We start from the raw sequence: 838,221 nt of genomic DNA, 5'->3' as shown, positions 1-838,221 counted from the left end.
ATCCTGTGGCACCGCCTGTTCGAGCAGGGCTATGGTTCGCAGCGCTGGCTGACCTACCGGCAGGCGCAGGCATTGGGCGGCAATGTGCGTAAGGGGGAGCAGGGCACGACCGTCTGTTATGCCGACAGGTTCACGCCCAAAGAACAGGACCATGTGCCCCCCGGACCGGATGGCGAACCGCGACAGATTGCCTTTCTCAAACGCTTTACCGTTTTCAACATCGACCAGTGCGAGGGGCTGGACGTGGCAGTATCGGATGACACCATCGCGACATGGAACCCGGCTATCACCATCCCCCGCGCGGAGACGCTGATCGAGGCGACCGGCGCGGATATCCGTATCGGCGGCGGGGAAGCCTATTATGCCCCGCAGGACGATTATATCCGTGTGCCCCGGCCCGAACATTTTCATGAACCCATCAACTGGTATCGCACCGCGCTGCATGAGCTGGGGCACTGGACCGGCCATCGTTCGCGGCTCGACCGACTGCCCGATACCGGTTTTGGCAGTCCCGCCTATGCGCGCGAGGAACTGATCGCCGAAATGGCTAGCGCCTTCCTGTGCGCCGAACTCGGCATCGTGCCGACCGTGCGCCATGCCGATTATCTGGGGGCGTGGCTGGCCGTCCTGCGCGAGGACAGCAAGGCGATCTTCCGCGCCGCCAGTCAGGCCAGCAAGGCCGCCGACTATCTTCTCGATAGCCTCAATGAAGAGGGGGACAACCATGACCGACCATGATCCCGCGCACCATGCAAAGGCGCTGGCGGCCATCGAGAAAGTGCCGCCCAAGGCATATATGGTCTTTTTCGCTAGTCAGGTGGAGGGGCTCACCTATGTCGAGATTGCGCAAAGGGAGGGCATGTCGCTCGAAAAGGTGCAAGATCACATGCTCGAGGCCATCCGGATCATCGTCCGCGAAATGCAATAACATCCTAAATCGCCTTGCCGACTTTCAGGGCTTGGCAAGGCGATGATTTGCCGCGATTCTGCGCGGCATCATGAAGAGGCTCGACGACCCGGAAATAAAATTGCCCGACGCCAAGCGTCGGGAGCTTGGTCATGTCGTCGACATCATCAGGGAGGGCTTTGCCAAGGCCATCCGCCACCGCACCCAGCCGCGCTTTCGCAATGGGCAGATTCTCAAGATCATCCTGTTCGGCAGCTATGCGCGGGGCGACTGGGTCGAGGATCCAGTGGGGCGCTATTTCTCCGACTATGACATTCTCGTCATCGTCGATCATGAAGACCTGACCGACATTGCGGAATTCTGGACCAAGACCGAGGAGCGGCTGCTGGAGGAACTGGCCGAGGGTATGCGGCTGCGCACCCCGGTCGGGCTGGTCTATCACAGCCTTGACGATGTGAACGAGAAGCTGCGCCTTGGCCGCTATTTCTTCATGGATATTTTGCGCGACGGCATCCTGCTGCATGAGGAGCCCGGCCATCCGTTCGTGGAGCCCAAGCGGCTATCGGCAGGGGAGGCGCTCAAGGAAACGCGGGACTATTTTGAGGAATGGTTCGAGAGCGCAAACCGCTTCTTTCAAAATGCGCGCGACAATCAGTCAAAGGGTTGGGCCAAAGAGGCGGCCTTCCTTCTTCACCAAGCATCAGAGCGCCTCTACCATTGCACCTTTCTTGTCCGCACCCTGTACAGTCCCAAGACCCATAATTTGAACCGGTTGCGGACTCAGACCGAACAGCTCGAACCCCGGTTGCGTTCCATCTGGCCGACCGACAGCAAGTTCGAAAAGCGCGCCTATAATCTGTTGCGTGAAGCCTATATCAAGGCACGCTATTCGCGCGAATATGTCATCACCGCCGAGGAACTGGAATGGCTGGCCGAGCGCGTCGCGATGCTGCAGGCGATGGTCGGGTCGCTCTGCAACGCCCGGATCGCGGAACTGGAAGCCGCGCTCACCCCATCACATAGGTCTTGAGCGCGCGCAGATCGCGGGTGATCCATTTGGCGTCGCGCGCGAAATCCTCGTCGGTCATGCCGGGCTGGCGAAACAGCGTCAGCATGACTTCGGCGCCCTCGCCATTGGCTATCACACGCAGCGGAANCCCAAGGCATATATGGTCTTTTTCGCTAGTCAGGTGGAGGGGCTCACCTATGTCGAGATTGCGCAAAGGGAGGGCATGTCGCTCGAAAAGGTGCAAGATCACATGCTCGAGGCCATCCGGATCATCGTCCGCGAAATGCAATAACATCCTAAATCGCCTTGCCGACTTTCAGGGCTTGGCAAGGCGATGATTTGCCGCGATTCTGCGCGGCATCATGAAGAGGCTCGACGACCCGGAAATAAAATTGCCCGACGCCAAGCGTCGGGAGCTTGGTCATGTCGTCGACATCATCAGGGAGGGCTTTGCCAAGGCCATCCGCCACCGCACCCAGCCGCGCTTTCGCAATGGGCAGATTCTCAAGATCATCCTGTTCGGCAGCTATGCGCGGGGCGACTGGGTCGAGGATCCAGTGGGGCGCTATTTCTCCGACTATGACATTCTCGTCATCGTCGATCATGAAGACCTGACCGACATTGCGGAATTCTGGACCAAGACCGAGGAGCGGCTGCTGGAGGAACTGGCCGAGGGTATGCGGCTGCGCACCCCGGTCGGGCTGGTCTATCACAGCCTTGACGATGTGAACGAGAAGCTGCGCCTTGGCCGCTATTTCTTCATGGATATTTTGCGCGACGGCATCCTGCTGCATGAGGAGCCCGGCCATCCGTTCGTGGAGCCCAAGCGGCTATCGGCAGGGGAGGCGCTCAAGGAAACGCGGGACTATTTTGAGGAATGGTTCGAGAGCGCAAACCGCTTCTTTCAAAATGCGCGCGACAATCAGTCAAAGGGTTGGGCCAAAGAGGCGGCCTTCCTTCTTCACCAAGCATCAGAGCGCCTCTACCATTGCACCTTTCTTGTCCGCACCCTGTACAGTCCCAAGACCCATAATTTGAACCGGTTGCGGACTCAGACCGAACAGCTCGAACCCCGGTTGCGTTCCATCTGGCCGACCGACAGCAAGTTCGAAAAGCGCGCCTATAATCTGTTGCGTGAAGCCTATATCAAGGCACGCTATTCGCGCGAATATGTCATCACCGCCGAGGAACTGGAATGGCTGGCCGAGCGCGTCGCGATGCTGCAGGCGATGGTCGGGTCGCTCTGCAACGCCCGGATCGCGGAACTGGAAGCCGCGCTCACCCCATCACATAGGTCTTGAGCGCGCGCAGATCGCGGGTGATCCATTTGGCGTCGCGCGCGAAATCCTCGTCGGTCATGCCGGGCTGGCGAAACAGCGTCAGCATGACTTCGGCGCCCTCGCCATTGGCTATCACACGCAGCGGAATATGGACCTCCTGATCGTCCCCCGTCTCCACGAAATGGTCCATCACTCCATGGTCGTTATGCGGGGTGAAACGGATCGTCACAGGACCGTCGGGACCATCGGCAAGCCATCCGGTCCCGCCCCGGCGAAGATCGGATTCGGTGAGGCCCGACGCCCATTTGGGGAATATCTCCGGTCGCCAGATCGCTTCATAGAGCGCCTTCCAGTTGCGATCGATCGATATGCTGTAGGTACGCGCGGGAAGCATGATGCCATCTCCTTTATGGGACTGGCGCTGTAGCGCCTCGGTCGCCCTCTGTCATTGCGGCAGGCTGACCCACAGCAGCAGATGCCTATCGATTCGCCGGGTGGATTCTGCCGCCACCCGATCGCCTGGAAAGGGCCGCCCTTCGGCTGATTCGAGCGAGCGCATTCGCGAAGCTCATGCGAAGCAACGACGCACGCCTGAAAGCGTAATTGTAATGCACCGTACGCACGGGTGCTGCGAGAAAATTACACAACAAAATCAGTACATTGAACGGATTTTGGCAGACATCTCCCTTGGCACTGTTTGGTGCCGTTGACGCCGATTGGCAGCCAAAAAAATTCAAGTCGTTGATTTTCCTTGGCAACATTTGACGCCCCACCAATCTTTTGACTTCCTTGGCTGCCGCGGCATCCCACCCTTTACCAGCGGCAGACAGCGGCATACATTTCCTCTGCTTCATCACGCTGGCCAGGCATCCAAATGATAGGATAGCTTATGGCTAGAATTACGATACGCCTTGAAGATGATCTCCATGATCAGCTTTTGTACCGCGCTGCGCGTGCAGGAATGCCCTGTGCTTCCATGATCCGGCTCATGCTCAGGAAACTTGCACTGCCGGAAACCACGTTCAGAATGTTGCGCACGCCGGGCGAGGAGTTGCTTGTCACCGTCCTCCAGATGCGGGAACTCATCCACGCTGATCTAGCCCGGCGATCGCCGGAGTGTGGATCGGCGTGCAAAAAGGACCCCGTTAGCGGGGTGATCGGCGTCTAAAAGGGACCCCTCATTTCGATGGTTTAAGCAGCCGGCTGGATTTTCAGGCGGCGAGATCGGGATGTTGATTTTGGAGACAGTGGTTCGGATTCGGCGCGAGTATGCCGGCGGCAAGGCGATCAAGGCGATCGCGCGGGATTTGCATGTGTCGCGGAAGGTGATCCGCAAGGCGATCCGGGCGCCGGAAGGCGCATTCGACTATCAGCGCAAGGTTCAGCCACTGCCTAGGATCGGGCCGTTTCAGGATCGCCTGAACACACTGCTGGAAGAGAACGAGGTGCGCGGCAGGCGCGAGCGACTGCGGATGACGCGGATACATGATCTGCTGGAGCGCGAAGGTTTTGAGGGTTCCTACGATGCCGTTCGGCGCTACGCGGCGCGCTGGAAGGCCGACCGGCGCAAGGATGCCGGCGATGGTGTCACCGCCTTCATCCCGCTGATGTTCAAGCCGGGCGAGGCCTACCAGTTCGACTGGAGCCATGAGGATGTGGAGATCGCCGGCAAGCCGATGCGCGTGAAGGTTGCGCATATGCGGCTGTGTGCATCGCGGGCGGTCTATGTCCGGGCCTATCCGCGCGAGAGTCAGGAGATGCTGTTCGACGCGCATGCGCGCGGCTTTGCTTTCTTCGGCGGCGTGCCGGGCCGCGGCATCTACGATAATATGAAGACGGCGGTGACGAGCGTGTTCACGGGGAAGGAGCGGGTCTTCAACCGGCGGTTCCTGATCATGACCGACCATTATATGGTCGAGCCCACCGCCTGCTCGCCGGCGGCGGGATGGGAGAAGGGCCAGGTCGAGAACCAGGTGCAGACGATCCGGGGCCGCTTCTTCCAACCCCGGTTGCGGTTCGCCAGCCTCGACGAGCTCAATGGCTGGCTGGAGGCCGAGTGCCAGCGCTGGGCGGAACGACAGGCACACCCGGAACAGGGCGAGCTGACCGTGGCGCAGGCGCTGGAGATCGAGCGATCGGCACTGCAGCCGATGCTGGGACCGTTCGACGGCTTTAACGAGAGCGAGCATGCGGTGACGGGCACCTGCCTGATCAGCTTCGATCGCAACCGCTACTCGGTTCTCTCGACGGTGGCGCGGCGGACGGTGCAGGTCCGGGCCTATGCCGACCGCATTGTCGTGCGCTGCGGCGAGGAGGTTGTCGCCGAGCATCCCCGCTACTTCGGGCGCAACCGCACGATCTATGACCCCTGGCATTATCTGCCGGTACTGGCCCGCAAGCCCGGAGCGCTGCGGAACGGCGCGCCCTTCCAGGACTGGGATCTGCCGCCGGCGCTGGCGCGCCTGCGCCGCAAGCTTGGCAATGGCGACGATGCCGACCGCCGGTTCGTCCGTGTGCTGTCGGCCGTGCTGACCGATGGTCTGGAGCCGGTCGAAGCGGCCGTCCGCGAGGCATTGGCGACCGGCACGGCGAGCGACGACCTGATCCTCAACATCCTGGCGCGGCGCCGCGAACCGCCGCGACCGCTCACCATCATCACCTCCGAAGACAGCGCCTTGCGCCATCCGCCGATCGCCGACTGCGCCCGTTACGACCAGCTGAGGACCTTCGATGCAGCGGCATGACATGATCGAGGCGATGCGCGGGCTTGGGCTCAAGGGCATGGCGGGCGCGTTCGACGATGCGGTCACCACCGGCCTTCAGCGCCAGCGCACCACGATGGAGATACTGACCGACCTTCTGCGCGCGGAAGCAACACATCGCCATGCTGCCTCGATCCGATACCGGATGGCGGCCGCCCGGCTGCCGGTCGTGAAGGATATCGATGCGTTCCGGTTCGAGGGCACGCCGATCAACGAGGGGCTGGTGCGTTCGCTGCACAGTGGCGCGTTCCTGCCCGCTCGGCGCAACATCGTCCTGGTCGGCGGCACGGGCACCGGCAAAACCCACCTGGCCATCGCCATCGCCGCCAATGTCGTTCGCTCGGGTGCGCGAGGCCGCTACTTCAACACCGTCGATCTGGTGACCCGCCTCGAAGAGGAGGCCAGGATCGGCAAGAGCGGCGCTCTCGCCGCCCAGCTATCCCGCCTCGACCTGATCGTGCTCGACGAACTGGGATATCTGCCGTTCGCCCGCTCGGGCGGCCAGTTGCTGTTCCACCTGATCAGCAAGCTCTACGAGCAGACCAGCGTCATCATCACCACCAACCTCGCGTTCGGCGAATGGCCCACCGTGTTCGGCGATCCCAAGATGACCACCGCGCTCCTTGATCGCGTCACCCACCATTGCGACATCGTCGAGACCGGCAATGACAGCTGGCGCTTCAAAAACCGCAGCTGATCGCCCCCACCGACCTCCGATTAAAAGATGCTTTGCGCTGCGCGCGCCTCCGGTCGGGCTCCGCCCTCCCTACGCCGCGCGCAGCGCAAAGGCGCGTGTCCGATCAACCTTGCGCCATCGTGAAAGGGGGTCCCTTTTGCGCGCCGATAGGGGGTCCCGTTTGCACGCCGATTGACATCGCCGGAGACGCTCGAGCTGGGCATGGACTGCGCGAAAGCGGTCCTGCGGGATCATGGTCTGCTCGAAGAGGGGTGAGCTGAAAGGCGCCTTCCTTTCGCAGGGAAGGGCCGAGCGACATTCTTTTCCTCGAAATGACACCTTCGCCTATTCGCCGGATCGATCCGGTTACCCCTTATTTAGCAGGATGACCATCACATGGTTCACATCATCAAGACACGCCGAAAGACGCAAATTCCTCCTGTTGAGGCTGATGAGGCTCTGCGGATCGACAGGACTGAAACTCTTACGGTTCGTATCCCGGAAGCGGTGCGCATGACAGGGATCGGCCGGTCCAAGCTGTATGAACTGATACAGTCCGGCGACATCGGCATCGTGAAGATCGGCGCTTCGACACTCATACCGGTAGACAGCTTGCGGGATCTGATCGCTCGAAACAGGCGGCAGTAAGATATCCGGTGCGGTGAGCAACTGCTGGCCCACCAGTTCGCCAGTCTGGGTCGCCGGCGCACGATTTGTGACCGGCAACCTTTGGGACTTTGTGGTCATTCCGCTATGGAAGAACTGATCGCGGTTAGCCGACATTCACGATGCTGCGCTGAGATTGCTGTGCGCCCGGCTCGAAGCAAGGAACGTCAGCGGCGTGCCACAGCAAAGTAGCTCTCTCCGGTCCCCGAGACTGCGGCGGTCGATCGATAAAGGTCACTCGCCTGTGCTGCTGGTGCTGAGCGGAAGTCGTGCCTTGGCGGGCTGCCGACGATGCGCCAGTATCCAAACCCCTGATCGAGCAGGACAAGGGCTATGCGCCCGTCTGCGTACTCCAACTCGAGCTTGCGTCCGTGGAAGGCGCTATCGATAACCTCGACTACAACATCCAGACCAAGCCTCTCGCCGAGATACTGCGCCACATCCTTCCGGTCGCCCTCATGATCCCAGTCGTTAAAAATCCGATATGGCACCCGGTCTTTCTTCAACGGCTGTACGACGACGTTGACTTCAACCACGCCACCGGCTTTCAGTTCTGCGGCAAGATTTTCGCAGGTCCGCAGAAACAGAAGCATGGGTAGCGGGGCATTGAGATAGCGGTCCGAATAGGAAATTCTGACAAGCTGGCCCGGATGCCAGATGCCTGCGGCTTCCATCTGCTGCTTCAGTTTTGCGCCAAAGCGCTTGCCAAACTGGCCTATCGGGCATTGGCCAAATCCAAGCATGACCTCAACCTTGTCACCGGGAGCAACTTGGCGCTCGAGGTCAACGGCAGCGATCAAAGTGAAAGGCGTCGGCGGAGTAATGCTGCCGGCAACGACCGCATGGGTTTCGCCAACGCCCCATCGTTCACCAGGCTGCGCTGCATTCGCATCGCGTGAAAAGAAGGCTTTGGCTCCGTTAGAGGAGATCAGTTCTGCCAGGCGACAATTCCCGAAGGGACCGCTTTCAGCCTGTCCCAGACCAAGTCGGAAATCATTGCGCACTGCCGCATCGCGCAAGAACCGGCGTTCCACTTCTGCCAGGTTATCGAACGATTTGTGGGACAGAACGAGCGTCATCGGCACGCCTCGGGCGGAGGCAGACGAGAAAAACGACCGCATCTTGATCGAGGATAGTTCGGCGAGGTCAAAAGCCTCCGGCGGAAATACCGTTACGCTATCTCCGCTGCGGGCGCGCAGCAGAATTGTGTTGGCTGCATCGTTGACAGCTTTGGCGTCTGCAACGGCTCGGTCTTCCTCAGGCAACTCGGCATTCTTCTCGAGGAAGGCATGCACAGCGATCAAGGCTGCTCGCCGGTCAAGTTGGCCTTGCTGTTTGTAGAGATCTGCGGCCAGCACACAGGCCGAGCAGCCCATTTCACATTCTTTGGGGCAATCGAGAACATGAGAAGCCCGCTCAAAAACATGATAGATATCGTCGAGCAGCCGCGGTGTGTATCCGGCACCGCCAGATGCCTCGTCAAACAGATAGATCGAAGGTGTCTTGCGGCCCAACTGGCCATCCCTCGCAGCTACAGCGATCCCCAGTTCGCGCGGCTCAATCCCGAGCCAGCGAGCGAGACTTTCGCGCAATGCTGCCCCGAGCGCCCAGGCAGCACCGTCGTTTTCAAGCCCTGGCACTTGGATCTCGACCACGTCGGTCAGAACCTCGTGTCCCAGAGCCAAGGGGCGCGTAATCGCGTATCCCTGATCGTTGCCCGGACAGCGATCAATCGCCTTCTTGTCGTGCGGCGTAAGCGGCCTGTGATCCTTGAGAGCATCTGTGCCCGCTTCTCCGGCTCGTCCGCACTCAAGGCAAATCTCGTAGCCCTTGTCGTTTGGTCCGCGCGAATGGTGGTAGATGTAACCATCGTGCGAAGCACGGATACGTCCACTTTCCGGCTGCAGAAGGGGCTGCCACAAGGCGTCCCCGACGCTGACCTTTGGTGATTTGGGCTCGATGTAGACCGCTTGGTCGGTGTCGGCATGGGGCTGCGTGTTCCAGTCAACCCTGAAACCGGCGGGCTCGAGGAATTGCTCCGTCTTGACGTTCGGATCGCCGCAATGGTCGCAACGCTCAGGCATTTGATGATCGGAGCCGGCCCCGCCGCATTGATCGCACCACCAAGCCCAGCGCAAATTTTGCGGCTCTCGCTGGCCGCTATCAATCGGGCTCAACCAATTGAGCGTTACGCCGGCCGACTTCCAGACGAGGCCATCAACCACAACCTCGGCACCTGGAGCATATTCACGGATTGCAATGTCGGCATTGCGAGTTGGGCATTCATAGCGGCGATCTCGCGTACCCTCCTCGTCCGAGCGATGGCGATCCTGCGCCTTCTGGGTCTCAGCGCACAAGGTATCGAAGGGAACAACGGCTGTAGGAAACCCGCTTCCCGGGATCAGTGAACGATTTGCCAGCTCCTTGAGCAGGAACTCCTTGCACAGGCGCCGCGCCTGGAACTCGATTGCCTTCTTTGCGGGACCTTCCAGCGCATCTGCATCGTCCTTCAGGCGCTTCCAGGTCCGTCGGAAGCTTGCGGCCTCCTGTTCGAACATCACAGCCGTGTGCTCACGGATCGCGGTGTCGAATTCGAGACCAGTACCCTTCAGCAGGCGTTTGAGCCCAGCGTCTGTGTTTGCAGCAGTAGTGGGCAGTCGAACCCATTCGCAGAAGGCGTCCACGGGCGGCAGCCCTTCGAAAGATCGAAGGTCGGCGCGGCAGCCGAAGAAGTCGCCCGTCTTGGTCCGGGCGAACTCGCCATCCACCTCTCGGAACCATTGAGCGAGCAGATAGGCATTCGCGTGGCGCAGAGCAATCCGGTCCGAATCCAGAGACACGCGCGGCGATGCGAGCTTGCGGGCGAGGTAGCTGGCAGGATCGGCGAACGTTTCCAGGTCGAGCGGGGTGTTGCGTGCGAGCGTCAGGCTCGTCGAAAACCCTTGGCCCCGTCGTCCCGCTCGACCGGCGCGCTGGTTATAGTTGGCAATCGAGGGCGGAACGTTGGTCATCAGGACCGCCTCAATCGAGCCAATATCGACGCCCATTTCCATCGTCGTCGAGCAGGCAAGGAGGTTGATGTCGCCTTGCTTGAACTGCTCCTCGAAATCCCGCAGCCGGTGTGGAGGCTGCTGCGCGCTATGTTCTTCGGCGCGCAGATAGGGCGTCGCTCGCGCCGCTTGGTCATGGATATCGGTCCATAGACGCTGGCCGCGAAGAGAGCGGACCAACTCGTTATCGGCCAGCCAGTCGGCCAGCCTTTGCTTGGCTTCGGAATTGAGCGGCCGGGTATGCGGCAGCTTCGGGAATTCGACTTCCGCGACCACCTTGCCGTCGAACCTTCCGGTTCCCGTGGTGACACGGTTTGGCGAACGACCGAACACGAGCCGGGGCAGCACCCGCCGCGTAAGCGGGCATTGCCAGGTCTTGGTCACGGCTTCGATCTCCGCGGCCTTCTCCAGGCGCAAACTGAATGTGCCGCCGACACCGGAGAGAAGCGGCGCCATGTGTTCCCACGCTGTGCGAAGGAGTTGATTGATTTCGTGGCGATCGCGCGGCTCCGAGATATCCAAACCCAGGGCGGTAGCAAGAAGGAGGACGGAGTCTGGCTGGCGGCCCTTCGTGTTGACCGAGGGCCAAAAGAGATCTCGCTTCGCTCCGGGCGGCTGGTCGGGACCAATAACGTTCCTCGGCCGGGCCCTACCGGGCATCCAACGAGCGTCGCCGTCGTCTACGTCCAACGCAAAATAGCTTCGGAGATAGTCGGCCATGAAATACAGGAAGTCGCGCCAGTCCTCGATTGAGTAACCTTTTGCTGCAACGGCCTCGGGCAGCTTTTCTTTGCCGATCCGCTCGATATCGGGGAAACACAAGCGTGCAAGACCCAGCGTTTCCATGGCGTTGGCGTTACGCGGTCTGCGCGCAAGTTCACGCAGCATCATGAAGCGCGCGAGCGCTTCGCGATTGTCATGATAGCGCTCGCTGCGATCAAGGTCCCAGACCTTGGCCATCATGCCGATCGTCGGCTCCGAGGCTAGAGCCGATACCAGCTCCTTCCACGCAACGCCGGCTGCCCTGCCGCCGTTAAGCTCGGCGTCGATCTTGGCGATGTCGTCCTTGAACGAAGGCATTTCATCGACAAGGCTCGCGAGCTTTGTACGCTTCTGGATTAGTTCCTGCCGCTTTTCCTCGGGGAGATCGCTGCCTTGCGCCGCCTTCTGCACTGCATGGTAGATGAACCCGCGAACAAATCCGCGCTCACCGTTGGTCTCGATATTGGCGGCAAACCGAGCCGTGCCCTGTCTGCTATCGGAGAAGCTGATGAGCTGGCGACCATCGAAAGGCAAAGCATGCTCTGTCTGGTGCGGTGAAACACCCTCCAGTAGGATTGGCGCTGCATTCTGGGTCAGGAACGGCGTGCCAAAACGGAAAGACAGCATCGCAGGCCTTCCGTGGCGCTTGTTGCTGAGGCACGCAGGGCAGCGACCCTCGTTCAATTGAGTCAGCTGGAATTGGCCCGCGCCATCGTTCAATTCGCCGCTGATGAGATCAAATCCAACAGGCGTCGATTGGCACTGCACATTGATAGCGATCAGACGCGGATGCCCGATGCCATCAGGTTGCCGCTCGTCCTCCTCGTCATCCTCATGGTCGCGATCGCGGTAGCTGTTTTCGCGAAACTCGTCGGTGTCTTGATCGCTTCGCCGCGGCAAGACCCTGTCACCCAGATCGTCCGCAGGCAAGAACGGCTCGCCACAATCCGGGCAGCTTTGGACCTCAAACACAAGCGACTGGCAGTGCGGGCAACTGTCTTTCTGATCAAACAGGACGGGTCCAAACGGCCAGCCCTCCGGCCGTGTGCCTCCAGTGCAGTCCGAGTTAATGCAGGTCCACAGGCCAGGAATCGCGCGCGTGAAACTGTGCGCGCGCATCGGCAGGACCGGCCTGGCCTCGTTGGCATTGTGCGCAGACAGGTCGAGCAGGATTTTTTCGGCAGACGTCGTCACAGACGACAGCGACGAGATGGTCTGCGGCTTCTTTTCGAGCATCTCGGCCACCACGCGGGCCGCCGGATCGTCTGATGCAGTCAGCACCTTCGAAAGGTCCACCGGTTGCGGCTTGCCGATCACAACATGGGTGCGATCGAGAGGAACGCCGGCGATATCGGAGAGAAACCTCTGGAGCGAAGCAACCGCCTCCGCGTCATCCGCCGAACCTATCGTGGCTGAGGTTGCCACAAATCGGACCTGATCGGGCGTCACATCGAACGCATTCATGACGCGTCGGAGCAACAGGGACAGCTCCGCAGCGGCTGAACCGATGTAACTGTGCGCCTCGTCGATCACGATCCAACGCAGCTTGCCCCGAGATGCATCGAGTATCTGACGGTCCTCACGACGGATCGTCATGTACTCCAGCATCGTCTGGTTCGTGACGAGGATGGGTGGCGGATTTGCGCGAAGGGTTTCGCGGTAGAGAACTTGATGCGGGATGTCGTGCTCAGCCTTGTCGCGGCTTGATTTCCGCGCCGTTCCCATCAGCCCATTATAGAGTCCGAAGCGTACATCGCCGGTCAGCGGTTTCGTCCAGGCCGTGAGACGCTTCTCCTGGCTCGCGATCAGCGCATTGAGCGGATACAGCATGAGGGCCCTCACGCCCGTCAGCTGGCCCTCTGCTTCAGACGCGCGGACCAGGTCATCGAGCAGCGGCACGAGGAAACACTCGGTTTTGCCAGAACCGGTTCCACTGGAGACCAACACGGATTGAGGGTCGGCACTGCTCAGCAGCTCCCAAGTGCTCAGCTGGTGGGCGTAAGCCGGATAGTCGAACCGCAATTCCTTATCCGGCGTTTGCGTGATCGCTTCAATCGTGCGGGGATGGAGCAGCGAGGCTAGTTCATCAGGGCTTTTGCCGGACGAAACATAGCCCGGCGCGGCCTGAAAGAGCTGTTCCGACAGCAGAGCACCCTTTGAGGGATCGGTGCTGGCAAGATTGTGGCGAAGGAAAGCGTTCAGACCCTCATGCCTGATGCCTGCCCGCGACACGACCGCTTCTGCGAGGCCGCCCCGCAAGCGCCGATGGACATCCATCGGCGACAGACGTGCAGGCTGGGGCATATTGTTAGTGGTCATTCTTAAGCTCCGTGAGGGCGTAGCCATAGGCCTTGGCAAAGTATGCAGGATGACGTCGCTCGACGTCTTTCACCGTGAGAATCTGTCCCTTGTCGAGTGTGATCCGCCCCATAGCCGCCAAGGCTGCCACAAACGGTGCATGAAAGACCCGCATGAGGGATTCGAGAAAATTTTCCTTTGGGAGCAGATCGTGGAAGGCGGGACGGAAAGGGTTGAAGCCGCCAGCGTCCGTGCTGATGCCCTCGCTGGTATGGTCGGTGAAGTGACTGCGCACGTCCTCCCAGCTCGCCGGCGAAAAATCACGACAAATCAGCGGGGCTAGCTGCGGTGCGCGCGCTGCGATTTCATTCTGGCGCTCAGTGAGCCTCGTTAACGCCCATTGGGGATCGTCCAGCCGGGAAACGAGATAGTGTCCTTGGGCCTGGAAAGCAGCATCCCATGCGCCGTAAGGCAAAAGGACCCAGCTCGAACAAAGCCCGTCGAACAATTCGAGAATGGTCGACAAGTGCTGCTCTTCACAGCGGTACAGCAACAGGGGGGCAAGTGCACCGGCGTGTATCAGTTTGCTGAAGATCTCGAATGTCTGTGGTGGGAGCCCATTGAGCGACAAGGCCAGCTTCATGACGACCTGGATCGTCTGACTGGCCTCGGCCGTCGTCGGATCATGAGCTATTTCGCCGACGAGGGACTGCAGGTCCTCTTGCGCCCGAACGAATGGCTGGGCCATGGCCCGGCCAAGTCGATGCTGCGGAACTTCGTGATCCGGATCGCCTGAAACAAATTTGGGCCGAGTGAGGACGCGGGAGCCCTCGCGGAGATAGACAAGCCAATCACCTTTGAGGCGCGGCAGGTGAATCAGCTGGCCTCCAAGGCCACTCTGCAGACCGTCGTAACTACCAAATTCGAGCTCTTTCTCGGGAGCCCCAAGGGAGCGGCCGCACACCCGAACATCCTCACCGACTATCGCGGTTCTCGGACGGAGCCCTCCGTTTGGCTCCCACTCGAGGGTGTTTCCAAATTCCGTGACATACCAGTGGTCATTGCTCCCGTTGTGAAAATCAAGCCTGACCTGAGCGTCGATGCCAAGGGGGCGCATCAGGGCTGCAATATCCGTTCGCAGTGCCGACAGGCCAAGTTCCCCATCGATTCGCCAGTCGGCGTCCAGCGCAGCACCCGCATGATGGGCCACTTCACCCATCAGGATCGAAGTCGAGGGCACGCGTGCCACTGTGTCACGCAGATCGGCAAGGCCAAGAACTGCGTCGCGAGGCAGGAGGTCTCCGCCCCACGTTGTGAGCCATTCCTTCGATTGGAGCGGAACCTTCAGGTCGAATGCTGAAGCCTGAGCGGGAGCCAGGCGTAAGGTCAGCAAAGCTCGGCGCGGTGGATCAATCATGATCCTCCAGCTGTGCTGCGAACTGGGCGTTTCCTCGCCGAGCACAGCGTCCGCGTCCCAACCGCTCAGTTCAATATCGGCATAGGTCCCGTTGCTCCGCTGTGTCAGCTCAAAAGCAGCGGGCAATACGAACGCAGTCAGTCGATCGCGCAAATGGCCTGTTGATCCATCGAGCCAAGCGAATTCACACAACCCTGGCCCCGCAGCGGCCAAGTCCTCAGACCAGCTACGTTGACCCGCAAACCGCCAACGAACCTCTCCCCGGGATGCGACCCGGTGAGAAAGGCCATCTGACACCTGAGCATGGAGCGGGTGCTTGAAGAGCTGATCGCCGTCAGGCGACTGCACTCCGAAAACTGAATTGGCCAAGATCGAGAGACTGTCTTTGCGGTCCGCACTCTGCCCGGTTCGCACAAGGAAGCTGTCACCAATGCTCTTCTGAGCTATAATTGTGCCCGCGCACCGATAAAGACGGCGCCCTGGCGCGAAGGCAAAATCTTCGACCTCGATCTCGGCGTTGCCGTCCTTTCCTCGGACCGACCAGTCCTCTGGAACATCAATAAGAACAGGCTCCGCTTTGTAGGCGCCGGATCCTTGGCCGATGAGAGCAAAGGCTGTGTGCTGGGCATTTGTGCTGCGGCGTTCAAATACACGAAGCCCACCGCGCACGGGCTTGCCTCCGGGCAGTGTGAAGCTGCGCGCCAGCCGATCTCCGCGTGCATGAAATTCGGCCGTAACCGGAAGGTCGAATGGAAACTCGATTGCAGCTTCGCTCCGCATCGGTCTTGCGATCCAGCGGTTTGCATCTTCGTGCTCGAGGTAAGCAAGTCTGCCGGAGATGCGGTCTGCCAAACCATCGGAGGGCTGGAGGAATACGCGAATGTGATTGCCGGGCGAAAGCAGCTGGTCCTTATCGTCCCATCGTCCGTCGAGATGGAAATCGAGGCATTCACGCCATTCTTCGCCATGTTGGGAAATCAGCCGGCCAATGCGAATGCTGCCGCTGCTGGAGAGTTTTTTTGCTTCCAGCAGCGTATCGATCAGACCCGCCGCCGCCCCGTCCAAGGTCATTGGCAATTCATCGCGCCAGTCCTCGTAGGCCTGGTCAAGGCGCGCCGAGTACGGACGACCGTCGGCGGGTACTTCCTTGTCAGCGAATACCCGCAACTCCACAATTTTGAGCGCCAGCTCGCCGCAGATCGCGTACATTTCCTGGCTGCGCCAGATTGTCGGCAGCAGGTATTCGTTGCGCTCACAGGTGGCGACTGCTGTGCCGATGTCCTGCGCGTCTGAGCCTAGAAGCTCGCCAACAGCCCGTTCGAGAAACTTTCTTGGCCAGCTTGCTCCGCTCGCCATCGCGGCGGCCGGGAATCCGCCCTGACGCGCCAGGTTGGATAGCCGTTGATTGCCGTGGGCCGTAATAAGCGGCTCGATACCCCAGGCGCGAAACCCCTGGTCGGCCAGATCACGCCATTCACCCTGCGAAAGCCGCAGCTCGAGTACCGTCTCAATGTCAGACCAGCGTTGGACGCCGCCCTGATATGATCGCCGAAACCAGTCTGCGGCCCACAGCACAAAGGCTGGTGCCAGTGATGGACGTTGCCAGTCAGACGGGAGGCCGGAAGATAACTTCTTCTCCATGCGCTCGAACATTCCGGGCGCAAGCTTGTAGCGGTAAAGCGGCAGGCCGGTTGGCCGCGGCAAGCCCAGTTCGGCGCTTGCTTTGCCCAAGGGATGAGGACCCGTATCTGCGGCTCTGGCCAGCTGGATCGCTCGGATCATCAGAAGACGCGAACCACCGGTCGCCTGAATCGCGTCCGCAATCTTACGCAGCTGAGCAGGATCGTTGCGCGCAGCTTCGATTTCAGCCTTGAAATCGCGTTCCTGCATTGCTGAATCGCCCCCTGTAACTGCATTATCGCCCGGTAACGGGCGTTACCCACCGTGCGCTAACCATCATTGAACATTGCTTTATAATCAATGATGGAGGACGAGACTTTCAGTGCATCAGAGACGAACTTGGTGAAGCTCTATCGTAAAAAGCATTGACTACACAGGACCAGCGGGCGCTCATGACCCCGTCGATACCGCGCCCCAAATCCCAGATGACAGAGTCCCCGTTGGCGAGCCGGGCTTTAACGAAACGATCGTGCAGGTCTCCGACGGATCGGCGTGACTTTTGCGCCAGGTGCAACTGCACCGATGCCAGCATGCGGTTCCATCGATCTTCGAGATCTTTGCGTTGATCGTTAGTGCTTTCGGGTTCCCGCGTCTGAACCGAGTCCGCATCGAAGGTCACAACATGGACGGCGGCGATTTGTGAAGCGAGCTGACCAAAGCGACTGATGAAGCTGATGAGTCGTCCCCGCGCTTGCCCATCAGCGCAGCAGTACGGATCCTGAATCTCAAGCAGTGCGATTTTCGCATCCCGGACGTGCTGCTCAAAAATGGTCCAGTCTCTCTGCCCATATTGTTCGAAGACCACGCGCTGAACGTGGGAAGCCCGTGCTTCTGCCGCTTCAACGGGAGTTCGCACCGAGAGAATCGGGCGACGAACCAGCGGGCTGTCCAACGGCGCTGAGACGACCTCGTCGGCTGTGTCCTCTGATGGCGCGCTTCTGTCTTCAGTCGGACTGGGCGTTGCCGCTTCCTCAGGCGCGGGCGGCAAGGATTCGCTCGCTGCGAATTTGGGCGTATCATCACTGACCTGGGCCACTTTCGCAGCAAGGCGCTCAATGCTGTAACTAGCCTGCTCCCGGGTAGCTTGGGGCTCCGTTTCGGGCGTTATAGCGGATTGATCTTGTCGCTCGGCCCGTTTCCCGTCGAGCACGTCTGCAAGCAAGTCCTCAACATCCCGTTCGCTCTCGGGCGGCATCAGCAGGCCACGGCTCAGTGAGCGCTTGCGTTCCATGAGGGCATCGAGACGCTGATCGAAGCTCGACGGACCGATCGCCTCATCGGGATGGATAGCCATCGGAATGTGGATCGTGACCGGACGTGTCTGACCGATACGGTAGGCGCGGTCGGTGGCTTGGTCCTCGACAGCTGGGTTCCACCAGCGCGAGAGATGGATCACATTGTTGGCGGCGGTGATGGTGAGTCCAACACCCCCTGCTTTAGGAGACAGAATGAGTACGTCAAAGGCAGACGCTGAGCTCTGGAATGCGTTCACCATCTCCTGGCGCTTATGACCGGCCACCTTGCCGCTGATGCACATCGGCCTGTGCTTGAGGCCGAAGCGCTCCTGGATGGCCATGGCCAAAAAGGCCTGCATTTCGAGATCTTCGCAAAACAGCAGTGCCTTCTCGCCGCGCTGTTTAACGTCCTCGAGAATCTCGAAGGTCTTCTTCAAGCGCGCCGACTGGGAAACGTAGGCGTCAATATCCGTGACGCCGCGCGGCGCCAACGGATGGAGTGATGTCCCGCGCAGCATGTGTAGCACTTTGAGCATCGCGCCTTGCTCGCCGCTTTCACGAAGCGCGCGCGCTCTAGCGAGCACGAGATCATAGGCCTGCGCCTGGGCAGGTGGCATTTCGACCGCGTATTTGCGCGCTGTTTTCTCGGGCAGACCGGTGAGGATCTCGTCTTTCATGCGCCTGAGCATGAAGGGAGGGAACTCGTCGTCACGCTCGACCAAGCGTTGCTGCAGGTCTTCAAGGCCTGCCAGATCGTTCGCCGGATAGCTGCTTTCGAACTCCCGGCTCGATCCGAGGAACCCAGGGTAGACCGTATCGGCAATCGACCAGAGATCCTGAAGTCGGTTCTCGACTGGCGTGCCGGTCACGGCAATTTGCAGGCGACCATTGAGCGCCTTGGCTGCCCGGGTCATTTGGCTGGCCGGGTTCTTAAGCTTCTGGATCTCGTCGTATACGATCGCATCAAACGGAATGCGCGCAAAGCTCATGTGATAGTCGCGCATCGTTTCGTACGTCGTGAGAACGATTCCTGCGTCTTCCCACTCGCCGGCATCCAGCCGTGAGGTGCCCCCGCGAATGTCGCTTCCAGCCTCCAGCCGGTAGCTGCGCAAATTTGTCCCAAAGGCTTCAATCACGGGCCCGATCAGGCCAGCCTCGACGTGTTGGGTCAGTTCTGCTTGCCAATTCTTAAGCAGGCCGGTTGGAGCAACGATCAGCACTGGTTTGGGGTGGGCCGAGTTGGATTTCAGCCACAGCAGGAACATGAGCGCCTGGAACGTCTTGCCCAGGCCCATATCGTCGGCGAGCAGGACGCCGGGCAACCTGCGTTCCCATGCTTCAGTCAGCCAGGCAAACGCTTCGCGTTGGTGAGGCTTTGGCTCGGATTTCAGACCTTGCGGAAGGGCCGGAACCTGAAATGCCTCTCGAGCGGACTTCGGCCGAGGCAGACGCGCATAATCGAGTTGCTCGAAATTCTCCCCGACCTGCAGAAAGAAGACGTCGACCGGTTCACGTTCATCCTCAGATCGCGATTGGTCTCCTGTCTCCGCTGCGATTTGTCGCTCAAGATCGGCAATTCCGCGCGTTGCCTGAAGGGTAGCCGGGGTGGCGGGGATGCTTTCGTCGCGCCAGGCGACGGTTTCGTCTCCCGCCTTGATTGCCGTCTCAAGGTCGCCAGCGAGAATCTCAGCGTCACCGGGAGCCAAGGCAATGTGCCGTGCATCGGGAGGGTCACCGACCCTCAGGCCGAAGCTTTCGGGCAGCCAGCTGTTGGGTTTCGGCTTGATCCAAGGCAGGACCGGTTTTTGCCAGACCTCGATCCCGCTGACACGCTCCGAAAACTGTTGCGTCTCGATAAAAAGCCGGTCGGCCGCTTCGTCATCGCCGGTAGCATCGAGTTTCAGCTCTTCGCGCAAAACCCGCTGGGGAGAGCGAAGGAACTCGCGCTTTTCCTGCGAGCTGCTGGCCTGCTTGGTCCGAACGATGTCGAGGGCCTTGCCCAGCAAGGGGTCAAGGAACAGCAGCGTTCCGTCGGAAAGGAGGTAACTACGCCGCCCCCCTTCCTGGCTCCGAAATCTGCGCTGGAAATGCAGGGTATCCTTCGGGGTCAGCAAGGAGGCTTCATTTTCATCGACGAGGTCACCCTCCGTCGTTTCGCCCACATGTCTTGAAAAGAGGACCGGGTCAAAGTCGAAGCGACCATGATCAGTCTTTGCATTCAACGAGAAGTTTGCAGCGTAGGCAATGCGAATGCGTTCCAGAAACCCGTCGGCTTCGATGCCGGCCCCGAGCTTATCGCCCAATAGTCCACGAAGCTCGACAAAGGCTGCTCTTCGTTCGTCGGCGTCACTGGCTGCCTTCACGGCTTGTGCAGCCAGGAAGACGGAAAATACGGGCTCTGGAATGCGGCTGACGCGGCCTCCTTCTCGCACGCGAACGCCAAGAATATCAGCACGGACCGGCGCGCCGCCGCGGCGCATCCACTTGGGATTGACCGTGATGGATCCTTCGGCGAGCGATCCACTCGAGTTCAGCTGTAGTGTCAGAGGCGTGGCAGGCGGCAAGCCAAGGGCAAAGGCATCGGCCTCGTCGAGTTGGGCGGCAATGTGAGGGGGAAGGACAACCCCTCCGTCCTCTTCAACAATTTGCCCTTCCTGATCGAACGAGCGTGCGAGCGCCAAAGCTGCTTGCCCTGCTTCGGGAGCAACCTTGGGCCATTCCGAGAGCGGCACCGTTTCGCTTGACGCCCGTTTGAACAATCCGCCCGCCCGCTCGCGCAGCAGTGTGATCGCCTCGCTGCCATCGCTTTGTTGGGTTGCGACGAATTTGGTGCTTACCATCGATCGTTCCAGTTCCGCCCACGGCCTTTCCCAAACCGCGGGTGCAAGATTGATGTCCGGCGATTAATTATCCCCGCAAACTTGCCTTCCCAACCCGGGCTTGCAGGCACGTGAGATTCATACTCGAAGTCTGTCCGACCGGCCGTGGTCCGCAGTTTCCCGCCGTCGTATATCTTTGCGTAAAGCTTCGGAGCATTCGGATCGCTATCACTCCAAAAGCGGCATGACCCGTTGTCGCTCCACTCGGAAATCCTGAGATCGCCAATCTGCATGATGATTGAGGAAGATGAGGCTGGGCCGCCTCGAATAATTCCATATTCCGGGCGTTCGCCGCTTTGTCTGATGAGATACTCGATTTGGTTGCGGGCCCGGACACCCAAGGCAGGCCATGCATCACTGATAAGGCCGTCGTCGAGGTAGGCCATCCAGAACTTTTCGCGTTGCGCCCATTGATCGGGCCGATCGGTAGTCTTAGCGATAGCCCGGAAGAATTCGCGCATTGCGACTTCCGTGAGCCAGCGTTTGAAGACCTGTGTGACCGTAAGTGCGCGTTCTTCGCCAATGCTCTCGGCCAAAGACCGAACGATCCTGTCCCAGCGGGGCCGCTGAAGACGGGGATCACCGACCTGATCAAGGAGAAACTCGGAAATCGCCTTACGATGCTCAGGCTCGGGCTTCTCCTTGACCCAAGGTTCCAGCAGCGCGCGTACGACGAGCTCAATCTGGCCTGCCAGGGCCTCCTTATCAAAGAGCCTCAGCAGGCTGCGCTGCGCCGAGACTGCCTTGCTCGGCGGCAACTCTGCTGTCGCTACGCAAAATCTGGCGAACGTTACCTGCCCAAAGCCGCTCGCCGCCAGATTTGATCCTAGCCCAACTTCTCGCATCAGCTGGAAGGCATGGTCATCGTCGCGCGCGATTAAGTCCTGAGCCACCCGTGTAGGGCCTTGCGAGGGCGCAAATAACTCCCAGTGCTGGGCCCTCTCTCGCCATGCCCACTCATGTCGCAGGGCAGCACTTGAGGCAGCCTCTGCAAGCTTGCCCATGATAGGCCGGTTCATCGGAAAATAGGTGAGGTAGCCATCGATCATTGCTTGATCGGAACTGCGCCGCTGTTCCTCGACAGCACGGTCGAGAGCAGTAGATCCCAACTCGTCGAACTCTGGATCACACCATGCACCGCGCAGTACCCGGTTGAGTTGGAAGCGCGGGAGCGCCTCGGCGCCATTGTCGGCCGCACTGCGCAAGAAAGGCTTCAATTCGACAACTGGCTCTGCCTCACCGATACTCGCGTCAAACTTGGCGAGTTGTCGCTGTAATTCGGGTTGCGTTGTCGGAGGCTTTGCGAGCCCGGCAGACGCCAGCGCGTCCATCCGATCGATTGCCGCGCGCAGGAAACTCATTGCACCTGCCTCAAGATGTCCTTGTCCAGACCCGGGCTGGGTGTGGTCATCAGGAACCGCAGGTCGATCCGCCGATTACGCTTTTTTGCCGCCTCGCTATCGCCTTGCGCGATAGGACGGTCCGGTCCGTAACCGCTCAGGCCTAGGATCGGCGCAGAACCTGGCTGCCCTGCTGGCTTATTGAGGAACCCTCGCAAGGCAGGCTGATTGAGCTGAAGCATGGAGAACGTCGTTTCGGCTCTTCGAACCGAAAGGCCATAGTTGTTCATCCCTCCGTACATTGCGTCGGAATCAGTGTGCCCCTCAACAAAGACGGCGTCGATCAGGTGCTTTGAGCGTTCCTCTTTGCATAGGTTTGACGTGGTATAGCAGGGGAGAACCTCGACCATCGCGCTGGCAACCTTGCTGATCGCGGCTTGCCCTCTGTCGCTCAGCTCCCAACGCCCTTTGTCGAACAGCACGTCATCAGGCAAGCGCAGCACACCTGTCTTCGTGTCAATTTCGACCTGCAGACCCTTGTCCTTCAACGACTGCTGAAGGTCATTGAGAATCTCGGCCCGGGTTCGGTTAGCTCCGGTCAGCTCTTCGGTTTTCGACTGCAAATTCAATGCGAAGTAGGCCAGTAGGATGATGAAAATGAGAAGAAGGCCAACCATCATGTCAGTCATGGACATGAAGTAGCTTTCGCCCTCTTCAGGAGGTCTCCTGCGAACGGCGCCTTCCATTATTCAGCTGCTTCCCGATTTTGGTTCGCGAGAATTCCGGCCAGTTCCTCAACCGTGTCACGCAGCGTGGTCAGTGGCTCAAGCGCACCTGCAAGCTGGGCAACACCTTCGCCCAATGCGCGGTCGATTTGACCAACACGTTCGTTGAGGTTCGTGGCATGGCTTCCTGCCGCGTCGGTAATCTTTTCGAGCGCGGCTCCAAGTGACCGATCGACTTCCTCAAAGCGGGCCCGATATTCAGACCACGCCGAGGAGGCTGCTGTTGCCGTCTGATTCAGCGACGCGGCGAGTTCACGCATTTCATCTCGGGCGCTCTCCGACGACTGCGCGTTCTTGGCGACGACAGCCTCGACCGATTTGACAGCTTCGGCGATTGACAGGGCAGACTGACGGACAGGAGCGGCAGCTGCCTCGACATCATTGGCGACAGTGCCGAATGCTGTTGCCAGATCGCTGGAACGGGCGGCGACCTGCTCGATGGCCCGTGCATGGTCACCAATCGCGGTCTGGGCCGAAGATAGCCGATCAGCTGAACCAGAGATCGCGTTGCCGGCGTCCTTCATGCTGGCAACGAGCGGGGTGCCTGCTCCATTGAAGCGCTCCACGAATTCGGAGAAGGACTTCTCCATCGCTTCCTGGCCGATCCGTGCCGCATTATTTGCAGCTTTGGAGGAGGCTTCCCCGAGTTGATTGGCTGCCGCGGCCAGGCCAGATTTCATGTCGTCCAAGGTCGAACCGAGGCTGGTGAGCAGTTCATCCATTCTCTGGCGGGCAAGTGCGCTCGCTTGTTCATTTTCCTCGCGCATCCGGTCGGCGATCACGCCAAAGTTGCGATTAAGGTCACCGAACGCAGTGCGCATCTCTTCGGAGGCTTGGCCGAACCGGCGCACGGCGTCCTCGATCTGCCACTCTGCTTCACCCGTCTGTTTCCCAAGCCGCTCCGACATGGTGGCCAACGACGCGGTCATTGCCCCGATCGCATTGGCAAGGCCCGCCATCTCGGCGCCAGCGCTCGAAGCGATGGCATCACGGACAGCTTCTCCGCCGCCACCACTGATCTTGTCGATGCCTTGCTGGATCGAGCCTAGATGGGTGATCATCGGGGCCATTTGCTTTTCGAGAGCGCCATCAAGCGCTGCAGCCAGCTGCTCGGAGAAGGTCCTGAGGGCGGGGGTCTGTTCCTTCAGCTGCTCCAGCTGATCGCTCGCAATACGCTGCGGCGGCAGATAGGCCATGCCATGCTCAAGCTTGTCGCAGAGCATGGAGAGGCCGTCATTGATCCGCTTACCGAACCGGTAATCGTAAGAACGCAGGACGATGGACGCCACGATGCCGCCCACTGAGGCCCAAAACTTTGCGCCGGCGACCTTCATCAGTTCATTGAGGCGCTCCTGCATCGCATCGACCCCACCGCTGAAGTCCAGGGTAGACAGGGCAGCAATGATGCCAAGGAATGTGATCAGCAGGCCGATGGCGATAAAGATGTTCGCAAACCAGTTGAGTCCGCGGTGACTGTCTCCCAGATTTACGAAGAAGTGCTCAGGGCGGGCCGAATTCTGGAGAACATTCGCAGACGGATCGACGATCGTTTCTCGAAATTCTTCCCAAGTCCGGCGTAGTGGAAGCGCCTCGGGGTGCCCAACCTCCATCATCTGCTCGTCGACTTCATTGAAACGACGGGCGAAGGCAAGCCGTGCAGAATCGATGTCAGCCGTACTGCCACCAGTCACATCATCAAGCAATCGGACCCGTGCTTCGATCGCTTTGGCAAGCGGCTCATGGAAATTCCGCTTGTAACGAGAGGATATTGCGAAGGCAGTTCCAACTAATACGACGGCCAGGAAGGCAGCCATCGCGTCACCAATGAGCGGAATTTTTGTAAAGAAGAAGATCAGACCATGACCCAGCCCTTCGGTAATTTCCACGCAATCCCCCTAAAACTCGGCAAAATCGAAGAACCCTGATCTTATGCGGGGAAGCAGACAAGTCTGCCATGAGCATTCAAACCCGAGAACCCTGAACAGCTCGGACGGTACCGAAGGCACCCGCTATCTCCAAGACTTGTTCCATTAAGGACGTAAGGATTCTGTAAATTACGGATGAAATCGTTGCCCCGGTGATATCGAAGCGAGACATGCCTCGCCTCTCTCCAGAGACATGTCCATTTGCCAGACGCCGTTTATGCCGGTCGCTTGATTCCCGCTTGATGCAGCCGGTGGACCACCGCGCCGCCACTTCTGCAGAAAAGTCCAGGTCCGCGCAACGTCGCGCGGTAAATGTGGTCATCATTACGGCCGCATGGAAGCGGAATTTCCGCTGCTAGGGAGCCGAGCTCGGTATGCATCCGGTGAGGACCGCAGCTACTGACGGTTCGCTGCAGGATTTGGCATCTTACTTGCCGAGGAAGGCCTCGACGCCTTCTTGAGCGAGCACATCGCGGAATGCAGCATCGGCATCGCGGTCGGTGGGGAATAGATTGTCCCAGACCGTCGAGGTGCCGTGCTCGTTGACGACCTCGAGGGACCAACCGCGCTCGGTGGCGAGCCGCACGATGTTGATGGTCAGCCGTACGCCCGCCTGTTCGATGGACCGGCAGAGAGAGGATTCGATCAGTTCGGGTTGCGGGCCAAATTCCATGCCGTGATGCTATGAGATCACGGCTCCAGCTTCAACGCTGCTGGTTTCCAATTCCATGGGAGTAGATCGCCAAGCCGATTAGCCGGATGACCGGCGATGCGGGCGAGGACGTCAGCGAGCCAAGCCTGGGGATCGACGTTGTTGAGGCGACAGCTCTGAATGAGTGAAAACATGATGGCGGCGCGCTGACCGCCGCGATCGGAGCCGCAAAATAGCCATGCTTTCCGCCCGAGTGGCACACAGCGCAGCGCCCGTTCCGCTGCGTTGTTCGTGAGGCATACCCTGCCATCGATGAGGAAGCGGGTGAAGGCGTCCCAGCGCCGGAGCATATAGTTGATGGCCTTGGCGAGATCATGGTTACGCGACAGCTTGGCGAGTTGGGCGTTCAACCAGTCGTGCAGTTCGGCGATCAGCGGCGCGCTCAACTCCTGACGGGTGGCAAGCCGCTCCGCTGGTGTCTTGCCGTTGATACCGCGCTCAACGTCGAACAGGGCGTCCAGCTTCTGCACCGCCTCCAGCGCAATCGGATAGATGGGGCCAGTCCGCTCGCCGCGGCTCTTCTTGCGCGCAGCGCCCTCGACGTCAGCAAGTTCGAAGAACTTCCTGCGCGCGTGAGCAAAGCATCCTGCCTCCAGGATGAGACCAGGCTGGCGGTCGGGAGCGTACAGCTCGAAATAGCCCGCATAGGCATCTGCCTGCAGAATCCCGGACCAGGACGCGAGATGCGCCTGGGGATGTTCGCCGCGCCGGTCGCGCGAATAATAGAAAACGACCGCCGGCGGATCGGCGCCGCCGAATGGGCGGTCATCCCGGACATAATCCCATAATCGACCGGTATCGGTCTTGCCCTTGGCCATGACCGGCACGGTGGTGTCGTCGCCATGCACACGTTCGGCGGCAAAGACATAGGCCTCGATCAATCGGAAGATGGGCATCAGGGCGAAGGAAGCTGCACCGACCTGATCGGCAAGCGTGGAGACGCTCAGCGGCACGCCTTCGCGGGTGAACCGCTCCGCCTGGCGGTTGAGAGGCTGGTGCTGGCCATACTTCTCGAACAGCAGCATGGCGAGGAAGCTTGGGCCTGCCCAGCCACGCGGCACGACATGGAATGGCGCGGGCGGCTGCGTGATCTTCTCGCAGTCACGGCAGGAGAACTTCTCGCGTACGGTCTGGATGACCTTCCAGGTACGCGGGATCACCTCCAGCGTCTCGGTTACATCCTCGCCCAGCTTCGACAGGCGCATGCCGCCACAGGCCGGACAGGAACAGGGCGCCGGAACGACGACGCGGTCGCGGGGCAAATGGTCGGGGAACGGCTTTCTGACCGGCCTCTTGCGCTCAAAGGCGGTGACGTTCGTCGCCTTTGTCGCGGCGGTCTCGGCGGCCAGATCGTCTTCGGCGGCGTCGGCCTCCAAATCTTCGAGCTCAAACTCCATCTGCGCAAGAAGCCGGCGGGTGCGTTCGGCGCTGGGGCCGTATTGCTCGCGCCTGAGCTTGGCGATCTGCAACTTGTAGTGCGAGATCAATGCCTCGGTGGCGCTCTCCCGGGCACGGGCATTGGCCAGTTCGGCCTCGGCGCTGGTGGCGCGCTGTTCGGCCGCATCGGCGCGTTGCGTGCTGAGCCGGACCAGCGCCTTGAGCACTTCAATGTCGTCAGGCAGGGGCGAAACGGCGGCGTCCACAACCAGGATGGAATCACAGAAAACCGCCCGGTTAAAGCGGAAAATGCGGCCTCGACGAAGAAAATCTGCGCCTATCCCGCGCTCTGCGGGCGCCAGCTATATTGCGGGTTCCGCCAGTCCACGCCGTCGAGCAAACAGGCCAGCTGTGAGCTCGTCAGCGACACTACGCCATCCTTCGCGGAGGGCCAAATAAACTTCCCTCGTTCCAACCGCTTCGAATAAAGCGACATCCCGAGACCGTCGTGCCAGATTATCTTCACCAGCGACCCGTTACGCCCGCGAAAGACCCAAAGATCGCCGGCAAATGGGTCTCGCGAAAAACTCTGCTGTACCATCGCCGCGAGGCTCTGCATGCCGCGACGCATATCGGTATGGCCCATTGCGATCCACACCCGTGCGCCTGCTGGGATCATCGCAAGGCCTTCAGCGCCGCCGACACCAATGCAGGTGATGCCGCAGCTGATACGTTCACGCGTCCCTTGGCGCCGAGATCGATGATGATCACCGGCATCCCGGCCTGTTGCCAGCCTTGCTGGGTGCCATCGTCTACCACCGCCTCGGCGAACTCGGTCAGGGCGGGCGGTTGTCGCAGCTTGCTGCGCCATGTGTAGATCCGCGCCGTGGAAATGTCGTGCCGTCGCGCCACGGCCGAAACGCTGGATCCCGGCGCAAAGGCTTCCGCCAAAATCTGCAGCCGTTCCTCGTCGCTCCAACGCCGCCGCCGTTCCGGCCCGGTCATTACCGTTATGTGCCCCATGAACCGCTCCTAAGCCTACTCTCGAGAGCATTCTTAAGAGCAGTCCACTACCTCACGACAAGGCGGGCGCAGCCGGATGGATACCGAGCTCGCTCCCTGAATGTCTCAGAAGGGTCGACAGCGGTAGGCGGCACCTGGGACTTTGCTGCCGTTCATGGCCATTTAGTTATAGGGAAGCTTTTGATTCAGAACCTGACCGTCCCCCGTCAAGAGCTGGTCAGGCCGGCGCGGCCTCCTCTAGCGGCTGGACCGCTGCGACTCTACCGTCCTCGATCATCAACCTCATCCTGAAAGGACGCTGCAACGCTGACCGCGCTTCCTCGCTCTCTTTTATTCCGGCCATAATCCGGCCGCTTTCCTCGGCCAGTTTTGTGAGGAACTCGTCGCCGGTTTGCATGATACCCAGCTTGCGACTGTTCATCGCGCTCGCCGACCACAGCGACGAGGCTTTCCTTAGCTTCTCGCGAAGGGCTGCATCCATCCGGCGAAGTCGGTCACCCGACTCCGTCAGCTCGTTAAGAGAGGCCACGATGTCATCGCGGCGGCGCTTCTTCATGATCTCGCCGTCCGGAAACTCACACAGTAGCTGCCAACCGAGCGCGCGAGCCCTGACGCACAGTATCTGCTGTTCCGACAGATCGTTGAGCTGGCGTTGGTGTCTCTCAATCGCGTCCATGAATTCGGACGAGCTGAACCAGCTCCTGTCCTTCAGGTCCTGCAATTCTCGGCTCGCCTTGGCAAAGTCGTGCGCCAGATGGTCCTGAACCTCCAAGAGCTTCGCTTCGCAGTCTTCAATCCGGGAGGCTACGCCGCCCGAGTGCTCGCCGGCTAGCACGGCGGGGGCGATCTGCTCGAAGTAGCGAATGGAGCTCGTCAGGATCGCCTTCCGCCCGGCGACCTGGAAGTCGGCCACTCCGTCGACTTCCTTCTTCAGTGCCGAGAGTTTCTCGCTGATGTCAGCCAAATGCTTCTGCGCCAGAGCTACGGACGCCACGTTCATCAGCGCGGACGCGTTGGCGACCAAGGACAGCTTGTCGGCATCGAACAGGTTTGCGTGCTCCGTAATTTTCGTCCCGCTCCTCGACATCGCGCGGTACCCGCCATCCTTCGCGGCCTTCATGAGCTCTCCATTGCAGACGACTTCCATGTATCGCGTCCCCGTAGCGCCCGCGATCTCCGCAGCGGTCCCCAAAGCCGGGACCGCCTGCACGAGGGAATTGAGCCGACTGACGCCGGCGTCTTCCGCGTCGCCTATTCTGCTCCATGGTCGACCGTCTATGTCGGGAACGTCGCGGATCGTAAGCAGTCGCACGCCCGCGTCGTCGTGCAGCTCGAGCGAGGTTGTGGAGGCTTCGTCGGGCCTATCGACCGGTGCCACGCCAATCTCCCCTGTAGACGGTCGTTTCGCCTCGTCCGCGCCCGCTCGCCCTTCCTCGAGGAACTTGCGGCGAAGGAACGCGACGTGAAGGGCGCACGGCACGGTCACCTTGTAGCTTGGGTCCAGCAAGCTGATGCCGAGGACTGCCAAACCAGGGCCGGTAAATAGGGTGGTCGCGAGAGCGGCCGCCCCACTCCGTGCATACGACGCCTTCTCGGAGGTCTTTCCGAGAGCGGCCTCTCGAGCAGCACCAGCGAGCAGGTCCCGCTCCGCCGGATCGAGCGAGCGCCATCGCTGCTCCAAAAAGATGTCGAGAAGATTCGCCTCGTTCTCAACAGTCCGACCCTTCTCGTAAGGAACACTCAGCTTCCAGCAGACATCGGCCACGATCTCACCGTAGGATGGTCCTTCGCCACCACGACCGAGGTTCATCAGCGAGTTGCCGCCGTAGAGCCGCAGCTCGTCGCCGATCAGGGCATGATACCTTCGATGGTTAGGGTGATGGCGTTGGTATTCGTCTTTGATCTCCAGAAAGTTCGTGAGCTTCGCGGTGATGATCTTCACCAGTGGCTCGAGCTCCTCGTTCGTCGCGAGCGATAGGACGGCGTAGAGGTCGCCGCCGCGCAGCCGACCGAGCATTTCCGTCATTCCCCACGTTCCCCCTTTTCGATGCACCATCGCAGGATGAATGTATGGGTCGTCGCCGAGCCACTGGCAACCAGACAGCTCAGGTCCCGACTGAATGGCGGGTTCTTGCCAAGCCAGTCGTTCGCGCGTCATTCTATAGATGACTTGGATTGGTCGACAACTGCCGGAAGCGCAGACGGGCTGCGCTTGGGTAGCAAAATTGGTCGCAGAGAGTTTAAGGAATGTTGCCAGGGTTGGAAATGGAAGGCGAAATTCGACGCTGAAATTTGGGCATTAGGCCGAGCCCAATTTCCGGTGGAATCCCTCCAAATTCTTCATGGAAATTATTGTCTTACGATTCGGAGGAGTTGGACATCTGCGTGATGCGGACTCGAACCTGCGCACAAAATTCCCATCGAGCGGTGGGGCTTCGCTGGGGGCCTGCAAAAGTGAATGTCTGGGAATGTGATAGATATCAAGATGATATGCGACAATATCGAGTCCTGTAAGCGCACCATTTCCCGGCCCCGACTGCCGGTTTTCCCGAAATTTCCGCTTCATACGCTCACCCGCGCCGGAGCATCTTGCACCGGCGCGGGTTGGGGCGTCGTCAGAATTTGTAGCCCAGCGTCATGCCATAGGTGCGCGGCGGCAGATAGGTGACGCCGATGATGCGGCCGGTGGAGATCGCAAAGGTGCTGCTTTCGCGCAGCGTGTTGTTGATATTCTTGATCCACAGCGACGCCGTCACCGTTTCGGTCCGGTCGATCCAGCGCAATGATGCGTCGAACATCGTATAGGCGCGTGTGCCCTCCACCAGTCGCTTGAACTCGGTGAAATAGACATTGCTCTTGCCCGACATATCGCCGCTCAGCGTCATCGTCCCGGTTTCGGTCAGGATCGGCAGGTCGACCTCTATCCCGGCGCTATAGGCCCATGTGGGCGAATTGCGCGTGGGATTGCCGGCCAGCTGGATGTTGCAGGGCGCATTGGCGTTGAGCGCACCGGGGCCGCACGGCGCGCCAAAGGCGGTCGGATCGGGATTGGTGACGGGGTTATAGGCGGGCTGCCCCGCCTGCGCGACGTTGACGGGGTTGAGCGGGTCGACCGTGATGAAATCGTCATATTTGCTGTCGGTGTAGGACAGGGAGCCGCGCAGGCGCACGCCATCCACCGGACGGGCCATCATGTCGGCTTCCACGCCGGTCGCCGACGTCTTGGCGGCATTTTCAAAGATGGTGGTAAAGCCGGCAGGTCCGCCGCCGATCGTCTTGTTGATCTGCAAATCGTCCAGCTTGTAATGATAGGCGGCCAGATTGATCTGCAAGCGCCGGTCGAGCAGTTCCGCCTTTATCCCCAGTTCGTGGTTCTTCATCTTTTCCGGGCGCACGATCGTGGTGCTGCCCGCCGCATTTTCGCCCGACCCGGCCTTGAAGCCTTCGGAATAGGTGTAATAGAGCAGCAGGTCGCGATTGGGTTGCCATTGCAGGCCGATTTCCGGGGTGAAGTCCTTGAACGTCTTTTCGCGATAGGTGCCTTCAACCGTCGTCTTGCGCACCTGCGCCACGGCGGGGTTGCCATTGGCGGTCAGGATGATCGACGGGTTGGCGCTGTCGACCTTTTCATGGCTGTAGCGGCCGCCCAGCTTCAGCGACACGCCGTTCAGCCCAAATGCCTCACCCATGTCGAAATTGAGCTGCCCGAAAGCGGCATAGGCGCGGGTGCCAAGGCTGGATTTCAGGCAGACGCGGTTGGGCGACGTGCCGGCCGGGAAGTTGCACATGGCCAGCGCTTCGGCCAGCGTCACGGAACCTACGGGCGCTGCGACATTGTCGACAAAGGTCGGCCGCGTCGCCAGCACGGTGATGTTGGACGCCAGATCGTTGGTCGAACTCAGGCCCACCTGATCGCGCGGGCGCTGCCGTTCGTGAAAATAATAAAGGCCGACCACGCCCTTCACGATGGCGCTGTCATATTTGAATTGCAGTTCGTTGCTGAACTGCTGCGCGTCGATGGTGCGGGTCTGGATCGACGTCGAGTTGGGCAGGGTGGCGACCAGCGCCGACCCGTCGAGATCCTGGATCAGTTGCGTCTTGAAATCGCGATAATTGGTGATGTTGCCAATGCTCAACGCATCGCTCAGCTCAATATTGAGCGTGCCGGTGACCGAATAGCTTTTGGTGTTGACCGAGGGCGGCTCGTCGCTGCCCAGGTCGCGCGGTTTGCTTGCAAAGCCGCCCGTGCCCGTCGGGGCCAGCCGGGGGACACCGGGGAAGGCGGGGCCGCGATAATGCACTGCGCCGCTATTGTCGTTCTGACGGAAATATTCGCCCGACAGCAGGAAATCGACCTTGTCCGACGCGATCAACTGGATCTGCCCGCGGACCATATAGCGGAACAGGTCATCGACATCGCTGCCGCCCTTGAACGGATTTCCGCCAAATCCGTCCCGCGCCTCGACCTTGCCTGCCAGGCGGAAGCGAATCGCGTCGATGATCGGGCCGCCGACCGCGGCTTCGGCAATCATCGCGCTATAATTGCCATAGCCGATCCGGGCATAGCCGGTGAAATCGGCGGTCGGCTTGGCCGTGATGAGGTTGATCGAGCCGCCGACCGCGTTGCGGCCGTACAAACTGCCCTGCGGGCCGCGCAGCACTTCCACCCGCTCCAGATCGAACAAGGATGTCAGTTGCGCTTCTGCACGCGCGACATAGGCGCCATCGACATGCAGCGCGACGCCGGTGCTGGACCCGGTGGTGGACGTATTGGCCCCCACGCCGCGAATGAACACCTTGGCCTGGTTGAAATCATTGCCGAAGGTGACGGATGGCACCAACTGCTGGATGTCCTGCAGATTGTTTACCCCGGCATTGGCGAGCGCATCGCCGCTGACCGCCGACACGGCCAGGCTGACATCCTGCAAGGACTGGCTGCGCTTTTGCGCGGTGACGATGATGTCCATGCCGTCGGTCTGCGCTTGCGCTACGGGCATCAGCCCGATGCTGGAAACCGATGCGAACAAAGCGCACATCGCACGTGCATTGATGGATGCCTTCAAAGCGTCTCTCCCTGGAACCGGACATCGTTGATTTGTGTCCCAGGAATACAATTAGCATGGTCGATATTGTCATACAATCGGCCCCATTACCTGTCTTTTGGGGAATGTGGCTTTTCAGCAACAATCGCTTCCAGCGCCGTCAGGATGGGCGGCATCGCTTGGCTTAACCCCTGTGCGCGCGCGCTGAACAACAGGCCGATCGTGCGTCGTGCGCCAAAATCGGCCAGCGCAGCGCGCACCATGCCCGGCCAGCTATAGGCCATTGGCATGACTGTCACGCCCAGGCCCGCCGCAACCATCTGCATCACTCGCTCGTCGTTGGTCGCGCGAAAGGCGAAATGCGGACGCACGCCACGATCGACGAAATAGCGGCTGGTGGCCGACAGCGCCTCGCAATGTCGCCGCACGATCATCACTTCGCCTGCCAGTTCCTCCGCCGCGACGCGCGCCCGGCCGGCCAGATTGTGGCTGGAGGGCAGGGCCAGCCCATAGCCTTCCTGCATGATCGGTCGCGCGGCATAACGATCCGCCCCGTCGCGCACCACCGTCAGCGCAACGTCGATCCGCTCCGCATCCAGCCGCGCCAGCAGTTCGCGCTCCGTCCCTGGCACCAGTTCCAGCGCCTGTGCGTCGCCGGGGCTGCAAGCGGCCACAGCCTGCGCCACCAAGGCGCCGGGAATGCTGGTCAACAGGCCGATCCGCAGCGGCGCGCCCTGCGTCGATCGCGCGCCCGCCTGTTCGGCCAGGTTGAATTCCCGCTCGATCCGCCGTGCATGGCCCAGTAGCCGCGCGCCTGCCTCGGTCAGTTCGACCCGCTGGTTGCTGCGCAGGAACAGCGGCGCGCCGACCGTCTGTTCCAGCTTCGCGATGCCCACGGACAGGGTCGGCTGCGACACATGGCAATGCGCCGCCGCGCGGGAAAAATTGCCCTGGTCGACCACGGCCAGGAAATAGCGCAGCAGATAGCGTTCGATCATAGACAGTAACTATACACTAAGCACTGTCCTTTCAATTTTTCTCTTGGGCATGCTGGCGCTAGGATAGGGGTAATGGAGAGACGCCAATGACCGATTTCGATTTCGCCCTGGGTGAGACTGCGGACATGATCCGCGACAGCAGCCGCCGCTTCGCCAATGACCGCATCGCCCCTCTGGCCGCCCGGATCGATGCAGACGACTGGTTCCCGCGCGCGCTGTGGCCGGAAATGGGCGAACTGGGCCTGCACGGCATTACGGTGGAAGAGGCCGATGGCGGCCTGGGCCTGGGCTATCTGGAGCATGTCGTCGCGCAGGAGGAAGTTGCCCGCGCGTCCGCGTCCATAGGGCTGAGCTATGGCGCGCACTCCAACCTCTGCGTCAACCAGATCCGTCGCTGGGGCAATGCCGAACAGAGGGCGCGCTACCTGCCCAGGCTTATTTCGGGCGAGCATGTCGGTTCGCTCGCCATGTCGGAAGCGGGAGCCGGTTCTGACGTCATGGCGATGAAGCTGCGCGCCGACAAAAAGGGCGACCGCTACGTCTTGAACGGCACCAAATATTGGATCACCAACGCGGCCGAAGCCGACACGCTGGTCGTCTATGCCCGCACCGGGGACGGCACGAAGGGGATCACCACCTTCCTCATCGAAAAATCCATGCCCGGCTTTTCGATCGGGCAAAAGATCGACAAGGTCGGCATGCGCGGATCGCCCACAGCCGAACTGGTGTTCGACGATTGCGAAGTGCCCGAAGAGAATATCATGGGCCCGCTCAACGGGGGGGCTGGCGTGTTGATGTCGGGGCTGGACTATGAACGCACCGTGCTTGCGGGCATCCAGCTTGGCGTCATGCAGGCCTGCCTCGACGTCGTGCTGCCCTATGTCCGCGAACGCCAGCAGTTCGGCAAGCCGATCGGCGCGTTCCAGCTGATGCAGGCCAAGATCGCCGACATGTATGTCGCCCTCAACAGCGCCCGCGCCTATGTCTATGCCGTCGCCAAAGCGTGCGACGCAGGCCGCACCACCCGCTACGACGCGGCGGGCGCGATCCTGCTGGCCAGCGAAAATGCCGTGAAGGTCGCGCTTGAAGCGGTGCAGGCGCTGGGCGGCGCGGGCTATACGAAGGACTGGCCGGTTGAACGCTTCATGCGTGACGCCAAGCTGCTCGACATTGGCGCAGGCACCAATGAAATCCGCCGCATGCTGATCGGGCGAGAGCTGGTCGGGGCATAGAATATGGTCGGGTCATGCTGTGACACCCTCGTCCGCTCGAAGCGAACGGAGGTTGGTTTGACGGATCAGTTCTTGCCCACGAACAGGAACGCGACCCCCGCCATGATGCAGGCGAAGGCGGCGAAATGGCGCCAGTGCAGCGGTTCGCCCAGCACCGTCACCATGAACCCGCCGAAGATCAGCAGCGCGATCGCCTCCTGCGCGATCTTGAGCTGCCCTGCGGACCAGCCATGGGCAAATCCGATGCGATTGGCAGGGACCGCAAAACAATATTCGACCAGCGCGATGCCCCAGCTGATCAGGATGACCACAACGAGCGGCTTGGTCATTCCGCCTTTCAGGTGCCAATACCAGGCGACGGTCATGAAGAGGTTTGAAATGACAAGGAGAGCGATGGTGGGCATGAACGGCCTCGAACAGGGCAGGGGGAACCGCACTGCCACCACCGGGCGCGGGAGCGCAAGGGCATGAGCGCGCCGGTCCTCGACACCAAATTGTTCCCCGACAGCGAAGCCTTCCGCAACAACGCCGCGCACAATCGCGCTCTGGCCGAGGAATTGCGGGCCAAAGTCGCCGCCGCAGCCGCGGGAGGCTCCGCCAGCGCCCGCGACAAGCACACAGCGCGCGGCAAACTCCTCCCCCGCGACCGCGTCGAGCGGCTGCTCGATCCCGGTTCGCCCTTCCTGGAAATCGGCCAGCTGGCCGCCAACGGCCTCTATGGCGATGATGTCCCCGGCGCGGGCCTGATCGCAGGCATTGGCCGTGTCGCCGGTCGACAGGTCATGATCGGCTGCAACGACGCCACGGTAAAGGGCGGCACCTATTATCCCGTCACCGTGAAGAAGCATCTGCGTGCGCAGGAAATCGCGCTCGAAAACCGGCTGCCCTGCATCTATCTGGTCGACAGCGGCGGCGCGAACCTGCCCAATCAGGCGGAGGTATTCCCCGATCGCGACCATTTCGGCCGCATCTTCTATAACCAGGCCAACCTGTCGGCGCAGGGCATACCCCAGATCGCCTGCGTCATGGGCAGTTGTACGGCGGGCGGCGCTTATGTCCCCGCCATGTCCGACGAAACCGTCATCGTCCGCAACCAGGGCACGATCTTCCTGGCAGGGCCGCCGCTGGTGCAGGCGGCGACCGGCGAAGTCATCTCTGCGGAAGATCTGGGTGGTGGTGATTTGCACGGTCGCAAATCGGGCGTGGTCGATCATGTTGCCGACAATGACGATCATGCGCTCACCATCGTCCGCGACATTGTTTCGACCCTGCAACCCGACCGCAAGCCGGACCTCAATCTGCGCGAACCCCGCCCGCCCAAATATGACGCGAGCGATCTTTACGGCATCATTCCCGATGATGTTCGCGCGCCCTATGATGTACGCGAAGTCATCGCCCGCATCGTCGACGCCTCCGAATTTCATGAATTCAAGCCGCTCTACGGCACCACGCTCGTCTGTGGTTTCGCCCATATCTGGGGCATGCCCGTCGCCATCCTCGCCAATAACGGCGTCCTGTTCAGCGAAAGCGCGCAAAAGGGCGCGCATTTCATCGAACTCGCCTGCCAGCGACGGATACCCTTGCTCTTCCTTCAGAATATTTCCGGCTTCATGGTCGGCGGCAAATATGAGGCGGAAGGGATCGCCAAACATGGCGCGAAACTCGTCACCGCCGTCGCCACCGCGCAGGTGCCCAAAATCACCGTCCTGATCGGCGGCAGTTTTGGCGCGGGCAATTACGGCATGTGCGGCCGGGCCTATCAGCCCCGTTTCCTCTTCACCTGGCCCAATGCCCGCATCAGCGTGATGGGCGGCGAACAGGCCGCATCCGTCCTCGCCACCGTCCACCGCGACGCAGGCAAATGGTCGCCGGAAGACGCCGAAGCCTTCAAGGCGCCGGTCCGCCAGAAATATGAAGAGGAAGGCAATCCCTACTACGCCACCGCGCGGCTGTGGGACGATGGCATTATCGACCCCGCACAAACCCGCGACGTACTGGGCCTGGCCTTCGCCGCGACGCTAAACGCGCCGGTGGCTGAGAGGGCGCAATTCGGCCTGTTCCGGATGTGATGGGGGTGGGGCAGGACAACGCCATACCTCCCCGGAACGGGGAGGGGGACCGCCCGAAGGGTGGTGGAGGGGCATTCAACACCACCTCCGCGACGATCAGGATGGCAAGGCGCGAACGACGCTCCGGCAATCTTCCTGAGGTGATATTGTGGCGCGCGTTGCGCCAGCGCCCCGGCGGCTTCAAGTTCCGCCTCCAACACCCGATCGGCCCATACATTCTGGATTTCGCCTGCCTGTCCGCACGGCTTGCCATCGAAATCGACGGCGAAGTTCATAATCGCGGCGATCAACCGGAAAGCGACTCCGTCCGCGATGCTCATATGCGCGGGCGCGGGTTCGACACAATTCGCATTCCCGCGAGAGAAGTGCTGCAATCGGTCGACATGGTCGTCATCGCCATTGTCTCCGCCTGCCGTGAGCGCCAACCCCTCCACCAGCCTTCGGCTGGTCCCCCTCCCCGTTTCGGGGAGGTAGAAGGACGCCTGCCATGATCCAATCCCTCCTCATCGCCAATCGCGGCGAAATCGCCTGCCGTATCATCCGCACCGCACGCGCGATGGGCATCCGCACGGTCGCCGTCTATTCTGACGCCGACGCGCAAGCCCTCCACGTCCGCTCCGCCGATGAAGCCGTCCATATCGGCCCGGCCCCGGTGCGCGAATCCTATCTGCTGGGTGACCGGATCATCGCCGCCGCGCTCCAGACCGGCGCGCAGGCGATCCACCCCGGCTACGGCTTCCTGTCCGAAAATGCCGAATTTGCGCAGGCTGTCATCGACGCGGGGCTGATCTGGGTCGGCCCCAACCCGTCCTCCATCACCGCCATGGGCCTCAAGGACGCGGCCAAGCAATTGATGCAGGACGCCGGCGTCCCCACCACGCCCGGCTATCTGGGCGCGGACCAGTCGCCCGCTCATCTGGCCGCGCAGGCCGACGCCATCGGCTACCCCATCCTCATAAAGGCCGTCGCGGGCGGCGGTGGCAAGGGGATGCGCAAGGTCGACAGTCCCGCCGATTTCGCCGACGCGCTCGCCTCCTGCCAGCGGGAGGCGGCGTCCAGCTTCGGCAACGACCATGTCCTGCTCGAAAAATGGGTCACCAACCCGCGCCATATCGAGGTGCAGGTGTTCGGCGACACGCACGGCAATGTCGTCCACCTGTTCGAACGCGACTGCTCGCTCCAGCGCCGCCACCAGAAGGTGATCGAGGAAGCACCCGCACCGGGCATGGACGCCGCTACCCGCGAAGCCATCTGCCAAGCCGCCGTCCGCGCCGCCAAGGCGGTCGACTATGTCGGCGCAGGCACGATCGAATTCATCGCCGACGGATCGGAAGGGCTGCGCGCCGACCGCATCTGGTTCATGGAAATGAACACCCGGCTTCAGGTCGAACATCCCGTGACCGAGGAGATCACCGGCGTCGATCTGGTCGAATGGCAACTGCGCGTGGCATCGGGCGAACCGCTGCCGCTGGCGCAGGACCAGCTCAGCATCAATGGCCACGCCATGGAAGCGCGGCTTTATGCGGAGGATCCGATCAAGGGCTTCCTGCCCTCTATCGGTCGCCTCGACACGTTCGAGATAGGTGAAGGTTGCCGCGTCGATACCGGCGTAGAGCAGGGGGCGGAGATTTCGCCCTTTTACGATCCGATGATCGCGAAGGTCATCGCCCATGGCTCCAGCCGCAACGACGCCCGCGAAGCCCTGGCCACGGCGCTGGACGATACGGCGATCTGGCCGCTCAAGACCAATGCCGGTTTCCTGGTCAAGGCGCTGTACCATCCCGATTTCATTGCCGCGCGGCTCGATACCGGGCTGATCGCACGCGAAGGCGATGCGCTGATGCCACCCCATCATCCTGATGCCGACGCATTGGCCGATGCTGCCGCCGCGTTGACACAGGGCGGCATGTTGGCGGGTTTCCGCCTCAACGCGCCGGTGCGGGCAGAGGCACCCTTTCTGCTGGACGGCGAAATGGTGACCATAGGTTTCGACCCGCGCGGTGGGGAGGGCGATCCCGTTCACGAGGATGTCCTGATCGCTCAGGCCGGTCAGGTCTGGCGACTGGCCCCGTGGCGCGCGAGCGGCGGGGCAGGCGGCAGCGCCTCCGACGGCGCGATCCTCTCCCCGATGCCGGGCCGCATCATTTCCGTGTCGGTCGCGGCGGGTGACGCAGTGGTCAAGGGCCAGAAACTGCTGATGCTGGAAGCCATGAAGATGGAACACAGCCTCATCGCCCCCTTCGACGGCACGGTCGCCGAACTCAACGCCAGCGAAGGCGGGCAGGTGAGCGAAGGTGTGCTGCTGGCAAAGATCGAGAAGGCGGAAGGGTAAGGCGCGCATCACGCCTTCCCAGGCCGTATGTCCTACCGAACTTCCATCTGCTATAACCAACTGTAATCGCTAAACTTTCGATTAAATCCCATCGCTCATACGGGCGAAGATCGAAGAGTTAGACCCAAAAAGGGGACAAAAATGGCCGGACGCTATTTCGACCAGTGGACCATCGGCGACAATATCGCTCATGACATCCGCCGTACCGTGACGGAGACGGACAATCTCCTCTTCACGACGATGACCCATAATCCCCAGCCGCTCCACCTCGACGCGGAAGCGGCCAAAGCCTCGGAATTTGGCCAGATTCTCGTCAACGGCACCTTCACCTTCGCGCTGATGATCGGGCTGTCGGTGGGCGATACGACGCTGGGTACGCTGGTCGCGAACCTGGGCTATGACAAGCTGGTCATGCCAAAGCCGGTATTCATCGGCGACACCATGCGCTGCGAATCCGAAGTCACGGACCTGAAGGAAAGCCGGTCCCGCCCGGACGCGGGAATCGTCACTTTCACCCATCGTCTGATCAACCAGCGCGACGAAATCACCTGCCAATGCCTGCGCATGGCGCTGCTCAGGAAGGCGACGGCCTGAGTGATGATCGGGCGGGTCATGGCCAATATTTTGCGCAAAAGACCGTTGCCAGCCCGATTTCCCTCGCCTATAGCCGCGCACATCGGGGCCTTAGCTCAGCTGGGAGAGCGCGTCGTTCGCAATGACGAGGTCAGCGGTTCGATCCCGCTAGGCTCCACCAATATTCCCGAAAAGCCGGATTTCGCGCAGCAGCGAAGTCCGGCTTTTCCCGTTGGTCCCCGGCTCCAGTCTGGCGGCAATGGCCCTTCTCCGGTCGGCCCTGCCGCACTAGATCGGCAGCAATAGGGGGATCAGTCCATGTCCAATGCACCTTTCGCCATCACCGCCCATGACGTTACCGATGCCGCCCGCATCATCGCGCCCGCCGCCATCGTCACGCCCTTGCTTGAAAATGCGGCACTCAACGCATTGGCTGGCCGCCGGGTTTTCCTGAAGTTCGAGGGCGCACAGCATACCGGATCGTTCAAATTTCGCGGGGCCTATAACCGGCTGGCCCGGCTGAATGCGGTAGAACGTGCCGCTGGCGTCGTTGCCTGGTCGTCGGGCAATCATGCCCAGGGCGTGGCCGCCGCCGCCCGGTTGCTCGGCATCCCCGCGACCATCGTGATGCCCGTGGACGCGCCCGCGATCAAGCTGGCCAATACCCGCGCGCTGGGCGCAGACGTCGTGACCTATGACCGCCATCGCGAGAGCCGCGAAGCGATAGCGACGCAACTGGCAAATGATCGGGGCGCGACGATCGTGCCGTCCTTCGATGATCCCCATATCATCGCAGGGCAGGGGACAGCCGGACTGGAAATATTGGCGCAGGCGGATGCTGCGGGCGCTTCGGTCGACCAGATATTGGTGTGTTGCGGCGGTGGTGGGCTGACCGCCGGGATCGCGACCGCCGTGAAGGCGCAGTCGCCTGCCACCGCCATCTACAGCGTCGAGCCGAGCGATTTTGACGATACCGCCCGGTCGCTGATCAGCGGCATGCGCGAACAGGTCGGGCCCGGTGCGCGCTCCATATGCGACGCCTTGCTCTCGCCCAGCCCCGGTGCATTGACCCTGCCGATCATGCGGGCGCTGGTGACCGCTGGGCTGACCGTCAGCGACGATCAGGTGCGTGATGCGATGCGCTTTGCCTTTTCGACGCTCAAGCTGGTGGTCGAACCGGGTGGCGCGGTGGCGCTGGCGGCGATGCTCGCGGGCCTCGCACCGCCATGCGACGGTGCGAGCGTTGTCGTCATGTCGGGCAGCAATGTCGATCCGGCCATGTTTGCGGAGATTATCGCCGGATGATCGAAGGATTGTCAGTGCGGTGCAGCCTCGCCACGCGCGGGCGGACGCTTCACCTTCCTGATCTGCCGGACGCCCAGCCATACTGTCACCAATGTGGCCGGCAACAGCGCGATGTCGATCCAGCCGGGCAGATGCGCGCCCTGGCGTTCCAGCGCTGCTTCAAGATGATGCCACAGGCCCAGCGCATAATAGCTGATCGCGACGACCGACAGTCCCTCGACCGTATGCTGCAAGCGCAGTTGCAGGCCGGTGCGCCGGTCCATCGACGCCAGCAAATCGCGATTGCGCCGCGCCAGCGCGGTGTCCACGCGCGTACGAAGCATGGCGCTGGTCCAGGCGGTGCGTTGCGACAGGTCCTCCAGCCGCCGGGTGAAGGCGTCGCAGGTACGCATCGCCGGGAGCAGCCGCCGTTCGGTAAAATCGTCGAGCGATCGGAACCCGCGTACCGTCGCCATATCGAGCCGCCGGATGCGGTCGAAGCAGAGTTCGGCATAGGCGTGCGTCGCGCTCATGCGATAACGGGTGTGGGCGACGATCTGCGCCAGTTCGGCGCTGAGCGCGGACAGTTGCGCCAGCACGCTGTCGGCGTCCGCGTCCTTTTCCGCGACGCGCGCCGTGATATTGGTCAGCCGCTGCTCCAGCGCGGTGACGACCGGCGTCGCCCGCTGCGCTTCGGGCAGGCCCAGCAGCGCCATCTTGCGATAATTGCCCAGTTCCTGAAGCCGCTGAATCAACTGCGATGGCTCCGCACCGGCCAGCCCGTTGTCGCGGATCAACAGGCGACCAAAGCCATTGGCGTGCAGGCGAAAGTCGCTCCAGATGCGGGCGCGGCCCTGCGCCACGTCGGAAATGATGAGGTCATCGGTCGCAAAATGGCTGGCGATCATGGCGTCGGACGGGGGCGTCCTGACCAGCGCGATCTGGGTCGATCGGATGATCCGCCCCGGCAGGCCAGCGATCCACTGCGCCGTTGCGGCAAAGGGCGTCAGGTCGAAAGGGTCGCCATCGCCGTCCGCGATAAAGCTGTACGTCATGAATTCGGTGTGACGTTCGCAGGAAAATTCGAGCATGCCAAGGCGGCAGGTCAGGAAGCGGTCGCCAGTATCGGCGGTGACGCCATGGGCCGCGAGCAGCGCGGCCAGCGCCCCGCTGCTCTCGCGCGCTTCGTCCTCATCCACCAGCAGGACGAATTGCAGCAGGCGGGCCGGGGCGGACAGCCGGGGCATGGTACGCACATGCATTTCCTGCGACAGGGGCGCGCGCAGGGGATGATCGCGCAGTTGAAGCGCCGTGAAAGGATCGTCCCGGTGCGGCGCGTCGTCGGTCATGTTTTTGCTCCCCCTGATCGGCTTCTAGTCTGACAAAAGGCGCCCGCGCAATTGGATCATGCCAAAGGATGAGAGGCGATGGCCAGCGCCGTCAGACGCGCCGGGCGATGGCCCCCGCGGCCCAGCCCATGCCGACTGCCAGCGCAATGGCGGTCAGTCCGTAAAGGAAGGACCATTTCTCCGCCGCAACGGCCATGAACTGTTCAAAGCCGGATTTGCGCACGGTAATGTCGCGGACGGCGGCGGCAACCACGCGCCCGTCCTGCACCAGAAAAGTCTCCGCGGTATAATCGCCCACGATCACGCGGGCCGATAGCGGCAGGCGCGCCCGGTACAGCACGCCGTCACTGATTTCGACCGTGCCGGGGCGTTCGACGAACAGGCCGGATCGTTCGCGCAGATCGACCAGCCCTTCCTGGAACCGGCTGATTTCCGCGCTGTCGTTGAGCGAAGATGGCGACAATTGCAGCTTGTCGACGCCCAGTTCATATATCGCGGCGGTGCGTTCGTCGACGATGCGGTCGATCGGGCGGGACGATGCCATCGCGTAGAAACTGGGCGCTGACCGGAAGCTGGCGCGATCGGCATTGACCCAGATGCCGGCCACCTTCTGCTTTTCGCGCATGGTGATCGACTGTTCCGGCCCTTTTAGCACCACGACGATATCGGCGGGCTTTTCCGGGCGGTTGCCATCGGGATAGACGATCGCGCCGAACAGCAGCAGGTCAGCGCCGGTGAAACTATACTGGATCTCGATGTCGCGCTGCGACACATCCGGCACCAGTTGCGGCGCAGTGGCCGCGCCCAGTAACAGGACCGGCGCCAGCCGCCAAAGGTCACGCGGCCGCATCAGTTCAACTCTATCGTGAAGATTTCATCGGGCCGCCAGCCCAGCCCCAGCGCCATGCGCGCAGCCACCAGCAACACGATCAGCGCCAGCAACACGCGCAGATATTCGGGCCGGATCGTCATCGACAGCCGCGTGCCGACCTGCGCGCCCGTGACGCTGCCGATCAGCAGCAGCATCGCCAGCACCAGATCGACGGCCTTGGTCGTCATTGCGTGCATCATCGTCGTCGCCATGGTGACAAACAGGATCTGGAACAGCGATGTGCCCACCACGGACTGGGTGGTCATGCCCAGCAGATAGAGCATGGCTGGGACAAGGATGAAACCGCCGCCCACGCCCAGCAGCATCGTCAGGATGCCGGTTGCCATCCCCAGCAGCAGCGGGGCGAGCGGCGAGATATAGAGGCCGGAGCGATAGAAGCGCCAGCGCATCGGCAGCGCCGCGACGAGCGGGTGGTGCCGCCGCTTGCGCGCCTGCGGACGCCTGCCGGTCTTAAGCGCGACCAGCGCCTGAATTGATTCCTTGGCCATCAACAGGCCGATGCCGCCCAGCATCAGCACATAGAGGATGCCGATGACCGTATCGATCTGCCCCAGATATTGCAGCAGGCGAAAGATCAGCACGCCAAGCCCGGCGCCGACCACGCCGCCGGCGATCAGGACGCCGCCCATGCGGAAATCGACCGTGCCGCGCGATATATGGGTGAAAACACCCGATACGCTGGCCCCGGTCACCTGCGATGCGGCGGATGCGGCGGCGACGGTGGGGGGGATGCCGTAAAAGATGAGCAGCGGGGTCGTCAGAAAGCCGCCGCCGACGCCGAACATGCCCGACAGCAGACCTACGATCCCGCCCAGGCCAACAATGACCAGCGCGTTCACCGAAAGATTGGCGATGGGCAGGTAAAGATCCATGGCCCGACCGGGGTAGTGGCAAAATGTGTCGAGTGAAAGCGCGCGATGCGCCCAGTGTCAAAAATCCGCAGCCAGGGTGATGGCAAGGCCGGAGGAGGGCGCGGCGCGACCGGCAATGCGTTCCCGCCATTCGACCGCGATGCGGGCGGGGATGTTGGGCAAAGGCAATCGGATCTGCATTTCCGGGCCAATGTCGATCCGCTCGACGCCCGGCTGCGCTCCGCCGGACAGGGCCGCACCGATTCGCAGCTTTGTCGTGTCGATCGGGGCAAGCAGTGAGAGTTTGCCGTCGATGAAAGCGTCGCGCTGGTTCAGCCCGACCATGCCTGCCTGCGCATAGGCTTCCGCCTCCAGCCCGCCGCCGATCCGTGTGGGGCCAAAGCCGCCCACGGCCATGATCGCCATCGCGTTGCGCGCCCGCTTGTCCAGCGCGATCCGGCGTTCGACGGCCAGGCTGACAGGGACGGTGCGCGCGGGCTGGATCGAAAGGCCGATCGCCGCTTCCGGGGCAGCGGGGCGCTGGAGCGCACTGGTCGCGCGGGCATAGGCGACGGTGCGGAACGGGGCGGAAGGGGTCAGGTCATAATCGACGCGCAGGCCAGCCTGCGACGCGCCCAGCCGACCAAGGGCGGCATCGGTCGGTGACGTGCCATTGTCCCGCCACAGCATCCATGCGCTGCCATGCCAGCGATCCGGCCGTGTCGACGCCGAGCGCAACAGCGGCGCGGGGGAGGGAGTGCCGTAATTAGCATCCGAATCGCTCGCATAGTGGCGGTTGGCAAAGGCCATGGAAAAGGCGATGAAATTCAGCAGGTCGACCGGCATGGCGTCTTGGACGTGCGCGTGGGTCGGGGCTGGACCGGCTGAGTGGAGACGGGCATTTGTCGTGATCGGGACGGCCGGGGGTACAAGGGAGGCCAATTGGGCTGGCCACGGCCTGAGCGGCAAAGGAAAGCTCATTTCGGTGGCATTCCCCGACCTTGTGGGTTGCGACGCTGGCAGGCGCGTGGTTGCCGATGCCGCAAATTTCTGGTGGGCTATCAATGGCAGGGGTGGTTCCGGCTGGCTACACAGCCGGATCGCGATCCAGCCGACCATCAAGAGCCCAAAGAAACGGAGTGGACGGCCACTGGCGGTTGCGATCATGGATCGGACTGCATGTCGGGAAAGCGGTGCTGGGTCTTGTCCCAGGCAAGCGGACGGCCCAGCAAGGACCGCACATATTGGAAGATGGCGCGCCGCGCCGCGAGTATGGCGATGAGATTGGCGATGAAGGTGCGCGGCACTGCGCCAAGGCCGTGACGCCAGCCATAGGCCTGTCCCACGAACAGCACGCGCATCAGACCGCGCCAACTCATCAGCCCGACATTGATCCACAGGAGGGCCACGATCATGGGTGTCAGCGGACGCGGCGGGATTGGCAGGACGAGGCTGATGAGCCAGAGCATCCCCCATAGAGCAATCGTCAGATAGGCGGCGAACAGGACAAAGGCGGACAGGGCCGCGCGCCGGTCGCGCAGGCGCATCCACCATTCGAACGGTCCGCCGCGCCACCCCATCCGGTCCCATCCCGCCAGAGAAATGCCCACGATCCAGCGGGCTTTCTGTCTGACGGCGCTGTCGATCGTGTCCGGGAAATATTCGCGGGTCGCAACCAGTTCGCCGTCTGCGTCGCGCATCCGGACGAATATGCCGCGCCCGCCATTGTCGCGAATCCGCAAGCCGGCTTCATAATCCTCCGTCAGCGATGACGGATCGAACGGACCATGGCCTGGATCGCGGGCGAGCGCTGCGAGCGTGTCCCGCTCGAACGCACAGGCGACCCCGGCGGACGGCACGGACGCGCCCAGCGCTTCGCGTATGGTCAGATATTTCCCATGGCTTTCTGCGAACTCGTCGCAATAGTGATTGGCGATGGCGCGGGAGAGCCAGTTGCCTTGGCCCGGCAGCGGCAGCACGGGCAATTGCACCAGTTGGAACCTGTCGATCATCACGTCGAACAGACGAATCTCATCGGCATGGACGACATCCTCGCAAGTGGTTACGGTTGTAACACCGAAAATCCACGTAAATCTGCGATCTTAGGGGACGGCCATTATGGGTGCTTGGCGGACGGTCCGCTTATGGCGAATACTAGAATGCCCAAGCGGAATCTGGGCCAGCAAAGTCCAAATGTATTTTTCGCAGTTGCTCAAGCAATTCGCTTTGAAGGCGATATGCACCCGCTGCGCCTTCAGCATCGCCCGAACGATGCGATTTGACGCTTTCGGTGAAATTTATCTTTGCTCGTTCCATGCCTGCGCGTAGCTCATCGGCTAGCCCCAAGAGCGCCATTATAGATTTAATTTCAAGGGTCACAGTTTTTTCGATCGGATAACTGTTTATGCAGCTGTTCTCGTAATTTAACATTTCTTCCGGACTTGCCATTTTGAGCTGGCTCTCCATTCAGAATCTCCGCGAAGTGTGACACCCACGTCTTTCTATAAACCCAATCCCGCCATCACTAAAGCATGTCTTCGATCGGCAAATCTGTATCGAGCGCGATTGAGCACTTTGGTCGTTCGGCGATAGTCCGCTTTGCCGACCTGTTAACCATTCTCCTCAACCACTTTCTCGGCATCGTGGAGCACTATCGCTTTGTAACGGAATCCTTCGCGCGTCTCTTCGTCCAGCATCGCCTGCCACAGAAGATTGAGGCAATCGGCCTTGGTCGTAGGACCGGGGTGGGGGGTGATGCCCAGCAGGATGCGCGGATCGCCCTGCGCAACGGCGGCGATGGCGTCGATCGTCGCGGGGTCGTTGGGATAGGCGCCGACGAAAATGCGATAATCCGCCTCGCCCCAGCGTCCCAACGCATGGCGCAGCATCGGGCCGATCACGTCCGCTTCGCGCCAGGCTGGAACGAATATCGCGATCCGGCCGGGATTGGGCGATGGTGGCAGGGTTGCCGTCGTCATACGGTCATGGCGACCATATATGAACAGATCGCGCCATGCCTTGCGCGCCAGAAACAGCAGGTCGATCAGAAAATCGTCCACACCGCCGATGGCCAGCCCAACGGCGGCAAATAGCAGGATTTCATGATGAAGGAGCGCAAGGCCAGCGACCAAAATGTCCCCCAAAGCCTTGACCCCCATGCCTCGACAGGGGAGAGGATGGCATTGGTGTCAGCCGCTTCCAAGTCTTTTGCGCAAATTGCGCAAAAGGGAGGCAAAAAAACAGGAAGATCGAAAGAATGACAAAGCCACGCCCATCAGTATTACGCGAATTCCTTGCCAGTCAGGCGGGCAGCGCTGTGTTGCTGATGATCGCGGCGACGCTGGCCATGGTTCTGGCCAATCTGCCGGGTGGCGGCGGTCATCTCTATCACGACCTGATCCATGCGCAGTTTGGACCGGAGCTGACCCCGAAGCTGGGGCCGATGACCGTTCATCTGTGGATCAACGATGGGCTGATGGCGATTTTCTTCCTGCTCGTCGGACTGGAGATAAAGCGGGAGTTTCTGGATGGCGGGCTGTCGACGTGGGAGCGGCGGCGGCTGCCGATCATCGCCGCCGTTGCGGGCATGGTCGTGCCAGCGCTCGTCTACCTCTTGGTAACAGGTGGACAGCCGGAACTGGCCAATGGCTGGGCGATCCCTGCCGCGACCGACATTGCCTTTGCGATCGGCGTGCTGGCGCTGCTGGGTAATCGCGCGCCCGCCTCCCTCAAGCTGTTCCTGACGGCGGTGGCGATCGTTGATGATATGGGCGCGGTGGCGATCATCGCCCTGATCTATACGCAGGGTCTCGATATGGCCGCGCTTGCCGGGGCGGCGGCGGTGCTGGTCGTGATGTTCGGGTTGAACCGGGCAGGGGTGAAGTCGCTGATCCCCTATCTCATCGGTTTCGTGCTGTTGTGGTATTTGATGCTGCTGTCGGGCGTTCATGCGACGGTCGCTGGCGTCCTGGCGGCCATGACGGTTCCGATCCGCTGCACGCCGGGCGCGCCCGACGCGGAGGACAGCCCGCTGCACAAGCTGGAACATGCCGTCCATCCCTGGAGCGCCTATCTGATCGTACCGCTGTTCGGCTTTGCCAATGCCGGGCTGGCGTTGAACGCCCAGGTGTTTAGCGCACTGCTGGATCCCTTGCCGATGGGCGTGGCGCTGGGCCTGTTTCTGGGCAAGCAGCTCGGCATATTTGGCAGCGTCTGGGCCGCGGCGCGACTGGGCATAGCGGAACGGCCGAACGGTGCGAACTGGGCGCAGATCTATGGCATGGCGATGCTGTGCGGGATTGGCTTTACCATGAGCCTGTTCATCGGCGCGCTTGCTTTCCCCGGATCGGCGCTGCTGGTCGAGGAGGCCAAGGGCGGCATCTTGATGGGGTCGATCGCCTCGGCTCTTGGTGGCTATGCCCTGTTGCGTTGGGCTGCGCCATCGCTGCGCTAGGTCGGTTCGCCAAGCCGATGTTCCTGTGCTATACCCATAGTCGCTGCATGGCTGCGCGCGTCGCGCCATGCCGCCAATAATCGACCAATTCTTCTAGTCGCGATACCGGAGGAGGGCGAATATGAGTATGGAGACGGACATCAATTATCTGCTGCACCGTCAGCAGATGTCGCTGATCAAGGCGCAGGCCAGCCCGTCACGCGAAGGGCGCACCGCCTATGAAGATATGGCGCAGCGCTACATCGAACAGGTCGATGCCTATCGGCAGGAAAATGAAAGGCTGATCGTCCGCGCCCATTGATGGTGCGGACGTCAGCGACGCTCCAGCAGTCTCTCGATCGCGAGATGATGAGTCGCGTCGTCGCCACATTCCTTTTCCAGCACTGCCTTGATCCGCTGCAATTCGGCTTCGGTCAGATGTTCGATGCCGATAAAATCGTTGCGCGCATTGTCCACGGCGCGGATCAATTCGTCCAGCTTCGCCTGGATCGCTGATCCGTCGCGATTCTGCGCGTTCTGGATCAGGAACACCATCAGAAATGTGACGATGGTGGTGCCGGTGTTGATGACCAGTTGCCAAGTGTCGGAATAATTGAAGATCGGACCCGTGGCGACCCAGACCAGCACGACGGCGCTCGCCAGGATGAAGGCCAATGGTTGTCCGGCCCAACTGGCGACCCGGTGTGACAGGGCGGCGAAAAATCTGTCCATCATGCTCTATTCCTTGGCACGCCGCGCGGCGTGCATTTATGCTGCGTTCAGGCGCTAGTTGCCATGAAGCGCGCATGACAGCCATCGCTTTTCGCGCGCTTGCCTGCGCCCTCACCGCATCCCTGCTGGCGTCCTGCGCCACTGTTTCGCCCGAATCACGTCTGCGTGCCGGGCTGGTGGAAGCCGGATTGTCGCCCCGGATGGCGGGCTGCATGGCCGAACGCATGGTCGACCGGCTCAGCCTGACGCAGTTGCGCCGGCTCCAGTCGCTCGTATCGCTCCGCAAGTCTCACATGGGCGAAATGAGCGTGGATCGGTTCCTCTATAAGGTACGCGCGCTGGAGGATCCGGAGATTTTTCTGGTCACCAGCAAGGCAGCGATCAACTGCGCCCTCTAGGCGTTATTTTGCAATAATCCGCGCTGACGCTTCGCAAAGGTTTTGCAATTTTGCAAAGTCGTTTTGCGAAATCACTCTGGCCCTGCAATCCTGTCTGTGCTTTAGCCGTCGCCATCACGGTTCGATGGAAAAGGACGGCACGCTCCATGAATATTCATGAATATCAGGCGAAGGAACTGCTCGCGAAATATGGCGCGCCGATCGCCGCCGGTTATGCCGCTTTCTCGGTCGAGGAAGCTGTCGAGGCCGCCAAGAAGCTGCCCGGACCGCTTTATGTCGTAAAGTCGCAGATCCATGCCGGTGGCCGCGGCAAGGGCAAGTTCAAGGAACTGCCCGCCGAAGCCAAGGGCGGCGTTCGCCTCGCCTTCAATCTGGATGAGGTCAAGGCGCACTCGGCCGACATGCTGGGCAACACGCTGGTGACGATCCAGACCGGCGACGCGGGCAAGCAGGTCAACCGCCTCTACATCACCGACGGCGCCGACATCGACAAGGAATTCTACCTTGCCCTGCTGGTCGATCGCGCCAGCAGCCGGATCGCGTTCGTCGTATCGACCGAAGGCGGCATGGATATTGAGGAAGTCGCCCATTCGACCCCTGAAAAGATCCACAGCTTCTCCGTCGATCCGGCGACCGGCTTCATGCCGCATCATGGTCGTTCGGTGGCTGCCGCGCTGGGCCTGACCGGTGATCTGGCCAAGCAGGCGTCCAAGGTCGCTGGCTCGCTCTATGCGGCCTTCCTGGACACCGATGCCGAGCAGATCGAAGTCAATCCGCTGGCGCTGACAAAGCAGGGCAACCTGCTGGTGCTTGATGCCAAGGTCGGTTTCGATGGCAACGCCATGTTCCGCCACAAGGACATCGCCGAACTGCGCGACCTGACCGAGGAAGATGCGGCCGAAGTCGAAGCATCCGAATATGACCTCGCCTATATCAAGCTGGACGGCAATATCGGCTGCATGGTCAACGGCGCTGGCCTGGCCATGGCGACGATGGACATCATCAAGCTGAACGGCGAATTCCCCGCCAACTTCCTGGACGTCGGCGGCGGCGCTTCGAAGGAAAAGGTGACCGCAGCGTTCAAGATCATTCTGAAGGACCCGGCGGTCAAGGGTATCCTGGTCAACATTTTCGGCGGCATCATGAAGTGCGACATCATCGCCGATGGTATCGTGGCCGCGGCCAAGGAAGTTGACCTGTCGGTCCCGCTGGTGGTTCGCCTGGAAGGCACCAACGTGCAGCAGGGCAAGGACATTCTCGCGGCTTCGGGCCTGGCCATCGTCCCGGCGGACGATCTGGGCGACGCAGCACGCAAGATCGTCGCAGAAGTGAGGAAGGCAGCCTGAGGCCGCTTTTCACCTGAACTGACACCATTTGGGTGCGGGTAGTCCGGTTTCGGGCTGCCCGCGCCCGTGTTGGCATTTATAATGGAGGATGTTGAAATGAAGATCCTTGTCCCCGTGAAGCGGGTGATCGACTATAACGTAAAACCGCGCGTCAAGGCGGACGGGACGGGTGTTGATCTGGCGAACGTCAAGATGAGCATGAACCCGTTTGACGAGATCGCGGTCGAAGAAGCCATCCGTCTGAAGGAAAAGGGCGTGGCGACCGAGGTGATCGCGGTGTCGATCGGCGTTGCCAAGGCGCAGGAAACGCTGCGCACGTCGCTCGCCATGGGCGCCGACCGGGCGATCCTGATCCAGACCGATGACGAGGTCGAGCCGCTGGGCGTGGCCAAGCTGCTCGCCAAGGTGCAGGAAGAGGAAGGCGCTGGCCTGATTATCCTGGGCAAGCAGGCGATCGACGATGACAGCAACCAGACCGGCCAGATGCTGGCGGCGCTGCTGAACCTGCCGCAGGGCACTTTTGCATCGAAGGTAGAGGTTGAAGGCGACAGCGTGTCGGTGACCCGCGAAGTCGATGGCGGGCTGGAGACGGTCAAGCTGTCCACCCCCGCGATCGTCACCACCGACCTGCGTCTGAACGAGCCGCGCTATGCGTCGCTGCCCAACATCATGAAGGCGAAGAGTAAGCCGCTCGCGCAGAAAACACCGGCCGATTATGGCGTCGACATCGGCGCACGGCTGGAAACGCTCAAGGTCGTCGAACCGCCCAAGCGCACCGCGGGCGTCAAGGTCGCCGATGTCGATGAACTGGTTGCCAAGCTCAAGGCTATGGGAGTTGCCGCATGAAAACGCTCGTTTGGGTCGAACATGACGGCGGTGCCGTCAAGGATGCCACGCTTTCCGCCGTCACGGCAGCGGCAAAGCTGGGCGAAGTGCATTTGCTGGTCGCTGGCGAAGGCGTCAGCGCGGTTGCAGAAGAGGCCGCGAAGATTGCGGGCGTTGGCAAGGTTCATGTCGCTGATGACGCGGCCTTTGGCCATGCACTCCCCGAAAATGTCGCGCCGCTGATCGTGGAACTGATGGGGCATCATGATGCCTTCGTTGCGCCCGCCACCAGCAATGGCAAGAATATCGCGCCGCGCGTCGCCGCTCTGCTCGACGTCATGCAGATCAGCGACATATTGTCGGTCGAGAGCGAAGACACGTTCACCCGGCCAATCTATGCGGGCAACGCGATCGCGACGGTCAAGTCGAAGGACGCCAAGAAGGTGATAACCGTGCGTGGCACGGCGTTCGACAAGGCGTCGCGGGATGGCGGATCGGGAACGGTGGAAGCCGTGAGCTCGACTGGCGACAAGGGCATGTCGTCCTTCGTGGGTGCGGAAATCGCCAAGCTGGAGCGTCCTGAACTGACCAGCGCCAAGATCATCGTGTCGGGTGGCCGCGCGCTCAAGGATGGGCCGACGTTCGAGGAAGTTATCTTCCCGCTGGCGGACAAGCTGGGCGCGGCTGTCGGCGCGTCGCGCGCGGCGGTCGATGCAGGCTATGTGCCCAACGACTATCAGGTCGGGCAGACCGGCAAGATCGTCGCCCCGGAAGTCTATGTCGCGGTCGGCATTTCCGGCGCGATCCAGCATCTGGCCGGCATGAAGGACAGCAAGACCATCATCGCGATCAACAAGGATGAAGATGCGCCGATCTTCCAGGTGGCTGACATCGGCCTGGTTGGTGATCTCTTCAAGGTGGTGCCGGAACTGACCGGCAAGCTGTAATCAGGCAAACGCCAATGAAAAAAAAAGGGCGCGGGTGGAAAATCCCGCGCCCTTTTTGATGTTATTCGCAGCTTACGTCGTTCCGATCGATGGCCCGTCCGGCAAGGGCGCCTGCGCCGCCGCCAAGGATCGTGCCGAGCGTCTTGGAACCGCCCGGAGCAATGACATTGCCCAACACGCCGCCGGCAATCGCACCGACTATCGTGCCGGTCGTGCCGTCGTCGCGCTTGCAATAATAGCGGCCATCGCGATCACGGTAAATCTGTTCGTCATCGCGGATCGGACGGCGCTGGTAACGGGGCGGACCGCGGCGATCGCCGGGGCGGTCATAACCATAGCCTCGGTTTCCGCCACCATCCGATACGCATGCGCCCAGCGGCAGCATCGCGACCATGGCTATGGCCAGGAGGGGTTTGCGCATCACGACACCAGCGGACTGGTGTTGTGGTTCACCTGCGTCACCGGCTTGCTGTCGGCGACGCGCTGGTCGGACAGGTCGGCCTTGGCCTGATTGTAGCGGGCGACGAGATCGTCGCGGAACTGGTCAAGCTTGCCGTCGTCATACAGCTTCTTGCCGACATAGCCGGCGATAGCGCCGAAAATCAGGGTGCGGATCATGGAGTGGCTCCTTTGTTGGTGTCCAAGATGTCGGCCGATCAACGGGCGGCGACGCCATGGGTTCCGGCGGTGCGGACAACAAAGAGAGCGGGATAGTTACTCGGCCTCGTCGGACAGCCGTTCGGCGCGAGCGTCGGCAGCGGCGGCTTCCCGGCGGGCGCGGGCCGTGTCGGTCAGATCCTGACGTTTGGCCATGGCCAGCCAGGCGGCTTCGGCGCGAAGGCAGCGATCGCGGACATTGCTGAGCGTCGCGGCGTCGGCATCGGAGCGGGCTTGCGCGGCGAGGCTATGATAGTCGGTAACGGCCATTTGGCTCTCCTTGATGTCAAAGGATGAATGGGCCGGGCGCGAAGGAAGACCCCCGCGCCCGATCCGGGCCGTCTGAATTATTCAGCGTGGGCGATGTTCACCGCAGCCATCTTGCCGCGCTTGTCCTGCTCCAGGTCATAGGACACGCGGTCCTTTTCACGCAGGGTAGCCAGGCCAGCGCGCTCGACGGCGCTGATGTGAACGAATGCGTCTGCGCCGCCATTGTCGGGGGCGATGAAGCCATAGCCCTTGTCGGCGTTGAAGAATTTGACGACGCCAGTGATGCTGCTCATGTGGTATTCCTTCTTTCTGTGCGGCGAACCCCGTGTGGACGCGCCGGGTTGCTAAGGGGCAGGGAAAGAAGGAAGTAGGTGCCGCAAAGCGCCGAAGACCGTCGATTTGCGACTGTAGCCTCGCCCATGTAGGGCAGGCGACGGCAAATAGCAAATCACGCAACGATCCGCGGCCTCCCGCGCAACCCGATTCACCCGATCCGTCACCCGGCTTGACCGGCGCGTCCTCCCGGCAATCGCAACAATCCAGCGGCGATCGATGCAGCGACGCTGCATTGGGCGCTCGCGATGGATAAATGTCTGGAAAATGGTAGCGGAGGAGGGACTTGAACCCCCGACACGCGGATTATGATTCCGCTGCTCTAACCAGCTGAGCTACTCCGCCCCATGGGGCCGCGCGGGGCGTGTGGCCCTGCGGTGAGGCGGCGCTATACGCAGCAGGGGCGGGTCGGTCAACGGGGGTAATGCGGGTAGAACGCAACTTATTTGCGACGCACGCTCCAGCCTGGCGGCAGGGCCGCGGGATAAGCCGCGATCGTGCCCGAATCGATCGCGCCGACGGCTTCGTTCACCAGCGGGCCAAGCTGGCTCATGTCCGGATTATGGCCCGCGCCCGGCATGGTCAGCAAGGTAGCGGGGGTGTGCGCGGCATCGAACAGCGCGTCGGCCTGGCTCAATTCCACTCGGTCGTCGGCAGTGCCCAGCATCATCACCAGCGGTGCGTGGATCTTGGTCGCGGCATCCAGATTGTTCCATTTGTCTGGCAGCAGCAGGCCGACTGCGCCCGGTGCTGATTCCGCCAGCTTGTCGAAGGTCGACAGGGTGACCACACCGGTTACCGGCGCTGTCGCCCCGACATGCAGCGCCACCGCGCCGCCCAGCGAATGGCCGACCAGAAAGACATGGGCGTCCGTTCCGACAAGTTGCCGCGCCCGCGCGACGAAGGCGCGGCCGTCCGCCACCAGTCCGGCCTGTGTCGGGCTGCCCGGATTGCCGCCAAAACCGCGATAGGACACGACGATGACATGATCGCCATGCCCGGTCAGATGTTCGGCATAGCGCGCGGCGACCCCCTGGTTCGATCCGCGCCCGTGGAAGAAGAGGATGACGTCATGATCGCCTGGATCACCCGGCCAATAATAGCCGGTCAGTGACAGACCGTCCTCGGTCCGTACCGGCAAAGGCTGGGGCGCCGCCTTGGTCCATTGGGCGACGCTGATGGGCGTGGCGTCGGCCTTGTATATCTGTTCGCGTATGCCCGAAGCGCAGGACGCCAGCATCAATGCCGCCGCGACCAGTCCTGTTTTTCTGCCCTGCATCATCATTCCCATGCCGTTTGGAGGCGGGAATAGCGTAATGGCGGGCGTCTGCGCGATTTTTCTGTTGCAATCTTTTTTGCGCCACGTCCTAATGTTGCAACGCACAACCAGCCATATTGGCTGAGGGAGGATCGACAACTTGCCCTTCCATGAAATGTTTGAGCCTGATGGTTCGATACGCCCCTGCTACGCTGAAGTGCAGAAATGGGTGGAGCGAACGGGCATTTCCGGGCTTAACCGTCGACTGGACGAGGCAGAGGCGATCTTCCGCCGCATCGGCATCACCTTCGCCGTCTATGGGGAGGGGGGCGATCCTGAAAGACTGATCCCCTTCGACCTGCTGCCGCGCATCTTCACCGCGCAGGAATGGCGTGTGCTGGACAAGGGCATTCGTCAGCGCGCCCGCGCGCTCAACGCCTTCCTGCACGACGTCTATCATCGCGGGGAGATTGTGAAGGCCGGCATCATGCCTGCCGACATCATCTACCAGAACAGCGCCTATCTGGCCGAAATGTCCGACTTTTCGCCCCCCGGCAAAGTCTATAGCCATATTGTGGGCATCGACATCGTTCGCACCGGGCCGGGCAGTTTTGAAGTGCTGGAAGATAATTGCCGCACCCCGTCGGGCGTGTCCTACATGCTCGAAAATCGCGACATCATGACACGCATGTTCCCTGAACTGTTCGCGCAGGGAATTGTCGCGCCGGTCGACGACTATCCCGCCGAGCTGTTGAAGAGCCTGAAAGAAGTCGCGCCACCCGCCTGCACCGGCGATCCGGTCGTCGTCGTGCTGACGCCCGGATCGCTCAACAGCGCCTATTATGAGCATAGTTTCCTCGCCGACCTGATGGGCGTCGAACTGGTCGAGCCGGCGGACCTGTTCGTCGATGAAGGTCGGGTGTGGATGAAAACCACGCTGGGACCGAAGGCCGTCGACGTCATCTATCGCCGTATCGATGACGAATATCTCGATCCGCTGGTGTTCCGCCCGGACAGCCTGCTGGGCATTCCGGGCATTTTCAACGTCTATCGTAATGGCGGCGTGACGCTGGCTTCGGCACCCGGATCGGGCATCGCCGATGACAAGGCGGTCTATATCTACGTGCCCGAAATGATCCGCTTCTATCTGGGCGAGGTGCCGATCCTGGACAATATCCAGACCTGGCAATGCAGCAAGCCGGACGAATGCGCCTATGTGCTGGAAAATCTGCACGATCTGGTGGCCAAGGAAGTCCATGGATCGGGCGGCTACGGCATGTTGATCGGGCCGAAGTCGTCGAAGGACGAAGTGGAGGCCTATGCCGCGCGCATCCGCGCCGATCCGGGCAAGTTCATTGCGCAACCGACGCTGGACCTGTCCACCGTCCCCACGCTCGGCCCCGCCAGCGTCGTGGGTCGCCACGCCGATTTCCGTCCCTATTGCCTGGTCGGCAAGCAATTGCGGCTGGTGCCGGGCGGCCTCACCCGCGTTGCGCTGACCGAAGGGTCGCTGGTCGTCAATTCCAGTCAGGGCGGCGGCGTGAAGGACACATGGGTCATGCAGGATTGATGATGGTTAGATCCTCCAATCACCCCGTTGAAAACGCAGGTTTTGAGGGTTTCTCATGCTGAGCCGGACCGCCGAAAATCTCTACTGGATGGCGCGCTATATGGAGCGGGCCGAAGCCACCGCCCGGCTGCTGACCATGGGGCAGCGCATGGCGATATTGCCCGGCGCGCATCATCGCGACGAATGGCGTTCCGTCGTGCGCGCGACTGGCAGCGGCCACCAGTTTCCCGAAGGGGTGCAGGTGACGGAAAGCGATGTCGTCGCCTTCCTGATGCTGGACCTCGACAATCCCAGCTCGATCCGCTCCTGCCTGCTCAAAGCCCGGTCCAACGCCAAATCGGCGCGCACCATGCTGACGCAGGATATGTGGGAAGCGCTCAACGACGGCTGGCGCAAGCTCGACAGCTATGATGTGTCCGAAGCGCGGCAGCAACTTCCGGCCCTTATCGACTGGGTCAAGACCCGCGTCATGACCTTTCGCGGCGCTACCCATTCGGGCCAGCTGCGCAATGAAGGCCATGATTTCCTGCGCTGCGGGTCCGCGCTGGAACGGGCGCAGATGACGCTGCGGCTGCTTGACGTCAAATATTATGTCCTGCTGCCGGAAACCGAAGTCATCGGCGGCAATCGCGACCATTATCAATGGACATCGGTGCTGCATGCACTGTCAGGCAGCCGTGCCTATCATCATGTCTATGGCGGCACTTACACGCCCTGGCAGATCACCGATTTCCTGATGCTCAACCGCATGTTTCCGCGCAGCGTGGCCTATTGCTACGACCAGCTGGCCTATCGCCTGCACCGGCTGGAAGGGTGGCACGGCACACGCAATCCCTGCCATGAGACGGTGCAGCAGATGGTGACTGCGCTCGAACAGCTCGACAGTGGGGAAATCTTCCGCTTCGGCCTGCATGAAACGGTGCAGCACGGGCTGCAAATGACCAATCAACTGGGCATGGAAATCGCCCAGGCCTATCATTTCGGCTAGAAGGGGGAAGGGGGGCCTTTCATGAAATTGCTTGTCCGCCACCAGACCGTCTATCGCTATGACGCATCGGCCGGGCGCGTGGCGATGCGGCTGAAGCTGATGCCGGTCGATACCCCGGCGCAGACCGTGCTGGATTGGCAGGTCAGCGTGAATGGCGATGTGCTGACGGATTTTCGCCCCAACAGCTATGGTGAGATGGAAACGATCTGGATTCGCCACGATCGGCAGGACAATGCCGTCATCGTCGCCGAAGGGCTGGTCGAAACCCGCGAGACTCATGGCGTCGTCGGTGCGCCCGTCAGCCGGGTCAATCCGCGCTATTTCCTGCGCGAAACGCCGCTCACCCGCGCGTCGGATGGTATCGCCGCCATGGCCCGCGCCACGCCCGAAGGCGACGGCCCGCTCGCCCGGCTGCACGCGCTGTCCGCCGCCGTCATCGACGCCGTTGGCTATCGCGCGGGCGTCACGACATCGGCCACCACCGCCGCGCAGGCCTTTGCGCTGGGGGCAGGGGCTGTCTCTTATACACATCTAGATGTGTATAAGAGACAGGTCGAAACCCGCGAGACTCATGGCGTCGTCGGTGCGCCCGCTGTCTCTTATACACATCTAGATGTGTATAAGAGACAGGGGCAGGGGTGTGTCCGGACCATGCCCAGATTGTCATCGCCGGGGCGCGTTCGCTCGGCATCCCGGCGCGCTATGTGTCGGGCTATCTGCTGGCGGGCGATGGCAGCGAATTGCACGAAACCCATGGCTGGGCCGAAGCATTGGTGCCCGAACTGGGGTGGGTAGGGTTCGATCCGTCCAACCGTGTCTGCGTGACCGAACGCTATCTGCGCGTCGCCAGCGGACTGGATGCGGATGAGGCCGCGCCGATCCGGGGCACGATCACGGTTGCGGGCGATATCTCGATTGACGCGGACGTCCGTATCGCGCAGGCGGTTGATGGCGTCGAGGAACGGCAGTTGCAGCGGCAACAGCAGCAGTCTATCCCGCCGTCCAACGCGCAGCTTTGATTCAGCTTTCGGGGACGGGGACGAATGACCTATTGTGTGGCGGTGCGGGTTGACCAGGGGCTGGTCATGCTGTCCGACACCCGCACCAATGCGGGCATGGACAATATCGCCCGCTTTCGTAAGAGCTTCACCTATCTGGTCGAGGGCGAACGGGCGATCACCCTGCTCTGTTCGGGTAACCTGTCGATCACGCAGGGGGTGAAGGCCACGCTGAGCAAGGCGATCAAGGACGCCAAGCTCGACCCCGACATCGAAACCATCCTCAATTGCAGCACCATGCACCGCGTCGCGCAGATCGTGGGCGATGCGATGCGCGCGATGCAGACGCGATACCGCGAAAGCATCGAAATGGGTGGTTCGGGCGCCAGCGCCTCGATCATGATCGCGGGCCAGCGCCGGGGCGGCAAACCGCGACTCTACCTCGTCTACAGCGCGGGCAATTTCATCGAAGCGACCGAGGACACGCCTTTCTTCCAGATCGGCGAGCATAAATATGGCAAGCCGATTCTGGACCGCATCATCACGCGCGACACGACGCTGGAGGACGCGACGAAGGCGGTGCTGGTGTCGATGGATTCAACCCTGCGCTCCAACCTGTCCGTCGGCATGCCGCTCGACCTGACGGTCATTCCGACCGACAGGTTCGACTTCCGCGTCCGCACCCGCATCGAAGCCGACAATGAAGAATTCGCCATGATCTCCCAGGGCTGGAGCGCCGCGCTGCGCAAGGGTTTCGAAGATTTGCCCAACGTATTGGATTGAGCAGGGCCGGAGGGGGAGGCGACGCAGCCTCGTTTGCGCCACAGGGTTGCGCTGATCGACGGCGGCGGATGGATCATCCCTCGCGCTACCCACACCCCCGCTTCGCACCGCCCAAGCAAATCCTTCGCTTGCCTGCGCGCCGTCACCGCCTATCTCTGCCATCAACACGAATCGCTTCTGAAAGCCTGATATGACCGCCACCCATTCGACCCGTATGCTCATCCTCGGTTCCGGCCCGGCTGGCCTCTCCGCCGCCATTTATGGCGCGCGTGCGGGACTGGCGCCGATCGTGGTGCAGGGGATGCAGCCGGGCGGGCAGCTCACCATCACCACCGACGTCGAAAATTACCCCGGTTTCAAGGATGTGATCCAGGGGCCATGGCTGATGGAGCAGATGCAGGCGCAGGCCGAGCATGTCGGCGCGCAGATGATGTATGACCAGATTGTCGATGTGGACCTGTCGCAGCGGCCCTTTCGCCTGACCGGGGACGGCGGCGTCGTCTATGTCGCCGATACGCTGGTCATCTGCACTGGCGCGCAGGCCAAATGGCTGGGCGTAGAAGGGGAAGAGCATTTGCAGGGCAAGGGTGTCAGCGCCTGCGCGACCTGCGACGGCTTTTTCTATCGCGGCAAGAAGGTGGTGGTCATCGGTGGCGGCAATACCGCGGTCGAGGAGGCGCTGTACCTCACCAACCACAGCCATGACGTCACCCTGATCCATCGCCGCGACACGCTGCGCGCCGAAAAGATCTTGCAGGAACGGCTCCACGCCCATCCGAATATCAAGGTGCTGTGGAACAAGGCGGTCGATAAATTTGTCGGCGGCGGCACGCCTGAAGGGCTGGTCGGCGTGGACCTTATCGACACGGTAACCGGCGAAAAGTCGCATGAGCCGACCGACGGCGGCTTCGTCGCGATCGGCCATCATCCCGCAACCGAACTCTTCACCGGCAAGCTGCCGATGGATGAGGGCTATTTGCTGGTCGAAAAGGGCACCACGCGCACCTCGATCCCCGGTGTGTTCGCGGCAGGCGACGTGACCGACAAAATCTATCGCCAGGCGGTGACCGCGGCGGGCATGGGCTGCATGGCGGCGCTGGACGTGGAAAAATTCCTGGCCGAGGCGGATTTCGAGGCGATGGTCGAGGCGTGACTTCTTGCCGTTCGGGCTGAGCGAAGTCGAAGCCTTCCACTGAGCGGAGCGAAGTGGCCTCCCTATCGGTCGGCCGAGCCCTTCGCCTTCGCTCAGGGCGAACGGATATTACTGCGCCACCTTGCTCCGCGCAAAGGCGACCAGCGACCCGAACGTCTCGAACGTGTCGCCGTCGATGTCGTCATCCTCGATCAATATGTCGAAACGATCTTCCATCTCGGTCAGCAAGCCAGCAACCGCCATCGAATCCAGCTCCGGCAGCGCGCCGAACAAGGGCGTGTCAGCCGCAAACCCGTCGACCTGATCCTGCGAAAGGCCCAGCACGTCGCGCAACAGCGCCCGCGTCAGAAGCTCGATGTCATCGGTCCGGTCGACCGGCTGAGGAGATTGCGCCCGCATGATGGGCGTCGTCCTAGTCATTCCCGCCCTATCCGACAAGCGCGGAAATGGCTGTCCGAGCCGCAGGCAACCAGTTGGACGCATGGCGCGGGTTGAAGGCGTCGATGCGGTGGAGCGGTACTCGCTCCTCCATCCAGTCGCTCTTGTAGGGATTGTCGCCCGTGCCATAGTCGATCGTCGCGACCCGATCGCCATCGATCGCTTGGGCAAACATCGCATGGCTCAGCAGCGTGCCGGGCGATCCCGCGTCATGGGCGCGATCATGGGACAGTTTGTGGATGAGCGCGACGCCATTTTCCACCGTCCATAATTGGGTGGCGACCGCGCGGCCCCTGTTCCCCTCGGCCTCCCGCGCAAAGCCCAACCGCAACGTCCCGGCATCACTTTCCTGCTCGACCAGCGCGCGCAGGAAATTCAGACCGGGTTCCGCCTCCTTCCAGCTGCGCCCATGCACATCGACATAATCGCGCCACAGATCGTCGGTCAGCCGGTCGCTGATCGACAGGTCATAGCGGTTGCCCCGCGCCCGGCGCCTGACGAGCGTGCGCAGCCGACCGGGGCGGCTGGCCCAATAGGTCGCGAAATCCCGCCCGGCAATCGGCAGAATATGCCGCCCGCCCATTGGCCGCGACAGCGCAAACCATCCGGTCCGGCGCAGGCTGGCCAGCAGTTCGACGCTCGATTCGACCGGATAGAGGTCGATCTGGCTGGCGCTGCGCAACAGGTGGCGGCTCAACGTGTCGAGCAGGTGCGCCCGCTGCGCCGCATCCGGCTTGCCCGTGAACAGCGGTGACCAGTCGAAACTATACCAGTTGGCCAGCGCAGACAGGCGACGGCTTTCAGGTTCCAGCAGGAACAGCCAGGCCTGCGTGCCATTATCCTCTGACATGACCACCCGCACCGGGACATCGGCCAGACAATGACGATGCAGCAGATCGAACCAGTCGAGCCGGCCAAACAGGCCGGGCACGGCGTCGCGATCGAGACGGCCTTGCAGCGCGTCCCGCACTTGCGCGAGGCTGTGATATTCCCTTGTCGTCGGCAACCGACTATCTCCGCATGCGTGAAGGTGAGGCTTAGGGGCAAAGTCTGGAAATGGAGTTAAGCATGCGCCAGACAGACCAGAGCATGGCGATCCTGCCGATCGACCACCTGCTGCTGCGTGGCGATCGGGATCGGGCGGCGCTGGACGGGCGGTCGGGCAGCTATAATTTTGCCGAACTGGAAGAAACGCTGGGGCGGCTTGCAGGCTGGCTGGCGGGATTTGGACTGGCGCCGGGCGCACGGGTGGCGAGCTGGATCGCCAAAGGGCCGGTGGCGGCGCTGATGCCGCTCGCCGCGCCGCGTGCGGGTCTTGTCCACGTCCCGGTCAATCCGCTGCTCAAACATGCGCAGGTGGCGCATATTCTGGCCGATAGCGGCGCGGCGCTGCTGATCGGCACGACGGCGCGACTCGCGACGCTGGCCCCGGGCGATGTGCCGCAGGGGTGCCAGTTGCATCGGGAGGATGACGCCGCCTGCGCCATGAGCGGTGGTACCGCGCTTGCACCATCGACCGCGGCCCCGGACGATCTCGCCGCCATCCTCTACACCAGCGGATCAACCGGGCGGCCCAAGGGGGTGATGCTCAGCCACGCCAATCTCTGGCTGGGCGCGGTCGCGGTCGCCGACTATCTGGGTCTGACGCCGCAGGACCGCACCGCCTGCGTCCTGCCGTTCAGCTTCGATTATGGCCAGAATCAGCTGCTCTCAACCTGGTTTGCCGGCGGCTGCGTCTATCCGCTCGACTATCTGACGGCCCGTGACGTCATGAAGCTGGTCGACCGGCGCGACATCACGACGCTGGCTGGCGTACCACCGCTCTGGGTTCAACTGACCGAACTGGATTGGCCGCCGGAGGTAGCGGCCAAGCTCAAACGCCTGACCAACAGTGGCGGCGCGCTGACCCGACCTTTGGTATCCCGGCTGCGCGCGCTGTTTCCCAAGGCCGATCTTTATCCCATGTACGGCCTGACCGAAGCGTTCCGCTCCACCTATCTGCCGCCCGCCCTGGTTGAGAGCCACCCCGACTCGATGGGGTCGGCGATCCCCTTTGCCGAGATATTGGTGGTCCGTCCCGATGGCAGCATCACAGACGATGACGAGCCGGGCGAACTGGTCCATTGCGGCCCGCTCGTCGCCCAGGGCTATTGGCGCGACGCAGCCCGTACCGCCGAGCGCTTCAAGCCCGCGCCATCCGCGTCCCGCTATGGCGGCATGGCGGTCTGGTCCGGCGACACGGTGCGACGCGATGCCGATGGCCTGCTCTATTTCGTCGGGCGCGACGATGCCATGATCAAGTCGGCGGGCAACCGGATCAGCCCGACCGAGATAGAGGAGGCTGCGGTGGCGGTGCCGGGCGTCGCCGAAGCGGTGGCGCTGGGGGTGAAGGATGAACGGCTGGGGCAGGCGGTCAAATTGCTGATCCGCTCCGCCGACCCGGACGTGGCCCAGGCGGTCGCCACGCACATCAAGGCGGAACTGCCCAATTTCATGCAACCGCGCGAAATCCTTGTGCTGGCGGCATTTCCCCGCAATCCCAACGGCAAGATTGATCGAGTCGCGCTGGCGCGGGAGTATGGCATTTGAAACCGATGGGACCGATCCCGGCCTGGTTTGCGGGCGAAGAGGGGATGCTGCTGATCGGCGGCTATGGCGCGGCGAGTCTGGTCGACGAAGTGGGCGATACGCCGCTCTTTGCCTATGACATGGACATTGTCCGGGCGCAGATCCGCCGTTTTCGCGAAGCCATGCCACAGGCGCTTCACCTCCATTATGCGATCAAGGCGAACCCCTATGCGCCGTTGCTGACAGCGATGGCGGAGCAGGTGGACGGCTTCGACATTGCGTCGGGCGGTGAGTTGGAGATGGCGCTGGCGGCGGGCATGGACCCGGCACGGATCAGCTTTGCCGGGCCGGGCAAGCGCAATGACGAACTGGAAGCGGCGATCTTTGCCGGGGTGACGCTGAACCTTGAATCCGAAGGGGAGGGGCGGCGCGCGCTCGCCATCGGCCAGCGGATCGGCAAGACCCCGCGCGTCGCCGTGCGGGTGAACCCGGACTTTGATCTCAAAGGATCAGGGATGCGGATGGGTGGCGGGGCCAAACCCTTTGGCGTCGATGCCGATCGCGCAGCTGCGCTTGCCCGCGCAATGATCGATGGCGGTGCGGACTGGCGCGGCTGGCACATCTTTGCCGGCAGCCAGAATCTCGATGCGATGGCGATCATCGAAACGCAGGCGGCGACGATCGCGCTGGCCGCCCGCCTGTCCGAAGCGGTGGGCGTCACGCCGCCGCTGGTCAATCTGGGCGGCGGCTTTGGCCTTGCTTACTTCCCCGGCGACGTGCCGCTCGACATCCGCCCCATCGGCGTCGCGCTCGACACAGCGTTCGAATCGCTGCCGGATATTCTCAAGGGCAGCGCCTTTGCGATCGAACTGGGTCGCTGGCTGGTCGGGGAAGCGGGCGTCTATCTGACCCGCGTGATCGATGTGAAGGTCAGCCAGGGCGAAACCTTCGTTATCGTCGATGGCGGGCTGCATCATCAACTGGCGGCCAGCGGCAATTTCGGCACGGTGGTTCGCCGCAACTATCCGATCGCACTCGCCAACCATTTCGGCGCGCCGCCAGCCGCCGATCCCGTGACGGTCGTTGGCTGCCTCTGCACGCCCATTGACCGGCTGGGCGACAGGATCGCGCTGCCACCTGTGCAGGAAGGCGACCTGATCGCCATTTTCCTTGCCGGTGCCTATGGCGCATCGGCCAGTCCGGCGGCATTTCTTGGTCACCCAAGTCCTCGCGAAGTTTTACTTGGCTGAGTTGTTGGTGACTTAACTCCTAACGGTATCTTTACCCTTTCCCGGCAAGAAGAGCTCGGAAGCCCTGTGCTGACCGGCCCGCCTTGCCCTCTTTGGCGGCTGGTCGCGCATGGCCGCACAAAGAGGTGAGATTATGCGTTTCGTGTCGGTTTCCAGGCTCCTGATCGGTGCATCGCTGCCCGCGCTTGTCCTGTCGGGCTGCGCTGCGGGTGGTGCCAGCGGACCGCAATTGCCGCCAGCCTCTTTCGTGTCGACCCGCGAAGGGCCGGGCGAGGAATATGTCATCGGCCCGCTCGATGACCTCACCATTTTCGTGTGGCGCAACCCCGAACTGGGGGCAAAGGTTCAGGTGCGCCCGGATGGCCGCATCACCACGCCGCTGATCACCGACATGCCGGCGGTGGGCAAGACGCCCAAAATGCTGGCCGATGACATCAAGCTGGCGCTGACCCAATATATCGAAAACCCTCTGGTTTCCGTGATCGTCAATAATTTTAGCGGAACGTTCAGCCAGCAGGTGCGGATCGTGGGCGCGACGGAAAAGCCCGCCTCCATCCCCTATCGCGCGAATATGACGCTGCTCGATGCGATGATCTCTGTCGGCGGCCTGTCGGAATTTGCAGCGGGCAACCGTGCGCGGCTGGTCCGCTTCAACAAGAATACCGGCAAGCAGCAGGAATATCAGGTCCGCATCAACGACCTGCTGAAGAAGGGCGATACGAAGGCGAACGTCATGCTCGCGCCCGGCGACGTCATCATCATCCCTGAAAGCATGTTCTGATCATGGCCGGTCTCTACGAAGAATTGCTGCTGCTGCTCCACGGAGTCTGGAGCCGACGCTGGATCGCGCTCGGCGTGGCCTGGGGCGTATGCATGCTGGGCTGGCTGGGCGTCGCCCTGATCCCCAACAGCTACCAGTCGAAGGCGCGGGTCTATGTAAACACCCAGTCGCTGCTGGAGGACAAGATGGGTATCACCCAGGTCCAGTCGCAGCAGGATCTCGACCGGGTCCGCAATACGCTGGCCAGCGCGGAAAATCTGGAAAAGGTCGTGCGCAACACCGACCTGTCGCAGAGCGTGTCCGGCCCGCGCGACATCGCGGCCAAGATCACGAAGCTGCGCGAGAATATCACGGTGATGGCGCAGGCTGACCCCAGCATGATCGACATCAGCGCGATTTCCGCGGACACCAGCCTGTCGGACGGCGCGAATGCGCGGATTTCGCAGCAGATCGTGCAGAAGCTGATCGATATTTTCCAGGAGGAAAATCTTTCCGGCGACCGCAATGAAACCAAGCAGAGCCTTGCCTTCCTGGATCAGCAGATCGCGGCGCGGGGCAAGCAGCTGGAAGCCGCCGACCAGCGCCGCGTTGAATTTGCGCAACGCTATGTCGGCCTCTTGCCCGGTGCAGGCTCGATCAGCCAGCGGATGGATGCCGCGCGGCAGGAGATCAACACGATCGATTCGCAACTGGTCCAGGCGCAAAGCGCGCTCAGTGCCATGAACGGCCAGCTGGCGGGTACGCCACAAAGCCTGCCGGGCGTCGGCCCTTCGGGCGGCCCTTCGGCGCTGGGTCAGGCGCAGGCCAATCTGGCGGCAATGCGCGCGCGCGGCTGGACCGCGCAACACCCTGACGTGATCGCTGCCCAGCGTGAAGTGGACGCCCTGCGCAAGTCCGGCGGCGGCGCCGGTTCTGGCGGTGGCGGCACCCCCAATCCTGCCTATCTGTCGATCAAGTCGATGCAGGCCGAACGCGCCGCCACGGTGCAGGCGCTTTCGACCCGCAAGGCGCAGCTACAGGCCGATCTCAATACGATGATGGCCAAGCAGGTCGATGAACCGGGCATCGCGTCGGAGCAGGAAAAGCTGGACCGCGACTATGAGGTTCTGAAAACCCAATATGACAAGCTGCTGGCCGATCGGGAGGAGATCCGTCTGCGTGGCGAGGTAAAGACCGAGACCGGCTCCGTCCAGTTCCGGGTCATCAACCCGCCCAGCATGCCGACCGCGCCTGCAGCACCCAACCGGCCGCTGCTGTTGCTGGCTGTGCTGGTCCTGGGGATCGGTGCGGGCGTCGGCGTGGCTTTCGCCATGGGGCAGCTCAAGGGCACATTCCCCACCGCCGCGCGGCTGGAGCGGGCGATCGGCCTGCCGGTCGCAGGCTCCATCAGCCAGACGATCAGCGCCGCGCAGGTCGCCATCGACAAGCAGCGGATGAAATGGTTCGCAGGCGCCAGCGGTGGTCTGGCCGCTGTCTGCCTGCTGCTGATCGTCGTCGAATTCGTCCAGCGCGGTATGGCGTGAAGGAGCCAGGAACCATGAACCAGCATAGCTCCATCAAGGGTGGATCGCTGATCGAGCGGGCGACGGAGATTTACGATTTCTCGGCTGCCCTGCGCGGTCGTGCCGCCCCGGCCGTCGACGTTCCGGCGGACCTGCCGCCAACGCCGGTCATGGCCGACCCTGTGTCGCCTTCACCGTCGGCCTTTCGCGCGCTGCCCTGGACCGGCCCGGTCCAGCCGATCGATCGCATCAAGCTGGAGGAGGCCGGTTTCCTGCGCCCCGACGGCGCAGTCACGGCGATGAGCGAGGAGTTCCGCCTGCTCAAGCGCGACCTGCTCGCCCAGTTGCAGGGGCAGGAGCGTGGCAATCGCATCCTCATCTGTTCGGCCCATAGCGGCGATGGCAAGACATTCTGCGCCATCAATCTGGCGCTCAGCCTGGCGGCGGAGAAGGATCGCGAAATCCTGCTGGTGGATGCAGATTTCGGCAAGCCCGGCATCCCCGAAACGCTGGGTCTGGAAAGCGGCCCCGGCCTGATGGACGCGCTCGCCGATCCGATGATCGCGATAGAGGATATCATCATCCGCACGGACCTGCCGTCGCTGTCAGTGCTGCCTGCCGGGCAGCGCAGCAATGCCGACACGGAATATCTTGCGTCCGCGCGCACCGAACAATTGCTGTCGCGGCTGACCGAGGGACGGCCCGAACGCATCATCATTTTCGATTCGCCGCCGTTGCTGGCGGCATCGCCCGCCGCCGTGCTGGCCAGCCATGTCGCGATAGCGCTGCTGGTCGTGCGCGCCGACAGCACATCGGAAAGCGCGCTGCGCGATGCTGCCGGGATGCTCAAGGGCGGCGCACAGGTTCAGCTTCTGCTCAACGCGGTCCGCTTCAACGGCGGCGGTCGCCGGTTCGGCAGCTATTATGCCAAGGGGAAGAGTTCGTCATGACTGTCCGTCAGTGGATCAGCGGAGCATCGCTCGCCGTGCTGGCCGCAGGGAGTGCCCCTGCGCTCGCCCAGACGGCCAGCGCGGACCGGCGCGTCAATGTCACGCCCTATCTGGGTGTTGATCAGGTGGTGATGGCGCCGCTCAAGGGCGATGGCGACGTGCTGACCTACACCAATGTCACCGCAGGCGTGACGGCGCAGGTCCAGACCCGCCGGGTCGAAGCCGCCGTCGATCTGCAATATAATCACAGCTTCAGCTGGAGCAACCAGATCGGTGACCAGGATGTGCTGAGCGGCATCGCCAACGCGACCGTCAATGTCGCGCGCGGCCTCTCCATCCACACCGGTGGGCTGGCATCGCGGGTGCGGACAGATGGACTGTCGGGCGCATCGACGCTCAACGACAGCTACACCAGTCAGGTCTATGCCGGTTATATCGGTCCGGCCTACACGACGCAGATCGGTGACATCACCGTCAACGCTTCCTATCGGCTCGGCTATGCGCGGGTCGAGGACGATCTGGACTCCAACCTTTCGAACGCCCCTGTCAGTGGATCTTTCGCGGACAGCTGGACGCATAATCTGATGGGATCGGTGGGCTTTGGCCCCGGCACCTTGCTGCCCGTCGGCCTGACCGCCAGCGCAGGTTATGACCGGGAGGATGCCAGCCAGCTCGATCAGCGGTTCGAGGACAAATGGGGCCGCGTCGACGCCACGCTGCCGGTATCGCGCACCGTCGCGCTGATCGGTGGTCTTGGCTATGAACAGATCGAAATCAGCCAGCGTTCGCCGCTGCTGGATTCAACGGGCGTGCCCGTCATTCGCAACGGCCGCTATGTCACTGACAAAGGCTCGCCGCGCGCGCTGGTCTATGAATTTGACGATATCATCTGGGACGCGGGCGTGTTGTGGCGGCCCAGCCGTCGCACGTCGCTTCAGGCGCAGGTCGGTCAGCGCTATGGCGGCATGACCTATCAGGGCAGCTTTACCTGGCAGGGCGCGAACAGCAGCTTTGCCGTGATCCTGTTCGACGGCATCGACAGCTTCGGTCGTCTGATCACCGCCAACGCCGCCGCGCTGTCGGGCAGCAGCTTCGACGTGGCGCGCAATCCCTTCACCGGCGACATTACCGGTTGCGCCTTCTCCACCACCGGCGGCGGGCAATGTTTCAATGATGCGCTGGCGGGCATCACTGACGCCAATTTCCGCTATCGCGGCGTTTCGGCGCAATATTCGCTGCGCCGCGGCCAGTGGGGCTGGGGCGTGGGCGCCGGTTATTCGCAGCGCAAGTTCGTCACGCCGCAGGGACAGACTGTCCTGGTGCGCGGGTCGAAGGACGAGAACTGGTACGGCAATGCGTCGATGACCTATATGTTGGGCAATCGCGACAACATCGATACCGTTGTCTACGTCAATTATTTCGACGCCAGCGACGCGCGCCCAGACGTTCTCAACTATGGCGGGTTCACCAGCTATTACAAGGGTTTGACCCGTCGTCTTTCGGCGTCGGCGTCGGTCGGTGTGGACGGCGTGAAGGCGGATGATCTCGACACGGTGATCAGCGCGATGGGGCAGGTCGGCCTGCGTTACAGTTTCTAACGGGTCGGTTGGAGAATTTTGATGTACGATCAATATTATGGATTGCAGAGCCGCCCGTTCCAGCTGACGCCGGACCCGCATTATTATTTTGAAAGCGCCACCCATCGCAAGGCCTTGTCCTATCTGGGCTATGGCTTGGCGCAGGGCGAAGGCTTCATTGTCATTACCGGCGACATCGGCGCGGGCAAGACGACCTTGGTCGGCCATCTGATGCAGACGATCGACCCGGCGCGGCTGACGGCGGTCAAGATCGTGTCGACCCAGGTGGGCGGCGATGACATGCTGCGCCTCGCGGCGCAGAGCTTCGGTCTGGCGACCGATGGCTTGTCCAAGGCCGTGACGCTGCAAAAGGTCGAAGCCTTCCTCCATGGCCAGGCGCGCGCCGGACGGCGCACGCTGCTGATCGTGGACGAGGCACAGAACCTGCCGGTCTCCGCGATCGAGGAATTGCGGATGCTGTCCAATTTTCAGCTTGGCGGACAATCGCTGCTCCAGATTTTTCTGCTGGGCCAGCCCGAATTTCGCGACCTGCTCAAATCGCCCCAGCTTGAACAATTGCGCCAGCGCGTCATTGCCACCCATCATCTCGAACCGATGATGGCCAAGGAGGTCGAGCCTTACATCATCCATCGCCTGACGGTGGCGGGCTGGGTCGGCAACCCGACATTCACCCCCGCCGCCTTCGACGCGCTCTACGCGGCGACTGGTGGCGTGCCGCGCCGCCTGAACGCTTTGGTCAGCCGCGTGCTGCTGATGGGCGCGATCGACCAGTTGCGCGAGATTGACGCGGATGTGGTGCAGGCTGTCGTGGCCGATATGGGGCTGGACGTCGATGTCGCACCCGAACCGGTCGCGCCGTCGCCGCTCGATAGCGTTGCGGAGGTCGAGGAGGCACCCGCCGCTGAGATCGCAGATGAGGCCGACAACGAGGTTGTCGTCGGGCAGGAAGAGGCGGAAGCTACCGCGCCTGCGCCTTTCGCGGCACCCTTTGCCGCGCCGCAGGTCGATGAGTCGCCGGTGGCAGAGGCGTCTCCGGACGCTGAAATCGGCGAACCCTTCTACACGGCATTCGATGCTGTCGAGGAGCCGGTCGAAGCTTGGGACGCGCAGGAAGCGGAGGAGGAGCCAGAGATGGTGGAATCGTCGACCTTCGAACAGTCACAGCCTGAACAGATCGAGCCGCAACCTGTCGCCACGATCGACGCGGATCAGGTCGACGCCCTGCGCCACGACATGCTGGCCGAGATTGAAGCGCTGCGCGCGGAAATTTCATCGCTGCGGGCAGTGCAGGCGCATGTGCCTTTCACGCCGGCACAGACAGTCGATCCCGAAGCGCTCAAGGATTGCTTCACCCTGATCGAGGAGCGGTTGCAATCGCTGGAATTTCGCGCCGAGGAACAGGACACGGCACTGCGCCGCGTGCTGACCCTGCTGGTCGATTGGGTCGAGCGGGAAGAACGAATGGCGGCGCCGCGCGACAGCGCTGCTGCCTGACACATGGCTTGCCCCATGCGGGCGGCCCGGCCAAGGTGCGCCATATGATACAGAACGCCCTGTCCGTCGATGTCGAGGACTGGTTTCAGGTCGGCGCGTTCGAGCGCACGATCCGGCGCGCCGACTGGGACTGCCTGACTCACCGTGTCGAGCGCAATACCGATGCGGTGCTGGACATGTTCGCGCAAGCGGGTGTGACCGGCACCTTCTTCACGCTTGGCTGGGTCGCCGAACGCTATCCCGCATTGATGCGCCGCATTGCCGACGCGGGGCATGAGGTTGCCAGCCATGGCTATGATCATGCGCGGGTGTTCACCTTCACGCCCGATCAGTTCCGCGCCGACCTGCGCAAGTCTCGCGCCATATTGGAAGATGCCAGCGGGCAGGCGGTCACCGGCTATCGCGCGCCCAGCTTCTCCATCGACCCGCGCACGCCATGGGCGCATACCATATTGGCGGAGGAGGGCTATCGCTACTCCTCCAGCGTCGCGCCGATCCGGCACGATCATTATGGCTGGCCGGATTCGCCGCGCTTTGCATGGAAGCCGGTGGCCGGGTCCGATCTGGTCGAGCTGCCGGTGACGACCGCGAAGCTGGGCAAGCGGACGCTGGCGGCGGGGGGCGGGGGCTTTTTCCGGCTGCTGCCCTATCAATTTTCCCGCTGGGCGATCCGGCAGGTCAATGAGCAAGCCGGGCGGCCCGCGATCATCTATTTCCATCCATGGGAGATCGATCCCGGCCAGCCGCGCCGCACCGACGCGCCGCTGCGCTCACGGCTGCGCCATTATACCAACCTGTCGGTCATGGTGGCCAAGCTGCGCCGCCTGGCCCGCGATGTCGCCTGGACACGGGTGGATGCGCTGGCTGACGCGCAGGCGGCGCTCGCGCCATGATGTTGGGTAATGGTGCTGACCTGGCCGTCATCCTGATGGACCTGAATGATCCGGCGCAGGCGCGCGCGGTCGATGCCTTCGTGCTGGGGCATGCCGACGGATTGCCTTTCCATCGTCCCGCCTGGCTGCACGCGATCGAGCAGGCGACCGGCAATCGCGCACTCCTGCTGGCAGCGGTCGGGCCATCGGGCCGGATCAGGGGCATCCTGCCTCTGCATCATGTGCGCAGCCGCCTGTTCGGCGCCGCGCTCGTGTCCACGGCTTTCGCGGTCGGTGGCGGCATATTGGCGGAGGATGATCGCGCCATCGCCGTGCTGGCGGCGGCGGCGGAGGGGCTTGCGGGCGAACGCGGCGGCCTGTCGCTGGAACTGCGCGGCGGTCCCGCACCCGGCGACAACTGGCAAAGGCTCGATGGAGCGCATGTCGGTTTCGTGCGTCCGCTGGCCGTGGACGATGATGCGGAACTCCTCGCCGTCCCGCGCAAGCATCGCGCGGAACTGCGCAAGGCGCTCGCCAATCCGGCGCTCAGCGTAGAGATCGGTCGCGATGCGCGCCATCTGCGGGACCATTATCATATTTACGCCACGAGCGTCCGCAACCTTGGCACGCCGGTTTTCCCGCGACGCCTGTTCCGCGCCGTGCTGGACCAGTTTGGCGCGGATGCCGATATTCTGATCGTTCGGGAAGGCGACCGACCCGTTTCCGCGGTGCTGACGCTTTACCATCAGGGGCGGGTCATGCCCTATTGGGGCGGAGGCCTTGCCGATGCACGGCGGCTGCGCTCCAATGAACTCATGTATTATCGCCTGATGGCCCATGGCCGTGCGCGCGGCATGACACTGTTCGACTTCGGCCGGTCAAAGGCGGGCAGCGGACAGGCGGCGTGGAAAAAGAGTTTCGGCTTTGATCCCTTGCCCCTCGTCTATCACGCCTGGTCGGCGGACGGCGCGCAGCGCGACATCGATCCGGGCAGCGCCCGCTATCAGCGCCGCGTAGCGCTCTGGAAAAAACTGCCGCTACCGATCGCCAATTTCATCGGCCCGTTCATTTCGCGCGGACTGGGTTGAAACGGATACGAAATGTTCAGCCTCCACGCGTAGATCGTTGGCGGGGCGACAATAGGAATAACGTCGATGAATATGATGAGCGGACTGACAGTCATCGTCGAGCAGGCGCGTCTCACGGATGCAGCCTGCGTCGCCGAACTGGACGCATGGGTCTGCGCGCATCCCGATTCGACGCCCTTTCAACGCCCCGCCTGGATCATGGGCGTAGAGGCCGGGACGGGCCAGAAAGCGAAGATGCTGGTGGCGCGCCGGGCGGGCGGCGACATTGTCGGCGTGCTGCCGCTCACCTATATCCGTTCCGCCCTGTTTGGCCGTGCGCTGGTCGGCAGTGGCTTTGCGGTCGATGGCGGACTGCTGACCACGCATCGCAAGGCTGGCCCCGCGCTCGCCGACGCGGCCTGGACGCTGGCGGAACAACTGGGCTGTTCCACGCTGGAACTGCGTGGGGGCGAAGCGCCCGATGGCGCGGTGTGGCAGGAAAAGGCCGACGCCTATCTGGGCTTCGCCCGACCGCTGGCCGCCGATGACGAAGCGGAGTTGAAGGCCGTGCCCAAGCGTCATCGCGCCGAAATCCGCAAAGGACTGGGCAACGACCTGACCTTTGAATGTGGCCGGGACAAAAGGCTGCGCGACATTCATTACCGCCTCTATGCGCACAGCGTGCATAATCTGGGCACGCCGGTATTTCCCCGTGGGCTGTTCGACGCCATGCTCGACCAAATGGGGAAGGATGCCGACATCGCGATCGTATCGAAGGACGGCAAGCCGCTGTCGGCGGTGATCAGCCTCTATCATCACGGCGCCTGCATGCCCTATTGGCATGGCGCGGCGGAGGGCGCACGGGCGATGCGCTCCAACGAAGTCCTCTATTTCCTCCTGATGCGGCAATCGCGCGAACGGGGCCTGACGACATTCGATTTCGGCCGGTCAAAGGTCGGCACTGGCCCGGCGGCCTGGAAAAAGACCTGGGGCTTTGCCGGTGAACCGCTCGGCTATTATTTGCGCACGGCGCCCGGCAAGGAGACGCGCGATGTCAATCCGCTCTCGCCGCAATATCGGCGCAAGGTGGAGCTTTGGAAGAAGCTGCCCGAAGCAATCGCGACCTTGATTGGCCCGCACATCGCGCGGGGGCTGGGATGACCGGCGACATATTGTTCCTGTGTCACCGTATCCCGTTCCCGCCCGATCGCGGCGACAAGATCCGTTCCTATCATTTACTTCAGCGTCTGGCCCAGATTGCGCCGGTCCATGTCGGCTGCTTTGGCGATGATGATCGCGACATGGGCTATGCGGGCGATCTGGCGCAGCTGGCCGCCAGCCAATGCCTGCTGCGGCGCGACCGGTCGAAAGTCGTTGCCGGGCTGACCGGCCTCGCCAAAGGCCAGTCGCTGCTTGTGTCCCTGTTCGACCATCCCGGCCTGCATCAATGGGTGGCGCAGACATTGTCGCAGAGGCCGATCGCGGCGGTGGTCGCCTATTCGGCGCAGATGGCGCATTTCGTGCCCCAACTTGCTCCCGATGTCAGTTTTCTGATGGATTTCGTCGATTTCGATTCGGCCAAATATGCCGCCTATGGCGCGGAAGGCGCTGGCCCCATGGCCTGGATCAACCGGCGCGAGGGGCGGGTGCTGCTCGATTTCGAACGCGCCATAGCCGCTCGCGCCGACGCCTGCTCCTTCGTCAGCGAAGCCGAAGCCGCGCTGTTCCGCACTGCGTCAGGGCTGGGACCGGACCGTATCGTGGCACTCGAAAATGGCGTGGCGCTCGATTATTTCGATCCCGCCGCCGCCTTTCTCGCCATTGACCATGGCGCTGGCCCGCTGCTCGTCTTTACAGGGCAGATGGACTATCGCCCCAATATCGAGGCGGTGGAAAGTTTCGCGCGACAGACCTTGCCTGCCATCCAGACCGTCCACCCGCAGGCGCGCTTTGCCATTGTCGGGCGTAACCCGACCAAAGCGGTCGAAGCGCTGGCTGATCGGCCCGGCGTGATCGTCACCGGCGGCGTGCCTGATGTGCGCGGCTGGCTGGCAGCGGCCGATATTGTCGTCGCCCCGCTGCGGATCGCGCGCGGCATCCAGAACAAGGTGCTGGAAGCCATGGCGATGGCCCGGCCCGTCGTGGCCTCGCCACAGGCTGCGGAGGGGATCGACGCAGCCGACGACACCGAATTTCTCATTGCTGCCAACCCGGCTGAAGAGGCCGCGAAGGTCATCGCCCTGCTTGCCGACCCCGCCCGCGCCGCCCGGATCGGTCTGGCTGGCCGCGCCCGGATGGAGGCGCGCTACCGCTGGTCGGCAACACTTGCCGGATTGCCCGATCTGCTGTTCGGCCACGACGCGGGGTCGCAGGCGGCATGAGCGTTCGGGCGCTTTCGCTTGGCCGGGTGCCGCTGATCGACCGGACCGGATGGCGCGGCCATCTGACCGCGCTGGGCATCGTTGCCTCTGCCATATTGGCGCTGTTCTATGCCGATCTCTGGTCGATGGTCACCATCTGGTGGACGGCCTCCACCTTTGGCCATTGCCTCTTCATCCCTTTGCTCGTCGCCTGGCTGGTGCAGCAACGCCTGCCCGGCCTGCGCCAACTGGAGCCGGTGGCATGGCCGCCGGGGCTGGTCTGGCTGGCGCTGGGAGCGCTGGCCTGGCTGGTTGGCGCGGCGGCTGGCGTGGCGATGGTTCGCCATGGCGCGCTCGTCATGATGTTGCAGGGCGTGACGATCGCGCTGCTCGGCCCGGCGGTCGCGCGCGCGCTCATCTTCCCGCTCTTCTATGCCTTCTTCATGGTCCCCTTTGGTGAGGAGATCGTTCCGCCGCTTCAACTGGTGACGGCCCGCCTTGCCATGTTCTTCCTCGACCTGTCGGGGGTGCCCGCCCATATGGAGGGCATCTTCATCACGACGCCGACAGGCTATTTCGAGGTGGCGGAGGCCTGTTCCGGGGCAAAATTCCTGATCGCGATGACGGCCTATGGCGTGCTGGTGTGCAATGTCTGTTTCCGCACATGGCCGCGCCGCATCATCTTCATGACCGGCGCGCTGGGCCTGTCGGTGCTGGCCAATGGCGTGCGCGCCTTCGCCACCATCCTCGTCGCCCATCTGACCAGCGTCGACGCGGCGGTCGGTTTCGACCATGTGGTCTATGGCTGGATATTCTTCGCGATCATCATGATTGTCGTGATGGCCACCGCCTGGCCCTTTTTCGATCGCAAGCCGGGCGATCCATGGTTTGATCCGGCGCAGTTGCAGGGGGCGGTGCGGCATCGGACGTCGGCTGGCACAGTGGCCGGCATCGCCCTGATGCTGATTATCGCTGCGCCGCTCTGGCTCGCCGCGACCGCCGCCACCGCCGATCCGCTGCCTTCGCGAATCGATCTGCCGCTGGTCGATGGCTGGACCCGCACGGCTTCTGACCAAAGCTATCCCTGGACACCCCGCTTCGACGGTGCGGATCATCGCGTCACTGGCCATTATCGCAATGGCAAGGGGCAGGTCGTCGACCTGACCATCATTGCCTATGCCCGGCAGGATGAAGGCCGCGAACTGGTCGGCTTTGGTCAGGGCGCGGCGGACCCGGACAGCCAATGGGTCTGGTCCTCGCCCGCTCGCGCGCCCGCCAATGCGCGTGGCGAACAGATCACGGCGCCCGGCCCTGTGGTCCGTCATGTCGTAAGCTTCTATGTCGTGGGGGCAGGAAACCCCACGGGCAGCCGGCCCGTGGTCAAGATCGAAACGATGAAAGCGCGCCTGTTGGGCCAGGACCAGCGCGCCGTCGCCATCCTCATTTCCGCGCAAGAGGGCGAAGGCCAGTCCGCCGACGCCGCCATCAATGCTTTCCTGGGCGATATGGGTGACGTGAAGCTTTTGGCTGACCGCGCGATGGGCTTGCGCTAGGGCGGTCACCATGTGCGGCATAGCAGGTATCTTTCATCTCGAAACGGCCAAGCCGGTCGATCCCGCGCGGGTGCGCGCCATGCTCGACGCGATGCCGCATCGCGGGCCGGACGGCAGCGGCATCTGGACCGCACCGGGCGTGGGCCTTGGCCATCTGCGCCTGTCGATCATCGACCTGGAGGCCGGTGCGCAACCCATGCTGACCGAGGATGAAAGCCTGGCGGTCATATTCAACGGCGAAATCTATAATTTCGGCGAAGTCCGCGCGGAACTGGAGGCCAAGGGCCACATCTTCCGCACCCACAGCGACACCGAAGTCATCCTCCACGGCTATCGCCAATGGGGCGAGGATTGCGTCCACCGCTTCAACGGCATGTTCGCCTTCGCCCTGTTCGATGCGCGGGCGCAATCGCTCTGGCTGGTACGTGACCGGCTGGGGGTCAAGCCGCTCCATTATGTCCTGCTGTCCGACGGCAGCCTGATCTTCGGATCGGAACTGAAAAGCCTGCTCGCCCATCCGTTGCTGCGCCGCTCGCCGGATCTGAGCGCGGTCGAGGATTATATGGCCTATGGCTATGTCCCCGACGACGCCTGCATGGTCGCGGGCGTGCGCAAGCTGGGTGCGGGCGAAACGCTGCGGCTGGTGCGCGGTCGCCCTTTGCCCCAGCCCCAACGCTATTGGGACGTCAGCTTCGCCGATCGGACCAAGGCGAAACCGCAGGAACTGGAGGAAGAACTGGTCGCCCTGATGCGGCAGGCCGTCCGGTCCCGCATGGTCGCGGACGTGCCGCTGGGCGCCTTCCTGTCAGGCGGGGTGGACAGCAGCAGCGTGGTCGCGCTGATGGCGGAAGCTTCGTCCCAGGCGGTCAAGACCTGCACCATCGGTTTCGATGTCGCCTCGCTCGACGAAACCGCCTTTGCCGATCGCATAGCTCGCCGCTTTGCGACCGACCATCGCACCCGTATCGTGTCGCCAGACGACTACGGCCTGATCGACCGGCTTGCCTTCCATTTCGACGAACCCTTTGCCGACGCCTCCGCCTTGCCGACTTTCCGGGTCTGCGAACTGGCGCGGGAACAGGTCATAGTGGCGCTGTCGGGCGATGGCGCGGACGAAGCATTCGCAGGCTATCGCCGCCATCGCTTCCAGATGCAGGGGGAGCGGATACGCGGCCTCATCCCGGCCTCAGTCCGTCAGCCCCTGTTCGGCGCGCTCGGCAAATATTATCCCAAGGCGGACTGGGCGCCGCGCGCGCTGCGGGCCAAATCGACCTTCCTTGAACTGGCGGGGGAGGGCGGGGCTGCCTATGCCGCGTCGGTCGGAGTCACGCCGCATGCGCTGCGCCACCGGCTCTACGATCAGGACATGAAAAGCCGTTTGGGCGCCTATCGAGCCGAAGATCGCTACATCAAGGCAATGGCCGAAGCGCCCGCGCGCGATCCGCTCGACCGCGCCCAATATGCCGACATCCGCATCTGGTTGCCCGGCGACATATTGACCAAGACCGACCGGATGAGCATGGCCGTCAGCCTGGAGGCACGCGAGCCATTGCTCGACCATCGCCTCGTCGAATTTGCCGCGCGCCTGCCGGTCAATCAGCGGATCAGGGGCAATAGCGGCAAATATCTGCTGAAAAAGGCGATGGAACCCTATTTGCCGCAGGACATACTCTATCGCCAGAAAATGGGCTTCGTCACCCCCATCAGCGCCTGGTTTCGCGGCGCGCTGGCAGGCGAGGCGACGGCGATCGCAGGCGGATCGTCGCTGGCGCGCACGGGATGGTTCGATCCCAAGGCATTGGCCAAAATCGCGGCGGACCATAAATCCGGCATGGCCGATCATGGCCGGCTGCTGTGGCAATTGCTGATGCTCGACAAGTCGCTGGAGCGGCTGTTCGGGATTTAACCCGAATAGCGTTTGTCTCACGACCTCCGTTCGCTTCGAGCGTAGTCGAGAAACGACAGCACTGCGCCATCGGCCTTTCGACTAGGCTCGAAGCGAACGGATGGGGGGCGGTGACTCTCCCCCTTGCAACCGATCGCGCCCGGTGCCAACGGGGCACATGGCGATAAGCAGGGCGCATCAGTGACAGTCTCCAAGGAAATGGTCCGGCTGCGGCTCTATGCCCTGAGCCTGGCTGGCGACATGGCAGGGCTGGTGTGCGCGTTTCTGGCGGCCAACTGGTTCGTGCTGGGCGCGCTGTGGGGGGAACCGGGCAAGCCGCACGGCCTCGTCATGTTCGCGATGATCGCGCCGCTCTATGCGCTGCTTGGCGTGCAGGGCGGCGGCTATGGCATCCACAGCCTGGAAAATGTCCGTCGCGGCATTTCGCGCGCGCTGCTGGCGCTGGCGCAGGCGGCCTTGCTGATGCTGCTGATCGTCTATCTGGGCAAGATCGCCGAACAGCTTTCGCGCCTCACCTTCATTGTCGGGCTGGGATTGGGCGCAATAGCGGTCGTGCTGGTGCGGCTTCTGGTCGTGCGGCTTGCCAAGCGCCTGCTGGGCGAAGTACCGCACCTGACCGCCGTCATCATGGACGGCGTCGCTGTGGAAACCGGCCCCCACATGCTGATCATCGAAGCGGCCGCCGCCGATCTGCGCCCCGAACGGCATGACGCCGACATGGCGGCGCGGCTGGCGCAGGCGGTCGGCATGGCCGAACGGGTCATCGTCGCCTGTCCGCTCGACCGGATGGATGGATGGTCCGCCGCGCTCAAATCCCTGTCGGCGCGCGGCGAAATCATCGTGCCCGAACTGCTCCGCTTCGCGCCTGCGCGGGTCGATGAATTTGACGGCCAGCCGACCATCATCGTCGCTGGCGGCCCGCTCCAGTTTCGCGACCGCCTGATCAAGCGCCTGTTCGACCTCATCGTCGCGGGCGCGGCGGCGATCATCCTGTCGCCAATTCTCATCGTCGCTGCGCTGGCGGTGAAGCTGACCAGCCCCGGCCCCGTCATCTTCCGCCAGCCGCGCATTGGCAAGGACGGGCGGTCCTTCCAGATATACAAATTTCGCTCGATGCGCGCCGAGGCGAGCGACAGCAGGGCGGAGACTTTGACCGCGCGCGACGACAATCGGGTTACCCGCGTCGGCGCCTTCCTGCGCAAGTCCAGCATCGATGAACTTCCCCAGCTTTTCAACGTATTGAACGGCGATATGAGCATTGTCGGCCCGCGTCCTCATGCCGCAGCGGCGAAGGCAGGCGATACGCTCTATTGGGAAGTCGATGCCCGCTACTGGGCGCGTCATTGCATCAAGCCGGGCATGACTGGTCTCGCACAGGTGCGCGGCCATCGCGGATCGACCGATCATCATCAGGATCTGATCGACCGGCTGCAATCGGACCTTGAATATGTCACCGCCTGGTCGGTCTGGCGCGACCTGCGGATCATCGTCGCGACGCTGGGCGTGCTTTTCCATCACAAGGCCTATTGAGCATGACCGACCTGTGGCTGGGCGCGCTCCTTCTCGTCTCGCTGGTCGCTGTGCTGTGGCCGTTCCTCTTCTATCCGCTCGTGTTGCGCGCATTGCCGACACAGCCCGAACGGCCTGGCGCGGGACCGACGCCCAGCGCCTCGCTGCTGTTCTGCGCCTATAACGAGGCTGATGCGATGCCCGAAAAGCTCGCCAATCTGGCCATGCTCAAACGCCAGCACCCCAGCCTGGAACTGCTGGCCTTCGATGATGGATCGTCCGACGGCACGGGCGATCTGATCGCGGCGCAGGGCGATCTCGTCACGCTGATCCGTGGCCCCGGTCGCAGCGGCAAGGCCCATGGCATGAAGCAGCTCGCGGCGCGTGCGCGCGGCGACATATTGATCTTCACCGACGCCAATGTGCTGCTCGATTCCGAAGCGATCGACAATCTGCTCGCCCGCTATGCTGACCCGGACATTGGCGGCGTGCTGGGGTCGCTCCATTATGTCGGACAGGGCGAAAGTGCGACCGCTTCGGTCGGATCGCTCTACTGGCGGATCGAGGAGCGGTTGAAGGACGAGGAATCGCGCACCGGCAATGTGCTGGGGGCGGACGGCTCGATCTTCTCGATCCGCCGCAGCCTCTATCCCGATTTCCCCGACAGCGTGCTCGACGACCTCACCGTCTCCATGGCGGTGGTGTTCGCGGGAAAACGGTTGGTGAAGGCAAAGGATGTGATCGCGCGCGAACGGCTGGTCACGGCTCGCAAGGACGAATATCGGCGCAAGGTACGCATCGCTGCCCGCGCCTGGCACACGCACAGCCATCTTCGCCCGCAATTGCGCCGCATGGCTGCGATCGACCGCTTCAAATATGCCTCGCGAAAGATCGTGCGCTGGTTCGGCGGGCTGTTCATCCTGACCGGCGCGGTCGCGGCGGGCGCATTGGCGCTGCGCATATGGCCGATGCTCTATCTGATCGGCGCGCTGGTCGTCGCCTTGGTCATCTGGCGCGGCATCCGTGCCCGAAGCGGCCCCTTCGCCGCACTGGTCGACGTGCTGATCGCCTATGTCGCGACCCTGCAAGGCGTGGCCAAGGCGATGACCGGACGCACCGTCACCATCTGGAATCCGGCCAAGTCGCGCTGACCCTCTCGTCAAAGCCGTGCGATCTTGTATAGCGCCAATGCTGTTCCCCATCGGAGAATGACGTGATTACTGTTCAGCGGGTGGCCAAGGCTGTCGGCAAGCATCTGACCCGAACCGCGCTGAAACTGCGCAAGGCGCTGGGCGCGCGGGCCAACCGCGGCTGTCCGGCCTGTGGCGCGACGGTCGTCGGTTTCTTTCGCTATGGCGACAATGGCGAATGGGGGTGCCCGGAATGCGGCGCATCGCCGCGTGAGCGGCTGATGAACTGGCTGATGGCCCAGGGGACGCTGACGGTGCCGACCGACGGCGCGATCCTGCACATGGCGCCCAATGAAGCCAGCCTTGTCCGCCGCTTTGCCGCCGCTGCCGACTATATCCCCGCTGATCTGGACCCGTCGCGCTACACCGTGCCGAACATGCACCGCGTCGACCTGATGGAACTTGCCGATACCGATCGCTACGACCTGTTCTACGCCAGCCATGTGATGGAGCATGTGCCTGACGACATGGCCGTGCTGCGTAACATTTTGCGCGCGCTGAAACCCGGCGGTGAAGCCTGGCTGATCGTGCCTTTGTGGGAAAAGCCGACCGAGGATGGCAGCTTCGCCATGCCCCCGCGCGAGCGGGAGCGCCGCTTTGGCCAGTGGGACCATGTCCGCCAATATGGGCCGGATTTTGCCGATCGCATCCGCGCGGCGGGTTTCGATCTGGAGGAAATCGACGCCGCCAGCATCGACGTCGCGACCCGCCATTTCTATGCGCTGGACGACCGGCTGTTTCGCGCCCGCAAACCCGGCGGGGCCGCCGCGCGGTGAGCAGCCTCGCGCGGATGGAGGCGTCCGCCCGTATCCTTGCGCTGGTGAAGCTTGCCAATGTCGGCCTGATCCTCATCTGGGGTTTCGCCGTCACCTTCGTGTTCGTGCGCGCCCTGCCGCTGGCCGAATTCCAGTCCTTCCTGCTGCTCGTCGCCTTCGGCAATTTCACCATTTCGGCCGAATTCGGGCTGACCAGCATCATCTATGCCCGACTGCGACGGCACTGGCTGGGCGGCAGTGAAGGCGACATAGGCGCGTTCCGCCTGGAGGAAATGGGGGTGCTGTTCCTGTTCCTTGGCCTGATCGTCGCGGGCGGTACGATCATCCTGCTCGTCGCGCTGGCGGCGGGATGGATCGGCACGGCCATGCCCTTGCTGTTCATCCTCTTTTTCCTGTCCGCCTGCCTCAACCTGCCGGGCTTGCTGGCCAAGCGGGCGCTGGCGGCGGTGGACGGCAATTTCCTGTGGGAAGCGCTCGATTGCGGGCGGCGGGTCGTCACCATCGCGCTGCTGCTGTCGATCCTGGCCGGGCTGGACCCGCGCCTGTCGCTTGCCCTGCAACTCCTGGTCAGCCTCCTCGTCATCGGCTGGGCCATCGCCCATGTTCACCATCGCCTTGGCATGCGGCCGCGCCACTGGATCGCCTTCCGCGTGGGCGGCGGCCATGTCCGCACCCATTATTTGCGCGACATAGGGGCGTCGGCGGCTTTCACCGTTTCCGACATCATCGCCTATAACGCCCCCTATTTCACGATTGCGCTGGCGACCGGCGATGCCCGGCCGATGCTGCTGTTCGATTTCTTCTTCAAGATGTCGAGGTCACTGTCGATGTTGGTCCGCGCGCTGGTGGAAGCCGCGCTTCCCCGCATCACCCGTGCCTATCATGCGGGCGACAAGGTACGGCTGCGCCAATTGCTTGGCCGGGCGCTGGGGGCGGCGATGGCCTTCGCCCTGGCGCTGTCAGCCCTGCTGCTGGGCGCTGGCGACCGGCTGTTCGCCATATTGTTCGACGGTCGCGCCAGTATCGATCGCGCCGATCTCATCCTGATCGTCGTCGCGCTCCTTGCTCTCGCGCTGCTGTGCGTGTCGGTCTATGTGCAGGCGGCGCTGGGTCGTTTTTCGCATCTGCTCGCCCGTTCGCTTCCCTTCCTCGCCGGGTCGCTGCTCAGCGTCCCGCTCGCCCGCCTGCTCTGGCCGGAGCGTTTCGATCTTGCCTTCCTTGGTCTCTATGCGCTGACGCTGCTGCTGGCCGCGGCCCTGCATGCTGTCTCGCTGCGCCGGTTGGTGCGGCGATGAAGGTCGCGATGCTTGATCCCTCGCTCTTTACCGGGCGCTATGACGACAGCCTCTGCGCGGCGCTGGCCGGGGCGGGGGCGGACGTGACCCTGCTTGCCCGCCCGATGCGCGCGACTGACGCGATCAACCCGCAGGGCTATCGCTATGTCCCGCGTTTCTTCCGCCATAGTGAGGCGCTGCGCAAGCGGATCGGCGAAGGCCGCCCCTTCCGCGTCGCTAAGGCGATGGAATATGCACTGTCCTGCGCGCTCGGCGACATCGGGCCGCTTGCCCGTGCCGATGTCGTCCATGTCCAGTGGCTGCCGCTGGCGCCTGCCGACCGGCTGATGCTGCGCCGGTTGAAGGGCCGCACCGCGTTGGTCCACACCGTCCACAATGCCGACGCCTATCATGCCGATGCCGGGGTGCAGGGCAGGGGCTATCGGGCGTTGCTCGATCAGTTCGACGCGCTGGTCGTCCATGGCGACACCACGCGCGCCGCGCTGGTGGGGCAGGGGATCGATCCCGCCCATATCCATGTGACGCCGCACCCGCCGATGCAATTGATGACGGCCACTGCCGCAGACCTTGCCTCCGTTCCCGATCCAGCCGCGCCGCGCATCCTCTTCTTCGGCACGATCCGTCCCTATAAGGGCGTCGATCTGCTGATCGATGCCTGCCTTCAGCAATGGCAGGCGGGCCACGCCTTTGAACTGGTGCTGGCGGGCAAACCCTTCATGGATGTCGCGCCCCTGCTCCAGAAGGTCCGCGCCGCTGGCTTTGCCGATCGTCTGCTGACCGATTTCGGCTTCCTGACCGAAGGCCGTCTCGACGCGCATATGGTCAAGTCCGATGTCATCGCCTTCCCCTATCGCCATATCGATTCCAGCGGCGCGTTCCTGTCCGCGCTGCACCATGGCAAGGCGATGGTGACGTCGGACGCAGGCATGTTCGGCCAATTGCCCGAAGGCGTAGCGACCCGCTTTCCGGCGGGAAATGCATCGGCGCTCGCCCAAGCCCTCTTGCCGCTGGTACAAAGCGCCGCCATCAGGCAAAAACAGGGCGGCCAGGCGCGCGCCTATGGGACGATAATGGGGGATTGGAAGGACATGGCGGTGGCGACGATCGGCATCTACAACGCAGTGCTGGCCGCGCGCGCATGAACCGTTATGTTCGTGAGGCCGCCGATCGCCTGCTTGCGCTGCGCCTGGCGCTGGCCGGACGCGTGCATCAATATCCCGAAATTCAGGCGTTGAAGCGCTTTCTGTCGGGGTTCAAGGTCGACTGCCTGTTCGACGTCGGTGCCAATCGCGGCCAATATGCGACGATGGCGCGCAAGGATGCGGGCTATCGCGGCCTGATCCTTTCCTTCGAGCCGAACCCGGCCGTGTTCGCCGAACTGCAAAGGCGCGCGGCTTCGGACCGCCACTGGCATGTGTTCAACATGGCGCTGTCGGATTTTGACGGCACCGCCGATTTCAACATCATGGCCGCAGATCAATTTTCCTCGCTCAAGGCGCCGTCCAGCGCACAGGACGATATTTTCGCCCTCCGCAACAAGGTGACGCAGACGGTCGCGACGCCCTGTCGCCGCCTCGATACGCTGCTGCCGGAAATGCAGGCGCAGCATGGTTTTTCCCGACCGTTCCTGAAAATGGATACGCAGGGCCATGACCTGTCGGTCTGCGAAGGGGCGGGCGCGGCACTCGCGCAGATGACGGGCGTACAGACCGAACTGGGGGTGCGACCCATTTACGAAGGCGGTACCGGCTATCGCGCGATGATCGAGTGGCTGGACGCGCGCGCCTTCATCCCTTCGGCCTTCTTCGCCAATAATAAGGGGCATTTCCCGCTACTCGTCGAAATGGACGGCATTTTCGTCAACCGGGCGCTGGTTCAGGATTGATCATGGAGTCGCCCTCGTCCTTTTTCAGCGCGCGCCGCCTGTTCCTGGCGGGGGCGATCGGCCTGACATTGTGGCTGGGCGCGACGTTCCTGTGGCACGTCACCTATCGTCAGGGGATCAGCCTGGCAGTCATCCTGTTTCTGGATCAGGATTTTCCCGCCCTGATCATGCCCTTGCTGCTGCTGGCGCTCGCCGCACCTTTTGCCGAAGGGCGCGGGATCATCCTGCCGCGACCCACCGCGCGGATCGTCGTGCCGCTGATCGTGCTGATGGGACTGGCGGCCTGGGCGGGCCATTACGCCCTGTTTCAGGATTACGCCATTTCCCGCGATGAGGAGGTCGCCCGTTTCGCCGCCGCCTATATGCGTGAGGGGCTTTTCGCCCGGCCGATCCCGATCGAATGGGAACCCTATCGCCGCGCGATCATGCCGGAATTCTTTTCCCCCTTCGGCGCGGCGGATTATTGGACGGCGGCCTATCTGCCGGTGAACAGCGCGATCCAGGCGCTATTCTGGCAATTGGGCGATCCCAACATGGCGGGCCCGGTATTGCTGATCACCGGCCTGTTCGCCCTCTGGCGCGTCGCGCTGCACCTGATGCCCGATCGGCCCGATGCGGTGTGGGTGACCGTCCTGCTGGGTTGTTCGTCCAGCCAGTTGTGGATCACGGCGATGACGCCTTATGCCATGACCGGGCATTTCGCGCTCAACATGGTGTGGCTGGCGCTGGTGCTGCGGGGCGGGGTGCTCGGCCATGTCAGCGCGGGTGTCGTAGCGCTGGTCGCCGCCGGGCTGCACCAGTGGCATTTCCCGCCCATCTTCATCGCGCCGTTCATCCTGTGGATGCTGCTTGCTCGTCGCTGGACGGTGGCGGCCTTCCATGCGCTGACCCTTGTGGCGATCGTCATCGTCTGGGCCAAGATCTGGCCGGCCTTCCTGCTCGATATGCTCGGCGCGCCAGCGGACGTCCGTCCCGCCGCCGGCGTTGCGGACAAGGTTGGCAGCCTGTTCCAGCGGCTGGGCGACCGCTGGCAGCCGCTGGTCAATCTCAGCCGCTTCGTCGCCTGGAATAATATATTGATGGTGCCGCTGGCCGCGCTCGGCATCGCCGCAATGCGGTGGAAGCGGGCAATCAGGGGGCAGGAAATTGCGTTGCCGCTGGCGCTTGGCTGTCTGGCCGGATGCGCGCTGGCGCTGGCTCAGGGCTATGGCTGGGGCTTTCGCTATGCCCATGGCTATATCGGCCCCTTCTGCCTGCTGGCCGGGCTTGGCTGGGCGCGTTTCCGGCCGCGCGATGCGCTCAGGCCGCTGATCATCGGCCTGTTCATCACTGGCCTTGCCAGCATCTTTCTGGTCTGGCGCACCCATGCATTCGTCGCGCCCTACGCCGCCAGCCATCGGCTGATCGATTCCAGCCAGGCCGATGTCGTGCTGGTCGATCCGCGGGGCGGCCTTTACGTCACGGATCTGGTGCGCGGCCGCAATGGCGTGCCGGGCAAGCCGATGGTCATGAATCTGGGGATGCTGACGCTCGATCAGGTCGATGAGCTATGCCATAATTATGTTGTCGAACTGTTCGATCGCGCCGAATTCCGGCCCCTGGGCGTGCCGCTGGCGCGGTGGAACCTGGGCCGCATGGACGCCCTGCGCGCGCATATGAAGGAAGAGGGCTGCGACAAGCCGGTTCAGCCGCCGCTGCCTGAAACATTCGAGGATGCGCTCCAAGCGGCCGACAACGCCATGTGAAGCGGGCTATTGCCCCTTCACATAGACCCGCTTGCCGCCAATCCATGTTTCCAGCACTTGCGTCGCGCGAATGTCGGCCGGGCGGGCGGTGGCAATGTCCCGATCAATCAGCAGGAAATCCGCCCGCTGCCCCGGTACCAGACTGCCAAAGCGCTTTTCCGCGAAACCGGCATAGGCGGCCTGACGGGTGAAGCCGTCAAGTGCCGCCTCGAAACTTATCTTTTGCTGCGGCAACCATCCGCCGGCCGGTTCACCCTTGGCATCCTCGCGGCTCATCGCGACGGCGATGCCGACGAAGGGATTGGGGCTTTCAACCGGCACGTCGGAGCCAAAGGCCAGCGGCACCCGGTTATCCAGCATCGCCTTCCACGCATAGGCACCCGCCAGTCGCGCCTCGCCCAGCCGCGCGGTCGCCATGCGCCAGTCGGACGCTTCATGCACGGGTTGCATCGATGCGATGATGCCGAACTGCGCGAAGCGCGGCAGGTCGGAAGGGCTGACAATCTGCGCATGTTCGATCCGCCAGCGCCGGTCGCCCTTATAGGTTTCCGACAATTCCTGAATCGCGTCCAATATCTCGCTGTTCGCCGCATCGCCGATGGCATGGGTGGCGATCTGGAAATTGTCCATCGCCGCGCGGCTCATGATGTTGCGCAGTTGCGTGTCGGGGATCATCGGCAGACCGCGTTGCCCCGGCGCGTCCGCATAGTCCGCCTTCAGCCACGCGCCGCGCGATCCCAGCGCTCCGTCCAGCACCAGCTTGATCCCGCCCAGCCGCAGCCGGTCGTCATACAGCCATGGTGTCGGTTCCGGCCCGGCGATCAGGGTCATATTGCCGATGCCCGCCGCATAGGCCATGATCCGCACCCGCAATGCGCCCCGGTCGGCGGATCGGCGGAATGCCTGCCAATCCTCTATGCTCGTCCCCATGTCGGCAATGCCGGTGATCCCGGTCGCCAGCAACGCGCGTTGCGCCTTTTCAAAGGCGATGTCGCGGTCCTTGGGCGCAGGGGCGGGGACGACCTTTGCGATCAGGTCCATCGCCTTGTCCACGAACACGCCAGCAGGCTTGCCCGCCGCCATTTCTATCCGGCCCCCGACAGGCGCCTTGGTCGCCGCCGTTACGCCCGCCGCGCGGATCGCGGCGCTGTTGGCCCAGCCTGCATGGCCATCCACCCGCTCCAGCCATACCGGAATATCGCTGACCGCCGCGTCCAGGTCCGCCGCCGTCGGGAATCGGCCCAGTCCCCATTGTTCCTGATTCCAGCCCGTGCCGATGATCCATTTGCGGCCAGCGCCATCCTGCGCATAGGCTCTGATCTTGGCCTGCGCCTCCGCCAAAGACTTGGTATCTGACAGGTCCAGCGTGATGAGCGACAGGCCCAGCCCCATGACATGACCGTGCGCGTCGATCAGGCCGGGGATCAGCGTCTTGCCCCCCGCATCCATTCGGAAGGACAGCCCCTTGGGCCGTTCGGGCCAGGGTTGACCCTTTTTGGGCTTTTTGGGCTTATATTCCGGCTCCTGATAGCGATCAGGCAGCAATTTTTCGACCTTGCCGTCATCGTCGATCAGCAGCGCGCGAAAATGCACGATCTTGCCATTGGGATCGACCGCCATGCCGTTGACGTTATCGATGACCCCGGACGCGAAGGCGGGAAGGGCGGAGGCCGCCAGAGCCGCGATCGTCAAGCAACCTGCGCGGGCCAATGCAGCAGCGCGAACCATAGGAATGTCAGCCTTCACGCCCGCGTGATCCTTCGCACCAGCGCGCTCGTGTCCTGCCGGCTGCCGCCCAGCGCCTGCACGTCTGCGTAAAATTGATCGACCATCGCCGTCACCGGCAGGGTGGCGCCGTTCGCCCGCGCCTCTTCCAGTGCCAGCCCCAGATCCTTGCGCATCCAATCGACTGCGAAGCCGAAATCGAAACTGTCCTGCGCCATCGTTTTCCAGCGATTGTCCATTTGCCAGCTCTGCGCCGCACCGCCGGAGATCGCTTCGAACACCGCGTCCAGATCCAGTTCCGCCGCCTGCGCAAAGCGCAGCGCTTCGGCCAGCCCTTGCAACACGCCGCCGATGCAGATCTGGTTCACCATCTTGGTCGTCTGGCCAGCGCCCGCGCCGCCGACATGGACGATCCGCGCGGCATAGGCGTTCATCACGATCTTCGCGGCGGTGACCGCCGGTTCGCTGCCGCCGCACATGATCGACAGTCGGCCATTTTCCGCGCCTGCCTGACCGCCCGATACCGGCGCGTCGACGCTGTGGATGCCCCGGCTTTCGCCTTCGACGAACAATTGCCGCGCGATTCGGGCCGATACCGTCGTATGGTCGATGAACAGCCCGCCCGGCTTCATCGTGCGAAATGCGCCTTCGCGCCCCAGCGTCACTTGGGCCAGATCGTCGTCATTACCCACGCAACTGATGACGATGTCCGCTTCCTCGGCCGCCTTGGCCGGGCTGATCGCCACCGTGCCGCCATAGGCTTCCGCCCAGCTTTTCGCCTTGCCGATGGAACGGTTATAGACGGTGAGGTTATGCCCCGCCTTTGCTAGATGGCCTGCGATCGGGCCGCCCATGACGCCCAGGCCGATAAACGCGATATTAGCCATATGCCCCGTATATTTAGTGCGCCAGACCAAGCCATAGGGCCAGTTTTCCGACAGTGCCAGTTTCTTCACGCGCAATTTTCCGCTAGGGGGCGGGCCATGAACAGCTTAGCGAAGATAGAGAGCGCCTTGCCGCTGCCGATCACCGTCGATGACATTCTTGCCGCGCGGACCCGGATTGCCGGTTCGATCGTCAAGACGCCGACGCTGATCAGCCAGACTCTGTCGACGATGCTGGGCTGCAAGGTCTATCTGAAGTTTGAAAATCTTCAATTCACCGCAGCCTATAAGGAACGCGGCGCCCTCAACCGCCTGTTGCAGCTGGACGACGCGGCCAAGGCCAAGGGTGTCATAGCCGCGTCGGCGGGCAATCATGCGCAGGGGCTGGCCTATCATGGCAAGCGGCTGGGCGTGCCTGTCACCATCGTCATGCCCACGACGACGCCTACGGTGAAGGTCACCCAGACCCAGGGTCATGGCGCGACCGTGGTGCAATATGGCGAAAAGTTCGATGACGCCTATGCCCATGCGCGGCTGCTGGAGGTGGAGCAGGGGTTGACCTTCATCCATCCCTTTGACGAGCCGGACATTATGGCGGGGCAGGGGACGGTCGCGCTCGAAATGCTGGAGGATGCGCCGGAGATCGATACGCTGATCATCCCGATCGGCGGCGGCGGGCTGTTTTCCGGCATGGCGACGGCCGCACGGGCGATGAAGCCGGATATAAGGCTGGTCGGCGTGCAGGCCGAACTTTATCCGTCCATGTATGATTTCATCAAGGGCGCGGACCTTGCCTGTGACGGCGACACGCTGGCGGAGGGCATTGCTGTCAAGCAGCCGGGCGAATTGACGCGCCGCTTTGTCGAACGGTTGGCGGACGATGTGCTGCTGGTTGACGAACGGCGGCTGGAGGAGGCGCTGAGCCTCTTGCTCCAGATTGAAAAGACCGTGGTGGAAGGGGCAGGGGCGGCGGGTCTTGCCGCGCTGCTGACCTATCGCGACCAATTTGTCGGCCGCAATGTCGGGCTGATCCTGACCGGCGGCAATATCGATACCCGACTGCTGGCCAATGTTCTGCTGCGCGATCTGGCCCGGTCGGGCCGTCTGGCGCGGTTGCGTATCATCCTGCAGGACCGGCCGGGCGCGCTATTCCATGTGGCCAAGATTTTCGATCAGGAAGCGGTCAACATATTGGAACTGGCGCATCAGCGTATTTTCACGAACCTGCCGGCCAAGGGGCTTAGCCTGGACGTGGAATGCGAGACGCGCGATCGCGCCCATCTCCAGCGGCTCATCGCGGCACTGGGCGAGGCGGGTTACGAGGTTGCGCCGATCGAGGTTGCGTGACGCGCGAACGATCTCTTAACATTTCGTGGTAAACGCTCTTTTCATAGGCGCGTCGCAACGGCATAGTCGCGGCATGATCCACCCGCGCCGCCGCCACGAAGGGGATATTGGAGCGTGACTGCACCTTTTCGTTTTCCCCGCTTTTTCGTGACCAATCCGTCGCCCTGCCCCTATCTGCCGGGGCGCAGCGAACGGAAGGTGTTTACCGAACTGAACGGGGACAACGCCGCCGAACTCAACGATGCATTGGGCCGCATCGGCTTTCGCCGCAGCCAGAATGTCGCCTATCGCCCCAGTTGCGCTGATTGTTCGGCCTGTGTTTCGGTGCGTGTCGTCACGGACGAATTTCGCCCCAACGCGACCCAGCGCAAGCTGATCCGCCGCAACAGCGACCTGACGGTCACCGCCTGCAAGCCATGGTCGACCGAAGAACAATATGCGCTGCTCCAGCGCTATCTGTCGGCGCGTCATCCCGGCGGCGGCATGACCGAGATGGACGAGATGGATTTTGCCGACATGGTCGAACAGACCCCGGTCGACAGCCATGTCGTTGAATATCGCGAACCCGGCGTCGACGGGCGCGTCGGCAAGCTGGTCGGCGCTTGCCTGACGGACCGGCAGGGCGATGGGCTGTCGATGATCTACAGCTTCTTCGACACAGAGTTGGACAATCGTCCGGGGCTGGGCAATTTCATCATCATGGACCATATCCTGCGCGCTGCGGCGGCGGGCCTGCCCTATGTCTATCTGGGTTACTGGGTCGATGGTTCGGCGCGGATGCAATATAAGGTCCGCTATCGACCGCTCGAAAAGCTGAGCCGGGCCGGTTGGGTCCGGTTCGATCCTGATGAGCAGGATCAGGCTATTCGTCACGTTGCGCAGCGTGACGAGCCTCCGCTGCCAATCGAACTGGCGAGCATGTTTCGCAAATAGTGGCCCTATTCCATAGATTTGCTGTTATTTTCGCGCGCGCGGCAAGTAAATCCGACCAGAATGACAGAGTGTGAGGAGGTTGTTTAACTTTCTCGGCTAGTCCTGCCATGATGAACGCAATGATGGCGACATGGGCGGAGGCTGGCGATGGATCGCTTTGCTGAACGCCGATTCGATGATTTCCGGCGAGCGCTGGATGACGGTCAGCGGATCGACATTTCATTACATGATCGAAATGAAATACTGTTTTCGCCGGTCTTTGATCATTTGTCGCCTTCCTTGTCGCGTTGGATCGCCGATGCACGGGGCCGGATATTGGCGACTGACCAGGATGCTGGTTTGGCCGGCAAGACATGGCGCGCATTGCTGGACCGCGCGGACCGTCGCGTCCTGCTGAAGGCCGCGATCGCGGAGGAACAGCCGCAGCCCCTGACCGTGCGATTGCCGGGCACGGACGGTCAGCGGCGTTGGTGTCTTGTTCGAATGCGGCGGATGACCAGCGCGGATGGCCTGGTCCGCTATTATGGCACGTTGGAAGATGTGCACGATCGCCACGATAGCCAGGCTCGCGCGCTGGAAAGGGCGTTGGCCGAAAGCCGGGAGCATTATCGCTGGTCAGTCGAACTGAGCCCGCAGGTACCGTGGACCGCTGCCCCCGATGGCGCGATTGAGGAAGTTGGGCCGCGCTGGCTGAACCTGACCGGCATGGTCGCGAAGAAAGCGCTGGGAACCGGCTGGCTCGTCGCGCTCCACCCGGACGATCTGCCCAGGACTATCACCATTTGGACCAAGCATCTGGCATCCGGTGCGCCGATCGACATCGATTATCGTATCCGGCTGCGCGATGGCGGCTATCGCTGGATGCGTGCCCGCGCGGCGGCGCGCCGCGACGAGCAGGGGCAGATTGTCCGCTGGTATGGCACGCTGGAGGATGTGCACGCGCAGAAGCTTGCCCTACGCGCGCTGGCGGACAGCGAGGAACGTTCGCGTCTGGCGGTGCAGGCGGCACGGCTGGGCATTTGGGATTTCGACGTCGCGACTGGCGAACGCCGCTGGTCGGCCGAATTTCGCGCGATGCTGGGTCTGAGCGACGATCAACCTGCGACCAGCGAGCTGGCGCTGTCGATCGTCCATCCTGACGATCGTGAGACCCTGCGGGTCATGCTGGACGCCGTCGCTTCCGGCGCCGTTCCGCCCCATTTCGAGGCGACATTGCGGGTCCACCGCGCCAGCGATGGCGCCTTGCGCTGGATCAGGAGCAGCGGCTGGACCACACGATCTGAATCCGGACGGGCGCAGCGCGTCATCGTGACATTTCTGGACGTGACCGATCAGCGTGATGCCGAGGACCGCATCCGCTGGGCTGCAACGCATGATCCCATGACCCGCTTGCCAAACCGCGCCTTATGGCAGGCGACGCTCGACGATATGGCCGAACGACAGGGGCAAACCGGCAAACGCTTTGGCCTGCTTCTGCTCGATATTGACGATCTTAAACGCACGAACGATTCGCTGGGCCATGACGCGGGCGATGCCTTGCTATGCGCCTTTGCCGGCCGCCTTGCGGCGATTGCCCCGCCGGACGCGCTGTTGGGAAGGCTGGGGGGTGACGAATTCGGCCTGATCGCGCCATCATTGACCGATGGCGCGGCACTGGAGGCGTGGAGCGCGAAGCTGATCGAAAGCCTGCGCACGCCCCATGTCCATAATGGCCGTTCGATCGATTGCGGGGTCAGCATCGGCGGCGCGGTGTTTGGCGATCATGGCGATCGGGCGGAAGATCTGCTTAAAGCAGCGGACCTGGCGCTCTATGCGTCGAAAGCCGCCGGCCGTGGCCGCCTGACCCTGTTCCATTCCGATCTGCGCGCGCAGGCACAGCAGCGCAGTTCAATGATCGGCATGGCCCGGAGCATCATCGCCGATCGGCTGGTGACACCCTATTACCAACCCAAGGTTGATCTGCGCAATGGCCAGATATTGGGTTATGAAGCGCTGTTGCGCTGGCATCATCCGCGTTTGGGCCTGCAATTGCCCGGCAGCATAGCGGCTGGTTTTGAACATGCCGAAATTGCCGTGGCGTTGACCGAACAGATGCTCGACAATGTCTTGCGCGATGTGCGCGGATGGTTGCAGGCCGGTCATGATCCCGGTCGCGTCGCGATCAATGCGTCCGCCGCCGATTTTGCGCGGGGGGACTTTGCGGATCGGGTGCTGGAACAACTTGCGCTGTTCGCCGTGCCGCCGGAACATCTGGAAATAGAGGTGACCGAGACTGTTTTCCTGGGCCGCGGCGCCGGGCAGGTGGAGCGGGCATTGCAGCATTTTTCAGAGGCGGGGGTGCGCGTCGCGCTGGACGATTTCGGCACCGGCTTTGCCTCGCTCAGCCACCTCAAACAATATCCGGTCGATATATTGAAGATCGATCGCAGCTTTGTCTCGAACATCGAAGAGGATGCCGGTGACGCGGCCATTGTCGACGCCATCGTCAAGCTGGGCGGCAGTTTCGGCATGGATGTCGTCGCCGAAGGGGTGGAGAGCGCAGCGCAGGCCGACCGGCTTCTGGCCCATGGCTGTATCATCGGCCAAGGCTTTCATCTGGGCCGTCCGCAGCCCTGTGCCGCCATCACGCCACCTCTGGCAAAATGACAGGGCCGCGCCCGTTACAAGGCGCGACCCCGATGTGCTGCCCCCAAATGCCTATTTGCAGCGACACGCCCGGCGCGCTGGCTTGCGCTGCCCCACGCGCTGGGTGACATAGGTGGTCGTCGTTGTCGTCGTCACCTCCGGCTCGATCGTCACCGTGGTCACGATCGGTGCGGGGTAATAATAGCCCCCCGATATATAGCCGCCACCGCCCTGGGTCGTGACCTGCACCGGACCCTGCGACCAATGTGGCTGGCCCATATAGGCTGGCGGATCATAATCGACGCCCGCCCCGCGCACTTCGCCCTCGAAACGGCCTTCATATGTACCGCTGGTCCGCTTGCCATCGGCAGTCGTCCAGGTGCCGGTCCAGCGCCCTTCATAGTCGTTCTGCGTGGTCACGCTGTCGTCGGCATAGCCATAGCCATAATCATAGCCAGCGCCCGGACGACGCGGCGGCAGCGCAGCGCCGCGTCGGGGCGCATCCTCCGCCTTGTCGATCATTGCGCCAGCCACTGCGCCGACGCCAGCGCCGATCAGCGCGCCAGCGGTGCGGTTGCCGCGTCCGGCGATGCGGTTGCCCGCCACGCCGCCGACTACTGCGCCGATCGCTGCGCCGCCAAGGCCATTGTCGGGACGACGATACCCATCGCGATCGTCATAATAGCTATCGTCGCCATAGCCGCCCTCATAACGGTCCCACGCGATGTTGCTGCGGCTGTCATAAACCCGGCCATAGCGGTCGGTCATCACCGCATCGTCATAATAGCGCGACCAGCCATATCCGGCCGCCGGGGCGGGCAGGCCATAGGCGCCATAATTGCCGATATAATAAGCCGGGCTGATCCAGTAGCGCGGCAGGACATAGCCATAGACCGGGCGCTGATAGCCATTCCAGCCACCCGGCGCGCGCCAGCCCGCATACCAGCGACCGTTCTGACGCGGACCCCAGCGATGCCCGCCATTCCAGGTCATGCCGGGTCGGGGCGCGTGGGTCATCGGTCGGCCGCCACCCTTCCATCCGCCGCCAGACCAGCCGCCTTTGGCACCATGGCTCATGCCGGGGCCGTTGCCTGCCAGTGCCGGGCTAGCCGCGCCCGCCAGCGCGATGCTCGCCCCCAGAAGTAGAAGGCCGGATGTCCGCATGGTTAACGCTCCCTGTTTTCCCACAGCGGAAAGGCGCCGCGCGGGTCAAATTGCTAACGCTCTGTTTAGCATGGTGATCGGGGGCTATCCATGAGCGCGAGGGTTAAATCCTGTCCCGAAACGGGGCGAAACAGGCGACCGTGGCGGGAAAGAGGGTTAACGCCTTCAGCAGATCCGGGCGGCAATCCGAGCGACCAGAGCTTGCAACCCGTGCGCGTCGTCCGAGTCGAAGCGCGCGGGACGCGGGCTGTCGAGATCCAGCACACCGATCACCGCGCCATTGGTGAGGATCGGCACAACGATTTCCGAGGCGCTGGCAGCGTCGCAGGCGATGTGGCCGGGAAAGGCGTGGACGTCCGCCACAAGTTGCGTCTCGCCCGTCGCCGCCGCGGTGCCGCATACCCCGCGACCCAGCGGGATACGGATGCAGGCAGGCTTGCCCTGAAACGGCCCCAGCACCAGCTCGCCCTCCACCATGCGATAGAATCCCGCCCAGTTGAGGTCGGGCAAAAATTGCCAAAGCAGCGCGGCGATATTGGCCATGTTGGCGACACGGTCCGCCTCATCGCGCGTCAACGCATCGGCGGCGGAGAGCAGGTCAGCATAGAGCGTCGCCTTGTCGGCGGTATCGGTGGGTGCGAAGTCGAACATGGGGCGGATATAGGCTTGGTGATGGGGCAGGGCCAGAGGCTGAATTTAGACATTGGTAACCTTGTTTTGCTAGCGCGTGCTGAGCCAGCGGAGCAGCAGCATGAATATATTGAAATCCAACCTACCGCCGGAGATCAGTATTTCGCTATTGATGATCACAGTGATGGTCGCTTTTGCTGCAATTTTTCAATTGCCGATAGTGTATCCCACAGGTGAACGTGCTGCATTTGTTGGCATACATTATCTATATCCGCTCATGGGTGTCGGGGTTTGGGGTGCATTTGCTTTTTACGGGCAAAGACGCGCGATAGCGCGAACCTTTCTGATCGCGCTTCCGTGCTATGTTGTTGTTTTGTTTGTTTATTTTAACATAAAGCTATGGATACCGCATATCAATCCATATTTATTCGACGAATTTTATTGGGAAATAGATCAAAAATTTAGGCCATTGGTAGACATATGCATGGTCTTGCGCCGATCGATGGCGGTATTTATTCCCTATGAAGCCAATTTTTATATGATTGGCTATATTGCGATGTTCTATGGAAGCTTTTGCTATCATGCATTTCGCACGCCGGACAAATTTTCGGAATTGGTTATTGCCGCGCTGCTTCTGCAAGGCTTAGGAACATTAGCCTATCTTGTTGCGCCTGCGATCGGTCCATTCATCTATGAAGCCGGGTTGAATCCAATGGTGACGGCGGGCCAGCATAGCATGTTGGACTTCTACAATCAGTCGGTCGCGGAAGGGCCAATTTGGCTGGCGCGCAATGGGGGGAAAGCCTTCACTGTAGGCTTGGCCGCCATGCCATCGCTCCATTCCGCAGCGGCGTTTCTGTTTCTGAGCTTCGCCTGGAAGCACGGACGAATTCTGGTGCCGCTTTATGCCTTCATCACCTTCTTCATTTTCGTGACCGCTGTCGCTACCCGCTGGCATTATCTGATCGACGTGCCAATCGGTGTCTTGATTGCGTGGGTGAGCCTCAAGGGAGCGGAGCGCTTGTCGCGGACCCCCTCTATGGAAACCGCGACACTGTCTCGACCCTTGGCGGAACTACCCGCCTAATCCACCCGCACCTTGCCGCGTCCCTGTTTGATGGTCGCGCGTTTTACCTTGCCCTCTACCCTGCGTTTTTGCGAGGCTTTGGTGGGTTTGGTCGGGCGGCGTTTTTTGGGGACGATGGTGGCTTCGCGGATCAGCGCGATCAGCCGGTCGCGCACATCCTGGCGGTTGAGCAGTTGCGACCGCGCGCCTTCGCTGCGCAGGATCAATATGCCCTCGCGCGTCATGCGTGTTCCTGCAAGGTCCGCCAGACGATTTTTTACAGCGTCTGGCAGGCCGGGCGAATTGGCGACATCGAAGCGCAGCATCACGGCGCTGTCGGTTGTGTTGACGTGCTGGCCGCCCGGACCCGATGCGCGGGTATAGCTTTCGATAATCTCGTCGCTATCGATGGAAATCGAGCGTGTGATGGCGATGGCGACCATGGCGTGACTGTATCCGCTCGATCGCGCCCGTCAAAGCCCGGCTTGGTCCAGCAATTCCTGTCCGAACCCGGCCGCGGCAAAGGTGGTGGGCAAGGGAGCGGTCGCCTCCGCCGCTGGCTTGTCGCCGCGCGGGATGCTGAGAAAGCGGCTGTGGAGCAGCATCGGCACGCCGCCTGTTCCATAAACCGGATCGCCCACGATGCCAAAGCCCAGGCCATGGAGCGCGTGGACGCGGATCTGATGCGTGCGCCCGGTCTGCGGCGTGAAGGCGATGAGCGCGCGGCCGTCCTTTTCAGCAACCTTGCGCCAGTGGGTGACGGCGACCTTGCCTGCCTTGGCCGGGATCATGCGCCAGCCTTCGCTCGCGCTGCTGATCTTCGACAGCGATAATTCGATCGTGCCGCCTTCTTCCGCAGGGATGCCGTCAACGACCGCGACATAGCGTTTGGCGACAGTCCCGGCCTCGAACGCGCCGGCGAAGCGCTTATGTGCCTTGGGATTGCGGGCAAGCAGCAGGCAGCCGCTGGTGTCGCGGTCCAGCCTGTGAACGGGCAGCGGCCAGCGGGCAAAGCCGAAGGTCAGCGATTGCAGATGGTTTTCGAGCGCGATGGACCCGTCGCGCGGCGCATCGACCGGCAGGCCCGCTGGCTTGTCTAGAATGATGGCCTCGCCATCGATGAAGAGGACATGGTCGGTAAGCAGGGCCAAGGAAAGGGTCCGATCGGGAAACAGGGCTGGGGCGCATTGACGCGCGCGTCCCGTCCTATAGGGCGTGGAGGCTATGGAGCATAGGGGGGAGAATGGCGGCGGCCACATGGCCGCCGGGGATCGGCTCGATTGGGTCGATGTCGCGCGCGGCATTGGCATTGTCGCGGTCGTTGTCGGCCATGTCTGGACGCGCGGACCGTTGCGCGATGCGCTCTACAGTTTTCATATGCCGCTTTTCTTCCTGCTGTCCGGCATGCTGTCGCGGCCACAGCCGGTCGGCGCTTTCGCCCGCCGCCAACTGGCCGCGCAGATGCGGCCCTACGCCATTTTCCTGACGCTGCTGATCGTCGCGGATCAGATTATCGAGCCGCTAAAGGGTGGTCGCCCGATCTTTCACCAATGGCCCGGCGATCTGTTGCCGATCCTGCTGGGCGGCTCCTGGCTGCGCGGGCCTTATACAATCTTCTGGTTCATTCCCTGCCTGATGGTCGCCCGCATCCTGTTCAACGTCGCGTTGACGCGCTGGCCCGATGCACTGGACCGGCGCTGGACGATGCTGCTGATCCCGATGACGGGTATGGCCTATGGGCTGGGCTGGGCGACGCAAGCGTCGCCGCTGGGACTGCTCAGCGTCCCGATGGCGCTTGTGTTGCTCTGGATCGGCGCGGCATGGGCGCGAGTGGGCTGGCGCAACGGCTTGATTGCGCCGCTGGCCATGCTGTCGATCGCGGGCCTGGCGGGCTGGTTCCCGACGCTGAACATGAAGATCGCCGATTATGGCTGGCCGCTGCTGTCGATCGGGTCGGCAATTGCCACATCACTGCTGATCGTCGCTATCGCCCGCCCGGTCGCGCCCTATGCCGCACCGCTGGCATCGCTGGGCCGCGCGTCGCTGGTGATCATGTATCTGCATGTGGCGTTCATCCATTATCTCTCGCCCTATCTGGGCAAGCCATGGCTGACGGCGATAGCATTGCTGGTGCCGTTTGCGATGTTCTGGCTGATCCGCCGATCGCCGCGCGCGACCCGGCTGCTGCTTTAGCGGTCAGACGTCCTGCGCGATCCGCCCATAGAGGTCGGGCCGCCGGTCGCGAAAGAAGCCCATGCCCGCCCGATGCGTCCGCGCCTGCGCCAGGTCGAGCGTCGCGACGAGCGCGCCCATATCCCTGGCGTCGGCTTCGGCAGCGAAATCGCCCCATTGGTCTGTGATGAAGCTGTGGCCGTAAAAGCTCTGGCCATCCTCTTCGCCAATGCGGTTGGCGGCGATCACGGGCATGCAGTTGGATACGGCATGGCCGATCATCGCCCGCCGCCACATCCGGCTGGTGTCGAGGTCCGCATCATAGGGTTCGGAGCCGATCGCGGTCGGGTAGAACAGCATTTCCGCGCCCATCAGCGCCATGATCCGCGCGCATTCGGGATACCATTGGTCCCAGCAGATGCCGACGCCGATCGTGCCATATCTGGTCGGCCAGACCTTGAAGCCGCTATTGCCGGGGCGGAAATAATATTTCTCCTCATAACCCGGCCCGTCGGGAATATGGCTCTTGCGATAGACGCCCATGATGTCGCCCTGATCGTCGATCATAGCGAGCGAATTATAATGATGCTGCCCGTCGCGCTCGAAAAAGCTGGTCGGGATATAGACGCCCAGATCCTTGGCCAGCTTGCGCATTTCCTGCACGGCGGGATGCTCGTCCACCGGCTGCGCTCTTGCGAACAGCGCCTCATCCTCGACGCGGCAGAAATAGGGGCCTTCGAACAGTTCTGGCGGCAAGATGATCTTCGCCCCGCGCGCGGCGGCCTTGGCCACATGGGTCGCCACCCGGTCGATATTCTCGCTCATATCGTCTGTGAAGGCGAGTTGGAGCGCGGCAACGGTAACTTTGGTCATGCTGTTCGTTTCTCCGTTCGCCCTGAGCCTGTCGAATGGCTCCATCGAGCGATTGCGAGGTGCCTTCGCTTGCGCTCGGGCGCGGGCTTCGACGTCGCTCGGCCCGAACGGTTGAGGTTAGATACTCGGCATTTGCTGGCTGCAACAATGAAAGCTGCCGCCGCCTGACAATATGGCATCGCTGCGCAGCCCGACAATATCCCGACCTGGAAAGAAGGGGCGCAGAGCATCGAGAGCGGCCTGATCATTGGGCTGGCCATAGATGGGCACGATGACGGCTGCGTTGCCGATATAGAAATTCATGTAGCTGGCGGGGATCGCTTCTCCATCCACGATCACCAGTCCCGGCGACGGGATGTCCACGACCTCTATGCCATGGGCCTTTGCCCGCGCGCGTGCATCGGCGTAGATCGCCGCATTGGGATCATCATCGGTCGTTGCGATCGGCAGCGCCAGCAGGCCATCGCCGACGAAGCGGGCCAGATTGTCGACATGGCCGTCGGTATGATCGTTCAGCAACCCGTCGCCCAGCCACAGCATGTCGGAGAGGCCAAGGCTTCCGGCAAGCAGAGTCTCGATCTTGCCGCGATCCAGATCCGGGTTGCGATTGGGGTTCAGCAGGCATTGCTCCGTCGTCACGAACAGACCGCTGCCATCGGTATCCACCGCGCCCCCTTCGAATATCCAGTTCTGGGTCGAAGTCGGCAGGCCGGTCGTGGCCGCCAGCCGCGCGCCAATATCCTCGTCACCGGGCATCTGATATTTGCCGCCCCAGCCATTGAATCCGAAATCGACGAGCGCCCGCGCCTTGCCGTTCAGCACCGCGATGGGCGCAGTGTCGCGCAGCCAGACGTCGCCCAGCCTGTGCTCGATGATCGTGACGCCCGGCGCGACCAATGCCCGCGCGGCCTCCGCATCCGCTGCATTGGCTGCGACCAGCCGAACCTCTTCCCCCTTGCCCTCGGCATGGAGTGCGCTGGCAAAGGCGGCGATTTGCGTCCGCGCGCCTTCGAAAGCGCCGGGCCATTCGGCCGGGTTGGTCGGAAAGCCGATCCAGGTCCAGTCGTGCGGCGCCCATTCGGCGGGCATACGGAATGTCATGATATGGTCCTTGCTCGGCAGCGGCGCCGATCCGTGATAGCGGGCGTTATGCGCGCTCCATAGCGTGCCGGATCGGGTCTGGACAGAGGGCGAAAGCCGTGAAGAGAAGAGTTTCGATGGTTGCCGCCGCCCTTTTGCTGGCATTGTCCGCAACAGCGCGTGCGGGCGAATTGCCCGACTGGCTGACGGGCGAATGGCTGCAAGTGCGGGACGATCGCTGGACCGAGGAGGTGTGGACACTCCCGCGCGGGGGCGTGATGATCGGCGTGGGGCGGACCGGGCGTGGTGGCGTGCTGCGATCCTGGGAAGTCATGCGGATCGTGCGGGCGGCTGACGGATCGCTCGCCTTCCACGGCGCACCGGAAGGGGGAGCAGCGACGATATTCCCGGCCATTGCAGAAGGCGTGCGGGACATCAGCTTCGCCAATCCCGACCATGATTATCCGCAACGCATCCGCTATTGGCCGGAAGGGCGGCTGTTGATGGCCGAAACGGCGAAAATGGATGGCAGCCAGACACAAAGCTGGACATATGCGCCGATGGGCGAGTGAATGACCAACCGCCGCTCGCTTCGAGCATCGTCGAGAAGCCGCCTACACAATGGCTGCGTTTCTCGACTTCGCTCGAAACGAACGGAGGCGGGACGGCTTACTTCCCCGCCCGGTCCTTGTCCCGAATGGAACGGAATTCGTCGCCCTCCACCCAATTGGGCCAGTCGCTGCCGGTCGCCAGATCCCGCCCGACATTATAATAGAGTTTCAGGTCGGCCAGCACCCCGGTCCAGTCCCAATTGGGATCATATTCGTCCTTGGGCCCATGATAGCGGTTCTTGGTATAATCCTCCGCTGCGGCGTTACCTGCCGCCGTGCCGCCGTTGACCAGATCCTCGCCCCCCTCGAAATAGAGCATCGGCAGTCCGTGCTTGGCAAAGCTGAAATGGTCGGAGCGGTAATAATAGCCCTTCTCCGGCGTCGGCTCCAGCGTCGCGACGCGTCCCTGTGCGCTAAGCGCCCGGTCCAGATAGGCGTCGAGCTGCGACTTGCCCTTGCCGATCACCACGACATTTTTGGCGAGCCCCGCGACCGAGAGGGCGTCCATATTCACGCCGCCCACGGTCTGTGCGAAGGGGAACACCGGGTTGCTGCCATAATAGGCCGATCCAAGCAGCCCCGATTCCTCTGCCGTTACCGCCAGAAACACCTGGCTGCGATCGGTCGGCCCGGCCTTCACATTGGCTTCCGCCAAGGCCACCAGCGCCGCCGTGCCGGTCGCATTGTCGACGGCGCCGTTGCAGATGTCGTCGCCGTCCGGCGCCGCCTGGCAATGGCCCAGATGGTCCCAATGGGCGCTGTAAAGCACATATTCGTCGGGTCGCGTCTTGCCGGGCAGCAGCGCCACGACATTTTTGGACATATGTTTGCGCAGGTCATTGTCGAACGACACCGACGCCTTGACCGCGCCCAGCGGCACGGCCTTGAAGCCCGGCTTCCTGGCCGCTGCCATCTGCGCATCAAGGTCCATCCCCGCGCTGGCGAACAGAGCCTTCGCCTTGTCCTTCTGGATCCAGCCGATTGCGGCGGAAAGGCCGGCATTGCCGTCCGCACTGTCGGCGACATGCTGCGCGCCGGTCCAGCTCGATTGCACCACATTCCAGCCATAGGCGGCAGGCACCGTGTCATGCACGATGATCGCGGCGGCCGCGCCCTGCCGCGCCGCTTCCTCATATTTATAGGTCCAGCGGCCATAATAGGTCATCGCCCGGCCATTGAACGGCCCGGTCAGTCCCGACGTTTCATAATCGGGATCATTGACCAGGATGATGACCGTCTTGCCCTTCACATCCACGCCGGCATAGTCGTTCCACCCCTTTTCAGGGGCGTTGATGCCATAGCCGACAAACACGACCGGGCTGTCCTTGACCGCGATTTTCGGCTGCGTGGTGCGATAGGTGCCGATCACCATTTCCGGGCCATAGGTCGCGCTGACCGGGGTCTTGCCGCCGGTGAAGCTGAGTGGCGACACATTTTTCGCGGTAATCTCGACCAGCGGGACATCCTGAAACCAGCTGCCCTTGTTGCCGGGTTTCAGGCCCAGCTTGCCGAATTCGGCCGCGAGCAGGGCCAGAGTCTTTTCCTCGCCAGCCGAACCGGGCGCGCGGCCTTCATAGGCGTCGGACGAAAGCTCCTGCACCAGCCGTTTCATCGTGTCGATCGACGGTTCGACCGCAGCCGGAGTCGTCGCCGATGCCGAAGCGGGCGGCGTGTCGGCTCCGTCGCTGGAACAAGCGGCGAGCGGGAGGGCGAGGGCGGCCGCAAGGGCCAGCAGCGACGTTCGCATCAGGGCATATCCCCTATCTGAGAGTTGTTATTGTACGATTGTAATGCCCCGTGATGCCATTGTGAGAGAGCAAGGGCAAGCAAGGCAGTTGCGCGCGACATCCGGTCCTGGCGCACGGCGATCGGTGATGTTGTCGATGCCGGACGCTGGCTGGTCGCGCAGGGCATTGCCGATCCCGCCAGACTGACGATCGCTGGCTGGTCCTATGGGGGCTATGCGGCGTTACAGGCGCAGGTGATCGATCCTGATCTCTTCAAAGCTGTCGTCGCGATTGCCCCCGTTACCGATTTTGGCGATCGGCTGCGGCGTGCCCAGTTTGACAGCAGCTATCTGGTGCAGCAGCAGCGCATGGGCACGGGAACGGAAGCCGAGGAAGCGTCCCCCTCCAGCCACGCCGCGCAGTTCCGCGCGCCGGTGCTGATGTTCCATGGCACCGCCGACGGCAATGTCGACATCACCCAGGCGAAGATCATGCAGGGCAAGCTGGAAGGGGCGGGCAAGCGCAGCCGTCTCGTCATTTATGACGGGCTTGCACATGGCCTGAACGACAGTGATGCCCGCGCCGATATGCTGCAACAGAGCGCTGACTTCCTGCTCGCCGCCGGGAAATAGGCGATGGAAAAGGAGGCTGGCGCACAGTCCTTACGCACCAGCCTCCGCGGCTTGCCTTCACCCTGGTACGACCCGGAGGCTCGGCAGCTGCAACTTACAGACGATGTGATCGGCCGATAACCGTCAGCCGTGCAGTTTGATCGCGGTTTCCGCGATCCGGCGGCCCTGATAGCGCGCGCCGTCCAGTTCCTCTTCGGACGGCTGGCGGCTGCCGTCGCTGTCGGCCAGCGTCGTCGCGCCGTAGGGCGATCCGCCGCGCACCTTGTCCACGCCGATCTGGCCCTGGAAGCCATAGTCCAGACCCACGATGGTCATGCCGAAATGCAGCAGGTTGGTGATAATCGAAAACAGCGTGGTTTCCTGTCCGCCATGCTGGCTGGCGGTCGAGGTGAACGCCCCGCCTACCTTGCCATTGAGCGCGCCGCGCGCCCACAGCCCGCCGGCCTGGTCCAGGAAGGCCGCCATCTGGCTGGATATGCGGCCAAAACGGGTGCCGGTGCCGACGACGATCGCGTCATAGCCCGCCAGCTCTTCCACGCTCGCGACGGGGGCGTCCTGATCCAGTTTGAAATGCGCGTTCTTGGCGACTTCGAGCGGCGCGGTTTCGGGTACGCGCTTGATGTCGACCTGCGCGCCCGTGGCGGCAGCGCCTTCGGCGACTGCCTTGGCCATCGTTTCGACATGCCCGTAGGAGGAATAATAGAGAACCAGAACCTTAGCCATGATGTGCTCCTTGGTTGAAGGGAAAAGGGGGTGCCGCCCGCGCAAGGGGAGGGGGAGAATGCGCGGGCGGCGGCCAGCCCGTCCGGGGGAAGGACGCGCCGGAAAGCCTAGATGCTGTCGACCAGGACGATTTCGGCATCCTCGATCGCGGTGATGGTGATGGGCGCGCCACCAATGATCGCCGCGCCATCGCGTGCTTCGAACGTCTCGCCATCGATAGTGATCCGTCCCGTCGCGGGCACCAGATAGAGATGGCGTCCTTCCGCGCTGTCATAGGTCACGCTCTCACCCGCACGGATGGTGCCGCCCAGCAGGCGCGCGTCGGCGCGGATACGCAGGGCTTCGGCGTCCTCGTCATAGCCGCTGGCCAGCACGACCAGCTTGCCCGACCGCTCACCACGCGGAAACGGCTTGGCGCCCCAGCTTGGGCTGCCGCCGCGTGCGCGCGGGATGACCCAGATCTGGAACAGGGTGGTCGTTACGTCCTCCAGATTATATTCGGCGTGCCGGATGCCGGTGCCGGCCGACATGACCTGAACATCGCCCGCTTGCGTGCGGCCCTGATTGCCCAAGCTGTCCTTGTGCGTGATCGCGCCGGTGCGGACATAGGTGATGATTTCCATGTCGGCATGGGGGTGGGGCGGAAAGCCCGAACGCGGGCCGATCTCGTCATCATTCCATACCCGGATCGCACCCCAGTGCATGCGGTCATCGTCATGATAATCGGCGAATGAAAAATGGTGGCGGGCATTCAGCCAGCCATGATCGGCATGACCCAGCGACGCGAAGGGGCGGCGCTCGATACGGTTTGCGGTATGCGTATTCATATCCTTGCCTTTCCAAATATCGACCGGACTTCCGGCTTGCTTTCCGCCAATCTAGTGATCAGGATCGTTTCCGAAACACGCAGCATCGAAACGGATTGTTTCCCCATGCGACTACCTGATTTTGAGGCCTGGGCGATGTTCGCCGCCGTGGTCGAACATCGCAGCTTCACCGACGCGGCGAGGGCGCTGAGCGTGTCGAAAGCCACCGTGTCCAAGGCCGTGACCCGGCTGGAAGAGCATCTTGATACCAGCCTGTTCAACCGCACCAGCCGCCGTCTGGCGCTGACTGAAAGCGGCAAGAGGCTGGCCGACCATGCCCATCGCATATTGGCCGAAGGGCAGGCGGCGGAGGAAGCCGCGCGCGAGGAAACCGCCGACCTGTCGGGTGTCGTCCGGCTTGGCGCGCCGATGAGCTTTGGCCTGTTGCGCATCGCCCCGCTGATCGCTCGCTTCACGCAGGAACATCCGCTGGTCGATATCGACCTGCATCTGTCCGACGCGCATATCGACCTTATCGAAATGGGACTGGATGCGACCATCCGCATCGCCGACATGCCCGACAGTTCGCTCCGCGCCCGCCGTCTGGCCGACGTGGATATTCATGTCGTCGCGTCACCCGCCTATCTGGCGGCGCGGGGACGGCCCATGCATCCGTCCGATCTGAGCGGTCATGACTGCTTCTGCTATTCCAACGTCACCACGCCGGACGTGTGGCGCTTTGCCGGACCGGGGCAACAAAATGTGGTGGTGCAGGTCCGATCGCGCCTCACCGTCAATAGCGGTGACGCGATGTTGCCGGCCCTGCGCGCCGGCGTGGGCATCGCCCGACTGCCCGATTTCATCGTGGGTGAAGCGCTGGCCAGCGGCGAACTGGAGGAGGTGCTGGTCGATTGGCGCGCGCCGCCCTTCGGCCTCCATCTCGTCACGCCGCCGTCGCGATTGCGCCCCGCCCGCGTCGATGCGCTGCTGGATTTCATCACCCGGCACCATGGCTGCTGATGCTCGTTTCGCAGGTGAATCATTCTTGACTCGCGGAGAATCGTTTCGGCCTCAACTCTTTGTAAATAGATTCGTTTTTTGGCGACTCGTGGATTTCTGCGGGTTAGCGAAAAATTAACCTTTGTCCTTCAGAAGTTTTTTGGTTAATGAATTGGAGTAGATGCCGTTCTGGTGGGGTGAACGGACCTGCGACGCAAAGGGGCTTCACATGCGCGTGCTGCTGATTGAGGATGAACCGACCACCGCCAAGGCGATTGAGCTGATGCTCACGACCGAAGGTTTCAATGTCTATACAACCGATCTGGGCGAGGAAGGTCTCGATCTCGGCAAGCTGTATGATTACGACATCATCTGCCTGGATCTCAACCTGCCCGACATGCACGGCTATGACGTGCTCAAGAAGCTCCGCGCTGCCAAGGTGCAGACGCCGGTGCTGATCCTGTCGGGTATTGCCGAAATGGACAGCAAGGTCCGCTCCTTCGGCTTTGGCGCCGACGATTATGTGACCAAGCCCTTCCATCGCGAAGAGCTGATCGCTCGTATCCACGCCGTGGTGCGCCGGTCGAAGGGCCATTCGCAATCGGTCATCCGTACCGGCAAGCTGGCGGTCAACCTGGACGCCAAGACGGTGGAAGTGGACGGCAACCGCGTTCACCTGACCGGCAAGGAATATGCCATGCTGGAGCTGCTCTCGCTCCGCAAGGGCACGACCCTGACCAAGGAAATGTTCCTCAACCATCTTTATGGCGGGATGGACGAGCCGGAACTCAAGATCATCGACGTGTTCATCTGCAAGCTGCGCAAGAAACTGGCGCTGGCCTGCAACGGCGACAATTATATCGAAACCGTCTGGGGCCGTGGCTATGTGCTGCGCGATCCGGAAGAGGCGCTGGAAGAACAGGCCAAGGTCGCCTGACGCTTTCGCGCGTCATGCGCCAAACGGGGGGTGTAAAGGCCGGTGATCCGACAGGATCATCGGCCTTTTCCGTTGTGACGGGGCCGGGCGTGCCATAGGAGAATGTCCGCCAAGGATATAATTTCCCAGGAGAGGCCATGACGACCCGCCATCTGATTGATCCAGAAATCGTCCCCGTGCTCGATTTTCTGCCGGATCTGGACCTAAGCCACGATGCGCTGCCGATCATGCGGGCGGGCATGGCTGCGATGGACAGGCCTGGGCCGGTGGCAATTCCCGACATTCGCATGATCCCCGGTCGCGATGGCGCGCCGGATGTGCCGCTTCATATCTTCAATGCCGATCCTGCCGCTCGGCCCCGTCCAGCCATATTGCACATCCATGGCGGTGGCATGGTGATGGGGACGGCTGATGCGGCGAGCCGCTCGATCGGGCCGATGGCAGAGGCCATGGGGTTCGTCGCCGCCTCCGTCGATTATCGACTGGCGCCCGAAACAGCCTTTCCGGGGCCACAGGAGGATTGCTACGCCGCGATCGAGTGGCTGGTCGCACACGCCGATACGCTTGGCATCGATCCGCAGCGCATCGTCGTGTTGGGGGAAAGCGCCGGTGGCGGGCTGGCGGCGGCGCTGGCGCTGATGGTGCGGGACCGGGGCGACATGGCGCTGGCGGGCCAAATCCTGATCTATCCCATGCTGGACCATCGCACCGGCGGAGCGGAATGCCGCTGGCAATCGGCAGGCACCGGCGAATTCATCTGGACACGCGCTTCCAACCAGTTTTGCTGGGACGCATTGCGCGGCGATTATGGCTGCGACGATGCGCGCAAGGGCTGGTTCTCTCCGGCGCTGGCGGATGATCTGGCTGGATTGCCGCCGACCTATGTGGCGGTCGGGGCGCTCGATCTGTTTCTTGACGAGGATCTGGATTTCGTACGGCGTCTGGCCGGGGCAGGGGTGCCGGTGGAATGTCATGTCTATCCGGGCGCGATCCATGCTTTCGACATGGTGGCGACCGCGCGCGTCGCGCAGCAATCGCGCAATGACCTGACCGGCGCAATCCGCCGGATGCTTGCCCTCGATTGATGCAAAATGGGCCGACGATCCGGTCTGGATCGTCGGCCCGGTCAGGCGACGGGGCGGGATATGACGGCTTGGAACTTGGCCGCCATCCCCCTTTCCCCTGCGGGGTCAATCTTCCGCCTGACTTTCAGGAGCGGCGCTGGTCGAACCAGCAGTTTGTCCACCCCCTGAAACCTGGCCGCTGGCGTCGATCGATGCAGCGCCGTTTACAGCGCCGGTTGCGCTGCCAACGGTCGATCCTGTCCGATCACGAACCGCGCCAACGGCCTGTCCAGCCCGGTCCTTGGTTGTACTGACGGCACCGTTCGCCCGATCCCGTACTGCCCCGACGCCATTGGCGGCCCGATCACGCACATTGCCCACGGCGTTACGCGCATCGCTGGTACCCAGCGTGTCGACCGCCAGACTGCCGCCCGCCGATCCGCTGGCCGAACCCGACGCGCTGCCGCTGCGGCTCTTGTCCTGGCGGGTCAGCGAACCGCTGGCATTGCCATCGGCCCGGCCATTGCCCGATCCGTTCGCGCCGACCCGGCCATTGTCGAGGTCGATGCTGCGGTCGAGGCCGATGCCACCGCTGCCCGACCCGCCCAGCGTGCCGCCCAAGCTGCTGCCTACGCCGCCGATCGACCCGCCCAGCAGACCGCCACCGCCGCCACCGCCGCCCAGCAATTGGGCCGATGCGGGAACCGCGGTCAGGGTTGCGATACAGGCCGCCACGATCATGAACTTGCTCTTCATCGCTCATCTCCTTGTTGATTGTCGATGCAATGCAGGGACAACGGGAGGAGACAGGCGTTTAATCCCGCGCTGGCGGAAAAAATCGTAACCGATTAAAAATTAGTCATTATTTCTGCATGTGGCGCAGATGATGCCCTTGCCGAAGCCGCGCGCCTTGCCCTTTGGCGCCTCCGCTTCAGCCAGCAGCGCATTCAGGCTGCCCCGCATCAGCAAGCGTCCGGCAACCAACGGCGCGGCAAAGCTGGTGCCGCGCACCGCGCCCTTGCCACCGTCACTGCGCGCTGCGTTCAGGTCCGCACCCGGTGCGGCAAAATCCACATGGGCGGCGCAGCCCGCTTCGGGCAACAGGCGTCCGCGTCCGTCAATGCCGGTGACGGCGACCACATCCGTATAGGAAGCGGGGTAGGCGGGCGGTGCTGCCGGGCCGTCATTGCCCACCGCTGCGACCACCATGACGCCCTTGTCGCGCGCCAGCCGGATCGCGCCCGCCAATAGCGGATTGTCAGGCCCGACCAGACTGACCGTGACAACCGGCACGCCGCGCGCCGCCATCCATCCCAGCGCGCGCACGATCGCAAAGGCGCCCCCGCCCGCCGGATCATCGCCATAGACGTCCGCGACCAACAAGGGCGCACCAGGAGCTGCGCCGCGCACGCTGCCTGTCCCGCTGATCAGCGAAGCGACCGCCGTGCCATGGGCGCTTGCGCGCGGCGCACCACGCGCGAAGCCACGCTGTTCGACCGGCCCGGTCAGCGCCGGATGGCGCGCGACGCCGCCGTCGATCAGTCCCGCTGCGCCGGGTCCGACCGTACCGCCTCCTGCCAGTATGCCCGCAGCCGCGCCATTGGCCGACCCGCCGGGGAAATAGAGATTGTCGGCGCTGGCCTGCGCCCTGGGCGCGATCCTGCGCACATCCTTCAGCGCCCGCGCCAGATTGCGGCCCTGCGGCACTTGCAACCGCACAATGGTCAGGTCCAGCCCATCCACCGCCTCGTTATCCACGCCAAAACCCGCGGCTTTGAGCGCGTCGAGACTGGCGGCATCCGCGCCGGTCAGCAATATCACTCCCCGCCGCGCCGGTTCGCGCCGGTCGTCCAGTTCGACCCTATCGCCATGCCGCCGCAGCAGATCGCCCACCCGTGTCGCGCGCGCCGACGCCAGCCGATCGGCCAGCCGCGCCGGGGACAGGCGCTCCAGTCCGCTGCCTTCGACCAGCCCGTCGACCCGGTTCAACACATCGGGCACCACCTGACCCACAGGCCCGCTGCCGCCCAGCAGTTGCGCCTGTGCGCCCGGCGCAATCAGCATCAGCCCGGCGATCATCCAGGGGCGGGTCAGTTTCATTGCGTCGTCACCGGTCCTTTCGGGTGCATGATAATCCATCGCACGAATATTTCCGTTTTTTCTTCGACTATGGGATGAAACGACCGGGCAGGGACGTTTCATCCCAGGAACAATGTACGGAGGCCCGATGTCGTTCGAGCATGATTTGCTGGCGATCCTGCCCAGGTTGCGGCGCTTTGCCGCCAGCCTGTCGCGCGATCGTGTCGATGGCGACGACCTGTGCCAGGCTGCGCTGGAGCGGGCGCTCAAGGCGCGCGACCAATGGCAGCCGGGCACGCGCCTCGACAGCTGGATATATCGGATCATGCGCAACCTGTGGATCGACGAAGCCCGCGCGCGGCAGCGGGCGGCCAAGACATTCGCGTCGGAAGAAGCGGGCGAGCATGTCGGTCATGCCGGCGATCATGACATCGAGACGCATATGCACCTGTCGGACGTGGATCGGGCGATGCAGGCGCTGCCGGATGAACAGCGCGAAGCCATCGCGCTCGTGCTGGTGGAGGGCCTGTCCTACAAGGAGGCCGCCGCCGTGCTGGGGGTGCCGATGGGGACGCTGACATCGCGGCTTGTGCGCGGGCGCGGAGCGCTCATTGAACTGATGGGGGAAGCGGCATGACCGATATTGACGAAGCCATGCTGATCGCACTGGTCGATGGCGAGCTGGATGATGTAACCCGCCGCCGCGTCGAACGCGCCATGGCGGAAGACCCTGCACTGGCCGAGCGCGTGGCGATGCACCGCCGCTTGCGGGAGCGGCTGGCGGGCCATTATGCGCCGATCGCGCAGGAACCGCTGCCTGAGGCGATGCGCGCTCTGGTGGAGGATAGCGCCAGGGTCGTGCCTTTGGCGCGCCCTGCACCGCGCTGGCGGGGATGGGTGACGGGCGGCGCGATCGCCGCAAGCCTTGTTCTGGGCCTTGGCCTTGGTCGCCTGAGCGGTGGGGAAGGTGGACCGATCGGCGTGCAGAATGGCGTCATGATCGCGCAGGGCGGGCTGGCGCAGGCGCTCGACACGCAACTGGCCTCGGCACAGAGCGATGGCGAGATCCGCATCGGCCTGACCTTCCAGCGCAAGGGCGGCGGCTGGTGCCGCAGCTTCGACGGGACACTCGCGGGCGTTGCATGTCGTGAGGGCGATGGCTGGCAAGTGCAGCAGGCGCTGCCCGGCGCGGGGCAGGCGCATGGCTATCGTCAGGCGTCGTCAGCGGACGTGCGGGTCATGGCGACGGTCGACGCGCTGATCGAGGGCGCGCCCGTTGACGCGGCGGGGGAGAAGGCCGCGAAAGCGAACGGCTGGCGTTAGGGACCTCCGCCCGTTCGCTCTTCGAGTCGCTATTCCTGATGGCGTATCAGTCCGCCGCCAGCCTAGACATGCTCCACCGCATGGCCCGCACAACATGCGGCCCGGCTGGATTCCACATATTCGGCATCGTGCCACCAGAAATGCTGGTGGGCGTCGGCCAGCATCGGTAGCACCGGGGTCAGCTCGGCCTGCGGCTTTGCGGTGGCGAACGGGGCCATCAGCGTCTCAGGCGTATGCACTACGCCGTTGGCCACCACCTGCCGGACATTGGCGACGGCGCTGACATCCTTCAACGGATCGCCCTCCACCAGGATCAGGTCCGCCAACATGCCGCGTTCGATCCGGCCGATCGGCTCGTTCAGAAATTCACCCGACCAGCGCGTCGTCATCATCAGCGCGTCGAGCGGAGACACGCCATATTTCACCATGCCCCGCAGGTTGAGGTGCAGGCTGATCGCGGTCAGATCAATCGGTGCGTCGGTGCCGGACAGGGGGTGCCATCCCGCCGCCAGCATCTGCTTGATCTGCGCCACCTGCCGTTCCAGCGACGCCAGCATCACCGCGCCACCTTCGCCCGACATGGCCTTGACCCGTCCGGTCAGCTTGGCGAACTCCCAGTCGGGATAGAGGGTGGTGATCCGGGGATCGCGCGTGAAGCTGTCGTCCAGCCCCAGCAGCGCAGTCGCAGCGAACAATGTCGGCGTCCGCCCGGCCCTGGCGGCAGAGAACAGATCATTGACGTCATGATAGCCACCGCCCAGCGCCGTGACGGTGCGCGAATAGCCGTAGCGGTTAGTCGCGCCGATATGCTCCATGCAGTCCATGCCGCTGTGAAGCGCGGGGTAATGATAATGGGATGACAAGGGCATCCCCATCCGGTGCGATGCGTCGACCACTTCCTTCTGCGTGTCGTGGCGCAGGCGGACATAGGTTTTGACCATGTCATAATCGAGCAGGCGCGCCCGCTCCAGTTCCAGCGTCATCTGCCCCGGCTCGGTCACTGGCCGCATGAAATTGTAGAAGATGCGCCCGCCATCGATTGCTTCGCCCGTGGCGTAATGGCGCGCGGCGATCCGCTTGCCGCTCTGGATCGACTCGCGGTCCTCGACCATGTGATAGGCCGGACAGCCCGGTGATCGCGTCGCGGTGATACCCATGGCGAGCCAAAGACGCCCCATCCGGTCGCCATAGCCATAGCCCGCCATCTGCCGGTGGGTGTGCATGTCGATAAGGCCCGGCATCAGCGTCAGGTCCGGCGCGTCGATGAAGCGGGCGTTGGCGTCGGACGGCGCGCCGCCATCATGCGGCGTGACCGCGGTGATGACGTTGCCGTCGATCACCACGTCGACGCCGCTCTTGTAGGCCGGGGACAGCGCGTCCCAGACCTTGCCAGCCCTGATGACGGTGCGACCCGAAGGCTTGGCATTGGCCCATGTCAGGCGGCAAGGCACGGTCTGCGGCTTGCCGCCAGAGACCGGCACCAGCCACAATTTGCCGCCGCTCAGATACAGGAGTGACCGGGAATCGCCGCTCCAGCTTGGCGCATCGGCGAGTTCGGTGCTGACCTGGCGCGGCGCGCCGGTGAAGCTGCCGTCCGGTGCGACGGGCGCGACCCACAGCGTGCTGGCGAACACAAAGGCCATTGCTTTGCCATCGGGCGACCAGACCGGCCCGTCATGGCCGCGCGTGCCGAGCGACTTGCCGTCGAACACCGGGCGATAGGTGCCTTTGCCGGTCGCCAGATCGATCGACAATATCTGGCTTGCTCCTTCGCGATAGCGGCCCGTCACCGGCTTGAAGGCGGCATAGGCGATGGTCTTGCCATCGGGACCGAAACTGGGCCGCCCCGGTTCCCATATCGCATCGAAGCGCTTGCGCACCGTGCCGCTCGCGACTTCGACGGTATGGAGCGCGCCTTCCTGATCCAGAAAGGCGATCAGCTTTCCGTCCTGCGACCAGCTGCCCCAGGCGACCGCCTTGTCGGGGATGTTGGTCAGTTGCCGTTCCTTGCCGGTGCTGACGTCATGCAGCCACAGGTCCAGCGTTCCGCCCCGGTCGCAACTATAGGCGATGGTCCGGCCGTCTGGCGACCAGGCCGGATCGCATTTGTGGAAGGCATCGCCAACGAGGATGCGGGGCGTCCCGCCGACCGGCATCAGATAAAGATCATTGAGCGCGGCAAAGACGATCTGCTTGCCGTCGGGCGACAGCATCGGTGCGGCAATGCCCAGGACGGGTTTTGGCGTCGTGGAGGTGAAATCGCGTGCCTTCTTGCTGTAATCGGGCGTCGTCACCGGAACTTGCGTGGTGAAGGGCACGACCGTCGCCTTACCGGCCTGCCAGCGCCGCAACTTGCCGCCGGAGCCATAGAGGATCTCACCATCCGCCGTGAAAGCGGGGCGGAAGGGGTAGAGATCTTCGCCCGCAACCACATCCTTGCCGTCCACGACCAGCGTTACGGAACCGGGCTGGACGCGCGTATAGGCGATACGGCCGTCCGGCGCGAAGGTCGGGGCCATGATGGCCGACGGATTGAAGCGATCGGGGGACGGAGGCACTGATGCCGCCTCGCTGACCGCGCCGGTCGCGACATCGGCGATAACCAGTTTCGTACCGCCCGCCACATAGGCGATCCGCTGGCCATCGGGCGACCAGCACGGTTCGCTGTCATTGCTCGTTCCGCTGGACAGCGGCGCCACCCGGCCTGACGCCACATCCAGCAGATAGATGGCGTAGCGCCCGTCCGCCCGATCGCTGGAAAAGGCGATGGTCCGTCCATCGGGCGACCAGCGCGGTTCACGATCGTCCAGCAGCCCGTCCGTATGCTGGCGCATGTCACTGCCATCGGCCGCGACCGACCAGATGTGGAAATTGCCGCTGCGATAGGATTGGAACGCAATGCGCTTGCCATCGGGCGACCAGTCGGGCTGGGCCAGATCGTCAAAATCGCCGGTCAGCCGTTGCAGCGGTCCGCCCGCGACCGGCATCGTCCACAAGATGCCGAGCAGGTCGAAGGCGATCCGGCTACCATCGGGCGACAAGGAGAGTGCGACATTGGTGGCGTCCTCTACACGCACCATCGTCTCCTTGCCTGCCCCCGGCGCGCCTTCCGATTGCGCGACCGACGCAACGCTGCCCGCCGCCAGCAAGCCGATCCCGCCCGCCGCAATCGCCTCGCGCCGGCTCACGCCCGGTTCGTTCTTCATGCCTAGAACTCCAGATTCAGGCGGCCATAATAAAAGCCCCCGCTAATGCCATAGGGGGCATAGCTGTTGTAGAGAAAGCCGACGAATTGGTTTACCGGCTTCAACTTGTTGGGATAGGTATTCAGCAGATTGTTCGCGCCAACCGAAAGCTTGATCCCCTTGGTCAATTTATACCCGATCTCCAGATCGACGATGACCTTGGGCTTCAATTCTTCGTCCACAAAGTCGCGGAAGCAGACAGGGCTCACGACATTGACTGCGCACGCGGTAAAGTCGGCCGTGTGAAAGGCGGTGGCATTCGCGCGCTGCGTGATCTTGCCAAAGCGCGTGGCACGCAGGTTCATGTTGAAATCATCCTTTTCCCAAAGGATGTTGGCGATGAACTTGTTGCGCGGCGTGCCCTCGGTCAGGTCGCCCTGCTTGGTTCGGCCGATCAGCGCCAGGCCGGATGCGGCAATCGGTCCGGGGACAGGATCGATATGGGTGAAAATGGTCTTGTTGAAATTGGCCGACAGGCTGATCGTTGCCAGGCCCATGTCACCGAGCCCCGCCCGATAGGTGCCGACAATGTCCAGGCCGCGCGTCCGCGTGTCGGCGGCGTTGGAGAAGATCAGGCCACCGGCGATCCCGTAAATGCCGGCCGCTTCCAGTGCATTGATGACTACCGGGCCGCTCAGCGTTTCGCTCAGCAATATGCGGTCCTTGATCTTTATCTGATAGGCATCGACCGTAATGTTCAGGTTCGGCGCGGGCGTCAGCACGATGCCCGCAGAGAAGTTGACGGACTTTTCAGGCTTGAGTGGCACCGCGCCCAAAGCCTTGGCCGCCGCACCCTCGACCGGCAATGCCTGCACCGGCAACAGGACGCTGACGCCGTTCTGGATCACGCCGATGGTGGAGGATGACGCGTAATGCTGCTGTTGCAGGGTGGGTGCGCGAAAGCCGGTGCTGGCCGTGCCACGGATGGCGAAGCCGCGCATCGGTTCGATGCGCAGTGACGCCTTGCCGGTGTCGGTGGTGCCAAAGTCGGTATAATCCTCGTGCCGCCCGGCGAGGCCGAATTCCAGCCCTTCGACGATCGTGCCTTCCAGGTTGAGATAGGCGCTCCAGTTGCTGCGGCTCCAGCTTCCCGTGCCTTCGGGAACGAAACCCGTCACGCCCTGCGCGCCGACGCCGGTACGTTGCCGACCTGCGAGCCAGGCACCCGGCGGCGACACATATTTGCCGTCGATATAGGATTCCGGATCGCCAGCGCCGATCATGAACTTGTTTTTCTTATATTCCGCCCCGACCGCGACAGACAGCGGCCCGGCCAGGCCGACATCCAGTTCCTTGCTGAAATCCAGATTGTTGGTCCATTCGTCGAACCGGATCTTGCCCAGATAAAAGTTCGTCGGACTTGCCGTGCCCATGGACGGGTTGAGCGACGTCGTCTGCTTATACTTCACCTCATTCTGCGAATAGGTGGAACTCAGGTCGAAATGCACGCCGCCGCCGATTTCCCCGCGCACGCCCAGCGCATATTGGAAATCCTCGTCATAGACATGGATGCGCGGGATATAGCCTTCGGGATAGATTTCGATGATATTGTTGAGCGCGGCGGGCGTGCGGTAGGTCAGCCAGCCTGCGGCATGGCGCTTGGAATAGGTGCCAAAGCTGTAGGCTTCCACGCTGCCACCGATCGGCAGCATGGCGTCATAGCTGACATTGCCGCCGATGACTTCGGGCTGGCCGGCCTTGCCGCGGTAGCGGTCGAGGGCAGGATTGTCGTTCCGCGGATCGCCGGTGGGATAATAGGTGCCGGCGATCGGCGAGCCCTTCACGATCGTCCCGGCCTGTAGAACGCCATCCGCCGCAAGGTGAATATAGCCGCCGTCCGGGCCGATCGCGAAGCCATTGTCCAACTGCCAACGGCCCTGTTCGCCGCCATTGTCCATCGTGGTGCCCAGCGTCAGCGCCGCACCCCCGGCCGTATCGTTTTTCAGGATGATGTTGACCACACCGGCAATGGCGTCAGAACCATATTGCGCCGATGCGCCATCGCGCAGCACCTCGATCCGCTGGATCGCATTGCCGGGGATCAGGTCCAGGTCCGGCGGCGACTGGCCATTCTGCACTGACCCGTTGATGAACAATGTCGCCGAATTATGCCGCCTTTTGCCGTTCACCAGTACCAGCAACTGGTCCCCGCCAAGGCCGCGCAGCGACAGGGTACGCACCGCCCAACTGGCGCCTGCACCATTGTTCGACACGTTGATGGACGGAACCAGCGTGCCCAGCAGGTCGCGGACCGACTGTTTGCCGCTCGCTTCCAGATCCTTGGTGCCCAGAACGTCGATCGGCGCTAGGCTGTCAGCGACAGTGCGGTTGGTCGCGCGCGTCCCGGTGACGATGATCGGCGTTGAATCCTCGATCGGTTCGGGGGCGGGGGCGAGCGCGGCCGGGGCGACGCTGCCCGCTGTGCCAGCCTGCGCGAACTGGAGCGAGAGCGGACTGCGCCGCGCCGCGCTGCGATTGGCCGGGGCGGCCAGCGCGATCACGCCCGCGCCCGCCTGTTCCATTTTCAGGTCAGTGCCCGCCAGCAGACGCCCCAGCGCCTCCTGCGTCGACAGCCAGCCCTGGATACGGCGACTGCGGATCGCGGCCACCTCGTCATAGGGGAACAGGATACGCACGCCCGATTGCGTGGAAAGCTGGCGCAGCGCGCTGCTGAGCGGCTGGACATGAATGTCGAACTTGTGACGCTGAGTGAGCGCCAAGTCCTGTTTTGCAGCTGCGAAGGCTTGAGATGAAGGCACGAGGCAAGACGCCAGGCAAAGCCCGGTTAACGCATGAATAGCACGCATGATCTGTTCCCCTGGATGGCAGCATCTGGGCCGCTCTGCCCTTTAGAAACGAAGCAAAGGTAGCAATCCGCTATGGATTTTCCTGGCCGCGAATCGGCGCCCGACTTTCAACAGTTTGTGGCTGCCGCCGCTGCATCATCAACATGCTGCGCCGCAGAAGATAAAGAGTGAACGCCGTCAGTCGTTGGTCTGGAGAAACCAGCGGTCGGTGCCCTGCAGGCCGATCGCCGTCAGCCGCCCCGAATAATAGGCGCCCGTGTCGATGCCGATCCGGTTGGGGTGAAGATCGACATCGTCAGTGATACTATGGCCATGCACGACCATCTTGGGATGCGCGCCTTCATGATCCAGAAATTCGCGTCTTATCCAACGCAGGTCGGCCCCGTTCTGCGCGTCGATCGCCACACCCGGCCGGATACCGGCATGAACGAACAGATAATCGTCCATTTCGACCTGATCGGGCAGGGCGTCGAGAAAATCGACATGCTCACGCGGAACATTGTTCAGCATCCACGCCACGACCTCTTCATCGGTCATGACGCCGAACAATAATGGGTCAAGCCCGTAACTGGCCAGAGTCGCCGCACCCTCCATCCGGCGGAAAACAGGTACCGCCCGGACTTCGCCTCGCGCCGCTAGGACGAAAATCTCCTCATGATTGCCTTTCAGGCAGCGCACGTCGCCGCCTGATGCGACCATGGCCATCACCCGGTCGATCACCTGCCGGGATGATGGGCCGCGATCGACCAGATCGCCCAGCAGGATGATGTGCGGGGGCATCGCGCCGCGTTGGGCATCATCCTGTGCGATCAATATCAGCAACGCGTCGAGCAGGCTGGCGCGGCCATGCACATCGCCAATCGCGTAAACGCGTCGGTCGCCTATGCTCGGCGGGGGCAATGCTTCAGTCGGCGTTCCGCGTGCCAGCCATGTCCGCAACCATTTCATGAGCCATAGTCTGGCACGTCGTCACAGGCGCGGCAACGTCACGCCCTGCTGCCCCATATATTTACCTGCCCGGTCGGCATAGCTGACCTCGCACGGTTCATTGCCCTTCAGGAACAGGAACTGGCATGCGCCTTCATTGGCGTAGATCTTGGCGGGCAGGGGCGTCGTGTTGGAAAATTCCAGCGTCACATGCCCCTCCCAGCCCGGTTCCAGCGGGGTGACGTTGACGATGATGCCGCAGCGGGCATAGGTCGATTTGCCCAGGCAAATCACCAGCACGTCGCGCGGTACGCGGAAATATTCGACCGTGCGGGCCAGCGCGAAGCTGTTGGGCGGGATGATGCAGCAGTCGGTCTTGCGATCGACGAAGCTGTTGGTGTCGAAATTCTTCGGATCGACGATGGTGCTGTCGATATTGGTGAAAATCTTGAACTCGTCCGCCACCCGCGCGTCATAGCCATAGGAGGACAGGCCATAGCTGATGCAATTGTCGCGCCGCTGGCTTTCCACGAACGGCTCGATCATGGCGTTGCTCAGTGCCTGTTCGCGAATCCATTTATCCGACAATATCGACATGGGCAGTTCAGTTCTTCCTGACAGGAGTGATGCCAAGGTCCGCCGGACCAAAGGCATGGGGCAGCAATGCCGCGACGCTATGTTCGACTATCTGTCCGCCATCGGGCGTCGCGCAATAGATGGCCAGCGGGCGTCCGGCCATCTGTTCGGCTTCGTTCATGACCTGGCGGCAGCGGCCGCATGGGGTGACGATCGCCTGGCCAGCGCCATCCATGGCGCCGCCGACCACGGCGATGGCGGCGACATCGGCGAAGCGGCCCTGCGCATTGACCGTCGCCAGCGCGACCGTTTCGGCGCAGAGCGACAGGCCATAGCTTGCATTTTCGAAATTGCAGCCGGTGACGATGCTGCCATCGGTCAGCCGCACCGCAGCGCCCACGGCAAAGCGGCTATAGGGCGCATGGGCGTTGGCCATCGCCGCGCGCGCAGCCGCCACCAGTTCCGCAATTTCCGCCTCGCGCGTCATGGCGCCACCACATCCCATCTGACCGGACCGTCGATCCCGTCGATATGCCGCATGTCGCTGGCTGTCCACATCACCCAGCGCCTGGTGGCGTAATCGGGCGGGAAGAAATTGCCGTCCAGCCACAGTGTGCGGTTGATGCCAGAACCGATGTCATAGCTTTTGTCGAAATCCTCGGTCACGTTGAGCAAGACCGTCTTGCCCGCATGGCTTTCGACCAGATTGACCAGCGTATTGAGTTCCGACAGCAATAGGTCGCGCCCCGGTCGCGCGGTGCAGGTGGGGTCGAACGCCAGGCGGATAACCGGGGGCAGGGCGGCATTGTCGCGCGGCACCGTGGTCATGAAGCGGGTCGCCTGATCGCTGGCCAGCCGACACAGGCTGAATTCCAGCATCGCGCCATAACGCATCCCGGCGGTGCGCGCGCCGCGCCAGTTAACGGCAAAGTCCGGGTCGCGCCAGTCTGCGCCCTTGGCCGCACGGATATAGGCGAAATCCGCCCCCTGCGCCGCCAGCGTCCCCCAGTCGATCGGGCCATTGTCGGAACTGACGGTCAGCCCCTGCACGGGATAATCGTCCCGGCTCGGCGCCCAGTTGCGCGCATAGAAGAACAGCGCCAGCGCCAGCACGGCAACCAGCGTGAGCGCCAGCGCGACACGGACCAGCAATCCCCCCAGAGTCAGTCGCCCGATTGTCCCTACCCCTTGATATGCAGCACGCAGATCAGCGTGAACAAGCGACGCGCCGTATCGAAATCGACCTCGATCTTGCCCTCCAGCCGCTCACGCAGCATTTCCGCCGCGTCATTGTGAATGCCGCGCCGGGCCATGTCGACCGTTTCGATCTGCGCGGGCGAGGCATTGCTGATCGCCTGATAATAGCTGTCGCATATGGCGAAATATTCGCGAATCGGTCGCCGGAACCGGCCCAGCCCCAGGATGACGGCTTCGAGCGGGCTGTCATCGTCGCGGTTGATCTCTATCACCAACCGGCCTTCCTCGACCCGCAGCACGACCTTGTAAGGCCCGGCATAGCCGTCGGGATGCACGCGCTGGGGCGCGAACATATTATCCTCCAGCAGGTCGAAGATCGCGATGCGCCGTTCCTGTTCGACGTCGGCATTGCGCCACAGGATCGTCCGCTCGTCGAGCTTGATGTCTATGATGCGCGGGTCGGCCATATTGCGATCAGCCTCAGTGCGGCGACGGCCCGCGAAATGCAAGCAGGACTTGGCGATCATGCGCAAATGCGCGGCGGGCATCGCAGGGGCGGGCACTTATCCACAGCTAGCCATCGTCGTTTCGACCTTGGGCCTTGCACGCGGGCGGCGGGGGGAGGAATAGAGGGGCATGGTCGAAGTCGTAAAAATGAACAACGCCGCAGAAGCCGGCGCCCCTGAACTCCCCCGCAATGTGGAGGCGGAAGCAGCCCTGCTCGGCGCGCTGATGATCGACAACCGGCTGGCGGAGGATGTTCAGCTCAAGATCAAGGCAGAGCATTTTTTCGAGCCGATGCATGGCCGCATCTATGACGCGATCATGAAGCTGCTGGACCGCGACATGGTCGCCAATCCAGTGACGCTCAAACCCATGCTGGATCAAGACCCGGCGCTCAGGGAACTGGGCGGGGCGGGCTATCTGGCGCAGCTGACCGGCAATGGCGCTGCGTTGATCGGCGCGCGCGATTTCGCATCGCAGATCTACGACCTGGCCCTGCTGCGACAGCTTGTCAGCGTTGGCCGGGAACTGGTTGAAAATGCAATGGACACGAGCGAGGATGTCAATCCCCGCGAACAGATAGAGGCAGCCGAAGTCGCGCTCTATAAAGTATCCGAAGGGGAAGGTGAGGGCGGATCGGTCAAGAGCTTTCTGGCCGCCTCTACCGCCGCCGTGCAGGTTGCCGAACGCGCGCTCAACAGTGGCGGCCATGTGTCGGGCATCACGACCGGCATCAACAGCCTGAACGCGAAAATCGGTGGTCTGCACAATTCGGACTTGATGATTCTGGCCGGACGCCCCGGCATGGGCAAGACCTCGCTCGCCACCAACATCGCCTATAATGCCGCGTCCCGCTGGCTGCGCGACAATGCGGACGGCATCCCGCCCGAAAAGAATATGGGGGCCAAGACTGCCTTCTTTTCGCTCGAAATGTCCGCCGATCAGCTGGCGACCCGCGTGCTGGCGGAGCAATCGGGGATCAGCGGCGAAGCGCTACGCATGGGCAAGATCAGCCGCGCCGATTTCCAGAACCTGTCTCGCGCCGCGCGGGAATTGCAGGAACTGCCCTTGTTCATCGACGATACGCCGGGCCTGACCATCGCGGCGCTGCGCACCCGCGCCCGCCGGTTGAAGCGCCGCCACGATGTCGGCTTCATCGTCGTCGATTATCTTCAGCTGTTGCAGGGCACGGGGCGCGGCAACGAGAATCGCGTCAACGAAATTTCGGAAATTTCCCGTGGTCTCAAGACCTTGGCGAAGGAACTTCATGTGCCGGTGCTGGCCCTGTCGCAGCTAAGCCGCGCGGTCGAACAGCGCGAAGACAAGCGACCGCAACTGTCCGACCTGCGCGAATCCGGCTCGATCGAGCAGGACGCGGACATGGTTTGGTTCGTGTTCCGCGAAGATTATTATGAAGCGGCCAAGGAACCCAAGGTCGAGGATGAAGCGGCCTATGCCGTCTGGCGTGAGAATATGGACCGCATCTACGGTTTGGCCGAAGTCATCGTCGCCAAGCAGCGCCACGGTTCGACCGGCCGCATCCGCATGAAGTTCGACGCGCGCATCACGCGCTTTTCCGACATCGCTGACGACAGTTATCAGGATCTGGACTACGAGTAATTCCTCCCTTGCAAGGGGAGGGGGACCGTTTGCGTAGCAAATGGTGGAGGGGTGTCGCCCTATCCTTGGGGTGACACCCCTCCGTCTGACCTTTGGTCAGTCACCTCCCCTTGCAGGGGAGGATTTAGAAGTTATCCCATCTTCGCCCGCGCCGCGACGCGCGCTTCCAGCATCGACAGCGGCATCGCACCTTCCTCAAGGATGGCGTGGAACTGCTTGATATCGAAGCGGTCGCCCATGGCCGCCTGCGCCGCGGCGCGGGCTTTGGTCCACACGCCATGACCAACCTTGTAGCTGGTCGCCTGGCCCGGCTGGGTGCAGTAACGTTCGACCTCTCGCTGGCAACGCGCCTGGGTGAAGCCTGTCTTTTCAACCATATAGGCGGTGGCCTTTTCACGGCTCCATTGCTTCGAATGAATGCCGGTGTCGACCACCAGCCGCGCTGCGCGGAACAGGAAGGATTGCAGATAGCCCGCCCGGTCGAGCGGCGTGGCGTAGCCTTTCAACTCGTCCGACAATTGCTCGGCATAGAGCGCCCAGCCTTCGCTATAGGCGCTCATGAAGGCGGTCTTGCGCAGCATGGGAATATCGCCTGCCGTCTGCGCGGTCGAAATCTGCAGGTGATGCCCCGGCACCCCTTCATGATAGTTGAGCGCGGGCAGCGTATATTTGGGCCAGTCGCCAATCGCCTTGAGATTGATGAAGAAGATGGCCGGGCGTGACCCGTCCAGTGCCGCGCGGTTATAATAGCCGTTCGATGCGCCATCCTGAATTTCGACCGGCACTGCGCGGATTTCCAGCGGCGTGTCGGGGATCGTGGCAAAGGCCTGCGGCAATTTCGCCTGCATCAGCTTGGCTTCGGCATTGAGTGCGGCGATCAGGTCGCTGCGCCCCTGCCCGGTATCGGGATAGAGCTGCGACGGATCGGCATTGAGCGCGGCCAGCCGTTCGCCGACGCTTCCCTTGCTATAGCCCGCACCTTGCAGGATCGTATCGAGTTGCGCGCTGATGTCGGCCACCTGTTCGACGCCCATGGCTTGAATCTCCGCCGCCGACAGGTCGGTCGTGGTCGCGCTCTTCAAGGCAGCGGCATAAATCTCCTCGCCGCGCGGGGTGCGCCATACCCCGTCGCCGGCCGCCGTCCTGGGCCGCAGCCCTTCGATCATCGCAATCTGTGCGTCGAGCGCGGGGTAGATGCTCTTTTCCACGATCGCCGCCGCCGGGCCCTGCCAGTCGCCGCTGATGCCTTTCGCCGCCGCGCGCTTGACCAGCGACTGGACCAGGCTGCTGCTCGCGGCAGGCTGGTCACGCAGCTTCTTCATCTGGCCCAGCGTCAGGTCGAGCGACCAGCCCGGCGCCAGATAACCGCGTGCCGCCTCGTCCCTTTGCATCGCGCTGTCGGTACGCAGGTTGCGGGCAAAGGCCTCCAGCCGCGCCAGATAGGCGTCGCAATCAGCGGCGGCGTTGATGGTGTGGGCCGTGTTCAGGAAATCGGGCGTCGAAAAATAGCTGCCGCCCTGCTGAAAGATGCGATAGGGGCGCACCGCGCTATTGAGGCCGAAGGTCGCGGGAGCAACCGTCTGCTGCCCCAGCGAATAGAGGATCACATCCAGGTTAAGCTGCTGCGGGGCGGACAGATTGGCTGTCTTGAACCCCTCCAGTTCCTTGATCGCCGCCTGCGTCATTGCCAGCCGCTTCATCATCGCCGACTTGCTATTGTCGTCCAACTGGCTCTTCGCCCCGGCCCGCGCGCCCTTATCCAGCCCCAGGCTGGTCACGAAGGTGGGGGACAGGTCCAGTTGCCGATCGAAAATGGCGGTGAAGGCCGCCGATAGCCGCGCATCGTCGCTGCCTTGCGCAAAGGCGCGGGGGGCAGCGACGGCAATGGCGACGGCGCCGGAGGAGAGCAGAAAATCACGACGGTCCATGGCAGAGGCTCCCTTATCTTTGAATAGGGGAGACTCTTAAGCCGCAGATGCGATCCGTCCAGAGGCTTGTAATAAAGTTACGCAGCCACAATGGAAGATTACGCAGCGCCGTCAGAATACCGGCATATTGGCGGGGTCTTCCGGGTCCACGACCGGGATCGGCGTGACGGGGGAGTGGATGCCGCATTCCACCTTGTCCCATCCACGCCAGCGCCCCGCGCGCGGATCTTCACCCGGCAGAACCTTCGACGTGCAGGGTTCGCAGCCGATCGACAGATAGCCTTGGGCCTCCAGAGGGTGGCGGGGCAGGGCATGTTCGGCGAAATAGGCCTCCAGATCATCCTTGGTCCAGTCGCCCAGCGGATTGATCTTGAGACGTCCGTCCTCGACCTCGAAACGGGGGAGATTCTGGCGGGTCACTGATTGAAATGCCTTGCGCCCGGAAATCCAGGCGTCCAGCCCGTCCTTGGCGCGCTTCAACGGCTCCACCTTGCGGATGTCGCAGCAGCCATCGGGATCATAGGACCAGCGCAGGCCGGTCTCGTCCTTCTTTGCGATCACGTCGGCAATCGGCGTCACCGTGCGGCTGTCGGTAAAACCGAAAGCGTCGATCAGCGTGTCGCGATAGGCCAGGGTTTCGGCAAACATCTTGAGCGTATCGACGAAAATGACCGGCACGCTCTTGTCCGCCTCCGCCACCAAATGCAGCAGCACTGCGCTTTCGGTGCCAAAGGAGGAAACGACCGCGACATTGCCCGCCAGCCCTTCGGCAAAGACGGATTTGAGCATGTCCAGCGTACCTACACCCTCAAACCGTGCATTGAGCGCGTCCGCATCGGCCTGCGTAAAGGCGGGGCGGGCGTCGATGATGTCGAGCGTGCGGGCGGCTTCAGCCATTGTGTGTCTCCGGGTGCCGCTTGGCCCAAATGGGCGTGCGGCCATCGATCGCCTTTTGATAGACGTCGTCATAGCGGTTGAGGGCGCGATCGACGGCGGCATCGTCCAGCGCCTTGGCGGGATGAAAGCTGTCAAAACCGCAGCGGCGCATGGCGACGATCTGGTCGACCAGCACATCGCCTACCGCGCGCAATTCGCCGGTATAGCCCGCTTCGCGCAGGATACGCGCCGCCGAATAGCCGCGCCCGTCGCCAAAACCGGGGAAATTGACCTCTACCAGCGAAAGGCGGTCCAGATGCGGCAGCAATTCGCGTGCATCCTCGCCCGGTTCGATGCGGACGGCGGTGGCGTTGGACTGGCCAGTGAAGGATTCGACCGTCACGGCGGGTTCTTGCGTGGACTCGCCGTCGCGGAAGGAGAGAAATTCAACCATCTTACAATTTCCGTTCGGGCTGAGCGAAGTCGAAGCCTTTGCCAGAGCGAAGCGAAGGCGCTTCACTACGTTCAGCGGAACCCTTCGACAGGCTCAGGGCGAACGTCTGTTGTGTATAATCAACCATAGATCGCCTCCTTGAAGGGCTTCATGCCGATGCGGCGATAGGTGTCGAGGAAGCGTTCGCCGCTTTCCCGCTCGGCCAGATAGATGTCGGTGACCTTCTCGATCGCATCGACCACGCCGTCCTCAGAAAAGCCCGGCCCGGTGATCTGGCCCAGTGACGCATCCTCCGCGCCCGATCCGCCCAGCAGCAACTGGAAATTTTCGACGCCCCTGCGGTCCACGCCCAAAATGCCGATATGCCCGGCATGATGATGGCCGCAGGCATTGATGCAGCCGGAAATCTTGAGCTTCAATTCGCCAATCTCCGCCTGCCGATCCGCAGCGGCGAAGCGGGACGCGATCTTCTGCGCCAGGGGAATCGACCGCGCATTGGCCAGCGCGCAATAGTCCAGGCCAGGGCAGGCGATGATGTCGGTGATCAGGTCCAGATTGGCCTCTGCCAGGCCCGCCGCGACCAGCTTCTGCCAGACGGCACGCAGGTCCGCCTTCCTCACATGCGGCAGCACCAGATTCTGTGCATGGGTGACGCGCAGTTCATCGAAGGAATATGTCTCGGCCAGATCGGCGACGAGCGCCATCTGCTCCGCCGACGCATCGCCGGGGATGCCGTCAATCGGCTTCAGGCTGATGTTGACGATGGCATAGCCGGGGGCCTTGTGGGCCGCGACCTGCCGGTCGACCCACAGCGCGAACGCCCGGTCGCTCCGGTCGATCTCGTCGGACAGGCCGCTTTCATAAGCGGGCGCGGCAAAGAAGTCGCGGATGCGCGCCAGTTCCTCGACCGGCGGATTGAGGCCCAACGTGCGCATATGCGCAAATTCTTCCTCGACCTGCCGCTTATACTCCTCGACGCCGATTTCGTGGACCAGGATCTTGATCCGCGCCTTGTACTTATTGTCGCGGCGACCATAGCGATTATAGACGCGCAGGCAGGCTTCCAGATAAGAAATAATCTCATCTTCGGCCACGAAGTCTCTGATAAGCGGGGCAACCATTGGCGTGCGCCCCATGCCGCCGCCGGCATAGACTTCCGCGCCGACCACACCATCGCGCTCGACCAGTTTCAGCCCGATGTCATGCAGCCGCATCGCCGCGCGGTCATCGTCCGACGCGATCACCGCAATCTTGAACTTGCGCGGCAGATAGGTGAATTCCGGGTGGAAGCTCGACCATTGGCGCAGCAGTTCGGCCCAGGGGCGCGGGTCCGCGACTTCATCGGCGGAAACGCCCGCATATTGGTCGGAACTGATATTGCGGATGCAATTGCCGCTGGTCTGGATGGCGTGCATCTCCACCGTCGCCAGTTCGGCAAGGATGTCCGGCGCATCGGCCAGCTTGATCCAGTTATATTGCAGATTCTGGCGCGTGGTGAAGTGGCCGTAGCCCTTGTCATATTTGCCCGCAATCTCGCCCAGCTTGCGCATCTGCTTGCCCGACAGCGTGCCATAGGGGATGGCGACGCGCAGCATATAGGCGTGCAACTGGAGATAGAGGCCGTTCATCAACCGAAGCGGCTTGAACTGATCCTCGGTCAGCGCGCCGGTCAGGCGGCGCTGCGTCTGGTCGCGAAATTCCTCGACGCGGGCGTCGACGATGGCCTGGTCATAGCTGTCATAACGATACATGGTTCAGATCACCCACTTGCCGATGTCGGCTTCGGTTGGTTGTTCGACAAGGTCGGGGCGCACGGTCGGCCCGAACGCGCGGATGCGATCCTTGATATGCGCCGGGCGGACGCCATCCTCGTCACGCGTCGCATCGATCACATAGGCGCCCACGACGCGCAGAGCGGCCTCTTCCGCGCGCGCCAGTTCATCGCCATGCGTCCCGACATCGGTCGCATCACTCACCTGCCGTGACCAGCCGTCGCCAGCCCACCAGATGACATCGCCCGACGCCAGATCATTACCCGTCAAAATCTTCACGAACGCGTCTCCGCCCCATATTCCTGTCTTTGCGCCCACCCCGCCAGCACATCGCGTGCCAGCGCATAGCGCGCCACTTCACCCACGACGATCAGCGCCGGGCTGACCACCGCTTCACGTTCCACCATGTCGCCAAGGTCGGCGAGCAAGGTGCGCAGCGTGCGCATGTCTGCGCGCGTGCCATTTTCCAGCACTGCGACCGGCAAAGCCGGCGACACGCCATCGGCGATCAGCTTGTCGGCGATCTGCGCCGCCGTCGCCACGCCCATATAGATGACGAGCGTGCGGCCCTTGCCCGCCAGCCCGGACCAGTCCTGATCGCTCAGTCCCTTGCACTGGCCCGCCACGAAACTCACTGCGCTGGATGCATCGCGATGGGTCAGCGGCAGTTGCGCCTGCGCCGCGCTGCCGATCGCAGCGCTGACGCCCGGTACGATCTCTACCGGCACACCCGCCGCGCGGCATGCTTCCAGTTCCTCGCCACCGCGCCCGAAGATGAACGGATCGCCGCCCTTCAACCGGACGACGCTTTCGCCCGCCAGCGCAGAACGCACCAGCAGCGCGTTGATCGCGTCCTGCGGCATCGAATGGCGGCTGCGCTGCTTGGCGACGCTGATCAGTTCCGCGTCCGGGGACGCCAGCGCCAGAATCTCTTCCGACACCAGCCCGTCATGCACGATCAGTCGCGCGTCGCGGATCAGCCGCACCGCCTTGATCGTCAGCAGTTCCGGGTCGCCCGGTCCCGCGCCGACCAGATGGACGGTGGCGGGGGTGGCAGGATCGGATGGTTGGTCAGCCATGGTCGCCATGTGGACAAGGCGCAGGCGAAGTTCAATTCAGAATGGTTATGCGGGGGACTAGGAAATCTTGTCGGGGCGGGGTCAATCGCCCATCGCACTGACATCAATGTCCTTCAGCCCGACGCCGATCGAGGCGCGCGGCTGCTCTATTTCGGCCGATACGACCGGATAGGCGCAATAATCGGCGGCATAATAGGCGCTTGGCCGGTGATTGCCCGAAATGCCCACGCCCCCGAACGGGGCGGAGGATGACGCGCCATTGGTCGGGCGGTTCCAGTTGATGACGCCCGCGCGGACATTGGCCCAAAACTGGTTATATTGGTCGGGCGTCCCGCCGATCAGGGAGGCGGACAGGCCGTAGCGCGTATTGTTGGCCTCCGCGATGGCATCGCCAAATTCCGCGACGCGGATTACCTGGAGCAACGGCCCGAACAGTTCGACATCGGGCCGTTCCGTCATGGCGGTCACGTCGATGATCGCGGGACTGACAAAGGGCAGACCCTTTTTGGGCCGCACCATATGCTTGATCGGCTTGCCCCCATTGCTCATCAGCCACAGGAAACTCTCGGTCAGCCCGTCGGCGGTCGCATTGTCGATCACCGGACCCATATAGGGGGTGGGATCGGCATGGGGATGATCGACGATCAGCCGGTCGGCCAGCTTCTTGACCTCCGCGATAACGGCGTCGGCTATGCTTTCCTTCACGATCAGGCGGCTGGCCGCCGTGCATCGCTGCCCGCCCGACAGGAAGGCCGACTGCACCACCAAGACGGCGGCAGCATTGATTTCCGGCGTATCCCACACGACGATGGGGTTGTTGCCGCCCATTTCGAGCGCCAGAATCTTGGATGGCTGCGCGGCAAATTGCCGGTTGATCGCAATCCCGGTCTGCGCGGACCCGGTGAACAATATGCCGCCCACATCAGGATGCGCCGCCAGCGCCTTGCCCGCGTCCGGTCCGCCCAGCAGCAGCCGCATGGCATCCAACGGCACGCCCGCCTCATGGTAGAGCTTCACCAGCATCTCGCCCACGGCAGGCGTTTTTTCCGACGGTTTGAACACGACAGCATTGCCCGCCAGCAGGGCCGGGACGATATGCCCGTTGGGCAGATGGGCAGGGAAATTATAGGGGCCAAGGACGGCCATCACGCCATGGGGCTTGTGCCGCACCGATTGCCGCGCACCCAGCGCCGCCTCCAGCCGCTTTTGCCCGGTGCGTTCGGAATAGGCCGCGACCGAAATATCCACCTTGCCCATCACGCCGGCGACTTCGGTGCGCGCGTCCCATAGCGGCTTGCCGGTTTCACGCGCGATCAGGTCGGCCAGCGCATCCTCGTTCCGCCGCACGACATTGACGAAGCGCCGCAGCGTCTCGATCCGGTAAGCGATCGGTTGCGCCGCCCAGCGCGGCCAGGCTCCTCGCGCCCGCGCAACCTCCGCCGCCACATCGCCCGCCTCGCCCTGCCAGAGCAAGACGCCGGTGGCGGGTTCATGGGATGTAAGCGGTGCGACCATTTGGTGTGAACCATGGCAGAAATTGGTTAAGGAAACAGCTATCAATCATGGTCGGCGCTCCAGTCCCGGCGATCCCGCCGATGACCTGAGCGAGCCATAGGCTTCGCCCATCCGCCGGATCGCCGCGACCTTGGCGTGCAACGGGCTCCAATCGTCTCTTTCCGCAATTGCGGCCCAGATCGCCTCGACCTCGTCAATATGCATGGAGCAGGGCGCCTCGTCCGACCAATAGTCATGATCCCGCGCGCCCGGCACAGGCGCGCATCCCACCAGCGCCTCCCGAAACGCCCCCCAGGCCGCGTCGCTATAATCCGCGCCTTCGCGCTGAACCCCGCCGCGCCAGTCATGGAAGAAGCGGTCTATCCCGGTGCCGCTCGCCACCATGCCGCGCACCGCCGCCTCGACCATCGCATTTGCGCCGTCCCCCGGCACAACCCCCAGCCGCCAGCAAAAGCGGCGCGCCATCGCCTCGCCGTATAAAGCCGGAAACCGCTCCAGCTCTGCGATCAGCGGCTCCGCCTCGACCAGCGCACGCAGCGACACGGCCAGTTGCGCCACGTCCCAATGGATCGCTTCGGCCTGTCGCCCGAAGGCATAGAGACCCTGATGGTCAAAATAGGCGGCGGTAAAGCCCGCGTCCCACAAGGGCGTAAAGCGCCACGGGCCATAATCGAAACTCTCGCCCGTCACGTTGATATTGTCGCTGTTCAACACACCATGCACGAAACCGGCTACCATATAGCTAGCCGCCAGGTCGGCGGTCCGCTCGACCACCCGGCCCAGCAGTTGCGCGGGCGGATTGTCGCCCGGCTGCTCGTCATAGAGCCGCGTCAGCGCATAGTCGGTCAGCCGCTCCAGCAGCGCCTTGTCCTCATGAAAGGCCGCCCGCTGAAAGCTGCCGATGCGGATGTGTGAATGGGACAGGCGCACCATCGCCGCGCCGCGCGTGGGCGATGGCTCGTCATTGCGCTCCAGCGCTTCGCCGGTTTCGATGATCGAGAAGGTGCGCGATGTCGGTACGCCCAGCGCCTCCAGCATCTCGGTCGCCAAAATCTCGCGCACCCCGCCTTTCAGCGTCAGCCGCCCATCGCCAAAGCGGCTGTAGGGCGTCTGGCCGGACCCCTTGGTGCCCAGATCCATCAAGCGCCCCGCGCCATCGCGCAATTGCGCGAACAGGAATCCGCGCCCGTCGCCAATGTCGGGATTATAGTGCCGGAACTGGTGACCATGATATTTCAGCGCCAGCGGCCGGGGCAGCGATCCGTCCAGTGGCGCAAACCGTCCAAAATGGGCAATCCATTGGTCATCGCTCAGCCCGTCCAGGCCGACGCTTGCTGCCGCCCGATCATTGCGAAAGCGCAGGATCGTCTGCGGAAAGTCCGCAGCCGTCACCGGATCGGCTATATCGGGCATCAGCAGGTCGATTTCGCGGACGGGGCTGAATTTGGCGGCTTGCGGGATATGGATCATAAGGCGATATGGGGGTGCGACACCTGAAGGATCAAGCTTGGTCGACTATAGCGACGGATATTGGTGGTCCCCCGACGGGCTGCGGCTACACTATCGGGATTATGCCGGGGGGCATGATGGCCGCCCGCCGCTGCTCTGCCTGCCGGGGCTGACGCGCAACGCCCGCGACTTCGAACCGCTCGCCGCGCGGCTTGCCGGGGACTGGCGGCTGATCTGCCCGGACATGCGGGGCCGGGCAGGGAGCGCTCAGGCCAAAGATCCCATGACCTATGTGCCGCTCACTTATTTGCAGGATATCAGCCGGTTGCTGGCGGACCTTGCCATCACCCGTTTTGTTGCGGTCGGCACGTCGCTGGGCGGACTCATCACCATGTTGGTCGCGGCCACGCATCGCGAGTGGCTGGCGGGCGCGCTGCTCAACGATGTCGGACCGGAACTGGACGAGGCGGGACTGGCGCGCATCCGCAGCTATGTCGGCGTCAATCAGTCGCACCCCAGCTGGGTTCATGCCGCCCGCGCGCTGGAGGAAGCCAATCGCGACGTCTATCCCGCCTACGGCCTGGATCAATGGCTGGCCATGGCGAAGCGCCTCTATCGCCTGAACAGCGCCGGTCGGATCGTGCTGGACTATGACATGCGCATCGCCGAACCGATCCGGGCGATGGGCAGCGAGGCGGGCGTCGATATGTGGCCGGTCATGGCGGCCTTTCGCGATATTCCCACTTTACTGCTGCGCGGCGACCGATCCGACCTGCTGAGCGCGCAAACGGCGCAGCGCATGGTGGCGGACATTGGCGCAAAGGCGGAACTGGCAACTATTCCCGACGTCGGCCATGCGCCCGCACTGGATGAGCCGGAAAGCATCGCGGCGATCGATCGGTTGCTGGCCCGCGTCCTGCATGGCTGACAATAAGCCGCACATTCTCCACGTCCATGGCAGCTTCACCCTGGGGGGCAAGGAAGCGCGCGCCATTCGGCTGATGAACATCTGGGGTGACAAGGCGCGCCACGCGATCGTCAGTGCCGATCGGGAAGCGCTGGGCGCCCGCGCGGCGATCGATCCGACGGTGCGGGTGGACTTCCCGGCATCCCCTCCCTTTGCCGGTCGTCCGGGGGTGGGGCGCTTTCGAGATATAGCTAAATTCTTGAAAAAATACGATTTAATCCTGACATACAATTGGGGCGCGATGGACGCCGCGATGGCGCACAGAATGTTCAGCTTAGTGTCGGCCATGCCTCCGCTCATCCATCATGAAGATGGTTTCAACGCTGATGAAGCCACCGGCCTCAAGCCGCAGCGCAACCTGTATCGCCGCGCCGGCCTGGGCCGCGCCGATGCGCTGGTCGTTCCCTCCGTCCGGCTGGAAAGCATCGCCCGGCAGGTCTGGAAACAGCCCGCGGCGAAGGTGCACCTGATCCGCAACGGCATAGATACTGCCCGCTATGCCGAACCGCCATCGCCTGATGCGATTCCGGGCCTGCGCCGGTCGCCCGGCAAGCTGCTGGTGGGGACTCTGGCGGGGCTGCGCCCGGTCAAGAATATCCCCCGCCTGGTCCGCGCCGTCGCCGCCCACCGCGACCGGCTGCAACTGGTCGTCGTGGGGGAGGGGCCTGAGCGCGACGCGATAGTGGCGCAAGCCGCTGCATTAGGCCTCGACGATCTCCACATGGCCGGTTTCATGGACCAGCCGTGGCGCTTCGTCGGCCTGTTCGACATTTTCGCGCTTTCTTCCGATAGTGAGCAATTCCCGATCTCGCTGGTGGAGGCGATGGCGGCGGGCGTTCCGGTCGCTTCGATGGATGTCGGCGATGTCATCAACATGGTGGCTCCCGAAAATCGCAGCTTCGTGGTGCCGGATGAGGCGGGCCTGGCGCAAGCGCTCGGCACGCTTGCAACCGACCCGGACCTTCGCGCCCGGCTGGGCGCGGCCAATCGCGATCGCGCGGTTCGCGATTATGCGGAACAGGCGATGGTCGATGCCTATGCCAGCCTTTATGGGGAGGCTCTGGCCAGCCCTGACATTTTGCGCTAAGGCGCGCGGAAATTCGTCAATCAGTGCAAAGGCTGCTATAGCAGTGGTCTTTGCCCGGTCGAGCCGGGTGTCGCTTTTTCGCGGGAGATGTCGTTGTTCAAGGGGTTGAAGCCTATCGTCTATGGTGGCCGTGAAGTCTGGCCGCTGGTCGAGGGCGGCAAGGGTGTTGCGGTATCCAACCATGCCAGCTCCGGCGCCTGGGCGGCCGCTGGCGGCATCGGGACAGTGTCGGCGGTCAATGCCGATAGCTACGACAGCTTCGGCAATGTCATTCCCCAAATCTATCATGGCCGCACCCGCCGCGACCGCCATGAGGAACTGGTCGCCTACGCCATTGACGGCGCGGTAGAGCAGGTCAAGCGCGCGTACGAGATTGCCGGGGGCAAGGGCGCGATCAACATCAACGTCCTGTGGGAAATGGGCGGTGCGCAGCGCGTGCTCCATGGTGTCCTGGAAAGGACCAAAGGCATGGTTGCAGGCGTTACCTGCGGTGCGGGCATGCCATACAAGCTGTCCGAAATCGCTGCGTCCTACAATGTCAGCTATCTGCCGATCGTATCGTCGGGCCGCGCCTTCCGCGCGCTGTGGAAGCGCGCTTATTCCAAGGCGGCGGAATGGCTGGCGGCGGTGGTCTATGAAGATCCCTGGCTGGCCGGGGGCCATAACGGCCTGTCCAACGCCGAAGATCCCAAGGCACCGCAAGACCCCTATCCCCGCGTGCGCGACCTGCGCGCGACCATGCGTGAAGGTGGCATTTCGGATGACGTGCCGATCGTCATGGCGGGCGGCGTCTGGGCGCTCAAGGACTGGAATGACTGGATCGACAATCCCGAACTGGGCGCCATCGCCTTTCAGTTCGGCACCCGTCCGCTGCTGACACAGGAAAGCCCCATCCCCCAGGCGTGGAAGGAGTTGCTGACGCAGCTCAACCCCGGCGACATCCTGCTCCATCGCTTCTCGCCGACCGGCTTTTACAGCTCGGCGGTGCGCAACCCCTTCCTGCGCAGCCTGGAAGCGCGCTCCGAACGGCAGATCGCGTTCAGCACCGAACAGGCTGGCGACCATACCCACCAGCTCGACGTGGGGGTGAAGGGCAAGCATTTCTGGGTGACGCTGGGCGACCTGAACCGCGCGCGCGAATGGTTCGGGCAGGGCTTTACCTCGGCGCTCAAGACGCCGGACAATACGCTGGTGTTCGTCGGTGACGAGGAGCGGGCGGTGATCCGCAAGGACCAGACAGACTGCATGGGCTGCCTTAGCCAGTGCGCCTTCTCCAGCTGGATGGACAGTGAGACCAACTCGACCGGTCGTCTGGCCGATCCGCGCAGCTTCTGCATCCAGAAGGCGTTGCAGGAGGCGGTTCATGGCGGCGACCTCGACCAGAATTTGGTCTTTGCCGGCCATGGTGCCTACAAGTTCAAGCAGGACCCATTCTATTCCAACGGCTTCGTTCCGACCGTCAAGCAATTGGTCGACCGTATCCTGACGGGCGACTGATGGCGGATATTCAAGGTCTGGCGGTGCTGCATTACGACACACCGCATTTCGACGTCGTGCGACCGGGACAGTTCGTCCTTTGCGCCGTGTCCGGAGAGAGAATCGATCTGGAAGATCTTAAATATTGGAGCGCGGAATTTCAGGAAGCCTATCGCGGACCGCAGGAAGCAACTGATTCTTTTCTGCGCCATCGCGGGCCGGACTTTCGCTAATCTGCCGGGATCTGCGATTGGAATGATCGTTCAAGGGGCGCAAAAAGCGATCCGTCGCTGCCCAGCGCGGTTTCGTCGCAATTTTGCTATTCCCGCAGGGTAAAAACTGATGTAATCTTTCCATCGAGGCGACGGAGATCGCCCTTGTTGGAAGGATGTTTGTGATGTCTCGTATCGACGTCTTTGGTGATCGTATCTGCATCGTGTCGAGCCTGCTGATTGTCGGCTGGTTCCTCTACAGCACGATCTTCTGACACCCACGCGCTTTGGCGACGCGGGTTCGGCTGGTGTAACTGGCCCTATCCGTTCGTCCGGCGCATAGTGATACGCTCCGCTAATCCTGCAAACAGGGAAATCTCATGTTCAGTCACGTCATGGTGGGCGCCGACGATATCGATCGCGCCAGGATATTTTACGATGCGCTGTTTCAGGCGATTGGTGGTAAACCAGGCTTCACGGATGACCTTGGCCGCCTGATCTACATGCATAATGGCGGCCTGTTCCTTGTGACTAAGCCGATCAATGGCCAGTCGGCGACATGCGCCAATGGCGGAACCATCGGTTTTAGCATGGCCACCCCGGCAGAGGCCGATGCCTGGCACGCTGCGGGCATCGCGGCGGGCGGTACGACTTGCGAAGATCCGCCAGGCATTCGCGAGTCCAGCTTTGGCCCGCTTTATCTGGCCTATCTGCGCGATCCGTCCGGGAACAAGCTCTGCGCGATGCACCGCGCCGGTTAAGCGAAACGGGGCGCTCCACCGCGATCCCACTTCACAGGCCTCAATTCCGGTGCTGGCCTGCGATTCCGGGTCAGGCCAGCCCGTTGACGGGGACGGGCTGCACCCCGTCCGCCTCGAAACTGGCGATCGGATAGGCGCAATAATCCGCGGCATAATAGGCGCTGGGGCGGTGATTGCCCGACGCGCCCAGGCCGCCAAAGGGCATGTTGCCCGCCGCGCCCGTGGTTGGCCGGTTACGATTGACCACGCCCGCGCGGCTTTCCTCCACCATCCGCTCCCACAGGGTCGCGTCCTGAGAGATTAATCCGGCGGACAGGCCAAAGGCGGTGGCGTTGGCGACCTTCATCGCCGCGTCGAAATCCGGCACCCGGATCACCGACAGCAAGGGCGCGAAAATTTCAGCGTCCGGTCCGTCCACGCCGGTCATGTCGATGATGCCCGGTGTAACAAAGGCGGCGCTGCGCCCGTCAATTGCCGCGAAGGGCCGGATGACCCGCGCACCCCGTGCGACGAGGTCGCTGACGGCGCGATGGGCCGCAGCGGCGGCCTGATCGGACACAAGTGGTCCCATGAAGGCATCGCCCGGCTCGTTCCATGCCGCGATCGGCAGGCGCGCCGCCAACCCATCCACGGCAGCGACAATCCGACCGCCGACCGCGCCTTCCGGCACGATCAGCCGCCTTGCGCAGGAACAACGCTGGCCAGTGGTGATGAAGGCGGAATTGATGATGATCGACGCGGCTTCGTCCGGGCTATCCCATGCGATCAGCGGATTATTGCCGCCCAGTTCCAATGCCATGATGACATGGGGCCGGTCCACCAGCGCCCGTCTGAGCGCCGCGCCAGCACCGGCCGATCCGGTAAAGAGCAGCCCGTCAATGTTACCGGCTACCAACGCCTCTCCGGTCGCCCGGCCGCCCTGCACGACATTGAGCAGCCCGTCGGGCAGCCCCGCTGCGGCCCAGGCGTCAGCCATCGCTGCGCCCGTGGCTGGCGCGATTTCCGATGGCTTGAATACCACCGCATTGCCGGCGATCAGGGCAGGGACGATATGGCCGTTGGGCAAATGGCCCGGGAAATTATACGGACCCAGCACCGCCATCACGCCATGCCCGCGATGGCGCAACACCGCCCGGCCAAAGTTCATGGCGGCGGTGCGTTCACCAGTACGTTCGGCATGGGCAGCGATCGACACCTCGACCTTGGCGATCATGGACCCGATTTCGGCGTCGCTCTCCCACAGCAATTTGCCGGTCTCGCGCGAAATCAACTCTGCAAGCGCAGCCCGCCTTTCTTCCAGCACCAGCGCATAGCGCCGCGCGATGGCGATCCGCTCTTCCACGGCGCGCGCGCGCCAGCCGGGCAGGGCGGCGCGGGCCGTGGCGATCGCCCGGTTGCAGGCGGCGGCATCGTCGACCGGGCCTTCCCATATCAACGCGCGTGAGGCGGGGTCGAAGGATTGCAGCATCATGCGCTTGCGCCCGCGCTGGTCATGGCGAAAATGCCGGTGGCGTTGCCCGTGTCAAAGGCAAGGTCCAGCCTGCCTGTCGCCGGATCAACATCCCGGCTGATAAATTCGTAAAAGGAGCCCGGCACGTCGCGCAACGCCCCATCACCGAACAGCCGCTCGACGCTATCGGCCCTGAATGCGGTCTGCCGTACCCGGCCGGTTGCAGAAATCTCCAGCCGTTCCTTGATCGGCTGACCTTCCGTCTTCAGCCGATCCGCCAAAGCGGCGACATCGGCCACACGGTCGGTTGCATGGTTGAAGGCGTTACCTTCGGTCGCGATCCAGGCCGCCTCGTTGGACCGGGACAGGAGCAGCTGATAATCGGCAAAGCTGGGCATCTCATGCTGCCGGTCGAACGCGGCGACGATCCCCGGCAATGCCGCTACTGCCTCATCCAGCGCGACTGGTTCGCCAGCGCCATAGCGCGCCAGCACGGCTTGCTCCGCATCACCCAAAGGATCGCGCGAGGTGCCGAATATCCGGGCGGCCACCGCGCCGAATTCCGCATCGAACCGGTCGACATGCAGTTCGGACAGGAAGAATTGCGGGATGGCTTCGGGCCGGTCGGCATGCACATAGGCGCGCCCGGTCATGCGCAGCCGGTCGAGCGGATAGATGGCCGCCATCTGATAACCCAGCGGCTGCAATATCCGGGTGAAGGCATCCTCGCCGCCTGGCAGCGCGCCGGTTGGGCCATGCGGCAGGCGGATCGTTCGCAGCGCGCCATGGTCGAACATGACCCGGCCGCCACGCGCGACAGTATCGGCGACATAGGCCGCGCCGCTGCGCACCCTTTTCAACAGATCATCGAACAGGGCGATATTCATCGCCATCGCAAAGGCCGCGCGCGACACCGTAGCGCCTTGCTCCGCCAGCAAGGCAGGATCGATCGACAGCGCATCCAGCGTCCGCCGTCCCGCCACTTCGCCCAGCGTCGCCAGCGTTAGTGCAACGACATGGCCATCATTCTCGTTCGACATAGATTGCTCCCGGTGACAGCCACCTTATCTCAGCCTATGTCGTATTTTCCAAATGGTGACCTGTCATCTGTTGATGCGAGAATGGAATGAATGACGATCGCAAATGGCTGCCATCCATGACCGCGCTGACCAGTTTCGAGGCGGCGGTGCGTCATGGCGGCTTTTCGCGTGCTGGCGAAGCGATCGGCCTGACGCAAAGCGCGGTCAGTCGTCAGATCGCGCAATTGGAGGACTGGCTGGAAACGCCCTTGTTCGACCGGGTCGGTCGGCGGGTGCGGCTCAACGAAGCAGGCCGTATCTATGCCGATGAATTGCTGCCAGCGCTGGATCGCATTCGTCGGGCGACGGCGCGCATGACCATGCGCCGCTCGCCGGGCGCGCTGCGGATAGCGACCCTGCCCAGTTTCGGCATGCGCTGGCTTGCGCCGCGCCTGCCGCATCTGAGCGCCCTGCATCCCCAACTGGTGGTGGATTTCGCCGCGCGGTCGCAACCGTTCGATTTCGCGCAGGAGGAATTTGATGCCGCCATCCATTTCGGCACACCCGACGAATGGCCGGGCGCAGCGATGGATTTCCTGTTTCGCGAAGAGGCGGTGCCGGTCTGCGCGCCGGGCTGGTTGGCCGCGCACCCCTTGCGACAGCCCGCCGATCTGCTGACGGCTCCGTTGCTCAGTCAGAGTTCGCGGCGCGATGCCTGGGCGCGCTGGTTCGCATCGGTGGGCGTGGAGGCCGGGACGCTGCCGCCCGGTCCCGCGTTCGAACATTTCCTGATGCTGGCGCAGGCGGCTGCGGCGGGGGCAGGGGTGGCGCTGATCCCCAGTTTCCTGATCCGGCCGGAACTGGATGCAGGCGCTTTGGTCATCCCGTTCGCCCGGCCATTGTCGAGCGAGCGAGCCTATTATCTCGCCCGCCCGCTGGACGCACCTGTCCATCCGGCGCTCAGCCAGTTTGGCGACTGGATCGTGGATCAGGCCAGGATGGCCTGATGCTCACATCTTCTTGGGAATACAGTCTGCGCCTGCCGCCTTTATCCGGCTGCACAGGCGGCTGGCGTCATTGCTGCTGGCAACCGGCCCGGCTTGCAGCCGTGTCACCGCGCCAGCCTTGACCAGATAGGGCTGATAGGCCGACAGGCCGCTGACCTTGCCCGTCAACTGGCCCCACAAAGCACGAGCGCGCCCGTCTTCGCTGAACGCACCCAGTTGCACGCGCCAGCCGCCCGATGCGGCGGGCGCAGGGACCGGGTTGGCGGGACGGGGTGCCGGCGGTGTCGGCTTGGGCTTGGCAACGGCGATCTGCGGCGCAGGCTTGGGCGTAACCGGGGCCGGCTTGGGCGCTGGCGGGGTGACGACGGGCTGTGCGACGGGTTGGGCGACGGTCGATGGCGGCAAATCGGTCTTGCGTATGCCGGATGGCGTGGGCCGGGGCGGGGCGGGGCTGGCCGACGCCAGCGCGCCGCCCTTTTCGGACTGTTCCAGCGTCGCTGCCAGAGCCAGACCCTGCTTGCGCTGATCTTCCGGGATGAACTTGTCCATCTGCTCTAGGCTGGTGGTCGCCTGCGCCAGTCCGGACGTGGAGGCGCGGGTCATCAGCGCATAGGCGCGTACCCAGTCCTTGCCGATCAGATCGCCGTTGAACAGCGCCGTGCCGACAATATATTGCGCGCGCGGTTCGCCCCGCGTGGAGGCCCGCTGGAGGTAAGGCATCGCCCCTGCACGGTCGCCCTGCTGGAACATCAGCAGGCCCAGATTATCCTCCGCCCGCAAATGCCCCTGCGCCGCAGCCTTGCGATACCAGTCCATCGCGGCGTTGAGATCCGGCTGCACGCCGCGACCCAGCTTATAGGCCTGGCCCAGATTGAACTGCGCGTCAGGATCACCATTTTGAGCGAGTGGCCGCCATTCGCCGATCGCCTTGGCATAGTCGCCCTGCTGCCAGGCATCGACGCCGGTTTTCACATCGGCCATGGCTGGTGCCGCGATGCCGATCATGGCGCCGACAGCGACAGTTCCCCATATACGCTTCATATGCACATGCTCCTGCGCCAATAGATTTGCAGCGGCTATGATGAAACAAGGTTAATGTCTGATTATCACAGGCTCCTCATGCCTGAAACGACCTTAACCCTGTTGACCTTTCGTCAATCAAACTTCCTCGCCCATTAACCGAATTTTAGGCGCGGTCATGGCAAATCCTGAACGGAACTCGATTTCTGGGGGGATTTGCGTGCGGATTTTGGCTTTGGCATCGCAGAAGGGCGGATCGGGCAAGACCACCCTGTCTGGCCATCTGGCCGTGCAGGCGCAGAACGCCGGTGCGGGTCCAGTCGTGCTGATCGACATTGATCCGCAAGGATCGCTGGCCGATTGGTGGAATGAGCGCGAAGCCGAATTTCCCGCTTTTGCCCAGACGACCGTGGCGCGACTGGCTGCCGACCTGGAAATCCTGCGGCAGCAGGGTTTCAAGCTCGCCGTCATCGACACGCCGCCCGCCATCACCATGGCAATCCAGAGCGTCATTTCCGTCGCCGAACTGATCGTCGTGCCGACCCGTCCCAGCCCCCATGACCTGCGCGCCGTCGGCGCAACGGTCGATCTGTGCGAGCGTGCGGGCAAGCCGCTGATCTTTGTCGTGAACGGCGCAACGCCCAAGGCGCGGATCACGTCGGAAGCCGCCGTTGCCCTGTCGCAGCATGGCACCGTTGCCCCCATCACCCTGCATCACCGCACCGATTTCGCGGCATCCATGATCGACGGTCGCACCGTGATGGAAGTGGACCCCAAGGGACGGTCTGCGGCGGAGGTCGTGGCGCTATGGTCCTATATCTCCGACCGGCTTGAAAAGAATTTCCGCCGCACGGTCTTTTCCGTGCCCCAGGGCAGCGTCGGTACCGTCGCAAGCCGTCCGGTCGGCGGGGGCTTCGGTCGCCGCGTGATCGGCCAGTAAGGGGACGCATCATGGGTGAACCCAGACCTCTCGCATCGCTCACCTCCGGTCTGCTCGCCCGCAAGGGCGCGGCCCAGCCTGCCATGCGCCGCCCGATGCTCGGCTTTGGCCGCTCGGCTGGCGCTACCCTTCAGCAGGATGATCTGGGCTGGAATGACATGGGGTTCGACGTCGAACCAGCGCCGTTGCCGACGGATGAGCCGCCGGTTGCGATCGGCCTGACGCCGATGCCTGCAGCGCTCCCCGTTTCAGCCCCGGTCCCGCCCGTCGTCATCGAGCGCGAGGAGCTGGTCGAACGTTTGGCGGGCAAGCCTGCGCCGCGCAAAGCGGCGGCCGATGCAAGCGCGAAAGCCAAGGCCAGCCGCAAAGCGGCCTTCACGTTGCGTATCGACGCGGATCGTCATCTCAAACTGCGGCTCGCCTGCGCCATCACTGGCCGCTCGGCACAGCAGATCATTACTGAATCTCTCGACAATTTTCTCAACGACCTGCCGGAAATTGACCGGCTGACACAGCAGTTGCCGCATATGCGCGGCAACCAGTGAAAGAAGGGTGGGTAGGACTATGAAGCGCAACACATTTGCAAAGGCGGCGATTTCATCGTTGCTGGTCGCCACGACGATGGTTGGCTGCACCGGGGCGGCTTTCCGTCCTTCTGCATCGGCTGTCCAGCAAAAGGGCAATCCGGCAAAGCTCGCCATCGCCGCCGAAAAGGCGCTGGCCGATCGCAACGGTGACAAGGCGATCGCGGCGGCAGAGGCCGCGGTGCAGTTCGCGCCGCAAAACGCCGCCTATCGGCAGATTTTGGGCCGCGCCTATGTGCTGGCCGGACGTTTCGCATCCGCCGAAGCCGCGCTGACCGACGCAATGACGCTGGGTGACAACGATGCGCGCACGATCGTCAGCCTGGCGCTGGTGCAGGTCGCGCAGGGTCGCGCCGATAGCGCGCGCAGCCTGTTGCTGGCCCATGCCGATACGGTGCCTGCGGGCGATTATGGTCTGGCGATGGCCATGGCTGGCGATGCGCCCGAAGGCGTCCGTGTCCTGTCCGAAGCCATTCACGACCCGTCCGCCACTGCCCGGACCCGCCAGAATCTGGCCTATGCCTATGCGCTGGCTGGCCGCTGGAAGGATGCCCGCATGATCGTGGGCATGGACCTTGATCCATTGGCCGCGAACAAGCGCATTTCCGACTGGGCGCAGATTGCCGAACCCTCGCTCGCGCCGCAGCGCGTCGCCGCGCTGATGGGCGTCACGATTGATGCCGCCGATGCCGGCCAGCCAGTCGCTCTCGCGCTCGCGCCCGCTGGTCCAGCGCCAGTCGAAATGGCCGCTGCGCCGTCCGATGTTGCGCCACCCTTGGCAGAGCAACCGGAAACGCCGGTGCAGACCGCCATGGTCGAGACCGCTCCACCTGTCGTCGAAGCCGCGCCGATCGTCCAGCCCGCGCCTGTCCGCGTCGCGGCCCGCGACTTCATCATCGAAGATCATCGGGCCAAGCCAGTGGGCGCAAAGGCCCGTGCCAAGGCGCAGAACGCCGTCGCGTCCGCGACGCAGCCAGCCGCGCGGATGCAGCAGGTCGCCTTCATCAAGCCGGTCAGTGCTGGCGCCAGCAATTGGGTCGTCCAGTTGGGTGCCTATGACACGGCGGCGATCGCCAAGGAAAAATGGATGAACATGGCTGGCCGCAGCAGCGCGCTGGCCGCTTTCCCGGTCCTCACCAGCCAGGCGACGGTCAAGGGCAAGTCCTTCCACCGCCTCGCCATCAGCGGCTTTGGCAGCCGGGCCGACGCGGTAACCGCCTGCCGCACCATTCAGTCGCAGCACGGCCAGTGTTTCGTGCGTGAAGGCGCGCCGGGCGCGACGCCGCAGCGCTGGGCCATCGCGACCAAGGGCCGCCAATTCGCTTCGCGCTAAACTTCCTCTCCCATAGCGCAACCTTGAAGCGCGCGAGGCCATGGCTTCGCGCGCTTTTTCTTGCGGGTTTGCGACCGACCCCGATTGACTGACAGGCTGAAACGAGGCTGAGTGGAGACTGCATCAGCCCGATGGGCCGCAAAACGGCCAACGCGCAGCGTCGCTGAAGAGCGTTGCGGCGACCTGTTATCAGCTTGCGATAAGTTGCAAGGTTTGACAGACTAGTTAGGTTGATTCGAAGATAACTATGCCGCGCAAATCAGCGGTCAGATTTATACGAAAAAGTCGGAAATAAGCGGGTCGCGTCGCTCACGTTCTAGTCATCCCGGTTCAAAGTGCCGGTGTGACATGAACGGTCGTCCGCGTTGCCGGTTCCGCTGTTCGACGGTCCGACCGGTTCAACGGAGGGAATGTTCGACCCTCTTGTCCCAAAGCAGGACAACAGACGATTCTGTCAGTCTGGATGCCGTTTTGGGGGGGCTATGGAGCACGACGTAAAAGCACTTCGCAAGCTGGGCGAATTGCTAGCCCGCGGGCGGCGCTCTTTGGATCGATTGCCCGGTGATTGGCGTATGCGTCGCCGCACAGCCTTGCGAAACTCCTCCAGTCTGGCGAACCGGCTCCATTTCGAAGCGGTGGAACCGCGCTTGCTGCTGGCGGCGGACGTGCCACCGGTCATGGGCACGATCGAGGTGCCGGGCGAAACCGACCGCTTCGCGTTCACGCTGACCGAACCCAAGAAGGTCGTGTTTGATTCGCTCACTGCCACCAACAACATGTTCTGGGCGTTGGCCGACCAGAAGGGCAGCATCGTTTCGAACCGCAATCTGGCCCAGTCGGATTCCTATGATTTTTCGGGCGGCAACGTCCTGGACCTGCAAGCGGGCGAATATACGCTCAGCATCGATGGGCGAGGCGACGCGACGGGCAATTATGCCTTCCGTCTGCTTGATATCGCCAATGCCGATGCGTTCACGCCCGGTGATGTCGTCAACGGACAGCATAAGGCGAACGAAACCGCGCTTTACAAGTTCGACGCGCTGGCAGGGGACAGTTTCTTCTTCGACGCGCACAGCTATCCGGCCGAATCCACGGCATGGCGGCTCATCGGTCCCGATGGCGAATATGTTACGGGGCCAAATTCCTTCGATGATTCCGGCGCCTATCTGCTGAACCGCAGCGGCACCTACATGATGGAGATTGAAGGGCGGGTTTATAATTCTGCCACCAACGACATCAGCTACGCCTTCACCTTCGGCAAGATCACGCAGACCAGCGCCGCGCTGACGATCAATGAACGGACGCAGGGCCGCCTGGCTACCGCGGGCAGCAGCACGGTGTTCGATTTCGATCTCGCCAGTGACAGTAAGTTGCTGTTCGACAATCTGATACGCCGCGACAGCCTCAAATGGTCGCTCAGCGGGCCGCGCGGTCAGGTGGTCAACAACCGCAGCATGAACAGTTCGGATTCCTTCAATGGCGATCCGCTGCTCAATCTTGTCGCGGGGCATTATGAGTTGACGGTGTTCGCCGATGGCGATGCGACCGGGGATTTTGCCTTCCGCCTGCTCGATTTTTCGACAACTGCCACGGCGATCAGCGCGGGGGATGAGTTTGGCGCGACGATCGAGGATGGCGGTGCGCTGGCCAATATCGCCCACGCGGCTGGCGCGCCGCTCGACTATTCGGGGCAGGGCGGAACGGTCAACCGCAGCTGGGACGTCGCGACGCTTGGAGAGCTTGAAGTCGCCAACGATGCGGCGCTCAACCCGGCTGCGATTACGGTCGAGGCTTGGGTCAACGCACGCAGCGGCGGCGGCTTCTATCAGGGTATCGTCAGCAAGGTGAACGATACCGGATGGAGCAATGGCTATGGGCTGATGCGTGTCGGCGGCAATGTCCGCTTCTTCGTCAACAATTGGAACGACGGCTTTGTCGAGGCATCTCTTTCGACCGATCAATGGAAGCATGTCGCCGGCGTCTATGACGGCACAAAATTGCAACTATATATCGATGGCGCGCTGGTTGCCGAGAAGGCCTATGACGCAGCCATCAACCACAGCGGCAATGCGCTCAACTTCGGTGCGGCGCCAACCGGCAATTATCAGTTCGACGGGCAGATCGACGATATACGCCTGTGGGGCATGGCGCGCAGCGCGGCCGACATCGCCAGCGGTTACCAACGCCCGCTAACGGGCAGCGAAAGCGGCCTTGCGGGCTATTGGCGTTTTGACGAGGCGACGGGGCAAACCGCTGCCGACCTTGCGCCGGGCGCTCTGGTCGCCAGTGGCGTTCTGCGCCGGGGGACCGAAACAAAACTGTTTCGGTTCGACGGCGTGAAGGATGACCATTATTTCCTCAACCTGCTGAGCGCGAGCAACAATCAATATATACGGATATACCGCCCCAATGGAGCATTGCTGCTCAGCGGTTCGGGACTGGGCGACATCGACCTTGGCGTACTGCCGGAAACGGGCGAATATCTGATCGCGATCGAAGGCTATCTCTACAATCAGGGCAGCGCCGCCTTTACCGCCGAACTGCTCAAGGTGTCGGACGACACGAGCGCTCTGACGCTGAACGCGCTGACCAGCGGACGGATCGATGCAGGCGAAGCCGACCGCTTCACATTCACGCTGAGCGAAGCGACGAAGCTGGCCTTTGACTCGCTGACGGCGAACTCTGCATTGAGCTGGTCGCTGACCGGGCCGTTTGGCGCGGAGATCACCAATCGCAATTTTTATTATGCCGATTCCGCCGAAATCGACACCAACAGCAATTTGCTGCTCAACCTGACGCCGGGCACCTATACGCTGACCGTCGACGGCGCAGGCGATGTTGCAGCCGATTATCAGTTCCGGCTGCTGGCCCTTGCCAGCGCAACGCCACTGACCCTTGGCGCAGAGACCAGCGGCAGGCTGGAGCCGGGCAATGAGACCGACATGTTCGTGTTCACCGCGCAAGAGGGCGACGCGATCACGATCGAGCGGATATCCAGCACCAACCTTAATGCGTACTGGCGGCTATATGATCCGCTCGGCCGTCTCGTCACATCCGCGCGCCAGTTCAATGATTCGGTTCCGCTTAGCCTTGACTATGACGGCACCTATGTCCTGATGCTCGAAGGACGGGTGTGGGAAGGCGCGCCGGTCGACTATGTGCTCAAGGTCAGCAGCACCGGCAACACGCCGCCGCCGGACAGGGGAACGGGCACCGTCTTCACCCTTGGCGCGGCGGTCAGCGACACGTTGAGCGCGGCGGATGAAATCGATCTCCACAGCTTTACCATTGCGGGGCCCACCCGGGTCTATTTCGATAGTCTGACGCCCGCCACGGACAAGAGTTGGGCGCTGTTCGGTCCGTCCGGGCGCATCACGCCGGATCGCGCTTTCTATTACACCGACAGTTTCGAGAATAGCGCCAATACGTTCATCGATCTGACCCAGCCGGGCAACTATCAGATCCGGGTGCAGGGCAGCACGGGGGCATATGGTTTCCGCCTGCTCGATTTCGCAGACGCGACGCCTGTGGCGGCAGATGGCAGCGTCACCGCGTCCACGCTCACGCCCGCGCGCGCGACGAACATTTTCAGCTTTACCGCGAGCGCTGGCGAGAAAATCATTCTCGACGTGCGTGACTATCCCAGCAATGCAAGTTGGCGCATCTTTTCGAGCAACGGCCGTCAATTGTTCGGTCCGGCCAGTTTCGACTATCGCGAACTCATCCTGCCGGTTTCGGACACATATTATTTTGTCGTAGAGGGCCGGGTTTGGGATAACCGGGCGTCCGACGACTATGCCTTCATCCTCAATCGCCCGGCTGATCCCGCGCCGGTCGATCTGGCGTTGAACGACATGGTGGAAGGCACGATCGCCAAGACCGGCGATGTCCAGCGCTATCAGTTCACCGTCGATACGCAGAAGCTGGTGATTTTCGACAGCTACAGCCCATCGGTCTATCTCGAATGGGCGCTCAACGGGCCGAAAACGTCGCTTGGCAACCGTTTCTATTATTCCGACAGCTACGAACAGCAGAACCGCACGCCGATGCTGCTCGAACCGGGCGATTATGAACTGGTGGTCCGGGGATCGCAGCAGGTGGAAACCGGCGGCGGGACGCTGGGCGACTACAAGTTCCGCCTGCTGGATGCCGCCGCCGGCACAATGCTGGCGGTCGATGGCTCCACTACGTCCGGCACGCTCGATCCGGGCCGGGAAACAGATGTCTATCGCTTCACTGCGACGGAGGGCGAAAAGGTCTTTTTCGATGGCATCCAGGGGGCGGGCAGTGGATCGCTCAAAATCCTCGATGCCTTTGGCCAGATCGTTTACGGCCCCATCGATTTCCGTGATGCCGCCATCACCATGCCGCGCACCGGCACCTATACATTGCTGGTCGAAGGGCGCCCGTGGGACAATGCCGCGACGATCAATTATCAGTTCGCACTGTCACGGATCGAGGCGGACCCGACCCCCATTGCGCTCAATTTTGGCGAGCGGACCACTGCGACGATCGCCAAGCCGACGCAGAAACAGCGTTATACGTTTACGCTGACCGCGCCCAAATCCTTCTATTTCGACAGCTTTACGCCGGATTCCGAGATTTCATGGGCGATTTCAAGCGCTGGTCTCAACCTGGTCGGCAGCAATTTTTACAATAGCGATTCCTACGAAAATGGCGGCGAGCGCATTTTCACGCTTCCTGCGGGTGACTATAATCTGGATGTTTCCGCCAATGCCGGAAAGACGGGCAGCGCCGAATTTCGCCTGATCGACACCGCATCAGCAACGGCACTTACCTTTGGCCAGCCGGTTCGTTCCGACCTGACGCCGTTGCGCGAAACCGATCTCTACAGTTTTGAGGGGACGGCGGGCGAAACGATTTTCTACCAGAATCTGCAAAACCAGCCCAACGCCTCCTTGCGGATCATCGATCCGGACGGGCTTCAATTCGTCGGCCCGACGAACATGGACAATCGCGAGATCGTGCTGCCCAAGACGGGACGCTATCTGATCCTGCTGGAAGGACGGGTCTGGGACGCCAGCGCCAGCCAGAGCTATGGCTTTACCCTGCAAAAGCCGACCAATCCGACCCAGACCATCGCCATTGACGGCACGACCAACGGAGCACTGACGCGGCCGGGCAAGGTCGGCAACGCCCTTGCCTTGTCAGCCCATGAGCAGATCCAGATCGTCGATCCTGCACTCGACCTGCGGCAGGACGTGACGATCGAATTCTGGATCAATCCCGATCGACAGGCGGACACATGGTCGCCGATCGTGTACAAGGCCAATGAGGCGGGACAGCGCGACTATTCCGTGTGGTTCAACTCCAGCGGCTTCATTCATTTCTCGACGATGCGGGGTACGGCGAACGACACGCTGGAGACTGCGAGCAACGCGGTTCCCTATGGCAAGTGGAGTCATGTAGCCGCGGTGCTGGAGCGCAGCACCGGCACGATGAAAATCTATGTCAACGGCGTGCTGGCCGCATCCCGATCGGTCAGTACGGCGCTGTCGAACGGTTCGCCCGATACGCCTTTGATCATCAGCGGCACCAGCGAATATAACGAAGCCTACCGCAAGTTCGAGGGCGGCCTCGACGAAGTGCGCGTCTGGAGCGGGGGACGCACGGAAGCGCAGATCGTCGACAACATGAATGCCGGCGCGCCCGCCGACAGCGCAGGTCTGGTACTGCGATTGGGGCTGGATAATGTGACCGCGGGCGCCGTGACGAACAGCGTCAATGGCGCGGCGATCCCGGTTCTGCGCGACCTTGCCAATGTGAAGGGCGTGGTGGAAGGGCGTCTGGACACGCCGGGCGACAAGCGGACCTACACTTTCACCGTTGCCGAACGCACGATGATGGCGTTCGACAGTCTGCACGACAATGACCAGATGGTCGTTTCCGTAACCGGGCCGGGTGGCTTTTCGATATCGAAAAATCTGCGCAACGGCGACAGTTATGAACTGGGCGGGAGCAACCCCGTTTTCACCGTCGAGCCGGGCACCTATACGATCGTGGTCGACGGTACGGGGGCTGCGACCGGCGCTTTTGCCTTCCGCTTGCTCAACCTGTCGACGGCGCCGCTGATGCCGTTCGATAACGCGATTTCGCAGACGGCCAGCGGCTCTTCGGAAAGCTATGCCTATCGCCTGGACGTCAATCCCGGCGACAATCTACTGTTCGATGTCCAGCAATTGACCAATTCGAGCAGCCGGGTCTCGTACCGGCTGATCGATCCTTATGGTCGCCAGATTTTCGGCCCCGTCGATTTTTCGTCGCGCGAAACCGGGGCACTGGCGATTGGCGGCGTCTACACGCTGATCGTCGAACCGCGGGTCTGGCGCGAATGGCCGGTCGATTTCCGTTTCGCGGCATATAAGGTCGCGGCCACGCCGCCCGTAGCGATTACGCTGGACGGACCCAATCCCCAGGCGCCACAGGTTCAGACCGGAAAGAGCGGCAATGCGCTGACGCTGCGCGGGGTCGACTATGTCGAAGTGCCAAGCAGTCCGGCAGTGTCGCCCAGCCGCAATCTGACGGTCGAAGGCTGGTTCAAGCTGGATCGCTTCACCAACAGCTGGACATCGCTGGTCGCCAAATCAACCCATGGCACGTCACCCTATCGGATCGCGGTCAACGCCAACGGCTCGGTCTGGGCGGCGGTGCGCGATGCATCCGGGGTGCAATCGATCCAGACCGGAGGCGGCCTGATCGCGGCAGGCGAATGGGCGCATATCGCGCTGGTCGCCGACCGTGACGGCGGCGCGATGAAGATCCTTGTCAACGGTGTGGAGCAGGCGTCCGGAACCATCAGGATCAACAACAATGCCGATGCGGGCGAACCGCTGCTGATCGGTCAGTATGAGGAAGTCGAGACCAGTTACGGACAGTGGGAAGGTGCGGTCGACAGCTTCCGCATATGGGATATTGCACGCAGCGAAGCCGATGTCGCCGCCGGCATGACCAATCCGCCCGCGTCGGGGACCAGCGGCCTGCTCTATGCGCTGGATTTCGAGAGTACGGCATTGAGCGATGGCGCGCTGTTGCGCACCACCAACGCGAATGGCGTTTCCGGCCGCATCGCGCAGCCGGGCGAAAGCGACGTCTACAGCTTCAGCCTGACGGCCGAAACACTTGTCATGCTGGACAGCCTGACAAATTCGGCTGACATCAACTGGACGCTGACTGGCCCGCAAGGCGAAATTGTGAGCGCCCGGCGCTTGAGCGATACCGATTCCGCCGATTTCACCGCCTCGCCCGTCCTGCGGCTGGGCGCGGGCGATTATACGCTGAAGATCGACGCGACCGGCAGCGTGACAGGCCATTATAATTTCCGCCTGCGCGATCTCTCGCTCGGCATGCCGCTTACGCTCGGTGCGCCGGTTTCGGGAACGCTCACCCCGACGAGCGAGACGGACATCTATCGCTTCGCTGCGAATGCGGGTGAAAAATTCTTCTTCGACGGCGGCACAGTGCATAACGACATGCGCTGGCGGCTGATCGATCCGTTCGGCAACGAAGTGTTCGGCCCGAATTCGATCGGCAATATTGACGGGCAGGAGCTTGCCATTAGCGGCGTCTATTCGCTGCTTATCGAGGGGCGCGTCTATACCGCGACGGTCGCTGACTATCAATTTGGCGTCTATCCCATCACCACGCAGACGGCGACGCTGACCATCGGATCGCGTGTGGATGGGGCGATCGGCGCGGTGGGCGAAAGCGACGCCTACAGCTTCACGCTGAGCGAAGCGACGAAGCTGGTGTTCGACGCGCTGACGACCGCGACCATATTCAACTGGACCTTGCGCGGTCCCGATGGCGTTGAAGTCGACAGTCGCAACGTGCATGATTCCGACGGGTTTGATTTTGGCGGCAATCCCGTCCTGAACCTCGGCGCGGGCAGCTATACGCTGACGATCGACGCGACGGCCGAAAATACGGGCGACTATAGTTTCCGCCTGCTCGACCTTGCGTCCGCCGAGGAGTTGGTGCCCGACGGGACATTCAATCGCACGATCGGCCAGAATGGGCGGGAAACGGACATGTTCCGCTTTACCGCGACGCCCGGCATGCGCTTCGGCTTCGACGTGATCAGCAATTCTTCCGGCAATAATAGCTGGCGGCTGATCGACCCGATGGGGCAGGTGATTTTCGGCCCCGTGGGGCTGAACGATACGGACCTGATGACGGCGGCGATGGCCGGCACCTACACCTTGCTGGTGGAAGGTCGGCGTTCCGCCACGACGGACGGCAGCTACAGCTTCATCTACAATCAGCCGACCATCCTGCCTGCTGGTGGCCAGACCAGCCAGGATTTCGACGTTGCGGGCCTGCCCTATGTCTTGGGCAATCATCGTGGAGCGGCCGCGCAGATATTGTCCGACGGCGGGGACAACGTCATCAGACTGACAGACTCGCTGCAAGTGAACAGCCAGAATTCGATTGCCTTTTCCGCCACGGGCAGCGGGCGGCAGGACGCTGTCGACATCGGGTTCGATTTCCGCCTGACCCGCCGCGCTGGGCAGACGAGCGATGCCGACGGCTTTGGCCTGCTCTATCTGCCGGTCAGCCAATATGGCAATGGCGGGCCGGGGCTGCTGGTGACGCCGGAGGCCAATCTGGCTGGTGCGCTGGGCATTGGTTTCGACACGCTGAGCAATGGCGAAGTCAATGCCAATCATATTTCCATCCATTATAACGGCGTCAAGCTGACCGACATCGCCGATCCCGGCCTGACGCTGGCCAGCGGCGATTGGGCGCGGGCGCGTATCCTTGTGGAACGGACCGATGGCGGATCGCTGCTGACGATCGAACTCACGCCGCAGGGCGGGGCGACCGTCGCTGCCGTCACCGATTTCTTCGTCCCCAGCATGGAGTTGGAGGCGGGACGTCTGGTACTGGGCGCCAGCCAGGGCGGTGCGACAGCCGATCAGGATTTCGACAATTTCGCTATCGCCATGACCGCCGCGGCGCAGCCGATGACGCCCCTTGCGCTCAACGACGCGGTCAGTGGCTCGATTGCCGTAGCTGGCGCTGTGGAGCGCTACGAATTTACCCTGACGGAAGAAACCGCCGTCATTTTCGATGCGCTGACAAACAACAGCGCGCTGCGCTGGCAGATTAGCGGCCCGACACAGACACCGGCCGTGCGTAGTTTCAACAGCACCGATTCCGCCGAATTTTCCGGCAATCCGGTCATGACGCTCGCACCGGGCACCTATAGCGTCGCCATTTCAGCGACCGGCGCCAATACCGGCAGCTATTCATTTCGCCTGGCGTCGCTGGCAGATGGCACGGCGATCAATCTCAACGAAACGCAGGATCTTACCCTCACACCCGGCAATCTGACCGCGATATACCGGTTCGACGCCACCGCCGGGCAAGCTCTGTTCCTCGACCTGATCAGCGGGTCGAACGATCCCTTCTGGCGGCTGATCGACCCGGCGGGCAATCTGGTGTTCAACACGCGGCGTCTCGGCGATCTTGAGGAGCCTGTGTCGCCGCTCGACGGCACCTATACGCTGCTGATCGAAGGGCGCGTCGGCACCTCAGCGCCCCAGACGTTCAGTTTCCGTGTGGTCGACATGGTCGACAGCACTGCGCCGCTGACGATCGGTGAGACCATAAACGGCACCATCGCGGCACCGGGAGCCAAGGCGCGCTACAGCTTCAGCGTCAGCGAACCGCAATATCTGATATTTGACAGCCTGATTAACACGACCCAGTTCGGATGGACGCTGGCGGGTCCGTCCGGCACGATCCTGTCGCGCAATTTCCAGAATTCCGACGCCCATTCCAGCGCATCCCCAGGCGTCATATTTTTCGAGCCGGGCGATTATACGATCACGGTCGATGCCAATGATGACCTGACCGGCGATTTTGCTTTCCGCCTGCTCGATACCGCGCTGGCGAGCGATCTGGTGCTGAACGCGCCGACCACGGGCCGACTGGAGCCGGGCAACAGCAGCAATCTCTACAAGTTCACCGGCGCCGTCGGTGACGAGATATTCTTTGATTTCATCGCCAGTGCCGGATCGGGCCAGTGGCGGCTGTTCGACCCCGATGGCCGGGTCGCGATGAGCGCCAATTACCGCACCGATACCGGCTTCATCACGCTTGAAAAGTCAGGAATCTATACGCTCGCCTATGAAGGCCAGATCGGTGAAGGCGGCCCGGTCGACTATCAGTTCCAGGTCGACAAGGTGGTGCATAAGAGCCGCACGATCGATCTGGGCGAGACGATCAGTTCGACGCTCGATCAACCTGGTCAAAAGGAAGACCTGCTTTTCACCCTGACCGAGGAAACGCTGGTCTATGTCGACGCGCTGGCACCGCTTGGCGATGTCAGCTGGCGGCTGACCGGCCCGGCTGGTGATTTTGCTGCGCTGCCCTTCACCCAGACGGACAGTTACGACCGATCCAACGCGCAGGTGGTTTATCGTTTGCCAGCGGGCGATCATGTCCTGCGGATCGAAAGCAACACGACGGCGGACCGGGACTATTCCATCCGGTTGCAAAAGCTTGCCGATGCGCTGCCCATCACGCCCGGCGTTCCGGTAAATGGAACACTCAGCCCCGGTTCCGAAACCGATATGTACCGCTTCGATGGTGAAGCGGGCGACCGTTTCTACTTCGACAGGCTCAGCTATGCCGGCGTATCCACCCATTGGCGGCTGATCGCGCCCAATGGTCGGCAGCTATTTGCCGGCGACATGAACGATGTCGATACGCTGGTCCTTCCCGACAGCGGCACCTACACGCTGCTGATCGAAGGCTATGTGCAACAGGCGGCATCGGTCGGGACATATAGTTTCAACGTGATCGAAAATACCTTGATCGCGCCTATCCGCATTTCCTCGCTGGAAGTGCGTCCATCGCCCGACCTGATCCCGATCGCCCTGGCGGTCAGCAGCAGCGGCACGATCAGTTCCGGCAGCGAGATCACCATCAGCTGGAAAACCCGCAATCAGGGCACGCTTCCGACCGATGGAGCGTGGCAGGACCGGGTGCTGCTGCGCAATCTGGATACCAACGAGATTATCGGCAACATCCTGTTGGATGACAGCGGCACGGTGATCAGTCCGGAAGGGGAACGGCAGCGGCAGACCACGCTGACATTGCCGACGGGCAATCGCGGCGTTGGCCGGATTGGCGTGACGGTGACGAACGACGTCGCCAACACGATCAATGAAGAAAATATCCTTGGCACGGCGGAAACCAACAACGCCGCGACGCTGGAGTTCACGTCGCAACTGGCCCCGTTCCGCGACCTCGTCGTTTCCGATGTCTCTGCTGACCCGGCTGGCGGCTGGAAACCCGGCGATACCGTGACGGTCAACTGGACCACGACCAACGCAGGCAATAGCGCGACGACGGCGGACTTTAGCGAACGGCTGTTCGTGCGCAACGTCATGACCGGCCAGCAGGTCCAGGTCGCGACCGTGGCCTTCACAGGAGCGCTGGGCGCGGACGAGGCTGCGCAACGCTCGACGCAGATAGTGTGGCCCACCGGCATATTGGGTCAGGGCATTTTCGAATTTTCGGTGGTCACCGATATTTTCGATCAGGTGGCCGAAGCGAACACCGCGGCGACGGGTGAGACCAACAACAGCGCAGCGGTAACGATCACCTCCGCGCCCGACCTTCAGATCCGCAATCTGGCGATCACCAACAGCGCGCCCGCATCGGGCGATGTCATCACGCTGACTTGGGATGAAAGCAATCAGGGCAATGTCGGCACCCTCGCAGGGTTCGACAATCGCCTGCTGGTGCAGAATCTGACCACTGGCGAAACGCTGCTCAACAGCACGATCGTCACGACTAGCGCTCTGGCGGCTGGGGAAAACCGCGCCCGTACGGCCAGTTTCACGTTGCCGGAAGGACAACGCGCAGTCGGCGACATCCGCGTCACCATCATTGCCGATAGTAACGCAAATGGGCAGACCAGCGTGCGCGAGGCCGCCGCCGGGGTCGCTGCCGAGGGGAATAACAGCGCGCAGGCCGCGATCGCCGTCACCGCACGGCAATATGCGGATTTGCGCGTCAGCAATGTCAGTGCGCCCGCCAATGGGCTGGGCGGGGGCAACATCACGGTCAGCTGGACCGTGACGAACGCTGGCGTGGCCATAGCGGACGGCGTCGACTGGTCGGACCGGGTGATATTGAGCAGCGACGCCGTCATCGGCAACGCCGACGATGTCATACTCGGCAATATCGCCAGGACCGGCGGGCTGGCTGCGGGTGGCAGCTATAATGGTTCGGGCACGCTGGCCCTGCCCAACATCAACTCCGGCGACTATCGCATCTATGTCGTGGCCGATGCCGCGCAGGACATCGTCGAACCCGATACGCGGGCGGACAATGTCGGTGGCCCCGCAAATGTTGCGATTACCAGCCGCGCGCCCAATCTGGTGGCAGAGGCAATATCCGGTCCGACGGCCACCGTCCTCGGCGGCGATCCCTTCACGGTGTCATGGCGCGTGCGCAACACTGGCGACGCTGCCGCTGCGGGCGGGCATGTCGACCGGCTGCTATTGTCGGCTGACGGTGTCGCCGATGCGGGCGACCTGCTGCTGGCCGAAGTGCCTCGCGAGGCGGGGCTGGCGATCGGCGACAGCTATACGGTGTCCGTCCAGGCGCGCGTGCAGGACGGGCGCAGCGGCGATTACCGCCTGATACTGGTCACCGACGCCGGAAGCATGGTGTTTGAAAACGGGCTTGAAGGCGACAATGCGGGCGTTTCTACGCCTGTCCGCTTCGCTGTCGCACCGTCAGGCAATCTGGTCGTCGAAAACGTCTCTGCGCCTGCAGGCGCGCGGCCGGGCGAAACGGTAGAGGTCAGCTATATCGTCCGCAACAGCGGCACGGTGGCTGCGAGTGCGCCCTGGACCGACCGCATCTATGTGGATGACGACACGACTGTTTCGGGCGCGACGACCCTGGCCAACATCGCGCGCACATTCGATCTTGCGCCCGGTGAAGCCTATGAGGTGCATCAGACGGTCACACTGCCGGTAAACCTGGCCGATGGCTCCTATAGCATCCTTGTCCGCGCCGATGTCGGCCAGCAAGTGTTTGAAGGCGGCATAGAGGCGGACAATGACGGCGCTTCGGACGCGCTGGTCCTGACCCATCCCGATCTGGTGCCGCTCAACGTCACGCTGCCCGGCGGCGTCAATCCGCAATCGAACAGCGACATTGCGGTGACATGGCAGGTGCGCAACGATGGCACCGGGGCCAGCATCGGCGGCTGGACCGACAGCCTCTGGCTTTCGCGCGACGGCACGGTCGGCGCCGGGGACATCAAGCTGGGCGAAGTCGTGCGCGGATCTAGCCTTGGCGTTGGCGAGGTTTATGACGGCGCGCTCACCGTTCGGCTGCCCATCGACGCATCGGGCGATTATCGCATCATCGTGCAGAGCGACAGCGCCGCCGCCGTGCCGGAAACAAGCGCAGGTGAAGCCAATAACAGCGCCTCTGTCGCGCTCACCGTCGCGCTCGCTCCCTATGCCGACCTGGACGTCAGCAACGTCACCGCGCCAGCCCGCACGATCAATGATCCCGCGCGCGTCAGCATCGGCTGGACCGTCACCAATATCGGCACGGGGCTGGGAACGGTCGATAGCTGGACCGATCGCGTCTATGTGTCGCGCGATGACATATTCGGCGATGCTGATGACATATTGCTGGGCGAACTGGTGCATTCGGGCAGCGTGGCGGTGGGCGAAAGCTATGACGCCAATCTCGACCTGATCCTGCCTGCCGGTTTCTACGGGCGCTATACGCTGTTCGTCCGTTCGGACGCGACGGATGCGGTGTTCGAAAATGGCGCGGATGCGAACAGGACCGCGCTGGCTGGCTTTTTCGACGTGTCGCCGATCGCCTGGGCCGATTTGCAGATTGATAGCGTCGTTGCGCCCACAGTGGCGCAATCGGGCACATCCATCGATGTGACATGGCAGGAAAGCAATCAGGGCATCGGCCTCACCAACACGGGCGAATGGTTCGACAGCGTCTATCTGGAAAGGACCGACGGCAGCGGCCGGGTACTGCTCGGCTCGGTCAACCATCTCGGTTTCCTGGGGGTAGGGGACAGCTACGAACGCACGGCCAATTTCACGCTGCCTGACGGGATAGCGGGAGAGTATCGCATTGTCGTGATCGCGCCGGGTTCCGACAAACCCAATGCCACACCCTATGAATTTGCCTTTACCGGCAACAATAGCGGCACGTCCGCCCCGATCAGCATCTCGCTGGCGCCGCCACCCGATCTTCGCGTCACGGCCATCTCTGCGCCGACAAACGGCGTCGAGGGCGGCGTCGTCGACATTAGCTGGACGGTCAAGAATGAAGGGCTGAGCGCGGCCGAAGGGAGTTGGGTGGACAGGGTCTATCTGCGCAAGGCGGGCGACAGTGGCGCTGGCACGCTGATCGGCACCTACAGCTATACCGGCCCGCTGGCGGCGGGCACCAGCTATACGCGGCGTGAGGAAATGCGCCTGCCCGCCAAGACCAGCGACCGGTTCGAGGTGATCGTCGTCACCGACGCCGCAGACGCGGTATATGAACATACGGCGGAAACGAACAACCGCTCGGTCGATGACGAATCCATCCTGGTATCGGTGCTGCCGCGCCCCGATTTGCAGATCAGCGAAATCATCGCGCCTGACCGGGTGACGGCAGGGGCGACCGCGTCGGTCGATTTCACCGTCATCAACCAGGGGCTGGTGGAAGCCAATGGCAACTGGACCGATCAGGTCTGGTTGTCGCTGGACGACAAGATCAGCGGCGACGACATTCTGGTGTCGCGCCTTGCCAACCCGATCGCGCTCGGTTCGCTGGAAAGCTATGAATCGAGTTCCGCCACCTTCACCGTGCCATTGCGGTTCCGGGGCAATGTGTTCGTGCTGGTGGCGACCGATAGCGGCAACGCCATCGACGAATGGCCGAACGACACGACTGCCAGCAACGTGCGCGCGCAGCAGATTTATGTCGAACCCGTGCCCTTTGCCGATCTGGTCGTCGACAATGTTGTCACCAATGCCCAGGCGTTCGAGGGCAATAGCGTGCCGGTGCGCTATACCGTGACCAATCGTGGCGCGGGCACCAGCAACCTGGGTCAATGGACCGAGCAGGTCTGGTTGACGAAGGACAAGAACCGGCCGCACCCCGGCCTTGGCGATATATTGCTCACCAGCCTGACCTACACCGGCGGCCCGCTGGAAGTGGGACAGGGCTATGACCGCGAACTGACTGTGACCCTGCCGGCAAGCGTGGTTTCGGGCACCTATTATATCATGCCCTGGGTCGATCCCTACGCGACGCTGCTGGAGGATTCGCTGGCCATCAACGTCAATCCCGACGATCCGGCCGAAATTCAGAGCAGCAACTATCGCGCCCGCGCGATCCAGATCGTCGGCACCCCGCCGGTGTCCAGCACGCGCGCCATTGCGGTGACGGACGTGACCGCCCCGGCGGAGGCCAAGGGCGGCGACGACTTCACCGTCAGTTGGACAGTGCGATCGACCGGGGACGCCAGGGCGACTGGCTGGACCGATCAGGTTTATCTGGCCGACGCGCCGTTGCTGGAGAATGCACGCAACATATTCAGTCTGGGCAGTTTCGACAATCTGTCGCCCCTCGATCCGGGCGCGAGCTATACCAACAGCGCCACGTTCAAGCTCAATCCCGCCGCGGCCGGGCTCTACGTCATCGTCAGATCGCTGCTGGGCGGCGATCCCAACACGCTCGACAACGCAAAATTCGCCAGCACCAGCGTGACGAACGCACCGGCCGACTTGCAAGTGGTCAGCGTGGTGCCTGCCGCGCCGGGCGTCGTCGCTTATTCCGGCGAGCGGACAAGCGTTACCTATACCGTGGAGAATAAGGGCGCGCCGGTCTGGTCGGGCACGCAATATTGGACCGATCAGGTGTGGGTGTCGAAGGACCCGACATTCATCGAGAACCGCGCAACCTATGTCGGATCGGTCACGCAGGCCAATGAAGGGCTGGGCACGGGGCAGAGCTACACCAACACGCTGGAATTCGACATGCCGCCGGGCGTTGACGGCGAATATTATGTCTATGTGTTCACCAACACGCCAAGGCGGCCCGTGGTGCCCAGCGACATCGTCCGGTCGGGCGATAATGATTCGCTGAGGGACCAAGCTTTCCGGAATTTCGTATTCGAGCTGCCCGCCGGGACGGTTAAGCAGGCGCAGTTCCCGGTCGTCTATCGCGAAGCGGACCTCAAGGTTACCGAACTGACGCTGCCGGACACGCTGCCCGCGGGCGGCACGGTCGAAATCAGCTTCCGCGTCGAAAATGTCGGCACCCGCGCGACGCGCGAGGATAGCTGGGTCGACCGCGTCTATCTGTCGCTCGACGCCTCGCTGGATGAAGGTGACTGGCTGATGTCGCGGGAAGCGTCGCCGGGCGTCATCGTCCGCGCCGAAAACGCGCATGTCGGCATACTCAATCCCGGCGAATCCTATATTGCGAAGGTCACCGTCAGCCTGCCGTTCGAGCTGGAGGGCGAATTCAATGTCATTGCGGCTGCGGATTCGGGCCTGGAGCAGTCGGGCTACGCCAAAAGCACGCTGTCGCCGCGTTTGTCCGGCGTGCGCGGACAGGTCAACGGCAAGGTCAAGGAATATGCAGGGGAGGGCAACAACCTCACCGTCCAGCCGGTCACGCTCACGCCCTACACCCCGCCAGACCTTCAGGTTGCCTCGCTCGGCGTGCCCCTGCGCGCGACCCGTGGACAGCCGTTCCGCGTGGAATATAGCGTCACCAATGCGGGCGGCGCGACCCCGGCCCTGCAACCGCAATGGGACGACCTTGTCTATCTTTCCCGCGATCCGTTTCTTGACCTGACATCGGATCGCTTCCTGGGCTCGATCCGCCACACAGGGGGGCTGGACGCAGGCGGCACCTATTCCGTCGTCAAGGATTTCGTCGTGCCGGGCGACCTGGGCACCGAAGCCTATTATGTTTTCGTCGTGACCGATCCGGCGCGCTATGACGCCACGGGCAGCCTGTTTGAAGCCGACGAGCGCAACAATATCCGCGGCAGCGACGTGCCGATGGTTATCGAGTTGCCACCGCCCACCGACATACAGGTCACCGATATCGTCGCGCCCGACAATAAGCAGGCGGGCGATCCCGTCACGATCAGCTGGACGGTGACGAACAAGAGCACAGTGACCGCGTCGGGCAGTTGGAGCGATGCCGTCTATCTCTCGCGCGATGCGACTTGGGACGTAGGCGACAAGTTTTTGGGACGCGCCAATTTCGCAGGCTCCCTGCTGGCGGACCAGAGCTATACGCTGAGCCTGGATACGACGCTGCCCGGTGCGGCGGCGGGCGACTATCGCATCATCGTGCGGGCCGACGCGCGCAACCAGTTGTTCGAGGATGTGGGTGAGGCGAACAACATCACCGCCGCCCCCAACGCCACCAGCATCTCGATCGAGACGCTGACGCTCGGAATCCCCTTGTCGGTCAATCTGAAGCCTGGGCAGGAGCGGCTCTACCGTATCGTCGTGCCGGCAGAACAGACCCTGCGGTTGCGCGTAGCCTCCGATGACGAGCGGGCGATCAACGAAGTGTTCGTGCGGCATGACGATGTACCGACATCGGCGTTGTTCGATGCGACCTATACCGGGCCACTGGCTCAGGAACTGACCGCGATCGTCCCGGATACGGAGCCGGGCGTCTATTATGTGATGGTGCGGGGCTATAGCGGCCCGGACGAAGGCAGCACGGTACGGCTGATCGCCGATCTGATGCCGATGGTGATCACCAGCATAGAGACCGATACCGGCGGCGACAGCCGCTATGTGACGACCACGATCAAGGGCGCGCGCTTCCACGAGAATGCGATCCTCAAACTGTCCCGGCCAGGCATTGCCGAATTCGAGCCGGTGACCTGGAAGGTGATCGACAGCAGCACGATCATCGCGACCTTCGATTTTACGGGCGCGGCGCACGGCCTTTACGATCTGAAGGTCACCAATCCCGATGGGGCGCAGACGGTCGAACCCTATCGCTTCCTCATCGAACGGGGCATCGAACCGGAAGTCACGATCGGCGTGGGCGGGCCGCGTGTCATATTGGCGGGCGATCAGGCGACCTATTCCATCGCGCTCAAGAATATCTCGAACCTCGACGCGCCCTATACCTATTTCCAGGTCGGCGTGCCGGAACTCAATTATAACCAATATGTCTATGGCCTCAAATTCCTCGAATTCTTCACCAATGTGCGGGGTATTCCGGAGGGTGCGGAGGGCAGCGACAACGCCAGCGTGCCCTTCATCAACCTGGAATCGATCACCAATACCAACGGGCAATTGCTGACATCGGGCTTCCTTTTCGATCAGCCCGCTGACGGCTTTGGCGGCTTCACCGTCAACGTCCGCACCTATCCTGGCCTCAAGGAAATGGCGGATCGTGCCTTCAGCGCGTTTCAGGACAGGATGAACAGCCAGTTCCCCGACCTCGCGCCGCTCCTCGATGGAGGAGAGGGCGGACTGGGCGAATGGTGGGAAGCGGTGAAGGACAAGGTGAGCGAGATTATGCCTGCCGCGCGCAGCACGCTCGACCAGCTCGATTTTGTCGGCCTTTACCAGCAGAATAGCGCCGTGCCGAGCAAGGATGAAATCCCGTTCATCCCGTTCCGTTTCCATATCGTCGCTGCCGCCACGACCATGACGCGGGCCGAATTTGTCGAATTCCAGTCGAAGCAGGCGCGCGATTTGCGCACCGCCATCCTGGAGGCGAATGACGCCCCCGCGCCATTGCTGGCGCTTGCCGCCGATGAAGGGCAGTGGACGGAACTGTATCTCGCCGCGCTCGAACAGGCCGGGCTGTTGCGCGACGAGCAGGACGTGCCGCCGATCCGGACGAAACAGCATATCGTCAGCCTGATGACCACGTTGGCATCGGGCATCTTGTTCGGCCCCGGCGGCTCGTCGGTACGCTCCACTGGCGATCTGCTCACCTTCTTCGATCAGGTCCGCGCCTATTACGGGCATGAAGACGGGCTGATGGCCGCCATCGAATATATGGACCCGCGCCATAGTGACAAATATGATGGCGAGGTGCCGGTGCCGGCGCTGCCGGAACGGGCCGACTATGATCTGGGCCTGTCCACGCCCACGCATTTCGAGGCGTTCCGGATTTTCGTGCCATGGGTGCCATTCGACCAGCGCGGTGCCGGGCTGCCCGCCGATTTCCAGATCAATGGGCCAGAGCCGGTCGACGGCCAGGAATTTGCCCAGCTGGATTTCTCGCGATTTTTCGCCAGCGAAGGGCAGGTGAACCGGCTGGCGTCGATCACCGGGCCGCAGACGCTCGACACGCAGGGCTGGCTGCCGGGAGCGGCGGAACTGCCCTATACCGTCGCTTTCGAAAATGCGGCTGGTTCAGCGCGCTATACCAATGAAGTCCAGATCGTCACCACGCTCGATCCCGATCTTGATCCGCGCAGCTTCCGGCTTGGCGACATCAAGATTGGCGACATCACCATCGACGTGCCTGATGGCCGCACCAGCTTCGATGCGGAGATTGATTTCACCGCCACGCGCGGTTTCATCCTGCGGGTCAGCGCGGTGCTGGACTTGTTCCAGCAACCGGCAAGTGCGAGCTGGCTCATCCAGGCGATCGACCCGCTGACCGGCGAAGTGTTGCAGGACGCGACCCGCGGTTTGCTGGCGCCCAATGATGCCAGCGGGACGGGCGCGGGCTTTGTCAGTTACACGGTGGTGCCGGGCGACGATGTGGCGACCGGCGAGCGCATTTCCGCCTCCGCACGGGTGCTGATGGACGGCTTTGCGCCCGAAGACACCATTGTCCTTAGCCAGATGGTCGATGCCGTCGCGCCGACCAGCACGCTCACCGCCAAACGCGTGGGCACGACAGCCAATTTCGAGGTAAACTGGCGCGTTCTGGACGATGTCGGCGGTTCCGGCGTCAAGCATGTGACGCTTTACACCGCTGAAAATGGCGGCGATTTCAAGATCTGGCAACGGATGTTGCCCGACGCGAGCGGCATGCTGGTCTTTGAAGGGGAGGCTGGCAAAAGTTATGAATTCCTGGCGCTCGCGACGGACATTGCGGGCAATCGCGAAGTGCCCAAGCCCGGCGTCAACGCCATTTCCGACGGGTCCAGCGTCAATCTGGGCGGCGTGCCCACCGTGCCCGACACGACGGCGCCCAATTTCGGGCAGCCGCCAGCACCCACGCCGGAACCTTCGACCAACGCGCTATTCACGCAGGCCGAAGCGCTGGTTCCTGCTGCGGCTCCGCTGAGCGCGCCGAGCGAATTTGATTCCGTCCTCAGCCCCTTTGTCGCCCGCGCTTTCGCCACCGGCATCACGCGCAGCACGACCGAAATCGGCCCGATGGCGATCGTGGAGACGCCGGACGGCGACTTCCTCGTTTCCGGCGGCACCAATCGTGGCACGATCTGGAAGTTCAGCGGGCAGGGCGGCGCGGCGGCGACGCCGTTTGCGGAGCTGGACACGCCCATTTTCAACATGGCGTTCGATGCCGAGGGCGGCCTGTGGGCGACCACGGGCGGCGGGCCGCTGCTGCGGCTCGATCCGCAGACCGGGGCCATTCTGGACCGGTTCGGCGATGGTATCACCATCGCGCTGGCGGTGCATCCCACGACCGGCAAAATCTACGTGTCGACCAACAGCGGCGTGTCGATCTTCGATCCCGACGATGGCAGCTTCACCCAGTGGAGCAGGGACGAAAATCTGCGCGTCGGCAGTCTGGCCTTCGACAATGACGGTGCATTGTGGGCGGTGACCTGGCCCGACCGCAAGCAGGTGGTGCGTTTCACCGATCGCGCGCGGGCAGAAACAATGCTCACCTTCGATGCGCCCGCAGATTCGCTGGCATTTGGCAAGGCCGGGACGCGGCTCGAAGGATTGCTGTTCGTCACGCACACCGCCGAAACGGTGGACGATGCAGGGCTGGCCGAACCGGGCGGCGCGCTGACCATGGTGGACAGCGCGACCCTGCGTCGGATCGACGTGGCGAAGGGCGGTTCGCGCGGCGATGTCGTCATCACCACGAGCGATGGCCGTGTGCTGGTGAGCCAGAGCAACCAGGTCGACATCGTGGCGCCTGCGACCGCGCCCGTTGTCGTCGCCACGAATCCGTCTCCCGATGCGCAGATTGCGCTGCCCCAGGCTTTCCTGTCGGTCACCTTCGATCAGGATATGTTCGCCGGTTCGGCCAGTCAGGCCGGATCCGTGACCAATGCGGAATATTACACGCTCAACCACGCCACTCTGGGCGTTCAGCAAATCCGCGCCGTCACTTATGATGCGGCCAGCCGGACCGCGTATCTGAACGTCGGCAATATCCCGGCGGGCGATTATATACTGACCATCGGCGCGCCGCTGACATCGGCCAATGGCCAGCGCATGGGCGTCAATTATCAAACCGGATTTTCCGCGTTCGAGGATATTTCCACGCTTGTCGACATCCTGTTCGAGGATACGAGGCTGGACCGTGCGACGGGCACCATTTCCTACAAGGTCACGATCACCAACAAGACTGACGGACCGATCACCCTGCCGGCCTTATTGACGATCGACCCGCTTGGCGGCTTCCCCGGCATTCCGCAGGGCGCGACCGGCCAGACCGACGATGGCCGCTTCCTGATCGACCTGTCGGGCGCATTGCCCGCCGATGGCGTGCTGGAGGCAGGGGAAAGCACGTCCGGCCGTACGGTTTCGATCACGACCTCGGCCAATCGACGGCTTGATTTCGTGACCGGCATCGTCGCGAACGCCGTTCCCAACACGGCGCCGTCCTTCGTTAGCGTGCCACCGCAATCAGCGACCGTCGGCACGCCGCTTAGCTATCAGGTGGTGACGAACGACGCGGAAGGGCAGGCGGTGTCCTTCGGATTGCTGACCGCGCCTGCGGGCATGACGATCGACTCGACAACCGGCCTGCTGGAATGGACGCCGCCTGTGGGGACGGCATCGCTCGCGCCGGTGGTGATAGAGGCTTTCGATTCACGCGGCGCCGTGTCGTTGCAACGCTTCGTGCTGGCGATTGCCGGGGGCAACCGTGCGCCGGAATTTGTCTCGTCCCTTTCCGCCGTGTCGAGCGGGGAAGGGCAGTTGTTCGAATTCGAACTGGTTGCAGTCGACCCTGAATCGCAGCCGCTGACCTATTGGGCGGATGGTCTGCCTGCCGGGGCGACCTTCGATCCGGCGACACGGGCATTTTCCTGGCTGCCAGGCTATGAATCGGCCGGGACATATGATGTCCGCTTCTTCGTCACCGACGGGCTGTCGCGTGACGAAGTGGTCGTCACCCTGTTCGTCGCCGAACGGAACGAGCCGCCGCAGGTGGTGCCCGTTGCCGACAGGATCGCGCGTGAAGGCGACTTCGTCAATTTCCGGATCAACGCCAGTTCGCGTAGCGACCGCGAACTATCCTATGGCGCGGAAACGCTGCCTTTCGGCGCGACGCTGAACCCGACGACCGGCGAATTTTCCTGGACACCCAACTATATCCAGAACGGCGTCTATGACATTGCCTTCTTCGTCACGGACGGCGAAACGCTGGTCCGGTTCGTCACGAAAATCACCGTCGAAAATGCCAATGCCGCACCCGTGTTCGACCAGCTCGACGGATGGCAGGTGCTGGAAGGGCAACAGCTTGCCTTCAACATATTCGCCTTTGATCCCGACAACCCCTATTATACCCCCGCCCTTCGCAACGGCGAAACGGGCGAGGCGGTCGAGACCAGCGAAACGTCCCGGACCGTCACCGTCGAGTTGATCGGCGATCTGCCGCCCGGCGCGACTTTCGACCCGGACACCTATGATTTCACCTGGACGCCGACCAATGTGCAGGCTGGCGATCATGTGGTGCGTTTCCGTGCGACCGATGACGGCAATGGCACGGGTGTTCCGCTGACCACGGACATCATCGTCCCCATCAGCGTGTTCAACCAGAACCGCCGTCCGGTGGTAAGCCCGATCGAAAATGCGACGGTCGCCAAGGACGCCGTCTTGGAAATTCCCGTCAGCGCCACCGATGCGGATGGCAATCCGCTCGTCCTGGCCCTGCGGAACGAAAGCCCCTTCCGTCCGCTGCCCGATTTCATCACCTTCGTCGACAATGGCGACGGCACTGGAAAGATCCGCGTTGCGCCCGGCGCCAATGCACGGGGGGATCATGTCGTCATCCTCACGGCGACCGACGACGGGGACGGAACGGGTGAACCGCTGGCGGGCGGCTATGCCTTCACGATCAAGGTCACCAGCCCCAACGAGGCACCGGAAATCGGCTATATCGGCGACGTTGTGGCGGTGATCGGCGAGACGATGAAGGTCATCGTCAATGTCACCGACATGGATCAGGATGCGCTGACCTATGCTGTTGCCGGACTGCCGGGCGCAACGATAACGCCGACCAGCGTTTATGGCCGGGCGCTGATCGAGTGGACGCCGACACTGGCGCAGGCGGGCACGCATGATGCTCTGGTCACGGTGACCGATTCCGGTAGCGGCGCGGTTACGCCGGTGAGCGACACCGCCGCGTTCAAGGTGGTGGTGCGCGCGACCAATACGGCCCCGCAGCTTGCGCCGGTCGGCAATCATAGCATCACGGAAGGCGAAACGCTCTCATTCACCCTGGGCGGGGCTGACGCGGACAATGACAGCCTGACCTTCACGATGAGCGGCGCGCCCGATACGGCCTCGCTTGATCCGGCTACCGGCGCATTTGTGTGGACGCCGCCGCTCAATTCCAGCGGCGAATATAGCATCACCTTCTCCGTCAGCGACGGCCATTCAAGCAGCAGCGAAACGATCATATTGAGGGTCGCCAATGCCAATCAGGCTCCGGTGTTCGTGCCGATGGGCCTGCAACTGGCGCGGGAAGGCGCGCCGATGGTGTTCCGCATCATCGCGGGCGACCCCGATGCCGATCCCGTCATCTATCAGGCGCCCAACGGCTTGCCCGAAGGCATGCTGTTCATACCCGCGCGGGGCGAAATTCAATGGACGCCGGGCTATGCGCAGGCCGGTGATCATATCCTGCGCTTCACCGCGACCGATCCGCTGGGCGCTGTCGATACGATCGACGTCACGGTCAGGGTGGCCAATGTCAACCGCCTGCCGGTGCTCGACGAAGGCTTCCACGCCTTCCTGATCGGAGAAGAAAAGCGGTTTACTGTCCGGGCGAGCGATCCGGACAGCGAAGATGTTCTGACATTCTCCGCAGAGGATTTGCCGGAAGGCGCAACTTTCGATGCTGTCACCGGCGAATTTGTCTGGACCCCCGGTCCCGGCCAGGCGGGCGATTATGCCGTCACGCTGATCGCCGATGACGGGCGGGCAAAGGTCCGGCAGACCATATTGCTGCGCGCCACGATCGAGCCGGTGCCGCCCGTTGTCCGCCTGGAACTGACGCCCAGTTTCCCGGCGGCGCCGGGCCAGAATGTGCTGATCCATGCCGTGGCCGACAGTCTGGCGGACATCACATCCCTGCGCGTTCAGCTTGACGGTCAGGAGGTGCTGCTCGACGCCAATGGTCGGGCGACGGTAGTTGCCGGGGCGCCGGGCAAATATGTCTTCACCGTCACCGCGCGGGATGCAGATGGTGGTGAAAAGACCATCACGCAAAGCTTCAAGGTCCGCGATCCGCAGGACAAAAATGCGCCCAGCGTCTTGTTCGACGGCGCGATCGATGACGCTATCGTTACGTCGACCCTTGCGATTGCCGGGACCGTCGACGACAGCAATCTCGACCGCTGGACGCTGCAACTGATCGACGGGCAGGGCGACGTCACCCTGCTGGGCGAAGGCGGTTCCAATCTGACAGGCACGCTCGCGACGCTTGACGGGCGCAGTCTGGCGGATGGATTCTATCGTCTGCGGTTGACCGCTACCGACATTTCCGGTCGCACCAGTGTCGACACGGCGATGATCGAATTGCGCACCGGCGCTGACAAATTGTCCCGCTATACGACGCAGCATGTCGATATATCGACCGTGCTGGGCGGCGTGCCGTTCGATCTCGTCCGCGCCTATGACAGTATCACGGGCAAATGGACGTTCCTTGGGATCGACGCCGATATTGTGACCAGCGTCGGCACCCAACCCAATGCGGGCGGCGCGCTGCCCGCGTTCGAGATTGGCACGCGGCTGTTCCTGACCCTGCCCACCGGCGAGCGGGCGGGCTTTACCTTCAACCCTGTCGAAGAGGTTATTGGCGGACAGACTTTCTACCGCCCCGCCTGGATAGCCGATGGCACGCATGGCTGGCAGTTCAGCTCGATCGATGTGCAGCTTCGCAAGATTGGCGGCAAATTCTACGATGTGGATAGCGGGGCGGCCTATAATCCGGGTTCGCCGTCATTTGGTGACAGGGACTACGCCCTGCGCGCGCCTGATGGCACGATCTACATCCTCGATAGCCAGCGCGGCACGGTCGAAATCCAGAAGGCGGAAGGCAAGCTGCTGATCGGCGACAGCGGCGTCACCGCGCTGGGCGGCGATGCGCTGCGTTTCCTGCAGGATGCGCGCGGCAATGTCACCCAGGTCACCGATGCGTCGGGCAAGGCCAGCATCTATAGCTGGGACGAGGATAACCGGCTGACCGCATTGCGCGACCTCGTGACCGGCGCTGGCATCCGTTACGGCTATGTCGATGGGCGGCTGGCGCTCGAAGTGCCTTCGTCGGGAACTGGCAAGCGGATCGTCTATGCTCCCGACGGCACAGTCGCGACCGAAGCGATTGTCGCTGATCTGGCCACTCCGGCAAAGTTCACCGGCCAGACGATATCGGGCGATCTTGGCGCAGGCGGGGCTGCAAGTTTCGCCTTCACGCTGCGTGAAACCGAACTGGAAGGATTGCCCAATGCCTTCGTCATTCTGAGGGTAGAGACGACAGGTTCGGTCACGCCGCAGATTGCGGGGCTATCCCCCTTGGCCAGCGCGCAGGCGGGCGGCAAGGTCGTGACCCTGTTTGCGCTGTCCACATCGGGCCTGCACGAATTGCGGATTGCGGGCAGCGGCGCCTACGCCTTCGAGATGCGCGCTGCGGGCGACATTAATGGCGATGCGAAGGTCGACGGACTGGACAGCGCCGCCGTGGTCGCGGCCCTGGCCGGATCGGACATCAGTGGCGATGGCGTGACGAACTCGACCGACACGCAGATCGTCGCTGCCAATTATGGGTTCCGGGCGAACCAGTCGCCCCTGATCGCCTCCACCATTCCGACGGAAAAAACCCATGTCGACTTGCAGCGCTATGTCGACCTGACCAAGCTGGCGACCGATCCCGATGGAGACCGTCTCTATTTCCGGGTCGTCGGGGCAACCGGCGGATCGGCGGCTCTTGCCGCTGACGGGCGTGGCGTCCTGTTCACGCCGACCGCTGGCTATTCTGGCGCGGCTTCGATCCGCTTTTCGGCTGATGACGGCTTTGGCAGCTCGGCGGAAGGCGTCATCGACATCAATGTTTCCGACGCGGCCTTGCTGTCGTTGAATTTCGCGCAGCGCCAGCCTGCCTTTGCGGCCGCTGGCGAAAGCGGCGGCGTGGCCCTTATCGGTCAGTTCGCCGATCAGGCCGATGTTGCGCTCCCCTATTCCTATGTGACGGCGAGCGTCGGCCATCCCGACATCGTGCGTCTGGGATCGGACGGGACATTATTGGCTCTGGCCCAGGGTGCGACCTATTTGAAGGTTTCACGCGGCAACATTGCGGCGGCCACGTCCCTGACGGTGGGCGATCCCAATAGCGTGCGTGAGTTGATGACGCAGATTTACGGCATCAACGCCTATCCCGACAGCGTGACCCTGTTGCCCGACGGTGGTTCGCGCGCGATCATCACCAGCCTTGACGTGACAGAGGAAACCTTCGCCAACGGGGCGGCGGCGGGGACCGTCTATGTGTCGGCCGACAGCGCGATCGTGACCGTGGATGAAAACGGCCTGATGCGCGGTGTGGGTGCGGGATCGACCTTTGTCACGGTGATCAACGGGTTCAGCGAGGACCGGGTGATGGTGTCCGTCGCACCGCCGGTCATTGGCGACGATGTCGCGGTTAACGGCGCTGCTGGTGCGATTGTGCAGAATGCCGATGGTGTCCAGATCGCCTTTGGCCCAGGGGCGCTGAGCGGCGATGCCACGGTCACGATCGATATGCTGACGGAGGCTGAACTGCCCATCGTCATGCCGGCGACCGATGCATTTCATTTCCTGAGCGCGTTCGACCTTCAGGTCGATGGCGCGGAATTCAACGATACCGTGCAGATCGCCGTGCCGGTTGCGGGCAATGCGGGCGATCAGGTCTGGTTCTTCGCCAGCGTTGATTTGCCGCTCGGCCCGAATGGCGAGACTATCCCTGTCTGGACGGTCATCGATTCAGGCGTGATCGATGCTGACGGGATGGCGCGGGCGAAATCGCCGCCCTTCCCAGGCCTCAGCAGGCGCGGGGCCGTCCTGGTCGCGGGGGCGGCCAAACCGCTGCCGATCCTGCGGCTGAACGTCGGCTTCACGGCGCTCAATGCGCTGGTATTCGCGCCCGCGATCGGTATTGCCGCGGTTGGTGGCCTGGCTGGCGCGACGGTCGCGCTGGGTCTGGCTGGCGCCGCGCTTGGATCCGTGGCGCTGCCATTGTTTGCGCAGCTCAAGGAAATCCAGATTTACGCCGATCTGGCGAAAGACCAGGCAGCCGTCCGCCGTATCGACCTGTCGCCCGAATTCACGCAAGCGGAACTCAACGACGGCAAGACGATCGTCGCCAACTTCCCGCCACAAGCCTTCCAGTCCGACAAGGGGCCTGTGGTCTCCAGCGTGTCGACGCTGGTCGCCAATGACGGGAGCACGGCCGTCACGATAACCGGCCTTGACTTCATCGATGGTGAAGCCGGGTCGATCAGCGCCAAGAGAGACAATGTCCGCGTCGTCCTGACCCATGGATCAAAGCGCGTTGTCATATCCGATGCGGTGATAACGGGCGAAGTTGGCGGGGTGCAGCAACTCAAATTCACCGCGCCGCCCACTGTCCTGCTGGGGGCCAGCGATGTCACGATCGTGCGCCCGGCAGTCGGCTCGTTCGGTTCGGCGAGCGGCGAACCCAATGATTTCACGGAACTGGTGGAAAGCGCGGTCGTCAAGATCGACAACAAGGCGGGATATGCCTTTGTCGGCGATGCGAACGGCGTTCAGATCATCGATCGCAAGCTCTCGTTCGAAGAATTCCAGCCCAATGACGAATTGATCGCGCGCATCGATCTGGGCGCGCCGGTCAGGGAAATCGTCGTGACCGGCGATCTGGGCGCGGCATTTGTCGCGACGGAAAAGGGCATTGCCGTCATCGACACGCTAACGCTGCGCCAATATGACCTCAACCCCAACAGCAACGATGATTTCATCAAGGTCGAAGGCGGCGTTGTCACGGCGCTCGCGGTCGATACGGAGAATGGCTATCTCTACGCGGCTGGGCTGGGCAAGGTCTATGTCATCAACATCGATCCGGGCCGGGACAATTATCTAAAGGTCGTTGGCGATCCGCAACATACGCTGAACATGGAAATCACCAGCCGGGGTGAACAGTTCGGCCATATCACGAGCATGGCATTGAACGCCGACGGCACCCGCCTTTATGTCGGCTTGCCGGTGTCCGAAATGTTCGGTCAGCGCCCCTGGATCAACAATCAGAACAGCGATCCCGGCCTGATCATGGTCGTCAACGTCAATGAAGAGCAGCGCCCTGTCGAGGGTGAGGTCAATATCCATGGCTGGCGTACGGTCGTCGACAAGGTGGCGTCGGGTATCGAAGTGTTCGATATCCAGCCGACGGTCGATCCGAACAAGATGGTGTTCGTTGCCCGTGGCGATCGCAATCGCGGCGCCAAATTGCTGGAATATACGCCAGCCGGCACGCATGTCGTTACCCAGATCGGCACCCTGACCATGGGTCAGGAAATCGGCGTGTTCGAACAACCGTTCACCATCGGCGGGCTGGTCGTCAGCGTGGACAAGAAGCGCAGCACGGATGAAGGCCGGTTTTCGCTTGGCCGGGTGCCGGACCTGAACGTCCATAATGCGTCTGGCATCGCGGTCACGCCGGACCTGGAATATATGTTCGTCGCCGATTGGGGCGTCCCGACACTCTATTGGTATCGCGACCTCGATTATTCGCAGCTGGTCGACGAATTTTATCGGGTCGGCTCCAAAATCCTTGTGATCAAGGATCCCTTCGGGCCCAACCGCCAGCTTGTCGGCGCGACGACGCCGGTGCCCTTCGCGTTCCTGGAAGAACTGCGCGTCGATAGTTCCGGCACCAAGCTTTATGCCAATTACCGGGGTGCCGGTAACATCGTCATCATGGACATCAACAAGGTCCGCGATATCGCCAAGCGTAGCGATTTCGACAAGCTGCTGGTCGAATTCCAGGACAAGGCGATCGACAATCCCAACTATCCGTTCGACATCTATAATGAATCCACCGGACAAGGTGCCGTGGATGTCACCCGTCATGGTCGCGGGCTGGCGCTGAATGCGATCCAGGCGCTCAACCTGATCACTCCGACGACCGAACTGGATATTCACGGCGACAATCCGCCGCCTCTGACGTTCAAATGGGAATTTGATCCGACACTGATGCCAGCCGGATCGGTGATGAAGACCAGCTTCTATCTCAGTTCGCTGGCGCCCGGTGACGGGTTGTGGCCCGACGATCCCATCCGTGAACGGGGCGTGCTGCAACAGCCCGACTGGCAGGGTGCCGACAAGCATCCCAGCCGCATCTTCACCAAGGTGAATCTGGAAGCGGGCAAATGGCGGGTTCTGGCAAGCGGCGAAGTGGTGTCGGACGGGGAATTGCCGCCCGGCAAGTTTGAACTGACCTTCGATCCGGAGTTTGCGCGGGTTCTGACCGGCGGGCAGACCTATTTCTGGGGCGTGCGTTCAACCGAATTTGGAATTCGTGATTTCCGGCAATTTACCGTTCTGCCCGATAAGGCGCCAGCCGGCACCTTCAACGGCGTGACCGTCCTGACCCACGGATTCCAGCTGGACGGCATCTGGACTGACAATGATTCCTTCCACCAGCCTGCCGCGTTCCAGGAAATGGGGGAGATGATTTCACGCCTGGGCGGGGGCGGTATCGTCCTGCTCTATGACAAGAATGAAGGCACCTGGGTGGACATGAGCGACCCGACCAGGGTTGTCACCGGTGATATGCTGGCCGCCTATGCGGGCAAGCCTGTCGTGCTGATTTCCGATTGGGTCCGCGAATCCGCCCATGCCGAAGCGGGCTTCTCCGAAGCTGCCGCCGATTCGCTGTTCGCCGCGCTCATGGATCTGGACGCTGAATCGAACAACACGTTGCTCAGTTCGCCATTGCATTTCATCGGCCATTCGCGCGGCACGGTGGTCAATAGCGAGATTATCCAGCGCCTGGGCTATTATGGCCGGGTCACGAGCGGCATTCACATGACCACGCTTGACCCGCATGATTTCGTGCAGGATTCGCTGGATATTCCGGTCAACACCCTGCTCAACATTGCCAAGGCCTATAGCAGCTTCAAATCGCTGGCGCTTGCCGTGCGGTCGGTCGCTACCGCGGTGGGGGCTGTCGGTTCGGCGGTCGGCTCCGGTGGCCTCACACTGGTGGCGACAGGCGCGATCCTGGGCGGCGTCGGCAAGGGCATGGTCGAAGCGGCAGGTGCCGCGAAGATGGCGTTCCGTATCCAGAAGTTTCAGGATCTGGCGCAGACATTGGGCATACAGCTCGACCCGGTGAAGTTCGGCGATTTCCTCGATCCGGACGTGAAATTGTGGTCGAACGTCAGCTTCAGCGACAATTATTATCAGGATGCGGCGTCGCAGACCTTCACGACGGCGACGCCCAACGGGCGCGACATCGGCCCGACGGATATATCCCGCTATCTGGGTGGCGTGGTGCCGGGTGTATCCGGTTTCAATCTGGACGATTTCGCCGGATTGGGGGCAGGCGGCCCGCATAGCCGCGTCTGGCAATGGTATGCCGGTACGATCGACACCAACATGACCAAGTTCCAGGGTCTGGATATCTATCGGCGCATCACCGACGATGGCATCCGGCCCAAAGTATTCGGCATACCCTCGCTCGATCAATGGAATATGGAACCTTGGTACTTTGTCGATCCGGCCAAGGTCACCAGCCCCAGCATGTCGGTGCGGATCGGTGCGGCGAACCAGATGGTCACCGGCAATACGACGTCCACGACCCATTTCAACATCACAGACGGCGTCGGCACCGGCTGGTTCTATTCCGTCGCAGGCGGCGGGGCGGACTTCCGGCCGATTATCAGCGGTGGCGAGGTGGACGTCACCACCGACAATAGCGAAGCGCCCAATCCCGGTGGTTCTGCCGTCCAGAGCATCTTCAACGGCAATTTCGAACAGGGCACGCGCGAATCCCTCAACGTCCATCTGGAACGCATTGCGACCGGCGAACTGGATGACGATGCCGGGCGCTTCCCGATTTCCTACGAGATTCCAGGCTTCGCATTTCATGGCGGGCAGGGGTTCAAGCTCGACCTGCTCGGCCTGCCCGACGCCGACGCTATCGGCAACATCGATGTCGCCGCGCTGTTCATGGTCAACACAAATCCCCAGGCGCTGGTCAAGAAGGTGCTGGTCAAGATCTGGGAGGACTTTTTCGACAGTCAGGTCAACCTGGCCAACCAGATCACGATCGGCAATTTCAAGCTGCCGACGCTGAACTTTGTCGAAGCGAAGCTGGCGGCCAAGGTTGTCGGCTGGGCCGGTTTCGATGCCGGCAAGCAAATCGACATGATCAACAAATATTTCAAGGCGACCAACAAGGTATTCAAGGCCGCCGGTATTGCGACGGAAGCGCTGAACGATGGTCTGAACACGCTGGTCGAAAGCACCGGTGTGACGATGTCTCTGGGCGCCGATACGAAGGATGAAGCGGGTCTGGAGCGGCTGAAAGCCTATGTTTCCAACGCAATCGAAAGCGGCTTCGACAAGCTGTTTCCCAATCAGGACAATTATTCGCTGATCATGGGGGCCAGCGCGGCGCTCACAAAGATCATCGACTCCTTCCTGCCCGATGGCGACATCTGGGAAGCGATCAAGATGGAAACGCGTAGAATTCTGCCGGGTCTGGATTCGATCACCCACAATTTCGTCTATGTGCCGAAGGACCAGCCCTATCTGACCTTCAAGATCTACAAGCCCTATATGCTGCAACCCGGCGCGAAGATCCGCGTGCGGTTCGAAGGAGCGGGGCTGCCCACCATCGATGCGCTGGTCGCCAATCAGGAAGAGGGCGCGCGTCAGGTCGATCTGGGCACCGGCATGTTCACGTCCAGCGAATTCTCCGTCATCGTTCCCGACGAATATAAGGGCCGTTCGGCGACCATCACCATCACACATGAAAACATGGCGCCGACGGAGGAAGACAAGCAGGATCTGGAGGACGCGGCGTTCATCGATGCGATCACCGATGCTGCCAAGGATCTGGGCACGGCCGTCAGCCAGATCTATCTGCTCGACGATCTGCGCTTTACGACGGTCGCCGCGATCAACGGGGTCATGCCCGGTTCGCCGCAGGTCGCGGCCGAAGGGGTCGCAATCACGCCCGCTGCTCCAGCCGTCACGCTGGAACAATTGGCCAGTCTCGTCGATGATGCCCGCCTTGCGTGGATCGCAGCGGGGATTAGCGACGGCGATGCGCAGAAATTGGCCGACCTTGAATTTGCCGTGACCGATCATCAGGGCGCTGCGCTGGCGGTTCATTCGGGCCATGTCATCACGATTGATGCGGATGGTGCCGGGCATGGCTGGTTCATCGATATTACGCCGGACGGATCGAGCGAGTTCCTGACGTCGGGCGGACGGATGCTTGCGATCGACGGTAGCGCGGCGGCAGGCCGCTACGACCTGCTTACCGTGCTCATCCATGAAATGGGGCATGAACTTGGCCTGTCGGAATTGCCGACCACGACCATTGGCCGGGTGATGAATGAAGCGCTGGGCCTTGGCGAGCGGCGCTTGCCCGGCCTGGCCGATCTGCCGGTCGTGCCGGTCGCAGCGCCAGGCGCGGGTGCCGTTCGCACCGTTACGTTGACTGGGACAGGCAGTTCGGTGCCGGTTGTCGTGGTTGGTGCGCCGTTCGCCTTGCTGCCTTCAGGGACGCCAGCGACCGCGCCGTTCCAGAATGGCGATTTTGGTACGGCGACGGGCTGGTCGCCAGTGGGCGGCGGCGTCGTGTCCGGCGGTGTGGGCGTCCTTGCGGAGGACAGCCGCTTCCTGTCCTCGCTCAACCAGAAATTCGTCCTGCCCAATGGCGCAACGGAAATCAGTTTCCAGATCCGGTCTGCGGTGCTGGGGTCGAACAATGCGCTGCCGCCTGATGCTTTTGAAGTGGCGCTGCTTGATCCGGTCACGGGCCAGTCGCTGCTGGGCGATCTGGACGGGCTGGACCTGTCCGACGCCCTGCTCAACCTTCAGGCTGATGGGTCGCTCTACCTTGCCCCTGGCGTGACCGTAACCGGCAATCCATTGACGGGCAGCGTGACGGTGACCGTTTCGCTTGCAGGGGTCGACCGCAGCAACGGTGCGTTGCTTTCCTTCGACCTGATTGCGATGGGTGACCTCGACAGCCGCGTGACCATCGACAATGTCGCGTTCGTCGCGGTGGCGAATAACGCGCCAGTCGCAACCAATGACAGCGGTAGCGGCGATGAAGATCAGGACATAACCATCGATCTTCTGGCCAATGACAGCGACGCCGATGGCGATCTGCTGAGCATTGCGATCCTGAGCGGCCCGGCAAATGGCACGCTGATCCCGCCGACCGTGACGGGCGGAGCGTGGACCTATCGCCCGGATGCGAATTTCGCGGGAGCGGACAGCTTCACCTACAGCATCACCGACGGGCTGAGCGCGCCGGTGTCGGCCAGCGTCGCCATTACCGTGAACGCGGTGAACGATCTGCCGGAACTGGCCGTGGTGCAGGATCGCAGCGCGGTACAGGGCAGCTTCGTCACGCTCAATCTGCTGGGAAGCGACGTAGAGGATGTCGCATCGGGCCTGACCTACGCGCTCGTTTCCGGCCCAGCCGGTGCCAGCGTCAACCCGTCGGGCCTGTTGAGCTGGACAGCGGGTCTGCCGGGCATCGAGAATTTCACCGTGCGCGTCACTGACAGCGGCGGTGGAATTGCCGAACGCAGTTTTGCGATCACCGTCGTCGCGCCGGGCAACGAAGCGCCTGTCTTTGCCGCGCTGCCGGATCGGGATGTCAATGCGGGATCGCTGTTCACGCTCCAACTGGCCGCAAGCGATGATGATGATGCCGCGGCGGATCTGACTTATACGCTGATCGCTGGCCCAAGCGGCGCGACGCTATCGCCTGCCGGCGAATTGCGATGGGTAGCGACCGGAAGCGGTCCCCGTCAGGTGACGGTCCGCGTGACCGATCCCAAAGGCGCGTTCGACCAGCGGAGTTTCGCCCTGAATGTCGTGCCGGTCATCGGCAACACCGCACCGACGCTGCCTGTCCTTGGCGATGTGGCGGTTGAAAGCGGCAAGCTCCTGATCCTGCCGATCACGGCCAGCGACAATGAGGATGTCGCCGAAGCGCTGACCTATTCGCTGGTGAGCGGCCCCGATGGCGCGGCCATATCGGCCAGCGGCCTGTTCAGCTGGCAGGCGGGCAATCCCGGCTCCCAGACCGTGACAGTGCGCGTCACGGATACGGGCGGGCTGATTGCCGAGCGCAGCTTTGCGATCCTGGTCTCGAACCCTGCGCCTATATTCGCGCCGATCGCCGATCGCTCGGTATCGACCGGCGGCACTGTCGCGATCACGCTTTCGGCCACCGACAGCAACCATGGCGCAGCCCAGCTCGTCTATTCGCTGGTCAGCGGTCCGGCAGGCGCAAGTGTCACGAGCGATGGCCAGTTCAGTTGGACGGCTGCCGGGCTGGGCAGCCAGCCGGTCGTGGTTCGCGTAACTGACCCGCTGGGCGCATCGGCGGAGACGGGCTTCAACATCGAAGTCACGAACGTCGCGCCGGTGCTGGCCGACGTCGGCCCGGTCGCCGTGAACGAAGGCAGCGTGCTTTCGTTGCAGCTTGTCGCCAGTGATACCGAAGATGCGGCGGCGGACCTGACCTATACATTGATCGCTGGCCCAAGCGGCGCAACGCTGTCACCCACGGGCGAATTGCGATGGGTTGCGACCGGAACCGGCTCCCAGACGGTAACAGTGCGCGTGACGGATACCGGCGGGCTGATTGCCGAGCGCAGCTTTGCGGTCCAGGTCTCCAACCCCGCGCCTATTTTCGCGCCGATTGCCGATCGCTCGGTACAGACGGGCGGCAATGTCGCGATCACGCTTTCGGCCACTGACAGCAACCATGGCGCAGCCCAGCTCGTCTATTCGCTGGTCAGCGGTCCGGCAGGCGCAAGCGTGACGAGCGATGGCCAGTTCAGCTGGACAGCCGCCGGGCTTGGCGCTCAACCGGTCGTGGTTCGCGTGACCGATCCGCTGGGGGCGTTTGCGGAAACGGGCTTCAATATCGAAGTCACGAACGTCGCGCCGGTGCTGGCGGCTGTTGGCCCGGTCACGGTGAATGAAGGCAGCATGCTTTCGTTGCAGCTCGTCGCCAGCGATGCCGATGATGCAACTGGCGACCTCCTATTCTCGCTCGTCTCCGGACCAGCGGGCGCGACGCTGACGGCTGGCGGGCTGCTGAACTGGAAACCGGCCGACGGCGGGGCGGAGGCGGCCTTTACCGTCCGCGTGACCGACCCCCATGGCGCGCAGGCGGAACAGAACTTCAACGTCGCCGTGGCCGATGTCGCGCCGGTCCTCAGCGTGTTTGGCCTGACCACGATATTGACCGGCAAAACCTATACGATCGCGCTGGGTTCGAGCGATCCCGGCGACGACCGGCCGATCGAATGGGTCATTGACTGGGGCGATGGCACAACGCCCACATCGGTGGAAGGCAGCGCCAGCGCGGCAAGCCACATCTACGCAGAGGACGGCAATTTCCTGGTCAGCGCGCGCTTGCGCAATGACGATGGCAGCTTCTCGGCGACACCGCTCGGCGTCGTCGTCAATGATCCGCCATTGCTGCGGTTGACGCAGGCGGGCTTTACCGATGGCGGGCTGGTCGTGCGTGTTTCCGAACCGCTGGATGCTCTGGCGGGCAGCCAGGCGGTGCAACTCACCGACGGCAACGGCAATTCGCTCGCACTCACGCTCGGCCTCGCGACGGACGGGCTGGGCTTCACGCTCACGCGCGCCGATGGCAAGCCGCTGCAATATGGCAGCTATGATCTGGTCATTGCCGACGGTGCATTCATCAGCGCGGATGGTTCGGTGCTGGACGGCGATAATAACGGCCTGGTCGGTGGCGTCTATCGCACGCGCCTGACCTTCAGCCAGTCCATGGCGGGCAGCGCGCGCCTGCCCGACTTCATGCGCGGGCCGGGTGAGCATGTCGACGTACCGCTTGCCGATAATGCCGGGCTGAAAGTCAGCTTTGCCAGCCAGGGCGGCGTCAAGACCATGACATTCACGGTCTTGTACGATCCCGCCCTGTTGCGGGTCGATGGCGTGTTGCCGGGCGCGGATCTGCCTGCGGGCGCGAGCCTCGGCTTCGTGACGGAGGCGGCCGCTGGCGGCAAGCGTCTGGCCCGGATCAGCGTCAGCAGCGACACGCCGATCGCTGCGGGCGACCGCTGGATACTCAGCCTGGATGCAACCGTGCCAGACACGGCTCCTTACGGGTCCAGCGAAGTGCTGGAGATAAAGGTCGAAGCGATCAACGCGGCTGCGCCCTCCGCAACCGAGGATGATCAGGCGCTGCAACTGGTTGGCTATTATGGCGATGCCAATGCAGATCGTCGGCAGACCATGGCGGATCTGTGGCTGGCGACACGGGTGGCGCTGAACATCGACAAAGGCTTTGCGGCATGGGGCGACGCGCCGCCTGCGCTGATCGCTGACATTCGCGACCATCGCCCATTGGCGAACCCGCTGCTGCCGGACATTGAATCCATCCCGGTCAAACCAGCGCCATTGTGGCAATCGCAGGTCGTGCTTCCCGCCGATTTCGGTCCGATCACCTACGGATTTTACGATGCGGTGGATCGCTGGGCGCAAGATATTCGAGCGACGGATTCGGCATGGTATGAAGTGGGGATGGACGGCAAAAAGCAGGATCAGTCCGACGCGGCTGCTCCCGCCCCGGCAACAGATTCCGACACGCCACCATCCCCGGCGTCGACACCAGCGCCCGTTGCGCCAGTGCCGACAGCGTCAGCCCCCATGGATGACGCCGTAACGGCAGCGGCTGTCGCCAGGGCCGCGCCTGTGCAGCCGAAAATCAACATGAACGCGCAGCCGGTTGCCAGCCGGATGATAGCCGCGATGACGGACGCGGATGATCAGTGCGCGACATGGCTGTCGCGCTTCCTGCTCGACAATGGCGATAGCCCTGCATGTTCCACGACTGATGATTTCCTCCCCATTCTCATTCCCGGTCTCAATCAACCGAGAGAGAAGGCGGGCGACAAGCGCCGCAGGGATGCCATGCGTACAAGTGAAGGGCCTTCGGGCGAACTGGAGAAAAGCGAATGAATGACAAGTCCGCGACGGCCAAGGGACAGGCCGCGCCGCGCCAGCAGAAGCTTCGGTTCAACAGTGCCAATGTCAAAAGCAGCTATTGCAACATGTGCAACGCCACGAGCACGCGGGAGGAAGTGGTGCTCAATTTCGGGGTGAACCAGAATTGGGACCAGCCCAGCACTACGCCCGCGGAACTGGAGGTTGATCTGCAACATCGGATCATCCTCAGCCCCTTTGCCGCCAAGCGGTTGAGCGAGGCGCTCTCGCAACTCGTGCGTGACTATGAAACAAGATATGGCAAACTCGCCTGAGGTCGATGTTGTAGGACGCTGATGGCGCGTAGATTTGTGTTCTACGTCGATTGGGGTGGCTTCAGCATGGTTCGCCAATGGGGGCAAAGGCACGAGATGATCAGCCGGGCGATAATTTCAGGGGCCATGATAAATTGAGAGCCATGCCCTCCACATCCGAACCGGCCGATGATGCCCGGCTATGGGCGTCGATGGCCAGCGCGCGCGATGCCGGGGCGTTCTGCCGCGCCTGGCTCGATCTGCAATGCGCGCGTACGCCGGGGGCGATTGCGGGCCTTGTCGTGCTGGAAGGGGAGGAGAACAGCTTTGCCCCGGCGGCTTCCTGGCCAGCAGGGCCGCAGGATATTCCCCATTTACGCAAAGTGGCTGAGCAGACCCTGACCAGCGGTCAGGCGGTCGTTGAAAATGACCCCGATCATCCTGCGCATACCGGCATCGCCTATCCCATCGCGGCGGGCGGGCGGACCTATGGCGCGATCGTGCTTGTCATCGCGGGTGCCACGGCGGAGCGATTGCAGCCGATATTGCGCGAACTCCATTGGGGCGTGGGCTGGATATTGTCGATCGTATGGCAGCATCAAGCCAACGAACAGGCCGACAGAAACGCCGCGTCCATCGCCGCGCTGGATGTGCTGGCCGCGGTCGAGGAACATGAGAGTTTCGATGAGTCCGCCGTCAGCCTGTGCAATGCTCTGGCCGTCGCGCTTGAATGTTCACGGGTCAGCTTCGGCAAGGTTTACAAGGACAAGGTCACGCTTGCCGCCATGTCGCATGGCGCATGGTTTCGCAAGAAATCCGATACTGCCGAAGCCATCGAGGCGGCGATGGACGAGGCGCTGGATCAGGGTGTCACACTCAGTGTTCCCTCGTCAGAGGGCAACCGTCTCATCACGCTGCAACAGGTCCGTCTGGCTGCCAACGGCGGATTGATGGCGGTCGCGTCCGTGCCGGTGCTGGATCGCGGACTGCCGGTGGGCGTCATCACGCTGGAGCGCGATGCGGAAGGCGCGTCCTTCGCCCCTCGCGACCTGCTGTTCGCGCAGAGCGTGGCGAGCCTGACGGCGCAATTGCTGGCATTCAAACTGCGTGAGGAGCGCTGGTTCGGTGGTCGAGCCCGGCGGCATATGATGGATGGCGCGCGCGCGCTGTTCGGCCCACGCCGTCCGCTTGCCAAGGCGCTTGGCGTTGCCGCTCTGGTATTGCTGCTGGTCCTGCTTGTGCCGCTTGCCCAGTTCCGCGTCAGCGCTGACGCTGCGCTGGAAGGGCGGGTGCAACGTGCCGCCGCAGTGCCCTTTTCCGGGTTCATCGCCCAGTCCCATGCCCGCGCGGGGGATGTCGTCAAACAGGGCCAGTTGCTCGCCACGCTTGATGATCGGGATTTGCAGATCGATCATGCCCGTTCGGTGAGCGAAGTGCAGCAGCTTGATCGGGAATATCGCAAATCGCTCGCCAAGCACGAGCGGTCGAACATGAATCTCGACGGCGCCAAACTGCGTCAAGCCGAAGCACAACTGCGCCTTATCGAATATAAGCTTGCGCGTACGAACATTCTTGCGCCGCTTTCCGGCGTGCTGGTTTCCGGCGATGTCAGCCAGCTCGTCGGCACCCCTGTCAAGGAAGGCGAAATCCTCTTTGAAGTGGCCCCGCTCGACGATTTTCGCGTCGTCCTGCATGTCGAGGAGGCGGACATCACCTATTTGCGGCCGGGGCAGAAGGGGCGCTTTGCCCCAACCGGCCTTGCCGGGGGAACGGTGCCGTTCGTCGTTACCCGCATCTCCTCCGTAACCGGGACGCAGGACGGCAAGAACACCTTCCGGGTCGAGGCCGAACTGGACAGCGGCGCGCCACGGACGCTGCGTCCGGGCATGGAGGGCATTGCCAAGGTGACGATCGACCGCCGGTCCAATCTCTGGATATGGACCCGCGGACTGCGCAACTGGCTTCAGCTCTTCTTCTGGAAGTGGATTCCCTGAGCGCATCATGGCCAATCCGTTCCACAGCTCGTCATGGTTTCAGGTCGCGCGGCTCCGCCCCCGGCTCAAGGGGCATGTGCGGGTGCGCAGGCACCGCTATCGCGGGCAGGTCTGGTATGTGATCGACGATGGCGCCTCCGGCAAGGCGCACCGCTTCCCCAAGGGCGCCTATGAACTGGCAGGCCGTCTTGACGGAACGACGACTGTCGAAGCGCTTTGGGAACTGCTGGTGGAACGTCTGGGCGAGGACGCACCCAGTCAGGATGACGTCATCGCCGCGCTGGGGCAGCTGCACGCGGCCGACCTGCTTGCCAGCGATACATTGCCTGACACCGGCGAAGCCTATGAGCGGCTCAAGAAGGAGCGTCGCCAGCGCTGGTTGCAAAATCTCAAAAGCCCGATGTCGGTGCGGATCAATCTTGTCGACCCGGATCGTTTCCTCACCCGCCACATGAATCTGGTCGCGCCGCTGTTCAGTGTCGCCGGGGTCTTTCTGTGGCTGTGCGTGGTCGTGCCCGCGCTGCTGCTGGTCGGCACTCACTGGAACGCGATGACCGGCAATCTGGCCGATCGGGTATTGGCAGCCGATAATCTGCTGCTCATCGCGCTCATATATCCGCTGGTCAAATGCATCCATGAACTGGGCCATGGCTTCGCCGCCAAGAATTTCGGGCGCGAAGTGCGGGAAATGGGCGTGATGCTGCTGATCCTCGTGCCCGTGCCCTATGTCGATGCCTCGCATGTCAGCATTCTTGCCAACAAATGGCAGCGGGCGCTGGTCGGCGCGGCGGGCATGATCGCGGAAGTGTTTATCGCCGCGCTTGCGACCTTTGCCTGGGTGTTGATGGAACCGGGGCTCGCGCGGGCTATCGCCTTCAACATCATGCTGATCGCTGGCGTGTCGACCGTGCTGGTCAACGGCAATCCCTTTTTGCGGTTCGATGGCTATTATATCCTGTCGGACCTGATCGAGATTCCCAATCTAGGCAGTCGCGCCAACAGGTTCTGGGCGCATCTGATCGACAAATATATATTCCGCACCGCCGGCGTGCTTCCGTTCGACGCGACGCCGGCCGAAAAGCGCTGGTTCCTTTTCTTCGCCCCGGCTGCGCTGATCGCCCGCATGACGATGCTGATCGCCATCGCGCTGTTCGTGGCCCAGAAATATTTCGTGGTCGGCGTGCTGATTGCGCTCTGGTCGTTGTGGAGCGGGCTGGGCCTGCCGGTCTGGAAGATGTTTGCGCATGTGGTTTCCAGCCCGCAACTGCATGGCAACCGGAAACGGGCGGTCAGGATCACGCTCGGCGTGGTCGGCGCGCTCTTGCTGGCGCTGTTTGCTGTTCCGCTGCCGCTGCACGTCAATGCGCAGGGGATCGTCTGGTTGCCGGAGGAAGCGCATGTGCGCGCCGGCGCCGATGGCGTCATCACCCGGCTGGCGGCGTCCGACGGCACGCCGGTCAAGAAGGGCGCGCTGCTGATGCAGGCGGAAAACCCGGTGCTGGAAGCCGAAGTCGAGCAGATACGCTGGCGCTTGCGCGAACTGGAGGCGGAGGCAGATGCCGAACTGGCCGGCGATCTGGTCAAGCGGCAGATCAGCCAGGACGCATGGCGCGAATATTCCCGCCGACTGGTCGTGCAGGAACAGCGGCTGGGGGATCTGGGCCTGACGGCGGGGACAGATGGCACGTTCATGCTCACCCAGGCCCCGGCGCAGGATTTGCCTGGTCGCTATGTGCAAAAGGGAACGCTACTTGGCTATGTGACGCCCGGCTATGCGGCGGTCGCCCGTGTCGTCGTGCCGCAGGATGATATCGAACTGGTGCGGGCGCGACTGCGCGGCGTGCGTTTCTGGCTGGAGTCCGAACCGGGCAAAAGCTGGGATGGGAGCATTGCCCGCGCGATACCGGGCGGCACCTTCGAACTGCCGAGCGAGGCGCTTTCCACCACGCACGGGGGAAGCATCCCCATCGATCCGAGCGATGAGAAGGGGCTGACGGCGCTCAACCGCGTGTTCCTGTTCGATGTGTCGCTGCCACAGCAATTGCGCGATGCCCGGTTTGGCACCCGCGTTCATGTCCGTCTGCAATTGGGGTGGGAGCCGGTCGGCTGGCAATTCATGCGCCGTCTGCGCCAGCTTTTTCTGACGCAATTCAATGACTGACGCGACGCTTTCGCGCTGGGGCGCGCCCAGTGGCAAGGCGCGCGAAAAGGCCCGCCATTTCTGGCATGAGGCGCGCAGCGACGCCCGCCCGGTCATTGCGCCCTATGCAGAGCGCGGGCCAGCGCCGTCATGGAAATGGGACCGGCCACTCGCGCTCCTGCTTGGCCGCTTCATGCTCGCCGCGCAGCGAGGCGCGTCCGGCCTGCTCGATCGGGCGCAGCATATCGTCCAGCGTTGCGAGGAACTGGCCAATCTGTCCGATGAGGCGCTTGACGCTGCCTGCCGGGAAATCCGCGCCCGGCTGGTCCGCGAACGGCTGGGCGAAGCGGTGGTGGATGAAGCCTTCGCCCTGATCCGCGAAGTCAGCGGTCGGGAACTGGGCCTGCGCCATTTTCCTGTGCAATTGGCCGCCGGGCTGGTGATGCTGGATGGCGGGCTGGCCGAAATGGCGACGGGGGAGGGCAAGACGATCACTGCCTTGCTACCCGCGATCACCGCCGCGATGGCCGGCATGCCGGTGCATGTTTTTACCGTGAACGATTATCTGGCCGAACGCGATTGCAACAAATTGCGCCCCGTGATCGAGCGTTTTGGCCTGAGTTGCGGCCTGATCATCCATGGACAGGAAAATCCCGAACGCCGCGCCGCCTATGGATGTCATATCGTCTATGGCACGAACAAGGAGATGACGTTCGACTATCTGCGCGATCAGACGGCGTTGGGAAAAAGGAGAGGGCAGGGGCGGCGTCTGATTGCTGAGCTGTTTGGCCAGGTTGCGCAGCCCTTGCTGATGCGCGGGCTGCATTTCGCGATCGTGGACGAAGCGGATTCGATCTTCATTGATGAAGCGCGCACGCCGCTGATCCTATCTGCCGAACTGCCCGGCGATGCAGATGGCGTCTATCTCGCGGCGCTGGAACTGGCATCCAAGCTGGAAGAGGGCCGGGACTATATTCTGACCGAAGGCACACGATCGGTGCATCTGACCACGCATGGCAAGGCCAATGTCGCCGAATTGTCCCAAGGGCTGCCGCACACCCAATGGCGGATCAGGCTGGCGCGTGAGGAACTGGCGATGCGGGCGATTTCCGCCACCCGGCTGTTCCTGCGGGATCGCGACTATATCGTGACGGATGGCAAGGTGCAGATTGTCGATGAATCGACCGGCCGGGTCATGGCCGACCGATCGTGGGAAGGCGGCCTGCATCAACTGGTCGAGACGAAGGAAGCCGTCGAGATTTCGGGCGTTCGCAACACCATGGCCCGCATCACCTATCAACGCTTTTTCCGCCGCTATCGCCGGTTGAGCGGCATGACCGGCACGGCCGGGGAGGTGGCGGATGAGTTATGGGCCGATTATGGGCTGAAGGTCGTCGTCATCCCGCGCAATCGGACCAATATGCGCAATGATCGCGGTCATGTGATGGTACGGTCGGCGCAGGACAAATGGGCGTTGGTCGCCGCCGAAGTTGCCCAGGTCCAGGCGCAGGAAGGCGCCCGCCCGGTATTGATCGGCACCCGCTCGGTCGCGGATTCCGAAGCCGTCTCGCACGCACTGGCTGACGCTGGCATAGCGCATCGCGTACTGAACGCGCGTCAGGACGAGGAGGAGGCGGACATCATCGCGCAAGCCGGTGCGCCGGGCGCCGTCACGGTCGCGACCAACATGGCCGGGCGCGGCACTGACATCCTGCTTAGTCCAGAGGCCAAGGCGCTTGGCGGACTGCATGTCATCCTCACGGCCTTTCACGACACCGCACGCATTGATCGTCAATTATTTGGCCGCGCGGCCAGGCAGGGCGACCCCGGCAGCACCATTGCCATCACGGCGCTCGACGACCAGCTCTATTCCGATTTCGCGCCGCGCGCCGCCCGGATCATCGGCTCATCCGTCACGAACTGGCCCCTGATCGATGGCAAGGCGAACATGCTGCGCCGACTGGCCCAGCGCAATGCCGAGAAACGCCATGCCGCCGACCGGCGACAGACTGAACTGGCCGAGGAACGTCTCCGCAAGACGATGGCCTTTGGCGGCGGAGAATAGCGAAGTGCTGATCGCGCCCCGGAAAAAGCGATCGCCTGCCGGTCAATCCGCCTTCACGGTCGGCTGATAGAGGATGCTCTGGTCGAAATTGAGATCCGCCGCGTCCGCCTTGCCCATCACCGCAAGCAGGGCGAAGCCCGCGACATAGGCGTCGCGCCGCGCGGTCAGCATCGTGACCTGGGCATTGAGCAGTTCCTGTTCGGCATTGAGCTGGTCGAGCAACGGGCGCAAACCGGCGCTGACTTCCGCCCGCATCCCGGCCAGCACCTGCTGGTTGGCATTGACCCCGCGCTGCGCCGTGTCGGTCACGTTGGTCGCCGCCTGCCATGTAGCGAAGGCGGATCGCGTTTCGGCAATGACCTTGCCTTCGGCATCCAGCGCCTGCTTGTCGGCGACATCCTGCTTCGCGCGTGCCTGTCGCGTCTGCGCACCTGTGCGCCCGCCATCCAGTATCGGCATTTTCAAGGTCACACCGACAAAGGCCGTCGTCCCGCGATCCCCGTTGCGCGGCCCTGTGCCCTGCTCCAGCGAACCGAGATAATCATATTGATTGAGCCCGCCAATCGCGCTCAATCGCGGGTAGGCCTGCGATCTGGCGACATCAATGTCATACCCCGCGGCGGTCCGCTGCACGCGGGCGGAGGCTATTTCGGGATTGTTGGCCAGCGCCATTTCCACGGCATCGGTGGGCGATGCTGGCATTTGCGGCAAGGGCGGCGGCAGTTCCAGATTTTCGGGCGCCCGGCCCACCAGCCGCAAATATTGCTCCTTGCTTGAAATCAGCCGCGCTCCGGCGGTTTCCAGCTGGCTTTCCGCCAGCGCGAGCCGCGCTTCCGCCTGCGCCACGTCGGTCGGCCCGCGACTGCCCGCGCGGCGGCGATCGTCGGCTTCCTTGACGGTGTAGCGCATCACATCGACATTGTTGCGGTTTAGCCCGACTACCGCCTCGTCGCGCAGCACGTCCATATAGGCGCCCACAACCGCGGAAAACAGGTCTGCCTCCGTCTTGTTCATGCCGAAATGGCTTGCCTCCAGCCGCGCCTTGGCTGCGTTCATACTGCCGCGTACCCCGCCAAAATCGAACACGGGTACATTGGCGTTGATCTGACCGACAAGCTGACGATCCGGGTTGGAGAAAAATCCGCTCGGCGCGGGTTTGCCGGTCAGGACATTTTCCTGATAGGTCGCGCTGCCGTCGACCGTAGGCATACCGGCGGCGCGGGCCAGCGGTACATCCTCTTCGGCAACGCGGATGCTGGCGCGCTGGGCCGATATGGTCGGGTTGTTGCGATAGGCCCCTTCTAGCGCCTGTTGCAGGGTTTCGGCGCTGGCGGACGATGGCAGGATGGCGCATGCAGCGATACCTGCGAAATAGACTTGCTTCCTGGTCATGTCCGTAAAGCTCCTGTCTGATCAGTGGGATGGGACCGCCTATTTGCTCCGCGCGGTAATGCTTGCGGGCTTGCGGTCGATTTCCAGTCGGCAGCGCAGTCCTGCGGGCAGCTTGTTGCCGGGATTGGGCAGTTCGAGACGCATGCCGAACGTGCCGCTGGCCGCATCGAACACGCGATCGATCACCTTGATCCGCGCCCGATATTTTCCTCCGACCGGCGCTTCGGGAAAGATCGACACCTCGTCCCCCACCTGCACCGCGTCCAGTTGCGCGATAGGGGCAAAGACTTCGACATTCAGCGGATCGACCTGCGCGATCGTCAGAATATGCGTCGCGTCGGCGCCCCGATACTCGCCCGGCGCCATGCGGCGCTCCGTCACGATGCCATTGACCGGGCTGCGCACGGTCTTTTGTCCGATCACGCGCTGCGCCTGCACATATTCCAGCCGCGCGACCCGCTGATCTTCCGCCGCCGCCTTGCGCTCTTCCGCGGCGGATTGCGCATTGGCGCGCGCTTCGTCGACGACGTCGCGGGCAAGATATTGGCTGACCTGGTCGGATCGCTGGCTGACCGTGGCGAGATAGGCCGCCCGGCTGGCAGCGGCACGTTCCGTGTGGGGGTTGGACGCACGCGCCTGTGCGGCGGCGGCGGCGGCGCGCTCGACATCGGTGTATAATTGAGCAACGACCTGCCCGCGCTGAACATCATCGCCCCGGTCGACATAGATATTCTGGATCACCCCTTCGACGCCACTATTCACCCGCACGATCTGGCTGGGTTCGATCAGGCAATCTGTGGGACGGGCCGCATCCAATCCGGGCGGAGTCGCAGCATTGCCGCTGCTGGGCCGAATTGGCGTACCGGTGGCCTTAGCGGTTGTAACAGGGCCGGCTGGCGCTGGCGCCTTCTGTTGCGCAGCGGGTGTTTCATCACTGCGGACGACAAGCGTTATCCCGGCAATCAGCGCCAGCGCGCCGCCACCGAAAATAACAGCCTGTTTGCGATCCATCGACCAAGCCTCCCCCAAAGCACGGCATCAGACGGCTCCCGCCATCCATTGCAGCAATTTATGCGACTTGTATCTTTGGCGAAAGGTCGGAAGTCCCCACTTCATTCCGCATCGGCAACCTAGCCAAGCTTGCAAAATGTTGCAACTATTTGTGACGTTGGAAATGTCTTGGAATAGGTCAGGAAATGCCCGGCAATGTCGCCTCTGCTCTGGGTTGGGCGCGTCGTGCAGGCAGGCTGCATTTGACTGGTGACCCCTACGGGCACCCGGCAATCGCAGCAAGGCATTGATTTAACGTCGAAAATTCGCCTCGACGGTAGCCTTATACCATCATAAGTGCCATCTGTCCACCGGGATGATATGGACCAAAATGACGTCGCTTGACCGATGATCTGAGCTATCGACAATTCGTCCCACTTACAACAAAGGTGGCTCTCGGGTTCCCCGAAGATAATTCGCTGGAGATAGTAATTTAGGTCGGTCACTTTTAATGAAGCGGTTTTAGCCTAAACGCGGCACCTCGCCCTGTCTAACTGATCTGTGTATGAAAAACTTGATATGAACCACCCACCTTCAATATTAATAAGGGTAAAAATCGCGTCGCCACACAGTAGTATTTCAGATTTTTTCTGTCCGTTGTTTGAAAAAATAAATTTCGCGGAAACAGTTGCCAGCAGCCCTTGCTCGTCTTCCGTTACTATTCGATAGAGAGACTGAAACGGGGAAGCTAGATTAGTAAGGCTGATGAATGAAGTGCGTGACATAGTGTCAACGCACCCTGCCTTCGGACACCCCGCTCCCTGCGTTGGAACGCTCAAGCCAGATACCGAGGCCTCGCTGAGTAGCAACGCTTCGATCGCGGGCGCATCATTCCGCTCCATGGCTGCAAACAGTTGAACGATCGTTTCATGCGGCGATGGCCTGGAAGAGGATGGCTGCTTGGCAAAGGCTGATGTACCTGCAAAAGTAGCCACTAATGCACAACAAGTGACAAGTGCGCTCATTGGCGGTTTACGGGTCATCGTCACGCAATCTCCTCAAAGCGGATAGGCGAACTTTACGAAGCGGTGACAAGTTTGATGCGCATGCCTGGTTTGACCTGATCCGGTGAATCCAACCCATTGATAGCGAGAAGATGTGCCAGCGGGCTTGCCATTGAGACACGCTTTGCCAAGGTTTGTGCGGTTTCGCCTGGCTTAACCGTCACAACTCTGACGTAGCGGTAGACAGTTCCTTTGTCTGACTTATAGGGTAGGCGTAAGCCATTGATGGTATCGAGAAAACGATCCCGATTGCGCGGCAAATTGGTTCCGCCCTGTTGCTGCGCTAGTTCAACAGCCCGTTTCACGCGATCGAGAGGCTGCGGGTGAGACTGGAGATAAGGTGGCGTTTCGTCTCCAGTCTGTTTGACGAACGAAGCGTACCAATCTCGCTGCTTTTGCAGTTGATACAGCATTCTCGCCGCGCCAAGAGTGTCGAGTCCAAGCTTTCCATCAGCGGCGAAGCCGACCTGATCGGCTTCCAATTCCGCATCCTGGCTATAGGCGATATTCTTGAGCATTAATGCCTCCTTGATTTCAGGAGCTTGCTCGCGGAATCGCCGACTGATCATTCCTAACTTATAGCCCGCCTTTGAAACATTCCGGCGTGCTATCTTTTTGGCTGCATGCCTGTTGATTGCATGGCCAACCTCATGACCAATGAGGGCGGCCAATTCAGCCTCATCATTCACCCAAGCGATCATACCGATGTTAATGTAGACGAACCCTCCTGGGTTGGTGAACGCATTTACATCAGGATCGTTTGTTACGTTAAAAACGAACTGGTCAGGATGCTTAGCCGCCCCTTGCGCTATGCGTTTCGAGACCGCGACAACATACGCGGTAAGTTTCGCATCTGGATAGGCACCTCCGGCTTCGGCGAGCGCGGCCGGATGCGCGCGTACACCATAAGCGCGCTCCTCTAGCGGATTCATAAACATTCCGTAGTTCTGCGCCCAGACGCTTCCGCCTCCGAGAAGCACTGCTGCGAAGGCTCCCCCAAGCAGTAGTTTCTTCCCAATCATCACGTAGCCTCCTCTAGTCCTGTTCAATCCTGAACAAGGCGAATTTGCTCGATCTTCCCGCCGGAGAAGCTGAAATACATCTTGCCGCTTCCTCGGGTTGAGCGAATGGTGGAAAAGACCTGATAGTTGCTGTCTATCTGTGGCGGTTGCGGGCGCACGCCTTGATCGTCGCGGGCAGCATCGCGCATCCTAGCCGCCACAGCCTGCTTGCCGGTCGCGCTGTCGCGCGGTGAGACAAGCCGGACATGGTCATGCAGCAAGGCGATTCCACCATTCAGATCGCCCGAGTTAATCGCGGCGACATACCGCGCGGCAATGGCGCGCCCCGCACTGGCCTCGCGCTCAAGGCGGGCGCGCAACTCCGCACTTGCGGCGGCACGGCGGCGCTGTTCGGCTTCTGCCTCCGCGAGTGCCAACGCATCCCGGCGTGTCTTGAGGTCTGCGATAATCTGGCCGCCAGCGCTGCCCGAAGGTGACGGTGTGACTTCCAAAGCGGTAACGATCCGGTCGAGCGCGGCCGGTGTGCGTGCCGCTTCGGCGGCGGCAGCAATCTGGGCAGAATTATATTCGATCAATGATGCCTGCAAAAGTCCCAGGCAACGATTATACTTCTCGACCAGAGGCGTGAGCGCGCCGCCAAAGCCTTGCGCCAGTTCCTCCAACTTGCGTCCGTCAGCAGCATAGGGCGCGAGCGGGTGCGGTCCGCCGCCGACAAGATCAACGCCGCCATCGAGCCGCGACATTTCCACCCAACTCGCCAGCATCCATTGTGCAAGCGCGCTGGTCGTACGTGCTGAAGTCGCGGCGATCGAATCGTCCAGCGCGGCAAAGCTTTCTTGCATAGAACGGCTGGGCTTGCCGCCTTGCGCGGCGATTTCCGCCTCGATCACCCGGCGCGCGCGTATCGCCTCCGCCATCGAAGCAAGGCGACTGTTAGCAAAAGCCCAATTCTCCTGACGGGCATGCGAGATTTCGTCTGTCGTAGAAAGACCGGCAACCGAAAGTGGATGCCCCATATCAGGACAGGCGAAAGCCTGTGCCCAAGCGAGTGCCTGGTGGCCTCGCGCGATCGCGGCGTCATCCTCCTGCGTGCGGGCTGCAACCGTAGTGTTTGCAAGCAGAGCGGTCATAAGCAATATGCTTCGGCCAAAACGAAGCACGCCTATTTCTCCTGACGCAGTTTGGGTTGAGCCGCCCCGGCTGTTAGCAGCGCCTCCTGTCCAATCCGCGCGCCATTGGAGTCGAACGAGGCGCTAACGATCTGAGCGCCGCGTAAGGCATAGCCGCTGCATACCTGATTGCCATAGGGCTTGAGTCGCTCGCGCAGGTCAGTCGCCATACGTGCCCGCGCGGCAGGACTGGACGTTCCGCCCATCACTTCGATTTTAGCCTGCTGCGGGTCGGAGCAGAGGAAGCCGCTCTTGTTAGCGGCGGCATAAGTCAACACGGCCTGAGTGCCCTGACCATCGAGCAACGAACGTGCAACAACTGTTGCACCATCTTCGCTCGCATTCCGGAACTCGCTGGATGACGTGCAGCTTCCTGCTTGCGGGCTGGAACAGAAATATGGCTTGCCCTTGGTTGCCGTCATGACCGCGCCAAAGGCCGAAAAATCCCGCCGCTTTGCGAAATTGGCGCGATCCGCGCTGGTGCCCCGCTGCCCACCTGCCAAGAGGCTAGAATCCTTCGAGCTACCTAGTTCGAGCAGGAGCCAGTTGCTCTCCCCTTCCGCTACAGCATTATAGACAATCTCACCGTTAACGGTGCCTTTCGCGGCAACCAGTTTCACGCGGGGACAGGTCCGCCGTACCGAAGTCACAACATTGTTCATCAGTCGTGTCGCTACGCCATCCTTGTTGAAAGTGGCACGATCCTTCCCGTTGAAAATGAAGGCAACTTCATCACCGCAGCGCGGGCCTGAGAAGGCCGCTGATAGCGAATTGTCCACGCTGGTCATGAAGGGCCGATTTCCAAGCATCTGGCCATGGGTCGCTCCGCCGCCCATCAGCAGGCAGGTGAAGGATATTGCAAGCAGTGCATGCCTGTTCCGGATAGCAGAGATCATCGACATCATCCTTGGCGTCAGAAAATCGTGAGGGACCGCGCATGGGCATCGTCTACTCGCCCTGCGCGCAGCAATTGGGAAAGCTGAACCGTCTGTGCGGCAACCAGTTGAGTATAGGGAGTGGTTCCTCGCGTCGGCAGATCATTGAGGATCGACGATGCACGCTTTGCAGCGGCATCATCTTTCGTTCCCAACAGTGCAACGACTTCTGTCAGGCGAATGCCTGGGTCATCGGGTTCCAGCTTGATCGCCTCACCGAACAGGGTGTCGCCTTTCTGGCGTGATGCGCCATAGACCATCGCGCCAATTCGCGACCGCCGCACTACTTCATAGTGCCACGCCCCCCCTAGCGCCTTCGTCCAGCCTTCATCGCCTAGCTTTTGCTCAGCCATATCCAATGCTTCTCGGCTACGGCGCGGGTAGCCTTCACGAAGGGACGAAGACGTGGAATTGCTGCGCACGAGCGTTCCGATCGCGGCGATTTCGACCAGCAACGTTGGTACGGCGAGTGGCGTGATCTGATCCAGCGTCCGTCGAGCAATGGTTTCACGTTCAATTTCCGGCTTGCCGACGGTAGAAAGCAGGAAATCGCGTAAATGACTAATTGCCGTTGAATTGCTGGACCCGGCGAGCAAAGGCGAATGTTCACAAATAAGTAACATTGCTGTACCGAAAACCAACGCACGCCTATCGCAAAGCATCTGCTCGCGCCCCACAGCAATTCCCCGAATCCGCCATTTGTTTCCATATTGGACCGTCAACAAATGGTCCATCAAAAATCGTTACGCCTGCATAAATTTTATCCTTGAATTGCGCCGCGATACAACTAGGCACTTTTCTGCCTTCAGGGGGGATTCGGATGAAGACGGGTTTGAATGGCTGGTCGAGCGCGCGTATCCTGTTGTGCTGCGCTTTGGCTACTCAACTTACAATATTGCCTGTTACGCAAACGTCCGTTGCCTGGGCCGCCCCATCGTCGCAGGACGATAGCGATGATAGTGATGCAGATGAAGGGCGCTCATTGTCGGAGATGATTGCTGATCGCAATCGAGAACAGGCAGAGAAAGCAAAGAAGGTAAAGAAGACAGGCGGGATTATCGGTGCCATCGGCGGCATTGGAACGGCATTGCTGTGTGGTGCGGGTAAGAGCGGGGCATCAACGACTACTAAACTTCTCTGCACAGCGGCTGGCGCGGCTGTCGCCTATACGGCCGTGCTGATTTCTGACGCCATCGCCAAGAAACTGGTCGAGAAAGATCAGAAAAAGGTACTCGCCGCAGCAAGCCAGTCGCTGCGTACCGGCGAACCGCAACAACTTACTTTACCTGACAGTTCCGCTAGCGCTTCGGTTGCAGGCAGTGGACAGCCAGTCTTCCGCGAAGCGACGGTGAATATCTTTTATGATACCGTGCGCGTCGCTGATGTTAATAAGATAAAGGTGATCGCTGAACCCTATGTCGTGACAAAGGCTAACACGATTCTCCGGGATGCGCCTTCCGCATCAGGGAAGGTTTCAGGCAAGCTTGCCGCCAATCAACCGCTTTACGTCTCCGGCCAGGTGGACAATTCCGACTGGTATCTGGTTTCGGAGCGAGTGGTCGAAGGCGACGATTCAGCCATGATGGCGGTGGGCTATGTAGAATCAAAGCAGTTGAAGCCTGCCGCGCCTAATGCCGAATTGCCGGGTAAAGCACCGCCATCCACGATTGCCCGCAAAGATGTTCTGGCAGTGCTGAAGTGTGACAAGATCGGCTTCGCCGTCAGGGATTCCAAGGGCAAGCAAACCAACAGCACGTCCGAGCTATGCCTTGGTCCAGAGGGCACGCCAATTTCGGCGTGATAGTCGCCACGGGTGTGAGCAACGACTTGGGACAACAGGCAACGCCTTCGTCGTTGGAATACGGCCATCGACCTCCCTGCGAGCCGAGTTTTACTCCCCCCTTTTTGCAAGCTCCCACCGATTGGCCTTCCGTTTGGAACTGGATCGGGACGGCAAGGCAGAATGCGCTGGAACTATTCCCACAAGCCTGTTTTGCAGACCTCATGGCCACTCATAGCGTGGTCGGCCAGCGAATCGTCATCCTGTCTGATCCGGCGACTATTGCGGAAGTCACCGGCAGCGCATCCTCGAACTATACTCTTACCAACATGCATCTGAGAATGTTGGCTCCAGCACTGGGGCGAGGTGTCATTGTCGCTGAGGGCGAGTCATGGCGACGCCAGCGCCGGGCAGCGATACGTATCGTCGCCGCAGCAAACGAGCAACATACTTCAACATTCACTGATGATCGTATCGCGGCGCTGATCACGCATTGGCGGTCCACGCCCGGTCCCGTAGCCATTCAGAGTGACCTGACTCTTCTGGCTATTGACCTTCTGGCGGCGGAACTTTTCCATCACTACAAGAGTGTTGCGGATAGCCGTGTGCTGGATGCCATCGGCCGTCATCGCGTGATGATCGAACGCGCCGATCTTCTTGACATGATCGGAGCGCCTCCGTGGCTATCAACGCCCCGGTTGCGGCGTGCAAAGCGGTTGATCGGCGGCTTCGATGGGGACATTCACGAAGCTATCCGGCAAAGTTCCAATTTCTCCCCTCCGGCGGATTTCGACGCGGCAGCTCAGCGCGATTTGGTAGTCAACCTGATGTCCGGTTTCGAGTCCATCGCCACGACGGCAGTGTGGCTGCTCGGACTCATCGCCACACATGAACCTCTCTATCATTGGTTGACGGACAATCATCTCACACCATCCGTGCGCGTGGAACGGATGCAGTCGGCGATTACCGAAACCCTTCGTCTCTATCCGCCGTTGCCGCTGGTCTATCGACAGGCACTAGGCGATCACGAAACACGCGTAGGCATCATTCCGCGTGGAGCGATGGTGTGCATATCGCCCTACGTCGTGCAACGGCATGCTCAATTGTGGACAGATCCATGCCTTTTTGATCCCAAGCGAGGAATGCCGATGGCGAAGGTATCCCCTTATATACCGTTTGGGGCTGGCGCCCGGCAGTGCGTCGGGCGTCATGTCGGTCCGCGAATCGTCGCGCTGATTGTTTCAACGATCTTGGCACACCTTCGGCCGCGCCTGCACGGTATGTTCCCTGTCCCACGCGCGGGTCTGAGCCTTCGCCCGGCCACGCCGTTAATGGTGGCCTTCGATCATGGCTGATTCATCTGGCGTCATGGGCCGTATTGAGACGGCCGCCGCGTATTGGTTGGTCCAGCATGCGCGCCTGCTCTTCTGGTTGGGCCTCGCCGCCGCCCTGATCGCGACGGCAGGCTTCTCCCAAATGAAACTACGCAACGACTATCGTTCCTTCTTCGATCATGGCGATCCGATTCTGGAGCGGACCGACCGCCTCTCCGAACGCATGGGCAACAGCCGGGAAACGGCGATCATCCTCTATCGTCCGCAGGACGGCAACGCGCTGAGTGCGGTTAGCATCCTTCAGTATAGTCAACTCGCCGATCAAGCAAAGGCACTGCCCTTCGTCACGAAGGCGGAATCCTGGTATGATGCCGAGAAAGTCATAGCCTTGCCCGGCAAGGATGAAACGGGCAGGCCGCGCCGGGCACTGGTGCCGTTCGCCGAAGGGACCGACCTGTTCACGCCAGAGGGGCTAAAGCTGCTCGCGGCAGACATTGCCTACTCGCCGACGATCAATGGGCGATATGTCGCTCGCGATCGTTCCAGCGCGACGGTGATGCTCCAGATTGATTTGGAAAGTGCCAAAGGCAGCAGAGTTCAGAAACTTGAAGCACTCGAACGTCAAGTCGGCCGCATTGAGCAGGACCTTCAGCGGCTGGCTCCTGGGGATCGGCTGCTACTGGTCGGGTCCACCTTGTTTGACTATGCCAGCACTCAAGTTCTTCGGGCAGATGTAAAGCGACTATTTCCGATCGCTCTATTCATCATCATAGTGACGATCCAGTATCTCTACCGTTCGTATAAATTCACCGCTTTTGCTGTTCTGCTTATTCTTCTGCCGGTGATTGCGACTGGAGGGGTGATCGCAGCCGCTGGCTTCGAGTTCTCGACGCTAACCATTTCTGCGCTGTTGCTCGTAGGCACCCTAGCCGTCGCTGACATATTACATATTGCGAATAGCTTCTTTCTGGTCAGCGCCACGGAAAACGATCCCGTGTCCGCCTTGCGCAAAGCTCTGTCGAAGAACTTCTGGGCTGTGACGGCAACCAGCTCGACCACGGCGGTAGGTGAGATCGCGCTGCTCTTCAGCACTGCGCCCCCGGTCAGGGTCATGGGAATCACCGTGATCGTCGGCGTTGTCATCGCCTGGCTGTTGGCGGTCATGATGTTGCCCTGGGCTCTGCTGCATATCCGCAAGGTGCGTCAGGGCGGGGCGACCTTATTGAGTGGACCATTGGCCCGCATGTCGATGGCTTGCGCGCGGCGTCCTTGGCCCGTTCTTGGTGGTTTCGCACTGCTGATGATTGTGTCCGTATACGGCATTTCGCTCAGTCGCGTCGATGACAGCATGAGCGCCTGGTTCTCCAAGGAAACACGATTCCGTCAGGGTATGGACATGCTTGACGCGCAATATCTGGGTTTGAGGACGATGACTCTGGCCACCCGCGTCGATGACAAGGATCGCACGATCGCGGATTCCGAGCGCGAAGCTATCCCGGTGCAAGAGCATTACGCCCGAATTCAAGATCGGTTAAATGCCGCGACCGATGGCTATTGGTTGAGCGCGGTTACGGCGTCACGCGCGTTCTCCGAACGTCTTTCCCAACCGGGGCCAACCGGATTGCGGCCAAATCCTATGATGATTTCAGAATCCCCATCACCGCTTTCATCTCGTGTGTTGTCGGATGCGGGGCTTATGACGCAGTTCGAGCCTGGCAAGGTTGACTATGCCGTGTCCTATTTCGATCCGCGCGGCACCACCACATTTGAAACCCTGCATGCAGCGGATCGAATCGCAAGCGTCGCACGATCGAGCGCGCCTGATCGCGATCCTCAAGTCCAAGGCGTGTCCTTAGCGTTCGCATCGCTTAGTGCCCGTAACTTCTATAGCATGGTCAGTGGTTCCGTTGCAGCTTTCGCCATCATGACGGTTTCTCTGATGGTCGTGTTCGGATCATGGCGTTTGGGCCTGCTGAGCATGGTCCCCAATCTTGCACCGCTGCTGCTGGTTTACGGATTTTGGGGCTATTGGGACGGCCGAATCAACATGGCTGCGGTGAGCGTTTTCAGCGTCGCTTGCGGCATCATTGTGGACGACACTATCCATCTGGTGCTGATGTACCGCCGCTTTCGAGCCGCAGGCGCGTCTGTGGAAAGTGCCATCGGACAGGCGTTGGAATCCAGCGGAACAGGTGTGTTGGCAACGACGATCGTGATAGCTTCCGGATTTTTCTTGCTAGGGTTCTCGAATTTTCATCTAACGGCTCAGAAGGCCATGATGGTGGGTGCAGCGATCACAGTGGCGTTCTTCTTTGATTTGTTTGCCATGCCTGCCCTCTTGGCAACCACTGATCGCCTTGGAATGATGATGCGCAATAGGCTGCGTAGGGAAAGGGCGATTGTTCAATAAATATGGCAGTCATTTGCTAATATTGAACTGAATATTACAACGAATCGGCTTTTTCGCCTTCGCGGTCGTCTCTCGGCATTTTTCGATAGCGTCACGATTATCGTGCAGTATTTCAGCGGCTTGATTTAGGGCTTGCCATGCTCGTGGGCTATCGGCCCGGATCAGGCGGATGCCTGCATCCCATAGCGTCGGTTCGCCCATCGTACGCCGTGCAACCCGTTCGGGCCAATGCCAGCTATTAGGCGCAAGGCTCGCCGCCCATCCCGGATAGAACAGCCACAGCAGCGATGCCGCCAGCGCCGTGCCTATGCCGGTATAGACCATGTGCCGGTGTTGCTGATCCTTGGCGCGGATCGCGCCGATGGCTTTCATCTGGTCGGCATGGGTTTCACGCAAAAGCGCCTGTGCCTGTTTGATGGTCGCCTTGTCCGTTTCCCGCGCCGCTTCCGCCGACACTATGATCCGTTCCGCCATGCTCTCCGGGGTTAGCTTGAGTGCTTCGGACTGCGACAGCGCCTTCATGTGCTTGGCGAACTCGACCAGGACGGCGTTGATCTTGCCAAGCGTCGGATTGTAGTCGGGAACCTCGATGCCCTGCTTCTCGACGGCGATATGCTCAAGCGCGCGGGCGATCACCGCCAGACGGCCGTCAAGCCGCTGCTCCATCTGCTCCACGCGCGCCGCCAGGCGGGTGAACGCCTCCGCCGCCGTGCCGGCCGGCGGTTCGGGTTCCGGCCCGTTCAACAGGGTTTGTTCGTCCATCGTCACATCTCCTATGGTCTAACGGTCCATGCCCATGCCGCGCCCGATGTCGCGGCCATGATCGTGGTGGGGAATGGAGTCGGCGAGGTCGCGCCCGAGGCTGCGGCCCATGTCGCGCCCCGCCTCCAGCCCAAGCTCGCGCTCGCGCAGCCCCAGCAGCGATTCAAGCTGGGCGTCGCGTTCGAGGCTTTTGGCCATGTCGGCCATCTGCTGCCCGGTGGTCTTCGCCGCCCGGAAATTGCCGTCGCGCACAAGCTCGGCATGCTGCTGGCGAAGCTGCTGCCAGCCTTCGACAAAATGGTCGGCGCGGGCGAACGGATCGATACGCAACTCGGTTTCGGCCTGCATCGCCCGCACGGCCTCATGGCCGCGCCCCTCCGCCGCCTCGCGGATCAGTTCGGGACCGTTGCGGAACGCGCTGTTCAGATCCGTCGAGCCTTCGGGCCGGATCGCGTCGAGGGCGTCGCGGGCTTTCTCCAGCGCGGCGACCTGATGCGGCATGGCGTCGATGCCCTGCGCGCGGGTCTGGCGGATCGCGTCGAGCGCGCCTGCATAGCGCTCCACCGCCCCGCGCAGGCCCCCCGCGCGCATCGGCATGGGATCATGCTCGCGCTGCTGCTGCCGGCGGGCGGGATCATGGACCGACGATGGCGGACGGAAGTTCGCGAATATCCCCTGATCGCGCGAAGGCTGCTGCGGCTCGGGCGGCCTGAAATTGTCGAAGATGCCGGGCTGGCGTTCGGGTGCGCGCGACGCCTCGCGTTCCTGTGCTGGGGTCTGCCCCGGCAGCGAGAGGCGCAACCCGTCGAACATGCCGCGCGCCTTCTCCGCGATCGGCCTGACGATCTCGGCCACACGCTCGCCGAATGTGATGCCCCGCCGCTCGGCGAACTGCTCGGCGGGATCGCGCTTGCCATAGTCGCTCGCCATGTCCTTGGGACCCTCGCGCGAGAGGATTTGCACAAGCTTCGACTGATCGCGAAAATCATCCTTCCCATAATGCAGGTCCACGCCCTCCCGGTGGCGGGTGAGGACGACATAGGTTCCGTGCCGATCCATCCCCGGCGTGGCGAGCGCATGGGTGCGATCGACGGATACCGCCTGCGTCTTGTGGATCGTGGCCGCATAGCCATGGTCGAGGTCGCGATAGTCCTTCATGTCGAACGATACGGAGCGCCCGTCATCGGTGCGCACGGTCATGCCCTGTTCGCTGACCTTCTCGATGACGCCCAGCGTGCCGTTCTTGACCTCCATGCTCCGCTCGTTGCGCCGGAACATGACGCGATCCCCGGAGGCGAAATCGCGATCGCCGTTCGCGGTCCTGACGCGCACATCGTCGCCCAGTTCCTTGCCCAGATGCAGCCGCTCGCGCGCCATATCGTTGAGGGTCCGCACCTCCTCATTGGTGTGGGTGAAGATCATCCGCGTCTTGTCGGGTTCGGCCTGCCGCGCCGCGTCCCAGCGGTCGATCAGGTCCGCACGCGCCTGCTCGCGCGTCTCGGCGGCGTGGACCATGCCGCGATCACTATAGGCCCGGATCGCCTCGCCGGTGCGCCCGGTCGCCAGATGGCGGGTGGCGTCCTTCTGCCAGTCCTCATGCTGGCGGCGGATGTCGGTGATCTCGACGCCGCCATGGCGCTCATGGATGGCGCGGAACGCCGCGCCCGCCTCGATCGCCTGCAACTGCTCGGCGTCGCCCACCATCACCACCTTCGCGCCCGCCTCTTCGGCATGGGACAGCACGCGCTCCATCTGGCGGCTGCCGACCATGCCGGCCTCGTCGATCACCAGCACGTCGCGGGCGGTCAGAAGATCGCGTCCGTTGGTCCAACCATGTTCCATGCTGGCGATGGTGCGCGAGGCGATGCCGGAACCATTCTCCAACCCCTCCGCCGCGATCCCCGACAGCGCCACGCCGCGCACCGCATAGCCGCTGCGCTCCCATGCCTCGCGCGCCACGCCCAGCATCGCGCTCTTGCCGGTGCCGGCGTAACCGATCACCACGCTCAAACCCTTCGCGTCGGTGACATGATCGAACGCGCTGCGCTGCTCGCCCGACAGCACAAGCCCATCCCCTTCCGCGCGCGCCAATGCCGCCTCGCGCGCCTTCTCCTCCGTGCGATGCCGTTCGCGCTCCGCCATCAATTCGCTGGCGCGCTGCAACCGCTGTTCGGTCTTGATCATCTCGCGCGACGTGAACCGATCATCGCCGCGCCCGTCCTTGCCCAGCGCGATCAGGTCGGGCGACGCGCGCACGGCGCTCATCGCCCGGTCATATTGCTCCTTGCCGTCGCTGTGCCGGTGGACGAACATGGCAAGGTCGCGGGTGGTGAAGGTCGCCTGATGGTGGGTGATGGCGTTGAGCGCGATACCCGGCTCTGCGATGATGCGTTCGCCATTGCGCTGCGCGATCTCGCGGTGATCCTCGATCCGCTCGGACTCAAGGCCCCGCTCGTCCATGCGCGACGCGGCGGGGCCGATCTTGTCCTGCGGCTCCAGGTCGATGCCCTGCGCTTCAAGGGAACGATGATCGATGCGGGCGTCGATATCCAGTTCGGCAAGGCGCACATTGACATGATCCGCCCAGCGCTCGCGCCATTGCTCGACAAGCTCGGTCCTGTTCCAGTCGCGCTGCTTCTGCCCGAACCCGTCTTCGCCGACCTCCCGCATGGTGAGCATGACGTGCGCGTGCGGCTTCTCCAGCTTGTCCGCGCCGATGTCCCAATGCACATTCAAATCCGCGATCATGCCGCGTTCGACAAATTCGGCGCGCACGAAATCCTGCGCGAGCGCGATGCCCTGCTGCTGGTTCATCTCGCGGGGAATGGCGAACTCAACTTCGCGCGCAAGCTGGGCGTCCTTGCGCTTCTCGGTGGCCTCGACCTCGTTCCAGAGAGTCTGCCGATCCGAGAGCCGTTCGGGCGCGCCTTCGGGCAGGAGGATTTCCGAATGGACGACGCCCGCCTTGTTGGTGAAGTCATGGGTGCGGTCGAGCCGCTCGTCATGGAGGCGCTCGGCCGCGCGATAGGCGGCAGCGGCGACGCTGCTGCGCCCCTGGCCGCGACCGATGACCTGAACCGAGAAGTGATACATTGCCATGACGGCAATCCATCTACACTTCAAGCAGCACGTCGGCACGATGTATAAGCGCGCCCTCCCCGAAATAAATCCGGGCAGGGACCAGGTGGTTCCAGCCAGTCCCGGCGACTCTACTGCACTCTGCGCGACGTTACTCTAGAATCACGCCATTGCACAAGAATGGAGACTGTGATGCGCAAGCCGAAGGACTTCGATACGGAACTGAAAGCCCTTGCCGACAAGGCGCGGCAACTGAAAGAACGCCGCGTGCGGCAACTCGGCGAACTGGTGGTCGCCTGCGGTGCCGATGCGCTCGACGCTGATCTATTGGCGGGGGCGCTCCTCCATACCGTCGCCGTCAAGGATGCTGCCACGAAGGAGGGCTGGCGCAAGGCGGGCGCTGCCTTTTTTCAGGGCAAGGCACGCCAGCCTGCGCCGCGATCTGAACGCCAGCCGGAAGGCGCTCTACCGCTGCAAGGCGGCGCGACATCGCGTTGAGGCAGCAAAGGCGAGAACGGACATGAGGGAATGGATGGTCGAGCGCAGGGCGCGCACCAAAACACTGATCGAACTCGGTGGCCTCGTAGTGAAGGCGGGGCTGGTCGATCTCACCGATGATGATCGTGCCGCGCTCTACGGCGCGTTCCTGTCGATCGCGGGCAAGCTGCAAGGCGACGAACGCACCAATGCGCTTGCCTTGTGGAAGCGGCGTGGAAAGCGGGCGTTCGAGGCGGAACAGGAAGCGCTCAAAGACGAAGGACAAGCCGACGGTCGGTAGCCAGGGCGCGCAGCAGCAAGCGCAAGGCTGCACTGCCTATGAAATCTCCGTCGGCAATGGCATCATGTCCGGGCGCTGCGCTGCCTTTCGGGCTGTGCGGCCGGGTCAACATCAAAAATTGCGGGGAGCCGGACATGGAGATTCGATTATCGGCGTTGCGACGCATCATGAAGACGATCACGAATGACAATGCGCGTTATGCCCTGGGCGAAAAGATGCGGGAACTGGGCTACCTCAACGCCTCCGATTTCCTCTCGGCGAATCCGCCCGAAGACCATGTGCGCGAAGTCGAACGGCTTGTAATGCCATAGTAGCGGTTGCGGCCTACAGACAGGACAACGTGACGGACATCTATTCGCCGATCCTCATCCATTGCGGGGTCGGAAAGATCGTGTCACTTTCGTAAAATTATCTCGTTCGCGGGAGTTATTCAGGAAATATCGCAAGGGGTGTGCGCAATGGCCGGAACCAATCCATTTATAATGCCTGCAATTCTGCTGGCGGCAGTCCTGACGGCCTGCGGCCAGAACGCGGCAACGGCGGAGGCCGAAACGGAGAACGCGACGGAAACCCCGGCGCTTCTGGAGAATGTCGGCGCATCCACCGAAGATGCGGCGAACACCGCGACCGCTGCCGCCGTGGAAACGGCCGCGCCCGACGTGCCTGCACAAGCCACCGCGACGCTCGCGACCCTTCCTTTGAAGCGCGGCTATTATGTCAGGTCGGAAACACCCTGCAATCGGGCATCGCGGGCGGACGTGTTTTCGCTGGTGACACGCACGGGCATGAACCTGAACTGCACGTTCAAGAGGATCGAGAAGACGGGAGCGACGACGTACCGGGTGACGCAGGAATGTGCGAACGAAGGCGCTGCATGGGGACGGGCGGATGAGACCGAGACGTCCACCGACACCTACGAGATTCCGAACGAGACCAGCTACAAGGTCACATATGACGGCGGTTACGAGGCGAGTGCCCGCTATTGCGCGCAATCGAGCATGCCGCCCGGATACAGCGACAACGACATCAGCGATGTAACCGGGTAGCGCATCTTCTCGACCGCGCCTGTGCTACAAGACGCCATGCTGATCGATCCCGCCTATCCCATGATATTGCGCAACGATGCCGAGCGCGTGCATCGCAATGCCGTGCGACGGGATTTCTCGATCGGCAAGGATACCTATGATCTCTACGCGCTGTCGGGCCTGACCAGAGGCGAGGAAAAGCTCTGGGCGAAGTTTGCAACGCTGGCCCAGGGCAAGCCGAGATATGACCTGTTGCAGAAGCTGGTCGCGCGCCAGCCCGCGCTGCGCCTGGGCCTGCTGCTGGACGATGTTGCCGAAGCCCTGCTGATTGTCGGTGTCGCCGATCTGCGCACGCGCGAGGGTGCGTTGCTGGTGCTGGAATGGATCGATGACGACTTCGGCGCTCCGTTGCTGCCGCCATCGGTCGCGCGCGAGATCACGCCCAAATTGCGCGCACTGCGGCGACGGCGGTTCGGCTGGGTGGTGCCGCCGCACAGCGGGGGCAAGGATCATGGCAAGGCGGCTGAGGACGGCGCGGCGATGGAATATCCGCGCATATGGCTCTCGGAAGCCCAGCTTGAACGCTACCGCGCCGATGCCGACTGGTCCGCGATCTTTGAATAACTTAGCGCGTTCCATGGACAAAAAAGAGGCGTAGACTTGTCGTCACTCCTCGCCGCGCGCGGCGATGATGCTGGCATAGCGGCTATCGGTAAGATCAAGGTGCGGCCAATAGTCGGCAGGCGTTACGATCGGTTTGACCGCAAGCATCCCGGCCAGCCGGAAACTGCCCAGCTTGTATTCGACCGGCGACACGCCATCGCGCTCGATCACGACCGCGTCGCAATAGAGGCTGTCATTGCGGCGATAGATGGCTTGCGGAGCCGCCAGCATGTCGGTGCGGTTATAGGTCCATCGCGCGCATTGCTTCTCTTCGATCGTGCGTGCGAGAATGGTTATGGCGTGGGCGTCCCTGTCCTGCGGCGACTGCGATTTCAGGCTGAGAATTTTGCGCGGTCGTCCTGTCATGCGGGAAGCATTGTCGGTTCGGCTGGCTGGAGGCAAGGCGTTCTTCGCGTCGCAGTCTCAGGCTGTCATGGGCATCCTGCCGTTCCGGGCTATTGCGCCAAGGCGATCCTCATCGGGCGCGAGGGCGGTATCGGCACGGTCGAAGGCGTCGCCACCGTGCAATCTGGCGGCTCCCGTTCCTGTCGGAGCAGCGGCTCGCTTGCCCTGCTGATGAGGGTGGCGCTCCTGCCGCAAGGCCGGACATTGATCGTGTCGCCCATATCGACCGCGCACAGCCCAACGTCGCCCGCGAGAAGCCGCATCGCGTTATGGGGCCGGAACCATCCGCGCAAGCCGCGCGACGATCGACCCGCCACGAAGTCCATCCCGATCACGACGCCATAGGATGACTGGCGCGCGACCTGCCTGATGCGCTCTTCGACCGGACCGGGCCGGATGTCGAACCGATACCATTCGGGGATCGCGCCGGGGTCGCATATCACCTCCTGCGTGTGATGCAGCGTGCGCGGAAGGATGCGGAGTTGTCCTATATCGACCGCGATGGCGGTCTTGATGGCGTCGCCTTTCTCCGCCTGCCCGATGCGCTTGGGACTGCCTGTCTCTTCATCCGTCGTGATGCCGGTGCATTGGGGGATCGACAAGGGCAGCAGCAGGGCTGCGTGCATCAACGTCGAAATCAGCAAGGGAAAGACCATCTCCCGCCTGTCGCGCCGCGTCCCGGTCATGGCTGCATTATGAAGCACGGCGCGGCCTGGGCAAATGCCTCCGGCATCGGCTCCGGGCAGTCAGACAGCCGTTCGAGACAGATGGTTTCGACAAGCTGGCGCAGCAGGGCAACGCGCTCCATTGCCCATGCCAGTTCTTGCGGCGTGATCCTGTAGCCATGCCCATAGCGCGCCTCGACATAGGCACGGCGGATGCAGCCGAACGCGCGGCGCTCGAATGGCGTCTCTCGCGGCCATGCCGCGTGCAAGCGGCTGTCCAGTATCTCGGCCCGCTCGCGAAGGTCATCCAGCGCATGACTGCGCGGGCCGTGCAGGCTGATCGACCACAAGACGGACTGATAATAATGCTCGCACGCCTGATGGAGCAGCAGCGCCGCCATCGGGCCATTGCCCTGTGTCCGGTAGAAGCCCGCACCCGACAGGAAATCATTGCCGCGCCGATACCAGCGGTCGAACTCCGCACAGCCCCGCGCACGGCGTTCGGACATCGACATTGGGCGCGGCGTCTCGAACCGCAATCCCTCCATCCGGTAGAGCACGATCCCCCCGGCGATCAGCGTCACGAAATGCGGCACGCCCGCGCCAAGCGCGCGGTTGATCCGATCGAGGCTCGCGACCGTCAGTCGCACCGGATGGGCGATCTCGCCGAACAGGCTCGCGCGGCGCAGCCGGTCGCGCACCAGCCGCCAGTTGCGTTCGCTGCGCGCGAGCCGGGGATGATTGACGATTGCCAGCATATGGAGGGCGTCCCCCGGCGCAGGATCGCACTGGTGTTCGGCAAGGGGGCCATGCAGGATCAGCGCGATGATACGGCCTGTGCGATACTGATCCGACAGCCTTCCCCGCATCGCTTCGGCGAAGGTCTCGAACAGGATCGAGGCGGCGCGATGAAGCTCGCGCTGGATCGGCGCGGGCAGATGGCCGATGTCGGCGCGCGGCGTCATGACCGCCGTTCCTCCCGGTCGCGCCGCCAGCCTTTTGGGCGCGGGTGGCCGGTCACGTCATGGACGCAATCGAGCAGGGCGCGAACCAGCGGCATGATCGAGGCGGGGACAAAGCCGCCGCTATCGGGCCGGTCTTCGTCCCATGCGTCATAATGATGACGCCATTTCCAGTAAGGCGAGAGAACCAGCGCAAGTCGCGCCATGTCGGGGCAGTCATGGGCAAGGCCGGTAGCGTTGGCGTAGGCCAAGGCCTTGGCGATGTCCTGCCGGATGTGACGGGCGTTCCAGTCATCGGCAAAGCCCATGTCGAGCAGATAGGCGCAGAGCGCCTGCTGGCAGACGAACCCGGCCAGATGTAGCGCATCATTGGGATATCGGGTATCGGCGAAGGGAAGGATCTCCACCAGCATCCAGCGCCGTTCGGCATTGTGATAGCGGAAGCGGCTTGCCGTGCGTCCTTCCTTCGTGCGCGCAAGGGTCGCCGGTCCGTCCTCATAGCGTCGGTGCAGCGCCGCCAGCGCGCCGCCCCAGGGCGGGGCGATCACTGACGCGGCGACCGGCGCGGCGGCAAGGCCGCGCAGCAGCGCGCGGCGCGACGTGCCCCCTGTCGATTCGGGTTCAGGATATTCATGCTTCGCCATTGCCGCGCCTCCATCGGCTGCGTCCCCGCGCCGCATGGTGCAACCCAAAGGACTATCCGATATCGCTTATAAGGCCGAAGGCGGCTATTTAGCAATAACCGATATCCCTTACTGAAGTTGCGATTGAAAGGGCGACATGGCCGGTTACGAGACTTGCATGGGAAGACCGCCGCTCGGAGTGAAAACAACTGTCGTTCGCCTGCCTGATGGTCTGGCGGAGCGGATAGACGATCTGATCGGCCCCAATCGCCGCGCGAAGTTCATCCGCGATATCGTGGAACGAGAAGTCGAACGGCTGGAAAGCGAACGCAAGGCGAAATCGGGGGGAGCTTCTCCGGGCTGACGGCAAAGTCGCCAACGGCATCGCTGTTGCAAGGCGCGGCCATGCGTTGCACGATGCCGCGTTCTTGCTGGTGAAGAGATATCGTCATGCTGAGGAAGATCGTTTTGCTGGCGGCGCTGTTCGTCGCTGCGCCCGTATCGGCCCAACTGGCTCCCGGCGTTCATATGCCGTCGGAGATCGGCGCGGCCTATGGGCGGCTGGGCAAGGCCATGATGGCGCATGACGCCGAAGGCGTCAGAACCGTCTGGGCCGAGGATTTTGTCGTGAACGCGCCTAACAACGCCGTGCTTGGCCGCGAGGAGGTCATCGCCGTGATGGAGCGCGATTTCCTCGACTATAAGGACTTCCACAAGCATATCACCTTCGTCGGCGAGAAGCCCGAGGTCACGGTGGTCATGGGGTATGACACGATGATCCCGCTCAAGGGACCGGGGGCCGGCAAGCAGGTCATGCGGCCGTTCACCGATGTCTGGGCGAGGCGAAGCGCGGGCTGGCAACTGATTGCGCGCCAGGCGACGATTGCAGAGGCGCGTTGAGCGGATTGCGGGGACCGCCATCGGATGGCAGGGGAAAGCGTCCGGCTGTGCCGGACGCGCGATTTTTTCCGTCGAATGGCCGTGTGGGTCTGACCCTGACCCGGCAAGAAGCCCGGAGGCGAAGCCGCCTCCGGGCATGGTCGGTCATGCTGCTTGCGCCAAGGGCTGTTCCTGCGTTTCTTCGGGCGCTTCGGTGCCGGTTTCGAGCAGCGGCGCAATCGCGCTCCACCGCTCGGCGCTGTCCACGCCGCCCCGGTCGGTATAGGCGGACGGCGGGAAGGCCATCCAGCGCGGCACCCAGCCTTCGGCCTTCGCACGGTCGTTGGTCCCGGCAAGGCAGTCGCGCACGATAGCGCGCTGCACCTTGACGCTTTCCCCGGCATTGGCGCTGGCGACGGCATCGCCCGCGACTTCCGCGACGATTCTGCCGATAACCTCCTTGTCGCGGATAGCATCGAGCAAGGCGTCGTCGGCCTGCCAGACCTTCGCCATGTCGATGTCGAGCAATGCGCCCAGCAATTCCACGGTCGCGCTACCCGCCGCCAGCGTATCCCCCATGACCACGGCCAGCACCGATAGCACCGCCTCATCGGACAGGCCCAGCAAATGGACGAACAGCTCTGGCAAGCCATGATCCCCCGCATAGCCGCCCGTCACGGTGGGCGTGTCGGCATCGAACCCCAGCAGCGCCAGAACCTCGCGCCGCTTCGCATCGAACAGGGCTTCCGATGCGCTGGATTCCACGCTCTCCGCGATGGCGTCGCTGTTGGCGCGCTGCTTCTCCACGTCCACCCGCCACAAGGGAGAACCCACAATCGCATGGGCCAGCATCAGGCGCAGCGCCAAGGCGGGCTGTGAAAGCAGCGAGGCGCGCACGGCGGCATGGCGGTGCAGATCGACATAGTTGCGGACCGGGGCGCTGATCTCCGGGCGCACTGGCTTGGGCAGGGCTTCGCCTGTCTCGCGCCTGCGGGCTTCCTTGGCCGTCACATAGCCCTCATGGAAGGTCACTTCGCCGCGATGGCTGATCGCCACATAGACCCGCCCGCCTTTCTTCTTCTGGCAGCGTTCATGCTCCCATGTGTGGAAATACTCCCCGCGCTCCATCACGACGACTTCCGGCCATCCTGCCTCCCGGTAGGCATTCGCCCGTTCCGCGATGGCCGTTTCCTGCGCCGTCCAGAAATCCGACGCGCTGGCGAAATAGCTGTCCTCCCCGAACAGGTCGGAAATGATCTCGCCGGAATAGCTGCCAACATCGAACAGCGCGGCACTGGTGGAAATCGCCGCCCCGCCCATGAGCCATGCGCGAAGGTTCTGGCCCAAGGGCGCATGGTCGCTCTCGCTGTCGAGCAGGGCCAGCCATGCGCGCTGCTGCGCCTTGCTGGCGAGGGTCAGGTGCCGCACGGTGACGGCATCGATTTTTTCGGCGCGGCAGAGATTGCGAATGCGCGGCATCAGGTTGCCCAGAGCAAGCGTCCGTTTCACTTGCAAGGCGGTCAGCCCAAAGGTCAGTGAGATATCCTCCACGGTGCGCCCCTCCCGGACAAGGCGGGTGAAGGTTTCGTGGCGGGTCATCTCGTCGGGGTCCAACCTTGCGATGTTCTCGATCAGCGAGGCTTCCAGCGCTGCTGCATCGTCACCTGCTGCCATGACGGCGCACGGCAAGGGATCGATGCTCCCGCTTTCCTCCGCGACGGCCAGCGCCGCATGATAGCGCCGCTTGCCTGCCACGATCTCGTAGCTGTCGGGTGACCCATTCTCCCGCACGATCAGCGGCACGAGGATACCCCGCGCGCGGATCGACGGCAGGATGTTGGTAAGGTCGGGTGCCTTCTTCCCCCCGCGCATGTTGGCGGAAGACACCGAGAGGCGGGCAATGTCGATATGCTTGAGTTCCATCTTTCTTACTCCACTCTTGCGCAAACCGGCCCCGGCCAGAGCGGGGTGGGCGGCAAGAGCGCACCGGAAGGCGCGGCGACGAAGGCGGGATGCACCGCAGGCTGGAACGCATGTGGAAGACCCGGCCTGCCGGGTTGCGGCCCGCCGCGACGCGCCTAGAGGCAGCGACAAGCCCGCACCGCTTGCCGGAGCCGGTCCACGCCATCGCGCCCATGCGCGATGTCCGCATGGGGGACGGTGCAGCCGTTCCCCCGCGTCATGCGATCGTCACGCCCTCCGGGGGCCGAGACGGCGCAAAGCGATGGCTCGGTGGCGCGCAGCGCCATAGAGCGCGGTCCGCGCAGCTTGCGCGGGGACGCCCGGTCCCGCCTTCGGTTCCACTTGACATTATCCGGCCTGCGATCAAGCATTTCGGTCCTGCTTCATGACGTCCCGGCGGATGCCCTCAACAAGGAGTATCCCGATGACCGACTCGGCCTGACGCCGACACAGGATCGCCCGTCGCGGGCGGTCATGTCGGCGTGCGCGCGGGATTCTGGCACAGCCTGGGAAAAAATCTTCATCATGGTCGCATCGGTGAAGACCCTGCGCCATCAACCGCCGCCCTCCGCCACCGATCGCCCCTTGCCGCCGGCGTCCACCCGACCTGTCGCCGCATGACTGCCCCCGCGTTCGGACCGCTCTTGTCCGGCACGGCGGGGCACCCGATGCTCGTGACCGGGGGACGCCTGCACCATCATGATTTGAAGAGACATGCCCCCATGACCATGCACAGCAATGACCGCATCATCCGCCTCAAAACCGTGCTGGCCCGCACCGGGCTTTCGCGCTCGACCCTCTATCGCAAGATCGCGGACGGGACGTTCCCCGCCCAGATCAGGATCAGCATCCACGGCGCGGGCTGGCGGCAATCCGCCGTCGATCGCTGGATCGCTGATCCGGTGGGCTACAGGGCCGAGGACATCCGGTGACGACTGCGCCGCCGCTTCCATGTGGGGCGCATGGAGGCGGCGGCAAGGGCCGTCATCGCAAGCGGCGCACGGCGATCTCGCTGATCGGCTAGCAGAGGATTACGCTGAGATAGTCGCCATCCTTCGCGGCGATTGACTGGATGATTTCGTCTCGCGTGACGATCGGTATCCCGCGCACGCGCGCTGTTGCCATCAAAAAGCAATCGCCGGGATCTTTATGCCCGGTGTCGGCCACAATGCTGGCCGCCTCCAGCGAAATGCGCTGCTGGATCGGAATGATCCGCGCCGACGTGACGCGCACTGCTTCCCGGAACCAGCGATCGGGCGGGTCATCACCCAGATGCGGCCGCCCCGCGACACGGTTCTTCCTGGTCGCGACCGCAAGTTCCCATGCGGTGATCGGCGACACGAACAGCGTGCCCGCTTCCTGATTCTCGCCGATCGCGACCAGCGCCTCTTCAAGCAATTCCTCCTCGCCGCTCACGAGCCAATAGAGCGCGTGCGTGTCGAGCAGGATTCCGGGCAAGGATCAGGGCTTCGCGTGGGCGGGTTCGAGCTTCCGGGCCTTCGCGCCCTTCATGGCCTGCGAGGCTATGGGCTTGGTAAGATCGACGCTCTTCTTGAGCGTCAAATGCCCCTTGAGCGCCCCGACGCCGCGCACGACGACAGACCGCCCGGATTTGGAATCGCGGACGATCTTTTCGGTCGGTGCTGAATGGGCCTTGGTCATGGAGCCAATATAGCGAAGAAGCGCAAAGCTTCCAAGGCCATCATGGCCAGTCCGATATGATGATTGCCGGAATGGCCAAGGCTGCGCCTGATGCGTCTGTATTGGCGCTTTTACGACTAATTTTGCACTTGTGCCACGAAGTTGGCTACGATCGGCAATGTAATGCCTCACCCCCTTGCGCGGCGGGACGAAGCGATACAGCATGAAAATGTGGCGAGCAGGCCGGCCGATTGAGGACGGGCATGTCGCGCGCCGTGAAACGATGGATGGTGGATTCAGGACGGCGTGATCCCGCGCCGTATCGCCTGCACCGAACATGCGCCGATGCTGCTATCCGCCGTCATTTCCCGCCATAGTCACGCGTTGCCGTAACCGGGCCGGGTCGCCGCGTCTCGCGTGGGAATCCGGGCCGCCAATTCTGTTCGCAGGGGGATCGCACCAACGCCGAAATCTGAAAGTCACCTCAATGCCCGACAAGGAAAAGATCATCCGCATGAAGACCGTGCTGACCCGCACCGGGCTTTCGCGCTCTACGCTTTACAGAAAAATCGCCGAAGGCAGTTTTCCAAAACAGGTGGCGATCAGCGTCCATGGCACCGGCTGGCACGAGTCCGCCGTGGATCGCTGGATCGCCAATCCCGCCGCCTTCCGCGAGGACCGCGCCGAATGAGGAAAGGCCGGGTTACTCCCCGGCCTTCGCCTTTGGAAACGTGCCCTTGATGATCTTCGCGCCGTCGCGCAGGAAATCGAGATGGTCGGACCAGTGCTGCATCATGCGCACGCGCTCGTCCCAATATTCGCCGCGCGTATAGGCGCGACGCACCGCGTTGTTGTCGCAATGGGCAAGCTGGCGCTCGATCGCGTCGGGATGCCACAGGCCCATTTCGTTGAGCAGCGTCGCCGCCATCGCCCGGAAGCCGTGGCCGGTCATCTCGTCCTGGGCGAAGCCCATGCGCCGCAAGGCGGCGATGATGGTGTTTTCCGACATGGGCCGATCGACCGAGCGCAGCGAGGGGAACAGGTAGCTGCTATACTCGGCGTCATGCTCGATCGTTTCGAGGATCGCCAATGCCTGTCGGGAGAGGGGAATGCTATGCGCCCGCCGCATCTTGGTCTTGTACGGTGGGATGGTCCACAGCGCCTTGTCGAAATCGAAGTCGGCCCATTCGGCATGGCGAAGCTCGCCGGGACGCACAAAGACATGCGGGAGCAGTTGTAACGCCGCCTTGGTATTCGCAAAGCCCTCGAACGCCTCGATGGCGCGCAGCAGGCCGCCCGCGCCGTTGGCGCTGGTGATCGCTGCCCGGTGGACGGGCTGGGGGGCGATCAACGCGCCGCGCAGGTCCGCCGCCACGTCGCGCTCGGCGCGAGCCGTGGCGATGGCGTAGCGGAATATCTGGCTGCATGTGCTGCGAAGGCGCTTGGCCGTCTCGTAGCGGCCCTTGCCCTCCATCTTGCGGAGCATGATGAGAAGCTCCTGCGCGGTGATGGAGGCGACAGGGCGTTTGCCGATAGACTCGTTGATGAAGTCCAGCAGCCAGCGCAGTTTCTTCATGGTGACGCCGGAGCGGCCCTCGCGCTCGACCTTCACCAGCCATTCGTCAGCCACCGCCTTGAAGCTGTTGGACGCCGCGACGGCGGCTGCGACCTTTTCCAGCCTGATCTGCTCGGCCGGATCATTGCCCTTCGCCAGAACCTTGCGGGCCGCGTCGCGCTGCTCGCGGGCGTCCGCAAGGCCGGTGTCGGGATACACTCCGAAGGCCAGCGTCTTCTGCTTGCCCATATGGCGGTAGTTCATCCGCCAGTAGCGGCCGCCATTGGGGGTGACGTAGAGGAACAGCCCGTCGCCATCGGTGAGTTTATAGGGCTTTGCGCGGCCCCTGGCCTTGGTAATCGCAACAGCGGTAAGCGCCATGATGGTATCTCCGGCAAGGGGAGGACCGCGCTACCATCAGATATACCATCAACATGCTGGTATCCGGTGGAACGAGGTCGCTCCATATGGGAATACCTATACCACGAAAAACCGCAGAAATCAGCCAGTTATGGCACTTTCTGGAACCCTCTGGGAGAGGATTTTGGTGACCCCTACGGGAATCGAACCCGTGTTTCAGCCGTGAGAGGGCCGCGTCCTAACCGCTAGACGAAGGGGCCATGCGCCGCGTCGGGCGGCTGGCAGGGGCCGGGCTTTAGGAAGGCGTGCCGGGCGCGTCAAGGAAAACCGCGCCGGGACCAGGCCAGTTGAAAAGCCGCATGCCAAAAAAAACCGCCCCATGCAGAGCATGGAGCGGCCTAGGTTCAGGGAGGAGACGCCTCCAAAGGGGGAGGCGCCCATACGATACACCCGAAAGGGGGGCAGGTGCATCGCATGTTCAGTAGATAGGGCAGGTCACATTCCGTTTCAAGAGGAGATGCAATCGCTTTTCTATCAATTATTTCCGCCGTTTCGGGTTAACTTCCCGTTCAGGCCTGAACGACCTGGGGGATCGGCCCCTTGCCCAGATTGACCTGCGCTTCGAAAATGTCGCGCATCAGCTGAAGCGAAAAGAGATGGGCGTGGATCAGCGGCAGCATCCCGCTCTGGTTGATCTTGCGCAGCTGGTCGCCGCGCAGGTCGCGCAGCTTTTCCTCGTTGATCATACGGAAACCGCGATAGACGAAGGGCTGTTCGTTGCCCGGCGTCTGGATCGCGACCTCGCCGTCCATCAGCAGGTCCATTTCCTGCAATTCGCGCACGAACTGGCCGGTGCGGGCAGCGGCCTGCTCGAAATCCTCGCAGAATTTCAGCACGCCCTGGGTCAGTTCGGTCGGCTTGCCATCCTCGAACAGGGGCTGGCCATCCTCGAACGGGCCGATCGCGGGGCTGGTCGGATCGAAGCACAGCGACAGTTCGTCGCTGTCGGGACGCAGCTTCGCCAGCATCCAGGGATAACGGCGCACATAGGCCGGAATGTAGGACGGACCGCCACGCAGCTTGCCTTCGTCATCGACGAAGATGTTGACCCCTTCATTAAGGCCCATCAGCGCCAGCGGCACCGAATCCGTGCCTGCCGAAAAGATGATCGGCACGAAACGCTGGGCGGCGACAAATTCGTCGATGGTCAGCGGAATGGCGTGCTGGCTGGTCAGGAACGGCGCCGAATCGACCGCTACGCTACGGAAATCGGCATGATCCAAGCTGCTCAGCGGAAGGAGGTCGTTGTAGAAGATCGGCAGGTTATTCGCGGGCGCGCTGGCCATGATCCGGTATCCATTCTGTCAATAAAGCGGCGCTGTGCAGTGGCGCCGCCGGGCGTAAAACTGGGAGAGGGCGATAAAGCCCTGCGCAGCGGGTGGCAATTGCTTTCACACATTGGTTCCGGGCCTGATCTTCAGGCTTCATCGGGCAGGGGAATGAGTTTCCCCGGATTGAACAGCCCTTGCGGATCGAATGCGGCCTTGATCGCCCGCAGCGCGCCGATCCGCGCCGGGCCTGCCAGCCGCGCCAGCTCCGTCCGCTTCATCTGGCCGATGCCATGTTCGGCGGAAATGGACCCGCCAGCCGCGACCACGGTATCATGGACGAAGGCGTTGATCGCCTGGCCCTGCGCCGCGATCCAGCCTGGCCCGTCGCTCGTCCCCTTTGGCGCGCGGACATGGAAATGGACATTGCCATCGCCCAGATGGCCAAAGGATGACGCCGTCGTGCCGGGAAAGCGCGCCATGGCCGCGTCGGCCGCATCGATCATGAAAGCGGGCATCCGCGCCACCGGCACGCTGATGTCATATTGCAGCGCCGGCCCCTGCGCCTTTTCCGATTCTGACAGCGACTCGCGAATTCGCCAGAAGGCTTCGGCCTGCGTTTCATTGGCGGCGACGACCGCGTCGATCGCGATTTCCCGTTCGAACGCCAGCGCCAGCGCGCCTTCCAGCCGTTCGACCGGCCCCGGATCGCGCAGATCGCCATGATCGACCTCGATCAGCACATGCCATGCCGTCCGTGTCTCGATCGGCGACCGGGTGCCGGGGATATGCCCCAGCACAAAGCCCAGCGTCTCGTCGGCGATCACCTCGAATCCTTCGACGGCATCGCCCAATTCCGCTTCCACCAGCCGAAGCAGCGCCAGCGCTTCGGAGGGGGAGGCGACGCCGACCCAGCCGACCGCCCGCGCCGCTATGGCCGGGACCAGCCGCAGCGCCGCCGCCGTGATCACGCCCAGCGTTCCTTCCGCGCCGATCAGCAACTGCTTGATGTCGTAACCGCGATTATCCTTTTTCAGCGCATCCAGCCCATGGAAGATGCTGCCATCGGGCAGCACTGCCTCCACCCCTTCGACCAGCGCCCGCATCGTTCCGTGGCGCAAAACCTGCGTACCGCCCGCATTGGTCGACACCAGCCCACCGATGGTTGCGGACCCCTTGGCCCCCAGGCTCAACGGAAAACGGCGACCGGCGGCTTCCGCGGCATCGTGCAGGTTGCTCAGGATCACGCCTGCCTCGCAGATCGCCAGATTATCGTCCGCGCTCAGGCTGCGAATCCGGTTCATCCGCCGCAGCGACAGGATCAGCGCCGATCCGTCGGCAGGCGGCGTCGCCCCGCCCACCATCGACGTATTGCCCCCCTGTGGCACCAGCGCGACGCCCAACTCGCCTGCCAGCGCCACGATGGCGGCAACCTCCTCCACCGACACAGGTGACAGGATCGCCACCGCCGTGCCATGATAGCGCCCGCGCCAGTCGCTGACCCATGGCGCAATATCATCCGGGTCGGTGATGACGCCCTTGGGGCCAAGCAGCGCGGAGAAACGATCGATAATAGCCTGTCCAATCATGGGACGCACCTATCCCCTGAATTCATCGACTGTTCAACCATGGGTCGATAGCTTCCGATTCCCAAAAGGGGTTCGATTTGGTTCATTCCATATTGCTGCTGATGGCCGCCACTACGGCTAGCCCGGTTCAATGGGCGCAAATGACGATTGAACAGCGCGTCATCATTCGCGTGCCGATGGCACGCAAGGGCAGGGCGCCCGCGCGCATAACGGAAAAAGCCGCCGACGCATGGGACGAAAAGAAGGGGCCGCGCTGCGTCGCGCTCCGCTCGATTCGCGCTGCCGCCATCGCCGTGCGCAACGGGGTGGACCTGATCCTGGCCGACGATCATCGCTATCGCGCGCGGTTGGAAAAAGGGTGCGACGCGGCGGCTTTCTATTCCGGTTTCTATGTCGAACCGGACGAGGACGGGTCGCTATGTTCGGGCCGGGACGAATTGCAGGCGCGCGGCGGGACCAGTTGCGCCATTGAAAGCTTCAAGCGGCTGATCGCCGTCGAACCCGACGATTAAGTGTCGCGATCGGGCGACAGGACAGGGCAAATCGCGCGATTTCCTTGACAAGCGGCCGATATTTCCGCAATGCGCGGCCGATTTCCGTCTCGCTATCGTGCAGGACGGACAAGCCTCCTGTTCCCGGACCATTGAATGACTTTTGCCGATCTCGGCCTTTCCGACGAATTGCTCAGGGCCGTAACCGAGGCCGGTTACGATACGCCCACGCCTATTCAGGCGCAGGCGATCCCGTCCGTCCTGATGATGCGCGACATTATCGGCATTGCCCAGACGGGGACGGGCAAGACCGCCAGCTTCGTGCTGCCGATGATCGACATCCTCGCCCATGGCCGCAGCCGCGCGCGGATGCCGCGATCGCTGATTTTGGAGCCGACCCGCGAACTCGCCGCCCAGGTCGCGGAAAATTTCGAGAAATACGGCAAATATCACAAACTTTCGATGGCGCTGCTGATCGGTGGCGTGTCGATGGGCGACCAGCTTGCCGCGCTCGAAAAGGGCGTGGACGTGCTGATCGCGACACCGGGCCGCCTCATGGACCTGTTCGGTCGCGGCAAGATCATGCTCAATGGCTGTTCGCTGCTGGTCATCGACGAAGCCGACCGGATGCTCGACATGGGCTTCATCCCCGATATCGAGGAAATCTGCACCAAGCTGCCCGCGCAGCGCCAGACGCTTCTGTTTTCGGCAACCATGCCGCCGGTCATCAAGAAGCTGGCCGACAAATTCCTGTCAAACCCCAAATCGATCGAAGTCGCGCGCCCCGCCAGCGCATCGACCAACATCACCCAGCGTCTGGTGAAGGTCGACGCGCGCAAGAAGCGCGACACATTGTCCAAAATGCTGCGCGAAGCCGACGTCACCAGCGCGGTCATCTTCTGCAACCGCAAGACGACGGTGCGGGACTTGAACAAGAGCCTGCAACGCGACGGCTTCAAGTCGGGCGAAATCCATGGCGATATCGACCAGGGTTCGCGCATCGCCGAACTGGAACGCTTCCGCGCCGGCACCGTCAACATCCTCGTCGCGTCGGACGTCGCGGCGCGCGGTCTGGACATCAAGGGCGTCAGCCATGTGTTCAACTATGACGCGCCCTGGCACCCGGACGATTATGTCCACCGCATCGGCCGCACCGGCCGCGCGGGCGCATCAGGCGTCGCCTACACCTTCGTCACAGAAGCGGACGCCGAAGCGATCGACAATATCCAGAAGCTGATCGGCACGAAGATCGAGATCGTCGGCGCGGCGGAGGCCATCGCCAGCGCCGAACCGACCGCAGAAGCCGCACCCAAGACGCCAAGGGGCCGCAAGCCCCGCGCGGCAAAGCCTGCTGCCCAAGCTGCGGTTGCGGACGAGCCCGCCGCCGAAAAGCCCAGCCCGGCCCGCCGGTCACGTGCGCAAAAGCCGCGCGAGGAAGTAGCCACCAGCCCAGCCGCCGCCCCCCGCGCCGCCGAAGCCCCCGCCCGCCAACGCCGCAACGAACATCAGGACGACGGCCCCGACGAAGGCTGGAACGGCCCGGTCCCCGAATTCCTGAACTTCGGCTTCGACGCCTAATCCTTACAAACCTTCTCCCTTGAGGGAGAAGGATACGAAGCCTGGCCGAACGCAGTGAGGTTAGGCGCAGTTGGATGAGGGTGCGCGGCGTGTCCTTTGTGGCAACTACGCCGTCATTCTAACCTTTCGCGATGCCCAACAAGTTGTTCCAGTCTGAACTTACGGTATCGTTCACCATGATCACGAATGTCGGCGTCATCAATCCATTGAGATAGGGCGGACCAAGCGGCCCGCTCTATTTTCTCAAGTGATCGCGGATGAGGGAACGTCTCGTCGAGTTCGTTCCGATCAATGACGCCACCAGCAATCGCGCGGCTCAACATTGCAATTAATGCTGCTCGATTCTGCTGCGCCAGCCGCTGTGCTTCCTCAAACAGAACTTCCAATTCGGCTAACTCCTCATCACCGCAAGGGAGGCTTACGTCGCAAGCCGCAGCGCGGATAGCCTCCAGCCTTGGATCGGCAACGGGAATGGAAATGAAATCGTCCCAATCCCACTCACCGCTGGTGTTGTCGATGAAATCGCGAATATATCGAGCGACATATGTGGGTGATCGGTGCGCGCCCTTCTCGAACGGCATCATGATAAGTTTGAGGATTATGAAGGCGGGAAGCAGAACGAAGCCTAAAATGCAGCCAATGCCATTGATTAGAGGGTTGGAACCAAATGTCAGCCGCATGTCACCCCCCCCTTCACAACAATCCCATCGCCCGCATACTGCTATGCCCGTTCGTGCCGACGATAATATGGTCATGCACCGCGATGTTCAGCCGCTTGCCCGCGTCGATGATCTGGCGTGTCACCTCTATGTCCTGACGGCTGGGTTCGGGCGATCCGCTGGGATGGTTATGCACCAATATGATCGCTGCTGACCCCAGGTCGATCGCCCGCCTGATCACCTCGCGGACATAGATGGCCGCCTGGTCGATCGATCCGTCGCCCATATTTTCGTCGCGGATCAGCATGTTACGCGCGTTCAGGTGCAGCACCCGCACCCGCTCCACTCCCAGAAACGCCATGTCCGCGCGCAGATAGTCGAGCAGCGCCTGCCAACTGGCCAGCACGGGCCGCGCCGCCACTTCGTTGCGCAGCGTCCGCAGCATCGTCGCCTGCACGATCTTGATCGCCGCGATGCTGGTGTCGCCCATGCCCGGCACCCGCGCGATCGCCTGCCAGTCCGCGCTCATCAGCCCGCCAATGCCGCCAAATTCGCGCAGCAACGCCTTGGCCAGCGGCTTGGTATCGCGCCGGGGAATCGCCAGCGCCAGGAGATATTCGATCAGTTCATGATCATGCAGCGCATCCCCGCCGCTTTCGGCCAGCTTTTGCCGCAACCGCGCGCGACGCCCTGCGCCATCATGCGTGACTTTTGCGTCCTGCTCGGCCAAACCTGCGTTCCTCGCTACTGGCCATCGACGCTATAAGTTGCGGAATCGCGGGGCAAGGATATTTAATCGCGTACGGACGTTATGGTCCCGTTACGGACCATCAGCGTTACTTGAAAGCCGGGGTTGGCCATAAGCATGGAAGAACAGGACGGCGAAGAGCAGGTTCGCCGGGGTTGGCTACGCTGGCTGGGTGTCGGCACCGGGTCGCTTGCACTGGTGCTGGCTGGCCTGTGGACGCAGCGCGCGCCGATCGCGGAAAATTTCGTCAGCCGCGAACTGAACCGGCGCGGGGTGCAGGCCAATTATGATCTGACCGATGTGGGCCTGCGCACCCAGCGGATCGAACATATCCTGCTGGGCGACCCGGCCAATCCGGATCTGACCGCCGATTGGGTAGAGGTCGACATCGCTTTCGCCGGTCTGACGCCACAGGTCGCCGCGGTGCGCGCGGGCGGCGTGCGGATGCGCGGTTCCTATCGCGACGGCGTGCTGCGCCTGGGCGAACTGGACAAGTTCAGCGATCCTGACTCCACAGAACCCTTCAGCCTGCCCGACATCCTCCTAGCGCTCAACGACGCGCGTTTGCGGCTCGATACCGATGCCGGCCAGGTGGCCATGCGTATCGACGGGATCGGCAATCTGCGCTCCGGCTTTCAGGGCAAACTGGCCGCCGCCATGCCCCGCGCGGCCTTTGCCGGTTGCGGCCTGACGGACGGGCGCGCGTCGCTGGCCATCGCCATGGACCGGGGCCGTCCGCATGTCACCGGCCCGGTGCGCGCCTCGGCGCTCGCCTGCCACGATAGCGCCGCCATGGCCCGCCCGGTGGCGACGCTTGACCTCACGCTGGGCCAGGCGTTCGACCGCTGGAGCGGCCATGTCGACCTGTCGGGTGAGGCGCTCAAGGCCAGCGGCATCGTCCTGGCCGCACCCAGCGGCCGTGTCGATTTCGACGGCACGGCATCCGCCACCAGCGGCCGCGCCCGCATCGGCGCAAGGGCGCTGGCGGGGCAGGGGACCATGATCGAACAGGCCAGCCTTGCGGGAACATGGTCGGTCAAGAGCGGCGAAGCGAAGGCGCAAGGCGAACTGTCGGGGCGTCAGCTCCATATGGCGGGCCGCGATCCGCTGGCGTCGCTGCGCAGTTCCACCCTTGGCACGCCCGTCGGCCCGCTCGCCACCCGCTTGGCCGACGCGGTGCGCCGCGCGGGGGACAATAATCGGATCAGCACGCGCTTCGCCTTCGTCCAGCGGGGTGCCGCGGGCAGCCTTGCCCTCACCGATAGCCGCCTTGTCGCCCGCAGCGGTGCGCAGGTCGGCCTGTCCCCGGATGGCCGCATCACGCTGGCCTGGCCCGGCCGCGCCGGTTCCAGCCTCGATTGGGCGCTCGAAGGCGCGTTGCGGACGGGCGGTGGCGGCCTGCCAGATGCCGCGCTGCGCCTGGCCCGCCGCGCCGGTGGCGGCTTTGGCGGCGAATTATTCGTCGATCCCTATGCCGCTGGCGACGCGCGCCTGAGCATCGATCGCGTCCGCTTCATCGCGCAGCCCGATGGCGCCACCCGTTTCTCGACTGCGCTGCGCCTCGATGGGCCATTGCCCGATGGTCGTCTGCGCGGCCTTCGCTTGCCGATCGAGGGGCAGCTTGCCGCCAATGGCGCGCTGGCGATCAACCGCCGATGCGTGCCCCTGTCGTTGATGGAAGCCCGCTATGGTGCCTTTGCCATTGGCCAGACGCGCCAGACACTCTGTCCTCTGGATGGCGGCGCGCTGTTCGCCATGGGTCCAAGGGGCATCAGCGGCGGCGCGGACATCCCCGATCTGGCGCTTGTCGGCACCAGCGGCGACAGCCCGCTGCGCCTGACCGCCGATCATGCCCGCATCGCACTTGGCCAGACCGGCTTCGCCCTTGCCAACCCCGCGCTGACGCTTGGCCCGAACGACGCTCCCGTCCGCCTGACCGCCGCCAGCCTGGACGGCGCGATGACTGCGCGCGGCCTTAGCGGCACTGTGAGCGGGGCAGGGGGGCAGATCGGCACCGTTCCGCTGATCGTCGAACAGGGCAACGGCACCTGGCGCTTCGCCGACAGCGCGCTCGATTTCCGCGCCGCCATGACCGTGCGCGATTCGCAGTCGCCCGTCCGCTTCAATCCGCTTGCCGTTCCTGATTTTGCCCTGACCCTGAAAAATGGCCGCATCGCGGCGACCGGCACGCTGGCCTCGCCGCGCAATGGCGCGACCGTCGCCCGTACCAGCATCGCGCATGAGCTTGGCAGCGGTAAAGGGCATGCGGACCTCAACGTGCCCGGCCTGGTTTTCGGTCCCGGTCTCCAGCCTGACGAAGTCACGCCGCTGGCGCTCGGCGTCGTCGCCAATGTCGCGGCGACGGTGACGGGGAACGGGCGGATCGACTGGAACGGTTCCAACGTCACCTCCACCGGCACGTTCCGCACCGACAATGCCAATCTCGCCGCCGCCTTCGGCCCGGTGCAGGGCCTGTCGGGCGAAATCCGCTTCACCGACCTCATCAACATGGTCACCGCGCCGGGCCAGACCGTCAAGATCACCTCCGTCAATCCCGGCGTGGAAGTCCGCGACGGCACTGTCCGTTATCGGCTGGAAGCCGGGCAGAAGGTCCGAATCGAGGGCGGCGGCTGGCCGTTTTCTGGCGGGCAGCTGGTCCTGCTTCCCACCACCATGGATTTCAGCGCCGACGTCGATCGCTACCTGACCTTCCGCGTCATCGGCCTCGACGCCGGGGCGTTCATCCAGGCGATGGAACTGGACAATATCTCCGCCACCGGCACATTTGATGGCCTCATGCCCCTCATATTCAACTCGCAGGGCGGGCGGGTCGCGGGCGGGGTGCTTGTCGCCCGGCAACAGGGCATGCCGCCGCTGCTGATGCCCGAAGGCGTCTTGCCGACCATCCCCTGTGATCCTGCGCGGCAATCGGGCGTGCTGTCCTATGTCGGCCCCGTATCGAACGAGCAGCTTGGGGCGATGGGACGGCTGGCATTCGATGCGCTCAAAAACTTGCAATATAAATGCCTGACGATCCTGATGGACGGCGCGCTGGACGGCGAAATGGTCACCAATGTCGTGTTCAACGGCGTCAATCGCGGTCAGTTGGGCGGCACCCCGGCAGGGTTGGCACGCAACTTCACGGGCCTGCCCTTCCTGTTCAACGTGCGGATCGCCGCGCCCTTCCGTGGGCTGCTCGGCACCGCCCAGTCCTTCATCGATCCCTCGCAACTCATCCAGAACAGCATCGGCGACCAGATGCAGGCGACCATGAAGAGCAAAATGAACGAAAGCCTTGCGGTTCAGCCTGCGGAAAGCGACAACATGCCAAACAGGGAGCGCAAATGAAGAAGCAAGCAATCATGATGGCGGGTTTCGCCGGTCTGGCCCTGGGGGGCTGTATTCAGGTCAAGGCGCCTGACAAGCCGATCGAAATCAACCTGAATGTGAAGGTGCAGCAGGAGGTCGTCGTGCGCCTGCAACGTGACGCACAGGATCTCATCCAGAATAACCCGGAGTTGTTCCCGCAATGACACGCAAGATGCTCATGATCGCCGCTGGTGCCGCCGTCGCTCTGGCCGCTGGTTTTGCAATGACCGCGCCCGCCCGTGCCCAGACCGGGGCCGTGGCCAGCGCCATGGCGGCCGGCACGGTGGGCGAACAGGCTGATGGTTATCTCGGCATCGCCGGCACGGTGGCGGGCGATGTCCGCGCCGAAGTCGAATCGATCAACATCAAGCGCCGCGCCGCCTATACGCAGCTGGCCAGCCAGCGTGGCGTCACCGTGCAGGATGTCGCCGCCGCCACCGGCTGTCAGACGCTCAGCAGCAGGGTCAAGACCGGCCAGGTGTATCGCATCGGCGCTGGCGCGTGGCAGACCAAGGGTGCCGGCCCGATCGCGCTGCCGCCCTATTGCGCGTCGGCGGGCTGAAAAGACGCACTGGCGGACTTTTCTCATTCCTTCGTCCGGGGGTGCCAATCTCTGCCCAACCATGGTTGACTATCCGCAATCGCCTTTCTAAACGGGCCGCGCCTTGACGGGTGCAGCCGCAAGCGCCATGCCGCCTGCCATATGGGGTAAAACCCCGATGGAGGACGAACATGGTTGCGGATGGACCCGGACAGGACCCGGCGGGGGAAGATGCGCGCATCACGTCTCTGGAAGAGCGGATTGCGCGCGCTGAATCCGTCGAAAAGGTCAGGCAGGGGGCTGTGGAGCAACAGGCGGACGATGGGTCTCGCCTGGGCAACCGGGTTCTTGCAGAACTGATCGGCGGTCTTGTCGGCGGTGCGTTGATCGGCTGGGTTTTGGACCGGCTGTTTGACACATCCCCATGGCTCCTGCTCGTTTTCCTCGGTCTTGGCATCGTGGCGGCGTTCAGGAACATCATCAGATTGACGACGACGAAGCGTCCCCCGGAATAAGGGACGCTTTTGTCATAGTCCGACGTTTAGACGGTTTAGACGTAACAGGGGTCCAGCGTGGCAGAATCCGGCAAAATCGATCCGATGCATCAATTTGCGATCGAACCGCTGTTCGGTACGGATCATCTGTCGATCGGCGGCTTCAACATCGCCTTCACCAACAGCGCGCTCTATATGGTGCTCGCGGCTGTGGTGCTGTGGATCTTCGTGATCGGCGGCATGAAGCGCGAACTGGTCCCCGGTCGCTGGCAGATGGCGGTCGAATATATGACCGGCTTCATCAAGAATCTGCTGATTGCGAATATCGGCGACAAGGGGCGCAAATATATCCCCTACGTCTTTTCGCTCTTCATGTTCATTCTGCTGGCCAACCTTCTGGGCCTGCTGCCGCTGGGTCTGGTGGGGCTTCACCCCTTCACCTTCACCAGCCATTTTACCGCCACTGGCGTATTGGCGATCATGAGCTTCTCGATCGTCCTGATCGTCGGCTTCGCCAAGCATGGCTTCCACTTCTTCTCGCTCTTCGTGCCCCATGGCACGCCTGCGCTGATGGTGGTGCCGCTCTTCTTCATTGAACTCGTCTCCTTCATGGTGCGTCCGTTCAGCCTGGGCCTGCGACTGTTCGTCGCGATGACCGCTGGCCACGTACTCCTGAAGGTGCTGGCGGGTTTCGTCATCAACAGCGCCAATGCCTCGCCGGCTTTGGGTCTCACCGTCGGCACCGCCAGCTTCGTCCTGATGATCGGCATCAGCGCGCTGGAAATGCTGGTCGCGGTGATCCAGGCCTATGTGTTCGCGCTGCTGACCTCGGTCTATCTCAACGATGCCGAAAACCTGCACTAAGATTTCCGTAATTTCGTCAACATTATTAATATTCTAACGAAGGAGTTTACGACATGGACGCAGAAGCCGCAAAGCTGCTCGGTGCTGGCCTGGCCGCGATCGGTGCGGGCATCGCTGCCCTCGGTGTGGGCAACGTGTTCAGCGCGTTCCTCGAAGGTGCGCTGCGCAATCCGGGTGCTGCTGATGGCCAGCAGGGCCGTCTGTTCATCGGTTTCGCCGCGGCGGAACTTCTGGGTCTGCTGGCGTTCGTTATCGCCATGATCCTGGTGTTCGTGGCCTGACACATATTGGGTGCGGGCAGGGCGGCTTCATGCTGGCCCGCCCGCATCCCCCCAAATTGACCGCGCCCTGATCGGACGGATAGATATGCCTCAAATCGCGCAAATCGCCGAAACCTACTCCAGCCAGATTTTCTGGTTGCTGTTGACCTTCGGCTTCGTGTTCTTCGTCATCGGCCTCGGCATGGTGCCCAAGGTTCAGGGTACGGCGGACGCGCGCGACGCGAAGATCAGTGGTGATCTGGACGCGGCCAAGGCCGCCTTCGCCCGCGCCGACGAAGCGGAAGCCGACTATCGCGTCCGTGACGCGCAAAGCCGTGCCGCCGCCCAGGCGATGCTGGTTCAGGCCAAGGCGCAAGCCGCCAAGGCATCCGAAACCAAACTCGCTGCCGCCGACGCTGAAGTCGCCGCCAAGATCGCGGCCGCCGAAGCCCGGATCAAGGCCGCCAGCGATGCCGCTCTGGCAGAAATTGAAACCGTCGCTGCCGATGCGGCACGCGACATGGTGGCCCGTATCGCTGGCGTGCAAGCGTCGGACGATGCAGCCCGCAACGCAGTAAAGGCGGCACTGGCCCATGGCTGAGGCAGCAGCACAGCATTCGGCGGAAACGCCCCCGAACCTTGAACAGGCAATCCATGCCGAAGGGCTGGAGCCGGTTGGCACCGTCGCGCACGAAGGCGTCGCGCCCCATAGCGATCCCAAGGCTGTCGGCATGGATGCCACCGCCTGGGTCAGCCTGGCTATGGCGGCCTTCATCGCCATCCTTCTGTTCAAGAAGGTTCCCGCGCTGATCGGCAGCGTGCTTGACGGGCGGATCGCACAGATCAAGGCGCAACTCGCCGAAGCCTCCAAGCTGCGTGCCGAGGCCGATGCGCTCAAGGCCGAATATGAGGCGAAACTCGCCGCCGCTGCGGGTGAGGCCGAAGCGATGCGCAAGTCCGCCGAGCATGAGGCCGAAACCCTGCTGGAGGACGCCCGCACCGCTGCCGCCGATCTGGTCGTCCGTCGCCAGAAAATGGCTGAGGACAAGATTGGCGCCGCCGAACGCGCTGCCATCACCGCCATCCGCGCCCGCGCCGTCAACGCCGCAACCACGGCAGCGGCCAGCCTGATCGCACAGGGCCATGATGCCAGCGCCGACAAGGCTCTGGTCGATAGCGCCATCAAGGGTCTCGGCCCGGTCGTCTGATCGCGCCACGCCAGACAAATGTAAAAGGGCCGGGCGCAATCCCGGCCCTTTTGCGTTGGCAGGTCCACCCCCGCGGGCTGAGAAATCGCGCATGACGTTTTGTTATTTCTACAACGTCATCCTGAACTTGTTTCAGGATCCATCGTACCCCAAACACTGCCGCCGCGTGTGACGAGAAATGGATGCTGAAACAAGTTCAGCATGACGATGAAGGCAAGGGCAGTTTCATAGGCGCGATAGCTCTGCCGGAGGGGCGATGGGTTCCCTGTGGCCATCACCCCAACCGCCCCCATTGCGATCCCCACCCGGCCCGCTATCTCATCCCCATGTCGCAACCCCAATCCCCCGACCGGTTTAACGAGGACAAGGCCAGCTACACGGTGCGCGGGTCCGGCGCGCCGGACATCGATGCGGGGGTGGAGGCGATCCGTACCACGCTGCGAACCCTGCCGATCCGGCCCGGCGTCTATCGGATGCACGACGCCCGCGGCGACGTCCTCTATGTCGGCAAGGCCCGCGCGCTCAAGAATCGCGTCGCCAACTATACCCAGGTCGATCGGCTTCCCCGCCGCCTGCAACGCATGGTCGCCCAGACCCGCTCCATGACCATCGTGACCACCAACAGCGAGGCCGAAGCCCTGCTGCTGGAGGCGCAACTCATCAAGCGCTACCGCCCGCCCTACAATGTGCTGTTGCGCGACGATAAAAGCTTCCCCTTCATCCTGCTGCGGGAGGATCATGCCTTTCCCCGCGTCCAGAAACATCGCGGCGCGCGCAAGGCGAAGGGCCGCTATTATGGTCCTTTCGCCAGCGCTGGGTCGGTCACCCGCACCATCAACGCGCTACAGAAGCTCTTTCTGCTGCGCTCCTGCACCGACAGCTTCTTCGCCAATCGCTCGCGCCCCTGCCTGCTCTATCAAATCAAGCGCTGCTCCGCCCCCTGCGTCGATCGCATCGACCCGGAAGGCTATGCCGAACTGGTCCGTGACGCGCAGGATTTCCTGGGTGGCAAGTCGACCAAGGTGCAGCAGAAACTCGGCACCGCGATGCAGGCTGCGTCCGATGCAATGGATTTCGAGCAGGCCGCCGTCATCCGCGATCGCCTCAAAGCGCTGACCTTCATTCAGGGCAGCCAGGCGATCAACGCCGAAGGCCTTGGCGACGCCGACATTTTCGCATTGGCGCAAAAGGGTGGCGCAATGTGCATCCAGGCCTTCTTCATTCGTGGCGGCCAGAATTGGGGCCATCGCAGCTTCTTCCCCGTCCACACCAACGAAGTGGCGGAGGACGAGGTGCTGGCCAGCTTCATGGCCCAGTTTTACGAGGAAGTGCCGCCGCCCAAGCTGGTCCTGGCCGACCGCGCGCCCGCCGAATGCGAATTGATGGCGCAGGCGCTCAGCGAACGGATCGGCAGCAAGGTCCGCATCGAAGTCCCCCAGCGCGGCGATCGCACCCGCCTGATCAAACAGGCGCAACGCAACGCGGTGGAGGCGCTGGACCGCCGCCTCGCCGAAACCACCAGCCAGGGCAAGATCCTCGACGAGATGGTCGAGATGTTCGGGCTGGACGCTGTGCCGGACCGTATCGAAATCTACGACAACAGCCATATTCAGGGCGCTCATGCCCTTGGCGCGATGGTCGTCGCGGGGCCGGAGGGGTTCCGCAAAAACGCCTATCGCAAGTTCAACATGAAGAACCCCGAAATCTCCAACGACGATTTCGCGATGATGCGCGAAATGTTCGAACGCCGCTTTGGCCGCGCCCAGCGCGAAGACCCTGATCGCGACAGCGGCGAATGGCCCGATCTGGTGCTGATTGACGGCGGCAAGGGCCAGCTATCGGCCGCCCGCGCAATGCTGGAGGAAATGGGCATAGAGGACGTCACCATGATCGGCGTCGCCAAGGGGCCGCATCATGGCCGAGACGGGCGGGAAGTGTTTCACCTGATGGATGGCCGCGAACTGACGCTGCCGGTCAATCATCCGGTCCTCTTCTACCTCCAGCGCCTGCGCGACGAAGCCCATCGCTTCGCCATCGGCGCCCACCGTGCCAAGCGCAGCAAGGCGATCACCGTGTCGTCGCTGGACGAAGTTCCGGGCATCGGGCCCGCCCGCAAGAAAGCCCTGCTCATGCATTTCGGCACCGCCCGCGCCGTCCGCGACGCGGCGCTGGAGGATCTGGCCCGCGCGCCGGGTGTTTCAAAAGCGGTGGCGCAGCAGGTCTATGATTATTTTCATGGCTGATCCCGGTGGGGGCGCATAGCGCATGTCGATCCTCGCGACCCCTGCGATCATCTGCTCGCTGCGCCAGCATGGCGAACATGGCGCGATTGCGCGGTTGCTGACGCCCGACCATGGCCTGATCGCGGGCTATGTGCGGGGCGGGCGATCCCGCGCGATGCGTCCAGTGCTGCTCCCCGGCAATAGCGTCGCGGCGACCTTCCGCGCCCGGACGGAGGAACAACTCGCCAGCCTGACCGTCGAACTGGCGCACAGCCGCGCGCCGCTTCATGCCGAACCTTTGCCTGCCGCCGCGATCGACTGGGCCTGCGCACTGACCGCCATCGCCCTGCCGGAAGGGACGCCCTATCCTGCGCTTCATTCCGCGCTCGATGGCGTGCTGGGCGCGGTGGAGGCTGCCCCTGCGGCCCGTGGCTGGGCGGTGGCGCTGGTTCGCTACGAACTGCTGCTGCTCGCCGAACTGGGCTTCGGCCTTGATCTGACGCGCTGCGCTGCGACGGGCGATGCCACCGATCTCGCCTTCGTCAGCCCGCGCAGCGCGGCGGCGGTCAGCCGGGCAGGGGCCATCGGCTATGAAAGCCTGCTCCTGCCGCTTCCCTCCTTCCTGCTGGAAGGCGGCACCGGCGAATGGGGCCAGATACTCGACGGCTTGCGCCTGACCGGCTTCTTCCTCGAACGCTCCATCCTCACCGACTGGCGTGCCGATGTGCTGGCAGCAAGGGAAAGGCTGGTCGAAAGGCTCAAAAGGGCGGTTGCGTGAAACCTCCTGTCTCCATAAGGGATCGCCACGCAATATAAGGAGTGCCCGCCCATGTTGATCGCCCTGTTCCCCGGAGACGGCATCGGTCCCGAAATCGTCGATCAGGCCAAGCGCGTGCTGGATGCGCTGGCGATCGACGGGCTGACCTATGAACAGGGGCTGGTCGGCGGCGCGGCCTATAAGGCGGTCGGCCATCCGCTCCCGCCCGAAACGCTGGAACTGGCCCGGCGCGCCGACGCCATCCTGTTCGGCGCGGTCGGTGATCCCGATTGCGACGCCCTTGAACGCCATTTGCGGCCCGAACAGGCGATCTTGGGCCTGCGCAAGGAACTCGGCCTCTTTTCCAACCTGCGCCCGGCCAGGGTATTCCCCGAACTGGCCGGCGAATCCGCCCTCAAGCCCGAAGTTGCCAGCGCGATCGACCTGCTGATCGTCCGGGAAACCAATGGCGACGTCTATTTCGGCGAAAAGGGCTTCCGCACCACGGCCGACGGCCTGCGCGAAGGCTATGACATCATGTCGTACAACGAAGCCGAAGTGCGCCGCATCGCCCATAGCGGCTTTCAGGCAGCACAGGCGCGGCGCGGCAAGCTGTGTTCGGTGGACAAGGCCAATGTGCTGGAAACCAGCCAGCTTTGGCGCGACGTGGTGATAGAGGTATCGGCGGACTATCCCGACGTGGCGCTCAGCCATATGTATGTGGACAATGCCGCGATGCAGCTGGTCCGCAACCCCGGCCAGTTCGATGTCATCGTCACCGGCAATCTGTTCGGCGACATTTTGTCCGATCAGGCCAGCATGTGCGTCGGCTCCATCGGCATGCTGGCGTCCGCCACGCTCAACGGCAGCGGGCAGGGGCTGTACGAGCCGATCCACGGGTCCGCCCCTGACATTGCGGGCACTGGAAAGGCCAATCCGCTGGCCACCATCCTGTCCGCCGCGATGATGCTGCGCTATTCGCTCGGCCTCGGCGCGCAGGCCGATCGTATCGAGGCGGCCGTGGCCAAGGCTCTGGCCAACGGCGCGCGCAGCGCCGACCTGGGCGGCGCCATGACCACGGTCGAAATGGGCGATGCGGTGCTGGCGGTTCTTTGACAGGCCACCACCGCCCTTAAGATTTCGTCGCCCCGTCGTTCTTAAAAGAAAACGGGGACGCAACGAATGACGATTATATTGAAGCAGGATCATGACGCCTTGCGCGCCATGATGCACGATTTCGCGCATGTCTTGCGCACGCGCGGTTCCGACGCTCTGCCGGACATAGCGCGCAGGCGTATCTCTTTTTCCCAGCTGTTCCGTCAACATATGGGGCGAGAGGACGCCCGCGCCCTGGACCTGCGGAACGGCCGTCAGGCGGCGCAGGCCGATCCGGTCCTGCGCGAACATGGCCGGGCAATCCGCATCCTGTTCCTGCGCTACAGCGACCATATCAAATATTGGACGCCAACAGTGATCAAGGGGAGTTGGGACGACTATCTTGCGGCGGTGCTGGTGCTGCAAGGCGAATTGGCCGATCGGATGGCGTGGGAAGAACGGTGCCTCTATCCACTGATAGATGCGCAGCCACGCGGGGCAGCCTGACGCGCGACTGAATGCTGACATTTCCTCAGGGTCAGAACCGGACTGCCGGCGGCAGTTCAGGGCCAATTTCATCGCAAAGGTTCTGTCCTGTTCCCGGCGCCCGGCTTATTGCGGCTGTCATGACAGATTTCTCCCTTGCTTCGCTCCGTTCCGCCGCCGCGATGGTCCATGCCCAGGTGCCGCCAACCCCGCAATATGCCTGGCCGCTGCTGTCCGCGCGCGCGGGATGCGAACTCTGGGTAAAGCATGAAAATCACACGCCTACCGGGGCGTTCAAGGTGCGCGGGGCGATAACCTATATCGACTGGCTCCGCCGCACGCACCCGCATGTCACCGGCATCATCACCGCAACCCGTGGCAATCATGGGCAGGCGCAGGTCCGCGCCGCCACTGCCGCGGGGCTCAAGGCCACCATTGTCGTCCCCCACGGCAATGCGCTGGAAAAAAATGCGGCGATGCGGGCGTTCGGCGCAACCCTGATCGAACATGGCCATGATTTCGACAGCGCCAAGGCCGAAGCGCTCCGCCTGTCTGCCGAGCAGGGGCTTTTCATGGTCCCGGCCTATCATGACGAACTGGTCCGGGGAGTCGCCAGCTATGGGCTGGAACTGTTCGATGCGGTGCCGGACCTCGACACGGTTTACGTCCCCGTCGGCTGCGGTTCCGGCCTCTGCGGCACCATCGCGGCGCGCGATGCGCTGGGCCTCGCGACCAAGGTCGTCGGCGTCGTCTCCGCCCATGTCGATGCCGCCAAGCGCTCGTTCGAGGCGGGCAGGCTGCTCGCCAGCCCCACCGCCTACACTTTTGCCGATGGCGTGGCGGTATGCACGCCGGTACAGGCCGCGCTCGATTATTTCGGCCCCCGCGCCGACCGCTTCGTCGCTGTGACCGACGATGAAGTCGCTGCCGCAATCCGCCATTATTGGCAGGACACGCATAATCTGGCCGAAGGGGCAGGGGCCGTCGCGCTTGCCGCCGCGCTTCAGGAAAAGGAAGCGATGCGGGGCAAGAAGGTTGCAGTTATCCTGTCTGGCGGTAATGGCGACATGAGCCAGATGGCCGAAATATTGGGCGGCGCCACCCCCGTGGTGCGGCAGGACATGCGGAAAGCGATATGAAGCGGAAAAGCGGCCAAAACCCGGATATCACCAAAAACTGGAAGCCTGCCACGCTGGCGATCCGGGGCGGCACCGCGCGCAGCGAATGGGGCGAAACCTCCGAAGCGCTCTTCCTGACCAGCGGCTACAGCTATGACCGGGCGGAGGACGCCGCCGCACGCTTTGCTGGCGAACAGCAGGGCATGACCTATTCGCGCCTCCAGAACCCGACCGTGGAGATGCTGGAACAGCGGATCGCCCTGCTCGAAGGGGCGGAAGCCTGCCGCGCCACCGCCACCGGCATGGCGGCGATGACGGCGGCGCTGCTCTGCCAGTTGTCGGCGGGCGACCATGTCGTTGCGGCGAAAGCGGCCTTTGGCTCGTGCCGCTGGCTGACCGACACGCTGCTACCCAAATTCGGGATCGAAACGACCACGATCGACGCACGCGATACCGCCGCATGGGAAGCGGCGATCCGGCCGAACACCAAGGTGTTTTTCTTCGAAACCCCCGCAAATCCGACCATGGATGTGGTGGACTTGCGCGCCGTCTGCGCCATTGCCAAAGCGCATGGCATCACCAGCGTCGTCGACAATGCCTTCGCCTCGCCAGCGCTCCAGCGGCCCATGGAATTTGGCGCGGATGTCGTGGCCTATAGCGCGACCAAGATGATGGACGGGCAGGGCCGGGTGCTCGCGGGCGCGGTCTGCGGCACGCGTGAATGGATCGACAATGTCCTGCTGCCGTTCCACCGCAACACCGGCCCGACGCTCAGTGCCTTCAACGCTTGGGTGGTGCTGAAGGGGCTGGAAACGCTGGACCTTCGCATCCGCCGCCAGAGCGAAAATGCGCTGAAGGTCGCCGCCTTCCTTGAAGGCCGCGTGGCGAAAGTCCTGTATCCCGGCCTTCCAAGCCACCCCCAGCACGCATTGGCCATGTCGCAAATGGCGATGGCCGGTCCCATCTTCTCGCTCTATGTCGGCGGTGGCCGGGCCGAAGCGCACGGCCTGCTCAACGGGCTCGAACTGGTCGACATCAGCAACAATATCGGCGACTCGCGGTCGCTCATGACCCATCCGGCCTCCACCACCCATTTCGGCATGGCCGAAGCGGCGCGGCTGGAAGTCGGCATTACCGAAGATATGCTCCGCCTGAATGTGGGCCTGGAGGATGCTGACGACGTCATTGCCGATCTTGATCGCGCTCTCACGTCGATAGGGCGTTGACGGGAGGCATCGGCCAAGCGCATCTCAGCATCATGAACGCGCTTTTCCCCTTCCACGCGACGACGCGCGATGTGACTGTTCATGTCGCCGTCTCCTTCCTGCCCGAACAGTCGGAGCCGGACCGGGGCCGCTGGTTCTGGGCCTATCATATCCGCATCGAAAATCACGGCGACCTGCCGGTGCAACTGCTCAGCCGCCACTGGATCATTACCGACGGGCGGGGCGTCCAGCACCGTGTCGACGGCGACGGCGTGGTCGGTGAACAGCCGGTGGTGCAGCCGGGCAAAAGCTATGATTATGTGTCGGGTTGCCCGCTCAATACGCCCACCGGATCGATGATGGGCAATTATCAGATGATCGGCGTGGGCGGCGAAACCTTTGAGGTGGCGATTCCGCATTTCGCCCTCATCGCCCCGGCGGTCGCCGAATGAAGCGCACCCATTTGCCGCTGAACGGCCTGCGCGTGCTGGACGCAGCCGCCCGCCATCTGTCCTTCACCCGCGCGGCTGATGAACTGGCGGTCACGCCCGCCGCCGTTGGCCAGCAGATTCGCGCGCTGGAGGATCTGCTGGGCGTCGTCCTGTTCCGCCGCACGCCCAAGGGGCTGGAACTGACCCCGGAAACCGAAGGCGGCCTGGACGCGCTGCGCGCCGGCTTTCTGGAATTTGAGGAAGCCGTCCGCGCCATGCAGGCGGGTCAGTCCAGCAGCGCCCTCACCATTGCGGCGCCGCGCGACATCACCGCGAAATGGCTTCAGCCGCGTCTGGCCGCCTACGCCGCCAGCCAGCCCGGCCTGACCTTCTCTCTGGTTGCGGCTGACGAGATGCTCGATTTCACCGAAGCCAATCTCGATGTCGCGCTGCGCCTGTCCGACCGGGTCGGGGAGCATGAGGGCGTCCAATTGGGCGAGCCGCTGTTCGTTACCGTAGAGGCGGCCAATGGCGGCCCGGACCAGCGCATCGAATGGCCCGGCTGCCCGTCGAGCGATCAGCCTGCCAGCATCCGTGTGGCTGACGCCGGGCTGGCGATCGAGGCCGCCGCGACTGGCTTTGGCCGTGCCAGCGTGCCCCTGTTGTTGGCAGAGGCGGATTTGACCGCCGGACGCATCCGTCAGGTCGGCGACGCCGTTGCTTCGCCGCTGTCATACTGGCTGATCGCCCCGCTACCGCAATGGCGTCAGAAGAAGGTGAAGGCTTTGGTGGAAGCGCTGACGCGCTGATATTGCGATGAGGATAGGTGATATGCGTGGCATGGCCGGATGGACGAGCAGCGTTCTGGCGTTCGCGCTGGTCGCCTGTTCCGGCGGCGAAGATTCGCCCGCAAATGATGCAAGGACGCAGACCGTCGCGCAAAATGCCGCAGGCAATGCTGCTGGTGCGCCTGTTCCCGATGCCAACGCTGTAGGGAATGTCGCAGAGCCGGAAGCCGACAGTTCAGTGTCGACCATCTATGGCGATTGCTATCTCAGGATCGACGGCAAGGTCTATCTCGACATCAAGAAGGATTGCCCGATGGTGTCGTTGCATGACGGCAATGGCAGTCTGATCCTGAATTCTGATGGCGAGCATCAGGTCAAAACCTATTTCGCCTATCTGACACCCAATGGAGACGGTACCGCTGGCGCGTCATGGAATGAAGAGCCCGGCGTCACCCATGCCCAGGCGCTGTTGTCCGAAAATCTCAAGCGAGACGGCGCCTGCTGGTTCGACAGTCGTGTCAGGATTTGCGCCACCCAGCGCTGAAGCGGGGAGCGTCAGCTCACCTCGTCGGGTCGCAACCGCCGCAATTTCGGTGCGGTTTCCATCTGTGCTGCATCTTTAATATCCACCCGCAAATCCTCGCGCATCTGATGGATGGATGCGATCACTGGCCCCATCGCCACGCCCAGATCGACCAGCGCAGTCTCGGCCAGTTGCAGCGAGCTTTCCAGCGTCTCCGGCACTGCATCGCTCGCACCCGCCTTGTAAAGCTGCGCGGCATGACTGGTATCGCGCGCGCGGGCGATGATCGGCAGATCCGGTACCCATCCACGAACCCGCCGGGTCAGCCGGACGGACAGGACCGGGTCGTCCATCGTCAGGATCAGCGCGCGGGCATGGCCCAGCCGCAGCTTGTCCAGCATTTCCACGCGCGCCACGTCGCCGAATAATATGGGATAACCCGCCCGCCGCGCTTCCGCGACGACATCGGGGTCCGATTCGACAACGATGAAACGCTGCTTGTGGGTCTTGAGCAGGTCGCACACCATCCGTCCGACCCGGCCAAAGCCGATGACGACCGCTGCTGCCTCGGCATGCTCCTCGCTCGCTTCGGGCAGTTCTTCGCCCAGCGCCATTTCCAGTCGGCGGGCGACATCATGGCCAATCCGCGCCAGCAATGGCGTGATGGTCAGGCCAATGGCGGTGACGATCTGCCAGAAGGCGGCGGTCGACGGCAGGATCAGTTGCGCGGCCGCTGCGGTCGACAGCACGATCAGGGTGGTTTCCGAAGGGCTGGACATCAGCACGCCAACCTCCAGCGCTACGCCCTTGCGCGCCCCGGAAAAATAGAGCAGCGCGGCGGTCACCAGCGTCTTGGCCAGCACCACGCCCGCCACCGCCAGCACCAGGCTGGGCCAGTTGGCCAGGATCACGCGAATGTCCAGGCTCATGCCGACCGTGATCAGGAATACGCCCAGCGCCAGCCCCTTGAACGGGGCGGTGATGACCTCGACCTCGCCATGATAATCGGTTTCGGCGATCATCAGTCCGGCCAGCAGCGCTCCCACGATCGGCGACAGGCCCGCGATGGACGTCGCCAGGCTGGATACGATGACGACCAGCAGGCTCGCGGCGAGAAACACCTCCGGGCTTTTCGTCCGCGCCGCCTGGCTGAAAATATGTGGCAGGAACAGGCGGCCCAGCACCAGCATGATCGCGATGGTGATGCCGCCGCGCATCAGCGTGCTCATCATCTCGCCCCACGCCCCGTCGGGACTGGCCGCGACGGACGGCGCCAGCGCGCCGAGCATGAAGATGATCGGCACCAGCGCCAGATCCTCGAACAGCAGCATCGAAAATGCGGCTTTCCCGACGGCGCTCTGGGTGGCGACCATCGGCAGCACCACGGCGGTGGAGGACAGCGCCAGCGCCAACCCCAGACCGACTGCGCCTGCGGTCGGTTGGCCCAAGGCGTAGAGGCCGAGCGCAATCAGCGCCCCGCTGCACAGCAATTCCGCCGCGCCCACGCCGAACACCTGCGCCCGCATCGTCCATAGCCGCTTGAAGCTCAGTTCCAGCCCGATGGAAAACAGCAATAATATGACGCCCAGTTCCGCAAATGGCTCGATCGCCGCGCGGTTGGAAATGGTGACATGATAGAGCCAGGGATATTGCCCGACCAGAGCGCCCAGGCCAGCCGGGCCGACCGCCAGCCCGACCAGGATGAACCCGATCACCGGACTGATGCGAAAGCGCGCAAATCCGGGAATAACCAGCCCCGCCGCGCCAAGGATAACGAGGGAGTCGCTGAAACTATGGGGATCAATCGCACCGGCCATGTCGCCATCATTGCGGCAAGTCGGTGGAATATCCAGCCTTTTGGTAGAAAAATGCCGTTACGGCAATTCGCCAAGCTCCGCGCGGATGCCGGTTCGAAATCGGGGATTTGAGAGAAAATGGTGCGGACGGCGGGACTTGAACCCGCATTTCCAGGGGAAGGCGGATTTTAAGGCCGCATTTTATCTCATATTTTCAATCCATCTTCCGACAGGTTTTTGATTTGTTCACGCATGGATCCCTGCGGCCTGTAGCGTTTTGTCGGAATGGCGCGTGGTCCGCTGCGGGCGTCCGCCTTCCCGCTTCGCGTTGGGAAAATGTCGCAATATTCGTCGCGTGGCGGCTGGGGCGGCAAGCGAAGTTCGGGCTTTGCTTTCGGCTGGGGCAGGGTGGGCGTTGACCCGTCGAGCGTGATGCGAGCAACGGCGCCCCATGTCTCGGCGCGTTGAAATATCGCCCTGGCGACCGCGACTTGCCCGGCGATCTCATCCGCGCTGTCCGGCCAGGCGTAACCGATCTGGATTCCGCGAGCCGAATAGATCCCGACCGCAGCATGGCCACCGACGATCGCGCGCTCGCGGCGGAGTTCGAGCACTTCACCCGGCCGGCACTCCGCGATCTCGGCCCGGCGGGCGGGGCCGAGCTGGGCGAATTCTGCACCAATGACGATGAGCGATGTGGAGCCTCGGAACATGTCATGAACATAAGCGCCGACGTGGCCTATCGCAATGGTGGATCATCTGGCCGGCATTCAGCTATAGACCTCCCAGCCGTGCCACGTTGCGACCGCAACCACTGCCCCTTCACGTTTGTCATTCGATTATTAGCTGCGTGGACCGATTGTCGTGGTCACGGAAATGATGGGGGTGCATATGTTGCTTCGCTCCTCTTCGCTTAAGGCACTGAAATCTATAGCAGGTCCGTAAGCGTCTTTAGCTGACATGTCGTGACCTTCGGCGCGCGCGACTAGGTTAGCGCCCAGAGGTTGTGGAACAAGCGAGCAAACATCCTCGGAAATTCCGGAGGCCACGTTGAGCAGTCCGAGGCCCACCAGACGGGAAATCACATCACCAAGATCTGTGGGGTTGGAGCAACCACTTTGCGCAAGAACCATCTCCAAAGCGTATTTGTTTCCGTAGAATGCCACACCTCGATTCTCGGATAAATTAATGCACCTCGGTGGGGTCATAGACATCGCGATGATCCGAACGCATTCTGGAGACAAACTTTCAAGTATCTGCATGAACAGGAGCGATTTCTTCGCGCTTTCTTCCGATCGCGATGATCCGGCCAGCAAACCAGCCCAAACATTTTGGATATCGTCGTCTTCTATTTGGCTGGCGCTCTCGACTGCCAAAGTCAGCAATCTCGGCGCAAGCCGAGGATTTTCAATATTTAGCGCTTCGATCATGCGTGCTACTTTAGGCTCGTATTTTGCAAAATTCTGGGCACGCCAGCCTCTAATTTTATCTTGAATGAGCAGGCCCATCTCATTCGCACCGGGCTGACAAAGACTACTGAGGAAACTACCCAAGCCCTTTGTTCCAGCTTCTAAGAGCCTGTCAGTCGTATCTGCCAACGTGCTCAAAGCAGGCACATCGATTTGAAGCTTAAAGTCAGGATCGTCCGGCATGATACCCTCGAAGCAATTGGACACCTTGTGTAGCATAAGGCGCAAACCTTCCAAGCTCTGCATAATCCGGGATTTCCGGCGCTCCCCGTGTAAACCGGACGAAATTGCGCTTCTTTTAAACCAATAGCTTGGCACCGCGTTGTAAGCCGTCAGCGACGTGGAGGAGTGTGCTGATGGTTGATCCGAAGCATCTGACGGATGAAGCTTTGATCCGGCTGTGGCAGCAAGTCGAAGATCCCGAAAACCTCAGCGACGATGAGCAAGCGGTGATCGACGAAATGGAACGGCGCGGCACCGATTTTTAAAACAGTGCCGGACCCGTCGACGCAGATTTGCTCTTGAACCACGGCGCATCGGTTGCTTCCACGATCATGCGATCGGCCGGATAGGGTCGATCAAACTGATATAGATCCTTCAGCGGCGCAGTCAGCCATGTGTCCCAATCCTGCGGATCAAGGATGACCGGCGAACGGTCGTGGATGTCGGCCAGCTCCGGCGCATTGTCGGTCATCACGCCGGTATAGACCGCGCCCCATTCATCGCTCTGGGTCCAAAGCCCCGCCCAGGCAAAGATGGGCTGATCCTTCACCGACAACCATGTTTCGGTCATGCGGCCCGGTTGGCCCACAGCTTCCGCGAATCGTGCCGTCGGGATCAGGCAGCGCTGGCGCGGTTCGGCGGCCCAGCGCTTCCAGAACGACCCCAGCTTGTCGAAGCGTGCATTATTGACCGGCTTGGGCTTGAGCGGCTGACCGCTCTTGCCGCGCAGCGAGACTGGGAAACCCCATGTCATCTGTTCCAGTACCAGGCCGTCGCCATCCATGCGTACGACGCTGCCCGGCGCTTTGGGATGCACCTGCAACGGCCCATCATTGAACCGCGCGCCGATCCGCGCGCCGAACAGTTGCAGCACCTTTTGCGTATCGCCGCGCTCAGCCCGATTGCACATGGTCGGGAAGGTGGTTTGCGACAGGCCGCCTGTCAACGCGCTTGACCCGACTCGCGCTGATGTTCTCATTACGTTCTCATGAGCAAGGCCACCATCACCTACGACCCGTTCGTCGTGCGCCAATGGACGCTTCCCACCGAAGCCTATTCTATCGCGCACCTGTTCCGGGAAGGATTGCTTGGCGAAGCCTATCCCGAAGAGCGCGGGATTTTGCGCATCGATCTGGAACCGGACGTTCCTGTCGTCCTGCCCGTCGATTGGGTCGACCGGTTGCTGAAAATCGCAATCGACCGCGGCGCGCAGGATTTCACGGAGCGCCGCCTGTTCGATTATATCGCGCATGAAATCGGCAGGGCCAAGGCTTAGGCAGGGCTTATCACTGCTTTTCAGCCATACACTTCGACCAGCCGCGCCATCTGCCCCACACGCATGTTACGAGCCAGCAGGCAATCATCCCTGCCAATTGCCTGCTGGTGCCGCAATAATCTTCCCCGACTGATTAAACGTGGGTGCGAAATTACCAGCGATTGGCCCGTCCCATGCGCCCCAACGCATCCATGTTTTCTGATCCTGCAGGCCGATGAGCGTATTGCGTTCGACCGCGCCGGAACCGGTAAAGGCGATGCCATTATAGAGCGTGCCGTGAAGGACGTTATGCCGGATGCTCAGGCCCTCATAGTTCAGCCGACCGGCATAGGTGCGGCAAAAGATGCCCTGCACAGCCTGCCCGGCACCACGCCAGATGCGATTGTTGCTGATCGTGACACCGCGCGTTGGCTTAACCGCATCGGTCGCGCCTTGGATCGCGTCGGGGTGAGTTGCCTCTCCACCGACCGTCCCGGGGTAAAAGTCCCAGAAGTGGTTGCCGTCGATCATCAGGCCGTCTGCACCTTCCTGGATGCGAATGCCGTCTTTCCGAATGTCATGAAACCGATTGCGGAGCGCATTGAAGTTAGAGCAGCTGCGCAGGGCCAGCGCCAGATTGCAGTCGAAAAACTCGCTATTCTCGACAAAACCGTCTGCGATATTGTGGAAGGTGAGGGCCGTGGCATCGGGCGACGATACCTTGACCCGGCGTGCGCTGATCGCCGTCGAAGCATAGCCCGCAACGCTGGTGCCAAGCGTCACGCCCTCGAAATGCAACCCCCGGCACCCGCGCACGTCGAAGCTTAGCGCGCCGTTGACGATGCTGACCGCCTTGTCGAAGGCGTAGCCTTTGAGCAGAACCTTGCCCAGCGCGGCACCGTCGAGGTCGATGACTTCGCCACCTGTGCATTTCGCGAGGGCGGCTTTCAGTTCGTTCGCGGTCATACGTAAGCGCCTCTACTGTCAGCCCTGCTTGATTGTGGGCGAGCGGTTCCAGCAAGGTCGAACGGCAACACGGCATCAGCCGCCGCCTTGCACGGGCTACCAGATTGCAACGTGTATGTTCCGCCACCCGCGCCGCCAGTTGGCCCGCTGGTCGTGCTCGCAGGGGCGGTGAACAGCGGGTCATTGCGGATGCTGTTGGACGTGCCGTAGTTGGGGTTAAGGCCCGCATATTGCTGCGCGAAGCTAGCGCCTTGCCCGACCAGATCGCCGTTAGCGGCCTTGAACTGCGTAAAATTATCCGTGCAGCCAACGCCATACTCAAAGGCCAAATTGCCCAGACGTGTGCCGTCCATAACAAACACATCGCCTTTGGTGTTTAGCTGGACGAAGATGTTGCCGTGATTGCGGCAGAATTTGGTAGTGCGGGGCGTCGCGCCTTCGTCGTAGCAGTGATTAGAGCGGCCATGATCGTTGAAGCCTGCAAGGGTGTTGTTGGCAAACAAGATATTGCTGGCACCTGCGGATGAATTATCCGGCGATATAGCGGTTTGCGTGTTCGCTGTTGCGCTGACATATTCAATGACGTTCTGGACGCAGGCCTGACCGTCGCCAGTAGCGCCGAAAGGCCCGCCCGTGTTTTCGACGCCCCATAGCTTGTTGAACGCAATGATGCGCCCATTGTTGTTGTCAGTCGATCCTGTGCGACGGATGGTGGAGCCTACAAGCAAATAGCCTTCAAGATTGCGCACCGCGCCTGTGTTGTTGAGGAACACTCCGCGCCAAACCCGCCATTGCCCGTTGCCGCTGGGGCCAACGAATTGAGCGGTTTCGCCCGTGAGCGTCATCCCATAAATGTACCCATCGCTGTTTGAAAACATGGTGGACGCCTGCGCGTTATTGTCAAACTCGACATTATCGAGAAAGATTTCCAGCCGGGTTCCAGCCTCACCCGTCCATGCGCTTGTCGCTGTACGCTGCACCCGAAGGTTTCTAATGATAAGACAGCCAGTCGTGATCGGTGCCGTGAGCGTCCCGCCAGAACCAAGTCGTGGGCGGGGAGCGCCAGCGGTCAGGCGAGCGTCGGCCATCGCTATATCGGGGTCACGCTCAACGATAAGCGCCGCCACCTTTTGCGTTTTAGCAACCGCCGCGCCGGACCCCAGGGCGATGTCGCCGCCCGCCATGATGCGGATGCGGCAACCGTCCACGCCGGTCGTAGCCGAATAAGCGGCCTGTAATGCGTCCAGCGCGCCGGTCATCGTAAGGTATGGCGATGCCTTCGCGGTCGCTGCCGTGGTCGAAATAACGCCCGTGCTATTGTTCCCGGTTGGCGACACATAGGCGAGAGGTGGTGCAGCTTCCAGTGTCGTGTTCTTGAGGAAATAGCGCGGCGAAAATTCACGCGAGCGCGAGACATCTGCGCCTTTCAGGACAGACGCTGCCGCGCCGACATGCGGGTACACTTCCGCGTTGACCGTCACCATCGCGTTGTTTGTCAGCGTCGAAATATCCGTCGTCGGCAGGGCATAAACGATCACCGCGTTCTGATCCCCGGCGCGCCCCGACACGGTAGGCGTGGACACCACGACATTGATCGTCGTCGTCCCGTCTGTGATTACGAATTTGACAGCCGCGACCTGTTTGCCGGCCCGCATGTAGTAGTGGAAGGCCACCAACTCGACCGGATATGCCGAGCCGCCTATACTGTTGCCGACAACCAGGCGATCAGGCGATACCCAATTCGCGACTGGCTTGGGGCTGGCTTCCGCGCTGTTATTGGCGGCCCCGGAAACTGTGTCAGTAGACAGGAGATAATCTGACAGCGCGACAGTGAGGGGCGTCAGGCTGGCTTGATTGGGGTATGGCTGGCGTACGCGCGTGGTGACGTAAAGGGTGTCACTAACCGTTACCGGGCTGGCACTGGCATCATAACCCTGCCGGGACACGGCGAACGGAACTGGCGACGGGATCGATGGCGTTGAAGCGTAATCCGCCTGGAAGCCGTCTGCTCCGATCGCGCTAATAGGGGCGGGCGCAGGCTCAGGCGCTGCACCCGCCGCCCCCAAAACGCCCATGGTGCCAAGCGTGAGCGCGCCCACATCGCCCAGACAGCCGAGCATCAGACGGCATCCTTGATGGCGACTTTCTCGCCCGCCACCGTGACCGCGAAGGAGCGCGGCTGATTGGCGAGCACAAGGTGCCCGGTGTCGGACGCGGCAGTGGGATCAGTTCCGAATTTGACCCAGACGTCACCCTTGGGCACGATCGTCCAGAAACGCGCCCTTAACAGGGTCGGCCCGGCCGCCACGATCGAGGATTGCGCTGTCTCTTATACACATCTAGATGTGTATAAGAGACAGAGTCCATATCACTCTCTGCAATGTGCAGGCGCGGGCCGATACCGGCGCTACCATGCCGATCCCCGATAGCGTCGAAGGCGCGGCCGCCACGATCGAGGCTTGCGCGCTCGTGCCCGATCTCTCGATCGTGTCGGCCGCGCCTTCGACGCTGTCGGGGATCGGCATGGTAGCGCCGGTATCGGCACGCGCCTGCACATTGCAGAGAGTGATATGGACTAGGGCCATCAATATGTCCTTTCAGGGGAAGAGAGGGGCGTTAGCGCACGTCCATCGGGCAGACCCGCGCGACGACGCGCTCGGCCAGCGCCAGGGCGGCCTTCGCGTTGGGGCATGTTGCGTAGGGGTGGACCGTGGTGCAGCCGCCCAGCAACAGCAGCAGGGGGAACAGGCGGATCACCAGTCTACCCCCCGCCGAAATGCACGAATGACGAAGGGCGCGGCGACCGCGATGATCGCCAGCGGAAAGCTGACAAAGCCCGCGATGAAGAGGCCGATGCTGGCCATCACTTCTTCGCCAGCTTGCGTGTGCTGATCTGCCCCCAGACCAGCGGCACGACAACCAGCGCGACAGCGCCCAGCATCTCGACCGTGTCAGCGCCCAGCCAGCCCTTGCCGATGGCATAGCCGCCCACGATCAGCACGACCTGGCGCACCCCGGCCGCAATTTGTGTAGTGGTGACGTCGTTCATTTTTCGTCCTTTCCATCAAATTCAGGGATGTCGACCGTCTGGCCCGCCAGCGCATGGGTGCAATCAGTCAGAAACTGGATGCGTCCGTCAGTCACGAAACTGTGGCACACAGCTGGCGGGGCGTTTTTGCCATCGCCTCGGTCTTGCCCGGCGTCAGGTCCGTTGTAGGTGATCAGTACCGAGGGTGAGAGGGTCGGCAGATCGAGGCTACCGTTCCATTGCCAAGTGTTGGCGCCATTCACACTGCAAACGTGCTGAGCGTTGCAGCCGGGACAGCGAAAGGCGAGACGGTCGGTATTGGATTTTATCAAGACCGCGCGGTCGCCTCGCTGGATTTCTGGGCGGCTCATGCCTCATTCCTCGACACCGGCGCGCCGTTGGCGTTCAGCTTCACCGGCCCGCCGATCACCGGCCAGCCTCTGGGCCAGCGCCGGGCAATGCACCGGGATTTGGCGATGCGCATGATGGTGACGGCATCGCCCTGGTTGCCGCCAAGGACATGATAGTGGGTAGCGTCCTCGCCTACATAGAAGGCAACATGGCCGCCGCCCGCCCGTTCGAACACCAGGATGGCACCGGGGGCGAGGCGATCGGCGGCGATGGCACTGCCCCATGTTGCCCAGGCCTTGGCGCGCACCGCGATCGGTGGTGGCGTAATGCCGGAAGCCTGCACCGCATGGGCGCAGAAGAGGCCGCACCAGGGGATGCTGTCGGCATTGTAGATCATGCCCAGCGCCTTGGCGCCGAGCTGTTTCGCCCAGCCAAGGATAGAGGCACTGTTGGCGCTCCCGGCTGCTTCGCGCGTGCCAAGGAGCGCCCGCGCGGCCATAAGCCACGCCGGATCAGTCGAACCCATGCTTTTTCTCCATGAAAAAGGGCGCCCGCAGCGCCCGTGGAACGTTCCGTCCCTCACCCCGTTGGTTTATGAAAAGGAGAGGAATATGAACATCATCGAAAGGCGGCCTCCGCCGCCGCCCCGTGCGATGCAGGGCATGGCAAACGGCGTTCTTCTGTCGGTCGCCATCTGGAGCGCCGTCGCGGCACTCGTCTCTATCGTCTAAGTTCCGTCTCGCTGGCGGTCGATCAATCGATCATACGCTGCAACGGCAGCGCCCATCTGTCGGTTCTGACCCTCGCCATCCACAACGGCGCGCAGTCGCGCCAGGTCGGCCTCGGTTTTCATCTTAGACCGGTGGCATTCTTCCACTTCGCGCTCCAGCCGGTCGATGCGCTCGTCTGATTTTTCCAGCCGGGCCTCCAGGACCAGCCGATAGCTTTTCCAGCTCTGATCCAGTTCCGCCCGCTGCTTGTCATTGTCAGCGGAGGCGCGATCCGCACGGCCTGTCAGCCAAAGGATCAGCCAGCGCATCATGTACAGCCCACCGCCAAGGCTGAAGCCGCCCGCCGCCACCTGGGCGACGTCGCCCGCCAGTCCCGTCTCGTCCATTCGGTCATACTTTCGGTTTCAATTAATGGGGGGGGAGGGGCACCCGCTTCCTTCAGGAAACCGCTCTGCGACAATCAAACAACTTAGAGCGCCACCCACTCGGTGCCGTCGTAGGTCAGCCTTGCAACGCCTCGGTTGGCTGATATGACGCTGCTCGTCGCACCGTCGATGGTCCCGGCCAGAGCGGTGATGGTGATCGGGTTGACCGCTGCATCCCCCTTGCCATCCTTGATGATGATCGTTTGCCCGGTAGCGGGACTGGCAGGAAGCGTCACCGCTGTTGCAGAACCACTGCTTTTGCGAACCACGACAACTTTGTCGTTGGTGCCGATGACATAACTCGCGCCACTGGTCACGATCGTCACGGCGGGCACTTCATTGCCAAAGACATCGGTGAAGCGGAGTACCGAGGATCCTATGGGCTGGGCGGTTGTCGTGAAGGGGTAAAGACCACTCGCAATCGCCATATCGCCCGAAATGCCAGACAGGCGCATCAGGTCCTTGCCGATCGTATTGTCGCGCACACGCAGATAGTTGCCGCTGTCCACCCCCTGAAGGTAATATTCGGTGGCGCTTGTGTAGAGTTGCAAGCGGCGTTGGGAAACGTTGGTGCTGCCCATCAGGACGTTGCCACCGGCATCCGTGGCGAAAAGCTGCTTGCCTGTCTTGTCGCGCTGGAAAAGCAGGCCGTCCTTATCGACTTCGAAAAGGAATTGTCCCCCTACATCCTGCCATCTCAGGAATGCGCCTGCGGCCTGCGTCTGCGTCCCGTCTGTTCCGACTGTGCCATTCACCGCGCGGATAAAGGCATCGCTGTAGCCGACGCGATTGTCGGAGAATATGCCCTCATCAAGGACGATAACGCCATTGTTGATGCCAAGGATATTGTTGTCCGTGTTGATCCTGAGCGCAGTATGCCCGAAATTCGCGACGCCTGCGGACCCGGTGCCGGCCATCGAGATTTGATGACCATAGGCGGCCGAAGGCGTCGCGCCGGTGTCGACGGTTACGCCCGACACGCCGCCCACGACGATGCCGGTGCTACCGGACTTCGCCACGCTGCGCCCGTAAATCGCCTTCGAAGGACCCGGACCATAGTTGTTCAGCAGGCCGATCACACCATAGGCATCATCGCTGCCATAGACATCGAAATCGAAATTGATCCCCTTGGCCTTGTCCCCGCCCCTGAAAATGCCATCCATGCGAATGACGTTATACTGCTTGCCGGCAGGGATCGTGACGTCACCGGCATGATAAAAGTTGGACACGCCTAGAAGGTTGCTTGCCAGATCATAGGTCGGCGCACTGTGCGACCAGGTTGAACGGGCCAGGGGGGCGGACATGGTGCTGCCTTGCCCCAGATCCAGGCTGTTCGTAATGGTGACGCGACCGATCTGTGCCTCGATGCCTCTCAATTCCAGATCGCCATTTTTCAGGCAGCCGACCGTCACATTCTTGTCGGTGCCACTTTTCTGCGGATCGCGGACCAGTAAACGGCGGCAGCCGCTGACCGGCGCTGTATCAAGGCCAATCTGTGCCTGCACCTGCGCCAATGCCGGGCCTGGCAGCAGGACCGCCAGCAGGCCAATGATCATCCGGAATCTCATACCCGTCCTTTCACGATGCTATGGCGGCGGCTGCCGCGTAAAGGCTGTTCATCTGCAAATCGCTTTTGCCCGTCGCGGCCTTGACGGCGATCGAAAGGACGTCGCCCAGCTCGGTGGCCTCCCCTGCCTCAAACAGAATTGCCGCATCGGTCGTGCGATCGAATGACAGGGCGTCTATGACTGACTGGTAGCTTCCGTCGACCTGCAGGGCCTTGCGCAGCTGGAAGGATGACACCGCGCCGGGCCATCCGCGTACGCCCACTTCACGCAACGTCGTGGCCAGTACCTCCGCATTGCCGACCCGCTCTTCAAGCGCATATGCCAGCGCCGCATAGTGATTTTCCACCGCCGCCGCGCTCGGCTCAGTGATGATCCCGGCTTCGAACAGTTGCTCGGCCCAGCTGCGACCGCGCGCGCCTCTTTCGCTGACGACGATCCGGTCCGGCGACACAATGATCTGGCTCACCGGCAGTTCGACCAGCACAGGGGTGGTTTCCGTTGGCAGATTGGGGCCTGCCTGTACCGCGACCCGTTCGGTCCAGCGGGTTAACGGACCAGCGGGCGCTTGCTGCACAAGGTCATAGGATAGTCGCTGTCTTAAGCCGGCTTCATAAATGGCGCTGGCCTGATCGCCGCTGATCAGAAAGCTCACCGACAGGCCATCGGGCGCGATCAGCCCATCGACAGGGAGTATCAATGGCAGCGGCTCGGTGCCGTCAGTCGGCCGTATGACGAGGCTGAAGCTCCAACCGCTCAGATTTTGTGCGGCGCCTTCCGCATCGGCCAGTATGGCGGCCAGCGCCTTGGCTTCGCCGGAGCGTATGATCATCGCTCCAGCAGGTGATACACCGCGCAATCGCATCATTAGGTCCCCTGGTTGAAAATTGGCGGCTCGGACAACAGGTCGGCATCTTCGCCATAGATATTCGCGGCGATCAATTTGCAGGCACAGATGTCGTCTGGTGAGTATAGTGGATCATCGGCGCGCACCGTCATGCGCCTTATGGAATATCCCAGTTTCCGCCGCCTGGAGGCGTGCCACCTGAACCGCCAGTCGATCCCCCGCCGGCCGCCGCAGTCGTGATGATCCCGACGAAATGACGGTCGGGGTGATCGGTCGACAGATAGGCGTCCTGAGCGGTAGTGGTCGCTATGAAAGCGGGCGTCGTGTCGGAACGATCCCCGTCATCATAATAGATGCGATAGCTGGTTGCGTTGACGAGGCCCGTGATGGTCGCGCCCGTGATGGCAACATCCCTGTCGGTATAGCGCCGTGTGTGGCTGCTCAGCACAATATTGGCCGATGTCCCACCCACATTATTTGATGAGATCGACAGGCCAACTGGATAGCTATTCTGGATCAACAACTGGCTGTTGGTCTGGTCGATGATCGCGGTGGCAATGTCGTCGCGATCCTCGCCTGTCGTCAGCGCCGGGGTCGGCGGCGCGGTGCCGGTCCGGCCGAGCGCGAAGTCATGCTTGCCCTCGCTCTCCGACATGAAGGTGAAGGTGACGATCATCCGCGCCGGATCGATCTGTCGCTTCAGGATGACGGCGTCGATCCCGCCCAGCCCATGGTCAGGCAGGTCCAGCGTCAGCATGTCACCCGGCCCGAAATGCCGCATATGGGGTTTGCAGGGCACGACGATCGGCGCGAGCTCGCGGCCGTTCAGCAGCTTGTAGGCCGCGATCTGCGCCGCCTGATCCTTCTGCTGGATCAGGTCATATTGCTGTTCCTCGATCTTCTCCTCGCCATCTTCCGTGACGTAGCTGGCAATGCTGACAAGGTCCGACTGCACATATTCCCACTTATTGGCTTCCGACCGATATTTGGGCCGAATGCCGTTCAGTCGGGCGGCCCATGTCTGCTGCGCGGTGACGTCGACATCCTCATCGGCCAGATCGTTGGCGGTCAATGTGTAGAGCGACAGGCGCGGCGCATTGAACCGCAGTCCCAGCTTGCCCCCGCGCCACATCGGTTCCGCCGCGCCCGCCTCCAGGATGCGCTTCAGATTGGCCCAACGGTCGCCCGGCTCATAGAGGACGCCGCCGACCTTCCACCCGTTCGCGTCGCAGATGTTCGACAGGGTGACGAAATCCTGCACGATGATGCCATCGGGTGGAAGGCCGACGCCAAAGACCTTCTTGCCGTTGCGGAATAGGCCCAGCACATAGGCGAGCGCGTGCTGGCCGGGGCATTGCGAATATTCCCACGTCGTTTCATCCGCGATGCGATGCGCGCCGGAACCGCCGGGATATGTGCTGTCCTTTCGGGCATCATAGGTCATGACACCCTCCCACACCGCGCCCGAAGTGGGCCAGCCCGATGCGAACCGCTTGCCATCCTTGTCGAACAGACCGTTCCACAGGATCGCCGCCTTGCTCGACAGCTTATGCGCCGACGTCCAGTTGGGCATCCCGGCAAAATGCGGGGTCAGTGCCGTTTCGCTAGCCAGTCCGTTGCGCACGTCGCGATAGAGGAAGCCGCTATAATAGCCGGTCGCCGCACCCCCGCTGAAAGGAATGGCGGCATAGTCCATATAGCAGGCCTCCAGGCCCAGCAGCGGACCAGCGACCGAATAGACCAGCACCATGCCCCGATAGGGGTTCTTCACCTTCTTGAGCGTCGCGCCATAGCCGACATCGTGCCGCAGGACACCGCCGCTATAGGTGCGGCCGATGATATAGGGCGAAGGCGGTTCCGCGGCGATGATGACCTGATTGATGGTGCCGCGTGCCGGCGGCTTCTTGGCCGTTAGTTGCGCACCGATCGAAGCGAGGGTGGACGCCACCGATGCAACGGTTGCGACGGTCGTGAGTGTCGCCGCAGAAATCCCGGTCGCCCCGAGCGTCGCTGTGCCAGCCAGCCCCGGTGCGAACGCACCCAGAGCCGCGCCGCCGGTGGCCGCGACCAGCGCAACAGCGCCCGCTATGACCGCGACGGTGCGCAGAGTCTTAGACACGCCAGGCCCCGATCACATGATCGAGAGACAGGACAAGCTGCGCATGCACGCCATCCTCTCCATCTTCATGAAAGCCGACCAGCTTTCCAACCGTGTCGCTGATGCAGATCGAATCGAACATCTGGTCGCCCGGCAGAAGGGCAATATCCCCGACCCACATTTGCGCAGGCGTGATCCGGGGCAGAAGGCTGTCGAACAGATCGGCGACAGTCGCGAACCCTGCCTTTTTCAGGGCCGTACGCGCCCCAAGAGCGGACCGGAAATCGGGGATGGGCGGGGGACGATGCCCCATGTTGCGCATCTGCGTCCGCGCCATATGAAGGCATGTCACCCGCGCGCGCCAGCTGAACGGGCGCGCATATTTCGCCAGCGTCCTGCGGGTCGCCTCCGTGCGCCGTGTCATTTCAGGCAAGTTGCGTCCTCCCCTGATTTGCATAATTGGACCAGCCCGCACTGGGATAGACAACTGATCCCGCACCGTTGGAGCCGGGCTGGGCTTCGGTGCCCCAGGCGACGGAGGATGTCAGCCCGGTCGCATTGTCCTCGCCCAGTTCGCCGGGAAAAACGAACTTGTGGAAAGCCGACGACAATGTGTTGCCGTCGTTCGAATTGAAGAAGCGTTCGCCCCGCGGGACGAAGGTCATCGGCAGTTCACGCTTGCGCAGCCCGGTGATCAGCCGGACCTGATCCATCTGGCCGTCAAACTGCTGGTCCGGCGTGCCGATGATCTGTCCGGTCACATCGTCCAGTTCCGCGATCCAGAGCCGAAGGCGCGACCCCTGCATCCCCGGCGCAGCCAGATCGACCGCGGCGGCGGTGCTGGCAGGCAGGAAGGTCAGCGAAAAGGCGGGAACTTCGTCGCCGACCCCTTCCTCTAACGGTTCCATCGATCCGATGATGCCGAACGTCGGATCGCGCGCGATGAACTTTTCGCCCGCCCAAGGCACCCAGCCCCCGTCGCACAGGCGGATTGTCCGCCCGTCGCGCAATTCAAGCTTCAGCAGGCCGCTCAGCCGCACGTGCCGCATGGATCCGCGACTTACTTCGACGCCACGCCGCTCAGGGCGAAGCCGCAGCCGGCGATGAACGCTGCCAGTGCCAGGATCGCGCAAAGCATCGCAGCCATCTGGGCGATCGATCCGGCCCTGTAGGGTGGCATAGGGTCATGGCTTGCATCCGCGTCCGCCATCTCGTCCTGCGCATTCCAGGCGCAATATTGCGCGACGATATAATAGCGGTCCTGGGCGAGGTGCGCGCCCAGATAGGCGAGAATGTTAAAGACCAGACCGGCGGCGAAGAATCCAAACGCCCACCAGAGCGCCGCAAGGTCGAACGTCACGGCACTGGCCGAAGCTACGAAGCTGAACAGGGCCACCAGCGCGCCACCGTTGATCAGCGTGAGCGCCTGAAGACCACTTTGCGCGAAGCCGATCGAATAGCTCAGCCTCGCCGTCGCTTCCGCGTCCTGCGATGCGAATTCTTGCTCTATCCGCTGTCTATCCTGCTTTGCCATCAGGCCATTTCCTCGATCGTGAACTGGATACCGGTCACCCGGTTGCCGCGTGTCAGTTGCCAGCTCTGGTCGTTCCCTGCGATGTCGCCCTCGATCATGGGCTGGTCCAGATGCACCGTCGCGCCATCGGCGAACGGGACGCGCAGATGTTCGCCCAGCGTGATCGTCACCTTGCCGTCGCCCGCCACGAGGCCGCCGACAAACACATTGTGCAGATAATGCTGGCCCGTCGCATCCTCGATCGACATCCAGAAGCCCTTGGCCAGGTCATAGCCCGGCGTCAGGCCGCGAAGCGACAGGACGCGCCCCGCCTGGTCAGCGCCGTCGATCACGGGTGCGCCCGATCCGCTCTGGTCGACCCCCTGCAAAGGGTAGGCGGTGCGCAGCCCTTCCTGCTTGCCGCGCACCAGATCGGCGATCAGCGCGGATCGTTGGGTAGCCGTCCCTATGCCGATGCTGATCGCCGCGCGATAATGGCCGCCAGGCCGGTCGATCCGCACGCCGACCGCATTGGTCGCGCCACGCACTGTCCCGCCGACATCGACGAAGGCAGGCGTAACCGACGCCGGCAGGTCGCTGGCCGATAGCTCGATCATGCGAGCCTCCGGCTGTTGCGCCTGGACACCGCCCGTTGTGCCCCGTTGCTGGCGCCGGACGCGATGATCGGCGCGGCGGCTCCCACAGTCTGCGCGCTCACCCCGGCACTGATCTGTGTCACCTCGACATCGAACAGGTCGCCCTTGATCACGCGGATCTGCAAGCCGTTGTCGTTGCCGGCCATCGCCCGGCGCGTGTCGCTGGCCGTCATCACCTGCGCGCCGCGCGGCAAGTTGACCATTTCCGGCCCATTCTCGCCGAGAAGCATCGATCCGGCAGGGGTGTACATGTTGCCGATCGCCGATCCGCCATTTTTCGCCCGTCCGCCGCCAAACAAGCCGAACAGGCTGCCGATCGTGGGCAGGTTGCCGCCGCTGATCTGATTCTGGATTGGATTGATGACCGCCAGTTTCCACATGGCTGACACGACATCGTTGATGGCGCTCATCGCCACATTCTTCCAGCTGCTCCAGTTGCTGGGGTTCAGCACCGTATCGACGACATTGGACCCGATATCCCGCATCGCCATCAGCCGCGCATTGCTGTCGTCCAGCACGTTGGTAAAGGCAATCTGCGCGGCTTTCGCCCTGACCAGCTGCTCGACCTGCTCGGCCGTCTGATCTTTGCCGTCGCGCTCGAGTTCCAGCTGATAGCGGCGCAATTCGACCGCCGCCTCGATCTCCCGACGGCTCTTGCCCCGCAATTCCCATTCGACATTCAGCAGGGCATTTCCGGCGCTGATATCGTCATTGGCTGCGCGGAACATCCGCTGACGCTCGGCCAGGGCCTCGCCTTGGGCATTTAGCGCATCGCGCGATGCGATGCCGGTCTCTTGTCCGACGCCCCATGCCGTATTCGATTTCCATATCGCATCAACATCAAGGATGCTCTTGGGGATCGCTTCCTTCTTGCCGCTATCCCGCACGGCGCGTGTCTTTGTCGCGGCAGGGGTTGCCTTGTAGGCCGATGCGTCGCGCTTCCCCTGCTGCGCGACCTCGTTCCATGCGATCTGTTGTTCAAGGTCGGCGATCTGGGTATCGAGTTTGCCACGCGCCTCTGCAAGACGGCGGGTGTAGCTTTCCGGGCTCTCGCCGCGTGCGCGCGGGACCGTCAGCACCATGCGCTGGTCGCGCAAGGCATTCACCTTGGTCAGGACTTCGCCGATATCGCCCTGGCTGGCCTGCTCCTGCCGCAGCCGCTTCAACGCATCGCCTAGCCGGTCGACCTTGTTGGCCGCATTGTCGGCGTCATCGCCGACACTGAAGAATTTTTCCCCCAGCATGACCGCGAGCGGAATGGCAACACCGATGGCGACACCCACCGGGCCGCCCAGAATGCTGGCGAACTTGGCAAATTTGCTGCTGCTGCCTTCGGCCTGGCCGGACATCAGTTGCAAGGCACCGATCGCTTGCGGCGCCTGCATCGCGAATGCCCTGATCGCATCCGTCCCGCCGATCACCTGGACGGCAAAATCCTGCGCCTGGAAGCCCAGCTGCTGCATCCCGGCACGCATTGCCCCCGATGTGACGACGTGACGGCTTTGTGAGGCGCTTGCACTTTCCAGCGCGGCCTCTTCCATCCGAAGCTTTGCGCTATATTCATCCAGCGTGATCGCGCCTGCGTCGAGCAGCGCTCTTGCTTCAACCATTTCATTGTTGAACCGCTGCTGGGCAGCCCAGGTCGGATCGATTTGCGCGCGCAAGGCGGCTGCGCCGGCCGTCAGGCGTTCCTGCTCGGCAAACAATTCGCGGAACGCGGCGGCGGACGCTCGCGCCGACCCTTCCTGCAGACTGGACCCGGTGCCGACCGCATCGTTGATCCGCATCTGCATGGCCGTCTGCGGCATGATCGCTGCTATCTTCTGTGCGGCAGCGGCTCTCCGCCGATCGGCGAGTTCAAAGCCTGTCGCAGCCTGATCATATGCTTTGAGGGCACGGTTTGCTGAAGCCTCAGCCGCGTCACCAACCTCGCGGAAATCGCGCTTGATATCTTCCTTGCCCTCCGTCCCGAGACGAATGGCGACTTTAGGGCTGGTCATCTCATCTCGCTTTGGTCAGGAGGATCGTACGATCGTCATTCTGTTGGTTCATCGTCGGCGATTCCGTCGAGGACATGAGCCTCGATCACCGGCAACGCCCAGGACAGCAATTCCATGTCGGCACCCTGTGCCGCGCCCATCGCCAGTGCCGCCCCGAAGTCCAGTCCGAACGGGGCGGCGGACCCGACACGCAGCTGACGGCCACAGGTGCTAATTACGTCCCAGACGCCTGCGCCTGCTTCTGTTCGCGGTTCGTAGGCTTCGTACGGGCAGCCCGTCTGCGCTTCGACAGTTTCACCTTGCGGGTCTGGCTTGCAGCGTCCGTTGCGTCGAGCGTCACAGACGGTTCGGCAGATATGTGCGCCGCGATCCCTGAAGTGCCAGGCAGAGAGGCGGCTAAGCCGTTTTTTTCCAGTTCCCGCAGCACGAACGGGCGGACATAGGCAGTGTCCAGCCGTTCGAACCGGATCGGGTCGGCCAGAAACAGGCGGAGATTGTCAGGCGTGACTGGAGCTTTGATCCCATCGGCATCGCCAACGCCTTCCCAGTCGATGATGCCTGACATCAGCAGACTTTCGGACATGGCGTCGCCTGCCGCCTCGATCAGTTCCGGCGGCAATGATGCATTTTCATCGTCGGGCAGATCGACGCCCTGGCATTGTTCACCGGCCGCGCGTCGCGCGGCGCGCAACGCGATCCGCCCGATAGGCGCGAACAGCACGCGCACCGCAGGCGTTTTCCCGATGGCATCGTGCAGCGTGAACCACCATGGTTCGAACGCTGCCTTTTCTGTCGCAAGGTTGAGCATCTAAAAGCTGTTCCTTATTTTATTGCCCAGCCATTCGATGCTGATCTGCCGATCCTCCTCGATAATGACGAAGCGGTCATCCACGCGCACCAGGTCGCCATTCTCGACCGCGTAGCGCTTGACCTTGCCGGCCATGGCGTCGGCGAAGATGACCTTGTCGATGCGTGTGCCGGTGCCCGCATCGACCACACGGATTTTCGCCAGCGCTTCCCGTGGGGTTTCGTTGATGTCGACGACAGAAGGCGGGGCCTCGACTGCCGGGGCATCCGCATTTTCGATAGGGGTGTCGCTCAATGTCTTACTCCCTTAGTAGGCCGCGACGTCGTTGCTGAGCGTCGCGAAGATCTTGTTGCCGCCCTTGCCGCTGGCCTGGCAGTTGAAGTCCTGCACGATGCCACGCGGCGTCGTGATCGGCCGCTTCACGCGGGGCAGGAACACGCGAGGGAATCGAAAGCGCAGGCCGTTGAGGCCCTCGCCCCAGCCAAGGTCTGTGATCTCGACGGGCGTGCCCGAGGTTGCCTTGTTGTGTAGATCGAGGCTCTTGAAGCGCGCCGTGAACCGGATCTGCGCCATGGTGACGCCGGGAACCGCGCCATCGATGCGGCCATCAGCTTTGATGACCTCTACCTTGTCGAGGCCGTTGCTGATCGAGATGTCCGCTGAAACGATATTGCCGATGACTTCGCCATCGATCGCAATCTGGCCAGTGGCTTGCATGAACCGATTGTTGACGAAAGTGGTTGGCGTGCCTGCTACGCTTGTCGACATCAGATCCGTTTCGCCCTGGGCGATCATCGACAGGGTGGCATTGAGCATCCCCGATCGCGCCATGGCGATACGGATCTGATTTACCATCGCCCCATAGTTGACCGAATAGGATGGGACTTCCGGGCTGCCGATTTCAATCGAGCAGGACGGGAGCGAGCCAGCGCCGGACGTGAAGGCATGCTGGTAGCGGCCAGTGCTCACCGTCGTGGTGAACGGCGCGCCGAAGAACAATTTCAGCCATAGGCCGAAGGCGCGGTGATCGACTGGAACGACGACATCGCCGTCATTGGTGGCGACGTCATAGACCGGGTCCAGGCCGTCACGGCCAAAGCCAAGCTGATCATCCTCAATCAGCGGACGCTCTTCGCCCAAACTATGGCTGACTAACGGAACCTTGTGGAAGCCGGTCGAGGGTGTAACACCGGGCGTGGTCTCAAACCCGACATGCATGACGGCGTTAATGCCCTGTGCGTAACCCATGTTGCTCTCCGTCCTTAAATAAGGGGGTTTGTGGTGTGGTAGCTGGCGACGATTTCGAACATCCCGCCCATCTGCGTCTGGGCGCCCGGCGCGGAGGCAGACAGCCCGGTCAATTCCATCGCCGTGACATCAAGATAATCCACCGCCCCGCCAAGGAAGCGGTCGGCGGCGACCGCTGCACCGATGGCCCCGGCCATGCGGTCTAGCACCAGGCGCAGGGGCTCGGAGGATTTATAGGCCGCGATCTCGATCGGGATGCGTTGGTTGTAGTGATAGGTTGGCGGTGACAGGTCGATATCAGGTTCGCCGGGATCCCCATCGCGCATGAAAACGGTGCCAAATGGCGATATGCGCTGCGGTCGTTCCTGGCCATCTTCCAGCGCAATCACGTCATAAGCGACGCAGGCAGCTTTCAGCATCGCCTTCACGGCCTGATCGACATCATGACGTTTCGACATCGATCATCCCCAACGTGAACGAATACGTTGCGCGACACGGGCGGCCGCTTTGTCCGCCGGGCCTTGCAGGTCCAAGAGCTTGGGCATCTTCACGCCGCGCACGAGTGTGAACATCAGCACGGGCTTTTGGCGACGTGGCGCTAAGCCGCGGCGACCTTTGAGCCTGCCTGCCGTGGCAGGACGATAGCCGCCTTGCAGGCCCGATACGACGTCAATGAAAGCAAAGCCCTTGCCACCCTCAAACGCCAGTCGAAGTTCCGCATTGAAATGCAGCTCTACCTCCTCGGGCGTCATTGCCGTGCCATGCGCGCGCTTTCCGATCGATGACACGTATGCGCCAGCGCGGCGGCGACGCGGTACGCTTTTGGTCGGTATCCACAGCCACTTCGCGCCGTTGACCGGGCGAACATGTGCGCCTCGCGCAAAGGCGTCGATAATGGCTGGCGCATTCGACCAGATATAGCCCGCCGGATTGAGTGACCGCCCACCCATTGGATAGACTTCTGCGCGCCATGTGTTGGCGAGGCGACTGCCCATGCCCGCGTCACGCACTTGCTGGCGATAATCCATGGTGAGATCACGCGTTTCTTCGCGCATGATCTGGGTGACATCATCAGCGATCTCGCCCTCGATGACGTCCAGCAGCTTGGTGAGCGAACCGGGCCGATATTCAGCGGTGATCCTCATCGCGATGCATCAACCGGCTCTGCACCGATCGTCCATGTCAGATTCTCGGTATCTCCCACGGGCTCCCCGGTCAAAACCAGTTCCTCTACCGGCGTGAAGATATCATCTTCTCCGATCTGCCCGACGATGATCGTATCGCCTTCGCGCAGTTCCGGCAGCTGGGATTTGCGGACTTCGATAAGGTGCGTGCCGGTGATGATGGGTGCGTCGCCGAGCCGCGCCAACTGGTCGTTGCGCGACCTGATTACGCGGACGCCAGATGTCTTCACCCCGAAAATGGAGGTGTGTTCCGCCGCTTCGGAGCCAGGCGCCGTGAATATGGCGTCCAGCGCCGAAGCGAACGGATCGGGCATTATGCGGGAGTGCCGTTGAGCTTGACGCGCCCGACGGTATCGGCGGACGCGGCCGCCTGGACCGATACGCCAACATAGGTGTTGCCCGCCGACGTGGTCGTAAGGCGCTTATTGGTATTGTCCCAATAGACTTTGGCGAACGCCGTCCAGGCTTCGCCAGTTGCCTTTGTAAGGTCCCAGACATCCTTGACCCGACCTTCAACCGAGGCGCCATTGGCGGCATCGGTCAGGGCAACGGCGAATTGAACGCCAACCAGGAAGCCGCCGCCTGCTGCGACGGCGTACGGTGCGGTGAAGGTCAGGGTTTCCCCCGGCTGAACATAGTTGCGTGCCATCGCGGCTTACTCCTTTGCGGTTTCGGCCGCAGGCTTGGCAGCACGCCGGTTTGGCGCGCCCCTGTCGGCATCGGTGGTGATGGATTCTGCAGGCGCTTCCTCGTCCTGCTGGTCGGAAAAATCATCCGACACATCGATCGCGCCGCCATTTTCGATGACGCGCTCCGCCTCCTCATTGGAGACATGCAGGACACCCTCATGCGGATGACGCAACACGCCGTTGACGTGAGCGGCGGTGGTAAGTTTGATGAACTTCATGGATGGTCTCCTGGTATAGCCGGCGCGACCGAAGTCGCGTCCGCCATCGCCTCAATGTCCCCCGACGGTTATGCCCCCGGCTGCTTGTAAGCGGAGCGGTAGTTCACCGCGCCAACGCCATAGTCGTGCCGCACCTTCCATTCGACGCCATCGACCCTCCAGCCGTCCTGACTTTCGGTGAAGGGCTCGGTGACCCCGTTGAGGAACACAACCTCGATCGCCGGAGCAACGTTCGGATCCGCAAAGGCGTAATAAGCCGTGCCGGTGATCCGCTGCGTCGCCACGATGTCGCTGAACATGCCCTTCACGATATTGGGCTTCTGGAGCTTGTTGACGGCATCGGGATCGTATTCGCTGCCATTGATCGTCAATGCGGCGCCGCGCAGGCCACGGGGCACCAGCAGCACGCTAGGCGTGATTTCAAGATACTCGTTTCCGCTGATATCCTTCTGCGCACCCATAGCTGCATCGATCGCATCGAATGCGGCCATGCTGGGCGCGGCACCCGCGCCGGCAAGATTGCCATGGCTCGCGTGGAACAGGGCAACGTTATCGTTCATCAATGGATTGGAGTTGAGCAGCGCATAGACATCGATTTCGATCGTCAGCTTTGCGGCACGCCCCAGATCGACGGCGAGGCCGGAAAACACTTCCATATCGTCATTGACGATCGCCTGGCGCGACAGGTTGATGATGTTCCCCTTGGTGGTCGCGCGGATTTTCTCCTTGGCCAGGTCGGGGATCGGCTTGTTCTTGAACTCGCCAGCGTCGTTGACGTTGTCGAGCACGCCGAAGCTGCCACGCAGGTAGCGGCTGTGGTCACGGAAGTCCGTTACCGTACCGGTGCCGCAGAAGCGCGACCAGGTGTCCGGCGTGATCGCATAGGCGGCCTGCAGAGTGCGATGGATCGCATTCTCGAACAGGACGGGGAAGTCGCTGGTCGTCTGTGTGATCACTGCGCCCCGTGCAGTCATTGCTTCCCGCACGATTGCATCGGGATCGCGCGATGCAATGTTGACGCCCATGTTCGACAGGGCTTCGCGTGCCAGATCTACGTTGCGCACGCCGCGGAACTCGCCAGGATCGATGCGCAAGGTTTCGCCGCGCGCGGCGGCAGCCTGCTCGATCATGGGCGCGACTCCGGCCTTCACGAGGATCCAGTTGGTTGCGCCTTCGATGAACTTTTCGCGCTGGTCGGTGGTGACTCGGGCGGGGCTGTTATGGCCGATATTAGCAGCGTCGCCCTGTTCAGCGAGCTTGTCGAGGATCTTTTCCCGAGCGACGGCAAGCGTCGTGTCGGAATTGATCAATTCATCGATAAACGCGGCCTCCATCCCGTGCTTGGTGCCGAGATTGCGGATGCCGGCAACACGGGCGCGTTCGGTGGCGACGGCGTTCTGGACATCGGCGGCGGTGAGGGCGGTCACCGAGGTGTCGGTCGGCGTGGTCGCCGGCGACATTGCCAGCGCGCCGGTGGCGGGCAGGGCGTCCTTCGCGTCGAGCGCTATGGCGGAATTGCGGATCTTGTCGATCTCTTCCTGGGTGCCGCCGTCCTTCTGGAACTTGGCGATCGCGGCAACCAGCGCCGCGCGGGTCTGATAAAGGTTCATGGAATTGTCCTTGGTCTTTGGCGCGGGCGCCGTCGGGGTGGTGCGCGCCATCGCCATTGCGGAGATGAGCGGGCTATCGGGCACATGCTTGAACCCGAATGCTTTGACGTCGCAGGCGGAAGCGCTCGACGCTTCCGATACGGACGTGATGAAATTCTGCTCGAGGGCCTGCTCGGATGTGAGCCAGGTCTCCGCATCGAGCATCGCGATCAGATCTTCGGCGGAAATGCCGGTCTGACCCGAATAGATGCGCACCAGCTGATCGCGGATGATATCGAGCTTGTCAGCTGCGGCGCGCAGTTCCCGCGCATCGCCGATCGCAACATCCCAGGGATTGTGAATCATCATCAGCGCGTTGTCGGCCATGATGATTTCATCGCCCGCCATGGCGATCACCGATGCCATCGAGGCGGCAAGGCCGTCGATATGGACAGTGACCTTCCGTCCCGCCGCCTTCGCGCCGACAATGGCGTTGAAGATGGCAAGGCCCTCCATGACGTAGCCGCCCGGCGAGTTGATGCGAACGACGATATCTCCGTCGCCGCCGGCGATCAGGGCGAAGATGGTCTTAGCGTCCAGGCCGTCCCATTCATCGCCGACGATCCCATAAATCAGGATTTCGATCATTTCGCAGGGTTCCTCTGATCCGCATTTGGTATCTGCACAGAGTTGCCGACCTGGGTGACGCGACGCGGGTCGCTGTCTAGAATGATGCCCAGGTCATCGAGCCGCTTCATGTCGGCCGCCAGCTCAGCGAAGAAGGTGTCGGGGTCATCGCCATTCTCGCGGATGACCTGACTGTGCGTTTTCTGCCCAGACCGTACCGCGTCACGGTTCGCGGGCACTTCACTGGCCGGGTCTAGCATCTCGTGCTTGGGAGGCGTCCAGCGCATGGAGACGCCGGTTACGTCGTGCCCCTCCATCTCAGCCGCTTCGATGAACCAGCGTTCTACTGAGGCGCAGAATTGCCGGATGAACATGAGCCATTGCCATGTGTCCACCGAACGCTTGAATGTCAGGCGACCCAGTCTGCCCGAAATGAAACTGACCTTAGATAGGTCGCCTGTCAGTATTTCTACTGGCACACCGAGCCCCGCGGCGATCGCAAGATGCGACACGCGGGAATAGTCCATGTAACCGTCGACAGTAGGTGGCGACGGGAAGGTTATCTCTTCGCCTGGACGCAGATATTGGACCGTGCCGCTTTCAACGAAGTCTAGCGGTTCGCGGTCAGCGGGGTCGTCCTCGTCGTCTTCATCATTGCCGATGCCAGGGAACTGACCGTCATCGTCACCGCTGACAAAGCCGGCGAAGGCAGAGGCGATTTTCTGGCGCGTCAGTTGCGCGTCTTCGTAATCCCCGAAGTCCTTCAGCCTGAGGATGACTGGCGCGAACCACGTTGCGCCATGCTCCTGCTCGGGCCGGTCGGCACGGAAGACGTGGGCAACGTCACGATCGAGAACATAGGTAGACGCGCTATCGCTGGGCCGCGTCGAACCCGGATGCGTGTTATACAGCCAATAGCCTTCGCGACGCCCGAGCGGGCTGAATTGGATGCCATGGACGAAATACCCGGCAGTGGTGCCGGGCGACGCTGCCATCGGCCCATGGCGCGAGCCGTCGATATAGTCAGGCTCCAGCAGTTGAAGCTGCATGGGCAGGGGGAGGCGGTCACTCTTTCGACGCCACCGACGGCGCAGCAGCACGCTGCCACTGACAACGATCGTCCGCGCTGCCTGCAACTGGATGCCATAGAGGTCTTGCCGTCCGGCCGCGTCGCAATTGGTAGTATCGAAGTGCTTGCGCGCCAGGTCGTTCAGAACCGTGTCGACCACACCATTGCGGTAGACCTGAAACGTGATGCCCGTGCCCACAATATGCTCGGCAATTTTGTTTGCGCCCGAGGTTGCCCAGGGATTGTTTCGATCGAGATCACGGGCAATCCCGCGCAGCGCCATTTGGGTGGCCGGGGTCAGCTCGCCATTTGCGTCCAGCCGGGTGCGACGCCATCCAGCTGCGCGACGGCCAACGGTCGCGCCGTCATATTCTGCGCGTTGAGCCGTGCGAATGCGCTGGCGGACGGGCTTTGCTTTGCCCGCATCCGCACTATCCTTGCCGCCGCGGCCTAGTAGGCGGTCGATAAAGCTCGGCATTACAGACCGTTTCGATAGTAGGGTGTGCGACGCCGATTAATCCCGCCCACCGCCTGCGCCTGCATCTTCAGCGCAGCTTCGATGACCCGCTCTGCGGCAAGCAGTTGATCCAGTGACTGATATTCAGTCTTGCGGCCGTCGGCGAAAGTCACAGAGCGAAGGCCGGAGGCAATGGCAGATCGGACCGTTACGAGGTCGGACGTGGTCCAGGTCGTCATGCTACCGCCTCCTGCTCGTGTAAGGGTTATCCCGGCGCGGCTTCACGCGGCGCTCGGTTTTGGGTTTGTTGGGCTGTGTTGCGGTAGGCTCAGCGGAGGGATCAGCATTCCGCCCGTCGGCATCTGTGCCCCTTGGAACGACATGCTCGCCCATGGCCCGCGCCCACTGCTTAGGCTTCCATTGATCAATGCCCAGACTGACAGAGATGGCGCGGGCATAGATGGCGTTGTCGAGCGCTTCGTTTCGATCCCTAACTTTGTGCCATTCACGACGCACACCGCCGTTGCGCAGCTTCACGAACCGAAGTTCTTCAGCGACCAGCTGCTTGATCCATTCATCACCAAGCCCGTCTGGCAGGTAAATGTAGCCGTCCGGATACTCTTCGCCGTCGACAGGCTTATCCAGTCCAAGCTGGCCGTAGAGCTCCATTTTCAACATCGACGTGCCGATGTTCCACAGGCGGACGCCGCGCTTCAGTTTGCGGCCGTTGACAGTGACATCCTGCCAGGTGGGCGAGCCGATCGCCTGCTGTGCGGCGATGCTTTCGCGCCCCTTCACTGCCATGGCAAAGCCAGGATGGCGGCGCGCCCACTGATAGACCTCCATGGTATTCTCGCCGTCTCCGGAATCGACAGCCACTCGCGCGAGCCTCAACTGACGACCGTCTTCCGCTTCCCAAGTTCGAGCGACTTCCTGATCGAGCTTGGCCCAAGTGCGCTTGTCGGCAATCGGGCCGAAAACTTCCACACGCTCGACAAACGCGCGCTTCTTGCCTGGCCCAAATGCCCAGATGTCCATGTCGATGCGACCACCGCCGCCCCGCTGGACATCTGCCGCGCCAATTAGCAGTCCGGCCCATGCTGGCGGGGTGCCCAATCGCATACCCTTCTCCCGCCGGTCATAGAGACGCTGCCATTCCGGTGCCTCGCCGCGCTCGGCCCATGCCTCTCCCAGAACCTGATTGACGAAGGTGCGGAGCAGGTTGGGATCCTTGCGGACCTCCATGAACTCGCGGGCGATCTCCAGCCATGCGGCGCCGGGATGCTGACTGTAGGCGGCCCAGATGTGGAACGAGCGGTGACGAGGGAAGGCACCTGGATTATGTGCGCGCCACTCGCCATTCTCATCCATCCAAGGCTTCTCAGCCTCGGAAATTTCGCAGCCGTTCTCGCACTGATACCAAGCGCGGGTCGGATTTTCCCTCGGTGCCCACCTGATGCCAGGGCCTGTGCCGTCGCCGAAAACCAGCGTCTGCATGTGGCCGCAATCGGGGCAGGGGACGTACCGATATTCTTGGCTGCCCTGCTCGAACATCGCATCGATGCGGCTGAAGCCTTTGACCTTGGGCGTCGAGCCAGCCGCACTGAAGCGCCGGGGTGATGTCAGATTGCGCTTATAGGCAAGACGGGCCGGGTCGCCTTCCTCCTTTGAGGCCCACGGATAACCGTCACATTCTTCCAGAAAGACGTCGTCGGATGTGACGCGCCGAAACTCTTTCGGGCTGTTCGCGCCCTTGATCTGTATCCAGCCGCCCTTGTACCGCTTTGCGCGGATCTGGTTGTCCGAATGCCGCGGCTTGAACTGTGCGACCGTTCGAACCACGGGCCATTGAAGCACCGGATCGAGATCGTCGCGGCTGAACTTTTCAGCGTCATCGATCGTCGGCTGGTAAATGAGCGTGCGCGCCGGATCATACTTGATGCGCCATGCGACGAAGGATTGCAGAATGGTCGAATAGCCGATCCGGCTGCTCTTGCGGACCGATACCTGCGATGTTTCCGGGTCGGTAAAGGCATCCGCCATGTCCGACTGAAAAGGGAACGGCCGGATTTTGGCGCCGTCGTCCGATCTGGCATGGTCGCACATGAACTGCGACAGCTTCGGCCTGATCTTTGGTGCGAACGCTGAAAGCCAGTGCTGGGCAACGATCGCGCCATCGACGCTCGTGACCCGCAATGCCTCAGTCGCCTTCGTCTCCTGGGGCTTCCTCGTCATCCAAGCCCCCGCCGACCGCCTCCTCGATGCGCGTCATGCTGAGATCTGTCAGCACGTCATTGATGGCGGTTTCGATCCTCTTGCGCAGTTTCGTGTCACCCTGGGCAACCTGCGCGCCGATCTGTTGAAGCCGGGACACGGCCATGATGATGACGCCTGCGCCGGCGGCGATCATGTCAGTGCGCGACGCCAGCTCCTTGCGGCGCTCGGCGTTATCCATCGCCTTGCCATCTGCCTGTTCCTTGGCGAGGCGGGCGCGCTCCGATTCCAGGTCGAGGCTATCGGGATCATGCCGCCCGATCTTGATGTTGACGTAGGCTTCAAGGTTCTCAGCCCAGCTCGCGCCGTCGGCGGGAAGATCGCCCTTCGACCGCAATTCACCGATCCAGCGACTTGAGCATCCAAACAGGGCGGCGAGGTGCGGCCGGGTCGGCTCGTTCAGGTCGATGTCCATGCGCTTCCCTGGTCGATTACTGTGAAACCCGCATAAAACCGTAGTTTATTACTTGAGGGAGGAAGAACTAAGGCGGTTTTTGTGGCTAGCGAGCTTCTGAGCCTTTGCCCCCCGTACTTCCTCATTGGCCGGAAAGGACCCAAGGGGTGGGGTGGTTCGTTACGTCGTCGCGCAACAATGTTACGCCATCCGCCTGCTGGTGGCAGGGCTGGGCGCCACGATTTGAATACTCGGCGACGTCAGCCCCTCCCGCGCACCACGGCCCGTGCCTCAGACACAATGCGCTCCACCTCGCTGATGATCCGCTCCGCCCGACCGATGGACCGCGACGGCTCACGCATGTCGAAGGCCAGCATATGCAACTCGCCTGCAAGCCGTTCCATCTGATCAGCAGGTGAGGGCGCTTGGATCACATAATGTGCTCCGGATATGACAAGCGCCCGAAAGCCGTCTGGCTCCGGGCGCAATTCCTATGCCGTGATATGTGCCACAGGTGGCACCCCGGCGCAATACCCTATCCAGTTCGAATGTAGGGCAATGCGCAGGTCGTCAGGCGCGCCAGCGCCTGCAGGAACTCCTCGCGGATGATGCCCGCATGCCTACCAGACTTCGGTACGATCTTGGTCTTGAACTCGCCCTTGACGATCCACTGCTGCTCTCTGCTTCCCCATCGCGCTATTGCGACCTGGGCATAGCTCTTGTCCTCCAGCGCCACGGCGCGGAGCGTGTGGACGAGGGCGCCAATGCCGACCTCAAGAAACTGATGGTCCGATGATGACATGAGGGCGGCAAGCATAGGGCCTTCACCCAGACCACCACCAGCATCGCGGTTGAGGACCGAGCGAACCGGCGACCGCTGACTTGCCTCATAGCGGTTGCGATAGTAGCGCAGGCACCGCAGGTCATCGGCGCTGATGCCTGTTGCCTCTCGACGCGCCAACTCCTCGAAATAGGGTTCCCGGCGGTATGCCTTGCCAATGGTGATGGACTTGCCACCGGGCACCGTGTCGACGATGTCCTGCAGCCCATATTGCGCATGCCTCATCTGCTCGCCGGTTGGACCGACGATGTTGTGATTGATCCGCTCTTGCCTCTTCGCTGCCGCCCGACGTCGACCCATGATGCTCGCTCCGTTCTTCTCTTGTTCTTACCGCTGTTCACCATCGCCCGCCAGAGGCGAGGCGAGGATGCGACCCAGCCGCGCCGCTTCATCGGCCGTCAGAAGCGGCTGGGGTTCTTTCCATTCGCGCTCGTGCTTCATGATAATCATGCTGGCCCGGTTGGCGCGAGCCATGCGCTTTGCCCGGATCGGCGCGACGATCTCTTCGATCTCCGCGACGGTCGGGAAAAAGCGGCATTGGCGCAGGATGACATCGAAGGCAGCCTGAAGGTCGGGCAATGCATGACGGCTGAGAGTGCGGCGGTACAGCATCATCCGCTCGTCAGCCTGCTCCCGAGTGAGGCCGCGCGGGCTGGGCATCATGTTGGCGACACGGGTCATCATCTGATTGACCTGATACTCGGTCGCTTGCGGCGGCACGGCCGCCGCGACGTAAGCGCGCAAATAGCCTGCGCTGACCGGGCCGACAACAGGCAGGTCATTGAGGCCAAGACGTTGATCGAGCAGCGTGTTCAGCTTCGAAGGCAAGTCCGGCTCCGACCAGCTGATTGCCGCCGCGGTCCTGGTACTGATGGCGGTTTGAGCGTTCATTTCGTCCAATCCTGTCGTCGGCCTGTATTAGCCAGTTGATCCATGTTCGTTGCCAGCTGGTCTTCGCGCCGTCCTTGCCGGGCTTGGCGATCCAGTAATTCCGGAACTTCTCCAGTTCCCGCGCCACCGCTCCTGGCGGCCAACCAGCGACCATGTCGGCGGTGGGACCGATAACTGGATCCGGCACCCAATCATCCGGCAACCGGGTGCCCTTGCGCGTGGGTGCGGATTTCGCGGGGGTGTGGGTGGGGGCGGGGGTTGGTTGGGGGTTTGGGGGAAGGAAGGGGGAGGGGGCGGGAGAGGGGGTCTTGTCCGCAATGTCCGCTTTGTCGGCGGACTCCACCGGATGTCCGGTGGACAGCTTCGCCCGCGCACGTTCTTCGCGCCTACGATTACGGTCGTATTCACGGCGCTTTTCGGCCACGGGATCTGATGGAACGGCCATGCTGGCTTCCATTTCAGCCACGGCTGCAACGATCGCGTCCGCAGGCATCCCTGCGGCGAGCATATGCTTCAATGCAGACGCGATGACACTCACTTGATCCATCCCCACTCGCGCACCGCATCAAGCGCCTCTTCCGGCTGGCGTATCATCGCCCAGGGGAAGCCCCAGCCGACAAGCATGTCACGCCAGTCTTCCTGATCGTCCGACAGGTCGTTGCCGATCTCCCGCTTCACCTCGATGAAGCCGATTTGCAGCTGCCGACGGCCAAACAGGATCAGGTCGGGAAAGCCGGGGCGCAGGCCATCCTTGCGCAGCGCCGCCATCTGCTTGATGCGCGCCAGCTTATCGCCCGCAAGGTGCGCGCCGTTCGGAACGGCCACAGCCTCGATGCGCTGCATGGCGAGGAGGCGGATGGCGCCGCGCTGGACGGGCCGTTCTGCCATGCCAGCGGTAGCCGATCGCTTTCGCCCGCTCGTCGTGCGCGGCGCTTTGAACCATGATGCTGCCACGGTGGCCTATTCCATCCCCAGCGCAACAAGATAGGTCTGGAGGATGGCTTCCATCTCCTGCCGGTCATGCGGCTGCATTTTGCGCAGCTTGATGATCTGGCGCATGATCTTCGTATCGTAGCCGGTCGCCTTGCCCTCCAGGTAGACATCCTTGATGTCGTCACCGACACCCTTCTTTTCCGATTCAAGTCTTTCGATGCGCTCGACCAATAAACGCAACTGGTCAGCTGCTACGTTTCCTTCGCTCATGCTACGTGTCTCCAAATTCGATTACGTCGGATTAGGCTGATGGTGGACACGGAAACTCCGTAATCTTCAGCGATCGTGCGGCTGACCTCACCTTTTTCGAGGCGGCGGCGTATTTGCGTGACGCGATCATCGTCAAGCTTTGCGCCGAACACGTCAGCGCCCCTGATATCAGTGCCATGCCGAATGCGATCATGCTGGTTGTCGACGCCGGTACCCCAGCGCAGATTGCTCAATGCGCAGTTCTCGGGGTCGCCATCGTTGTGACAGGCCTGAGCCCCCTCAAACGGCTCAGCGCCGCAGAAAGCGGTTAGAACAAGCCGGTGAAGGCGACACGTCTTGACCACGCCCCGGTTTGAGAGGGAAACGATGAGGTATCGACCGGTGAGAACCGGCGCGATGCATTTGCCTGGAACGCCCAAAGAGCGGGCAGGTGCTTCCAGATCTCGACGTATCCGGCCCAAGTTGCTGACTTCGTACAGGCCCTCATAATCAGGGACTGGAAGCCATACCTCCCGAACGTCAGACATTGGTGTTTCCCTCCGGGAATAGTGACCCCTGCGGGTCGGGATGTTCTACGTCCCAGCGAGCGAGGTCACCCTGGGCCATGATCAGCGCTGCCGTAGCCTCGTCGTCTTCCGTGACTGCGGCGCGCAGCTTTGCCTCGGCCCGCTCCATGCGCTTGCGGCAAAGGGCGATGACATCCTCCAGCCGCATGCGCTCCACATGGTCCGGCTCACTCGTCACTCGCTGATCTCCATGCCGAGATATGCGCGGGCGAACACAATGGGCCGGTCGGCGTGGTCGGCCGGGATATCCAGCCGCTCGGCCGTGCGCTCCACCAACCTGCGGATAGCGTCGCGCAGGCGACCGCACCCATCACGGTAGGCACAAATGCGCAGGGTTAGCTCCGCGTCACCGATAGGCGGCAGCTTCTCTTGCGTCGGCGCGTAGCGACGCGCGTTCGTCACCGATGGTGGACGCCGTGGCATGTCAGACCGCCAATGCCAGAGCGCCCTGGCGGCGGTCGCGTACAGTCCTACTCATCAGCACATCTTCGACGGCGCGAGCAGCGTCAGGCCACGCATCGAAGGCGCGGGAGAATAGCGCGGATGCCATAAGGCGGTCACCTTCGAGCAGGCATCGCAGGCCATCGGTAAGATCGCGCAAGTTCGGATCAAGTCCGTCCAACGCGTCGTCCTCGTGGACATAACCCAGGTTGACAGCCTCGTCGTGGAACAGGTCAGTGCCAATCCGGGCCTCGACTTCTAATTCGAGGTACTTTGGCAGCTCATCGAAACTCGCGATGGCCCGACGGTCGCAGGCATTCTGCAGGACCTCGAGCATCTCTTCGACGGTCACGTCTACGGTATATGTTGTCATCGCTTCCTCCTTACGCGCGCATGGGCATGACGCCGGCGATCACGCCCGGCCGGTCGTCACTGGTGATGAGGATCAGATCGCTGGGCGCCCTGCCAAAGCCGAGTTCTACCTTCGGGATCGGACCGAACATTTTGACGATCGACTGGGCGTATGTGAGGTTGATGCCGGTCGTGAGGTCGTCACCAACATATTCGCCGTCCATTGGCTCGATGGACCTGCCGCCATCCTGTGCCGTGCCGGACGCCTCGCAATGATCGCGTGTCAGTTCGAGCCGGACGGCGCGCGTCATGCCGTCAGATGCACTGCCTGCGGCACGAACCGCCCGGTCAAACTCGCCCGCCTGGATCGACATGCGGCTGGCATGATCGAAGCGGAACACGCGGCGATACGCAGGATAGGATGCATCCACGAGCTTGCCGGAAATGATAGACCGGCCGACCTTAATTTCGAATTTGCTGCCCGACAGGGCGAGCTCTGCCTGTGCGCCCTCTGGCGCATCCTCAAGAAGGTTGCATATGAGGCCGACAGCCTTTGTACCGATGATACAGTCTGGCGCACCGGCGGCGCCAGCCGGGGCAGGGTGTGTCACTTGAATTACGCGATGGCCGTCGGTGCTGGCCATCACGATGTTGCCTTCTACCACCTCCACGAATACGCCGCAGAGATAGTAGCGCGTCTGCTCGGAACTGACGCAGACGCGGGCGACATCGAGGATGCGGTGCAGGGGCGCGGCATCCATGGAGAATCTCGTTGCATCGGCGGCCGGCTTTGAGGGCGGGAAGTCAGTGGCTGACAGGGTCATCAGCTTGCGCGTGGACCGACCCTGTCGGATCGTGACCGCGCCCTGGACGTAGCTGATGTCGATGGCGCCCGGCCGTAGCGTGCTCAACGCTGTTATCAGTCGTTCGGCTTCGACCGTCGTGTCGATTGTCGGACCGGCATAATCTATCGTCCGCGATGACCAATGATCCAGATCCGTCGCCGTGACGGTCAAAAGGCTGTTTTCGGCGCGCAAATGCACGTTGGACAGGATCGGGATGGTGTTGCGACGCTCCACCGTTTGACTGACGGCGCGTGTCGCTGCCAGCAACGTGTCACGGTCGACCCGCAATGTGTCGGTAGCGGCGGGACGTTCGAGGGTATCGACTTCGGGCATAGGTGGTCCTTTCAATGGCGAAGGAAGGCGATGGTGCGGTCAGTGCCCCAGCACAGCGCGCACGTTGCGCAGCAGTCGGTCTTGCCGGTCTGGGCGGGGCAGATGATGTGAGGCGTCGTCTCGTCGCGCTCGATTGTTTCAGCGCCCAGGGCGTGAAGGCCAGCGCCGGAAAAGCGCAGGGCAAACCGATCCCAGCGATCGAGCGATGCTCGCAGCAGCTCCGCCCCAATCTCGCTTTCCGGCGCATGGGCTGTGTATCCAAAGACGCGAAGGGCCGGGAACCGGTCGAGCGCGACCTGCCAATACCGGGCATAGGCAAGGCTGTAGAAGTCGCCCAGAATGTGCAGGCGCACGACGAAACCGCGCGGGTGACGGCGGTTCAATGCCATCAACTCCGCGTCCAGCTTCGCCTCAAACTCGGCTCCGCCGATATGGCGGCGTGCATAGGGCATGTTGTTGCCATAACAGCTGTCCCACTGCTGGCAGGCGCGCGGGCAGGTTGCGCGCTCCTCCAGCGTCAGGGTGAAGATACGCATCCCTGTCCACCGTCCTTTGGTCACCTTCCTGCCGATCTTGCGCTGGTTGATGCCGTCGATCAGCACGCGAGGAGACTGGGATGCGTGGACGACCGTCGAGGGGAATAAGGTTCGACCCTGCTCGCGCGCAGCGTGCCCCGGCATCAGCACGACGCCGCCGCGCCGCCCGACTGGCTTGGCAATGCGGTGCTGTGGTCCACCATAGTCGCGGGGCGGGTGCCTGCCTGTTGCGGCGGTCATGCCGCCTGCTCCAGATCAAGGAGGTCGAACAGGGACGGCACCGCCTTCTGCGCTTCCGCCTCGCGCAGATAGGTGACGCTGTGCGCCCAATAGTCAGGGTTCAACTCGCTCCCGGCACCACGGCGCCCGGACAAGATCGCGCGCATGGGAACAGTGCCCAGGCCGCAAAACGGATCGTAGACGAGTTCGCCCCTGGCGGAATATCGCTCGATCAGCCGGTCGACGATGTCGAACTGGAGCGGGCAGACGTGCTTTTCCCGACCCTTCTGAACCTGGTTGGCATTGAGCGTGCGCATGCGCACCACGTCATCCCATACGTCAGGGTGATGGCTGCCCGGATCCATGGCCATGAAGGTGCGTGGCAACTTCCCGCGCGCATCGTTGCCTGCGCGCGCTTCGATTTCCTCGCCGATCGCCACATGGGCCTTGAAGCTGTAGATGATGTCCCGGCTCTCTTCTCGAAACCGCTTTGCCAGACGGCCAGTCGCCATGTTCGCAAACCGGTCCGAAACCTCCCACAGCTCCGGGATGGTGAGAGGGCGCTCGCCGCTCGATCGCCAGAGGGCATGCGCATCGATCTGCCACCGCGCCAGGCTATAGTCGTCAGCGCTTTTCGCGACGGGGCGGTCCGCATAGCCGCGACTGCGGTCCGTTTGGGGCTTGCGCATCAGCAGCACATATTCCGGACTGCCCACGCCCATCTTGGTGCCGTCCTTCAGCATCTCACTGTATGACAGGCGATAGGTCTGATTATTTTCGCGGACTACGTCGGTGACGACCGTGATCATGCCCATGAACTGGAAGCCGTGGCGCATGAAGTGGAACAGCGTCTCGGCATGAAAAGGCGATACTGTGGGCACACCTTCGCCCGTGACAGAGCCGAACAGGATCCGGTCCTTGACGTGGATGCAGGCGAGCCGACCGGGGGCGAGCGCGCGGTATAGCTCGGGGGTCAGGAAATCCATCTGCGCGAAGAAATGCGCGTTGTCGTCGGTGTGGCCGAAATCATTATAGCTCGGCGTATATTCATAGTGGTTGGCGAAGGGGATCGATGTGACGATTAGGTCGAGCGACCCTTCCTCCAGCCGCTGCGCCTCCGCGACGCAGTCGTTATGCGCCAGCGTCCAGCCTTCGCCGCTCGCTTCCCGCCGGTCGCAGCCGATGGAGCGCTTCACATTCTCGGCAGCCGCGGCGTGGTTCAAGCCATACTCACGGATGAGGTCCGACATGGTCGTACGGAACTCTTCATCACGCGCCCACTTCTCCTGAAGGTCGCGAACGACCTCTCGCTCTGTTTCGGCGTGGATGATGTCGATCTCGACCGGGTGCGCCTGGCCGAAGCGCTGGACGCGGTGGATCGCCTGGATGAAATCGCGAAACTTGAACCCGACACCGGCGAAAATCTCGCGGTGGCAATGGCGTTGAAGATTGACGCCACCGCCGAGCATGATCGGCTTTGCGCCGATGAGGGCGAGATCGCCATCGGCGAACCTGCCGACAATCTCTTCCCGCACGTCCAGCTTTTGCGACCCGAAAACCGTCTCACAGGTGGGCAGGGCAATTTCGATGGCGCGGCGCTCATCTTCCAGATCGTGCCAGATGATGAAATGATCTTCCGGAGCGGCAGCTACGATCTCGGCGGCCTTGGCGATGCGGACGTCGAGCGTCCGGCGCTTCTCGCGGCTGGCCTCTACCACGCCGAGCGCGGTGTTGCGGATGAGGCGCCCCTGACCATTGCTTTCCGGCTCAGTGTCGGCGATGTCGGCCTCTACACAGTGCCAGCGCACGGTGATGGGCGGCAGGTCATACCCTTCGTCGGAAAAGCCCAGATCGCTCGGGCGCTGGATGCACACGGCCCAGCTATTCACCCACGTCCAGAACTCATCCCGCTTATGTTCATACAACGTGAGATCGCCCGCTTTCTCGCTGTTGCGCTGGAAGAATCGCGTCAGGGCCTGCCCGGTGTCCATGATGCCGAGGAACCCGGCATAGTGGATCATTTCCTTGTAACGGTTTGGCGCCGGAGTAGCGGTGGCGACGTGGCGGTACGGTACCGCTTCGAACAGTGGCAGGAACTCCTGATAGGTTTTTGAGCCATAGGAGCGCAGCACGTCGGCCTCATCCAGGCTGGCCCAGCCGAACCGGGAGACGTCGATCTTTCCTTCCCGCACGCTCTCATAATTGGTCAGAATGATCGGGCATCCGCGCGGCTGGCAGCGCAAGGCTGCGTCCTTCAGAATGTGATCGATCTCTGCGTCGGATTGCGCAAAAGCGACAGGGATGCCGAGCAGCGCTGCGTCGTTGAAGAACTCGCGGCGGACATTGAGAGGCAGGATGATGATGCCCCAGCAATTCGCCTTGGCGCAGATGAGCGAGCCGATAAGCAGCTGCTGCATCGTCTTGTGCAGGCCGAAGCTTTCGAACAGCGCGCGGCGGCCGCCCTCGACCGCCCACCGGACGATGTGGCGGACGTGATCCTTCATCGGACGGCCGTCGGTCAGGTGCGTGGGGATTTCGTGCAGGTCGCAGGGGAAGCCCACCGGCTGGGCGAGCGGAATTTTCGCCTCCAAAAAGGCCCGGTAATCAGGGTGCAGTTCGTCGATCGCGGAACTACCCATCGGTAGCGCCGCGCTTGTCGCGCTTGTCATATCGTCACTCCTGGGCCGCTCCGCCCGCTCAGTTCAGTCTTTGATGATGTGCGCTCGAAGCGTCGGAATCAGTGCCTCTGCGCGATCGGAGAAAATTGCGCGTTCGCGAGGATCGATGATGCCATCGGCCAGAAACTCATTACCGTCCGCAACAAGCAGAGACGCTTGAGCCAGTGCGCGGCGCATGCAGGCTGCCTCCTCGTCGTCGATGCGCGGCGGGGCGCAGAAGCCCATGGCGGTGTTGATCTTCGCCCAGGCGGCGGCTGGCAGCTGGGCGAAAACGCGCATCATCAGCGGTGCCGGCATCGCTGGCGGCGACTGCTCTACATAACTGCGCAGCGTGCCTTCCTTGTCGCCCGTGCGCTCGGCCAGATCCGCCCAACTCATGAAACAGCCTCGCCCAACATATTTACGCAGCTGCTCGGCGATGATCCGTTTTCCGACATCGTCTGAAAGTGAGTGGTTCAATTCCATGGTGAAACCTTCGCAAACGCGGCAATCCAGCCGCTATGGAACAGGGAAAACATCATGCGGCCTCTCGCTGCGCATGCGGGCAACTGCGATTGGAGCAGGCGCGGATCGACGTATCGTCCAGCCGAATGTCGCAGGTTGCGCAGAGGGCTGGACGCCCGACACCCGCCAACGCACATCTTGCGTCGCAACATATGTTGTCCGCCGGCCAGTTTTTGGGATCACGAAACCAATCAAAAAGCCGGTCAAGACTGCGGCTCGAGCAACCGGCACCATCGCGCAGTCGGTCGAAAAATGATCCGCGGTTCACAACAATGGTGGCGACGCGCGCGAGTGACCTTCCGCCATGTATCGCTACTTGCGCGGCATACGCATCAGCAACCTTGAGCAGCGCAGCTTCGTAAGACATGTCCATGAAACCGATTTACGGCATATATGCCGCATCGTCAACGGCAAATCTGCCGCATGACCAAACGGTGGTGTTGCGGCATAAGTGCCGCATGGCAATGGCTATAGATATTCTTGTTGATCGCATTGCTCAGCGAGTAGATGCGCTCGGCATCACAGAGCGCGACGCTTCGATCAAGGCGACAGGCAAGCCTGACGCGCTCCGGTATATACGCGTTAGAAGGGCCATGCCGTCCGCCGACCGGCTGGCCGCGATCGCCAAGGCGTTGGAAACCACACCAGAATGGTTGCTGGGGCAAGCCCCCGGCGCAACATCTGACAGTCCGGTTGTAGTCGGCGCCGCTGACGGCGACGGAGCAGTGTCGCTGAAGCGCATCAACCTCGGCTTCGCAATGGGCGATGGCTCCAACCTTGACGACTATATCGAGGAGGGCACCTTTGAATTTGACCCAAACACCCTGCGCTCGCTGACACATTCGCCCTGGCATCGGCTGCTCATCGCGCACGGCGTAGGCGATAGCATGCAGCCGACCCTGCTCGACAGCGACATGTTGTTGATCGATACGCTACAGGCGCGTCTCAACATGAGTGATCGCATTTGGGCAATCGCGCTGTTCGGTGCGGGAGCCGTTAAACGCCTGCGGCCAGCCGCAGGCGGAAAGGTGGAGATCATTTCCGACAATAGCTTGCACGATAAGCAGTTGGTAGATGCAGAAGATGTGCAGATTATTGGCCGCGTGGTATGGTCAGGCCGCCGACATTAATTTTATTTGGTTTGGGGGTGAACATGAGCGAGGAAGTTCGAAAAGCAAATCCGGGCGCTGGCTGGATCGGTCTTGGCGTTCTTTTGCTGGCAGCATCTATCGGCTTGCTACTCTTTTCCAGCAACATGAGCCCGACTGTTGAGGCATCATCCTATGACGACTTCGGGCGGGCCAGCAAGGTATTTAATCTCGGGCTTCTACAGCAGCAGATGATGATCTTTCAGGCTGGCCTTGTCGGCCTGGTCCTGTCGATCGCTGCATTTGCAACCGCAGCGATCGTCCGTACTCTCTCGAGTGTGCGCACGTGACGCGATAGAGGCGTGTCTCAACTCTCCCTCATCATCGTCGGTACCGACCACCCGAACAAGGACCGGACGAACCGCCGATCGGAAATCCTCTGGTCCCATCCGGGCGAGGAAGTGCATCTCGTGCCTGAACCCAGAAACCCGGTCGACCACCAGGCCGTAGCCGTGTTCAGTACACGTGGCGTGCAGATAGGCTACGTCCGCGCCGAACAGTGCCAGCTGATCCGCAGCTATCTTACGCGCGGTCGCATCACAGGCGCGATATTCCAGGACCAGCACGAAAAGGGAGCGATCATTCGGATAGGCATGGACGGGGAAGCTCCGAACCTGCCGGAAGTCGCGCTCAAATCAGCGTCCGAAGACAGCGTTTTTTATCCGGATTGGATGCCACCGGACGAATGATGCGGCATATATGCCGTATTTCTAGTTGACACGGCAAATATGCCGCATGTATTGTCACTCCATCACCTGACGCGCCGCGCATCCGGCCGGCCGCCACGGTGGGGAGGTTACGATGGCAATCCCATCCTACATCATCGGCGCAGCCGCGGCGGACACATTGTCCCGCCTGGGCAACCTTCAGCGCCTGCCGGGCCAGTACCGCACCGTCGATCTCGTCAACATCGCTGGTTACTGCGCGACCGAAGCGCATGACCTGCTGCTGACCGACGTCAGCCTTGCCCGCGAATTTCTCCTGAACGGCGCCAGCCGCATGATCCGCGCTGCCGAGCAGCTGGAAATGCACGACGCCAGCCGTAACGTCGTGCCCATGCGGGTGGCGTCATGACCGCTGCCGTCTTCTTCTTCGCCGGTCGCGCGCTGATCACCCTCGCGGGCCTCTGCGCGTTTGGCATCATCCTGCGCCAGTTCCAGCTCTACGCCGACAAGGCGATTTGCGCACTGCTGATGGAGAAGGTTGACGATGCCCGCCCCTGAATCAGAACCGCCCGTCATCGGCATGCACCCGGCTGTATTCGCGCTGATCATTGCCGTAGCGGCCGGCTTGTGGGTCGGCTGCTTCAAGCTCATGGCTGCCGCGTGCCGCGCAACCGCAGCGATTATGGGTGCTGGGCAATGATGAACATCAATTACGCAGCGCTCGCCTTCGCGCGCCTCATTCGCCTTCGTCGCCAGATACCCGCTTCTTCCTTGCCTGACATGTGCGTCATCACCCCGACCGCACAGCGGGCAGGAGCCTCGGACGGCCTTTACCCCTCCCAGGGGCCGTCATCTGATCCACGCGGGTCGGCCGTCGAGGCCGGTCGGCCCGCCAACCAATCTGATCCGGGCGACGAATGCGTCTGTCCGGTCTGCGCCAGCGACTGCGGGGAAAAGGCGTAATGGCGCAGGCATCCTATGGCCACATCGAAAGAGATGCGGTGCATATCGATTGCTGGCTGACGATCCATCCGGGCGATCCGAAAAACTGGAATAGGCGGCCAAGTGTCAAGCTGACGGCTGGCGAACCCGCGCTCGATCGGCGGGAGAGGGCAATCAATGTCAGGATAACATTACCCCTGGCTCTATTCGAGACGCCCAGCATCGTTGCCCGGATCGACGTGGCCGAACCCATGGCGCCCGTCACGATCGACACCAGCGCGATCGCGCAGGCCGTCAAGGCGGCTATCGGCATGGATATTGACCTGCGCATCGTGGAGCCAGGCGAATGACCAAGTTTGGAGCCGACACCTCAAAATTCACTATTGGCATGAGCCGCTGGGGGCCGGCCCACTTCGTGCGGTCCAGTTCGGAGGGGCGCGAAGCTCACTGTCGACGCAACCCGGCATCATGCGTGTTCTGCCACGAGCTGGGCGTCCCTCAGATGGAGCCGGACCCGTTTGACGCCGCCTGCGAACGTCTGCGGGCCAACTGGAGCAAGCAATGGGTCGAGAGCGACCGGCTGCCCGGCGACCTGCGTGACGACGAGGTTTGGCCAGCCGACGGCCTGCACATCGCTGCCCTGGATGATGAGACCAGGGCACGAACGATCCTCGTCAGCTTCGGCGACAATCACGCTGCGATGGGCGCGCTGAGCGCGATCGTGGCTGTCCACAATGAGATGATCGGGAGGCCGGATTGATGTTCCAGGGACTTTTCATAGACGGCTTCGCAGGCGGCGGCGGTGCCAGCACCGGCATTGCGTGGGCGATCGGCCGCGACGTTGATCACGCCATCAACCATAGCGAGACGGCCATCGCAATCCACAAGGCGAACCATCCGGGCGCGGACCACCACTGCACCGACATCCGGATCCCCATGTTGCCGCAGATGGTGACCAAGGGCGAACGGGTAGCCGGCGCTTGGTTTTCGCCAGACTGCAAGGAATTCAGCAAGGCGAAGGGCGGGCCGGTCAAGGATCGGTCGATCCGGGCGCTGTGCTGGGAAGTCGTCGCCTGGCTCAAAGAGGTCCGGCCAACCGTCGGCTATCTAGAGAACGTCGAAGAGTTTGAATATGCCGCGCCGCTCGACGACGAGGGCTTTCCGATCAAGGGGCAGGAGGGGCGCGAGTTCAAGCGGTTCGTGAAGGCGATCCGGGCGCTGGGCTACAAAGTCGCCCACAAGATCTTACGCGCGTGCGACTATGGCGCTCCGACCAGCCGCAAGCGGCTCTACATGATCATGCGCTGCGACGGACTGCCCATCGTCTGGCCCAAGCCCACGCATGGGCGACCGGATTCGTCGGGCGTGAAGAGCGGAAAGCTGTTGCCCTATCGCACGGCGGCTGAGTGCATCGACTGGTCCATCCCATGCCCCTCGATCTTCGGGCGCAAGAAGGATCTGGCTGACAGCACCATGCGGCGGATAGCGCATGGGGTGATGCGCTACGTCGTGAATGCGGCCAAGCCTTTCATTGTCGGAACCGCTTTCACCAATACGCGTGCGGCGCGGGTCTTTGACCCGCAGGATCCTGTGCGGACAGTCACGACGCAGCCCGAGTATGGTGTGGTTGATGCTCTCTTGGCTCCGCACGTCACCAAATTCTACAGCACTGGCATTGGCTCGCCGATGGATGGGGCGATGCCGACAGTGACGGCCAATGGTCAGTCAACGCGACCAGCCGGGGCTACGCCGCTCGGCCGGGCGGAGGCGGTGCTGGTCCCGCACATTATGACCAATCGAAACGCGCAAAAGCCTTTCACGGCAGCCGACGAGCCGACCCACACTATCACGGCGGGCGGAGCGCATCAGAACGTCGTCCAGGCTGCGCTGGTGACCTACGGCCAGCACGGCGGCCACAATCGCCCGGTGGATGAGCCTCACCACACCGTTGCGGCGTCAAAGAAGGATACGAATGGTGTCATTGGCGCGACATTGATTGGTGTCGGGGGGCGGCGCGGCCAAAGCCCGCCAATGTCTATGGTTGGCCCATATCCGACCACGACCGCAAAGGCCGACGCTGCCGTTGCCACGGCTTTCCTCTCGCATTTCTATTCGAGTAATACGAACGGCGGCGAGGGGCGACCGGATACACCAGCAAAGACGATCACTGCCGATGGTCAGCACCATGCCGTCGTCACTGCTCATATCGAGCAGGCGAATGGTGGACCGCGCAACACCCGATCAGCGGGCCGTGATGCTCGGCGGCCGCTGTCTACTGCTACGACGACAGGATCGCAGCAGCGCATTGTTGAGACGACGCTGGTCGAGGAGGGGGATTTACCGCCCGAGTTGATGGCCAGCGCGGTCAAGGTCGCGTCGTTCCTCGTGAAATATTATGCGACGGATGGCGAGAACGAAGCATCTCAAAGCCAGCCTGTCGATCGGCCACTCGACACGATCACCACAAAGGCCCGCTTTGCCGTCGTCACTGTCACGATCGACGCGGTCAACTACATCATCGTCGATATCGGCCTGCGGATGCTCAAGCCGCGCGAGCTGGCCCGGGCGCAGGGCTTTCCTGACAGCTACGTCCTGAATCCGGAATGTTGGTACACTACCGAGAAGGGAAACCGTAAGTTCGGACCGCTGCCGATCGCCATGCAGATCAGCGCGATCGGCAACAGCGTTTGCCCGCCAGTGGCGCGCGCGCTCGTTGCTGCGAACCAGCCGGGTCTGCCTGAGATGAGGATGGTGGCATGACCCGCATCCGCCTGGTCCTAAAGCCCAAGCCACCACCTCCGCCGTTGCCGCCTTTCGAGTGCGCGATCTGCGAGCAAATCATCGAGCGCGATCCTTATTCACCCGATCATGAGGCGCCGCCCATCTGCTGGCCCTGCGGCTGGCTCGGCCAGAACCGCCTGCAAACCCACCAGCTTCCCGTTTCAATGTGGGGTCCGTTCCGTGCCGCCTACGCGCTGTTGGCGACCCTCGATAAGGAGATTGCGCGTGCAAGACGCACCCAGTGATATGGGCGACCGCTACAGCCTGGACATGATCGTTCGCGGTATCGCCGACGACCTCATTGCCCTGCGCGCCGGGAACATCAGCATCAAGGATGCGCAGGCCCGGGCGCTGCTCGCCAAACAGTATATGAACGGTGTTCGGCTCGTGATGAATGCTCGCAAAAGCCTGGAGGATGGCGCACGTCCGGCCGCGATAGGCGGAGGCCGGGCGGGGGAGGTGGATCATGGCTGATCGGCCGATCCTTTTCAGCGCCCCTATGGTTTGCGCCCTTCTCGATGGTCGAAAGACGCAGACACGCCGGGTCATGCATGTCCAGCCGCCGCGACAGGAGGATTTCCCGCACTCGCCTATTGGCATCGGGCGCAGGGTCGCCGATGGTGTGAAACTCTTCAGCCTCAACGACTATGCGCGACTGCCCAAGCACCCGACGAAATGGGACTTGGATGGCGCTGTAGGTGTTGCCCGCAAAGCTGGCTTCCCCATGGAATACGACGCGCGGTTCGCTGTCGGCGATCGCCTATGGGTCAAGGAGACTTGGCGCGCGCACCGGGCATTCGATGATCAAAAGCCTAGCCTGATAGGCACAGAGGCGCGCGTTTGGTACGAAGCAGACCGGGACAATTGCGATCAGCATGGCAAGGTCCGCGTGTCCATCTTCATGCCGCGCTGGGCCAGCCGCCTCACGCTAACCGTTACGGACGTCCGCCTTCAGCGCCTCCAGGAGTGCAGCGAAGCCGACGCGCTCGCGGAGGGCGTGGTCGAATATGAGCCGACTATGGAGGATCCAGCCGAGTTCGCGGCCTTCGACGGCGCAAGTGTCTTCAACAATGCCGTGTCGGCCTATCAGGATCTCTGGAATCGCATCAATGGGCCGGGCGCGTGGGAGGCGAACCCGTGGGTGGTCGCTGTCACCTTCGACGTAAAAGAGGGCAACATTGATGGCTGACCAGCCGCGCCCCTTCTACGAATGGCACGAAGATCACGGCGACGTCATCTGGTGGCTCTGGCCGATCGAGCAGGCGCCGTGGATCGGCACGCCTCTGGATCTCGGCCGCGCCGTCAGCTTCGACATCACCGTTCAAATCGGGATCGATGTCTTTGAGCTCCAGCCGCAAAAGGTGGGCGACACCGGCGGCTGGCCTTGGGCGGACGCAGACGACGAAATGGAGGCTCGCCTATTCTGGACGCCATTGCCCGACGGCAACACGATAGACGAAGCGATCCGTGATTACATCCGGGGCGGGCCAGATCCGCTGAAGGATCCGCCCGCCATGGTGAGTGACGGGCTGGAAGAGGGGCGGGCGGCCATCGCCGTCCTGACCCAATCCCTATCGGACCCCCAAAAGCGCCTGCTCTGCCGCCTCCAGCCGCACGGACCAGCCGACGGAGATGGACAGGACTTCACCTATGTCGTGGAAACGCGCGGCTTCGGCCTCGATACCTGCGCGGCGCTCGCGCGGCGCGGGATCATGGTCGGCGGGGAGGGCTATTCATACCAGAACTGCAATCGTGGCTATTGCCGACTGACGCGGCTCGGAATGCACATTCGCGCGCGGCTGTTGGCTGAAAGGCGGGAAGCATGACTTGGCCCAACCTCACCGACGCGCAGCGCCGCATGTTGATCGACAGCGAACCTGATGACCGGACGGGGACCGAAGGCTGTGGCGTAGAGCTACGGACCGGCGCGGACTATGCCGTTGCTAAAGCGCTGGAGCGCCGCAAGCTCGGGCACCGGGAGGGGCCGGGCGGTTCTTTGCCGGGCATGTATTGGAGCAACGCTATGGGCCTGGCCGTGCGCGCTGCGCTTAAAAGCCGACACGGACGCGCGACCCGATACACTATGCCGGACGGCCGAAGCTTCATCGTCACTGGCCGCTACTATCTTGCGTCCTGCGACCGTTGCGGGTGGGTCGGGTCATCTGAAGAGTGCGGCACGGACAGCGGTTTTGACGACAGCGATGTCTATTGCCCGCGCTGCGAAAGCCCGGGCGCCGACTACGGAAGCGAGGCGAACACAGCCAGCGAAGAGGTGATCGAGCCGTGAGCCAGTTTCATGTCCATCTGACCGACGGCGACATTACTGCCATGGTCATTAAGGCGATCGACGTTAAGCAGTTCGGCGCGTGGCCGCGCGCGGTTGAAGTTGGCGTCGGAATTGGCCGGGTAATCGGCCAGCGGGAGGCGCTGGAGCCACTGGACGATGGCATCCGCACCGTCATTGAAGGCGCACTTGAGATCGTCCGCGAGCACGATCCGGGGATGGGCGGCCTGATCCACAACCTCGAACGGCTGGACCGATGGCTTCAGCGTTATCCCTGCCGGGGTCGCCCGGTCGAAAATAAGGAGGCTTAGCCTTGGGCGCCCCGGCACATCAGGTGACGTTCAACACGCCGCCCTTCACCTTCACCCGCGACGAGGCTCTGCGCTACACCGGTCTGGCGCCCAAGATGTTCGACCATCTGGAGCAGGCGGGGTCTATCACCGGCCGCCGGTTCGGTCGCAACGGGGCGACCGTCTATCTGCGCGAGCAGCTCGAGAAGGTGACCGCCAACCTGTTCGGCGCGGTTTCGACGGACATAGACGACGAATTCGAGGGCATCGGTGGCTAAAATCCGTCTCCCGCGGTACCTGCGCGCAAAGAGGCTCGCTGATCGTAGCACCGCTTATTTCTGGGAGCGCCCCAGCTGGGCGAAGCCGCCAGCCGAAAAGCACGGCCGGACATGCCCGGTCGATTCGGAACCGCTCGGAAAAGAGTTGTCGGCGGCGATCGATAAAGCAAACCTGCTGAACGCCGCCTTAGATGACTGGCGCACGGGCGTGGAGGGCAAGCCAGCCGAGGGCACGGTCAAGGCCCTGTTCGGCTGGTATCGCGGCCATGTACGCTATCTGGAGGCCAGTCACCGCACGCGCGAAGATTATCGCGAGATGATGGCGCACGTCGAGGCGGTCCAGCTGAAGACGATGACGTTCGGCCAACGCCGCGCGACCGAAGTTAATGCTGGCCACGCCGACGCGCTCTATCGTTACCTGGTCAAAGAGCGTGGGGCAAGGCAGGGCGCTTATTGCATGCAGGTCTGCCGCCGCGTCTGGAACGAGGCGATTCGGGCGAAGAAGGTCAAAGACCCGAACCCCTTCGCTCGCATGGGCATCAAGATGACCGCGAAGAAGGGCAACCGGGCGAACACGCGCGCCGAGTACGACCTGTTCCGCGCGACCGCGCGAGAAATGGGCTTTCAGTCGATGGCGACCGCTGCGGCGATCTCATTCGAGCTGCTACGCCGCGTGTCCGACGTGTTCGGCTACATTCTGGAGCCAGGGGACGAGGAGCGGGGTTTCTTCTGGGAGGATTACCAGCCGGGCATCCAGTTCGCGATGCGCCAGGGCAAGACGGGTGACATGCAGATCATTCCGCTGCGCGGTGACCCGGATCCTGACAGCGATGATCCCGAGGTGCGCGATCGCGGTCCTCTGCTCTATCCTGAGCTGGAAGCTGAGCTGGCGCGCATGGTGCGGGGCAGGGGGCACATCGTCATCAGCGAGCAGAGCGGCAAGCGCTTCACCGAGCGCGAGGTCGGGCGGCGGCTGCGGGCGATTCGCGAGAAGGCGGGCCTGCCGACCGACTTCACCATGACCGGGTTTCGCCATGGCGGCGCGACCGAGATGGGCGATGCTGGTATCTACGACATCCGGCCAGTGTCAGGCCATCGGACACTGCAACAGACGGCCACCTACAACAAGGCGACGCAGGAGAAGGCGCGCAGCGCTGGAACTGCGAGACAGCGCCATATCGCCGAGCGGGCGAGAAAGGGCAAAACAGGCTAAGGCGTTAATCCTGGTTGCGGACGCTTTTTGCATGCTTTGCTTGGGCGAAAACGTCGTCGATCGCGCGACTAACTTTTTCAACGCTACGGCGCGCTATTTCACGAGATGACGGATGCCCAGTTTCGTGCGTACGTTGCCCGCTTGCCCGTTGGTCAAACAAACCGATTGCCATGTCGACCTCCTATCAGGCGCCGTTGTCGGCGTTGTTGGTTGATAATTCGTTACGCCCATAACGACGGGCGAAGTATCGAGGGTTCAACGAAGGATCGAAATAATGTTTACGCTTCACCCAGACGAAGCCCTCCGCGCGCGTTATCATCGCGACATCGATAGGACCACCCACCGACTCGGCATCTGCTGAAAACTTTCTTTTCAGTGAGGTTATGTGCACGAGGCTTTCCGAGAGGGCGGCAAGCTCCTGCTTCGGCATCGAACGTACCATGTCAGAGAATTCGGTCCGAAGTCGGTTTAGATGGTCAGGTATGATCTTTTCACTGAATTCTTGCATGATTGTATCGACAGCAGGCCCGACCGCTTGTTTCACGTCATCGCTTGCATCTACCAGCAATTCAGCGAGATTTGCCTTCAACGACTGAAGTGAGCCGTCAAAGTACGCTCGACAAAGATCCAGAAAATCGGCGTCGAGGCCATACATGAAGCGATCAACCATCTCTTTCTGAGCGAAAGGAATGATCGCTGCGTCTGGAACCAGTTTACGATCAACGTCAAATTTCGTCATTTGCATGTATTTCAGCTTTCCGGCTATTCGGCCGTAAACTTCAAAAGCAATCAACGAAGGAAAAATTTCATCTTTACCAAAGCCCGCGAAAACCAGGCCTGTAACTTGAGAGCGCGGATATTCTTTGAGAAGAGACCATGCAATAAGTAGCGTAATTTGATCACGCCGCTCATCCGGGAGGTAGTCTCCATCAAAGACTTCTTCGACAAGCTCCTCAATGCATTCGCCATGATGCTCTATAGCGTCATCGACGGAAATGCCGTCGAACCATTGAGAATCCGGCTCGTTTGCAAAGACTTCTATCTGATTATCTAGTTCGGTTCGAACAGATGCATCGATCTCTGCCAGCAATTTGTCGAGTGAACCGCCAGCATCATCCGATCGCGCCTCTTGGAAGTGCATCTCAGTAATCGCATTAATCAGATTGCGAACATCAAAAGCTTTCTGTGCGCATAAAGCCCTTATGTTGGCATCGATTGTTACCGGCGGAGTGTCGATCTCTTCAACGTGGCGCAAAAAGGCAACTGCATAGTCGAAGACTTTAGCGAAGTGGCTGGTACAGGTTCTATCCCGATACATTTTAACAATCGACTCGACGGGAATGCCGCTGATCTCAGGCCGGTTGTAAACCATGACGCCGATAGGATCGTGGTTGGTGCCCTCGAAGATTTTGTCTGCTGAGTTGTAGACCTTACTGCTTGAGCCATTGGTGATCGTTACAGCGCTGTCGGCGGCAAGTGTTACGGCCATCTTGTTCAGCAACGCGATCTCGGCCGTCATTCTAGTCTCCCCGAATCATGGGAAGATTAACCCTCTCGAAGAGAATTGCGAACGGTAATTGTCGGAATACTGTCGGAATAAGCTGTCGGAACGCAGAAATCCGGAAACGCCGAAGCGCGCCGGAAAATCCAACGTTTACAGGATGGTGCGGACGGCGGGACTTGAACCCGCATTTCCAGGGGAAGGCGGATTTTAAGTCCGCTGCGTCTACCGATTTCGCCACGTCCGCGTGCCGCATTCCCTGACGGCTGGCGCGGATCAGGTCAAGCCGCTGTGATCAGCTTTCGCCCTTGACGTTCAGCCGCTCGCGCATTTCCTTGCCCGGCTTGAAATAGGGGACGCGCTTGGCCGATACCGGCACTTGCTCCCCGGTGCGCGGGTTGCGCCCGGTGCGGGCTTCGCGCGCGCGCGTCGTGAAAGCGCCAAAGCCGCGCAGTTCCACACGACCGCCCGACGCCAGCCGGTCGACAATCTCGCGGAAGAAAAGATCGACGATCTTCTCCACCTCCGCAAGGTTCAACCCCGGATTTTCATCAGCCAGTTTCTGGATCAATTCCGAACGGATCATTGGTTGTCCAGCGCCCCTCTGCCGTGTCCCATCCATTGCATAGAGATTTGGCAAGGCGTTGACAATGAGGGAACAAGAAGTTCGTTTCGTTTCCAGAAACATTTGCAAAAGCCCGCCGGAACCAGTGTTCCGGCGGGCTTTCTGTTCGCTGCAAGGTGCGAAGGGGTTTAGCCTTCGGTCTTGGCCTTCAGCGCTTCGCCCAGAATGTCGCCCAGCGACGCGCCGCTGTCGGACGAACCATATTGCGCCACAGCCTGCTTCTCTTCGGCGATCTGCATCGCCTTGATCGAGAAGGTCGGCTTCTTCGCACGGTCGAAACCAGTGATCATCGCGTCGAACTTCTGGCCGATCTGGAAGCGTTCCGAACGCTGCTCGTCGCGGTCACGGCCCAGGTCGCTGCGCTTGATGAAGCCGGTGGCGCCATCTTCGCCGGCCTGGACTTCCAGGCCGCCGTCGCGGACTTCAAGGACGGTCACGGTGACGATCGCGTTCTTGTTGAGGCCAGCGGCAGCGGCAGTGGTGCCGCCCGCAGCCGGGCCGCCACGCTCAAGCTGCTTCATGCCAAGGCTGATGCGCTCCTTCTCGACGTCGATGTCCAGAACGACAGCCTGCACGGCTTCGCCCTTGCGATGCAGCGCCAGCGCGTCCTCGCCGGAGATGCCCCAGGCGATGTCGGACATGTGGACCATGCCGTCGACGTCGCCGTCCAGGCCGATGAACAGGCCGAACTCGGTCGCATTCTTGACTTCGCCCTCGACGGTCGAACCGATCGGGTGACGCTCGGCAAAGCTATCCCACGGGTTCGACTGAGCCTGCTTGAGGCCCAGCGAGATGCGGCGCTTTTCAGGATCGACTTCCAGAACCAGAACTTCGACTTCCTGGCTGGTCGAAACGATCTTGCCGGGGTGGACGTTCTTCTTGGTCCAGGACATTTCGGACACATGGACCAGACCTTCGATGCCCGGCTCCAGCTCGACGAACGCACCATATTCGGTGATGTTCGTGACGCGGCCCGACAGCTTGGCGCCGATCGGATATTTGGCCGATGCGCCTTCCCAAGGATCGCTTTCCAGCTGCTTCATGCCAAGCGAGATGCGCTGCGTGTCGCGGTTGATGCGGATGATCTGGACGCGAACGGTGTCGCCGATGTTGATCATCTCATTGGGGTGGTTGATGCGCTTGTACGACAGGTCGGTGACGTGCAGCAGGCCATCGATGCCGCCCAGGTCAACGAACGCACCATAGTCGGTGATGTTCTTGACGACGCCTTCGATGATCTGGCCTTCGGCCAGCGTCTGGATGAGGCCGCTGCGCTGTTCGGCGCGGGTTTCTTCCAGAATGGCGCGACGCGACACGACGATGTTGCCGCGGCGGCGATCCATCTTCAGGATCTGGAAGGGCTGCGGAATGTCCATCAGCGGGGTGACGTCGCGAACCGGGCGGATGTCGACCTGGCTGCCGGGCAGGAAGGCCACGGCGCCGTCCAGATCGACGGTGAAGCCGCCCTTGACGCGACCGAAGATGACGCCTTCGACGCGCGCGCTCTCGGTGAACTCGGCTTCCAGCTTGTCCCAGGCGGCTTCGCGGCGGGCGCGGTCACGCGACAGCATCGCTTCGCCATGGGCGTTTTCGACGCGATCGACATAGACTTCGACTTCGTCGCCAACCTTGATGTCGGCCTTCTGGCCCGGCATCGCGAATTCGCGCAGCGGCACGCGGCCTTCGGACTTCAGACCTACGTCGATGACGGCCAGGTCGTTTTCGATGGCGGTAACGGTGCCCTTGACGACGCGGCCTTCAAAGCCGCCGTCCTCGCCACCGAGGGAATCATTGAGAAGCGCGGCAAAATCGTCGCGCGTGGGGAATGCCGTAGAGGCCATGGTCAGTCCTTCATACATCATTGCTGGCCAACCGGTTGTATCCGATGGTCTTTGGCCAAAACACGCGCAGGACCGAATATCCGGCGCGTATCCCGCCGGTCAGGGGCTTGGGAACGCGCGGCTGTGAAAAGCGAAAAGGGCGCGTGGTAAAACCGCGCGCCTTGACGGGTCAGCCCGCAGGGCGACCTTCAAGCTGGGCGTCCACAAGCGCAATGGCCCGCTGGACGGCCGCGTCTATAGTCAAATCGCTTGTATCTAGCAAGTCCGCACCGTCCGCGATTTTCAGGGGCGCGTGATCGCGGCTCATGTCGCGCGTATCGCGTGCCTGAATGTCGGCGATCAGGCTGTCCATATCGGGCTGTCCGCCCTGCGCCAGACTGTCCTTGTATCGGCGTTCGGCCCGCACATGGACGCTGGCGGTGACGAAGATCTTGGCGTCGGCGTCCGGCGCGATCACCGTGCCGATGTCGCGGCCGTCCAATATCGCGCCGCCTGGCTGGGTCGCAAAATCCCGCTGCCGGGCGATCAGCGCGTCCCGTACCGCCTGATGCACCGACACGCGCGAAGCAAGGCTGCCCACCGCTTCGCTCCGCAGCGCCGGATCGGCCAGTATCTCGTCGCCAAAATCGCAGGCGGCCAGCGCATCGGCCTTGATGTCCGGATCGCCACCGCGTTTCAGCACCGACAGGCCGACCGCGCGATACAGCAGCCCGGTGTCGAGGCAGGGCAGGCCATAATGACGCGCCAATGCGTTCGCGATCGTTCCCTTGCCCGACGCGGCGGGACCATCGACAGCTATGATCATCGGGCCTTGCCTTTGCGGATCGTGTTGGCAAGGCCGATCACCGCGATCGCCGCCCAGACAATTTCCAGCGCCATCGACGCCAGATTGAAATGGATGGTGAGCGACGCGATCAGCAGCAGCGATCCCACAAGGTTCAGCAGGTTGAACCACAGGAAGTTCAGTTCCCTCGCTATATTACTATAGGCATAGGCGACCACCATCAGCCCGCTGCCCAGCAATCCGACGATATTGGCCCAGTCCATCATCATGCCAGAGCGCCCAGTGTTCGCAGTAGCGGGACAAAGGTGGGGAAGCTGGTCGCCACCGGCGCCATATCGTCGATCATCACCCCGTCGCGCGACACCAGCCCGGCCACCGCAAAGCTCATGGCGATTCGATGGTCCAGCTTGGTTGCGATAGGCCCGCCGCCCGCCAATGGTGCGCCGCCGCTGCCCTCGATGATGATGCCGTCCTCCAGTTCCTCGACCGTTACGCCGATCGCGCGCAGCCCGGCCGCCATCGTTGCGATCCGGTCCGATTCCTTGACCCGCAATTCTTCCAGACCGCGAAAAACGCTGCGCCCCTGCGCCAGCGCGGCGGCGATGAAGGCGACGGGATATTCGTCGATCATGCTGGGCGCCCGCGCCGGGTCCGGCTCCACGCCCTTGAGCGCGGAGGCCGTGACCGCCAGATCGCCCACCGGCTCCCCGCCGACCTCGCGCGGATTGATGACCTCGATCGATCCGCCCATTTCCCGAAGCAGGTCGATCAGGCCCGCGCGCGTCTTGTTCAGACCGACATTGGCGATCGTCACCTGCGATCCGGGCACCAGCAGCGCTGCGACCATTGGGAAAGCGGCCGACGATGGATCGCCCGGCACGACGATCTGTTGCGGCTTCAGTTCCGCTTCGCCTACCAGTGTGATGATCCGCGTTCCATCTGCTTCGACTTCGACATCCAGTTCCGCGCCAAATCCACGGAGCATCCGCTCGCTATGGTCGCGCGTCGGAATCGGCTCGACCACGCGGGTGATGCCGGGCGTGTTGAGGCCTGCCAGCAATATCGCCGATTTGACCTGCGCCGACGCCACCGGCAACCGATAATCGAGCGGCACGGCGGGGCAGGCGCCACGCATCGTCAGCGGCAGACGGTCGCCCGGACTGGTGGTGAAGCTTGCCCCCATCCGCGCCAAAGGCTCGGTCACGCGCGCCATCGGTCGTTTGCTCAGGGAAGCGTCCCCTGTGAAAGTGGCGGTCAGGTCATGGCTCGCCAGCAATCCCATCAGCAACCGCGTCGATGTGCCGCTATTGCCCATGCCGAGCGCGGTCTCCGGCTGGAGCAGCCCGCCCACACCCACGCCATGGATATGCCAGATGCCGTCCGCGTCGCGCTCTATGTCCGCGCCCATCGCCCGCATTGCCGCGGCCGTTGCCAGCACATCCTCGCCTTCCAGCAGGCCTTCGACCCGGCTTTCGCCCACCGCCAGCGCCGACAGCATCAGCGACCGGTGGGAAATGCTCTTGTCCCCCGGCACGGCGACGCTGCCCGACAGGGCAGGGGCGGCGGTGAAAGTCATGGGGGTCGGCGATGAGGAAGTGGCAGTCACTGAAGCGTTCCGATCATGTCGGGGTCGAAAAAATGCGCCCGGCTTTTGACAGCGCCGTCCCGCTATGGCAAGGCGCGCGACGTTTCGCGGGCAACTTCACCGTTGCGCCGCGTAGTTGGTATTTGAGCATCAAATAAAGGATTAGGCCGGACATGGTGAAGGCTGAATGGGGCACGAAGCGGACCTGCCCGAAATGCGCCACGCGTTTCTATGACCTGGGCAATGACAGCCCGGTCGTCTGCATCAACTGCAACGCGGCCTGGGAACCGGAGCCGGTGCTGAAGTCGAAGCAGCCGCTCCCCTATGAGGAAGCGCCCAAGAAGGTTATCGAAACTGCAGACGGTGAGCTGGAAACGGCCGATGACGATCTGGACCTCGACATCGACGTCGATGATGACGGCGATTCGCCGGACAATGACGTCGATCTGGGCGGTGACGACGACCTGGGCGTCGATGCGGCCAGCGACGACGACGCGGACGATAATTAAGTCATTTTGTTCTTGCCAAGGATGGCGCTGCGACCTAATGGCAGCGCCTCCGAAGCGCCGGACCCAAACGGCGCTTTAGCGATGGAAATGGGGCCTTAGCTCAGCTGGGAGAGCGCCTGCATGGCATGCAGGAGGTCAGCGGTTCGATCCCGCTAGGCTCCACCAGTTTCGCCGATACAGAAGCCGTCCGGGGGATGGCTTCCGGCGAAACTCCCGAAGCGTAAGCGGAGGGGCGCGATCATATACCAACGGGTTCCGCAGCCTTGCTGCCGCACCGGATGGGGCCTTAGCTCAGCTGGGAGAGCGCCTGCATGGCATGCAGGAGGTCAGCGGTTCGATCCCGCTAGGCTCCACCAAAATCTTGCGTGCAATCGCGCACAATCCTAAATGGCTGCCAGATGCTGCGGTGCGATGAGCATCGCGCCAGAAGAGGTGCATCTATGCGGGACGATTTCGCTGCCTCGGTCGCGGCGCACGGTGATGACGATCGGATTCGGGCGATACTGGAAGAGGTCTGCCAGACGACCGGCATGGGTTTCGCTGCGGTCGCCAGGGTGACGGAAGATCGCTGGGTCGCGTGCCAGATCGTCGACCGGATCGAGTTCGGCCTTGATCCCGGCGGGGAACTGGAAATCAAAAAGACCCTGTGCGACGATATCCGCCGTTGCGGCGAAGGCATCTATATCGATCATGTCGCCATGGACCAGGACTGGCGCACGCATCATGTCCCCCTTTTTTACGGCTTTCAAAGCTATGTGTCGCTGCCTGTCATTCTGCTTGATGGCAGCTTCTACGGCACGCTGTGCGCCATTGATCCCAACCCCCGTTCGGTCAGCGCGCCAGCCATCGTCGCCGCCATGCAGGACTATGCCCGATCGATCGGTGCGATATTGTCGGCGAAATGATGCGGATGGCCAGCCGATGGCACCAGGACTTTGCCTGACTCGTTTGCGCCCAGCGGGGCCAAGATAGATTTCCGACCTTGATCGGCGCGGCCGCGACAGGCCTCTCCATGCATATGGCCTCATACCAAAGGTCGATTTGATCTGCGTCTAAATGCGCGTGCGCAGACCGGGTTAATTACGCTCTGTCATCGGCAATCGGATCGGGACCGAAAGTCCGCCTGCATCCGGCTTCAGCGTTTGTCGTCGATGATCAGAGGAGATTTGGCTCATGTTTCCATTTTCGCGCACCCTCACGGCTATGGTCTGCGCCCTCGCGCTTTCCGCCGCCCCCGCCCTGGCCGCCCCGCATGCCGATGCAGCACAGGCGCAGGCCATGCTCGAAAAAGCCGTGGCGACCATCAAGACGGCCGGCGCCGGGCCTGCCTTTGCTGCGTTCAATCAAAAGGACGGGGCATTCAACACCGGGGAACTCTATGTGTTCGTGTTTGATCTCAACGGGGTCTACGAAGCCTATGGCGCGCATCCCGGCCTGGTCGGCCGCGATGTCAGCGATCTGACCGATGCGGAAGGCAAACCGATCGTGCGCGACATGATAGAAATTGCCCGCACCAGCGGCCATGGAAAGATCAACTATGTCTGGCTCAACCGCGCTGACAATCGGGTTGAACGCAAGATGTCGCTGATCGAACTGGTCGACAATCATGTCGTGGGTGTCGGCTATTATCCCGAATAGGCCGGGACCGACCAGGGGCCATCGACGGCATGTACTGCCTCGATGGCCAGTCACGCCGGGTCAGGGGATGGACACGAAACTGTCCATCACGCGCTTGCGTCCGGCCGTTTCGAACTCGATTTCCAGCTTGTTGCCCTCAATCTCCGCCACCGTGCCATAACCGAATTTCTGGTGAAACACGCGCAGGCCCAGCGCCATGTCGCTGCGACCCTTGTTGCCGATCGACACGGCCGATGCGCGCGCCTCCACGATCCGCACCGGCTCGCGGCTGAACTGGCCGGATGATTGCGCCCGCTGCCACCCCGGGCCACGCCCTTCGCCGCGCCCGACATGGGCGAACGGATCGTCTCGTTCCGACCAGTTGGCGCGCCACAAGGACGCGCCACCGCTCATGCTGCTTTCCGCATCGACATGCTCTGGCGGCAATTCGCCGACGAAGCGCGACGGGATGCTGCTGGTCCATTGGCCATAGATGCGCCGATTCGCGGCGTGCAGGATCGTGCAGTGCTTGCGCGCCCGCGTGATCGCGACATAGGCCAGCCGTCGTTCCTCCTCCAGGCTGTTGAGGCCGCCTTCGTCCAGCGCCCGCTGCGACGGGAAAATCCCTTCCTCCCAACCCACCAGGAAGGTCGAATCAAACTCCAGCCCCTTGGCGGCATGGATCGTCATGATCGTGACCTTGCGCTCTTCCTGCTGCGCTTCATTGTCCATGACGAGGCTGACATGCTCCAGAAACGCGCCCAGCGTCTCATATTCCTCCATCGCCCGCGCCAATTCGCCCAGATTCTCCAGCCGCCCGGCGCTCTCGGTCGATCGCTCGGCCTGCAACATCGCGGTATAGCCGCTCTCGTCCAATATCTGCCGCGCCAGTTCGGCATGGGGCAGGGTGGCCGCCCGGTCGCGCCAGCGCGCCACATCGCCCACGAAAGCGCCCAGCGACCGGCGCGCCTGCGGCGTCAGTTCGTCCGTGTCGAGGATGCGCGCCGCCGCGTGGAGCAGCGGTATCCCCTCCGCCCGCGCCAGCCGGTGCAATTTCTCCACCGCCTTGTCGCCAAGGCCCCGCTTGGGCACATTGACGATCCGTTCGAACGCCAGATCGTCGGCGGGCTGGTTCACCAGCCGCAAATAGGCCAGCGCATCGCGGATTTCGGCCCGTTCATAGAAGCGGAAACCGCCGACAATACGGTACGGCATCCCGATCTGGATGAAGCGATCCTCAAACTCACGGGTCTGGTGCTGCGCCCGAACCAGTATCGCAACTTCGTCCAGCGACCCGCCATCGCGCTGGATCGCCTCAATCTCCTCGCCGACCCGCCGCGCTTCTTCCGGCCCGTCCCATATGCCGACGACGCGCACCTTCTCGCCCACGTCGATGTCGGTCCACAATGTCTTGCCCAGCCGATTGCCATTTTCGGCGATCACGCCCGATGCCGCGCCCAATATATGCGGGGTGGAACGATAATTCTGTTCCAGCCTTATGATCTTCGCGCCGGGAAAATCCTTCTCGAACCGCAGGATATTGGCGACTTCCGCCCCGCGCCAGGAATAGATGGACTGGTCGTCATCGCCCACGCAGCACAGATTCTTGCGCGTCTGCGCCAGCAGCCGCAGCCACAGATATTGGCTGGAGTTGGTGTCCTGATATTCGTCCACCATGATATATTTGAACCGCTGCCGATAGCTTTCCAGCACGTCGCGATGGCTTTTCAATATCGTCAGAACATGCAGCAGCAAGTCCCCGAAATCACAGGCATTAACCGCGCGCAACCGGGCCTGATAGGCGGCGTACAGCTTTTGGCCCTTGCCATTGGCATAGCCCTCGCTCTCGCCCGCGCTGATGTCGTCCGGGTTCCAGCCCTTATTCTTCCACTGGTCGATCAAGCCGCCCAATTGCCGCGCGGGCCAGCGCTTCTCGTCAATCCCTTCGGCCTGAATCAACTGTTTCATCAGCCGCAACTGGTCGTCCGTGTCCAGGATCGTGAAATTGGATTGCAGCCCGACCAGTTCGGCATGACGCCGCAGCATCTTGGCCGCGATCGCGTGAAACGTGCCCAGCCATGGCATCCCCTCGACCGCCGGACCGATCATCCGCCCCACCCGTTCGCGCATTTCCCGCGCCGCCTTGTTGGTGAAGGTGACGGACAGGATTTCGGACGGCCAGGCGCGCCGTGTCGCGACCAGATGGGCCAGACGTGCGGTCAGCGCAGCCGTCTTGCCCGTTCCGGCACCCGCCAGCACCAGCACCGGCCCTTCGGTCGTCAGCACCGCTTCGCGCTGCGGCGGGTTCAGGCCCTTGATATAGTCGGGGTCGGTGGAGGAGGGGGCGGGAAAGTTCATGGACAACAACTAGGGCTGGGCAGGGGCGGGGGCAAGGCATCAGCCTTGCAGTGACGCGCCTTCTATGAGAACAAAAGGGGAATTGTGCAAGGGAGGACGAATCATGGCGACGGGGAAATGTCAGTGCGGCGCTATCCGCTACGAAGTCAGCGGGGAGCCCGCGCATAGCGCCATCTGTCACTGTGCTGATTGCCGCGCCAGTTCCGGCGCGCCGATGGTCGGTTGGGCCTTGTTTCAGCAGGATGCGGTAAGCATTGAAGGCACGCCGGTCGCCTATCAATCCTCCGAGAACGCTACCCGTCATTTTTGCGGAACGTGCGGTACCGGGCTGTTCTACACCAATCCCGCCATCTTCCCCGGCGGCATCGATATTCAGACGGCGACGCTAGACGATCAGTCGGCCTTTCCGCCCCAGGCGCATATCCAGATGGCCGAAGCGCCGCCGTGGATGGCAACGGCTAACGAGCTGCCAAAATTCGATCGCTTTCCCGGCGAATAAGGCGGTTCGATACGGAGGGAAGGGCAGATGCCCCTCTCTTGGGCGCATTGGCCAGCAGACCACTCATGCTTCATCTCATGGCGCATCCGGCACGGCTCACCGCCACAGCCGGAACGGGCGCGTCACGACTCCGGTTCTTCGCTCACTCTTCCCCGCGTAATGGGGCCATGAGAAAAGAAGGAAAGGATATTTTCCGATGAAGTCGATCATGCTGGCCAGCGCCGCGATGCTCAGTTTTGCTGCCGTCACAGGCGTTGCCACCGCGCAGGAAACCCCGGCTCCGATGAGCCAGCCGCCCGCTGGCGACATGGCACCGCCTGCCGATCCTGCCGCCCCCGCCATGCCAGCAGACCCTGCCATGACGGCTCCTGCCGCACCCGGAACTGCTCCGGCAACCCCTGCTGATCCCAATGCAGGGATGCCGACCGGCGCTGTCCCGGCAGACCCCGGCATGGAACCGGCGCCTGCTGGCGTTCCCAATGACCCGGCTGCACCCGTCGGATCGGCTGCCAACCCGGTGACCGTAGGTGGCAACATGACCCCGCCCCCGGCGGAGGCGAAGGACTATCCGGTTTGTTCGAAAACTGTGCAGGATAGCTGCATCAATCCGAGCGAGGCGCGCAAGGCGCGTCGCCGCTGACCAATGCATCCGGGCCGGGCAGGGCAGCGATGATCGCTGCCAGTCCGGCCCGGTCGCGGGTCGCATCGCGCAGGCTGTGCCGGTCCAGCACGGCCAGAAACGCAGCGGCGGCCTGTGCCAATATGCCTGTCAGCCCGCAGGATGGGCTGATCGGGCAGGTCGCACAGTCGGCCATTCTCATGTCCGGCTCGCTATGCCGAACCACCGCGCCGATGCTGATCTCCTCCGGCGCGCGTGCGAGCGAAAAGCCACCGCCGCGCCCGCGCTGGGTCGCGATAAAGCCACCCTGCGCTAGGCCATGCACTACCTTCATCAAATGATTGCGCGACAGTCCATAGGCGTCGGCAATCTGCGCAATCGTCGCCCGCCCGTCTGGCGATGCTGCCAGATGAATGAGCACGCGCAGCGCATAATCGGTATGTCGGGTCAGTTGCATGGGTTCGTTCGTTAATCCTGCGACAGGCAGGTTAAAACATATATCCTGTTTACATCTTAAAAGATGCAAATTAAATACCGCTTATCGAGTCTGTCGAAAGGCGTTTATATGTCCAGCTCACTGTCGGCTTCCACCATCGCAATCGTCAAATCCACTGGTCCCGCCCTGCGCCAGCATGGCGTCGCCATCACGACGGCCATGTATGCCAGGCTCTTTCAGGACGAAGAGGTGAAGGCGATGTTCGATCAGGCTGCACAGGCAAGCGGCGAACAGCCCAGGCGTCTGGCTGCGGCGATCCTTGGCTACGCGGAGAATATCGACAAACTGGGTGCGCTCGACGGCGCGGTCGCCCGCATGGTCGCGCGCCATGTCGAAACCGGAGTCCGGCCGGAACATTATCCCAAGGTCGCCGCAGCCCTGCTGCCTGCCATCCGGGAGACATTGGGCGAAGAGGTCGCGACGGACGCAGTGCTGGACGCCTGGGCGGAGGCTTATGGCTTTCTCGCCGAGATCCTGATCGCCAAGGAGACGGCGGCTTACGAAGCCGCCTGATCCACTGCCCGCAATATGGTGATCCGCGCCTTGCCCGCGTCACGCACGGCGTCGATGGCAAAGCCCTTCACCTCGACATCCTCGCGCCGGTCGGTCTCGATGCTGATCCAGGTCGCAGGCCCGGTCCAGCCAAGCCGCCCCAGCTTGTCGAGCGCAACCTGTCCCGCCCCCGTGCCATAGGGCGGGTCCATGAAGATGAGGTCCAATGGCTTGGGCGCGGACCCCAAAGACAAGACGCTAGACGCCCTGATGTCGGGCCTGATGCCCAGCCTTTCGCCATTGGCGCGGATCGAATCGATCGCCAGCTTGTCCTGCTCGACGAACAGGCATGTCGCCGCGCCGCGCGACAGCGCCTCGAACCCCAGCGCTCCGGACCCGGCGAAAAAGTCGCCGACCGCCAGCCCCTCGAACGATCCGATCCGGCTGACGAGCATCGAAAACAGCGTCTCGCGGGTCCGGTCGGCGGTGGGTCGGGTCGCGTCACCCTTCGGCGCGGTCAGCGGGCGACCGCGCCATTGGCCGGATATGATCCTCATTTGCTGTCCTTCAGGCTGGCCTTGAACTGGACCAGGTCATGCTGGCGTATTTCCTGAACCGCGCCGGGCGGCAGGTCGCCCAGCAGGAAGGGGCCATAGCTGGTGCGGATCAGTCGGTTGACCTGCAACCCCAGATGTTCCAGCACCCGGCGGACTTCACGGTTCTTGCCCTCCGTCAGGGTCATTTCGATCCACTGGTTGCGTCCGGTGCGCCGTTCCAGATTGGCCTCGATCGGGCCGTAGCGAACGCCCTCAATCTCGATCCCGTCGAACAGATCCTCCAGTTGCTGCTGGCTCACCTCGCCAAACGCGCGCGCCCGGTAGGTGCGCGGCACCCCGGTGGAGGGCAGTTCCATCTGGCGCTTGAAGCCGCCATCTGTGGTCAGCAGCAACAGCCCTTCCGTGGTCATGTCCAGCCGGCCGATGGGCATCACCCGCGGCAGATCGGCGGGCAGCTTGTCATAGATGGTCGGTCGTCCGGCGGGGTCGCGCTCGGTCGTCAGGAAGCCGGTCGGCTTGTGAAACAGGAACAGCCGGGCAGGGGGCGGCGCGGCAATCGCCACGCCATCGACCGCCACGCCATGGAGCGACGCCAGCAGGGTCGCCGGCGTCTCGACCGCCACGCCATTCAGCGTCACGCGCCCTTCCTCGATCATCCGCTCGACCTCGCGCCGCGAAGCGACCCCTGCGCGCGCCAGCAGCTTGGCGATGCGCTGGGGTTCGCCCTTGCCATCGCTGGCCGCGGCGGCACGGGCGGGATGCGGATTGGCGGGCGTCTTGGCCCCGGCGCCCGGCTTCTTGAAACCGGGCTTGCGCCCCCAAGGCTTGGCGCTTGCGGCGGGTCCGGCGGTGCCGTCCCCCGGCTTGCCAGAGCGTGGCTTTCCATCGGCCTTGCGGCCCGGCGCGCCAGCGCCGGACGGGCGTTTGGGGCCGCCAGGGCCTGCCCTGCGGGGCGGTCCGGATTTTTTCGGCGGTTCCAAGGGCGGGTTCCTTTTCGTGGGCACTGGCCCTTCCCATATGGCGGGAAAGCCAGCAACGGGCTGAACGGTGCCGCCCCGGCGCTTGGGCGAGGGCGTTATTGCACTCGTCCGGCAACCCGGCGCGGTACGCGGCGTTTGATCGGTGGGCATGGCGCAAACAGGGCGGATCGGCAAATGTTTTTCGGGTTTGTGAAGGGCGAAGGCGCACGCACCGGACGGCGCAAGGCGATCCGCACCGTGCTGGTGGTGGAGGATGAACCCCTCGTCGCCTTCGACAATGAACATGCGCTCGAACAGGCGGGCTATCGCATCGCGGCGACGGTGGATGATTACGACCACGCGATCAGCGTCATCGACGGCGGCGGGCTCGATCTCGTGATCGCCGACGTTAGCCTCAAGGGCGACCGCAGCGGGATCGACGTCGCTCGCCACGCCGCGACGAAGGGGCTGCCGGTTCTCTTCGTCACCGGCGCCTGCCCGCTCGACGCCCGCGCGCTCGCGCTTGGATGTCTTGCCAAACCCTATGCCCCGCGCGATCTGGTGGCGGCGATCGGCGTGGTCGATGCCGTGCTGCGCGGCGCACGCCGTCCACGCTCGCCGATCGGCCTCACCCTGTTCGACACGTCCGATTGATCCGATAGCAGGCTTGCCAGCACCGCATCAGGCCATATGGTGGCGCGTAACAAAGGCTTGCGGGGGACGCGCACCATCATGACCGATGCCATTACCGGCACGAACAGCTGGCTTACTGCGGTAAAGCCCTACTTCCGGCCAATGCCGTTTGTATCCTTACTGATAGGAATATCCAGCGGGTTTCCGCTCATGCTTCTGCTCGGAACGATGGGCTATTGGCTGTCTAAAGTTGGCATCCAGAAATCGACTATCGGCTTTGCCATCGGTTTGACTACGCCTTACGCCCTGAAATGGCTTTGGGCACCTTTGGTCGATAAGTTACCTTTGCCCATTTTTACTAAGTTGTTTGGGCAGCGGCGCGCTTGGCTGTTCTTTGTTCAGGCGCTGCTATTCGTTTCGATCTGGCTACTCGGTAGTAGCGACCCAGCCAATAATTTGGGCTACTTCGCGCTGTGCGCGATCATGGTTTCATTTCTTGGCGCTACGCAAGATATCATTATTGATGCCTACCGTATTGAAATTTTGACGGACGAGGAAATGCCTTACGGCACGGCCACCAATCAGTTCGGATACCGCCTTGGCGCATTCTTTTCCGGCGTAGGGACGATTTTTCTTTATTCACCCGAAACCGGTTTCGGGTTGGGCTGGGAGATGGCATATGGCCTCACGGCGTTTCTCGTCCTGCCGGGAGCATTGGGAGCGCTGTGGGCTGGGCCTGGTACATATATTGACCGGCATGGCCGACTGGCCGGCCAGCGCATGGGGGCCTGGCTGAAAGAAACTGTACTCAATCCCTTTATCGAATTTCTGGGTCGTCGAGGTTCCGTACTGATCTTGCTGTTCGTCCTGCTCTATAAGGTCGGAGACGCGATGGGGCAGGGCATGTTGAACCCAATGATCGTGGACCTGGGATTTTCTGATGGCGAATTTATCGCGATAAACAAAGTTGTCGGCTTCTGGGGTTTGATCGTCGGCACGGCGCTCGCTGCCCCATTCATATTGTGGTTGGGCATGGGCCGATCCTTGTTCGTTTCCGGACTCATGATGATGTTCAGCAACCTTGGATTTGTCATTCTGGCGATGCATGGCCATTCAACGCTCTGGCTCACTATCGCAGTTGCAACCGAGCAGGTGACGAGTGGTATTGGACTTACCGTTTTTGTGACCTACCTGTCCGGTCTCTCCAGCCTTGCCTACACTGCAACCCAGTTCGCCTTGCTATCTTCCTTTGCGGCGGTTGGGCGAACGTGGCTTGCAGCGCCAGCAGGAATAGCTGCCGAGGCGTTTGGCTGGGTTGGGTTCTGGTTGATGACGGTCGTTGCCGCAGTGCCGGGCATGGTCCTGCTGTGGATTTTGTGGCAAAAAGGGTTCGTCGTAGAATCTGTGCGCCAGCCCAGCACGGAGGATGATTGACGCCATTCAGCAGCAGTTGTTGATAAGCGATCACCCCTCGCCATAAAGCTCCAGCGGCCGACCCAGGTCGGCGTGGGCCTGCGCGACCGCCTGCAAGCAGGTCAGCGCGCCCAGCGCATGATCATTGCCCAGCAATTGGCTCACCTGCTCATAGGCGGCGCTGGGATCACGCAGCGCGTCCCCCGTCGCCTGCATCATCAGCGCCTCGTCCACTGTCATTCGTGCGCAACAGCAGGGCGCGACCAATATCTTGCGGCTCGACGCGCGCGCCAGTTCCAGCATCATTGCCCGCATCAGCACGAGCGGACGGCGGTAGCTGCGCCCGAATGCGCCCAGCATTGCATTGGCGGCATGCGCGTCGTTGACGCCCGCGCTCGCCATGCGACGCATGACGAACAGGAACAGCCGGTTGCCATAGCCTGACGGCATCGGCCGGGGCAGGTCGTCGAGCGAGGATGTCTCTCCATGTGCCATGATAGTGCGCCTTCTGCGGTGGTCTAATCTCCGCAGGTTACGCTATTGAGAGTCAATCGCAAGTATAATCAGTCAGGCAGTTGATCGTTCAGCCGCAAAATCTCGCCCGCCAGATAAAGCGACCCGCCGATCAGCAGCTTGGGTGCGGGATGGTCCGCCGCTGCAATCGCCCTGATCGCGGCGGTCGGTTCTTCATGCGCGGTGCAGCCAATGCCCCAGCGCGCCGCGATTGCGGCGAATCGCTCTGCACCATGATGCTCATGCCCCGGCACCGGCAATGCGTGGATATGCGCGATCCGCCCTGCGAAGGGGGAAAGGAAAGCATCGACATCCTTGTTGGCGAGCATCCCGATCACCAATTGCAGCTTCTGTCCCTCCAGCCGCTCGCCGGTAAAAAAGGCACTGATCGCTTCGCCCGCGCCCGCATTATGCCCGCCGTCGAGCCAGGCCGTCGCCGCATCGGGCAGGGGCGCGAGCAGGGGGCCATGGTCGAGCCGCTGGAGTCGTGCTGGCCAGTGCGCCCACAGTGGCGCGGCCTTGAGTGCGGCTTCCGACAAAGGCACAGCGTTTTGGTGCCGCAACATGGCAAAGGCCAGCGCGGCATTCTGCACCTGATGTGCGCCCGCCAGCCGGGGTAGCGGCGTGTCGAGCCGCCCCTGTTCATCGCGATAATGCAGCCGGTCGCGATAGGCGGCGGCGTCCCAGCCATCGCCCTGGCCGATCCAGCTGGTTCGCGCACGCGCGACCGCGTCCATCATCACCGGGAATAGCGTTTCGGCATAACGTTGCGTGACCAGCGCCGCCCCTTGCTTGGCAATCCCCGCTTTTTCCGCCGCGATGGCGGCCAGCGTGTCACCCAGAAAGGCCTGATGGTCGATGCCCAGTTGCGCGATGCCGCACACCGCGGGATTGGCGATGACGTTGGTGGCGTCCAGCCGCCCGCCAAGACCAACCTCGACAATGCAGGCGTCAGCCGGATGCTCGGCAAAGGCCAGAAAGGCTGCGGCTGTCGTCACCTCGAAAAAGCTGGCATTCACCCCTTCGGCAATGTCCAGCACACGCTCCAGATAACGCGCCAGCGCATCGTCGCTGATCAATTGTCCCGCCACCCGGATACGTTCGTTGAAGCGGACCAGATGGGGCGAGGTAAAGACATGGACGGTCTTGCCATCGGCTTCCATCGCCGCGCGCAGGAAGGCGCAGGTCGATCCCTTGCCGTTGGTGCCCGCAACGTGAAAGACCGGCGGCAGCGCGCGGTGCGGATTGCCCAGCCGCTCCAGCAGCGTGGTTATCCGCTCCAGCCCCAATATATCGGCACCGGGGGATAATGACCAAAGCCGGTCGAGTTGCGATTGCACCGCAGGATGATCCGATACCGCGTGATCGGCCATGCGCGCCGTCCCCCCCTATAGGCTTGATGTCAGGCGGCAGCCCTTGGCGTCAGATAGTCGATGACCCGCGCCAGCGTATCGCGCAATTCGGCGCGATGAACCACCATGTCGATCATGCCATGGTCCAGCAGATATTCGGCGCGCTGGAACCCTTCGGGCAGCTTTTCGCGGATCGTGCTTTCGATGACCCGCTGTCCGGCAAAGCCGATCAGGGCATTGGGTTCGGAAATCTGGATGTCGCCCAGCATCGCATAGCTCGCCGTGACGCCGCCCGTAGTAGGATCGGTCAGTACGACGATATAGGGCAGGCCCGCGGCATGCAGCTTCTGGATCGCGACGGTCGCGCGCGGCATCTGCATCAGCGAGAGGATGCCCTCCTGCATGCGTGCACCACCAGCGGCGGTGAAGATCACATAGGGGCATTTATGGGCGATCGCGTCATTCACGCCCTGGATGAAGGCCGCGCCCACGCCCATACCCATGGACCCACCCATGAAGGCGAAATTCTGCACGCCCATGACCAACGGCACATCGTCGATCGCGCCCCGCGCGTTGATCAGCGCGTCATGATCGCCCGTCGCCAGCCGCGCCGCCTTGATGCGGTCGGGATAACGCTTGCTGTCGCGGAATTTCAGAGGATCTTCCTGCACATGCGGGGTCGGCAGCAGGATGAAGCCGGCGTCCAATATATGTTCGAACCGCTCCGATGGGCCGATACGGCCATGATGGTCGCAACGTGGGCAGACAGACAGATTTTCTTCCCATTCCTTGATGAAGATCATCTCCGAACAGGATGGGCATTTGTGCCACAGCGTTTCGGCGGTCTGTTCCTTTTTGGCGATGAAGGGGATGGCCTTGCGGACGCGGTTGATCCAGCTCATGCGGCGTTTTCCCGTGAATTGGCGGTGAGCGCACCGCTCAGGGCGGCGACGAATTGCTGAACGAAGGGCGCGGCGGCATCGCCGTGTGACCCGACCAGATCGACGATCGCCGATCCTACGACGACGCCGTCGGCAATGCGACCGATTGCGGCGGCCTGCTCCGGCGTACGAACGCCGAAACCCACGGCGATGGGCAGGTCGGTCGCGGCCTTCAACTTCTGGACGGCCATATCGATATTGGCCTGCGCTGCCTGCTGCTTGCCGGTGATCCCCGCCACCGACACATGGTAGAGGAAACCGCTGGCGCCCTCCAGCACGGCGGGTAGCCGTTTGGCGTCGGTGGTGGGCGTCGCCAGCCGAACCAGATGAATACCCGCGCTGCGCAGCGCAGGACCAAGTTCTGCATCTTCCTCCGGCGGCACATCTACGCAGATGACGCCGTCCACGCCAGCCGCCTTGCACTGGTCGGCAAACCAGTCGGACCCGCGCACCAGCATCGGATTGGCATAGCCCATCAGTACCAGCGGCGTGTCGGGATGGCGGGTACGGAAATCGGCGGCAATCGCAAAGATATGCGCCGTTTTCGTGCCGGACCCCAGGCTGCGCAGATTGGCCAGTTCGATCGCCGGGCCATCGGCCATAGGATCGGTAAAGGGCATGCCGAGTTCGATAATGTCCGCGCCCCCGGCGACCAGCGCGTCGAGGATTGCGGGAGTGGCCGCGACGGTCGGATCACCGGCAGTCACGAAGGTGATGAGCGCAGCGCGGCCCTGAGCCTTGCAGGCGGCGAAGCGGGTAGCCATCCGGTCCATCATCACATCTCCACGCCGAGCGCGTCGGCGACCGTGAAAATATCCTTGTCCCCCCGGCCAGACAGGTTGACGACGATGATCTTGTCCGCATCCATGGTCGGCGCAACCTGCTCCGCCGCAGCGATGGCATGGGCGGATTCGAGGGCAGGGATGATGCCTTCCAGCGCAGACAGTCTCTGGAAACTGGCGAGCGCTTCATCGTCGGTAACCGGCATATATTGGACCCGGCCAATTTCGTGCAGCCAGCTATGTTCCGGCCCGATGCCCGGATAATCCAGCCCAGCCGAAATGCTGTGCGCCTCGGTAATCTGACCGTCCTCATCCTGTAGCAGATAGGTGCGATTGCCGTGCAATATGCCCGACGCACCGCCCGCCAAGGATGCGGCATGCTTGCCGGTCAGTCCTTCGCCCGCCGCTTCCACACCGATCATCGCAACGTCCGTGTCGTCCAGGAAGGGATGGAACATGCCGATGGCGTTGGAACCGCCGCCGACCGGGGCGATCAGCATATCGGGCAGGCGTCCTTCGGCCTCCATCATCTGCGCCTTGATTTCCTTGCCGATGATCGACTGAAAATCACGCACCAGTTCGGGGTAGGGGTGCGGCCCGGCGGCCGTGCCGATGATGTAGAATGTATCATGCACATTCGACACCCAATGGCGCAGCGCGTCGTTCATCGAATCTTTCAGCGTTGCTGATCCCGACGTCACCGGAATGACCTCAGCGCCCAGCAATTTCATGCGGAACACATTGGGCTTCTGGCGCTCGACATCCTTGGCGCCCATGAAAATCTTGCATTCCATACCGAACAGCGCGGCGACGGTCGCCGTCGCGACACCATGCTGGCCAGCGCCGGTTTCGGCGATCACCTTCTTCTTGCCCATGCGACGGGCGAGCAGCGCCTGGCCGATGCAATTGTTGATCTTGTGCGCGCCGGTGTGGTTGAGTTCCTCGCGCTTCAGATAGATTTTCGCGCCTTTTCCGGCAGGCGCGTCCTTGCGCAGCGCCTGGGTCAGTCGGGCTGCGTGATACAGCGGGTTGGGGCGTCCGACATATTGTTTGAGGAGATAATCATATTCCTCCTCAAACGCCGGATCGGCCTTCGCCGCGCGATAGACTTTTTCAAGGTCCAGGATCAGCGGCATCAAGGTTTCGGCGACGTAGCGCCCGCCAAACTGGCCGAAATGGCCACTGGCATCGGGCTGGCTGCGCAGGCTGTTGGGCAAGCTGATAGTGTCGGTCATGATCGTTTCAGTCTCTTGGGTCAAAATGGGCGTTCGCTTCGGTCGGGGAAGCGATCAGCGCCATCGTGTCCCGATGCGCTCGACAGGGGCGAACAGCGTCAACATTGGGAAACCGCTTTGCAGAAGGTGATGATCTTGTCCATATCCTTGATGCCCGGCGCGCTTTCCACGCCCGACGAAACGTCGATCAGGGGCGCGCCGGTTATGCGGACGGCTTCGGCGACATTGTCTGCGGACAGGCCACCCGACAGGCCCCATGGTCCCGGCACCGCCACACCGCGCAGCAAGGTCCAGTCGAACCGCAATCCCATGCCGCCGGGCAGTGCCGCGCCATCGGGCGTCTTGGCGTCAAACAGCAGCCGGTCGACCGCGCCGGTATAGGCGCTGGCCGCGTCGATGTCGGCGCGTGTCTTGACCGAAATCGCTTTCCATACCGACAGGCCGGAGCGATGGCGGATCGCCGCTGCGCGTTGCGCGCTTTCCTTGCCATGGAGTTGCAGGGCGGTGAGCGCGCCGGTCGCGACCAGTTCGTCCAGCATCTCATCGGTCGGATCGACCACCACGCCAACCCGCTCGACATGGGCGGGGGCGATGGCGGCGAGCGCCCTGATCTGGCCGGTATCGACGTGGCGCGGGCTTTTGGGGAAATGGACAAAGCCGATATGGCTGGCACCGGCGCGCACGGCGGCGCCCACCGTATCAGCAGTCGAAAGGCCGCAAATCTTGATCGCGAGTCGGGACATGGCAGGGGCTTTAGCCGCGATGCAGCGCGAAGTCACATGACCGGAGGGGCATTGGCGGGCAGAATCGGGGGCATATGGCCCGGCTGGATCAGGTCCATATCGTGCAGCGCCAGCCATTGGTCGGCATGGTCGATACAGGCCCGCCCCAGAAACTGGTCCAGCGTCGCGACTATGTCTGCGTCACTGTCGATGCGCGGATCGAGCGGCGGATGCCAGTGCAGATCGAAATATGGTCCATCGGTACGGGCGAGATAGAAGGGCAGGAATTTTGCACCTACCTTGCGCGCCAGCCGCAGGGCGACCGACAGATTGCCCGACGGCATCAGGTCGCGGCCGAATGTCGGGAACCAGACCTGCAACTCCCGCCGCTCGTCCACCAATATATAGAGCGTCGCCCGGTCTTTCTGGGTCAGATGCTTGAACACGCCGCGCGCTGCGCCTTCGCCACTGATCGCTTCGCCCATATAGCTTTGCCGCGCTTTCTTGAGCAGTGCGGCCTGCGCTGGATTGTCGGGTGGGTCATATATGCCCAGCCCCGGCCGGTCGGTCGACGCCTTGATATGGGCGGCCAGCAAATCCCAGTTGCCGGTATGGACGGTCAGGCTGATCATCGGTCCCGGCCCGTCCAGCACCGCCTGATAGCCGGCCCGGTCGATGACGTTGACATGCCGTTCATTGACGAGCCGATCGATATTGGCCAGTTCGCCCAGCGTCCGCCCGATATTGAACCAGCGCCGGGTCAGCATCGCCTCGCGCTCCGCCTCCCCAAGGTCCGGTCGCAGGATCGCCAGATTGGCGCGCGCACGGGTGTCGCGCAGCTTCATGCGTGGACGGGCGAAGCTGACCGATAGCCAGCCGCCGAGCCAGGACGCGATACGCGCAGGCAACAGCCGCAGCAGGGCAAAGAGAAAGGGGTTGGAGAGCATGGCGATAGCGTCATACAGATGCGGCCGAGACGGTAAAGGGGCGCTGGCGTAACATGCTGTGGCTATGGATATTTCTTCAGGGACTTAGCCTGCTGGGCGTCGTCAACTACTGGCGCCACCTGCCGGTGGACCGCAAGATCGAGACACCCGACGGCGTGGTCATGCTATTATCGGTGCGTGACGATTGGGATGGCGGACCAGACCTGATCGCCCGGCTGAAAGCCCAGACGGCGCGCTTCCGCTTGCTGATCGCGACGTCAGGCCAATGCGCTGCCGCCGATGCTTTGGCCGCGCGGGAGAATGGCTGGGTGGAGGTCGTCCATGCCGGGGTTGCCAGCGATGAAGGGCAGAAAGTCCACAAGCTGCGCGCAGCGTTGCGGGCATTGCGGCCTGACGATCGCTATGTCCTGTTCATTGACGCCGACATCGAACCGCCTGCCCGCCTCGTTGGTCGCTTGCTGTTTCCGCTGGTCCGGGGAAAGGCGGATATCGTCACCGGCTACCGCATGCTTTTGCCCGAACGCGGGCCGATGCTGGCGCTTGTCGGCGCGGTGGAGATGCAATTGGCGACTCTGCCGCGCTTCGCCAGTGCGACTATGCCCTGGGGCGGGGCGATGGCGTTGACGCGCGACGTGGCCGATCGGCTGGACCTTGACCGGGTGATGGCGGGGCGACTGTCCGACGACATGGCGATTGGCCTGGCTGGCTGGCGCGCAAAGCTGCGGTTGCGGCCAGTGCGCGATCTGCTCGTGGCCAGCCCGCTGGCGGGCGATGCGGCGCAAGTGCTGGGCTTTGGCGTGCGGCAGTATCGGCATATCGTCACCAACAGTCCCGGCATGTGGGCGCTGGCGACGCTGGTGGTCGCGGTACAGGCGGCAGCCTGGGGTGGGGCACTGGTCTGGGGTGGCGGCGCGATGATAGCTGTCGGCTATGGCGCGGCATGGGGACGGGCGCTGACGCGAAGGGCGATTTTGGACAGCCTTCTGGAGCCGGATCAGGCGAGCCGCGCCCGGCGGTCGCTGTGGTGGGACGTTGTCGCACCTTTTGCGGTGACCTGGGCACATCTCATCGTCCAAATCGCCGCTGCATCATCGTCGCGCATCCGCTGGGGCGGGTGGGATTATTGGGTCAGGCGGGGAATGGTCGTGCGGATGTGCAGGATCGATCAGAATCCGGCCGGAAACTGATGCAGCCCATCTTCCCCGATACGCAGCACCACCTTGCCCGCGACCGCACTCAACGGCAGGTCGCCATATAGGTGCGGAAAGAGCGCGCCGCCGCGCGACTCTTCCCACTTGATCGCCTCGCCGAACGGAGCCAGGTCGACCATCACCATCACCAGCCGATCCTGCCCGGCAAAATGCTTCGCCGCCGTCTCCGCCGCCTGATCGCGGGTCGACATGTGGATATAGCCATCGGCCAGATCGACCGGCGCGCCCGCAAACACGCCGTCGGCCTTCAACTGCGCATACTGGTCCGCCGTCAATATCTTGTAGGCGAACAGATCACTCATGCCTCGGCTTCGTCCTCATCATTCTCTTCGATCCGCGCCGCGCTGACGACATGCTCGTCCTTGGCCACGTCGAACAGGCGGACGCCCGCGGAATTGCGGCCGATGACGCGCAGGCTGTCGAGGCCCATGCGGATCAGCTTGGCCTGATCGGTCACCAGCATCAGATGATCTCCATGCGTGACCGGGAAGCTGCCGACGACCGGTCCATTGCGACCGATATTGTCGATATTGGTGATGCCCTGCCCACCACGCCCCGTGCGTCGATAATCATAGGCGGACGACAGCTTGCCATATCCATTGGCGCAGACGGTCAGGATGAACTGTTCGCGCTCCTTCATCAGCGCAAACATCGCCTGATCGGCCATTTCGCCATCCTTTTCAGGCTTCCACGGGGCGTAGCGGAGATATTCCTCGCGCTGTTCCTGATTGGCGCCCGATCGATGCAGGATGGACAGGGAGATGACCTCATCGTCGCTCTTGAGCGTCATGCCGCGCACGCCGGTCGACGTGCGGCTCTGAAACTCGCGCACATCAGTCGCGGCAAAGCGGATCGCCTTGCCCTGGCGCGTGGCGAGCAGCACATCATCATTCTCGGTCAGGAGCGCGACGCCGATCAGCCGGTCTTCGCTACCTTCGTCGAAACGCATCGCCAGCTTGCCATTGCTCGGCACATTGGCAAAAGCGTCCATGCTGTTACGCCGGACCGTGCCGTTCGCGGTGGCGAACATGACGTGCAGGTCTTTCCAGCTATCCTCATCTTCGGGCAGCGGCAGCACGGTGCGGATGGTTTCGCCCGGACCAAGGGGCAGCAGGTTGACCATCGGCCGCCCGCGCGTCGCGGGACCGCCTTCAGGCAGGCGCCACACTTTCATGCGATAGACTTTGCCGGCGGTAGAGAAGAACAGCACCGGTGTATGGGTCGACGTCACGAACAATTCGGTGATGGCGTCCTCATCCTTGGTCGCCATGCCCGACCGGCCCTTGCCACCACGCGCCTGCGCGCGGAAGCTCTCCAGCGGCGTGCGCTTGATATAGCCCTGCACCGTGACGGTGACGACCATATCCTCTCGCTCGATCAGATCCTCATCCTCGATCCCGTCGGCGGCGGCGGTGATTTCGGACAGGCGGGGTGTGGCGAATTCCCGTTCAATCTCTTCAAACTCTTCCCTCATGACGGCATAGAGTTTGACCCGGTCGCCCAGGATCGCCAGATATTCGGCGATCGCGTCGGCCAGTTCGGCCAGTTCCTTGCCGATTTCGTCGCGGCCCAGCGCCGTCAGACGATGCAGGCGCAGGTCGAGGATGGCGCGGACCTGAAGGTCGGACAGCTTGTAGAAATCCCCGGCCACTTCGACGTCGATCGCCTCGACCAGCCGGATATAGGGCGCGATCTCGCCAATCGGCCATTCGCGCGCCAGCAGCTTCTCGCGCGCTTCGGCGGGACTGGACGATCCACGGATGATCTTCACCATCTCGTCCAGATTGCTGACCGCAACAACCAGACCCAGCAAGATATGCGCTCGGTCGCGGGCCTTGTTCAGCTCGAACTTGGTGCGGCGGGTGATCACCTCTTCGCGGAACTTGACGAAGGCTTCGATGATGTCGCGCAGGTTCAGCAGTTCGGGGCGGCCGCCGCGAATGGCCAGCATATTGGCCGGGAAGCTCGATTGGGCGGGGGTGTTGCGCCACAATTGGTTCAGAACGACTTCGGGGGTCGCATCGCGCTTCAGGTCCATGACGATCCGCACGCCTTCGCGGCTGGATTCGTCGCGAATGTCGCTGATCCCCTCGATCCGCTTTTCCTTGGCGGCTTCGGCGATCTTTTCGACCAGACCGTTCTTGCCGACCTGATAGGGAATGGCGGTCAGAACGATCGACTGGCGATCGCCACGCCCTTCCTCGACCACATGACGCGACCGCATCATGATGGAGCCGCGTCCGGTGTGATAGGCGCTGCGTGCGCCGGACTGGCCCAGGATCAGCGGCGCGGTCGGGAAATCGGGACCGGGGACGATCGCGATCAGTTCGTCGATCGTGATGCCTGGATTGTCGATATAGGCCAGGCACGCGCGCAACACTTCGCCCAGATTATGGGGCGGGATATTGGTCGCCATGCCCACCGCGATGCCGCCTGCGCCGTTGACCAGCAGGTTGGGGAAGCGGGCGGGCAGAACCTGCGGTTCGCTTTCCGATGCGTCATAGTTGGGGGTGAAATCGACCGTATCCTTGTCGAGATCCTCCAGCAGGGCGTTGGCGACCTTGGCCAGGCGCGCTTCGGTATAGCGCATAGCGGCTGGCGGATCGGGGTCCATCGAACCGAAATTGCCCTGACCATCTATCAGCGGCACGCGCATCGACCAGTCCTGCGTCATGCGGGCCAATGCGTCATAGATCGAACTGTCGCCATGGGGGTGATATTTACCCATGACTTCGCCGACGAGACGCGCCGATTTGCGGTAGGGGCGATTATAGACGAAGCCCGATTCCTGGGCGGAGAAGAGAATGCGGCGATGCACCGGCTTCAACCCGTCGCGCACGTCCGGCAGGGCGCGGGACACGATGACCGACATGGCATAGTCGAGATAGCTCGCCTTCATCTCGTCTACGATGCTGACGGGGCTGATGTCCGAAGGGTCGGCGAGGCTGGTCTCGTCGTTCAAGGCGATTCTCTTTTTTGGATGGAATGTGTTTCTGCGTTCGCACTAGCGGAGCGAAACAAATCTGTCACCCCTCGCGCGCTCACGCGCGCGCCCGCACGGACAGACAACAGGGCCGGGGTGATGACAGCTGCTTTCGGAACGAAGCGCGCGCATGACAGTTGCAAAATCCGCCGATATAGGCTTGTTCAATGGCCATTCACGCGCCGCCCCCTAATCGGCGCACAACAGACTTAAAGTCGCCCATGGCTTCCCCCGCCCGGTGCATTGAGGAGATGATGATCATGCGTTTTGTTACCCCGGTGGCGCTCGTACTGGCTTTGGCAGTAGGTGGTGGCGCGATTAGCGCGCCTGCTTTTGCGGCCAAGAAGGAAGAGAAGAAGGCCGGACCGAAGCTCAATGTTTCGCCGGAAGTCATCAAGGCTCTGCAGGCTGCTCAAAAGGCCGCTGAAGCGCAGGATGTCGCAGGCGCCAAGGCTGCCCTGGCCGACGCCGACAGCAAGGCGAAGTCGAACGATGACAAATATCAGATCGGCGCCATCAAGCTGAACACCTCCATCGCGAGCAAGGATAACGCGCTGCAGGGTGAAGCATTGGCCCAGATGCTCGACAGCGGCCTCACGCCCGCCGACCAGGCTGGCCAGTTCAATGCGGTCGCTGCCGATCAGGCGCTGGCTGCCAAAAATTACGATCTGGCGATCCAGCGGGCGCAGGCCGCGCTTGCGGCGGGTTATAAGCCCGAAGCGATCAACCCGACCCTGGCCCAAGCCTATTTCGGCAAGGCGGGAACCGGCAATGCTTCGGCTGAACCCGCGCGCGGTTTCAACGTTCAGGGTCTTGCCGCGCTCAAGGCTGCTGCTGACGCCATGAAGGCTGCCGGGCAGCAGGTGCCGGCCCAATGGTATCAGATCGGCGTTGGCCGGGCCGAAGCGGCCAAGCTGCCCGAAGTGACCGAATGGGCCAAGATGGCCTATCAGGCTGACCCGAGCGGCGCGAATTTGCGGACGCTGGTGCGGCTGTTCCAGCGCGCCAATCCGAACATCACGAATCGCGAAAATCTCGACGTGTTGCGCCTCCTGTCGGCGTCCGGTGGCCTGGTGGTCGCAGGTGACTTCCTCGAATATGCCGAAATGGCGTCCAAGACCGGCATCTATGGTGAGGTCAAATCGTCGATCGACCTGGGCCGTTCCAAGGGTGTGCTGAACGCGACGCAGGGCAGCGAACTCTACCAGACCGCCATGGGGCGGATCTCTGGTGACAAGGGATCGCTGGGCGCGGCTGAAGCCGACTCCAGAAAGGCGGCCAATGGCAAGATCGCCGCGGCGACCGCCGACGCCTATCTGGGCTATGGCGACTATGCCAAGGCGGCCGCCATGTTCGAACTGGCGAAGGAAAAGGGCGGCGTTGATGCGGACGAAGTCAACACGCGCCTGGGCATCGCCAAGACCATGAGCGGCGACAACGCCGGCGCAAAGGCTGCGTTTGAAGCGGTACAGGGCGGCGCGCGCAAGCAGATCGCCGGTCTGTGGCTCGCCTATCTGGGCACCAAGGGCGCCTGACGGAATACGCGCCGTCGCCCTGATGGCGGCGGCGCGTTTTTGATTTTTTGCTGATATTGATGCGTCCGGGGAGGCTTTTGGGGCTATGCGATTTCTAACCTGTGTTTTTGCGGGCCTGCCGATTGTGTCGGCTGCGGCGTTGCTGGTGGCAACACCCGCGCTCGCGAAAAAGAAGGTTGCTGCCGGTCCCGTCATCGCCATGTCCGATGCGTTTCGTGCCAATGTGGCCGCTGCGCAGGCCGCGCTGCAATCGCGTGACGTGGCCACTGCCAGCGCACGGATCATGGCTCTGGCGCCCATGTCCGACATTGAAAATTATGTCGCGGCGGGGCTGCGGTTCGAACTGGCGGCCCAGCGCGGCGACGTGCAGGCGCAGCGTATTGCCCTGACCGACCTGTTCAAGACCAACGAGCTGCCCAAGAAGGATGCGCCGCGTCTGCGCTATGTCGCGGGCTATCTTTCCTATGCTGTGGGCAATTATGACGATGCGGTCGCGCAACTCGATTATGCCAAGACCCTTGGCTATGATCGGATAGATGCGCTGCTGCTGCGGGCCGATATTGCCCTGCGCCGCAACAAGCCCAAGGAGGCAAGGCCGTTCGTGCAGCAGGCGCTGGCGCGTCAGCGGGCGTCGGGTCAACCCGTGCCGCTCGCCTGGTCCGACCGGGCGATTTCGATGGCCTATCAGGCGGGCGACTGGACCGAGGTCGGTCAACTCTATCGCGAACGGCTGACCCAGGCGGGCGCGCGGGAAGATTGGCGCTCGGCGATAACCAATTATCTGTCGGCCGCGGGCATCGATTCGCAACTCCAGCTCGACCTGTATCGCCTGCAGGCGGCCAATGGCGCGATGGCGAGCGAGCGGGACTATCAGGCCTACGCCCAACTGGCGGAGAAGGCCGGCTATTTCGCCGAGGCCAAATCCATCATCGAGGCAGGGCGCAAGGTCGGCAAGCTGACCGCGACCCAGCCCGCGACCGCATCGCTGCTGAAAGCCGTAACGCCCAAGGCGACCAAGGAAATCGCCGCCCTGCCTGCGCAGGCGAAGAAGGCGGCGGCGGCGTCATCCGGCAAGGACGCGCAGGAGGTGGGTGACAGCTATTTTTCGCTGGGCCAGTTCCCCCAGGCGGTGGAGCAGTATCGCCTGGCGCTTGCCAAGGGTGGGGTCGATGCAGGCCGCGTCAATGCCCGGCTGGGCGTGGCACTGGCGCGGTCAGGCGATTTGCCCGGCGCGCAGGCGGCATTGAGCCAGGCCAGTGGCAACTGGGCCAGCGTGGCAGGCTTCTGGTCCGTCTGGGTTGATCAACAAAGCCGCAAGGTCGCGTGAGGATGTGCCGGATCAGCCTGTGATCCGGCCACAGCCTGCCACTTATACCGGCAAAGGTACGCCCGGCAGGTTTTTCGACGTGCGGATGGTAAGCGAGGTTTTGACGCTCACCACGTTGGGCGCTGGCGTCAGCTTGGACGTCAGAAATTGCTGAAAACTCTGAAGGTCTTTCGCTACAACCTTCAAAATAAAGTCGATTTCACCGTTCAGCATGTGACATTCGCGCACTTCGGGCAGCTCAGCGACATGGTCCTGAAACGCTTTGAGATCGGCTTCAGCCTGGCTTTTCAGGCTCACCATCGCGAACACCGTGATCGTATAACCCAGCATCCCCGGATCGACCACGGCATGATAGGAGGTGATGGCGCCTGCTTCCTCCAGTGAACGGACGCGGCGCAGGCACGGCGGCGCGGTCAGGCCCACCTTGCGGGCCAGTTCCACGTTGGTCATCCTGCCATCCTGTTGCAATTCGCCCAGAATTTGCAGGTCAATGTCGTCGATATTCGGGCCGGCCATTATTGTGCTTATTTCCTGTCCTGATTTCCTGTCCCATCATAATAATGTTTCAGGGCAATGCAATTGTCCCACTATGCGACGATCGCTTTCGTTCGCGTAACCAACCCCTTTTCCTTTGCAGGGCTAGGGCTTATCGGTAGTGCGTAACAGCCGCTGCGCGCACCGGGCACCGGTTTGCGCCACGGCCATATGGGGATTATTGGTGCGTTTCAACGATCTGATGCAGACAGTGCTGGCCGCTGACGACCGAGCCGGGCTGGGCGCGGTGACGTTGTGGCGTCAATGTGTCGATCTGCTGGCGCAGCATGATCGCGCCGACCGTATGCCGATGGCGGCGGACCAGCGGGCTGCCTTGCTCGATCGATTGTCGGGGCTACGGTCCAAAATGTCGGAAACGCAGCGCATTGCGACTGTCGTCGAACTCGGCGGTCGGCTGCGGTCGGCCAGCCTGGTCGAATTTTTTGCACATGACCGACCCTCTATCGCCGCCGCCGCGATGGCGCGGGCGCAATTGCCCGACATGGTTTGGGATGATCTGCTGCCGCGATTGACGCCTACTGCGCGTGGTGTCCTGCGCGGAAGAAGGGACATCGGCCCGGCGACGCGACTGGCGCTCGAAGCCTTTGGCCCGTCCGATCTGGTGCTGACGACCGTGCGTGACGACATGGTGGGGGACAGCGACATGCTGCTGACCGCCGATATGATCCCCGCGAACGATGTGCAGGAGCCGGAGGTCGAGGCCGGCACGGTCACGCCGCTCCGCGCGCCAGTGGGCGACAAGGACCAGATTCGCAATCTGGTCGATCGGATTGCCCAATTTACCAGCACGCGCTCACCGCCCCAGCCCCTGGAACCGCTGGCGGACGAACCGGCTGACCGCAGTGCCCCGCCGCGCGATTTCGCGTTCGAGACGGATGCCGCCGGGGTCATTCTGTGGATCGATCGCGGGCCACGCGCGGCGCTGATCGGCCTGTCGCTGGGGGATGCGGCGCTGGAGGGGGGCAGCGGGCCGGACGGCCATGTCGCGGGCGCCTTTGCCCGGCGCAGCGGGTTCCAGAATGGCCGTTTCGCGATTGTCGGTGGGACGATGGCAGGCGAATGGCGACTGTCCGCCGCGCCCTTTTTCGATCCACGCTCTGGCCGGTTTCAGGGGTATCGCGGTCAGGCGCGTCGCCCCTTCCTGCATGAAGTGGCGGTACAGCCAGCGCCGCCGCGCGACGGTCTGAGCGGTCTGTCGGCGGATTCGCTGCGCCAGCTTGTGCATGAACTGCGCACGCCCCTGAACGCGATTCTGGGCTTTGCCGAGATTATCGAACAGGAATTGTTCGGTCCTGCGGGCGCTGAATATCGTGATATGGCTGGCAATATTGCGGTCGATGCACGCCATCTGCTTGCGGCATTCGATGATCTGGATCTTGCTGCCCGCGTGTCGCGCGGCGACGATGTCAGCACGCCGCAACTGCTCGATCCCGAACTGCTGGTGCGCCAGATCGCCAGTCGCTTCCGTGATCAGGGTGGGGCGTTGGTCGATATCGCCATAGCAGCCAGCCTGCCGCCGGTGCAGATCGACCCGGTGCAGGGGGAGCGCATGGTGCAACATCTGCTGCGCACGCTGATTTCGGTAGCGCCAAAGGGGGAAGCGGTGACGGGCGCCTGCTGGTTCCAGCCCGACGGGGGCAATGGGCGCGTGGTGCTGGCCATCGACCGGCCATCAAGTCTGGCAGGTATGGAAGAAGCGCAATTGCTCGATCCCGGCTATACGTCCGATGGCGACTGGGCCGATGGGCCGCTGCTGGGGCTGGGCTTTTCGCTGCGTCTGATCCGCAGCCTGGCCGGAACATGCGGCGGCAGTCTGGATGTGGAGCCGGGGCGCTTGCTGCTTGCCATCCCCGCCGCCAGCATTGCGGAAGATACGCAGCACGCTTGACGGGCACGGCAACCCTATGGCAACCATTGCGCGCTAAGGGGAGGGGCATGACTGTTTCCTCCCATGACGGCAACCTGCTGGTCCCGCCTTTGCCGCAGGACAGGATCGCCCTCGATCCCGCCTTCGGCACCCGGTTCATGCTTTTCGTCGATACCGAAGAGGAATTCGACTGGAACGCGCCGTTCAGCCGTACCGGCCATGGCGTCACGGCTCTGTCCGGCATGGCGCGCGGGCAGGATTATTTCGCGGCGGCAGGTATCAAGCCGGTCTATGTCACCGATTATCCGGTGGTCGATTGCGACGCGGCATCAGCGATGATGGCGCAGTGGGTTAGCGATGGCACTGCTGATGTCGGCGCGCATCTTCACCCCTGGGTCAACCCGCCCCATGTCGAGAAGGTGAACGCCGCCAATTCCTATGTCGGTTTCCTGCCGGAAGCGGTAGAGCGCGCCAAGCTGGAGGCGCTATGCCGCCGGATCGAGGAACGCTTTGGCCAGCGACCCATCGCCTATCGCGCTGGCCGCTACGGCGTTGGCCCCAACAGTGCGCGACTGCTTGGCGATGCCGGGTTCCGCCTCGACAGTTCGGTGCGCAGCCGCTTTGATTATAGCCAACAGCATGGCCCCGACTTTTGCGGATTGCCCCAAACCCCCTATTGGGCAGGGCCGGACCGGAACCTGGTGGAACTGCCATTGTCGACAGCCTTTGTCGGCCTGCTGCGCGGTGCAGGTGAGCGCCTTTATCGCGCAGCCCAGACGATGGGACCGCTCGCCGGCGCCCTGTCGCGCGCCCGCATGTTGAGCCGCGTGCCGCTGACGCCAGAAGGCATCTCCGCATCCGAAGCCATTGCGGCAATCGATGCCCTGATTGAAGAACGCGTGCCGGTTCTCAATTTCAGCTTCCATTCGCCCACGCTGGAGCCTGGCCATACCCCCTATGTCCGTAACGAAGCCGACCGCGCCGCCTTTTACAATTGGTGGGACAGGGTACTGACCCATCTGGCGAAACGGGGCGTAAGGGCGGCCAGCCTCGATCAGTTTCTTAACGCCGTGCCCATGCGTATCGAGACTTGCCAAGCGGCGTGATGCTCCTTAATCGGGCGTTCGTCGACAAGGTGGGGCCTGTAGCTCAACTGGTTAGAGCTGTCCGCTCATAACGGATAGGTTGCGGGTTCAAGTCCTGCCGGGCCCACCACATTTCCTAATCATGATCTCTATAGCGCATTTCCGCTACAGGCTTTCCCGTGGTCGCGAGATGCGCCTTGTCTCACGACATCTCACCCTGGCGCGGCCCACAGGGGGCACCGACGGGGGCACTGGAATAGAAATTGGGGGCATCCAGGCCATGATCGGACCCGAAAATAGTCAGGCGGCTACCTGGGCAAGTTGACGAGTGGCCTTTGCGTCGCTGACTGGCGGCAAACCGAACAGACGGCCATATTCGCGCGTGAACTGCGATATGCTCTCGTATCCGACTGCGAACGCGGCGGTTGCCGCGCTAACGCCCGCAGAATGCATCAGCCGCCGCGCCTCGATCAGGCGAAGCTGCTTCTGGAATTGTAGTGGCGAGAGAGACGTCACCGCCTTGAAGTGCTGGTGGAACGAGGACGAGCTCATTCCGGCAGCGGCAGCGAGGCGGTCTATCGGCAGAGGCTTCGCGAAGTCAGTGCGCAACAAGGCTACCGCGCGGGAGACACGTTCAACATGGCCATCGGGCCAGCCGATCCGCCTGATCGCGTCTCCATGCCGTCCCGCCAACAGCCAGTAGTGCATTTCGCGAACGAGTTGCGCCTGCAGCACCGGCACGGAAGCCGGCCGATCGAGCAGCCGCATGAGACGCAGCGCCGCATCGGCCACTTCGACGTCAGTTTGATCGACCCGAACCGGCGCTAAATCAGAGCAGTTCACAGCCTTCATCTGTCCGGCGAGGTCAGCAATGATCGCCGGGTCCAGCTCTAGGACCAGCGAATAATATGGCGCTGCGATGCTGGCGCGCGTGATCTGGCTGATGGTCGGCACGTCGGCGGTGATCAGCAGCGAATCGCCGTCCGAAAAGTCGAAGCTCTGCGTTCCCATCGTCACGCGCTTCGCGCCCTGCACCACGAGGCAGAGCAAAGGCCGCGAGATATCGTGCTTCAAGTCGCCCGTCGCGGTCGCGCGCACGGCGAAGACGCCCTGAATCGGCGTTGGCGCTATACCCTCGCGATCTGCGTGGACTTCAGCGTGGCGGCGGACGGCGTCAAGCAGCGTGGTCATTTCGCTACCATATCGCGTTCGAGACGATCGCGCACCATCTTTCGGAGAATTAGGCAAAGATCGTCGAGCTTCCGGCAACACCGGCTCGCCCCAGCGTGACACAAGGGATTCACCGAAAAGAAGGAGACCTGTCATGACCAAGATCGCACTTGTTACCGGCAGCAGCCGCGGGCTCGGCCGCAACACCGCGCTCGCCATCGCGCGCAAGGGAGGCGATGTGATCGTCACCTATCACAGCCGCTCCGGCGACGCCGACAAGGTCGTCGCAGAGATTCAGGCAATGGGTCGGAAGGCTGTCGCGCTGCAACTCGATACGGGCAACGTCGCCGGTTTCGCCGACTTTGCGACGCGGCTCAAGGATGTGCTGGGCACGACCTGGCAGCGCGACACCCTGGATCATCTCGTCAACAATGCCGGACATGGTGACTATGCGCTCATCGCCGACACCAGCGAAGCGCAATTCGACGCGCTGATTAACGTGCATTTCAAGGGCGTGTTTTTTCTGACCCAGACGCTGCTGCCGCTGATCGCCGATGGTGGGCGCATCGTGAATCTTTCGTCGGGGCTGACGCGCTTCTGTGCGCCCGGCTTCGGCGCCTATGCAGCGGCGAAGGGAGCGATCGAGGTTCTGAGCCTCTATCTCGCCAAGGAACTCGGCAACCGCGGTATCGCGGTCAATACCGTTGCCCCAGGCGCGATCGAAACCGACTTTCTCGGCGGTGCGGTTCGCGACACGCCTGACATGAACCAACAATTCGCCGACATGACCGCGTTGGGACGCGTTGGCGTACCTGACGACATCGGACCGATGATCGCAAGCCTGCTCGGCGAAGATAATCGCTGGGTCAATGCTCAGCGCATCGAGGTTTCGGGCGGCCAGGCCATTTGAGAAAGTCTATGGCAACAGGATCACCGGGCCAACAAGATATTCCGCCCACCATTTGCATCCTGACGCAATGGCGCAGCTTGTCTAGGTTACGCATTGTGTAGATCGCCTTGAGGCAAGGATCTTCGCTCAGCAGCGCGGTTGTCTGGAGGATGCCGAATTCAGACATCAGCGCTGCTGATTACGCAGTCGCTCCTTTTCTTCGGTCTGCCAGACCGTGTCGCCGCTTTGCCAGTTCGCCGGACAGCCAGTGCAATCCTTCATCCAGGCATCCTGAAACACCGCAAAGCGGATGCGTGACCCATCCATGATCGCCTTTTCCAGATTGGCTTCGTAGAATTTCGCTTCCAGCAGATCGGCGTGGATCAGCTTGGCCTCCTTGAAGGACGCGCCTTTCAACAGCGCCTTTTCGAGTGTCGCCGCTGTAAAATCCACGCCATCAAAGATTGCATGTCCCGCCCTTGCAAAAGCGAGATTGGAACCGCGCAGCGATGCACCCGTCAATTGCGCGCCGTTGAGGAACGCGATGGACAGGTCCGCCCCATCAAGATCAGCCCCGTTCAGATTGGCGCCGCTCAAGTTCGCATGGCGCATGTCAGCGCGCGACAGCTTGGCTCCACTAAGGTCTGCGCCTGTCAAATCGGCGTTCGCCAGATCGGCAAAGCGCAAGTCCACACCGGGGCAAGATGTGCGTGGGGCGATGGTGCATCCATTCACGATCCACGGGGTCGGACGCTCTTCGACATTGACGATCTTCTGCTGTGCATAGGCAGGAACAGCAGCCGCGACAATCATCAAGGCAAGGCAGGCGAAGCGCATGGGATGGTCCGATCCACGACAAAAGGGGGTGTCCGGGCGGAGACGCGAGGGAGGTCGCGGTCCGCCCGGACGCTTCGCGCGGAGTGTCGGGCTCCGCGCCAAGACAGTTCAGACTTCAGGCAATTCGAACACCCAGAAGGAGCCGCCCTGACTGACCGTGCGCGTTAGGTCGGCCATGTCGCCACCCCATAGCGGCACCGCGCCGCCATAGCCGGACGCCAGGCCGATATATTGTTTGCCATCCTCTTCCCAAGTGATGGGAACGGACACCACGCCCGATCCGGTCTGGAATTTCCAGAGCTCTTCGCCGGTCTTGGCGTTGAAGATTTTCACATAGCCATCGCTTGTGCCCTGGATGACGATATTACCCTTGGTGGTGACATTGCCACCCCAGAGCGGCAGAGGCTCCTTGGCTTCCCATGCGATCTTGCCGGTCTTGGGATCCATGGCCCTCAGCACGCCGACATGATCGTCGAACTGCTTGCGGATGCGGAATCCCTGACCCAGATAGGCCGCCCCCTTGTTGTAAGTGACATTTTCCGTCCAATAATCTTCCGACCAGTCGTTGGACGGGATGTAGAAGAGACCGGTGCCGGGGTTATACGACATGGGCATCCAGTTGGTGCCGCCCAGGAAATTGGGTGTAACCCGGATGCTTTCGCCCTTTTCCTTGCCTGGCGCGGGCGGCGGCGGGCGCTGTCCGGGATTTTCGATCGGGCGGCCGTTGGCGACGTCCCATTTGCTTGCCCAACTGATGTCGGGAACGAAGGGATAGATGCCGAGCGCGCTGCCCTTCTGCTTGCTGATCTTTCCGTCCCGCTTGGTCAGCTTGTCGAGGTCGGTCACGAAGAAATAGCCGTTGCGGTCGGCATGGGCGCCAGCGCGGATCGTCTTGCCGTCCTTTTCCAGATCGAACAACACGATCGGGTTGTTGCCCGAAAAGTCCCAGGCGTCATTGGGCGTGTGCTGGAAGAAGCCAACCGGTTCCCCAGTCGACGGTTCGATATAGACCTGTCCCGACGTATAGAGGCTGTCGCCGGGCGAGCGCTTCCATGTGTTCCATGGCGCAGGGTTGCCGGTGCCGATGACGATGGTGTTGGTCTTTTCATCATAGGTGGCCGATTGCCACGGCGCACCGCCGCCATGATTCCAAGCCTCGACCTTCTTGCCGTCCTTGTCATTGGGCCAGCTGGGCGCTTTGGGATCGCCGGTGAAGGTTGAGGGTTTTCCGTTCAGGCGACCCTGATGCCCTTCCACCATCGGATGCATCCAGATTTCTTCGCCGGTATCGGGATCGCGGGCATATAGTTCGCCCACCACGCCGAATTCATCGCCGGACGACCCGTGGATCAGCATGACCTTGCCGGTCTTCTTGTCCTTCACGATGGTCGGCGCGCCAGTCATGGTGTAACCGGCCTTGTGGTCCTGGAATTTCTTGTTCCACACGACCTTGCCGGTCTTGCGGTCCAGCGCGACCATGCCCGCGTCCAAGGTGCCGAAGAAGATCTTGTCGCCATAAATGGCCGCGCCCCGATTGACGACGTCGCAGCAGGGGCGGATGTCGTCAGGCAAGCGGGCCGTGTAGGACCAGATTTTCTTGCCCGTCTTGACGTCCAGCGCGAAGACGCGGCTATAGGATGCAGTGACATAGATGACGCCATCATAGACCAGCGCCTGACTTTCCTGACCGCGCTGCCGCTCGTCGCCGAAGGAGAATACCCATTTGGGCACAACCTTCTTCGCGTTATCGGCATTGATCTGATCCAGCGTGCTGAACCGCTGCGCCTTCACGCCAAGGCCGTACATCAGCACATTGTCGGTGCTATGTTCGTCGTTGAGGATATCTTCCCACGACACGCCGGCCTTTGTGAAATCATGCTTCTGCGCCGCAGGCTGGCTGATCGCCGGCATCGCAACCAGCATCGCCATGGCCGAAACCAGCAGACACCGCCGTCTTCCCATCATCGCATCCTCCTAAAGCCCGACTGCGGTCATCACCGCTTGTCGAAACCAAGAGTAAGCGGGGCATTATGAGATGGTCCTGATAGCTTTCTGAGAAACTGCTCAGAATAGCTTATGCTTTGGTCTGATGACGAAGCAGAAATCCCACGCCTCGGACGGTTGAAAGCTCGGGCGCTCTCTCGTGCTGCGACAGATACCTGCGGAGATAGCCTACATAGACGTCGACGGCATTTTCGGTGATTTCTGCATCCTGCCCCCACACTTCATCCAGTATCTGTCCTCGCGTGACGACTTGCCCCGCTTGTCGCGCAAGGCAATGCAACAGGTCGAACTCACGGCGACTGAGAGGGAGCAGCGCTTCACCCACGCGCGCCGATCGGCTGCGCAAATCGACCACCAACTCATCCAGCACGATCCGATCCCGCGATTGGGCGGCGCTGCGTCGGATCATGACATTAAGCCGTGCGAGCAATTCCTCGAACGAGAAAGGTTTGGTGAGATAGTCATCGGCGCCGCAGCGAAAGCCGTCCAGCCTGTCCTCCAGCTCCGCACGGGCGGTCAACATGCAGATGGGAAGGTCATTGCCCCGGGCACGGGCTTCACGGCACAGGTCCGCGCCGTCCGCATCTGGCAGCCCCAGATCCAATATGGCTGCATGAAACTGGCCCGATGCCAATCGCGATTGCGCCCGACGTCCCAGCGTCTGCCATTCCACGGCATAGCCTTCTGCTGTCAGTCCGCGATGGACGAACCGGCCGATTCCCGGATCGTCTTCGACCAGCAATATCCTCAAGCCCGCGCCGGGAGCCTCAGCGACACGCATAATCCTTCTCCATCATATCTGTTAAAGGCGCTGATCCCGCCGGCATGGGCATGCACGATCCAGCGCGCGAGCGACAGGCCAAGGCCAGTGCCGCCAAGTGAACGGCCTGCCTTACCCTGCGCATAGGGATCGAAAATCCGCTCCAGTTCGCTCTCAGCAACGCCCGGTCCTTCATCCGTGACGACGATGCCCACTTCACCCTGCTCATATGTCCCGCTCAATCGCAGCGTGCCGCCCGGTGGCGAGAATTTCACACCATTGTCGATCAGGGCAAGCATCGCCTGCCGCAGCCGATCAGGGTCGCCAATGACCGGCATCGGTTTGTCGAGCGAGCTCAACTCCAGTCGGACACCGCTGGCGGAAGCAAAGCCGGCCGCACTCTTGCCGACCTGTTGCGCAAGGTGCGCGAGGTCCACGGGACTGGAGCGCAAGGGCAGGGCACCATCTTCGGCGCGCGCCAAGGTCAGCAAATCATCAAGCCGCCTTTCAAGAAACAGGTTGCTGTCCAATATCTGATGCAAGGCGTCCCGCAGCGCCAATATGTTGTCATCAAAGCGCAGGGCCACTTCAGCCTCGCCACGCATCACCGTTACCGGTGTGCGAAGTTCGTGGCTCACCTTTGAAAGAAATAGTCGGCGGCGCTGATCGGTGACGGTCAGTTTTTGGTTCAACCGCTCCAGTTCGCGCGTTCGCGCGGCCACTTTCGCTTCCACCGCCTCCGCCATATTCTCGAAATGATCGATCAACCGCCGCACTTCCGACAGATGACTTCCGGGCAATGGCTTTCGTCCATCCTCGCGCGCGATGGACTGCGTCGCATGAGCTACCGCTTCAAGCGGCTTCACAAGGTGCCGCCAAAGAAATACCGCTCCTCCAAACGGAAGGGCCAGCAGGACGATACTGATGGCAAGGATCAATCGCCACGCGTCGCGCTGCGCCTGTCGCGCCGCCTGTGTCGCCACTTCCGCTTCTCTGTTTTCCTTTGCCGCGATGTGCCGGACCATTGCCCTGATGTCTGGCAAGGCAGGGGAGCCGGATCGTAGCAACGAGACCAAATATCGTGCGTTGGCCTCTTCCTCTGCCTGATAGCGAAGCTCCGGCTCAGTGCCGCCGATCAAAGCCGTTTCTGCTGATATGCTCTCGAAATACGCTCTAACGGCGTTGCTCAATTCATTCTGAGCTGCGCTGGAATGGTTCAGCAGGATCTGCGCAGCTTCCGCGTCTATCCGTGCCAGCAATAGAACCTGCTTCTGCGCCATGTCCGCGCGCTGCGAGAATATATGGGTAGATCCCTGCAGGTAGATTATTGTGCTCAGCAATGCCCCAAGGCCCATTGCGATCGCTATGGCCCCAGTCAGGAACAGACTCCGAAAGCCTATCAGAGTCCGCACGATTCTCTCCTGCCCTTAGCCTCTCTAAGGAGAGGCTAAACCAAACCGGCCTTGGCGTCCCTTATACCTAGGGAGGAGGGACAATGCGCCAGCGCCTTGACAAGGAGCCATCGTCATTGCCCCGGTCGACGGCTTCTATGGCAAGCGGACCTTCATAGAATTAGCGTCAATGAGCGACGTTGCCCTACGCCATCGCTACCTCAAAGGCCCCGACAGTTCAGCGACCTGCTCGGAACGCAAGTCGATCGCACATTTGCGCGCTCAGGCGCCTTTCATCTTCTTGCGATGTTCCCGCATCATCATATGGCAGGCGAGGCGGTCATGGTCGTCGGACTGGCGCTTCTCCCAAGGCGGCGACCAGTCGGCAGGCGGCTCGCCACAAAAATAGCCGCCGCGCCGAGAGCGGGTCGTCGCATCGGCTGTGGTCGAAAGCGCGGTGGCGATCAGCCCAAGCGCGAGTATCAGTTTGCTAAACGGCATGGCTGAACCGCGTTTCCTGCGGGCGGAGATAGGCGTCGAAACAAGCCGCGACCGACCGGGCGTATGGTTGCGCCTCCGGGCGGATCTCGATCATTCCGTCGTGCAGGCGGGCAATCCCCATATTGATGAATTTGGCCAGGTCGCGCGATTGAACGACCCCGTCGCTTGGCGCTGCGCCGTCGCACAGCAGGCGCTCGATCAATCGCCCGCGCTTCTGATCGTCGGCGCTGCGCCTTACGCCGCGGGTCGCCGTCAGCCGCTGTTGGCCGATCATGTCCCGATAGGGCCCGGCATTTTTCTCATTCTGCACGATCAGGTCGGGAAACTGGCTGATCGCGCTGGCCCCCAAGCCGATCAGCACGTCGCTGTCATCCTCGGTAAAGCCCTGGAAATTACGCCGCAATCTGCCGCTGGTCGCGGCCTTTGCCAAAGGGTCGCCGGGCAGCGCGAAATGATCGAAACCGATGGCGCGATAGCCTGCGGCAGTCAGCATCGCATGCCCCTGTGTCGCCATGGCGAAACGCATGGCCATGTCGGGAAGATCGGCCTGCGATATGCGGCGCTGGCGGTGCAGCAGATGGGGCATATGCGCATAGCCGAACAGGGCGATGCGCGATGGCGCCAGACGGATGCTCGTCTCCAGCGTTTCAATCAGGTCCGCTTCGCTCTGACCCGGCAGGCCGTACATGAGGTCGAAACCCACGTCGATATGTGCCCGGCGCAGCCCCTCAACCGCCGCTTCCACCATCTCGACAGGCTGCACGCGCCCGATGGCCTGCTGGACATGCGGCGCGAGGGTCTGGACGCCCAGATTGACTCGCGAAACGCCGATCTGCCCCATGGCGTCGATCCACGCCCGGTCGAGGCGGCGGGGATCGATTTCGACCGATAGCGCAGCATCGCTGGTGTCAAAGCACAGCAGCAACTGGTGATTGAGGCGCACCCAATCGACCAGCGGCAGCGAATTCGGGCTGCCCCCGCCAAATGCGATATGGGTGACGCGCCGCCGCCCGCCCAGGCGGGACGCGACCAGCGCGATCTCCTGCTCCAGCGCATCGACATAGGTGGCAAGGCGGCGGGGCCGTGTCGCAGCACCAGTGTTGCACCCGCAATACCAGCAGATGTCGTGGCAATAGGGGATGTGCAGATAGAGCGAGATCCCCGCATCCTGCGGAAGCCTGTCGAGCCGTTCCTCCAGCGCTTCGGCCCCGACGGCGTCGGTGAATTGCGCGGCGGTCGGATAGCTGGTGTAGCGCGGCACCGGGGCCGCCAGCAGATCGGGATGGTATCGGAACATGGAAAGCGGCCTGCCATCTGCCGCGCGTCCCCGCATTGCGAAAGATCAAATCTCCGATTGCGCGGCGTCAAGGAACGACCGGCCAGCCCGGCCTACAAGGCGTCATTGACCGCAACATCAGGGACGGAGACAATAATGCGTATAAAGACTTTCTTGCTGGCTGGCGCGATGGCGGGCGCACTGGTGGCCGGTCCGGCTCAGGCCAAGCAAGGCGACATCCTGCTGCGCGTACGCGCGATCATGGTCGCGCCGAACGAAAAGAGCGGCAGTGTCCTGCCCGCCTTTCCGGGCGAAAAAGTGTCCGTCGACAACAGCGTCATGCCCGAAATCGACGTCACCTACATGGCGACCGACCATATCGGTTTCGAACTGATCGCCGCGACCACGAAGCATAGCGCCACCGGCCGCACGGGTACGACCGGCAGCATTGGCAAGCTGGCCTCGACCTGGGTATTGCCGCCGACGCTGACGATGCAATATCATCCGGTCGTCGACGGCCCCATCCGGCCTTATGTGGGGGCGGGCATCAACTATACGCTATTCTATGCAGAAGATGCCTCCACGGCTCTGGAGACAGCCGTGGGCAAGACCAAGGTGCATATGAAGGACAGCGTCGGCTGGGCGGGGCAGGTCGGGGTCGATGTCGACCTGAACGAGAAGATCTTCCTCAATTTCGATGTCAAATATATCGACATCAACACCAAGGCGCGATTGGCGACCACGGCCGCCGGTGTCCAGCGCGTCAAGCTGGCGCTCGACCCGTTGGTATTTGGCGTAGGCGTCGGCATGCGCTTCTGATCGAACACTCGCCCACTACGAAAAATGGCTCGGCCGATCCGTCGGCCGAGCCATTTTTCGTCGGCGCGTCGGGCAGTCCCGCGCCTGTTGAAGCACCGGCGCAGAACAGGGCGTTACCGATGCGAGGCAGGTTCAGGCCGCTGGCTGCCAGCGCGTGATGCGGACCAGCAGATCGAGCAGCTTTCGCTTTTCCGCAGCGGTCATGAGCGTATCAAGGTTGGCGTCATGGCTTCTTGCATGTCTGGCAAGAATGACGACCTTTTCCTGACCCGCTGGCGTAAGATAAAGATGCTGTACGCGGCGGTCCTTGCTGCTCTTCTCCCGCGATATGAGGCCTTGCCGTTCGAGGTTGCCCAGATGAGGGGTGAGGGTGGACTTGTCGCGGCCATTGGCCGAACTGATTTGCGATGGCGTGATGCCGGGATTTTCCTCGATCATGCGCAAAACGGCATAGTCACCAGGCTTCAGTCCATTTTCTTCGGTGATGCGGCGGAATTCCGAAAATGAGGCTGACTGTGCAAGGCGCAGATTGAACGCGATGCTTTGCGCGAACTCGCTTGGGTGGAACTGCCAGCCGTCGCCGGGCTTGCCGGTCGGATCGGACGGCTTGTTCTTGTTTGCCATATGCTTTCAATCTCTTCGCGTTCGTCGTTCGTGCGTCGGCTCAGCCGCCCTTGCTCCTGCCGGAATGGAGCGAGGGCGGCTGGCCGGGCAGGTCAGATCGGGAAATGCCCTGCCTGGGTCTCCATGGTTATCCAGCGCTGTTCCGTAAAGCTGTCGATACCAGCCTTGCCACCGAAACGGCCATAGCCCGATGCGCCAACTCCGCCGAAAGGCATCTGCGCCTCATCATGCACGGTCGGGCCGTTGACGTGACAGATGCCGGATTGAATGCGCCGGGCGATTCGCAGTCCGCGCGCCGTGTCGCGCGTGAATACTGCCGCTGACAGGCCATATTGGCTGTCGTTGGCCAGTTCGATCGCATGTTCCTCGTCGCGCGCGCGCATTACCGCGACGACCGGGCCAAAGCTTTCATCGCGGTAGAGGTTCATTTGCGAGGTGACGCCTGTCACGACCGTCGCTGGCATCAGCACGCTGTCACCCTTTCCGCCTGCGGCGACGCTGGCGCCCTTGGCCACGGCGTCGTCGATCAGGCTGTTTACATGATCCACAGTCTTGCGGTCGATCACGGCGCCCAGCGGCGTCTTGCCTTCGCGGGGGTCGCCGACCATCAGCGTCCGGGCTTTCGCGGCGAATTTCTCTATGAACGCATCGGCCACGCTTTCGACCACGATGATCCGTTCGGTCGACATGCAGATTTGACCCTGGTTCATGAAGGCGCCGAATGCCGCCGCCCTGACCGCTTCGTCAAGGTCGGCATCTTCGAGCACCAGCAACGGTGCCTTGCCGCCAAGTTCGAGCAGGCACGGCTTCAAATGCTCGGCCGCGCGTTTGGCGATGATTTTGCCGACCCCGGTCGAACCCGTGAAATTGATGCGCTTTACCTCCGGCGCATCAATCAGCGCGCCAACCACTTCGGCGGCATCCTCCGGGGCGTTCGTGACGATATTGACGACGCCTTCAGGGAAACCCGCCTCTGCAAACGCCTCGACGATCAGCATGTGCGTACGCGGGCAGGCCTCGCTGGCTTTCAGGATCACGCTGTTGCCGCAGGCCAGCGGGGTCGCAATGGCGCGCACGCCCAGAATGATCGGCGCATTCCAGGGTGCGATGCCCAAGATCACGCCAACCGGTTCCTTGAGCGCCATGGCGATGCAGCCCGGCTTGTCGGACGGGATCACTTCGCCAGTGATATGCGTCGTCAGCGCCGCCGCCTCGCGCACGATGCCTGCCGCGAGGCCAAGATTGAACATGGCCCATCCCGCAGTGGACCCGGTCTCGTTCATCATGGCGGCGACAAAATCGTCCTGGCGCGCTTCCAGCGCCGCTGCGGCTTTCATGAGCACGGCACGGCGGTCATTGGGGCCCATCGCCGCCCATGCGGGAAAGGCGGTCGCGGCGCGCGCAGCCACTGTGTGCGCGTCAGGAGCCTTCATGGCGGGCGCCGATGAAGCAATTTCCCCGGTGAGCGGGTTCAGGCGTGTAAAGGTCAATCTATCCTCCTTGCAGGCCGGTTTCCGGCCTTTCATACCATGTAGAAATCGGCGACCGTTTCGATCCGGTCATTCATAAGAGTGATCGTTTTGGCAGCAATCCTTAACTCGCCGGCTTGGCTGACGAACTGGTAGTCGTAACGCCCGAACAGGCTGCGCTGTCGCTGACGCTTGGGTTCGTAGATGTGCGAGCAGAACGCTGCTGTCGCGCTGTCTGGCCCTTCGACGATGATATTGGTGACCTGATGGCAGACGCGCGCCAGAATATCCGATGCGACCGACATGCCTGAGGTCGCACGCCACACGCGGTCCTCCAGATTGTGCCGCCCCTTATAATAGAAGTGCGACAGTTCAGCGTCTGGATCGCTTGTCGTCGTGTCTTCGTCAAGCCAGGCGGGCATCCAGAAAACGCAGTCCTCGCTATAGAGATCGAGCCATTCGCGCCAGCGTCGCCGGTCGAGCAGCATCGCCTCGCGCGTGATCAGCGCTGTCGCCTCAGCCAGATCAAGCATCCAGTGTCTCCCGCGCAGCACCCGCTTCCATCCGCGCCAGCCAGGCGCGATAATAGCTGTGATAGAGCGTTTCATCGCAGAGCATGGCGTCGCCGAGCACGCTGCGCGCCGGGTTCATTTCCAGAAGATCGGAAAAGGCGTTTCCGCCGGTCACGCTGGCCGTCGCGCCGCGACAATATCCATAGGCCCAGCTTTGCAGGCGGTTGGCATTACCCGCCTGGCAATCTTCATAGCTTACGGTGTCGTCTGGCGTCGCCATGCCGGTCGGATTGAAAAAATCCTCGTAATTCCGAATTCGCTGGCGGCGGGCTTCTGCGCTCTCTCCGCGCGGGGCGATGCAAAACGTGCGCATCTCGGTCTTGTTCGCCGCTAAGGGGCGGATGATACGCAATTGGCTCGATGCGTTTTCGGCAAGTTGCAGGTTAGGAAAAATGGTCAGGTTCCGCATGTTGAACATCCAGTCCCGGCGGGCGGCGCCATAGCGTTCAGCCAATATTTCGGCGCGCTCGAACAGGGGAACGGCATCGCTGACGCCGATCAGCCCCCAATTGAGCACATGCCCTTCGTCAAAGCTGTAAGAGCCGCCGGTGATGCCTTCGGCTTCCTCGCTCCAGTTCTTGTCCTTTTCCCAGATCGACCGCACCGATTCCGTCCGTCTTTCTTTGGCGCGCTTGTCCAGAAGGCGGATGTAGGATGGATGGGCGGATGTGAAATGATAGGCGTCGGAGCAGTTTTCGAGCTGGTATTTCCAGTTCCCGTCGAATGTGAAGACGATCTCGCCGGGGACAAGTTCAAGGCCGCCCTCTCCTTGGTCCGCCGACAGGTCCAGCAGGCGCCGGGCTTCGCCCAGATGCTCTTCGATCGGGCAGGTCGGGACGAGGCTGCCGAACAGAAAGCCGCGATAGTTGGCAAAGGCTGGCAGACGCGGCAGGTTGCGATCGCGGCCGATAAATTCTTCCGAATAGGCGCCTGCGTTCATGCCCTTGACCGCGACGTTGCGGCCGGCGCTGTCAAAACTCCAACTGTGGTAGCGGCAGACATGAAGCCGCCCCTTGCCGGTTCGGCGGTGACAGATCAATGCGCCCTTGTGCGGGCAGGCGTTGACGAACGCACCCAACGTTCCTTCACCATCGCGCATGACGACGATCGGGGTGTGGCCGATGGTGACGGTGAAATAGCTATGTTTTTCGGCTGCCTGGCTATCCATTCCCAGGAACACCCAGCCGCCTTCGAAGATGTGGCGGATTTCCCGCTCGAACAGGGCCTCGTCGGTGAATGCAGCGCGGTCGACGCTGAACCAGCCATCTGAAGGGCGGTCATCGACCAGCGCCCTGACATTTTCAATCGTCACTCTCTGCTCTCCTCAATCCCATTTCTTCTTCTCGTTGTGGCTGTGCGCGCCGACCGGAGGCCAGTTAGCGTCGGCGCGCACAGGGCAGGTCAGCTCTTCACGCGCAGGGTGAGATACCACTGACGCGGCGGCGAATAGCCGACACCGACAAAGCCGATCGCACCCGGACCGGATTGATCATAGCCGCCGACCACGAACCGTTTATCAGTTATGTTCTTGACCCCGAAGGTGAGACCCCAGCGGTCGCCGGCGTCGTCGAAGGCAATCGAACTGTTCAGCAGGCCGACATTGCCCGATTGCAGATAGGGTGAATTTTCTGCGTCCGGCGACGTGTTGCTCTTGTAGTTATAGTCGCCGTTCCATGTGATCCGGGCGCCGCTGGCCAGATCGTAGCGGTAATTGGCGCCAAGGGTGACCGACCATTCCGGCGCATTGACAAGATTGTTGGTCACAGGGATCGTCGCGCCGGGCGACATTCTGGAATAATGGGCGTCGAGATAGCCCAAACCAACGTTCAGTCCGAACCCGCCGAATCTGGCATCCGCCTCTGCTTCGAACCCGCGGATCGTCGCTTCGCCAGCGTTCTTGAACACGGGCGAAATGGCGATGATCTCGGTAACCTGTATGTCTTTGTAGGCAGTGGTGAACGCAGCCATGTTCAGCCGCAGGTGCCCATCCAGCAAGGTGGATTTCAAGCCGATCTCATGCGTGTCGGCCCTTTCCGGCCGGAAGGTCAGATCGTTCGCCGTCGTTGTGGAGGGCGACAGCAGGCGGGTCGTCCACCCGCCGGACTTGAAGCCCTGGGCGAACGAATAATAGAACATGACGTCCCGGTTGAATTTATACTCCGCACCGGCCTTGAACGAGACGTTGCTGAAACTCAGCTTGTTCATGCCAAAGGGGTATAGCCGCGTCAGGTCGTTCTGGTCGGGAAGGAATGGGAGCGGGAGCGAAGTCACGACATTCGGATCAACGCCAGCGCCAGCCCGCGCCCAGAAGGCGTTCAGGTCCTGCTGATCACCCCGAAACCGCTTGTTTTCCTTCGTGTAGCGCACCCCGAATGTGAGACCGAACCGATCCGTGACATCGAAATGCTCATGCATGAAAGCCGCATAGGCCTTGTTGTTGAAATGGTTCGGCCCATAAATCTGGATCAGGCCTTCCGCGAATACCGGCGTATCCAGCAGACTGCCCGTTTCGGAGAAATAATAGAGGCCGACCGTCCCCTTCAAACGACCGTCGAAATTGTCGTGGTTTAGCTGAAGCTCCTGCGAAAACTGCGTCTGGTCCATGGCGAACGAGGCATCGTTCAGGATGATCGGCGTCGCCGCGATTTCGCTGCCGAACCGGGACTTCAGCGAGCGGTAGGCGGTGATCGACTTGAGCGAGGCGTTGTCCGCGACTTCCAGATTGCCCGTCAGGGAGAGGCCCCACGAGGTCAAATTGTCGAAGTTGCTGCCGCGTGCATAGCTTTTGTCGATGTCGCCAGTGACGAAAGCATCGGAGATCGGCAGACGATCATTATTGGGATCGGCATCGACATTCACGCCATAAAAGCTGGTGCCCACGACGCCGCGCGCGCTACAGACGGCAATCGGCGCCTGACCGAAAATGCAGCCATTATAGGCGGACGCGACGGTGCCGTCATTGGCCCCCGCCTTGGTAAACAGCAAGGTGCTCGGTCGGGCTTCCTGCTGGGCGCGCGTGTAATCGGCGGAGAGCAGGAAATCCAGCTTGTCGCTGGCCAGCCATTTCAGTTTGAAACGGGCATTGAAGGCGTTTTCGCCGCCCTGCGTGTCGGAACCGCCAGGCGTCCCGACCTTGCGGAACATGCCCTGATCAGTGATCGTGCCGGGTAGTCCGGGGAAGGGGATGCGCTTCTGATAGCCGTCGCGGTGCTTGTAGGAAAAGGATGCCTGCGACAGCAACATGCCATCGATCAACGGTATGTCGATCGATCCGCGCACATCGGTGCGGCTGAAGCTGCCGGTCGTGCCTTCAAGCTGATAGCGAAAATCCTTTGCAGGGTCGCGGGTCACGATGTTGAGCGCGCCGCCGATGGTATTTCGGCCGAACAGGTCTCCCTGGGGGCCTTTCAGCACCTCGATACGCTCAAGGTCCAGCAGGTCGACCACCGCGCCCAGCGACCGGGCATAATATACGCCATCGATATAGACGCCGACGCCCGGTTCAAGATTGAAGGCGAAATCATTCTGGCCGATACCGCGTACGGTAGCGACCAGGATCTGCGAGGAACCAGCGAAGGAGACGGTGTTCTTGATCTCTATGTTGGGAACATAGCCGCCGATCTGACCGACACTGGTGATGCCCTTCTGTTCGAGGGCCTGGTTCCCCAGCGCGGAAATAGCGATCGGCACTTTTTGCATATTCTCCGATCGCTTCGTGGCGGTGACGACGATTTCGCCGACACTGTCGTTCGATGCCGTATCGGCTTCCTGTGCAAAGCCCGTGGGCATCGCTGCGAACATGCTGCCCAGCAGCAGGGCCGCGCGTAATGTGCGGCCGTTGGCCATCTTGTTTTGATGTTTCACTTTCCCCGAACTCCCTGGTTCATGCCGCACTCCCCATTTCGGGCAGAACGTGCAGCTATCCTCTATGAATAGAGGGGGCCGGAAAGACTTGTTCGAGCTGGTTCCCAAGCTTGTTCAGAGCGGAATCACGCGGTGTCAGTGCGCTATCCCGATCGCACCGCACAGCCGGTACTCGCGTGGCGTCATGCCGAATTTGACCTTGAAAGCCTTGCTGAAATGGGCTGGATCCTTGAACCCCAGATCATAGGCGATCGCGGTGATCGATCGCTGGGCGCCCTGGCTCTCGCCCAGCGACTTGAGGCTTTCCTCCAGCCTGCGGTGCCATATCCACTCGGACAGACTATGCTGGCGACCTTCGAACAGCTTACGCAAGTAGCGGCTGGAAACACCCAAGGCCTGGGCCACGCTTTCGCAGGACAGGCTTTCATCCAGCAGATTGTCTTCCACGAAGCGCAATGCCCGGTTGAGGAAAAAATGGTGCCCTTCGCGGACGGGGGGCACGCTCTCCCCGGTCAGATCCTTCAGGGACGCGGTCACAAGATCGAGCAGTGTGTTGCGCAATTGCCGGCCGCTCATGGGTGAAACATCTTCCAGTTGCGCGCTCAGCTGACGGATATAGGTGGAGGCGATGGCGCCCATCCCCCTGTCGCCACCAACCGCGCGGGACGTCAGCAACGAAGGATTGAGCAGCCGGTCGTTGATTTCCTTGCGACTGAACCGCAGGACCGACTGCACGAATGGCTGGTCCAGAACGATGCGATAGGGTTCTGCTGTGTCGTAAATGGCGAACTCGCCCGGACGCAGGCGGGTCATGCGACCGCGCTGTTCGATGCCCATTTCACCTTCATGTATGATGCTGAGCAGAAAGTCATCGTCCTTGGAGCGGGCGATGCGCTGCGCATCACGCACGACCGTGTGCGGGGTAGCGGCAACGGTCGCGAAAGACACGTCGAGCAGGCGGCGGCTCTGGATCTGGCCTTTGAACCTGTCGCTGCCATGCTGACGGCAATCGAGTTCGACAAAGGTTTCGCAAACGGTGTCGCGCCAGAAGGAAAATGACGAACAATCACGCTGAGTGAAGGACCTATCCGCTAGCTGCATGACCACATCCTTTCGAAAACGAATATCTGCACTGGATTGCGTGCCACTCAAAACAACCGACTATACCCCTGCAACCAAGACTCTGTGTTCGGGCTTGCGATAACTGTCATGCCAAGTTGAGGGTGCAGGTCGCACCTGGAGGCGCGATGGAGAGCTTATCCGATGACGAAAAAGACCGCCTACAAAGTGGCTGCCGTTCAGGCGGCGCCGGAGTTTCTCGATCTGCGGGGCAGCGTGGACAAAGCCATCACGTTGATCGAACAGGCGGCGCGGGAAGGGGCCAGCCTGATCGCCTTTCCAGAATGCTGGATTCCGGGTTATCCTTTCTGGGCCTGGCTCGACGCGCCAGCCTGGGGCATGAAGTTCGTTCAGCGCTATTTCGACAATGCGATGACGGCCGACGGGGTGGAGGCGCAGCGGCTCTTGCAGGCGGCGATCGACAACGACATCTTCGTGTCGATGGGCTATGTCGAGCGCGCGGGCGGCAGTCTCTACATTGCGCAGCTGTTCCTCGATCCCGAAACGCGAACTGCAACGCCGCGACGCAAGCTCAAGGCCACACACGTCGAACGGTCTGTCTTTGGCGAAGGCGACGGCAGCGATTTTGCCGTTCATGACACCCGCCTTGGGCGGATCGGCCAGCTGTGCTGCTGGGAACATGTCCACCCGCTCAACAAATATGCGATGTATGCGATGCACGAACAGGTCCACATCGCCGCCTGGCCATGTTTCTCGCTCTATCAGGGCAAGGCCTATGCCCTTGGGGCAGAGATCAACACCGCGGTGTCGCAGGTCTACGCCCTTGAAGGCGGCTGCTTCGTGATCGCCGCGACCAGCGTGATGACCAAGGCGCATCAGGACATGCTCTGCGAGACGGAGACGCACCGCGACCTGCTGCCGCTGGGAGGCGGGGCCTCGATGATATTCGGGCCAGACGGCTCGCCCCTGTGCAAACCGCTGCGTCCCGACGAGGAAGGTTTGCTTTATGCCGATATCGACCTGGGCGTGATTGCGCTCGCCAAGGCCGCAGCCGATCCTGTGGGGCATTATGCGCGCGGGGATGTCTTCAGGGTCTATCTGGACAACAGCCCGCGTTCTGCGCTGGAAGGTAACGCCCCGCAATCGCTGTCGCGCGCATGGCAACTGCTCGACCCGGCGGACTGACGATCCCGTGGGCCGCCGCCCGATCATTGTGCGGCGGCCTCTGCGATCGGTTGTAATCCGGCGTTGACGCGCGCGACGGCGCGCGGCGCCGTTTCCCTGAAGAACAGGGACAACAGGCCACCGAAGGACAGGACCGCGGCGATTGTCAGGAATGCGGTCGGCAAGCCTGCATGCTGGGCGATGAAGCCCGCCACGCTCGGCGCGACCCCGCCACCGAATATCTCGCCTGAACCAACGACAAGACCCATCGCCCCTGAAGCGATGGAGGCCGGTACGGCCTCCCCGGCCAGCGGCCCGGCGATCAGTGCGATGACCCCGCAGCAGAAGAAGGCGGATGAAAAAAGCAGCATGAACAGCATCAATGGCGTCTGGGCATAGATGGTAAGCAGGACCAGCGAAACGGCCGCCAGAAAGAAGGCGGCAACAGCCGTCGTTCGGCGTCCAAGAACATCGGATATGCCACAGATCGCAATCTGACCCAGAAAGCCGCCGAAACCCAGACCCGACATCACAAATCCCATCTGCGTGCCGGAAAGGCCGATGACATCGGTCAGGAATACCGGCGTCAGCGATCCGATCACGAACAGGCCACTCATGGCGCAGAAGATGGCGGGCATGGCGATACGGACGTTGTGAAAGCCGAACAGGCTCACCCATGAAACCTGTGGCTTGGGTTGGTCATTGATCGCTGGAACAAAGGCTGGCTCGCGCAGGACGAAATACATCAGTGCCGCGATGATCAGGCCGGGGATAGCAACGATCCCGAATACAATGCGCCACGATGGCACCAGTTCGACAAGCTGGGTCGCTATGATCGGCCCCAGCGCCAGACCAAACAATGCGAAGGCACCTTGAATGATGCCCAGATTGAGGCCGCGCCGCCGGGGTGGAGAGGCATCGATCGATGCGGCGTAGCTGGCAGGACAATAGGCCCCTTCGGCAACCCCCATCAGCAGCCTGGCGATCAGCAGCATGCCAAGGCCGGTTGCCAGCCCGCTCGCGCCCGACAACAGGGAAAATGCAACGATCGCGGGAATGAGTATCTTGCGCCGTCCGACCTTGTCCGAAAGCCGCCCCATCACGATCGCGAAAACGCCCCAGCTAAGGCCCAGGATGGCTGCCAGATTTCCGATGTCCTGATAGTCGAGATCAAGGTCGCGCATGATCTGGGGCGACAGCGGCATCACCAGCCACCGATCAAGACCAACCAGCCCGAAACCCAATGCGAGCAGGGCGACTGCCTTGAACTCGTAACTCGGCTTTTCTTCGCCTGCCTCTGTCATGCGTATCTCCGTGAAACTGGCTCAAATACGGGCGAACTGTTCCTTGGCCCTGACGAGGTGGACAAGCGTGGTCGTGACCGGCGTCGACACACCGATCGCTTCGCCAGCAGCCATCACGGCGCCGTTGATGAGGTCGATTTCGGTCGCACGTCCCGCCAATATGTCCTGCAGCATCGACGGCTTATGCTCGCGATGCGTGGCGAGAGCATGATTGACGCGGGCCATGATCCGGGTTGGATCAACCGCGACCTTGTTGGCGTGGGCGACTGCCACGGTTTCTTCAACCACGGCCTCGACGATCGCCCGCCCGGCGACACTGTCCAGGCCGCCAACGGGGCATTCCAATATAGCCGAAGGCGCGTTGAGCGCGGCATTGAAGGCGACCTTTTCCCACACGGCGACTTGCGTTGACGGGTCGGCCCTGGCCGACATTCCTGCCGCTTCGAACAGAGCCTCCAGCATATGGGCCTGCGGCGTCCCCGCTTCCTCCATGCTCCACAAGGTGATCTTGCCCTTGCCGTGGGAATGCACTTCGGCAGGCGGCACGAGGTCGGCGGGCACGTCCGTCACGCCGAACAGGACGTGGTCCCGACCGATCGTTGCCGCGATCGTTTCGGCATTTCCCAGTCCGTTTTGCAGGGTAAGGGCGAATGTTTCTGGTCCCACCAGATGCGCAATCTGCTGCATCGCCGTGGCGGTGTGAATACCCTTGGTGAAAACGATCACCATGCTGGCGACATCGCGCAGGGCTTGGGCGGTGCTTGCCTTGACCGGCACGTTGCGCGTGCCGTGATCATCGATGACCGTCAGTCCGGCGGCATTCAGGGTGTCGATCCGCGCCTTGTCGACATCGACCAGCGTGACGGAGGTACCGGCCTCGATCAGCCTGGCGGCGAAATAGCAGCCCATCGCGCCCGCACCGAGCACCAGGACATTTCGGACCAGGTCTGCGTCCTTCCCCCCCATTGGAACACTACTCCAAAATAGTTTGATATAAAACTATGTTGTCAGAGAATTCCCGACTGTGCAATAGGGATTCAGGCGGTGGCGCTTCGGTTGACCTCGGGCAGTTACAGGAGAGAATTATGTACACGACGAGCAGTGCTTTTCTTGATGCCCTGACCGAGGCGGGGATTTCCTGCATCTTTGCGAATTTTGGCAGCGATCATCCCGCCATGGTCGAAGCGATCGCCCAGGCCCGGAGCGAGGGCAGGTCGATCCCCCGCATCTTCACCTGCCCCAACGAAATGGTCGGCATGAGTGCGGCGCATGGGTTCTGGCAGGCCAGCGGCATCCCGCAGGCCGTGGTTGTTCATGTTGAATGCGGCACGCAGGCTCTGGCGGGCGCCGTCCACAACGCGGCCAAGGGGCGCGCCCCGATGCTGATCTTCGCGGGCGCCTCACCATTCACGCAAGACGGAGAGATGACCGGCAGCCGCAACGAATTCATCCAATGGATTCAGGATGTTCACGACCAACGCGGCATCGTACGCGGTTATGTCAAATATGATAACGAGATCCGCTCCGGCCACAACGTCAAGCATCTCGTCCACCGCGCCTTGCAGTTCGCTGGGACTGACCCCAAGGGTCCGTCCTACCTGATGGGCGCGCGCGAAGTGATGGAAGCGGCAGTAGAACCGCGCGCCAATGATATCGACCGGCATCAGCCGCTGATCCCGTCGGCGCTTCCACCCGAAGGTGTCGAGACGATCGGGCGCGCCTTGCTGGCCGCCCGCCGTCCGCTCGTAGTGACGACCTATATCGGGCGTAACCCCGATGCCGTTGAGCCTTTGACGGCACTGTGTCACCGGCTGGGGATCGGCGTGCTGGAATCGGTGCCAACCTGGATGAATTATCCGCACGATGATTCATTCTATCTGGGCAATCAGTGGAACGAACCCGTGCAGAACGCTGCGTTGGCGGAGGCCGACATGATCCTCGTGCTCGACAGCGACGTGCCCTGGATTCCGACGGTCAACCGCCCGGCGCGCGATGCGAAAATCTATCATATCGACGTTGATCCGCTTAAACAGCAGATGCCCTTGGCCGACATACCCGCGCTTGCCGCATTCCGGGCCGATGCGGCCACCTGCCTTGCCCAGCTTCACGCCTGGCTTGATACCCAGTCTGTGGAGCAGGACGCGCTAAACGAGCGGACCGAACATTACCGGCGGCTCCACGATCAGCGGGCGGATATTCTCATGGCGCGGGAGGCGTCGGAGGATGGCAAGCCGCTGACTTCCGAATATTTTCTCTCGCGACTGCGCAGGCATGTCGATGAAACGACGCTGATCGTGAATGAGGGCATTTCGAACTATCAGGCGATCTTCAATCATCTCGCGCCCACCCGTCCGGCGTCGATGTTCACCAGCGGCGGGGGTTCGCTCGGCTGGCACGGCGGCGCTGCGATCGGCATAAAGCTGGCGCAGCCAGACAAGACCGTGATTGCTTTGACCGGCGACGGCTCGTTCATGTTCTCTGTGCCCACCAGCGTCCACTGGATGGCGCGCCGCTACGAAACGCCGTTTCTGCACATCGTGTTCAACAATGGCGGATGGAAATCACCGAAGCTGTCGACGCTCGCCGTCCATCCTTCGGGCTATGCCGCTGCGGCCGAGGACATAGACGTCAGCTTCGAACCCGCCCCGGACTATGTCGGCATTGCAGCCGCGGCCGGCGGAGCATGGGGCAAGCGCGTGACCCTGCCAGCCGAAGTTGACGCGGCGATCGAGGCGGCGTTGACGGTGGTGCGGGACGAAAAGCGTAGCGCATTGCTCGAAATCGTGATCCCGCCGCTCTGAACGGTGGTCCCAGCCGACCGCGCAAGAGGAGTGGATGATCTGAAGTGTGCGGGTGCGGCCTATTGGCGGCCCGTGGCGGGCGTTGCGCACATGCCGAACAACAAGAAAGGCTGCATCAAGGCAGCCTTCCGTGGATGCTGATCGGAACGAAGTGTAGCGCCCTTTATCCCCCGCCTTGCAACGCAGGATTATTCTTGCGCTCAGCCAGTTCCGCAGTGATCCGCTCATGCGCTCCCTGCCGCAGCGGGGACAGGAATGCGCACAGGCCGCTCCCTGCAAGACTGACGCCGCACAGAAGGGCAATCATGGCGGGCAGAGCACTGCCAAGTCCACCGCCGGATGCGCTTTGGGGATCGTAGCCGACCATGGAGAGCAGGAAGCCAAATAGCCCAGCTGCCAGACCCAGCCCTATCTTCTGGACGAACATGAATACCCCGAACAGGAATGATTCGTGGCGGATGCCGGTTGTCCATTCGCCATATTCGACTGTATCGGGAAGCATAGACCAATAGGCTACGGCGATACCGACCGTTCCTGTCTGCATCACAGCAAAGGCCGCTGTGGCAGAGATAGAGGCGGTTGGCTGGGCCAGCGCCATGAACGCTACTCCGGACAAGCTGGCAAGGGTTGCACAGATCCAGAGCAGACGTTTGCCCAGACGCCGCGCTACCCAGGCCCAGGCGGGAACCAATATGAAGGCAGCCGAAGTCGCAAAGGTCAGCGCCGCGCGCGATTCCGCTTCGTTGCCCACGACATATTTGAAATAGTAGATCATCGACTTGCTGATCACCGTGGTGTTCAGCGTCGCAAACAGCAGGCCGCCAATCAACAGCATGAAGGCGCGGTTTCGGGCAATCGAGACAAAGGAGCCCAAGGATTTGGGCAGATGATCACGCTGTAGATCGGCCGCTTCATCGTCCGGTTCGCGCGTAACTGCGGCAACGAGGATGAAGGTCGCCGTGGCGACGATACCCCCCAGGACAGCCGTCCAGAAGAAGCCGTTGTTGGACGCCCCGCCAGCCATCGCCACCAGCGGTTGGGTGCACAGTGCGACCACCGGCCCGGCGGCAGAGGCGAACAGCACATTCAAGGCGGTAAGCTGTGTCCGCACGGCCTGATCATGGCTCAGTCGCGCGGTAAGCGACGAAAAGGGCACGGCGACCGTCGTGTAGCAGACGCGAAACAGAAGATGGCTTGCAGTAACAGCTACGACCAGGACTTTGCCTTCCAGATCGGGCGAGAGGTAGAGCAGCATGAACGACAGGGCAAGGGGCGCTGCACCGACCGCGATCCAGGGTCGATACCGTCCCCAGCGCGTTCTAGTCCGGTCCATCAACGCGCCGGCTATGGGATCGATCACGGCGTCGAAGATTGATGCCGCCATGTAGATCGCGCCAGCGGTCGCGGCACTCAAGCCTACGATGTCAGTGTAGAAGAACAGCAGAAAATAGGTGATGCTCTGCCAGTAGATATTCAGGCCGAAATTGCCGATCGAGTATCCGAGCTTGCGAGGCAGGGTGAGCGGCGTGGCTGTCGGGGTCATGAGAAGGTCCTGCCCTGGCCTATTGTCAGCACCGCACCAAGCGCCAGATCCAGCGCATCCTTGCCTACCGCAAACCGATATTCGCCTTCATTGATACGCCAGCCATTCAGGCTTGGGTCGAAGCGGGCGATCAGCCGGGGGTCGATGCGGATCGTGCAGTCGCGGCGCTCGCCCGCTGCAAGTTCCAACCTGTCCCAGCCGCACAGGCGCTGATCGACGTCCCCGTCGACATGGGTGAGGTAGAGCTGTGGCACATCGCACCCTGTGTTCGCGCCGCTATTGGTCACAGTGAAGCTTGCCGTCGCAGTTTCGCCGTCCCAGGTGAGTGCCAGACCAGAATATGTGAAAGCAGTATAGCTCAGACCAAAGCCGAACGGGAAGAGCGGAGTGTATGCATTGCGGGCGAACCAGCGATATCCGACACTCGCGCCTTCTTCATAGGGCAATGGAAAAACATCCTTGGCGTTGGCCGCATCGAAGGCTGATTGGCCAAGGCCGAAAAGCTGGGGTCGCGGCAGCTGGTCGACAGATGCCGGAAAAGTGACGGGCAGCCGCCCCGAAGGATTGACCTTGCCAAGCAGGATGTTCGCGATTGCTTCACCTCCGCGATTTCCCGAATACCATGCTGCGATCACTCCCGCGACATCTTGCAGCCAGGGCATCATCACTGGTCCGCCGGTTTCGAGCACGACGATCGTGCGCGGATTGGCCTTCGCAACCGCTTGGATCAACTCGTCCTGTCCACTGGGCAGCGACAGGTCCGGCACATCAACGGACTCGGTCGTCCACTGGGTGGCGAACACGATGGCCACATCGGAACGACTTGCGATTTCTGCCGCGGCGGCTGGATAGGCGCCATCATTGAGATACAGTTCGGTATCGGGCAATGCGGCGCGTAGCGCTGCATAGGGTGATGAGGGGTGGTAGATCATCGTCCGCGGGACGCCGACTGCGGAGACGCCCATTGCCGGGATCTGGATGCCGGGTCCATCGATTGCAGTCACATAGGACGAGCCGCCCCCCGCAAGCACACCGAATTCCGCCATCCCGCCAATCACTGCGATCGAGCCGGGGCTGCCCAATGGCAGAGCCCCGTCTTGATTGCGCAGCATTACGATGCCCTGTTCTGCGGTGCGGCGGGAAATATCCGCATGCGCCGCATAGTCGATGGGGCCCGGTACGGCGGGCCGGTCCATAAGACCTACGGCAAACAGGGAACGGAGTATGCGGTGAACCATGTCGTCCAGCCGCGCCGCCCAGGCCGGGTCGCTTTCCACCTTCGCGCGCAGCGGTGCGTCGAAAAAGACTTCGGCGTCCAACTGGTCGCCCGATTGCTGGTCCAGTCCGGCCATGGCTGCGTCCACGCTGCGGACCGATCCCCAGTCGGACATGACCCAGCCGGGATATTTCCAGTCGCTCTTGAGTACCGTATTGAGCAGCCAATCGCTCTCGCTACAGAAGCTTCCATTGACCAGATTATAAGCGCACATCACCGACCCTGGCTGGCCGACTTCGATAGCCAGTTCGAAAGCGAGCAGGTCGCTTTCCCGGGCAGAGGCTTCGCTGATTCTGACGTCGGCGCTGAAGCGCCCGGTTTCCTGGTTGTTGAGCGCGAAGTGCTTGACGGTCGAGATGATATTCTCATCCTGAATGCCGCGAATACTTTCGCCTGCCAAAATGCCGCTGAGCAGGGGGTCTTCGCCAAAATACTCGAAATTGCGCCCATTGCGTGGCTCGCGGGCGAGGTTGACGCCCCCCGCCAGCATGACATTGAAGCCTTTCATGCGGCTCTCGTTGCCCAGCACCTTACCGCAGTCGCGCGCCAGTTTGCGGTCCCAGGTGGAAGCCAGCGAAATGGTTGAGGGCAGGGCGGTTGCGCCGTCGCCTGGCCGGCATTCGTCGGGATTGGTCACACCAACGCTGGCATCGGTTTCTTGCAACGCGGGAATGCCAAGTCGCGGCACACCGGGAACATATCCGGCTGAACCCAGGGCCTCCACAGGCGCAGGGATGCCCTTGCGCGTTCGTCCCATCGGCCCATGAACAATGGCCAGCTTCTCATCCAGCGACATTTGCCGGACCAGATCCGCTGCTCGCTCGTCTGCTGTGGCGGCAAAACCGTTTGCCGCTGTGATCTCATCTAGATTCGCTTCCATGCAGACTCCCTTCCCGGCGTATTTGGCGGGCACCGACCGTTCCGGAATCGCCCTGCTCTCATTCTTACATGACAACATTGGCATATTGCACTTGTGCTGGTCAATGACTCTGCTGCGAGAGTAAGCGCTTTTGGCGGTGAGGAGGGGCGCCAGTGGCTGTTCTGCAATAGCAGATATAGCGCAATATCTACGTATAAACGCCATTTATCGGTCAAAAACTCCCATTTGGACGCGGATTGGCCGATGCATGCGGCAACGCGGTCAACATTGCGCATGGCCTGACAATGTTGTCTTGACTCAATCGAACTAGTATGAGATCAAACAATTCCAGAAACTAATATCTGGGGAGGAAAACCGTGAAATCTACGCTTTTGGCCTGCACGGCCATCATATTTGCCCTGTCGTCCGTCCCGGCGGTTGCGCAGGATGCATCGAGCCAGGATGACGCTGGCAAGGCCGCTGACTCCAGCGATATCATTGTCACCGCGAACAGGACGGAATCGCGCCTGTCGAAGACGCCGCTTGCGATGACCGCGATCTCGCAAGATGGCTTGCGGGATGCAGGGATCGTCGATGCCCGCTCGCTTGGCCAGATCGTACCCAATCTGCAGATCAGCACCGATCGCGATAACGCGCGAGTGGCCATTCGCGGGGTCACCTCTGCCGATACGACTGAAAAGGGCGATCCTTCGGCCGCCTTTTTGCTGGATGGGGTCTATATTGCGCGCTCATCCGACATTCTCGGCAGCTTTTTCGATCTGGAGCGCATCGAAGTTCTGCGCGGTCCACAGGGCACGCTATATGGTCGCAATACCACGGCTGGCGTGATCAACGTGATTTCCGCCAGGCCCAAAGCGGAGTTTGAGGCTTCGGGCGATGCCTATTTCGGCAATTATGGCCAGCGCGGCGCGACAGCCATGCTCAATGTTCCGGTTGGCGCTTCGCTGGGCCTGCGCGCTGCCGTGAATTACGAACGGATGGACAATGTCATAAAGCTGGCCAACACCAGCGGCGGCACTCTTCTGCCGGCTCGTGATATTTTTTCCGGGCGCCTGTCGTTCGGCGGCACCCTCGGCGACCGTTTCAAGTTCGTCATGCGGGGCGACTATTCAAACGCGAACGGCAGCATGCTCAACGTCCTGCCCCTGAGCAATGCCTATAACACGGCTGTCGCCAAGGGCGTGGACCAGCCCCACATCGGTCGCAGCACAAAGGATTATCTGACCTATCCCTTTGCGCTAGCTGGACCGGATCAGCGTGACTATAAGTTTGGCGGGATCATGGGCGAATTTTCCTATGATTTTGGCTTGTTCGAGCTGACCTACCTCGGTTCCTACCGCGAAACCCATCGCGACGACCGGCGCAATTACATCGTCGGAAGCTTCACCAGCAACCCGGCGGTTTATCGGGGGCGTTTCAACCAATGGTCGCACGAACTGCGCGCCGCCTTCGGTCAGGGCAATCCGCTGCATGGCCAGTTCGGGCTCTACTACTTCCGTGAAAAGAGCGACATTTCGCTGATCCTCGGCCCGCCGGAGGCGAATGGTCCGGGCGGACCCAACGCGATCGGCTTCGGCTTCATCCAGGGGCCAACCCAGTCAACGTCCAAGGGCGTTTTCGGAACCTTGACCTATGACGTTACGCCAGAACTCCATTTGACCGGCGGGGTCCGCCATACCAAGGACGAAAAGTCCCGCGACGGGTTGACGGTGACACGCTATCCAACCGCAGCGGTATCGCCGTGCAATGCGCTTCAGTGCACGCTCAACACGAACATCGCGGCGAATGACTGGAGCAAGACCACCTGGAAGATCGGCGTTGATTATGACTCGCCGATCGGGCTCATCTTTGCCAATGTTTCAACCGGTTACAAGGCTGGTGGTTTCAACGACGGGTGTCTTACGACATCTGGCGGAGTGGGCTGTATCCTGACGCCGGAGACGCTTTTCTATCAACCCGAAAATCTGACCGCCTATGAAGCTGGCGTAAAGTTGAGGTTGAGCAATGCTATTCGCCTGAACGGCGCCGTCTTCCACTATGACTATTCCGGACTGCAACTAAACCAGGTCGTCACCACTCCGGTTCCAGGCAACCGCACCAGCAATGCCGCCAAGGCCAAGGTCGATGGCATTGAACTTGAAGCAAACATCACGCCTTATGCAGGCGGAGCCTTCTCGGTCGGGGTGAATTATCTGGATGCACGCTTTGCCGACTTCATCCCCGACGTCACGTTCCCGAACAGCACGAACCCGCTGAGCTTCGCCGGAAAGCAGCTCGACCACGCCCCCAAATGGACCGCGAACCTGGGCTACACGCATACTATTGCCCTGGCTAACGATGCCGAGATCGAACTTGGTGTGCGTTCGCTGCTCAGTTCGAGCTACGCCATTACGAACCTTGGCACTCTTTCGCAGTTCAAGCAGCCGGGCTTTTCGAAGACTGACCTGAACATTACCTACAACGCGCCGGAAAAGCGCTATTATGTTCAGCTGTTCCTTAAGAACCTTGAGAACGAACTGACCGTTTCTCAGGCTCAGGGCGGGCGTCTGGCCAATGTTCAGTTTGAACAGCCCCGGACCTACGGTGTACGCGCCGGTTTCAAATTCTGAACCCTTCGGGTTTGCATGATAGGGGAAGGGGGCGGCAGTGTGCTGCCCCTTTTCTGTTTAGGGGTAACGTCCCAGGGATAGCCACTTCCGCACCGCTGGCTCCGAAGGTGAATTCTCTAGCGGTATTGCGCTTCTTATCCTGACACATCACCCTTGGCCTGTCTGATCCAGCGCATACGCAGCTGAACTGGGGTGCCCTTGTCGGACAGGACTCGTTGAATGTGGGAATAGGGTTAAGGCACGGGTCCAGTGGATTGGCGGACGATCAAGCCCAGATCAAGCTCTACCCGCCGGTTCGAACGTGGCCTGATCAACTGCTGCACGGCAGCATGAACCATCTCGCTCAGCGGTTGATTGATGGTTGTAAGGGGTGGCCAGATCAGGCTGGCCACCGGGCTGTCGTCGAAACCGCAAACCGACAGCTTTTCGGGAATGGCGATCCCGCGGCCCAATGCGCAGGATATGACGCCCGTTGCCATCTCATCATTCGAGGCAAATATCGCGGTTGGCGGATCGGGCAGGTCAAGCAGATCGGTCGCAGCCTCGAAGCCCGATCTGGATGTGAAATCGCCCTGGCGAACCATGTCGAGAGGGACAGTGCCCGCGAGCCTGGCAAAATGGTCGAGAAATGCCCCCAACCGGATTCTTGACGACGTATGGCTTGCATTGCCGACGATGAAACCAATTCGGCGATGACCCAGGGACCATAAATGATCCACCATGGTTCTGACGGCAGCCGCATCGTCGACAACCACTTCCGCGCCGCTTTTCAAATGCTCGCCTGGAGCAAGCCGCGAGTAGGGGAGGCTCAGTTCCTGCAACGTCTCTATCAGTTCATGACTGTCGCAGACCGGCGGCATGACGATAAACCCCGACACGCGTAGATCCGAAAGCTGCGCTGCGATCTGGCCCTTGTTCTGCAGGACTTCTGCGGCCAGCGATTCGGCGATCAGGTGATAGCCAGCGTTCCGACATGCACCGAGTGCAGCGTCCTGAACCTCCATCTGATATTGCGATTTCCGTTCGGGAAACAACAGGGCAATCGTCATATGGCGACCGCCGCGAATTGTACGAGCGCCCATGTTGGGAACGAAACTCAGCGCATCGATCGCTTCCAATACGCGCGTCCGCGTCGTCTCGCCGACATATGACTGGTTATTGATAACCCGGGACACCGTCTTGAAAGACACGCCAGCCAGCCTCGCCACGTCGACGATGGTCGGTTTGGATTTGATCCTTTGGCTGTCTGACTCTTTCATCGGTCCTGGGTCACTTGGTGTCTGCGATGTGGTCGCAGAAGGAATATTGGGCATCGGCAGATTGTTCGGACTGGCAACTAACTAAAAGCGACCGCTGCTCTCCAGCAGGGGCCACGCGGCGGTATTTGGCTCCGATGCGCCTGATTGGCCCCTTATCTTACACATGCACAATCAAAAAGCACTTTCACCCGGCCAATGCTCTGCAATCAAGCAGCGGTGTCGCGTGTAATAGCGGCGCTTGTTCGCAATCCGCGATAGGGACCGTCGGCGTCAAGAGTGACACATCGTCCTTTCGGCTTCTCATGATACCGGAGGTCAGGGACAACTCGACCTACTGGTTTCAATGGCGAGGGTGAACTGAACCCGCGTCGCTCCGTATCGTGTGCGAGCCCATGATGTTCCGAGCATCGCGCATGAGATCAGCAGCAGGTCATTTCCAGATCTATGTAGCTGTATGCTGCGGAGGCAACGCGAACCATGTAGGCCAGGCGCATGAGTGTAAGCACAAAGGCGTTCTTACACTGCCTTGGCGGCGAGGCGTAAGACGCAACGTAGTTCACCGGAACCCGCTGTTTATACAAAGGAAGAAAAATGGTGGACGCACTAGGGCTCGAACCTAGGACCCGCTGATTAAGAGTTTGGCAAGAGCGACGTATGCGGAAGTTTGCTTGAGTATGTGCTGGTATGTAAGTATCTCGATAATAACGGTATTTTAGCCCATAGACGGTATGCGTAGGGTAGGGTAAGTATGCGCAAGCTGCTTACGACATGCTTACGAGAAGGTTTTGGGCTTATGCCACAGTTGAAATTGACGAAGGCGAACATTGACCGGGTGGCGAAGCCCGGTGCCAAGAGCGACACCCTGTTCTGGGATACCGAAACCAAGGGGTTCGGGCTGCGTGTGACGCCCACCGGCAAGACGACCTTCATTGCACAAGGGCGCGTCAACGGGGTTGGGGACGCGGTGCGCGTCACGGTCGGTCCCTACGGTGTGTTCACCCCCGACCAAGCACGGGAAGCGGCGAAGCAGCACCTCCGCAACATGGAGCTGGGCGTAGATCCCCGCGACGTGAAGAAGCAAGACGAGGCGATGCGTATCTCGTTGATGGATGTCTGCACCGCCTACACCACGCGCCCCGGCAAGCTGAAAGCCAGCACAGCGGCGGAATACAAGCGGCACGTCGAGAAGGTGTTTGCGCCGTGGAAGGACAAACCCATCGCCAACATCACCCGCGACATGGTGCAGGAGCGCCACCGGGAGATTGCTGAAAAGGGGTTGGAGGGGAAGAAGGCAGCGCCCGCAAGCGCCAACGCGGCGTTCGTCACGCTGCGCATTCTTACCAACTTCGCGATGGACGAATACCGTCGCGCTGACGGCGAGCCGCTGATTGCCCGCAACCCGGTCGATGCTCTCAAGCACCATTGGGCGAAGCTGGGCACCCGCACCGAGCGCTATATCGACAAGCGCAAGATTGGCGCGGTGTGGAACAAGCTGCACGCCATGCGCGACGAAGTTGTGGGTTATGAAGCCCTTGCATCGGTGGACCTGACGATCTTTGCGCTACTGACCGGAGCGCGCCGTGACGAGATGGCGACCCTGACATGGGACCGCGTGCATATTGATGACCACAACCCGTCCGAGTGCTGGTGGCATCTGGACGACCGCAAGCGGGGCGACCCGATTTGGCTCCCGCTCAGCAGTCAAGCCGTCGCGCTGCTCAAATCCCGCCCGCGCCTCAAGCTGGAAGATGGCACCGAAAGCCCGTTCGTGTTCCCGTCATGGGGCAAGACCGGGCGCATTATGGACGCCCGCGCTCCGATGGTGGCGATTGGCGAGATAGCGGGCAAGCACTTGTCGCTGCATGACCTGCGGCGCTCGTTCACGAACTACGCCATGCGCGAATGCCTTATCGAGAAGTTCCGCACGGACCTGCTCACCGGGCACAAGCCGTCGCAGGAGGATACCACGGCCCGCAACTATCTGGACCTCGCGCACCTCGATTGGCTCCAACCCGATGTTCAGAAGGTGGGCGACTGGATCGAGCAACAGGCGGCGGTTGCCGCTGCAAAGAATGTGGTGCCACTGCACCGCACCGCTTGATGCACGGCGGGGTGCGCACAGCCGAGCGCACAGGGGCGGCACCAGCGCGCCGCCGGGTAAGGGGCGGCGGGGTAGCGATCGCGCCCCAGCGGGCCTTACAGCGAAGGTCAGCCAGCCACCCCAAAATCGCACCATCCGGGCAAAATCGGTCGATCAGGCCACCCTCTCAAAATCGCCCGACCCCGGCTTAGAGATCGAAAAAATCTCGGCGGACTTTGTGGGTGATGCCCTCGGTCTTTGATGTATGGTGTGTATAGTTTCGCACGCCTTGGCGGACCTTCAAACCATACACACCCTGCATCAACGCGCAGCCATGCACCGCCAGTAAAAAATTGCTAGAACTGCGCAGATTATCAAACACTTTGGCAAATACTTGCTTATACTAGGGGCGCTGTGCTGCTCCGATACTATTGGGCAGCTCTGTAATCCTATCGGCTCCATGGTGGAGCGTTCACCCTGACGCTTGGTTACAGCGGATGGAGCCGATGAGTGACCACACTTCTCAACAACGAAGCCGCTGCGGCGGCGCTGGGTATTTCACCCGTCACCCTGAAAATCTGGCGATGCAAGGGCAAGGGACCGCGCTTCATTAAGCTCGGCAGTTCTCCCCGCGACCGCGTTGTTTATGACCCCGCCGAAATCGAGGCGTGGAAGGCAGCGCGCACGTTTGCCAGCACATCGGACGCGACCGTGAGCCACCCTGGCAATGCGTAAGCGCCCGGTCGCGTCAAGCGGCCGGATGCCCAGCAACACCCGACCGCCTCATCCGAAAGTCCCCAATCCTCGTCGAAAGACCAGCGACATGCACAAAATACACGGCCTCGCCGTAGGTCCACAACCCCGGCGCATTTCCGGTAAAATTGCACTTCGGTCCAAAAAAGGCCCGATGGATTGGGGCGCGTCCAAAATCCCCTCCTACCCCTACCGGCAGGAGGCGCGTCATGGCTGATCCCGATCTCGCCAAACAGGGGTTCTTCTGGCCGGACATGCCATCGGATCATGCGGACCACACCGAGCGCACCCAAGAGGGGGCTATCGTCAAGGTGGCTGCTGCATTCTTTGAGGAGATGGAGCGCCGCTCGGAAAAGGTGAACCCGCTCAAGCTGGACGGTCCTATTTCGCGTGACGAATGGCACAGCGCCAAGGGTAGGAAGCGCCCAATCGTTGACCAGTGGTTCTATGTCGATGTGGGAGTTTTCATCGCTCCCGGCGGCACAGGTAAGACCACGTTGCTCCTGTTCCAAGCCATCTGCATTGTGTTGGGGCTAGACCTGTTCGGCTACGAGGTTCGCAATGCCGGTCCGGTCGTCATCCTGACAGCAGAGGACAGCCGCGAAACGCTGGTCGCCCGCCTGCGCTATATGTGTCACCAGCTTGGATTGACCGACGAGCAGGTGCAGGAGGTGCGTGAGAGCGTCATCATCACAGATGTTTCCGGCAAAGGGATCAAACTGACCACGGTTGAGAAGGACGTGGTGATGCCCAGCAAGGTGCTGGACAGGCTGATTGTTGAAGTGGGATTGCTATGCCCCTCGCTGCTCATCGTTGACCCGATGGTCTCATTCGGGGTCGGCGAAAGCCGTATCAACGATGCCGAGCAGGCCATGATTGATGCGGCGCGGCGGATTGTGAACACCGTGCAATGCGCGGTCCTGTATGTTCACCACACCGGCAAGGCCAACGCCCGCGACAAGACGACCGACCAGTATAGCGGGCGCGGGGGTAGTGCGCTCGCTGACGGTGCCCGCATGGTGCATGTGTTGCAGCGGCTCACCCCGGCAGACTGGACCGCAGCCACCGGGGATAGCCTTGGCCCTGAGGATGGCGGTTTCGTGCTGGCGCGTCCGAAGATGACATGGTGCCAGCCACAGCCGGACATTTACATCAAACGGAGGGGCTATGGGTTCGAGCGCATTGCCGCCGTTGACCCCACCGAAGGCGCCGGAGCGATCAACCGCCAATACGCCGACAAGGTTGACCAGTTCTTGAGGGAGGAGTTTTTGAAGGGCAACAAGCACACGGGTAGGACCTTGGCGGAACTGAAACTGATGCCACGCCAAGCGTTGCGCGGTGCCATTGAACGACTGATGACAGACGGGCGGCTCGTCAGTGAGGCAGTGACCACAGGCAGGGGTGGCGCGCGGACGTTCCTGCGTCCAATCGACCGACCGAACTAGTTTGGTGTTTTGGTGCGCTGTTGGTGCGCTTTGCTGCGCGGTGCGCACCAAGGGGACAGGGGTGCGCAGCAGCGCGTTAGCTGCGCTGCAAGCTATACCCCTTACGGACAGCGCACCACCAAAGGGGTAATTCAGTTCGGTTTGTGGTCAGTGCGAAAAGTGGTTTGGTGCGCTGCCTGCGTCCACGCGCGGCTGTGGTCATCATTTACACAATGAAACGATCCCGAGGAATAAACCGACCGCTCCAAGGACCACGGATATTGCACCAAGTCTTGCAGCGACGCGCGGCATGGCGTCTGTAGCAGACCAAGCCCAAACTAACTCATCCCAAAGACTTGCTTCTTCAAAGGTAAAGGATGCAGTTTTGTTCAGTTTGACGTCTAGCCTAGCGCGGGTTGCGGAATCGAGCGAGATGCCAGTCTTGCCCACGCCAGCCGGTCCGCGAGCAACAGCTAACACGCGATTGCCGCCGTGGCGTATGGCAATCACGCTTCCGGCGCGGGCGAACGGACGATGGGATAAATCCAAACGCACAATGTCGCTCATGACATCTCGTAGCGGCGCATTGGCGACAGTAAGTTCGACAGGTCCGCTTTTCTTTCTCGCCATATGCTCCCCTTCTCGGTCCCGGCTGGAGTTGGACCGACTGAAACGATGATGTATGGTGTGTATAGTTAGAGCAGGCTGAAACGTCTCGTTAAACCCTACACACCATACATCGCTCTATGCCCAAGAAACCACCAAAGCTGCAAACGGCAATCCGCGAAGCGCTAGCAGAGCAGGCGAGGCTTGAAGCGATAGGCGTCGTTGGCTTCACGCCACCGCGCCCGAAGAAGCTGAAACCGGGCAAGATGGCGATGCCAGATGGACCGCCTTCTGATGGGCTTGAAGGTCTGGATGCTGACGGGCGTGAAACCATCATCGCGGCACGCAATGCACCGCCCCCATTTTCTATCAACGACGAGCCGCTTACCACAGCACCGTCCGCACAGGCCGTTGCTGCCGCGCTCAAGAAATACAAAGCCGCGCAAAGCAAGATGAGGGCTGCTCGCCGCGAGATGGAGAAGCTGAAGCCCTTGGTGCGGGATCTAGCATTTGAGTATTGGCTGCGCCGGTATGTGGTTAGTGCGGATAATCGGCGTGAATGGACCCGATCAACGCTTCTCTTCGAAAACTACTGCAAGCACGCTGCCGAGTGTGGCGCAAATAGGGGCGAGACGGACATATTGAATGAGGAATTAGCCTCGGAAACGCGCTTCGGGATATTGCTGCGCGAAGCCGGTTTCAAAAGTGAGCGGCGGTCGCGCCCAGATGGCAACTATTACCCCTTGAGGCTGAAACAGGGCGCATAGCACAGCCGACTGCGCCGGGGGCTGGGGGGCGCGAAAGCACCGCGCTCGCCCCTACGGCACCGGCAACCCCCTGCCGTGCCCCAGCGTGCCCCACAGCGCACCGCGTCAGCGTGGTCATCACCCGCAAATCGTCGGCGCTCAAAGTAGCAATAAGACAGTCCCTATAGCTGGAACTGAACTAAGCGACTGTTTTTGCAAATAAATCGTTTGCGGACCTTCGCACGGCTTAGTTACGCATAAGCCTACCGTAACTTATCAGCCGAAAGTGTAGTTCGATATGGCCGATGAAATTGACACTCGTGTCACCCCGTCTTTTCATCCTGAGACGGTGCAGGCGATTGCGGAATACGACGACGATACCTCAAGCATTCTTGCCGGGACCGTTTCCGCATTCACCGAGGCGTATATCGCAGTCGGGCGGGTCCATGATGCCAGCGCCGCATCGAAAACGAACCCGGCATGGAACGAAGCGGCGGCGCTCATCCACACGGCGGATTTCGCGGACAAGCTGACCTTGCAGCTTGCCAAGCGGTTCGACAGCGCCACCGCTGGTCTGACCCGTGTGATTGAGGGGCTTGAGAGCGAATTGTCCCAGCCCATCGAGGGTGCCGGGGTGGGTGGCATGGCGGGCGAGATTCGGGCGTTCGTGCGCGGTATGAGCGATGGCGAGCGGATGGGGTTCATCCGCAACGCAATCGAGGCTGGCGACACCCGCACTGTTGGCGCGTGCCTTGGCGGACCTGCCTACCTGTCCGGTCTGACCCCGGAAATGCAGACCGCGCTGCTCCGCGTGCATCATGAGAAGGCGAACCCGCGTGCCGCCAAGCAACTGCGGGCGGCGAAGGCCGGTCTTGAACTGCTCGGTGAGCGCGGCGGCCTCGTCTTTGGCGAGATGGAGAAGGCGGTCGGGGCGAAGCAAGCAAAAGTGCAGAAACTTCGCGCAGCAAAGGCGGCGGCTGAAAAGTCGTTCGTCGTCTGATCCCTGTTCTAAACAGTCCGAGGCATCCAATGACCGAACAGATTGCACCGCCTTGGGGGACTAACTGGAAGCCCACGCCCCCGCCCCCTCCGGTTGAAGCCGTTGATGGCAAGCCTTGGCAATGGCAACCCGGTCAGAGCGGCAACCCTCGCGGACGCCCGCCGAACCGACCTGACAAGCGTTTGCTGGCCACACAAGCTGCACTGGATGAAATGCGCAACATCGTTGCGATGCTCGTTGGGCGGGCGCTGGAAGGCGATACCAACGCAGCGTCCATCGTGCTGTCCAAGGTGCTGCCATCGGTGAAGGCGCAGGCCGAAAAGGTGAACTTCGAGTTCGATGCGACTGCCCCGATCAGCGAGCAAGTTGCCCAGGTGCTCGACGCCGTTGCCGCTGGCGCGGTCGCGCCGGACGTGGGCCGGCTCATCATCGACAGCATCAAATCGCTCGCAGACGTGCGGGCGACCGAGCAACTCGAATCGCGGATCGCCGCTCTTGAGGAGAAGCAGGGGTGAACGCGGAAACGGCAAAATATACGTCGTTTTCGAAAAGGCCGAGAGCGACCCGGCAAGCTGAAAATCCCATTGTAGGGGGACGGACATGACGACGATAGCCACGCAGCGGAACAAGGTCATCACGGAGCAGCCGGGACCGGATGACGTGATGGTCGAGGTGATCTTGTTCGGTGAAGGCGACACGCCCGGAACGGTATGCGGGCGCAAGCTGCGTCACCTGCCCATCACGCACTATCAGGAATGCTTGGACTGGGCTTTAGGTATCGCAGACCAGATGGCGCGCCCGATCTATGTCGTGCCGCTCAACCATAACGACATTTTCAATACCGAGCGGTGGACCCCTTACCGCAACGCCATCGCTGGCATGAACGATCAGCAGCGCGGCGAGCTGCGGCATATCGTGGTCAGCAGCATGTGCGAGGTGATGCGGGACTGCGACAACTGGCAGGTCCGCGCCGATGCCTACGACATTCTGCGTAAGTTGAAGGTGACATATGAAAGCTGACATTTCGCTGGCGGAACGCCGCCGTATTGAGTGCGAAAAGCAGGCAGAGATTCGCGCCATGCTGGCACCGCGCCACTTCGCTACCATGCGCGAGCAGATGGCGGTCGATGCGGCACTGGCGCGGCTGGAGTTTGAACACCTCCAAAGCGTCGCGCCTGCCATCTACGGGATATTGGGGCGCACGGAGCAGGTGACGGTCCCCGTGCCTGCACCCGTGGTCGCCCCCGCGCCAGAGTCAGCGTCACCGCCCGTTGCGAGTCGTCCCGGTGCGCCGGACCTGCCCTACGACCTTCGTTACCATCTCGGACTGCAATAACCACAATGGCAGGCATTCGGGCACTCCATAAGCGGCTGGTGAAACTGGAAGATGCCGGGAAGCCGCGACCTTCGCCGTTCACCGTTCTCTATGGCTCGTTTGACGCATGGGTTGAGCGGGAAGTGCTGCCCGGTATCCAAAGCGGAGCGCTGGACCAGCAGGACATGGTGGCGGTCGTCGCTGCCCTGCGGGCATGGGAGCGGGACGGAACATGGAACGCAACTTATGGCTCCTAGAGAATATGTAACATATTTCTCTTGATCGAGATTTTAGGATATGTAACATAACCTCTATCGAATCAGATGGAGGTGGAAATGATGCCAGTTGTAAGATTGAACGACGCTACGTTTGCGGACCTGAGCACCCTCAAGACATGGTTTGGGACGAAGACTCCGAGCGACACCATCGATCGCATCGTTCGGGAAGCGATGGAACAACTCGGAATGGAGCGGGACGACGAACCCGAGGACGTGGTCGCCACAACCAGCGACGGTGCGATGGAGTTCGATACGGCTCCGGGTCTTGCATTCACCAAGCCATTGTCCGCGTCCATTAATGGCAAGGCGGTCCATAGCCCCCGATGGTCGTCAATGCTGTTGACGATGATCGCGCAGTTGAAGGCGAAGGGATTGGAGGGCGAGAAGCTAGTCCGTGAGTTGCAAGTTCCCGCCAAAGCTGAACGCTACGAGGACGAGGGGTTCAAATACCATAGCGATCTTGGAATTTCGGTTCAGGGGCAGTCTGCTTCGGACGCGTGGAAGGAGATCGATCGGCTAGCGAGGAAGTGGTCCATCCCCGTCACGATAGAGTTTTGGTGGCGGCAGAACGACAAGGCGCAATATCCGGGGCGGACCGGCATCCTGCGTTCGGGCGGTGCATGATGCGCTGCCAGCACCCTGCGCCTTCGGGCGTGGGGTGCTGCTATGAGGGGCGCTCGCAATGCCAGCGGCAGCTTACGATTTGCTTATGGGGAAACGGTAAGCAACTTTCGGAGCGCGTTGCGCTCCGCATAAGTGCTTGTTTTTACTTGTGAAAAATGGTGGACGCACTAGGGCTCGAACCTAGGACCCGCTGATTAAGAGTCAGCTGCTCTACCAACTGAGCTATGCGTCCACACCGGCAACCGGGCGGTCTGGATGACCAGTGCCCGTTGGCGTGGGCGGGCAATTAGCAGCGTCATCGGGATTCGCAAACCCTAAATTGCGTTGGGTTGCAGAAATATTGCGCAGGGGCGGCTTCAGCCCCAGTTTCGGGGGTTGTTCGCGCGGCTGTTGGAGCGGTCGATCGCCATGATGATGCCCACGCACAGCATGACGGTCAGCATCGACGATCCGCCATAGGACATGAAGGGCAGGGGGATGCCCACCACCGGGGCCAGGCCCATCACCATCATCAGGTTGATAGCGACATAGAAGAAGATCGTCGTCGTCAGCCCCGCCGCGACCAGCCGGGCGAAGCGGTCGTTCGTACGCATCGCCACGCGCAGGCCCCAGCGGAACAGCAGCATGAACGCGCCGATCAGCAACAGGCCGCCGGCCATGCCCCATTCCTCCGCCATGGTGGCGAAGACGAAATCGGTATGGCCTTCGGGCAGATAATCGAGATGGCTTTGTGATCCCTGCAGGAATCCCTTGCCCCAGATACCGCCCGAACCGATCGCGATCTTGGATTGGCTGATATGATAGCCCGCGCCCAGCGGATCGCTTTCCGGGTCCAGGAATATGAGGACGCGCTTCTTTTGATAGTCGTGCAGGAAGCTGAAGGCGATCGGCACGATGGCAGCCACCGTCAGCCCCGATCCGATGAACAGCCGCAGCGGCAAGCCGGCCAGGAACATGACGGTCACGCCGCCAGCCAGGGTCATCGTGGCGGTCCCCAGGTCCGGCTGGATCAACACCAGCGACCATGGCATGCCGATCAGCAGGAGAGCGGGCCAGATCGCGTTCCAGCTGCGGATTTCGCCCACCGGCAGGCGCGCATAGAATTGCGCGACGGCCAGCACGATGACCGGCTTCATGAATTCGGACGGCTGAAGCTGCATGAAGCCCAGATTGATCCAGCGCTGGCTTCCCCCCGCGACCCCGCCGATCAACTCGACGAGAAACAGCGCGACCAGAATGGCGCCATAGGCGGGAAAGGCAAACCGCGCGAAAATTTCCAGCGGGATGCGGCTAAGGACCAGCGCCATCGCGGAAAATATGCAGAAGCGCACCGCCTGGTTGGTCGCCCAGGGGAAGATGCTGCCACCCGCCGCGCTGTAGAGGACCAGCGTACCGAAAACCGCGATGGCCAGCAGCAGCGCCATGACGCGCCAGGGGAATTGGGTGATGGGCTGGGGAATGATGCTCATGGCGCATCCGCCGCATTGCTGCCGGGTGGAGGAGGGGCGTCGTCCGATTCGTCGGCTGGTGGCGCCGCTGGTGCCTGCGTGGCGCTGTTGCCCGCCGCTGCTGCGTTGCTGCCATTGTCGGCGGCAGGCGGCGGGGTTTCACCCTTCTCGATCGCACGGGCCAGGCGGAACGCGCCCATTTGCCGGGCCTGCCTTTCCGACGGGGTGCCGCCCCAGCCCTTTTCCAGCGTCTCCAGCTTCTCCATCGCCTTTTTGGGATCGAACAGATAGGACAGCGTATCGCTGGCGATCATCGGGGCGTCCTCGTTACGGATCAAATGCCCGCCATGTTCGATGATGCAGGCGACCGCATAGCGCGGATTGTCGAACGGCGCGAAACCCTGGAACAGGGCATGATCGCGCAGCTTGAACGCCAGTGAGCTGTTGCCACGTACCCCGCCCGCGCGCTCGGCCATGGTGATGCGCCGGACCTGCGCGGTGCCGGTCTTGCCGGCGATCAGCACGCCGGGGATGGACATGCGCGCGGCCCCGCCCGTGCCGCCGCCATTGACGACTGCGCTCATTGCGTCGCGGATGACGACCAGATGCTCTTCGGATGCGCCGACCAAAGCAGGCTCGGGACGCTTCGCGCCATGCAGGAAATTGGGCATGAGTTGCTTGCCGGTCGCCAGCCGAGCGGCCATCACCGCCATTTGCAGCGGATTGATCAGCATATAGCCCTGACCGATGGTGGCGTTCACCGTGTCATACACCTGCCATTTCTGGTCATATTTCTTCAGTTTCCAGGCTGGGTCGGGCACCGTGCCATAGCTTTGGCTGGGGAAAGGCAGGTCGAAACGCTGGCCCATGCCGCACCGCCGCGCCATCGCCGCGATCCGGTCCATGCCGATGCGCTGGGCCATCTGGTAGAAATATATGTCGCAGCTCTGGGCGATGGCGGTCCGCATGTTGACCGCGCCATGGCCGCGCCGCTTGTGGCAGTGGAACAGCGTATTGCCGACGCGCAGCGCCCCGGAGCAGCCGACCGTCTCCTGCGGCCCGACGCCCGCTTCCAGCAGCGCGAGCGCCACCATCGGCTTGACGGTCGATCCGGGGGGATAAAGCCCCTGCAACGTCTTGTTGCGCAACGGGACATGGTCATCCTGCGACAACATGGCCCATTCCATATGGCTGATGCCGTCCGAAAAACTGTTCGGATCGAAACTGGGCATCGACGCCATCGCCAGCACATCGCCATTGGCGCAATCGATGACGACGACGGAACCGCTCTGCGTCGCCAGCCGCCGGCCGGCATATTCCTGCAATCCCGCGTCGATGGTCAGCTTGATCGAATGGCCGGGCGTATCGGGTCGGGTGGTCAGTTCCCGAACGATCTTGCCGCGCGCCGTCACCTCGACCCGCTTGGCCCCTGGCTTGCCGGTCAGATGTTCGTCAAAGGCGCGTTCCAGCCCGTCCTTGCCGACCTTGAAACCCGGCGTGATCAGCAGCGGATTCTTGCGTTCCTTATATTCCTCCGCCGTCGCCGCGCCGACATAGCCCAGCAAATGACCGACTGTGGACCCGCCAGGATAATGGCGCGAAAAGCCCTGACTGGGCGCGACGCCCGGCAGGTCGGGCAGGCGTACGCTGACGGCGGCATATTGGTCATAGGTCAGCTTGTCGGCGACCTGCACAGGCCGGAACCCGGCCGACTTGTCCAGTTCTTCGCGAATGCGATCGACCTCGTCCGGCTCCAGGCTCAGCAATTGCGCCAGATGCTTCACCGTCGCATCGGCGTCCACCACCCGCTGCGGGATCAGGTCGACGCGAAAATCGGTGCGGTTGTTGGCCAGCGGCCGACCATGGCGGTCGATGATCCAGCCCCGGCGGGGCGGAATGAGCGTCAGGTTGACGCGGTTGCTCTCCGACAGGAGCGAATATTTCTCATTCTCCGCCACGCTGATCCACGCCATTCGCGCGGCCAGCACGGCGCCAACCGCCCCCTGGAGCGCCCCCAGCACCATGGTGCGGCGGGTGAAGGTGAAGGACTGGGCGGCTTCGGTGATGATCTGGCGTTTGGAACCGGGAAATTTCATGCCATCACGCGCCAGCGGTCGATCCGCGCGCATTGCCGGACGACGAAGGGAAACAACAATATCGTCCAGAACATCTGTGGCGCGACCAACAGCAACCTCACATCGCCTCCGCCGGTGATGCGGGCAAAGAACAGCCCGCCGGCCATGCAGACTATAATGGCGAAACCGGCGATCAGCCAGTCCTGCCGGTAACTACGCCATATCATGCGATGCTCGACCGCGTCGACGCCTATCAGCATGATGGTCCACAGGAACATGGCGGAGCCGATCGGCTGCCCGCTCATCATGTCGTCGAACAGGCCGAGCGGCAGGCCGATCCACGCCCGCCACAATTCCGGGCGCAGTAATCGCCAGGATAGCAGAAACAGCAGGCCAAAGGGCGGCATGACCGGCGATTGTGCGATCACCGGCAGCGCCGTGACGGATGATCCCAGCATGACGGTGATGACCGGGATGCCCGCCAACCGAAAGCGGGACGGGTTCCGCCCCAGGCGCGGCACATAGTGAAGGTGCCGGTCGATCATGGCGTCGCTACATTGCCCGGCTCTGCACCCTCCGTCGCGGCGGGGGTGCCTGGGTCGGGCCGTGTCACGACCTGTTCGAACGCGCGCTCGACAACGACCGCATCGACGCGCGATGGATTGGCCAGCGGGAAGCCCCAGGCGATTTCACCCTGCACCCGCACGACGACAGCGACGGGAATGTTGGGCTGATATATGCCGCCAATGCCCGATGTGACCAGCAGATCGCCCGGCTTGAACGGATTGCGTCCGGCCGACAGCGACCGGATTTCCAGCGATCCGTCGCCGGCCCCGGTCGCGATGGCGGGCACATTGTCATTCGCCCGCCGCACCGGCACGATGCTGCCGCTATCGGTCAGCAACAGGACGTCGGACGTGTTGGGCGTGGTGCTATGTACCCGTCCGATCAGCCCTTCCGTCGCGCGCACCGGCATGCCCGGCTGCACGCCCTGCCACCGCCCCGCATTAAGGCGAGCAAAGCGGCGCGCGCTGCTGGAGGAGGAACTGATCAGCCGCGCCGTCAGCAACTGGCTGGCATCCTCATCGACCAGCTTGAGCAATTTCTTCAGTCGCGCATTTTCCTGCGCCACGGCCTTGGCTTCGATGATGCGATTGCGATCCGCCTCCACCTGGCGGCGCAGCGCGACATTCTGCGACCCCGCACGCCAATAGGCGGCCAGCACTTCGTCGATGGAACTGACCCCGCTCACCATGTTTTTCAGGCCCACGGACACAGGGCGGGTCAATTCGGCGGTGACTGCGCGAATACCTGCAAAACCGGTGGGATCGAAGATCGCGACGACGATCAGCAACAGCCCGATCGCTGCGCCGGTGACCGCCACCACATAGCTGGCGAACAGGCTATATTGCGCCTTCCGGTTGTGTCCGGGGCGTCGGCTGGGTGGCCGCGCCATCTACGCGTCCCTTTCGCTCTGGCCTAACGATCAGGCGGTTTGCAATACACCCCGGAAGATCGGATCTTCCATCGCACGGCCGGTGCCGATCGCCACGCAGGTCAGCGGGTCTTCGGCGATGGTGACGGGCAGGCCGGTTTCGTCGCGCAATTCGTCGTCCAGACCATGCAGCAACGCACCGCCGCCAGTCAGGACGATGCCCTGATCGACAATGTCGGCGGCCAGTTCGGGCGCGGTATTTTCCAGCGCGATCCGCACGCCTTCCACGATCGTGCTGATCGGTTCGGCCAGGGCATCGGCAATCTGGCCCTGATTGATGCTGATTTCCTTGGGCACGCCGTTCACCAGATCGCGGCCCTTGATATGGATCGTCTCACCCACGCCATCGGCGGGCGACTGGGCGATGCCATATTGCTTCTTGATCCGTTCCGCCGTGGCTTCGCCGATCAGCAGATTGTGATGACGACGCACGAAGGACACGATCGCTTCGTCCATCTTGTCGCCGCCCACGCGCACGCTGGTGGTATAGGCCAGGCCACGCAGCGACAGCACGGCGACTTCGGTGGTGCCGCCGCCAATGTCGACGACCATCGAACCGATCGGCTCGGTCACGGGCATGTCCGCGCCGATCGCGGCCGCCATCGGTTCCTCGATCAGGAACACCTGCCGCGCACCGGCATTGCTGGCGGCATCGCGAATGGCGCGACGCTCGACGCTGGTGGAGCCGGACGGCACGCAGATCACGATTTCAGGCGCGCGCCAGGGGCTGTGCTTGCCGCCATGCACCTTGGTGATGAAATGCTTGATCATCTGTTCGGCGACGTCGATGTCGGCGATCACGCCGTCACGCAGCGGCCGGATGGCCTCGATCGAATCCGGGGTCTTGCCCATCATCAGCTTGGCGTCGACGCCGACCGCCTTCACCCGCTTCACGCCGTTCAGCGTTTCGACCGCCACCACCGACGGCTCGTTCAATACAATGCCGCGACCGCGCACATAGACCACCGTATTGGCGGTGCCCAGGTCGATGGCCATATCCTGCGAAGTGAATTTGAAGAGACGCGAGAAGATCGACATGCCTTATCCTGTATCGCCCGCCGTCCCCGCGACGCGACTGGGGGACCGGTCGGAAAGCTGTTCCGTTCATCACTGCGCTAAATGGCTTCTGCCCTGTTCAGTTGTCCTGTGCAGTGCAAAATATTTGGCGTCGCGGGTCGCGGAAAGCGACCGATTGGGCTAGTCCCTAATCAATGTCAATACGCCGCCTGCCCGAACATCTGGTCAATCGTATCGCTGCCGGTGAAGTGGTTGAAAGACCCGCCAGCGCGCTCAAGGAAATTGTTGAAAATGCGTTGGACGCTGGCGCGACTCGCATCGCCATCCGCCTGTCGAACGGCGGACTCGACCGGATCGAGGTGAGCGACGACGGTGTCGGCATGGATTCGGCCGACATGGCGCTGGCGCTGGAACGGCACGCAACATCCAAGATGCCCGATGACGATGCCATTGAAAATGTGGCCACTCTGGGTTTCCGTGGCGAAGCGCTGCCGTCCATCGCCAGTGTCGCGCGCCTGTCGATCGACAGCCGGCGGCAGGGCGGGGAGGGCTGGAACCGCACGGTCGACAATGGGCAATTGGTGGCGGAGGGGCCAGCCGCCTTGCCGCCCGGCACCCGCGTCACCATCGAACAGCTTTTCGCCAAGGTTCCCGCCCGCCGCAAATTCCTGCGATCGGCCAAGGCGGAATATGCCGCCTGTCTCGACATCGTCCGCCGTCTCGCAATGGCACATCCCGCCGTCGCTTTCGCGCTGGAACATGACGGTCGCCGGACGCTGGGGGTGCAGGCGGGCGACGCGCGGGAGGAAAGGGTGGCCGCGCTGACGGACCGGGCGCTGGCGGACAATCATGTCATCATCAGCCTGGCGCGGGAAGGCGTGCGCCTGTCGGGCGTCGCCTCCATTCCCACCTACAACCGCGGCGTGGGCGATCATCAATATCTGTTCGTCAATGGCCGCCCCGTGCGCGACCGGCTGCTCATCGGCGCATTGCGCGGCGCCTATGCCGACATGCTGGCGCGCGATCGGCATCCGGTGGTGGCCCTGTTCCTCGACGTCCCGCCGCTCGACGTGGACGTCAATGTCCACCCCGCCAAGACGGAGGTGCGCTTCCGTGATCCCGCGATGATCCGGGGCATGATCATTTCGGGCCTGCGCCGCGCGCTCGACGAACAGGGCTTTCGCGCGGTCCAGAATGCCGATCCCGCCGCGCTGTCCGCCTGGCGCGCCGAACCCGTCTCCCCCACGCCGATCGGCGCGATGCCGATCTTTGACGCCGCGCCGGTCAGCTATAACCCGCTCGCCGCATCTTCCTTCGGCGATCGCCGTTCCAGCTTCATGACCCCGCCGCCGCAGGCGCGCGTCGAACCTGCCATGGCCCCCGCCCCGGAAGGCCAGAGCTTCCCGCTGGGCGTCGCGCGCGGCCAGGTCGCGCGCACCTATATCGTCGCGGAAGCGGAAGACGGCCTGGTCATCGTCGATCAGCATGCCGCCCATGAACGGCTGACGCTGGAGAGGATGCGCCGGGCGATGGAAGGGCAGGGCGTCCAGTCGCAGGCGTTGCTGCTGCCCGAAGTCGTCGAACTGGAAGAACCCGCCTGCGACCGGCTGGAATCGCGCGCGCCCGAATTGCGCGACTTCGGCCTAGACCTCGAACGCTTCGGCCCGTCCGCCATGCTGGTCCGCGCCGTACCGGCCATGCTCGGCCAGTCGGATGTCCAGGGCCTCGTCAAGGATCTGGCCGACGATCTCGCCGCCTATGACAGCGCCCTGTCGCTGAAGGAACGGCTCGACCTCGTCGCCGCGACCATGGCCTGTCACGGATCGGTTCGCGCGGGCCGGGTGCTCAGCGTCGCGGAAATGAACGCCCTGCTTCGCGAAATGGAAGTCACGCCACGCTCTGGCCAGTGCAACCATGGCCGCCCGACCTGGGTGAAGCTGGGCCATGGCGACATAGAAAAATTGTTCGGAAGGAAGTGATCTGATGACGATCCTCGCTGCCTTATTGCTTGCCGCTGCCCCGGTTGCCGCCACGCAATGCACCGCACCCGCACCATTGGCCGAACCCTGGACCAGCTGGACCCAGAGCGGACGGGCAAAGGCGGGCGTTCAGGCTCATGGCGCACCCGCGCTGATCCTGGGAAAGCCGGTCACCGCCACGCTGACGCCCGCCGCCCATGTCCAATTCGCCGCGCCGCCGGGCAAAGGGGCGAAAGACGGGCATGGCGGTCTCTTCACCCTGTCGCTCAAGCAGGCGGCGCGGGTCGGGATCGCGCTTGATGGCCCGGCCTGGGTTGACGTCATCACGGGGACGCAGGCGATCGCCTCGGTCGAACATGGTCATGGCCCGGACTGTTCTGGCATCCGCAAGATCGTGTGGTTCGACCTGCCCGCCGGTCGGCATCTGGTGCAGATTGCAGGGTCGAAAGCCGCCGATGTGCGGGTGATGGCGGCGGATGCGAAGGCGAACCAGCCCCAGTAACACAGACAGCGTGTTCCCGCGCAGGCGGGAACCCAGTCCAACCGTCGAACTGGGTTCCCGCCTGCGCGGGAACACGCCGCTACCGCATCAGACTCAAACCGGCCGCGTCCGCCACAATGCAATCGGGATCATGGTCAGCACCGCGTCGTCATCCTGATTGAGGATCGTCACCTTGCTGTGAACGATGCCCATTTCCGGGCGGCTTTGCGACGCCTTCTTGGCAATGACCTCGCTGGTGCCGCGCAGCGTGTCGCCGGGCCGCACCGGGCGCAGCCAGCGAAGCTCGTCGACGCCCATCGCGCCCAGACTCGCCGCCTGCCGCCCCGGATCGCGCTGCATCTCGGTCACAAACATCTTCATGAACAGGGCGGTGGTGTGCCATCCGCTGGCCGACAGCGTGCCGAAATGGGTGGCAGCGGCTGCCTCGTCGGACAGATGAAAGGGCTGGGCGTCAAACTCGGCGGCGAAGGCGATCGCCTCCTCCCGGCTCACCGTCAGAGGACCAAAGGCGATGCTATCGCCCACCGCAATATCCTCGAAATAGACTGTCGCGTCCGCCATGATATTTCCTTTCATGACGGACCTAATGCGAACTTACGTTTACGTCAATGTCAACTAATTTGGAGGGAAGGCTGGCCGCGCGGCACTGTCATGGTCGCGCGCGTGCTGATCGCGCCGCCCGGCGTGGATACCTGATCCACCACCCGCGCCTTCGTCGTCCACGCATCGGGCGTCACTTCGCACACCAGATAGCCGCGCTGGTCGTTGATGAATTTCAGCTCCGGATTGTTCTTCAGCATCATGTCGCTGCCGGTTCGCAGGTCGGACCCGTTGCCGCCCGATGAGATCGAGGTCGACACAAATTCCACCGCCACGGTCTTGTCGCCATTGTCGAGCAGCCCGGCGAAATTCTGGTGCTCGTCCCCGGTCAGCACGATCACATTGTCCAGCCCGCGCATCTTGGCCAGCAAGCGGTTGCGCGGCACGCTATAGCCGGCCCAACTGTCGATATTATAGATTTTCGCCTTCTCGTCGGCATAGCGGCGCCGGTCGAGCGACATCATCATCACCTGCTGCGCCAGGCAATTCCACTTGGTCCGCCCACGCTTCAGATTATCGACCAGCCAGCTTTCCTCCTGCGCCGAAATGACCGTCGCCTTGCTGTCGTCAATGCCGGGGCAATAGGGTTTGAACCCGTCATTGCACGGCTGGTCGCTGCGGAAGGATCGGGTGTCCAGAAAATCGATCGACAGCAGGTCGCCAAAGCGCGCCTCGCGATACATGTTGGTGATGATGCCGTCGCGCGGCAGAATCGCCGCACGCACCGGCATATATTCATACCACACTTGCAACCCGGCCTGACGGCGCAGGCGGAAAATCTCCGGCGGTACATCCTTCCAGTCATGGTCGCCGACCCAGTTATTTTCGACCTCATGATCGTCGAAGGTCGAAAACCATGTGTGGTTCGCGCGCGCTGCCTGCAGGTCATAGTCGCTCAGATATTGCGCATAGCGCAGCCGGTAATCGGCCACGTCGAAACAATCCTGGCCGATATGATGGCGGACCTGATCCTCCGGCAACCCGTCCTTGTCATAATCGGGGCCGCGCTGCTTATATTCGTAGATGAAATCGCCATAGTGAAAGACGAAATTCAGGTTATCCTCGCGCGCCAGATGGCGGAATGCGGTGAACAGCCCATCCTCATAATTCTGGCAGCCCGCGACCCCGAATTTCAGGCTCGCAGGGCTGGCCGACGCCAGCGGCAAAGTGCGCGCCCGCCCGCGCGACGACTGGTCGCTGCCCAGGGCAAAGCGATACCAATAGGGCCGGTCGGCTTGCAAACCCGTCACCTCGACATGGACGCTATGGCCCAGTTCCGGCCGCGCCGTCGCCTCGCCCGAAGCCACGATGGTCTTGAACCTGTCGTCGCTCGCCACTTCCCATTTCACCGGCAGCGGCACCATCGGCATGCCCCCATGCGGCTCGAACGGCTTGGGGGCCAGCTTGGTCCAGATGACGAAACCGTCCGCCGCCGGATCGCCCGACGTGACGCCCAGGGCAAAGGGGTAGCCCGCAAACCAGCTTTGCGCCTTCAACAATGCGGGCGCGCCGATCAGCGGCGCCGTCGTGGCAACGGTCAGTAACTGGCGACGGGAAAACATGGCGGCGACTTTCTGTATGGCTGTTTTACGACTGTGTCTTAGCCTGCTGCCCTAGCTTCGCAATATGACAGATCGACGCAAGCACTTCAGACGATCCAATCGCGCAAGACCCGCCACCGCTCCGCCTTCTGCGCGCGCGACAACGTGGCATGCGCGCCGCTGGAGGAGGGGAGGTCGATCAGCGTCAGGTCGTCCCGCGCCGCCAATTGCCGTCGTCCATGCACCGCTGCCGTCCTGCCGTTGAACGCGACCGCCTGCAACGCGGGCAGGGCCGCAACGAATTGGCCCAGATCGCGAAGCTGCGCATCGCTGATCGCGCTGTCCAGACTGCCTGGCCGGGTGGCGCTGGCGATCACGTCCCACAGCCCCACGCCCCGCGCCCGCAAACGCTCCAGCCGCAGTGCGTAGGGCTGCCCGACCAATGCCTCGCCCAGCACATCGCCGATCAGCGCCCAGAACGCATTGCCCGAATGCGCATAATATTCCTGCCGCGCGATCGACACATCGCCGGGCAGGCTGCCCAGGATCAGCAGCCGGGTGTCGGCATCAACGCTGGGCGGGAAGGCTGCCTTGCGCTGGATCGCATCCTCCAAAGCCGTCATGCCAGCGAAGGCTGGCATCTCAGGCGTTAGTGCGCTGCCTCACGAGGCCCCAGCCTGCGCTGGGGCGACGTTGGGGTTTCTACACGTTAAACCGGAACAGCATGATGTCGCCGTCCTGCGTGACATAGTCCTTGCCTTCGGACCGCCACTTGCCTGCTTCCTTGGCACCCGCCTCGCCATTGAACTGGACATAGTCGGCATAGGCCATGGTTTCGGCGCGGATGAAGCCCTTTTCGAAATCTGTATGGATCGCGCCGGCCGCCTGCGGGGCTTTCGACCCCTTGTGCACGGTCCAGGCGCGCGCTTCCTTCGGCCCAACGGTGAAGAAGGTGATGAGGCCCAGCAACTCATAGCCCGCCCGGATGATCCGCGCGAGGCCCGCTTCGGTCAGCCCCAGGGCTTCCAGATATTCGCCGCGCTCCTCGACCGGCATGGTCACCAGTTCGGCCTCGATCGCTGCCGACACGATGACCGCGCTGGCATTTTCCGCCGCCGCCTTTTCGAACACCCGTGCGGAATGGGCATTGCCCTGCGCCGCCGCGCCTTCCTCGACATTGCAGACATAGAGGACGGGCTTGGCCGTCAGCAGTTGCGCTTGCGCAAACAGGCGTGCTTCCTCGTCATCGCGTGGCTGGGTCAGGCGCGCAGGCTTGCCGTCGCGCAGCAATTCCAGCGTCTGCCCCAGCACGGAAGCGGCAGCCTTGGCCTCCTTGTCGCCCTGCGCGCCCTTCTTCAGCAGATTGGGCACGCGCTTTTCCAGGCTTTCCAGATCGGCCAGCATCAATTCGGTCTCGACCGTCTCGGCGTCGGCGATCGGGTCGACCTTGCCCTCGACATGGGTGATGTCGTCATCCTCGAAACAGCGCAGCACATGGACGATGGCGTCGGTTTCGCGGATATTGGCCAGGAACTGGTTGCCCAGCCCTTCGCCCTTGGATGCGCCGCGGACCAGGCCGGCAATGTCGACAAACGCCAGTTGCGTCTCGATGATCTTCTGCGACCCGCCAATCTTCGCGATCGTCTCCAGCCGGGGGTCCGGCACAGCCACGCGCCCCTCGTTCGGCTCGATCGTGCAGAAGGGATAATTCGCCGCCTGCGCCGCCTGCGTTTCGGTCAGCGCATTGAACAGGGTGGACTTGCCCACATTGGGAAGCCCGACGATACCGCAACGAAAACCCATTTGACTGCCTTCACTTCAAATCCGATGGCGCGCCCGATAGCGGTTTCGCCGTGCATTGGCCAGCCTTTGCCCCATCGGCGACAATATCCGACCGATCAGGTGATGACGCTCGGCGCGTCCATGCCGGTATAGCCGCGAATGTCGGCCAGTTCCTGCGCGGCCGCGACGAGCGGAGCCAGCGCATCCCCCGTCGCCAGATTGAGGTCGCCATCGGGCGCCATATACCGCTCGATATAGACGCGCAGCGTCGCCCCCTGCGTGCCGGTGCCCGACAGGCGGAACACCACCCGCGATCCATCCACGAACAATATGCGCACGCCCTGATTGCGGCTCACCGATCCGTCGGTCGGGTCGGTATAGGCAAAATCATCCGCCGCGCTGATCGTCCCGCCGCTGTTGCCGGTTCCCGCCAGACTGTCGATCTTGCCGCGCAGCGCCGCCATCAGCGCATCGGCCCGGTCGGTGGCGATGGCCTCATAATCATGCCGGGCATAATAGTTGCGGCCATAGGTCGCCCAATGATCGGCCATGATCGCCGCCACGCTCTGCTGGCGCGCCGCGACGATGTTCAGCCATAGCAGTACCGCCCAGATGCCGTCCTTTTCGCGCACATGGTCGGACCCGGTGCCTGCGCTTTCCTCGCCGCAGATGGTCGCCATGCCTGCGTCGAGCAGATTGCCGAAGAATTTCCAGCCGGTCGGCGTTTCGTAGAGCGGAACGCCCAGTTTCTCCGCCACCCGGTCGGCCGCGCCGCTGGTCGGCATCGACCGCGCAATGCCCTTGAGCCCCGCCTTGTAGCCGGGCGCGAGATGCGCGTTCGCGGCCAGCACCGCCAGCGAATCCGACGGCGTCACATAGCAATGCCGCCCGATGATCAGGTTGCGGTCACCATCGCCGTCCGAAGCCGCGCCGAAATCGGGCGCGTCGACGGCCATCATCTTGTCGTAAAGCTCTTTGGCGTGGACCAGATTGGGGTCAGGATGGTGATGGCCGAAATCGGGCAGGGGGGTGCCGTTCATCACCGTGCCCACGGGCGCGCCCAGCCGCCGCTCGAATATCTCGACCGCATAGGGTCCGGTCACCGCGCTCATGGAATCGAAGGCGAGGGTAAAGCCCCCCGCGATCATCGCCCGGATCGCGCAGAAATCGAACAATTGCTCCATCAGGTCGGCATAGCCCGTGACCGGATCGACCACCTCGACCAGCATGTCGCCCATCCGGCTCGTGCCGATATGGTCCAGATCGACGTCGGCGGCGTCCAATATGCGATACTGGTCGATCGTCAGCGTGCGCGCATGGATCGCATCGGTCACCTTCTCCGGCGCCGGGCCACCATTGCTGACATTATATTTGATCCCGAAATCCTCGTCCGGCCCGCCCGGATTGTGGCTGGCCGACAGCACCAGCCCGCCAAAAGCGCCCGACGCGCGGATCAGGTGCGACGCGGCTGGCGTCGACAAAATGCCGCCCTGACCCACCAGCACCCGGCCAAATCCGTTGGCCGCCGCCATTTTCAGGACGATCTGGATGACCTCGCGATTGAGATAGCGCCCGTCGCCACCCACCACCAGCGTCTGCCCGGCAAAGCCCTCCAGGCTGTCGAACACGGACTGGACGAAATTTTCGGCATAATGGGGCTGGGCAAAGACCTTCACCTTCTTGCGCAGGCCCGACGTTCCCGGCTTCTGATCGTTGAACGGCGTGGTCGAAACTGTCTGAATCACCCGGTAACCCCCTGCAAGACGCAATGTCCCGCGCCCTTATGGCCCGGCGTTGTGACAATTCGCAATGCAGTTATTGCCTGCCCGCCCGCTCAATCCGCCAACCGCAGCGCGACTTCGTTCATGAACCGCGCATCGTCATTCTTCGCCAGCCATTCCGCTTCCGCGCCGATCGCGCCCAGCATGTCGGCCAGCGCGTCGCTCTCGCTCTTGTGATAATTGCCCAGCACATAGTCATGCACCCGGTCCTTGTGCCCCGGATGACCGATGCCGATCCGCACCCGGCGGAAATCCGCGCCGATATGCGCGTCGGTCGATCGCAGGCCGTTGTGCCCGGCATTGCCGCCGCCACGCTTCACCTTCACCTTCATCGGCGCCAGGTCCAGTTCGTCGTGGAAGACGGTCACGTCCTGCGGCGTCAGCTTGTAGAAGCGCATGGCCTCGCCAACGGCCCGCCCGCTTTCGTTCATGAATGTCGCGGGTTTCAGCAGCAGGATCTTCTCCGGCCCGATCCGCCCTTCCTGGGTCCAGCCCTGGAACTGCTTGCGGGGCGGGGAGAAGCGATACAGGTCCGCGATCAGGTCTGCGACCATGAAGCCGACATTATGCCGGTGCATCGCATATTGCGCGCCCGGATTGCCCAGGCCCACCCAGATTTGCATCGTCCCTTGCTCCTTCACGACAAAACCCCGTTCGCCCTGAGCCTGTCGAACCGCCAGGTCCGACAAGCCCAGCCCGAACGGGGTTGAGCTGAACCGTTATACGGTCGAAAGGCTTATTCGGCTTCCGCCTCGGCCTCGCCTTCACCTTCGGCGCTCTTGAGAGCCGACGGGGCGACGATGGTCGCGATCGTGAAGTCGCGATCCTCGATCGCGGGCTTCGCGCCCTTGGGCAGCGTCACCGCGCTGATGTGGATCGAATCACCGACTTCGAAGCCGGTCAGGTCGACCACGACATCGTCGGGGATTTCGGAAGCATCGACGACCAGTTCGACATCATGACGAACGACGTTCAGCACGCCGCCCTTCTTGAGGCCGGGCGAGGCGGCTTCATTTTCGAAACGCACAGGGACCGCGACGGTCACGCTGGCATGTTCGGCAACGCGCAGGAAGTCGGCGTGCAGCGGACGGTCCGAAACGGGGTGGAAGGCCACATCCTTGGGCAGGGTGCGGACGGTCTTGCCGTTCACTTCGACCATGATGACCGAATTGAAGAAGTGGCCGGTGCCGAGCAGCTTGTTGAGGAGCTTTTCCTCGACATGGATCGACAGGGGTTCTTCGTTCATTCCATAGATGACGGCGGGTACGCGGCCCTCACGGCGGAGGGCGCGGGAGGCTCCCTTGCCTGCCCGATCGCGTGCCTCGGCCGACAGCGTAAGCTGCTCGCTCATTGCGTGTCTCCAAAAGCTGGTTTGAGTTACTTTTCCCGCCACGCCTCCAGGGATGACCATAGCGGGAGCGCGCCCTTTAGCAGAAAAGTGCCAGAAAGCAAGCGGGCCAACACGCGGTGCTCCCGCGAAGGCGGGAGCCCAGTTCATACGTCTCGACTGTACTCCCGCCTTCGCGGGAGCACAAAGCGCCTACTGCACCCGCGTCACCGCAAACCCGCGCGCCTTCAGCAGGTCGATCAGATTCTCCCGTCCCGTCAGATGCCCGGCGCCCACCGCGATGAACGGCGCGCCCTTCATCGGTTCGATGGCCTTCACCCAGTCGCGGTTGCGCGCCACCAGCACCGCTTCCTCGACCACCGGGTCGGGCTGCTCGCCAATCTGGTCCTCCCTGGCGATCGCTTCCATGTCGCCCGTGCTCCAGGCCTTGAGGATGCGGTCATACAGCCCCTTCATATCCTTGGCCTCATGCACGGTCTGCACCAGCAACTGCGATTGCGCCGCTTGCGGCAGCGTGTCGAACGCGCCGAACTGCCGTTCGATCGTCTCCAGCCCGCCAATCGGCTTGCCTGCCTTTGTGAAGGCCGCGATCAGTACCGGCTCGACCCCGTCATCCTGACTGACGCCCAGCTCCTGTTGCGTCGCCGCCGACAGCAGCATCGCCGCTGCCCAGCTTTCATAGCCTGACAATATTTGCGTGCTGGTCCCGCCATCGCTGATCGCCTTGTCGAGCGCAGCTTTCTCCTTGTCCGGCACGCGCGCTTCGAGTGGCGGCAGGCCGGGACTGCGCCCCATGGATTCGAACAGGGCGAGCGTTTTCTCCTCGTCCTGCAAATCCGCCGCCTCCAGCACCAGCCGATCGGCCTTGGCCATCGCTGCGCGGATCGTCGGCGTCTCCCACGCTACCCCCTTGGGCAGCACATGGATGGTGCCGAACAGCCATCCCTTCATGTCGCCGCGCTGCACCTGCCACAGCGCCGGGCCTTCCTTTACCGCGGGCGAGGGGGCAGGGTCACCGCCACAGGCGGCAACCAGCGTCAGCGCACAGAGCACGAGAAATCGGGTGAACAGCCGCATCGCCGCTTACTCCTTCACGCGCCGGGTCTTGATGCCCAGCGCCTTCAACTGATCCTGCACGCTGCCCTTGCCCGCCAGATGCCCAGCGCCCACGGCCACGAACACGGTACCGGGCCGGTCCATCCGCCCCTTTATCCATTGCGCCCAGTTCGCATTGCGCCCGATCAGCAATGTCTGCGCCAGCTGCGGCGTCGCTTCGAGCGATTCGTTCATCGACCTGGCCAGCCGCTTGGGGTCGCCCGCCTGCCAATAGCGCAGCAGCTTGGCGAACTCGCCCTCCATCTCCGGCAATCCATCGACCGTCGCGTTCAGAAACTCGACCTGTTGCGCCATCGGCAGCGTGGCGAAGAAATCGATCTGCTGCTCGACCGTCTCCAGCGCCTCGACCTGCTTGCCCGCCTTCATCGCCGCCGCGCGCAATATCTTTTCCGCGCCCAGATCGGCCCGGTAGCCCAGCTTCTGGAGCGGCGCGACCGACAGCGCCATGCCCGCCATCCACGGGGAAAAGCGTTCGAACGCCTGCCACGGCATCGCATTGGCCTCCATCGCCGCGCGATATTTCGCCCGCGCCGTGTCGTCCAGCCGGTCCGACAGCGCCACCCCGTCGCCCGCGACCGCCTTGCTCATCATGACAGCGCCCATGACATTGGGATCGTCCGGCTCGATAATCTCCAGCACCAGCTCGTCCGCCCCGTCGAACGCCGCCTTCACATCGCCACGAAACCAGTCGATCCCCGGCTTCATCACATGGACGGTGCCGAACAGGTAGATGGTGGTGTCCGCATCCTGCACCCGCCACAGGGCGGGGGTGGCGACGATATTGGCGGGCGTGGCCGGGCGCGCTTGCGCCACGCCACTCATCATCAACAGCGCAGCGGCGCATAAACGAAGCATCTTCATGCCGCACACATGCGGGCAGGGCGGCCCAAGGGCAAGCCGCTTAACCCTGTTTTGCGCGCGTCTCCCTTGACCGTATCAGCCCCATACGCCAATGCGCGACGCCAAGATAAACCGTCATATCGCAAGGATCACCCGTGGCCGAAGGCAAAGCGCTTTCCTTCCAGGACCTCATCCTGACCCTCCATGCCTATTGGGGGAAACAGGGCTGCGTCATCCTCCAGCCCTATGACATGGAAGTGGGCGCAGGCACCTTTCACCCCGCAACCACCTTGCGCGCGCTGGGGCCAAAGCCGTGGAACGCCGCCTATGTCCAGCCCAGCCGCCGCCCGACCGATGGCCGCTATGGCGAAAATCCCAACCGGCTTCAGCATTATTACCAATATCAGGTGATCATGAAGCCGTCGCCCGCCAACCTTCAGGATCTCTATCTGGGGTCGCTGATGGAAATCGGCATCGACCCGCTGGTCCATGACATCCGCTTTGTCGAGGATGACTGGGAAAGCCCGACGCTGGGCGCCTGGGGGCTGGGCTGGGAAGTCTGGTGCGACGGCATGGAAGTCAGCCAGTTCACCTACTTTCAGCAGATGGGCGGCTATGACTGCAAGCCGGTCGCGGGCGAACTCACCTACGGGCTTGAACGGCTCGCCATGTATATTCAGGGCGTCGACAGCGTCTATGACCTGAAATTCAACGACGCGGGCGTCACCTATGGCGACGTGTTTCATGAAAATGAGCGGCAGATGTCGAAATGGAATTTCGAGGTCGCCGACACGGAAAAACTGTTCCGCTGGTTCAAGGATTGCCAGGCCGAATGGCGCCAGTGCATCGACAATGGCGTCCCGCTCGCCGCGTTCGAGCAGGCGATCAAGGCATCGCACACCTTCAACCTGCTCCAGGCCCGCGGCGTCATCTCCGTACAGGAACGTGCCAGCTACATGGGCCAGGTCCGCGACATGGCCAAGGGCAGCTGCGAAGCATGGATGGAATCCAACGGATGGACGGCGTGAATCCTCCCCGGCACGGGGAGGGGGACCGCGCGGCGCAGCCGCGTGGTGGAGGGGGCGTGCCCCAAACGCGGCGCCCGGAAACCTACACCGCCCGCAAACTGCGCCGCGACATGTCCCTGCCCGAAGTCCTGCTTTGGCAACGCCTGCGAGGTCAGGCCACCGGCCTCAAATTCCGGCGGCAACATCCGGTCGGAAACTATATAGCCGACTTCTATTGCAGCAGCGTCAAGCTGGTCATCGAGGTCGACGGGGAATCGCATAATCGGGTGGACCGTCCGACGCGCGATCTCCACCGCGACAGGTTTATGGAAGAGAATGGATATCAGATGCTTCGCATAGCTGCCTCTGAGATTTTGAAGGATGCTGACAAAGTGGCCGCCTCAATCGCTGCACTTGGGGCAAGCCCCCTCCACCGCCCTGCGGGCGGTCCCCCTCCCCGTGCCGGGGAGGAACGCCAATGACTGACTTCCTCCTCGAACTGCGCTGCGAGGAAATTCCCGCGCGCATGCAATTGAAGGCCAGCGACGATCTCGCCCGCCTGTTTACCGAGGAACTGGCCAAGTCCGGCCTCATCCCCGGCGCGATCGACAGTTTCGTGACGCCGCGCCGCCTGGCGCTCATCGCCCGCGACCTGCCGCTGGAAACCGCCGCCGTCAGCGAAGAGCATAAAGGCCCGCGCACCAGCGCGCCGCCCCAGGCGCTCGAAGGCTTCCTGCGCAAGACCGGCCTGACCCAGGACCAGCTGGAGGATCGCGACGGCGTCTGGTTCGCCGTCGTCAACAAGCCGGGCCGCGCCACTGCCGACGTACTGGCCCAAGCCATACCCGCGATCATCCGCGCCTTCCCCTGGCCCAAATCGATGCGCTGGGGCAGCGCGTCCCAGACCACCGAAAGCCTGCGCTGGGTCCGCCCGTTGCAAGGCATCGTCGCGATCTTGGGTGAAGACCTTATCCCCTGCGAAGTCGACGGCATCCAGTCGGGCTACGCAACGCTCGGCCACCGCTTCCACCATAGCGGCGAGATCACCATCGGCGGCGCGAGCGATTACGCAGAAAAGCTGCGCGCCTGCCATGTCATCGTCAGCCATCAGGAACGCCAGTCGATCATCGCGGAAAAATCGGCGCAGGCCGCCGCCGCCCACGGCTACACCGTGGTCGAGGACAAGGGGCTGATCGCGGAAAATGCGGGCCTGACCGAATGGCCGGTTCCGCTGCAGGGCGATTTCGACCCCGCCTTCCTGGAGGTGCCGCCCGAAGTCATCCAGCTGACCCTGCGCATCAACCAGAAATATTTCGTCCTGCGCGACGGGCAGGGCAAACTCGCCCCCGCCTTCATCTGCACCGCCAATATCGAGGCGAAGGATGGCGGCGCAGCGATCATCGCCGGAAACCGCAAGGTGCTGGCCGCACGCCTCTCCGACGCCCGCTTCTTCTGGGAACAGGACCGCAAGACCCGGCTGGAAGATCACGCCAAGAAGCTGGAACGCATCACCTTCCACGAAAAACTCGGCACCGTCGCCGACAAGGTCGAGCGCGTGGCGAAACTGGCCCGCTGGCTGGTGGAAGAGGGCATCGTTACCCCAGCCACTACCGTCACCCCAGCGAAGGCTGGGGTCTCAGGCGGCAGCACACCAACGCCTGAGATGCCAGCTTCCACTGGCATGACGAAGGATCAGTTGGCAGACCTCGCCGAACAGGCCGCCCACCTCTGCAAGGCCGACCTCGTCACTGAAATGGTCGGCGAATTCCCCGAACTGCAAGGCGTCATGGGCGGCTACTACGCTCGCGCCGAAGGCCTGCCCGACGCGGTAGCCGACGCCATCCGCGACCATTACAAGCCGGTCGGCCAAGGCGACGACGTGCCGACAGCGCCGGTCACGGTAGCGGTGAGTTTGGCGGATAAGCTGGATACTGTATTTGCGTTCTTCGCCATTGGAGAAGGGCCAACTGGCTCTAGGGATCCATTTGCACTACGTAGGCAAATACTCGCTGCCCTAGCCATCACAATAAATAATCGGCTCCGCTTCTCAATTGTTCGAGTTTTTGAGGCGATAGCGGTCATTCATCGGGAACAATATGCAAAGGCCATGGCCGAAGATGTGCCCGGTCTTGAAGAGCGTCTCAATGATTACTTTTTACAGCATTTACCAAAAAATAAAAATTCCTATGATTTGTTAGAACAATTGGTTGATGATGCTACGCATGAGTTTTTAGCATCTGTTCCTGAAAAATCAGATGATCCCGATGATGCTTTCGTGCGGTGGAACCAAGAACGGAGACTTGGTGCCATGCACCGCGCTTTTGTATCTTGGCATTTGTGGATACCGGATTGGGTAGAAGTAATTCCAGTAGTTAATGCCGGGCTTTCTTTTGCTGCCGACCGCCTCAAAGTCCAGCAACGCGAAGCCGGTGTCCGCCACGACCTGATCGACGCGGTGTTTGCCTTGGGTGGCGAGGATGATCTCGTCCGCCTGCTCGCCCGCGTCCATGCGCTCCAGTCCTTCGTCGCGACCGATGACGGCGCGAACCTGCTGGCGGGCTACAAGCGCGCCGCGAACATCCTCAAGAAGGAAGCGCCTGCCCAATCCACCACCGTCATCCCCGCGAAGGCGGGGACCCATCTCCCAACCGAGCAACCAGACGCAGCGCCGGCGATGGATTCCCGCCTTCGCGGGAATGACGGGCCTCTTTCCTACACCCCCGAATTAGCCGAAGCTGCACTCATCGCCGCGCTCGACGTGGCGGAACCGCGCACGGCTCAGGCGGTGGCGGCGGAGGATTTCGAGGGCGCGATGGCGGCCCTTGCAACGCTCCGCGCGCCCATCGACGCCTTCTTTGAAAGCGTGACGGTCAATGATCCCGATGCGGACAAGCGCGCCGCCCGCCTCGCCCTTCTGGTGCGGGCCCGCGACGCCGTTCACAGTGTAGCAGACTTTTCGAAAATTACCGGATGACGTAATAAAATGTCATGTTTGCCGGGAAAAGTACGAAGTTAAGGCGTAATAATCCTATTCGAACGCGCATGATCTGGCTATGCATGTCAGATTGTTGCGATGCAATATAATCGGCAATCAGTGCAGGGAGTGCCGGGAATGAAGAATACAGAAGAGGGCATGATGACGACGACCGCAACGCGCTATGTTTATCGTTTTGGCGGCGGCGTCGATGATGGCGGTCAGGGGGACCGCAATCTTCTGGGCGGCAAGGGCGCCAATCTCGACGGCATGGCCGCGATCGGCTTGCCGGTGCCTCCGGGTTTCACCATCACGACGGCCATGTGCACCCGCTATTATGAAGATGGCGGCGTCTATCCCGACAGCGTGAAGGCGGAAGTCGCCACTGGCCTCGCCCATATCGAAGGCATCACTGGCAAGACGTTCGGCAATGCTGCCGATCCGTTGCTCGTCTCGGTCCGCTCCGGCGCGCGCGCCTCGATGCCCGGCATGATGGACACGGTCCTCAACCTTGGCCTTAACGACGAAACCGTCGTCGGCCTCGCCAACACGTCGGGCGACGAGCGTTTCGCCTGGGACAGCTATCGCCGCTTCATCCAGATGTATTCGGACGTCGTGCTGGAACTGGACCATGGTGCGTTCGAAGAAGCGCTGGAAATCGCCAAGGAAGATCAGGGCTACACCCTCGACACCGAAATGACGGCGGACGACTGGAAGGCGCTGGTTGCCGAATATAAGGCGCTGGTGGAAAAGCTTTGGAACAAGCCGTTCCCGCAGGACGTCCATGACCAGCTCTGGGGCGCGATCAGCGCCGTGTTCGGATCGTGGCAGTCGGAACGCGCGAAAGTCTATCGCCGCCTCAACAACATCCCCGGCGAATGGGGCACTGCCGTCAATGTGCAGGCGATGGTGTTCGGCAATATGGGCGAAACCTCGGCCACCGGCGTCGCCTTCACCCGCGACCCGTCGACTGGCGAGAATGTCTATTATGGCGAATTCCTGATCAACGCCCAGGGCGAGGACGTCGTCGCAGGCATCCGCACCCCGCAATATCTGACCAGGGCCGCGCGCGAACGGGCAGGGGCCAAGCCGCTGTCGATGGAAGAGGCGATGCCGGAAACCTATGCTGAACTGGCCAAGGTGTTCCAGATCCTCGAAACCCATTATCGCGACATGCAGGACATCGAATTCACGGTGCAGCAGGGCAAGCTGTGGATGCTCCAGACCCGGTCGGGCAAGCGCACCGCCAAGGCCGCGCTCAAAATGGCCGTGGACATGGCGCATGAAGGGCTGATCACTGAAGAAGAAGCCGTCGCCCGCGTCGATCCCGCCGCGCTCGACCAACTGCTTCACCCCACGCTCGATCCAAAGGCGCCGCGCGACGTGCTGACCAAGGGGCTGCCCGCCAGCCCCGGCGCTGCGTCGGGTCTGATCGTGTTCGACGCCGATACGGCCGAGCGCCGCAACGAAATGGGCGACGCCGTCATCCTGGTCCGCGTGGAAACCTCGCCGGAGGATATTCACGGCATGCACGCGGCCAAGGGCATCCTGACCGCCCGCGGCGGCATGACCAGCCACGCCGCCGTCGTCGCCCGCGGCATGGGCCGCCCCTGCGTGTCCGGCGCTGGCGGCATCTCGATCGACAATAGCGCCAAGATCCTGCGCGTCGGTGGCCGTGAGCTCAAGGAAGGCGACATCCTTACGCTCGACGGTTCAACCGGCGAAGTGATGGCGGGCGAAGTGCCGACCGTTCAGCCCGAACTGGCCGGCGACTTCGGCACCCTGATGGTCTGGGCCGACAAGGTGCGTCGCCTCAAGGTCCGCGCCAACGCCGAAACGCCGCAGGACTGCAAGGTCGCGCGCGAATTCGGCGCGGAAGGCGTCGGCTTGTGCCGCACCGAACATATGTTCTTCGACGCGGCCCGCATCACCGCCGTGCGCGAAATGATCCTGGCAGACAGCGAAAAGGGCCGCCGCGTCGCGCTCGACCGGCTGCTGCCCGAACAGCGTGACGATTTCGCGCAGATTTTCATGGTGATGGCGGGCCTGCCCGTCACCATCCGCCTGCTCGATCCGCCGCTGCACGAATTCCTCCCCCATGCCGAGGCGGAATTTGAGGAAGTGGCCAAGGCGGCTGGCGTCGGCATCGAAGTGTTGAAACGTCGCGCCAATGAACTGCATGAATTCAACCCGATGCTGGGCCATCGCGGTTGCCGCCTGGGCGTCACCTATCCCGAAATCTACGAGATGCAGGCCCGCGCGATCTTCGAGGCCGCGCTGATCGTCAAGCAACGCGGTGGCGAAGCGCCGATCCCCGAAGTCATGATCCCGCTCGTTGCCACCCGCAAGGAACTGGAACTGATGAAGGCAATCGTCGATCGCGTCGCGACCGAAGTGTTCGCGGAACAGGGCGACAGCGTCGAATATCTGGTCGGCACGATGATCGAACTGCCCCGCGCCGCGCTCAAGGCGGGCGAGATCGCGGAAGTCGGCGAATTCTTCTCCTTCGGCACCAACGACCTTACCCAGACCACGATCGGCATCAGCCGTGACGATGCTGGCCGGTTCCTTACCCAATATGTGGACAAGGGCATCTTCGCCCGCGATCCCTTCGTCAGCATCGATGTCGAGGGTGTAGGCGAACTGATCCAGCTTGCAGCCGAGCGCGGGCGCAAGACCCGCCCCGGCATCAAGCTTGGCATTTGCGGCGAACATGGCGGCGACCCGGCCTCGATCGCCTTCTGCGAAGCCACCGGCCTCGACTATGTATCGGCCTCGCCCTATCGCGTGCCGATCGCCCGGCTGGCCGCGGCGCAGGCCGCTCTGGCGAACAAGAATTAAGGCAAAAGGCGGGGCGCAAACCCCGCCTTTTTCTTGCCAGCTCAGACTGTCCCGGCTCAGACCGGCGTAGTGACCCGGCCGAACAGGCCCTTGCGCTGCCCGCCGCCTTCCAGCGCACGCGCCTGCTCCCGCCAATCCTCACGCGCGATCGTGCCCGGCGTCAGCCCCAGCCGCGCTTCCAGCGCCGCCTCCTGCTCGCTGCTCAGCGTGGCGATCTGGCCATAGCGATGATAGCCTGCCTCATGGAGCAACGCTGCCTGCGACTGGCTCAAGCCCTTGATCCGGCTCAGATCGTCGCGTTCCGCGGCAATGCCAGCGCCCGGCACGGCATCAACCGCAGGCGTCCGCTTCTCCAGCGCGACGATCCGCGCATTGGCCGCCTCCAGCTGTGCGTCGCGATCCTTGAGCATCGCGCGATGGGCGGCCTGCTCGTCCCGCCAGGCCCGGCGATATTTCCCGCGCCCGCTCATCATCAGGCCCAGGATCAGGCCAATGACCAGCGCGATCAGCAGCAGGGCGATGTCATTAAGGGTGAAGCTCATGATGGCATCCTTTCATTACCGTCTCGAACGGCGGATGACGCCAAAAGTTGCCCAGCGGCCCCATAAAGGCGGGAAGGGCGGGTAAAAGTGAAAAAAGGGGCTTGCCCAATCCGGCGCGCCCTACTATCCGCGCCACTCCAGTGCACCCGTAGCTCAGCTGGATAGAGCATCAGACTACGAATCTGAGGGTCTGTCTCTTATACACATCTAGATGTGTATAATAGACAGGTTCGAGACGGTAATGAAAGGATGCCATCATGAGCCTGTCTCTTATACACATCTAGATGTGTATAATAGACAGGTTCGAGACGGTAATGAAAGGATGCCATCATGAGCCTGTCTCTTATACACATCTAGATGTGTATAAGAGACAGCAGCTGGATAGAGCATCAGACTACGAATCTGAGGGTCGGGCGTTCGAATCGCTCCGGGTGCACCATTTATTTGAAGGGCTTTTGGTCCTGGCTTCCAGCCGCGATCAGGCTCCCTTCCAGCGCACCCGTAGCTCAGCTGGATAGAGCATCAGACTCCGAATCTGAGGGTCGGGCGTTCGAATCGCTCCGGGTGCACCATTTATTTGAAGGGCTTTTGGTCCTGGCTTCCAGCCGCGATCAGTCTCCCTTCCAGCGCACCCGTAGCTCAGCTGGATAGAGCATCAGACTACGAATCTGAGGGTCGGGCGTTCGAATCGCTCCGGGTGCACCATTTCCCTTTCACGCCATCGCCAGCGCGACCATCGCGTCGATGTCGGCATGCTGCTCCAGCAGCGCCGCGACATCGTCCAGGGCGTCCTCGACCGTCTGTGCATAATCGGCCATCGCCGACGGCCCGCCCAAGCGCCGCAGCAATGCGTCCCGCAGCGGCGCGCTGGCCAGCAGGCCATGGACATAGCTGCCTAGCACCCGCCCATCGCGGCTGATCGCGCCATCGGTCCTCCCGCCGTCCAGAATGGCAAAGGGCCGCGCACAATCCGGCCCGCTGGTCGCGCCCATATGCATCTCATACCCGGTAAAATCGGCCTTTAGCCCATGGCCCTGCACCTGGTGGAGTGCCTTGCCGGATGACATCAGCGTATCCACCTCCAGCAGACCAAGTCCTGCGATGGTCTCCGGCGGTCCCTCGATCCCTTCGGGGTCGCCGATCGTCCGTCCCAGCATCTGGTAGCCGCCGCAAATCCCCAGCACCGCGCCACCCCGCCGGTGATGCGCGCGAATGTCGATGTCCCAACCCTGCGCCACCATCGCGCGCATATCGGCGATCGTCGCCTTGGACCCCGGCAGGATCACCAGCGCCGCATCGGCCGGGATCACCTGCCCCGGCCCGATCATCCGCAATTCGACCGACGGTTCCAGCTTCAGCGGATCCAGATCGTCGAAATTGGATATGCGCGGCAGCACGGGGCAGGCGATGACCAGCGGCGCATCGACAGACGGCGTGCGCCGTTCCAGCACCACCGCATCTTCGCTCGGCAGCCGCGCCACGGCGTCCAGCCACGGCACCACCCCCATGCCGCGCCAGCCCGACAACGTCGCAATCTGGGCATAGCCATCCTCGAACAGGGCAGGATCGCCACGGAATTTGTTGATCAGGAAACCCCGGATCATCGCAGCGTCCGCCGGGTCTATCACCGTACGTGTGCCAACCACCGCCGCGATCACGCCGCCCCGGTCGATGTCACCGACCAGTATGACCGGCACATTAGCCGCCCGCGCAAAACCCATATTGGCAATGTCGCCCGCGCGCAGATTGATCTCGGCTGGCGATCCCGCCCCTTCGACCACCACAATGTCGCACTGCGCCTTCAATCGCTCGTAACTTTCCAGCACAGCGCCCAGCAGTTCGCCGCGCGCGCTACGGAAATTGCCCGATCCCAACGTGCCCCGCACCTGGCCATGGACGATCAGCTGGGATGTCCGGTCCGCCTGCGGCTTCAACAGCACCGGGTTCATGTCGCTATGCAACGGCACGCCGCACGCAACTGCCTGCAATGCCTGCGCCCGGCCAATCTCGCCGCCATCGCTGGTGACGGCCGCGTTGTTGGACATGTTCTGCGGCTTGAACGGCCGCACATTGTAGCCCCGTCGGACCAGCGCCCGGCACAATCCGGCGACCAGCACCGATTTGCCCACGTCCGATCCGGTTCCCTGTAGCATGATCGCGCCCATCGGACGCTCCTGACGGCAGCGGGCCGCCAGCGCAAGCCGTCAGGCGACGATGGCCGCCATCCCGCACCGCATCTCATGTACGCGTACGTCGGCATAGCCCAGCTGCACGCCAAGCGTCGCCGTCACGCTCGCCAATATGCCGTCCAGCAAGGGGGCGGTCGTGGCCAAAAGCGTGCCGATGGCCGGGGCGAGTGGGCTGAGGTTCACATTGATGGCCAGCACCGACACCTGCACCTGTGTCCGGCTGACCAGGCTGGCGGCCAATCCTTGCGTCAGGTCGTTGGTGCTGACACGCTTGGCTGTCTGCGCGCTGATCTCTGCGGGGGAAAAATGCACATTCTGCGGCTGCACCCCGCCAAGCGCGACATTCGCATAGCCCGTCACTTTCGTGCCAAGCAACTGGGCCAATAGGGCGGGACGCGGATTGGCGGGCAGGTTGAAATTGGTCAGGGCTTGCGTGTCGACATCCGCCAGTGCCGCCGTACCGATCGACGGTTTCACCGCCAGGGTCACGCCCCGGGTCATCGATCCGGACGTGCAATCGATCGCCGACAGCCGGGCTTCCGCCGCTGCCAGTTCCACATAGAGCGGGATACGCACCGACGCGATGCCGGACAGCGCCGTGGCCACGCTACTTTCCAGATAGAGCCGGGTCTGGGCCGTACGCAGCACGACGGATTTGTCCGCCGTCACGCTCAGCAGGGGGGATCGCACTTGCCCTTCGCCAATCACCAGCATCAGCCGCGTCGACGTCAGCCCCGGCACTGTCACACGCAGGTCTATCGGCACGGATGTTCCCGATGGCGGGCTGAGGATCATGCGCAGCATCGAAAAGGCGTCGAGCAGCAGATGGGGTTGCCCGATTGCGCTCGCCGTGCCCCGCATCGGGCCAAGATCGATGACATCGCTCAGCCGGATCGATCGTCCGGCAATCCTGCCCGCCATGCCCAGCAGCACCGCAGCGCTTTGATTGCCGCCCGCACTGTCGGCCATAGCCCCGATCACGTCGGACAGCGGGATTTCGCGATCGAACAATTCGCCATAGGCCTCATCATCGCGCGCCGTCCGGACCCGCAGCGCATCGGCAACGCCCAGCAGGTCCAGATTCAGGCTGGCGAGACCCTGGCAGTCCATCACCGACAGGTTCAACTCCGTCCCCGCCAGGCTGGACAACAGCATGTTGGGCAACCCGCCACTGACCGCCGCCAGCCCTGTCCCGATTGAAAAGGCCGCCGCATCCTGTCGGGTAGCGATCGCCCGCGCCCGCAGGTCGATGCCATCGCGACCGACCAGCAGCCGGGCGAAAAACAGGGGCGTGCGCCGTTGCAGTTCGACCCGCATCGCCCCGCCTTCGCCAGCCACGAACCGATCCGCCACCGGCACGGCGCGATCGGCCCGATAATTGCCACCGTCAACGCCTACCAGCGCAACGCCACTGACCCCGCTTTGCCCTATCAACTCTTCTGCCGCGCTGCGCCCGCCGCCGACGGCCGCCAGCGCCGCTGCATCGGCAATGCCCTGCAACTGCCGCTTGGCCAGATATACCGACCCCAGATCCACCGCGACCGTCGCCGCGCCCGCCAGCATGAACAGCGATCCCGCCATGATCAGGCTGATGCCGCCACGCGCCTCTTGGATCAGGCCGCGTCGGGTCATGGCATGGCGATCCGTATGACTGCACTGCGCTGAAGCGTCGTGTTGGACAGGGGAATGGGTGTGGCCGCGAAGATCGGCGCGTTGTTGAGATCATAGCTCAGCGTCACCCGATAATAGCCGCCACTCTCCTGCGTGCCGATACTGATGGTCTGCGCGGCGGGCGCGGGGAAGGCGGCGCGGCTGGCGGCGATGCTCTGGTCCACCAGGGCGCGTCGTTCGGCAGCGTCCAGCCCGGCGACCGCCGCGCGCGCGGCATCATTGGCGGCCTGTTGCAGGCTGTGGGCCGTCATGAACCAGCTGCCATAGACCAATATGCCAAACAGCAGGCTGATGAGCAGCGGCAGGGCAAAGGCCGCCTCGACCAGCGCGCTGCCCGCTTGATTGCGGGACAGGGCGGCGATCGACCGAAAGCGAAGGGTGGGGCTTTTACGCATAAGGACAGCCTAGCCCGGTCCACTCAACAGCCGGTTTGGTCGGCTGTCGGTGGATAGTGCGCAATTCGCGCAATTCTCCGTCCCGCCGATCCGGGCCTTCAATCAATCCTGATCCACTCCCTCCGAAACGGACCATGAATTTGCGCAAAAGCTGCACCTGCCGCCGCTTACCCGGCCTTATCCGTCGCCATTCGCTGCCCTGTCATCACGATCACGGCGCCCTCGATCCCGTATGTGCCATGCAGTTGCGCGATCGCCGCCTCTACGGGCATGATTTCCCCGCCATTGGTCAGCAGCCGTGTCGTCACCCGCCTGTCACCCTCGCCGCGCAGCACCCGCTCCAATTGCTCGCGAAACTGGGGGCGGGCGGACACTTCGATAATGTCGGGCAGGCACACGCTCGACAGCCTTTCTTCAGGCAGGCCCATCATCGCGCAGAATGTGTCGTCGGCAATCTCTATGAAAGCGCGCGTCGACACCCGGACATAACCGACCCCGCCATGCACGCTCATCGCCTTCAGGATCGCCGATTTGACGTCGGCCAGACGGTGACGGCGCATGTCCGCGGTAATGTCGCGCAGCAGCAGGGCGATGCCGTCGCCAAAGGAGAATGTCTCGAAATGCAACCATGCATCGCTGCGAAAGGGGGAAGGGATGTCCGCCGCGCTGGCCTCCCCGGACGCCAGGCTATGGCGTATATGGGCTTCCGTCAGCGCACCGGCAAATTCGGGCAGCGCTTCCCATAGCGATCGTCCTTCCAGATGCCGGTCCCACCGCTTGGTCATCGCCAGCGCCACGCTGTTCACATAGTCGATCGTCAGGTCGCTGCGGCACAGGATCAACCCCTGATGGATGTGGTTCGCCAGTTCGCGCATCCGGTCGGGGGCAGGGGCGGGACCATCACCGACGCCCAGATTGCGGAAACTTTCCACCCCCATGAAGATATGGGTCTCGCGGCCATGATGGGTGATCATCACGGGTTCGCGCGCGCCGACCTCCCGCCAATGGGCGAAATTGCGCACCAGTTCGGCGGCGGCGACGCTCCGCCCGCGACGATCATCCAGCATGGCTTCTTGGCTCCCGGTTCCTGTCAGGAAACCAGGATACAGCCCCGGATCAGAAGGTGAATCGACAGACCACTCCGTTTCGGAGGGGAGGGTGGCTCAGCTGCCGTAAGCGCGCTGATAGTCCAGCGCGTCGATCATCTTGCCGCCCGCCATGAACACAGCTCCAGTGCAGGCCAGCGCCAGCAACTGACCGCCCAGGCCGGGATATTGCTGCATATAGACCAAACCGCGTTCAGACGCGCCCAGAGCCAGCGCATAGATGATCAGGAACGCCTCGAACTTGGTCTTTATCGTGAAAAGGCGTTTGATGCGTCCCATTATAATCCCACCTGGCGTTGCGGCCCGCCGCTAGGGGATTAGATCGCCTGAAAGCTGCAAATGGTCAACAAGGGTTAACCATGATTGTTCGATCCGGGCGATCAGCCGTGTGTCCGCCAGGTCGTCCGGCGCAATCTGTTCGGGCCAATAGTCACTGACGATCCGCGCAATCGCGTCCAGCTTGCCCTCGTCCATCATGAAGCGCGGGTCGATCGTCGCCGGGTCCGCCACCACGCGCAACCGCAGGCAGGCTGGGCCGCCGCCATTGGCCATGGACTGGCGCACATCCACCGGCACCAGTCGACGGATCGGCCCGTTGCCCGCCACCATCTGCTCCAGCCATTGCCACACGGCAGGGGTTTCCTGCGCCTCGGTCGGCAATATCAGCGCCATCCCGCCATCGGGCAGCGTTACCAGTTGCGCGTTGAACAGATAGGATTTGATCGCATCGGCCAGGCTGACCGCACTGGCCGGGACTTCGACAATCTCGACACCGGGCATGACCGCGCGCAAGTCTGCGTAGAAACCCGCCTTGTCGGCAAAGGCGAGTTCATGCGCGAACAGTACGCGTTCATTGGCGACGGCCACGACATCATTGTGAAACGCCCCCGCCGCGATCGCTTCCTCGGACTGCTCGACAAACAGGGTCCGGGCTGCGTCCAGCCCATGCAGCCGCGCCACGGCCTTGCTCGCTTCGATATGCTGGCGCGCAGGGAAGGGGCCGCCCGACCGGCCATAGACGAATATCTCCACGCCTACCGCACCATGATGGTCGCACAGCCGCATATGATTGGCCGCGCCCTCATCACCGAAAGGCGCTGGTACCGGAGCATGAACCGCAAAGGCGCGGGGATCGGAGAAGGCGACCCGCAACTGCGCCAGCGTCTGCGGCCATTCATGGCTGCGATGCGGCATGGTGACGAGGTTCGCGACGGTCAGATGCGTTCGCCTATCGGCGGTATCGCTGGCGGGGGAAACCGTTGCTGCGTTCGCCGCCCACATGGATGATGCCGACATCGCCGCCGCGCGGATATGCGGCTCGGCTGCGCCAATATCGGTCCCCAACTGCGCCAGCCAAGTTCCGTCGGGCCGCCATTGCGGCAGGAATATCCCCTGCGCCAGTCCCAGCCTGACATTGCCGCGCATCTTCTCGATACCCTGCAATGCGGCCGCGCGCGGATAGGCGATCGCGCCAGCATTGCGGGACGAAGCCAGATTGCCCAGGCTCAGCCCGGCATAATTATGGCTCGGCCCGATCAGCCCGTCGAAGTTGATCTCGGTAGCGCTCATGCCCGTCCCGCCATGGTGAAGCTCTGCCCCGGTTCCAGATGCAATCGCGCCGCGCTTGCCGCGTCCAGCGACACCGCGCCATCCTCACTCTCGACAACAAAGCCATAGGTGCAGCGATAATCGGCCAGCGTCCCTGTCGACACCAGCATCTTGACGCCGCCCTTGTCGTGGCAGGATGACAATATGACGTCACGCGCCGCCGCGATCGTCTTCAACTGGTCGATCTGGCCGACCATCGTCGGCCCGCCGTCGAAAATATCGACATAGCCCGCATTGATGAACCCTTCCGTCTCCAGCATCCGCATCGCCGCCCGACCATTGGGGTGGGGCAGGCCGATGACGGCGCGCGCGCTGTCGGTCAGCATCGCGGTATAGATGGGCGTTTTGGGCATCAGGTCGGCGATGAACTGGTTGCCATTGACCGCGTTGAACTCGTCCGCCTCCTGAAAACTCATGCCGAAAAAGCGCCCGGCCAGCCCATCCCAGAAAGGCGATCCGCCCGCCTCGTCAATTACCCCGCGCAATTCCGCGATGATCCGGTCGCCAAAGCGTGGCCGATGCCCGCGAATGTAAAGATAGCGGCTGCGCGCCAGCAGCAGGCCCAGCCCCTCCGCCCGTTCGCGCGGATGCAGGAACAGCCCGCCCACTTCGGTCGACCCTTCCAGATCCGTCGTCAGCGACAGCATCTGCGCCCGGAACGTCCGCGCGAGTTCCCGGCTATGCTGGGTCAACATGCCCAGTCGATAGGAGTAGAAGGGCCAGCTTTGCCCGACGGTCGAAAATATCTGGCATGTGCCGCGCACTTGCCCCGTCTCTGTATTCTCCAGCACCAGCACGATCAGCTCGTCCTTGATGCCTTCCCCGGTGCGGGACAGCGCAGTCGCGGTCCGCTCCAGCTTTGCCGACAGCGCCTTGCGATCAGGCGGCAGGTTGGTGAAGCCGCCACCTGTCAGCTTGGCCATCTCGTACAAGGTCTGCAAATCGTCCGCGCGCGCGGTGCGCATGATGAAGCTCAAGCGATCATTCCCTCTCTTTTATATTGTCCTTGCGCGATCCGCAGCAGCGCCAGCGCAGACAGTTGCGCCCGTTCGCCCAGACTGTCGGTCAGCAGAAATTCCGCGTCGCTATGGATGCTGCCGCCGCGCGCGCCCATCGTGTCGACAACCGGCACGCCGCACGCCGCGATATTATTCCCGTCGCATACGCCGCCCGTGTCGCGCCAGCCGATCGGCAGGCCCAGTTCCGCGCCGCACCGCTGCACCAGTTCGAACAGCGCCAGCGCCTTGGCGTCCATCGGCTTGGGCGGTCGACCAAAGCCGCCATGGCAATGCAGGATGACGTCATGCTCGCGCGTGACATCGGCGATCGCCCGGTCCAGCAACGCCTGCGCCGCGCTCTCGTCCGCGGGCGTCATCGGCCGGAAATTCACGCGCAACACCGCATGATCAGGCACGACATTGTTCGGCCCGCCGCCGTCGATCCTGGCCGGATTGCAGGAAAAGCCCTTGCCGCTCGCCGCCTTCAGCCGCAGCGCCAGATCCGCCGCTGCCAGCAGCGCGTTGCGCCCGTCATCGGGATTGCGCCCGGCATGGGCGCTGCGCCCGGTGACGATGATCGAGAAATTGCCGCTCCCGGCCCGCGCGCCAGCCAGCGTGCCATCGGGCAGCGCAGGCTCATAGGTGAAGGCGGCCAGCTTTCCCGCCGCTACCTGCTTCAGCAGTGCGGCAGAAGACGGGCTGCCCACTTCCTCGTCGCTGTTGATGACGACATCATAGCCCAGCCTTGCGGCCTCTTCCGTCCCCTCGAACGCGTGCAGCGCCGCCAGCATCACCGCCAGCCCGCCTTTCATGTCCGCCACCCCCGGTCCGTTCAGCACGCCCGGCTCCAGCCAGCGCAGCGTCTGGAAAGGATGATCGATCCCGAACACCGTATCCATATGCCCCGTCAGCAGCAGGCGCACTGGCGCATCCGGGCGAACCGACAGGTGGAGGTGGCGACCCGATGCGATGCTGTCGATCCGCCCGTCGGCGGCGACCGTCTCGACGGGCGTGGCGTCCACCAGTCTTATGTCACCGGGTAGCACGGCAAAGGCGTCGGCCAGCAATCCGGCCATCACCCCCAGTCCATCCAGATTGCGAGACCCGCTGTTGACAGCGGCCCAGGCCTGCACCTGCGCCAGCATCGGCGCATCTGCCACACGGTCCAGCAATGTTCGAACATGCGATGATAAAAGCGTCATCCCGCCGGGTCTATCAGACCCCGCGCTGTGTCTCCACCCCTCTGACAGCCTAGTCATGCGTCAGCCGGGAATGTGACAATCCGACCTGGCCGATGGCCTAAAAATCGTAACTCAACGTCACCCGGCTCAGTGTGTTGAAATTGCGCGACGACAATAATGTCTCGGACTCATACTGGACGTTGTAGGACAGCGCCGCCGACCAGCGCGTCGTCACCTTCGTCTCCATCGACGTCAGCGCGTTGAGCGAATAGACGTCGCTCTCCGCATAACCGGCGGCGGTCTGCTTGAATGTCAGGGTGGGACTGGCCCGCCAGGCCAGCGCCATCGATCCACGGGCGCCCAGCTTGGTTTCCCGCACCCCGATCAGATATTTGGCGTGTCGCACCGAAGGGCCGATATCGACCAGCAGGTCGACAGGCTTGCTCACGATCAATTTATAACCCACGCCCGCCGAAGCGGTGTAACGCTCGTCATAGCCGATGGACGTGTCCCGCTCGAACTGGGCCAGCCCATAGGCAAAGCCGCGCGGGTCGAACTGATATTTGGGTTCATAGCTGGCAAAATAGCGTTCGCGCGACGTGACGCCATTGGCGCGGCGATAATCGGCGGACGCGCTCAGCTTGTGCGACCATTGAAGGCCATTGCGGGTTGCCGTCGCGGATGCGCTGATGCCGATTTCGCTGGTGGAGCCGGTCGATCGGAACCCGCCCGCTTCGACCCGTCCGGTCCACAATTCGGCGAAGCTCGCTTCGCGAATCACCGTGTCATGGGTGGCCTTGGTTCGCTCTTTCCAGCTGTTGACGAGCTGCTGGATCTCATCCGCTGAACCTGGGTTGGTCTGACGGGCGATCTTCGCCACGGTCGCGATGTCCGTTTCATTCCCATTGGCAATCGCCGCCTCCAGCATTTCGCGCACTGTTGGCGGCAGCAGGGTCGTATCGGCGGCATGGACCGGAACGGCGAAGAGCAAGGCGACGGGGATCAAACAGCAGCGCATGTGCGTGTCATAGCTGCATGACCGCAAAGGTTAACCCCCTAAGCGACAGGTCGCTCAGATAAGCGCCCTGAACTCCGCCAGAATGTCGCGGTACAGCTTGCGCTTGAACGGCACGATCAGCTCCGGCAGCGTTTCCGGATCGGTCCAGCGCCATTCGCGAAATTCGGGATGCTTGGTCTGGATATCGATATTTTCGTCCTGCCCCAGGAAGCGAGCCAGGAACCAGATCTGTCGCTGGCCGCGATATTTGCCGCCCCACAGCTTGCCGACCAGTTCCGGCGGCAGATCGTAGAAATGCTCGTCCTTGGTCGTCGCGATGATCTTGACATGATCGGCGATGATGCCGGTTTCCTCATGCAATTCGCGAAGCGCCGCTTCCCTCGCCTCTTCGCCTTGGTCGATGCCGCCCTGCGGCATCTGCCAGGCTTCGACCATATTATCGAGCCGTTGGCCGACGAATACCTTGCCATGCATGTTGACGAGCATGATGCCGACGCAAGGTCGGTATCCGCGTTCCTGTTCTTCGGGCGTCGAAGCCATTTTGTCCCCTGATTACGCTATTTCGACCGCGACATACCCCCCGGAGCCGCCGACTTTTTCCTGTTTCTCCCGCCAAGGATAGGGGGCATGGCTGCATCCGTCCATTGATCGAATCGCAGCGCGATGGATTTGGTCGCCACAAATATGGCGGCCTGCCTTGGCAAGATGCTTTATAGGTCGCTTGGAACCGGCATGATCCGGCTGCATTGCAGGATGATGACCAAACCCGTCCTGCTCTGGCTCCGCCAGGATCTTCGCCTGTCGGATCAAGCTGCGCTGGTCGCCGCTGTCCAGGCTGGGCCGGTGATCCCTCTCTATATCCTCGACGATGACACGCCGCGCCATTGGGCAATGGGCGGCGCGTCGCGCTGGTGGCTGCACCACAGCCTGTCGCGGCTGGACGAAAGCCTCCGCGCGAAAGGATCACGCCTCATCCTGCGGCAGGGCAAATCGGCGGACATCATCCCGCAGGTCGCAAAGCAGGCGGGCGCCGACAGCGTATATGCGCTCCATCACTATGAACCCTGGTGGCGCAACGCGGAAAAGGCGGTCGGCAGGCAAGTGGATCTGCACCTCCATGATGGCGGCCTGCTCCTGCCGCCCGGTGCGGTGCGGACAGGGGGAGGGGGCATCTATCGCATCTATACGCCCTTCGCCCGCGCGGTGATGACCCACATGCCCCCGCCTGCGCCTTGTCCCGCCCCCGACGATATACCCGCGCCATCATCCTGGCCGACGAGCGATTCGCTGGACGACTGGGCGCTGCTGCCGACCAGCCCTGACTGGGCGAGCGGCTTTTCAAAGGACTGGACGCCGGGAGAGGCCGGCGCACAGGCCAATCTCGAAGGCTTCGCCGATGAAGCGCCTGACTATGCCACCGGGCGGAACCTTCCTTCCATCGAGGGGACGTCCCGCCTTTCGCCCCACCTGCACTTCGGGGAAATCTCCCCGGCCACGGTCTGGCATCGCCTGACAGGTTCGGATGAAGGAACAACAACATTCCTCAAGGAACTGATCTGGCGCGATTATGCGCATAACCAGATCGTCGAGCGGCCCGACTATGGCTCCGCCAACGCCCGCGCGGATTTCGACGCGCTGCCGTGGCGCGACCTGAGACAGGCGAAACGTGATTTCACTGCCTGGCAGCGCGGTTGTACCGGCTATCCGATTGTCGACGCCGGGATGCGCCAGCTTTGGGCGACGGGCTGGATGCATAACCGCGTCCGCATGATTGCGGCGAGCTTCCTGATCAAGCATTTGCTGATCGACTGGCGGCACGGTGCGCGCTGGTTCTGGGATACGCTGGTCGATGCCAGCTACGCCAATAACAGCGTCAACTGGCAATGGGTGGCGGGCAGCGGGGTGGATGCCAATATGTTCGTCCGCATCATGGCCCCGCTGGTCCAATCGGAAAAGTTCGACGCGGCTGCCTATATTCGCCAATGGGTGCCGGAACTTGCCGACCTGTCGGACGCCCATATTCATGACCCCGACGCCCATGGCGTCCGGCCCCCTGCCTATCCAGCAAAGATTGTCGGCCATCGCGAAGGCCGCGAACGTGCGCTGGCCGCCTATCGCGACGTTAAGGGATGATTGCAGCCCGGCCCGGCTTGATGCAAGATTGACGTCATGAATGCGATCGATCCCCGGCGCGGCAAGCGCCCCCTGTCCGTACGGCGTCCGCCGCGATCGGGGGCCGTCAGTGCGTTCGCCCGCATGATCGGCCCGCAATTTCACCGCCTGCTCGATCGTATCGACCAGGGGCTGGAGCAGGGGGCGATCGACGCCACCCTGCCGGATGGCACGCGCAGGCTTTTGGGCGGACGCGCGCCGGGGCCGGAATGCACGGTGCACCTGTTGCACTGGCGCGCGCTGCTGCGATTGGCGACGGGTGGTTCGTCCGGTTGGTATCGCGCCTGGGCGGCGGGCGAATGGACCAGTCCCGACCCGGTGCCGCTCTTTGCGCTGTTCATGGCGAATGCGGTGGCGCTGGGCAAGGCCGCCCGGCCACGCGGCCCCGCCCGCTGGGCCGGGCGCTTGGCGCATTGGGCACGTCGCAACAGTCGCCGCGGATCGCGCCACAATATCGCCTTCCATTATGACCTCGGCAATGATTTCTATCGCCTCTGGCTCGACCAGAATATGCATTATTCCAGTGCCTTGTTCGCTGGTCCTGACCGCCGGATCGAAAGCCTGGAACAGGCGCAGCGCCGCAAGGTCGACGCGATCCTCGATCGGCTGGACCTCGCCGATGGCGCTTCGCTGTTGGAAATTGGCTGCGGCTGGGGCGGGTTGGCGGAGCAGGCGATGGAACGCCATGCGGTCCGCTACACCGGCCTAACCTTGTCGACGGAACAGGCCGATTATGCCCGCGATCGTCTGGGGTCCGGTGCAGAGATCTGCCTGACCGACTATCGCGACGCTCAGGGGCAATATGACGCTATCGCCAGCGTCGAAATGGTGGAGGCGGTCGGCCAGCACTATTGGCCCGACTATCTCGCCGCCGTCCATCGCCTGCTCAAACCGGGCGGTCGCGCGGCGATCCAGTATATCCTGATCGATGACGCGATCTTCGATGGCTATGCGCGAAGCGCGGACTTCATCCAGACCTATATTTTCCCCGGCGGCATGCTGCTCTCCGAAAGCCGCTTCCGCGCTTTGGCGGAGCAGCAGGGCTTTGTCTGGCAGGATGTGGAGCGCTTCGGCCTCGACTATGCCGAAACGCTGCGCCGCTGGCGCGAACGGTTCGACCGCGTCATCGACGAAGGCCGGCTGCCCGCCAGTTTCGACCAGCATTTCGTGGCCTTGTGGCGCTATTATCTTATGTATTGTGAAGGCGGTTTTCGTGGCCGGGGCATAGACGTGGCCCAGGTCACACTGGTCAAGCCTGCCTGACGCCTCAGCGCTCGATCCGCACCCGATGCCCGGTCGGCGTGTCCGCCACCACCAGATCGACGATAGCGTCAGCCGCCACTTCCGGTTCCTTGACCGTCGCAGGATCTTCACCGGGAAAGGCCCGCGCGCGCATCGCCGTGCGGGTCGCGGCCGGATCGACGATATGCGTGCGGATGGCGGAGATATTCTTCATCTCCTCGCCATAGGCTCCTACCAGCGTCTCCAGCGCAGCCTTGGACGCGCCATAGGCGCCCCAATAGGCACGGGGCTTTGCAACCGATGATGTCAGCGCCACCACCCGCGCATCCTTGCTCGCCCGCAACATCCGGTCGAACGCCGCGATCAATGCTTGCGGCGCGGCAATATTGAGCGTCAGCAGTCGCGCAAATTCCTTGGCGTCGATCGCAGGCACTGCGGCCAGCGATCCCAGCGTCGCCGCGTTCAGCACCAATATGTCCAGCGCGTCCCAACGCCCGGCAATCGCCTGCGCCAATCGCCCGATGCTTTCCCCGTCGATCAGGTCCAGCGGCGCGATCGTCGCGTGGCCGCCCGCCTTGTGGATCGCATCCTCCACCTCTTCCAGACCCCCGGTGGTCCGCGCGGTCAGCACGACATGCGCGCCCGCCGCCGCCAGCGCCTTGGCCGTCGCCGCGCCGATGCCGCGACTGGCCCCGGTTACAAGCGCCAGCTTGCCAGAAAGAGGAAGCGTATCAGTCATATGTCCCCATATTCCAGCGCACGCCGGAATTCCTTTTACATGCGGCAACAGATTACAGGTTCGCCCGACTGAGCGTTCAGGCGACCCGTTCGGCCAGCAATTCCAGCTGGTTGGTGACCACCACATCATCCTGATCGGTCAGGGTCGTGGGATAGTCGCCCGTGAAGCAGGCATCGCAATATTGCGGCCGCCCGTCCGCGCGTTTGGCTTCGCCCAGCGCCTTGTAAAGGCCATCGATCGAGATGAAGGACAGGCTGTCGGCATGGATGAAATCCTGCATCCCGCCCACGTCCAGCTTGTGCGCCAGCAACTTGGTGCGTTCGGGCGTGTCCACGCCGTAGAAGCAGCTATGCTTGGTCGGCGGAGAGGCGATCCGCATATGCACCTCGGCCGCGCCTGCCTCGCGCATCATCTGCACGATCTTGAGTGAAGTCGTACCGCGCACGATCGAATCGTCGATCAGGACGATCTTCTTGCCCTGGATCAGCGCCCGGTTGGCGTTGTGCTTCAGCTTCACGCCCAGATGGCGGACCTTGTCGCCCGGCTGGATGAAGGTGCGGCCGATATAGTGGGACCGGATAATGCCCAGTTCGAACGGTATGCCCGATTCCTGCGCATAGCCGATGGCGGCGGGAACGCCGCTGTCCGGCACGGGGATGACATAATCCGCCTCGACCGGGTTTTCGATCGCCAGCTGCGCGCCGATCGCCTTGCGGACCGAATAGACGCTGGAGCCATCGACGATCGAATCGGGTCGGCTGAAATAGACATGCTCGAAAATGCAGGGGCGCGGATGCACTTCGCCAAAGGGGCGGTGCGATCGAATTTCGCCCGAATTGGTGACGATCACCAGTTCGCCCGGATCGATCGAGCGGATATATTCGGCGCCTACCACATCGAACGCCACCGTTTCGGACGCGAACATGATGGTGTCGCCCAGCTTCCCCATGACCAGCGGCCGGATGCCCAGCGGATCTCGGCAGGCGATCATGCCTTCGGGCGTCATGACGATCAGCGAATAGGCGCCCTCGACCTGCTTCAGCGCATCGATGAACTTGTCGAGCAGGGTGCGATAGCTGGACGTCGCGACCAGATGGATGATGACTTCGGTGTCGGATGTCGACTGAAAGATCGAACCGCGCCGAATCAGCTCGCGCCGCACCTTCATGGCGTTCGAGATATTGCCATTATGGGCAACCGCGAATCCGCCGGAGTTCAGTTCCGCATAGAGCGGCTGGACGTTGCGCAGCGATGTTTCGCCAGTGGTCGAATAGCGCACATGGCCGCACGCCGAACCGCCCGGCAGGCCGCGAATCACCTCGTCGCGGTCGAAATTGCCCGCGACATGGCCCATGGCCCTGTGGGTATGGAAGTCATGTCCGTCCCAGCTGGTGATGCCGGCGGCTTCCTGCCCCCGATGCTGAAGCGCATGAAGGCCGAGCGCGACGATAGCAGAGGCTGTGTCAGCGCCAGAAACGCCGAAAATGCCGCATTCTTCGCGCAACTTGTCGTCGTCGAAAGGGTTGGTCGTGATCATGGGTGTGAGCGGGTCCATAGCCGTTCCTGCCCGACCGCGGGGGCCGGGCTTTGGCGCGCATATAGTCACTCTCGTCCGCTTTGTCGCCCTCCTGTAACAAAAAAGCGTGCCGGGCCGCTCCTTTGCGGGGATTTTCCGTCCCGCTATCGGCAAAATGCCCTACTGGCCATGCCGTCCCCGCACGGCTAAAGACGCAGCCCTGATGCATCGTTTCGCTAATCCTGCCCGCTTCCTCAAGATCGCCCGTCCGCTCACCGGCTGGCTGTTCTGGACCGGCCTTGCCCTGCTGCTGGCGGGCTGCGCCTGCGGCCTGTTCGTGACGCCTGCCGACTATCTTCAGGGGCAAACGGTGCGAATCCTCTACATCCATGTGCCCGCCGCCTGGCTGGGCATGGCCGGCTGGACCGGCATCGCTGTGGCGGCGCTGATGCAGTTGGTCTGGCGGCATCCGTTGGCCGCCGTGGCAGGGCGTGCCATCGCCGCGCCGGGTGCTCTGTTCACTGCCATCTGCCTTGCCACCGGATCGATATGGGGCCGTCCGACCTGGGGAACATGGTGGGAATGGGATGGGCGCATGACATCGATGCTGGTCCTGCTTTTCCTATACCTCGGCTATATTGCGCTGGCCAACGCCAGCGCGCGCCAGGGGGCGGGGCAAGGCGGTGTCAGCAACGTGACCGCCATCTTCGGGCTGGTCGGCGCGATCAACATCCCGATCATCAACCGCTCCGTCGTCTGGTGGAACAGCCTGCACCAGGGACCGTCCATCACCCTGCGCGGCTCCAGCATCGACATGGCCTTGCTGTGGCCGCTGGGCCTGACGGTGCTGGGCTTTTCCCTCTGGTTCGGCGCAATCGTGCTGATGCGGATGCGCGCGATACTGGCACAAAATAAGGTCGAGGCGCGCATGCAGCGCCTTGCGAGAGGATAGCCCCATGCACCAATGGATCTTCGTCGCCGCTGCCTATGCGGTGACCCTGCTGGGAACAGCAGCGGTCAGCCTGATGAGCTGGCGCGCGATGCACCGCGCAGAGGCGCAGGCCGAAACGCTGGCGGGCCGGTCATGAAGGCCAAGCATCAACGCCTCATCCTAGCCCTCGTTGCACTGGTCGCACTGGTCGGCGCGGGCCTGCTGGCGGCGTCCGCGCTTAAGGATGAAGCCGCCTATTTCTATGCACCGGGCGATGTGAAGGCCAAGGGTGTCGAACCGGGCAAGGCGATTCGCCTGGGCGGCATGGTCGTTAAAGGCAGCCTGAAACGCGCGCCCGATGGCGTCACCATGTCCTTCGACGTCACGGACGGCAAAGCCACCGTCCCCGCGACATTCAGCGGCATCGCGCCCGACCTGTTCAAGGAAGGCAGCGGCGTCGTCGCCGAAGGATCGTTCGACGACAAGGGCACTTTCATCGCCACCAACCTGCTCGCCAAGCATGACGAACGCTATATGCCCCGCGAACTGGAAGGCATGAGCTACAACGAAACCACCCATGAATTGCAGGTGGAAAAGTGAGAATGCGTCACGCAGAGGATCATGACGGAACGCCCATGATCAGGGGGGAGGCCGCATGATCGCCGAAACCGGTCTCGCCGCCCTCTGGCTCGCCGCGTCGCTTGCCCTGCTCCAGCTTGTCCTGGCCCTCGTTGGCCTCAAGGGCGACAAGCCCGACCTGCTCGCAGCCGTCCGTCCTGCCGCCGTGGCGCAGGGTGTCCTGACCGCGATCGCCTTTGCGCTGCTGATCACCCTGTTCATGCGGTCGGATATGTCGGTGCTGCTTGTCGCCACCAACAGCCATTCGGCCAAGCCCTGGCTCTACAAATTTGCCGGGACATGGGGCAATCATGAAGGCTCGATGCTGCTCTGGGTCACGGTCATGGGCGTGGCGGGGGCGGCGGTCGCCCTGTTCGAGCGCGCGTTGCGGCGCGACACCCACATGGCGACGCTGGGCGGCCAGGCGGCGATCAGCCTTGGCTTTTACGCCTTCCTGCTTTTCTCATCCAATCCCTTCGCCCGGATTTCGCCAGCGCCAGCGGACGGGCAGGGGCTTAACCCCCTGCTGCAAGACCCCGGCCTCGCCTTCCATCCCCCGACGCTCTATCTGGGCTATGTCGGCCTCTCCGTCGCCTTTTCCTTCGCCATCGGCGCGCTGCTGACGCGGCAGGTCGACGCCGCCTTTGCCCGCGCCATGCGGCCATGGGTACTGGGCGCGTGGATATTGCTGACACTGGGCATCACAGCGGGCAGCTATTGGGCCTATTATGAACTGGGCTGGGGCGGGTGGTGGTTCTGGGATCCGGTCGAAAACGCCTCGCTCATGCCCTGGCTCGCTGCGACGGCCTTGCTGCACAGCGTGACCGTGCTGGCCACACGCGACGCACTGCGCGCCTGGACAGTGATGCTGGCCGTCGTCGCCTTCTCCATGTCGATGGTCGGCACCTTCCTCGTGCGATCGGGCATCCTTACCAGTGTCCATGCCTTCGCCGTAGACCCGGAACGGGGCAGTTTCATCCTCGGCCTGCTCGCCCTTTATATCGGCGGTGCGCTGGCCCTGTTCGGCTGGCGCATCGGCGCTGTCCGCGAAGGCGCGCCCTTTGAACTGGTCAGCCGCGAAACCCTGCTGGTCGTCAACAATCTGCTGCTGACCGTCATATTGGGGCTGGTCCTGATCGGCACCCTCTATCCGCTGATGACAGAAGCGTTTGGCCACAAAGTCTCAGTCGGCGCCCCTTATTTCGACCGGATCGCCGGCCCCATCGCACTGGCGCTGATGATCGCGATGGCTGTCGGCCCGTTGGTCCGCTGGCGGCGCGACCAGGCAAAGGTTGTTAGCAAACGTTTGCTGGCGCCGTTTTGCATTGCACTGCTATTGTTCAGCTTGGTGTCGGTTTTGGCCTGGGGCCGCATCGGCATCCTGCCTTTCCTTGGCCTCGTCGTCGCCGGATCGGTCGGCGTCGCCAGCCTCGCGCCCTTGTGGAAACGCAATCTGCGCCGTACGCCGCTCTTCACCTATGGCATGGTCATTGCCCATCTGGGCTGTGCCGTCAGCCTGGGCGGCATGGCCAGCGATTCCGCGTTCACCGTTGAAAAGCTGGTCGCAGCCCGTCCCGGTGACACGATCGAAACGGCTGGCTGGCAAATTCGCCTGCTTCAGATCCAGCCCCTTGCCGGCGACAACTGGACCGCGCTGCAAGCCGATATGGACGTGAGCCGGAACGGTGCGCCGGTCACCATTCATCCCCAGTCCCGTTTCTTCGCCTCTCCGCCTACCACCACCAGCGAAGCCGCGCTGCTCACCCGTTGGGACGGCCAGCTTTACGTCGTGCTGGGCGAAGAGGTGGAAGGCGGCCGGTGGCAGCTTCGCATCTGGTGGAAGCCCTTTGTCACGCTGATCTGGCTTGGCGGCATCATGATAGCGCTGGGCGGCGCGCTGGCGCTGCTCGGTCGGGAGCGTCGCGGCTGGCTGATGAAATGGCGGGCGAGGGCGGCGGCGTGAGGAAATTGCTCATCTGGCTCCCGCTCGTCCTGTTCCTGGGCTTTATCGCCCTGTTCGCCAGCGGTCTGTTCCAGCCTGACGATCGCATCATCCACTCCCGCCTCGTGGGTCAGCCGCTTCCGGCCTTCAACCTGCCTGCCGCGGCCAGCGATCGCCCGCCGCTCGCGAGCAGCCAGCTTGCCGCCGGACAGCCGCGCCTGCTCAACATTTTCGCCAGCTGGTGTGTCCCCTGCGCCGCCGAAGCGCCCCAACTCGAAGCGTTGCGGGCAGCAGGCGTGCAGATCGACGCCATCGCCATCCGCGACGCCCGCGCCGATGTCGACGCTTTCCTCCAGCGCAACGGCAACCCCTATGCCCGCATCGGCCTGGACGCGCGCAGCGAAGTCCAGATCGCACTGGGTTCGTCGGGTGTTCCCGAAACCTTCGTCATCGATGGCAAGGGCCGCATCGCCTATCAGCATATCGGCGAGATTCGCGCCGACGATGTGCCGATGATCCTCGACCGGTTGAGGAGCGCGCAATGAAGTATCTGGTCCTGCTCTTCGCGCTGATCGCCGCGCCGCTGGCCGCGCAGACCGCGCTCCCGCCCGCGCCCTACGCCAATCAGCAGATCGCCGACCCGGCGCTGGAGCGCAAGGCCAAGGCGCTGATGGAGACCATCCGTTGCCTGACCTGCCAGAGCCAGTCGATCGCCGACAGCAATGCCAGCATGGCGGGCGACATGCGGTCCCAGATCCGCGAACGCATCATGGCGGGCGAACAGCCTGAAGCGATCCGCGCCTGGCTGATCACCCGCTATGGCGACTGGGTGAGCTATGAACCCACAGCCGCGCCGATCCTCTGGCCGCTCTGGGCCGCGCCGCTGGTTTTGCTGGGACTGGGCGTCCTCCTTCTGCGTGGCCGAATCAAGCGAAAGGGACGGGCATGACCGGATGGTTCCTGGCCTTCGGGCTGGCCGCCCTGGCCTTCATCGCCATGCTGCTGGTAGGTCGCATCCCACGATCAGCGCGCGAAATCACGGCCGCCGCGCTGTTGCTTGGTCTGGCGGGCTATGCCTGGCAGGGCAATCCCGGCCTTGCCGGCGCGCCGCGAACGGTCAAACAGATTGACGCGCCCTTTGACGAGAAGCTGGCTGAGCAAAGGCGCGGGCTGGCGGAACGTTATGGCCCCGCCGGGCAATGGCTGGTCATGTCCGATGGCCTGGGGCGTCAGGGCAAGACGAAGGAATCGGCCAATATCCTGCTTGCAGGGCTGCGCCAGACGCCCAATGATCCCAACCTCTGGCTTGGCCTTGGCAACGCACTGGTCGCCCACGCCGATGGCGTCGTGTCACCGGGCGCGGACTTCGCATATCGGCGCGCCCTTGCGCTCGACCCGGACGGGCTGGCGCCCCGCTATTTCTACGGCCTTGCGCTTGCCCGCAATGGCCAGTTGCAGGCCGCGCGCGACCTTTGGGCGCCACTCGCCGCAGCCACGCCGCCGGGCAGTGCGATCAGGACGGAACTGGACGCCAATATCGCGCGTATCGACTCGCTGCTGTCCGGTAATGGGCCGGTCAGCCCATGATCACCCCTCAGGCCGCATTGCGCGGCCTTGGGAGCCGTGATAGGGCGCGGCGGTTTGTGGGGTGGCGGCATTTCCCTGATTGCCCTTGGACAGGTGTCGAACAGAGCATGACAATTCGGCTTTTCCTTCGTGGCTGATCTTCTTCCCAATACCGCGCCATCGTCCCCTGCGGACGATCATGACGGCGGCCACGGCCATTCCCGGCAAAAGGCGACGGTCAAACTCGTCGTCGGCGCCATCGGCATCGTGTTCGGTGACATCGGCACCAGCCCGCTCTACGCTTTCCGCGAAACCTTTGCCGGGCATCACCATCTCGATCTCGACCCCGACCATATATTGGGCGTCATCAGCCTGATGTTCTGGTCGATGATGCTGGTGGTGACGCTGAAATATGTCAGCATCATCATGCGCGCGGACAATAAGGGCGAAGGCGGCAGCCTGGCCCTGCTGGCGCTGATCAACGGCCAGACCAAGACGCAGCGCTGGTCGCGCGGCATCGTGCTGCTGGGCGTATTTGCGACAGCGCTCTTCTATGGCGACTCGATGATCACGCCGGCCGTGTCGGTGCTTTCGGCGGTGGAAGGGCTTGCGGTCTACAACCCCGCACTGGCGCCCGCCGTCCTGCCGGTCGTCATCCTGATCCTGCTTGGTCTGTTCTGGATACAGGGGCTTGGCACCAACAAGGTCGCCGCGCTGTTCGGCCCGATCATGCTGCTCTATTTCGTGTCGATCGGAAGCCTTGGCATCCTTTCGATCATCAAGACGCCCGGCATTCTGTTCGCCTTCAATCCCTATTGGGCGGTGATGTTTTTCGTCACCGATCCTTTGCCCGCCTTCCTCGCACTGGGATCGGTCGTTCTCGCGGTGACCGGGGCCGAAGCGCTCTATGCCGATATGGGGCATTTCGGTCGCAACCCGATCCGCGTGTCCTGGCTCGCTTTCGTCCTGCCCGCCCTGATGCTCAACTATATGGGGCAGGGCGCGCTGCTGTTCCGCGAAGGCGCCGCCGCGCTGCACAGCCCCTTCTACAATCTCGCGCCGCAATGGGGTCAGTTGCCGCTGATCGTGCTGGCAACCATGGCCGCGATCATCGCGTCGCAGGCTGTGATTTCGGGCGCGTTCTCCGTCACGCAGCAGGCGATCCAGCTGGGCTTCATGCCCCGCCTGCGCATCGCCCACACCAGCGCCGCAACCGCAGGCCAGATCTACATCCCGCTCGTCAATTGGGGTTTGATGGTCATGGTCATCCTGCTGGTCCTGACCTTCAAGACATCGTCCAACCTGACTGCGGCCTATGGCATCGCGGTCACTGGCGCGATGTTCATAGACAATGTGCTGCTGACAGTGGTGCTCTATCGCCTGTGGCAATGGAAATGGTATTATGCCGCGCCGGTGCTGGCGGTGTTCTACATCGTCGATGGCGCCTATCTTGCCGCCAACCTGACCAAGGTGCCGGACGGCGGCTGGTTCCCGCTGCTGATCGGCTTCATCATCTTCACGTTGCTGACCACCTGGTCGCGCGGTCGGCGGCTGGTGCAGGATCGCCTGCGCGAAGCGGCCATGCCGATCCCGGTATTCGTCGCCTCTGCCGCCAACAGCGCGGTCCGCGTGCCCGGCACCGCGGTATTCATGACGTCGACACCCGACGGTGTGCCCCATGCGCTGCTGCATAACCTGAAGCATAACAAGGTGCTGCACGAACGCGTGATCCTGCTGACGGTGAAGATCCGTGACGTACCGGTCGTGGAGGATGACGGCCGCTGCAAGCTGGAGGATCTTGGTCGGGGTTTCTTCCGCATGGTGCTGCAATATGGCTTCATGCAGGAACCCGACGTCCCCGCTGCGCTCAAAAATGTCGCGGGATGCGGTCAGGCGTTCAAGATGATGGACACCAGCTTCTTCCTCGCGCGACAGACGCTGCTGCCGTCATCCAAGCCCGGCATGCCGCTGTGGCGAGAAAAGATCTTCGCCTGGATGCTGCGCAACGCGGAAAGCGCAATGGAATTTTTCCGTCTTCCCACCAATCGGGTGGTCGAACTGGGCAGCCAGGTCGAGATATAAAAAGGGCGCAGCCTCAATCAGGCTGCGCCCCGACGTGCCTATCAGGCCGCGTCGCGATCTTTGGCGGTGATTTCCACAAGCTGACCGCCATTGATGGCAATCTTCTTGGGCTTCATCGCTTCGGGTACTTCGCGCAACAGGTCGATCACCAGCAGGCCATCGGCCAGGTCCGCCTTTTCCACGCGCACGAAATCGGCCAGTTCGAACCGCCGCTCGAAGCTGCGATTGGCGATGCCGACATGCAGGAATTTGGACCGGTCGGCCGGCGACCCTTCATCCTTCCGACCGACCACCTGAAGCAGATTCTGCTGCGCGGTGATGTCGATCTCTTCAGAACGGAAGCCTGCAACGGCGAGCGTCACGCGATAGCGATCTTCCGACAGCCGTTCGATGTTGAAGGGCGGATAATTGTCGCCCTGGCTCAAACGCGCATTATTTTCGATCAGGTCGAACAGGCGGTCGAACCCAACGGTCGAGCGGCGATAGGGGGTCAGGTCAAAGTTACGCATCGTCATAATCTCCCAAAGAGCAAAATGAACCTGCCGAACCCGAAACCGGCGTTCGGCAATACCATGTCTGGCCCCATGCGGCGGCCAGACGCGCTTGATATGGTTCGGGCTTTTCGGCTTTCAAGGGGATGTTGCAGCCAGCGTTTCGAGCGCCAGCGCGTGCGGGGTTGGACAGTTTGTCCTATCGTCAGGGAACAACAATTGGCGCAGACAAAAAAGCGCCCGGATCGCGGTTTCACGATCCGGGCGCTTAATGGACGATTGCTCGTCTCCCCCTTGGTCTGCCTCGACCGCTTCTCAGCCCCCTAAGCTCAAAGCGGGATGCAGTATCCCTGAACCACGGCCTTTTACCTGTGCTTCGACTATCTTGCTATGACTGCTGAGGGGCGGAGTCACGGGCAAAATCGGCTGCGTGTGATTTTGCGCCTATGCCTGTGGCTGTGATGCAACAATCTGGCAATGCTTGCCGTTGTGCCATGCTATGCCTAGACGATCAGCCTGTTCCTTCGCAAAGGCCGCCCGCGCCACATGATTCTATCCCGTTACGAACGCATGATCGCCAAACGCTACCTGTTGCCGGGGAAGGGGGAGGGCTTCATCTTCCTCGTCGCCGGGATCAGCCTGGTCGCCGTCATGCTTGGTGTCGCTGCGCTCATCATCGTCATGAGCGTCATGAACGGCTTTCGCGCCGAACTGTTCGACAAGATTGTCGGCCTCAACGGTCATGCCGTGGTGCAAGGCTATGGCGGCCGCCTGCCTGACTGGCGAGCCGTTCTGGCAGAAGCCAAGGCGACACCGGGCGTCACCAGCGCGACGCCGATGATCGAACAGCCCTTGCTGGCTACCTTCAACGGACGGGCGGAAGCCGTGTTGGTGCGGGGCATGACCGTGGCCGACATCCGCGCCAACAAGACGCTGAAGGGCAAGGTGATCGCTGGCAGCCTGGACAGCCTGACGCCCAATAGCGGCAAGATCGGCATCGGATCGCGCCTGGCCGAAAATATGGGGATTCAGCTGGGCGACAGTCTGACCGTGATCAACCCGGCGGGCCGCTCCACCCCGTTCGGCACGGTGCCGCGGCAGGTCGCCTATCAGGTCGCCGCCATTTTCGAGGTCGGCATCTATGATTATGACAAGGCCTTCATCGTCATGCCGATGGAGGATGCGCAGACCTTGCTCCTGCTGGGCGATGTCGTTGGCATGATCGAGGTTGAAACGGTCAATCCCGACAAGGTCGGCCAGATATTGGAACCGCTGGCAGGTAAGGTTGCAGGCCGCGCCGTCATCACCGACTGGCGGCAGATGAACGCATCGCTGTTCGAGGCGCTGGCCGTCGAGCGGGTGGCGATGTTCGTCGTGCTGTCGATCATCGTGCTGGTCGCAGTGTTCAATATCTTGTCCTCGCTGATCATGCTGGTGCGCGCCAAGACGCGCGACATCGCGATTTTGCGCACAATGGGGGCGAGCCGGGCCGGGTTGGTGCGCATATTCATGACGGTGGGCGTCACCATCGGCACGCTGGGCATGGTGGCGGGGCTGATCCTTGGCTTTACCTTCCTTTTCTTCCGCCAGAATGTCGTCAACGCGATCCAGTTCGTGACAGGACAAAATCTCTGGGATCCCTCGATCCGCTTCCTGACCGAATTGCCCTCGCAAGCCGATCCGGTGGAGATCGCCACGATCTGTATCATGGCCTTGCTGTTCAGCTTCCTCGCGACGCTCTATCCGGCCTTTAAGGCCGCCAATACCGATCCTGTACAGGTTCTCCGCTATGAATGACATTTTGAAAGTCGTAGGGCTAACACGCAGCTTTACCCAGGGTGGAGAGACGATCCATGTCCTGCGCGGTGTCGACCTCACAGTAGGGCCGGGTGAGATTGTCGCGCTGCTGGGGCCATCGGGCTCCGGCAAATCCACCCTGCTCCAGGCGGTTGGCCTGCTGGAGGGCGGCTTTGACGGGTCGATCCGCATTGATGGCGAAGAAGCAGCGAAGCTCGATAATGACGGCCGCACCCGGTTGCGCCGCGACGCATTGGGCTTCGTTTATCAGTTCCACCATCTGTTGCCCGATTTCAACGCGACCGAAAATGTCATCCTGCCCCAGGTCATCCGCGATACCGAGATGGAGGCCGCACGCACGCGCGCGGAATCCTTGCTGACGTCGCTGGGCCTTGGCCATCGGCTGGACCACCGACCCAGCCAATTGTCAGGCGGCGAGCAACAGCGCGTCGCCGTCGCCCGTGCGCTCGCCAACCGGCCTGCGCTGGTGCTGGCCGACGAACCGACTGGCAATCTGGATGAGCGGACCGCCGACATCGTCTTGGCTGAATTTCTGCGACTGGTGCGTGAGGAGGGATCGGCAGCTTTGGTCGCGACCCATAATGAACGGCTTGCCGCCCGGATGGATCGCGTTGTCCGGCTGCACGAAGGGGTCTTGCAGTAAGGCAGCCCAATCTTACCCACAGACTTTTCTTCCGCAGGGCTGGTCACCAAGCTGGCCTTCTGGATAGAGTGCCCTATGCCCCACGCCGCTTTCGTTCCGCTTCGCATATTCTCCTCCTACACCATGCTGGAAGGGGCGATCGATCCCAAGAAGATCGCCAAGCAGGCGCGGGCGCTCGGCTTCCCCGCCGCCGCCATCACGGATCGCAACGGCCTTTATGGCTCCATGGCCTTTTCCGACGCATGCAAGAGCGAGGGCGTCCAGCCGCTGATCGGCGCGATGCTGGGCGTGTTGCGGCCGGGTCGTCCCGCTAATGCGTCGCCGGTCCATGATTGGCTGGCGCTCTATGCGCAGGATGAGACGGGCTATGACAATCTGTGCGCGCTGGTCTCCATGGCGCATCTCGACCGGCCGCTGGAGGAAGTGCCGCATGTCGACCTGAACGCGCTGGAGGGGCGGACGGACGGCCTGATCGCGCTGACCGCGGGCGGCGAAGGCGCACTGGCCCGCCTGTTCGCAGAGGATCAGCCCGAAGCCGCGCTTGCCTATGCGGAGCGGCTGGAAACACTCTTTCCCGACCGTCTCTATATCGAAATCTGTCGTCGGCTGGATCCCATAGAGGGAAAGGCGGAGCCTGACCTGCTGGATCTGGCCTATGACCGCAACCTGCCGCTGGTAGCAACCAACCCGACCTGCTTTACCGAACCGCATTTCCATGCCGCGCACGACGTCATGCTCTGCATCGCCGACAGCGCCTATGTCGACATGCCCGACCGGCGGACCAGTTCGCCCGACGCCTGGATGAAGCCGGCCGCTGAAATGCGCCGCCTGTTCGACGATCTGCCTGAGGCGCTGGCCAACACGCTGGTCATCGCCCAGCGCTGCGCCGTCGCCGCGCCCAAGCGCAAGCCGATCCTGCCCAGCCTGGCCGGTGATATCGAGGGCGAGGCGCGGATGCTGCGCGATCTGGCCAGTGCTGGCCTTGACGCCCGGCTTGCGAAGCTCGGCATCATCGACGATGCCGCACGCCAGCCCTATCTCGACCGGCTGAAGTTCGAAACCGACATCATCATCCAGATGGGATTCCCCGGCTATTTCCTGATCGTTGCCGACTTTATCAAATGGGCCAAGGATCATGACATTCCGGTGGGGCCGGGACGTGGTTCGGGCGCAGGGTCGGTCGTTGCCTGGGCGCTGCTGATCACCGATCTTGATCCACTGCAACTTGGCCTGCTGTTCGAACGCTTCCTGAACCCAGAACGTGTGTCGATGCCCGACTTCGACATCGATTTCTGCGAAACGCGGCGCGGTGAAGTCATCCGCTACGTCCAGCAGAAATATGGCGTCGATCATGTCGCGCAGATCATCACCTTCGGAAAGCTCAAGGCCCGCGCGGTCCTCAAGGATACCGGGCGCGTGCTTCAGATGAGCTATGGTCAGGTCGACCGGCTTGCCAAGCTGGTGCCCAACCATCCGACAGACCCCTGGACGCTGGAACGTTCGCTCAACGGCGTGGCGGAGTTTCGCGCGGAATATGACAATGATGGCCAGGTCAAACGGCTGATCGACTATGCGATGAAGCTGGAGGGCTTTCCGCGCCATAGCTCCACCCATGCCGCGGGCGTGGTGATCGGCGACCGGCCGTTGCAGCAGTTGGTGCCGCTCTACCGTGATCCACGATCCGACATGCCAGTCACCCAGTTCGACATGAAATATGTCGAGGGGGCCGGCCTTGTGAAGTTCGACTTTCTGGGCCTCAAGACCCTGTCGGTGCTGCAAAAGGCGGTGCAGTTGCTGGCGGCACGCGGCGTTACGGTGGAGCTTGATACGCTCAGCTGGGATGACAGCGCCGTTTATGATCTGCTCCAGCGCGGCGACACGGTGGGCGTGTTCCAGCTGGAATCGGAAGGAATGCGCAAGACGCTGGCCGCCGTGCGTCCGACCAATTTCGGTGACATCATCGCGCTCGTGTCGCTCTATCGGCCCGGTCCGATGGACAATATACCCATGTTCGGGCGCCGCAAGAACGGGCAGGAGGAGATTGAATATCCCCATATCTTGCTGAAACCGATCCTCGAAGAGACCTATGGCATCTTCGTCTATCAGGAACAGGTGATGCAGGCCGCGCAGATATTGGCCGGTTACAGTCTGGGCGACGCAGACTTGCTGCGTCGCGCGATGGGCAAGAAGGTGAAGGCGGAGATGGACGCGCAGCGTTCGCGCTTCGTCGAGGGCTGCGCCGCCAGCGACATCAAGCCGGCCAAGGCGAACGAACTGTTCGATTTGATCGACAAATTCGCGGGCTATGGCTTCAACAAGTCGCACGCTGCCGCCTATGCCTTGCTTGCCTATCAGACGGCGTGGCTGAAGGCGCATTATCCGGCGGAATTTTATGCCGGGTCGATGGCGTTCGATATTCATCTGACCGACAAGCTGACCATATTCGTGGACGATATGCGGCGCATTGGGCTGACCTGTCTGCCGCCTGACATTAACCGCAGTCAGGCGGACTTTTCGGTCGAGCCGATCGCGTATGAGGGCGATGATCCCCGGCTGGGCTATGCCGTGCGCTATGCGCTGGGTGGCCTGAAGGGTGTGGGCGAGAAGGCGATGGACCAGCTGGTTGCGGAACGCGACGCTGGCGGTCCGTTCAAGAGCCTGGACGATATTGCCGATCGGATCGAACCGCGATTGCTCAACCGGCGGCAGTTGGAAAGCCTGGCGGCGGCGGGGGCATTTGACGCGATTCATGCCGACCGGGCTGGCGTCCATGCGGCGGCGGAAACGATATTGAGCGTCGCGTCGAGCGCGGCGCAGGCGCGTGAAAGCGGGCAGGGCGGGCTGTTCGGCGATGTCGAAACGCCCCATGCCGATGTTCGCATCCCGCCGCATCAGGCCTGGTCGGTGGCTGATCGCATGGCGCAGGAGAAGGAGGCGTTCGGCTTTTATTTTTCCGCCCATCCTGTCGATCGTTTCCGCCATCTGGCCGATGCCCGCGGTGCCAAAAGCTATGGCGCAATCTGCGCCGAGCCATTGGCGGGGGAGGCGCGCGCTACAGGCGTCATGGCGGCGATGGTCGAGGATGTGCGCTGGCGCGAGACCAAGCGGGGGGCGCGTTATGCCAATGCGACCTTCTCTGACAGTAGTGGCCAGTTTCAGGCCAGCTGTTTCGAGGAGGATGCCTGCAAGGCGATCGAGGAACTGGCGCGCGATGGCGATTGCGCGCTGCTATATGTCGAGCTGGATCGTTTGCCGGGTGAGGAAACGCCGCGCGTGACAGTGCGCAAGATCGAGCCATTCAAGCTGATCGCCAGCGCGTCGCGCATGGAACTGGTGGTGGATACGACCGATCCGGTAGCGGTCGAGGCTCTGGCGGCGCTGATGGCGCAGAGCCGGGGTGGGCGGAGCGAATTGTTCCTGCGAACATCGGCCGGGAACGGGCAGGCGGTGCGCCTGTTTCTGGGCGATGATTTTCTGCTGGGTGCGGATCAGGTCGACGCCATGTCGGTGATCCCCAATCTGACGATCCACCGCTTCGAGCGGATGGAGCCGACCCAGGACGGCTACCGGACCCGCAACCGGCGGGCGGGAATGCGACTGGTCGGCTGAGCATCACAGCAGCCGCATCTGCGCGCCTTCGGGCGGGCGGAACAGATCGGTGCGCAGGGTCAGACGTTCGGTCCCCAGCCCGGCGCGCTTGCGGGCCTTGACGAAGCGGGTGCGGATGAGATCGGCCCATACGCCTTGCCCCCGCATTCGGCTGCCGAAATTGGGGTCATTGTCCCGCCCGCCCCGCAATTCGCGAATGATCGTCATGACCCGCGTCGCGCGATCGGGATAATGGGCGTCGAGCCAGGCGCGGAACAAAGGCGCGACTTCATGGGGCAGGCGAACGGGAATATAGGTGACTTCGCGCGCGCCCGCTGCGGCGACGCGGGCGACGATCGTCTCTATCTCATGATCGGTGATAGCCGGGATGATCGGCGATAGGCTGGCATACACCGGCACGCCGGCCTCCGCCAGTTGCCGGATTGCCTCCACCCGGCGCAGCGGATGGGGGGCGCGCGGTTCGAGCGTGCGGGCGACCGCCGGGTCGAGCGTCGTCACCGATATGGCGACCGACACGAGCCTGTCGCGCGCCATGGCGGCGAGCAGATCGATATCGCGCAGGATGCGGTCGGACTTGGTCGTGATGAATATGGGGTGGCGGCATTCCGCCAGTAATTCCAGGATCGATCGAGTGATCCGCCAATCCTTTTCGATCGGTTGATAGGGATCGGTATTGGTGCCCAAAGCGATGGGCATGACGGTGTAATTTTTCTTCGACAGTTCGGCGCGGAGCAAGTCTGCCGCGTCCGGCTTGGCGAATAGCCGGGTTTCAAAATCCAGTCCCGGCGACAGGTCATGATAGGCGTGGGTCGGGCGCGCGAAGCAATAGATGCAGCCATGCTCGCAGCCGACAAATCCGTTAATGGATTGGGTAAATGGGACATCAGGCGATTGATTTCGCGTGATAATCGTCTTTGATTTCAGGATGCCGACAGTTGTGTGCGGCTTCGGCTGTAGCCCGTCTACGCATTGCTGTTGATCTAGCCATTCGCCATCGACTTCGCGCTCGGGCAGATTGAAGCGTCTACTCGCTGCGTTTTCGGTGGCACCTCGGCCAGTGGACTTTACCATGCCAACACCATTGCGTCGCTTGGCGGCTCCGATAAGCTGTCAACATGTCGCCGATCCTCGCACTTCTCATTGCAACCGCCGCTCCTCACACCGGAGCCAACATAACTTATAAGAACGTGGCTTACGGACCGAGCCAGCTGATGATCTGCGATTGGTTCTCCAACTTCGAGAACAGCCGGTTCGATCGTTGCCGGACCGAAAACGGCAGGTTCGTTACCATCGAGGATGGAGCCTCCATCGAATGTCTTGGCAAAAGCTGTGAGCAGCTTGACGCGCAAGCTAGGCGAGTGGCCAACTGGAAAAAGGCTGAACCGGTGTGGGGCGAATTTAGTGTCCGGCTCTATGGTCGGGTAAGTGCTCAGCAGCGAGCAAAGCGATACCTTGGCGATGGCACGCGGACGGTTCTGATCGAAAAACTCGTCAGCGTCAGAAAGCGTTAACGCCGCTTCCGAATGGCACGTAACAGTGTCGTGCTGGTCACATCCGCGATAGGCATTGATCGACTGGTCAAAGCCAATATCGGGCGATTTGTTGCGGGTGATGATCGTGCGGGGATGTTCGATCGTGACCTGCGTTCGGGTCCGGGTGAAGGGCCCGTCTATATCCTCCACCGCATCGAGCCAGTCGCCATCGGTTTCACGTTGGGGCAGGGAAAAACGCGCACTTTGCGTGTTGAATGCTGCGCCTCTTCCTTTCTCCATTCCCATGACCGAACGAGAACATAAAAGGAACAAAATGTCAATCGGAAGTTCGTAAAGTCAGCCCATATACCATATGGCAAGTCCGGGTCAGCGCTCGGTCAGGCGGGGCATCAGTTCGACAAAGTTGCAGGGGCGAAAGCGGCTGTCGAGTTGGGTTACCAATATCCCGTCCCATGCATCGCGCACCGCGCCGGTCGAACCGGGGAGCGCGAAAATATAGGTGCCGCGCGCGACGCAGGCGGTGGCGCGGGACTGGATCGTGGAGGTGCCGATCGTCTGGTAACTGAGCCAGCGGAACAGTTCGCCAAAGCCCGGAATTTCCTTGTCCTGTACCTGGGCCAGTGCTTCGGGCGTGACATCGCGCCCGGTGACGCCGGTGCCGCCGGTGGTCAGGATGACGTCTATGTCGGGATCATCGATCCAGGCGTGAAGTCTGGCGACAATGGCGGACTTATCGTCCCGCTCGATATAGCGGGCGGCCAAGACATGCCCCGCGCCTTCCAGCCGTTCGACCAGCGTGTCGCCGGAGCGGTCGTCCGCCGCGCTGCGGGTGTCGGATATGGTCAACACGGCGATGCGGACGGGGATGAAGTCCCGGCTTTCGTCAATCGGCATCAGTCGGACCCGCCACCCATCGACGCGGCCGGACGGGTGCGGCCATCGGCATGGCTCAGGCGAACAAGTTTCACGCCCTTGGCATTGGGGAAGGTCGGCCACATGCCCTGCGCCATCCCGGTCAGGCAATCGGCGGTACCCTTGGCCTGAATCTGGTACATCCAATAGTTGCGCATGACGATGTTCACATAGGCGCGGGTTTCATAATAGGGCAGCGATTCCATGAACAGCAGTGGATCGCCCTTGTCATTGACCTGCGAGTTCCAGCGTTCCACCGGCAGCGGCCCGGCATTATAGGCGGCCATCACCTTGGGCAGCAGTCCGCCCGTCGCGCTCATGTCGCGCAACGCTTCCAGATAGCGCTGGCCAAATTCCATGTTGGTCGACGGGACGAACAGTTGCGCGGCGGAAGAAAGGCCCATGTCGCTGCCCGTGCCGGGGCGTACCTGCATGAGACCGCGCGCGCCAGCGCTGCTGACGACGTCGGACCGGAAGCCCGATTCCTGCAATGTGTGCGCGTAGATCAGCGAGGGATCGACGCGCCAGCCGCCATCGGGGCGCCAGTCGGGCGCGGGGAAACGGGCAAAGCTGGCCGGTTGCTTGCCCGCCGGGCCATTATGGGCGAGCCACAATTGGGTCGCGGGCAGATTGAGCGCGTTGGCGAGGCGGAGCAGCGCATCATATTGGCCAGTGCCGCCAATCTTTGCCTGAAAGCGCAGCAATTCATCGGCGCGGGCGGTGTCGCCGATCGCGGCGAGCGCAATGGCCGCGCGGGCGTTGGGGCTGTCCTTCAGCGCCAGCCATTCGGCCTGACCGATGCGAGTTGCGACCGGCGGGGCGCCCAGCGGCATCCCCAATGATTCGCGCGCCAGCAGGCCGTAGAAGGTTTCATCCGACCGGGCGGCGAGTTTCAGATAGTTCGCGACCTTTTCCGCTTCGCCGCAGACCATATAGGCGCGCGACGCCCAATAGGCACCGGCCGCGCGCATATCGTCATTGGTCGCGAAGGCCGCGACATTGGCAAAGGCCGGGGCAGCGGCGCGGCAATCATTCTGACGCCATGCGGCAAGGCCGGCGGTCCAGTGCGCCTGCACCGTCCAGTCGCCCCCGGTGCGGGTTTCGAGCGCGCGGGCGGCCATGCGGCGGGCATTGGCATCGTCATTTTCGATATAATAGGCCCAGGCGACGCGCTGGCGCACTTCCGTCAGCCCTTCCGGCGTCAGACCCGCTTCGCCGGTGGTCAGCAGCGCTTCGGCACCGGCCGGATCGTCGACCTTGATGAAGGACTGTATCTGGCCGGAAAGCGCAACCGCCAGCGCGTCCGTCTTGGTCGACACCACATATTCGCGGCGGGGCGCGGAACCCAGCCACACCATTTTCTGCACCTGTGGCAGGGTGGGCAGGATGGTTGCGCCGCGCTTTTCGGCGAGGCGGGAAAGCTGTTCGGCCTTGGGCAGCCAGGCCGCCTTGTTGATAAGGTCCAGCAGGTCGAACAGTTCGACCCGTGGCGATCCCTTCGCCAGATAGAGTTCGGACAGGGCGAGCGGGCGGACGGCGTCCTGCGCATCGAGCGCGTTGATCAGCGTCCGGGCTTCGTTCCACTGCTGCGCCTGCAACGCTGTAAAGATGGCGCGGTAGCTGGCTTTGGCGCCATCGCCAATCTGGAGCGGGGAGGCGGGCGTGACGGCGATCGCGGGCGAGATCTGGGCAGTTTCGGCGCGGGCGGGCAGCGTTGCAGCGAGGCCCAGCGCGATCAGGGCAAGGCTGGATATTTGGGTCGCGGCACGAATCACGGGTGAACTTCCTCGATCAGGCTTTGCAGGGCGCGCCAACATTGCGCTTTCGCCGCAGGCTGGGTCAGCAGCAGGCGGGGATGAAATGTGGCGATGGCAGGCACAATGCCGCCTTCATGGTTAAAGTCGCGTAAACCATCCGGGGCCGCGGCGGCATCCGTCGGAAGCAGCGCACGGATCGTCCGATCGCCCAGCAACAGCAGGCGGCGGGGGCGGGCGAGGGCGACATGGGCGCGCATCCGGTCGGCCACGGCGGCAAGATCGGCCGCCTCCACCATGCCGCCGGGCGGGCGGGCGGTGAAGAGCGAGGCGAGATGGATGGTGGAGCGGTCCAGCCCGATCGCGCGCAGCATCGCGTCGAACAACATGCCCGCGCGATCGGCCAGCAACTGACCCGCCGCCATGTCCGCCGGATCGGGCAGGTCGGTCACGACCATCAGCGGGGCGGCTTCGCCCCCCGTCGGCAAAATGGGCGCGCCGGGCCAGCGTCGTTCGGGCTGGGCCGGATCATTTGCCAGCCAATCACGGAACGAATCGAGGCTTTGGGGTTTCTGTTCAAGAGGCGCAGACGCAGGAACCGCGCGAATCGCGCCCTTCGCATCGGGCGCGGTGACGGGACGCAGCCAGTTAACCGGCGATTCGCCGACTGCGCCATCCACGCCCGCGAGCGTCCACCACGCCATATAGGCGTTAGCTGCCGCCGCTTCATCCTGCAATAAACCCCGCATCAAGAACATCTTGGGCCAGAGGTTGACGAGGGGGTCAAGATTCTTCATCGCCTTGGGTGGTAAAGTGTTGGAGTAATAAGGCGACCGGATGGACGGGGTGCAGCCCGCCGGTGGCTCAATGGAGGGTTTATGAGCGAACGGGAATCGATGCCCTATGATGTGGTCATCGTCGGTGGGGGACCGGCGGGGCTGTCAGCCGCGATCCGGCTGAAGCAACTGGCCAATGACGCGGGGCAGGAACTGGGCGTATGCGTGCTGGAAAAGGGGTCGGAAATCGGCGCCCATATCCTGTCGGGCGCGGTAATCGACCCCAGGGCGCTGGACGAATTGCTGCCGCAATGGCGCGAGATGGGCTGTTCGCTTGCTGAAACGCCGGTCACCGACAATCAGCACTGGTTCCTGACCAAGACCGGCAAGATGGCGATGCCGCACATCATGACGCCGGGGTGGATGCACAACAAGGGCACCTATACCGGGTCGTTGGGCAATCTGTGCCGCTGGCTGGCGGAGCAGGCCGAAGGTCTGGGCGTCGAGATTTTCCCCGGCTTTGCCGCGGCCGAGATCCTCTACCATGAGGATGGCAGCGTAAAGGGCGTGGCCACAGGCGACATGGGTGTTGACCGGGAAGGCAATCATAAGGGCGACTATCAGCCCGGTCTGGAACTGCACGCGAAATATACCTTCTTTGCCGAAGGCGCGCGCGGGCACCTGACCAAGATATTGAAGCGGCAATTCGCGCTGGACGCGGAATGCGAGCCGCAGGTCTATGGCATCGGCATGAAGGAATTGTGGGATATTGATCCCGCCATGCATCAGCCGGGCCTGGTGATCCATTCGCAGGGCTGGCCACTGACCGACGCTTATGGCGGTGGCTTCCTCTATCATCAGGCCAATGGCCAGGTGGCGTTGGGCTTCGTGGTCGGGCTGGGCTACCGCAACCCGCACCTCTACCCGTTCGAGGAGTTCCAGCGCTGGAAGCAGCACCCGGAAATCCGCAAATATCTGGAAGGCGGACGGCGCGTTTCCTATGGCGCGCGGGCGATCAACGAAGGCGGCTGGCAGTCGGTCCCCAAGCTGGTATTCCCCGGCGGTGCGCTGATCGGTTGTTCGGCGGGCTTTGTGAACGTGCCACGCATCAAGGGCACGCACACAGCGATGAAATCGGGCATGCTGGCGGCCGAGGCGGCCTTTGCCGCAGTGCAGAGCCAGCGCGGCAGCGACGTTCTGACCGACTATGAGGATGTGCTGCGCTCCAGCTGGATCGCGGACGAGCTGAAGCTGGTCAAGAATGCCGAGCCGCTGCTGAGCAAATTTGGCGGCACGATCGGCACGATGCTGGCGGGCATCGACATGTGGATGCGGACGCTCAAGATCGGCCTGCCCTTCACGATGAAGCATAAGCCGGACAATGAGAAAATCTGGCCCAAGGACGCCTGCGCCAAGATCGACTATCCCAAGCCCGACGGCGTGATCAGCTTCGATCGCCTGTCTTCGGTGTTCCTGAGCAACACCAATCATGAAGAGGACCAGCCGGTTCATTTGCAGCTGAAGGACCCTGCGATCCCCATCAGCTACAATCTGCCCCTTTATGACGAGCCGGCGCAGCGTTATTGTCCCGCAGGCGTATATGAAGTGGTTGGCCAGGAAGAGGGCAATCCCCGGTTCCAGATCAACGCGCAGAATTGCGTGCATTGCAAGACGTGCGACATCAAAGACCCGACCCAGAACATCAACTGGGTCGTCCCCGAAGGTGGTGGAGGACCAAACTATCCCAATATGTAAGCGCCTGATCCCGTTCCTGATGCTGACGATTCCGGTGGCTGCACCCGCCGGAGCCTCGGTTGATCCGCAAGCTGCGCTGCACGCCTATGCGCGCGCGCGGCTGGCGGACGGGGATGGGGCGATGGCGCTGGCGGTGGACAATTACCGCACGGCCCTGACGCTCGACCCGGACAGCGTGGATGTGGCGCGCCGGTCCTATGTCCAGGCGCTGGAGAGCGGCGACCGGGCGCTGGCGCTGCGGTCCGCCGCGTTGCTGGAGGCGCAGGGCGCGTTGCCGCGTGATGGCACGCTGCTGCTGATCGGCGAGGCGCTAGGGCGCAAGGACTGGGCAGGCGCGCGGACGCTGACGGCGCGGATGGCGGAGGAAGGCAATTTCTCCTTCCTTGCCCCCATCATCACCAGCTGGATCACGCTGGGCGAGGGCCATTATGTCGCGCCGGTCGTCGCGGGTCAGGACCGTTTTGCGGCGCTGGCGCAGCGTTATATCGATGAACATGTGGCCTTGCAGGCGCTGGATCGCGGCGATGTAGCGGCAGCGGTGCCCGCGATCAGGCGTGCGATTGCGCTGCGTGGCGGCGAAAGCACGGCGTTGCGCCTGACGTTGGCGGCGCAACTGGCGGCGCGCGGGGCGAAGGCGGAGGCGCTGATGCTGGTCCCGGCGGGCGAGGCGACGTTCGCGCGCGCGCGGGCCGATCTGACGCGCGGCAAGGTGAAGGCGGCGGCGGTCACGCCGGTTCAGGGTTATGCGCGTTTGCTGTCGCGGCTGGCATCCGACATCGCGTCGGACAATAGCGGCATGGCGCTGAGCGTCCGGCTGGCGCGGATCGCGACCTTTGCCGATCCGGGCGGGACGGAGGTGCAGCTGGTCGCCGCGCGCCTGTTGAGCGCGGGCGGGCTGGCGCAGGGCGGCGTGGCGGAGGCGCGCAAGATCCCGGTCGATGGCTGGTATGGCGCGCTGGGTCAGGCAGAACTGGTCGATGCGCTGGCAGCGGCGGGCGACAGGCAGGCGGCGCTGGGACTGGCGCGATCGCTGGCCGCGGAACCGGGCGCGGGCAGCGAACGGCAGGTTCGGTTGGGTCGGTTGTTGGCCGACATGAATGATTTTGACGGTGCGGCAGCGGCGTTCCGAGCAGCGCAGGCAGACTATGGTGACGGGCAAGTGCCCTGGGCGCTGTTGCTGTTCGAAGGGAGCGCGCTGGAACAGGGCGAACGCTGGGATGAAGCGCGCGTCGTGCTGGAGCGGGCCATGGCGCTGGCCCCCAACGAACCTGTGGTGCTCAATTATCTGGGCTATGCGCAGATCGAGCGGCGGCAGAATGTCGCGGAGGCACTGGACCTTATCAAGAAGGCGAGCGCGCTGAAGCCGCAGGATGCCTCTATTGCCGATTCTCTCGGCTGGGCGCGTTATGTGACGGGCGATGTTGCTGGCGCGGTTCCGGTGCTGGAGCGGGCGGCGGCGGGCGCGCCGGCGGATGCGACGATCAACGAGCATCTGGGCGATGCGCTGTGGAGTGCGGGACGGCGGTATGAGGCGCGCTATGCCTGGTCGGCGGCCTCCCTCTTTGCGCAAGGGGACGGCGCGGAGCGGATCGCGGCCAAGGTGGAGCAGGGATTGAAGCCAGAATATGCCGCACCCTGATCTGGACGCGGGCCTGATGATCGAGACCGCCTATGCCAAGGTGAATGTCGCGCTGCATGTGCGGGCGCGGCAGGACGATGGCTATCATGCGCTGGAAAGCCTGTTCGCCTTTGCCGAACATGGCGACCGGCTGAGCGCCGTGGCGAGCGATGACGGGGCGATCGACCTGATCATCGATGGACCATTTGGCGGCGCGCTGGAGGCGGGGCCGGACAATCTGGTCATCAAGGCGGCGCGCGCGTTGCAGGCCTATCTGGGGGATCAGCGCGGCGCGGCGATCCGCCTGACCAAGATTTTGCCGGTGGCGTCGGGCATTGGCGGCGGTTCGGCGGATGCGGCGGCAACGCTGCGTCTGCTGGCGCGATTGTGGGACGTGCGTATTGAGGCTGAGGAACTGGCAGGGCTGGCGCTCGATCTGGGATCGGACGTGCCCGCCTGCGTCGCCAGCGTGACGCAGATGGTGACAGGACGCGGCGAACGGCTGCGGCCGCACCCCGTTGAGGGGCTGGACGGCATGGCGATGCTGCTGGTCAATCCGGGGGTCGGCGTATCGACGGCGCAGGTGTTCAGCGGTTGGGACCGGGTGGATCGCGGACCGCTGGATGCCACGAGCCTGGAAACATTGGTGGCGCAGGGGCGCAATGACCTGGAGGCGCCGGCGATTGCCGCCGCGCCTGTGATTGCGCAATTGCTCGGCGCGCTGGAGGGGCATGACGGGCTGGTGCTGGCACGCATGTCCGGGTCTGGCGCGACCTGCTTTGCGCTGTTCGACAGCGATGCGGCGATGGCCGACGCGGCCATGGCGGTGCAGGCCGCGCACCGCGACTGGTGGATCATGGAAACGCGGATCAGAACGGCATGAGCGAGGCATTCACGCAGATTGACGGCGGCGGGCTGGACGTTCTGATCATCGCCGATCATGCGTCGGCGCGGGTGCCCGATGACATCGACCTGGGCATCGATCCGGCGTTGCTGGACAATCATATCGCGATCGACATCGGCGTGGCGGAGGTCAGCGCGCTGCTGGTGGCGCAACTGGGCTGCACCGCGATATTGGGCGGAGCGTCGCGGCTGGTGATCGACCTTAATCGCGAACCGGACGCGCCGGGCCTGTTGCCGGTGATGAGCGACGGCCATGCCATCCCCGGCAATCGCGACGCGGATCTGGCCCAGCGCATGATGCGGTTCCACCATCCCTATCATCATCAGGTCGAACGGCTGCTGGAGGGGATGACCGCGCCGTTCATCCTGTCGCTGCACAGCTTCACGCCCCATCTGGCCAGCGATCCGGGACAGAAGCGCCCGTGGGAGATTGGCATATTATATAATGCGGACGATCGCGCAGCGCGGATCGCAATCCCCATGCTGGAGGCGGCCGGGCTGATCGTTGGCGACCAGTTGCCCTATTCGGGCCAGCAATTGAACGCGACGATGAACCGCCATGCGGAGGCCAATGACATTCCCTATCTGGGGATCGAGATGCGGCAGGATATGGTGCGTGACGCGGCGGGGCAGCGGCGTTTTGCCGATTTGATCGGCCCGGTGGTGCTGGCGTGCAGGAGCGCACTGACATGAGGATTTTGATCGCCGGATGCCTGTTGCTGGTGGCCTGTGGCGGGGAGCCAGGCAAGCCGGGCAATGAGGCAGGGCCACAGCAGGCGACGGCTACGCCGGTCGATGACGGCAAGGCCGATTGTGCGATCGGCGCGGACGCTGGCTGGGCACGCGATTGCCAGATCGAACGGACAGGCGAGATATTGACGATCCGTCATCCCGATGGCGGTTTCCGCCGCTTCCGCGTGTTGGCGGACGGTCGCGGGCTGGAAGCGGCGGATGGCGCGGAGATGGCGCGGTTGCAGATCGTCGATACCGGACTGGTCGAAATCCGTATCGGCGGCGACCGCTATCGCCTGCCGGTGAAGGTCGCCGGATCGGCGCCGTGAACGCCGGAACGCCGATCCTGACCGCAGAGCAGATGCACAGCGCGGAACAGGCTTTGTTCGATGCTGGCGTCGATGATTATGGCTTGATGGAAGAGGCTGGCGCGGCGGCGGCGGCGATTATCTGGCGCGCGGGCGGACTGCGCGACACGCTGGTCCTGTGCGGGCCGGGCAATAATGGCGGCGACGGCTTCGTCATCGCCCGGCTGCTGCGCGCGCGGGGCGTTGCGGTACGGGTCGCCGTGCTGGGGGAAAGCGGCACGCCATCCAGTCGCCGGGCGCAGGCGGGATGGGATGGGCCGGTCGAGCAACTCGCGACCGCTGCCCCGGCCACGCAACTGGTCGACGCGCTGTTCGGCACCGGGCTGTCGCGCGGGCTTGATCCGGCCGTGGCAGCGCGGCTGTGCGACCTGAGCGCGTCGGCCAGTCACAGCTATGCGATCGACCTGCCCAGCGGCGTCGATAGCGACAGCGGCGCGCTGCTTTCCGCCGTGCCGCATTTCAGCATCTGCATAGCGCTGGGGGCATTGAAGCCCGCTCACCTGCTCTATCCGGCGGCGGGGCATGTCCGACGGCTGATCTGCGCCGACATCGGCATTCCGGCGTCGGACTTGGCGCATCAACTGATGCCGCCACGCCTGGCAGCGCCTGGCCCGGACGATCATAAATATCGGCGCGGTCTGGTGGCCGTCGTCGGCGGGACGATGGCCGGCGCTAGCATTCTGGCGGCGCAGGCAGCCGCGCGATCCGGCGCGGGCATGGTGCGACGGCTGGCAGCCGATGGCCTGCGCCACGGAGCCGACGCCATCGTCACGCAGGATGCGCAGACTGTGGATGCGCTCCATGATTCGCTGGATGATGCGCGGCTGGCGGCCGTGCTGGTCGGGCCGGGCCTGGGGCGCGACGCCATGGCGCGGGCGCGGCTGGAGGCAGTGTTGACCCATGGCCATCCGCTGGTGCTGGACGCCGACGCGCTGACGCTGATCGACGTCGAGCAGATACCCGATGGCGCGATCCTGACCCCGCATGAGGGCGAATTCGCGCGGTTGTTCGGCAATCTGCCGGGCAGCAAGATCGACCGGGCGCGGGCGGCGGCGGAGCGGAGCGGCGCGATCGTGATATATAAGGGCGCGGACAGCGTGATCGCGGCCCCGGACGGGCGCGTTGCGGTGGCGTCGGGTTCGTCGCACTGGCTGTCCACCGCCGGGACGGGCGACGTTCTGGCGGGGCTGGTCGCCGGGCGGTTGGCGGTGACGCGCGATGCTTTTCGTGCGGCGGGCGAGGCGGTGTGGCTGCATGGCGACGCTGCGCGGCGGGCGGGCGCGGCTTTTATCGCCGATGATTTGCTTGCAGCGCTGCCAGCGGCTATCGCCGCGCGATTGTGACCGACACTGATCCAGACATCATCATCCGCATCGCTGCCAAGGGCGATGGCATCACCGCCGATGGACGCCACGCCGCGCTGACGGCACCGGGCGACCGGCTGCTGACCGATGGCACGACCATCGCCGGGCCGCATCATGTGGAACCACCCTGCGTCCATTTCCCGACCTGTGGCGGCTGCGAATTGCAGCATGTCGACGAGGCGAGCCTGGCGGACTTTGTGACCGGGCGTGTGGTTGGCGCGCTGGCGGGGCAGGGCATTGTCGCGCAAACGGTGCTGCCGCCGCATCTTTCGCCACCGATGACGCGGCGGCGTGCCTCGCTGCGCGCGGTGCGGGCGGGCAAGACGGTGACGATCGGTTTTGCCGAATCCGGTAGCCATAAGCTCATCGACCTGAGCATGTGCGCGGTGCTGGACCCGCGCCTGTTTGCGCTGCTGGCGCCGCTGCGCGAACTGTTGCGGCTGATCCTGCCCGACAAGCGGGCGGCGCATGTCCGCATGTCGCTGATCGACCAGGGCGTCGACCTGTTGCTGGAAGGGGTGAAGGTCGAAGGGCTGGCGGCGGACGAGGGGCTGGGCGATTTTGCGCGGACGCTGGGCCTGGCGCGCCTGACGATCGATGAAGGCGATGGCCCGCAAACCCGCTGGGAACCCGAAGCGGCCACGGTGACATTCGGTGGCGTGCCGGTGGCGTTTCCGCCCTTTTCCTTCCTGCAAGCGACGCCCGATGGCGAAGCGGCGCTGGTGGGCGCGGTGCGTGAGGCCATGCCGGACACGGGCGCGGTGGCGGACCTGTTTTGCGGCCTTGGCACCTTCGCGCTGGCGCTGGGGGCTGCGCGCCCGGTCTATGCGGCGGAGGGCGCGCGCGATGTCGTGCTGGCGCTGAAACTGGCGGGGCAAAGGGCGCAGCGGCGGATGGTGGCGGACCATCGCGACCTGTTCCGCCGGCCATTGACGCCAGAAGAACTGAACCGCTTTGCCGCCGTGGTCATCGACCCGCCACGCGCGGGCGCGCGGGAGCAGGTCATGCAACTGGCCGCGTCCAGCGTGCCGGTAATCGCCTATGTGTCCTGCAATCCGGCGAGTTTTGCGCGCGATGCCGTGCATCTGGTGGGGGGCGGATACCGGCTGGATCAGGTCCGCCCGGTCGGCCAGTTCCGCTGGTCCACCCATGTCGAGATGGTGGGCATCTTCCGCCGATAAAAATTGTCCCTCGCCGCAAGGGGGAAGCGGCGAGGGACAGGCACCCTCTCCAAAGGGGAGCTTGAGCCTTTTAGCCCAGCTTGATGACAGTCGCGCGACGGCGGGCAGGCACAGGTTCGGCATAGAGGCTGGCCATCGGCTCGTCCGCTACTTCGACCACGGTTTCCGCCGTGAAGCCGTTGAAACCTGTACGCATGGCGCAGCCATAGGCGCCCAGCATGCCGATTTCGATATAATCGCCAGCGGCGACATCGTCAGGCAGCATGAACGGGCCGACCATATGGTCCATATCGTCGCAGGTCGGACCATAGAAGGAGAAGCCGGTCAGGGCTGCATCGCTTTCCTCGTCACGCAGCAGCGCGACCGGGAAACGCCAGCCGATATGCGCGGCATCGAACAAGGCGCCATAGGCACCGTCGTTGATGTAGAGCTCCGTACCGCGACGGCGCTCTACCCGGACGATGATGGAGCTATATTCCGCCGACAGCGCGCGGCCAGGCTCGCACCAGAGTTCCGACGAATAGCTGACCGGCAGGCTTTCGAAGCCACGGTGGATCGCGTCGAAATAATTTTCGAGCGCAACCGGCTCCATGCCCGGATAGATCGACGGGAAGCCGCCGCCGACATCGATGATGTCGACCGTGACCGCCGCGTCGACGATCGCCGCGCGGACGCGCTCGATCGCATCGCTATAGGCCTGCGGGCTCATCGCCTGGCTACCGACGTGGAAGCAGATGCCAAGCGCGTCGGCCGCCTGACGGGTGGCCATCAGCAATTCGCGGGTTTCGCCGAGTTCCGCGCCGAATTTCGACGCCAGCGACAATTCGCTATGTTCCGACGACACCCGCAGGCGGACGCACAATTCCAGATCGGTCGCGCCATTGGTCGCGCGCATGATCTTTTCCAGCTCGTCGATCGTGTCGAGCGAGAAGGTGCGTACGCCATGGACGGCATAGGCTTCGGCGATGGCTTCTTCAGCCTTGACCGGATGCATGAAGCACAGCTTCGCGTCCGGCAGCGTTTCCGCGACAAGGCGCACTTCCGCGATGGAAGCGACGTCAAAGTGCGAAATACCATTGTCCCACAACGTCCGAAGCAAATCGGGCGAGGGATTGGCCTTTACGGCATAGAGCGAGCGCCCCGGAAACTTCTCGACGAAGAATCGGGCGGCGCGGGCCGCAGCCTGCGGGCGAATCAGCGTTACCGGTGCTGCCGGTGTGAGGGTGGTCGCTACCCCCAGCGCGCTAGGATGCTTGTGCAATTCAAGGGACCTCCAGTGTCGTTCGTGGGCATAAAAAGCTGCCTTGCGGTGGAAGTCCCATGGGGCAGCGGACGGTCGCTATATGCGTAGGGGGTCCCCCTGTAAAGCGTATGTGCAAATTTTGTTGCACGCGGCTCCACGAAGCGTGCCTCAGGAGAGGCGAGCCTTGAAATCCGAATAGGAAAAAGCGCGAATTTCCGTGAGTTTGTCGGTGGTTGAATCCCAGAGCCAGATGGCAGGCAGGGGAACGCCATTGAACGTATTGGTCTTGACCATGGAATAATGGGCCTGGTCGAGGAAGGCGATCCGCGCGCCCGGCTCCGCGCCGCCGGGGACTCGATAGTCGCCGATAATGTCGCCCGCCAGGCAGGATGGCCCGCCAAGGCGCGTGACGGGTCCGTCCGATGGCTCATGCAGCATGGCGGGGCGATAGGGCGCCTCGATCACGTCGGGCATGTGGCAGGTCGCGCTAATATCGGTGATGCCGACGGCCATGCCATTGTCGATGACATCGAGGATTTCGCCCACCAGTATGCCCGCGTCGAGCGCCATCGCTTCGCCCGGTTCCAGATAGAGGGTGAGACCGGTCTGCGCCTTGATCCGTTGCAGAAAGGCGACCAGATCGTCGCGCTGATAATCGGCGCGCGTGATATGGTGGCCTCCGCCGAAATTGAGCCATTTGAGGCTGGCGATGTGCGGCAGGATATGCGGTTCGACCGCCGCCCAGGTGCGCTCCAGCGGCGCCAGATCCTGTTCGCACAGATTATGGAAATGGATGCCGTCCACGCCGGCCAGATGATCGGGCGTCAGCTGGCTGACGGGGAAGCCCAGGCGGCTGTGCGGCTGGGACGGATCATATTTTGCGACTTCGCCTTCGGGGTTTTGCGGATTGATGCGCAGCCCGATGTCGAAACTGTGTCCGGCCGCGCGGGCGGCGTCGATTTGCGGCTTGAACCGCGCAATCTGGCCGGGACTGTTGAAGATCACATGGTCGGAAATCTTGAGAATTTCGGCCAGATCGGCAGGCTTATAGGCGGCGCAATAGGTCGCGACCTCGCCCTTATATTCCTCGCGGCCAAGGCGCGCTTCATAGAGGCCGGACGCGCAGACGCCGTCGAGATATTCGCCCATGACGCTGCCGAGCGACCACATCGAAAACGCCTTGAGCGCGCCCAATATCTTGATGCCTGCGCGGTCGCGAACGTCGGCCAGGATGGCAAGGTTGCGCCGGATCGCGGCCTCATCCACCACGAAGGCGGGTGAGGGGACGCGATACAGGTCGAAATGGGCGAAGGCGGCGGGATCGCCGGCTTTGGTTTCCATAAACTCTCCGTTCGGGCTGAGCGAAGTCGAAGCCCTACATCGAACGCTAGTGAGATGCCTTCGCTTGCGCTCAGGCGAGCCCTTCGACTTCGCTCAGGGCGAACGGTTCAGAACGCCAGTGGCGCGTCCAGTTCCTTCACCTGCCAGGGCAGGCCATGCTTGTTGAGCATGTCCATGAACGGGTCGGGATCGAACTGTTCGATGTTGAACACGCCTTCGCCGCGCCATGCGCCGGTCAGCATCATCGCTGCGCCAATCATCGCGGGGACGCCGGTGGTGTAGCTGACCGCCTGATTGCCGGTTTCGGCATAGGCATCCTCATGATCGCAGACGTTGAGGACATAGACGGTTTTCTGCACGCCATCCTTGGTGCCGGTGGCAATGTCGCCGATATTGGTCTTGCCCTTGGTCGTGGAACCCAGGCTGGACGGTTCGGGCAGCACGGCCTTGAGGAACTGGAGCGGGATGATCTCCTTGCCCTCGTAGATGACCGGATCGATCCGGGTCATGCCGACATTCTGGAGCACTTCCAGATGCTTCAAATAGGCGTCGCCAAAGGTCATCCAGAAACGGATGCGTTTGATTTCGGGATAGAATTTGGCCAGGCTTTCCAGTTCCTCATGATACATGAGGTACATATTCTTGGGGCCAACCTGGTCGAAATCGAATGTCTGCTTGTGGCTAAGCGCCGGACCTTCGACCCACTGCCCGTTTTCCCAGTGACGCGACGGGGCGGTCACTTCGCGGATGTTGATTTCCGGGTTGAAATTGGTCGCGAAATGCTGGCCATGGTCGCCGCCATTGCAATCGAGAATGTCGAGCGTGTCGATCGTGTCGAGCAGATGCTTCTTGATGTAGGAGGCAAATACGCTGGTGACGCCGGGGTCGAAACCGGAGCCGAGCAGCGCCATGATGCCCGCTTCCTTGAAGCGTTCCTGATAGGCCCATTGCCAGCCATATTCGAATTTCGGCGTGTCGCGCGGTTCGTAATTGGCGGTGTCGAGATAATCCACCTTGGTCGCGAGGCACGCGTCCATGATGTTGAGATCCTGATAGGGCAGGGCCAGATTGACGACCAGCCTTGGCTGTACCTTTTCGATCAGCGCGATGGTGGCGGCGACATCGTCGGCATCCACCTGCGCCACGTCGATGGTGACGCCGGTGCGGGCCAGCACCGATTCGGCGACCTTCTCACAGCTGACGATGCGGCGGCTGGCGAGCGTGATGTGCGAGAATATATCGCTGTTCATCGCCATCTTGTGCACCGCGACCGACCCGACGCCGCCCGCGCCGATGACCAGAACCTTGCTCAATCTCGTCTCCATATGCTGTGCGCGGTCACCCCGCGAAAGCGCCCATATAGGGGCTTGGGATGACAGCGCAAAGACGCAGTGCAATTGCGCTGCCTGCCCTGATGTCCTTTAGGTCATGCCTTGCACCCATTCGCTTCTCTCAAACGTATCAACCGCGCATCCCGACACCTTTGGGATGCCAGGATAGCGGAAGGATGCCCCCATGAAATTTTTACCCATGACGATCGCGCTTGCCAGCGTGATATTGACCGCCAGCGGCGGCGGGATCGCGCAGGCGCAAATGGCCAAGAACCCGATGGTCGGCGGCGCGGCGATGTATCCGACCAAGGATATTGTCGACAATGCGGTCAATTCAAAGGATCACACGACGCTGGTAGCCGCAGTGAAGGCGGCCGGTCTGGTCGACACGCTCAAGAGCGCCGGGCCGTTTACCGTGTTCGCGCCGACCAATGCCGCTTTCGCGAAGCTGCCCGCAGGCACGGTCGATACGCTGCTGAAGCCGGAGAATAAGGCGACGCTGACCGGCATACTGACCTATCATGTCGTGCCCGGCAAAATGAACGCGAAGGACATTGCGGCCAAGGCTGCGGCCAATGGCGGCAAGGCGGTGCTGACAACCGCGCAAGGCGAACCGCTGACCGTCTGGCAGAAGGGCAAGGACTGGTATGTCACCGACGCCAAGGGCGGATCGGCCAAGATCACCATTGCCGACGTCAATCAGTCGAACGGTGTCATCCACGTCATAGACACGGTTTTGATGCCTTGATCGCTGTCGAAATGATGTGATGGCCGACGGGCCGATGGCTCCACCCCCTTGCCATCGGCCCGTTTGTTTTTGGGTCAGCGCACCAGTTTCTTCAGCCCCTCCACCGTATCCGCCTCCGCCGCTGGCTTGTCCCGCCTGATGCGGGCGATGCGGGGGAAGCGCATGGCGAGGCCGGATTTGTGGCGCTTGCTGTCATGGATGCTGTCGAAGGCGACTTCCAGCACCAGCGTCTTTTCCACTTCGCGCACCGGGCCGAAGCGGGCGACCGTGTTCTGGCGGACGAAGCGGTCCAGCCATTTCAATTCCTCATCGGTGAAGCCGCTATAGGCCTTGCCCACCGGGTGCAGTTCGCCGTCCGGCGTCCAGCAACCGAAGGTGTAATCCGAATAGAAGGAGGAGCGTTTGCCGTGGCCGCGCTGGGCGTACATCATGACGCAATCGGCGGTCAGCGGATCGCGTTTCCATTTATACCATAAAGCGGCCTTGCGCCCGGCGACATAGGGGCTGTCGCGGCGTTTGAGCATCACGCCTTCGATCGCGGCGTCGCGCGCGCCTGCCCGAATGTCGGCGAGCGCGTCGAAATCGGCAGCGTCGATCGTGGCGGACAGATCGAACCGCGTCGCGTCGAGATGGGGCATATAGGCTTCGAGCCGGGCACGGCGCTGTTCCCAGGGCAGGGCGCGCAAATCTTCGCCGCCCTCCAGCAGCAGATCGTACAGGCGCACGAAGGCGGGATAGTCCGCCTGCATTTTGGCGCTGACGAGCTTGCGGCCAAGGCGCTGTTGCAGGGCGTTGAAGCTGGCCGCCTCGCCGCCCTGAAATTCACCGCGCACCAGCAATTCGCCATCCAGCACGGCATGGCCGGTGAAGGCGGCGGCTATTTCGGGGAAGCTCGCTGAAATGTCGTCGCCCGCGCGGCTGTAGAGGCGGGTTTCGCTCCCCGTGCCGACGATCTGGATGCGGATGCCGTCCCATTTCCACTCGGCGGCATAGTCCGCCAAATCCACGCTGTCCGCTTCGAGCGGGTGAGCGAGCATGAAGGGGCGAAAGAAGGGCGTGCCCGCCGGGTCGGGGCGTGGCGCGCGGCCTTCGGCCCAGTCGAACAGGGCGGTGTAGGGGGGCGAAAGGGCGTGCCAGACCTGCTCGACATCATCGACGTCGAGCCCGAATGCCTGCGCGAAGCCCGTCTTGGCAAGGCGGGCGGAAATGCCGACGCGCAGGCCGCCGGTGGCGAGTTTGAGCAGGGCGAAGCGGCCTGATGCGTCGAGATGGTCCATCATCTGCGCCAGGGCGTCGGGCGCTGCGGCGCGACTGGTGGCGTGGAGGCGCTCGACCACGGCAGCAAGCGTCAGCGTGCCGTCGTCCAGGTCCGGTGGTTCGCCCGGCGGCGTCGGCCAGAGCAGGGCGACGGTTTCGGCCAGGTCGCCCACATAGTCGCGGCTCATTTCATACAGGACGGGATCGACGCGGGCGCGGATCATTTCGCCAATGGCCGAGGATTTGACCGCCTTTAGATCGAGATTGCCGGTGAGGGCAGCCAGCGCCCAGCCACGATCCGGGTCCGGCGCGGAGCGCAGATAGGCGGCGATCAGCGCCAGCTTGCCATTGCGCGATCGGGTGTAGACGAGGGCGTCGAGCAGTTGGGAGAAGGGTCTCACTTACGTGCTCCCGCGCAGACGGGAGCCCAGTTCGGACATCGCTTACTGGCGCAACGGCAGGACTGGGCTCCCGCCTGCGCGGGAGCACATGGATTGTTGCCGCGTATCACCCTTCCTCCTCCTCATCGTCCCGCCCGACCAGCGCTAGCGCCCGCGCCCTGATCTGATGGGTCATGCACCAGTGGAGCAAAGCTTCCTCTCGCCCATGGGTGATCCAGGTTTCGGTCGGGGCAACCTCGCGGATCGTGTCTGTCAGTTCGTCCCAGTCGGCATGGTCGGACAGGATCAGCGGCAGTTCGACATTCTTCTGCCGAGCGCGCTGGCGCACGCGCATCCAGCCGGATGCCATGGCGGTGATCGGGTCGGGCAGGCGGCGGCTCCAGCGGTCGTTGAGCGCAGATGGCGGCGCGACGATGATCGCGCCGCGCATGTCCTTTGCCGCGACGCCAGTGGCGGGGCGCAGGTCGCCCATCTCGACACCGAGTTCGACATAGAGATTGCACATGCGTTCCATTGCCCCGTGGAGGTAGATCGGGTCGTGATGGCCGCGCGCGCGCAATTCGCAGATGACCCGTTGCGCCTTGCCCAGCGCATAAGCGCCGACCAGCACGGAGCGATCGGGGTTGGCGTGAAGCGCGGCGAGTAGCCGGTCGATCTCGCTGCCGGTATCGGGATGGCGGAACACAGGCAGGCCAAAGGTCGCTTCGGTCACGAAAATGTCGCACGGCACAGGCTCGAACGAGGGGCATGTGGGGTCGGGCCGGCGCTTGTAATCGCCAGTGACGACGACCCGCTCGCCCGCATGGGTCAGGACGATTTGCGCCGATCCCAGGACATGGCCTGCGGGCACATAGCGGATGGTGACGCCGCCCAGCCGGATTTCCTCGCCATAGCCGACCGGCGTGCCCGATGCCGTGCCGTAGCGCAGGCCCATGATCGCCAGCGTTTCGCGCGTCGCCCAGACATGGCCATGGCCGCCGCGCGCATGATCGGCATGTCCGTGCGTTACCAATGCGCGCTCTCGCGGGACGGACGGGTCGATCCACGCATCGGCAGGGCGGACATAGATGCCGGTGGGGTGGGGTTCGATCCAATGGGCCATAGATGACCAGAAGATGTGAGCGCGCCGCCGGTTCCGCAAGCTGGTAACAGGGACGTAACGCTATCGTCACGGTGCCGACGCGCAGTTGCCCTATGGGCCACGCCACGACCCGATAGCGAGGAGGCTTGAACAGCATGGCGGCACCGGCCCATAATAAGATCACGCGCGCGGTGCATCGCCACCGGCATCTGTCCAAGCAGGGGCTGCTGGAGCGTGCCTTTACCTTCGCGTTCCGGGGGCTGGTCTATGCCCAGATCTGGGAAGATCCGGCGGTGGACATGGAGGCGCTGGCGATCACGCCCGATTGCCATGTGGTGACGATCGCGTCGGGGGGCTGCAACGTCCTGTCCTACCTGACCGCCGATCCCGCGAAGATCACGGCCGTGGACCTGAACACCGCCCATATCGCGCTCAACCGGCTGAAGCTGATGGCGGCGCGGACCTTGCCGGACCACGCCGCCTTTCACCGTTTCTTCGCGCAGGCGGACAGCCGCGAGAATATCGCGGCCTATCGGGAGATGGTCGCGCCGCATCTGGATGAAGCGACGCGGCGCTACTGGGAAGGGCGCGACCTGATCGGGCGGCGGCGGATCGGCGGCTTTGCGCGGGGCATCTACAAGCATGGCCTGCTGGGGCGCTTCATCGGCGCGGCGCATCTGCTGGCGCGGTTGCATGGCGTCAATCCGCGGCGGATGCTGGACGCCACGACACTGGCGGAGCAGCGGGCGATCTTCGACGCGGAACTGGCCCCGATTTTCGACAAGGCGTTTGTGCGCTGGCTGACCAGCCAGCCCGCCTCACTGTTCGGGCTGGGCATTCCGCCCGCGCAGTTCGAGGCGCTGGCCGGGGACGACCGGATGGACGCGGTGCTCAAAGCCCGGCTGAAGAAACTGGCCTGCGACTTTGACCTGAAGGATAATTATTTCGCGGTGCAGGCATTCGGGCGCGGCTATGCCGCCAATGACCCGGCGGGCGCGGGGCCATTGCCGCCCTATTTGCAGGCGGCCAATCATGACGCGGTGCGGACGCGGGCGGACCGTGTCGATGTGCGCCATGTCAATTTCACCGATTTCCTGCGCGATCGGCCGGCCGCTTCGGCGGATCGCTACATATTGCTCGATGCGCAGGACTGGATGGATGACGATCAGTTGAACGCGCTGTGGGCGCAGATCACGCGGACGGCGAAGCCGGGCGCGCGGGTGCTGTTCCGCACGGCGGGCGAACCGAGCATCCTGCCCGGACGGGTTGTCGACGCGGTGATGGACCAGTGGGCGTATCAGGCGCAGGCGTCGCTTGATTACACGGCGCGCGACCGATCGGCCATTTATGGCGGGGTGCATCTCTATGTGCTGAAGGAGGCATGATGAGCGACCATGGACGGTTGATGGACGGCACCTATCGCTGGCAACGGCATATCTATGACATAACGCGCAAATATTATCTGCTGGGGCGCGACGGACTGATCGCCGACCTTGCTCCGCCTTCGGGCGGCAGCGTGCTGGAAATCGGCTGCGGCACCGGACGCAATCTGATCGCGGTTGGCAAGGCATGGCCCCATGCGCGGCTCTATGGCGTCGATATTTCGCAGGCGATGCTGGACACGGCGCAGATTTCGGTTGAGCGGGTGGGCATGGCCTGCCGCGTCAGGCTGGCACGGGGAGATGCCGTGGATTTCGATCCGCAGGCGCTGTTCGGGCGGGCGACCTTCGATCGCGTGTTCATCAGCTATGCGCTGTCGATGATCCCCGACTGGGAAGCGGCATTGCAACAGGCCGCGCTATGCGTCGCGCCGGGGGGCAGGCTGGAGGTTGTGGATTTCGGCCAGCAGGAAGGCCTGCCCGGCGCGTGGCGCGCGGTCCTGTTTGGATGGCTGGCGCGGTTCCACGTAACGCCGCGCCCGGTGCTGGGCGACGCCATCGAAGCCGTCGCTCGCAATGTCGGTGGCGAACCGAGCCTGAGGACGCTGTATCGCGGCTATGCCGTTCGCGGTGGCGTGGCGAAAGCCTGACCGCCCATTTCCAGCGAGACGGCGCTGGGGCTTAAGCTGCCTTGCGTTCCAGCAACTCAAGATCCAGCCGGTCCCAGATTTCCACCAGCGCCGCGACCAGATCGCGCATCATCGCTTCGGTGTGGGCCGGGCCGGGGGTGAAGCGCAGGCGCTCGGTCCCGCGCGGGACGGTGGGATAGTTGATCGGCTGCACATAGGCGCCATATTCGGCGAGCAGAATGTCGCTGATCCGTTTGGCCTTGACCGGATCGCCCACCATCAGCGGCACGATATGGGTGACCGTGTCCATGACGGGGAGGCCCGCATCAGCCATGAACTGCTTGAGCAGGGCGGCGGACGCCTGTTGCCCGTCCCGTTCCTCGCTGGAGCCTTTCAGATGGCGCACGCTGGCCAGCACGCCCGCGACCAGCACGGGGGAGAGCGAAGTGGTGAAGATGAAGCCGGGCGCATAGCTGCGGATCACATCGACGATCATCTGGTCAGCCGCGATATAGCCGCCCATCACGCCGAACGCCTTGCCCAGCGTGCCTTCGATGATGGTCAGCCGGTCCGCGACGGCGTCGCGTTCCGAAATGCCGCCACCACGCGCGCCATACATGCCCACGGCATGAACTTCGTCCAGATAGGTCAGCGCGTTGAACTCGTCGGCCAGGTCGCAGATCGCGGCGATCGGCGCGACGTCGCCGTCCATCGAATAGACGCTTTCGAACGCGATCAGCTTGGGCGCTTCGGGATCTTCGGCCGCCAGCAATTCACGCAGATGGTCGACGTCATTGTGGCGGAATACTCGCTTTTCGCAGCCCGAATTGCGGATGCCCGCGATCATGCTGGCATGGTTGAGTTCATCGGAAAAAACGATGCAGCCCGGCAGCAGCTTGGCCAGCGTGGAGAGCGTCGCTTCGTTCGAGACATAGCCCGACGTGAACAGCAGGGCCGCTTCCTTGCCGTGCAGATCGGCCAGTTCGCCTTCCAGATCGACATGATAATGGGTGTTGCCGCCGATATTGCGGGTGCCGCCGGACCCGGCGCCAACATCGTGCAGCGCCTCTTCCATCGCGGCCACGACCTTGGGATGCTGACCCATGGCCAGATAGTCGTTGGAACACCAGACGGTGATGGGCTTGGGACCATTATGGCCGTGAAAGCAGCGCGCATTGGGGTAAGCGCCCCGGTTGCGCAGGATATCGATGAACACCCGATACCGGCCTTCTTCATGGAGACGATCGATCGCCTGCGCAAAGATATGCTTGTAGTTCACGCTCGCCCTAACCCTAGACTGCCCACATTCTACTTATAGCGGGCGTTTACCGATTGATGCTGCGCTTTACCAGCGCTAACCGTTCGCAGACATAAGGGGAAATACCGATCAATCATATCGGACCTTTTGTCCAAGAGACAGAATCAGAGCTGTTCGATCCGGTCGAGGCCATAGCGGGCTAGCGCCGGGGCGAGCGCGCGGACATGGTCATCCACCCGCGTGAATACGGCGATGCCGTTGGCGGGAGCGTCCGGCCAGGGCTGGCCCTGCGTCAGAAACGCGATGCGCCGGGCGATCCCCTCTCCGCCATGAACGAAGGTCAGCGGACGCGATGCAGCGACGGCCAGTTCTTCCTCGACCAGCGGAAAATGGGTGCAGGCCAGCGCCACGGTATCCATGCGGTCCCCGCCCGGCTGGTCGGTCAGCCCCGCCAGCGCGGCGCGGGCGATCGCCGGGTCGAGCGGTTCGCCGCGTAGCTTCGCTTCGGCCAGTTGCACCAATGCCGCGCAGCCATGCCGCAGCATGATGCAGTCCGCGCCATGTTCGGCAGCCAGCCGGTCGACATAGGGCTGGCGCACGGTGGCGTCGGTGCCCAATACCCCGAACACGCGGGTTTTGGAGGCAAGCGCGGCGGGTTTGATCGCGGGAACGGTGCCGACGACGGGAATGTCGAGCGCCGCGCGCACATGGCTCAATGCGATGGTCGATGCCGTGTTGCAGGCGATGACGGCCAGGCGCGGGCGGTATCGCTCCACCAGCCGCCCCAGCAGCGCCGGGACGCGCGCGGCGATCTCCGTCTCGCTCTTGGTGCCATAGGGGAATCCGGCGCTATCGGCGGCATAGACGACCGGCGCGGTCGGTATCAGTGCGCGGGCGGGGGCGAGGATGGACAGCCCGCCCACGCCGGAATCGAAAAAGAGGATGGGAGCTTCTGGCGCGACCGTCATTATGGAGGGACATGTCGCGGGAACAGGCGGGGGTGTCAACGCCCGTTCGGTTCAATCCCCTGTTTCGGGCAGTTCCGCCAGCAGCTTGCGCAGGGCCGCGACGCTGGCATCATATTGATCGGCCGGGCCGGCGGCGCGCAGCAGTTCCAGATCGCCGCGCAACTGGTCGATCCGCCGCTGCGCCATGGCCAGCTTCACGCCGTCGACCCTGATCTTCAGGTCGATGGCGGCCTTTAGCGGCTCCGTGTCCGACCAGTCCGGCTGCCGCCTGGCGAGCGTATCGACCGCGTCGAGCAACTTGCCGATCTGCCGCCCATAGCTTTGCTGCGCGACGATCGCCTGTTCGGTCTGCGGCGCGCTCGAATTATTTTCGTTGACGATGATATTGCCGAACGACCAGCCGCCGTTGATCGACTGCCACAATTTTTGCGGCGCCAGCGCCATCGTCGTCCAGTTGTGGACGAGGCTGCTCAGGGGATCGAACGAGGCATTGTCGGTCATGGCAAGTCCGTCGCTGGGAGGCCGCCAGAATGACGGGCGCGCAGGCATAAATCAAGCGAAGCCGATGAGAGGTTACGGTTGACCATTGCCCGCGCCGCCCGGCACGCTATGGTCGCCTGACCATCCTGTCTGCCCCATCATCATCGGCGAGAATATGAACTTTCCCTGGCTGCTTCCCCTGTGCGTTCTGCTGCTTGGCTATGGGCTGGGTTCCATCCCCTTTGGCCTGTTGCTGACCCGCCTTACCGGGGCGGGCGACCTGCGGCAGATCGGTTCCGGCAATATCGGCGCGACCAATGTGCTGCGCACGGGGCGCAAGGGGCTGGCGGCGGCGACGCTGCTGCTGGACCTGCTCAAGGGCGCGGCGGCGGTGCTGATCGGCGCGGCGCTGATCGACGGGGGAGGGCCGATGGCGGGCGCCGCGGCCTTTATCGGCCATTGCTATCCGGTCTGGCTGCGCTTTGCCGGGGGCAAGGGCGTGGCGACGATGATGGGCGTGGTGACGGCGCTGCACTGGCCCGCTGGCTGCATCTTTGCCGCAGTGTGGCTCGGCGCGCTGTTCGGGACCAAATGGTCGTCGGTCGGCGGCATGGCGGCGGCGGTGAGCGCGCCGATCGCGCTATGGTTCATGGGGCGGATCGAACTGGTGCCCGTGGCGCTGGCGATGGCGCTGATCCTGTTGTGGCGGCATCGCGCCAATATCGCGCGGCTGATGCAGGGGACGGAACCCAAGATCGGGTCCGGCAAAGGGTGAGCGAGCAGGAACGGTTCGACCGGCTGCGGCTCATCCGCTCACCCCGGATCGGCCCGGTCAGCTATCGGCAATTGCTGGCGCGCTTCGGCACGGCGGGGGCTGCATTGCGCGCCATTCCCGATCTGGCGGCGCGTGGCGGCGGCAAGGCAAGCGTTGCCGATGCGGGCGCGGTCGAGCGGGAGATTGCCGCATCACGGGCGCTGGGCGCGCGGTACCTGTTGATGGGGGACGCAGACTATCCCGCCCTGCTCGACCAGTTTGAGGGCGCGCCGCCCGCGCTGATCGTGCGCGGGGATGCGGCGCTGGCGGCGGGCCAGTGCATCGCCATGGTTGGCGCGCGCAATGCATCGGCTGCGGCAATACGCTTCGCGCGGACGCTGGCGCAGGATCTGGGGCAGCGCGGCGCGGTGGTCGTGTCGGGGCTGGCGCGGGGGATCGACACGGCGGCGCATCAGGGATCGGTGGGCAGCGGGACGATCGGCGTCATCGCCTGTGGGCTGGACGTCGTGTTTCCACCAGAGAACCGGGATTTGCAGGCGCAGATCGCCGATGTCGGCCTGCTGGTGACCGAACATCCGCCCGGCGTGCAGCCACTGGCGCGCCATTTTCCCGCGCGCAACCGGATAATCGCGGGTTTGGCGGTGGGGACCGTCGTGGTCGAAGCCGCGCCCAAATCGGGTTCCCTCATCACCGCCCGGCTGGCGGGCGAAGCGGGGCGGGAGGTGATGGCGGTGCCCGGATCGCCGCTCGACCCGCGCGCGCAAGGCTGCAACCAGCTGATCCGCGAGGGCGCGACCCTGATCCAGAATGCCGACGATGTGCTGGAGGCGGTCGGCAGCCTCGACATTCGCATGGTGCGACAGGGCAGTTTCGATTTCGCCGGAGAGCCGGTATCGAGCGATGTCGCGGCGGGCGAACGCAGCGCCGTCATCGCGCTATTGGGCCATGCGCCGGTGCCGGTCGACGAACTGATCCGCCTGAGCGGACTTAGCCCGGCGGTGGTGCAGACGGTGCTGCTGGAACTGGAACTGGCCGAGCGGCTGGACCGGCTGGCGGGGGGAAGGGTGCGTTTGCGGTGAGGAATGACGCCCAGTCGAAACGCAACCTCCGTTCGTTTCGAGCGAAGTCGAGAAACGTCGCGCATTGGTTTCTCGACTTCGCTCGAAACGAACGGAGCCAATAGTTCCCCCAACTCTTTTATCGCATTAGATGTCAGCCTTCGCTGGCATGACGGCAGAGCCAAGGGGCTAGCGCTCCACCGCCTTCTCCCCTAATCACACGCACCGCTTGACGCCCGCCGTCATCGCCTTCCAGACTCGCGCGTACGTGTGAGGCATCAAATTCCGGGGCCGTAAATGCAGCTTGTCATCGTCGAATCGCCTGCCAAGGCCAAGACTATCGAGAAATATCTGGGCGGGGATTTTCATGTTCTGGCCAGTTACGGACACATCCGCGATCTGCCCGCCAAGGACGGGTCGGTGGACCCGGATGACGGCTTTGCGATGCAGTGGGAAAATTATGGCGACAAGGGCAAGCAGCTCAAGGCCATAAGCGACGCAGCCAAGGGCGCGTCACGATTGATCCTGGCGACTGACCCTGATCGCGAAGGGGAAGCGATCAGCTGGCATGTGCAGGAGGTGCTGCGCGCCAAGAAGGCGCTGCCGGCGCAAGTGGACCGTGTGACCTTCAACGCGATCACGAAGGCCGCCGTGCTGGACGCGATGGCCAAGCCACGCGCGCTGGACGAGGATCTGATCGACGCCTATCGCGCGCGCCGGGCGCTCGACTATCTGGTCGGCTTCACCCTCTCTCCCGTGCTGTGGCGCAAGCTGCCCGGCGCCAAGTCGGCGGGCCGGGTGCAATCGGTCGCGCTGCGGCTGGTGGTCGAGCGGGAGCGCGAGATCGAATCCTTCACCCCGCAGGAATATTGGTCGGTCGCGGCGGAGATGGAGCAGGACGGCACCGCCTTTACCGCGCGCCTCGTCCGCTGGAAGGGCGAGAAGATCGAGCGGCTGACCATCGGCCGCGAGGGCGACGCGATGGCGGCCAAGGCCGATGTCGAGGCCGGGCGCTTCACGGTGGAGAAGGTCGAGACCAAGCCGCTCACCCGCAATCCCCCGCCGCCCTTCACGACGTCGACCCTGCAACAGGAAGCCGCCCGCAAGCTGGGCTTTTCCGCCAGCCACACGATGCGGATCGCGCAGCAACTCTATGAGGATGGCGCGATCACCTATATGCGGACCGACGGCGTGCAGATGGACGGCAGCGCCATTTCCGCCGCGCGCGCCGCGATCGCGCAGCGCTATGATGGCGGCTATGTGCCGGACAAGCCGCGCATCTACCAGACCAAGGCGAAAAATGCGCAGGAAGCGCATGAAGCCATCCGTCCGACCGATTTTTCGCGCGACAAGGTGGGCAGCGGCGATCATGCACGCCTCTATGACCTGGTGTTCAAGCGGGCGCTGGCCAGCCAGATGGCGTCGGCGCGGCTGGAACGCACCACGATCGACATGAGCGACGCCACCGGATCGCATACGCTGCGCGCGACGGGACAGGTGGTGATCTTTCCCGGCTTCCTGGCCCTGTATGAGGAAGGCCGCGACGATAGCGACGATGAAGATGGCAAGCTGCTGCCGCGCATGAGCGAGGGCGATGCGCCCGCCAAGAAGAAGGTGAGCGCCGAGCAGCATTTCACCCAGCCGCCGCCGCGTTATTCCGAAGCCAGCCTGGTCAAGCGGCTGGAGGAATTGGGGATCGGGCGACCGTCCACCTATGCATCGACATTGCAGGTGCTGAAAGACCGCGATTATGTTCGCGTCGAAAAGAACCGCTTTTTCGCCGAGGAGAGCGGGCGGCTGGTGACGGCCTTTCTGGAGCGCTTCTTCGAGCGTTATGTCTCCTATGATTTCACCGCGGGCCTTGAGGACGAGCTGGACGAAATTTCCGGCGGCCGGGCGCAGTGGCAGGCGGTGCTGGAAGCCTTCTGGAAGGATTTCAAGCCCAAGACCGCCGAGGTGATGGAGCAGAAGCCGAGCGACATCACCGCCGCGCTGGACAAGTTTCTGGAGCCGATGCTGTTCCCGCCCAGGGCGGACGGCAGCAATCCGCGCGCCTGCCCGCTATGCGCGGACGGGCAGTTGTCGCTGCGCGGCGGCCGCTTTGGCGCATTCATTGCCTGCTCCAACTATCCCGAATGCAAATATACCCGCAAATTCGGCCAGCCCGGCGGCAAGGATGGCGAGGATACTGGCCCCGAAATATTGGGCAAGCACCCGGAGACCGGGCAGGACATCGTCAAGAAATCCGGCCGCTTTGGCCCCTATATCGAAATGGGCGAAGGTAAGGAGGCCAAGCGCGGGTCGATCCCAAGAGACTTGCCCGATGGCGAGTTGACGCTCGACTGGGCGGTCAAGCTGCTGAGCCTGCCGCGCGAGATAGGCCTGCATCCCGAAACCGGCAAGCCGATCGTAGCGAATATCGGGCGTTTTGGTCCCTATCTGCTGCATGACGGCAAATATGGGCGGCTGGCATCGACGTCGGAGATTTTCGAGGTCGGGATGAACAGCGCGGTGGTCAAGCTTGCCGAAGCCGCCAATCGCGGCCCGCGCAGCGCCGGGCGGGAGCCTTTGAAGATATTGGGCGCGCATCCGCGCACGGAAGCCGAGATCAAGCTGATGGAAGGACGCTACGGCGTCTATGTCACTGACGGCACGACCAATGCAACCCTGCCCAAGACGGTGGACAAGGACCAGTTGACGCTGGAGGAAGCGGCGCAACTGATCGACGCGCGGGCCGCCGCCGCTCCGGCCAAGAAGGGCGGAAAAAAGAAAGCCGCGCCCAAGAAGGCGGCGGCCAAGAAGGACGGCGCGGCGAAGAAGCCGGCTGCAAAGAAAGCCCCGGCCAAGAAGAAGGCCGCGGCGGCGGAATGATGGTCAGGCCGCGAGCCTGACCTGATTGCGGCCATTCGCCTTTGCGGCGTACATGGCCATGTCCGCGCGCTGGAGCAGTTGATCGGCACTCGCACCGGCACTGGCGCTGGGACCGGCACTGGCGCTGCCATCCGCATGTGCAGCGCCGACGCTGATCGTCGGGCGAATATGGGTGCCGTCCGCCGCTGCAATGTCCAGCATTTCGATCGCCTGGCGGACGCGCTCCGCCATGGCGGTCGCCTGGGTCGATGGCATGTTGCGCAGATAGATGGCGAATTCCTCGCCACCCAGCCGCCCGCACAGATCATCGCTGCGAATGGTGGCGCGCAGGCTGTCGGCGATTGCCTTGAGCACGCGATCGCCCATGGCATGGCCATAGCCGTCATTGATCGCCTTGAAATGATCGACATCGATCAGCAGGCAGGTGCCGGGCTGGCGGTCCTGCTCTTCCTGCAGCCGACGCAGAAAGGTCGCCCGGTTGAGCAGGCCGGTCATCTGGTCCACTTCCGCCAGCTGCCGCAATTCCACCAGTGCCGCCCGCAGCTTGTCATTGAGACGGCGCTTCTGCTCCGCCTGCCTGTTCATGATGATACAGACGGGCGTGGAAATGCATAGCGGCGTGCAGAAGCCGAAAATCCAGTAGGGGAAGGGGATTTCCATGCCCGGAAAGCGCGAGGCGACGAACATCGCGGCCATGGTCGTGCTGACCGAAAAGCTTATACCCGCCAGGATCCTGTGCATACCCCGCATCGCCTTTGGGTAGCACAGGATAGTAAATAATGAATTTCAGCGGCTACTCGACCCAGTCCAGCCCGATGTCGCGATAGATGCCCCGGTCATTTTCCCAGTCTTCCTTGACCTTGACGTGCAGATAGAGGTGCACCTTCACCCCCAGCAGCCTGGCTAGTTCCTCGCGCGCCTTTGACCCGATTTCCTTCAACCGCTGCCCGCCTTTGCCCAGCACGATGGCGCGCTGCGTCGGGCGCGCGACCAGGATTTGCTGGTGGATTTCGACCGATCCGTCCTGCCGTTCCTTATATTGTTCGGTATCGACAGCGGCGGCATAGGGCAGTTCGGCGTGAAGCTGGTGATAGAGCTGCTCCCGCGTAATTTCCGCCGCCAGCATACGGTCGGTGGCGTCGGACACCTGATCTTCGGGGAAATGCCATGGCCCTTGCGGCATGGCGGCGGCAAAGGCGGCCTTGAGTTCGGGCAGGCCATCGCCGGTCGCAGCGGATACGAAGAAGATTTCGTCAAAACCCAGCGTGTCGTTCAGCACCTGCGTATGGGTCAGCAGCTTTTCCTTGATGGCGATGTCGACCTTGTTGAGGATCAGCCATTTGCGTTCGGTGCGATGCTTGAGCGCTTCGATTATGGGTTCAAGCTTCGGGCCACGCCCCGCCTTGCCATCCACCACCATCGCGATCAGGTCAGCGCCCTGCGCGCCGCCCCAGGCCGCCTGCACCATGGCGCGGTCCAGCCGCCGCCTGGGCGCAAAAATGCCGGGCGTATCGACCAGCACCAGTTGCGCGTCGCCCTCGATCGCGACGCCCATGACACGGGTGCGCGTCGTCTGCGCCTTGGCACTGGTGATCGCCACCTTCTGCCCCACCAGCGCGTTGACCAGCGTGGACTTGCCCGCATTGGGCGCGCCGACAATGGCAATGACGCCGCAGCGCTGATTGGTTTCTGAAACTTCCAAAATATACTCCGTTCGCCCTGAACAAGCCGTGCTCCTGCGAAGGCAGGAGCCAAGGGCGTTAGCACGCGCCAGTGCGCCCTGGGCTCCTGCCTTCGCAGGAGCACATCATAACATATAAATTCGGTTTAGCCCGTCAGCTTCTCCAGCAAAGCCGCTGCCGCCGCCGTTTCGGCCTCCTGCTTCGATCCGCCGGTCGCGCTGGCCTCGCCCGCGCCCTTGATCGTCACGGAGACGACGAAGCGCAGGGCATGTTGCGGGCCGGATCGATCCATGATCTCATATTCGGGCGGCTTGCGCTTGTTGGCGGCGGCCCATTCCTGAAGCGCGGATTTGGGGTGGCGCGGCGCGGCGGTCTGGGTATCGACGCGGTCGGCCCACAGGCGGCGCACCAGCGTGCGGGCTTCGTCCAGCCCCGCTTCCAGATAGAGCGCCCCGATCAGCGCCTCCATCACGTCGCCCAGCACATTGTCGCTATTGGCCGCGCCATCGTCGCGCGCCTGCTTGCCCAGTATCAGATGGGCCGGCACGCCCGCATCGCGCGCCACCTCGGCACAGGTTTCGCCCGACACCAGTGCGTTGAAGCGGCGCGACAATTTGCCTTCCGGTTCGCCGGCAAAGCGATCAAACACCCATTCGGACACCAGCAGGCCCAAGACCCGGTCGCCCAGAAATTCCAGCCGTTCATAATTGACCGGGTTGGCGCTGCCATGGGTGAGCGCCTGGCTGAACCGCGCAGCGTCGCGCGGGGGGCGCCCGATCAGCGCCGCCAGCCAGCCCGCCGTGTCAGGTTGGGGCGCCTTATGGTTCAAAAACCTTCCCCGATGCGGTTCCACCGCGCAGCCGTAAACCAGGTCCAGGGCAGCAGCCAGTTGGCGCTACCGTCGGTCGAAAATACCGAAATCATGGCTTTGCCGACCAGATTTTCTTCAGGGACCAGCCCGATGCCGCCGCCTTCCACCGCCGGGAAACGGCTGTCGGCGCTGCGGTCGCGATTGTCACCCATCATGAACAAATGGCCTTGCGGCACCAGCACCGTGTCGCGATCATCCGCCGCGCCGTCCGGCACCAGGTCCAGCACATTATAGCTTTTCGCGGGCGTGTCCTTGGTCGCTGGCAGCGTCTCGCGATATTGGGGATAGCGACACTGCTTGCCGCCGCCGGGGGCGGCTTCCTCGAAATCGGGGCGATAGCAGGGGGACTCCGCGCCCTCTTTGGCTGCGGCCTGCGTCATGTTGGGGGTGACGGGAATGACGAGGTCGGCGACCTTCTGCTTGGGGATCGCAGCGCCGTTCAGATAGACCGTGCCACCACGCACGGCAATCATGTCGCCGGGCAGGCCGATCACCCGCTTGATATAGTCATTCTTCTGGTTCGGCGGTGCCTTGAACACCACCACGTCGCCGCGATGCGGGGTGGACGGGAAGATGCGGCCGGGGATCAGCGGGATGCTGAAGGGCAGCGAATAGCGCGAATAGCCATAGGGCCATTTGGCGACCAGCAGATAATCGCCGATCAGCAGGCGCGGCTGCATGGATTCCGACGGGATATTGAACGGCGAGATGATGAAACTGCGCAGGACAAAGACGAACAGGCCCAGCTTGGCGAGGAACCAGAGAAAGTCCCGCGTTTCCGATTTTGCAGTCATGGGTGGTCGTTCAATCCCTGTGAAACAGCCGATAAAGCGGCCGTTGGGGCTTTTGAGGCTTGCGGCCTGACACGTCAAGCGCGTCCTGACCTATGCAATTGGTCGAAATATTGGCTAAAGAAGGCCGGGAATCGGCATGTGCAGCGCCGGTTTCGGTTTCATCGAAGAGGATATTTTCATGCCGACTCCTGCACTGGCGGCCATCGCCGCCCTGCCGCAAGCCGACCTCAAGTCGATTTTCACGACCGATCCCGATCGCTTGTCCAAACTGGTGCATCAACTGGGGCCGATCCGCTTCGACTGGTCCAAGACCCATCTGACCGATGACCTTGTCGCCGGATTTCTGGCGCTGGCGGACGATCGGGGCTTTGCCCAGCGGCGCGACGCGCTGTTTGCCGGAGAGGCGGTGAACAATACCGAAGGCCGGGCGGCCGAGCATCCCGCCGAACGGGGCGAAGGACATCCCGACAGCGTCGCCAGCGCTAAGGCGCTGCATAACCGCATGCGCGCGCTGGTCGACGCGATCGAGGCGGGCGCGCTGGGCGACATCCGCCACATCCTGCATATCGGCATTGGCGGGTCCGCGCTTGGCCCCGACCTGATCGTCGATGCGCTGGACGGCGACGGCGTGCGGTATGACGTGGCGATCGTGTCCAATGTCGACGGCACCGCGCTGGAGCGCGCGATCGAGGGGTTCGATCCGCATGCGACGCTGATCGCGATCGCCTCCAAGACCTTCACCACCAGCGAAACCATGCTGAACGCCGCCAGCGCGATCAACTGGATGATCGAAGGCGGCGTGGAAGACCCCTATGGCCGCGTCGTCGCGCTGACCGCCGCGCCCGAACGGGCGATGGACTGGGGCGTCGATGAAACCCGCATCCTGCCCTTTGCCGAATCCGTGGGCGGGCGCTATTCGCTCTGGTCCTCGATCGGCTTTCCCGCCGCGCTGGCGCTTGGCTGGGATGCGTTTGAAAGCCTGCTGGAGGGGGCAGCCGAAATGGACCGCCATTTCCGCCTGTCCGATCCGGCGCAGAATATCCCGCTGATCGCGGCCTTTGCCGACCAATATTATACGCGGGTGCTGGGGTGCCAGACCCGCGCCGTGTTCGCCTATGACGAGCGGCTGGCGCTGCTGCCATCCTATCTCCAGCAGCTGGAGATGGAGAGCAATGGCAAGGCGGTAAAGCTGGACGGATCGCCGGTGGACGGCCCGACAGCGCCGATCACCTGGGGCGGGGTAGGGACGGACGCGCAACATGCCGTGTTCCAGTTGTTGCATCAGGGCACGATCATCACGCCCGTCGAATTCATCGCCGCGATCGAGCCAGGTCATGCGCTCGACCCGGCACATCACCGCGCCTTGCTGGTCAACTGCTTCGCGCAGGGGGCGGCGCTGATGCGCGGCAAGGATAATGCCGCCGACCCGGCACGCGCCTATCCCGGCAACCGCCCGTCCACCACCATCCTGATGGACGATGTGACGCCGCATGCGCTGGGCGCGCTGATCGCCTTTTACGAGCATCGCACCTTTGCCAATGCGGTGCTGATGGGCATCAACCCGTTCGACCAGTTCGGCGTCGAACTGGGCAAGGAAATCGCCAAATCGATCGAGGCGGACGGACCGACGGGCTTTGATCCGTCGACCATGGCGCTGATCGAGATTGCGCTGGGGGCGGAGTAAACCACAACAGCCGTTCGTTTCGAGCGAAGTCGAGAAACGCGGAAGCGGCGCTGCACGCTTCTCGACACGCTCGAAGCGAACGGAGGTGGTTTGGCTACCAGCAACAAGATTCCCGTTTGTAACTCCCGCCCTCAACCGCCATATCCCCCGCACCCAATCGGAGGCCAGGCATGAGCGAGTTTGATTTCGACCTTTTCGTCATCGGTGCAGGATCGGGCGGCGTGCGCGCGTCGCGTGTCGCCGCAGCGCATGGGGCGAAGGTCGCGGTGGCCGAGGAGTTTCGCGTCGGCGGCACCTGCGTCATTCGCGGCTGCGTGCCCAAGAAGCTGCTGATCTATGGCGCGCATTTTGCCGAGGATCTGAAGGATGCGCGCCGCTTTGGCTGGAACGTCCCCGACTGCGGCTTTGAATGGACGACGCTGCGCGACAATGTGCTGGGCGAAGTCGACCGGCTGGAGGGGCTCTACCGGAACACGCTCAACAGCCACAAGGTGGAGATGATTCCCGAACGCGCGGTCGTGACCGGCCCGCACAGCGTGAAGCTGGCCAGCGGGCGCGAAGTGACGGCGAAATATATATTGGTCGCGACTGGCGCCTGGCCAGTCATGCCCGACATAGAAGGCGCCGAACATGGCATCACCTCGAACGAGGTGTTCCATCTCGACCAATGCCCAAAGCGGATCGTCATCGTCGGCGCTGGCTATATCGCCAATGAATTTGCCGGCATCTTTCACCAGTTCGGCAGCCATGTGACGATCGTCAATCGCTCCTCCACCCTGCTGCGCGGCTATGACGAACAGATACGCGACCGGCTGCTTCAGATTTCGATGACGAAGGGCATCAATTTCCGTTTCAACGCGCATATGGACCGGATCGAAAAGACGGATGACGGTGCACTGTGCGTCCATTTCAAGGATGGCGATCCGGTATCCGCCGATGTCGTCCTGTTCGCGACTGGGCGAAAGCCCAATGTCGACGGGCTGGGGCTGGACAGTGCTGGCGTCGAACTGGACGACAGGGGCGCGATCAAGGTCGACGACTATAGCCGGACCAGCTGCGAGAGCATCTATGCCGTGGGCGACGTGACCGACCGTCTGCAACTGACGCCGGTGGCGATCCGCGAGGGGCATGCCTTTGCCGACACGGTCTTTGGCGGCAATCCGCGCACGGTCGATTATGACTGCGTGCCATCCGCCGTGTTCAGTCACCCCCCGCTGGCCGGTGTCGGCATGACCGAAGCGCAGGCGAAGAACAAGCTGGGGACGGTGAAGGTCTATACGTCCGACTTCCGCCCGATGAAATATGTGCTGGCCGGGCGCGACGAGCGGGCGCTCTACAAGATGATCGTGGACGCCACGACCGAGCGGGTGGTGGGGCTGCACATGATCGGTCCCGACGCGCCGGAAATCTTGCAGGCCGCGGCCATTGCGGTGAAGGCCGGGCTGACCAAGCAAGACTTTGACGACACGGTCGCGCTGCACCCCAGCATGGCGGAAGAACTGGTGCTGCTGAAATGAAATAGGCGTGTTCCCGCCTATGCGGGAACACTCAGGCCTGGACGAAGGTCACCACCAGCGCATCGCGCCAGGCCGGTTGGTTGTCATCGACCGCATGGATTTCCGTAACGCCATGCAATATCCGCCGGTCGTCGATCAGCATGGCGTCGCCCGCATCGGCCAGCATGAACTCGCCCAGCGGCGTGCCGTCTGGCGCGCCGATCCGGGTCACGCCTTCCCGCACGTTGCGCCGTTCGACCAGCATCACCAGGACATGATCCACCCCGTCGCGATGCAATCCTTCGGGCGTTGGGCGGCCGACTTCTCCGGGCCGTGCCTCGATACGGAACTGGTGCATTTCGACATGGGCGGTGCCGTTCATCGGGAATTGCGCCGCGCAGAAGGCAAAGATGGCGCGGCAGACCGGATTGTCGATCGTGGCCTGTTCGACCGGATCGAACCAGCGCTGCAAATCGCCATTGAGCGGATTATAGTCCCGGCTCTGATAATGGGGCTGGTGCGGCTGGCGGATGAAATCGCCCGCTGCGTAGCGGAAGGTCGCGTGGCGACGGCGGCGGTAGCGCCCGCCATCGGCCATATAGAGATCCGGCCCCAGATCGTTCCAGCTGTCGGCAAACGCATGCCATTCGGCCGCATCGACGCCCAGTTGCGCGAAGGTTTCGGCCCCCGACAGGCGCGCATAGCCCTGGCTCGCCATCATGGTCTGAATGGCGTTGGTCGCCGGGTCGATCAGTGCGCCGTGGGTCATCATGCCTCTCTAATGCCTTGCCCAGACGATCGACAGGGCCGCTTTCCGCAGGCTGGCTTCACCCGATCCAATAGGGGACGATCTGGCGATTGTCCGGGTCGACATGGATCGGCCGGTCGGCGGGCGGGAAGGCGCGCTGGTCGCAGCTTTGGCGCGAACAGAGGCGGCACGTGATGCCGATGGGCGTCGCCGCGCCCTCATCCTCCAGTCGCAGTCCGTCGGCATAGACGAAATTCGCGGCATGGGCGGTCTCGCACCCCAGCACCACGGCAAAGCGGCGCGGCGTGCGGCTGTAGCTGCCCGATGGCTTTACCAGTCCCTTCGCCATCGACACATAGCGCACGCCATCCGGCGTTTCGCCCAGTTGCACGTTGATCCGGTCGGGGATGGCGACGGCTTCATGCACGTTCCACAACGGACAGGCGCCGCCGAAACGGGCGAATTGCAGCCGGGTGGCGCTGTGGCGCTTGGTGATGTTGCCCGCCATGTCGACGCGGCAGAAAAAGAAGGGGATGCCGCGCAGGCCGGGGCGTTGCAGCGTGGACAGGCGGTGGCACGCCTGCTCGAAACTCACGCCAAAGGTGCGGGCCAGACGGTCGATGTCGTGGCGCATCACCCGCGCCGCCTCCCGAAACGGCGCATAGGGCAACAGCAGCGCGCCAGCGGCATAATTGCCAAGGCCGATCGCCAGCAACCGATCAGCCCCGGCCACCGGCAGCGCGGCCTTGGCCACGACATCGGCGATGACGGCCTGCCCCTCCAGCATCATCAGCTGGTGCGCGAGCATGAATTTGCGGCTCTCGGTCGGCAGCGCCGCGTTGATGAACAGGCGTCGGTCGGGCGCGCTATAGGATCGCAGCGCGCTGTCGGGCGTATCGGCGATCAGCGTTTCGATGCCGTGCCGCCGCGCGAGCGCTTCGACCAGCATGCCCTCGTCCAGCGCCTGCCCGGCGGTAAAGCTGGCGGCCATATCCTCGGCCAGACAGTCGAGAGAGTGGACATAATTGCCCGCCTCATGAAACCAGTCGCGCGCCGCCTCCCATGGCAGCCGCGCCTGCACCGTGCTGTCGTTGGCGATCGCCTCCTCGATCATGTTGATGCGTTCATTGGCGCGGATATGGGCGTTGTAGAGATCGAGGTAACGCGCCGCGAATTCAGGAAATTGCAGGTGCAATTTCTCGATCCGCTCCGGCTCCAGCGCGACGCCGGGCAGTTCGGGATGGCTGAGCGCGAAGGTGAACGCCCCCAGCATCTGCTCATCCTCGCGCGCATCGAAACTCGCCCAGTCGGTCGGGAAGGCATTGGCGAGCGCCGCCTTGACCTTGGCAGTCAGGGGGCGATCGTCATTTTCCATCTGGGACAGATAGGACACGGATATGCCCAGCGCCTGCGCCATCGTCGCCTGGTCCATGCGATGGTCAAGGCGCAACTGGCGCAGCCTTGGTCCTGCAAAGATACGGTTGCCGCGTGCCACTATACACCCCCTGCACAAACCCATAGACTGGATTTGCCCATCCCTAATTTGCGAAGTCGTGATTTGCAAATTAGCAAATTTACATTTGCGAAAAATCGCAATCGCGGGAAAAGGGCGTCACAACAGGTCCGCACCCTGACCGGAGAGATATGCCTATGTCGAAGCTCGCCATTATCGAACAGCTTGAAGCCAAGCGCGAAGGCGCGCGCATGGGCGGCGGCCAGCGCCGCATCGACGCGCAGCATGGCAAGGGCAAGCTGACGGCGCGCGAGCGGATTGAAGTCTTGCTGGACGAAGGCAGCTTTGAAGAGCTCGACATGTATGTCGAACATAATTGCACCGATTTCGGCATGGATGAGGCGCATATCCCCGGCGACGGCGTGGTCACCGGGTCCGGCACCATCAATGGCCGGCTGGTGTTCCTGTTCAGCCAGGATTTCACGGTTTACGGCGGTGCGGTGTCCGAACGGCACGCGATGAAGATCTGCAAGATCATGGACATGGCGCTGAAGGTCGGCGCGCCGGTCATTGGCCTGAATGACAGTGGCGGCGCGCGGATTCAGGAAGGCGTGGCGTCGCTGGCGGGCTATGCGGAGATTTTCCAGCGCAATGTGCTGGCGTCGGGCGTGGTGCCGCAGATCAGCGTCATCATGGGGCCATGCGCGGGCGGGGCGGTCTATTCGCCTGCCATGACCGACTTCATCTTCATGGTGAAGGATTCAAGCTTCATGTTCGTAACCGGCCCGGACGTGGTCAAGACGGTGACGAACGAGGTGGTGACGCAGGAAGAACTGGGCGGCGCGGTGACGCACACGACCAAGTCGGGCGTTGCGGACGTGGCGTTTGAAAATGACCTCGAAGCGCTGCTGGCCGTGCGCGATTTCGTGGACTTCCTGCCTGCGTCGAACAAGGAGCCGGTGCCGGAGCGTCCGAGCGCGGACCCATGGGACCGGATCGAACCGAGCCTCGACACGCTGATCCCCGCCAATGCGAACCAGCCCTATGACATGCACGAACTCATCCGCAAGATCGTGGATGAAGGCGACTTCTTCGAAGTGCAGCCAGCGCACGCAGGCAATATCATCTGCGGCTTTGGTCGTGTCGAAGGACGCACGATCGGCATCGTCGCCAACCAGCCCTTCGTGCTGGCGGGCGTGCTGGACATCAATTCGTCGAAGAAGGCGGGGCGCTTCGTGCGCTTCTGCGATGCGTTCGACATTCCGATCGTGACGCTGGTGGACGTGCCGGGCTTCCTGCCGGGCACGGCGCAGGAACATAATGGCATCATCAAGCATGGCGCCAAACTGCTGTTTGCCTATGCCGAAGCGACGGTGCCCAAGATCACCATCATTACCCGCAAAGCCTATGGCGGCGCTTATGACGTCATGGCGTCCAAGCATCTGCGCGGTGACCTGAACTATGCCTGGCCGACCGCCGAAATCGCCGTGATGGGGGCCAAGGGCGCGGTCGAGATCATCTTCCGCGGCAAGACGGCGGACGAGATCGCCGAGCGCACCGCGGAATATGAAGCGCGCTTCGCCAACCCGTTCGTGGCCGCATCAAAGGGCTTCATCGACGAGGTGATCCAGCCGCACTCGACCCGCAAGCGGATCGCGCTGGGCCTGCGGAAACTGCGCAACAAGGCGCTGGAGAATCCGTGGAAGAAGCATGACAATATTCCGCTTTAACTGACACCGTCATTCCCGCGCAGGCGGGAACCCATCTCCCACCCCATCGTCAGGCGCGCGGGCCGGAGATGGGTCCCCGCCTTCGCGGGGATGACGAAGTTGAGGATTGTAAGACATGAAACTCGGACGTCTCAACCATATCGGCGTCGCCACGCCCAGCCTGGAAAAGAGCATCGCTTATTATCGCGATGTGATGGGCGCGACGAAGATCCATGAACCGTTCGACCTGCCCGCGCAGGGGGTGAAGGTGTGTTTTGTCGATACGCCGGGTGAGAATGGGACGGCGGGGACGCAGATCGAGTTGATCGAGCCGTTCGATGAAAGCTCGCCGATCACCGCCTTCATCGCCAAGAACCCGGCCGGGGGGCAGCATCATATGTGCTACGAAGTGCCCGACATTCTCGAAGCGAAGGCCTGGTTCGAGGCGAAGGGTGCGCGGGTGCTGGGCGAACCGCGCATCGGAGCGCATGGCACGCTGATCTTCTTCGTGCATCCCAAGGATATGAACGGGGTGCTGACCGAGATCATGGAGACGCCGAAGGAGGCGCATTGACGGTTTAGCCCTCCCCCCGGCGGGGGGAGGCAGCGAGACTTGGGGGCTGCGCAGCAGACCCTTAGTCGCAGCGGAGAGGGGGCGCGACGCCCGATGGGTCGAACCCCCTCTCCAACTTCGGCTAGCCAGACAAGCTGGCAAGCCTGCGTATCCTCTCCCCTCCGGGGCGAGGAAAGGGATGGATTAGATGACCGACAAGCCGACACTGGACCAATGGGCCGCCGCTGCCGCGAAGGAAGTGAAGGGCAAGGATTTGACCTGGCAGACCCCGGAAGGGATCGCCGTCAAGCCGCTCTATACCGCCGACGATGTGACCGCCGATCCTGGCCTGCCCGGCTTTGCGCCCTTCACCCGTGGCGTGAAGGCCAGTATGTATGCGGGCCGCCCCTGGACCATCCGCCAATATGCGGGCTTTTCGACGGCGGAGGAATCCAACGCCTTCTACCGCCGCAATCTGGCCGCCGGGCAGAAGGGGCTGTCGGTCGCCTTCGACCTGGCCACCCATCGCGGCTATGACAGCGACCATCCGCGCGTCACGGGCGACGTCGGCAAGGCGGGCGTGGCGATCGACACGATCGAGGATATGAAGATCCTGTTCGACGGCATCCCGCTCGACAAGATGTCGGTCAGCATGACCATGAACGGTGCGGTCATCCCGATCCTGGCCTTCTTCATCGTCGCGGGCGAAGAACAGGGCGTCGAGCGCAAATTGCTCGACGGGACCATCCAGAACGACATCCTCAAGGAGTTCATGGTCCGCAACACCTATATCTACCCGCCCGAACCATCGATGCGGATCATCAGCGACATTTTCGGCTATACCAGCCGCGAGATGCCCAAGTTCAACAGCATCTCCATTTCCGGCTATCATATGCAGGAAGCCGGCGCGACGCAGGTGCAGGAATTGGCCTTCACCATCGCCGACGGCATGGAATATGTGAAATATGGCGTCGCGTCCGGGCTGGACATCGACAAGTTTGCCGGTCGCCTGAGCTTCTTCTTCGCCATCGGCATGAACTTCTTCATGGAAATCGCCAAGCTGCGCGCCGCGCGCGTGCTGTGGCATCGCGCCATGACGCAGCTGGGCGCGAAGGACGAGCGCTCCAAGATGCTGCGCACCCACTGCCAGACGTCGGGCGTCTCGCTGACCGAGCAAGACCCGTACAACAACGTCATGCGCACCACGATCGAGGCGATGGCCGCGATGCTGGGGGGCACGCAGTCGCTCCACACCAACGCGCTGGACGAAGCGATCGCACTGCCCACCGATTTTTCCGCCCGGATCGCGCGCAACACGCAGATCGTGATTCAGGAAGAAACCGGCATGACCAAGGTGGTCGATCCGCTGGGCGGCTCTTATTATGTCGAGGCGCTGACCCAGCAACTGGTCGACGAAGCCTGGGCGATCATCGAAAAGGTGCAGGCCGAAGGCGGCATGGCGAAGGCCGTTGCGGCTGGCTGGCCCAAGGCGATGATCGAAACCGCAGCGGCTGCGCGTCAGGCGCGGGTCGATCGCGGCGACGACGTGATCGTGGGCGTCAACAAATATCGGCTGGCGAACGAGGATCTGCTCGAAACGCTGGAAGTCGACAATGCCAAGGTGCGCGAAGGGCAGATCGCCCGGATCAACCGGGTGAAGGCGGAACGCGACAGCGCCAAATGCGAAGCCGCGTTGCAGGCGTTGCGCGATGGCGCGGCCAGGCCATCCAGCCTTGACAACAACCTCCTCGCCCTCGCCGTGGAGGCCGCCCGCGCCCGCGCGACGCTGGGCGAAATCTCTTCGGCGATGGAAGAAAGCTTCGATCGTTATGGAACCCAGCCGACGCCGGTGAAGGGCGTCTACAGTGCGCCTTATGAAGGCGACAGCCGCTGGCAACAGGTACTCGACGGCGTGCAGGCCGTCGAGCGGCGCCTCGGTCGCAAACCCAAACTCCTCATAGCCAAGATGGGGCAGGATGGACATGACCGGGGCGCCAACGTCATCGCGTCCGCGTTCGGCGACATGGGCTTCGACGTCGTGTCGGGACCATTGTTCCAAACGCCCGACGAAACCGTGGTGCTGGCGCTCGACAGCGGCGTCGATGTCGTCGGCGCATCATCGCTTGCGGCGGGCCACAAGACCTTGATCCCGGACCTCATCGCCAAGCTGCGCGAAGCGGGTCGCAACGACATCAAGGTGATCGCCGGCGGGGTTATCCCGCCGCAGGATTATGACTTCCTCCGTGACGCGGGCGTCCAGGGCATTTATGGACCGGGCTCCAATGTCGTGGAATGCGCCGCCGACGTGCTGCGCCTCCTCGGCCACAACATGCCCCCTGCCGGGCTGGAGGACGCCGCGTAATGATGACAATAGATCCGTTCGCCCTGAGCCTGTCGAAGGGCATGCCTGAGCTTGTCGAAGGCAAATCGCTTCGCTCCGCTCAGCAGAAGGCTTCGACTTCGCTCAGCCCGAACGGAGGTGGGCAATGAACGTCATGACCACCGCCCGAACCGACTGGACCCGCGCCGAGATCGCCGCACTGTTCGATCTGCCCTTCAACGATCTGATGTTCGAGGCGCAGTCGATCCATCGCGCGAATTTCCCGCGTAACGAGGTGCAGCTTTCCACCCTGCTGTCGATCAAGACCGGCGGCTGTCCGGAAGATTGCGGCTATTGCAACCAGTCGGCGTCGGCGGAATCCGGCCTCAAGGCCGAGAAGCTGATGAGCGTGCAGGCGGTCATGCAGGCCGCGGCGCAGGCAAAGGATGCGGGCAGCTCCCGCTTTTGCATGGGCGCGGCGTGGCGCAACCCCAAGGAGCGGGACATGCCCGCCATCGTCGAGATGGTGAAGGGCGTGCGCCAGATGGGCATGGAAACCTGCATGACGCTGGGCATGCTGAGCGAAAGCCAGGCCAAGGTGCTGGCCGATGCGGGCCTCGATTATTACAACCATAATATCGACACCTCACCCGAACATTATGAGAGGGTGATTACCACCCGGACCTTCGACGATCGCCTCGAAACGCTGGAAAATGTCCGCAATTCGGGGATCAACGTCTGTTCCGGCGGGATCGTGGGCATGGGCGAAACGCGCGAGGACCGCGTCGGCTTCCTGCACGCGCTGGCCGTGCTGCCCACCCATCCGCAAAGCGTACCGATCAACGCGCTGGTGCCGGTCAAGGGCACCGTGCTGGGCAATATGCTGGCCGACACGCCGCTCGCCAAGATCGACGAGATCGAGTTTGTGCGGACGGTTGCCGTCGCGCGGATCGTGATGCCGGAAAGCATGGTGCGTCTGTCTGCGGGGCGCGAGAGCATGTCGGATGCCTGCCAGGCGCTCTGCTTCATGGCGGGCGCCAACAGCATCTTCACCGGCGACAAGCTGCTGACCACCGCCAATGCGGGCGACAATGCCGATGCGGCGCTGTTCGCAAAGCTGGGCGTCGTGTCGATGCAGGCCGAGGTGAAGGTGGCGATGGAGGCGGCGGAGTGAAATACCCGCTGCCGTCAGCCGTCGAACAGCTAGTATTTGCGCAAAAGCAACTGCGAAACGCCTACGCGTACAGAATACTTAACAATAGAAAAAATCTTGAATTTACATTCGATGGAAAATTGGTCGGTGACCTAGGAGAGGCGATCGCGGCTGACCATTTCGATTTGGATCTAGATCCAGGGAAACATATCGACGGCTACACTCGATGCGCCGAACGGACGCCCGTTCAGATTAAAGCGACCGGCCGAGGGTTGAAGGGGACATTCCAATTTCGACAAAGTGATTACCTCGATCACGACAAAGTTCGGTTAATTGCGCTCGTGATACATTGGGAAGAATGTGAATATGAGATTGTTTACAACGGCCCAGAAGCGATGATCAGACCAAATTGGCGCGAAGGCGAACATCGAGCGAAAGACGTCAGTGTTAGTAGGATGGTTGCGGCTCAAAGGATGGTCAAAACCTCTGAAATGCTGCCAGCAGTGATGTTGCCGAAAAAATAGAAAGACCAGCAATGATCAAAAAAATCCTGATCGCGAACCGTGGCGAAATTGCATGTCGTGTCATGCGTACGGCCAAGAAAATGGGCATCAAGACCGTCGCGGTCTATTCCGATGCCGACGCGCGCGCGCCGCATGTGCTGATGGCGGACGAGGCAGTACATATCGGCCCGTCGCCCGCCGCCCAATCCTATCTGATCGCCGACAAGATCATCGCGGCCTGCAAGCAGACGGGCGCCGACGCGGTCCATCCCGGCTACGGCTTCCTGTCCGAACGCGAAAGCTTCCGCAACGCGCTGGACGCGGAGGGCATCATCTTCGTTGGTCCGCCTGCCAATGCCATCGCGGCAATGGGCGACAAGATCGAGTCCAAGAAGCTGGCGCTGGAAGCGGGCGTCAATGTCGTGCCCGGCTTCGTCGGCGTCATCGATGACACCGAACATGCCGTCAAAATCTCCAACGAGATCGGCTATCCGGTGATGATGAAGGCGTCGGCTGGCGGCGGCGGCAAGGGGATGCGCCTCGCTTATTCCGAACAGGATGTTCGCGAAGGCTTTGAAGCGACCAAGCGGGAAGGGCTTGCCAGCTTCGGCGACGATCGCGTGTTCATCGAAAAGTTCATCGAAAGCCCGCGCCATATCGAAATTCAGGTGCTGGGCGACCAGCATGGCAATATCGTTTATTTGAACGAACGCGAATGTTCGATCCAGCGCCGAAACCAGAAGGTGGTCGAGGAAGCGCCGTCACCGTTCGTCAGCCCCGAAATGCGCCGCAAGATGGGCGAGCAGTGCGTCGCTCTGGCCCGCGCCGTCGGCTATTTCAGCGCAGGCACGGTCGAACTGATCGTGTCGGGCGAGGACAAGACCGGGGACGGTTTCTACTTCCTGGAAATGAACACCCGGCTTCAGGTCGAGCATCCGGTGACGGAGGAAATCACCGGCGTCGATCTGGTCGAACAGATGATCCGCGTCGCCAATGGCGAGAAGCTGGCCTTCACGCAGGACGATGTGAAGATCAACGGCTGGGCAGTCGAAAACCGCGTCTATGCCGAAGATCCCTATCGTGGCTTCCTGCCGTCCACCGGTCGCCTGATCCGCTACAATCCGCCCGAAACCGGCGCGGACGAAAGCGGCGCGCTGATCCGCGTCGATGACGGCGTGGAGGAGGGGGGCGAGGTCTCCATGTTCTACGATCCCATGATCGCCAAGCTGATCACCTGGGCACCCACGCGCCTGGAAGCGATCGACAAGCAGATCGAGGCGCTCGACAAGTTCGAGATTGAGGGGCCAGGCCACAATATCGATTTCGTGTCCGCGCTGATGCAGCATGAACGGTTCCGGTCGGGCAACATCACCACCGGCTTCATTGCGGAGGAATATCCTGACGGGTTCCAGGGCGCGCCTGCGTCGCCCGAACTGCTGGTGCGCCTGTCCGCCATCGGTGCCTTCGCCGCGATGGCGCAGGCCGATCGGGCGCGTCGGATCGATGGTCAGTTGGGCAAGCGCCTCAGCCCCCCGACCGGCTGGCAGGTCAAGATTGGCGACGCAACCCATGACGTCGAAATTGACGGCGATGAAGTCACGGTCGATGGCGTCAGCATCGACATGGCGCTGGAATATACGCCGGGCGATCGTCTGATCGAGGCGGAGTTTGGCGACGAGCAGCTGGCCGTCCGCATTGCGCCCGTCCGCTCCGGCTTTGTGCTGACCTGCCATGGGGCCAGCCACAAGCTGCGCATCCTGCCCGCCCATGCTGCACGCTATGCTGCGCACATGATCGAAAAGATCCCGCCGGATCTGTCGCGTTACCTGATCTGCCCGATGCCCGGCCTGCTGGTCGCACTGCATGTCGGCGAAGGCGACAAGGTCGAGGCAGGGCAGCCGCTGGCCGTGATCGAGGCGATGAAGATGGAAAATATCCTGCGCGCGCAGAAAGCGGGCGTGGTCAAGAGCGTGTCGGCGGCGCAGGGCGACAGCCTGGCCGTCGATGCCATCATCCTCGAAATGGAATAGGCGCACGCCGCATCGCGAAAATAGAGGGCCGCTCCGCTCAGGCGGGGCGGCCCTTTGTCATAGTTTGCAAACCGGAATTGGCGTGTTGAGCAAGGTTCCTCGTTCCCCGCGGGGTATGGCTATCGCAGATAAAACGCGCCTCATTTTTCTTGGTCATGCTGAACTTGTTTCAGCATCCATTTCTCGTCACGAGCAGCAGCTTTTGGGGCGCGATGGATCCTGAAACAAGTTCAGGATGACGTTGTAGGGATGGCGAAAGCGTATATGCGATTCCTCTACCGCTGCGGGGGCAGGATTTCGGCACCGGGCTTGCTAGGACCACGATCGCCCTTTGTTATTTAATGTTTCGCCGGGCTGTCACGCCTTGCCCCGGCCCCGATCCTTCGCCTAGCAGCCGCCGGATGAGCAGCCTGCGACAGACGATCTTCGGCCTTTTCGCCCTCTGCACCGCCATGGCCGCGCTGCCGGCCCACGCCGCCGAGGATGAGCAAATCTGGCTCCAGGCTATCGCGCAGGGGCCGGTTTCGGGTGACATCGTCTATTTCGCCGAGATCCAGTCCCGCTTTGGCAGGGATATGGGCGGGCTGGACCAGATGCTGCTGCGTCCGGCGATCGGCGTCAAACTGTCCGACCGGCTGACCGTCTTTCAGGGCTATGCCTATGTCCGCACGCCGCAATCGGGTGGCAGCGAAACGCGCGAGCATCGCAGCTTCCAGCAGATCAACTGGTCACTTGGCAGGGTTGCGCGCGGGCCGCTCTCTTCCCGCACGCGGCTGGAACAGCGCTGGGTGTCGGGCCGCGACGATATGGGGTGGCGGCTGCGCCAGATGATCCGGCTGGCAGTGCCGTTGACGGAGAGGTCGGGGGGCGTGTCGGCGCTGGTCTATGCGGAAGGATTCGTTGCCCTTAACGATACCGATTGGGGCGCGCGCGATGGCTTTGACCGGCTGCGCAGCTTTGCCGGGCTGGAACTGCCGCTGGCGGGCAAGTCGACGATGGAGGTCGGCTATCTCAATCAATATGTCAAAAATCGCGGTCGCGCAGACGATGTCGACCATGTCCTGCTGGTGACGCTGCAACTGCGACGCTGACGCAGGTTTTTGCCTGTCCTATTGCCCCTGCTTCATGCCATATCGCCCCTGTGTTGCGCAGGGTCGATGCAGGCGGTCGCGTCGCGCGATGTTGGAAATTTAGTTGCCGGATCGGGTAACTAAATATCACGATTGCCGGGAAAAGTGCGAAGTTAAGGGGGGCAGGGGATGAACGGAGCGGTCGGCAGTGACTATGTGATGGACGTCAGGCGCGACCGGCTGGTCATCACCGCCTCGGCGCTCGGCACCGTGTTCGAATGGTATGATTTCTACATCTATGGCGTCCTTGCGCCGATCATCGGGCGCACCTTTTTTCCCACCGACAATCCCACCGTCGAACTGCTCTATACGCTGGCGGGCTTTGCGATCGGCTTCGCCTTCCGTCCGATCGGCGCGGCATTGTTCGGCTATCTGGGTGACCGGCTCGGCCGCAAATATACGTTCCTTGCCACGATCATCCTGATGGGCGTCGCGACCGCCGGGGTCGGCCTGACGCCGTCAGCCGCCAGCATCGGCATCGCCGCGCCCATCATTCTGATAGTGCTGCGCATCGCCCAGGGACTGGCGCTTGGCGGCGAATATGGCGGGGCGGCCATCTATGTCGCTGAACATGCGCCGCCCGGCCGACGCGGCTTTTACACCAGCTTCATTCAGGCCGGGGTGATCGGCGGCTTCATCCTGTCGCTGATCGTCGTGGTCGGTACGCAGGCAATCGTCGGGCCGGACATCTGGGCGGACTGGGGCTGGCGATTGCCTTTCATCTTCTCGCTCGCGTTGCTCGGCATATCACTGTGGATGCGGCTGATGCTGCGCGAAAGCCCGGTATTCACGGCCATGAAGAAGGCAGGCGCCCAATCGAAAAACCCGATCAAGGAGGCTTTCACCTATCCCGGCAACCGAAAGCGGATGCTGGTCGCGATGATCGGCATCGCGGCGGGCTTTACCGTCATTGCCTATACGGTGATGTTCCAGGCGCTCTATTTCCTGCAAAATGGCCTGCATGTCTCTCCCGGCATCGCGCAATTGCTGGTGGGGGGCAGCGCCTTTGCGGGCATGGCGGCCTTTGTCTATTTCGGCCATCTGTCCGACCGGGTGGGGCGCAAGAAGCCGATCGTCATCGGCTATGCGCTGGTGTTGCTGCTGTTGATGCCGCTCTACCAATTCATGGGCGCGACCGCGAACCCCGCGCTGGTGGAGGCAGGCGCGCGCTCGCCTGTCGTGGTGCGCGGCCCGGATTGCGTATTCGATCCCTTCGCCAAGGTACAGCCGACCGCCTGCGGCAAATTGCTCGACCATTTTTCCAAGCGCGGCATCCCCTATGACAAGCAGGCCGCGCCCGCGCCTGCGGTGCAGATTGGCGATTTGCAGGTCACGGACCTTAGTAGCGACGGCCTAGACACGGCGTTGAAGGCCGGGGGCTACCCCAGCGGTGCCGTAACGCCGGACTGGCCGCGCGCGATGATGCTGTTCGGCGCGCTGCTGCTGCTCTGGACGCTATCGGGTGCGACCTATGGGCCGGTCGCGGCGCTCTTGTCGGAATATTTCCCGGCGCGCATCCGCTATTCGTCGCTGTCGATCCCCTATCATATCGGGACTGGCTATTTCGGCGGTTTCCTGCCGCTCGTCAGCCAATATATCGTGGCGCGCACGGGTGATCCCTATGCCGGGCTTTGGTACACATTGGCCGTCGTGGCGCTGGCGCTTATCACCTGTCTCGTCGCGCTGCCGGAAACGAAGGACCGCCCGCTCGACGCCTGAAACAGCCGGGGATTGCCCATGCCACGCGGCGTAGCGAAGCGCGATCTGCCGACCAAGGCCTGCCCGGTCTGCCAGCGCCCCTTTGCCTGGCGCAAGAAGTGGGAGCGGGACTGGGACAATGTCGTCTATTGTTCCGACCGCTGCCGTAGCGCGCCGCGCAAAGCCTGACACGAAAAAGGCCGCCGCTCCCTTTGCTGGAGCGACGGCCATTTTCAATGTCTCAGGCGATCAGCGTTCGATGCACATCGCCACGCCCATGCCACCGCCGATGCATAGCGTCGCCAGACCCTTCTTCGCGTCGCGCTTGGCCATTTCATACAACAGGGTGGTCAGCACCCGCGCGCCCGACGCACCGATCGGATGACCGATGGCGATCGCGCCGCCATTGACGTTCACCTTGGACGCATCCCAGCCCAGTTCCTGCCCGACCGACAGCGCCTGCGCCGCGAAGGCTTCATTGGCTTCGATCAGGTCGACATCGGCCAGTGCCCAGCCCGCCTTTTCCAGCGCCTTGCGGCTGGCAGGCGCGGGGCCGATGCCCATGATCGAAGGGTCGACGCCGCAGGTCGCAAAACCCGCGATCCGGCCCAGGATCGTCGCGCCGCGCTTGGCGGCGGCATCGGCGGTCATCAGCACCAGCGCGGCGGCACCGTCATTCAGGCCGCTGGCGTTGGCGGCGGTGACGCTGCCGTCCTTCTTGAATGCGGGCTTCAGCTTTTCCATCGCTTCGATGGTCGCGCCAGCGCGGATATATTCGTCCTGATCGACAATCGTGTCGCCCTTGCGGCCCTTGATCGTGACCGGCACGATCTCGTCGGCAAAGCGCCCCGCTGCGCGCGCGGCTTCGGCCTTGTTCTGGCTGGCCACCGCGAAAGCGTCCTGTGCTTCACGGCTGATCTGATATTTTTCCGCCAGATTTTCCGCGGTGATGCCCATATGATAATTGTTGAAGGCGTCGGTCAGGCCGTCATGGATCATCGTGTCGACCAGGCTGACATTGCCCATCTTGCTGCCCGCGCGCAGATATTGCGCATGGGGGGCCAGCGACATGTTTTCCTGCCCGCCGGCCACCATGATGCTGGCATCGCCCGCACGGATCGCCTGCGCCGCCAGTGCGACAGCGCGCAGGCCCGATCCGCAGAGCTGGTTGATGCCAATCGCTGTGCGCTCGACCGGGATGCCGGCATTGACGGCGGCCTGACGCGCCGGATTCTGCCCCTGACCGGCGCTCAGCACCTGGCCCAATATCACTTCGTCCACTTCGTCGGGCGCGACCCCGGCCTGCGCCAGCGCGGCGATGATTGCCTGACGGCCCAGTTCATGCGCCGGAGTCGATCCGAACGCGCCCATGAAGCTGCCGACGGCCGTGCGCTTGGCGGCGGTAATGACGATATCTGACAAAGGCTCGATCCTCTATTATTGGGGTCTCTTTTCGCAGGCGCACATAGCATCATCCGCCATGGCTGGAAAGCCATTGGGACAGGGGAAGCCACAGAGTTTCGCGCGCCTGCCCACCCACGACCATGCCGACATGCCCCAGTTTCAATTGCCAGTCTGTAGCCAATTCGGCCGAGGCGGCGGCGAGGACGATCCGGTCGGTCGTGGAACGGATCGACAGGGTGGGGCAGGTCAGCGCCTGCGGATCGACCGCCTGTCCGCCGACGGTCCAGCGCCCTTGTCCGCTGGCGTTACCGGCATAGAGATCGTCGAACAGGTCGCGCCCCGCAGCAAAGGTAAGCGGGGGGCCACCATTGGCCCAATCCTCCACCGCCATGAACGCCCGCTCCCCGTCGGAACCCGGCGCGGCATCGGCAAAGACGGCGAATTTGCGGATCGTGCGCGCCGGGTCCATCGCCCAGAAACCCGATTGCAGCACCTCCATCGGAACATAGCCCAGCCGATCGCACATCGGTTTCGCGCCGCGCCACAGAGCACTGATCTCCTGCCGGTCGGCATCGCCAAAGCCATCGAATCGCCAGGGCGAGGCAATGGTTGCGACTGCCTGAACGGGGCGCAGCATCGCCGCACCCATCGCCAGCGTTCCTCCCAGGCAATAGCCCACGATGATGGGCGGTCGCGGCAGCGCCGCAATCAGCGGCAAGAGCCGTTCGGTGACATGCCCTTCAAGCCCCATCGCTCTGTCACCAGCTAATGGAGCGCCCCAGTCGACCAGCCATGCATCATGTCCTGCTGCGGCCATGTGGCGCAGCAAAGATCGGCGTTCCGACAGGTCCAACACTTGCGGCGGATTGATGAGCGAGGGCACGAAAACCACCGGAGCGCGGCCATTTTCAACGCCATAGCGCAACAACCGGGCGCTGCCGACCTGCACCATGCTGGCCGGGGCAGGCGGCGGGGCGGGCCGCTTTGCCTGCTGATAGCGGCGCAAACCGACGAAGGCGCGCTTGCGCAGTTCGGGATCGCCCTCTGTTTCGCGCCATAAAATGTTGAGAAAAAGGGGTAAAGGCCTCGGGCCATGTTGCGGTGCGGCAACGCCCTGTGCTAATAAGGATTGTGCAGGTGCGGGAGAGGTGTCCATGGCCAAATCTAAAGCGGCTAATGAATCAGAGCCGGTCGTTATCAAGAAATACGCTAACCGGCGGCTTTATAACACCGAAACCTCCAGTTACATCACCCTTGATCTCCTGTCGCAAATGACGCGCGAGGGCCGCGAGTTCGTGGTCGTCGATGCCAAGAGCGGCGAGGACATCACGCACAATGTCCTGACGCAGATCATCATGGAAGAAGAACAGCGCGGCGAAAATATGCTGCCAGTCAACTTCCTGCGCCAGTTGATCTCCATGTATGGCGATTCGATGCAGTCGATGGTGCCGCAATATCTCGAAGCGTCGATGGACGCTTTCCGCAAGAACCAGTTGCAGTTTCAGGAAGCGATGCAGGGTGCGTTCGGCGGCGGCCCGCTGGCCGAGATCGCCAAGCGCAACATGCAGATGTTCGAGGCCGCGACCAGCGCCTTCAAGGGGGCAGGCGGGCTGATGCCCGGTGTTCCGGGCGTTCCGGGCACGACTCCCGCGGAAGCCGACAAGGATGACGAGATCGCCGAGTTGAAGGCGCAACTCGCCGCGCTCAACGCGAAGATCGACAAGCTGGGCTGATACCCCATGGCGAAGGCTGACCGGCTCGAACGGCTGGACGTAAGGCGGGCCGAGCTGGAAGCCGACTATGAAGCCGCGTTGATCGCAGCGCTTCAAACGGCGGCTGGCGGGGTTTGGGGCCTGTTCGACCATAAGCCTGACCGGCAGGCCCGCGCCAGGACAGCACCTGTCATCGCGGCGCTGGATGAACTTGCCGCCGATATCGACGCCCTGCGCGATCAGTTGGGGCTGGAGCCGTTTGCGCTGCACCAGTCCTTTCTTGCCGCCCGCGGCCCGGTGGCATCGGATGCGCCGGGCGAGCCCAAGCAAGCGCGCGCATGGCTTGAAAAACTGGGTGTCGCCATCGGCTGAACATCTATGCGCGTCGGGGCTGGACGGGAATAGCGCGCATGGCCTATTGCGCGCCGATCCATTCCCTACAGCAGGCAAGCCATCTCTGTGAAACACGCCCTTTCCGTCACCCGCGAACAGGATTTCTCCGCCTGGTATCAGGCCGTCATTACGGAAGCGGACCTTGCCGAAGAAAGCGGCGTGCGCGGCTGCATGGTCATCCGGCCATGGGGCTATGGCATCTGGGAACGCATCCAGACGTTGCTCGACGCGCAGATCAAGGCGACGGGCCATGAGAACTGCTATTTCCCGCTGTTCATTCCCTTGAGCTATTTCGAAAAGGAAGCCGAACATGTCGACGGCTTCGCCAAGGAAATGGCGGTCGTCACCCATCACCGGCTGATCCAGAAGGACGGCAAGCTGGTTCCCGATCCGCAAGCCAAGCTGGAGGAGCCGCTGGTCGTGCGCCCGACGTCGGAAACGGTGATCGGCGCGGCGTTCAGCCGTTGGGTCCAGTCCTGGCGTGACCTGCCCGTATTGATCAACCAGTGGGCCAATGTCGTCCGCTGGGAAATGCGCACGCGCATGTTCCTGCGCACCACCGAATTTCTCTGGCAGGAAGGCCATACCGCCCACGCCACCGTCGAAGAGGCGATGGAAGAGACGATGAAGATGCTGGAAGTCTATCGCAGCTTTGCGGAAGACTGCGTCGCCATGCCCGTCGTGGCGGGCGAAAAGCCGGAGAATGAGCGCTTCCCCGGCGCGGTCGCGACATATTCGATCGAAGCGATCATGCAGGACGGCAAGGCGTTGCAGGCCGGCACCTCGCACTTCCTGGGCACCACCTTCAGCCAGGCGCAGAATATCAAGTTCCAGAATGCCGAAGGGCAGCAGGAACTGGCGCAGACGACCAGCTGGGGCATGTCCACCCGGATGATCGGCGGGCTGATCATGGTCCATGGTGACGATGACGGACTGCGCGTGCCGCCGCGCGTTGCGCCCTATCAGGTGGTCGTGGTGCCGATGCTGCGCGACACGGACGAGGACGCCGCGATCGTCGATTATTGCGCCGATCTGGTCGGTCAGCTCAATGCGCTGGACGTGTTCCGCGAACCCGTGCGCGCGCTGCTTGACCGTCGGGCGGCCAAGGCAGCGACCAAGCGCTGGGGCTGGGTCAAGAAGGGCGCGCCCATCGTGATCGAGGTGGGCGGCCGCGACGTGGCGGGCGGCAATGTGTCGGTGATCCGGCGCGACCGGCTCTATCGCGCCGACGGCAAGCTCGACAGCCAGATTGTCGCCAGGGATGATTTCGTCGCCGGCGCCACCGCCATGCTGACCGAGATTCAGGCGTCCTTGTTCGCGGATGCCAAGTCCAGGCTGGATGGCAGCATCGACAGGTCGATCACCGACATTGAAGCGCTCAAGGCCTATTTCGCCGCCAGCGCCAAGCCCGGCTGGGCGCTGGTGCAATGGGCCAAGCCAACTGGCGAGGCGCTGGAGAAGGTGGTGCAGTGGCTCAAGGGCGAGAAGCTGACACTGCGCAATGTGCCCAATGATGCCGACCCCGCCGACGGGACATGCATATTCACCGGCGAGAAGGCGGTCGAACGCGTACTGGTCGGGCGGAGTTATTGAGCTTCGGCAGACAAAATACCTCCGTTCGCTTCGAGCGTAGTCGAGAAGCCGCCAGCGCTGTGCTATGTTTCTCGACTACGCTCGAAACGAACGGATGTGGTTTATGACGATTCAGATCGGAACATTGGGCAATCCATTATCGGCATTTCGTACTTCGGATAATGGCGTCGTTGTTTGGTGTGATCATTGCCGAAATTGGCATGCCCACGGTCGTGGTTCTCCGGCCTTTGATATTGAAGATGGCCACCGATCAGCACATTGCCGAGACAAGTCGTCACCCGATTTCGGCAATGGCTACCATTTTTCAGTTCGCGGTGCACTGACGCTGCAAGCCATGGCTGAGCGCGGCGAATTTCTCCCAGTCGCGCTAATCCCCGGCAATGTATCATAAGACATATTTGCTCAGATCCGTGTCATGCGCGATGGCATTGAGCTGCTTTTCGACATAGGCGGCGTCGATCACCAGCGTTTCGCCGCGACGATCCTCCGCCTCGAAACTGACATCTTCCAGCAGCTTTTCCATCACGGTCTGAAGGCGGCGGGCACCGATATTTTCGACCTCGCTATTCACTTCCGCGGCAATGCGCGCAACGGCGTGGATGCCTTCGGGCGTCAGGTCGATCGTCACCTCCTCGGTCGCCAACAGCGCGCGATACTGCGCCACCAGGCTCGCCTTGGTGTCCAACAGGATCGCCACGAAATCCTCCTCGGTCAGCGCCTTGAGTTCGACGCGGATCGGCAGGCGGCCTTGGAGTTCGGGGAGCAAGTCGCTGGGCTTGGCGACGTGGAAGGCGCCGGACGCGATGAACAGGATATGGTCGGTCTTGAGCGGACCATATTTGGTCGAAACGGTCGTGCCTTCGATCAGCGGAAGCAGGTCGCGCTGCACGCCCTCGCGGCTGACTGAGCCGCCGCGCACGTCGCTGACCGCAATCTTGTCGATCTCGTCAAGGAACACGATGCCATTCTGTTCTGCGCTCGTGATGGCCACGCGGGCGACATCATCCTGATCCAGGCGCTTGTCCTGCTCTTCCTCGACCAGCTTGTCCCACGCGTCGGCAACCCGCATCTTGCGGCGCTTCTTCTGTTGCTGGCCAAAGGCTTTGGACATCATGTCGGACAGGTTGATCATGCCGACCTGACCACCCATGCCGGGGATTTCCATCGGCATGGAAGGGCTGTCGGCGACTTCCACCTCAACCTCGACATCGTTCATCTGATGCTGTTCGATCTTCTGGCGGAAGGACAGGCGCGTAGCCTCGCTGGCTTCCTTGCCCGTCAGTGCGTCGAGCAGGCGGCCCATCGCGGCTTCCGACGCGGCTTCGCGCACGGCCTCGCGACGTCGGTCCTTTTCCAGGCGCACGGCTTCCTCCACCAGATCGCGGACGATCTGTTCGACATCGCGGCCGACATAGCCGACTTCGGTGAACTTGGTGGCCTCTACCTTGACGAAGGGCGCATCCGCCAGTTTGGCAAGGCGGCGGCTGATCTCCGTCTTGCCGCAGCCGGTCGGCCCGATCATCAGGATATTCTTGGGCGTTACCTCATCGCGCAGGTCGTCGGGCAGATGTTGCCGCCGCCAGCGGTTGCGCAGGGCAACAGCCACGGCGCGCTTGGCGTCATGCTGGCCGATGATATGCGCGTCGAGCGCGGCGACGATGGCTTTAGGGGTCAGATTGTCGTTCATTTCAGTCCTTTTCCCCGCCCTTCAGGGAGGGGTTAGGGGAGGGCATGTCGGGGATGGCTGATTACACGCCCTCCCCAAACTCCTCCCGCAAACGGGAGGGAGGTTAAGCGGCGCTGTCCAGCGTCTCGATTGTGAGCTGATCGTTGGTATAGACGCAAATGTCGGCCGCCACGGCCATGGCCTTGCGCGCCAGCGTTTCTGCATCTGCCTCATAATCGACCAGCGCGCGGGCGGCGGCGAGGGCGAAGTTGCCGCCGGAGCCGATCGCGGCCACGCCATTCACGGGTTCCAGCACGTCGCCATTGCCGGTCAGGATCAGCGTCACATCCTTGTCCGCGACGATCATCATCGCTTCCAGATTGCGCAGATATTTGTCGGTGCGCCAATCCTTGGCCAGTTCGACCGCCGATCGCATCAATTGGCCATTATGGCGCTCCAGCTTCGCTTCCAGCCGCTCGAACAGCGTGAAGGCGTCGGCGGTGGCGCCGGCAAAGCCGCCAATGACGCTGCCGTCATGCAGTCGGCGAACCTTGCGGGCATTGGGTTTCATCACCGTCTGGCCCATCGAAACCTGACCGTCGCCAGCGACGACGACCTTGCCATTCTTGCGGACCGACATGATGGTGGTGCCATGCCAGACCGGCATGCTGCTGCTGTTATGGTCATTCATGAAGCGGCATATGGGACGCTGTGCTTTGTGGTGCAAGTCGCCTGAACAGCGACGACGAAGCGTGGCATTTTGGCGACAATATTCTTACAAACCGTTCAGGAACAAATGTCGATCAATTGACATTGTGCATCGCACCATCAATTATTGGCGTCCGCTTTCATGGGAGAACGCGCATGACTCTCAAGGCCAGAGCTCAGGAAAAGGTCGAGCGCGCGGGCATTTCCAACTATAGTTTCGATCACGACATTTTGGTCATGTGTGGCGTGCGCTACACGATCGAAGCATGCAACTGTGGCGAACCGGAATGTGATGGCGTCCGGCTGCGCAAAAACGCAACAGCCATCGGCCGCGTCCTGCAATAATATCCTGTCGATCGGTCAGTGCATCACTTCTTTGCCGGCCCGACCAACAGATTCAATATCGCGTCCTACGCCCTGCACCGTATTGCAGGCGGCCAGCGTAGCCAGAATGGCCAGAAACAGCGCCTTACGCATTAAGTCGTCACTCCATATTTGCGGCATGATCATTTTAAGCGCTTGGGCGACGCTGTGCAAAGGCGCAATTTGCGCGCGCCCATGCTGCCGCGCTTGACAGGGCGCGCCAGCGATGCCAATGGCCGCCTCCTCCCGAAAGGGGGCGCGTAGCTCAGTGGTAGAGCACACCCTTCACACGGGTGGGGTCGTAGGTTCAATCCCTACCGCGCCCACCATGGCTTGGCTGCCATGGACGGGACAGATTATTTCCCTGCATTGATCTTTTCAGTCTCATGGGGCTAATCATTGCCCTTGATCCGGTGGCCTGTAGGGCCGCCGACGTGAAAGGATGTCGATGCCGCCCTATCTGAAATCCGGCGCAGCGCTTGGCGTGCTGCTGATGCTGTCCACCGCGCCTGTCATCGCGCAGGAAAAGCTGACGCTCGAGAGAGTTTTTGCCAGCCCTGACCTGGCAGGACCGCAGCCGCGGGCGCTTAAACTGTCGCCGGACGGTACGCTCGTCACCCTGCTCAAACCGCGCGCCGACGAAAAGGAGCGGCTGGACCTGTGGGCGATCGACACGCGCACCGGCAAGCAGCGGATGCTGGTCGATTCGCGCAAGACCGGCAGCGGCGCGGCGCTATCCGAAGCGGAAAAGATGCAGCGCGAACGCGACCGCTCCGTCGCGGGGAGCACCGGCATCACCAGCTATGACTGGTCGCCGGATGGCAAGAGCATCCTGGTGCCGGTCGATGGCGACCTTTATCTTGCGGCGCTGGATGGCAAGGTGCAGCGGCTGACCGATACGCCTGACGGCGAATTGAATGGCGTTGTCAGCCCCAAAGGCGGTTTCGTGTCTTTCGTGCGCGGCGGCAACCTGTTCGTACAGCCGATCGGCGGTGCGGAACGGCAGGTAACGCAAGGGAGCAGCGATACGGTCAGCTGGGGCGTTGCCGAATTTGTCGCGCAGGAAGAAATGGACCGGCGCACCGGCTATTGGTGGTCGCCCGACGACAGCCTGATTGCGGTTGCGCGGGTCGATGAAAGCCCGGTCGGCATCGTCACCCGTACCGCAATTGGCGGGGAGGGCACGACAGTCTATCAGCAGCGTTACCCCGCCGCCGGGACGCCCAATGCGATCGTCGACCTCTATGTCATGAAGCCGGACGGGTCGGGCCAGTTGAAGGTCGATCTGGGATCGGATCGGGACATTTATCTGGCGCGGGTCGACTGGGCGAAGGATGGCCGCACGCTCTATGTCCAGCGCGAAGCGCGCGACCAGAAGCGGCTCGACCTGCTGGCAGTCGATCCTGCGACCGGCAAGGCCAAGGTCATTCTGAGCGAAACGGCCAAAAGCTGGATCAACCTGAGCGACAATTTCCATCCCCTGTCGGGCGGCGATTTCCTGTGGTGGTCCGAAAAGAGCGGCCATGGTCATCTCTACCGCGTCCATGACGGCAAATGGACGGCGCTGACCAATGGCGACTGGGAGGTCAAGACGCTGGTGGCGGTCGACGAAAAAGCGGGGCTGGCCTATTTCACCGGCAATCGCGAAACACCGCTGGAACAGCAGCTTTACAGTGCCCCCATCACGCGACCGGCTGCCGCGCGCCAGATTACGGCCAGCGGCTGGTGGAATGACGCGGTGATGGACGCCGCCGCCAGCCGCGCCGTCATCACGCGCCAGAATAGCGATCAGCCCAAGCAGGTCTATCTGGCCGACAATAGCGGCAAGCAATTGCAGTGGCTGTCCGAAAATGCGCTGAAGGGCGACCATCCCTATGCGCCCTATCTGGCGAGTCATGCCAAAACCCGGTTCGGCACGATCAAGGCGGCGGACGGAACGACGCTCTATACCAAAATCATGACCCCGCCGATCGAGGCGGGAAAGCGCTATCCGGTGTTCATGATCCATTATGGCGGGCCGGGCGGCGGGCGACAGGTGACGAACACATGGTCCGGCGCGCTGAACCAGTATCTGGTCGACCGCGGCTGGATCGTCTTTGCGGTCGACAATCGTGGCACGCCCGATCGCGGCAAGGCGTTCGAGGATCATCTCTATCGCGCGATGGGAACAGTCGAGGTGACGGATCAACTGGCAGGCGTGGATTGGCTAAAGGCCCAGCCGTTCGTCGATCCCAAGCGGATCGCGACCTATGGCTGGTCCTATGGCGGCTATATGTCGTTGAAGCTGCTGGAAAAGGCACCGGGCGTTTTCGCGGCGGCCGTGGCGGGTGCACCAGTCACGAAGTGGGAGTTGTACGACACCCATTACACCGAACGCTATCTGGGGATGCCGCAGGACAAGCCCAGCGCCTATCCGGCATCAGGCGCGATCGACGAGGCGGTGAAGATCAGTGATCCTTTGATACTGATCCACGGCATGTCGGACGACAATGTGGTGTTCGACAATGCCACTGCCTTGATGGCCAAGATGCAGGGCGCGGCGGTGCCGTTCGAGATGATGGCCTATCCCGGCCAGACCCACCGCGTCGGCGGGCCGGGGATCAGCGTGCATCTGTGGCGCACGATTGAGGATTTTCTGGCCCGGCGCGGGATAGCGCCCGACGCCGCCAAACCATAGGAGACAGGCGGCAACGGGCGTTGCGGCATCGCGGCAACGTCCAGCGGGAAAAGCTGACCTTTCGCGCAACAAAGGGCTTGCCACTGGACAAATGACGCAACGCCGCTATGCCGCCCACTCCGCAATATCTGCATCGGAGTGGAGTGTTCAGTCATGGGTTACAGGGTCGTCGTCGTAGGTGCCACCGGGAATGTGGGCCGCGAAATGCTGACCATTCTCGCCGAGCGCGAGTTCCCGATTGACGAGATCGCCGCGGTCGCATCGTCGCGGTCGCAGGGTCTGGCCGTCGATTTCGGTGAAACCGGCAAGACGATCAAATGCCAGAATATCGAACATTTCGACTTTAGCGGCTGGGACATCGCCCTGTTCGCGGCGGGCAGCGGCCCGACCGCCGAATATGCGCCCAAGGCGGCGGCAGCCGGCTGCGTCGTGATCGACAATAGTTCGCTGTACCGCATGGACCCGGACGTGCCGCTGATCGTGCCCGAAGTGAACCCGGACGCGATCGACGGCTATACCAAGCGCAACATCATCGCCAACCCCAACTGCTCGACCGCGCAGATGGTGGTCGCCCTGAAGCCGCTGCATGACGCCGCGACGATCAAGCGCGTGGTCGTATCCACCTATCAGTCGGTGTCCGGCGCGGGCAAGGCGGGCATGGACGAACTGTTCGAGCAGTCGCGCAACATCTTCGTCGGTGATCCGGCGGAGCCCAAGAAGTTCACCAAGCAGATCGCCTTCAACGTCATCCCGCATATCGACGTTTTCCTGGACGATGGTTCGACCAAGGAAGAATGGAAGATGGTCGCGGAAACCAAGAAGATCCTCGATCCCAAGATCAAGCTGACCGCCACCTGCGTGCGCGTGCCGGTGTTCGTGGGTCATTCCGAAGCGATCAACATCGAGTTCGAGAATGAAATTTCCGCCAAGGAAGCGCAAGACATATTGCGTGAAGCGCCCGGCATCATGCTGGTCGATAAGCGCGAGGATGGCGGCTATATCACGCCAATCGAATGTGTCGGCGACTTTGCGACCTTCATCAGCCGCGTGCGTGAGGATTCGACCGTGGACAATGGCCTGACGCTCTGGTGCGTCAGTGACAATCTGCGCAAGGGTGCGGCGCTGAACGCGGTGCAGATCGCCGAACTGCTGGGCCGCCGTCACCTCAAGAAGGGGTGACGACCCCATGATCTCCGGCGCTGCCGCTCTCTGGAACGCTGTTCCTGTTGCGCAGCGCCGGATGATCCTCTCGCTCATTGTGGCGATCGGCCTCGCCAACATCGCCCAGCCCTATCCTGAACTTGCGCCACTACAACATGGGCCAACCATTGCGCTGATCGCTGCCGCGCCCTGGCTGCTTCGACGCTGGCCGTTGTCCAACGGCGCTGTTGCGTGCATCTGGCTCTTTCTCCTGCTCCATACACTCGGCGCGCGCTGGATTTATTCCTATGTGCCCTATGATGATTGGGCGCGGGCGTTGGCAGGGCATGACCTGTCATCCTTGTTCGGGACGTCGCGCAATGGCTATGACAGGTTGGTTCATTTTGCGTTCGGCATGCTGCTGACAATGCCTCTGGCGCAAAGCGCGCATCGCTTCGGTGGCTTGCGCCGCGGATGGAGCCTGACCTTCGCCTTCGCCGCCATCGGTTTGGGCAGCGCGCTTTACGAAATATTCGAATGGCTGCTTACGGTGATCGCGGCTGGCGAGACGGCTGACTATTATAATGGCCAGCAAGGCGATGTCTGGGACGCACAGAAAGATATGGCGGCGGCCCAACTGGGCAGTGCGCTGACGCTGATCGCGCTCTTGCACCCCCGCGCCGGACGCCATATCGGCAAGCCGCCCACCGCTGCGTAAGGATTACTCCATGACCGACCTGACCATCGAACGCCATGACATCAAGGGCTTTGATGGCCTGCCGATCGCCGTGCATGTGGCGGGGGAGGGCCGGGATCTGGTGCTGATCCACGGCTATTTTTCCAACGCCTTCACCAACTGGATTCGCTACGGTCATGCCGCGAAACTGGTTGAGGCGGGCTTCCGCCTGATCATGCCCGACCTGCGCGGCCATGGAGAAAGCGGGAAGCCGCATGATATTGCCGCCTATCCGCCCGACGCCCTGACCGAAGACGGGCTGGCACTGGTCGATCAACTGGGGCTGACCGACTATGATCTGGGTGGCTATTCGCTGGGTGCGCGCACGACCGTGCGGATGCTGGCACGCGGAGCGACGCCGCGGCGGGTGATCCTGGCGGGGATGGGCCTGCGCGGGCTGGTCCAGACGCTCGACAATGGCGGCTATTACAGGAATGTGCTGACGAACCTTGGCACGTTCGAGCGTGGCACGTCGGAATGGATGACGGAAGCCTTCCTCAAGACCACCAAGGGTGATCCGGTGGCGATGCTCCATATCCTGAACACCTTTGTCGATACGCCGCGCGAGACAATCGCTGCCATTCAGCAGCCGACCGAAATCATCTGCGGCGCGGACGACCGCGATAATGGCGTGGCGCAGGAACTGGCGGATGTGCTGCCCGATGGGCGCTATGTCGAAATACCGGGCAATCACATGAATGCTGTCACCCGCAAGGAGATGGGGCAGGCAATGGCCGATTTCCTGACCGCTTGACTGTATCGTCCGGGCAAGTCACCTTCCTCTTCATAAGCCTATGAGGGGAACTCCCGTGAAAATCGCCATCTCGCTTGCCGCGCTTGCGGCCGCACTCACTGTATCGCCCGTCCTTGCCCAGCAAACGCCCGCACCGACGGCAGCCGAAGCCGAAGCTTTCCTTGCGAAGGCGGAAAAGGCGATGTTCGAACATTCGCTGATCTCCAACCGTGCCGACTGGGTCAATTCCACCTATCTGAATGACGACAGCGACGCCGTGGCCGCCTATTTCGGCGCCATCCGCACGTCCATGAATGTCGATTATGCGCTTGAGGCGGCGAAATATGCCACCGCGCCTGGCCTGTCGGCCGAAACGAAGCGCCGCCTGGACCTGCTGCGCACCGCGCTGACCCTGCCTGCGCCGACCACGCCGGGCGCGGCGCAGCAACTCAATGATCTCGCGACACGGCTCCAGTCCACCTATGGCAAGGGGAAGGGAACGCTCAAGGGCCAGCCGATCAATGGCAGCGACATTGAGGAGCAGATGGGGAACAACCGCAACCCCGAAGAACTGAAAGAGATGTGGGTCAGTTGGCACGACAATGTTGGCGCGCCGATGCGGGACGATTACGCCAAGCTGGTCGATATCGCCAATGCCGGCGCCAGGGAGTTGGGCTTTGCCGATACCGGGGCGATGTGGCGGTCCAAATATGACATGCCAGCCGATGATTTTGCCAAGCTGACCGACAAGATCTGGGCGGAGGTGAAGCCGCTCTATGACCAGTTGCATTGCTATACCCGCGCCAAGCTCAACGAGAAATATGGCGATGCGGTGCAGCCGGCGACGGGACCGATCCGCGCCGACCTGCTGGGCAATATGTGGGCGCAATCCTGGGGCAATATCTATGATGTCGTCGCGCCCAAGGGCGCAGGCGACCTGGGCTATGACGTCGGGGCGTTGCTGAAGGCCAAGGGTTATGTCGAAACCCGACCCGCTCAGGTCGACACCCCCGACACGCCGGAAAAGCAGCAGCGCGGCTATTGGGAAAAGCAGATGTTCAAAATCGGCGAGGGCTTTTATTCCTCGCTGGGCTTTGCGCCGCTGCCGGAGACGTTCTGGGAACGCACCCAGTTCATCAAGCCGCTGGACCGCGAAGTCGTCTGCCATGCATCTGCATGGGATATCGACAACAAGGACGACATACGCGTCAAGATGTGCACGAAGGTCAACAGCGACGACTTCGTGACCATCCATCATGAGTTGGGCCATAATTATTACCAGCGCGCCTATCAGAATCAGAAGCCGCTTTATCTGGATGGGGCGAATGACGGCTTCCATGAAGCGATCGGCGATTTCGTCGCTTTGTCGATCACGCCCGATTATCTGGTGAAGATCGGCTTGCTGGACGCAAGCAAGGTGCCCGGGCCAGACAAGGATATTGGCCTGTTGCTGCGTCAGGCGATGGACAAGGTTGCGTTTCTGCCCTTTGGCCTGCTGGTCGACAAATGGCGCTGGGGCGTATTCAGCGGCGCGATACCGCAGAGCCAGTATGAAAAGGGCTGGACCGACCTGCGCCGCCAATATCAGGGTATCGTCCCGCCGGTGACCCGCGATGAAACCAAGTTCGACGCGGGGGCGAAATTCCATATTCCGGGGAATACCCCCTACACCCGCTATTTCCTGGCAGGGATTTTGCAGCAGCAATTTTACGAAGCGGCGTGCAAACAGGCAGGCTGGAAGGGGCCGCTCCATCGCTGTTCCTTCTACGGAAACAAGGCTGTCGGCGCCAAGTTGAACGCGATGCTGGAAATGGGTGCCTCCAAGCCATGGCCCGATGCGTTGCAGGCTTTCACTGGAACGCGCGAGATTTCGGGCAAGGCGATGACCGCTTATTTCGCACCGTTGCAAAAATGGCTCGTCCAGCAGAACAAAGGCAAGTCTTGCGGCTGGTAATCGCCAAGTAAAGCCAGTAAAGGCCAGGCCCGTGGACCCGGCGATCATCATCATTGCTTTGCTCTTCTTCACCAGCGTCATCATGGCGCTGGCGATGGGGGTGGCGTGGTTACATTTTGGACGCCAGGTCCATGTGTTGAGCTGGACGCTGTCCTACAGCGCCGCAATGGTCCAGTGGATCGCCAATGCGGCGGGCATTATGTTGAAAAGCGGCCCGCTGATGGCGCTGGCGGCATGCTGCATCGTCGTCAGCGGTACGCTGGTGGTGGCGGGGGTGCGCCAGCGGTCGGGACAGCCTGTACCCTGGCGATTAATGCTGGGCGCGGGATCAGTCGTGGCGGTCGGCGGCATCTATGCGGCGATGATCCATGATCGCGCGCTTCAGGGCATGATCGTGCCGGGCTATGTCGGCATATTGATGCTGTGTTCGGCTGCCTCCCTCTGGCCCCGCGACCGACGGTTCAATGCACCGGAAATGGCCTTTTTCACCATGTTCCTGCTGTTCGCGCTGTTTCAGACGGCCCTGGCCGTCAGCGCCGCCGCCAATCTGGGCCAGGCGCCGGGCGCGGGCTTGGTCACCTATCGCGCGATATTGGGCCTTGGCCTGCCGTCCATCTATGTTGGCACGGGCGTGGCCGCCGTCATGGTGGTCGCGGGCGATCTGGCGCACCAGTTGCGGCGGCAGATGCGGCATGATCCGCTGACGGACGTGCTCAACCGGCGCGGGTTGGATGAGGCCGCCGTGCGCGCCATCGCCAATGCCCGGCGTTATGGCCGCCCGCTGGCGCTGGTCGTGTGTGATCTTGACGGGTTCAAGGCTTTGAATGACGGGCATGGCCATATCGCTGGGGACGCTGCCCTGCGCGGTTTTGCCCAGTTGCTGGGCAGCGCCGTCCGCCGCGGCGATATCGTCGCGCGGATGGGCGGCGATGAATTCGGGCTGCTGCTGGTAGAGACGGACGCAGCCGCCGCCGCCGACGTCATGGAGCGGGTGCGCGCGGAGATTGGTTGCCTGATCCTGCCCAACGCCCCGCACGCCCGGTTGCGCGCCAGCTTTGGCGTCGCGCAATTGCAGGCGGGCGACCAGCAACTGGACGACATGGTCGCCCGTGCTGACGCTGCCCTTTACGACGCCAAGCGTGACGGCAAGGACCGCGTCGCCATCTGGCGCGCGGCTGCCTGATCAACACCTTATCTGAATGGCGGCTCGTTGAACGCGCGCAGCTTGCGGCTGTGCAGCTTTGCGCCCCCTTCTCGCAGCAGTTCGCAGGTCATTAGCCCAACGCGCAAGTGGCTGGCAATCGCTTCCTCATAGAAGCGGTTGGCCTGGCCCGGCAGTTTGAGTTCGCCATGGATCGGCTTGTCGGAAACGCATAGCAACGTGCCATAGGGTACCCTGAAGCGGTAGCCCTGGGCCGCGATGGTGGCGGATTCCATGTCGATGCCGACCGCGCGCGACAGGCTGAAGCGCAGGGCGGAACTGGAATAGCGCAGCTCCCAGTTGCGATCATCGGTCGTGACGACCGTGCCGGTACGCAAGCGACGCTTGAAATCTTCCGGGTCGCGCCCCCCAAGCACGGCTTCTGCCGCCTGAGCCATCGCCACCTGCACCTCCGCAATGGCCGGGATCGGAATTTCCGGCGGCAGCATGGCGTCCAGCACCTTGTCATCGCGCAGATAGGCGTGGGCCAGCACATAGTCGCCGATCCGCTGGCTGGGGCGCAGCCCGCCGCAATGGCCGATCATCAGCCAGGCTTCCGGGCGCAGCACCGCCAGATGATCGCAGATCGTCTTGGCATTGGACGGACCGACACCGATATTGACAAGCGTGATGCCGCTGCCGTCTGGCGCGATCAGGTGATAGGCTGGCATCTGATGCTTGCGCCAGGCGCTGTCGGCGATCATCTGAGCCGGATCGGCGGTTTCGGGGGTGACATAGACGCCACCAGCCCCCGACAAAGCGGTAAAGCGGTTGCCGTCCCGCTGCAATTCCGCGCAGGCCCAGCTGACGAACTCATCGACATAGCGATGATAGTTGGTGAACAGGATGTAGCGCTGCATATGTTCGGCGGGCGTGCCGGTATAATGTTTCAGACGCGCCAGCGAAAAGTCGGTGCGCAGACCATCGAACAGCGCCAGCGGCCGATCACCGTCCGCATCCGGCATGAACAGGCCATCGGCAATCTCGTCGCCAATCTCGGCCAGTTCGGTCGTGGGGAAATAGCGCGCCAGTTCGGTTGGGGGCGTGCCGTCGAGCGCCCCCATGTCCAGCCCGTCCAGAACATAGGGAAAGGGGATTTGCTGGTGACTGAGGCCGGTTTCGACCTCCACCCCATAGTCGCGGACGAGCAGGTCGATCTGTTCAGCCAGATAATCGGCGAACATCGCGGGACGGGTAATGGTGGTGACATAGCGGCCCGGTTTGGACAGGCGGGCGAAGGACCGGCCGGGCGGCGGCGCGTCGCTGTCACCATGATAGGTGATGCGCAATTCGGGATAGCAGAAACGCTGGTCGTGCCGCGCTTGCGGCGGAGGGACGCTGCCGTCGCGACCGTAAGCGCGCATGGCGTCGCGCAATGTTTCGATGGATGTCTGATAGAGGCGGTCAAGTTGCGCGACCGTTGCGCTGCCGATGCTTTGTGTCATCGCCCCTTGCTAACGCAGTTGCATGACGGAAGGAAGTCGGCGCGCGATCGAAAATGCACGCCGACTTCTGGAATTAAAGCTGGCCCAGCATATGGTCGGCCGATGACAGTTTGAAATCGCCGGGGGCTTCGACATTGAGTTCGGCCACGACGCCGTCCTTCACGATCATGGAGAAGCGCTGGCCGCGCTGGCCAAGGCCGAATTTGCTGCCATCCATGGTCAGGCCAACGGCCTTGGCGAAATCGCCATTGCCATCGGCGAGCATCGTCACCTTGCCATCGGCACCGGCAGACTTACCCCAAGCGCCCATCACGAAAGCGTCGTTGACGGCGGTGCAGGCGATTTCATCGACGCCCTTTTCCTTCAGCGCACCGGCCTTGTCGATGAAGCCGGGCAGATGCTTGGCAGAGCAGGTGGGCGTAAATGCGCCGGGAACGGAAAAGACCGCGACCGTGCGGCCCGCGAAATATTCGTCCGACGTCACGGGCTCCGGGCCATCCTCGGTCATTTTCGTGAATGTCGTACTGGGAAGGCGGTCGCCCTTAGCAATGGTCATGGTCATTCTCCTGAAACTGACGAGGGCGCAGGTCGTTGCTGCCGGGCGGACTGTCAAGGGCGGGGACGGAATATGCCGCGAGATCCTTGGCATCATCCCATGTTGGTCTATATTCCGGTGATGGACCAGACCAGTTTCTTTGGCGGGCATTTCCTGCTCGCATTGCCCGGCATGGCTGATGCGCGGTTCGATCATAGCGTGGTCGCGCTGTGCGTTCATGACGCCGAAGGCGCAATGGGCATAGCGGTAGGGGAGGAAATGGAAGGCGTCAGCCTGCATGGCCTGCTCGACAGTTTCGACATTGACGGCAGCGCGATCCCCGACAGGCCCGTCCTGCGCGGCGGTCCGGTCGAACCGCGGCGCGGCTTTGTCCTCCATTCGCTCGACTGGTCGGGGCAGGACATGGTGCAGGTCGGTACGCAATGGGGCTTGTCCGGATCGCTCGACATATTGAAGGCGATTGCGCAGGGACGCGGGCCGAGCCGGTATCTCGTCGCGCTTGGCTATGCCGGGTGGGGCGCCGGACAATTGGAACGCGAGATGACGAGCGACAGCTGGTTTCTGGCACCGGGCAATGCCGACCTGTTGTTCGACGTGCCCACCCATCGCAAATGGGCCGCTTCCTATGCCGCAGCCGGTGTCGATTCGTCGCATCTGGTGCGCGGGGCCGGTTCGGCCTGACGCAGGTTTCGGTCGACCGGCAGGGTCATCACATAAAGAAATCTTTATATCGAGTTGCCACGGGCGGCGGCGGTTGGTAAAGCGCTTGCCATCGCCGCCGCCCGGACCTTTTTCCAGCGGTACAGGCATCATTTCAAGTTTACGGAGACACGATCGTGGCCACCGCTTCCGCCACCCAGGCGCAGGATTATGTGATCGCCGATATCGCCCTGGCCGATTTTGGCCGCAAGGAAATGGATATCGCCGAAACCGAAATGCCGGGCCTGATGGCCCTGCGCGCGGAATTCGGCCCGTCGCAGCCGTTGAAGGGCGCGCGCATCACCGGATCGCTGCACATGACGATCCAGACCGCCGTGCTGATCGAAACGCTGACCGCGCTGGGCGCTCAGGTTCGCTGGGCGACCTGCAACATCTATTCGACGCAAGACCATGCCGCCGCCGCGATCGCCGCTTCGGGCGTGCCGGTATTCGCCATCAAGGGCGAAACGCTGCAGGAATATTGGGACTATGTCGAACGCATTTTCGACTGGCACACCGATCCGTCGGGCGTTGCCAACATGATCCTGGACGATGGCGGCGACGCCACCATGTTCGCCCTGTGGGGCGCGCGGGTCGAAGCGGGCGAGGAACTGTTCACCCCGTCGAACGAGGAAGAGGAAATCTTCTGCGCGGTGCTGAAGCGCGTGCTGAAGGAACGCCCCGGTTTCCTGACCAAAACGGTTCAGTCGATCAAGGGCGTGTCGGAAGAAACCACCACCGGCGTCCATCGCCTCTATGAACTGGCCAAGAAGGGCAAGCTGCCTTTCCCCGCGATCAACGTGAACGACAGCGTCACCAAGTCGAAGTTCGACAATCTTTACGGCTGCAAGGAATCGCTGGTCGACGCGATCCGTCGCGGCACCGACGTCATGCTGGCCGGCAAGGTCGCGTGCGTCGCCGGCTTCGGCGATGTCGGCAAGGGATCGGCCGCCTCGCTCCGCAATGGCGGCGCGCGCGTGCTCGTGACCGAAGTCGATCCGATCTGCGCGCTGCAGGCGGCGATGGAAGGCTATGAAGTCGTGACGATGGAAGAGGCCGCCCCGCGCGCCGACATTTTCGTCACCGCGACCGGCAATGAAGGCGTGCTGACCGTCGATCACATGCGCGCGATGAAGAATATGGCGATCGTGTCCAACATCGGCCATTTCGACAGCGAGATCGAGATTGCGGGCCTGAACAACATGAAATGGACCGAGATCAAGCCGCAGGTGGACGAAGTCGAGTTCCCCGACGGCAAGAAGATCATCGTCCTGTCAAAGGGGCGCCTAGTCAATCTGGGCAATGCCACCGGCCACCCCAGCTTCGTGATGTCGGCCAGCTTCACCAACCAGACGCTGGCGCAGATCGAACTGTGGACCAAGAGCGATCAGTATCGCAACGAAGTCTATGTCCTGCCCAAGCATCTGGACGAAAAGGTCGCCGAACTGCATCTGGAAAAGCTCGGCGTGAAGCTCACCAAGCTGAGCCAGCGTCAGGCCGATTATATCGGCGTGCCGGTCGAAGGGCCGTTCAAGCCCGACCATTACCGCTACTGATCAGCGACCATCCTCCCCTTTAAGGGGAGGTGTCGGGCCGCAGGCCAGACGGAGGGGTGTCCTGCTTTCGATAGGGCGACACCCCTCCATCAGCACGCCGTGCTGCCACCTCCCCCGCAAGGGGGAGGATTTGTTTTGGTCTGCTTTTACGCGCTGGCCTCAATTCTTTGCATCGCCTTCTTCCCGCTGCGCCCGACTTGCGTTAGTCCGGGCATGATTATGAATAGCGACACGCAGTTTCGGCGGAAATGGGAGCAGAGGGCGCAATGACGCTGACCCCCATGGCCGCCATCATATTGGGCATCGTGCTGGCCCTGTGGCTGGGCGCCGCGGTGTGGGCGCTGGCCAGCGGACAGCGGATGCGACGCGAGGGGATGCAGGCGCAGGGTAAGCTCGATCGCCTTGCCATGCTGCTCGCTTCCGCACCGGCCGCCCCGGTGGTCATTCACCCTGATGGCAAGCTGGAAGCGGCTGATCGTCTCGCCAAATGGCTGGGCAAGCCCCGCGTCCCGACCTTTGCATCTGAACTGATCGCTGCCGACGGGGGATTGGAACCCGACGATGCCGCAGCGCTGGCGCGCGAAATCGCGTCTGCGCAAAAGGCGGGCAAGAGCTTTGCCCTGCCGGTGCGCGGTGTCGGGTCGTCACGCCTGCTGCTGGTCCGCGGCGCGCCTGCATCGCCCGGCCTGGCGTCAAACGGTGGCGTCGTGCTGTGGATATTCGACGCGACCGACAGCCAGTCCGAAATCCAGGCGCTCAAAGGCCAGGTCGACCAGTTGCGCGATGCGCTGGAAGCGCTGGCGGGACTGGTCGAGGCTGCACCCTTCCCGATGTGGCACCGCACCCCGGACTTGCGCCTGAGCCTGGTCAACAGCGCCTATGTCCGCGCGGTCGATGGTGCCGATGCGCGCGAAGTGATCGGCAGTGGCGTCGAACTGGTCGAGGCGGTGGGCGGCCTGACGCCGCAGGCCGCCGCCGCCGACGCATTGGCGCGCGGTGAGCCAATCGAACGCATGGTCCCTGCGACGATCGACGGCGAGCGGCGCACCATGCGCGTGGTCGACGTGCCGCTGGGCGAGGCTGGCGTCGCGGGCTATGCCGTCGACCAGCATCAACTGGAACAGGCACGGGTCGAACATCGCCGTCTGGAGGCGGCGCAGCGCGACTTGCTCGATCGCCTGTCCGCAGGCGTCGCCAGATTTGGCCCGGACCGGGCGCTCCGCTTCTGGAACCAGCCCTTCATCAGCCTGTTCGGCCTGCATCAGGACCAACTGGCCGACGCACCCCTGTTCGAACGGGTGCTGGACCAGATGCGCGACGCTCGCCGCCTGCCGGAACATCGCGACTTTCCGGCATGGCGCGGCGAACGGCGCGACTGGTTCCTGTCCCCCGATCCGGTCGAGGAAAACTGGCTGTTGCAGGATGGCACCCATTTGCGTGTCTATGCCCAGCCTCTTCCCGATGGCGGCCTGCTGCTGATCTTCGAGGACCGGACCGAGCAGGTGCAGCTTTCGAGCGCGCGCGATACGCTGCTGCGCGTACGGACGGCGACGTTCGACAATCTGTTCGAATCGATTGGCGTCTTTTCGTCCGACGGTCGCCTTCAGATGTGGAACAGCCGGTTCCGCACCGTGTGGGGCGCGGATGAGGAAATGCTGGCGACCCATCCGCGCATAGATGACCTGATGCGCGCGGTGCAGGAACGACTGGCCAAGCCGCAACAGTCCAATCTGGTGCGCGAACTTGTCCGCGCGGCGACGGTCGAACGCAAGCAGCGGATCGGCCATGTCGGTTTTGCTGACGGGCGAACCTTCGAATTTGCCGCCATCCCGTTGCCAGACGGCAATGCGCTTTTCACCATGCTGGACGTGACCGACAGCCGCCGCGTCGAACAGGTACTGCGCGACCGCAATGTGGCGCTGGAACAAGCCGATGAAGTCAAGACCGCCTTCGTCACCAATATGAGCTACGAACTGCGTACGCCGCTGACCACCATTGCCGGCTTTGCCGAGATGATGAGCGCGGGCTATGCCGGGGAACTCAGCGCATCGGCCAAGGACTATGTCGATGGCATACTGCAAAGCACAGGCCGCCTGTCCATGCTGATCGACAATGTGCTGGACCTGACGCAGGGCGAGGCGGGGACGTTGCCGATCGATCGTGCGCCCGTCGATCTGGCAGCGGTTGCCCGTGCGAGCGCCGATCGTGTCCGCGCCGACGCCAACGCCAAGGGGATAGACCTGGCCGTCACGATCGACCCCAGCCTGGGTCAGGTGGAGGGGGACGCCCGCCGGATCGGGCAGGCGATCGATCATCTGCTCGAAAATGCCATATGTTATGGCGGCAGGAGCGCGCGCGTACTGCTGCATGGCGATGGTGGTGCTGATCGTGCCCGGATCGTCATTTCCGACAATGGGCCCGGCATCCCGGCGGTACAGCAGAAATTGCTGTTCGATCCGGCAGCCCGCGCCCGACAGGCACGTAGCGGGGGCAAGGCCGGGATCGGCTTGCCGCTCGCCCGCCAGCTGGCGCAGGCCCATGGCGGGACGCTGGAACTGGTGTCGCAGCCGGGTCAGGGGACGATGGTGGTGATCGAGTTGCCCCGTGGCTGACGTGGCGCTGTATCTGGTCGATGAAGCTGCGATGCTGGACCTTGGCCATCGCATCGCCACCCATGTGCGAATCGGCGATGTCATTGCGCTTGAAGGGGGGCTTGGGGCGGGCAAGACGACGCTGGCGCGCGGTATATTGGAAGCGTTGGGGTTGGCGGGCGAAGCGCCCAGTCCCAGCTTTGCGATCGTGCAGCCCTATGACGTGCCGGAAGTGCGATTGCCGGTCGCCCATGTCGATCTCTATCGGCTCGACACGCCGGAGGATACGGAGGAACTGGCGCTGGGCGACTATCTGATGGACAGTCTGTTGATCGTTGAATGGCCTGACCGGCTGGGTACGCGGCTATGGCCGCATGCGCTGCGTTTGAGCATTGCGATTGAAGGGGATGGCGCTCGGCGCTTGACAGCGGACGTGCCCGACGCTTGGACGGAGCGATGGTCACAGATATGATCCCCCCGGCCGCCGCGCCCGCTTTCCTTGGCCAAGCCGGATGGGGCGACGCCGCCATCGTGCCGCTGGCAGGCGATGCATCCTTCCGCCGCTATTTCCGTGTCGTCGACGGCGGACGCCGCGCGGTGCTGATGGATGCGCCACCGCCGCATGAAGACCCGCGCCCATTCATCGCTATCGCTGAACATCTGCTGGCGGACGGCTTTGCCGCGCCACGGATATTGGCCCGCGATCTGGAAGAGGGGCTGGTGCTCATAGAGGACTTCGGCAATCTGCGGGTCAAGGAACATCTGGACGATCAGCCGGACGCGGAACTTGCGGTCTATGGCCGCGCGATCGATTTGCTGACGGACCTCCACCGTTTGCCCGCAGCACCCGTGCCGCCCTATGACCGCGCGGTCTATCAGCGCGAAGTCGATTTGCTGACGCAATGGTATTGCCCGGCGATCGGCCTGACGGTCGATCAGGACGCCTATGTCGCGGCATGGGATGCGGTGCTGCCGATCGTCGAACAGTCCGCCAGCCCGACCGTCACGGTGCTGCGCGATTATCATGCAGAAAATATCATGCTGATCGACCGGGCGACGTCCCACGGCCTGGGCCTGCTCGATTTTCAGGACGCGCTTGCCGGGCATCCCGCCTATGATCTGGTGTCGCTGTTGCAGGATGCGCGGCGCGATGTGCCGCCGCAGGTCGAGGCAGCGATGCTGGCGCGATACAAGGCGATTGCCGCGCCGCCGCCCGATTTCGACGCCGCCTATGCGGTGCTGGGCGCGCAGCGGAACGCCAAGATTATCGGCATCTTCACCCGCCTTTGGCAGCGCGATGGCAAGCCGCGTTATCTCAGCTTCCTGCCGCGCATGTGGGATTTGCTGGAGCGCGATCTGGCGCACCCGGCGCTGGAACCGGTGGCGCAATGGTTCGCCGCCAACATACCGGCCGATCAACGCCATAGGGCGCTGGTGGAGTTCGCCCCGGCATGATCGACACAGCGATGTTGATGGCGGCGGGGCTTGGCAAGCGGATGCGTCCGCTCACCGCCACCCGGCCAAAGCCGCTGGTCAAGGTGGCTGGCAAGCCGCTGATGGACCATGCGCTCGACCGGCTGGAGGCTGGCGGCATCCGCAAGGTGATCGTCAATGTCCATTATCTCGCCGACACGGTCGAAGCGCATTTGCGCACGCGCAAGGGCGCCATGGCGTTTGCCGTCTCCAATGAGCGCGCCAAATTGCTGGAAACCGGCGGCGGCCTGATCCATGCCGCGCCGCTGCTGGGCGACAAACCCTTTTTCTGCGCCAATAGCGACAATCTGTGGATCGACGGGCCACAGGAAACGCTGGGAATGATGCAGCGCATCTGGAACCCGGACAGGATGGATGCGCTGCTGCTGCTGGTACCGCTCGCGCGCGCGCACTGCCATACTGGCCAGGGCGATTTTCATATGGACGCCAGCGGTCGGCTGACGCGGCGCAAGACGGCCCATGTCGCGCCGTTCGTCTTTACCGGCGTACAGATCATGTCGCCCGCGCTGCTGCGCGATCCGCCCGGTGACGTATTTTCGACCAATATTTTCTGGGACCGGGCGATCGAGGCGGGACGGCTCTATGGCGTTTCGCATCAGGGCCTGTGGTTCGATGTCGGTACGCCCAAAGCCATCCCTGTCGTGGAATCCATGATCACCCATGGGTGATCGCACGCGCCCCGCGCTATTTTCCATCCCGGCGCACCGCGCCTTTTCCGATGCGCTGGTTGCGGGCCTGTTGGCGCGCCATGGCGGCGATCCGATGGCGTTGGCGCAGGGCATGATCCTGCTGCCCAGCAATCGCGCGGTCCGCGCGGTCAGCGATGCGTTCGTGCGCGCGTCGGGCGGGGGGCTGTTGCTGCCGCGTCTGGTGGCCATCGGCGACCCGGATATTGGCGAGCAGGTCGGCAGCGCGCTCGAGCCGTTGGGGGAGGGGGACGCGCTGCCCCCGGCGATTGCGCCGATGCGCCGCCAGATGATCCTGGCGCGGATGGTGCAGCAGGTGAAGGGCGATATTGACGCCGGGCAGGCGCTGCAACTGGGGCAGGCGCTGGGCGCGGTGCTGGATCAGATGCAGGTGGAGCGGGTGCCAGTCACGGCGCTGCGCGACATCAGCCTGTCCGACGAATTGTCGCGACACTGGCAAACCTCGCTCCATCTGTTCGAGATCGTGATCGCCCGCTGGCCCGATGAACTGGCGCGGCTGGGCTGCATGGACCTGACCGAGCGGCGCAACCAGCTGTTCGACCGGCTGGCGGCGCGCTGGCGGGATCATCCGCCGTCGGGCTTTGTCGTGGCGGCGGGCATTGCGTCGACGGCTCCGGCGGTCGCGGGGCTGTTGCGCCGGATAGGCGAAATGCCGGGCGGCATGGTCGTGTTCGCCGGGCTGGACCAGCATATGGACGACGAAGCGTGGCAGGCGATCGGCCCCTTCGATCCCGATCCCGTCACCGGCCTGGCACCCGCCGGGCATGAAAGCCATCCGCAATATGCGCTGAAACGGCTGCTCCACGCCATGAGCGCGACCCGTGACGATGTGGCGCAATGGCGCTGGGGCAGCGAGCATGATGCGCGGGCAGTGCGCGGGCGCAATATCTCCAACGCAATGCTGCCGCCCCGGCTCACCAGTCGCTGGCGTGACCTGAAGACCGCAGACCGTTCGCTGGCGGGGGTCGCTGCGCTGGAAGTGGCGACGCCGGGCGAGGAAGCGCAGGCCATCGCCATCGCCCTGCGCGAGGCGCTGGAGACGGAGAAGCGCACCGCCGCGCTGGTGACGCCCGACCGGCAACTGGCGACGCGCGTATCTGCGCATCTCAAGCGCTGGGGCATAGAGGCGGACGATTCGGCGGGTTTGCCGCTTTCACGCTTGCCGCCCGGCACCTTGCTGATCGCGATAGCGCAGGCGGTGGCGGAACGGTTCGCGCCGGTCCCGCTGCTGACATTGCTTAAACATCCGCTGGTCCTGCGGGGCGAAGGGCGGCTGGCATGGCTGGAGGGTGTGCGCGCGCTCGACCTGCTGTTACGCGGGCCAAGGCCGCAGGCGGGACTGGCGGGGATCGACCTGCTGCTGATGCCGCGCGATGATGATCGCCAGCGGACCATACGCGGACAGGTGCGCGACTGGTGGCCCGCCGCGCGCGCCTTGCTGGAACCGCTGGAACGGGCCTTTGCCGTCGCAACCGATCTTGCCACGCAATTGGCCGCGATCCGCGAGCAGGCGGGCGCGCTGACGGGGGACGCCGTCTGGGCGGGGCATCAGGGGCATGCCGCCGCCGATCTGTTCGCCGAGATGGAGGGTGCCGCCGATGACGGCCCGCGCCAGGCGGACATGCGCGCGCTGCCGGTGCTGCTCGATCATGTGCTGGGCGGCGTGTCGGTGCGTCCGCCGCAGGGTGGCCACCCGCGCATTGCGATATTGGGGCTGATCGAGGCGCAACTGGTACAGGCGGATCTGATGATATTGGGCGGCCTGAACGAAGGCACATGGCCCGGCCTGCCCGCGCCCGATCCGTGGCTGGCGCCGCGTATCCGGCGGGAACTGGGCTTGCCGGGGGTGGAGACGCGCATTGGCCTGGCGGCCCATGATTTCGCCAGTGCGCTGGGTGCGCCCCATGTTCTGATCACGCGCGCGAAACGCGGGAGTGGTGGCCCGGCGGTGGCGTCGCGGCTCTGGTTGCGGCTGAAGGCTATGGCCGGGCCGCAATGGAAAGTGGCGGATAGCTATGCCGTGCTGGCGCGCGCCCTCGATACGCCCGCTATCCATAACCCTGTCGGCCGCCCCGCACCCGCGCCGCCTGCCTCGGTTCGCCCAACCGTCATCCCCGTCACTGATGTGGACCGGCTGAAGGCCGATCCTTTCGCATTCTACGCCCGGCGCATACTGCGGCTCGCACGGCTCGATCCGGTCGATGCCGATGCCGGACCGGCCTGGCGCGGAACGGCGGTGCATGACATCCTGCAGCAGTGGGCGGAGGCCGGGATACTGGACCCCGTCGATCTGGAAGCGCGCGCGCGCGCCATGTTCGACCGGCCAGAGGTCCATCCGCTGCTGCGCGCGCTCTGGCAGCCGCGCCTGATCGAGGCGATCCGATGGATCGCGGCGGAAGTGGTGCGCGACAAGGCGGAAGGACGCACCATCCTTGCCGTCGAAAAGGAAGGGCGCGCGGACATTGCCGAGGTGACGCTGATGGGCAAGGCGGACCGGATCGACCGCCTGCCCGACGGCACGCTGGGCATTATCGATTACAAGACCGGCAAGCCGCCCAGCGCGGCGCAGGTAAAGGCGGGCTTTGCGCTGCAATTGGGGCTGCTGGGCGTAATCGCCGAAAATGGCGGGTTTGACGGCATTACCGGGAACAGGACAGCCGGGGGCTTTGAATATTGGTCGCTTGCCAAGAAGGGCGATCAGTTCGGCTATCGCGAAAGCCCGGTCGATCCGATGGGCGCGCGCAACAAGATCGTCACGGACCAGTTTACCGACAGGGTCCATCAACAGTTTGAAGAACTGGCGCAGGCCTTCCTGCTGGGGACGGCGCCCTTCCGTGCGGAAATCAACCCCGAAGTCGCCAATTATGGCGATTATGACCAGCTGACGCGGCTGGAGGAATGGTATGGCCGCGACGATGGCTAAGGCGCTGCAACCCTTGCAGGGCAACCAAGCCCGCGCCGCCGCACCGGACGCGCATGTCTGGCTGTCGGCGTCGGCAGGGACCGGCAAGACCCATGTGCTGACCGCACGTGTGTTCCGCCTGCTGCTGCAAGGCGTACGGCCGGAAAATATATTGTGCCTGACCTTTACCAAGGCAGGCGCGGCGGAAATGGCTGATCGCATCCATGATCGGCTCGCCGCCTGGGTGCAGATGGACGGGCCCTCGCTCGCTGCCGACCTGAAAGCCTTGGGGGAAGATTTTGGTCCAGAAACGCTGGACGTTGCCCGACGGTTGTTTGCCGAAGTGCTGGAGTCGACCGGCGGCGGGCTGCGTATCCAGACGATCCATGGCTTTTGCCAGCAATTGCTGACCGCCTTTCCGCTGGAGGCGGACCTGACGCCCGGCTTCAGGCCGCTGGACCAGCGCGAACAGACCAATCTCGCCCGGCAGACGCTGGCCGACATGGTGGTGCGCGCGCATGAGAAGGGCGACGATGCGCTGTTCGCGGCGTTTCAGGCGATCAGCCTGCGGCTGGGCGAGGGTGGGGCGGAAAACTATCTTCTGCGGTGCGCGGCAAAGGGCGACGCACTGGAATATCTGCCCGATGCGATCACCCCCTGGGTCATGGCCGAACTTGGCCTGCCGGAGGGCGACATCGATCAATGGCTGGCCGACCAATGCGCGGACGCAAGCTTCGATATGCGCACGCTCGACCAGATCGTGCAGGTGAATGTGCAATGGGGCAAGAGCCGCGGGCTGGAACGGTGCGACCGGATTGCCGCGTGGCGCGCGCTTGACCCGGCAGGCCGGGCCGCCACCCTGTCCGACCTGCATCGCGCTTGGGCCAAGGCGGATGGCGAGATCATGCTGACGAAGGGGTGGGTGCCGCCGGTCGATGGCTATGCCGAAATGGCGACCCGGCTCTACGACCGCTGCGCCGAGTTGATCGCGATGAAGCTGCGCGCCGATTATGCGGCGCTGCTGGGGCAGGTGCTCCATGCCGGGCGGGCCTATGCGCGGGCCTATGCGCAGGCCAAGCAACTGGCCGGTGCTGTGGATTTCGACGACCTGATCGCCCGCGCCGCCGCGCTGCTGGAGCAGGACGGGATTGCGGAATGGATTCGTTACAAGCTGGACCAGCGGATCGACCATATATTGGTGGATGAGGCGCAGGATACCAACGCCGCCCAATGGCGCATCGTAAGGACGCTGGCGGAGGAATTTTTCGCAAGCGAGTGGCAGCCGGGCGACAAGGTGCGGACAATCTTCACCGTCGGCGATTTCAAGCAGGCCATTTTCGGCTTTCAGGGGACCAGCCCAGCCAATTTCGCGGCGGCGCAAATCCTGTTCCAGCGGGATGCCGACAATAGCGGCCATGATTTTCACAACCTGTCCCTCGACCAGAGCTTTCGTTCCACCCCGGCGGTGCTGGACGTGGTGGACCGCACCATTTCGACCCTGCGCGCCGATCGGCTGGGGCTGGAGTCGGGTGACGTCCATCATATCAGCGCCAACCGCCATCCGGGCGAAGTGCTGCTGTGGAAGCCGGTCGTCGCCAACCTGTCCGGCGAGGCCGAGGGCGAGGAGGATTGGGCCGCCGATCAGGAGCGGGTGCTGGCGCAGAAGATCGCGCAACAGATCAGGCAATGGATCGACGACGGGGTGATGCTCGAAAGCCGGGGGCGTCCGGTGCGGGCAGGGGACATCATGATCCTGGTCCGTCGCCGCAGCGAACTGGCCCGGCTGATCGTAGCGCGGCTTTATGAGGAGAAGGTGGCGGTTGCCGGGATCGACCGGCTACGGCTCAATGCGCCGCTGGCGGTGCGCGATCTGCTGGCGGCGCTGCGCTTTGCGGTGCAACCCGACGACGAGTTGAACATGGCGTCGCTATTGGTTTCGCCGCTGATCGGCTGGACCCAGGACGAATTGATGCACCGGCTGATCGGGCGCAAGACAGGGCTGTGGCGGCACCTGCTCCAGACGCAGGACGAAGAAACGCTCAAACCCTTACGCGATTTGCTGGCGGTCGCGGACCTGACGACGCCCTATCGCTATCTGGAGGGGATATTGTCGGGGCCGATGGATGGCCGCCGCCGCCTGATCGAACGGCTGGGAGCCGAAGCGGTCGATCCGATCGAGGAACTGCTCAACGCGGCGCTGGCGTTCGAGAGTGACGACCATCCCTCGCTCCAGCGCTTCATCGACTGGTTCGACCGGGGCGAGGTCGACATCGTGCGCGATGCGGCGGGGCAGGGCGACATGCTGCGCCTGCTGACGGTGCACGGCGCCAAGGGGTTGCAGGCGCCCGTCGTCATATTGGCCGATGCCTGCCTTGATCCCGATGCGGGCAATCGCGCGGATGCGCTGCTGTGGAACGGCCTGCCTATCCTTGCCCCGCGCAAGCCGGAGCGGCAGGGGCCGATCGGCGAGGTGGCCGAGCAGGCCGCCGCCGTCGAGCGGGAGGAGCATTGGCGACTGCTCTATGTCGCCCTGACCCGCGCAGAGGAAAAACTGATCGTCGCCGGATCGCTGGGACCAAGGGCGAAGGGCGAAGTGAAGGCTGAAAGCTGGTTCGCGGCGGTGGAAGGCGCGATGGCTTCGCTGGGCGCGGAGTGGGAGGCGGACCCGCTATGGGGCGCAAGGCGGCGCTGGCTGGGGACGCAGGATTTGCCATCGCGGAAGGCAGAGCCGGAAGCCCCTCAGGAGCAAGTCGCCGCCGACATACCCGACTGGCTGCGTCGGCCCGCGCCAGTGGAAGCGCGCCCGCCGCGTCCGCTCGCCCCGTCCGCGCCGGTCGAGGACGACGTGCCTTATCCGCCGCCCACTCCCGCGATGCGCGCGGCTGCGGAGCGTGGGCGATGGCTCCATGCCCTGTTCGAACGGTTGCCAGGTGTCGAGCCTGAACGTCGCTGGGACGCCGCCGACCGCTGGCTGCTGCAGCAGGGGGCGGACGATGCGGCGGTTCGGCAGGATATTGTCGCGCAGGCGCTACAGGTGATCGAAGCACCCGAGTTTGCCGACCTGTTCAGCCCCAATGCGCTCGCCGAAGCGCCTATTGCGGCGGTGGTTGGCGAAGCGGTGATCGCCGGGACTGTGGACCGGCTATGTGTTGGCCCGGATCGCATCCAGTTGGTGGACTTCAAGACCGGACGGATCGCGCCAATCGGCGTGGACGAGGTGCCCACGGCACATGTCCGTCAGATGGCCGCCTATGCCGCCGCACTGGCCGTCATCTTCCCCGACCGGACGATCGAAGTGGGACTGCTTTACACCAGCGCCGCACGGCTCATCACCCTGCCGCCTGCCTTGCTGGCAGCGCACAAGCCGGGCTTTGTTGCCGCGCAGGAGAATTTGCCGCTCTGACCCGTTGAGCCGGATGCGTGCACGCCCTAGATACCGCTTCAAGACAAGGAGATTATAGTCATGGCCACCAAGGCAGTTACCGACAGCAGCTTCAAGGCTGACGTGATCGATTCCGACAAGCCCGTGCTTGTCGATTTCTGGGCCGAATGGTGCGGCCCGTGCAAGATGATAGGCCCGGCGCTGGAGGAAATCTCCGACGAGCTGGGTGACAAGCTGACGATCGCCAAGGTCAATATCGACGAAAATCCCGATGCGCCGGGTCAATATGGCGTGCGCGGCATCCCGACGATGATCCTGTTCAAAAACGGCGAACCGGCGGCGACCAAGGTTGGCGCAGCGCCCAAGAGCGCGCTCAAGAGCTGGATCGAAGGCGCCCTCTGATCAGGTGGTCCGGGCGTCGTAACGGATACGACGTCCGGATGATCAGCGAAACAGCAGTTCCGCCGCCATGTCCCACAGCCTTGGCGAGGATGCGCCGAGCAGACCCCGGCGCATGTCGCCCACGACATAGGCGGTCCCATCGAGCCGCTGGCAGCAGCCGCCCGCTTCGTTCAGGAACAATGTGCCCGCCGCATGGTCCCATGGCAGGGTGCGGGCGAACACCGACACATCATTCTGCCCCAGCACCAGCCGGGGATATTGTTCGGCCGCACAGCGGGGAATATCGACCAGCGCGAACCTGTCCTGCGACCGTAGGGCGATGTCGGCGCGCTCGTCCGGCGTCATGAAATAGACCGCCAGCGCCGCGATCGGCAAAGCACCGCCACTTTCGCGCGCCTGCACCCGTTCATCATCGATATGACTGCCACCGCCCAGCATCGCATGGCACAGCCGTCCGCTGATCGGATCGAGAATCCAGCCGGCCAGCGTCGTCCCGGCATCCGCCAGCGCGATCATGATGCCGAACGGCGGCTTGCCGGCAGCGAAATTGCCGGTGCCGTCGATCGGGTCGATGATCCAGTTGAGACCATCGCCCGCCCGGTCGAGGATCGAAGGGTCGGCGGCGCAGGCTTCCTCCCCGATAATGCCTGCTTCGGGCAGGATCGCGGCCAGCCCCTCGGCCAGCCTGATTTCGCTTTCCTTGTCCGCGATGGTGACCAGATCGTCGGCGTCCGCCTTTTCACTGATCTCGCTGCTCGCCAGATTTTGGTAGCGGGGCATCACGACATTGCGGGCCACATCGCGCATCAGCGCGACGACCGGGGCATGCAGCTCCAGCATCAGCTGCGATAGTCCGCGTTGATCGAAATATAGCCGTGGGTGAGGTCACAGGTCCACACCGTCGCGCGGCCCTCGCCCAGCCCCAGGTCGACGCCGATGACGATGTCCTGCCCCTTCAGATGCGCGGCAACCGGCGCTTCGTCATAGCCCGCCACCGCCAGGCCCCCGGTCGCCACCTGAGTCGCACCGAAACGGATGGAGAGCAGGTCGCGATCAGCCGGTTCGCCAGCCTTGCCAATCGCCATGACGACACGGCCCCAATTGGCGTCCTCACCCGCGATCGCCGTCTTGACCAGCGGCGAGTTGGCGATCGACAGGGCGATCCTGTGCGCGCTGTCGTCGCTGGTCGCGCCCTCGACACTGATCTCGACAAATTTGGTCGCGCCTTCGCCATCGCGTACGACGAGATGAGCGAGTTGGCGGCACAGATCGGCCAGCGCGGCGGCAAAGGCGTCGGCGCCTGTGTCGTCCATGCTGGTCAGCGGCGCGTTGCCTGCCTTGCCGGTGGCGAAGGCCAGCACCGTATCGCTGGTAGACGTATCGCTATCGACCGTGATGCAGGAAAAGCTGCGGGTGTTGGCGGCCGAGAGCATGGATTGCAGCAGCGCCGGGTCGATCGCGGCATTGGTGAAGATATAGCCGAGCATCGTCGCCATATCCGGCGCGATCATGCCCGACCCCTTGATGATGCCGACCAGATCGACCCGCGTTCCCCCGATCATGGCGGAGACATGGGCGCCCTTGGCGAAGGTGTCGGTCGTGCCGATGCTGTTGGCGGCATCTTCCCAGCCGCAGGGGGCGGCGGCAAAGGCCGCTTCAAGACCAGCCTCTGCCTTGTCGATGGGCAAGGGCACGCCGATCACCCCGGTCGAGGAGACGAATATGTCCGAGGGCTGGCAGGAAAGGTGATTGGCGACCTTGGCCGCGATCGCCTCCACCGCCGCGCGACCGCGATGGCCAGTGAAAGCATTGGCATTGCCCGCATTGACGACGAGTGCGCGCGCCGACCCCAGCGGAATGGCATCCCGGCACCATTCGACTTCGGGGGAGGGGCACTTGCTCTGCGTCGTCACGCCAGCGACCGCCGTGCCTGCGTCGAGTTCGACATAGGTGAGATCGCACCGCTCCCACGCCTTGTATCCGGCACGGGCGCGACGCAGCGTCACGCCTGCGATCGGAGGCAGGGCCGGAAAGGCGGCGGGGGCGAGGGGGGAGGGCTTGCTCATGGCCGCGGAATGATGGAAATCCCATGAGACGTCAATCTGGTTCGCCGGAGACAGTGGGGAACTGGGCAGAGATATGGACCAACGTATCCGCGAGGTCATTATCGCGATCGGCGCGATGGCGCTGCTGGCAGCCGCCGTTGCGGTCTGGCGGCAGCAATTCGACGTTGATCTGCCGCCTCTGCCGCAAGCCGGACCCATCAGGCAAACTTCGGAGCCACAGAGCCAGCCGAGCGCTTCTGCGCCATCCTCGCCTGCCGCTCCTCATCGTGCTGCGCCAAGCTCCAACCCCGGCGGATGGCTGAGCGATTCTGAGTACCCGGCAGAAGCCCTGCGCAACGGATGGCAGGGGACGTCAGGCTTCCGCCTGACGATCAGCGCCGTGGGGGATGTCGAACACTGCGTCATCACCGCGTCGTCAGGCCATGCCGTTTTGGACGAGGCGACATGCCGTTTGCTGAGCGAACGTGCGCGGTTCCAGCCTGCACGGAACGAATCTGGCATGGCGATGGCTGACACATATAATGGCCGGATAACATGGCGGATACCATCATGATCCCATGCTGCATGGGGCGGCTGCGCGATGCGTCGGCACCGTTCGATTGACTATCGGTTGAGCGCTCCCTAAATCGCCGCGCATGTCTGCGCGTGGTCTCTGTTCGGGGCACGCTTCCCTATTGTGTCAGGAATTTGCATGTTCGGCGCCCTCGCCAAGTCCATCTTCGGATCGTCCAACGAACGCTATGTGAAGTCGCTGGGCAAGATCGTCGACAAGATCGCCTCGTTCGAGCCATCGGTTCAGGCGCTGAACGACGCGGATCTGGCAGCGCAGACGGTGCGTTTTCGTGAACGGCTGGCCGCTGGCGAGACGCTGGACGACCTGCTGCCGGAAGCCTTTGCAACGGTGCGCGAAGCCGCCGTCCGGGTGCTGGGCATGCGGCATTTCGATGTGCAGATGGTGGGCGGTATCGTCCTGCATCGCGGCGAAATCGCCGAAATGCGGACGGGTGAGGGCAAGACGCTGGTGGCGACGCTGGCCACCTATCTGAACGCGCTGGAGGGCAAGGGCGTCCATGTCGTTACCGTCAACGACTATCTGGCCAGCCGCGACTGCGAATGGATGGGGCAGGTCTACCGCTTCCTGGGGCTGACGACCGGCGTGATCGTGCCGAACATCAGCGAGGATCAGCGCCGCGCCGCCTATGCCGCCGACATCACCTATGCGACGAACAACGAGCTGGGCTTCGACTATCTGCGCGACAATATGAAATATGACCGCGCATCGATGGTCCAGCGCCCCTTCAATTTCGCCATCGTCGACGAAGTGGACTCGATCCTGATCGATGAGGCGCGCACGCCGCTGATCATTTCCGGGCCGACCGACGACAAGTCGGAACTCTATGTCGCGGTCGACGCGATCGTGAAGCAGATCGACGAATCCGATTATGAAAAGGACGAGAAGCAGCGTTCCGTCACCCTGACCGAAGAGGGGACCGAAAAGATCGAGCGGCTGCTGGAGGCGGCGGGGCTGCTGCAGGGCAGCAACCTCTATGATTTTGAAAATACGCAGGTCGTCCATCATGTGAACCAGGCGCTGCGCGCGGTCGTGATGTTCCGCCGCGACATCGATTATATCGTCAAGGACGGCAAGGTCGTCATCATCGACGAATTTACCGGCCGCATGATGGACGGGCGCCGCTGGTCCGACGGGCTGCATCAGGCTGTGGAAGCCAAGGAAGGCGTCCAGATCGAGCCGGAGAACCAGACGCTGGCGTCGGTCACCTTCCAGAATTATTTCCGCATGTATCCCAAGATTTCGGGCATGACCGGCACGGCTTCCACCGAAGCGACCGAATTCTACGAAATCTACAAGATGAACGTCGTCACCATCCCCACCAACAAGCCGGTGCAACGGATCGACGAGCAGGACAGTTTCTACAAGAATATCGAGGACAAGTTCCGCGGCATTGCCCGCACGATCAAGGAACATTCGGAAAAGGGCCAGCCAGTGCTGGTCGGGACCGTGTCGATCGAAAAGTCCGAAATGCTATCCGAATTCCTCAACCAGGAAGGCGTGCCGCACGCAGTGTTGAACGCGCGCTTCCATGAGAGCGAGGCGCACATCGTGGCGCAGGCCGGGCGCAAGGGCGTGGTGACGATCGCCACCAACATGGCCGGGCGCGGGACCGACATTCAGCTGGGCGGCAATCTGGAACTGCGGGTCGAGGATGAATTGCGCGACATGCCCGAAGGGCCGGAGCGCGACGCCGCGATCGAAGCGATCAGAGCGGAAATTGCGGCGGAGAAAGCCGAAGTGCTGGCGGCGGGCGGACTGTTCGTGCTGGCGACCGAGCGGCATGAAAGCCGCCGTATCGACAACCAGCTGCGCGGTCGTTCGGGGCGTCAGGGCGATCCTGGCCTGTCGCGTTTCTACCTCAGCCTGGACGACGACCTGATGCGCATCTTTGGACCGGACACGATGTTCGCCAAGATGATCCGGTCCAACCTGGAAGATGGCGAAGCGCTGCCCCCGTCCAAATGGCTGAGCAAGGCGATCGAGACCGCGCAGAAGAAGGTCGAGGCGCGCAACTACGATATTCGCAAGCAGGTCGTCGAATATGACGACGTCATGAACGACCAGCGCAAGGTGATTTACGAGCAGCGGTCTGACATCATGGATGCAGAGACGGTCGACGATGTCGTCACCGACATGCGCCATGAAACCGTCAACGACATTGTCGGCAGCAGTTGCCCGCCCGGCACCTATCCCGAGCAATGGGACATCGCCAAGCTGAAGGCGCGCACGCTGGAAATTCTGGGCCTTGAGCCGGATTTCGACGCCTGGCTGGCCGAAGATGCGGTCGACCCTGAAATGATCGAGGAACGGCTCTCCGCCCTGGCCGACGAAACCGTCGCGGACAAGGTGCGGGAGGTCGATCCGGCGGACTGGCACATGATCGAAAAGTCGATCCTTCTCCAGAGCCTGGATCATCACTGGAAAGAGCATCTCTCGACGCTCGATGCGCTGCGGCAGGTCGTGCATTTGCGCGCCTATGCGCAAAAGACGCCGATCAACGAATATAAGCAGGAAGCCTTTGCCCTGTTCGAGCGGATGCTGGAAAATATCCGGGAGGATGTGACGGGATCGATCGCGCGGGTGCAGTTCCGCATGGACGCGCCGCTGCCTGAATTCGACCTGCCCGTGCTACCCGATTTCATCACGACCCATATCGATCCTTTCTCCGGCGAAGATAACAGCGCCGATTTCGATGCGGGGACATTTGGCGGGATCACGACGACGATCCCGCGCGCGCCTGCGGTTCCGGCCGGCGAATTCGCCAATCTGGACATCAGTCGCAATGCGCCGTGTCCCTGTGGTTCGGGTCAGAAATACAAGCATTGCCACGGCGCGCTGGCCTGATTTCCAATCGGGGGGCAGAGGCCCGTTCATACCTGCCCCCCGGTTAACCAGCCCGCTTATCGCTTCTGCAAGATTGCTGCGACAGATTCACATCTGATCCTGGGGGGAAACCGGGAGTCAGCGATGAACAGCATCCACTACAGGCCGCAGGTCCAACGTCGCCGCGAAAGCCGCTTCATAGCCAATGCCCGCGCGACGCTTTTATGGGACGGCGTCACCGAACCTGTCACCATCCTCAATATCTCTTCCTACGGCGCGCTCGTCACCGGTCTGTATCTGCCGCCGATCGGCGCGCGCGTTACGGTGATTGCCGACTATCTGGAAGTATGTGGCACGGTGATCTGGTGCGGCGTGGAGCGTTGCGGCCTGTTACTGAGCCGAGAGATAGACCCATTGGCGGTGATCGCCGAGCCATCGGTCAGCACCGTGGACCCAACCCCGCAACGCGAAATCAGCCTGAAACGGATTGCGCCCGGAACCTACGCCTGAGCATCGCGAGGCCGACGAATAAACAAAATCGTTCCAAGAGCAACAACCGCTCCAGCAATAACATCGATCAAATAGTGAGAGCCGAACAGCGGCGTCGAACTGATCATCAAAATGTTGATGATCAATGATGGCCAAAACAACCAAGGCGTACCGCGAGAACAATAGATCGCGATAATTCCCATGGCTGTATGAAATGACGGGAATGTAACTAATCCAGGCAAGTTGTTCAGATCCAGCACATGCTGCGGCTCTGTTCGTAACGCCAGCAAATGGCGCATATGATAGATTCCAACCCACGGATCCACATTGTGGAACAGCGCGCTCTGAGGTCGGTAATGGAATGCGGCTGCTGTAGCAGGAAATAGCATTCCCACCGATGAACATATCAAGGCGCTAGTAAAAAACAGCACCATCAATTCCTGGCATCGTCGGGTCGGATCGCGGCCAAGCAGAAGAATGACGAAAAGGCCAATCGAATAAGTGCTTAGGCCTGTATAGCTATAGTCCATCAACTGAATCAGCGTGGGGTGCCTGTCGAGCATCAAGGCATACTGCAACCAATCGAAACGCAAGAAGGAATCCGCCGCCGCGAGCCAGTTATCGGCGAATGGGTAGGCGATCGACATGGTCAAATGATTGTACAAACGAAGTACAGGCCATGCGATCAACATGAACGCACCGCCCCGGCAAAGCATATGTAACCGCGGTCGATCAGCTAGGCGGAAAGCGCCCCAACTGCCTATAACGACAAAGGGCAGCATGACGTTCAGCACTTTCCAACTGTCTGCCGACAGTCGAAGGGGAGACATCAACAGCCATCCAATTTCCATCATTCCCAGCAACCCAAGCGCGAGCCAGAGCGGCGGAATGCTGATTCCAGACAAAGGAACCCGAACGGCGGAGAACCTAACAGGTTGGAGCAGTTGTGTAGCCATGACCGGTGCATGCACCAGATACGGTTAAAAACGGATATACGCCCTAATATGAAATATCCGAAATGCGTTGGTACACGCGCCATCTTGGCGGAAGGGGTGGGATTCGAACCCACGGATGCTTGCACATCGGCGGTTTTCAAGACCGCTGCAATCGACCACTCTGCCACCCTTCCGTCGCCTCGCTTCCTAGCGCGCTGTGCTGGCTTGCCAAGCGCAAAAATCGCCTGGGGCTCGGTTCGTCGTCTAAACGGGCCATAGTTGCCATTAAGGGGATTCACCTGCCGTCCGGCCTGTGCAACAACGGGGGGATGAGAGATTCTCTGCGTTCGTCTGTATTTTCGCTGTTGCTGGGGCTGGCTGGCGTAACGGCTGGCACTGTCGTGCCGGGGGTTGCGCAGGCACAGAATGTGACGGATTTTCGCGTCTATCTGGAAAGCCTGCGGCCCAAGGCGCGGGCAATGGGGATCAGCGACGCGACGCTGGACAGCGTGTTTCCGACGCTGACGCCCAATCCGCGGGTCATCGCGCTGGACCAGACGCAACCCGGCGGTGGCGCTTATTCGCCCATCCCCAATTTCGAACCCTATCGCCGCCAGCATGTCGACGCCGCGCGGATCAGGCGCGGCCAGACCGCCTATCAGGCCAATCGCGCGCGTCTGGCCCGGATAGAGGCGGAAACCGGCGTGCCGGAGGAGATCATGGTCGCCATTTATGGCCATGAAACCAATTATGGCAGCTATGTCGGCGATTTCGACCTGATCCGGTCGCTGGCAACGCTGGCGCATGAGGGGCGTCGGCGCACCCTGTTCGAGCCGGAACTGCTGGCAACATTGAAGATGCTGGACAATGGTGTGCCGCGCAGCCGCCTGGTCGGCAGTTGGGCCGGGGCGACCGGCTATCCCCAATTTCTGCCGTCGGTCTATCTACGGCTGGCCAAGGATGGCGATGGCGACGGGCGGGCGGACATCTGGACCAGTGAGGCGGATGCACTGGCGTCGATCGCCAATTATTTCGTGCAGGCCGGATGGCGACGCGGGCAACCCTGGGGCGTGGCGGTCTCCGTGCCGTCCAGCTTGAACCGCGCCAGCGTAGCGGCAAAGACCAATCCGGCGCGCTGCCCGCGCGTATTCAACCGGCATAGCCGATGGTTGACCATGGCCGAATGGCGCAAGCTGGGCCTTGCCCCGGAAAGCGGCACCTGGCCCGGCGATACGGTAATGGCAACGCTGCTGGAGCCGGACGGGCCGGGCAAGACCGCCTATCTGCTGACTAGCAACTACCGGGCAATTCTGGATTATAACTGTTCCAATTTCTATGCTCTGTCTGTGGGGTTGCTGGCCGATGCGGTCAAATAAGGGGGGTAGGCTGCCTCTGGCGGCCGGGCTTATACTATTGCTGGCATCGTGCAGCGGCGGGGAACAGCCGCCCGTGCCACCGCCGCCCGCATCATCGCCGCGCCCGCTGGCGCAGGGCGCGATGGTGGCCGATGACCCCGTGATGATTGGCGCGCCCTACAGCGTCGGCAAGGTCACCTATACGCCCGAAGACGCGCCCAATTATGATGCTGTCGGTTATGCCGGCTGGTATGGCGAGGAGTTGCAGGGCAACAAGACGGCCAATGGCGAAACCTTCGTGCCGGAGGCGATTACCGCCGCGCACCAGACATTGCCGCTGCCCAGCTATGTCGAGGTGACGGCGCTCGATACCGGACGGACGATCCTGGTCCGGGTCAATGATCGCGGGCCTTTCGCCAATGACCGGATCATCGACCTGTCGCGCGGCGCGGCGGAGCAGTTGGGCGTGATCGGCGACGGCGCGGCGGCGGTGCGGGTGCGGCGCGTCAGCCCGCCCGATCAGGAGCGGGTTGCGCTGCGCAGCCATGGCCGGGTGGCAGAGCGGCTGGAAACCCCGCCCGCCTTGCTGACGGCGCTGCGGGCCAAGCTGCCCGCCCGTCCCGCAGCAACGCCCGCAAAGGCAAATACCGTAGCACGGCCAATCGCCAAGACGCCGCCCAAGCCCGTCCGCGACCCAGAGAAGCGCGAAATTGCGCCAACGCCCGCAAGGCAGGATGGCTTCGTGGTGGAAAAGGCGGGCGCCCCATCGGCGCCAACGCCTGTCGCGCCAGTTGCCCCCGTCGCCGTTGCTGCGCCAGCCGCCGCCCGGACTTATGTGGTGCAGGTCGCGGCCTTCTCATCCCGCGCCCGCGCCGAAACGCTGGCGAAGCGCATCGGCGCCAGGGCAGTGGAGGGCGACGGCGTGTGGCGAGTGCGCTTTGGCCCCTATCCCACGCAGGACGCTGCGCAGGCCGGTGTGCGCGCCGCCGCAGCCAAGGGGTTTGAGAATGGCCGCATCATGGCTAATGACGCGCGATAGACATCGCGCACCACCCAAGCGATTCCATCCCATTTGAAGGCAGCCCCATGAACAAGTCCGTCGCAGTCCTCCTCTTCACCGGGCTGTTGGCCCAGCCGCTGACCGCAGCGGCGCCGCCCTACACCAGCGAAGCGCCGATCGCTTATATGAAGGATCTGTCGTCGGGTGCGGTGCTGTATGACAAGGGCGGCGAAACGAAGATGCCACCGGCATCCATGGCCAAGATGATGACCGCCCATGTCGCCTTCCGACTGATCCAGAAGGGCGAATTGAAGCTGGACACCATGTTCACCGTGCGCCCGGAAACCTGGAAGCAGTGGCACGGACCGGCTGCCGGTTCGACCATGTTCCTGTCGGCGGGCGAGCAGGTATCGGTGGAAAATCTGCTGCATGGCATCGTCACCCTGTCAGGCAACGACGCCTGCGTCGTTCTGGCCGAAGGGATTGCCGGGACCGAGCAGGCTTTCGTCGCGCTGATGAATGAGGAGGCCAAGCGCATGGGCCTCAAAAACAGTCATTTCGGCACCAGCAACGGCTGGCCGGACGAAGGCGTGACCTACGTGACCGCCGAGGATCTGGCCAAGCTGGCGCAGGGAACGATCGAGGAAACGCCCGATCTCTATAAGCGTTTCTACGCCACCCGATCCTTCACCTGGGGCAAGACGATGGGCGGCGCGGACATTGCGCAGGGCAATCGTAATCCGATTTTGGGCAAGATCGCGGGGGCCGATGGCCTCAAGACCGGCCATACCGAAGAAGCGGGCTATGGCTTTACGGGGTCTGCGGAACAGGATGGCCGCCGCCTGGTGATGGTGGTGGCCGGGCTGGGCAGCTTTAACGGGCGCATCCAGGAATCGGTCCGCTTCATGGACTGGGGTTTCAAGGCGTGGAAGGCGCAGCCCCTGTTCAAGAAGGGCGCGACTGTCGAAACCGCTGACGTCCAGTTGGGCAGCGCCACCAGCGTGCCGCTGGTCGCGCCGCAAAATCTGGCGGTCACGCTGCCGCGCACCGCATCGACGAATATCTCCGTCAAAGTGGTTTATACCGGCCCGATCAAGGCGCCGATCGCCAAGGGGCAGAAGATTGCCGACCTGATCGTATCCACGCCCGACACGCCGCCGCAGGTGATGCCGCTGGTCGCTGGCGCGGATGTCGCTGAAGCGGGCATGTTCGGCCGGTTGTGGAATGGCCTGAAATCGCTGTTCGGGTGATAGAAGGGCGGTTCATCACGCTGGAAGGCGGGGAGGGCGCGGGCAAATCGACCCAGTTGCGCGCCCTTGCCGCCGCTCTGCGCGCGCGCGGGCTGGAGGTCGTGGAAACGCGCGAACCGGGCGGCAGCGAAGGCGCGGAAGCGATCCGTTCGTTGTTGCTGACGGGCGGCGCGGATCGCTGGAGCGCGCGGGCGGAGGCTTTGCTGTTTGCTGCGGCGCGGGCCGATCATATCGAAAAGACGATCCGCCCGGCGCTAGCGCGGGGAGCGTGGGTGCTGTCCGACCGCTTTCTCGATTCAAGCCGGGCCTATCAGGGGCAGGGGGCGCTGTCCGACGCGGACATTGTGACGTTGCACCGGATCGGCAGTGAGGGATTTCTGCCTGACCGGACCTTGTTCCTGACCTTGCCAGCAGGTGAGGCCGAAGCGCGGGCGAAGGTGCGGGACGGTGGCGCATCGGACCGGATTGGCGGCCGCGACCAAAGCTTTCATCGCGCCGTGGCGGATGCCTTCGCTCGTTTCGCGACGGACGAGGCGGCGCGATTCCGCGCGATCGATGCGTCCGGCGAACCCGGCGCGGTCACGGCACGCCTGATCGATGCGCTGGCGGATCTGCTGCCATGACATCCCTTCTGGGCCATGACGCGCAGGCCGGCACGCTGATCGACGCGGCGGCGAGCGGGCGGATGCATCATGGCTGGATATTGAGCGGGCCAAAGGGCATCGGCAAGGGCAGCTTCGCACGGGCGATGGCGATGCGTCTGCTGGCCGACGCCGCAGGCCCGCCGGTGGTGGGGGCCGGGCTAGATGTGCCGGAAAGCCACCCGGTTCGCCGCCTGATCGAAGCGAGCGCCCATCCCGATTATGCCGAACTGTTCCCGCTGGAAAAGGATGGCGTCACCGCGCGCAACATCAGCGTGGATCAGGTGCGGGGACTGCATCGGTTGCTTCAGTCCGCGCCGTCGCTTTCGACCCGGCGGATCGTGGTGATCGACAGCGCGGACGATCTGGAGCGGGGCGCGGCGAACGCGTTGCTCAAAAATCTGGAAGAACCGCCCGCCGACATGATCTTCCTGCTGGTCAGCCACGCGCCGGGCCGGTTGCTGCCGACGATCCGTTCGCGCTGCCGCACGCTGCGTTTCGATCCGCTGAGCGACGGGGCGATGCGCGCCATCCTGCGCGGCAAGGATGAAAGCCTGTCCCCGACAGAGATTGACGCCCTGATCCGCGCGGGCGAGGGGTCGCCGGGCAAGGCGCTGCGTTATCTGGGCCTGAACCTGGCGGACATAGAAAGCGCGATGGCGCGGATCGCGCAGGATGGCGACCGGGACAATCGGCAGCGACTGGCGCTGGCCAAGGCCTTGGCGATCAAATCGGCCAAGCCGCGCTATGAGGCGTTTCTGGAACGCGCGCCCGCCTTCATCGCGCAGGCCGCACGGCATCGCAGCGGGTCGGCACTTGGCGTGGCGCTCGACCATTGGGAAAAGGCGCGGCATCTGGCGGGCGGGGCGGTCATCCTGTCGCTTGATCCGGCGGCGGTCGTTTTTGAACTGGCCGGCCATGTCGCGGCGCTTGCGCCACCATCGGCCTGAAAAGCGGCTTCCCGCCCGACGCAACAGCCGCTAGGGACATCGCATGTCCCAGCCCTATACCATCACCACCGCCATCTCCTATCCCAATGGCCGCCCCCATATCGGCCACGCCTATGAGGTGATCGCGACCGACGCGATCGCCCGCTTTCAGCGCATGATGGGTCGCGACGTCTTCTTTCAGACCGGCACGGACGAACATGGCCTGAAAATGGCGCAGACGGCACGGAACCGGGGGATCGAACCCGTCGCGCTGGCCGATGAAATGTCGGGCTATTTCCGTGATATGAACGATCGGCTTAACATCAGCCATGATCGTTTCATCCGCACCAGCGAAGCGGCGCACCATCGCGCCAGCCAGGCCATCTGGCAGGCGATGGAGGCCAATGGCGACCTGTATCTGGATCGGTATGAGGGCTGGTATTCGGTCCGCGACGAAGCCTTTTACGACGAAAAGGAACTGACCGACGGGGAAGGGGGGGCCAAGCTCTCGCCACAGGGCACGCCGGTTGAATGGACAGTCGAGGAAAGCTGGTTCTTCCGCCTGTCCAACTATCAGGACAAATTGCTGGCGCTCTACGAAAGCCAGCCCGATTTCATCCGTCCAGACAGCCGCCGCAACGAGATTTTACGCTTCGTCGAAGGCGGCCTGTCGGACCTGAGCATTTCGCGCACCAGCTTCGACTGGGGGGTCAAGGTGCCCGGCAGCGATGGCCATGTCATGTATGTGTGGGTTGACGCGCTCACCAACTATCTGACCGGCTGCGGCTATCCCGATGATGCCGACCGCATGGCACGATATTGGGCAGAAGGCGGCGACATCACGCATATTATCGGCAAGGATATTGTGCGTTTTCATGCGGTTTACTGGCCAGCCTTCCTGATGAGCGCGAAGCTGCCCTTGCCCAAACAGATTTTCGGTCATGGCTTCCTGCTTAACCGGGGCGAGAAAATGTCCAAATCGGTTGGCAATGTCGCCGACCCGATCGAACTGGCCGATCGGTTCGGTGTGGATCAGCTGCGCTACTTCCTGTTGTCGGAGGTCACTTTCGGCAATGACGGCAGCTATAGCGCGGAGGCGATCGTCCAGCGCTCCAACAGCGATCTCGGCAATGCGTTCGGCAATCTGGCGCAGCGGACGTTGAGCTTCATCGCCAAAAATCTGGATGGCAGACTGCCGGCCATTCACGGCCATGATCCGGCGGGCAGCGAGTTGTTCGAACTGATCAACCGGGTCGTGCGTACCGACATGCCTGCCGCCATGGCCGATCTCGCGCCGTCCGTCGCGATCGACGCCTGGCTGCGAGCCGCCTTTGCCTGCAATCAGTATATCGACGCCCAGGCGCCATGGTCATTGCGCAAGACCGACCCGCAGCGGATGGAGACGGTGCTGGCGACGCTCTACATCGCGATCGCGCAACTGGCCGTCGCGGTCCTGCCGGTCATCCCCGCCAGTGCGACCGCGCTGCTCAATCATATGGGCATCCCCGCCGACAAGCGCAGCTACAACGCGATCGGCGATCACTGGTATTCGCCACTGGCCGAGAGCGACTTCACCCTCGCCGCGCCCAAGCCGCTCTTTCCCCGGCTCGAACTGACCGAAGCGGACGGGTGAACCCATGCTGATCGACAGCCATTGTCATCTGAATTACAAGGGGTTGATCGAGGATCAGCAGAATGTGCTGGAACGTGCGCGCGCGTCCGGCATCGACCTTATGCTCAACATCGCCACGCGCGAAAGCGAGTGGGACGCGGTGCTGGATACCGCGATCCGCGCGCCGGACGTGTGGGCGACGGTTGGCATCCATCCGCATGAGGCGGACGAGCATCCCCATATCGACACCGCCAAGCTGGTCGCCCGCGCAGCGCACCCCCGCGTCGTGGGCATCGGCGAGACGGGTCTGGATTATTATTATGACCATAGCGACCGTGACCGGCAGCGCAGCAGCTTCCGCTCGCACATCGTCGCCGCGCGCGAAACGGGCCTGCCGCTGATCGTCCACACCCGCGATGCGGAGGAAGATACGCTGGCGGTGATGCGTGACGAGATGGGGAAGGGGGCCTATACCGGCGTCATTCACTGCTTCACTGCCAGTGGCGCCTTTGCAGACGCCGCGCTGGAACTGGGCTTCTACATCAGCATATCGGGCATCGTGACCTTCAAGAGCGCCAGGGATTTGCAGGAAACCGCCGCGCGCCTGCCGATCGACCGGTTGCTGGTGGAAACGGACTCGCCCTTTCTGGCGCCGGTGCCGCATCGCGGGCGTCCCTGTGAGCCGGCCTTCGTCGCTGACACGGCCAAATTCCTCGCCAGTCTGCGCGGCGAAAGCCTGGAGGATCTGGCCGCGGCTACCTCCACCAATTTCCGCGCCTTGTTCAAGAAGGTGGCATGAGCCTGAAACTCACCATCCTGGGCAGCGGCACATCGTCGGGGGTTCCGCGCATCGGCAATGATTGGGGGGCGTGCGACCCGGCCGAACCGAAAAACCGCCGCACCCGCGTGTCCATTCTGGTCGAAAGCGCGACGACGCGGATATTGGTGGATACATCGCCCGACATGCGCGCCCAGTTGCTTGCGGCCGATGTGATCGCGATCGACGCGATCTTGTGGACCCATGACCATGCCGATCACAGCCATGGCATCGACGATGTCCGGCAGTTGTTTCATCATCGCCGCGTGCCGCTGCCCGGCTATGCCCGATCGCAAACGCTTAACCTGCTGCGGCAGCGCTTCGGCTATGCCTTTGAAGGGCGCAACGGTTATCACCCGACCGTTGACGGGCGGATCTTGCCCGATGGCCTGCGGATCGGCGACATCGACATTGCCTGCGTCGATCAGCCGCATGGCGAAATCTACTCAACCGGCTTTCGCTTCAGCCATGGCGGCAGGTCCGTCGCCTATGCCACGGATTTTCATGACCTGACGCCTGATATGCTGGCGCTGTACGACAGGGTGGATGTGTGGGTGGTGGACGCGCTGCGGGAAAAGCCGCACCCCACCCATCCCCATCTGGCGCTGACGCTGGATGGCATCGCCGCCGCCCGGCCCGGTCGCGCGATCCTGACCCATATGGACCAGAGCATGGATTATGCGACATTGCGCCGCACCCTCCCCAGCGGGGTCGAACCGGGCTATGACGGCATGGTGGTAGTTTTGGAAGCGGTGGAGCAGGGGGATTGATGGACAGCGGCGATCAGGCGGCATCAACCATCTGGTATGTGCTGGCACTGGTGCTGGTTGGCTCCGCGCTTGTCGGTCGGCGGCTGGCCTGGGGCGGGGTGCTCCGCATGGCGTTGTTATGGGTCGCGATTTTCGCCGGGCTGCTCGGCCTGTTCAAACTGGCGCAGGACGAAGGCTATCTGACCGGCCGTTGGGCAGAGCAGGGCGATCTTGTCGATGAAAGCCCGGCGTCGCTGCCGCCAGCCAAGGCGCAAGGCCAGTCGATCCGCATTCCTGTTGCTGTCTCTTATACACATCTGAAGGCTATCTGACCGGCCGTTGGGCAGAGCAGGGCGATCTTGTCGATGAGAGCCCGGCGTCGCTGCCGCCAGCCACGGCGCAAGGCCAGTCGATCCGGATTCCTGTTGCGCCCGATGGCCATTATTGGGTCGAAGCGACGATCAACGGCACGCCTGCCCGTTTCCTGATAGACAGCGGCGCGACCATCACCGCGCTATCGGAAAATACCGCGCGCGCGTCTGGCCTCAACTATGACGTCGGCGCGCCCGGCGTCGTCATGACCACCGCCAATGGCAAGGTGGAGGCGCGGCGATCCAGCATCGCCAGCCTGGTTGTCGGTCCGATTGTAACGACCGATCTGCCGGTCGTCGTGTCCTCCACCTTTGGCGAGGTCAATGTGATCGGCATGAACATGCTGTCCCGCCTGAAAAGCTGGGGCGTGCAGAATGGTGAAATGGTGCTGACGCCATGACCGCCCCAATAGAAACTGGCGCCCCGACCCAGCGCGAGCGGCTGAAAGCCATTATCGGCGGTTCGACGGGCAATCTGGTCGAATGGTATGACTGGTATGCCTATGCTGCCTTCACCCTTTATTTCGCACCGCATTTCTTTCCCAGCCAGGACCGTACAGCCCAGTTGCTGAGCGCGGCGGGCATCTTTGCCGTCGGTTTCCTGATGCGGCCCATCGGCGCATGGCTGATGGGCATTTATGCCGACCGGCACGGGCGCAAGAGCGGGTTGACGCTGTCGGTCGCGCTGATGTGTGCTGGCTCGCTGCTGATCGCGGTGACGCCGGGCTATGAGACGATCGGCGTCGCAGCGCCTTTGCTGCTGGTGCTGGCGCGGTTGATGCAGGGGCTTTCGATCGGCGGGGAATATGGCGCGAGTGCGACCTATCTCTCCGAAATGGCGGGCAAGAACCGGCGCGGCTTTTTCTCCAGCTTTCAATATGTGACGCTGATCGCCGGGCAACTGGTCGCGATCTGCGTGCTGCTGGTGTTGCAGGCCGTACTGAGCGAGGCGCAACTGGATGCATGGGGCTGGCGGATACCCTTTTTCATTGGCGGGGGGCTGGCGGTCATTGTGTTCTGGCTGCGGCGCGGGCTGGCGGAAACGCAGAGCTTTGCCGTGGCGAAGGCCGAGGGCGCGCCGAAATCGGGCTTCGTCGAATTGTTGACGAAGCATCCGCGTGAAACCGCGACGGTGATGTTGTTGACCGCTGGCGGCACGATCGCTTTCTATGCCTATTCCATCTACATGCAGAAATTCCTGGTCAATACGAGCGGATTGAGCCGGGAGGCGGCATCGCAGATCAATGCAGCGACGCTCTTTGTATTCATGCTGTTACAGCCCGTTGCTGGCGCCTTGTCCGACCGGATCGGGCGCAAGCCGCTGATGATCGGCTTCGGCGTCATGGGCGTGCTTTGCACCTATCCGATCTTTGCGACGCTGGCGGTGACCAAGGATCCGCTGGTCGCCGGGCTGCTGGTGATGGGCGGATTGGTAATCGTCACCGGATATACATCGATCAACGCCGTGGTGAAGGCCGAGCTGTTTCCCGCGCATATCCGCGCATTGGGCGTCGCGCTGCCTTATGCGCTGGCCAACACCATGTTCGGCGGGACGGCGGAACTGGTCGCCTTATGGTTCAAGCAGGCCGGTATGGAGCAGGCATTCTATATCTATGTCAGCGTGATGATCGCCATCTCGCTGGTCGTCTATGTGCGGATGAAGGACACGGCCAAAACCAGCCTGATCCGGGAGGATTGAGGCAAAGCCGACACTGAGCCGAACATAGGCGCGGATGATATGTGATTTAACATAATATATATTATCGGACTAAGATCACGCCTGTCTGGTCATCCCCCGGCAGAGCCACTATCGCCATTTTGACTCCATCATCATCGCAGGTTCCCCATGTCCCAAGCCAGCCCCGCCGACATCATGCCGCTCGCCAATGTCATGGCGCAGTTGCGCGATCCCGATACGGGCTGTCCGTGGGACATCGAACAGGATTTCGCATCGATCGCACCCTACACGATCGAGGAAGCCTATGAAGTCGCCGATGCGATCGAGCGCAGCGACATGGTGGCGCTGCGCGACGAACTGGGCGATCTGCTGCTGCAAGTGGCATTTCACAGCCGGATGGCCGAACAGGCCGGGCATTTCAGCTTGCAGGACGTGATCGACGGCATCACGCAAAAGATGATCCGGCGGCATCCCCATGTCTTTGGCGACGGCCTGGCGCGGGAGGACGGCCATGCCCAGTGGGAAGCGATCAAGGCGGCTGAGCGGGCCGAAAAGGAGCCTGACCCCAGCGCCCTGGCCGGGGTGGCGATCGCCCTGCCCGCATTGTTGCGCGCGGAAAAATTGCAGAAGCGCGCAGCCCGGACCGGGTTCGACTGGCCCGATAGCAATGGGGCGATCGCCAAGATCGTCGAGGAACTGGACGAGGTGCAGGGCGCGACGACACAGGCCGAGCGCGAAGAGGAAGTGGGCGATCTGCTGTTTGCCGTCGTCAACCTCGCACGGCATCTGAAGGTCGACCCGGAAGTTGCTCTGCGCGCTGGCAATGCCAAGTTCGACCGGCGGTTCCGGATCATGGAAACGTTGGCCGGAAAGGCCTTTGCCGCTCTGCCGCTCGCTGAAAAGGAAGCGCTGTGGCAGCAGGCCAAGCGCGCGGAGATGCCAGCGTGATCCGCGCGGTTTCGCCTGCCGATCATGACGCAATCTGGGCTATATTGGAGCCAGTGATCCGCGCGGGCGAAACGCTGGCCATCCCGCGCGATATGACGCGGCAAGCCGCCCTCTCCCTCTGGCTCTCGTCCGATCGCACCGTGCGCGTGCTGGAGGAAGACGGCGCCGTTCTGGGCATATTCTATGTGCGCGCCAATCAGATGGGCGGCGGGTCGCACGTCGCCAATGCCGGCTATGTCGTGGCGCAGCACGCAACCGGACGCGGCATCGCGCGCCACATGTGCGCCGCTTCGCTCGATCTGGCACGGGCGTTGGGTTTTCGCGCGATGCAGTTCAACTTCGTGGTGTCGTCCAATGTGCGTGCCGTCGCCTTATGGCAGGATATGGGCTTTGCCGTGGTCGGGCGGTTGCCGGAGGCGTTTGATCACCCTGCCCGTGGCTATGTCGACGCGCTGGTCATGTTCCGGGCTTTGTAAGAAGCGTAGACATCTCACATCGACTGACAGCGCCACATATGCGCTTGCGATTGAAATGCCCTACCCCTGCCCGCGCTTTCCGAACCGTGCGAAGGCGGCGTCCGATAGCCGCACTTCGACACGGGTTTCCTCGCCCTGCGCGTCGCTCGACAGCACTTCGCCATGCTCATGGAGCCAGGCCAGCGCCGCGCCGTCAGCTGCCGCGATGCGCAGGCCATAGACTTTGGCACCGGCGGTCATTTTGGTGCTGATGGCGCGTTGCAGGTCAGCGACACCTTCCCCTGTCAGCGCCGAAAGGATCACGACATCGTCGCGACGCGATGCGGTTTCCCGCGCCAGCGCTTCGGCTTCCGGGTCGAGCAGGTCCAGCTTGTTCCACGCCTCGATAATCGGCGGCGCGGCAGGCTCGTCTTGGGCGCGGTCTAGCGCCCCCTCCCCGGCTACGCCCAGTTCGCTCAGCACGTCCAGCACATCGTCGCGCTGGGCATCGCTATCGGGATGGGCAATGTCGCGAACATGGACGATCAGGTCGGCGGACAGCACTTCCTCCAGCGTCGCGCGGAAGGCGGCGATAAGCTGCGTCGGCAGATCGGAAACGAAACCCACCGTGTCAGACAGGATCGCCTTGTCGAGGCCGGGAAGCGCGATCTGGCGCATGGTCGGATCGAGCGTTGCAAAGAGCAGATCCTCCGCCATGACGTCAGCCCCGGTCAAGCGATTGAAAAGCGTCGATTTTCCGGCATTGGTATAGCCTACCAGCGCGATCACCGGCCAAGGTGCGCGCTGCCGCCGGGCGCGGTGGAGGCCGCGGGTGCGGGTGACCTGATCCAGTTCCTTGCGAATCTTGGCCATGCGGTCGCGAATCATTCGCCTGTCCGCCTCGATCTGGGTTTCGCCAGGACCGCCCAGGAAGCCGAAGCCACCGCGCTGCCGCTCCAAATGGGTCCAGCTGCGCACCAGGCGACCCGCCTGATAGTCGAGATGGGCAAGCTCTACCTGCAACCGACCTTCATTGGTGGCCGCGCGTTCGCCGAAGATTTCGAGGATCAGGCCGGTCCGATCGATGACCTTGGCGCCGACCGCCTTTTCCAGATTGCTCTGCTGAACCGGCGACAGGGCGTTGTCGACGATGACCAGCTCCGCCTCCTCCTGGTTCACCAGCGTGGCGATCTGGTCCACCTGACCGCTGCCGAACAGTGTCGCGGGCTTGCGATCGCGCACGCGGAACGCCTGCGCCGCGCGCACGTCGATGCCGATGGCAAGCGCCAGACCGCCCGCTTCCTCCAGCCTTGCTTCGCTGTCCCGGCGTTCCGGTCCGTGGGTTTCGGCATGGACGACCACGGCGCGAGCGCCGCGGGCGACTTCATCATCGGAATCGCGGTTGAATATGGCCATGAGGTTAGCCGGGAACCCCCGCAAGCCTGGCCTTGACCGCGTCGATCGCTGCCGCCGCCTTGTCGCCGTCCGGGCCGCCGCCCTGCGCCATGTCGGGACGGCCCCCACCGCCCTTCCCGCCCAGCGCTTCTACGCCGGTGCGGACCAGATCGACCGCGCTGATCGTGCCGGCCAGATCGTCGGTGACGCCCACGGCAATGGTCGCGCGGCCATCGACCACCGCGACGATCGCGGACACGCCGCTGCCCAGCGTCTTTTTATTGCCGTCAACGATGCCGCGCAGTTCCTTGGGGTCCAGCCCTTCGATCACCTGCGCCATGAAGCTGACAGTGCCGACCTGTTCCGGACCTGCCGGGGCCGCGCCCGATGCGCCGCCGCCCAAAGCCAGCGCCTTCTTCGCTTCGGCCAGTTCACGCTCCAGCTTGCGGCTCTGTTCGACCAGCGCCGCGATGCGGGCCGGCACATCTTCCGGCGCGGTCTTGAGCGTGGCGGCGGACTGGCGCAGCTTGTCCTCCCGATCGACCAGCCAGAGGCGCGCGGCCTCCCCGGTCAATGCCTCGATCCGGCGGACGCCGCTGGAAACGGCGCTTTCCGATACGATCTTGAGCAGGGCGATGTCGCCGGTCGCGCGGACATGGGTGCCGCCGCACAGTTCGACCGAATAATGATTGTCGTCCCCCCGCCCCATCGAAAGGACGCGGACCTCATCGCCATATTTTTCGCCAAACAGCGCCATCGCGCCTGCCGCAATCGCGTCGTCGGGCGTCATGAGGCGGGTCGTGACCTCCTCATTATGGCGAATCTGCGCGTTCACATCCGCCTCTATCCGCGCGATTTGCGCATGGGTCAGGGCGTCAGGATGCGAGAAATCGAAGCGCAACCGATCGGCAGCGACCAGACTGCCCTTCTGAGTCACATGCGCGCCCAATTCCCTGCGCAGCGCAGCATGGAGCAAATGGGTAGCGCTATGGTTGGCGCGGATGCGGTCACGGCGATCGACATCGACGCTCAACTGCACCGTGTCGCCGACCTTGACGCTCCCCGCCTCGATCATGGCGCGGTGGGCGTGGAGGCGACCGAGCGGCTTGGCGGTATCATCCACCTTTGCCGACAGGCCGCCAAGCGAGGCGATGCGGCCAGCATCGCCCATCTGGCCGCCGCTTTCGCCATAGAAGGGCGTCTGGTTGGTGATGATGGTGACCGTGTCGCCCACGCCAGCGCTATCGACGCGCGCGCCGTCCTTGACGATGGCCTGCACTTCGCCCTCACCCTTGGTGGAGGCGTAGCCGACAAATTCGGTGCTGCCGAGCGTTTCGGCAATGTCGTACCAGATGTCGTCCGAGGCTTTCTCGCCCGATCCTTTCCAGGCGGCGCGGGCGGCGGCTTTCTGTTCCGCCATGGCGGCGTCAAAACCGGCGCGGTCGACGCCCAGCCCCTGCGTGCGCAGCGCATCCTCGGTCAGGTCATAGGGGAAGCCATAGGTGTCGTAGAGCTTGAACGCGGTTTCGCCAGGCAGCGTGCCGCCTTCGCCCAGCCCCGCAGTCGCTTCGTCCAGCAGGCGCAGACCGTTTTCCAGCGTGCGGCGGAAACGGGTTTCCTCGCGCAGCAGCGTTTCCTCGATCAGCGGCTGGGCACGGACCAGTTCGGGATAGGCGCCGCCCATTTCGGACACGAGGCTGCCGACCAGGCGATACATCAACGGGTCTTTGGCGCCGATGATGTGGGCGTGGCGCATGGCGCGGCGCATGATCCGGCGCAGCACATAGCCGCGGCCTTCATTGGCGGGCAGCACGCCGTCTGCGATCAGGAAGCTGGTGGAGCGCAGATGATCGGCGATGACGCGGTGGCTGGCCTGGAGGTCGCCGTCGGTCGCGGTGCGGGTGATCGCGCCGCTTTCGGCGATCAGCGCCTTGAACGTGTCGGTATCATAATTGTTATGGACGCCCTGCATGACGGCAGCGATCCGCTCCAGCCCCATGCCGGTGTCGATCGACGGCCTGGGCAATTCGCTGACGATCTCATTGGCTTCCTGCTCATATTGCATGAACACCAGGTTCCAGATCTCGACGAAGCGGTCGCCATCTTCCTCCGGACTGCCGGGAGGGCCGCCCCAGATATGGTCGCCATGATCGTAGAAGATTTCCGAACAGGGGCCGCAGGGGCCACTGTCGCCCATTGCCCAGAAATTATCCTTGGTCGGGATGCGGATGATCTTGTGATCGGGCAGGCCGGCGATCTTCTTCCACAGGTCGAACGCCTCGTCATCGGTGTGATAGACGGTCGCGGTCAACTTTTCCGCCGGAAGCCCCCATTCCTTGGTCAGCAGGGTCCAGGCATGCGTGATCGCCTGTTCCTTGAAATAGTCGCCAAAGCTGAAATTGCCCAGCATTTCAAAGAAGGTGTGATGGCGCGCGGTATAGCCGACATTGTCGAGGTCGTTGTGCTTGCCGCCCGCGCGGACCGACTTCTGGCTAGACGTCGCGGTCTTGTAGGGGCGGGTTTCAAGGCCGGTAAAGACATTCTTGAACGGCACCATCCCCGCGTTGACGAACATCAGCGTCGGGTCGTTGTGCGGCACCAGCGGCGCGGAGGGAACGATGGTGTGGCCGTTGGCCCCGAAATAGTCGAGGAAGGAACGGCGAATGTCGTTGGTCGATGTCATGGGGGCGATTTAGTGGGAAGCGGCCCGCCGCACAAGCGGGGCTTTTTGTCGTGGAGGACATTCGCACGTCACGCGGCAGCAACTGTCGATAGCCGGATGGATATAGGCAAGAACACAACGCCGGTCAGGCGTAGGCATAGGGGCCGCCCGCCGCCAGCGCCGCCTGATAGGCGGGGCGCGCCTGCATCTCGGCCAGCCAGCGCATGATCGCGGGCCGCGAACCGTTCAGGCCGCCGCGCGCGCGGGACGCTTCGATCGGGAAACTCATCATCATGTCCGCAGCGGTGAAACTGTCACCGGCGAAATAGGGTCGCGACGCCAGTTCGCTTTCCAGCCAGTCGAGATGATCGTCGAGCATCCGCTGCACCGTGGGCCGGGCGGGGCGGCCAAGCAGGCCGAGCTTGCCTATGATGAGCAGCGCGAGCAGCGGCGGCATCATCGATCCTTCGGCATAATGCATATATTGGCGGTAGCGGATCGCCCCCGGCGCGTCAGCGGGCGGGCCGAATCGGCCTGCGCGGGCGACCAGATACTCCATGATCGCGCCGGTTTCGATCAGTGCATGGCCATCCACCTGCACCACCGGCGAGCGCCCCAGCGGGTGGATGGCGCGCAACGTGGCTGGCGCACGCATCGTCTTGCGCTCGCGTTCGTAGCGGATGACCTGATAGGGTTCGCCCAGTTCCTCCAGCAGCCAGAGAATGCGTTGCGACCGGCTGTTATTGAGGTGATGGACGATGATCATTTGGGTTCCGGCGCTCCGTTACGGGCCTGTTGCAGCACATCGGCAAAGGCTGCAACGCCAGCGCCCGGTCCCCCCGGATGGTTCCACACCGCGCTGCTGACCGCCAGAAAATCCGCGCCTGCGGCGACCAGTGGCGCTGCGTTTTCCGCCGTCACCCCGCCGATTGCGACGCAGGGCAGTTCGAACAGCGTGGTCCACCACCCCAGGATGGACGGTTCGGCATGGTGCAGCACCGCCTTCGTCGTCGTGTGATAGAAGGCGCCGAACGCGACATAGTCGGCCCCCGCCTCCCCCGCTTCCATCGCCAGATGGCGGCTGTCATGACAGGTCACGCCAATCTGAACCTTGGGCCCAAGGATTTTGCGCGCCTCCCGCGGGTCGCCATCGCCCTGCCCCAGATGCACGCCGTCCGCGCTCAGGCGCTGCGCCAAAGCGACGCTATCGTTGATGATGAAAGCCACGTCGCGATCAGCGCACAGCGTCTGCAATGGCGCGGCCAGCGCGGCAATCGCGTCGTCTTCCAGCCCTTTGAGCCGCAACTGGAACGCGGCCACATCGCCGCCGTCCAGCGCCGTGGCCAGCGTGTCGACGAAACTGGCGTCGATGGTGGGCGGAGAGATCAGATAAAGCTGGCAGGCCGGGCGGAAACCCTGTTCGAACTGGTCGGCGAAATGCGGGTCGAGCGCCAGCTCTTCATCTGTGAAATCGGTCATGCTTCGCGCTTAACCCATAGCAGAGGAGCGCGAAAGGGGGGCCGGGCGGGCCTGCGCCCGCCCGACCGGCAATCAGGCAGCGACAGGCGTTTTCGCGACCGACGCGCCGTGGATTTCGTCAATCGCTTCGCCAAGCGAGGCGTTGAATTCATCATCGCTCATCTGGTGGCGCAGGTCATTGAGCAGCGCGCGGCTGAAGCTGGCGATGATGCCGCGATTCTTCGCCAGTTCGACGCAGGCTTCCGGACGGGCAAAGCCGCCCGACAAGGCCACGACGCGCAGGACGCGGGGGTGATCGACCAGCGGGTCGAACAGGCCCGGCTGGACCGGCAGCGACAGCTTGAGCATCACCTGCTGATCAGCGGGCAGCGCATCGAGCGCCTTGAGCAGTTCGTCGAGCAGGATCGCGTCAGCCTCGGCCCGCTCCGGCGACTTGATGTTCACTTCCGGCTCGATGATCGGCATCAGGCCAGCGGCGAGCACTTGGCTACCGATTTCGAACTGCTGCTTGACGACCGCGGCGATGCCTTCGCGGTTGGCAAGGTTGATGACCGAGCGTTCCTTGGTTCCGAACACGCCCAGCCCCTTGGCGCGGTGCAGCAATATGTCGAGGTCGGGATTGGGCTTCATCACCTGAACGCCGTTCGCCTCATCCTCCAGACCCTTGTCGATCTTGATGAAGGGCACGACGCCGCGCTCGATCAGCGCCTGCGGGGTCGGCTTGCCATCGACGGTGCCGTCCATCGTGCGTTCAAACAGGATCGCGCCCAGCACCTTGTCGCCGGTGAACACGGGCGAGGTAATGATGCGGCTGCGCATCGCGTGGATCAGGCCGAACATTTCCTCGTCATTGGCCCACGCACCTTCTTCGATACCATAGCCCTTGAGCGCCTTGGGCGTCGATCCGCCGCTCTGGTCGAGTGCGGCGATAAAGCCTTCGCCTGTCGCAATCTTCTGTTTCTGAACCTGATCCAGCATCTGCACATACTCTCTCTTGAATGGGATAGCGCTGCCCTCTCCAAGACGGCGCTACCGTTGACCGGGTCGTCAGACCATCAAAGCCTTTACGCCCGGTAAATCCTTGCCTTCCATCCATTCCAGGAAAGCGCCGCCCGCCGTCGAGACGAAGGTAAAATCGGCTGCTGCCCCTGCATGGTTAAGGGCCGCCACAGTATCGCCGCCGCCAGCGACCGAGGTCAACTGGCCTTCCTTGGTCAGTGCCGCCGCGGTGCGGGCCAGCGCGACGGTCGCCGTGTCGAACGGCGCAATTTCGAACGCGCCCAACGGCCCGTTCCATACGAGCGTCCGGCAGGTCTTGAGCACATCGGCCAGCGCCTCGACAGCGGCGGGGCCGACGTCGAGGATCATTTCGTCATCCGCAACCTCATGGACGTTGCAGGTGCGGACCGAGGGCGGGTTGGCGGCAAATTCCTTGGCCACCACTACGTCATAGGGAAGATGGATGGTGCAACCGGCCGCTTCCGCCGCGTCGAAAATGGCTTCGGCGGTGTCGGCCAGATCCTTTTCGCACAGCGATTTGCCGACATCGACCCCGCGCGCATGGAGGAAGGTGTTGGCCATGCCGCCGCCGATGATCAGATGATCGACCTTGGTGACCAGATGGTTCAGCACGTCAAGCTTGGTCGACACCTTCGCGCCGCCGACGACGGCCGCGACCGGCTTGACCGGCGTGCCCAGCGCCGCTTGCAGCGCATCGAGTTCGCGCTCCATCGCGCGCCCGGCGAAGGACGGCAGCTTGTGCGCCAGCCCTTCAGTCGAGGCATGGGCGCGGTGCGCGGCGGAAAAAGCGTCGTTGACGTAGAAATCAGCGATGGCCGCCATCGCATCGACCAAGGCGGGATCATTCTTTTCCTCGCCCGGATGGAAACGGGTATTTTCCAGGATAGCTATGTCACCGGCGCGCATCACGGCAATGCCGTCCGCCGCTGCATCACCCTGACAATCGGGAATGAACTGAACTTCGCGCCCCAGCACCTGGGTCAGGGGCCGGGTGATCTTCGAGAGCGAATATTCCGGGTTCTTCTGCCCCTTGGGACGGCCGAAATGGGCCAGGATCAGCACCTTGGCACCGCGATCGGCCAGTTCCAGCACGGTCGGCATGGCCGAACGCAGGCGGGTGTCATCGCTGACCGAGCCGTCCTGCATCGGCACATTCAGATCCTCGCGCACCAGCACGGCCTTGCCGTGAATGTCGCCCATATCATCGAGTGTCTTGAACGGCTTGGTCATGGATATTCCCTGTTGCTTCTCAACAAAAAGGGGACGGTTTTACCCGCCCCCGCTTCCCTTACAGGAACTTTGCCACCACGCCGCTGGTGTCGATCATGCGGTTGGAGAAGCCCCATTCATTGTCGTACCAGCTGAGCACGCGGACCAGCTTGCCGTCGATGACCGCCGTTTCCAGGCTGTCGACGGTCGAGGATGCCGGGTCGCCATTGAAATCGATCGAAACCAGCGGTTCGTCGGTATAGGCCAGAACGCCCTTCATCGGACCGTCGGCTGCGGCTTTCAGCAGGCCGTTGACTTCCTCGATCGTGGTGGCGCGGCTGGGGATGAACTTCAGGTCCACGACCGACACGTTCGGGGTCGGCACGCGCACCGACGAACCGTCCAGCTTGCCCTTGAGCGCAGGCAGAACTTCACCCACCGCGCGGGCGGCGCCCGTGGTGGTCGGGATCATCGACAGGGCAGCGGCGCGGGCGCGGCGCATGTCCTTGTGGATCTGGTCCAGCGTGTTCTGGTCGTTAGTGTAGCTGTGGATCGTCGTCATGAAGCCGCTTTCGATGCCGATGGCGTCGTGCAGCACCTTGGCGAGCGGCGCCAGGCAGTTGGTGGTGCAGCTGGCGTTGGAAATGACGATGTCGTCAGCGGTCAGCGAGTCATGGTTGACGCCGAACACGATGGTCTTGTCCACGCCGGTTGCGGGCGCGGAAATGACGACGCGCTTGGCGCCAGCGGTCAGATGGGCGCTGGCCTTGGCCTTGTCCGCGAAGATGCCGGTGCATTCCAGGGCGATTTCCACGCCCTGCGCCGCGTGGGGCAGCTTGGCGGGGTCACGCTCGGCGGTCACGGCGATGCGCTTGCCGTCGATGACCAGGAAATCGCCGTCGACGCTGACGTCGCCCTTCCAGTTGCCATGCACCGAATCGCGCTTGAACAGCAGGGCATTCGCCTTGGCGTCGCCCAGGTCGTTGATGCTGACCAGTTCAAGATCATGGTCGGTGCGCGAAAGAATGGCGCGCGCCACCAGGCGACCGATACGTCCGAAACCGTTAATTGCTACCTTCGTTGCCACTGCACTAGCCTCCGCAAGTTGTTGTTCGGTCAGTTGTTGAGAGCAGCCACGATCTGCGGCGCAATCTTTGCGGCCGTCAGGCCGAAATGGTCGTAAAGCGCTTCGGCAGGCGCGGACGCGCCGAAACTGTCGATGCCAAAGCGCAGGCCAGCGATGCCGGTATGGCGTTCCCAGCCAAAGGTCGTGCCCGCCTCGATCGACACGCGCAGCACATGGTGCGGCAGCAGGTCGTCCTTGTAGCTTTGCGGCTGCGCGTCGAAATGCGTCCAGCTGGGCATGGAAACGACATCGGCGCCAATGCCCTGTTCTTCCAGCGCCCTGGCGGTATCGACCGCAATCTCGACTTCGGAGCCGGTGGCGATCAGCACCACCTTGCGCTCGGCGGTCGCGGCGACCAGGCGATAGGCGCCCTTGGCCGACAGATTTTCGCTCTTTTCCGTGCGCAACTGCGGCAGGTTCTGGCGGGTGAGCGCCAGCACCGACGGGCCGGTCGCATCCTTCAGTGCCAGTTCCCAGCATTCCGCCGTCTCGACAATGTCGGCGGGGCGATAGACGTCCAGATTGGGGATCATCCGCATCGACATGACATGCTCGATCGGCTGATGGGTCGGGCCATCTTCGCCAAGGCCGATGCTGTCATGGGTCAGCACATGGATGACGCGCTGCTGCTGGAGCGCGGCCAGGCGGATGCCAGCACGCATATAGTCCGAAAAGACGAGGAAGGTACCGCCATAAGGGATGACGCCGCCATGCAGCGCCATGCCGTTCATCGCGCAGGCCATGCCGAATTCGCGAATGCCATAATAGACATAGCGACCCGCATAGTCATCGCGCGTCAGCGGCCCGGTCGACTTGGTTTTGGTATTGTTGGAGCCGGTAAGGTCCGCCGAACCGCCCAGCGTTTCGGGCAACAGGTCGTTGATCGCGCCCAGCGCCAATTCGCTTGCCTTGCGGGTCGCGACCTTTTGCGGCGCGGCGATAAGGCTGTCGATATAGGCTTCCAGCGAGAAATTATCGGGCAGATCGCCAGCCATGCGGCGCGTGAATTCCGCACCCTTTGCATCGCTTGCAAGGCGCGCTTCCCAGGCAGCGCGAACGTCGCGTCCCTTCGCGCCAATCGCCTGCCATGCGGCGGCAATGTCCGCAGGGATAACGAAGGGCGCCGCGTCCCAGCCCAGAAATTCGCGCGCGGCGGCGACTTCGGCCTCGCCCAGCGCGGACCCATGGACGCCCGACGTGCCCGCCTTGTTGGGCGAACCATAGCCGATCTTGGTGGCGCACGCGACCAGCGACGGACGCGAATCAGCGACCGCTTCGGCCAGTGCGCGGCGCACATCGGCAACGTCATGGCCATCGCACGACACGACATGCCAGCCGGTCGCTTCGTAGCGGGCGCGGACATCTTCGCTGCTCGACAGGTCGACAGCGCCGTCGATGGTGATCTTGTTATCGTCCCACAGCACGATCAGGCGGCCAAGGTTCAGGTGACCGGCCAGGCCAATCGCTTCATGGTTGATGCCTTCCATCAGGCAGCCATCACCCGCAATCACCCAGGTGCGGTGATCGACCAGCGCGTCGCCGAACTGGGCGTTCAGGTGCCGCTCGGCAATCGCCATGCCGACGGCAGTGGCAAGGCCCGAACCCAGCGGACCCGTGGTCGCTTCCACGCCAGCCAGCTCGAAATTTTCAGGATGCCCTGCGCACGGGCTATGCAACTGGCGAAAATTGGCAATGTCCTCGATCGTCGGGCGCGCATAGCCGGTCAGGTGCAGCAGGCTGTAGATCAGCATCGAGCCATGGCCAGCCGACAGGACGAAGCGGTCACGGTCGGCCCATTTGGGCTGGGTCGGATCGAATTTCAGATAATCGCTGAACAGCACCGTCGCGACGTCGGCCATGCCCATGGGCATGCCCGGATGGCCGCTATTGGCGGCCTGCACCGCGTCCATGGAGAGCGCCCGGATGGCGTTGGCGAGCGACTTATCGGAAACGGTCATCGGCAGCGTGTGTCTTTCCTGAGCAGGACGGGCCTCCCCGCAAGCTGTACGGGCGAGTCGAGATCGCGCCTCCTTTGTCGCGTCAAGCCCCATGCGTCAACCGCAGCGGGCCGGAAAGCGGCTTCTTGTCCGCCCAATGATCGCTTTTGTACCGCATCAAGTTTCGCTATGCACAGGCTATGGCAAGCGAGCGCATGATGCAGGCAATTGGCACGCTGGAACGTGCAGTGGGTCGGCTCGAACAGGATGTGGCCCGCCTTGTGGCGGCCTCGCCCCCCTCCTCACCGTCAAGTGGCGAACCGGATATGGATGTGGACGGCGCGCGCGCGGCGCTGCGGTCGCTCGATGAACTGATTGCCGATCTGAAGGGCCGGACCATTGGCTGAAACCACGCTGCACATAGCCGGGCGTCATTATGACATCAGATGCCGCGATGGGGAGGAGGCGCATCTCGCCCATCTCGCCAGCCTGATCGAGGAAAAGGCGAAAGCCGCGCAGCAGGGCGCGCCGGGCATGACGGAGGTGCGCAGCCTGTTGTTCGCCGCGCTGTTCCTGGCCGACGAACTGAACGACATGCGCCGCGACACCGCAGCCCGCCAGCAAAGGCTGGCGCTGGAAGCAGAGGACGAACCGGCGGCGCAGGCGATAGAGGCCCTGGCGACACGAATAGAAAAGCTGCGCACCGGGCTTGCCGCCCGCGCCACGGACGCCTAGATTGGGGTGGACGGGTACTGCCTGGTACGAGCTTTAGCGAACATCCCTGAGGCGATAATCACATCCTAGGGGGCTGTCCCTGGGCGGGTTCCGGCCCGATCTACATGGTCCCCACCTGACGTTGAGGCGTCAGAGGATTTTCCAGCAAACGGCCAAGGCGGTCCCGTCACCCTTCCAACGCAGGCGATCCAAATATAGACGTGCTCCCGCGCAGGCGGGAACATGGTGCGTAGGGCAGGACCGGGTTCCCGCCTGCGCGGGAACATCATAGCGAACGGGCAGAGATACGAATGAACGGCGACACTATCGACAAGACGAGCTTGCGCCAGATCGCCCGCGATCGCCGCCGCGCGTTCGTCTCGACACTTGATCCGCTGGCGCACCGGCTGGCGTTCAAGGTGCTGCCTTCCCCCCTCGCCCGCCGTATCGCGGACGCCCAGGTGGTAGCGCTCTATATGGGACTGGACGATGAAGCCCCGGCGCAGCGGCTGGCGCAGCAACTGATCGCCATGGGTAAGACCGTGGCGTTGCCGCGCGTGCTGGATCGGCTGGGCAGCATGGACTTCCTGCGCTGGCAGCCTGACGACATATTTCTGCCCGGCCCGTTCCGCACCAGCCACCCCGCGCCCGGCGATGGCCCGGTGACGCCGGACGTCATCATCGCCCCGCTGGTCGGGTTCGACCGGGCGATGAACAGGCTGGGTCAGGGCGGCGGCTATTATGACCGCGCCTTTGCCCGCCTGCCCGACGCGCTGCGCATCGGCATTGCCTGGTCGGTGCAGGAACAGGATATGGTTCCGGCCGACCCGTGGGACTTGCCGCTGCATATGGTGCTGACCGAAGTGGAACTGATCGAAGGCCTTCCCGCCGCAGGAGCTGTCGCATGAACATAGACCCGCGCCATTATCATCAGCCCAGCTGGCGCAAGCCGGTGGGGATGCTGGCGATCGTCGGGCTGATCGCATTATGGGCGGTCATGGTGGCCAGCCTGTCCGGCATTATCGGCACACTGCCGGTATGGGCGCAGACGCCGATCTATGTCGTGCTGGGGATCGTGTGGATCTGGGTGCTGCCGCTGCGCCGCCTGCTCGCCTGGATGGAAACGGGGCGCTGGCGCTGAAGCCGACCATGTATCGAAGAAAACACTTTCCGATGAAGGAAAGTGGCGCGAGTGACGGGGCTCGAACCCGCGACCTCCGGCGTGACAGGCCGGCACTCTAACCAACTGAGCTACACCCGCGCAGGGTGACATCCGTTCGGGATTTCACTCCCCAGACGATGCTGTCTGATCCACCTTATTCCCACCTTCCTGTCAAGGAAAGTGGCGCGAGTGACGGGGCTCGAACCCGCGACCTCCGGCGTGACAGGCCGGCACTCTAACCAACTGAGCTACACCCGCGTTCGGTGTGGAAGCGCCGTCTATGTGCGTCCGCCGGGACTGTCAACCGTCCGTTTCGGCTGTTTTCGCATTCTCGTCACTTTCTTTGCGCGGCGCGACCGTCAGCGTCCCCTGCTCGAACAGGAAACCGGCAATATCCGGCGTGCCCGCGGCAGAAACGACGGTCTGGATGATGATCAGCAGCGGCACGCCCAGCAGCGCGCCCGGCGTCCCCCATACCCAGCCCCAGAAGGTGAGCGACACCAGAATCAGCAGCGGGTTCATCGTCAGCCGCCGCCCCAGCACCGTCGGCGTGATGACGTTCGCCTCGACCAGATGGAAACCGACCTGCAAGGCCGCGGGCATCATGGCGACCCACACATCGTCAAATACCATCAGCCCGCCCAGCGCCAGCAGCACAGCCGCCAGCATGGGTCCGAAATAGGGGATGAAGTTGAGCAGCGCGACGATCCCGCCCCACATCAGGGGCGATGGCATCCCGATCAGCCACAGCGCCAGCGCGACCGCCAGCCCCAGGCACAGGTTGATGACGGCGATGGTGATGACATAGGCCGATGTGGCGTCGACCACATTCTGGATCACCCGCGCCACCGCCAGCGCGCCGTCGAAACTGTCCCGGCTGTTGATCGTGCGCCGCCGCAGGCGGGTCCAGCCCGCCAGGAAGAAATAGATGATGAGCAGCGCGAACACCATCTGGATGATCGCCGCCGGGGCCGATGTGGCGGCAAATTGCAGTAGGGAACGCGGCGTGTCGACCGTCGCCGTCTGCGCCGCTGCAACCGGCCCTGTCGCCAGCATCTGCACCGTCTCATCGACGAAGCGCTGGAGGTTGGAATAAAAATCGATCAGCGGGGCCAGGTTCGCCTGTATTTGTGGCAAGCGCTGCGGCAGGATACGGAACCAGTCGGTCGCTGGCACGATGATCAGCACCAGCGCGGTGTTGGCCACGATCAGAAAGCCGATCACCGCCAGCAGCGCGGCCAGCCCCGACGGCAACCGGCGCCGCTCCATCCATTCCAGCAGCGGCACCAGCGCGATCGCGATCACCAGCGCGGCGGTCAGCGGCAGGAAAAACTCCGCCCCCGCACGCAGCGCAAAGGGCAGCGCCAATATCAGCCCGATCCCCGTCGTCAGCGCGATCGACGCGAGCAGCCGGTCGCGCCTGCGGTTGATTTCCAGCTGTTCCGGCGGTTTCACGGTGGATTGATTCTCCGGTCGAAAGACCCGCCAGATGTGCGCTCGCCGCCAGCAGGCGTCAATTTGCAAAGCGTCTCCGATCGCGGGCTGATCGCGGAAAAACAGTCGCTTAACCAAATATTGGCTCAGCCGTTCTAGGATGGGAACGGGGACGCAGAACGGGGACAGGCATGAAAGCCGCCACATTGTCATGGATCATCGCGCTGAGCGGCCTTGCCGCGCCGCACGCCGCATCGGCGCAACCGGGCGTCGAACTGGACACGCAGATGTTTGTCGAACGGGTGTCAACCGACGTCAACGGACGGTCCCGCCGTATATTGGCGAGCGCTGACAAGGTCGCACCCGGCGATCAGCTGATCGTCATCGTCCATTGGCGCAATGCGGGCAACGCGCCGCTGCGCGATCAGGCCGTGGTTCGCTCGCTGCCGCGCGGCATGCAGATCGACCCGACCGATCCAACGATGCAGGTGTCCGTCGATGGCGGCGCACATTGGGGCCGGATGGATCAGCTATGGCTGCCCACGCCCCTGGGCGGCACGCGCCGCGCCGTGGCGGCCGACGTCACCCATATCCGCTGGTCGCTGCCGCAAGCGGTGCCGCCCGGCCATGCCGGACGGCTAAGCTATCGCGCGACTATGCGCTGATCCTCAATCCACGAACAGAAGAGCGGGATTTTCCAGCAGCTTGCGGACAGCCTGGACATAGCTTGCCGCGTCCCAGCCATCGACGACGCGGTGGTCGCAGCTGATCGACAGGTTCATCAGCTTCGCCGCGACAATCTCCTTGCCCCGGAAAACGGGCCGCTCGATCACGCGGTTGGGACCGATGATCGCGACTTCGGGCCGGTTGATGACCGGCGTGGTGGCGATCCCGCCCAGCGGACCCAGCGACGTCAGCGCCAGGGTGGAGCCGGACAGTTCCTCCGACTTGGCCTTGCCCGACCGGGCAGCGTCGGCCAGGCGACGGATTTCGCCCGCTAACTGCCAGACATTGCGGTCCTGCGCGTCGCGGATCACCGGCACCATCAGCCCCGCATCGGTCTGCGTCGCCAGCCCCAGATGGACCGATCCGTGGCGCGTGACCACGCCCGCCTCGTCATCATAACGGGCGTTCAGCATCGGAAAGTCGGGCAAAGTCTTGCAGATGGCGACGATCAGCAGTGGCAACATGGTCAGCTTGGGCTTGTCGCCCCGACTGGCGTTGAGCTGTTCGCGCAAGGCTTCCAGCGCGGTGACGTCGATTTCCTCGACATAGGTGAAATGGGGAATGTGCCGTTTGGACGCGGCCATATTCTCCGCAATCCGGCGGCGCATGCCGATGACCTTGACCTGCTCGTCGGGGCGGCGCGCCGATTTTCCCGCCGCGCGATAGCCCTGCCCCTGTCCGTAGAGCAGATAGGCGTCGAGGTCGGCATGGCGGATATGATCGCCAGCCGACTTCACCTGCGCGAGGTCGATACCCAGATCCTTCGCACGGGCGCGGACGGCTGGAGAGGCGAGGATGGGGGATGAAGCCTCATGCCCGCTTCCGTCAGGGCTGAGCGAAGTCGAAGCCTTCGGCTCAGCCGCAGGCGACGCCGCCTCTCCTTCGGTTCGGCTGGGCCGTTCGACAGGCTCAGCGCCTGCCCCCGGCTCGATCGCGGGGCGAACGGATGTCGGTTCCTCGATAACCGCTTCACCCGGCACTTCCGCCTCAATCGTCTCGACCGATGGCGGCGGCGCGGCGACGTCGTCCCCTTCCACCTCGATCTCGACCAGCATGCTGCCGATCGACACCTGATCGCCCTCCTCGCCCGCCAGTCGCACGACGGTACCCGCGACCGGGCTTTCCATCTCGACCGTCGCCTTGTCGGTCATCATGTCGGCTATCGGCTGGTCCTCTTCGACCCGGTCGCCGACCTTGACGTGCCAACCGACGATTTCGGCCTGCGCAATGCCTTCGCCGATGTCCGGCAGCTTGAATGTGAACAGAGCCATGGCGCTCAATCCTTCATGATCTTGTTGATGGCTTCGCGGATGCGGACGGGGCCGGGGAAATAGGCCCATTCCAGGCTGTGCGGATAGGGCGTGTCGAACCCGGTCACCCGCTCGATCGGCGCTTCGAGATAGTGGAAGCAGCGTTCCTGTACCTGCGCCAGCAGTTCCGCGCCAAAACCGCTGGTGCGGGTCGCTTCATGCACGATCAGGCAGCGGCCGGTCTTTTTCACCGACGCCTCGATCGTTTCGATGTCGAGCGGGACGAGGCTGCGCAGGTCGACAATCTCCGCGTCCAGCCCCAGCATCGCAACGGTATGTTCGACGACATGGACCATCGTGCCATAGCACAGGATGGTCAGCGCCCCGCCCGCCCGCGCGATCCGCGCCTTGCCCAGCGGGATGCGGTAATAGCCGGTCGGCACCTGCGCATCGCGATGCCCGGCCCAGCTGGTCGCCGGCGTGTCATATTCGCCATCGAACGGGCCGTTATAGATGCGCTTGGGTTCAAAGAAGATCGTCGGATCATTATCCTCGATCGCCGCGATCAGCAGACCCTTGGCATCATAGGGGGTGGACGGGATGACCGTCTTGATCCCCGAACAATGGGTGAAGATGCCTTCGGGCGACTGGCTGTGCGTCTGCCCGCCGAAAATGCCGCCGCCAAAGGGCGATCGTACCGTCATGGGCGCGATGAACTCGCCCGCCGAACGATAGCGCAGCCGCCCCGCTTCGGACACAAGCTGGTCGAGCGCGGGATAGATATAGTCGGCAAACTGGATTTCCGGCACGGGCCGCAGGCCATAGGCGCCCATGCCGACCGCCACGCCAATGATACCGCATTCGGTGATCGGCGTGTCGAACACGCGGTTCTTGCCATATTTCTGTTGCAGCCCGGCGGTGGCGCGGAACACGCCGCCGAAAAAGCCGACATCCTCGCCCATCACCACGACGGTGGGGTCGCGTTCCATCATCACGTCCATGGCGCTGTTGATCGCCTGGATCATGTTCATCTGCTGCACGGCCGTGCCTGCTTCTTGCGTCATGACATCACTCACAGCCCCGCCGCCTTCCATTCGTCCAGCATCTGCTGCTGCTGTTCCTTCAGGTGCCGGGGCATCTCCTCGAACACATCCTCGAACATGCTTTCCATCGGATGGTGGAGGCCATGGCCAAGAATGCCGTTCTTTTCCGCCTCGCGGGCGGCGTCGCGGACCAGTTCGGCCAATTCCTTGTCCATCGCGGCGTGGCGGTCCTCGTCCCAGATGCCAAGGACGATGCAGTGCTGCTTCAACCGCGCGATCGGATCCCCCAGCGGCCACAGGCTGCTTTCTTCGGCAGAGCGATAGGCGGACGGATCGTCCGATGTGCTGTGCCCCTCCACCCGATAGGTGAAATGTTCGATCAGCGTCGGCCCGGCATTGGCGCGCGCCCGGTCCGCAGCCCAGCGGGTCGCGGCATAGACCGCCAGCACGTCATTGCCATCGACGCGCAGGCCGGCAATGCCATAGCCCACGGCGCGCGCGGCAAAGGTGGTCGCCTCTGCCCCGGCAAAGCCCGAAAAGCTGCTGATCGCCCACTGGTTGTTCACGATGTTCATGATGACCGGCGCGCGATAGACGCTGGCGAAGGTGCAGGCGCTGTGAAAGTCGCCCTCCGCCGTCGATCCTTCGCCGCACCAGGTCGCCGCGATCCGGGTGTCCCCGCGCGCTGCGCTCGCCATCGCCCAGCCGACCGCCTGGGGATATTGGGTGGTCAGATTGCCGGAGATGGAGAAGAATCCGGCATCCCGCGCCGAATACATGATGGGTAGCTGGCGGCCCTTCAACCGGTCGCCCTTGTTCGAATAGATCTGGTTCATCATGTCGATGATCGGCCAGTCGCGGGCAATCAATATGCCCTGCTGGCGATAGCTGGGGAAACACATGTCGTCGCGGTCCAGCGCCAGCGCCGCGCCGATCGACACGGCTTCCTCACCCGTCGACTTCATGTAGAAACTGGTCTTGCCCTGCCGCTGCGCCCGGAACATGCGCGCATCGAATGCGCGGGTCAGCGCCATTGTGCGCAGCATCCGCAACAGCGTTTCAGGGGGCAGATTGGGATTCCACTGGCCCACCGCCGCGCCATTTTCATCCAGCACGCGCACCAGCCCATAGGCCATGTCGCGCATCGTCGCGGGCTGCGCCGTCTCGTCGGGCCGTGGGGCCGCGTCGGCGGCTGGAATGTCGAAATGGGTGAAGTCCGCGCTCTCGCCGGGCCGGGCTGGCGGTTCGGGAACGTGCAGGCGCAGCGGGGGCAGATTATGCCCGGCCTTGCCCTGCAATCCTGCCGAATCGTGGGGATCGGTCATCCTGCCTCCTATGCTGCATCGCAATAATGTTGCTTGCTAATAACATTATATTACGTCGCCGCGAAAGGCAAGCCTTCCTTACCCATTTTTCCTCGTCGCTATGTTCGGTTCACTGTCGGCCTAGACAGCAACCGGCGCAGCAATATGGGCCTGCGGCGTGTAGTCAGTCACCTCGAAATCGTCGATCGCGTAGCTGAAAATGTCCGAAGGTCGCCGATTGATCCGCAGCTTTGGCGCGCCCGACGGAATTCTCTCCATCTGCTCCTCCACCAATGCAGCGTGGTTAAGGTACAGATGGACGTCGCCACCCTGCCAGACCACCTCGCCCGGCTCCAGATCGCATTGCTGCGCCAGCATCCGGGTGATCATCGACAGGCCGAATATGTTGAACGCGAAACCCAGCCCCAGGTCGCAACTGCGCTGGAACAGCAGGCCGTTGAGCTTCCCATTCGCGACCTGGAACTGATAGGTCATATGGCAGGGCGGCAGCGCCATATTGGCGACTTCCGCCACGTTCCAGCCGGTAAACAGCAGGCGGCGAGACCCCGGCGTCGCCCGGATTGCCGCGACTAGGTCGGCAATCTGGTTATGCCCTTTCTCCGCGCGCCGGTAGAGCCCCACTCCCGCCGCCTCGTAACGCGGCCAGTTGACCCATTGCGCGCCATAGACCGGCCCCAGATCGCCCCATTTCCGTGCGAACGCCTCATCCTCGATGATTCGCGCCTCGAACGCATCCCGGTCGATTGCCTCGCCGGTGGCGCGGCGATAGGCATCCAGCGGCCAGTCGGTCCAGATATGGACGCCCTGCCGCACCAGTTCGCGAATATTGGTGTCACCCGACAGGAACCACAGCATCTCGCGGGCTGCGACCTTCCAGTAAACCCGCTTGGTCGTCAGCAGCGGCACTGCATCGTCGGCCAGCGAAAAGCGCATCGTCGCGCCCAGGATCGACCGGGTGCCAACCCCGGTGCGGTCGATCCGTTCGTCGCCATGACGCCAGATATGGCGCATCAGGTCTATATATTGCTGCTCATAGTGGGGCATCGTGTCGCGCAAGGGCGGGCATCCTGTATGAAGGCTGTGGATCACCGCCCGCTGTAGCCCAGCCAGTCCCGCCCGCCAATCTCCCCTTCATTCCGGATCAGACTAGGCGGCTATTCAACCAGAATGGCGCGGCTTGGGCTGGCGTGGCGAAACCGGCCCGCGTCACATTTCCCGCATGGCCGGACTGGACCTCATCCTCCTTGACGCCGCCTGGCGACCACGCGACCGCGTGCCGCTGGCGGACGACTGGCGCGCCGTCGTCAGCCAGTTGCTGGCGCTGGACGGACAATGGCTGGCGCTTCACCAGCGACGGCCCGGCGGCGGCGCTGCCCTGCCCCGTCCGGCCGACATCGCCCTGACCCGCACCCTTGCCCGGCGGCTCCGCCCGCTCGACATGCGGCTGGCCGACCATATGATAGAGGCCGGGGAAAGCCGGTTCAGCTTCCGCGCAGCCGGGCTTTTGTGAGACGCAAAAAAAGCCGCTCTGGCCGCTTGCCAGCCTGAAAAGCCGTCTCTATAGGCTGCGGCCTGCCTTACGGGGTCGCCTCATCGCGGCTTCGGCATCGGTCGGGGAATAGCTCAGCCTGGTAGAGCACTGTCTTCGGGAGGCAGGGGCCGGAGGTTCGAATCCTCTTTCCCCGACCACATTTCTTCACAGCATCCGGATATGATCCACCCCGCCAGGGGAAACGGCCGTGCGCGGCCCGATTTGTTGCGTCCACGCAACGTGCGGCCTGCCCTGCCATGGCCAGCATCTTTCGACAGATGTCATATGTCGAAAGCGGGCAAGGCAAAGTTGTGCAGTCGTAAAAGATGTTTGACCCAGCCCGGCCCTGCCGCGATGATCCCACCCATCGGTACGGCCAACCGGCCGCATCCCAAGCACAATCCGACCCGCTTGACGCGGGCATTTGCAGGTGGAGACGAACCTTGCACAGAAGAGATTTCCTGGCCTTTGGCACCATGGGCATAGGCGGCCTGATCCTGCCTTCGATGTTCGGCAAGGTGATTGCCGCGGAGGAACTGAACAGCGCCATCGACGTGACCGTGAAGAAGGCGCTGGCCGACGCGGCGTTGAATGCCGCCAAGAGCGCTGGCGCAACCTATTGCGACGTGCGCGTGGGCCGTTACCTGCGCCAGTTCGTCATCACCCGCGAACGCAATGTCGAAAATGTCGTCAACACCGAATCGACCGGCGTTGGCATCCGCGTGATCGCAAACGGCGCCTGGGGCTTTGCCGCCACCAACGATACGACAAGGGAAGCCGTCGCCAAGGCAGCGGCAGAGGCCGTCGCCATTGCAAAGGCCAATGCGCCCACCCAGTCCGCCCCGGTTCAGCTTGCCCCGGTCAAGGGCGCGGGTGAAGTCAGCTGGCGCACGCCGATCGTCAAGAACAGCATGACCGTGCCGATCAAGGACAAGGTCGACCTGCTGATGGGCGTGAACGCCGCCGCCATGGACGCGGGCGCGGACTTCATCCGCTCCATTCTGTTCCTGGTCAATGAGCAGAAATATTTCGCCAGCACCGACGGCAGCTATATCGACCAGGATGTGCACCGCATCTGGGCACCGATGGAAGTCACCGCCGTCGACAAGGCGACGGGCAAGTTCCGCGTCCGTGAAGGCCTGTCCGCGCCGATGGGGCTGGGCTTTGAATATCTGGACGGCGCAGCGTCCGGCAAGACCGTGCTGCCCAATGGCGTCACCGTCTATGGCAACAGCTATGACATGAAGGAAGATGCGATCGCCGCCGCCAAGCAGGCGCGCGCGAAGATCAATGCGCCTTCCGTCAAGCCCGGCAAATATGATCTGGTGCTCGACCCCTCGCACACCTGGCTCACCATCCACGAATCGGTCGGCCATCCGCTCGAACTCGACCGGGTGCTGGGATATGAAGCCAATTATGCCGGCACCAGCTTTGCCACGATGGACAAGCTGCAAAGCCATTTCCAATATGGCAGCGACAAGGTGAATATCGTCGCGGACAAGACCCAGCCCGGCAGTCTGGGCGCGGTCGCCTATGACGATGAAGGCGTCAAGACCAAGAAGTGGGACTTGATCCGCGACGGCAAGCTGGTCGGCTATCAGGCGATCCGCGATCAGGCGCATATCGAGGGCAAGAGCGAGAGCGACGGCTGCTGCTATGCCGACAGCTGGTCCAACGTCCAGTTCCAGCGCATGGCGAACGTCAGTCTGGAACCCGGCAAGGCCAAGCAGAGCGTCGCTGACATGATCGCCAATGTCGAAGATGGCGTCTACATCATCGGCGACGGCAGCTTCTCGATCGACCAGCAGCGCTATAATGCGCAATTTGGCGGTCAGCTCTTCTACGAGATAAAGAACGGCAAGATCACCCAGCAGATCGAGGATGTCGCCTACCAGATCCGCACGCCGGAATTCTGGAACGCCTGTGCGGGCGTATGCGACGCCAGCGACTATCGCCTGGGCGGCTCCTTCTTCGACGGCAAGGGCCAGCCCGCGCAGGTTTCGGCCGTATCGCACGGCTCCAGCACCGCGCGCTTCAACGGCATCAACGTCATCAACACCGCCCGTTCGCTCGGTTGATCGGTCAGGGAGAGAAAAATATGAGCATCCTTTCCGAAGCGCAGGCCAAGGCGATCCTGACCAAGGTCGTGGGCTTTTCCAAGGCGGACGAATGCACCGCGCAGCTGACCGGTTCGACCCGCGGCAATGTGCGCTTTGCCCGCAACGACGTGTCGACCGCAGGCATTACCGACAATATCGATCTGTCTGTGCAGGTCGCCTTTGGCAAACGGGTCGGCATCGCGACCATCAACCAGTTTGACGACGCCGCGCTGGAGCGCGTGGTGCGCCGGGCGGAGGAACTGGCGAAGCTGGCCCCGGAAAACCCGGAATTCATGCCCGCCGTCGACAAGCAGACCTACACGCCGACGCCGACATTCAGCCCCGCGACCGCCGGGATTACCGCCGCCTATCGCGCCAAGGTGGCGAGCGATTCGATCGCTCCATGCCGCGCCGAAAAGCTGGTCGCGGCAGGCTATCTTGAGGATCAGGCCGGGTTCGTCGCCTTCCTCAATAGCAAGGGCAATTACGGGTATCAGACCGGCACGAGCGCCGATTATACCTGCACCGTCCGCACCGAGGATGGGCGCGGCTCCGGTTGGGTCGGGCATAATGTGCAGGACGTCGCCAACTTCAACGCAAGCGAGGATATTCGCGTCGCAATGCGCAAAGCCAGTGCGTCAGCGGACGCGAAGGCGCTGGAACCGGGCAAATATACGGTCATTCTGGAACCGGCGGCAGCCGCTGGCCTCATTCAGTTCATGTTCTTTTTCTTCGACGCGCGCTCCGCCGACGAAGGCCGCAGCTTCCTCTCGAAAAAGGGTGGCGGCAACAAGCTGGGCGAACAGGTGTTCGGGCCGCAGGTGAACTTCTTCGCCGACCCGGGTTATCCGGGCGCTGCCGTCTATCCCTGGGATGAGGAAGGCCTGCCGCGCACGAAAATGCCGATCGTCGAGAATGGCAAGCTCGTGAACATGGAATATTCGCGCTACTGGTCGCAAAAGCAGGGCAAGCCCGCGATGGCGCAGCCCGGCAACCTGATCATGACCGGCGGCACTAAATCGACCGCCGATCTGGTCCGCACGACCGAGCGGGGCATATTGGTGTCGCGCACCTGGTATATCCGCATGGTCGATCCGCAGACGGTGCTGCTGACGGGCCTGACCCGCGACGGCACCTTCTATATCGAAAATGGCCAGATCAAATATCCGATCAAGAATTTCCGCTTCAACGAATCCCCGGTCATCATGCTCAACAATGTCGAAGAGCTGGGCAAACCCGTCCGCGTGAAGGGCGACGAAGCGGACACGCCGATCATCGTGCCGCCGATGAAGCTGCGCGATTTCACCTTCACGTCGCTGTCGGACGCGGTGTGATATCAACGACCATCATCCTCCCCTGCAAGGGGAGGTGGCTGGCCAACGGCCAGACGGAGGGGTGTCGCCCTATCGAAAGCAGGACACCCCTCCGTCAGCACTTCGTGCTGCCACCTCCCCCGCCGGGGGAGGATTTCCCTGACGGAACAACTCTCGTTGCATGACTCTCAAATCCTGAGACGCCGGGCGTTTATGCATTTGATGGCGGGCGGTCTGGCCAGCGCAATGCTGGCCCGACCGCTCGCGGCCGCGGGGGGCTATGATTTCTGGTTCACGCGACTGCGATATGATTCGGGCGACTGGGATGTCGACCAGCGGATGCCGTCCAACCTGATCACATCGCTGATCGACTATACGACATTACGGGTGGACCCGAAGGAGCATGTCATCGCCCTGTCCGACCCCAGGATGCTGACCGCGCCCTTCTGTTATCTGGCCGGGCACAAGCTGGTGGAGTTTTCGGCGGCAGAACGGCGCAATTTCGAACGCTATGTACGCAATGGCGGGTTCGTGCTGGTCGATGATTGCAACCACGATATTGACGGCCTGTTCGCCCGGTCGTTCGAAGCGCAGATGGCCAAGATTTTCGGCAGCAAGGCGCTCAAGCAACTGCCCAATACCCACCCGCTCTATCGGTCCTTCTTCAAATTTGACGGCCCGCCCAATACCGGCTTCGAACTGAATGGCTGGGGCGACGATCTGGTTCATGACTATCTGAAAGGGATAGAGATAGAGGGGCGGCTGGGCGTGCTCTACAGCAACAAGGATTATGGCTGCGAATGGGACTATGACTGGCGCAACAAGCGGTTCCTGGCCGAGGACAACACCCGGTTCGGCGTCAATATCGTGATGTATGCGCTGTCGGTGTGATCGATAATTTTTACGCCTCCAATTAAACCCCGTTCGGGCTGAGCCTGTCGAAGCCTTGTTCTTCCCTTCAAGAAGGACGCCCCTTCGACAGGCGCAGGGTGAACGGTAAGCATGAAATTGCCCAGTAAGGGACCGTCTATGACCAGCATCACCGAAGCCGATATTCAGGGCCAGCTTGCCCGCCTGACCGAGTTGCGCGCCGCAATCGGCCAGGCGATCGTTGGGCAGGGTGAAGTCGTCGAACAATTGCTGATCGGGCTGCTTGCGGGCGGTCATTGCCTGCTGGAGGGCGTGCCGGGACTGGGCAAGACATTGCTGGTCCGCTCGCTGGGCGAAGCGCTGAAGCTGGACTTCCGCCGCGTCCAGTTCACCCCCGACCTGATGCCCAGCGACATATTGGGCACCGAACTGCTGGAGGAGGATCATGGCACCGGCCATCGCAGCTTCCGCTTCCAGAAGGGGCCGGTGTTCACCAACCTGCTGCTGGCCGACGAACTCAACCGCACCCCGCCCAAGACGCAGGCCGCGCTGCTGGAAGCGATGCAGGAAAAGACCGTCAGCTATGCCGGCGTGACGCACCGGCTGCCAGCGCCCTTCTTCGTGCTGGCGACGCAGAACCCGCTGGAACAGGCGGGCACCTATCCCCTGCCCGAAGCGCAGCTGGACCGCTTCCTGCTGCACATCCGCGTCGATTATCCTACCGAGCAGGAAGAACAGGATATTCTGGCCCAGACTACGGGGGCGAAGGCGAATGCCGTACCCGCCGTGATGCATGGCGATGAAGTGCTGGCCCTCCAGGCATGGGTGCGTCAGGTGCATTTCAGCGACGATCTGCTCCGCTGGGTCACCCGCATGGTGCGGGCCAGCCGCCCCGGCGATGGCGCGCCCGACGATATCCGCAAATATGTAAAATGGGGCGCGGGACCGCGCGCTGGCCAGTCGCTGATCCTGACGGCCAAGGCGCGCGCATTGCTGCATGGGCGGCTTGCCGCCACGCGGGAGGATATTATTGCGCTCGCCGCGCCGGTCATGCGCCACCGCCTGCTCCTGTCCTTCGCGGCGGAGGCAGAGGGGCGTAGCGCAGATGATGTCGTGGCCGCCTTACTGCGCGCCGTCCCGCTTAACTGAACCCAGCATGGTCGATTTCATCCCCCCTGACGTACGGAACAGGCTGAAAAGCCTGCGTCTCGTCACGCGCCGGGCGGTGGGATCGCATGGCATCGGCCTGCACCAGAGCCACAGCCGGGGCGCGGGCCTCGAATTCGCTCAATATCGCGCCTATGAGCGCGGCGACGAATTGCGCCAGATCGACTGGAAACTCTACGCCCGGTCCGACAAATTCTTCGTGCGCGAAGCGGAGCGCGAAAGCCCGGTCGCGGTGTGGATATTGATGGATGCCAGCGCTTCGATGACGCAGGCCGATGCCGCGCGCCCGGACTATAGCCGCTTCGACGCCGCAAAAGGACTGGCGACCTGCATTGCCGATCTGGCGATGCGGCAGGGCGACCGTTTTGGCTGGATGGCGCTGAGCGATCAGGGTCTGGCGCTTTTACCGCCAGCCAGCGACGCACGGCAGCGGGACCGGCTGCTGCTGGAACTGATTGCAGTGAACGCAGTCGGCGGCTTTGCGGCGGAGGATCAGCTTGGCCCGGTGTGGGAGCGGATCGGCGCGCGCGATATGGTCATTCTGCTCAGCGACTGTTTCGATCCCGGCGCGGTCGAACTGGCGGAAAAGCTGGCGGCGGCCGGTCGCGAGACATTACTGATCGAAATGCTGACGGTGGCCGAGCGCGATTTTCCCTTCGACGGCGGCTATCGATTCCGCGACCCCGAAACGGGCGAGGAACTGCTGGCGGACGGTCCCGCCCTGCGCAGCGAATTTCTTGCCCGTTTCGGGGCGGCGCGCGATGCGCTGCATGATCGGCTGGACGCGGTGGGAATCCGTTACGCCACCCACATGCTCGACCAGCCGATCGACGTGCCGCTGCGCCGCCTGTTCGGCGCGCATGAAGCGGCGGAATATCAATGACGCCAGCCCTGTTGCTGCCCGGCGCGCTGGCCGCGCTGCTGGCGCTCATCGTCCCGCTGGTCATCCATATCGCCCGGCGCAGCGAGCAGGTGCCGACCGACTTCGCCGCCTTGCGCTGGTTGCGGCAAAAGCCCCGCCCCCGATCGCGGCTGCGGTTCGACGAATGGCCGCTGCTGCTGCTGCGCCTCCTCCTCTTGGCGCTGGTCGCGCTGTGGCTTGCCCAGCCCGTGCTGTTCGGGGCCGGAGACCGCAAGCCTGTCGCGGCGTTGGTCCCCGGTGTCGATCCCGCCCGTGCGCCCACTGGCGATGTCCGATCGGTCTGGCTGGCCCCCGGCTTTCCGTCGATCGACCAGCCGGCGCCATCCGGCCCATTCCCCGTCGCCAGCCTGATCCGTCAGCTTGACGCTGAAATGCCTGCCGATGTTCCGCTGACCATCATCACACCGCAGGTCATCGAAGGGGCGGATGCCGACCGTCTCCGCCTGTCGCGCAAGCCGGAATGGCAGATCGTGCCGGGTGCCATGCCTGCCCCGCGCACCCAGCCTGCCCCAATAGCGCCGCTTGCGATCCGATATGATGCGCAGCATCGCGGAGGCATCCGCTTCCTGCGCGCCGCCGCGCTGGCATGGCAACCCGCTGGTCGCGATGCCGCGATCGACACGGGCGCGATCGATGCGCCACTGCCGGACCAGCGCCATGTCCTGATCTGGCTGGGCGGCGGAACAGTGCCGGACGGGCTGATCCGCTGGACCAAGCAGGGCGGCACCGCGCTGGTCGCGTCGGACATGCTGGTTCCGGCCGACACGCCGCGCGCGCCGCTCTGGCGCGACGCACTTGGCGCACCGCTGGTAGAGGCTATGCCTTTGGGCCAGGGGCGGCTGCTGCGCTTCACCCGTCCATTGACCCCGGCCATGACGCCGGCCCTGCTGGACGCCGATTTCCCCACTCGTCTGCGTGCCGTGCTGACCCCGGCCCCGCCGCCGCCAGCGCGGGTTGCCGCCGCTGACTATGCGCCGCTGACTGGTGGACGTGCCTATGATCAGCCGCCACAGGATATGCGCCCGTGGCTGGCGATGCTGATTGCGGCGCTGCTGATCGCCGAACGCTGGCTGGCGACCCGCCGCAGCCGGGGGATCGGTCCATGAGCGCGAACGATCTGCTCGCCCGCTGGACGGCCCCCGCAAAATATCGGGTGATGGCCGACAGTCTCGCCCTTGCCGTGCCGCTGGTCCTGGGACTTGCGGCCATTGGCTGGCGCTTGTCGGGCATCATCGCCGCCCTTGCGGCCGCCATGATCGCAGCGGCAATCGTCCTGTTTGCCGCGCGCTATCGTGCCCGGCGCTATGATCAAGCCTGGCTGGTCCATGCGCTGGATCGCGAGCGGCCGGACATGGAGGACAGTGCCAACCTGTTGTTCGCCGACCCTGCTTTACTCGGCCCGCTTGAGCGGCTCCAGCAGGCGCGGCTGCTCGGCAGGATCGATCGCTACAGTCCCCACAGCCTGCGTCCCGACTGGTCCCGCCGCCTGATCCTGCTCGCGGGGATCATGGGCTTGATCGCGGTCGGCCTCGCGCTGTTCTGGCCACGCCCCGGTCATGGGCCGCCGACGCTGGCGCCCAGCACGGAAGCGCTGCCCGCAACGCCCGGCATCCCGCGTCTGACCGCGCAGAATCTGCGGATCATCCCGCCTGCCTACACCGGCCTGCCGCCGCGCGATTCCGCGTCGCTGGACGCGCGCGCGCCGGTTGGATCGCGGATCGAATGGACGCTGCGCTTTGATCCGCAAGCAACTGTCCCGGCGATCCTGCCGGTCGGCGGCGCGCACATCGCCCTGCGCAGCGACGGCCCAAACTGGATCGCCAGCCGCCCGCTCGACGCCTCCTTCCTCTATCGCGTCGATCCCGCATCGGGCCGTGGCCCGACGCCGCCTCTCCACCGGGTCGACGCCATTGCCGACAGTCCGCCTCAGGTGCGCGCGATCAGCCCGGCCACCAGCCTGACGATGGTACAGGCCGGTCAGCGCAACTGGACCCCGGTCTTTGCCGCCACGGACGATTATGGCGTCGCCGCAACCGCACGGCTCCGCGTCACGCTGGCGATCGGTGAGGGCGAGAATGTGACCTTCAGCGAGCGCGAAATAGCGGTTTCGGGCAGCGGCCCGCCACGCGATCGACGTTTCAGCCCCCGACTGGATTTCGGCGCTCTTGGGTTTAGCGCGGGCGGCGACATGGTGGTGCAACTCATCGTGCGCGACATGCGGCAACCCGCTGCGCAGGAAGTGCGCGGCCCCAGCCTGATCCTGCGCTGGCCATCGTCCAGGCAGCCCGAAAGCAGCGGGCTGGAGGGCATGGTCAACATCACCCTGCCCGCCTATTTCCGCAGTCAGCGACAGATCATCATCGATGCTGAAGCGCTCCTCAAGCAGAAGCGCCGCCTTGCCGCCGATCGCTATCTTGCCCGTTCCGCCAGCATCGGCAGCGACCAACGGATATTGCGCGGCCGCTACAGCCAGTTTCTGGGCGGCGAAGAGGAAGGCGAACCGGAACCGCCGACCAATGATGGCGAACAGCATAGCGACGATGGCCACGACCATGGCGGCCCGCCCCGGCAACCCGCGCCGGGCTTTGGCGCGCCGGAGGATGTGCTGGCGGACTTTGGCCATCCGCACGATGACTCGCCCGCTTCCAGCCTCGATCCTGAAACCCGCGCCATCCTGAAGAAGGCAGTCGATGAAATGTGGCAGTCCGAGATGCAGCTGAGGCAAGGGCATCCCGATCTGGCGCTGCCCTTTGCCTATCGCGCGCTGCGCTTCATCAAGGAGGTGCAGCAGGCGACCCGCATCTTCCTGTCGCGGGTAGGGCCGGAACTCCCGCCGATCGACCCCAGTCGCCGCATGACCGGCAAGCGGGAGGGGCTGGCCAGCCGCGTTCTGGCGATCAGCCCGGTCGAAGGACGGGACGGCCCTGCTGCGGCGGCCTGGCGCGCGCTGGGCGATGGGCCGGGCGCGATCCGGGGGCCGATCGCGCTGGATGCGCTGGACCGCTGGGCGCGGGGGCAATCCGCACATTTGCCCGATCCGCTGGCGCTTTCAGGGGCGATCGACGCCGTCCGCCGCGACCCCGCCTGTCTGCCCTGCCGCGCCAAGTTGCGCGCCCTTCTCTGGACCGCCATGGAACGGCCGCCCGCCCAGCCTGCCCGGCGCCGTCCCGCCGATGCTGGCGGTGCGAGCTATCTAGGCGCGATAGAAGGCGGCAAGCCATGACCGCCGCATGGATGACCGCCATCCTGTTGAGCGCCGCCATGATTGTGGCAAGCGTGCGTCTGATCCTGTGGCATCGCAGCGCAAGCGCGCCGTCGCCCAGGCGATTGATCGCGCTGCTGCTGCTCCAGCCGGTCTGCGGGATATTGTTGTTTCTGACGCTATTTCCCCCTGCGACGACCACGAGCAGCGGCGCGCTGCGGATCGCTACACGCGGTACGTCTCGTCTGGCGGCTGGTCATATGGTCTTGCTGCCCGAAGCGCCCGACATTGGCGCTGGCGAACATGTGCCCGACCTTGCGACCGCCTTGCGGCGGCATCCCGGCACCAGCGAGATCATCGTGCTGGGCGACGGCCTGCCGCCGCGCGACATGGAAGCGGCAAAGCGAGTCGCCGTCCGTTTTGAGCCGCGCCCTCTGCGTCAGGGTATCAGCCATGTTGCCCCGCCCCCGCTCGTCGCGCCGGGGAGCAGCTTCAGCCTGGGTGGGCAGTTGAGCGCCCTCCCCAGCGCCACCGTCGAATTGCTCGACCCGGCCGGGCAGGTAACGGACAGCGCTCAGGCCGACGCCGATGGGCGCTTTGCGCTGACCGGCACCGCGCGCGCCGCTGGAGCCGTACTGTTCACCCTGCGCGTGCGCGATGGCCGCCGCACCGTCGAACAGGCCGGCGTCCCGCTACTGGTCGCTGAAAGCCCAGCCCCGCGCCTGCTGATCCTGTCGGCCGCGCCCAATGCCGAAGTCAAATATCTGCGCCGCTGGGCTGCCGATGCGGGCTTTGCCGTCACAACGCAAATGAGCGCGGGCGGCGGCATTGCGCTTGGCGACGCGCCGATCGCGATGGACGGCGCAACGCTGCGCCGGTTCGACGCCGCCATCGTCGACGACCGCAGCTGGGCAGCGCGGCGCGGCGTGCTGATGGACGCGGCGCGCAACGGGCTGGGTCTGATCCTGCACCCCAGCGGGCCGATCGACGCGACGACGCGCGGACAATGGCAGGCGTTGGGCTTTGGCCTGACGGGCAAGGGCGGCTTGGTTCCCCTCGCCCTGCCCAAGCCCCTTGCCCCCACCATCGCGCGCACCCGGCAGGGTATCGGCAGCGACGACAGGCCAGCGGACCTGGCCCTGCCCGACGAAATGCTGCCGGAGATCAGCCGTCTTGGCCTGACGCCGGAGGGTCAGAGCGCCGTGCCTTTGCTGCGCGATGCGGGGGGCGTGACGCTGGCGGCCTGGCGGGCGGTGGGTAGCGGGCGAGTTGCGCTGTTCACTGGTATCGACAGCTACGCGCTGACGCTGACGGGCCATCGGGGGCTGCATGGCGACTGGTGGAGCGCGATGCTGGCGACCGTTGCACGCCCCGCCCCCGGCATGACGCCCGTCACGACACCGGGATGGGCGGGCGAGCGGATGATCCTGTGTGGCCTGTCCGCCCCTGTTGAGGTCGAACGCCCGAATGGACGGATGGCGAATCTGTTGCCGACAGCGGGTTGCGCTGCCTTCTGGCCAGAGCAGGCTGGCTGGCACCAACTGCGCCGGGCGGGGGATGACCAGGCCACGCCCTTCTACGTCCAGCCTGCCAATGCCCTGCCGGTGATGCGGGCGGCGCGGGATCGGGACGCCATGTTGATGCTACGCCCGCCAGCATCGGGCGACAAGGCCGCCACGAGCAAGTCAGTCCCCGGATCGCCCTGGCCGTTCGCGATCGGCTGGTTGCTGGCAAGCGCGCTGCTGTGGTGGCTGGAGCGGGCGCGGGTCGGCCGCGCCGCTGCGCCTCAATCGGCGAGGTAGAAATCCCGCAGCGCCCGCGCGTCGTGCAGGGCGTTGTGCGGCACCCGGCTGTTGGCCGCGGCGCTAAAGCCCGCAGCATTGATCAGTTCCAGCCGCAGACCGAAATCGACCCCCGCCATCAGGCCCGGCCCCTTCACCAGCAACGCGCAGAAATGGGCCAGATCCTCCGGCCAGTCGGCGATGATCAGCGGATCATCATCCCCTTCCAGATAGGCGGCGACATGATCGGCCGCATCCGCCCGGTTGAGTTCCAGATATATGCCCGGCGGCACATGGCGCAGATAGGGAACGACATGCTGCGCCACCCATGGCTCGACATCGTCCGGCAGCGGCAGCGCGACGTAAAATTCCTGGTCGCCATGTTCGGGAACCAGCGCGACGCTGATCAGCCCACCGCCAAAACCGTTAAATTCAGTGTCGAGAAAATAGCGCATGAAAAAAGGAACTGCCTGCCGTTCGATAGGTCTGGCCATCGCAAGACGGCATCTGCGAACGCCTGTAGCATTTGCGCGGGGCTTGCCAAGCTGCCATGCGCGCCAGCAACATATCATCCAGGAAAGACACCAGCATGATCCCGCGCGAATATCTTGGCTCCGCCGCCATTCCGGGCGGGGAGGAATTGAAGCTCTACCGCCGGGGCGGCGACTTCATGATCGTGCTGGATCGCAACGAATTGATGAGCAGCCGTATGAGCGGGTCGGAAAAGGCGCTGGCGGTCATGACGATCGAGCGGCTGGCGGGCCGCAAGGCGCATCATCTGCTGATCGGCGGATATGGCATGGGCTTTACCCTGCGCGCAGCGCTGGCGATCCTGCCCGCCGACGCGCGGATCACGCTGGTCGAACTGGTGCCGGAAATCATCGCATGGGCGCGTGGCCCGATGGTCGATCTGGCTGCCGGATGCCTGGATGATCCGCGCGTCGAACTCGTCATGGGCGACGTGGCGAGCGTGATCGCGGACGGCAGGGGCAGCTATGACGCGATCCTGCTGGATGTGGATAATGGGCCTGACGGGCTGACCATGGCGGCGAATGACCGGCTCTATTCCGCTCAGGGACTTACGATTGCGCGCGATGCGCTGCGTCCCGGCGGCATTCTGGCCGTCTGGTCGGCGGGATCGGACGATGCCTTCACCCGCCGCCTGCGCAATGCCAAATTTGCCGTCGACGAAGTGGCGGTGAAGGCGCGCGACAATGGCAAGGGGCCGCGCCATGTCATCTGGTTTGCGGCGAAGCGCTGACCCTTAGATCCCGTTCGGGATGACAGGCCACCCGCCCTGTTCAAGCGCCGCGCTGAGCGCCGTGAGGCACTGGTTGAGCGCGCTCGCGTCGGTCGAACGCACGACGAAGTTCGCGCCCGTGCGCCCTTCGCGGAAAAAGGGATAGCTGCCGATCTGGCACCCCTCATGCGCCTGCTCCGCCGCGCCTAGCAGGTCGGCAATCTCGCTCTCTGCAACCCAGCAGCCGATCGTGGCGGACAGCAGCGGCAGCCCGCCCTCCAGCGTGCCGGTCAGGCTGTCCAGCATCCCGGCGGTGATGTGCGGTACGCCCGCCATGATGAAGATATTGCCATGACGGATACCCGGCGCGCCCGACATGCGGTTTTCGATCAGGCTGGCCCCGGCGGGAACCCGCGCCATGCGCAGCCGCGCTTCGGTCAGGCCACCGCGCGTTTCATAATAGCCCGCCAGCATCGCCCGCGCCTGAGGATGCACTTCCACCGGCACGCCCAGCGCCGCCGCGATCGCATCGACGGTTATATCGTCATGGGTCGGGCCGATGCCGCCGGTGGTGAACAGATAATCGTTGCGCGCGCGCAGGATGTTGACTGATTCGACGATGGCGTCGCTATCGTCCGCCACCACCCGCACTTCGCGCAGGCGGATGCCCTGAACATTGAGCCAGGTCGCGATCTGGCTGATATTCTTGTCCTGCGTGCGGCCAGACAGGATTTCGTCGCCGATCACGATCAGCGCTGCGGTCCAGATGCGGGTAGGATCGGCCATGGCGCGTCCATAGCCTGAGCATGGCGCCCTGCCTAGTGGATTGATTTTGACATCGTAAAACCCACTGGAATCAAATATTTCTAATGGCCTGCTGCGCGTCTGGCATGCGCGTGTGACGTCCCCTCACGCTCAATCAAATATCGGGATCAGACCACTGGCCGCCCCTCTCGCATTATGGCGCAGGGGCCCCTATAGTCATGTCATGACCGAATATATGACGATGACGGCCGATGCGCCGATTTCCCGTTCGGCCGCGATCAAATTATATGACGCGGCGGGTTTTGAAGGCATGCGCCGCGCCGGACGGCTGGCCGCCGAGATACTCGATGCGTTGGTGCCCCATGTCGTGCCGGGCGTGACGACCGGCGAACTGGACGACATCGTGCGCCGGATGACGCTGGACGGTGGCGGCGTGCCTGCAACCCTTGGCTATCGCGGCTATACCCATAGTTGCTGCACATCGATCAACAATGTCATCTGCCACGGCATCCCCGGCGATTATCGGCTGAAGGACGGCGATATCGTCAATATCGACGTTACCCCGCTGGTCGATGGGTGGCATGGCGACACCAGTCGCATGTTCATCGCGGGTGACGCGCCGATCAAGGCGCGGCGGCTGGTCGAGGTGACCTATGAATGTCTGATGCTGGGGATCGAACAGGCAAAGCCCGGCAACCATCTGGGCGACATCGGCCATGTGATCCAGCGGCACGCCGAAAAGCACCGCTATGGCGTGGTCCGTGATTTTTGCGGCCATGGCCTGGGCCGGGTGTTTCATGACAGCCCGGAGGTCGTGCATATCGGCCGCCCCGGTACAGGTCCGGAACTCAAGCCCGGCATGTTCTTCACGATCGAGCCGATGATCAATATCGGCAAGCCCGGCGTCAGGATGATGGAAGATGGCTGGACGGCGGTGACGCGCGACCGCACCCTGTCCGCGCAGTTCGAACATAGTATCGGCATTACCGAAACCGGATGCGAGATTTTCACCAAGAGCCCCGCCGGACTGGACGCGCCGCCCTATAGCTGAGCGCGCGCCAACGACTGCTTAAAAAACGGGCAGCCTGGCAGGGAAATGCCCTGAATCCGGGCAATATGGACAAAGATTGCTGCATCGCCGAAAGCATGTTCTAGCGATTCGCCATTTGGCACGGTAATTGGATATCAAGAGGGACGGCGCCTGGCCTTTTGGGGGGCATGACGAACGTCACTTGAGGAGAGAGGAATGCGGGTCGCACCCGCATTCTGTCGTGCGTTATGGGTTGGGAATACTAGTGATGAAAAAAGTCGAAGCCATCATCAAGCCGTTCAAGCTGGACGAGGTGAAGGAAGCACTCCACGAAGTGGGCGTGTCGGGCATTACCGTGACCGAAGCCAAGGGCTTTGGCCGCCAGAAAGGCCATACCGAACTTTATCGCGGCGCTGAATATGTCGTCGATTTCCTGCCCAAGGTGAAGCTGGAAGTCGTCGTCGACGATGCGCTGGCCGACCGGGTGGTGGAGGCGATTTGCGCCGCAGCGCAGACCGGACGCATCGGCGACGGCAAGATTTTCATTTCCAACGTCGAGGGCGCCGTGCGGATCCGCACCGGCGAGCGGGACAGCGACGCGATCTGATTTCACGCAAATTCTGGTCATCCCGGCATCGGGGCGACGGAACAACGGGCATCCATCTACCCCTTCGGGGGGGTAATAAACGAGAAGGGCAAGCGCACATGGCCAACACGCCAAAAGACATTCTCAAGATGATCGAAGAAAAGGAGATCGAGTGGGTCGATGTCCGTTTTACCGATCCCAAGGGCACCTGGCACCACCTGACGATGTGCGCGAACGTCATTGGCGAAGATGAGCTGACTGACGGCCTGATGTTCGACGGCTCCTCGATCGAGGGCTGGAAGGAAATCAACGAATCGGACATGATCCTGAAGCCCGATCTGGACGCGGTGTTCTTCGACCCGTTCAGCGCGACGCCGATGATGATCCTGGTGTGCGACATCGTCGAACCCGAAGATGGTTCGCTCTATTCGCGCGATCCGCGTTCGACCGCCAAGCGCGCCGAAATGTTCCTGCAGTCGACCGGACTTGGCGACACCGTCTATATCGGCCCGGAACCCGAATTCTTCATGTTCGACAGCGTCGAATTCGACAACACCTACAATTCCAGCTTCTACAAGCTGGACGATGTCGAACTGCCCACCAACAGCGGCACGAAATATGACGGCGGCAATATGGGTCACCGTCCGCGCGCCAAGGGCGGCTATTTCCCGGTCGGCCCGGTTGACGTGACCACCGACATCCGCGCCGAAATGGTGACCACGCTGATGGAAATGGGCCTGCCCATGGACAAGCATCACCATGAAGTCGCCGGCAGCCAGCACGAACTGGGCCTGACTTTCGGCAAGCTGGTCGAAACCTGCGACCGCATCCAGATCTACAAATATGTCGTGAAGATGGTTGCCCAGGCCTATGGCAAGACCGCAACCTTCATGCCCAAGCCGATCAAGGCGGACAATGGTTCGGGTATGCACACGCATATTTCGATCTGGAACAAGGGGCAGAACACTTTTGCCGGTGACGGCTATGCCGGTCTGTCCGACACCTGCCTCTATTTCATCGGCGGCGTGATCAAGCATGCCAAGGCGCTAAACGCCTTCACCAACCCGACCACCAACAGCTACAAGCGCCTGGTGCCCGGCTTTGAAGCCCCCGTGCTGCTCGCCTATTCGGCGCGCAACCGTTCCGCTTCGTGCCGTATCCCCTATGGTGCGGGCACCAAGGCGAAGCGCGTCGAATTCCGCTTCCCCGATCCGCTTGCCAACTCCTACCTCGCCACCGCCGCGTTGCTGATGGCCGGTATCGACGGGATCGAAAACAAGATTCACCCCGGCGAAGCCATGGACAAGAATCTGTACGACCTGCCGCCTGTGGAACTGGCCAAGGTGCCGACCGTGTGCGGTTCGCTGCGCGAAGCGCTCGAAAGCCTGGAAAAGGATCAGGACTTCCTGCTGAAGGGCGGCGTGTTCACCAAGGACCAGATCGACGCCTATATGGAACTGAAATGGCCTGAAGTGTATCGCTGGGAAATGGCGCCTTCGCCGGTCGAATTCGACATGTATTACAGCGGCTGATCTTTTTCAGCGTTGCGAAAAAGGACAAGGCCCGGTCGCTTGCAAAGCGGCCGGGCCTTTCCCGTTTCGGTCATGATCTGGCAAAATTCATTTACCGGCGCGAAATGTTAAGGGCTGGCGGCCTATTGCCTGTCGGAGACAAGGCAAAGGCACAGGGCAGTCATGCGGAACGAGCGGATCGGGATGGCACAGGGCGCGCGCGGCGACATGCTGTTCGCCGCGCCATGGTCTGCGCTCGAACAATGTTTGCTGGTCGCGATCTGCCTCGCAACCTTGTTCTTCACGCTGGTCACCCCACCCTTTCAGACGCCGGACGAAAATCAGCATTATATGAAGGCGCTGCTCCTGTCCGAAGGCGGCGTGTTGACAACGCAGCGTGGCGAGGCGATCGGCGCGGTGCTGCCTCGCGCGGCCATAGACCTCCACGCCGTCGATTTTCCCACCGACGTGCCAGCGACTGTGCGCCGGTTCGATGCGGCAAAGCTGGGAAATAGCTGGAATGCGGATGCGTCGCGGCCCGGCACCGTCTTTGCCGAATTCCCCAATGTCGCAAGCTATGCGCCGACACTCTATGCACCGGGCGCTGCGGGCCTGCTGATCGGCGACGCGCTCGGCCTGCCGCAACTGGGCCGCTTCTATGCCGGGCGGATCGTCAATGCGCTGGTCGCGCTGGCGCTGCTGATCGCCGCGCTACGGCTGCTGCCCTTTGGCCGGATGGCGATGCTGGGCACGGCGCTGCTGCCCACCTTTGCCTATCAGATCGGATCGATGTCGCCCGATGCCGTGATCAATGGCATGGGCTTCCTGGGACTCGCGCTGGCGCTGCGTGTCGGCTTCATGGACCGTGGATCGGCCGGACTGGTTCTGGCGGCGCCGTTGCTGGCCCTCGCCAAGGGCGTCTACCTGCCGTTGATGGCGGCGGGTTTGCGCTGGCCCCAATATCGGCGCGACATGCGAATGTGGCTGGTCCTGGGCGCGATGGCGCTGGGCGCGGCCGCCTTCATCGGCTGGATGAAATATTCTGGTGGCAGTCAAGCGCTCTATCATATCATGTCGCGCAAGACGGGCGAGAGCGTGCTGACCGCGCCACTGGCCGACCAGTTGGCGGTGATCCTGAACGATCCCGTCGGTTATGTCCGCATCCTTTCGTCCAGCGTGATCGAGCGCGCGCCGGTCTATGCGCTCCAGATCGTCGGGCGCTTCGGCTGGAACGCCATCCTGCTGCCGCTGATCGCCTACCCGCTGGCGGCGGTCATGCTGGCAGCCGCGATACTCAGCGGCGCGGAGGCCTGCGTTGGCGGGGCGCAGCGGCTGTGGTGGCTGGCGGTCGCCGGCGGTGTTGCGGTGCTGATCGAAACCGCCATGTACCTGACCGGCACGCCGCCGGGCGCGGACTTCATTCAGGGAACGCAGGGGCGCTATTTCCTGCCGATCCTGCCGCTGGTGCTGCTGGCGCTCTCCCCCGACCGGGCCGTGCGCGGCGCGCGCACTCTGTTTGCCGCCTCGGCCTGCCTGCTGCTGCTCATTGCGGCGGCCAGTGCCTATGACAGTTTCTGGGTCCATGGTTTCGTCACCAGCGACGGGATGCCGCCGCATGACAGCGTGACGCGGGCGTTGTTGCTACCCTCGCCGCGCTGGTAGCCAGACGCGGCACAGCGCGAGCCAGCCCAGCCCCTCGATCCATCCGGCTGTGACGTCGCTTGGCCAATGCACGCCGAGCCAGACCCGACTGATCCCGATCAGCGCGATCATCATGCCCGCCGCCCAATAGCCGCCCCGCCGCCGCGCCAGCATGGCCAGCGCGCCGAACATCATCATGTTGCCCGCCGCATGGCCGCTGGGAAAACTATAGCTATGGACGATGTCGAGATGGGGCAGCAGGTCCGGGCGCGGTGCGGCGAAAATCTGTTTGAGTATCAGGTTGAGCGCCGTCCCGCCCGCCATCATCAGGGCAAGCCACAGCGCGTCACCGCGGCGGCGCAACCAGAGCAGCGCCGGCAGAACCAGCGCCAATATCGCAAGCCTGCCGATCGTATCGCCGATCGCAGTCGCCAGCCGCATGAGCGGCGTCAGATGGCGACCAATATCGCCGTCCCGCGCCGTCCCCGCCCAGCCCATCAGCCCGACATTCAGCCAGTCGAGCCATCCCGCCCGCTGCATCATCGCAACGCCCAGGACGCAAAAAAGCGCGAGAGCCAAAGCCCCCGCGCCTTTTCCCGCAGTCCAGCGATCAGATATGGAGCGCACGGCCATAGGCCGCCAATACGCTTTCATGCATCGATTCCGAAATGGTCGGATGCGGGAATACCGTGTGCATCAATTCCGCCTCGGTCGTTTCCAGCGTCTTGCCGATCGTATAGCCCTGGATCATCTCCGTGACTTCCGCGCCGATCATGTGCGCGCCCAGCAACTCACCGGTCTTGGCGTCGAACACGGTCTTGGTGAAGCCTTCCGCTTCGCCAAGCGCGATTGCCTTGCCATTGCCGATGAACGGGAACATGCCGACCTTGACCTCGTAACCCGCTTCCTTGGCCTTTGCTTCGGTCAGGCCGACGCTGGCGATCTGCGGATGGCAGTATGTGCAGCCGGGGATGTTGCGCACATCCATCGCATGGGGGTGGACATCCTTGTTGCCCAGCGCCTGCGCGATGGCTTCGGCCACGATCACGCCCTCATGGCTCGCCTTGTGCGCAAGCCATGGCGGGGCGGTCACATCGCCGATCGCCCAGAAGCCCTCGACATTGGTGCGGCCATAGGCATCGGTCTTGATATGATAGCGCTGGTCGGGTTCGACGCCGACATCTTCCAGACCCAGATTTTCGACATTGGGGACGATGCCGATGGCGACGATGACATGGCTATATTCAGCCTCTATCGCCTTGCCAGCCTTGTCCTTGATCGTCGCGGTCACGCCCTTGTCGCTGGTGGCGATCTTCTCGATCTTCGCGCCGGTCAGCACGGTCATGCCCTGCTTCTTGACTGCCTTTTCAAGGAAGGCGGAAACGTCGGCATCCTCGACAGGGACGATCCGGTCCATCATCTCCACGACGGTCACGTCAGCGCCCATGTCGTTATAGAAGCTGGCAAATTCGATGCCGATCGCGCCGGAACCGATGACCAGCAGCTTGGTCGGCATTTCCGGTGGCGTCATGGCGTGGCGATAGGTCCACACGCGCTTGCCGTCGGCCTTGAGCTGCGGCAGGTCGCGGGCGCGGGCGCCCGTCGCGATGATGATATGCTTGGCGGTCAGTTCTTCGGACTTGCCGTCCTTGGTGACGGTCAGCTTGCCCTTTCCGGTCAGCTTGCCATCGCCCATATGCACGGCGATCTTGTTCTTCTTCATCAGGTGCGTCACGCCCTGATTAAGCTGCTTGGCGACGCCGCGCGAGCGCTTCACCACCGCTTCGATGTCGGCGCTGATCTTTTCCGCCGCCAGGCCATAATCCTTGGCATGCTGCATATAATGGAAAATCTCGGCCGACCGCAGCAGCGCCTTGGTCGGAATACAGCCCCAGTTGAGGCAGATGCCGCCCAGATTTTCACGCTCGACAATGGCGGTTTTCAGGCCAAGCTGCGCGGCGCGGATCGCGGCGACATAGCCGCCGGGGCCGGAGCCAAGGACGATGAGATCGTAGGTATCAGCCATGGGTCACACTCGCTTCTGGTATATTAGGCTTCCGCAATCGGCGGAACGGAACGGGGCTGGCGATCCTCGCCAATCGCCACGAAGGTGAAGGTCGCGCGGGTAACGCGATAACTGCGATCGTCGTGGCGCGTACGACGCCATGCTTCGACGTCGATCTTCATCGACGTGCGCCCGACCGACTTGAGGGACGCGAACACCGAAACTTCATCGCCCACGACGACCGGGCGCAGGAAGGTCATGCCTTCCACCGCGATGGTGACGGCTCGGCCATGACTGTGGCGCGCCGCGACCGATCCCGCGGCCGAATCCATCAGGCTCATCAACCAGCCGCCGAATATGTCCCCATAGGGATTGGTGTCGGCGGGCATGGCGATGACGCGTACCGCCGGACTGGATTCCGGCGGCTGTTCGTCCATACGCCCCATCAGGCCAGCATGCCGATCGGATTCTCGATCAGTTCCTTGAACGCCTTCATCAGGCGCGCACCATCGGCGCCGTCAATGGCACGATGGTCGAAACTGCCGGTGGCCGACATGACCGTCGCAATCTGAAGGCTGTCGTCGACAACATAGGGCCGCTTATCACCTGCGCCGATCGCCATGATCATGGCCTGGGGCGGGTTGATGACGGCTTCAAACTGCTTGATGCCGAACATGCCCATGTTGGAAAGCGATGCAGTACCGCCCTGATATTCGTTGGGCGACAATTTGCCTGCCTTGGCGCGATCGGCCAGATCCTTCATCTCGGTCGAGATCGCGGCAACGCCCTTGCCATCCGCGCCGGTCACGATCGGGGTGATGAGACCGCCGGGGATCGACACGGCGACGCTGATGTCGGCGCGCTTGAATTGCAGCATCTGGTCGCCCGCAAACTGCACGTTGCATTCGGGAACTTCCATCAGCGCGACGCCCAGCGCCTTGATCAGCAGGTCGTTGACGGACAGCTTGACCTTGCGGCTGGCCAGGCCCGCATTGAGCTCGCCACGCAGCTTGAGCAGCTTGTCGAGCTGAATGTCGACCGTCAGATAGATGTGCGGCACCTGCTGCTTGGATTCGGTCAGGCGGCGCGCGATCGTCTTGCGCATGCCGCTGAGTTTGACCACTTCGTGCGGGATGCCGAAATCCTGCGCGCCGCTGGCAGCGAAGGGCGCCGGGGTTGCCGCCTCTGCCTTGGCGGCGGGAGCCGACGCGGGCGCGGCGGCCGGTGCGGCGACGCCTTCCTTTGCGCCGTCCAGATCGCTCTTGACGATACGGCCATTGGGGCCAGTCCCCGAAACCGCAGCCAGATCGATCCCCTTGCTCTGCGCCAGGCGGCGCGCCAGCGGGCTGGCCTTGACACGCTTGTCGCTGGAGGCTGGCGCAGCAGGCACGGCGTCAGCCTTCGGCGCGGCAGCGGCGGGTGCTGCCGCCTCTGCCTTGGCGGGGACAGGATCGGCCTTTGGCGCGGGCTTGCCGCCGCCGGCAGCCGCCGCCTCCACATCCTCGCCCTCTTCTGCGATAATGGCGATGACGGTGCCAACCTTGACGCCCTCGGAGCCTTCGGAAACGAGGATCTTGGCGATGACGCCTTCATCCACCGCTTCAAATTCCATCGTCGCCTTGTCGGTTTCGATTTCCGCCAGCAGATCGCCGGACGATACCGTATCCCCTTCCTTTACCAGCCATTTGGCCAGAGTCCCTTCCTCCATGGTCGGGGACAAAGCGGGCATCTGGATCGTCTTGCTCATGCGTTCGGGGCCTCTTCTTATCTCTACGGCGCGCGCCAATGGCTGCCCGTTTTCACCCATTCGCCGGATCGGTCAAGCGAGCGCTTGCGGAAGGGGCAAATATGGCCCACATTTCACCGCACTGGTTCGTTGGACCGAAAATGACCCCCTGCCGGGGCCATCAAAGCGACATGGGGGGCGATGGAAGTGCGGACATATCTGGTTGTCGTGGACGAATCGCCCGAAGCGGAAACCGCCCTGCGTTTTGCCGCGCGACGCGCTGCGCAAACGGGCGGCGCGGTTCGTATCCTTGCCCTCATTCCCCCGGCCGAGTTCGTTCAGTGGGGCGGCGTGCAGGCCACGATGGAGGATGAGGCGCTGCAACGCGCCGAAGCGCTGGTGACGAGCGCGGCAGGCACGCTGACCGACGAGTCCGGCATCCGCCCCAGCATTACCGTGCGGCAGGGGGATGCGGTTGCCGTCGTACGCAAAACGCTCGACGAGATGGAAGATGTCGCCGCCCTGGTGCTGGGCGCGGCAGCAAGCGGCCCGCCCGGCACGCTCGTATCGCATTTTGCCGGGGCCGACGCGGGACGCATGCCCTGCCCCATCATGATCATTCCGGGCGGGCTCGACGCCGAAGCGATCGACCGGCTGAGCTGATTCTGCCGATCAATCCTCCCCGGCAAGGCGGTGACGAGCGCGCTCCACCGCTTCATGGTCCCGCATGCCCGTAAGGATGACGGCTACCGCTTATGCTTGCCCCGCTTCGAGCCGATATGCCGGATATTGACCGGCCGCCCGCGATGAGTGCGGCTGCCCGGACGGGTACGATCGCGCTTGACCGGGCCGCCCCGTGAAGGCGGGGTATCGGGCAGTTCGAAGCGGAGCGAACCGTTGATCGGGTCGGCCTCCGCCAGTCGCAGTTCCAGCCGCTGGCCTACCGTATAACGATCGCCGCTTTCCACGCCTTCCAGCGCCTTGCCTGCCTCGTCATAGAAAAAGCGTTCGCTGCCCATGGTCGATACAGGCACCAGCCCGTCGCCGCCCAATTCCTCGACCGTCGCGAAAAATCCGAAATTCTGGACGCCGGTGATCCGCGCCTTCACCGTTTCACCAACATGGGCCGCCAGGAAAGCCGCGACGTAGCGATCGACCGTGTCGCGCTCCGCCTCCATCGCGCGCCGCTCGAACTGGCTGATCATTTCGCCGACGCGCCCCATATTCTCATAATCCTCGACACTCAGCGCGGTTTTGGCGGGGATGCTGCTGCCCTTGGGCGCGGGCAGTTCCAGGCCATAGGCGCCCACCAGCGCGCGATGGACCAGCAAGTCGGCGTAGCGGCGAATGGGCGAGGTAAAATGCCCGTAGGAACCCAGCGCCAGGCCGAAATGGCCCATATTGACCGGGCTGTAATAGGCCTGCGTCTGGCTGCGGAGTATCTGCTCCATGATGAGCGGCTTCTCCTCCGCCTCCCCGACCCGCTTGATCAGCTGGTTGAAGGTGGCGGGGCGGATCACCTGTCCAAGTGCGAATTCGATGTCGAACGTCGCCAGATAATCCTTGAGCGCGACCAGCTTGTCGCGGCTGGGCGGCTCGTGGACGCGGTACATGACCGGCGCTTTCTTCTGCTCCAGCGCCTTGGCCGCAGCGACGTTGGCCGCGATCATATAATCTTCGATCAGCATATGGGCATCGAGCCGTTCGCGGACAGCGACGCTGACGATCTTGCCCCATTCGTCCAGTACGACGCGCCGTTCGGGCAGGTCGAGCGCCAACGGTTCGCGCTTCTCGCGCGCCTTGTGCAGCAGCGCCCAGCAGGCCCAAAGCGGCCTGAGCGCGATGTCGAGCATCGGATGATCGGCCTTGCCGTCGATCGCAGCCTGCGCGTCCTCATAGGCGAGCACGGCGGCAACGCGGATGATCGCGCGGGAGAAGCGCCATGACGTCACCTTGCCAGCGGCGTTGATGACCAGATGGCAGGCCATGGCGGCGCGATCCTGCCCTGCCCGGAGCGAACACATGTCCGACGAAAGCTGGTGCGGCAACATCGGTACGACCAGGTCGGGGAAATAGACGCTGTTGCCGCGCTTGCGCGCTTCCTTGTCGAGCGCGCTGCCAGGCCGGACATAATAGCTGACATCGGCGATGGCGACGATCGCTCGGAAGCCGCCGGGATTGGCTTCATCCTCGTCCGGGGTGGCACAGACCGCATCGTCATGGTCGCGCGCGTCGGACGGATCGATGGCGACGATCGGCAAATGCCGCAGATCCTCTCGCTTTTCCGCGTGAAGCGGAAGGGCGGAGGCCGTGACGGCTTCTTCCTCTACCGCGTCGGGAAAAACATAGGGGATGCCATGTTTGTGAATGGCGATCATGCTGAAGCTGCGCGGGGCGAACGGGTTGCCCAGAATATCGGTGACCCGCGCGCTGATCCGGGGCGGACGGCCGGTTGGTTCGGCCAGCACCAGATCACCGCGCTTGGCAGTGCCGACATCGCTGATCGGCATGTCCTTGCGGATGCGCTTGTCGACTGGGCGCAGCCACAGCTTGCCGTCGGCCATTTCCTCGACCACGCCCAGCAGCATCTCTGTCGCCTTGGGCAGTTTCTTCATCGGATGGGCGATCCACCCCTTCCCGGCTTCCTCGGTGCGGGCAAGGATGCGGTCGCCAATGGTCAGCGCGCCGCGCTTGCCCCGCTCCGCCACGCGCAGGCGGGGGGCGGGCTGGCCTTCGGCTTCCCACCGTTCGGGCGTCGCGATCAGGGTGGTGTCGTCGACATCGATGATGCGCAGCACAGTAACCTTGGGCACGCCGCCCAGCTTGTGGAACGCGCGCGCCGGGCCGACGTCGATCAAGCCTTCATCGGCCATATCCTTCAGCAAGGCTTTAAGGGCAATTTTTTCCTGGCCCTTAAGGCCAAAAGCCTTGGCGATCTCGCGCTTGCCCGCTGGCTGGTCGGACGTGGTGATGAAATCCATCACTTCATTGCGGGTAGGAAAACCGGCGGGACGCACCTTGTCGCGAGCCGGGCGCTTGGGGGACGAAACCTTCTTATCGTTTGATGTCATGGGATAGCTATAGGGTGGCCGCTGGCCCTGCGCCAGTGGCATGGCGGACCTGCCGGAATGGTTCGTTCAAGGCGCCATGCACATCCTCATCACCCTTGCTGCAGCCGCCGCCGCGCCTCATCCCGCCCCCATCGACCGATCAAGCGCCGAACATTATGTCTGGGGCGAGGTGAATGACGGATGGCATCTGGTCAAGCGCGACGACATGTCGTTGATTACCGAACGGATTGCGCCCGGATCGAGCGAGATGCGCCATTATCATGTCCGCGCGCGCCAGTTCTTCTATGTCCTGTCGGGCGAACTGACGATGGAGGTGGACGGCGTCACCCATCTGCTGCGTACCGGCCAGGGCATCGAAATTCCGCCCGGCGTACCGCATCAGGCGCAGAACCGCAGCGCAGCGCCGGTGGACATCCTCGTCAATTCGACCCCCAAAAGCCATGGCGACCGGGTGGAAGCGCCGCTTCCCTAATGTGGTCGACTTCAGATTTGGATCACTAGGCCGCCAGCATGCGCGCCCGCTCGCGCCAGGCTTCGGCAAGGACGGGGGTGTTGGCAAGGGTAAGAACCGCCGACGGGTCCTTCTTGTGACCACCGCCGATCAACAGTTCAAAGACGCGGGCGACACTCCAATCCGGCAGCGGGCGCTCAATCAGGGTCATCACGCTGCCAGCCTGCGCCTCCCCCTGCTCGATAACACGGAAATAGAGGCCGCAACGGGCCGTTTTCACAATGGTCGCCATGACGTCGCGCGCGGCGAATCGGTGATCGAGCTTCCAGCAAGGCTGGCGACCATGACTGACCTCGACGATGGCGCTGCCCAGCGTGAAGCGGTCGCCCAGGCAAATCTGATGCTCTGTCATCCCGCGCGATGCGATATTTTCGCCAAAGGCGCCAGGCGCGTCGAGCAATGGCTGGCCGGGCTTGCGATCACGCCACCAGGCATAATGATCCTGCGGATAAAGATGGATGGCCTTGTCCCAGCCGCCATGGTGGATCGGGTCGGCAACCTGATTACCCACGAAGCCGTCCCATGTAATCTGCACCGGGCCTGCGACCGGCGTTTTGGCAATCGCGCTATAGTCGCCGTCGCGAAAGGGAACGGGCGTACCGACGAGCAGCGCGTCGATGGTCATGAAGGGCGTGTCCATGCCCTTTCATGCCATGGCCGTACCGCTCATGCGAGATGCCGGCTGCAACATATTGGCGTCAGGCGGTCTGGATTTCCGAACTGAGCTTGAGCAGCTGCGCGCCATTGTCGGCATGGATCAAGTAGGCGGGGTTCGCAGGCGACCCGTTGCGGCGGACGGGTACGCCTTCGATATGGCGCTCCACCGGCCGGTCGAACCGTTCCGTTATATGTCCCCGGCCGACGCCCTGCCCCCAATTCCATCTGACTCGCGCACCTTTACGGAATGTCTGCGACATAGGAGCATCCTCTTACCCATGGGCGCAACCGCGTCAGCCGGTGTCCCAAACCTAACGAAGGGCATAATTCCCAAGGGGTTACCCGGTTCCCTTGGGTTTTCACTTTTCTTCGGCTAAGGGGGCGCGATGGATGCTAGCGGCCTTCGCATTGCCCTGTTCAGCGGCAATTATAATTATGTGCGCGATGGGGCCAATCAGGCACTCAATCGCTTCGTGGGCTATTTGCTGCGGCAGGGTGCGGCCGTGCGGGTCTATTCGCCCACCACCGACACGCCCGCCTTTGCCCCCGCTGGCGATCTGATCAGCACGCCGTCCGTGCCGGTGCCGGGGCGCAAGGAATATCGCATTCCCTACGCCATGTCCTCCAAGGTGCGCCGCGATCTCAAGGCGTTCGCCCCCAATCTGGTCCATTTGTCCAGCCCCGACCCACTCGGCCACCGCGCGCTCAGCTGGGCGCGGCAGCATGGTTTGCCGACGGTCGCATCGGTGCATACAAGGTTCGAAACCTACCCGCGCTATTATGGCCTGGCCTTTCTGGAGCCGGTCATCGAAGGGATATTGCGCCGCTTCTATCGCCGCTGCGACGCGATCGTCGCGCCATCCGAATCGATGGCGCAACTGCTGCGTGAACAGCGGATGAGCTATGATGTCGGCATATGGACGCGCGGCATCGACCGGGAGATTTTCAATCCGGGTCGGCGCGATCTGGGCTGGCGGCGTTCGATCGGCATATATGACGACGTACCCGCCATTGGCTTTATCGGCCGTCTGGTGATGGAAAAGGGGTTGGACGTGTTTTCCGACACGATCGATCAGCTTGCGGCGCGGCAGGTGGCGCACAAGGTGCTGGTGGTCGGAGAAGGCCCGGCGCGCGAATGGTTCCAGAACCGCCTGCCCGGCGCGATCTTCACCGGCTTTCAGCAAGGCGCTGACCTCGGCCGCGCGGTGGCCAGCATGGATATGCTGTTCAATCCGTCCGTGACCGAAACCTTCGGCAATGTCACGCTGGAGGCGATGGCGTGCGGCGTGCCGACCGTGGCGGCGCGGGCCACCGGCAGCGAAAGCCTGCTGAGCGACCGGGTGACCGGACGGTTGATCCGTCCCGGCGCGATCGGCGCCTTTGCCGACGCCCTGCAGGATTATTGCCTGAATGGCGACGCGCGCGGGCAGGCAGGCGCGGCGGCGCAGACACGGGCGGAGCGTAACGGGTGGGATCAGGTCAATCAGGCGCTGGTCGACACTTATTTGCGCATCATCCGCCAGCGCGAGCAGGGCATGATGCCGCGATCCAGCCCGGTTCCCTGAACGGGCTTTCGTCCCTATATCAACCGGCATGGCCGATCTTTTCGCTTCCGATGACATGCTGACCGGCGCTGAGCCTGTCAGCGATGCCGCGCCGCTTGCCGATCGCTTGCGACCGCGCACCCTGGCGGAGGTGGTGGGACAGGAGCATTTGACCGGGCCTGATGGCGCGATCGGTCGGATGGTGGCGGCTGGGCGTTTATCCTCCATCATCCTTTGGGGACCGCCGGGCACCGGCAAGACCACGACGGCGCGGCTGCTCGCCGATGCGGTGGGTATGCGGTTCGAACCCATTTCCGCGGTGTTTTCGGGCGTGGCCGACCTCAAGAAGGTTTTTGCCGCCGCCAAAGAACATGGCCGTCGTGGCGACAAGACCCTCTTGTTCGTGGACGAAATTCACCGCTTCAACCGGGCGCAGCAGGACGGATTCCTGCCCTTCGTCGAAAATGGCACGGTGACTTTGGTGGGCGCGACCACCGAAAATCCAAGCTTCGAACTGAACGCAGCCCTCCTGTCGCGGGCGCAGGTGTTGATCCTGCGGCGGCTGGATGCCGCGGCGCTGGAACAATTGCTGGACCGGGCAGAAGCGGTGACGGGGCGTCCCCTGCCGCTCGACGCCGATGCGCGCGAGGCTTTGGTCGCCAGCGCCGATGGCGACGGGCGCTTTTTGCTCAATCAGGTCGAAACGCTTTATGCGATCGACATAGCAGAGCCGCTCGATCCGGCAGGACTGTCCGCCCTGCTCCACCGCAGGGTCGCCGTATATGACAAGGATCGGGAGGGGCATTACAACCTCATCTCCGCCCTGCATAAGTCGCTGCGCGGATCGGACCCGCAGGCCGCGCTCTACTATATGGCGCGGATGCTCGTGGCTGGCGAGCAGCCGCTCTACGTCCTGCGCCGACTGGTGCGCTTTGCTGCGGAGGACATCGGCCTTGCCGACCCGCAGGCGCTGGTCCAATGCCTGGCAGCCAAGGAAGCCTATGATTTTCTGGGCAGTCCCGAAGGCGAAGTGGCCATCGTACAGGCCTGCCTCTATTGCGCGACCGCGCCCAAATCCAACGCCGCCTATATGGCGATGAAGGCGTCGTTCAAATCAGCGCGCGATACCGGATCGCTGATGCCGCCGCAGAATATACTGAACGCGCCAACCAAGCTGATGAAGGATGTCGGCTATGGCAAGGGCTATCAATATGATCATGACGCGGCTGACGGATTTTCCGGGGCGAATTACTGGCCGGACGACATGACCCCGCAACGCTTCTATGCGCCAACGGACCGGGGCTATGAGGCACGGATCGCCGAGCGGATCGCCTATTGGGAGCGGTTGCGGGCGGAGCGCGGCGCGGGGTGACGCCTGACTTTACGCGCTTTGCCGCGATCGACTGGTCCGGGGCCAAGGGCGCGCGGCACAAGGGGATTGCGGTCGCGCTGTGCGACACGGGGCGGGAAGTGCCCCGTCTGGTGCCAGCCCCCGGCGGGGTCTGGTCGCGAACCGATGTGGCGGACTGGCTGATCGCAACAGCTGTTGAGGCCCCTACCCTGTTCGGATTCGATTTCAGCTTTGCGCCGCCCTTCGTTGCGCGCGGCGGCTATCTGCCGGGCGACACTGTGCCCGACAATGGGCCGGATTTCTGGGCCTATGTCGATCGGCTCTGCCCTGACGAGGATCTGGGCGCGGCGAGCCTGCTGGAGGTCGCGCACCGGCGGCATTTCTATTTCGGCAAGGCGGACGGGGTGAAGGCCGACTATATGCATAATCGGGCGTGCGAGGCGCTGTATCTGGCTGGCGGCGGCGGCAAACCCTCGACCGTCTATGACGCGATCGGCGCGGCGCAGGTGGCCAAGGCAAGCTTTGCCGGCATGCGATTGCTGCACCGGGTGCGGGGCACGGTGCCCATATGGCCGTTCGATCCCTTGCCCGTGCGCGGATCGCTGGTCGTGGAAATCTATACCAGCCTTGCCGCGTCGGCCGCCGGGCGAGCCAAGGGTCGAGCCAAGATGCGCGATCTGCCAGCGCTGAACGACGCGCTGGAGACGATCGGGTCGAAACGGCATGAGGGCGCGATGCCGGACGACCATGGCGCAGACGCCATATTGACGGCGGCGTGGATGCGGGCGGTGGCGGGACAGGCTGGGCTATGGACGCCAGCCGCGCTCGATCCAAAAATTGCTGCAACGGAGGGCTGGACGTTCGGCGTCATCTGATAGTAAGGGCGTGTCGCCTGACTGGGGCGCCGGATTAGCACAGTGGTAGTGCAGCGGTTTTGTAAACCGAAGGTCGCGGGTTCAAATCCTGCATCCGGCACCAGTCAGGCCATGCCCCCTGCGTTGAAAGCGAAGCCCCAAACGCAAAATGGGGGCCGACATTGCTGTCGGTCCCCACTGCCGTCGGGTCATGCGATCCGCTTCTCTGGCGAGAGGCGATCATCGGCCCGGCGTTGTCCTGGCACTGGCCCGAAAGCCTGTTTGCCAAGGACTGCTCCAGCTTGGGCCAAGGGCAGCCAGGCTGGCTCTGGTCCGCAATATCCGAAGCCCGACGTTCACTTTCGCGCGTACCCGGCTACGGTCTTTTGGACCGATCCGTCGGTTGATGTCACCCTCGCGAAAGACATCTTCCAGCGGACCTTCGGTACAGCGTTAAATTCCTGTTTTACCAAGGATTCTCGGAAACGGATCGCTCCGTTCCCAACTGTTCCGATACAAGGAAGGTCTCACCAAAACCGAGTCGTGCAAAGCAGAATCGGCAGCGCCCCGTAGCCAAAGCGTCATAAAGCTGTGGATAACTTTTTCGCTCTCTTCAAATTGAAGGCCACCAGCCCGACCCAGCGTCGGACGACCATGCCAAATGATGGCTGAACCGCCCGTTCGTCCCTGCGCCGCGTCCGTTCGCCTCAAAATTTAGCGATTGATAAACAGTGACTTATCTCGTTGTGCGCTGTTCATGCAACCTGCGTCAAGGTGCAGGGGTTCAAGCGTCAAATCCACGCATTCGGAGGAGAAACTTATGCGTAAAGCCCTACTCGCCCTGGCCGCTGTCTCGCTGGCCGTCCCCATGTCCATGGCCGTGCCGACCGACGGTGCGCAGGCACGCAAACATTATCGGTACAAGGAATGGCGCGGACGCGATGGCCGGACCTATTGCCGCAAATCGGACGGCACGACTGGCCTCATCATTGGCGCTGCTGGCGGCGCGTTGCTGGGCCGGGCGATCGACACGCGCGGTGAGCGCACGACCGGCACTATATTGGGCGCGGTGGGCGGTGGCCTGCTGGGCAAGGAAGTCGACAGCAAGCGTCGCTGCCGTTAACTCAAGCCTATGAAAAAAGGGCCGCCTCCCGTCGGAAGCGGCCCTTTCATTCGCTTAAGCCTTGTAGAGCTTAGTTCGACGCAGCGCCGCGGGCTTCATCCACCGAAAACCTGACCTGCTGGCCACCCGACATGCCCCAAACCTTTCCGTCCTTGACAGAGAGATTGAAGGCAACTGCGTCGGGGAAACGACGGCCGGAAATGACGCGGCCCGACTTGGTTTCCTTGACGTCATAGACGTAGGTATAACCTTCATGGGAAAAGCGCTGCTTGGCAGCATCTTCAGCCTGAGCGGGAGCAGCGATGGCAACGAAAGCGCCGAGGGCGCTGGCGGCAACAAATTTGGACAGCATTCGCATGGGTAAACTCCTTGTGAATGCCGATCAAACACCTCTTGAATGTTCTTTTCTGTTGGGACGTTTTTATGTCGCAGCGCAGCAAAGCGGCAATCGCAAAAAGCGCCCCTGCAATTGCGTGTAACGCAACCGGAACGTTTTTTGAGTATCAAGCCTTTGATAAGGCGACGATATGATCAAATTCGGCCTTTGACACAGGCGAGACGGACAGGCGCGATTGCCGCAACATGACCATGCCGGCCAGCGCGGGATCGGCCTTCATCGTCTTGAGCGTGACGGGCTTGGCCAGCTTTTCGCGGGCGTGAACATGGACCGCGATCCATTTGCCGCTATCGTCGGTGCTGTCGGGGGCCGCTTCCTCGACAATCTCCATGATGCCCACGGCCTCTACCCCGATATTACTGTGGTAGAACAGCGCCAGATCGCCCCGGCGCATCGCCTTCATATTGAGTTGGGCCGCGTGGTTGCGCACGCCGTCCCATTCCGCTTTCCCCTTGGCGACCAGGTCGTCATAGGAAAAAACATCGGGTTCCGATTTCATCAGCCAATAGTTCATTTTGCCTCCTTGCATCACCGCTCCGCCGCGATCAAGGATGGGAATATCGCTTAACCATCCTTATGTTGCGCGCCCCGTCCTGATAGTTTCAGACCCCTAATTTCGGAGAGAATAAAGTGTCGCAATCGGTGCTGGATCAGGTGCCCGTCCTGTCCATGGCGGAATTGAGCAAGGCGGATTTCGCGCAAGGGTTCGGCGATTCCTTCCAGCGATTCGGCTTCGCGATGGTGCGCGATCATGGCATGGACCCGGCGCTGATCGACGCGGGATGGACGCTGGCGCGCGACTTTTTCGCCCTGCCCGAAGCCACCAAGCGCGCCTATGACGCCAAATATAATGGCGGTCAGCGCGGCTATACCGCGTTCGGTACAGAAATCGCCAAGGGCGCCAGCGAGAATGACCTGAAGGAATTCTGGCATGTCGGGCGCGATCTTCCCCCTGGCGATCCACTGGCGGAAACGATGCCGCCCAATGTCTGGCCCGATGAACTGCCCGCATTCCACCCCGTCTTTACCAAACTCTATGCCGAATTCGACCGGGTGGGGGCGGAATTGTTGTCGGCCATCGCGCTCTATCTGGGGCTGGAGGAGCGCTGGTTCGACGGGCCGATCGACCGCGGCAATTCGATCCTGCGGCTGCTCCATTATCCACCCGTCTCGCCCGAAGCACCCGGCATCCGCGCGGGCGCGCATGAGGACATCAACCTGATCACCCTGCTACTGGGGGCGGAGGAAGGCGGGCTGGAACTCAAGGACCGCAACGGCAACTGGCTGCCGGTCGTGCCCCCGCCCGGCGCGCTGGCGATCAATGTCGGCGACATGCTCCAGCGACTGACCAACCATATGCTGCCATCGACCAGCCATCGCGTGGTCAATCCGCCGCCGGAGCGGCGCGGCCATTCGCGCTATTCGATGCCCTTCTTCCTGCACCTGCGCCCCGACGTGATGATCGACGCGCTGCCGCAATGCGTGAGCGAGGCCAATCCGCGCCGCGATCCGCCGATCAGCGCACATGACTATCTGACCGAACGGCTGATCGAGATCGGCCTGATCAAGAAGGGATAAACGGCGTGCTCCCGCGCGGGCGGGAGCCCAGTTGTGGCGTTTCGACTGGGCTCCCGCCTGCGCGGGAGCACGTCGCGTCTATTTCCGGCTGCGTCCCAAGGTGATGCCGATTTCCTCGCCCCGTTCGGACAGGGCTAGCTTGACGATCTTCACTTCCACATGGGTCACATTGTCACCCTGAAGGAAGATGGTGTCGATGATATGGTCGGCCACGGCTTCGATCAGGGTAAAATGCACACCGTCCGGCAAGGCGGTCGAGGCGGCATGCTTGAGGTCCATATAGTTTTTGGACTGCGTCAGCGGGGTCGCCGGATCATAATGATCGGCGATCGCCAGCCGCGCGCGGATGGAGATACGCAGCGGCTGGGGGAGATGCGTCTCCTCCGAATAAATGCCGGTCAGTACGTCGACATGAAGGTTATTGACCTCCAGCGTCAGAAAATCGTCAAATCCAGTCTGCATGGCCTGCCATATCCGGCCCTTCCCTGCTGTCAGACGGGGCCAGTTTAGTCTTTCATTTTGCGATGCGGGCGGTAAAGCCCGCCGCTCCCGGCGCGGTCCATGCGCCATTGATCGCGGATCGGCAAGACGTGTCTATGATTGTCCCTCTCGAAAGCCAGCGGCCAGACGCGATCGAGCGTCTGCTCGACGATGCGTTCGGCGTCGATCGGCATGCACGGACGGCCTATCTGATTCGCGGGACGGTCGCCTGGATTCCGGCTCTTTCCTTCGCAGTGGTGGATGGACAAGGCGCGCTGATCGGATCGCTGCAAAGCTGGCCGGTCGTGCTGACGCAGGATGACCGCACGCAATGCCCCTATATCATGGTCGGGCCGGTAGCGGTCGCGCCCGCGCATCAGGGCGGCGGCCATGGCCGGGCGATGATGGACGCTGTCGTGGCGGCAGCAAAGGCGCAGGGAACAGCGCCGCTGATGATGATTGGCGACCCGGAATATTATGGCCGCTTCTGGGGCTTTAGTGCCGAGGGCACGAGCGGATGGCGTGCGCCCGGCCCGGTCGAGCAACGGCGTCTGCTGGCGCTGTCGGTCGATGGCCGCGCTGTGGGCGGCGCGGGGATGCTCGGTCCCGATATTAGCGTCATCGCCTGATTCCCCTTTGCCATCGGGGCGCTGCGATCCTATCTGCATAGCCTATGCCGATGGACCCGCTACCCGACCTTGCCGACCTGTCGCTCAGCGACATTGCGCGCCTGCTTGCCGAAAAAAAACTCCCGCCGGTGGAGAAATGGAATCCCGATCATTGCGGCGACAGCGACATGCGGATCGCGCGCGACGGAACCTGGTTTCACCAGGGGTCGCCAATCGGGCGCGAGGCAATGGTCCGCCTGTTTTCCACCATATTGCGGCGAGAAGCGGACGGCAGCTATGTGCTGGTCACGCCGGTCGAAAAGCTGAGCATCGAAGTCGAGGATGCCCCCTTTGTCGCGGTGGAACTCAAGAGCGAAGGCGAAGGGCGCGAACGGGCGCTGGCGTTCCGGCTGAATACCGGCGATCTGGTCGCGGCGGGGCCGGACAATGCGCTGCTGCTCCGTGAGACGGCGGACGGGCCACACCCCTATCTTCATGTCCGCGCGGGGCTGGAGGCGCTGGTCTTGCGCAGCGTCTATTATGAACTGATGAACATGGCACTGGATGAGGGCGCCGAGCGGATCGGCCTGTGGAGCAACGGCGCTTTCTTTCCGCTGGACGGCGGGGCATGACCCTGGCCGAGCGGCTGCGCGCCGCGTTGGCCGAAGGTCATGGCCGCGATGGCACCATCCTGTCATCCGACATGCGCGATCCCCGCATCGACGGGCACATCGCGCTCGCCCCCGCCGCCGTACTGGTCGCCATCACCGACCGGCCCGAACCGGGGTTGATCCTGACCCAGCGGTCGGAACGACTGCGCAAGCATGCGGGACAGGTCGCCTTTCCCGGCGGCCGCGTCGATCCTGGCGATGCCGATGAGATTGCCGGGGCGCTGCGCGAGGCGGAGGAGGAAATCGGCCTGCCGCCGCATCTGGCGCAGGTCATCGGCACGTCCGACCGCTATCATACTTTTACCGGGTTCGACGTCATCCCGGTGCTGGCGGTCATTCCGCCCGACCTGCCCTTGCAGCCGCAGGAAAGCGAAGTGGCCGACTGGTTCGAACTGCCCCTCGCCTATGCGCTGGACCCGGCGAACCGGACCCGGCATGCCGTCGAATTTGAAGGGGCGGTGCGGCATTATTACGAGATATTGTGGCAGGAACGGCGGATATGGGGCGTGACCGCCGCCATCCTGGCAAACCTGTCACACCGGCTGGGCGCATTATGAGCGTGGTGCTGCCCGATGCGCCATGGCGGCATCGTCCCGGTCTCGATAATTTGCTGACGGCGCTGGATGCGGCGGGCGGCAAGGCCCGCTACGTCGGCGGCGCGGTGCGCGACGGCTTGCTGGGGCTTGCGGTCAATGATCTGGATATTGCCACCACGCTTGCCCCCCAGGACGTGCTCGATCGGCTGAAGGCGGCAGAGATAAAGGCAGTACCGACCGGTATCGACCATGGCACGATCACCGCCGTCATCGCCGGCTGGCCGGTGGAGATTACGACGCTGCGCCGCGACGTCAGCACCGACGGGCGGCGCGCGACCATCGCCTATACCGATGACTGGCGCGAGGATGCGGCGCGGCGGGACTTCACGATTAACGCACTTTATGCCGATCCGTTGAGCGGGGAGATCACCGACTATTTTGGCGGGGTTGCCGATCTGGAAGCGCGGCGATTGCGCTTCATAGGCGAGGCCGACGCGCGCATTGCCGAAGATCATCTGCGCATCCTGCGCTATTTCCGCTTTCTGGCGCGCTATGGCGGCGATGAGCTGGACAATATGGCCTATGCCGCCTGCGTCGCTGCGGCCAACAGTCTGATGGCGCTGTCGCGCGAGCGGATTGCCGATGAATTGCTCAAATTGCTGGGGGTCGCCGCGCCGATCCACGCGTTGCGGCTGATGGTCGATGGCGGGATATTGACGCCGGTTTTGCCTGAAGTCGACTGCGCCGGGATCGACCGGCTGGAGCGGTTGATAGCGCGGGAGGCCGCGGCTGGCCTTGCACCATCGGCGCTGCGGCGGCTCGCGGCCTTGCTGCCGCCCGATGCGGCGCGGGCCGATCTGGTCGGCGCGCGGCTCAAACTGTCGAACAAGGCGCGCAAGCGACTGACGACGGCGCTGGAGGCTGGCTTGGGCGATATGCCGATTCGGGCGCTAGCGTGGCATATCGGGGTCGAAGGTGCGATCGACAGGTTGCTGCTGGATGCCGATGCGAATCTGTCGCCTCTCTCCGCCCTGGACGACTGGACGCCGCCCAAACTACCGATCGGCGGTGGCGCGTTGATCGCGCGCGGACTGCCCCCCGGCCCCGATGTCGCCAAGGCATTGAATGTCGTGCAGGATATGTGGGTCGCGGAAGGTTTCCCGGACGGCGCGCGGGTTGACGCTATTGCCGATCAGACCGTTTCGAAATTCCAGCGCGCGCGCCAATAGTCGAAGGCGTCCTGTTCGGCCATTGGCTTGGCGAAATAATAGCCCTGCCCCTGCCAGCATCCCAATTGCTGAAGCGCATGGGCAAGCTCCTGCGTCTCGATCCCTTCCGCCGTGACCTTGAGGTTGAGCGACTCCGCCAGCGAGAGGATCGTGCGGACGATGACCGTCTTGTCGCGATCCTCCAGCATGTTCGACACGAAGCTCCGGTCGATCTTCAATATGTCGATCGGCAGGCTGTGCAGGCTGGCCAGGTTGGAAAAGCCGGTACCGAAATCGTCCATCGCGATCGGCATCTGCAAATCCTTGAGCGCGAACAGCAATTTGCGCGCCTTGTCGGGATCGGCGATGATTGCGCTTTCAGTGACTTCGGCCGTCAGGCGATGCCCGGCAATGCCGGAATAGCGCAGCGCTTCCTCGAACATGGACGCGACATCGTCCCGCGCCATCTGGATCGGCGAGAGGTTGACGTTGACGCCGACCGGCATGGGCTGGCCGAACCTGGCGTCCCAGCGCGACAATGCCTGCGCCGCTTCATAGGCGGCCCATCGGCCCAGCGGGGTGATGAGGCCGCTTTCTTCGGCCACGGCGATGAATTCGACCGGGGACACATGCCCCAATTCCGCATCGTCCCAGCGAGCGAGCGCCTCGAACCCCGTAATCTCCCCGGTATGGAGGTGGATCAGCGGCTGATAGGCCAGCGACAGGCCACCCTGCGCCAATGCGTCGCGCAGACGGCTCTCGATCGAAAAGCGGCGCTGCGCTTCCTTGAGAACACCGTTGCGATATATTTCCACCTTGCCGCTGCACTTGGCGATCTTGACCGCTGCCTGCGCCTTGCGAACGATGTCATCTGGGTCATCGCTCAGGCTGGTAGAAAGGGCACAGCCGATCGCGCAATCCACCCGGATTTGCAGGTCGCTCAGCCGAATCGGCGAACTCAGCGCTTCCTTGATCCGCTGGACGATGTGAAGAGCATCCGACAGGCCATTGTTCAGACGGGCGAATATCGCAAAATCATTGCCGCCGATCCGCGCCAGCACATCACCCTGCCGCAGGCTGGATTTCAGTCGCTTGGCGACCGTGATCAGCAGTTCGTCGCCAGCCATCGGGCCAAGCGATTCATTGACCCGGCTGAACCGGCTAAGGTCGATCGCGATGATGCCGAATTGGGCATTGTCAGGCCAGACCGAATTGGCGATCCGGTCGTCAATCTCTTCACCAAAGCCGGTGCGATTGGGCAGCGCGGTTAACCCGTCGGACAGAAGTTCGCGGCGCAGATTCTTCTCGACCGTCCGTTCGCTGGTACGATCGGTCGCGGTGAACAGGTAAAGTTCGGGATGGTCCGCATCGGCAGGCAAGCGGCCGATGGTGCACATGAAATATTCCGGCCCCAATTTGCCGTCGCGGCGAATTTCAAAACTGTCTGCGACGTGATTCGTCTGAATGAATTTCAGGATGCGATCGCGCCACACGATCGCGGCCTGGCTGATGGCCCCGTCCTTTTCCTGATGCTGGCGAAATGCCTGCAAGAAGCGGTCATTGGCTTCGACCACCGACAACAGATTGTCATCATGGGATAAAATCGCTGCCGCCTGCGACATGGCGGCCAACCATTGGGTCGGCGCTATGACGAAGGATGGATATGCCTCCGCGTCCCCCGCAACAGGGTCGTTGCTGGTCCTTCCGACTGGCCAGTTGCGCACAGAAATGGATTCCATGCCTTGGCCATATCGGGAAGCGGTAAATTTTCAGGAAACGATGCGCCGATAATTGTAAAAAATGGTCATTAAAAGCGATTGCCGCGTGGAAAGCCCGTGGGTGGCATGCGGCCAGCCGCACCGCGCGCCACTTTCCACGGCGTCATGTCCGATTCGGTCCGCATCCGCCCCGTTTCGCCCCCCATCGCCCAGCTAAGTCCGTCGGCCAGGCGGAAGGTGATGGCGTCCGACAGACCACCATCGCGATAGCGCTGCATCTGCACGCCCTGCCCACGCGCCATGCGGGGCATTTCGTCGAGCGAGAAAACGAGCAATTTGCGGTTTTCGCCAATCACGGCCACGCTGTCCGACCCCGGCGCGACCGGGCGGATGACAGCCAGCTTGGCGCCGGTGCGGACGTTGACGACCTGACGCCCTTTGCGCGTTTCCGCCATGATCTCTGCCACCGCCGCAATGAAACCACGCCCGTCGGAAGACGCCAGCAACAATTCCGTGCCAGCCCGTGCGGGCATGAAGGCGACGATCGCGCCTTCATTGTCCATATCGACCAACGACCGCACCGGATCGCCAAAGCCGCGCCCGCCCGGCAGCTTGTCCGACCCCAGCGTATAGACGCGCCCGGTGGACGTCGCGAGCAGCAGCTTGTCGGTGGTGTAGGCATGGAACGCGAATTGCGGACCGTCGCCCTCCTTGAACTTGAGCGTATCGGCGGCAGCCAGATCGCGATGGCCGCTCATCGCCCTGATCCAGCCGCGTTCGGACAGAATGACGGTGATAGGTTCGCGCTCGATCATCGCCTCCAGCGGGATGTCCCGTGCGGGCCCGGCTTCCTCCACCAATGTGCGGCGGTGGCCAAGGGCCGTGTCGGGGCCGTAGCGCTTGCGCAGCGCGGCAATGTCGCGCTTCAGCTTGGTCCGCTGGCGCTGCGGGCTTTCGACCAGCTTTTGCAGATCCTCCTGCTCCGCCACCAGATCGGCATGTTCGCGGCGCAATTCCATCTCTTCCAGCTTGCGCAAAGACCGCAGGCGCATGTTGAGAATGGCTTCGGCCTGCCGGTCGGTCAGGGCAAATTCGTCCATCATCACCAGCTTCGGCTCATCCTCCGTACGGATGATCTCGATCACCCGGTCAAGGTTGAGATAGGCGATGATATAGCCATCGAGCAGTTCGAGCCGATCGGCGATCTTGGCAAGGCGATGCTGCGCGCGCCGGACCAGCACCTCGATCTGGTGCTTGAGCCATTCGATCAGCACCGCGCGCAACCCCAGAACGCGCGGCGTATGGGTGGCGTCCAGCACGTTCAGGTTGAGCGGAAAGCGGTTTTCCAGATCGGTCAGCCGGTAGAGACTGTCCTTGAGCACCTGCGGATCGACATTGCGGTTCCTGGGCGTGATGACGATGCGGATCGTCTCATCGCTCTCATCGCGCACATCTTCCAGAATCGGTAGCTTCTTGTCGTTGATCAGGGCCGCGATCTGCTCGATCAGCTTGCCCTTCTGCACCTGATAGGGAATTTCGCTGACGATCAACTGCCAGGTGCCGCCGCTCAATTTCTCTATGCCGGTCGGTTCCCAGACGCCCTGATCATCCTTGCCGGTCGAAAAGCGCGCACGGGTACGGAACGCGCCACGTCCCGTGGCATAGGCTTCGGCAATGATTGCGGGACTATCCACCAGCACGCCGCCAGTGGGGAAGTCCGGCCCCTTCACCACTGCCATCAACGCCGCATGATCCGTATCGGGATTGTCGATCAGCAAGCTGGCGGCATTTAGTATTTCGGTCACATTATGCGGCGGAATGCTGGTGGCCATGCCCACCGCAATGCCGCTGGCACCATTGGCAAGCAGGTTGGGGAAAAGGCCGGGGAACACCTCCGGCTCTTCATCCTCGCCATTATAGGTCGGGCGGAAATCGACCGTCCCTTCGTCCAGCCCCGCCATCAGGTCGGCGGCAGGCTGGGTCAGGCGCGCTTCGGTATAGCGCATCGCGGCGGCATTATCGCCGTCGATATTGCCGAAATTGCCCTGCCCGTCGACCAATGGCGTGCGCAGGACGAAATCCTGCGCCAGCCGCACCATGGCGTCATAGACGCTGCTGTCGCCATGGGGGTGATATTTGCCGATGACGTCGCCCACGACGCGGGCGCATTTCTTGTAGCTTGTGCCGTTGCGGGCAGGGTTGGCGACCAGCACGTCGGCCGACGCGCCGGACGGCTCCATCCTGAGCAGCCGCATCGCCCAGAGCAGGCGGCGATGCACCGGCTTCAACCCGTCGCGCAAATCCGGCAAGGACCGCGCGGTAATGGTGGACAGGGCATAGACGAGATAACGCTGCGACAGCGCTGCGTCGAACGGATGGTCCTTGATATTGTCGAAAGGATCGCGAAAATCGGTCATTACGCGCGGGATAGCAGCACGGGGACGAAACGGAAACGGAGATTTGGCCGGGATCGAACCGCAGCGTTAAAATCCCACCAGCAGCATATCCAGCGCGGCGGCTATCACGTCCTGATGATCGTGCAGCGACAAGGCCGGCTGCCCAAGCGACCGGGCCGGAACCGCCCCCGCAAACTGGGTCATCATGACCAGCGTTTCGCCTTCAATCTGAAAATACGGATTAAGGCGCGCCATGGGTGTGCCAACGTCGGCAATAGGGATGAGCGGTACAACGAATCGGGTCGTCAGATGATCGAGCAAATCGGCCTGGCAATCCAGAACCCAACTACCGTCGGACAGGCGATGCGCGCTAAATCTTGCCATTAGAACATGCGATATTTTTCGAGCGGCAGGCCATGTTTTTCGACATAGGCGTTGGAAGCAGCAATGCCCTGGGCATTCTCCTCTTGCCAGCGACGGCCGCGTTCGGCGGCGATTTGCTTGGCCAGCGCGTCTTCACAGGTGCGGGACAAGTTGATTCCCAACGCCCGCGCCTCTGCGACAAGCGCCATATCCAGCGAAAGGTTGGTCGCCTTTCGCGTCCCGATCCGTTCATGCCTGGTCACAACCAACTCCTTCATGAAACATGCGCATGAACATACGCATCATTCGTCACGGGGCAAGTAGCGTCCCTGCGGGTCATCAGCGATGGCGGCGGCGAATTCGGCGCTGATCCAGTCGCGAAACGCCTTCACCTTGTGCGTATTGCGGGCGTGGGGCGGATAGACGATCCAGTAGCTCGCGATCTCGCGGACATAGGATGGCATGGCTTCGACCAGCAGGCCCGCCTCTACCTCCGCCTTCCACAAAAACAGGTTCAGGATGGCGATCCCCTGCCCCCCGATCGCGGCACGACCTTCCATCACCTGGCTGTCGAGCGCGATGCCCGGCGGCCCGCCTGCCGGATCGGCCTCCACCCCCATGGCCGCGAACCATTCATGCCACCACATATCGTCGGGCGACAGGCGCGGCAGGGCATGAAGCGCCTGCGCATCGGCAACCGGACCATAGCGCGCCAGCCAGGCCGGGCTGCACATTGGCGCCAGGCGGTTGTGCGTCAACAGCCGTGCCTCCAGCCCTGGCCAATTGCCCTTCCCGCCGCGAATCGCCAGATCGACGCCGGTGCGGGCAAGATCGACCACCGCATCCTCGGCCTGGATGCGCACCGCCAGCCCCGGATGACGCATCTGGAACGCGCCGATCCGGGGGGCGAGCCAGAGATGGGCGAAACTATTGGTGCAACTGATGGTGAGGACCATCGAATGATCCTGCGCCAGAGCGGCAAAGCCCTGCCGCATCTGATCGAAAGCGCGGATGATGATCGGCGCGATTTCCCGTCCCTTGTCGGTAAGAAGCACCCGGCGGCCAGCGCGCTGGAACAGGCTCAATCCCAGCCGGTCCTCCAGCAACTTGACCTGATAGCTGACCGCCGCCTGGGTCATGCCCAGTTCCTGCGCGGCGGCGGTGAAATTTTCGAGCCGGGCAGCGGCTTCGAACACCCGAACGGCGGAGAGCGGAGGCAGGGCGGACATGGCTTTTCATAAGGGGAGCTTATTATCACTGTCCATGCTTTTGTTGGATATCGTTACGGAACAGGCGCATTGGTCGCTTCGCACATATGCACCATTTCAATCGAAAGGATCGCGACCATGCGCGACCAGTATGACGCCCGGTTGTGGACGGACCATCATCGCGAAGCCAGCGCCGGGATCGACCGGCTGATTGCACGGATCATGCAGGCATTTCGCGTGCTGCATTCAATCCATTGGTCGGCCCCCTGGTCCGATGACAGCCGGTGCGGCGCGTAAAAACGACAAGGGGCTACACAACAGGGGTTGCGAATTGGCGGTAAAGCGCCACTTTGCGCCCGTGTCAGATCATCCCCTCCCCCCGCCCCCGCCCGCCTTGTTGACCGACGCGGCGCTGTTCCTGGATTTTGACGGGACGCTCACGCCCATTACCGACACCCCCGACGGGGTGATTGTGGATGGTGGACTGGTGCAGTTGCTCCTGGCGCTGCGGAAAAAGCTGGACGGGCGACTGGCGATCGTGAGCGGGCGGTCGATCGAAACGCTGCGCACCCTTGGCTTTGCCGACTTCCTGCTGGCGGGCACCCATGGGCTGGAATTTGCCCGCCCCGGCGGCGCCATCGCCGCGCCAGCGCGCCTCGCGGCAATCGATGATGCCGAAGCCGCCTTCAACGCCTTTGCCGCCGACAAGCCCGGCGTGCTGGTCGAACGCAAATCGATCAGCGTCGGGCTGCACTATCGCGGCGCTCCTGCCTGGCAGGATGCCGCGCATGCGCTGGCCCGCCAATGGGCCGATCAGGACGGTCTGGCGCTTCAGCAGGGCAAGATGCTTTATGAATTGCGGCCCGGTGGCGCGGACAAGGGCAGCGCGGTCCATGCGCTGATGGCGCAAGGGCCAATGGCGGGCGGTGTGCCGGTCTTTATCGGCGACGACGTAACCGACGAGGAAGGCTTTGCCGCCGCCGCCGAACTGGGCGGGGTTGGCATATTGGTCGGACCTGTGCGACAAACGCGAGCGGCATATAATTTGGAACAGGTTGCCGCCGTCAGGCATTATCTGCGAGAGGGGGTTGCACGGCTCGCATGATCCGTGCCCCCTCAATTTGCCAAAAAGCATGAGGGGCAGTGCGATAAACAGCAATACTCACCCAATATTGGGCGGCAACGCCCGCAATTTGGACCTCTGGCCGATTGGCAATTGCCAGGCATCGGCGCTGATCGATCGGGCCGGTCGCATGGTATGGGCCTGCGTTCCCAGGGTTGATGGCGATCCGGTCTTTTCCGCGCTGCTCGACGATGCTGATTGGGATGATGACGCCGCGATCGGTTTCTGGGCGATCGAACTGGAAAATTGCGTTGCGGTGGAGCAATATTATCTGCGCAACACCCCCGTTCTGGTTACGCGGCAGAGCGACACGCAGGGCAACATCATCGAAATTTTCGATTTCTGCCCCCGCCACAAGCATAAGGGCCGCATGTATCGCCCCGTCGCCTTCGCCCGGATCGCGCGCCCGGTGGCGGGATCGCCGCGCATAAGAGTGCGTCTGCGCCCGACGACGGCCTGGAATGCGGAAAAGGTGCCGATCAATTACGGATCCAACCATATCCGCATGGTCCTGTCCTACATGGCGATGCGGGTGTCGACCGACGCGCCGATCGGCCTGATCGCACAGGAAAGCTGGTTCCGGCTGGAGCAGGACGCCCATTTCTTCATGGGGCCTGACGAAGGATTTTCCGACGCCTTGCGCCCGGCGCTCCAGCGGATGCTGGACGACACGGTGGAGGAATGGCGCCTTTGGGTGCGCGGCCTCGCCATCCCGGCGGAATGGCAGGAAGCGGTCATCCGGTCCGCGATCACGCTCAAACTGTGCCAGCATGAAGAAACCGGCGCGATCGTCGCGGCGCTGACGACCAGCATCCCCGAACATGCCGATTCGGGTCGCAACTGGGACTATCGCTACTGCTGGGTGCGCGACGCCTATTATACCGTCGAAGCACTCAACCGGCTGGGCGCTCTGGATGTGCTGGAAACCTATCTGGTCTATCTACGCAACATCGTCGATGGCGCAAAGGGCGGGCATATCCAGCCGCTTTACGACGTGCGCGGCAACGCCACGCTGACCGAATGGGAGGCGGACGAACTGCCCGGCTATCGCGGCATGGGCCCGGTGCGGGTCGGCAACGCCGCCTACAGCCAGATCCAGCATGACGCCTATGGCCAGATCGTCCTGTCGTCGGTGCAGGGCTTTATCGACTGGCGGCTGCTGCGCATGGCGGGCCATGCCGATTTCGAGGCGCTGGAGGCCGTGGGTGAGCGGGCCTGGAGCGTCTATGACAAGCCGGATGCGGGTCTGTGGGAACTGCGCAATCGCACCCATGTCCACAGCTATAGTGCAGTGATGTGCTGGGCGGCGTGCGACCGGCTGGCCCATGCCGCGCTGGCGCTGGACCTGCCCCTGCGCGCGGCGCACTGGCAGAACCGCGCCGACACGATGAAGGCGCGCATCATCGATGCGGCGTGGCGAGAGGACAGCCAGGCCATATCGGCGAATTTCGAGGATGATTCGCGCGACGCATCGCTGCTGCAACTGCTCGACCTGCGTTTCCTGAGCGCGGATGATCCCATGTTCACCGGCACATTGGCCGCGCTGGAGGCGGATTTGCGGCGTGGCAATGACATGCTGCGCTACAGCGCGCCCGACGATTTCGGCGAGCCGGTGACTGCGTTCAACGTCTGCACCTTCTGGCTGATCGAAGCACTGCATCGCACCGGTCGTACGGAAGAAGCCCGCACCCTTTTCGAAGAGATGCTGAGCCGGCGCACCGCCGCAGGATTATTGTCCGAGGATATTGATCCTGTGACCGGGGAATTGTGGGGCAATTATCCTCAAACCTATTCGCTCGTCGGCATCATCAACTGCGCCGTCTTGTTGAGCAAACCCTGGAGCGTGATGCGATGAGCCGACTGCCATGAGCCGCCTAATAGTCATTTCCAACCGCGTGTCCCGACCCAACAAGTCGGGCAATCAGGGCGGACTTGCGGTCGCGCTGGCGCAGGCGTTGCGGGAAAGCCGGGGAACATGGATCGGCTGGTCGGGCGAAATCACCGATAATTTCACCGGCCATATCGGCTTTTACGAGGATGACGGGGTCAAAACCGCGACGATCGACCTGGAAGAACAGGATGTCGACGAATATTATAATGGGTACGCCAACAAGACGCTGTGGCCGCTCTTCCACTTCCGCATCGATCTGGCCGAATATGCCCGCGATTTCGAGGGCGGCTATAACAGGGTCAACCAGCGCTTTGCCGATACCACCGCGCCGCTGATCGAGCCGGAGGACGTCATCTGGGTTCATGATTATCACATGATCCCGCTGGGCCAGATGCTGCGTGACCGCGGCCACCGTAACAAAATGGGCTTTTTCCTCCACATCCCCTGGCCACCCACGCGACTGCTCGTGTCGCTGCCCCATCACAGCAAGCTGGTCAGCACCTTGTTCGCCTATGATGTCGTGGGGTTCCATACCGAAGAATGGCTCGAATCCTTCCGCCACTATGCCGAGCGGGAGATGGGCGGTACGGTGAACGGCGATTTCATTACCGTTGGCGACCGGACGATCCAGGCGGTTGCTTGCCCGATCGGGATCAACGCGAAGGAATTTGCCGAAGCAGCCGAAAGCGAGGTTGCGCAGAACATGCTCCGGCAGATACGCGCCTCGCTTCAGGACCGCGCGATGATCGTCGGGGTCGATCGGCTGGATTACAGCAAGGGGCTGGAGGAGCGGTTCAACGGCTATGCCCGCTTTCTGAAGGCCCATCCCGACCAGCATCGCAAGGTTTTGCTGACCCAGATCGCGCCGCCTTCGCGCGGCGAAGTGGAAAGCTATCAGCAGATACGTGCCGCGCTCGATTCCCTCGCGGGGCGGATCAATGGCGAATATAGCGATGTGGACTGGACGCCCATCCGCTACGTCAATCAGGGTTATCCGCGCGACAAGCTCGCCGGCATTTATCGCAGCGCCAAGATCGGGCTGGTCACGCCGCTGCGCGATGGCATGAACCTGGTCGCCAAGGAATATGTCGCGGCGCAGGACCCGGAGGATCCGGGCGTTCTGATCCTGTCCCGCTTTGCCGGGGCCGCCATGCAGCTCAAGGACGCGCTGCTGATCAATCCCTACAGCCCGGAGGAAATGTCCGACGCCATCCTGCGCGCGCTCGCCATGCCGCTGGATGAACGCAAGCGTCGCTGGCGCGCCATGATGGATAGCGTTGAAAAGCAGGACATCAGCTGGTGGCGGCAATGCTTTACCGGGCGGCTGATGGCGGTGGATCGCGATACGGCGCGGGTTGAGCCGGAAGCTGCGGACGGCTAACAACGGCGCATGATCGATGATGATGAAGAGCCGCGCGGTTTGGCCGCAACCTTGCGCGCCCGATCAGGCGTCATCATCGGCGCGATCGGCATGGTGGCGTGGATAGCGTTGCTATGGGCGATGTTCGGCGACGTGCTGTAAGGGCCGCACCAATTGCACCCCCGCCCGCTTTGTTCTATGGGCGAGGCCCAAGCAGCCCCGGCACCCGCTGATCCTTCTCGATTCGCGATTGTCGGGGCGCAGTATTTTTGACCAGACAGGAACGCGCATGGCCCGTCGCCGCCAGATTTACGAAGGCAAGGCAAAGATCCTTTATGAAGGCCCGGAACCGGGCACGATCATCCAATATTTCAAGGATGACGCAACCGCCTTCAACGCGCAGAAGAAGGGCACGATTTCCGGCAAGGGCGTGCTCAACAACCGGATTTCCGAGCATATCTTCACGCTGCTCGGCCAGATCGGCGTACCGACCCACTTCATCCGCCGCCTCAACATGCGTGAGCAGCTGGTGCGTCAGGTGGAGATCGTGCCGATCGAAGTCGTCGTGCGCAACGTCGCCGCCGGATCGCTCAGCAAGAAGCTGGGGATCGAGGAAGGCACGCAACTGCCCCGCACGCTGATCGAATATTGCTACAAGGATGACGCGCTGGGCGACCCGCTCATTTCCGAAGAGCATATCGCCTGCTTTGGCTGGGCGACGCAGGAAGAGATGCACGACATTGCCGACATGGCGATCCGCATCAACGACTTCATGTGCGGCCTGTTTGCCGGGATCGGCATTCGCCTCATCGACTTCAAGCTGGAATTTGGTCGCCTCTATGACGGCGATTACAGCCGCATCATCCTAGCTGACGAGATCAGCCCCGATGGCTGCCGCCTGTGGGACGCTGCGACCAACGAGAAGCTAGACAAGGACCGTTTCCGCCGCGATCTGGGCGGCGAAGTGGAAGCCTATCAGGAAGTGGCGCGCCGCTTGGGCCTGCTGCCCGAAGGGCTCGACACCACGGTGCTGGACCTCGACACGCATCGCAAGAAGCGCGAGAAGGAATAAGTCCTTCGATCCGCCGTCATCCTGACGCAAGTCAGGATCCAGAGTTGGCGCAAAGCTGCCCTGGATGCCGGATCAAGTCCGGCATGACGGTTATGGATCACGCCATTAGCGCATCGGCAACCAGCTTGATGCCCAGCAGCACCATCAGCACATAGATCAGCGTGTAAAAGCGCGCAGCATCCACCCGCCGCACCAGCGCGACGCCCGCCAGCGTCGCAACGATCGCGACCGGCAGCAGCATGGCGGTCGCCGTCAGATTGCCGCGCGTGAATTGCCCCAGCGCGGCATAGGCGGGCACCTTCATCCAGTTCATGACCGCGAAGGCGACCGCCGTGGTCCCGACCAGCATGTCGCGCGGCAGGCGCCTGGGCAGCACCCACATCTGGAAGGGGGGCGAACCGGCATGGGCGATCTGGCTGGAAAAGCCGCTGGCGACGCCGAGCAGCATGCCCACCCAATCGGGCGATGTGGACGGCAGCACGATCGCCCCGCCCCGCTCGACCCATAGCCGTTGCAGCCCGAACACTATCGAAATCACGCCCAATGCGCCCAGCACTGTGGTTTCATGCACTTGCGCGGCAAACAGATAGCCAAGCGTCACGCCGACCGCCGCGCCCGGCAGCATCACGCGCAAGATATGGCCGTCCCAGCTTTTCCGGAATGCCCAGACGCTGACGGCGTCCTGCACGATCAGAATGGGCAGCATTATGGCCGCGCCGCGTACCGGGTCCACGCCCAGCGCCATGATCGGCATGGCCAGCGCGCCGACCCCGGCAAAGCCGCCCTTGGCGAGGCCTGATATGGCCACGGCGATGAAGGCGCAGGCGTAATAGAGATAATCGGGGTCCATAGCGCTTCGCCTAGCGCAAGGGATCGGCAATTGGCATTGAAAAAGACGCTCAGCGACTGGCGCGATAGCCGATCGTCAGGCCCAGGCTGAAGGTCGCGAGCAAGGCAAGCTGCACCTTTCCATGCGGGTCGTCATAGCCCACAATCTGTTGCCCCCAAGCGAACAGCCCGACAAACATCGCCAGCGCCACCCCGGACATGACCCATGCTCCCCCCGGATTTCTGCGCCATGACAGTATCGGATGAGATGCTAACAAAAGCATAATGGCTTGCCACCCCGCCACACCGGCACTAGGGGAGCGGCAAAGTCGATCCCCCGGACCGCACGGTTCGGCCCTGTCCGTCTCAAGGAGTTCGCCGCTCATGAAAGCCCGCATTTTCGTCACCCTCAAGGGCGGTGTCCTCGATCCGCAGGGCCGGGCGATCCACCATGCGCTGGAAGGCCTGGGCTTTGACGGCGTCAATGACGTGCGCGCGGGCAAGCTGATCGAACTGGACCTGGCCGATGGCACCAGTGACGAGGATATTGACGGCATGTGCCGCAAGCTGCTCGCCAATACGGTGATCGAAAACTACCGCATCGAAAAGGTCGCCTGAGCCATGAAGAGCGCCGTCATCGTCTTTCCGGGCAGCAATTGCGACCGCGACCTGGCGGTGGCGTTCGAGGCTGCGACCGGCGCGAAGCCAGCCATGGTGTGGCACCGCGATACCGAACTGCCCGACGACATCGACCTGATCGGCGTACCGGGCGGCTTTTCCTATGGCGACTATCTGCGGTCCGGCGCCATGGCGGCGCGGTCGCCGGTGATGCAGGCGGTGGCGCAGGCGGCCGATCGCGGCGTGTTCGTGCTGGGCATCTGCAACGGCTTTCAGGTGCTGACCGAAAGCGGCCTGCTGCCCGGCGCACTGCTGCGCAATGCCGGTGGGCATTTCGTGTGTCGCGACGTCGCGCTGACGGTGGACAATGCGCAGAGCGCCTTCACCAGCCGCTACGCAGCGGGCGAGACGATTTCCTATCCGGTCGCGCATCATGACGGCAATTATTTCGCCGACGACGCGACGCTCGACCGGCTGGAAGGCGAAGGCCGGGTCGCGCTGCGCTATGCGGAGAATGTCAACGGTTCGGCGCGCAACATTGCGGGCATATTGAACGACAGGGGCAATGTGCTGGGCATGATGCCGCACCCCGAACGGGTGATCGAGGCTGCCCATGGCGCGACCGATGGCAAACGCCTGTTCGACGGCCTGGTCGAAGGACTGATGGCGCGGGCCTGATGGCGATTTAACACAGCCTCCGTTCGTTTCGAACGGATATTTGCATTTCCCTCACCCGCCGCGGTGATAATCATATTCCATTGCCCGCCCCTGCTGCTTGGTCAGGATCGCGCCGATGATCGTGCCGCCTGCCCGGCGTAGGCGGTCCACGGCGGCGCGCAGGCCACCATGATGGTTGCGCCCCCATTCGACGACGAGCAGGCTGGCCTGCACCCTGCCCGCCAGCAGCAGCGTATCGGTCCCGCCCAGGATGGGCGGGGCGTCTATCAGCACCGTGTCATAACTGTCGCGCACGGCCAGCAGCAGCGCTTCGAATGCCGGAGTCGCCAGCAGTTCGGCCGGATTGGGCGGCACCGCGCCACAGGGGAGCAGCGCCACGCCAGACGTGCCGGTTTCCACGATAACCTCTTCGGCGCTGGCCTGCCCGGTCAGCAACGCGCTGATGCCGCGACCGGCAGGCAGGCGGAACAGGCTGTGCTGGACCGGGCGGCGCATGTCGCCATCCACCACCAGCACCCGTTTGCCCAGGCCAGCCAAGGCCAGAGCCAGCGCATGCAGGGTCAGCGACTTGCCCTCCCCCTCCTGCGCGCTGGTGACGAGGATCGAGCGCGGCAGGCCGTCCGCCGACGCCAGCAGCAGCGATGACGCAAGCGGCGTGAAAATATCGACCGGCTGCGGGGCGTCGCCGGTCACTGGCACCGACCCCAGCAGCGGCAGACCGACCCGTTCGGTCAGCGTATCGGCGGACGTTACAGCATCATCGAACATATGCCGCGCCGCGACCAGCAGCAGGCCCAATGCCATCCCGCCCAGCGACGCCAGCAGCAATGTCATGCCGATGCGGGGCGAAAATGGCCGGGTCGGAACGGCTGCGCGATCGAGCGGCTGGATGCGACCGGCCTGAAAACCCGCCTGCGACGCCATGTCGCGATAGCGCTGGAGCAGGCTGTCATGCAGCATCCTGTAGGTATCGACCGATCGTTCCAATATACCCGTCTGCACGTCCCGCCCGCGTTCGGCCTGCGCCTGCCGCTCCAGATCGGCGATTTCGGCCGCAATCTGGGTTTCGCCATGCACCGCAACCTCATATTGTTCGCGCAGCGACGCGCGAATGGTGTTGGCCATCGCCTCCGCCTGATCGTCCAGCGCCGCCAGACGGGCGCGCGCCTCGCGCATGTCGGGATGGGCATCCTTGCGGAACTGCCGTTCCTCGACAATGGCGGCGCGCGCTTCGGCACGGCTCGTCATCAGGCTCTGCATCGCGCCATTGCCCAGCACTTCGGGCAGCGTTTCAGGGCTGGCGCGACGTGCGCCCTCCCACCGCTTCTGCGCCGCGATCCGATCCGCCAGCGCCTGCGCGCGATAGGCGTTCAACTGGGCGAGACGCGCGGCGATCGTGCCTTGCGGCGGGCGCTGCGCATCATCGCCATCATCGCTCGCCCCGCTGGTGCGTGCGGCATAGACCGCCAGATCGCGCTCCGCCCGCGCCAGATCCTTGCGCGCCCCGTCCAGTTCGCCCAGCAGGAAGCGGCGCGCCTGCACGCCCGATTCAAAGCCGCGCTTCAGGTCCGCACGGATCAGGCTGTCGGCATAGCTGTTGGCGACGCGCGCGGACAGGACCGGGTCCGCACTGACGAAGCTGATGCGCAGAACGCGCGACTTGCCGGGCAGATCGACCTCCAGATTGTCGCGCAGCAGGCGCACGACCATATCCTGTTCGACCTGTCGCTGGGTCAGGCTGCCTGCGCCTTCGGTCGGGCGCTTGCGGTCCATGCCCGCAAAAAATGTAGGGGTGCCCACCAGCGCCAGATCGCGCGCGACCTCTTCGGCCAGCGCGCGACTGCGCAGCACTTCCAGTTCGGTCTGCATCAGCGATTCGATGTCGCCCGGCGCACCATGGGTCGCGGCCTGCGCATTTGACCCGGCGGCGCCCGCTGGCACGTCCTGCACCTCGACCGATGCCGTGGCACGATAGTCCGGGGTGGACATCAGGATGATCAGCGCGCCCGCCAGCAGGCACAACGCCATGGTGACGAACAGGATGACGCGATGGCGGCGCAGCACGGCCCAGCCGTGGCGGGTGGCGGCCGCGAAACGGGCGGCGCGGTCCTCGCCCAGCACGATTCCGTCAGACGCCATGGTGTCCGGTCCGCTCATCAATTCTTCCCGTCCAGGGCAATGAACCCGGCGGCCAGCGCCGGCGCGGCCAGCAAGGTGCCGCCCAATATCGCCTTCGCCCGCGACAGGCCGACAATGATCATATCGCCGGGCAGGATTTCGGGATCGGCCGCCTTGCCCCGGCGAATAGCGGCAAGATCGAACATCGCGGCCTGCCTTTCCCCGTCAATCTGCCGCACGACAATGATTTGCGAGAGGCTGGCGAGCCGGGTCGGCCCCTTGGCCAGCGTCACCGCCTGACTTAGCGTCAGGCGCCCGTCGACCGGGAACAGGCCCGGCTCCCGCACTTCGCCGTCCACCGTGATGCGGCGGCCGACCGCCTTCTTCACGAATATGGTGACTTGCGGCGACACCAGATAGCGCTGACCCAGCCGATCGGCGATCCGGTCGGCCGCGTCGCCCGATGACAGGCCGGCAACCGGCACATCCCCGATCAACGGCATCCGCACCATGCCAGCAGCGCTGACCTGCGCATCCTCCAGCGACAGGTCCGGCTCATGATAGACCTGAATGCGCAGCACATCGTCGGGGGACAGGCGATAATCCGCGCCGATGGCGGGCGCTGGCGGTATGATCGCATAGGCCTCGTCACCGCGCGGTGCCTGCTCGACGCTCGCGCAGGCAGACAGCAACGCGCAACCGCTCATCGCGGCATAGATCTGCCTGATGGTCATCTGCACTTCTGCCCCCTTATGGCCCGATTGAGGCCGGGGGGTAGCGGTGCGGCACGACGAAGGCAACCACAGGCGCGACGGGTCGCGCCCGATGGCCGGTCGTCAGACGGCGATGCGCCCCGGTGCCGGTTCGGCGAAGCGGCGCGGCTGATCGGGCCAGATGCCGCGGGTGTCATAAACGGCCTTGCCGACACGTTCATCGACGGGGACAGATTTGAACATGTCATGATCGACAAGAATGACGAACACGCCACATTGTTCCAGAGCCGTATCGAGATCGATCAGTTCCGCGCCCGTCCCGGCAAATTCCATCGGCAGGGCATGGGCGTAGGGTTCGACCAGCTTGATCCGGCGACCATAGCGACGGGCCAGCCGCGCTGCGACCTTGACCGCCGGGCTTTCGCGGAAATCGTCGATATTCGCCTTGAACGCCAGGCCCAGGCAGGCAACATCCTCGCCAGCAAAGGCATCGATCATGTCGGACGCCTTGGCCACGACATAGTCGGTCTTGCCGTCATTCACTTCGCGTGCGGTGCGGATGATGCGGGCATTTTCCGGGTCGCCATGGACGATGAACCAGGGATCGACCGCGATGCAATGGCCGCCGACGCCGGGACCGGGGGAAAGGATATTGACGCGCGGATGGCGGTTGGCCAGCCGGATCACTTCCCATACGTCGATGTCCATATTCTCCGCGATCACCGACAATTCATTGGCAAAGGCGATGTTGACGTCCCGAAAGCTGTTTTCGACCAGCTTGACCATCTCCGCCGCGCGGGCCGTCGTGGTGATGCACGCGCCGCGCACGAACTGGCGATAGAAGCCCAGCGCCTTGCGCGCACAACGCGGCGTGATGCCGCCAATGCAGCGATCATTGTCGATCAGCTCGACCAGAATACGGCCGGGCAGAACGCGCTCCGGGCAATAGGCGATGGCGATGTCGCCCTGCACGCCCTTGCCCGGCATTTTGAGGTCGGGGCGCATCGTGCCGATGACATCGCGCATCGCTTCGGTCGTGCCGACCGGCGAAGTAGATTCCAGGATCACCGTGTCGCCCGCCTTCAGCACCGGGGCGATCGTGCGCGCGGCTTTCAGGACATAGCTGATGTCGGGCGCGCGATCTTCCGCCACCGGGGTCGGCACGGCGATGATGAACACGTCGCTTTCCTCGACCTCCAGGCTGGCGCGCAGATTGCCGCGCGCAACGACGCCCTGCACTAGCCCGTCAAGATCGACTTCCTCGATATGCACCCGGCCCGAATTGACGGTTTCCACGACATGGGCGGACACGTCCACGCCCACCACCTGCGCGCCGCCACGGGCGATCAGGGCTGCGGTCGGCAGGCCGATATAGCCAAGGCCGATGACGGAAACCTTCTGCTTGGTGTCGACGGGCATGAACAGGCAGTCCTTATGAGGCTAAGATTTGCCGCAGTTTCTGCCCGGAAATGCTGAAGATTTCGGTAACGGTGGCACCAAGATCGACCTACTCCCCCTGGGGGAGAAGGATATGGAGCCTTACCGCATCCGAAGGATCGGTTAGGCGCAGTTGGATGAGGGGGCTGTGCGCCAACGTCAGGGCGGACACCCTCACCACTGCGACTAAGGCAGCAAGCTGCCAAGTCTCGTTGCCTCTCCCCTGCGGGAGAGGAGGTTATGACGCTCTATCCCGCGATAACGCCTGCAATCCGCTCCGCCGCATGGCCATCGCCAAAAGGATTATGCGCCCGCGCCATCGCGTCATAGGCGGCTTCATCGTCCAGCAACGCCAGCACTTCACGCACGATCAGCGCGCGATCGGTCCCGACCAGCTTGGCCGTCCCGGCCTCCACGCCTTCTGGCCGCTCGGTCGTTTCCCGCATCACCAGCACCGGCTTGCCGAGCGAGGGCGCTTCTTCCTGCACGCCGCCGCTATCGGTCAGGACGAGGGTGCACAGATCAAGCAGCCGCACGAAATGGGGGTAATCCAGCGGCTCGATCATCGCGACATTGGGCAGGCCGCCCAGCACTGCGTCCATGATCGGGCGGACATTGGGGTTGGGATGGACCGGAAAGATCACCGCGACATCGGGACGGGCCGCGATGTCGGCGATGGAGCGGGCGATCGCCTCCATGCCACCACCGAAATTTTCGCGCCTATGGCTGGTGACGGCGATGATCCGCTTGCCAGCGAAACGCGTGGCAAGATCATCGAGACCGCTGGCAAGCGTGGGATCGACCAGCACCCGGTCGCGTGTCGCGAGCAGCGCGTCGATCACGGTATTGCCGGTAATGTGGATGCCCGCTGCGTCCCGGCTTTCGCGCAACAGCGCATCGGCAGCCGCCTGCGTCGGCGCGAAATTCATGTCCGCGATGCAGGCGACGACGCGGCGGTTCACCTCTTCGGGCCAGGGGTGGTGGATGTCGCCGCTGCGCAGTCCCGCCTCGACATGGGCAACCGGGATCTTGCGATAATAGGCCGCCAGGCTCGCGACCATGGTGGTCAGCGTGTCGCCATGGACGACGATGCGATCAGGCTTTTCGGCGTCGAACGCCTTGCCCAGTTCGACGATCAGCTTGGCGGTCAGCCCGTCGAGCGTCTGGTTCGGGACCATGACGTCAAGGTCGACGTCCGGCACGATCCCGGCAATCTCCAGCACCTGATCCAGCAGGCCGCGATGCTGGGCCGTTACGATGACGCGGGTTTCCACGCCGGGCCGCGCGCGCAGGGCGTGGATCACCGGGAACATCTTGATCGCTTCGGGGCGGGTGCCGAACACTATGGCGATCTTCATCATCAATCTTTCTTGCTGCAAAGCGGTATGGCAGCCGCTGTGGCAGAGAAATGTAACCATCGCCTGAACGCAGGCGGCCCCGCAGATGCTTTTGCAACGCCCCCGCGCATGTTAGGGCAACGATCTTGCCGCGGGTGATGATGATTTTATGCAGGTTGCGATGATCGAGACTGGCCAGGCGCCCACCCGAATTGGCGGATCGAACCGCTGATGTGGCCCTGGGACGAAGACCATCGCGATGACGCCCTGCCCCGCTGGCATCACTGGCTGCTGGCGATCGTGATGCTCATCGTCCTCAGCGCGCTCATGCCGATCTTCGCCGCCTTTTCCTGACGGTTACGCCTTGATCTTCCAGCCGCGCTTCAACAGCGTGTAGCAGAGCGTGCCAAGCCCGATATTGAGCGCCAGCAATACGCTGCTGCCCACCACGATGTTGGTATCGGCCGCCGCTACGAAGCCATAGCGGAAGCCTGAAATGATATAGAAGAACGGGTTGGCGTGGCTGATCCCCTGAAAAAAGGGCGGCAGCCGGTCGATCGAGTAGAAAGTGCCCGACAGCAGCGCCAGCGGACCGATAACGAAGTTGGTGACCGCGGCGTTATGATCGAACTTGTCAGCCCAAATGGACGTCAGCACGCCCAGAAAGGCGATGAAACTGGTGCCGATCAGCGCGAACCACAGCACCGCCCACAGATGCGCAGGGGTGACATGGACACCGGGCCACAGCGCCATGGCCGCCCACAGCGCGGACCCCACAAACAGCGCGCGCGTGACCGATGACGCCACCAGTGCGCCCAGCAATTCACCCACGGAAATAGGCGGCATCAGATAATCGACCAGCGTTCCCTGCACCTTGCCCACCATCAGCGGAAAGCTGGCATTGGCGAAGCAGGCGTTGATCATCCCCATGATGATCAGGCCGGGCGCGACGAAATCGGCGAACGGCACCGCCTGCCCGCGCAGCATCACGGTGCGGCCGCTGCCGCCCAGCGCGACGATGAAGATGACCAGGAACAGCAGGGTGGTGATGGCCGGTCCCCACACCGTCTGAAGCTGCACCTTCATGAAGCGGCGCACTTCCTTCAGATAGAGCGCCCAGCTGCCCGCCCAGTTGATGTTGCGAATCACCGGCACCCCCGGTTCGGGGAATGGCGGCATGGCGGGCGCGGTCGGGCTAATTTTGGGCTGGTCGTTCATGGATGGATCGACTATCGGCTGAGAGGATTTGCTGCAAGGGCGCTGTTCACGGATTTGAACCTGCGCACCGGCTCCCCATATAGGGGCGCAGCCAGATATTTTGAGGAGTGTTTCATTGTCCTGGACCGACGAGCGTATCGACCAGCTCAAGGGTATGTGGGAACGCGGCCTGACCGCCAGCCAGATTGCCGAGGAATTGGGCGGCGTCAGCCGTAATGCGGTGATCGGCAAGGCCCATCGCCTGGGCCTGCAATCGCGTCCTTCGCCGGTCAAGGCCAATGACGCGCCCAAAAAGGCTCCCGCGCCGCCGCGCAAGCCAGCCAGCCCCGCTCCGGCGGTCGAGGCAGAGGCCGCGCCGCGCCCGGTTGCGCCCGCGCCGGTGGCCGAAACCCCTGCCCCCGTCCGCGCCTTCACGCCCGCCGCTGCGCCAGCCGCGCCTGCGCCAGCGCCCGTCGCTGAAGAAGCAGCCGCCAAGCCGCAACCGCGCATCGTGTCGGTCGGGCCGGGCGGTTTCCTGCGTCAGGGTCCGGGCGATCAGCAGGCGCCGATCCCGCCCGCGCCGCCCCGTCGCCTGGTCCCGGCCAAGCCCAGTGCGGAAATCGCGGGCAAGACGTCGTTGCTCGACCTCACCGAGCGGATCTGCAAATGGCCGATGGGGCATCCGGGCGAGCCCGATTTCCATTTCTGTGGCGAGGCGGTGAACCCCGGCTTCCCCTATTGCGTCGAACATTGCGGCCGCGCCTATCAGGCGCAACTGCCGCGCGGCACCCGCCGCCCGCCCCCGCCGCTGCCTTTCGGCGGCCCCAGGGTGCGTTGACCATCTGACCCGGATACAAAAAGGGGCCGGTTCCTGCGTAGGAACCGGCCCCTTTTTCATGCCATCCGTCAGAAGCGGAAGCTGGTGGTCACCATCACGCTCTGCGTGTCGAACTTGTCGCCACGGTTCATGCTCGTGCCGCCCGACGGGGTGATCAGGAACGGGTTGGTGGCGGGCGCAGTCCCCGCACCGACATCGACGCGATAATCGTCGACATTATAGCGGGTCCACAGATAGCGCGCGCCGATCGAGAAATTGTCGGACACTTTCGCTTCGAGGCCGCCACCCATGGTCCAGCCCCATGCGTCTTCCTTGGCATTGACCGAGGTAAAGCTGTTCGCGCCATTGCTGGTGCTAAAGCTGTTCTTGACCTTGGCATAGGCAAGACCGCCGGTGATGTAGGGCATGATGCCGCTGGGCGTGGTGTAGCCCAGGCGCGCGCGCAGATTACCGTTCCAGTCGATCCGCCGCGTCATGGTGTAGAAGGCCGGGGTGGTCGAATATTCGGTCACGCTGTCGCTGATATAGGCCTTGCCCGCTTCGGCGACGACACCGGCGACGATGCCGCCGAACTGCATGTCATAACCGACATGGCCCATCCAGCCGATCGCATCCTTGTCATCGTCGCAACCCGACGCCGGGGTGGGGCCGCGCGCTGCGCCGCCGCAAGTGCCGGGCGAAAAGGCATTGGCGCCGGTGATGGTGGTCACCGTGTCGTTATAGCTGCCGTCGGCATTGGTATCGAAGCGCAGATGCTCGGCGCCGTCGCTCTTCTGGAAATTATAGCCGAACGACCCACCCACATAAGGGCCAGTCCAATCGACCGGGCCGCTATCCTGTGCGAAGGCGGGGGCCGCCGCCAGAGCGAGCGCCAGAGTGGCGCCAAGCGGCGCGATACGGTTGAAAAACATTGAAAAAATCTCCTCGCCTGATCGGGTATCGAAACCCAACTGCGCTCCGCTAACGGATCGAACGACGCTTTTGTTTCACATCGCAATGCAACATTTTGTTGCTGTTGCCATTTCAGCACAGTGCTTGCGCGGATCGCCCGCCTGCCTATAGCTTGCAATCATGTCCGATGACCTGTTCGCCGCCCAGCCCACATCCTCCTCCGGCTATGATGCCTCCGCCATTGAAGTGCTCGAAGGACTGGAACCAGTCCGTCGTCGCCCCGGCATGTATATCGGCGGCACGGACGAGCGCGCGCTGCACCATCTGGCGTCCGAAGTGCTGGACAACAGCATGGACGAAGCGGTGGCGGGTCATGCCACGCGGATTGAGGTGACGCTGGAGGCGGGCAACCGCCTGACCATCATCGACAATGGCCGCGGCATGCCGATCGACGAGCATCCGAAATTTCCCGGCAAGTCGGCGCTGGAAGTCATCATGACGACGCTCCATTCGGGCGGCAAGTTCGAGGGCAAGGCCTATGCCACGTCGGGCGGCCTGCATGGCGTGGGGGCCAGCGTCGTCAACGCGCTATCGACCGAAACCGTGGTGGAGGTCGCCCGCAACAAGGAATTGTTCCGCCAGAGCTTCTCGCAGGGCCTGCCACTCGGCCCGCTGGAAAAGGTGGGCGCTGCGCCCAACCGGCGCGGCACGTCCGTCAGCTTCACGCCGGACACGGCCATTTTCGGCGAGCAGAAGTTCAAACCGGCGCGCCTCTATCGCCTCGCCCGGTCAAAGGCCTATCTGTTCGCGGGCGTCGAGATACGCTGGAAATGCGATCCTTCGCTCATCAGCGACGATACGCCAGCGGAAGCCGTGTTCCAGTTTCCCGGCGGCCTTGCCGATCATCTGAAGGAACAGGTCGGCAATCGCGAATGCGCGACCAGTGTGTTTTTCACCGGCAACCAGGATTTTCCCGGCATTGCTGGCCGGGTCGAATGGGCCGTCGCCTGGCCGCTCTGGTCCGATGGCAGCTATAGCTGGTACTGCAACACCATCCCGACGCCTGATGGCGGCACGCATGAAGCGGGGTTGCGCACCGCTTTGGTCAAGGGCATCCGCGCCTTTGGCGATCTGGTCGGCCAGAAAAAGGCGAAGGACATCACCGCCGACGACATCATGACGTCATCGGAAATCATGCTGTCGGTATTCATCCGCGAACCGCAATTTCAAAGCCAGACCAAGGACCGCCTGACCAGCCCGGATGCGGCGCGACTGGTGGAAAATGCGGTGCGCGACCATTTCGACCATTTCCTCACCGATCATATGGATCGCGGCAAGGCGCTGCTCGCCTATGTCATCGACCGGATGGACGATCGGCTGCGGCGGAAGCAGGAAAAGGACGTCAAGCGCAAGACCGCGACGAGCGCGCGCAAACTGCGCCTGCCCGGCAAACTGACCGACTGTTCGACCGACAATCCCGAAGGAACCGAGATTTTCCTGGTCGAAGGCGATTCGGCGGGCGGCTCGGCCAAGCAGGCGCGCGACCGCAAGACGCAGGCGATCCTGCCCCTGCGCGGCAAGATTTTGAACGTCGCATCGGCCAATACTGCCAAGATCCTGGCCAATCAGGAAATTGCCGACATGATCCTGGCGCTGGGCTGCGGCACGCGCAAGGACTGCAACCCCGACAATCTGCGCTATGAGCGCATCGTCATCATGACCGACGCCGACGTCGACGGCGCGCACATCGCAACGCTGCTGATGACCTTCTTCTTTCAGGAGATGCCGGAACTGGTGCGGCGCGGGCATCTCTATCTCGCGCAGCCGCCGCTTTACCGGATCGTGGCGGGCGGCAAGAGCCTCTATGCCAAGGATGACGCGCATCGCGAGGAACTGTTGCGCAAGGAGTTCAAGGGCAAGAAGGTCGAGGTCAGCCGCTTCAAGGGGCTGGGCGAAATGAACCCGATGCAGCTGCGCGAGACCACGATGGACCCCGCCACCCGCAGCCTGATCCGCATCACCCTCCCCGCCGATGTCGAGGACCGCGCCAGCGTGCGCGATCTGGTCGACCGGCTTATGGGGACCAATCCGGCGCACCGCTTCGCCTTCATTCAGGAAAATGCGGCCGCGGTGGACGAAGAAGCGATCGACGCATGAAGATGCTTGTCGCGGCGCTTGCCTTGCTGGGGCTGGCGCTGTGGCCGACCGTTGGCGCAGCCAGGGACGCGACCTATCAGGCCAGGGCCGACCAGCTATTGTCGATCCTGTCCGCGCCGGGCGGCGAGGACACCTATTTCTCCACCCTGTTTCTGGACGCCGTCCCGGTCGCGCAATGGCGCGCATTGGCCGCCGATCTGCGCAAGCAATATGGCAAGCCGCTGGCGCGCGGCGCGGTGCAGGTCGAAAGCCCGACGACAGGCGTGGTGGAAATCCGTTATGAGCGGGCGACGATCGGCTTCACGCTGGTGGTCGCACCCCAGGCGCCCAACCGGGTGGTTGGCCTGCAACTGGTCGGCACACGGCGGACGGATGACGATATGGACCGGGTTCTGGCCGGCATCGCCGCCCTCCCCGGTCGGACCGCGCTTTCGATAGCGCAACTGGGCGATGCAGGCCCGGTCTGGCTGCACGAGCAGCACGCCGATACGCTGATGGCGACGGGTTCATCCTTCAAACTTTATATATTGGCCGAACTCGCCCGCGCCGTGGCAGCAGGCGAACGACGCTGGAGCGATGTGATCCCGCTGTTGCACAAAAGCTTTTCGGGGCGGCTGTTGACGACACCCGATGGCGCGCCGATGACGCTGCACAGTCTGGCGCTGGCGATGATCGCGGAAAGCGATAATAGCGCGGCCGATACGTTGTTGCTGGCGCTGGGGCGCATGCGGGTTGATGCCATGGTCGCAACCAGCGGCCACGCCCGCCCCGACGCGACGCTACCCCTGCTGACCACGGCAGAGGCGTTCGCGCTCAAAATGCCCGCCCATGCCGATCTCGCACGCAACTATGCCGCAGCGACGCCCGACCAGCGCCGTGCGATCATCACCGCCAACGCCGCGCAACTGACGGCGGGCGCGGTCGACATCGGCACGGTTGCGGACATTCCCACCGCCATCGACAGCATCGAATGGTTCGCCACGCCGCGCGACATGGTCCGGTTGCTTGACTGGCTACGGCGCAATGGCGGCGATGCCCTGCCGATCATGGCGGTCAATCCCGGCATTGCGCCTGCCGATGCCAAACGCTGGCGCTATCTGGGCTATAAGGGCGGATCGGAACCGGGCGTCATCGCCATGAATTTTCTGGTGCAGGCGCGCGATGGCCGGTGGTTCGCCATCGCCGCCAGCTGGAATGACAGCGCCGCCCGCGTCGATGAACCCCGCTTCGTGGCGCTCATGACCCGCGCGCTGAACCTGCTGGCGCAATAGCGCTTAATCAGGATCGCGCGCGCCGTCAGTCATCATCGTTTAGAATGCGCAGCGCAGCGCCGTCAGGATCATCGAACTGCCCCGCCTTCAACGCCCAGAAAAAGGCGCCAAGCCCGACCAGCCCCAGCGAAAGGGCAATGGGAATGAGGAGAGCAAGGCCGATCATCGTGCCGCCCGCCGCAAACGCAGCGCATTGGCGATGACGATCAACGACGAACCGGACATGGCCAGCGCCGCGACCAATGGCGTGACAAGCCCGGCAATCGCCAGCGGCACCGCCAGAAGATTATAACCCACGGCCAGCATGAAATTCTGACGCACGATCGCCAACGTCCGCCGCGCTGCACGCACGGCAACCGCAACCGATGACAGGCTGTCGCCCAGGAACACGACATCGGCCGCCAGTTGGCTGGCGTCGCTGGCCGATGATGGCGCCAGGCTGATATGGCCCGCCGCCAGCGCAGGCCCGTCATTCAGGCCATCCCCGACCATCAGCACGCGATGCCCCTGCGCCTTGAGCCGCTCGATCATCGCCAGCTTGGCCTGCGGGCTCATATGGCCGGTCGCCAGCATCCCCGTCGCCATCGCCACTTCATGCAGCGCCTGCGGCCGGTCGCCGCTTGCAATGATGGGATCAAGGCCAAGGGTACGAAGCGCCGCCGCCGTCGCGGCGGCATCGGGACGCAGCATGTCGGCGAAGGTCAGGAGAATATGGCAATCACCCTCCCGATATTCGGTCGTCAGGCTGGTCCAGCTGCCCGCATTGGCCGGTCGGGCAAGCGATACCGGCCTCCCCTGCCACAAGCCGCTGACGCCGACGCCAGCCTCCTCGCGCAGGTCGGACAGCGTGGCCGCCATGACGCCTTCCCGTTGCAGCGCCTCGGCCAGAGCGGCGCTCAGCGGATGGCGGCTGGCGCGGGCCAGCGCCAGCACCACCGGCCGCGCATCGGCAGGCAACGCATCGAGATTTTCGGGCATTGGCCGCCCCAGCGTCAACGTGCCGGTCTTGTCGAACATCGCGCGGTCCGCCTCCGCCAGCCGCTCCAGCGCGGACCCGTCCTTCACCAATATGCCGCGCCGCATCAGCGCGCCGCACGCCACCACCTGCGCAGCGGGCACCGCCAGGCCAAGGGCGCAGGGACAGGTGATCAGCAGCACGGCGGTCGCGATCAGCAGCGCCTGATGCACGCCAGCGTCAGCGATCATCCAGCCTGCAAACGACAGGGCGGCAAGCAGATGGACGGCAGGCGCGTAGAGCCGCGCCGCCCGGTCGGCAATCCGCACATAGCGTGACTTGCCCTGACCGGCTGCATCCATCATCCGCGCTATGTCGGCGATCAGCGTATCCGCGCCCGCCGCCCTTACGACCACGCTGAGCGGCCCGGCCATGTTGAGCGCGCCTGAGATGTGTATAAGAGACAGTAGCGTGACTTGCCCTGGCCGGCTGCATCCATCAGCCGCGCTATGTCGGCGATCAGCGTATCCGCGCCCGCCGCCCTTACGACCACGCTGAGCGGCCCGTCCATGTTGAGCGCGCCTGCATGAACGCCATCACCGACGCCGACCGCCACTGGACGGCTCTCGCCCGTCAGGAAGGCCAGATCGACGCTGCTTTTCCCCTCCCGAATTTCGCCATCCGCGGCAAAGCGTTCGCCCGCGGCAACCTGCATCATCATCCCCGGCACCAGCGCGCGCGCTTCCACCCAGCGGCGCTGACCGGCCTCGATCACATAGGCGCCCGGCGCGGTCTGGCGCAGCAGGGCGGCGACACCGTCGCGCGCCCGCCCCCGCATCATCGCGTCCATGCATCGTCCAGCCAGCAGGAAAGTCAGCAGCATCACCGCGCCGTCGAACCAGGCATGGGTGCCGCCGGTAATCGTCTCATAGAGGCTCATGCCCGTGGCCAGCAGCACCCCGATGCTGATCGGCACGTCCATATTGGTGCGCCCGACCCGCAGCGCTGCAAAGGCGGAACGGAAGAAAGGCTGCCCGGCATAGGCCACCGTCGGCAGCGCGATCAGGGCGGACAGCCAGTGGAACAGCTCACGGGTCGCGCCCACCGCCCCGGACCAGATCGATACCGAAAGCAGCATGATGTTCATCGATGCAAAACCAGCGACGGCCAGCGCGCGCAACAGCCGCTTGTCCTGCGCATTCTCCACCGCGATCGTCGGATCGGCCAGCGGCTCGGCGGCAAAACCTATGCCCGCAATCGCCGCGCGCAGGTCCGGCAGGGTCAGCGCCGGATCATGGGTGATGGCGACGCGCCTGGCCGAATAATTAACCCGCGCGGCATGAATGCCCGGCAGCGCCGTCAGCCCGCGCTCGACCTTGGCGATGCAGCCCGCGCAATGCATGTCCGGCACCGAGAACAGGCTATGGGCTGCATCCGGTGCGATGGGATCAGGCGTCAGGGTGACGGGCAGGCTCGCCATCATCCATGCCTTTCCACAAAGCGCATCTCATGCCCGTCGGCCCTGACGGTCCAGTGGATGATCCAACGCCCGGCGGGCAATGGCTGCGCCGCCCGCCACTCGCCATCGGCCTGCCGCTCGATGCGCAAATCCAAGTCGGGCGCGCGCCCCAGCGGATGCTCCGCCGTCGCGGTGACGGTCATGGGCTGCGATCGCGGCCCGACCAGCTTCAGGAACACATGGCGGGCAGCGTCCAGCCGCGTTTCCTGTTGCCAGCCAAGCGCATCCTGTTGCCGCGCCTGCGCCAGCCAGCCGTTGAAGCGTTGGCTGGCGACATAGCTATTGTCGACCACCGTGCCGCCAAAACCGCCTACGGCATAGCTCGCCATCACGACATTCACCGCGATCACCACGGCAAAGAAGGCCACGAAAATCGCCGCGACATGGCGGCCGGTCAGGTGAAAGCCGGGCATCATTGCAACCTTTCAAAATGGGCGGGTTCGCTGGCTGTGCCGCCTTCGCGGTCGGTGGCGCGGACCGTGAAGGCAAAATCCTCGCGCTGTGGCCCCTGCGCTGGCGCGGCCAGGAAGATGCGCAATTTCGCCACGCTGTCGGACGGGACGATCGTGTCGATCGCCGCCCGCGCATCGGCGCGGCCATCCCGGTCGGTCCACAGGCTGACCCCGGCCAGCCCTTCTGCCGATATACGCATGGGCCGTGGCCGCGATTCCATGTTCCGCAGCTTGACCGTAAAGGCATTGCGGACCGTGCCGTCGGACAGGCGCATCGCGATGGGATTGCGATCCTGCTGCGCACTGATGTCGATCCGGGTGCGAGTGCCCAGCGCAAACAGCATGGCGACGCCGACTGCGCTCCACAGCGTCAGATAGACGAGCGTGCGGACGTGAAGCAGCGAGCGGATGACGGGGCGCGGCGCACGGCCTGCCTTTTCCGCCGTGGCGTCATCCTCGGTGCAATAGTCGATCAGGCCGCGCGGACGCCCCACCTGCGCCATCACCTTGTCGCAGGCATCGACGCAAAGCGCACAGGTGATGCAGCCGATCTGCGGCCCCTCACGAATGTCGATGCCGGTAGGGCAGACGGCGACGCACTGGTCGCAATCGATGCAATCGCCAAAGGCGTCGGGCTGCGCCAGCGATTTTTTCAGGCTCCCCCGCTGCTCCCCGCGCCAATATTTATAGGTGACGACCAGCGACTTTTCATCGAGCATCGCGGTCTGGATGCGCGGCCAGGGGCACATATAGATGCACACCTGTTCGCGCATGAACCCGCCCAGGATGAAGGTCGTGGCGGTCAGGACAGCAACCGTCGCATAGGCGACAGGCGCAGCGGTCCCGCTCCAGAACTGTTGCTGCAAGGTCGGCGCGTCGGCAAAATAGAATATCCACGCGCCCCCGGTGCCAAAGGCGATGAGCAGCCATATGCTCCATTTGGCGACCCGCCGGGCGATCTTGCCCGCGCTCCAGGGCGCCTTGTCCAGGCGGATCTGGGCATTGCGGTCGCCGTCGATGAAGCGTTCGACATGCTGGTAGAGGTCGGTCCACACCGTCTGCGGGCAGGCATAGCCGCACCAGGCGCGCCCGACCGCGGAAGTAACCAGGAACAGGCCGACCCCGGCCATGACCAGCAGGCCAGCGACATAATAGAATTCATGCGGCCAAATCTCGATCGCGAACATGTAGAAGCGACGATGGGCGAGATCGACCAGCACGGCCTGATCGGGTGCATAAGGGCCGCGATCCCAGCGCAGCCAGGGCGTTATCCAGTAGATGGCGAGCGTGACCGCCATGACCACCCATTTCAGGCGACGGTAAAAGCCGTCGATCGCCTTGGGATAAACGCCCTTGCGCTTGGCATAGAGGGACAGGGGAGCGGCGGTCATGGCAGGCGCACCTGACGCCTGCCGTCCACCCACCCTAGCACAGGCAGGCTATTGCCGCGCATCGCTCGTCGCCTCCGCCGCGCCGTTGTCCACCGCCGTCGCCACCGGCACCGCCACCGGCACCGGAGCAGCCTCGCCCCCGCCCAGGCTGTGGACATAGGCAGCCAGCATCCGCACCGTCGCCGGGTCCAGCTTGTCGCCCCAGCGCGGCATCACGCCCTGGCGGCTGTTCCACACCGTCTGGTGAATGCTCTCCGCGTCGCCGCCATACAGCCATATGCCATCGGTCAGATTGGGCGCGCCTAGCTCGCGATTGCCCTTGCCCGCCGGGCCGTGGCAAACGGCGCAATTGTCGGCGAAAAGCTGCCCGCCCCGCCGGGACGCGGCATCGGGCTTCTGCTGGCCGCTGATCGTGCGGACATGCGCCACAAGATCGTCGACCTGCGCCGCCTGCAACAACTGGTCGCGGCCAAATGCGGGCATGATCGACATCCGGGTTTCGGCATGATCGGGATTGCGAACGCCGTCGATGATCGTCTTTTCGATGGTGACCAGATCGCCACCCCACAGCCAGTCGTCGTCATTCAGGTTGGGATAGCCCTTCGATCCGGCAGCGCCCGATCCATGACATTGCACGCAATGGACCTTGAACGCCGCGCGCCCGCCATCGACCGCCGCCTGCATCAGCGCGGCATTGGCCGGCAACTGGTCGATCGGCGTCGCCGCGATAGCGCGGTGGATCGGCGCGACCTTCGCCGCCTGTGCCGCCATGTCGCGCGCCAGATCGCCACGGCTGGACCAGCCCAGCATCCCCTTGGTATAGCTGTTCACCAGCGGCCAGGCCGGATAGGCGATGACATAGGCCAGCGAAAACAGGATGCAGGCGTAGAAGGTCCACAGCCACCAGCGCGGCAGCGGCGTATCCAGTTCCTCGATCCCGTCCCATTCATGCCCCATCGTCGGGGTGCCGCTATGTTGGTCGATCTTGCTCTTGGTCGGGTCAGCCATGGTCGCCCCCCTTGGTGTCGCTGTCGGTGAAGATCATAGTGGCGGCATCGCCGCTGCGGCGGCGCGCGCCGGGCCGGAAATGCCAGCCGATGAGGATCAGGTAGGAGAGGCCCATGAAAACCAGGCCCCAGCTGTCGGCGAAATGGCGCATCGCGTCATAGCTCATCGCACCGTCTCCTGCGCGGCGGCGGCCTTGGTATCGACCAGCGTGCCGATCATCTGGAGATAGGCGACCAGCGCATCCATTTCGGTCAGCCTGTTCGGATCACCGTCGAAATCGCGCACCTGCGCCTTGGGATAGCGCTTCGCCAGCGCCGTGCTGTCGGCGTTTGGATCGGCCTGCGCTTTCAGGTCGTCGTTGGCGGCGGCGATGGCGTCCTTGTCATAGGGGACGCCAACGCGCGCCAGGGCGGTCAGATCGCCGCTCATGTCGCCGGCCTTCAGGTCGCGTTCGGCCAGGAAGGGATAGGTCGGCATGATCGATTCCGGTACCACCGCGCGCGGGTCTTTCAGATGCTGGACATGCCATTCGTCCGAATAGCGTCCGCCCACCCGCGCCAGATCCGGCCCGGTGCGCTTGGACCCCCACTGGAAGGGATGATCATACATGCTTTCGGCCGCCAGGCTGTAATGGCCATAGCGTTCTACCTCGTCACGGAACGGGCGGATCATCTGGCTATGGCAGTTGTAGCAGCCTTCGCGAATGTAGATGTTGCGCCCGGCCAGTTCGAGCGGGGTGTAGGGGCGCATCCCCTCCACCTTCTCGATCGTGGAGTCGATCCAGAACAGCGGCGCGATCTCCACGATGCCGCCGATGGCAACGACGATCAGCGCAGCGATGCCCAGCAGGGATACGTTGCGTTCCAGCCTGCCATGATCGAAAAATTTGCTTTTGGTCTTGGTTTCCATGTCGGTTTCTCCGTCACGCGGCGTGCGGCTGGAGGGGACGGTCGGCGACGGGATCGAAGGCAGCGTCGCGCATCGGTTTTTCCTCGCGCTGGCGTCCTGCGATGGTCAGGCCGATATTGACCGCCATGATGATCGCGCCAGCCAGATAGAGCAGGCCGCCGGCTGCGCGGATCAGGTACATCGGGAACATGGCCTTCACGACTTCGGAGAAGGCGTAGACGAGGTAGCCGTCGCTCCCATATTCGCGCCACATCAGCCCCTGCATGATGCCCGCCGTCCACATCGCCGCGGCGTAGAGGACGATGCCGACCGTCGCCAACCAGAAGTGCCAGTTGACCATGCACAGCGAATAGAGGCGTTCCCGGCCCCACAGGCGCGGCGCCATATAATAGAGGCAGGCAAAGGTGATCATGCCGTTCCAGCCCAGCGCGCCGCTGTGCACATGGCCGATCGTCCAGTCGGTATAATGGGACAGGCTGTTGACCGCCTTGATCGACATCATCGGGCCTTCGAAGGTCGACATGCCGTAGAAGGCGAGCGCCATCACCATCATGCGGATGATCGGATCGGTGCGGATCTTGTCCCAAGCGCCGTTCAGCGTCATCAGGCCGTTGATCATCCCGCCCCAGCTGGGCATCCACAGCATGATCGAAAAGACCATGCCCAGCGTCTGCGCCCAGTCGGGCAGCGCGGTGTAATGCAGATGGTGCGGCCCCGCCCAGATATAGAGGAAGATCAGCGACCAGAAATGGATGATCGACAGGCGATAGCTATAGACCGGGCGTTCGGCCTGTTTGGGAACGAAATAATACATCATCGCCAGAAAGCCGGCGGTCAGGAAGAAGCCGACCGCATTATGGCCGTACCACCATTGGGTCAGCGCATCCTGCACGCCCGCAAAGGCGGCATAGCTTTTGGACCCCAGCAGGCTGACCGGCATCGACAGATTATTGACGATGTGCAGCATCGCGATGGTGATGATGAAGGACAGGTAGAACCAGTTGGCGACATAGATATGCGGTTCGGACCGCTTCAGGATCGTCCCGCCGAACACCAGCAGGTAACAGACCCACACGACCGTCAGCCACAGGTCGACATACCATTCCGGCTCGGCATATTCCTTGCCCTCGGTAATGCCCATCAGATAGCCGGTGGCGGCCAGCACGATGAACATCTGGTATCCCCAGAAGACGAAGCGGGCCATGGTGGGAAAGGCGAGCCGCGCCCGGCAGGTGCGCTGCACGACATAGAAGCTGGTCGCGATCAGCGCATTGCCGCCAAAGGCAAAGATGACTGCCGAGGTGTGCAGCGGCCGCAATCGCCCGAAACTGGTATATTCAATCCCCAGGTTCAGCGCGGGAAAGGCCAGCTGGAGCGCGATGTAGAGACCGGCGAGAAAACCGGCCAGACCCCAGAATATTGTCGCAATGACGCCCCAGCGGATCATGTCGTCATCATAACGCCCCTGATCGGGCATCTTGAGTGCGCCGCGGATGATCGCACCATAGTCGGCGCGTTTCAGGGTGAGCGCCGCGAGCAGCAGTCCGGTCGCCGCCACGATCGTCATATGGACGGCAAAACCGCTGTCCGCCGCCATGACCGCCGCAGCGGCCGCGAGCAGGGCCAGCGCGAACCACCCGCCCGCCTTCATGACCAATTGTTCCATGCTTATCCCCCAGGAGATATGTTCGTCGAAATCGCCTGCACGGGCGGACATCGACTGTCCTTGTCCTCTGTCAAAAGGGGGCATCGGGGTCTGTAGGTGAATGTCCCTATCCGGGCCGATATGTGCCGGTCAGGCCGCTTCGGCGAGGCAGGACAACTGGTCGCGATCCAGTATTTCGACGGTACGGCGGTTCGGCAGGTCGATGATTTTCGCCCGCTTCATGTCGGTCATCTGGCGGCTGACCGTCTCGATCGTCAGGCCCAGCACATCGGCGACCTGCTGGCGCGACAGGGGCAGCGCGAAGCTGTCGAGCGGCCCCGCGCCCTCCCCCGCCAGCCGGTGCGACATATCGAGCAGGAAGGTCGCGATCTTTTCCCGCGCATTCTTCCGGCCCAGCAGCAGCATCCAGGCGCGCGCCCGGTCCAGATCGTCCAGCGTGCGTTGCAGCAGGCGGTGGCCAAGTTCGGGATGGGTGCGGGCAAAACCGTCGAACGCGCCCCGCGTGAACAGGCAGAGGCGCGCGTCGGTCAGCGCGGTGACGCTATGGGGGGTGCTTCGGCCAAAGGGGCGACCGATGAAATCGGACGGATAGACCACGCCGACAATCTGTTCGCGGCCATCGCCGGTGGAGGCCGACAATTTGAGCGTGCCTTCGATGACATTGGCGACGATGGTGGCATCGTCCCCTTCCCACATCACCGTCTGCCCGGCCTGCACCGTCACCCGCCGGCCAAGCCGATTGAGCGCGGCGCGATCATCCTCCTCCAGCGTGCCGCAAATCGCGCGCGCACGCACGTCGCATCGCTGGCAGAAGCTGGCGTCCTGGCACGGAACCGGGGCGGGGGCGGCGGGCGCGGTTTGCGCCAGATCAAAATGCATCATCATGATCGCTGCCTGACGCAGCGGCGGGCATCAGCCTATCCGTAATGTCCCTGATCGGACATCATTGCATCCCGGCCTGGAACGCGATGCGGAGCGCTTCGGACAGGCTGCGCACGTCCAGCTTCTGCATCAGATTGGCGCGATGGATTTCCACCGTGCGCGGCGAAATGCCCAGATCATAGGCGATCGACTTGTTGGGCAGTCCTTCGACCAGACCGTTCAGCACCTCGCGTTCGCGATCGGTCAGTATGTTGAGGCGCGCCTGCGCATCCTCGCGCCGCGCGCCGGCGTCGCGGTGGGCGGCAACCTGCGCATTGGCGGCGGCGATGGCGTCCAGAAGCGCCGCCTTCTCGAACGGCTTTTCGATAAAGTCGGTCGCGCCCGCCTTCATCGCGGCCACCGCCATGCCGACATCGCCATGGCCGGTCATGATGATGACGGGCAGCAGGACGCCCCGCGCGCGCAGTTCGCGCTGCACCTCCAGCCCGTCCATGTCCGGCATCCGCACGTCCAGCAGGACGCAGCCCTGCTCCAGCCCGGCGGCTTCCTTCAGGAACGGAATGCCGCCTGAAAAGCTCTGCACGGCAAAGCCGCTGGTCTTGAGCATGAAGCTGAGCGATCGGCGGATCGCCTCGTCATCATCGACGACATAGATGAGGGGTTGGGTCATGGCGTCAATCCGCGGCGTCCAATGTGAAATGAAAGGCGACACCGCCCCAGCGCGATCGCGTCGCCCAGATGCGGCCGCCATGGCCTTCCACGATGGTGCGGCTGATCGACAGCCCGACGCCCATGCCCGTCGGCTTGGTGGTGCTGAACGGGGTGAAGAGCGATCGTTCGACCGCCGGATCAAGGCCGGGGCCGCTATCCGCGATGACAATCTCCACCCGGCCATCATCGTCAGGTGCGGCCGACAGATGGAGAATGCGCATCGGACGCCCCTCCATCGCTTCCACCGCGTTACGGACGAGATTCGTGATCACCTGCTGCACCTGCACCCGGTTGGCCATGATGCGGCCTACACGGGGATCGACGGCGATGTCCATATCGATGCCCCGGCTGTTGATGCCGATAAAGGCCAGCGCCACCCCTTCCGACAACAGGGTCGATACGGTTTCGGGCTGGCGGTCCGCTTCGCCCCGGCGAATGAATTCGCGCAGCGACCGGATGATCTCCCCGGCGCGCAGCGCCTGCGTCGCGGCCTCGTCCATCGCTTCGCCCAACAAAGTCCGGTCGATCGCGCCTTCCTGCGCCAGCAGGTCGCGCCCCGCCTCCATATAATTGGCGATCGCCGTCAGCGGCTGGTTGAGTTCATGCGCCAGCGCCGCGGCCAGCGTCCCCATTGCGGTCACGCGCGACGCATGGCTAAGTTCGGCCTGCAAATCCTGTACCCGCCGTTCGGTTTTCTGCCGCTCGGTCAAGTCGCGGATGAAGCCGGTGAACAATCGCATACCCTGATCGCTGACCTCGCCGACCGCCAGTTCGATGGGAAAGGTCGATCCATCCCGCCGCCGCGCCGTGGTCAGGCGACCGATGCCGATGATCTTCTTTTCCCCGGTCTCGCGATAATGATCCAAATAGCCGTCATGCCGCTCGCGATCGGGCGATGGCATCAGCATCGACACATTCTCGCCCAGCACTTCGGCCTCGCCATACTGGAACATGCGCTGTGCCGCCGGGCTGAACGACATGATGCGCCCGCGCGCGTCGATGACGATCAGGGCGTCGGGCACCGTCGCCAGGATCGACCCCAGCAACGCCTGTTCCAGGCTATGCGCATCATCGCGCGGATCGACATCGTTGATCGCCATTGCCCATCACTGACGCGAAATCAGTGCGCCAGCAAGAGCGGAACCCGCGCTTCGCCCAGCAGATAGCGGGTGACGCCGCCGAATATGGTTTCGCGCAGGCGGCTATGGCCAAAGGCACCCATCGTGATCCAGTCGACGCGCAGTTCGTCGGCGGCGGCGGCCAGAGCCTCCTCGACCGTCCGGCCCTTGCGCGGCCATTCGTGGATTTCCGACGCGATGCCATGGCGCGAAAGATATTCGCTCGCGTCGGTCGGCGGAAAATCGCGCTTGGCCTTTTCCTCGACGGTCACGACATGCACCTCGCTCGCCAGCGCCAGCAATGGCCGCGCGGCGCACAAGGCCACGGCGGCCTCGTGCGATCCATCCCATGCCACCATCGCCCGACCCTGACAGGCAAAGGCCTTGCACCCCTTGGGCACGGCCAGGATGGGCGCGCGGCTGCTGATTGCCAGGTCAGCGACGATCGGCAGCGGATCGCCGATCCCCCGGCGGCCCGGCCCCGGCAGGGTCACGATGATCGCATCGACCAGCCGGGACGCGGACAGGATGCATTGCACGACGTCGCCATCGCTGTGCCGCCAGTCCCACGCCACGCCCTCGCGCTGGATACGCGCTTCGATCTTTTCCTTTTCCTGCGCCTCGGCAATGCGGATATTGTCGATGTCCTGGGGCAGCACATAACTGCCGCCATACATGTCCGCCGACACATAATCGATCACCGGCGTAACCTGAAGGCAGCGAACATGCGCGCCGGTCGCGCGGGCAATGTCCAGCGCCACCTCCATCCGGCTATTCTGGGCGCTATCCTCATGAATATGCAGCAGAATGGTTTTCATGGGCGAAACTCCGGCAGGCAAGGGCGTTGGACAATTGCCTTCCTGCTTATCCCTGCGCCGCCACCCGCTCCATCCGCAAATGTCCCTATTCGGGCCGTCAGATCAGATAGCCAACCTCATACAGGCCCCATCGCCGCCCTTCGAAAACCAGCGGCACGAACACGCTGCGCAGCGCGCGATAGCGACCCTCGCCCAGATCCTGGCGATAGGTGAACAGGAAAAAATCCCCCTCCCCGTCCAGCGCCCGCCGGGTCTGGCTGTCCATGAACATCTGGCGGTTGCGCGCATGTTCCATGTTCCAGCGCGGATCGCCGGGCCGCTGCGGCTGGCTGCGGGTGCTGATATGAGTGGGCAGATAGCCGTTCATGTCGATCAAGCAGCACCCCACGATCGCGCTGTCCTCACCCGTGCGCCGGTCCAGCGTCGGACGCAGCAGCGCGTCGGCAAAGGCGGTGAAGCGGGTCTGATATTGCGCCGGTTCAGTCCCCTCGATCCGGCGATAGTCGGTGTCGAACAGGTCGCCCCCACTCAGCTGATTGTCCGCAATCCCCTGCCGGATCAGCGCCATCACCTCATCGGCGCCTTCCTCCGCCAGCGCGATATAGCGACTGTTGCGGGTCCGCCCTGGCCCATGGGCGGCGGTATCGAGCATGGCGTTGGCCATGCCCTCCAGCCCTTCCAGTTGCCCGCGCGCCACTTCCACCCGCGTTGCGCTTTCGCTGGCCGACTGGCTGAACAGCGCCAACCCCTGCCGCAACGCCGCCACGTCGCTGTCCGCCTCGTCGGTGCAGGTCACGATCGCATCGGACCGTTCGGCAAATTGCGTCACCAGCGATGCGATCTCCGCCATGCTCATCCGCAGCCGGTCGATATGCGTGCCGACATCGCGCCCGCGCACGATATTGGCCTCCACCCCGCCGATCAGCCGCCGGGCATCGCGATCCAGCATGCCCAGCTTGTCGCCAACCGATGCCGCCGATTCGCCCGCCTGCCCCGCCAGCCGTCGGATTTCGTCCGCCACCACGGCAAAGCCTTGCGTCGCCTCCCCGCCGCGCGCCGCCTCGATCGCGGCATTGATGCCCAACAGCCGCGTCTGCCGCGCGATCGTCCCCAGCTCGTCGGAAATATCGCCCACCGCCTCGATCACCGACAGGAACTGGCGCAAATGCCCCTCCAGCCCCGTGACATGCTCGACCAGCCCCGCCACCTCGCCCAGCGACAATGTGATGGCCGCATGTCCCTCAGCAATGATCCGCCCCGCCCGACGCGCGGTCAGGCTCAATTCCTGCGCGGCTGCGACACTTTCATTCTGGCTGGCGGCCAGCGTATCCATATTTGCGTGCAAATCGGACAGCCTCGCTGAATCCTGCTGTATCCGCAGGTTCAACTCGCTCAGAAAGCCCGCGGTTTCGCTGCATTGCAACGCGATGTCGCCTGACCGTTCCCCAAGATCAGCCAGCAAGTCCCTGTTTTCCAAGCGTAGGCCCCAAATTTCCCGATGACTGGATAGTGACGCATTAACCATGCACTGCAACACTTAATATTCCGACAAGCGCTGAGTCCGGCCACTTGCATCATGCGCCGCGCTGCCCGACAAAGGCGGCCATGCTGCTCAATTTTCTCGATGCGCTCCGCGCCGCCGGCATCCCCGCCAGCATCAAGGAGCATCTGCTGCTGCTCGAAGCGCTGGACCGCGACGTCATCGAACGGCGGCCGGAGGATTTCTATTATCTCGCCCGCGCAACCTATGTGAAGGATGAAGGGCTGCTCGACCGCTTCGATCAGGTATTTGGTCAAGTGTTCAAGGGCGTGCTCGGCAGTTCGGGCGTAGAGGCGGAAATACCGGAGGAATGGCTGCGACTGGTCGCGGAAAAATATCTCAGCCCCGAAGAGATGGAAAAGATCAAGTCGCTGGGCGACTGGGACGAGATCATGGAGACGCTCAAGAAGCGGCTGGAGGAACAGCAGGAGCGGCATCAGGGCGGCAATAAATGGATCGGCACCGGCGGCACCTCCCCCTTCGGCAATGGCGGCTATAATCCTGAAGGCGTCCGGATCGGCGGAACGAGCCGGCACAAGCGCGCGATCAAGGTGTGGGAAAAGCGCGACTTCGCCAATCTCGACAACACAAAGGAGCTGGGCACCCGCAATATCAAGGTCGCGCTGCGTCGCCTGCGCCGTTTCGCGCGCGAAGGATCGGCGGAGGAACTGGACCTGGATGAAACCATCCGCGGCACCGCGCGGCAGGGCTGGCTCGACATCAGGATGCGGCCCGAACGGCATAATGCAGTCAAGCTGCTGCTGTTTCTGGACGTCGGCGGATCGATGGACCCGTTCGTCAGGCTGTGCGAGGAGCTTTTCTCCGCCGCGACCAGCGAATTCAAGAATATGGAATTTTTCTACTTCCATAACTGCCTGTATGAAGGCGTGTGGAAGGATAATCGCCGCCGCTTCGCCGAACGTACCCCGACCTGGGACATCCTCCACAAATATGGCCATGACTATAAGGTGATCTTCGTCGGCGATGCGACGATGAGCCCCTATGAGGTCAGCCATCCGGGCGGGTCGGTCGAACATATGAACGAAGAGGCGGGCGCGGTCTGGCTGCAACGGGTCGCCCATACCTATCCCGCGACCGTATGGCTCAACCCCACGGCCGAAGCGCATTGGGGCTATAACCAGTCTATCCGCCTGATCCGCGAATTGATGAACGACCGCATGTATCCGCTGACGATCGAGGGCATCGACGCGGCCATGCGGGAGCTGACGCGCAAGCGCTGATGGCGACGATCGTGGCCGAAGCGCTGGCGCTGCTTCAGCGTGGCGACAGCGCGTCGGCGCATGGGCTGATCGACGCGGCTTGTGCGCGCGGCGATGGCGATGCGCTGGCGATGCGGGCGCTCTGGCGGGTCGAGGGGCGATGGCTACCGCGTGACCTGGCCGCCGCGCGGGTGGATCTCGCCGCCGCCAACAGCATCGGCGCGGCGCGGATTCTCGCGGGCTTCCTGGCTTCCGGCATGGGTGGCGCACGCGACTGGGCCGGGGCGCTGACGATGCTCGACGACTGGGCGGATCGCGACCCGATCGCGGCCGGGCAACGTGCCCTGATTGCGGCAATGGCGATCGACGCCCATGGCGATCCGCTCGCCTGGCCGACACCCGAACCATTGTCCGACAGCCCGATGATCCACGCCCTGCCCGGCCTGCTCACGCCATCGGAATGTGACCTGCTCGCCAGCCTGTCCGACCGCAGGCTGCGCCCGGCGCTGATCTTTCATGAAGGGCAAAAGCGCTTCGTCGCCGATCCTGTGCGCGATTCCGACGCGGCGGGATTTCCCATCGTGTCCGAATGGCCCGCCATTCACGCCATCAACCGCCGCCTCGCCGCCGCCAGCGGCACCACGGTCGAACAGGGCGAAACCCTGCAAGTCCTGCGCTACCGCCCCGGCCAGCAATATCGCGTCCATCTGGACGCCGTGCCGGGCCTTTCCAACCAGCGCAGCCTGACCCTTCTGGTCTATCTCAACGACGATTATACTGGCGGACAAACCCACTTCACCCGCCTTCCGCTCTCCCATCGCGGTCGAAAGGGCGATGGACTGCTCTTCGCCAACATCCTGCCCGATGGACGCCCCGACCCGATGAGCGAACATGCCGGGCTGCCGGTGCAATCGGGGATCAAGCTGATCGCCAGCCGCTGGATACGGCAAAGGCCACCGGACGGCCTGGACGGCTTTGGCCAGCATGAGGCGATGGCATGAAGCGGGTGCCTGCCGATCAGACCCGCTTCGCCCGTATCCGCCTTGTTCTCGAGCAGGCCGCCGTCGCACCGGGTTGGCGCGGCCTGCTTTTCGAATGCCTGATGTTCGGTTTCAAACAGGGCTGGGCCTGCCTGTTCGGCGCGCTGATCCTCGCGCTGTTGCTGGGCACCCATTTTTTCTACCCGGCCTCCGCGCCCCTGCACCGCTATGATTTCCTGACGCTGTGCGCCCTCGCCATCCAGATCGGCATGATTGCATTCCGGTTGGAAACATGGCGCGAAGTCGCGGTGATCGGGATATTTCATGTCGTCGGCACGGTGATGGAATTGTTCAAGACGGCAGCAGGCTCATGGGTCTATCCAGAGGCCAGCCTGCTGCATATCGGCGCGGTCCCGCTCTTTTCCGGCTTCATGTATGCCGCGGTCGGCAGCTACATCGCGCGGGTCTGGCGCATCTTCGACTTTCGCTTCAGCGGCTACCCGCCGCGCTGGACCAGCTTCGTCCTCGCCATCGCCATCTATATCAATTTCTTCGCCCATCACTGGCTGCCCGATGTCCGCCTGGCGCTGTTCGCGATTACGGCCCTGTTGTTCGGGCGCTGCCAAATCTGGTTCAGGCCGCTCCACCGTCACCGCGTGATGCCGCTCCTGCTCGGCTGGTTTCTCGTCGCCCTTTTCATCTGGTTTGCGGAAAATATCGCGACCTTCGCCAACGCCTGGAACTATCCCGATCAGGCGGCAGGCTGGCGTATGGTGTCGCCGATGAAAATGGCGGCTTGGTATCTGCTGATGATCATCAGCTTCGTCCTCGTGTCGCTGGTGTCGCCGATCCGGCGGCCGCCACTGTCCTACCGCGATCCGACAAGCTATGATGCGTCAGCCACTTTGCGATAGGATCACGCTCACATAATATAATGTCGCATTTGCCGGGAAATATGCGAAGTTAAGCCCGAAACAGCACCCCGCCCGTCATCGGCTCCGGCGCGCCCGTCGTCCCCGGAAAGCTGATCGGCAGTCCCGCAAGATGGCGCACCGCCATATAGGCGAAACCCTGCGCCTCCAGCGCGTCGCCGTCCCAGCCCAGCACATCGACCGACCGGACATCGACCCCGCACCGCTCGGCCAGCATCGCCATCAGCGTCCTGTTATGCCGCCCGCCGCCCGCGACATGCAGGCACAGCGGCCGCTCCGCGAGATGGTCGATACCGCGCGCGACCGCCGCTGCGGAAAAGGCAGTCAGCGTCGCCGCGCCATCCTCCAGATCCAGCCCCTGCACCGCTTCGATCGTGAACGCCTCACGGTCGATGCTTTTGGGCGGCGGCGCGGCAAACCATGGGTCGGCCAACATCGCACCCAGCCGCGCCTCATCGACGCGCCCTTGCGCCGCGCAGGCCCCGCCCGCGTCATAGGCCATGTCGCCATGTGCCTGCATCCAGTTGTCGATCAGCCCGCTCGCCATCCCCGTATCGAAAGCCGTCAGCGCCCCGTCCGATCCGATTGCGGTAATGTTGGCAACTCCGCCCAGATTGAGGATAGCCACCGGCTTTTGCAGCCCGGCAGCCAGCGCGCGATGATAGACCGGCAGCAGCGGCGCGCCCTGCCCGCCCGCCGCCACATCCGCGCTGCGCAGGTCACCGACGACCGCGATGCCGAACGCCCCGGCCAGCGCCGCGCCATCGCCGATCTGCCAGGTCCAGCGCCGGTCGGGCCGGTGCGCGACGGTATGGCCGTGAAAGCCGATGACGCCGACATCCTCCGCCACATGGCCGCTCCGCCCCAGCAGGTCGGCCACCGCCTCCACATGCAATTCAGTAAGCTCCGCCTCCACCGAGGCGATCAGCGGCTCGAACCCCGGCGCATCCATCGTCATGGCGCGAGCGCAGGCTTCGGCCAGCCGCACCCGGAAGCCGTCCTGATAGGCCTGCGCATGAAAAGCGACCGGCTTGACCAGCCCATCCCCATCCGTCTCGATCAGCGCCGCGTCGATCCCGTCGCGCGATGTCCCCGACATCAGGCCGATTGCCAGCATTTACGACTCTCCGCCTCTTTTACAGCCGCCCTCCCAATGCTACAGGCGCGCGCCATGAGCAACTATCAGTCCGACCTCCTGCGCCTGCTCGACACGCGCGGCTATATCCATGACGTCACCAATGCGGCGGGTCTCGACGCGCTGGCGCAAAAGGAGATCGTACCGGGCTATATCGGTTTCGATCCGACCGCCCCCTCGCTCCATGTCGGCAGCCTGGTGCAGATCATGATGCTGCGGCGGATGCAGCAGGCAGGGCACAAGCCGATCGTCCTGATGGGCGGCGGCACCGGCAAGATCGGCGATCCCAGCTTCAAGGACGAAGCGCGCAAGCTGCTGACCGACGATCTCATCACGTCGAACGTCGCCAGCATCAAGCGGGTGTTCGAAAAATTCCTGACCTTCGGCGATGGTCCGACCGATGCGGTCATGGTCGACAATGCCGACTGGCTCGACGCCCTGGAATATATCCCCTTCCTGCGCGACATCGGCCAGCATTTCTCGGTCAACCGGATGCTCAGCTTCGACAGCGTGAAATTGCGGCTGGATCGCGAACAGTCGCTCAGCTTCCTCGAATTCAACTATATGATCCTGCAAGCCTATGACTTTCTGGAACTGTCGCGCCGTTCGGCCTGCCGGTTGCAGATGGGCGGATCGGACCAGTGGGGCAATATCGTCAACGGCATCGAACTGGCGCGCCGGGTCGATGGCACCCAGGTCTATGGCCTGACCAGCCCGCTCATCACCACGGCGGACGGGGGCAAGATGGGCAAGACGATGAACGGCGCGGTCTGGCTCAACGCCGACGCGCTGCCGCCCTATGATTACTGGCAATTCTGGCGCAACACCCAGGACGCCGATGTCGGACGCTTCATGCGGCTGTTTACGGACCTGCCACTGGACGAGATTGCCCGTCTGGAAGCCTTGCAGGGAGCCGAGATCAACGAGGCCAAGAAGATTTTGGCCGATGCCGCCACCGCCATGGCCCATGGCGCGGAAGCTGCCGCCGCTTCGGCGGAAACGGCCCGCAAGACTTTCGAGGAAGGCGCGTCGGACGCGAACCTGCCGACCGTCAGCATCGGCGCGGAAGGGTTGACGGTGGTGCAGGCCAATGTCGCGCTCGGCTTTGCCTCGTCGAACAAGGAAGCACGGCGCAAATTGCTGGAAAATGCGATCCGGGTGAACGGGAACGTGGTAAACGATCCTGCCCTGACCCTCAAACCGGGGGACAAGGTCAGTTTCGGCGCGAAAAAGCATGGGATCGTGGTCGCCTGACGGGGAAATAATGCTAGGGGAAAATTAACCGTCCCCGGTAGCATTGCGTCCATCTTCGTCCCCCTAGGCTGCCACCATGTCTTCGCTGTTCGCCAACCTCAATCATGTCATGCGATCGCGCGATCCCGCCGTGGATCAGCGCCGCGCGCCCCGCGATCTGGTTGACATGGTCAGCCACGTCACCGCGCGCGGCCGCACCCATGGCGTGCGCATCATCAACATATCGCCGCTTGGCGCCATGAGCCGCAGCGATGGCGGATTGCTGGTGGGCGAGCAAATGACGATCTGGCTGCCGATCGTAAAGGACCATCCCGCAGAAGTCCGCTGGGTCGAGGATGGACGGCTGGGCGTCGAATTTCTGCGACCCATCCCGCCCCGTACCTATGACGCGCTCATGGCGCTCGTCCCTCCGCGCCGGACGGCGTGGTAAACATCCCGTCCGCTTCTATCCGCTGACGGGTACGCACCAGCGCTTCGGGCATATCCGTGCGCAGGAAGGACAGCATCGCTTCGCGCACCTCGCAGCGCAGGTCGAATGCAATGCCTGCATTGCGGGCACTCAACAACCCCCGCAACTCCAGCGCATCGGCGCGATGGTCGGTCACCTGCAGGATGGCGACGCGCTTGTCCCAGCGGGCATTGGCGCCGGTCACTTCGATGAACTTGGCGCGAATGCGCTCCACATCGGCGGTCGGGTCCACATAAAGAAATATGGTGCCCAGCAGGTCGGACGTTTTCGTCGTCCAGTTCTGGAACGGCTTTTCCAGAAAATAGGATACCGGCACCACCATCCGCCGGTCATCCCAGATATGGACGACCACATAGGTCAGCGTAATATCCTCGATCCGACCCCATTCCCCCTCCACGATCACCACATCGTCCAGCCGGATCGGTTCGGAAAATGCCATCTGGATGCCCGCAATCAGATTCTTGAGCGCCGGCTGGGCCGCGGCGCCAACCGCCAGACCGACCAGCCCCGCCGACGCCATCAACGTCACGCCCACGGCGCGGACACCGGGAATGGCGATCAGCATCATCGCGATCACCAGTACCGCGACGATGCTCTGGGTGATGCGATAGAGGATGCGGACCCGCGTATGACGCCGCCGGGCCTTCAGATTATCCTCCACGCTCATGTCGGCCTTGTGTTCGATCATGCTGCGCAGCGCGCGCAGCCCACGCAGGACGAGCCAGCCGACGAGCAACGCGAAGATCATCTTCGACCCGATGGACCAGAACTCTTCGACACGCGGTCCCATCTCGATGGACTTGAGGCCACCCGCCAGAGCCATCAGCACAACCAGCCATCGCGTCGGCTGGAATATTTCCGGCAATAGCAGCGGGGTCATGCGGGCGCGGACGATCCGCAACGCAACGGCATAGATCGCCCAGTGCAACAGGAATGCCACGCCAACGGCGATGCCGATGGATAGCGCCGCCATGGGCGTGATGTGGGTCATGCTGATGTCGGTCATGGGATGCGAACGTGGTGCACCCTCATTTGTTTCGCAAATGCAGCATTTTTCCTAGCCGCCGCGCAACAGCCCCACCGCCGCATCCCGCTCGAACAGATAGAGGCAGGTCCGTGCCGCCTGTCCGCGCGGGCTGTCCAGCCCACCGTCGCGGTCGATCAACAAATGCGCGTCATCCCGCGCCGCTTCCAGCAACGATGCCAGATGCTCGGGCGTAGCGAGCTTCAGCTGCTGTTCGCCCGACTGGCGCGTCCCCAGCACTTCACCGGCCCCGCGCAGCTTCAGATCCTCCTCGGCAATGCGAAAGCCGTCATTCGTTTCCCGCATCAGCGCCAGCCGCGCCCGCGACGTCTCGCCCAGCGCATTGCCGCGCAGCAGCAGGCAGACGGACGGCTTGTCGCCGCGTCCGACCCGCCCACGCAACTGGTGCAACTGGGCCAGGCCGAACCGGTCCGCGCCCTCGATGATGATCAGGCTGGAATTGGGCACATCGACGCCGACCTCGATCACCGTGGTTGCTACCAATATCTGCGTCCGGTTCGCGGCAAAGGCGTCCATCGCCGCGTCCTTTTCCGGCCCTTTCATCCGGCCATGGACCAGTCCCACCCGGTCGCCAAAGCGCAGCTTCAACGATTCAGCCCGCGCTTCCGCCGCCGCCTGGTCGCTCGTCTCGCTCTCTTCCACCAGCGGGCAGACCCAATAGGCCTGCCCCCCGCCCTCGACATGGCGGGCGAGCGCGTCGACCACCTCGTCCAGCCGCGTCGCCGCCATCACCACGGTCTGGATCGGCTGGCGACCGGGCGGCATCTCGTCCAGCTTCGACACCTCCATCTCGCCATAATAGGTCAGCGTCAGCGTCCGGGGGATCGGCGTTGCCGTCATCACCAGCAGATGGGGCGCGCGTTCGGCCTTGTTGGCCAGCATCATCCGCTGGGCAACGCCGAAGCGATGCTGCTCGTCAATCACGGCCAGGCCCAGATTCTTGTACTGCACCGCTTCCTGAAAGATCGCATGGGTGCCGACCAGGATGTCGATGCTGCCATCGGCCAGCCCCATCAACGTCGCCTCACGCACCTTGCCCTTGTCGCGCCCGGTCAGGATGGCGATCTCGACTGGCAGGCCCGACGCCATTTTGCGCAGCGTCTCATAATGCTGGCGCGCCAATATCTCGGTCGGGGCCAGCATCGCTCCCTGCATCCCGGCCTCGACCGCGTTGAGCAATGCCATCAACGCCACCAGCGTCTTGCCAGACCCGACATCGCCTTGCAGCAATCGCAGCATCGGCGTGGCCTGCGCCATGTCGCCCTCAATCTCGCCAAAGGCCCGCCGCTGCGCGCCGGTTGGCGCGAAGGGCAGCTTGAGCATTGCGCGCAACCGTCCGTCGCCCGCGATCGGCACGCCGCGCCGCCGTCGAGAGGATTGCCGCACCAGCATCAGCGCCAGTTGTCCCGCGAAAATCTCGTCATAGGCCAGCCGTTCGCGCGCCATGGCGTCGGACGGGTCCGCATGGATGCGGGCCAGCGCCTCGCGCCAGCCCGGCCAGTCCTTGCGGGCCAGCAAGCTGGGTTCGATCCATTCGGGCAGGTCCGGCGCGCGGGCCAGCGCCTGCCGCACCAGATCGCGCATCCGGTTGTTGGTCAGCCCTTCGGACAGGCCATAGACCGGCTCGCGCGCGGGAATGGTGGCCGCTTCGTCGGGCGGCAGAACATGGTCGGGATGAACGATCTGAAGATTGTCGCCATAGGCTTCCAGCTTGCCCGATACGAATTTGGGTTCGCCCAGCGGCAACAGCTTGCGCGGCCAGGCGCTGTTCCGGCCGAAATAGGTGAGCGACACGGGATTGCCATGCCTGTCGGTCGCATGGACGCGGAACGGCGCGCGGGCGCTGCCGCTCGCCCGATAATCCACCGGGGTCAGGACGATGCCGATCACCCGGCCAGCATCGGCCATATCCAGTTCGTCGGTCAGGACACGATCGACCCAGCTGACCGGCAGATGGAACGCCACATCGACCGCGCGCGCCAGCCCCAGCCGCTCCAGCGGGCGGGCCAGCGCCGGTCCAATGCCCTTAAGGACAGAGATTTCGGCAAAGAGCGGATTGAGAATATCGGGTCGCATGTCTATCTGGCCAGCATCTACTCCAGCCGGGACGATGGCACAAACATCCGATCGGCTTTTTCGGCGTGCCTGCAAAAGGAACAAATTGTGAACGATAATCCCCTGATGCGCCGCCTGAAATTCCGCGCCTGGCACCGTGGCACGCGCGAAGCCGATTATGCGGTCGGCGGCTTTTTCGAGCGCTATCATCAGGAGTGGAACGCGGATGAAATCGCCTGGTTCGAGCGGTTCATGGATGAACAGGACGCCGACATCATCGGCTGGGCGCTGGGCACCATCCCCGTGCCGGACGAATGGAAGGGGCCGATGATGGACAAGTTCCTGAAGCTCGATTTCGTGAAGATTGAAAACTGACAGTTCCCCTCCCGCTTGCGGGAGGGGCTAGGGGAGGGCCTGTCTCTCCCATCCTTAACAAACCCTCCCCCGACCCCTCCCGCAAGCGGGAGGGGAGCCAATAAGGAGAGGGAAGAGTAACAAAATGACCGATCTCCAGAAAATCCTCCGCGCCAAAGCGCCGCTGACCCTGTCGGGCGTTCCTGCCGGGTTCCAGCCCTGGCTACTGGCGGACATCGCCCGCGCCGCGCATGGTGCAGGTTCGGCCCGCGCCGTGTTCGTAGCCTCCGACGAACAACTGATGCGCGCAATGGCGGAAACGGCGCATTATTTCGCGCCGGAGATCGAGATCATCGAAATCCCGGCCTGGGACTGCCTGCCCTATGACCGCGCCAGCCCTTCGCTGCGCACCGCGTCGGCACGCCTGGCTGGCCTTCACGCCTTGCAGGTCAAGCCCAAAGGCCCGCAACTGGTGCTGACCACGCTCAACGCCCTGACGCAGCGGACGCTGACGCCGTTTCGCGTCAGACAGTTGGTGGCGAAGCTGGCGCCCAAGGAGCGGATTGCGATCACCCGCCTTGCCGACATGCTGCAAGCCAATGGCTATGTCCGCACCGATACCGTTCATGATCGCGGCGAATTCGCGATTCGCGGCGGCATTGTCGATCTGTTTCCGGGCGGTGAGGATCAGCCGTTGCGCCTCGACTTCTTTGGGGACGAGATTGAGACGGTCCGCCGGTTCGACCCGACCGATCAGCGCACCACCGGCAGCGTGGAAGGCTTCACCCTGCTGCCAGCGTCCGAAGCGTTGCTGGACGAAGATACGATCAAGCGCTTTCGCGGCCGCTATCGCGAAATATTCGGCGCGACCGCGACCGGCGATCCGCTCTATCAGGCGATCAGCGAGGGGCGGCGGCTGTCGGGCATGGAACATTGGCTGCCCCTGTTTGAGGAAAAGCTGGTTCCCCTGTCCGACCATCTGGGCGACGATGCCGTCATCATCCGCGACCATGGCGTCGTCGGCGCGGCGGATTCCCGGTTTGAGGCGATCAGGGACTATCATGCCAACCGGGTCCAGGCGAAATCGTCCGATCCGGGCGCCTATCGTCCGCTCAAGCCCGATCTTCTCTATCTCGACGCTGCCGAATGGGACGCGGTCGTCGCCCGCTGGCCGATGCACGTCGCGACGCCATTTCACGAACCGGACAGCGCCACCGTGCTGGACTTTGCGGTCGATGGTCCGCGCGATTTCGCGCCGGAACGGGCGCAGAACGCCAATGTCTACGACGCGGTCGGCAAGCATATCGCGGCGTTGCAGCGGACGGACAAGAAAGTCGTAATCGCCAGCTATTCCGCCGGTGCGCGCGAACGGCTGTCGGGCCTGCTTGCCGACCATGGCGTCAGGCGCATGGCAGCGGCGGACGATTGGCAAGAGGCGCTGGGGCTGGCCGCCAATGGCAGCGTGGTGCTGACCATCCTGCCGCTCGACCATGGTTTCACCGCGCCCGACGTCGCGGTGCTGACCGAACAGGACATGCTGGGCGATCGCCTGGTCCGCCGGGCCAAGCGCAAGAAGAGCGCCGATGCCTTCCTCGCGGAACTGGCGACCCTTTCGCCCGGTGATCTGGTGGTTCATATGGACCATGGCATTGGCCGTTATGAAGGACTGACCCAGATCCCGGTCAGCAAGACGGCGCATGACTGCGTAGCGCTCAGCTATGCTGGCGGCGACAAGCTGTTCGTGCCGGTCGAAAATCTCGAAGTCCTTTCCCGCTATGGCTCCGACAGTGAAGGCGTGGGCCTCGACAAGCTGGGCGGCGAAGCGTGGCAGCGGCGCAAGGCGAAGATGAAGGAGCGCATCCGCGAAATTGCGGGTGAACTGCTCAAGACCGCTGCGGAACGCGCGCTGCGCGCGGCTACCGTCGCTGAACCGGACAATGCAGGCTACCCCGCCTTCGTCGATCGCTTCCCCTATCAGGAGACGGAGGATCAGGAGCGCGCCATTCTGGACGTGATCGAGGATCTGGGCGCTGGCAAGCCAATGGATCGGCTCGTCTGCGGCGATGTGGGATTCGGCAAGACCGAGGTGGCGTTGCGCGCGGCCTTCGTCGCGGCGATGGCGGGGATGCAGGTCGTGTTGATCTGCCCCACCACCCTGCTGGCGCGCCAGCATCATATGCAGTTTGAGGAGCGCTTTCGCGGCTTCCCGGTCAATATCGGTCGCCTCTCCCGCCTGGTCCCCGACAAGGAGGCCAAGGCGGTCAAGGCGGGCCTTGCCGACGGCACGGTCGATATTGTCGTTGGCACCCACGCGCTGCTGACCAAGGGTATCGAGTTCAAGCGGCTGGGTCTGGTCATCGTCGATGAAGAACAGCGGTTTGGCGTGACCCACAAGGAACGGCTGAAGGCGCTCAAGACCGACGTGCATGTGCTGACCCTCACTGCCACGCCGATCCCGCGTACATTGCAGATGGCCATGTCCGGGCTGCGCGAACTGTCGGTCATCCAGACCCCGCCGGTCGATCGCCTGGCGGTGCGCAGTTACATCATGCCATGGGACGGGGTGGTGATCCGCGAAGCGCTGCTGCGTGAACATTATCGCGGCGGGCAGAGCTTCTTCGTTGTGCCCCGCATCGCCGACCTGACCGAGATCGAGGAGTATCTGCGCACCGAAGTGCCGGAAATCAAGGCGATCGTCGCGCATGGCCAGATGAGCGCGACGCAGGTGGAAGAACGCATGTCGGCCTTTTACGACAAGCGCTACGACGTGCTGCTCTCCACCACCATCGTCGAATCCGGGCTGGATATTCCCAGCGCCAACACGCTGATCATCCATCGCGCCGACCGTTTCGGCCTCGCCCAACTCTATCAGTTGCGCGGTCGCGTGGGCCGGTCCAAGACCCGCGCCTACGCCTATATGACGACGCCCGCCAACCGCATCATTACCGAAACGGCGGAAAAGCGGCTGAAAGTGCTGTCCGACCTCGACACGCTGGGCGCTGGTTTCCAGCTTGCCTCGCACGATCTCGACATTCGCGGCGCGGGCAATCTGGTCGGCGACGAACAGTCCGGCCATATCCGCGAAGTCGGGTTCGAACTGTACCAGTCGATGCTGGAAGAGGCGATTCTGGACGCCAAGGCAGGCGGCGCTGGCGTTGAAGCGCGCAGCGACAGCTTCTCACCCCAGATCAGCGTCGATGCGCCGATCATGATCCCCGACGATTATGTCCCCGACCTCGACCTGCGCATGGGTCTTTATCGCCGCCTGAACGAGATAGAGGATCGGCAGGGGCTGGAATCCTTCGCCGCCGAACTGATCGACCGTTTCGGCAAGCTGCCCGCCCCTACGCAAAACCTGCTCAAGATCATCGAGATCAAGCAGAATTGCGTGAAGGCGAACATCGCCAAGATCGACGTCGGGCAAAAAGGCGCGCTGGTCAGCTTCTTCGAGGATCGCTTCCCCAATCCGGCGGGCCTGGTCGCCTATATTCAGCGGCTGGACGGTGTGGCCCGGCTGCGACCTGACAGCAAGGTGGTGGTCAACCGCAACTGGGCCGATTCCGCAGCTCGCCTCAACGGCGCGCTGCAATTGTCGAAGGGTCTGGCCAAGGCGGCGGCATGACGAAAGCAGGCTTTTGTCGTGCGCCAGCAATGGCCGGGAAACAGTGACGATCTAAATCACGCTGCTGACGATCAGGCAAGATAGCCCGACGTCGCAAAGCAGGAGAAATATATGAGCATGTCCCTTATCGCGATGGCCGCCGCTGCCGCGGCTTCGCATAGCGTTGCGATCGATCATCATGGGATGCAGGTTCAGGCCAATTACACCGCGCGACTGGTGGTCAACGCGCGCACGGTGGGCGCACGAACCCCCAACCGGATGGATATGCAGCGGTGCAAATGGACCGCGCGGGTCCAGATAGACCGCAGCCTTGCCCATGGTCCCGCACTCGCCCGCACCATCGCCACCGATCCATTGGCGTCGGGCAGCGATAGCGCGGCCTGTCCGCCGAGCGACCGTTTCCGCAAGGATATTGCCGAACGCCATCAGGGCCAGGTTCAGGCCCAGTTGGCGGCAGCCGTGGCGCAGGACCGCGCGCCATTGCTGGCGGAACTGGACATGGTGCGCAATCTTGCGTCCAACTGATCCGCGTTACGGCATCCTTTGGGCGGCGATGCTCGTCACCGCCGCCCATGCCATGCCAGCCGTCGCGCAAAGTCCGGGTCTCGACGCATCTGTCGAGGCGATGAGCGATGAGCGGCGGCGGGGTATCAGCTGGAGCGATGGTGATCCGGCACTGCGCCTGGGCCTGTCCGTTCCCGTCACGAATGGTTTGAGCATCGAAAGTGCTGCGACCGGCCTGTGGGGCAGCACGCGGCATGCTGGGGCGGATGGCGTCATCGACGCCGGGTTGAACTGGACCCGGCAACTGGGCGGCTGGCGGCTGTCGGCCCAGGGGCGTTACCATATGTTTCCGGGTGCATCGGGCCAGGACTATGGCGAAGTCGGCGCCGTTGCGGGCTTTCTCCTTGGCCCCGCCAGTATCGATTTCGGCGCGCACTATGCGCCCCATCAGTCGGCCATAGGTGGCGACAATCTCTATCTGTCCATAGCAGGCGCGATAGCACTGCCGAACACGCCCTTCACCTTGTCCGGCCATGTCGGCCGATCATCGGGCGATGCTGACGATCCGGCTCGTTCTGCCCGTTTGCGGCCTGACGGCACCTACCGCGATCATGGCATCGCGCTGGACTGGTATCGCGGGCGATGGTTTGCAGGATTGCGCTACAGCGGCACCAGCATCGGCGGACCCGCGCGCCGCGACGCGGGCGATACGCTGATCGCGCGAGCGGGGTTCAGCTTTTAATTGCCGCTTCCCCGGCATCGGCTTACCCTCTGCCTGTCAACAGAGGGACTATTGTCATGCCGATCGAACTGACGATCCTTGCCTGGGCCATGATTTTGCTGACGGCGCATGTCTTTGCCGCGGCGCACGCCAAAACCCGGCAATATGGCGCGCACTGGAATATGGGCGCACGCGACGAATCGCTACCGCCGCTCAATGCCCTGGCAGGCAGGCTGACGCGGGCGCAGGCGAATTTTCAGGAAACGCTGCCAATCGCGATCGTCGCTCTGATCGGCGTGGTAGTGGCAGGACGAACCAGTGACATGACGGCGCTGGGCGGCTGGATATGGATCGGCGCACGCATCGCCTATCTTCCCATCTATGCGCTGGGCATCCCCATGGTCCGCACGCTCATCTTCATGATCAGCCTGATCGGCCTCGGCATGGTGTTGTGGCCGCTGCTGGGCCTTTAGCCCGCCAGCACCAGCGCAACCAGATCGGCCGATGAAACCCCCGCCGATCGCAGGAAGCCCTGATAGAAATCGCACCCTTCGCGCGCCAGCAGATCAAGCTGTTGCTGCGTTTCGACGCCTTCGGCCACGACCTTGAGGCCCAGCGACTTGGCCATGTGGATGACGCCGCGCACGACGATCCGGTCCCGCGCCGTTCCGGCAATATCCTGCGCCAGCCCGCTGTCGATCTTGAGATAGTCGAGCGGCAGGCTCTTGAGATAGGCGAGGCTGGAATAGCCAGTGCCGAAATCGTCGATCGCGACCGCCAACCCCTCGGACCGAAGCGCGGTCAGCAGCACAGAGGCGGCATCGACATCCTCGATCAATCCGCTTTCGGTGATCTCCACCGTCAGGCGGGACCGGGGAAAACCGCTTCGGTCGACGATCGCCAGCAACCCGGCCATAAACCCCGGCTGGGCAATATCCGCAGCGGTCACATTGATCGACAGCCGCAGCGTCGAGAGCGCGCGCGGCCACGCCGCCGCCTGCCGCAACGCTTCCGCCTGAATATGCGCCGACAGCGGCAGCATATAATCGGATCGCTCGGCGGTAGCGAACAATATGCCTGCGCCCAGCGGCCCATATTGCGGGTGGTTCCAGCGCGCCAGCGCCTCGACCCCGCTAATGACCTCCGAATCGACCGGATATTGCGGCTGGAACACGATGCCTATCTCGCCCCGCTCTAGCGCAAGCCGCAGGTCGGTTTCCAACTGGTCAGGATCGACCTGACGGCTGTGCCGATCGGTCGACAGGATGCGGATGCCCTCCCCGCCCGCCTGTCGTGCATCCGCCAGCGCAGTCCCGGCACGGCGCAGCAAATGGGTCGCATCGTCTTCGGGCCGCGCCTGGGCTATGCCGCAACGGGCGATCAGGCGGATAAGATGGTCCCCCGCGCTGAACGGGCGGCCGATCGCCGCGATCAACTGGCGCGCCAGAAAGGTCGCCCGATCGCTGCCCGCCGCTTCGCCGGTCAGGCCGACCAGAAATTCGGTGCCGGTTATGCGTGCGACCATCGCACCGGGCGCGACATCGTCGACCATCCGTTCGATCCGCCGCGCGATCCGGCCAAGCAATGCGTCGCCGACGACCTGGCCATAGGCCGCGTTCATCCGTTCAAACTGACTGATCGACAGCAATATGGCGGTCGTCGCCAGGCCCGTACGGCGATCCAGCCAGTCCAGCGCCGCCTGTCGCGATCGCAGGCCGGTCAGATAATCGCGGCTGGCCAGATCCCGCTCCTGCGCGTCGGACAGCCATTCAACATCGGCGGCAACCACCCCCTGCTCGATCCGCAGATGATGCACCAGCCGGTTGCCCGGCCGGTCGGGCAGATCATGCGCCAGTGCAGCAGGTCGCCCGGCACGCATCATCGCGCGCAGTGCCGTCAGCACCGCGCGCCGTTCCGCCCTTGGCAGACGGCGGATCAGCGTCGCAGGATGAACCTGCGCCATGGGCAGGTCGAGATGACGGGCCAGACTTTCGCTCAGCCGCAGCAGCGAATCGCCGCGTCCCAATTCCCAATAGAGCGCGTCGCCCCGTCGGATGCGCTGCGCGCGCTGACTGGGCGATGCTCCACCGCCCAATCGCTCCACCAGCCGCTGGGCGGACGCCAGCACGGCGCGCAGTGACGCCTCGCTATAGGGTGCGGTCAGAAAATGGGTCGCGCCCGCCGCCAGCAGATCAGGGATGATCGCTTCGTCCGCCTTGTCGACCAGCACGATCAGCGCGCCGCCACCCGCCTCCATCGCGGGGACGAGCGGAGCCAGCAATTTAGCTTCCCCGCCGCCTGAACGCATATCGACCAGCGCAACCTGCGCTTCGCTCCGCAAATAGCGTTGCGGTGCCTCTCGCGCGCGTCTGGCGCCGATCGCGCGCCAGCCGGCTGACCGCGCGGCATGGCACAGTCCGTCCCGGTCGCCGGGCGACAGGATGAACAGGCTGCGCTGTCCGTCTTCGGCCTGATCCGCGATCACTGATATGGTCCCCTGAACGCGCGCATCGTGCCGCCTTAGCAGCAACGGGTTACCGACGTCTTGCCTCTACCGCAACCGGGCTGCCCTTGCGCCGGGCAAGTCCATCGCCTAGCTAGGTTGCCATGGCCATGGCGGACCCCTCGCGCGCGCAGATGACCGACGGCCTGGGCCGCCGGATCAGCTATTTGCGCATATCCGTCACGGACCGCTGCGACCTGCGTTGCCGCTATTGCATGGCGGAAAAGATGCAGTTCCTGCCCAAAAATCAGGTGCTCACGCTGGAGGAGATCGCGCTGCTGGCCGACCTGTTCGTGGCGCGCGGCATCAACAAGATCAGGCTGACCGGCGGCGAACCGCTGGTGCGGCGCGATATTGGCGATCTGGTGCGCCGGATCGGGCGGCATCTGGGCAGCGGGCTGGACGAACTGACGCTGACGACCAATGGCACCCAGCTGGCCGACCATGCCGACATGCTGGCCGACGCAGGGGTGCGCCGGATCAACGTCAGTCTGGACAGCCGCGACCCAGCGCGCTTTGCCCATGTCACCCGTGGCGGCAATATTGCCGCGGTGTTCGCCGGGCTGAAAGCGGCGCAATCGGCGGGACTGGCGATCAAGATCAACATGGTGGCGCTCAAGGGCATCAATGATGATGAAATCCTGCCAATGCTGCGCTGGTGCGACGCCGAAGGGCTGGACCTGACCCTGATCGAAACGATGCCGTTGGGCGAGACGGGCGAGGACCGCACCGACCATTATCTGCCCTTGAGCGAGGTAGCGGATGACATTCGCGCGCGCCACGCATTGACGCCCCTGCCCGACCGCACCGGCGGCCCGGCGCGCTATCATGCGGTCGCCGGGATGACAGCACGGCTTGGCCTCATCACCCCGCTCACCAATAATTTCTGCGCCGATTGCAACCGCATTCGCATGACGTGCGAGGGCAAGATTTTCATGTGCCTTGGCCATGAGGATCATGTCGATTTCAAGACGGCCCTGCGTGAAGGCGGACTGGCTGCTGTCGAGCCGCTGATCGATCGCGCGCTGCGTTTGAAGCCAGCGCGCCACGATTTCCGCATCGGTACGGGTGAAACCGCGCCTGCGACGCGCCGCCACATGAGCGTCACCGGCGGATGAGCGACGAAATGCGGCGTGCGCTGGTCGTGTCCCCCACCCAGGCGGCCAAGGCTGCCGAGGAACGGCTGCGCGCCACTTATGATTTCGTGCCGGTCGAGGAGGCCGAGATGATCATCGCGCTGGGCGGCGATGGCTATATGCTCCAGACGCTCCACGCGATGCTGGAAGCGCGGCGGATCGTCCCCGTGTTCGGCATGAACCTTGGCACGGTCGGCTTCCTGATGAATGAATGGCGGCTGGAACGGCTGGAGCAGCGGCTGGAAGCGGCCAAGATGTTCAAGGTCAATCCGCTGCGCATGATCGTCGATACGGTCGATGGTGAGCGGTTTTCGATCCCGGCCATTAACGAAGTGTCGCTGCTGCGCGAAACCCGCCAGACCGCCAAGCTGGAGGTGCAGGTCAATGGGCGCGTCGTCCTGCCTGAACTGGTGTGCGACGGCGTGTTGGTGGCGACTCCCGCCGGGTCGACCGCCTATAACCTGTCCGCTCATGGCCCCATCCTGCCGCTGGGATCGGCGCTGGTCGCATTAACCCCGATCAGTCCGTTCCGGCCGCGTCGCTGGCGCGGCGCCATCCTGCCGGAAAATACCGTCATCCGCTTCACCGTGCTTGATCCGGTCAAGCGCCCTGTCAGCGCCGTGGCCGACCAGCGCGAAGTGCGCGATGTCGCCCAGGTGGAGGTCAAGATCGACCGTGCGACGCCACTGACCCTGCTGTTCGACCCGGAACATACGCTGGACGACCGCATCGCGGCCGAACAATTCATCGCCTGAACAGGCGGTTTGACAGCGCCAAAGCCCGGCCTGACGGGGAGCCAAAAAAATCATCAGATTAGCGCTTGCCAATTCTTAAAAGCCGCTGCTATAGGCGCGGCCTGCCCGGCGGAAGTCGGGCTGCTCCCCGATAGCTCAGCGGTAGAGCATTCGACTGTTAATCGAATGGCCGTAGGTTCGAATCCTACTCGGGGAGCCAGTTTTTCCTGCCAGCGCGGCGATACTGCCGCCCACGGTGCGGGCTCCAAACTATCCGATGATCACTGTCAGCCGCGCTCATCCGGCGGGCTGAATACCGACCAGCCGGTTCGGCGGGCGAGTTCTTCGAGCGCCAGCGTGCCAAGGCAGCTATTGCCGCTGGCATTGAGGCCCGGTGACCAGACCGCGATCGCGGCACGGCCCGGTACGATCGCCAATATACCGCCGCCAACGCCCGACTTGCCAGGGATGCCGACACGAAAGGCGAAGTCACCCGATGCGTCATAATGGCCGCAGGTGAGCATCAGCGCGTTGATACGGCGAGCGCGGCGCGGCGAGATGACCCGGCCACCGCCCGGATGCCGGCCATCCAGCATCAGATAGCGACCGGCCAACGCCAATTGCCGGCAACTCATTTCGATCGCGCATTGATGGATGTAGCTTCCCAGCACCAGTTCGGCAGGATGGCGTACATTGTCAAAGGCGCGCATATAATTGGCGAGCGCCATGTTGCGAAATCCGGTGGCGGTTTCGGACGCGGCAACGGCCTCGTTAATGGCAATGCTGTCATCGCCGGCCAGATAGCGTATGAAGCGAAGCATCTCGCCAATGGCGACACGCGGCTCGTGACCGCCCAGATTGACGTCGGCGACGACGATCGCACCAGCATTGATGAAAGGATTGCGCGGGATGCCCTGCTCATGTTCCAGCTGGGTGATCGAATTGAACGCATTGCCCGACGGTTCGCGCCCGACCCGGTCCCACAGCTGATCGCCGACCTTGCCGAGCGCCAGCGTAAGCGCAAACACTTTGGACACGGACTGGATCGAAAAGCCGGTGTCGGCGTCTCCGCCGGTCAGCATCCGGCCATCGGCGGTAGCGATGGCGATACCAAATTGCGCCGGGTCGATCGTGGCAAGTTCCGGAATATAGGTCGCAACCTGCCCACGATCCTCCATCGACGCCATGGTGGCCGTAATATCGGCAATGACGGCAGACAGATCGAGGCTCATGCCCGCGCCGTGCCCCTGTTGTGCAAAGCCGAAAGGCCGTATCGAAGGATCATACACATCGCATGATGTCTCGATACGGCCTTTCCAGACGCTCTATAGAAGGGAAGCGACCAAGCGCGCCGTGCAGGATCAGTCGTCCTGTTCGTTTTCGCCCGACAGGTCGAGCGAATGGAGCGGCTGAACCGTCGAAATGGCGTGCTTGTAGACAAGCTGAACCATCCCGTCGCGCTCCAGCAACATGCAGAACAGATCAAAGGCGGCGATTTCGCCCTGAAGCATTACGCCATTGACCAGGAACATGGTCACCGGGCTGCCAGACTTGCGCACCGCAGTCAGGAAGATTTCCTGCAACAGCTTGGCCTTGCCATTGCCATCGCTCGCCTTGCGCAGATCGGTCAGATCCATCGACTGGGCAGGCATCACGGTGGAAATCGCGTGCTTGTACACCAGTTGGGACTGGCCATCGCGGCGCAGCAGCACGGAAAAATTGTCGAACCAGGTGATGATGCCCTGCAACTTTACGCCCTTGACCAGAAACATGGTCACCGGGGTCTTGCTCTTGCGCAGGCTGTTCAGGAAAATATCCTGAAGATTGTTCACTTTATCGGCCATGGTCTCTGCCGGTCCTTTATTCTTGGCGGGACGTTACCCGCTCTTGCACCCCTGGGCAGGGTGTCTTGCCTGCCCCCGCTTGTCGGGGGTCAGGAACAATCGTATCGCAATTGCGAAGGGGCGTCCATGGGGAATGGCACGCCCCTGATCGCTGTTGCTATTCCTTGCCGTCAGTGATGCCCAACAGCTTGAGTTTACGGTGCAATGCCGATCGCTCCATGCCGATGAAAGTAGCCGTGCGCGATATATTGCCGGAAAAACGGCGGATCTGGATACGCAGATATTCCCGCTCGAAACTTTCGCGCGCTTCCCGCAACGGCGCGCCCATGATGGCGGACTGCCCCATACCTTCGCCGCCGCCACTGCTGGTCAGTTCGGCGGGCAGCATGTCCAGTTCGATCCGGCCAATCCGATCACCGGGCGCCAGGATCATCGTGCGTTCGATGACATTGCGCAACTGACGGACGTTACCCGGCCATTCATTGGCCTGCAGGGCGGCCATCGCGTCACTCGCCATATCTGGCGGCGGCACGCGCCGTTCCGCGGCGAAGCGGGCGAGATAATGTTCGACCAGCGGCGGAATATCATCGCGCCGTTCGGACAGGGGCGGAATGACCAGCGGCACGACGTTCAGCCGATAGAAAAGATCCTCCCGGAAGCGGCGCTCTTCAATCTCGGTCGACAGATCGCGCGCGGTCGAGGAAATGACCCGTACATCGACCTTGACCTGGCGCTGGCCACCCACACGGGTGAAGCTCTGGTCGGTCAGGACGCGCAATATCTTGCCCTGCGTCGTGATCGGCATGTCGGCAACTTCGTCGATATAGAGCGTGCCGCCATGCGCCTGTTCCAGATAGCCCGGACGGACCAGACCGCTCTGATCCTCCAGACCGAACAGTTCCTCCTCTACCCGGTCCGGGTCCATCCGGGCGGCGGCGACGATGATGAAAGGCGAATCAGCACGCCCGCTCCAGCTATGGAGCATCCGCGCGGCGACTTCCTTGCCGACGCCCGCCGGGCCGGAAATGAGGACGCGGCTGCCGGTTCCCGCGACCTTCTTGATCGTGGCGCGCACGCCGTTGACCGCCGCCGATGTCCCGGTCAGTTCATCATCCTGCCCGAACCGCGCGCGCAACACCTGATTTTCGCGCCGCAACCGTTCCGTCTCGGTTGCTCGGCTGACCAGATGCAGCAGCCGGTCGGCCTCGAACGGCTTTTCGATGAAATCGGCGGCGCCCTTGCGGATCGCGGCGACGGCCGTGTCGATATTGCCATGGCCGGAAATCATCAGCACCGGAATCGTCGGATCGCGCCGCTTGATCTCGTCCAGCAGCTCCAGGCCATCCATGCGCGATCCCTGCAACCACACGTCCAGCAGGACCAGCGATGGACGGCGCGAATCCAGCGCCTCGATCGCGCTGTCGCTGTTGGCGGCGGTGCGTGTGGTAAAGCCCTCATCCTCCAGCACACCCGCGACCAGATCGCGAATATCCTCTTCATCATCGACTATCAGAATATCAAGCGCCATTGGCCGTCACTTTTCCTTTGGGCATGGCGATAGCCTGCCCTTCTTCCAATTTTTCCAGCGCCGCCGCAGCAAAGCGCAATGTTACCGATGCGCCGCCCCCCTGCGCGTCGTCGAAACGAATTTCCCCCAGATGCTCCTCGACAATCTTCTTGACGATGGCGAGGCCCAGACCCGTCCCCTTGGTCCGCGTGGTCATATAGGGTTCCAATATGCGCTCCCGTTCGGGGGGCAGGCCGATACCGTCATCGCGCACGGTGATGACCAGATCCTCGTCCACCTGCGCGACCTGCATCGATATATGCCCGCGCGGCTGACCGTCTGCCGGTTCGGGCTTGGGCTCGATGGCTTCCACCGCATTCTTGACGATGTTCGTCAGCGCCTGTCCCAACTGGCGCCGGTCGCATACCAGTTCCAGATCAGGCGCGTCGGCATGATAATCAAAGCGAATGTCGGGATGCGCCACTTCGTGCAGGAACAGCGCGTGTCGGGCAATATCGCCCACCGTCTCGCGCCGGAACACGGGTTTGGGCATCCGCGCGAAAGAGGAGAATTCATCAACGATACGGCGCAGGTCGCCCACCTGCCGCACGATCGTGCCCGTCAACCGGGTGAAGGTCGACCGGTCGCTGCTGATTTCGTCGGCATAGCGACGCTGGAGCCGTTCTGCGGCCAGTTGAATCGGCGTCAGCGGATTCTTGATCTCATGCGCGATGCGGCGGGCCACGTCGGACCAGGCAGCGCGGCGCTGGTCGGATAGCTGCTGCGTAATGTCGTCGAAGGTCAGGATATGGCCGGACGCATCGTCCGATACCTTGACCGCCAGCGTCCGCAAATCGCCATGGGCGCGGACCTGCACGATCCCCGCGCTTTCGTCCGAGGCGATCAGGTCTGCCAGATCGACCGACACGTCGCTGAGCAGGCGGCCGACCGGGTCGTCGCCTTCCTCCACCAATATCGCCGCAGCCGATCGGTTGAGCAACTGGATCACGCCCTTGCGATCGACCGACAGCACGCCAGCAGTCACGCCCGACAGGATCGCCTCGATAAAGGCGCGGCGTTCGTCCAGCTGACTGTTGGCGGCGACCAGCGCCCCGGTCTGCGCCTCCAGCCGCTGGGTCATGCGATTGAAGGCGGACGCCAGCGTGCCGATTTCGTCGCGGGCAAGCGGGCTGGTGACACGCGCGGACAGATCACCCGCCGTGATCCGGCGGGCCGCCGTCACCAGTTCATTGACAGGCCGGACCATCCAGTCGGCAACGGCCAGCGCGATATAGACCGCAATGCCCACCAGCAGCAGCGATCCCACAAACAGGGCGATGTTGAAGCGGAGCTGCAACGCGCGCGATTGCGCCGAAAACATATCATAATCGGCGATCACCTTTTGCGCGCGCTCGACATTGCTGAACGCCCAGGACCCGGAATCGCGGGTGGCATAAAGATAGATTTTCGAATTCGGATAGAGCAGCGTCACAGCCTCGATCTGCTGCGGCTTGGCCTGCACGACCACATTTTCGCCTGCGTTCAGCCGCTTGATCACGGCATCCGTCAACATCTGCGCGGCGGGGCGGTTTTCCGGGTCGACCGTGGCGGCGGTGCGGGCGACGCCATCCTTGCCGACTTCGATGATGGCCGAACGATTGAGTTTGCGGGTTACGACCTGATAGATGAAGCCCTCGGCAAAGCGCGGGCTGCTGACCTTCGACTGGGCCAGATAGTCGCGCAGATCGCTCGCCATGGTGACCGTTTCATCGCCGACTTCGCGCAGATTTTGCTCATAATAACCGCGCGCCAGATCGCTGGCATTTTGCAACATTCCGCGCGCGCTGTCGGAAAACCAGAACTGCACGCCATATTGAAACAGGAGCGAGGCGAAGATCACGACCAGCAGCATGGGAACGCTGGCAACGATCGAGAAGATGGCGACCAGCCGAACGTGCAACTGGCCATCGCTGCCAATGGCCGAAGCCGCCGCGCGCCGCTTGGCGACACGCCGCCCCAGCAGCACCAGCAGGGCGATGGCAGGCACCAGATTGGCGACCAGCAACAGCGCCACGATCGGCGGGGTCAGCAGCGCATAGGATTGGCCGCTACTCGATACGAGTCGGTAGGTCAGCACCGCCATGCCCACGAACAGCGCCAGGGTCACAGCTTCGACCAGCGCCGCCAGACGCCGTCGGCGCAGGAAAGGCGGCAAATGCTTCCGCCATCCAGGCACCCGCCGTGAAACTGTAGTCGCGCCGCTCATAGTGGCTTTGTTACAACAACCCCGTGCCCGATCAAACACAGTAATTGTCGCTTCTGCTGTTACTGGTCGATCCAGGCCATCCGTTCGTCTCGCACGATGATGATCTGGATCAATCAATCAGGCGCAGTTGCAGCGGGTCCAGCCCATAATCGGTCAGCTTCTTGCGCAGCGTATTGCGGTTGATGCCCAGCAAGCCGGCGGCGCGGATCTGGTTGCCATCGACCGTCGCCAGCACTTCCTGCAACAGGATCGGCTCGATGACAGCCAGCAGGTCATCATGCAGGTTGCGGTTGGGCTGACCGATGCCGACGCCCAATTGCCGCCGCGCCCAGTCGCGCACGGCATGGGCCAGATGATCGGCAGGGGCGGCATAGTCGGCCGGAACCGCCTCCAACGGCAGCATGTTGCGCAATATCTCGCCAGTGATGACATTTTCGCGGCTCAGCACCGCCAGACGCTGCATCATATTCTGCAATTCGCGGACATTGCCCGGCCAGTGATAGACCATCAGCAATTGGGTCGCATCGTCCGCCAGCGTCTTGCGCGGCAAGCCTTCCTGCGCGGCGCGCTCCAGAAAATGGCGGGCGAGCAGGATCACATCCTCGCGCCGTTCACGCAGCGCGGGCAGGGAAATCGGCACGACATTCAGGCGATAATAGAGGTCTTGCCGGAACCGGTTTTCCTCGATCAGTTGCGGCAGATGCTTGTTGGTCGCCGCGATAATGCGGACATTGACCCGAACAGGTTTGGAGCCGCCAACCGTCGTCACTTCGCCCGATTGCAACACCCGCAGCAGCCGGGTCTGCGCCTCCATCGGCATGTCGCCGATTTCGTCGAGGAACAGCGTGCCACCCTGCGCCTGCTCGAATTTCCCGGCGGTACGGGCGTGGGCGCCGGTGAAAGCGCCCTTTTCATAACCAAATAGTTCTGCTTCGATCAATTCGCGCGGGATGGCGGCCATGTTGATCGCGACGAAAGGCTTGGTCCGGCGCTGGCCCAGACTGTGGATGGCTTCGGCCACCAATTCCTTGCCGGTGCCCGATTCGCCCAGCACCAGGATCGACAGGTCGTTGGACAGCACGCGCGCAATGGTCCGATAGACTTCCTGCATCGCAGGCGATCGCCCGACGAGCGGCAGCCCGTCATGGGGTAGAGCCCCCTCTCCCTCCTCCACCTCTCCATTTTCAGCCTCCCGGGTGCCCAGCGCATCGGACACGGCACGAGTCAGTTCGTTCAGATCGAACGGCTTGGGCAGATATTCAAACGCGCCCTTTTCGGTCGCGCGAATCGCCGTGTTGAGCGTGTTCTGCGCCGACAGGATGATGACGCTGAGCGCCGGGCGGTCGGCGATGATGTCAGCCACCCCTTCCAACCCGTCGCCATCGGGCAGCATCACGTCCGTGATCAGCACATCGGGCGTGAAACTGTCCATCAGGGCGGCGCGCTCGCGGATCGACCCGGCGGTCTTGACCTTGTGCCCCTGCCGCCGCAGCGCTTCACCAACCACCACGCAGATAGCCGGATCATCATCGACCACCAGCACCGTTCCCGTCGCGGCCATCAGCCCATCCCCATCGGCAACAGGATGCGGAAGGTGGATTCGCCTGCCTCCGCATCGCGCGCATATTGCACAAATCCGTTCATATCCCGCACCAGCTTGTCCACCAGCGCCAGGCCCAACCCCTGCCCATCGCGCTTGCCGGTGATGAAGGGGTTGAAGAGATGGTCCAGAATATGTTCCGGCACCCCCGGTCCATTGTCGACCACCACGATCTCGATGGGCAGCACCGCACTGCCCTTGCCTCCGCCAACCATCACCGACACACCGTGCCGGAACGCCGTTTCGACCCGAATGCGGGGCTTGGCGACATGCTCCAATGCCTCCGCAGCATTTTTGAGCAGGTTGATCATGACCTGTACCAGCGCATCGTCATTGATATTGGCGAATGGCAGGGATGGGTCATAACGCTTTATAATACGGATATTTCTTGCAAATCCTGCTGCGGCGATGTCTGCCGCCCGGTCGATCAGGGGATAGATGTTGCCCGGACGACATTCCAGCGTGCGATCGGTGGTAAAATCCTGCATCCGGTCGATCAGCGCCGCGATCCGATCAACCTCATTGCAGATCAGTTGGGTCAGCGCCGCATCGCGCCCGCCCTGCCCACCTTCCAGCAATTGGGCCGCGCCGCGTATGCCCGACAGCGGGTTCTTGATCTCATGCGCCAGAATAGCCGCCGCGCCCATGGCGGATCGCGCACCGCCCGACGTGCCGCGATGGCCGATCTTGCGTGCTTGGCTTTGCGCATGGAGCGACACGACACGCCAGCCGTCATGATCGACGATCGGCGCGATCATCAGGTCGACCTCCATTTCGGCGGTGCGCCCGGCATGGACCTTGATATCATAGGCAGCGATCGGCTTCTGACTGTGCCAGATGTCGAAGCGCGCCCCCGCCTCCGCGATACGAATGGTGCGTGCGACATCGCTGCCGACGATGGCGGAACGGGCCATGTTGAGCAGGGTTTCGGCGCGCACATTGGCTTCGGCAATGCTGTTGTCGGGCCGGACCAACAAAGTCGCCACCGGCAGCGCCGTCATCTGTTCGGCCAGCGATGGCCCGTCCTGCTGCATCCGTAGCGGCGGCACCAGCGGCTGCGCGCCGGTCATGCCGCCTGACGCGCATCCACCGCCTCTGCACCGCCTGCAATCAGCGGTTCGTAGAAGCGGGCGAGCATGTCCAGAACCTTGTCCGCGTTCGGCTCTTGATTGACCGCATGGCGGAACTCGGCCGATCCGGTCAGCCCCTTGGTGTACCAGCCGATATGCTTACGTGCCATATTGACACCGGTATAATTATCATAATGTTCGAGCATTGCCTTATAATGCCCTATGATAACGTGATATTGTTCTTCCAGCGTTGGGTCGGGCACGCGCTCGCCCCGGTCGAGCCATGCCATGACCTGACTGATCAGCCAAGGTCGCCCATAGGCACCCCGCCCGATCATCACCCCGTCCGCGCCGCTCTGTTCCAGCGCCATATCCGCGTCTTCGATCGAACAAATGTCGCCATTAGCGATGACCGGCAGCTTGACGGCGTCCTTGACGGAACGGATGAAACCCCAATCCGCCGATCCCTTGTACATCTGGCAGCGGGTCCGACCGTGAACGGTAATCAGCTTCGCGCCCAGATCCTCGGCAATATGCGCCAGTTCAGGCGCGTTGAGGCTACTATGGTCCCAGCCCATCCGCATCTTGACCGTCACGGGCACGTCCACCGCCTCGACCGTCGCCTTGATCAGCGCGGCGGCCAGCGGCAGGTCGCGCATCAGTGCGCTCCCCGCGTCACCATTGACCACCTTCTTGACCGGGCAGCCCATATTGATGTCGATGATCGCCGCTCCCCGATCCGCGTTGAGCTTCGCGGCATCGGCCATTTCGGCGGGTGAGCAGCCAGCCAATTGCATCGACACCGGTTCTTCCAGCGGATGCCAGGCGGCCTTTTGCAAAGACTGGCGGGTTTCCCGGATCATCGCCGCAGTCGCGATCATCTCCGTCACATTGAGGCCGCAGCCATAGCGGCGCACCAATGTGCGGAACGGCATGTCAGTTACGCCAGTCATCGGCGCCAGCACGACGGGCATGTCGATCGTCAGCGGACCGATGGATATGGGGGAAAGCCTGCGCATGATACTCAAAGGATAGTGCCTAAAAAACAGGCAGCCCATAGCGGTTATTGGTCGATGGAGCAAGCGAAGGGGTCTGGCGGGGGTGCGTGCAAGCGTCTATGCCCCGCGCCATGACTGACAACAGGCACAGGACCGTTGCCCTGCTGGTAGCTGCTGGCACCGGCAGTCGCGTGGGCGGCGACATTCCCAAGCAATTCCGAACCATCGGTGGCAAGGCTGTTATCCTCCATGCCGTCGACGCCATGATGGCGCATGGAGGGATCGATGCGATCCACCTGGTCATCGGCGCCGGGCAGGAAACGCAGGTGCGCGCGCTGCTGGCGGATCGCGCCATTGCTGGCTTGACCGAAGGCGCCGACAGTCGGCGCGGGTCGGTGCGCGCGGGGCTGGAAGCGATTACGGCAACGGGCGGGGCCGATCGGGTGCTGATCCACGACGCCGCGCGGCCTTTCGTGCCTACTGCCGTGATAGACCGGCTGCTCGGCGCGCTCGACGATGCGCAGGGGGCGATTCCGGTGCTGCCGGTCGCCGATACGCTGGTGCGGGGTGCGGATGGCGCGATGGGCGATGGCGTCGCGCGCGATGGCCTGTTTCGGGTCCAGACGCCGCAAGCCTTCATGTTCGACACGATATTGGCCGCGCACCGCTGCTGGGACGAAAGCCGCGAAGCCACGGACGACGCGCAGATTTTGAAAGAGCAGGGTCATGATGTCATATTGGTCGCTGGCGATGAAGGGCTGGAAAAATTGACCTATCCACAGGATTTCGCCCGCGCAGAGGCCCGGCTGGCAAGCGCCCGCACTGTGCGCGTTGGCATGGGCTATGACGTCCATCGCCTCGCCGCGGATGAAGAATTATGGCTGGGCGGCATTCGCGTACCCCATGATCGCGGGCTGGCCGGGCATAGCGACGCCGACGTGGCGCTGCACGCAATCGTCGATGCGTTGCTGGGCGCATTGGCGGAGGGCGACATCGGCAGCCACTTTCCACCATCCGACCCGCAATGGCGCGGGGCGTCGTCCGACCGCTTCCTCGCTTATGCGGGCGACCGGGTCGCAGCGCGCGGCGGGACGATCGATCATGTCGACCTGACCATCATCTGCGAAGCGCCAAAGATCGGCCCTCATCGCGACGCCATGCGGGCACGGATCGGGGAGATACTGGGCCTGCCGGTAGACCGGATCAGCGTGAAGGCGACCACGACCGAACGGCTGGGTTTTACAGGGCGGCGCGAAGGTATTGCGGCGCAAGCGGTTGCCACCCTCTCCCTTCCCGCGCTATCCTGATCCCATGCCAGACAGCATTCTTCCCCCCATCCTGGTCGAACTTGCCGACCGGGTCATCATCGCCAACCGTCGTGCCGGGCGGACCATCGCCGTCGCCGAAAGCTGCACCGGGGGACTGGTGTCCGCCGCGCTCACGGAAATCGCAGGCTCGTCCGACGTGTTCGAGGCAGGATTCGTCACTTATTCCAATGATATGAAGGCGGAACTTCTAAAGGTTTCGCATGATGTGCTGGAAACATTTGGCGCGGTGTCCATCGCTACGGCCTGGGCCATGGCGCAGGGCGCCTTGCTCAACAGCCATGCCCATGTCGCCGTCGCGATCACCGGGATCGCCGGGCCGGGCGGGGGAACGGAGCAAAAACCGGTTGGCACCGTGGTGTTCGCCCGCGCCGAACGCGGGGCAAGCCCCGACAAGATCGTCGCGGACATGCGGCATTTTGATAATGATGGCCGCGGGGGCGTGCGGCTTCAGGCCGCACTGTGCGCGCTCGAACTGCTGCTGCCCGATTCGTCCGGCGCGTAAAGCTGGGCGGCGCGAGTCTCGAACGCGCCGATCATCTTGCGCAGCGCCTTGTCAAACATCTGCCCCGCCAGCATTTCGAACAGCCGGTTCTTGAAGGCGAACTCGACCTCGAAATCGACCAGGACTCCGCCCTGTCCGTCGTCGCGAAAAGCCCATTCATTGTGCAGATGCTTTAGCGGACCGTCGAGATAATCGACCCGGACATGGTCCGGCCGATGCTTATGAACGCGCGAGGTGAAGCTTTCCTTGATCCCCTTGAACCCGACGATCATGTCGGCGACCATTTCCGTGTCGCTATCGGAACGGACTCGGATCGCGCTGATCCAGGGCAGGAATTCGGGATAGCGCGCGACATCGGCGACCAGATCGAACATCTGGGTCGGGCTGTAGGGCAGATGCCGGGTCTCATTATGCCGGTGCATGGGCTTACCGGGCAGCCTTTGCCAGCTTGGCTTCCCGCGCGGCGCGCATTTCGGCGAAGTCTGCGCCAGCATGATAGCTGGACCGGGTGAGCGGACTGGATGCGACTTGCAGGAAGCCCTTCGCCCGCGCGATCGCGGCATAGGCGTTGAAAGCAGCCGGGGTAACGAATTCGATCACCTTGGCATGTTTGGGCGTGGGCTGAAGATATTGGCCCATGGTCAGGAAATCGATGTCTGCGGAGCGCATGTCGTCCATCACCTGATGCACCTCCAGCCGCTCCTCGCCCAGGCCCAGCATGATGCCGGACTTGGTGAAGATGGAGGGATCAAGCCGCTTGACCGACTCCAGCAGCCGCAGCGAGGCATAGTAGCGCGCGCCAGGACGGATGGTCGGGTAAAGGCGCGGAACGGTCTCCAGATTATGATTATAGACGTCGGGCCGCGCCGTGACGATCATCTCGACCGCCCGCTCATGCTTGTTGCGGAAGTCCGGCGTCAAGATTTCGATCGTCGTGCCGGGCGTGGTGCGGCGCAGCGCTTCGATCACCTTCACGAATTGCGACGCGCCGCCATCGGGCAAATCGTCGCGGTCGACAGAGGTGATGACGATATGTTCCAACCCCATTTCGGCGGCGGCATCGGCCAGATTCTGGGGCTCGTTGACGTCAACCTTGCGCGGCATCCCGGTCTTGACGTTGCAAAAGGCGCAGGCCCGCGTGCATACATCGCCCAGGATCATCACCGTCGCATGCTTCTTGGTCCAGCATTCGCCGATGTTCGGGCAGGCCGCTTCCTCGCAAACCGTATTCAACCCCTTGGTCCGCATCAGCTTGCGGGTCTCATGATAGGCCGGACTGGTCGGCGCCTTCACGCGAATCCAGTCGGGCTTGCGCAGACGCTCCGGCTTGGCAGGGTCACCGGGCATGGGGATAGGAGCGATATCGTTCATGCGCCCCAGATAGCGATCCATGGTCACACTTGCCAGCCCCGATATTGTGCGGCACAGACCAGCCCATGACCGATTTTTCAAACATGATCGAAGGCTATCGCCGGTTCCGCCAGACCGGATGGTCCCAGCAGCGCGAGCGGTGGGACGAACTGAACGAAGGGCAAAGCCCCAAGGTGATGATCATCGCCTGTTCCGACAGTCGCGTCGATCCCGCCCAGATTTTCGACACCAATCCAGGCGAGATTTTCGTCGTGCGCAATGTCGCCGCTCTGGTGCCGCCATTTGAAACGACGCCCGGTCGCCACGGCGTGTCGGCGGCGCTGGAATTTGCCGTGCAGGTGCTGGAAGTCGACGAAATCATTGTCATGGGTCATGGCAAATGCGGGGGTTGCAAGGCGGCGCTCAGTCAGGATCTGAAGGACGCCGAACCGGGTGACGGCGGCTTCATCCATAGCTGGATCGAACTGCTGGACCCCGCGCGGGCGAAGGTGATCGCCCAATATGGGGATGATCGCAGCCGGGACGTGGAACGGGCGATGGAGCAGGAAGGCGTCAAGGTCAGCCTTGCCAATCTGCGCACCTTCCCCTGCGTCCGGTCAAAGGAGCGCAAGGGCGAATTGAAACTGATCGGCGCATTCTTTGCCATTTCCGACGGGCAGTTGCATGTCATGGATGAGCAGAGCGGCATCTTCGCGCCTGCCTGAAAGGACATGTCATGACATCACTGGATGGGCCGAGCGGTAATATCGCCCTGCTGATCGATGCCGATAATGCCTCGGCGGCCCATTTCGATCCGGTGATGACGGTGCTGGCGGAACTGGGCACGGTCAATATCCGCCGTGCCTATGGCAATTGGAGCAAAGCGACGCTGAAAAGTTGGGCGGCGCTGTCGATCGCGCAGGCCATCGAGCCGCAACAGCAGTTCGACCTCACCAAAGGCAAGAACGCGACCGACATGAAAATGACGATCGACGCGATGGACCTTATGGCAAGCGGCCGGGTGAGCGGCTTTGGCCTGATGTCGAGCGACAGCGATTTCACTCCCCTGGTGACCCGTATCCGGCAGCAGGGCATTCCGGTCTATGGCTTTGGCCGGATGAGTTCGCCGGAGGGTTTCCGCCGCGCCTGCACCCGCTTCATCGACGTCATGGCGCTGGCGGAGGTCGATGCGGACGATGCGGTGGTAGAGAAGACAACGCCCCCGGCGCGCGCGCGCAAGGCTGACGAAAAGAAAACGCAGCCCGCAAAAGCCGCGCCGCCAGCGCCCACGCCGGTCCCAGCGCAACCCTCCGCTCCCAGCATCAAGAAAGCTGTCGATGCGGAAGTCATCAAGCTGCTCATCGACGCCTATGATTCGGTCAAACGCGACGAGCGCGGTTTTGTACGGCTGGGATCGGTGGGCCAGCTTGCGGGCAACCGTTCCAGCTTCGACGTGCGCAACTATGGCTATAAGCGCCTGTCCGACCTTGTGCAGGCGATACCCAATTTCATCACCGAATCGCGCGAAGGCGGGCAGGTCTGGATCAAACGGGTGAATTGAATGTCCTCATGTGCCCAGGCCATCGAAGGACCGCCCTGCCTCATCGCCCAATATCCATATTGAATTAAAAAAGGGCCGCCCCTGTGAAGGAGCGGCCCTTGAGAGTTTAGGAGAGGATGCCTGGAAGGCCCGTTGCTTGTGTATTGATAGCGCTATCATTGCAATTGCAAAATGCGCAATTGGCTCTGCGGACAATGCAATCGTGATTGCGCTTATGGCTCGCCCCTGAGCGCCTCTACCGTACGCACGACCAGGTACAGCTTGACCCGCTGCCTGAAGAGTCCCGTTTGGTAATGAGGGAACGTAGGACGCAGCTTTACTGCGTCCCACCTCCCTAATCGCGCTTCAGCGGGTCAGCTTCTTGTAGGCCAACCGGGTCGGTCGATCGGCGGCATCGCCCAGGCGACGGCGCTTATCTTCCTCATATGCCTCGAAATTCCCTTCGAACCATTCGACATGGCTGTCGCCTTCAAAGGCAAGGATATGGGTGGCGAGACGGTCGAGGAAGAAACGGTCATGGCTGATGACCACGGCGCAGCCCGCGAAATTTTCGATCGCTTCTTCCAGCGCGCCCAGCGTTTCGACGTCCAGATCGTTGGTCGGTTCGTCGAGCAGCAGCACGTTGCCGCCCTTTTTCAGCATCTTGGCGATATGAACGCGGTTGCGTTCACCGCCCGACAGCTTGCCGACGTTCTTTTGCTGGTCCTGCCCCTTGAAGTTGAAGGCGCCGACATAGGCCCGCGTCGACATGTCATGGCCGTTGACCTTCACATAATCGAGGCCGTCGGACACTTCTTCCCAGACATTCTTGCTGTCGTCCAGATGATCGCGGCTCTGGTCGACAAAGCCAAGTCGTACGGTCGTGCCGATGTCGATCTCACCCGAATCGGGCTGTTCCTGGCCAGTGATCAGCTTGAACAGGGTCGATTTACCCGCGCCGTTCGGCCCGATGACGCCAACGATGCCGCCCGGCGGCAACAGGAAGGACAGATCTTCGAACAACAGCTTGTCGCCGAATGACTTGGTGATGTTCTTGAATTCGATCACCTTGCCGCCCAGACGTTCGGGCACCTGGATGACGATCTGCGCCTTGCCCGGCGAGCGGTTGTTCTGTCCCGCGACCAGCTCTTCGAACTTCTTGATACGCGCCTTGGACTTGGTCTGGCGGCCCTTGGTACCGGCCCGGATCCATTCCAGTTCGTCGTTGATCGCCTTCTGGCGGCCGGAGGCTTCGCGATCCTCCTGCTCCAGACGCTTGGCCTTCTTCTCCAGATAGGTGGAGTAATTGCCTTCGTAGGGGAAATATTTTCCGCGATCGAGTTCGAGAATCCAGCCGACGACATTGTCGAGGAAGTAGCGGTCGTGGGTGATCATCAGGACCGACCCGGCATATTCCTTCAGATGATTTTCCAGCCAGGTGACGCTTTCCGCGTCAAGATGGTTGGTCGGTTCGTCGAGCAGCAAGATGTCGGGCTTCTGGATCAGCAGCCGGGTCAGCGCGATGCGGCGCTTTTCACCACCTGACAGATTTTCCACAGACCAGTCGGACGGCGGGCAACGCAGCGCCTCCATCGCGATTTCCAGCTGGTTGTCGAGCGTCCAGCCATCGACTGCGTCGATCTGTTCCTGCAACGTGCCCATTTCCTCCATCAGCGCGTCGAAATCGACGTCTTCCGGCGGATCGGCCATGATCATGCTGATCTCGTTGAAACGGTCCATCTTGTCCGCGGTCTCGCGCGCGCCGTCCTTCACATTTTCCAGCACGGTCTTGGTCGGGTCGAGCTGCGGCTCCTGTGGCAGATAGCCGACGCTGATATTTTCGCCCGGCCAGGCTTCACCAGTAAAATCGGTATCGATGCCGGCCATGATCTTGATCAGGGTCGATTTACCCGCGCCGTTCGGGCCGACGATGCCAATCTTGGACCCACGGTAAAATTGCAGGTTGATATTGCTCAGAACCGGCTTGGCCGCGCCGGGGAAGCTCTTGGTCATGTTCTTCATGACATAGGCATATTGCGAGGAGGCGGACATGTTTGGGCAGCTCCAACGGTAGGAAAAGAGGATTTGGCGCGGAGTTAGCGGAGGCGGGACGCATTGGCAAATGGGCGATGGCCCGCTACGCTCCCACCCATGCAGAAAATCCGATCGGGCACGCTTGCCGCCCTCCTCCTAGGCAGCCTTTTCACCCCCGTCCTGTCCCATGCCGCTCCGGCAGACAGCGCCGCGATTCGCGACGCCGCGCTCAAGGATGATGTCGCATGGGATTTCACCGAAGGCCTGACCACCGAAGTCGGCCCGCGTCCAGCCGGCACGCCGCAGGAAGCGCGCGCGCGCGAGTGGGCGGTGGCGAAGCTCAAGGCGCTGGGGTTCAGCAATGTGCGCGCCGAACCCTATACGATGCCGGTATGGCTGCGCGGCCGGGACGAAGCGAAAATCCTCTCCCCCTTCCCGCAGAATCTGGTGCTGTCGGCGCTGGGCAATAGCGGTTCGACCCCGGACAAGGGGATAGAAGGCGAAGTCGTCTATTTCCCGACTCTCGCCGATCTTGAAGCCGCACCCGCCGCCAGCGTCAAAGGCAAGATCGCCTTTGTCAGCCATGACATGACGGCAACGCAGGACGGCTCCTCCTATGGCTATTTCGGCGCCGCCCGGCGGCAGGGGCCCAGCATCGCGTCCAGCAAGGGTGCGATCGCCATATTGATCCGGTCGATCGGGACGGACCATCATCGCCTGCCTCATACCGGTGTTCAGATGTGGGCCGATGGCGTGACGCCAATCCCCGCCGCCGCGCTTTCGGTGCCGGATGCCGAGCAACTGGCGCGCGTGATCGGGCGGGGACAGCCGGTCAAGCTCCACCTGACGCTGACATCGAAAATGCTCAAGGACCAGCCGTCGGGCAATGTCATCGCGGAAATTCCCGGCAGCGATCCGGCGGCCGGCGTGGTGGTCGCGGCCTGCCATCTCGACAGCTGGGATCAGGGCACGGGCGCGATCGACGATGCGACCGGCTGCGGCATCGCGGCAGCGGCGGCATTGCAGGTGGCGAAGGCTGGCCAGCCCCGCCGCACCATCCGCGTGCTGATGGCCGGGGCCGAGGAAGTCGGCGGCGACGGGGCGCGGGCCTATTTCAAGGCGCATGGCACGGAGAGACACGCGCTCGCGATTGAATCGGATTTTGGCGCCGATCGTGTGTGGCGCGTGGATTTCAAATTGCCGCAGGGGCATGATGCGCTCGCGACCAGAATCTCAGTGGCCCTCGCGCCGCTGGGCATCGGCGCCAGCAAGCAGGAAGCGGGCGGCGGCGCCGACATTGCGCCGCTGGTGAAGGCAGGCGTGCCGGTGATCGACCTGCAACAGGACGGCACCCGGTATTTTGAGCTGCATCACACGCCCGACGATACGCTGGACAAGGTGGACCTGGCGCAATTGCGGCAGAATGTCGCCGCCTGGGCCGTAACGTTAAACCTTGTTGCCAATGCGCAAGAATCCATGGGCATTAAGTGAACTTTTATAGTAGACAACGCCCCGTCGCGTGATTCCATCGTTTCACCGGCGCAGAAAAGCATTGATTTGTGCATCGCACACGTTAATGCGGGTCGCTCGCGTAGGGTCACATTGTAACGTGCCTGACGCGGCATAATGCTATGGGAGCCGTACACAATGAAGAAGATCGCTGCTGTTTTCGCTTCGGCCAGCCTGATGGCCCTCGCCGCTTGCGGTGAGAAGCCGGCCAACGAAACCGCGAACGCTTCGAACGCCGTCGTGGAAAACGTTGTCGACAACGCCATGAACGCTGCTGAAAATGCAACGAACGCTGCTGACAACGCTGCGAACGCTGCCAACAACGCTGCGAACGCGATGTAATCTTCGCCTTAGCGAGATTTCCGAAGGGCGGGCTGTCTCTACAGCCCGCCCTTTTTGTTTGTGCCAGAGACATTGCGCCCCTGCCCCGGAACATCCGTCCCGCTCCATCAGTTGTTTCTGAACTGTTACAGGAGAGAATATCATGGGCAAGGGACTGTTATTATGGCTGATCGGGGTGCCGATCCCCATCATTCTGCTACTTTGGCTCTTCTTTCACTGATCGCCGATTGACGGGACGCGCGATAGGCGGCTAAGGGCGCGGGGCGTCGGGGAGTGGCGCAGTCTGGTAGCGCGCCTGCTTTGGGAGCAGGATGTCGCAGGTTCGAATCCTGTCTCCCCGACCATTTCGCAAAATCGCTAATGAAAATCGCGCGATCCCGGCAATATCCGCACGTCACGCGGATGGCCGTGGCTGCGGATCCGCGACATGACCGGGTGAACCGCCTTGTCGCCTGGTCCCGCCTCTATCACCGTTGCATGATCTTCCGACAGGCGGTCGAGTTCAGCGGTGCGATCCACGATGCGATCGGCCATCAGATGCAGCACATCGACCGGCCCTTCCCGCACCCGCTGCACCACCCCATGCGCCTCCATCAGCCGCGCGGCCATCAGCGGCAGGCGATAGCGGTCCAGCATTCTGGCCCAGAGCAGGATGTTGACGATACCCGTCTCATCTTCCAGCATGGCGAAGATCGCATTGCCCTTGCCGGGCCGCTGCCGCACCAGCACCACGCCTGCAACCTTTGCCCGTGTGCCATTCTTGACGCTGCTGACCTGCTCGCTGGTCAACAGGCCTTCGGCCGCGAAAACGGGGCGCAGGAAGGTCATGGGATGCTGCTTGAGCGACAGGCGGGTCAGCTGATAATCCGCCGCTACCGCTTCGGACAGAGGCATGGGCGGCAGGGCGGCATCGGCTTCTTCCCCCAGTTCGCGCGCGCGGGCAGCGGCGAACAGCGGCAATTCGCCCGCTGGCATCCTTCGCACATCCCAGGCCGCATCGCGCCGCTCACGCCCGATCGAGCGGCAGGCGTCGGCATCGGCCAGCAAATGCAGCGCGCGGGCGGGCAGCCGCACCCGCCGCCCCAATTCCTCGATCGTGGCGAAGGGACCGGACGCCGCACGATCAGCCGCAATCGCTTCCCCCCACGCCTCACGGAAGCTGTCAATCTGGCGAAAGCCCAGCCGCAGCGCGAACGCCCCATCCTTGCGGTGGCGCGGCACGATGTCACCCCAGCGGCGATTGGCCGGAGTCCAGCGCTTGCGCGCATCGGGATCGTCCACCGCAATCGGCTCCAGCCCGTTGTCCCAGCCACTGGCGTTGACGTCGATGCCGCGCACCATGACGCCATGTTCGATCGCGTCGCGCACGATCTGCGCCGGGGCGTAGAAGCCCATTGGCTGCGCATTGAGCAAGGCAGCGGCGAACACGGCAGGCTGATAGCATTTGAGCCAGGCCGACACATAGACCAGCCGGGCAAAGGATATGGCGTGGCTTTCGGGAAAACCATAGCTGCCAAACCCCTTGATCTGGTCATAGCAGCGCTGGGCAAAGGCGCGTTCATAGCCACGCGCCACCATGCCGCCGATCATCTTTTCCTCAAATTCGCCGATCGTCCCGACATTGCGGAAGGTCGCCATCGCCCGGCGCAGCTTGTTCGCCTCCCCCGACGTGAAATTGGCGGCGGTGATCGCCAGCTTCATCGCCTGCTCCTGAAATAGCGGCACGCCATAGGTGTGGCCCAGCACATGATGCAGTTCATCGGCGGGGTGCGGCGGGGCTGGCGAAGGAAAGCGCCAGGAAGGCGGCTTGCCATCGCGCGCCTCGGCCCGGCGGGCGAGATAGGGGTGGACCATATCCCCCTCGATCGGGCCAGGCCGCACGATCGCAACCTGCACCGCCAGATCATAAAAGGTACGCGGGCGCAGGCGGGGCAGCATATTGATCTGGGCGCGGCTTTCGACCTGGAACACGCCGACACTGTCCCCCCGGCACAGCATGTCGTAAACCGGCGCCGCTTCGCCTGGCACCGACGCCAGCGTCATGTCGCCCAGGCCATGGTCGCGCATCAGCGCAAACCCCTTGCGGATGCAACTGAGCATCCCCAGCGCCAGTATGTCGACCTTCATCAGGCCCAGCGCGTCGATATCATCCTTGTCCCACTCCAGAAATGTGCGGTCCGCCATTGCCGCATGGTGGATCGGCACGGTTTCATCCAGCCGATCCTGCGTCAGCACGAAACCTCCGACATGCTGCGACAAATGGCGCGGGAAGGTCAGCAGCCGGTCGACCAGTTCCTTCAACTGCATGACCAGCGGATTGCCCACGTCCAGCCCGGCATCACGGAAGCGCCGTTCCTCCATGCCGCTGGCATGGCTGCCCCACACGGTGCTGCCGATCCGCGCGGTGACATCTTCCGACAGGCCCAGCACCTTGCCGACTTCCCGCACCGTGCTGCGCGGGCGGTAATGGATGACGGTCGCGGCTATGGCGGCGCGATCGCGACCATAGCGGGCGTAAATATGCTGGATCACCTCCTCACGCCGTTCATGCTCGAAATCGACGTCGATATCGGGTGGTTCGTCGCGATCCTCCGAAATGAAGCGGGAAAAGAGCAGGTTATGCCTGGTCGGATCAACCGATGTGATCCCCAGATAATAGCAGACCGCCGAATTGGCCGCCGATCCGCGTCCCTGGCACAGGATCGGTGGATCGAGGCTGCGGGCAAACTGCACCGCTTCATAGACGGTCAGAAAATAGCAGGCGTAATTGCGGCTGCGGATCAGCGCGAACTCTTCCGCCAGCATCGCATGGACCCTATCCGGCACGCCATCGGGAAAGGCATCTCCCGCCAGCCGCAGCACTTCATGTTCCAGCCAGTCCTGCGCCGCCCACCCTTCGGGCACTGGCTCGTGCGGATATTCATATTTCAGATGGGACAGATCGAACCCGATCCGGTCCAGCACATCGCGCCATGCCCCCACCGCCTGCGGCCAGTCGCGGAACAACCGGGCCATTTCGCGCGCGGGTTTCAGGTGCCGTTCGGCATTCGCCTCCAGCCGCCGCCCGGCCTCCCGCAGGGTCACGCCCTGCCGGATACAGGTGACGACATCATGCAACGGTCGGTCCTGCGCCATGGCATAGAGCGCGTCGCAGGTCGCAAGCAGCGGCAGCCCCAGCCGCCCGGCCATCGCCGCCAGCCGGGCAAGGCGGCGGCGGTCCGGCCCGGCGCGCGGCATGGTGACGCCGATCCACAGCGCACCCGGCACCCGTTGCGCCAGCCCTGCCAGCAGCGCCTCGTCCGCTTCCCCTGCCATAGCAATCAGGACCATGTCCTGCGCATGGTCGATCAGGTCCGACAGGCGCAGGTCGCAATCGCCCTTTTGCACCGTCTCTTTCAGATTGCCGACGCTCAGCAGCCGGGTCAGCCGCCCCCAGCCATGGCGGTTGACAGGGTAGGCGACAATGTCCGGCGTCCCGTCGGCAAAGCAGAGCCGCGCGCCGGTGACGAGACGGAAAGCCTGCGCCAGCGGCAGCGCCTGCGCCGCAAGATGACGGCGCTCCGCAGCCGACTGTGGGGTTTCGCCCGTGCGGATGCCCTGATCCTCGGCATCCTCGACCAACATCTTGCGCACCGATTTAAGCGCGCTCCACGCCCGCACCACCCCGGCGACCGTGTTGCGATCAGCAATGCCGATGCCCGCATGGCCCAGCGCCAGCGCCTGTCCGACCATATCGGCCGGGTGGGACGCACCGCGCAGGAAACTATAATTGGTTGCCGCGACCATTTCGGCGAAATCCGGCGCAGGCGATGGCGGTTCGGATCGCCGCGCCCGCAACGCCGCGTCCAAAGCGATGGGCCGACGCCCCTCCCCCTCCGGCCCCGGATCACGCCCCCGGCTCATGCGAACAGGCCGTGCATATACCAGCGCGGCATCGGCTTGTCCGGCTCGAAGAAGCCCAGCCGGAAGATCCAGAAACGGCGGCCGCGCCGGTCCTCCACCCGATAATAGTCGCGAATATGGTCCGGCGCATCGCCCAGCAGATAGCGAATATCGACCTCGCCCGGATCGCTGCCGGGCCGGGGCAGTTCGATCGACACGGGCCGCCTGCGCCACCATTCCCCGGCGATCCGCTCCGGCCCTTCGAACCGGGCGACTTCGTGCAACGCCCGGCGCCAGCGGAAACGGCGGGGCGGGCCGTCGGGGACTTCGGCGCCCAATACCTCGATCGGCTGGGGCGGATCGAACAGATGGATGGGACGCAGCGGCGGCTCGCCCGGTTCCGGTGTCGTCCACGGACCGGACGGCGACGTATCAAGCGCGGGCAGCGCAAATTCGGCCTGTTCGGGCATATGGCTGTCGCGTGCGCCAAAGCGGCGGACGCGGTTGCGCCCCAGCCGGGTGCTCAGACGCTCGACCAATGCGGTCACCGCCGCCTCGCCGGTCGCGCCGCCCTCCAACTGCAATTGCGACGCGCCCAGCGGTTCGGTCAGCGGGACGTTCAGCCGCAGCAGGTCGAAACCGAATCCGGGATCGATCGGATCGTTCAGGCTGTCGATCCGCTCGCGGATCAACCGCATCAGCGCAGGCACATCCCGCATCGGCGCGCCGGTTTCCACGGTCAGGCGGCGCACCAGCCCGTCGCTGCGGAAAAATAGCGCCTCGAACCGGCGACCGCCATGGCCCCTCTGCTCCAATATCCCTGCCGCCTCCCCTGCCAGTTCAGCCAGGATCGTCATCATGGTTTCAGTGCGCGCGACCGGTTCGGCAAAGCGCCGCTCCACGCTCATCGGCGGGACCAGCCGGCGCGGGGTCAGCGCGCTGTCCGCCTCCCCCACGATCCGGCGGATCGCCATCACCGCGTCCGCGCCGAAACGGGCGGCGATGGAGGGCATCGGCCGACGCGCGACATCGCCAATGGTTTTCAGCCCCGCGCGGCGCAGCGCCAGCGTCGCCTCCTCCTCCAGTTCCAGCGCCGCTACGGGCAGGCGGCGGATCGCGCTATCCTCGTCGCATGCAGCCCCGGCCACATAGCGGGCCAGCGCCCGCGCGCCCTCCGGCGTTCCGGCAAAGGCCAGCCGCACCGCCACGCCCAGCCGCGCCAGCCGCCGCTCCAGATCGGCCGCCAGCCCGGCCTCTCCACCAAAGAGATGATCGCACCCGCTGGTATCGAGGATCAGCCCGTCGGGCGGATCGAGCGCGACGGTCGGGGTGTAGCGGGTGCAGCCATCGGCCAGCCGCTCCAGCCAGTCCTGATCCTCATGAGGGGCATGGTCGAACAGGTCGAGATCGGGCACGCGGGCGCGGGCGTCCGCCATCGACAGGCCGGGCGACAGGCCCATCGCCGCTGCCGCCTCATCCACCGCCGCCAGCCGCAACGCGCCGCGGATCTTCTCGACAAAGGCGCGTGGCCGTTCATCCTGCCCGGCGCACAGATGGGGCCGGGTCAGGCGCAACCGCTCCGCCGGGAGCCAGGGGAAGAACAGGGCGAGATAGCGGCGGTGCCGGGAGGCTGGCGTCGCGATCGTCATGCTCTGCGCCTCCCATGGTTCGTCCATCACTGGCAGGACGTCTGAAACAAAGTCGGTCACGGTCCCACTCCATGCGCCAGGGACCGGCCGGGGGGCCGGCGCGCCGACGCAGCAATTCGATTTGAAACAGGGATGCCCCTGGCGCGTCCGCTTCCAGCGCGATCGAGGGGGATGCGCTCACCCGCCAGCGTGTATCGGCAGCGCTGGGCGCAGTATCGGCGGCGATGCGCAGCAGGAACAGGGTGACGCCCGATGCTTCGGCGGCCAGCATCAGGCGGCGAGTGGCGGTCAGGTCCAGCCCGCGCATCGCCCCCCATCCTTCGACCAGCACCGCGCCCAGCCCGGCGCAACGCGCCGCCTCCGCCGCTGCATGGAGCAAAGCGGCTTCGTCAGGGGCCAGCACCAGCAGCATATTGGCGGGATCGATCCCCAGTTCGACAAGGCCGGTGGCGTGCAACCCTCCAACCCGTTTCTGCATCGCTTCGGTGCGCAGCCACAGGAAGGGACGCCCTTCCCCCGCGCGCAGGCTGAACAGGGCGGCAACACCCGCCCCGCTGCTGGCATCTTCCTGATCGGCAAAGATTTCATGCAAGCGCCCACGCGCCAGTCCACCGCCTAGTGCCGCGTCCACCCCGTCATGCCCCAACGCGAATAGCCCCGCTGGCGTAGCCGAGCGGCGCGGCTCCAGCTGTTGCAGGCTCTCCCTCAACCGGGCAAGAACAGGAGACGAATCGCGCATATGTTCACTATATGTTCTATTGTTCCTTTGCGCCAGTCGTCAGAACAGGGAGTGGGCAAGATACCAGCCCGGCACTGCCGCCAGCGCCAGAAATGTGCCGAGCGGCACCCGCGCCGTCGCTGCCATTGCCCGGCCCGTCGCCAGCATGACGCCCAGCCCGGCCAGCGCCGCGATCAGCAGGATGAAGGGCAAGGCCTGCCAGCCGAACCATGCGCCCAGCGCGCCCAGCAACTTGGCATCGCCCAGCCCCAACCCCTCCCGCCCGCGCAGCGCGCGATAGGCCAGCGCAATCACCAGCAGGCTGCCATAGCCCAGCGCCGCGCCGATGATCCGGTCGGCCAGCACCACATCGGTCGCCCAAAGTCCCAGCGTCAGGCCCAGGAAAGCCAGCGGCAGGGTCAGCGCATCGGGCAACCAATAATGCTGCCAGTCGAGCACCGCCAGCGTCAGCAGAATCCAGCCCAGCAAGGCCCAGCCAAGGCCGCCCAGACCCGGCATGGCGCCGATCGCCAGCGCGCCGATGACTGCGCCACTGAGTTCGATCCGCCCATGCAGCGGATCGATCGGCGCGCCGCACGTCCGGCACCGGCCATGCTGGAACAGGGCGCTGAGCAAGGGGATCAGATCGCGCGGCGTCAGCGTGCGGCCACAGCCATCGCAGGCCGATCGCCCCCGCGTCACGCCCCGTCCCTGCGGCCAGCGCAGGATCAGGGTGGCCAGGAAGCTGCCGAAAATCGCGCCGACCACCCCGCCCAGCAGCGTCGCCAATATCGGCGTCACAACGTCCCTTCGACCTTCAGCAATTGCGCATTGCCCACGGTCGCAAAGCCCGCCTGCCCCAGCGATGCCGCCAGCGTCGGATCAGCGGTTTCCACCCGCATGGTCGCGCTGTACCGGCCCGACCGCCAGATGCGCAGCGCGATCGTTTCCATGCCGGACTGGCTGGCGAGCGGCAGCAACAGCGCATCGCCATCGCAGGCAAGGGCCGCGGAAAAACCCTGTGTCAGGTTCAGCCCCGGAAACTGCCCCGCCATCCGCGCCCGCACCCGTCCTTGCGCATGACCGCACCGATCGCCGATGAAATAGGCGGACACATCCTCCATCTGAAGCCCGGCGATCGGCAGCGGCGCGAAGGTCCGGCCCAGCGGCACCGCGCCGGTCACGTCATCCACTCCGATCCGCCCGAACCCAACCGTCAGCGCGCCCGATATGTCGTCGGCCAATCCCTTGGTCCGGGCAATGTTGAACCGCGCCCGACCCGTCAGTAACGCCAATGGCGAAAGGCCCGCGCGCACGCTGCCCATTGGCATGTCGCCCAGCATCAACTGGTCGATCCGCCCGCTCCATACCGTGCCCCGCACGTCACGCGCGGCCACGCCCAGCCGCTCCAGCCCGGACAGACCCAGCGCGACCCGCATCGGCAGGAACAGCAACAGCCCCAGCAGCACGATCAGCAACAGGATGATCCGCATCCGGCGGGACAGGACCAATCCCATCATTGCCCGCTTCCCCGCACCAGCACCGCCTGCACCGACAGGCTGCCAGCGGTCGGCGCGGGCCGCGCGCTCATCGTTTCGACCCGCACTCCCTGCGCTTCCAGCACCGCAATCCAGGAAAAGAGCGCGACCGGCCGGATCGCGGCGATAGCAATCTCCATCCGGTCCGGCCCCTGCGCCTGCGCGCGTTCCAGTGTCAGGCCCGCTTCGCCCGCGCCCTGCCCGACCAGCTGGTCGAGCGGCGCGGCCGGGCCACCAGCCGCCGCACGGGGCAACGCCTTCAACTGCTGCACAGCCGTGCGAACCGCGGCGTTGCGCTCGGTCGCCTCGACCAAATTGTCGCGCGCCGACCGCTGCGCCCGATCAAGCGGCACTGCTACCCCGAACCAGAGGAGCACGCCTGCCAACAAGGCGAACATCACGCCCAGCATCACCTGCTCACGCGACGATCGTTCCGCCCAAAGCGCCTGCATCCGTTCCATCATGACCGCACCGTAATCTCTGCCAGCGTCCGCCCGCCCGGCTCCTGCGCGGGTGTCGCGGTAATCGTGAAGCCTGCCGCCTGTAACGCGAGCAGCACTATGTTGATGTCATCCGCCTTCGCCGCCGCCAGCGTGGCGCGCAGCATCCCGTCCGGGTCGCGCGACAGGCTGGTCAGCGCCACGCCCGGCGCATCCTGCATCGCCGCCATCAGGGCCGCGACCGGCGCGGTAAAGGCCCGTCCACCAGCGCCCCGCGCAGCCAGTTGCTGCTCCATCGCGCCAAGCGCCTGGGCCGCATCGCTCGCGCCGGGCACGACCTGCTGCGCCAGCGCCAGGCTTTCCGCGTCCAGCCGACTGGCCTCGCGATGGCTTTTGACGATGCCGACCAGTGCGATCAACAGCGCGGCGAGCAGGATCAGCCCGCTCCACACAGCCGCGCGTTTCAGCACCCGCTGGTCGAGCTGCCGCCGCACCCGCTTGGCGAAATCACCCTGCCGCAGGTCGATGGGCGGGGCGTCAAGCGCCGCGATGGCGCGCCCCTCGATCACGCCCCGTGGCACATCCAACACCGGCGCGTCGCCGATCAGGGCAGGCAGGGCCAAGTCGCCGGTCAGCGCCATATCCGTGCCGCGCAGCACCGTCATCTCGCCGATCAGCCCGCGCGAAAAACCCGCCTCCGGCTCCGGCAGCAAAAGCGGCGCTGGCACGATAATATCGGGGTCCAGCCCATGATGCTGCGCCCAGAGCAGCCAATGCTGCATGTCTGCCCGCGCTGCCAACGCCACGATATGGGGCCGCGCAGGATCGTCCTGCACATCAGTCACCGCAAACAGCTGATCGGCGGGCAATATCCCGTCCGCCAGCGCCGCCAGCCGTGCCGCCGCGCGCGCCTGCCGCACCGGAAGGTCGGGATGCAGCGCCCAATGGAGAGCCACCAGAGCCGCAGGCGGCACCAGCATCACCCGCGCCTCAACGGGCAAGGCGGCAATGCCGCACGCTGCCAGCCAGTTCGCGCCCTCGCCCGATTGCACCAGCGCGCCATCGATCACGCGCATCCAATATGGCGGCGCGTCCTGCGCTTCGGGCAGAAACACGATCAGGGCGTCGCGCGCGCTCATGCCCCCGCACCCCAGCTGCGTCGCACCACGATTGCGGGGCTTTCCCGCGCGTCGATCAGCGACCGCTCCACCAGTTGCGTTCCCCCGACAGTCACCGCCACGTCCACTCCGAAAAATCCCGTCGTCAATTTGACCTGCTCGGCCACCTCGGTCATCGGCGACAGGCCGGCGAGCGAGGGCAAGGCCCAGAACTGGTTCGTGCTGCCGTAGCCGTCCGCGGGCCGCTGCGCCAGCAATTGCCGCGCCTGTCCGACGCTCAATTGTCCCGGCAACAGCATCGCGAACAGTGGCGCCTGCTCCGGCAACAGCGTGTTGATGTTGATCGGCGACAGATCCGTGACTGGCAATGCGCAGATCCAGGGCCGCACCGTCGCATAGATGGCAGGCGTGATGCCATTGACCGCGCGCAACTCGCTGGCGTCGACCATCAGGCGGTTGGCCGCGCGATAGGGCCGCGCCATTTGCCCATAGACCGCATCCTCCGCCCCGCCCGGCTGCGGATCGCCATCGCTGTCGATCCAATCGGCCAGGCTCGCCGCAGCGCCCTGCGCCTGTCGCGCATCGACGCCCAGCGCCACCAGCAGCGCCTGAAATTGCGACACGCCGATGGGCCGCACCTTCAGGCTGGCCTCGCTTTCGCCGCTGACCACGCTGTTGAGGTTGAAACAATTGCCGCCGTCATTCACCCGCGCCGTCGCGATGCCGCCGGGCACCGGAATGCTTTGCGGCGCGCCCAGCCAGCCGCCCGCCAGCGTCATCTTCGCCGGATTGGCCGCGACCAGATCGCCGATCCGCAAGCGCGCAACCGCCGTGCCAGCCTCGGCATAGGCGCGCGCCTGATCAATCGCGCCGCCATTGCCGGTCATTCGCGTGGCCAGCGCCACTCGCTCCAGCGCGGTCGCGGCAACGACAGCCATCACCGCCACCAGCAGCAACACGGTCAGCAGCGCTGCGCCCTGTTCATTGGGTTTGCGCGGATCAGGCACCGGGCGCACCTTCGATGACCGGTTTTTCGACCGGGCCGGGCGCGACCAGAAAGCGCAAGGTCACCGGCGGCTCGCCCGTGCGGGTGAGCGTCATTTCCACCGCGCGCGGCAACAGGTCGGGCTGGGTCGGCGTCCAGTCGTCACGCCATTTCCCCTGCGCATCGCGGAATTTCAGCGCGACCGCCTCTACATCCTCCAGCAAGGCGGCGGGCTGATCCCCCGCTGCGCCATCCAGTTGCGCATAGGTTCGCCGCTCCAGCCGCCCCTGCCGCACCCAATATTCGACCTTCTGCAAGGAGGGCCGGGGCAGATCGCCCAGATTGTCCCACCCGCCCCGCACGAACTGCATCACCGGCTGATCCTCAGCTTCATGATGCGCCCAGAAGGCGGGCGCCAGCGTGCCGCTCTCCGTACGGGTAATGCGTGGCACAGCCTGCCCCAGATCGCCCGCCAGCGCCCCGCCAGCCCGCTGTACCGCCGCCATATCGTCGAGCCGCGCCTTGACCTGCGCCTGCGCCGACACGCTGTTGCCCAGCAGGAGGACACCGGCGCTGGCGAGCATCGCGAAGATCATGAGGGCGACGAGCAACTCGATCAGGGTGAAGCCATCGTCACCCTTGATCCTGTCACATCCACATTGGTTGAGGCGCGCCACCATCACTCCACCACCCGTATGAAGCTCAACACCACGGGCGACGCGCCCGGCTGGCCATCGACGGTCAGGTCGACCTGCAACAGGCGCTGGTCGTCGGTTGGCTTGACAGTCCGGCTCCAGTGCCAGCGCCGCCCGCCATTCTCGACATCGCCCTCTTCGTCGCCGACGGATGGCGGCACCGGGTCGCTCTGCACATCGACCATCAGATTGCGCGCGACGATCTGACCCAGCGCCTTGCTATCGAGATCAGCCGCCGTCCGCAGCGTCACCCCCTGCAACCGCACCAGTGCCAGCGCCGCCAGGCTGAACACCGCCAGCGCGACCAGCATTTCGAGCAAGGTGAAGCCGCGTTCGCCTTTCAAATGGTCGTCCCGGCATGACGGTGGAGGAGATGGCCGACTACTCACCGACCATGACCTTTCCCGCCATGTCGACCGTCACCGACACCCGCTCGCCCTCGCGCGCCAGCGTTACGGTCAGCGGATCGGTCGGCAGGCCGGTGCCGTCGAAGGCGATCTGCTGCCGCCCATCCTTGCCGACCAGCGCGCGGGTGCCGCTTTTCCAGTTGGCTGTAACAAAAGGCTTGTCCTCCAGCGCCACCCATTGCCCGCCATCGCGGCGCTGAAAGCCATAGCCGGATGCGGAAACCCACAGCCCCATGGGGGCGGCGGTCACGACCGCTTCGTCGCGCGCGGCGGCAACGCGCGCGGCGAAGCGGTCGGCATCCTCGATCACCCGCCCGCGCGGATCGGGGATGGCCAGCACCACGGCAGCCGAAATGAAACCGATGATCGTCAGGACGACCATCAGTTCGAGGAGGGTGAAGCCATTTCCGTTCGGTTCGAGCATGTCGAGAACCGTTTCTCGACTTCGCTCGAAACGAACGGATATGGTTTTATAGCTCGCTGGAATGAATATCCGCATTTTCGCTCTCGCCGCCCGGCTGGCCGTCCGCCCCCAGCGAACTGATGTCGAACGCGCCCTTGCGCCCCGGCACGGTGTAGATATAGGCGCGGCCCCACGGATCGTCGGGCAGCTTCTTGATATAGCCGCCACGGCGGTAACGCTGCGGCTGCGCCAGCGATGCGGGCGGATTGAGCAACGCCTGCAACCCGTCCGATCCCGCAGGATAGGTCAGATTGTCGAGCCGATATTGCTCCAGCGCCTGTTCGATCGTGGCGATGTCCGCCTTCGCCTTCTCGACCCGCGCCGTGTCCGTCGCAGGGATGACGTTGATCGCCACGATCGTCGCCAGCAGGCCGATGATGACGATGACGACCATCAACTCCACGAGGGTGAAGCCATGTTCGGCGGACCGCCGGGCGGACCCGAATCCTTCTTCCCCGTTCGTCCTGAGCCTGTCGAAGGACTGCTCTTTCCTTCTGAAGAAGGGCAGGGCTTCGACACGCTCAGCCCGAACGGATTCTAGTGTAACCATATTCAACTCCTAAGCCCCGGTCAGGCTTTGCAGCTGCAAGATCGGCAGCAGGATGGACAGGATGATGACGGCGACGATCGCGCCCATCATGATGATGATGATCGGTTCCAGCATGGCGAGCGCGGTCGAGGTGAAGGCGTCAAATTCGCGTTCCAGATAATCCGCCGCCCGCTCCAGCATCGTGTCGAGCCGCCCGGCGCTTTCGCCACTCGCGGCCAAATAGACCAGCAAGGGCGGAAACACCCCGGCCCGCCTGAGCGCCGCCGACAGGCTGCCGCCGCCACGAATGGCCTCGACAATATCATCCGAAGCGTGTCGCAATACCCGGTTGTGGACGGTGTTGGCCGTCAGTGTCAGCCCCTCCAGCAAGGGCAGGCGGCTTGCCACCATGGTCGACAGCGTCCGCGCCATCCGCGCCGCGTGCAGATCGCGGGTCAGCTTGCCGATCACCGGCAGCCCCAGCAGCATCGCATCGAACCGATAATGGAACCGCTCATTCTTCATCGCCCGCCAGAAGCCAAGAGCGGCCAGCCCGGCGAGGATCAGCAGCAGCCACCACCAGCCCGCCAGAAAGGCAGACAGGCCCATTACCATCCGGGTCAGCAACGGCAATTCCTGCCCCACCGTATCGAACTGCTCGACCACCTTGGGCACGACGAAGATCATCAGCGCCGCGACGACCAGCACGGCAAAGCTGGCCAGCACGCTCGGATAAGCGATGGCGGTCAGCACCTTGGAGCGCATCTGCGCCTGCCGCTCCATCAGGTCCGACAGCCGTTCCATGATCGCGGGCAGGCTGCCCGAACTTTCGCCAGCGGAAATCATCGCGCGATAGAGGGGCGGAAAGCTTTTGGGTTCGACGCCCAGCGCTTCGGCCAGCCGCCGCCCTTCCATCACGCCGCCATGCACTTTGCCGACAATAAGCCGAACATGGTCCTGCTCGCTCTGCCGCCCGATCGTGCGCAGCGATTCCTCCAGCGGGCTGACCTGGGTCAGCGTCGCCAGTTGCCGGGTGAACAGCGTCAGTTCCTTGGGACTGAGGCGCGGGTTGCGTAGCGACAGGCCGGTGCGTTTGCGGGCCACCTCCACCGCACCGGCGCTGAGTTCGACAATGAACAGCTTGCGCGCGTCGAGCTTCGCCCGCGCATCCTCCAGCGTTTGCGCCTTCAGCGCGCCTTTGCGCTCCTTGCCAGCCGGGTCGATCGCGACATAGTCAAATTCAGCCATCGGCGATGGTTTCCGCGTCCACGCTGTCGCGCCGCGATACGCGGATGGCCTCTTCGGCGGTCGTCTGCCCGTCACGTACCAATGCCCGCGCCGCCGATCCCAGATTGGGAGCATTGAGGAAAGCATGGCGCGCGATCAGCGATTCATCGCCACCGTCATTGATCAGACGTCGGATCGTATCGTCCACCCGGATCGCCTCGAACACGCCGATCCGGCCTTTATACCCCGTGCCGCCACATTCGCTGCAACCCCTAGCGCGATAGATGATCGTGCCGGGATCGAAGCCCAGCAGGGCGCTGGCGGACTTGTCCGCCTGCACCGGTTCGCGGCAATGCTGGCACAATCGCCGCACCAGCCGCTGGGCGATGACCGCGCGCAGGGTGGAGGCCAGCAGGAAGGGTTCGACCCGCATGTCGCGCATCCGCGTGATCGCACCGACCGCATCATTGGTGTGAACGGTCGACAGCACCAGATGCCCGGTCAGCGACGCCTGCACCGCAATTTCCGCCGTCTCGCGATCGCGGATTTCGCCGACCATCACCACGTCCGGGTCTTGCCGCAGGATTGCGCGCAACCCGGCAGCGAAGGTCAGCCCGACCTTCGCATTCACCTGCGTCTGCCCCACGCCCTCCATCGCATATTCGACCGGATCTTCGACCGTCAGGATATTGCGGCTGCCGTCGTTGAGCTGGCGCAGGCCTGCATAGAGCGTGGTCGTCTTGCCCGATCCGGTCGGCCCGGTGACCAGGATGATGCCATTGGGTTCGCTGAGGCCCTCGCGGAAAATCCGGTCCGGCACGCCGTTCATGCCCAGCAGGTCGAGCGTGATCCCGGCATTTTCCTTGTCCAGGATACGCAGCACCACCCGCTCGCCCGCCCGGCTGGGCAGGGTGGACACTCGCACGTCGAGCAATTTGCCGCCCAGCGTCAGGCCGATGCGCCCGTCCTGCGGCACGCGCCGTTCGGCAATGTCGAGCCGCGCCATCACCTTGACGCGGCTGACGACCACCGGGGCGACATGGGGCGGCATCCGCAGCGTTTCGCGCAATACGCCGTCGATCCGCATCCGCACGACCAGGCCGGTTTCATAGGGTTCGATATGAATGTCCGACACGCCCTGCCGCGCGGCTTCGGCGATGATGCCGTTGATCAGCCGGATTGCGGGCGCGTCATCGGCGCTGTCCAGCAAATCGTCGGCGGTCGGCATGTCGGCGGCCAGCATGTCCAGTTCGTCCGCGCCCATTTCGATCGATCCGGCCATGGCCGCCGCGCTGCCGTCCATCGCATAATGGTTGGACAGATGCCGGTCGAATTCGGCCTGATCGACGAAACTGACATCGAAACTGCGCGCCAGATGGCGGCGGACTTCCAGCAAGACCCGCGGATCGCTGCCTTCGCGCACTGCGATGGACAGGCGCTCGCCCTCCTGCGGCAACAGCACCACGCCATGCTTGCGCGCGAAGCCATAGGGAATGTCGATGGCGCGTGGATGGGCTGATGCAAAAGCCTCGTGCTCCTGCGCAGGCAGGAGCCCAGGGTTCTGGACACTGCCCTCTCCGCCCTGGGCTCCTGCCTGCGCAGGAGCACCTTGCCCATTCTCGCTCACTTGCGTTCTCCGCTTGCCGGTATCTCGACCGGGCGCACCACGCCGCTTGACTGGCGCACGGTCGGTTCGATCATTTGCGGCGCATCCGGCTGTACCATGGCATCGCCCGGTTGCGGCGCGACTGGCGGGGTCGCGCCCATATAGTCGCGGACCAGTTCGTCGATCGTCGGCTCCATGTCGGGATTGCGCTGTAACTGCATGTTGCGGACATAGCCGTAACGCTGCTGGGTCAGCTTCTGCGCATCTTCCTTCGACCGCAGGATGGTCGGGCGGATGAACACCATCAAATTGGTCTTGGTCCGGCTGCGGCTGCGCGATTTGAACAGTTCGCCCAGCCCCGGAATGTCGCTGAGCAAGGGAATGCGCTCGATCGTCTTGCGCTCATTATCGTCCAGCAATCCGCCCAGCGCCAATATCTCGCCATCGTCAACCGTGACCGTGGTTTCGATCTCGCGCTTGTTGATGATGAGGTCGCTGCTGGAGTTGCTGACCGGCCCGGCCACGCTCGACACTTCCTGCCGCAGGAACAGTTTGATTGCGCCGCCGGTATTGATCTGCGGCTTCACCTCCAGCTTGATGCCGACATCCTGCCGCTGGACGGTGCGGAACTGATTGTCGAAATTCTGACTCAGCGCTTCCCCGGTCGTCACCGGCACCTGTTGGCCGACCAGGATCGACGCCTTTTGATTGTCCAGCGTCATCACCGACGGGGTGGAGAGAAGATTGCTTTCCGTATCGGATTTGACCGCGTTGATGATCGCGCCGAAAATCCCGTTCTTGCCGATGCTGCCGCCCAGCCCGGCAATCGCGCCGGTTGCGCTGGTCAGGCTGTTGAACGCCGATTGCTGGAGCGTGCTGGCCAGATCGCCGCTATTTTGCACTTCGGTCGTGGTTTGCGTACCATCGGGCGCCACCACCGTGGTTTTGGTCGTGCCCAGTTGCGTCGCGCCATAGGCGCCCGCCAGCGTCAGCAGGTTGGGCGAGGCATTGCTGTAATTGGTCGCGGCAAAGCCGGTCGATGTGCTGCCGATCAGGAATTGCACGCCCAGCTTCTTGGCCGCTGCATCGCTGATTTCGACGATGATCGCTTCGACCAGCACCTGTTCGCGGCGCGTGTCGATCTGGCGGATGGTTTCGCCCAGCATCCGCTGCACGTCGCTATTGGCCGCCACGATGATGGCGTTCGCGCCCTCATAGCGGGTGACGATCGCGGGGCCGCGCGTGGAAATACCGCTGCCGCTGGAGGAGGAGGATGCCGCCGCAACCGGCGCGGCCGCCGCGCTCGCCGGCGCAGCGCCGCCCGCCGCCGGGGTGGAGGCGGTTACCGGCTGGCTGGTCGATTGCCCGACCAGTTGCTGCAACACCGGCAGCAATTTTTCGGCATCCGCATGTTCCAGCCAATAGACCCGGATTTCGGTGCCGCTCGCGGCCTGCTGATCGAGTTGCCGGGCCATCGCGGCCAGGCGTGCTACCGTATTGGCATCCCCGCGGATCGCGATGGCATTGCTGCTGTCGATCGGCACGACGGTCGCAGCCGAAGGGGCCGCATTTTCCCCGCCGCCGCTTTCCACCAATGCCTGGAGCGATGTCGCAATTTCCCGCGCACCGGCATTTTTGAGCATCACCATCTGCGTCGATGAAATATCGCGATCGACCCGTGCGATGACTTGCCGGATCCGAGCGATATTGTCGGCATAGTCCGCCACCACCACGCTGTTGCCAGCGCGATTGGCGGTGACCGACCCGTCCTTGCTGACCAGCGGGCGCAGCGTTTCCAGCGCGCTCGCCGCGTCGATGGAGCGCAGGCGGAACACCTCCGTGACGAAACTGTTGCGATTGGCCGCACGGCCAACACCGCTGGGCTGCCCCGCCGCGCCGTCGGCGGGCTGGATGCGATATGCCCCGCCGGGGGCTGGCACCGCGACCAGGCCGTTGGCGCGTAGCGTCGACAGCACGATCTCGAAATATTCGGATCGCGACAAGGGCCGGTCGGTGACGACAGACACTTTCCCCTGCACCCGATTGTCGATGATGAAGGTGCGGCCCGTCACGCGCGCTGCGTCCTGAATGAAGGCGCGAATATCGGCATCGCGGACGTTCAGCGTCTGCTGCGCCATGCCCGGTGCGGCCAGAACCAGCGCAAGCGCGGCGGAAAGGGGAAGGAAATATCTGGTCATTGGCCTTGCACTATGAGGTTCACCGAAGCGACGGTCGCACCGCGCTCCACGGTCAGGGACAGGCGCGCGCCGGGCGCAATCTGGTTCTGCACGGACTGAAGGTCGCCCACCGGCTGGCCGTTGATCTGGCTGATAATGTCGCCGGGCCGGAAACCGGCGCTGGCAAAGCCCGGCCCCTTCGCGCGGACCACCAGACCCGTGACCCGGCCATTCTGCATCCGGGGCGCAAAGGCGATGTCGCGTTTCAGACTGTCGGCGGTCGGTCCAGCCGTTGCCGGGGGCGAAGATGGCGGTGGCGACGCTGGTGGCGATGCCGGTGCTTCGCCCCCTTCCGGGGCGGCCGTGGGCACCGGCGCCGACTGGTCGAGAAATATCTGCTCCTCCGCCCCGCCCCGGTCGATCGTCACATGATCGAACGATACCGATTTCAGCACCACGCCCGGCAGGATTTCATCGCCCACGGCAAAACTGTTCTGCACCCCGTCCGGCGCGGCGATGATCGCCGATCCCAGGCCCGATCCTTCGTTCAACCGGATGCCATAGAGTGTCAGCGCCAACGAGGTGACGACACCCTTCCCTGCCGTTTGCGGCGCGCCGCTGCGAAAGAAAGGATCGAAGCTGGCGAACAGCGCCTGTCGCGCGGCGGGAGGCAGAAGTTGCGCCTGCCGCCCTTCCCACGGGCCGAAACTGCCGACCGGCGTCACAACAACCCAGGCCAGCCGCACCAGTTGCAGCGCCAGCAGGGCGATCAGCCCCTTTTCCAGCAACGCCAGCCCGTCAATCGACCGGCCCCGCAACCTGTTGGCGATCGCCACCCGCATCTGCCCGCTTGCCCCTTTATGATGGGACCGCTGCTAGGCGCTTCGTTTTACGGCTGGATGACAGTCATATGACCTATTTGTGACAGGCGAAATTCCGCTGTCATGACGCTTGCATTTCCGGTCCCGGTCAGTAGCAAAATTGCCCTCTCAGGCCATGCTTGCGAGTATTATGTCCGATCATCCCGCCGCCCCCGATGCCGATCCTGCGTGGATCGCCAGCCATGCCCGCGTCCAGCGCGTCCCCAGCCGGGATCTGACGCTGTTCATCCGGCGCGATTTTCTGTCCGCCGCCGAATGCGCGGCGCTGATCGAGCGAATCGAAGCAAATCGCCGCCCGTCCACCATCGCGGATGCCAATGGCGACGGCTATTTTCGCACTAGCGAAACCTGCGACCTGGACCATGGCGACCCGTTCGTGGCGACGATCGACGCGAAACTGGCGGCCTTTGCCGGGATCGACCCCGCCTATGGCGAACCGATCCAGGGTCAGCGCTATGATGTGGGGCAGGAGTTCAAGGCCCATACCGACTATTTCGATCCCAAGGGTGCGGACTATCCCAAATATTGTTCGGTCGCGGGTAACCGCACCTGGACCCTGATGGTCTATCTGGACGAACCCAGGGCAGGCGGCGCAACCCGCTTTCCCAAAATCGGCAAGACCATCCAGCCGGAAACCGGCAAGCTGCTTGCGTGGAACAACCGGATCGCGCCGGGTCAGCCCAATCCCGCGAGCCTGCACCATGGCATGAAGGTTCGCGTGGGCGTGAAGAATGTCATCACCAAATGGTATCGCGAAAAGCCGTGGGGATAGCCTGACGCAAAACGACCGGCCCGCCTGAAACGGACCGGTCGTCTTGTCGGTGACGGGACCGCCTTCGCGGCCCCGTTCATGTCAGAAGGCCACCGTCATCGATGCAGCGATGGTCGTGCCGATCTTGTAGCGGTTATAATAGACGCGGTTGCCGTCCTGTTCCTGGAACTCCTGGAACTTGCGGCCCAATATGTTGCGCGCCTCGAACTTGACTTCGCTGTTGATGCCACCGGGCAGCTTGACCCCCTGGCGCGCCACGAAGTCGAGCTGGATGCCCGGCCGTTCCTTGATGTCGGGCTGAAGGTTGGGACCACGGCTGGTCACGCGATCGCTGGCATAGGTCAGCAGGAACGTCTGCTGCGACAGCGTATCGGTGTCCTCCAGCCCCAGTTGCAGGTTGACCAGATGGTCAGACTGCCCCGTCAGCGGCACGCCGTTGAGGAAGAAGTCGGACGCCGCCGGCGGCTCCCCGGTCGTGTAGGTATAGGGAATGGTCGTGTCCCCGGCGCCGACCTTCAGCTTCGACTGGGTGTAGGTATAGTTGCCGATCAGCGCGATCCGGCGGCTGACGAAGAAGCTGGAATCCGACAGGGTATCCAGCGGCACATATTTCTGCACTTCCACTTCCGCGCCATACAGCGTCGCTTCGGGCGCATTGGCGAAGCTGGTCGTGACATTATAGGTGTCGGTGATGGTCGTGTAGGTTTCGATCGGATTGTCGATCTTCTTGTAGAAGGCCGCCGCCGTGATCCGTTCATCCTTGCCCATATACCATTCGGCCCGGATGTCCGCATTCCACAGCTGGCTGTCCTGCAGGAACGGGTTGCCGCGGAAGAAACGGTTGGATTCGGTGTCGAGATAGGGCTGGGCGATCAGTTCGCGGAATTGCGGGCGGGCGATGGTCTTGGACCCGCTGGCGCGCAGTTGCAGACCCTTGGCGGCTTCGAACGTGAAGGTCACGGCAGGCAGCCAGTAATCCTTGCGGATTTCGTTGAACGGCGTCAGCCCGGTGTTGTAAACGTCAACACCCGTCACCGACATTTCGCCCTTTTCGTAGCGAACGCCTGCGTTGACCGACAGGCCGGCAAACAGGTCCGCCTGCACCTGGGCATAGCCTGCATGGGTGCGCAGCGCCGCGTCATAGACCGGATAGTTACCCGAAAATTCGAGCAGGCCGAGATCGTAGAGCTGGATCGTCGCGTCCGACAGCAGATAGTCGGGGCGCAACTGCTGCACAGGCACCGGCAGGTTGACGGCATCGAAATGCAGCTCATAGCGCGACGAACGACGCTTTGTGTCGTTGAAGGCATAACCCGCCGTCAGCGAGAAGCCTGGCGCGATCTTGTAGCTCAGGTCGGCGCCTGCAAACCACAGATCTTCATTGAGGTCGCTGAAGGTGACGGACGCATCGCCGCGCTGACGGTTGAGCGCATTGACGAAACGGTCGCCAACCGGATCAGTCGCCAGGTCGCGATTGCTGCGGACGTAAGTGAATTCGCGCTCGTAGGGCGCTTCACGCTGCGAATTGGCAAAGCCGCCGCGCATGTCGAGGCTGAGGGCATCGGAGAGTTTGAATTCACCGACCAACTGGGTGTCGATCAACTGACGCTCATACCAGCCGGTGCTTTGCGTCAAATAGTCAGCGCCCTGGATCAAACCGTCATTCTGACCGATGGTCAAAGCGCTGCGCTTCAACGTGTCGCGAATATAAAGGTTGGTCCAGCGCAGCTTCTGCTCACCCAGTTCCAGGCCCAGGCCAAGAAGCCCGTTGACCGTGATTTCATTATCGGTCGCGACCTGCTGATAGCTTTTGCCCGCCCCCTGCGACACGTCGAGCGAGGATTGCTGGAGATTGTCACGGGTGCGCCACTTGTTGCTGTAGGATGCGGTGGCGATCACGCCCAGCCGCCCGTCGCTGCCGACATCAACCGCCGTGCCGCCATTGAGCGACGCGGAAAAGTTGAACGGCAGGCTGTTGGTCCGCTGCACGACCGACGTGTCGGCATTCAGGAACTGCATCGCAATTGCCTGCTGATCCGTCCGGCTGATGTTCGGGAACGGCACGCCGCTGGCAAAGGCCTGCTTGAGCAGCGGCGGCACATCGCGCGAACTGTCGTCAAAGCCGGTCCAGTCGGACTTGGACCCATAATGGGTATAGCCCAATTGGCCGGACGTTTCGGTATTGGCTGAACTGCCAAAGCCGATTTCCAGATAGCTTTCGGCCGGGATCGCCTTGGTCGTCAGATTGATGACGCCGCCGCCAAATTCGCCGGGGAAGTTGGCTGAATAGGTTTTCTGCACCAGCGTCGATGCGATCACGCTGGTCGGGAAGATGTCGAGTGGCACGACGCGCTTCAGCGGTTCCGGGCTTGGCAGCGGCGAACCGTTGAGCAGCGCGAGTGAATAGCGATCACCCAGGCCGCGGACATAGACATAGCCGCCGGATACGACCGACAGGCCGGTGACGCGCTGGAGCGAACCGGCAATATCGCCTTCGCCCGTCCGCTTGATGTCCGCGGCCGACAGCACGTTGACCACCTGCGGCGCGGCCTGCGACACGTTGGTCGTGCGGCGGCCGGTGACGACAATGTCCGCGCCGGGGATCGACACGTCGACATTGCCTGCATCGGAATCGGCCTGTTCGGCGGCGGTCGGCGTGCCGGATGTAACGGCACCGCCAGCATCCGCGCCGGTCGTGCCAGCGGGGTCGGTTTGCGCCAGGGCCACAGGTGCGACCAGGGCGGATGAAATCAGGAGCAGGCGCGCCAGGCTGAGCGGCTTCGACATGCTAGGGGTCCCCCTTTGGGAATTGCAGTGCAAAAGAAGGCGGGGAAGCGCAGATGCACGCTCCCCCGCCCCTGTTGAGGTCGTGGGTCCGATCAGGTCGTCGGGATCGCCGTGCAGCTCTTGCTGGTGCTGCCGAAGCTGGCAGTGGCCGAGTTGCAGGTCCAGCCGGCATACCAGGTGTCGCTGCTGTCCTTCACCGCACCGATATAGTTGGTGGTGGTGAAGGCACTGTCGATCGTCTTGGGGTCGATCGCCACTACAGCGGTTTCCGTTGCCCCGTTGATGAACAGGCTGGTCAGCGACGGGGTGTAGGTGAAGCTGCTGTTCGCTCCGGCAGTGAAGATCGACTGGACCAGCGCTGCATCGACGCCGGTGCCAGTGCCCTTGAAGGGCGTGCCGTTGCACTGCATCACAACCGAGATGTAGCGCGGCTTGCCGGCATCCTGAAGCGCGGTGTCAGCATCACGCACAGCGGCGGCGCCGTTGATGCGCAGGCAGCTCTGGTTGGGGCTGACGATGATGCCGTTGACCAGCGCCAGATCGGCGCCGCCGCGCAGCAGCATCGAAGCGCCGTCGTCGCCGGTGTTGGAACGCTGGATATGCGTGAAGTTGGCGACCTTCAGATACTGACGGGGCAGCACATCTTCGCCGTTGTTGGAGGCCGAACCACCGTTCGAGTCGGTTTCGAGGAAGGTGTCGCCGATATTATTGCCTTCCCGCTGAACCGAGATGACAAACTGCGCCGTGCCGCGGAAGCCGACATCGGTATCCAGATTGTCGTCTTCGTTCCCGGTCAGCACCAGATAGCGCATGTTGGCCGAGCCACCAAAGGCTTCGATGCCGTCGTCGGAGCTGTTGTGGATCTGGATATGGTCAATAACTGTGCCAGTGCCGACGCCCGAAGGCGTGAGGCCTTGCAGTTCCTTGCCGTCAGCCAGCACGAAACCCGAATAGCGGATCTGGACATAGGACATGCGGCCCGAACTGTCGGCGTCATTCGCGCCGCCATAGAGCGCGTTGCTGCTGCCTTCGGTGTCGCGCTCGCACGCCGTGGTGCCTGCCGCTGCGGCCGGAGCCAGACAGTCGGTGATCTTTGCGCGGCCCAGCAGCACGATGCCACCCCACTGGCCCGACGACTGGTCAGTCGTGGTCCCCAGCACGTTTTCACGGCTGGTGAAAACGATCGGCTGCGACGCGGTGCCGACAGCGTTGATCTTGTTGCCACGATTGACCGCCAGATAGGCGTTGCCGGTGGCAGCGAATACCGTGACGCCCGGATCGATCGTCAGCGTGACGTCGGTGTTGGTGCTGGCAGCGCCCTGGTCGGTGCCGACATCGACGCGGCCGGGCAGCGAATAGATGACGCCCGGAACCTTGGCGATCGCGGTCGTGCTGGTGAAGCGGGTCGGGAAACCGCAGTTGCGCCACGTATTGCCGCCATCGGAAATGGTGCCCAGGTCGGCAAGCTGCGCGGAACCGGCTATGGTCGGGCAGTTGGCAGCCGGGGTCACGCCGGTCGGCGTGGGGGTCGGCGTAGGCGTAGGCGTAGGCGTGGGGGCCGGGGTCGGCGCGGGGATGACAATGGTGCCCTCGCCCGGCGAAGCGATGTCGTCAGCGCCGCAGGCGCTCAGGCCTACGCAGGCGCAGCTCGCCATCAGGATCGTGTGGATACGGTTAATCTTGGCCATGTCGTCTCCGCTCCGGTAAAATACCGGGATTGTTGCTGTGCGGAGCGCAGGGGATATGATTCGGACAACGCCCCCTGTCGCCCTCCGAAGGGGCAGTTAGGGACGTCCGGTGACAGGCTTGTTTTGATTTAGTGACGAAACAGCGTCACTAAAATTACAGTTTGGTGACTTTGGTTATGCTTTCATGACAAGGGCGCGGATAAGCCCCGCGCCCCGTGCAATTGCTTGAAACAGAACGCTTCGATCAGCGCGACGCATAAACCGGCGTCAGGCGGTTCATTGCCCGCCGCGCCACATCGCGCGAGGATTGTTCGCTGCCGTCGGCCATCACCAGCGTCATTTCCGGGGAGAAGCGCGCGGACTTATAGGCAGAGCGGGCATCGACCATGCGCCCCATGCCCGCATAGGCATTGCCCAGGTTGATGAGGCGCGCGGGGTCATTGGCGCTATCGGGCCACACGGCCTTCAGCCGCTTGGCCGCCTTTGCATAATCGCCAGCCGTCAGGTCGCGCGCGGCAAGGCCGCCGTCGGGAACGCCGACCACGATCACATCCTCCGGCGCACTCTGCGCTATGGCAGGCGAGACGCAAGCGAGAGTAAAACCGGCGATGAGGGCGACCTTCAGCATCATATTTTCTCCAGCAAAACCTTCTGACTATAGCGCTGATTATTTCATTATGATGACATTTGAGCAATAGCGGTTCGGTGGTCGAAAAAGGATTTTCTTTTACGTGAAAACAGACACTTATGATTTTTTCTTCATACTGTCATAAAAGTGTAATCGAACGAATGCGCAGAGTCGATAGTGATTCGCGCGGTGCTGGCGGGTTTCGCGCTGCGCGGCGACGGGCACAGGTTCAGCATCGGGCAATCGACCAAGCGACGCCCGCCAAACAATGACAACAAAGGGGATGAAGGTCCGGGAGGTTCTGTTGCCCGGCCCTCCCGGAGGCCGCTGAATTCCCTTCTGTTGCCCGGTGGGTTCAACCGCGCTATTTTAGAATGAAGTCAGGCCGTTAGGCCCTCATTCACGCTGCAATGGCGAGTGCTTCGTTATCGTTGGCACTTATGAGTTTTGCACAGTTTAACGGCTTACACGGGCCGGGTAAAAACATCGTCTTTGAACACACGTCGATCCTAGTTCGGCCCCGTCAGACATCCCGTTCAGCCCATGGGTCGACCGGGATATGTGGTGGAACCGCCGGGTACTGCCCCCGGGTCCGCTGCGTCTATTACACGACACAATTTATCACCATAGCCGGGCGAACCCGGCACGACCCATATGGGCGTAAAGTTGCGCCTTTTCAAGCCGCCGCATAAGGGAAGGCCCATGTGCATCGTGACAATGGCATGGGCAGCCCATCAAGAGCAGCCGACTGGCAAGACCATGATGGCGCCGCTTTAACGCAGCACCGACCGAGGCTGGCGCGCGAGATGCAACGAGGAGCGCACGACCGGCGACTCGATCAGCCTGGTTTTCATGAGATCGCGCATCCGGTCGGCCCCGTCAGGGTTCAGCATCACCACGCGGGTGCCGCCCGATGTCAGCGCTTCGATGGTGGATATAGCCAGCGCGTGCTTGGTGCAGAGCGCCTGCACATCGGCCAGCGGCGCGTTGACGTTGATCGCGCGGCTCATGCGTCGCGGCCGACGACAGGGGTGATGGAAAGACGAACATATTGGTCCAAGAGAAAGCGCCTTGCTGGCAAGCGGGAGCGCTGGTGTCTCTCGGTCACGCGAATGCTTGCGGGCAGGGTTCGCGTCGATAGGCTGGCTTTAGCAGAGGCATGTGTTCCCGTCGCGACATTTATGGCGCAGCCCGCTTCCCCTTGCCGCGCTGCCTCTCTATAGCCCTGATCCCATGATCCTCGTCATCGACAATTATGACAGCTTCACCTGGAACCTGGTCCATTATCTGATGGAACTGGGCGCGCGGGTGGAGGTCGTCCGCAACGACGCCATTTCGGCGGGCCAGGCGCTCTCCAGCGGGGCAAAGGCCTTTTTGCTTTCGCCCGGTCCCTGCACCCCCAATGAAGCGGGTGTCAGCCTCGATTTGGTCTCGGCTTGCGCCGACGCGGGCGCGCCGCTGCTGGGCGTGTGCCTGGGTCATCAGGCGATCGGCCAGCATTTCGGTGGCAAGGTGGTGCGCGGCGGCCTGATGCATGGCAAGACATCGCCCGTCACCCATGACGGCACCGGCCTGTTCGCCGGCATCCCCTCCCCCTTCACCGCGACCCGCTATCACTCGCTGATCGTCGATGATATTCCGGACAGCCTGGTCGTCAACGCAACCAGCCAGGACGGTTCGGTCATGGGCTTTCGCCATGCGACGCTGCCGATCCATTCAGTCCAGTTCCATCCCGAAAGCATCGCCACGGAATATGGCCATGACATGCTGGCCAATTTCATGAAGATAGCGGGCATGAAGGTGAAGGCGCGCGAAGCGGCCTGATCGGGGCCGCCTCCCACCCCCCTCTTCAATGCGGGGCTAGGCCGCTTTCCACGCCGGTCTTGTCATGCAGCGCGAAGCGATCGACAATGTCCGCGCTGGCGCGATTATAGCCGATCACATCGACCGTGCAGCCGTCGCGGCGCAGACGCGCGATGATCTTGTCGAGCGCGCCAACCCCCGAAATATCCCAGAAATGCGCGCCTGATACGTCGATCAACACGGGCGTCGATCCGTCTTCGGCCTGGAAGGCGCTGGTAAAGCGATCGACCGATGCGAAGAATATCTGGCCGACGACATTATAGGTCACATGGTCCGTCGACACTGTGCGTTCCACCGCGAACATCCGCCGAACCTTGCCTGCAAAGAAAATGCCCGACAGCAGGACGCCCGCCAGTACGCCCAGCGACAGGTCGCGTGTCGCGACCACGACAACCACGGTCGTCACCATCACTACGGACGATGTGGGCGGATGGCGGCGCAAATTGGCGATGGAATTCCAGCTGAACGTGCCGATCGACACCATGATCATCACCGCCACCAGCGCGGGCATGGGGATCTGCCCGACAAATGGCCCCAGCACCGCCAGCAAAAAGAGAAGGAATGCGCCCGATACAAAGGTGGAAAGACGACCGCGCCCGCCCGATGTCACATTGATCACCGACTGGCCAATCATCGCGCAGCCGCCCATGCCGCCAAACAGCGCCGCGACGATGTTGGCGCTCCCCTGCCCTGCACATTCGCGCCGCTTGTCACTGTCGGTATCAGTCATGTCATCGACGATCTGCGCCGTCAGCAGCGATTCGAGCAGGCCGACAGCCGCCATCGTCAGCCCATATGGCAAGATGATCTGCAAGGTTTCGAGCGTGAATGGCACCATGGGAAAGGCAAAGCTGGGCAACCCTTCCGGCAACTTGCCCATGTCGCCGACGGTGTTGACGGACAGGCCCATGCCGATGCTGATTGCGCTCAACGCCAATATGGCGACCAGCGGCGATGGGACGGCCCTGGTCAGGCGTGGCAAAAGATAGATGATCGCAAGGCCGCCCGCGATCATTGCGTAAGTTTCCCAGCCGACATTGGTCAATTGCGGCAATTGCGCCAGGAAGATCAGGATCGCCAGCGCATTGACGAACCCGGTAATCACCGACCGGGACACGAACTGCATGAGCAGGTCCAGCCGCAACAGCCCCGCAATGATCTGGACAATGCCCATCACGATGGTCGCGGCGAACAGATATTCGACCCCATGGTCGCGCACCAGCGGCATCACCAGCACGGCAACCGCAGCCGTGGCGGCTGAGATCATGCCTGGCCGACCGCCGGTAAAGGCCACGACCATCGCAATGACGACCGAGGCATAGAGGCCGACACGCGGATCGACGCCAGCGATGATCGAAAATCCGATCGCTTCGGGAATGAGGGCGAGCGCAACGACGATACCCGCCATGACGTCCCGACGCGCAGCCTGTCCGTCACTGAACCATTGCTGGCGATAGCGTGTCAAAAAATCTGTCATCTGAAAATTCCACATCAGGGCATATCGCGCCGGACTAGAGGCACTGGCGTATGAACATGCGTGATGTTGTCCGGCGGATCGGCGGCCGGAATAGCCACCCGGAATTTCACCGGGTCCTTGCGAATGTCGCGGTTCATAGCGGGGCGACGACCGATTGCAAGGTCGGGGTTTGGCCGAGCGACTGGCCCCCGCACGCAAAATTGCCGTCGCTCCCCCTCGACTCACTACCCCGCTGATGATTAAGGCAAGCGCGATGACCAGCCTGCCCGATCCTTCCAGTCCGCTTGATGCGCAGGCCGCCGCCCGCGCCTTCGACGTGCTGTTCGACGCCGATCTTCCCGACGCGGACATCGCCGCCTTTCTCGTCACCATGGCCCGGCGCGGCGAAACCGCGATCGAAATCGCGGCTGCCGCGCGGGCCATGCGCGCCCGGATGATCCCGGTCACCGCCCCGGCAGGCGCGATCGACGTGTGCGGCACCGGGGGCGATGGCCATCATACCCTTAATGTCTCGACCGCCGTGTCGCTGGTCGTCGCAGCCGCTGGCGTCCCCGTCGCCAAGCATGGTAATCGCGCGGCATCTTCCAAGGCGGGTGCAGCCGACACGCTCGAAGCGCTTGGGCTCGACCTGGACCGGGCGGCGGCCAGCGCCGAAAAGACACTGGCGGAGATCGGCATCTGCTTCCTCTTCGCGCAAAATTACCATCCCGCGCTCAAGCGGCTCGGCCCGATCCGCAAGGCGATCGGCGAACGGACCATCTTCAACCTGATGGGACCGCTCGCCAACCCGGCCGGCGTACGCCGCCAACTGGTCGGCATCGCGCGCCCCGCCTATGTCCCCATCTATGCGCAGGCGCTTGCCGAACTGGGCGTCGACCGGGCCATGATCGTGTCGGGCGATGAAGGGCTGGACGAACTGTCGCTGGCAGGCGGCAACGACATTGCCGAAGTCGCGGGCCATGGCGTCGTTGCCATGCATCGCCTGTCCGCTGCCGATCTGGGCCTCTCCACTGCCCCGGTCGATGCGATCCGGGGCGGCGACGCAGCGCATAACGCCGCCGCCTTGCGCGCGCTGTTGCTGGGCGAACCGGGCGCCTATCGTGACGCCGTGCTGCTCAACGCCGCAGCCGCCCTTGTCGTGGCCGACGCGGTTGCGGACCTTAAGGAGGGCGTGGAGGAAGCGGCCGAGACGATCGACCGTGGCCTTGCCAATGCCCTGCTCAATTGCTGGATAGCCTATCAATGACCAACAAGCTGATCGAGATTTGCGATTTCAAGCGCGAGGATGTCGCTCGGCGCAAGGCCGCGACATCGCTGTCGTCGCTCCACGCCCGCGCCAGCGAACAGACGCCCCCGCGCGGCTTTCGCAAGGCGCTGGACGACGCATCCCGTTCCGGCTTCGGCCTGATTGCGGAGATCAAGAAAGCCAGCCCGTCCAAGGGGCTGATCCGCGAAGATTTCGATCCCCCCGCCCATGCGCAGGCCTATGCCGCTGGCGGCGCGGCCTGCCTGTCGGTACTGACGGACGAACCCTATTTTCAGGGTCATGACAATTATCTGATGGCGGCCCGCTCCGCCTGCCCGCTTCCCGTGCTGCGCAAGGATTTCATCGTCGATCCCTGGCAGATTTTGGAAAGCCGGTCGCTGGGGGCCGACGCGATCCTGATCATCGTCGCCGCCCTTGACGACAAGCAGATGGCAGAGATTGAGGATGCAGCGCTTGGGCTTGGCATGGACGCGCTGATCGAAGTGCATGACGAGGCGGAAATGGAGCGCGCGCTCAAGCTGCGATCCCGCCTGATCGGCGTCAACAATCGCGACCTGCGCGATTTCAGCGTCGATTTCGCCCGCACCTATGAACTGGTGGGCAAGGCGCCTGCCGGTTACACCTTCGTCGCCGAAAGCGGCCTTGGCAGCCATGCCGACCTGACCGCCATGGCCGATCATGGCGTGCGCTGCTTCCTGGTTGGCGAAACGCTGATGCGGCAGGCCGATGTCGAGGCGGCGACGCGCAGCCTTCTGACCGGCGCATGACGGGCCTTACCCATCTCGACGCGGGCGGCGCGGCGCGCATGGTCGATGTGTCGGCCAAGGCGGTGACCGCGCGGGAAGCGATTGCAAGTGGCCGGATCGACATGATCGCCGATGCCGCTGCCGCGATTGCGCAGGGACTGGTCAAGAAGGGCGACGTGCTGGCGGTCGCGCGGGTCGCGGGGATCATGGCTGCCAAGCGCACGGCCGACCTCATCCCGCTTTGTCACCCGATCGCGCTGAGCAGCGTGAATATCGACTTCGATCTGGACGAAAGCGGCGTGACCGTCACCGCCACCGCGCGCACCGCTGGCCAGACGGGCGTGGAAATGGAGGCGCTCACCGCTGCCTCGGTCGCGCTGCTCACCATCTATGACATGGCCAAGGCGCTCGACAAGGGCATGGTCATTGGCCACGTCCGCCTGATCGCCAAGAGCGGCGGCAAGTCGGGCGACTGGCGCGCGGCATGAGCCTGCTGCCCGTCGCCGAGGCGCAGGCCCGCCTGTTCGCCCTTGCGAGCCCGCTGCCAGCGGAAGCAGCACCGGTCGCCGCCTGCAACGGACGCTGGCTGGCCAGCGACCTACTGGCGCTGCGCAACCAGCCCTGGGCCGATCTGTCCGCGATGGACGGCTATGCCGTGCGTGCCGCTGAATGGCCGGGGCCGTGGCAGGTCACTGGCGAAAGCGCGGCTGGCGGCGCTGTGCCTGCGCCGCTGGCGCCCGGACAGGCCTGCCGCATCTTCACCGGCGCGCCCCTGCCCGCTGGCGCAGACACGATCCTGATTCAGGAAAATGCCATCCGCGAGCGCGACCGACTGACCGCCAGCGACGATCTTTTGCCTGTCGGGCGCAACATCCGCCCGGCCGCGTCGGACTTTGCAACGAACGCACTGTTGCTGGCAGCCGGGAGCGCCCTTACGCCCGCGCGCATCGCACTTGCCGTGCTGGGCGGCCATGGGACGCTGCCGGTCGGCCGCCGCCCCACGGTCGCGCTGATCTCAACCGGCAACGAACTTGTGCCGCCCGGCGCGCCGACCCCGGCGGGCAGCCTGCCCTCTTCCAATGCGGCCATGCTGGCGGCGATGCTGGCAGGCCTGCCGTGCGATGTCGTTGATCTGGGCATCGTTCCCGATGATCTCGACGCCATGACCGCCGCGCTGAAACGCGCGGCGGCGGCGGACATCATCGTCTCCACCGGCGGTGCATCCGTCGGCGATCATGACATGGTCCGGCCTGCCTTCGCGCAGGCGGGGGGCAGGCTCGATTTCTGGAAGATCAGGATGCGACCGGGCAAGCCGCTAATGGCCGGTACCATCGCCGATGCCGTATTTTTGGGCCTGCCGGGCAATCCGGTCTCTGCCTTTGTCACCGCGACCCTGTTCCTGTTGCCGCTGGTGCGTCATCGCGCCGGATCGACCGCGCCGCTCCCGCGCCTGAGCGAGGCGCGCCTTGCCGCGCCGCTACCTGCGACCGGCGATCGCGACGATTATCTGCGCGCCTATCGGGGGGAGGCCGGGATCGTCTCCGTCACGTCGCAGGACAGCGCCGCCACGGCCGCTATGGCGATGGCCGACTGCCTGATTGTCCGCCCTGCCGGTTCATCGATCGCCGCCGCAGGCGACATCGTCACCATCCTGCCCCTGACGGACTGATCGACCGTTTGATTGAACCCGGTTCCCATGGCCAGATGCGCCGCTTCCGGTCCGTTGTTGGTCGCTTGACTCGCCTCCTTCCGTTTCCTATGTGTTCCTTATACGTTCCATGGAGGACCGCAGGCATGTTGACCCTCAAGCAGCAGGAATTGCTGAGTTTCATCCAGACCCGGCTGGAGGAAGGTGGCGTATCCCCTTCTTTCGAGGAGATGAAGGATGCGCTCGACCTGCGATCCAAGTCCGGCATTCACCGGCTGATCAATGCATTGGAGGAACGCGGCTTCATCCGCCGCCTGCCCAATCGCGCCCGCGCGCTGGAGGTGTTGAAGCTCCCCGACGCCATGCACCGCGCCCCCGCGCCGGTTGCTCCGGCCAAGCCGCAACTGGTGCCCAGCCTGCCGATCGCTGCCAATGACGTCATCGAAATCCCGCTGCACGGCCGTATTGCCGCCGGCGTCCCGATCGAGGCGATGGAGGGGCAGAATATGCTGTCCGTCCCCGCCGCGCTGCTGGGGGCTGGCGATCATTATGCGCTGGAAGTGTCGGGCGATTCGATGATGGAGGCAGGAATTTTGGACGGCGATTTTGCGCTGATCCAGCGCACCGATGTCGCCCGCGAAGGCCAGATCGTCGTCGCCCTGATCGACGATGCGGAAGCGACGCTCAAATATTTCCGCCGCGAAGGACAGCGCGTCCGGCTCGATCCCGCCAACAGCGCCTATGAACCGCAAATCTATGATCCGCGACAGGTGCGAATTCAGGGCAAGCTGGCGGGACTGCTGCGCCGCTATAATTGAGGCCGCCATGACGGGTGACGGCGAGGGCGCGGTGCGACGATCCAGGGATGAGCGTCGCCCGCCATCCTCACCGTGCTGATCCGCGCATCGTCCAGGTCAATGGCAATGCCGCCGGTTCGCGCCAGCATCCGTCGGTCGATCTTCAACCAGCGCGGGCGACACCAACGTGGCAGCGCGCGATCGGCAATGACGATGTCGGCGGCGGCACATTCCCGGCTGAACAAGGCCCGTTCGACCAGCATGTCGCTGCGGGTGGCCAGCACATGCCAGCGCCGCCCGCCCGCCTGTATCCCCACTGCGCACAAATCCGTCGAGCAGCGCGCCTGCCGCAGGTCCGCCATCGCTTCGATCGGCCCGTCATAGCCCGCGCTCTCCGCCAGCGTGTCGCGCACATAATCGCCTGCGCCCGCGCGCAGCAGTGCCATGCCGCCTGTCGATGTCCGCACCGCGACGTGGCGGCCATCGCTCGTCACCAGAATATCGGGCGGTGATAGCAAAAGCACGCCGGTCACGCCGATCGCCACTGGCCCAAGGCCCAGCCAGCGCCACCCGCTGCGCCACAACAGACACCAGAGCAGCCCGCCGATCATCAGCGCGAACAGCCAGGATGGCACCGCCGGCGTCAGCATTGTCGCCATTGGACTGGCGGCGACGCCATGGGCGACCAGCAGCAACAGGTTCAGCGTCTGCGCGGTCATCCACCAGAAGAGGGCGCCCAGTCCGACAAGATCGAACAGCAACGCCAGCGCCTCCAGCGGCATCACGACAAAGGTAGTCAACGGGATGGCGACGAGATTGGCGAACGCCCCCAGCATCCCGGCCTTGTGAAAATGGAACAGCGCGATCGGCATCAGCACCAGTTCGACGACAATGCCGGTCATCAGCATTGCCGCCAGCACGCGCCCCGCCCTGCGCGCCCACCCCTCATCCCGCGCGCTGGTCAAGGCGCGAAAACGCGGATGCTCGGCCAGCGCAACCAGCGCGGTAACGGCGGCAAAGCTCATCTGGAAACTCGGCCCCGTCATCGCTTCGGGCCAGAAGGCCAGGACGATGAGCGCGCCCACCGCGACCAGCCGCAACGTGATCGCGTCGCGCCCCAGCGCCAGCCCGCCCAGCACCAGCAGCGCGGCGATGCAGGACCGCAGCGTCGGCACCTCCGCCCCGGTCAACAGCGTATAACCAATCCCCGCCAGCGCCCCGCCCGCCGCCGCGATCAGCATCAGCGGCCAGTCGAGCGCCGCTCGCTGGCTCAACGCCATCACCCGCATCAACAGGAAAATCACCGCGCCGATCAGCGCCGTCACATGCAACCCGCTGATCGAGAGCAGATGGGCAAGCCCGCTACGGCGCATCGCTTCGGCATCGGCCTCCGCAATCGCGCCCTGGTCCCCCGTCGCCAGCGCCACGGCTATGCCCTGCGCCGGCCCGTCCACCTGCTCCCGAATATGCGCGAACAAACGCGCGCGCAGCGGCGGCGGCGCGGATGACGGGCGTAGGACGTCAATCGGTTTGAGCGCCTTGCCGGTCGCGCCAATCCCCTGAAAATAGGCACGCGCGGCAAAATCATAGCCACCCGGCACGCTGGGCGGGGCTGGCGGCATTAAACGGACGCGAAAGCGGATCACCGCCCCCTCGCCCAATCCGGCCGGAACATCCGCCTCGGCTATGTTGACCCGGATCGTGGCTGGCAGGCCCGGCGCGTCGACCGGACGCAGCATGGCGCGCACCATCTGTTGCGCGGGAACCGCCCGAACCGCCATCACTTCACCCGTCACCACGGTAAAGACAGCGCGCGCCAGCGGCGGCTGCCCCAACAGCACCGCTTTCCCCCATATCAGCGCGCATCCGATGCAGGCCAGCATTCCGCCCGCCACGATCATGCGCCGCAGCCGCGCGCCATCGGGCAGCAGCGACCCCAGGCAAGCGAGCGCCAGCGCACCACAGCAAAAGGCCAGCCACCCGGCCCTGTCGGGCAGCAGGAACCAGGCAGCGATGCCCGCGCCCAGCGCGATCGGCACCCATAGGGGAATTTGCTCGCGCTCCGTCTCCAGCCAGCTTTCCACCCGCGAAAACGCCCCGCGCAACCACGCCGGAGCCCCCCACCAAAGGGAGGTTTGTCGTGGCTCAAAAGCCATGCTAGGGGGCGACGCATTCATGGAACAGGCAGGACGAATGTCAGCGAATATGACGGCAAGTGCAACGGGAATGAACAAGCCGGTAGTGACCCGTTTCGCGCCATCGCCAACCGGGTTCCTGCATATTGGAGGCGCGCGCACCGCTTTGTTCAACTGGCTGTTCGCCCGCCACCATGGCGGCAAATTCCTGCTGCGGATCGAGGATACCGACCGCGCCCGCTCGACCGAAGAAGCGGTGGCGGCGATTTTCGACGGGCTGGATTGGCTGGGTCTGGGCGGCGATGAACCGGCGGTGTTTCAATTCGCCCGCACGCCGCGCCACGCCGAAGTCGCCAACGCGATGCTGGCGAACGGCCACGCCTATAAATGCTATGCCACGCCCGAAGAACTGGCGGAACTGCGCGAACAGCAGCGCGCGGCCAAGCAGCCGATGCGTTATGACGGGCGCTGGCGCGACCGTTCGCCCGAAGAAGCGCCTGAAGGTGCGCCTTTCGTCATCCGTCTGAAAGCCCCGCGCGAAGGCGAAACGGTGATCGAGGACGCGGTGCAGGGCCGTGTCGTCGTACAGAATGCCGAACTGGACGATATGATCCTGCTGCGGTCCGACGGTACGCCCACCTATATGCTGGCCGTCGTCGTCGACGATAATGACATGGGCGTCACCCATGTGATCCGCGGCGACGATCATCTCAACAACGCCTTCCGCCAGCTTTGCATCATCCGCGCCATGGGTTGGGACGAGCCGGTCTATGCCCATATCCCGCTGATCCACGGATCGGACGGCGCGAAATTGTCCAAGCGCCACGGGGCGCTGGGCGTGGATGCCTATCGCGACGATATGGGGATGCTCCCAGAAGCGGTCCTCAACTATCTGCTGCGACTGGGCTGGGGCCATGGCGACGAGGAGATTATCCCGATCGCCCGTGCCATCGAGCTGTTCGACATCAGCGGCGTCGGCCGATCGCCCTCGCGCTTCGACATCAAGAAGCTGGAAAATCTGAACGGCCATTATCTGCGCGAAGCGGATGACGCCCGTCTCGCCGCGCTGGTCGCGCCGCGCGTCGCCGCCCGTCTGGATCGCGCCTTGCCGGACACGGGCCTGGCGCTATTGACGGCCGCGATGCCCTCGCTCAAGCCGCGCGCCAAGACGCTTAATGAAATTGCCGAGGGCGCCGAATTTCTGTTCAAAAATTGCCCGCTGGATTTTGACGAAAAGGCATTGGCTCTGCTAGACGACTCGGCGCGCGCGCTGCTGGTCAAGACAGCCGACGCTTTGAGACCAGTTCAAACATGGACGGTCGAAGCGATCGAGGACGCAATTCGCCGCGTGGCGGAGGATGCCGGCCTGGGGCTGGGCAAGGTGGCGCAGCCGCTTCGGGCGGCACTCACCGGGCGCACCGTCTCGCCGGGTATTTTTGATGTCCTCTTCCTGTTGGGGAAAGAGGGGAGCTTGGAACGGCTGACCGATGTTGGGCACGCATCGGTTGGCTGATGGCATAAATGGAGAACAATATGTCGGAAAACAAAGCCACTTTGACCGTCGGAGGAGAGACCAAGGACTATGCCGTCATGGACGGTTCGGTCGGTCCGCAGGTCATCGATGTGCGCAAGCTTTACGCCAACACCGGCATGTTTACCTATGATCCCGGTTTCACCTCCACCGCGAGCTGCGAATCCGGCCTGACCTATATCGACGGTGACGAAGGCGTCCTGCTGCACCGCGGCTATCCGATCGGCCAGCTGGCCGAAGCATCGAGCTTCATGGAAGTCAGCTATCTGCTGCTGAACGGCGAACTGCCATCCAGCCAGGAACTGGACGAATTCACCCGTACTATCACGCGCCACACGATGGTCAATGAACAGCTCACGACCTTCTATCGCGGCTTCCGTCGTGACGCGCATCCCATGGCGATCATGTGCGGCGTCGTCGGCGCGCTGTCGGCCTTTTATCATGACTCGACCGACATCAACGATCCGATGCAGCGCAGGATCGCCAGCCATCGCCTGATCGCCAAGATGCCCACGATCGCGGCCATGGCGTATAAATATTCGGTGGGTCAGCCCTTCGTCTATCCGCGCAACGACCTGTCCTATACGGCCAACTTCCTGCGCATGACTTTCTCCGTCCCGGCGGAAGAATATGTTCCCGATCCCGTGATCGTGGACGCCATGGACAAGATTTTCATCCTCCATGCCGACCATGAACAGAATGCTTCGACATCGACCGTTCGTCTGGCGGGATCGTCGGGTGCCAATCCCTTCGCGTGCATCGCGGCTGGCATTGCGTGCCTGTGGGGTCCGGCGCATGGCGGCGCGAACGAGGCCGCGCTCAACATGCTCCGCGAAATCGGCACTGTCGATCGTATTCCGGAATATATCGCCCGCGCCAAGAACAAGGATGATCCGTTCCGCCTGATGGGCTTTGGCCATCGCGTGTATAAGAATTACGATCCCCGCGCGACCGTCATGCAAAAGACCGCCGAGGACGTGCTGCGCACGATGGGCGTCACCGACCCGGTGTTCGACGTCGCGCGCGAACTGGAAAAGATTGCGCTCAGCGATCCCTATTTCATCGAAAAGAAGCTCTTCCCCAATGTGGACTTCTATTCCGGTGTGATCCTGTCGGCCATCGGCTTCCCGACCGAGATGTTCACCGTTCTGTTCGCCCTGGCCCGCACCGTCGGCTGGGTCGCCCAGTGGAACGAAATGATTTCGGACCCAGCGCAGAAGATCGGTCGCCCGCGCCAGCTCTATACCGGCCCGGTGCAGCGCGACTATATCCCGGTCGACAAGCGCTAAGCCCGCCCGGTCACAATGCCAAATGCAGAACGGCTCCCTGTCAAAGGGGCGCCGTTTTTCATGGGGATCAATCGTCCGCCGGCAATGTCAGGATGAAGCGCGCGCCTTCGCCGGGCGCGCCGCCAATGCGAATATCGCCATCCATCGCGCGGGCAAGGCGGCGGGAGATATAGAGGCCCAGGCCGCTGCCCCCGGAATCATCGCGGCCCAGCCGCTCGAACTTTTCGAATATCCGTTCGCGATCCGCGACGGCGACCCCCTGCCCCTGGTCGATCACCATGATCCGCGCCTGGCCATGATCACATTCGGTGACGATCCGCACTTCGCTGCCTTCGGGCGAATAGCGCACCGCATTGCCGACCAGATTCACCAAAATCTGTAAGACGCGGCGAAATTCCCCGATCGCGGGCATGGTCGCGTCCGGGTCCGGCGCTGATATGCGAATATTCCGGTCGAGCGCCTTGACCGCCAGCAACCCGGCAGCGCGACGGCCCAGATCCGCCAGATCGATCTCTTCTGCGATCACGCTGAAATCGGGTCGGTCGATCGCCTGCAAATCGGCGAGATCATCGACCAGCGCCATCAGATGCCGTCCCGCCGCTGCAATGTCCGTCGCGTAATCGGCATAGTCGGGGCGCAACGGCCCCTCCAACTGGGCACTGATCGTATCGGCGTTGGCGATGATCCGCCCCAATGGCTGGCGCAGCGACCGGTCGAGCCGTTTGCCGAATTCGCCCGGATACAGCGCAATTGCCGCCTCCTGCACCATCGGACCAGCCGCCATCTGCTCCAGAGCGAATGCCGTGCCGCGATAGCCGGTCAATTGTCCGGCCAGATCGAACATGGGAAAACCCGACAGGCGAAACGTCCGCGCCGGATCGCTGACCAGCGCTGCCGTCTGGTCACGAAAGGCGCGCCGCTGGGCAAAGGCGCGCAGCATCGCCATGTCGCCATCATCGTCAGGCTGAAGCTGAAAATAGCTGGAAAAGCGGCTGCCCGGCACCGGCGGATCGGGCGGCAGCGCGCCATGGCCGTCGTTTCCGGCCAGCACCATCTGGAACCGCAACTGCACGTCTATCTGCCAGTTCCAGCCATCGGCCAGCGCCGCAATATCCGCTTCACGCCGCGCTATGTCGGCTGGCAACGCAGCGACTGGTCGCTCATGCCAGTCAATGATCGACAGAGTGACGCCATCGCTGTCGGGCCGTGCCCGCACCCACATGTCGATGTCGCCATGCTGGGTCGCCGCGATGATCGGCCGCGAGACGGTAATGCCCAATCGCACGCACAGCCGCGCGATCGCCGCCAGTTGCGGTACCGCCACCGGCGCGCCAAGATCGCCCCCGGCTTCGCGCTGAAGCGCCAGCAAAGGCAGGTCAGCGCTGAGCAAAAGGCCGTCGGCGGAGATGAATGCCCGGATGATCGCGGGATGGGACGGCATATTCACGCGCCTGTAACCCGGCGCAGATGGTCCAGCCGTGAACGGAAAGCGGGCGGCGTGCGCAACGCGCTGACTGCTGCATCCGCCTGCATCTCGGTCAGTTGCTGATAGCATTCGGCCTCCGCCACGATGGCCGCGTCGGACAGTGAAGGACGCACCGGTTGCAGCGCCAGCAGCAAATGGCGATAATCGGCATCCGATCCGCCGAGCGAACGGCACAGCATCGCTACCTGTGCCAATGGTCCCAACACCAATATTTCGGTCGCCTGCACCGTGGTCATGCGCAGCCGCCGCGCCGCAAGCGCCGCAAACAGCAGAAAGCGGCGCTGTCCCAGCGCGACACCCATCAGTTCGGGCGAATCCGCAAGATCGCCGATCCGCCGCACCAGCCGATCCGCCTCGGCAACGGGACTGGCACTTTCGTCATGATCGGCAAGCAAGGCCCAGCCCGACCGCTCGAACCCGACCAGCATCGCGTCTCCCGGATCGGGCGCGCTCCGCTGAACCACAGCGGCCAGACAGGCAGCCGCCGTCCAGACCAGTTCGGCAAAATATTCAGCGGGCAGGTCCGGCCGCATCGGCCGATCCTCGCCGCCCGCCGCGATCCAGCGCCCCTCTGCCAGCGCCAGCGCAGACAGGGCGTCGCCGATCATCGGATCATCGCCCAGCGTGAGCACGCCCCCATCGCCATCGTCCGCCCGATCGACATCGGCCTGGCCGAACTGGCGCAGCATCAGGCTGACGCCGGCGCGCATCTGCATATGCGCCAGCAGCGCCGGCCCGATCAGCGTCGGTTGCGCCCGTACGGTCGGCCAGCAAATCGGTTCTGGCGAGCGCGACAATATGTGGGCGACATCCGGTGCGTGGTCGAGCGAGAGCCGCAGCGCCATCTCGATCGCATTCAGGCATCCGCCCAGATGCCGCCGCGTTTCCGCGATCAACGCATCGTGGCGCGCCTGTTCCTCGACCGGGAAAAAGAAAGCCAGATCGATGGCATGGCCAACCGGCACGGCGGACATGCCCGCCATGACTTGCGCCATCGGCCAGCTGTCCGCCATGACCGCACCAGTAAGGGACGAATAGGCGTTCATACCGGGACCATAGCCCGACGTCCTTAAAATGCACTAAACCCTGCTATCGAAATATATCAGTCGCGCGGGCGCAAGATGATCGCGCCAGCCGAAGCGATCAGCGCCAGCATTGCCACCCTGATACCCTGCGCCAGCATGCCCACCAATCCGACGAGCATCAGCATGAGCAGCACGGTGCCGGGCGTAACGATCATCCATGGCCGGGCGCCGCCGGTACGCCGCCAGCGATCCGCCACCAATATGATCGCGAGCAGCAGCGCCAGATCGGCGGCCATCGTGCTGCTGCCCGCCAACACGATGCCGGTCAGCGCCAGTAATGGCGTGACAAATGCCAGCCAGCCCGTCGGTGCCGGTCGCAGTGCCAGTTCCTCCAGACGATCGGCAATTTCCGCCAGTAACAGCGCGCCCAGCAGCAGCGCGAACCCGGTCAGCGTCCATAACAGCTCGACCGGCACCAGCGCGATCGCGGCCAGCGCGATGGCGGCGATCCGCACCTGCATTGCAGGAACCTGCATGCGCATCAGCGCCGGACTGATCATCCGGGCCAGCGGCGAAAGCAGATAATGTTCAACGCCACCCCGCGTCCGTGCCGACGACGCGCCTGCCGCCGTGACCGCCTGCGCGACCAGATCGGCCTGCTGCTGGGTCTCGATCAGCGCGACGCGCCCTTCGAGCAGATCATCCTGCGCCACGGTGACGCGGCGCGCGCCCTTCTGCACCGCTGCCCGTACCAGCGTGAGCGACAAATCCCAGTCGCCGATCATGTCGAGCGTGCCGAACAATAAGGTCGGACTGATTCGCGCCAGACCGGCCCAGCGCTGTCCCGCGTCGATCCGTTCGAACGGGGTGCTGGCGCGGCTGTCATCCGTGACCAGCAGGGCATTGCCCTCAGCGCTCGCCATCGCCTCGAAATGGGTCTGCGACACGATCGCCCCGTCGGCCACCAGCAAAACGTCGGCATCGCGCGGCGCATCCCGCACCATCGACACCATATCGCGCACCAGTGCGACCGCGATCCCGTCGGCGCTCAGCCGATCGACCGCCTGCGACAAGGCGGGGGTGATCACGCTCACCAATATCATGATTCGATCCGCACCGGCCTGCGCCGCCTGCCGCGCCTGATATTCCACCAGCGTCTGTCCGGCAAAATACAGACTCGCGCGCTGACCAACGGTCGTCTGGCCACCAGACGAATCGCCCGAAGCCCGGCTGGCGCTGAGAATAGCCGCGAAACTCATATCGTTATGGTATCGACCCGATTGTTGTGCAGCGGGCCTTGTCGCAAGGCTGGCGGCTTCGCGCAAGCGCAGCCGTACCGATGCTACAATTCAGGTCTGTTGCAGCCCCGCCAGCGCCGCGCGCAACCGGCGCAGCACGCGCGGATCACCCGGTGCGGCCTCTGCTGCCTCATCGGCCAGCGCCATCAATGCTGTAAGCCCGAAGCTGGCCGCCAGCCCTTTCAGCCGCCATGCCGCCAATTCCCAATTGGCGTCGCACCGCGCCCGCCCCAGCAGATCGATCTGCCGCTCGGCACTTTCCATGAAGGCCACGCGCAGGTCCGCGATCAGGGCGCTGTCATCGCCGACGGCTGCGGATAAAGCTGCATGAAGGGCGCCGGGATCATAGGACATAGAGACAGACGCTATCTGGCTTGCGTTAAGTTTTGGTAACAGGGCATTTGCGCGGACGGAAAAGCTGCTAGGATGCACGACATGACAGGGGGCAGCACAATCGTCGAGTTCTGGCGCGACGAATCAAGCGCAGCTAGCGACGCGTCGCAGGCGGATGACATTTTGCTTTTGAAACAGGCGTCTCTCAACATCGACGAAGATGATTCGGATGATGGCGCGGGCGATGGCTGGGTCAAACGCATACGCGTGGGCTTGAGCCTGCTCGCGATCGGCTGGGTCGGCTTTGCCGGCTGGGCGATTTTCGCGGCGGGCGACCTGCCCGGCGGCCCCTTGTTCTGGGCCAATGCCATCGCCACGCTGGTTGTCCCGCTCATCCTGCTGGGCCTCGCCTATCTGCTGTTGATGCGTAACAGCCGCGCCGAATCGCGCCGCTATCTCGACACTGCCCGTGCCCTGCGGACCGAAGCCGATCTGCTGGAACTGCGACTGGGACGGATCGCCACCCAGTTGGAAACCGCCCGTCAGTCGATGCAGCAGCAGGCCGAATTGCTCGACAGCTATGGCGCTGCGGCCAGCAGCAATATGGAGGCGTCCGCCGAACTGATCGCCAGCCGGTCCCAAGCAACGGTCGATCGCGCCGAATCGGCGGAGCGGGCAAGTGCTGCGCTGGTCGCCAAGATGGACTCGTTGATCGCCACGATCCCCGAACTGGAGGATCGCACCGGCCGGATGGCGGCGCAAATCATGGACAACGGCCATGCGCTGGCGGAACGAATCGATACATTGGAAGCGCGCCTTCACGCGCTGGCCGAATTGTCCGACGACGCCCGTGCCCGCACCCTGTCCGCGACCAAGAGCCTGTCGAGCCAGCTGACGCAGCTTCAGGAATCGACCCGCGCCGCCAATGAAGAAGTAACGGGCATGGCGGAAATCGCCGCCGGACGGATCGATGCGACTGCCCAGAGCGCGCGGCAGGCGATGGACCGGACCCGTCAGGATGTGGAAATTCAGGCAGCCGCTCTCGCGACGCTGATCGAAACCGCCGAAACCGGCATCGCCAGCACCAGCGACACTGTGCGCGCGGCCCTGATCGAGGATCTTGACCGGGCGCAGGCCGACCTGACCGCACGCCTCGACGCTGCCTTGCGCAGCGTGCGCGCGACGATGGCGACGACCGACGAAGGTCTTTCGCGCCGCGCCGAACATCTCGAAGCGCTGGTCGCGGCGGCACAATCGGGCATCGGTGACGTCAGCGAAACGACCCTGGCCACCTTGACGCGGGACATGGACGCGATCGAGAAGGATCTGCGCGAACGGCTCGACACCGCGCTGGCCCGCGCGCAGGAAGCATTGGCGCTGACCGAGGGCAATTTGTCGACCCAGTCGGCCGCGCTGGAATCTCTGGTCACCCGCTCACGCGACAGCCTCGACGCCATCGGCAGCGAGACGGTCACGGGTCTGGCCAACACGATCGGCGACGTGGAAAACCGCCTGCACCAGATGAACGAGGTCATGGCCGGGCAACATAGCCTGATGGCTGGCATCCAGTCGGGGCTGGACGAAACGATCACATCGACCCAGAATCGCTTTGCGACTCTGGAGGAAGTCGCCCTCGCCCGGAGCGAGAGGCTGACCGACGCACTTACGCGCCTGACCGCCGAAACCCAGCGCATCGACGGCGCATTGGCCAACGGGGGCGTGACCGCCGAAAAGCTGATCGGTTGTGCCGAAACCCTTCTCGTCGCCCTCGATTCGAGCGTGCGCGAACTGGACGAGACTTATCCTGCGGCACTGGAGCGGTTCGACGCCCGCTTGGAACAGAGCCGCGCTCTGCTGGGCCACACGACGCCCGAAATGGAGCGACTGGAAGCCATATCGCAGGCATTGGTTGGCCGGGCGGAAGAAGCCGAATCGATGCTGCGCGGCCAGGGCAGTCGCCTGACCGAATGGCTGGAAAGCACGCAGGGCGGGCTGGAGGCCAATCGCAATCTGGTCGAACGGCTGCGCGTCGCACTGGACGGCGCCCATCAGGATGCGACCCGCATCACAGAAGGCGCCGGACCCTTGCTCGTCACCGCGTTGCTGCGCGTCAAGGATACGGCCGATCAGGCCGCCGAGCGTGCGCGTCAGGCGCTGGGCCGGACCATTCCCGAAGCCGCGCAGGCTCTGGCCGACGCCAGTGAACAGGCGATGCAGAACGCGATTGGTGACAAGGTCGCGGCGCAGATCGAACAGGTTGCGCGCGTCGCCGAAGAAGCCGTCAATGCCGCGCATCAGGCGTCCGAGCGCCTGACGCGCCAGTTGCTGACCATCGCCGACACCAGCGCCAATGTCGAACAGCGTATCGAGGAAGCGGAGCGGGCGGCGGAAAATCGCGACCGCGACCATTTTGCCCGTCGCTCTGCGCTGCTGATCGAATCGCTCAACAGCACCGCGATCGACGTCGCCAAGATCCTGTCGAACGACGTCACCGATTCAAGCTGGTCGGCCTATCTGAAGGGCGATCGCGGCGTATTCACCCGCCGCGCAGTCAAGCTGCTGGACGCCGGGGAATCGCGCGAGATTGCGCTGCATTATGACAATGACGCGGAATTCCGCGATCATGTGAACCGTTACATCCATGATTTCGAAGGCATGCTGCGGATCATCCTGTCGGCGCGTGACGGCAACGCGCTGGGCGTCGCCATTCTCTCGTCCGACATGGGCAAGCTCTATGTCGCGCTGGCGCAGGCGATCGAGCGGCTGCGCCAGTAACGGACGCGCGCCGATTGATCCCGGCGCGCGCTTCGCTTCGACGTCAGGTGCGGGGCTTAATCCCCAAACCGTCAATTCTGGTGGGTATAACCTGGCAGCATATCCAGCGTGATCCAGCCCTGCACATAATTGGCGTAATAGAGACCGAACAGCAGTCCTGACAGAATGGTCGCGCGAAGCACCACCACGGCGGGCCTGAAATTGCTGGGCGCGCTATCCGCCTGCCCCTTGAGCAACTGCTCGCCCGTCTCGTCGGGCGTGCGGATGCCAAAGGGCAGCATGATGAACGCGCTGATCACCCAGAACAGCACATAGATGGCGAAGATGGCGTAAAGATTCATACGGGCGATTTAGGCCCGAATGAGCAACACGTCCACAATCGGTTTCTTGCCGGTCCAGCGCGTCGCCGCACGGCGTACGGCCAGGCGGATACGTTCACGCACCGCCTCTTCCTCATGCGATCCCTTGGCAATCACGTCCGCGGCATCATCCGCCGCTTCGGCCAGAAAGTCGGCCTTGTCCTCTTCCACCGGAACGCCCTGCGTCCGCAGCGTCGGTCGACCAATCAGCCTTCCTTTGCCGTCGAGCGCGACGGCCACGCTGATCTGGCCATGCAGACCCAGCTTGCGCCGTTCGTTCATGGTCGCGCCTTCTGCTGGCAGGATGACGTCGCCATCCAGCACCAGTCGACCGACCTCTTCCCGCCCAATGATCGCCGGTGCGCCCGGCGCCAGCCGCAGCAGATCGCCATTGGACTGCACCACCGCATTGGGGATGCCCGTCGCCAGGCCAAGCCGCGCCTGTTCGGCCATATGCCGTCGTTCGCCATGGACCGGCAGCAATATTTCGGGCCGTATCCAGCGATACATGGCTTCCAGTTCAGGACGCCCCGGATGGCCCGACACATGCACTTCGGCCTGCCGGTCCGTGACCATCACGATATTTTTCGCCGCCAGCGCGTTCTGGATGCGCCCGATCGCGATTTCATTGCCGGGGATCTGCTTGGACGAAAAGACGACCAGGTCACCGTCGGTCAGCTTGATCGGATGGCTGTCGAACGCAATGCGCGCAAGTGCGGCACGCGCCTCACCCTGACCGCCGGTGGCGATGATCATCACCTCATCGCGCGGCAGTTTCATCGCATCGTCCCAATCGACCGTCGGCGGAAAATCCTTGAGGTAGCCGCTGGCCTTGGCCATGCCGATGATCCGGTCGAGCGAGCGGCCCGCGACGCACACCTTGCGTCCCATCGCCGTCGCCACTTCGCCCAGCGTCTGAACGCGCGCGGCATTGGACGCAAAGGTGGTGACGAGCACCCGCCCCCTGGCCCCCTCTATCGCCTGCATCAGCCCTTCGCGGACATCGCCTTCGGAACCGCTGGCCTTGTCATTGAACACATTGGTGCTGTCGCATACCAGCGCCAGCACCCCCTGATCGCCCACCGCCGTCAACTGTTCCGGGGTCGAGGGGACGCCGAGCAGCGGCTGATCGTCCAGCTTCCAGTCGCCGGTATGGAATATGCGGCCATAGGGCGTATCGATCACCAGCGCATTGCCTTCCGGGATGGAATGCGCCAGCGGCATGTAACGGAAGCCGAACGGCCCCAGTTCGAAGCTGCCTTCATTGGGAATGACGTGAAGCTTGACCTCCTTGGTCAGCCCCTCTTCCTCCAGCTTCAGGCGGATAAGGCCAGCAGTAAACGGCGTCGCATAGAGCGGCACGCCCAGGTCGGCCGCCAGATAGGGGATCGCGCCGATATGGTCCTCATGCCCGTGGGTCAGCACGATGCCGAGCAGATCCTTGCGCCGTTCCTCAATAAAGCTGAGGTCCGGCAGCACCAATTCGATACCGGGATAATTGGGATCGCCAAAGGTCATGCCGAGATCGACCATCACCCATTTGCCCTGGCATCCATATAGATTGACGTTCATGCCAATCTCGCCCGACCCGCCCAGGGCCAGGAAGAGCAGCTCATCTTTGGGTTTCATTACGCTTGTAAACTCCGTTCGTGCATCAGCGCGAGGCCCTGAACCGTCAGGTCCGGCGCGATCGCATCGAAAATATCGCTATTGTCATTGAAGAGGACCGCCAGGCCCCCTGTCGAAATCACTCTGGTCGGGCGGCCGATTTCGGCCCTCATCCGGGCGACCAGCCCTTCCATCATGGCTACATAGCCCCAAAATACACCAATATGCATCTGCGCTTCGGTCGTGCGACCGATGACCGATCGATTTTCCGGTGGCGCGATCGCGATCTTGGGCAGCTTCGCCGCCGCTGCGACCAACGCATCGAGCGACAGGTTGATCCCCGGCGCAATGATCCCGCCCTTATAAGCGCCGCTATAATCGACAACGTCGAATGTCGTCGCGGTGCCAAAGTCGATGACGATCAGGTCGCCTGCATAAAGATGGTGCGCGGCGATGGCGTTTACAACCCGGTCGGCGCCCACCGATCCCGGTTCGGCCACGTCCAGTTCGATGCCCCAATCAACCGGCGGCTGTCCCGCGACCAGAGGAGTCGTCTTGAAATATTTTTCCGCCAGCACCTGCAAATTATGCAGCGCGCGCGGCACGACCGTCGCGATAATCACGGCATGGACGTCCGTGATCTTATAGCCTTCCAGCATCAGCAACTGGTTGAGCCACACCGCATATTCGTCCGCCGTACGGCGCGGATCGGTCGCGATCCGCCAGCGCGCGCGAATGTCGCGCCCTTCGAGCAGCGCGAAAACCACATTGGTGTTGCCCGCGTCGATCGCGAGGAGCATGGCCGGTCCTTGGTTCAGGTGAGAAATATGTCGCCCGCGTGAATGGCACGGCTGTGTCCGTTCGCCAAGCGCAGGATCAACATGCCCTGCTGGTCGAGCGTATCAAATGCCCCCTCGACGCTCTCGCCATCGGCTTGAACCACCCGCATGGGCGTGCCGGTCGGGTGCGCGTTCAACAGCCAGTGCGTCCGCACCGGGTCCAGCCCCTGCGCGCGCCAGATCGCCAGCCAATGAGCGAACAGTTGCGCCAGTCGCTCCATCAGCACGCCAGCGTCAGCCTCCCTGGCGCCCTGCGCCAAAAGGCTGGTGACCGGACGATCCAGCCTGCGGGGATAATCGGTGACATTGATGCCGATCCCCACAACGATCGCATCACCGGCCCGCTCCAGCAAAATGCCTGCAATCTTCGCGCGATCGACCAATATGTCATTGGGCCATTTGATCCGCGCCTGCCCTGCACAGAGCGGCGCGACCAGTGCGTGAACTGCATTGGCCGCAACCAGCGCCAACGTATGCGGCATGGGGTCACTCGCGCGCAACCGGACCAATGCGGAACTATAGAGATTGCCGACCGGGCTTTCCCACCCCCGGCCCATCCGTCCCTTGCCGCCCGTCTGCCGCCCCGCGCGCAGCCAGATGCCGTCCGGCGCGCCCTGCTCCGCCAATGCCAGCATATCGGCATTGGTGGAGCCGGTCTCCGCGACGAAGCGAATGGTCAGAACAGGGACGCCGCAGCGGCGGCGCTCGCCTGATCCAGTAGGGGGTTGAGCAGATAGCCCATGACGATGACCACGGCGCAGGCGGTCAGGACGATATTTTCAACCGCCCCGCCCTTCGCCTCATAGGCGCCGGTCGGCTCGTCGAAATAGATCGTCTTGATGATCTTGAGATAATAGAAAGCGCCAATCACCGACGCCGCGATGCCGAACGCCGCCAGCGCGGTCAGACCAGACGCCACCGCCGCATCGAACACCAGGAATTTGGCCCAGAAACCGAACAGCGGCGGGATACCGGCCATGGAGAACATGAAGATCGCAAATCCGGCCGCCAGCCCTTTGCGCGACTGCGACAGCCCCGCGAGGCTGGCGATCGTCTCGACCGGCTTGCCGTCGGCGTCGCGCATCTGAAGGATGCAGGCGAACGCGCCGATGGTCATGACGACATAGATCGCCATATAGCTCATGGTCGCGGCAACACCTGCGGGCGTGCCAGCGGCCAGGCCGATCAAGGCGAAGCCCACATTGTTGATCGACGAATAGGCCATCAGCCGCTTGATATTGCTCTGGCCGATCGCCGCGACCGCGCCGAACAGGATGGAAGCAAGCGCGACGAAGATCACGATCTGCTGCCAGTCCATACCCGCCGGGCCCAACGCCTCGATCGCGACGCGGACGGTCAGGCCCATGGCCGCAACCTTGGGCGCGCTGGCAAAGAAGGTCGTCACCGGCGTTGGCGCGCCTTCATAGACGTCCGGGGTCCACATATGGAACGGCACGGCGCTGATCTTGAACGCGAGACCCGCCAGCACGAACACCAGGCCGAACAATTCGCCCTTGCCCACACCATCGCCCAGCGCAACGGCAATGCCATCAAACGCGGTACTGCCGGTAAAGCCGTAGAGCAGCGAGATACCGTAGAGCAGGATACCGCTCGCCAGCGAACCCAGCACGAAATATTTAAGGCCCGCTTCGGACGAACGCCCGTCCTGCCGCATGAAACTGGCCAGGACATAGGAGGCCAGGCTGTTCATTTCGAGACCGACATAAAGAGTCAGCATGTCGCCCGCCGACATCATCATGCCCATGCCGATCGCGGCAAACAGGATCAGGATCGGATATTCAGGCCGCAGCGCGCTGTCGGTAGAAAAGAAGCGCGGCGCAAGCAGGATAGCCACGGCGGCCGCCCCGTAGATCAGCGCCTTGGCATAGACGGAGAAAGCATCGGCACGGACCAGGCCGTCAAATGCATCCGGCCCATGGGCGATCGTGCTGGACAACGCCACACCCGCAACGATCAGCGTCAGCACTGACAATGCGTTGACGATCCGTGCGGTGCCATCGCCGCCAAAAGCAGCCACCATCAGCAGGATCAGGCCGCCGGCCGTCAAAATCAGTTCCGGCAGGACTGCCAGAAGGGAAGCGGAGTCGATCATCAGTGCGCCTCCCCGTGCGCAGGAGCTTCTTCGTGATGGGCGCCTTCATGCGCTTCGCCCGCAGGCTTGGGCGCACCCATCTTGATCTTGGAATCGCCGGCCGGCGCGGCTGGCGCCAGGCGGGCTTCGAGTGCGTGAATATCCGGGCGCATGGGCTTGAGGAAGCTTTCGGGATATACCCCCATCCACAGCACCACCGCAGCGATCGGCGCAAGCAGCCAGATTTCGCGACCCGACAGGTCCGGCATCGCGGCGGCATCGGCATTGACCTGCTCGCCGTAGCAGATGCGGCGATAGAGGTAGAGCATATAGGCCGCGCCAAGGATGATACCCGTGGTGCAGATCAGCGCCACCCAGCTCGATGCCTGATAGATGCCCATCAGCGACAGGAATTCGCCGACGAAGTTGGACGTGCCGGGCAGGCCGACCGACGCCATGGTGAAAAACAGGAACAGCATGGCGTAGCGCGGCATGTTGATCGACAGGCCACCATAACGGGCAATCTCGCGCGTGTGCAGCCGATCGTAGATGACGCCGACGCACAGGAACAGCGCGCCCGCGACCAGACCATGGCCCAGCATCACCATCATCGCGCCTTCGATGCCCGCCTGGTTGAAGGCGAACAGGCCGACCGTCACGATCGCCATATGCGCGACGGACGAATAGGCGATCAGCTTCTTCATGTCCGACTGAACAAGCGCGACGAGCGAGGTGTAAACCACCGCGACCATCGACAGGCCCCAGACCAGCGGCGCAAGCTGCGCCGAGGCTTCGGGGAACATCGGAAGCGAGAAGCGAATGAAGCCGTATCCGCCCATCTTCAGCAGCACACCTGCCAGAATGACGGAACCGGCCGTCGGCGCCTGAACGTGTGCGTCGGGCAGCCAGGTGTGGACCGGCCACATCGGCATCTTGACCGCGAAGCTGGCAAAGAAAGCCAGGAACAGCCAGGTCTGGATATGCGGATCGAAATTATACGCCATCAGCACGGGAATGTCGGTCGTCCCTGCTTCATGCACCATCCACATCATCGCGATCAGCATCAGCACCGATCCGAACAATGTGTAGAGGAAGAATTTATAGCTGGCGTAAATCCGGTCAGCGCCGCCCCAGATGCCGATGATCAGATACATCGGGATCAGGCCGGCTTCGAACATGATGTAGAAAAGATAGAGATCCTGCGCCGTGAAGACGCCGATCATCAGCACCTCCATGAACAGGAAGGCCGCCATATATTCGCCCACGCGCTTTTGAATCGCGTTCCAGCTGGCGCCGATGCAGATCGGCATCAGGAACACCGTCAGCGCAATCAGCATCAGGGCAATGCCGTCAATACCCAGCGCCCAGGCGAATTTGCCGAAGATCGGCGCATATTCCTGAAACTGCCATTGCGCGCCGCTGCCCGACTGGTCGAACTGCGCCCACAGGGCCATGCCCAGGACGAAATCGACCAGAGTGGCGATCAATGCGATCCAGCGCGCGCTGTTCGCGCCGACGAACAGACAGGCGATGGCCCCCGCCATCGGCACTGCCATCATCAGGGAAAGGATGGGGAAGCCGTCCATTATCGTGTCATCGCCCAGGTTGCGGCAGCGGCGAGGCCAATCAGCATCACCAGCGCGTAGGTGTAGAGGTAGCCGGACTGGAGCCGACGGGTCACTTTATTGCCCTGCACGACCAGGGCGGCCAGGCCATTGGGTCCGAACCGGTCAATGAAACCGATGTCCCCGAACTTCCAGAAGAAGCGGCCGATGGCGAAGGCAGGCTTGACGAACAGGAAGGTATACAGCTCGTCAAAATACCATTTGTTGAGCAGGAAGGTGTAGAGTCCACCAAAGGTCGCGACGAAGCGCTGCGGCCAGTCGGTGTTCCTGATATAGCTGAGATAGGCAATCAGCAACCCGGTCAGCATCACCGTGAACGGCGAGAATTTGACCCATTTGGGCACTTCATGCGCCGCGTGCATCAGATGACTGTCGAACGACAATGCGCCCTTCCAGAATTCGATGCCGCCCTCTGCCCCGATAAACTGATCGTGGAACAGGAAGCCCGCAAACACTGCGCCAAGGCTGAGCATGATCAGCGGGATCAGCATCACCAGCGGGCTTTCATGCGGATGATAGCCGCCCGTGCCGGCGGGAAGTTCATGTGCGCCTGCCTCAGCCGCATGCGGATCATGGCCAGCATCTTCCTGGGCCGGTGCGTTGTCATGCGCCGATCCATGGCCGTGGGTTGCATGATCGTCATGGCCATGCGCGTCATGCAGCGCATGCTGGATATGCTCGGACTGGGTCCAGCGCGGCTTGCCGAAGAAGGTCAGGAACACCAGACGCCAGCTATAGAAGCTGGTCAGCAGCGCGGCCAATACGCCGACGATGAACGCGCCGGTGCCAGCTCCGCCCGCAGCATAGGCCGCTTCCAGAATGCCGTCCTTGGAATAGAAACCGGCAAAGCCGACGCCGATGAGTGGCAGGCCAACGCCGGTGATGGCCAGCGTACCGAGCGTCATCGTCCAGAAGGTGATGGGAATGCTTTTCCGCAGGCCGCCATAATAGCGCATGTCCTGTTCATGATGCATCGCATGGATGACCGAACCGGCCCCCAGGAACAGCAGCGCCTTGAAGAATGCATGGGTGAACAGGTGGAACATCGCCGCGCCATAGGCGCCAACGCCCGCTGCAAAGAACATATAGCCCAGCTGCGAACAGGTCGAATAGGCGATGACGCGCTTGATGTCGGTCTGCACCGTGCCCACGGTCGCCGCGAACAGGCAGGTCGCTGCGCCGACATAGGTTACCACGGTCAGCGCCGTCGCTGACGTTTCGAACATCGGCGACAGGCGGCACACCATGAACACGCCCGCCGTCACCATGGTCGCGGCGTGGATCAGCGCCGACACGGGGGTCGGACCTTCCATCGCGTCCGGCAACCAGGTGTGGAGGCCTAGCTGCGCCGACTTGCCCATGGCGCCGACGAACAGCAGCAGGCACAGCACCGTCATCGTGTCGAAACGATGGCCCAGGAAGCCGATGGTCGATCCCGCCATCGACGGGGCCATTTCCAGAATTTCGGGGATCGATATGGTGTTGAACACCAGATAAGTCCCGAAAATCCCCATCATGAAACCAAGGTCGCCCACGCGGTTGACCACGAACGCCTTGATCGCGGCGGCATTGGCCGACGGCTTGCGGAACCAGAAACCGATAAGCAGGTAGGAAGCGAGGCCCACCCCTTCCCAGCCGAAGAACATCTGGAGCAGGTTGTTGGCTGTCACCAGCATCAGCATCGCGAAGGTGAAGAGCGAGAGATAGGCGAAGAAGCGCGGCTGATCCGGCTCTTCTTCCATATAGCCCCAGCTGTAGAGGTGGACGAGGCTGGACACGCTGGTGATCACCACCAGCATTACCGCCGTCATCGCATCGACCCGCAAGGCCCATTGCGCGTCAAAGCTGCCCGACTGAATCCAGGTGAACAGCGGCGTCACATGCGCCTCGGCGCTGCCGGTCAGGAAGCTGATGAAGATCGGCCAGGACATGGCGCAGCTGGCGAACAGCGCGCCCGTGGTGACGATCTTGGCGGGCAGCTTGCCCAGCGCCTTGTTGCCAAGGCCCGCAATGGCAGCGGCCAGCAGCGGAAGAAGAACGATAAGCTGGATCATGAGTTCAGGCTCAGCCCTTCATCCGGTTGACATCGTCGACGGCGATGGTGCCGCGACCACGGAAGTAAATGACGAGGATGGCAAGGCCGATGGCCGCCTCACCCGCCGCGACGGTCAGCACGAACATGCTGAACACCTGCCCGACCAGATCGCCCAGAAAGGCGCTGAAAGCGACAAGGTTGATGTTCACGCTCAAAAGAATCAGCTCGATCGCCATCAGGATGATGATGACATTCTTGCGATTGATGAAGATGCCCAGCACCCCCATCACGAACAGGATGGCGCTGACCACCATATAATGTTGAAGGCCGATCACAGCTCCACCCCCTGCCCTGCGGGCTGATTGATATTGCGGACCGCATCCTGCGGACGGCGACGATTCTGCTTGGCGATGTTCTGGCCCTTCACCCCGCCGCGTGCCCGATGGGTCAGGACGATCGCACCGATCATAGCAACCAGCAGGACGATGCCTGCCGCTTCGAACAGGAAGATATAGCGGGTGTAAAGCAGCGTACCGATCGCCTTGATGTTCGATACGTCCGGCGTGGCCGGCGCCGCGCGCTGCGCCAGTTCAATGGGACCAGCGCTCCACAGGCCAATGCCCAGCACGATTTCCGCCAGCAGCACCAGCGCGATCAGCAGGCCGAACGGCAGATAGCTGACGAAACCGGCGCGCAGTTCCGCAAAGTCGATGTCCAGCATCATGACGACGAACAGGAACAGGACCGCGACCGCGCCGACATAGACGATGACCAGCAGCATCGCGATGAATTCCGCGCCCAGCAGGATCATCAGACCAGCCGCGTTGAAGAAGGCCAGGATCAGCCACAGCACCGAATGGACCGGGTTGCGCGACAATATGGTCAGCGCACCGCTGGACACCACCAGGATCGCGAACAGGTAAAAGGCTAAGACGTGGATCACAGGATGGCCCCCGGAAACCGTTCGGGCTGAGCGAAGTCGAAGCCTTCCACTGAACGAAGTGAAGTGACTTCGCTGCGCTCAGTCGAGCCCTTCGACAAGCTCAGGGCGAACGGGTTTGAGTTAGACACGGCGCGCATTACCGATAAGGCGCATCGGCGGCAAGGTTCGCGGCGATCGCGCGTTCCCACTTGTCACCATTTTCAAGAAGCTTGGCCTTGTCGTAGATCAGCTCCTCGCGGGTTTCGGTCGCGAATTCGAAATTCGGCCCTTCCACGACCGCGTCCACAGGGCAGGCTTCCTGGCAGAAACCGCAATAGATGCATTTGGTCATGTCGATGTCGTAGCGCGTCGTGCGGCGGCTGCCATCCTCGCGCGGCTGCGCCTCGATGGTGATCGCCTGCGCCGGACACACCGCTTCGCACAGCTTGCACGCGATGCAGCGCTCTTCGCCGTTGGGGTAGCGACGCAACGCATGTTCGCCCCGGAACCGCGGCGAAATCGGGTTCTTCTCATAGGGATAGTTGATCGTCGCCTTGGGCTTGAAAAAATATTTCAAGGTCAGCCAGTGCGCCTTCACAAACTCCCAGAGGGTGAAAGACTTGACGTAATATCCGAGGCTCATTGTGCGCCTCCATAGCGCGTCAGCATGAGGAAGCCCGACACCAGAAAGACGAAGAAGAGCGAGGTTGGCAGGAAGATTTTCCAGCCCAGCCGCATCAGCTGGTCATAACGGTAGCGGGGCACCGTCGCCTTTACCCAGGAAAAGACGAAGAAGAAGAAGAGGATCTTGGCGAACAACCAGATGATACCCGGCACCATGTAGAGCGGCGCCCAGTCGAGCGGCGGCAGATAGCCACCCCAGAACAGGATCGCGTTCAGCGCGCACATCAGGATGACATTGGCATATTCGCCGAGCCAATAGAGCGCGAAGGCCATGGACGAATATTCGGTCTGATAGCCCGCGACCAGCTCGCTTTCCGCTTCGGTCAGATCGAACGGCGCGCGCGCCGTTTCCGCCATGGCGGAAATCAGGAACATGATCGCCATGGGGAAGAGCAGCGGGTTGAAGCCGTTGCCGTTGAGGAAGCCGTAATAGCCCTTCTGGCTCTCCACGATCGCGGTCAGGTTGAAACTGCCGGCCCACAGCACAACGCTGATCAGGATGAAGCCGATCGAGACTTCATAGCTGATCATCTGCGCGCTGGCGCGGATCGCGGAATAAAAGGGATATTTCGAGTTGGACGCCCAGCCCGCCAGCACGATGCCATAGACGCCAAGCGACGAAATCGCGAGAATGTAGAGCAGGCCGACATTGATGTCCGCCAACACGACGCCAACATCGAACGGCACTACTGCCCAGGCGAGCAGCGCGACCGTGAAGGTGATGATCGGCGCAATGATGAACAGCGCCTTGTTCGCCGCCGACGGGATGATCGTTTCCTGCAGGAACACCTTGGCCCCGTCCGCAAAGGACTGAAGCAGGCCGAAGGGGCCAACCACGTTCGGCCCGCGCCGCAGCGCCATCGCCGCCCAGATCTTGCGATCGGCATAGATGATCATCGCCACCGCCAGCATCAGCGGCAGGGCAATGACAAGGATGCCGATGATGGTCGACAGGAACCAGGCGCCTTCAAACGGCAGGCCCAGATTTTGGAAGAAAGCGGTCACTTCGCGCCCCCGGCGTTAACAGAGCGAACACGGATGAGGTGCGTCATTCCGCCGCCTCCGCAAATTCAACCCCATGGACCAGTTCGGCTGAGCATTGCTGCATCGTCGGGCTGGCGCGGCAGATGGCGTTGGTCAGGTAGAAATCCTTGATCGGCGAAGCCAGTTCGCCGGTCGCGCCGGTCGGCAGCTTGGGGATCGACCAGCCATAATCGACCAGTCCCTCGACACCCAGAGCAGGCACGGCCTTGACCATCTCGGCGCGCAACTGTTCGAAGCTGTCGAACGGCAGCGTTGCACCCATGACGTCCGACAGGGCGCGCAGGATCGACCAGTCCTCACGGGCGTCACCCGGTGCGAACACGGCCTTTTCGCCCCGCTGCACCCGGCCTTCCAGATTGACATAGGTGCCCGCCTTTTCGGCATAGCTTGCGCCCGGCAGGATCACGTCCGCCGCATGCGCGCCCTTGTCGCCATGGTGGCCGACATAGACTTTGAAGCTGTCCTCGAAGGCGGCATAATCCACCTCGTCCGCGCCCAGCGAGAAAAGCAACTTGGGCTTGGCAGCCGCCACCGCCTTGATCCCGCCAGCCGTCGCATAGCCGAGCATCAGCCCGCCCATCCGCGCCGCCGCGAAATGCAGGACATTATAGCCGTTCCAGCCGTCCTTGATCAGGCCCAGCGTCTCGACCAGCGCCAGCGCGTCACCATGCGCGCCATCCTTGGCCAGCACGCCGCCGCCCACGATCATCGCGGGCCGCGCTGCCTTGCCGAATGCCTCGACCACCGCTTCCGGCAGCTTGGCGAGCAGCGACGCATCATTGCCCAGCCACTCGACCTTGTAGGTCAGGTCGAACTCAGGCCCGATGCCGAAAACCTTGGCGCCCTTCTTGATCGCCTTGCGCAGCCGCGTGTTCACCAGCGGCGCTTCCCAGCGCAGATTGGTGCCGACCAACAGGATGACGTCCGCCGTTTCCAGCTCCGCCAGCGGCGTGTTGAACACGACCGACGACAGGCTCGACACGTCATAGGCGAGGCCCGTCTGACGCCCTTCGAGCATCGTCCCGCCCAGCTTCTCGACCAGCGCCTTGCCCGCGAACATCGTCTCGCAGTCAAGCAGGTCGCCCGCGACCGCTGCGACGCTGCCGCCATGCTGGACCGCCGCGATCGCCGCAAAAGCCTCCGCCCAGGTCGCCGGGACCAGCTTGCCGTCCTTGCGGACATAAGGCTTGTCGAGCCGCTTGCGCACCAGACCATCGACATTGTGTCGCGTCTTGTCGCTGGCCCATTCCTCATTCACATCGTCATTGATGCGCGGCACGGCGCGCAGCACCTGACGGCCCCGGCTGTCGAGACGGATGTTGGTGCCAACGGCATCCATCACGTCGATCGCATGGGTCTTTTTCAGCTCCCATGGCCGCGCTTCGAATGCATAGGGCTTGGCAGTCAGCGCGCCGACCGGGCACAGGTCCACCACATTGCCCGACAGCTCGCTCTTGGCGGCATGTTCCAGATAGGTGGTGATCTGCATATTTTCGCCGCGATAGATGGCGCCGATTTCCGGCACGCCCGCGACTTCCTCGGCAAAGCGCACGCAACGGGTACACTGGATGCAGCGGGTCATGACCGTCTTGACGATCGGACCCATATATTTCTCGGTCACAGCGCGCTTGTTTTCGTCATAGCGCGACGCACCGCGGCCATAGGCGACCGACTGGTCCTGCAAATCGCATTCGCCGCCCTGGTCGCAAATCGGGCAGTCGAGCGGATGGTTGATGAGCAGGAACTCCATCACCCCTTCGCGCGCCTTCTTGACCATTTCGCTGTCGGTGCGGATTTCCTGCCCTTCGGCAGCGGGCAGCGCACAGGACGCCTGCGGCTTGGGCGGTCCGGGCTTCACCTCGACCAGGCACATGCGGCAATTGCCCGCAATGGACAGCCGCTCATGATAGCAGAAGCGCGGAATTTCCTTCCCCGCCAACTCACACGCCTGGAGGACAGTCGCGCCCGCCGGGACGTCCAATTCTACGCCGTCAACTTTGACCTTAGGCATGATTACTCCGCTGCCTCCATCACAGGCGCGCCACGCTCGTTGATGCGGCGTTCGATTTCGGGTCGGAAATGCCGGATCAGCCCCTGGATCGGCCAGGCCGCCGCGTCGCCGAGCGCGCAGATGGTGTGGCCCTCGACCTGCTTGGTCACCTGATGCAGCATATCGATTTCGGACAGGTCGGCGTCGCCGGTGCGCAGCCGTTCCATCACCCGCCACATCCAGCCCGTGCCTTCACGGCATGGCGTGCACTGGCCGCAGCTTTCATGCTTGTAGAAATAGCTGAGCCGGCTGATGGCGCGCACGATGTCGGTGGACTTGTCCATGACGATGACGGCGGCGGTGCCAAGGCCGGAGCCGAGCGCCTTCAGCCCGTCAAAATCCATCGGCGCGTCCATGATCTCCTTCGCAGGGACCAGCGGGACGGACGAACCGCCCGGAATGACCGCCAACAGATTGTCCCAGCCACCCCGGATGCCACCGCAATGGCGATCGATCAGTTCGCGGAACGGGATCGACATCGATTCCTCGACGACGCAGGGTTTGTTCACATGGCCGCTGATCTGGAACAGCTTGGTGCCGCGATTGCCTTCGCGACCGAAGCGGTTGAACCAGGACGCGCCACGCCGCAGGATCGTCGGGCTGACCGCGATGCTTTCGACATTGTTGACCGTGGTCGGACAACCATAGAGGCCAGCGCCCGCCGGGAAAGGCGGTTTCAGGCGCGGCTGGCCCTTCTTGCCTTCCAGGCTTTCGATCTGCGCGGTTTCCTCGCCGCAGATATAGGCGCCCGCGCCGCGATGGACGAACACGTCGAAATCATAACCCGATCCGCAGGCATTCTTGCCCAGGAACCCCTTGGCATAGGCCTGCTCGACCGCCGCGAACAGCACCTTGGCTTCGTAGATGAACTCGCCGCGAATATAGATATAGGCAGCCCGCGCGCGCATCGCGAAGCCCGCAACCAGCGCGCCCTCGATCAACTTGTGCGGATCGTGGCGGATGATCTCGCGATCCTTGCACGAACCCGGCTCGGATTCGTCGGCGTTGATCACCAGGAAGCTCGGACGGCCATCCTTGCTTTCCTTGGGCATGAAGCTCCACTTCATGCCGGTCGGGAAGCCCGCGCCGCCACGGCCGCGCAGGTTCGACGCCTTGATGATGTCGATGATCGCGTCCTGACCCAGCGCCAGCAGCGCCTTGGTATTGTCCCAATCGCCACGCTTCATCGCGGCGTCGATACCCCAGTCCTGAAAACCATGGACGTTGGTGAAAATGCGATCGCTGTCGGCGAGCGGGCCGACAAACGGGGCCGGTGCAGCAGGTGCGTCGGTCATGCCCAATCCCCCCGATAATCGTGATTTTCGGACACCATCTCCTTGAGCGTGGTCGGGCCACCCTCCGGCGCGCTGGTCTGGCGATCGATCTGCGGCCCGATCTTGGGTTGGCCGCCCGCGCTAAGCGTCTCCAACACGGCGCTCATGCTGTCATAGGTCAGGTCTTCGTAATTATCGTCGTTGATCTGCACCATCGGCGCATTGGCGCACGCGCCCAGGCACTCGACTTCGGTCAGCGTGAACAGGCCGTCGGGCGTCGTCGCGCCCTTGACCAGACCCTTGTTCTTGCAGGCCGCAAACACATCGTCGGAGCCGCGCAACATGCAGGGCGTCGTGCCGCACACCTGCACATGATAGCGGCCAACCGGCGCCAGGTTATACATGGTGTAGAAGGTCGCGACCTCATAGACGCGCATATAGGGCATATCGAGCTGACGCCCGATATATTCCATCACCGGCACGGGCAGCCAGCCCTGGGTCTGCGTTTCCGCGCCGACCTGCCGCTGCGCCAGATCGAGCAACGGCATGACAGCGGATTGCTGGCGACCAGCCGGATAGCGGGCGATAATCTTCTCCGCCTGAGCGGCATTCTCCGCCGTCCACGCAAACGCGCCCCAGCGCGCGCGGGTTTCGGCTTCATCGGGGATATGAGGTGCGTCAGCCATTATCGGTCACATTCTCCGAACACGATGTCCATCGCACCCAGCACAGCGGTTGTGTCGGCCAGCATGTGGCCTTTCATCATGAAGTCCATCGCCTGCAAATGCGAGAAGGCGGTCGGGCGGATCTTGCAGCGATAGGGCTTGTTGGAGCCGTCCGCGACCAGATAGACGCCGAATTCGCCCTTGGGGCTTTCGGTCGCCACATAGACTTCGCCGGCGGGCACATGGAAGCCTTCGGTATAAAGTTTGAAGTGGTGGATCAGCGCTTCCATCGACCGCTTCATCTCGCCGCGCTTGGGCGGCACCACCTTGCGGTCGAAGCTGGCGATCGGCCCTTCGGGCATCTCATTGAGGCACTGCTTCATGATCCGCGCCGACTGGCGAACTTCCTCGACACGCACCATGAACCGATCATAGCAGTCATAATTGGTGCCGACCGGCACGTCGAAGTCCATGCGGTCATAGACGTCATAGGGCTGCGACTTGCGGATGTCCCAAGGAATGCCGGAGCCACGGATCATGGGACCGGAGAAGCCCCATTTCAGCGCGTCTTCCTTGCTGACCACGGCGATGTCGACATTGCGCTGCTTGAAGATGCGGTTGTCCGCGACAAGGCTGATCGCATCCTCGAACAGGCGCGGCAGGCGCGTGTCGAGCCAGTCGGCAATGTCGGTCAAAAGCTTCAGCGGCACATCCTGATGCACGCCGCCCGGACGGAAGTAAGCGCTGTGCATGCGCGCGCCCGACGCCCGCTCGAAAAAGTTGAGGCAATCCTCGCGAATTTCGAACAGCCACAGGTTCGGCGTCATCGCGCCCACGTCCATGACGTGCGAACCCAGGTTGAGCATATGATTGCAGATGCGCGTCAGTTCCGCGAAGAACACGCGCAGATATTGCGCGCGCAGCGGCACTTCCAGGTTCAGCAGCTTCTCGACCGCCAGGACATAGCTATGCTCCATGCCCAGCGGCGAACAATAATCGAGCCGGTCGAAATAGGGCAAAGCCTGCAAATAGGTCTTATATTCGATCAGCTTTTCGGTGCCGCGATGCAGCAGGCCAACATGGGGATCGCAGCGTTCGACGATCTCGCCCTCCAGTTCCATGACGAGGCGGAGAACGCCGTGCGCCGCGGGATGCTGGGGACCGAAATTGATCGTGTAATTCTGGATTTCCGTGTCGCCATAGGCCGGATCGGCGGCGTCGGTATGGTGGTCCAGCTTTTCGAGATAATCGGACATTATGCCTTGTCCTCCGGCTTGGCAGCACCCTTGCCTTCATCGGTCTGCGCGGCTGGCTTGGCCGGCGCTTCCTCTGACTTGGCCTTCGCCGCCTTGTTCGCCGCTTCGCCAGCGCCGGTATCGGCCTTCTTTTCGGTGGTCTTGGGCGTGGAGGTCGGCGGAGGGGCTGGCGTCGGCGCGCCGGGCGCTTCGCCCTTCGCCTTCTCGTCGCCCGGCAGAATATATTCAGCGCCTTCCCAGGGCGACATGAAGTCGAAGCTGCGGAAATCCTGCGCCAGCTTCACCGGCTCATAGACGACGCGCTTATCCTCTTCGGAATAGCGCAGTTCGACATAGCCGGTCAGCGGGAAGTCCTTGCGTTGGGGATGCCCCTTGAAACCATAGTCCGTCAGGATGCGACGCAGGTCGGTATTGCCCTCGAACACCACGCCATACATGTCGAACACTTCGCGCTCCAGCCAGCCCGCAACCGGCCAGATATGCGTGACGGTCGGCACCGGCTTGTCCTCGTCCGTCGACACCTTCACGCGGATGCGGTGGTTCCGCGTCACGCTCAGCAGGTGATAGGCGACTTCGAACCGTTCGGGGCGATCGGGATAATCGACCCCGGCAATCTCCATCAGCTGCTGATATTGCGCGCGATCACGCAGCAACGTCATCGCCTGCGACAGCGCTTCGCGCTGCACGATGAAGCCCAGTTCGTCGGCATGGTCGACCGTCTCGATCAGCATCGAACCGAGGATCGCCTCGATTTCCTGCACGATCCCTTCGATGGTCGCGATTTTCGGTGCGGAATGACCCATCTTAACGCTCAATCGTCCCGATCCTGCGGATTTTGCGCTGCAACTGCATCACGCCATAGAGCAGCGCTTCGGCAGTCGGCGGGCAACCCGGCACATAGATGTCGACCGGCACGATCCGGTCGCAACCACGCACTACCGAATAGCTATAATGATAATAGCCACCGCCATTGGCGCAGGAGCCCATGGAAATCACATATTTCGGTTCAGACATCTGGTCGTAAACCTTGCGCAACGCTGGAGCCATCTTGTTGCACAGCGTGCCCGCGACGATCATCACGTCGCTCTGGCGCGGGGACGCACGCGGCGCGGCCCCGAAGCGCTCCATATCGTAGCGCGGCATGTTGACGTGAATCATCTCGACCGCGCAGCAGGCGAGGCCAAAGGTCATCCACCACAGCGACCCGGTACGCGCCCAGGTAAACAGATCTTCGGTCGATGTGACCAGGAAACCCTTGTCATTCACTTCGCTGTTGAGCGAATTGAAGAAGTCCTGATCGGGCTGAGTCCCGACGGGCGGCAAGGTGCCGGGCGCCGGGCTATAGAGTTCTACTCCCAATCGAGCGCTCCCTTCTTCCACGCATAGACGAGGCCGAGCACCAGCTCCGCTATGAAAATCATCATCGTCGCCCAGCCGGCCCAGCCGATCTGGTCCAGGCTTACCGACCAGGGAAACAGGAACGCCGCTTCAAGATCGAAGATGATGAAGAGGATCGCCACCAGATAGAAGCGGACGTCAAACTGGCTGCGCGGTTCCTCGAACGCGGGAAAACCGCATTCATATTCGCTGAGCTTGGCCGGGTTCGGCTTGTGCGCGCCGGTCAGGCGACCCACCAGCATCGGCAGAAAGACGAATGCGCTGGAGAGCAGCAGCGCGACCCCAAGAAAGATCAGGATCGGCAGATATTGGGCAAGATCGACCAACGTTATCCCCTGGGCGAAAAGGTTGTGGGGGCGCTTTAGGCCTGCTGCATATGCGAAGCAAGGGGCCTAAGGACTGAGAATGAATCGCAAAAAGGCCAAGTGGCTGAACCGCTTGGCCTAGATGGCCTTTAGCGCAGGGCGTTGGCCACCAGCTTGTGCAATTTGCTGTGGATCGCGTCATTGCCCGCAATCACTTCCTTGCGCTCGATCGCCTGATCGCCACCCCGGAAGTCGGACACGAAGCCGCCCGCCTCTCGCACCAGCAATATGCCAGCCGCCACGTCCCAGGGTTGCAAGCCGCTTTCCCAGAAGCCGTCATACCGGCCCGACGCCACATGGGCGAGGTCCAGCGAGGCCGCGCCAAAGCGGCGAATCCCCGCGACCGACGGCGCGACCGCGCCGAAAATGCGGGTCCATTGCGCAAAGTCGCCATGCCCCATGAACGGTATGCCGGTCGCGATCAGGCATTCGCCCATGTCGCGCCGCGCCGACACGCGCAGCCGCTGGTCATGCCGCCACGCGCCACGGCTCTTTTCCGCCCAATAGCTTTCATCGGAAACCGGCTGATAGACCAGACCCGTCGTAATGTCGCGCTTGCCGCCATAAAGCGGCTCCTCGACCGCGATCGAGATGGCGAAATGCGGAATGCCGTGCAGGAAATTGGTGGTGCCATCGAGCGGATCGATGATCCAGCGCGGCTTGGTCGGATCGCCCTCGATCACCCCGCCTTCCTCCAGCAGGAAACCCCAGTCGGGCCGTGCCTTCTGCAACTCTTCGACCAGCGTCTTTTCGCACTGTTTGTCCGCCTTGGACACGAAATCGGCAGGCCCCTTGCGCGACACCTGAAGATGCTCGACCTCGCCAAAGTCGCGGCGCAGCTTGGAGCCGGCCTTGCGCGCGGCGCGTTCCATGACGGTGAGAAGGCCTGAATGGCTGACCATTTTTATGTCTTTCTCCCCTCCCGCTGGCGGAAGGGGTCGGGGGAGGGCATGTGATGGAGAGGGCGCGACCCACCCTCCCCTTGGCTTCAAGCGCGAGTCAGTCCGCGCGCTTCACATATTCGCGGGCATAGACATCGACCACGATGCGCGTGCCGCTGACGATGTGCGGCGGCACCATGACGCGCACGCCATTGTCCAGAATTGCGGGCTTGTAGCTGGCGGAGGCGGTCTGCCCCTTCACCACGGCGTCGGCTTCCACCACGGTCGCTTCGATCGTGTCGGGCAACTGCACCGAAATCGGCCGCTCCTCATACATTTCCAGCGTCACTTCCATGCCGTCCTGCAAGAAGTCGGCGGCATCGCCCAGCAATTCCTGCGGCAGGTTGATCTGCTCATAGCTTTCCTGATCCATGAAAACGAGCATGTCGCCTTCAGCGTAGAGATACTGGAAATCCTTGGTGTCGAGCCGGATGCGCTCGACGCTTTCGGCGGAGCGGAAACGGACGTTATTCTTGCGACCGTCGATCAGGTTTTTCAGTTCGACCTGCATATAGGCGCCGCCCTTGCCGGGCTGGGTGTGCTGAATCTTGACAGCGCGCCACAGGCCGCCTTCATATTCGATATTGTTGCCGGGACGAATGTCCACGCCGCTGATCTTCATGGGAAGAGCCTGCCTATATGTCTGTGGTGAAAAGAGCCGCGCCTTCATCAAAAAAGGCTGGGCGGGCCAATACAGACAGACGGGCCTCAGGGCAAGAGGGGCGTCATCGGGCGCGGGTCAACAGCGGATAGGGATTGACCGGACGCCCGCCATGCCACGGCTCGTCCGGCGTCATTATGTGGACCGCGAAGTGGAGATGCGGTCCCGCCGGATCGGCATTGCCGCTGCTCCCCACGCGCGCGATCCACTGCCCACGGCGCACCGTCTGTCCTTCACGCACGCCGGGCGCATAGCTGTCGAGATGGGCGTAATAATAGAGGGTGCGCCGGTCGGGCGAGCGTAGATAGAGCGTCCGCCCGCCCGCCTCGCTCCAGAATATCTTTTCAATCCTTCCATCCGCCACCGCGATGACCGAGCTGCCGCGTGGCGCCATGATGTCGATCGCGTCATGTCGTCGCGCTCCACTCGCCCGCGCCTGCGTGAAAGTATCGGTCAATGCGGCAGGCGAGACGCCCGCGACCGGCACGATCAACGCTCCGCCACGGTCCACAGCCTCTTGGACAGGCGCCGGATCGCCAGCGGGTGCATCGGCCGGGACGATGCGGCCGCAAAAATGCGCAAAGGCGACGCAGGCCAGCAGCGCGACTGTCACCCAGCCCCACCGTCGCGCCCGCAGGTTCACGGCTGGAACACCGCCTTCATGCCGCTCTGCACCATCTGCGCCAGCCGCGCTGCATCCCAATTGGTCAGGCGGATGCAGCCATGGCTTTGGGTCCGGCCGATATTCTGCGGCTCCGGCGTGCCATGAATGCCATAATGATCCTTGGACAGGTCGATCCAGACCACACCGACCGGACCATTGGGACCGGGCTTCAGCACCGCCTTCTCATCCTTGGCCGACGCATCCCAGAACAGGTCCGGATTATAATGGAAATCGGGATTGCGGCTGACGCCCTTCACCGTCCAGTCGCCAATCGGCAAGGGATCATGCTGTGACCCGGTGGTCGCCGGAAATTGCGCGATCAGCCGGTCGTCGGCGTCATAGACCTTGAGCAGCCCTTCGGACTTGTCGACAACGATATGATCGGCCTTGGGCTGGTCCTTCGCGACTGCCAGGCTGGCCAGCGTCTCGCCCCAGCCGCGCGCATCGCCCTCGATCGTGGCGACAGGCTGGTTCGCGATCGCCGGCACCCGGATGTTGGCCCCCGCCCCTACCCGCGTACCCGGCTGGTTCAGCGCCACCAGCGCCTCCGGCGTTGTGTGAAACCGCTCCGCCAGCTTCTCCAGCAGATTGCGATAGGACAAGGCAGGCAGCTTCGCCTGTTCGTTCAGCCCCTTGGGAGTTTCGGCAAAAGGCCCGCGCGCAAAACCCTCCGGCACCTGCACGATCCATGTGGCGGGTGGCGGCGCATCGCCCAGCAGGACTTTCGCCGTCGCCTCATCATATTTGCCATTGGGAGTCAGCCCGCGCGCCTGCTGAAAGCCGGTGAGCGCCTTGGTGAAGGACATGCCCTCCTTGCCATCCAGCACGCCGGGCGAAAAGCCCGCCCGATCGAGCGCGACCTGCGCCTGAAGAATCGAATCCACGCGCGGCGGCACACCAGCCGGTTCAGGCTGCACAACAAAGGCGTAGGGATCGACCGCAGCCTGCGCTGCGCTACGTTCTTCCCCCTGCGGCGCGGGGGCGCTGTCATTCGCCTCCGTCACCGACAGGTTGCACGCCGAACAGCACAGGGCCACCACAAGCAGAGACTGTTTCAAGATGATCCTCTCCCACATAATGAGGAGAGAACGCCCAAACCTGTCAAAAGGCTGCCTGTGGCGATGGCTTATGCCGGTTCGAGCGCCGCCTGCGCCTTGGCCCGCGCACGCCAGGCATGAAGCAGCGGCTCGGTATAGCCGTTGGGCTGTTCGACGCCTTCGAACACCAGCGCCCGCGCGGCCTGAAAGGCCAGGCTCTCCGCTTCCCGGCCGCTCATCGGCTGATACAGCGGATCGCCTGCATTTTGCGCATCGACCTTCGCCGCCATCCGCGCGAGCGCCGCATCGACCTGCTCCGCCGTACAGACGCCATGCAGCAGCCAGTTGGCCATATGCTGCGATGAAATGCGCAGCGTCGCCCGATCCTCCATCAGGCCGATGTCGTGAATGTCAGGAACCTTCGAACAACCGACCCCCTGATCGATCCAGCGGACGACATAGCCCAGCATGCCCTGCGCATTATTGTCCAGTTCCTCGGCAATTTCTTCCTCGGACCAGTTGCGCCCGTTAGCGACCGGAATGGCCAGCAGCCGGTCGAGCGAAGCAATGCCCTCTGCCTTGCGCTCCTCCTGCCGGGCAAAAACGTCGATCCGGTGATAATGGGTCGCATGCAGGGTCGCGGCGGTGGGTGAAGGCACCCAGGCCGTATTCGCCCCGGTTTTGGGATGCCCGGCCTTCTGCTCCAGCATGTCGGCCATGCGGTCGGGCGCAGCCCACATCCCCTTGCCGATCTGCGCCCGGCCCGACAGCCCGCAGGCAAGGCCGATCTGAACGTTGCGATCCTCATAGGCCGCGATCCAGTCGCTGCTCTTCATCTCGCCCTTGCGGATCATCGGCCCGGCCTGCATCGACGTGTGCATCTCGTCCCCGGTGCGGTCGAGGAAGCCGGTGTTGATGAAAACGATCCGGTCGCAAACAGCATGGATGCAGGCGGCCAGATTGGCCGAGGTGCGCCGTTCCTCATCCATGACGCCGACTTTCAGCGTATGGCGTGCCATGCCCAGCATATCCTCGATCGCGTCGAACAGGCGGTTGGTGAAGGCCGCTTCCTCCGGCCCGTGCATCTTGGGCTTGACGATATAGACGCTACCCGCCCGGCTGTTGCCGCCGTCCCGTTGCAAGTCATGCAGCGCGATCAGGCTGGTGACGATGCCGTCCAATATGCCTTCGGGTGCTTCCTTGCCATTGGGCAGCAGGATAGCAGGCGTGGTCATCAGGTGACCGACATTGCGGACGAACAACAGGCTGCGGCCCGGCAGGGTGAAGTTGCTGCCATCGGGCGCGCTATAGGCGCGGTCGGGATTGAGCGCGCGGGTCATCGTCGCACCGCCCTTTTCGAACGTCTCGGTCAGGTCGCCCTTCATCAGGCCCAGCCAGTTGGCATAGGCCGCGACCTTGTCCTCCGCATCGACCGCCGCGACCGAATCCTCCAGATCGCAGATCGCGGTCAGCGCCGATTCAAGGATGACGTCGGATACGCCAGCGGGATCGGTCGCGCCGATCGGATGGTCTCGATCGAAAACAACCTCGATATGCAGGCCGTTATGGCGGAACAGACGGCCCTTCGCGCTCTGCCCCAGATATTGCGCCGGATGGGCAAGGATGATCTCGTCACTGGTCAGATCCGCCCAGCGCCCATTGGCCAGCGGGACCGCATCGTCCAGAAACGCCTTGGCCCAGGCGATGACCTGCGCCCCGCGCGCAGCGTCATAGCCCTTGCCCGCAGCCGATCCGGGGATCGCGTCGGTGCCATAGAGCGCATCGTAAAGGCTGCCCCAGCGCGCATTGGCCGCGTTCAGCAAGAAACGTGCATTGAGGATGGGAACGACCAGCTGCGGCCCGGCGAGCCGTGCGACCTCATCATCGACATTCTCGCTGCCGATGGTGAAGGGTGCAGGCTCTGCGACCAGATAGCCGATTTCGCGCAGGAACGCCTGATAGGCGGCGGCGTCATGCGGCTGCCCGACGCGCTGTTCGTGCCAGCTGTCGATCTGGGCCTGCATCGTGTCGCGCTTGCGCAGCAAAGCGACATTATCGGGCGCAAACCGGGCAAAAATGTCCGCTGTTCCGGCCCAGAAGGCTTCAGGCTCGATTCCGGTGCCGGGCAGCGCCTGGTCTTCGATAAAGGCGGCGAGCGATGCTGCGACCTGAAGGCCAGCCCGGTCGATCATGCGTTCGGTCATCATTCCACTCCTTGGTTGACGCATCCATAGACCTTTTCGATTATGTCGTATATTCACTATTATACGAACACAGTATTTCCCATGGTGAATTAATATGATGGACCCGGACCATGAACTGTTCACGACCATCGTGGACGAAGGCGGCCTGGCCGCAGCGGGCCGCCGCCTGCATATATCACCCGCCATGATGTCCAAGCGCCTCGCCCGGCTGGAGGAGCGGCTTGGCGCGCGGCTGATCCATCGCACCACCCGACGTTTGGCGCTCACCCCGGCGGGGGAGCGGCTCCATACCGACCTGCGCGCCATATTGGCGGCGCTCGACGAGGCTGAACGGCGCGTGTCGGGCGTCTCGGCCGTCGCTGCCGGGCCGCTCCGCATCACCGCGCCCACATCCTTTGGTCGCCTTCATCTCGCGCCCTGGCTTCCCCGATTCCTCAACGATCATCCCCGTGTCGACCTGACCCTCAACCTGTCCGACGATTTCGCCGACCTGATCGAGGCGCGCGCGGACCTCGCCATCCGTATCACTGCCGATCCTGGCCCAACCCTTGCCGCCCGGCGGCTTGCCACCAATCGCCGCATCCTGTGCGCTGCGCCCGCTTATCTCGACCGGTTCGATACGCCCCGGCGGATAGCGGACCTAAAGGCCCATCGCCTTCTCGCCGCCGACGGGCAGATGCCCTGGCGGCTGGTCGGGCCAAAAGGTCCGGTGACGATAGAGGGCCGCAGCCACGTCCGTACCAATAGCAGCGAAGTCGTCCGCGAAATCGCGCTCGCTGGCGGCGGCATCGCGCTGCGATCCTTGTGGGACATTAGCGACGCCTTGGCGCGCGGTGACGTGCGGCAGATTTTGCCCGACTTTGAAGGTTCTTCGGATGTTGGCCTGTTCGCGGTGCAATTGCCGCAGCAAAATCCGCCGCTCGCGATCACCAGCTTCGTCAATTTTCTGACCAATCTCTATGCGCCAACCCCACCTTGGGAGCGCACGGCCATTGCTCCTGACGCGCAGCCGCTCTAAGGGCATTTCATGGACGACAACACACGCCGCGCCGCCCTTGACTATCACCGCTTTCCCCGACCGGGGAAACTCCGCATCGAACCGACCAAGCGAATGGTCAACCAGCGCGATCTGGCGCTGGCTTATTCGCCGGGCGTTGCCGCGCCCTGCATGGAAATCGCGGACGATCCCGACAAGGCGCTCGATTATACCGCGCGGGGCAATCTTGTCGCGGTGATCAGCAACGGCACGGCTGTCCTTGGCCTCGGCGCGATTGGTGCGCTGGCATCGAAGCCGGTGATGGAGGGCAAGGCGGTCCTCTTCAAGAAATTCGCCGACATCGACGTATTCGACATCGAAATCGATACGACTGACGCCGACAAGTTCGTCGAAGCCGTCGCGCTGATGGAGCCGACCTTCGGCGGCATCAATCTGGAAGATATCAAGGCACCGGAATGTTTCGCGATCGAGGCGCGGCTGAAGGAACGGATGAACATTCCGGTCTTTCACGATGACCAGCATGGCACCGCCATCGTCGTCGCCGCCGCCGTGCGCAACGCGCTCGTCTTGCAGGGCAAGACACTGGCCGATGCCAGGCTGGTGACGTCCGGCGCAGGCGCCGCTGCGCTTGCCTGCGTGGACTTGCTCGTGTCGATGGGCCTGCCGGTCGATAACGTCACCATGACCGACAAGGACGGCGTCATCCATGCAGGGCGCGAAGGGATGCTCCCCAACATGGCGCGCTACGCCCGCGTCACCAACGCCCGCTCCCTGCCCGACGTGCTGCCCGGCGCCAACCTGTTCCTGGGCCTTTCCGCCCCCGGCGTGCTGAAGCCTGAATGGTTGCCGCTGATGGCTCCCAATCCGCTGATCTTCGCGCTCGCCAACCCGGAACCGGAAATCCGCCCCGAAGCCGCGCGCGAAGTGCGCCCCGATGCTATCATCGCCACGGGCCGGTCGGATTATCCCAATCAGGTCAACAACGTCCTGTGCTTCCCCTATATCTTCCGGGGTGCGCTGGACGTCGGCGCGACCCAGATCAACGAAGCGATGAAGGCCGCCGCTGCCGAAGCCATTGCCGGCCTTGCGCGCCTGCCCGCGCATGACAGCGTCGCGCAAGCCTATGGCGGCCGGAAGCTGGCATTCGGCCCGGACTATATCATCCCCACCCCCTTCGATCCGCGCCTGATCGCGGAGATCGCGCCCGCCGTGGCAAAGGCTGCGATGGACAGCGGCGTCGCCCGCCGCCCGATCGATCTGGAAGACTATAAGCGCAACCTGTCGCGCCAGAACACCCGCTCCGGCCAGCTGATGATGCCGGTGTTCGAGGCCGCCCGTGGCGGCGGCCGCCGGATCGCTTATGGCGAAGGAGAGGATGAGCGCGTGCTGCGCGCCATTCAGGACGCACTGGACGAAGCGATTGTGCGCCCGGTCATCGTCGCGCGTCGCCGCATCCTGAACCAGAAGCTGCCAGATCTTGGCCTGCGCTTTCAACTGGACCGCGATGTCGAGGTGATCGACCCGGAAACCGACCATCTGGTCATGGGCGAACTGGTCGAAGCCTATCGCGCCATCGCGTCCCGGCGCGGCGTGCCGGCCGCCGAAGTCGTCCGCCATGTCTATCGCCGTCCGACCGTTACTGCCGCCATGCTGCTGCGCACCGGCCGTGTCGATGCTGCGCTGGTCGGCGGCAACAGCGAATATTGGGGCCAGGTCGAGCATGTGCTGCGCATCATCGACCGGGAGCCGGGACAGAGCCGCGTCTATGCGCTGTCTGGCCTGATCCTGGACGCAGGCGCGCTGTTCATCACCGACACCCATATGGTGCCCGATCCGACACCGCAGCAGGTGGCCGAAATGACGCTGCTGGCGGCGGCGGAATTGCTCAATTTCGGCCTGACCCCGCGCGCGGCACTACTGTCCCACTCCAATTTCGGCGCGTCGCACAGCAACAGCGCGCGCAAGATGCGGTCGGCGCTCAAACTGGTCCGCGAAGCCGCGCCCGAACTGATGGTCGATGGTGAAATGCACGCCGACGCGGCGCTCAGCCAGTCTTTGCGCGAACGCCTCATTCCCGACTCGCGCTTTGAAGGTCCGGCCAATCTGCTGGTGATGCCCAATCTGGACGCAGCCAACATCACGCTGACGGCGCTCTCCGCCTCCTCCAGCTCGCCCACGGTCGGGCCGATGCTGATGGGCCTCAAACAACCGATCCACGTCCTTACGCCGGGCGTCACTTCGCGCGGCATACTCAATCTCACCGCCATCGCGGCAGCGGAAGTCGCGCGCGAAGGCTGAGCTTAACCTTTTTGGCGCTATAGTGTCGCCGACGGGATTCAAGCGAGGATTGACATGGCTGGATTGCTCAAGGCGCTGGCGAAAAGCGCCGGACCCAAGCTGGCGATCGGCGCGGGACTGGCGGGCGTCGGCCTGCTCGTGACCAACTGGATCGACCGGCCCGCTGCCGAGGAAACAGCGCCAGCGGCCACGACTGCCGCCGCGCCTGCTCCGGCACCGGCCAAAACCGTCGAGCGCAGCAGCGATCAGGGCATGGCGGTCGATCCCGACGCGCTGCGCGTCAAGCGCGTGCTCAAGATTGACGGACCGTTCCGCCATGGCGATTATGTCTGGGACGAACATGGCGCGCCCGCCGCTGGCCGGGTCATCATCACTGTCGACCTGCGCGCGCAAACCCTGTCCGTATTCCGCGCCGGTTACGAAATTGGCGCTGCCGTCATTCTCTACGGCGCCACCGACAAGCCCAGCCCCCTGGGCGCATTCCCGATCATGGCCAAACATGCCGACTATTATTCGCGCACCTATGACAATGCCCCCATGCCCTTCGCACAGCGCCTGACCAACGACGGCGTGTTCATCCATGGCAGCGACGTCCAATGGGGCCGCGGCACCCATGGTTGCATCGGGGTACCCAAGGAATTTGCCCAAAAGCTGTTCGGCGTCACCAAATTAGGCGATCTGGTCGTCATCACCAACGGCAAGATGCTGGATGTAAGCAAGGCGCAGGTCGGCGGATAAGCCCACTAATGCCGCACGGCCAGATGCATTCGGCCACGCCCGCGCCGGGTTGCACGTCATGACCACGCACTTGCAATAAACTCACGCGGCACCGCCCTTGACCAGCGCTGTCACTGCGCCCATCTGGCGGCTCCCCCTATTTGCAATGCAGCATGGAGCTGACCATGGGCACTTCCCGCCCGACCGCGCATCCCGCGCTCGTCCTTTTTGCGCTGTCGGTCGGCGCCTTCGCCATCGGCACGACCGAGTTCGCGAGCATGAGCCTGCTGCCCTTCTTTGCCCATGACCTGGGCATAGACGCGCCAACCGCAGGCCATGCGATCAGCGCCTATGCGCTGGGGGTGGTTGCCGGCGCGCCCGTCATCGCTGCTTTTGGTGCGCGCCTGCCGCGCCGAACCTTGCTGATCGGCCTGATGGCGATGTTCGCTATCGGCAACGGCCTCTCCGCCCTCTCGCCCAGCTATGGCTGGATGCTCGTGTTCCGTTTTCTGAGCGGCGTGCCGCATGGTGCCTATTTCGGCGTCGCCGCACTGGTCGCCGCCAGTCTGGTGCCGATCGAAAGGCGCACGCAGGCGATTGCGCGGGTCATGTCGGGCCTGACTGTCGCAACCGTTGTCGGTGTACCCGTCGCCAACTGGATGGGGCAGGCGATGGGCTGGCGTTCCGGCTTTATCGTCGTGACTGCGCTCGCCATTGCGACAATGACGCTGGTGGCGCTCTACGCCCCGCGCGACGCGGGCGATCCAAAGGCCAGCCCGGCGCGCGAACTGGGCGCTCTCACCCGGCCCCAGGTCTGGCTCACTCTGTTGACCGGCGCGATTGGCTTTGGCGGGCTGTTCGCCGTCTATACCTATGTGGCGTCCACCATGATGGAGATCACCCATGTCTCCCCATCCTGGGTGCCGGTGGTGCTCGCCATTTTCGGCATCGGCCTGACGATCGGCAATCTCGTCGCGGCATGGTGCGCGGACCGCTCGCTCAAGCGCACCGTCATCGGCGTCACCCTGTGGAGCGCGGCCGCTCTGGCGCTTTTCCCCTTCATGGCCGGCAATATCTGGACGCTCTGCCTCAGCATCTTCCTGATCGGCGCAGGCGGCGGCCTTGGCACACCATTGCAGGCCCGGTTGATGGACGTATCGGGCGATGCGCAGACCTTGGCGGCCGCGCTGCACCACAGCGCCTTCAACATCGCCAATGCGCTTGGCCCATGGCTTGGCGGCCTTTCGATCGCGGCGGGCTACGGCCTCACATCGACCGGCTGGATCGGTGCGGCGCTGGCGCTGGGCGGGCTTGGCATCTTCCTGCTGTCGATCATGCTGGAGCGGCGCACCGACCGGCTGGTGGCCGTCCCCTGCGAATAAGCCGCTTTCGCGCCGCTCCGCCACCGTTTAAGGCGGGACCATGACCGACCGGGCAAGAGAGAGCGCGCTGCAAGAGGCAGCCATCGCAGCATTGCGACGCGGGGATGCGGCAGTCGCGCGCGCAGCCTTGCACGAAATGGCGGCCCCGCCACCCATGCTGCTGGCGCAGGCATGCAACCGCACCGGCGACTGGGACGGCGAAGCCGCCGCGCTCCGGCGCATATTGCGGGAACAGCCCCGCGATCTCCCCGCCCTGCTGGCCATGGGACAGAATGCCCTGCGACGCGGCGATGACCGGGAGGCAACGCGCTGGTGCCGTGCCGCCGTGGCGCAAGCCGCCGCGACCGGCGCGCCGCCGCAACTCCAGCCGATGCTGCTTCAGGCGCAGGCGATCCTGAACAACGCCAGCGCCCGGTTCGAGGACCATCTGAGCGCCGCCATCAGCGACCTGCCTGCCTTGCCCCGCATCACGCTGGCGACCGATCTGCTGCTGGGCAAGAGCCAGCTTTACCTCCAGCAACCCAGCATGTTCTATTTCCCCGGCCTGCCCCAACGCGCCTTTTACGAGCGGGAAGAGTTTGACTGGGTCGCCGCAATAGAGGCGATGACAGATGATATAGTGGCGGAGTTGAACGCCGTCCGCGCAGGCGCCGCCGATTTTGCACCCTATGTAGAAACCCCGTCGCACGGCCCCGCCCCCAACAACCCGCTGCGCGACGATCCCAGTTGGGGCGCCTATTATTTCTGGCAAAGCGGCAAGCCCGTGGAGGACCACGCCGCCCGCTGCCCGGCCGTCATGGCTGCGCTGGATCTGGCGCCACGGCCGATCATCGCTGGCCGCTCGCCCATGGCGCTCTGGTCGCTGCTCAAGCCTGGCACGCATATCCAGCCGCACCACGGCCTGCTCAATACCCGCCTGATTTGCCACTTGCCGCTGCTCGCCCCCAGCGACTGCGCGCTGCGCGTCGGCGCGGAGACCCGCGCCTGGCGGACGGGCGAAATGCTGATCTTCGACGACAGCGTCGAACATGAGGCATGGAACCGCAGCGCTGAAACCCGCGTCGTCCTGCTGTTCGAAGTCTGGCGCCCGGAAATCCTGCCCGAAGAACGCGAAGCGCTTGCCCGGCTTTTCGAGGCCATCGACCAGTTCGGACCGGCAGAGATCGACACGGGCGGCTAAGACCGGGGCTTTGCAGCACGGGTTCGCGCGGTTATCATGAATCCGTAAGGGGGAGAGGATGGCCTGGGGCATAACCCCTGACGGACATGCCATGCCCCCTGCTTCTGCGTCGCTCGCACCCCGCCCCCATAATCTGGCCGAAGACGGCTATGCCATCGTCATCGGTTGCGCATTCATCGCGATGGGACTGATGCTGCTCAAGGCCGCCAATCTGGTCACCGGCGGCATGGCGGGGATCGCGCTGCTCCTTTCCTATCTCGTCCACTATCCGCCAGCGACGCTGTTTCTCTTCATAAACATCCCCTTCTTTCTCTTCGCCGGACGAGCGATGGGCATCGCCTTCGGCATCAAGACGCTGTTTGCCAATCTGGCGATCATGGCGATGGGACTGATGATGCCGTCGGCGCTGCATCTGGCGCAGGTCAGCCCGCTTTTCGCCGCGCTGTTCGGCGGCTCGATCATCGGCTTTGGCATCCTTGCCGTCGCCCGCCATGGCGCAGGCGTGGGCGGCCTGGGCGTTATCGCCCTGCTGCTGCAAAGGCGCCGGGGCTGGAATGCCGGGCGGACACAGATGCTGGGCGACGCGCTGATCCTGTTGGCCTCGCTCCCCTTGCTCAGCGTGGACCGCTTCGCCCTCTCGATCCTGTCAGCCGCGGCCATCAATGCGGTACTGATCGTCAACCATCGCCCCGGACGCTATATCGGCTATTGAGCCTCGCATAGCGCATCGCCGCCGCGATCGCGCGCGCGCAGCGCGCTGGCCGCATCATTGGCGATCCGCGGAAAGCTCACGCCCTCCAGCGTGCCGCGCCCCTCGCACAGGTCAGCGCAGGCCATGTCGACCACGCCCGGCAGCGCGACCTGATCGCCATCATATTGCGCCACGATGATGCAGCGGTCGCCCCCGGCAAAACTCAGGATCAGCTTGTCGCCCGTCCGGCGTGCGTTCCCCCGTCCCCGGCAGCTTTGGTCCTCGCCGAAATTGGCCTCCAGCCCGAACCGCAGCGCGCCGCCCTTGCCGGGAATGACGCACAGCGCATCGCGCCCGGCCTCATGGTTGCGCTGAAACAATCCGACGGGGGAAATCGCCGCCGCATCCGCGATTGCGCCACTGGCAATCGCCGCCTGCTCTAGCCCCGACGCGGCAACACCGCCCGTCACCGGCCCCGCGTCGCTTGCCGGTTCACGCTGGCATGCCGCCAGCAATAACAACAGGATCAGGCTAGTCCGCCGCATCAACCGCCATAAGCCCATCCGCCCCGACGCGGCGGAAGAAACAGGATCGCGCGCCGGTATGGCATGTCGGCCCAGCTGGCACCGCCTTCACCCACACCGCGTCCTGATCACAATCGATCCGGATGTCGCGCACCGCCAGCATATGCCCGGACGTCTCGCCCTTCTTCCACAGCGACTGCCGGCTGCGCGACCAGAAATGGGCAAGACCTGTCTCGACCGTCAGCGCCAACGCCTGCGCATTCATATGCGCCACCATCAGCACGTCGCCGCTCGCCACATCAGTGACCACGGCGGTGATCAGGCCATGATCGTCAAATTTGGGATTGAGGGTCAGCCCCTTGTCGCGCGCATCGGTCATGCCGGGGCTATAGAGCGCAATCGCGATGCTGCGAAGCCCCTTCCCGCCTGCACGGCAATTATGCCGGAACCGGGCCAGGAACAGAAAGAATGGGGCGATCGACGGGATCCGAACCCGCGACCTCCGGTACCACAAACCGGCGCTCTAACCAACTGAGCTACGATCGCCACAGCACTCACCATGGGGCGCTTTGCCCCGCGAGAAGTGGGCACATATGCGGCGGATAACCGGGCGTCAAGCAGGCAATTGCTCCCGCGCCATCTTTCGCGCGAGGGTTACAGGCCCGCGGCCTTCATCTGCGCGCGCAGCTTGACCAGGATTCGTTCGGGCACGCGCGGACGCTCTTCCGCCGTCTTGCCCTTGCGCAGCCGTTCGCGCTGTTTTTCCGGCGGATTGACCACCCGCACCCGTACCGCGACATGCCCCTGCGCGCGCATGCCCAGTTGCTCGGCCGCGCCGCGCGACAGGTCGATCACGCGCCCCTTGCCCGCAAACGGCCCGCGATCATTGACCCGCACGACGATGGTGCGCCCGCTGTCCAGAGCCGTTACCTCGACATAACTGGGCAGCGGCAGGCTGGTATGCGCCGCCGTCACCCAGTCTGGCCGGAAACGCTCGCCATTGGCCGTACGATTGCCCGATTCCGATCCGTACCAGCTGGCATAGCCCAGCATGTCATAGCCCGGATCGGCAGCCGGGACATAAGTGACGCCCCGCACGGTGTAGGGCGGACCGATCCTGACGGGCACGTCGCGCACCGGGCGATAATCGCCCCCCGCGCACGCTGACAGGGCCAGTGCCAGCCCCAGCGCGCCGAACGCACCCATCCTACCCGTCATGCCGCCCCCTTAACCGACATTATCCCATGAATGGAAAAAGGGGCAAAGACTGGATCAGCCTTCACCCCTTTGCCCAGACATACATGCGCGCCTGGGACAATTCCCTCTGGCAACGCTACTCTCCTAAACGCTTTCCGGCCGCGACACCGGCTTGGGTCAGACGTCGAGCGCTCGCCCAGTGGCAAGCGCCCTGATCGTCAGTTGACCGAATCCTTGAGACCCTTGCCAGCCTTGAACTTGGGCTGGGCCGACGCCTTGATCGTCATCGTCTCGCCGGTGCGCGGGTTGCGACCGGTCGACGCCTTGCGCTGCGAAACGGAAAATGTGCCAAAACCAACCAGGCGCACTTCGTCGCCCTTCTTCAACGCACCGGTGATGGCGTCGAATACACCTTCGACGGCCTTGCTGGCGTCGCTTTTGCTGAGACCGCTGCTGTCCGCGACAGCGCTGATAAGATCCTGCTTGTTCATGCCTTGGGAACCCCCTGTGCTATTTGGTTGTATAGGAATCGCGGCGTAGGCGGCGCAATAAGGCGCAGCTTCCAGCGCCTGTCAAAGAGAAAGCGACGAAGTCACCGGCTTCGATGCAAATTATCGCCCCCGGGCGTACAATCGATCGAAACCGGCGGATATGCGCCGCTTTTCCCTCCAATCAATGCCGCAGTGCAGCATCCCCATCCCGACTCGACCCGCTGCTTGGCTGCGCGGCAAGGTCATCCTCTTCGGTCCAGGCAATGGCTTCGGGCACCGAGACCAGCGCCCGCGAAAGCACTTCATCGACATGCGACACGGGCACGATTTCCAGCCCGTCACGGATGTTGGCCGGAATTTCCGCTAGGTCTTTCTCGTTTTCCTGCGGGATCAGCACCGTCTTGATGCCCCCGCGCAACGCCGCCAGCAGCTTCTCCTTCAGGCCGCCGATCGGCAGCACCCTGCCGCGCAACGTCACCTCGCCGGTCATCGCCACGTCCTTGTGCACCGGGATGCCGGTCAGTGTGGACACGATGCAGGTGACCATGCCGATACCTGCCGAAGGCCCATCCTTGGGCACCGCCCCTTCGGGCAGATGGATATGGATGTCCTTGCGATTGAACAGGCTGGGCTTGATCCCATAACCGGGCGACCGCGCGCGTACATAGGAAAATGCCGCCTGGACCGATTCGTTCATCACCTCGCCCAGCTTGCCGGTGGTCTTGATCATGCCCTTGCCCGGCACGGTCACCGCCTCGATCGTCAGCAATTCGCCGCCAACCTCGGTCCAGGCCAGACCCGTCACCGCGCCGATCTGATGCTCGTCCTCACCCACGCCGTGGCGGAACTTACGCACCCCGGCATAGTCGGCCAGATTGTCGGGCGTAATTTCGACCGTCTCGTAGACGCCTTCCAATATCTTGCGCAGCGCCTTGCGGGCGAGACGCGCAATCTCGCGCTCCAGCGTGCGGACACCCGCTTCGCGCGTATAATAGCGGATCAGGTCGCGCACGGCCGCTTCCGTCACGACGAATTCGCCGTCCTTCAGGCCGTGGGCATCGATCTGCTTGGCGATCAGATGGCGTTGCGCGATCTCGACCTTCTCATCCTCGGTATAGCCCTCCAGCCGGATGATCTCCATGCGGTCGAGCAAAGCCTGCGGCAAATTCAACGAGTTGGCCGTCGTCACGAACATGATGTCTGAAAGATCGACGTCGATCTCCAGATAATGGTCCTGAAACTTGTTATTCTGTTCAGGGTCCAGCACTTCCAGCAGCGCCGACGCGGGGTCGCCCCGGAAATCCTGGCCCAGCTTGTCGATCTCGTCGAGCAGGAACAGCGGGTTCATCGTGCCGGCCTTTTTGAGGTTGGTCACGATCTTGCCCGGCAGCGATCCGATATAGGTGCGGCGGTGGCCGCGAATTTCCGCCTCGTCGCGCACGCCGCCCAGCGACTGGCGCACGAATTCGCGCCCGGTCGCCTTGGCGATCGAACGGCCAAGCGATGTCTTGCCCACGCCCGGCGGGCCGACGAGGCACAGGATCGGCCCCTTCAGCTTGTTGGTGCGCGCCTGCACGGCCAGATATTCGATGATCCGGTCCTTGACCTTCTCCAGCGCGAAATGATCCTGGTCCAGAATATCCTGCGCCTTTTTCAGGTCATTCTTGACCTTGCCCTTCTTGCCCCAGGGCAGGCCCAGCAGCACGTCCAGATAGTTGCGCACGACCGTGGCTTCGGCCGACATGGGCTGCATGCCCTTCAGCTTTTTCAGCTCGGCCGTCGCCTTGGCGCGGGCTTCCTTGCTCAGCTTGGTCTTGGCGATCTTCTCGGTCAGTTCGGCAAGCTCGTCGCCTTCCTCACCATCGCCATTGCCCAGTTCGCGCTGGATCGCCTTCAACTGCTCGTTCAGATAATATTCGCGCTGGGTCTTTTCCATCTGGCGCTTCACGCGGCCACGGATCTTCTTTTCGACCTGCAGGACGCCCAGCTCGCCTTCCATGAAGGCAAATACCATCTCCAGCCGCTTGACCGGATCGGCCTCCACCAACAACGACTGCTTGTCGGACACCTTGACGTTGATGTTGGCGGAAATCGCGTCCGCCAACCGCCCTGCATCCTCAATCTCGCGCAACTGCACCGGCGTTTCGGCAGGCAGCTTCTTGTTGAGCTTGGCGTAATTTTCAAACTGTTCGGCAACCGAGCGCATCAGCGCGGCCGCTTCTGGTCCCTCGGCCGCGATATCCTCTATCGTCTCGACATCCGAAACCAGATAGCCGTCCTTGCTCTCCATCGTCTGCAACCGGGCGCGATGCTTGCCCTCCACCAGCACGCGAACGGTGCCGTCAGGCAGCTTGAGCAATTGCAGCACCATGGCGACGACGCCAGTGTCATAGAGGGAATCGCGGCCCGGATCATCCTCTGCCGGGTCAAGCTGCGACACCAGGAAGATTTCCTTGGAGCCTTCCATCGCCGCTTCCAGCGCGGCAACGCTCTTGTCGCGGCCCACGAAGAGCGGGACGATCATCTGCGGAAAAACGACAATGTCACGCAGCGGCAGAAGGGGATATTGCACGGTCATTCACTCTCCGGGGCCAAAAGAAGCGGCCCTGTCCTACGGTTCACCGCCTTTATGGGGATGACCGTCGCACCAATCAATCGTCACATGTCATAATGCCGCAACGATGAACCGATGGTTATCGGGTTTCGCAGGGCAGATATGGCCCCTGATTCCATCAGAAAGGCAGCTTGAAGCCGGGGGGCAAAGGCAGACCGGACGTCATCTTGCCCATCTCGGCATTGCTGACTTCATCCGCTTTCTTGCGCGCATCGTTGAACGCCGCGGTGATCAGATCCTCCAATATCTGCTTTTCGGACGGCGCAAGCAGCGTGTCGTCGATCGACACGCCGATGATCCGGCCCTTGGCCGACGCGCGAACCTTGACCAGCCCGCCACCGGCCGCGCCTTCGACTTCCAGCTTGTCCAGATTATCCTGCGCGCGCTGCAATTCCTCCTGCACGCGGGTGGCCATGCCCAATATTTCGTTCAGATCCTTCATGCCTCATGCACTCCATTGTTCCGGCTGATCGGTTTCGACCAGCGCAGCATCGGGGAAAGCGGCCATTGCCGCCTTGACCACCGGAATTTCCAGAATTTCGGCGCGGGCGTCGGCCTTGGCCGCTTCCTCCCGTTCCAGCAAGGTCGGTTGCGCCGCCGCATCGCTCGCCGCCACGCGCCAGCCGATGCCCGTCATCTCCCGCAACGCCTGGGTCAGTCGCGCCGCGAAATCGGACGGCAATTGCGGCGTCGCGCGATAATCCAGCTCAGGCGGCGCATAACGGACCAACCCGACGCAGTCATGCAGTTCCTGCGCCAGTTGCCCCTTGCCCCTTTGCCACAGCGCCTCGATCAAATCCTCGAACGTCGCAGGCAGCTTCGCGGCCGGGCCAGCCGGTGGCGCGGCGGCAACCGCGCCCGGCGTCGCGGCTGCGACAGGCCCGCCCTCGCGCAATAACCGCGCCAGTTCGCCCGGATCGGGCATGGTCGCCGCGTGCATCACCCGCAACAGCGCCATTTCGCAGCTTTCGATCGGCAGGATCGCGCCCGCCACCTCGTCATGGCCTTTCAGCAGCAACTGCCACAAGCGATGCAGGGGCGCGAAGCCGAGGTGCGACGCCCAGTCGGCCAGCATCTCGCGCTCCTCAGCCGACTGGCCGGGGCTGGCAATGTCGCGCCCCGCCTTCACCAGCGTCACGGCATGCACCAGTTCCAGCAGCCCGCGCATCAGCGCCAGCGGCTCCACCCCCAGCGCATATTGATCGCGCACCCCGCCCAGCAAGGCGGCGGTGTCGCCCTCCAGCAACAGGCCCAGCAACCGGCGCACCGATCCGCGATCCGACAAGCCCAGCATGTCGCGCACCTGGGTCGCTGTGACCATCGGCTCGCCCTCGCCCATCTCGGCATGGGCAATCGCCTGGTCGAGTATCGACAGCCCGTCGCGGGCCGATCCTTCGGCCGCCTGCGCGATCAGCGACAGCGCATCCGCCTCCGCCGCGACGCCTTCAGCCTCCACCACATGCGCGAAATGCCCCGCCAGCAATTCAGCCGGAATCCGGCGCAGATCGAACCGCTGGCAGCGCGACAGCACCGTCACCGGCACCTTGTTCACCTCGGTCGTGGCGAACAGGAATTTCACATGGGCAGGCGGCTCCTCCAGCGTTTTCAACAGCGCGTTGAACGCATTTTTGGAGAGCATGTGCACTTCGTCGATAATGTAGATCTTGTAGCGCGCCGACACGGCGGCATAGCGCACCGCCTCGATAATCTCGCGCACATCGTCGACGCCGGTATGGCTGGCTGCATCCATCTCGACCACGTCGATATGCCGCCCCTCGGCAATCGCGCGGCACGGCTCGCACACGCCGCACGGGTCGATCGTCGGCCCGCCCTGCCCGTCCTCGCCAATGCAGTTCAGGGCCTTGGCGATCAGCCGCGCGGTCGATGTCTTGCCGACCCCGCGCACCCCGGTCATCAGAAAGGCATGGGCCAGCCGTCCCCGCCTGATCGCATTGCCCAGCGTCTGGACCATCGCGTCCTGGCCGATCAACTCGCGAAAATTGCGCGGCCGATATTTGCGCGCAAGGACGCGATAGGGCTGGGGGGAATCGGACATGGGGCTTGTCTAGCCGTTCGGATGGCTATTGTCGAAGCTGGATGATGGCTGGAAGGTGGGAGCCGGAACGACCCGCGGCAAAATCACTGTGGCTGCTTCCGTCAGGACCTGACCAGGTTGGCGACGACCTCGTCCGCCCGACTCCCGGCGCGGCATATGGCGAAGAAGGATGGGGATGGCAAGGGGCCACACACCATGTCCGTTCGTGTCGAGCGAAGTCGAGACACAACAGCGCAACGGCTTCTCGACTTCGCTCGAAGCGAACGGACTGTAATTAATCCAGCCCGCTCTTCTGCGCCTTGGCCAGAAAATCGAGCGCGGCCTGCGCCGCCTGCGCGATCGCGGCCTCCGCCGCCTTGGCATCCACGGTCGGTCGATCGAGATAGATGGCAAGGATATATTCCTCGCCCGACGGCGCCTTCACCAGCGCCACGTCATTATAGGCGGTGCCGCACGATCCGGTCTTGCTGCCCGACGTCCAGCCTTCGGGCAGCCCCGCCTTGATCCTGTTGTCGCCAGTGGTGCTGGCGTTGAGCCAGCCACGCAAGCGATCTGCGCTCTCGCCCTTCATGTCGCGGAACAACAAACGCCCCATCAATTCCGCCATGGCGGCGGGCGTGGTGGTGTCGCGCGGATCGTCCGGGGCATTTTCGTTCAAAGCTGGTTCGTTGCGGTCCAGCCGGGTCACGCTGTCGCCATGGGCGCGCATGAAGGCGGTCAACCCCTCCGGCCCGCCCAGCATCGGCAGCAGCAGGTTCGCCGCGCTGTTATCGCTCACCTCGACCGCCGCCTGCGCCAGTTCGGCCATGCTCATCCGGCCGCGTTTCCTGTTCTTTTTCACCACCGGCGCATAATCAAGTATGTCGTCCTTGCCGAAGGGGATTTCCCCCTCCAGCCCGAATTTCCCGCCTTCCGCGCCGATCAGCACGGCAGCGGCCAGCGGCGCCTTGAAGGTCGAACAGAGGGCAAAGCGATCGTCCCGGTTGAACCCCAGGATCAGGGCGCCCTTGCTGTCGACCAGCGCAATGCCCAGCCGCCCGCCCGTCTCCTCCTCGATCGACCGGGGATTGCGCACCGACGCCAGCGCCGATTGCGGCACCAGATAGCGGGGTGGCGGCGGCAGCAGCGAATCGAGCCGCCCTGTTGGCACTGGCTCTGGCGCGGCCTTCTTCGGCGCGGCGGGCGCGGTTGTGGCCATGCACATAAGAGCGGCCAGCGCGGCGATGCGGAATGGTCGGCCCATGACGATGCTCACATGCCCTGCATATTGTAGGATTCGGACGGGATACGGACGGTCAGGCTTTCCAGCCCTTCCGGCAGCACAATCTGGCAGGACAGGCGGCTGGTGCGCGTGGCGGATGCCGCCAGGTCCAGCATGTCCTCTTCATCCTCGCTCGCCCGGCTGAGTTGCGGAAAATCCGCCGCGTCGACGATGACATGGCAGGTGGAACACGCCATCTGCCCCTCGCACGTACCCTCCAGTGGCTGACCCGCGGCCTGCGCTACATCCAGCAGGATCGACCCCGCCGGAGCATCGACTTCCTGCCGTCGCTCGCCATCGGCGCTGATGAAAATGATCCTGGTCATTGATGCGACGCTCCCTGTCACGGCGCCGCTTGTGCGGCTGCCGCCATGTTCAATGCTTCCGCAGCGCTCTCCAGTTCGGCCGGTGTCGTGTAGCGACCAAAGCCGATCCGCACCGATCCACGCGCCTGTGCATCGGTCAGGCCCAGCGCGCGCAGCACATGGCTAGGACGCCCGGACCCGCTTGCGCAAGCGCTTCCCAACGAAAAAGCAACATTGCGGCAATATGACAACAACCGCGCGCCGTCGATCCCGTCCCTGCGCAGGTTGAGATTGCCGGGATAGCGCGCGTCCGCGCTGCCATTGAGCGTCCAGTCGGCAAACAGCCCGCGCGCCAGGGCGGCAAGCGCTTCGACATGCGCCCGGTCCGCCTCCGCCCGATCCCGCATCGACCGCGCCGCCACCCCAAAACCCGCGCACAGCGCAGGCGACAGCGTGCCGGACCGCAATCCACCCTCCTGCCCGCCGCCATGGATCAGCGGCGCAGGCTTCACCCCGTCGCGCAGCCACAAGGCGCCCACCCCCTTGGGACCATGAATCTTGTGCGCGCTGATCGCCACCATGTCGCATGTGTCGGGGATAGGCACCCGGCCATAGCCCTGCACCGCATCGCACAGGAACAGCGCCCCTGCCTCATGCGCAAGGTCGGCGAGTGCCGCGACCGGCTGGATCACGCCAATCTCGTTATTCACCAGCATCGCCGCCACCAGCGCGACGCCCGGCCGGATCGCCTGCGCGGCCGCATCCATATCCACCAACCCATCGCGCCCAACCGGCAACATAGTGACTGTCCGCCCCGCCCTGCCCAGTGCCTCCACCGTATCCAGCACCGCCGCATGTTCCGTCGCGATCGTCACAATGTCACCCGCTGGCGCACCCTGTATCGCGATATTGAGCGCCTCGGTCGCCCCGGACGTGAAGATCAGCCGCCCCCCACCGGGCAGCAACCGACCTATCTCCTCCCGCGCCACCTCTACCTGCGCCGCCGCCGCCCGGCCCAGCCGGTGCGCGCTATGCGGATTGGCGAACTGGTCACGCAGCAACGGCACCATCGCCTCGAACGCTTCGGGGGCCAGCGGCGTCGTCGCCTGATAATCCAGATAGATCATCGCGCCGCCCGCGCCGCCATGGCGGTCCATTGCCCCAGAAACCGATCGACATCGGCCTCATCCGTTTGCGGGCCAAAGCTGACCCGCACCACCTCGCCCGCCGCCGCCTCGTCCCAGCCCATGGCGTGCAACACATGGCTGGTCTTGAGCGACCCGGACGAGCAGGCGCTGCCCGCCGACACCGATATGCCCGCCAGATCGAACTGAATCAGTTGCGCCCGCGCCGACAGGCCCGGCATGCGGTAGCTGGCTATGGCCGGAATGCGCGGCGCATCACGCGCGACGACCTGCCCGCCCGCTGCCTCGACCCCCGCGTCCAGCCGCGCGCGCAGCCGCGCCGCATCAGGCAACCAGTCCGTGCGCGCCTCCAAAGCGGCTGCCATCGCCAATATGGCAGGCAAATTCTCCGTCCCCGCCCGATAGCCCTGTTCCTGCCCGCCCCCGGCGTGCAGGAACCCCAGATCGCGCACCAGCAAGGCGCCGATACCCGGCGGTCCGCCAAATTTATGCGCGCTGATCGCGATCATGTCTGCTTCCGGCAGCGGCAATTTGCCAGCACTCTGGGCGCAATCGGCAAACAATAGCGCTCCATCACGCTCCAGCGCGTCGAGCGGCTGTATCACCCCGGTTTCATTATTGACGTGCTGGATGGCGACAATAACCCCGTCATCCCCGACAAAGCGGGCATGATCGAGGGAAACCATCCCGTCCGCGTCCACAACCAGCCGCTTCGCGCCCGGCGTCACCCGCAATACCGAATCATGCTCGACCGGCGACGTCATCACCCGCCCGGCCTTCGCCCGCCTCAGCCCAATCGCAATCGCCTCGCTGGCCCCGGACGTAAAGATCACATGCCCGCGCCATCCCAGCGCCTCGGCGATCCGCGCGCGCGCCGTTTCCAGCGTCGCGCGCGCCGCGCGTCCATCGGCATGGGGGCTGGACGGGTTGGCCCAGCGGTCCATCGCATCCACCATCGCCGCCTTGGCGGCTGGCAACATCGGCGTGGTCGCGGCATGGTCAAGATAGAGGCGTTGGGCAGCCACGATGCGATGCTACTCATTGATTGCGGAAATGGCGGCGGCTTCTATATAGGCGGTCTGCCGCGCAGCGCCAGCTTATGGCGTGGCGCGCGTCCTTTTGCCACCGACCGCCGGCCTGACAATGGTGTTCGGTGGCCATAACGATAACAGGTACCATGCCCGACGTAATCTTTACCGGACCCGAAGGTCGTCTCGAAGGCCGCTTCAGCCCCCCGCCCCGCCCGCGTGCGCCGGTCGCCATGATCCTGCATCCGCACCCCCAGGGCGGCGGCACGATGAACGACCGCATCACCCAGGCGCTCTACAAGACGTTCGTGAAGCGCGGCTTTGCCGTGCTGCGCTTCAACTTCCGCGGCGTGGGCCGCAGCCAGGGGACGTTCGACAACGGCATTGGCGAACTGTCCGACGCCGCAGCGGCGCTCGACTGGGTGCAGAGCTTCCATCCCGAAGCGCAGACCACCTGGATCGCGGGCTTCTCCTTCGGCGCATGGATCGGGATGCAACTGCTGATGCGCCGCCCGGAAATTCGCGGCTTCATCTCGGTTGCGCCCCCCGCCAACATGTATGACTTCTCCTTCCTCGCACCCTGCCCCTCATCGGGCATCATCGTGCAGGGAACTTCGGACGAAGTCGTGACCGCCAGCGCCGTGCAAAAGCTGGTCGACAAGCTGCGCACGCAAAAGGGCATCACCATCCACCACGACGAAATCCGTGGCGCCAACCATTTCTTCGAGCATGAACTCGACCAGCTGATGAAGTCGGTCGACAATTATCTCGACATGCGCCTGTCCCCGGACTCGCCGATCCGCTGAGAATAGTGGGAGGCAAGGGGCATCCATTCCCTATGCCCGTTCGCCCTGAGCGAAGTCGAAGGGCTTGGCTGTGCGCAGTCGATGCCACTTCGCTGCGCTCAGTGCAGGGCTTCGACTGCGCTCAGCCCGAACGGTGTTAAAACGGGCCGTTTGCCCCTTGCTCGGCCTTGCCCGTATGGCTCAGCGCTGCTCCAGCCCCGGCAGGTCCGGCCCCGGAATCGCCGTGATCGCTACATTGCCGAACATAACCAGCCCCGCGACGATCATCAGCGCGCCGCGCTTGCGATCGCGCAGCTTGATCATCACATACAGCCCGCCGCCTGTCAGCAGCAGCCCGGCCAGCATCAATATGGATAAAATCGTGCCTGTCATGGCCCTTCCCATAAGGGCGGCGGTCCAAGGTGGCAATTGCCGCCCTCACCCCCTATGAGGCGCGGGAACGAATCACCCCCGTGGTGAAGGGACACATTCCATATGAAAATCGCCATCGCATCCGATCATGCCGCCGTCGATCTGAAAGCGGAACTAGCCCAATGGCTGCGTGATGAAGGGCATGATGTCGCCGATCTGGGTCCGGCCACTGCCGACCGGGTCGATTATCCCGATTATGGTTACAAACTGGCGACAGCCATAGCGTCAGGCGACGCCGAACGCGGCATTGCGCTCTGCGGCTCAGGCATCGGCATCTCGATCGCGGTCAATCGCAACCCGGCCTGCCGCGCCGCGCTGGTCGGCGAACCGCTGTCCGCCGCGCTCAGCCGCGAACATAATGACGCCAATGTGCTGGCCATGGGTGCGCGCCTGACCGGCGTGGACATGGCCAAAGCCTGCGTCACCGCTTTCCTCACCACCGAATTTGGCGGAGGCCGCCACAGCGGCCGCGTCGAAAAACTGTCCCAACCCGCAATCTGACCCGCGCTCTGAAAGGAATTTTCGATGAGCATCGACACCCTCGCCCCCGCCATCCGCCAGGACGGCTTTTTCAGCGAAAGCCTTGCCAGCGCGGACCCGGAAATCTTCGGCGCGATCGGCAATGAGTTGAAGCGTCAGCAGGACAAGATCGAACTGATCGCGTCGGAAAATATCGTGTCGAAGGCGGTGCTGGAAGCCGCTGGCTCCATCTTCACCAACAAATATGCCGAAGGCTATCCGGGCAAGCGCTATTATGGCGGCTGCGAATATGCCGATGTGGTCGAAACGCTGGCGATCGAGCGCGCCAAGCAATTGTTCGGCGCCAATTTCGCCAATGTGCAGCCCAATAGCGGCAGCCAGATGAATCAGGCCGTGTTCCTGGCGCTGCTCCAGCCGGGCGATACCTTCATGGGTCTCGACCTGTCGTCGGGTGGCCACCTGACCCATGGGTCGCCGGTCAATATGAGCGGCAAATGGTTCAACCCGGTTCCCTATGGCGTGCGCGCCGACGATCATCTGATCGATATGGACGAAGTCGCCCGCATCGCCCGCGAGTGCAAGCCCAAGCTCATCATCTGTGGCGGCACCGCTTACTCGCGCGTGTGGGATTTCCCGCGCTTCCGCGAGATTGCCGACGAAGTGGGCGCCTATCTGCTCGCCGACATGTCGCATTTCTCCGGCCTGGTTGCGGGCGGCGCGCATCCCTCGCCCGTCCCCCATGCCCATGTCACCACCACCACGACCCACAAGTCGCTGCGTGGCCCGCGCTCCGGCATTGTCCTGTGCAATGACGAAGCGATCGCCAAGAAGATCAACAGCGCCATCTTCCCCGGCATGCAGGGCGGCCCGCTGATGCACATCATCGCAGCCAAGGCGGTCGCGTTCAAGGAAGCGCTCAGCCCTGAATTCAAGGCCTATGCCCACCAGATCGTCGCCAATGCGCGGACGCTGGCCGCCACGCTGGCCGATGCTGGCCTGTCGATCGTATCGGGCGGCACCGACAATCACCTGATGCTGGTCGATCTGCGCGCCAAGAACACCACCGGCAAGGCCGCTGAAAAGGCGCTCGACCGCGCTTTCATCACCTGTAACAAGAATAATGTGCCGTTCGACACCGCCAGCCCGTTCGTGACGTCGGGCGTCCGCCTTGGCACCCCGGCCGGCACCACCCGCGGTTTTGGTGAAGCGGAATTCCGCGAGATCGGCGAACTGATTGCGCAGGTCGTCGAAGGTCTCAAGCGTAACGGCGACGAAGGCGACGGCCAGGTCGAAGCCCATGTGCGTGACAAGGTGCTGGCCCTGACAAGCCGCTTCCCGATTTATTGAGCAACATGAAGCCCCTCTCCTTCAGGGGAGGGGTTGGGGTGGGGTCTGTCCGGCTTAGGCAGCGTTGGGACAGACCCGCCCCCTGGCCCCTCCCGCAAGCGAGAGGGGGAACTTGTGGGAGAATGTGAATGCGCTGCCCCTTTTGCGCCCATGAGGACAGTCAGGTGAAAGACAGTCGGCCGACGGAAGATGGCAATGCCATCCGCCGTCGTCGCCAGTGCGAAGCCTGCGGCGCGCGCTTCACCACCTTCGAACGCATCCAGTTGCGCGACATCTGGGTAGTCAAGAGCGAGGGCCGCAAGGAAGCCTTTGAGCGCGACAAGCTGACCCGTTCGATCGGCATCGCCTGCCGCAAGCGCCCGATCGACCCCAGCCGGATCGAAAAACTCATCTCCGGCATCCAGCGCCAGCTCGAAACCAGCGGCGACAGCGAAGTGTCTGCCCGCACGATCGGCGAACTGGTGATGGAAGGCCTCAAACGCCTCGACAGCGTCGCCTATATCCGCTTCGCCAGCGTCTATAAGGACTTCACCGACGCCAAGGATTTCGAGGAATTTGCGAGCACGGTGAAGGAAGTGGGGGGGTGAAAGGCTTCCATCTCCTTCCGTTCGCCATGGCCACATCCTTCCTCCGTTCGGTTCGAGCTTGTCGAGAACAGGGCGCGACAAGATGAGTTTCTGGATCTATATCCTTCGTTGCGCCGACGGGACTTATTATACCGGCCATACCGACGATCTGGAGCGCCGGATTGGTCAACACCAGTCGGGCGACATTCCCGGATACACGCATGATCGACGCCCCGTTGAACTCGTGTTCAGTGAAACCTTCACCGACCGGATCGACGCCCTGGAACGCGAGCGCCAGGTCAAGGACTGGTCCCGCAAGAAGAAGGAAGCCCTGATCAGAGGGGACTGGACTGCGGTATCGGAGGCAGCCCGTTCTCGACCACGGGCCTCGACTACGCTCGACCCTGGCTCGAACCGAACGGGTTTGGATGCTCACCTCAAAATGAACAGTGATATGATCGAATCCCCTCCCCCCGTCACCACCCCGCCCGTCATCGTCCTGGTCCGCCCCCAGCTTGGCGAAAATATCGGCAAGGCCGCGCGCGCCATGCTCAATTTCGGTCTTACCGAAATGCGGCTGGTCGCGCCGCGCGATGGCTGGCCCAATCCGGATGCCGGCCCTTCAGCCGCGGGCGCAGACTTCATTCTCGATCAGGCGCAGGTCTTTGAAACCCTCGCCGACGCCGTGTCCGATTGCGCCCATGTCTATGCGACCACCGTGCGCAAGCGTGGCGTGACCAAGCCGGTCGTCACGCCAGAGGAAGCCGCCCGCGAAATTCACGCTGCTCAGGGCCGCTGCGCCTATATTTTCGGGCCGGAACGATCCGGTCTGGAAACCGAGGATGTGGCGCTCGCCCGTAAGATATTGACCGTGCCGATCAACCCGGAATTCGGTTCCCTGAACCTTGCCCAGGCGGTCATCCTCTGCGCCTATGAATGGTCGAAACAGGCCGATCTGTCGCAACCGACCGTCACCGACCTGGGCGAACCCGCGCCGCAGGTGGAGTTGGAAGGGATGATCGAGCAGCTCAACACGCTGCTGGAAAAGGTCGGCTATTTTTTCCCACCCGATCGCGCGCCCGCAACCAAGCTGACGTTGCGCAACCTGCTGACCAAGCCGGGCTGGAACCATCTGGAGGTGCGGACGCTGCGTGGCGTCCTGTCCCACCTCAATCGCCCGCGCGAACGCTAAGGGTCTGGCACCCCTCCTCCGAACGGGTCGGGATTCTATCCCCGCGTCCGGTCGAATTCGGCCATTTCATAGGCAATCGACGCTTCGACCAGCTGCTCCCAAAGATCGGCGACAATTGCCACCGGCACGCCCAGTTGCGCCGCCTGCGCGCAGGCCTGATCGATCACCTGACGCTTGCGCGCCTCGTCCCGCACGGCGCCGCGATCCGGCTTGATCCGGGCGGCGGCGCGCATATGAGCAAAACGTTGGGCCAGCAACGCCACCAGATCGCGGTCGATCGCATCGACGCCCGCCCGCACCTCTGCCATGCTGCTATAGTCATCAGGGTTCATGCCCCGCCAATTAGGCGCAGCCTGCGCCCCTGTCGAGGGTTGACATGCCGCCCCCTTGTGGCCATAGGCGCGCCTTCGCAATTGGCCTCGCATCCCGGTGAAGCGGCGGCCCTGCCCCTGAGCGCACAAACGCAAAACGGACGTAGGCGATACCGGGAATGATGCTCACCCTTTCAGGGCGGGCTTAGTTGTTAGCATTTGTAAGGAATTATCTATGACGAAGCGCACAAGCGCCAAGTATAAACTCGACCGTCGCATGGGCGAGAATATCTGGGGCCGTCCCAAATCGCCTGTCAACAAGCGCGAATATGGTCCCGGTCAGCACGGCCAGCGCCGCAAGGGCAAGGTGTCCGACTATGGCATCCAGCTGCGCGCCAAGCAGAAGCTGAAGGGCTATTACGGCGACATCACCGAAAAGCAGTTCAAGAAGAACTATTTCGAAGCCAGCCGCATGAAGGGCGACACCGGCCAGAACCTCATTGGTCTGCTCGAACGCCGCCTGGACGCCGTCGTCTATCGCGCCAAGTTCGCGCCGACCATCTTCGCGTCGCGCCAGATCGTTTCGCACGGCCACATCTATGTGAACGGCGTGAAGTGCAACATTGCCTCGCGTCTGGTGAAGCCGGGCGACGAAATCACCCTGGGCAAGAAGGCGCAGGAAATGGCGCTGGTGATGGAAGCGCAGGCTCTGGCCGAACGCGACATCCCCGACTATGTCTCCCCCGATGGCGCTGCCAAGGTCACCTATGTCCGCGTTCCCACGCTGGACGAAGTGCCCTATCCGGTGAAGATGGAACCCAATCTGGTCGTCGAATTCTATTCGCGCTGATCGGCTTTCACCCAAGGCTTTACAAAAGGGCGGCCCCGCAAGGAGCCGCCCTTTTTCATGCACAAGGTTCCACCACAGACCATGACCGACACCGAAAGCGCGTCGCCCATCGGCAGGACGCAACGACGCCTGCTCAGGCGAATCTATAATGGCCGCACCGTGCCGATCATCGCCGATGGCAAGGATTTCCTGACCTACAAGGCCGCGATCAAATATCTGGAGGCGCTGGAGCCCGATGCGCGCGACGTCGTCTATGAAGAAATGAAGGCATCAGCGAAACATGGCAAAGCGCCATCCGCACAATTCTGAACGCGCCGCTTGCGCGCGCGCGCCACAGCTGTAAGCGCAGCCCATGGCGACCGCGATCCTCCATCTCTATGCCCTGGCGCTGGGATCGAACCGCGCCCTGTCCGCTCGCCTGACGCCGCGCAGGCTATTGGTCGAAGCGACTGCGCGAATCGCGCAGCACGGCCGGGTGATCGCAATTTCGCCGACGATCGAAACGCCGCCCATCGGTCCGTCCCGCCGCCGCTACGCCAACGCCGCGCTGCTGGTCCAAAGCCCGCTTGCCCCGCCCGCCATGCTGGCATGGCTCCAGTCGATCGAACAGGCGCTGGGCCGACGCCGCTACCGCCGCTGGGGCGCGCGCAGCATCGACATCGACATCATCCTGTGGTCGGGCGGCGCATGGGACAGCCCTGCACTGACGATCCCCCATCCCGCCTTTGCCGCGCGCGATTTCGTTTTGACCCCGCTCCGCAGCATCGCCCCCACCTGGCGCGATCCCCGCTCAGGGCTCAACGTCCGTCACCTCCGCGCCCGCCTGCAAAAAGCCAGCCAAAGCATGCCACAAGAGGTTGACCATCCCCGCCGCCCCCTCTAGGGCGTCCGCACCTAAGCAGTTGGGGTCCATAGCTCAGTCGGTAGAGCAACTGACTTTTAATCAGTAGGTCGCTGGTTCGAACCCAGCTGGACTCACCACATCATTGCTGGCCGGGCAGCAATTCCAGAAACAGCCCATCGGCATCGGCGCACAGCCGTTCGCCATCCTTCAATTCCCCGCGCACGAACCGCTTTCTGCCTTCTATTGCATAAACGGTCGCGGTCACCGTCAATGGCCGGTTCATGGGTGTGATCGCGCGATAATTGATGTGCAGATAGGCAGTGCGCGCCACGCCACCCGGACCAGCATTGGCCGACATGCCAAGCAGTTCGTCGAACATGAGCGACACTGCACCGCCATGAGCGGCCGCATTGCCCCCCAGAAAATAGTCGCCAAAGGTCACCTGCGCCCGAACAGACGTCTCATCCAGCTCTTCGATGTCGATGGCGGGACACATGACCTGACCATGGCCCGGCACATTGTCGACCCGCCCGAACATCCGATGTTCCTCGCTCGCCTTCAACGGTGCCAGTCGCCCGCGCCATTGCTGCAGGTCCGCTGCCAGCGCCTCGATCGTCGTTTCATCAAGCTTGGCGGCGGCGAGATCGTCCAGAAAATCGCGCAGCGTGTCGATCATCGCTGGATAGGCCGAACCCGGCACGGCCCCCTTGCCCTTTCCGCGCCGATAGCCTCGAAATATGGGGGGGTGTTCTTCCGGCATCAGGTCAACTTTCTCTTGCTCTTTCCAATCCCGACCGTCGGGAGACTCACGCCCCTTAGCGGGGTAATGGATCGAGCAACAACAGGCTTCGGCTGGCAACAGTTACGCAACGATCATCGCCCAGGTGAAATTCGCAGGGCTCTGCGCTGCCATTCACGCACAATGTCCATCCCGATCGCAGGAAATGCAGCGCAACGCAGCGTCGCTCCGGCTGCTCCCATTGGGCAACGTCCATGGCGCGGCCGCGCTCGTCGGTCCATGCCACATCCTCCTCACGCAGCATGGCAATATCCTTGAAATCAGGACATCGCGCCCGCAGCGCTGCCAGGGTGAAGGCGTGGGCTTCAATCTCCCGGTCACGCCCGGTCCAGTCGATCCAGCCAATCGCATTATCCTGCGCATAGGCATTATTATTGCCCTGCTGGCTGCGGCCAAATTCATCGCCCGCGCTCAGCATGATCGCCCCGCGCGAACAGAAGAGGGTGGAGAGCAGCGCCATCACGTCGCGCCGCCGCGCCGCTATGATGACGGGATCGTCGCTCACCCCCTCGACGCCGTTGTTCCAGCTCAGATTTTCGCCATGACCATCGCGATTCTCCTCGCCATTGGCGTGATTATGCCTCTGCTCATAGGCGGTAAGGTCCGCCAGCGTGAAACCATCATGGGCGGCCAGAAAGTTGACGGTCCGGGTCACATCCCCGCCGAATATGTCGGACGATCCCGCCAGCCGCGTGGCAAATCCACCCAGCATCCCAGTGTCCCCCCGCCAGAAGCGCCGCATGTCGTCGCGATAGCGGTCGTTCCACTCCAGCCACCCCTGCCCGAACCGGCCCAGTTGATAACCGCCCGGTCCAATATCCCATGGCTCCGCGATCATCACCCGGTCGGCCAGCACCGGGTCGGCCCGCATCTCCTCCAGCAACGGCGCATGGGGATCGAACCCCTCCGTCATCCGCCCCAGCGCCGGCCCCAGATCGAAGCGGAAGCCATCCACCCCCGCCTGCGTCACGAAATGGCGGAGTGAATCCAGGATCAGGCGGCGCACCATCGGCTGGTTGCACGCGATGCTGTTGCCGGTCCCGGTATCGTTGATCAGTTCCCCACTGTCGGCATGGCGGAAATAGTCGCGGGCATTGAGGCCACGCAGCGACAGCGTCGGCCCCTGCATGTCGCTCTCGCCATTATGATTATAGACCATGTCCAGGATCACGCCGATCCCTGCGTCCTGCAAAGCCGCCACCGTGGCGCGCAGTTCCGCCATGCCGCCCGGCGCAAGACGCGGGTCGATCGCAAACCAGCTGACCGGATTATAGCCCCAATAGTTGGTCAGGCCGATCGGACCCAGATGCCGCTCGTCGATCCAGGCGTTGATCGGCATCAGCTCCACGGCGGACACATGCAACTGCTTCAAATGCGCGATGATCGCCGGATGGGCCAGCGCGGCGATGGTCCCGCGCAGCGCCTCCGGTACATCGGGATGCAGCATCGTAAAGCCGCGCACATGCAGTTCGTAGATCAGGCCGCCCGGCGTAAAATGCGGCGGCCTGGCGGGGAGCGGCATCGACGGCGCAACCACCACCCCCTTCGGGCAAAGCGGCGCCGTGTCCTCGCCCTCCCCCCGCCTGGCCGTCAGCGCCGGGTCATAGACGAAGGCCCGGTCGACTGCCGGAGCATAGGGATCGAGCAGCAGCTTGTCGGGATCGAACCACAGCCCCGCCGCCGGATCATAAGGACCATCCGCGCGCATGCCGTACCGCGCGCCCGCCCCGACGCCGGACAGCTCGACATGCCACACGCCATCGACGTCGCGCAGCATCGGCACGCGCCGCTCCCGATCCGCGTCATCGAACAGGCACAGCCATAGCTGTTCGGCCTCGGGCGCCCAGATCGAAAAGCGGGTGGCGGTGGCGCCGATGACCGGCGCACATCCGCCCCCGCTCACGCCACCTCCGCCAGCAACGCCCGGTACAGCGCCGCATAGCGCGCCGCGCTATGATCCCACGACACTTCGCTGCGCATCCCCGCCCGCTGCATCGCCTGCCAGACAGGCCGTTGTCCATGCAATCGCACCGCCCTGCCGATCGCACCATGCAAGGCCAGCGGATCGGACGGGGCAAAGACGATGCCTGTCGCCGCCCCTGCCGCCAGCGCCGCCTCATTGGCGTCGATCACCGTATCGGCCAGCCCGCCGACCCGCGCCACCACCGGCACGCAGCCATAGCGCAACGCATAAAGCTGGGTCAGTCCGCACGGCTCGAACCGCGACGGGATCAATATGGCGTCTCCCCCCGCCTGCATCAGGTGCGACAGCGGCTCATCATAGCCGATCTGCACGCCGATCCGTCCGCGATGCCGGTCCGCCGCGCCCAGAAATGCACCCTCCAGCGGATGGTCGCCCGATCCCAGCACGGCGAGCTTCGCCCCCAGCCCGACCAGATGATCGATCGCGTCCACCAGCAGGTCCATCCCCTTCTGCCAGGTCAACCGGCTGACGATGATGAAGATCGGCGCGCCGTCATGATCCAGACCAAAGCGGCTTTCCAGCGCCCGCCGGTTGGCCATCCGCCCACCAAGCGACCGTGCGGAATAAACCTTTGAAATCAAAGCATCATTACCCGGATTCCAGATGTCGGTATCGACCCCGTTCAATATGCCGTGCAGGCGGTCCACCCGCCCGTTGATCAGGCCGTCCAGCCCCATGCCGTGGACCGGCGAGCGAATTTCCTCCGCATATGTCGGGCTGACTGTCGTAATCGCATCCGCCGATACCAGTCCCGCCTTCAAATAACCGATGCCGCCATAATATTCGACGCCATCCACCCCCCACGCCTCCTGCGGCAGGCCCAGCGCGGCAAAGATGTCGGCACCGAACCGCCCCTGAAACGCCAGATTGTGGATCGTCACCACCTTGGGCACGCCATAGGCCGGGCCAAAGCGCATATAGGCCGCGGTCATCGCCGCCTGCCAGTCATGAACATGGACGACATCGGGCCGCCAGCCCTTCAGTCCCTCCGCAGCAATATCCGCACCCACCCGCGACAGGGCCGCAAAACGCCGCCAGTTGTCAGGCCACTCATTGCCCGCAGGATCGCCATAGGGACCGCCTTCGCGTGCATAGAAATCGGGCGCGTCCAGTACCAGCAGGTCCAGTCCGTCGACGCTCGCCGCCAGCACCGTCGCGGGAACGCCGAACAGCGCCTCATAACGACGCACCACCTTCGCCTTGCCCAGACGCGCAATCACGCCGGGATAGCCCGGCACCAACGTGCGCGCCTGCACATCCTGCGCTGCCAGCGCCCCCGGCAGCGCACCTGCGACGTCGGCCAGGCCGCCCGTCTTGACCAGCGGATAGATTTCGGACGCAACCGACAGCAATTTCATCGCCATGCGACCGCTCAAGCCACCAGCCGCTCGATCATCGGCTGCGTGACCAGACATATGCCGCTGTCGGTCCGGCGAAAGCGCTGCGCATCCTCCTCCGGATGTTCGCCGATAATCAGGCCGGGCGGGATGATGATGCCGGAATCGAGCACGCATTTGTGCAACCGCGCCCCGCGCCCGATCTCGCAATTGGGCATGATCACGCTGTCGGTGACCGACGAAAAGCTATGCGTCTTGACCCCGGAAAACAGCAGGCTGCGATGCAGCGACGAACCCGACACGATGCAACCGCCCGCCACCAGAGACGATGTCGCGGACCCGCGCCGTCCATCCTCATTATGCACGAACTTGGCGGGTGGAGTGACTTCGGAATAGGTCCATAGCGGCCAGCTGCGGTCATACAGATCCAGCGAGGGTACCACGTCGGTCAGGTCGATGCTCGCCTGCCAATAGGCATCGATCGTCCCCACGTCGCGCCAATAGGGAACCAGCTCGCTTTCGGCACGCACGCAACTGCTCGAAAAGCGGTGCGCCACCGCTTTGCCATGCTTGACGATATGGGGAATGATGTCGCCGCCAAAGTCGCGCTTGCTGGCCGGATCGTCCGCATCGCGGCGCAACTGCTCGATCAGGAACCGGGTCTGGAAAACATAGATGCCCATCGACGCCAGGGCCATATCGGGCTGGCCGGGAATGGCTGGCGGGTCTTTTGGCTTTTCGACGAAGGCGGTGATCCAGTCCTTTTCATCGACATGCATCACGCCAAAGCCGGACGCCTCGCTACGCGGCACTTCCATGCAGCCGACCGTCACGTCCGCGCCGCTATCGACATGCTGCTGGAGCATCAGCTCATAGTCCATTTTATAGACATGATCGCCCGCCAGCAGCACCATATATTCGGGCGCATAACTTTCGATGATGTCGATATTCTGGAACACGGCGTCGGCGGTCCCTTCATACCATTGGCTTTCCGACACGCGCTGGCTGGCGGGCAGAATATCGAAGCTCTCATTGCGTTCGGGACGAAAGAAGTTCCAGCCGCGCTGCAAATGGCGGATCAGCGAATGCGCCTTATACTGCGTCGCCACGCCGATGCGGCGAATACCGCTGTTAAGCGCATTGGACAGGGCAAAATCGATGATCCGCGCCTTGCCGCCAAAATGGACGGCAGGCTTGGCGCGCTTGTCGGTCAGTTCCGCCAGGCGACTGCCGCGCCCTCCCGCCAGCACATAGGCCATGGCGTCACGGGCGATCGGCTGGTTTCGTGGTTGCTGCATTTCGGGCCTCTCCTCGCATTGCCCCGTCCGTCGCCTGCACGCGCCCGTCGGCTTCCTTAAATATCCAGTTCCAGCATCAACGTCGCGAATGGGGGAATGGTTACATTGGCCCATCCCTCCTCATCCGCCGTCACCATGCCCATATTTCCTGCATTGCTGCCGCCATAACCGGCCGCGTCGCTGTTCAATATTTCGCGCCACGTTCCGCCCGATGGCAAACGCATCCGGTAACCATGCCGCAGCAATGGCGTAAAATGGCTGATGACGACGATCGGACGCGCGCCGGGCGCCCGCCGCACCCAGGCAAAGACGGAGTCGGCGGCGGCATCCACCAGCACCCATTCAAACCCCTCCGGCTCGCAATCGCGCGCATGCAGCGCCGGTCGGGAGCGATAGAGATGGTTGAGATCGCTCACCCATTGCTGCACGCCCTGGTGGGGGGCATGATCGACCAGATGCCAGTCGAGCGCCCGTTCCTCGCTCCACTCCCCGCGCTGGGCGAACTCCTGCCCCATGAACAGCAGCTTCTTGCCCGGATACCCCCACATCAGGCCATAATAGGCCCGTAGCGTGGCGAATTTCTGCCAGTCATCGCCCGGCATCTTGTGCAGCAACGACGCCTTGCCATGCACCACCTCGTCATGGCTCAGCGCCAGCACGAAATTCTCGGTAAAGGCGTAGAGCAGGCCGAAGGTGATGTCGTCATGATGATGGCAGCGATGCACCGGATCGCGCTGCAAATAGCGCAGCGTGTCGTGCATGAACCCCATATTCCATTTGAAACCGAAACCCAGGCCACCGCTATGCACCGGGCGCGACACGTCGGGCCAGCTGGTCGATTCCTCCGCGATCGTCATCACCCCGCCATGGGTGCCGTACAGGACGGTGTTGAGTTGCTGGAGGAAGGCCACAGCCTCCACATTCTCCCGTCCGCCATGATCATTGGGCACCCACTCGCCGGGCGCCCGCGAATAATCGAGATAGAGCATGGAAGCGACGGCATCGACACGCAGCCCGTCGACATGATAGCGCTCGGCCCAGAACAGCGCGTTATTGACCAGATATTGCGATACCTCGCGCCGCCCGAAATTATAGATGGCGGTGTTCCAGTCAGGGTGGAATCCCTTGCGCGGATCGGCATGTTCATACAGTGCCGTGCCATCAAAATAGGCCAGCCCATGTTCGTCGGTCGGGAAATGCGCCGGCACCCAGTCGAGGATCACGCCAATCCCGGCCTGGTGCGCCCCGTCGACAAAACGAGCAAAGCCCGTCGGATCGCCGAACCGCGCGGTCGGCGCATAGAGACCCAGCGTCTGGTACCCCCAACTGGGATCATAGGGATATTCGCTGATCGGCAGAAATTCGATATGGGTAAAGCCCATGCCGACGACATAGGGGATCAACCGCCGCGCCAGTTCATCCCAGCTCAGAAAATCGCCGGACTCGTCCCGCTGCCATGACCCGGCATGGACTTCATAAATCGACACCGGCTCACGCCGCGCATCGGCCTTCTGCCAATGGTCCTTATGCCGTTCGTCGCCCCATTCATGGTCAAGCGGCGCCGCGACGATCGACGCGGTCGAGGGGCGCAGTTCGGACTGAAAGGCAAAGGGGTCGGCCTTGAGCGGCAGGATGACGCCATCCGCGCCCATAATCTCATATTTATACGCGCTGCCCGGTCCGACATCGGGCAGGAAAATCTCCCACACGCCAGCGTCCGCCCGGTGGCGCATCGGCGCGCGGCGGCCATCCCAGCGATTGAAGTCGCCCACCACTGACACGCGCTTTGCATTGGGCGCCCATACGGCAAAATGCGTGCCGGTCACTCCGTCATGGGTCATTGCATGCGCGCCCAGCTTGTCGAACAGGCGTCCGTGCGATCCTTGCGCGAAATAATAATCATCCATCGGCCCCAGGACCGGGCCGAAGCCATAGGGATCGATCATGACATGGTCGCCGCCATCGCCATAATGGGCGACGTAACGCAACGGCTGGCGCTTGCGGATTTTCACCTTGCCGAAAAACAGCCCGTCCGGGTGGATCGCCGCCAGTTCGCCGACCGGCTTGCCATCCAGCGTCTGGGCGCTGACGCTAACCGCTTCGGGCAACAGCACACAGGCGGTAAAGCCGCTTTCAGCCGGATGCACGCCAAGCGTGGCAAAGGGGTCGTCCTCGCGACCTTGTATCAGCCGGTCAATCTGTTCCGGCGTCAACACCGCTTATCCTCGCATTCCGCTCATGGCTTTATCTTCCAGATGTCGGTCGCATATTCGCGGATGGTCCGGTCCGACGAGAACCAGCCCATCCGGGCAACATTATGTATCGCCTTCTTCGCCCACAAAGCGCCATCCGTCCAGAGCGCATCGACATTGCGCTGCGCGGCGGAATAGCTGTCGAAATCCGCCGCCAGCATGAACCAGTCATGGTCATAGATGCCCTGGATCAGCCCCTTGTAACGATCGGGGTCGTCGGGCGAGAATACGCCGCTGGCAATCGCGTTCAACGCTTGGGACAATTCGCGGCTCTGGTCGATTACCTCACGCGGATTATAGCCGTTGGCACGGCGCTCGTTCACCTCCTGCGCGGTCAGGCCGAAGATGATGATATTCTCCTCACCCACATGATCGCGCATCTCGACATTGGCGCCATCCAGCGTGCCGATGGTCAGCGCGCCATTGACCGCGAACTTCATATTGCCGGTGCCCGACGCCTCCATGCCCGCGGTCGAAATCTGTTCGGACAGGTCAGCCGCCGGGATCATGACTTCGGCCAGCGACACATTATAATTGGGCACGAACTGCAATTTGAGCAGCCCCTGCACCGCCGGATCATGATTGACCGCGCGCGCCACGTCGCCCGCCAGCTTGATGATCAGCTTGGCATTATGATAGCTCGATGCCGCCTTGCCGCCGAACAATTTGACGCGCGGCACCCAGTTCTTTTCCGGGTGCGACCGGATCTGGTCATAGAGCGACACGGCCTCGACGATGTTGAGCAATTGCCGTTTATATTCGTGGATACGCTTGATCTGGATGTCGAACATCGCGCCCGGATCGATCCGGGCGTTCACCTTCTGGCGCAATATATTGGACAGCGCTTCCTTGTTGGCCCGCTTCACGCCCAGGAATTTCTCCTGAAAGGCGCTGTCGTCGGCAAAGGGATCAAGGTCGCGCAGCGCTTCGGGATCGTCCATGAAACGGTCGCCAATCGCCTCGCGGATCAGCGCGAACAGCCCCGGATTGCACTGCATCAGCCAGCGGCGGAAGGTGACGCCATTCGTCTTGTTGTTGATCCGCGTCGGATAGAGATTGTGCAGGTCAGCAAAGACCGTGACCTTCATCAGATCGGTATGCAGCGCCGACACGCCATTGACGCTGTGCGATCCGGCAAAGGCCAGATTGCCCATCCGCACTCGCCGGTCGCCGCCCTCGTCGATCAGGGAGATGGCGCCAATCCCATGGTCGTCAAACTGGCCCGATTTGCGCGCTTCGGCCAGCAGGCGGCTGTTGACGGCATACACGATCTGCATGTGCCGGGGCAGCAATCGCTCGAACAGCGGCACCGGCCAGCTTTCCAGCGCTTCGGGCAGCAGCGTATGGTTGGTGTAGCTGAAGGTGCGCCGGGTGATGTCCCACGCCTCGCCGAACTCCAGCCCATGATCGTCGAGCAATATCCGCATCAACTCGGCCACCGCGACCGCCGGATGGGTGTCGTTAAGCTGGATCGCGGCCTTGTCCGGCAGGGTCAGGATGCTGCCGAAATATTGCAGATGCCGCCGCACAATGTCCTGCAGGGACGCGGAGGAGAAGAAATATTCCTGCCGCAGCCGCAATTCCTGCCCCGCGGCTGAACTGTCGGCGGGATAGAGAACACGGGTCAGCGCCTCGGCACGATTACTTTCGGCCAGCGCGCCCAGATGGTCGCCCGCATTGAATTTTTCGAGCAGGATCGGATCGATCGGCTGCGCCTGCCACAGCCGCAGCGTATTGACTCGCTTGCCGCGCCAGCCGGCGATCGGCGTATCATAGGGCGTCGCGATCACCCGTTCGGACGGATGCCAGTGCATTTGATGCGGTCCGGCATCCTCGCTCTCGACCGGATCGACCCGTCCGCCAAAGCCGATCTCGTAACTGGCCTCGCGCCGCTCAAACTCCCACGGATTGCCGTGCGCCAGCCAGGTTTCGGGCAGTTCCACCTGCCAGCCGTCGGAAATTTCCTGCCGGAACATGCCGTTCACATAGCGGATGCCATAGCCATAGGCTGGCACGTCCGTCGTCGCCATGCTCTCCATGAAACAGGCGGCCAGACGGCCAAGCCCGCCATTGCCCAGCGCCGCGTCCGGCTCCAGCGCTGCGATAATATCGATATCGACGCCCAGCGACGCAAGCGCCGCCTGCATGTCGTCCAGCATTTCCATGTTGGACGCAGCATCGCGCATCAGGCGGCCGATCAGAAATTCCAGCGACAGATAATAGACCCGCCGCCCTTCTTCCTCATAGGTTTTCTGGGTCGACGTGATCCAGGCGTCGATCACCCGGTCGCGGATCGAGAGGATGACGGCGTGCAGCCAGTCGTGCGGCTTGGCAGCGGCGGCATTCTTGCCGATGCGATAGGTGAGCCGCTCGACAATCTCATGGGCAAGAACCTGGGGATCGACCCGGCGCGGTTCGGGGATAGGAAGTTTGGTCTGGCCCTTGAGGTTCATGCGGCTGGTCCCCCTATATTGTCGGGGCGATGATGGCACAGCGTCGCGCCCCAAGCCAAAGGGTTTTTGCGGCGCAGCAAAAAAATCAGCGCGTCTGAACGCCCCGATGATCGACAATCGAAGCCCGGACACCAGCGCGCAGATCGGCCCGCACCGGATAGGCGCTGGACGGGAGCAACTGGGTCATGAAAATACCGATCAGTCGCTCGATCGGGTCGATCCAGAAAAAGGTCGAAAACACCCCGCCCCAATAATATTCCTGGCTTTTAAGATCCATTGCAAAGCCGAGGCCAAAGCCGACGCCATTATAGTCGGCCTCACTGAACATGCCGGTCGAATAGCGGGCCAGGTCGCTGCCACCCGGCAACTGATTGTCCCGCATCATCGCCACGGTTTCGGGCCGCAACAGCCGCGCGCCATCCAATTCTCCGCCGCGCAGCAACATGCGCGCAAAGCGATGATAATCCGACACGCCCGATACCAGCCCGCCGCCGCCGGACAGGAAGCGGCCCTGCCGCCGCCAGCCGCTACGCGCGCCCAGGTCGGCGATGACGCGTTCGCCATCCTCGTTCAGCCGCCAGGCATCGGTCATCCGCTCGACCTGATCGTCGCGCAGGACGAAGCCGGTGTCGATCATGCCCAGCGGATCGAATATGCGGGCGCGGAAAAACGCATCCAAATCCATGCCGCTCAGCCGTTCAACCACCACGCCCAGCACATCGGTCGACACGGAGTAGATCCACCGCTCACCGGGCGAATATTCCAGCGGCAACCGGGCAAGATCGGCAATGAATTCGTCCGACGTGCGTTTCTGCTGAAATTCGTCCAGCCCCAGTTGCCGGTATCGCGCGTCAATCGGCGTCTGGCGTTGCAACCCATATGTCAGCCCCGACATGTGCCGCAGCAGGTCGATCATCCTCATCACCTGCTTGGGTCGTGCACGATTACTCCGTCCGACGCGCAGGTCGGCGAATTCGGGGATGACGTCTGCCACCGGCGTATCCAGCGCAACCTTGCCCGCCTCCACCAGCATCATGAAGGCGACCGACGTGATCGGCTTGGTCATCGACGCAATGCGGAACAAGGCATCGTTCCGCAGCGGCTCGCCTGTCGCCCGCGCCGCGCCGCGCGCCACCGCCAACACGGGTTGTTCATCGCGCGAAACCAGCAATTGCATGTGCGCCAGCTTGCCCGACGCCAGATAGGTCGCGCCGAGATGGTCGATCAGCGCACCGAGCCGGTCGGGGTCCATCCCCGCCGCCTGCGCCGCCGCCTTGTCCACGCCATCTGTCATGCCCAACGCTGCTCCCCATAAGGATTAAGAGATTTGAACCCATCCTCCCCTGCAAGGGGAGGTGGATGGCCGCAGGCCGGACGGAGGGGGGCAAGCCATCGATGGCTTCACACCCCTCCATCATTGCTCCGCGCTGACACATCCCCTTCCAGGGGAGGATGTTAAAGTCTGGATCAATTCCGACCCTAAAACAGCAATGCACGCCCGTAAACAGCTTGCCGATTGCCAAGACCCCGCTCGGCCATCTATGGCAACCTGCCAAGACTTGCCTCGCATTGGATATAGACAGGCATGGCCACCGGCCTCTCCGCACTATTCATGGCAAACCGCGCCGCCTTGCTGCGCTTCCTTCGGGCGCGCGGCGCCGGGGAAAATGCGGAGGACTTGATTCAGGACATGTGGATGAAGCTGGAGTCGAAGGATATCGGCCCGGTCGCCGATCCGCTCCCCTATCTTTATCGCATGGCCAATAATCTGATGCTGGACAGATACCGATCCGCCACGCGGCGCGAACGGCGCGAACAGGATTGGGCGGAAGGGGCAGGCGGCGTGATGGCCGATCCGGTCGACGACATGCCGGTCGACGAACGACTGATCCTCAACCAGACGCTGGATGAAGCGCGCGAGGCGCTGCGCGCGCTCGGCCCGCGGGTCGAGTTGGTGTTCCGTCGCTTCCGTATCGAGGGTGTCGGGCAACGCGCCATCGCCGAGGAACTGGGGGTCAGCCTGACCACGGTGGAGAAGGATCTGCAAAAGGCCTATCGCGCCATGATCGCGCTCAAGCAGAAAATGGATACGGCATGACCGGGTCGGCGACGTCAGTCTCTGCAAGGGGCAAGAAATGAACAGGGCTGGAGCCATGATGCAAGAGGAAGCGCTGGGATGGGTCATCCGCACGCGCGATCCCGACTTTGTCGATTGGGAGGCGTTCACGCTGTGGCTGGAGGGCGACCCTGCGCGCGCCGCCGCCTATGACGCGCTGATGGCGGCCGACGCCGACCTGGACGCCATCATCCCGTCCAGTCCCGCAGCCCTGCCCGCTGCCTTGCCCATTGCCGCCAATGATCCGGGCGAACCCCGGCACCGGACATGGCGCTGGGTTGGCGGCGGCGCGATTGCAGCAGCGCTGGTCGCGACCATTTCGCTGAGCATGATGAACCGCGCCGACATCTACACCATCACCACCCGGCCCGGCGAAACGCAGACCATCGCGCTGGACGATGGCACGCGGATCGACGTCAATGGCGGCACGACGTTGCGGCTCGACCATAACAATACCCGCTTTGCCGCGCTCGACAGCGGCGAAGCGGCCTTCACCGTGCGCCATGATGCGGCCGATCCCTTCCGCGTGACCGTGGGCGATGCCGTGTTCGAGGATGCGGGCACCGTGTTCAACATCGTCCACACCGGCGGCGCGACCCGGATCGGCGTATCCGAAGGCAAGGTGATCTATAATCCGCAGGCCGAAGCGATCAGCCTGCCCGCCGGACGCGCGCTGGCCGATGATGGCGATGGATTGCGGGTGATGGACGTTGCGCCTGCCGCCGTCGCCAGCTGGCGGCAGGGACGCCTGGTCTACGCCAATGCCGCCGTGGCCGACATCAGCCAGGACATCGCCCGCTCGCTCGGCATCGCGCTGACCACCACGCCCGGCGCGCGGGCGATGCGCTTCACTGGCACGATCCGGCTGGACAAGGACCCTGCGCGCTTCTTCGCCGGGGCCGCGCCGCTCATGGGGCTGAGCGCGATACGCACTGGCGACGGCTGGGTGCTGAAGGAAGGGAATGGGCCGCAAAGCTGAGCTCCTGATCGTCACCGCCCTAGCGATCGCAACGCCCGCGCACGCGGCGGACAGACAGACTATCAGCATCGCCCCTTCACGGCTGGGCGAGGCCGTGGTGGCGCTTGGCCGCCAAACCGGCGTCAGCGTCGGCATGTCGGACCAGTCGCTCGCCGGCATAGCCACCCCCGCCGTCAAGGGCCGCCTGTCGGTCGACGCGGCGCTCAAGCGCCTGCTGCGGGGCAGCGGTGCCAGGGCCATGATGATCGACGCCTCGACCTGGCGCATCGTACGCGCGCGCCCGGTGGCAACCGCCCAAGCCCCCGCCCGCGCACCGGCAGCCCCCCTGCCCGATCAGCCCGTTGCGGAAATCATCGTCACCGCGTCCAAACGCTACACGCCCCTGCCCCTGTCTCTTATACACATCTAGATGTGTATAAGAGACAGGGGCCATGATGATCGACGCCTCGACCTGGCGCATCGTACGCGCGCGCCCGGTGGCAACCGCCCAAGCCCCCGCCTGCGCACCGGCAGCCCCCCTGCCCGATCAGCCCGTTGCGGAAATCATCGTGACCGCGTCCAAACGCTACCCGCCCCTGCCCCGCTATGCCAGCATGGTCGAAGCGATCGACGCCAATCTCTTTTCTAGCGGCGAAGCGTCGGGCGGCACGGCTACGCTGCTGGCGCGGGTCGCCAGCCTCAGTTCCACCCATGCGGGCAATGGCCGCAACAAACTGTTCATCCGCGCCATCGCCGATTCCGGCGTCGCGGGACCAACCCAAGCGACCACTGGCCAATATCTGGGCGACATGCGCCTCAATTATGCCGCGCCTGACCCGGACCTCAAACTCTATGATGTCGGCCGGGTCGAGATATTGGAAGGACCGCAGGGGACGCTCTATGGCGCGGGATCGCTTGGCGGCATCATCCGCATCATGCCCAACGCCCCCAATCTGGGCGAATTTGGCGGGCAGGTATCGGCGGGCCTTTCCGCCACCCAGCATGGCGCGCCGGGCGGCGATCTGTCGGCGACGATCAACCTGCCGATCATGCCGGAAAAAATTGCGCTGCGGGTCGTTGGCTATGGCGTGCAGGAGGGCGGCTATATTGACGATGTCAGCCGTGACCTGAACGATGTCAATCGCACCCGCACCTATGGTGGCCGGGCGGCTTTGCGCTTTGCCCCGGACGAAAACTGGACCGTCGACTTGAACGGCGTGTATCAACATATTCATGGTCGGGACGCGCAATATGCGACCCAGTCGCTCGACCGGCTCCAGCGCGCCTCCAGCGTCGCACAGCCTTATTTTTCCGACTATCTGCTTGGCAATATCAGGGTCGAGCGCCAGTGGGACAGCCTGCGCTTCGTCTCCTCCACCGGCTTCGTCCATCATGAACTCGCCGAAAGCTACGACGCCACGCAACAGGATGGACCCAGCGCGCTGTTCCGCCAGCGGAATGACATCGACATCTTTTCGACCGAAAACCGGCTCGTGCGCGATCTCGACAACGGTCTGGGCTGGATATTGGGCGCATCCTATCTGCAAAGCCAGTCGAAGCTCCGGCGCTCGCTGACCTCCTATGGCACCGCCATGTTCCAGCCGCAGGTGATCCCCGGCGTGCCCATGATCGGCCGCGGCTTGCCCGCCACCGCCACCGGGGTCCGCAACAAGGTCAAGGAAGCGACCCTGTTCGGCGAAGCCTCTTTCGAGCCGGTCAGGGGCCTGATCGCGACCGTTGGCGGACGGCTGACCAACAGCCGCCTGTCGGGCGAGGCGCTCGATCCCATTGCCGCCCTGTCCTTTGCCGATATCGCCCGCGCGGAAGCGCAGGCGGACCGCAGCGAAACCATCTTCCTGCCCTCCTTCGCGCTGCTGACGGACGCAATCCCCGACGTCACCCTCTACGCCCGCTATCAGCAAGGCTTCCGGCCCGGTGGTCTGGCGGTGGATGACCAGCGCGTCCGCCGGTTCCAGAATGACCGCATATCGACGGCCGAGATCGGTTTTCGCAAAGGCGTGGCGGGGCGCGACGCCATCGCGATCAGCGCCAACCTCGCCTATACCGACTGGCGCAACATCCAGGCCGACGTGACCGACCGGATCGGCCTGCCGACCACCGCGAATATCGGCGATGGGCGCATATATACCGCCGAAGGACGCATTGTCGTGCGCGCGATCCAGCGCCTGACGCTGGATGCCAGCATCATCTATAATGACAGCCGCCTGACCCAGCCGGCGCAATTCCTGCGGGCGCTATCGTTCGAAGGGCGCTCGCTGGACTTGCCCAACGTCGCCAATCTGGGCGGACGGCTGGCGTTCGACTATCGCACCGTGATGGGCGATGGGATGCGTCTGCATCTGTCAGGATCGGCCCGTTATGTCGGCAAGTCGCAACTGGGCGTCGGCCCGATATTGGGACGGACGCAGGGCGATTATGTCGACACCAGCCTGTCGGCCAGCGTGACGCGCGGCCCGGTGCAAATATCCCTTTCGCTGACCAACCTGCTCGACAGCGACGGCAACCGTTTCTCGCTCGGTACGCCGTTTGACCTCCATACCGACTATTACACCCCGCTACGCCCCCGCACCGTCCGCATCGGCATGGATTTCGCTTTCTGAACATCGGTTCAGACGGAAATGCCGATCCGGCACCGTCCTTCCTGCACGCGCGCATAAAAATCAGGCGCGGGACGCAGAGGAGACATCATGCGACATCTACTGGCCTGCACGGCCATCGCCCCGGCGCTGGTCGCGCTGACGCTGGCCAATGCAACGGCCGCCACCACGATCGGTACGTCGACCACCACCCCAGTCAAGACGTCGACCGTCGCGAACGGATCGGCGGACGACATCGTCATCAGTTCCGCTGGATCGATCACCCTGACCAGCGGCACCGGGGTCACGCTCGACAGCAACCATGACGTCAGCAATGCCGGCACGATCACGATCAATGACGCGAACGATGTTACCGCCATCCTCGCCGCACCCGGCACCACGGGGGACATCACCAACAGCGGCACGATCACCCTGGCCGAAAACTATACCGCGACCGACACCGACAGTGATGGCGACATAGACGGCCCCTTCGCCAAAGGATCGGGCAAGACCGGCATCCGGGTCCAGTCCGGTGCGCCGCATGTCGGCACTATCGGCCATAGTGGTACAATCACGATCGAGGGTAACCAGTCGGCGGGCCTTCGACTGGACGGTCCGCTGACCGGCAATCTGTCGACCAGCGGCATCACCAACGTCACCGGCGACAATAGCTACGGACTGGTCGCCAATGCCGTCACCGGCAACGTCACGCTGCGCGGTTCGACGTCGGTGCAGGGCGCCAACAGCATCGGCGCGGCTTTGCTGGGCGATATCAATGGCGCGCTCAAAATCCAGGGCAACATCGCCAGCACTGGCTATCGCTCCACCACCCGTCCGACCGACGTGACCAAGCTGGATGCTGACGATCTGTTGCAGGGCGGCTCCGCCGTCGTCATCGCTGGCAATGTGAGCGGCGGCGTGATCTTCGACGTACCGCCGACGCCCAGCAGCACGGATACCGACGTGGACGATGACGGCCTGCCCGACGCCAGCGAAGGCAGCGCCTCGATCGTCACCTATGGCTCCGCCGCTGCGGTGCAGGTCGGCGCTTCCAGTGCCGACACCGTCATCGGCGCGGTCGCGGCCGACAGTTCGGGCTATGGCCTGATCGTCAAGGGCCAGATTGGCGGCTTTGGCGTGTATGACGGGGTTGCCGCCAATGGTTTGAGCATCGGCGGACTGGGCGGCAATGTCACCATCGCCAACGGCATCGGGATCGACGGCACGGTGTCCGCCGTCTCCTACGACAGCAACGCCACTGCATTGCGGCTTGGATCGGGCACGAGTACCGGCACGATCAAGGTCGGCGGCACGGTCGGCGCGGCAGGATCGGCGCTGGCTGGCACATCGGCTCGCGCCATCGTCATCGACGCTGGCGCGTCGGCCAACGCCCTTGCCATCGGCGGCACCGTCAGCGCATCGGCGGCCAATAAGGAAAAAGGTACGGCGATCGCCATACTCGATTCCTCCGGCACGCTCGCCAGCCTGTCCAACACTGGCCGGATCAGCGCATCGGGCGGCCTGACCAACACCGCCATAGACCTGACCGCCAACAGCAGCGGTGTCACGCTGACGCAGGCGCTCGCGTCCTCGACAGCCGCCGCGCCGACCATTGTCGGCGATATTCGACTGGGATCGGGCAATGACGCGCTCACCGTGTCGGCAGGCAGCATCACCGGCAATCTGACGCTGGGCGCAGGCAATGACAGCATCGCCCTGTCCGGCGCATCCAGCCTGACCGGCAATGTCGACTTCGGTGTCGGCAATGCGAACCTCTCCCTGGCCGACAGCGCCAGATTGGACGGCGCGGTCGATTTCGGCAGCGGCAGCGGCACGCTGACCCTGGGCGGCACGTCGGCGCTGACCGGCGCGATCAGCAACAGCGGCAATATGGCGGTCGTACTGAACGGCGGCACGCTCAATGCCACCAACAGCGGCCCGGTTTCTCTTGCGTCGCTCTCCGCCAGCGGCACATCGACACTGGGCGTCACCATCAACGCGGCGACCAATGCCGCCACCGTCTATAATGTGGCGGGCGCGGCCAGCTTCGCCAGCGGATCGCAGGTGAAGGTCAACCTGACCCAGATCGGCGGATCGGCGGGCGACTATGTCATCGTCCGTGCCGGATCGCTCAGCGGAGCCCCGGCGTTGGCGACCAGCACCCTGCTCCCCTATCTGTTCAAGGGCAACATCAGCGGCGACAGCAATGCCGGGACCGTCACCCTCTCGATTGCCGCCAAAAGCGTGACCGAACTGGGGCTGACCGGCTCGCTCGCCCGTGCCTATCCGGCGATCTTCAATGCGCTCGATAATGATGCCGCCGTCGCCACCGCCTATCTCGGCATCAGCGATGGCACGACTCTGGCCACCAATCTGCGCCAGATGCTGCCCGATCATGCGGGCGGCACGTTCGAAGCAGTGACGTCGGGATCGCGCGCGACCGCGCGCATCCTGTCGGACCCCAATGGCGTGTATCGGACCAAGGACGGGCGGCTGGGCTTCTGGCTGCAACAGGTGGGCTTTGGTGGCGCCAAGAGCGTGGGCGATACAGCCTCCTACGACATCAACGGCTGGGGCGCAGGCGGCGGGGTCGAATATCTGACCGATCTGGGCGCGTTCGGCGGCTCCTTTGCCTATATCCACGCCAGCGACAGCGGCGGCAGTTCCAACAATGCGGTCGATTCCGATCAATATGAACTGGCGGCGCACTGGCGCGGCCAATGGGGTCCGCTGCTGGCCTTTGCCCGTCTGTCCGCCGCCCATATCGGCTTTGACGGCACCCGCCGTTTCGACAATGGCGATGTCACCCGCACCGCGAACGGCAACTGGAACGGCAAACTCTATTCCGCCACGGCCGGTGCCTCCTACCAATGGCAGATGGGCCGCATCAGCCTGCGCCCGGCGATCGGCATCGACTATTATCGCCTGAAGGAGGATGGCTATAGCGAGAGCGGCGGCGGCGACGCCTTCAACCTCACCGTACTGGGCCGGACCAGCGATGAAACCACGGCCAGCGGCACAGTGACGGCGGGCTATGACTTTGGCAGCCTGAAGCGTGAAGATGGCTGGGTCCGACTGGAACTGGAGGGCGGTCGTCGCCAGATCATTGGCGGATCGCTGGGCGACACGGTGGCCAATTTCAAGGATGGCGATCGTTTCACCCTGGTTGCCGACGATCGCACCAATGGCTGGACCGGCCGCGCGCGCCTCTATGGCGGCACCGACACGTTCCGGGTCGGCGGCGAATTCGGCGCGGAAGAACAGCAAAATCACGTCGCCATCTCATTTCGGGCGACGGTTAACTTCGTGCTGTGACGTCTTGCCTATGAATGGACGGGCCACACCCCACAGACTTCCCGGCCCATCCATTTTCGCCCCGGCATGATCCCTCCCCCAGGGGCCGGGCACAAAAGAGGGGCGTCGCCATCCCCACCGGCGACGCCCCTTAATTTTGCCCCATCCTCGCCAGCCGGAGGATGAATTTTCCGCTTACCCGGCCAATGCCTTCTTCACCAGTTCGTTCACGACCTGCGGGTTGGCTTTGCCCTGCATGGCTTTCATGGTCTGACCCACGAAGAAGCCGAACAGCGCTTCCTTGCCGCCGCGATATTGTTCGACCTTGTCGGCGTTGTTCGCCAGCACCGTGGCCACTGCCGCCTCGATCGCGCCAGTGTCGGACGTCTGCTTCAGGCCCTTTTCCTCGACGATCTTGCCGGGCTTATCGCCGGTTTCCAGCATGATCTCGAACACCTGCTTGGCGATCGTGCCGCTGATCGTGCCGTCGGCGACCAGTGCCAGCAGTTCCGCGCCATCGGTCGGGCCGACCGGGCTGGTCTCCAGCGTCTTGCCCAGCCGATTGAGTGCGCCATAAAGTTCCGACAATAGCCAGTTGGCCGATGCTTTCGCGACATCGCTCTCGCTTTTGCCCTGGATGCGCGCGGCTTCGGCCACCAGCGTCTCGAACCAGCGCGCCGTGTCGGCGTCGGCGGTCAGGGTCGCGGCATTATAGGCGGACAGGCCCAGCGCCTGCTCATAGCGCTTGCGCTTGACGTCGGGCAGTTCGGGCAGCGAGGCGCGGCATTCGTCCAGAAACGCATCGTCCAGCACCAGCGGCAACAGGTCGGGATCGGGGAAATAGCGATAGTCGTGCGCGTCTTCCTTCGACCGCATCGACCGCGTTTCGTTGCGATCGGGATCGTAGAGCCGGGTTTCCTGCACGATCTTGCCGCCGGCTTCCAGCACATCGACCTGCCGGTTGGCCTCATGCTCGACCACGGCCATGACGAAGCGGACCGAATTGACATTCTTCGTTTCGGTGCGGGTGCCGAATTCTTCGCCGGGCTTGCGAACCGACACGTTCACGTCCGCGCGCATCGACCCCTGGTCCATATTGCCGTCGCACGACCCGACATAGCGCAGGATCGTCCGCAGCTTGGACAGATAAGCCCCGGCTTCGGCGGGCGAGCGCATGTCGGGCTTCGACACGATCTCCATCAGCGCCACGCCCGACCGGTTGAGGTCGACATAGGAACTGGTGGGATGCTGGTCATGCATCAGCTTGCCCGCATCCTGCTCGACATGGATACGCTCGACGCCGATCACCTTGGTGCTGCTGTCCGGGTTCTTCTCGTCCAGCACGATCTCGATCTGCCCCTCACCCACGATCGGGTGGTAGAGCTGGCTGATCTGATAGCCCTGCGGCAGATCGGCATAAAAATAATTCTTCCGGTCGAAGCGCGACCATTTGTTGATCTGCGCCTCGATCGCCATGCCGGTGCGAACCGCCTGACGGATGCACTCACGGTTGGGGACGGGCAGCATGCCGGGCATCGCCGCGTCGACCAGGCTGACCTGCGTGTTCGGCTCTGCCCCGAAGGCCGTCGCGGCGCCGGAAAACAGCTTCGCGTTCGACGTGACCTGCGCATGGACTTCCAGGCCGATCACGACCTCCCACTCGCCGGTTGCCCCCTGGATTGTGTATGTACTCATTATTCGTCACGCCCGTTTTCTACGTAAGCCCGCGGCACAGAGAACCTAACACGGCTAACGGTCGAGGTTTCAGAATGGCCCTCACCTCCCCCGCTGACACCCACGGAAAATACCTGTAGTTTCAGCTTACCTCCCACCTGAGCTGATCGTTTTGCTGTGACGGCAATATCAAACTCAATCTCAGTCGGAGCCTTAAACATGTAACGCCCGTTGCCCTTTGGCGAAACAATAGCCGCGGATGTTCTGACGTCGCTTACACCAGCCATGACGGCGTTCAAGGTTTCTGAAACGAACAAACGGAGTTCGTTCGCATCAGCATCGCTCTCAATAGCGCTATTTACCTGTTCAGCCATATTACCACCACTTGTCCGGCCGCGCGGTGAAGCCGGCCCGTTCCTCGATGGCGAGGCTGGCGTTCAGCACGGTCTGCTCGTCCAGCGCCTTGCCGATCACCTGCAATCCGATCGGCAGCCCTGCCGCATCCAGCCCACCCGGCACCGCCATCGCCGGCAGCCCGGCCAGCGAGGCCGGCACGGTGAAGACGTCATTCAGATACATCGCCAGCGGATCAGCCTGCTTCTCGCCCAGCGCGAAGGAGGAACTGGGCGCGGTCGGCGTCAGCAGCAGGTCGCATTTTTCAAATGCCAGTTCGAAGTCGCGCGCGATCAGTGCCCGGACCTTCTGCGCCTGGGTATAATAAGCGTCGTAGAAGCCCGCAGACAGCACATAGGTGCCGATCATGATGCGGCGCTTGACCTCCGGCCCGAAACCGGCGGCGCGGGTCGCGGCATACATGTCCTGCAAGCCTGCGCCATCGGGCAGGTCGCGCTGGCCATAGCGCACGCCGTCATAGCGGGCGAGGTTGGACGACGCTTCGGCAGGCGCGATGATATAATAGGTCGGCAGCGCATATTGGGTGTGCGGCAGCGATACCTCCACCACATTGGCGCCTGCGTCCTTCAGCCATTCGATGCCGCGATCCCACATGGCGGAGATTTCGGCGTTCAAGCCATCGGGACGATATTCCTTCGGGATGCCGACCGTCTTGCCCTTCAGGTCGCTCGACAGATTGGCTTCCCACTGCGGCACCGGCAGGTCGAGGCTGGTCGAATCCTTGGGGTCGAAGCCCGACATGACTTCCAGCAGGATCGCATTGTCGCGAACCGTCCGCGCCATCGGCCCGGCCTGATCGAGCGAGGATGCAAAGGCCACGATGCCCCAGCGCGAGCAGCGGCCATAGGTCGGCTTGATCCCTGAAATGCCGGTGAAGGCGGCAGGCTGGCGGATCGAGCCGCCGGTATCGGTGCCGGTCGCCGCCGGGCACAGCCGCGCGGAAATGGCCGAGGAGGAACCGCCCGAAGAGCCACCGGGAGCCAGCGCGGCATTGTCGCCACCGCCACGCTTCCATGGGGAGATGACATTGCCGAAATAGCTGGTTTCGTTGGACGATCCCATGGCGAACTGATCCAGGTTCAGCTTGCCCAGCATCCCCGCACCCGCCGCCCACAGCTTGCCCGACACGGTGGATTCATAGGTCGGTACGAACCCTTCCAGCATGTGCGACGCCGCGGTGGTCTGCACGCCTTTGGTGCAGAACAGATCCTTCATGCCGATCGGCACACCGGCCAGCGCGCCCGGCGTTTCACCAGCAGCCTTCGCCTTGTCGGCCGCATCGGCGGCTTCCAGCGCCTTCTCCGGCGTCTCGACGATGAAGGCGTTGAGCGCCTTGGCCGCCGCGACATTGGCGTTGAACCCTTCGGCCACTTCGCGCGCAGAAAAATCGCCAGCGCGAAACCCGTCGCGGATTTCGGCTACGGTCAGGTCAGTCAGATTGGTCACTCGATCACCTTGGGAACGGCAAAAAAGCCATGTTCGGCCTGGGGGGCATTGGCCAGCACAAGTTCGCGGACATTGCCGTCGGTCACGACATCTTCACGCAGGCGCTGAACATTGGGAATGACGGCGGTCATCGGCTCTATGCCGGTGACGTCCACCTCGCCCAATTGCTCCACCCAGCCAAGGATGTTGTTGAGTTCGGGCACCATCGCTTGCGCTTCGGCGTCAGTCACCGAAATGCGCGAAAGGCTGGCGATCTTTTTTACGGTTTGAAGGTCTATCGACATGGCTTCGCCGCTAGCACTCGGTTCAACCTGCTTCAAGGGGCGACCTGTCGACCATGGTTCATCTTGCGCAGGCGCAGCGCTTGCGCCAGACAGGCGGGAAGAAGGGCGGGCCAGGGTCCGCCCGACATCGGAGAGCAGTCGTGGCGCGCAAATTCCTCTATGTCATCGCTGGCCTTGTGGTGCTGGTGATCGCTGCACTGCTGGTCTATCGCGTCTGGGGGATGCAGTTGATCCGCGCGGTCATGATCCCGCGAGAGGCGTTCGCCCAATTGCCGCCCCTGCCCGCCGACGCCTATGACAAGCAGGCGATGTGGATCGCCCGGCCCGACATCGTCAAGGACAACCCGGCACTGTGGACGCCGCAGGGGATTAAGGACGCGCCCGTCCCGGAAAAGGCGGCGGTGTTTTTCATCCATCCCACCAGCTATATCACCACGTTCGGCGACGCCCACTGGAACGCCCGGCTGGACGACAAGGAAGCGGCCAGCACCGCACGCCGCTTCGTCGGCGGACAGGCCAGCGCGTTCAACGCGGCTGGCAATATCTGGGCGCCGCGCTATCGGCAGGCCAATTATGGCGCCTTTCTGACCGACGGGCCGGAGGGGGACAAGGCGCTCGCTGTCGCCTATCGCGACGTGGCCCAGGCGTTCGCCGCTTTCCTGAAAGCCAATCCTGCCGGGCCGCTGATATTGGCCGGGCATAGCCAGGGGTCGCGCCACCTGCTGCAATTGCTGCGCGAACAAGTCGCGGGCAAGCCGGTCGAGAAGCGGATCGCCGCGGTCTATGCCGTGGGCTGGCCGATTTCGGTCGAGGCAGACCTGCCCGCACTCGGCCTGCCTGCCTGCGCGCGGGCTGCGCAGGCGCATTGCATCGTCAGTTGGCAAAGCTATGCCGAACCGGCCGATCCGTCAGCAGTGATCGAAACATTCGGCAAGAAAACCGGCTATACCGGCAAGCCGCGCAAGGGCACCCACATGCTCTGCACCAACCCCATCACCGGCGCGTTCAACGGCGCAGCGCCCGCCAGCGCCAATCGCGGCACGCTCGACAGCCGCGACGCAGGCAAGCCGCCGCGCCTCCTGTCAGGCATCGTGCCCGCCCGCTGCGACACCAGCGGCGTGCTGATGATCGGCGAACCGGTGGACATGGGCCCCTTCACCCTGCCCGGCAACAACTACCATGTGTATGATTACAGCCTGTTCTGGGCGAATGTCCGCAACGACGCCCGGCAGCGGCTGGCCGCATTCCTGAAGTCATGAGCCTGCTGACCACGGATCGCGTCGCCTTTCGCGAATGCCTGCCCGAAGGCGGGCGACTGATCGGCATGGATGTCGGCACCAAGACGATCGGACTGGCGCTGTGCGACGATCGCTGGTCGATCGCCAGCCCGGCGCACACGATCAATCGCGGCAAGTTCACCAAGGACAAGATCGCGATCGCCGCCTTCATCGCGCAGCAGCAGGTCAAGGGCATCGTCATCGGCCTGCCGCTCAACCTGGACGGCACAGGCAGCCCGCGCAGCCAGTCCAGCCGGGCCTTTGCGCAAAATCTGACCGATCTGGGCCTGCCCATCCTGTTGTGGGACGAACGCTGGTCGACCCAGGCCGTCACCCGCACCCTGCTCGAAGCCGACGCCAGCCGTGCCCGGCGCGAGGTGCTGGTCGACAAGCTGGCGGCGAGTTACATCTTGCAGGGCGCGATCGACGGGCTGGTCGCGGGTCTTTAGGCCAGCGAATGCTCCATCCTCAACGTCATCCTGAATTTATTTCAGGATCCATCGTGCCCCAAAAGCCGCCGCTGGAGACGAGAAATGGATGCTGAAACAAGTTCAGCATGACGATGATGGCGGGGGCGGAGTCATATATGATAGCCCCGCATTTGATGCGCCCCTAATTGTCTGGTTGCGACACATCATTGGCATAATATAATACGTCGTCAACTTTAGCCATAAGGTCGTCCTGCGCCGCTGGCTTGTAAAGGGGGTTGGCGAGAGCAGGCTTGCGTTGGATGCGTTCATCGACCTTTTGGCTAGGCGAACCGCCCTGTAGGACACGCTGTCGTCGTCGATTGTAGGCGCGATTAAAGCCGGTCAGCAGGATTTCGAGATCGGCGTGGCCAGCAACATTGATGCCAAGCACCTCGCTCGCGATGCGGCCGTTAAAGCGTTCGACCATGCCATTGGTTTGCGGCGTATAGGGTCGTGTTGTGCGGTGAATGATTTTGACCTTCGCGCAGGCGCGTTCGAAATCGTCGGCGGTAAAACAGGATCCCCGGTCTGTCAGCACATGGGTGATGCAGAAGGGGAAAGCCTTTCTGGCGGCCTTGAGGAAGGCGACAGCGTTGGCGGCATTTTCAGCGTCGTAGACGGCCAGATGGACGAAGCGTGAGCAGCGATCGATGGCGACATAGAGGAATCGTTTGCGGGTCTCGCCGTCCGCGGTGCGCAGCTTGGGCAGATGTTTGACGTCGACATGGACAAAGCCCAGGTCATAGTCTTGGAAGCGCCCCTGTCCTTTACGCGGCTGCTCCGTGGGCTTGGGCGGTCGTCGATTGAGCCCTTCGGCCTTGAGTACCCTGTAGATGCTGTCGCGATTGAGGTGTGGCAGAAAGTGCCGGAGTACGAAGGTCAGGTCATCCAGGGCAAAGCCTGTCGCCCTGCGTACAGCGCAGATGATCGCGCGTTCTTCCTCATCCATACGCCAAGCCAGACGATGAGGCCGACTTGGGCGATCCAAGACCGCCTGCTCTCCTCGCTTGCGCCATTTGCGGACCGTCTCATCGCTGATGCCATAGCGTTTCGCCACGACACTGGCAGGCTCGGTCGAACGGGCAATTTCTGCCCTTACAGCAGGCGTGGTCCGAGCCTGGGGATGTATCTGCACCATTACGAAACCTCATCAACAAGAGCAGCAAAGCGCCATGCGTTATCCGCAATAGCGCTGCTTATCATGTCCCAATGATGTGTCGCAACCAGACACCTAATCCCCGTCCCGCCCGTACACATCCGGCAGAAACTGCACCCCCTGCGCCGTGGGAACGGCGGTCAGATAGGTGAGATATACCGGCACTGGCTGCGGCAAAGGCCGATGCTGTTCCGGCGCGCTGCCGTCCGCCACGGGCTGCTTGCCGAAGAACCAGCGGCCAAGGCGCTGCGCATCCTCCAGACGGACGCAGCCGTTGCTGAAATGGCGTGCAGGCTTGGCGAACAGGTCGCGTGAGGGCGTGTCGTGCAGGTAGATGCCAAGGTCGTTGGGGAACATGAATTTCACCCGGCCCATGGCATTGTCGCCGCCCGGCAATTGCCGCACCCGCACTTCGCTGCGTCCCGCCGCGACCGAACCCCAGTCGACCGCGCTCTGGGCAAGAGGCGCGGGATTGGCGCTCCAGTCGGCCAATGCCTCATAATGCATGGCCTTGAGCGAGGCGCCTTTCAGGATTTTTGGCGCGACCCGGCTTTGCACCAGATCGGGCGGGATGTTCCAATAGGGGTTGAGCGTGGCGTAGCGGATCATGCCCGCCATCATCGGCGTCTGCGATTCCCTGGCGCCCGCCACGACCTTCATCGTGCCGTCGAGCGCGCCTTTGCTGTAATACCAGAGGCGCGCCGATGCGGCATCCACCACGACATGCCGCACCCAGGGTCCGGGCAGCAGCCGGGCCCGCTCCATATTGAGCGCCAACTGCCGGTCATAATAAGCCGGTCCCCGGTTGAGCGCGCTGATCGTCTGCCCGCCCGCTATGCCGTCCGCGGCCAGCCCATGATCGCTCTGGAACGCGCGCACACGCGCTGCCAGTGCCCGGTCATAGGCCGTGCCCTGGGCCAGGCCGAGCCGATGGCGCAGCAGCGCGATTTCCGGCGTATTGCCGCCGGGGCGCAGCTTCACCCCTTCCGGCACCGTAACGCCCGGCAGGTCGCCCCAACGCGCCCGGTAATCGGCGCGGGCCGTGCGCAGGCGCATATAGAAGGGACTCATCCAGCCAGCGGTCTGGATATAGTCGGTGAGCGACGGGGTCACGGCAGCGGCACGCAGCAGGTCCGATGGATCGGGATCGCGCGGTTCGACTTCCGGGTCCAAATAGCGCATGCCTATGGCGCGTGCGGGACGGCGCATGTCTGCGACCAGCGCGGCAAAGGCTTTTGACAGCGCCAGATCGGCGCGGGCCAATGCCTTGGGCGTGGGGCTGGCGTCCGCTTCCTCGATCAGGCGCTGGAGGCCGCGCGGATCATAGTCACGCGGGTCGAGGCCATCGACATCGACGCTGGCGATCAGCGCCAGCAATGCGTCGGCCTGCGGCCCGATCGCGTCCTTTTCCACCCAGAGCGGCCAATAGCCACGCGGGCCATAGAAATCCTTGAGCTTTCCGCTCACGCCCGCGCGAATTTCGCTCGCGACGCTGGCTTTGGCCGCGTCCGCAGGCGCATCGGCGAGCTGCGCACGCGCGGACACAGGCGGCGCGACGGCGCAGGCCGCAAGCAACAGAGCGAGGGGAAAGGCGCGGGCGCGGCGGTGGTGCCGCGCCCGGTTCATCTTACGGATCAGCCGCGTTCACCGCGACGGGGCGGCGGCGGCGGCGGCGGCGGCGGGCAAGGCGGACCCTGCACGGCATGATACATGCCGTCCGACGTGTAATAGCCATCGACATAGCCGTCGCCATCACGATCAGCAGCAACCGTGCCGGCAATCGCGCCCGGCCCGACGGGCGGCGCTGCGGTGACGGGCGGTTCATTCTTGGCGCAGGCGCTCAGCGCGAACAGCCCGGCGGCGGCCAAAGCCATATGGTTGATTTTCATATCTTCTCCCTGGGCGCGATGGCGGGGATCGCCGGACGCCGCATTGACCTCTAGCCGCAGCAGGTGCGACGCGAGGGCAACGTGCGAACCGCGCAAAATAATCCATTACCGGAGCGAAATGACGGCGAACAGTGGCTTAACCACGATAATGCGACGAAATGGCCGACAATCAGTCCTGCACCCAGTCGGCCGAGGCGATGCCCTGCGCATAGAGCAGCACGGAAAGGTCGCCATGGACGATTTCCGCTGCGGCCGCCGCGCGGGTCTTGGGCTTGGCATGATAGGCGACGCCCAGCCCCGCCCCTTCGATCATCGGAATATCATTGGCACCATCGCCCACAGCCAGCGTCAGCGCGCGATCCATGCCGCCAGCGATCATGGCTTCCAGTTCGGCCCGCTTGCGCGCGGCATCGACGATCGGGCGCGTGACAGTGCCGAGCAGCGCGCCGTCGGCAATCTCCAGCACATTGGCGACAGCAGCATCGAAGCCGATTTCCGCCGCGACCGGATCAGTGAAGCGGGTAAAGCCACCCGACACCAGCAGGGCTTTGGCACCCCGCGCCTTCATCGTGCGAACCAGTGCCCTGGCGCCGGGCATGATTGTCACCCGTTCGGCGCGGCAGCGGTCGATGGCGCTGTCCTCCAGTCCTTTGAGCAGCGCGACCCGTTCGTCCAGCGCGCCAGCAAAGTCCAGTTCGCCGCGCATCGCCCGTTCGGTGATCTCGGCGATCTGCGGCTTGATCCCGGCATAGTCGGCCAGTTCGTCGATACATTCGACCGTGATCATGGTCGAATCCATGTCGGCGATGATCAGCTTTTTTTCGCGGGTGGCGGCGGGTTGGACGATCACGTCGATGCCCTGCCCCAGATCGGCAAGCGCGGCACGCGCCCCGACGGGATCGGCAGCGAAAAGGATGTCGGCGGCTTTGCCCGCGTCCAGCCAGATTATATCGCCCGGCCTGCATCCCGCCTGGGCGAGTCTGTCCGCCCCTTGCGCAATATCCCCCTGCCCCATCGAGGCGCTTGCCACTAAGGTCGCGACGAACATGCACACTCCTGAACCACAACAGGGCGAATCCCGCCCACGGGTCGCGCTTATTGCCGGGCCGACCGCCAGCGGCAAGAGCGCGCTTGCCATTGCGCTGGCCAAAGCCGCAAATGGCATCGTCATCAATGCCGACGCCAGCCAGGTCTATGCCGATCTGGCGATCCTGTCCGCCCGGCCTTCGCCAGAGGAAATGGGCGACGTGCCGCACAAGCTGTTCGGCCATATCGACGGGGCGGAGGCCTGCACCGCACCGCGCTGGGCGGCGGAGGCCAAGGCAGAGATTGCTGCCGCCCATGAAGCCGGACGCCTGCCTGTGCTGGTCGGCGGGACCGGCCTTTATATCCGCACGCTGCTGGACGGCATCGCGCCGGTGCCTGAGATCGACCCGGAGATTCGCGCGACGGTGCGAGCGCTTCCTGTCGCCGACGCTCACGCGGCATTGCGCGTCGAAGATCCCGAAGCCGCCGCCCGGCTGGCCCCTGCCGACACAACGCGGGTGGCGCGGGCGCTGGAGGTCGTGCGATCGACCGGCAAGCCGCTCAAAGCCTGGCAGCAGCATAAAAGCGGCGGCATCGGCGACGCCATCACCCTGACTCCGATGATCCTGCTGCCGCCGCGAGAGTGGCTGATGGAGCGGTGCGACCGGCGGTTCGGGCAGATGATGGAACAGGGCGCAGTGGCGGAGGTGGAGGCGCTGCTGGCGCGCAATCTGCACCCCGACCTGCCGGTGATGCGGGCGATCGGCGTGCCGGAAATCCGCGGCTGGATCAAAGGCGACACTGAGCTGGACATAGCAATTGAAAAAGGTCGGCTGGCGACGCGGCAATATGCCAAGCGGCAATATACCTGGTTTTCGAACCAGCCGCCGCCAGGCTGGCCGCGCGAAAGGTGGCATATTGATGATAAAATTATCAGCGAATTGGCAATTAAATTACAACAATAGTATTTGACACGTCATTTTGTGTCAGATAGTGGCGGCTACCTTGCCATTTCGCGTCGCTTGACGCAAAGGGCCCGGCTTGAACAATGCGAAGGAATCTATCGTGGCCGAAAAGAGCGGCGCGGACATTTTGGTCGAATGCCTGCTGGATCTGGGTGTCGAAGTCGTGTTCGGCTATCCGGGCGGCGCAGTGCTGCCCATTTACGACGCACTCTTCAATCATCCCACGATCAAGCATGTGCTGGTCCGCCACGAACAGGGCGCGACCCATATGGCGGAGGGCTATGCCCGGTCGACCGGCAAGCCCGGCGTCGTCCTGGTCACGTCCGGCCCCGGCGCGACCAATGCCGTCACCGGCATCACCGACGCGCTGATGGATTCGATCCCCATGGTCGTCATCACCGGCCAGGTTCCGACCCAGCTGATCGGTACCGACGCTTTTCAGGAAGCGGATACGGTCGGCATCACGCGCCACTGCACCAAGCATAATTATCTGGTGAAAGACCCGGCCAAACTGGCGGGCGTCATTCATGAGGCGTTTCATATCGCCACGACTGGCCGCCCCGGCCCCGTCGTCATCGACATTCCAAAGAATGTCCAGATCGCCACCGCGCCCTACAAGCGTCCCGCGCCGGTCGCCCATGCCAGCTATCATCCGCAGACCAAGGCGGACGCCGCCGGGATCGACGTTGCGGTCGAGATGCTGGCCGCGGCGGAACGGCCGGTTTTCTATACAGGCGGCGGCGTCATCAACAGCGGGCCGGAAGCATCCACCCTGTTGCGCGAACTCGCAGCCCTGACCGGCGCGCCCGTCACGTCGACGCTGATGGGTCTGGGCGCCTATCCCGCGACCGGCCCGCAATGGCTGGGCATGCTGGGCATGCACGGCACCTACGAAGCCAATTTCGCGATGAACAAGGCGGACCTCATCATCTGCGTCGGCGCGCGTTTCGACGACCGGGTTACCGGCCGTCTGGACGCTTTCGCGCCCAACAGTCGCAAGGTCCATATCGACATCGACCGCAGCAGCATCAACAAGATCGTCGATGTCGACGTCGCCATCGTCGCCGATGTCGGCAGCGCGATGGCGGACATGGTGGCGCTGTGGAAGGCGCGCGGTCATGAGGCCGCCGACCTGTCGGCGTGGTGGGCGCAGATTGACGGCTGGCGTGCGAAAAAGTCGCTTGGCTATGCCGAAGACGGCGCCGAAATCATGCCCCAGCGCGCGATCGCCGACCTGTACTCGGCCTGCACCGCGACCGGCAAGGACGTCATCATCACCACCGAAGTCGGCCAGCACCAGATGTGGGCGGCGCAGCATTTCGGCTTCGATGCGCCCAACAAATGGCTGACCTCCGGGGGCCTTGGCACGATGGGCTATGGTTTCCCGGCCGCCATCGGCGCGCAGATGGGCAATCCCGACAGCCTGGTCATCTGCGTCGCGGGCGATGCGTCGATCCAGATGAACATTCAGGAAATGGGAACGGCCAGCCAGTATCGCCTGCCGGTCAAGATCTTCATCCTGAACAATGAATATATGGGCATGGTCCGCCAGTGGCAGGAACTGACCTATCAAAGCCGCTATTCGAACAGCTATTCCGACAGCCTGCCCGATTTCGTGAAGCTGGCCGAAGCCTATGGCTGGACCGGCATTCGGATCGAAGGGCCGGACGATCTGGAAAGCGGCATCCGCGCCATGATCGACACGCCCGGCCCGGTGATCGTCGACTGCCGCGTGGCCAAATTGTCCAACTGTTTCCCGATGATCCCGTCGGGTGCGGCGCATACCGACATGCTGCTCGACCCCAGCCAGGTGAAGGGCAGCATGACGGACGAAGCCAAGGCGCTGGTATGAGGATGACGGTGTGACGCAGCACCTGAAACTGCGCATTCACGTCACGGAACCATGGGATTTCGAGCGGAACGTGGGCAGCGCCGAGTTGACCGGCTGGACCATCGACCATGCCGACCCGGACAATGACGAATGGGAAGTGCATCTGGACCAGGGGTTCGACCATCATGAGCGGCATATCGGCACGCTGCTGATCGGCCCGCGCTATGTGGGCGAGCATCTGAGCCGGATGTTCGATGCGGTTACGGGCTTCCCCGTCCGCCTCGCCCACCGGCAGGATGGCGGCTGGCACTATGCCTTTACGGCGATGATTTCGCAGCGACCCGACAAGGCGGACGGGGACGCAGAGCAGGAAAACGGGACAAGCATCTGATGCATATTCAGGAAGAATTGAGCCAGCGACACGTCCTGTCGCTGACCGTCTCGAACGAGGCCGGCATTTTGGCGCGCATCGCGGGCCTGTTCACCGCGCGCGGCTATAATATCGACAGCCTGACCGTGGCCGACATCACCCCGGATCATGGCGTAAGCCGCATCACCATCGTCACCAATGGCCCGCCCAAGGTGATCGACCAGATCATCGCCCAGCTCGACCGGCTGGTCCCGGTGCACAAGGTGACGGACCTGACCGAAAGCGGCCCGTTCGTCGAACGCGAACTGGCGCTGGTCAAGGTGTCCGGCACGGGCGAGGACCGGATCGAGGCGCTGCGCCTGGCCGATGTGTTCCGCGCCAAGGTGGTCGACACGACGATCGAAAGCTTCATTTTCGAAATCACCGGCACCACCGACAAGGTGGACAATTTCGTCGGCCTGATGCGCCAGATCGGCCTGGTCGAGGTTGGCCGCACCGGTGTGGTCGGCCTGATCCGGGGGAAAGAAGCGATTTAACCTGAATTCTCCTCTCCCCGGCGGGGAGAGGAAGCGAGACCAGGCAGTCGATTTAGAGCACATGACTCTGATCGACTGCCTGGTCGCAGCTGGAGAGAGGGCTGACACAGCGGTCCTCCTCTCCAACTTCATCTAGGCACGGCTTGGCCGCGCCAAGATTTCGTATCCTCTCCCCTGAAGGGGCGAGGAAAATGGCACGGTTCGAGGGAAGAGACACTCATGAAGGTTTATTACGATCACGACGCGGACATCGGCCTGATCAAGGGCAAGAAGATCGCTATTCTGGGCTATGGTTCGCAGGGTCATGCCCATGCGCAAAACCTGCGCGACAGCGGCGTTGCGGAAGTCGCCATCGCGCTGCGCCCCGGTTCGGCGTCGGCCAAGAAGGCCGAAGGCGCCTGGTTCAAGGTGTTCCCGAACGCCGAAGCCGCCGCCTGGGCCGATGTCCTCATGATCCTGGCCCCCGACGAGCATCAGGCCGCCATCTACGCCGACGACATCCACGCCAATCTGCGCCCCGGCGCGGCGCTGGCCTTTGCCCATGGCCTGAACGTCCATTTCGGTCTGATCGAACCGCGCAAGGATGTGGACGTCATCATGATCGCGCCCAAGGGTCCGGGCCACACCGTGCGCAGCGAATATCAGCGCGGCGGCGGCGTCCCCTGCCTGATCGCCGTCTATCAGGACGCAACCGGCAACGCCCATGACATCGCCCTGTCCTACGCCAGCGGCGTTGGCGGCGGACGCAGCGGCATCATCGAAACCAACTTCCGCGAGGAATGCGAAACCGACCTGTTCGGCGAGCAGGCCGTGCTGTGCGGCGGCGCGACTGCGCTGGTCCAGGCCGGCTTCGAAACGCTGGTGGAAGCCGGTTACGCACCCGAAATGGCCTATTTCGAATGTCTGCACGAGCTCAAGCTGATCGTCGACCTGATGTATGAAGGCGGCATCGCCAACATGCGCTATTCGATCAGCAACACCGCCGAATATGGCGACATCAAGACCGGCCCGCGCATCATCACCGAAGAAACCAAGAAGGAAATGAAGCGCGTATTGGCCGACATCCAGTCGGGCCGCTTCGTCAAGGACTTCGTGCTCGACAACCGCGCCGGTCAGCCGGAGCTGAAGGCCAGCCGCATCGCGGCCAAGCGTCACCCGATCGAGGAAACCGGCGCCAAGCTGCGCGCGATGATGCCCTGGATCGCCGCCAACAAGCTGGTGGATCAGGAAAAGAACTGACCGATCATTCCTCCCCTGCAAGGGGAGGGGGACCGCCGCGTAGCGGTGGTGGAGGGGTGTCACTCTATCGTGAGGGCGACACCCCTCCGTCTGGCCTTCGGCCATCCACCTCCCCTCAAAGGGGAGGATTTTTGATCTCGTGACAGCGCCAGAAGGGGGAACGATCCGTTTCTGGTTACGGCTCTGGAACTTGTCGGGGGCGCTGCCTATTGTGGTAGCGCCCCTTGATCGTTGTGGAGAGTTTTCCCATGCAAAAATATCTCATCCCCGCCGCTGCCCTGATCGCCCTGACCGGCGGCACCGTCCTGATCGCGCAGGCGCCGATGACCGCGCCCGGCACCAAGGATCCGGCCAAGGTGACAGGCGGCACCTACACCGTCGATCCGGGCCATACCCAGGTGGTTTTTGCGTGGGACCATATGGGTTTCACCAGCAATATGGGGACCATCGCCGAACCGACCGGCACGTTGACGCTGGACAAGGCGAACCCGGCCGCGTCCAAAGTGTCCGTCACCTTCACGGTCGCCAATCTGCGCACGGGCGTACCCAAGCTGGACGAGCATCTGATGAAGGCGGATTTCTTTGACGCCGCCAAATTCCCGACCGCGACCTTCGTGTCGACCAGCGTGAAGCCCGATGGCGCGACCGGCGCGGACATCACCGGCAATCTGACGATCAAGGGTGTGACCAAGCCCGTGACGCTGGACGCTGAACTTTATGGCGCGGGCAAGGCTCCGGCGATGGCGGGCGGCAAGGAAAATGTCGGCTTCGTCGCGACCACGACGATCAAGCGCAGCGATTTCGGCATGGCCTATGGCGTGCCGATGGTTGGCGACGCGATCGAACTGAAAATCGTCGCCGCGTTCCAGAAGTAAGGCCATCAATCCACCTCCGTCACCCCGGACTTGCTCCGGGGTCCAGAGCGTCCGGCGCTGTGTGCCGGACCCTGGATCCTGACTTTCGTCAGGATGACGGATCCGGGTTGGGCAATAACCACTGGACGCCCCGCCACAAAAGCGGCTATGCCGTCCCCATCATGCAGAGCGCGACGCTTCTTCCCCTGCTACGACTTACACGCCCTTAGGCGTGGTTTTTGCGCTGTCTTTCGATTATGGGCAGCAACGATACGCCTAAGGGCTTCCTTTTCGCTGATCATCGTTAACCGGGCTGCGCGCCAACGAATAGCCGCGCGCCCGTTCGCAAAAGAAGTAGCTGACCCATGATGTTGACTGATCCATCCCAGAAATATCGCGCCTTCCCCCAGATCGACCTGCCCAACCGCCAATGGCCGGGCAATGTCATCACCAGCCCCCCACGCTGGCTCTCGACCGATCTGCGCGATGGCAATCAGGCGCTGATCGACCCGATGAATGCGGAGAAGAAGAGCCGCTTCTTCGACCTGCTGGTGAAAGTCGGCGTCAAGGAGATCGAGGTCGGTTTCCCGTCCGCTGGCGCGACCGAATTCGACTTCATCAGCGCGCTGGTGAAGGATGGGCGCATTCCCGACGATGTTATGGTGCAGGTGCTGACGCAGGCGCGTGAGGATCTGATCGCGACGACGTTCGAAAGCCTGCGCGGCGCGAAGAAGGCGATCGTCCATGTCTATAACGCGGTGTCGCCTGCCTGGCGGCGGATCGTGTTCGGAATGGAGCGCCCGCAAATCAAGGAGATCGCCGTCACCGCTGCCAAGCTGCTGCGCGACAATGCGGCGGCCCAGCCCGATACCGACTGGCATTTTGAATATTCGCCCGAAACCTTCTCCACCGCTGAACTGGATTTCAGCCTGGAATGTTGCGAGGCGGTGATGGACATTTTGATGCCCACGCCCGACAAGCCGCTGATCCTGAACCTGCCCGCGACGGTCGAGTGCGCCACGCCCAACATCTATGCCGACCAGATCGAATGGATGTGCCGCCATATCAGCAAGCGCGATAGTGTCGTCATCTCACTGCACCCGCATAATGATCGCGGTACTGGCGTTGCAGCGGCGGAACTCGGGCTGATGGCGGGCGCGGATCGTGTCGAAGGTTGTCTGTTCGGCAATGGCGAGCGCACAGGCAATTGCGATCTGGTGACGGTGGCGCTCAACATGTACACGCAGGGGATCAACCCCGGTCTGGACTTCAGTGACATTGATGAGGTCATTCAGACGGTCGAATATTGCAATCAACTGCCCGTCCATCCGCGCCATCCCTATGCTGGCGAACTGGTGTTCACGGCCTTCTCCGGCAGCCACCAGGACGCGATCAAGAAGGGCTTTGCCGCGCAGGAAGCGCGCAACGACCTGATCTGGGACGTCCCTTACCTGCCGATCGACCCCAAGGATCTGGGCCGCGACTATGAGGCGGTGATCCGGGTCAATTCGCAGTCGGGCAAGGGCGGCGTCGCCTGGGTATTGCAGCAGGACAAGGGCTTCAAGCTGCCCAAGCGGATGCAGGCCGATTTCAGCCGCGTGGTGCAGGGCATGGCCGACCAGTCCAGCCGCGAGCTCAATGCCGCCGACATCTGGACCGCGTTCCAAGACCATTATCATCTGGGCGGCGAACAGGCCTATCGCCTGATCGACTATCAGGAAGGCGGCGCGGCAGGCGACCGCATCTTCACCGGCAAGATCGCGCACAAGGGCGGCGAACGCTCAATTTCGGGGCGTGGCAACGGCCTGCTGTCGTCCGTGCTGGCCGCGCTGCGCGAGGAACTGGGCGTCGAACTGGAAATCGCCGACTATAGCGAACATGCGATCGGATCGGGCAGCGATGTGAACGCCGCCGCCTATGTCGAATGCCGCACACCCGACGGGCGCACGATATTCGGCGTGGGAACCGACGCCGACGTCGCGACCGCATCGGTTCAGGCCGTGCTGTCGGCCGCCAATGCGGTGGCGCGGGGGTAATATCCTCACCGTTCGGGCTGAGCGAAGCGAAGTGCCCTCCCGCTGGTCGGGCGAGCCCTTCGACTTCGCTCAGGGCGAACGGAGGTTGCGTTCTACTTCGCCAATGCCCGCAGCACAGTGTCCCATTGCAGCAGCGACTCCCCGATCCCCGCCACCGGCACCCGCTCGTTCAGACCGTGGGCAAAACCATCCTCCGCCTTCATGAACAGGCTGGAGACGCCGTAGCTCGGCACCCCCAGCGCGCGGAAATAGAGGCTGTCGGTCGCGCCCGCCGACATGCCGGGCATGACTATGATGTCAGGCGAACGGGCGGTTACCGCGTCGCGCACCACCTTCATGACGTCGGCGCGAAGGGGTGACGCATCGCTGGCCAGCGGATCGCCCAGCGTTTTGACGGTCGCGCCGCTGTCGGCCACCACTTTCACCAGTTCCGCCTTTACAGCCTCAATAGCCACGCCGGGGAAGATGCGACAATTGACCATCACCCTGGCGCTCTGTGGCAGGGCGTTGAGCGCATGGCCCGCCTGCGCCATGGTGGCGACGCATGTGGTGCGGACCTGCCCGACAAATTCCGGCCTGGTCGACAGCAATTCCGCCGCCGCCGCATCGCCCGTTTCGGCATAACGCCGCATCGCCGCGCCAACCTCTCCGCCGATCCGGTTTGCCGACAGCGCCAGCGACGCCCTGGTCAGTTCATTGCGCATGGCGGGGAATTGATAGGCGGCGATCCTGTCGATTGCTTTGGCCAGCCGATAGATGGGATTGCCCGGCGTCGGCGCGCTCGAATGCCCGCCCGGATCGGTGAAGGCGATTTCGAAATCGGCATAGGTCTTCTCACCGGCCTGCAATTGATAGAGGACCGGCTTCCCCTCCTCATTCAGCAGTCCGCCGCCGCCATCGCCGTTCAGCAGCATTTCCGCGTCCTTATATCTGTCTCTTATACACATCTAGATGTGTATAAGAGACAGATAGAGGACCGGCTTCCCCTCCTCATTCAGCAGGCCGCCGCCGCCATCGCCGTTCAGCAGCATTTCCGCGTCCTTATATTGCGCCGCCAGCGCCCTGGTCGTCACCATCGCGGTTTCTTCATCGCCTGACAGCAGCAGGATGACGGTGCGGCGCGGGGTCCAGCCCTGCTTTTTCAGTTGCGCCAGCGTCGCGACCATCATCGCGACGTCATATTTATTGTCCTCTGCACCGCGCCCGAAAATATAGCCATTTTCCTCGACCGGGACGAAGGGGTCGCGGGTCCAGTCCGCCCGATCCGCCGCCACCACGTCCATATGGCCGATCATCAGGAGCGGTTTGAGCTTGGCGTCACGCCCCTTGATCGTCGCGGCCAGCGTCGCCGTCTCGCCCATTGGCGTGATGACGATGTCCGCATCGGCAAAGCCAGCGCTTTTCAGTACCGATGCGTAATAGGCCGCCAGCTTTGGCACCTGCCCCGCCCCCTCGACCGTGCGGAAGGCGACCGAGCGCATCAATATATCCTTCGCCGCCGCCGGGTCAGCCGCCGCCATCGCCCCTTGTGGCAGCATCGCCGCCGCGCCCGCCAACAGCCCCAGTCGCCAGTTCATATATGCCCTTTCAATTCATTTGCCCGGCAATGTGGCATAGTGGTGGGCAGTGCTCCACCCATTCCTCCCCTTTAAGGGGAGGGGGACCGTTCGCGTAGCGAATGGTGGAGGGGTGTCATCCTATCGAGAGGGTGACACCCCTCCGTCTGGCTCCGCCATCCACCTCCCCTGTAAGGGGAGGATGCAGACAGGCCCCACCCCGGCAAAAACTAAACCCGGCGCAATTTTTGCTTGCGCGCAATTATATGTCGTCGTCCCATATTGATCGGCCTTAGCCCCGCAGGACGTTCAGCCATGGCCCTACCCTATCGCAGTTTCGGATTTCAGGTGCTGGTCGGCATGGTCGCCGGACTGGCGCTGGGCCTTGTCGCCCGCCAGATCGGCGCGGGACCGGATGGCGACCTCAACTGGCTGGCAACCACGCTCCAGACGGTCGGGTCGATCTTCGTTTCCCTGCTGAAAGCCATCGTCCCGCCATTGGTGTTCGCGGCCATCGTCGCGTCGATCGCCAATTTGCGCGCGCTCGACAATGGCGCGCGGCTGGCCGGGCAGACCTTGTTATGGTTTGCCATCACGGCCCTGATCGCGGTCATCATCGGCCTTGCCATCGGCCTGATCGTCCAGCCGGGCGTGGGGCTGAGCACCGCTGCGCTTGCCACCAAGCAGCCGGACTCCGTGGGCGGCTGGCTCGATTTCCTCAAAGGGTTGGTGCCGGGCAACAGCCTGGCGCTGAGCGGCAGCACCTCGGTCGGTGCGGATGGCACGGCCAGCACCAGCATCGGTTTCAACATCCTGCAATTGCTGGTCATCGCCATCGCCGTCGGGCTGGCGACGCTGAAGGTCGGGGAGAAGGCGGAGCCGTTCCTTGCCTTCGTCCGGTCCCTGCTGGCGGTCGTGCGGGCACTGCTGGGCTGGGTCATCCGCCTGACGCCGATCGGCTCGGCAGGCCTGATCGGCGCGGCGGTCGCGACCTATGGCTGGGACGCGCTGGCACGGCTGGGCGTGTTCACCGGCGCCATCTATCTGGGTTTGGCGATCGTCCTGCTGATCGTTTACCCCACGCTGCTGATCGCCCATGGCCTGAAACCCCTGCCCTTCTTTGCGAAGGCATGGCCCGCGATCCAGCTGGGGTTCGTCTCCCGCTCCTCGGTCGGCACCATGCCGGTCACCGAAGCCGTGACCGAACGGCTGGGCGTCGACAAGAGCTACGCCGCCTTCGCCATTCCGCTGGCGTCGACCACCAAGATGGACGGCTGCGCGTCGATCTACCCCGCGCTGTCGGCGATCTTCGTCGCGGGCTTTTACGGCATCCCGCTGAGCGCGGTCGATTATGCGCTGATCGCGCTGGTATCGGTGATCGGTTCGGCAGCAACGGCTGGCCTGACCGGCGCGACCGTGATGCTGACGCTGACCCTGTCGACTCTCGGTCTGCCGCTGGAGGGCGCAGGGCTGCTGCTGGCGATCGACCCGATCCTCGACATGGGCCGTACGGCGGTCAACGTCACGGGGCAGGTGCTGGTGGGTGTGGTTGTCGCCAAGCGCGAGGGGATTTTGGACGAGAGCGCTTATTATGGCGAGCGCGCATTGGTGGGGGCTTGAGCGCCCGCCGGTCCGCGCCATGACGATCGCATGGCTATGAAGCTGCATCACTGCCCTGTCCTGCCGCGTCACCTTGGTCTATAGGCCGTGGCCCGAACAGCAGAAGTGCGACATCAAGGCGGATCAGTGACAGAATATCAGGTGCATATCATCGGCGGCGGTTTGGCCGGGTCCGAGGCGGCGTGGCAATTGGCGCAGGCGGGGGTGAAGGTGCGCCTGTCGGAAATGCGCGGCGCGGGGGATATGACCCCAGCGCACCAGACCGAGGGCCTCGCTGAACTGGTCTGTTCCAACAGTTTCCGATCCGACGATGCCGACAAGAATGCGGTAGGGCTGCTGCATCAGGAAATGCGGCGGCTCGATTCCGTCATCATGGCGCAGGCCGAGCCGGCCAAGGTGCCCGCCGGCTCCGCCCTGGCGGTGGATCGGCACGTCTTTTCAGGTGGCGTCACCCGCGCGCTTGCCGATCATCCCAATGTCGAGATTGTCCGCGAACGCATCGACACGCTGCCCACGTCCGGCATGACCATCGTGGCGACCGGGCCGCTGACCGCGCCTGCGCTGGCGGCCAGCATCGGCCAGGCGGCTGGCATGGAGCATCTGGCCTTTTTCGACGCGATCGCGCCGGTCGTCCATCATGACAGCATCGACATGGATCAATGCTGGATGGCCAATCGCTGGGACAAGATCGGCCCCGGCGGTGGCGAGGGCAAGGATTATATCAACTGCCCGATGAACCGGGAGCAATATGAGGCTTTCGTCCAGGGTCTGATCGACGGCGAAAAGACCGAGTATAAGGAGTGGGAGGCCAACACCCCCTATTTCGAGGGCTGCATGCCGATCGAGGTGATGGCGTCACGCGGCCCGGAAACGCTGCGTCATGGGCCGATGAAGCCGATGGGGCTGGACAATCCGCGCACCGGGCGCTGGCCCTATGCCGTCGTGCAGCTGCGGCAGGACAATGCCAGCGGCACGTTGTGGAACATGGTCGGGTTCCAGACCAAGCTGAAACATGGCGCGCAGGTCGAACTGTTCCGGACCATACCAGGGCTGGAAAAGGCCGAATTTGCGCGGCTGGGCGGGCTGCATCGCAATACGTTCATCCAGTCGCCCAAGCTGCTCGATCCGACGCTGCGCCTCAAAAGCGCGCCGCATATCCGCTTTGCCGGGCAGATGACGGGGTGCGAGGGCTATGTCGAAAGTGCCGCGATCGGGCTGCTGGCCGGGCGGTTCGCAGCGGCGGAATTGCAGGGCCGCGTCATGACGCCGCCGCCCGCCGACACCGCACTGGGCGCGCTGCTTGGCCATGTGACGGGCAATGTCGTGAGTGCCGACTATCAGCCGATGAATGTCAATTTCGGCCTGTTTCCGACACTGGACGAGGTGAAGAAAAAGCAGCGCAAGGAGGCCTATACGGCGCGCGCGCGCGCGTCGCTGGGGGCGTGGCTGGGCGAGATGGAGATCGCCTGAACAACAAGGTGCTCCCGCGCAGGCGGGAGCCTAGTTCGGAGCGTGGGACTGGGTTCCCGCCTGCGCGGGAACACGAATCAGCATTTGCACTTGGGCTTTGCGCTGCGTTTGGGCGCTGTCGCCGCGAACTCCGCCGGGGTGAGCTTGCCGTCCTTGTTCCCGTCCGCCGCGCCAAAACGATCCGATGTCGCGACCGCCCACTCCTCGAAAGAGAGGAGATTGTCGCCATCCTTGTCGAGCGCCTTGAACGCCTTGGTCCGGCTGCCCATCATCTCGATCCGGGTGATGACGCCATCGCGATTGCGGTCGTAACGGGCAAAACGCCGTTGCTCGCGGCTTTGCGGGCTGGCCTCGGCCGGCATGGGCGGCGCGTCGCCGATGGCGTCTGGATCGCCCTGCGGCAGGCTCTCGACCGGCGGCGGTGGCGGCGGGGCGAATGCGAGTTGCGGGACCGGCTGGTTGCTCGCTCGCCCCTGCCACCAGAACAGGCCGCCCGCGATCAGCAGCAGCATCGCCATCGCGCCTGCCAGCAATCGCCCCATGCCCTTATTCTCCCCGGCTGCTTCTCCAAGCTATCCTAGCGCCCGAACAGCGCAACCCGCAACAGCCGCAACGCCAAGGCGCGCGGCATGGCGGCGGGCGCGCGGCGTCCGGCCAGCACATCCTGCCGGGCGAGCGTATAGGCGATCCGCAGCGGCTTCCAGGCGCGCGGCCAGGCGGGTGGCGGGTCCGTCACGAGTTGCTTGGCCAGCGCCAACGCTTCATCGGCCAGCCGATCATCGCCGACATGGCCCGAAAGATCCCATAGTGCCCACACCTGCCCCGCCTGCACCAGCCAGTCGGGGGCGTCCGCCTCCCCCGCCAGGGCGCGGAACAGCCCGCCGCCGCGTCCCGCCGCATAGCTGCGCAGGCTCGCCACATCGATTTCCGGCTCCACCACCAATATTTCCCAGCCGTCGATCATCGCGACCAGTCCCGGCGCGGCGGCGGCGCCCGTCGCGCGCATCGCGTCGATCACTGGCTCCCCCTGCCCCTTCGTCCCCGATGCATCGTCGATGACGTCATTCCACCATGCCAGCCGCATCTGGCCGATCGTGGGCTCGCTGGTCGATCGCGCGATATGCGCCAGCCGCCGATCATAGGCCCAGATCGCCCGATGCCGCGCCCCGTCCGCCCCGGCATGGGCGCTCAGCAGCGTCGCCAGCGGGGAAAGGCCATCATCAGGCACGGTAGTTATCGGTCCTTTAACCATCTTCCTCATACACATTCTAACCAGAGTGCCTGCATAGGCGAACAGAATTGCCCCGCCCGGACATGGGGGGTGTTGGGCGCGACATGGGTGATTGCGGACAGATGGGCAAGCAGATCAATCGGACGAACGGGTTTATGGCCCGGTTGGCACATAACGAGGCTGGCAATGTCCTTGCCATCGTTGCCGCGGCGATTTTCCCGCTGGCGGGCCTGATCGGCGGGGGTATCGACGTCAGTCGGCTCTATCTGGCCAAGACCCGCCTTCAGCAGGCATGCGACGCGGGCGCGCTGGCGGGGCGCCGCTCCATGTCCGGCATTACCTGGACGACCGGCGCAAACAGCAATGAAGAAACCGCCAAGAATTTCTTCAATCTGAATTTTCCCGCCAACAAATATGGCGCTGGGGCACCCACGATCCACTATGCCGCATCAAACACCGGCGCCGTGACCGGCACCGCGTCCGTCGCGGTGCCCATGACGCTGATGAAATTGTTCGGCTTCAGCAGCCGTACCATTTCGGCTGAATGCACGGCGGACCTGCAACTGCCCAACACGGACGTCATGTTCGTGCTCGACACCACCCTGTCGATGAACGACGTCAACCCCGGCGACAGCGAAAGCCGCATCGCCGTGCTACGCACCGCCGTCCAGAATTTCTACAATGCCCTGCAACAGGTGAAGCCGGCGGGCAGTCATATCCGCTATGGTTTCGTGCCCTATTCCTCGACGGTCAATGTCGGCATGTTGCTCAAGCGCAACTGGATTCAGGACAATCCGGTCTATGATTCCCGCGTGCCGGACGGAACGTCGGTTATTCCTGGGTCAACACAGGGCGGAACCATCACTACCAACACATCTGTCGTGGATAGTGGCAATACGTCGACGGGCACCAAATATCAGGGCTCTTCGGAAACATGCTCCGCGCCGGCAAATTCGCTGAGCGATACCTACACCGCATGGTCGGCATGGTCGCCGTCCGCCACCGCCCTGCCCCGATCGCGGACACGCGTCCGGACGCGCAACGGCGTCACCTATTCGGCAGGCCTGAATAAAGGCGTGTGCTGGATAACGCCGACCAACTATAATAATTTGATCGAAACCTATACCCAGACTGTGTCAGAAAATCCCAATGCCGGTGACCAGAATGCGGATGGGACAGCCTATCACTGGATCTACAAGCCAGTGACATACCCCGCGGCCGATTTGAAGGGCGCCGGTTCGGGCGATGAACTGGTCAGCGGCGGCTTTTTCACAGCACCAGTATCCAATAATTTCACCGCGGCTCGAAAAATCAGTTGGACTCAGGCCAACGCCTGCATCGAGGAACGCGCCACCCGTCGCAACAATGAAGGGACTGATGTTCCCCGTTACGACATGGACATCGATCTGATTCCCGATCCGGCCAAGCCTGAAACGCAATGGAAGCCATTCCTCCCTGGGGTTGTCTATGGCCGCCGCGCCAGTGGTGCAACCTCGACGTCGGGCTGGGAATATAGCGGTTCGGCGCCGACCTACACCCGCGTCGTGTCGCCCAATTCCACGACCAACTATTACACGCCCAATGGGTCAACCGACCAATATGCCGCCTGTCCGACCTATGCGCGCAAGCTGGCGGAAATCGACTCCTCTACCCTGTCGACCTATATGAAAGGGCTGACGACGGCGGGCTTTACCTATCATGATATCGGCATGCTCTGGGGCCTGCGTCTCATGTCACGCGAAGGCTTGTTCGCGGCCGAGCATGCAGCAGCGGAATCGACCGGGCGCTACGCCCGCAACCTCATCTTCATGACCGACGGTGAAACCGACACGCGCATTGGCAGCTATGACGCATGGGGTGTGTCCGCCGTGTCCCGGCGCCGGACATCCACGGCGTCCATCCCAACCAACGCCGATCAGAATGCCATCACGGAAGCTCGTCTCACTGAATTGTGCACGATTGCCAAGACCCAGAAGAATATCACCGTCTGGGTCATCGCCTTCGGCACCAATCTCACGACGCTACTGTCGAACTGCGCATCGCCGGGCCGTGCCTATCAGGCGGACAATGCCGATCAGTTGACGACGACCTTCTCCCAGATCGCGTCGCAGATCGCCCAATTGCGGATCACACGATGAAACGCGCTGTCTCGCGATGGCCCGGCAGGGGGCTGCTGCGCGCCCTGCGCCGTGACAAGCGCGGGGTGACGGTCCTGGAATTCGCCTTTGTCGCGCCGGTACTGATCCTCATCCTGATGTTCCTGTTCGACACTGCCTATTATCTTTATGCGCGGGCGATTTTGAGCGGGGAGGTACAGGCAGCCGGGCGCGCATCGGCGCTGGAAACGGCAACCCAAGCCAATCGCGATGCGCTCGACGGGGTCGTGGAAGCGTCGGTAAAGCGCCTCGTGGCGGGCGGCGATTTCAGCTTCTCGCGCATGGCGTACAAATCCTATGGCCGCGCGCAATCGAAGGCCGAAGCCTTTGTCGACGGGAATGGCGACGGCATATGCAACAATAACGAAACCTTCGATGACGCCAACGGCAACAATGTGCGCGATCTGGATTCAGGCGTGACTGGCCAGGGCGGTGCGAAAGACGTGACCATCTATACCGTGACGCTGCGCTACAATCGCATCTTCCCGATGGCCTATCTGCTGGGCTGGTCGCAACAAGTGACCATGGCGTCCAGCACCATCCTGCGCAACCAGCCCTTCGACAAGCAGTCCGAACCCCTCACCGGCAATTGCATATGAAGATCACAGCATGACCGCGATCCTGACTTCCCCTTCCGCCCTTCGCAACGGATGGCGACATCATGCGCGCAGTCTGCGGCGCAGTGAAAGCGGCATGGCGCTGGTGGAATTCGCCATGGTACTGCCTTTCCTCATGATCCTGACGACATCGGCGCTGGAACTGACCAACTATGCCATCACGGTAAAACGGGTCGGCGAACTGGGCGTGATGGTGTCGGACAATGCGTCCCGCATGGGCGCGCAAAGCGCGATCAACGACAAGCCGATCAGCGAAGCGGAAATCAACGATGTGTTCATCGGCGCGGATCTTCAGGCATCGGGCCTGAACCTGGCAGCCAACAGCCGCATCATCCTGTCCAGCCTGCAACGCAACGGCGATGGCGGGCAGACGATCAAATGGCAGCGCTGTTTTGGAGCGGTCAACTATGCCTCGGCCTATGGCACGCAGGGCACTGGCGCAACGGGTACATCGTTCGCGGGCATGGGACCGACCGGCAAGGAATTGAAGGCCGCAGCCGGAACCGCCGTGATGTTCGTAGAAATCCGATATCGTTACAAAAGGCTGATGCCGTTATTCTGGTTGCCGCTTAATGACATCACCGAAACATCAGCCTTCAATGTCCGCGACAGCCGCGATCTGTCCAAGGTTTACAATTCGGAAAATGTCACAGCCTCGACCTGCTCCTGACGGGCCGTAGCGACTGAAAGAAGAAACGGGCGGCGTTTGTCCGCCGCCCGCTCCCTGATATTTATTTGTAGCAGACCTTCTTCGCCGCTGCGACGACGCGGGCCGAATCGATCAGGGCTGCCTTTTCCAGGTTCGCGGCATAGGGCAGCGGCACGTCTTCGTTCGCGACGCGCAGGACCGGGGCGTCGAGATCGTCAAAGCCCTGTTCCATGACCACGGCGGCGATTTCCGACGCGATCGAGCAGGTCGGCCAGCCTTCTTCCACCACGACAAGGCGGTTGGTCTTTTTCAGGCTTTCCAGCACCGTCGCCGTATCCAGCGGGCGCAGGGTGCGCAGGTCGATGACTTCCGCATCGATACCTTCTGCCGCCAGCGTCTCGGCGGCTTCGAGGGCAAGGCCAACGCCGATCGAATAGCTGACCAGCGTGACGTCGCTGCCCGGCCGCATGATCCGTGCCTTGCCGATCGGCAGGACATAATCATCGATCTTGGGCACGTCGAAGCTGCGACCGTAGAGCAGTTCGTTTTCAAGGAACACGACCGGGTCCTGGCTGCGGATCGCGGCCTTGAGCAGCCCCTTGGCATCGGCAGCATCATAAGGGGCGATGACGATCAGGCCGGGGACGGCGGCATACCAGGGGCCGTAATTCTGGCTATGCTGCGCACCCACGCGGCTGGCCGCGCCATTGGGACCACGAAACACGATCGGGCAACGCATCTGGCCGCCGGACATATAATTGGTCTTGGCCGCCGAGTTGATGATGTGGGCGATCGCCTGCATGGCGAAGTTGAAGGTCATGAATTCCACGACCGGGCGCAAACCGCCCATCGCCGCGCCGGTGCCGATGCCGGCAAAGCCATATTCGGTGATCGGCGTGTCGATGACCCGCTTGGCGCCGAACTCGTCGAGCAGCCCCTGCGTTACCTTATAGGCGCCCTGATATTCGGCGACTTCCTCACCGATCACGAACACGCGCTCATCGGCACGCATTTCCTCGGCCATGGCGTCGCGCAGCGCTTCGCGGACCGTGGTTTTGACGAACTCGGTGCCTTCGGGGATGGCAGGATCCTGAACCGACGCCTTGACGTTGCTGGCCAGCTTGGACGTGCCGCTCTCGGCCTTCTTCGGCGCTTCGGACGCGGCGTCCGCCTTGGGCGTTTCCTTGGCTTCGGCCTTGGGTGCGGGCGCAGCTTCTTCGCCGCCCTCGCCCGCCATTTCGGCGATCACGGTGCCGACCTTCACGCCTTCGGTGCCCTCGGCAATCATGATCTTGCCGATCTTGCCTTCGTCGACCGCCTCGAATTCCATCGTCGCCTTGTCGGTTTCGATTTCGGCCAGAATGTCGCCCGAACGGACCTCATCACCTTCCTTGACCAGCCATTTGGCCAGCGTGCCCTCTTCCATCGTCGGCGAGAGCGCCGGCATCTTGATTGCGATACCCATTAATATTGCTCCACCAGCACGTCTGTATAGAGTTCAGCCATCTCCGGCTCAGGCGACGTTTCAGCAAAATCAGCGGCTTCGCTGACGATCTTGCGAATGTCCTGATCGATCTTCTTGAGTTCGTCCTCACCCACGCCTTGCGCGGAGAGATAGGCTTTGACGCCCTCGATCGGGTCGGACTTGTCGCGCATCGCCTGGACTTCCTCACGCGAGCGATATTTGGCCGGGTCGGACATGGAGTGGCCGCGATAGCGGTAGGTTTTCATTTCCAGCAGGATGGGGCCATTGCCGCCCTGCACCCATTTGAGCGCTTCCTCGGTCGCGCCGCGCACGGCCAGCACGTCCATGCCGTTGACCTGGATACCGGGAATGCGGAAGCTTTCGCCCCGACGATAGAGCTGGTCCTCGGCCGACGAGCGGTTGACGCTGGTGCCCATGGCGTACTGATTATTTTCGATGACGAAAATGATCGGCAGCTTCCACAGTTCGGCCATGTTGAAGGATTCATAGACCTGGCCCTGGTTGGCCGCGCCGTCGCCGAAATAGGCGACGCACACGCCGCCATCGCCATTATATTTGTGCGCAAAGCCCAGCCCTGCGCCCAGCGACACCTGCGCACCGACAATGCCATGGCCGCCGTAAAATTTATGTTCGACGCTGAACATGTGCATCGAACCGCCCTTGCCACGGGAAATGCCCGCTTCACGGCCAGTCAGTTCTGCCATGATGACATTGGGGTCGATACCATAGGCCAGCATGTGGCCATGGTCGCGATAGCCGGTGATAACGCTGTCCTTGCCGGGCTTGAGCGCCGACTGGATGCCGACGGCAACCGCTTCCTGGCCGATGTAAAGATGACAGAAGCCACCGATAAGGCCCAGGCCGTAAAGCTGCCCGGCTTTTTCTTCAAACCGGCGGATGAGGACCATCTGTCGGTAGAATTCCAGCAACTCTTCCTTGGATGCCTTGTAATCAGTGGGAGTTTCAGGGCGAGGCCGGTTATGGTCCGCGCCGGCGGCGGGTGCAGCCGCCTTTGCCGTTGCGCGTGAAGGACGCGGCGTCGTTGGTTTCGCCAAGGCTCTTATCCTTTTGCGTGGGGTAGGATGGAAGGAAGTCCGATATAGCGGGAGAGCTGGAGATATTGCAACGACGAAGCCCCTGAATCCGGGCCAGATCAATAAGAATTCCGCAAACTTCACCCCATCTGCGAAGTTTGCAAAGCCAAGATCAATCCGTCCGCAGTAAAATTGCGGCTACGGCGATTTCTACGCAAAAACCTTACGTTTTCCTTGAAGGCGGCTCAGTTGAGCGGAACGATCACTTCGTCATGGTGGATGACGCCGAGCTGGCGACGGATCAGTTCATCGGCCAGATCGGGATCGACACGGCGCGGATCGAGCGCCTCGACGCGATTGCGCAATTCGGCGCGCGTCGCCTGCGTGCTTTTCAGTTCGGCCTTGGCTGCGCGCAACTGACGCGAATAATCGCCCCACGCCAGCACCCCGTTCGACCCCAGCACGACATAGAGGGCAAAGACGAGCAGCAGAAGCAGCGCGACCGCCGGACCAAAGGCCGAGAAAAGAAGGGAACGAAGCTTCGCGATGTGCGCCATGACCAAGATGAATCACAGGGAGAGACTGGCCGCAAGTAAAAAATGGTTAACTTGCGGCCAACCGAATCCCGACAGTTTTAGCGGAAGATGGAGCGGCCCGCATAGACGGCGATGTCGCCCAGTTCTTCCTCGATACGGATGAGCTGATTATATTTGGCGAGCCGGTCGGAACGCGCGAGCGAACCCGTCTTGATCTGACCGCAATTGGTGGCGACGGCGAGGTCCGCGATGGTCGCGTCCTCGGTCTCGCCCGACCGATGCGACATGACGGCAGTGTAGCGCGCGCGATGGGCCATATCGACGGCCGCCAGCGTCTCGGTCAGCGTGCCGATCTGGTTGACCTTGACCAGCAACGAATTGGCCAGCCCCATGTCGATGCCCATGGCCAGACGCTTGGGATTGGTCACGAACAGGTCGTCGCCGACCAGCTGGACCGAACCGCCGATCTTGTCGGTCAGCGCTTTCCAGCCTTCGAAATCATCCTCGCTCATGCCATCCTCGATCGACTTGATTGGATAGTCGGCGCACAGGGCGGCAAGATAATCGGCCATTTCGACCGGGCTGAGCGACAGGCCTTCGCCCGAAATCTCATATTTGCCGTTCTTGAAAAATTCGGTCGCGGCGCAATCGAGCGCCAGCACGACATCGTCGCCCGGCTTGTAGCCCGCCTTTTCGACCGACAGCATGATGAAGTCGAGCGCGTCGCGGGTAGAGGCGATGTTGGGGGCAAAGCCGCCCTCATCGCCCACCGACGTCGCCAGCCCCTTGTCATGCAGGCCTTTTTTCAGCGTGTGGAAGATTTCCGACCCGATCCGCACGGCGTCGGCGATGCTTTCCGCGCCGACCGGCATGATCATGAATTCCTGAAAGTCGATCGGATTGTCGGCATGTTCGCCACCGTTGATGATGTTCATCATCGGCACCGGCAGGACATGCGAGGACACGCCGCCGACATAGCGGTACAGCGGCAGGCCGCGCGCATCGGCAGCCGCCTTCGCCACCGCCAGGCTGACGCCCAGGATCGCGTTGGCGCCAAGGTTCGACTTGTTGTCGGTGCCGTCCAGCTCGATCATCGCGGCGTCGACTTCGCCCTGATCTTCCGCGTCCAGGCCGATCAGTTGTTCGGCAATCGTGTCATTGACGGCGGCAACCGCCTGCAGCACGCCCTTGCCCATATAGCGGCTCTTGTCGCCGTCGCGCTTTTCCACCGCTTCATAGGCGCCGGTCGATGCACCGGACGGGACGGCGGCGCGGCCAAAGCTGCCATCTTCAAGGGTGACGTCGACTTCGACGGTGGGGTTGCCCCGGCTGTCGAAAATCTGGCGGGCGTGAATGTCGAGAATGGCGGTCATGGTCGCTCCCTGAAATATGGCCTGCGCTGCGGCAGGACGCCTATTTTCGCGCTCCGCTTAGCCAGCGCCCCCGTGCTTGGCAATGCAGAGGGGCTTGCATGGGCGGAAAAAATGCCGATGGTCGAAATTGGAACGGCTACGGAACTGTGAGCGACCGCAAAGCATTTGACCCAAGTATCATTTGCCGCGGCGCGCGCCCCAGCCGCGCAACCGAAAGGGAGACTTAGGACCATGGCCGACACGCCCGACACCCCGCCCGCCAAGACAGCGCCGAAAAAGTCGGTCGGCAGGCCGCGCAAGGCCAAGCCGGTCGAGGCCACCGCAGCCAGCGCCCCCGTGGTCAAGGCAACGCCAGTGCGCAAGACGCCCGTGCGCAAGGTAGCGACCACAAAGGCAACGACCGCAAAGGCGACCACCAGCGCGAAGGCCACGAAGAAGCCCGGCAACGGCGCATCATCGACCGGCTGGTCGGCGCAGATCGCGCCCATCAAGGCGAAGGCGGAACAGGCGGCCAAGTCCGCCACCGACGCGCTGGGCGCTGTCGACTGGAAGTCGCATATCGACCCGATCAAGGAACAGGCAGGCAAGACCGCCAAGTCGGCTGCTGGCGTCGCCAAGGAAAAGACCGGCACGGCGATGCAGAGCCTGGCCAAGCTGATTTCCGATACGGCAGGCACGGTCGATGCAAAGCTAGGCCCGCAATACGGCGATTATGCCCGGCAGGCGGCCGAATCGGTTGCCGGCGCGGCGGACACGCTGGACAGCAAGGATGTCGACCAGTTGATGAACGAAGCGCGCGATTTCGTGCGTAAAAGCCCGGCTGTCGCCATCGGCGCGGCGGCGGTGGTCGGCTTCGTGTTGATGCGTCTGGCCAAGGGTTCGGACAGCGACACCTGACATCTGCGCAAAGGCCCCGGCGAACGGGGCGGAGGAAGATTTGACAGACAAGCCAGCGGAAACGGCGGTCACGCCGCAAGCCGACGGGCATGAGGACGCCGCGCCCGACGAATCGGTGCGTGATGTCTTTGCCCGTCTCTATGCCGATGGCCGTGCTTATGCAGCGGCGGAAGCGGACAAGCAAAAGGCGCGCGCCGGCCTTATCGGGGCAGGCGTGCGCGATGCCGCGATCTTTGCCGTGGTGGCGATCATGCTGATATTCGCCACGCTGGTGGCATTCCTGATCGGGCTGATCATCGCGCTATCGCCACAGCTTGGCCCGCTTTGGGCGACCTTCGCGGTGCTGGGCGCCAGCCTGCTGGTCACGACCGGGCTTTTGCTGATGGCAAAGGCACGGATCTCCCGGATGAAGAAGGCGATTACCCCATGAGTGGTGCGTTGCAATATCGTGAGGCTGTCGCGCGGGCCGAGGCCGCAAAACAAAGCCTGATTTCCAGCGCTCAGGCTGCCAAAGCGCGGGTAACGCCCGCCAGGTTGAAGCAGGACGCGACGACCAAGGTGGTGGATGTTGCGATGGACGGCATGGCCTATGCCGCCGCCACGGCTCGGCAGCGGCCAGCCATGGTCGGGGCGGCGGGCGCGGCCATCCTCCTCTTCCTTGTCCGTCGCCCGCTCGCGGCACTTTTCGGGCGGCTGTACGTTGGACATACCGACACGAACCCCGACCACTCGGAGACTGAAAATGGCTGATATTCGCGCCCAACTGAGCCGCGTTCGCGAAGCGGCAAATGATGTCGCGGCAAGCGCGACGGACAAGATCAAGGATGGCACCGGAAAAGCCCGCGAAGGCGCAGGCGAGCTGATCCAGACCAGCCGGGACAAAGCGAGCGAAGCCTATGGCGACGCGCGCGACCGTACGCAGAAGATCGCGACGCGCGCCAATCAGATCGTGCAGGAGCATCCGGTCGTGGCCGTCGCTGGCGCCGTCGCGGCGGGCGCGCTGGTCGCATGGATGTTCCCCAAGAGCCGGGCTGCAATGAAAGCGCTGCCGGGCATTGCCAGCGCCGCTGGTGCGCGCGTGGTCGAGGCGGCAATTGCTGCCCGATCGGCCGCGACCGATGGCGCGGAATCGATCAAGCAGAGCGCAAGCGATCTGGCCACCACGGCGCGCAAGACGGCAGCGTCGAGCGATCTGCCGGGCAAGGCTACGCACATTACCGAAGATGTCGTGGCCCTCGTCAACGCCAAGGTTGACGCGCTGGCGGATGCGATAAAGGCGCGATTGCCGAAAAACTAATCGCGCCGGCAGCAAAAGCACGCAATTGCCCCCTCTGCCCCCCTTGGATGGACGCTGCACCGCTGCTAGGAGCAGCGTTCACCCAAAAGAGGACAGATAACGCCATGAGCAAAATGCATCTGGTGATGGGCGGTCGCGTTACCGATCCACAGACACTGGATTTTCAGGACCTGAGCAAGGTCGATCTGGTCGGCGTGTTCCCTGACTATGTGTCGGCCGAGAAAGCGTGGCGCAGCGCCGCGCAGCGGACCGTCGACGACGCGGAAATGCGCTATGTGATCGTGCATCTGCACCGGCTGCTGGAACCGGAACTGCCGTCCAGCTGATGATTTAGTTGAGGGGCTGGGGCGGCTTTCGGAAACGCCAGCGCAACAGCGGGCGCGTCAGCACCAGCCCCACAAGAAAGCCGCCAATATGCGCGGCAATGGCGATCTGGCCAAGCTGCCCCATCCCGCCAGCGGTCGCGATGCCGATCATCAGTTGCAAGCCGATCCACGCCGCCGCCAGCCAGAGCAGGCGCACGATATTGGCCGAGATCGGCCCAATGCTGCGCACCGTCTGCTGACTGTATAGCAGGGCATAGGTTGCCATGATCGCCGAGATCGCACCGCTGGCGCCCACCATCGGATTGGTCGAACCGGGGTCGATCGCCCATTGCGCGGCGCATGCGCCATAAGCGCCGGTCAGATAGAGGCAGAGCGTACCGCCCTTCCCCAATACCTGTTCGACCTGCCGCCCGCAAAAGACCAGCATCAGCAGGTTGAAACCGATATGCAGCCAGCCTGCGTGGATCAGCGTGCAACTGAGCGGCGTCAACCAGGCAGGGACCGCCGCCATGCCATCCAGCAGCGCCGGATCGGCAATGCGCGCAGGAATGAAGCCGCCGATGATGGCCGCATCATCCGTGCGCCCGGTCAGATCAAGCAGCAGAAACGCGACGAAGGTTATCGCCGCGATCCCGTTGGTCATCCTGCCTGCAGGTAATCTCACGATCAGATGAAGTCGATTTTTTCGACCTGGTAGAATTTGTCGCCAGACGGGACCGACACTTCCACATCTTCACCGACCGTGCGGCCAATCAGCGCGCGGCCAAGCGGGCTGTTATAGGAAATCATGCCCAGCTTCGCGTCCGCCTCGGCCTGACCCACGATCTGATATTTGACCGGCTTGTCATCCTCGTCCAGCAAGGTGACGGTCGCGCCGAACACGATCTTGTCGCCCGACAGGCTTTTGGGATCGATGATCTGCGCGCGCGAAAGCTTGTCCTCCAGATCGGAGATGGTGGCCTCCACCTGACCCTGACGTTCCTTCGCCGCATGATATTCGGCATTTTCCGACAGGTCGCCATGGGCGCGCGCCTCTTCGATGGCGTCAACGATCAATGGCCGTTCAGCCTTGAGTTCGCGGAGTTGCCCCATGAGCTTGTCATAGCCCACCTGCAACATCGGCATCTTCTCAACGGTCGCCATTATGCAAATCCTTCGTCAAAACTTCCCTTTGGCGGCGACCAACATGGTGCCACCCGCAGCGTGTGTCCTTGTGCAGGGGATCAGGCTTGCGACAGGGGATAATAGGACTGGAGCGACCGCACTTCAAGGGGATGGTCCCGCAAAGCCTCGATTGCATCCGCCGCGGCGACGCTGGCGGCGGCGGTGGTGAAACTGGCAATCTTCGCCCGTAGAGCCGATGTGCGGATCGCCTTGCTGTCCTTCAAGGACTGCCAGCCTTCGGTGGTGTTGAAGATCAGCTGCACGTCGCCGTCGGTGATCCGGTCGACGATGTGCGGACGGCCCTGCGCCACCTTGTTGACGGTTTCGACCGCGATGCCATGATCCGCCAGGAAGGTCGCGGTGCCGCCGGTCGCGATGATGCGGAAGCCCATGGCGGCCAGCTTCTTGGCAGCGGGCAGGATGACCTGCTTGTCACCATCCTTCAGCGATATGAACACCGTGCCGCCAGTCGGCAACATGGTGCCAGCGCCGATCTGCGCCTTGGCGAAGGCGGTGGCGAAATCGCTATCGATTCCCATGACTTCGCCGGTGCTCTTCATTTCCGGTGACAGGACCGGATCAACGCCGGGGAAGCGGCCGAAGGGGAATACCGCTTCCTTGACCGCGACATGGTTGATCGCGTTGCGGTCGATCTTGGGCAGCGTTTCCAGCTTCTCGCCCGCCATCACGCGCGCGGCGATCTTGGCGATGGGGGTACCGATCGCCTTGGCCACGAAGGGGACGGTGCGGCTGGCACGCGGGTTCACCTCAATGAGGTAAACCGTGCCATCCTTGACCGCGAACTGGATGTTCATCAGCCCGCGCACCGACAGGGCATGCGCCAATATTTCGGTCTGCCGTTCGATTTCCGCGATGATGTCATTGCTCAGGCTATAGGGCGGCAGCGAGCAGGCGCTGTCGCCCGAATGGACGCCGGCTTCCTCGATATGCTGGAGCACGCCAGCCACGACGACATCGGCGCCGTCGCACAGGGCATCGACGTCAACCTCTATCGCGTCGCGCAGATACTGGTCGATCAGCACAGGCGATTCGCCCGACACCAGAACGGCGGTCGTGATATATTCTTCCAGCTGCGCCTGCCCGTCGACAATCTCCATCGCCCGGCCACCCAGCACATAGCTGGGGCGCATGAGGACGGGATAGCCGATGCGGTTGGCGACCGCGATCGCCTCTTCCCGGCTGCGGGCGATGCCGTTGGCGGGCTGGCGCAGCTTCAGCTTGTCGATCAGCGCGGCAAAGCGCTCGCGGTCTTCGGCCAGGTCAATGGCGTCGGGGGACGTGCCCAGGATCGGGATGCCCGCATCCTCCAGCGCCTGCGCCAGCTTGAGCGGGGTCTGGCCGCCAAACTGGACGATGACGCCCTTGAGCGTCCCTTTCGATTTTTCGATGTCGAGGATTTCCAGCACATCCTCGGCGGTCAGCGGCTCGAAATAGAGGCGATCCGACGTGTCATAGTCGGTGGACACGGTTTCGGGGTTGCAGTTGACCATGATGGTTTCATAGCCGACGTCGCTCAATGCAAAGCAGGCATGGACGCAGCAATAGTCGAATTCGATCCCCTGCCCGATCCGGTTCGGCCCGCCGCCCAGAATGACCACCTTTTCGCGATCCGTCGGGGCGGATTCATTTTCTGCTTCCCCAAAGATCGGCGCTTCATAGGTCGAATACATATAGGGCGTTTTCGCCTCGAACTCGGCGGCGCAGGTGTCGATACGCTTGAACACCGGGCGCACACCCAGCTTATGGCGCAGCGCGCGCACTTCATCCTCGGTCACGCCGCCGGTCATCGCCTTGACCGCTTCGTGGATCAGGCCGGAACCGCGCGCAATGCCGCGTTCCATGCCGCGCAGATTGGCGGATTTGAGCGCGAGATAGGCCAGGCGTTTGTCGGAAAAGCCCATGGATTTCAGGCGACGCATCCCGTCCGCATCGCGCGGCAGGCCGTTTTCCAGAACCTCGCCTTCCGCATCGATAATTTCCTTGATCCGTTCAAGGAACCAGGGATCGAACTTGGCGATATTGTGGATTTCGCTGACGCTCAGCCCTTCGCGCAACGCCTGGGCCGCGACCAGCAATCGGTCGGGCGTGGGCTGCGACAAGGCGGCGACGATGTCATCCTTGGGCGCGCCGACCAGATGTTCGACATCGTTAAAGCCGCACAGGCCGGTTTCCAGACCGCGCAGCGCCTTCTGCATCGATTCATGGATGTTGCGCCCGATCGCCATGACTTCGCCGACCGATTTCATCGCGGTGCCAAGCAGCGGTTCAGCACCCTTGAACTTTTCGAACGCGAAGCGCGGGATCTTCGTCACGACATAGTCGATGGTCGGCTCGAAGCTGGCAGGCGTCGCGCCGGTAATGTCGTTGGTAATCTCGTCGAGCGTGTAACCGACGGCCAGCTTGGCCGCGACCTTGGCGATCGGGAAACCGGTCGCCTTCGACGCGAGGGCCGAGGAGCGCGAGACGCGCGGGTTCATCTCGATCACGATCAGGCGGCCATCCTTGGGATTGACCGCGAACTGCACGTTGGAACCGCCTGTTTCGACGCCGATTTCGCGCAGCACCGCAATGGATGCGTTGCGCATGATCTGATATTCCTTGTCGGTCAGCGTCAGCGCCGGGGCGACCGTGATCGAGTCCCCGGTATGGACGCCCATCGGATCGACATTTTCGATCGAGCAGATGATGATGCAATTGTCGTGCTTGTCGCGCACGACCTCCATCTCATATTCTTTCCAGCCGAGCAGCGATTCCTCGATCAGCACTTCGGTGGTGGGCGATGCGTCGAGGCCACCGCGCACGATGGTCATGAACTCGTCGCGATTATAGGCGATGCCGCCGCCGGTGCCGCCCATGGTGAAGCTGGGGCGGATGATCGAAGGAAGCCCTGTAAACTCCAGCGCCTCCAGCGCCTCCTCCATGGAGTGGGCGATGCGCGAACGGGCGGATTCCAGGCCGATCTTGTCCATGGCGTCGCGGAACTTGATCCGGTCCTCCGCCTTGTCGATGGCTTCGGCGTCAGCGCCGATCATCTGGACGCCGAACTTCTCCAGCGTGCCGTCATTGAACAAAGCCAGCGCGGTGTTGAGCGCGGTCTGCCCGCCCATCGTCGGCAGCACCGCATCCGGCCGCTCCTTCTCGATGATCTTCGCCACGATTTCGGGCGTGATCGGCTCGACATAGGTGGCGTCGGCAAATTCCGGGTCGGTCATGATCGTGGCCGGGTTGGAATTGACCAGGATGATGCGATAGCCCTCTTCCTTGAGCGCCTTCACCGCCTGCGTGCCCGAATAATCGAACTCGCACGCCTGGCCGATGATGATCGGACCAGCGCCGATGATGAGGATGGAGGAGATGTCGGTGCGTTTGGGCATTAGTTTATAATCACCGTAATAGGATAATCGACTTCAATACCCTCCGCTTTAGCTTTGGGTATCAGGCAATTTGTGATGCGCGACTGCCGTGCAATGACCTTGTCGTAGCCCGGAGGCTCAGAGCCAGCATAATATATGCCCGTTTCGTGGCGCTCTCTTAACCTAATGGCCGGTCGCCAAAAGCTGCTTTTGAAACGAAGGTCTTTTAGGCCGCACTGCTGAGCAATATCCACCATACGCTGCGACGGCGACTGGCAGGCTGAGAGAGAACCAGCTGCTGCTAGCAAGAACGCTATGCTCCGCTCCATCAATGCACCGCCCCCGTCCGCGCCTCGCACCCCCAGCCGTCATATTCGACGCCGCAGAGTATCTCGATCTGGAGGCATTTCTTCGTCAGGGCGCGGATCGAGGCTTCGTCGACTGCCTGTTCGCATTCCAGGAACAGGAACAGGTCGCCTTCCTCATCTTCCTCCCGGTCCAGTTCGACGAAGCCGAACTGGCTGGCGATGGTCAGGACGCGCTCGAAATCCTTTTCCGATCCGCGAAAGCTCACATCCACCGGGCGCGGGATCATCGCCTTGTCGCCATTGGCGGCGAGGTTGGCGAGGACTTGCTTGTCCGCTTCCCATTCGGCGGCCAGCCGCGCTTCATCGACGGGAGGCAGCTTGATGCTCATGCCGCCACGGCTTTTTTGAGGCCATCGACGAAGCGCTGGAACAGATAGAAGCTGTCCTGCGGGCCGGGCGAGGCTTCGGGGTGATACTGGACCGAGAAGGCGTTTTTGTCAGTGAGCGCAATGCCGCAATTGCTGCCGTCGAACAGCGAGACATGGGTGGCGCGGACATTGGCGGGCAGCGTGGCCGCGTCGACCGCAAAACCGTGGTTCATGCTGGTAATCTCGACCAGCCCGTCCTCCAGCCGCTTGACCGGATGGTTCGCGCCGCGGTGGCCCTGATGCATCTTGATGGTCTTTGCGCCGACGGCCAGGCCCAGCAACTGGTGGCCAAGGCAGATGCCGAACACGGGAATGTCCGCGTCCAGCACCTGCCGGATCACCGGCACGGCGTATGCGCCGGTCGCGGCGGGATCGCCCGGTCCGTTGGAGAGGAACACGCCATCGGGCGACAGGGCCGACACCTGATCGAAGGTCGCGGTGGCGGGCAGCACGGTGACGCGCGCGCCAGCCTTTACCAGATTACGGAAGATATTGTTCTTCGCGCCATAGTCGATGGCGACGACATGAGGGCGGTCAGCGCCCGCCTCGCCAAGGCTATAGCCCTTGCCCAGCGTCCAGCCGCCATCGTTCCACAAGCGGCTGTCCTTGGCGGTGACTTCGATGGCCAGGTCCATGCCCTCCAGCCCCGGCCAGGCGGCGGCCTTGGCAGCCAGCGCGGCGATGTCAAACTGACCGTCGGGATCATGGGCGATGACGATGTTGGGCGCGCCCTTTTCGCGGATCATGCGGGTCAGCGCACGGGTATCGACGCCCGACAGGCCGATGCGGCCATGATCGCGCATCCATGCGTCAAATGGCTGGACGTTGCGGAAATTGCTCGGCTCCGTCACGTCCTGCCGCACGACGCAGCCCAGCGCGAAGGGCGTGTCCGCTTCCACATCGTCGGCGTTGGTGCCGACATTGCCGATATGGGGGAAGGTGAAGGTCACGACCTGCCCCGCATAGCTGGGGTCGGTCATGATTTCCTGATAGCCGGTGATGGCGGTGTTGAAGCAAAGTTCGCCCACCGCTTCGCCCACCGCGCCGAAGCCACGGCCGAACACGGCGGAACCATCGGCAAAAACCAATACCCCTGTCGCTCCTTTGGGCACAATGAGGGTCTTGGCGTCAGCCATGGTCGGGTGGTCCTTTTTTGCTTTTGCGGGGTCCCGTCTGGTGCGGGTTAAACGGCCGGTCACCTATGCCTGTGCGACGTCGCGGTCAACGCCTGTTAAAAATCTCTTTTGGCGTTATATCTACTTCTTTCCCGATCAGAACAGGATTCGCTTCGCCATGATTCGCGATACCATCAAGAGCGCCCAGATCACAGCCATGAAGGCGGGCGACAAGGAACGTCTGGCCGCCGTGCGCCTGATCCTGGCCAAGCTGAAGGACCGCGACATCGAATTGCGCGTGGCCACCAGCGTGCCCGACGACGATGTGGTCGTGGTCGAAGTGCTGCAAAAGATGGTCAAGCAGCGCCGCGAATCGATCGACATGTTCAAAAATGGCGGGCGCGACGAACTGGCCGCCAAGGAACAGAGCGAGCTGGACGTGATCGAAAGCTTCCTGCCGCAACAGTTGAGCGAGGATGAGACGAAGGCGGCGATCGAGGGGATCAAGGCCGAAGTCGGCGCGGCGAGCGTCAAGGATATGGGCAAGGTGATGGCAGTGCTGAAGGAACGGCACGGCCAGGTGATCGACATGAGCAAGGCAAGCGCGCTGGTGAAGGCGGCGCTGAACTAAACCGGCGCTTGTGGCTCCCCTCCCGCTTGCGGGAGGGGTCAGGGGAGGGCATGTTTGACCCCAATGGACAAAGGCTATGCCCGCCCTACCGCAAGAGCGCGCGCCCTGCGCAATAATGCGACGGACGCAGAGCGCGTGCTGTGGCAGGCGATCAGCGCGCGCAAAGTTTCCGGCATCCGGTTCAACCGCCAGGTGCCTGTCGGCCCGTTCATCTGCGACTTTGTGGCACGATCCATTGGTCTGGTGATCGAGGTTGATGGCGGCCAGCACGAGGATGCCGTCGATGCGGAACGAACGCGCTATATCGAAGCGCAGGGATTTCGCGTGATCCGTTTCTGGAACAATGATGTGTTGGGCAATCTGGACGGAGTGATCGAGGACATTATGCGCGTCGTGGCGGACATGCCCTCCCCCAACCCCTCCCGCAAGCGGGAGTGGGGTTAATGTCCCTGACCCCCGCCTTTCTCGATGAATTGCGTGCGCGTACATCGCTGTCCACGCTGATCGGGCGTACGGTGAAGGTGCAGAAGGCGGGGCGCGAATATAAGGCGTGCTGCCCGTTCCATAACGAGAAAACGCCCAGCTTCACGATCAATGACGAGAAGGGCTTTTACCACTGTTTCGGCTGCGGCGCGCATGGCGATGCGATCCGGTGGATGACGGACCAGCGCGGCCTGCCCTTCATGGAGGCGGTGAAGGAACTGGCGCAGGCGGCGGGGATGGAAGTCCCCGCGGCCGATCCGCGCGCGGCCAAACGGGCGGAGGCGGCCAAAGGGCTGCATGACGCGATGGCGGCGGCACAGGGCTTTTTCGAGGAGCAACTGGGCGGCATCGACGGGGCGGACGCGCGGGCCTATCTGGGCAAGCGCGGCATCAGCGATGCGACACGACGAGCGTTCGGCTTTGGTTATTCGCCCGATGGACGCGGGCGGCTGAAAAGCGCGCTCAAGGAATTTGGCGAACCGATGCTGGTCGAGGCGGGCCTCCTGATCGACCCGGACGGTGCCGAGCCGGATGGCGGCAAAACCAGAAAGCGCGACACGTACGACCGCTTCCGCGGGCGGCTGATGCTGCCGATCCGCGATATTCGCGGGCGGGTGATTGCGTTTGGCGGGCGGATATTGGGCGCGGGGGAGCCGAAATATCTCAATTCCCCCGACACGCCTTTGTTCGACAAGGGACGCACCCTCTACAATATCGACCGCGCCTCCCCCGCCAGCCGCAATACGGGCCGGGTGATCGTGGTCGAAGGCTATATGGACGTGGTCGCGCTGGCGCAGGCGGGCTTTGCCGATGCGGTTGCGCCGCTGGGCACGGCGCTGACCGAGCATCAGATCGAACGATTGTGGAAGATGGTCGAGGTGCCGATCCTGTGCTTCGATGGCGATTCGGCGGGGCAGAAGGCGGCGATCCGCGCGGCAATGCGCGCCCTGCCCCTGCTGCGCCCCGGCCATAGCCTGGCCTTTGCGACGCTGCCTGCCGGCAAAGACCCCGACGACCTGATCCGCGCCGAAGGGCCAGCGGCGATGGACGCGGTGCTGGCCGCCGCGCAACCGCTGGTCGACCGGCTGTGGAGCCATGAACAGACTGTCGCGCCGCTCGATACGCCCGAACAAAAGGCGGCGCTCAAGCAAAGGCTGGCCGGGATTACCGAGGCGATCGGCCATCCCGACGTGCGCGCCCATTATGCCCATGCGTTCCGCGAGCGCTATGACGCGCTGTTTTTCGCCCGGCCCGCCTTCAGCAACGCCCCGCGCGGGCAAGGTGCCAGTAATGCTGGCCGTTGGCAGCGCGACAAGAAGGGGAATTGGAAACCGCCGATCGCTCCGGTCGGCCAGGAAGCCCGCGCGATCGGCGCAACCGGCATGGAACAAAGGCTGTTGCGCGCGATTCTGGCCAGTTTGCTGCGCCATCCCGACCAGATTGTTCGCCATCGCGAGACACTGGCGAGCCTGCAAGTGGCGGATCGGGCGCTGGGTCAATTGCTCGCCGCGATGATTGCTGCATCCTTTCGCAAAGAAACAGTTGAAACCGATGGCCTCCTTACCATATTGGGGCCAGGTGAAGTGTATAATATGGCGAAGGGGATGCTTCGGGCCGACACGTTCACATTCACCCCCCACAGGATGACAACCGACGCCGATCGCGTGACCCGCGATCTGGAGGAGGCCATTCGGGTGATGGCGCAGGGACCGGAGCTGGACGCTGCATTGGCGGAGGCGACGAGACGGGCGAGAGAAGACCTCAACGAGGCAAGCTATGCCGAGCAGCAACGGGTCCATCGGCTGAAAATGGACCATGAAAGCCGCCTGGCGGAACTCGCGCAGTCCGACGACATTGAGTGATATGATCGTCCCGTCATGGGACGAGGGATTTGAATGATCGCTCCGGCAAGAAGGAGCGGCGGAGTTAAGGCGAATAAATGGCGACCAAGGCGAACAGCAAAAGTGCGGGTGCGGGTGATGGCGGAGATGAAGGTGGCGATGCCCCGCTGCTCGACCTGAACGAAGCCTCGGTCAAGAAGCTGCTCGCCCGTGCCAAGAAGCGCGGCTACATCACCTATGACGAGCTGAACAGCGCCCTGCCCCAGGACCAGATGTCGTCCGAGCAGATCGAGGATGTCATGTCCGCGCTCAACGATATGGGCGTCAACATCGTCGAAAATGAAGAAGCCGGCGATGATGGTGAGGACCAGCAGCGCGAGGACGACAATGACGACGCCAATGAAGTGGCGGAGGACGATGACGGCTCGCCCCGGCTGATCACCGAAAAGAAGAAGGAAACGGTCGATCGCACCGACGATCCCGTTCGCATGTATCTGCGCGAAATGGGCGCGGTGGAACTGCTCAGCCGTGAGGGCGAAATCGCCATCGCCAAGCGGATCGAGGCCGGTCGCGACACCATGATCCTGGGCCTGTGCGAAAGCCCGACGACCTTCAACGCGATCATCGAATGGTCGACGGCGCTCAACAATGGCGAAATGCAACTGCGCGAGATTCTGGATCTCGACGCGATGCTGTCCAAGGACCCTGCGCCCGAAAGCCTGGAAGAAGGCGCCGAGGATGATGATGGCGAAATAAGCGAAAAGACCGCCGGTCCCAGCTTCAAGGAAGAGGAGGAGCCCGAAGAGGAGTCCGCCGACGCCGACGAGGATGAGGATGGTTCGGGCGAGCGTCGTACCCGCCGCGCCGAAGAGGAAGAGGAAGAGGACAACACCCTCTCCCTTGCGCAGATGGAAGAAACGCTCAAGCCGATGGCGCTGGAGAAGTTTGCGACCATCACGGAGATTTTCCGTGCCTTTTCGAGCATCCAGGCCGCGCGCATGCTGGCCATGGGCAATGGCGACGCGCTGAGCCAGGCGGAAGAGGATCGCTATCACGAACTGCGCGAAAGCCTGACCGCCGAGGTCGAAAGCGTCCAGTTCCACCAGCAGAAGATCGAATATCTGGTCGATCAGCTCTATGCCTATAACCGGCGCCTGACCGCGCTGGGCGGCCAGATGCTGCGTCTGGCCGAACGGCACAAGGTGCCGCGCAAGGACTTTCTCGACCGCTATGTGAACCATGAGCTGGACGATGGCTGGCTGGACCGGGTTGCGGGTATCGACAAGAAATGGACCGCCTTCGTCGCTGCTGAAGGGCGCGCGGTGGAACGCATCCGCACCGAAGTCAGCGAAATCGCGCAGGCGACCGGCATGTCGCTCAGCGAGTTCCGCCGCATCGTCAACATGGTGCAGAAGGGCGAGCGCGAGGCGCGGATCGCCAAGAAGGAAATGGTCGAGGCGAACCTGCGCCTCGTCATCTCCATCGCTAAAAAATATACGAACCGTGGCCTGCAATTCCTTGATCTTATTCAGGAAGGCAATATCGGCCTGATGAAGGCCGTCGATAAGTTCGAATATCGCCGCGGTTACAAGTTCAGCACCTATGCGACCTGGTGGATCCGTCAGGCGATCACCCGGTCGATCGCGGATCAGGCGCGGACCATCCGTATTCCGGTCCATATGATCGAAACGATCAACAAGCTGGTCCGCACCAGCCGCCAGTTCCTGCACGAGCAGGGCCGCGAACCGACCCCGGAGGAGATGGCCGAGCGCCTGTCCATGCCGCTGGAGAAGGTGCGCAAGGTGATGAAGATCGCCAAGGAGCCGATCAGCCTCGAAACGCCGATCGGCGACGAGGAAGACAGCCATCTGGGCGACTTCATCGAGGACAAGAATGCGATCATCCCGGTGGATGCCGCGATCCAGGCGAACCTGAAGGAAACCGTCACCCGCGTGCTGGCGTCGCTGACCCCGCGCGAGGAACGCGTGCTGCGGATGCGCTTTGGCATCGGCATGAATACCGACCATACGCTGGAGGAAGTGGGCCAGCAGTTCAGCGTGACCCGCGAACGTATCCGCCAGATCGAGGCAAAGGCGCTGCGCAAGCTCAAGCATCCGAGCCGCAGCCGCAAGATGCGCAGTTTCCTCGATCAATAAGCTGCTGCTTATCGGTAAGTATCAAAGGGCGGTCTGATTGGGCCGCCCTTTTTTATGGCGATCATGTCGTTTGCCGACACGACATTGGCGGATTGCACAGGCCCATCCTCCTTTTGTATCGCATATGATTTCTCGTCATGACACAACGTCATCCTGAATTTATTTCAGGATCCATTTCCCGTAACTAGCGGCCGTCTGTGGTGCACGATGGATGCTGAAACAAGTTCAGCATGACGAGGAAGGAGCAGACAGTTCCCCATGCGATACCCCTTTCCCGCCGGGGGAGGATGAACGCTTTCAAAACGCCATTAGCGCCTTGGCAAAGATCGTGATCGCCTTTTTTCTCGTCCGTAAACCGCTCCTTTACCCCGTTCCCGTAGCTTGACCGTCAAATCCCCGCTGGCGGACCGGGGCGAACAGGGAATGGCATATGAGCGAAGCGGCACCACGCTATCAATTTGGCGATATATCGCGGATATTGGAGGCGCTCGTCGCTGCCGATGGCACGGCAGCCCATGCCTATGCCAATCGCGCGGGCGCCAGCGTGGCGCGGGATTCGCTTCTGTCGCTGGGTGATCTGGCGGATGGTGCCTATTATCTGTGCCTGCTGCATGGTCGGCATCCCGGCGTGATCGATCATGCCGCCACGCGATCGGCCGACAATGCCGCCCGTGCATGGTTGATCGAGGCCGCCGATTCCTTCGCATCCGAACGCGCCTATCTGACCCAGGTTTCGGTTGCCGTCGGCCCCGCCCCCAGCACGGCGGGCCAGGCCGATTGCGAAACCACCGTTGGCCAGCAACGCCATGCGCTCGACATGCTGGCCCAGTCCGACCGGCGCGGTTGCGCCATGGGCGCGGCGATGGCGCTGGTGCTCGACTGGCGCGCGGTGCGCCACATCCTCGACATGGCGGCGCTTCGTGCCGGCATGGAGCCGCACCGCTGCACCCTGCCCGAACGGGCCGCCACGCTGGAGGTCGCGCGCGCGATCGGCGGGGATGACGTGGTCGACCGGGCCATCCAGTTCGGCGCGCGCCAGTTGCTGAACCAGCATCGCGGCCTGTGGGATCTGCTGGCCGCCCGCGCCGACATCCGCGCGCGCCAGAACTGATCCTGGGGCCATATCGCCCGCGCGGCTTGCGCACCCGCATCGCTTTGCCTAGTCCGGTAGCCATGACAGGCAAGCGGACGAACTATGATGCGTTTTGAAGGCACCCAGGATTATGTCGCCACCGACGACCTGAAGGTCGCGGTCAATGCCGCGGTGCTGCTGCGCCGCCCGCTGCTGGTGAAGGGGGAGCCGGGCACCGGCAAGACCGTGCTGGCGCAGGAGATTGCGACAGCGCTGGGCGCGCCGCTGATCGAATGGAACGTCAAATCGACGACCAAGGCGCATCAGGGCCTGTATGAATATGACGCCGTCGCCCGTCTGCGCGACAGCCAGCTGGGCGACGAGCGCGTCCACGACATTGCCAACTATATCCGCAAGGGCAAGCTGTGGGAGGCATTCACCTCCCCTACCCTGCCCGTGCTGCTGATCGACGAGATCGACAAGGCCGACATCGAATTTCCCAACGACCTGTTGCAGGAACTCGATCGCATGGCGTTCCATGTGTATGAGACTGGCGAGACGATCGCGGCCAAGGATCGCCCGATCGTCATCATCACGTCGAACAATGAGAAGGAATTGCCCGACGCCTTCCTGCGTCGCTGCTTCTTCCACTATATCAAATTCCCCGATCGCGACACGATGCAGGCGATCGTCGATGTGCATTTCCCCGGTATCCAGAAAATCCTGGTGTCGAAGGCGATGGATATTTTCTACGACATCCGCGACGTGCCGGGCCTGAAGAAAAAGCCCAGCACCAGCGAGTTGCTCGACTGGCTCAAGCTGCTGCTGAATGAGGATATGCCGCTGGACGTCCTCCAGAACAGCGATCCGACCAAGGCCATCCCGCCGCTTCATGGGGCGCTCCTCAAAAATGAGCAGGATGTGATGATGTTCGAGCGGCTGGCCTTCATGGCGCCGCGTCAGGGGCGCTGACATGGCGCATGAAGGCGGATGCCTGTGCGGTGCCGTCCGCATCAGGATCGACGCGGAACCGATGGCGGCGCGGCAATGCTGGTGCCGCCTGTGCCAATATCTGGGCGGCGGGTCCGGCACGGTGAATATCTGCTTCCCCAGCGAGCATGTCGTCACCACCGGCGAGGTACGCTGGCATGATAGTGTTGCCGACAGCGGCAATGCGATGAAGCGCGGCTTCTGCCCGACCTGCGGCACGCCGTTGTTCAGCCTGGCCGAATCGCGTTCGCACCTGACCTTCATCCGCGCCGGCGCGCTGGACGATCCGGCACTGTTGGGTCCGCAGGCCATTATCTGGACCGATGCAGCCCCTGCCTGGGCCCATCATGATCCCGACCTGCCCCATTATCCGGCACAAATCCCGCCTGTCGCCTGATTTAGACTCTTGCGCGCACGCGCTTTGCCTGTAGCCTTTCCTTCACATTCAAGGCCGCGCCAAGACGGTCTGGATCTGGAGAAGGATGCCGATGCCCAAGCGCGCCCTCATCATGGTTTCAGCCGCCCTTTGCCTGGCCGTGCCCTCGCTGGCGCGCGCGGCGGATGACGCGGAAGCATGGATGCCAACCGAAACCGCGATCCGCGCCACGACAGCGGGGATCAGCCTGCCCCAGACGATCGGCGGCCTGTCCCTGACGAAGAGCGGCGAGGCGTCCAATGGCGGACGCGCGGTCGACAATTATGCGCAATTCCTGTCCGACGACGGCGCGATCCAGGCGACGCTGTACGTCTATCTGCCGACCTATGCCGACGCATCCCTGGCCGCCTACATGACCGACAAGGCGATCATGGAGCGGTTCGGATCGCGCACGCGCCGCACCGCCTATGCCAGCGCGCCAGTGGCGGGCAAGGCGGACAGCGCGATCCGCGCCGTCTATGACGATGCCGCCGACGGCGAATTGACGACGGCAGCGGGCTTTGTCCATGCCGGGCGCTGGATCGTCAAAATCCGCGTCACCGGGCCGACGGAACGCCGCGCCGATGTGCTGGCCGGGCTGGACGGCATACTGGCCGGACTGGCGCTGGACGATCCCGCTTCGTTGCACAGAACCGGGCCAGCGCGCTTTGACGCTTGCCCTGCCGCCGACATGCGCGACGCGCAGTTGACCAAGGATGCAGCGACGCCAACCACGATCCCGCAGGAAGTCCGCATTCCGCGCGATGGCAAGGACATTCTGTGCGTGCGCGGATCGGTGACCACGGCTGATGGCAGCTATGACATGCTTCAACAGGCCGGGCGCAGCGACGGCGCAATCATCGTGCCGGTGGATGACAGCGGCACGGTGCTGGCCTTCGATCCGGCGGCGGCGGGCAAGGGATATAAGCTGTCGATCCATATGGTCGGGCAGACCGACCTTTATGGCGTCTATGACCGCGTCCCCAGCCCCCGCCAGATCGCCGCGATCCTTGACGGCAAAGACCCCCAGACGGCGCAGGCAGAGGCGACCGCCGCCTATGCCGCCAATGGTGCCGTTACGATGGTGCGGCACTGACGCGCCACAGCAACCGTCCGTAGCGGATTGCAACATCGACCATGCGTACCGCGCCATCATGCGGCCGTTGATGGTACGATCATTCCGAAGCACGCCGGACAATGGCATCTGGCCACTGGATTTTCGTCCCGACTGCTGCCATGCAGGAATGATAACGGTAACATTGGGGAGAAATGGGTCATGGTGACCGACATTGAGGGCGACCTGCCCAAGCATCATGGCGCAACCCAGAATGAGAAACTGGTCATCGCCGCCTCCTCGCTGGGGACGGTGTTCGAATGGTATGATTTCTATCTCTACGGGCTGCTGGCCACCTATATTTCGGCGCAATTCTTCTCCGGCGTGAACGAAACGACCGGCTTCATCTTCGCGCTCGCGGCCTTCGCGGCGGGCTTTGCGGTGCGACCGTTCGGGGCGATCGTGTTCGGGCGGATCGGCGACATGGTCGGGCGCAAGAATACATTTCTGGTGACGATGGGCATTATGGGCCTGTCGACCTTCGCGGTCGGCCTGCTGCCAAGCTATGCGAGCATCGGCATGGCCGCACCGATCATCCTGCTGGTCATGCGGTTGGCGCAGGGGCTGGCGCTGGGCGGCGAATATGGCGGGGCCGCGACCTATGTGGCCGAACATGCGCCGGAAAATAAGCGCGGCCTTTACACGAGCTGGATTCAGACGACGGCGACCTTTGGCCTGTTCGCTGCGCTGCTGGTCGTGATCGGCTTTCGCTTCGCGCTGGGCGAGGACGCCTTTGCCGCCTGGGGCTGGAGGCTGCCCTTCCTCATTTCCATCCTGCTGCTGGGCGTGTCGATGTGGATACGGCTGCAACTCAACGAAAGCCCGGTCTTTCAAAAGATGAAGGACGAAGGCACGACGTCGAAGGCGCCGCTGACCGAGGCGTTCGGGCAATGGGGCAATCTGCGCTGGGTGATCATCGCGCTGCTGGGCGCGGTGATGGGTCAGGCGGTGGTCTGGTACACCGGGCAATTTTATGCGCTCTTCTTTCTGGAAAAGACGATGCGGATGGATGGGGCCACGGCGAACATCCTGATCGCGATCGCGCTGGCACTGGCGACGCCCTTCTTCATCTTTTTCGGCTGGCTCAGTGACAAGATCGGGCGCAAGCCGATCATCCTGGGTGGCTGCGCGCTGGCGGCGATCAGCTATTTTCCGCTGTTCGCTGCGCTGACCACTGCTGCTAATCCGGCACTGGCGGCGGCGCAGGCGTCCGCCCCCGTGACGATCGTCGCCCATGGTGGCGAATGTTCCTTCCAGTTCGATCCGGTCGGCAAGAACCGGTTTGACCAGACAAGCTGCGACGTTGCCAAAGCCTATATGGCCAAGAGCGGGGTGAGCTACGCCAATGTCGAAGCGGCAGCGGGCAGTCCCGCCGTGGTGAAGGTGGGCAGCGTCAGCTTCACCGCGCCCGATGCGGCGACCCTGGTCGGACCCGACAAGACGGCGGCAATCGCGGCATTTCAGGATGCGCTAAAAGCCGGGCTGGCGCAGGCCGGCTATCCCGAAAAGGCGGACAATGCGCGGATCGACAAGGTAGCGGTGGTCGCGATTTTGTGGGCGCTGGCGATGCTGGTGACGATGGTTTACGGGCCGATCGCCGCGATGCTGGTCGAACTATTCCCCAGCCGCATTCGCTATACGTCGATGTCGCTGCCCTATCATATCGGCAATGGCTGGTTCGGCGGGTTCCTGCCCACGACCGCGTTCGCGATGGTCGCGGCGACGGGCAATATCTATTATGGCCTCTGGTACCCGGTGCTGATCGCGGCGGCCACCGTTGTCGTCGGCTTGCTGTTCCTGCCCGAAACCTTCCGGCGCAATATCGACGAGTGAGACAGTGAAGCCGACATGATGATCGGCCTGCTCAGCCGATCATCATCAGGCTTGCATTGCCACCCGCGGCCGTCGTGTTGATGGAGGTCGACACTTCCTCCATCAGCCAGTCGAGGCAATAGCCATCCGGCCCCGGCGCATGGACCGGGACGATGCGGCCCGGCCAGTCGGCGACGGCCTGCACCATGGCGGAGACTATGTCCGGCTCACCGTCGACCAGCACAGCGGCGACGGGCGTGTCGGCGGGTTTGGCGAAGCGCGCGGCGACATCGGCTGGCAGGCCGGGGGGCAGCGCCATGCCCTGCACCAGCGCATCATTGCCGGTAGCGAGGATCGCGGCCATCTGCCGGAACAGGCCCGCACGGGTCGTGGGGCGCAGCAGCATCGTGCCGCGCGGGTGGAGACTGTAGAGATTGCGTTCCCCCACAGGGCCGGGCAGCGTCAGTTCCAGCCCCAGCGCGGACCTGTCGCCAATGCGGCGGACCTGGGTGGCGGCCTCGCCCTCACCTTGCGCGTCGAGCCAGTCCGCAAAGCTGTTGAGCGGGGAGATGAGCGGCGTAACCCGCGTGGCGCTGACCGGGGGCATGGTGACGAGGCGGCCAAGATAGAGCGGGCCGCCCGCCTTTGGCCCGGTGCCCGACAGGCCGCATCCGCCAAAGGGCTGAACCCCGACGATCGCGCCGATGACGTTGCGGTTCACATAGATATTGCCGACCTTCACGCGGCTCGTGACCCGCGCGATGGTTTCGTCCAGCCGCGTATGCAGGCCGAATGTCAGGCCATAGCCGGTGGCGTTGATCGCATCGACCAGCGCATCGATCCGGTCGCGCCTGAACCGCAGGACGTGGAGGACGGGACCGAAAATCTCCCGATCGAGATCGGCCATACTGTCGATTTCGATGATGGTCGGCGCGACGAAGGTGCCGTGCGCGGTTTCGGGCGGGAGCGCTTGTTGCTCGACCTTGCGGCCCAGTGCGCGCATGGCGTCGATATGCGATGTGATGCCGTCGCGGGCTTCCGCGGTGATGACCGGGCCTATGTCCACCCGCAGCGCGTCGGTGCGGCCAATGCGCAATTCGGCCAGCGCCCCCTTCAACATGGTGAGGGTGCGGTCGGCCACTTCCTCTTGCAGGCACAGGACACGCAGGGCCGAGCAGCGCTGGCCCGCACTGTCGAAGGCGGATGCAATGACGTCGGCCACCACCTGTTCGGCCAGCGCGCTGCTGTCCACGATCATCGCATTCTGGCCGCCGGTTTCGGCGATCAGCGGTATGGGATGGCCGGTGGGCGACAGGCGGGTGGCGAGCTGGCGCTGGATCAGGCGGGCGACATCGGTGGAGCCGGTGAACATGACGGCGGCGGTCTGCGGCGCGGCGACCAGCGCGGCGCCGATGCTGCCGTCGCCGGGGACCAGATGGAGCGCGTCGGTCGGCACGCCCGCTTCATGGAGCAGGCGCACCGCTTCAGCGGCGATCAGCGGCGTTTCTTCGGCAGGCTTGGCCAGCACGGCGTTGCCAGCGACCAGCGCGGCGGCGACCTGCCCAGTGAAGATGGCCAGCGGGAAATTCCACGGGCTGATGCAGGTGACGACGCCCAGCGGCGTCTGTTCCGCGCCAAGGCGGGCGCGGGCCTGCTGCGCGTAATAGCGCAGAAAGTCGATCGCCTCGCGCACTTCGGCGATGGCGTTGGGGATGGACTTGCCCGCTTCGCGCACGATGAGGCCGAGCAGGATGGGCATCCGTTCCTGCATGGCGTCCGCCGCCCGTTCCAGCGCGGCGGCGCGATCGGCGACGGGCGTGGTGGGCCATGCGGACGCGGCGGCGCGGATGGCGGCGGCCTGAGCCTCCTGCGCCGTGGCGTCGATAACGGCGCCGACAATGTCGCGATGGTCGGCGGGGTTGCGGACCGAGCGCGCTACCCCAGCCCCGCCAGCGGGCGCGGCGCTCCAGTCGAGCGTGGCGCTGTGCTGGAGCGCCTCGGTCAGGCTGGCGAGCGTGGTTTCGTCGCTAAGGTCCAGCCCATCCGCATTGCGGCGGTCGGGATAGATGGCAGCGGGAAGCGCGATGAGATCATGATGCGCGCCGGGTTTTGGCATGGCTTTGACCATGTCGACCGGGTCGGCGATCATCTCCTCGACCGAGACGGCGGGATCGGCGATGCGATTGACGAAGCTGCTGTTCGCGCCATTTTCGAGCAGGCGGCGGACGAGATAGGCGAGCAATGTCTCATGCGTGCCGACCGGCGCATAGATGCGGCAGGGGCGGTTCAACCTGGTCGGCCCGACCACCTGTTCGTAAAGCGGTTCGCCCATGCCGTGGAGGCACTGGAATTCATAGCTGCCGATGCTGAAATCCGGGCCTGCCATCTGGTAGATGGTGGCGAGCGTCTGGGCATTATGGGTGGCGAATTGCGGGAACACCGCATCGGGCGCGGCGAGCAGTTTGCGGGCGCAGGCGATATAGGCGATGTCGGTATGCAGCTTGCGGGTGTAGACCGGGAAGTCGGCGAGGCCATCGACCTGCGCACGCTTGATTTCCGCGTCCCAATAGGCGCCCTTCACCAGCCGCACCATGATCCGGCGGTCGGCGCGGCGCGCGAGGTCGACGATCCAGTCGATGACGAACGGGCAGCGCTTGCCATAGCCCTGTACGACAAAGCCAAGGCCGTTCCAGTCGGTGAGCGCGGGATGAAGCGCCAAGCTTTCGAGCAGGTCGAGCGAAAGCTCCAGCCGGTCGGCCTCCTCCGCGTCGATGTTGAAGCCGATATTATAGCCCTTCGCGATCGCGGCGAGTTGCTGCACGCGCGGCAGCAATTCGGCCATGACCCGGTCCGCCTGCGCGCGGGCATAGCGGGGATGGAGGGCGGACAGCTTGATCGAGATGCCCGGCCCGGCATAGATGCCGCGTCCGCCCGACGCCTTTCCGATGGCGTGGATCGCCCGTTCATAATCGGCATAGTAGCGCGCGGCATCGGCCGCGGTGGTCGCCGCTTCGCCCAGCATGTCGTAGCTGTAGGCGAACCCCTTGGCCTCCATGATCTTGGCGCGTTTGAGCGCTTCCTTGATGGTTTCGCCCGTGACGAATTGTTCCCCCATCATCCGCATGGCGAGGTCCACGCCGCGCCGGATCACCGGCTCGCCCGCGCGGTTGAGCAGGCGGGCCAGCGCCGCGCCCAGCCCGCGATCATCGACGCTGCCGACCAGCTTGCCGGTGACCACCAGACCCCAGGTGGCGGCGTTGACGAACAGCGACCTGTCGGTGCCCAGATGCGATCCCCAGTCGCCATCGGCGATCTTGTCGCGGATCAGCGCGTCGCGGGTCGCGGCATCGGGAATACGCAGCAGAGCTTCAGCCAGGCACATTAGCGCGACCCCTTCCTGACTGGAGAGCGCATATTCCTGCACCAGCCCTTCGACCCCGCTCCCCTTGTGATTGGCGCGCAGCGCGGTGACGAGCGTGCGGGCGGTTTCGCGGGCGGCGACGCGGGTCGCATCGGGAAGGGTCGCAGCGGCGATCAGCGGCGCAAGCGCCTCTGCCTCGTCCCGGCGATAGGCGGCGGTGATCGCCTGCCGCAGCGGAGATTGCGCGCGGATGGCAGGGGCAAAGGTGGCGAAAGGTGGCTGAGCAGTCATGGCGTGCAGACTATCGCATTTCATGCGGTCAATCCGCCTTTTCAATGGCGCATTTATGATCGATATGACCTATGATTGAACTATGTCAGGCAATATGAATGGGTAAACCGCCACAAATAGTCGATCTGGATGATTTCGATCGCCGGATCATCGCCGCGCTGGTGGAGGATGGCCGGATGACCGTGACCGACCTTGCCATGGCGGTCGGGCTGTCCAAGACGCCCTGCCAGGTACGACTGCGGCGATTGCAGGAAAGCGGCGTGATCCGGGGGTTCCGGGCGATGGTCGATCCGGCCAAGCTGGGGATGGACCATGTCGCCTTTGCCGAGGTCAAGCTGTCCGACACGCGCGAAAGCGCGCTGACCGAGTTCAACGATGCGGTGCGGCGCATTCCCGAAGTCGAGGAATGCCATATGATCGCCAGCAGCTTCGACTATCTGCTCAAGGTGCGGACGGCGGACATCCGCCGCTATCGCACCGTGCTGGGAGAGAAGATTTCCAGCCTGCCCCATGTCGCCAGCACATCGACCTTCGTGGCGATGGAAACAGTGCTGGAGGCCGGGGGCAGGCGGAAATAGCCAGCGTCAATTGGGACGAAAAGTCTCCAGCGCGGCGCGCGCGCCATAGGTTTCCAAAATGGTCAGCCAGCGGACCAGTATATCGCGGAACAGCGGATTTGCGCCCAGAGCAGGCGGCACGACCGCGTCGAAGGCGAGGATGGCGGCGACCCGATCCTGCGTCGTCGCTGCCGCGCCCAGCATGGCGGCGATCGGCACGGCCAGCGGATCGTCCACGACATGCAGATTGCCCAGATCGTCATGGCCCACCTGCCAGCGAATCCAGGCGGCGACCGCCAGCGACAGGGCGTCGATCCCCTGCCCCGCCTCGATCCGCGCGGCGATGGTGGCAAGCAGGCGCTGGGGCAGTTTCTGCGATCCGTCCATCGCGATCTGGTGCGTACGGTGGCGCAGGGTTGGATTGTCGAAGCGGGCCATCAGCTCGCGGCGATAGGCCGCCACGTCAAGTTCCGCCGGGGGCGAAAGGGTCGTTTCTGCCTCGTCCCATAGCGTTTCGACGAAGATGCGGGCTTCGGGCAGGGCGAGGACGTCATGGACATAGTCGATCGCGGCAAGGCCACCCAGATAGGCGATGCCGCTGTGCGCGCCGTTGAGCAGGCGGAGCTTGGCTTCTTCCCACGGGGCGACGGCGGCGGTTATCTGAACACCCGCACCAAAGTCCGGACGCGGGCCGCAGAAGTCATCCTCGATCACCCATTGGATGAACGGTTCGGTCTTGACCATGGCCTGATCCTCAACGCCCAGACGCATGGTCAGGGCGGCTATGTCGTCGGGCGTGGTCGCAGGGACGATACGATCGACCATGGTTTCGGGGAAAGCGCCTTCCGCCGCGATCCATTCCGCCAGAGCGGCGTCGTGACGACGGGCGAGCGCCAGTACGGCATTACGCAGGCGGGTGCCGTTATGGGGAAGATTGTCGCAACTGATCGCGGTGAAGGGAGGCAGTCCCGCCGCTTTGCGCCGCGCCAGCGCCGCGACGATATAGCCGGGCGCAGTCTGCGGCTGTTCCAGCGACAGGAGGTCGGCGGCAAGTTGCGCGTCATCCTCGATCAGCGCGCCGGTGGCAGGGTCAAGCTTATAGCCTTTTTCCGTGATGGTGAGCGTAACGATATGGGTGTCGGGCGCTGCCATGGCGGCGATGAGCGTCTGCGGCGCCCTGGGCGCGACGATGACGTCCTGCACCGCACCGACGATGCGCGCCTGTTCCGATCCGCCATCGCGCACCAGCATGGTATAAAGGCCGTCCTGCGGCACCATCTGGTTGCGCACGGCAGGCGAACGCAGAGAGGCGGCGGTGATGCCCCAGCGCAGGTCGCCTGCGTTCAGGGCGTCGTCAAACAGCACCGCCTGATGTGCGCGGTGAAACGCGCCGATGCCCAGATGGACGACTCCCGGCTTGACCTGGCTACGGTCATACTTTGGGCGAATGACGTCGGCGGGAAGTACCGCGAGCATCTGACTCGACAGGCGGGTCACAGCTTGTAGGCCTGCTTGACGAGGTCATAGGCGAGCGCGCGGGCGACATCGAACGCTTCATCCTCCTCCATGCGATGTTCGACCACCAGTTGCGCCAGCCAGCCGCAATCCATGCGGCGGGCGACGTCATGGCGCGCCGGGATCGACAGGAAGGCGCGGGTATCATCGTTAAAGCCGACCGTGTTGTAGAAACCGGCTGTCTCCGTCGCGCGCTCGCGAAAGCGGCGCATCCCTTCCGGGCTGTCATGGAACCACCATGGCGGGCCAAGTTTGAGCGCGGGATAATGGCCGGCCAGCGGCGCCAGTTCACGCGAATAGACATCTTCGTCGAGGGTGAAGAGAATGAGGGTCAGGCGCGGGTCGGTGCCATAAAGGTCGAGCAAGGGCTTCAACGCGGTGACAAATTCCCCTGCGGTCGGGATGTCGGCGCCCTTGTCCTTGCCAAAGCGCGCCAGCACGGCGGCATTATGGTTGCGGTGTACGCCGGGGTGCAACTGCATCACCATGCCGTCCTCAATCGACATGCGCGCCATTTCGGTGAGCATATGGCCGCGGAACAGTTCCGCCGCCGCCGCGCTGACCGGGCCGGTGGTGACCTTGGCATAGAGCGCCTCAATCTCCGCGCGGGGCAGGTTGGCGGTAAAGGCGCACGGATGGCCATGGTCGGTCGAGGTCGCGCCCGCCGCGCGAAAATCTGCGCGGCGCTTTTCATGGGCGCACAGATAGCCAGCATAGCTGCCCGCATCCTCGCCCGCCATGGCGCAGAAGCGCTGGACATTGGCGATGAACTTGGGATCGTCGGGGTCCAGCACCGGATCGGGACGATAGGCGGTGACGACCTTGCCGCCCCAACCGCTGGCGCGGATCGCGCGGTGATGGTCGAGCGGGTCGAGCGGGCCTTCGGTGGTGGCGATGACTTCGATATTATAGCGATCGAACAGCGCGCGCGGGCGGAATTGCGGGGTTTTGAGCGCGGCGTCGATCAGGTCGTAATAATGATCGGCCGTCTCCACCTCCAGCCGGACGTCGATGCCGAACGCCTCGGCAAAGACCCAGTCGAGCCACATGCGCGACGGCGTGCCCCGGAAAAGATGATAGTTGGCGGCAAAGATGCGCCAGATGGCGCGCGGATCGCTGGCGGTTGCGCTGCCATCGACGGTGGGAACGCCCAGTTCGTCCAGCCTGACGCCCTGGCTGAACAGCATGCGGAACACATAATGGTCAGGGACGATCAGCAACTCCGCCGGGTTGGCGAATGGCTCGTCATAGGCGAACCAGCGCGGATCGGTGTGGCCGTGGGGCGAGACGATGGGCAGATCCCTGACGCTGGCATACAGCGCGCGGGCGATGTCGCGGGTGCGCGGTTCGGCCGGGAACAGACGATCGGGATGCAGAATGAGAGGCTTAGGCAAGAATCATGCTCCTTCGACGCGGCCTATGCCAGCGGTGGTGACGACCTGATAACGCGGAATGACAAGGTGGATGGCGCATAGCGCGACGAGATAGGCACAGGATGCGACGGCGAAGATCGGTCCGTAGCTGCCGATATTTTCCAGGATCGTTCCGGCAAATTTCGCCATCATCATGCCGCCGATGGCCCCCGCCAGCCCGCCAAGGCCGATGACCGATCCGGCCATCCAGCGCGGAAACACATCGCCCGGCAATGCGTAGAGATTGGCGGAAAAGCCCTGATGCCCGGCGCAGGCCAGCCCGATCAGGCCGACCGCCACCCACATGTTGGGCGCGTGGGTCGCAAAGGCGATCGGCACGGCGCACAGGGCCGCCAGAAACATCGCGCTCTTGCGCGCGCGGTTGACACTCCAGCCGCGCCCCATGAAGCGCGAGGATGCCCAGCCGCCAGCGACCGACCCGACATCGGCCAGCAGATAGACCGCGACCAGCGGCGGGCCGAAATCCAGCATCTTGACGCCATATTGCTTGTTGAAGAAGTCCGGCAACCAGAAGAGGAAGGTCCACCAGACCGGGTCAATCAGGAAGCGGCCCAGCATATAGGCCCATGTCTGACGCAGTCGAAACAGCGCGGTCCATTTGACGGGGCGTTGTTCTTCGACAGGGTCGGTTTCGATCCAGGCCAGTTCCTGCGCGCTCAGGCTCTTTTTCTCGCGCGGGCGGCGGTAGAAACCGAGCCAGGCGGCCAGCCAGACCACGCTCAGCAGGCCGGTGAGGATGAAGGCCCAGCGCCAGCCCATGGTGACGGCGATAACCGGCACGATCAACGGAGTCAGGATCGCGCCGACATTGGACCCGGCATTGAAGATACCGATGGCGAGCGCCCGTTCCTTTTTTGGGAACCATTCATTGGTTGCGGCGATCGCGGCGGGAAAGGTACCCGCTTCGCCCAGCGCGAGCGGGATGCGGGCGATCAGCATGCCCGCGGTCGAGGTGAAGAAGATATGGGCGACATGGCCGATCGTCCACAGCGTCACCGCCACCGCATAGCCCGCGCGCGCGCCGATCCTGTCGATCAGTCGGCCGAAAAGAACATAGGCGATGCCGTAACCGGCCTGAAACCAGATGGCGAGGTCGGCATAGCCGCGCTCCGTCCAGCCATAACGTTGCTGAAGATCCGGCTTGAGCGTCGGCAGGACGAGGCGATCGATATAGGAGAGCACGACCGCCGCGAACAGCAGGGCACAAACGATCCAGCGTATTTTACCCGATGGCTTTGGGATATCGGTCATGCAGACGCTCCAGGGAAAATCATTCGTCCTTCCGACGAAGGCGGGGGTACCGATTATGTTTGAGCGTCACGCGCGCTCGACCGGCCATGGGAAGGGTGAGGGCCGGCGTGCAGACCGCCCCCACCCTTCCGCGCCAATGGCGCGCTTTCCCTCCCCCGGCAGGAGAGGAAAACTCTGTTCAGCGTCGCTATCACTCGTTCGCCATGACGGCACCGCCATCGCGGCGGTCACAGGTGACGAAATGCTTGGCCTTAATGTTCTTTGCCATGGAACGGTCCTGCTGCGACGCTTCCGGCGGTGCGATCCGAGTGATGCCGCCGCGCGGTGATGAATAAATGATAGCGGTACCATTGGAGCATGTGCAGCAGGCTTGTCAATCGTGCAGCGCAGCATGAACAACTGGCGCGCGATAGCGCCGGATGCTGGGCCAATTCATGTCTATTGTGGCGTGTCATTTTGCGCTTCGCGATGAACGCCAGATTGCGCTACGAACCTCGCCGTAAAACATTTAGCATGACAAGGCCCAATCCGTTGAGTGACAGCAGAGCATCCCGCCGCCAGCGCAATGCGCCAACGATCAATGACGTGGCCCGCGAGGCCGGGGTGTCTCCGATGACGGTCTCACGCGTCATCAACGGGGAAAAGGCCGTCCGCCCGGCAACCCGCGCCAAGGTGGACGTAGCGATTGCCGCCCTGAATTACGCGCCGAGCGCAGCGGCGCGCAGCCTGGCCGGTGGCGAGGAGATGCGGATCGGTCTGCTCTACAGCAACCCGTCCTCATCCTATCTGAGCGAATTTCTGGTCGGCAGCCTGGAGCAGGCGAGCGGTAGCGGCGTGCATCTGGTGGTCGAGAAATGGGATGAGCAAACCTCCATCAAGGCAGTGATCGACCATCTGCTGCGCGGGCGAATCGATGGGGTGATCCTGCCGCCCCCGCTCTGCGACCTTCAGGACATGGCGCATGCCCTGGTCGCGGCCAATATTCCCGCCGTCGCCGTCGCCACCGGGCGATCGGATGGCGAACTGGCGGCGGTGCGGATCGACGATCGGCAGGCCGCCTATGAAATGACCCGCCACCTCGTCTCGCTGGGGCACAGCCGCATCGGCTTCATCAAGGGCCATCCCAATCAGAGCGCCAGCATCCGGCGGCTGGAAGGCTATGTCGATGCGCTGGACGAAGCAGGCATCGCCGTCCAGAATGATTATATCGCCCAGGGCTATTTCACTTACCGATCCGGGCTGGACGCCGCCGAACATATATTGGCGCTGCCCGATGCGCCGACGGCCATCTTTGCCAGCAATGACGATATGGCGGCCGCAACCGTGGCGATCGCCCACCGGGGCGGGCTGGACGTGCCGGGCGATCTGACCGTATGCGGCTTTGACGACACCTCGCTGGCGACCACGATCTGGCCTGAACTGACGACGATCCGCCAGCCCATCAGCGCGATGTCGCGCGCGGCGGTGGAGTTGCTGGTCAAGATGTTACGCGCACGGCGCGCGCAGGATGAAGACATGCCCGCGCATCTCGTGCTGGATCATCAGTTGATCCGGCGCCAATCGGACGCTCCGCCGCGGGTGCGGCCAAGGGTAGTCGGGCGTTAGCACCATCGGTTCGTTTCGCGCGAAGTCGAGAAACATCCGGCACGGCGCCTTGTGTTTCTCGCCTTCGCGCGAAACGAACGACTGTTCGATAGTTACGCTTCGCCGAACACCCGGCGGAAAATGGTGTCGACCTGCTTGAAATGATAGTCGAGGTTGAACTTGTCCTCGATCTCGGCAACCGGCAGCGCGGCGGTGACGTCAGCGTCGGCCTTGAGCAGTTCGAGCAGCGAGAGTTGGCCGTCTGATTCCCAGACCTTCATCGCGTTGCGCTGGACATAGCGATAGCTGTCCTCGCGGCTGACGCCCGCCTGGGTGAGGGCCAGCAGCACGCGCTGCGAATGGACAAGCCCGCCCATCTTGTCGAGATTCTTCATCATCCGCTCAGGATAGACCAGCAGCTTGTCGATCACGCCCGTCAGGCGACCCAGCGCGAAGTCGAGCGTGATGGTCGCGTCCGGACCGAAGAAGCGCTCGACCGACGAATGGCTGATGTCACGTTCGTGCCACAGCGCGACATTTTCCAGCGCCGGCACGACGGCGGCGCGCACGACGCGGGCCAGGCCGGTCAGATTTTCAGTCAGCACCGGATTGCGCTTGTGTGGCATGGCCGACGAACCCTTCTGGCCGGGCGAGAAATATTCCTCCGCCTCCAGCACTTCGGTGCGCTGGAGATGGCGAACCTCGACAGCAAGGCGCTCGATCGAACTGGCGATGACGCCCAGTGTCGCGAAGAACATGGCGTGGCGATCACGCGGGATCACCTGGGTCGAGACCGGCTCGACGGAGAGGCCCAGTTTGGCCGCAACATGCTCTTCAACCGCGGGGTCGATATTGGCGAAGGTGCCGACCGCACCGGAAATGGCGCAGGTCGCGACTTCGGCGCGCGCGGCGATCAGGCGCGCCTTGCAGCGGGTGAATTCGGCATAGGCTTCCGCCATTTTCAGGCCAAAGGTCACCGGCTCGGCATGGATGCCGTGGCTGCGGCCAATGGTCGGGGTCAGCTTATGCTCAAACGCCCGGCGCTTGATCACGTCGAGCAGCTTGTCGAGATCCTCGATGAGGATGTCGGACGCGCGCGCCAGTTGCACCGCCAGGCAGGTGTCGAGCACGTCGGAGCTGGTCATGCCCTGATGCATGAAGCGGGCTTCATCGCCCACCTGTTCGGCAACCCAGGTCAGAAAGGCGATGACGTCATGCTTGGTCACCGCCTCGATCGCGTCGATCGCCGCGACGTCGATTACCGGGTTGGTCGCCCACCAGTCCCACAGCGCCTTGGCCGCCGATGGCGGCACGACGCCCAGTTCGCCCAGCTTCTCGGTCGCGTGCGCTTCAATCTCGAACCAGATTTTGAAGCGGGCTTCCGGTTCCCAGAGAGCGGTCATTGCGGGGCGGGCGTAGCGAGGGACCATGGGCGAATCCTGCATAGGAAGGGAAAGGTGCCGCGCGCCTAGCAGCGTCCTTGCGCCGGGGCAAATCGCGCCGGTTGCGACAAAGAAAATCGAGTTAAACGCTTCGGCTGATCGCAATTGGAACAGCAAAGACAGTCGAATCGAGTATATTCCCAAGACAAGCCGTTAGACATGAACGGATGTTCAGGAACATTACCCGCTTTTGGGTCATTATCCCCTCGTCATTCAATGCCGGACAGATTGTTTTATTCTGTGACGGCCAAGTAACCGAGGAGATTGCCATGATCCGCACGCTTCTAATCACGAGCGCCCTTGCTATCGCCGCCCCCGCCATCGCGCAGGAGACGATGCCATCACAGGGCGCGATGCCCGCGACGCCTGCCCAGCCGGCCATGCCGGGCGATCCGCAGGCGGGCATGCCGCAGGCCGAAACGCCAGCGACTCCCGCAACGCCAGCCAATCCCAGCAATGCAGTCGCATCGATCGTCGACACCGAATTTCCGGCCTATGACGCCAATAGCGACGGCCAACTCGACCAGGCGGAATTTTCCAAATGGATGGTTGCCCTGAAGGATCAGGAAATGAAGGCAACCGGCAAAAGCTTGCCTGCCGAGCAGGTCACAGCATGGGCCAGCGGCGCATTCACCACGGCGGACACTGACAAGAGCGTGTCGATCAGCAAGCCGGAACTGGTCGCCTATCTGAGCGGCGGCGCCGGTTAAACAGACGCAAAGATCCTCCCCGTCGCGAAGGACGGAGAAGAAGAGCCCGTAAGGGTCGCAACAAATGGGCGGTATGGTGAAGACCATGCCGCCCTTTTTGCGTGACCAGGATCTGTTCTAGCTGCGTTTCCGCGCGTACAGCAATGCCGCGACGATCGCGGCCGAGCCGATGCCGACAGCCGCGCCGGTCCAGGCGACTTTGCCAGCGGATTTGCGTGCCGCGCTGGCAAGGTCGCGCTTGTCGTCAACGGGTTGCACGGGGGTGGCGGATGGAGCGTCGGTGTCCGGCGCAGTCTTTTCGGTTTTGCTCATGACAGCGACAGCTATGCCGCAAAGCGGCGGCGGGGAAAAGATGAAAGGCGGCTACATGACAACTATCCGTCGCAATCCGCCTGTGCCACCATCCTTGTCCAACCTGCCCCTTGACTTCCAAGCAATGACGATGTTGTTAGCGCTATCAGTAACGGTCGGATGGCCGGGGCATGTTGCAACGAGATAAAGATGGGAAGGACGCGAGAGGATGAGTGAGGGCAGCGCGCAGAAGGTCAACATGGCCTTTATCGCGGCGATCGTTGCGGTGGCGACGATCGGCGGTTTCATGTTCGGTTATGACAGCGGGGTCATCAACGGCACGCAGAAGGGGCTGGAAAGCGCCTTTGACCTGGGCAAGCTGGGCATTGGCATCAATGTCGGCGCAATTCTGGTCGGGTCGTCAATCGGTGCCTTTGGCGCGGGACGTATGGCCGACATGATCGGGCGGCGCGGCGTCATGATGCTGGCGGCGATCTTGTTTCTGCTCAGCGCGCTGATGGCCGGGGCCGCCGGTTCTTCCGCCATCTTCATCCTTGCGCGGATCATCGGCGGACTGGGCGTCGGCGCGGCGAGCGTGATTTCGCCGGTCTATATTTCCGAAGTCACCCCGGCTGCCGTGCGCGGGCGGCTGTCGAGCGTCCAGCAGGTCATGATCATTTCCGGCCTGACCGGCGCCTTCGTCGCCAATTTCGTGCTGGCGCGCCATGCCGGCGGATCGACCGCCCCGCTCTGGCTCGATTTCCCGGCGTGGCGCTGGATGTTCTGGCTACAGGCTATTCCGGCGGCGATCTATTTGCTCGCCCTGTTGTTCATCCCTGAAAGCCCCCGCTATCTGGTGGCGCGCGGGCGCGAGGACGAGGCGCTGGCGGTATTGACCCGCCTGTTCGGCGCGCAGGAAGCGGCGCGCAAGGTGGTGGAGATTCGCGACAGCCTGGCCGCCGACCATCATCGGCCCAAATTGTCCGACCTCATTGAAAAAAGCAGCGGCAAGATCCGCCCGATCGTGTGGACCGGCATTGGCCTGGCCGTGTTCCAGCAGCTGGTCGGCATCAACGTCGTCTTTTATTATGGCGCGACACTGTGGGAAGCCGTCGGCTTTTCGGAAGATAATGCGTTGCAGATCAATATATTGTCTGGCGTACTTTCGATCGGCGCTTGCCTGGGGTCGATGTTGCTGATCGACCGGATCGGGCGCAAGCCGCTGCTGCTGATCGGATCGGCGGGGATGGCGGTGACGCTGGCGATCGTCGCCTATGCCTTTTCCACCGCCATCACCGGCGCGGACGGCGGGGTCACGCTGCCGGGGCATAATGGCCTGATCGCCCTGATCTCGGCAAATCTCTATGTGATCTTCTTCAACATGAGCTGGGGGCCGATCATGTGGGTGATGCTGGGCGAGATGTTCCCCAACCAGATTCGCGGATCGGGTCTGGCGGTCGCGGGCTTTGCCCAATGGATCGCCAATGCGGCCATATCGGTCAGCTTTCCCGCGCTGGCTGTATCGCCGGGGCTGGTCATGCCCTATAGCGGCTATGCGCTGTTCGCCGCGATCTCCTACTTCTTCGTGCGCAAGATGGTGCAGGAGACCAAGGGTCGCGAGCTTGAGGAGATGGTTGGTTGAGCGACGGGCCGCTTGTATTGCGGGCGGGGGCGCTGGAAGCGGCGCTTTCCCCCGCTGCGGGCGGATCGCTGCTATGGCTGCGCCACGGGGGCGAGGATGTGCTGCGCCCCGCGCCGGGGGACTGCCATGATCCCCTGGGCATGGCGAGCTTTCCGCTCATTCCCTATGCCAACCGGATAGCGAATGGGCAGTTCAGCTTTGACGGGCGCGACTATCAGTTGCCGCGCAATTTCGGCGATCATCCGCACAGCATCCATGGCACTGGCTGGCAGGCGGCCTGGACCGTCGCCGATCAGGGTGCGGATGCGGTGCGGCTGGCTCAGGATCATGCGCGCGGCGCGGCATGGCCATGGCCCTATCGCGCCGAGCAGCATGTGGCGCTGCGCCCCGACGCGATCGACATGCGCCTGACGCTGACCAATATCGGCGATGCGCCGATGCCGGCCGGGCTGGGATTCCACCCTTATTTCCTGGCCGACGCCGGGACGCGGCTGCGCTTCGCAGCGAACAGCCTGTGGCTTTCGACCCCCGACATGCTGCCGGACCGGGAAGTCGCCGCCGACACGCTGGGCGACTGGTCGCGCGGGGCCAGGGTGATGGGCGACACGCTGATCGACAATGTCTATGGCGGATGGGACGGACACGCGATCATTGCGCGCGGCGATGGCCTGCGCATCGTCGTGACAGCGAGCGGCGCGGATTGGCTGCATGTCTATCGTCCGCCCAATTCAGCCGATTTCTGTATCGAACCAGTGAGCCACTGTCCCGACGCGATCAATCGGACGGACGGCATGACCGTGCTGGCGCCGGGTGACGCCACCCAATTGTCGATGACGATCCGCATCGACAAATAGGATGAGACGCTTCCGAAATGTGACGGGATCGCCTAAGCTGCCCCTGTTGAGCAGCAAGAGGACATGCCGATGCAATTTTTGCGGACTGCCTTCTGGGTCGTAATCGCGGTCGCCCTGGCCTTTTTCTGCATGGCGAATTATGTGCCCGTGACCGTCCGCCTGTGGGGCGACATGGTGATGGAAACCAAGTTGCCGGTCTTGCTGATCGGTGCATTTCTGCTGGGCGCGCTGCCCTTCTGGATCATGGCCCGCGCGACGCGCTGGCGGTTGAAGCGTCGGCTGGACAGCGCGGAACGCGCGCTGGCCGTCACCGCCGCCGCCACGCCGCCTGCGGTCGTCACCCCGCCTCTGGACGCGGACGTCCCCTCTCCGTCCCTTTCCCCTCTCAATCCTACAGGACCCGTATGAGCAGCCCCCTCTATGTCGCGATCGACACGCCGGACCTCGGCAAGGCGCAAAATCTGGCGCAGCAGGTGCGTCATCATGTCGGCGGGCTGAAACTGGGTCTCGAATTTTTCTGCGCCAATGGTCATCACGGCGTGCATGAGATGATGAAGTTCGGGCTGCCGATCTTTCTGGATCTGAAGCTGCACGATATTCCCAATACAGTGGCCAAGGCGGTGCAGGCATTGCACATGCTGGAACCGGCGATCCTGACCGTCCATGCCGCAGGCGGACGGGCGATGCTGGAGGATGCGAAGGCCGCGGCGGGCATCAAGACCAAGGTGGTGGCGGTTACGGTGCTCACCAGCCTGGACGATGCCGACCTGCTCGACATCGGCGTAGGCGGCAAGGCGGAGGATCAGGTGCGGCGATTGGCGGACCTGGCGCAAAATGCCGGGCTGGACGGCATCGTCTGTTCCGGCGAGGAAGTGGCGATGGTCAAGAAACATTGGCCCGACGGCTTTTTCGTCGTGCCGGGCGTGCGCCCGGCGGGCGGCGCGATGGGCGACCAGAAGCGCGCCGTGACGCCGCGACAGGCGCTGGATCGCGGCGCATCCATCCTGGTCGTCGGGCGGCCGATCAGCCTGGCGGAAAATCCCGATCTCGCCGCGCGCGAGATTGAAGCGACGCTGTAGGGTATAATGCGTTCACGATAACCCGTTGGACGTTTCATCCTGTAACGAGAAACGGGGCAGGATTTCTCCCGCCCCGCCCTGCTTTTAGAAGCGCCAGCCGACGCTGGCCACGACCTGATGCCGGTCAGTGTCGATGTCGAATTCGCTGCTGGTGGCGCCGTCCATATAGTCGATATGGGCGCTGTCATATTTGGAGTAGCGATATTCCAGCTTGGCAAAGGTGTTCTGGTTGATGGCGCGCTCCACGCCGCCACCGATGCGCCAGCCATCGAGCTTGAACGCGGTGTCGGTCGTTTCGTCGGTATCGCCCGCCAGTACGTTGAGCTTGGTGTTGGTGTAGCCGCCTTTCACATAGACCAGCGTATTGGGGCTGGCGAGGATACCGGCGCGCGCACCGATATAGAGGTCACGGCCCTGGCTCACCCGGCCGAAACCGAACTGGTCGGTCAGGTCGTAACGATCGCTCTTGGCAGTCGAGTCGGTATATTCACCTTCGACGCCCACGACCGCGCTGCCCAGATTAATGTCGTAGCCAGCGCCCACACCGTAGAGCAGTCCGTCGATCGACTGGTCGTCGCGACCATTATTATTATCGACATCGCTGCCCGCGCCGACATGGTCATAGCCCAAAATCGCTTCGACGCGCGGGCCGGTGAAGGTCGGGCCGACGTCCTGGGCCAGAGCAGGTGTGGCGACCGCGGTTCCGGCCAGAAGGGTTGCGACCACAAACTTACGCATATGCTTAACTCCAATTGTCATTCACGCCCTGCAGGGGTGAGACGTTGAAGCCGGAACAAAGCCGTTGGTTTCATGAACCTAAGATAAACAAGGACTTATGTTGCCGAATTGGCACAGTTCAGGCCGTTTCGTCCCCGTCCTGAGTGCTGGGAACGACGAACTGATCGTACGCCGTTCAGCGTTCCACCGCATCGACGGCGTCGGGGTGATCAATAATCCTTCGACACGCGCACGTTGGCGCTTTCGCGGCCCAGCGTCGATATGGCGCCAAGCAGCGATAGCCAGCGCGTGACCTGATATTCGATCCGGGTCGCGCTGTATCCCTGCCCGTCGGTGATCAGTTCGACATAGGTCTTGCGGGTCAGATATTTGCCCGCCGCGATCGACGTCCCCTGCCCCTGCGTCGGATCGGCGGCGATGATGCGCAGCCGGTCCAGCCCCGCCGCCTTGCGCACCGCATTGATCGGGTCCAGCCCGCCGCCGCCCTGTAACGAACCGACCGCAGAAGCGAGCTGCAAGGCTTCGGGCGCGGACAGGTTGGTGATCGACGTGCCAAAGAGGATGCGGGACAGAAGTTCGTCCTGCGGCAGCGCGGGAACGCTGGTGAAGGTGATTTCGGGCTTCAGGCCGGTGCCGCCGACATGGATGGTGGCGGTAAGATCACTGACGTCGGCCTGCGCGTCGATGTCCAGCGTCGGGTTCACAGGGGTCTTGCCGTCAAACTGGATGCGCCCTTCGCGCAGGTCGAACCGGCGCCCGGCAAATTCATAGCCGCCGCGCACCAGTTCCGCCCGACCCGCAATCGCCGGGTTGGTGACGGTGCCGCCAATGTCGAGAATGGCGCGCCATTCGCTGTCGAGGCCAAGGCCGGTGACGGTCAGGCGGTTGCGCGCCCGCGCCTTGATCGCCAGCGCCCAGGGGACGTTGGCGCGCACCCGCTCTACCTCCTCGCCACGCCTGTTGATTTCGGTCACCGCCAGTTCCGGAATCTGCGCCACGGCGGCAGCGCGGCCCAGCGTGAAGCGGCTCTTGTTGAGCGTCAGGTCGCCGCCGATTGTCCCGCCCACGCCATCGGAACGCAGGGTGATCGGCCCGGTGACCGTGGCGGCAATATCGTCGCGTTCCAGCAGGGCGGCATTGTCCGCCTGCATGGCCAGGTCCATGCCGACGCCCGCTATGCCGTTGAAGGTGAAGCGCCCGGTGCCGCTTACGCTGCCGCCATTTTGCGCGGTCGCGGCAAAGCTGGAAATGACCAGTTGCGCGCCGGAGAAACGCCCGCGCGCTTTGACATTTTTCAGGCGCATGCCGGTGACGGGGCTGTTGATCGCGGCATTTTCGGTCGCCAGCGATCCGGTGATCTGCGGGTTGCCCAGCGTGCCGCGTATGTCCGCGGAAACATCGACCGGGCCACCGATGTCGACAATCTCCACCCCGGTCAGTCGCCACAGCGTGTCCGCCGTGCCGCCATAGCGCAGCTGCGCGAAGAGTGGCGCGCGGTTGAGCCGTTCGACCAGGCCGCCTTCACGCCCCAGCGGATTGAGCAGCGCCTGCGCCCGGCCAATCGTCTTGCCATCGGCAACGAAGATCATGCGGGTGGCGAGACGGTCCGCCGTCAGCGCGGCGTTGACGCCCACATCGACCGGGCGGGAACTCAGGGACAGGCCAGACCGCGACAGGCCACGGATGCGCAGTTCCGCGGTCCCGGTCGGCAGGCCGCCGCCGCGCGGCTGGGCGTAGCTGAGCGAGCCTGTCGCGGTGCCGCCCAGACCCAGATTGTCATAACCAATGTCGAGCAGGGACAGCGGCAGTTTCTGCATCCGCGCCTCGACATGGGTGGACGCGCTGCCCAGTTCGCCCGCCAGTTGCAATGATCCACCCGCATAGCTGATGGTTGCAGGCGACAGGCGCCAGCCATCATCAGTACGGGTCAGCAACGCCGCGCGTGTCAGGCGGATGGGACGCTTGTCGACAGTGCCGCCAGCGGTCAGGCGGATGTGATCGGCATCGACCTGCGCTTCGCCCTGTATGTCGAAGATGCGGCCGCGCTGCCCGGACAGGCTGCCGCGTATCTTGCCCTGACCATCGACCAGATCGGCATTGGCGGCAAAGCGCCCCAGCAGCACCCCGCCGACGCGCAGGCCCCGCGCCTGCGCCGTGGCCGTCAGCGTCGTGCGCGAAGGATCAAGCAACATGGTCGCATCCAGCGTGCCGCGTCGCACCGCGATGACGGTCGGTCCGTCGAAGCTGGCATCGTTGGCGGTCAGTTTGAGCTGGACCTGCTGGATCGCATCCACTGGTTTCAGGCTGATATAGCCCGTCACCGGGCCGTTGACCGCCAATTGGCCGTCCAGCCCGCCGGTTACCGGGCGAATATCGCCGCTGGCGGTGACGCCGGACACGTCGATCCGCGCGATGCGGACCACCGCCTGCCCGCCCTGCGGCAGCAGGATGACGCCCCGGCCGGTGAAGGGACCAAGGGTCGATCCGCCCGCAGCGGTATAGCTGTATCCGCTTGCATCGGGGATCAGCTTTGCGCGCACGTCGCGCAGGCCCAGCGCCTTCATCGGGCTGGCCAGCAGCACATCGATGGTCGGGCGGTCGATCCTGCCATCCAGCGTCAGCCTGACCGGACCATATTGGCCATGCCGCCCCTGCCCCTCCAGATGCATCGTGCCATCGCGATGGCGCAGGCCATTGCCCGTCAGCGTCAGCAGCGGCGCATCAAGCCGCAAATTGGTGAGCGCCAACTGGCCATCGGGGCGCAGCGCGAGCGCGCTGCGAACGGTCGGCAGGCCGCCGCCCAGCGTGCGCAGAAATTCATTGTCCAGCCGCCGCACCCGCGCCAGCGCATTGCCGCTCAGGCCAAAGCTGCCATTGGGACCGGGCACTGCGCGCAATTTCGACGTCAGGTCGACGATGCCGAAGCCACGAATGGCCAGGCCGACAATCTGGCCATCCAGGCCAAAATCATACCGACCTGTCCGGAGGTCGGCGAGCATCAGCAGCTTGCCGCGCAGCTTGTCCGACCGCACGTCCATCGGATTGCTGACGATCTGCTGGCCCTTGATCTGGAGCACGCCGTCGAGCGCGAAATTGCGGACGATCCCTTCGACCAGTTCGCCCTGCCCATCGAGCCGCGCGGCGCGCAGGCGTACCGGGACCAGCGCCGGGCCATTTTCCGACCGACGCCCCTTGCCATCCATCCGCACGGTGCTGATCACCGTCTTGTCGAACGCCAGTTGGCGGGCGGTGAGCAGATATTCATAGCCCAGCGTCGCGAATGCACCGTCCAGGCGGATTTTCGCCGCGACATCCTGCCCGCGCATATTCTTGAACAAGGCCTGTGGACGGGCGAGCTTCAACTGCACCAGCATATTGTCGAGCGCATTGTTGCGCAGATCGATCGCGCCGTCCGCTTCCAGATCGATCGCGGCGGAACGGAGCCAGAGGCGACCATCGATCACCCGGTCCACCATCGTCCCATTGGCGCGCACGACCAGGCGCGGCGCGGCAATACGCTGGACAAGGCCATTGCCGGCGATCGCGCCGCCCTCGATCGAACCACGGGCCGAATAGGCGCCCTGGCGCGCGGCCAGCACGAAATCGGCGACAGGCTGGGCGTCGAGCGTGGCGGACAGGCGACCGTCCCAACGGCTCCAGCCGCCCTTGCCGCCGATGCGCAGATTGGCGTCCTGCTTCAGGCCCGCCATCGCCGCCAGAACGCCGCCCCTTGGCGCGTTGACCGTAACGTCCAGGCGGAAACGATCATCGTCGGGACGGCTGTCGAGCGCGATGGTCAGCGCGTCCTGCCCGTCGATCACGCGGGCGGTCAGGTCTATGATCGCACGGCCGCCGCGAATGTCCGCGTCGCCCGCCATCGTCGCCTGCTGCGCACGGCCAGTAATGCCCGGCGCGATCGTCAGCCGTCCGACCGAAAATTCCATCAGCCGGATGTCGAAACCGGGAAGGATCGGCCCCTGCTTCCGGCTGGGATTGAGCTTGGGCAATTTGTGCAGGGTGGCGCGCGGGATGACCAGCCGGTCGATGTCCAGCCGGTTATAGGCCCAGGCGAAAGGCCACCAGTCCAGTTCGACCCGTGGCGCGTCGAAGAAGCGGCCCGTCGGGTCGGACAGGGTCAGATTGTGGAGAACGGCCTTGTGATAAATGCTGCCGTCGATCCGGTCGACCTGGATGCGCAGGCCCGATGGCGGCTTGATCGTCGCGATCCGGCTGATGAGGAAGCGATGGCCGGGCGCCGTGTCGAGCCAGGCCAGCGCGCCCGCGACGATCAGCAGCAATGTGACGATGATGCCCAGCACCCAGCGCTGCCAGCGTCCATCCCAGGCGCGGCGGCGATGCGGCTTCGCGGCGGGCGCTTCGTCGACCATCAGAAGGCCTGCCCCAGCGACACATAGACGGCGACGCTCGGATCGCCCTTTTGCGGGTTGATAGGTGTACCGACGTCGATGCGGATCGGGCCGAAGTTGCTATAATAGCGCAGCCCAAGCCCGGTGCCGATGCGCAGGTCGCGGAAGCGCGGCAGGAAGGTGGTGGAGATATTGCCTGCATCGATGAAGGGCACGACGCCGAAATTGCCAAAGCGCACCCGCCCCTCCAGCGAGAATTCCGCGAGACTCTTGCCGCCGACCGGGTCGTTGTCCACGCCGAAACGCGGGCCGATCGCCTGATAGCCATAACCACGAACCGACGCGCCGCCGCCCGCATAGAAACGGCGGGACGGCGCGATCTGATCGACGGTGGAGCCAAGGATCGTGCCAAAGCGCGCACGCGCCGCGACGACGAGCTTTTCGCCCATCGGCTGATAGATGCTGCCATCCACCTGCACCTTGGCATAACCGAAGGTCTTGTCCTGAAAGGAAAGTTCGGGACTGAACCGGCCACCCAGACGAAAGCCCTTGGTCGGATTGAGCAGATCATCGCTGCCGTCATAGGTCAGGCTTAACGGAATTGCGCCGATCAGGAAGGTGCGCCGCGCACCGCCGCTGAAGGCATCTGCTTCGTCGGACGCGATGAGTTCCGCGCCGATGCGCCACACCCAGTCCTTCTGGAACAGGATGTTCGTCTGCCGCTCCAGCCCGCCCGCCAGGGTGATGGTACGCGCGTCATAGGCGTCGCGCCTGATGTTGCTGACCGACAGCAGGCCGGTCAGCACATTGTCGCGGCGGTGGAAATTGTTGCGGCGATAGGTGAAGGACGCGGTCTGTTCCTGCGTGCCGACGACGCCGCGCACCGTTACCGCGCCTTCGGGCGGGAAGAAATTGCGGTGCTGCCAGCTGACTTCAGCGCGATAGCCTTCGCCCGTGCCATAACCCAGCTGCCCCGCAATGGTGCGTAGTGGCGCCGGGCGGACATCGACCGCCAGATCGACATGGGAACCATCGCCCGCCTCTTTGGGTGTCAGGTTGACCGAGGAGACAAGCCCGGTTGCGACGATGGCGCGGCGCAGATCCTCGACATCCGACGCCTTGTAGGGATCACCGGGATGGAAGCGGGCAATCTCCTGAACATGGTGCGCGCTAAACAATTTTTCGTTGTTCATGCGGATCGCACCAAAGCTGCGATAGCCGCCCGGCGTGATGATGATGTCAAGGTCGCCCTTGCGCTCCTCATGATCGATCCGCACTTCGGGTTCATCGACCTTGGCAAAGGGGAACCCGGTTTCGGCCAGCACTACGGACAGCGCGTCGCGCCCGGCCAGAATGGCGTCGGCATCGACCGGATCGCCGACCTTGGGCGGGAAGGCGGCACGCAATTGCGCTTCCTTGTCGCCGGTTTCGGCAAGGCCGGTCAGATCGACCGAATCGAGCAGATATTGCGTGCCGGGGACAATGTCGAAGCTGACGGCCAGACGATCGCTGCCCGCTGGCGGCGCGGCAACCGCGCCCCGGATGCGCGCGGCATAATAGCCCTTGGCGCGCAGCAGCCGGTCCAGCAGTTCATTATCCTCTTTGATGCGACGATTGATCTGCGCGAGGTTGGCGGGCTTTCCATCGCCCTGCCGCAGCGCCGACAATTCCTCGAAGCGCTGCTTGAAGGTCGCATCGGCAATCGTGTCGATGCCGTTCAGTTGCACGGTGTAACGCCGTTCCTCCCCGGTGTCAGCAAAGGTCGCGGATTCCTCGACCGGCTCGACCGGCTGGGCGGCGTCAGGGACAGCGTCAGGCGTCGCCACCTGCGTATCAGCCGGGTCGACGGGCAGCGGCTTCACACTGTCCTCCTGCCCCATGTCCGGCCAGTCCAGGCCGATGTCGGGCATGGTGTCGAGCGACTGGTCGGGCACGGCTTGCGGTGGCGCGACGGACTGCGCCAGCGCCCCGCCCGGACAGGCGAGCAACATAGGAACAAGCAGGAGCCGTGCGGAATGCGGGCGGCCAGGAGGGCGGCGAAAGGTCCGCAAACCATGGGTCATGGCGATGGTCTAGACCAAATATGGGCGAAAGCGCCAGCCTTAGAAGCGGTAGAATGCGGCCAGTTGCCGCGACACGATCAGAAGGCGCTGTGCAGGCGATCGATCAGCGCGCGCGCCGGGTTGGCGTCCCTGACCGTGGCCGGACCCAGCATCATGTCCATCCGGTCCTGCAATCGTGCGACACGATCGTATAATTCCTGGCTCGCATCGATCAGCGACCGGGCCATGAAGGGAAAATCGGCGGCGAGTTCGGGCGGCGTCTGGGTCGCGCGGCCAAGCCGATATTTCTCGTCCGACAGATCGGCATCGCCAATCTCGCCCCGCTGCCAGGCCCGCTGGCTGAGCAACCAAGCGATGATGTGCATCAGCCGGGTGGTCACTTTCAGCGATTCGCAGGCGAAGGAGACGCGGCGCAACGGGTCGCTCATCCCCTCGTCCAGGCTGTTACTGCCGTCGAAATAGGACCGTGCCTCGTCAGCCATGACCATGGCTTCGAGATACAGGCCGTCGACCAGCCGCCGGTGAAGGCCACGATCCAGAAAAGCTGCGCTCTGCATGCAGGATGACTGACATATTATCGCAACCTTGTCAGGCCCATCGATGCGCTTTTAGCGGGGGCTGTCCCATTCAGGGCCGGTTAGCGCGACGTTAACCACAAAATTCCGCGCCAGGACCGATTTACGCGATGATGTCGGGCACCAGCCCGTCTTCCAGCTGCGCAATCTCGTCGCGCAGGCGCAGCTTGCGTTTCTTGAACCGGGCAATCTGCATCTGGTCGCCCGCACCCGACTCCATCAGCACGGCAATCGCGCTGTCGAGGTCGCGATGCTCCACCCGCAACAATTCCAGGCGGCGCATAATATCTTCCCGACTCACTGCGCCCCCGATCCGTCACCCACGCTCGTCATGTCCCCTGATACCCTGCCGCCCGGACGCGGGCCATCGCAAATTTTTCTCATTCAGGCGCAGCGTGCGAATCAGCGCGAGACACGATGATTATTTCATGATCTACTTCGTCGTCCATCACCCCTCATCTGGAGAATGTTATGGAAAACAGCCACATTTCAGCTCTTTCTGCCAAGCACGCAGGTATCGACGCCCGAATCAAGGCGGAGACGAGTCGGCCTATGCCCGACGCTATTTTGGTGGCTTCGCTCAAGAAGCAGAAATTGCGGTTGAAGGAAGAACTGGAAGCTCAGCACTAAGCATCAAGCGCGCTACGGGAGGAGGCCGGGACACGGCGGCTACAGGCTGCCGGTCCGGCCCTTCGCCTTCATTCCGGTCCACATTTTCAGACAATAAAAAGCCCCGCAACCAACGGGTAGGCGGGGCTGTTTATTTCCGGGCTGGATCAGCGCCTCAGCAAGCCGCGCTGGTGCAGTCGCAGATAATCGGGCACCGTCTGTTGCGCCGCGCCCGTCGAAACAGGCTTGCGCGCCAGCTGCGGGTCGATCGGCTCGTCAAAGGCCAAACCAATCTTGTCCCCGCGCGCCCAGGCGACGGTGCCGGTCATCTTGCCGATGCCGCGCAGTTCAAATTCCACCTTGATGCCCGCCGGAACTCCCCGTTCGCAATCGGCCATCAGGCCGGTGGCCGACAGGTTGCGGACGCGGGCCTTGCCCAGCGGTACGCCTTCGGGCGTCATGAAACTGGTAAGCAGGAACAGGCTGTCACGCGGCGCGGCGCGGGCCGGTCCCCGATCGGAAGATTCCTGTTGGTCGTTCATGCCAAGACCCGCGAATAAAATGCCAGATAATTGGCGGGCATCATAGGCGCGGGGGGATGGAGAAAGGGTTAATCGTCGCGGGAAATCTTCTCTTGCCGCTCATGCCGTTCCTGCGCTTCGACGGTCATGGTCGCGATCGGCCGGGCCTCCAGCCGACCCAGCGAAATCGGTTCGCCGGTGACTTCGCAATAACCATATTCGCCGTCCTCGATCCGGCGGAGCGCCGCCTCGATCTTGGAGATCAGCTTGCGCTGGCGGTCGCGGGTGCGCAGTTCGATCGACCAGTCGGTCTCGCTCGATGCGCGGTCGTTCAGGTCGGGTTCGCGAAGCGGCTCATTCTGAAGGACGGCAAGCGTCCCTTCGGCTTCGGCATGGATCTGCTTTTTCCAGTCCCACAAGCGCTGCCGGAAATATTCCAGCTGCAACGGGTTCATGAATTCCTCATCGGCGGAAGGCCGGTAGTCTGCAGGAAGTTCGACAGTCGATTTGGGCGGCTTGTCGCCGTCTTTATCGGAATTCAGGACCGATGCCATCTGGCTCTCCGACTCGGAGGACGCCGGCGCTTAACGACCGGGCGCCCATGACTTTTCATTGAGGGCGCGTCATAGCGACGGGCGAAGGGCGACACAAGCAGGCAATATTGCTGCGGTTCGTTTTCATCGGGGCTTGACGCCGGCGCAGCCGAGTCCCGCGCGCAAGGCAAATCAGCGAAACGCATCAAGCGATTTTTACCTGGCTCGCGACAGTCGTTCCATAGTGGGACGTTAACCATTTCCCTTTGGAAGAAGGTAGGATTTTCCTCGACTTGAATATCATATTCGGGGTTAACAGCGTTGCAGTTAACGCTTTCTTTTGCGTTCTTACGCATAGGAAGTTCCTACCAGCCCATCATTGGAAAAAGCCAATGCCGGGTCAGGGGGCAACAAAGTAAAGAGTGGATCCTATGTCGGTACGGATGGCATTGGCTAAGTTATGCGCCTGCACTTGCGGCGGAGCGATCATTGGCGGTGGCGCGGTGCATGTCGCCGAAAATGCGCGGCCGGCAGTGGTTCATAGCAGCAAGAGCACGAAGGCGGCAGCGCCGCGCAAACGCTATGCCGTGCGGACAGTGAAGCGCAAGGTGGTGCGTACGGTGAAAACCAGCACGCCGCGCACGGTCACGGTCGTCACGCAACAGGCGCCCATTCCCCTGCCTGCGCCGATGCCGATGGCCGAAATGCCGGTCATGTCCGGCGGCGGTGGCGCGGTTCCTGTCGTCATGGGCGGTGGCGGCGGCTTTGGCGGCGGCGGCTTCATCGGCGGCTTTTTTGGCGGCGGTGGCGGCGGCAGCGGCGGCGGGTCGGTGGTGATCTCCTCGACCAGCAGCTCGACCGGCGGCATCAGCAGCTCGACCAGCTCGACCACTGGCGGCGTATCGACATCGACCGGCGGGGTTTCGACTTCCACCGGCGGCGTGTCCACCTCAACGGGTGGCGTGTCCACCTCCAGCGGCAATGTGTCGACATCGAGCGGCGTTTCGACGTCGAGCGGTAATGTCTCCACGTCCAGCGGCAATGTCAGCAGCAGCTCGTCCTCGTCCAGCTCCAGTTCGTCATCCTCCTCCTCCTCCTCGTCCAGTTCTTCATCGAGCAGCTCGGGCGGATCGAGCGGCGGCAAGCCCGGCAAGCCGGGCCATGGTCACGGCCATGATCATGGGTCGAGCGGCTCCAGCGGCAGTTCGGGATCGAGCGGCAGCAGCGGTTCGTCGGGCAGCTCCGGGTCGAGCGGCAGTAGCTCGTCGTCCTCTTCCTCGTCATCCTCGTCGAGCAGTTCCTCCTCGTCGGGCGGATCGTCCAGCTTCGGCAGCACGGGCAGCAGCGGGTCGAGCGGCAGTTCGGGGTCGAGCAGTTCCTCCTCGTCGAGCAGCAGCAGCTCTTCCTCCTCGTCCAGCAGCTCCAGCGGCGGATCGAGCAGCAGCAGCGGCGGCACGGACGTCCCTGCCCCGCCGATGATCCTGCTGTTCGGTGCAGCCGCGGTCGCACTGGTCGCCCGCCGTCGCTTTGCCGATCGCAAGGCCGACAAGGCTGCCTGACCCGTCAGGCGATGACATGAAAAAGGGCGGCTCCCGGTATCGGGGGCCGCCCTTTTCGTTGGGGCAAAACTGGTGCGGATCAATTGTCGGCGATGATCCGTTCGATGTCCGCAATCGGATGATTGACCAGATCCTTGGCGATCTCGCCCGCCAGACGGCTTTCGACTTCCTTGTGATAATGTTTGCGCATTTCGCCCAGCGTGCCGGGCGGGGCGACGATGATCAGCTTCTCATAATCATTGGCGAAGGCGCGATGCTTGAGGATGTCGGCGGCCTGCGCGGCAAAGCGATCCTCCTCCAGATCGTGAAAATTGGTTTCCGACATGGCGCTGCGATGGCCGCCCACCGAATTGAACGCGCGGCCGGGTGTGTCGCTGCCCTGTTCGCGATCGGCCGGGTTATCCTGCTTCTCGACCTGCTCGGTTTCCAGGCTGGGAATGGCGGCATCGCCCTTGTTCCGGAAAAACAGCATCTTGCGGCCGTCAGCTACCAATATGAGCGCGTCCTGTTCTATCTGCATCGCCTGGTCCTTTTCATTTTAGCGGATGCCTGTTCAACGATCGGCAGCGCGCAGGGTTGCGTGGCTCGTCGCACGACGGCATAGGACTGGCCCATGCACGACATCCGTTTCATCCGCGAAAATCCCGCCGCTTTCGACGCTGGCCTGGCCCGGCGCGGGCTGGCCCCCTTGTCCACGCAGATATTGGCGCTGGACGAGCAAAGCCGGGCGATCAAGACGCAGTTGCAGGTCGGACAGGCCCGCCGCAACGAGGCGAGCAAGCTGATCGGCCAGGCCATGGGCGCCGGCGACAAGGACAAGGCGGAAGCGCTGAAGGCCGAAGTCGCGGCGATCAAGGAAAGCACCCCCGGTCTGGAAGCGCAGGACCGCGAAGTCGGCGACGCGCTGGGCGCGATGCTGGCGGCGATCCCCAACCTGCCCGCCGACGATGTGCCGCAGGGCGACGATGAAGCCGACAATGTGGAGGTCAGCCGGTGGGGCACGCCCCGCGACTTCGACTTTGCGCCACAGGACCATGCCGATTTCGGCCCGGCGCTGGGGCTGGATTTTGAGGGAGGCGCAGCTTTGTCCGGCGCGCGGTTCACTGCGCTGCGCGGCCAGATGGCGCGGCTGCACCGGGCGCTGGCGCAATTCATGCTGGACCGGCAGACGGCCGAGAATGGCTATGAGGAGGTCAACCCGCCGCTGCTGGTGCGCGACGAGGCTTTGTTCGGCACCGGGCAATTGCCGAAATTCGCCGAGGATCTGTTCAGAACCACCGATGGCCGCTGGCTGATCCCGACCGCCGAAGTCAGCCTCACCAACCTTGTCGCGAACCAGATCGTGCCGCTCTCTGACCTGCCTGTCCGGCTGACGGCGCTGACCCCCTGTTTCCGTTCCGAAGCGGGGTCCGCCGGGCGCGACACGCGCGGGTTCATCCGCCAGCACCAGTTCGAGAAGGTCGAGCTTGTCGCGATCTGCGCGCCCGACGAGTCAGCGGCGGAGCATGAACGCATGTGCGCGGCGGCGGAGGGTATCCTCCAGGCGCTTGGGCTTCCCTATCGCAAGATGCTGCTCTGCACCGGCGACATGGGCTTTGGCGCGCGCAAGACATGGGATCTGGAAGTGTGGCTGCCCAGCCAGAACACCTATCGCGAGATCAGCTCCGTCTCCAACTGCGGCGATTTTCAGGCGCGGCGGATGAACGCGCGCTACAAGCCGGAGGGGGAGAAGCAGACCCGTTTCCTCCACACGCTGAACGGATCGGGACTGGCCGTGGGCCGCACATTGGTAGCGGTGCTGGAAAATTACCAGCAGGCCGACGGCAGCGTGATCGTGCCGGAGGCGCTGGCGCCCTATATGGGTGGGGTGACGCGCCTGACGCCAAAGGCTTAGCCGTTCGCCCTGAGCGAAGTCGAAGGGCCATGCCGAGCGCTAGCGAGGCGGCTTCGCTTCGCTCAGCGGAAGGCTTCGACAAGCTCAGCCCGAACGGAGTTGTTTATTCCATGCGTATCCTCCTCACCAATGACGATGGCGTTCACGCGCCCGGCCTCAAGGTACTGGAAGCCATCGCCCGCCAGTTTTCCGACGATATCTGGATCGTCGCGCCGAGCGAGGAACAGTCGGGTGCGGGGCACAGCCTGACCCTCACCCGGCCCCTGCGCATCCGCAAGCATGGCGCGCAGCATTACAGCGTCACCGGCACGCCGACAGACGCGGTGATGATGGCGGTGGGGCATTTGATGAAGGACGCGCGGCCGGACCTCATCCTGTCGGGCGTCAATCGCGGCGCCAATCTGGCTGAGGATGTGACCTATTCGGGTACTGTGGCCGCCGCGATGGAAGGGGCGATTTCGGGGATTAGGTCGATTGCGCTGAGCCAGGTCTATGCGCGTGAGGGGATGGGCGACACGGTGCCCTTTGCCGCTGCGCAGGCATGGGGCGCAAAGGCGATCGCCCCACTGATCGCCATGCCACCTTCGCGCCGGATGCTGTTCAACGTCAACTTCCCGGCGATCGAACCCGACGCGGTCAAGGGCATCCACGTCGTGCGGCAGGGCTTTCACGATGTCGATCGCACGAAGATCATCGAAGGGACCGACCCGCGCGGCTACCGCTATTACTGGTTCAGCCTGGGCAGCAGCAATGCGGTGCCGGAGGGGAGCGATCTGGCGGCGATCGCGCAGGACTATGTCACCGTTACGCCCCTCCATTACGACCTGACGCAGGACAGCGCCATGGCGGCGACTGCGGCGGCGTTCGGGCAATAGCGGCAGGGGGTGGCAAGCGCGGCGCGATGCGATAGACAGGCGGCGATGTCACGTCCGCTTCTTCCATCCGCCATGCTGCTTGCGCCGCTGATACTGGCCGCCTGTATCCCCATGGAGGCCCGCAACGAAACGCCCCCGCCGCAGTTGAATGCCGACGCGGGTGCCGTCGAACTGGTGGAAGCCGAGCCGGTATGGACCGCGCAGCAGGTGGTCGCCAATGCGCAGACGGTGGCGACGTCCACCTATGTCGTCCAGCCCGGCGACACGCTGCGCGGCATCGGCAATCGCACCGGCGCGGGATCGGAAGCGATTGCGCGCGCCAATGGGCTGACGCCGCCCTTTGCCATCCGCATCGGCCAAAAACTCGCCATTCCCGGCGGTCGCTATCATCTGGTGGCGGAAGGGGAGACGGGCATCGCGATCGCGTCCGCCTATGGCGTGGCATGGAGCCGCATCGTTGCCGCCAACGGCCTGACGGAACCGTTCATGCTGCGGCGCGGACAAAGGCTGCTGTTGCCGGGCGAGGCTCCGGCGACGGCCCCCAGCCTGGAGCAGCGCGCCGCCGCGTTCCATATCGACATTGACGATGTGCTGACCGGCGGCCAGCCAGCGGCGGCAGAAAATGCGCCGGTGGCGGTCGCTTCGTCGCAGCCACGCCCGCTGCCAAGCAATGTGCCGATGGCCCAGCCCGGCAGCTTTGCGGGGCGTTTCGACTGGCCGGTCAAGGGCAAGCTGCTATCGCGCTTTGGCCCCGGCGAAAGCGGCGCGAAGAATAATGGCATCGATATTGGCGTCCCCGCCGGCACGCCGATCCGCGCGGCGGCGGACGGCGTTGTCGCCTATGCGGGCGACCGGGTGGCGGTGTTTGGCGGGCTGGTGCTGATCAACCATGGCAGCGGCTGGGTCAGCGCCTATGGCCATGCCAGCCGCGTGGATGTGGTGCGCGGCCAGAAAATCACGCGCGGCCAGACCATCGGCCTGACCGGCGACACCGGCTATGCCAGCCAGCCCAAGCTGCACTTCGAATTGCGCAAGGACCGCGTGCCGGTAAATCCCGTTACGCATCTGCCGACCGCGCCATGAGGATAAACCGGGGATCATCGCGGACGACCGAAGGCTTTTTGCGGCGGCGCTCCTCCCTGCCGATGTGGGTGGACCTGAGCTGGCGCGTCGGCCTGGTATTCGCGCTGATCGCGGTGGTGCTACTGCTCCACTGGGTCGGGCGGGACGGGCTGAAGGATAATCTCGACAATCATATCAGCTTTGTCGATGTGCTCTATTTCACGACCGTCACCGTGACGACGGTGGGCTATGGCGACATTGTCCCGGTCA

General features: G+C 63.1%; 751 protein-coding genes, 20 tRNA genes, 2 other RNA genes, 7 pseudogenes and 1 other annotated feature (1 of these 781 cut by a window edge). Of the genes and pseudogenes, 370 read left to right on the top strand and 410 right to left on the bottom strand.

The features are described 5' to 3' along the window. From FE851_RS09025 to FE851_RS09005, 5 genes are all read left to right on the top strand, one after another. A partial coding sequence (locus FE851_RS09025) for an ArdC family protein (protein ID WP_145204278.1) occupies nt 1-738 on the top strand: 738 nt, incomplete at its 5' end. After that, complete coding sequence (locus FE851_RS26065) at nt 725-928, top strand: sigma factor-like helix-turn-helix DNA-binding protein (protein ID WP_186378789.1); 204 nt, start codon at nt 725-727, stop codon at nt 926-928. The genes FE851_RS09025 and FE851_RS26065, both read left to right, overlap by 14 nt. Nucleotides 929-998: 70 nt before the next feature. Next, complete coding sequence (locus FE851_RS09015; RefSeq protein WP_145201781.1) at nt 999-1,937, top strand: HEPN domain-containing protein; 939 nt, start codon at nt 999-1,001, stop codon at nt 1,935-1,937. Between the two features lie 139 nt (nt 1,938-2,076). Continuing rightward, nucleotides 2,077-2,208, top strand: coding sequence for a hypothetical protein (locus FE851_RS26700; protein ID WP_261370884.1), 132 nt, complete (start codon nt 2,077-2,079; stop codon nt 2,206-2,208). A gap of 70 nt (nt 2,209-2,278) precedes the next feature. After that, entirely contained in the window at nt 2,279-3,217 is a 939-nt protein-coding gene (locus FE851_RS09005; RefSeq protein ID WP_145201781.1) for a HEPN domain-containing protein, read from the top strand. On the opposite strand, the gene FE851_RS09000 is transcribed toward FE851_RS09005, so the two are convergent. Beyond that, on the bottom strand, nt 3,195-3,590 hold the full coding sequence (locus FE851_RS09000) for a polyketide cyclase (RefSeq protein ID WP_145201778.1): 396 nt from the start codon (nt 3,588-3,590) through the stop codon (nt 3,195-3,197). The two genes, FE851_RS09005 and FE851_RS09000, sit on opposite strands and share 23 nt — an antisense overlap. Before the next feature lie 835 nt (nt 3,591-4,425). Between FE851_RS09000 and istA the strand changes: the two genes are divergently transcribed. The 3 genes from istA (at nt 4,426) to FE851_RS08985 (ending at nt 7,282) form a co-directional block, all read left to right on the top strand. Next, on the top strand, nt 4,426-5,940 hold the full coding sequence (gene istA / locus FE851_RS08995) for an IS21 family transposase (protein WP_041378971.1): 1,515 nt from the start codon (nt 4,426-4,428) through the stop codon (nt 5,938-5,940). Continuing rightward, nucleotides 5,927-6,655: an IS21-like element helper ATPase IstB gene (istB, locus tag FE851_RS08990; protein ID WP_011950403.1), complete on the top strand. Its 729-nt coding sequence runs from the start codon at nt 5,927-5,929 to the stop codon at nt 6,653-6,655. Before istA ends, istB begins: the two co-directional genes overlap by 14 nt. Nucleotides 6,656-7,030: 375 nt before the next feature. Then, nucleotides 7,031-7,282, top strand: a complete 252-nt coding sequence (locus FE851_RS08985; protein WP_130754965.1) for a helix-turn-helix domain-containing protein — start codon at nt 7,031-7,033, stop codon at nt 7,280-7,282. A 185-nt stretch (nt 7,283-7,467) separates the two neighbouring features. Here FE851_RS08985 and FE851_RS08980 read toward each other — a convergent pair whose 3' ends face one another. From FE851_RS08980 to FE851_RS08920, 13 genes are all read right to left on the bottom strand, one after another. Further along, nucleotides 7,468-13,431, bottom strand: coding sequence for a DEAD/DEAH box helicase (locus FE851_RS08980; RefSeq protein WP_186378788.1), 5,964 nt, complete (start codon nt 13,429-13,431; stop codon nt 7,468-7,470). After that, nucleotides 13,421-16,717 carry an STY4851/ECs_5259 family protein gene (locus FE851_RS08975; protein ID WP_145201772.1) on the bottom strand — a complete coding sequence of 1,099 codons (3,297 nt, stop codon included), beginning with the start codon at nt 16,715-16,717 and terminating at the stop codon, nt 13,421-13,423. Before FE851_RS08975 ends, FE851_RS08980 begins: the two co-directional genes overlap by 11 nt. Nucleotides 16,718-16,826: 109 nt before the next feature. Beyond that, a complete protein-coding gene (locus FE851_RS08970) occupies nt 16,827-20,582 on the bottom strand; it encodes a DEAD/DEAH box helicase (RefSeq protein ID WP_145201769.1) in 3,756 nt (1,251 codons plus the stop codon). Then, a complete protein-coding gene (locus FE851_RS08965) occupies nt 20,576-21,982 on the bottom strand; it encodes an EH signature domain-containing protein (protein ID WP_186378787.1) in 1,407 nt (468 codons plus the stop codon). Before FE851_RS08965 ends, FE851_RS08970 begins: the two co-directional genes overlap by 7 nt. Continuing rightward, nucleotides 21,979-22,707 carry a flagellar motor protein MotB gene (locus tag FE851_RS08960; RefSeq protein ID WP_145201766.1) on the bottom strand — a complete coding sequence of 243 codons (729 nt, stop codon included), beginning with the start codon at nt 22,705-22,707 and terminating at the stop codon, nt 21,979-21,981. Before FE851_RS08960 ends, FE851_RS08965 begins: the two co-directional genes overlap by 4 nt. Beyond that, nucleotides 22,707-24,632 (bottom strand): anti-phage ZorAB system protein ZorA, encoded by a 1,926-nt coding sequence (gene zorA / locus FE851_RS08955; protein ID WP_145201763.1) that lies wholly within the window; start codon nt 24,630-24,632, stop codon nt 22,707-22,709. Before zorA ends, FE851_RS08960 begins: the two co-directional genes overlap by 1 nt. A gap of 466 nt (nt 24,633-25,098) precedes the next feature. Further along, nucleotides 25,099-25,344, bottom strand: coding sequence for a hypothetical protein (locus FE851_RS08950; protein ID WP_093022462.1), 246 nt, complete (start codon nt 25,342-25,344; stop codon nt 25,099-25,101). Between the two features lie 17 nt (nt 25,345-25,361). Beyond that, nucleotides 25,362-27,026: an IS66 family transposase gene (gene tnpC / locus FE851_RS08945; RefSeq protein WP_186378786.1), complete on the bottom strand. Its 1,665-nt coding sequence runs from the start codon at nt 27,024-27,026 to the stop codon at nt 25,362-25,364. A 71-nt stretch (nt 27,027-27,097) separates the two neighbouring features. After that, nucleotides 27,098-27,439, bottom strand: a complete 342-nt coding sequence (tnpB, locus tag FE851_RS08940) for an IS66 family insertion sequence element accessory protein TnpB (protein WP_031286377.1) — start codon at nt 27,437-27,439, stop codon at nt 27,098-27,100. After that, nucleotides 27,436-27,783: an IS66-like element accessory protein TnpA gene (tnpA, locus tag FE851_RS08935; RefSeq protein ID WP_130754196.1), complete on the bottom strand. Its 348-nt coding sequence runs from the start codon at nt 27,781-27,783 to the stop codon at nt 27,436-27,438. Before tnpA ends, tnpB begins: the two co-directional genes overlap by 4 nt. A gap of 217 nt (nt 27,784-28,000) precedes the next feature. Then, nucleotides 28,001-29,809 carry a hypothetical protein gene (locus FE851_RS08930; RefSeq protein WP_145201760.1) on the bottom strand — a complete coding sequence of 603 codons (1,809 nt, stop codon included), beginning with the start codon at nt 29,807-29,809 and terminating at the stop codon, nt 28,001-28,003. Between the two features lie 589 nt (nt 29,810-30,398). Next, complete coding sequence (locus FE851_RS08925; RefSeq protein WP_130754466.1) at nt 30,399-32,846, bottom strand: TonB-dependent receptor; 2,448 nt, start codon at nt 32,844-32,846, stop codon at nt 30,399-30,401. Nucleotides 32,847-32,932: 86 nt separating this feature from the next. Further along, nucleotides 32,933-33,823: a LysR family transcriptional regulator gene (locus tag FE851_RS08920; protein WP_145201757.1), complete on the bottom strand. Its 891-nt coding sequence runs from the start codon at nt 33,821-33,823 to the stop codon at nt 32,933-32,935. Between the two features lie 86 nt (nt 33,824-33,909). Between FE851_RS08920 and FE851_RS08915 the strand changes: the two genes are divergently transcribed. Beyond that, nucleotides 33,910-35,055: an isovaleryl-CoA dehydrogenase gene (locus tag FE851_RS08915; protein ID WP_145201754.1), complete on the top strand. Its 1,146-nt coding sequence runs from the start codon at nt 33,910-33,912 to the stop codon at nt 35,053-35,055. Nucleotides 35,056-35,120: 65 nt separating this feature from the next. Here the strand turns inward: FE851_RS08915 and FE851_RS08910 are convergent, their stop codons facing one another. Further along, the gene (locus tag FE851_RS08910) at nt 35,121-35,459 is read right to left on the bottom strand and encodes a DMT family protein (protein WP_017182566.1); all 339 of its coding nucleotides are present in this window, start codon (nt 35,457-35,459) and stop codon (nt 35,121-35,123) included. 63 nt (nt 35,460-35,522) lie between these two features. Here FE851_RS08910 and FE851_RS08905 point away from each other — a divergent pair, with 63 nt between their 5' ends. The 6 genes from FE851_RS08905 (at nt 35,523) to FE851_RS08880 (ending at nt 41,334) form a co-directional block, all read left to right on the top strand. Next, nucleotides 35,523-37,124, top strand: coding sequence for a carboxyl transferase domain-containing protein (locus FE851_RS08905; protein ID WP_145201751.1), 1,602 nt, complete (start codon nt 35,523-35,525; stop codon nt 37,122-37,124). Between the two features lie 101 nt (nt 37,125-37,225). Then, nucleotides 37,226-37,615, top strand: a complete 390-nt coding sequence (locus FE851_RS08900; protein ID WP_145201748.1) for an endonuclease domain-containing protein — start codon at nt 37,226-37,228, stop codon at nt 37,613-37,615. Beyond that, the gene (locus FE851_RS08895) at nt 37,612-39,456 is read left to right on the top strand and encodes an acetyl/propionyl/methylcrotonyl-CoA carboxylase subunit alpha (protein WP_145201745.1); all 1,845 of its coding nucleotides are present in this window, start codon (nt 37,612-37,614) and stop codon (nt 39,454-39,456) included. The genes FE851_RS08900 and FE851_RS08895 overlap by 4 nt, the downstream gene beginning before the upstream one ends. 90 nt (nt 39,457-39,546) lie before the next feature. Next, nucleotides 39,547-40,050, top strand: coding sequence for a MaoC family dehydratase (locus FE851_RS08890; RefSeq protein WP_409994499.1), 504 nt, complete (start codon nt 39,547-39,549; stop codon nt 40,048-40,050). An 84-nt stretch (nt 40,051-40,134) separates the two neighbouring features. Further along, nucleotides 40,135-40,210, top strand: a tRNA-Ala gene (locus FE851_RS08885). Nucleotides 40,211-40,347: 137 nt separating this feature from the next. Further along, the gene (locus tag FE851_RS08880) at nt 40,348-41,334 is read left to right on the top strand and encodes a threonine/serine dehydratase (protein ID WP_145201742.1); all 987 of its coding nucleotides are present in this window, start codon (nt 40,348-40,350) and stop codon (nt 41,332-41,334) included. 11 nt (nt 41,335-41,345) lie between these two features. On the opposite strand, the gene FE851_RS08875 is transcribed toward FE851_RS08880, so the two are convergent. The 7 genes and pseudogenes from FE851_RS08875 to FE851_RS08845 form a co-directional block, all read right to left on the bottom strand. Next, complete coding sequence (locus FE851_RS08875; protein ID WP_145201739.1) at nt 41,346-42,662, bottom strand: DUF3422 domain-containing protein; 1,317 nt, start codon at nt 42,660-42,662, stop codon at nt 41,346-41,348. 91 nt (nt 42,663-42,753) lie between these two features. Continuing rightward, nucleotides 42,754-43,512 (bottom strand): TIGR02186 family protein, encoded by a 759-nt coding sequence (locus tag FE851_RS08870; protein ID WP_145201736.1) that lies wholly within the window; start codon nt 43,510-43,512, stop codon nt 42,754-42,756. Beyond that, on the bottom strand, nt 43,512-44,426 hold the full coding sequence (locus FE851_RS08865; protein ID WP_145201733.1) for a sulfite exporter TauE/SafE family protein: 915 nt from the start codon (nt 44,424-44,426) through the stop codon (nt 43,512-43,514). The genes FE851_RS08870 and FE851_RS08865 overlap by 1 nt, the downstream gene beginning before the upstream one ends. A 57-nt stretch (nt 44,427-44,483) precedes the next feature. Further along, nucleotides 44,484-45,251 (bottom strand): hypothetical protein, encoded by a 768-nt coding sequence (locus FE851_RS08860; RefSeq protein ID WP_261370883.1) that lies wholly within the window; start codon nt 45,249-45,251, stop codon nt 44,484-44,486. A 317-nt stretch (nt 45,252-45,568) separates the two neighbouring features. Beyond that, the gene (locus FE851_RS08855; protein WP_261370981.1) at nt 45,569-46,489 is read right to left on the bottom strand and encodes a glycosyl transferase family protein; all 921 of its coding nucleotides are present in this window, start codon (nt 46,487-46,489) and stop codon (nt 45,569-45,571) included. Nucleotides 46,490-46,559: 70 nt separating this feature from the next. Further along, the gene (locus FE851_RS08850) at nt 46,560-46,871 is read right to left on the bottom strand and encodes a hypothetical protein (protein WP_145201727.1); all 312 of its coding nucleotides are present in this window, start codon (nt 46,869-46,871) and stop codon (nt 46,560-46,562) included. A 158-nt stretch (nt 46,872-47,029) separates the two neighbouring features. Beyond that, nucleotides 47,030-47,563 (bottom strand): annotated as a pseudogene (locus tag FE851_RS08845) (glycosyltransferase); the annotation flags it as partial. Nucleotides 47,564-47,661: 98 nt separating this feature from the next. Here FE851_RS08845 and nhaA point away from each other — a divergent pair. Together nhaA and FE851_RS08835 are read left to right on the top strand one after the other, a co-directional pair. Then, nucleotides 47,662-48,858, top strand: coding sequence for a Na+/H+ antiporter NhaA (gene nhaA, locus FE851_RS08840; protein WP_145201725.1), 1,197 nt, complete (start codon nt 47,662-47,664; stop codon nt 48,856-48,858). A 121-nt stretch (nt 48,859-48,979) separates the two neighbouring features. Then, complete coding sequence (locus FE851_RS08835; RefSeq protein WP_130754494.1) at nt 48,980-49,159, top strand: hypothetical protein; 180 nt, start codon at nt 48,980-48,982, stop codon at nt 49,157-49,159. An 11-nt stretch (nt 49,160-49,170) separates the two neighbouring features. Here FE851_RS08835 and FE851_RS08830 read toward each other — a convergent pair whose 3' ends face one another. Beyond that, nucleotides 49,171-49,569 (bottom strand): low affinity iron permease family protein, encoded by a 399-nt coding sequence (locus tag FE851_RS08830; RefSeq protein ID WP_026002083.1) that lies wholly within the window; start codon nt 49,567-49,569, stop codon nt 49,171-49,173. A gap of 74 nt (nt 49,570-49,643) precedes the next feature. Between FE851_RS08830 and FE851_RS08825 the strand changes: the two genes are divergently transcribed. From FE851_RS08825 to FE851_RS08810, 4 genes are all read left to right on the top strand, one after another. Beyond that, nucleotides 49,644-49,967: a hypothetical protein gene (locus FE851_RS08825; protein WP_145201722.1), complete on the top strand. Its 324-nt coding sequence runs from the start codon at nt 49,644-49,646 to the stop codon at nt 49,965-49,967. A 146-nt stretch (nt 49,968-50,113) separates the two neighbouring features. Further along, nucleotides 50,114-51,313, top strand: coding sequence for an ADP-forming succinate--CoA ligase subunit beta (sucC, locus tag FE851_RS08820; protein ID WP_017181339.1), 1,200 nt, complete (start codon nt 50,114-50,116; stop codon nt 51,311-51,313). A gap of 96 nt (nt 51,314-51,409) precedes the next feature. Next, nucleotides 51,410-52,159, top strand: a complete 750-nt coding sequence (locus FE851_RS08815; protein WP_026002082.1) for an electron transfer flavoprotein subunit beta/FixA family protein — start codon at nt 51,410-51,412, stop codon at nt 52,157-52,159. After that, the gene (locus FE851_RS08810; protein ID WP_130754496.1) at nt 52,156-53,085 is read left to right on the top strand and encodes an electron transfer flavoprotein subunit alpha/FixB family protein; all 930 of its coding nucleotides are present in this window, start codon (nt 52,156-52,158) and stop codon (nt 53,083-53,085) included. Before FE851_RS08815 ends, FE851_RS08810 begins: the two co-directional genes overlap by 4 nt. A gap of 61 nt (nt 53,086-53,146) precedes the next feature. Here the strand turns inward: FE851_RS08810 and FE851_RS08805 are convergent, their stop codons facing one another. The 6 genes from FE851_RS08805 to FE851_RS08780 all read right to left on the bottom strand — a co-directional run bounded on the left by FE851_RS08805 (nt 53,147) and on the right by FE851_RS08780 (nt 55,624). After that, on the bottom strand, nt 53,147-53,506 hold the full coding sequence (locus FE851_RS08805) for a glycine zipper 2TM domain-containing protein (RefSeq protein ID WP_017181336.1): 360 nt from the start codon (nt 53,504-53,506) through the stop codon (nt 53,147-53,149). Beyond that, complete coding sequence (locus FE851_RS08800) at nt 53,506-53,703, bottom strand: hypothetical protein (protein WP_017181335.1); 198 nt, start codon at nt 53,701-53,703, stop codon at nt 53,506-53,508. The genes FE851_RS08805 and FE851_RS08800 overlap by 1 nt, the downstream gene beginning before the upstream one ends. Before the next feature lie 96 nt (nt 53,704-53,799). Next, nucleotides 53,800-54,012 carry a hypothetical protein gene (locus FE851_RS08795; protein ID WP_017181334.1) on the bottom strand — a complete coding sequence of 71 codons (213 nt, stop codon included), beginning with the start codon at nt 54,010-54,012 and terminating at the stop codon, nt 53,800-53,802. Nucleotides 54,013-54,089: 77 nt separating this feature from the next. After that, a complete protein-coding gene (locus tag FE851_RS08790; RefSeq protein WP_006948571.1) occupies nt 54,090-54,305 on the bottom strand; it encodes a cold-shock protein in 216 nt (71 codons plus the stop codon). A 308-nt stretch (nt 54,306-54,613) separates the two neighbouring features. Further along, a tRNA-Met gene (locus tag FE851_RS08785) sits at nt 54,614-54,690 on the bottom strand. Between the two features lie 97 nt (nt 54,691-54,787). Then, complete coding sequence (locus FE851_RS08780; protein ID WP_261370882.1) at nt 54,788-55,624, bottom strand: alpha/beta hydrolase; 837 nt, start codon at nt 55,622-55,624, stop codon at nt 54,788-54,790. Nucleotides 55,625-55,763: 139 nt separating this feature from the next. Here FE851_RS08780 and FE851_RS08775 point away from each other — a divergent pair, with 139 nt between their 5' ends. The 6 genes and pseudogenes from FE851_RS08775 (at nt 55,764) to trxB (ending at nt 61,095) form a co-directional block, all read left to right on the top strand. Further along, nucleotides 55,764-57,173 (top strand): circularly permuted type 2 ATP-grasp protein, encoded by a 1,410-nt coding sequence (locus FE851_RS08775; RefSeq protein ID WP_145201716.1) that lies wholly within the window; start codon nt 55,764-55,766, stop codon nt 57,171-57,173. Between the two features lie 55 nt (nt 57,174-57,228). Then, the gene (locus FE851_RS08770; protein ID WP_145201713.1) at nt 57,229-58,161 is read left to right on the top strand and encodes an alpha-E domain-containing protein; all 933 of its coding nucleotides are present in this window, start codon (nt 57,229-57,231) and stop codon (nt 58,159-58,161) included. A gap of 21 nt (nt 58,162-58,182) precedes the next feature. Further along, entirely contained in the window at nt 58,183-58,956 is a 774-nt protein-coding gene (locus tag FE851_RS26695; RefSeq protein WP_261370881.1) for a transglutaminase N-terminal domain-containing protein, read from the top strand. Further along, a pseudogene (locus FE851_RS08760) lies at nt 58,848-59,180 on the top strand (transglutaminase-like domain-containing protein); the annotation flags it as partial. The gene FE851_RS26695 and the pseudogene FE851_RS08760, both read left to right, overlap by 109 nt. A 24-nt stretch (nt 59,181-59,204) precedes the next feature. Beyond that, complete coding sequence (locus tag FE851_RS08755) at nt 59,205-59,942, top strand: peptidase (protein ID WP_017181329.1); 738 nt, start codon at nt 59,205-59,207, stop codon at nt 59,940-59,942. A 190-nt stretch (nt 59,943-60,132) separates the two neighbouring features. Next, nucleotides 60,133-61,095: a thioredoxin-disulfide reductase gene (gene trxB, locus FE851_RS08750; RefSeq protein WP_019053776.1), complete on the top strand. Its 963-nt coding sequence runs from the start codon at nt 60,133-60,135 to the stop codon at nt 61,093-61,095. A 108-nt stretch (nt 61,096-61,203) separates the two neighbouring features. Here the strand turns inward: trxB and FE851_RS08745 are convergent, their stop codons facing one another. Together FE851_RS08745 and FE851_RS08740 are read right to left on the bottom strand one after the other, a co-directional pair. Continuing rightward, the gene (locus FE851_RS08745) at nt 61,204-61,494 is read right to left on the bottom strand and encodes a phosphopantetheine-binding protein (RefSeq protein ID WP_017181327.1); all 291 of its coding nucleotides are present in this window, start codon (nt 61,492-61,494) and stop codon (nt 61,204-61,206) included. Nucleotides 61,495-61,522: 28 nt separating this feature from the next. Then, entirely contained in the window at nt 61,523-62,539 is a 1,017-nt protein-coding gene (locus tag FE851_RS08740) for a GNAT family N-acetyltransferase (protein WP_186378785.1), read from the bottom strand. 62 nt (nt 62,540-62,601) lie between these two features. Between FE851_RS08740 and FE851_RS08735 the strand changes: the two genes are divergently transcribed. From FE851_RS08735 to FE851_RS08640, 20 genes are all read left to right on the top strand, one after another. After that, the gene (locus FE851_RS08735) at nt 62,602-64,122 is read left to right on the top strand and encodes an acyl-CoA ligase (AMP-forming), exosortase A system-associated (RefSeq protein WP_145201709.1); all 1,521 of its coding nucleotides are present in this window, start codon (nt 62,602-62,604) and stop codon (nt 64,120-64,122) included. Further along, nucleotides 64,119-65,351 carry a pyridoxal-dependent decarboxylase, exosortase A system-associated gene (locus FE851_RS08730; protein ID WP_186378784.1) on the top strand — a complete coding sequence of 411 codons (1,233 nt, stop codon included), beginning with the start codon at nt 64,119-64,121 and terminating at the stop codon, nt 65,349-65,351. The genes FE851_RS08735 and FE851_RS08730 overlap by 4 nt, the downstream gene beginning before the upstream one ends. A gap of 133 nt (nt 65,352-65,484) precedes the next feature. Then, on the top strand, nt 65,485-66,132 hold the full coding sequence (locus FE851_RS08725; RefSeq protein ID WP_017181323.1) for an XrtA/PEP-CTERM system exopolysaccharide export protein: 648 nt from the start codon (nt 65,485-65,487) through the stop codon (nt 66,130-66,132). Between the two features lie 2 nt (nt 66,133-66,134). Continuing rightward, complete coding sequence (locus FE851_RS08720) at nt 66,135-67,655, top strand: XrtA system polysaccharide chain length determinant (RefSeq protein WP_145201706.1); 1,521 nt, start codon at nt 66,135-66,137, stop codon at nt 67,653-67,655. A gap of 14 nt (nt 67,656-67,669) precedes the next feature. After that, nucleotides 67,670-68,584 carry an AAA family ATPase gene (locus FE851_RS08715; protein ID WP_145201703.1) on the top strand — a complete coding sequence of 305 codons (915 nt, stop codon included), beginning with the start codon at nt 67,670-67,672 and terminating at the stop codon, nt 68,582-68,584. Then, on the top strand, nt 68,581-70,182 hold the full coding sequence (locus FE851_RS08710; protein ID WP_145201700.1) for a hypothetical protein: 1,602 nt from the start codon (nt 68,581-68,583) through the stop codon (nt 70,180-70,182). The genes FE851_RS08715 and FE851_RS08710 overlap by 4 nt, the downstream gene beginning before the upstream one ends. 21 nt (nt 70,183-70,203) lie before the next feature. Continuing rightward, complete coding sequence (locus FE851_RS08705) at nt 70,204-71,676, top strand: XrtA/PEP-CTERM system-associated ATPase (RefSeq protein ID WP_145201697.1); 1,473 nt, start codon at nt 70,204-70,206, stop codon at nt 71,674-71,676. A gap of 44 nt (nt 71,677-71,720) precedes the next feature. Further along, entirely contained in the window at nt 71,721-72,569 is an 849-nt protein-coding gene (locus tag FE851_RS08700) for an XrtA system polysaccharide deacetylase (protein ID WP_145201694.1), read from the top strand. Then, nucleotides 72,566-73,636: a FemAB family XrtA/PEP-CTERM system-associated protein gene (locus FE851_RS08695; protein ID WP_145201691.1), complete on the top strand. Its 1,071-nt coding sequence runs from the start codon at nt 72,566-72,568 to the stop codon at nt 73,634-73,636. Before FE851_RS08700 ends, FE851_RS08695 begins: the two co-directional genes overlap by 4 nt. 66 nt (nt 73,637-73,702) lie before the next feature. Then, nucleotides 73,703-74,776: a FemAB family XrtA/PEP-CTERM system-associated protein gene (locus tag FE851_RS08690; protein WP_145201688.1), complete on the top strand. Its 1,074-nt coding sequence runs from the start codon at nt 73,703-73,705 to the stop codon at nt 74,774-74,776. After that, a complete protein-coding gene (locus tag FE851_RS08685; protein ID WP_145201685.1) occupies nt 74,773-75,996 on the top strand; it encodes a TIGR03087 family PEP-CTERM/XrtA system glycosyltransferase in 1,224 nt (407 codons plus the stop codon). The genes FE851_RS08690 and FE851_RS08685 overlap by 4 nt, the downstream gene beginning before the upstream one ends. Then, nucleotides 75,993-77,528, top strand: a complete 1,536-nt coding sequence (xrtA, locus tag FE851_RS08680) for an exosortase A (RefSeq protein ID WP_145201682.1) — start codon at nt 75,993-75,995, stop codon at nt 77,526-77,528. Before FE851_RS08685 ends, xrtA begins: the two co-directional genes overlap by 4 nt. A gap of 10 nt (nt 77,529-77,538) precedes the next feature. Then, on the top strand, nt 77,539-79,434 hold the full coding sequence (locus FE851_RS08675) for an XrtA/PEP-CTERM system amidotransferase (RefSeq protein ID WP_145201679.1): 1,896 nt from the start codon (nt 77,539-77,541) through the stop codon (nt 79,432-79,434). Nucleotides 79,435-79,632: 198 nt separating this feature from the next. Beyond that, complete coding sequence (locus tag FE851_RS08670; RefSeq protein ID WP_186378851.1) at nt 79,633-80,964, top strand: sugar transferase; 1,332 nt, start codon at nt 79,633-79,635, stop codon at nt 80,962-80,964. 2 nt (nt 80,965-80,966) lie between these two features. After that, complete coding sequence (locus tag FE851_RS08665) at nt 80,967-82,094, top strand: glycosyltransferase family 2 protein (protein WP_145201673.1); 1,128 nt, start codon at nt 80,967-80,969, stop codon at nt 82,092-82,094. 62 nt (nt 82,095-82,156) lie between these two features. Next, entirely contained in the window at nt 82,157-82,909 is a 753-nt protein-coding gene (locus FE851_RS08660; RefSeq protein ID WP_026002287.1) for a class I SAM-dependent methyltransferase, read from the top strand. A gap of 14 nt (nt 82,910-82,923) precedes the next feature. After that, nucleotides 82,924-84,204: a hypothetical protein gene (locus tag FE851_RS08655; protein WP_145204261.1), complete on the top strand. Its 1,281-nt coding sequence runs from the start codon at nt 82,924-82,926 to the stop codon at nt 84,202-84,204. Beyond that, nucleotides 84,201-85,346: a glycosyltransferase family 4 protein gene (locus FE851_RS08650; RefSeq protein WP_145201670.1), complete on the top strand. Its 1,146-nt coding sequence runs from the start codon at nt 84,201-84,203 to the stop codon at nt 85,344-85,346. The genes FE851_RS08655 and FE851_RS08650 overlap by 4 nt, the downstream gene beginning before the upstream one ends. Beyond that, a complete protein-coding gene (locus FE851_RS08645; RefSeq protein WP_130753240.1) occupies nt 85,343-86,089 on the top strand; it encodes an FkbM family methyltransferase in 747 nt (248 codons plus the stop codon). The genes FE851_RS08650 and FE851_RS08645 overlap by 4 nt, the downstream gene beginning before the upstream one ends. Before the next feature lie 2 nt (nt 86,090-86,091). Further along, nucleotides 86,092-87,834: an MFS transporter gene (locus tag FE851_RS08640; RefSeq protein ID WP_145201667.1), complete on the top strand. Its 1,743-nt coding sequence runs from the start codon at nt 86,092-86,094 to the stop codon at nt 87,832-87,834. Between the two features lie 6 nt (nt 87,835-87,840). Here the strand turns inward: FE851_RS08640 and FE851_RS08635 are convergent, their stop codons facing one another. Both FE851_RS08635 and FE851_RS08630 read right to left on the bottom strand, forming a co-directional pair. Next, complete coding sequence (locus tag FE851_RS08635) at nt 87,841-89,562, bottom strand: amidohydrolase (RefSeq protein ID WP_145204258.1); 1,722 nt, start codon at nt 89,560-89,562, stop codon at nt 87,841-87,843. A 14-nt stretch (nt 89,563-89,576) separates the two neighbouring features. Continuing rightward, on the bottom strand, nt 89,577-90,446 hold the full coding sequence (locus tag FE851_RS08630) for an NAD(P)-dependent oxidoreductase (RefSeq protein ID WP_145204256.1): 870 nt from the start codon (nt 90,444-90,446) through the stop codon (nt 89,577-89,579). Between the two features lie 96 nt (nt 90,447-90,542). Here FE851_RS08630 and FE851_RS08625 point away from each other — a divergent pair, with 96 nt between their 5' ends. From FE851_RS08625 to FE851_RS08615, 3 genes are all read left to right on the top strand, one after another. Continuing rightward, on the top strand, nt 90,543-91,790 hold the full coding sequence (locus FE851_RS08625) for a threonine ammonia-lyase (protein ID WP_017182542.1): 1,248 nt from the start codon (nt 90,543-90,545) through the stop codon (nt 91,788-91,790). Nucleotides 91,791-91,904: 114 nt separating this feature from the next. Beyond that, nucleotides 91,905-92,723, top strand: coding sequence for an arginyltransferase (locus FE851_RS08620; RefSeq protein ID WP_026149722.1), 819 nt, complete (start codon nt 91,905-91,907; stop codon nt 92,721-92,723). A gap of 147 nt (nt 92,724-92,870) precedes the next feature. Next, nucleotides 92,871-95,369 carry an EAL domain-containing protein gene (locus FE851_RS08615; RefSeq protein ID WP_145201664.1) on the top strand — a complete coding sequence of 833 codons (2,499 nt, stop codon included), beginning with the start codon at nt 92,871-92,873 and terminating at the stop codon, nt 95,367-95,369. Nucleotides 95,370-95,420: 51 nt separating this feature from the next. Here the strand turns inward: FE851_RS08615 and FE851_RS08610 are convergent, their stop codons facing one another. Both FE851_RS08610 and FE851_RS08605 read right to left on the bottom strand, forming a co-directional pair. Then, nucleotides 95,421-96,512 (bottom strand): RcnB family protein, encoded by a 1,092-nt coding sequence (locus FE851_RS08610; protein ID WP_145201661.1) that lies wholly within the window; start codon nt 96,510-96,512, stop codon nt 95,421-95,423. 165 nt (nt 96,513-96,677) lie between these two features. Further along, a complete protein-coding gene (locus FE851_RS08605) occupies nt 96,678-97,163 on the bottom strand; it encodes a GAF domain-containing protein (protein ID WP_145201658.1) in 486 nt (161 codons plus the stop codon). A gap of 100 nt (nt 97,164-97,263) precedes the next feature. Here FE851_RS08605 and FE851_RS26690 point away from each other — a divergent pair, with 100 nt between their 5' ends. Continuing rightward, on the top strand, nt 97,264-98,229 hold the full coding sequence (locus FE851_RS26690) for a phosphatase PAP2 family protein (protein WP_261370880.1): 966 nt from the start codon (nt 97,264-97,266) through the stop codon (nt 98,227-98,229). On the opposite strand, the gene arfB is transcribed toward FE851_RS26690, so the two are convergent. Both arfB and FE851_RS08590 read right to left on the bottom strand, forming a co-directional pair. Continuing rightward, the gene (gene arfB, locus FE851_RS08595; protein WP_017182536.1) at nt 98,226-98,651 is read right to left on the bottom strand and encodes an alternative ribosome rescue aminoacyl-tRNA hydrolase ArfB; all 426 of its coding nucleotides are present in this window, start codon (nt 98,649-98,651) and stop codon (nt 98,226-98,228) included. The genes FE851_RS26690 and arfB overlap by 4 nt on opposite strands. A gap of 30 nt (nt 98,652-98,681) precedes the next feature. Continuing rightward, complete coding sequence (locus tag FE851_RS08590) at nt 98,682-99,359, bottom strand: RluA family pseudouridine synthase (RefSeq protein ID WP_145201655.1); 678 nt, start codon at nt 99,357-99,359, stop codon at nt 98,682-98,684. A 73-nt stretch (nt 99,360-99,432) separates the two neighbouring features. On the opposite strand from FE851_RS08590, the gene FE851_RS08585 reads away from it, so the two are divergent. After that, a complete protein-coding gene (locus FE851_RS08585) occupies nt 99,433-100,401 on the top strand; it encodes an acyltransferase family protein (RefSeq protein ID WP_186378783.1) in 969 nt (322 codons plus the stop codon). A gap of 3 nt (nt 100,402-100,404) precedes the next feature. Here FE851_RS08585 and aguB read toward each other — a convergent pair whose 3' ends face one another. Both aguB and FE851_RS08575 read right to left on the bottom strand, forming a co-directional pair. After that, entirely contained in the window at nt 100,405-101,253 is an 849-nt protein-coding gene (aguB, locus tag FE851_RS08580) for an N-carbamoylputrescine amidase (protein WP_019053233.1), read from the bottom strand. 117 nt (nt 101,254-101,370) lie between these two features. Further along, on the bottom strand, nt 101,371-102,354 hold the full coding sequence (locus tag FE851_RS08575) for an agmatine deiminase family protein (RefSeq protein WP_145201649.1): 984 nt from the start codon (nt 102,352-102,354) through the stop codon (nt 101,371-101,373). 116 nt (nt 102,355-102,470) lie between these two features. On the opposite strand from FE851_RS08575, the gene FE851_RS08570 reads away from it, so the two are divergent. Then, nucleotides 102,471-102,905 carry a DUF6265 family protein gene (locus tag FE851_RS08570; RefSeq protein WP_145204250.1) on the top strand — a complete coding sequence of 145 codons (435 nt, stop codon included), beginning with the start codon at nt 102,471-102,473 and terminating at the stop codon, nt 102,903-102,905. Nucleotides 102,906-103,002: 97 nt separating this feature from the next. Here FE851_RS08570 and FE851_RS08565 read toward each other — a convergent pair whose 3' ends face one another. Beyond that, nucleotides 103,003-104,691: a M28 family peptidase gene (locus FE851_RS08565; RefSeq protein WP_145201646.1), complete on the bottom strand. Its 1,689-nt coding sequence runs from the start codon at nt 104,689-104,691 to the stop codon at nt 103,003-103,005. A gap of 102 nt (nt 104,692-104,793) precedes the next feature. Here FE851_RS08565 and FE851_RS08560 point away from each other — a divergent pair. Continuing rightward, a pseudogene (locus tag FE851_RS08560) lies at nt 104,794-105,303 on the top strand (alpha/beta hydrolase family protein); the annotation flags it as partial. Nucleotides 105,304-105,426: 123 nt separating this feature from the next. On the opposite strand, the gene wrbA reads toward FE851_RS08560, so the two are convergent. Together wrbA and FE851_RS08550 are read right to left on the bottom strand one after the other, a co-directional pair. Then, nucleotides 105,427-106,026: an NAD(P)H:quinone oxidoreductase gene (gene wrbA, locus FE851_RS08555; RefSeq protein WP_145201643.1), complete on the bottom strand. Its 600-nt coding sequence runs from the start codon at nt 106,024-106,026 to the stop codon at nt 105,427-105,429. Nucleotides 106,027-106,133: 107 nt separating this feature from the next. Beyond that, entirely contained in the window at nt 106,134-106,853 is a 720-nt protein-coding gene (locus tag FE851_RS08550) for a pirin family protein (protein ID WP_019053238.1), read from the bottom strand. A gap of 105 nt (nt 106,854-106,958) precedes the next feature. On the opposite strand from FE851_RS08550, the gene FE851_RS08545 reads away from it, so the two are divergent. The 3 genes from FE851_RS08545 (at nt 106,959) to FE851_RS08535 (ending at nt 109,853) form a co-directional block, all read left to right on the top strand. Continuing rightward, nucleotides 106,959-107,852, top strand: coding sequence for a LysR family transcriptional regulator (locus tag FE851_RS08545; protein WP_107123756.1), 894 nt, complete (start codon nt 106,959-106,961; stop codon nt 107,850-107,852). 208 nt (nt 107,853-108,060) lie between these two features. Continuing rightward, nucleotides 108,061-108,768, top strand: coding sequence for a response regulator transcription factor CtrA (gene ctrA / locus FE851_RS08540; protein ID WP_017182525.1), 708 nt, complete (start codon nt 108,061-108,063; stop codon nt 108,766-108,768). 137 nt (nt 108,769-108,905) lie between these two features. Continuing rightward, nucleotides 108,906-109,853 carry an alpha/beta hydrolase gene (locus FE851_RS08535; protein ID WP_145201640.1) on the top strand — a complete coding sequence of 316 codons (948 nt, stop codon included), beginning with the start codon at nt 108,906-108,908 and terminating at the stop codon, nt 109,851-109,853. Between the two features lie 105 nt (nt 109,854-109,958). On the opposite strand, the gene FE851_RS08530 is transcribed toward FE851_RS08535, so the two are convergent. Together FE851_RS08530 and FE851_RS08525 are read right to left on the bottom strand one after the other, a co-directional pair. Then, nucleotides 109,959-110,588 carry a hypothetical protein gene (locus FE851_RS08530; protein ID WP_145201637.1) on the bottom strand — a complete coding sequence of 210 codons (630 nt, stop codon included), beginning with the start codon at nt 110,586-110,588 and terminating at the stop codon, nt 109,959-109,961. Between the two features lie 99 nt (nt 110,589-110,687). Continuing rightward, entirely contained in the window at nt 110,688-111,971 is a 1,284-nt protein-coding gene (locus tag FE851_RS08525; RefSeq protein ID WP_145201634.1) for a S8 family serine peptidase, read from the bottom strand. 88 nt (nt 111,972-112,059) lie between these two features. On the opposite strand from FE851_RS08525, the gene FE851_RS08520 reads away from it, so the two are divergent. Further along, nucleotides 112,060-112,548 (top strand): RNA polymerase sigma factor, encoded by a 489-nt coding sequence (locus FE851_RS08520; RefSeq protein WP_145201631.1) that lies wholly within the window; start codon nt 112,060-112,062, stop codon nt 112,546-112,548. Continuing rightward, nucleotides 112,545-113,234 (top strand): anti-sigma factor family protein, encoded by a 690-nt coding sequence (locus FE851_RS08515; protein WP_145201628.1) that lies wholly within the window; start codon nt 112,545-112,547, stop codon nt 113,232-113,234. Before FE851_RS08520 ends, FE851_RS08515 begins: the two co-directional genes overlap by 4 nt. Nucleotides 113,235-113,296: 62 nt before the next feature. Here FE851_RS08515 and FE851_RS08510 read toward each other — a convergent pair whose 3' ends face one another. The 7 genes from FE851_RS08510 to FE851_RS08480 all read right to left on the bottom strand — a co-directional run bounded on the left by FE851_RS08510 (nt 113,297) and on the right by FE851_RS08480 (nt 122,453). After that, entirely contained in the window at nt 113,297-116,440 is a 3,144-nt protein-coding gene (locus FE851_RS08510; protein ID WP_145201625.1) for an amidohydrolase family protein, read from the bottom strand. Between the two features lie 2 nt (nt 116,441-116,442). Further along, nucleotides 116,443-119,199 (bottom strand): TonB-dependent receptor, encoded by a 2,757-nt coding sequence (locus FE851_RS08505; RefSeq protein WP_145201622.1) that lies wholly within the window; start codon nt 119,197-119,199, stop codon nt 116,443-116,445. 264 nt (nt 119,200-119,463) lie between these two features. Further along, a complete protein-coding gene (locus FE851_RS08500; protein ID WP_145201619.1) occupies nt 119,464-120,234 on the bottom strand; it encodes a metallophosphoesterase in 771 nt (256 codons plus the stop codon). Nucleotides 120,235-120,255: 21 nt separating this feature from the next. Continuing rightward, nucleotides 120,256-120,810, bottom strand: coding sequence for a dCTP deaminase (gene dcd, locus FE851_RS08495; RefSeq protein WP_017182516.1), 555 nt, complete (start codon nt 120,808-120,810; stop codon nt 120,256-120,258). A gap of 7 nt (nt 120,811-120,817) precedes the next feature. After that, nucleotides 120,818-121,345 carry a cytidine deaminase gene (locus tag FE851_RS08490; protein WP_353955675.1) on the bottom strand — a complete coding sequence of 176 codons (528 nt, stop codon included), beginning with the start codon at nt 121,343-121,345 and terminating at the stop codon, nt 120,818-120,820. Beyond that, nucleotides 121,273-121,941 (bottom strand): GH25 family lysozyme, encoded by a 669-nt coding sequence (locus tag FE851_RS08485; RefSeq protein ID WP_019053249.1) that lies wholly within the window; start codon nt 121,939-121,941, stop codon nt 121,273-121,275. Before FE851_RS08485 ends, FE851_RS08490 begins: the two co-directional genes overlap by 73 nt. Nucleotides 121,942-121,970: 29 nt before the next feature. After that, a complete protein-coding gene (locus FE851_RS08480; protein ID WP_026002280.1) occupies nt 121,971-122,453 on the bottom strand; it encodes a UPF0262 family protein in 483 nt (160 codons plus the stop codon). A 169-nt stretch (nt 122,454-122,622) separates the two neighbouring features. On the opposite strand from FE851_RS08480, the gene FE851_RS08475 reads away from it, so the two are divergent. After that, nucleotides 122,623-124,110, top strand: coding sequence for a replicative DNA helicase (locus FE851_RS08475; protein ID WP_145201613.1), 1,488 nt, complete (start codon nt 122,623-122,625; stop codon nt 124,108-124,110). Between the two features lie 131 nt (nt 124,111-124,241). On the opposite strand, the gene FE851_RS08470 is transcribed toward FE851_RS08475, so the two are convergent. The 8 genes from FE851_RS08470 to FE851_RS08435 form a co-directional block, all read right to left on the bottom strand. Further along, on the bottom strand, nt 124,242-126,038 hold the full coding sequence (locus FE851_RS08470; protein WP_145201609.1) for a DUF885 domain-containing protein: 1,797 nt from the start codon (nt 126,036-126,038) through the stop codon (nt 124,242-124,244). Nucleotides 126,039-126,149: 111 nt separating this feature from the next. Continuing rightward, nucleotides 126,150-126,935, bottom strand: coding sequence for a phosphoadenylyl-sulfate reductase (locus tag FE851_RS08465; protein WP_017182510.1), 786 nt, complete (start codon nt 126,933-126,935; stop codon nt 126,150-126,152). Beyond that, nucleotides 126,928-127,368 (bottom strand): DUF934 domain-containing protein, encoded by a 441-nt coding sequence (locus tag FE851_RS08460; protein WP_017182509.1) that lies wholly within the window; start codon nt 127,366-127,368, stop codon nt 126,928-126,930. Before FE851_RS08460 ends, FE851_RS08465 begins: the two co-directional genes overlap by 8 nt. 119 nt (nt 127,369-127,487) lie before the next feature. Next, nucleotides 127,488-129,119: a nitrite/sulfite reductase gene (locus tag FE851_RS08455; protein WP_145201607.1), complete on the bottom strand. Its 1,632-nt coding sequence runs from the start codon at nt 129,117-129,119 to the stop codon at nt 127,488-127,490. A gap of 3 nt (nt 129,120-129,122) precedes the next feature. Next, entirely contained in the window at nt 129,123-129,419 is a 297-nt protein-coding gene (locus FE851_RS08450; RefSeq protein WP_017182507.1) for a DUF2849 domain-containing protein, read from the bottom strand. Then, entirely contained in the window at nt 129,416-130,228 is an 813-nt protein-coding gene (cobA, locus tag FE851_RS08445; protein ID WP_145201604.1) for a uroporphyrinogen-III C-methyltransferase, read from the bottom strand. The genes FE851_RS08450 and cobA overlap by 4 nt, the downstream gene beginning before the upstream one ends. A 72-nt stretch (nt 130,229-130,300) precedes the next feature. Further along, complete coding sequence (gene astD, locus FE851_RS08440) at nt 130,301-131,734, bottom strand: succinylglutamate-semialdehyde dehydrogenase (protein ID WP_145201601.1); 1,434 nt, start codon at nt 131,732-131,734, stop codon at nt 130,301-130,303. Nucleotides 131,735-131,779: 45 nt separating this feature from the next. Then, on the bottom strand, nt 131,780-133,204 hold the full coding sequence (locus FE851_RS08435; RefSeq protein WP_145201598.1) for a protein adenylyltransferase SelO: 1,425 nt from the start codon (nt 133,202-133,204) through the stop codon (nt 131,780-131,782). A gap of 37 nt (nt 133,205-133,241) precedes the next feature. Between FE851_RS08435 and FE851_RS08430 the strand changes: the two genes are divergently transcribed. The 5 genes from FE851_RS08430 (at nt 133,242) to FE851_RS08410 (ending at nt 137,686) form a co-directional block, all read left to right on the top strand. Then, the gene (locus FE851_RS08430; RefSeq protein ID WP_145201596.1) at nt 133,242-134,111 is read left to right on the top strand and encodes an alpha/beta fold hydrolase; all 870 of its coding nucleotides are present in this window, start codon (nt 133,242-133,244) and stop codon (nt 134,109-134,111) included. Next, nucleotides 134,104-135,237 (top strand): glycosyltransferase, encoded by a 1,134-nt coding sequence (locus tag FE851_RS08425; protein WP_145201593.1) that lies wholly within the window; start codon nt 134,104-134,106, stop codon nt 135,235-135,237. Before FE851_RS08430 ends, FE851_RS08425 begins: the two co-directional genes overlap by 8 nt. A gap of 93 nt (nt 135,238-135,330) precedes the next feature. Continuing rightward, on the top strand, nt 135,331-136,734 hold the full coding sequence (locus FE851_RS08420) for an NAD(P)H-dependent flavin oxidoreductase (protein ID WP_026002278.1): 1,404 nt from the start codon (nt 135,331-135,333) through the stop codon (nt 136,732-136,734). Then, nucleotides 136,734-136,946, top strand: a complete 213-nt coding sequence (locus tag FE851_RS08415; protein WP_017182500.1) for a DUF2093 domain-containing protein — start codon at nt 136,734-136,736, stop codon at nt 136,944-136,946. The genes FE851_RS08420 and FE851_RS08415 overlap by 1 nt, the downstream gene beginning before the upstream one ends. 359 nt (nt 136,947-137,305) lie before the next feature. Continuing rightward, nucleotides 137,306-137,686, top strand: coding sequence for a VOC family protein (locus FE851_RS08410; RefSeq protein ID WP_145201590.1), 381 nt, complete (start codon nt 137,306-137,308; stop codon nt 137,684-137,686). A 70-nt stretch (nt 137,687-137,756) separates the two neighbouring features. Here the strand turns inward: FE851_RS08410 and astD (FE851_RS08405) are convergent, their stop codons facing one another. Next, nucleotides 137,757-139,157 carry a succinylglutamate-semialdehyde dehydrogenase gene (gene astD, locus FE851_RS08405; RefSeq protein ID WP_145201587.1) on the bottom strand — a complete coding sequence of 467 codons (1,401 nt, stop codon included), beginning with the start codon at nt 139,155-139,157 and terminating at the stop codon, nt 137,757-137,759. Then, nucleotides 139,154-140,176: a 2-oxoadipate dioxygenase/decarboxylase family protein gene (locus tag FE851_RS08400; RefSeq protein ID WP_145201584.1), complete on the bottom strand. Its 1,023-nt coding sequence runs from the start codon at nt 140,174-140,176 to the stop codon at nt 139,154-139,156. The genes astD (FE851_RS08405) and FE851_RS08400 overlap by 4 nt, the downstream gene beginning before the upstream one ends. Before the next feature lie 86 nt (nt 140,177-140,262). Between FE851_RS08400 and FE851_RS08395 the strand changes: the two genes are divergently transcribed. Beyond that, nucleotides 140,263-141,162: a LysR substrate-binding domain-containing protein gene (locus tag FE851_RS08395; protein WP_145201581.1), complete on the top strand. Its 900-nt coding sequence runs from the start codon at nt 140,263-140,265 to the stop codon at nt 141,160-141,162. Nucleotides 141,163-141,165: 3 nt separating this feature from the next. Here FE851_RS08395 and FE851_RS08390 read toward each other — a convergent pair whose 3' ends face one another. Continuing rightward, complete coding sequence (locus tag FE851_RS08390) at nt 141,166-142,203, bottom strand: SPOR domain-containing protein (protein ID WP_186378780.1); 1,038 nt, start codon at nt 142,201-142,203, stop codon at nt 141,166-141,168. Between the two features lie 199 nt (nt 142,204-142,402). On the opposite strand from FE851_RS08390, the gene FE851_RS08385 reads away from it, so the two are divergent. The 8 genes from FE851_RS08385 (at nt 142,403) to FE851_RS08350 (ending at nt 189,180) form a co-directional block, all read left to right on the top strand. Then, nucleotides 142,403-143,122, top strand: coding sequence for a ParA family protein (locus FE851_RS08385; RefSeq protein ID WP_026149730.1), 720 nt, complete (start codon nt 142,403-142,405; stop codon nt 143,120-143,122). A gap of 11 nt (nt 143,123-143,133) precedes the next feature. Further along, nucleotides 143,134-143,667 carry a hypothetical protein gene (locus tag FE851_RS08380; RefSeq protein WP_145201575.1) on the top strand — a complete coding sequence of 178 codons (534 nt, stop codon included), beginning with the start codon at nt 143,134-143,136 and terminating at the stop codon, nt 143,665-143,667. A gap of 19 nt (nt 143,668-143,686) precedes the next feature. Further along, a complete protein-coding gene (locus FE851_RS08375; RefSeq protein WP_145201572.1) occupies nt 143,687-145,039 on the top strand; it encodes an SPOR domain-containing protein in 1,353 nt (450 codons plus the stop codon). Nucleotides 145,040-145,611: 572 nt separating this feature from the next. Beyond that, the gene (locus tag FE851_RS08370; RefSeq protein ID WP_145201569.1) at nt 145,612-182,703 is read left to right on the top strand and encodes a putative Ig domain-containing protein; all 37,092 of its coding nucleotides are present in this window, start codon (nt 145,612-145,614) and stop codon (nt 182,701-182,703) included. Then, on the top strand, nt 182,700-183,002 hold the full coding sequence (locus FE851_RS08365; RefSeq protein ID WP_017182489.1) for a DUF3467 domain-containing protein: 303 nt from the start codon (nt 182,700-182,702) through the stop codon (nt 183,000-183,002). Before FE851_RS08370 ends, FE851_RS08365 begins: the two co-directional genes overlap by 4 nt. 143 nt (nt 183,003-183,145) lie before the next feature. Continuing rightward, a complete protein-coding gene (locus FE851_RS08360) occupies nt 183,146-184,975 on the top strand; it encodes an HlyD family efflux transporter periplasmic adaptor subunit (protein ID WP_145201566.1) in 1,830 nt (609 codons plus the stop codon). A gap of 7 nt (nt 184,976-184,982) precedes the next feature. Then, entirely contained in the window at nt 184,983-187,136 is a 2,154-nt protein-coding gene (locus tag FE851_RS08355; RefSeq protein WP_145201563.1) for a peptidase M50, read from the top strand. After that, complete coding sequence (locus FE851_RS08350) at nt 187,129-189,180, top strand: DEAD/DEAH box helicase (protein ID WP_145201560.1); 2,052 nt, start codon at nt 187,129-187,131, stop codon at nt 189,178-189,180. The genes FE851_RS08355 and FE851_RS08350 overlap by 8 nt, the downstream gene beginning before the upstream one ends. Nucleotides 189,181-189,222: 42 nt before the next feature. On the opposite strand, the gene FE851_RS08345 is transcribed toward FE851_RS08350, so the two are convergent. The 7 genes from FE851_RS08345 to FE851_RS08315 form a co-directional block, all read right to left on the bottom strand. Then, nucleotides 189,223-190,572 (bottom strand): TolC family outer membrane protein, encoded by a 1,350-nt coding sequence (locus FE851_RS08345; protein ID WP_107123557.1) that lies wholly within the window; start codon nt 190,570-190,572, stop codon nt 189,223-189,225. A gap of 39 nt (nt 190,573-190,611) precedes the next feature. After that, nucleotides 190,612-191,583 carry an efflux RND transporter periplasmic adaptor subunit gene (locus FE851_RS08340; RefSeq protein ID WP_145201557.1) on the bottom strand — a complete coding sequence of 324 codons (972 nt, stop codon included), beginning with the start codon at nt 191,581-191,583 and terminating at the stop codon, nt 190,612-190,614. 506 nt (nt 191,584-192,089) lie between these two features. Continuing rightward, nucleotides 192,090-192,605 (bottom strand): hypothetical protein, encoded by a 516-nt coding sequence (locus FE851_RS08335; RefSeq protein WP_145201554.1) that lies wholly within the window; start codon nt 192,603-192,605, stop codon nt 192,090-192,092. Nucleotides 192,606-192,640: 35 nt separating this feature from the next. Beyond that, complete coding sequence (locus FE851_RS08330; RefSeq protein WP_145201552.1) at nt 192,641-193,648, bottom strand: M48 family metalloprotease; 1,008 nt, start codon at nt 193,646-193,648, stop codon at nt 192,641-192,643. A 23-nt stretch (nt 193,649-193,671) separates the two neighbouring features. Continuing rightward, nucleotides 193,672-194,778, bottom strand: a complete 1,107-nt coding sequence (locus tag FE851_RS08325) for a hypothetical protein (protein WP_145201549.1) — start codon at nt 194,776-194,778, stop codon at nt 193,672-193,674. Nucleotides 194,779-194,810: 32 nt separating this feature from the next. Then, nucleotides 194,811-195,722 (bottom strand): hypothetical protein, encoded by a 912-nt coding sequence (locus tag FE851_RS08320; protein WP_145201546.1) that lies wholly within the window; start codon nt 195,720-195,722, stop codon nt 194,811-194,813. A gap of 8 nt (nt 195,723-195,730) precedes the next feature. Next, nucleotides 195,731-196,486 carry a hypothetical protein gene (locus tag FE851_RS08315; protein ID WP_145201544.1) on the bottom strand — a complete coding sequence of 252 codons (756 nt, stop codon included), beginning with the start codon at nt 196,484-196,486 and terminating at the stop codon, nt 195,731-195,733. Between the two features lie 86 nt (nt 196,487-196,572). Between FE851_RS08315 and FE851_RS08310 the strand changes: the two genes are divergently transcribed. From FE851_RS08310 to FE851_RS08300, 3 genes are read left to right on the top strand one after another with little or no spacing between them, the layout of a single operon-like run. Continuing rightward, entirely contained in the window at nt 196,573-197,553 is a 981-nt protein-coding gene (locus FE851_RS08310; RefSeq protein WP_145201541.1) for an SH3 domain-containing protein, read from the top strand. Then, entirely contained in the window at nt 197,517-198,887 is a 1,371-nt protein-coding gene (locus FE851_RS08305) for a cytochrome P450 (protein WP_145201537.1), read from the top strand. Before FE851_RS08310 ends, FE851_RS08305 begins: the two co-directional genes overlap by 37 nt. After that, nucleotides 198,880-201,276 (top strand): efflux RND transporter permease subunit, encoded by a 2,397-nt coding sequence (locus FE851_RS08300; protein WP_145201534.1) that lies wholly within the window; start codon nt 198,880-198,882, stop codon nt 201,274-201,276. Before FE851_RS08305 ends, FE851_RS08300 begins: the two co-directional genes overlap by 8 nt. Nucleotides 201,277-201,285: 9 nt before the next feature. Here the strand turns inward: FE851_RS08300 and FE851_RS08295 are convergent, their stop codons facing one another. After that, the gene (locus FE851_RS08295; RefSeq protein ID WP_145201531.1) at nt 201,286-202,038 is read right to left on the bottom strand and encodes a DUF6118 family protein; all 753 of its coding nucleotides are present in this window, start codon (nt 202,036-202,038) and stop codon (nt 201,286-201,288) included. Between the two features lie 18 nt (nt 202,039-202,056). Then, nucleotides 202,057-205,137 (bottom strand): Ti-type conjugative transfer relaxase TraA, encoded by a 3,081-nt coding sequence (gene traA / locus FE851_RS08290; protein WP_145201528.1) that lies wholly within the window; start codon nt 205,135-205,137, stop codon nt 202,057-202,059. 171 nt (nt 205,138-205,308) lie between these two features. Here traA and traD point away from each other — a divergent pair, with 171 nt between their 5' ends. The 5 genes from traD to FE851_RS08270 all read left to right on the top strand — a co-directional run bounded on the left by traD (nt 205,309) and on the right by FE851_RS08270 (nt 207,543). After that, on the top strand, nt 205,309-205,614 hold the full coding sequence (gene traD / locus FE851_RS08285; protein ID WP_145201525.1) for a conjugal transfer protein TraD: 306 nt from the start codon (nt 205,309-205,311) through the stop codon (nt 205,612-205,614). A 22-nt stretch (nt 205,615-205,636) separates the two neighbouring features. Further along, nucleotides 205,637-205,894: a conjugal transfer protein TraD gene (locus FE851_RS08280; RefSeq protein WP_145201522.1), complete on the top strand. Its 258-nt coding sequence runs from the start codon at nt 205,637-205,639 to the stop codon at nt 205,892-205,894. Between the two features lie 167 nt (nt 205,895-206,061). Beyond that, entirely contained in the window at nt 206,062-206,205 is a 144-nt protein-coding gene (locus FE851_RS26060; RefSeq protein ID WP_186378778.1) for a hypothetical protein, read from the top strand. A 147-nt stretch (nt 206,206-206,352) separates the two neighbouring features. After that, complete coding sequence (locus FE851_RS08275; protein WP_145201519.1) at nt 206,353-206,940, top strand: hypothetical protein; 588 nt, start codon at nt 206,353-206,355, stop codon at nt 206,938-206,940. Between the two features lie 36 nt (nt 206,941-206,976). Then, nucleotides 206,977-207,543, top strand: a complete 567-nt coding sequence (locus tag FE851_RS08270) for a hypothetical protein (RefSeq protein ID WP_145201517.1) — start codon at nt 206,977-206,979, stop codon at nt 207,541-207,543. A gap of 42 nt (nt 207,544-207,585) precedes the next feature. Here FE851_RS08270 and FE851_RS08265 read toward each other — a convergent pair whose 3' ends face one another. The 4 genes from FE851_RS08265 to FE851_RS08250 all read right to left on the bottom strand — a co-directional run bounded on the left by FE851_RS08265 (nt 207,586) and on the right by FE851_RS08250 (nt 210,258). Next, the gene (locus tag FE851_RS08265) at nt 207,586-207,948 is read right to left on the bottom strand and encodes a hypothetical protein (protein ID WP_145201515.1); all 363 of its coding nucleotides are present in this window, start codon (nt 207,946-207,948) and stop codon (nt 207,586-207,588) included. A gap of 89 nt (nt 207,949-208,037) precedes the next feature. Then, on the bottom strand, nt 208,038-208,673 hold the full coding sequence (locus FE851_RS08260) for a hypothetical protein (RefSeq protein WP_145201513.1): 636 nt from the start codon (nt 208,671-208,673) through the stop codon (nt 208,038-208,040). Continuing rightward, the gene (locus FE851_RS08255; protein ID WP_145201511.1) at nt 208,670-209,617 is read right to left on the bottom strand and encodes a HEPN domain-containing protein; all 948 of its coding nucleotides are present in this window, start codon (nt 209,615-209,617) and stop codon (nt 208,670-208,672) included. Before FE851_RS08255 ends, FE851_RS08260 begins: the two co-directional genes overlap by 4 nt. Next, nucleotides 209,614-210,258: a hypothetical protein gene (locus tag FE851_RS08250; RefSeq protein WP_145201509.1), complete on the bottom strand. Its 645-nt coding sequence runs from the start codon at nt 210,256-210,258 to the stop codon at nt 209,614-209,616. Before FE851_RS08250 ends, FE851_RS08255 begins: the two co-directional genes overlap by 4 nt. A gap of 136 nt (nt 210,259-210,394) precedes the next feature. Here FE851_RS08250 and FE851_RS08245 point away from each other — a divergent pair, with 136 nt between their 5' ends. Continuing rightward, the gene (locus FE851_RS08245; RefSeq protein WP_222422936.1) at nt 210,395-210,601 is read left to right on the top strand and encodes a ribbon-helix-helix domain-containing protein; all 207 of its coding nucleotides are present in this window, start codon (nt 210,395-210,397) and stop codon (nt 210,599-210,601) included. Between the two features lie 86 nt (nt 210,602-210,687). Further along, nucleotides 210,688-211,137 carry a nuclear transport factor 2 family protein gene (locus FE851_RS08240; protein ID WP_145201507.1) on the top strand — a complete coding sequence of 150 codons (450 nt, stop codon included), beginning with the start codon at nt 210,688-210,690 and terminating at the stop codon, nt 211,135-211,137. Nucleotides 211,138-211,281: 144 nt separating this feature from the next. Here the strand turns inward: FE851_RS08240 and FE851_RS08235 are convergent, their stop codons facing one another. Both FE851_RS08235 and FE851_RS26055 read right to left on the bottom strand, forming a co-directional pair. After that, a complete protein-coding gene (locus FE851_RS08235; RefSeq protein WP_145201505.1) occupies nt 211,282-213,039 on the bottom strand; it encodes a ParB/RepB/Spo0J family partition protein in 1,758 nt (585 codons plus the stop codon). A gap of 593 nt (nt 213,040-213,632) precedes the next feature. Continuing rightward, on the bottom strand, nt 213,633-213,794 hold the full coding sequence (locus FE851_RS26055; protein WP_186378777.1) for a hypothetical protein: 162 nt from the start codon (nt 213,792-213,794) through the stop codon (nt 213,633-213,635). A 12-nt stretch (nt 213,795-213,806) separates the two neighbouring features. Between FE851_RS26055 and FE851_RS08230 the strand changes: the two genes are divergently transcribed. After that, nucleotides 213,807-214,010: a helix-turn-helix transcriptional regulator gene (locus FE851_RS08230; RefSeq protein WP_145204244.1), complete on the top strand. Its 204-nt coding sequence runs from the start codon at nt 213,807-213,809 to the stop codon at nt 214,008-214,010. 88 nt (nt 214,011-214,098) lie between these two features. Here the strand turns inward: FE851_RS08230 and FE851_RS08225 are convergent, their stop codons facing one another. After that, nucleotides 214,099-214,536: a type II toxin-antitoxin system VapC family toxin gene (locus FE851_RS08225; protein ID WP_145201503.1), complete on the bottom strand. Its 438-nt coding sequence runs from the start codon at nt 214,534-214,536 to the stop codon at nt 214,099-214,101. Nucleotides 214,537-214,539: 3 nt separating this feature from the next. Continuing rightward, nucleotides 214,540-214,740, bottom strand: coding sequence for a hypothetical protein (locus FE851_RS08220; protein ID WP_145201500.1), 201 nt, complete (start codon nt 214,738-214,740; stop codon nt 214,540-214,542). 466 nt (nt 214,741-215,206) lie between these two features. Between FE851_RS08220 and FE851_RS08215 the strand changes: the two genes are divergently transcribed. Next, entirely contained in the window at nt 215,207-215,410 is a 204-nt protein-coding gene (locus tag FE851_RS08215; protein WP_145201497.1) for a helix-turn-helix transcriptional regulator, read from the top strand. 12 nt (nt 215,411-215,422) lie between these two features. Here the strand turns inward: FE851_RS08215 and FE851_RS08210 are convergent, their stop codons facing one another. The 4 genes from FE851_RS08210 to FE851_RS08195 all read right to left on the bottom strand — a co-directional run bounded on the left by FE851_RS08210 (nt 215,423) and on the right by FE851_RS08195 (nt 219,551). After that, nucleotides 215,423-216,655, bottom strand: a complete 1,233-nt coding sequence (locus tag FE851_RS08210; protein WP_145201494.1) for a tyrosine-type recombinase/integrase — start codon at nt 216,653-216,655, stop codon at nt 215,423-215,425. 164 nt (nt 216,656-216,819) lie between these two features. Continuing rightward, nucleotides 216,820-216,894, bottom strand: a tRNA-Glu gene (locus FE851_RS08205). A 309-nt stretch (nt 216,895-217,203) separates the two neighbouring features. Then, on the bottom strand, nt 217,204-217,980 hold the full coding sequence (locus FE851_RS08200; RefSeq protein ID WP_017182483.1) for a SapC family protein: 777 nt from the start codon (nt 217,978-217,980) through the stop codon (nt 217,204-217,206). 131 nt (nt 217,981-218,111) lie between these two features. After that, nucleotides 218,112-219,551: an FAD-binding oxidoreductase gene (locus FE851_RS08195; protein WP_145201491.1), complete on the bottom strand. Its 1,440-nt coding sequence runs from the start codon at nt 219,549-219,551 to the stop codon at nt 218,112-218,114. Nucleotides 219,552-219,628: 77 nt separating this feature from the next. Between FE851_RS08195 and FE851_RS08190 the strand changes: the two genes are divergently transcribed. Beyond that, complete coding sequence (locus tag FE851_RS08190) at nt 219,629-220,063, top strand: hypothetical protein (RefSeq protein ID WP_026002276.1); 435 nt, start codon at nt 219,629-219,631, stop codon at nt 220,061-220,063. A gap of 135 nt (nt 220,064-220,198) precedes the next feature. Further along, nucleotides 220,199-221,620: a DEAD/DEAH box helicase gene (locus tag FE851_RS08185; protein WP_145201488.1), complete on the top strand. Its 1,422-nt coding sequence runs from the start codon at nt 220,199-220,201 to the stop codon at nt 221,618-221,620. Nucleotides 221,621-221,733: 113 nt separating this feature from the next. On the opposite strand, the gene FE851_RS08180 is transcribed toward FE851_RS08185, so the two are convergent. Both FE851_RS08180 and radC read right to left on the bottom strand, forming a co-directional pair. Further along, entirely contained in the window at nt 221,734-222,300 is a 567-nt protein-coding gene (locus tag FE851_RS08180; protein ID WP_145201485.1) for a hypothetical protein, read from the bottom strand. Nucleotides 222,301-222,313: 13 nt separating this feature from the next. Further along, complete coding sequence (radC, locus tag FE851_RS08175; RefSeq protein ID WP_145201482.1) at nt 222,314-223,009, bottom strand: RadC family protein; 696 nt, start codon at nt 223,007-223,009, stop codon at nt 222,314-222,316. A gap of 135 nt (nt 223,010-223,144) precedes the next feature. Here radC and FE851_RS08170 point away from each other — a divergent pair, with 135 nt between their 5' ends. The 17 genes from FE851_RS08170 to FE851_RS08090 all read left to right on the top strand — a co-directional run bounded on the left by FE851_RS08170 (nt 223,145) and on the right by FE851_RS08090 (nt 238,409). Continuing rightward, a complete protein-coding gene (locus FE851_RS08170) occupies nt 223,145-226,375 on the top strand; it encodes a YdbH domain-containing protein (RefSeq protein ID WP_145201479.1) in 3,231 nt (1,076 codons plus the stop codon). Beyond that, nucleotides 226,372-226,560 carry a YnbE family lipoprotein gene (locus tag FE851_RS08165; RefSeq protein WP_017182713.1) on the top strand — a complete coding sequence of 63 codons (189 nt, stop codon included), beginning with the start codon at nt 226,372-226,374 and terminating at the stop codon, nt 226,558-226,560. Before FE851_RS08170 ends, FE851_RS08165 begins: the two co-directional genes overlap by 4 nt. Next, entirely contained in the window at nt 226,557-226,958 is a 402-nt protein-coding gene (locus FE851_RS08160; RefSeq protein ID WP_019051993.1) for a YdbL family protein, read from the top strand. Before FE851_RS08165 ends, FE851_RS08160 begins: the two co-directional genes overlap by 4 nt. A 170-nt stretch (nt 226,959-227,128) precedes the next feature. Continuing rightward, a complete protein-coding gene (locus FE851_RS08155) occupies nt 227,129-227,452 on the top strand; it encodes an AtpZ/AtpI family protein (RefSeq protein WP_107125496.1) in 324 nt (107 codons plus the stop codon). 57 nt (nt 227,453-227,509) lie between these two features. Further along, nucleotides 227,510-228,295, top strand: a complete 786-nt coding sequence (locus FE851_RS08150) for a F0F1 ATP synthase subunit A (protein ID WP_017182710.1) — start codon at nt 227,510-227,512, stop codon at nt 228,293-228,295. Between the two features lie 53 nt (nt 228,296-228,348). Further along, complete coding sequence (locus tag FE851_RS08145; protein ID WP_006961951.1) at nt 228,349-228,576, top strand: F0F1 ATP synthase subunit C; 228 nt, start codon at nt 228,349-228,351, stop codon at nt 228,574-228,576. 85 nt (nt 228,577-228,661) lie between these two features. Beyond that, nucleotides 228,662-229,156, top strand: a complete 495-nt coding sequence (locus FE851_RS08140; RefSeq protein ID WP_017182709.1) for a H+-transporting two-sector ATPase subunit B/B' — start codon at nt 228,662-228,664, stop codon at nt 229,154-229,156. Beyond that, the gene (locus tag FE851_RS08135) at nt 229,149-229,763 is read left to right on the top strand and encodes an ATP synthase subunit B (RefSeq protein WP_019051995.1); all 615 of its coding nucleotides are present in this window, start codon (nt 229,149-229,151) and stop codon (nt 229,761-229,763) included. Before FE851_RS08140 ends, FE851_RS08135 begins: the two co-directional genes overlap by 8 nt. A gap of 326 nt (nt 229,764-230,089) precedes the next feature. Beyond that, the gene (gene uvrC / locus FE851_RS08130; protein ID WP_145204241.1) at nt 230,090-232,006 is read left to right on the top strand and encodes an excinuclease ABC subunit UvrC; all 1,917 of its coding nucleotides are present in this window, start codon (nt 230,090-230,092) and stop codon (nt 232,004-232,006) included. Between the two features lie 22 nt (nt 232,007-232,028). Next, entirely contained in the window at nt 232,029-232,763 is a 735-nt protein-coding gene (gene recO / locus FE851_RS08125) for a DNA repair protein RecO (protein WP_145201476.1), read from the top strand. A gap of 51 nt (nt 232,764-232,814) precedes the next feature. After that, nucleotides 232,815-233,858, top strand: coding sequence for a 3-isopropylmalate dehydrogenase (leuB, locus tag FE851_RS08120; RefSeq protein ID WP_145201473.1), 1,044 nt, complete (start codon nt 232,815-232,817; stop codon nt 233,856-233,858). A gap of 66 nt (nt 233,859-233,924) precedes the next feature. Further along, a complete protein-coding gene (locus FE851_RS08115; protein WP_017182703.1) occupies nt 233,925-234,344 on the top strand; it encodes a hemerythrin domain-containing protein in 420 nt (139 codons plus the stop codon). Nucleotides 234,345-234,463: 119 nt separating this feature from the next. After that, nucleotides 234,464-235,462, top strand: a complete 999-nt coding sequence (locus FE851_RS08110) for a threonine dehydratase (RefSeq protein ID WP_145201470.1) — start codon at nt 234,464-234,466, stop codon at nt 235,460-235,462. Beyond that, a complete protein-coding gene (metZ, locus tag FE851_RS08105) occupies nt 235,459-236,667 on the top strand; it encodes an O-succinylhomoserine sulfhydrylase (RefSeq protein WP_017182701.1) in 1,209 nt (402 codons plus the stop codon). The genes FE851_RS08110 and metZ overlap by 4 nt, the downstream gene beginning before the upstream one ends. 32 nt (nt 236,668-236,699) lie before the next feature. Beyond that, the gene (apaG, locus tag FE851_RS08100; protein WP_026149484.1) at nt 236,700-237,098 is read left to right on the top strand and encodes a Co2+/Mg2+ efflux protein ApaG; all 399 of its coding nucleotides are present in this window, start codon (nt 236,700-236,702) and stop codon (nt 237,096-237,098) included. Beyond that, nucleotides 237,095-237,886 (top strand): LysR family transcriptional regulator, encoded by a 792-nt coding sequence (locus FE851_RS08095; RefSeq protein WP_017182699.1) that lies wholly within the window; start codon nt 237,095-237,097, stop codon nt 237,884-237,886. The genes apaG and FE851_RS08095 overlap by 4 nt, the downstream gene beginning before the upstream one ends. Nucleotides 237,887-237,908: 22 nt before the next feature. Further along, nucleotides 237,909-238,409, top strand: coding sequence for a hypothetical protein (locus FE851_RS08090; RefSeq protein WP_261370878.1), 501 nt, complete (start codon nt 237,909-237,911; stop codon nt 238,407-238,409). 11 nt (nt 238,410-238,420) lie between these two features. Here the strand turns inward: FE851_RS08090 and FE851_RS08085 are convergent, their stop codons facing one another. From FE851_RS08085 to FE851_RS08075, 3 genes are all read right to left on the bottom strand, one after another. Beyond that, nucleotides 238,421-240,205, bottom strand: coding sequence for a cation:proton antiporter (locus FE851_RS08085; RefSeq protein ID WP_145201464.1), 1,785 nt, complete (start codon nt 240,203-240,205; stop codon nt 238,421-238,423). 185 nt (nt 240,206-240,390) lie between these two features. Then, complete coding sequence (locus tag FE851_RS08080) at nt 240,391-240,897, bottom strand: hypothetical protein (RefSeq protein WP_145201461.1); 507 nt, start codon at nt 240,895-240,897, stop codon at nt 240,391-240,393. Nucleotides 240,898-241,026: 129 nt separating this feature from the next. Further along, nucleotides 241,027-241,836, bottom strand: coding sequence for a hypothetical protein (locus FE851_RS08075; RefSeq protein WP_145201458.1), 810 nt, complete (start codon nt 241,834-241,836; stop codon nt 241,027-241,029). A gap of 173 nt (nt 241,837-242,009) precedes the next feature. Here FE851_RS08075 and FE851_RS26685 point away from each other — a divergent pair, with 173 nt between their 5' ends. Further along, nucleotides 242,010-242,141, top strand: coding sequence for a hypothetical protein (locus FE851_RS26685; protein ID WP_261370877.1), 132 nt, complete (start codon nt 242,010-242,012; stop codon nt 242,139-242,141). Here FE851_RS26685 and FE851_RS08070 read toward each other — a convergent pair. Then, entirely contained in the window at nt 242,138-242,854 is a 717-nt protein-coding gene (locus FE851_RS08070) for an SOS response-associated peptidase (protein WP_261370876.1), read from the bottom strand. The genes FE851_RS26685 and FE851_RS08070 overlap by 4 nt on opposite strands. 9 nt (nt 242,855-242,863) lie before the next feature. On the opposite strand from FE851_RS08070, the gene FE851_RS08065 reads away from it, so the two are divergent. Next, the gene (locus FE851_RS08065) at nt 242,864-243,151 is read left to right on the top strand and encodes a hypothetical protein (protein ID WP_145201455.1); all 288 of its coding nucleotides are present in this window, start codon (nt 242,864-242,866) and stop codon (nt 243,149-243,151) included. Nucleotides 243,152-243,235: 84 nt separating this feature from the next. Here the strand turns inward: FE851_RS08065 and FE851_RS08060 are convergent, their stop codons facing one another. The 44 genes from FE851_RS08060 to FE851_RS07855 form a co-directional block, all read right to left on the bottom strand. Further along, the gene (locus tag FE851_RS08060; protein ID WP_145201452.1) at nt 243,236-244,096 is read right to left on the bottom strand and encodes a right-handed parallel beta-helix repeat-containing protein; all 861 of its coding nucleotides are present in this window, start codon (nt 244,094-244,096) and stop codon (nt 243,236-243,238) included. Then, entirely contained in the window at nt 244,093-246,216 is a 2,124-nt protein-coding gene (locus FE851_RS08055) for a hypothetical protein (protein ID WP_145201449.1), read from the bottom strand. The genes FE851_RS08060 and FE851_RS08055 overlap by 4 nt, the downstream gene beginning before the upstream one ends. Continuing rightward, complete coding sequence (locus FE851_RS08050; protein WP_145201446.1) at nt 246,216-246,404, bottom strand: hypothetical protein; 189 nt, start codon at nt 246,402-246,404, stop codon at nt 246,216-246,218. The genes FE851_RS08055 and FE851_RS08050 overlap by 1 nt, the downstream gene beginning before the upstream one ends. A 31-nt stretch (nt 246,405-246,435) precedes the next feature. Continuing rightward, a complete protein-coding gene (locus FE851_RS08045) occupies nt 246,436-246,681 on the bottom strand; it encodes a hypothetical protein (protein WP_145201443.1) in 246 nt (81 codons plus the stop codon). A 31-nt stretch (nt 246,682-246,712) separates the two neighbouring features. Beyond that, complete coding sequence (locus FE851_RS26050; RefSeq protein ID WP_186378776.1) at nt 246,713-246,853, bottom strand: hypothetical protein; 141 nt, start codon at nt 246,851-246,853, stop codon at nt 246,713-246,715. Between the two features lie 106 nt (nt 246,854-246,959). Next, entirely contained in the window at nt 246,960-247,145 is a 186-nt protein-coding gene (locus FE851_RS08040) for a hypothetical protein (protein ID WP_145201440.1), read from the bottom strand. Beyond that, nucleotides 247,142-247,495, bottom strand: coding sequence for a DUF6527 family protein (locus FE851_RS08035; protein WP_145201437.1), 354 nt, complete (start codon nt 247,493-247,495; stop codon nt 247,142-247,144). Before FE851_RS08035 ends, FE851_RS08040 begins: the two co-directional genes overlap by 4 nt. Continuing rightward, nucleotides 247,492-248,001 (bottom strand): TIGR02594 family protein, encoded by a 510-nt coding sequence (locus FE851_RS08030; protein WP_145201434.1) that lies wholly within the window; start codon nt 247,999-248,001, stop codon nt 247,492-247,494. Before FE851_RS08030 ends, FE851_RS08035 begins: the two co-directional genes overlap by 4 nt. A gap of 201 nt (nt 248,002-248,202) precedes the next feature. Beyond that, on the bottom strand, nt 248,203-248,592 hold the full coding sequence (locus FE851_RS08025; protein WP_145201431.1) for a hypothetical protein: 390 nt from the start codon (nt 248,590-248,592) through the stop codon (nt 248,203-248,205). An 83-nt stretch (nt 248,593-248,675) separates the two neighbouring features. Then, nucleotides 248,676-250,187, bottom strand: coding sequence for a hypothetical protein (locus FE851_RS08020; RefSeq protein WP_145201428.1), 1,512 nt, complete (start codon nt 250,185-250,187; stop codon nt 248,676-248,678). 22 nt (nt 250,188-250,209) lie between these two features. Next, a complete protein-coding gene (locus FE851_RS08015) occupies nt 250,210-251,028 on the bottom strand; it encodes a hypothetical protein (protein WP_145201425.1) in 819 nt (272 codons plus the stop codon). A gap of 172 nt (nt 251,029-251,200) precedes the next feature. Further along, nucleotides 251,201-253,162, bottom strand: a complete 1,962-nt coding sequence (locus FE851_RS08010) for a phage tail protein (RefSeq protein ID WP_145201422.1) — start codon at nt 253,160-253,162, stop codon at nt 251,201-251,203. Beyond that, complete coding sequence (locus tag FE851_RS08005) at nt 253,155-253,565, bottom strand: DUF6950 family protein (RefSeq protein ID WP_261370980.1); 411 nt, start codon at nt 253,563-253,565, stop codon at nt 253,155-253,157. The genes FE851_RS08010 and FE851_RS08005 overlap by 8 nt, the downstream gene beginning before the upstream one ends. A gap of 1 nt (nt 253,566) precedes the next feature. Next, nucleotides 253,567-254,190: a hypothetical protein gene (locus FE851_RS08000; RefSeq protein ID WP_145201416.1), complete on the bottom strand. Its 624-nt coding sequence runs from the start codon at nt 254,188-254,190 to the stop codon at nt 253,567-253,569. 11 nt (nt 254,191-254,201) lie between these two features. Further along, on the bottom strand, nt 254,202-254,675 hold the full coding sequence (locus FE851_RS07995; protein WP_145201413.1) for a hypothetical protein: 474 nt from the start codon (nt 254,673-254,675) through the stop codon (nt 254,202-254,204). Next, a complete protein-coding gene (locus tag FE851_RS07990) occupies nt 254,675-255,271 on the bottom strand; it encodes a hypothetical protein (RefSeq protein WP_145201410.1) in 597 nt (198 codons plus the stop codon). Before FE851_RS07990 ends, FE851_RS07995 begins: the two co-directional genes overlap by 1 nt. Then, nucleotides 255,268-257,310 (bottom strand): hypothetical protein, encoded by a 2,043-nt coding sequence (locus FE851_RS07985; protein ID WP_145201407.1) that lies wholly within the window; start codon nt 257,308-257,310, stop codon nt 255,268-255,270. The genes FE851_RS07990 and FE851_RS07985 overlap by 4 nt, the downstream gene beginning before the upstream one ends. A gap of 214 nt (nt 257,311-257,524) precedes the next feature. Further along, entirely contained in the window at nt 257,525-258,118 is a 594-nt protein-coding gene (locus FE851_RS07980) for a hypothetical protein (RefSeq protein ID WP_145201404.1), read from the bottom strand. Next, nucleotides 258,119-258,412 (bottom strand): hypothetical protein, encoded by a 294-nt coding sequence (locus FE851_RS07975; protein ID WP_145201401.1) that lies wholly within the window; start codon nt 258,410-258,412, stop codon nt 258,119-258,121. A gap of 12 nt (nt 258,413-258,424) precedes the next feature. Beyond that, nucleotides 258,425-259,366 carry a phage tail tube protein gene (locus FE851_RS07970; protein ID WP_145201398.1) on the bottom strand — a complete coding sequence of 314 codons (942 nt, stop codon included), beginning with the start codon at nt 259,364-259,366 and terminating at the stop codon, nt 258,425-258,427. A 14-nt stretch (nt 259,367-259,380) separates the two neighbouring features. Then, the gene (locus tag FE851_RS07965) at nt 259,381-259,794 is read right to left on the bottom strand and encodes a hypothetical protein (protein WP_145201395.1); all 414 of its coding nucleotides are present in this window, start codon (nt 259,792-259,794) and stop codon (nt 259,381-259,383) included. Nucleotides 259,795-259,827: 33 nt separating this feature from the next. Further along, on the bottom strand, nt 259,828-260,511 hold the full coding sequence (locus tag FE851_RS07960) for a DUF6441 family protein (protein ID WP_145201392.1): 684 nt from the start codon (nt 260,509-260,511) through the stop codon (nt 259,828-259,830). Continuing rightward, nucleotides 260,508-260,864 (bottom strand): hypothetical protein, encoded by a 357-nt coding sequence (locus FE851_RS07955; protein ID WP_145201389.1) that lies wholly within the window; start codon nt 260,862-260,864, stop codon nt 260,508-260,510. The genes FE851_RS07960 and FE851_RS07955 overlap by 4 nt, the downstream gene beginning before the upstream one ends. Beyond that, a complete protein-coding gene (locus FE851_RS07950; RefSeq protein ID WP_145201386.1) occupies nt 260,864-261,199 on the bottom strand; it encodes a DUF2190 family protein in 336 nt (111 codons plus the stop codon). Before FE851_RS07950 ends, FE851_RS07955 begins: the two co-directional genes overlap by 1 nt. Before the next feature lie 6 nt (nt 261,200-261,205). Continuing rightward, a complete protein-coding gene (locus FE851_RS07945; protein ID WP_145201383.1) occupies nt 261,206-261,457 on the bottom strand; it encodes a hypothetical protein in 252 nt (83 codons plus the stop codon). Between the two features lie 68 nt (nt 261,458-261,525). Beyond that, nucleotides 261,526-263,694 carry a ClpP-like prohead protease/major capsid protein fusion protein gene (locus FE851_RS07940; protein WP_145201381.1) on the bottom strand — a complete coding sequence of 723 codons (2,169 nt, stop codon included), beginning with the start codon at nt 263,692-263,694 and terminating at the stop codon, nt 261,526-261,528. Next, nucleotides 263,691-265,220, bottom strand: coding sequence for a phage portal protein (locus FE851_RS07935; RefSeq protein WP_145201378.1), 1,530 nt, complete (start codon nt 265,218-265,220; stop codon nt 263,691-263,693). Before FE851_RS07935 ends, FE851_RS07940 begins: the two co-directional genes overlap by 4 nt. After that, nucleotides 265,220-265,438 (bottom strand): phage head-tail joining protein, encoded by a 219-nt coding sequence (locus FE851_RS07930; protein ID WP_145201375.1) that lies wholly within the window; start codon nt 265,436-265,438, stop codon nt 265,220-265,222. Before FE851_RS07930 ends, FE851_RS07935 begins: the two co-directional genes overlap by 1 nt. A 1-nt stretch (nt 265,439) precedes the next feature. Further along, entirely contained in the window at nt 265,440-267,434 is a 1,995-nt protein-coding gene (locus tag FE851_RS07925; protein ID WP_261370875.1) for a phage terminase large subunit family protein, read from the bottom strand. Next, nucleotides 267,400-267,888: a terminase gene (locus FE851_RS07920; protein ID WP_145201372.1), complete on the bottom strand. Its 489-nt coding sequence runs from the start codon at nt 267,886-267,888 to the stop codon at nt 267,400-267,402. Before FE851_RS07920 ends, FE851_RS07925 begins: the two co-directional genes overlap by 35 nt. Before the next feature lie 239 nt (nt 267,889-268,127). Then, nucleotides 268,128-268,301: a hypothetical protein gene (locus FE851_RS26045; RefSeq protein ID WP_186378863.1), complete on the bottom strand. Its 174-nt coding sequence runs from the start codon at nt 268,299-268,301 to the stop codon at nt 268,128-268,130. A 101-nt stretch (nt 268,302-268,402) separates the two neighbouring features. Then, entirely contained in the window at nt 268,403-269,008 is a 606-nt protein-coding gene (locus tag FE851_RS07915) for a hypothetical protein (RefSeq protein WP_145201369.1), read from the bottom strand. Nucleotides 269,009-269,035: 27 nt separating this feature from the next. Then, nucleotides 269,036-269,536 (bottom strand): hypothetical protein, encoded by a 501-nt coding sequence (locus FE851_RS07910; RefSeq protein ID WP_145201366.1) that lies wholly within the window; start codon nt 269,534-269,536, stop codon nt 269,036-269,038. Next, complete coding sequence (locus tag FE851_RS07905) at nt 269,487-270,137, bottom strand: DnaT-like ssDNA-binding domain-containing protein (protein WP_145201363.1); 651 nt, start codon at nt 270,135-270,137, stop codon at nt 269,487-269,489. Before FE851_RS07905 ends, FE851_RS07910 begins: the two co-directional genes overlap by 50 nt. After that, nucleotides 270,134-270,487 (bottom strand): VRR-NUC domain-containing protein, encoded by a 354-nt coding sequence (locus tag FE851_RS07900; RefSeq protein ID WP_145201360.1) that lies wholly within the window; start codon nt 270,485-270,487, stop codon nt 270,134-270,136. The genes FE851_RS07905 and FE851_RS07900 overlap by 4 nt, the downstream gene beginning before the upstream one ends. Before the next feature lie 72 nt (nt 270,488-270,559). Continuing rightward, nucleotides 270,560-270,802 (bottom strand): DUF2312 domain-containing protein, encoded by a 243-nt coding sequence (locus tag FE851_RS07895; protein ID WP_145201357.1) that lies wholly within the window; start codon nt 270,800-270,802, stop codon nt 270,560-270,562. Next, the gene (locus FE851_RS27260) at nt 270,799-271,329 is read right to left on the bottom strand and encodes an NUMOD4 domain-containing protein (RefSeq protein ID WP_145201354.1); all 531 of its coding nucleotides are present in this window, start codon (nt 271,327-271,329) and stop codon (nt 270,799-270,801) included. The genes FE851_RS07895 and FE851_RS27260 overlap by 4 nt, the downstream gene beginning before the upstream one ends. Continuing rightward, nucleotides 271,322-271,546 (bottom strand): hypothetical protein, encoded by a 225-nt coding sequence (locus FE851_RS07885; RefSeq protein WP_145201351.1) that lies wholly within the window; start codon nt 271,544-271,546, stop codon nt 271,322-271,324. The genes FE851_RS27260 and FE851_RS07885 overlap by 8 nt, the downstream gene beginning before the upstream one ends. Next, nucleotides 271,543-271,770, bottom strand: coding sequence for a hypothetical protein (locus FE851_RS07880; RefSeq protein WP_145201347.1), 228 nt, complete (start codon nt 271,768-271,770; stop codon nt 271,543-271,545). Before FE851_RS07880 ends, FE851_RS07885 begins: the two co-directional genes overlap by 4 nt. Nucleotides 271,771-271,792: 22 nt before the next feature. After that, entirely contained in the window at nt 271,793-272,182 is a 390-nt protein-coding gene (locus FE851_RS07875; RefSeq protein WP_145201344.1) for a hypothetical protein, read from the bottom strand. A gap of 10 nt (nt 272,183-272,192) precedes the next feature. Then, nucleotides 272,193-273,338 (bottom strand): DNA polymerase III subunit beta, encoded by a 1,146-nt coding sequence (gene dnaN / locus FE851_RS07870; protein WP_145201341.1) that lies wholly within the window; start codon nt 273,336-273,338, stop codon nt 272,193-272,195. A gap of 11 nt (nt 273,339-273,349) precedes the next feature. Beyond that, nucleotides 273,350-274,114, bottom strand: coding sequence for a hypothetical protein (locus FE851_RS07865; protein WP_145201338.1), 765 nt, complete (start codon nt 274,112-274,114; stop codon nt 273,350-273,352). Further along, nucleotides 274,111-275,343 (bottom strand): DNA methyltransferase, encoded by a 1,233-nt coding sequence (locus FE851_RS27255; RefSeq protein ID WP_409994498.1) that lies wholly within the window; start codon nt 275,341-275,343, stop codon nt 274,111-274,113. The genes FE851_RS07865 and FE851_RS27255 overlap by 4 nt, the downstream gene beginning before the upstream one ends. A gap of 1,452 nt (nt 275,344-276,795) precedes the next feature. Beyond that, complete coding sequence (locus FE851_RS07855; RefSeq protein ID WP_145201335.1) at nt 276,796-277,236, bottom strand: hypothetical protein; 441 nt, start codon at nt 277,234-277,236, stop codon at nt 276,796-276,798. A gap of 410 nt (nt 277,237-277,646) precedes the next feature. Here FE851_RS07855 and FE851_RS07850 point away from each other — a divergent pair, with 410 nt between their 5' ends. The 16 genes from FE851_RS07850 (at nt 277,647) to FE851_RS07780 (ending at nt 286,876) form a co-directional block, all read left to right on the top strand. Next, entirely contained in the window at nt 277,647-278,405 is a 759-nt protein-coding gene (locus FE851_RS07850; RefSeq protein WP_186378775.1) for a S24 family peptidase, read from the top strand. A gap of 23 nt (nt 278,406-278,428) precedes the next feature. Continuing rightward, nucleotides 278,429-278,713, top strand: a complete 285-nt coding sequence (locus tag FE851_RS07845; RefSeq protein WP_145201329.1) for a hypothetical protein — start codon at nt 278,429-278,431, stop codon at nt 278,711-278,713. Nucleotides 278,714-278,725: 12 nt separating this feature from the next. Beyond that, nucleotides 278,726-279,112 carry an HIRAN domain-containing protein gene (locus FE851_RS07840; protein ID WP_145201325.1) on the top strand — a complete coding sequence of 129 codons (387 nt, stop codon included), beginning with the start codon at nt 278,726-278,728 and terminating at the stop codon, nt 279,110-279,112. 112 nt (nt 279,113-279,224) lie between these two features. Then, nucleotides 279,225-279,497 (top strand): hypothetical protein, encoded by a 273-nt coding sequence (locus FE851_RS07835; protein ID WP_145201322.1) that lies wholly within the window; start codon nt 279,225-279,227, stop codon nt 279,495-279,497. Then, nucleotides 279,494-279,646: a hypothetical protein gene (locus FE851_RS26040; RefSeq protein WP_186378774.1), complete on the top strand. Its 153-nt coding sequence runs from the start codon at nt 279,494-279,496 to the stop codon at nt 279,644-279,646. Before FE851_RS07835 ends, FE851_RS26040 begins: the two co-directional genes overlap by 4 nt. A 404-nt stretch (nt 279,647-280,050) precedes the next feature. Beyond that, on the top strand, nt 280,051-280,380 hold the full coding sequence (locus FE851_RS07830) for a hypothetical protein (RefSeq protein WP_145201319.1): 330 nt from the start codon (nt 280,051-280,053) through the stop codon (nt 280,378-280,380). Continuing rightward, entirely contained in the window at nt 280,377-280,790 is a 414-nt protein-coding gene (locus FE851_RS07825; RefSeq protein ID WP_145201316.1) for a hypothetical protein, read from the top strand. Before FE851_RS07830 ends, FE851_RS07825 begins: the two co-directional genes overlap by 4 nt. Beyond that, nucleotides 280,790-282,790 (top strand): DNA cytosine methyltransferase, encoded by a 2,001-nt coding sequence (locus tag FE851_RS07820; protein ID WP_145201313.1) that lies wholly within the window; start codon nt 280,790-280,792, stop codon nt 282,788-282,790. The genes FE851_RS07825 and FE851_RS07820 overlap by 1 nt, the downstream gene beginning before the upstream one ends. Beyond that, nucleotides 282,787-283,056 carry a hypothetical protein gene (locus FE851_RS07815; RefSeq protein ID WP_145201310.1) on the top strand — a complete coding sequence of 90 codons (270 nt, stop codon included), beginning with the start codon at nt 282,787-282,789 and terminating at the stop codon, nt 283,054-283,056. Before FE851_RS07820 ends, FE851_RS07815 begins: the two co-directional genes overlap by 4 nt. 1 nt (nt 283,057) lies before the next feature. Beyond that, nucleotides 283,058-283,285: a hypothetical protein gene (locus FE851_RS07810; RefSeq protein WP_145204229.1), complete on the top strand. Its 228-nt coding sequence runs from the start codon at nt 283,058-283,060 to the stop codon at nt 283,283-283,285. After that, nucleotides 283,278-284,000 (top strand): hypothetical protein, encoded by a 723-nt coding sequence (locus FE851_RS07805; protein WP_145201307.1) that lies wholly within the window; start codon nt 283,278-283,280, stop codon nt 283,998-284,000. The genes FE851_RS07810 and FE851_RS07805 overlap by 8 nt, the downstream gene beginning before the upstream one ends. Further along, on the top strand, nt 283,993-284,637 hold the full coding sequence (locus FE851_RS07800) for a hypothetical protein (protein WP_145201304.1): 645 nt from the start codon (nt 283,993-283,995) through the stop codon (nt 284,635-284,637). Before FE851_RS07805 ends, FE851_RS07800 begins: the two co-directional genes overlap by 8 nt. Further along, entirely contained in the window at nt 284,634-285,098 is a 465-nt protein-coding gene (locus FE851_RS07795) for a hypothetical protein (RefSeq protein ID WP_145201301.1), read from the top strand. Before FE851_RS07800 ends, FE851_RS07795 begins: the two co-directional genes overlap by 4 nt. Next, nucleotides 285,095-285,406 (top strand): hypothetical protein, encoded by a 312-nt coding sequence (locus tag FE851_RS07790; RefSeq protein ID WP_145201298.1) that lies wholly within the window; start codon nt 285,095-285,097, stop codon nt 285,404-285,406. Before FE851_RS07795 ends, FE851_RS07790 begins: the two co-directional genes overlap by 4 nt. A 2-nt stretch (nt 285,407-285,408) precedes the next feature. Beyond that, a complete protein-coding gene (locus tag FE851_RS07785; RefSeq protein WP_145201295.1) occupies nt 285,409-285,663 on the top strand; it encodes a hypothetical protein in 255 nt (84 codons plus the stop codon). A 145-nt stretch (nt 285,664-285,808) separates the two neighbouring features. Continuing rightward, nucleotides 285,809-286,876, top strand: coding sequence for a tyrosine-type recombinase/integrase (locus tag FE851_RS07780; protein ID WP_145201293.1), 1,068 nt, complete (start codon nt 285,809-285,811; stop codon nt 286,874-286,876). A 4-nt stretch (nt 286,877-286,880) separates the two neighbouring features. Here the strand turns inward: FE851_RS07780 and FE851_RS26035 are convergent, their stop codons facing one another. The 8 genes from FE851_RS26035 to aroA form a co-directional block, all read right to left on the bottom strand. Further along, the gene (locus FE851_RS26035; RefSeq protein WP_186378773.1) at nt 286,881-287,048 is read right to left on the bottom strand and encodes a hypothetical protein; all 168 of its coding nucleotides are present in this window, start codon (nt 287,046-287,048) and stop codon (nt 286,881-286,883) included. A 12-nt stretch (nt 287,049-287,060) separates the two neighbouring features. Further along, a complete protein-coding gene (locus tag FE851_RS07775; protein ID WP_145201290.1) occupies nt 287,061-288,395 on the bottom strand; it encodes a hypothetical protein in 1,335 nt (444 codons plus the stop codon). Between the two features lie 143 nt (nt 288,396-288,538). Further along, nucleotides 288,539-288,624, bottom strand: a tRNA-Leu gene (locus FE851_RS07770). A 48-nt stretch (nt 288,625-288,672) separates the two neighbouring features. Beyond that, nucleotides 288,673-288,963, bottom strand: a complete 291-nt coding sequence (locus FE851_RS07765) for an integration host factor subunit beta (RefSeq protein ID WP_017182696.1) — start codon at nt 288,961-288,963, stop codon at nt 288,673-288,675. Nucleotides 288,964-289,130: 167 nt separating this feature from the next. Then, nucleotides 289,131-290,843, bottom strand: a complete 1,713-nt coding sequence (gene rpsA, locus FE851_RS07760) for a 30S ribosomal protein S1 (protein WP_026002310.1) — start codon at nt 290,841-290,843, stop codon at nt 289,131-289,133. A 169-nt stretch (nt 290,844-291,012) separates the two neighbouring features. Further along, the gene (gene cmk, locus FE851_RS07755; protein ID WP_145201287.1) at nt 291,013-291,648 is read right to left on the bottom strand and encodes a (d)CMP kinase; all 636 of its coding nucleotides are present in this window, start codon (nt 291,646-291,648) and stop codon (nt 291,013-291,015) included. Beyond that, nucleotides 291,645-291,896 (bottom strand): CBU_0592 family membrane protein, encoded by a 252-nt coding sequence (locus FE851_RS07750; RefSeq protein ID WP_145201284.1) that lies wholly within the window; start codon nt 291,894-291,896, stop codon nt 291,645-291,647. The genes cmk and FE851_RS07750 overlap by 4 nt, the downstream gene beginning before the upstream one ends. Then, nucleotides 291,893-293,203 carry a 3-phosphoshikimate 1-carboxyvinyltransferase gene (aroA, locus tag FE851_RS07745; protein WP_186378772.1) on the bottom strand — a complete coding sequence of 437 codons (1,311 nt, stop codon included), beginning with the start codon at nt 293,201-293,203 and terminating at the stop codon, nt 291,893-291,895. The genes FE851_RS07750 and aroA overlap by 4 nt, the downstream gene beginning before the upstream one ends. Before the next feature lie 182 nt (nt 293,204-293,385). Between aroA and FE851_RS07740 the strand changes: the two genes are divergently transcribed. The 5 genes from FE851_RS07740 to FE851_RS07720 all read left to right on the top strand — a co-directional run bounded on the left by FE851_RS07740 (nt 293,386) and on the right by FE851_RS07720 (nt 295,359). Then, nucleotides 293,386-293,721 carry a TIGR02300 family protein gene (locus tag FE851_RS07740; RefSeq protein ID WP_017182690.1) on the top strand — a complete coding sequence of 112 codons (336 nt, stop codon included), beginning with the start codon at nt 293,386-293,388 and terminating at the stop codon, nt 293,719-293,721. An 89-nt stretch (nt 293,722-293,810) separates the two neighbouring features. After that, nucleotides 293,811-293,886: transfer RNA gene (locus FE851_RS07735), tRNA-Ala, on the top strand. Between the two features lie 115 nt (nt 293,887-294,001). Further along, a tRNA-Ala gene (locus FE851_RS07730) sits at nt 294,002-294,077 on the top strand. 84 nt (nt 294,078-294,161) lie between these two features. Then, entirely contained in the window at nt 294,162-294,626 is a 465-nt protein-coding gene (locus FE851_RS07725; protein WP_017182689.1) for a GAF domain-containing protein, read from the top strand. Between the two features lie 268 nt (nt 294,627-294,894). Beyond that, nucleotides 294,895-295,359 (top strand): cache domain-containing protein, encoded by a 465-nt coding sequence (locus tag FE851_RS07720; protein ID WP_017182688.1) that lies wholly within the window; start codon nt 294,895-294,897, stop codon nt 295,357-295,359. A gap of 60 nt (nt 295,360-295,419) precedes the next feature. Here the strand turns inward: FE851_RS07720 and FE851_RS07715 are convergent, their stop codons facing one another. Beyond that, nucleotides 295,420-297,696: an ATP-dependent helicase gene (locus tag FE851_RS07715; protein ID WP_145201278.1), complete on the bottom strand. Its 2,277-nt coding sequence runs from the start codon at nt 297,694-297,696 to the stop codon at nt 295,420-295,422. Nucleotides 297,697-297,799: 103 nt separating this feature from the next. On the opposite strand from FE851_RS07715, the gene FE851_RS07710 reads away from it, so the two are divergent. Continuing rightward, entirely contained in the window at nt 297,800-298,195 is a 396-nt protein-coding gene (locus tag FE851_RS07710) for a GFA family protein (protein ID WP_145201275.1), read from the top strand. A 196-nt stretch (nt 298,196-298,391) separates the two neighbouring features. Beyond that, nucleotides 298,392-298,835, top strand: a complete 444-nt coding sequence (locus FE851_RS07705; protein WP_130753130.1) for a Fe-S oxidoreductase — start codon at nt 298,392-298,394, stop codon at nt 298,833-298,835. Here FE851_RS07705 and FE851_RS07700 read toward each other — a convergent pair. Further along, a complete protein-coding gene (locus FE851_RS07700; RefSeq protein WP_145201272.1) occupies nt 298,798-299,271 on the bottom strand; it encodes an RrF2 family transcriptional regulator in 474 nt (157 codons plus the stop codon). The two genes, FE851_RS07705 and FE851_RS07700, sit on opposite strands and share 38 nt — an antisense overlap. A gap of 108 nt (nt 299,272-299,379) precedes the next feature. Between FE851_RS07700 and FE851_RS07695 the strand changes: the two genes are divergently transcribed. Then, entirely contained in the window at nt 299,380-299,823 is a 444-nt protein-coding gene (locus FE851_RS07695) for a globin domain-containing protein (protein ID WP_145201269.1), read from the top strand. On the opposite strand, the gene rsmD is transcribed toward FE851_RS07695, so the two are convergent. Both rsmD and FE851_RS07685 read right to left on the bottom strand, forming a co-directional pair. Continuing rightward, on the bottom strand, nt 299,808-300,359 hold the full coding sequence (gene rsmD, locus FE851_RS07690) for a 16S rRNA (guanine(966)-N(2))-methyltransferase RsmD (protein WP_019052016.1): 552 nt from the start codon (nt 300,357-300,359) through the stop codon (nt 299,808-299,810). The genes FE851_RS07695 and rsmD overlap by 16 nt on opposite strands. Then, nucleotides 300,356-301,339 (bottom strand): pseudouridine synthase, encoded by a 984-nt coding sequence (locus FE851_RS07685; protein WP_145201266.1) that lies wholly within the window; start codon nt 301,337-301,339, stop codon nt 300,356-300,358. The genes rsmD and FE851_RS07685 overlap by 4 nt, the downstream gene beginning before the upstream one ends. A 174-nt stretch (nt 301,340-301,513) precedes the next feature. Between FE851_RS07685 and FE851_RS07680 the strand changes: the two genes are divergently transcribed. Both FE851_RS07680 and FE851_RS07675 read left to right on the top strand, forming a co-directional pair. Beyond that, entirely contained in the window at nt 301,514-301,972 is a 459-nt protein-coding gene (locus FE851_RS07680; RefSeq protein WP_017182680.1) for a response regulator, read from the top strand. 78 nt (nt 301,973-302,050) lie between these two features. Next, nucleotides 302,051-303,385: an AmpG family muropeptide MFS transporter gene (locus FE851_RS07675; protein ID WP_145201262.1), complete on the top strand. Its 1,335-nt coding sequence runs from the start codon at nt 302,051-302,053 to the stop codon at nt 303,383-303,385. A 30-nt stretch (nt 303,386-303,415) separates the two neighbouring features. On the opposite strand, the gene FE851_RS07670 is transcribed toward FE851_RS07675, so the two are convergent. The 7 genes from FE851_RS07670 to FE851_RS07640 all read right to left on the bottom strand — a co-directional run bounded on the left by FE851_RS07670 (nt 303,416) and on the right by FE851_RS07640 (nt 309,862). Next, nucleotides 303,416-303,859, bottom strand: a complete 444-nt coding sequence (locus FE851_RS07670) for a DUF6628 family protein (RefSeq protein ID WP_145201259.1) — start codon at nt 303,857-303,859, stop codon at nt 303,416-303,418. A 68-nt stretch (nt 303,860-303,927) separates the two neighbouring features. After that, nucleotides 303,928-305,250 carry a bifunctional folylpolyglutamate synthase/dihydrofolate synthase gene (locus tag FE851_RS07665; RefSeq protein WP_145201254.1) on the bottom strand — a complete coding sequence of 441 codons (1,323 nt, stop codon included), beginning with the start codon at nt 305,248-305,250 and terminating at the stop codon, nt 303,928-303,930. 29 nt (nt 305,251-305,279) lie between these two features. After that, on the bottom strand, nt 305,280-306,131 hold the full coding sequence (gene accD, locus FE851_RS07660) for an acetyl-CoA carboxylase, carboxyltransferase subunit beta (protein WP_017182676.1): 852 nt from the start codon (nt 306,129-306,131) through the stop codon (nt 305,280-305,282). Beyond that, nucleotides 306,128-306,943 carry a tryptophan synthase subunit alpha gene (gene trpA / locus FE851_RS07655; protein WP_186378850.1) on the bottom strand — a complete coding sequence of 272 codons (816 nt, stop codon included), beginning with the start codon at nt 306,941-306,943 and terminating at the stop codon, nt 306,128-306,130. Before trpA ends, accD begins: the two co-directional genes overlap by 4 nt. A gap of 2 nt (nt 306,944-306,945) precedes the next feature. Continuing rightward, nucleotides 306,946-308,187 (bottom strand): tryptophan synthase subunit beta, encoded by a 1,242-nt coding sequence (trpB, locus tag FE851_RS07650; protein ID WP_145201248.1) that lies wholly within the window; start codon nt 308,185-308,187, stop codon nt 306,946-306,948. Nucleotides 308,188-308,285: 98 nt separating this feature from the next. Then, a complete protein-coding gene (locus FE851_RS07645) occupies nt 308,286-308,930 on the bottom strand; it encodes a phosphoribosylanthranilate isomerase (RefSeq protein WP_145201245.1) in 645 nt (214 codons plus the stop codon). Between the two features lie 32 nt (nt 308,931-308,962). Continuing rightward, nucleotides 308,963-309,862, bottom strand: coding sequence for a lysophospholipid acyltransferase family protein (locus tag FE851_RS07640; RefSeq protein WP_409994497.1), 900 nt, complete (start codon nt 309,860-309,862; stop codon nt 308,963-308,965). Between the two features lie 47 nt (nt 309,863-309,909). On the opposite strand from FE851_RS07640, the gene FE851_RS07635 reads away from it, so the two are divergent. After that, nucleotides 309,910-311,043 (top strand): glycosyltransferase, encoded by a 1,134-nt coding sequence (locus tag FE851_RS07635; RefSeq protein WP_145201239.1) that lies wholly within the window; start codon nt 309,910-309,912, stop codon nt 311,041-311,043. Here the strand turns inward: FE851_RS07635 and FE851_RS07630 are convergent. Further along, on the bottom strand, nt 311,022-311,369 hold the full coding sequence (locus FE851_RS07630; RefSeq protein ID WP_019052026.1) for a DUF952 domain-containing protein: 348 nt from the start codon (nt 311,367-311,369) through the stop codon (nt 311,022-311,024). The two genes, FE851_RS07635 and FE851_RS07630, sit on opposite strands and share 22 nt — an antisense overlap. Then, entirely contained in the window at nt 311,366-314,029 is a 2,664-nt protein-coding gene (gyrA, locus tag FE851_RS07625; RefSeq protein WP_017182669.1) for a DNA gyrase subunit A, read from the bottom strand. The genes FE851_RS07630 and gyrA overlap by 4 nt, the downstream gene beginning before the upstream one ends. A 281-nt stretch (nt 314,030-314,310) precedes the next feature. On the opposite strand from gyrA, the gene FE851_RS07620 reads away from it, so the two are divergent. Next, nucleotides 314,311-315,585, top strand: a complete 1,275-nt coding sequence (locus FE851_RS07620) for a hypothetical protein (RefSeq protein WP_186378771.1) — start codon at nt 314,311-314,313, stop codon at nt 315,583-315,585. Between the two features lie 85 nt (nt 315,586-315,670). Continuing rightward, entirely contained in the window at nt 315,671-316,912 is a 1,242-nt protein-coding gene (locus FE851_RS07615) for a hypothetical protein (RefSeq protein WP_145201233.1), read from the top strand. A gap of 42 nt (nt 316,913-316,954) precedes the next feature. Here FE851_RS07615 and FE851_RS07610 read toward each other — a convergent pair whose 3' ends face one another. Continuing rightward, nucleotides 316,955-317,428: an Lrp/AsnC family transcriptional regulator gene (locus tag FE851_RS07610; protein WP_006950751.1), complete on the bottom strand. Its 474-nt coding sequence runs from the start codon at nt 317,426-317,428 to the stop codon at nt 316,955-316,957. A 199-nt stretch (nt 317,429-317,627) separates the two neighbouring features. Here FE851_RS07610 and FE851_RS07605 point away from each other — a divergent pair, with 199 nt between their 5' ends. From FE851_RS07605 to FE851_RS07595, 3 genes are all read left to right on the top strand, one after another. Continuing rightward, nucleotides 317,628-319,355, top strand: a complete 1,728-nt coding sequence (locus FE851_RS07605; protein ID WP_145201230.1) for a sensor histidine kinase — start codon at nt 317,628-317,630, stop codon at nt 319,353-319,355. Nucleotides 319,356-319,402: 47 nt separating this feature from the next. Further along, on the top strand, nt 319,403-320,440 hold the full coding sequence (locus tag FE851_RS07600) for a polysaccharide deacetylase family protein (protein WP_145201227.1): 1,038 nt from the start codon (nt 319,403-319,405) through the stop codon (nt 320,438-320,440). Between the two features lie 32 nt (nt 320,441-320,472). Beyond that, nucleotides 320,473-320,549: transfer RNA gene (locus FE851_RS07595), tRNA-Ile, on the top strand. A 170-nt stretch (nt 320,550-320,719) separates the two neighbouring features. Here the strand turns inward: FE851_RS07595 and FE851_RS07590 are convergent. Beyond that, complete coding sequence (locus FE851_RS07590; protein ID WP_145201224.1) at nt 320,720-321,610, bottom strand: AraC family transcriptional regulator; 891 nt, start codon at nt 321,608-321,610, stop codon at nt 320,720-320,722. A gap of 133 nt (nt 321,611-321,743) precedes the next feature. Here FE851_RS07590 and FE851_RS07585 point away from each other — a divergent pair, with 133 nt between their 5' ends. Then, nucleotides 321,744-322,499, top strand: a complete 756-nt coding sequence (locus tag FE851_RS07585; RefSeq protein ID WP_145201221.1) for an SDR family oxidoreductase — start codon at nt 321,744-321,746, stop codon at nt 322,497-322,499. Between the two features lie 165 nt (nt 322,500-322,664). Here the strand turns inward: FE851_RS07585 and FE851_RS07575 are convergent, their stop codons facing one another. The 4 genes from FE851_RS07575 to FE851_RS07560 form a co-directional block, all read right to left on the bottom strand. Then, nucleotides 322,665-323,315: a pentapeptide repeat-containing protein gene (locus FE851_RS07575; protein ID WP_145201218.1), complete on the bottom strand. Its 651-nt coding sequence runs from the start codon at nt 323,313-323,315 to the stop codon at nt 322,665-322,667. A 108-nt stretch (nt 323,316-323,423) separates the two neighbouring features. Beyond that, nucleotides 323,424-325,226 (bottom strand): PQQ-dependent methanol/ethanol family dehydrogenase, encoded by a 1,803-nt coding sequence (locus tag FE851_RS07570; protein WP_261370978.1) that lies wholly within the window; start codon nt 325,224-325,226, stop codon nt 323,424-323,426. Between the two features lie 163 nt (nt 325,227-325,389). Beyond that, entirely contained in the window at nt 325,390-326,100 is a 711-nt protein-coding gene (locus FE851_RS07565; protein WP_019052036.1) for a response regulator transcription factor, read from the bottom strand. Next, nucleotides 326,067-326,945, bottom strand: a complete 879-nt coding sequence (locus FE851_RS07560; protein ID WP_261370977.1) for a sensor histidine kinase — start codon at nt 326,943-326,945, stop codon at nt 326,067-326,069. Before FE851_RS07560 ends, FE851_RS07565 begins: the two co-directional genes overlap by 34 nt. Between FE851_RS07560 and FE851_RS26675 the strand changes: the two genes are divergently transcribed. Then, nucleotides 326,835-327,143 (top strand): hypothetical protein, encoded by a 309-nt coding sequence (locus FE851_RS26675; protein WP_261371000.1) that lies wholly within the window; start codon nt 326,835-326,837, stop codon nt 327,141-327,143. The two genes, FE851_RS07560 and FE851_RS26675, sit on opposite strands and share 111 nt — an antisense overlap. Before the next feature lie 609 nt (nt 327,144-327,752). Here the strand turns inward: FE851_RS26675 and FE851_RS07555 are convergent. Together FE851_RS07555 and hemN are read right to left on the bottom strand one after the other, a co-directional pair. After that, nucleotides 327,753-327,971, bottom strand: a complete 219-nt coding sequence (locus tag FE851_RS07555) for a hypothetical protein (RefSeq protein ID WP_017183487.1) — start codon at nt 327,969-327,971, stop codon at nt 327,753-327,755. After that, on the bottom strand, nt 327,961-329,268 hold the full coding sequence (gene hemN / locus FE851_RS07550) for an oxygen-independent coproporphyrinogen III oxidase (protein ID WP_145201212.1): 1,308 nt from the start codon (nt 329,266-329,268) through the stop codon (nt 327,961-327,963). Before hemN ends, FE851_RS07555 begins: the two co-directional genes overlap by 11 nt. A gap of 135 nt (nt 329,269-329,403) precedes the next feature. Between hemN and FE851_RS07545 the strand changes: the two genes are divergently transcribed. Further along, on the top strand, nt 329,404-330,066 hold the full coding sequence (locus tag FE851_RS07545) for an OmpW/AlkL family protein (protein ID WP_086485483.1): 663 nt from the start codon (nt 329,404-329,406) through the stop codon (nt 330,064-330,066). Nucleotides 330,067-330,198: 132 nt separating this feature from the next. On the opposite strand, the gene FE851_RS07540 is transcribed toward FE851_RS07545, so the two are convergent. The 6 genes from FE851_RS07540 to FE851_RS07515 form a co-directional block, all read right to left on the bottom strand. Then, nucleotides 330,199-330,690 carry a MarR family winged helix-turn-helix transcriptional regulator gene (locus tag FE851_RS07540; RefSeq protein ID WP_086485484.1) on the bottom strand — a complete coding sequence of 164 codons (492 nt, stop codon included), beginning with the start codon at nt 330,688-330,690 and terminating at the stop codon, nt 330,199-330,201. A 92-nt stretch (nt 330,691-330,782) separates the two neighbouring features. Further along, nucleotides 330,783-332,180, bottom strand: coding sequence for an aldehyde dehydrogenase (locus FE851_RS07535; RefSeq protein ID WP_222422935.1), 1,398 nt, complete (start codon nt 332,178-332,180; stop codon nt 330,783-330,785). A 32-nt stretch (nt 332,181-332,212) separates the two neighbouring features. Next, nucleotides 332,213-332,692, bottom strand: a complete 480-nt coding sequence (locus FE851_RS07530; RefSeq protein ID WP_145201207.1) for an aromatic-ring-hydroxylating dioxygenase subunit beta — start codon at nt 332,690-332,692, stop codon at nt 332,213-332,215. Beyond that, complete coding sequence (locus FE851_RS07525; protein WP_145201204.1) at nt 332,685-334,043, bottom strand: aromatic ring-hydroxylating oxygenase subunit alpha; 1,359 nt, start codon at nt 334,041-334,043, stop codon at nt 332,685-332,687. Before FE851_RS07525 ends, FE851_RS07530 begins: the two co-directional genes overlap by 8 nt. An 89-nt stretch (nt 334,044-334,132) precedes the next feature. After that, nucleotides 334,133-336,595 (bottom strand): TonB-dependent receptor, encoded by a 2,463-nt coding sequence (locus FE851_RS07520; protein WP_130753104.1) that lies wholly within the window; start codon nt 336,593-336,595, stop codon nt 334,133-334,135. A 135-nt stretch (nt 336,596-336,730) separates the two neighbouring features. After that, entirely contained in the window at nt 336,731-337,696 is a 966-nt protein-coding gene (locus FE851_RS07515; RefSeq protein ID WP_145201201.1) for a helix-turn-helix domain-containing protein, read from the bottom strand. A gap of 162 nt (nt 337,697-337,858) precedes the next feature. On the opposite strand from FE851_RS07515, the gene FE851_RS07510 reads away from it, so the two are divergent. Then, the gene (locus FE851_RS07510) at nt 337,859-338,860 is read left to right on the top strand and encodes a carbon-nitrogen hydrolase family protein (RefSeq protein ID WP_145201198.1); all 1,002 of its coding nucleotides are present in this window, start codon (nt 337,859-337,861) and stop codon (nt 338,858-338,860) included. Between the two features lie 23 nt (nt 338,861-338,883). Here the strand turns inward: FE851_RS07510 and FE851_RS07505 are convergent, their stop codons facing one another. Next, nucleotides 338,884-340,143 carry an MFS transporter gene (locus FE851_RS07505; RefSeq protein WP_145201196.1) on the bottom strand — a complete coding sequence of 420 codons (1,260 nt, stop codon included), beginning with the start codon at nt 340,141-340,143 and terminating at the stop codon, nt 338,884-338,886. Between the two features lie 21 nt (nt 340,144-340,164). Then, nucleotides 340,165-341,109 (bottom strand): ketopantoate reductase family protein, encoded by a 945-nt coding sequence (locus tag FE851_RS07500; protein ID WP_145201193.1) that lies wholly within the window; start codon nt 341,107-341,109, stop codon nt 340,165-340,167. Between the two features lie 119 nt (nt 341,110-341,228). Between FE851_RS07500 and FE851_RS07495 the strand changes: the two genes are divergently transcribed. Continuing rightward, nucleotides 341,229-342,944, top strand: a complete 1,716-nt coding sequence (locus FE851_RS07495; RefSeq protein ID WP_145201190.1) for a thiamine pyrophosphate-requiring protein — start codon at nt 341,229-341,231, stop codon at nt 342,942-342,944. 163 nt (nt 342,945-343,107) lie between these two features. Here the strand turns inward: FE851_RS07495 and FE851_RS07490 are convergent, their stop codons facing one another. Further along, the gene (locus tag FE851_RS07490) at nt 343,108-344,487 is read right to left on the bottom strand and encodes an MFS transporter (protein ID WP_145201187.1); all 1,380 of its coding nucleotides are present in this window, start codon (nt 344,485-344,487) and stop codon (nt 343,108-343,110) included. Then, nucleotides 344,484-346,643, bottom strand: a complete 2,160-nt coding sequence (locus FE851_RS07485) for a beta-glucosidase family protein (RefSeq protein ID WP_261370872.1) — start codon at nt 346,641-346,643, stop codon at nt 344,484-344,486. Before FE851_RS07485 ends, FE851_RS07490 begins: the two co-directional genes overlap by 4 nt. A 356-nt stretch (nt 346,644-346,999) precedes the next feature. On the opposite strand from FE851_RS07485, the gene FE851_RS07480 reads away from it, so the two are divergent. Further along, complete coding sequence (locus FE851_RS07480) at nt 347,000-349,252, top strand: TonB-dependent receptor (protein WP_409994481.1); 2,253 nt, start codon at nt 347,000-347,002, stop codon at nt 349,250-349,252. 233 nt (nt 349,253-349,485) lie between these two features. Here the strand turns inward: FE851_RS07480 and FE851_RS07475 are convergent, their stop codons facing one another. After that, on the bottom strand, nt 349,486-350,565 hold the full coding sequence (locus FE851_RS07475) for a LacI family DNA-binding transcriptional regulator (RefSeq protein ID WP_261370871.1): 1,080 nt from the start codon (nt 350,563-350,565) through the stop codon (nt 349,486-349,488). A gap of 694 nt (nt 350,566-351,259) precedes the next feature. Here FE851_RS07475 and FE851_RS07470 point away from each other — a divergent pair. The 3 genes from FE851_RS07470 to FE851_RS07460 all read left to right on the top strand — a co-directional run bounded on the left by FE851_RS07470 (nt 351,260) and on the right by FE851_RS07460 (nt 354,789). Continuing rightward, the gene (locus FE851_RS07470) at nt 351,260-352,612 is read left to right on the top strand and encodes a tyrosine-type recombinase/integrase (RefSeq protein ID WP_261370870.1); all 1,353 of its coding nucleotides are present in this window, start codon (nt 351,260-351,262) and stop codon (nt 352,610-352,612) included. Between the two features lie 489 nt (nt 352,613-353,101). Further along, nucleotides 353,102-353,326, top strand: a complete 225-nt coding sequence (locus tag FE851_RS07465) for a helix-turn-helix transcriptional regulator (protein ID WP_145201184.1) — start codon at nt 353,102-353,104, stop codon at nt 353,324-353,326. 227 nt (nt 353,327-353,553) lie between these two features. Next, nucleotides 353,554-354,789, top strand: a complete 1,236-nt coding sequence (locus tag FE851_RS07460) for an AAA family ATPase (protein ID WP_145201181.1) — start codon at nt 353,554-353,556, stop codon at nt 354,787-354,789. Nucleotides 354,790-354,990: 201 nt separating this feature from the next. Here FE851_RS07460 and FE851_RS07455 read toward each other — a convergent pair whose 3' ends face one another. Next, the gene (locus FE851_RS07455; RefSeq protein ID WP_145201178.1) at nt 354,991-355,398 is read right to left on the bottom strand and encodes a hypothetical protein; all 408 of its coding nucleotides are present in this window, start codon (nt 355,396-355,398) and stop codon (nt 354,991-354,993) included. A 116-nt stretch (nt 355,399-355,514) separates the two neighbouring features. On the opposite strand from FE851_RS07455, the gene FE851_RS07450 reads away from it, so the two are divergent. The 7 genes from FE851_RS07450 to FE851_RS07420 all read left to right on the top strand — a co-directional run bounded on the left by FE851_RS07450 (nt 355,515) and on the right by FE851_RS07420 (nt 359,337). Then, nucleotides 355,515-356,141, top strand: coding sequence for a hypothetical protein (locus tag FE851_RS07450; protein WP_145201175.1), 627 nt, complete (start codon nt 355,515-355,517; stop codon nt 356,139-356,141). 277 nt (nt 356,142-356,418) lie between these two features. Continuing rightward, nucleotides 356,419-357,120: a hypothetical protein gene (locus FE851_RS07445; RefSeq protein ID WP_145201172.1), complete on the top strand. Its 702-nt coding sequence runs from the start codon at nt 356,419-356,421 to the stop codon at nt 357,118-357,120. A gap of 29 nt (nt 357,121-357,149) precedes the next feature. Further along, a complete protein-coding gene (locus FE851_RS26495) occupies nt 357,150-357,635 on the top strand; it encodes a DUF5681 domain-containing protein (protein ID WP_222422934.1) in 486 nt (161 codons plus the stop codon). A gap of 85 nt (nt 357,636-357,720) precedes the next feature. Continuing rightward, on the top strand, nt 357,721-358,140 hold the full coding sequence (locus tag FE851_RS07435) for a hypothetical protein (RefSeq protein WP_145201166.1): 420 nt from the start codon (nt 357,721-357,723) through the stop codon (nt 358,138-358,140). Continuing rightward, nucleotides 358,130-358,456, top strand: a complete 327-nt coding sequence (locus FE851_RS07430; RefSeq protein WP_145201164.1) for a hypothetical protein — start codon at nt 358,130-358,132, stop codon at nt 358,454-358,456. Before FE851_RS07435 ends, FE851_RS07430 begins: the two co-directional genes overlap by 11 nt. 5 nt (nt 358,457-358,461) lie before the next feature. After that, nucleotides 358,462-358,692, top strand: coding sequence for a hypothetical protein (locus FE851_RS07425; protein WP_145201161.1), 231 nt, complete (start codon nt 358,462-358,464; stop codon nt 358,690-358,692). A gap of 66 nt (nt 358,693-358,758) precedes the next feature. Continuing rightward, nucleotides 358,759-359,337, top strand: a complete 579-nt coding sequence (locus FE851_RS07420; protein ID WP_409994480.1) for a T4SS efffector SepA family protein — start codon at nt 358,759-358,761, stop codon at nt 359,335-359,337. A 156-nt stretch (nt 359,338-359,493) separates the two neighbouring features. Here FE851_RS07420 and FE851_RS07415 read toward each other — a convergent pair. The 6 genes from FE851_RS07415 to FE851_RS07390 all read right to left on the bottom strand — a co-directional run bounded on the left by FE851_RS07415 (nt 359,494) and on the right by FE851_RS07390 (nt 365,393). Beyond that, a tRNA-Lys gene (locus tag FE851_RS07415) sits at nt 359,494-359,569 on the bottom strand. A 124-nt stretch (nt 359,570-359,693) separates the two neighbouring features. Then, the gene (gene rodA, locus FE851_RS07410) at nt 359,694-360,806 is read right to left on the bottom strand and encodes a rod shape-determining protein RodA (RefSeq protein WP_145201155.1); all 1,113 of its coding nucleotides are present in this window, start codon (nt 360,804-360,806) and stop codon (nt 359,694-359,696) included. After that, complete coding sequence (gene mrdA, locus FE851_RS07405) at nt 360,803-362,881, bottom strand: penicillin-binding protein 2 (protein WP_145201152.1); 2,079 nt, start codon at nt 362,879-362,881, stop codon at nt 360,803-360,805. The genes rodA and mrdA overlap by 4 nt, the downstream gene beginning before the upstream one ends. Then, nucleotides 362,878-363,405 carry a rod shape-determining protein MreD gene (mreD, locus tag FE851_RS07400; RefSeq protein ID WP_017183093.1) on the bottom strand — a complete coding sequence of 176 codons (528 nt, stop codon included), beginning with the start codon at nt 363,403-363,405 and terminating at the stop codon, nt 362,878-362,880. Before mreD ends, mrdA begins: the two co-directional genes overlap by 4 nt. Beyond that, nucleotides 363,402-364,316 (bottom strand): rod shape-determining protein MreC, encoded by a 915-nt coding sequence (gene mreC / locus FE851_RS07395; protein ID WP_145201149.1) that lies wholly within the window; start codon nt 364,314-364,316, stop codon nt 363,402-363,404. The genes mreD and mreC overlap by 4 nt, the downstream gene beginning before the upstream one ends. A gap of 30 nt (nt 364,317-364,346) precedes the next feature. Further along, nucleotides 364,347-365,393 carry a rod shape-determining protein gene (locus FE851_RS07390; RefSeq protein WP_017183095.1) on the bottom strand — a complete coding sequence of 349 codons (1,047 nt, stop codon included), beginning with the start codon at nt 365,391-365,393 and terminating at the stop codon, nt 364,347-364,349. A 173-nt stretch (nt 365,394-365,566) separates the two neighbouring features. Here FE851_RS07390 and mutL point away from each other — a divergent pair, with 173 nt between their 5' ends. Next, nucleotides 365,567-367,351: a DNA mismatch repair endonuclease MutL gene (mutL, locus tag FE851_RS07385; RefSeq protein WP_145201146.1), complete on the top strand. Its 1,785-nt coding sequence runs from the start codon at nt 365,567-365,569 to the stop codon at nt 367,349-367,351. A 4-nt stretch (nt 367,352-367,355) separates the two neighbouring features. Beyond that, on the top strand, nt 367,356-367,853 hold the full coding sequence (locus FE851_RS07380) for a hypothetical protein (RefSeq protein WP_145201144.1): 498 nt from the start codon (nt 367,356-367,358) through the stop codon (nt 367,851-367,853). A 93-nt stretch (nt 367,854-367,946) separates the two neighbouring features. Here FE851_RS07380 and FE851_RS07375 read toward each other — a convergent pair whose 3' ends face one another. The 9 genes from FE851_RS07375 to FE851_RS07335 all read right to left on the bottom strand — a co-directional run bounded on the left by FE851_RS07375 (nt 367,947) and on the right by FE851_RS07335 (nt 376,882). Further along, nucleotides 367,947-368,414: a MaoC family dehydratase gene (locus FE851_RS07375; protein WP_145201141.1), complete on the bottom strand. Its 468-nt coding sequence runs from the start codon at nt 368,412-368,414 to the stop codon at nt 367,947-367,949. 50 nt (nt 368,415-368,464) lie between these two features. Then, nucleotides 368,465-370,015: an alkaline phosphatase D family protein gene (locus FE851_RS07370; protein WP_145201138.1), complete on the bottom strand. Its 1,551-nt coding sequence runs from the start codon at nt 370,013-370,015 to the stop codon at nt 368,465-368,467. Nucleotides 370,016-370,101: 86 nt separating this feature from the next. Next, nucleotides 370,102-370,617, bottom strand: a complete 516-nt coding sequence (locus FE851_RS07365) for a DNA-deoxyinosine glycosylase (protein WP_261370869.1) — start codon at nt 370,615-370,617, stop codon at nt 370,102-370,104. Between the two features lie 79 nt (nt 370,618-370,696). Then, nucleotides 370,697-371,797 (bottom strand): redox-regulated ATPase YchF, encoded by a 1,101-nt coding sequence (gene ychF / locus FE851_RS07360; protein WP_017183661.1) that lies wholly within the window; start codon nt 371,795-371,797, stop codon nt 370,697-370,699. Nucleotides 371,798-371,892: 95 nt separating this feature from the next. Continuing rightward, nucleotides 371,893-373,521, bottom strand: a complete 1,629-nt coding sequence (locus FE851_RS07355) for an alpha-D-glucose phosphate-specific phosphoglucomutase (protein WP_145201132.1) — start codon at nt 373,519-373,521, stop codon at nt 371,893-371,895. Nucleotides 373,522-373,610: 89 nt separating this feature from the next. Next, complete coding sequence (pth, locus tag FE851_RS07350) at nt 373,611-374,180, bottom strand: aminoacyl-tRNA hydrolase (protein ID WP_019052049.1); 570 nt, start codon at nt 374,178-374,180, stop codon at nt 373,611-373,613. A gap of 113 nt (nt 374,181-374,293) precedes the next feature. Then, nucleotides 374,294-374,908: a 50S ribosomal protein L25/general stress protein Ctc gene (locus tag FE851_RS07345; protein WP_017183664.1), complete on the bottom strand. Its 615-nt coding sequence runs from the start codon at nt 374,906-374,908 to the stop codon at nt 374,294-374,296. A gap of 189 nt (nt 374,909-375,097) precedes the next feature. Further along, nucleotides 375,098-375,982: a TraB/GumN family protein gene (locus tag FE851_RS07340; RefSeq protein ID WP_145201129.1), complete on the bottom strand. Its 885-nt coding sequence runs from the start codon at nt 375,980-375,982 to the stop codon at nt 375,098-375,100. 6 nt (nt 375,983-375,988) lie between these two features. Further along, entirely contained in the window at nt 375,989-376,882 is an 894-nt protein-coding gene (locus FE851_RS07335; RefSeq protein WP_145201126.1) for a TraB/GumN family protein, read from the bottom strand. Nucleotides 376,883-377,016: 134 nt separating this feature from the next. Here FE851_RS07335 and FE851_RS07330 point away from each other — a divergent pair, with 134 nt between their 5' ends. The 4 genes from FE851_RS07330 (at nt 377,017) to ppdK (ending at nt 383,683) form a co-directional block, all read left to right on the top strand. After that, the gene (locus tag FE851_RS07330) at nt 377,017-377,889 is read left to right on the top strand and encodes a glycine--tRNA ligase subunit alpha (protein ID WP_145201123.1); all 873 of its coding nucleotides are present in this window, start codon (nt 377,017-377,019) and stop codon (nt 377,887-377,889) included. Then, nucleotides 377,859-378,350: an endonuclease domain-containing protein gene (locus FE851_RS07325; protein ID WP_315850578.1), complete on the top strand. Its 492-nt coding sequence runs from the start codon at nt 377,859-377,861 to the stop codon at nt 378,348-378,350. Before FE851_RS07330 ends, FE851_RS07325 begins: the two co-directional genes overlap by 31 nt. Beyond that, complete coding sequence (gene glyS / locus FE851_RS07320) at nt 378,347-380,842, top strand: glycine--tRNA ligase subunit beta (RefSeq protein ID WP_145201118.1); 2,496 nt, start codon at nt 378,347-378,349, stop codon at nt 380,840-380,842. The genes FE851_RS07325 and glyS overlap by 4 nt, the downstream gene beginning before the upstream one ends. Nucleotides 380,843-380,980: 138 nt before the next feature. After that, nucleotides 380,981-383,683, top strand: coding sequence for a pyruvate, phosphate dikinase (gene ppdK, locus FE851_RS07315; RefSeq protein ID WP_145201115.1), 2,703 nt, complete (start codon nt 380,981-380,983; stop codon nt 383,681-383,683). A gap of 56 nt (nt 383,684-383,739) precedes the next feature. On the opposite strand, the gene FE851_RS07310 is transcribed toward ppdK, so the two are convergent. Next, nucleotides 383,740-384,225 carry a hypothetical protein gene (locus tag FE851_RS07310; protein WP_145201112.1) on the bottom strand — a complete coding sequence of 162 codons (486 nt, stop codon included), beginning with the start codon at nt 384,223-384,225 and terminating at the stop codon, nt 383,740-383,742. A 495-nt stretch (nt 384,226-384,720) separates the two neighbouring features. Between FE851_RS07310 and FE851_RS07300 the strand changes: the two genes are divergently transcribed. Beyond that, a tRNA-Arg gene (locus FE851_RS07300) sits at nt 384,721-384,797 on the top strand. A 56-nt stretch (nt 384,798-384,853) separates the two neighbouring features. Beyond that, nucleotides 384,854-384,930: transfer RNA gene (locus FE851_RS07295), tRNA-Arg, on the top strand. A gap of 8 nt (nt 384,931-384,938) precedes the next feature. Here the strand turns inward: FE851_RS07295 and FE851_RS07290 are convergent. From FE851_RS07290 to FE851_RS07245, 10 genes are all read right to left on the bottom strand, one after another. Beyond that, nucleotides 384,939-386,390, bottom strand: a complete 1,452-nt coding sequence (locus FE851_RS07290) for a cobyric acid synthase (protein WP_145201109.1) — start codon at nt 386,388-386,390, stop codon at nt 384,939-384,941. Nucleotides 386,391-386,429: 39 nt separating this feature from the next. Continuing rightward, nucleotides 386,430-388,046, bottom strand: coding sequence for a pilus assembly protein TadG-related protein (locus tag FE851_RS07285; RefSeq protein WP_145201106.1), 1,617 nt, complete (start codon nt 388,044-388,046; stop codon nt 386,430-386,432). Continuing rightward, entirely contained in the window at nt 388,043-388,480 is a 438-nt protein-coding gene (locus tag FE851_RS07280) for a TadE/TadG family type IV pilus assembly protein (RefSeq protein ID WP_145201103.1), read from the bottom strand. Before FE851_RS07280 ends, FE851_RS07285 begins: the two co-directional genes overlap by 4 nt. A gap of 167 nt (nt 388,481-388,647) precedes the next feature. Continuing rightward, nucleotides 388,648-389,547 (bottom strand): PAS domain-containing protein, encoded by a 900-nt coding sequence (locus FE851_RS07275; protein ID WP_017182913.1) that lies wholly within the window; start codon nt 389,545-389,547, stop codon nt 388,648-388,650. Nucleotides 389,548-389,643: 96 nt separating this feature from the next. Further along, nucleotides 389,644-389,865 carry a hypothetical protein gene (locus FE851_RS07270; protein ID WP_017182912.1) on the bottom strand — a complete coding sequence of 74 codons (222 nt, stop codon included), beginning with the start codon at nt 389,863-389,865 and terminating at the stop codon, nt 389,644-389,646. A gap of 30 nt (nt 389,866-389,895) precedes the next feature. Beyond that, nucleotides 389,896-391,155 (bottom strand): N-succinylarginine dihydrolase, encoded by a 1,260-nt coding sequence (locus FE851_RS07265; RefSeq protein ID WP_145201100.1) that lies wholly within the window; start codon nt 391,153-391,155, stop codon nt 389,896-389,898. Beyond that, entirely contained in the window at nt 391,152-392,171 is a 1,020-nt protein-coding gene (locus FE851_RS07260) for an arginine N-succinyltransferase (RefSeq protein ID WP_186378770.1), read from the bottom strand. Before FE851_RS07260 ends, FE851_RS07265 begins: the two co-directional genes overlap by 4 nt. Then, nucleotides 392,168-393,394, bottom strand: a complete 1,227-nt coding sequence (locus FE851_RS07255; RefSeq protein ID WP_145201097.1) for a hydrolase — start codon at nt 393,392-393,394, stop codon at nt 392,168-392,170. The genes FE851_RS07260 and FE851_RS07255 overlap by 4 nt, the downstream gene beginning before the upstream one ends. A 97-nt stretch (nt 393,395-393,491) precedes the next feature. Continuing rightward, nucleotides 393,492-394,391, bottom strand: a complete 900-nt coding sequence (locus tag FE851_RS07250; RefSeq protein ID WP_017182908.1) for a YdiY family protein — start codon at nt 394,389-394,391, stop codon at nt 393,492-393,494. A 54-nt stretch (nt 394,392-394,445) separates the two neighbouring features. Beyond that, the gene (locus FE851_RS07245) at nt 394,446-394,931 is read right to left on the bottom strand and encodes an RNA pyrophosphohydrolase (RefSeq protein WP_145201094.1); all 486 of its coding nucleotides are present in this window, start codon (nt 394,929-394,931) and stop codon (nt 394,446-394,448) included. A 216-nt stretch (nt 394,932-395,147) separates the two neighbouring features. Here FE851_RS07245 and FE851_RS07240 point away from each other — a divergent pair, with 216 nt between their 5' ends. Both FE851_RS07240 and FE851_RS07235 read left to right on the top strand, forming a co-directional pair. Further along, the gene (locus FE851_RS07240) at nt 395,148-396,524 is read left to right on the top strand and encodes a cryptochrome/photolyase family protein (RefSeq protein ID WP_186378849.1); all 1,377 of its coding nucleotides are present in this window, start codon (nt 395,148-395,150) and stop codon (nt 396,522-396,524) included. Nucleotides 396,525-396,560: 36 nt separating this feature from the next. Then, entirely contained in the window at nt 396,561-397,826 is a 1,266-nt protein-coding gene (locus tag FE851_RS07235) for an SAM-dependent methyltransferase (RefSeq protein ID WP_145201088.1), read from the top strand. Between the two features lie 4 nt (nt 397,827-397,830). Here FE851_RS07235 and FE851_RS07230 read toward each other — a convergent pair whose 3' ends face one another. Further along, entirely contained in the window at nt 397,831-398,544 is a 714-nt protein-coding gene (locus FE851_RS07230; protein WP_145201085.1) for an SDR family NAD(P)-dependent oxidoreductase, read from the bottom strand. A gap of 76 nt (nt 398,545-398,620) precedes the next feature. After that, on the bottom strand, nt 398,621-400,099 hold the full coding sequence (gene purF, locus FE851_RS07225) for an amidophosphoribosyltransferase (protein WP_145201082.1): 1,479 nt from the start codon (nt 400,097-400,099) through the stop codon (nt 398,621-398,623). Nucleotides 400,100-400,283: 184 nt separating this feature from the next. On the opposite strand from purF, the gene ccmC reads away from it, so the two are divergent. From ccmC to FE851_RS07190, 8 genes are all read left to right on the top strand, one after another. Beyond that, the gene (gene ccmC / locus FE851_RS07220) at nt 400,284-401,012 is read left to right on the top strand and encodes a heme ABC transporter permease CcmC (RefSeq protein ID WP_107123978.1); all 729 of its coding nucleotides are present in this window, start codon (nt 400,284-400,286) and stop codon (nt 401,010-401,012) included. Nucleotides 401,013-401,016: 4 nt separating this feature from the next. After that, nucleotides 401,017-401,148 (top strand): hypothetical protein, encoded by a 132-nt coding sequence (locus FE851_RS26670; protein ID WP_261370868.1) that lies wholly within the window; start codon nt 401,017-401,019, stop codon nt 401,146-401,148. Further along, nucleotides 401,145-401,591: a cytochrome c maturation protein CcmE gene (gene ccmE, locus FE851_RS07215; protein WP_107123977.1), complete on the top strand. Its 447-nt coding sequence runs from the start codon at nt 401,145-401,147 to the stop codon at nt 401,589-401,591. The genes FE851_RS26670 and ccmE overlap by 4 nt, the downstream gene beginning before the upstream one ends. A gap of 55 nt (nt 401,592-401,646) precedes the next feature. Beyond that, nucleotides 401,647-403,572, top strand: coding sequence for a heme lyase CcmF/NrfE family subunit (locus FE851_RS07210; protein ID WP_145201079.1), 1,926 nt, complete (start codon nt 401,647-401,649; stop codon nt 403,570-403,572). Next, the gene (locus FE851_RS07205; RefSeq protein WP_409994479.1) at nt 403,569-404,096 is read left to right on the top strand and encodes a redoxin family protein; all 528 of its coding nucleotides are present in this window, start codon (nt 403,569-403,571) and stop codon (nt 404,094-404,096) included. Before FE851_RS07210 ends, FE851_RS07205 begins: the two co-directional genes overlap by 4 nt. After that, the gene (locus tag FE851_RS07200) at nt 404,093-404,500 is read left to right on the top strand and encodes a cytochrome c-type biogenesis protein CcmH (protein WP_145201073.1); all 408 of its coding nucleotides are present in this window, start codon (nt 404,093-404,095) and stop codon (nt 404,498-404,500) included. The genes FE851_RS07205 and FE851_RS07200 overlap by 4 nt, the downstream gene beginning before the upstream one ends. Next, on the top strand, nt 404,497-405,138 hold the full coding sequence (locus FE851_RS07195) for a tetratricopeptide repeat protein (RefSeq protein WP_130752940.1): 642 nt from the start codon (nt 404,497-404,499) through the stop codon (nt 405,136-405,138). The genes FE851_RS07200 and FE851_RS07195 overlap by 4 nt, the downstream gene beginning before the upstream one ends. A gap of 129 nt (nt 405,139-405,267) precedes the next feature. Next, nucleotides 405,268-407,199 carry a potassium transporter Kup gene (locus FE851_RS07190; protein ID WP_017184477.1) on the top strand — a complete coding sequence of 644 codons (1,932 nt, stop codon included), beginning with the start codon at nt 405,268-405,270 and terminating at the stop codon, nt 407,197-407,199. Between the two features lie 41 nt (nt 407,200-407,240). Here FE851_RS07190 and FE851_RS07185 read toward each other — a convergent pair whose 3' ends face one another. Continuing rightward, nucleotides 407,241-407,714 carry an Hsp20 family protein gene (locus tag FE851_RS07185; RefSeq protein WP_186378769.1) on the bottom strand — a complete coding sequence of 158 codons (474 nt, stop codon included), beginning with the start codon at nt 407,712-407,714 and terminating at the stop codon, nt 407,241-407,243. Between the two features lie 522 nt (nt 407,715-408,236). On the opposite strand from FE851_RS07185, the gene FE851_RS07180 reads away from it, so the two are divergent. The 3 genes from FE851_RS07180 to dnaE all read left to right on the top strand — a co-directional run bounded on the left by FE851_RS07180 (nt 408,237) and on the right by dnaE (nt 413,760). Next, nucleotides 408,237-409,487 (top strand): lipoprotein-releasing ABC transporter permease subunit, encoded by a 1,251-nt coding sequence (locus FE851_RS07180; protein WP_017184475.1) that lies wholly within the window; start codon nt 408,237-408,239, stop codon nt 409,485-409,487. Further along, nucleotides 409,480-410,151 carry an ABC transporter ATP-binding protein gene (locus FE851_RS07175; protein WP_017184474.1) on the top strand — a complete coding sequence of 224 codons (672 nt, stop codon included), beginning with the start codon at nt 409,480-409,482 and terminating at the stop codon, nt 410,149-410,151. Before FE851_RS07180 ends, FE851_RS07175 begins: the two co-directional genes overlap by 8 nt. A gap of 75 nt (nt 410,152-410,226) precedes the next feature. Continuing rightward, nucleotides 410,227-413,760 carry a DNA polymerase III subunit alpha gene (dnaE, locus tag FE851_RS07170; protein ID WP_145201067.1) on the top strand — a complete coding sequence of 1,178 codons (3,534 nt, stop codon included), beginning with the start codon at nt 410,227-410,229 and terminating at the stop codon, nt 413,758-413,760. A gap of 3 nt (nt 413,761-413,763) precedes the next feature. On the opposite strand, the gene FE851_RS07165 is transcribed toward dnaE, so the two are convergent. The 5 genes from FE851_RS07165 to FE851_RS07145 form a co-directional block, all read right to left on the bottom strand. Further along, nucleotides 413,764-414,831: a PA0069 family radical SAM protein gene (locus tag FE851_RS07165; protein ID WP_145201063.1), complete on the bottom strand. Its 1,068-nt coding sequence runs from the start codon at nt 414,829-414,831 to the stop codon at nt 413,764-413,766. Further along, nucleotides 414,825-415,538: a hypothetical protein gene (locus FE851_RS27250; protein ID WP_409994478.1), complete on the bottom strand. Its 714-nt coding sequence runs from the start codon at nt 415,536-415,538 to the stop codon at nt 414,825-414,827. The genes FE851_RS07165 and FE851_RS27250 overlap by 7 nt, the downstream gene beginning before the upstream one ends. Before the next feature lie 81 nt (nt 415,539-415,619). Further along, nucleotides 415,620-416,147: a molybdenum cofactor biosynthesis protein B gene (gene moaB / locus FE851_RS07155; protein ID WP_017184471.1), complete on the bottom strand. Its 528-nt coding sequence runs from the start codon at nt 416,145-416,147 to the stop codon at nt 415,620-415,622. Then, on the bottom strand, nt 416,147-417,940 hold the full coding sequence (locus tag FE851_RS07150; RefSeq protein WP_145201060.1) for a lytic transglycosylase domain-containing protein: 1,794 nt from the start codon (nt 417,938-417,940) through the stop codon (nt 416,147-416,149). The genes moaB and FE851_RS07150 overlap by 1 nt, the downstream gene beginning before the upstream one ends. Beyond that, a complete protein-coding gene (locus FE851_RS07145) occupies nt 417,937-418,668 on the bottom strand; it encodes a uracil-DNA glycosylase family protein (protein ID WP_409994477.1) in 732 nt (243 codons plus the stop codon). The genes FE851_RS07150 and FE851_RS07145 overlap by 4 nt, the downstream gene beginning before the upstream one ends. A 129-nt stretch (nt 418,669-418,797) precedes the next feature. Here FE851_RS07145 and FE851_RS07140 point away from each other — a divergent pair, with 129 nt between their 5' ends. From FE851_RS07140 to FE851_RS07110, 7 genes are read left to right on the top strand one after another with little or no spacing between them, the layout of a single operon-like run. Further along, a complete protein-coding gene (locus FE851_RS07140) occupies nt 418,798-420,450 on the top strand; it encodes an electron transfer flavoprotein-ubiquinone oxidoreductase (protein WP_145201054.1) in 1,653 nt (550 codons plus the stop codon). Nucleotides 420,451-420,469: 19 nt separating this feature from the next. Next, entirely contained in the window at nt 420,470-422,089 is a 1,620-nt protein-coding gene (locus tag FE851_RS07135; RefSeq protein ID WP_145201051.1) for a tetratricopeptide repeat protein, read from the top strand. Next, nucleotides 422,076-422,951, top strand: a complete 876-nt coding sequence (locus FE851_RS07130) for a 4-(cytidine 5'-diphospho)-2-C-methyl-D-erythritol kinase (protein WP_145201049.1) — start codon at nt 422,076-422,078, stop codon at nt 422,949-422,951. The genes FE851_RS07135 and FE851_RS07130 overlap by 14 nt, the downstream gene beginning before the upstream one ends. Continuing rightward, nucleotides 422,948-423,664: an N-formylglutamate amidohydrolase gene (locus FE851_RS07125; RefSeq protein ID WP_145201046.1), complete on the top strand. Its 717-nt coding sequence runs from the start codon at nt 422,948-422,950 to the stop codon at nt 423,662-423,664. The genes FE851_RS07130 and FE851_RS07125 overlap by 4 nt, the downstream gene beginning before the upstream one ends. Continuing rightward, nucleotides 423,661-424,032: a hypothetical protein gene (locus FE851_RS07120; protein ID WP_145201043.1), complete on the top strand. Its 372-nt coding sequence runs from the start codon at nt 423,661-423,663 to the stop codon at nt 424,030-424,032. Before FE851_RS07125 ends, FE851_RS07120 begins: the two co-directional genes overlap by 4 nt. Continuing rightward, nucleotides 424,029-425,414: an NAD(P)H-hydrate dehydratase gene (locus FE851_RS07115; RefSeq protein WP_145201041.1), complete on the top strand. Its 1,386-nt coding sequence runs from the start codon at nt 424,029-424,031 to the stop codon at nt 425,412-425,414. Before FE851_RS07120 ends, FE851_RS07115 begins: the two co-directional genes overlap by 4 nt. Further along, the gene (locus FE851_RS07110; RefSeq protein ID WP_145201038.1) at nt 425,411-426,616 is read left to right on the top strand and encodes a class I SAM-dependent RNA methyltransferase; all 1,206 of its coding nucleotides are present in this window, start codon (nt 425,411-425,413) and stop codon (nt 426,614-426,616) included. Before FE851_RS07115 ends, FE851_RS07110 begins: the two co-directional genes overlap by 4 nt. A 70-nt stretch (nt 426,617-426,686) precedes the next feature. On the opposite strand, the gene FE851_RS07105 is transcribed toward FE851_RS07110, so the two are convergent. The 3 genes from FE851_RS07105 to FE851_RS07095 form a co-directional block, all read right to left on the bottom strand. Then, nucleotides 426,687-427,877, bottom strand: a complete 1,191-nt coding sequence (locus FE851_RS07105; RefSeq protein WP_145201035.1) for a type III PLP-dependent enzyme — start codon at nt 427,875-427,877, stop codon at nt 426,687-426,689. Nucleotides 427,878-428,027: 150 nt separating this feature from the next. Next, nucleotides 428,028-429,200 carry a carboxynorspermidine decarboxylase gene (locus tag FE851_RS07100; RefSeq protein WP_145201032.1) on the bottom strand — a complete coding sequence of 391 codons (1,173 nt, stop codon included), beginning with the start codon at nt 429,198-429,200 and terminating at the stop codon, nt 428,028-428,030. Between the two features lie 107 nt (nt 429,201-429,307). Further along, complete coding sequence (locus FE851_RS07095) at nt 429,308-430,513, bottom strand: saccharopine dehydrogenase family protein (protein WP_019052087.1); 1,206 nt, start codon at nt 430,511-430,513, stop codon at nt 429,308-429,310. Nucleotides 430,514-430,715: 202 nt separating this feature from the next. Here FE851_RS07095 and FE851_RS07090 point away from each other — a divergent pair, with 202 nt between their 5' ends. After that, nucleotides 430,716-431,279 (top strand): fasciclin domain-containing protein, encoded by a 564-nt coding sequence (locus FE851_RS07090; RefSeq protein ID WP_186378768.1) that lies wholly within the window; start codon nt 430,716-430,718, stop codon nt 431,277-431,279. A 74-nt stretch (nt 431,280-431,353) separates the two neighbouring features. Here FE851_RS07090 and FE851_RS07085 read toward each other — a convergent pair whose 3' ends face one another. Beyond that, nucleotides 431,354-432,937: a cisplatin damage response ATP-dependent DNA ligase gene (locus FE851_RS07085; RefSeq protein WP_145201029.1), complete on the bottom strand. Its 1,584-nt coding sequence runs from the start codon at nt 432,935-432,937 to the stop codon at nt 431,354-431,356. A gap of 106 nt (nt 432,938-433,043) precedes the next feature. Then, a complete protein-coding gene (locus FE851_RS07080) occupies nt 433,044-434,039 on the bottom strand; it encodes a ligase-associated DNA damage response exonuclease (RefSeq protein ID WP_145201026.1) in 996 nt (331 codons plus the stop codon). Nucleotides 434,040-434,173: 134 nt separating this feature from the next. Between FE851_RS07080 and FE851_RS07075 the strand changes: the two genes are divergently transcribed. Further along, the gene (locus tag FE851_RS07075; RefSeq protein WP_145201023.1) at nt 434,174-435,403 is read left to right on the top strand and encodes a DUF3419 family protein; all 1,230 of its coding nucleotides are present in this window, start codon (nt 434,174-434,176) and stop codon (nt 435,401-435,403) included. Beyond that, nucleotides 435,403-436,047, top strand: coding sequence for a class I SAM-dependent methyltransferase (locus FE851_RS07070; protein ID WP_086485950.1), 645 nt, complete (start codon nt 435,403-435,405; stop codon nt 436,045-436,047). The genes FE851_RS07075 and FE851_RS07070 overlap by 1 nt, the downstream gene beginning before the upstream one ends. Nucleotides 436,048-436,078: 31 nt before the next feature. Here FE851_RS07070 and hemA read toward each other — a convergent pair whose 3' ends face one another. The 3 genes from hemA to FE851_RS07055 all read right to left on the bottom strand — a co-directional run bounded on the left by hemA (nt 436,079) and on the right by FE851_RS07055 (nt 438,753). Next, a complete protein-coding gene (gene hemA / locus FE851_RS07065) occupies nt 436,079-437,305 on the bottom strand; it encodes a 5-aminolevulinate synthase (RefSeq protein WP_017184452.1) in 1,227 nt (408 codons plus the stop codon). A 143-nt stretch (nt 437,306-437,448) separates the two neighbouring features. Next, nucleotides 437,449-438,252 carry a glutamate racemase gene (gene murI, locus FE851_RS07060; RefSeq protein ID WP_145201020.1) on the bottom strand — a complete coding sequence of 268 codons (804 nt, stop codon included), beginning with the start codon at nt 438,250-438,252 and terminating at the stop codon, nt 437,449-437,451. A gap of 51 nt (nt 438,253-438,303) precedes the next feature. Beyond that, nucleotides 438,304-438,753, bottom strand: coding sequence for a hypothetical protein (locus FE851_RS07055; RefSeq protein WP_145201017.1), 450 nt, complete (start codon nt 438,751-438,753; stop codon nt 438,304-438,306). A 154-nt stretch (nt 438,754-438,907) separates the two neighbouring features. On the opposite strand from FE851_RS07055, the gene plsY reads away from it, so the two are divergent. From plsY to topA, 3 genes are all read left to right on the top strand, one after another. After that, a complete protein-coding gene (plsY, locus tag FE851_RS07050) occupies nt 438,908-439,507 on the top strand; it encodes a glycerol-3-phosphate 1-O-acyltransferase PlsY (RefSeq protein WP_026149506.1) in 600 nt (199 codons plus the stop codon). Then, nucleotides 439,504-440,586, top strand: coding sequence for a DNA-processing protein DprA (gene dprA / locus FE851_RS07045; RefSeq protein ID WP_145201014.1), 1,083 nt, complete (start codon nt 439,504-439,506; stop codon nt 440,584-440,586). Before plsY ends, dprA begins: the two co-directional genes overlap by 4 nt. A 276-nt stretch (nt 440,587-440,862) precedes the next feature. Further along, the gene (gene topA / locus FE851_RS07040) at nt 440,863-443,436 is read left to right on the top strand and encodes a type I DNA topoisomerase (protein WP_145201010.1); all 2,574 of its coding nucleotides are present in this window, start codon (nt 440,863-440,865) and stop codon (nt 443,434-443,436) included. A gap of 3 nt (nt 443,437-443,439) precedes the next feature. Here the strand turns inward: topA and FE851_RS07035 are convergent, their stop codons facing one another. The 4 genes from FE851_RS07035 to lepB form a co-directional block, all read right to left on the bottom strand. Further along, complete coding sequence (locus FE851_RS07035) at nt 443,440-444,177, bottom strand: GGDEF domain-containing protein (protein WP_261370867.1); 738 nt, start codon at nt 444,175-444,177, stop codon at nt 443,440-443,442. Between the two features lie 52 nt (nt 444,178-444,229). Then, on the bottom strand, nt 444,230-445,138 hold the full coding sequence (gene era / locus FE851_RS07030; protein ID WP_019052101.1) for a GTPase Era: 909 nt from the start codon (nt 445,136-445,138) through the stop codon (nt 444,230-444,232). 125 nt (nt 445,139-445,263) lie between these two features. Then, complete coding sequence (gene rnc, locus FE851_RS07025; RefSeq protein ID WP_145201004.1) at nt 445,264-445,947, bottom strand: ribonuclease III; 684 nt, start codon at nt 445,945-445,947, stop codon at nt 445,264-445,266. Then, a complete protein-coding gene (gene lepB / locus FE851_RS07020; protein WP_107123948.1) occupies nt 445,944-446,783 on the bottom strand; it encodes a signal peptidase I in 840 nt (279 codons plus the stop codon). The genes rnc and lepB overlap by 4 nt, the downstream gene beginning before the upstream one ends. A 178-nt stretch (nt 446,784-446,961) precedes the next feature. Between lepB and pgi the strand changes: the two genes are divergently transcribed. Beyond that, on the top strand, nt 446,962-448,467 hold the full coding sequence (gene pgi / locus FE851_RS07015; protein WP_145201001.1) for a glucose-6-phosphate isomerase: 1,506 nt from the start codon (nt 446,962-446,964) through the stop codon (nt 448,465-448,467). Nucleotides 448,468-448,637: 170 nt separating this feature from the next. Further along, on the top strand, nt 448,638-449,984 hold the full coding sequence (gor, locus tag FE851_RS07010) for a glutathione-disulfide reductase (RefSeq protein ID WP_107123947.1): 1,347 nt from the start codon (nt 448,638-448,640) through the stop codon (nt 449,982-449,984). A 31-nt stretch (nt 449,985-450,015) separates the two neighbouring features. Here the strand turns inward: gor and FE851_RS07005 are convergent, their stop codons facing one another. Both FE851_RS07005 and FE851_RS07000 read right to left on the bottom strand, forming a co-directional pair. Beyond that, nucleotides 450,016-450,732 carry a 2OG-Fe dioxygenase family protein gene (locus tag FE851_RS07005; RefSeq protein WP_409994476.1) on the bottom strand — a complete coding sequence of 239 codons (717 nt, stop codon included), beginning with the start codon at nt 450,730-450,732 and terminating at the stop codon, nt 450,016-450,018. 58 nt (nt 450,733-450,790) lie between these two features. After that, nucleotides 450,791-452,206 (bottom strand): short-chain fatty acyl-CoA regulator family protein, encoded by a 1,416-nt coding sequence (locus tag FE851_RS07000; protein WP_026149508.1) that lies wholly within the window; start codon nt 452,204-452,206, stop codon nt 450,791-450,793. Between the two features lie 155 nt (nt 452,207-452,361). Between FE851_RS07000 and FE851_RS06995 the strand changes: the two genes are divergently transcribed. The 9 genes from FE851_RS06995 to FE851_RS06955 all read left to right on the top strand — a co-directional run bounded on the left by FE851_RS06995 (nt 452,362) and on the right by FE851_RS06955 (nt 463,449). Then, the gene (locus FE851_RS06995; protein ID WP_017184438.1) at nt 452,362-453,894 is read left to right on the top strand and encodes an acyl-CoA carboxylase subunit beta; all 1,533 of its coding nucleotides are present in this window, start codon (nt 452,362-452,364) and stop codon (nt 453,892-453,894) included. 115 nt (nt 453,895-454,009) lie between these two features. Beyond that, on the top strand, nt 454,010-454,447 hold the full coding sequence (mce, locus tag FE851_RS06990) for a methylmalonyl-CoA epimerase (RefSeq protein WP_019052107.1): 438 nt from the start codon (nt 454,010-454,012) through the stop codon (nt 454,445-454,447). Nucleotides 454,448-454,634: 187 nt separating this feature from the next. After that, complete coding sequence (gene scpA, locus FE851_RS06985; protein WP_019052108.1) at nt 454,635-456,788, top strand: methylmalonyl-CoA mutase; 2,154 nt, start codon at nt 454,635-454,637, stop codon at nt 456,786-456,788. Nucleotides 456,789-456,912: 124 nt separating this feature from the next. After that, the gene (gene bioB / locus FE851_RS06980; RefSeq protein ID WP_145200995.1) at nt 456,913-457,920 is read left to right on the top strand and encodes a biotin synthase BioB; all 1,008 of its coding nucleotides are present in this window, start codon (nt 456,913-456,915) and stop codon (nt 457,918-457,920) included. Then, nucleotides 457,917-458,423 carry a DUF6998 domain-containing protein gene (locus FE851_RS06975; protein ID WP_145200992.1) on the top strand — a complete coding sequence of 169 codons (507 nt, stop codon included), beginning with the start codon at nt 457,917-457,919 and terminating at the stop codon, nt 458,421-458,423. Before bioB ends, FE851_RS06975 begins: the two co-directional genes overlap by 4 nt. An 11-nt stretch (nt 458,424-458,434) precedes the next feature. Next, nucleotides 458,435-460,432 (top strand): acetyl/propionyl/methylcrotonyl-CoA carboxylase subunit alpha, encoded by a 1,998-nt coding sequence (locus tag FE851_RS06970; RefSeq protein ID WP_145200989.1) that lies wholly within the window; start codon nt 458,435-458,437, stop codon nt 460,430-460,432. Between the two features lie 401 nt (nt 460,433-460,833). Beyond that, entirely contained in the window at nt 460,834-461,523 is a 690-nt protein-coding gene (locus FE851_RS06965) for a DUF2490 domain-containing protein (RefSeq protein ID WP_145200986.1), read from the top strand. 168 nt (nt 461,524-461,691) lie between these two features. Further along, nucleotides 461,692-463,281, top strand: coding sequence for an MFS transporter (locus FE851_RS06960; RefSeq protein WP_145200983.1), 1,590 nt, complete (start codon nt 461,692-461,694; stop codon nt 463,279-463,281). An 18-nt stretch (nt 463,282-463,299) separates the two neighbouring features. Further along, entirely contained in the window at nt 463,300-463,449 is a 150-nt protein-coding gene (locus FE851_RS06955; protein WP_145200980.1) for a DUF2256 domain-containing protein, read from the top strand. A 60-nt stretch (nt 463,450-463,509) separates the two neighbouring features. Here the strand turns inward: FE851_RS06955 and FE851_RS06950 are convergent, their stop codons facing one another. After that, nucleotides 463,510-464,682: an acetyl-CoA C-acetyltransferase gene (locus tag FE851_RS06950; RefSeq protein WP_130752971.1), complete on the bottom strand. Its 1,173-nt coding sequence runs from the start codon at nt 464,680-464,682 to the stop codon at nt 463,510-463,512. A 49-nt stretch (nt 464,683-464,731) separates the two neighbouring features. Then, the gene (locus FE851_RS06945; protein ID WP_261370866.1) at nt 464,732-465,820 is read right to left on the bottom strand and encodes an alpha/beta hydrolase; all 1,089 of its coding nucleotides are present in this window, start codon (nt 465,818-465,820) and stop codon (nt 464,732-464,734) included. Between FE851_RS06945 and phaR the strand changes: the two genes are divergently transcribed. From phaR to FE851_RS06925, 4 genes are all read left to right on the top strand, one after another. Continuing rightward, nucleotides 465,819-466,397, top strand: a complete 579-nt coding sequence (gene phaR, locus FE851_RS06940; RefSeq protein WP_017184428.1) for a polyhydroxyalkanoate synthesis repressor PhaR — start codon at nt 465,819-465,821, stop codon at nt 466,395-466,397. The genes FE851_RS06945 and phaR overlap by 2 nt on opposite strands. A 6-nt stretch (nt 466,398-466,403) precedes the next feature. Further along, complete coding sequence (locus FE851_RS06935; RefSeq protein ID WP_130752972.1) at nt 466,404-466,748, top strand: hypothetical protein; 345 nt, start codon at nt 466,404-466,406, stop codon at nt 466,746-466,748. Between the two features lie 87 nt (nt 466,749-466,835). Next, a complete protein-coding gene (gene proS / locus FE851_RS06930; RefSeq protein ID WP_145200977.1) occupies nt 466,836-468,362 on the top strand; it encodes a proline--tRNA ligase in 1,527 nt (508 codons plus the stop codon). Between the two features lie 103 nt (nt 468,363-468,465). Continuing rightward, nucleotides 468,466-468,753: a hypothetical protein gene (locus FE851_RS06925; RefSeq protein ID WP_145200974.1), complete on the top strand. Its 288-nt coding sequence runs from the start codon at nt 468,466-468,468 to the stop codon at nt 468,751-468,753. On the opposite strand, the gene hslU is transcribed toward FE851_RS06925, so the two are convergent. Together hslU and hslV are read right to left on the bottom strand one after the other, a co-directional pair. Continuing rightward, on the bottom strand, nt 468,748-470,049 hold the full coding sequence (hslU, locus tag FE851_RS06920) for an ATP-dependent protease ATPase subunit HslU (RefSeq protein ID WP_145200971.1): 1,302 nt from the start codon (nt 470,047-470,049) through the stop codon (nt 468,748-468,750). The two genes, FE851_RS06925 and hslU, sit on opposite strands and share 6 nt — an antisense overlap. 103 nt (nt 470,050-470,152) lie before the next feature. Next, nucleotides 470,153-470,719 (bottom strand): ATP-dependent protease subunit HslV, encoded by a 567-nt coding sequence (gene hslV, locus FE851_RS06915; RefSeq protein ID WP_019052120.1) that lies wholly within the window; start codon nt 470,717-470,719, stop codon nt 470,153-470,155. 173 nt (nt 470,720-470,892) lie between these two features. Here hslV and FE851_RS06910 point away from each other — a divergent pair, with 173 nt between their 5' ends. Next, the gene (locus FE851_RS06910) at nt 470,893-471,081 is read left to right on the top strand and encodes a hypothetical protein (protein ID WP_017184422.1); all 189 of its coding nucleotides are present in this window, start codon (nt 470,893-470,895) and stop codon (nt 471,079-471,081) included. 15 nt (nt 471,082-471,096) lie between these two features. Here the strand turns inward: FE851_RS06910 and FE851_RS06905 are convergent, their stop codons facing one another. Beyond that, on the bottom strand, nt 471,097-471,213 hold the full coding sequence (locus FE851_RS06905) for an entericidin A/B family lipoprotein (RefSeq protein WP_026002628.1): 117 nt from the start codon (nt 471,211-471,213) through the stop codon (nt 471,097-471,099). Between the two features lie 140 nt (nt 471,214-471,353). Here FE851_RS06905 and FE851_RS06900 point away from each other — a divergent pair. The 7 genes from FE851_RS06900 to FE851_RS06870 all read left to right on the top strand — a co-directional run bounded on the left by FE851_RS06900 (nt 471,354) and on the right by FE851_RS06870 (nt 479,522). Continuing rightward, nucleotides 471,354-471,428, top strand: a tRNA-Val gene (locus FE851_RS06900). A gap of 119 nt (nt 471,429-471,547) precedes the next feature. Then, on the top strand, nt 471,548-473,776 hold the full coding sequence (locus FE851_RS06895) for a S9 family peptidase (protein WP_145200968.1): 2,229 nt from the start codon (nt 471,548-471,550) through the stop codon (nt 473,774-473,776). 153 nt (nt 473,777-473,929) lie between these two features. Continuing rightward, nucleotides 473,930-474,955 (top strand): aspartate-semialdehyde dehydrogenase, encoded by a 1,026-nt coding sequence (locus FE851_RS06890; RefSeq protein WP_019052123.1) that lies wholly within the window; start codon nt 473,930-473,932, stop codon nt 474,953-474,955. A gap of 7 nt (nt 474,956-474,962) precedes the next feature. Continuing rightward, nucleotides 474,963-475,634: a DUF2238 domain-containing protein gene (locus FE851_RS06885; RefSeq protein WP_145200965.1), complete on the top strand. Its 672-nt coding sequence runs from the start codon at nt 474,963-474,965 to the stop codon at nt 475,632-475,634. Between the two features lie 10 nt (nt 475,635-475,644). Continuing rightward, a complete protein-coding gene (locus FE851_RS06880) occupies nt 475,645-476,406 on the top strand; it encodes an alpha/beta fold hydrolase (protein ID WP_145200962.1) in 762 nt (253 codons plus the stop codon). A 55-nt stretch (nt 476,407-476,461) separates the two neighbouring features. Then, the gene (locus tag FE851_RS06875; RefSeq protein WP_145200959.1) at nt 476,462-478,339 is read left to right on the top strand and encodes a M2 family metallopeptidase; all 1,878 of its coding nucleotides are present in this window, start codon (nt 476,462-476,464) and stop codon (nt 478,337-478,339) included. A gap of 31 nt (nt 478,340-478,370) precedes the next feature. Continuing rightward, entirely contained in the window at nt 478,371-479,522 is a 1,152-nt protein-coding gene (locus FE851_RS06870) for a sensor domain-containing diguanylate cyclase (protein ID WP_145200956.1), read from the top strand. An 8-nt stretch (nt 479,523-479,530) separates the two neighbouring features. Here the strand turns inward: FE851_RS06870 and FE851_RS06865 are convergent, their stop codons facing one another. Together FE851_RS06865 and FE851_RS06860 are read right to left on the bottom strand one after the other, a co-directional pair. Further along, complete coding sequence (locus tag FE851_RS06865; protein ID WP_017184415.1) at nt 479,531-480,985, bottom strand: AMP nucleosidase; 1,455 nt, start codon at nt 480,983-480,985, stop codon at nt 479,531-479,533. A gap of 73 nt (nt 480,986-481,058) precedes the next feature. After that, nucleotides 481,059-481,541 (bottom strand): peroxiredoxin, encoded by a 483-nt coding sequence (locus tag FE851_RS06860; RefSeq protein WP_026002626.1) that lies wholly within the window; start codon nt 481,539-481,541, stop codon nt 481,059-481,061. Between the two features lie 99 nt (nt 481,542-481,640). On the opposite strand from FE851_RS06860, the gene FE851_RS06855 reads away from it, so the two are divergent. The 9 genes from FE851_RS06855 (at nt 481,641) to trxA (ending at nt 495,274) form a co-directional block, all read left to right on the top strand. Further along, nucleotides 481,641-482,222: a YqgE/AlgH family protein gene (locus FE851_RS06855; protein WP_017184413.1), complete on the top strand. Its 582-nt coding sequence runs from the start codon at nt 481,641-481,643 to the stop codon at nt 482,220-482,222. 155 nt (nt 482,223-482,377) lie between these two features. Beyond that, nucleotides 482,378-483,796, top strand: coding sequence for an adenosylhomocysteinase (gene ahcY, locus FE851_RS06850; protein ID WP_017184412.1), 1,419 nt, complete (start codon nt 482,378-482,380; stop codon nt 483,794-483,796). Between the two features lie 266 nt (nt 483,797-484,062). Then, the gene (locus FE851_RS06845; protein ID WP_107123931.1) at nt 484,063-486,408 is read left to right on the top strand and encodes a PAS domain-containing sensor histidine kinase; all 2,346 of its coding nucleotides are present in this window, start codon (nt 484,063-484,065) and stop codon (nt 486,406-486,408) included. Further along, nucleotides 486,401-486,859, top strand: coding sequence for a tRNA (adenosine(37)-N6)-threonylcarbamoyltransferase complex ATPase subunit type 1 TsaE (gene tsaE, locus FE851_RS06840; RefSeq protein WP_145200953.1), 459 nt, complete (start codon nt 486,401-486,403; stop codon nt 486,857-486,859). The genes FE851_RS06845 and tsaE overlap by 8 nt, the downstream gene beginning before the upstream one ends. Beyond that, complete coding sequence (locus FE851_RS06835; RefSeq protein WP_145200950.1) at nt 486,856-487,842, top strand: aminoglycoside phosphotransferase family protein; 987 nt, start codon at nt 486,856-486,858, stop codon at nt 487,840-487,842. The genes tsaE and FE851_RS06835 overlap by 4 nt, the downstream gene beginning before the upstream one ends. Further along, complete coding sequence (locus tag FE851_RS06830; protein ID WP_145200947.1) at nt 487,839-488,549, top strand: nucleotidyltransferase family protein; 711 nt, start codon at nt 487,839-487,841, stop codon at nt 488,547-488,549. Before FE851_RS06835 ends, FE851_RS06830 begins: the two co-directional genes overlap by 4 nt. Continuing rightward, the gene (gene addB / locus FE851_RS06825) at nt 488,542-491,511 is read left to right on the top strand and encodes a double-strand break repair protein AddB (protein WP_145200944.1); all 2,970 of its coding nucleotides are present in this window, start codon (nt 488,542-488,544) and stop codon (nt 491,509-491,511) included. The genes FE851_RS06830 and addB overlap by 8 nt, the downstream gene beginning before the upstream one ends. Then, nucleotides 491,492-494,893, top strand: coding sequence for a double-strand break repair helicase AddA (gene addA / locus FE851_RS06820; RefSeq protein WP_145200941.1), 3,402 nt, complete (start codon nt 491,492-491,494; stop codon nt 494,891-494,893). Before addB ends, addA begins: the two co-directional genes overlap by 20 nt. Nucleotides 494,894-494,953: 60 nt before the next feature. Then, on the top strand, nt 494,954-495,274 hold the full coding sequence (gene trxA, locus FE851_RS06815) for a thioredoxin TrxA (protein WP_017184405.1): 321 nt from the start codon (nt 494,954-494,956) through the stop codon (nt 495,272-495,274). A 42-nt stretch (nt 495,275-495,316) separates the two neighbouring features. Here trxA and FE851_RS06810 read toward each other — a convergent pair whose 3' ends face one another. Together FE851_RS06810 and argJ are read right to left on the bottom strand one after the other, a co-directional pair. Then, nucleotides 495,317-496,117 (bottom strand): inositol monophosphatase family protein, encoded by an 801-nt coding sequence (locus tag FE851_RS06810; protein WP_167383154.1) that lies wholly within the window; start codon nt 496,115-496,117, stop codon nt 495,317-495,319. Continuing rightward, on the bottom strand, nt 496,114-497,340 hold the full coding sequence (gene argJ / locus FE851_RS06805; RefSeq protein WP_145200938.1) for a bifunctional glutamate N-acetyltransferase/amino-acid acetyltransferase ArgJ: 1,227 nt from the start codon (nt 497,338-497,340) through the stop codon (nt 496,114-496,116). Before argJ ends, FE851_RS06810 begins: the two co-directional genes overlap by 4 nt. A 73-nt stretch (nt 497,341-497,413) precedes the next feature. Between argJ and FE851_RS06800 the strand changes: the two genes are divergently transcribed. The 3 genes from FE851_RS06800 to FE851_RS06790 all read left to right on the top strand — a co-directional run bounded on the left by FE851_RS06800 (nt 497,414) and on the right by FE851_RS06790 (nt 501,247). Next, nucleotides 497,414-497,893: an energy transducer TonB gene (locus FE851_RS06800; RefSeq protein ID WP_145200935.1), complete on the top strand. Its 480-nt coding sequence runs from the start codon at nt 497,414-497,416 to the stop codon at nt 497,891-497,893. A gap of 138 nt (nt 497,894-498,031) precedes the next feature. Then, nucleotides 498,032-500,758, top strand: coding sequence for a preprotein translocase subunit SecA (secA, locus tag FE851_RS06795; RefSeq protein ID WP_017184402.1), 2,727 nt, complete (start codon nt 498,032-498,034; stop codon nt 500,756-500,758). Nucleotides 500,759-500,881: 123 nt separating this feature from the next. Then, on the top strand, nt 500,882-501,247 hold the full coding sequence (locus tag FE851_RS06790; RefSeq protein WP_017184401.1) for a PilZ domain-containing protein: 366 nt from the start codon (nt 500,882-500,884) through the stop codon (nt 501,245-501,247). Here the strand turns inward: FE851_RS06790 and FE851_RS06785 are convergent. Together FE851_RS06785 and FE851_RS06780 are read right to left on the bottom strand one after the other, a co-directional pair. Beyond that, on the bottom strand, nt 501,238-502,182 hold the full coding sequence (locus FE851_RS06785) for a phosphatase PAP2 family protein (protein WP_145200932.1): 945 nt from the start codon (nt 502,180-502,182) through the stop codon (nt 501,238-501,240). The two genes, FE851_RS06790 and FE851_RS06785, sit on opposite strands and share 10 nt — an antisense overlap. Nucleotides 502,183-502,267: 85 nt before the next feature. Continuing rightward, nucleotides 502,268-502,355 (bottom strand) — tRNA-Ser (locus FE851_RS06780). Between the two features lie 135 nt (nt 502,356-502,490). Between FE851_RS06780 and FE851_RS06775 the strand changes: the two genes are divergently transcribed. From FE851_RS06775 to FE851_RS06715, 12 genes and pseudogenes are all read left to right on the top strand, one after another. Further along, a complete protein-coding gene (locus FE851_RS06775; RefSeq protein ID WP_145200929.1) occupies nt 502,491-503,537 on the top strand; it encodes a lytic transglycosylase domain-containing protein in 1,047 nt (348 codons plus the stop codon). Further along, nucleotides 503,524-504,555, top strand: coding sequence for a septal ring lytic transglycosylase RlpA family protein (locus FE851_RS06770; RefSeq protein WP_409994475.1), 1,032 nt, complete (start codon nt 503,524-503,526; stop codon nt 504,553-504,555). Before FE851_RS06775 ends, FE851_RS06770 begins: the two co-directional genes overlap by 14 nt. A gap of 47 nt (nt 504,556-504,602) precedes the next feature. Continuing rightward, on the top strand, nt 504,603-505,766 hold the full coding sequence (locus tag FE851_RS06765) for a D-alanyl-D-alanine carboxypeptidase family protein (RefSeq protein ID WP_095687105.1): 1,164 nt from the start codon (nt 504,603-504,605) through the stop codon (nt 505,764-505,766). Continuing rightward, a complete protein-coding gene (tmk, locus tag FE851_RS06760; protein WP_130752990.1) occupies nt 505,763-506,389 on the top strand; it encodes a dTMP kinase in 627 nt (208 codons plus the stop codon). The genes FE851_RS06765 and tmk overlap by 4 nt, the downstream gene beginning before the upstream one ends. Beyond that, nucleotides 506,386-507,357, top strand: coding sequence for an AAA family ATPase (locus FE851_RS06755; RefSeq protein ID WP_145200926.1), 972 nt, complete (start codon nt 506,386-506,388; stop codon nt 507,355-507,357). The genes tmk and FE851_RS06755 overlap by 4 nt, the downstream gene beginning before the upstream one ends. 43 nt (nt 507,358-507,400) lie before the next feature. Then, nucleotides 507,401-508,969, top strand: a complete 1,569-nt coding sequence (gene metG / locus FE851_RS06750) for a methionine--tRNA ligase (RefSeq protein WP_145200923.1) — start codon at nt 507,401-507,403, stop codon at nt 508,967-508,969. Between the two features lie 4 nt (nt 508,970-508,973). Next, a complete protein-coding gene (locus tag FE851_RS06745) occupies nt 508,974-509,747 on the top strand; it encodes a TatD family hydrolase (protein WP_145200921.1) in 774 nt (257 codons plus the stop codon). Then, the gene (locus FE851_RS06740; RefSeq protein ID WP_145200918.1) at nt 509,744-510,535 is read left to right on the top strand and encodes an MBL fold metallo-hydrolase; all 792 of its coding nucleotides are present in this window, start codon (nt 509,744-509,746) and stop codon (nt 510,533-510,535) included. Before FE851_RS06745 ends, FE851_RS06740 begins: the two co-directional genes overlap by 4 nt. Beyond that, nucleotides 510,535-511,286, top strand: a pseudogene (locus FE851_RS27245) (TIGR02281 family clan AA aspartic protease). Before FE851_RS06740 ends, FE851_RS27245 begins: the two are co-directional and overlap by 1 nt. After that, a complete protein-coding gene (locus tag FE851_RS06725; RefSeq protein ID WP_145200915.1) occupies nt 511,283-512,584 on the top strand; it encodes an MFS transporter in 1,302 nt (433 codons plus the stop codon). Before FE851_RS27245 ends, FE851_RS06725 begins: the two are co-directional and overlap by 4 nt. Nucleotides 512,585-512,731: 147 nt before the next feature. Next, on the top strand, nt 512,732-513,511 hold the full coding sequence (gene mazG / locus FE851_RS06720) for a nucleoside triphosphate pyrophosphohydrolase (RefSeq protein ID WP_145200912.1): 780 nt from the start codon (nt 512,732-512,734) through the stop codon (nt 513,509-513,511). Beyond that, nucleotides 513,475-513,987 (top strand): GNAT family N-acetyltransferase, encoded by a 513-nt coding sequence (locus FE851_RS06715; RefSeq protein WP_145200909.1) that lies wholly within the window; start codon nt 513,475-513,477, stop codon nt 513,985-513,987. Before mazG ends, FE851_RS06715 begins: the two co-directional genes overlap by 37 nt. Before the next feature lie 60 nt (nt 513,988-514,047). Here the strand turns inward: FE851_RS06715 and hflX are convergent, their stop codons facing one another. The 8 genes from hflX to tkt form a co-directional block, all read right to left on the bottom strand. Beyond that, the gene (gene hflX / locus FE851_RS06710; RefSeq protein ID WP_145200906.1) at nt 514,048-515,382 is read right to left on the bottom strand and encodes a GTPase HflX; all 1,335 of its coding nucleotides are present in this window, start codon (nt 515,380-515,382) and stop codon (nt 514,048-514,050) included. Nucleotides 515,383-515,386: 4 nt separating this feature from the next. Further along, the gene (gene alaS, locus FE851_RS06705; protein ID WP_145200903.1) at nt 515,387-518,044 is read right to left on the bottom strand and encodes an alanine--tRNA ligase; all 2,658 of its coding nucleotides are present in this window, start codon (nt 518,042-518,044) and stop codon (nt 515,387-515,389) included. Nucleotides 518,045-518,168: 124 nt separating this feature from the next. After that, complete coding sequence (locus FE851_RS06700; RefSeq protein WP_145200900.1) at nt 518,169-518,789, bottom strand: glutathione S-transferase family protein; 621 nt, start codon at nt 518,787-518,789, stop codon at nt 518,169-518,171. Beyond that, the gene (thiE, locus tag FE851_RS06695) at nt 518,786-519,502 is read right to left on the bottom strand and encodes a thiamine phosphate synthase (RefSeq protein WP_145200897.1); all 717 of its coding nucleotides are present in this window, start codon (nt 519,500-519,502) and stop codon (nt 518,786-518,788) included. The genes FE851_RS06700 and thiE overlap by 4 nt, the downstream gene beginning before the upstream one ends. Before the next feature lie 72 nt (nt 519,503-519,574). Next, a complete protein-coding gene (locus tag FE851_RS06690) occupies nt 519,575-520,480 on the bottom strand; it encodes a fructose bisphosphate aldolase (RefSeq protein WP_019053630.1) in 906 nt (301 codons plus the stop codon). Between the two features lie 69 nt (nt 520,481-520,549). After that, nucleotides 520,550-521,752, bottom strand: a complete 1,203-nt coding sequence (locus tag FE851_RS06685; RefSeq protein WP_019053629.1) for a phosphoglycerate kinase — start codon at nt 521,750-521,752, stop codon at nt 520,550-520,552. 58 nt (nt 521,753-521,810) lie between these two features. Next, nucleotides 521,811-522,818 (bottom strand): type I glyceraldehyde-3-phosphate dehydrogenase, encoded by a 1,008-nt coding sequence (gene gap, locus FE851_RS06680; protein ID WP_107124613.1) that lies wholly within the window; start codon nt 522,816-522,818, stop codon nt 521,811-521,813. A 29-nt stretch (nt 522,819-522,847) separates the two neighbouring features. Then, nucleotides 522,848-524,815 carry a transketolase gene (gene tkt, locus FE851_RS06675; protein WP_145200894.1) on the bottom strand — a complete coding sequence of 656 codons (1,968 nt, stop codon included), beginning with the start codon at nt 524,813-524,815 and terminating at the stop codon, nt 522,848-522,850. Nucleotides 524,816-525,009: 194 nt separating this feature from the next. Between tkt and FE851_RS06670 the strand changes: the two genes are divergently transcribed. From FE851_RS06670 to FE851_RS06655, 4 genes are all read left to right on the top strand, one after another. Continuing rightward, nucleotides 525,010-525,201 (top strand): hypothetical protein, encoded by a 192-nt coding sequence (locus tag FE851_RS06670; RefSeq protein WP_145200891.1) that lies wholly within the window; start codon nt 525,010-525,012, stop codon nt 525,199-525,201. Beyond that, nucleotides 525,194-525,529 (top strand): cell division protein ZapA, encoded by a 336-nt coding sequence (locus FE851_RS06665; RefSeq protein ID WP_145200887.1) that lies wholly within the window; start codon nt 525,194-525,196, stop codon nt 525,527-525,529. The genes FE851_RS06670 and FE851_RS06665 overlap by 8 nt, the downstream gene beginning before the upstream one ends. Nucleotides 525,530-525,819: 290 nt before the next feature. Next, entirely contained in the window at nt 525,820-526,416 is a 597-nt protein-coding gene (locus FE851_RS06660; RefSeq protein WP_145200884.1) for a 5-formyltetrahydrofolate cyclo-ligase, read from the top strand. After that, the gene (locus tag FE851_RS06655; RefSeq protein WP_017182385.1) at nt 526,413-526,649 is read left to right on the top strand and encodes a DUF2842 domain-containing protein; all 237 of its coding nucleotides are present in this window, start codon (nt 526,413-526,415) and stop codon (nt 526,647-526,649) included. The genes FE851_RS06660 and FE851_RS06655 overlap by 4 nt, the downstream gene beginning before the upstream one ends. Before the next feature lie 43 nt (nt 526,650-526,692). Here the strand turns inward: FE851_RS06655 and FE851_RS06650 are convergent. From FE851_RS06650 to FE851_RS06640, 3 genes are all read right to left on the bottom strand, one after another. Then, nucleotides 526,693-526,769: transfer RNA gene (locus FE851_RS06650), tRNA-Asp, on the bottom strand. Nucleotides 526,770-526,851: 82 nt separating this feature from the next. Continuing rightward, nucleotides 526,852-526,928: transfer RNA gene (locus tag FE851_RS06645), tRNA-Asp, on the bottom strand. Nucleotides 526,929-526,970: 42 nt separating this feature from the next. After that, nucleotides 526,971-528,125, bottom strand: a complete 1,155-nt coding sequence (locus FE851_RS06640) for an AI-2E family transporter (protein ID WP_026002257.1) — start codon at nt 528,123-528,125, stop codon at nt 526,971-526,973. A 170-nt stretch (nt 528,126-528,295) separates the two neighbouring features. On the opposite strand from FE851_RS06640, the gene FE851_RS06635 reads away from it, so the two are divergent. After that, nucleotides 528,296-528,769, top strand: coding sequence for a hypothetical protein (locus FE851_RS06635; RefSeq protein ID WP_145200882.1), 474 nt, complete (start codon nt 528,296-528,298; stop codon nt 528,767-528,769). 3 nt (nt 528,770-528,772) lie between these two features. On the opposite strand, the gene FE851_RS06630 is transcribed toward FE851_RS06635, so the two are convergent. The 4 genes from FE851_RS06630 to thyA all read right to left on the bottom strand — a co-directional run bounded on the left by FE851_RS06630 (nt 528,773) and on the right by thyA (nt 533,492). Beyond that, nucleotides 528,773-530,101 carry a dihydrolipoamide acetyltransferase family protein gene (locus tag FE851_RS06630; RefSeq protein WP_145200879.1) on the bottom strand — a complete coding sequence of 443 codons (1,329 nt, stop codon included), beginning with the start codon at nt 530,099-530,101 and terminating at the stop codon, nt 528,773-528,775. A gap of 5 nt (nt 530,102-530,106) precedes the next feature. Further along, nucleotides 530,107-531,111 carry an alpha-ketoacid dehydrogenase subunit beta gene (locus FE851_RS06625; protein ID WP_130753082.1) on the bottom strand — a complete coding sequence of 335 codons (1,005 nt, stop codon included), beginning with the start codon at nt 531,109-531,111 and terminating at the stop codon, nt 530,107-530,109. A 41-nt stretch (nt 531,112-531,152) separates the two neighbouring features. Continuing rightward, on the bottom strand, nt 531,153-532,448 hold the full coding sequence (locus FE851_RS06620) for a 3-methyl-2-oxobutanoate dehydrogenase (2-methylpropanoyl-transferring) subunit alpha (protein ID WP_145200876.1): 1,296 nt from the start codon (nt 532,446-532,448) through the stop codon (nt 531,153-531,155). Nucleotides 532,449-532,568: 120 nt separating this feature from the next. Next, the gene (gene thyA, locus FE851_RS06615) at nt 532,569-533,492 is read right to left on the bottom strand and encodes a thymidylate synthase (protein WP_186378848.1); all 924 of its coding nucleotides are present in this window, start codon (nt 533,490-533,492) and stop codon (nt 532,569-532,571) included. A 133-nt stretch (nt 533,493-533,625) separates the two neighbouring features. Here thyA and FE851_RS06610 point away from each other — a divergent pair, with 133 nt between their 5' ends. The 10 genes from FE851_RS06610 to FE851_RS06565 all read left to right on the top strand — a co-directional run bounded on the left by FE851_RS06610 (nt 533,626) and on the right by FE851_RS06565 (nt 545,354). Further along, a complete protein-coding gene (locus FE851_RS06610) occupies nt 533,626-533,958 on the top strand; it encodes a JAB domain-containing protein (protein WP_409994474.1) in 333 nt (110 codons plus the stop codon). Nucleotides 533,959-534,060: 102 nt separating this feature from the next. Further along, a tRNA-Pro gene (locus FE851_RS06605) sits at nt 534,061-534,137 on the top strand. Between the two features lie 285 nt (nt 534,138-534,422). Then, nucleotides 534,423-536,057 carry a TldD/PmbA family protein gene (locus FE851_RS06600; protein WP_145200867.1) on the top strand — a complete coding sequence of 545 codons (1,635 nt, stop codon included), beginning with the start codon at nt 534,423-534,425 and terminating at the stop codon, nt 536,055-536,057. Between the two features lie 20 nt (nt 536,058-536,077). Further along, on the top strand, nt 536,078-537,412 hold the full coding sequence (locus FE851_RS06595) for a TldD/PmbA family protein (protein WP_145200864.1): 1,335 nt from the start codon (nt 536,078-536,080) through the stop codon (nt 537,410-537,412). Nucleotides 537,413-537,613: 201 nt separating this feature from the next. Continuing rightward, nucleotides 537,614-538,282 (top strand): DUF4159 domain-containing protein, encoded by a 669-nt coding sequence (locus FE851_RS06590; protein ID WP_019053549.1) that lies wholly within the window; start codon nt 537,614-537,616, stop codon nt 538,280-538,282. A gap of 138 nt (nt 538,283-538,420) precedes the next feature. Continuing rightward, nucleotides 538,421-539,410: an AAA family ATPase gene (locus tag FE851_RS06585; RefSeq protein ID WP_145200861.1), complete on the top strand. Its 990-nt coding sequence runs from the start codon at nt 538,421-538,423 to the stop codon at nt 539,408-539,410. A gap of 7 nt (nt 539,411-539,417) precedes the next feature. Beyond that, nucleotides 539,418-540,311, top strand: a complete 894-nt coding sequence (locus FE851_RS06580) for a DUF58 domain-containing protein (RefSeq protein WP_145200858.1) — start codon at nt 539,418-539,420, stop codon at nt 540,309-540,311. Beyond that, nucleotides 540,308-541,456, top strand: coding sequence for a BatA domain-containing protein (locus tag FE851_RS06575; protein WP_145200855.1), 1,149 nt, complete (start codon nt 540,308-540,310; stop codon nt 541,454-541,456). Before FE851_RS06580 ends, FE851_RS06575 begins: the two co-directional genes overlap by 4 nt. Continuing rightward, nucleotides 541,453-543,573 (top strand): DUF4175 family protein, encoded by a 2,121-nt coding sequence (locus tag FE851_RS06570; RefSeq protein ID WP_145200852.1) that lies wholly within the window; start codon nt 541,453-541,455, stop codon nt 543,571-543,573. Before FE851_RS06575 ends, FE851_RS06570 begins: the two co-directional genes overlap by 4 nt. After that, nucleotides 543,570-545,354, top strand: a complete 1,785-nt coding sequence (locus FE851_RS06565) for a carboxypeptidase-like regulatory domain-containing protein (protein WP_145200849.1) — start codon at nt 543,570-543,572, stop codon at nt 545,352-545,354. Before FE851_RS06570 ends, FE851_RS06565 begins: the two co-directional genes overlap by 4 nt. Here the strand turns inward: FE851_RS06565 and FE851_RS06560 are convergent. Then, entirely contained in the window at nt 545,339-545,788 is a 450-nt protein-coding gene (locus FE851_RS06560; RefSeq protein WP_017182216.1) for a hypothetical protein, read from the bottom strand. The two genes, FE851_RS06565 and FE851_RS06560, sit on opposite strands and share 16 nt — an antisense overlap. Before the next feature lie 134 nt (nt 545,789-545,922). On the opposite strand from FE851_RS06560, the gene FE851_RS06555 reads away from it, so the two are divergent. After that, nucleotides 545,923-546,594, top strand: a complete 672-nt coding sequence (locus FE851_RS06555; protein WP_186378767.1) for a spermidine synthase — start codon at nt 545,923-545,925, stop codon at nt 546,592-546,594. Between the two features lie 3 nt (nt 546,595-546,597). Here the strand turns inward: FE851_RS06555 and FE851_RS06550 are convergent, their stop codons facing one another. Continuing rightward, a complete protein-coding gene (locus tag FE851_RS06550; protein WP_107124698.1) occupies nt 546,598-547,359 on the bottom strand; it encodes a competence/damage-inducible protein A in 762 nt (253 codons plus the stop codon). A gap of 202 nt (nt 547,360-547,561) precedes the next feature. Here FE851_RS06550 and map point away from each other — a divergent pair, with 202 nt between their 5' ends. The 4 genes from map to FE851_RS06530 all read left to right on the top strand — a co-directional run bounded on the left by map (nt 547,562) and on the right by FE851_RS06530 (nt 552,127). Beyond that, entirely contained in the window at nt 547,562-548,389 is an 828-nt protein-coding gene (map, locus tag FE851_RS06545) for a type I methionyl aminopeptidase (protein WP_019054065.1), read from the top strand. Between the two features lie 247 nt (nt 548,390-548,636). Then, a complete protein-coding gene (locus tag FE851_RS06540) occupies nt 548,637-548,975 on the top strand; it encodes a P-II family nitrogen regulator (protein WP_017182220.1) in 339 nt (112 codons plus the stop codon). A gap of 98 nt (nt 548,976-549,073) precedes the next feature. Next, nucleotides 549,074-550,486 (top strand): type I glutamate--ammonia ligase, encoded by a 1,413-nt coding sequence (gene glnA, locus FE851_RS06535; RefSeq protein WP_130753019.1) that lies wholly within the window; start codon nt 549,074-549,076, stop codon nt 550,484-550,486. A gap of 162 nt (nt 550,487-550,648) precedes the next feature. Continuing rightward, entirely contained in the window at nt 550,649-552,127 is a 1,479-nt protein-coding gene (locus tag FE851_RS06530) for a DUF2142 domain-containing protein (protein ID WP_145200843.1), read from the top strand. On the opposite strand, the gene FE851_RS06525 is transcribed toward FE851_RS06530, so the two are convergent. Genes FE851_RS06525 through FE851_RS06510 form a run of 4 tightly spaced genes read right to left on the bottom strand, consistent with a single transcriptional unit; the run spans nt 552,107 to nt 555,858 of the window. Next, nucleotides 552,107-552,739, bottom strand: coding sequence for a phosphatase PAP2 family protein (locus FE851_RS06525; RefSeq protein ID WP_145200840.1), 633 nt, complete (start codon nt 552,737-552,739; stop codon nt 552,107-552,109). The two genes, FE851_RS06530 and FE851_RS06525, sit on opposite strands and share 21 nt — an antisense overlap. Beyond that, entirely contained in the window at nt 552,717-554,132 is a 1,416-nt protein-coding gene (gene lpdA, locus FE851_RS06520) for a dihydrolipoyl dehydrogenase (RefSeq protein ID WP_017182224.1), read from the bottom strand. Before lpdA ends, FE851_RS06525 begins: the two co-directional genes overlap by 23 nt. A gap of 23 nt (nt 554,133-554,155) precedes the next feature. Next, complete coding sequence (locus FE851_RS06515; protein ID WP_145200837.1) at nt 554,156-554,557, bottom strand: acyl-CoA thioesterase; 402 nt, start codon at nt 554,555-554,557, stop codon at nt 554,156-554,158. After that, nucleotides 554,557-555,858, bottom strand: a complete 1,302-nt coding sequence (locus FE851_RS06510; RefSeq protein ID WP_145200834.1) for a pyruvate dehydrogenase complex dihydrolipoamide acetyltransferase — start codon at nt 555,856-555,858, stop codon at nt 554,557-554,559. Before FE851_RS06510 ends, FE851_RS06515 begins: the two co-directional genes overlap by 1 nt. Nucleotides 555,859-556,044: 186 nt before the next feature. On the opposite strand from FE851_RS06510, the gene FE851_RS06505 reads away from it, so the two are divergent. Further along, a complete protein-coding gene (locus tag FE851_RS06505) occupies nt 556,045-556,500 on the top strand; it encodes a universal stress protein (protein WP_026002234.1) in 456 nt (151 codons plus the stop codon). A gap of 83 nt (nt 556,501-556,583) precedes the next feature. Here the strand turns inward: FE851_RS06505 and rnr are convergent, their stop codons facing one another. Further along, complete coding sequence (rnr, locus tag FE851_RS06500; RefSeq protein ID WP_145200831.1) at nt 556,584-558,908, bottom strand: ribonuclease R; 2,325 nt, start codon at nt 558,906-558,908, stop codon at nt 556,584-556,586. 40 nt (nt 558,909-558,948) lie between these two features. Between rnr and FE851_RS06495 the strand changes: the two genes are divergently transcribed. Beyond that, nucleotides 558,949-559,380, top strand: coding sequence for a cupin domain-containing protein (locus tag FE851_RS06495; RefSeq protein WP_222422932.1), 432 nt, complete (start codon nt 558,949-558,951; stop codon nt 559,378-559,380). 25 nt (nt 559,381-559,405) lie between these two features. Here the strand turns inward: FE851_RS06495 and FE851_RS06490 are convergent, their stop codons facing one another. Both FE851_RS06490 and FE851_RS06485 read right to left on the bottom strand, forming a co-directional pair. After that, nucleotides 559,406-560,059 (bottom strand): MOSC domain-containing protein, encoded by a 654-nt coding sequence (locus FE851_RS06490; RefSeq protein WP_145200828.1) that lies wholly within the window; start codon nt 560,057-560,059, stop codon nt 559,406-559,408. A 58-nt stretch (nt 560,060-560,117) separates the two neighbouring features. Then, the gene (locus tag FE851_RS06485) at nt 560,118-560,336 is read right to left on the bottom strand and encodes a DUF2945 domain-containing protein (protein WP_145200825.1); all 219 of its coding nucleotides are present in this window, start codon (nt 560,334-560,336) and stop codon (nt 560,118-560,120) included. Between the two features lie 126 nt (nt 560,337-560,462). Here FE851_RS06485 and FE851_RS06480 point away from each other — a divergent pair, with 126 nt between their 5' ends. The 5 genes from FE851_RS06480 (at nt 560,463) to FE851_RS06460 (ending at nt 564,948) form a co-directional block, all read left to right on the top strand. Beyond that, complete coding sequence (locus FE851_RS06480; protein WP_145200822.1) at nt 560,463-561,641, top strand: glycosyltransferase family 4 protein; 1,179 nt, start codon at nt 560,463-560,465, stop codon at nt 561,639-561,641. Nucleotides 561,642-561,669: 28 nt separating this feature from the next. Further along, entirely contained in the window at nt 561,670-562,992 is a 1,323-nt protein-coding gene (locus FE851_RS06475; RefSeq protein WP_017182233.1) for a replication-associated recombination protein A, read from the top strand. After that, nucleotides 562,989-563,846: a hypothetical protein gene (locus FE851_RS06470; RefSeq protein ID WP_145200819.1), complete on the top strand. Its 858-nt coding sequence runs from the start codon at nt 562,989-562,991 to the stop codon at nt 563,844-563,846. Before FE851_RS06475 ends, FE851_RS06470 begins: the two co-directional genes overlap by 4 nt. 28 nt (nt 563,847-563,874) lie before the next feature. Beyond that, nucleotides 563,875-563,949 (top strand) — tRNA-Thr (locus FE851_RS06465). Between the two features lie 696 nt (nt 563,950-564,645). Then, a complete protein-coding gene (locus tag FE851_RS06460; RefSeq protein ID WP_107124634.1) occupies nt 564,646-564,948 on the top strand; it encodes a glycine zipper 2TM domain-containing protein in 303 nt (100 codons plus the stop codon). Nucleotides 564,949-565,018: 70 nt separating this feature from the next. Here the strand turns inward: FE851_RS06460 and FE851_RS06455 are convergent, their stop codons facing one another. Both FE851_RS06455 and FE851_RS06450 read right to left on the bottom strand, forming a co-directional pair. Then, nucleotides 565,019-565,300 (bottom strand): hypothetical protein, encoded by a 282-nt coding sequence (locus FE851_RS06455; protein WP_017182306.1) that lies wholly within the window; start codon nt 565,298-565,300, stop codon nt 565,019-565,021. A 151-nt stretch (nt 565,301-565,451) separates the two neighbouring features. Next, complete coding sequence (locus tag FE851_RS06450; RefSeq protein WP_017182307.1) at nt 565,452-565,859, bottom strand: EVE domain-containing protein; 408 nt, start codon at nt 565,857-565,859, stop codon at nt 565,452-565,454. Nucleotides 565,860-565,975: 116 nt separating this feature from the next. Here FE851_RS06450 and FE851_RS06445 point away from each other — a divergent pair, with 116 nt between their 5' ends. Next, a complete protein-coding gene (locus FE851_RS06445; RefSeq protein WP_107124636.1) occupies nt 565,976-566,923 on the top strand; it encodes an isopenicillin N synthase family dioxygenase in 948 nt (315 codons plus the stop codon). A gap of 78 nt (nt 566,924-567,001) precedes the next feature. Here FE851_RS06445 and FE851_RS06440 read toward each other — a convergent pair whose 3' ends face one another. After that, nucleotides 567,002-567,385, bottom strand: a complete 384-nt coding sequence (locus FE851_RS06440; protein ID WP_017182309.1) for a dihydroneopterin aldolase — start codon at nt 567,383-567,385, stop codon at nt 567,002-567,004. A gap of 134 nt (nt 567,386-567,519) precedes the next feature. Between FE851_RS06440 and FE851_RS06435 the strand changes: the two genes are divergently transcribed. From FE851_RS06435 to FE851_RS06420, 4 genes are read left to right on the top strand one after another with little or no spacing between them, the layout of a single operon-like run. Next, on the top strand, nt 567,520-568,032 hold the full coding sequence (locus FE851_RS06435) for a GNAT family N-acetyltransferase (protein WP_186378766.1): 513 nt from the start codon (nt 567,520-567,522) through the stop codon (nt 568,030-568,032). A 44-nt stretch (nt 568,033-568,076) separates the two neighbouring features. Then, complete coding sequence (locus FE851_RS06430; protein WP_145200813.1) at nt 568,077-568,643, top strand: DUF1285 domain-containing protein; 567 nt, start codon at nt 568,077-568,079, stop codon at nt 568,641-568,643. After that, a complete protein-coding gene (locus FE851_RS06425; RefSeq protein ID WP_145200810.1) occupies nt 568,640-569,239 on the top strand; it encodes a CoA pyrophosphatase in 600 nt (199 codons plus the stop codon). The genes FE851_RS06430 and FE851_RS06425 overlap by 4 nt, the downstream gene beginning before the upstream one ends. Further along, entirely contained in the window at nt 569,236-570,447 is a 1,212-nt protein-coding gene (locus FE851_RS06420) for a CCA tRNA nucleotidyltransferase (protein WP_145200807.1), read from the top strand. The genes FE851_RS06425 and FE851_RS06420 overlap by 4 nt, the downstream gene beginning before the upstream one ends. Here FE851_RS06420 and FE851_RS06415 read toward each other — a convergent pair. From FE851_RS06415 to FE851_RS06395, 5 genes are all read right to left on the bottom strand, one after another. Then, the gene (locus tag FE851_RS06415; RefSeq protein ID WP_145200804.1) at nt 570,411-572,165 is read right to left on the bottom strand and encodes a putative bifunctional diguanylate cyclase/phosphodiesterase; all 1,755 of its coding nucleotides are present in this window, start codon (nt 572,163-572,165) and stop codon (nt 570,411-570,413) included. The two genes, FE851_RS06420 and FE851_RS06415, sit on opposite strands and share 37 nt — an antisense overlap. A gap of 68 nt (nt 572,166-572,233) precedes the next feature. After that, a complete protein-coding gene (gene parC, locus FE851_RS06410; protein WP_145200801.1) occupies nt 572,234-574,561 on the bottom strand; it encodes a DNA topoisomerase IV subunit A in 2,328 nt (775 codons plus the stop codon). Nucleotides 574,562-574,627: 66 nt separating this feature from the next. Then, nucleotides 574,628-574,924: a CcdB family protein gene (locus FE851_RS06405; protein WP_017182316.1), complete on the bottom strand. Its 297-nt coding sequence runs from the start codon at nt 574,922-574,924 to the stop codon at nt 574,628-574,630. Then, nucleotides 574,924-575,181, bottom strand: coding sequence for a type II toxin-antitoxin system CcdA family antitoxin (locus FE851_RS06400; RefSeq protein ID WP_017182317.1), 258 nt, complete (start codon nt 575,179-575,181; stop codon nt 574,924-574,926). The genes FE851_RS06405 and FE851_RS06400 overlap by 1 nt, the downstream gene beginning before the upstream one ends. Before the next feature lie 24 nt (nt 575,182-575,205). Further along, nucleotides 575,206-576,132: a LysR substrate-binding domain-containing protein gene (locus tag FE851_RS06395; RefSeq protein WP_186378765.1), complete on the bottom strand. Its 927-nt coding sequence runs from the start codon at nt 576,130-576,132 to the stop codon at nt 575,206-575,208. Between the two features lie 117 nt (nt 576,133-576,249). On the opposite strand from FE851_RS06395, the gene FE851_RS26030 reads away from it, so the two are divergent. The 6 genes from FE851_RS26030 (at nt 576,250) to purC (ending at nt 581,557) form a co-directional block, all read left to right on the top strand. Further along, a complete protein-coding gene (locus FE851_RS26030) occupies nt 576,250-576,408 on the top strand; it encodes a hypothetical protein (RefSeq protein ID WP_019053725.1) in 159 nt (52 codons plus the stop codon). 97 nt (nt 576,409-576,505) lie between these two features. After that, nucleotides 576,506-577,216, top strand: coding sequence for a trehalose-phosphatase (gene otsB, locus FE851_RS06390; protein ID WP_145204190.1), 711 nt, complete (start codon nt 576,506-576,508; stop codon nt 577,214-577,216). Nucleotides 577,217-577,244: 28 nt separating this feature from the next. Further along, nucleotides 577,245-579,089, top strand: coding sequence for a glycoside hydrolase family 15 protein (locus FE851_RS06385; RefSeq protein WP_222422931.1), 1,845 nt, complete (start codon nt 577,245-577,247; stop codon nt 579,087-579,089). 10 nt (nt 579,090-579,099) lie between these two features. Further along, nucleotides 579,100-580,506 (top strand): alpha,alpha-trehalose-phosphate synthase (UDP-forming), encoded by a 1,407-nt coding sequence (gene otsA, locus FE851_RS06380; protein WP_145200798.1) that lies wholly within the window; start codon nt 579,100-579,102, stop codon nt 580,504-580,506. 9 nt (nt 580,507-580,515) lie between these two features. Next, on the top strand, nt 580,516-580,647 hold the full coding sequence (locus tag FE851_RS26665; RefSeq protein WP_261370862.1) for a hypothetical protein: 132 nt from the start codon (nt 580,516-580,518) through the stop codon (nt 580,645-580,647). 127 nt (nt 580,648-580,774) lie between these two features. Continuing rightward, nucleotides 580,775-581,557, top strand: coding sequence for a phosphoribosylaminoimidazolesuccinocarboxamide synthase (purC, locus tag FE851_RS06375; RefSeq protein WP_017182324.1), 783 nt, complete (start codon nt 580,775-580,777; stop codon nt 581,555-581,557). A 97-nt stretch (nt 581,558-581,654) separates the two neighbouring features. Here the strand turns inward: purC and FE851_RS06370 are convergent, their stop codons facing one another. Together FE851_RS06370 and FE851_RS26025 are read right to left on the bottom strand one after the other, a co-directional pair. Beyond that, on the bottom strand, nt 581,655-582,407 hold the full coding sequence (locus tag FE851_RS06370) for a sulfite exporter TauE/SafE family protein (RefSeq protein ID WP_145200797.1): 753 nt from the start codon (nt 582,405-582,407) through the stop codon (nt 581,655-581,657). Between the two features lie 49 nt (nt 582,408-582,456). Then, on the bottom strand, nt 582,457-582,606 hold the full coding sequence (locus tag FE851_RS26025) for a hypothetical protein (RefSeq protein ID WP_019053721.1): 150 nt from the start codon (nt 582,604-582,606) through the stop codon (nt 582,457-582,459). A gap of 163 nt (nt 582,607-582,769) precedes the next feature. On the opposite strand from FE851_RS26025, the gene purS reads away from it, so the two are divergent. Next, complete coding sequence (purS, locus tag FE851_RS06365) at nt 582,770-583,003, top strand: phosphoribosylformylglycinamidine synthase subunit PurS (protein WP_017182327.1); 234 nt, start codon at nt 582,770-582,772, stop codon at nt 583,001-583,003. Between the two features lie 3 nt (nt 583,004-583,006). Further along, nucleotides 583,007-583,681 (top strand): phosphoribosylformylglycinamidine synthase subunit PurQ, encoded by a 675-nt coding sequence (purQ, locus tag FE851_RS06360; protein ID WP_017182328.1) that lies wholly within the window; start codon nt 583,007-583,009, stop codon nt 583,679-583,681. A gap of 51 nt (nt 583,682-583,732) precedes the next feature. Here purQ and FE851_RS06355 read toward each other — a convergent pair whose 3' ends face one another. The 4 genes from FE851_RS06355 to wecB form a co-directional block, all read right to left on the bottom strand. Continuing rightward, nucleotides 583,733-585,838: a GumC family protein gene (locus FE851_RS06355; protein ID WP_409994473.1), complete on the bottom strand. Its 2,106-nt coding sequence runs from the start codon at nt 585,836-585,838 to the stop codon at nt 583,733-583,735. Further along, a complete protein-coding gene (locus FE851_RS06350) occupies nt 585,838-586,533 on the bottom strand; it encodes a polysaccharide biosynthesis/export family protein (RefSeq protein ID WP_086485657.1) in 696 nt (231 codons plus the stop codon). The genes FE851_RS06355 and FE851_RS06350 overlap by 1 nt, the downstream gene beginning before the upstream one ends. A gap of 102 nt (nt 586,534-586,635) precedes the next feature. Then, nucleotides 586,636-587,931 carry a UDP-N-acetyl-D-mannosamine dehydrogenase gene (gene wecC / locus FE851_RS06345; RefSeq protein ID WP_130753037.1) on the bottom strand — a complete coding sequence of 432 codons (1,296 nt, stop codon included), beginning with the start codon at nt 587,929-587,931 and terminating at the stop codon, nt 586,636-586,638. A gap of 266 nt (nt 587,932-588,197) precedes the next feature. Further along, nucleotides 588,198-589,307 carry a non-hydrolyzing UDP-N-acetylglucosamine 2-epimerase gene (wecB, locus tag FE851_RS06335; protein WP_145204181.1) on the bottom strand — a complete coding sequence of 370 codons (1,110 nt, stop codon included), beginning with the start codon at nt 589,305-589,307 and terminating at the stop codon, nt 588,198-588,200. A gap of 210 nt (nt 589,308-589,517) precedes the next feature. On the opposite strand from wecB, the gene FE851_RS26660 reads away from it, so the two are divergent. Continuing rightward, a complete protein-coding gene (locus tag FE851_RS26660) occupies nt 589,518-589,640 on the top strand; it encodes a hypothetical protein (protein ID WP_017182334.1) in 123 nt (40 codons plus the stop codon). Between the two features lie 3 nt (nt 589,641-589,643). Here the strand turns inward: FE851_RS26660 and FE851_RS06330 are convergent, their stop codons facing one another. Further along, nucleotides 589,644-590,504, bottom strand: coding sequence for an ABC transporter permease (locus tag FE851_RS06330; protein ID WP_145200794.1), 861 nt, complete (start codon nt 590,502-590,504; stop codon nt 589,644-589,646). 115 nt (nt 590,505-590,619) lie between these two features. Between FE851_RS06330 and FE851_RS06325 the strand changes: the two genes are divergently transcribed. After that, entirely contained in the window at nt 590,620-591,321 is a 702-nt protein-coding gene (locus FE851_RS06325) for a GcrA family cell cycle regulator (RefSeq protein WP_145200791.1), read from the top strand. Between the two features lie 68 nt (nt 591,322-591,389). Here the strand turns inward: FE851_RS06325 and FE851_RS06320 are convergent, their stop codons facing one another. Beyond that, nucleotides 591,390-592,232: an outer membrane protein gene (locus tag FE851_RS06320; protein WP_017182337.1), complete on the bottom strand. Its 843-nt coding sequence runs from the start codon at nt 592,230-592,232 to the stop codon at nt 591,390-591,392. A gap of 160 nt (nt 592,233-592,392) precedes the next feature. Here FE851_RS06320 and parE point away from each other — a divergent pair, with 160 nt between their 5' ends. Both parE and FE851_RS06310 read left to right on the top strand, forming a co-directional pair. Further along, on the top strand, nt 592,393-594,369 hold the full coding sequence (gene parE, locus FE851_RS06315; RefSeq protein WP_107124652.1) for a DNA topoisomerase IV subunit B: 1,977 nt from the start codon (nt 592,393-592,395) through the stop codon (nt 594,367-594,369). Further along, nucleotides 594,366-595,640, top strand: a complete 1,275-nt coding sequence (locus FE851_RS06310; RefSeq protein ID WP_145200788.1) for a serine hydrolase — start codon at nt 594,366-594,368, stop codon at nt 595,638-595,640. Before parE ends, FE851_RS06310 begins: the two co-directional genes overlap by 4 nt. Nucleotides 595,641-595,665: 25 nt before the next feature. On the opposite strand, the gene ccoS is transcribed toward FE851_RS06310, so the two are convergent. From ccoS to FE851_RS06240, 14 genes and pseudogenes are all read right to left on the bottom strand, one after another. Next, nucleotides 595,666-595,806 carry a cbb3-type cytochrome oxidase assembly protein CcoS gene (ccoS, locus tag FE851_RS06305; RefSeq protein WP_017182340.1) on the bottom strand — a complete coding sequence of 47 codons (141 nt, stop codon included), beginning with the start codon at nt 595,804-595,806 and terminating at the stop codon, nt 595,666-595,668. Further along, nucleotides 595,803-597,011: pseudogene (locus FE851_RS27240) on the bottom strand (HAD-IC family P-type ATPase); the annotation flags it as partial. The pseudogene FE851_RS27240 and the gene ccoS, both read right to left, overlap by 4 nt. Continuing rightward, nucleotides 597,002-597,997, bottom strand: a complete 996-nt coding sequence (locus tag FE851_RS27235; protein WP_409994496.1) for a heavy metal translocating P-type ATPase — start codon at nt 597,995-597,997, stop codon at nt 597,002-597,004. The gene FE851_RS27235 and the pseudogene FE851_RS27240, both read right to left, overlap by 10 nt. Nucleotides 597,998-598,074: 77 nt before the next feature. Next, nucleotides 598,075-598,530: a FixH family protein gene (locus FE851_RS06290; RefSeq protein WP_145200782.1), complete on the bottom strand. Its 456-nt coding sequence runs from the start codon at nt 598,528-598,530 to the stop codon at nt 598,075-598,077. Then, nucleotides 598,527-599,957 carry a cytochrome c oxidase accessory protein CcoG gene (gene ccoG, locus FE851_RS06285; protein ID WP_145200779.1) on the bottom strand — a complete coding sequence of 477 codons (1,431 nt, stop codon included), beginning with the start codon at nt 599,955-599,957 and terminating at the stop codon, nt 598,527-598,529. The genes FE851_RS06290 and ccoG overlap by 4 nt, the downstream gene beginning before the upstream one ends. A gap of 48 nt (nt 599,958-600,005) precedes the next feature. Then, nucleotides 600,006-600,965 carry a cytochrome-c oxidase, cbb3-type subunit III gene (ccoP, locus tag FE851_RS06280; protein WP_145200776.1) on the bottom strand — a complete coding sequence of 320 codons (960 nt, stop codon included), beginning with the start codon at nt 600,963-600,965 and terminating at the stop codon, nt 600,006-600,008. Next, nucleotides 600,958-601,131 carry a cbb3-type cytochrome c oxidase subunit 3 gene (locus FE851_RS06275; protein ID WP_017182345.1) on the bottom strand — a complete coding sequence of 58 codons (174 nt, stop codon included), beginning with the start codon at nt 601,129-601,131 and terminating at the stop codon, nt 600,958-600,960. Before FE851_RS06275 ends, ccoP begins: the two co-directional genes overlap by 8 nt. Continuing rightward, the gene (gene ccoO, locus FE851_RS06270; RefSeq protein ID WP_130753045.1) at nt 601,128-601,874 is read right to left on the bottom strand and encodes a cytochrome-c oxidase, cbb3-type subunit II; all 747 of its coding nucleotides are present in this window, start codon (nt 601,872-601,874) and stop codon (nt 601,128-601,130) included. The genes FE851_RS06275 and ccoO overlap by 4 nt, the downstream gene beginning before the upstream one ends. A gap of 13 nt (nt 601,875-601,887) precedes the next feature. Next, nucleotides 601,888-603,540 (bottom strand): cytochrome-c oxidase, cbb3-type subunit I, encoded by a 1,653-nt coding sequence (gene ccoN / locus FE851_RS06265; RefSeq protein ID WP_145204175.1) that lies wholly within the window; start codon nt 603,538-603,540, stop codon nt 601,888-601,890. Nucleotides 603,541-603,669: 129 nt separating this feature from the next. After that, nucleotides 603,670-604,425, bottom strand: a complete 756-nt coding sequence (locus tag FE851_RS06260; RefSeq protein ID WP_019053705.1) for a Crp/Fnr family transcriptional regulator — start codon at nt 604,423-604,425, stop codon at nt 603,670-603,672. Nucleotides 604,426-604,483: 58 nt separating this feature from the next. Then, on the bottom strand, nt 604,484-605,092 hold the full coding sequence (gene fixJ, locus FE851_RS06255) for a response regulator FixJ (protein WP_017182349.1): 609 nt from the start codon (nt 605,090-605,092) through the stop codon (nt 604,484-604,486). A gap of 4 nt (nt 605,093-605,096) precedes the next feature. Beyond that, nucleotides 605,097-606,233, bottom strand: a complete 1,137-nt coding sequence (locus FE851_RS06250; protein WP_145200773.1) for a sensor histidine kinase — start codon at nt 606,231-606,233, stop codon at nt 605,097-605,099. A gap of 20 nt (nt 606,234-606,253) precedes the next feature. Next, the gene (locus FE851_RS06245; RefSeq protein ID WP_130753047.1) at nt 606,254-607,069 is read right to left on the bottom strand and encodes a universal stress protein; all 816 of its coding nucleotides are present in this window, start codon (nt 607,067-607,069) and stop codon (nt 606,254-606,256) included. Between the two features lie 97 nt (nt 607,070-607,166). Then, complete coding sequence (locus FE851_RS06240) at nt 607,167-608,531, bottom strand: methyl-accepting chemotaxis protein (protein ID WP_186378847.1); 1,365 nt, start codon at nt 608,529-608,531, stop codon at nt 607,167-607,169. Nucleotides 608,532-608,674: 143 nt separating this feature from the next. On the opposite strand from FE851_RS06240, the gene FE851_RS06235 reads away from it, so the two are divergent. The 3 genes from FE851_RS06235 to FE851_RS06225 are packed head-to-tail and all read left to right on the top strand — an operon-like array spanning nt 608,675 to nt 611,723. After that, nucleotides 608,675-609,850: a vWA domain-containing protein gene (locus FE851_RS06235; RefSeq protein ID WP_145200767.1), complete on the top strand. Its 1,176-nt coding sequence runs from the start codon at nt 608,675-608,677 to the stop codon at nt 609,848-609,850. Then, on the top strand, nt 609,850-610,830 hold the full coding sequence (locus FE851_RS06230) for a 2OG-Fe(II) oxygenase (RefSeq protein ID WP_145200764.1): 981 nt from the start codon (nt 609,850-609,852) through the stop codon (nt 610,828-610,830). Before FE851_RS06235 ends, FE851_RS06230 begins: the two co-directional genes overlap by 1 nt. Beyond that, nucleotides 610,827-611,723, top strand: coding sequence for a DUF817 domain-containing protein (locus FE851_RS06225; protein ID WP_145200761.1), 897 nt, complete (start codon nt 610,827-610,829; stop codon nt 611,721-611,723). The genes FE851_RS06230 and FE851_RS06225 overlap by 4 nt, the downstream gene beginning before the upstream one ends. A gap of 49 nt (nt 611,724-611,772) precedes the next feature. On the opposite strand, the gene FE851_RS06220 is transcribed toward FE851_RS06225, so the two are convergent. Then, nucleotides 611,773-612,858: an anhydro-N-acetylmuramic acid kinase gene (locus FE851_RS06220; protein WP_145200758.1), complete on the bottom strand. Its 1,086-nt coding sequence runs from the start codon at nt 612,856-612,858 to the stop codon at nt 611,773-611,775. 54 nt (nt 612,859-612,912) lie between these two features. On the opposite strand from FE851_RS06220, the gene tyrS reads away from it, so the two are divergent. Together tyrS and FE851_RS06210 are read left to right on the top strand one after the other, a co-directional pair. After that, nucleotides 612,913-614,130 (top strand): tyrosine--tRNA ligase, encoded by a 1,218-nt coding sequence (gene tyrS, locus FE851_RS06215; RefSeq protein WP_145200755.1) that lies wholly within the window; start codon nt 612,913-612,915, stop codon nt 614,128-614,130. Nucleotides 614,131-614,206: 76 nt separating this feature from the next. Beyond that, complete coding sequence (locus tag FE851_RS06210; RefSeq protein ID WP_145200752.1) at nt 614,207-614,560, top strand: PilZ domain-containing protein; 354 nt, start codon at nt 614,207-614,209, stop codon at nt 614,558-614,560. Here the strand turns inward: FE851_RS06210 and FE851_RS06205 are convergent. Together FE851_RS06205 and recG are read right to left on the bottom strand one after the other, a co-directional pair. Beyond that, complete coding sequence (locus FE851_RS06205) at nt 614,523-615,605, bottom strand: mechanosensitive ion channel family protein (protein WP_145200747.1); 1,083 nt, start codon at nt 615,603-615,605, stop codon at nt 614,523-614,525. The genes FE851_RS06210 and FE851_RS06205 overlap by 38 nt on opposite strands. 51 nt (nt 615,606-615,656) lie before the next feature. Beyond that, nucleotides 615,657-617,720 carry an ATP-dependent DNA helicase RecG gene (recG, locus tag FE851_RS06200; RefSeq protein WP_145200744.1) on the bottom strand — a complete coding sequence of 688 codons (2,064 nt, stop codon included), beginning with the start codon at nt 617,718-617,720 and terminating at the stop codon, nt 615,657-615,659. Nucleotides 617,721-617,807: 87 nt separating this feature from the next. Here recG and FE851_RS06195 point away from each other — a divergent pair, with 87 nt between their 5' ends. The 5 genes from FE851_RS06195 to FE851_RS06175 all read left to right on the top strand — a co-directional run bounded on the left by FE851_RS06195 (nt 617,808) and on the right by FE851_RS06175 (nt 623,373). Then, complete coding sequence (locus tag FE851_RS06195) at nt 617,808-618,074, top strand: succinate dehydrogenase assembly factor 2 (RefSeq protein WP_145200741.1); 267 nt, start codon at nt 617,808-617,810, stop codon at nt 618,072-618,074. Nucleotides 618,075-618,198: 124 nt separating this feature from the next. Then, the gene (gene mfd / locus FE851_RS06190) at nt 618,199-621,675 is read left to right on the top strand and encodes a transcription-repair coupling factor (RefSeq protein WP_145200738.1); all 3,477 of its coding nucleotides are present in this window, start codon (nt 618,199-618,201) and stop codon (nt 621,673-621,675) included. 111 nt (nt 621,676-621,786) lie between these two features. Continuing rightward, nucleotides 621,787-622,200 carry a hypothetical protein gene (locus FE851_RS06185; RefSeq protein WP_145200735.1) on the top strand — a complete coding sequence of 138 codons (414 nt, stop codon included), beginning with the start codon at nt 621,787-621,789 and terminating at the stop codon, nt 622,198-622,200. Beyond that, nucleotides 622,187-622,921 (top strand): TorF family putative porin, encoded by a 735-nt coding sequence (locus FE851_RS06180; RefSeq protein ID WP_315850568.1) that lies wholly within the window; start codon nt 622,187-622,189, stop codon nt 622,919-622,921. Before FE851_RS06185 ends, FE851_RS06180 begins: the two co-directional genes overlap by 14 nt. 56 nt (nt 622,922-622,977) lie before the next feature. Next, a complete protein-coding gene (locus FE851_RS06175; protein WP_145200732.1) occupies nt 622,978-623,373 on the top strand; it encodes an MAPEG family protein in 396 nt (131 codons plus the stop codon). Here the strand turns inward: FE851_RS06175 and FE851_RS06170 are convergent. After that, nucleotides 623,370-625,385 carry a putative bifunctional diguanylate cyclase/phosphodiesterase gene (locus FE851_RS06170; protein ID WP_145200729.1) on the bottom strand — a complete coding sequence of 672 codons (2,016 nt, stop codon included), beginning with the start codon at nt 625,383-625,385 and terminating at the stop codon, nt 623,370-623,372. The genes FE851_RS06175 and FE851_RS06170 overlap by 4 nt on opposite strands. Before the next feature lie 122 nt (nt 625,386-625,507). On the opposite strand from FE851_RS06170, the gene moaA reads away from it, so the two are divergent. The 3 genes from moaA to FE851_RS06155 all read left to right on the top strand — a co-directional run bounded on the left by moaA (nt 625,508) and on the right by FE851_RS06155 (nt 627,493). Then, nucleotides 625,508-626,521, top strand: coding sequence for a GTP 3',8-cyclase MoaA (gene moaA, locus FE851_RS06165; protein ID WP_145200726.1), 1,014 nt, complete (start codon nt 625,508-625,510; stop codon nt 626,519-626,521). Further along, nucleotides 626,518-627,294, top strand: a complete 777-nt coding sequence (locus FE851_RS06160) for an NAD kinase (RefSeq protein WP_017184535.1) — start codon at nt 626,518-626,520, stop codon at nt 627,292-627,294. The genes moaA and FE851_RS06160 overlap by 4 nt, the downstream gene beginning before the upstream one ends. A 124-nt stretch (nt 627,295-627,418) precedes the next feature. Further along, nucleotides 627,419-627,493, top strand: a tRNA-Asn gene (locus tag FE851_RS06155). Nucleotides 627,494-627,560: 67 nt separating this feature from the next. On the opposite strand, the gene FE851_RS06150 is transcribed toward FE851_RS06155, so the two are convergent. From FE851_RS06150 to dusB, 7 genes are all read right to left on the bottom strand, one after another. Beyond that, nucleotides 627,561-628,505: a glutaminase gene (locus FE851_RS06150; protein ID WP_145200723.1), complete on the bottom strand. Its 945-nt coding sequence runs from the start codon at nt 628,503-628,505 to the stop codon at nt 627,561-627,563. 129 nt (nt 628,506-628,634) lie between these two features. Then, the gene (gene hfq, locus FE851_RS06145; protein ID WP_006960545.1) at nt 628,635-629,117 is read right to left on the bottom strand and encodes an RNA chaperone Hfq; all 483 of its coding nucleotides are present in this window, start codon (nt 629,115-629,117) and stop codon (nt 628,635-628,637) included. Between the two features lie 157 nt (nt 629,118-629,274). Next, a complete protein-coding gene (locus FE851_RS06140; RefSeq protein ID WP_019053683.1) occupies nt 629,275-630,645 on the bottom strand; it encodes a sigma-54-dependent transcriptional regulator in 1,371 nt (456 codons plus the stop codon). Then, nucleotides 630,635-632,890, bottom strand: a complete 2,256-nt coding sequence (locus FE851_RS06135) for an ATP-binding protein (RefSeq protein WP_145200720.1) — start codon at nt 632,888-632,890, stop codon at nt 630,635-630,637. The genes FE851_RS06140 and FE851_RS06135 overlap by 11 nt, the downstream gene beginning before the upstream one ends. A gap of 109 nt (nt 632,891-632,999) precedes the next feature. Further along, nucleotides 633,000-634,451 carry a nitrogen regulation protein NR(I) gene (gene ntrC, locus FE851_RS06130; protein WP_145200717.1) on the bottom strand — a complete coding sequence of 484 codons (1,452 nt, stop codon included), beginning with the start codon at nt 634,449-634,451 and terminating at the stop codon, nt 633,000-633,002. After that, nucleotides 634,451-635,560 (bottom strand): two-component system sensor histidine kinase NtrB, encoded by a 1,110-nt coding sequence (locus FE851_RS06125; protein WP_017184540.1) that lies wholly within the window; start codon nt 635,558-635,560, stop codon nt 634,451-634,453. Before FE851_RS06125 ends, ntrC begins: the two co-directional genes overlap by 1 nt. Next, nucleotides 635,557-636,579 carry a tRNA dihydrouridine synthase DusB gene (dusB, locus tag FE851_RS06120; RefSeq protein ID WP_130753065.1) on the bottom strand — a complete coding sequence of 341 codons (1,023 nt, stop codon included), beginning with the start codon at nt 636,577-636,579 and terminating at the stop codon, nt 635,557-635,559. The genes FE851_RS06125 and dusB overlap by 4 nt, the downstream gene beginning before the upstream one ends. A gap of 98 nt (nt 636,580-636,677) precedes the next feature. On the opposite strand from dusB, the gene FE851_RS06115 reads away from it, so the two are divergent. Both FE851_RS06115 and FE851_RS06110 read left to right on the top strand, forming a co-directional pair. After that, nucleotides 636,678-637,865 (top strand): bifunctional 2-C-methyl-D-erythritol 4-phosphate cytidylyltransferase/2-C-methyl-D-erythritol 2,4-cyclodiphosphate synthase, encoded by a 1,188-nt coding sequence (locus FE851_RS06115; RefSeq protein ID WP_145200714.1) that lies wholly within the window; start codon nt 636,678-636,680, stop codon nt 637,863-637,865. Between the two features lie 4 nt (nt 637,866-637,869). Further along, complete coding sequence (locus FE851_RS06110; protein ID WP_017184543.1) at nt 637,870-638,388, top strand: CinA family protein; 519 nt, start codon at nt 637,870-637,872, stop codon at nt 638,386-638,388. On the opposite strand, the gene FE851_RS06105 is transcribed toward FE851_RS06110, so the two are convergent. Then, nucleotides 638,334-638,810 (bottom strand): type II toxin-antitoxin system RatA family toxin, encoded by a 477-nt coding sequence (locus FE851_RS06105; protein ID WP_026002657.1) that lies wholly within the window; start codon nt 638,808-638,810, stop codon nt 638,334-638,336. The genes FE851_RS06110 and FE851_RS06105 overlap by 55 nt on opposite strands. A 4-nt stretch (nt 638,811-638,814) precedes the next feature. Then, complete coding sequence (gene lipA, locus FE851_RS06100; protein ID WP_186378763.1) at nt 638,815-639,780, bottom strand: lipoyl synthase; 966 nt, start codon at nt 639,778-639,780, stop codon at nt 638,815-638,817. A gap of 44 nt (nt 639,781-639,824) precedes the next feature. Between lipA and FE851_RS06095 the strand changes: the two genes are divergently transcribed. Both FE851_RS06095 and FE851_RS06090 read left to right on the top strand, forming a co-directional pair. Further along, entirely contained in the window at nt 639,825-640,463 is a 639-nt protein-coding gene (locus tag FE851_RS06095; protein WP_017184546.1) for a carbonic anhydrase, read from the top strand. Between the two features lie 11 nt (nt 640,464-640,474). Then, nucleotides 640,475-641,299, top strand: coding sequence for an NYN domain-containing protein (locus tag FE851_RS06090; protein WP_145200708.1), 825 nt, complete (start codon nt 640,475-640,477; stop codon nt 641,297-641,299). Nucleotides 641,300-641,644: 345 nt separating this feature from the next. Here FE851_RS06090 and ettA read toward each other — a convergent pair whose 3' ends face one another. Beyond that, nucleotides 641,645-643,330, bottom strand: coding sequence for an energy-dependent translational throttle protein EttA (gene ettA / locus FE851_RS06085; RefSeq protein WP_017184548.1), 1,686 nt, complete (start codon nt 643,328-643,330; stop codon nt 641,645-641,647). 99 nt (nt 643,331-643,429) lie between these two features. On the opposite strand from ettA, the gene FE851_RS06080 reads away from it, so the two are divergent. The 3 genes from FE851_RS06080 (at nt 643,430) to FE851_RS06070 (ending at nt 645,507) form a co-directional block, all read left to right on the top strand. Beyond that, nucleotides 643,430-644,803, top strand: coding sequence for a M20/M25/M40 family metallo-hydrolase (locus FE851_RS06080; protein ID WP_145200705.1), 1,374 nt, complete (start codon nt 643,430-643,432; stop codon nt 644,801-644,803). A 156-nt stretch (nt 644,804-644,959) separates the two neighbouring features. Then, nucleotides 644,960-645,163, top strand: a complete 204-nt coding sequence (locus FE851_RS06075; protein ID WP_017184550.1) for a hypothetical protein — start codon at nt 644,960-644,962, stop codon at nt 645,161-645,163. Between the two features lie 267 nt (nt 645,164-645,430). Next, nucleotides 645,431-645,507, top strand: a tRNA-Pro gene (locus FE851_RS06070). 13 nt (nt 645,508-645,520) lie between these two features. Here FE851_RS06070 and FE851_RS06065 read toward each other — a convergent pair. From FE851_RS06065 to FE851_RS05990, 16 genes are all read right to left on the bottom strand, one after another. Further along, complete coding sequence (locus FE851_RS06065; protein WP_145200702.1) at nt 645,521-649,066, bottom strand: error-prone DNA polymerase; 3,546 nt, start codon at nt 649,064-649,066, stop codon at nt 645,521-645,523. Then, a complete protein-coding gene (locus tag FE851_RS06060) occupies nt 649,063-650,694 on the bottom strand; it encodes a Y-family DNA polymerase (protein ID WP_261370974.1) in 1,632 nt (543 codons plus the stop codon). The genes FE851_RS06065 and FE851_RS06060 overlap by 4 nt, the downstream gene beginning before the upstream one ends. Beyond that, nucleotides 650,579-651,433, bottom strand: a complete 855-nt coding sequence (locus tag FE851_RS06055; protein ID WP_145200699.1) for an ImuA family protein — start codon at nt 651,431-651,433, stop codon at nt 650,579-650,581. Before FE851_RS06055 ends, FE851_RS06060 begins: the two co-directional genes overlap by 116 nt. A 39-nt stretch (nt 651,434-651,472) precedes the next feature. Then, entirely contained in the window at nt 651,473-652,213 is a 741-nt protein-coding gene (locus tag FE851_RS06050; protein WP_145200697.1) for a prepilin peptidase, read from the bottom strand. After that, the gene (locus tag FE851_RS06045) at nt 652,210-652,932 is read right to left on the bottom strand and encodes a type II secretion system protein N (RefSeq protein WP_145200694.1); all 723 of its coding nucleotides are present in this window, start codon (nt 652,930-652,932) and stop codon (nt 652,210-652,212) included. Before FE851_RS06045 ends, FE851_RS06050 begins: the two co-directional genes overlap by 4 nt. Beyond that, nucleotides 652,929-653,414 (bottom strand): type II secretion system protein GspM, encoded by a 486-nt coding sequence (gspM, locus tag FE851_RS06040; RefSeq protein ID WP_026002660.1) that lies wholly within the window; start codon nt 653,412-653,414, stop codon nt 652,929-652,931. The genes FE851_RS06045 and gspM overlap by 4 nt, the downstream gene beginning before the upstream one ends. Further along, nucleotides 653,411-654,529, bottom strand: coding sequence for a type II secretion system protein GspL (gene gspL / locus FE851_RS06035; RefSeq protein WP_145200691.1), 1,119 nt, complete (start codon nt 654,527-654,529; stop codon nt 653,411-653,413). Before gspL ends, gspM begins: the two co-directional genes overlap by 4 nt. Continuing rightward, nucleotides 654,526-655,515 (bottom strand): type II secretion system minor pseudopilin GspK, encoded by a 990-nt coding sequence (gene gspK / locus FE851_RS06030; protein ID WP_145200688.1) that lies wholly within the window; start codon nt 655,513-655,515, stop codon nt 654,526-654,528. The genes gspL and gspK overlap by 4 nt, the downstream gene beginning before the upstream one ends. Beyond that, nucleotides 655,508-656,173: a type II secretion system minor pseudopilin GspJ gene (gene gspJ / locus FE851_RS06025; protein ID WP_145204166.1), complete on the bottom strand. Its 666-nt coding sequence runs from the start codon at nt 656,171-656,173 to the stop codon at nt 655,508-655,510. The genes gspK and gspJ overlap by 8 nt, the downstream gene beginning before the upstream one ends. After that, a complete protein-coding gene (gspI, locus tag FE851_RS06020) occupies nt 656,173-656,532 on the bottom strand; it encodes a type II secretion system minor pseudopilin GspI (RefSeq protein WP_145200686.1) in 360 nt (119 codons plus the stop codon). The genes gspJ and gspI overlap by 1 nt, the downstream gene beginning before the upstream one ends. Before the next feature lie 37 nt (nt 656,533-656,569). Further along, nucleotides 656,570-657,019 (bottom strand): GspH/FimT family pseudopilin, encoded by a 450-nt coding sequence (locus tag FE851_RS06015; protein WP_145200683.1) that lies wholly within the window; start codon nt 657,017-657,019, stop codon nt 656,570-656,572. A 46-nt stretch (nt 657,020-657,065) separates the two neighbouring features. Beyond that, entirely contained in the window at nt 657,066-657,608 is a 543-nt protein-coding gene (gspG, locus tag FE851_RS06010) for a type II secretion system major pseudopilin GspG (protein ID WP_026002663.1), read from the bottom strand. Between the two features lie 9 nt (nt 657,609-657,617). Next, complete coding sequence (gene gspF / locus FE851_RS06005; protein WP_145200680.1) at nt 657,618-658,835, bottom strand: type II secretion system inner membrane protein GspF; 1,218 nt, start codon at nt 658,833-658,835, stop codon at nt 657,618-657,620. After that, nucleotides 658,828-660,315 carry a type II secretion system ATPase GspE gene (gene gspE / locus FE851_RS06000; RefSeq protein ID WP_051034327.1) on the bottom strand — a complete coding sequence of 496 codons (1,488 nt, stop codon included), beginning with the start codon at nt 660,313-660,315 and terminating at the stop codon, nt 658,828-658,830. Before gspE ends, gspF begins: the two co-directional genes overlap by 8 nt. Before the next feature lie 122 nt (nt 660,316-660,437). Next, complete coding sequence (gspD, locus tag FE851_RS05995; RefSeq protein WP_145200677.1) at nt 660,438-662,618, bottom strand: type II secretion system secretin GspD; 2,181 nt, start codon at nt 662,616-662,618, stop codon at nt 660,438-660,440. Continuing rightward, nucleotides 662,615-663,439, bottom strand: a complete 825-nt coding sequence (locus FE851_RS05990; protein WP_145200674.1) for a type II secretion system protein N — start codon at nt 663,437-663,439, stop codon at nt 662,615-662,617. The genes gspD and FE851_RS05990 overlap by 4 nt, the downstream gene beginning before the upstream one ends. 169 nt (nt 663,440-663,608) lie before the next feature. Here FE851_RS05990 and FE851_RS05985 point away from each other — a divergent pair, with 169 nt between their 5' ends. Next, complete coding sequence (locus FE851_RS05985) at nt 663,609-664,250, top strand: prolyl hydroxylase family protein (RefSeq protein ID WP_017184567.1); 642 nt, start codon at nt 663,609-663,611, stop codon at nt 664,248-664,250. A gap of 81 nt (nt 664,251-664,331) precedes the next feature. On the opposite strand, the gene FE851_RS05980 is transcribed toward FE851_RS05985, so the two are convergent. The 5 genes from FE851_RS05980 to FE851_RS05960 form a co-directional block, all read right to left on the bottom strand. Beyond that, nucleotides 664,332-667,037: a TonB-dependent receptor domain-containing protein gene (locus tag FE851_RS05980; RefSeq protein ID WP_107125111.1), complete on the bottom strand. Its 2,706-nt coding sequence runs from the start codon at nt 667,035-667,037 to the stop codon at nt 664,332-664,334. 92 nt (nt 667,038-667,129) lie between these two features. Beyond that, nucleotides 667,130-668,725: a hypothetical protein gene (locus tag FE851_RS05975; protein ID WP_130752717.1), complete on the bottom strand. Its 1,596-nt coding sequence runs from the start codon at nt 668,723-668,725 to the stop codon at nt 667,130-667,132. A gap of 244 nt (nt 668,726-668,969) precedes the next feature. Further along, nucleotides 668,970-669,353: a tetratricopeptide repeat protein gene (locus FE851_RS05970; RefSeq protein ID WP_409994495.1), complete on the bottom strand. Its 384-nt coding sequence runs from the start codon at nt 669,351-669,353 to the stop codon at nt 668,970-668,972. 328 nt (nt 669,354-669,681) lie between these two features. Beyond that, nucleotides 669,682-670,037: a transfer-messenger RNA gene (gene ssrA, locus FE851_RS05965) on the bottom strand. A gap of 89 nt (nt 670,038-670,126) precedes the next feature. Next, nucleotides 670,127-670,363 carry a hypothetical protein gene (locus FE851_RS05960; RefSeq protein ID WP_145200668.1) on the bottom strand — a complete coding sequence of 79 codons (237 nt, stop codon included), beginning with the start codon at nt 670,361-670,363 and terminating at the stop codon, nt 670,127-670,129. A 223-nt stretch (nt 670,364-670,586) separates the two neighbouring features. On the opposite strand from FE851_RS05960, the gene FE851_RS05955 reads away from it, so the two are divergent. Then, a complete protein-coding gene (locus FE851_RS05955; protein WP_145204163.1) occupies nt 670,587-671,177 on the top strand; it encodes an anthranilate synthase component II in 591 nt (196 codons plus the stop codon). Between the two features lie 25 nt (nt 671,178-671,202). Here FE851_RS05955 and FE851_RS05950 read toward each other — a convergent pair whose 3' ends face one another. Further along, nucleotides 671,203-672,693 (bottom strand): SulP family inorganic anion transporter, encoded by a 1,491-nt coding sequence (locus FE851_RS05950; protein ID WP_186378762.1) that lies wholly within the window; start codon nt 672,691-672,693, stop codon nt 671,203-671,205. A 64-nt stretch (nt 672,694-672,757) separates the two neighbouring features. Further along, nucleotides 672,758-672,813, bottom strand: a sequence feature (sul1 is cis-regulatory element that is thought to sense ions involved in sulfur or methionine metabolism; They are found in Alphaproteobacteria). Between the two features lie 133 nt (nt 672,814-672,946). On the opposite strand from FE851_RS05950, the gene trpD reads away from it, so the two are divergent. The 5 genes from trpD (at nt 672,947) to lexA (ending at nt 677,172) form a co-directional block, all read left to right on the top strand. Next, nucleotides 672,947-673,939, top strand: a complete 993-nt coding sequence (gene trpD, locus FE851_RS05945; RefSeq protein ID WP_145200662.1) for an anthranilate phosphoribosyltransferase — start codon at nt 672,947-672,949, stop codon at nt 673,937-673,939. Further along, nucleotides 673,936-674,727 (top strand): indole-3-glycerol phosphate synthase TrpC, encoded by a 792-nt coding sequence (gene trpC, locus FE851_RS05940; protein ID WP_145200659.1) that lies wholly within the window; start codon nt 673,936-673,938, stop codon nt 674,725-674,727. The genes trpD and trpC overlap by 4 nt, the downstream gene beginning before the upstream one ends. Beyond that, the gene (gene moaC, locus FE851_RS05935) at nt 674,724-675,194 is read left to right on the top strand and encodes a cyclic pyranopterin monophosphate synthase MoaC (RefSeq protein ID WP_145200656.1); all 471 of its coding nucleotides are present in this window, start codon (nt 674,724-674,726) and stop codon (nt 675,192-675,194) included. The genes trpC and moaC overlap by 4 nt, the downstream gene beginning before the upstream one ends. After that, nucleotides 675,191-676,375, top strand: coding sequence for a molybdopterin molybdotransferase MoeA (locus FE851_RS05930; RefSeq protein ID WP_145200654.1), 1,185 nt, complete (start codon nt 675,191-675,193; stop codon nt 676,373-676,375). Before moaC ends, FE851_RS05930 begins: the two co-directional genes overlap by 4 nt. Nucleotides 676,376-676,500: 125 nt before the next feature. Further along, the gene (lexA, locus tag FE851_RS05925) at nt 676,501-677,172 is read left to right on the top strand and encodes a transcriptional repressor LexA (RefSeq protein ID WP_145200651.1); all 672 of its coding nucleotides are present in this window, start codon (nt 676,501-676,503) and stop codon (nt 677,170-677,172) included. Here lexA and FE851_RS05920 read toward each other — a convergent pair. Further along, nucleotides 677,163-679,307 carry a ComEC/Rec2 family competence protein gene (locus FE851_RS05920; RefSeq protein ID WP_186378761.1) on the bottom strand — a complete coding sequence of 715 codons (2,145 nt, stop codon included), beginning with the start codon at nt 679,305-679,307 and terminating at the stop codon, nt 677,163-677,165. The two genes, lexA and FE851_RS05920, sit on opposite strands and share 10 nt — an antisense overlap. A 49-nt stretch (nt 679,308-679,356) precedes the next feature. On the opposite strand from FE851_RS05920, the gene gltX reads away from it, so the two are divergent. Together gltX and FE851_RS05910 are read left to right on the top strand one after the other, a co-directional pair. Further along, nucleotides 679,357-680,799: a glutamate--tRNA ligase gene (gltX, locus tag FE851_RS05915; protein WP_370569386.1), complete on the top strand. Its 1,443-nt coding sequence runs from the start codon at nt 679,357-679,359 to the stop codon at nt 680,797-680,799. Nucleotides 680,800-680,819: 20 nt separating this feature from the next. After that, the gene (locus FE851_RS05910; RefSeq protein WP_026002667.1) at nt 680,820-682,106 is read left to right on the top strand and encodes a citrate synthase; all 1,287 of its coding nucleotides are present in this window, start codon (nt 680,820-680,822) and stop codon (nt 682,104-682,106) included. A gap of 67 nt (nt 682,107-682,173) precedes the next feature. On the opposite strand, the gene FE851_RS05905 is transcribed toward FE851_RS05910, so the two are convergent. The 4 genes from FE851_RS05905 to FE851_RS05890 form a co-directional block, all read right to left on the bottom strand. Continuing rightward, nucleotides 682,174-683,553 carry a sensor histidine kinase gene (locus tag FE851_RS05905; RefSeq protein WP_145200645.1) on the bottom strand — a complete coding sequence of 460 codons (1,380 nt, stop codon included), beginning with the start codon at nt 683,551-683,553 and terminating at the stop codon, nt 682,174-682,176. Then, nucleotides 683,550-684,638, bottom strand: coding sequence for a DUF2336 domain-containing protein (locus FE851_RS05900; protein WP_145200642.1), 1,089 nt, complete (start codon nt 684,636-684,638; stop codon nt 683,550-683,552). Before FE851_RS05900 ends, FE851_RS05905 begins: the two co-directional genes overlap by 4 nt. A gap of 56 nt (nt 684,639-684,694) precedes the next feature. Next, the gene (locus FE851_RS05895) at nt 684,695-685,876 is read right to left on the bottom strand and encodes a hypothetical protein (RefSeq protein ID WP_145200639.1); all 1,182 of its coding nucleotides are present in this window, start codon (nt 685,874-685,876) and stop codon (nt 684,695-684,697) included. A gap of 90 nt (nt 685,877-685,966) precedes the next feature. Continuing rightward, entirely contained in the window at nt 685,967-686,269 is a 303-nt protein-coding gene (locus tag FE851_RS05890) for a hypothetical protein (RefSeq protein WP_017184587.1), read from the bottom strand. Between the two features lie 81 nt (nt 686,270-686,350). Between FE851_RS05890 and FE851_RS05885 the strand changes: the two genes are divergently transcribed. After that, nucleotides 686,351-689,023, top strand: a complete 2,673-nt coding sequence (locus tag FE851_RS05885; protein ID WP_145200636.1) for a hypothetical protein — start codon at nt 686,351-686,353, stop codon at nt 689,021-689,023. A gap of 71 nt (nt 689,024-689,094) precedes the next feature. Here the strand turns inward: FE851_RS05885 and FE851_RS05880 are convergent, their stop codons facing one another. From FE851_RS05880 to FE851_RS05770, 23 genes are all read right to left on the bottom strand, one after another. Continuing rightward, nucleotides 689,095-689,364: a DUF1467 family protein gene (locus FE851_RS05880; RefSeq protein ID WP_130752697.1), complete on the bottom strand. Its 270-nt coding sequence runs from the start codon at nt 689,362-689,364 to the stop codon at nt 689,095-689,097. A 9-nt stretch (nt 689,365-689,373) separates the two neighbouring features. Beyond that, entirely contained in the window at nt 689,374-691,011 is a 1,638-nt protein-coding gene (locus tag FE851_RS05875) for a ribonuclease J (RefSeq protein ID WP_145200633.1), read from the bottom strand. After that, nucleotides 691,011-691,790: a type III pantothenate kinase gene (locus tag FE851_RS05870; protein WP_017184591.1), complete on the bottom strand. Its 780-nt coding sequence runs from the start codon at nt 691,788-691,790 to the stop codon at nt 691,011-691,013. The genes FE851_RS05875 and FE851_RS05870 overlap by 1 nt, the downstream gene beginning before the upstream one ends. Before the next feature lie 14 nt (nt 691,791-691,804). Continuing rightward, nucleotides 691,805-692,509, bottom strand: a complete 705-nt coding sequence (locus tag FE851_RS05865) for a biotin--[acetyl-CoA-carboxylase] ligase (protein ID WP_130752696.1) — start codon at nt 692,507-692,509, stop codon at nt 691,805-691,807. Further along, a complete protein-coding gene (nuoN, locus tag FE851_RS05860) occupies nt 692,506-693,942 on the bottom strand; it encodes an NADH-quinone oxidoreductase subunit NuoN (protein WP_145200630.1) in 1,437 nt (478 codons plus the stop codon). Before nuoN ends, FE851_RS05865 begins: the two co-directional genes overlap by 4 nt. Then, nucleotides 693,942-695,507 carry an NADH-quinone oxidoreductase subunit M gene (locus FE851_RS05855; protein ID WP_145200627.1) on the bottom strand — a complete coding sequence of 522 codons (1,566 nt, stop codon included), beginning with the start codon at nt 695,505-695,507 and terminating at the stop codon, nt 693,942-693,944. The genes nuoN and FE851_RS05855 overlap by 1 nt, the downstream gene beginning before the upstream one ends. Then, nucleotides 695,507-697,600: an NADH-quinone oxidoreductase subunit L gene (gene nuoL / locus FE851_RS05850; RefSeq protein ID WP_130752693.1), complete on the bottom strand. Its 2,094-nt coding sequence runs from the start codon at nt 697,598-697,600 to the stop codon at nt 695,507-695,509. The genes FE851_RS05855 and nuoL overlap by 1 nt, the downstream gene beginning before the upstream one ends. 10 nt (nt 697,601-697,610) lie before the next feature. Beyond that, on the bottom strand, nt 697,611-697,916 hold the full coding sequence (gene nuoK, locus FE851_RS05845) for an NADH-quinone oxidoreductase subunit NuoK (protein WP_004211745.1): 306 nt from the start codon (nt 697,914-697,916) through the stop codon (nt 697,611-697,613). After that, the gene (locus FE851_RS05840) at nt 697,913-698,524 is read right to left on the bottom strand and encodes an NADH-quinone oxidoreductase subunit J (protein ID WP_017184596.1); all 612 of its coding nucleotides are present in this window, start codon (nt 698,522-698,524) and stop codon (nt 697,913-697,915) included. The genes nuoK and FE851_RS05840 overlap by 4 nt, the downstream gene beginning before the upstream one ends. 136 nt (nt 698,525-698,660) lie before the next feature. Next, a complete protein-coding gene (gene nuoI, locus FE851_RS05835) occupies nt 698,661-699,146 on the bottom strand; it encodes an NADH-quinone oxidoreductase subunit NuoI (RefSeq protein WP_017184597.1) in 486 nt (161 codons plus the stop codon). Further along, nucleotides 699,143-700,192 (bottom strand): NADH-quinone oxidoreductase subunit NuoH, encoded by a 1,050-nt coding sequence (gene nuoH, locus FE851_RS05830; protein WP_017184598.1) that lies wholly within the window; start codon nt 700,190-700,192, stop codon nt 699,143-699,145. Before nuoH ends, nuoI begins: the two co-directional genes overlap by 4 nt. A gap of 43 nt (nt 700,193-700,235) precedes the next feature. Next, nucleotides 700,236-702,242 (bottom strand): NADH-quinone oxidoreductase subunit NuoG, encoded by a 2,007-nt coding sequence (gene nuoG / locus FE851_RS05825; protein ID WP_145200622.1) that lies wholly within the window; start codon nt 702,240-702,242, stop codon nt 700,236-700,238. 2 nt (nt 702,243-702,244) lie between these two features. Then, entirely contained in the window at nt 702,245-703,576 is a 1,332-nt protein-coding gene (nuoF, locus tag FE851_RS05820) for an NADH-quinone oxidoreductase subunit NuoF (RefSeq protein ID WP_019053667.1), read from the bottom strand. Further along, entirely contained in the window at nt 703,573-704,241 is a 669-nt protein-coding gene (locus FE851_RS05815; RefSeq protein WP_017184601.1) for a complex I 24 kDa subunit family protein, read from the bottom strand. Before FE851_RS05815 ends, nuoF begins: the two co-directional genes overlap by 4 nt. Further along, complete coding sequence (locus FE851_RS05810; RefSeq protein WP_145200619.1) at nt 704,241-705,476, bottom strand: NADH-quinone oxidoreductase subunit D; 1,236 nt, start codon at nt 705,474-705,476, stop codon at nt 704,241-704,243. Before FE851_RS05810 ends, FE851_RS05815 begins: the two co-directional genes overlap by 1 nt. Next, nucleotides 705,476-706,279 (bottom strand): NADH-quinone oxidoreductase subunit C, encoded by an 804-nt coding sequence (locus FE851_RS05805; RefSeq protein ID WP_145200616.1) that lies wholly within the window; start codon nt 706,277-706,279, stop codon nt 705,476-705,478. Before FE851_RS05805 ends, FE851_RS05810 begins: the two co-directional genes overlap by 1 nt. 1 nt (nt 706,280) lies before the next feature. Further along, the gene (locus tag FE851_RS05800; RefSeq protein ID WP_026002669.1) at nt 706,281-706,835 is read right to left on the bottom strand and encodes a NuoB/complex I 20 kDa subunit family protein; all 555 of its coding nucleotides are present in this window, start codon (nt 706,833-706,835) and stop codon (nt 706,281-706,283) included. Further along, entirely contained in the window at nt 706,826-707,200 is a 375-nt protein-coding gene (locus FE851_RS05795) for an NADH-quinone oxidoreductase subunit A (RefSeq protein WP_017184606.1), read from the bottom strand. Before FE851_RS05795 ends, FE851_RS05800 begins: the two co-directional genes overlap by 10 nt. Before the next feature lie 128 nt (nt 707,201-707,328). Continuing rightward, on the bottom strand, nt 707,329-708,141 hold the full coding sequence (locus FE851_RS05790) for an inositol monophosphatase family protein (RefSeq protein ID WP_017184607.1): 813 nt from the start codon (nt 708,139-708,141) through the stop codon (nt 707,329-707,331). Between the two features lie 97 nt (nt 708,142-708,238). Continuing rightward, nucleotides 708,239-708,802, bottom strand: coding sequence for an elongation factor P (efp, locus tag FE851_RS05785; protein ID WP_017184608.1), 564 nt, complete (start codon nt 708,800-708,802; stop codon nt 708,239-708,241). Between the two features lie 103 nt (nt 708,803-708,905). Next, entirely contained in the window at nt 708,906-709,478 is a 573-nt protein-coding gene (locus tag FE851_RS05780) for a M23 family metallopeptidase (protein ID WP_186378846.1), read from the bottom strand. A gap of 2 nt (nt 709,479-709,480) precedes the next feature. Next, nucleotides 709,481-710,581 (bottom strand): L,D-transpeptidase family protein, encoded by a 1,101-nt coding sequence (locus tag FE851_RS05775; protein WP_145200610.1) that lies wholly within the window; start codon nt 710,579-710,581, stop codon nt 709,481-709,483. 50 nt (nt 710,582-710,631) lie between these two features. Then, a complete protein-coding gene (locus FE851_RS05770) occupies nt 710,632-712,749 on the bottom strand; it encodes a malate synthase G (protein ID WP_145200607.1) in 2,118 nt (705 codons plus the stop codon). Nucleotides 712,750-712,840: 91 nt separating this feature from the next. Here FE851_RS05770 and FE851_RS05765 point away from each other — a divergent pair, with 91 nt between their 5' ends. From FE851_RS05765 to FE851_RS05740, 6 genes are all read left to right on the top strand, one after another. After that, a complete protein-coding gene (locus FE851_RS05765; RefSeq protein WP_145200604.1) occupies nt 712,841-713,764 on the top strand; it encodes a LysR family transcriptional regulator in 924 nt (307 codons plus the stop codon). Nucleotides 713,765-713,773: 9 nt separating this feature from the next. After that, nucleotides 713,774-716,041: an NADP-dependent malic enzyme gene (locus FE851_RS05760; protein ID WP_017184613.1), complete on the top strand. Its 2,268-nt coding sequence runs from the start codon at nt 713,774-713,776 to the stop codon at nt 716,039-716,041. A gap of 54 nt (nt 716,042-716,095) precedes the next feature. Further along, on the top strand, nt 716,096-716,779 hold the full coding sequence (locus FE851_RS05755; protein ID WP_130752685.1) for a L,D-transpeptidase family protein: 684 nt from the start codon (nt 716,096-716,098) through the stop codon (nt 716,777-716,779). A 164-nt stretch (nt 716,780-716,943) separates the two neighbouring features. Then, nucleotides 716,944-718,140, top strand: coding sequence for an MFS transporter (locus FE851_RS05750; RefSeq protein ID WP_370569384.1), 1,197 nt, complete (start codon nt 716,944-716,946; stop codon nt 718,138-718,140). Between the two features lie 40 nt (nt 718,141-718,180). Further along, nucleotides 718,181-719,320 carry an aspartyl/asparaginyl beta-hydroxylase domain-containing protein gene (locus tag FE851_RS05745; protein WP_145200601.1) on the top strand — a complete coding sequence of 380 codons (1,140 nt, stop codon included), beginning with the start codon at nt 718,181-718,183 and terminating at the stop codon, nt 719,318-719,320. A gap of 91 nt (nt 719,321-719,411) precedes the next feature. Next, on the top strand, nt 719,412-720,032 hold the full coding sequence (locus tag FE851_RS05740; RefSeq protein ID WP_017184617.1) for a YitT family protein: 621 nt from the start codon (nt 719,412-719,414) through the stop codon (nt 720,030-720,032). On the opposite strand, the gene FE851_RS05735 is transcribed toward FE851_RS05740, so the two are convergent. The 13 genes from FE851_RS05735 to FE851_RS05675 form a co-directional block, all read right to left on the bottom strand. After that, complete coding sequence (locus tag FE851_RS05735; RefSeq protein ID WP_019053680.1) at nt 720,026-720,556, bottom strand: hypothetical protein; 531 nt, start codon at nt 720,554-720,556, stop codon at nt 720,026-720,028. The genes FE851_RS05740 and FE851_RS05735 overlap by 7 nt on opposite strands. Beyond that, entirely contained in the window at nt 720,543-720,914 is a 372-nt protein-coding gene (gene hisI / locus FE851_RS05730; RefSeq protein WP_026002673.1) for a phosphoribosyl-AMP cyclohydrolase, read from the bottom strand. Before hisI ends, FE851_RS05735 begins: the two co-directional genes overlap by 14 nt. 90 nt (nt 720,915-721,004) lie before the next feature. Then, a tRNA-His gene (locus tag FE851_RS05725) sits at nt 721,005-721,081 on the bottom strand. Nucleotides 721,082-721,189: 108 nt separating this feature from the next. After that, entirely contained in the window at nt 721,190-721,741 is a 552-nt protein-coding gene (locus FE851_RS05720) for a septal ring lytic transglycosylase RlpA family protein (protein WP_145204160.1), read from the bottom strand. 209 nt (nt 721,742-721,950) lie between these two features. Then, nucleotides 721,951-722,223, bottom strand: a complete 273-nt coding sequence (locus FE851_RS05715; protein ID WP_006959670.1) for an HU family DNA-binding protein — start codon at nt 722,221-722,223, stop codon at nt 721,951-721,953. A gap of 181 nt (nt 722,224-722,404) precedes the next feature. Continuing rightward, the gene (lon, locus tag FE851_RS05710; protein WP_145200598.1) at nt 722,405-724,801 is read right to left on the bottom strand and encodes an endopeptidase La; all 2,397 of its coding nucleotides are present in this window, start codon (nt 724,799-724,801) and stop codon (nt 722,405-722,407) included. Nucleotides 724,802-724,955: 154 nt separating this feature from the next. Continuing rightward, nucleotides 724,956-725,279, bottom strand: coding sequence for a YbaB/EbfC family nucleoid-associated protein (locus FE851_RS05705; protein ID WP_017184621.1), 324 nt, complete (start codon nt 725,277-725,279; stop codon nt 724,956-724,958). A 3-nt stretch (nt 725,280-725,282) separates the two neighbouring features. Next, nucleotides 725,283-726,893, bottom strand: a complete 1,611-nt coding sequence (locus tag FE851_RS05700) for a DNA polymerase III subunit gamma/tau (RefSeq protein WP_145200595.1) — start codon at nt 726,891-726,893, stop codon at nt 725,283-725,285. A gap of 51 nt (nt 726,894-726,944) precedes the next feature. Next, nucleotides 726,945-727,042: signal recognition particle sRNA small type (gene ffs / locus FE851_RS05695), an RNA gene on the bottom strand. 125 nt (nt 727,043-727,167) lie between these two features. Further along, nucleotides 727,168-728,136, bottom strand: coding sequence for an SGM family class A beta-lactamase (gene blaSGM, locus FE851_RS05690; protein WP_130752680.1), 969 nt, complete (start codon nt 728,134-728,136; stop codon nt 727,168-727,170). A gap of 8 nt (nt 728,137-728,144) precedes the next feature. Beyond that, nucleotides 728,145-728,480, bottom strand: coding sequence for a 2Fe-2S iron-sulfur cluster-binding protein (locus FE851_RS05685; protein WP_026149576.1), 336 nt, complete (start codon nt 728,478-728,480; stop codon nt 728,145-728,147). Between the two features lie 17 nt (nt 728,481-728,497). After that, nucleotides 728,498-729,616, bottom strand: coding sequence for a cysteine desulfurase family protein (locus tag FE851_RS05680; protein ID WP_145200592.1), 1,119 nt, complete (start codon nt 729,614-729,616; stop codon nt 728,498-728,500). Next, nucleotides 729,583-730,629, bottom strand: coding sequence for a cysteine desulfurase family protein (locus FE851_RS05675; protein WP_145200589.1), 1,047 nt, complete (start codon nt 730,627-730,629; stop codon nt 729,583-729,585). The genes FE851_RS05680 and FE851_RS05675 overlap by 34 nt, the downstream gene beginning before the upstream one ends. Nucleotides 730,630-730,781: 152 nt before the next feature. On the opposite strand from FE851_RS05675, the gene FE851_RS05670 reads away from it, so the two are divergent. Continuing rightward, the gene (locus FE851_RS05670) at nt 730,782-731,438 is read left to right on the top strand and encodes an alpha/beta hydrolase (RefSeq protein ID WP_017184627.1); all 657 of its coding nucleotides are present in this window, start codon (nt 730,782-730,784) and stop codon (nt 731,436-731,438) included. A 180-nt stretch (nt 731,439-731,618) separates the two neighbouring features. On the opposite strand, the gene FE851_RS05665 is transcribed toward FE851_RS05670, so the two are convergent. Further along, complete coding sequence (locus FE851_RS05665) at nt 731,619-731,810, bottom strand: hypothetical protein (protein ID WP_145200586.1); 192 nt, start codon at nt 731,808-731,810, stop codon at nt 731,619-731,621. Between the two features lie 102 nt (nt 731,811-731,912). On the opposite strand from FE851_RS05665, the gene rpiB reads away from it, so the two are divergent. From rpiB to FE851_RS05645, 4 genes are all read left to right on the top strand, one after another. Beyond that, nucleotides 731,913-732,350 carry a ribose 5-phosphate isomerase B gene (rpiB, locus tag FE851_RS05660; RefSeq protein ID WP_017184629.1) on the top strand — a complete coding sequence of 146 codons (438 nt, stop codon included), beginning with the start codon at nt 731,913-731,915 and terminating at the stop codon, nt 732,348-732,350. Between the two features lie 24 nt (nt 732,351-732,374). Continuing rightward, entirely contained in the window at nt 732,375-733,676 is a 1,302-nt protein-coding gene (gene glyA / locus FE851_RS05655; RefSeq protein WP_017184630.1) for a serine hydroxymethyltransferase, read from the top strand. A gap of 128 nt (nt 733,677-733,804) precedes the next feature. Next, the gene (nrdR, locus tag FE851_RS05650; RefSeq protein WP_026002674.1) at nt 733,805-734,263 is read left to right on the top strand and encodes a transcriptional regulator NrdR; all 459 of its coding nucleotides are present in this window, start codon (nt 733,805-733,807) and stop codon (nt 734,261-734,263) included. Nucleotides 734,264-734,345: 82 nt separating this feature from the next. Beyond that, on the top strand, nt 734,346-735,434 hold the full coding sequence (locus tag FE851_RS05645; RefSeq protein ID WP_145200583.1) for a TrmJ/YjtD family RNA methyltransferase: 1,089 nt from the start codon (nt 734,346-734,348) through the stop codon (nt 735,432-735,434). 35 nt (nt 735,435-735,469) lie between these two features. On the opposite strand, the gene FE851_RS05640 is transcribed toward FE851_RS05645, so the two are convergent. Continuing rightward, the gene (locus FE851_RS05640; protein ID WP_017184633.1) at nt 735,470-735,766 is read right to left on the bottom strand and encodes a chorismate mutase; all 297 of its coding nucleotides are present in this window, start codon (nt 735,764-735,766) and stop codon (nt 735,470-735,472) included. A 214-nt stretch (nt 735,767-735,980) separates the two neighbouring features. Between FE851_RS05640 and rpsD the strand changes: the two genes are divergently transcribed. The 4 genes from rpsD (at nt 735,981) to FE851_RS05620 (ending at nt 737,576) form a co-directional block, all read left to right on the top strand. Continuing rightward, entirely contained in the window at nt 735,981-736,595 is a 615-nt protein-coding gene (gene rpsD, locus FE851_RS05635; RefSeq protein ID WP_017184634.1) for a 30S ribosomal protein S4, read from the top strand. Between the two features lie 57 nt (nt 736,596-736,652). Then, nucleotides 736,653-736,904 carry a hypothetical protein gene (locus FE851_RS05630; RefSeq protein WP_261370860.1) on the top strand — a complete coding sequence of 84 codons (252 nt, stop codon included), beginning with the start codon at nt 736,653-736,655 and terminating at the stop codon, nt 736,902-736,904. A gap of 43 nt (nt 736,905-736,947) precedes the next feature. Further along, complete coding sequence (gene folK, locus FE851_RS05625) at nt 736,948-737,478, top strand: 2-amino-4-hydroxy-6-hydroxymethyldihydropteridine diphosphokinase (protein WP_145200580.1); 531 nt, start codon at nt 736,948-736,950, stop codon at nt 737,476-737,478. A gap of 22 nt (nt 737,479-737,500) precedes the next feature. Next, nucleotides 737,501-737,576 (top strand) — tRNA-Lys (locus FE851_RS05620). Nucleotides 737,577-737,578: 2 nt separating this feature from the next. Here FE851_RS05620 and FE851_RS05615 read toward each other — a convergent pair. The 7 genes from FE851_RS05615 to FE851_RS05585 all read right to left on the bottom strand — a co-directional run bounded on the left by FE851_RS05615 (nt 737,579) and on the right by FE851_RS05585 (nt 748,856). Then, nucleotides 737,579-738,199 (bottom strand): PaaI family thioesterase, encoded by a 621-nt coding sequence (locus tag FE851_RS05615; protein ID WP_261370859.1) that lies wholly within the window; start codon nt 738,197-738,199, stop codon nt 737,579-737,581. Nucleotides 738,200-738,254: 55 nt separating this feature from the next. Further along, nucleotides 738,255-740,141, bottom strand: coding sequence for a glycogen debranching protein GlgX (glgX, locus tag FE851_RS05610; RefSeq protein ID WP_145200577.1), 1,887 nt, complete (start codon nt 740,139-740,141; stop codon nt 738,255-738,257). Next, nucleotides 740,138-741,586, bottom strand: a complete 1,449-nt coding sequence (gene glgA, locus FE851_RS05605) for a glycogen synthase GlgA (RefSeq protein WP_145200574.1) — start codon at nt 741,584-741,586, stop codon at nt 740,138-740,140. The genes glgX and glgA overlap by 4 nt, the downstream gene beginning before the upstream one ends. An 8-nt stretch (nt 741,587-741,594) precedes the next feature. Continuing rightward, a complete protein-coding gene (glgC, locus tag FE851_RS05600; protein ID WP_026002676.1) occupies nt 741,595-742,857 on the bottom strand; it encodes a glucose-1-phosphate adenylyltransferase in 1,263 nt (420 codons plus the stop codon). A 56-nt stretch (nt 742,858-742,913) separates the two neighbouring features. Further along, on the bottom strand, nt 742,914-745,073 hold the full coding sequence (gene glgB, locus FE851_RS05595; protein ID WP_145200571.1) for a 1,4-alpha-glucan branching protein GlgB: 2,160 nt from the start codon (nt 745,071-745,073) through the stop codon (nt 742,914-742,916). Nucleotides 745,074-745,093: 20 nt separating this feature from the next. Then, nucleotides 745,094-747,562 (bottom strand): glycogen/starch/alpha-glucan phosphorylase, encoded by a 2,469-nt coding sequence (locus tag FE851_RS05590; protein WP_145200568.1) that lies wholly within the window; start codon nt 747,560-747,562, stop codon nt 745,094-745,096. Between the two features lie 85 nt (nt 747,563-747,647). After that, a complete protein-coding gene (locus tag FE851_RS05585) occupies nt 747,648-748,856 on the bottom strand; it encodes a serine hydrolase domain-containing protein (RefSeq protein ID WP_145200565.1) in 1,209 nt (402 codons plus the stop codon). Nucleotides 748,857-749,147: 291 nt separating this feature from the next. Here FE851_RS05585 and FE851_RS05580 point away from each other — a divergent pair, with 291 nt between their 5' ends. From FE851_RS05580 to FE851_RS05560, 5 genes are all read left to right on the top strand, one after another. Further along, nucleotides 749,148-749,660 carry an RNA polymerase sigma factor gene (locus FE851_RS05580; RefSeq protein WP_019052541.1) on the top strand — a complete coding sequence of 171 codons (513 nt, stop codon included), beginning with the start codon at nt 749,148-749,150 and terminating at the stop codon, nt 749,658-749,660. Nucleotides 749,661-749,715: 55 nt separating this feature from the next. Continuing rightward, entirely contained in the window at nt 749,716-750,657 is a 942-nt protein-coding gene (locus FE851_RS05575) for a FecR family protein (protein WP_145200563.1), read from the top strand. Then, nucleotides 750,641-751,066 (top strand): STN domain-containing protein, encoded by a 426-nt coding sequence (locus FE851_RS05570; protein WP_261370858.1) that lies wholly within the window; start codon nt 750,641-750,643, stop codon nt 751,064-751,066. Before FE851_RS05575 ends, FE851_RS05570 begins: the two co-directional genes overlap by 17 nt. Before the next feature lie 22 nt (nt 751,067-751,088). After that, nucleotides 751,089-753,257: a TonB-dependent receptor gene (locus tag FE851_RS05565; RefSeq protein ID WP_261370857.1), complete on the top strand. Its 2,169-nt coding sequence runs from the start codon at nt 751,089-751,091 to the stop codon at nt 753,255-753,257. 87 nt (nt 753,258-753,344) lie between these two features. Further along, nucleotides 753,345-756,548, top strand: a complete 3,204-nt coding sequence (locus FE851_RS05560; RefSeq protein WP_145200559.1) for an autotransporter domain-containing protein — start codon at nt 753,345-753,347, stop codon at nt 756,546-756,548. Nucleotides 756,549-756,722: 174 nt separating this feature from the next. Here the strand turns inward: FE851_RS05560 and gatB are convergent, their stop codons facing one another. Genes gatB through gatC form a run of 4 tightly spaced genes read right to left on the bottom strand, consistent with a single transcriptional unit; the run spans nt 756,723 to nt 760,345 of the window. Next, complete coding sequence (gatB, locus tag FE851_RS05555) at nt 756,723-758,222, bottom strand: Asp-tRNA(Asn)/Glu-tRNA(Gln) amidotransferase subunit GatB (protein WP_145200556.1); 1,500 nt, start codon at nt 758,220-758,222, stop codon at nt 756,723-756,725. Continuing rightward, nucleotides 758,222-758,575, bottom strand: coding sequence for a trypco2 family protein (locus tag FE851_RS05550; protein WP_145200553.1), 354 nt, complete (start codon nt 758,573-758,575; stop codon nt 758,222-758,224). The genes gatB and FE851_RS05550 overlap by 1 nt, the downstream gene beginning before the upstream one ends. A 1-nt stretch (nt 758,576) precedes the next feature. Then, nucleotides 758,577-760,061: an Asp-tRNA(Asn)/Glu-tRNA(Gln) amidotransferase subunit GatA gene (gene gatA / locus FE851_RS05545; RefSeq protein ID WP_145200550.1), complete on the bottom strand. Its 1,485-nt coding sequence runs from the start codon at nt 760,059-760,061 to the stop codon at nt 758,577-758,579. After that, complete coding sequence (gene gatC / locus FE851_RS05540; RefSeq protein ID WP_017184650.1) at nt 760,058-760,345, bottom strand: Asp-tRNA(Asn)/Glu-tRNA(Gln) amidotransferase subunit GatC; 288 nt, start codon at nt 760,343-760,345, stop codon at nt 760,058-760,060. The genes gatA and gatC overlap by 4 nt, the downstream gene beginning before the upstream one ends. A 140-nt stretch (nt 760,346-760,485) precedes the next feature. On the opposite strand from gatC, the gene FE851_RS05535 reads away from it, so the two are divergent. After that, nucleotides 760,486-761,604, top strand: coding sequence for a DUF3089 domain-containing protein (locus FE851_RS05535; protein WP_130752660.1), 1,119 nt, complete (start codon nt 760,486-760,488; stop codon nt 761,602-761,604). Beyond that, nucleotides 761,601-762,071 (top strand): Holliday junction resolvase RuvX, encoded by a 471-nt coding sequence (ruvX, locus tag FE851_RS05530; RefSeq protein WP_017184652.1) that lies wholly within the window; start codon nt 761,601-761,603, stop codon nt 762,069-762,071. Before FE851_RS05535 ends, ruvX begins: the two co-directional genes overlap by 4 nt. 163 nt (nt 762,072-762,234) lie before the next feature. Here the strand turns inward: ruvX and FE851_RS05525 are convergent, their stop codons facing one another. The 4 genes from FE851_RS05525 to serB form a co-directional block, all read right to left on the bottom strand. After that, on the bottom strand, nt 762,235-763,230 hold the full coding sequence (locus tag FE851_RS05525) for an IS481 family transposase (RefSeq protein WP_145200547.1): 996 nt from the start codon (nt 763,228-763,230) through the stop codon (nt 762,235-762,237). Between the two features lie 93 nt (nt 763,231-763,323). After that, on the bottom strand, nt 763,324-764,874 hold the full coding sequence (locus FE851_RS05520; protein WP_186378760.1) for a murein L,D-transpeptidase: 1,551 nt from the start codon (nt 764,872-764,874) through the stop codon (nt 763,324-763,326). 8 nt (nt 764,875-764,882) lie between these two features. Next, nucleotides 764,883-765,137, bottom strand: coding sequence for a hypothetical protein (locus tag FE851_RS05515; RefSeq protein WP_107125151.1), 255 nt, complete (start codon nt 765,135-765,137; stop codon nt 764,883-764,885). Nucleotides 765,138-765,306: 169 nt separating this feature from the next. After that, nucleotides 765,307-766,185 (bottom strand): phosphoserine phosphatase SerB, encoded by an 879-nt coding sequence (serB, locus tag FE851_RS05510; protein ID WP_145200544.1) that lies wholly within the window; start codon nt 766,183-766,185, stop codon nt 765,307-765,309. Here serB and miaA point away from each other — a divergent pair. The 7 genes from miaA (at nt 766,184) to leuA (ending at nt 773,994) form a co-directional block, all read left to right on the top strand. Further along, nucleotides 766,184-767,128 (top strand): tRNA (adenosine(37)-N6)-dimethylallyltransferase MiaA, encoded by a 945-nt coding sequence (miaA, locus tag FE851_RS05505; protein ID WP_145200541.1) that lies wholly within the window; start codon nt 766,184-766,186, stop codon nt 767,126-767,128. The genes serB and miaA overlap by 2 nt on opposite strands. 100 nt (nt 767,129-767,228) lie before the next feature. After that, nucleotides 767,229-768,980 carry an acetolactate synthase 3 large subunit gene (locus tag FE851_RS05500; protein WP_130752778.1) on the top strand — a complete coding sequence of 584 codons (1,752 nt, stop codon included), beginning with the start codon at nt 767,229-767,231 and terminating at the stop codon, nt 768,978-768,980. A 10-nt stretch (nt 768,981-768,990) separates the two neighbouring features. Continuing rightward, complete coding sequence (locus FE851_RS05495) at nt 768,991-769,350, top strand: hypothetical protein (protein WP_017184658.1); 360 nt, start codon at nt 768,991-768,993, stop codon at nt 769,348-769,350. Beyond that, nucleotides 769,350-769,865 carry an acetolactate synthase small subunit gene (gene ilvN, locus FE851_RS05490; protein WP_017184659.1) on the top strand — a complete coding sequence of 172 codons (516 nt, stop codon included), beginning with the start codon at nt 769,350-769,352 and terminating at the stop codon, nt 769,863-769,865. Before FE851_RS05495 ends, ilvN begins: the two co-directional genes overlap by 1 nt. Before the next feature lie 219 nt (nt 769,866-770,084). After that, a complete protein-coding gene (gene ilvC, locus FE851_RS05485; RefSeq protein ID WP_145200538.1) occupies nt 770,085-771,104 on the top strand; it encodes a ketol-acid reductoisomerase in 1,020 nt (339 codons plus the stop codon). Nucleotides 771,105-771,352: 248 nt separating this feature from the next. Beyond that, nucleotides 771,353-771,979 (top strand): YceI family protein, encoded by a 627-nt coding sequence (locus FE851_RS05480; RefSeq protein ID WP_017184661.1) that lies wholly within the window; start codon nt 771,353-771,355, stop codon nt 771,977-771,979. A gap of 344 nt (nt 771,980-772,323) precedes the next feature. Beyond that, nucleotides 772,324-773,994 (top strand): 2-isopropylmalate synthase, encoded by a 1,671-nt coding sequence (gene leuA / locus FE851_RS05475; RefSeq protein WP_017184662.1) that lies wholly within the window; start codon nt 772,324-772,326, stop codon nt 773,992-773,994. A 92-nt stretch (nt 773,995-774,086) separates the two neighbouring features. Here the strand turns inward: leuA and FE851_RS27230 are convergent. Both FE851_RS27230 and FE851_RS27225 read right to left on the bottom strand, forming a co-directional pair. After that, nucleotides 774,087-774,926 (bottom strand): annotated as a pseudogene (locus FE851_RS27230) (peptidase dimerization domain-containing protein); the annotation flags it as partial. 69 nt (nt 774,927-774,995) lie between these two features. Continuing rightward, a pseudogene (locus FE851_RS27225) lies at nt 774,996-775,571 on the bottom strand (M20/M25/M40 family metallo-hydrolase); the annotation flags it as partial. A 294-nt stretch (nt 775,572-775,865) separates the two neighbouring features. Between FE851_RS27225 and FE851_RS05465 the strand changes: the two are divergent. Next, nucleotides 775,866-777,170 carry a dicarboxylate/amino acid:cation symporter gene (locus tag FE851_RS05465; RefSeq protein ID WP_145200535.1) on the top strand — a complete coding sequence of 435 codons (1,305 nt, stop codon included), beginning with the start codon at nt 775,866-775,868 and terminating at the stop codon, nt 777,168-777,170. 126 nt (nt 777,171-777,296) lie between these two features. Further along, nucleotides 777,297-778,640 carry a methylenetetrahydrofolate--tRNA-(uracil(54)-C(5))-methyltransferase (FADH(2)-oxidizing) TrmFO gene (gene trmFO, locus FE851_RS05460; protein WP_026149581.1) on the top strand — a complete coding sequence of 448 codons (1,344 nt, stop codon included), beginning with the start codon at nt 777,297-777,299 and terminating at the stop codon, nt 778,638-778,640. A gap of 77 nt (nt 778,641-778,717) precedes the next feature. Here the strand turns inward: trmFO and FE851_RS05455 are convergent, their stop codons facing one another. Further along, nucleotides 778,718-779,182 carry an EF-hand domain-containing protein gene (locus FE851_RS05455; RefSeq protein ID WP_017184666.1) on the bottom strand — a complete coding sequence of 155 codons (465 nt, stop codon included), beginning with the start codon at nt 779,180-779,182 and terminating at the stop codon, nt 778,718-778,720. A gap of 35 nt (nt 779,183-779,217) precedes the next feature. Beyond that, nucleotides 779,218-779,868, bottom strand: coding sequence for a hypothetical protein (locus tag FE851_RS05450; protein ID WP_145200532.1), 651 nt, complete (start codon nt 779,866-779,868; stop codon nt 779,218-779,220). Nucleotides 779,869-780,026: 158 nt separating this feature from the next. Here FE851_RS05450 and FE851_RS05445 point away from each other — a divergent pair, with 158 nt between their 5' ends. From FE851_RS05445 to FE851_RS05435, 3 genes are read left to right on the top strand one after another with little or no spacing between them, the layout of a single operon-like run. After that, nucleotides 780,027-782,009: a TadE/TadG family type IV pilus assembly protein gene (locus tag FE851_RS05445; protein WP_261370856.1), complete on the top strand. Its 1,983-nt coding sequence runs from the start codon at nt 780,027-780,029 to the stop codon at nt 782,007-782,009. Further along, the gene (locus FE851_RS05440) at nt 782,006-782,626 is read left to right on the top strand and encodes a TadE/TadG family type IV pilus assembly protein (RefSeq protein ID WP_017184669.1); all 621 of its coding nucleotides are present in this window, start codon (nt 782,006-782,008) and stop codon (nt 782,624-782,626) included. The genes FE851_RS05445 and FE851_RS05440 overlap by 4 nt, the downstream gene beginning before the upstream one ends. A gap of 10 nt (nt 782,627-782,636) precedes the next feature. Then, the gene (locus FE851_RS05435) at nt 782,637-783,314 is read left to right on the top strand and encodes a TadE/TadG family type IV pilus assembly protein (RefSeq protein ID WP_145200529.1); all 678 of its coding nucleotides are present in this window, start codon (nt 782,637-782,639) and stop codon (nt 783,312-783,314) included. 61 nt (nt 783,315-783,375) lie between these two features. On the opposite strand, the gene FE851_RS05430 is transcribed toward FE851_RS05435, so the two are convergent. The 4 genes from FE851_RS05430 to eno all read right to left on the bottom strand — a co-directional run bounded on the left by FE851_RS05430 (nt 783,376) and on the right by eno (nt 787,722). Further along, entirely contained in the window at nt 783,376-784,758 is a 1,383-nt protein-coding gene (locus FE851_RS05430; RefSeq protein WP_145200526.1) for a pyruvate dehydrogenase complex E1 component subunit beta, read from the bottom strand. Next, nucleotides 784,758-785,834 carry a pyruvate dehydrogenase (acetyl-transferring) E1 component subunit alpha gene (gene pdhA / locus FE851_RS05425; protein WP_026002681.1) on the bottom strand — a complete coding sequence of 359 codons (1,077 nt, stop codon included), beginning with the start codon at nt 785,832-785,834 and terminating at the stop codon, nt 784,758-784,760. The genes FE851_RS05430 and pdhA overlap by 1 nt, the downstream gene beginning before the upstream one ends. Nucleotides 785,835-786,058: 224 nt before the next feature. Further along, nucleotides 786,059-786,370, bottom strand: a complete 312-nt coding sequence (locus FE851_RS05420; RefSeq protein ID WP_017184673.1) for an FtsB family cell division protein — start codon at nt 786,368-786,370, stop codon at nt 786,059-786,061. Between the two features lie 77 nt (nt 786,371-786,447). Continuing rightward, complete coding sequence (gene eno, locus FE851_RS05415) at nt 786,448-787,722, bottom strand: phosphopyruvate hydratase (RefSeq protein ID WP_017184674.1); 1,275 nt, start codon at nt 787,720-787,722, stop codon at nt 786,448-786,450. A 231-nt stretch (nt 787,723-787,953) separates the two neighbouring features. Between eno and FE851_RS05410 the strand changes: the two genes are divergently transcribed. The 5 genes from FE851_RS05410 (at nt 787,954) to FE851_RS05390 (ending at nt 790,242) form a co-directional block, all read left to right on the top strand. Continuing rightward, nucleotides 787,954-788,619 carry a hypothetical protein gene (locus FE851_RS05410; RefSeq protein WP_145200523.1) on the top strand — a complete coding sequence of 222 codons (666 nt, stop codon included), beginning with the start codon at nt 787,954-787,956 and terminating at the stop codon, nt 788,617-788,619. A gap of 40 nt (nt 788,620-788,659) precedes the next feature. Next, a complete protein-coding gene (locus tag FE851_RS05405; protein WP_145200520.1) occupies nt 788,660-789,049 on the top strand; it encodes a phage holin family protein in 390 nt (129 codons plus the stop codon). Then, entirely contained in the window at nt 789,046-789,369 is a 324-nt protein-coding gene (locus FE851_RS05400; protein WP_145200517.1) for a hypothetical protein, read from the top strand. Before FE851_RS05405 ends, FE851_RS05400 begins: the two co-directional genes overlap by 4 nt. Beyond that, a complete protein-coding gene (locus FE851_RS05395) occupies nt 789,362-789,916 on the top strand; it encodes a DUF883 family protein (RefSeq protein WP_145200513.1) in 555 nt (184 codons plus the stop codon). Before FE851_RS05400 ends, FE851_RS05395 begins: the two co-directional genes overlap by 8 nt. Nucleotides 789,917-790,020: 104 nt before the next feature. Beyond that, a complete protein-coding gene (locus FE851_RS05390) occupies nt 790,021-790,242 on the top strand; it encodes a DUF4170 domain-containing protein (protein WP_017184679.1) in 222 nt (73 codons plus the stop codon). 4 nt (nt 790,243-790,246) lie between these two features. Here FE851_RS05390 and FE851_RS05385 read toward each other — a convergent pair whose 3' ends face one another. The 5 genes from FE851_RS05385 to carA form a co-directional block, all read right to left on the bottom strand. Then, nucleotides 790,247-790,885 (bottom strand): rhomboid family intramembrane serine protease, encoded by a 639-nt coding sequence (locus tag FE851_RS05385; RefSeq protein ID WP_019052569.1) that lies wholly within the window; start codon nt 790,883-790,885, stop codon nt 790,247-790,249. 23 nt (nt 790,886-790,908) lie between these two features. Next, nucleotides 790,909-791,385, bottom strand: a complete 477-nt coding sequence (gene greA / locus FE851_RS05380; protein ID WP_017184681.1) for a transcription elongation factor GreA — start codon at nt 791,383-791,385, stop codon at nt 790,909-790,911. 80 nt (nt 791,386-791,465) lie between these two features. Continuing rightward, nucleotides 791,466-794,801, bottom strand: coding sequence for a carbamoyl-phosphate synthase large subunit (gene carB, locus FE851_RS05375; RefSeq protein ID WP_145200510.1), 3,336 nt, complete (start codon nt 794,799-794,801; stop codon nt 791,466-791,468). A 307-nt stretch (nt 794,802-795,108) separates the two neighbouring features. Next, on the bottom strand, nt 795,109-795,477 hold the full coding sequence (locus FE851_RS05370) for a ribonuclease E inhibitor RraB (protein ID WP_145200507.1): 369 nt from the start codon (nt 795,475-795,477) through the stop codon (nt 795,109-795,111). Next, nucleotides 795,474-796,652 (bottom strand): glutamine-hydrolyzing carbamoyl-phosphate synthase small subunit, encoded by a 1,179-nt coding sequence (carA, locus tag FE851_RS05365; protein WP_145200504.1) that lies wholly within the window; start codon nt 796,650-796,652, stop codon nt 795,474-795,476. The genes FE851_RS05370 and carA overlap by 4 nt, the downstream gene beginning before the upstream one ends. Before the next feature lie 157 nt (nt 796,653-796,809). Here carA and FE851_RS05360 point away from each other — a divergent pair, with 157 nt between their 5' ends. The 9 genes from FE851_RS05360 (at nt 796,810) to FE851_RS05320 (ending at nt 807,166) form a co-directional block, all read left to right on the top strand. After that, nucleotides 796,810-797,262: a GatB/YqeY domain-containing protein gene (locus FE851_RS05360; RefSeq protein ID WP_026002684.1), complete on the top strand. Its 453-nt coding sequence runs from the start codon at nt 796,810-796,812 to the stop codon at nt 797,260-797,262. A 63-nt stretch (nt 797,263-797,325) separates the two neighbouring features. Beyond that, complete coding sequence (locus FE851_RS05355; protein WP_145204147.1) at nt 797,326-797,706, top strand: endonuclease domain-containing protein; 381 nt, start codon at nt 797,326-797,328, stop codon at nt 797,704-797,706. Beyond that, nucleotides 797,706-799,607, top strand: coding sequence for a DNA primase (dnaG, locus tag FE851_RS05350; RefSeq protein ID WP_145200501.1), 1,902 nt, complete (start codon nt 797,706-797,708; stop codon nt 799,605-799,607). The genes FE851_RS05355 and dnaG overlap by 1 nt, the downstream gene beginning before the upstream one ends. A gap of 77 nt (nt 799,608-799,684) precedes the next feature. After that, nucleotides 799,685-801,742 carry an RNA polymerase sigma factor RpoD gene (rpoD, locus tag FE851_RS05345; RefSeq protein WP_017184689.1) on the top strand — a complete coding sequence of 686 codons (2,058 nt, stop codon included), beginning with the start codon at nt 799,685-799,687 and terminating at the stop codon, nt 801,740-801,742. A gap of 430 nt (nt 801,743-802,172) precedes the next feature. Beyond that, nucleotides 802,173-802,853 (top strand): DUF6975 family protein, encoded by a 681-nt coding sequence (locus FE851_RS05340; protein WP_017184690.1) that lies wholly within the window; start codon nt 802,173-802,175, stop codon nt 802,851-802,853. 87 nt (nt 802,854-802,940) lie between these two features. Next, on the top strand, nt 802,941-803,786 hold the full coding sequence (locus FE851_RS05335; protein ID WP_145204144.1) for an AAA family ATPase: 846 nt from the start codon (nt 802,941-802,943) through the stop codon (nt 803,784-803,786). Between the two features lies 1 nt (nt 803,787). Continuing rightward, entirely contained in the window at nt 803,788-804,201 is a 414-nt protein-coding gene (locus tag FE851_RS05330) for a GFA family protein (RefSeq protein WP_107125042.1), read from the top strand. Between the two features lie 91 nt (nt 804,202-804,292). Further along, entirely contained in the window at nt 804,293-805,315 is a 1,023-nt protein-coding gene (locus FE851_RS05325; protein WP_145200499.1) for a hypothetical protein, read from the top strand. A gap of 180 nt (nt 805,316-805,495) precedes the next feature. Next, entirely contained in the window at nt 805,496-807,166 is a 1,671-nt protein-coding gene (locus FE851_RS05320) for an MFS transporter (protein ID WP_145200496.1), read from the top strand. A 31-nt stretch (nt 807,167-807,197) separates the two neighbouring features. On the opposite strand, the gene putA is transcribed toward FE851_RS05320, so the two are convergent. Then, nucleotides 807,198-810,797 (bottom strand): trifunctional transcriptional regulator/proline dehydrogenase/L-glutamate gamma-semialdehyde dehydrogenase, encoded by a 3,600-nt coding sequence (putA, locus tag FE851_RS05315; protein WP_145204141.1) that lies wholly within the window; start codon nt 810,795-810,797, stop codon nt 807,198-807,200. A gap of 98 nt (nt 810,798-810,895) precedes the next feature. Between putA and FE851_RS05310 the strand changes: the two genes are divergently transcribed. Then, nucleotides 810,896-811,375, top strand: a complete 480-nt coding sequence (locus tag FE851_RS05310) for an Lrp/AsnC family transcriptional regulator (RefSeq protein ID WP_019052583.1) — start codon at nt 810,896-810,898, stop codon at nt 811,373-811,375. Nucleotides 811,376-811,381: 6 nt separating this feature from the next. On the opposite strand, the gene FE851_RS05305 is transcribed toward FE851_RS05310, so the two are convergent. The 3 genes from FE851_RS05305 to FE851_RS05295 are packed head-to-tail and all read right to left on the bottom strand — an operon-like array spanning nt 811,382 to nt 815,553. After that, a complete protein-coding gene (locus tag FE851_RS05305) occupies nt 811,382-812,851 on the bottom strand; it encodes a mannitol dehydrogenase family protein (RefSeq protein WP_145200493.1) in 1,470 nt (489 codons plus the stop codon). After that, nucleotides 812,848-814,263, bottom strand: coding sequence for a glucuronate isomerase (gene uxaC / locus FE851_RS05300; RefSeq protein ID WP_145200490.1), 1,416 nt, complete (start codon nt 814,261-814,263; stop codon nt 812,848-812,850). The genes FE851_RS05305 and uxaC overlap by 4 nt, the downstream gene beginning before the upstream one ends. Nucleotides 814,264-814,266: 3 nt before the next feature. Then, on the bottom strand, nt 814,267-815,553 hold the full coding sequence (locus tag FE851_RS05295; protein WP_107125037.1) for an MFS transporter: 1,287 nt from the start codon (nt 815,551-815,553) through the stop codon (nt 814,267-814,269). A 513-nt stretch (nt 815,554-816,066) separates the two neighbouring features. Between FE851_RS05295 and FE851_RS05290 the strand changes: the two genes are divergently transcribed. Further along, complete coding sequence (locus FE851_RS05290) at nt 816,067-817,158, top strand: LacI family DNA-binding transcriptional regulator (protein ID WP_043145434.1); 1,092 nt, start codon at nt 816,067-816,069, stop codon at nt 817,156-817,158. 92 nt (nt 817,159-817,250) lie between these two features. Here FE851_RS05290 and purB read toward each other — a convergent pair whose 3' ends face one another. After that, a complete protein-coding gene (gene purB, locus FE851_RS05285; RefSeq protein ID WP_130752636.1) occupies nt 817,251-818,567 on the bottom strand; it encodes an adenylosuccinate lyase in 1,317 nt (438 codons plus the stop codon). A 281-nt stretch (nt 818,568-818,848) separates the two neighbouring features. Here purB and FE851_RS05280 point away from each other — a divergent pair, with 281 nt between their 5' ends. Then, complete coding sequence (locus FE851_RS05280; protein ID WP_145200487.1) at nt 818,849-819,289, top strand: EF-hand domain-containing protein; 441 nt, start codon at nt 818,849-818,851, stop codon at nt 819,287-819,289. Between the two features lie 117 nt (nt 819,290-819,406). On the opposite strand, the gene FE851_RS05275 is transcribed toward FE851_RS05280, so the two are convergent. Next, complete coding sequence (locus tag FE851_RS05275) at nt 819,407-819,601, bottom strand: hypothetical protein (protein ID WP_019052590.1); 195 nt, start codon at nt 819,599-819,601, stop codon at nt 819,407-819,409. 208 nt (nt 819,602-819,809) lie between these two features. Between FE851_RS05275 and FE851_RS05270 the strand changes: the two genes are divergently transcribed. The 4 genes from FE851_RS05270 to pyrF all read left to right on the top strand — a co-directional run bounded on the left by FE851_RS05270 (nt 819,810) and on the right by pyrF (nt 823,155). Then, on the top strand, nt 819,810-821,222 hold the full coding sequence (locus tag FE851_RS05270; RefSeq protein WP_145200484.1) for a sugar porter family MFS transporter: 1,413 nt from the start codon (nt 819,810-819,812) through the stop codon (nt 821,220-821,222). Beyond that, on the top strand, nt 821,219-822,076 hold the full coding sequence (locus tag FE851_RS05265) for an aldose 1-epimerase (RefSeq protein ID WP_145200481.1): 858 nt from the start codon (nt 821,219-821,221) through the stop codon (nt 822,074-822,076). The genes FE851_RS05270 and FE851_RS05265 overlap by 4 nt, the downstream gene beginning before the upstream one ends. 69 nt (nt 822,077-822,145) lie before the next feature. Next, nucleotides 822,146-822,484: a lipopolysaccharide assembly protein LapA domain-containing protein gene (locus tag FE851_RS05260; RefSeq protein WP_165418733.1), complete on the top strand. Its 339-nt coding sequence runs from the start codon at nt 822,146-822,148 to the stop codon at nt 822,482-822,484. Continuing rightward, a complete protein-coding gene (pyrF, locus tag FE851_RS05255; RefSeq protein ID WP_017184707.1) occupies nt 822,481-823,155 on the top strand; it encodes an orotidine-5'-phosphate decarboxylase in 675 nt (224 codons plus the stop codon). Before FE851_RS05260 ends, pyrF begins: the two co-directional genes overlap by 4 nt. Nucleotides 823,156-823,239: 84 nt before the next feature. On the opposite strand, the gene FE851_RS05250 is transcribed toward pyrF, so the two are convergent. The 5 genes from FE851_RS05250 to FE851_RS05230 form a co-directional block, all read right to left on the bottom strand. Next, nucleotides 823,240-823,893 (bottom strand): outer membrane protein, encoded by a 654-nt coding sequence (locus FE851_RS05250; protein ID WP_017184708.1) that lies wholly within the window; start codon nt 823,891-823,893, stop codon nt 823,240-823,242. Nucleotides 823,894-824,102: 209 nt separating this feature from the next. Beyond that, nucleotides 824,103-828,281 carry a translocation/assembly module TamB domain-containing protein gene (locus FE851_RS05245; protein ID WP_145200478.1) on the bottom strand — a complete coding sequence of 1,393 codons (4,179 nt, stop codon included), beginning with the start codon at nt 828,279-828,281 and terminating at the stop codon, nt 824,103-824,105. Then, complete coding sequence (locus FE851_RS05240) at nt 828,281-830,251, bottom strand: autotransporter assembly complex protein TamA (RefSeq protein ID WP_145200475.1); 1,971 nt, start codon at nt 830,249-830,251, stop codon at nt 828,281-828,283. Before FE851_RS05240 ends, FE851_RS05245 begins: the two co-directional genes overlap by 1 nt. Before the next feature lie 149 nt (nt 830,252-830,400). Beyond that, nucleotides 830,401-830,880, bottom strand: coding sequence for a DUF1465 family protein (locus FE851_RS05235; RefSeq protein WP_017184711.1), 480 nt, complete (start codon nt 830,878-830,880; stop codon nt 830,401-830,403). A 121-nt stretch (nt 830,881-831,001) separates the two neighbouring features. Beyond that, on the bottom strand, nt 831,002-831,181 hold the full coding sequence (locus FE851_RS05230; protein WP_017184712.1) for a YdcH family protein: 180 nt from the start codon (nt 831,179-831,181) through the stop codon (nt 831,002-831,004). 188 nt (nt 831,182-831,369) lie between these two features. Here FE851_RS05230 and FE851_RS05225 point away from each other — a divergent pair, with 188 nt between their 5' ends. Further along, the gene (locus FE851_RS05225; RefSeq protein WP_006966541.1) at nt 831,370-831,528 is read left to right on the top strand and encodes a YdcH family protein; all 159 of its coding nucleotides are present in this window, start codon (nt 831,370-831,372) and stop codon (nt 831,526-831,528) included. Nucleotides 831,529-831,674: 146 nt separating this feature from the next. On the opposite strand, the gene FE851_RS05220 is transcribed toward FE851_RS05225, so the two are convergent. The 5 genes from FE851_RS05220 to FE851_RS05200 form a co-directional block, all read right to left on the bottom strand. Beyond that, nucleotides 831,675-832,049 carry a PilZ domain-containing protein gene (locus tag FE851_RS05220; protein ID WP_017184713.1) on the bottom strand — a complete coding sequence of 125 codons (375 nt, stop codon included), beginning with the start codon at nt 832,047-832,049 and terminating at the stop codon, nt 831,675-831,677. Between the two features lie 68 nt (nt 832,050-832,117). Continuing rightward, nucleotides 832,118-832,582: an RNA polymerase-binding protein DksA gene (gene dksA, locus FE851_RS05215; RefSeq protein WP_006966545.1), complete on the bottom strand. Its 465-nt coding sequence runs from the start codon at nt 832,580-832,582 to the stop codon at nt 832,118-832,120. A 559-nt stretch (nt 832,583-833,141) separates the two neighbouring features. Beyond that, a complete protein-coding gene (locus tag FE851_RS05210) occupies nt 833,142-833,714 on the bottom strand; it encodes a hypothetical protein (RefSeq protein WP_145200472.1) in 573 nt (190 codons plus the stop codon). Between the two features lie 24 nt (nt 833,715-833,738). Continuing rightward, nucleotides 833,739-834,017: a hypothetical protein gene (locus FE851_RS05205; protein WP_019052598.1), complete on the bottom strand. Its 279-nt coding sequence runs from the start codon at nt 834,015-834,017 to the stop codon at nt 833,739-833,741. Between the two features lie 182 nt (nt 834,018-834,199). Further along, entirely contained in the window at nt 834,200-834,640 is a 441-nt protein-coding gene (locus FE851_RS05200; RefSeq protein ID WP_017184716.1) for a host attachment family protein, read from the bottom strand. 93 nt (nt 834,641-834,733) lie between these two features. Here FE851_RS05200 and serS point away from each other — a divergent pair, with 93 nt between their 5' ends. The 4 genes from serS to FE851_RS05180 form a co-directional block, all read left to right on the top strand. Further along, nucleotides 834,734-836,014: a serine--tRNA ligase gene (gene serS, locus FE851_RS05195; RefSeq protein WP_145200469.1), complete on the top strand. Its 1,281-nt coding sequence runs from the start codon at nt 834,734-834,736 to the stop codon at nt 836,012-836,014. Nucleotides 836,015-836,124: 110 nt separating this feature from the next. Then, nucleotides 836,125-836,889, top strand: coding sequence for a 5'/3'-nucleotidase SurE (gene surE, locus FE851_RS05190; protein ID WP_145200466.1), 765 nt, complete (start codon nt 836,125-836,127; stop codon nt 836,887-836,889). 72 nt (nt 836,890-836,961) lie between these two features. Next, nucleotides 836,962-837,972: a M23 family metallopeptidase gene (locus FE851_RS05185; RefSeq protein ID WP_145204138.1), complete on the top strand. Its 1,011-nt coding sequence runs from the start codon at nt 836,962-836,964 to the stop codon at nt 837,970-837,972. A 62-nt stretch (nt 837,973-838,034) separates the two neighbouring features. Then, a protein-coding gene (locus FE851_RS05180) for a potassium channel family protein (RefSeq protein ID WP_409994494.1) crosses the window boundary here: on the top strand, nt 838,035-838,221 show its 5' end (the start). It continues 803 nt past the right edge of the window; the window shows 187 of its 990 coding nt (coding positions 1-187); the start codon lies at nt 838,035-838,037; its stop codon lies beyond the right edge, outside the window.

Origin of the sequence: Sphingobium sp. B2, from assembly GCF_007693735.1 — a bacterium.
GTDB lineage: Bacteria > Pseudomonadota > Alphaproteobacteria > Sphingomonadales > Sphingomonadaceae > Sphingobium > Sphingobium xenophagum.
Note: the sequence above shows the minus strand (reverse complement) of the source record. Positions and strands in the feature narration are given on the sequence as shown.

Bases quoted from the DNA above. Each gene is read 5' to 3' on its own strand.
- FE851_RS26065 (WP_186378789.1), top strand. From the start codon at position 725: ATGACCGACCATGATCCCGCGCACCATGCAAAGGCGCTGGCGGCCATC.
- FE851_RS09015 (WP_145201781.1), top strand. From the start codon at position 999: ATGAAGAGGCTCGACGACCCGGAAATAAAATTGCCCGACGCCAAGCGT.
- FE851_RS26700 (WP_261370884.1), top strand. From the start codon at position 2,077: ATGGTCTTTTTCGCTAGTCAGGTGGAGGGGCTCACCTATGTCGAGATT.
- FE851_RS09005 (WP_145201781.1), top strand. From the start codon at position 2,279: ATGAAGAGGCTCGACGACCCGGAAATAAAATTGCCCGACGCCAAGCGT.
- FE851_RS09000 (WP_145201778.1), bottom strand. From the start codon at position 3,590: ATGCTTCCCGCGCGTACCTACAGCATATCGATCGATCGCAACTGGAAG.
- istA (WP_041378971.1), top strand. From the start codon at position 4,426: ATGTTGATTTTGGAGACAGTGGTTCGGATTCGGCGCGAGTATGCCGGC.
- istB (WP_011950403.1), top strand. From the start codon at position 5,927: ATGCAGCGGCATGACATGATCGAGGCGATGCGCGGGCTTGGGCTCAAG.
- FE851_RS08985 (WP_130754965.1), top strand. From the start codon at position 7,031: ATGGTTCACATCATCAAGACACGCCGAAAGACGCAAATTCCTCCTGTT.
- FE851_RS08980 (WP_186378788.1), bottom strand. From the start codon at position 13,431: ATGACCACTAACAATATGCCCCAGCCTGCACGTCTGTCGCCGATGGAT.
- FE851_RS08975 (WP_145201772.1), bottom strand. From the start codon at position 16,717: ATGCAGGAACGCGATTTCAAGGCTGAAATCGAAGCTGCGCGCAACGAT.
- FE851_RS08970 (WP_145201769.1), bottom strand. From the start codon at position 20,582: ATGGTAAGCACCAAATTCGTCGCAACCCAACAAAGCGATGGCAGCGAG.
- FE851_RS08965 (WP_186378787.1), bottom strand. From the start codon at position 21,982: ATGAGTTTCCTGCGCGCGGCAATCGATCGGATGGACGCGCTGGCGTCT.
- FE851_RS08960 (WP_145201766.1), bottom strand. From the start codon at position 22,707: ATGGAAGGCGCCGTTCGCAGGAGACCTCCTGAAGAGGGCGAAAGCTAC.
- FE851_RS08950 (WP_093022462.1), bottom strand. From the start codon at position 25,344: ATGGAATTTGGCCCGCAACCCGAACTGATCGAATCCTCTCTCTGCCGG.
- tnpB (WP_031286377.1), bottom strand. From the start codon at position 27,439: ATGATCCCAGCAGGCGCACGGGTGTGGATCGCAATGGGCCATACCGAT.
- tnpA (WP_130754196.1), bottom strand. From the start codon at position 27,783: ATGGGGCACATAACGGTAATGACCGGGCCGGAACGGCGGCGGCGTTGG.
- FE851_RS08930 (WP_145201760.1), bottom strand. From the start codon at position 29,809: ATGACGGAAATGCTCGGTCGGCTGCGCGGCGGCGACCTCTACGCCGTC.
- FE851_RS08920 (WP_145201757.1), bottom strand. From the start codon at position 33,823: ATGATCGAACGCTATCTGCTGCGCTATTTCCTGGCCGTGGTCGACCAG.
- FE851_RS08915 (WP_145201754.1), top strand. From the start codon at position 33,910: ATGACCGATTTCGATTTCGCCCTGGGTGAGACTGCGGACATGATCCGC.
- FE851_RS08910 (WP_017182566.1), bottom strand. From the start codon at position 35,459: ATGCCCACCATCGCTCTCCTTGTCATTTCAAACCTCTTCATGACCGTC.
- FE851_RS08905 (WP_145201751.1), top strand. From the start codon at position 35,523: ATGAGCGCGCCGGTCCTCGACACCAAATTGTTCCCCGACAGCGAAGCC.
- FE851_RS08900 (WP_145201748.1), top strand. From the start codon at position 37,226: ATGGCAAGGCGCGAACGACGCTCCGGCAATCTTCCTGAGGTGATATTG.
- FE851_RS08895 (WP_145201745.1), top strand. From the start codon at position 37,612: ATGATCCAATCCCTCCTCATCGCCAATCGCGGCGAAATCGCCTGCCGT.
- FE851_RS08880 (WP_145201742.1), top strand. From the start codon at position 40,348: ATGTCCAATGCACCTTTCGCCATCACCGCCCATGACGTTACCGATGCC.
- FE851_RS08875 (WP_145201739.1), bottom strand. From the start codon at position 42,662: ATGACCGACGACGCGCCGCACCGGGACGATCCTTTCACGGCGCTTCAA.
- FE851_RS08870 (WP_145201736.1), bottom strand. From the start codon at position 43,512: ATGCGGCCGCGTGACCTTTGGCGGCTGGCGCCGGTCCTGTTACTGGGC.
- FE851_RS08865 (WP_145201733.1), bottom strand. From the start codon at position 44,426: ATGGATCTTTACCTGCCCATCGCCAATCTTTCGGTGAACGCGCTGGTC.
- FE851_RS08860 (WP_261370883.1), bottom strand. From the start codon at position 45,251: ATGCCGGTCGACCTGCTGAATTTCATCGCCTTTTCCATGGCCTTTGCC.
- FE851_RS08850 (WP_145201727.1), bottom strand. From the start codon at position 46,871: ATGGAGAGCCAGCTCAAAATGGCAAGTCCGGAAGAAATGTTAAATTAC.
- nhaA (WP_145201725.1), top strand. From the start codon at position 47,662: ATGACAAAGCCACGCCCATCAGTATTACGCGAATTCCTTGCCAGTCAG.
- FE851_RS08835 (WP_130754494.1), top strand. From the start codon at position 48,980: ATGAGTATGGAGACGGACATCAATTATCTGCTGCACCGTCAGCAGATG.
- FE851_RS08830 (WP_026002083.1), bottom strand. From the start codon at position 49,569: ATGGACAGATTTTTCGCCGCCCTGTCACACCGGGTCGCCAGTTGGGCC.
- FE851_RS08825 (WP_145201722.1), top strand. From the start codon at position 49,644: ATGACAGCCATCGCTTTTCGCGCGCTTGCCTGCGCCCTCACCGCATCC.
- sucC (WP_017181339.1), top strand. From the start codon at position 50,114: ATGAATATTCATGAATATCAGGCGAAGGAACTGCTCGCGAAATATGGC.
- FE851_RS08815 (WP_026002082.1), top strand. From the start codon at position 51,410: ATGAAGATCCTTGTCCCCGTGAAGCGGGTGATCGACTATAACGTAAAA.
- FE851_RS08810 (WP_130754496.1), top strand. From the start codon at position 52,156: ATGAAAACGCTCGTTTGGGTCGAACATGACGGCGGTGCCGTCAAGGAT.
- FE851_RS08805 (WP_017181336.1), bottom strand. From the start codon at position 53,506: ATGCGCAAACCCCTCCTGGCCATAGCCATGGTCGCGATGCTGCCGCTG.
- FE851_RS08800 (WP_017181335.1), bottom strand. From the start codon at position 53,703: ATGATCCGCACCCTGATTTTCGGCGCTATCGCCGGCTATGTCGGCAAG.
- FE851_RS08795 (WP_017181334.1), bottom strand. From the start codon at position 54,012: ATGGCCGTTACCGACTATCATAGCCTCGCCGCGCAAGCCCGCTCCGAT.
- FE851_RS08790 (WP_006948571.1), bottom strand. From the start codon at position 54,305: ATGAGCAGCATCACTGGCGTCGTCAAATTCTTCAACGCCGACAAGGGC.
- FE851_RS08780 (WP_261370882.1), bottom strand. From the start codon at position 55,624: ATGCAGGGCAGAAAAACAGGACTGGTCGCGGCGGCATTGATGCTGGCG.
- FE851_RS08770 (WP_145201713.1), top strand. From the start codon at position 57,229: ATGCTGAGCCGGACCGCCGAAAATCTCTACTGGATGGCGCGCTATATG.
- FE851_RS26695 (WP_261370881.1), top strand. From the start codon at position 58,183: ATGAAATTGCTTGTCCGCCACCAGACCGTCTATCGCTATGACGCATCG.
- FE851_RS08755 (WP_017181329.1), top strand. From the start codon at position 59,205: ATGACCTATTGTGTGGCGGTGCGGGTTGACCAGGGGCTGGTCATGCTG.
- trxB (WP_019053776.1), top strand. From the start codon at position 60,133: ATGACCGCCACCCATTCGACCCGTATGCTCATCCTCGGTTCCGGCCCG.
- FE851_RS08745 (WP_017181327.1), bottom strand. From the start codon at position 61,494: ATGCGGGCGCAATCTCCTCAGCCGGTCGACCGGACCGATGACATCGAG.
- FE851_RS08735 (WP_145201709.1), top strand. From the start codon at position 62,602: ATGCGCCAGACAGACCAGAGCATGGCGATCCTGCCGATCGACCACCTG.
- FE851_RS08725 (WP_017181323.1), top strand. From the start codon at position 65,485: ATGCGTTTCGTGTCGGTTTCCAGGCTCCTGATCGGTGCATCGCTGCCC.
- FE851_RS08720 (WP_145201706.1), top strand. From the start codon at position 66,135: ATGGCCGGTCTCTACGAAGAATTGCTGCTGCTGCTCCACGGAGTCTGG.
- FE851_RS08715 (WP_145201703.1), top strand. From the start codon at position 67,670: ATGAACCAGCATAGCTCCATCAAGGGTGGATCGCTGATCGAGCGGGCG.
- FE851_RS08710 (WP_145201700.1), top strand. From the start codon at position 68,581: ATGACTGTCCGTCAGTGGATCAGCGGAGCATCGCTCGCCGTGCTGGCC.
- FE851_RS08705 (WP_145201697.1), top strand. From the start codon at position 70,204: ATGTACGATCAATATTATGGATTGCAGAGCCGCCCGTTCCAGCTGACG.
- FE851_RS08700 (WP_145201694.1), top strand. From the start codon at position 71,721: ATGATACAGAACGCCCTGTCCGTCGATGTCGAGGACTGGTTTCAGGTC.
- FE851_RS08695 (WP_145201691.1), top strand. From the start codon at position 72,566: ATGATGTTGGGTAATGGTGCTGACCTGGCCGTCATCCTGATGGACCTG.
- FE851_RS08690 (WP_145201688.1), top strand. From the start codon at position 73,703: ATGAATATGATGAGCGGACTGACAGTCATCGTCGAGCAGGCGCGTCTC.
- FE851_RS08685 (WP_145201685.1), top strand. From the start codon at position 74,773: ATGACCGGCGACATATTGTTCCTGTGTCACCGTATCCCGTTCCCGCCC.
- xrtA (WP_145201682.1), top strand. From the start codon at position 75,993: ATGAGCGTTCGGGCGCTTTCGCTTGGCCGGGTGCCGCTGATCGACCGG.
- FE851_RS08675 (WP_145201679.1), top strand. From the start codon at position 77,539: ATGTGCGGCATAGCAGGTATCTTTCATCTCGAAACGGCCAAGCCGGTC.
- FE851_RS08670 (WP_186378851.1), top strand. From the start codon at position 79,633: ATGGTCCGGCTGCGGCTCTATGCCCTGAGCCTGGCTGGCGACATGGCA.
- FE851_RS08665 (WP_145201673.1), top strand. From the start codon at position 80,967: ATGACCGACCTGTGGCTGGGCGCGCTCCTTCTCGTCTCGCTGGTCGCT.
- FE851_RS08655 (WP_145204261.1), top strand. From the start codon at position 82,924: ATGGAGGCGTCCGCCCGTATCCTTGCGCTGGTGAAGCTTGCCAATGTC.
- FE851_RS08650 (WP_145201670.1), top strand. From the start codon at position 84,201: ATGAAGGTCGCGATGCTTGATCCCTCGCTCTTTACCGGGCGCTATGAC.
- FE851_RS08645 (WP_130753240.1), top strand. From the start codon at position 85,343: ATGAACCGTTATGTTCGTGAGGCCGCCGATCGCCTGCTTGCGCTGCGC.
- FE851_RS08640 (WP_145201667.1), top strand. From the start codon at position 86,092: ATGGAGTCGCCCTCGTCCTTTTTCAGCGCGCGCCGCCTGTTCCTGGCG.
- FE851_RS08635 (WP_145204258.1), bottom strand. From the start codon at position 89,562: ATGGTTCGCGCTGCTGCATTGGCCCGCGCAGGTTGCTTGACGATCGCG.
- FE851_RS08630 (WP_145204256.1), bottom strand. From the start codon at position 90,446: ATGGCTAATATCGCGTTTATCGGCCTGGGCGTCATGGGCGGCCCGATC.
- FE851_RS08625 (WP_017182542.1), top strand. From the start codon at position 90,543: ATGAACAGCTTAGCGAAGATAGAGAGCGCCTTGCCGCTGCCGATCACC.
- FE851_RS08615 (WP_145201664.1), top strand. From the start codon at position 92,871: ATGGATCGCTTTGCTGAACGCCGATTCGATGATTTCCGGCGAGCGCTG.
- FE851_RS08610 (WP_145201661.1), bottom strand. From the start codon at position 96,512: ATGCGGACATCCGGCCTTCTACTTCTGGGGGCGAGCATCGCGCTGGCG.
- FE851_RS08605 (WP_145201658.1), bottom strand. From the start codon at position 97,163: ATGTTCGACTTCGCACCCACCGATACCGCCGACAAGGCGACGCTCTAT.
- FE851_RS26690 (WP_261370880.1), top strand. From the start codon at position 97,264: ATGAATATATTGAAATCCAACCTACCGCCGGAGATCAGTATTTCGCTA.
- arfB (WP_017182536.1), bottom strand. From the start codon at position 98,651: ATGGTCGCCATCGCCATCACACGCTCGATTTCCATCGATAGCGACGAG.
- FE851_RS08585 (WP_186378783.1), top strand. From the start codon at position 99,433: ATGGAGCATAGGGGGGAGAATGGCGGCGGCCACATGGCCGCCGGGGAT.
- aguB (WP_019053233.1), bottom strand. From the start codon at position 101,253: ATGACCAAAGTTACCGTTGCCGCGCTCCAACTCGCCTTCACAGACGAT.
- FE851_RS08575 (WP_145201649.1), bottom strand. From the start codon at position 102,354: ATGACATTCCGTATGCCCGCCGAATGGGCGCCGCACGACTGGACCTGG.
- FE851_RS08570 (WP_145204250.1), top strand. From the start codon at position 102,471: ATGGTTGCCGCCGCCCTTTTGCTGGCATTGTCCGCAACAGCGCGTGCG.
- FE851_RS08565 (WP_145201646.1), bottom strand. From the start codon at position 104,691: ATGCGAACGTCGCTGCTGGCCCTTGCGGCCGCCCTCGCCCTCCCGCTC.
- wrbA (WP_145201643.1), bottom strand. From the start codon at position 106,026: ATGGCTAAGGTTCTGGTTCTCTATTATTCCTCCTACGGGCATGTCGAA.
- FE851_RS08550 (WP_019053238.1), bottom strand. From the start codon at position 106,853: ATGAATACGCATACCGCAAACCGTATCGAGCGCCGCCCCTTCGCGTCG.
- FE851_RS08545 (WP_107123756.1), top strand. From the start codon at position 106,959: ATGCGACTACCTGATTTTGAGGCCTGGGCGATGTTCGCCGCCGTGGTC.
- ctrA (WP_017182525.1), top strand. From the start codon at position 108,061: ATGCGCGTGCTGCTGATTGAGGATGAACCGACCACCGCCAAGGCGATT.
- FE851_RS08535 (WP_145201640.1), top strand. From the start codon at position 108,906: ATGACGACCCGCCATCTGATTGATCCAGAAATCGTCCCCGTGCTCGAT.
- FE851_RS08530 (WP_145201637.1), bottom strand. From the start codon at position 110,588: ATGAAGAGCAAGTTCATGATCGTGGCGGCCTGTATCGCAACCCTGACC.
- FE851_RS08525 (WP_145201634.1), bottom strand. From the start codon at position 111,971: ATGGATTATCATGCACCCGAAAGGACCGGTGACGACGCAATGAAACTG.
- FE851_RS08520 (WP_145201631.1), top strand. From the start codon at position 112,060: ATGTCGTTCGAGCATGATTTGCTGGCGATCCTGCCCAGGTTGCGGCGC.
- FE851_RS08515 (WP_145201628.1), top strand. From the start codon at position 112,545: ATGACCGATATTGACGAAGCCATGCTGATCGCACTGGTCGATGGCGAG.
- FE851_RS08510 (WP_145201625.1), bottom strand. From the start codon at position 116,440: ATGAAGAACGAACCGGGCGTGAGCCGGCGCGAGGCGATTGCGGCGGGC.
- FE851_RS08500 (WP_145201619.1), bottom strand. From the start codon at position 120,234: ATGAAATGGTTGCGGACATGGCTGGCACGCGGAACGCCGACTGAAGCA.
- dcd (WP_017182516.1), bottom strand. From the start codon at position 120,810: ATGTCGATATTGTCGGATAAATGGATTCGCGAACAGGCACTGAGCAAC.
- FE851_RS08480 (WP_026002280.1), bottom strand. From the start codon at position 122,453: ATGGCCGACCCGCGCATCATAGACATCAAGCTCGACGAGCGGACGATC.
- FE851_RS08475 (WP_145201613.1), top strand. From the start codon at position 122,623: ATGGTCGAAGTCGTAAAAATGAACAACGCCGCAGAAGCCGGCGCCCCT.
- FE851_RS08470 (WP_145201609.1), bottom strand. From the start codon at position 126,038: ATGGACCGTCGTGATTTTCTGCTCTCCTCCGGCGCCGTCGCCATTGCC.
- FE851_RS08465 (WP_017182510.1), bottom strand. From the start codon at position 126,935: ATGGCTGAAGCCGCCCGCACGCTCGACATCATCGACGCCCGCCCCGCC.
- FE851_RS08460 (WP_017182509.1), bottom strand. From the start codon at position 127,368: ATGGTTGAATTTCTCTCCTTCCGCGACGGCGAGTCCACGCAAGAACCC.
- FE851_RS08455 (WP_145201607.1), bottom strand. From the start codon at position 129,119: ATGTATCGTTATGACAGCTATGACCAGGCCATCGTCGACGCCCGCGTC.
- cobA (WP_145201604.1), bottom strand. From the start codon at position 130,228: ATGGCGACCATGGCTGACCAACCATCCGATCCTGCCACCCCCGCCACC.
- astD (WP_145201601.1), bottom strand. From the start codon at position 131,734: ATGGTCGCACCGCTTACATCCCATGAACCCGCCACCGGCGTCTTGCTC.
- FE851_RS08435 (WP_145201598.1), bottom strand. From the start codon at position 133,204: ATGATCCATATCCCGCAAGCCGCCAAATTCAGCCCCGTCCGCGAAATC.
- FE851_RS08425 (WP_145201593.1), top strand. From the start codon at position 134,104: ATGGCTGACAATAAGCCGCACATTCTCCACGTCCATGGCAGCTTCACC.
- FE851_RS08415 (WP_017182500.1), top strand. From the start codon at position 136,734: ATGGCGGATATTCAAGGTCTGGCGGTGCTGCATTACGACACACCGCAT.
- FE851_RS08410 (WP_145201590.1), top strand. From the start codon at position 137,306: ATGTTCAGTCACGTCATGGTGGGCGCCGACGATATCGATCGCGCCAGG.
- astD (WP_145201587.1), bottom strand. From the start codon at position 139,157: ATGATGCTGCAATCCTTCGACCCCGCCTCACGCGCGTTGATATGGGAA.
- FE851_RS08400 (WP_145201584.1), bottom strand. From the start codon at position 140,176: ATGTCGAACGAGAATGATGGCCATGTCGTTGCACTAACGCTGGCGACG.
- FE851_RS08395 (WP_145201581.1), top strand. From the start codon at position 140,263: ATGAATGACGATCGCAAATGGCTGCCATCCATGACCGCGCTGACCAGT.
- FE851_RS08390 (WP_186378780.1), bottom strand. From the start codon at position 142,203: ATGAAGCGTATATGGGGAACTGTCGCTGTCGGCGCCATGATCGGCATC.
- FE851_RS08380 (WP_145201575.1), top strand. From the start codon at position 143,134: ATGGGTGAACCCAGACCTCTCGCATCGCTCACCTCCGGTCTGCTCGCC.
- FE851_RS08375 (WP_145201572.1), top strand. From the start codon at position 143,687: ATGAAGCGCAACACATTTGCAAAGGCGGCGATTTCATCGTTGCTGGTC.
- FE851_RS08370 (WP_145201569.1), top strand. From the start codon at position 145,612: ATGCGTCGCCGCACAGCCTTGCGAAACTCCTCCAGTCTGGCGAACCGG.
- FE851_RS08365 (WP_017182489.1), top strand. From the start codon at position 182,700: ATGAATGACAAGTCCGCGACGGCCAAGGGACAGGCCGCGCCGCGCCAG.
- FE851_RS08360 (WP_145201566.1), top strand. From the start codon at position 183,146: ATGCCCTCCACATCCGAACCGGCCGATGATGCCCGGCTATGGGCGTCG.
- FE851_RS08355 (WP_145201563.1), top strand. From the start codon at position 184,983: ATGGCCAATCCGTTCCACAGCTCGTCATGGTTTCAGGTCGCGCGGCTC.
- FE851_RS08350 (WP_145201560.1), top strand. From the start codon at position 187,129: ATGACTGACGCGACGCTTTCGCGCTGGGGCGCGCCCAGTGGCAAGGCG.
- FE851_RS08345 (WP_107123557.1), bottom strand. From the start codon at position 190,572: ATGACCAGGAAGCAAGTCTATTTCGCAGGTATCGCTGCATGCGCCATC.
- FE851_RS08340 (WP_145201557.1), bottom strand. From the start codon at position 191,583: ATGGATCGCAAACAGGCTGTTATTTTCGGTGGCGGCGCGCTGGCGCTG.
- FE851_RS08335 (WP_145201554.1), bottom strand. From the start codon at position 192,605: ATGACCCGTAAACCGCCAATGAGCGCACTTGTCACTTGTTGTGCATTA.
- FE851_RS08330 (WP_145201552.1), bottom strand. From the start codon at position 193,648: ATGATTGGGAAGAAACTACTGCTTGGGGGAGCCTTCGCAGCAGTGCTT.
- FE851_RS08325 (WP_145201549.1), bottom strand. From the start codon at position 194,778: ATGACCGCTCTGCTTGCAAACACTACGGTTGCAGCCCGCACGCAGGAG.
- FE851_RS08320 (WP_145201546.1), bottom strand. From the start codon at position 195,722: ATGATGTCGATGATCTCTGCTATCCGGAACAGGCATGCACTGCTTGCA.
- FE851_RS08315 (WP_145201544.1), bottom strand. From the start codon at position 196,486: ATGGACCATTTGTTGACGGTCCAATATGGAAACAAATGGCGGATTCGG.
- FE851_RS08310 (WP_145201541.1), top strand. From the start codon at position 196,573: ATGAAGACGGGTTTGAATGGCTGGTCGAGCGCGCGTATCCTGTTGTGC.
- FE851_RS08305 (WP_145201537.1), top strand. From the start codon at position 197,517: ATGCCTTGGTCCAGAGGGCACGCCAATTTCGGCGTGATAGTCGCCACG.
- FE851_RS08300 (WP_145201534.1), top strand. From the start codon at position 198,880: ATGGCTGATTCATCTGGCGTCATGGGCCGTATTGAGACGGCCGCCGCG.
- FE851_RS08295 (WP_145201531.1), bottom strand. From the start codon at position 202,038: ATGGACGAACAAACCCTGTTGAACGGGCCGGAACCCGAACCGCCGGCC.
- traA (WP_145201528.1), bottom strand. From the start codon at position 205,137: ATGGCAATGTATCACTTCTCGGTTCAGGTCATCGGTCGCGGCCAGGGG.
- traD (WP_145201525.1), top strand. From the start codon at position 205,309: ATGCGCAAGCCGAAGGACTTCGATACGGAACTGAAAGCCCTTGCCGAC.
- FE851_RS08280 (WP_145201522.1), top strand. From the start codon at position 205,637: ATGAGGGAATGGATGGTCGAGCGCAGGGCGCGCACCAAAACACTGATC.
- FE851_RS26060 (WP_186378778.1), top strand. From the start codon at position 206,062: ATGAAGACGATCACGAATGACAATGCGCGTTATGCCCTGGGCGAAAAG.
- FE851_RS08275 (WP_145201519.1), top strand. From the start codon at position 206,353: ATGGCCGGAACCAATCCATTTATAATGCCTGCAATTCTGCTGGCGGCA.
- FE851_RS08270 (WP_145201517.1), top strand. From the start codon at position 206,977: ATGCTGATCGATCCCGCCTATCCCATGATATTGCGCAACGATGCCGAG.
- FE851_RS08265 (WP_145201515.1), bottom strand. From the start codon at position 207,948: ATGACAGGACGACCGCGCAAAATTCTCAGCCTGAAATCGCAGTCGCCG.
- FE851_RS08260 (WP_145201513.1), bottom strand. From the start codon at position 208,673: ATGACCGGGACGCGGCGCGACAGGCGGGAGATGGTCTTTCCCTTGCTG.
- FE851_RS08255 (WP_145201511.1), bottom strand. From the start codon at position 209,617: ATGACGCCGCGCGCCGACATCGGCCATCTGCCCGCGCCGATCCAGCGC.
- FE851_RS08250 (WP_145201509.1), bottom strand. From the start codon at position 210,258: ATGGCGAAGCATGAATATCCTGAACCCGAATCGACAGGGGGCACGTCG.
- FE851_RS08245 (WP_222422936.1), top strand. From the start codon at position 210,395: ATGGCCGGTTACGAGACTTGCATGGGAAGACCGCCGCTCGGAGTGAAA.
- FE851_RS08240 (WP_145201507.1), top strand. From the start codon at position 210,688: ATGCTGAGGAAGATCGTTTTGCTGGCGGCGCTGTTCGTCGCTGCGCCC.
- FE851_RS08235 (WP_145201505.1), bottom strand. From the start codon at position 213,039: ATGGAACTCAAGCATATCGACATTGCCCGCCTCTCGGTGTCTTCCGCC.
- FE851_RS26055 (WP_186378777.1), bottom strand. From the start codon at position 213,794: ATGTCTCTTCAAATCATGATGGTGCAGGCGTCCCCCGGTCACGAGCAT.
- FE851_RS08230 (WP_145204244.1), top strand. From the start codon at position 213,807: ATGCACAGCAATGACCGCATCATCCGCCTCAAAACCGTGCTGGCCCGC.
- FE851_RS08220 (WP_145201500.1), bottom strand. From the start codon at position 214,740: ATGACCAAGGCCCATTCAGCACCGACCGAAAAGATCGTCCGCGATTCC.
- FE851_RS08215 (WP_145201497.1), top strand. From the start codon at position 215,207: ATGCCCGACAAGGAAAAGATCATCCGCATGAAGACCGTGCTGACCCGC.
- FE851_RS08210 (WP_145201494.1), bottom strand. From the start codon at position 216,655: ATGGCGCTTACCGCTGTTGCGATTACCAAGGCCAGGGGCCGCGCAAAG.
- FE851_RS08200 (WP_017182483.1), bottom strand. From the start codon at position 217,980: ATGGCCAGCGCGCCCGCGAATAACCTGCCGATCTTCTACAACGACCTC.
- FE851_RS08195 (WP_145201491.1), bottom strand. From the start codon at position 219,551: ATGATTGGACAGGCTATTATCGATCGTTTCTCCGCGCTGCTTGGCCCC.
- FE851_RS08185 (WP_145201488.1), top strand. From the start codon at position 220,199: ATGACTTTTGCCGATCTCGGCCTTTCCGACGAATTGCTCAGGGCCGTA.
- FE851_RS08180 (WP_145201485.1), bottom strand. From the start codon at position 222,300: ATGCGGCTGACATTTGGTTCCAACCCTCTAATCAATGGCATTGGCTGC.
- FE851_RS08170 (WP_145201479.1), top strand. From the start codon at position 223,145: ATGGAAGAACAGGACGGCGAAGAGCAGGTTCGCCGGGGTTGGCTACGC.
- FE851_RS08165 (WP_017182713.1), top strand. From the start codon at position 226,372: ATGAAGAAGCAAGCAATCATGATGGCGGGTTTCGCCGGTCTGGCCCTG.
- FE851_RS08160 (WP_019051993.1), top strand. From the start codon at position 226,557: ATGACACGCAAGATGCTCATGATCGCCGCTGGTGCCGCCGTCGCTCTG.
- FE851_RS08155 (WP_107125496.1), top strand. From the start codon at position 227,129: ATGGTTGCGGATGGACCCGGACAGGACCCGGCGGGGGAAGATGCGCGC.
- FE851_RS08145 (WP_006961951.1), top strand. From the start codon at position 228,349: ATGGACGCAGAAGCCGCAAAGCTGCTCGGTGCTGGCCTGGCCGCGATC.
- FE851_RS08140 (WP_017182709.1), top strand. From the start codon at position 228,662: ATGCCTCAAATCGCGCAAATCGCCGAAACCTACTCCAGCCAGATTTTC.
- FE851_RS08135 (WP_019051995.1), top strand. From the start codon at position 229,149: ATGGCTGAGGCAGCAGCACAGCATTCGGCGGAAACGCCCCCGAACCTT.
- uvrC (WP_145204241.1), top strand. From the start codon at position 230,090: ATGTCGCAACCCCAATCCCCCGACCGGTTTAACGAGGACAAGGCCAGC.
- recO (WP_145201476.1), top strand. From the start codon at position 232,029: ATGTCGATCCTCGCGACCCCTGCGATCATCTGCTCGCTGCGCCAGCAT.
- leuB (WP_145201473.1), top strand. From the start codon at position 232,815: ATGTTGATCGCCCTGTTCCCCGGAGACGGCATCGGTCCCGAAATCGTC.
- FE851_RS08115 (WP_017182703.1), top strand. From the start codon at position 233,925: ATGACGATTATATTGAAGCAGGATCATGACGCCTTGCGCGCCATGATG.
- FE851_RS08110 (WP_145201470.1), top strand. From the start codon at position 234,464: ATGACAGATTTCTCCCTTGCTTCGCTCCGTTCCGCCGCCGCGATGGTC.
- metZ (WP_017182701.1), top strand. From the start codon at position 235,459: ATGAAGCGGAAAAGCGGCCAAAACCCGGATATCACCAAAAACTGGAAG.
- apaG (WP_026149484.1), top strand. From the start codon at position 236,700: ATGAACGCGCTTTTCCCCTTCCACGCGACGACGCGCGATGTGACTGTT.
- FE851_RS08095 (WP_017182699.1), top strand. From the start codon at position 237,095: ATGAAGCGCACCCATTTGCCGCTGAACGGCCTGCGCGTGCTGGACGCA.
- FE851_RS08090 (WP_261370878.1), top strand. From the start codon at position 237,909: ATGCGTGGCATGGCCGGATGGACGAGCAGCGTTCTGGCGTTCGCGCTG.
- FE851_RS08085 (WP_145201464.1), bottom strand. From the start codon at position 240,205: ATGGCCGGTGCGATTGATCCCCATAGTTTCAGCGACTCCCTCGTTATC.
- FE851_RS08080 (WP_145201461.1), bottom strand. From the start codon at position 240,897: ATGTTCCGAGGCTCCACATCGCTCATCGTCATTGGTGCAGAATTCGCC.
- FE851_RS08075 (WP_145201458.1), bottom strand. From the start codon at position 241,836: ATGCCGGACGATCCTGACTTTAAGCTTCAAATCGATGTGCCTGCTTTG.
- FE851_RS26685 (WP_261370877.1), top strand. From the start codon at position 242,010: ATGGTTGATCCGAAGCATCTGACGGATGAAGCTTTGATCCGGCTGTGG.
- FE851_RS08070 (WP_261370876.1), bottom strand. From the start codon at position 242,854: ATGAGAACATCAGCGCGAGTCGGGTCAAGCGCGTTGACAGGCGGCCTG.
- FE851_RS08065 (WP_145201455.1), top strand. From the start codon at position 242,864: ATGAGCAAGGCCACCATCACCTACGACCCGTTCGTCGTGCGCCAATGG.
- FE851_RS08060 (WP_145201452.1), bottom strand. From the start codon at position 244,096: ATGACCGCGAACGAACTGAAAGCCGCCCTCGCGAAATGCACAGGTGGC.
- FE851_RS08055 (WP_145201449.1), bottom strand. From the start codon at position 246,216: ATGCTCGGCTGTCTGGGCGATGTGGGCGCGCTCACGCTTGGCACCATG.
- FE851_RS08045 (WP_145201443.1), bottom strand. From the start codon at position 246,681: ATGGCCCTAGTCCATATCACTCTCTGCAATGTGCAGGCGCGTGCCGAT.
- FE851_RS08040 (WP_145201440.1), bottom strand. From the start codon at position 247,145: ATGAACGACGTCACCACTACACAAATTGCGGCCGGGGTGCGCCAGGTC.
- FE851_RS08035 (WP_145201437.1), bottom strand. From the start codon at position 247,495: ATGAGCCGCCCAGAAATCCAGCGAGGCGACCGCGCGGTCTTGATAAAA.
- FE851_RS08030 (WP_145201434.1), bottom strand. From the start codon at position 248,001: ATGGGTTCGACTGATCCGGCGTGGCTTATGGCCGCGCGGGCGCTCCTT.
- FE851_RS08025 (WP_145201431.1), bottom strand. From the start codon at position 248,592: ATGGACGAGACGGGACTGGCGGGCGACGTCGCCCAGGTGGCGGCGGGC.
- FE851_RS08020 (WP_145201428.1), bottom strand. From the start codon at position 250,187: ATGATCATTGGCCTGCTGGCGGTCCTGCTGCCAGGCCCGGCATTGGCG.
- FE851_RS08015 (WP_145201425.1), bottom strand. From the start codon at position 251,028: ATGATCATACGCTCCGGCGAAGCCAAGGCGCTGGCCGCCATACTGGCC.
- FE851_RS08005 (WP_261370980.1), bottom strand. From the start codon at position 253,565: ATGACACGGCGCACGGAGGCGACCCGCAGGACGCTGGCGAAATATGCG.
- FE851_RS08000 (WP_145201416.1), bottom strand. From the start codon at position 254,190: ATGCGGCACGTGCGGCTGAGCGGCCTGCTGAAGCTTGAATTGCGCGAC.
- FE851_RS07995 (WP_145201413.1), bottom strand. From the start codon at position 254,675: ATGGCAAAGCAGGATAGACAGCGGATAGAGCAAGAATTCGCATCGCAG.
- FE851_RS07990 (WP_145201410.1), bottom strand. From the start codon at position 255,271: ATGATCGAGCTATCGGCCAGCGACCTGCCGGCGTCGGTTACGCCTGCC.
- FE851_RS07985 (WP_145201407.1), bottom strand. From the start codon at position 257,310: ATGACCAGCCCTAAAGTCGCCATTCGTCTCGGGACGGAGGGCAAGGAA.
- FE851_RS07980 (WP_145201404.1), bottom strand. From the start codon at position 258,118: ATGCTCAACCTTGCGACAGAAAAGGCAGCGTTCGAACCATGGTGGTTC.
- FE851_RS07970 (WP_145201398.1), bottom strand. From the start codon at position 259,366: ATGGGTTACGCACAGGGCATTAACGCCGTCATGCATGTCGGGTTTGAG.
- FE851_RS07960 (WP_145201392.1), bottom strand. From the start codon at position 260,511: ATGAGGATCACCGCTGAATATCGGCCCGGTTCGCTCACCAAGCTGCTG.
- FE851_RS07955 (WP_145201389.1), bottom strand. From the start codon at position 260,864: ATGCCCGATCCGTTCGCTTCGGCGCTGGACGCCATATTCACGGCGCCT.
- FE851_RS07950 (WP_145201386.1), bottom strand. From the start codon at position 261,199: ATGGCACGCAACTATGTTCAGCCGGGGGAAACCCTGACCTTCACCGCA.
- FE851_RS07945 (WP_145201383.1), bottom strand. From the start codon at position 261,457: ATGAAGTTCATCAAACTTACCACCGCCGCTCACGTCAACGGCGTGTTG.
- FE851_RS07940 (WP_145201381.1), bottom strand. From the start codon at position 263,694: ATGATCGAAATCCTGATTTATGGGATCGTCGGCGATGAATGGGACGGC.
- FE851_RS07935 (WP_145201378.1), bottom strand. From the start codon at position 265,220: ATGCCGAGCTTTATCGACCGCCTACTAGGCCGCGGCGGCAAGGATAGT.
- FE851_RS07930 (WP_145201375.1), bottom strand. From the start codon at position 265,438: ATGACGACCTGGACCACGTCCGACCTCGTAACGGTCCGATCTGCCATT.
- FE851_RS07925 (WP_261370875.1), bottom strand. From the start codon at position 267,434: ATGACGAGGAAGCCCCAGGAGACGAAGGCGACTGAGGCATTGCGGGTC.
- FE851_RS07920 (WP_145201372.1), bottom strand. From the start codon at position 267,888: ATGGACATCGACCTGAACGAGCCGACCCGGCCGCACCTCGCCGCCCTG.
- FE851_RS07915 (WP_145201369.1), bottom strand. From the start codon at position 269,008: ATGGGTCGACGTCGGGCGGCAGCGAAGAGGCAAGAGCGGATCAATCAC.
- FE851_RS07900 (WP_145201360.1), bottom strand. From the start codon at position 270,487: ATGGCAGAACGGCCCGTCCAGCGCGGCGCCATCCGCCTCCTCGCCATG.
- FE851_RS07895 (WP_145201357.1), bottom strand. From the start codon at position 270,802: ATGAGCGAAGGAAACGTAGCAGCTGACCAGTTGCGTTTATTGGTCGAG.
- FE851_RS27260 (WP_145201354.1), bottom strand. From the start codon at position 271,329: ATGTCTGACGTTCGGGAGGTATGGCTTCCAGTCCCTGATTATGAGGGC.
- FE851_RS07875 (WP_145201344.1), bottom strand. From the start codon at position 272,182: ATGACAACATATACCGTAGACGTGACCGTCGAAGAGATGCTCGAGGTC.
- dnaN (WP_145201341.1), bottom strand. From the start codon at position 273,338: ATGCCCGAAGTCGATACCCTCGAACGTCCCGCCGCTACCGACACATTG.
- FE851_RS07865 (WP_145201338.1), bottom strand. From the start codon at position 274,114: ATGACCGCCGCAACAGGCAGGCACCCGCCCCGCGACTATGGTGGACCA.
- FE851_RS27255 (WP_409994498.1), bottom strand. From the start codon at position 275,343: ATGTCGGACCTCATCCGTGAGTATGGCTTGAACCACGCCGCGGCTGCC.
- FE851_RS07855 (WP_145201335.1), bottom strand. From the start codon at position 277,236: ATGGAATTGAACCACTCACTTTCAGACGATGTCGGAAAACGGATCATC.
- FE851_RS07850 (WP_186378775.1), top strand. From the start codon at position 277,647: ATGAAACCGATTTACGGCATATATGCCGCATCGTCAACGGCAAATCTG.
- FE851_RS07845 (WP_145201329.1), top strand. From the start codon at position 278,429: ATGAGCGAGGAAGTTCGAAAAGCAAATCCGGGCGCTGGCTGGATCGGT.
- FE851_RS07835 (WP_145201322.1), top strand. From the start codon at position 279,225: ATGGCAATCCCATCCTACATCATCGGCGCAGCCGCGGCGGACACATTG.
- FE851_RS26040 (WP_186378774.1), top strand. From the start codon at position 279,494: ATGACCGCTGCCGTCTTCTTCTTCGCCGGTCGCGCGCTGATCACCCTC.
- FE851_RS07830 (WP_145201319.1), top strand. From the start codon at position 280,051: ATGGCGCAGGCATCCTATGGCCACATCGAAAGAGATGCGGTGCATATC.
- FE851_RS07825 (WP_145201316.1), top strand. From the start codon at position 280,377: ATGACCAAGTTTGGAGCCGACACCTCAAAATTCACTATTGGCATGAGC.
- FE851_RS07820 (WP_145201313.1), top strand. From the start codon at position 280,790: ATGTTCCAGGGACTTTTCATAGACGGCTTCGCAGGCGGCGGCGGTGCC.
- FE851_RS07815 (WP_145201310.1), top strand. From the start codon at position 282,787: ATGACCCGCATCCGCCTGGTCCTAAAGCCCAAGCCACCACCTCCGCCG.
- FE851_RS07810 (WP_145204229.1), top strand. From the start codon at position 283,058: ATGGGCGACCGCTACAGCCTGGACATGATCGTTCGCGGTATCGCCGAC.
- FE851_RS07805 (WP_145201307.1), top strand. From the start codon at position 283,278: ATGGCTGATCGGCCGATCCTTTTCAGCGCCCCTATGGTTTGCGCCCTT.
- FE851_RS07800 (WP_145201304.1), top strand. From the start codon at position 283,993: ATGGCTGACCAGCCGCGCCCCTTCTACGAATGGCACGAAGATCACGGC.
- FE851_RS07795 (WP_145201301.1), top strand. From the start codon at position 284,634: ATGACTTGGCCCAACCTCACCGACGCGCAGCGCCGCATGTTGATCGAC.
- FE851_RS26035 (WP_186378773.1), bottom strand. From the start codon at position 287,048: ATGGCAATCGGTTTGTTTGACCAACGGGCAAGCGGGCAACGTACGCAC.
- FE851_RS07775 (WP_145201290.1), bottom strand. From the start codon at position 288,395: ATGACGGCCGAGATCGCGTTGCTGAACAAGATGGCCGTAACACTTGCC.
- FE851_RS07765 (WP_017182696.1), bottom strand. From the start codon at position 288,963: ATGATCCGTTCGGAATTGATCCAGAAACTGGCTGATGAAAATCCGGGG.
- rpsA (WP_026002310.1), bottom strand. From the start codon at position 290,843: ATGGCCTCTACGGCATTCCCCACGCGCGACGATTTTGCCGCGCTTCTC.
- cmk (WP_145201287.1), bottom strand. From the start codon at position 291,648: ATGATCATAGCTGTCGATGGTCCCGCCGCGTCGGGCAAGGGAACGATC.
- FE851_RS07750 (WP_145201284.1), bottom strand. From the start codon at position 291,896: ATGATGATGGACTGGGCCAATATCGTCGGATTGCTGGGCAGCGGGCTG.
- aroA (WP_186378772.1), bottom strand. From the start codon at position 293,203: ATGACTTTCACCGCCGCCCCTGCCCTGTCGGGCAGCGTCGCCGTGCCG.
- FE851_RS07740 (WP_017182690.1), top strand. From the start codon at position 293,386: ATGGTGAAGGCTGAATGGGGCACGAAGCGGACCTGCCCGAAATGCGCC.
- FE851_RS07725 (WP_017182689.1), top strand. From the start codon at position 294,162: ATGCGGGACGATTTCGCTGCCTCGGTCGCGGCGCACGGTGATGACGAT.
- FE851_RS07720 (WP_017182688.1), top strand. From the start codon at position 294,895: ATGTTTCCATTTTCGCGCACCCTCACGGCTATGGTCTGCGCCCTCGCG.
- FE851_RS07715 (WP_145201278.1), bottom strand. From the start codon at position 297,696: ATGAACTTTCCCGCCCCCTCCTCCACCGACCCCGACTATATCAAGGGC.
- FE851_RS07710 (WP_145201275.1), top strand. From the start codon at position 297,800: ATGGCGACGGGGAAATGTCAGTGCGGCGCTATCCGCTACGAAGTCAGC.
- FE851_RS07705 (WP_130753130.1), top strand. From the start codon at position 298,392: ATGAAGTCGATCATGCTGGCCAGCGCCGCGATGCTCAGTTTTGCTGCC.
- FE851_RS07700 (WP_145201272.1), bottom strand. From the start codon at position 299,271: ATGCAACTGACCCGACATACCGATTATGCGCTGCGCGTGCTCATTCAT.
- FE851_RS07695 (WP_145201269.1), top strand. From the start codon at position 299,380: ATGTCCAGCTCACTGTCGGCTTCCACCATCGCAATCGTCAAATCCACT.
- rsmD (WP_019052016.1), bottom strand. From the start codon at position 300,359: ATGAGGATCATATCCGGCCAATGGCGCGGTCGCCCGCTGACCGCGCCG.
- FE851_RS07680 (WP_017182680.1), top strand. From the start codon at position 301,514: ATGTTTTTCGGGTTTGTGAAGGGCGAAGGCGCACGCACCGGACGGCGC.
- FE851_RS07675 (WP_145201262.1), top strand. From the start codon at position 302,051: ATGACCGATGCCATTACCGGCACGAACAGCTGGCTTACTGCGGTAAAG.
- FE851_RS07670 (WP_145201259.1), bottom strand. From the start codon at position 303,859: ATGGCACATGGAGAGACATCCTCGCTCGACGACCTGCCCCGGCCGATG.
- FE851_RS07665 (WP_145201254.1), bottom strand. From the start codon at position 305,250: ATGGCCGATCACGCGGTATCGGATCATCCTGCGGTGCAATCGCAACTC.
- accD (WP_017182676.1), bottom strand. From the start codon at position 306,131: ATGAGCTGGATCAACCGCGTCCGCAAGGCCATCCCCTTCATCGCCAAA.
- trpA (WP_186378850.1), bottom strand. From the start codon at position 306,943: ATGGACCGGATGGCTACCCGCTTCGCCGCCTGCAAGGCTCAGGGCCGC.
- trpB (WP_145201248.1), bottom strand. From the start codon at position 308,187: ATGACCGACACTATCAGCTTGCCCAACAGCCTGCGCAGCCAGCCCGAT.
- FE851_RS07645 (WP_145201245.1), bottom strand. From the start codon at position 308,930: ATGTCCCGACTCGCGATCAAGATTTGCGGCCTTTCGACTGCTGATACG.
- FE851_RS07635 (WP_145201239.1), top strand. From the start codon at position 309,910: ATGCTGTGGCTATGGATATTTCTTCAGGGACTTAGCCTGCTGGGCGTC.
- FE851_RS07630 (WP_019052026.1), bottom strand. From the start codon at position 311,369: ATGAGTGATCTGTTCGCCTACAAGATATTGACGGCGGACCAGTATGCG.
- FE851_RS07620 (WP_186378771.1), top strand. From the start codon at position 314,311: ATGCGTTTTGTTACCCCGGTGGCGCTCGTACTGGCTTTGGCAGTAGGT.
- FE851_RS07615 (WP_145201233.1), top strand. From the start codon at position 315,671: ATGCGATTTCTAACCTGTGTTTTTGCGGGCCTGCCGATTGTGTCGGCT.
- FE851_RS07610 (WP_006950751.1), bottom strand. From the start codon at position 317,428: ATGGCCGGCCCGAATATCGACGACATTGACCTGCAAATTCTGGGCGAA.
- FE851_RS07600 (WP_145201227.1), top strand. From the start codon at position 319,403: ATGACTGTTTCCTCCCATGACGGCAACCTGCTGGTCCCGCCTTTGCCG.
- FE851_RS07590 (WP_145201224.1), bottom strand. From the start codon at position 321,610: ATGACCACGCTGCTTGACGCCGTCCGCCGCCACGCTGAAGTCCACGCA.
- FE851_RS07585 (WP_145201221.1), top strand. From the start codon at position 321,744: ATGACCAAGATCGCACTTGTTACCGGCAGCAGCCGCGGGCTCGGCCGC.
- FE851_RS07575 (WP_145201218.1), bottom strand. From the start codon at position 323,315: ATGCGCTTCGCCTGCCTTGCCTTGATGATTGTCGCGGCTGCTGTTCCT.
- FE851_RS07570 (WP_261370978.1), bottom strand. From the start codon at position 325,226: ATGCCGGCGATCAGCCAGCCTGCGGCGCAGAAGCATGATTTCACAAAG.
- FE851_RS07565 (WP_019052036.1), bottom strand. From the start codon at position 326,100: ATGCGTGTCGCTGAGGCTCCCGGCGCGGGCTTGAGGATATTGCTGGTC.
- FE851_RS26675 (WP_261371000.1), top strand. From the start codon at position 326,835: ATGATCGATCAACCGCCGCACTTCCGACAGATGACTTCCGGGCAATGG.
- FE851_RS07555 (WP_017183487.1), bottom strand. From the start codon at position 327,971: ATGCCGTTTAGCAAACTGATACTCGCGCTTGGGCTGATCGCCACCGCG.
- hemN (WP_145201212.1), bottom strand. From the start codon at position 329,268: ATGTTCCGATACCATCCCGATCTGCTGGCGGCCCCGGTGCCGCGCTAC.
- FE851_RS07545 (WP_086485483.1), top strand. From the start codon at position 329,404: ATGCGTATAAAGACTTTCTTGCTGGCTGGCGCGATGGCGGGCGCACTG.
- FE851_RS07540 (WP_086485484.1), bottom strand. From the start codon at position 330,690: ATGGCAAACAAGAACAAGCCGTCCGATCCGACCGGCAAGCCCGGCGAC.
- FE851_RS07530 (WP_145201207.1), bottom strand. From the start codon at position 332,692: ATGCTTGATCTGGCTGAGGCGACAGCGCTGATCACGCGCGAGGCGATG.
- FE851_RS07515 (WP_145201201.1), bottom strand. From the start codon at position 337,696: ATGCAGCTAGCGGATAGGTCCTTCACTCAGCGTGATTGTTCGTCATTT.
- FE851_RS07510 (WP_145201198.1), top strand. From the start codon at position 337,859: ATGACGAAAAAGACCGCCTACAAAGTGGCTGCCGTTCAGGCGGCGCCG.
- FE851_RS07505 (WP_145201196.1), bottom strand. From the start codon at position 340,143: ATGACAGAGGCAGGCGAAGAAAAGCCGAGTTACGAGTTCAAGGCAGTC.
- FE851_RS07500 (WP_145201193.1), bottom strand. From the start codon at position 341,109: ATGGGGGGGAAGGACGCAGACCTGGTCCGAAATGTCCTGGTGCTCGGT.
- FE851_RS07495 (WP_145201190.1), top strand. From the start codon at position 341,229: ATGTACACGACGAGCAGTGCTTTTCTTGATGCCCTGACCGAGGCGGGG.
- FE851_RS07490 (WP_145201187.1), bottom strand. From the start codon at position 344,487: ATGACCCCGACAGCCACGCCGCTCACCCTGCCTCGCAAGCTCGGATAC.
- FE851_RS07485 (WP_261370872.1), bottom strand. From the start codon at position 346,643: ATGGAAGCGAATCTAGATGAGATCACAGCGGCAAACGGTTTTGCCGCC.
- FE851_RS07475 (WP_261370871.1), bottom strand. From the start codon at position 350,565: ATGCCCAATATTCCTTCTGCGACCACATCGCAGACACCAAGTGACCCA.
- FE851_RS07470 (WP_261370870.1), top strand. From the start codon at position 351,260: ATGCGCAAGCTGCTTACGACATGCTTACGAGAAGGTTTTGGGCTTATG.
- FE851_RS07460 (WP_145201181.1), top strand. From the start codon at position 353,554: ATGGCTGATCCCGATCTCGCCAAACAGGGGTTCTTCTGGCCGGACATG.
- FE851_RS07455 (WP_145201178.1), bottom strand. From the start codon at position 355,398: ATGGCGAGAAAGAAAAGCGGACCTGTCGAACTTACTGTCGCCAATGCG.
- FE851_RS07450 (WP_145201175.1), top strand. From the start codon at position 355,515: ATGCCCAAGAAACCACCAAAGCTGCAAACGGCAATCCGCGAAGCGCTA.
- FE851_RS07445 (WP_145201172.1), top strand. From the start codon at position 356,419: ATGGCCGATGAAATTGACACTCGTGTCACCCCGTCTTTTCATCCTGAG.
- FE851_RS26495 (WP_222422934.1), top strand. From the start codon at position 357,150: ATGACCGAACAGATTGCACCGCCTTGGGGGACTAACTGGAAGCCCACG.
- FE851_RS07435 (WP_145201166.1), top strand. From the start codon at position 357,721: ATGACGACGATAGCCACGCAGCGGAACAAGGTCATCACGGAGCAGCCG.
- FE851_RS07430 (WP_145201164.1), top strand. From the start codon at position 358,130: ATGAAAGCTGACATTTCGCTGGCGGAACGCCGCCGTATTGAGTGCGAA.
- FE851_RS07425 (WP_145201161.1), top strand. From the start codon at position 358,462: ATGGCAGGCATTCGGGCACTCCATAAGCGGCTGGTGAAACTGGAAGAT.
- FE851_RS07420 (WP_409994480.1), top strand. From the start codon at position 358,759: ATGGAGGTGGAAATGATGCCAGTTGTAAGATTGAACGACGCTACGTTT.
- rodA (WP_145201155.1), bottom strand. From the start codon at position 360,806: ATGAGCATCATTCCCCAGCCCATCACCCAATTCCCCTGGCGCGTCATG.
- mrdA (WP_145201152.1), bottom strand. From the start codon at position 362,881: ATGAAATTTCCCGGTTCCAAACGCCAGATCATCACCGAAGCCGCCCAG.
- mreD (WP_017183093.1), bottom strand. From the start codon at position 363,405: ATGATCGACCGGCACCTTCACTATGTGCCGCGCCTGGGGCGGAACCCG.
- mreC (WP_145201149.1), bottom strand. From the start codon at position 364,316: ATGGCGCGGCCACCCAGCCGACGCCCCGGACACAACCGGAAGGCGCAA.
- FE851_RS07390 (WP_017183095.1), bottom strand. From the start codon at position 365,393: ATGTCGATCTTCTCGCGTCTCTTCAAATTCACTTCGCAGGATATGGCC.
- mutL (WP_145201146.1), top strand. From the start codon at position 365,567: ATGTCAATACGCCGCCTGCCCGAACATCTGGTCAATCGTATCGCTGCC.
- FE851_RS07380 (WP_145201144.1), top strand. From the start codon at position 367,356: ATGACGATCCTCGCTGCCTTATTGCTTGCCGCTGCCCCGGTTGCCGCC.
- FE851_RS07375 (WP_145201141.1), bottom strand. From the start codon at position 368,414: ATGGCGGACGCGACAGTCTATTTCGAGGATATTGCGGTGGGCGATAGC.
- FE851_RS07370 (WP_145201138.1), bottom strand. From the start codon at position 370,015: ATGTTTTCCCGTCGCCAGTTACTGACCGTTGCCACGACGGCGCCGCTG.
- FE851_RS07365 (WP_261370869.1), bottom strand. From the start codon at position 370,617: ATGACGGCTTTGGAGGATGCGATCCAGCGCAAGGCAGCCTTCCCGCCC.
- ychF (WP_017183661.1), bottom strand. From the start codon at position 371,797: ATGGGTTTTCGTTGCGGTATCGTCGGGCTTCCCAATGTGGGCAAGTCC.
- pth (WP_019052049.1), bottom strand. From the start codon at position 374,180: ATGCAAATCTGGGTGGGCCTGGGCAATCCGGGCGCGCAATATGCGATG.
- FE851_RS07345 (WP_017183664.1), bottom strand. From the start codon at position 374,908: ATGAGCGAGCAGCTTACGCTGTCGGCCGAGGCACGCGATCGGGCAGGC.
- FE851_RS07340 (WP_145201129.1), bottom strand. From the start codon at position 375,982: ATGCGGCTGTTCACCCGATTTCTCGTGCTCTGTGCGCTGACGCTGGTT.
- FE851_RS07335 (WP_145201126.1), bottom strand. From the start codon at position 376,882: ATGAAGATGCTTCGTTTATGCGCCGCTGCGCTGTTGATGATGAGTGGC.
- FE851_RS07325 (WP_315850578.1), top strand. From the start codon at position 377,859: ATGGATGGAATCCAACGGATGGACGGCGTGAATCCTCCCCGGCACGGG.
- glyS (WP_145201118.1), top strand. From the start codon at position 378,347: ATGACTGACTTCCTCCTCGAACTGCGCTGCGAGGAAATTCCCGCGCGC.
- ppdK (WP_145201115.1), top strand. From the start codon at position 380,981: ATGAAGAATACAGAAGAGGGCATGATGACGACGACCGCAACGCGCTAT.
- FE851_RS07310 (WP_145201112.1), bottom strand. From the start codon at position 384,225: ATGAGCTTCACCCTTAATGACATCGCCCTGCTGCTGATCGCGCTGGTC.
- FE851_RS07290 (WP_145201109.1), bottom strand. From the start codon at position 386,390: ATGGGCGCGATCATGCTACAGGGAACCGGATCGGACGTGGGCAAATCG.
- FE851_RS07285 (WP_145201106.1), bottom strand. From the start codon at position 388,046: ATGACCCGACGCGGCCTGATCCAAGAGGCGCGTGGCGGCATCAGCCTG.
- FE851_RS07280 (WP_145201103.1), bottom strand. From the start codon at position 388,480: ATGCGTAAAAGCCCCACCCTTCGCTTTCGGTCGATCGCCGCCCTGTCC.
- FE851_RS07275 (WP_017182913.1), bottom strand. From the start codon at position 389,547: ATGCTGGATGATCGTCGCGGGCGGAGCGTCGCCGCCGCCGAACTGGTG.
- FE851_RS07270 (WP_017182912.1), bottom strand. From the start codon at position 389,865: ATGGGACGCATCAAACGCCTTTTCACGATAAAGACCAAGTTCGAGGCG.
- FE851_RS07265 (WP_145201100.1), bottom strand. From the start codon at position 391,155: ATGAGCGCTACCGAGATCAACTTCGACGGGCTGATCGGGCCGAGCCAT.
- FE851_RS07255 (WP_145201097.1), bottom strand. From the start codon at position 393,394: ATGACGCTTTTATCATCGCATGTTCGAACATTGCTGGACCGTGTGGCA.
- FE851_RS07250 (WP_017182908.1), bottom strand. From the start codon at position 394,391: ATGCGCTGCTGTTTGATCCCCGTCGCCTTGCTCTTCGCCGTTCCGGTC.
- FE851_RS07245 (WP_145201094.1), bottom strand. From the start codon at position 394,931: ATGGCTTCGACGCCCGAAGAACAGGAACGCGGATACCGACCTTGCGTC.
- FE851_RS07240 (WP_186378849.1), top strand. From the start codon at position 395,148: ATGACCAAACCCGTCCTGCTCTGGCTCCGCCAGGATCTTCGCCTGTCG.
- FE851_RS07235 (WP_145201088.1), top strand. From the start codon at position 396,561: ATGAATGCGATCGATCCCCGGCGCGGCAAGCGCCCCCTGTCCGTACGG.
- FE851_RS07230 (WP_145201085.1), bottom strand. From the start codon at position 398,544: ATGACTGATACGCTTCCTCTTTCTGGCAAGCTGGCGCTTGTAACCGGG.
- purF (WP_145201082.1), bottom strand. From the start codon at position 400,099: ATGGACCCGCTCACACCCATGATCACGACCAACCCTTTCGACGACGAC.
- ccmC (WP_107123978.1), top strand. From the start codon at position 400,284: ATGCATCGTTTCGCTAATCCTGCCCGCTTCCTCAAGATCGCCCGTCCG.
- FE851_RS26670 (WP_261370868.1), top strand. From the start codon at position 401,017: ATGCACCAATGGATCTTCGTCGCCGCTGCCTATGCGGTGACCCTGCTG.
- ccmE (WP_107123977.1), top strand. From the start codon at position 401,145: ATGAAGGCCAAGCATCAACGCCTCATCCTAGCCCTCGTTGCACTGGTC.
- FE851_RS07210 (WP_145201079.1), top strand. From the start codon at position 401,647: ATGATCGCCGAAACCGGTCTCGCCGCCCTCTGGCTCGCCGCGTCGCTT.
- FE851_RS07200 (WP_145201073.1), top strand. From the start codon at position 404,093: ATGAAGTATCTGGTCCTGCTCTTCGCGCTGATCGCCGCGCCGCTGGCC.
- FE851_RS07195 (WP_130752940.1), top strand. From the start codon at position 404,497: ATGACCGGATGGTTCCTGGCCTTCGGGCTGGCCGCCCTGGCCTTCATC.
- FE851_RS07185 (WP_186378769.1), bottom strand. From the start codon at position 407,714: ATGACGATGCGTAACTTTGACCTGACCCCCTATCGCCGCTCGACCGTT.
- FE851_RS07180 (WP_017184475.1), top strand. From the start codon at position 408,237: ATGATTCTATCCCGTTACGAACGCATGATCGCCAAACGCTACCTGTTG.
- FE851_RS07175 (WP_017184474.1), top strand. From the start codon at position 409,480: ATGAATGACATTTTGAAAGTCGTAGGGCTAACACGCAGCTTTACCCAG.
- dnaE (WP_145201067.1), top strand. From the start codon at position 410,227: ATGCCCCACGCCGCTTTCGTTCCGCTTCGCATATTCTCCTCCTACACC.
- FE851_RS07165 (WP_145201063.1), bottom strand. From the start codon at position 414,831: ATGGTAAAGTCCACTGGCCGAGGTGCCACCGAAAACGCAGCGAGTAGA.
- FE851_RS27250 (WP_409994478.1), bottom strand. From the start codon at position 415,538: ATGGGAATGGAGAAAGGAAGAGGCGCAGCATTCAACACGCAAAGTGCG.
- moaB (WP_017184471.1), bottom strand. From the start codon at position 416,147: ATGCCGATTGACGAAAGCCGGGACTTCATCCCCGTCCGCATCGCCGTG.
- FE851_RS07145 (WP_409994477.1), bottom strand. From the start codon at position 418,668: ATGCGGGGTTTATTGCAGGATGAAGCGGCGGCAGCTAACGCCTATATG.
- FE851_RS07140 (WP_145201054.1), top strand. From the start codon at position 418,798: ATGAGCGAACGGGAATCGATGCCCTATGATGTGGTCATCGTCGGTGGG.
- FE851_RS07135 (WP_145201051.1), top strand. From the start codon at position 420,470: ATGCTGACGATTCCGGTGGCTGCACCCGCCGGAGCCTCGGTTGATCCG.
- FE851_RS07130 (WP_145201049.1), top strand. From the start codon at position 422,076: ATGCCGCACCCTGATCTGGACGCGGGCCTGATGATCGAGACCGCCTAT.
- FE851_RS07125 (WP_145201046.1), top strand. From the start codon at position 422,948: ATGAGCGAGGCATTCACGCAGATTGACGGCGGCGGGCTGGACGTTCTG.
- FE851_RS07120 (WP_145201043.1), top strand. From the start codon at position 423,661: ATGAGGATTTTGATCGCCGGATGCCTGTTGCTGGTGGCCTGTGGCGGG.
- FE851_RS07100 (WP_145201032.1), bottom strand. From the start codon at position 429,200: ATGGAAACCAAAGCCGGCGATCCCGCCGCCTTCGCCCATTTCGACCTG.
- FE851_RS07090 (WP_186378768.1), top strand. From the start codon at position 430,716: ATGAAATTTTTACCCATGACGATCGCGCTTGCCAGCGTGATATTGACC.
- FE851_RS07080 (WP_145201026.1), bottom strand. From the start codon at position 434,039: ATGGCCCATTGGATCGAACCCCACCCCACCGGCATCTATGTCCGCCCT.
- FE851_RS07075 (WP_145201023.1), top strand. From the start codon at position 434,174: ATGGCGGCACCGGCCCATAATAAGATCACGCGCGCGGTGCATCGCCAC.
- FE851_RS07070 (WP_086485950.1), top strand. From the start codon at position 435,403: ATGAGCGACCATGGACGGTTGATGGACGGCACCTATCGCTGGCAACGG.
- murI (WP_145201020.1), bottom strand. From the start codon at position 438,252: ATGACGGTCGCGCCAGAAGCTCCCATCCTCTTTTTCGATTCCGGCGTG.
- FE851_RS07055 (WP_145201017.1), bottom strand. From the start codon at position 438,753: ATGACCGACAATGCCTCGTTCGATCCCCTGAGCAGCCTCGTCCACAAC.
- plsY (WP_026149506.1), top strand. From the start codon at position 438,908: ATGAACTTTCCCTGGCTGCTTCCCCTGTGCGTTCTGCTGCTTGGCTAT.
- topA (WP_145201010.1), top strand. From the start codon at position 440,863: ATGCAGCTTGTCATCGTCGAATCGCCTGCCAAGGCCAAGACTATCGAG.
- FE851_RS07035 (WP_261370867.1), bottom strand. From the start codon at position 444,177: ATGCACAGGATCCTGGCGGGTATAAGCTTTTCGGTCAGCACGACCATG.
- lepB (WP_107123948.1), bottom strand. From the start codon at position 446,783: ATGACTGCAAAATCGGAAACGCGGGACTTTCTCTGGTTCCTCGCCAAG.
- pgi (WP_145201001.1), top strand. From the start codon at position 446,962: ATGCCGACTCCTGCACTGGCGGCCATCGCCGCCCTGCCGCAAGCCGAC.
- gor (WP_107123947.1), top strand. From the start codon at position 448,638: ATGAGCGAGTTTGATTTCGACCTTTTCGTCATCGGTGCAGGATCGGGC.
- FE851_RS07005 (WP_409994476.1), bottom strand. From the start codon at position 450,732: ATGACCCACGGCGCACTGATCGACCCGGCGACCAACGCCATTCAGACC.
- FE851_RS06995 (WP_017184438.1), top strand. From the start codon at position 452,362: ATGTCGAAGCTCGCCATTATCGAACAGCTTGAAGCCAAGCGCGAAGGC.
- mce (WP_019052107.1), top strand. From the start codon at position 454,010: ATGAAACTCGGACGTCTCAACCATATCGGCGTCGCCACGCCCAGCCTG.
- scpA (WP_019052108.1), top strand. From the start codon at position 454,635: ATGACCGACAAGCCGACACTGGACCAATGGGCCGCCGCTGCCGCGAAG.
- bioB (WP_145200995.1), top strand. From the start codon at position 456,913: ATGAACGTCATGACCACCGCCCGAACCGACTGGACCCGCGCCGAGATC.
- FE851_RS06970 (WP_145200989.1), top strand. From the start codon at position 458,435: ATGATCAAAAAAATCCTGATCGCGAACCGTGGCGAAATTGCATGTCGT.
- FE851_RS06965 (WP_145200986.1), top strand. From the start codon at position 460,834: ATGAGCAGCCTGCGACAGACGATCTTCGGCCTTTTCGCCCTCTGCACC.
- FE851_RS06960 (WP_145200983.1), top strand. From the start codon at position 461,692: ATGAACGGAGCGGTCGGCAGTGACTATGTGATGGACGTCAGGCGCGAC.
- FE851_RS06955 (WP_145200980.1), top strand. From the start codon at position 463,300: ATGCCACGCGGCGTAGCGAAGCGCGATCTGCCGACCAAGGCCTGCCCG.
- phaR (WP_017184428.1), top strand. From the start codon at position 465,819: ATGGCCAAATCTAAAGCGGCTAATGAATCAGAGCCGGTCGTTATCAAG.
- FE851_RS06945 (WP_261370866.1), bottom strand. From the start codon at position 465,820: ATGGACACCTCTCCCGCACCTGCACAATCCTTATTAGCACAGGGCGTT.
- FE851_RS06935 (WP_130752972.1), top strand. From the start codon at position 466,404: ATGGCGAAGGCTGACCGGCTCGAACGGCTGGACGTAAGGCGGGCCGAG.
- FE851_RS06925 (WP_145200974.1), top strand. From the start codon at position 468,466: ATGACGATTCAGATCGGAACATTGGGCAATCCATTATCGGCATTTCGT.
- hslU (WP_145200971.1), bottom strand. From the start codon at position 470,049: ATGAACGACAATCTGACCCCTAAAGCCATCGTCGCCGCGCTCGACGCG.
- hslV (WP_019052120.1), bottom strand. From the start codon at position 470,719: ATGAATGACCATAACAGCAGCAGCATGCCGGTCTGGCATGGCACCACC.
- FE851_RS06910 (WP_017184422.1), top strand. From the start codon at position 470,893: ATGACTCTCAAGGCCAGAGCTCAGGAAAAGGTCGAGCGCGCGGGCATT.
- FE851_RS06905 (WP_026002628.1), bottom strand. From the start codon at position 471,213: ATGCGTAAGGCGCTGTTTCTGGCCATTCTGGCTACGCTGGCCGCCTGC.
- FE851_RS06895 (WP_145200968.1), top strand. From the start codon at position 471,548: ATGCCGCCCTATCTGAAATCCGGCGCAGCGCTTGGCGTGCTGCTGATG.
- FE851_RS06890 (WP_019052123.1), top strand. From the start codon at position 473,930: ATGGGTTACAGGGTCGTCGTCGTAGGTGCCACCGGGAATGTGGGCCGC.
- FE851_RS06885 (WP_145200965.1), top strand. From the start codon at position 474,963: ATGATCTCCGGCGCTGCCGCTCTCTGGAACGCTGTTCCTGTTGCGCAG.
- FE851_RS06880 (WP_145200962.1), top strand. From the start codon at position 475,645: ATGACCGACCTGACCATCGAACGCCATGACATCAAGGGCTTTGATGGC.
- FE851_RS06865 (WP_017184415.1), bottom strand. From the start codon at position 480,985: ATGACACAAAGCATCGGCAGCGCAACGGTCGCGCAACTTGACCGCCTC.
- FE851_RS06860 (WP_026002626.1), bottom strand. From the start codon at position 481,541: ATGACCATTGCTAAGGGCGACCGCCTTCCCAGTACGACATTCACGAAA.
- FE851_RS06855 (WP_017184413.1), top strand. From the start codon at position 481,641: ATGTTGGTCTATATTCCGGTGATGGACCAGACCAGTTTCTTTGGCGGG.
- FE851_RS06845 (WP_107123931.1), top strand. From the start codon at position 484,063: ATGACGCTGACCCCCATGGCCGCCATCATATTGGGCATCGTGCTGGCC.
- FE851_RS06835 (WP_145200950.1), top strand. From the start codon at position 486,856: ATGATCCCCCCGGCCGCCGCGCCCGCTTTCCTTGGCCAAGCCGGATGG.
- FE851_RS06830 (WP_145200947.1), top strand. From the start codon at position 487,839: ATGATCGACACAGCGATGTTGATGGCGGCGGGGCTTGGCAAGCGGATG.
- addB (WP_145200944.1), top strand. From the start codon at position 488,542: ATGGGTGATCGCACGCGCCCCGCGCTATTTTCCATCCCGGCGCACCGC.
- addA (WP_145200941.1), top strand. From the start codon at position 491,492: ATGGCCGCGACGATGGCTAAGGCGCTGCAACCCTTGCAGGGCAACCAA.
- trxA (WP_017184405.1), top strand. From the start codon at position 494,954: ATGGCCACCAAGGCAGTTACCGACAGCAGCTTCAAGGCTGACGTGATC.
- argJ (WP_145200938.1), bottom strand. From the start codon at position 497,340: ATGAGCAAGCCCTCCCCCCTCGCCCCCGCCGCCTTTCCGGCCCTGCCT.
- FE851_RS06800 (WP_145200935.1), top strand. From the start codon at position 497,414: ATGGACCAACGTATCCGCGAGGTCATTATCGCGATCGGCGCGATGGCG.
- secA (WP_017184402.1), top strand. From the start codon at position 498,032: ATGTTCGGCGCCCTCGCCAAGTCCATCTTCGGATCGTCCAACGAACGC.
- FE851_RS06790 (WP_017184401.1), top strand. From the start codon at position 500,882: ATGAACAGCATCCACTACAGGCCGCAGGTCCAACGTCGCCGCGAAAGC.
- FE851_RS06785 (WP_145200932.1), bottom strand. From the start codon at position 502,182: ATGGCTACACAACTGCTCCAACCTGTTAGGTTCTCCGCCGTTCGGGTT.
- FE851_RS06775 (WP_145200929.1), top strand. From the start codon at position 502,491: ATGAGAGATTCTCTGCGTTCGTCTGTATTTTCGCTGTTGCTGGGGCTG.
- FE851_RS06770 (WP_409994475.1), top strand. From the start codon at position 503,524: ATGCGGTCAAATAAGGGGGGTAGGCTGCCTCTGGCGGCCGGGCTTATA.
- FE851_RS06765 (WP_095687105.1), top strand. From the start codon at position 504,603: ATGAACAAGTCCGTCGCAGTCCTCCTCTTCACCGGGCTGTTGGCCCAG.
- FE851_RS06755 (WP_145200926.1), top strand. From the start codon at position 506,386: ATGACATCCCTTCTGGGCCATGACGCGCAGGCCGGCACGCTGATCGAC.
- metG (WP_145200923.1), top strand. From the start codon at position 507,401: ATGTCCCAGCCCTATACCATCACCACCGCCATCTCCTATCCCAATGGC.
- FE851_RS06745 (WP_145200921.1), top strand. From the start codon at position 508,974: ATGCTGATCGACAGCCATTGTCATCTGAATTACAAGGGGTTGATCGAG.
- FE851_RS06740 (WP_145200918.1), top strand. From the start codon at position 509,744: ATGAGCCTGAAACTCACCATCCTGGGCAGCGGCACATCGTCGGGGGTT.
- FE851_RS06725 (WP_145200915.1), top strand. From the start codon at position 511,283: ATGACCGCCCCAATAGAAACTGGCGCCCCGACCCAGCGCGAGCGGCTG.
- mazG (WP_145200912.1), top strand. From the start codon at position 512,732: ATGTCCCAAGCCAGCCCCGCCGACATCATGCCGCTCGCCAATGTCATG.
- hflX (WP_145200906.1), bottom strand. From the start codon at position 515,382: ATGGCCATATTCAACCGCGATTCCGATGATGAAGTCGCCCGCGGCGCT.
- alaS (WP_145200903.1), bottom strand. From the start codon at position 518,044: ATGACATCGACCAACGACATTCGCCGTTCCTTCCTCGACTATTTCGGG.
- FE851_RS06700 (WP_145200900.1), bottom strand. From the start codon at position 518,789: ATGATCATCGTCCATCACCTCAATAACAGCCGGTCGCAACGCATTCTC.
- thiE (WP_145200897.1), bottom strand. From the start codon at position 519,502: ATGACCGATTTCACAGATGAAGAGCTGGCGCTCGACCCGCATTTCGCC.
- FE851_RS06690 (WP_019053630.1), bottom strand. From the start codon at position 520,480: ATGCTGGATCAGGTTCAGAAACAGAAGATTGCGACAGGCGAAGGCTTT.
- FE851_RS06685 (WP_019053629.1), bottom strand. From the start codon at position 521,752: ATGACCAAGCCGTTCAAGACACTCGATGATATGGGCGACATTCACGGC.
- tkt (WP_145200894.1), bottom strand. From the start codon at position 524,815: ATGACCGTTTCCGATAAGTCGCTCGCCAACGCCATCCGGGCGCTCTCC.
- FE851_RS06670 (WP_145200891.1), top strand. From the start codon at position 525,010: ATGATGCAGGCAATTGGCACGCTGGAACGTGCAGTGGGTCGGCTCGAA.
- FE851_RS06660 (WP_145200884.1), top strand. From the start codon at position 525,820: ATGAACGGCGACACTATCGACAAGACGAGCTTGCGCCAGATCGCCCGC.
- FE851_RS06655 (WP_017182385.1), top strand. From the start codon at position 526,413: ATGAACATAGACCCGCGCCATTATCATCAGCCCAGCTGGCGCAAGCCG.
- FE851_RS06635 (WP_145200882.1), top strand. From the start codon at position 528,296: ATGAAAGCCGCCACATTGTCATGGATCATCGCGCTGAGCGGCCTTGCC.
- FE851_RS06630 (WP_145200879.1), bottom strand. From the start codon at position 530,101: ATGGCTCTGTTCACATTCAAGCTGCCGGACATCGGCGAAGGCATTGCG.
- FE851_RS06625 (WP_130753082.1), bottom strand. From the start codon at position 531,111: ATGAACATGATCCAGGCGATCAACAGCGCCATGGACGTGATGATGGAA.
- FE851_RS06620 (WP_145200876.1), bottom strand. From the start codon at position 532,448: ATGACCGATCCCCACGATTCGGCAGGATTGCAGGGCAAGGCCGGGCAT.
- thyA (WP_186378848.1), bottom strand. From the start codon at position 533,492: ATGCCCCACTATGAGCAGCAATATATAGACCTGATGCGCCATATCTGG.
- FE851_RS06595 (WP_145200864.1), top strand. From the start codon at position 536,078: ATGAGCATCCTTTCCGAAGCGCAGGCCAAGGCGATCCTGACCAAGGTC.
- FE851_RS06590 (WP_019053549.1), top strand. From the start codon at position 537,614: ATGGCGGGCGGTCTGGCCAGCGCAATGCTGGCCCGACCGCTCGCGGCC.
- FE851_RS06585 (WP_145200861.1), top strand. From the start codon at position 538,421: ATGACCAGCATCACCGAAGCCGATATTCAGGGCCAGCTTGCCCGCCTG.
- FE851_RS06580 (WP_145200858.1), top strand. From the start codon at position 539,418: ATGGTCGATTTCATCCCCCCTGACGTACGGAACAGGCTGAAAAGCCTG.
- FE851_RS06575 (WP_145200855.1), top strand. From the start codon at position 540,308: ATGACGCCAGCCCTGTTGCTGCCCGGCGCGCTGGCCGCGCTGCTGGCG.
- FE851_RS06570 (WP_145200852.1), top strand. From the start codon at position 541,453: ATGAGCGCGAACGATCTGCTCGCCCGCTGGACGGCCCCCGCAAAATAT.
- FE851_RS06565 (WP_145200849.1), top strand. From the start codon at position 543,570: ATGACCGCCGCATGGATGACCGCCATCCTGTTGAGCGCCGCCATGATT.
- FE851_RS06560 (WP_017182216.1), bottom strand. From the start codon at position 545,788: ATGCGCTATTTTCTCGACACTGAATTTAACGGTTTTGGCGGTGGGCTG.
- FE851_RS06555 (WP_186378767.1), top strand. From the start codon at position 545,923: ATGATCCCGCGCGAATATCTTGGCTCCGCCGCCATTCCGGGCGGGGAG.
- FE851_RS06550 (WP_107124698.1), bottom strand. From the start codon at position 547,359: ATGGCCGATCCTACCCGCATCTGGACCGCAGCGCTGATCGTGATCGGC.
- map (WP_019054065.1), top strand. From the start codon at position 547,562: ATGACCGAATATATGACGATGACGGCCGATGCGCCGATTTCCCGTTCG.
- FE851_RS06540 (WP_017182220.1), top strand. From the start codon at position 548,637: ATGAAAAAAGTCGAAGCCATCATCAAGCCGTTCAAGCTGGACGAGGTG.
- glnA (WP_130753019.1), top strand. From the start codon at position 549,074: ATGGCCAACACGCCAAAAGACATTCTCAAGATGATCGAAGAAAAGGAG.
- FE851_RS06530 (WP_145200843.1), top strand. From the start codon at position 550,649: ATGCGGAACGAGCGGATCGGGATGGCACAGGGCGCGCGCGGCGACATG.
- FE851_RS06525 (WP_145200840.1), bottom strand. From the start codon at position 552,739: ATGGCCGTGCGCTCCATATCTGATCGCTGGACTGCGGGAAAAGGCGCG.
- lpdA (WP_017182224.1), bottom strand. From the start codon at position 554,132: ATGGCTGATACCTACGATCTCATCGTCCTTGGCTCCGGCCCCGGCGGC.
- FE851_RS06515 (WP_145200837.1), bottom strand. From the start codon at position 554,557: ATGGGGCGTATGGACGAACAGCCGCCGGAATCCAGTCCGGCGGTACGC.
- FE851_RS06510 (WP_145200834.1), bottom strand. From the start codon at position 555,858: ATGAGCAAGACGATCCAGATGCCCGCTTTGTCCCCGACCATGGAGGAA.
- rnr (WP_145200831.1), bottom strand. From the start codon at position 558,908: ATGACATCAAACGATAAGAAGGTTTCGTCCCCCAAGCGCCCGGCTCGC.
- FE851_RS06495 (WP_222422932.1), top strand. From the start codon at position 558,949: ATGGCGGACCTGCCGGAATGGTTCGTTCAAGGCGCCATGCACATCCTC.
- FE851_RS06490 (WP_145200828.1), bottom strand. From the start codon at position 560,059: ATGGACACGCCCTTCATGACCATCGACGCGCTGCTCGTCGGTACGCCC.
- FE851_RS06485 (WP_145200825.1), bottom strand. From the start codon at position 560,336: ATGTCGCAGACATTCCGTAAAGGTGCGCGAGTCAGATGGAATTGGGGG.
- FE851_RS06480 (WP_145200822.1), top strand. From the start codon at position 560,463: ATGGATGCTAGCGGCCTTCGCATTGCCCTGTTCAGCGGCAATTATAAT.
- FE851_RS06475 (WP_017182233.1), top strand. From the start codon at position 561,670: ATGGCCGATCTTTTCGCTTCCGATGACATGCTGACCGGCGCTGAGCCT.
- FE851_RS06460 (WP_107124634.1), top strand. From the start codon at position 564,646: ATGCGTAAAGCCCTACTCGCCCTGGCCGCTGTCTCGCTGGCCGTCCCC.
- FE851_RS06455 (WP_017182306.1), bottom strand. From the start codon at position 565,300: ATGCTGTCCAAATTTGTTGCCGCCAGCGCCCTCGGCGCTTTCGTTGCC.
- FE851_RS06450 (WP_017182307.1), bottom strand. From the start codon at position 565,859: ATGAACTATTGGCTGATGAAATCGGAACCCGATGTTTTTTCCTATGAC.
- FE851_RS06440 (WP_017182309.1), bottom strand. From the start codon at position 567,385: ATGCAGACTGGATTTGACGATTTTCTGACGCTGGAGGTCAATAACCTT.
- FE851_RS06435 (WP_186378766.1), top strand. From the start codon at position 567,520: ATGATTGTCCCTCTCGAAAGCCAGCGGCCAGACGCGATCGAGCGTCTG.
- FE851_RS06430 (WP_145200813.1), top strand. From the start codon at position 568,077: ATGCCGATGGACCCGCTACCCGACCTTGCCGACCTGTCGCTCAGCGAC.
- FE851_RS06425 (WP_145200810.1), top strand. From the start codon at position 568,640: ATGACCCTGGCCGAGCGGCTGCGCGCCGCGTTGGCCGAAGGTCATGGC.
- FE851_RS06420 (WP_145200807.1), top strand. From the start codon at position 569,236: ATGAGCGTGGTGCTGCCCGATGCGCCATGGCGGCATCGTCCCGGTCTC.
- FE851_RS06415 (WP_145200804.1), bottom strand. From the start codon at position 572,165: ATGGAATCCATTTCTGTGCGCAACTGGCCAGTCGGAAGGACCAGCAAC.
- parC (WP_145200801.1), bottom strand. From the start codon at position 574,561: ATGACCGATTTTCGCGATCCTTTCGACAATATCAAGGACCATCCGTTC.
- FE851_RS06405 (WP_017182316.1), bottom strand. From the start codon at position 574,924: ATGGCAAGATTTAGCGCGCATCGCCTGTCCGACGGTAGTTGGGTTCTG.
- FE851_RS06400 (WP_017182317.1), bottom strand. From the start codon at position 575,181: ATGAAGGAGTTGGTTGTGACCAGGCATGAACGGATCGGGACGCGAAAG.
- FE851_RS06395 (WP_186378765.1), bottom strand. From the start codon at position 576,132: ATGTCCGCCCTGCCTCCGCTCTCCGCCGTTCGGGTGTTCGAAGCCGCT.
- FE851_RS26030 (WP_019053725.1), top strand. From the start codon at position 576,250: ATGCGCGACCAGTATGACGCCCGGTTGTGGACGGACCATCATCGCGAA.
- FE851_RS06385 (WP_222422931.1), top strand. From the start codon at position 577,245: ATGAGGGGCAGTGCGATAAACAGCAATACTCACCCAATATTGGGCGGC.
- otsA (WP_145200798.1), top strand. From the start codon at position 579,100: ATGAGCCGCCTAATAGTCATTTCCAACCGCGTGTCCCGACCCAACAAG.
- FE851_RS26665 (WP_261370862.1), top strand. From the start codon at position 580,516: ATGATCGATGATGATGAAGAGCCGCGCGGTTTGGCCGCAACCTTGCGC.
- purC (WP_017182324.1), top strand. From the start codon at position 580,775: ATGGCCCGTCGCCGCCAGATTTACGAAGGCAAGGCAAAGATCCTTTAT.
- FE851_RS06370 (WP_145200797.1), bottom strand. From the start codon at position 582,407: ATGGACCCCGATTATCTCTATTACGCCTGCGCCTTCATCGCCGTGGCC.
- FE851_RS26025 (WP_019053721.1), bottom strand. From the start codon at position 582,606: ATGTCCGGGGTGGCGCTGGCGATGTTTGTCGGGCTGTTCGCTTGGGGG.
- purS (WP_017182327.1), top strand. From the start codon at position 582,770: ATGAAAGCCCGCATTTTCGTCACCCTCAAGGGCGGTGTCCTCGATCCG.
- purQ (WP_017182328.1), top strand. From the start codon at position 583,007: ATGAAGAGCGCCGTCATCGTCTTTCCGGGCAGCAATTGCGACCGCGAC.
- FE851_RS06355 (WP_409994473.1), bottom strand. From the start codon at position 585,838: ATGAGCGGACCGGACACCATGGCGTCTGACGGAATCGTGCTGGGCGAG.
- FE851_RS06350 (WP_086485657.1), bottom strand. From the start codon at position 586,533: ATGACCATCAGGCAGATCTATGCCGCGATGAGCGGTTGCGCGTTGCTG.
- wecC (WP_130753037.1), bottom strand. From the start codon at position 587,931: ATGCCCGTCGACACCAAGCAGAAGGTTTCCGTCATCGGCCTTGGCTAT.
- wecB (WP_145204181.1), bottom strand. From the start codon at position 589,307: ATGAAGATCGCCATAGTGTTCGGCACCCGCCCCGAAGCGATCAAGATG.
- FE851_RS26660 (WP_017182334.1), top strand. From the start codon at position 589,518: ATGTGGCCCTGGGACGAAGACCATCGCGATGACGCCCTGCCCCGCTGG.
- FE851_RS06330 (WP_145200794.1), bottom strand. From the start codon at position 590,504: ATGAACGACCAGCCCAAAATTAGCCCGACCGCGCCCGCCATGCCGCCA.
- FE851_RS06320 (WP_017182337.1), bottom strand. From the start codon at position 592,232: ATGTTTTTCAACCGTATCGCGCCGCTTGGCGCCACTCTGGCGCTCGCT.
- parE (WP_107124652.1), top strand. From the start codon at position 592,393: ATGTCCGATGACCTGTTCGCCGCCCAGCCCACATCCTCCTCCGGCTAT.
- FE851_RS06310 (WP_145200788.1), top strand. From the start codon at position 594,366: ATGAAGATGCTTGTCGCGGCGCTTGCCTTGCTGGGGCTGGCGCTGTGG.
- ccoS (WP_017182340.1), bottom strand. From the start codon at position 595,806: ATGATCGGCCTTGCTCTCCTCATTCCCATTGCCCTTTCGCTGGGGCTG.
- FE851_RS27235 (WP_409994496.1), bottom strand. From the start codon at position 597,997: ATGCATTGCGCGGGCTGCATCGCCAAGGTCGAGCGCGGGCTGACGGCG.
- FE851_RS06290 (WP_145200782.1), bottom strand. From the start codon at position 598,530: ATGATGCCCGGCTTTCACCTGACCGGCCGCCATGTCGCGGCGATTTTC.
- ccoG (WP_145200779.1), bottom strand. From the start codon at position 599,957: ATGACCGCCGCTCCCCTGTCCCTCTATGCCAAGCGCAAGGGCGTTTAT.
- ccoP (WP_145200776.1), bottom strand. From the start codon at position 600,965: ATGGCTGACCCGACCAAGAGCAAGATCGACCAACATAGCGGCACCCCG.
- FE851_RS06275 (WP_017182345.1), bottom strand. From the start codon at position 601,131: ATGAGCTATGACGCGATGCGCCATTTCGCCGACAGCTGGGGCCTGGTT.
- ccoO (WP_130753045.1), bottom strand. From the start codon at position 601,874: ATGGAAACCAAGACCAAAAGCAAATTTTTCGATCATGGCAGGCTGGAA.
- ccoN (WP_145204175.1), bottom strand. From the start codon at position 603,540: ATGGAACAATTGGTCATGAAGGCGGGCGGGTGGTTCGCGCTGGCCCTG.
- FE851_RS06260 (WP_019053705.1), bottom strand. From the start codon at position 604,425: ATGATGATGCATTTTGATCTGGCGCAAACCGCGCCCGCCGCCCCCGCC.
- fixJ (WP_017182349.1), bottom strand. From the start codon at position 605,092: ATGACCCAACCCCTCATCTATGTCGTCGATGATGACGAGGCGATCCGC.
- FE851_RS06250 (WP_145200773.1), bottom strand. From the start codon at position 606,233: ATGGCGATCAACGATGTCGATCCGCGCGATGATGCGCATAGCCTGGAA.
- FE851_RS06245 (WP_130753047.1), bottom strand. From the start codon at position 607,069: ATGAAAACCATTCTGCTGCATATTCATGAGGATAGCGCCCAGAATAGC.
- FE851_RS06235 (WP_145200767.1), top strand. From the start codon at position 608,675: ATGCTGCTCAATTTTCTCGATGCGCTCCGCGCCGCCGGCATCCCCGCC.
- FE851_RS06230 (WP_145200764.1), top strand. From the start codon at position 609,850: ATGGCGACGATCGTGGCCGAAGCGCTGGCGCTGCTTCAGCGTGGCGAC.
- FE851_RS06225 (WP_145200761.1), top strand. From the start codon at position 610,827: ATGAAGCGGGTGCCTGCCGATCAGACCCGCTTCGCCCGTATCCGCCTT.
- FE851_RS06220 (WP_145200758.1), bottom strand. From the start codon at position 612,858: ATGCTGGCAATCGGCCTGATGTCGGGGACATCGCGCGACGGGATCGAC.
- tyrS (WP_145200755.1), top strand. From the start codon at position 612,913: ATGAGCAACTATCAGTCCGACCTCCTGCGCCTGCTCGACACGCGCGGC.
- FE851_RS06210 (WP_145200752.1), top strand. From the start codon at position 614,207: ATGTCTTCGCTGTTCGCCAACCTCAATCATGTCATGCGATCGCGCGAT.
- FE851_RS06205 (WP_145200747.1), bottom strand. From the start codon at position 615,605: ATGACCGACATCAGCATGACCCACATCACGCCCATGGCGGCGCTATCC.
- recG (WP_145200744.1), bottom strand. From the start codon at position 617,720: ATGCGACCCGATATTCTCAATCCGCTCTTTGCCGAAATCTCTGTCCTT.
- mfd (WP_145200738.1), top strand. From the start codon at position 618,199: ATGACCGATCTCCAGAAAATCCTCCGCGCCAAAGCGCCGCTGACCCTG.
- FE851_RS06185 (WP_145200735.1), top strand. From the start codon at position 621,787: ATGAGCATGTCCCTTATCGCGATGGCCGCCGCTGCCGCGGCTTCGCAT.
- FE851_RS06175 (WP_145200732.1), top strand. From the start codon at position 622,978: ATGCCGATCGAACTGACGATCCTTGCCTGGGCCATGATTTTGCTGACG.
- moaA (WP_145200726.1), top strand. From the start codon at position 625,508: ATGGCCATGGCGGACCCCTCGCGCGCGCAGATGACCGACGGCCTGGGC.
- FE851_RS06160 (WP_017184535.1), top strand. From the start codon at position 626,518: ATGAGCGACGAAATGCGGCGTGCGCTGGTCGTGTCCCCCACCCAGGCG.
- FE851_RS06150 (WP_145200723.1), bottom strand. From the start codon at position 628,505: ATGAGCCTCGATCTGTCTGCCGTCATTGCCGATATTACGGCCACCATG.
- hfq (WP_006960545.1), bottom strand. From the start codon at position 629,117: ATGGCCGATAAAGTGAACAATCTTCAGGATATTTTCCTGAACAGCCTG.
- FE851_RS06140 (WP_019053683.1), bottom strand. From the start codon at position 630,645: ATGGCGCTTGATATTCTGATAGTCGATGATGAAGAGGATATTCGCGAT.
- FE851_RS06135 (WP_145200720.1), bottom strand. From the start codon at position 632,890: ATGAGCGGCGCGACTACAGTTTCACGGCGGGTGCCTGGATGGCGGAAG.
- ntrC (WP_145200717.1), bottom strand. From the start codon at position 634,451: ATGGCCGCGACGGGAACGGTGCTGGTGGTCGATGATGATCCGGCTATC.
- FE851_RS06125 (WP_017184540.1), bottom strand. From the start codon at position 635,560: ATGACCGGCGCGCAGCCGCTGGTGCCGCCGCTACGGATGCAGCAGGAC.
- dusB (WP_130753065.1), bottom strand. From the start codon at position 636,579: ATGCGCAGGCTTTCCCCCATATCCATCGGTCCGCTGACGATCGACATG.
- FE851_RS06115 (WP_145200714.1), top strand. From the start codon at position 636,678: ATGCCCCGCGCCATGACTGACAACAGGCACAGGACCGTTGCCCTGCTG.
- FE851_RS06110 (WP_017184543.1), top strand. From the start codon at position 637,870: ATGCCAGACAGCATTCTTCCCCCCATCCTGGTCGAACTTGCCGACCGG.
- FE851_RS06105 (WP_026002657.1), bottom strand. From the start codon at position 638,810: ATGCACCGGCATAATGAGACCCGGCATCTGCCCTACAGCCCGACCCAG.
- lipA (WP_186378763.1), bottom strand. From the start codon at position 639,780: ATGGATCGCTATCTGGGGCGCATGAACGATATCGCTCCTATCCCCATG.
- FE851_RS06095 (WP_017184546.1), top strand. From the start codon at position 639,825: ATGACCGATTTTTCAAACATGATCGAAGGCTATCGCCGGTTCCGCCAG.
- FE851_RS06090 (WP_145200708.1), top strand. From the start codon at position 640,475: ATGACATCACTGGATGGGCCGAGCGGTAATATCGCCCTGCTGATCGAT.
- ettA (WP_017184548.1), bottom strand. From the start codon at position 643,330: ATGTCCGCCTCCTCGCAATATGCCTATGTCATGAAGAACATGACCAAG.
- FE851_RS06080 (WP_145200705.1), top strand. From the start codon at position 643,430: ATGCAGAAAATCCGATCGGGCACGCTTGCCGCCCTCCTCCTAGGCAGC.
- FE851_RS06075 (WP_017184550.1), top strand. From the start codon at position 644,960: ATGAAGAAGATCGCTGCTGTTTTCGCTTCGGCCAGCCTGATGGCCCTC.
- FE851_RS06065 (WP_145200702.1), bottom strand. From the start codon at position 649,066: ATGAGCCGGGGGCGTGATCCGGGGCCGGAGGGGGAGGGGCGTCGGCCC.
- FE851_RS06060 (WP_261370974.1), bottom strand. From the start codon at position 650,694: ATGACGATCGCGACGCCAGCCTCCCGGCACCGCCGCTATCTCGCCCTG.
- FE851_RS06055 (WP_145200699.1), bottom strand. From the start codon at position 651,433: ATGCGCGATTCGTCTCCTGTTCTTGCCCGGTTGAGGGAGAGCCTGCAA.
- FE851_RS06045 (WP_145200694.1), bottom strand. From the start codon at position 652,932: ATGATGGGATTGGTCCTGTCCCGCCGGATGCGGATCATCCTGTTGCTG.
- gspM (WP_026002660.1), bottom strand. From the start codon at position 653,414: ATGATGGAACGGATGCAGGCGCTTTGGGCGGAACGATCGTCGCGTGAG.
- gspL (WP_145200691.1), bottom strand. From the start codon at position 654,529: ATGAGCGCGCGCGACGCCCTGATCGTGTTTCTGCCCGAAGCGCAGGAC.
- gspJ (WP_145204166.1), bottom strand. From the start codon at position 656,173: ATGGTGGCGCGCCTCAACCAATGTGGATGTGACAGGATCAAGGGTGAC.
- FE851_RS06015 (WP_145200683.1), bottom strand. From the start codon at position 657,019: ATGCTCGAACCGAACGGAAATGGCTTCACCCTCCTCGAACTGATGGTC.
- gspG (WP_026002663.1), bottom strand. From the start codon at position 657,608: ATGGTTACACTAGAATCCGTTCGGGCTGAGCGTGTCGAAGCCCTGCCC.
- gspF (WP_145200680.1), bottom strand. From the start codon at position 658,835: ATGGCTGAATTTGACTATGTCGCGATCGACCCGGCTGGCAAGGAGCGC.
- gspD (WP_145200677.1), bottom strand. From the start codon at position 662,618: ATGACCAGATATTTCCTTCCCCTTTCCGCCGCGCTTGCGCTGGTTCTG.
- FE851_RS05990 (WP_145200674.1), bottom strand. From the start codon at position 663,439: ATGCGGGTGGCGATCGCCAACAGGTTGCGGGGCCGGTCGATTGACGGG.
- FE851_RS05985 (WP_017184567.1), top strand. From the start codon at position 663,609: ATGTCCGATCATCCCGCCGCCCCCGATGCCGATCCTGCGTGGATCGCC.
- FE851_RS05980 (WP_107125111.1), bottom strand. From the start codon at position 667,037: ATGTCGAAGCCGCTCAGCCTGGCGCGCCTGCTCCTGATTTCATCCGCC.
- FE851_RS05975 (WP_130752717.1), bottom strand. From the start codon at position 668,725: ATGGCCAAGATTAACCGTATCCACACGATCCTGATGGCGAGCTGCGCC.
- FE851_RS05970 (WP_409994495.1), bottom strand. From the start codon at position 669,353: ATGCTGAAGGTCGCCCTCATCGCCGGTTTTACTCTCGCTTGCGTCTCG.
- FE851_RS05960 (WP_145200668.1), bottom strand. From the start codon at position 670,363: ATGAGCCGCGCGATCAACGTCAACGCGCCGCTGGCCGATGTGCAGGCG.
- FE851_RS05955 (WP_145204163.1), top strand. From the start codon at position 670,587: ATGATCCTCGTCATCGACAATTATGACAGCTTCACCTGGAACCTGGTC.
- FE851_RS05950 (WP_186378762.1), bottom strand. From the start codon at position 672,693: ATGACAGATTTTTTGACACGCTATCGCCAGCAATGGTTCAGTGACGGA.
- trpD (WP_145200662.1), top strand. From the start codon at position 672,947: ATGACCAGCCTGCCCGATCCTTCCAGTCCGCTTGATGCGCAGGCCGCC.
- trpC (WP_145200659.1), top strand. From the start codon at position 673,936: ATGACCAACAAGCTGATCGAGATTTGCGATTTCAAGCGCGAGGATGTC.
- moaC (WP_145200656.1), top strand. From the start codon at position 674,724: ATGACGGGCCTTACCCATCTCGACGCGGGCGGCGCGGCGCGCATGGTC.
- FE851_RS05930 (WP_145200654.1), top strand. From the start codon at position 675,191: ATGAGCCTGCTGCCCGTCGCCGAGGCGCAGGCCCGCCTGTTCGCCCTT.
- lexA (WP_145200651.1), top strand. From the start codon at position 676,501: ATGTTGACCCTCAAGCAGCAGGAATTGCTGAGTTTCATCCAGACCCGG.
- FE851_RS05920 (WP_186378761.1), bottom strand. From the start codon at position 679,307: ATGGCTTTTGAGCCACGACAAACCTCCCTTTGGTGGGGGGCTCCGGCG.
- gltX (WP_370569386.1), top strand. From the start codon at position 679,357: ATGACGGCAAGTGCAACGGGAATGAACAAGCCGGTAGTGACCCGTTTC.
- FE851_RS05910 (WP_026002667.1), top strand. From the start codon at position 680,820: ATGTCGGAAAACAAAGCCACTTTGACCGTCGGAGGAGAGACCAAGGAC.
- FE851_RS05900 (WP_145200642.1), bottom strand. From the start codon at position 684,638: ATGAACGCCTATTCGTCCCTTACTGGTGCGGTCATGGCGGACAGCTGG.
- FE851_RS05895 (WP_145200639.1), bottom strand. From the start codon at position 685,876: ATGAGTTTCGCGGCTATTCTCAGCGCCAGCCGGGCTTCGGGCGATTCG.
- FE851_RS05890 (WP_017184587.1), bottom strand. From the start codon at position 686,269: ATGTCCTATGATCCCGGCGCCCTTCATGCAGCTTTATCCGCAGCCGTC.
- FE851_RS05885 (WP_145200636.1), top strand. From the start codon at position 686,351: ATGACAGGGGGCAGCACAATCGTCGAGTTCTGGCGCGACGAATCAAGC.
- FE851_RS05880 (WP_130752697.1), bottom strand. From the start codon at position 689,364: ATGAATCTTTACGCCATCTTCGCCATCTATGTGCTGTTCTGGGTGATC.
- FE851_RS05875 (WP_145200633.1), bottom strand. From the start codon at position 691,011: ATGAAACCCAAAGATGAGCTGCTCTTCCTGGCCCTGGGCGGGTCGGGC.
- FE851_RS05870 (WP_017184591.1), bottom strand. From the start codon at position 691,790: ATGCTCCTCGCGATCGACGCGGGCAACACCAATGTGGTTTTCGCGCTG.
- nuoN (WP_145200630.1), bottom strand. From the start codon at position 693,942: ATGATCGACTCCGCTTCCCTTCTGGCAGTCCTGCCGGAACTGATTTTG.
- FE851_RS05855 (WP_145200627.1), bottom strand. From the start codon at position 695,507: ATGGACGGCTTCCCCATCCTTTCCCTGATGATGGCAGTGCCGATGGCG.
- nuoL (WP_130752693.1), bottom strand. From the start codon at position 697,600: ATGATCCAGCTTATCGTTCTTCTTCCGCTGCTGGCCGCTGCCATTGCG.
- nuoI (WP_017184597.1), bottom strand. From the start codon at position 699,146: ATGAGCCTCGGATATTACGTCAAGTCTTTCACCCTCTGGGAGTTTGTG.
- nuoG (WP_145200622.1), bottom strand. From the start codon at position 702,242: ATGCCTAAGGTCAAAGTTGACGGCGTAGAATTGGACGTCCCGGCGGGC.
- nuoF (WP_019053667.1), bottom strand. From the start codon at position 703,576: ATGACCGACGCACCTGCTGCACCGGCCCCGTTTGTCGGCCCGCTCGCC.
- FE851_RS05815 (WP_017184601.1), bottom strand. From the start codon at position 704,241: ATGGCTGACGCACCTCATATCCCCGATGAAGCCGAAACCCGCGCGCGC.
- FE851_RS05810 (WP_145200619.1), bottom strand. From the start codon at position 705,476: ATGTCCGATTATCTCGAAAAGCTGGACCACCATACCGACGCCGCCGAT.
- FE851_RS05805 (WP_145200616.1), bottom strand. From the start codon at position 706,279: ATGGGTCATTCCGCACCGAAAATCGCGACCATCGAAGGGATCGTGCAG.
- FE851_RS05790 (WP_017184607.1), bottom strand. From the start codon at position 708,141: ATGGTCAGCCATTCAGGCCTTCTCACCGTCATGGAACGCGCCGCGCGC.
- efp (WP_017184608.1), bottom strand. From the start codon at position 708,802: ATGAAGATCAGCGGCGTGGACATTCGTCCCGGCAACAATATCGAATAT.
- FE851_RS05775 (WP_145200610.1), bottom strand. From the start codon at position 710,581: ATGTGGGAGAGGATCATCTTGAAACAGTCTCTGCTTGTGGTGGCCCTG.
- FE851_RS05770 (WP_145200607.1), bottom strand. From the start codon at position 712,749: ATGATGACCGAACGCATGATCGACCGGGCTGGCCTTCAGGTCGCAGCA.
- FE851_RS05765 (WP_145200604.1), top strand. From the start codon at position 712,841: ATGATGGACCCGGACCATGAACTGTTCACGACCATCGTGGACGAAGGC.
- FE851_RS05760 (WP_017184613.1), top strand. From the start codon at position 713,774: ATGGACGACAACACACGCCGCGCCGCCCTTGACTATCACCGCTTTCCC.
- FE851_RS05755 (WP_130752685.1), top strand. From the start codon at position 716,096: ATGGCTGGATTGCTCAAGGCGCTGGCGAAAAGCGCCGGACCCAAGCTG.
- FE851_RS05750 (WP_370569384.1), top strand. From the start codon at position 716,944: ATGGGCACTTCCCGCCCGACCGCGCATCCCGCGCTCGTCCTTTTTGCG.
- FE851_RS05745 (WP_145200601.1), top strand. From the start codon at position 718,181: ATGACCGACCGGGCAAGAGAGAGCGCGCTGCAAGAGGCAGCCATCGCA.
- FE851_RS05740 (WP_017184617.1), top strand. From the start codon at position 719,412: ATGCCCCCTGCTTCTGCGTCGCTCGCACCCCGCCCCCATAATCTGGCC.
- FE851_RS05735 (WP_019053680.1), bottom strand. From the start codon at position 720,556: ATGCGGCGGACTAGCCTGATCCTGTTGTTATTGCTGGCGGCATGCCAG.
- hisI (WP_026002673.1), bottom strand. From the start codon at position 720,914: ATGACCGATGCGCGCGACAAGGGGCTGACCCTCAATCCCAAATTTGAC.
- FE851_RS05720 (WP_145204160.1), bottom strand. From the start codon at position 721,741: ATGGGTGCGTTCGGCGCGCTGGGGCTGGCACTGGCCCTGTCAGCGTGC.
- FE851_RS05715 (WP_006959670.1), bottom strand. From the start codon at position 722,223: ATGAACAAGCAGGATCTTATCAGCGCTGTCGCGGACAGCAGCGGTCTC.
- lon (WP_145200598.1), bottom strand. From the start codon at position 724,801: ATGACCGTGCAATATCCCCTTCTGCCGCTGCGTGACATTGTCGTTTTT.
- FE851_RS05705 (WP_017184621.1), bottom strand. From the start codon at position 725,279: ATGAAGGATCTGAACGAAATATTGGGCATGGCCACCCGCGTGCAGGAG.
- FE851_RS05700 (WP_145200595.1), bottom strand. From the start codon at position 726,893: ATGTCCGATTCCCCCCAGCCCTATCGCGTCCTTGCGCGCAAATATCGG.
- blaSGM (WP_130752680.1), bottom strand. From the start codon at position 728,136: ATGGGCCGACCATTCCGCATCGCCGCGCTGGCCGCTCTTATGTGCATG.
- FE851_RS05685 (WP_026149576.1), bottom strand. From the start codon at position 728,480: ATGACCAGGATCATTTTCATCAGCGCCGATGGCGAGCGACGGCAGGAA.
- FE851_RS05680 (WP_145200592.1), bottom strand. From the start codon at position 729,616: ATGGACCGCCATGGCGGCGCGGGCGGCGCGATGATCTATCTGGATTAT.
- FE851_RS05670 (WP_017184627.1), top strand. From the start codon at position 730,782: ATGCCCGACGTAATCTTTACCGGACCCGAAGGTCGTCTCGAAGGCCGC.
- FE851_RS05665 (WP_145200586.1), bottom strand. From the start codon at position 731,810: ATGACAGGCACGATTTTATCCATATTGATGCTGGCCGGGCTGCTGCTG.
- rpiB (WP_017184629.1), top strand. From the start codon at position 731,913: ATGAAAATCGCCATCGCATCCGATCATGCCGCCGTCGATCTGAAAGCG.
- glyA (WP_017184630.1), top strand. From the start codon at position 732,375: ATGAGCATCGACACCCTCGCCCCCGCCATCCGCCAGGACGGCTTTTTC.
- nrdR (WP_026002674.1), top strand. From the start codon at position 733,805: ATGCGCTGCCCCTTTTGCGCCCATGAGGACAGTCAGGTGAAAGACAGT.
- FE851_RS05645 (WP_145200583.1), top strand. From the start codon at position 734,346: ATGAGTTTCTGGATCTATATCCTTCGTTGCGCCGACGGGACTTATTAT.
- FE851_RS05640 (WP_017184633.1), bottom strand. From the start codon at position 735,766: ATGAACCCTGATGACTATAGCAGCATGGCAGAGGTGCGGGCGGGCGTC.
- rpsD (WP_017184634.1), top strand. From the start codon at position 735,981: ATGACGAAGCGCACAAGCGCCAAGTATAAACTCGACCGTCGCATGGGC.
- FE851_RS05630 (WP_261370860.1), top strand. From the start codon at position 736,653: ATGCACAAGGTTCCACCACAGACCATGACCGACACCGAAAGCGCGTCG.
- folK (WP_145200580.1), top strand. From the start codon at position 736,948: ATGGCGACCGCGATCCTCCATCTCTATGCCCTGGCGCTGGGATCGAAC.
- FE851_RS05615 (WP_261370859.1), bottom strand. From the start codon at position 738,199: ATGCCGGAAGAACACCCCCCCATATTTCGAGGCTATCGGCGCGGAAAG.
- glgA (WP_145200574.1), bottom strand. From the start codon at position 741,586: ATGGCGATGAAATTGCTGTCGGTTGCGTCCGAAATCTATCCGCTGGTC.
- glgC (WP_026002676.1), bottom strand. From the start codon at position 742,857: ATGCAGCAACCACGAAACCAGCCGATCGCCCGTGACGCCATGGCCTAT.
- FE851_RS05590 (WP_145200568.1), bottom strand. From the start codon at position 747,562: ATGAACCTCAAGGGCCAGACCAAACTTCCTATCCCCGAACCGCGCCGG.
- FE851_RS05585 (WP_145200565.1), bottom strand. From the start codon at position 748,856: ATGACAGATGGCGTGGACAAGGCGGCGGCGCAGGCGGCGGGGATGGAC.
- FE851_RS05580 (WP_019052541.1), top strand. From the start codon at position 749,148: ATGGCCACCGGCCTCTCCGCACTATTCATGGCAAACCGCGCCGCCTTG.
- FE851_RS05575 (WP_145200563.1), top strand. From the start codon at position 749,716: ATGATGCAAGAGGAAGCGCTGGGATGGGTCATCCGCACGCGCGATCCC.
- FE851_RS05570 (WP_261370858.1), top strand. From the start codon at position 750,641: ATGGGCCGCAAAGCTGAGCTCCTGATCGTCACCGCCCTAGCGATCGCA.
- FE851_RS05565 (WP_261370857.1), top strand. From the start codon at position 751,089: ATGATGATCGACGCCTCGACCTGGCGCATCGTACGCGCGCGCCCGGTG.
- FE851_RS05560 (WP_145200559.1), top strand. From the start codon at position 753,345: ATGCGACATCTACTGGCCTGCACGGCCATCGCCCCGGCGCTGGTCGCG.
- gatB (WP_145200556.1), bottom strand. From the start codon at position 758,222: ATGAGTACATACACAATCCAGGGGGCAACCGGCGAGTGGGAGGTCGTG.
- FE851_RS05550 (WP_145200553.1), bottom strand. From the start codon at position 758,575: ATGGCTGAACAGGTAAATAGCGCTATTGAGAGCGATGCTGATGCGAAC.
- gatC (WP_017184650.1), bottom strand. From the start codon at position 760,345: ATGTCGATAGACCTTCAAACCGTAAAAAAGATCGCCAGCCTTTCGCGC.
- ruvX (WP_017184652.1), top strand. From the start codon at position 761,601: ATGAGCCTGCTGACCACGGATCGCGTCGCCTTTCGCGAATGCCTGCCC.
- FE851_RS05525 (WP_145200547.1), bottom strand. From the start codon at position 763,230: ATGGTGCAGATACATCCCCAGGCTCGGACCACGCCTGCTGTAAGGGCA.
- FE851_RS05520 (WP_186378760.1), bottom strand. From the start codon at position 764,874: ATGAACCGGGCGCGGCACCACCGCCGCGCCCGCGCCTTTCCCCTCGCT.
- FE851_RS05515 (WP_107125151.1), bottom strand. From the start codon at position 765,137: ATGAAAATCAACCATATGGCTTTGGCCGCCGCCGGGCTGTTCGCGCTG.
- miaA (WP_145200541.1), top strand. From the start codon at position 766,184: ATGCACACTCCTGAACCACAACAGGGCGAATCCCGCCCACGGGTCGCG.
- serB (WP_145200544.1), bottom strand. From the start codon at position 766,185: ATGTTCGTCGCGACCTTAGTGGCAAGCGCCTCGATGGGGCAGGGGGAT.
- ilvN (WP_017184659.1), top strand. From the start codon at position 769,350: ATGCATATTCAGGAAGAATTGAGCCAGCGACACGTCCTGTCGCTGACC.
- ilvC (WP_145200538.1), top strand. From the start codon at position 770,085: ATGAAGGTTTATTACGATCACGACGCGGACATCGGCCTGATCAAGGGC.
- FE851_RS05480 (WP_017184661.1), top strand. From the start codon at position 771,353: ATGCAAAAATATCTCATCCCCGCCGCTGCCCTGATCGCCCTGACCGGC.
- leuA (WP_017184662.1), top strand. From the start codon at position 772,324: ATGATGTTGACTGATCCATCCCAGAAATATCGCGCCTTCCCCCAGATC.
- FE851_RS05465 (WP_145200535.1), top strand. From the start codon at position 775,866: ATGGCCCTACCCTATCGCAGTTTCGGATTTCAGGTGCTGGTCGGCATG.
- FE851_RS05455 (WP_017184666.1), bottom strand. From the start codon at position 779,182: ATGGGGCGATTGCTGGCAGGCGCGATGGCGATGCTGCTGCTGATCGCG.
- FE851_RS05445 (WP_261370856.1), top strand. From the start codon at position 780,027: ATGGCCCGGTTGGCACATAACGAGGCTGGCAATGTCCTTGCCATCGTT.
- FE851_RS05440 (WP_017184669.1), top strand. From the start codon at position 782,006: ATGAAACGCGCTGTCTCGCGATGGCCCGGCAGGGGGCTGCTGCGCGCC.
- FE851_RS05435 (WP_145200529.1), top strand. From the start codon at position 782,637: ATGACCGCGATCCTGACTTCCCCTTCCGCCCTTCGCAACGGATGGCGA.
- FE851_RS05430 (WP_145200526.1), bottom strand. From the start codon at position 784,758: ATGGGTATCGCAATCAAGATGCCGGCGCTCTCGCCGACGATGGAAGAG.
- FE851_RS05420 (WP_017184673.1), bottom strand. From the start codon at position 786,370: ATGGCGCACATCGCGAAGCTTCGTTCCCTTCTTTTCTCGGCCTTTGGT.
- eno (WP_017184674.1), bottom strand. From the start codon at position 787,722: ATGACCGCCATTCTCGACATTCACGCCCGCCAGATTTTCGACAGCCGG.
- FE851_RS05410 (WP_145200523.1), top strand. From the start codon at position 787,954: ATGGCCGACACGCCCGACACCCCGCCCGCCAAGACAGCGCCGAAAAAG.
- FE851_RS05400 (WP_145200517.1), top strand. From the start codon at position 789,046: ATGAGTGGTGCGTTGCAATATCGTGAGGCTGTCGCGCGGGCCGAGGCC.
- FE851_RS05395 (WP_145200513.1), top strand. From the start codon at position 789,362: ATGGCTGATATTCGCGCCCAACTGAGCCGCGTTCGCGAAGCGGCAAAT.
- FE851_RS05390 (WP_017184679.1), top strand. From the start codon at position 790,021: ATGAGCAAAATGCATCTGGTGATGGGCGGTCGCGTTACCGATCCACAG.
- FE851_RS05385 (WP_019052569.1), bottom strand. From the start codon at position 790,885: ATGACCAACGGGATCGCGGCGATAACCTTCGTCGCGTTTCTGCTGCTT.
- greA (WP_017184681.1), bottom strand. From the start codon at position 791,385: ATGGCGACCGTTGAGAAGATGCCGATGTTGCAGGTGGGCTATGACAAG.
- carB (WP_145200510.1), bottom strand. From the start codon at position 794,801: ATGCCCAAACGCACCGACATCTCCTCCATCCTCATCATCGGCGCTGGT.
- FE851_RS05370 (WP_145200507.1), bottom strand. From the start codon at position 795,477: ATGAGCATCAAGCTGCCTCCCGTCGATGAAGCGCGGCTGGCCGCCGAA.
- carA (WP_145200504.1), bottom strand. From the start codon at position 796,652: ATGGCTGACGCCAAGACCCTCATTGTGCCCAAAGGAGCGACAGGGGTA.
- FE851_RS05360 (WP_026002684.1), top strand. From the start codon at position 796,810: ATGATTCGCGATACCATCAAGAGCGCCCAGATCACAGCCATGAAGGCG.
- FE851_RS05355 (WP_145204147.1), top strand. From the start codon at position 797,326: ATGGACAAAGGCTATGCCCGCCCTACCGCAAGAGCGCGCGCCCTGCGC.
- dnaG (WP_145200501.1), top strand. From the start codon at position 797,706: ATGTCCCTGACCCCCGCCTTTCTCGATGAATTGCGTGCGCGTACATCG.
- rpoD (WP_017184689.1), top strand. From the start codon at position 799,685: ATGGCGACCAAGGCGAACAGCAAAAGTGCGGGTGCGGGTGATGGCGGA.
- FE851_RS05340 (WP_017184690.1), top strand. From the start codon at position 802,173: ATGAGCGAAGCGGCACCACGCTATCAATTTGGCGATATATCGCGGATA.
- FE851_RS05335 (WP_145204144.1), top strand. From the start codon at position 802,941: ATGCGTTTTGAAGGCACCCAGGATTATGTCGCCACCGACGACCTGAAG.
- FE851_RS05330 (WP_107125042.1), top strand. From the start codon at position 803,788: ATGGCGCATGAAGGCGGATGCCTGTGCGGTGCCGTCCGCATCAGGATC.
- FE851_RS05325 (WP_145200499.1), top strand. From the start codon at position 804,293: ATGCCCAAGCGCGCCCTCATCATGGTTTCAGCCGCCCTTTGCCTGGCC.
- FE851_RS05320 (WP_145200496.1), top strand. From the start codon at position 805,496: ATGGTGACCGACATTGAGGGCGACCTGCCCAAGCATCATGGCGCAACC.
- putA (WP_145204141.1), bottom strand. From the start codon at position 810,797: ATGACTGCTCAGCCACCTTTCGCCACCTTTGCCCCTGCCATCCGCGCG.
- FE851_RS05310 (WP_019052583.1), top strand. From the start codon at position 810,896: ATGGGTAAACCGCCACAAATAGTCGATCTGGATGATTTCGATCGCCGG.
- FE851_RS05295 (WP_107125037.1), bottom strand. From the start codon at position 815,553: ATGACCGATATCCCAAAGCCATCGGGTAAAATACGCTGGATCGTTTGT.
- FE851_RS05290 (WP_043145434.1), top strand. From the start codon at position 816,067: ATGACAAGGCCCAATCCGTTGAGTGACAGCAGAGCATCCCGCCGCCAG.
- purB (WP_130752636.1), bottom strand. From the start codon at position 818,567: ATGGTCCCTCGCTACGCCCGCCCCGCAATGACCGCTCTCTGGGAACCG.
- FE851_RS05280 (WP_145200487.1), top strand. From the start codon at position 818,849: ATGATCCGCACGCTTCTAATCACGAGCGCCCTTGCTATCGCCGCCCCC.
- FE851_RS05275 (WP_019052590.1), bottom strand. From the start codon at position 819,601: ATGAGCAAAACCGAAAAGACTGCGCCGGACACCGACGCTCCATCCGCC.
- FE851_RS05270 (WP_145200484.1), top strand. From the start codon at position 819,810: ATGAGTGAGGGCAGCGCGCAGAAGGTCAACATGGCCTTTATCGCGGCG.
- FE851_RS05260 (WP_165418733.1), top strand. From the start codon at position 822,146: ATGCAATTTTTGCGGACTGCCTTCTGGGTCGTAATCGCGGTCGCCCTG.
- pyrF (WP_017184707.1), top strand. From the start codon at position 822,481: ATGAGCAGCCCCCTCTATGTCGCGATCGACACGCCGGACCTCGGCAAG.
- FE851_RS05250 (WP_017184708.1), bottom strand. From the start codon at position 823,893: ATGCGTAAGTTTGTGGTCGCAACCCTTCTGGCCGGAACCGCGGTCGCC.
- FE851_RS05245 (WP_145200478.1), bottom strand. From the start codon at position 828,281: ATGGTCGACGAAGCGCCCGCCGCGAAGCCGCATCGCCGCCGCGCCTGG.
- FE851_RS05240 (WP_145200475.1), bottom strand. From the start codon at position 830,251: ATGTTGCTCGCCTGTCCGGGCGGGGCGCTGGCGCAGTCCGTCGCGCCA.
- FE851_RS05235 (WP_017184711.1), bottom strand. From the start codon at position 830,880: ATGCAGAGCGCAGCTTTTCTGGATCGTGGCCTTCACCGGCGGCTGGTC.
- FE851_RS05230 (WP_017184712.1), bottom strand. From the start codon at position 831,181: ATGCGCCGCCTGGAATTGTTGCGGGTGGAGCATCGCGACCTCGACAGC.
- FE851_RS05225 (WP_006966541.1), top strand. From the start codon at position 831,370: ATGGAAAACAGCCACATTTCAGCTCTTTCTGCCAAGCACGCAGGTATC.
- FE851_RS05220 (WP_017184713.1), bottom strand. From the start codon at position 832,049: ATGAACGACCAACAGGAATCTTCCGATCGGGGACCGGCCCGCGCCGCG.
- dksA (WP_006966545.1), bottom strand. From the start codon at position 832,582: ATGGCATCGGTCCTGAATTCCGATAAAGACGGCGACAAGCCGCCCAAA.
- FE851_RS05200 (WP_017184716.1), bottom strand. From the start codon at position 834,640: ATGCAGATAGAACAGGACGCGCTCATATTGGTAGCTGACGGCCGCAAG.
- serS (WP_145200469.1), top strand. From the start codon at position 834,734: ATGCACGACATCCGTTTCATCCGCGAAAATCCCGCCGCTTTCGACGCT.
- surE (WP_145200466.1), top strand. From the start codon at position 836,125: ATGCGTATCCTCCTCACCAATGACGATGGCGTTCACGCGCCCGGCCTC.
- FE851_RS05185 (WP_145204138.1), top strand. From the start codon at position 836,962: ATGCTGCTTGCGCCGCTGATACTGGCCGCCTGTATCCCCATGGAGGCC.